The organism is Variovorax paradoxus, assembly GCF_022009635.1.
In the GTDB taxonomy this organism is placed as follows: domain Bacteria; phylum Pseudomonadota; class Gammaproteobacteria; order Burkholderiales; family Burkholderiaceae_C; genus Variovorax.
Window position 1 is genome coordinate 6,826,908 of the sequence record NZ_CP091716.1, and the last position, 905,875, is coordinate 7,732,782.

The following is a 905,875-nucleotide window of genomic DNA, read 5'->3' on the forward strand; positions in this document are numbered from 1 at the left end:
TGTGCTTGATGGTTTCCAGCGACGAGCCTTCGAAGCTCTTGCGGATGCCCTCGGCGTTGCTGGAGAAGCGCGCGAACTCGGGGCAGACCTCGAGCACGTGGTCGCGGAAGCAATGGCCCGTGCCCAGCAGCAGCATGGTCTCGCTCTGCAGTTCCTCGGACGTGATGGATTCGCGGTCGGCGAACTTGTGCTTCGCGGGCAGGGCCGCCATGAAGGGCTCGTCGTACAGCGGCGCCATTGCCAGGCCCGTGTCGGGAAAAGGCTCGGCCATGACGGCGCAGTCGATCTCGCCGGCGCGCAGCATCTCCAGCAGCTTGACGGTGAAGTTCTCCTGCAGCACCAGCGGCATCTGCGGCGTGCGCTGGATCACCTGACGAACGAGGTCGGGCAGCAGGTAGGGCCCGATGGTGTAGATCACGCCCAGATTCAGCGGACCGGCCAGCGGGTCTTTGCCGCGCTTGGCGATTTCCTTGATGCTGGCGGCCTGGTCGAGCACGCTTTGCGCCTGCTGCACGATCTGCTCGCCAAGAGGGGTGACGGTCACTTCGCCGGCGCTGCGCTCGAAGAGCTTGACCTCCAGTTCGTCCTCCAGCTTCTTGATCGCGACCGAAAGGGTCGGCTGGGAGACGTAGCAGGCCTCGGCCGCCTTGCCGAAGTGCCGTTCGCGGGCTACTGCGACGATGTATTTGAGTTCGGTGAGAGTCATAGCTTGCGTCAATTATGCGCAAGCGCCCGTGTCCCGGCGGTCCTGGGGCCTTGGCAGGACAACTCTGGGGACAGTTTCGGCACAAAGCCGCACTTGTCCACAGCCGCGCTGTTCGCTCCAGAGTTGTTCTTTTTCCAGGACACCGCCAAAACAGACGTGTACACAGTGACACGGGTGTGGCAAGTCGTTGTCAGGCCTGAGAAAAAGCCTGCTGTCCACAGACCGGGTTTACCCTTATCTACTACTACTAACTTAAATAAGAAGAATAAATAAGAAAGAAGCGGCAGCCGTTTGGGGCCCATCAGCCGATGGTCGCGATCGTCGCCCCCACCGTCACGTAGCCGCCCGCCGCCACGCCGAAGGCGATTCGCCCCGCGCGGTGCGCGAGCACCTGCATTTCCATCTTCATCGCCTCCATGACGGCGATCACGGCGCCCTGGGCAACCTCTTCGCCGTCGGCAACCTTCCAGCCCTGCAGCGTGCCCGACACCGGCGCCGCCACAGCCGCCGGGTCCTGCACCGCCACCACGGCCTCGGCCGACGGGGCGCCGCCGGCGCTCCCCGCATGGGCCGACGACAACCCGCGCAGCAGTTCGGGCGGCAGGCCCAGCGACAGGCGCCGGCCGTCGACCTCGATCGCGGTGCGCACCAGCGCGGTCTCCGGCCGCGGCTCGGGCCGCTCGGCGGGGGTTTCACCGTTGGCGAAGTCGGTTTCGATCCAGCGCGTGTGGACCTTGAAGGCATCGCCGGACACGAAATCCGGATGCGCCATCGCGGCGCGATGAAACGGCAGCACCGAGGCCACGCCTTCGATGCGGAATTCGGCGAGCGCGCGGCGCGCCCGCGCGACGGCCTGCGCGCGCGTGGCGCCGGTGACGATCAGCTTGGCCATCAGCGAGTCGAAGGTGCCCGGCACGGTGGAGCCGGCCGCCACACCGGTGTCGATGCGCACGCCGGGGCCCGAGGGCACGTCGAACACCTTCACCGGGCCCGGCGTCGGCAGGAAGCCGCGGCCGACGTCCTCGGCGTTGATCCGGAACTCGAAGGCATGGCCGCGCGGCGCCGGCGTATCGGTGACCGACAGCGGCAGGCCGTCGGCAATGCGCAGCTGCTCGACCACGAGGTCGATGCCGGTGGTTTCCTCCGTCACCGGGTGCTCGACCTGCAGCCGCGTGTTGACTTCGAGGAACGAGATCGCGCCGCTCGCGCTGAGCATGAACTCGACCGTGCCGGCGCCGGTATAGCCGGCCTCGGCGCAGATGTCGCGCGCCGACTGGTGGATGCGCTCGCGCTGCGCGTCGCTCAGGAAGGGCGCGGGCGCTTCTTCCACCAGCTTCTGGTTGCGCCGCTGCAGCGAGCAGTCGCGCGTGCCCAGCACCACGACGTTGCCGTGCGTGTCGCCCAGCACCTGCGCCTCGACATGGCGCGGGCGGTCGAGGAACTGCTCGACATAGCACTCGCCGCGCCCGAAGGCGGTGACGGCCTCGCGCACGGCCGACTCGTAAAGACCCTCGACCTCGTCCATGCGCCACGCGACCTTGATGCCGCGCCCGCCGCCGCCGAACGCGGCCTTGATGGCCACCGGCAGGCCGTGCTTCTCGGCAAAGGCCAGCACTTCGGCCGCGCTCTGCACCGGGTCGGCCGTGCCCGCGACCAGCGGCGCGCCGACCTTCATGGCGAGCTTGCGCGCCTGCACCTTGTCGCCCAGCCGCGCGATGGCCGCCGGCGACGGGCCGACCCAGGTCAGGCCCGCGTCGATGACGGCCTGCGCGAACGCGGCGCTCTCGGACAGGAAGCCGTAGCCGGGGTGCACCGCGTCGGCGCCGCTGCGCGCCGCCACGGCCAGCAGCTTGGCGATGTGCAGATAGGTATCGGCCGGGCGGTCGCCTTCCAGGCCGTAGGCCTCGTCGGCCATGCGCACGTGCAGCGCGTCGATGTCGGCATCGGCATAGACGGCGACCGATTTCACGCCGTAGTCGGCGCAGGCGCGCGCGATGCGCACGGCGATTTCGCCGCGGTTGGCGATCAGGACTTTTTTCATCGGAAGACTCTCGATCAGTGTTCGACCGGGCCGAGTCCGGCCACGGGTTGGAAGCGGACGCGGGCGTTCACGGGAACTTGCCCCGCGCGGTCCAGGTGATGGGTGGCGACCGAGGCGATCACGGGATAGCCGCCGGTCAGCGGATGGTCGGCCAGGAACAGCACGGGCTGGCCGCTGGGCGGCACCTGGATGGAGCCGCGCGCGGTGCCCTCGCTGGGCAGCTCGGCCAGGTTGGCGCGCTCCATCGGCCGGTCGCCGGCCAGGCGCAGCCCGACGCGGTTGGACTGCGGCGTGACCAACCACGGCTGGCCGCACAGCTGCGCGATGGCCTCGGGCGTGAACCAGTCGGCGCGCGGGCCGGGCACGATGTCCAGCACGATTTCTTCCTGCATGGTGGGCAGGTTAGAGGGCGGGGTTTCGGGCACGCCGACCACGGCGCCGACGCGCACCGCATGCACCGGCAGCACGTCGCCGGCAGCCAGCGCGGGCGGACCGATGCGAGCCAGCGTGTCGCTCGAGAGGCTGCCCAGCACCGGCGCCACCGCGAAGCCGCCGCGCACCGCCACGTAGCTGCGGATGCCGGCGACGGGTTCGCCCAGCGAGAGCATGTCGCCGTCGGCCAGCGCGCAGGGCCGGTAGCGCGGCAGCGGCCAACTGACGCCGTCGGCGCGGGTCAGCGTGACGGGGCCGTCGGCGCCAGTGACGGCCACCACGGCCTCGCCACGGCAGACGAGCTGGAAGCCGCCATAGGCGAGTTCGATGCAGGCGGTGTCGGTGGCGTTGCCGACGAGCCGGTTGGCCGCCTGCAGCGCGCGCTGGTCCATTGCGCCGGACACCGACACGCCCTGGCGGGCCTGGCCGGGGCGGCCCCGGTCCTGCAAGAGCGCCTGCACGCCGGCGGCGCGGATCTCGAGTGCGCAATCGCCGGGTGCGGTCGCGGCGAATGCGGAAGGCGCCTGGCTCGCGGGCACGGGCGATGCCGCCGGCAACGCGGTGACATCCACGAAGCGCACGGTGTCGCCCGGCTGCAGCAGCGCGGGCGTTGCGCGCGACAGGTCCCACATCGGCATGTCGGTCACGCCGATGATCTGCCAGCCGCCGGGGCTGGCCTGCGGGTACACGCCGCTGAAACTGCCGGCAAGGCCCACGGCGCCGGCCGGGATGCGGGTGCGCGGCACCTGGCGGCGCGGCACGTTCAGGCTCGGATGCCCGCCCGACAGATAGGCGAATCCCGGCGCGAAGCCGGTGAAGGCCACCGTGTAGTCGCTGCCGGTGTGGCGGCGCACCACCTCGTCGGGCGCGATGCCGAGCAGGCCGGCCACTTCGGCCAGGTCTTCGCCGTCGTAGCGCACGGGAATCTCGATGCGTTTGTCCACGCGCGTTTCGCGGGCGTCGAGGTTGCGCAGCCGCAGCCTGCGCGCGAGCTCCGCCGCGGACAGCGCGGCCGGGCGGAAGGTGATCAGCAGCGTGCGCGCGGCGGGCACCAGTTCCTCGATGCCGTCGATGGGCTGGGCGCGCAGCGAAGCGAGCAGCGCGAGCGTCTGCTGCAGGTCGTCCAGCTCGACCAGCACGGCATTCAGGTTGACCGACAGGCAGCGCATGCTCATGCGCTCTTGCCCACGAACGAGGCGATCGTCACGCCGGCCTGCGACAGCCGCTCGCGCACCTGCCGCGCCATGCCGACCGCGCCGGGGCTGTCGCCGTGCACGCAGACCGACTCGGCGCGGATGCGCACTGTGCTGCCGTCGATGGCCGTCACCACGCCTTCCTCGGCGAGCCGCAGCATGCGCTCGGCCACGTCCTGCGCGTCGTGCAGCACGGCGCCGGGTTCGCGGCGCGACACCAGCGTGCCCTGCGGCGTGTAGGCGCGGTCGGCAAAGGCCTCGGCCACGGCGCGCACGCCCTGCGCCTCGGCCCAGTCCAGCAGCGGCGAGCCGGCCAGCGCCACCAGGCACAGGCCGGGGTCGATCTCGCGGATGGCGGCGATCACGTCGCGCGCCTGGCGCTCGTCATGGGCGATGGTGTTGTACAGCGCGCCGTGCGGCTTCACGTAGCGCACCGTGGTGCCGGCGGCCGCGGCCAGGCCTTTGAGGGCGCCGATCTGGTAGATCACGTCGGCGCGCAGGTCGGCGCTTTCCACGTCCATGTTGCGGCGCCCGAAGCCCACGAGGTCGCGGTAGGCCACGTGGGCGCCGACCGCCACGCCGCGCTGCGCGGCCTGGCGCAGCGTGCGCAGGATGCCGGCGGGGTCGCCCGCATGAAAGCCGCAGGCCACGTTGGCGCTGCTCACGATATCCAGCATGGCGGCGTCGTCGCCCATGCGCCACACGCCCAGGCTCTCGCCGAGGTCACTGTTCAAGTCGATGTTCATCGTCGGTTCTTCCGGCGTGCGGCCAGGCGCACGCCACAGGGGTCATCAATGCAGGCGGCCGCCGGTCTCGCGCACGTCGTCGTGCACGCTCAGCGCGGTGCGGATCGCCACGCGGAAGGCCTCGACCTGCGTCGCGAGCGCCATGCTGGCAATGCCGGGCTTGGAGGCCGCCTGCTCGGGCAGGTAGGGCACGTGGACGAAGCCGCCGCGCGTGCCGGCGAGCGCGGGCTGCGTCGCGATGCGGTGCATCAGTGCGTAGAAGATGTGGTTGCAGACAAAGGTGCCCGCGCTGTTGGACACCGCCGCCGGCAGCCCGGCCGCGCGCATGTCGCGCACCATGGCCTTGATCGGCAGCGTGCTGAAGTACGCGGCCGGCCCGCCCTCGACCACCGGGATGTCGATGGGCTGGTAGCCGGCGTTGTCGGGAATGCGCGCGTCGTCGACGTTCAATGCGGCGCGCTCCAGCGAGATCTCGGTGCGCCCGCCCGCCGCGCCGATGCACAGCACCAGCACGGGCGGCGCGCCGGCCAGCAGCGCCTCATCGAGCCGGTCGATGGCGCGGCCGAACACGCAGGGCAGTTGCACCGCCTGCGCCACGGCGCCTTCGCAGGCCCAGTCGTCGAGCGCGCGGGCGATTTCCCACGCGGGGTTGACGGGGTCGTTCTCGAAGGGCTCGAAGCCCGCGAGCAGCACGCGGGGAGCGGAGGCAGTGCCGGTCGTCTTCTTCATTGCAGGGCCTTCAGCGGAACATCAGGAAATACAGCAGGAAGATGTTGACCACCAGCAAGGCTGCCGCGGTCGGTATCTGCACCTTGATCACCGCATTCTTGTCGGGCAGCTCCAGCAGCGCCGCCGGCACGATGTTGAAGTTGGCCGCCATCGGGGTCATGAGCGTGCCGCAGTAGCCCGAGAACATGCCGATGGCCGCCATCACCGCCGGGTCGCCGTGGTACACGCCCACCAGCACCGGCACGCCGACGCCGCCCGTCATCACCGGGAAGGCCGCGAAGCCGTTGCCCATGATGATGGTGAAGAGCGCCATGCCCAGCACGTAGACCACCACGGCCACGAAGCGGATGTCCATGTTGATGTAGCTGGTGGTGATGTGCGCCACCGCCTTGCCCACGCCCGCGTCCGAGAACACCAGGCCCAGCATGCCCAGCATCTGCGGCAGCACCACGGCCCAGCCCAGCGCGTCGGTCAGGCGGCGCGATTCGCGCATGCCCTGCACCGGCGTCTCGCGGGTCAGCCAGCAGGCCAGCGCCAGCGCCGCCACGCAGCCCACGCCCAGGCTCACCAGCGTGGTGTTCTTGGGGTCGAGCAGGAATGCGTCGCCGATCTTGACCTTGCTCATCAGCACGGTGCCGATCACAGTGACCAGCGGAATCGCCAGCGCCGGCATGAAGAGCTTGTTGCCCAGGCGCTTGACGCTGGCCTGGTATTGCTCGGGCGAGGGCTCGCGGTGCTTGCCCGCGCCGACGCCGCGCATGCCGGCAATGACGGCCATCGCGATGGCGCCCACGCCCACCCATGCGGGCGGCAGCTTGTCGCCCACCAGGAACACCAGCGAATAGAGCGCCCAGAACAGGCCGCTGGTGTAGCGCTTGGGATGCTGGCGGTCGGTCAGCGTCATGATGGCCGTGATCGCGAGGATCAGGCCGACCAGGATGTAGAGGTGCTGGATCGAGAGAATCATGATCAGCGGCCCTCTTGCGTGGCGGGAACGGCCGGCGCGTCGGTGCCCGGGGTGCCTTCCATCTCGCGGGCAATCGCCTGGTCGAGGCGGCGCAGTCGCCACGAATGGATGATGAACGCGGCAATCGCCGTCGGAATGCCCCACATCGCCACGTGCAGCGGCTCGACGTCAATGCCGGCTTCATGCAGGAAGGTGGTCATCAGCACGATGGCGCCGAAGGCCACGAAGATGTCTTCGCCGAAGAACAGGCCCACGTTGTCCGTGGCCGCGGCATAGGCGCGCAGCTTGTGGCGCAGGCGCTCGGGCAGCTTGCCGTAGCGGGTTTCGGTGGCGCCCTCGGCCATCGGCGCGAGCAGCGGACGCACCATCTGCGGATGGCCGCCCAGGCTGGTCAGGCCCATGGCCGCCGTGAGTTCGCGCGCGGCGAGGTAGACGATCAGGAGGCGCCCGGCGGTGGCCGACTTGATGCGGCCGATCCAGTTCTGCGCATGCTGGCGCAGGCCGTGGCGCTCCAGCAGCCCGATCACCGCCAGCGGCAGAAGAATGATCAGCGGCAGGTTGCGGGTCTTGATGAAGCCGGTGCCGATGGCCGTGAGGATGGCCATGGGGCCGAAGCCCGCGGCGGCGGCCGTCACGATGGCCGTGACGATCACCACCAGCATCGGATTGAAGCGCAGGATGAACCCCGCAATGATGACGGCCACGCCGATCAGTGGCCACAGAGGGATGTCAGGAGTCATGTTGGTCTTTCGTTTTGGAGTTCACAGCCGCCTGGCGCCTGGGCGCCGGCACGTCGGTCCACGCAAGCGCCGTGCCAATGAATGAGCAATTCAAACCATCTGAATCACTCATATTCTTTAAATTGTTGAACAATCCATCGAAGTGTGCCCAACAAAGGTGCCGGGATGACCCCATGGAAACCCTGATCGCGCTGCAATCCGGTGCGCCGGGGCGCGGGGGAAATCTGCTACAAACGCGCGGCACCGACGCCTCCCTCACCTACCTCCCGGCATGAATCGACAGGTTTTCCCCACTCCGCCCGCCACGCCGGCCGCGGGCACGCAGACGCTCAACGACCGGGTGGCCGAGCTCATCCGCCAGAAGATCGTGAAGGGCGAGTTCTCGCCCGGGCAGCGGTTGTCCGAGGCCGCGCTGGCCGACAGCTTCGAGATTTCGCGCAACACCCTGCGCGAGGTGTTCCGCACGCTGACCAAGGAAGGCCTGCTCAAGCACGCGCCGAACCGAGGCGTGTTCGTGGCGGTGCCCAGCATCGCGTCGATCATCGACATCTACCGCGTGCGCCGGCTCATCGAGTGCCAGGCACTGGCGCAGGCCTACCCCCGCCACCCGGCCAAGAAGCACATGCGAGAAGCGGTGGAGCTGGCGCTGAAGTGCCGCGAGGCCGGCGACTGGCTGGGCGTGGGCACGGCCAACATGGAGTTCCACAAGGGCATCGTGGAACTGGCCGACAGCGAGCGGCTGAACGTGCTGTTCGCCCACATCCTGGTCGAACTGCGGCTGGCCTTCGGCCTGCTGAAAGACCCGGAGTTCCTGCACGCGCCCTACGTGGACATGAACACCAAGCTGCTCGAACTCATCGAGGCCGGCAAGTTCGCCGAGGGCTCGGCGGCGCTGAACGACTACCTGATCCACTCCGAGCGCATCGTGCTCGCGGTGTACGCGCGGCAGATGCCGCAGGGCGGCGTCGACGGCTGACCGGAGCCCTGAGCCTCAGGCCAGTTCGAGCTTCATGCCCTCGTGCGTGGCCTTGAAGCCCAGGCGTTCGTAGAAGCGGTGCGCGTCGGTGCGGCGCTTGTCGGTGGTGAGCTGCACCAGCCGGCAGCCCGCGGCCCGGGCGGCGTCGATGGCGAACGCGATCATCTGCTCGCCGATGCGCTGCCCGCGCTGGCTGGACGCCACGCGCACGCCCTCGATCTGCCCGCGCACCGCGCCCTGCAGGCCCAGCCCGGGAATGACGATGAGCTGCAGGCAGCCGACCACGCCTTCGGGCAATTCGGCCACCAGCAGCTGGTTGCCGTCCTGTGCCTCGATGCGCCGCAAGGCGGCTTCGTAGAGGGCCGTGTCGCCCGGGCGTTCGCGCGCGGCGCCGAGCACGTCGTCGGCCAGCATGGCGACGATGACGGGAAGGTCGGCCTGCACGGCCTTGCGCATCTTCAAAAGGGATTGGGGTGGTGTCATGGCGATCGTCGAGGTGTCGGTGTGTCCGAAGGGAATGGCGGTGGAAGAATAATGGCCTCCCCGCAATGCTCCGCTGACGGATACGCCATGACCCTGTCTGCCTACCTGCTCTTCCTGCCGGCCTGCTTCGCCATCAACATGGCCTTCGGCCCCAACAACCTGCTGTCCGTGACCAACGGCGCGAAGCACGGCGTGTCGCCGGCGGTCATCGCGGCCAGCGGGCGCTTGGTGGCCTTCGCGATCATGATCGCCATCGCGGGCCTGGGCATGGGCGCGGTGCTGGTGGCGTCGGAGATGGCCTTCGACGTCATCAAGTACATCGGCGCGGCGTACCTCGTGTGGATCGGCATCCGCCTGCTGCGCGCGCCGGCGCCCACGGCCGAGGTGCAGGCGCGCGATGCATCCGCGCCGCCGTCGATGCGCGCGCTGGCGCGGCAGGAGTTCACCGTGGCGGCCGGCAACCCGAAGGCGATCCTGGTGTTCACCGCCTTCTTTCCGCAGTTCGTGGTGCCGGGCGCGTACGCCAGCAGCTACCTGCTGCTGGGCGTGACCTTCCTGGTGTTCGAGCTGGTCGCGATCGCGCTCTATGCCCTGCTCGGCGCGCGCATGCGCCGCATGGCCAACGGCAGCCGCGCGATGCGCTGGTTCAACCGCATCAGCGGCAGCATGATGGTCGGCTTCGGGCTCATCCTGGCCTTCACGCGCCGGCCTGCAGGCTGAGCCCTCTCAGGCCTTGAGGTACTCGGCCTTGGTGCCGAGCCAGCGGTCGATGTGGCGCTGGGCCAGGTCGGGGTGCTTCTGCAGCATCACCGGCGCGAGCTCGCGCGCCCAGTCGAGCAGCAGCGTGTCGGTCGTGAGGTCGGCAAAGCGCAGCAGCGGCGCGCCCGACTGGCGCGCGCCCAGGAACTCGCCCGGTCCGCGAATCTCCAGGTCGCGCCGCGCGATCTCGAAGCCGTCTCCGGTTTCGGCCATCGCCTTGAGCCGGGCGCGCGCGGCCTCGCCCACGCGCCCGCTGTCGCCCGGCGCATAGAGCAGCACGCAGGCCGACGCCGCCGCGCCGCGCCCCACCCGGCCGCGCAGCTGGTGCAGCTGCGAGAGGCCGAAGCGCTCGGCATGCTCGATCACCATCAGCGAGGCATTGGGCACGTCCACGCCCACTTCGATCACGGTGGTGCTCACCAGCACCTGGATCTCGTTGGCGGTGAAGGCGGCCATCACCGCCTGCTTCTCGGCCGTGGGCATGCGCGAATGCAGCAGGCCGACCTGGATCGGCTCGCCCAGCGTGCCGGTCAGCTCGTCGCGGGTCTCGGTGGCGTTGCGCAGGTCGACCGCCTCGCTTTCCTCGATCAGCGGGCACACCCAGTAGACCTGCCGGCCCTGCGCGATCTGCGCATGGATGCGGTCGATGACTTCGTCGCGCCGGTGGTCGGCCACCAGCTTGGTGACGATGGGCGTGCGGCCCGGCGGCAGCTCGTCGAGCGTGGACACGTCGAGGTCGGCGTAGTAGCTCATGGCCAGCGTGCGCGGGATGGGCGTAGCGCTCATCATCAGCAGGTGCGGTTCCAGCTCGCCTACCGCTTTGCCGCGCAAGGCGAGGCGCTGCGCCACGCCGAAGCGATGCTGCTCGTCGATGATGGCCAGCGCGAGGTTCTTGAAGCGCACCTTCTCCGAGATGACGGCATGCGTGCCGATGACCAGCGCGGCCTCGCCGCTCTCCACCGCCGCCGACATTTCGTCGCGCTCCTTCTTCTTCTGGCTGCCCGTGAGCCAGGCCACGCGCAGGCCGCGCTCGGCCAGCAGCGGATCGAGCCAGCCGACCAGCTTGCCGAAGTGCTGGGCGGCGAGGATTTCGGTGGGCGCCATCAGCGCGCACTGGAAGCCGGCGTCGATGGCGCGCGCGGCCGCCAGCGCGGCCACCACCGTCTTGCCCGATCCCACGTCGCCCTGCAGCAGCCGGTGCATGGGAATCTCGCGGCACAGGTCGCGCGTGATCTCTTCGCCCACCCGCTGCTGCGCGCCGGTCAGGCCGAAGGGCAGCACCGCGAGCAGCTGCGCATGCAGCGAACTCGCCAACGGCTCGGCGGGCGAAGGCAGCACCGGCGCGCGCTGCGCCGCGCGCTCCAGCCGTGCCTGCAATTGCGACAGCTGCTGCGCGAGCAGTTCCTCGGCCTTGATGCGCTGCCATGCCGGGTGGCTGTGGTCTTCGAGCGTGGCCATCGCCACGTCGGGCGTCGGGTAGTGCAGGAAGCTCAGCGAGGCACGCAGGTCCCAGGCGCCGCGAAAGCCGATCTGCACCGGAACGGTCTCGTCGAGCACCGCCCGCGCCAGGCCCGAGCGCACCTCGCGCCGCAACACCGGCTGCGCCAGGCCGGCCACGGTCGAGTAGACGGGCGTGAGCGCATTGGGCAGCGCGGTGCCGGCGGCCTTCACCGTGGGATGCATGATCTGCCGGCCCACGAAGCCGCCGCGCATCTCGCCGCGCACGCGCACCCGCGCGCCGACCGCGAGCTGCTTCTGCTGCGACGGATAGAAATTGAAGAAGCGCAGCTGGCAGGTGTCGCTGCCGTCGTCGATGGTGGCGATGAGCTGCCGGCGCGGCCGGTACACCACCTCGCATTCGGTGACCACGCCCTCGACCTGTGCCAGGTCGCCGTCGCGCGTGTCGGCCAGGCGCACGATGCGGGTCTCGTCCTCGTAGCGCATCGGCAGATAGAGCGCGAAGTCGATGTCGCGCACCAGGCCCAGCTTGCGCAGCGCGCGCTGTACCTGGCTCAGGCCGGCGCCGGGCGGCTGCGGCGGCGCCGCCGCGGTGGCTGCCGCGTCGGCCGCGGGTGGTGGAATGGGTTTCTTGGGCGGCACGGGCGAAGCTTCTAGCGCGGGCGGCAAAGGTCCGTCAAGGCGCTGCGCGCATCGGGGAACGCGAATTGGAAGCCGGTCTGCAGCAGGCGCGCGGGCACCACGCGCTGCCCTTCGAGCAGCAGGTCGGCCTGCTCGCCCAGCAGCAGCCGGACCGGCGCGGCGGGCGTGGGCATCCAGCAGGGACGGTGCATCACGCTGGCCGCTACGCGGGTGAATTCTTCCTGCGTGAGCGCGCCGGGCGCGGTGAAGTTGAAAACCTGCGCGGCCTCGGCATCGCCGCCGGCCTGCTCGGCCAGGCGCCACACATGGGCCATCGCGCGGATCACGTCATGCACATGCACCCACGACAGCCACTGCCGCCCGCTGCCCAGCCGACCGCCCATGCCGAGCGCCACGGGCAGCAGCAGTTGCGGCAGCGAGCCCTGGTGGCCCAGCACGAAGCCGAATCGCATGCAGGCCACCCGCACGCCGTGCGCAAGTGCACCCCGCGCCGCCTGCTCCCAGGCCTGGCACAGGGTCGACATGAAGATGTCCTGCGGCGGGGCGTCTTCGGTCAGCTCGGCGATGTCGCCCTGCGGCTGCACGCCGTAGTAGCCGATGGCCGAGCCCGACAGCAGCAGCCAGGGCTTGCGCGGGCGAGCGGCGATCCACGCGACCAGCGTGTCCGTCAGGCCCGCGCGGCTTTGCATCAGCCGGCGCTGGCGCCGCTCGCTCCAGCGCTGGCCGAGGATGCGTGCGCCCGCCAGGTTGACGACCACGTCGACATCGTCGGTCGCCGGGATCTGTTCGAGCGCCTGCACGCAGCGCACCGCGCCGCCGAAGCCCCAGGCGGCCGAGCGGGCGTCGCGCGTCCACACCGTCACCGCATGGCCGTCCGCCAACAGGTGGCGCACCAGGATCTGGCCGATGAAGCCGGTGCCACCGGTCACCAGCACATGCCGCGGCTTGCCGCCGAAGCGCACCGGCGCATCGGCCGCGCGCTGTTCTTCCTGCGCGGTGCGGCGGAACAGCGCGCGCGCCGCCAGCCCGTCGCGCAGCCCCGAGATGCCCACGCCCACGCCGCACAGCGCGAGGAAAGCGCCGAGCCAGCCTTGCGGCTGCCACACGAGCGCCGTGGGCTGCGCCGCCCAGTCGACCGCGTTCATGGCCAGCAGCGCGATGAACGCGCCAGCGTTGATGGCCAGCACCGTGTGCGTGACGCGCTCGGTGGGCGGCAGCAGGCGGCTGCCGTCTTCCACCACGAAGTCCCACAGCGTGAGCACGATCTCGACGCCGAACACCGCGAGCAGCACCCAGGCCCACGCGCCGTGCCAGGCCCACGACGACAGCCCGATGAATATCGCGCAGTAGATCGACGAGCGCACCGCGTGAATGGACAGCTCGCGCCGCGCGGTGTTGCGCTGCGCCAGCGCCTCGGTGCCTTCGTGGTGATAGAGCGTGTCGAACGCGCCCATCAGCCCCTGGGCGGCCATGAGCTGCAGCGCCAGCAGGTGGGTGTCGATCGTCATGCGGCCACCGCCTCGGGCTCGGCCACTTCCTCGAACACGCCGACCTGGGTGAAGGTGGTACCCAGCAGCCGGTGGCGGATCTCGATGCGGATGTTGAAGCGCTCCGGCGTCTCGTTGTGGTGCCACAGGAACGTCTTGCCGGGCGTGAGCAGGCCGGGCAGCGGAATGCGCCAGCCCAGCACGTCCCAGAAGTAGCCGTCGCTCTGGAAATGCAGGCTGCCGTTGGCTTCGACGCTCAGCACCAGCTTCATGCCCAGGCCCATGCCCACGTACTCCAGCACCTCGCCGCGCTCGCTCTCGCGCATGAAGCTGGTGAACTGGATCGGCTTGCGCCCGTGCAGCCGGTAGATGCGCTGCTTGTAGATGGCCGGGTCGCGCGGCTTGGCGTAGACCTGGATCTCCACCGGGAAGTCGGCGTCGCTGTAGGGAATGAGCGCGCCCTGGATCATCGGCTGCGTCAGGTGCCCCAGCAGCTTGCCGAAACGCGAGCAGCGCAGCTCGCTGAGCGCGCCGAGGTAGTGCAGCGCCTTGCCCGGCGACGGGTTCTTGTCGAAGCGGCGGCGGATGTCGGGGTGCAGGCCCTGCCACTTGCTCCCCAGGATCTTCTTGAAGAGCTCGCCTTCGGAAGGGCCGGGCTGGGATGCGATGCGCGCGGCATGTGAATCAGGCATGCGCCGATTCTGCCTCGGCAAAACGCCTCGATAGCCCCGCCTCGATGCCCCGTTTTCCGGGCATGGGACAATCCCGCCCGCCTCCCGGCTTTCTCTTTTCTTCCCCACGCCTCCTTGGCACGGGCCCGTCCGGCCCTCAAGCAACATGCGCGACTTCACGCTTTCCGATTTCGACTTCGCCCTGCCACCCGAGCTGGTGGCGCAACACCCGGCCACCGAACGCACCTCCTCCCGCCTGCTCGACGGCACGGGGCCCGCACCGGTCGACCGCATCTTCAAGAACCTGCCCTCGCTGCTGCGCGCGGGCGACCTGCTGGTCTTCAACGACACGCGCGTGGTCAAGGCGCGCCTGTTCGGCGAGAAGCCGACCGGCGGCAAGCTCGAGCTGCTGGTCGAGCGCGTGCTGCAGGGCCAGGAGGTGGTCGCGCACATGAAGGTCAGCAAGAAACCGCCCGTGGGCACCACGCTCGACATGGTCGGCGGCTTCCGCGCCACGCTGCTGGGCCGCTGGCCCGACGAAGACGGCGCGCTGTTCCGCTTCGCCTTCGAGAGCGACACCGGCGAGAACCCCTACATGCTCATGGAACGCTGCGGCCACGTGCCACTGCCGCCCTACATCACGCACACCGATTCGGCCGAGGACGAGAGCCGCTACCAGACCGTGTTCGCGCGCGTGCCCGGCGCCGTGGCCGCGCCCACCGCCGCGCTGCACTTCGACGAAGGCCTGCTGGCCGAACTCGAGGCGCGCGGCGTGCAGCGCGCCAGCGTCACGCTGCATGTGGGCGCCGGCACCTTCCAGCCGGTGAAGACCGAGAACATCTCGGAGCACACCATGCACGCCGAGCGCTACGAAGTGCCCGAGGCTACGCAACGCGCCATTGCCGAATGCAAGGCGCGCGGCGGGCGCATCGTGGCCGTGGGCACGACCACCGTGCGCACGCTCGAATCGTGGGCCAAGAGCGGCGAGGCATCGGGCGACACGCGCATCTTCATCACGCCGGGATTCGCCTTCGCGCACGTCGACCTGCTGGTGACCAACTTCCATCTGCCCAAGAGCACGCTGATGATGCTGGTCTCGGCCCTCGCGGGCTACGAACGGGTGATGGCGCTGTATGCCCATGCCATCGCCGAGCGCTACCGCTTCTTCAGCTATGGCGACGCCATGCTGCTGGCCCGCCAACAAGATTGAGACGACCATCATGCTGAACTTCGAACTCCTCAAGACCGACCCCGGCAGCCACGCGCGCCGCGCCACGCTCACGCTCAATCACGGCAAGGTGCAGACGCCGATCTTCATGCCCGTGGGCACCTACGGCACCGTCAAGGGCGTGATGCCGCGCAGCCTGGAGGAAATGGGCGCGCAGATCATCCTGGGCAACACCTTCCACCTGTGGATGCGCCCCGGCCTGGACGTGATGGCCAGCTTCGGCGGGCTGCATCAGTTCGAGAAGTGGGACAAGCCGATCCTTACCGACTCGGGCGGCTTCCAGGTGTGGTCGCTGGGCGCGATGCGCAAGATCAGCGAAGAGGGCGTGAAGTTCGCATCGCCCGTCAACGGCGACAAGCTGTTCCTCACGCCCGAGGTCTCGATGCAGATCCAGACCATCCTGAACAGCGACATCGTGATGCAGTTCGACGAGTGCACGCCCTACGACACCAAGGGCCACATCACGACCGAGGCCGAGGCACGCATCTCGATGGAACTGAGCCTGCGCTGGGCCAAGCGCTGCCAGGCGGAGTTCAACCGGCTGGAGAACCCGAACGCGCTCTTCGGCATCGTGCAGGGCGGCATGTTCGAGAACCTGCGCGAGGAATCGCTGGCCGCGCTGGTCGACATGGACTTTCCCGGCTACGCCATCGGCGGCGTGAGCGTGGGCGAGCCCAAGGAAGAGATGCTGCACATCATGGGCCACACGCCGCACCGGCTGCCGGCGAACAAGCCGCGCTACCTGATGGGCGTGGGCACGCCCGAAGACCTGGTGCAGGGCGTGGCCGACGGCGTGGACATGTTCGACTGCGTGATGCCCACGCGCAACGCGCGCAACGGCACGCTCTTCACCCGCTTCGGCGACCTGAAGATGCGCAACGCGCGCCACAAGAGCGACCCGCAGCCCATCGACCCGAGCTGCACCTGCCACGCCTGCGCCGGCACCTCGGGCGTGAGCTGGAACGACGGCGGGCGCGAAGGCTTCAGCCGCGCCTACCTGCATCACCTCGACCGCTGCGGCGAGATGCTCGGGCCGATGCTCACGACCATCCACAACCTGCACTACTACCTGAATCTGATGAACGAGATCCGCGAATCGCTCGATGCGGGCACGTTCACGGAATTTCGCGCGCGCTTCAAGGCCGAGCGCGCACGCGGCGTCTGAAGAGCGGCCGCTACTTCAGCGGCTGGATCGGCAGCGGCGTCGCATAGGGCTCGATGCGCAGCAGATCGTTCTTGAAGACGACGACCTGCTTGAGCGGCGCCTGCACCAGCGCGCCGCTCGCGTCCTTGTGCGAGGCGTACTGCCACAGCGTGAGCTGGCCCTTGGCCGCGAGCTGAGCGGCCAGCCGTTCCACGGCGGGACCGGAGCCGGTGCCGAGCACCGCGGCATCGGCACCCACGATCACCTCGTCGCGCGGCGAGACCACCTTGAAGAGCTGAACGCCGCCGGGGCCCGCCTGGGCGCGCACCGAACGCACCGCCAGCGCGGCGGGAACGAGCATCGCGAACGCAATGAGGGTGCGGCGGCGGGGCAGTGTCTTCGTCTTCATGGAAGCAAGCGTAGCCGCGCCCGGGCGCGCCGCCCATTCGCCGGAAGCCATACACCGGCCGGCCGCTATCCGCTACGCTTGCCGTTCGTCTCCAACGCCGTTGCCGCACTCCCATGACCGACGCATCACAACTTTCGCCCTACACCGCCCGCTACCCCTCGCTGGCCGGGCGCACCGTGTTCATCTCCGGCGGCGCCAGCGGCATCGGCGAATCGCTGGTGCGGTCCTTTCATGCGCAGGGCGCGAAGGTCGGCTTCTGCGATCTCGACACCGCCGCCGGCAGCGCGCTGGCGGCGCAGTTGCAGGGCGAGCATCCGGCGCTGTTCGTGCCCTGCGACGTGACCGACACGGCCGCGCTCGCCGCCGCCATCGACGCGGTGCGTCAGCGCTTCGGGCCGATCTCCGTGCTGCTGAACAACGCGGCCAACGACCGCCGCCATGAGATGGCCGACGTGACCAGCGACGACTTCGACCGCCTCGTGGCCGTCAACTTCAAGCACCAGTTCTTCGCCGCGCAGGCGGTGGCCGACGACATGCGCGCGCTGGGCGGCGGCTCGATCGTCAACTTCGGCTCCATCAGCTGGATGATCAAGGGCAAGGGCTACCCGGTGTACCAGGCCTGCAAGGCGGCGGCGCGCGGCCTCACGCGCTCGCTGGCGCGCGACCTGGGCAAGCAGAACATCCGCGTGAATTCGATCGTGCCGGGCTGGGTGATGACCGAGCGGCAGATCAAGCTGTGGGTCAAGCCCGAGTCGGGCGCGGAGATCGACGCGGCGCAATGCCTGCCAGGACGCGTGATGGCAGAGGACATCGCAGCGATGGCGCTCTTCCTGGCGGCTGACGACTCGCGCATGTGCACCGCGCAGGACTACGTGGTGGATGCCGGCTGGACCTGAAGCCTTTCGCCCTCTCCACAAAGCAGAAAGCCCGGCATGCCGGGCTTTCCTGTCTGCGCTGCGAGCGGATCAGTCGCGGAGTTCCGCCGGAACCGTGCCGCCGTTGGCGGCCAGCTTGGTCATGACCTGGCGGTGCAGCCAGATGTTCATCTTGGCGCTGTCGCTGGTGTCTTCGCCGTAGCTCAGTTCCGCGGCCAGTTGCTTGCGTGCCTCGAGGCTGCTGTCCAGGCCGAGCAGCTTCATGAGGTCGACGATGGAGGTGCGCCAGTTGAGGTTCTTCGAACCCGGCATGCCGTCGAGCACTGCCGCCACGTCGCCCAGCGGAATGGCGGGCGGAGGCGCCGCCACGGCGGGTGCGGGTGCATCGGCCGGTGCCGCGTCGACGGGGGCCGGTGCCGGCGCGGGGGCCTCGGCCGCCTTGGCGCCCGGGAAGATCTTGGAAAGGATGCTGCCGAAAATGCTCATGCTTTAGCTCCGTCTGGGGTTGGGAATCCGCCGTTGTAGCACGGCCTCGCTGCGCCCCCGCTACACCGTGTGTCGATCGGCGCGCGGGGCGTGACCGAATCCGCAGACTACGCCGCGGCCGCCGTGCCGCAGGCGTGGCAGAACCTGGAGAAGGCGCTCTTGCGCGTCTCGCACACGCCGCAGTGGTCGAACAGGCCGATGCCGCAGTGCGGGCAGAAGTCGATGGCATCGTTCTTCAGGTCCACCGGCCGCTCGCAGCCGGGGCACACGCCCTTGCCCAGGCGCGCGAGCGCGGTGTCGTAGCTGAGCTCTTCGCGCCGCACCTGGTCGGGCTGCTGCTCGGCGAGTTTCTGGCGCGCCAGGTAGCGGTTGAGCGCGACGATGGCGTAGCGCCCCACCAGCACCGTGAGCACGATGCCCACCACGTAGCGCACATAGCCGCCGTAGCTCGGCAGGTAGGGCACCAGCTCGACGAAGAAGGCGAACAGCGCGAAGAAGATGAAGCCCCACACGAAGGGCCAGTAGGTGCTCTTGCGCTTCTTCGCGAACAGCCAGCCGGCCACCACCAGCAGCGGCAGCGTGAGCGCCAGCCGGTAGAGGAACACGCGCAGTTCGATGCGGCGGTACTCGGCTTCCAGCTTCACCTGCGCGTCGCGCTCCAGCTCGGCGAGCGCGGTGCGCGCGCGTTGCTCGGCCTGGCGCGCGTCCAGCGTGATCTGCTGCTGCGCATTGACCTGGCGCTGCACCTGTTCTTCTTTCTGCTTGAATGCGTCGAGCGCCTTGGTGCGCGCGATGAGCTCGGTGTCCTGGTCGGGCTGCGCGGTGGCGCGGCGCGTGGCGAGCCAGTTGCCGAAGGTCTCGCGCGCATTGGCGTTGGCCTGCTGCGCGGCCTGCAGCTGCAGGCGTATCTGGTCGAGGTCGCGCGCGGCCTTCAGCTCGGTGGCTTCCGAGGCCGCGATGGTCGCGCGAAGCGGCTGCGCGGCGCGCAGGTCGATGAAGTCGTCGATGCCGCGCGCGCGTTCGACCTGCGGCAGGTCGCCCACGATGGTGCTGCCCAGCCCGATGAGGAAGCTGGCGAACACGAAGGCCACCAGCCAGAGGCCGCGGCGGAACCATTTTTCGGAAAGGCGAAGGGATTTGCTCATGTCGTTACCCGGTCCTTGTCATTGAAGCTTCAGCGTCACCGGCGCCGCGCCCAGCCCCGCGCGCGGCAGCCAGGCGAACACCGAATCGACGGTCACCGTCTCGATGCGGTCGCTGAAGCGCTTGTCGTTGGGGTGGTCGTCGAAGGCCACGTTGGCCGAGGTCACGCGCCCGCCCAGCCGGGTGAGCGGCCCTAGCTTCAGCGTGGTGGGCTCGTAGCCCTTGAACTGCATCCATGCCTGCGCCTGCGCGCGGTTGCCGATGGTGGCGGGCTCCATCGCGGCGGCCAGTGTCTCGACGGCCCACTGGTTCGACTGCTGGTACTTCTGGCCCCAGGCGTAGCTCACGATGCTGTAGGGCGCGATGTTCATGCGCACGATGCGCGCGGGCGGCTCGTCCAGCGCGGCCATCAGCTGCGCCTGCACGGCCGGCGTGGGCACGACCCAGGCGGCCTCGTAGCGCCACAGGTCGTCGAGAAAGAACTCGCCGAGCCCCTGCCGGTACACCGACGCCACCGCGGTGCCGCACTGGTTGAGCTTGTGCACCACGCGCCACGGGCCGGCGTCGGTCTTGTAGGCGATGCCCAGGTGCGAGTAGCGCAGGCCGTACTTGCTCAGGTCCTGCCCGGCGCGCGCCAGGATCACCACGCGCGCGCCGCTGGCGTCGAGCGCCTGCGAGGTGCGCTCGGCCAACTCCATGCCCTTGACGATCACCGCGGGCGTCGGCTTGACCTGCTCGCATGAACGGCCGGCCAGGGCCTGCATCGGCAGGGCCGCTGCCAGGGCAAGCCCGAGCGCGGCCCAAGGTATCGGCGCGCGCTTCACGAGAGCCTCTCGTTGTAGAGCAGCGCACGGCCGATGGCGTTGGGCACGAAGGCCAGCACCTCGCCGGCCGCCGACAGCACCACGCCCGAGCCGATCACGCTGACGGTGACGCCGGTGCCCACGGCAGCCGACACGCAGTTGGCGGCGCGCCCCGCCACCCTGATGCTGGCGCGCGCGCCGTCCGAGGCACGCTCCAGCACGTAGACCGTGCCGTCGGCCGAGGCTTCGACCGCGACCACGGTGAGCATGGAGCCGGCCACCGACAGCGCGGCGGGCAGCACCGCGGAGGCCTTGACCACTCCGCCGACAGAATCCGCCGAGGCACCGACAGCCGAGGCCGTGACGAGCACGGAGGCCACCGGCATCAGCGAGATGGCCGTCGATGCGTCGCTCTGCGCCTGTGCCTGGAAGGAGGCCGAGACGCCGGCAAGGGCGGTGCAGGCGGCGACGAGGACAGCGGCAATGGACTTCTTCATGATGGTCTTTCGTTGAACGGGCACGGGTTATTCGGCGGAAGCGGAGGTCGAAGAAGAGGCAGCGGCTTCGGCGCGGGCCAGGCGGCGGCCTTGCAGGCGGGCTTCGGCCATGTCGGCTTCGTGGCGGTCACGCAGGGTCTTGGCCAGGGTGAAGGCCGAGCTGATGAGGAACAGCCAGCTCACGCCCAGGAAGGCCTTGTAGGTGTCGTTGATCTCCATGCGCACGAGGCCCCAGCCCGTGAGAGCCATCGCGGTGAAGAAGCTGCCCCAGACGACCATGCGCCACATGGGCACGTCGCGGCCGGTGGACAGGCCGGCTGCCGCCTGCTCGCCGTCGCGGATGAACTTGGCCAGCATGAAGGCGGTGCTCAGGCAGAACACGTAGCCCATCACCATGAACGCCCGGTCCAGCGCCTGCCCCGGCAGCCAGCTCAAGCCGGTGGCGCACAGGAAGACGGCGATCGCGAACGAAGCCCAGGTCTGGAACTGCCAGGCCCGCGTGTCGCGCTGGATGGAAACGGTCGTGGATGAAAGGGGTTGCATGTGTGCCTCGCGGCGTAGTGAAGGTGAGCGAATGATGGTTCGCTCCCGCACCGCGGGGCTTGAATGCTTGCACCGGTGGCGGCTTGCAGCGCCACCGGTATCTCAGGGCGGTACTTTTAGGCGCCGAGCAGGCCGCTCACGCGCTGGCGCAGCGACTCCGGCTGCACCTCGGAAGGCGCCACGGCCGGGCCGACGTTCAGGCCCACGCGGCTGAAGAAACCGCGGCGGAAGGGCTTGGCCATGGCCACCTGTTCGCCGCCGCGCAGTTCTATGCGGCTGAAGTACGAGCCCCAGAGGTTGGTCAGCGCCATCGGGATGACCGGCGGCTCGATGCCTTCGGCGCGCGCGCTGTCGACGATCTTCATCACGCCGCCCTTGAAGGGCTGCAAGGTGCCGTCGCGTGTGATCGCGCCCTCGGGGAAGATGGCGAGCAGGTCGCCCTCGCGCAGCACGCCCAGCGCGCTGGCGAAGGCGGCTTCGTAGGCGGCCGGGTCTTCCTTCTGCGGCGCGATGGGAATGGCCTTGGCCAGCTTGAACAGCCAGCCCAGCACCGGCACCTTGAAGATGCGGTGGTCCATGATGAAGCGGATGGGGCGCGGGCTCGCGGCCATCAGCAGCACCGCGTCGATGAAGCTCACGTGGTTGCACACCAGCACGGCCGCGCCCTCGGTGGGAATGTGCTCGTCGCCCTTGATGTCGAAGCGGTAGACGAAGCGCGACAGCACCCAGGCCACGAAGCGCAGCATGTACTCCGGCACCAGCATGAAGATGTAGAACGCCACCACCGCGTTGGCGATGCCGGTGAACAGAAAGATCTGCGGAATGGTGAAGCCCGCGCCCAGCAGCGCGCCGGCGATGACCGAGCTGCCGATCATGAACAGCGCGTTGAGGATGTTGTTGGCCGCGATGATGCGCGCGCGGTGCGTGGGCTGGCTGCGCAGCTGGATCAGCGCGTACATCGGCACGCTGTACAGGCCCGCGAACAGCGACAGCAGCGCCAGGTCGGCCATCACGCGCCAGTGGGCGCCCTGGTGCACGAAGGTGCCGATGCCCATTTCGGCCGCCTTCGGCAGGCCGCGCGAAGCGAAGTACAGGTCGATCGCGAACACGCTCATGCCGATGGCGCCCAGCGGCACAAGGCCGATCTCCACCTGCCGGCGGCTGAGCGTCTCGCACAGCAGCGAGCCGACGCCGATGCCCACCGAGAACACCACCAGCAGCAGCGAGGCCACCTGCTCGTTGCCGTGCAGCACCTCCTTGGCGAAGCTCGGAAACTGGCTCAGGAACACCGCGCCGAAGAACCACATCCACGAAATGCCCAGCAGCGAGCGGAACACCACGATGTTCTCGCGCGCCAGCTTGAGGTTGCGCCAGGTCTCGCTGATCGGGTTCCAGTTGATGACCAGCCCGGGGTCGGTGGCCGGCGTGCGCGGAATGGCCTGCGCCACGCCGCGCCCCACCAGCGCGAGCAGCACGCAGGCCACCGCCACCGTGAGATGGCCGATCTGCGGCACCGCCACCAGCAGCCCGCCCGCCACCTGCCCCAGCAGGATGGCGACGAAGGTGCCCATCTCGACCATGCCGTTGCCGCCCGTGAGCTCGCGCGGATCGAGCACCTGCGGCAGGTAGGCGAACTTGACCGGCCCGAACAGGGTGGAGTGCAGGCCCATGAGGAACACGCAGCCCAGCAGCACCACGGCGTTGGTCGTGACGAAACCCCAGGCGGCGATCAGCATGATCGCGATCTCGAGGTTCTTGACGAAGCGGATCATCTTCGTCTTGTCGAACTTGTCGGTCAGCTGGCCAGAGGTGGCCGAGAACAGCAGGAACGGCAGGATGAACAGCGCGCCGATCACCAGGCCCGCCATGGCCGGCGGCATCCAGCTCAGCTGGAGCTGGTAGGTCACCATGACGGTGAAGGCGAACTTGAAGAGGTTGTCGTTCGCGGCGCCCGCGAACTGGGTCCAGAAGAAAGGCGCGAAGCGCCGCTGCTTGAGAAGGGCGAACTGGTTGGCGTGCGCGTTGGCCTCGTGGGGCGCGGACGTCGCGGGGGCTGCAGCAGCGGCGGGGGTGGTCATGCGAAGGATTTCCTCAGGCCGCTACGGCGGCTGCGCCCGGATTGTGCCGCAGCGCGGCTTGCCAGCGCATCTCGAGTTTGCGCAGCGCCAGCACCACTGGCAGTCCCGCGAGCGACGCCGTCAGGTGCTTGAGCGTGTGGCCCGAAACCATGTGCTGCGTGAACTCGAAGATCATGTGGTCGGCCATCTCGAAGGCCTTGGCCACCACGTAGAAGAAGACCACCCAGCCCAGCTTGAGGCCGACCGAATTGCGCATCGGCGTGGCCAGCGCCAGCGTCAGCACCAGCGCCATGCCGCCGAACTGCACCAGCGCCCAGGGCATGACGTTGCCCGACTCCTGGAACACCTCCGCCGCCAGCAGCCCGGCCGTGAGCACGAACCACGCGGCCGGCCAGCCGGCGCGCTGGCTCACCCGCTCGCACACCGCCACGCCGATCAGCCCCGCGAAGGCCACCGCCATGCCGGCGCGGTCGGCCGCGAGCCGGGGGCCGTCGGGCAGCAGGTGGTAGAAGGCCGAGCCGGCTGCCGTGGCGATCAGGCCGGCGAAGAAGAGCCAGGCGCAATCCAGCGTGTTGTCGGGCGGGTCGCTGGCCGGCGGCGCCAGCGGAAAGGCCGAGAGCGCCTGCTGGTGCGAACGGTCGATGCGGTTCAGCCGGTACAGGCCCCACAGGCCGACCACGACGAAGGGGATGTTGCTGAGCACGTCCATCGCGTTCGGCAGGCCGTGCCAGGCGCGGTCGTCGGCGAACACCGAGGCGATCGCGACGTCGGCCGCCGGCAGCGCCGGGCCGAAGACGGCGATCGCCGTGAGCAGGACCAGGGTGAAAAGCAGGCCGCGTTCGCGGCGGCTGAGGGAGGGCATGAGCATGGCGGGTCTCGGTGGGTGGGTGACGAGCCGCGGAATTTAGGCGCCGGACGCGCCCCAGGCATCGAGAATCGATACGAGGTACTAATTCACACCCGACGGTATCTCCATCCGATACTTCCCGGTGCCCGTGTACGCTCGAACGATGAGCACCACCGTCGACCTCGTACAAGCCCTCAAGAACGAACTCAAAAGTGCGCGCATGACCTACGCCGACCTGGCGCGGTCGCTCGACATGGCCGAATCCAGCGTCAAGCGGATGCTGGCCAAGAGCGACATGCCGCTGTCGCGCGTCGACGCCATCTGCCGCGCGCTGAAGATCGATTTCGCCGAACTGGCGCGCCGCGTGGCCGATGCCCAGCCGCTGCTGAAGGAACTGACGCACGAGCAGGAAAAGGCCGTGGTCAAGGACAAGAAGCTGCTGCTGGTGGCCATCAGCGTGCTGAGCCAGTGGACGCTGGAGCAGATCGTGGCGGCCTACCGTATCAGCGAGGCCGAGTGCATCGGCTGCCTGGCGCAGCTGGACCGCATCGGCATCATCGAGCTGCGGCCGCTGAACCGGTATCGCCTGAAGCTCGCCAAGACCTTCCGCTGGCGCCCGCACGGCCCGGTGATGGAGTTTTTCCGCGAGAACGTGGTGCTCGACTACTACCGCGGCGGCTTCGACGGCCCGGCCGAAGGCCTGCTGCTGGTGCACGGCTCGATCAGCCGCTCGCTGGCGCCGGCCTTCCTGGAACGCCTGCAGCGCGTGGCGCAGGACTTCGCGCAGCAGCACCAGACCGACCAGAAGCTGTCGGCCAAGGACCGCGAGGGCTACACCCTGCTGCTGGGCATGCGCAACTGGGAGTTCGAGCTCTTCACCCGCCTGCGCCGGAACTGACGGGGCTCAGGGCTTGGCGGCTTCCAGTGCGTCGCGCGTGGTGCGCGCCGCATTTTTGGCCGCTTCGGCGAAGTCCCCGCCCGACGAGGCATAGCAAATCGCCCGCGACGAGTTCACGATGATCGGCGCATCGGCGCGCCAGCCGGCGCGCACCGTGGCGACGACATCGCCGCCCTGGGCGCCGACGCCCGGAATCAGCAGCGGCACGGTCGGCGCGAGTTCGCGCACGCGCTCGATTTCCGCCGGGTAGGTCGCGCCCACCACCAGTCCTAGCTGGCCGTTGAGGTTCCACGGGCCCTGCGCCAGCCTGGCGACGTGCTCGTACAGGAAGGGCTGGCCCTCCACGTCCGCCAAGCGCTGGCCCTGCAGGTCGGAGCCGCCGGGGTTGCTGGTGCGGCACAGCAGGAAGGCGCCCTTGCCCTCGTGCTTGAGGTACGGCGCCACCGAGTCGAAGCCCATGAAGGGCGACAGCGTGACGGCGTCGGCGCCGTAGCGCTCGAAGGCTTCCAGCGCGTACTGCTCGGCGGTGGAGCCGATGTCGCCGCGCTTGGCGTCGAGGATCACGGGCACGTCGGGCGCGTTGCGGCGCATGTGCTCCATGAGCTGCTCGAGCTGGGCTTCGGCGCGGTGGGCCGCGAAATAGGCGATCTGGGGTTTGAAGGCGATGACCAGGTCGGCCGTCGCGTCGACGATGCGCGCGCAGAAATCGAAGATTCGGCTGGCGTCGCCCTTGAATTGCCCCGGGAATTTGGCTGGCTCGGGATCGAGCCCCACGCAGAGCAACGAACCGTTTTTTTGCTGTGCGGCGGCCAGCTTGTCGAGGAAAGTCATGGGCCGTGATTTTAGGCGGCCGCTTCCGCCCGCTCCCTGACCCCGATTTTCGGGCTCAGCCCGCTGCAGGCGTGTGCTGCTCGGCGGCCAGGCAGAGATCGGCCCAGGCGCGGGCCTTGTCGGCCGGGTTGCGCAGCAGGTAGGCCGGGTGATAGGTGGCGACGACCACCGCCGCGCCCTGCTCTCCGTTCACGGCCAGGGGCACCGCGCGACCGCGCAGCTTGCCCAGCGGATCGCCGCTTTGCATCAAGCTTTGCGCGGCCAGCGGGCCCATCGCCAGCACCACGCGGGGCGCGAGCGCCGCGGCGTGCTCGCCGAAGGATTCGGCTATCGGGCGCGGGCTGCCGGGCTGGCCGGCGGCCACGCCGCGGTGGGTGCGCATGAGGTGCACGGGCGTCTTGCCGTCGTGCAGCTTCAGGGCGCGCAGCATGTTGTCGAGCAGACGCCCGGCATCGCCCGCGAAGGGCTCGCCGTGACGGCCGTCGGCCTCGGGCGGCATGTCGGCGACGACCAGCCAGCCGCCTTGGGTAGCAGCCGCATCGCCTGCATCGGCATAGAGGCGGCAGGGCGCCTCGAGCAGCACGGCGGCGCCCATCGACGCCGGCGTTGCAGCGGGGCGTGCAACCGGCGCGGGTGCCGCCACGGGGCGGGGGGCCGGCGCGCGCTGCTGCGGCGGCGGTGGCGCGGAAACGGGCATTTCCGCCTCCATGCGCTCCTCGGCGGTCGGGATGTATTCGTCTTCGGGCGGCGCGGTTTCGGGCGCGGCCTGCACCGGCACCGGCACGGGTTCGGGCTCGGCTTGCACCACCTGGGGCACGGGCCACCAGACCTTCACGCCCATTTCGTCGAGCATCGCGCGCTGGCGCGCGTCGAGCTTCAATGTCTGCACCGCGTTCATCGCAAGGCTCCCCAGGCGGTGCCTGTTTCATTCAATCGCAGGCTCATGACGACAGCGTCCTCGCGCTTACCGTCATGGGCCGGGTAGTAGCCCTTGCGCACGCCCACGCTGCGGAAGCCCTGCCGCACGTAGATGTCGAGCGCGCGCTGGTTGCTCTGGCGCACTTCGAGCCACAGCCACTGCGCGCCCTCGCCGCGTGCCCAGCCGCCCAGCGCTTCGAGCATGAGCGGCGCCCAGCCCTGGCGCTGGAAGGCCGGGGCCACGGTGATGTTCAGCAGGTGTACCTCGTCGACGCCCTTCATGGCCACGAAGTAGCCGATGAGCGTTTCGCCCAGGGTGGTGACGGGCGAGGTGACGCCCTGCGCCACGCCTGGGGCCAGCAGGCACTGGCAGTGATAGCCCACGGCCATGGAATCGGTGAAGTTGGCGCGCGTCCAGGGGTGGCTGTAGGCCGTCTGCTCCACCGCGCAGACAGCGTCGATCCGCTCGATGGTGAGCGGTTCGAGGCGGGCTTCGACGGGCTGGAGGACGGCGCTCATGCGTGGCTGGAAGGGGCTGCTGCTGCTGCCGATGCGGCGGCCGCCTTGATGGCGGCGCGCTCTTCGGTGGTCTGCGCCACTTTATCGCGAACATAGAGCGGCCAGGCCTGTGCCGCCGGGACGGTGCGGCCGGCCGCGAGCAGCGCGGGCGCGAGCCGCAGCATGGCGGTGGCGGTGGGCAGGGCCTCGTGGCGGGCGGCGGCCGGCGCCAGGCGCGGGCCATAGGCGGCGAAGGCGTTGCCGGCCAGCGCGTAGCCGGCGGGTACTTCGAGGGCCTCGGGCGACAGCAGCAGGGGCTCGTCATCGCCACCCAAGCTTCCCAGGGGGCCGGCAGCGGAGAAGTCGTAGCGCGCGGCGTAGAGCTGGTCCATGCGGGCATCGAGCACCGCCACCACCTGCTGCGCGCCGAAGGCATGGCGCGCTTCCTCGGCCACGGCCAGCAGGGTGTCGACAGGCAGCAGCGGCACGTCGGCGCCGAAAGCCAGCCCCTGGGCCACCGAGCAGGCGGTGCGCAGGCCGGTGAACGAGCCGGGGCCGCGGCCGAAGACGATGGCGTCCAGCTCGGCCAGTGCGAGTCCGGCTTCGCCCAGCAGCTGCTGGATCAGCGGGAGCAAGGTGGTCGAGGCCTGCGCGCCGCCCACGCCGTTGTGGGCCAGCAGCCGCTCGCCGTGCAGCACCGCGACCGACAGGTGCTCGGTGCTCGTGTCGAAGGCCAGCAATCTAGACATTGGCGGGACACCCCGGGGCCGCGCCCGCGGCGGGCGGGCGGAGAAAGAAACGGGGCGAAAGAGGCATGCCCCGATTATCGAGGGGCCGCCAATCCCGGTCGCTACCCTGCGTTATCCCGCTTTGTCGCTCAGCAGAACGGCCAGCCCCGCCTGGCGCAGCGGCGCCAGCGCCCTGGCGGGAGCGTCCGGCGATACCAGCAGCGTGGTGGCCGAGGTCACCGGGTTGACCACCCAGGCCGAGGCTGCGCCCAGCTTTTCGGACGAGGCCAGCACCACCGTCTCGGCCGACGCGGCCATCAGCGCGCGCTTGATCTCGGCTTCCTCGACATCGCCGGTGGTCAGCCCGGCCTCGGCATGCACGCCGGTGACGCCCATGAAGTAGGTGTCGGCATGGATGCGCGAGATGGCCGCCATCGCCGCCGAGCCCACGGCCACGAGCGAGTGCTTGAACAGCCGCCCGCCGATCAGCACCACCTCGATGCCGGCATGCGACACCAGCTCCACCGCCACTGACGGGCTGTGCGTGACCACCGTGGCCTGCAGGTTGCGCGGCAGGTGGCGCGCGAGCTGCACGGCGGTGGTGCCGCCGTCGATGAACACCACCTGCCCCGGCTTCACCAGGCGCGCGGCGGCGCGGCCGATGGCGACCTTCTCGCCGGAGGCCAGCTGCTGGCGCCCCGCGAAATCGGCCTCGGCCGGCGCGAGCGGCAAGGCGCCGCCGTGCACGCGCTGCAGCAGGCCTTCGGCCGCCATCTCGCGCAGGTCGCGGCGCAGCGTGTCTTCCGACAGGCCGAGTTCTTCGCTGAGCGCCTTGGCGACGACATTGCCGTCGCGCCGCAGGACCGAAAGGATGTGTTGCTTGCGCTGGCTGGTGAGCATCGGGCGATGGTATCGGGCCTGCATGCTTTCTACACGAATTTTCTTGTTATTGCACGAACATGCACATATGCTTGCCGCCCATGACACTCCAAGACCGCGTCCGGGTGCACGAAGTCACCCTGCTTTCCGACAACTGGTACACCCTGCGCACCACCGCCTTCGACTGGCGGCGCAACGACGGCCAGTGGCAGCGCATGCACCGCGAGACCTACGACCGCGGCAACGGCGCCACGCTGCTGCCGTACAACCTCGCGCGGCGCACGGTGCTGCTGGTGCGCCAGTTCCGCTACCCGGCCTTCGTCAACGGGCATGACGACCTGCTGATCGAGGCCGCCGCCGGCCTGCTCGACAACGCGGCGCCAGAAGAGCGCATCCGCGCCGAGGTCGAGGAAGAACTCGGCTACAGGCTCGGCGAGGTGCGCAAGATCTTCGAGAGCTTCATGAGCCCCGGCTCGGTGACCGAGAAGCTGCATTTCTTCGTCGCGCCCTACGAGCCCTCGATGCGCGTCGGCGCGGGCGGCGGGCTGGCCGAGGAAGGCGAGGACATCGAGGTGCTGGAACTGGACATCGACGAGGCGCTGGCCATGGTGGCCGACGGCCGCATCGCCGACGCCAAGACGGTGATGCTGCTGTATCACGCGCGCCTGCACCTGTTTGCCGGGCCGGGCCTATGATTTCTTCGCCGATCGCCCAGGACGCCCAGGAGCCCTTTCATGCACGCTGCCGCCGCACCCAACAGCCACGCCGTCTTCAGCACCGTGGGCGGCTTTTGCGCCATCGCCTGGAACGGCACGGGCATCACGCGCTTCGTGCTGCAGTCGGAGAGCCCCGAGGCGGCCGACCGCAACATGCGCCGCCGCCTGCCGCTCGCGCGGCCCGGCACGCCCCCGCCGGAGGTGGCCGAGGCGATTGCCGCCGCACAACGCTACTTCGCGGGTGAGCCCACCGATTTCTCCGCCTTCACGCTCGACCTGCACGAGCAGGATGCCTTCTTCGCGCGGGTCTACGCCGCCGCCCGCAAGCTCGGCTGGGGCGACACCACCACCTACGGCACGCTCGCGAAGGAACTGGGCGAAGGCCCCGAGGCCGCGCGCGACGTCGGCCAGGCCATGGCCCGTAACCCGGTGTCGCTGATCATTCCCTGCCATCGCGTGCTGGCGGCCGGCGGCAAGCTGGGCGGCTTCTCGGCGCCGGGCGGCCCGGCCGTGAAGATCCACATGCTGCAGCTCGAAGGCGTGCACTTCGACGCGCAGCTCGCCCAGCAGGAGACCGCCGGCGCGCAGGCTTCCTTCGGCTTCTGAAGAAGCCCCGGCATACCCGCCTCGGGATAATGGGCGCATGCCCTTTGCCGCACGCACGTCCCCTCGCCTTTCCCCCCGCGCCGCCGGCGCATTGATCTCCCTCGCGATGCTGGCTCCGGCCGGCGCCCTCGCCCAGCAAGCCTTTCCCTCCCAGGTCGACGCCGCCCTCGCCCGCGCCAAGGTGCCGCGCGAAGCGGTGACGATGCTGGTGGCCGATGCCGACGGCTCCCGCCCGCCGCGCCTGGCCTGGCGCACGCAGGTGCCGGTGAACCCAGCGTCGATCATGAAGCTGGTGACCACCTATGCCGCGCTCGACCTGCTCGGGCCGGCCTACAACTGGACCACCCCGGTCTACACCGACGGCACCGTGAGCAACGGCGTGCTCAACGGCAACCTCTACATCAAGGGCCAGGGCGATCCCAAGCTGGTGCTGGAGCGCATGTGGCTGCTGCTGCGCCATGTGCAGGGGCTGGGCATCACCACGGTGAACGGCGACATCGTGATCGACCGCAGCGCCTTCGAGAACACGGTCGAGGGCGACCCGGCCGCCTTCGACGGCGAGCCGCTGCGCCCGTACAACGCCTCGCCCGACGCGCTGCTGGTCAATTTCAAGTCGGTCAACATGAGCTTCGCGCCCGACCGCGCCGGCCAGTTCGCCCGCGTGAACTACGAGCCTCCGCTGGCCAGCGTGGCGATGCCAGCCACGGTGCCGCTGGTGCCCGGCGAATGCGGCGACTGGCGCACCGCGCTGCGCGCCGACTTCGCCGACGTGAACCGCATCCGCTTCAACGGCGGCTTTCCCGCCGGCTGCGGCGAGAGGAGCTGGGCCGTGGCCTATGCCGACCCGCGCACCTACAGCCTGCGCGCCATCGGCGGCATGTGGGCCGAGATGGGCGGGCGCGTGGGCGGGCAGATGCGCGAGGGGCGCGTGCCGGCGGGGCTGAAGCCGGCCTTCGAGTTCGAGTCGCCGCCGCTGGCCGAGGTGGTGCGCGACATCAACAAATACAGCAACAACGTGATGGCGCAGCAGCTGTTCCTCACGATCGGGCTCACGCAGAAGAACCGCGGCACCTTCGAGGCCTCGCGCACCGCGCTGGGCCAGTGGTGGCGCGACCGCATCGGCACGGGCGAGGCGCCGCCGGTGTTCGAGAACGGCTCGGGCCTGTCGCGCGACGAGCGCATCAGCGCGGCGGCGCTCGGCAAGATGCTGCAGGTGGCGTGGCGCTCGCCGGTGATGCCGGAGCTGGTCTCCTCGCTGCCGGCCATGGGCGTGGACGGCACGCTGAAGAAGCGCACGCTGCGCTCGGGCGGCTCCGCCCACCTGAAGACCGGCACGCTGCGCGACGCCTCGGGTGTGGCCGGCTTCGTGGACGGCGCGAGCGGCCGGCGCTACGTGCTGGTGGCCATCGCCAACGCCGAGAACGCGGTGGCCGCGCGCGCCGCGTTCGACGCGCTGGTCGACTGGGCCTCGCAGGACTGACCCCCGCCCGGGGCGCTACAGCGTTGTACTGAAAAAATCTACCGGGGTGCGCCGTCTTGCGCGCAGCCCCAGCCCCTGCGCAAAATCGCTGCGGGTCATGCGAACGACCGTTCGTTTCGATCCTCCGGCACGACAGCATCAACGCAGGAGACATTCCCGATGAAAAGACCGCTGCACATTCCCGCATCGGCGTTCGCACTTGCGGGCGCCGCATTGTTGTTGACCGCCTGTGGCGGTGGTGGAGACGGCGGAGGGATCGGCTTCGGCGGGCTGCTGCCCGGCGGCGGCGGCGGCGACACCGGACGCGGCTCGGTGGTGTCCGGGCCGCCCACGCAGACGGCCAACCTGACCGCCACCCAGCTCAATGCCAGCTTGCAGGCCAGCGACCAGGGCAAGGCGCTGCTGCAGGTGGCCGGCGCGCCCAAGTGCGGCATCGACCTGCGCTACATGGAATACCGCACCATCGGCGGCAAGAACGAAGCCACCAACGCCACCGCCGCGATCATGGTGCCCACGGGCAGCGACGTGGCCTGCAGCGGCGCGCGGCCGGTGGTGCTCTATGCCCACGGCACCACGCCGGCGCGCAACTACAACCTGGCGAAGTGGACCGACACCACCCAGCCGGCGTCCGGCGAAGGCATGCTGGTGGCAGCCATGTTCGCGGCGCAGGGCTTCATCGTGGTGGCGCCCAACTACGCGGGCTACGACAAGTCGACCCTGCCCTACCACCCCTATCTGAACGGCGACCAGCAGGGCAAGGACATGGTCGATGCGCTCACCGCGGCGCGCAAGACCTTCGGCGACATCGGCGCCACGGACGCGGGTTCGCTCTTCATCACCGGCTACTCGCAGGGCGGCTATGTCGCGATGGCGGCGCACCGCGAGATGCAGGCCACCGGCAAGTCGGTGACGGCTGCGGCGCCGCTGTCGGCGCCCTCGGCCATCAGCCTCTTGACCGACTACACCTTCGAAGGCTGGCCGGCGCTGGGCGCCACCATCTTCGTGCCGCTGCTGACGACCAGCTGGCAACAGCAGTTCGGCAACGTCTACAACGCCACCACCGACATCTACGAGAACCAGTACGCCAACGGCATCGACACCCTGCTGCCGAGCCTGACGCCCATCACCACGCTGTTCTCGAACGGCAAGCTGCCGCAGCTCGCGCTGTTCCCGGCCGATGCGGTGCCGGGACCGCTGAATTCGCAGCTGTCGATCTTCTACGGCGCCAACAACCTGATCCGCCAGAGCTATCTGACGCAGGCGGCGAGCGACATCACGTCGAACCCCTGCACCGGCAATGCGCTGCCGACCACGGCGGCCTCGGTGGGCACGGCCACGCCGCTGGACTGCAAGCCGACCACGGGCTTCAGGCGGGCGGCGGTGGCGAACGACCTGCGCAACTGGGTGCCGGCCAAGCCGGTGCTGATGTGCGGCGGCGCCAACGACCCGACGGTGAACTTCGCCAGCACCCGCGCCACGGCCGGCTACTTCCGCGCCAAGGGCATGCCCGCCGCCGCGCTGACGGTGGTTGACCTGGAAGATTCGGGCGCGACCGACGCCTACTCGGCGGCCCGCGCCGGCTTCGCTCAGGCCAAGAGCCTGCTGGCGCAGAACACGCCGGGCAGCGCGACCGACAAGGCCACGGCCGTGACCCAGGCCTACCACGGCACGCTGGCGCCACCGTTCTGCCTGGCTTCGGCGCGCGGTTTCTTCCAGGGCGTGCTGGCCGCCGGAAGCTGACCGGACGGGGGATCAGGCGGCCGCTGCGCGCTGGAGGCGGTCTTTCACGCCTTCCCACTCGGGGGTGTCAGGCGGTGTCTCGACCCAGATGAGCTTGACGCCTTCCGTGTCGAACGCGCGCAGCACCGCGAACAGCTGCTGCGCGCTGGTCGCCGCGTCGTCGGGCATGCGCCGCAGCAGCACGCGCTGCGAACGGCTGCGCACTACCGAGCGCGACCACACGGCGATGTGCGCGGCATTGGCGCCCAGCACGTCGAGCCCGGTCTGGATGGCCTTGGCGTCCATCAGGCGCACCTTGGCGTCGGGCGCGTAGTGCGCTTCCAACGTGCCCGAGGCGCGCGGGTCGGGTGTTTCGAGCACTTCGCGGTCGGCGAGCTTCTCGCCGCAGGCGGCTTCGATCTGCGCACGCGTGATGAGGCCCGGGCGCAGCAGCACGGGCGCGCCGCGGCTGCAGTCGACGATGGTCGATTCGATGCCGACTTCGCAGGCCCCGCCGTCGACCACCGGCAGCGCGTCGCCGAACTCGTCGTACACATGCTGCGCCGTGGTCGGGCTGACGCGGCCGAAGCGGTTGGCGCTCGGGCCCGCGAGCCCCGGCACGCCCTGCTCGGCGCAGGCCAGCAGCAGTGCCTGCGCCACCGGATGCGAGGGGCAGCGCAGGCCGATGGTGTCCTGTCCCCCGGCGGCGGCCGCGCCCACGCCGGGCTGGCGCGTGACGATCAGCGTGAGCGGGCCGGGCCAGAAGGCCTGCACCAGCTTCTGCGCGAAAGGCGGCAGCGGCTGGGCGAAGCGCGACAGCGACTCGGCGCCCTTGGTGCCGGCCGCCACGTGGACGATCAGCGGATGGTCGGCGGGCCGCCCCTTGGCCTTGAAGATGCCGGCCACGGCGGTGTCGCAGCTCGCGTCGGCGCCCAGGCCGTAGACGGTCTCGGTCGGGAAGGCGACGAGGCCCCCCGCGCGCAGCACGCGCACGGCCTCGGCGATGGCGTCGGGGGAGCGGCCGTCGAGGATCATGCGAGGTCGGTGGTGGTCACCGCCGGCAGGCCCAGCAGCAACGCCGCCTGCGAGGCGGTGGCGCGCACCGCTTCGAGCGTGGCGCCGGTCAGGGTCAGGTGGCCCATCTTGCGGCCGCGGCGCGGTTCCATCTTGCCGTAGAGGTGCAGGTGCACGCCCGGCAGCGCGAGCACTTCGCCCCAACGGGGAGAAGCCGGCTTGTCGGCGCCGGCCGGGAACCACAGGTCGCCCAGCAGGTTGAGCATGATGGCCGGGCTGTGCTGGCGCGGCGCGGCCAGCGGCAGGCCGGCGAGCGTGCGCACCTGCAGCTCGAACTGCGACACGTCGCAGGCTTCCATCGTGTAGTGGCCGCTGTTGTGCGGGCGCGGCGCCATTTCGTTCACCACCAGCGAGCCGTCGGCCAACGCGAAGAACTCGACGCACAGCACGCCCACGTAGCCCAGGCCGTTGGCGATGCTCTTGGCCGAATTGACGGCGCCCTGCGCCACCGTCTTGGGCATGTTCTGCGGATGCACCTCGGTGACGGCGAGGATGCCGTCGCGGTGCAGGTTGCGCTGCGGCGGAAAGTGCACGACCTGCCCGTCGCGGCCGCGGGCGAGGATCACCGAGCACTCGAATTCGAGCGGCAGCATCTTCTCGAGCACGCAGGGCACGCAGCCGGTGGCCTGCCAGGCGTCGACCAGTTCGGCGCGTGTCTTCACGCGCTGCTGGCCCTTGCCGTCGTAGCCCAGGCGCGCGGTCTTCAGGATGCCGGGCAGCAGGTTGTCGTCGACAGCGGCCAGCTGGGCCGCCGTCTCGATGACCGCGTAGGGCGCGCAGGGCACGCCGCAGCGGGTGAAGTGAGCCTTTTCGGCAATCCGGTCCTGCGCGATGGCGATGGCCGGGGCGCCGGGCGACACCGGCCGCGCCACGGCCAGGTGTTCCAGCGACGGCGCGGGCACGTTCTCGAATTCGGTCGTCACCGCGTCGGCCAGGCCGGCCAGGCGGGCGAGGCCGTCGACATCGTCGTAGTCGGTGTGGATGTGATGGTGGCTCACGCGGCCGGCGGGGCTGTCGGTGTCGGGGTCGAGCACCGCCGTGAAGTAGCCCATGCGCTGGGCGGCGTGGGCGAACATGCGCCCCAGCTGCCCGCCGCCGAGCACGCCGAGCGTGGCGCCCGGAAGAATGGGCAGGTCGCCGTTGCTCACAGGGCACCTCCGCCTTGCGGCGAGAAGGGGGACACGGGGGGCGCAGCCTCGCTCGCGGGAGCCGGCGGCAGGGTCATGGCTTCGGCGGCTGCCGTCTGGGCCGTGCGGAAGGCGTCGAGCTTCGCGCGAAGCGCGGGATTGTTCACCGCCAGCATCGACACCGCGAACAGCGCCGCGTTGGCCGCGCCCGCATTGCCGATGGCAAAGGTGGCGACCGGCACGCCCTTGGGCATCTGCACGATGCTGTAGAGCGAATCGACGCCCTGCAGATGGCGGCTGGCCACCGGCACGCCGAGCACCGGCACCGTGGTTTTCGACGCCAGCATGCCCGGCAGATGGGCCGCGCCGCCCGCGCCGGCGATGATCGCGGAGAGCCCGCGCCCGGCGGCGCTTTCGGCGTACGCGAAGAGCGCATCGGGCATGCGGTGGGCCGAGACCACCTTTGCTTCGTGGCTGATTCCGAATTGCTGGAGAATCTCGACCGCGTTGCGCATCGTCTCCCAATCGGAGCTCGAGCCCATCACTACACCGACCTGAATGGTTTCGTTCATGGTTTCAATTTTACGTTTCACCCTCAGCTGGTTCCGATGATCGACATCACTCTCGAAAATTTCCAGGCCGAACTGATCGAAGGCTCGGTCGCCGCGCCGGTGCTGCTGGACATCTGGGCCGAATGGTGCGGCCCCTGCAAACAGCTCGGCCCGGTACTCGAAAAGCTCGAGGTCGAGTACGCCGGCCGCTTCACGCTGGCCAAGCTCGACGCCGACAAGGTGCCGCAAATCTCCTCCCAGCTGTCCGAGATGTTCGGCGTGCGCAGCATCCCGTTCTGCGTGATGTTCAAGGACGGCCAGCCGGTCGACGGCTTCGTCGGCGCCATCCCGGCCGAGAAGATCCGCGAGTTCCTCGACAAGCACGTGCCAGGCGCCGACGAGGCCGAAGCCGCATCGGAAGAAGCCGCGGCGCAGGAAGCGCTGGCCGGCGGCGACACCCAGGGCGCGCTCGAGAAGCTGCAGCACGCCGTGGCCACCGACCCCGCCAACGACGACGCCCGCTTCGACTACATCAAACTGCTGCTGCAGGAAGGCCGCCACGACGACGCCAAGGTCGCTTTCGCCCCGGTGATCGCCAAGACCACGCTGGTGCGCCGCTTCGACGCGCTGCAGCGCTGGATGGACGCTATCGATTTCGCAGCACCGCCCACCGGCGCCGCGCCGGCCATTGCCGACTTCGACGCGAAGATCGCCGCCAGCAAGCGCGACTTCGACGCCCGCTTCGGCCGCGCGCGCCTGCTGATGGCCGCGCAGCGCTGGACCGACGCCATGGACGAGCTGCTCGACATCCTGATGCGCGACAAGAGCTGGAGCGAAGACCTGGCGCGCAAGACCTACATCGCGATCCTCGACCTGATCGAGCCGCCCAAGGTCAAGGTGGCCGACGGCCAGATTCCGCCGGACGATCCGGTGGTCGCCACCTACCGCCGCCGCCTGAGCAGCGTCGTGCTGAGCTGATCCCCCAAAGCGACCTCCGGGTCGCTTTTTTCATGGCCCGCCGGCGGGCGGGGACGGCATTGGCGCGGCCAGCGCCGTCGCATACGATCACGCCCGATTCAACTTGTTGCAGATTTGAAAAGGAAAAGACCGGCCATGCGCTCATTCGCCCGCATCACCCGCCGCATTGCGCTGCCCGTCCTCGCGGCGGCGGCACTGTCGACCACCCTGGCAGGCTGCGGGAGCGGCATCAGCCTGGACGAACCGATCGAAGGGCCCGCGTGGCGCCTGGTGCAGCTGGGCGACGAGCCCATCGCGCCCAACAGCGGCGCGCAGGTTCAGTTCGACCGCAGCAGCGGCCGGGTCAGCGGATCGGGCGGCTGCAACCGCCTCTCGGGCACGTACACGCGCGCGGGCATCTCGCTGAAGATCGGCCAGCTGGCCTCGACCCGGATGGCCTGCCTCGACCCGACGCGCGGCGCCAACGAGGCACAGTTCATTTCGGCATTGCAGAACACCGCGAGCTACAGCCTCGCGGGGCCGGGCCGGCTGGCGCTGCTGGACGCCGGCGGCCGGACCGTCGCGACCTTCAGCTCGGCCGGAGCCCGCTGATCAGCCGGTGAGGCGCTCGAGCGCCTCGCGGTACTTGGCGGCGGTCTTCTCGATGACCTCGGCCGGCAGGCGCGGCGCCGGCGGCGTCTTGTCCCAGGGCTTGCCGTTGATCTTGGTGGCTTCGAGCCAGTCGCGCACGAACTGCTTGTCGTAGCTCGGCGGGTTGGCGCCGGCCGCCAGCGCGGCCTGGTAGCCCTCCACCGGCCAGTAGCGCGAGCTGTCGGGCGTGAGCACTTCGTCCATCAGCACCAGCGTGCCCGCTTCGTCCAGGCCGAATTCGAACTTGGTGTCGGCAATGATCATTCCCTTGGCCAGGGCGATCTGCGCGGCGGTTTCGTAGATGGCGATGCTGGTCTCGCGGATCTGCTGGGCCAGCTTGGGGCCGACGATTTCCACCACGCGCTCGTAGCTGATGTTCTCGTCGTGCTCGCCGGCCGCGGCCTTGGCGGCGGGCGTGAAGATCGGGCGCGGCAGCTTGCTGGCGTTGGTCAGGCCCTCGGGCAGCGGCACGCCGCAGACCGAGCGCGATTCCTGGTATTCCTTCCAGCCGCTGCCGGCCAGGTAGCCGCGCACCACGGCCTCGACCGGGATCGGCTTCAGCCGCTTGACCAGCATCGAGCGGCCGGTGACCTGCGGCACTTCGTCGGCCGTGACCACGCTCTCGGGCGCGTCGCCGGTCAGGTGGTTGGGGCACAGCTGGCCGAGCCGCTCGAACCACCACAGCGCCATCTGCGTGAGGATCTCGCCCTTGCCGGGGATGGGCTCGCCCATGATCACGTCGAAGGCGCTCAGCCGGTCGCTCGCGACCATCAGGATGCGGTCTTCACCGACGGCGTAGTTGTCGCGCACCTTGCCGCGCGCAAGCAGGGGCAGGCTCTGGATGGAGGAGGTGTGGACGGTGGTCATGGGCAATTGCGGTGGGGAAACGACGGAAACTGAAAGACGGTGAAAGCGGATTGTGCGCGCAGAAAAAAGCCACCGCGAACGGTGGCCTTCGAATCGCGGGGAGGTTTTTAAACGACTTCCTGAGCGAGTTCGCCCTTGGCGTACTTGGCGGCGACCACCTGCAGCGTGTCGCCCTTGATCTTGGCGCCCTGGCCTTCGCAGCCGAACTCGATGTAGCGCTGCTTGCAGATCTGCTTGGCGGCTTCGCGGGCGGGCTTGAGCCACTCGCGGGCGTCGAACTTCTCGGGGTTCTCGAACAGGAACTTGCGCACCGCGCCGGTCATGGCCAGGCGGATGTCGGTGTCGATGTTGATCTTGCGCACGCCGTGCTTGATGGCTTCCTGGATTTCCTTGACGGGCACGCCGTAGGTTTCCTTCATGTTGCCGCCGTACTGGCGAATGATGGCCAGCAGCTCCTGCGGCACGCTCGACGAGCCGTGCATCACCAGGTGGGTGTTGGGAATGCGGCGGTGGATTTCCTTGATGCGGTCGATCGCCAGGATGTCGCCGGTGGGCTCGCGCGTGAACTTGTAGGCGCCGTGGCTGGTGCCGATGGCGATGGCCAGCGCGTCGATCTGGGTGCGCTTGACGAAGTCGGCGGCCTGCTCGGGGTCGGTGAGCAGCTGTTCGCGCGTCATGGTGTCGTCGGTGCCGTGGCCGTCTTCCTTGTCGCCCTTCATGGTCTCGAGCGAGCCGAGGCAGCCGAGCTCGCCTTCGACGGTCACGCCCAGGCGGTGGGCCATGTCGGACACCTTCTTGGTGACGTCGACGTTGTAGTCGTAGCTGGCGATGGTCTTGCCGTCCGCCTCGAGCGAGCCGTCCATCATGACCGAGCTGAAGCCCAGGTCGATGGCGCCCTTGCAGACGTCGGGGTTCTGGCCGTGGTCCTGGTGCATGACCAGCGGGATGTTCGGGTACTGCTCGATGGCGGCCTGGATCAGGTGCTTGATGAAGGCTTCGCCGGCGTACTTGCGGGCGCCCGCGCTGGCTTGCAGGATGACGGGCGCGCCGGTTTCCTTGGCGGCCTCCATCACGGCCTGGACCTGTTCGAGGTTGTTGACGTTGAAGGCCGGAATGCCGTAGCCATTGGCTGCGGCATGGTCGAGCAGTTCGCGCATCGAGACGAGTGCCATGGGGAAATACCTCGCGGGAAATTGGAAAAAAGAGAAGGCTGGAAGGCGGGAAAAACTACCTCGATTCTACCGAGGGGCCTTGTCGGACGGCACTGACGCCAACCCGAGGAATTCCATGACCGGCGGCAGCACCGGCCCGCCCAGCCACTGGATCGGCCTGGCAAAGGCGCCGATCAGCGTCACGTGGCTCAGGTTGTCGAACAGCCTGACCTGCACCGGCACGCCCGCCGCGCGCAGCGCAGCGGCCATCTGGCCGGTGTTGCGGTCGGGGTAGACCAGGTTGTCCTTGGCGGCGGCCATGAGCAGCGCGCGCGGCGCGGCCGGCGTGACATGCGCGAGCGGCTGCGAGTCGGGCGGGGTATTCGGCCAGTTGAAGGCGGCCTGCGCCTGCGGGTCGCCGATGGGCAGGAAGTCGTAGGGGCCGGCCAGGCCGATCCAGCCGGCGAGCTGCCTCGGGCTGGCGCCCACCTCGGCCAGCCAGCGATCGTCCAGCGCCACCATAGCGGCGTTGTAGCCGCCCGAGCTGTGGCCCATCACGTAGACCTGCTTCGGGTCGGCGCCCAGCTGCGCGGCGTTGTCGAGCGCCCATTTCACGGCCAGGGCGCTGTCGCGCACGAACACCGGGTAGGTGAAGGCGGGCGACAGGCCGTAGTCGGGAATCACCACCACCGCGCCGCGCGCGGCCAGCGCCTCGCCCACGAAGCGGAAGCTCGCGCGGTCGCCGGTGGTCCAGGTGCCGCCGAAGAAGAACACCACCAGCGGCCGCGCGCCCCGGGCCGGCCGGGTGGCCGGCAGCGGCTGGTACACGTCGAGCACCTGGCGCGGCGCCTGGCCGTAGGCGATGCCGCCCTGGAACTGGTAGGTGTCGGAGGGCACCAGCCGGTCGAGCACCTTGACGGGGGAACACGCCGCGAGCACGGCGGCGGCGAGAGCGGTGAGGGTGGTGAAGAAAGCGCTGCGGCGCCGGCGAAGGGATGCGATGGAGGCGAAGGTGGGAAGGCTCATCGCAACAGTACGCGCGCGGCCCGCCGCCGGTTTCGTCAGATGGGGAGCTGCGTGGTCGACAGCACCTGCTTCAACACGACGAAGGTGCGGATCTGGCGCACCCCCGGCAGGTACAGCAGTTGCTCGGCGTGCAGGCGGTTGAAGCTGTCGTTGTCGCGGGTGCGCACGAGCATGAAGTAGTCGAACTCGCCGGTGACCACATGGCATTCGAGGCAGCCCGAGACCTTCTGGGCGGCTTTTTCGAAGTCGGCGAAGGAATCGGGCGTGGAGCGGTCGAGCACCACGCCGATCATCACGAGCATGCCGAGGTCGAGCGCGTCGGCATCGAGTAGCGCGACGATGCCCTTGATGAGCCCGGCCTCCTTCAGCCGCTCGACCCGGCGCAGGCAGGCGGCGGCGCTGAGATTCACCTTGGCGGCCAGCGCCACGTTCGACAGCGAGGCGTCGCGCTGCAGGGCGCGCAGGATGGCGCGGTCGGTGCGGTCCAGCTCCGGCGCGGTACGCAACTTTGTTGTGCTCATCGGAAGTTTTACGGACTGAAAGTTCTGATAACTGCCATCCTGCCTTTTTTTCCGCCGGAAATCCATTGATCTTCGCAAGCACGTTGCGAGCCCTTCTTCCTACGATCGAGGGCTTCAACGCACCGGAGCTGCCCTCATGAACCTGAAGAAGTTTCCCCGCCACGCCCTGACCTTCGGCCCGACGCCGATCCATCCGCTGAAGCGGCTGAGCGCCCACCTGGGCGGCAAGGTCGATCTCTATGCCAAGCGCGAGGACTGCAACAGCGGCCTGGCCTTCGGCGGCAACAAGACGCGCAAGCTCGAGTACCTGATTCCCGAGGCGATCGAGGGCGGCTACGACACGCTGGTGTCGATCGGCGGCATCCAGTCGAACCAGACGCGGCAGGTGGCCGCGGTGGCAGCGCACCTGGGCATGAAGTGCGTGCTGGTGCAGGAGAACTGGGTCAACTACTCCGACGCGGTGTACGACCGCGTGGGCAACATCGAGATGTCGCGCATCCTGGGCGCCGACGTTCGGCTCGACGCCGCGGGCTTCGACATCGGCATCCGCAAGAGCTGGGAAGACGCCATGGAGAGCGTGCGCAAGGCCGGCGGCAAGCCGTTCCCCATTCCGGCGGGCTGCTCGGAGCATCCGCGCGGCGGCCTGGGCTTCGTGGGCTTCGCCGAGGAGGTGCGCCAGCAGGAGGCCGAGCTGGGCTTCAAGTTCGACTACATCGTGGTCTGCTCGGTGACGGGCAGCACGCAGGCCGGCATGGTGGTGGGCTTCGCGGCCGATGGCCGGGCCGACCGGGTGATCGGCATCGACGCCTCGGCCAAGCCGCAGCAGACCTTCGAGCAGATCGTGCGCATCGCCAGGAACACGGCCGAGCTGGTCGAGCTGGGCCGCGACATCACCGAAAAAGACGTGGTGCTGGACCGCCGCTTCGGCGGCCCCGAATACGGCCTCCCGAACGAAGGCACGCTGGAAGCCATTCGCCTGAGCGCGCGCTTCGAGGGCATGCTGACCGACCCCGTGTACGAGGGCAAGTCGATGCACGGGATGATCGAGAAGGTGCGGCTCGGGGAATTCCCGGCGGGCTCGAAGGTGCTGTATGCGCACCTGGGCGGGGTACCCGCCCTGAACGCCTACAGCTTCTTGTTCCGCAACGGCTGACCGGGGGTCAGCTCGCGCGGCAAATCTTCAGCATGTTGGTGCCGCCCGGCGCACCCATCGGCTCGCCGCAGGTGATGGCGTAGACGTCGCCAGTCTGCACGATGCCGCGCTTCTTCAGGTGGTTCTCGGCCTGCAGCAGCGCGGTGTCGCGGTCGCTTTCCGAGTCCATGAGCAGCGGGCGCACGTTGCGGTACAGCGCCAGCTTGCGCTGGGTGGCCAGCCGCGAGGTCAGCGCGTACATGGGAATGTGCGCGCGGTGGCGGCTCATCCACAGCATGGTGGCGCCCGATTCGGTCAGCGCCACGATGGCCTTGGCGCCCAGGTGGTGCGCGGTGAACAGCGCGCCCATGGCGATCGACTGGTCGATGCGGCTGTAGGCCTTGCCGCTGAAGTCGGCGTCCAGCGTCTTGTCTTCGGCCGCTTCGGCGGCTTCGCAGATGCGGCTCATCTCCTGCACGGTCTCGAGCGGGTAGCGGCCCGAGGCGGTTTCGGCCGAGAGCATCACGGCATCGGTGCCGTCGAGCACGGCGTTGGCCACGTCGCTCACCTCGGCGCGCGTGGGCACGGGGTTGGTGATCATCGACTCCATCATCTGGGTCGCGGTGATGACCACCTTGTCCATGTCGCGCGCCATGCGGATCATCTTCTTCTGCAGCGCGGGCACGGCCGCGTTGCCCACCTCGACCGCGAGGTCGCCGCGCGCGACCATGATGCCGTCGCTGGCGCGCAGGATTTCTTCCAGCTTGGGAATGGCTTCGGCCCGCTCGATCTTGGCGATCATGCCGGGCTTGTGGCCGAACTCGGCGGCCGCCACGTTGCACAGCTGGCGCGCCATTTCCATGTCGGTGGCGTTCTTGGGAAAGCTCACGGCCACGTAGTCGGCCTGGAAGCTCATCGCGGTCTTGATGTCCTCCATGTCCTTGGCCGTGAGCGCGGGTGCCGTGAGGCCGCCGCCCTGCTTGTTGATGCCCTTGTTGTTCGACAGCTCGCCGCCCAGCTTGACGGTGGTGTGCACCGCCTCGCCCTTGACGGCGTCGACCGTGAGCACGATGAGGCCGTCGTTCAGCAGCAGCCTGTCGCCGGGCTTCACGTCGCGCGGCAGGTCTTTGTAGTCCAGGCCCACGGCATCGACGTCGCCGGGCTCGGTGCGCGAGGCATCCAGCACGAACTTGGCGCCCGGCTCCAGCCAGACCTTGCCCTGCGCGAACTTGCCGACGCGGATCTTGGGGCCTTGCAGGTCGGCCATGATGGCCACTTCGCGGCCCGTCTTGCGGGCGGCTTCGCGCACCATGGCGGCGCGGTCGATGTGGTCCTGCGCCGTGCCGTGGCTGAAGTTCAGCCGCACCACGCTGACCTTGGCCAGGATCATCTTTTCCAGCAGTTCCGGCGTGTTGGACGCCGGACCGAGCGTGGCAACGATCTTGGTGGCGTGGCGGGGGATGCGGTCCGTGCTCATGAAGGTAGTCTCCGTTTTGTATTCGCTACTGTATACACTTTGTGTGTCTGACGGAAGTCACCCGCACGGGCTTTCCCGCCGCCGGCGTCAGCCGGCCGCGCGCTTGGACAGGATCTCGAAGGCCGGCAGGGTCTTGCCCTCCAGCACTTCCAGGAAGGCGCCGCCGCCGGTCGAGATGTAGCCGACCTGCTTCTCGATGCCGTACTTGGCGATGGCCGCCAGCGTGTCGCCGCCGCCGGCGATCGAGAACGCGCTGCTCTCGGCAATCGCCTGCGCGATGGCCTTGGTGCCGCCCGCGAAGGCGTCGAACTCGAACACGCCCACCGGGCCGTTCCAGACGATGGTGCCGGCCTCGCGCAGCTGCGTGGCGAGCTGGGCTGCCGTCTTGGGGCCGATGTCCAGGATCAGGTCGTCGTCGGCCACGTCGCTCGCGTCCTTGACGGTGGCGGCCGCGTCGGCCGCGAAGGTCTTGGCCGTGACCACGTCCACCGGGATCGGCACGTCGGCGCCGCGCGCGCGCATGGCGTCGATCACGGCCTTGGCCTGGTCGACCAGGTCGGGCTCGGCCAGCGACTTGCCGATCTTCAGGCCGGCGGCCAGCATGAAGGTGTTGGCGATGCCGCCACCCACGATCAGCTGGTCGACGTTGGCCGACAGGCTCTCGAGGATGGTGAGCTTGGTGCTGACCTTCGAGCCCGCCACGATGGCCACCAGCGGCCGCTTGGGCTGGGCCAGCGCCTTGGTGATGGCGTCGATCTCGGCCGCCAGCAGCGGACCGGCGGCGGCGATCTTGGCGAACTGCGCGATGCCGTAGGTGGTGGCCTCGGCGCGGTGCGCGGTGCCGAAGGCGTCGTTCACGTAGATGTCGGTGAGCGCGGCCAGCTTGCGGGCCAGCGCTTCGTCGTTCTTCTTCTCGCCCTTGTTGACGCGGCAGTTCTCGAGCAGCACGACCTGGCCGGGCTTGACGTCGACGCCGTCGACCCAGTTCGCGACCAGCGGCACTTCACGGCCGAGCAGCTCGCCCAGGCGCCTGGCGACGGGGGCCAGCGAGTCTTCGGGCTTGAACTCGCCTTCGGTCGGACGGCCCAGGTGCGAAGTGACCATCACGGCCGCGCCGGAGTCGAGCGCCAGCTGGATGCAGGGCACCGAGGCGCGCACGCGCGTGTCTTCGGTGATGTTGCCGGCGTCGTCCTGCGGCACGTTGAGGTCGGCACGGATGAAGACGCGCTGGCCGGCGGCCTTGCCCTGTGCGCAGAGGTCGGTGAATCGAATGACGTTCATGGGTCTGGAGGAGGTGAAAGACGGGTCGGCCTGCATTGTAGGTTTGGCCCTGTCGCGGCCCTGAGCGTCCCTTGCGGCAGTCCGATGCTTTTCAGGCCTCCTGCTGCGCCCTGGCGAACTGCTCCAGGATCTCGACGAAGCCCGTGGCTGCCGGCGAGAGGCTGCGCCGGGCCGCGCTGTAGACGCATACCTCGCGGTGGAAGTCGGGCGATTCGAGCCGCACCATCCGCAGCCCGTGGGCGCGCACCAGCGGCGCGGAATAGGTCGGGCACACGGTCAGCCCCAGCCCCGACGCCACCATGCCCAGCGCGGTGGTCATGTACGACACCTCCTGGGTGCCGGGGCGCAGCATGTAGTCGCGCTCTGCCGGGGCCAGCTCGGGCAGCACCCGCTGGCGGAAATCGCGCGTGGGCGCGATGAAGGTGTAGGGCTCCAGCTCGTGCCAGCGCACCTTGCGGCGGTTGGCGAAGGCATGGCCGGGCGGGCAGATCAGCCAGTGCCGGTCGCGCAGCAGCGTGCGGCGCTCGATGGCGCCGTCCACCGCCACGTCCTGGCCCACGGCCAGCTCCACGTCGCCGGCGCTCACGCCCGCCAGCAGGTTCTCTGGCAGGGTGTCGGCCAGGCGCACGTCCACGTCGGGGTACTTCTCGCGGTAGACGGCGATCACGCGCGGCATCAGCGTGCAGGCCATGAGCTGCGGCGCCGCAAGCCGCAACAAGCCTTTCTTCTTGTCACGCAGGTCGGTGACGCCGGCCACCGCGCCCGCCAGGTCGCCGAGCAGCCGGTGCACCGACGGCAAGAACTCGCGCCCCGCCTCCGACAGCTGCACGCTGCGGGTGTTGCGGTCGAGCAGCTGAACGCCCATTTCGCGCTCGAGCTCGCGCACCAGCACGCTGAGCGCCGACTGGGTGAGGTGCAGCTGCTGCGCGGCGGCGGTGAAGCTGCCGCTCTCGGCCACGGCGGCGAAGGCGCGCAACTGGCGCAGGGTGAGGTTCATATATATGGTTATTTCATCAATCGATGAATTAATTTCGATTGCATCATAAGACCCGGCATCGCCCAATACCGGCTCACCGGAGACACGAGCCATGCCAACCCCACCACCGCCCGTGCGCGGGCTGCACCACTTCGCCTGGCGCTGCCGCGACAGCGAGGAAACCCGCCGCTTCTACGAAGACCTGCTGGGCCTGCCGCTGGCGCACGTCATCAAGAGCGACCACGTGCCGAGCACCGGCGAGTACTGCCCCTACGTGCACATCTTTTTCCAGATGCGCGACGGCTCGTACATCGCCTTCTTCGACCTGGGCGACGACATCGCCGCCCTGCCCTCGCCCAACACGCCCGCATGGGTGAACCACATCGCGCTGCGCGTCGATTCGGTGGACGACCTGCTGGCCGCCAAGGCGCGGCTCGAGGGCGCCGGCGTCGAGGTGCTGGGCGTGACCGACCACCACATCATCGAGTCGATCTATTTCTTCGACCCCAACGGCATCCGCGTGGAGCTGACCACGCCGACCGTGCCACAGGCCGAGATGGACGCGCACGCCCTGCGCGCCCATGCCGACCTGGACGCCTGGACCGCGCGCAAGGCCGAACTTCGCGCGGCAAGGAGTGCGCCGAATGCCTGAGCTGCAACTCGCCGTCATCGACGTGAAGCCCGGCGCCTCGATGGAGAGCCAGTCGGGCCTGCAGCTGCTGCGCCCGCGCATCTACGGCGCCTACCAGGCACCGCAAGGGCCGAAGAAGGTCGCGGCCATCGTGATGCACCCGACCAGCAACTTCATGGGCCACTACCTGATCGGCCCGCTGGCCGAGCGCGGCATCTGCTGCATGGGCCTCAACTCCCGCTTCGTGGGCAACGACACGGTGCTGCTGATGGAGCGCGCCATTCAAGACCTGGGCGCCGGCGTGCAGTACCTGCGCGCGGCCGGCTACGAGAAGGTGTTCCTGGTCGGCAACTCCGGCGGCGCCGCGCTCTCGGCCTTCTACCAGGCGCAGGCCGAGAAGCTCACCGCCACGCACCTGCCCGACGGCGACCCGACGCACCTGCACCCGGGCGACCTGCCGCCCGTGGACGGAATCGCGCTGTGCGCCGCTCACCTGGGCCGCACCCGGCTGATGCGCGACTGGATCGACCCCTCGGTCACCGACGAGCACGACCCGCTTTCCGTGAACCCCGAGCTCGACATGTACGACCCGCGCCACCGCGTGCCCTACGACAGCGACTTCCTCGCCCGTTTCAGCGCGGCGCAGAAGGCGCGGCTGGACCGCATCGAGCAGTGGTGCGTCGACCGCCTCGCGCTGCTGCGCGGCACGAAGGGCGCGCCGCGCGACCAGACCTTCATCGTCTACCGCACGCATGCCGATCCGCGCTGCGTCGACCTCTCGCTCGACGCCAACGACCGCCTGCCCGGCAGCGTGTGGGGCGACGCGCGGCAGGTGAACTACTCGGCCAACGCGATGGGCCGCACCACCTCGCTCACGGCCTTTCTCTCGCAGTGGTCGTCGCGCTCGCAGGCCGACGGGCCGACCAACCTCGCGCGCACCACGGTGCCGAAGCTGCTGCTGACCTACACCGGCGACCAGTCGACCTTCCCGAGCACGCGCGACGCGTGGATGGCGGCGGGCGGATCGCGCATCCGCAATGTCGACATCGTGGGCGGCAACCACTATCTCGCGGGGCAGCCCGAGCTGATTCCCCAGGCGGCGGACGCCATCGCCGAATTCGCGCACGCGCTGTAGAAGACCCATGGAAAACTTTGCATTCGCACCGGCCTACGAGCTGCCGGTCTGGCCCTTCACGCCCCCGCCCGAGCTGAACAGCGCGAAGCTCGTACGCCACCCGATCGTGATCGTCGGCGCCGGCCCTTCGGGTCTCACGCTGGCCTGCGACCTCGCGCAGCGCGGCGTGCATGCGGTGCTGCTGGACGAAGACGACACCGTGGGCGTGCGCGGCGCCTCGTCGCGCGGCATCTGCTATGCGCAGAAGAGCCTGGAAATCTTCGAGCGCCTGGGCATCTACGAACGCATCGCGGCCAAGGGCATCACCTGGTCGTTCGGGCGCACCTTCTCGGGCGAACAGGAGGTCTACAACTTCAACCTGCAGACCGACAGCGTCTCGAGGCAGCCGCCCTTCATCAACCTGCAGCAGTTCTACGTCGAGTGGTTCTTGGTCGATCGCATCCTCGAGCTGGGCATGACCGACGTGCGCTGGAAGAGCCGCGTGACGCGCGTCGAGCAAATGGCCGACGGCGTGCGCCTGGAGATCGAGACGCCCGCCGGCAGCTACGCCATCGAGGCCGACCGGTTGATCGACGCGACCGGCGCCAACAGCCCGATCCGCGCGCAGCTGGGCATCGAGGCGCATTCGTCGCGCAGCACCGACCGCTGGTGCATCAGCGACGTGCGCTTCAAGAAACCGCTGCCGACCGAGCGCTGGACCTGGGTCGACGCGCCCTTCAACGAAGGCCGTGGCGTGTGGCAGCACCTGATGGCCGACGGCGTGTGGCGCATCGACTACCAGATGCCGGAAGACTGCGACACGGCCTACATCAGCAAGCCCGAGGTGGCCGGCGCGCGGCTGCGCGAGCAACTGGGGCCGGACGTGGAGTTCGAGTTCGTGTGGATCGGGCCCTACGGCTACCGCGACCACCTGCTGGACAGCTTCAGGCACGGCCGTGTGTTCTTCATCGGCGACGCGGCGCACGTGGTGAGCCCCTTCGGCGCGCGCGGCGGCAACAGCGGCATCCAGGACGCGGCCAACCTCGGCTGGAAGCTCGCGCTGGCCGCGCAGGGCAAGGCCGGCGACGCGCTGCTCGACAGCTACGACGCCGAAAGGCAGCCGGCCGCCAGGCAGAACCTGCAGGTGACGAGCCGCTCGGCGCGCTTCCTCGCGCCGCGCTCGCCGGCCGAGCACACGCTGCGCCGCGCCGTGGTGGCGCTGGCCGCGCGCCATCCGTTCGCGCGGGCGCTGGTCAACACCGGACGCATGTCGGTCGCCAACGACTACCCGCCCGCGCCCGTGCTGCCCGAAGGCGCGCGCACGGTGCAGAACCTGCCGCTGCACTGGGCCGACGGCCGCGAGACGACGCTGATGCAGCTGCTGGCCGAAGGCACGCAATGCATAGGCCTGTGGTTCGCGCCGACGCGCGAGCAGGCGCTGGCCGCCCTCGACGCCACCGCCGCATTGCCGTTGCGCCTGCTGGCCGTGGGCGGCGAGAGCGGCCTGCCCACGCTGCGGCCCGACGACAGGCTGGCGGCCCATCTCGGCATGGATGGCGCGGGCGGCTTCGCGCTGGTGCGCCCCGACGCCTACCGCGCCGCCCTGCTCTCGAACGCCACGCCGCAAGCCATCGCATCCGCGGCACGCACCGCGCTCGCCCACGACGACAAGACCCCATGAACACAGCGCCCCGCATCCCCGACCCCGACGGCTTCTATGCCGCCCTGCTCGCCGCGCACGAGGGCCTGAGCGAAGCGCACAGCGCCGACCTGAATGCTCGCCTCGTGCTGCTGCTGGCCAACCAGTGCGCCGACCAGGAGGTGCTGCTGGCCTGCATCCGCGCGGCCGCCGAAGACAACCCCACGACCGACCCCACACCATGACCGCCAACGTTTCTTTCGCTTCCGCCTCGGACACCCGCGAGCAGAAGCCCCGGCTGCGCGAGCTCGCGCCCGGTGCCTACGGCTACATCAGCGACTTCGACCCCAACTGCGGCTTCGTGGTCGGCGACGACCAGGTGGTGCTGATCGACACGCGCCCCACGCCGCGCATGGCGCGCGACTTTCTCGCGGCCATCCGCACGGTGACCGACAAGCCGATCAAGACCATCGTGCTCACCCACTACCACGCGGTGCGCGTGATGGGCGCGAGCGCCTTCGGCGAGGTGGAGCAGATCATCGCGAGCAACGGCACGCTCGACTGGATCCGCACGCGCGGCCAGGCCGACTTCGATTCGGAAGTGGGCCGCTTCCCGCGCCTGTTCGCAGGCGTGGAAGAGATCCCGGGCCTGACCTTCCCGACGACGAGCTTCCAGGGCGAGATGAGCCTGTGGCTCGGCCCCCGCCCCGGCACCGGCCGCGAGCTGCGGCTGATGGCGCTGGGCCGCGGCCATTCGAGCGGCGACACCGTCGCCTGGCTGCCCGACTGCGGCGTGCTGTTCTCGGGCGACGTGGTCGAGAACCACTGCGGCGTGTACGCGGGCGACGCCTACATCGGCGACTGGGCCGGCACGCTCGACGCGGTGCGCGCGCTGAACCCGCGCGTGCTGGTGCCGGGCCGTGGCGCGGTGCTGCAGGACGAAGCCGCCTGCGCCGAGGCGATCGGACTGACCAAGGCATTCCTCTCGACGCTGCTGGACAGCGTGAAGGCCGGCATCGCCGCGGGCGACACGCTCAAGGGCTGCTTCGCGCGCGCCGAGGCGGCCATGACGCCGCGCTTCGGCAACTGGCCCGTGTTCCAGCACGTGCTGCCCTTCGACGTGTCGCGCGCCTATGACGAGCTGCGCGGCATCGAGCACCCGGTGGTGTGGACCGCCGAGCGCGACCGCGAGCTCTGGCAGGTGCTGCGCGGCGAATGACCTGACCCCAACCGATTTCGAGATTCAAGACAAGCAACGGAGACAAAAGACATGATGAAACGCTTCCTTCCCCTGCTGGCCGCGGCCCTCGCGCTGGCCACCACCCTCGCATCGGCGCAGCCGGCGGCCTACCCGAGCCAGCCCATCAAGTGGATCGTGCCGTACGCGGCCGGCGGCGGCACCGACAACCTCGCGCGCTCGCTGGCCGAGGCGATGCAGCCTTCGCTGGGGCAGCCGCTGATCATCGACAACCGGCCGGGCGCGTCGACCAACATCGGCGTGTCGGTGATGATGCAGGCCAAGCCCGACGGCTACACGGTCATGCAGGCCGAGAACGCGGCGCTGCTGTTCAACGAGCACATGTTCGTGAAGCTGCCCTACAAGCCCGCGACCGACTTCACCTACATCGGCACCATCGGCCGCTTCCCGGTGGCGCTGGTGGTGCACCCCGACTTTCCCGCGAAGAACGTGGCGGAGTTCGTGCGCTACGTGAAGGCCAACCCCGAGAAGGTCAGCTATGCGTCGCCGGGCAACGGCTCGCCGCACCACATGGCGATGGAGCTGTTCAAGCAGAAGGCCGGCCTGAGCATCGTGCACGTGCCGTACAAGGGCGCCGCGCCCGCCATGTCCGACGTGATGGGCGGCCAGGTGCCGGTGATGATGCTGGACCTGGCCTCGGGCCTGTCGATCATCAAGTCGGGCAAGGTGCGGGTGCTGGCCATCGCGCTGCCGCAGCGCGCCAATGCGCTGCCCGAGGTGCCGACCTTCGTCGAGGCCGGCTTCCCCGATGTCAACGCCTACGCCTTCCACGGCCTGATCGGCCCGGCCGGCATGCCGCCGGAAGCGGTCGCGCGGCTGAACGCCGAACTGCACAAGGCGATGAAGGCGCCGAAGGTGGTGAAGCTGTTCGCGGACTTCGGCTTCGAGGCGCTGCCGGGCACGCCGCAGGACTTCTACAAGCTCTCGCGCGCCGAGAGCGAGCGCTGGGGCAACATCATCAAGACAGCCGGCGTGAAACTCGACTGAAGACGCGAACTACCAGCCGAGGCCCAGGTGCAGCGGCAGGTAAACCGCCATGCCGGCAAGCATGGTGCCGAGCACGCCGCGCCGCCAGTAGTAGTAGGCCGCGCCGACGACCGCCGCATACAGGCGGGCGTCGTGCAGCGTGCCGATGAGGTGGCCCTGCGTCATGACGATCTCGGGCGCGATCACGCCCGCGAGCGCGGCGGCCGGCGCGTAGTGCAGCGCGCGGTGCGCCCACTCGGGCAGGCCCCAGGGGCGGTCGAGGATGAAGAAGAAGCAGCGCGTCAGCACGGTGACGAGCGCCAGCCCGACGATCACGCCCAGGGTCCACAGGTCGGTGGTGCCGCTCATCGGATGGCCTCCCCCAGGCTTCGCGCACTCCGCGCCGCTTCGCCTCCCCCCTCCAGCCGGAGGGGGCGAGCGCCTTCGGGCGGCCGGGCGGCGCTCACTTGTCGTCCTCCGCGGTGGGGTCGAGCCCGAACTGCTTTTCGAGCCAGAAGCACAGCAGCACCGCGACGCCGATGGCGACCACGATGTTGAGCTTCAGCGGCAGCGCGTAGGCGGCCACGGCGGTGGCGCCGGCGATCAGCGCGGCCAGCACGCGAAGCCGCGTCGTCGCCATCGAGCACACGATGGCCACCAGGCTCAGCACGCCCGCGAAGCCCAGCCCCCAGCTCTGCGGAATGAAATTGGCGAGCGCGACGCCCAGCATGCTCATGCCCATCCAGGCGCACCAGGTCACGAAGTAATTGCCGGTGAGGTAGGCCTCCTGCGACTGCTGCTCGGCAATGGTGAGCGGCGGCTTCTGGTATTTCTTGGTGAAGAGCGCATAGCTCATGTCGGCCGTGAGATAGCCGTGCAGCATGCGGCGCCAGCGCGGCATGTGCATGAGGTAGGGGCGCAGGTGCAGGCTGAACACGACGAAGCGCAGGTTCACGCAGAAGCCGGTGGCCAGGATCACCCAGGCCGGCGCGCCCGCCGCCAGCAGCGGAATGGCCGCCAGCTGCGAGCTGCCCGCGTAGACCAGCAGGGTCATCGCGACGGCCTCGATCACGCTCATGTCCGACTTGACCATGGCCACGCCGGTCATGAGGCCCCAGGCGCCGATGCCCAGCGCCACGGAAGACATGTCGCGCACGCCGGCCCGGAACTCGGGCCGCGAACGGATGGCGGTCGACAGGAACATCAGCCGAACACCTGCCCGGGCTTCAGGTCGAAGCCGCGCAGGAAATCGGCCACGGGCAGGCGCTTTCCGCCCGCGCGCTGGAGTTCGGTGATGGTGACTGTCGAGCCGGAAGCCGCCACGGCCACGCCGGCGTCGGTGACGGCCAGGATCGTGCCCGGCGTGGCCGAGGCCCCGGCGGCCGGTGCCGCGTGGGCGGCCCAGAGCTTGATGGTCTCGCCGTCGAGCGGGCTGTTGGCGCCGGGGAACGGGTCGAAGGCGCGGATGCGCCGCACGATGGCGTCGGCCGGCAGGGTCCAGTCGATCAGCGCTTCGTGCTTCTCGACCTTGTGGGCGTAGGTGATGCCTTCGGCGGGCTGGGGCGTGCGGACGAGGCCGCCGATGTTCGCCAAGGCCTCGACGATCATGCGCCCGCCCAGCTCGGCCAGGCGGTCGTGCAGGCACGCGGTGCTGTCGTCGCCGATGTCCAGCGACTCGCGCAGCAGCATGTCGCCGGTGTCCAGGCCCGCGTCCATCTGCATGATGGTGATGCCGGTCTGCGTGTCGCCCGCCTCGATGGCGCGGTGGATCGGCGCGGCGCCGCGCCAGCGCGGCAGCAGGCTCGCGTGGATGTTGAGGCAGCCGTGCGCCGGCAGGTCGAGCACCCACTGCGGCAGGATCAGGCCGTAGGCGGCGACGACCATCACGTCGGGCTTCGCGGCCAGCAGGGTGTCGCGCGCGGCCGAGGCTTCGTCCGGGTACTTGCCGTCCAGGCGCAGGCTGCGCGGCTGGGCCACCGGCCAGCCATTGGACACGGCGCACTGCTTGACGGGGGAAGCCTGCAGCTTCATGCCGCGGCCGGCGGGGCGGTCGGGCTGGCTCATCACCAGCACGATCTCATGGCCGGCGGCGGCAATGGCCTCCAGGGCGACGCGAGCGAACTCGGGCGTGCCCGCGAAAACGACGCGCAGGCGGCTCAATCGCGGATCCGATCGAGCTCGAGATCGTCCCCCGTGTGATAGCGCCGGACCACGCCGGTCGGATCGATGTAGATGTACAGCATGCGGCGCTCGTTCACGGCCTTGTAGCGCCAGGTCCAGACGGCACCGTCGAAGGAACTGACGCGGGAGATTTCATAGGGGCGGCCGTAGAAGGCCATGACATCGTCCTGGCGCCACTGGTTGACCTTGATGTCTTGGCCGAAGCGCGCCTCGCTGAGCACCTGCGTCACCGAGACGACCTTGCCGGTGGCGTCGACGTCGATGTCGGTCACCTCGAAGCCGGCGGGCATGCGCGAGTACTGCAGCCGCTCGCCGCCGCCATTGAGCGGATAGCGGCCCGTGGGCGCGCCCAGCCGCTGCAGCGTTTCGGCGGCCGAGGCGCCGGGCTGTACGCGCGTGGGTTCATTCGCGCAGCCGGCCAGCCCCAGGCCTGCGGCCGCGAAGACCGCCAGGGTCGCGAAGGTGCGAAGGCCGCGCTTCATCGTCATGTTCAGGCCCGTTCCCGCAGTTCTTCGCGCTGCTGCTTGAGCAGCTTGCTCTTGATGCGGTTGCGCTTCAGGGGGGAGAGGTATTCGACGAACACCTTGCCCAGCAGGTGGTCGAGTTCGTGCTGGATGCACACGGCCAGCAGGCCGTCGGCCTCGATGCTGCGGCTCTCGCCGTTCTCGTCGAGCGCCTGCACCTTGACCGAGGTCGAGCGCATCACGCCGTCGTAGATGCCGGGCACCGAGAGGCAGCCCTCTTCGTTCAGCACCTTCTCGTCGCTGGCCCAGGTGATTTCGGGGTTGATGAGCACGATCGGCTCGTTGCGTTCCTCGGACACGTCGATGACGACGAGGCGCTCATGCACGTCGACCTGGGTTGCTGCCAGGCCGATGCCGTTGGCGTCGTACATTGTTTCCAGCATGTCGGCCACCAGCGCCTTGATGCGCGCGTCGACGCCCTGCACCGGCTTGGCCACCGTGTGCAGGCGCTTGTCCGGGTAACTCAGAATGATTCGTTTGGCCATGAAATCGGGGGGAAGTTGTGGCTATTTTCGCCAATTCCGCGACGCGACGGGCCCCGCAGGCCCGAAAACGTTGCCCTGCCAAGGGCTTCAGCGCAGAATTCGTAGCAAATTGTGAGATTCGTATGCGCAGCGATACGTCGCGCGCTCACCCATCCAGACATGAAAAAGCTCAGATCAGCTGAACGCCAGCGCCCCCCCTTTCTTGCCACGCTCACCGCCCTGGCGGTGCTTGGCAGTTGCGGCGCCACGACGGCCTGGGCCCAGAACTACCCGGTCACGCCGCAGCAGCGCGCCACCGCCCAGCAGACCGCCCAGACCGGCGTGCCGCTGAGCGAACTGGCGCCCAACGCGCCCGACGAATACACCATCAAGCCCGGCGACACCCTCTGGGCCATCTCCCGCCTGTACCTGCTGCGCCCCTGGCGCTGGCCGGAACTGTGGGGCATGAACATCAACGAGATCGCGAACCCGCACCGCATCTACCCCGGCCAGGTGCTCTACCTGGACAAGACCGGCGGTCGCGCCCGCCTCACGACCACCCGCCGCGGCGGCTTCAGCGGCGACGGCGGCACCATCAAGCTGTCGCCGCGCACCCGCTTCGACTCGCTGGCCGGCATGGCGCTGCCCACGCTCAACCCGAGCATCATCGAGCCCTTCCTGAGCGAGCCGATCGTGGTCGACGCCGACACGCTCGACAGCGCGCCGCGCATCGTGGCCGGCAACGACAACCGGGTTCTGCTGTCGCGCGGCGACCGCGCCTATGCGCGCGGCAACGCCAATTCGCCGCTGCTCGAGGCCCCCGGGCCGGTGCAGAGTTTCCGCGTGTTCCGCAGCGCCACCCCGCTGAAAGACCCGGGCACGGGCGAAATCCTCGGCTACGAGGCGCAGTACCTGGGCAAGGCCCGGCTGCAGCGCGGCGAGTCGACCACGGTCGAGACGGTCGAGGACAAGGACGTCATCACGGTCGTGCCCGCCACCGTCGACATCATCGCGTCGCGCGAGGAAATCCGCGCCGGCGACCGCCTGCTGCCCGAGCCGCCGCGCCAGCTGCTGAGCTACGTGCCGCGCGCGCCCTCGACGCAGGTCGAAGGCCGCATCATCTCGGTCTACGGCAACGCGGTGCAGTTCGCGGCGCAGAACCAGGTGGTGGCCATCAACAAGGGCACGCGCGACGGCATCGACAACGGCCACGTGCTGGCCATCCTGAAGAACGGCGAGACCATCCTCGACCGCACGGGCGCCCGCAAGGAAACCATCAAGCTGCCCAACGAACGCATCGGCCTGCTGATGGTGTTCCGCACTTTCGAGAAAGTGTCCTACGCGCTGGTGCTCGAAATCAACGACACTCCGCGCGCCGGCGACTTCCTCGTCAATCCCTGACCTGCGGCTCCGGCTCTTTCGCACATTCGTCGTTTGGAACGCGCAGAACTCGCAGGCTGGCTGCGACTTTCACTGACGCCGGGCATCGGTGATGGCACCGCTCGCCGGCTCCTTGCGGCGTTCGGGTTGCCCGAACGCGTCTTCGCGCAGCCGGCGCATGCGCTGCGCGAAGTGGTGTCGCTCGCGCAGGCCGAAGCGCTGCAGCAGCCGCCCGCCAACCTCCAGGCCCAGATCGATTTGACCTGGCAATGGCTGCACAACACCGACAACGGCAACTGGCGCCGGCTGGTCACGCTCGGCGATGCCGGCTACCCGGCCTCGCTGCTCGAAATGGCCGACCCGCCGCCGATGCTCTACGTGCTCGGCGCCGCCGACTACGACCTGACGCAGTTGGGCCACAGCATCGCGGTGGTGGGCAGCCGCAACCCGACGCCGCAGGGCGCCACCAATGCACGCAGCTTCGCGCGGGCGCTCGGCGAAGCCGGCCTGCCGGTGGTGTCGGGGCTGGCGCTGGGCGTGGACGGCGCGGCGCACCAAGGCGCGCTCGACGCGGCCGACGCAGCTGGCGACGAGCCCCGCTTGGCCACGGTCGCCGTGGTCGGCACCGGGCTCGACCGCGTCTACCCGGCGCGGCACCGCGACCTGGCGCACCGCATCACGCTGCAGGGCCTGATCGTGAGCGAGCTGCCGCTGGGCACCCCGCCGCTCACGCAGAATTTTCCGAAGCGCAACCGGCTGATCGCCGGGCTGGCGCGCGGCACGCTGGTGGTCGAGGCGGCGCTGCAGTCGGGCTCGCTGATCACCGCGCGGCTCACTTCGGAGCAAGGCAAGGAAGTGTTCGCGATACCGGGCTCGATCCATTCGCCGCAATCGCGCGGCTGCCACGCGCTGATCCGGCAGGGCGCCAAGCTCGTGGAGTCGGTGAACGACATCCTCGAAGAGCTGCCGCCGCTGCAACTCGCGGGCGGCGCGTCGTCCGCATCGCAGCGCAAGAGCGGCAATGGCAACGGCAGCCACACTGCCGCCGACGCTGAAACGCAGGCACCGTCGGCCGAGGCCCCGTTGCTCGAGGCCCTGGGCTTCGACCCGGTCAGCCTCGATGCGCTGAGCGCCCGTACCGGCTGGAGCGCGGCGGCGCTGCAGGCCAAGCTGCTATCGCTCGAACTCGACGGCCATGTCTCGCGCCTGCCCGGCGGACTCTTCCAGCGATCGGCCGTCAGCTAGCCGATCCGCGTCCACTCGACTGTCCGTTCGCGTGGAGAGGAAAAGTGATGTGAAGTGCATGAAGCCCGGGGGCGAGCAGCCACTTCCTGGGCTATATTGGTGCGCATGTTCGAAGTACTTGTTTTTGTCTACGAGAACTACTGGCGCGGCGATGCATGCCCCGAACCCGAACAGCTGGGCCGCAAGCTCAGTGCGCACGGCTTCGAGGCAGAAGAGATCCGCGAAGCCCTTCACTGGCTCGACGGCCTGAGCCTTGCAACGCAAGGCATGCAGATCGAGCACCACGCCGACGACGCGGCCTCGGCCACCGTCACGCTGGGTGGTGCACCCGAAGCAGCCCTGCCCCAATCCGACGACGCCATGCGCGTCTATTCCCAGGCCGAGCAGGACCACCTCGGTGCCGAGTGCCTGGGCTTCATCCGCTTTCTCGAATCGTCGAACGTGCTGCCTTGCGGGCTGCGCGAGATCGTGGTCGAGCGGGCGATGGCGGCGCCGGGCGATCCGGTCGCGATCGACGAGTTGAAGATCATCGTGCTGATGGTCCACTGGAGCACCGGCATCGAGCCCGATGCGCTGGTGCTCGACGAACTCTGCGAGAGCCGCGAGGGGCGCACGGCCCACTGAGCTCGCCTTCCGGCTAGTTCAGCAGGCGCTCCGGGTTGGCGTCCAGCTTGGCCAGCGCTTCGCGCGTGGCGCGCACGGTGAGCGTTTCTTCCTCGGCCGGCACCAGCAGGCCGGCCTGCAGATACATGGCCAGCCGCCCGGCCTGGATCAGGAAGCTGCGTCCGTCCGCCGAGGCGAACAGGTGCAGCTGCTTGCGGTCGCTGCGCCACACGAACTGCACCTGGCTCACCCGGTCGTTGTGGTCGAGCATGAACCAGTTGCCCACCTGCAGCTCATGCGCCCAGGCGAGCATGTCCTCGGCCACCTTGGCGCCGGCGGCATCGGGAATGACCTCGATCGAAGCCGCGTCCACGCCGAGCAGCAGCTCGATGCTGTGGGCGTCGAGCGGCAGGTCGGAGGCACCGCCGACGTCGGTCACGAAGTCTTCCAGGTGCGTCAGCCGCTCGGCCATGGCTTCGATCTTGGCCTGCGGAATCGCCTCGGTCTTCGACATGAAGGCGTCGGACAAGGTGGCGCCGATGATCTTGATGTGCGCTTCCTGCGGCTCGTCGACGATGCCCAGCAGCGCCATGCCCTGGCGCAGGCGCTGCAGCAGCTGCGGCAGGTCCTGGATGACGCGGGCGCGATCGGTGCGATTGGGCTTGGCACTGGCGGCCCACACCAACTCGGAGGCCACGCGCTTGAGCATGACCGTCTGCTCGCCCTGCGCGCCGTAGCGCAGCGCGGCAATGGCCAGCACCTCGGCCCAGATCTTGAAGAGAAACTCCCGGATCTCGTCGCGCACCGGCATGTCGTTCAACATCTTGCGCAACTCGATGGTGTACTGGATCGCCATCGTTTCCTTCTGCTCGACCTGCTGCGCCACGCTCATCACGCGCTGCGTGGTGTCGCTCTGCGTCAGGTAGCGGTTGAGGAAGGCGACGAATTCGTCGAACACCAGCTTGAACACGCGCTGGCCGGTTTCGGGGTACTGCTCGATGACCTGCACCACGCGGCGGATCTCGCCTTCGAGCGCGCTACCGGTGATGGCCGCGGCGTCGAAGCCCATCACGCACGAGCCCATGCGGTCGATCAGCATGCGCGCGGGGTGCTGCAGGGTGCCGAAGAACTCGGGCTCGGCGATGGCCACGCGCAGCACCGGCATCTGCAGGCGCGCGAACCACACGCGTGCCGAAAAAGGAATGCGCTCCTCGGCCAGGATGGCCTGGAACATCAGCGCGACGATCTCGACCGTGGCCTTGTCGGCGGTGGTCGGTGCACGCTTTTTCAGTTCGGCGGTGCGCTTGCGCAGGTCGACGGCGGTCTGCTGCATCAGCGTGGCCTGCTCGCCGGGCGCGTCCATGTACTGGGTGGCGGCCATGCGGTAGGCGACTTCGGCATCGGCGATGGCACCGGCGAAGGTGCGCGAGAACACGCGCGGAACCGTCGGGCCGCCGCCCACGCCGCCACCGCCACCTGCGCCGACATCGGTGGCGCGCCCGTCCGGGTTCGCCGCCTGGTAGTGCCCCGCGCCGCCGCCGCCCGTGTCGCCGCCGATGCGCGCGGTCACGAAGCGCTTGAGGCTGAGCAGCGCGGTTTGCGCGCGCTGCCGCGCGATCATGAGCGGCGAGCCGCCGGTGGTCGCCGGCGGCGCCGCGGCCGAGGGCACCGACCCTTCGAACCCGAATCCGGGCCGCTGGGCGCTGTGGGGGCCGCCGGACATGCTGCTGTCGCGGGCCATCGGGCCGCCCGACGTGGCCGTGCCGCCAGGACCGCCGCCGCCGCTGCCCGTGCGCCGCACGAAGCTCTTCAGATCGATCTCCTGCATCACGCCGTTGGCGACCAGGAACACGTTGGCGTCCTTGTAGGCCTTGACGATCACGTCGACCAGCGCCTGGTGCACGGTGTCCTGCACCCGGGTCCACATGCCGCGGCTCAGACCCGCGCCGAGCCATTGCTCGACCAGCAGCTTGGCCAGCGTCTCGGGTCTGAGCACGTCGCGGGCGTCGAGCTCGGTGGTGCCTTCGAGGTGCTGGATGCGAAGGCGCAGGTCGCTCAGCTCGAAGCTGGCCTTGTCGTGGATCACTTGCGCCAGGCGCGACGAGAGGATGTTGCTCTCGACCTCCTCGTCGCCGATGAGCTCCAGGCGCAGCGCCGAGGACGTGGCCGCCGCGCCGCCGCCGGAAGATGCCAGCGCCTTGCGCCAGCCGGTCTGCGCAAGCGACACCCAGCGGGTGCCCTGCCCCTGGAACGCCACGAAGTCGTCGCGGTGCTCCTGCATGGCGCGGGCGTTGCCGGCTTCGGAGGCCAGCGTGGTCAGCCGGTCGCGGATCGCGCGGGCCAGCGGCACGATCGCGCCTTCCGTGGCCGTCACGAAACGCTCACGCGTCTCGCGAGCGAGCTGCAGGGAAGAAGCGGACCGCGCAATGCTCATTGAAAAGTCGGAAAGGCCTGGGTGTTCGGTTTAACGGCAACAACCGCGAGCTTGCATCGGGATGCGCAACCGCACAAGTGTGGAGAGTGCGCGGCCCCGGCCGCTTGATTCAAACCTGAAGTATCCGTCAGACGACGGCCCCGGCGTTCGGGTCGTCTCCGGATTCCCCGTCGCGCTTGGGTGGGCCACCCTTGACCAGGTCTTCGCGCTTGATGCCGAGCCACATGGCAATGGCCGCCGCCACGAAGCAGGAAGAGTAGATGCCGAAGCAGATGCCGATGGTCAGCGCCAGGGCGAAGTAATGCAGGGTCGGGCCGCCGAAGAAGAACATCGACAGCACCACCAGCTGGGTGGAGCCGTGGGTGATGATGGTCCGGCTGATGGTCGAGGTGATCGCGTTGTCGATGATCTCGGTGGTCGTCATCTTCCGGTAGCGCCGGAAGTTCTCGCGGATCCGGTCGAAGATCACGACCGACTCGTTCACCGAATACCCCAGCACCGCCAGCACCGCCGCCAGCACCGCCAGCGAGAATTCCCACTGGAAGAAGGCGAAGAAGCCCAGGATGATCACCACGTCGTGCAGGTTGGCCAGCACGGTAGCCAGCGCAAACTTCCACTCGAAGCGAAACGCCAGGTAGATCATGATGCCGACGACCACCATGCCCAGGGCCTTGAGGCCGTTGGTGGTCAGCTCTTCGCCGACCTGCGGTCCGACGACCTCGATGCCGCGCTGCGTGGCCGACGGGTCGACCGACTTCAGCGCCTGCATGACCTGCGCGCTCTGCTGGTCGGAGCTCATGCCCTTCTGGGCCGGCAGGCGGATCTGCACGTCGCGCGAGGTGCCGTAGTTCTGCACCTGCACCTCGGGGTAGCCGAGCTTGGTGACGGCGTCGCGCACCTTGCCGATGTCGGCCGACTGCTCGTAGGCGACCTCGATCACCGTGCCGCCCGTGAACTCCACCGACAGGTGCAGCCCGCGGTGGAACAGGAAGAACACCGCCAGCGCGAAGGTGACGACGGAGACGATGTTCAGCACCACCGCGTGGCGCATGAACGGAATGGTCTTGTGGATGCGGAAGAATTCCATGACGCTTGTCCTAGACCTTTACTTGGTGGCCACGGCCGAGCCGTCGGTGTTGGGCCGCCAGACCGTGCCGATCGACACCGTCTTGAGCTTCTTCTTCTGGCCGTACCAGAAGTTCACGAGGCCGCGCGAGAAGAACACGGCGGAAAACATCGAGGTGACGATGCCGATGCAATGCACCACGGCAAAGCCGCGCACCGGGCCGGAGCCGAAGGCCAGCAGCGCGATACCCGCGATCAGCGTGGTCACGTTGGAGTCCAGGATGGTGCCCCAGGCGCGTTCGTAGCCGGCATGGATGGCTGCCTGCGGCGACGCTCCGTTGCGCAGTTCTTCGCGCACGCGCTCGTTGATCAGCACGTTGGAGTCGATGGCCACGCCGATGGCCAGGGCCATGGCCGCGATGCCGGGCAGCGTGAGCGTGGCCTGCAGCATCGAGAGGATGGCCACCAGCAGCATCAGGTTGACGGCCAGCGCGATCGAGGAGAACAGGCCGAACAGTGCGTAGTACGCGCACATGAAGACCATGATCGCCAGGAAGCCGTACATCACGCTCTTGAAGCCTTTTTCGATGTTGTCGGCGCCCAGCGTCGGGCCGATGGTGCGTTCCTGGATGATTTCCATGGGCGCGGCCAGCGAGCCGGCGCGCAGCAGCAGCGCGAGGTCGTTGGCCTCGACCACGGTCATGGAGCCCGAGACCTGGAAGCGGTTGCCGAGTTCGCCGTTGATCGACGGGGCCGTGAGCACTTCGCCCTTGCCCTTCTCGAAGATCAGCATGGCCATGCGCTTCTTGTAGTTCTCGCGGCTGACGTCGCGCATGATGCGGCCGCCCTTGGCGTCCATGGTCAGGTCGACCTTGGGCTGGTTGCTCTGCTGGTCAAAGCCGGGTTGCGCGTCGGTGAGGTTCTCGCCGGTGACGAGCACCTGCTTCTTCACGATCACGGGGCGGCCCTGGCGGTCGAGGAATTTCTCGGAGCCGAAGGGCACGGGGCCGCCGCCCAGTTCGGCGGCGCGGCCTTCTGCGCTTTCGTCCACCATGCGCATTTCGAGCGTGGCGGTGCGGCCCAGGATTTCCTTGGCCTTGGCGGTGTCCTGCACGCCGGGCAGCTGCACGACGATGCGGTCCAGGCCCTGCTGCTGGATCACGGGCTCGGCCACGCCGAGTTCGTTGATCCGGTTGTGCAGCGTGGTGATGTTCTGCTTGAGCGCGGCGTCCTGCAGGCGGCGGGCGGCTTCGGGCTTGATGCTGGCCACGAGGCGCCAGTTGCTGCCGTCCTGGCTGTCGGTGGTGGAGAGATCCTGGAACTGGTCCTGGATCAGGCGCTTGGCCGCGTCGAGCGAGGCCGCGTCGCGGAAGCTCACCTCGACGGTCTGGCCGTTGCGGCTCACCGCGGTGCCGCGGATGTTCTTGTCGCGGAAGGTGGTGCGCAGGTCGCTGGCGAAGGACTCGGCCTTCTTGTCGATCGCGCCCTTCATGTCCACCTGCAGCAGGAAGTCGACGCCGCCGCGCAGGTCCAGGCCCAGGTACATCGGGAAGGCGTGCAGCGCGGTCAGCCACTTGGGCGAGCGCGACACCAGGTTGAGCGCCACCGTGTACGGCGGATCGTTCGCGTCGGGCACCAAAGCGCGCTGCACGGCGTCGCGCGCCTTGAGCTGGTCGTCGGTGGTGGCGAAGCGGGCACGCAGCGAGGTGCCGTCCAGGGTGATCAGGTCGGGCGTCAGGCCGGCGGCCTTGAGCGCTTCCTCGACCCGGGTCTGGGTGGAGGCGTCGACCTTGACGACCGTCTTGGCCGCCGACACCTGCACCGCAGGCGCCTCACCGAAGAAATTGGGCAGGGCGTAGATGAGCCCCACGAGCAACACGATCACGATGATCGTGTACTTCCAGACCGGGTAACGGTTCATGAGCGGGCGCTTTTTCTCAAGCTTTTCAGAAGAGGGAACACCGCGTGACTTGGGGCCCTGCGCTGCAAAGCGCAAGGCTCGGCGCACGCTTTTATTGTTTGACGGCGCCCTTGGGCAGGACCTGCACCACGGCGCTGCGCTGGATCTTGATCTCGACGCCGTTGGCGATCTCGAGGCCCAGGTACTGGTCGTTCAGGGAGGTGATCTTGCCGAGCACGCCGCCGGCGGTGGCGACTTCGTCGCCCTTGGCCAGCGCCTCGATCATGGCGCGCGCTTCTTTCTGGCGCTTCATTTGCGGGCGGATCATGACGAAATACAGCACCACGAACATCAGCACCAGAGGCAGCATGCTGCCGAGCGAGGACAACATGTCACCGCCGCCGGCTGCAGCGGGCGCGGTCTGGGCGAAAGCAGAGGAAATGAACAAGAGAGTCTCCAGCAGAGGGAAGAGAAAACGAGAGGAAGGCGGGCCGGTCCCGACGCTCCTCATGGCTTCGCGGCCACGAAGGGAATTGGGGCCGCAAGTCAAAGCTCGGCGGGGCTTGGCCGCGCACAGCACCGGGCATTGTATTCGGCGCCGGTGACTGCTCCACGCCCTTATCCGGCGCGGTGGGGAGGGCTTTCGGGTGACTCGACCCGCCGGCTCGGCGCTACGTTTTCAATAGCAAAGAGCGCCCTCGGGGCGCTCTTTGCAGGGGGAATGCACCGAAAAAATCAGGCGGCCGCGCGCTGCGCCTGCGGATTGCGCCACTTGCCCATCAGCTCGCTCCAGCGGCTGCGGGCGGCCGCGAGGTTGCGATCCTTGACGTGGCCGTAGCCGCGGATCTGCTCCGGCAGGCCGGCGATTTCGAGCGCCAGCGCGTGGTTGTCGGCACGCAGCGCGCCGATCACTTCCTCGATGCTGGCGCGGTACTCGCCGATCAGCGCGCGCTCGGTCTTGCGCTCCTCGGTGCGGCCGAAGATGTCGAGCGCGGTGCCGCGCACGCCCTTGAGCTTCGCGAGCAGCTTGAAGCCGGTGAGCATCCAGGGGCCGAACTTCTGCTTCTGCAGCTGGCCCTTGCTGTTCCTCTTGGCGATGAGCGGCGGCGCCAGGTGGTAGTTGAGCTTGTAGTCACCCTCGAACATGCCTTCGATGCGCTCGAGGAAGGCGCGGTCGGTGTGCAGGCGGGCGACTTCGTACTCGTCCTTGTACGCCATCAGCTTGAACAGATAGCGCGCGACCGCCTCGGTCAGCGCCGTGCTCTTGCCGACGGCCGCCTCGGCCCGCTGCACCTTGCCCACGAACTGCTTGTATTCGTCGGCGTAGGCGGCGTTCTGGTAGCCGGTCAGGAACTCCACGCGGCGTGCCACCAGGCTTTCGACCGATTCGCGCTTCTTGAACTCGATGATCTGGCCGGGGCGCACGCGCTTTTGCAGCTCTTCGGGCCGCACCGCCGCCTGGCGGCCCCACTCGAAGGCCGTCTTGTTGTTCTCGACGGCCACGGCGTTCAGCTCGATGGCGCGCATGAGCGACTCGTGCTCCAGCGGGATCCAGCCCTTCTGCCAGGCGTAGCCCAGGATCATCGGGTTGACGTAGATGCTGTCGCCCATCAGCGTGGTGGCGGCGGCATCGGCGTCGAAGGTGCCCATGGCGTCGATGCCCACGGCGCGCGCGATCTCGGCGGCGCAGGCGTCCTCGGGGTTCTGCCAGTTGGCATTGCGCACGAAGGCGGCGGTGGGCGAACTGTGGCTGTTGAGCGCCACGTGCGTGCGCCCTTCGCGCATGCGCGCCATGGTTTCGCCGTTGACCGTGACCAGCGGGTCGCAGGCCAGGATCAGGTCGGCCGCCGCGGTGCCGACACGCGTGGTGCGGATGTCGTCCTGCGTGTCGCCGATGAGCACGTGGCTCCAGGTGGCGCCGCCCTTTTGCGCCAGGCCGGCCGCGTCCTGCGTGACGATGCCCTTGGCCTCGATGTGCGCGGCCATGCCCAGCAGCTGGCCGATGGTGATCACGCCGGTGCCGCCGACGCCCGCCACCACCACGCCCCAGACCTTGCCGCCCGCGAGCGACGGAATCGCCGGCTCGGGCATCAGGCCGAACTCCGCCGGCGTGGCCGCCTTGTTCTTGCCCTTCTTCTTGAGCTGGCCGCCCTCGACCGAGACGAAGCTAGGGCAGAAGCCCTTCAGGCAGCTCATGTCCTTGTTGCAGCTGCTCTGGTTGATGGCGCGCTTGCGGCCGAACTCGGTCTCCAGCGGCTCCACGCTCAGGCAGTTGCTCTGCACGCTGCAGTCGCCGCAGCCTTCGCACACCAGTTCGTTGATGACCACGCGCTTGGCCGGATCGACGGCCGTGCCCCGCTTGCGGCGGCGGCGCTTCTCGGTGGCGCAGGTCTGGTCGTAGATGATGGCCGTGGTGCCGGGGATCTTGCGGAACTCGCGCTGGATGTCGTCCAGCAGGTCGCGGTGCTTGACCTGCACATGGTCGCCCGGGATGCTCACGCCCTCGTATTTCTCGGGCTCATCGGTCACGATCACGACCTTCACCGCACCTTCGGCATGCAGGCTCTCGGCGATCTGCAGCACCGAGTGGCCTTCGGGCCGCTCGCCGACCTGCTGGCCGCCGGTCATGGCGACCGCGTCGTTGTAGAGGATCTTGTAGGTGATGTTCACGCCGGCCGCGATGCTCTGGCGGATGGCGAGCAGGCCGCTGTGGAAGTAGGTGCCGTCGCCCAGGTTCGCGAAGATGTGCTGGTCGGTGGTGAAGGGCTGCTGGCCCACCCACGGCACGCCCTCGCCGCCCATCTGCGTGAAGCCGATGGTGGAGCGGTCCATCCAGGTCGCCATGAAGTGGCAGCCGATGCCGCCCATCGCACGCGAGCCCTCGGGCACCACGGTGCTGGTGTTGTGCGGGCAGCCCGAGCAGAACCAGGGCTGGCGCGTGGCGTCGACCACGCTGGTGGAGGCCTGCTGCACCACCATCGAACGCTCCTTGGCCTCGAGGATGGCGAGCTGGGCGTCGATGCGCGCGGCCATGTCGGCGCCGGCCGCGGCCAGCAGGCCGGTCTTGCGCAGCCGCCCGGCGATGGCCTTGGCGATCATCGCGGGGTTCAGGTCGGCGTTGGCGCGTAGGAGCGTGTGGGCGGTCGGGTTGGGCATCGACCATTCGCCGCCGGAGTAGCCCTCGGCCGCGTGCACCTCGCCCTCGTCGAACTTGCCGACCACGTTGGGCCGCACATCGGAGCGCCAGTTGTAGAGCTCTTCCTTGAGCTGGTATTCGATGACCTGGCGCTTTTCCTCGACCACCAGGATCTCCTGCAGGCCGGTGGCGAACTCGCGCGTGAGCTGCGCTTCCAGCGGCCACACCACGCCCACCTTGTGCAGGCGGATGCCGAGCTGGCGGCAGGCCGCGTCGTCCAGGCCCAGGTCGATCAGCGCCTGGCGCGTGTCGTTGAAGGCCTTGCCGCTGGCCATGATGCCGAAGCGGTCGTTCGGACCCTGGATGACGTTGTGGTTCAGCCGGTTGGCGCGGATGTAGGCCAGCGCTGCGTACCACTTGTAGTGCATGAGCCGGGCTTCCTGCTCGAGCGCATGGTCGGGCCAGCGGATGTGCAGGCCGCCGGGCGGCATTTCGAAGTCGGTGGGGATGACGATCTCGACGCGCTCGGGGTCGATCATGGCCGTGGCGCTCGATTCGACGATTTCCTGGATCGTCTTCATGCCCGACCACACGCCCGAGAAACGGCTCAGCGCGAAGGCGTGGATGCCTAGGTCGAGGATTTCCTGCACGTTCGCCGGAAAGAACACCGGCGTGCCGCAGGCCTTGAAGATGTGGTCGCTCTGGTGCGCGGCCGTGCTGCTCTTGGAGATGTGGTCGTCGCCCGCCACCGCGATCACGCCGCCGTACTCGGTGGTGCCGGCCATGTTGGCGTGCTTGAACACGTCGGAGCAGCGGTCCACGCCCGGGCCCTTGCCGTACCAGATGCCGAAGACGCCGTCGAACTTGTTGGTGCCCTGCGGGGAGAAGCCCAGTTGCTGGGTGCCCCACAGCGCGGTGGCGGCCAGCTCTTCGTTCACGCCGGGCTGGAAGACGATGTTCTGTTCCTTGAGGAACTTGCTGGCCTTCCACAGGGCCTGGTCATAGCCGCCGAGCGGAGAGCCGCGATAGCCGCTGATGAAGCCGGCGGTGTTCTTGCCGGCCTGCTGGTCCCGCAGGCGCTGCAGCATGGGCAGCTTGACGAGGGCCTGGACGCCGCTCATGAAGGCCCGGCCGTAGTCGAGTGAGTATTTGTCGTCGAGCGTGACCGTCTCTAGGGCCTTGCGAATGTGCGCGGGCAGCGGTGCATTCATGTTGTCTGTCTCCGTATGGCAGGGCCTTGTGAGCCTGGCTGATTACTGTGGGTCTGTGCCCGGGTAGGGCACGAGCCCATGATCGTGCAAAGTGTATGTCGGGGTCTGCGATAGGTGTTTGCGTTCTTTGCCCTGAAAAACCCTGTTCCAGAAAGAATCTTGCTTAAGATTCGCCTCCATGGAAAGCATTGACAAGTTCGACCTTGCAATCCTGCAAGAACTGCAGGCCGACGGCCGCCTCACCAACGCCGAGCTGGCGCAGCGCGTGGGCCTCTCTGCTGCGCCCTGCTGGCGCCGGGTGCGCGCGCTGGAGGAAGCCGGCTTCATCAAGGGCTACCACGCCGAGATCGACCGCCACAAGATCGGCCTGGGCGTGCTGGCCTTCGTGCGCGTGGACACCGAGCGCGTGACGCACGAAGCCACGCGCAAGCTGGAAGACGCCATCCGCAAGCTGCCCGACGTGGTGGCCTGCCACTACATCAGCGGCACGGGCACCTTCGAGCTGCAGGTGGTGGCGCAGGACCTGGACAGCTTCTCGGCCTTCGCGCGCCAGCACCTGATGAATCTGCCGAACGTGAAAGACCTGCACACCAGCTTCTCGCTGGGCGAGGTGAAGGCCAGCAGCGCACTGCCGCTGGGGCACCTGGCGCGCTGATCGGCGGAAAGCGGGCGGGAACGAAAAAAGCCGGCTCATCGCGAAGCCGGCTTTAAGGCGGAAGCGGGCGGGGACGTTCCCCCGCACCGTCTTTCAGCAGATCAGAAGGTGATTTCCTTCTCGACTTCCTGCAGCTTGCGGCGCGCCAGCGCCAGGTTCGACTTGGCCTTGTCGAGCACGTAGTAGATGAACACGCCTTCCTTCTGCGCCAGCGGGCGCAGCAGGTGGTATTGCTTGCCCAGGGTGATCAGGATGTCCTCGATCACGTCGTTCAGGCCCAGCGAGCGCATGGTCTTGAGCTTGGCGCGCACGACCTCGGTGTTGCCGGCGGCGGCCACTTCCAGGTCGACGCCGGTGCCGGCGGCGCCCAGCATCATGCCGCTGGACGAATCGACCACGGCGGCGCACATGGCGCCGTCGGCGGTCAGGAGGTTGTCAATGCTTTGCTGGATCGTTGCCATTTCGAGTGTTTCCTGTCGTTCATGCGTATGAAAAGAGCGGGGACGCCGCATGCAAACTCGTCCCCGCTCGCTGATTCGGTGGGTGGAAGGCGGGGCGCTAGGACGCCTGCTGCGCTTCTTCGGGCTGGTGCGCCTCGAGCAGCTTCACGCAGGCGGCGGTGCGGTACATGACCTGCGCAAGCACCGCGCTGGCGCCGGCGATCACGTTCACCACCAGTTCGGTCTCGCCGTTGCGCACCGGGCTGAACAGGGCGAAGCCGTCGTCGGTGGCCACGGTCGTGCACTTGCAGCGGCCCAGCCGCGCTTCCTGCGACACGACAGCGCCCATGGCGGAAATGGAGCTGGCCATGGCCGCGATGCGCGACGGATCGACATCGCGCAGGCTGGCGCTGGCGATCTCGAAGCCGTCGGGCGTGGCGATGACCACGGTGGTCACGCCCGCGATGTCCTCCAGGATGCGCTGCGCCTCGGAGGCGGCCTTGAGCTTGAGAAGACGGCTGATGTTCAAAGGGTGGCTCCGGTGTCTGAGACTTCGATCTGCATCAGGAGCGTCTCGATCAGTGAAATGACGTCGCTGCCTTTTCGCAGGTCGACGGCCAGCACCGGCATCACCAGCCCGCGGGCGTGGAGTGCGCGTGCGTAGTCGTCCAGCGACGGCGACGGATGGGACTCGCTGCGGCTGATGCCCAGCGCGCAGGGCATGTCCTGCAGCGCGTCGGCAAAGCCGTCGAGGTAGGTGGCCAGGTCTTCCAGCGGCGCGGGGCGCGAGTTGTCCAGCAGGATGGCCAGGCCCAGCGCGTCGCGGACCAGGATCTTCCACATGAAGTCGAAGCGGCTCTGCCCCGGCGTGCCGTACAGGCGCAGCCGGTCGCCGTTGTCCAGCGTGAGCTCCCCGAAGTCCAGGCCCACGGTGGTGGTGGCCTTGGCCACCGAGGCGTCGGCGTTAGCGACGTCGGTGGAAATGGGTGCCCGCTCGCTGATGGCGGCGATGGCGGTGGTCTTGCCGACGCCCATCGGCCCCGTGAAGACGAGTTTGTATTCCCTCAAGCGATTTCCCCTGGACGCGCGAACGGATGGATGAAGAAAGAAAAATGGACCACGCGGCGCTCAGGCCAGCCCGAGGCGCCGGCGGATGCGCGAGAGCAGCCCGGTCCGCTCGCGTGCGGCGCCTTCGGCCGTGAGGGCGTCGCGGGCGGCGGCGTCGGGCGACCAGGCCAGCACGCCTTCCTGCTCGAGCAGGCCCATGAAGGTCGAGCATTCGTCGACGTCCACGCGGCTGAGCGCGCTCAGGCTTTCGGCCGACTGCGCGCTCTTGGAGAGCGCTGCGGCCAGCCGCAGGTACACGGGGTTGCGCTGCATCGTGACCTGCGCGGGCCAGCGGATCAGCGAGGCGCGGTCGCGCGCCGAGCGCACGACGGCTGCGGCGGCCACCTTGCCGTTGCGGACGCCGGGCGTCACTTCATTCAGCAGGTCGACCAGTTCTTCCGCGAAGATCGGCCGCGCCAGCGACCGGCCGCCGGCATGCACTTCGCCGCGCTGAACCACGGGCACGACGACAAAAGGGGCGGAAGGCGCGTGCCAGGCGTCGACTGCCGCCGTGCTGTCCACCAGCAGGACGTCGCAATTGCCCGACTCGCTCACGGTCCACGGGGTGCGCAGGTTGGAGCTCAGGCGGACGATGATCCTCAGGAGCTCGACTTCCACTTTCGGGATCCCCATGACCCCCAGGACGAGTGACATAACTGCTTCCGGCGCGTGTTTCAAATGGTCAGATATTGCTACATATGAGAACTAAATGATTCCGGAAGGCTGAATTGGCGGCGCGGCGCGAGAACAAATGCACAGGGAAAATTCATTTTTGATGCGCTGCAGCAACTCTCCGGGCGCCGTCCGACCCCGGTCGGGCACCAGTCTTGCAGGCATAGAATCCCCGGCCTCCAAAGCCACAATCCACTCCCCGGGAGACCTCATGAACCGCATCCGGCGCGTCATTTCACTCGGCCTCGTTGCCACCGCCGCCACCTTCGCGCTCGGTGCCCAGGCCCAGAACCGCGAACTCACGGTGGCTTCCAGCGCCACCTACGCGCCCTTCGCCTTCGAGAACAAGGACAAGCAGATCGTCGGCTTCGACATCGACATCATCAACGCCATCGCCAAGCAGCAGGGCCTGAAGATCAAGATCGTCAACACGCCCTTCACCGGCATCTTCGGCGCGCTGAACAACGGCGACGTCGACCTCGTGATCTCGGGCGTCACCATCAACGACAAGCGCAAGCAGAGCTACGACTTCACGCCGCCCTACTTCGCGGCCCGCCAGCTGATCGCGTTGCCGAAGAACAGCAAGGTCACCTCGCTGAAGGACCTGGCCGGCAAGAAGATCGCCGTGGTGAGCGCCTCCACCGCCGACGACATCGCCTCGCGCGAATTCGGCAAGACCAGCCCCGACATCCGCCGCTTCGAGAGCACGCCGCTCATCATTTCCGAGCTGGCCGGCGGCGGCGTCGACGCGGCCATGGGCGACAACGGCGTCATTGCCTACCGCGTGGCGCAGAACCCCGACCTGAAGACCATCGACGACAAATCCTTCCCCGAGGAAGGCTTCGGCATCGTCGTGAAGAAGGGCGACAAGGCCCTGCTGGACAAGCTCACCGCCGGCCTCGCGGCCATCCGCGCCGACGGCAGCTACGTGACCATCTACAAGAAGTGGTTCAACAAGGACCCGAACGTGCGCTGAGCCGCACGGCATTTTCCTGAACACGGCCGCCCCCAAGCGGCCGTTTCGTTTTCCGTTGATTGATCGAGAGAGTTTGAGGAAGTAAGCATGGAACAACCGGTGCTGCTGTTCGGATGGTTCCGCTGGGACATCCTGGTCGAATACAAGGACCTGTTCTGGCAGGGCGCATGGATGACGCTGCGCATGACGGTGGTCTGCGTGCTGCTGGGTTCCAGCTGGGGCCTGTGCCTGGCGCTCGCGCGGCTGGCGCAGCCGCGCCACGCGCCCTGGACCTGGGTCGCGCGCTTCTTCCTGCGCTGGCCGGCCACGGTGTACGTGAGCTTCTTCCGCGGCACGCCGCTGTTCGTGCAGATCCTGCTGATCCACTTCGCGGTGATGCCGGTGTTCATCCACCCGACCTCGGGCCTGCTGATCGACGGCGAACTGGCGCGCACGCTCAAGCAGGAGCACGGCGCGCTCATCTCGGGCGTGGTGGCCCTCACGCTCAACTCGGCGGCCTACATCTCCGAGGTGTTCCGCGCCGGCATCCAGTCGATCTCGCGCGGGCAGTTCGACGCCGGCCGCTCGCTCGGTTTCTCGCCCGCGCAGGTGATGCGCTACGTGGTGCTGCCGCAGGCCTTCCGCCGCATGCTGCCGCCGCTGGGCAACAACGCCATCGCGCTGCTGAAAGACACCTCGCTGGTCTCCGCCATCGGCCTGGCCGAGCTGGCCTACGCCGCCCGCACCGTGGCCGGCGCCTATGCGCGCTACTGGGAGCCGTACCTCGCGATCTCGGTGATCTACTGGGTGATGACGCTGGTGCTGACCACGCTGCTGCGGCGCCTGGAAATCCGCCTCGCGCGCAGCGATCGGGGCTGACAAGGCGCGAGAGGAAAAAGGGCCGCGCCACAATAACGGCACATGCCACCCATATCCCCCGAAGAAACGCCTATCCCGCCCCAGCGGCCGCAGCCCTCGAAGCTCGCGGCCCTCGAGCCCCTCAAGCTCCCCGTGTTCCGCATGCTGTGGAGCACCTGGCTCATCGCCAACATCTGCATGTGGATGAACGATGTGGCCGCCGCGTGGATGATGACCTCGCTGACCACCTCGCCCATCTGGGTGGCGCTGGTGCAGTCGGCCTCCACCTTGCCGGTGTTCCTGCTGGGCCTGCCCAGCGGCGCGCTGGCCGACATCCTCGATCGCCGGCGCTGGCTGGTGGCCACGCAGTTCTGGCTGGCCGGCACCGCCGTCGTGCTGTGCGCCGCGCTGGCGCTCGACCTCATGACCGCCCCGCTGCTGCTGGCGCTGACCTTTGCCAACGGCATCGGCCTGGCGCTGCGCTGGCCGGTGTTCGCGGCCATCGTGCCCGAGCTGGTGCCCCGGCCGCAGCTGCCGGCGGCGCTGGGTCTGAACGGCATCGCCATGAACGCCTCGCGCATCGTCGGGCCGCTCACGGCCGGCATGCTCATCGCGAGCGCGGGCACCGTGTGGGTGTTCGCGCTCAACGCGGTGCTGTCGGTGGCCTCGGGCTTCGTGGTGCTGCGCTGGCGGCGCGAGCACACGCCCAACCCGCTGGGCCGCGAGAAGCTGGTGAGCGCGATGCGCGTGGGCGTGCAGTTCGTGCGGCAGTCGCAGCGCATGCGCGCTGTGCTCACGCGCATCTCGATCTTCTTCTTCCACTCCACCGCCCTGCTGGCGTTGCTGCCGCTGCTGGCGCGCAACCTGGAGGGCGGCGGCGCCGGCACCTTCACCCTGCTGCTGGCGGCGATGGGCTCGGGCGCGATCATCGCGGTGCTGTTCCTGCCTCGGCTGCGCCAGGCGCTGGGACGCGACCAGCTGGTGCTGCGCGGCACGCTGCTGCAGTCGGGCGCCACGGCGGTGATGGCGGTCGCGCCCAATGCATGGGTCGCGGTGCCGGCGATGTTCTTCGGCGGCATGGCCTGGATCACGGTGGCCAACTCGCTCTCGGTGTCGGCGCAGCTGGCGCTGCCCGACTGGGTGCGGGCGCGCGGCATGTCGATGTACCAGATGGCCATCATGGGCGCCAGCGCCATCGGCGCCGCGATCTGGGGGCAGGTGGCGACCATCGGCACGCTGCAGATCAGCCTGGTCATCGCCGCCGCGAGCGGCACGCTGCTGATGCTCGCGGCCCTGCGCTGGGTGACCGACGTGAGCGGCGAGGACGACACCCGCCCCGCCCAGGCCGGCTGGGCCGCCGGGCCGCCGGCCGAGGCGCCGCAGGAAGACGGCCGCGTGGTGATCACGGTCGAGTTCCTGATCGACCCTGCGCGCGCCGCCGCCTTCCACCTCGTGATGCAGCAGACCCGCCGCGCACGCCTGAGCCAGGGCGCCATCGGCTGGGAGCTGCTGCACGACATCGCGCAGCCCGAGCGCTATGTGGAGCAGATCGTCGACGAGTCGTGGACCGACCACCTGCGCCGCTTCAACCGCGCCACGGCCTCCGACATGGCGCTGCGCGAACGGCGGCTGGCCTTCCACCTGGGCGAATCGCCGCCGGTGGTCACCCGGTACGTGGTGCGGCGCTGAGGCTTGCTGCGTCTCGCTGCCGCAACAGTGGCGGGCCCCGGAATTGTTTCTTGATGGTGGATCGTGCCAAATGGCCGGGCATCTCCGGCCCCAGGGCAGTACAAGAGACGAGGAGCACGCATGCATATCGAGCGAACGCATCGATTTCCGCGCCACATCCCGGTTCCCCTTGTTTCATCTCTCGCGGCGGTCCTTGCCGCACTCACAGGCGGCGGCGCGCACGCCGCCTGCGGTCCCACTCTTACGCCCGCCACCGGTGACACGGTGGTCTGCGACGGCACCACCGGCGGCTCGACCAGCGTGACCGCCCAGCCGGGCAGCACCGGCGTCGGCATCACGGTGAACGCCGGTGCCACGCTGAGCACCAATGCCACCCAGGCGCTGCTGGTGCGCGACGGCAGCAGCATCACCAACAACGGCACGATCAGCATCTCGGGCGGCTCGGGTGGTACGCGCGGCGCGATGATCTCCACCGGCAACGACAACACACTGACCAACAACGGCACCATCCGCACCACGAGCGGAGGCACGGTGGGCATGCTGGTGACGTTGACGAGCAGCACCCGCACGCTGCTCACGAACACCGGCAGCATCACCACCACGGGCGGCGCCTCGCACGGCATTTCCACGCTGGGGCCGGGCAATACCGTCATCAACAGCGGCACCATCGACGTCAGCGGCACCGCGGCCAAGGGCGTCTACCTGCAGGGCGGCAACCTCGTCGCCAACCTGCTGGTCAATACCGGCACCATCCGCGCGACAGGCGCCAACACTTCGACCACCAACGGCTTCGCGAGCGCGGTGCATGTGAACACGCTCAGCGCGAGCTTCTTCTCGCAGGTCGAGAACCGGGCCGGCGGCGTGCTCTCCAGCGCCAGCGACTACGGCTACCGAGGACAGAACGGCAACGACACGCTGATCAATGCCGGCTTCATCGAAGGGCACGGCGGCAGCAACAACGACGGCGCGATCCTCATGGGCGGCGGCGGCACCGGCACGCTGATCCTGCAGACCGGCTCGGTCATCAGGGGTGCGGCCGACGGCGGCAACGCAAGCAGCGATGCATTCCTCGAAGGCAGCGGCACCATCGACAACGCCTTTCGCAATTTCCAGAATCTCACGATGCGCGGCACCCGGTGGTCGTGGCAGACCGACGCGAGCTTCTCCAACTCGATCCGCATCGAGTCCGGCCGCTTCGACCTGCCCGCGACGCTAGCCAGCCCCAGCATCGCCGTGCTGCCCGGCGCCACGGTCGCAGGTACCGGCACCTTCGCGGGCAACGTGACGAACCAGGGCACCTTGCTGCCTGGCCCCAATGACGGCGTCAACTTCGGCGCCTTCACGGTGCGCGGCAACTACTTCGGCGGAAGCGGCGCGCTGGTGCAGGTCAACACGGTGCTGGCCGGCGACAACGCGCCGTCGGACAAGCTGGTGATCGACGGCGGTGCGGCCTCGGGCGGCACCGGGCTGCGCGTCGTCAACCGCGGCGGGCTGGGGGCGCCCACGCTGGCCGACGGCATCCTGGTGGTGCAGGCGGTCAACGGCGGCACCACTGCGGCCAAAGCCTTCTCGCTGACGCAGCCGGTCGAGGCCGGTGCCTACGACTACCACCTGTTCCGGGGCGGCGTCGCGGGCGGCAACCCCGACAACTGGTACCTGCGCAACAGCGGCTATGCGGTCGGCGGAACAGTGGTGGGCACTCCGGAGGAGGCCATCGAGATCATGGGGCAGGTACCGGGTGGCGCGGCGTCGCTGGACCCCGTCCACCTGTATCGCCCCGAAGTCGCGCTCTACAGCAGCATGCCGCTGGTGGTTCGCCGTCTCGGACTTGCGCAGCTGGGCAGCTTCCACGACCGGCAGGGCGACCAGCAGTTGCTTGCGGGCGACGAAGGCTCGCAGGCCTCGTGGGGCCGCGTGTTCGGCGAAAGCACGCGGCAACGCCTGAACGGCGATGCAAATCCGCAGTTCGACGGCAGCATCTCCGGCCTGCAGCTCGGCCACGATGTCCTGATCGCCACCGACGCCGCGGGCGGGCGCAACCGGGTCGGCGTGCTGGGCGGCTACACCCGCGCCAGCGGCGACACCAGCGGCTCGGCCGGCGGCCTGGCCAACGCAGCCACCGGGCGCCTGAGCATCGAGGGCTACAGCCTGGGCGCCTACTGGACCCGCGTGGCCAGCACCGGCTGGTACAGCGACGCCGTGCTCATGGCCACGCGCTTCAGCACCGACGCGCGCTCCACGCTCGGCCGCGGCGGCACGTCGCACGGCAACGCGGTGACGGCCTCGCTCGAGGCCGGCTACCCGCTGGCCCTGGGCGACGGCGTCACGCTGCAGCCGCAGGCGCAACTGATCTGGCAGCGCAGCAGCATCGACAGCTTCGACGACGGCATCTCCGCCGTGGGCTTCCAGCGCGACAACACCGTCACGGGACGGCTGGGCGCGCGGCTGGAGGGCAACTTCAGCGCCGGCGGCGGCACCTGGAAGCCCTACCTCAAGGCCAACCTGTGGCACACCTTCAGCGGCAGCAACGCGATCTTCTTCGGACCCACCGACCAGGTCGTGAACCGCCGCAACGCGAGCGCGCTGGAAGTCGGCGTGGGCTTGGTCGGGCAGCTGAACAAGGTGATGGCGCTTTACGGCGGCCTGACCTATATCAGCGCCATCGGCAACACCCAGCAGACCGGCGTGCAGGGCCAGTTGGGGTTGCGGCTGCGCTGGTAGCCCTCCCTGGATTGACCGGTCAATCTGATTTGAGGGGTGCCCGCCGGGCTCTTTACAAGCAATTGCACGCCATTGCGGGTAATTACTGGGTCATCTTTTTTGACCACATGGATAATTTAGACTGTCCCACCCGCCGTCCATGAGGTTTGCCACGATGAATCCGGTCCCCCTGCGCAGCCGCTTCTGGTCCGACCTGACCAGCGAAGAGTTCTCCCGTCTCGACCGCGAACGGCTCATTGCCGTGCTGCCGGTCGGCGCCACCGAACAGCACGGTCCCCATCTGCCGATGTCGACCGACACGGCCACCATCGACGGCATGGTGCGCGCCACGCTGCCGCACCTGCCCGACGACCTGCCGGTGCTGTTCCTGCCCACGGTGCCCTACGGCAAGAGCAACGAGCATTCGCGCTACCCGGGCACGCTCACCGTGTCGGCGGCCACGCTGATCGCGATGTGGAAAGACATCGGCGCCTGCGTCGCCAAGGCCGGCGTGCGCAAGCTGGTGCTCTACAACAGCCACGGCGGCCAGATGAGCGTCATGGACATCGTGGCGCGCGACCTGCGCGAGGAGCACGACATGATGGTCGTGGCCGCCAACTGGTACACGCTGGGCCTGCCCGAGGGCCTGTTCACCGCGCACGAGGGCAAGCACGGCATCCATGCCGGCGACCTCGAAAGCTCGGTGATGCTGCACCTGACGCCCGACTACGTGCGCAAGGATCAGTTCCAGAACTTCGGCTCCATGACGGAGCAGCTGGCCGCCGAAAACAAGTTCCTGTCGATCACCCCCAGCGGCAAGCTCGGCTGGCAGATGCACGACATCAACCCCGCGGGCGCCGCCGGCGACGCCACGCGCGCCACCGCCGAGAAGGGCGCCGCGGTGCTCGACCACGTGGGCCGCCGCTTCGTCGAGCTGCTGCACGAGGTCGACCGCTTCCCGCTTTCCCGCCTGGCCAACGTGCCGGCCTGGCGCTAGGCTCGCACGCCATGGACAGCACCCGGACCCCACCCCTGGTCAGCCTGCGCAACGTCGGCAAGCGCTTTGCCAACGGCACGCTCGCGCTGCAGGGCATGTCGCTCGACATCGGCGAGCACGACTTCATCAGCTTCCTCGGCCCCTCGGGCTGCGGCAAGAGCACGGCGCTGCGCCTGATCGCGGGGCTCACGCGCCTGAGTTCGGGCGAGATGAGCTGGTCGGGCGCCAACACCGGCTCGGCCAAGGACAGCAAGAGCGACCGCGACCTGGGCTTCGTGTTCCAGGAGCCCACGCTCATGCCCTGGGCCAAGGTGTTCGACAACGTCTGGCTGCCGCTCAAGCTGGCCGGCACCAGCCGCGACGCCGCCGCGCCGGTGGTGCAGCAGGTGCTGGAACTGGTGGGCCTCTCGCGCTTTGCCGACGTGTATCCGCGCGAGCTGTCGGGCGGCATGAAGATGCGCGTGTCGATCGCGCGCGCGCTGGTCACGCACCCGCGCCTGCTGCTGATGGACGAGCCCTTTGCCGCGCTCGACGAGATGACGCGCATCAAGCTCAACAACGACCTGCTGGCGATCTGGCGCGAGCACCGCTTCTCGATCGTGTTCGTCACGCACAGCGTGTACGAGTCGGTGTACCTGTCGAACCGCATCGTGGTGATGGCGGCGCGCCCGGGCCGGGTGATCGACGAAATCCGCATCGACGAGCCGTACCCGCGCGGCGAGGAGTTCCGCACCTCGAGCCGCTACAACGCGCACTGCACCGCCGTCTCGCAATCCCTGCACGGAGCCCTGCATGGCCTCGACATCGACCATTGAATCCGTCATGCCCACCGAAGCCGCCGAGGCCACGCCCACCGCCGACATGCTGCGCGCGCACGAAGACAGGCTGCGCCGGCGCGAGTCGCTGCTGCGCATCGTCGTGCCCGCGGGCATCGTCATCGCGCTGCTGCTGATCTGGGAATGGACGGTGCGCGCCAACAACATCCCGCACTACATCCTGCCCGCGCCATCGCTCATTCTTCGCACGCTGTTCGACAACTGGGACTCGCTGTCCAGCGCGCTGTGGTTCACGGTGAAGCTCACGCTGCTCGCGCTCACGGCGGCCATCGTCGGCGGCGTGCTGCTGGCGATCGCGTTCGCGCTCTTCAAGTGGGTGGAGATCGGCCTGTTCCCGATCGCGGTGATCCTGCAGGTGACGCCGATCATCGCGATCGCGCCGCTGATCCTGATCTACGTGTCGAGCACCACGGCGGCGCTGCTGCTGTGCGCATGGATCGTGGCCTTCTTCCCGATCCTGTCGAACACCGTCATCGGGCTGAAGAGCGCCGACAGCAACCTGCGCGACCTGTTCCAGCTCTACAAGGCCTCGCCGTGGCAGACCTTCCGCTACCTGCTCGCGCCCAGCGCGCTGCCCTACTTCATGGCGGGCCTGAAGATCGCGGGCGGCCTGAGCCTGATCGGCGCGGTGGTGGCCGAATTCACGGCCGGCACGGCCGGCAAGGAAACGGGCCTGGCATCGCGCATCCTCGAATCGAGCTTCCGCACCGAGATCCCGATGATGTTCGCGGCGCTGCTGCTGGTGTCCCTGCTGGGCATCGTGATCTTCATCGTGTTCGCGGCCCTGTCGCGCCTGGTGCTGGGCCACTGGCATGAAAGCGAGATGCGCCGTGAAAGATAGTTGGCTCGCCCCCAGGCTGCGCGCACTTCGTGTCGCTTCGCCAACCCCCTACCGGGGACAACACCTGCGGCCCGGCGAAGCCGGTTCCGCGGTGTTCGCTTGCGAAGAGTCCACTTTGGCGGAGCGTCGATGAACTCCGAATATGTTTCCCCTGCAAACGTCGACTGGGATGCCGTGCGCGCCGACCTGCGCGGCCTCAACCTCGTCACGGCGCCGGCGCAGCGCAAGCAGCTGTCGAAAGATTTCTACTGGTACAGCCCCATCCTCAGCGCGCAGCTCGCGGGCTGCGTGGCCGACCTGGTGGTCAAGGTCAGCACCGAAGACGACGTGCGCCAGGCCGCGGCCGTGGCCGCGAAGTGGAAGCTGCCGCTCACGGTGCGCGCCGGCGGCACCGGCAACTACGGTCAGTGCGTGCCGCTCGAAGGCGGCGTCGTGCTCGACGTGACGCAGATGTGCCGCGTGCTCGACATCCGCCAGGGCAGCATGCGCGTGGAGGCCGGCGCGCGCATGCACGACATCGACCTCACGGCCCGCGAGACCGGGCAGGCGCTGCGCATGTGGCCCTCGACCTGGCACGTGGCCAGCATCGGCGGCTTCATCGCGGGCGGCTTCGGCGGCATCGGCTCGTTCCGCCACGGCATCCTGCGCGACCCCGGCAACCTGCTGCGCGCGCGCGTGATGACGGTGGAGCGCGAGCCGCGCGTCATCGAGCTGCACGGCGACGAGATCCAGCAGGTGCACCACGCCTACGGCACCAACGGCGTGATCCTCGACGTGGAAGTGGCGCTGAGCCCGGCCGTCGAATGGGTGCACTGCACGGTGCTGTTCGACACCTACCGCGGCGCGCTCGACTTCGGCATCGCGGCGCAGGCGCCCACGCTCGACATCTTCCTGCTGTCCACGGTGGAAGCGCGCTTCTCGCCCTACTACACGGCCATGCGCGACCGTTTTCCGGCCGACCGGCACGCGGTGTTCACCATGGTCTCGCCCGATTCGATGGCGGACTTCCGCGCGCTCGCCGAAGCGCACGGCGGCACCATCTCGGTGGCCGGCACCGAAGCCGAGCTGATCGCCGACGGCCTGCCGCCGGCCTACGAATGCGCGTTCAACCACACGACGCTGCAGGCGCTGAAGGCCGACCGCGGCTGGACCTACCTGCAGGTGGCCTATGCCCAGCCCTTCGACCCCGCGGTGGTCGAGCGGCATCTCGAAATCTTCGGGGACGACGTGCTGCAGCACCAGGACTTCGCGCGCGCCAACGGCGAGTGCGGCACCTTCGGCATCCTGCTCGTGCGCTGGAAGGGCGAGGCCCACCAGTACGAGCTGATCCGCGAGATCGAGTCGCAGGGCGGCTGCAAGATCTTCAACCCGCACGTGGTGACCATCGAGGACGGCGGCATGAAGACCATCGACACGCAGCAGATCGAGTTCAAGAAGCGCAGCGACCCGATGGGATTGATGAACCCGGGCAAGACGCGCGGCTGGCATCCCGACATGGCCATCGAACGCTGAGACGGCGCCGAAAAAAGACGCCGAAACGATTTAGTCTCCGCATCCCGTTCCGTACTTTCCAAAACATCCACAGGAGTCCGCCCCCATGCGCATCCCCGCCTTCAATCTCCGACCGCTCGCATTCGGTCTCGCCCTCGCGGGCGCCGCCTTCGCCGCGCAGGCACAGGAAAAAGTGGTGTTCGCCACCAACTGGAAGGCACAGGCGGGCCACGGCGGCTTCTACCAGGCGCTGGTGGACGGCACCTACAAGAAGTACGGCCTCGACGTCGATATCCAGCAGGGCGGCCCGATGGTCAACAACCGGCCCATGCTGCCGGCCGGCAAGGTCGACTTCCTCATGACCGGCAACCTGCTGCAGTCCTTCGACAACGTGAAGAACGGCGTGCCCACGGTGGTGGTCGCGGCCTTCTTCCAGAAAGACCCGCAGGCCATGTTCGCCCACCCGGGCCAGGGTTTCGACACCTTCAAGGACATGACCAAGGCGCCGGTGGCCTTCATCGGCAAGGACGGCCAGTTCAGCTTCTGGCAGTGGATGAAGTCCGAGCACGGTTTCAAGGACTCGCAGCTCAAGCCCTACACCTTCAACGTGGGCCCGTTCCTGGCCGACAAGAAATCCATCCAGCAGGGCTATGCCATTTCGGAGCCGCTGTCGATCAAGGCGCAGGCCGGCTTCGACCCGGTGGTGCAGCTGCTGGCCGATAACGGCTTCTCGACCTACGCGACCACCATCGAGACGCGCGCCGACCTCATCAAGAACAAGCCCGAGACGGTGCGCAAGTTCATCGAGGCCTCGATCATCGGCTGGAACAACTACCTCTACGGCGACAACAAGGCCGCCAACGAGCTGATCGCCAAGACCAACCCCGACTCGCCCATCGCCACGCTGCAGGGCTCCATCGAGCTGATGAAGAAGATGGGCATCGTCGACAGCGGCGAATCGCTCACCAAGGGCATCGGCGCGATGGACGAGGCCCGCGTGAAGGACTTCTACGACAAGATGGTCAAGGCCGGGCTGTACAAGGCCGGCGAGGTCGACCTGTCGAAGGTCGTGACCACGCAGTTCGTGAACAAGGGCGTGGGCGTCGACGTGCGCAAGAAACTCACCGGCAAGTAAGCACACCGTTTTTTTCCCGTGGGTCGCGCGGGGCTTGCGCCGGGGTCAGATGCCGGCGCCTGGGTTGCCATAAGGCACTGCGCGGCCTTTTGTTCCTTGGGCTCTGACCCCGTCTCGCCGACAGGCGAACCGGCCCTCCCATGAAAACCCTGGTCGTCCATTGCCATCCGAACCCTGACAGCTTCAACCACGCGCTCTACCGCACCGCCCTCGAGGCGCTCGAGCCCAGACACCCCGTCAAGGCCATCGACCTGTACGCAGAAGGCTTCGAGCCCACGCTGACATGCGAAGAGCGCATCGCCTACCTCGACAACCCCGAACTGATCCGCGAACGCGTGAAACCCCACGTCGAGGCGCTGCTGTGGGCCGAGCACCTGGTGTTCGTCTACCCCACCTGGTTCCATGGACCGCCGTCCATGCTCAAGGGCTGGCTGGAGCGGGTGTGGCTGCCGGGCGTGGCCTTCCTGCCGGCGGAGCGCAAGGGGCAGCTCGCGAAGTCGGGCATGCGGCACATCCGGCGGCTGACGGTGGTGACCACCGGCGGCTCGCCGCGCTGGTTCGTGATGGCCATCGGCGACCCGGGCCGGCGGCTCTTCACGCGCGCGCTGCGGGCGCTGTTCGCATGGCGCTGCAAGGTGACCTGGCTGCAGTTGCACGACATGAATGCCGTGACCGCGAGCGACCGCAGCCATTTCATCGAACGCGTGTCACGCACGCTGAAGACCATCTGAGTAGATAGACATTCAAACAGGAAGCAAAGAGGGAGCACGCACACCATGAGTCTCGAACGCACGCTCACCGTCCGCGTCGAACGCATCTCGCGGCAGACGCCGGAAATCCTGTCCTTCGAGCTGGCCCATCCGTGGGGCCGGCCGCTGCCGTCCTACGAGGCCGGCGCGCACATCGACGTGCACATGCCCGGCGGCTTCTCGCGCCAGTACTCGCTGGCGCGCGCGCCCTCGGGCGAAGCCGGCGGCTACGTGATCGGCGTGAAGCGCGAGGCCGGCAGCCGCGGCGGCTCGGCCTCGATGCACGAGCGCGTGCGCGAAGGCGACCTGCTGCCGATCAGCGCGCCGCGCAACACCTTCCCGCTGCGCGAGGAAGCCGCGCACCACCTGCTGCTGGCCGGCGGCATCGGCATGACGCCGCTGCTGGCGATGGCGCAGGCGCTGGCCGCGCGCGGCGCCTCCTTCACGCTGTGCGTGTTCGCGCGCAGCGAGGAGCACCTGGCCTTCGCCGATGCGCTGCACGCGCCCGCGCTGGCGCCGCACCTGCGGCTGCACCTGGACCAAGGCGACGCCTCGCAGCGCATCGACCTGCGCGCGCTGCTGGCCGAGCGCGCGCCGAGCACGCACCTGTACGTGTGCGGGCCGGGCGGCTTCATGCAGGTAGTGCGCGACGCGGCCGCAAAGACGGATTGGCCCGACGACGCGCTGCACGCCGAGTACTTCGCCGCGCCGACCGATGCCAACACCACCACCGGCCTGCCCTTCACGCTCAGGCTCGCGCGGCGCGGCATCAGCGTACCGGTGGCGGCCGACCAGACCGCGGTCGACGCGCTGCATGAAGTCGGCATCGACATTCCCGTGTCGTGCCAGCAGGGCCTGTGCGGCACCTGCGTGGTAGAGGGCGAGGGCGAAGGCGCGGAGCACCGCGACTTCTGCCTGACCGGCAGCGAGCGGCGCCACAAGGTGGCGCTGTGCTGCTCCCGCGCCAAGGGCACGGAGCTGGTGCTTCAGCTGTGAACGCGCGGGCTTCCACCACCGTTCCGGCTGCCAGTGCAGCCGAGGAAGGCGACGGCGAGGCACCCGCCACGCGCGGGCGCTCGCGCAAGTACACGCAGGTGCTCGGCCTCATCAACCAGGCCGCCATCGAGGTGTTCGCCAGCGAGGGGCTGGCCGGCGCATCGACCCAGGCCATCGCCGACAAGGCGGGGCTGTCGAAGGCGCAGCTGCACTACTACATCGAGAGCAAGGAAGCGCTGTACCGGCAGGTGCTGCAGGACATCCTGACCGACTGGATCGTGGTGTTCGGCTTCAGCGACGAGGCCTTCGGCCCGCGCAAGGTGCTGGGCGACCTGATCCGCCGCAAGATGGTGTTCTCGTTCGACCATCCGCTGCGCTCGCGGATCTTCACGGCCGAGATGATGCGCGGCGCGCCTGTCATCAACGACATGATGACCACGAGCAAGGCCCGCACCGACCAGGCCGCCGCCGTAATCCAGAACTGGATGAACCAGGGCCTGATGGACAAGTCCGACCCGATGCTGGTGCTGTTCCACATCTGGGCCGTGACTCAGTTCTACGCCGACCACGCCACGCAGGCCGCGTACTACCGCGACGCGGCCCAGCAAGGCGACGAGAAAGACCGGCGCTACCTGATCGAGCAGGTGACCGAGTTCCTGCTCAAGGGCGCGGGGGTCAGGTAGAGCGCTTCGAGGGGAGGTACATCGTGGCCTCCACCTCGACCAGCACCTCGTCGCCCGGCAGGAAGCGCGACACCTCCACCACCGTGCTCACCGGCGGCTCGCCCGGATAGAACAGGCCGCGCACGCGGTTGTAGAAGGCGTAGTGCGGCAGGTGGCGGAAGTACTGCACCAGCTTCACCACGTCTTCCATGGTGCCGCCGTGCTCGGCGGCGATCTGGCGGATGCGCTCCAGCACGAACCAGCTCTGCGCGACGATGGGCGCCTCGAACACGTCGACCGACATCTGGCCCGTGGCGTAGCCCACGCCCTGCAGCGCGGTGCGCGCGGCTTCGGGAATCGCGTCGTAGCCGGCGACGGCGCGGCGCGTGGCCGGATCGACCGCCACCACGCCGCTCATGAAGACGAAATCGCCGACGCGCTTGGCGGCGGCGTAGTTGGCCATTGGCTTGCCCATGCTCATTGTGTTTTCTCCAGTACCCGGCCGCCGCGGATGACGGTGCGTTGCCGTCCGCGCGGGCCGATGAGTTCGTGTTCGTCGGTGGCCGCCAATACGAGCAGGTCCGCCGGGCAGCCCGGGGCGATGCGGCCGTCCCACGCGAGCCCCAGCGCCTTCGCGGGGTTCACGGTGACGGTGTCCAGCCAGTCGGCCGCGGGCGCCAGGTGCGCCACCTGCACGCCGAGGCCGAAGGTCTCCAGCAGGTCGTAGCTGCCGTAGGGATAGAAGGCGTCCTGCACGTTGTCGGTCGCCAGGCTCGCACGCAAGCCCCGTGCCGCCGCCTCGCGGATGCGCGTGATGCCGCGGCTCACCGGCGTGCGGTCCCAGGCGCCCTGCAGGTAGAGGTTGGTGGTGGGCAGTGCGACCAGGTGAAGGCCGGCGCCCGCGCACATCGCGAGCGTTTCGTTGGCGACCGCATCGTCCTGTGCCGACAGCGAGCAAGCGTGACCACAGACCACGCGGCCCTTGAAGTCGCGCGCACGCACCAGCTGCGCGATGCTGCGCAGGCCCGTGGCCTCGATGTCCAGGCCTTCGTCCACATGGAAGTCGAGCGCCAGCCCGTGCTGCTGCGCCAGGTCGAACACGCGCCCCAGCTTGTGCACGATGCCCTCGTTGCGATAAACGAAGGCGCCGAGCACGCCGCCCGCGCGCTTCACCTCGCGCGCGATGCGCTCGCCGGCCGCGAGGTCGGCGAACAGGTCGAGCGGCGTGAGCGAGACGAACTGCAGCTCGACGCGGCCGCGCCATTCCTCGCGCAAGGCCTCGAACACCGACAGCGCGGCCGGCGGCTCGGCCTGCACCCAGTCGAGGTGCGTGCGCAGCGCGCGGGTGCCGCACTGCCATGCGTCGTGCAGCGCGCGCTCCATGCGCAGGCGCAGCGACTCGCCGGTCCAGCTGTCGCGGTGCCTGTTCATGCGGTCGATGGCCGCGAACAGGTTGCCCTGCGCGGCGCCGACGTCCTGCACGGTGTAGTTCTTGTCGATGTGCGCGTGGGCCTCTACCAGTGCGCTCAGCAGCGTGCCGCGCGCGTGCTGTTGATCGGCGCTCGGGGCGATCGATTCGACCTTGCCGCCGGTCAGCGCGATGTCGAACACCTGCGCGCCGCCGGCGTCGAAGGCGCGCAGCGGCGCCGGAATGCGCAACGCTTCGAGCTTCATGCGCGCTGCTGCCAGGCACGCAGCCAGCCCAGGCCGGCCGACGTGCCGCCGGGCTCGGCGCCGCGGGCGGGCCGGTACTCGCAGCCGATCCAGCCTTGCCAGCCGCACTGTGCAGACACCTCGTCGATCACGTCGAACAGGTAGGGGTAGTTCTGCTCGCCGATGTCGGGCTCGTGCCGCTCGGGCACGCCCGCGATCTGCAGATGGCCGACGCGGCCGGTTGGCAGGTACTTGCGGATCTTCATCGCCACGTCGCCTTCGACGATCTGGCAGTGGTACAGGTCCATCTGCACCTTGAGATTGGGCGCGCCGACGGCCTCGACGATCTCGTGCGCATGGTCTTGCCGGTTGAGGAAGAAACGCGGAATGTCGCGCGTGTTGATCGGCTCGATCAGTACGTCGCGCCCGGCCTTGGCGGCTTCGGCGGCGGCCCAGCGCAGGTTGTCGAGGTACACCTCCTGCACCGCGTCGCGCTGCAGGCCTTCGGGCACGAGGCCGGCCATGACGTGGATGCGCGGGCAGTCGAGCGCCACGGCGTAGTCGACGGCCTTCAGGATGCCTTCGCGGAACTCGGCGTCGCGCCCCGGCAGGCAGGCCAGGCCGCGGTCGCCGCCGTCCCAGTCGCCGGGCGGGCCGTTGAACAGCACCTGCTTCAGGCCGTTGGCCTGCAGGCGGGCGACGATCTCGTTCTGCGGGAACGCATAGGGAAAGAGGTATTCGACGCCCTGGAAGCCGTCTTTCGCGGCGGCATCGAAGCGGTCGAGGAAGTCGAGCTCCGGATAGAGCATCGAGAGGTTGGCGGCGAATTGGGGCATGGGGTGTTTTTACTACCAGCGCGCGCCGAAGACGCGGCGCAGTTCATCGATCTGTGCGGCATCCAGAGGCTCGGGCCTTGCGGCCTGCGTGAGCATCCGGAGCCGGGCGGTTTCCTCGAGTTCTTCGAGCACGGACATGGCGGCGGCCGGGGTGTCGTGCCAGACGTTGGGGCCCAGGCGCGAGAGCATCACCGCGCGTATCGGCGTGCCCGCCGTTCCGAGGCGCTCGATGGCCTGGGCCACCTGCTCTGCCGCTTCGGGCGCGCCGGGGCGGTGGTACGGAATGACGGGCACGTGGCCGACCTTCATCACGAAGTAGGGCGTGAGCGCGGGCAGCAGTTCGTCGTCCGTTCCGGTCAATGTGAGCGCGACGCAGTGGGTGCCGTGCGTGTGGATGACGCAGGCGGTGCTTGCATCGAACCTGCGCGCGGCGGCGTAGATGCGCGTGTGTAGCGCGATGGTCTTGCTGGCGCGGTCGCCGCTTGTCTGCTGTCCTTGCGCGTCGAGCCTTGCAAGGCGTGCCGGGTCGAGGAAGCCGAGGCAGGCATCGGTCGGCGTGATGAGAAAGCCGTCATCCAGCCGCACGCTGATGTTGCCGGCCGTGGCATGCACGTAGCCGCGCTCGAACAGGCTGCGGCCGACGCGGCAGATTTCCTCGCGGGCTTCGTTCTCGGTCATGCGAGCACTGTAAATGCCTTGGTGAAGAAATCGTCGCTGCCGAAGTTGCCGGACTTCAGCGCGATGTGCAGGCCGGTCTCGGGCGCGGCTTCCGAGCGCGCGTGGCACCACGGCACGCCGGGGTCGATCTGCGGGCCGATCTGCATCTGCGCGATGCCCAGCGCCTGCACGCATGCGCCGGAGGTTTCGCCGCCGGCCACCACCAACTGGCGCACGCCGCGCTCGACCAGGCCACGCGCGATGGCGGCGATGGTGCGCTCGACCATCGCGCCGGCTTCCTCGACGCCGAGCCTGCCTTGCACCGACTTCACTGCGCCGGCCTCCGCTGTGGAGTAGACGAGCACCGGGCCCTTGTCGATCAACGGCGCAGCCCACGCCAGCGCTTCTGCCGCGACGTCGACGCCCTGCGCAATGCGCAATGGATCGACGGCTATCGCCGCGCCGCCGCGCTGGATGAAGTCCTGCACCTGCCGGTTGGTGGCGAGCGAGCAGCTGCCCGAAACCACCGCTGTCTTGCCACCGGCTTCGGGCAATGCACTCGCCTGCGAAGAAGGCGCGAGTCCGAAGTTGGCCGGCAGGCCGATGGCCACGCCCGAGCCGGCGGTGACGAGCGGCATCTTCGCGAGCGCCGGGCCCATGCGCAGCAGGTCGTCGTTCGACACCGCATCGACGATGGCGATCGAGACGCCCTCGGCCTTCAGTTGCGCGATGCGTTCGGCGATGGCCGTTTCTCCGCGCGCCACCACGGCGTAGTCGATCAGCCCCACCTTGCGCTTGCACTGCGCCTGCAGCACGCGCACCAGGTTCGGGTCGGTCATCGGCGTGAGCGGGTGGTTCTGCATGCCGCTCTCGTTGAGCAGCACGTCGCCCGCGAACAGGTAGCCCTTGAACACGGTGCGCTTGTTGTCGGGAAAGGCGGGCGTAGCGATGGTGAAGTCGCATTGCAGCGCATCCATCAGCGCCTCGGTCACGGGGCCGATGTTGCCCTGCGGCGTGCTGTCGAAGGTGGAGCAGTACTTGAAGTAGATCTGCCGCGCGCCTTGCGACTGCAGCCAACGCAATGCCTCGAGCGACTGCGCGATGGCTTCTGCCGGCGCGATGGTGCGTGACTTGAGCGCGACCACGACGGCATCGACATCCGCGTCAAGAGGGTCTTCGGGCACGCCGATGGCCTGCACCACGCGCATGCCGGCGCGCACGAGGTTGTTGGCGAGGTCGGTGGCACCGGTGAAATCGTCGGCGATGCAGCCGAGCACGAGCTTTGCCATGGTGTTCAGTCCTTGGCGATTGGCAGCTTCACGGCCTGCACGTTCTCGCGCACGTAGTCGCGCAGGATGGCGTCGAAGCTCGCGTCGGCCTTCAGGCCCAGCGCCTCGGCGCGCGCGGCGTGGATGCGGCTGGGCCAGCTGGTGACGATCTTCGCGACGGCGGCATCGGGCGCCCAGTCGATCAAGGCGGTGGCGTCCTTGCCCGCGATGCGTTCGAGCGCCTGCGCCATCTCGCGCACGGTGGTCGTGAGCGCCGGCAGGTTGATGGCCGTGCGCGCGCCCCACTCGGCGGCGCCGGCCGTGGCCGCGCGGACGATGCCCGCGACGGTGTTGCCGGGCGAGGCCAGCGCGACCGGCGTCTCGGGCGACACGGGGCAGCGCGCGCGCTCGCCGGCCAGCGGCTCGCGCAGCATGCCGCTCAGGAAGCTGGAGGCCGCGCCGTTGGGCTTGCCCGGGCGCACCGACACCGTCATGAGCCGCACGTTGCGGCCCTGCACGAAGCCCTTGCGCGTGAAGTCGGCCACCAGCTGCTCGCCGATGAACTTCTGGATGCCGTAGCTGTTCTGCGGCGTCGGCAGCGTGGTGTCTTCGATCACGGCCGGCAGGCGCTGCTCGGGCGAATCGCCGAACACCGCGACCGAGCTGGAGAACACGAACACCGGCGCATGGCCGGCGCGGCGCGCGGCTTCGAGCAGGCCGCGGGTGGCGTCGAGGTTGCTGCGCATGCCGAGGTCGAAGTCGGCCTCGCACTCGCCGCTGACGGCGGCGGCCAGGTGGAACACGAGCTGCGTGTCGGCAATGGGCAGCGCGCCGCTCGCCAGTTGCTCCAGCAGGTCGCCCTGCACGAACTGCACGCGGGCATCGGCGGCCAGGTCGGCGGGCGGCGGCACGCGGTCGGCCAGCGTGATGCGCGAGACGGGCTGCGCGGCGCCGCCGGCCAGCGCGAGATTGCCGCCGGCGAGCAGCGTGCGGGCGAGGCGGGCGCCGAGAAAGCCGCAGCCGCCGGTGATGAGGATGTTCATGTGATGTCTCTCTCTCTGTGCTTTCTTTTCAGGCTTGTTTTTTCGGCGCCGGCACTTCGATGCCGGGGAAGATCTTGATCACGGCGCTGTCGTCCTCGCGCGCGTAGCCCGCGGTCGAGGCCTGCATGAACATCTGGTGCGCGGTGGACGACAGCGGCAGCGGAAACTTGCTGGCGCGTGCCACGTCGAGCACCAGCCCCAGGTCCTTCACGAAGATGTCGACCGCCGACAGCGGCGTGTAGTCGCCCGCGAGCACGTGGGCCATGCGGTTCTCGAACATCCAGCTGTTGCCCGCGCTGTGCGTGATGACTTCATACAGCGCGGCCGGGTCCACGCCTTCGCGCAGGCCCAGCGCCATCGCCTCGGCGGCGGCGGCGATGTGCACGCCGGCCAGCAGCTGGTTGATGACCTTCACCTTGCTGCCCGCGCCCGCGCTGTCGCCCAGGCGGTAGACCTTGGCGGCCATGGCGTCGAGCACCGCGCCGGCCCTGGCGTAGGCGGCGGGGGTGCCGGCTGTCATCATCGTCATCTGGCCGCTCGCGGCCTTGGCGGCGCCGCCGGAAATCGGCGCGTCGAGGTACAGGACGCCCAGCTTCGCGAGCCGCGCCTCGAGCGCCACCGACCAGTTCGGATCGACGGTGGAGCACATCACGAACAGGCTGCCGGGCTTCATCGACGCGGCGCAGCCGGGCGTGCTGCCGTCGCCGAACAGCACCGACTCGGTCTGCGCGGCGTTGACGACCACGCTGATCACGATGTCGCACTGCGCGCCGAGCGCGGCCAGCGAATCGCAGGCGGTGCCGCCGTCGCGCGCGAAGGCCTCGGCGGCGCCGGGGCGCACGTCGAACACATGCGGCGCATGGCCCGCGCGGCGCAGCGATTGCGCCATGCCGGCGCCCATGGCACCGAGGCCCACGAGACCGACGGTTGGAGCGGATGAAGAGGTCATGGAGGGTTTTGCCTTGAACGGTGTCCGGCGCGGGCCTGCATGGCTTGCGCCGTGATTTGTAAGGTCATCATACAAATTTCCACGATTCGAACCGCTCCGATCTAACCCGTACCCGGACCGCGCGGGGCCCCTAGTGGCGCGCGGGCCAGCCTTCGACCAGCGGCCGCGCGAGCTGCGCGCCCTCCTGCTGCCAGAACGCCGGGTCGGCCTGCTCGATGCGGCGGATCGCGTTGTCCATGTGCGACTTGGCGGCCTCGCGGGCACGCACCGGATCGCCCGCGTCGATGGCGTCGACGATCAGCGCATGCTCCTGCGCCACCTGGGCGGCGAAGTCGGCGCGGCGTGCCTCGTTGGCGCGCGTGACGCGGGTCGCGCCATGCAGGAACTGCCGCAGGTATTGCAGCGTGCCCAGCAGAAACGGGTTGCGCGCGGCCTCGGCGATCGCGGTGTGGAAGCGCACGTCTTCATCGGCCCCGTTGCCGCCGTCGGCCACCGCCGTCTTGAGCGCCTTGATGGCTTCGCGGATGCGGCGCAGGTCGGCCTTGGTACGCCGCTCAGCGGCCAGCGCGGCCACCTCGGCTTCGAGCGCGCGGCGCAGTTCGACCATCTGGATCACCGCCTCGCGCGAGGCGACGTGCGGCATTTCGAAGCGCAGCGGCTCGATGCCGGCGGCACGCACGTACACGCCGCTGCCCTGGCGCGAATCGACCAGACCCAGCGACTTGAGCCGCGAGACCGCCTCGCGCACCACGGTGCGGCTCACGCCGAACTGCCCGGCCAATGCGGTCTCGGTGGGCAGGCGGTCGCCTTCGGACAGGCGGCCGCTGCGCACCTCGGCGGCCAGTGCGTCGGCCACCCGGTCGGCCAGGCGAACGGTGGGGGCAACGGACTGGAAGCGGGCGGTCATGGGCATGGTGCGGCGATGGGCTGCGACTCTAACGCAGGCCCCGCGCGGCCCGCTCCCGCCCTTGCCGCCCGGCTCAGGCCAGCGCGTGGCGCGCGGCGTTCGCGATGCTGGCCGCATCGACACCGAAGAAGCCCCGCAGCGCGGCGCGCGTGTCGCTGCGCCCGAAGCCGTCGGTGCCCAGCGTGATGTAGCGGCGGCCCTCGGGCAGGAAGGCGCGCACGCTCTCCGGCACGACTCGCACGTAGTCGGTGGCGGCAATGATCGGGGCCTTGCCGCCCTTGCCGCCGAGCTGCTGCGCGATGAACGGTGTGCCGGCGTCCTTCTCGCCCGCCAGCGCGCGCTGTTCGCAGGCCAGGCCGTCGCGCGCGAGTTCGCTCCAACTCGTGACGCTGAACACCTCGGCCTCGATGCCTTCGTCGGCCAGCAGCTGCGCGGCCTTGACGACTTCGGTGAGGATCGCGCCCGAGCCCATCAGCGTGACCTTCTTCTTCGCCTTGCCCGATGCCGGCGCATACGTGCCGAAGCGGTAGCAGCCGCGCAGGATGCCGGCCTCCGCGCCCTCGGGCACGTCGGGCTGCGCGTAGTTTTCGTTCATGAGCGTGACGTAATAGAACACGTCCTGCTGTTCGACCATCATTTCGCGGATGCCCGCGTCGATGATGACCGCCATCTCGCCCGCATATGCCGGGTCGTAGGCCTTGCAGTTGGGAATGGTCGCGGCCACCAGGTGGCTGCTGCCGTCCTGGTGCTGCAGGCCTTCGCCGCCGAGCGTGGTGCGGCCCGAGGTAGCGCCCAGCAGGAAGCCACGCGCACGCTGGTCGGCCGCGGCCCAGATGGCGTCGCCAACGCGCTGGAAGCCGAACATCGAGTAGTAGATGTAGAACGGCAGCATCGCCAGCCCGTGCACGCTGTAGCTGGTGGCGGCGGCCGTCCAGCTGGCGATGGCGCCGGCCTCGCTGATGCCTTCTTCGAGGATCTGCCCGTCGGTGGCTTCGCGGTAGCTCAGCACCGAGCCGATGTCTTCCGGCGCATAGCGCTGGCCCACGCTCGAATAAATGCCGACCTGCTTGAACAGGTTGGCCATGCCGAAGGTGCGTGCCTCGTCGGCCACGATGGGCACGATGCGCGGGCCCAGGGCCGGGTCTTTCAGCAGATTGCCCAGCATGCGCACGAAGGCCATGGTGGTGCTCATTTCCTTGCCGGCGGCAGCGGTCGCGAACTGCGCGTAGCTCGCGATGTCGGGCTTGGCCACCACGTCGCAGGCGGTCTCGCGCCGGGGCATGGCCCCGCCGAGCGCTTCGCGGTGCTGGCGCAGGTAGCGCATCTCGGCGCTGTCTTCGGCCGGGCGATAGAAGTCCATCGCGGTGGCCTGCGCGTCGGTCAGCGGCAGGTTGAAGCGGTCGCGGAATTCGATCAGGTCCACATCGCCCATCTTCTTGTGCGAGTGCGTGGTCATCTTGCCCTGCGCGGCGCTGCCCATGCCGTAGCCCTTCTTGGTGTGGGCGAGGATAACCGTGGGCTGGCCCTTGTGCCGGGCGGCGGCCGCGTAGGCGGCATGGATCTTCACGAGGTCGTGGCCGCCGCGCTTCAGGCGGTCGATCTGCTCGTCGGTCATGCCTTCGGCCAGGCGCGCGAGCTCGGGGTTCTGGCCGAAGAAGTTGTCGCGGTTGAAGCGCCCGTCCTTGGCCGCGAAGGTCTGCATCTGGCCGTCGACGGTGTTGGCGAACACGCGGGCCAGCGCGCCGCTCACGTCCTGCGCGAAGAGGCCGTCCCAGTCGCTGCCCCACACCAGCTTGATGACGTTCCAGCCCGCGCCGGCGAAAAGCTTTTCGAGTTCGTCGATGATGCGTCCGTTGCCGCGCACCGGGCCGTCGAGCCGCTGCAGGTTGCAGTTGACGACCCACACGAGGTTGTCGAGTTTCTCGCGCGCGGCGAGCGTCAATGCGCTCATCGACTCGGGCTCGTCCATTTCGCCGTCGCCGAACACGCCCCACACCTTGCGGCCTTCGCAGTTCAGCAGGTTGCGGTGCGTGAGGTAGCGCATGAAGCGCGCGTGATAGATCGAGCTGATGGGGCCGATGCCCATCGAGCCGGTGGGGAACTGCCAGAAGTCCGGCATCAGGTACGGATGCGGATAGCTGCAGAGGCCCCGTGCGCCATTGCCGTCGACGAAGGCAGGAGCGGTGAGCTCCTGGCGATAGTGCTTCAGGTCTTCTTCGCCGAGGCGGCCTTCGAGGTACGCGCGGGCATAGACACCGGGCGCGCTGTGCGGCTGGAAGAACACCAGGTCGCCGCGATGGGCGTCGCTGCGTGCATGGAAGAAGTGATTGAACCCGGTCTCGAACAGGTCGGCCGCGCTGGCGTAGCTGGCGATATGGCCACCGAGTTCGCCATACGCCTGGTTGGCCTTGGCCACCATCGCGAGGGCGTTCCAGCGCATCAGGGAGGCGAGCTTTTCCTCGATGGCCAGGTCGCCCGGGAACGGCGGCTGGTCTTGCGCGGCGATGGTGTTGACGTATGGCGTCGCCAGTTCGGGCTGCCAGCCGATGCGCTGCTGGCGCGCCAGCCGCGCCAACTCGGTCAGCATCTGCTTGGCGCGCTCCGGCCCCTGGGTTTGCGCCAACGCCACGAAGGCGTCGCGCCACTCGGCGGTCTCGGCGGGATCGGGGTCGTGCGACAGCGGCGTATCGAGCAGCAGCGCGCGCATCTGGTCAGCGGAAATCGGGGCGTTCATGACGGCACTTTAGGCCGGCATGCGAAGAATTAGCTACCGGCGCATGCAAGCCCATGCGGACCTCGCGGCATAAAATTTCGCAAAATAACGGAGACACGGCATTTCATGCAACTGGACACCATCGACCTGCGCATTCTTGACGAACTGCAACGCGACGGGGGGCTGTCGAACGTCGAACTCGCGCGGCGCGTGCACCTCTCGCCGTCGCCCTGCCTGGCCCGGGTGAAGGCGCTCGAAAACCACGGCGTGATCGACCGCTACGTGGCCCTTGCGAACCCCAAGGCGCTGGGCCTCGGGCTCAATGTGTTCATCTCGATCAGCCTCGCGACCCAGAACCGGCAATCGCTCGCCGACCTGGAGCAACGCATTGCCGAGCACGACGAGGTGATGGAGTGCTACCTGATGACCGGCGACAGCGACTACCTGATCCGCATCGCCGTGGCCGACATGGCGGCGCTGGAGAAATTCATCATGGAACAGCTAACGCCGATTCCAGGGATCGAGAAGATCCGCTCGAGCTTTGCGCTCAAGCAGGTGAGATACAAGACGGCGCTGCCGTTGCCGGCAGCGCCGTCCTGAATCAGTACCGGCCGCTTACTTCGAGAGCTTCGGCTGGACAGGGTCGGCCGTGAGGTAGCCGACGGCTGCTGCGTAGCGCTCCTTGTAGTTCGCGCGGATCAGCGGTTCGAGCTTGGTGTAGACCTTGCTGTGCAGACCGTCGGCAGGCGTCTTCGAAGCTCCCGTGCCCCAATCGCCCGCATGCTGGAAGTTGCTCATGATGTACGTCCAGCCGTTGATCTCGTCGACCGCGTGCAGGCCTGTGGACTCGCCGCCCGCGGGGATCGACATGATGCGCGACAGCTTCTTCGTGTCGACGTTGTAGGCCCACAGGAAGTTGTTGACGTGGCTGCTGCTGTCCTCGCCGATGAACAGCGTGCGCATCTTTTCCGAGAACTTGAGGTTGTCGGGGTTGCCGACCTTGTCAGGGTTGGAGGTGTTGCCCAGTGCGTCGGCGGAGATGTCCTCGCCCACGAGCAGCGCGCGGGTCTGCGTCGGCACCCATTCGCTGTTGATCGCGGCGCCGCCGGTGTCCTTCTGGCCGCCCGTGAGGTTGTGCGCCATCACGCCGCCGGCGCTGAGCTTCTTGGGCAGCGCGATGTTGGTGCCGGCCGTCCAGCCCTTGCCGTCCTTGACCATCGAGTCCTGGATGTTCTGCAGGGCGGAATAGGCGATCTTGTCCTTGATGTTGACGGTCGTGCCTTCCATCTTGGTGAAGGCCATGCTCGCACCCATGAGGTTGGCGTAGCGGTGAGTTTCGAGGAAGGCGGCTGCCTTCTCCATCCCCGGCTTCAGGCGAACCCAGTTGGCCTTGCCATCGCAATACATCAGCGTGTAGGTGCTATCGACCGCGCTTGCCGGGGTCAGCGGCGTAGCGTCGCTGGAGCCGTTCTGCGTGGCGTACACCACGTCGAGGATGTCCGTGGCAACGAGCGAATTGGCCAGGGCCTCGATCTCGGCGCTGGTGGCGTGGCCGAGCTTGACCCAGGTCAGCTTCGTGGCCGCGGCGGCCGGGTCGATCGAGTAGCCCGCGTCGTACTTGGCGACATAGAGCGTGCCGGCCGACAGGTCTTTTTCCTTGTCGGCGACGAACATGAAGAAGCCGCCGTTGGTGTAGTCGTCGCCCATGATGGCGGTGCGGTTGTCAGGCATGACCTGGATCAGCTCGTGCGAGATGCGGCCCATGCAGTAGTGCTTCTTGACGCTGCCGGTGCCGTCGGGGTTCACGGTGATCTCGGGCAGGTGGCCATAGTGGTACGGGTTGGCCTTGGCCGGGTCGCCGAACACGTTCTGGCTATAGGCCTTGAACATGGCGGTGGTGGCGGCGGTGACCGCATCGGGCTCGTACTCTTCGCTCGACAGATGGGTGCCCCAGGGCGACAGGCTCGCGCCGCAGGTGATCCACAGGCCGTGGGCGCTGGACATGTCGACGTTGTGGTACTTGACCAGGCTCAGCTTGCCGGTGGTCTGGTCTTGGTCGAGCGTGAGCACCGCGATCGGCGAGGGCAGCGTGCCGTAGGTGTTGTTGCCGGCGAGGTCGCGTGTGGTGTATTCGAACTGGACCACGGCGAAGACCGGCTTGCCCTTGACGCCGTCGACCTTGGCGTTGGGCACGGTCAGCAGCGAGGTGCCGTCGGGGCTGTCGGAATAGAACTGGCGCGTGTTGGCCGGCACCGACTTGTCCAGGATGGGCTGGTTGTTGATGTCGTAGTAGCCGCCGGCCAGAATCTTGCCGCCCTTGCCGTCAGGCACCAGGTCGCCGGTCAGGAAGAAGGGCTGGTAGGCCAGCTTGTATTCGGTGGAGCTGCCGTTGTCGAACGAGATCTTGAGCGTGGAGCCGACCGCGGTGGTGGCCATCGCAGGGGCATCGGCCAGCGTGGGAGCGGCCATGCCGGTGAATTCGGCCGAAGCGAAGTTCGCGGCGGCCGGAGCCGGCGCGGGGGCCGGCGCGGGCAGCGGCAGGAAAGGCTGGCCACCGCCGCCACCGCCGCCGCAGGCGGTCAGGAAGGCGACGCCGCCCAGGGGCAGCATGGGGGCCGCGCTCAGCAGCTTGAGGGCGTGGCGGCGCGAGGGGATGGATGCGGCCGAGGGAACGTCGTTCCGTTTGTTTGCGGTCATGCGCAATGTCTTTCTTCGTGGGGGGTGGAAAAGAAACCAGCCCGCGAAGTTAGGCACTTCGTATGACGCTTCTGTGAATTGCTCAGCTTCTCGTCAGGTTGAATCGAACCATCCGACGAACCGATGCGCTCACGAAAGTCAGGGCGCCGGCAACTGCCTCGGCCACAGCGCCCACAGCCGCAGCGGCTGGTTCATGCTCGCCGCGAGCCGCCCGGCGTCGGCCCCGGTGCCGGCAAAGTAGTCGGCCCGCACGGCCCCCAGGATCGCGCTGCCGGTGTCCTGCGCCACCACCAGTTTCTGCAATTGCGCCGCCGGTCCGTTGGACGCCAGCCACACCGGCGTGCCGTAAGGAATGCTCTCGCGGTCGACCGCGATAGAGCGCCCCGCCGTCAGCGGCACGCCCTGCGCGCCGCGCGGGCCGAAGGCGGCATCGACCTCGCTCATGGTTTCTTCGCGGAAGAACACGTAGCGCGGGTTGCTCCACAGCAGTTGCGTCACGCGTTGGGGGTTCTGCGCGGCCCAGGCCTTGGTGTCGTCGGGCCACTTGCCGACCTTGGCCACGCCCTGGCTCATGAGCCATTGCTGCACGCTGCGGTAGGGCTGCTCGTTGGTGGCCGAGAAGGCCATGCGCACGGTGTGCTGGTAGCCGTTGGCCTCGGTGATGCGCAGCCGGCCGGAGCCCTGGATGTGCAGCATCAGCGCGTCGATGGGGTCGGCCATCCATGCGATCTCGCGGCCGCGCAGCGCGGCCTGGGCTTCGGGCAGGGTCTCGATTTCCTGGCGCGTGTACCAGGGACGGCGCGGCGCCAGGCCGTCGGGTGCCTGGTAGATCGGCACGTTGAAGGCGGCGGTGGGCACGCGCGAGGCTTCGTACACCGGCTCGTAGTAGCTGGTGAGCTTGCCTTCGGTCTGGCCGTTCAGCGCCTCGACGCGGTAGGGCTGCAGCCGGTCGGTCATCCACTGGCGCTGCTCTTCGGGCGTGGCGATGGTCAGCTGGCGCACGTCGCGGCACAGCGGCGCGAAGGCGGCATTGGGGCGCGAGCAGTTGGCCAGCAGCGCGATCCAGGCCTCGTGCAGCGGGTCTTCGCTGAAGCCCGGCAGTTCCGACCAGCCGACCGGCACCCAGCGGCTCTTGGGGTGCGCGAGCGAGCCGGTGAGCGGACCGAGGTCGCGCGGCGGGGTGACGGCGGGCGGGCGCGTCGGGAGGTCGGGTGCGCGCGGGCCGGTGGAACAGGCCGCGAGCGTTGCTACGATCACGAGCCCAACCAGCCACTGGAGTCCATTTCTCATGGGTTTGATTCTGCTTGAAGCCCTCGCCGCGGGACTCGTGTTCATCTTGATCATCTGGTGGACCATGTTTTCCGGCCGCAAGAAGGGTGAATTGCATGACGAGGACGACACCGACCGGAAGCCGCCGCCCGAAGCGTGAATTGCTCGTACAGTCCGATGCCGCGGCACCGTGTCGGAGAAGTACCCCATTGCTATTACTTTCGTAGCAATCATCGCAGCATTCATGGGCAATGGCGAAACTTTTCTTATTTTCCGTGGGGCTTTGAGGCCGTACCATCGCGGGCACCCGGGAGCTAAGCTGTGGCCCGCCTGACTCAACCTTGAAAGGGATCGCCATGAAAAAGTTCGTACTCGCAACCGTCGCCACCGCCCTCGTCCTGTCCGGCTGCGCCGGCGGCATGACCGACACGCAGCGCAATACCGGCATCGGTGCCGGCGTCGGCGCGTTGGGAGGCGCCGCCATCGGCGCGGCCACCGGCGGCCGCACCGGGGTCAATACGGGTCTGGTCGTCGGCGCCGCGGCCGGCGCGCTCGGCGGCTACCTGTGGTCGCAGCGCATGGAAAACCAGAAGCGCCAGATGGAAGCCGCGACGCAGGGCACCGGCATCGCCGTCACGCAGACGCCCAACAACGAGCTGAAGCTGCAGATTCCGAGCGACGTGTCCTTCGACGTGGGCCGCGCAAACATCAAGTCGAATTTCGCGCCGGTGCTCGACCAGTTCGCGAACGGCCTGCGCAGCAACCCGAACGCCGAGGTGCGCATCATCGGCCACACCGACAGCACCGGCTCCGACGCCATCAACAACCCGCTGTCGGTCGAGCGTGCCGCCAGCACGCGCGACTATCTGGTGGCGCGCGGCGTGAACCCGGGTGCCTTCCGCATCGAAGGCCGCGGCTCGCGCGAGCCGATCGCCGACAACAACAGTGACTCGGGACGCGCGCAGAATCGCCGCGTCGAAATCTTCGTGGGCGAGCGCGCACCGCAGGGCTGATCCAGCCCGGCGCCGGCGCGCATCCGTCCGTCGATCAGACAGTCAATCACTTCACCGGGGAAACCGGCCGCGCCTAAGAGCCGGTACCCGCCATCTGTCCGTTGGTACATAGAGAAAGAGGGAATCTCATGAGGAAGTTTGTCGTTTCGGGTGCGGCTGCGGCCGCATTGCTGTTCATCGCGGGCTGCGCTTCGCAGTCGACGCCGCCACCGGCGCCACCGGCCGCCGAGGCGCCGGCCCCCGCACCGGCGAACAGCTGGACCGCGCGCCTGGCCACGCTGAAGGCCGATCTCGAGACGTCGACCAAGGGCACTGGGGTGGTGATCGAGCAGACCGCCGACAACCAGCTGCACGTGGTGATCCCGAACGATCTGTCGTTCGACACGGGCCGCGCCAACGTCAAGCGCAACCTCGCGCAGGTGCTCGACAAGGTCGCGGCCGGCCTGAAGAGCGCCACCGCCGCCAGCGTGCGCGTGGTCGGCCACACCGACAGCACCGGCAGCGAAGACGGCAACGAGCGCCTGTCGGTGAGCCGTGCGGACAGCGTGCGCAACCACCTGGTGGCGCGCGGCGTGTCGACCACCGCCATCACGACCGATGGCCGCGGCTCGCGCGAAGCGCTGGCCGACAACGGCACGGCCGCCGGCCGAGCACAGAACCGCCGCGTCGAAATCTTCGTCGCGGAAAAGGCCTGAGGGGCCTCTAGAGGTCTCTCAGACGGTTGGCCAGCTCCACGGCCGACTTCACTTCCATCTTGTCGAACACGCGCGCGCGGTGGACTTCCACCGTGCGCACGCTGATCGCGAGCTGGTCGGCAATGAGCTTGTTGGGCAGGCCCTCGATCACGAGCCGCATCACGTCTCGCTCGCGGTCGGTCAGCTCGGCGATGCGCTCCGACAGGCCGCGGCGCTGGCGCTGCAGCTCGAGCGCCTGCAGCGACGCATTCAGCGCATGCTCGATGCGGTCGACCAGTGCGTTGTCCGAGAACGGCTTCTCGCAGAAGTCGAAGGCGCCGCGCTTCACCGCGTCGACGGCCGTCGGCACGTCGGCATGCCCCGTCAGGAAGATCACCGGCATGGCGGGCAGCAGGCCGCGCTCCACCAGCCGGTCGAACAGCACCAGCCCGCTCGTGCCGGGCATGCGCACGTCCAGCAGCAGGCACAGCGGCTGCTCGGGCAGCGGCCCCTGGTCGAGGAACTGCTCGAAGGCCTCGGCGCTGCCGAAATGCTCGCTGGCCAGCCGGCGCGAGCGCAGCAGCCAGGCGAGCGCTTCACGCACGCTGGCGTCGTCGTCCACGATAAAGATCAAGCCATCGATCAGCGGTTGCATGTCATGAGATCCAGCAGGAGATTGATTGTCTGAAAGTGCCGTCAGCCCGCCGCCGGCAGGGTGAAGCGGAACACGGTGCCGCGCGGCTTGTTCGGCTCGAACAGGCGTTGGTGCATGGATACTGCGCAGGCGTTCTGTTAGGCTCGCGGCCCTGATAAAAAGACCGCCTCCCGCCACATGCCCAACAAATTCAACGCCGATCACCGCCATCATATTCCGAAGATGCGGCACTTCGTGCGTAACTGGCCCGAATATGAATCGGGACTTCGCAACCGTGGCAGCCTGACGTTCTGGGTTACCCCGCAGGCGATGCAACTCTGGCCAGCCCAAGCGCGCAGCACACCAGGCGGGCAGTCCATCTATTCGAATCAGGCCATCCAAACCAGCCTGATGCTGCGCCTGGTATTTGGCCAAGCCCTGCGACAAACCGAGGGTTTGATGAGGTCGATTTTCCAGCTTCTCGAGATTGATCTGAAGGCCCCCGACCACACTACCTTGAGTCGCCGAAGCATGACCCTCAAGGCTTTGCCACGCCAGTGCGCGCTGCCCGCCGGGCCGCTGCATTTGTTGATCGACAGCACCGGGCTGAAGCTGTTTGGCGCAGGCGAATGGCTGCAGAAAAAGCACGGACAAAAGTCGCGGCGTAGCTGGAGAAAGCTGCACTTGGCAGTGGACGCCAGCACGGGGCACATCGAGGCGTCGGTCTTGACTGGCCAGGATGTCGATGACCCATCTCAGGTTGGTCCACTGCTTGATCAGATCGAGCACGAAGTCGCCTCTGTTACCGCCGACGGCGCCTATGACGGCGAGCCAACCTACGAGCGGATTGCCCAACGCGATACGCAAATCGACGTCATTATTCCACCGCGCGTTACCGCCCAGCCCAGCGCGCAATTCGAGGCAGCGCCGACCACACGCGACAACCACCTGTTGATGATTCAAAGCTTGGGACGGCTGGAGTGGCAAGAGGCCTATGGCTACGGCAAACGTGCGCTGGTGGAAACCACGATGGGTCGCTTCAAGGCCATCATCGGGCCAAAGTTGCGTGCCCGTGATCCACGTGGCCAGCAGGCCGAGGCAAATGCTGCGGTGGCGGTGCTCAACCGCATGCTGAGCGCTGGACGCCCGAACTCCGTCCGCACTTCAGCAGCTGCCGTCTAAGCCCCTGCGGGGTTGGGGTAACCCCGGTCCCAGCGGTATCCATGCACCAACGCCTCTCGCATCGCCACTTCCGACGATGAGATCCACTCTTTGACATTTGAGGGGCCAAGCTGCGGGGGATTCTCCCGGCCGGCGGCCGCGAGAACCGGCTATGTCGTGCTACGCATCGAGCCAGGCGGCCACGGCCGCCCGTCTCGCCCCTGGCGGGCTTCCAGCGCCTTCCCGACGCTCACCGGGCCGGTGGCCCTCGCCGCTAGGCTACGAGGCCCTGGCGGGCCTTTCTGGGGTCGTCTCAGAAAACGGACAACAAAGCACGGTAAGCAAACCGGCATTGCCCTTAAGCTGTAGTCACATTGCGACTACAATAGAGCCTCTGAAACCTTCAAGGGAAATGACCATGAGCACCGCCGATACCTATGTCCGCGCTCGCATCGACACCAGCACCAAGGAGCGTGCCGCTGATGCGCTCGAAGCAATGGGGTTGTCCATCTCTGACGCCATCCGCTTGCTGATGCTGCGCATTGCTGATGAGCGCCGGATGCCCTTCGATGTGAAAGCCCCTAACGCCACCACGCGCAAGGCCATTGCCGAACTTGAGGCTGGGAAAGGCAAGCGTTTCGCCAGCGTTGATGACCTGATGGCAGACTTGCATGCGGACGATTGATCGCGCCTCAGCCTTCAAACGCGACTACAAGCGCGAGGCCAAGGGCCAGCATCGGGCTACGCTCGATAGCGATTTGAAGCCCGTTCTCGTGGCCCTGGCGACCGATCAGCCGCTTGACGCAAAATTCCGCGATCACGACCTGAGCGGCGACTGGGCAGGTTATCGGGAATGCCACGTCAAGCCCGACCTGCTGCTGATCTACCGCAAGTCGGATGCCGACACTCTCCGACTGGCACGGCTTGGCTCGCACAGCGAGCTTTTCGGTTGAGCCTGTCCGATTGAAGTACAGCCTAACCGGGCGTCAGACGAAGCGGCGAAAGGGCGTCAGAGTAGGGTCTTTTCAGGCATTTCCTGACGCCTTCGGCGCGGCGTCTATGGCCTCAACCTGACACGCCAGCCCTTAGCGTGCTTTGTTGTCCGTTTTCTGAGACGACCCGTAAAAGACCGGTGGGGCATCTTCCATGCGCAGCCTGTTGATTTCCATGCAAAGCTGACCCACCGGGGGTGCGGACGAAAACTTGGACTACCAAGAGGTAGTTCATGTATTCCTACGAAGACCGAATCCGAGCCGTTGAGCTCTATATCAAGCTGGGCAAGCGCGTCAGACCGACCATCCGTCAGTTGGGCTATCCCACCAAGAATGCATTGAAAGGCTGGTACGCTGAGTATCAAGAGCGGCTCGACTTGCCGGTGGGGTACGCAGGTCGAGAACCCAAGTTCTCTCAGGCGCAGAAGGCTGCGGCCATCGAGCACTACCTCACCCACGATCGCTGTATTGCTGCCACGATGAGGGCCCTGGGCTATCCAGGCAGGGGAACCCTGACCAAGTGGCTTCGTGAAGCCCTTCCTGAGGCCAGGAAGGCTGTCGTTGGCAGCGTAGGCCAACGAAGGTATCCCGTGTCCTTGAAGCAGGCCGGAGTCATGGAGCTTTGCACCCGGCAGGAAAGTGCACAGTCTGTTGCCGACAAGCTGGGCGTGTGCCGGCCAACGTTGTACAACTGGAAGAACCAGCTTCTGGGACGTGAGGCACCCGCATCCATGAAACACACCGATCAATCACCGCAGGCGCGAGAGCGAGAAGAGCTCGAACGCCAGGTTGAGATACTGCGCCGCGAAGTCAGGCAGCTGCGCCTTGAGCAGGACCTCTTAAACAAGGCCAATGAACTGTTAAAAAAAGGCCTGGGCGTCGATCTGCAGCTCCTGTCCAACCGGGAGAAGACACTGCTGATTGACGCCCTCAAGGAGCACTATGGCCTGCCAGAGCTTCTTGCACAGTTGGGTCTTGCGCGCAGCTCCTACTTCTACCATCGGGCGCGTGCAGCAGCGGGAGACAAGTACCTCTCCGCGCGTCGTGCGATCACCGAGATCTTTGAGTCGAATCATCGCTGCTACGGCTACCGCAGGCTGCAAGCCTCGCTGACCAGGCAGCAAGGCCCGATCTCCGAGAAGGTGGTGCAGCGCCTGATGAAGCAGGAGAGCCTGGTTGTAGCTAGGCCCAAGAGGCGGCGGTATGCGTCTTACCTGGGCGAGATCAGCCCGGCACCAGAGAACATCATCAACCGAGACTTCCAGGCTGCAGCGCCCAACGAGAAATGGCTGACCGACATCACGGAGTTCCAGATCCCTGCGGGCAAGGTCTACCTGTCGCCGATCATCGATTGCTTCGACGGGATGGTGGTGAGCTGGACCATTGGCACGAGCCCGGACGCTGAACTGGTCAACACCATGCTGGATGCTGCGATAGAGACTGTGACGGAGACCAGCGACCGACCAGTGGTCCACTCAGACCGCGGAGGGCACTACCGCTGGCCAGGCTGGCTATCGAGAATGAGCGAAGCGAACCTTACCCGTTCGATGTCCCGCAAGGCCTGCTCGCCTGACAACGCAGCCTGCGAGGGATTCTTCGGGCGGCTGAAGAATGAGCTGTTCTATCCTCGGGACTGGAAGGGCACGACCATCGAGCAGTTCATTGGGGTGGTCGATGACTACATCCGCTGGTACAACGAGAAGCGGATCAAGATCTCCCTTGGCTCCCTCAGCCCCATCGAATACCGGGTGAGCCTTGGACTTGCGGCATAAAACCAGTCCAAGTTTTTATCCGCACCCCCTCCTGGGGGTTAGTGGGTCACTTCTGCGTGGAAATCAACACCGTTGACCTGTATAGGCTTCTGATGCGACCTGCATTCAGGCAAAACGCTTGACACAAGCCATTTTTTATCGACTGATATAAAATAACGGGAGTCCGCTGCGATCCCCGCCGCGACTGCCTTGCTCGAAGGGAGATCCAAGTGGCCGTTATTGATCTTGATCGACAACTGCAAGAATTGCGAAAGGAGTTCGCCCGCACCGCTCCAGCCGGCCGGGTCGCGCTCTATGAGTCCAGGATCGAGGAACTGCGATCGACCTTTGCGAGGCACGCTGCGCTGAAGGAGGGAGACAGGGCCCCCGACTTTTCGTTGCCGGACGCCCAAGGCGGCACGGTGTCGCTGTCCGCTGCTCTCAAGCAAGGTCCTGTGGTGGTGACCTTCTATCGAGGTGGCTGGTGTCCGTACTGCAACCTCCAACTGCGGTCCTACCAGGCCTTGCTGCCCGAGTTGGCATCCTTTGGCGCAAGCATGCTGGCCATCTCACCTCAGCTTCCGGACGCATCACTGTCAACCGCGGAGCGCGAGGCGTTGACGTTTAACGTCCTGAGCGATCTGGGCAATGACGTGGCTCGCCAATTCGGGCTGGTCTATCCATTGCCGCAGGAACTGCGCGATGCCTTGAGTTCCAGCAACAAGGCGCTGCCGAGCATAAATGGGGACGCCAGTTGGGAGCTGCCCGTTCCCGCCACCTATGTGATCACGCCGAACCAGAGGATCTCGCTGGCTTTCATCGAGGTCGATTACCGGCAGCGATTGGCCCCGCAGCGACTTCTTGCGGCGCTGCAAGAGCAGGCGGTTACGTGACGCAGGCCGTCGACTTGGTGCAAGAAGCGGTAGTCGGACCGGCTGCCGCGTCGTGGCCTCAGAGATCATCCCGGAACGTCTTGCGCGGATTCTGCTGGGCCGGGCTCAGCGTCACGATCTTTGCGGGCTGGTTCGTCGTGACGCGCTTCAGTGTCACGCGCGAACTTCGCCTGTGGGATGTGACCGCGCTGCGGTTCGGCATCGGTGCCGTCATTCTTCTTCCAGTGCTGTTGCGGGGAAAGAGACGCCTATCAGCCAAGGAATGGCGTGAGGGGCTGGTCTATGCCTGCCTTTGGGGGTTGCCCTTCGTCCTGGCGGTCGCGCTCGGCCTGCAGCTCACGTCGGCCGGCCGCGCGGCAGCGATAGCGCCGACCCTGATGCCGGTATTCGCCGGCGCCTTCGCGTGGATTTTCCTGAAAGAGAAACAGGGCCGCGCGCGCTGGTGTGGCTACCTCGCCATCATCATCGGACTGGTGTTCATGGTTGCAGGCGGTGTTTCCGCTCACGGTGGCATGAACCCGATGGGCCTCATCGCCCTGATGACTGCCGCTGCCATGTGGGCCGTCTACACGCTGCTTTTTCGGCGCAGCGCCCTGACACCTGTGCAGGCCGCAGCCCTGATCTGCTTCTGGTCGGCCATCCTCTTCCTGCCGATCTATATTTTTGGCGGGCTCAGTCGCCTCGCCATGGCCTCACCCAGCGAGATCGGCTTGCAGGCCGTCTATCAGGGCGTCCTGATGAGCGGCGTTGCGATCGTTTCCTTCAATCGCTCTGTCGCGCTTCTGGGCCCATCTGCGGCCACAGCCATCATCGCCCTGATTCCGGTCGTTGCTTCGCTGGCCGCCATTCCCGTACTTGGAGAGCTGCCGTCTGGTGGAGAGTGCGTTGCACTTGCCGTCGTTGTTGGCGGCGTGCTCTTGGCAGCACGTCCTGCCCGTAAAGCAGCGAAGCCATCGATTTCCGCAACCACGAGGCATACACCATGATCCGGTTCTACTTTCATCCGACCCCCAACCCCGCAAAGATCGCGCTCTTTCTGGAGGAGACCGGTCTGGCCTACGAAGCCTTGCCGGTCGACACAAGCAAGGGCGAGCAGCATGCGCCCGCCTTTCGTGCGATCAATCCGAACGGCAAGGTACCGGCCATCGTCGATACCGAGGGGCCGGGCGGCAACGAAGTCAGGGTCTTCGACTCGACCGCCATCCTGATCTATCTGGCGGAAAAGACCGGCCAGCTTCTGGGCACGTCCGAGGATCGGCCGGAGTTGCTGTCCTGGCTGCTCTTCATCGCCTCGGGATTGGGGCCGTTCTCCGGGCAGGCGGTGCACTTCCAGTTCGCCGCGCCCGAGGGCTTGGACTACGCGGCCAATCGTTACCGCCGCGAGGCGGAGCGGCACTATCAGGTTCTCAACGATCACCTGTCCGGACGCGAGTTCATCGTCGGCAGCGGTTTCACGATCGCCGACATCTCCGCCTGGGGCTGGCTCGATCGCGCTTCCCGCGTGCGCAAGGGCGCCGAGGATCCTCTGGGGCCCTTTCCCGAACTGAAGCGGTGGTTCGCAGGCGTGGATGCGCGTCCGGCGGTCGCTCGCGCCCGGGCGCTCGCCAAGAGCCATGCGTTCAAGGCGATCAACGACGAGGAGACCAAGCGTGCGCTCTTCCCGTCGAACTATCCCCCTGCATCGGCGCAAGGAGTTTGAAATGGAACTGAAGAACAAGCGGGTCCTCGTCACGGGCGGATCGAGCGGGATCGGCCTCGCGCTGGCCCATGCGCTGATCGCGCGAGGCGCCAGGGTGGTCATCACCGGAAGGCGCAGAAGCGTCCTGGACGATGCACTGCGCAGCCTTGACTCGGCGACGGGCGTCTGCGCTGACGTGGGAAGTCCCGAGGGACGCGCGGCCACGCTGGACCAGGCGATACAGACGCTGGGCGGACTCGACATCCTCGTCAACAACGCCGGCGGCGTGCGGGCTGGCCGGCTGGAGAACACCACGGAAGCCGATATCGAGCAGATGGTGATCGTCGACTTGCTCGCGCCAGTCTTGTTGACCCGCGCGGCGCTCCCCGCTCTGCGGGCCAGCGGAGATGCCATGGTGGTGAATGTCGCCTCCGGCATTGCCCTGGTCGGCGCACCCTTCTATGCAACGTATGCCGCGGTGAAAGCAGGTCTGGCTCGCTTTGGCGAGGCGCTCAGGCGCGAGCTCAAGGGCGAAGGCATTCATGTGTTGACGGCCTATCCTGGAGGCACGGACACGCCGATGATGAAGTCGAATCGCGCTGGTCCCGAACTGGGGTTTTCGCGCGAGCCTGCTTCTGCGGTGGCCGATGCCATCGTCGCCGGGATCGAGGCGAACGCTTTCGAGGTCATCCGGGGCGGGGAGGCGAGAGCCCAGATGATTGCGCTCAACCGTAACGATCCGGTAGCGGTCGATGCGAGATTCCTGACGCTCAAGAGCGCGCTGGAAGAGGCGGTCAAGGACCACAGCGCATTGTGACGACGCGGCATCAAGCACCGCATCCACTCACGAAGCCAACCACGAACCGATCCAGGAACGATCATGGCGCGCCCCAGAGAGTTTGACGAAGCAGTGGCCCTCGATGCCGCGATTCAATGCTTCTGGTCGAGGGGCTACGAAGCCACCTCGGTGCGGGACCTGGCCGACGCGATGGGTATCGCCGGCCCCAGTCTGTACAACACGTTTGGCGACAAACGCACGCTGTACCGGCAGGCGCTCGAACACTATGTCGAGCGAGGCTTTTGCGATCGGGTCCGGCGCTTCGAGTCCCAGTTGGCACCTCGTGCGGCCATCGGTGCGTTCTTCGATGAGATCATCGAATTGTCGCTGGCCGACGACCAGCGCAAGGGATGCCTGATCGTGAACTCGGCACTGGAGCTGGCACCTCACGACGCGGAGTTTCAGGCTGCACTGGCCGCTGTCTTGCGCGACATGGAGGCCTTCTTCTACCGTTGCGTCAAGGCCGGCCAAGATGCCGGCGCGATCAACATCACGTTGCCGGCCGATGATCTCGCCCGGATGCTGCTCGGCTTGCTAATGGGGCTGCGCGTCCTCGCGCGATCGCGGCCAGAACCGGAATTGCTGCGTGGGCTTGTCCGGCCCGCATTGGCGCTGCTCGATGGCGCCGGCACATCTCAACGACGGAGTCGCAAATGATCGACCTCTACTATTGGCCCACGCCCAATGGCCACAAGGTCACGATGTTTCTGGAGGAGGCTGGCCTCGAATACCGCATTCATCCTGTCGACATCAGTGCGGGCGACCAGTTCAAGCCTGAGTTCCTCGCGTTCTCGCCGAACAACCGGATGCCTGCGATCATCGACATGCAGCCGGTCGACGGCGGGGAGCCCGTGACCGTCTTTGAATCGGGCGCCATCCTGGTCTATCTTGCGGAGAAAACGGGTCGCTTCATGCCGACCGACCTGCGTGAGCGCAAGGCGGTGCTGGAATGGCTCTTCTGGCAGGTCGGTGGACTCGGCCCCATGGCCGGTCAGAACCATCACTTTGGCATCTATGCGCCCGAGAAGATCCCCTATGCCATCACGCGCTACGTCAACGAGACCAATCGCCTGTACGGTGTGCTCGACCGACGCCTGGCCGTGCAGGAATATCTCGCAGGTGAAACCTATTCGATCGCGGACATGGCGACCTACCCCTGGGTGGTGCCGTGGAAGCGCCAGCAGCAGGAACTCGACGAGTTCCCCAGTCTGCGGCGGTGGTTTGATGCGATTCGCAATCGTCCCGCGACGATCAGGGCCTATGCGCGCGGCGAGCCTTTCGCATCGCGTCCTGCGGTGACGGAGGAGGGCAAGAAGCTTCTGTTCGGTCAAACTGCCGCAGGCCCGCAGGCGCGCTGATACGTTTATGGTGCACACACCAGCGATTACTCAAAGTCAAAGCAATCACGCGACGTGGGCGTGCGCCAGCTGCTGCAGGGAGCTCGGGAATTCGTGGAGATCTTTCGAGGCGCGGGCATGATATCGCTATGACCATCGAACCGTGGGCGGACGCCCAGCTATCTGAAGATATTCCTCGGCTTGCTCAGGGCGGTGAGAGCGAGACTGTGGAATTCAAGCGAGAGCTGCCAAAGCAGGTGCGGGATCTTGCCAAGGAAATCGCGGCTTTCGCTTCCAGCAGCGGGGGCCGACTCCTTCTTGGAGTGGCAGACGACGGCTCGATTCCAGGAGTCGAAAATGCACATGACCCAGCGGTTCGAGATGATCTCGGCAGAAGGATCGTGGGCGTTTGCCAGATCATCGATCCCCCCGTCCGCCCGCAGATCGGCTGGACATCGGCAAATGGGCTCGGCGTTCTCGTCATCACTGTCGAGAAGGGTTCAGAGCCTCTGTACTACGTGGATTCGCGCGCGTACATCCGGCACGGCACGGTCTACCGACCGGCGACGGCCTCAGAGGTTCGCGCTGCCTTGACAGCTTCCATGCCCGGGGAGGCCGCAGAAGGACCCAAGAATCATCCGGAGCTGTCTGCGCTGGCCGACGTGCTCGCCAACGTGCGACGCTGGAGCGATACGGACTCCGAGATGCGAAGCCTGAAACCCTGGATTGAAGATTGGTCGGCAGATGCGGAGGTCTATGCGTCAAAGCTGCGCGACCTGTCCGTCTCCGACTGGGCCATTGAGAGCCACGTCAATGAACGGTTGGAAGCCACAGCTGAGAAGCTCGATGAAGTCGCACAGTTCCGGCACTACCTCGGCGAAGGGGAAAACTTCAACGACGTGTGCAACTCCGCAGGCTTCGCTGCTGCGGAGTTGATGCGCGATCTGGTCGATCCTATCGAGGTCAGCGATGAGACACAGCGAAAAGTCCTGGAGGCGATTGCCAAACTTGCCCGCAAGTTGACCCAAATGTGGGACCGTGCCAACAAAGAGATCTTCGATGGGCGTGTCGAGAAAGCCCAGCAGGAAACCTATGGCATCGGCCAGCAAATCGCCACTTGGACCTATTTCAGGCTGTCTGTTGTGCCGGAAAGCACGCTGGCCGATCTGCGCCGAATCGGTCTTAGCCTGCTCCAACTGGTGTCCATGAGGGTCTACATGGATGGCGGCGCTTCACTACAGCGCATCGTCGATGATGCTCAGACTCTTGTGAAAGAGCTGAATGCGAACGTCGAGAGTTTCCTGCAGTTCGATCGCTGAGTACTGTGTGCGCCGCCGTTTGCCCTTGGGCGGCTGCGGGCCACGGCTGCCAGAGGCGTGCTCGCTCCAGCGGTACGGTGACCGTGCGCGCACTCAGCGTCTATGCGCTGGCGCGCGCCTCAGGTCGCCGGGAAGCACAATCCCCAGGCTCCCATGCAACTCCTGACATGGATGCGGTCCGTAGCTACCCGGAACCCGAATACCCTCTAAACCCGCGTCAGATATGGGTTTGCGTCCGTCCGATGCAAATCGAAAGTCCTTGACAGCGGACATTTTTTAGGATGTCGCGCTCCTCGGTCAGACGCTTGATCTCGGCCTTCAGTCGCCGGACCTCCGCCGAGTCCTTCGCCGTCGGCAGCAGTGCCGCCTCCGCGCCGTCGGCATTGGCAGCGCTCTTCGCCTTGCGCAGCCACTCGTACAGGCTGTGGGTGGAGACCCCGAGCCGCTGGGCCACATCGGCCACCCGGAAGCCACGTTCGGTTACCTGCTTGACCGCTTCGGCCTTGAACTCATCCGTGTACTGCCTGTTGCTCATAAACACCTCTGTCGTTGCCATGAATTATGGCTCCTAGGTGTCTACGAAAGGCTGGCCGGTCCAGACCTCCGTTTTGTACAAGCCGTTGATAGTTTCAGCCAGGGCGTTGTCATAGGAGTCGCCGGTGCTGCCCACCGAAGGCATCAGGCCAGCTTCCTCCAAGCGCTCTGTGTAGCGAATGGACACGTACTGACTCCCCCTGTCGGAGTGATGAATCAGCTTTTCATCGCTTGAAGGATGCCGTGCGTAGAGAGCTTGCTCCAATGCATCCACAACAAAGTCAGTGCGCATGTGGCTGCTGACTCGCCAACCCACAATCCGGCGGGCATAGACATCAATCACAAAGGCCGCAAACATCTGACCTTGCCATGTCGATACATAGGTAAAGTCTGCAACCCAAAGCTGGTTGGGGTCTCCTCGTTTTCAGTGCAATAAGTGACGGTACGCAAAGCTAGCACTGGCGCGGGGGTGGTCTGGGTAGACCGTTGATTTCATTGACTTTCCTGTTCGCTTTGTAAACGGGTATGGTGGCCTCCCACTTTTGAGGTTCACGATGCAGGGTTGGCACACAACGTTTTTGGGGATGCGTGGGCTCCCCCGCGATATCAGCGACTTCGAGATGAAGGCATTTTTCACCTTCGATGGTGCCGAGCGCGACGCAATCAATGCACGCCGAGGTGATTCCCACAAGCTTGGTCTGGCGCTCCATATTGGTTTCCTGCGCATGAGTGGGCGTTTGCTCGGTGCCTTTCGGGTAATTCCAGTAGCCTTGTGGCGCCACCTTGGCAACGAGCTTGGCATTGCAGCACCAGAAGTCGCCTCGCTGAGAGCCATGTATGAACGCGGGCGCACGCTATTCGATCACCAACAAGTAGCCTGCACGGTCCTTGGATTCCAGTGGATGAGCGAGCACCAGCGCCGCTCACTGGTACGTGAACTGCGCGACGAAGTGGCGCGCTGCGCCGACCGCGATCAGCTACTCGTGCGGGCGCGTCAATGGCTGTACAAGAACAAGCTGGTGATCGTGCACGAGCGGGCAATTCGGACACTGATTGCGGCGGCACTTGCCCAGCTTGAAGTTGAAACAGGCACCGCCATCGCCGCCAGCGTTGATCCAGCAACACTTGATCGCTGGCGAGCCTCAGTTTCAGAGCTGCGCCCAGATGGACAAACCCAGCAGAGTTGGCTATGGGCTGCACCGGCGAAACACTCAACCCGCCAAATCAGCGAGGTACTGGAGCGCATCGACCTGCTTTACACGCTGGACGTTCATAAGCACCTGGCAGACATCCCCGATCTCATCTTGCGCCGCTACGCGCGCCGACTTGTCTCCAGGCCGCCCTCAGCCGGAGCCAAGATCAAAGAGCCAGCGCGCACCGTGGAGGTCGCATGCTTTCTTCGGTATTGCCTGTTCACCACCACAGACCAGTTGATCCTTATGGTGCAGCGCCGGATCGCCGATCTGTGGCGTCAGGCTGCCGCCGATGTCCCCGCTACCGTCAATTGGGCCGCAATGTACAAAACGCTGCTCGGCGAACTTGTTGCCTTGAGCGCGCAAGGTGCGGTGCCAGATGCTGAGTTGCGTGCCCGTCTTGAAGCCTTGATCACCGAAACCCAGAAACGCAAACCACCGAGCAGGGCCTCCCTGGTCCGCGAGGATTGATTGATGGAATTCGCCCCGTGCGGTCGTTGCTCGTCGCCATTGCAAAGCTGCCCTGGCAGGCCACCGGCGAGCATCCTGCCATCGAGTACCTTGCCAAGCTGCAAGCTTTATATCTCAAAGGATCCAGAAAGCTGCCAGTTGAAGTGGTGGCACCAAGTCTGGGAATGATCTGGCAGGTTTCGATCTCCAGCCCAGACCGGGAACGGGCGTTTCAGGCGTTGGAGGTGGCCACCCTGTTTGCCCTGCGCCGCGCGGTGCGCAATGGCTCGGTCTGGATTGAGCACAGCCTGAGCTTTCGGGGTCGTGCGCGCTTGTTCTTCACGGACGAGCGTTGGCAGGCAGAGTCCAAGAAACACTATGCCCGTCTATCGTTACCCAGCAAGGCTGCCACTTTCTTGAAGCCTTTGCTGGCCAGAGTAACTGCCGGTGTCGATGCGGTGGCCGCTGCAGCCCGCAGTGGCGTACTGCGCGTGGATGATGAACTCCATTTGTCGCCATTGCCCGCAGAGGACGAAGACCCAGAAGTGACCAAGCTGCGCGCGGCTTTGGATCACCGCATCGGTGAGGTTCAATTGCCGGAAGTGATTCTGGCCGTTGACGCCCAGGTGCGCTTTAGCTGGATCATGCTCGGACGTGAGCCGCGCTCTACCGACGAGCTGCTGATGGTCTATGCCGGCATCATGGCCCACGGCACCAGTCTGACTGCGGTCGAATGCGCGCGCATGATTCCGCAATTGTCTGCCACCAGCATTCGCCAGGCCATGCGCTGGGCGCGGGACGAACGGCGTCTGAGCCAGGCCTGCCAGGCTGTGCTGGAATTCATGCAGCGACACCCGATTGCCGCCACCTGGGGGCGGTCCGATTTGGCATCTTCTGACATGATGAGCATGGAGACCACCAAACGGGTGTGGCAAGCCCGGCTTGATCCTCGGCGCAACACACCTTCCATTGGAATCTACTCCCATGTAAAAGACCGGTGGGGCATCTTCCATGCGCAGCCCTTTGTGCTCAATGAGCGCCAGGCGGGCGTGGCCATTGAAGGTGTCATCCGCCAAGAAAAGCTGGAGACCAGCCAGCTTGCTGTGGATACCCATGGCTACACCGACTTTGCCATGTCACATGCCCGTTTGCTTGGTTTTGATCTTTGCCCGCGGTTGAAGGAACTCAAACAGCGCCACCTCTTTGTGCCACGCGGCACCAAAGTGCCCGCAGAAATCGCTGCGGTGTGCGAAGCCAATGTCGACGTCGCTTTGATCGAAAAGCATTGGGATAGTCTGGTGCACCTGGCAGCCTCGGTCATGAGCGGACATGCCAGTGCGGTGGCAGCTCTTGCGCGGTTCGGTTCTGCCGCCCAGGGCGATCCAATCTATGAGGCTGGCGTGCAATTGGGGCGGTTGCTGCGTACGGCGTTTTTGGCTGACTACTTTGTCAAGGACGCTTTCAGGAACGAGTTGCGCCGGGTGCTCAATCGGGGCGAGGCTGTTAACGCCCTCAAGCGCGCCATTTATACCGGCCGGATCAGCCCGGCGCAGGCCAAACGTGTCGATGAAATGCAGGCTGTGGCCGATGCGTTGAGCCTGATGGCCAACATCGTGATGGCGTGGAATACCTCACAGATGCAGGCGGTCCTGGATCGCTGGTCGAACCGCCGCCAGGTCATTCCACCGGAACTGATCGGGAAGATTGCGCCCACCAGGCTGGAGAGCATCAACTTGCGGGGTGTGTTTCGCTTCCCGGTTGACCGCTATGCTGACCAAATCCTGCCTTCGCGGCCAAATGCATCGATAACTGGCACCAATGGATGAAACCGACCACGGTTTGACGCCACGAATCGCAGATTTGAAAGTGAACAGGAAAGTCAATGAAATCAACGATCTACCAACACCACCTCCGCGCCAGTGCTAGCTTTTCGTACCGTCACTTATTGCACTGAAAACGAGGAGACCCCGCTTACGAAGGCGCTGCATCAGCAAATATCACAATGTGTGTTATGTTAACTATAGGGCACGAGTTCCAAGTTCCTTCTGTCCACGCTCGCCAAGGCACGTGGGAAGCACGCGGTCAAACTGGTAGTGAGCTGACGCAATCTCAGAAATTTCGGACCCGGTAGACCTGCGAACTCCGGAATCGGCTCCGGACGGACTGTTTCGGAGCAACTTTTCCCAGCACGTATCCGCCGAGCAATCGCCATTGGCGTGCCACCAGCGTTGATCCCGGCATGCCCTAGGCTCTGGCTACGGAAGGTTCTCGCGAAAAATCACCTGGCTGCGCGTCGTTTCCACGCCGCTCAGAGCCTCGCGCTTGTCGCGCAGGTTGGTGAAGATGCGCACGCAGCTCATCAGCGTGGTGTGCGGGCTCTGCGTGATCACCGCGTCCATGCTGCCGTCGATGAGCAAGGCGCGCGTATCGGGCGTCAGGCCGTGGCCGATGAAGACCACCTTCTGCGCTCGCCCCGCTTCCTTCAGGGCGCGCGCCACACCGTCGGACGCTCCGCCGATGTTGTAGATGCCGCCCATGTCCGGGTGCTGCTCCAGCAGCGCGCGCGTCTGGCGGTAGTTCTTGTCCGCGTCGTCCTGCCCTTCGCGCAGGCCCACCACTTCGAGCCGCGGGAACATCTCGTCGATGACGTGCAGGAAGCCCGCCTCGCGTTCCTCGTGCGCCTTGTAGCTCAGGCTTCCCGCGATGAGCGCGACCTTCGCGGCGCGCGCGCCGATGAAACGGCCGATGAGGTAGCCCGCCGTGCGCCCGGCAGCCCGGTTGTCGAGCCCCACGAACGCGGCGCGCTCCGAGTTCGACAGGTCCGAGATCAGCGTCACCACCGGCAGCCCGCGTGCGGCGAGCGCGGCCACCGCCTCGCGCACCGCCGGATGCTCGAGCGCCATCATCGCGATGCCGTCGCAGCGCTGGCCGTGCCGGTGCAGCGCGTTCGCCAGCTCATGCGGATTGAAGCTCTCGATGAACACGGTGCGGCACTGCACGTTGAACGGCGCCCAGTGCTCCTGCGCGTAGCCCACCATGTCCCCCAGCATGCGGATGAACCGGTTGGTGCCCGCCGGCAGCAGGAACACCAGCCGCAGCGGCGGCGGCGTCAGCGCGGCATAGAGCTCAGGCCCGGGCAGGTAATCGAGTTCGCCCGCGGCCTTGAGCACGCGCTGCACCGTCGCGTCGCGCACGCCGGGGCGTCGGTTGAGCACGCGGTCGACGGTGGCGGTCGACACGTTCGCCGCGCGGGCGATGTCGAGCACGCGTGCGCGTCGGGCTTCCACGGGCGGAGAAGACGAGCCCGGAAGTGGTGAAGGGTTATCCCTCATACATCAAAAACCATCAGAGCCAAGTTTGACCAGGATCATGCATCCTTTTATCTTTCCTCTGGCCTGAATTCAATGATGCATCAAATTGCATCAACCGCAGTCCGCAAGAACTGGACGATCACGGAGACAAAATCATGACCTCGCTGACCCGCAGGCGTGCCCTGCGCACCCTTTCCGCCCTCCCCGCCGCCGGCATCGTCACGGCGCTGCCGCGCATCGCACGCGCCGCCGAGTTCTCGTACAAGTACGGCAACAACCTGCCGCTGACGCACCCGCTGAACATCCGCGCGCAGGAGGCGGCCGAGCGCATCGCCAAGGAGACCAAGGGCCGCGTCGAGATCAAGATCTTCCCCAACAACCAGCTCGGCGGCGACACCGACATGCTGGCGCAGGTGCGCTCGGGCGGCATCGAGTTCTTCACGCCCTCGGCGCTGGTCATCGCCACGCTGGTGCCGGTGGCGGCCATCAATGCCGTGGGCTTTGCCTTCAATGACTACACCCAGGTCTGGGCCGCGATGGACGGCAAGCTCGGCGCGCACGTGCGCGGCGCCATTGCCAAGGCGCGCCTGTATGCGTTCGAGAAGATGTGGGACAACGGCTTTCGCCAGACCACCAGCAGCAAGGCTGCAGTGGCCACGGCCAAGGACATGGACGGCCTGAAGATCCGCGTGCCCGTCAGTCCGCTGTCGATCTCGATGTTCAAGGGCCTGGGCGCCGCACCGGCGAGCCTGCAGTTCAGCGAGGTGTATTCGGCGCTGCAGACGAAGATCGTCGACGCGCAGGAGAACCCCCTGCCCATCATCCAGGTTGCCAAGCTGTTCGAGGTGCAGAAGTTCTGCTCGCTCACCAACCACATCTGGGACGGTTACTGGTTCATCGCCAACGGCCGCGCCTGGGAAGCGCTGCCCGAAGACCTGAAGACCATCGTCGCCCGCGCCATCAACGACGCCGGCATGCAGCAGCGCGAAGACATCCGCAAGCTCAACGAATCGGTGGTCGGCGACCTGCAGGCCAAGGGCCTGAGCATCAACCGCCCCGCCGCCGAGAGCTTTCGCGCGAAGCTGCGCGAGTCGGGCTTCTACGGCGAATGGAAAGGCCGCTTCGGCCCCGAGGCTTGGGCGCTGCTCGAGGGCGCGGTCGGCAAGCTGGCCTGACCACCCATGGCGCATGAATCGACTTTCGAGGCGGCCGCCTTCGCCGGCGCCTCGGCCAACCCGCTGAGCGGCATGGCGTCGCGCATCGACCGTGTGCTTGGTGCAGCGGTCGAGGCCGTGGCCGCGCTGCTGGTGCTCGCCGAGATCTGTGTGCTGTTCGCCGGCGTGGTCTCGCGCTACCTGTTCCACGCGCCGCTGGTATGGTCCGACGAGCTCGCGTCCATCCTTTTCCTGTGGCTGTCGATGCTCGGCGCCGTGGTGGCGCTGCGGCGCGGCGAGCACATGCGCATGACCGCGCTGCTGCAGAAGGTGCGCCCGCCAACGCGCGCCATGCTCGATGCGTTCGCGATCGCGGCCTCGGTCGCGTTCCTGGTGCTGATCGTCTGGCCGTCGATCGACTACGCGCACGAAGAGTCCTTCATCGTCACGCCGGCGCTGGAGGTCAGCAACGCATGGCGCGCCGCGGCCATTCCGGCGGGCATCGGCATCATGCTGGTGATGGCACTGCTGCGCCTGTTGCGCGTGTGCACCGGCCGGCAGATCGCATTCGCACTCGTCGGCACGGCTGCGCTGGCGGGCGCCTTCTGGCTCGCCGCACCGGTATTCGCCACCCTCGGCAAGCTCAACCTGGTGATCTTCTTCGTGGTCATCGTGGCGGCCACCGTGCTCTCCGGCGTGCCCATTGCCTTCTCGTTCGCGCTGGCGACCTTCGGCTACCTGGCGCTCACCACGCGCACGCCGCTGCTGGTGATGGTGGGCCGCCTCGACGAGGGCATGTCGCACCTGATCCTGCTGGCGGTGCCTCTGTTCATCTTCCTGGGCGCGCTCATCGAGATGACCGGCATGGCGCGCGCCATGATCCAGTTCCTCGCCAGCCTGTTGGGTCATGTGCGCGGCGGCCTCTCGTACGTGCTGATCGGCGCGATGTACCTGGTGTCGGGCATCTCGGGCTCCAAGATCGCGGACATGGCGGCCATCGCGCCCGTGCTCTTCCCCGAGATGACCAAGCGTGGCGCCAAGCCCGGCGACCTGGTGGCGCTGCTGTCGGCCACCGGCGCGCAGACCGAGACCATTCCACCCTCGATCGTGCTGATCACGATCGGCTCGGTCACCGGTGTCTCGATCGCGGCGCTGTTCACGGGCGGCCTGCTGCCGGCGGTGGTGCTGGGCGCCGCGCTGTGCGCGGTGGTCTGGTGGCGCTACCGCCGCGAAGACCTCAGCGGCGTGCAGCGCTACAGCAAGCGCGAGATCGGCAAGCTGCTTCTGGTGGCGCTGCCCGCCGTGCTGCTGCCCTTCGTGATACGCGCCGCCGTGGTCGAGGGCGTGGCCACGGCCACCGAAGTGTCGACCATCGGCATCGTCTACGCGGCCGTCGTGGGCTTGGTGGTGTACCGCCAGTTCGACTGGAGGCGGCTCAAGCCGATGCTCGTCGACACGGCCTCGCTCTCGGGCGCGATCATCTTCATCGTCGGCTGCGCCACGGCCATGGCCTGGGGCCTCACGCAGTCGGGGTTTTCGCAGGACCTGGCGCGGGTCATGGGCACGCTGCCCGGCGGGGCCTATGGCTTCCTGGCCGTGTCGATCGTCGCCTTCATCGTGCTGGGCAGCGTGCTCGAGGGGATTCCGGCCATCGTGCTGTTCGGGCCGCTGCTGTTTCCCATCGCCAAGGCCGCCGGCGTGCACGAGGTGCACTACGCCATGGTCGTCATCTTCTCCATGGGCATCGGCCTGTTCGCGCCCCCCTTCGGCGTGGGCTACTACGGCGCGTGCGCCGTCAGCAAGGTCAACCCCGACGAGGGCATCCGGCACATCTGGGGCTACATCGGCGCGATGCTGGTCGGCCTGGTGATCGTGGCCCTGTTCCCGTGGTTCTCGATCGGCTTCCTGAAATTCTGATGCACACCACAACCACACACTCACATCCACGGAGCCAACTGCAATGAGTCGATTCCTCGGCGAGATCCGCCAACTGGGCTATGTCGTGCACGACATCGAAGCCGCCATGGACTACTGGAGCACGAAGCTGGGCGTGGGCCCCTGGTTCTACAACCCCCGCGTGCCCATCAGGAACTACCGCTACAACGGCCAGGCGCACGAGCCGCACAACTCGGTGGCGCTCGCCAACTCGGGCTACGTGCAGGTGGAGCTCATCCAGACGCGCAACGACGTGCCTTCGATGTACCGCGACTTCCTGCAGGCCGGCCGCACGGGACTGCAGCACGTGGCCTACTGGACCGCCGACTACGACGCCGACCTCGCGCGCCTGACGGCGCAGGGTTTCAAGCCCGTGATGAGCGGCGAAGTGGGCGAGCGCGGACGCTTCATCTACTTCGACACCGAATACCACCCGGGCACCGTCATCGAGCTGTCCGAAGTCGCGGGCCCGAAAGGCAAGATGTTCGACCTGATCCGCGGCGCGTCGCAGGGCTGGGACGGCAGCGAGCCGGTGCGGCCCTTTCCAGACCTGAGCAAGCTGTGAGCGCGATGACGCCCGAGCGCGTGCGCGCGCGGTACCTGATCGAGACACCGCATGACGTGGCCGCCGTGGCACAGGTCATGGCCGGCGAACAGTCGTGCGGCACTTTCACGCGCGTCGAGGGAGAAACCGATGCGCTGCGCGCACGCGCACGCGCCACGGTCGAGGCGATCACCGAGCTGGCGCCGGCCGAGGCGCCGAGCCTGCCGAACGCCCTGCTCGAACGCCGAGGCGCGCGGGGCCCGTGGCGGCGCGCGCACGTCGACATTTCGTTCCCGGTGGCCAACATCGGCACGAACCTGCCGACATTGGCCGCGACCGTGTCGGGCAACCTCTACGACCTGGGCGAAGTGACAGGGCTGCGGCTCGAAGCCCTGCAGGTGCCCGGGCCCTACCGCGCGCGGTTCGAGATGCCGCGCGCCGGCATCGCCGGCACGCGGCGTGCGACCGGCGTGACGAGCGGCGCGCTCGTCGGCACCATCATCAAGCCGAACGTCGGCCTTTGCGCCGCGCAGACGGCCGAGCTCGTCGGCCGGCTCTGCGCGGCAGGCGTCGACTTCATCAAGGACGACGAGGTGTGCGCCGATCCAACGCATGCGCCGCTGGCCGAGCGCGTGCCGGCCGTGATGGCCGTCGTGCGCGCGCATCAGGAGCGCACCGGCAAGCATGTGATGGTGGCCTTCAACATCACCGACGAGACCGACGCGATGAAGCGGCATGCCGACCTCGTCGAACGCGAAGGCGGCTCGTGCGTGATGGCCAGCCTGAACTGGTGCGGGCACTCGGGCATCCAGACCCTGCGTCGGCACACGGGGCTCGCGTTGCACGGACACCGCAACGGCTACGGCGCGCTGTCGCGACATCCGCTGCTGGGCATTTCGTTCCAGGCGTACCAGACGCTGTGGCGCCTGGCGGGTGTGGACCACATGCACGTGCACGGCTTGCAGGGCAAGTTCTCGCAGCCTGACAGCGAAGTCATCGCGTCCGCACGGGACTGCTTCGCACCCCTGAGCGATGCGGCGGATGATCGCGTGATGCCGGCCTTTTCCTCGGGCCAATGGGCCGGCACCGTGCCCGCGACGTGGAAGGCCATCGGCAGCGAGGACCTGCTCTTCATGGCCGGCGGCGGCATCCTCGCGCATCCCGACGGCGCGGCCGCCGGCGTGACGAGCATCCGCCAGGCATGGTCGGCCGCGCGCGCGGGCGTGCCGCTGGTGGACGCCGCCAGGGACCTGCCCGAACTGGCCCGCGCCCTCGCCTTCTTCGGCAGGCCATGAGGCCGTGTCCGTCGATCGTCTACTACGGCGACGATTTCACCGGCGCGACCGATACGCTCGGCACCGCGGCCCGCGCGGGGCTGCGCGCGCTGCTGTTCCTGAAAGTGCCCGACGCGGCGCGCCTCGACCGCACCGGGCCGCTCGACGTGCTGGGCATCGCGGGCGCGTCGCGCGCCATGACGCCCGAGGAAATGCGCACCGAGCTTCGCCCGGTGGCCGCCCTGTTCCGCTCGCTGGGCGCGCGCGTGCTGCACTACAAGACCTGCTCCACCTTCGACAGCGCGCCGCACATCGGCTCGATCGGCGCGGCCGTGCGCACATTGCGCGCGGCGGTGCAGCAGCCGTGGACTGCCATCGTCGGCGGGCAGCCGAACCTGGGGCGCTATTGCCTCTTCGGAAACCTGTTCGCGGCCGCCGGCAGCGGCGCACAGGTGCACCGCGTCGACCGGCACCCGACGATGAGCATCCATCCGGTGACGCCCATGGACGAGGCGGATCTGCGGCTGCACCTGGCCAAGCAGGGGCTCGCGGATGTGCGTTCCATGCCGTTCACCGCAGCATCGCGCGGCTGCGAAGCTCTGGACACGGCGTTGCGGCAGACGCTGGATCTGCCACCGGCGGACGCCGTGCTGTTCGACGTGGCCGATGCGATGCAGCTGCGAGCCATCGGCCAGGTGCTGTGGACCAGGGCGCAAGGCGCCACGCTGCTGGCTGCGGGGCCGAGCAGCGTGGTGGATGCACTGGCGATGGCTTTGCCGCACCCGGGAGGCGACAGTGCGCCGCCGGCGCGCGCCGGTATGCCACCGGCCAACGGCCCGGTGCTTGTACTTGCGGGCAGCCTGTCGCCTGTCACCGCGCGGCAGGTGGCGACGGCGAAATCATTCGACATCGTGCGGCTCGACGCACAGAAGCTGGCGCAACGTGGCGCAGCCGATCAGGCCGAGGCCATCATCCGCCGCCTGGCGCACGGCCACCACGTGCTGGCCTGCACGCGCGCGCCCGGCCCGGTGCCATCGGGCATCGGGCTGGACGCCCAGGCGCTGGCCCGCGCGGGTGGCGAGTTGCTGGCGCAAGTGCTGGCAGCCGTGCCGCTGAAGCGCATCGGCGTGGCAGGCGGCGACACGTCCAGCCACGGCGTGCAGGCGCTTGACGCGTGGGCCCTGTCCTATCTCGCCGACATGGGCGCCGGCACCTCGCTGTGTCGCTTGCACAGCGACGACGCCTCGCTCGACGGCCTGGAAATCATGCTCAAGGGTGGCCAGATGGGTTCCGACGACGTGTTCGAGCGGCTGGTGCACGGTTTCCCCTAGAACGGCGCGGACCTATCCTGCGCACCACGCGGGCCGCGAGGCCTGTGCAATCCACCCCGCCAGCTTGCCTGCCGGCATCGGCCGGGAGATGAGATAACCCTGCAGCTCGTCGCATCGCGCCGCGCGCAGGGTGTCTGCTTCCTCGCGCCGCTCCACGCCTTCGGCCACCACGCGCAGTCCCAGGGTATGACCCAGCCCGATGATCGCCCGGGCAATGGCCATGTCGGTCGGGTCGCCGAGCATCTTGTGAATGAACGAGCGATCGATCTTCAGCTTGTCGATGGGAAATCGGTTCAGGTAGTTCAGGCTTGAATAGCCGGTGCCGAAATCGTCGATCGACAGCATCACGCCGAGCGACTTCAGCGCGTGCAGCTGCACCAGCGACTGCTCAGCCGCGTCCATCAGCGTCGACTCGGTGAGTTCGATCTCCAGATCGCCGGGTGACACGCCGTACAGCGCAATGGCGCCGCGCAGCACCTCGAGCAGGCCGCCGTCGCGCAGTTGCAGCGCCGACATGTTGATCGCCACCCGGATCGCCCCCAGCCCGTCGCGGCGCCAGGCGGCGTGCTGCGCGCAGGCCTGCTCGATCACCCATGCGCCGATGGCCACGATCTGCCCCGACTCTTCGGCGATCGGGATGAACTGTGCGGGCCGCACCTGTCCCAGCTCCGCGCTCTGCCAGCGCAGCAGCGCCTCCACGCAGATCAGCTCGCCGCTGTGCGCGTCGATGCGCGGCTGGTAGTGCAGGCTCAGCTCGTCGCGCTCGATCGCGTGGCGCAGGCTGGACTCCAGCTGCAGCCGCTGCTGGGCGCGCTCGTTCATCTCGGGCGTGAAGAAGCGCGCGGTGTCGCGCCCGCTCGCCTTGCTCTGGTACATGGCCACGTCGGCATGGCGCATGAGCGCATCGATGTCCTGCGCGTCGTCGGGGTACACCGCGATGCCCACGCTGCACGACACATGGATCTCGGCGCCGTCGATGTCGTGCGGCTGGCGGATCAGCGAGATGAGCCGGCGCTCGACCAGCGAAAGGATCTCCTGCCCGTCGGCCACGTTGTTGAGCACCACGACGAACTCGTCGCCGCCCAGGCGGCTCACCGTGTCGCCCGGCCGCACGGCCTGGCTCATGCGCGCGGCCACCGAGCGCAGCAGCGCGTCGCCCACGTGGTGACCCAGCGAGTCGTTGATGTTCTTGAAGCGGTCCAGGTCGATGAACAGCACGCCCACGCGCTGCCCCTTGCGTTGCGCCTGCTGCAGCGCCAGTCCCAGCCGCTCGATGCACAGCGACCGGTTGGGCAGCTCGGTCAGCACGTCGTGATGGGCCAGGAAGCGGATGCGCGCCTCGCTGCGCTTGCGGTCGCTCACGTCGATGGACGTGAAGATGTAGTGCGAGATGCGCTCCGGCCCGTCGCGCACCACGCTGGCGACCAGCCACGCGGGGTAGCTGTCGCCGTTGCGCCGGCGCACGGTGACCTCGCCCTGCCAGGTGCCGCGCTGGTCGAGCACCGGCCACAGGTCCGCGAAATGCAGGGAGCCGTCGCTCATGAGCTGCTCGGGTGGCTCGCCCACGAGATCGCCCAGGTCGTGGCCCGTGAGGCGGCACAGCGCGCGGTTCGCCGTGAGGATGCGGTGCTCCCCGTTGATGATCAGGATGCCTTCGGACGAGGCCTCGAACACCTTGGCCCAGAGCATCAGCCGCTGCTCCATCAGCTTGAGGTGGTTGATGGGCGTGAAGGCGGTGAGCAGCGCGTCCTGCCCCTGGTAGACCAGCCGCCGCGCCGACAGCACCGCCCACGACGGCTCGGCGCCTCCGAGCCAGCGCACCTCGAACTCGTCGACGGCGCCGCGATCGGCCAGCTGCTGGAAGAAGCGCGAGCGCACGCCGGGCGCCACGCCCAGCGCCCAGGGGTCGCGCGTGCCGCCGCCAAGCCAGGCCTGCGCACTGGGGTTGGCGTTGAGCACCTCGTGGGTCGGGATGGCCGTGACCATCAGCGGAATCGGAATGGCCGCGACCAGATCTCGTTGCGCCTCGGCTGCGCGGGCGCTGGCCGCGAGCTCCTGCTGCGCCTGCCGCTGGCGGTCGAGCTGCGCGAGCATGTCGTTGAAGCCCAGCACCAGCAGGCCGATCTCGTCGCCGCTGTCCCAATGCGCGCGCAGGCTGTGGTCGCCGGTGCGGCGCACGGTGTCGACCACGCCGGACAGCCGGCGCAGGGGCAGCGAGATCTGGCGCGCCACGTAGAAGACCGCCGTGAGGATCATCAGCAGCAGGAACAGCGCCGTGCCCAGGTGCATCCACATGCGCGCGAAGAAACCGTGCTCTCGCGAGGTGAGCATGGCGTCGAGCTCGCCGATGGCGCCGGACCATGCGCCGTCGAGTTCGGCGAACAACGTCTGTTGGGCCGCATCGAACGCCACGAGACCGCGGCTGCTTCCGCTGTTGTCGCTGCTGTCGCTCGACTCCAGCACGCTGCGCGATGCCCGCCTGAAGGCGTCGATGCTGGCCAGCAGGCGCGCACGCGAGGGCTCGAGCCGCGCCTGCAAGGGCCCCTTGGCGGCGGCGAAGGCCTCCGCATAGTCGCTCTTGATGCTGGCCGCGATCGCGTCGATGCGCCCCTCGAGAATGAAGTACTGCGTGCGCGCCTCGGTCGCGGCAAGCCCGCTGGCACCGGGCGCGTGCAGGCGCGCGGCCATGTCTGAGCCGAGTTCGAGCAACTCCGGAAAGCGCAGCAAGACCAGGGACATCGTGTAGTAGCTGTCGAGGTCGGGGTCGAGGATCAGGTTCGACTGGTTGCCGATGCGCGTGACCAGTGCGCGTCCCTGCTCGAGCGCCGCGCGCTTGGCCGCCTCGAGCCCGGCGGGCCCGGTCTGGGCGGCCGACGCCAGCGCCGCACGGAACCGCTGGCTGATCTCGGCGCTCTGCAGGCCCTCGCCGTACTGCTGTTCGAGCTGCTCGAGCGCCTGCGGCGGCGCGGGATCGGCGCCGTGCCAGCCGGCGGTGGCCAGCAGCGCCGTGCGCATGCGGTCGATGTAGGCCGCGCCCGCCATCTCCTTGCGGCCGAAATCGATCGCGATGAACTTCTCGTTGATGAGGATGCCGCTGATGAAGATGACCGCGCTCAGGTCGAGCAGGTAGATGACCAGCAGCTTGCGGCCAACGCTGAGCCGACTGAGGCGACGCGTAATGAAATGCACCATATCCCTCCAGGATCTGGTCCATGTATGCAATCTTCAGGCCTCGTTGGGTCGAACCGCAAAAGATTGTCCGGGGCCAGCGCCGCGATTCCATGGATTCGGCGCGCGGAAATGCCCGCGCAGTGCCCTTGGACTGCGTTCAAGAGACGATGTGCTCCTACACGCGCCTTCCGTTCAAGCGAACAACGTCGCTTCGAGCGACACGCACCGCACCCGCTGGTCAACCACCCGACATGTGCCGAGGAGTTCCGATGATCCGAAAACTTGCTTCCGGGGAATACCGCCTCTACTCGCGCAAGACCGACCCCAAGACCGGCAAGCGCCGCAACCTGGGCACCTTCAGTTCGCGCGAACAGGCGCAGCAGCACGAACGCGAGGTCCAGTACTTCAAGCGCCAGGGCTGAGAGTTCTGCCCTGCGGAAACTCAGGACCGCGCCACATCCCGAAAGGACCGATGCGATGCGAAAGAACCATGCATTACCGCCCATGAATCCTTCGATGTTCCCGCGGGCGACAAGCACCCTCCTGCTGGGCGCGATCATCGCGCTTTCGCCCGGATTGCTCGCGGCTCAGCCCAGCCCTGAAAACTCGCGCCCGCCCCCCGACGCGGAAATCATCGCAAGGCCGCCGGCTTCGGTGGACTCGAAGCTGGCGAAGCCCGTTCCGCCCGGCAGGGATCCCGGCCTGGTCGAAAGGCCCCCGGCCAATGACCTGCCCGGCGAACGCAACCAGCCGATCGGCGCGCCCTCTTCTCCGCTCTCTTCGCCGCTCTCTCCGCCCCCGCCGCGCAAGGACTGCAAGGGGGCTGCATCCGCCGAGGCCTGCGGGCAGAATCCCGCGCGTTGAAGGCGAACGCCGCAGGATTGGTCCGGGCTCCTACCGTCCTACAGCGCAATGAAAGCCTCGCCGATGAGGCGCGGTGAAGAGACGGCGCAAACCGTCGGTCTGGGCTTTGAAGCATTCGTCGACGCCTCCCAGATACGTCGACATGGAGCAAGCCATGACCATCTCGGCAAACGTCATTTCCTCGGAGCGGGTCGAAGGAACCGCCGTCTACAACACGGCCGGCGACAAGCTCGGCACCATCGATGACCTCATGATCGACAAACTGTCCGGCCAGGTGCGCTACGCCGTCTTGGAATTCGGCGGCTTCCTGGGCATCGGCAAAGACCGTTATCCCATTCCATGGAGCATGTTGAAGTACGACACGGCCCAGGACGGCTATGTGGTTCCCCTGCAGAAGGAAACGCTCGACGGCGCACCGAAGTACGCCGAAGCCAGCGTGCCCGACTACGACGACCGCTACACCGCCAGCATCAACAACTACTACGGTCTTTGAGTTTCGCGGTGCGCGGGCGAGGTCCAGCGCGCCAGATAGGGCGCGGTGCGGCTCTTCTTGCTCCTGGCAACGTCGCTCGGCGCCCCGCTGGCCACGATGCGCCCGCCTTCCCCGCCTGCCCCCGGCCCCATGTCGATCACCCAGTCGCAGCCAGCGACCAGGCGCATCTCGTGCTCGATCACGATCACGGTGTTGCCCGCGTCCACGAGGTTGTCGAGCTGGGCCGTCAGCTTGTCGACGTCCGCGGGATGCAGTCCCGTGGTCGGCTCGTCCAGCACATAGAGCGTATCGCCGCGCTGGGCCCGCTGCAGCTCGGTCGCCAGCTTGATGCGCTGCGCCTCGCCGCCCGAAAGTTCCGTCGCCGGCTGCCCCAGCCGCAGGTAGCCCAGGCCGATGGCCTTGAGCAGTTGCAGCGGGCGCTCGATGGCCACGTCGGCCTCGAAGAACGTGTGCGCCTCATCCACGGTCATGGCCAGCACGTCGGCAATGGTGCGATCGCGCAAGCGCACGCTCAAGGTCTGTGCATTGAAGCGCGACCCGTGGCAAGCCGGGCAAGGCGCATACACACTGGGCATGAACAGAAGCTCTACGCTGACAAAGCCTTCGCCTTCGCAGGTGGGGCAGCGGCCCTTGGCGACGTTGAATGAAAACCGCCCGGGGTCGAAGCGGCGGGCCTTCGCGGCCCGGGTGCCGGCGAAGAGCTTGCGCACATGGTCGAAAAGGCCCGTGTAGGTGGCGAGGTTGGAACGCGGCGTACGGCCGATCGGCTTCTGGTCGACACGCACCAGCCTGCGAATGCCCTCCATGCCCTGCACGATGTGGCCGGAGGTTCGACTCGCCAGCGCCGCCGGCTCTTCCCCCTCTTCTTCTTCGGCCGGCGGTGGCTCGTGGCCCAGATGCGCGGCCACCAGCTCGACCAGCGCCTGGCTGACCAGGCTGGATTTTCCGGACCCCGACACGCCGGTCACGGCGCTCAGAACCCCGAGCGGAAACGCCGCCGCAAGGTTCGACAGGTTGTTGCGCGTGAGGCCCTCCAGCTTCAGCCATCCCCTTGGCGTTCGCGGCGGCCGGACGGGCCCCGCATGCGCCGAGAACAGGTATCGGGCCGTGTGCGATTGCGCCACATGGCGCAGGCCCTCCGGGGGGCCGCTGTAGAGCACGAGGCCGCCCTTTTCTCCCGCATCCGGTCCGACGTCCACCAGCCAGTCGGCGCGCCGCATCAGGTCCAGGTCGTGTTCGACCACGAACAGCGAATTGCCCGAGCGCTTGAGCGTGTCCAGCGCCAGGACCAGCGCCTCTCCGTCCGCGGGATGCAGCCCGGCCGAGGGCTCGTCGAGCACGTACACCACCCCGAAAAGGTTCGAACGGATTTGCGTGGCCAGCCGCAGCCGCTGCAATTCACCGGGTGAGAGCGTGGGCGTGCTGCGGTCCAGCGACAGATAGCCCAGCCCCAGCTCGAGCAGCGTGGTCACGCGCTCGAGCATCTCGTGCGCGATGCGTTGCGCGGCGATGCGTTTTTCCGCCGATTGGTTGGGTGTTCGGCGCACGTCGGGGGCACTCGCATGGCTCGCGCCCTTGCCCGGTGCCGCCTGGCGAAGCGAGGCGCGCCGGGTGGCAACCGGGGCAGCGGCGCCCGGCGACTCGCCCCGTGCCACGGGGCGCAGCACATCCGCGAGACGGGCCAGCGACATGCGTGCGATCTCCCCGATGTCATGACCCGCGAAGCGCACCGACAAGGCCTCCCGCTTGAGCCGCTTGCCGTGACATTGCGGGCAGTCGCCCCCCACCATGAAGCGCGCGGCGCGGTTCTTCATCAATGCGCTGTGAGTGGTCGCGAAGGTGTGCAGCACATATTTGCGTGCGCCCATGAACGTACCCTGGTAGCTCGGCTCCATCTTGCTGCGCACCGCGGCGCGCGTCTCGGCCGGCGTGAAACCCGCGTACACCGGCACGGTGGGCTGCTCTTCGGTAAAGAGGATCCAGTTGCGCGTCTTCTTCGGCAGATTGCGCCAGGGCTTGTCGACGTCGATGCCCATGGTCACGAGAATGTCGCGCAGGTTCTGCCCGTGCCAGGCCGGAGGCCAGGCGGCAATCGCGCGTTCGCGGATGCTGAGGGAGTCGTCGGGCACCATCGACTGCTCGGTGACTTCGAAGACCCGGCCCAGTCCGTGGCAGGTCGGGCATGCGCCTTGCGGCGTGTTGGGCGAAAAATCCTCCGCGTACAGCATCGGCTGCCGCGCGGGATAGTCTCCTGCCCTCGAATAGAGCATGCGCAGCAGGCTCGACAACGTCGTGACGCTGCCCACCGACGAGCGCGCGCCCGGCGTGCCGCGCTGCTGCTGCAAGGCCACCGCCGGCGGCAGGCCGTCGATGGCGTCGACCGCCGGCACGCCGACCTGATCGATCAGCCGGCGCGCATACGGCGCGACCGATTCGAAGTAGCGCCGCTGCGCTTCGGCATACAGGGTGCCGAAGGCGAGCGAGGACTTGCCCGAGCCCGAGATGCCGCTGAAAACAACCAGTGCGTCACGGGGAATGTCGACATCGACGTTGCGCAGATTGTGTTCACGCGCACCACGTACGCGCACGAAACGATCGCTGCGATCGTTGGAATCTTGCATGAGGCACCCTCCTGGATCGTCCGCGCCGCTAGCCGGAATGTTTCTTCGCTGCGGCCTCGCAGTAGCTCAGGAACTCGTTGACTTCGATGGTCTTGTCGAAGACCGCATCCGCGCCGAGCCGGATGCAGGCTGTCCGATTGTCGGGCGACGCCGCGTTGGTCAGCGCCACCACCGCGCCTTTTTGCAGGCATTGCGCAAGCGAGGCGAGCACGCCGAGTCCCGAGCCCTGCGTGAGGAACAGGTCCACCACCAGCAGATGCCAGCCGCCTTCGTGCGTCTGCAGCCACGCGACCGCCTCGGCTTCGGAGCGCGCTGCGCCGATAACCTGGGCACGAAGAAAGCCCTCGATGACCACCTTCAGGCTGTCCTGGATCAGGGGCTCGTCCTCCACCAGGAAAACGGCGAATGTCATGGCGTTGGCCTCGCAAACATTGGAACGCCATACCGTCGCGCCAGGACACGAGCCCCGGTGTAGGCCTTCGCCGCGTCGAGCTGTTCGAGAAAGCGAGGCGATTTTCTTGCTTCCTCGGCGTTCCCACACCCTGCCGCGGGGCGTCGGGGCACCGGACCTGCTCAGCCCTGTTCGTCGATGGAATGGCGCTCCTTGCAGGCCGCGGTATTTCGCGCACGTGCGGCCAGCCGCACATAGAACTCCGCGACCTCCCGCAGATCCTGCTCGTCGAGGTCTTCGATTCCGATCATCCGGTTGCTCGCGACCTTGCTGGCCGCAAGCAGTTCGTTGAGCTTCAGGTGCAAAGCGACACTGTCCTTGTTCTGACTTTGCTGGATGAGAAAGACCATCAGGAACGTCACGATCGTGGTGCCCGTGTTGATGACCAGCTGCCAGTTCTCGGAAAAGTGAAACAGCGGCCCTACGAGCGCCCACACGAGCACCGACAGGAGCGCCATGCAAAAGGCCAGCGGCGTCCCGGCCCACCGCGTCACCCGGCTCGCGAAGTGGTCGAAGGACGACAGGATCCGTGACCGGTGCGCATACGAGGTGCTGGACGTGTCGGGCATCGACCCGATGGGGTCGTCGCCCGATTGCCGATAGGGTGTGGTGATGTCGTTCATGCAGTTCTCGCTCCATCGAGCGGCCTTTGCACGCAATGGTCTCGCTCAGGCTACGGTCGACATGTCGGCCATCAACTCTTCGCGGCGCACGACACGCACGCGATTCAGGCTTTGCCGAGCAACCGCTCCAGCAGGCCTTCCAGCTGCGAAACATCGATCGGCTTGGTCAGGTGGGCATAGAACCCGGCTTCCAGGCTCAGCTCCCGGTCCGACACCTGCCCGAACCCCGTGACTGCGATCAGAACCGGAGGCTGCTCGACTTCGCGGCGAACCCGCCGGGCCACTTCCACGCCGCTGAATCCCGGCAAGCCGATGTCCATCAGCACCAGTTCCGGCTGCTCGACCTTGATCGCCTCCAGCGCCGACGGACCATCGAAGGCCGTGCGGGTCGGGTAGCCCAGGCTTTCCACGAGCAGGCACATCGTCTCCGCCGCATCCCGGTTGTCGTCGACCACCAGGACCATCTTGCCGGCCTCCCCGCCCTTGTCCTTTCTTCTCTCCAGCGGCGCGGCGACGCTGGGCAGGCGAACGATGAATTCGGCGCCCGCACCCGGTATGCCCTTGCTGTAGGCGTTGACTTCGCCGCCGTGAAGGGTCACCAGCTGAAGCACCAGGGTCAGCCCCAGGCCCAGGCCGCCTTGCGGCCTCGAGATTTCCTGATCGCCCTGGGCGAACAACATGAAGATGCGAGGCAGATGCTCGGGCGCAATGCCCGGGCCGTTGTCGCTCACGCCGATCTCCGCCTTGCGGCCGTCCGAGCGCAGCCAGATCTCGATGCGGCCGCCATCCGGCGTGAACTTGACGGCGTTGTTGAGCAGGTTGCAGACCACCTGGATCATGCGGGCGCGGTCTCCGGCGATCCACAACTCCTCGGCAGGCGCGCGAAGCACCACCGCATGATGCTTGGCGTCGGCCGACGGTCTCACCATCTCCAGCGCCTCGTCGATCACTTCGGAGAGCTTCACGGGCTTGGACTCGATGTGGATCTTTCCGCTCGTGATGCGCCCGACATCCAGCAGGTCGTCGACCAGGCGCGTGATCTGCCGGAGTTGCCGGGCGATGATGCTGTTCATCCGCGCCAGCGTCTTTGCGTCGACGCCCGGGCCCAGGCGCTCCATGATCGCCACCGCGTTGGAGATGGGTGTCAGTGGATTACGCAACTCGTGGCCGAGCATGGCCAGAAAGGTCGTGATGCGCCGCCCCTCGTCCTCGAGCGTGGAGATGCGCCGCCGTTCGGTCAGATCGCGCGTGACCTTGGCGAATCCGCGGTGGCGGCCGCTCGCATCGACCAGCGAAGTGATCACCACGCTCGCCCAGAACCGGCTGCCGTCCTTGCGCACGCGCCAACCCTCGTCCTCGTAGCGGCCGACTTCGAGGGCGACTCTCAATTCCTTCTCGGGGAAGCCCGATGCCACCACCTCCGGGGGATAGAACACGGAGAAGTGCTTGCCGATGATTTCGTGCGCCTCATACCCCTTGGTGGCTTTGGCACCGGCGTTCCAGCTGACGATGTAGCCGCTGGGATCGAGCATGAAGATCGCATAGTCTTTCACGCCCTCGACGATCAGGCGGAACCGCTCTTCGCTCGCCTTGAGCAGCTCGTTGTTTTTCTGGCGCTCCGTCAGGTCGCGCGTGATCTTGGAAAAGCCGCGCAGCTTGCCGTCCGGCCCCATCAGGCGCGTGATGACGACGCTGGCCCAGAAGCGCGTGCCGTCCTTGCGAAGCCGCCACCCTTCGTCCTGGAACTGACCCACCCTCGCCGCGACCTCGAGTTCGTGCTGCGGCCAGTTCTTCTCGAGCAGTTCGGGCGGATAGAACATCGACAGGGGACCGCCGATCACCTCGTGGGCCTCATAGCCCTTGAGTCGTCTGGCGCCGGTGTTCCAACTGAGCACGATGCCGCTGGGGTCCAGAAAGAAGATCGCGTAGTCCGTGATCGAATCGATCATCAGACGGTAGTCGGCGTCGGTGACCAAGCCGAGGTTCAGCGGGCGGCTGAGATCCTGGGCAGCTTCGTCTGGAGTGGCGGGAGGGGTGCCGGCTGCCATTTTTCTTGATCTCGCTGAAGACAACGGTGTGCAGGTTGCGGCGTCTGCCGCTACGTGGCAGACGCTAGTTCTTTTTGACACAGAAATGTGTCGGACAAAGCCGCGCTCGCCTCGGGTCAGCGCCCTTCCAGCAGCGCCGCCCGGATCTGTTCCCACGACGAACGATCGGGTGCGCAGATCAAGCCGCCCGAGGTGTGTTCGGGTCTGTAGGGACTTCCATCGAAGTGGGCGCTGAAGCCGCCCGCTTCCTGATGCAGCAGCCAGCCGGCAGCATGGTCCCATGGCATCAGCCGGTTGTAGACCAGCAGATGGCAATGCCCGGCGGCCACCATCCGGTACTCGTGCGCCGCGCAGCGCAGCCAGAAATTCATCGCGATCCGCGAGAGATTCCGGGTCACCGTCGATCGCAGCGGCTCCGGAAGAAAATTGGTCCCGGCAACGCCCTGCATGTCGCCAAGAGGCACTGCCGCCGCGACCTTCAAGTCCACCGTGGGCCGCCCTCCCCCTTGCAGCCAGGCACCTTCGCCGCGAATGGCGAGCGCGGTGTCTCGGCACACCGGATCGTGGATCGCCCCGAGGACGACCTCGCCACGCACCGTGGCCGCGACCATCACGCCGAAGAGCGGAATCCCGCATGAAAAATTCTTGGTGCCGTCGATCGGATCGACGATGAATGCCAGGTCGGCGGTCGCGATGCGCGCCATCAAACCGGGGTCGCGTCCCGCCGCCTCCTCGCCGATGATCGCGGCACCGGGGAAGGCTTCCCGCAGCCGCGCCGAGATCTCGCGCTCGGCGGCTTCGTCGGCATCCGTGACGACATCGAATGCCGATGTCTTTTCGCGCGTGCTGTTGACCGTGGTGCCGTCGAACCTCGGCATGATCTCCAGGCGCGCGACGTCCGAGATGATTTCTTCTACCAGCAGGGCATCGCGATGGGTGAGGGGCTTCATTTGTCGTTTCCAGGCGTGCGAGCGTTGGATTTGATCAGCATTCCCTTGTCCGACATGCGTTCTGCGCGCACATTTGCGCCTCTTTCGTGTATCTTCGAGTGATCGCGAGAGCTCGTCAGAAGCTCCGCCAAACGAATTCGGCAACTGCACTAGAAGGACCCCAGGCAAAGCAAGACGACGAACGAAAATCTCCGCCAGGTGCGCAGCCCCGCAGATGTTCGGCCCCGTGGCTGGACTCCGGCCATCGGCCCAGAGCGGCGCCTCATCGAGATCGGCCATGACGCTTCAGGTAGCGAGCGATTTTCTGCTGTGGTGCGCAGTGCTCAACTATGCGGTGCTGCTCGCCTGGTTTATCGCCTTCAGGTTCGCGCATGAGTGGATGCGAAGGCTCCACGGACGGTGGTTTCACATCTCGCAAGAGCGCTTCGACGGCATTCACTATGGATGCATGGCGCTCTACAAGGTGGGGATTCTTCTTTTCAACCTCACGCCCTGCATCGCCCTGCGCATCCTGGGCAGCCACGCCGGCTGACCCTCTTCGCTTCCCGGCAGCGCCCTGATTCCCGAGGGCCGCGACCGTCCTGCGGGCGCGGGTCCGCATGATGCGGGGACGCTATCCCCGCTCCTTGCCCACCAGAAAATCAATCAGCGTCCGCACTGCCTGCGTCTGGTACCTGCTGGGCATATAAAGCAGAAACTTCTGCGTCGACAGGAAGTCCAGGTCGCCATCCTGCAGCGCCAGCGCCTGCATCTCTCCACGCGCAATGGGCGCCTGCACCATGTAGTCCGGCACCAGCCCCACGCCCAGGCCCTGCGCGATCGCATCGCACAGGAAATGAAAGTTGGCGGAGATCAGCCGCGGCCGCGTCTGCGGTGACCGCTGCCCGCCCATCTGCACGCCGGTCATGCTCAGGCGTTCGCCGGTCTGCTGCGACGTGATGAGCGGCAGCTGCTTCAGCTCTTCGAGGCTCGCAGGCATTCCGTGCCGCGCGATGAACGAGGCGGTCGCACACGCCACGTAGCGCACGGGCCCCAGTTCGCGGGCCACCAGGTGCGCCGGCGGTTCGGCCATCACGCGCACCGCGAAATCGACCGAGCCCCTCACCAGTTCCTCGATGTCGTTGTCGAAGATCACGTGCAGCGTGATCTCCGGATGCCGCTCCATGAACTCCGAAAGCCATCCCGACATGCGCAACTGCCCATAGCCGCTGGGCACACTCAGGCGGATCATTCCCTGCAGGCCCTTGCCAAGGCTGCTCACGGCCTCGGCCGCGGCCTTCACCTCGTGCCGTACGGCACGCCCGTGCGCGTACAGCTTCATGCCCAGCTCGGTGGGTTCGAGCTGGCGCGTGGTGCGCCGCAGCAGCTGCGCGCCGAGCTCGCGCTCGAAGCGGTTGATCCGCTGGCTCACGTTGGCCCGGCTCATGCCCAGCATGGCGGCCGCCTTGCTCAGGTTACCGGCTTCGATGATGTCGACCAGCAGGCCCAGGGCTTGAACATCTATTGTCAATTTCAAATTTACACAAACGCCAAGAATATCGCACGATTGTCAATTCTTGTATGGCGGCGAATAATCCGCGCATCCCCCGCCCGCTGTGCGCACGCATCGCAAGGTCTCTGTCCTGCGGTTGCCGTCTTTCTTCGCTCGTTCCCGTTCGTCTTCACTCGTTCCCATGCCTCAAGCCGCTCATGTCCAGCCCCTGGCTGGCCTTCGTGTTCTCGACCTGTCCCGCGTGCTCGCGGGCCCGATGTGCGCCATGGCGCTGGCCGACCTGGGCGCCGACGTCATCAAGGTCGAGCATCCCAGCCGAGGCGACGACACGCGCGACTGGGGTGTGCGCGTGGGCGCACGGAATACCTCGTACTTCAACAGCGCCAACCGCAACAAGCGCTCCGTCACCATCGACCTGCAATCCGCCGCGGGCGCGCAGATCGCGCGCGAACTTGCCGAGAAATCGGACGTGGTCATCGAGAACTTCAAGGTCGGCGGCGCCGACAAGCTGGGCCTGGGCTACGAGCAGCTCAGCGCATCGAACCCGCGCCTGGTCTATTGCTCCATCTCCGGCTATGCGCGAAGCACGTCGGAAGCGCAGCGCCCGGGCTACGACCTGCTGGTGCAGGGCGAGGCCGGCATCATGGCCATGAACGGCGAAGCGGGCCAGGGGCCGCTGAAGTTCGGCGTGGCCGCGGTGGACATGTTTACCGGCATGTACGCGGGCCAGGCCATCCTGGCCGCTTTGTACGAGCGCCACGCCACCGGGCGCGGGCGCCATGTGCAGATGGCGCTGTACGACTGCGGCCTGATGATCACCTCGTACTACGGCATGGAGGCCCTGCTGAAGGCGGGCGACCCGCCCAAGTTCGGCAACGCGCATCCCTCGATCGTTCCCTACGGCGTCTTCGATGCCGCGGACGGCCCCGTGGTCATCACGGTGGGCAACAACGGGCAGTTCGTGCGCTTCTGCGAGCAGGTCGTCGGCCGGCCCGAGTGGGCCACCGACCCACGCTTTGCCACCAACACCGAACGCTCGGCCAACCGCGAGATCCTGCTGCCGCTGGTGCGCGAAGCGCTGCGCGGATTGCGCCGCCAAGAGCTGCTCGCCAGCCTGGCGGCCGCCAGCATTCCCTGCGGCGAAGTGCTCGGCATGCACGAGGCACTGACGTCGCCACGCACCGCCCAGGCCAATTTGCTGCACCACTTCGACGACCCGGAGGCCGGCCGGCAAAGCGTGCTGGCGCCCCCCTACGTGATGGACGGCGAGCGCGCGCCCGTGCGCCGGCCGCCGCCCCATCTCGGGCAGCACACCGACGAAGTGCTGCGCGACGTGCTGGCCATGGACGACCAGGCCATCGCCGCGGCGCGCGCGCAGCAGGCGATCTGATCCGCAGCGGCCGCACACCACCACACCCTTTCATCTTTCAGAAAAAGCAGACATGAACCAAGCTCACATCAGCCGCCGCCACCTGCTGGCCACGGGCGCCGCAGGCGCGCTTTCCACCCTCGGCCTGCCGGCCTTCGCAGACGACGCCGCATGGCCGGCCAAGATCGTCAAGATGGTCGTGGCCTTTCCCGCGGGCGGCCCGACCGACACGGCCGCGCGCATCGCGTCGCAAAAGCTCGGCGAGCGCCTGGGCACCTCGATCGTGGTGGACAACCGTCCGGGCGCGTCCGGCTCCATCGGCACGGCCCAGTTCATCAAGTCGCCGGCCGACGGCAACACGCTGTCGATGTTCGGCATGCCGGCCCTGCTGGCGCCGCTGCTGTACAAGAACGGCGCCTACGACGTGGAGAAGGACTTCATGTGCGTGGCCACGGTGTACGACCTGCCCATGGCCATCGTCATCAACCCGGCCCTGATGCCGGGCGTCGACTCGCTGCAAGGCCTGATCGCGCAGGCCAAGGCCGCGAAGACGCCGCTGAACTACACCAGCTCGGGCGCCGGGAGCTTCGGCCACCTGGCCATGGAGCAGTTGAAGGATCTGGGCGGCTTCGACATGCAGCACGTCCCCTATCGCGGCAGCGCGCCGGCCGTGACCGACCTGCTGGGCGGCCAGCTCGGCGTGATGTTCGCCGACGTGGTCGCGGCCCTGCCGCACATCAAGTCGGGCAAGCTGCGCGCCGTGGCCGTCAGCTCGCCGCGCGGCAACGTGCTGCTGCCGGGCGTGAAGACGGTGTCGGCCCAGGGCTTCCCCAATTTCGACTTCGATTCGTGGGGCGGGCTCATCGCCCCGCTGGGCACGCCTGCGTCCGTGGTGACGCGCATCAACAAGGAACTCTCCGACATCCTCGCCAAGGACAAGGACGTGCAGGACAAGCTGGTCCATGCCGGAGCCATCGCCGCGTACCAGCCGGCCGCGGCCATGCGCAAGCGGCTGTCCGCGGACGCCGCGCGCTGGACCAAGGTGGCCAAGGACAAGAACATCAGCGCAGTCTGAGTTTTCCGCGGGCACGCGGCGGCAAACCATAGACGCCGTCCCACATGGCCATGCGAGCCAGACCACTAAGGTGGAGTCTTCCCTCAATCACATGAAGGAGAGACAACGCATGGCCTACACCCTCACTCAGGCGCGAGTGCTCTTGACCGCCGCGGAACTCGCGATCTTCGACCAGAGCCGCGCCGGCCCCATCAAGGAACTGACCGCGGCGCGTCTGCGCACGAAGGTGACGCGTGCACGCGCGCTGCGGGACAAGTACCGCGACCTGTACCGCCGCCAGACCGTCGCCACGCGCAAGACCGCGGCCGGCAAGCGCGCCGCTGCCGGCGGCGACAACGAGCGCACGGCCAAGAAGGCGACGGTGTTCGAAGAGGTGCTGGCGCGCTTCGAAGAACGGCTCGCTCATCTGGAGGCGAAGGAAACCGCCAAGCCTGCTGCCGCATCGAAGGCGAAGGCGCGAACGGGGAAGGCGCTGAAAGCGCCGAAGACTTCGAAGGCCAGGAAGCCGGCGGTGAAGAAGCTGAGCCTGAAGACTGCGGTCAAGCAGGCGCTCGAACTCAAGCATGCCGCCCTTGCGGCCGTACCGGTGCAGGAGCATTCGCCGAAGGCGCCCGCTGCACTCTCGCCGCTGGCCGCGGCCGCCGCGGGCGCGCCACGCGAGACGGCTCCTCTCGACATCAACCCGCGCGCGGCCCGGCTGAATCCTCTGAAAGAGCGTGCGGAGAACATTGCGCTGCACGCGCATTCCGGTTCGCAGAACCGGCATGCGCAAGGAAAACGCGACAACCGCTGAACGGTCCGCGAGCAGCACCCGTCAGGCCGCGTCCTCGAACCTGCGCCCTCGTGTTTCTTCGGCCAGCCAGAGAAAAACGATGCCCGTCAGCAGCAGGAATGCGGCCAGGTAGCAAAACGCCGGAAAGACCGCGTCGACCGTGACCTTCGACGTTCCCAGCACCAGCCCGAGGCCAAGCGGCCCGACGATCTTCCCCAGGCTTCCCACGCCGTAGGCGGACCCGAGGCCTGTCGCGCGAAGGCGTGACGGCCAGATTTCCGCCACATACGGGACCGTCACGGAGAACCCGCCACTGACAAAGAAGTAGGTGGCCATCAGCAGGAGCCAGAAGACGGACACGCCCCCGATGAACGCGTTGGCGGTGAGGCTGGTCGCGACCAGGAGCGCGGCGCCGACAAAGCCCTGGAGGATCCCGATCAGCCTTCTGCCCGCGCGCTCCGAGACATAGGCAAAGATGAGCCGGGCCCCCATGTCGGCCAAGTTGCAGAAGATCAGCAGAAAGGCGGCGTGCGAGGGTGTCGTGTGCAGGATCGCCACGAGCAATGCCGGTGCCCAGAGGGTCAGGCCGTAGTAGGCCACCTGTGACCCGAGAATGCTGACCCAGCTGACGATGACCTTCCTCGGGTACTGAAAGAGCTCGCGAACCGTCACGCGGTCGGCGGGCTGATCCTGCGCCTTGGCAGGAACCACGACGCGATCCTCCGATTCATCCAGCGCCCATGCCAGGCTGCGTCGGGCACGCGCTCGTTCGTCTTTCGAGATGAACCACAGGGGAGACTCCGGAACCCGCCATCCGACGGCAAGAAGCAAGGCGCCCAAGGCGAACCCGATGCCGAAGAGCCCCCGCCAGCCGACGGCAGTTCCGAAGAGAAACACGATCGCCGAGCCCAGCATCACGCCGACGGGGATGAAGCTTGCGACCAGGCCCGTGGCGAAGCTGCGCTTCTTTGTCGGCATGAATTCCTGGAGCAGCGGAATGTTCGTCGAATACATGCCCGTGGCGCCGAAACCCACGAAGAACCGCAGCACGGTCAACCAGATCCAGGCGCCATCGGGGATCAACGCGAGGGCGCCGGTGCACAGCGTGAACAGTGCAATGGTGCACAGGAACACCGGACGCCTGCCGACACGGTCGGCGATGGCACCGCAGATGAAGCTGCCGAAGCTCGCACCGATGCCCGCCGAAAGCAGGATGATGGTTGTCTGCCCGACGGACAGTTGCCACGGGCCGACGATGTAGGTGATGACGAAGCTGATGAGAAAGAAGTCGAGGAAGTCGACCATCTGCGCGAATGCGGACACTCCGACGACGAACTTCTGCCGCGGCGTGAGGGTGTCGCGGTCGTAGAGCGACGCAGAGGTGTCGCCTGTTGGCATGTGGGAGAACGAGGCAGGATCGAGCCTCGCACTGACGTGGGCCATTTTTTTGTCTCCGAGCTATTTTTGGTTGGAATGCCTGCGCCCACGGGCGCCCGGCGCGATGCCTAGCGGGCAACAGCCTTCGAGATCGCCTGCGCGAACGCATCGGGCGTGAGGATTGCGGGGTAGTGGCCACCGCCACGGAGGTTGTACAGCGTGCTGCCGCGATACCGCTCTCGCAGTGCCTTGCGGGCATCAGGCGGGACGACGGGGTCGTCGTCGGCATCGATGACGACGATGCGCTCCGGCGGCAAGGGAACGATCCGCGCCGGTTGGCAAAGCGCCAGCGCCATGGCTCGGCTCTTCAAGGTGGCGAACGGCTGCCGGGTTCCGATCATCGTTTTCAGGAGCGTCTTGACTTCGTTCGGGCGCGCCGACGCTTCGCTCTGCGGAACGAGCCAGCCGGGGAGTTCGCTGGCCACCACCTCCGGCGCCAGCCTGGCCAGCTCCTCCGGCGAGGGCAGCGCGCGCTGGATCTGCGATGCATCGAAGAAGGTGCTCGCCAGGAACAGCATGCCAACCCGGTCGGGATGCTTTGCGGCGAACACCTGGGCGAGGAACCCGAACAGCGAGGACCCGAGCAGGTTCACCTTGGCGAGCCCGAGCACGTCGAGCAGTTCCTCCAGCCCGTCGGCCAGGCGGTCGATTTCCGACCAGGCCGGCGGCGTCACCGTGATGCAGTTGATGCGTCCGTCGAGATCAAGGGCCGTCTTGTAGAAAACATCCGCTGTCCCTTGCGCGCCCGGCAGCAGCATCAGGTGCACCGCGGCCGGCGAGGTCTGGCGAACGCGCCATTCCGCGCCGCCCACACCGATGAGCCGTTCAGGAAAGCGCGCCTGGAATTGCGCCAGCCGCTCGATGCTCACGAAGCCACCTGCTCGGCGGCGAGATGCCTGGCATCGGCGTGCCGAGATATCTCGGCCACGGCTTCCGGCGACCATTCGACGACGGGAGCCTCGCCGGAGATGATGGCAAAGAGCGTGCCTTCCGACTCGCCGTCCGGTGCGCTCAGGCATTCGAAACGGCGCTGGACGCCCACGGGGACGGCGATGAAGTCCAGCGGGTCCAGGACGACGCCGGTCGTTCCCTCCGCCCCTTCCCACTCCACCTTCCATCGGCCGGCGACCGGCATGAAACTCTCGCTGGTGTCGTGGGCATGCATCAGGACGCCGCAACCCGGACGCGCCTTCACGAACGCCGCGCCGAATCCGGTGCTGAGGTGCGCGATCCTGGGCACCACCGCGTCGCCGAACGGCGAGTATTCCTCCTCGCCCTTGGGCTGGACGAAGCCCAGCACGTTGTAGAAGGTCCGGTTGCAGCTCGGCAGTTCCATGTCGGGCAGGCCGGTGCTGACGCCGCTCAGTTCCTTGAAACGCGCGACACCCTTGAGCACTTCGGCGCGGGCGGGTTTGATGATCTCGATGGTCATGGGGTCTCCTGTGGATGGCTGGCGGGAAGTCTCGGAGAGCACGGAAAGAGAGACAACATGGAGACGGAGATACGCGTATGCGAATTTCCGATAGTGGGTGGCGGCTGCCCGGGCTGCGGAGCCACACTCCCGCGTCGCCTTCAACGATCGACGACGAGCCGCTATAGGATTCCCGAATGCCCCTGCCCCACTCCCTGCTGAAGATCGATCTGCACATGCTGGCCTGCCTCGAAGCTCTCATTGCCGAGAGGTCCGTGACGCGCGCGGCGGAAAGAATGGAGATCAGCCAGCCCGCGATGAGCACGGTGCTCGGGCGGCTCAGAGAGGCCCTGCGCGATCCCCTCCTCGTTCGAACGGCCCGCGGGATGGTGCCGACACCTCGGGGCGAGGAGCTCGCCGGCGTCGTGCGCTTTCACCTTCGCGGACTCACCGCCGAGTTGATGGAGAGCGAACCCTTCGACCCCACGACGGCACGGGCGAGCGTCAGTATCGCTACGACCGATTTCACGGGCGTGCTGCTTCTTCCGCGCGTGCTGGCGCGTCTTCGGCAAGAGGCACCGGGCATCCGCATTCATGTTCGTTTGCCGGACCCGAACCACATACGGGAGTGGCTGGAGGAAGGCGAATGCGACATTGCCATCGGCCTTTTCCCGGATCTGGCCGAAGGACTGAGGGTTTCGGAACTCTTCGAGGACCCGTTGAGCTGCATCGTCAGCCGGACACATCCGACGATCCGTGGAACCCTCAGCCTCGCCCAGTACATGGAGTGTTCTCACATCGTGTTCGGGTCACCGTTTGCTCCGATCTCCACCGTGGACCAGGCCATCGATCGCGCCCTGTCTGCGTTGGGTCTGGTGAGGAAAGTAAGCGTGCAGCTGGCTTCCATCCTGCTCCCGCCGCATGTCGCGGCGCAAACCGACCTGATCGCCACGACGCCAACGCGGCTTGCGAAGTACTTTTCGAACATCCTGCCCGTGCGCGTGTTCGATCCTCCCTTCGAAATTCCCGATCTTCGCTTCTCTCTGGTCTGGCACGAAAGAACGCATCGCATGGGGCCCCATCACTTCGTGCGCAGCCTCGTACGCGATATCGCGACCAGTCCCGGCGAAATCCTGCAAACCGTACCGTGACATCTCGGCCCCTTCATGCGCTGACCACAGCGATCCTCGTGGCGGGGTTTCTCGCCACGCCCGCGGCTGCGCAGCTGCGCGCAGCCAGCGCCGGTCCGGCAACGGTGAAGGTTCCACCCACCGGCGCGCGCGTGTGCGTGGGCCTGCAGCAGGACGGCTGGCCGGCACCGCAGGCGTGCTCGGAGGCTGGACCGCTGACCCTGATCTCCAAACAGGACGGCATGTTGCGGGCGGGCGAACCCGACTACGAAGCGATCGCCGGCCAGCCCTTGACCTCGTGCGTGCGCGATCGGGTGTCCGGCCTGATCTGGGAGGGCAAGCCAGACAGCGGCAAGCTGGCGTGGATGAGGACGCAGGCCGGGCCGAAGGGCACCGGCATGCTGACCGACACCTACGGCCCGCACAACCACCCGGCGCCGGGCAGCCGGGCCAATACCGACGCCTACTCCTACCATGGAGATGGCCGACCGGGCGACGCAATGGCCTATGTGGCGCAGGTGAACGCGATGGGGTTGTGTGGATTCACCGATTGGCGCCTGCCCACGGTGGCCGAACTGCATGGACTGGTCGATCTGGGAGAACTGGTCGATGCACGGTCCACGCAGTGGCCGGCCGAACGCGCCGCCGTCGATGGACGATGGCTTCCGAACACAGTGCCGGGGAACTACCTGAGCGCCGAGCCGGACGACGAGAACCGCATGTGGTGCGTGAGCTTCGCGGCCGGATTTGTCTATAGCTGCAATCGCAGGATGGAAAGAAAGCCGCAGCCGTTGTTCGTGCGCCTTGTGCGCGGCCCCCAAGTACCGGAAACGGGACGCTGGCGCGAGGTACCGGACAAGCACGGCGTACCTGGCGGCGTGGTCGAGGACCGCTACACCGGTCTGGCATGGCGCCGCTGCGAGGAACCTCAGGCATGGAATGGCGAACGCTGCACCGGGACGGCCAGGCGCTATGACTATGTGCAAGCCCTGCAACTTGCCAGCGCGCAAACGGGCTGGCGCCTTCCGACGATCAAGGAGGTGAACAGCCTTGCAGAGCGTTGGTTCAAGAAACAGGACATTCCCGCTGCCGATTTCCCGTCGTCCGGCACGCAACCTCTGCACGAGGGCTACTGGTCCTCCACCGTCTGCAGCGGCGGCTCTGCAACACCGCAAGCCCGCGCGTGGATCAGAGGGTGGGCGCTGGGGAATGGAGGGGATATCTCCTGCGAGGCGCGTCTCATGCGCCTCGGGGTTCGGCTCGTGCGAGAGTGATTTGCAAAGGGCATTCTTCTCCGCACGCAGACAGGGGTGTCGACTTGGGCGGCAGCACTCAAACGGATTGCCGCCGCTCAGCCGACACAAGTCAACCAGCACCTGCCAAGAATCCAATGAACGATCAACTTCAACCCGCTTTTGTGACTGCCACCGAAGCCGACTGGCTGCTTTCCTTGCCGTCAAATCGGCGCGTGCTGTTTCTGGCGTCACTGGGCCATGCTCTGACTGTCGCGGCCCGCGACGCGTACATCCCTCAGACTGCGGAGGTGTCGAAGCCGCGGCAACTCAGGCGCATCAACGAGATCCAGCATCGCGTTCTCGCATGTCAGTACGAACTGCTGACTGGAAAGGCCAGCGAGAGCTTTCAACGATCCATCGCCGAACTTGTCCTTGATCAGCCCGAGCGTGAATTCAGGGATCTCATCGCGTGGGCATGGCGCCATGCAAAGCAGCGAGAAGCGGTGGCGACTTGGTCACTGAATTGAGGGGCGTGCGGCAACGATCGCATCGCGGTGGCGCGACCGACTGCGTTGGGCCGACGCAGCGTTTCGCACATGGTCAGACCCTTCCCAAGGCCCTGTACGTCGATTGCGGCGCAATCCGCCTGAATTTCAGGCCACGTGCAGTCGTGTGACGAGGCTGGCGCTGGCCTTGCGCAGCGCTGGCAGAAACGTTTCGTGCACCTCGGCGAGCGTCATGCGCTCCGCGTCGTCGAGCGACGCGCCGACGCCGGCGAACTCTGCGTGAGACGCCCCTTGCGTCGTCAAAGAGCGTACTGGGCCACCGCGCGCTCGTTCCAGGCAATGCCGGTCCCAGGCAGCTCAGGGCACTTGGCGAAACCCTCCTCGAAGCGCAGTCCACCGTCGAGTACGGGACCGGCAAGGTCCATGCGCTCCAGCCAGTGTGCCGTCGGCGTCACGGACAGGAGGTGGGCACTGACCTCCTGAAAGATATGGCTGGACATCGGAATCCCGGCAGCCTGTCCCAGCGCCGCGGCGCGCATCCAGCCGGTGACGCCGCCGATCTTCATGGCATCGGGCATGGCGAGGTCGCAAGCGCCGGCAGCCAACGCAAGTTGCATCTGCTCGGGACCGCACCAGTTCTCTCCCATCTGTATCGGCAGTCCCGCCGACCGCAGGCGTGCATGTCCGGCGAGGTCCTCCTGAATGATGGGCTCCTCGATCCATGAGATGCCTTCGTCGGCCAAGGCACGGATCCGGCGGGCCGCCTCGGGGGCCGTCAAACCCTGGTTGTAGTCGGCCATGAGTTCGACGCCCTGGCCGATCGCTTGCCTGAGCGCGCGCACGACCTCCAGGTCGCGCTCGAGTGTCGGGTAGCCGATCTTCGTCTTGATCGCGCGAAAGCCCTGCGACACGGACTTGCGCGCGCGCAGCACGCCGACCTCCTGTCCGTCCATGCTGTGGCTGTCGTATGCCGGAATCTGTTTGGGCGTGCCGCCGAGCAACGTGACAAGCGGAACGCCTTGATGAACGGCGAGCGCGTCCCACAAGGCCATGTCGAGACCGGCGCAGGCCATCGCCGTCATCCCCGTCTTGCCGAGAAGGCGCAGTCGCCCGGCAAAGTACGCGTCGATGTCCAGCGGTGCCACGGGCCGCCCGACGATGGCACTGCCCAGCGTCTCGACCAGGCACCTCGTCGCCGCGAGCGCGAGCGGCGTGTAGGTGAACACGTAGGCCCGTCCCGTCACACCCACGTTCGTCTCGAGGTCTATCAACACCAGCGGCGATGTCGCGACCACGCCCACGCTGGTGCGCACCGGGTACTCCAGCGGGACATTGACGGCGCGCGCCCTGACGCCCTTGATCTTCAGCTCGCTCATCTCGTCCTCACAGTCCCAGGTAGGCAGATCGGACCCGCTCGTCGTCCTGCAGCCTTTGCGCCGGGCCTTCCAGCGTCATCTTTCCTGTTTCCAGCACGTAGCCTCGGTCGGCGATGGCCAAGGCGGCACGCGCGTTCTGCTCGACCAGCAGGATCGGCGTTCCCGCGTCCTTCAGTTCCTTGATCACCCGAAAGATGTCGCGCACGAGCAAGGGGGCCAGGCCCATCGAGGGCTCGTCGAGAAGAAGGGCCTTGGGCGCGCTCATGAGTGCCCGTGCCATTGCCAGCATCTGTTGCTGGCCTCCGGACAGCGTGCCCGCCGGCAGGTCCTTCTTCTGCTTCAGGACCGGGAAAAGGTCGTACATCCGGCGCATGCGTTCGTCGGCCGCCTCGCGGTGGACGAACGCACCCAGGCGCAGGTTGTCCTGCACGCTCAGGGGCCCGAAAACCTGCCGGCCCTCGAGAACCTGCGCCAGGCCCATGCGAACCCTGATGTCGGGCGATGACCGGGAGATGTCCTGCCCGAGAAACCGGACGCGGCCGGCGCGCGAGGGCAAGAGACCGGAGATGGTGCGCAGGAGCGTCGTCTTTCCCGCACCATTGGCACCCACCAGCGCCACCAGTTCCCCGGCATCCAGCCGGATCGACACCCCATGCAGCGCCTCGATCCGGCCATAGCCCGCGCGCAGGTCCTCGACTTCGAGGATCGTGGAATTGCTGTTCTTCATGTTGCCGGTCTCACTCCTGTGCACCGAGGTAGGCCGCGATCACCTCCGGGTTGGCCCGGACCGTGGCTGCATTGCCTTCGGCAAGTTTCTTGCCCTGGTCCATCACGACGATGTGATCGGAAATGCTCATGACCATCTTCATGTCATGCTCGACCAGCAGAACGGTCACACCATCCTGCGCGATGCGCCGGATGAGCTTCGTCATCTCGTGGGTCTCGCTGTCATTCAGGCCCGCTGCCGGCTCGTCGAGCAGCAGCAGGCGTGGCCGGGCCTGCAGCGCCCGGGCGATCTCCAGACGCTTGAGCACCCCGAACGACAGTTCGGTCGCATGCGCATGCCGATAGGCGCCCACGCCGACGAAGTCCATCGCCTGCGCCGACTCGTCGCGCAGCCGGGCGTCGGCCGCTCGCGTCAAGCCGAGCAGCGATCCCAGGATGCCCGAGCGGCAGCGCAGGTGCGCGCCAAGCATGACGTTCTCCAGAGCCGTCATGTTCATGCAGATCTGGAGATTCTGAAACGTGCGGCTCATGCCCATGCGCGCCAGTTGATCCGGCGCGGCACCGCCGATGTCCTCGGCGTCGAGCCTGACGGCGCCGGAGGTCGGCGTGTAGACGCCGCTGATCAGGTTGAAAAGCGTCGTTTTGCCCGCACCATTCGGCCCGATCACGGCGTGCACGTGGCCTTTCTGCACGGCAAAGCTCACATCGGAGACCGCGGCGACACCGCCGAAGGTGCGCGTGAGCCGTTCTACGGTCAGCATCAGTGCTTCCTCCGCAACTTGAGCGCGAGGGTCGGCACGATGCCTCGGGGAAGGAACATCATCGTCAGCATCAGGATCAGCCCGAAGAGGATCGATTCGTAGCCATGCAGCCCGCCCAGCAGCTGGGGCAGCATGGTCAGCACCGCGGAGCCCAGCACCGCACCGAAAGTCGACGCCATGCCCCCGAGGACGACCATGGTGGCCAATTCCACCGAATGTGCGAAAGAGGCCATCTGCGGGCTGATGAATCCCACGTAGTGCCCGGTCAAGCTGCCCGAGACCGATGCCATCACGGCCGACATGACGAACGCGCGCGTCTTGAAGAGCGCCACGTCGACCCCGACCACCCGCGCAGCGACCTCGGAGCCGTGCAGGCCGCGCAGGGCACGTCCACACGGGGAGTCATACAGGTTCAGGGACAGCAGGATCGCCAGCCAGAGGACGATGGCGGCCCCTGCATACCAATGCCGCAGGTCGGTCAGCGCCAGGCCCGCGACCTCCAGCGGCGGCACCGCCATCCCGTCAGGCCCCCCGGTGACCGCCACCTCGTTGATGAGCACGATGTTGACGATGACACCGAAGCCGAGGGTGGCCATCGTGAGCGAATGGCCCTTGAGCCTGAGCATGGGCTTGGCCACCAGCCAGGCCAGGATGGCGGAGGCGATGCCGGCAGCCGCGATCGCGATCAGCGGCGGCCAGCCGAAGCGGGAGGTGGCGATCGCGCTGCCATAGGCACCGATCGCCAGGAACCCCGCATGTCCGATGCTGATCTGGCCCGCGAACCCCATCAGGAGGTTCAGCCCGATGACGGCCACCGCCGCGAAGGCGATGCGGATCGCGATGTCCAGCATGAAGTTGTTGGGCAGCAGGAACGGCAGCACGGCAAGAATCAGCGCCGTGGCCCCCAGCGCGCGAAGTCGGCTGGCGTTCATACACGCTCCGTGCTCTTGCGGCCAAAGAGGCCCTGCGGCATCACCAGCAGGATGACGATGATCATCACGAAGGGCACGGCATCCTTGTAGGCGGACGAGATGTAGCCTGCGACCAGGGCTTCGAGCACCCCCACGATCAGTCCGCCGACCACCGCGCCGAGGCCGCTGCCAAGACCGCCGAGGGTCGCGGCGACGAACCCCTTCATGCCCAGCATGAGCCCGATGTCGTAGACGGTCGTGGTGATCGGCGCGGCGACGACCCCCGCGACGGAGCCCAGCAGCGCGGACAGGCCGAAGGACAGCTGGAGTACCCGCCGGGTGGGGATGCCGACGGCGCTGGCAGCCAGCTTGTTGGCCGCTACCGCGAGCGTCGCCTTCCCGATGAGCGTGTACCTGAAGAACGCCGCCACCGCCGCGACCATCAGCGCGCCCACGCCCAGCACCCACATCGCCTGCGGCAACACGCGCGCGCCGAGCACGTTCAGCGGTGTGTCGCCGCTGAACGGCGCAAGCACCTGCTGGTTCTTGCCCAGCACCACCTGCACCACCCCCTGGATGAAGATCGAGGCACCGATGGTGATGATGATGAGCGTCACCACATCCGCGTCGCCCGCCGGCCGGATGGCGAAGCGGTAGAGCATCAGGCCGACCACGACCGTCGCGAGCAGTCCCAGCGCGATGGCGACGGGATAGGGAACCTGGCGCGTCACCAGTGTCGCAGCGACCATCGCCGAGAGCATCAGGAAGTCGCCCTGGGCGAAGTTGATGACGCCGCTGGCGTTGTAGATCAGCGTGAAGCCGAGCGCGGCGAGCGCATACACAGCGCCCGTCGTCAGCCCGGAAAGTACGAATTGAGCAAGATCAGACATTTCGTTCTCCGGCAGAACCGCCGTACAGCAGTTCGCCACCGTGCAAATCGGCCACCCGGGTCGCCCCCAGGAGGATGAGAGTTCGTTCGAACTCGGATTTCGCCAACGCCAGGACGTCCTCGACGCCAGCCTGACCGCCGGCCGCCAGCCCCCAGATCGGCGCGCGCCCCATGAAGACGCCGCGTGCCCCCAAAGCCACGGCCTTGGCCACGTCGCTTCCGCGACGGAATCCGCCGTCGACAAAGACGGGCAAGCGGCCACCCACCGCGTCGACGATGCGCGGCAACGCCGCAATGGTTGCCGGAGCGACGTCCAGCTGGCGGCCACCGTGGTTCGAGACGATCAGGCCGTCGACACCGTGGCCGACGGCTTCGCGCGCATCGGCCGCGCTCAGCACTCCCTTGACCAGCAGCGGCCCTTCCCAGTGCCTGCGCAGCCATGCCAGGCTGTCCCAGGTCAGGCTTCGGTCCATCGAACGCGCCAGCAGTGCGGCCTGGACCTGCGGCGAGGCCGGCGCGTCCGGGTCCTCGACGAGGTTGGCGAATGCCGGCGCACCAGAACGCGCCGCCGCGAGCGACCACAGAGGATGGCTTATCAGGTCAAGCGCGGTCGAGAGTCTTGGTCGGAACGGCAGCTTGAAGCCGTTCCTGGCATCGCGTTCGCGCATCCCGCTGACCGGCACGTCCACGGTCAGCACGAGCGCGTCGAAGTTGGCCGCGCGCGCGCGGCGCAGGATCTGCTGCGCGATCGCGCGGTCGCTCATGACGTAGAGCTGCATCCACAGCACACCGTGCGGCGCTGCTTCCCTCACGGCCTCCAGGCGTGAATTGGAAGCCGTCGAGAGGACGAACGGCACGCCGTGCGCCGCGGCGGCCCTGGCCATCAGGACATCGCCTTGCGGCCTGACCAGCCCCGCGAAGCCGATGGGCGCGATGCCCATGGGAAGCGACCAGGTCTTGCCGAACACGTCGGTCGACGTCTGCACGACGCGTGTATCGCGAAGCACCCGCGGCACGAGCGTGATCGCCTCGAGCGCCACCTGGTTCCTGCCCAGGCAACGCTCGTCCTCGGCCCCGCCGTCCACGTAGTCGAAAACGAAGCGCGGCAGCCTCTTCTGCGCGCGCCTCCTGAAATCATTCGAGCGAAGCAGCATGTGCGCTCTCTCTTCTTCGAGCGCTTCGGCTACCTGACCTCCTTGAAGACCCCGTCCTTGACCTCGACCATCCGGAAGGCCGTGACGTCCAGCCCCATGTGATCCTGAGGGGACATCGTGTAGATGCCGCTCACCCCGACGAACCCCTTGGTCTGCTCGAGGGCCGCGCGCACCTTGTCCTTGTCGGTTCCACCGGCGCGCTTGATCGCATCCACCAGAATCAGCAGCGCATCGTGTGCGTAGCCGCCGAAGGTCGAGACATCGCTCTTGAACTGGCCCTCGTACGCCTTCACGTATTCCGCGCTGACGTCGCGCTGGGGGTCGCTGGCGGGCAACGCCTTCGCGATCAGCAATGCCGGCGAGGGCATGCGAATACCCTCGGCCGCCTTGCCGGCGATCCGGATGAACTCGGTCGACGCTTGGCCGTGAGTCGTGTAGAGCGGTTGCTGCACACCGAGCTGCTGGTAGTTGCGCGCGATGATCGCAGGGGCCTGCCCGGTCCCGAACACCAGGATGGCCTGCGCCGGCGAAGACTTCACCTTCGTCAGCTGCGGGGTCATGTCGGTGTCTTTCTCGCCGTACTGCTGATCCTCGACCACCTTCATGCCGAGGGCCCCGGCCATCTTGAGCGTCTCGGTGCGGCCGGACTTGCCGAAGCCGCCGGTGTCGGAGAGCAGCGCGAACTGCATGAAGCCTCGCTTCTTCATTTCCTCGAGCACCTTCTGCGCCGCCATGCGATCCGAGTGCGGCATCTTGAAGACCCAGGGCCTGACCGGCTCGACGATGACGGAGGCGGCAGCCAGCGAGATGTTCGGAATCTTGGCGGCCTCGACCTGCGGCACCATCGCCATGGTCGATCCCGTGGTCGATGCACCCAGGATCGCGTCGACCTCGTCCTGGATGATCAGCCGGCGCGCGAAGGCGTTGGCCTTGTTGGCGTCGCTCGCGTCGTCATAGAGCACGAGCTCCAGCTTGCGCCCCAGCACACCACCACCGGCATTGATCTTCTGAACATAGCTCTCGAGCGTCTTTTGCTGGGGATCGCCGAGGAACGAGGCGGGCCCGGTGGCCGAAACGACGGCACCGATCTTGATCGGCTTGCCTTGCGCGAACGCCGGGCTCATCGCGCCGAGGCTGCAGATTGCCAGAACCGCGAGGGCGCGGCGGGTCAGTTTTTCCATCATCACTTGTCTCCTTCTTTGTTGTGAACTCATCGGGGGGCCTGCGTCGTCACCCCGCGGGGCGCCGGCGCACGAAACGAATGGGCTGGGCGACGGGCTGCGGCGGCGGCAGGCCGAGCGCGCCCGCAAGCGCGCGGCCTTCCGGGTCATCCAGTGCAGCCTTGCGGGCCTTGTGGATCCGCTCCACCGCGCCCGCATCCGGCGGCGACGCCGCATTGGCGCGCTCCACGTCGTCCAGGATGGCCGCCAGATTGCGATGGCCACGTTCACTGGTCTCGCCATAGCCCTTGACCAGGTTGCCGGCCAACGCGACCTCCTGCGCCAGTTCGGGACTGCGCCCGAGGCTGTCCTGCACCGCGCGCAGCCAACGCTCGATGGCCTGCTGCTCCGCGACGTAGCGGGACATCCTTCGACGCAACGGGCGCAGCGAGCGCAGCGCCACCAGGGTCATGAAGCCGTGCAACGTATGCGAGCGCAGATGGATGCCCTTCTGCAGGACATGCGCGCGTGCTGCCAGTCGCTTGCGCGCCCAGGCGGCCATGCGAGGGGGCAGCACCGAGCAAATTTCGTCCAGGCCTGGCTTGAGGAATTCGGTGAGCTGGACAGGCTCGCCCGCCTTGGCGCCCACTTCACGGCGCACCTGCTCGATGCGTTCGCGGCGGCTCTTCAGATCGGCCACCCGGATCACGTCCTCGAACGCCATCCACAGCGCCAGATGGCGCGCCGTCTCCCGGCTCACGGGAAACCGGGGATCCCCGACCGCGCGCTCCAGCTGGAGCACACGCTCGACCCGATCGAGAAAGAGCCCGGCGTAGCGTGCATCCTGGAAGTCGGCGGTGTGAGCGACACCGGCCGCCACGATGGAGCGGATGGCCTCGGGCAGCGCGTCGAGCCGGGCCGAAGTGGGCAGGCGCCCTGGATGCCTTGCGGGCTCCGGCGCATCGGCACCCGGGGTCCATTCGTAGCCGGCCGCGAAGCCGCGCAGGCTGGCCTCGACGGCCTTGCCCGAGCGTCGGATCGCTTCCTCGCACGCCGCCCGGTCGAACGGCAGTCGGCCGGAACGCGCCATCGCGCCGAAAAGCACCGTGTTGATGACCGTGCCGTTCTTCTGCGCGAGCATCCGCATGTCGAAGAGGGCGCTGTGCGCGGCCATCGCGTGGGCCGCCTGCAGGACGCGCGCGCTGTCGTAGCGCCCGTCGCTCATCGCACTTTTTTCCGACACCGCGAACTCGCGGTGGGTGGATGCGCACAACACCGTGCGCTCGCGCGATACGTACCCTGCCTGGATGGCGCGGCCCGCCTCGACCAGCTCCGACGCCGCCACCAGGTCGAGCCCGCCCGGCGTGGGCGTCAACGACAGCACCGGTTCACGCCCTCCAAGCTCGGCGCGCGGCACCGGGTAGATCTCGACGTAGTAGGTCGTTGCGCCCGTGCGCTGCGCGACTCCCGGGACCGAGGTGCTCTGCACCGGGAATCCCCCCCGGGTGGCCGCGTCGATCAGCCAGTCGGCCAGAACACCGCCGCCCTCGCCGCCCATGGCTGCGATCAGGACACAGACCGAGCGCGTCATTGCACCAGCTCCGAGGGGGTGCGGGTGCTGCGGGCAAGCCGGCCGATCACGGCGCCGCGGATGCCCGCCATGAAGCGGTCCCAGCGTCCCGGGTTCTGGACGATGTCCGCCTTGTAGAACGACGGGCAAAGCGTCGCCGCGTGCGCGTTCTCCCCGCACAGCCCGCAGCCGACGCAACCCTGGTTCACCGTGGCCACGGGGTCGGTGCGCAACGGACTCGGGTTGGGCTTGATCGTGAGCGAGGGGCACCCGGACAAGCGAATGCAGGAGTGATCGCCCGTGCACACGCTCTCGTCGATGCCGAAGCGCGTGCGCACGACGCGTTCGCCGTTCTTGAGTTGCTGTGCAACCTTCGGCTTGATGCGGCGCTGGCGCTCCAGTTGGCATTCGCCGTCGGCGATGATGACCTTCAGGCCGGGCTCATCGGTGGTCATCGCCTCGCGCAGTGTCGCGACCATCTCCTCGACGGAGTAGCTGCGGATCTTGCGCAGCCATTTGACGCCGACGCCTTCGAGCGCGCGCTCGATGTTCAGGGTCAGGGGGCGGGCGGCAGGTTGCGAGGGCGAGGACGGGATGGCCTGTGTCCCGGTCGCCGAGGTGTAGCCGTTCTGCAGGATGATCAGCACCGAGTCCTGGCCGTTGTAGACGGCGTTGACCACGCCGCTGGTGAAGCCGTTGTGCCAGAAGCCGCCGTCGCCCATGATGCTGACCGTTCGACGGGTCATCAGCGCGCCGATGCCGGACGAGCTGGCCAGGCCCAGGCCATAGCCCAGGACGGTGCTTCCCGTGTTGAAGGGCGGCAAGGTGCCGAAGGTGTGGCAGCCGATATCCGCATTGACGTGAACCTGGCCAAGCTCCTTTTGCAGGAGCTTCATCGCCGCGAAAACGGGTCGCTCGGGGCAACCCACGCAGAACCCCGGGGGACGATTCGGGACCGGCACGCCAAGCACCTGCGCCGCCTGCACCCTGGTTTGTGCCAGCGCGTTCGACTGTTCGGCGGCCTTGGCCGCATCCACGCCGCTGGGGCGGACCTCGTCCAGGAAGGCGGAAATTCCCTTCAGCAGGACTTCGCCCGTGTACTCGCCCGCCATCGGGAACACATCCTTGCCGGCCAGCCGCGTGTCGAGGCCGGCGCGTCGGAGAATGGCGTGGACCGCGTCTTCGATGTAGTTCGGCTGCCCCTCCTCCACCATCAGGACGGCGCGCTTGTTCGAACAGAAGTCCAGCAGTTCCTGCGGGACCAGGGGGTAGACCACGTTCATCACGTACAGGGGCACCTCGGTCCGGCCGAATGCATCGGCCAGGCCAAGGAGCTGCAGGGCACGAATCACGCCGTTGTAGAGGCCACCTGGCACGATGAGGCCGATCTCGTCGTGCGCGCCGTCGAACACCTCGTTGAGCCGCTCGTCCTGGATGAACCGCACGGCCGCCGGCCAGCGTTCCTCGATCTTCTGGCGCTCGTGCTCGTAGGTCGAGGGCGGCAGGTTGACGCGCGCGTATTCGAAGGTCGGCGCGTCCAATCCATGGTGTGTCGAAATCGCGGGCGCCCGGTTGTCCTTGCACAGGAAATGCCCATGCACATGGCAAGCGCGGATGCGCAGCTGCAGCATCACCGGTGTCTGGCTCGCCTCGGACAGCTCGAAGCTCTTCTCGACGGCGTCGACGATCGACGTGAGGTTCGGGCGCGGATCCATCAGCCAGATCTGCGATTTCATCGCGAACGCGTGCGTGCGCTCCTGGATGATGCTGGACCCCTCTCCGTAGTCCTCGCCGAGGATGATCAGCGCGCCGCCGCGCACGCCGGCCGAGGCGAGGTTGGACAGCGCATCGGAAGCGACGTTGGTTCCCACCGTCGATTTCCAGGTCACCGCGCCGCGGACCGGGTAGTTGATGGAGGCGCCGAGCATCGCCGCGGCGCCGGCCTCCGATGCGGCCGGCTCGAAATAGATGCCCAGCTCATCGAGCAGGCCCTGTGCATCGCCAAGTACGTCGATGAGATGGGAAACGGGCGCGCCTTGGTAGCCGCCGATGTAGCTGACGCCGGACTGCAGGAGCCCCTTGGTCACCGCCAGGATGCCTTCACCGTGGAACTCATCGCCCGCGCCAAGCGAAAGCGACCTGACCTCGGCACTGAATGAGCGCTCCATGCAATCTGTCTCCTGTAGTTCGGTGGGACGTGGGATCCCTGTGGCCTGAATCCTAGGAACAGAGCTTCATTCGACAAATCGATTCTGCGCGTGTTACAAATCGATGATGAGCATGAAGAAACAGCCCGCCGCCGAACTCGCGCGCCTCGATCTGAACCTCGTTCGCGTGTTCGTCGCCATCTACGAAACTCGCAGCGTCACTCTGGCGGGTGACCGTCTGGACCTCACGCAGCCGACGGTCAGCCACGCCCTGGCACGGCTTCGCACGAGCTATGGCGACCGGCTCTTCTCGCGCGGCTCATCCGGGTTAGTCCCTACCGCCCTGTGCGACCAGCTGTACCCGACGCTCAAGGACTCCCTGCTGCGCATCGAGGCCACGCTGGAGGAAACCCGTGCCTTCGATGCGTCCCACTCGACGCGACGCTTCCTCTCGTAGCGGTTCATGGGCATCTCTTTCTGATACGGTCGCTCTGAACCGCTCCCGAGATTGTCATATCAGACGTTGGCGTGCCCTGGAGCGACGAGCGGCCTTCTTGGATCTGATACGCAAATTTTCAGGCGATCTGGTTCTGTACGTATCAGCCTGGAAGATGAACACTGGACAGCACCATGAGAGTGCTTCTGTGGCGCTGGCGGACAGCTCCGCCTTTCGATCGATGTTTTACATGCCTTTCGACGCGACTTGCGGACGCTCATTCACCCCACAGCAACCGCGTCGTTAGATTGCTTTTGCGTTTCTTCATCCGTCTATTTAGCTATTCGCCACGCTCGGGCGCTCGCCATCTGTCGCCATTAATATCATTTCAATCATGAATTCAATCCCTATTTCTTTTGTTATTTTCAAGGTTCTCGTGCTCAGTGTGGGCATGTATTTGGCCGTCAGGTGGCATTACGATCGGGGGCAAAAGGACAAGAATCAAAAGACAGTTGCGGTGGTACTGACATCTATCAAGGTGGGCGCAGCGTTCGTCGCTTCTTCGTTCCTGATGCTGTTCCTCATCTTTGAAATTTGCAATTGGATGGGTCTGGACCTGGCCATGCGGTGATTGAGAGTTTTTACAACCAAGTATTGTTCGCAGATGACGTCATGCACTGAGGCAAAGTTCTTCTTCAAGAACTGCCCCGGCACTCCAATGGATGGGGACCATGATGGCGTGCCTTGCGAACAGCAATGGTGCATCGGTCCTCTTCCCGAATAGGCCCAAGCATCTGACCGGCCGCTCTTGGTTCGCGCGCGCTTTCGACGAAGCTTGAGTGGCCAGCACTCAAACCGTTTCGAACACGCGCCGCGAATGTCTGCTTACAGTCGAATTAAACGGGGTCGGCGACCGGCCGGTATTGGCCGATTGTGACCAAGACACTGTCCGTGCCAGGCCCCAAAGTGGTCGTGCTTATGTAGGCGAAAGGACATCGCGGGCAGCAGCCTTCAGCCACTCATCCGCGCGCTCTGAATCAAGCAGCCACTTCGCAAGCTCCGCCGCTCGTCGATGGTCCCGGCGCGAAAGACCCCCAATTGCGCTCGTTGCGCAGGACTGCTCGCCTACGAAGGCCTCCACGAGTGCAATAAGCGTCTCGCTATCGACGTTCGCCCAATCCGGCTCATGGGGATACATGATCTGAATCCACTCCGCCGGAGTCAAATCGTCGGGTTGAATTTGCATGATGCCCACCGGGGCCCTCCCACAAGAATTGCACTTCTCAATTTCCGCTCGTGGCCGAAAAGCGCGCCGACGAACAAAAAGCTACGGCCCCTGCCACAGTTCGCGAAGGAATGTAGCCTGACGGTCCAGCAGTCCATCTCGGGCTTCCCTGTCAAGTACGTGTCCCTTTCCGTCCAGAGCTACGAGTTCGCACCGGCTTCCGAGCTCTTGTGCTCGCGCGCAAAATGCCTTGCTCCGCTCGATGGGCGTGGTCCGATCGGCATCTCCTTGGATGATGAGTGTGGGAACTATGCCCCGCATCAACGTGTGGGTTGGCGACAAAGACGAAGGCTTCGCGTGCCCCTTCATCAGATCACGAAACAATCCATCTGAGACGGCGTCCACTACGGGCGAGACCAACAGCAATGCGTCGGGGCCACCGTTACCCACACTGCCCTGGGCAGCGCCGCAGCCAGTCGTCGCCGCAGCTGCCGCGAGCTGGCCGCTCGACGAGATGCCCCAAAGTGCGATCCGCGATGACGCAAGGCCTAGTCTCTCGGCATCCTTTCTCATAAACGCTAGCGCGTGGCACACATCCGAGAAGGACTCGACCGGCGAGTTCGTTGCATCCGCCAATCTGTATTCCAGCACCACAGATATGAATCCTTTCTCAGAGAAGAACTGCGCTGCTCTGAAAAGTTGCTCCGGGCTGCCGCGCGACCAAGCGCCGCCTTGCACCATCAGGATGCCTGGCCGCGCAGTGCCGCTGAGATCGGAAGGCGAAAACTTGAATGCTCGGAGGTCACGACCGTCGACGTTCCGATACACGGAAGTGCTCGGCGCTGCGACTTCGTTCGCCGTGTCTTCTGCGGCCTGGAGGGGTGTCACCAGAGTGATCCCGACCAGAAGCCCAAGCACTGCAGCACAGTAGAGCCGCGATCTGCGCAGAGTCACCGAGGATTCACCTTCTGCCATCGAATGTCTCCTTCTGAGCAGATTCAGCCTTGGCTTCGAAGGGCCGGTGTTGGCCGAATGTAGCCCCTCGCCACGTCGGCGCATTGAGGCCTTAGAGGTCCTTGAAAGCGCCGGATAGCAGTCGTCCAGGTTCAGACCGTCTGAGGTCGACGCCCAGACTCGAGCGCGCCGCTGAGAGCTGCCCATAGCTTCGGCACAGTGTCTTCGCGTGGCCTCCCTCGGTCAATATAAGTCGCCATCGCACGACGCGCATCTTCTTCGCGCCCTGAAAGTGCATGGCAAAACGCGACTGCCACCGGCAACTGGGTGTAGATGCCTGCCCCAGGGCGGCTACTCAGCGCGACAACTTGGTCGTAGACCGAAGTCGCTTGCCCGCCCAACTGCCAGAAGTCCTGCGCTTGTCGCACAGCGCTTGAAAGTCGGGGTGTCATACCTTCAAGCAGGCCCTGTTCCCCCCACATGCACGAGAGATTGAGTTCTGTGGATTGTCCGTCGATGAACGCATCAAAGATTGCCGATTTTTCGGTGCGATGCCACTGCATTTTTCCCGCGACGAGATGCGGCACGAAATCGAACGAATACCCCCATCGCGGGGCAATAACTCCGCCTTTAAGTTGTGCGTAGGCGAAGACACGGCGAACAGGGGCATCTTTGCTGTCGACCCAGTGGAGCGGCTTCACCTCGGCGAAGCAATCTGCACCGAGATATGTAGCAATCACGGGCCCAATGTGGGATTGAACTGCAGAAATGGTCAGAAGGTTGAAATCGCTCATGAAGGCGTTGTCTACGAAGTTTTAGGGCCGACAAGCGCCCTGTTCGAATGACCGTTTGTGGCCATGAACAGGCTTGCCGCTAGAGGCACATGAACAGGAGGAGGCTCTTGCCCTGGCCAATCGCCTGCCGGGCAAATTCGCTCATCGCCTCTACGACCGGCTCTACGCCAGGGCCGTCGGCGCCCATGTGCACCAGTTCATCGTGCTTGGCCCAGGACATTGCGACTTCCGCGACGGCGCCGGGCTGCACCGCAGAGAGCCTATTCACGAAATCCTGCGGAAATTCAAAGACCCATTGCTCCTGCGTGTGCGCAAGGAGGTACTTCTCACCCTCAAAATCCGCCTGGGTAGTTCCGCCGAGAGCGGACCAAAGTCCGGCTAGCGCCATGTTGTCCAAAGAGTTGAACTGCAAGCGAGGCCAGTCACCTGAAGCGGCGGAAAGAATTTCGGGTGCATCGTCAATCGAGGCAATCAGAATGTCCGTAAGCATGCTTGATTGATTTTGAGCGTGGAAATCGTATGACTGCTTGCGGCTGACTGTAGCCGGTCGCGCCGCCATCGCGAAGGCTCAAAGCGGGCATTGCGAGCGAATCGCTATGTCCTTTGCTCTAGCGAAGGTCTGGTTATGCCGAAAGCGGCCTTCCGATAGACGCTGAACGGAGGATCCCAGACTAGCGATGTGCGGACATTCATATTGACAATCTCGCCCTCAACCGGCCCACGCTACTTAAGCCGTATTCCTATCTCATGTGGCGTGCCGACCCACGTGCCGACACTGCCCCATAGCCGCATAGGGCAATGGCTGTCGCATAACTGGATATCGGCCAACTATTCTTTGCCATCATGGGAAGCTCGAGTCCAGATCGAGCTAGCTGCCGGCTGCGGAGCCATCACCCGGTCACGCTGGAATAGCTGTTCACTTGTCCTGGCTCAGCCCTGACCAGTCCTTACGAGATGACGACGAGGGTGCGTCAATCCTCGCCGAAGAATGGAGAGCAACGGAGCCAGCAGGCGCGTGCGAAGTGAGGCACGCAGTTGAATGCACAGCGAACGCCCAGGGTACTGCTTCCGCACCGCGTCAAGGGTGCGACGACTCTACCGAGAACCTTCTTGATCGCGCACCTGGAGAACCGTGCCGTCTTCCGAGAACTCGAGCAACAGCGGTGCACTCAGCATCTGATACTTCTGTGCAAGCTGAAACAAGGCATCCTTGAAGGATCCAGTGAACTTGCCGGAACGCACCTCGGGTGTGAGCGTGTAGTCGCGAGTGCTCTCCCAGCGCACCTCCACGCCCACGGCGGAGCCCCAGTGCATGATCACGCGACGCAGCGATTCATCCTCGATGGGCCATTGAGCACGGATGGCGTTGGTTCTTCTGTCGGTAGTGGCCCAGACGCCGCCCGTCGCGGGCGTACCGGCTGCGGAATTCGCGGGAAGAACTGCTTCCGGCTCCGGGAGCGCAACGCCCGCTGGCAGGTTCCGCGAGATCTTCTCCACTTGCACTCCCGCCGTGGCGCCAGCGAGCGTTGCGACAAGGCTCATGTGGATGCCAACCCAGATTGAAGGACGGAGCAGAGCCTTTCTCATCGGCGATTTTTTTGAGGGCGACAGGAATTTGAAAACTCGAGCACTCATTTTATCTGGGCCTCCGCTCTTGACGAAAGGCACAGCCAACGTCACGAAATCGGCGGCGAAAGACCAAACGCTGTTGCTGCGTGGATGCAACGCTCCTGTTGTCGGATTGCAATGGCAGTGTTAGCCTTCGCGCCCCTGAAGATCAACCATCGCATTGGGCTGACAGCCGAGCCCAAGAGATACCAATGAAGCAACTCATGACCGCGCAACACGCCTTGATGACCCGCACCATTGCGGCGGCATCGCTGCGCGCGTTTCGCGCCGAATTGCTGTCCTAGAGCCTTTTCACCTGGAGGCTCGGCCTCCTGAGTTTCACAAGACCCGGTAGGCCTCAAGCCACCGGGTTTTTTCGTTTTCTGCCTGCCTCGTTGGAACTTTGAACATGAGCCCCGAGAAAGAACTTCCCTTCATCGCATGCGCTACCAGCGCAGTGCTGTGCTTCGACTCCGTGGAGTGGTTCGTGTAGAGCCTCCAGGCCTTCGTGCGCCTGGAGGTCCATCCTTCAGGCAAGAAAAAGCCTGTCGGGTGGTCAAGCCCGACAGGTTTTTTTTTCGCCCGCATGGCGGGCATCGCGAATTTGGTGCGCGCGCACCGACAACCCGCCGACCCACTCGCCTGGCCAGCGAATCGGATCGGTTTTTTACTCTCGAACTGGAGAAAACATGATGAACAACAAGGTTCATGTGAATGTCGGAACCATCGGTCACGTCGACCATGGCAAGACGACGCTGACGGCTGCTCTGACCTTCGTGCAGGCCGCGCGCTTTGGCGGCGATGCGCTGTCCTATGGGCAGATCGACAACGCAAAGGAAGAGCGCGAGCGCGGCATCACGATCAACACCTCGCACGTCGAATACGAGTCGGACCGCCGTCACTACGCACACATCGACTGCCCGGGGCATGCCGACTACATCAAGAACATGATCACCGGCGCCTCGCAGATGGACGGCGCGATCCTGCTGGTGGATGGCACCGAGGGCGCCGCACGGCAGACCATCGAGCATGTGCTGCTGGCCCGCCAGGTAAATGTCGGCCACATGGTGGTGTTCGTGAACAAGATGGACCTCGTCGCAGACGGTGACCGTGCGGATATCGAGCAGCTGATCGAAATGGAGATCGGTGCGCTGCTGGCTGCGCATGGGTACCACGATGCCTGCTTCGTTTTCGGCAGCGCGCTGAAGGCCCTGGTCGCCGCCGAACGCGGAGACCTCGAAGGCGCCGAAGTTCAATGCATCGTCGAGCTCGTGAACGCGTTGGATTCGCGCATTCCTGATCCGGTGCGCGACTACGACGCGCCGTTCATGATGCCTGTCGAAGGCGTGCACACCATCACTGGCCGCGGCACCGTGATCAGCGGCCGTGTCGAGCGCGGCGTGATCCGCGTTGGTGACAACCTGGAAATCGTCGGGCTCAGCGCGGCCGGCGACGAGAAGGTGGTCGTCACCGGCGTGCAGTCCTTCCACAAGGACGTCGCCGAGGCACGGGCCGGCATGAACGTGGGGCTGCTGCTGCGCGGGGTCAAACGCGACGATGTCGTGCGAGGCCAGGTTGTCGTGAAACCCGGTGCACTGAAGCCGTACCGGACGGGCCGTGCACAGATCTTCGTTCTCAGCAAGGACGAAGGTGGTCGCCATACCCCGTTCGGCTCGGGCTACCAGCCGCAGTTCTTCTTCGGCACGACCGACGTGACGGGTGTCATCCGCGTCGACACCGACACCGGGATGGTCGAGCCGGGTGCACAAGCGCAGATCGGCTTCGAGCTGAACAAGCCCGTGGCCATCGAAAACGGCATGCGGTTCGCCATGCGCGAAGGCGGCAAGACCGTCGGCGCAGGCATCGTGACCGAGGTGCTGAGCTGAAAGGCCGATAAAGCCCTTTGCCCCTGTCGTCTGCTTGTCAGGCGGCAGGGGCTTTTCTTCGTTCCACCGTTGCCGGTGATAGCGCCGCCCTTCCTCAGCCAAGCTGCTCCGCAAGCCCGACGATGATGCCCTCGGGACCGCGGACGTATGCAAGCCGGTACGACTCCCCGTACTGCATCTGCCCGATCAGTTCTGCGCCATGGGCCTGCATTCGCGCAACGACGGCATCGATACCATCGACGGCGAACATGATGCGGCGAAGCCCCAAGGCGTTCACTGGCGCATTCACGGGACCGAACCTGATCGCATCCGGCGTGTGGAACTTGTCCAGCTCGATTCCCTGCCCGTCGGGAGTCCGCAGCATCGCGAGCGTCGCTCGAACATCTCCAAGCCCTATGAGGCTTCCGACAGAAGGCCCTTCGACCGTGGTCTGGCCTTCGAGGGTGAGGCCCAGCTCGATGAAGAAGGCTTTCACCGCTTCGAGATCGTCGACAACGATGAGGACGTTGTCCATTCGCTTGACTGTCATGTTCTTCGGTTCCTCTTTCAACGTTGCTGCATGTTCGCAGCGCTGGCATCGAAGTGAAGCCACGCGCATGACTCCAGCGGCGAGCAACGGGCCATCCTGAAGGCATATGCCTTCTTGCGTATGCCTTCGCATTTTGCGAGGGAACTGCGCTCCATGAGAAGCGGCTGCGCATCCGATCTCATGACTTTGGTCATTTCAGCTTCCGGCTCCTGCGCTCTAAGATGCCCGGACCATGGCCACCGCCACATCACTGCCGCCACATGCCGGCCTCTTGCGCGGCGAGGCTGGCGTTGTCATACCGGCGCGGGGCATCCTGGTGGTCGACGACCACGAATTGGTACGCCTGGGCCTGAGGGCACTGCTGCTGGCAGAGACGGGCAGCGTACCGGTGCACGAGGCCCGCTGCCTGAGCGACGCATTGCGCTTGTACGAGTTCCATTTGACGTCACACCTCCTGGTGCTGCTCGATCTCGATCTGCCCGATTCCCAGGGTCTGGACACCCTCATGCGCTTCAGGCGCGCCTTTCCTGCATCGCGCGTGGTCGTGCTCTCGGGCAAGGACAGCCATGCGCTGATGCATGGAGCCACGGCGCTCGGGGCGCAGGCTTTCCTGCCGAAGACCGGCCACCTGGGCGAGGTGTTGCGCTACGTGCGGGACAACGACCTTGCCGCGCTGCCGCTCGCGATGCCCGCGGCGCCTGCAGCCGTGCGCACGACGGCGTCGACGGCCGAGCTGCAGCCGCAACTCAATGCGCGCCAGGTCGAGATCCTCGACTGGCTGCTGGCCGGCAAGTCGAACAAGGAGATCGCGCAGCTTTCGAACCTGACCGAAGGCACGGTCAAGAACCATGTGTCCACACTGCTGTTGCTGTTCGGCATGCGCTCGCGGGCCCAGCTCATCAGCAGCCTGAAGTGAGCCTGCCGGGTCATGCGGATTTCGAGTCGGCAAGGCCCGCATGCCATCGATGAATGACCCGCTTCCGCCCGAGCTGGCCGAGCGGGTGCTGCGCGAGCAGGTGGCGGCGGTCCATGCCAATGCGCCGGCAGCCTATCTCGCGGACTTCCTCACGGCACAGGCACTGGGCATCGGGCTGTTCGTGGCCACGTGGCGATGGCAGGTCCTGCTGTGGATGGCGCTGCACCTGGCGTTGACGCTGCGGCGCGCCTACAGGCGCTATCGGCGCAGCCCCGATGCACTGGCCCATCCCGAGTACTGGGCACGCTTCAATGCGCGCAACGTGCTGCTTCGCTCCTGCGTCTGGGGCCTGGCGCCCTGGCTGTGCGTTCCGCCGGGACGCCACCTGGGGCTTTGGGTCATGGTCATCGTGATGATGATGGGCGGCTGCGCCGGCGGCGCGCTGTCGCTGGCGGTTCTCAAGCGCAATATTCCGCGCTTCATCGTGCCCAGCATGGCGAGCCTGACCCTGGCGTTGGCCTGGCGCGGCGACAGCACGCACCTGTTCCTGGCCACGGGATGCCTGCTGTACCTGTGCGTCATGATCATGTTCGCGCTGCAGCACCATCGGCTGTTGACCGCCTCGCTGACGATGCGTTTCGAAAAGGAGGCGCTGGCCGAGCAACTGAGCCATCAGATTGCCGCGACCCAGCGGGCCAGCGAGGAGAAGACGCGTTTTCTTGCCGCGGCGAGCCACGATCTGCGCCAGCCTCTGCACGCCATCGCCTTGTTCGGCGCCGTCATCGAGAAGAAGCTCAAGGGCAGCGACGAATGGGACCACGCGGTGCGGCTGATGGATGCGGTCGGAACGCTCGGCGATTCGCTGGATATCCTGCTGGACATCTCGCGGCTGGATGCCGGCGAGGTGGCGCCGCAGGTCCGGCCGGTGGAACTCAATCCATTGTTCCTCGCGCTCAACAATGTGTTCGTGGCGCAGGCGGCAGACCTGGATCTGCAATTGCGGCTGCGCGCCACGCCCTGCTGGGTGCTGAGCGACCCGCAACTGCTGCAACGCCTGCTTTCCAATCTTGTGCACAACGCGCTCAAGTACACGACGCGCGGCGGCGTGGTGGTGGCGGCCCGGGCGCGCGGGCCGCTGGTGTGGATCGACGTATGCGACACCGGCATCGGCATCGCGGACGAGCACCTCGGCCGCATCTTCGACGAGTTCTATCAGATCGACAATCCGGGGCGCGATCGGACGAAGGGACTGGGCATCGGGCTGTCCATCGTGCAGCGGCTCTCGCGCCTGCTGGCGCATCCGCTGCAGGTGCGCTCGCGGCTGCATCACGGCAGCCGCTTCCGGCTGGTGCTTCCGGCTGTGACGGCCTTGGGGTCGCCGCCTCTCGCCGCACTGCCGGGCGCCCCGCTGCCGTTGCCGCGGCGCGTGCTCGTCATCGATGACGAGGCCGCGATCCGACAGGCTGTCGCCGGCCTGCTGCAGGCCCACGGCCTGAGCGTCGACGCGGTGGCGAGCGAGGCGGACGCCGAGGCCGTGCTGGCCCATGCCGCGCATGGAAGTACCCCGGTCGAAGTACTGCTGTGCGACGTACGGCTGGCCGACGGTGCCGATGGACTGGCCGCGGCGCAGCGCCTGCGCGCGCGCTTCGGCCCCGGCCTGCAGGTCTTGCTGATCACCGGGGAAACCGCACCGCAACGACAGCGGCAGATGCGCGACTCGGGGTTGCAGGTCCTGCTCAAGCCGGTGGCCGCCGACAGGCTTCTGCAGGCCCTCGCGTCGTTGACGCGGCACGACACGCCGCACGTTCGCATGCGCGCCTGAGCATTTTTTTTGCTGCCCCGCGATGACCTTCGACACTGGATTGCAGGTGTCGCCGCCCCTACCGTGAGGCCTTCTCATTCACTCCACATGGAAAAAGGAAGGCCCATCATGAACACCACTCGTACCGCTTCCCGTGCATGGCGCGCATCCGCCGCGCTGCTGCTGACGAACCTCTTGCTGGCCGCCTGCGGCGGCGGTGGTGGCGGAAGCGGCGGCTTCCCCGGCCTCGCCGCGGCCCCCGCTCCCGCGCCTGCTCCCCAGGGCACGCAGACGCCGGCGACAACGCAGGACGAAACCACCCCCGCCATCACGACGCAGCCTTCGGATACCACTATTGGCCAGGGCGTCGCTGCCGCGCTGAAGGTGCAGACCGTGCACGCCACGGCCTACCAGTGGCAGCGCAGCGCCGACGGCGGAGCCAGCTGGACCGATGTCCCCGGTGCCAATGGCGACCGCTTCATCACCGGCGCCAATCAGCTCGCCGACAGCGGCCATCAACTGCGGGTGCGAGTGACGGGCAACAACGGCAGCGTGACCAGCCGTGCCGCCACGCTCACGGTCAGGCCCTGGGTCGCCAACGTCCTCGCGACGACAGGGGTGAGCTACAGCCATCCTTATCAGCTCCTTCTGGATGCGAGCGGCGCGAGCCTGTACGTGGCCATGGGCGGCAACGGTTCGGTCTACAAGATCGACACGGGTACCGGCAACGGCGCGGAAGTCACGCCGGGGATGACCATGAACACGCCATATGGCCTGGCGCTGGCCGCCGACGGCACGCTGTACGTGAGCGACCAGCATCGCATCAACAAGATCGCCGCCAACACCACGACCTACAGCACCTGGGTCGGCAGCGGCACCAGCGGGTACGCCGACAGCCCGGCCACCGCGCTGTTCAACAACCCCGCCAGCATCGCGCTGGACGGCGCAGGCAATCTCTTCGTGGCGGATACGGAAAACAAGCGCGTGCGCAAGGTCGCGGCCGACGGCACCACCAGCACGCTCGCGGGCGACGGCACCCAGGCCTACCTCGACGGGGTGGGCACGGCCGCGCAGCTGGCGCGCCCGCAAGGCCTCGCGATCAGCAGCGATGGCGCCACGTTGTACGACACGGACACCGACAGCCCATGCCTGCGCAAGATCGATGTGGCCAGCGCCACGGTGAGCACGCTGCTGGGCGATTGCGCCAACGGCAACGCCGGCGCCGGCGTGGTCGACGGAACGGCCGCTACGCCGGCCAAGCTCGGTTACTCCTACGGGGTGACCGTGGATGCACACGACAACGTGTTCCTCACCCAGGCCTGGGACGGCGTGGCGCGCGTGGTCACCCCCACGGGCGAGATCAGCACGCTCAGGGACGGCAACGGCGCGGCGATCACATTCAACTTCCCGATCGGCGTGGCGGTGGCCGACGATGGCACCGTGTACGTGGGCGCATCCAACGGCAACCAGATCTTCAAACTCACGCTGGCGCCTTGAGCTTGGAGACCTCCGGCCCGCACCGCGCGAGCCGGAGAACCGTTTCGCACTTGCTTATGCAAAAGCCTTCCTAGCCAAGCGCACACGGCAAGCGCTATGGTGCCGCCGACCTTCACTCCAGCGCCACGACCGATCCGCCCGATGTCCGCCACAGCCGAAATTTCCCACCCTGCCACTCTCGCCCCCGCACTTTCCGCCGCAACCCTGCACCAATGGCTGCAGGACGGTCTCGAGCTCGCGCTGCTCGACATCCGCGAGCATGGCCAGTACGGCGAAGGGCATCCCTTCTTCGCAGTGCATGCCGCCTACAGCCGCCTGGAGACCGAGGTGGCCCGCCTGGTGCCGCGTCGCGCCACGCGCATGGTGCTGTTCGACGACGGCGAGCAAGGCGACTTCCTTGCGCAACTGGCGGCGCGGCGCCTGGCCGCGCTGGGCTACGACCACGTGTCGGTGCTCGCCGGAGGCGCACCGGCCTGGGCGCGCGCCGGCCACACCCTCTTCAAGGGCGTGAACCTGCCCTCCAAGACCTTCGGCGAAGTCGCCGAGCATGCGTTCGATGTGCCGCACATCGGTGCCTTGGAACTGGCCGAGCGCCAGCGCAGGGGCGAGCCGCTGGTGCTGCTCGACGGCCGCACGCTGGAAGAGCATCGCAAGATGACGCTGCCCGGCGCCATTCCCGTGCCCAACGGCGAGCTGGCATTGCGCTGGCGTACGCTGGTGCCGGACGCCGCCACGCCGATCGTGGTGCATTGCGCAGGTCGCACCCGCAGCATCGTCGGCGCGCAGATCCTGCGCGACCTGGGCGTGCCAAACCCGGTGCTCGCGCTGGAAAACGGCACGCAGGGCTGGGCGCTGGCGGGCCTCGAACTGGAACGCGGCAGCGCCCGCACGCTGCCGCCGCCGCCCGATGCCGCCAAGCGCCGGGCCGCGCGAGAAGACGCAGCCTCCGCAGCCCTGCGCGCCGGCGTGCCGCTGCTCACCGCCGCCGAAGCACAGGACTGGCTCGACGACGGCACCCGCACCACCTTCGTGTTCGACGTGCGCACGGCGGAAGAATTCGCGGCCGGCGGGCTGCAGGGCGCGCGCCATGCGCCGGGCGGCCAGTTGCTGCAGGCCACCGACCTGCAGGTCGGTGTGCGCCATGCGCGCGTGCTGGTGCTGGACGACGACGGCGTGCGCGCCCCCGTGGTGGCGCTGTGGCTGCGCCGCCTCGGCCTGGACGCGGCGCTGGTCGAAGACGGTCTGGCCAGCGAGCTGCGCGTGCCCGTGCGCGCCCCCGTGCGGCTGCCGCCCGCGGTGGCGGACGCGGACGCCGAGGCGCTCTGCGCCTGGCGCGACGGCACCGACACGCCCCCCGCGGTGCTCGACCTGCGCCCCTCGCTCGCCTACCGGACGCGCCATGCGCGCGGCGCCGTCTGGTCGATCCGCCCGCGCGTGGTTGCCGATGCGCTGGCCGCGACCGGCAGCGATCAGCAGCACCCCTTGCTGCTGATCGCGCCCGATGAAACCGCTGCGCGCCTGGCCGCGCAGGATCTGCGCGAGGCCGGCTGGCAGCATCTCTCATGGGCCCGCGCGGAAGCGGTGGCGTCCGCCGGCTGGGCGCAGCAGGCCACGCCGGCTTCGCCATCGGACGCCGAGGCGATCGACTACCTGTTCTTCGTGCACGACCGCCACGACGGCAATCTCGACGCCGCGCGCCGTTACCTCGACTGGGAGCTGGGTCTCATCGCCCAATGCGCGCCCGAGGAGCTGGCCAGTTTCCGGCTGCCGGAAGCTGCGCACCAAAGTTCGCACGGAAAAACGCATATCGATAGTTGAAGGCGTTCGTTGCGAGGGCAGGCGCGGGCTCGGAAGATCGCCGCCTGCCTTGCTTCGCCTTTTCGGCCTCCCATTCGATGACTTCCCGCTTCCGCGCCCTCTTCCCCTCCTCCCGCATCGCCATCGCATTGGCCGCGGTTCTGTGCATCGGTGCGGGCGCGGCCCATGCCGACGCCACGCTCGATCGCATCAAGCAGCGCGGCAAGGTCGCCATCGGCGTGATGGTCAATGGCGGACCTTTCGGCTCCATCGACCCGGCCACGCAGCAGCTCATTGGCTGGAACCCCGACCTGGCGCGCGACCTGGCCAAGCAGCTCGGCGCCGAGGTCGAGCTGGTGCAGGTGCAGCCGTCCAACCGTGTGCAGTTCCTGCAGTCGGGCAAGGTCGACCTGCTGATCGCCTCGATGGAATACAACGCCGACCGCGGCGAGATCCTGGGCTATGCGCCCACGCCCTTCTACCGGGTGGGCGGCACCGCGGCGGTGCTCAAGACCAGCGGCGTCGCCAAGTGGGAAGACCTGCGCGGCAAGATCGTCTGCGCCTCGCAGGGCAGCAGTTTCGTCAAGCCGCTGCAGGAGCAGTACGGCGCGCAAGTCCGCGGATTCAAGACCTCCTCCGAATCGCTGCTGGCATTGCGCGGCGGCAACTGCGTGGCGGCGGTGCACGACTCCACGCTCATCCAGCCGTTGCTGCGCAGCAGTGCCGAATGGTCCGGCTATGCGGCGCCGATCACCGACGAGATCCTGCCCGCGCCGTCCGTGGTCTGGACCCGCAAGGGCGAGGCGGACACCATCGCCGCCGTCGACAAGGCGGTGAAGCAGTGGCATCGCAGCGGCTGGCTGATCGAGACCGAGAAGCGCAACCACATCGAGCCGCCGCAGCCTCTGCTGCCTGAACTTCAAGCCAAGTTCCGCGCGGCGCCTTGACCGCGCCCTGACCGCGCGCCTCGCGCCGCGGCACATCAGCCTTCGGGGAGCCCTGCAAGACGGCTGCCCGCACTTTCCTTCCCGACTCCACACCGATGACGCCACGCATCTTCCTTCCTCTGCTGCCGATGCTTTTCCTGGCGGCGGGCACCGGCGCCCACGCCGATGCCACCCTCGACAAGATCAAGCAACGCGGCAAACTGACCGTCGGCGTCATCCTCTCGGGACCGCCCTTCGGCACCATCGACCCGGCCACGCAGAAGCCCGTGGGCTACAACGTGGAACTGGCCGAGGGCGTCGCCAAGGGACTGGGCGTGGGGCTGGAGACCGTGCAGGTGCAGCCGTCGAACCGGGTGCAGTTCCTGCAGCAGGGCAAGGTCGACATCCTCATCGCCAACATGCAGTGGACGCAGGAGCGCAGCGAAATTCTCTCGTTCGTACCCACGCCATTCGAGGAAGTGGGCGGCGCGGCCATCGCCCGCAAGGACAGCGGCCTTGCGAAATGGGAAGACCTGCGCGGCAAGCCGGTGTGCGTGTCGCAGGGCAGCAACTTCACCAAGCCGCTGGCCGAACAGTACGGCGCACAGATCAAGGCCTTTCGCGGACAGCCCGAATCGCTGCTGGCGCTCAAGGGCGGCAACTGCGTGGCGGCCGTGCACGTGAGCCCCACGCTGCGCGAGCTGGTGACGGGCAACGCCGACTGGAAGGACTACGCCATCGTCTCACCGTCGGACCTGATTCCCTCGCCTTCCGTCATCTGGGTGCGCAAGGGCGAGGCCGACACGCAGGCGGCCATCGACCGCATCGTGCAGAACTGGCACCGCACAGGATGGCTCATCGAGGTCGAGAAGAAGAACGGCATGACGCCCACGCCGCTGCTGCATGAGCTGAAGGCGAAGTTCGCGAAGGCACCGCTGTGACGAACACCTCCGTCATCCCCGCGCTGGCGCTCTCGCAGCGCGCCTTGCGCGTCAAGCTCTCCGCCAATGCCGCCGCCAGCGCGCGGGCCGCCGCGTTGGCCGCCCAGGGGCGCGACGTGCTCACGCTGACCTCGGGCGAGCCCGACTTCGACACACCCGCCCACATCAAGCAGGCGGCCACCGACGCGCTCGCGCGCGGCCAGACCAAATACACGGCCACGCCCGGCACCGCCGCATTGCGCCAGGCCATCGTGGCCAAATACCGCCGCGAGAACGATCTCGACTTCACGCCCGCACAGGTCGTGGTGGCCAACGGTGCGAAGCAGATCGTGTTCCAGGCTTTCGCCGCCACGCTCGACGCGGACGATGAAGTCATTGTTCCCGCACCCTACTGGCCTTCGTTCCCGGACATCGTTCGCGTGAACGACGGCACGCCAATCATCGTGCCGTGCGACGAGGCCAGCGGCTTCAAGCTCACGGCCGCCGCGCTGGAACGTGCGATCACGCCGCGCACGCGCTGGCTCGTCCTGAACTCGCCCGGCAATCCGAGCGGCGCCATCTACGGCCGCGACGAGCTGCAGGCACTGGCCGCCGTGCTGCGCGGCCATCCGCGCGTCGCGGTGCTGTGGGACGAGGTGTACGAGCACATCTGGTTCGGCGACGCGGCGCCTCTCCATCTGCTGCATGCCGCGCCCGAACTGCGCGATCGCACCCTGCTGGTCAACGGCGTGTCCAAGACCTACGCCATGACGGGCTGGCGCATCGGTTGGGGCGTGGGCCCCGAGCCGCTGGCGCGCGCGATGACAGTCATCCAGTCCCAGGCCACCTCGGGCGCCAATGCCATCGGGCAGGCGGCCGCGGCCGCTGCGCTGAATTCGGGCGACCAGCGTTTCGTGGGCGAGGCTCGCGCCGCTTATGCACGCCGCGCCACGCTCGTCACCCAAGCGCTGGCGGCCGTGCCCGGTCTCGAAGTGCTGCCGCCGCAAGGCGCCTTCTTCGTCTACGCAAACTGCGCCGCGCTGATCGGGCGCCTGCGGCCTGACGGCCGCGCGATCGCAAGCGACACCGACTTCGTCGACTGGCTGCTCGAAGCCGAGGGCGTCGCGGTGGTCGATGGGCCGTCCTACGGCCTCTCGCCCTACATCCGCCTGTCGATCGCGGCCAGCGACGCGGTGCTGGCGCAAGCGGTGCAACGCATCGCAAGCGCAGTCGCTGCCCTGAAGGCAGCTGAATGAGCGACCCCGGCCTGCTCGCACAGGCGGTGGCGGCCATCAAGCCGCTGGGGCTGAACTACGCCTTCCTGCTCGACCTGGGCGAACGGCAGGCCTTCCTGCGCGGGCTGCTGGTCACGCTCGAGCTTTGCCTGCTGACCATTCCCTGCAGCCTCGCGGCAGGCGTGGCCATGGCCGCGGCACTCATCTCCGGGCACCGCTGGCTGGCACTGCCGGCGCGCGCCTTCGTCGAAGTCACGCGCAACACGCCGACGCTGGTACAGCTGTACTGCGCCTTCCTGGTGCTCAACATGCTCATCACGCGCCAGCTCGAAGGCGTGGGTGGCAACCCGCTCACACCCTTCGTGTGGGTGGTGATCGTGGTGGCGATCCACAAGGGCGCTTTCCATGCCGAGGCGCTGCGCGCGGGCATCGAGGCGGTGCCGCAGGTCACGCTGGAGGCGGCGCGCTCCCTGGGCTTCTCGCAGCGCCAGCTGCTGTGGCGCGTGGAGCTGCCGCTGGCCGTGCGCTTTGCGCTGCCCTCGCTGGTCAACAACCTGGTCGACCTGGTGAAGATGACGGCGGTGGCCTCGGCCATCGCGGTGGGCGACGTGACCTACGAGTCGATCATGATCTGGACGCAGCGCGACAACGTGCTGGAGTTGCTGCTGCTGATCCTGCTGTACTTCGGCGCGCTGACCTGGCTGGTCAGCCGTGCCGGCAGCTGGCTCGAAGCCCGCCTGAGGATGCCCGGCTATGGCCAATGAAGCCGCAGTGAGCGCCCTTGCGGTGCGCGCCACGACATCCGCCCGGCGCTTCGATCCGCGCGAGCATCCGTGGTGGACAGCGCTCGCGGCCGTTCTCCTGGTGATCGGCATCTGGGTGGCCACGGGCACCACGCCGGTCGCGCTGGTCTTCCTGTGGCAATGGACGCCCGCGCTGCTGTGGGGCCTCTTCACCAACATCAAGATCAGCGTGCTGGCGATGGCGCTGGGCACCGTCGCCGGGCTGGTGGTGGGCGCGCTGTCGCTCTCGCCGCTGCGCTTCCTGCGCGTGGTCACGCGCTGGTACGTGCAGTTCTTCCGCAATGCGCCGGTGCTGGTGCTCATCTACTTCACGACCTATGTGTTCCCGTTCGAGCTGCACCTGGTGAAGTGGACCGTGCCCTTCCCCGACTGGATCAAGGTCGTGCTGGGGCTGGCGCTGCCCACCAGCGCGGTGGTGGCCGAGATCTTCCGCGGCGCCATCCAGTCGATTCCCAGCGCGCAGTGGGAGGCCGCGCAGTCGCTGGCCTTCCGCCGCTCGGAGATCTTCCGGCTGATCGTGCTGCCGCAGTGCCTGCGCCGCATGCTGCCACCGTGGATGAACCTGTACGCCAGCATCACCATGAGTACCGCGCTCGCGTCCCTGGTGGGCGCGCACGACGTGGTCGACACGGCGCAGATCGCCAGCAACACCGTGGCGCGCACTGACTTCACGGTGCTCGTCTATTTCACGCTGCTCGGCGTGTTCTTCGCCTACTGCTACCCGATTGCCCGCGCCACGCGCGCGCTGGAGCGCCGCCATGCCCGCCACTGACAACGCCACTGACAACGCCGCCAACCCTGCCCCGTTCCCCCTCGTCGCCCTGCGCGGAGTACAGCTTGCCTTCGGCGACAACGCGGTGCTGCGCGGCATCGACCTCGACGTACAGCGCGGACAGGCCGTGTCGATCATCGGGCCGTCCGGCTCGGGCAAGTCGACCATCCTGCGCTGCATCACCGGGCTGCTGCGCCCGCAGCAGGGCGAGATCCGCGTGGGCGACACCCGCGTGGACACGCTGCGCACCGAAGCAGAGCTGATCGCGCTGCGCAAGCGCGTGGGCTTCGTGTTCCAGCAGTACAACCTGTTCCCGCACCTGACGGTGCTGCAGAACCTGGTGATCGCGCCCACCCGCGTGGCCGGACGCGACCGTGCCACGGCCGAGCGCGATGCGCGCGCGCTGCTCGACAAGGTGCGCCTCTCGCACAAGGAGACGGCCTACCCCGGCGAACTCTCCGGCGGCCAGCAGCAGCGCGTGGCCATTGCCCGCGCGCTGGCCATGCGCCCCGAGCTGATGCTGTTCGACGAAGTCACCTCCGCGCTCGACCCCGAGACCGTGGGCGAGGTGCTCACCGTGATCCGCGACCTGGTGCGCGACGGCCTGACCTGCGTGCTGGTCACGCACGAGATGCGCTTCGCCGAGGAGATCAGCGACACCGTGTATTTCACCGAGGCCGGCGTGATCGTCGAGCACGGGCCGGCCGCGCGCATCTTCGGAGCACCCGAGAGCGAACGCACCCGCGCCTTCCTGCACCGCGCGCTGGGCGAAGGCCCGCGCCCGGCGCCCGCCCGGCCTGCCCCGATTCCCGAAACGCTTTCCTTCGAGCGGCTGCGCTTCGCGCTCTGAACCCACCTTGCTTCACCCGAGAATCATGACAAAAGAAACCTCCACACCCACGCCCGAAGACCTCGCCACGCAACGCCGCGCCGCCGTCGACCAGGCCCTGTGCGATGTGCGCGCCATCGCTGCCGCGCAGCCCTTCGACCGCGCCGTGCTCGCACGCATCACCACACGGCTGGAGCAACTGGCCTCGCACACCGCGCTGTTCACGCGCGCCGACTTTCCGCCGCCCGCCGCCACCGAAGGCGTGGGCGCCTCCACGCGCTACCGGCTCAACCCGGCTGACGGCGACGACGGCGTGGCGCTCTACCTGAACTCCATCAACCCCGGCAAGACCTCGATTCCGCACAACCACACGACCTGGGCCACCATCGTGGCGGTCGAGGGTCAGGAAGAGAACCGCGTCTATCGCCGCACCGACGACGGCAGCAACCCGGCCTCGGCCACGCTCGAGCTCGAGCGCGAAGTCACCGTGCAGCCCGGCACGTCCATCGGCTTCCTGGCCGACGACCTGCACAGCATCCACGTGATTGGCGACAAGCCGACGCTGCACTTCCACCTGTACGGCCGTCCGCTGGAAACGCTCTCGCAGCGCATCGGCGTGAACCTGGAGACCGGTGCGGTGATGAACTACAACGCCACGCAGCTCAAGCCGAGCAAGGTGGCGGCATGAGCCAAGCCACGCGCGGCAAGACGCTGGGGGCCGGCACCCGCCTGCTGCACGCTGGCGCGCCCGCTCTGCGCGACGGCGCCGGCCCGGTGAACGTGCCGGTGGTTCGGACCAGCACCGTGCGCTTCGAGAACACGGCGGCGCACGCCGACTACCACCACCGCCGCACCGCCGGCGAGCGCGTGGCCGCGTATGGCCGCCATGGCCTGGACACGCACCGCGCGCTCGAAGACGCAGTGACGGACCTCGAAGGCGGCCACCGCGCCTTCCTCACGCCCTCGGGCCTGTCGGCCATCACGCTGGTGCTGCTCGCGCTGCTGTCGCCCGGCGACCACGCGCTCGTGGCCGACGGCGTGTATGCGCCGCTGCGCCGCGTCGACAGCACGCTGCTCAAGCGACTGGGCGTGCAGGTCGAGTACTTCTCGCCCGCGCACGACGACCTGGCGAGCCGCATCCGCCCGAACACCCGACTCGTGTACCTCGAATCGCCGAGTTCGCTGCTCTTCGAGGTGCTCGACCTGCCGGCACTCACCGCGGTCGCGCGCGACCGCGGCGTGACGGTGGCCACCGACAACACCTGGAGCGGCGGCTGGTTCTACCGGCCGCTGGCGCTGGGCGCGAACATCTCCATCCAGGCGGCCACCAAATACATCTCGGGCCATTCCGACCTGATGCAGGGCGTGGTGGTGGTCGACAGTCCGGCGCTCGCCGCGAAGCTCTCGACCGCCTACGAAGCACTGGGCCTGACCATCGGCGCGGACGACGCCTACCTCGCGCTGCGCGGCCTGCGCACGTTGCCCGTGCGGCTGGCGCAGCACCAGCGCCATGCCACGCAGGTAGCCGAATTCCTGCAGCAACAGCCGCAGGTGTCGCGCGTGTTCTATCCCGCACTGCCGAGCGACCCCGGCCATGCCCTGTGGAAACGCGACTTCACCGGCGCGAGCGGCCTCGTCTCTTTCGAGCTCCGCCATGCCACACCGGCCGGGGCCAACGCCTTCGTCGATGCGCTTGCGCTCTTCGGCATCGGCGCTTCGTGGGGCGGCTACGAGAGCCTGGCGCTCGTCGCGCAGCCCGAGCGCCTGCGCGAGCACCGGCAATGGACCGGCGATGCGCCCGTGGTACGCCTGCACATCGGGCTCGAAGATCCGGCGGACCTGATCGCCGACCTGTCGCAGGCTTTCGCTGCCGCTGCAACCGCCGCTGCGCCGCGCTGATTCCTTTTATCAAAAAAGAACACCTCACCTCATGTCCTCGAACTCCAACCCAAGCTCCGCGACGCTCGATGCACGCGTGCGCGTCGCCGTCGACGTCGGCGGCACCTTCACCGACGTGGTGCTGCTGCGCGGCGCCGACAAGCACACCCTCAAGGTGCTCACCACCCCCACGGCCCCCGAACAGGCAGTGCTCGGCGGCGTGGAAGAAGTGCTGCAGCAGGCGAACGCCGGCTGGGCCGACGTCGACCTGCTGATCCTCGGCACCACGCTGGCCACCAACGCGCTGATCGAGCGCAAGGGCGCGCCCACGGCACTGCTGACCACGCACGGCTTTCGCGACCTGGTCGAGATCGGACTGGAAGACCGGTTCGCACAGTACGACGTGTTCCTCGACAAGCCCGCGCCGCTGGTGCCACGCCACTGGCGCCACGGCGTGGTCGAGCGCGTGGACGCAGCCGGCCGCGTGATCACGCCGCTCGACGAAGCGCAGGTCGCCGCGCTGGCCGGGCAGTTGCTGGCCGACGGCATCGAGAGCGTGGCCGTGTGCTTCCTGCACGGCTATGCCAACCCCGCGCACGAGCGCCGTGTGCGCGAGTTGCTGCGCGAACATGCGCCAAGCCTGTGGGTGTCGCTGGCCTCCGACGTGTGCTCCGAGATCCGCGAGTACGAGCGCCTGTCGACCATCAGCGCCAACGCCTATGTGCAGCCTCAGGTGGCCGGCTACCTGCGCCGCCTGCAGGAAGGCGCCACTGCGCGCGGCCTGCGCGCCGAACCCTTCCTCATGACCTCGGGCGGCGCCATCACCACGTTGCAGGCCGGCATCGACGAGCCGGTGCGGCTGGTCGAGTCGGGCCCGGCGGGCGGCGCCGTACTCGCGCGCCAGGTGGCAGAGCAGATCGGCGCCTCGCGCGCTCTCTCGTTCGACATGGGCGGCACCACCGCCAAGATCTGCTTCATCGACGACTACCAGCCGCAGATCAGCCGCAGCTTCGAGTTCGGACGCGTACACCGGCACCTGAAAGGCTCGGGCCTGCCCATTCGCATTCCGGTGATCGAGATGGTGGAGATCGGCGCGGGCGGCGGCTCCATCGCCCGCGTGAACCACCTGGGCGTGGTGCAGGTCGGTCCCGACAGCGCGGGTTCCTCGCCCGGCCCGGCCGCCTACGGCCTGGGCGGTGAACTGCCCACCGTGACCGACGCGCACGCCGCGCTCGGCACCATCGATCCGGCGCGCTTCGCGGTCGGCAAGGTGACACTCGATCCGCAGCGTGCGCGCGACGCGCTGCTGCAGGGCCTGACGACGCAGACCGGACTCGACATCGAATCGGCCGCGCAGGCCGTGGTCGAGATCGTCACCGAGAACATGGCCAACGCCGCGCGGGTGCATGCCTCCGAGCTGGGCAAGGTGGCGGAAGAGAGCACGCTCATCGCCTTCGGCGGCGCGGCCCCGCTGCACGCCGCATTGCTCGCACGCAAGCTGGGCGTGGCCCGGCTGGTGATTCCGAACTCGGCCGGCGTCGGTTCCGCGCTGGGCTTCCTGTGGGCTCCCGTGGCCTACCAGACCGTGCGCAGCCTCGCGCAGCGGCTCGACCGCATCGACCATGCCGCCGTGGACAGGCTGCTCGCAGAGCTGACGGCCACCGCCGACGACGTGGTGCTGCGCGCCGCCCCCGGCGCAGCGCTGGTGCGCCATCGCCAGGCCTTCATGCGCTACGCGGGCCAGGGCCACGAGATTCCGGTCGAGCTGCCCGAAGGCACGTTCGACGCGGCCGCCAGCAAGGCGCTGCATCAGCGCTTCGAGGAACGCTATGCCGCGCTGTACGGCCGCAGCCTGCCGCACATCGCGGCCGAGGCGGTGAGCTGGTCGGTCGCGGTGGAAGCCGGCGGCCGTGCCGCTCCCGAGCCCGACGAGGTGGTGGCCGACACGGGCCGTGCCGAGCACGCCGGCACCCGCCGGCTGTACGACGCCGAGGCGGGGCAATGGACCGACGTGCCCGTCTACGAACGCCAGGCACTCGATGCAGGCAAGTGGATCGAAGGCCCGGCGCTGATCGTGGAGGACGAGACGACCACGCATGTGGTCGCGGGCTTCGAGGCGCGCGCGACGCTGCTTGGCGCGCTGGTGCTCGACGACAAGGCTTCCGTGCGCCATGCCAACGCCGGGATCAACGAAGAGGCTGAGGCATGAGCATGAACGGTTTTGCTCCTTCCCCCTTGGGGGGAGGGCTGGGATGGGGGCTCTCCTCAATGTGCGCAGCGCAGGAACAGGCGCCGCTCGCCCCCACCCCGCCCCTCCCCCGGAAGGGGAGGGAGGAATACCCATGAGCACCTTATCCGCACGCCAACAACTGCGCCAGCAACTGGTCTGGAGCCGACTGCTCGCCGTTGTCGAGGAACAGGCGCAGGCACTGATTCGCACCGCATTCGGCACCCCCACGCGCGAGGCCGGCGACCTGTCGGCCGGCGTGTTCCTGCCCGACGGGCGCATGGTCGCGCAGGCCGTGACCGGCACGCCGGGCCACGTCAATTCGATGGCTGATTCGGTGCTGCACTTCCTGCGCGCCTTTCCCATCGACACCATGCGCGACGGCGACGTGTTCGTCACCAACGATCCGTGGAAGGGCACCGGCCACCTGTTCGACGTGGTCATGGTCACGCCGGTGTTCCACGGCGAAGACGACGCGAAGAAGGCTGTGGCGCTCTTCGCATCGACGGTGCACGTGGTCGACATCGGCGGCGTCAACGCCGGACCCGATGCGCTGGAAATCTTTCACGAAGGACTGTTCCTGCCGCCGCTGCGCTTCGCAAGCCAGGGCGTGATCGAGGAAGCCGTGCTGGACATCGTGCGCGCCAACGTGCGCGAGCCCGGCCAGGTCGAGGGCGACTTCCATGCGCTGGTCGCCTGCAACGCGGTGGGCGCCGTGCGGCTGCAGCGCCTGCTGCGCGAGTTCAAGCTGGCCGACCTGCAGGCGCAGGGCGACTACATCATCGAGCGTTCGCGGCTGGCCATGCGCGAGGCCTTGCGCGAGTGGCCCACGGGCACCTGGCGCAATCACATGACGGTGGACGGCTACGACGCGCCGCTGGAACTGCACGCGGCCGTCACCATCACGGACGAGGGCATCCTGGTCGACTTCGCGGGAACATCCGCGAGCATCGCGCGCGGCATCAACGTGCCCAAGGCCTACACCGACGCCTATACCTCCTTCGGCATCCGCTGCCTCGTGGGCGCGGACGTGCCCAACAACTCGGGCTCGCTCGCGCCCATTCGCGTGGTCGCCCCGGAAGGCTCCATCGTCAACGCGCTGCCGCCCGCCGCCGTGGCTGCACGCGCGGCCATCGGCCAGATGCTGCCGGACCTGGTGTTCGGCGCGCTGCGGCAGGCACGGCCCGATCGGGTGCCGGCCGAAGGCGCGTCGTCGCTGTGGAACATCCGCCTGTTCGGTGGCCAGCCGATCGAGGGGGGCCCGAACGATGCGCTGCGGCGCGCGCGGCGCTTCAACATCGTGAGCTTTTCCACCGGCGGCACAGGGGCGCGCCCGGGCAAGGACGGTCTCTCGGCCACCGCCTACCCGAGCGGCGTGCGCAACGTGTCGCTGGAAATCCTCGAAACGCAAGCGCCGCTGCTGTTCCGCCGCAAGGAGTACCGGCCCGACTCGGGCGGCGTCGGCACGTCGCGCGGCGGGCTCGGCCAGGTCATCGAGATCGAGAACGCCGACGGCGACCCGATGGTGCTGTCGGCCACGTGGGACCGCGTGCGCTTTCCCGCGCGCGGCGCGCTCGGCGGCGCAGACGGCGCACCGGGCGCCGCACGGCTCAAGCACGCGGGCACCGCGCTGCGCGGCAAGGGCCGCCAGGTCATCCCCGCCGGCGAAGTGCTCGTGGTCGAGACGCCCGGCGGCGCCGGCCTGGGCGACCCCGCCGAACGCGACGCCGCCCTGGTGGCACGCGACCTGAAGGCCGGGCTGGTCACGCAGACCGCGGCTTCCCCCATCCAAGATTTCGCAGGAACAGTTGCATGAGCAAGACTCCCACTCCGAAAGCCCTGACCGGCGGCCAGCTCATCCGCAACCAGCTCGCCTGGAACCGGCTTCTCTCCGTGGTCGAGGAACAGGCGCAGGTGCTGATCCACACCGCCTTCGGCACCTCCACGCGCGAGGCAGGCGACCTGTCGGCAGGCGTGTTCCTGCCCGACGGACGCATGATCGCGCAGGCCGTGACCGGCACGCCGGGCCACGTCAACTCGATGGCCGAATCGGTCAAGCACTTCCTGCAGCGCTTTCCCATCGACACGATGGAAGACGGCGACGTGTTCCTCACCAACGACCCGTGGAAAGGTACGGGCCATCTGTTCGACATGACGATGGTCACGCCGGTGTTCCATGGCGAAGGCGACGCGAAACGCGCGGTGGCGCTGTTCGCCTCCACGCTGCATGTGGTGGACATCGGCGGCATCGGCTCAAGCCCCGACGGGCTGGAGATCTACCACGAAGGCCTGTTCCTGCCCATCCTGCGCTTCGTGCGCCAGGGCACGGTGGACCCGGCCGTGCGCGCCATCATCCGCGCCAACGTACGAGACCCGGAGCAGGTCGAGGGCGACCTCTACGCGCTGGTGGCCTGCAACGAAGTGGGTGGCAGGCGCCTGCGCACGCTGCTGCGCGAGTTCAGGTTCGACGGCCTCGAGGCGCTGGGCGACTTCGTCATCGCGCGCTCGGCCCAGGCCATGCGCGAGGCGCTGCGTGACTGGCCGCGCGGCACCTGGCACCACACCCTGGTAGCCGACGGCTACGACGCGCCCATCACGCTGCAGGTGTCGGTGACCATTGCCGACGACGGCATCGTGGTCGACTACGCGGGCACCTCCGGCACGGTGGCGCGCGGCATCAACGTGGTCAAGGCCTACACCGATGCCTACACCTCCTTCGGCATCCGCTGCCTCGTCGGATCGGACGTGCCGAACAACGCGGGCTCGCTCGGCCTCATCCGCGTGGAAGCACCCGCGGGCTGCATCCTGAACGCGCAGCACCCCGCCGCCGTCACCGCGCGGCACGTGGTGGGCCAGCTGCTGCCAGATGCGGTGTTCGGCGCGCTGCGCCAAGCCCGCGCCGACCGTGTGCCGGCCGAAGGCGCTTCGTCGTTGTGGAATCTGCAGCTCGTGGGCGGCGAGGTGCTTGCGGGCACCAGCCCGGCCGACGCCGAGGCGGTGCGCCGCGGCGCGCGCTTCAACGTCATCAGCTTCTCCACCGGAGGCACCGGCGCACGGCCCGACAAGGACGGCCTCTCGGTCACCGCCTTTCCGAGCGGCGTGCGCAACGTGTCTCTCGAGATCCTCGAGACACAGGCGCCCATCGTGTTCGAGCGCAAGGAGTTCCGTACCGATTCCGGCGGCACCGGAGTCGTGCGCGGCGGCCTGGGCCAGGTCATCGAGGTGCGGCATGCGCAGTCCGATGCCGCCTTCCTGATTGCGGCCGCATTCGACCGTGTCGCCAACCCCGCGCGCGGCGCGCTCGGCGGCGGCAATGGCGCACCGGGCCGGCTGCGGCTGGCCTCCGGCGCCGTGCTGCGCGCCAAGGGGCGGCAGATCGTGCCGGCGGGCGACCGGCTGGTGGTCGAGACGCCCGGCGGCGGCGGCCTGGGCGATCCCGCGCAACGCGACGCGGCGCTGGTGGCGCGCGACCTGCGCGAAGGGCTGGTGTCACCCGAAGCCTCTGCGACCCATGCAGAGGCCGTGCCAGCCGAAACGATCGGCACCTGACTCTTTTCTCCTTTTTTCAGTCCCTGCTTTTCACATCATGTTTTTCTCGTCCAGTTCATTTCCGATTCGCAGCGCCCTCCTTGCCGCGCTGCTCGCCGCCGGTCTCGCAGCCCACGCCGCGCCGCCCAGCCACAGCGGCACCCTCACGCTGCTGTCGACCAGCGAGCCGACCGCGCTAGTCACCATCGGCAACGTCGCCACGCCCATCCTGAGCGTGAGCGCGAAAGTCACCGAAGGGCTGCTGAAGTACGACTACGACGTCAACCCCCAACCTCAGCTGGCCACCAAGTGGGTCATCAGCCCCGACGGCCTGACCTACACCTTCACCCTGCGCCAGGGCGTGAAGTGGCATGACGGCAAGGACTTCACCTCGGCCGACGTGGCCTACTCCATCGAGCTGCTCAAGAAGATCCATCCGCGCGGGCGCAACACCTTCGCCAACCTCACGGCCATCGACACGCCGGACAAATACACCGCCATCCTTCGGCTGTCCAAGCCCGCGCCGTACCTGATCCGCGCGCTCGTGGCCACCGAGACGCCCATCGTGCCCAAGCACATCTACGAGGGCACCGATCCGGCCAACAACCCGAACAACAACGCGCCCATCGGCACCGGTCCGTTCAAGTTCAAGGAATGGGTGCGCGGCAGCCACATCGTGTACGAGCGCAACAACGACTACTGGGACAAGCCCAAGCCCTTCGTCGACCAGCTCATCGTGCGTTTCGTGACCGACCCGGCAGCAGCAGCCGTGGCCTTCGAGACCGGCACCGTCGATCTGGGCTACCGTACGCCCGTGCCTCTGGCGGACCTGGAGCGCCTGAAGAAGGTGCCGGCGCTGCGCTTCGAGACCAAGGGAAACAGCTACTCGTCGAACGTGACGCGCCTGGAGTTCAACCTCGACAACGAGTACTTCAAGAACGAGAAGGTGCGTCAGGCCGTGGCGCACGCCATCGACCGCAACGTGATCGTGAAGGTGGTGAACTACGGCTACGGCCAGGTCAGCTACTCGCCCATCGCGCCCGGCCTGAAGGCCTTTCATGATCCCGCGCCCTCGCCCTACGCCTTCGACGTGAAGAAGGCCAACGCGCTGCTCGACGAGGCGGGCTTTCCGAAGAAAGCCGGCGGCGTGCGCTTCAGCGTGCCGCTGGACTTCAACCCCATCGGCGCGGATGGCCCGCGCCTGGCGGACTACCTGCGCTCGGCGCTGGCACGCATCGGCATTGCCGTGACGGTGCGCGCGCAGGACCCGAGCGCCTTCATCAAGCGCATCTACACCGACCGCGACTTCGCCTTCACTCATAACGGTGCGAGCAACCTGTTCGACCCAACGGTGGGTGTGCAGCGGCTTTACTGGTCGAAGAACTTCATCAAGGGTGTGCCGTTTTCCAATGGCACGCACTATCAGAACCCGGTGGTGGACAAGCTGCTGGAAGACGCGGCTGTTGAAAACGATCCGGGCAAGCGGCTGAAGCTCTTCAAGGATTTCCAGGACACCGTGGCTCGCGACGTGCCCGACCTGAACCTCTACCAGCCGGTGTTCATCACCATCGCCAATCAGCGCGTGCACGACCATTCGTTGACTGCTGACGGGGTGGAGTCGAATCTTGCTGACGTTTGGGTGGACGACGCGAAGAAATAAAGGTTTTTAGTTTTTCGAGGGCTGCTGGCCGGGTCTCGGCCCGGCGGCCGACCTACTTTTCTTTGCTTCGCCAAAGAAACGTAGGCAAAAGAAAGGCGACCCTACTGTCTGCGTCCCTTCGCTTCGCTACGGGCAACCTGCGGTGCTCGACGTAGACGGGGGTCCGCAGAACTCGCTTCGCTCAAACAGCTGCGGCCCTGATCCCGCCTACGTCTGCGCTCCTCGGCGCAGCCAGAAGGGATTTGGAAACCAAACACGCCATCGCTGCGCTCGGCGCGGGGGCTGCAGAAGGCGCGCAGCGCCTACTGCAGCATTGGGGGCCGAGCGAAGCAAAGGCCCGAGTGGGCTCCCCTCCCCTCTGGCTGCGCCGAGGAGCGCAGCGTTTCGCGGATCAGGGCTCGCAGCTGTTTGAGCGAAGCGAGTTCTGCGAGACCCCGCGAAACGCGAGCACCGCAGGTTGCCCCGTAGCGCAGCGAAGGGGTCGCAGACAGTGGGGTCGCCTTTCTTTTGCCTACGTTTCTTTGGCGAAGCAAAGAAAAGTAGGTCGCCTGCCGGGGCGAGACCCGGCCAGCAGCCTTGGCAAACCCCAAGAAGCTCAAGCAGCCTTGCGCTGCTCAGCCCCCGGCACAGCCGCAATCAAGCTACGCGTATACGGGTGCTGCGGCCGATCCCAGATGTCGCGGTGACTGCCGGTCTCCACGATCTGCCCCTTGCTCATCACCATCACGCGATCAGCGATATAGCGCACCACCGAAAGATCGTGCGAGATGAAAAGATAGGACAGCCCGAAGTCCTCCTTCAACTCCACCAGCAAATTCAATATCTGCGCCTGCACAGACACATCCAGCGCCGACACAGGCTCGTCGAGCACCACCAGCGAAGGCCGCAATACCAGCGCACGCGCAATGCCGATGCGCTGGCGCTGCCCGCCCGAGAACTCGTTGGGAAAGCGCCGACCCGCATCCGCCGGCAGGCCCACGCGCTCCAGGATGGCCGCGATGCGGTTGCGCCGCTCCGCACGGTCGGCCACGCCGTGGACCTTGAGCACCGACTCGATGATGTCGAACACGCTGCGCCGCGGATTCAGCGACGCGTACGGATCCTGGAACACCATCTGCACGCGACGGCGCCAGGGCTTGAGCGCTTTCTCGGACAACTGTGCGATGTCGGTGCCGTCGAACACGATGCGGCCCGACGCAGGATTCACCAGCCGCAGCAGCGTGCGCGAGAGCGTCGACTTGCCGCAGCCCGACTCGCCCACCAGCCCCACCGTTTCACCAGCACGGATGTCGAAGGACACGCCGTCCACCGCGTGCAGCACCCCGCCGCCGCGCTTGGGGTAGTCCGTGCGCAGATCCTGCACCGACAGCAAAGGCTCTGCGGCCGCAGTGCGAACGGGCAAGGCCCGCACCTTGGAGTTCGGCTCGGGCACATGCAGCGCGAAGCTGCGCTCGCCGGTCGCCGCATCGAGGCGGGTCTGGATCTCCGGCAGCCGCGCATCGACATAGTGCAATGCGCTGCCGGCATGCAGCGACGCGCCCAACAGCCCGCGGGTGTAGGCATGCGATGGCGCCGCGAAGAGCCTGGATGTGGACGCCTCTTCGACCTTCTCTCCGCCATACATCACTGCGACGCGGTCGGCCCATTGAGCAACGAGGCCGAGATCGTGCGTGATCAGCAGCAGGGCCATGTCGAGTTCGCGGCGCAGGCCGTCGAGCAACTCGAGGATCTGCGCCTGGATGGTCACGTCGAGCGCGGTCGTGGGCTCGTCCGCCACCAGCAGGCGCGGCTTGCAGGCCACGGCCATTGCGATCATCACGCGCTGGCGCTGGCCGCCCGAGAGGTTGTGCGGATGGTCGTCGATGCGCTGGTGCGGCTCGGGAATGCGCACGAGGTCGAGCAGTTCGATGGCGCGCTTGCGCGCCGCGAGGGCCGAGAGTTTCTCGTGGCGCCGCAGCGTTTCCTCGATCTGCGTGCCGATGGTGTGCACGGGATTCAGCGAGGTCATCGGCTCCTGGAAGATCATCGAGATCTCGCGGCCGCGCACTTCGCGCAACTGGGCCGGCGACAGCGCGAGGATGTCGCGTCCGTCGAATTGAATGCTGCCGCGCAGCACCGCGCCGGGCGCGAGCAGCCGCAGCAGCGCGAGCGCGGTGGTCGACTTGCCGCAGCCCGACTCGCCCACGAGCGCGAGCGTCTCGCCGCGCTGCAGGGTCAGGTCGAGCCCGCGAACAGCCTGGACGGGGCCGTTCGATCCGAGGAAGAAGACGTCGAGGCCGCGCACATCGAGCAGCGGCGGCGCCTTGGCCTGTACTTGTTCGAGCGTCATCTCAACGCCCCCTCAGCCTTGGGTTGAAGGCGTCGTTGAGACCGTCGCCCACGAGGTTGAGCGCAAGCACCGTCAACACGATGGCCGCGCCCGGCAGCGCCGTGAGATACCAGGCGGTGCGCAGCAGCTCCCGGCCCTGGCCGATCATGCTGCCCCACGACACCGCATTGGGGTCGCCCATGCCCAGAAAGGACAGCGCCGACTCGATGAGGATGGCGCTGGCCACCAGCACCGAGGTGGTCACGATCACCGGCGGCAGCGCATTGGGCAGCATCTCCTGGAAGATGATGCGCGCATGGCTGAAGCCCTGGCTGCGGGCTGCCAGCACGAACTCGGTCTCGCGCAGCGCGCGGAACTCCGCGCGCACCAGCCGGGCGATCACCGGCCACGACGCGAGGCCGATGGCGCAGACGATGACCGGCACCGACGGCTGGCCGATGGCCACCACGACGATCACAAACAGGAACGAAGGCATGGTCTGGAACAGCTCGGTGATGCGCACCAGCACGTCGTCGATGCGTCCGCCGAAGTAGCCGGCGGTGGCGCCTACCAGCACGCCGATCACCAGGCTCAGCACCGCGGCCACCACGCCCACTGCGAGCGACACGCGTGCGCCGTGGGCGATGCCGGCGATGACGTCGCGGCCCAGCGAATCGCTGCCCAACGGATACGCCGCGTCCTGGCCCGGCCACAGCAGGGGGGGTGCCACCATGTCGAGCGGATCGCCCGGATAGAGCAGCGGCGCGAGCAACGCCAGGATGAGCATGCACACCAGCAGCACCACGCCGGCGACGGCGGCGGGGTTGCGCAGGAAGGCTCGCAACGCAGCATGCCGGCTGGAGACGGGCTTGGCGTCGACAGCGGCCCTGACAGCCTTGACGGCTGGTGCCGCCGGCTCTTCGGTGCGGCGGACGGCGGCGGGCGCCGGCGCAGGCACCGGTGGATTCGCAATCGCGGAATCGAGTGTGAAAGGTGTGGACATCGAAAGCTTCGAAAGCCTGGAATTTCTGGATGGGACGGAAAGAAGGCGAAGGCGCGCTTCAGCGCACCTGGATGCGCGGGTCGAGCCACGCGTGCAGCAGGTCGACCAGCATGTTGGCCACGATGACCAGCAACGACGACATCAGCAGCACGCCCAGCAGCACGGTGTAGTCGCGGCCTGCCACCGAGTCGAAGGCCAGGCGCCCGAGGCCGGGCCAGCTGAAGACGGTCTCGACCACCACGGCGCCGCCGAGCAGCGTGCCGAAATGCATGCCCGCCACGGTGGTGACCGGGATCAGCGCATTGCGCAGGATGTGGCGCAGATTGACGGTCCACGGATGCAGGCCCTTGGCCTCGGCTGTGCGCACGAAGTCCTGCCGCGACACCTCGAGCATCGCGGCGCGGGTCAGGCGCGAGAAGATCGCGATGTAGAAGCCCGCCATCGCAAGCGCGGGCAGCACCAGGTGCCGGGCCACGTCGACCACGTGGGTCCAGCCGGTGTAGCCGGCGCCGATGCTCTCGCTGCCGCCCGTGGGCAACCAGCCCAGGTGCACCGAGAACAGCACGATCGCCATCAGGCCCAGCCAGAAGCCCGGCGTGGAATACAGCAGCAGCGCCAGCACCGAGAGCGTGCGGTCCTGCCAGCGGCCCACCCGTGTCGCCATGACCGTGCCCGCGGCAATGCCGATCGCCAGCGCGAAGGCCAGCGCGGTCACCATCAGCAGCAGCGTGTTGCCAAGCCGCGCGCCGATCAGCGACACCACCGGCATGTTGTAGCGCGGCGAGATTCCGAGGCTGAAGTGCGCCAGGTTGTTCAGATAGGCGAACAGCTGCTGGATCACCGGCAGGTCGAGCCCGAAGTGCGTGCGCAGTTGCGCCATGCTCTCGGCCGTGGCCGAGCCCGACTCGGCCGCCACCACGTCGGCCGCGTCGCCCGGGATCAGCTGCATCAGGATGAAGTTGAGCAGGATCACGCCGATGACGGTCGGCACGGCCTGCCAGGCGGTGCGCACCAGCGTGCGGCTTGCGCTGCGCAGCTTCATGACGCGGCCGCTCCGCCCGGCGTAACGAGGCGGATACCCACGTCGCCCTCGCGCTCGAGCTGAGCCACGAGGCCGATCTCCCAGTCGAGGTACTGCTTGAAGCCGGCGTCGCGCTTGGCCAGGTCGGTGTGCGCGTAGGGGCTGTACCAGTGGTCGTCGTCGCCGGTCAGCACGCCTTCGGAGCCAGCGCTGGTCGGCAGGCGTGCGGCACTCCAGGCCTGGGTGCCGCCTGCGATGGCACGCACCGTGCGGCCGGTACGCGCTGCCAGTTCGGCGGCCACGGTGCGGGCCAGCACGCCGTCGGACGAGGTGAGCACGATGGCCTGCGAGGGCGGCAGGTCGGCGGTGAACTCCTGCAACCGGTCGGGCACCGCGAAGCGCGCACCTGCCACGTGCCGGCGCTCGAATGCCGAGCGGCGCTCCACATCGAACACCACCGCCGTGCCGGCTTCCAGCGCGGCGGCCGCTTCGCGCGGCGCGATGTCGGGCGTGAACTCTCGCAGCGACAGCACGCGCACCGGTTCCGGCCCGAGCACCCGCACGGGCAGCGCAGGCGGCGACAGCACGAACACCTCGTGGCCGCCCAACTGCGCGAGCCAGGCGCCGGTGGTCAAGGCGCGCACGCCGTCCCAGTCGGCCAGCACGATGCGCGCATGCCGCGTGCCCACGTATTCGTCGGTGGCCTGCACCAGCTGTCCCCCCGGCGCCCAGCGCCACCCCTCGAGGTGGCCGGCTTCGTATTCCTGGCGGGTGCGCACGTCGAAGCGATACAGCGAGCGCTCGTCGGCCTCGGCCTCGAAGCGCGCGAGCGTTTCCGCATCGATGCGGCGCACGCCGGCGCGCGCGGCCACGTCCTCGGCACGGGCCCGGGCGCTCTCACGGGTCTGCTCGCCCGGCTCGGGCAGCGGCGCAGCACGGCCGTGGGCGAGTTCGCGGCCGGCCAGCAGCCAGGCCATGGTGCCGTCCTTGAGCGACACCACCTTGTTCGGAATGCCAGCGTCGATGAGCGTCTGCGCGCCCACGATGCTGCGGGTGCGGCCCGCGCAGTTGACCACCACCAGCGTCTCGGGCCGGGGCGCGAGTTCCTGGATGCGATAGACCAGCTCGGCGCCCGGCAAGCTGTGCGCGAAGGGCAGGCTGAAGTCGGCGAACTCCTCGGGTGTGCGGCTGTCGACGACCACGATGTCGTCGCCGCGCTTGACGCGCTCGTGCAGATCGTCGACGGATATCCAGGGTGTGTGCTTCTCGTGCTCGATCACTTCGCCGAAGGCCTTGCTCGGCACGTTGCTGCCGCTGAACAGTTCATAGCCCGCGGCGGCCCAGCCCTGCGTGCCGCCGGCCAGCACCGACACGTTGCGCCAGCCCAGGCGCACCAGCTTGGCGGCGGCTTCGTGCGCGAGCGACTCATCGGCATCGGCCAGCACGATGCGCGTGGCGCGGCGCGGCACCAGGCGGTCGATCAGCACCTCCAGGCGCCACAGCGGTGCCGAGGCGGCCAGCAGGATGTGGCTGCGCACGAAGACGCCAGTCTCGCGCACGTCGAGCAACGCGATCTCCTCGCCGTCGGCGAGCGCCGCCCTCAGCGCCTGCGGCGTGATGGCCGGATGGCGGATGTTCTTCGGCGGCGCAAAGTGGCGAAAGCTCCCGCCCTCGGTGCCTTCAAACACCACGCGGCGGTCGAGCAGCTGCAGCGCACGCCCGTAGAAATGCAGATGGCGCCCGTCCTGTCCGCCCACCAACTCGATGGTGTGCACGTCGTCCGGCAACAGCACCACGGCGCTGCCTGCGGCCACGTCGACGGTTCCGGTTTGCACCAGCGCGTCGCGCGCGGCATCGCCCGTTTTTTCGCGGCGGTAGAGCACGTTGCGCTCGTTGCCCTCCACGCCGGCGATCACGGCCCAGGTGGTGTGGTCATGAGGCGGCTGCGCCTTGCCCGCAAGGCCGGCCGACAGGTACAGCGCGAAGCCGCCGTCCACGTCCTCGGCCAAGCGGTAGACCTGTGCGGGGCGGGCGGCATCGATCGGGAAATGGGCGGCCGGAAACAGCGACTTGCGCTGGCCGAGCGCGATGAGTGCGTCGGCCACGGACTGCAGCGCGGCCCGGTCCTGGCTCCGGGCCAGAAGGCCACGGGCCTGGGCCAGGAAGGCGTCGATGGCGCGCGTGCGGGCGCTGGCGATGTCGTTTCCCGCGGTGTCGACGGGAAGATCAGTGAGGCTCATGGGGAGAAACTTTCGGAAGACGGGAAGAGGCAATGCTCCGGTCAGGGTACGCAGCCACCCGCGCGCGCCCAACGAAGTTTTTCTTCTACGCATATCCGATTTGCTTCGTTGGCCGGCCTCGCGCGCACGCCTAAGGTGCGCCACCTCATGAAAACCAAGTTCCGACCTCGCGTCCCCCACCTTTCCCGCCGCACCATCGCCCTGGGCGCAGTCGCCTTCATCGCTCTTCAGGCCTTCGCACCCGTTGCCGCCACGGCCGCCGACGAAGCGGCCGGTTTCCCCACCAAGCCGGTGCATATCGTGGTTCCGGTGGCCGCGGGCGGAAGCGCCGACAAACTCACGCGGCTCATCGCGCAGGGCCTGACCGAGCGCTGGGGCCAACCGGTGGTGGTCGAGAACCTGGCCGGTGCCAGCGGCACCATCGGCGCGGCCCGCGTGGCCAAGTCACCGGCCGACGGCTACACCCTGCTTCAGCAGGGCGAAGGCCTCACGCTCAACAGCATTCTTTTCGAACGTCTGCCGTATGACAGTCAGAAGGCCTTCGCCCCGGTCATCAAGGCGGTCGTGAACCCGCAGATCCTGGTGGTGAACCCGCAGACCGGCATCACCGATTTCCGCACTTACCTGGCGCGTGCCAAGGCCAAGCCCCAGTCGATCAGCCTCGGCCTGCCCGGCAACGGCGGCATCGCCCACGTGGCGCACGAGATGATTTCCCAGGACACCGGCGCGCTGGTCAACTACATCCCCTACTCCGGCGGCGGCCCGGCCACGCTCGATGTGCTGGCCGGCCACGTGGACGCCACGCTGATCACCCTGGCCGCGGTGACCGACCACGTGCGCGCCGGCAAGCTGCGCGCGCTGGCGGTGACCACGCCCTACCGCAGCGCCGCCCTGCCCGACGTGCCGACCATGGCCGAGGCCGGCCTGCCCGGCTTCTCCGTCGAGAGCTGGCAAGGCTACTTCGCGCCCGCCGGCACGCCGGCCGCGGTGGTGACGAAGATCAACCGCGACATCAATGCCGTGATCGCCGCGCCGGAGACCCGCGCGAAGCTCGAAGACATGGGCTTCAAGCTGGCCGGTGGTACGCCTGCGGACATGGGGCGCACGCTGGCAGGGGAGCGGGTGCGATATGCGAAGACGATTCAGACGGCGGGGATCACGCTGCGCTGACCCCCTGCGTCGGCGCGGAACGCTACCGGACGCGCTGGGCATGGATCGAGCACCGGCATAGCCATGCCCCGAGGCAAGTCCGGACTCTCATTGGCCTCCACAATTCGTGCAACGGCCATGTGCGGCACACCCGCACGCACAGCGCGCTCTCCAGCGTGCCGCGCTCTCATACCTGCACCTCGCCCCAAACCACATGCACAGCTTCTGGCAGGCCTTCACCTCACTGGGTGACAGCGGGTTTCTCTTGCCTGCCGGGCTGCTCATCGCGTTGTGGCTCTTCCTTGACAAAGGCTCGGGCACAGCCGCCCTGCGCTGGGTTCTGATGTTCGGTACCTGCGGCCTCATCGTCATGCTGTCGAAGATCGCCTTCATGGGCTGGGGTATCGGCAGCGCAAAGCTCAATTTCACCGGCTTCAGTGGTCACACTGCCCTAGCGACCAGCGTATGGCCTGTGCTGTCATGGATGGCTATGCCGCAGGTGGCGCAACGCAGGCGGCTGATCGCCGCGTTGCTGGGCTGGTGCGTGGCCATCAGCATTGGTATCTCGCGCCTGGCACTGGAGGTGCACTCGAACTCGGAGGTCATCGCGGGTGCCGCGCTGGGCACCACCGTCAGCGCCGGATTTTTATGGTGGCACAGCCGGCCAATTTCGCCTCTTCGAGGCAGGCGCTGGTCATTGGTTGCTGCTGTCATTCTCCTTGCAGTGGTTTCGCAAGGAGATCCTGCGCCGACTCAAGGCGCGCTCGAGGTTATGGCTGCAAAGTTGGCAAACCGGGAGCGCCCCTACACCCGTAACGAAATGCTGGCCACCTTCCCAGGCTGATCAGTTGGGTAGGCATCGACGAAATGCCTGCCGTCGCCTACTGCTTGACGTGAGCATTGGCCGATGAGTCGGCCGGCGCCCTCTGCGCGGCCGCCGCCGCTTCGGCTTCCTTTTCCTTCTTGTTGGCCATATGCCGCCCAACCACGCAGCCGCCCGCGGCGCCGAGCAGGCCGTGATGCCCCGCGACGTGGCCGCCCACGCCGCCCACCACGGCCCCCTTGATGCAGCCCTTTGCGTCTGCGGCGCCGGCCATGGTGAGAAACGCGACAGCGGTAGTCGCAGCGAGTAGAGCAAACGAGGTCTTCATCACAGGTCCTTGTGTTGTGTTTGGCGATTTGGAACCAGTCACGCTAGCTGCTTCCGAAGCTCGCAGCGTACGCGCCGGGAACCTCCGTCTGTAGGCGCGTTTCGGCTTTGCCCGCGGCTCGGGTCTGATGGGTCGTGCCGACCTTCGAAGATTGGACTCACCCAGCGCTTTCCACGCCCTAACAGGCTGCTGAAATACCTCTCCCACCAGTCGGCGCGTGACAGGCCTCAGGCGTTGGAAGTTGACACCTCCGACAGTTGCAACCAAGACCCCAGACGATGCGCGGCGCCGACACCTTCACCGAGAGCTTATTCACGATGCGCCGCCTGGAGGACTTCGTACCCGCGAATCACCCGCTGCGTCCGATCCGCGCAATGGTCAATGAAGCGCTGCTCAAGATGGACAACCTGTTTGCCGGCATGTATGAGGCCGACATCAAGGGCGGGCGCCCCAGCATCGCACCCGAGAAGCTGCTGCGCGCGATGCTCTTGCAGATCTTCTTCAGCGTCCGCTCGGAGCGCCAGCTCATGGAGCAGACCCAGTACAACCTCTTGTATCGCTGGTTCATTGGCCTGGCCATGGACGATGCGGTCTGGGTTCCCAGCGTCTTCACCAAGAACCGCGAGCGCCTGATCGAGCACGACGCCATCATCGAACTGTTCAACCACATCGTCGAAACAGCTGGTCGCAAAGGCTGGCTATCGGGCGAACACTTCAGCGTCGATGGCACCCTCATCCAGGCGTGGGCCAGCCACAGGAGCTTCGTGCGCAAGGACGGCGGCGACGATGATGATGCGGGCAACAACTCGACCGGTAGCACCAGCTTCAAAGGTCAGACCCGCAGCAACGACACCCACGCCTCGCGCACCGATGGCGATGCGCGGCTGTACCGCAAGGGCAAGACCGCCAGTGAGTTGCGCTACATGGGCCATACCCTCTCGGACAATCGCCATGGCCTGATTGCCAACGCGATGGTCACACAAGCTGACGGCTTTGCCGAACGCGAAGCGGCCAAGGTCATGATCAATGATGCCCGGCAAGCGGCCGCGAGTCCGAAGGCCGAGGTCACGCTCGGTGCGGACAAGGGCTACGACGCGCAGGAGTTCGTCCAGGCATGCCAGGACATGGGCGTGACACCGCACGTGGCCCAGAACACTTCAGGTCGGCGCTCCGCGGTGCCCGACGCCATTGCTGCGAGCGAGGGCTATGCGTTGTCGCAGCGCAAACGCAAACTGATCGAGCAGGGCTTCGGCTGGGCCAAGACGGTGGGCGGAATTCGTCAGGTGATGGTGCGTGGGCTCAAGCGCGTTGACCATCTGTTCGTGCTGACGATGACGGCCTACAACTTGACGCGCATGCGTTCGCTGGGACAAATCCGTCCTCGGACACTCTGAGGCACCCAAAGGTCAGCAAAACGGCCTCGAGTCAGCGAAAACGGCTTCCGAAATCGCTGCTCGACGCACTATGTGAAAAGCAAATCCTCACAGAAGGAGAAGGCTCGCTTCGAACGGGAGTATTTCCGCATCCTGCTAACGCTCACCAGCTATCCGTACCAGTGGGCGGCGGTGACACCGCCGTCCATCAGAAAGTCGCTGCCGGTAACAAAAGCGCCATCCGGGCCCATCAGGAATGCACCGAGTGCGCCTACCTCGTCGGGTGTGCCGGCACGGCCTGCCGCCGAGCCTTCCAGCATGCGGCGATACCCCGCACCGCGTGGCCCGGCCAGTTCGTCCTTGGCAAGCGGCGTGACGATGATTCCCGGACTGATGGTGTTGACCCGCGCGCCGCGCCGGCCCCAGCGCACGGCTTCCGCCATCACGCGCAGCGCATTGCCACGCTTGGAGATCTGGTAGGCGTTCAACGGATCGGACACCTGGTCCGGCTGCAGCATCGACAGCGACAGCAGTTCGTCCGTCGGCGTGGTTGCGAGCGCCTTGTCCTGTTCCGGCGTCAGTGCTGGCAAGCGGTGGCCTGACATGGATGCGATGACGACGCCGGACCCGCCACGCGCAATGACATGGCCGAACGACTCCAGGACCAGCGCGGTGCCGTAGAGGTCCACCGACAGGATGGTCGCCGGCGATGCCTGACTGGGCGAGACGCCCGCCGCATGGATGACGCCGGTCACGTCTCCGAGGTCAGTCGCCGTCTTGACGAGGGTCTCCACCGAAGCGCGGGACGAGACATCGACTGTGGCGGTTGTGACCTCGAAACCCGCCTCGCCGAGCACCAGTGCCGCAGTGTCTGCATTGGCTTGGCGCAGATCGGCAAGCAAGACGTGCTTGCCCGCGCTGACGCGGCGAGCAATGGCTTGCCCGATCGATCCGGCTCCGATGACGACAATGACCTGGGTCATGATGATTCCTCAATCCCTACGAGTTTCTGGCGCTTCGAATGAGACCCGGAGGGGCCGCGTGCCCTTGCGATTGCGATCGCGATTGCGGATCCACTCGACTTCATGAGGCCCATCGGCCTCGGCCGCATCGAAGAAGGTCACCCCCTCGTCGTAAGCCCGGCGAATGATCCTGATCATGTCGGGTCGGCTCGGCACGGTCGTCTTTCACAGGTCGAGTCGCCGTTCGCTCATCCATTTCACGATGGCCGGGTCGCGGTGCGAGAAGAAGCTGCTCGCGGCGTTGTCGAGCGTTGCAATCTCGGCCATGTCCACGACGGTGAGCTCGAAGTCGAAGACGTCCAGGTTTTCCTGCATCCGCTCCTTGCGCACCGACTTCGCCAGCGCCACGATGCCGCGTTGAACCAGCCAACGCAGCACGACCTGGCCCACCGACTTGCCATGGCGTGCGCCAATGCCGAGGAGACGCTCGTTCTGGAAGAGGTTGTTGCGGCCCTCGGCGAAAGGCGCCCACGCCTCGGCCTGCACGCCGTTGTCGCGCATGAATGTCGCACTGTCGGCCTGCTGGTGAAAGGGGTTGACCTCTATCTGGTTGACGGCCGGAGGAATCTCATTGAAGGCCACGATGTCCATCAGGCGGTCCGGCTCAAAGTTGCTCACGCCGATCGCACGCAGCTTTCCGGCTTTGCAAGCTTCCTCCATCGCCCGCCATGAGCCATGCACATCGGCGTACGGCTGATGGATGAGATAAAGATCAAGGTAGTCCAGCTGCAACCGGCGCAGAGACTTGTCGATGGCCGCGCGGGTGCGTTCGAAGCCGGTGTCCTGCACCCACAGTTTGCTCGTGACGAACAGATCTTCGCGCGCGACTGCGCTTTCGCGCAGGCCCTCACCCACCGCCGCTTCGTTCATGTACGACGCCGCCGTGTCGATGAGGCGGTAGCCGGATTCGATGGCGTCAACGACGCTGCGCCGGCATTCCTTGGGGTCCGGTATCTGGAAAACGCCAAAGCCGAGGATGGGCATCTGGATTCCGTTGTTCAGGGTGACGTGTTGCATGGCGTTCTTTCGGGTGTTGAGGCGCGTTCGTCATCGACGATGCTTCTTCGATGAAATCAGGTCGCAAGCGACGGCATGCGGTCCATTAGCTTGTCGAGCGTGAGCGGGTAGTCGCGCAGGCGCACGCCGGTCGCGTTGTAGACAGCATTGGCGACGGCGGCACCCACGCCGCACAGGCCCAGCTCGCCGACACCCTTGGCCTTCATCGGCGAGGAGATCACATCCGCTTCGTCGAGAAAGATCACGTCCTGGTGCGGAATGTCGGCATGCACCGGCACCTCGTAGCCCGCCAGGTCGTGGTTGACGAAGAGGCCGAACCGCTTGTCGACTGCAAGCTCTTCCATCAGCGCGCCCCCCACGCCCATCGTCATCGCGCCGATCACCTGGCTGCGCGCCGACTTCGGGTTGAGGATTCGCCCCGATGCACACACCGCGAGCATGCGCCGCACACGGACTTCGGCGGTGTACGCATCGACGGCCACCTCGACGAAGTGCGCTCCGAAGGTGGATTGCTGGTACTGCTTGCTCAGCTCGCCGAATTCGATCGTGTCTTCGACGACGAACGCGGCGTCGCCCGCCACCTCGGCCAGGGAAACGCTGCGCCCACCGGCGCGCACCGTGCCTTCGGAAAACACGGCGCCTTCGCCCGGCAGGCCGGCGCGCTGCAGCACGGCCTCGCGCAGCTTCACGCAGGCGGCATACACCCCGGCGGTGGAACAGTTGGCGCCCCACTGACCGCCGGAGCCGGCGGACACGGGAAACGCCGAGTCGCCCAGCCTGACCACGACGCGTTCGAGCGGCACGCCCATCATCTCGGCGGCGGTCTGCGCAATGATGGTGTAGCTGCCCGTGCCGATGTCCGTCATGTCGGTCTCGACAGTCACGACGCCGCGGCCGTCGAGCCGCACGCGGGCGCCCGACTTGGTGACCTGGTTGTTGCGGAAGGCCGCCGCCATGCCGATGCCGATCCAGTTGCGGCCTTCGCGCCGCATCGCCGGCCTGGCGCTGCGCTGGGCCCATCCGAAGGTCTTCGCCCCCAGGCGCATGCATTCGACAAGCTGCCGCTCGGAGAAGCGACGCTCCGGCCTGGCCGGATCAACCTGCGTATCGTTCAGTACACGGAACTCGATCGGGTCGAGGCCGAGGCGCTCGGACATCTCGTCCATCGCGATCTCCAGCGCCATCAGCCCTGGAGCCTCACCCGGCGCACGCATCGCATTGCCTTCGGGCAGGTCGAGCACCGCAAGTCGCGTTCCCGTCAAGCGGTGCCCGGCCGCATAGAGCCATTGTGTTTGCTGCACCGCGTTCTCGGGCTTGCCGCTGACCAGGTTGCCGGACCAGCTCTCGTGCCCGATGGCGGTCAGCTTTCCCTCCCTGGTCGCTCCGAGCCGGATGCGCTGGATGGTCGCAGGGCGGTGCACCGTGTTGTTGGCAATGAGCGGGCGCTGCAGCGCGACCTTGACCGGACGCTTCGCAACCCGGGCGCCGAGCGCCGCCAGCACCGTATCCGCTCGCAGGAACAGCTTGCCGCCGAAGCCGCCGCCGACGAACGGGGACATCAGGTGGATCCTGTCCTTCGGCATGCCCAGCGTGGCCGCCAGGTCGGAAACCGTCCAGTCGATCATCTGGTTCGACGTCCAGATCGTGAGCCGGTCTCCTTTCCAGGCGGCAGTGGTCGCATGCGGCTCCATCATGGCGTGAGACTGATCGGGCGTACTGTAGGTCTGGTCGAGTTGCACCTGGGCACCGGCGAATGCGCCGGCGAAGTCGCCGACCCTGCTGTCGCGATCGGTCGTCTTCGCCTGCGATGACTTCGCTCCGGCGAGATCGAACGCGCCTTCGGCCCGCGCGTAGTTCACCTCGAGCAGTCGAGCGGCGGAACGCGCCTGCTCGAAGGTCTCCGCGACGACGCATGCGATGGCCTGGTGGTAGTGGTCCACGCTCGGCCCGCCCAGCAGCCTGGCCGTGTTGAACTGACCCTTGCCGAGCTTGCCCGCGTTCTCGGCGGTGACGATGGCAATCACCCCAGGGGCGGCCTTCGCGCGGGTTTGATCGATGGAAACGATGCGCCCCTTGGCAATCGCGGCACCCACGATGTATCCGTACGCGGCCTCCGGCGCCGCGTCGTGCCGCTCGTAGGCATAGGGCGCGGTACCGGTGGTCTTGAGCGGCCCGTCGACGCGGTCGACCGGCTTGCCAACGACCTTGAGTTGATCGATCGGGTTGATGGTGGCGGGGGAATCGAATTTCATGGCTCAGCTCCTTGCGTCCGTCAGCACCGCGTCAAGGGTGCGCTCCACCAGCGTGACCTTGAATGCGTTGTGCTCGGTCGGGCGCGCATCGGCGAGCAAAGCGGCGGTGACGGCCTTGGCGCCGCGCGGAAACTCGCGCTCGGCGGCCTCGATGCGCCACGGCTTGTGCGCCACGCCGCCGAGCGCCACGCGGCCGGTGCCGTCGCGCTGCACGATGGCCGCGACCGACACCAGCGCGAACGCATAGGACGCGCGGTCGCGTACCTTCGTGTAGACCTGCCGGCCGCCCACCGGCGCCGGCAGCCGCACGGCGGTGATCAATTCGCCGGGGGCCAGCGCGGTTTCCACCTGCGGCGTTCGGCCGGGGAGGCGATGGAAATCCGCGATCGGGATGGTGCGTCGCGCGCCGTCGGGCCGCAGCGTCTCGACGGTCGCGTCGAGCGCGCGCATCGCCACCGCCATGTCGCTGGGGTGCGTCGCGATGCAGGCGTCGCTCGAACCGACGATCGCGTGTTGCCGGTTCACGCCATCGATGGCCGCGCAGCCGCTGCCGGGCCGGCGCTTGTTGCAGGCCATGTTGGTGTCGTAGAAATACGGGCAGCGCGTGCGCTGAAGCAGGTTCCCGGCGGTCGTCGCCTTGTTGCGCAACTGGCCCGATGCGCCGGCAAGCAGCGCACGCGACAGCAGGCCGTAGTCGCGCCGCACGGCGGCATGCGCCGCCAGGTCGGTGTTGCGTACCAGTGCGCCGATCCGCAAGCCGCCGTCATCCGTCGACTCGATGCGATCGAAGCCCAGACCGTTCACGTCGATCAGGTGTGTCGGCGTCTCGATCTCCAGCTTCATCAGGTCAAGCAGGTTGGTGCCGCCGGCGATGAAGCGAGCGCCTTGCCTGCCTGCCGCGGCAGCGACGGCTTGCGCGGGCGAACTCGCCCGTTCGTAGCTGAAGCTTTTCATGCTTTCGCTCCGGCATTCCCGCCTGCAACCTCGGTGATCGCGTCGACGATGTTGCTGTAAGCCCCGCAGCGGCAGATGTTGCCGCTCATGCGTTCGCGCAACTCGGCCGGCGAGAGCAGCGGCCGGGCGGTCAGGTCGCCGCTCACATGGCTTGGAACACCTTGGTCGATCTCGTGCAGCATGCCGACGGCCGAGCAGATCTGGCCCGGGGTGCAGTAGCCGCACTGGTAGCCGTCGTGCTTGACGAAGGCAGCTTGCATCGGATGCAGGTGGCCGGGCTGGCCCAGGCCCTCGATGGTCACGACGTTGCCTCCTTCATGCATCACCGCCAGCGTCAGGCAGGAATTGATTCGCCGACCGTCGACCATGACGGTGCAGGCACCGCACTGGCCGTGGTCGCAGCCCTTCTTCGTACCGGTGAGGTGCAGGTGTTCGCGCAGCGCGTCGAGCAGGGTTGTCCGGGTATCGAGCACCAGTTGCTGTTGCCGGCCGTTGACGATGAGGCTCACGGGCGTTGCCGCCGGCGTGCCGGTGGTGCGTGCAGTCGCGGCGCCGGCCGTGGACGTGCCGGCCAGCGCCGGCACGGTGGCGGAAGCGGCGCCGGCCTTCAGCAGGCCGCGCCGGGAAATCTGCAAAGCATCGTGGCTCGTCATGGGTATTCCTGTCCGAGATGAGGCGGTTGACCGGATGGGTCGGACAACTTTAGGCCGCGGCCCCTCTCGAAACTAGGCGTCGAACGGTTGTCGAACTGACAAGCTGCACTTGATAATGATCTTTTCGAGAGGGCCCGATGCCGATCAACGAGTTGCGTTCCATTGCCACTTTTGTGAAGACGGCCGAACTCGGCAGCTTGCGGCAAGCCGCAGCCGCACAAGGCATGACACCGCAGGCGGCAAGCCAGGCGCTGGCCCAACTCGAGAAGCATCTGGGAGTGCGGTTGTTTCATCGCACGACCCGCCGAATGTCGCTGACGGATGAAGGCCGGCATTTCCTCGAGGCTGCGCAAGCGCCTTTGCTCGGTATGCAACGCGCGCTGGAAACGACGCGGCAAGCCAAGGACGGCATCGCGGGTCCGCTGCGTGTGGTGGGTCCCCTGTCGGTCTTCACGCCGGTGCTGTGGCCGCTGCTGGACACCTTCTGTCGCCGATACCCCGAAGTCCAGCCCGATGTGCAACTGGACGACCGCATCGGCAACTGGGTTGAAGACAGGGTCGACGTGGGATTTCGCATCGGCCCGTCGCCGATGGACGGCGTGATCGGGCGGCGGCTTTTCACCTTGCAACTCATCGTATGCGCGTCGCCTGCCTATCTTTCGCAGCACGGTGTGCCGGAGAGCCTCGGTGCCCTGTCCACTCACCGCTGCAGCGCCTTTCGCAACCCCGGAACAGGCCGCGTACTGCCGTGGTACGTCAAGAACGGAAACGAGCTGGTCGAGCATCAGGTCGTGCCCGCCCTTACCGTCAACGATGAGGCGCTGGAAACCGAAGCGGTGCTGGCGGGCCATGTGATCGGTTTGCTCACCAGCGTGGCGGCCGCGCCGCACATCCGTGCAGGGCGACTGGTTCCGCTGCTTCTCGAGCATGTCGCGGACAAGTCGGGGGTGTTCGTCTACTACGGAAACCGCACATCGTTGCCGGCCCGCGTCCGTGCGTTCATCGACGTCGCGATCGAACTGCTGGCCGACAACCCGGCTTACGTGCTCGGCGCCGATGAACTTGCCCACGCGCAAACGGCTTGGCGAAGTTCCCAGACCTTGGGCTTTGATTCGACAGGTTCCTGAAGCTGGATTGCCGGGTTTGCGGAGGCAGACCGGTCTGGGCACTTTCTGCGCAGGGTGGGTCCGCCATCGTTTGGACTCCGATCAAGGGCGCGAGCCCGTGCGGGGCTTCTGAGCAAACTCGCCACACGCCCGGCCGATGCGGCCAAAGCCGCCATCGCCAGGCCCCAGTGCACCGCACTGTGGGATGGCAGCAGCCCGAACATCAAGCTCATCAACAAGCTGCCGAGCGTCAACCCCGTGAGTCGGGCTGTGCCTTGCGCGCCACCGGCCGCGCCGCTGCGCTCCTTGGGTGCCGAGAGCAGCATGTTCTGGTTGTTCGGTGTCTGAAAGAAGCCGAAGCCCAGGCCGGCGAGGCCCGTGAACACGGCGATCGGTAGAACCGGGTCTGCATGCATCGGTTAGTGGCTCGCGCCGCACGCGAAGCGCCCGGCGTTCGCCTGCTGCGCGAGGGACTGCTCGATCTGGATGTCGGCGTTCTCGGCCGACCTCTAAATGAGCCACGTCAGTAAAGAAGATGTGGGCGCACATCCGCACTGAGAGCAAGAGATGCCAGCAGCGCAGCCGCGCTCAGGCCGCGAGCCGCCTCCCGCCACCCTGCCAGACAGCAACGCCATACAGTTCCTCCCCGAAGTCCGCCGGCACGTCGGCCCGCGTACGCGCCTCGTGCAGCGTGAGGTCGGCATGCAACAAGTCTTCGCTGATGCGGCGCACCACGGCGGGCACGTAGCCGCGGATGCTGGGCACGTCGCCCAGCGGCAAGCCGACGGTGGCGAAGCCGCCGGGGTTGTAGACATGGATGTCGCGCAGCCACGGTGCGGTGCCCGGCGTCTTCTCGAGGAACTCGAGCCCCGCGCCCAGGTAGGGCGCCGCGCCCAGTTCGTCGTCGCGCTCGTCGGGCGCCGGCTGGTAGCGGTCGCGCCAGCGCAGAACCAGTTGGGCGATGCCGGCCAGCTCGGGCCGCTGCGACAGTTCGTGCGTGTAACCGGTGCCCGCGATCACGAAGTCGAAATGAAAACGCTCGTCATGCACCGATGTCACCACCTGGCCGTCCTGCACCTGCGCGCCTTGCCACGGCGCGCTCAGGTGCAGATGGAAGTTCGGGAATTTCAGCACGCGCTGCACCGAGTCCGTCGGCGGCGTGGTGCCCAAGCGGCGGTAGCGCGCCGCATGGTGCCATCGCGTGGCATCGGGCAGCGACAGGTAGTTGTCATACAGGCCCGGGTAGCCGCGCACGCGCGCCACCGGCGTCGCGGGAATGTGGTCACGCCGAACGAACAGGTGCACCGCGGCCGCGCCGCTTTCCAGCGCCACCGCGGCCGCATCGAAGGCCGAGGCGGCACCGCCGACGACAGCCACCTTCTTGCCCGCCAGTGCGTCGAAGTCGATCGCATGGCCGGTATGGGCAGCAAGGCCCTGGTTCACGGCGCCCGACAGCAGTTCGGGAACAAAGGGCGCGCCGCTGCCGGCCACGCCGTTCGCGAAGATCAGTTTGCGTGCGGTTTCCGTGCGCGTCTGGCCGTCCACTTCGAGGTGCAGCCTGAAATGCGGTACCGCCGCGCTCTGCACCGGCTCGAAGCTCGCGAGCCGCGTGCCATAGCGCACCGTGGTGCCGGTGATGCCGCGGAACCAGTCGAGGTACGCGGCCCAGTCGGTGCGCCCGATACGGTCGATGGCGGCATAGGCCTCCTGGCCGTGCCGTGCCTCGTACCAGGCCTGGAAGCCCAACGCCACGACGGGACCTTCGGGACCGACCAGGTTCTTGAGCGTGCGCAGCTTGTGCATGCGCGCCCGCGTGAGCCACACGCCCGAGCGCGAAGCGTCGGGTGCCGCGTCGATCACGCTCACGCCGCCTACGCCCGCGCGCTGCAGCGCGAAGGCAAAGGCGCTGCCGGTCTGGCCGCCGCCGACGACCAGCACGTTGTGGTCAACGCCTTCGTGCGCGGGCACCCAGTTGGCGGGCGCAGGGCCGAGCAGGCGCAGCGCTTCGAGGGCTGAACGGTCCGGATTCGGGGGCGACGCAGAAGTCATGTGCTGGCCTGATCCACAGGACGTGGACTGAAGAAGAAATGCGGGCCCCGAAGGGCCCGCGAAGGCTGCCGTCGTCTGGCGGCCGGGAGACACTCACCCTCCAGGGCAAGAGCAGCCATTCTTGACGAGCGGACGCACCGCGCGAAGCTCGGAAATCGCATACGTTGATTCGATTTCCTTCTTTGCGATTCGCTCGCCGCGGCGGTGGTCCATCCCGCCTCCTCGCATATGCATGCGCGGTTTTCTTCGTTGATGACCCGGATGGCGCTTCCTACGATGCGTGCCTCCCAACACTTCCGAACGCTCCCGTGCCGGAGCGCGCCGCCATGTCCATCGAGCCGTCTTCCAACCTTCCCGCCACTACTGTGCCTTCGAGGCGCCTGGCGCTCAAGACGCTCGCCTCGTTCACGGCGGTAGGCGGCCTCGGAGCCCTCGGCCTGGCCGGCTGCTCGCGCGACGAAGGCAAGAGCGCGTCGGCCGGCGGCCCGGCCGTGGTGAAGCAGGCCGGGGAGAAGGTCGCCTTCAAGTACCCCGACAACCCCTCGTTCGACCTGATCTACCTGGCCGACCAGCTGGGCTACTTCGAGGGCACCAACACGCGCCCGCAGTACGTGGGCAAGATCGCCGCGCCGCAGATCATTCCGCTGGTGGGCACGGGCGAGATCGACTTCGGCAGCCGCATGGTGCCGCTGGTGATCTCGGCCATCGCCTCCGGCGCTGACCTGAAAGTGGTGGCCGCCGGCGGCAAGACGCTGCAGGAGGCGCCGCACATGAAGTACTTCGTGCGCAAGGACTCGGGCATCCACACGCCGAAGGATCTGGAAGGCAAGACCATCGGCTTCAACAGCTTCGGCGCCTGCGCCGAGTTCGTCACCAAGAAGTACCTGCGCCAGCACGATGTGGACGTGAGCAAGATCAACTTCGTGGTCATCCCCGACGAGCAGGCCGAGCAGACGCTGGTGACGCGCAACACCGACCTGGCGATCATCCACGCGCCCTTCTCGGGCCGTGCCGACAACGCCGACCAGCTGGTGCGCCTGTGGAGCGACTTCGACCTGGACGGCGGCCTGGGCGGCATGGCGCCCTACAGCGCCCACGGCCGCTTCATCCGCGAACACCCCGAGGCGGTGCGCGACGTGGTCACGGCGCTGGCCAAGGCCGGCAACTGGGTCAATGCCAACCCCGAGGAGGCGCGCAAGCTGGTAGCCAAGCGCATCAACATGGACCTGAAGAACGTGGACCGCTTCGCCTACGTGGACGACCTCGTGGTCACCGAGCCGCCGATCCAGTACTACGTGGACATCCTGCAGTCCGAAGGAAAGATCGCGGCGGGCAAGGTATCGGTGAAGGAGGTCTACACGAACGAGTTCAACCCCTACGCGCAGAAGCAGCCCGCGCAACCCACCGCGAAGACCTGAGCCGATGAGCATCAAGATCACCGCCCGCGGCGTGCGGATGGACTATGCGGCGCGCGGCGCCAGCGAGCGCGTGCGTGTGCTCGAGGGCTTCGACCTCGATGTGCGCGACGGCGAGTTCCTTTCGGTGCTCGGCCCCTCGGGCTGCGGCAAGTCGACCTTCCTGGGCATCCTGGCCGGACTCACGCAGCGCACCGGCGGCCACATCGCCATCGACGGGCGATCCGTTGCCGGCATCAACCGCAACCAGGGCGTGGTGTTCCAGGGCTACGCGCTCTTTCCGTGGCTCTCGGTGCTCGACAACATCGCGGTCGGACTGGAGATCCGCGGCCTGGGCAAGGCGGCGCGGCGGCGCACCGCTCAGGAGTACCTGGAGCTGGTGGGCCTGCACGGCTTCGGCGAGCGCTATCCGCATGAAATATCGGGCGGCATGAAGCAGCGCGTGGCTATTGCGCGCTCGCTCGCCTACGAGCCCGACGTGCTGCTGATGGACGAGCCCTTCGCCGCGCTGGACGCGCAGACACGCGAAGTGCTGCAGGGCGAACTGCTGCGCATCTGGGAACAGCACCGCAAGACCATCGTCTTCATCACGCACAGCCTGGAAGAGGCGGTGTATCTGTCGGACCGCGTGGCGGTGATGACGCAGCGGCCCGGCCGCATCAAGGACATCATCGACATTCCGCTCGCAAGGCCGCGCTCCGCGGAGCTGCGCCACACGGCGGAGTTCGCGGCGCTGCGGCATCGCGCATGGGAAGTTCTGAAAGACGAAGTGCATCTTGGGCAGCTCGGGCAGCCGCGCATCGCGGCCAAGCAGACGGCCGGAGCGCTGCCATGAGCGCGGTACTCGACACACCCGTGGTGCGCCCGCCCACGCGCCTGCTGCGCATCGTGCGCGGCGCGGGCCGTTGGGCCGAGCGCGGCATCGGCATCGTGCTGTTCCTGCTGCTGTGGGAAGCGCTGCCGCGACTGGGCATCGTGAGCGACGCCTACCTGAGCCCGCCCTCCGCGGTGCTCGCCGCCATCGGGCAACTGCTCGACAACGGGCTGCTGTGGAAACACGTGGCGGCGAGCCTGCAGCGCTCGCTGTGGGGGTTGGTGCTGGCCAGCGCGGCGGGCGTGGTGCTGGGGCTGCTGATCGGCGGCTTCAGGCGCCTGGCGGCCATCGTCGATCCGCTACTGCAGTTGTTTCGCCAGACCTCGGCCTTCGCGCTCTTTCCGGTGTTCATCCTGTTCCTTGGCATCGGCGAGCTGTCGAAGGTGGCGATCATTTTCTGGGCCTCGTTCTGGCCGGTGCTGCTGAGCACGGTGAGCGGCGTGAAGCAGGTCGACCGGCTGCTGGTCAACTCGGCCCTGTCGATGGGCGCCTCGCGCCGCTTCATCTTCTTCAAGGTGGTGCTGCCCGCCTCGCTGCCGTCGATCTTCACGGGCGTGCGGTTGGCCGGCGCCTACAGCATCACGGCGCTGGTGGCGGCAGAGATGATCGGCGCGCACTCGGGGCTGGGTTTTCTCACGCTGAACTCGCAGGAGACGTTCCAGATCCCGACCATGTACGCAGGCATCCTGATGCTGGCGGTGCTGGGCCTGCTGCTGAACTACCTGCTCGCGCTGCTGGAGCGGCACCTGCTGCGCTGGCGCCGGGGGTTGAGCCTCGATGAGTGAAACCGCATCCGACCCGCTCGTCGCCCATCGGAGAGCAGCCCGCAGCGCGGCCGGCACGCTGATGGTCGTGGCCATGGCGCTCGCTGTACTCGGCGGCATCGGCGGCTCGTGGGGCTTCGCGGGCACCGGCGACGCGGGCCTTCCCGCCTCGCTCTCCTGGCTGCGGCTGCTCGACACCGCGCCGCCGCTGCTCAACCTGCCGAAGGGCCCCGTGCTCGAACGCGCGGCGGCGCGCGGCGAGCTGCGCGTGGGCGTGCGCCATTACCCGCGGCCCGCACCGCCCGAAGCGCCGACGCCGCCGGAACCCGATGCCTTCGACGCGACGCTGGCGCGGCAGCTCGCCGACTCGTTGGGCCTGAAGCTGCAGCTGATCGGGCTCGCGCCCGAGGAACGGGAGTCGGCCTTGCGCAACGGCCGTATCGACCTGCTGCTGGCCGGCGTGTCCGACGATGCGGCACCCCAGCCGGGCATTGCCGCGGCACCGGGCAGCTACGACACCGGACACGGCGAGGTGGTGGTGTTGCGCCGCGGGCGCCTGCAGGACGAGGCAAGCCTGCGCGGCGCGTCGGTGTGCGTGGGAGAGGGTTCGGGCTATGCCGGCGTGGTGGCGCAACGCTATGGCGCACAGCCGCGCAGCTACCCATCCTCCGTGCATGCGGCTTCCGCCTTCATGGCAGGCGAATGCGCAGCCCTGGCCGAAGACGGCGAGGTGTTGAAGCGACTGATGGCCAATGAAGAGTGGCGTTTCTACAAGCCGTTGGCGCAGGGCCTGGCCTTGCACGGCGACGCTTCGGTACGGCTGACCGAGGGCGATGCGGCGTCGCGCGACTACATCGCCGCAGCGCTGCGCCGTTGGCAAGCCGACGGCACGCTCGCGAAGGCGCGCAGCGCGCGGGCGGGCAACCTGCAGTTCGAGATCACGCTGTTGAAGGACGGGCTGGTCTGTCACTCCTGAGGCTCTGGCTTTGCGTTCAGGGCGCATGCACAGGCCGGAGGACATTCGCGGAGCAAAGCACCCCGCCGGCGTGAGCACGCCCCGAAGAACAGGCGCCGCCGCATATCCATAGCCGCATTTCTTCTTTGGCCGCGTCGGCGTGCGCAACCCACACTGGTGATCCACACAGAGACAACGCACGCATCAACCCGCCCATGAACTTCCAGCAATTGCGTTCCGTGCGGGAGACCGTGCGCAGCGGCTTCAACCTGACAGAGGCCGCGCAGACGCTGCGAGCCTCCCAGTCCGGCGTGAGCCGGCAGATCCGCGACCTGGAACAAGAGCTGGGCATCGAGCTGTTCGTGCGCTCGGGCAAGCGACTCACCGGCCTCACTCCACCGGGCGACCACCTGCTGCCAATCATCGAGCGCGTGCTCGCCGAAAGCCGTCACCTGCAGCAGGCCGGCCACATCTACCTCGCGCAGCAGCAGGGCGTGTTGTCGGTGGCCGCCACGCATTCGCAGGCGCGCTACGCACTGCCGCGCGCGGTACAGGACTTCCGCCTGCGCTTTCCAGGCGTTCGGCTGCACCTGCACCAGGGCTCGCCCAAACAGGTCGCGCAGATGCTGCAGGACGGCGAGGCCGACGTGGGTATCGCCACCGAGGCGCTGGCCGACCATGCTCAGCTGCTCGCTTTGCCGTGCCGCTGTTGGCGGCATGCGGTCATCGCGCCCGTGGCGCACCCGCTGCTGCAGGAAGAAGGGCCGCTCACGCTGGCACAGCTCGCGGCCTGGCCTTTGATCACTTACGACAACGGCCTGACCGGCCGCTCGCGCATCGACGAGGCCTTCGCACGGGAAGGCCTGGCACCCGAGGTCGTGCTGGCCGCCATGGACGCAGACGTCATCAAGACCTACGTGGCGCTGGGCATGGGCGTGGGCATCGTGGCCGACCTGGCCTGCGACCCCGAGCGCGACACGCACCTGGGCGCCCTCGACGCGGGCCACCTGTTCGGCGTCAACCAGACCAAGCTGGCGGTGCGCCGCGGCGGCTACCTGCGCAGCTATGTGTATGCCTTCATCGAATGCTTCGCACCGGACCTGCCGCGCCCTGTGATCGAACTGGCCGCGGCTGCGGCGAATGACGCCTAATATCAGGGTTGAGAAGGTATGAGCGCCGCATACCTTTGAAGTCACCCCCTCGCGCTCGACGTGGCATCGATGGTGTACGGCTGCAACTGGAGGGCCGAGTGCGTGAACTGGCTCTTTTCAACTTGGGCTTGGATAGCAAGCTGCGAGGCTGCGATCTTGTCAACCTGAAGGTCAGCGATGTCTGCCACGGGGAGCAGGTTGAGGGAGGATCCAGCTACAGCACCGGTGGATGTGACGAGGCGCGTCAACGGGACGACCCGCTTCAATCACGATACCGTTGAAACTCTAATCTTGAAGTGGAGTTCAATGTCAATCATTTCGTGACGCTCATGCTGCTCGGCTCTCCCGCCGGATCAGCTCCAGCCCCTGCTGGTAGGTTGTGACCTCGAATTCAGGAAAGCGGCGCTTGAACTTCGTGGAATCGAAAAGGTTGTCCTGCTCGTAGCGGGGTAGAAGCTCCCTGATCTCGCGCACCTGCTTCGAGAAGAGCCCGGCGGCGGTCAGCGTCCACTTGCCGAGAACGCCATAGGAAGGCTCCCGGCCAAAAACCTCGCTGGCCATGGCGACGAACTCTTTGTATGTCAGCCGGTCGTCGCAGCAGGGCAGGTGCCAGGTCTGGCCGAACGCGTCAGGCGTGTTGCCCAGCGCCGCCAGCGCGCGGCTCGCGTCGGGTGTCCAGATGAGGGTGCGCCGCGTATCGTCGCGCACCGGCACGCGGGGCTTCCGGCCGGCCTGGAGTTTTTCGATCACCAGCGCATTCGTGAAGCTCTGTGTCTTGCCCGCGCCGTAAAACTCGGGCGCGCGACCGATGAACACGGGAATCTCGCCACGCGCCATCTCGTCCAACACCATCGAGGCCATCGCAGCGCGCACCTTGCCCTTGCGGCCCACCGGAGCGAAGGGCGTGTCTTCCTTCTGCAGCCGGGCGTCCTGCGGGTACATGTAGGTGTTGTCAAAATAGGCGAAGCGCGCACCGGCCGTGCGAGCCGCCATGAGTGCATTTTTCAGCATCGTTGGGAACTGCGCCTCCCACAGCTCCGTATCCGGCGGCAAGCCGGCAGTGAAATAGACCACACTGCTGCCCCTGACCGCGTTCAGGGTCTGCTGCGCATCGAGAAGGTTGGCGGAGACCAGGTTGTCGGTGTCGTTGACCTTGCGTGGGTTGCGGCTCACCAGCTGCAAGTCGCTCGTATATTCGCGCCTCAGTTCTCGCGCCAGTTCCGTAGCGATCTGGCCGTTGGCTCCCAATATCGTCTGCATTTCATCCGCCTTCGTGAAGTTGCACCTCATGGTGATGATCCAAAGGTTAACCTTGAAGTAAGATTCAATGTCAAACCATGTGCCCACCGAGCGCCTTTGGATCATGAAAATTGGAGAACTCGCAGAGCGCACCGGCTTGGCACCCTCGCGCATTCGCTTCTATGAACGCATCGGCCTGTTCAAAGCGGTCGAGCGCCAAGCCAACGGCTACCGCGCCTACCCTGATGAAGCGGTCCTGGTTCTCAGGCTCATCACGACGGGGCAGCGCGCGGGCTTCAGCCTGGACGAGTTGCGCGCGCTGCTGCCCAGCGATCTCGCGCAGTGGGAACACGGCACGCTGCTCGACACACTGCGGCGCAAGGTGCAGGACATCGAAGCGCTGCAGGCCCAGCTTGCGCAAAGCAGGATTCATCTTCTAGAACTAGTGCAGCAGATCGAAGCCAAGCCGAAGGACATGGAGTGCGCCGCCAACGCCCGGCGCGTGCTGTCGGAAATGCGGCTGGGCGACGCGGACAGCACCCCTGCGCCAGTCGCCAAGGCCCGTCGCCGCCGCTAGGCACCGGATTGAAGGGGCATACGCCGCTTGACCATGAAGTCATCTTCAACGTTAGAGTCCATTGCATGGACAAGCGCATCCTCCACGTCGTCAGCAACGTCGCCCACTACGAGAACCCGGCGCAGCCGACCGGCCTATGGCTTTCGGAACTGACCCACGCTTGGCACGTCTTCGCCGCAAAGGGCTATGAGCAGCGCATCGCCAGCCCGATGGGCGGCATCTCACCGCTGGAGCCACGCTCGCTCAAATGGCCACTGGCCGACGCATCCGTGAAGGAATGGCTGGCCGACCCGGCACGCAGGGCATTGCTATCGTCCACCGCGCGCCCGGATGAGATCGACCCCGCGACTTTTGACGCGATCTATTTCACCGGCGGGCACGGGGTCATGTGGGACTTCCCAGAGAGTGAGGGGTTGCAGCGCGTCACGCGGGCCATCCATGAGCGCGGCGGTGTCGTCGCGTCGGTCTGTCATGGTTATTGCGGGCTGTTGAACACCCGGCTGTCGGACGGCAGGTTGCTGGTAGCCGGGCGTCGCGTCACCGGGTTTTCGTGGCGCGAGGAGGTATTGGCCGGCGTAGCCGCGAAGATGCCTTACAACGCCGAGGAAGAGATGAAGCGGCGTGGCGCGCGCTACGAGAAGGCCTGGCTGCCGTTCGTCTCGAACATCGTTGTCGATGGCCGACTGGTAACGGGTCAGAATCCATGGTCGGCACGGGCAACGGCAGAGCAGGTGGTGGCTTTGCTGTAGGACGTCCTTTGAAGCGAAGCCCTGATCTCGTCTACACGCGCAGAGGCTTTACAAGCGAATTGCCCTCTGCTCCGACTACCAGCGGGAAGAAAAGCTAGCCACAAAAGCCGGGGCGATTCAGTTCGCCCTGTGCTGTTAGCCTTGCATGGTCGGCAGGGTCTCTGCCACGCCAACTCCGGCCATCGAGCCCAATTTTAGAAGTGAACTCACTATGACCAGCCCACTGTACAACGCCTCCGTTCCCGTCATGCAGCAGATGCTGCGCGCCCTGTCCGACGTGCTCAAGAAGGCCGAAGACCACGCGACGCAAAAAAATATCGATCCAAATGCGCTGCTGCAGGCGCGGCTGTTCCCTGACATGTTTCCGCTGGTACGTCAGGTGCAGATCGCCGCAGACTTCTCCAAGGGCATTGCCTCCCGCCTGGCTGGTGCCGATGTGCCGTCCTGGCCCGACACCGAGGTCAGCTTCGCCGATCTGCAAGCGTTGATCGCCAAAACTTTGGCCCATATCGGCTCCTTCAAGTCCGAGCAATTTGATTCAAGCGAGAGCCGCGAGATCGTATTGCGCCCCGGCACCCCAAAGGAAAAGAAGCTGGCCGCAGGCGCATATCTTCTGCACTACGGACTGCCGCAGTTCTTCTTCCACGTGACCACCACCTATGCCATCTTGCGCCACAACGGTATTGAGATCGGCAAGCGCGACTACATGGGTGCCTATTAACCCAAGACAGACAGGAGTTCAGCCACTCCGGTCACTGCCGCTCGATAGCAACTAGAACCTCCGTCGCTGCGCGATTTCAGCTAACTGTGGATGGAGGCTTTATTGCACGGTGTTGGCCACGCAGCGGTCACTCATGCGCCGCCTTCACCTCGACCCAGTGGCCGGTTTTAAGTACTGCTGACCTCGTCCAATTCGGCGTAACTTGCTTGCGGCTTAAAGAACCCGAAGCACTTCAAACTGCTGCCGGATTGGAGCGATCTGTATCGACACCTCATCACCCTCGCATTTGCCCAGCATTGCCCTACCCAAAGGGGCTTCGCTGCTGATGACCTGAACAAGCTGAGAGCCGCTGACCAACTTCATGCTGCCCCCCTCCGGGCCGAGAAAGAGCTGTTGCTGCTTGTCGTCGGAATCGACCAGGTAGACCAGCGAGCCGAGCTGTATGCCTTTGATGGCGTCGTAGGGACGCGGGCAGAATCGGCGCCAATTGGCCATCGTCTGGCGTATGGCTTCGGCGCGCCGAGCTTGGCCGGTGGCCAGGTAGGCGGCTTCGAGCCCCAATGTGTCGTATTTGTTTTCGGCGATGTTTTCTTCGTGAGTCGCCGTTTCATGGGCTGCCCGCACTGCCTGCTCGGCTTGCAGCAGGTCTTCGGCGAGCCGTTCCAGTACCTGCTGTTGCAGCAAGAATTTATCCATGACGAAAGATCGGTATCTCTAACAAGCGGGGTAGGTTTTGATTATGAAGGGCTCCAGAACCCTTCGACGCTTCTGTTGGCTACAGGTTGACTTCAGCTGTGGGCCCACTGCGGTCTTCCGACATTGTCCAAGGCTGACGGTCGTCGCGCCAAAGCTAGAAGACATCTCCTTCCACGCAGTGTCTAGCCAGGCACGCTGAATAAAATCCAGCCATGTCCGCCGCTCTAGTCCCACGCCCCCAGTGCACCGCTTGCCTGCGCCCGCTCAGCGCCTGCATTTGCCGCTGGGTTGCGCCCACCGCCCACGCGGTGGAGGTACTAGTGCTGCAGCACCCGCTGGAGGTACACCAAGCCAAAGGCAGTGCCCGCCTGCTGCACCTCAGCTTGGCGCACTGCCGCTTGGTGGTGGGTGAGGCATTTGCCGTGCCAGTCTGGCCGGTGGACGGCAAGCACACGCTGCTGCTGTACCCGGACAGTCTGCAAGATACCGCCCCGGACCTGCGGGTCTCACCCCAGCTACCCCCCGAGTGGCCGCAAGCCCAGTCGCGCCTGCGTCTGGTCGTGCTGGACGGCACCTGGCGCAAAAGCCGAAAGATGCTCCACCAAAGCCCGCCACTGCAACAGTTGCCCCGCTTGGCCCTGCGCAACCTGCCGCCTTCGCACTACCGTATCCGCAAAGCCCATGGGCCCGATCAACTGTCGACGCTGGAGGCGACCTGCTACGCCTTAGGCCAACTGGAAGGCGGCGCGGAGCGGTTCCAGCCCTTGTTGAATGCCTTCGACGGGTTTGTTGAGTACTTGGAGCAGGCTGGCGGGCAGCGGTAGGATTCAAGGCATGAGCTATGACGACGAAGATGCAAAGAGCAGACGAAACCTGGTGGTTGCGAGCACGCTTGTGCTGGCAGGAGTCTGGCTCAGAATCCCGCCCGGCGCATTGATCGAGCGGTTGACTGGCGTGAAGCCTGATCAACCGGACCAGCTCGCCACTAGCAGGATGCGGAAATACTCCCCTCCAAAGCGAGCCATCTTCTTCGGCGAAGACTTGCTTTTCACATAGTGCAGTCAGTTGCGGTTTCGGGAGTCGTTTTCGCTGATCTGAGGGTGTTCTGCGAGCCTCTGATTGCCTCAGAGCGCCTGCGAACGGAGTTGTCCCAACGAACGCATGCGCGTCAAGTTGTACGCCGTCATCGTCAGCACGAACAGGTGGTCCACGCGCTTGAGTCCACGCACCATCACCTGACGAATTCCGCCCACCGTCTTGGCCCAGCCAAAGCCCTGCTCGATGAGCTTGCGCTTGCGCTGCGACAGCGCATATCCCTCGCTCGCAGCGATGGCATCGGGCACGGCTGAGCGCCGCCCGGAAGTGTTCTGGGCCACGTGAGGTATCACGCCCATGTTCTGGCATGCCTGGACGAACTCCTGTGCGTCGTAGCCCTTGTCCGCACCGAGCGTGACCTCGGCATCCGGACTGGCGGTGGCCTGGCGGGCATCCCTGATCATGACCTTGGCCGCTTCGCGTTCGGCAAAGCCGTCAGCCTGTGTGACCATTGCGTTGGCAATCAGGCCGTGGCGGTTGTCCGAGAGCGTATGGCCCATGTAGCGCAGCTCGCTCGCGGTCTTGCCTTTGCGGTACAGCCGCGCATCGCCATCAGTGCGCGAGGCGTGGGTGTCGTTGCTGCGGGTCTGACCTTTGAAGCTGGTGCTACTGGTCGAGTTGTTGCCCGCATCGCCATCGTCGCCGCCGTCCTTGCGCACGAAGCTCCTGTGGCTGGCCCACGCCTGGATGAGGGTGCCATCGACGCTAAAGTGCTCCCCCGACAGCCAGCCTTTGCAACCAGCGGTTTCGACGATGTGGTTGAACAGTTCGATGATCGCGTCGTGCGCGATCAGTCGCTCGCGGTTCTTGGTGAAGACGCTGGGAACCCAGACCGCATCGTCCATGGCCAAGCCGATGAACCAGCGATACAAGAGGTTGTATTGGGTCTGCTCCATGAGCTGGCGCTCCGAGCGGACACTGAAGAAGATCTGCAGCAGCATGGCGCGCAGCAGCTTCTCTGGAGCGATGCTGGGGCGCCCGCCCTTGATGTCGGCCTCGTACATGCCGGCGAACAAATCATCCATCTTGAGCAGCGCTTCATTGACCATCGTGCGGATGGGGCGCAGCGGATGATTCGCGGGTACGAAGTCCTCCAGGCGGCGCATCGTGAACAAGCTCTCGGTGAAGGTATCGGCTCCGCGCATCGTCTGGGTCTTGGGTTGCAACTTTCGGGGATCAACTACTAACGGTTGAAGGCTGCCACGCGTCGACCGGTTGCAGAGGTATTTCAGCACCCTGCTAGGGTTTGGATCGGCGTCCTCGCCGTGCTCCTCTACCTAATTCTGAGGTTCAAATTCTCGGACTTGCATGCCAAGGCAAGCGAAGAGTTGCGCACGGAGTTCGATGCAGCACGCTTGCGTATCCTGAAAAGGTATGCCCAGTCGCAACTAAACCGTTTCGCGCGAGGGATCGAAGCGCCCATATTTGGCGACGCTCTTCTTTCCAAGTTCAAGCACCGTCAGATGATTTCCGAAATGCTGAAGCATGAGCCGAATACTGTGGTGCAAAGAAAGATAGCAGGAGGAGAAGTTCGATACGACCCATCGCGTCGAGTTGGCGACATCACGTTCAATACCACAGATAGATACGCAGGCGGGGGCGGCTCATTTGGCGAAACTGACATGGTGACTTTTGAGGTTTCCCACTGGGCGCACGTTCGGTTCAACCTGCAATCGTCCCTTTGGATCGCCATGTACTCGCGCGCAGCGACAGCGATTCTTTTGCCATGGGGGCTCTGCTTCCTCGCCATGATGGTCTCGATCTGGCGACTTTTACAGGCTTGGTGGGCATGACACCCCAGTAGGGATTGGAGCCTGGGCGGGGCGGCGAGAAGATGGCGGCTCTCGCACTTCAACCGCCTGAGGATGCGCATGAAATCCTTCCGCTCCAGCCGCTTCTTCGTTTTTACTCGCCAAGCGCAACTGTCCGCGCGTCGCGTCCGGCTGATGCTTGTGCCCGCTGTGTGATCTCACGGCAGCCGGACGCAACTCTTCCGTCTGGCTCAAACCGATAGCGCTGCATCGCTTCTAACCGCCATCGGGATATTGATCCCCAAAAGGATAGGGCTTATCGTCAATAGCTGCCCACATGGTCTTGATGACATCTAGTGGAACTCTGTTCGAAGCGACGTCATGATCTGGAGGGGACTCCAGGTGCTCAGCCTGCCGCGTGGCAGCCGTGATGATGCTCAATAGCCTCATTACGGATCGGCGGAACTTTGAGCCTGCAGAGAATGAGGGAAGTACAGCGTGTAAGGCGAGCGCATCGCAGAGTTGGGCAACGTCCTTATTGTCGAAATCAAGCGGACCGGCGTTATGAGCAAACTTGTTTCGGATCTGCCGGACGAGGTGGAGGTCGCGGCGTGCATTTTTTGGGATTAGCCCAAGTAGAAAGGCAAAATTAATGCGCGAAGAGAACGACCCCAAAGGGCCATTGAACTCGAACGCTTCACTAGTGATGTTTTTTGCGGGCACCAGGCGCTTCTCAATCAAAAGCCTCAACCGATCGTCAAGAAAGGCCGCGGCCATCAGCGCAGCCCCTCTGTCAGTCTCATCTGAGAGGGTCTCCCGAAACTGGATGACCTCCGCCAGGGTCTGTCGATGTTCAGGCGGCGCGGCATCGAGCATCGCGGTGGTGAATGTGCGGTAGCCATCGAGGATTTTCTTGCCGCGCTCGTCGTTGCTTGGTGTATTCATTCGACGATTTTCCGTTACGCCATAGTTCATTCCCCCCAGTAGGGTTTGTCGGTATCCAAGGCGCGGGTAACCATCCGGGCCCATGAGTGCAGATGCCCCCGCCGCAAAGCCAACGCCAGACTGGTCAGTCATTGAGGCCGAGTACCGCGCGGGCGTGAAGCCGTTGCGCTTGATTGCCGAGGAAAGCGAAACGCGCAAACTGACAAGCCCTGCCCTCCGAGGGTTACGGGGTTTATCTAAGTGACCGGTTAAATGGCTGGTTTTGGCCGACTGTAGTCTCAGGCGTTGGTGGCGTAAGGGCCTCCGCTTCTGAGTGGCCCGAGGCCCCCGACAGCATCCGATTGAAGCCAGGAGCAACGCCCGACATCAGGTGCAGGATCTTTGAGGAACGGGCAATCGTCACCGTCGCCAAAACTGCCACCATCGCGCGCGAAGCAACTGAACTTCTACTCCTGAAGTATCTGCTTGAGCATGCACTGGCGAGGCTGACCTGCTTTGAAGCTGATCGCGCTGGAAGAAGCCGCGAGTCAATGGGCTGAAAAACTGATCTTCGTTCAGACGGACCCCAAGCGGCTGCAGCAGCGTGGCTAGGTCGACCTCGTCTTTCCCTGAGCTGAATGCCGCGACGACTTCTCCGCACTGGAGATGCATTCCCTGGTGCATGCATACCCCGCCGAAGCAATCGACCTCGATGTAGACGATGAACGCCTCCGGAAATTGCGCCGAAAGCGCCGCCAAGCCTGCTTTCACTTCATCGATCTGGGTGAGCAGACGTTCCGCAGCATCCTCTCCGTCAAGTGGATGAAGGTCAAGCATGTTCGGGCAGCGGACGATGAAGCCGTCAAATTGGTCGTCCAGGCGCTTGGCCTCACAAAAATCCCAGCGCCGCAACGCCGTATCCGCCGCTTCTGAGTTCGCAGTCAGAAAACCGTTGAATTGATAACCCATGTTGAAAGCTTGAGTTATTCAGCCGCACCATGCGATACCCCAATCCGCGTTGATCAAGGTCGTCTTCAGCTGAATTTCGCCTTAGTTTCGAGTGTCTGGTTGTGGCAGACTGTAGCCGGTCGCAGAGCCATCGCGAAGGGGCCCTAAATGGTTATTGCATGCTTCGAAGCGGTCACTCATGAAAGCACGTGGTATGGCTCTGACTCAGTGCCTCGACCCCTATGGATGTAGTTGTCCTCACAGACAGGACATCCTCGGTTCCACGTGTATAGGGAATGAGTGGCGCAGTATGGTGCTTGCTCTCCTGGAGCAAACGAAGCCACTGTCAGTTTCTCGGTGCCGGCTTCGACGAATGCCGGCAGTCTGCCAAGCTCAACGTGCGCGTCCTCCCATCCCAGGGATTGGAAGAGTTCAACCGGCTGACCAGCATCTACTGCTGTGCCAAACAGTCGGTGAACGTCGATTTCCCTCCATCCTGTCTGAGTGGCCATCCACCTCCGAAACTCTCGCTTAGCGTCTGCGCGAATCTTGGCCCACACCGAGAAAACAGCTATTTCAGTCATGTTTTTGAAGCTCCACGACTCGACTCAATGGTTCCTCCCAATAGACCGCTTCTGGCTGTATGCAGGGTTCAAGGGTCACTTGCCCGACGACACCGCCCGCTGAAAACCCTGCGCAAGCTCGAGGAAGTCGTCAGCCACCTTGATTGCCGCCTCTGGCTCCATGCCGATCATCGGAAGCATGAAGACAGCGCCAACCGCGTCGAAGGCATAGATTTCACCACCGCCGTTCCCAGCGAAGGCCACGAAACCCGGCGCATACACGTCCATGTCTATCTCGGAATCGGCGGTGGCGACCTCATCTTCGCCCCAGAGGATCACGTAGTGTTCCTCACCCGACAAGACAGCGAAGCCCTCATATAGACCGTTCGTGTCGATGAAAGCGCGGTAGACAGCGGGCAGTTGGAAGGTCATTGGCAATGTCTGGTTATGGCCGACTGTAGTCCGTCACAGTCTGGCTGCGAACGCGTGAGTCTCACTGGCACCTGCCCAACGCCTCGCCGCTATGTGCCGGCCCTTGCCATGCTCTCGGCAAGCCATCTGTCCACCACCGTTGGGACAAGCTCGGTCGCCTTGCCTCGAAGGAACGCGTATCCGTATGGCGGCTTTGTGACGCCGAATCCGACCAGGACCTTGTCGGCCCTGCCACGTGCAGCCTTCACCAGAGCGGCGACCGGGAAGACCGAAAGTGATGTTCCGACCACGAGCACACGACCCGCGCTCGCGACGTGGCGTTTTGCCTCCCTCAGAAATTCGACCTCTTCTCCAAACCAGACCACATCTGGCCGTAGTTGCGTTCCATCTTCGCAAAGTTGCCCCATCGAAATGGGTGCACCGCCAATTTTGTAGCGTCTTCGCGCTGCAGAGGTTCCGCGCGCGTACGCAATTTGCCCATGGACATGGATGACGTTGCTGGAGCCTGCTCGCTCATGCAGTTCATCGACATTCTGGGTGATGACGATGACTTCGTAGCTAGCCTCCAGGGCGGCAATCGCGTGATGCGCGGCGTTCGGTGCCGCCTCCCAGGCCTGCCGGCGGCGCTCGTCGTAGAAGTCGAGCACCACTTCGGGTCGATGCTCCCAGCCCTGCGGGCTCGATACTTCCTCCCATGAATACGAGTTCCAGATACCTGCCGAGTCGCGAAAGGTTGGTAGGCCGCTCTCGGCGCTGACTCCAGAGCCCGAAAGCACGACAACCTTGTTCGATTGAACTTCTAGTTTCATCCAGCGCTCACGACTTTCGCGGACAGCGGTTGGTAAGGAATGCAGGTCGCAGGCCTGATCTACGTCATTGTGGCGACTGGGTGCGTCTGGTCGCTCTCAGCTGTCATTTTCAATCAGCAGCCTTCGACAACTTTTTTTTGCACCATGGTCCGGACTCTCCGGACGCGCGAACCCAATCACGGGCAATGAACCGAATCGGGCGAGCTTCATCAATCCCCTGCACTGACTGAGCGCGGCAACTTCGGCTCAACGAATCCTGCACTGCTTCTGTTTGTGCACTCTGCCGCACCCTCGTGGAAGTGGACGCACATCTTGTCCGTTCCATCGTTGATGAATTTGATAACAGCCTTGGGGCCAGTCGTTGACTCGCTATAGGGAACTGCGCAGCCGAGCAGTGCCACGGTTGCAGCACACACTACGCCTGCTGCGCCCGGTACACCAACACCTTCAGCGACCGCTCGTCGGACACGTCGGGAAAGGTGCTTGGATTCGCCAGTCTCTCCACGAAATCCAGCTCCGGTGCCAGTTCACTCATTTGCTCCTGCAGGAATTTTGGCCCCAGTTCTGGGGCATTGAGGCACAGCAGGACAAAGCCATCGGGCTCCAGCAGGTCAGGCAGGCGCTTAATCAGGCGGGCGTAGTCCTTGGTCGCAACGAAACTACCCTTTTGATAGCTCGGTGGGTCAACGATGACCAGCCCGTAAGGGCCTCCGCGCGTGATTTTGCCCCACGAACTGAAAAGGTCATGGGGGAGGAAGCTCGCGCCGGCGAGCACGCCGTTGACGCGGTGGTTCTGTTGCCCCACGGCCAGAGCGCCCTTGCTCATGTCCAGGTTGGTGACGTGCCGGGCCCCTGCCTGCAATGCGACCACCGAAAACGCGCAGGTGTAGGCAAACAGGTTGAGCACTTTGACCCGCGACCGGGCGTCTGGACGCGCCTTCACAAACGCACGAACCCAGCGCCGTCCTTCGGCCATATCGAGAAAAAGCCCGTGGTTCTGGCCCCGGCCCACGTTGACGCGATAGCGAGCACCCTCCTCGGTGACCCAATGCGGGTCGGGCACCGAACCGCCCATGAGTTGTGTGCTGCTCTGGCCTTCATGCCGGCACTGAAACACCCAGTGCAGCGTTTCACCCGGCGCCAACTGTGACCAGCGACGCTCCAAGGCGGCGCCAATTGCAGCCAGTTCGCCGTCTGACACAGGCTTGAAGCTGGTCAACACCCAAACCGGCGGGAAAAAGTCCAGCGACAAGTGAGCGCACTCGGGATGAAGCCCACCGCGGCCGTGGAAGATGCGCTGCGCATCCACCGGTGCGGACATTGAAGCGATTGCGTCGAACAGGGGCTGCATAGGCATAGGCTCCCATTCTGACCTGATATCGCGGGGGTCCTGGCCAAGACTTCACTGGACGAACTGGGACCGCCAAGCCTCGAAAGAGGCCGGAAGCACCAGAAGCATGCGGACAACGAGCACACCTGCTCCGGCGACGAAATCCAACCAGCCGATTTCATCGCGAACGAGTTGAGGGCGAGCCTTGCCGCCAGCCATCCTTCAACCAGCCAACGTCGACTGCGCATAGGCAAACGCCTCACTTCCTTCGAGCCGCAGGGCATTCCGACCCAGTGGAACTTACCGAAAAGCCGCTTCTGGCGAAGTACCGCCTGCAGTCGCCTTCTGACCAGATCGACCCCCCTTGGTGAAGCACGACGCCTGAACCGCATCCCACAGAAAGCAGAGCAACGTCCAAACGAGGTTTGCGCATATGCACATGCGCAATGGGCGCATGCAGCGGAGGCGAACTTTCCTAGCATTCAAGCACTGCATCGCGCCCCTTCAGTCGCCACTCCCATGTCCTCGTCGACCGACACTCTCGCCGCCTCCCCCACTTCCACACCGCAACTGGCTCCCGAAGCCTTCCGCATCACGCCCATCGACGCGGCGCTGGGCGCCGAAGTGACGGGTCTCGACGCCACCCGTCCGCTGAGTGCCGACCAGGTGCGCGCATTGAAGCGCGCGCTGCTCGAACGCCATGTGCTGGTCTTCAAGCGCCAACAGCTCGACGACGCGCAGTTCGAGCGGCTTGCCAGCTACTTCGGCAGCGTGTTCCGCCCGCCGGCCAACGTGCCCGTGCTGGGCTCGGACCCCTACGGCGGCAACACGCCCGACATCGTGCACGTGTCGAACCTCGCGGGCGGCGTGCTCGGCCACGACGAGCTGGCCGCCCATGCCGACCATCACTGGACGCCGGTGCCCTCGTCGGGCTCGCTGCTCTACGGCATCGAGGTGCCCTCCGAAGGCGGCGACACGACCTGGTTCAACCTGGCGGCCGCCTGGGACACGCTCGACGCGGGCACGCAGCGCGAGATCGCGGACCTCAAGCTCATCACCTACAACCCCTTCCTGCGCAAGCTCAAGCCGCTGACCACGGGGTTCCCGCTGTACCGCACGCCCGACATCGAGCCGCTCACGCCCTTCGAAGTGCACCCGCTGGTGCGCACCCACCCCGACAGCGGCCGCCGCATCCTGCACCTGGGCGAGAAGACCGAGGTCGAGATCGTGGGCGTGGAGCCGCAGTACGGCGCGGCACTCGTCGCACGGCTGCGCAGGCACCTGCTGCAGCCGCGCTTCGCCTATACGCACCGCTGGTCGGTGGGCGACATCGTTTACTGGGACAACCAGGCCACGCTGCACGCGCGCAGCGCCTTCGACAACGGCGAGCGCCGGCTGCTCAAGCGCATCAGCCTCTCGGGCAGCCGCCCCTTCTGAAACAACGCCGCACCCACGTGCGCGCCGGCCGGCAACAACGGCCTGCGCGCGGCACCCATGGCCTTTCGCCGCCCTATCCTGCTGAACGCGTTCGACATGAACACGGTCGGCCACATTTCCCACGGCCTGTGGCGGCATCCGCGCGACCGCTCCACTGAGTACAAACGTCTGCCCTACTGGCTGGACCTGGCGCGCACGCTGGAGCGCGGCCTGTTCGACGGCCTGTTCCTCGCTGATGTCACGGGCGTGTACGACGTGTGGGGCGGCAACGCCGACGCGGCCCTGCGCGATGCGATACAGCTGCCGATCAACGACCCCGCGGTGCTGGTCGGCGCCATGGCGAGCGTCACGCGGCACCTGGGCTTCGGCATCACGGCCACCATCTCGGCCGAGCAGCCGCATGCGTTCGCGCGGCGCATGTCCACACTAGACCATCTGAGCGAAGGCCGCGTCGGCTGGAACATCGTCACCGGCTTTCTCGACAGCTCGGCGCGCGCTGGGGGCGACACGGCCACCGCGGGCCACGACCAGCGCTACGACCGCGCCGACGAATTCATGCAACTGGTCTACCAGCTCTGGGAATCGAGCTGGGACGACGACGCGGTGATCGCCGACCGCGCGCGCGGCATCTACACCGACCCCGCGAAGGTGCGCCCGATCCGCCACGAAGGCACCTACTACCGGCTCGACGCGGTGCACCCCTGCGAGCCGTCGCCGCAGCGCACGCCCCTGCTGTTCCAGGCCGGTGCCTCCGCGCGCGGCACCGCGTTCGCGGCCCGCCATGCCGAAGTGGTGTTCGTGCCCAACCAGGGCCTGCAGGCGAGCGCCGCCGTGGTGCGCAAGCTGAAGGCCGCGATGGCCGATGCGGGTCGCGATCCCTCGAGCGCGCGCTTCGTCACCACCTTGCAAGTGGTGGCCGGCAGCACCGAAAGCGAGGCCCGCGGACGCTACGACGACTACCGCCGCCATGCCCGTCCCGAGGCCGGCCTCGTGCAGTTCTCCAGCGCCATCGGCGCCGACCTGTCGCGCCACGGCCTGGACGACCCGGTGACCGGCGGCAGTGCCGACGCCATCCAGAGCGCGGTCGCCTCGCTGCGGCGCCAGGGCGCCGCGCCCACGGTGCGCCAGTTGCTCGCGCAGATGCCGCTCGGCGGGCGCCACACGCCCGTGGTCGGCACGCCCGCGCAGATCGCCGACGAGATCGAAGCCTGGGTCGACGAGGCGGGCGTCGATGGCTTCAACCTCGTGCGCACCGTCAGTCCCGAAGGCCTGGAGCACTTCGTCGATCTCGTGGTGCCGGAGTTGCAGCGCCGCGGCCTGCACAAACGCGCCTATGCCGAAGGCAGCTGGCGCGAAAAGATCTTCGGGCGCGCGAGCGTGCGCCCGCCCGCCGTTCAGTCGGCCAGACAGTTCACCAACCGCCCATGACCGCCCACTTGATCAGAACCGACGCCGAAGCCCTGACCGTGGCCCGAGCGCTGGCCGCCGAGTTCGCGCCGACCGCCTCCGGGCGCGACCGCGAGCGCCGGCTGCCGCATGCCGAGGTCGATCGCTTCTCGGCCAGCGGCCTGTGGGGCATCACGGTGCCGCGCGCCTTCGGTGGCGCGGCGGTGTCGCACGTCACCCTGGCGGAGGTCATCGCGCTGATCTCCGAGGCCGACCCCGCGCTCGGCCAGATTCCGCAGAACCATCATTGCCTGGTCGATGCGGTGCGGCTCATCGGCAGCCCCGCGCAGCAGGACTTCTTCTTTCGCGAAGCATTGGAGGGCAAGCGCTTCGGCAATGCGGTCTCGGAAAGCGGCACGCCCAATGCCAAGGTGGTCACCGCGCGCCTGAGCCGAAGCCCCGAAGGCCTGCGCCTGAACGGCCGCAAGTTCTACTGCACCGGCGCGCTGTTCGCGCACTGGGTGCCGGTGGCGGCCAAGGACGAGGAAGACCGCCAGGTGCTGGTGTACGTGCGGCGCAATGCCCCCGGCCTGGAAGTGATCGATGACTGGAGCGGCTTCGGCCAGCGCACCACCGCCAGCGGCACCGTGACGGCCGAGCATGTGGCCGTCGAGCCGCTGCAGGTGTTGCCGCGCGCGCAGTTGTTCGACCCGCCGACCATCCACGGTCCCTTTGCACAGATCCTGCACGCGGCCATCGACCTGGGCATCGGTCGCGCCGCCATGGCCGACCTGCGCACATGGGTGCGCGACCGTGCGCGGCCCTGGCCCGACAGCGGCGTGTCGCGGGCAGCGGACGATCCGCTCACGCTGGCGAAGCTCGGCGAGCTGGTCATCCAGCAGCATGCCGCCGAGGCGCTGGTAGAGCGCAGCGGCCGTTACCTCGACGAGGCCCGTGACCACAGCACGCCCGAGCGCGTGACGGAGGCATCCATTGCCGTGGCCGAGGCCAAGTTCGTCACGACCGAGTTCGCGTTGCGCGCGGCCACGACGCTGATCGAGCTGGGCGGCACGCAAGCCACGCTGGCCGAACACAACCTGGACCGCCACTGGCGCAATGCACGCACGCACACCGTGCACGACCCGGCGCGCTGGAAGCCGCATGCCGTCGGCAACCACTGGCTCAACGGTGCCACGCCTCAGCGTCACGCCTCGCTGTGACCGGCCCCCGCGCATTGCTCGATCACCCCGAACCAGTTCTTCAGAGAGAAAGTTTTCCCATGGACCGTCGCCGTTTCATTCAGCAGGGCAGTGCCATCGCCACCACCGGCCTCGGCCTGCCGCTTTCAGCGCTCGCGCAGTCGCGCAAGGAAACCGTGCGCGTGCTGGCCGAAGGCGCGCCCAACTCGCAGGACCCGCACGGCGAAGGCGTAAGCCGCGAATCGCTCGGCCTGTTCACCAACGTGTACGACCGGCTGATCAACTTCGACCGGGTGCAGGTATCGCCCGGAGTGTTCAAGTACGACTACGGGCGCTTTCGCGGCGAACTGGCCGAGAGCTTCGAGCAGTCGGCCGACGGCCGCACGCTGACCTTCAGGCTGCGCCGCGATGCCACTTTCCACGACGGCAAGCCTGTTACCGCCAGCGACGTCAAGTGGTCGCTCGACCGCGCCGTGTCGCTGCCCGCGAGCAAGCGGCAGCTGGCCACCGGCTCCCTCGAAAACCCCTCGCAGTTCAGCGTGGTGGATGCGCACACCTTCCGCATCACCCTGCCGCGCGCCGACCGCTACACGCTGCCCAACCTGGCGCTGTTCTTCGCGTCGGTGCTCAACGCCGAGCTCGCCCGTGCGCATGCCACCGCGGCCGATCCCTGGGCCGCCGAATGGGTGAAGGCCAATTCGGCCGGCGGCGGCGCCTACCGCGTGGAGAACCTCACGCCAGGCCAGCAGGTGATCTACGCGCGCTTTCACAACTGGAAGAGCGGTGCGTTGCCGCAGGTGCGCCGTGCGGTCTTCCAGGTCGTGCCCTCCGCCTCGAACCGCGTGGCCGCGCTGCTCAAGGGCGATGCCGACGTGGCGCTGCAGCTGCCGCCGAAGGACCTCGATGCGCTCACCGACACCACGCGCGCCAAGGTCGTCTCCGTGCCCGTGACCACGAGCTTTCGCTTCGTGGCGTTCAACACGCAGGCCAAGCCCTTCGACGACGTGCGCGTGCGCCAGGCCATCGCCTATGCACTGCCCTACACCTCGCTGCTGCGCGGCGCCAACCTGGGGCGCGGTGAGCCGCTGTACGGCGCCAGGTCGGCCAAGCCCACCGGCAGCCGCTTTCCTCAACCCTACCCGTACGAGACGCAGCTGCTGCGCGCACGCGAGCTGCTCGCGCAGGCCGGGCTGGCGAAGGGCTTCAAGACCAGCTTCAGCTACAACGTGGGCGACGCCACGCTGGCCGAGCCCGCCGCGCTGCTGATCCAGGAAGCGCTGGGCAAGATCGGCATCGAGCTGTCCATCGAGAAGGTGCCCGGCGCGCAATGGGGCACGCTGCAGACCGAGAAAAAACTGCCCTTCTTCATCGACAGCTCGTCCGCCTGGTTCAACGACCCCGACTACTTCTTCCGCATCTTCTTCCAGGGCGACTGGCGCTGGAACTTCGGCTCGTTCAAGAACGACGAGCTCGCCAAGCTGGTCGACCAGGCGCGCTGGGAAACCGACCGCGCCAAATATGACCGCGCCATCCAGCGTGCCATCGAGATCGCCTTCGAGCAGGTGCCGCTCGTGCCGTTGTGGCTGCCCTCGTTCGAAGCCGCGCTGCAGCCGGACCTGCAGGGCTTTACCTACTACATCCACGGGCAGGTGGACTTCCGGCCCCTGACACGCGCGTGAGCACGGGCACCCCCCTCGGCCTCGCGGGCCGCGTCGCCGCCCGGATGCTGGCCGCGCTGCCGGTGCTGGCGGGCGCGGTCGTCTTCACCTTCCTGCTGACGCACGTGCTGCCGGGCGACCCGGCCGCGTTCCTCGCCTCCGGGCCGAGCGCGGGGCCGGAGGAAATCGCGCAGATCCGGGCGCGCATGGGGCTGGACCAGCCGCTGCCGGTCCAACTGTGGCACTACCTCGCGGCGCTCGCGCAGGGCGACTGGGGGCAGTCGCACACCACGGGGCAGCCCGTGTGGACCGACCTGCGCCAGCGCCTGCCCGCCACGCTCGAGCTGACCTTCGTCGCCTTCACGCTCACGCTGGCGGTGGCGCTGCCACTGGGTGCAGCCGCGGCGCTTCGGCCGCGCTCGATCTGGGACCGCGCCTGCACGCTGCTCACGGTCGGCGGCAGCTGCATGCCGACCTTCGTCATCGCGCTGCTGCTGGTGTATGTCTTCTACTTCCTGCTGGGGTGGGCGCCGGAGCCCACCGGGCGCATCGACGCCATGCTCGCGCCGCCGCCCGCAGTCACCGGCTTCCTGCTGGTGGATTCCTTGCTGGCCGGCCGCGCAGACGCCTTTGCCTCGGCCGCCGGCCGGCTGCTGCTGCCGGCGGTGGCCATGGCGCTCTTCTCGCTCGCGCCGCTGGCGCGGCTCATGCGCGCGTCGCTGCTCGGCGTGCTGCGCAGCGACCCGGTGCGCACGGCGCGCGCGCTCGGGCTGCCGCGCCGCGCGGTGCTGGCGAGCGCGCTGCACCTGGCGCTGCTGCCGGTGGTCACGGGCGCGGGCATGGTGTTTTCTTACATGCTCAGCGCCAACGTGGTGATCGAGAAAGTGTTCGCCTGGCCCGGCATCGGCAGCTATGCGCTCGATGCGCTGCTGGCCTCCGACCACGCGCCGCTGCAGGGCTTCGTGCTGCTGGTGGCGCTGCTGTTCGTGGGTGTGAACCTGGGCGTCGACCTGCTGCATGGCCGGATCGATCCGCGCGCGGGGAGCCAGGCATGACGGCGCGCCGCCCCCGCATCGGCGCAGGCGCCGCCACGGGCCTGCTGCTGCTGGCGCTGTTTCTCGCCGCCGCGCTGCTCGGCCCGGCGCTGGCGCCCTTCGATCCGCTAGCCACCGACGTACTGAATCGCCTGCAGCCGCCCGGGGCCGCGCACTGGTTCGGCACCGACGCGCTGGGCCGCGACCTGCTCTCGCGCGTGCTCGTTGCCACCCGGCTCGACCTGGGCATGGCGGCCGGCGCGGTGGTGCTTTCCCTGCTGCTGGGCAGCGCGCTGGGCGCCTGGTGCGGTTTCGTCGGCGGGCGCATCGACCGCTGGATCGGCCGGCTGGTCGACGTGCTGATGGCGTTCCCGCTGTTCGTGGTTGCCATGGCGCTGGTCGCGGCATGGGGCAACAGCGTCGCCAACATCGTCTACGCCACGGCGCTGATCAACCTGCCCTTCTACATCCGGCTGGCACGCAGCGAAGTGGGCGTGCGGCGCAACGCAGGCTATGTGCTGGCCGCGCGCCTGGGCGGCGCGACCGCGCCGCGCCTGCTCTTCGGCGTGCTGCTGCCGCACGTGCTGCCGATGCTGGCGGTGCAGGGGTCGATCAACCTGGGCTGGGCATTGCTCAATGGCGCCGGACTGTCCTTCATCGGGCTGGGCGTGCGGCCGCCGACGGCGGAATGGGGCGTGCTCGTGAGCGAGGGGGCGCCCTACATCATCACCGGCCAATGGTGGCTCGCCTTCTTCCCGGGACTGGCGCTGTTCGCGGCCGTGGGCTGCTTCACGCTGCTGGGCGATGCGCTGCGCGACCTGCTCGATCCGCGCGGCGCCGCGGAGGCAGCCCAGGCATGAGCACGCCGCTGATGGAGGCCGAGAGCCTGAGCCTGCGCTTTCAAACGCCCTCGGGCCTGGTGAACGTGCTCGACAACGTCAGCTTCACCCTGCACACCGGTGAAACGCTGGGACTGGTCGGCGAGAGCGGCTCGGGCAAGTCGGTCACCGCGCTCGCGCTGGCCGGCCTGCTCGATGCGCGCGCGCAGATGCGGGCGCGGCGGCTGCGTTTCCAGGGCCGTGACCTGCTGGACGGCCAGGGCGCGCCCAACGCCGCCGCATGGCAGGGGCTGCGCGGGCGCCGCATCGGCTTCGTGTTCCAGAGCCCGCGGCGCGCGCTGCATCCGCTGCGCACCGTGGGCGACCAGCTGCAGCAGGTGCTGCGGGTACACCGGGGCCTGACGGCCGGCGCGGCGCGCCTGGAAGCGCTCGCGTGGATCGAGCGCGTGGGCCTGAGCGAGCCGGGCCGCCGCTTCAAGGCCCATGCGCACGAACTCTCCGGCGGCCAGTGCCAGCGCGTGATGATCGCGCTGGCACTGGCCGGCGAGCCCGAGCTGCTGATCGCGGACGAGCCCACCACCGGCCTGGACGTGAGCACGCAGGCCCGCGTGCTCGACCTTGTCGCCGGGCTCGCGCGCGAGCAGCACCTGGCCACGCTGCTGATCACCCACGACCTGGCGCTGGCAGCCCAGCGTTGCGCGCGCATCGCGGTCATGCACGCGGGGCAGTTGGTGGAGACGCTGCCCTGCGCCGGGCTGCGCGACGGCGCGGCGCACCCGTACACGCGGCAGCTGCTGCGCGCCACGCCGCAATCGGCCGCCACGCTCGACGCGCTGCGCAGCGTGGACGGCACCGTGCCCGATCTCACGCGCACCGACCTGCCCGCCTGCCGCTTCGCCGAACGGTGCGACAAAGCCGACGCACGCTGCCGCTCGCAAGCCCCGCCCAAAACGCGCTTCGGCACACAGCACGCGCTGTCGTGCTGGCACCCGGTGCAAGTCATTCATCCATCGCTCCCCATCGCCGCATGACCGCTTCCCACACGCCCCCTGACACCGACCATGGCTTTGCCGGCCTCTGGCACGCACGCTACGGTGAAGGCATCGCGCCTTCGGCGCCGGCCACGCCCAACCCCGTACTGCAGAGCCTGCTCGCGCACCGCTCGGTGCGCGCCTTCGATCCCGCGCCGCTCGACGAAGGCACGCTCGAGTGGTTGATCGCCGCGGCGCAGTCGGCGCCCAGTTCGTCGAACCTGCAGACCTGGAGCGTGGTCGCCGTGCAGGACCCCGCGCGCAAGGCGCGCCTGGCCGAGCTCGCGGGCGGCCAGGACCACGTGCGCGATGCACCGCTGGTGCTGGTGTGGCTTGCCGACCTTGCGCGGCTGCGCGGCCTGGCGCAGCAGGCGCAGGTGCCGGTCGAGGGCGCGGACTACCTCGACTCCTCGCTCATGGGCGTCATCGATGCGGTGCTGGCCGCGCAGAACGCCGTCGTCGCCGCGCAGTCGCTCGGTCTGGGCACGGTGTACCTGGGCGCCATCCGGAATCAGCCGGAACGGGTCGCGGAAGAACTGGGGCTGCCGCCCGGCGTCTTCGCGGTGGTCGGCCTGTGCGTCGGCCGGCCCGACGCGGCCCGCCCCGCGGCGATCAAGCCGCGCCTGCCGCAAGCCGCCGTGCTGTCGCGCGAGCGCTACGCGCGGCCCGAGGCACAGCGGCATGTGCAGCGCTACGACGCCACCATGCAGTCGTTCTATGCCGCGCAAGGCATGCCCGTTGCGCGCTGGAGCGAGCATTCGTTGGCCCGCCTGCGCGGACCCGAACAGCTGCGCGGCCGCCACCGGCTGGTGGAGGCGCTGCAGGCGCAGCACATCGGGCTGCGCTGAACGCATCGCCATGGCCGAGCTGCCTTTGCTGCAAGTCCAGGACCTGGTGGCGCGCCACGCGCTGGCGGGCGTGCCCGCCTTCGGCGGCCTCGTGAAGCGAAAGCGCTGGCTGCAGGCGGTCGACGGGGTGAGCTTCACGCTCGCGCGCGGCGAGGCACTGGGCCTGGTCGGTGAATCGGGCTGCGGCAAGTCGACGCTGGTGTCGCTGCTGGCGCGGCTGAGTGACCCGGTGTCGGGGCGCATCGTGTTCGACGGCACCGACCTGGCAGGCCACCCGGCGGCGAGCGCCGCGCGGGCACCGTGGCGCCGCCGCGTGCAGATGGTGTTCCAGGACCCGCACGACAGCCTGGATCCCCGCGGCACCGCCTTCGATGCGATCGCCGCTCCGATCCGCGGCCTGATGGGCCTGGATGCCGGCGCGGTGCGCTCCCGCGTGCTCGAGATGGCGCAACGCGTTCAGCTGGGTCCCGACCTGCTGCAGCGCCGCCCGCACGAACTCTCCGGCGGACAGGCCGCACGCGTGGGCATCGCGCGCGCGCTGGGGCCGGGGCCGGAACTGCTGATCCTCGACGAACCCACGGCCGCGCTCGATGTGTCGGTGCAGGCCGGCGTGCTGGCCCTGCTCGACCGGCTGCGGCGCGAACTGGGCCTGGCCATCGTGTTCGTCTCGCATGACCTGGGCGTGGTGCGGCTGCTGTGCGAGCGCGTGCTGGTGATGCGCGAGGGCCGCATCGTCGACCAGGGCCCGGCGGGCGAACTGCTCGACCGGCCCGCCCATGCCTACACGGCGGCGCTGGTGGCCGCCATCCCGCGCTTTCCGGACCGGCCTTCGGCATTTTTCCCCTAATGCGAGCTTTGCCTAAGCAACAGCCAAAGCCTTCTTTGGCAAGCGCGCGGGCCGCGCGTAGCCTGCGGCGTTCCTTTCCCCACCCAAGGAACCGCAGATGAACGATCGTTTGAACCGCGTGCACGCTTCGCGCTCCGCCGCCGTCAAGGCCGGCCTCGACCATCCCGTGATCGATACGGATGTCCACGTCAACGACTTCGCTCCCGTGCTGGAGGACTACGTGGCGCAGTACGGCGGCAACAAGCTCGTCGATGCGCTGCGCAAGGCGCTGGGCGGCCGCTTCGTCACGCGCAACGGCGGCGGCAAGGACTGGTACCAGCAAAGCGCCGAAGAGCGCCAGTTCCACCGCACGCTGCGCGCGCCCTGGTGGGCCCGCGTGACGCGCAACACCTACGACCTGGCCACCTACACGCTGCCCGCGCTGCTGCACGAGCGACTGGGCGAGCAGGGCTCGGACTATTCGATCCTCTTTCCCAACGACGTGCTCTCGCCCGCCGCGGCCGGCAGCGAGTACCGCCAGCCGCTGCACCGCGCCATCAACCATTTCCACGCCGACCAGTACCGCCCCTATGCCGACCGGCTGACGCCGGTGGCGGGCATTCCGCTGCATACGCCGCAGGAGGGCATCGAGGAGCTGGAGTTCGCGGTGAAAACGCTGGGGCTGAAAGTGATCAACATCGCCGGCGGCGTGCGCCGTCCGATCCGCGCCATCGCCGACAAGTACCCGGCCGCGGAGCACCCCGACATCGCCAAGCAGGTCGGCTACATCGACTTCTACGGCATCGACAGCGAGCACGACTACGACCCCTTCTGGGCCAAGGTGGTGGAACTCGGCGTGCCGGTGACCACGCACTACGGCAGCCAGGGCTGGACCGGCCGGCAGTCGATCAGCAACTACATGAACAACCACATCGGCCACTTCGCCGACGGTTCGCAGGCCTTTGCCAAGGCACTGTTCTTCGGCGGTGTGACGCGCCGCTTCCCGGGCCTGCGCGTGGGCCTGCTGGAAGGCGGCGCCGACTGGGGATCGCATGTGTACACGCACCTGGTGGACCGCTGGGAAAAGCGCAACAGGCATGCAGTGCGCAACTACGACCCGGCCGAGGCCGACATCGAGCTGCTGGCCTCGCTCTTCGAGCGCTACGGCGGCGACTTCGTCAAGGGCCGCACGCTCGACAAGCGTACGCTGCTGCGCGACAGCCTGGGCATCTCGGCGTTGCCGCACAGCCGCGAGCCGAACGAATCGGAGATCGACGACTTCGCACTGGCCGGGATCGAGAAAGTGGAAGACATCCGCGACCGCTGGGTGAACAACTTCTACTTCGGTTCCGAAGCCGACGACCGCACGGTGGCTGCGGCCTTCAACGACAAGGTCAACCCGCTGGGCGTGAAGATCAACGCGATCTGGTCGTCCGACGTGGGCCACTGGGACGTGCCTGAATTCACCGAGCCGCTGGCCGAGACCTGGGACCTGGTGCAGCAAGGCGTGATCTCTGCGGCGGACTTCAAGTCGTTCGTGTTCGGCAATCCGCACCGCTTCTACACCGAGGCCAACCCGCGCTTCTTCGAAGGCACGGAGGTGGGCCGCAAGCTCGCGCTGAAGGAAGCCAAATGAAATCAGGCATGAAGTACCTGCGTTACTTGCGCCTGTGGGCTGCCGCATTGGGTCTGGCCCTGGCCGCGTCGGCCCATGCGGCGCCGGACACCATCCGCATCGGCGTGGCCTCCGCCGGCGGCGGCGATCCGCTCACCTTCGGCGGCTCCCCCGGCGGTGTGGCTCGGACCAACAGCTGGCTGGAAGAGGAGTTCAAGTCCTCGGGAATCAAGATCGAATGGCTGTTCTTCAAGGGCGCGGGGCCCGCGGTGAACGAGGCGCTGTCGAACAAGCAGATCGACTTCGCCTACCAGGGCGACCTGCCGCAGATCGTCGGGCGCTCCAACGGGCTGAAGACCAAGCTGCTGATGGTCAGCGGTGCGCGCAACAACCTCTACCTGGTGGCGCCACCCAAGTCGGACATCCAGTCGGTCAAGGACCTGAAGGGCCGCAACGTGTCGATCTTCCGCGGCACCAACGGGCATCTGGTCGCCATCAACGTGCTGGCCGAAAGCGGCCTGACGGAGCGCGACATCAAGGGCGTGAACCTGGACGCGGGCAGCGCGCAGGCCGCGCTGGTGTCCAACGGCGTGGATGCGGCCTTCGGCGGCTACGAGTGGTTCAAGGTGCGCGATTCCGGCCTGGCCAAGGTGGTGTATTCCACGCAGGGCAAGGACCCGGCCCTGACGCGCCAGGCCTCGCTGCTCGTGCGCAGCGAGTTCGAGCAGGCCAACCCCGCCGAAGTGCAGCGCGTGGTCGACGTGTTCGTGCGCGCGGCGCACTGGTCCTCCGAGGAGAAGAACCGCGACGAGCTGTTTCGCCTCTGGGCACGCAGCGGCACGCCGGTGGCCTCGTGGGCGGCCGAGTTCGACCAGCAGCCGCTGGCGATTCGCAACTCGCCGCTGGTCGACGACTTCATCGTCGCACGCTACAAGGCCGTGGTGGCCGATGCGCTCAAGCTCAAGCTGATTCGCCGCGAGGTGTCGATCGACGACTGGTTCGACACGCACTATCTGAAAGCAGCACTGAAGAAGCAGGGCCTGGAGAACTACTGGACCGCCTACGACGCCAAGGGGCAGCCGAAGGCGGGGCAATCGGTCGCGGCGCGATGAGCCCGTTGTTTCGTCCATGAGCGCCGAAGCCGAACTGAGGGCGGTCCTGCAGCGCCAGGACCCTGCCCCGACGCGCGCCCCGCTGCCCTGGCGCCGCATTGCGGCACGGGCGACAGACGCTGCCCTCCCCTGGCTGCTGCCCGTCGCGCTGGTGGCGCTGTGGTTCGCCGGCGCCGACCGGGGCTGGATCTCCGCGCAGGTGCTGCCGCCGCCGCAGTTCGTGTGGGACACGCTGCGCGACCTGGCCACCAGCGGCGACCTGTGGCTGCATGTGAGCACCAGTTTCACGCGCGTGGGCGTGGGCTTCATCGCCGGCACGCTGCTGGGGCTGGCGCTGGGTTCGGCCATGGGCCTGTCGCACCGCTTCGAGGCCTATGTGCTGCCGACCTTCAATGCGCTGGTGCAGATCCCGGTGCTGGCGTGGCTGCCGTTCGTGCTGCTGATCGTGGGCATCGGCGAGCCGCTCAAATACATTCTCATCGCCAAGGCCGCGCTGGTGCCGGTGGCGCTCAACACGCTGCAGGGTTTCCGCCAGACGCCGGTGGCGCTGCGCGAGGTCGGCCAGGTGTATGGCTACAGCCGCCGCCAGCAGGTGATGGAGATCGTGCTGCCGCACGCCGTGCCCACGCTCTTCACCGGCGTGCGGCTGGGTTTCACCAAGGCCTGGCTGTCGCTGGTGGTGGTCGAACTGGTGGCGTCGAGCGAAGGGCTGGGCTACCTCATCGTCTACGGCCGTCAGCTGTTCCAGCTCGACCTGGTGATGGCGGCGGTGATCGTGGTGGGCGCCATCGGCTATGCGATCGACCGGCTGCTCGATCGCCTTGAGACCGCGGCGAACCGCCGCCGCCCCGGAGGTGCGCGATGAGCGGCATCGCGAGGGATGCCGCCGAGCTGGCGGCCGTGCAACCGCTGCGCCCTGCCGAAGGCAGCCGCTGGCGCGGCCTCGTCTTGCCGGTGACGGCACTGGCGCTGTGGTGGCTGCTGTCATCGCTGGACATCGCCAACTCGGCGCTGCTGGTGTCGCCGGCCAAGGTGTTCGACACCGCGGCCGAGCAGGTGGCAAGCGGGCGGCTCTGGCGTGCGCTGAGCGCGAGCCTCGCGCGCGAAGCCACGGGCTTCACGATCGGCACCGCGTCGGGCCTGGTGCTGGGTGCGCTGCTGGGGTTGTCGCCGCTTTTCAACCGCATCGTGGGGCCCAGCTTCAACACCTTCAAGCAGATCTCGCTGTTCGCGTGGATTCCGCTCATCTCGGTGTGGTTCGGCCTGGGCGACGTGGCGAAGGTGGTGTTCCTGTCGCTGGCCGCGCTGGTGCCGGTGGTGGTGAACACCTGCGACGGCATCCGCACCGTGCCGCCCGGCCTGCTGGAAGTGGCGCGGGTCTACGGCTTCACGCGCTGGCAGACGGTCACGCAGGTGGTGCTGCCGGCCGCGTTGCCCGCCATCTTCACGGGCGTGTACCTCGCGCTCATCTATTCGTGGCTCGCGACCATCGGCGCCGAATACCTGCTGGTGTCCGGCAAGGGCATCGGCAACACACTGATCGAGGGCAGCGAGCATTTCCAGATGGACCTGGTGATCTTCGGCATGGTCGTGATCGGCACGGTCGGCTGGCTGATGAACGCCTCGGCCCGCGCGCTCGAACGCCGCCTGGCGCGCTGGACCGGCCGCGCAACCTGATGAACCCCTGAGACCCCATGAGCAATCTCCTGAAACCACGGACCTCCAACGAACTCGACATCCGCGGCCTGGGCAAGCGCTACACCCATGCGCAGGCCAAGGGCGGCGAGTTGCAGGTGCTCGAGGGCATCGACCTGCACGTGCCTGAAGGCCGCTTCGTGAGCATCGTGGGCGCGAGCGGCTGCGGCAAGTCGACGCTGCTGCGGCTCATCCTCGGGCTGGACACCCAGTACGAAGGGCAGATCCTGCTGGGCGGCCAGCCCATCTCGGGCACGGGGCGCGAGCGCGGCATCGTGTTTCAGGACCACCGGCTCTTCCCCTGGCTCACGGTGGCGCAGAACATCGCGGTGGGTTTGCGCAATGCGCCGTACACCACGCGCGAGAAGGCCGAGCTGGTGGCCGAGCACGTGGCGCTGGTGGGCCTCGAAGGCTTCGAGCGCTCCTGGCCGCACCAGATTTCCGGCGGCATGGCGCAGCGCGTGGCCATTGCGCGCGGGCTGGTGAACCGGCCACGCGTGTTGCTGCTGGACGAGCCCTTCGGCGCGCTCGACGCGCTCACCCGCTCGCGGCTGCAGAACGAGCTGCAGCGCATCTGGCAGAAGGAACGCATCACCATGCTGCTGGTAACGCACGACGTGGAAGAGGCCGTGTTCCTGGGCGACCGCGTGGTGGTGATGCAGCCTTCGCCCGGGCGCATCCGCCGCACCGTGAACATCGACCTGCCGCATCCGCGCAATCGCAGCGACCCTGAATTCATCCGCCTGCGCGACGACGTGCTGGGCGACTTCATCGACAGCGGCGTCGAGCCGCCGGCTACGCCAGCCTCGCCCAGGCCGCACGGCGACCTGCCCGTGCCGGGCCTGGCGCCCGGCCTGCAGCTGGCCTGGTGAACACGGGCTAGATCCACCCCCGGGTCACAGCCTTCAGCGTGGCAGCCGCGCGGGTCGTGCATTCCAGCTTCTGGAACAGCCGCTCCACATGCGTGCGCACCGTGCTCGGGCTGATGCCCAGCGCGCGCGCCACCTCCTTGGTGTTGTCGCCCCGTCCGATGCAGCGCAGGACCTCGAGTTCGCGCGGCGAGAGCGCTGGCTCGGCCTGTGGTGGCGCGGCGGCCTTCGAAGGCGTGCCGTGCAGTATGGATGCGCACAGCGCCGCGACCACCTCGGGATCGAAGCGGCCCGCGTCGGCATCGGCCTTCATCCGCTCGAGCGCCTGCGCCTCGCCGAGCCCGGCGCGCCACGGGCGGCGTGTGCTCAGCGAGACCCACTGCTCGGCGGCGGCGACGACCTGCCCTTCCAGCGGCATCGCCGCTCCGGAACGGCCGCGGAAGTGGCCGGAGCCGTCGCGCCGCTCGAAGGCGAAGGACGCGATCTCCGCCTCGGCCGCGAGGCCATCGATCTGCCCGGCGGCGCGCGAGGTCCAGTACGGCACGAGGCGCACGCGCTCGAGTGAGGCGGCAGGCAGCGGCTCGGGCGTGTTCCAGACGGTGTTGGGAACCGATGCGCGGCCGATGCCGTGGATCAACCCGGCCCTGTACGTCCGGCGGCAGGCCGCGGCGTCCAGTCCCAAATGCACGGCGCTGTCGCGCGCCAGCCGGGCCACCCGGCGCGAGTACCCCGTCATCCAGGCCAGCTTGAGGTCGATCACGTCGCCCACGAGTTCCAGCCCGATGGGCCGCGACATCGACGCAGGCTGATCTGTGGCCTGCATCCATGGCGCGACGGGCGCATCCAGGGCCGACGTCCAGGCGGCCGCGCAGGGAGCGCTCGCGTCGACCAGGAAGGCGGGATACAGGCTGTCCGCGCGTCCGCGGGCCAGCGCGAGCGCCTCCTCCACCCCGTACAGCCGGCCGAAAATCTCCAGGTCGCTCGCCAGCGCCACGATGCAGGTCGCGAGCGGCACCTGCCCGCCCTGCAGCACACCCGGGACGCCATTGCCGTCGTAGGCCTCGAACACCGCGCGCAGGGCCGCTTCGGTGTCCGCGCCCAGCCCGAGGGTTTGCGCAAGGTCGCCGGCGATCTCGCAATGAATCCGGGCCATGGCCAGCACCGCGTCGGGCAGTGGCGCATGGGGATTCGGCTGGCGCATGCGGGGCGCGCGCGACGCGAGCAGCAGGCGCCGGCCCTGCACATCGTCCTCCAGGAAGTCGGAGAACGCCTGGGCATTGGCCGTGCAGCCCGACCATCGCAGCAGCGCAACATGCCGCACGACCTCGACCTGCGGCGCGCCGCAACCGGCGCGCTCCGCGATCTGCTGGGCGAGCCAGGCCGTGCGCAATGAATGATCGGTCGGCTGGCCCATGCTCAGGTCGCCGATGAAGGCCAGCGCGCGAACGGCGTCGAAAACGGTGATGGTCGTGTCGTCGGACATGGCAGGAAGGTCGATGCGGCGGGATGCAGCATCGCACAGCCGGACGGCCGCCGGTGTCGGTCATCCGACGGATACCGGCCGCCGGCCCGCCCGGAAAGAATCGCCGCAGGCCTGCCGCCCGGCGGGCGCCAACCACTTTCCACACCGAACTTTCCGCGGCCTGCGCCGCCCTCCTCATGTCACACGTCACCACCACCGCCACCACGCCCAGAGCGATCTGGCTGCGCAACTACTACTTCGCCCGCGCCGCGTTCTCCTTCGCCTGGGTCGCCATCGCGCTGACCGCCGCCGGGCGATCCGGCGCGCTCGCCGCGCTGTTGCTGGTCGTTTATCCCGCCTGGGATGCGCTCGCGAACATGCTGGACGCCCGGATGACCGGGGGCACCGGCGCCAACCCCACGCAGAGACTCAACATCTGGATCAGTGCGCTGGTCACGCTCGCGGTCGCGGGCGCGCTGGTGTCGCGCTGGGAGGTCACGCTCGCGATCTTCGGGACCTGGGCCGTCGTGGCCGGAATCCTGCAGCTGGCCACGGCCATCCGCCGCCGCAAGGACAACCGCGGACAGTGGGTCATGATGCTGAGCGGGGCGCAGTCGGCGCTGGCCGGCGGCTTCTTCCTGTCGCGCCAGGGCACCGGGATGCCCACGCTGCAGACACTGGTGGGCTACGCAGCCATTGGCGCGACGTACTTCCTGCTGTCCGGGCTGATCGTCCTGCTGCGAAACCGACGCGAGACGAGCCGCGACAGCAGCGCTGCCGCTTGAGCGGGCGGCCGCCGCCAAGTCCTGCTTTTTACCGGGCGTAGAACCCCGGTGAGCTCGACAGCAGCACGGCGTCTGCCTTGCCGCCGCCCTTGATCAACGACCGCTCGCGTTCCACGGCCATTTGCAGCAGCGCCAGCGTGGCGATGCAGGTGAACACGGCAATCAAAAGCCAGAACTCTCCGCGCAGCGGGTGCGCGGTGGATTTGGGGTCTTGTTTCTTGGGCATCGTCTTCTCTCTCACGGCTCCTGTTGATGGCGCAGAGGATGCGGCGGGGCCGAGGCCGGCGCTGTCAGACGACGTTGAAACCAGTTGTAGCGGCGGGATGACGCGGCGCGAGGGCCAGGCCCTAAGCCTCCATGTCGGGATGCCCTCCGACATGAGGCGCCCGGCATGCCCGATACATTTTTCCGGCCGCCCATCCGCTGAAAAGACAGAGAGAAACTCCCGCCCATGACCGTCCTGGTTCCGCCCTTGCGTCCACGCCCAGCCCTCGCACGACGCCCCTCGATCGTCTCGCCGGCGGCGGCCACCGCTGCGACGTTCGAGCCCGAAGACCACCCCGGCGGCTGGCGTATCCATTACCGGCTCGCGCGCACCCGGGAGATGTTCTGCGGCGCCGCCGAGATCCACTGCCACGGCCAACCGCACTGCGAACTCCCGATCTTCGAGCCGCAGGCCAACGCACTCGCCTCCATCGACCTGCTGCGCGAGCAATGCCTGGCCTGGATCGCGGCGCGCGGGCAGGACACGGCGGGCGCCGGCCACCTCAGCGCGTGAGCCGCCGCGCCAGCGATTCGCCCACGAACTGCACCAAGCTCACCAGCAGGATCAGCAGCACGATCACCACGCGTGAACGGAATGAGCGCGCAAGACCTGACGCCGGTCAGGTCGGCGAGCGCGCATGCGCATCCAACTCGGACTGGATGCGGTTCGCCAGGTCCACCAGCGCCGTGCTGCGTTCGAGCAGATGCCGCCCCGCGTCGGTGACGAGCACCACGCGCGTGCTCCGGTGCAGCAACTGCACGCCCACCTGCGTCTCGAGTTCGGTGATGTACTTGCTGATGGTCGACTTCGACAGCCGCATGGCACGCGCCGCGCGCGTCAGGTTGCCATGGTGCGCGACCTCGCGCAGCGCCTCGACCAGTTCAATGCTGAACATGGCACGCATCCGGCGGCGCGATGCCATGAATGGCCTCGTACACCGCCGCCTCGACCTCGATCAGCGCCTTCTGCCCCCGCACCCTCGGCCGCGGCACCGCCACGTCGAAGATCCGGTGGATGCGCCCCGGCCGCGGCGACATCAGCACCACGCGATCGGCCAGGAACACCGCTTCGCCCACATCGTGCGTCACGAAGACGATCGTTCGCCGCTCGCGCTCCCACAGCCGCAACAGGTCTTCCTGCAGCGCGATGCGCGTGAGGTGATCGACGGCGCCGAAGGGTTCGTCCATCAGCAGCACCTCGGGATCGTTGGCCAGCGCCCTCGCGATGCCCGCGCGCTGGCGCATGCCGCCGGAGAGCTGGTGCGGGTAGGCGTCCTCGAAGCCAGCAAGGCCCACGCGCGCCAGGCTCGCGACGGCGCGCGCACGGCGCTCGCGGCGCCCCAGCCCGCGCAGCTCGGGACCGAAGCCCACGTTCTGCGCGATGGTGCGCCACGGAAACAGCGCCGGATCCTGGAACACCAGGCCGCGGCGCGGTTCAGGCCCCGCGATGGGCCGCCCGTCGAACAGCGCCGTGCCGCTGCTCGGGCGCTCCAGGCCCGCGAGGATGTCCAGCAGCGTGCTCTTGCCGCAGCCACTCGCGCCCAGCAGGCAGACGAACTCGCCGGCGCGCACGCGCAGGTTCACGCCTTCGAGTGCAGTGACGGGCACGTCGCCCCCGAAGGTCTTGCCCAATGATTCGAGAACGAACTCCGCCATGGATGCCGCTTGCGTTCAGGGCGCGGGCGACGCCGCGCCCTTCGGGACGAACGCGAGGTTGACGAATTTCGCGGCGTCGTAGATCTCCTTCTGGAAGCCGAGCGCGAGCTGCACCTGCTGCGTTTCCTGCACCTCGTCGAGCGACACCTTCGGGTCGTTCGCCCAGATCGGCAGTTCGCGCCGCACGGCGGCATCGACCACCTTCGGGTCGACACTCAGGCGCTTGGCATAGAAGGCCTTGTACTCGTCCAGGTGCGCCTTGGCGTATTCGTTCGACCGGAAGTAGGCGCGCAGGAACTTCTCGAGCAGTCGCGGGGAGCTGGCGATGAACTTGTTGTTAGCGACGATCACCCCGGTGTGAAAGCGCGGCAGGTAGTCGTAGCCCGCGGCCAGCACCTTGCCCTTGCCGCTCGCCTCGGCCAGCGAGGCGAAAGGCTCGTGGATGATGGTGGCGCTGACGGATCCGTTCTCGACCGTGGCAAGCGCGGCGGCGTTGACGCCGTTGGCCACGAAGGAAACGCTGTCCAGCGGCACGCCCTCCTTCGAAAGGATGGTGCGCGCGTACACGTCCAGGCCGGTGCCGAAGGCGGCGGCGCCCACCGTCTTGCCCTTGAGCGCCGAGACCGAGGCGACATCAGGCGCGCCGACCAGGTAGAACGGCCCGACATGGCGGAACATCGACGCGACGATGGTCAGCGGCACGCCCTTGCCGGCCGCGACGATGGCACCGGTGGTGTTCCAGTCGGCGATGTCGATGTCGCCGCTTGCCAGGCCCGAAACCGCGTCCTGCGTGTTGATGAATTCGAGCGCCAGGCCTTCGTCCTTGAAGAAGCCCTTTTCGATGCCCAACTGCACGCCCAGGCCGGTCACGCCCGGATAGCCGGCGTAACGCACCTTCTGGGCCGCTTCCGCGGCCGGTGCAGGGGCGGGCACGGGCTCGGTGCGCGAGCACGCGGCGAGGATGGCGGCCGCCACGCCGAAGGCGGCAAGGCGCGCCCATCGGGTTCGGCGCGCGGGAGCGAAGGAAGCGGTGGAGTTCATGGATCTGCGTTGAGGAAAAAAAGAAAGCGAAGAACGGATGCGCGCGGCCTCAGGCGGGCCGCCAGCGCAGGAAGAGCAGGCGCTCCAGCAGGTCGAGCGCGGCGATCATGGCCACCGCCAGCACGGTGACCAGCACGATCAGCGCGAAGGTCTCGGCCGTGTCGAGCGAGGCGGTCGAACGCGTGATGAGGTTGCCCAGCCCTTCCTTGGACGACAGCATCTCGGCGAACAGCGCGCCGACCAGCCCCACCGAGGCCGAGACGCGCAGCGCCGCGAAGATGGTGGGTACAGCCGAAGGCAGGATCACCTTCCACACGGTCTGCAGCGTCGACGCTCGGAACGCGCGCGCCACCTTCAGGTGCTCGCGGCGCGTCTGCTTGATGCCGGCGATGGTGCTGTAGAGGATCTGGAACACCGAGAACAGGAAGACGATGGCCACCTTGTGGCTGAAGCCGATGCCCAGCCACAGCGCCAGCAGCGGCACGATCGCCACCTTGGGCACCGACATCAGCGCGGCGACGAAGGGCTGCGCGAAGCGTTCCGCCGCAGGCGTGAGCACCAGCAGCACGCCGAAGCCGATGCCGGCGACCACCGCCGCGGCATAGCCCACCGCGAACTCGGCCAGCGTGACGCCCGTGTGGTGCAGCAACTGGCCCCGCATGAGCATCGGCACGAAGCTCTCGAAGATGGCGCTTGGCGCGGGCAGGTAAAGCGCACTCACCGCGCCGGCACGCACCGCGCCTTCCCAGGCGGCAAGCAGCGCGAGCGCCGCCGCGACCTGCGCGGCAACAACGCCCCAGCCCCGCGCGACCCGACCCGGCCGCGGCCCGCGCTCAAACGACACGGTGATGGGTTTCGGTGATCCGGCCGAACTCGGCCTGCGCCGTGCGCGCGCCCTCGAAGCGGTTGGCCGGCTTTAAGGCACCCCCGAAGTGCGCGGCGAACGTGCGGCCGGTGTACTCGTCCCGGAACAGGCCGCGCGCGCGAAGGATCGGGAGCACCAGTTCGATGAAGTCGTCCAGCCCGGCGGGCAGGTGCGGCGGGCAGACGTTGAAGCCGTCGGCCGCGCCGTTCTCGAACCAATGCTGGATGGTGTCGGCCACCTCCTCGGCGCTGCCGATGGCCAGGAAGTGGCCGCGCCCGCGCGCGATGGCGTATTCGAAGACATGGCGCACCGTCGGTGACTCGGTGCGGTTGAGCTTGCGCGCCTGCGTGATGAAGTGGCGCGCCAGCGCCAGCGCGGGGTCGGCCTCGTCGAAGGCCGGGAACAGGTCGTCGCCGCCCAGTCCGGCCAGCGGCACGCGCAGCTCGCGCTCGAGCGCGGCGGTGTCGAGCCTGGCGGCGATCAGCGCGCTCAGGCGCTGGTAGAGCGCATAGGCTTCCTCGCTGGTGCGCCCGATGTAGGGCACCAGCCCCGGCAGCACCGACACGTCTTCCGCACGGCGGCCACTGGCCACGGCGCCGGCCTTGATCTCGCTGTAGAAACCCTGTGCGGCCTCGAAGGTCGGCACACCGGCGAAGACCACCGTCGAACGGGCGGCGCCGAAGGCGCGCGAACGCGGCGAGGTGCCCGCGTTGACCAGCGGGATCTGGCCCTGCGGCGGTCGCGCCACGTTCAGCGGCCCCTTCACGCGAAAGAAGCTGCCCTCATGCTCGATGGGGTGCAGCTTGGCGGGGTCGACCAGCAGGCCGGCGGCCTGGTCGCCGAGCAGCGCGCCGTCTTCCCACGAGTCCCACAGCTGCGAGACCACGTCCACCAGTTCTTCCGCGTAGTCGTACCGGCGGCTGTTGTCCCAGTGGTGGTCGCGGCTGAAGTTCTTCGCGGCGCGCTCGTCGGCGCCGGTGACCACGTTCCATGCGAGTCGGCCGCCGCTCAGGTGGTCGAGCGAGGCGGTCTGGCGCGCGATGTGGTACGGGTCGGCGTAGGTGGTGTTGGCGGTGGCGATCAGGCCGATGCGCTGCGTATGCGCGGCCACGTAGCCGATCATGGTGAAGGGCTCCAGCCGCACCGTCTGCGACGGGAACACGTACTGCTGCTCGGCGCTGGTGGCGAGCGCGTCGCCGAGGAAGAAGAAGTCGAACTTGGCGTCTTCGGCCTTGCGCGCGATCGACGCGATGAAGGCGGGGTCGTGCGAGGCCTTCGGGTCGACACCGGGCAGGCGCCAGGCGCCGGGGTGGTAGCCGATGGAGAACAGGAAGATGCCGAAGTGAAGCTGGCGCGGTGAAGGGGAAATGCGGGGAGTGCTCGGCATCCGGAAGGGTCGGTGGTGAAGGGAAACCCTCGAGTTTTCACCGCCGCGCGGCCTGCGCGGAAATCAGATTTGCGCGCTTCGATATGAGGTTTTCTCATTTGATCGACACGCCCGTCTGTCTGCTATGCGGGCGGCGCCTAAGCAAACGCGAAAGCCTTCTTTCGGCGGCCGGGCGGCGCACCTACGCTGAGGCCCCCTTACTCGCACAGTTCCCCATGGCCTCATCGACACGCCAGTTCAAGCTCGGCGCCTTCCTCATGCAGACGGGCCACCACATTGCCGCTTGGCGCCACCCGGGGGCGCAGGCCGATGCCGGCAGCAACTTCCGCCACTACGTGGCACTGGCGCAGAAGGCCGAGGCCGCGAAGTTCGACGCGATCTTCCTGGCCGACTCGGTCGGCATCCGCAGCAGCAACCTGCCCTCGCTGTCGCGCACCGCGCGCAGCGACCACTTCGAGCCGCTCACCCTGCTGGCGGCGCTGGCCGCGGTGACCGAGCGCATCGGCCTCATCGCCACGGTGTCGACCAGCTTCAACGAGCCTTTCAATGTCGCGCGCAAGTTCGCGTCGCTCGACCAGATCAGCGGCGGGCGCTCGGGCTGGAACCTGGTGACCTCCAGCGGCGTGGGCGAAGCGCAGAACTTCAACCGCGAAGAGCACTTCGAGCATGCGTTGCGCTACGAGCGCGCGGCGGAATTCCACGACGTGGTGACGGGCCTTTGGGACAGCTGGGAGGACGACAGCTTCGTGCGCGACAAGGCCAGCGGCCAATACTTCGCCGAGGACAAGCTGCACGTGCTCGACCACAAGGGCACGCATTTCTCCGTGCGTGGCCCGCTCAACGTGTCGCGCTCGCCGCAGGGGCGGCCGGTGGTGGTGCAGGCGGGCGCCTCGGAGGCCGGGCGCGACCTCGCGGCGCGCACGGCGGAAGTGATCTTCGTGGCGCACCAGACCTTCGAGGAAGCACAGAGCTTCTACCGCGACATCAAGGACCGCGTGCGCGCCTACGACCGCGACCCCGACGGCGTGAAGATCATGCCGGGCATCTTCCCGGTGGTGGGCCGCACGCAGGCCGAGGCGGAGGAGAAGTTCGCGCAGCTGCAGGACCTGGTGCACCCGGTGGTGGGCGTGTCGCTGCTGTCGAGCGTGATCGGCGGCTTCGACCTCTCGGGCCTGCCGGTGGACGGCCCATTGCCGGACCTGCCCGAGACCAACGGGCCGAAGAGCCGGCAGCGGCTGCTGCTCGACCTGGCGCGCCGGGAGAACCTGAGCATCCGCGACCTCTACCTGCGCATCGCCGGCGCACGCGGCCACCAACAGGTGGTCGGCACGCCGTCGAGCATCGCAGACCAGCTGCAGCAGTGGTTCGAGGAAGGCGGCGCGGACGGCTTCAACATCATGTCGCCATGGTTCCCGGGCGGGCTGGACGACTTCATCGAACTGGTGCTGCCGGAGCTGCGGCGGCGCGGACTGTTCCGCACCGAATACGAAGGCCGCACGCTGCGCGAGCACCTGGGTTTGCAGCGGCCGTTGCATCCGCGCCGCCGCGAGGCGGCGGCTGCTGCCGCCTAGGCGGACACTGCGCTAGAACAAGTGTTGCTGCGCGGTCGTCAAGGCCGTGAAGCTCTCCCCCACGGGCTGGAGAATCGCGTCGGCAATCGGTTGGAGCTGCTTGCTCAGATAGTGCTCGTAGTCGATGCGGGAATGGCGCGTCTCGAGCGGCTCCGGCCCGTTCCGGGTCATGACATACCGAATCCAGCCACCGCTCTGATACTGCATCGGACGCCCTATGCGGGCGTTGTACTCGTCGGCGATGCGTGCGGCACGGACCTGCGGCGGCACGTTGACCAGGTAGGCATCGAGCCGATGGCGCAGGCGCTTCCTGTAGATCAGCAGGTCATCCTTTTCGCCGGCCAGCGTCGATTGCGCATAGTCGCTCACGAATTCCTTGTAGGGCTCGCCCTGGAAGATGCGCGAAAGCAGGCCCTCCTGGAACTGGCGCGCCAGCGGAGTCCAGTCGCTGCGGGCCATCTCCAGGCCGCGGTAGACCATTTCCTCCTTGCCTTTGGCGTCCACGCTGAGGCCGGCGTAGCGCTTCTTGCTGCCCACATCCGAGCCACGGATGGTGGGCATGAAGAATTTCCTGTAGTGGGTGTCGAACTCGATCTCGAGAAAATTGTCCAGCCCCTGCTCGTCGCGAAGGGAGCCCGTCCACCAGTCGTTGATGTCCCTCACCAGGTTGGCCGCGACAGCGTGCGCTTCCTCGTTGGTGTGGGTTCGCTTGAGCCAGACGAAGATGGAGTCGGTGTCTCCATAGATCACCTCGTAGCCCCGGCTCTGCACGAACTCGCGCGTGAGCTTCATCATCTCGTGGCCGCGAAGGGTGACGGCGGAAACCAGCTTGGGATTGAAGAAGCGGCAATCGGCCGCGCCCAGCACGCCGGCGAAGGAGTTCATGAGCAGCTTCAGCGCCTGGGACAACGGCTCGTTCCCGACGCGCTTGGCCTCGTCGCGGGCGCGCCAGAGCGTGGTCACGATTTCCGGCAGGCAGTGCCGCTCGCGCGAGAAAACAGTCCCCTGCGGACCCTTGACGACCATGGCCGGATCGCCGGCGTGGGTACCTTCCACGAGGCCCACGGGGTCGACAAGGAAGGTCCGGATGATCGAGGGGTAGAGGCTCTTGTAGTCCAGGACCACGACCGAGTCGTAGAACCCCGGTTTCGAGTCCATCACGTAGCCACCGGGGAAGGCCTTGCTCGCAATCTCGCCCACGTTCGGCGCCACATAGCCCAGGCGATGCATCCGCGGAAGATAGTGGTGACTGAACGCGGCAATGGAGCCGCCGAAGTGATCGGCCTGAAGGCCCGTGGTCTGGGCCCGCTCCATCACGAACTGCAGCAGCTTCGCCTTGTCGAAGATCCGCAGGACCAGTTCGCAGTCCCGGATGTTGTAGAGGGCGAGCGCCGGCTTGTCTTCCTGGTAGCGCCGCTCGATCTCGGCCATCTTGTCGTATTCGTCACCGATGGCCTTCCCCTCGCCCAGCAATGCTTGCGAAACAGTTTCGAGACTGAACGAAGGAAAGCTCCACATCGCGGCCTTGAGCGCGTCGATGCCATCGATGATCACCCGGCCCGGCGTGGGTGCGAACAGGTAGCCCTGCTTGCCCGGATGGGTCCGCCATTCGATGGGCCGGCGCTCCCGTCCCAGCAGCAGCTGCATTCCACAGTCGTTGGCGGTCTTCTGGAGTACGCGCAAGTCGAACTGAATGACGTTCCAGCCGATGACGACGTCTGGGTCGTTCCTCTCGAACCAGTCGTTCAAGCTTTCCACCATGGCTTTGCGGGTCGGGCAGTAGACCAGCGAGAAATCCATGGGCTCACCCGGCCCGGGCGGTGCTTCACCGAGCATGAAGACGACACGATCCTGCAAGCCGTCCAATGCGATCGAATAAAGCGCCTCGTCCTGGCTCGTCTCGATGTCCAGCGACACCATTTTCAGCACCGGCCGGAATTCGGGCGCGGGCTTGAGCCTGCAGTCGACGATGGTCGCGCCGTCCGCGCGGCCCTCTTCCACCGTCACGCCAGCGGTAATGAACCGCTCCATCAGGTAGCGGTCGTGCGGGCGCACGTCGGCTTCGAGCACGGGAACGCCCTGCGGCTGCAGGGCTCGCGTCAGGCGGCCCAATTGGCGGTAGTGCTTCGCATAGACCCCGACGACTGGCTGGCAATTGAAGGTCTTCAATTCAAGCTCACGGACCTGCATTCCCGGCATGGCCGCAAGTTGCGCCTCCAGCGCCGGCCGGTGACGGGACTCCACGAATGCGACCGAGGTCTGGGACCTCAGAACCGCCTTCCTCGGTCCCTCATCCGTGGCCAGCCAATATTCGATTTCGGTGCCCGACGACGCGTCTCGCCAATGGCGAGTGAGGATGAAGCCCTGGAGGGAGGGCGCCACGGGAGCCGGGAGAATCGGGGAAAGCGTAGGGGCAGGTGCGGGCACGCCCGATTCTCTCCCGGTTGCGGCCGGGCATGTCGTCGCCGCCCACGCTCTCCTTTCAGTGGACCAAGCTCATCACTTGTTCATGGCACTCAGCACCGCCGTCGTCATGGCCTGAACGCCCATCTTGATGGAAGGCTCGGGCACGGGCGCGAAGAAAGGCGAGTGATTGAATGGCAGCGGCTTGCCGCCCGGCTTCAGCGACTCGGCAACCTCCTTGGGGTCGCTCACGCCGACGAAGAAGAACATCGACGGCACACCGGCGTTCACGTATTCAGAAAAATCCTCGCTTGCCGTGATGGGCGGCACCTGTACCACCCTCGCCGCGTCGAGCTTCGACTTGAGTGCCGCAACGGTACGCTGGACGACTGCCTCGTCGTTGATGACCGCCGCACCGCCGTCCCCGAACTCGACGACCGGCTCGGGCGCGCCGGCCATCGCGGCGGCAGCCTTCGCGGTGCGTCGGACTCCGGCGAGCAGCTTCTCACGCACTTCCGGCTTGTAGCTGCGAACGGTGCCACGGAGCACGACCGAGTCCGGAATGATGTTGCCCGCGGTGCCGCCCTGAATGGCCCCGATGGTCACGACACCGAATTCGGCCGGATCCTTCTCGCGACTGACCACGGTCTGCACATCCGTCACGAAGTGGGCTGCAATGGCGATGGGATCGATGGTCTTGTCGGGCGCGGAGCCGTGGCCGCCGCGCCCCTTGAAGGTGATCTCGAGGCCGTCGGATGCCGAGGTGATGGCACCCACGCGGTATCCCACGAAGCCGTATGGCGAGGGGCTCGTGTGCAAGGCAAATGCGAAATCGGGCTTGGGAAAACGCTTGAAGAGGCCGTCGGCCAGCATGGCCTTGGCACCGCCACCGGCCTCCTCGGCCGGCTGGCCGATGAACATCAGCGTGCCTTTCCACTGGTCCTTCAGCGCAAGCAATGTTCGAGCGGTCCCGACCCAGCTTGCCATGTGAATGTCGTGCCCGCAGCTGTGCGCAACGAAAGTCTCGCGTCCATTCCACTCGGCCTTGACCTTGCTCGCATAGGGCAACCCCGTCTTTTCCTCCATCGGCAGCGCATCGAGCTCCGTTCGCACCAGCACCGTAGGTCCGGGGCCATTCTTGTAGATCGCAACGATGCCGGTGCGACCGACCTTTTCCGTCACTTCGAAGCCGAGATCACGCATCTCGGCCGCAAGCTTGGCGGCCGTGCGAGTCTCCTTGAAGCTCAGTTCGGGGTTGGAGTGGATGTCCTTGTAGATCGTCTCGAGCGACGGATACATGCCGTCGACAAGCGCATCGATGCGCGCGGTGGGTTGCTGCGCGAAGGCGGCTGGCGCAATCGCGCACATGGCGAGGAGGGAAAGCTGGCGAAAAGCTGGCAAGTGCATCGGATGTCTCTGTGTGATTTGGTTTTCTGCGGTGCCGTGCGGCCCGGGATGACCTGACTCGACCCGCGGCGCACGGAACCCGCAATCTAGGGAGACGCCAAACCAAAGTCCAATGCATTGTTGTTTTCATTGCCATAATTTGATCTCATGGAAATTGCCCGGCTCCCGTGATGACGCTCGTACAACTTCGGCACTTGATTTCGCTGGCGGAGACCGCTTCGTTCACGCGATCGGCCGAGACGCTCTTCCTGACACAGCCGGCGTTGAGCCGAAGCATCAACGCATTGGAAGAGGAGCTGGGCCAGAAGCTTTTCGACCGTGTCGGAAGACGCAGCGAACTCACGCATTTCGGGCACGAGGTATTGCAACGGGCGCGCAGACTGGTGTTCGACGCCGATGAACTCGCGGCATCCGGAGGGCGCAAGCTCGGCGGCCGCACCAGCACCTTGCGCGTGGGTCTCGGGTCCGGGCCGGGCGCATTGCTGACCAGACCGCTGCTGGCCGGCATGGCGCAGCGAGGTGCAACGGTGCGCGTCGACATTCTTCGCGGTGAAGAGAACCGGCTCGTCCAAGCGCTTCGAGACCGCCAGATCGATGCAGTGGTCCTCGAAATCCACTCGTTCAGGCCGGCAACGGACCTGCGCGTCGAGGCCGTGACTGAGATGCGGGGGGCCTTCATGTGCAGGACCGGCCACCCCCTCACGCGCAAGCGCGGAGCAATACGCTTCGAGACCGTGCGCGAGTTCCCGATCGCCTCGACAAAGCTGGGCAACGACGTGGTGCGCGAGATGGTCGAGACCTATGGTCCGCAAGGACATCCCGACGAATGCGTGAGCCTGCGCTGCAACGAATTGTCGAGTCTGGTCGAGGTCGTACGGGAGAGCGACGCGGTTCTATTCGCGATCCGGGCAGCCGCGCCGGACCTGGTGGAACTGCCTGTGCGGCCAGCAATAGAGACCCGCGCGCACTTCGGCCTGATCACGCGTGCGGGACATACGGACGCGCCCGCCATGTCGATGTTGCGCACGCTGATCTCGAAGATACTGCGCGACTGACTTCGGGTGCCAAGGACATGTGCCCGCCTGTTATTTCTGGAGCAATGCCATGCAGTCGCATCAACTCGAAATCTTTGCTGACTACTTTCAGTTCTACCTGCAGGACGAAACGGCCGACGGCGATCTGTCGAATGCCTGGGATGCCCCGGCGGTAGAGCGCATGCTCGCCGTCTCTTCAGGCGCTGTCGGCCTGGGCACCGTCCGCAACATGGACGTACCGGTCACGCTCGAGTTCCTGGACTTCGAGCCCCTGAGCGAGCTCGCCGATTTCGACCATGTGGTCGAAGGCTCCTTGACGATAGAGACCGGACCGCTGGTCATCGCGGGCTGCACGGACTATTTTCCCGACGCCGCGCGTTTCCCCGTCGAACCTGGAACCTACAGGGTCAGGCTGTCGTGTTCCGGCTTGGACTCCCTGTCGGAAGACGGACTCGAGGGGAAGGATCGCTATCTTGTGCAGCTATGGCTGGCTCCGCCCATTGACCCAAGAGTGCTCAAGCAGCACGCCGCCTGACGTCCGCCGAACATCTGTCCACCCGAACCTGAAAACGCATGGCTGAACAAGACATCACTCCGCTGCTTCTCGACGCACTCGGCAAGCGCATCGACGACCCTGCCGCCATCCGGCTTGCGGAAGCTCTCGGCAAGAAGCCGTTCAAGAACGCGACGCCGCTCAACGGCGCGAGTCTCGGCAATGGCAAGCTCGGCATCGAAGTCGGGGCCAGCGCAAGCCTCACCAGCAGATCCCATTTCCCTCCGCGCAAGGAAGGACGCACCTGGGTCACCTGGGTTTCACATGCCTTCATCTACCCGAACTATCGCGGCGCCCTCCCGGCCGGTTTCGAATGGCAAATGAACGATGCAGCCCTCGGCTCGCGATTCGTCCGACGCATCGAAAGTGCCTTGGAGGAGATCCGCTTCACGCTGCCGCCACCACGCGAAGGCCTGCGGGCAAAGGCCACGCTAGGCTCGAACGGCTTGCCGGAGCTTCTGCTCCTGAGCGTTGCCGAAGAAGAGGCCTATGCGACCATCCATCCTGGCAGCGATCCGGCGCATTCGGTCGAAGACGGCTTCTTCGCCAGTTGGTGTGCGCTGAACGGAATCCTGCGGGAGGACCGGCTTGCACAAGAGCGAATCGACGCGCTTCGCCAGCGGAAGATCTCGCCCCTTGCCTTTCTTTCTTCGGACCTTGGGGGCCTGTTGTGGGAAAGCGATGTCCGGCAGGAACACGCCGCCTTCTGCCACGCCTACATGAACCGCCTGATGCAGCCGGAGAAAGCCTCCGCGCTTTTCGATACGAAAGAAATATTCGGGGAGAGCAACAACTGGCGAAAGCCGGGTGAGGCCACGACACAGGACAGCTGGGACAACTTCGACCGGATCGCGCCGCGGTATGCGCAAAGGCTTCTGCAATGGCGGCACGAGAAGATCCGCTCGATGGTTGATTGGCCGGATCAAGCGGAGACTGCATAGCACAGGCCGACTTGCAGAGGCTGCAAGCCGACCATCGACGTTACTTCGGCGTGTAGGTCATCTTCGTCACGACCATTGGTGATTTCGGGTCGATTCCCTTGAGTAGCTGGCCTCGGTAAGGCCCCTCGGAAGCCAGCCAGAATTCCTTCGTGCTGTCTTTCGTGATCCCCGAAGCGCTGAGCGTGATTTTCAACGAGAGCTTGCATACGTTGAATGTTCCCAGCGGCGTCTTCAACGATTCCCGGCCGTGGTAGATGAGCTCGGCACTCGCCGGCACGGAAGACGTCGAACCGCTCACACCGTTGATGACCTTGGTCTTGGCAACGGAAGTTCGCTGACTCACGACCTGCCCGGGCTTCATGTCCATCGGGAACGAAACTGGAGGCGAAAAGACCTGGGAGTCGGAAATGGTCTGCTCTTTCGGGAAGCCGGGGGGAATCACCTTCGGGTCGTACTTGGTCTTGGAGACCGTCGCCTTCCCGTAGAGCATGATGTTGCCACCGACGAGATCCTTGTACTCTTTTTCGGTAATGGTGTTTTGGACGTAGGAGTAATCGAATGTCTTCGAATCGACGTTGAAGGCAATCGGATTCGCTCCGCCAAAGGTCTCTCGTCCCTCGGTCACGCTCTTTCTGTGGAAAGAGGCAGTCGCCGGATCAGTTCCCAGCTTGGCCGCGTCGAACTCCAGCAATGTGCCTTCGCGAAAGTCGGCTTCGTTGAAGCATGGGCCTGAATTCTCCGACACGGTGGCTGGCGGCGCTGCAGGTGCCGCTGCTTGTTCGGTGGGGATGGGCAACGCGGGAAGTCCACCTCCACCTCCACCACCGCCGCCTCCACACGCGGAAATCGTGGCTGTCGCGGCTGCGATGACAAGGAATCTCGCGCACGGCAGATCGTTAACATTTACTCTTTTCAAGATCTCTCCCTTTAATAAAAAAGCCACCAATCGATGGTGGCTTTGTATTCTTATGAAAGTTTCATTTCATCCGCGCGAATCTGATTTGCAGATTGCTTAATAGTTCTCCTTACTACGCACCGCGTGCTCGGGAAAATTTCAACTGCTGCCGCGTAGTAGCCGTGAACAGAAATCTATGAATGAACCTAAAGATCAAACTCCAGCTCAGGCTAATTAACGAAGATCGAGACAATTCTGAGACAAGCTTGAAGTCCAATCTTTGGATTAACTGAACAGAATCGACTGAGATGTTCAGTCAGACGATTGCATCGACCGGTTGAATCCGCCAGACATAACGGGCGTTGGCCGCGTCGTAGGCGATCATGGCGAATGCGGCCGCGCTGCTCACATACAGGTTCCTAGCAGGATGCGGAAATACTCCCGTTCGAAGCGAGCCTTCTCCTTCTGTGAGGATTTGCTTTTCACATAGTGCGTCGAGCAGCGATTTCGGAAGCCGTTTTCGCTGACTCGAGGCCGTTTTGCTGACCTTTGGGTGCCTCAGAGTGTCCGAGGACGGATTTGTCCCAGCGAACGCATGCGCGTCAAGTTGTAGGCCGTCATCGTCAGCACGAACAGATGGTCAACGCGCTTGAGCCCACGCACCATCACCTGACGAATTCCGCCCACCGTCTTGGCCCAGCCGAAGCCCTGCTCGATCAGTTTGCGTTTGCGCTGCGACAACGCATAGCCCTCGCTCGCAGCAATGGCGTCGGGCACCGCGGAGCGCCGACCTGAAGTGTTCTGGGCCACGTGCGGTGTCACGCCCATGTCCTGGCATGCCTGGACGAACTCCTGCGCGTCGTAGCCCTTGTCCGCACCGAGCGTGACCTCGGCCTTCGGACTCGCGGCCGCTTGCCGGGCATCATTGATCATGACCTTGGCCGCTTCGCGTTCGGCAAAGCCGTCAGCTTGTGTGACCATCGCGTTGGCAATCAGGCCATGGCGATTGTCCGAGAGGGTATGGCCCATGTAGCGCAACTCACTGGCGGTCTTGCCCTTGCGGTACAGCCGCGCATCGCCATCGGTGCGCGAGGCGTGGGTGTCGTTGCTGCGGGTCTGACCTTTGAAGCTGGTGCTACCGGTCGAGTTGTTGCCCGCATCATCATCGTCGCCGCCGTCCTTGCGCACGAAGCTCCTGTGGCTGGCCCACGCCTGGATGAGGGTGCCATCGACGCTGAAGTGTTCGCCCGATAGCCAGCCTTTGCGACCAGCTGTTTCGACGATGTGGTTGAACAGTTCGATGATGGCGTCGTGCTCGATCAGGCGCTCGCGGTTCTTGGTGAAGACGCTGGGAACCCAGACCGCATCGTCCATGGCCAGGCCAATGAACCAGCGATACAAGAGGTTGTACTGGGTCTGCTCCATGAGCTGGCGCTCCGAGCGGACGCTGAAGAAGATCTGCAAGAGCATCGCGCGCAGCAGCTTCTCGGGTGCGATGCTGGGGCGCCCGCCCTTGATGTCGGCCTCATACATGCCGGCAAACAGGTTGTCCATCTTGAGCAGCGCTTCATTGACCATTGCGCGGATCGGACGCAGCGGGTGATTCGCGGGTACGAAGTCCTCCAGGCGGCGCATCGTGAATAAGCTCTCGGTGAAGGTGTCGGCGCCGCGCATCGTCTGGGGTCTTGGTTGCAACTGTCGGAGGTGTCAACTTCCAACGCCTGAGGCCTGTCACGCGCCGACTGGTGGGAGAGGTATTTCAGCAGCCTGCTAGACGCGCTCCAGGCGTAGACGGCGGTGGCGCCGGCCCTTTCCGTGCGCACGGTAGCAATGTCCACCCCCGGCCCACTAGCCTGTCTTCGAGGTCCTGCTGCACCAGGTTGCCGTTGGACACGTTCACATAGGTCGACTCACGTTGTACCCCTGCTGCGCCGACCCCACCACGCATCGCCCGCCCAGTGTGGCCAGCGACCCCAGACTCAGACCCAGGCTATTCCCACTGACGATTGCAACCATTTGACGGCCTCGTTTGTTGTTCGGCACCACCTCCACATCAAGGGGCGCTCAGAACAACTCATCCAGCTCGAACGCAATGTGTTTAGCAAAACGCGTAAAAGGCCAAATAGTACTTACGGGTATTTGGCGACATCATCAATTTGATGTGCAAATAAGATAGTCAATCTTCTGGCGATAGCAGAAAATTGCAGTCGCACGACCTTGCACTAAACAACTTCGGTAGATCGTGGATAGCTTGCCCGAGCCGCAAGCAGACGCCCTGGCTCTCACGGCTGCGGAGCGCGACAATGAGTCGCGCTCGCTTCGTTCACCCAGTTCATAGCTCATGACACAGACCGATACCCTCACCTTCGATGCTTGGATCTCCAATGGCATGACGGCCAGCCAGGCAAATGACAGCCTGCGAGCCATCGAGTGCTTTCAGAATGCCAGCGACGCTGCGCCAGAGGCTGGGCTGCCTCAGTTCCTTCTGGGCGCCGAGTTCGCAACACTCGGCGATATGGCGCGCGCCGAAACGGCATTCGCCAATGCCGCGCGGCTGGCTCCGGATTTTCCGATGGCACGCTATCAACTGGGCTTGCTTCAATTCAGTTCGGGCCGCGCCGCCACTGCTCTGCTTACATGGGAGCCGTTGCTCGCGCTCCCCGAGAGTAACCCCCTGCCGCATTTCATCCACGGATTCACGGCCCTGGCGCAGGACCGCTTTCAGGAAGCCCTGAAACATTACGACCAAGGATTGGCGCTCAATACCACCAACGATGCGCTCTCCAGCGACATCGCCAAGATCGTCGAGAGAATCCGGGCACTGCAAGACACGAGCGTTACGGAACACGAATCGGCCGACTCTGAAGGTAACCACGTGCTGCTGGCGAACTATCAACAGCAAGGGCCAATGCACTGACAATGCCTTGCGCGGCACCATTCATCGAGTGCCCGCTCTTCGTCTACCCATGATCGATCCCTCTAATCGCCTGGCTGCGCTGATACGAGCCCAGTTCGCCGCACAACTGCGCCCGACGGTTCAGGCACGCGCCTCTGCGGCACCACTTCGTCCTGCCAGCACAGCCGGCGAGAACGCGATGTCGGGCGCCGGCGGCGCTGACGCTCAGATCCAGGAGTTGGTCGCACTGCGCGTGCGCGCACTATCCCCGGAGGACCCTCAGCGTCGCCGCAAGGCATTCCGGCTGTTCCTGGAGGGCGTATTGCTGCAGGAATTCGGCCGCGACCGGCTGGACGACAAGGGATTGGGCGAGCTTGTCGATTCGGTGATGCAGCGCATGGAGGAAGACGCCCAGCTTATCCAGGCCATGCAGGACGCAGGAGACGTCTTGCTGGCCGACGCTGCGCCTCGTCGGGTTGGCTCAGGAGCCTGTACACCGGACGATTGAACTTCGTCTCCAGGCCATCTTCAAGGTCAAGGTTCTTTGCCGTCATCCAAGGGCGGCGGTGTCGCTACATCGACCGAAGGAAGGGCATCCGCCATCCGGTTTCCGAAGGCGCCGGCACGATCGCCAAGGAGCCGGCGCGCGAAGCGCAGCACATCGGCCGGGTCCTTCATCTCGCCACTGAGCAGCGCCTGTGCATAACGCCCCGACAGATTGCTGCGATCCAGTCTCAACGCGGTCTCCGCATGCACCTGTGCCTTTTGGCGTTCGGCCAATAGGGCATACACCACTGCCAGACCGCCATGGCTCTCGGCGAAATTCCGGTCCAATTCCAGCGCGGTCGCAAAACTCGACTGCGCACCGGTGAGGTCACCTTGAAGAATGCGTGTCCATCCAAGCCCGTGCCATGTGCCGACATGCTGCCCCATGACAGCCAAGGCACGCCCGAATGCATCTGCGGCGATGGTGAGTTCACTGGCAAGAAGCGCGGCAAAACCACGCGTTGACCATGCACGACCGTCTCCTGGCTGCCGCTGCAGCGCAGCATCCGCGAATCGAGCCGCGCCCTGCGCATCTTGCGCAGCCAGCGCCAACGATGCCTGCGTGACCAGTGCCTCCACGCAGGGGCCGGTCGACGAAGCGTCCTGCAGACTCATCGTCGACCAAAGTTGTGCCGCAGAGAAATCGGCGGCGTCAATTGCGATCAGGCTGGCGATGCCCGCGGCTTGCGCATCGAGCGCGCTTTCGCGCTCGGCCCGCTCGGTCCACGCCATCGCGCGTTCGAACTGTCCGTCGTGGTGCAGCGCCCTGAGCCACACCTGCTGCAGCGCTCGCGCGGTTACCGACAACTGGCCATCGGCATCACGTGCCGAGGTCTGCGGCGCTTCCAAGGTAGCGCCCAGGCGCTGTGCGCAGGCCGCATAGCGACCCTGCCTGAATTCAATGTACGCGAGGTTGTGCAGCAGGACGTCCGCGAAACCGGGCGGCGGTTCAGACACATCCATCAAGCCCTCCAGCACATCCTTCGCCTCGTCGTAGCTTTCCTGCGCCAGCCAGAAATCCCCTTCGCGCAAGCGCCAGGCCAGAGGCTCGACCTGCTGGGTTCTGCCCTGGTCGAGGTAATGGCGCGCCCGAACCCAATCGGCGCACGAAAGAGCCGTTTCGAAGGCGTCAATCAGCAGCGCATTGTTGGCCGGATCGTGGCGCAGGAACCCGTCGAGCCGCTCCAGCCGCTGGCGTGCAGCGACCGCGCGGGGTTCCTCGCCTACAGGCGCGGATGGAGAGTTGCGGGCAGATGTATCGGTCATGGGAAGATCAAGAATAAAGGGTCTGGAATCCGTGTCACCATGACACGTCGAATCTGGCGTCCTTGCCGAGCAGTTCTCGCAGTCTCCCCAAGGCTTGGCGATGCAATTGCGAAACCCGTCCGCGCGTGAGGCCCACACGCCGCGCGATTTCCTCGAACGGCACTTCCTGCAGGTAGTGCTGATGAATCACCATCCGCTGCTGTTCACCAAGCCGATCGACAAGATTGCGCAATACGCTGCGCAGTTGTGCGATCTCGGACTGGCGAAAATAGCTTACCTCCGGTGAAGGCAGCTGACCTGTGTCGCCCGGCGCACCGCTGTCGATCATCCCGGTATCTTCGAGCATGACGCTCAGTGCCAGTCCGATACCGACCTCCGCAAGATACCGGAAGAGCTCCTCGGGCTGCCGTCCCGACGGCGGCGAGTCGGTGCCTTGAGCGGCCCCGGGCGCCGCTTGCGCCGCTGCGTCCTTCACGGCCTCGAGGCGCTCACGGCGCAAGCGCATGCTCAATGCGATCTGCTGGTTTTTCTCGGTGAACCGGGCCAGTCCATTGAGGATCGCACCCTGGACGCGCTTGGTGGCGAAAGTCTTGAATTGCGCGCCCCGCAATGGATCGAACCTGTCGATGGCTTCTATCAAGCCGATACGAGCGAACTGCAGATAGTCTTCGAACTCCACGTCATTGTGGGTTCGGCGACCGTAAAGAGTAGCGGCCATCATCCTGGCGTACGGCAAATGGTGCTCGATCAGTTGTTCACGCGCGAATGATTCTCCCTCGCTGCGCCATCGCGCCCAGAGGGGAGCCAATACGTCGGGCTCCGCCAGCTCCAGAGACGCTGGTAGCGCCGGCGGGGAGGCGTGCGACGCGGAACCCATACGGGGCATACCGTGTGCGACTCAGTGAAAACTGCCAACCAGCGCCTTGAGCACGAGGCTCCAGCCGTCGACCAGCACGAACATCAGGATCTTCAGCGGTAGTGCGATCGTTGTCGGCGGCATCATCATCATGCCCAGCGCCATCAGGATGCTGGAGACGATCAGGTCGATCAGCAGGAATGGCAGGAAGATCACGAAGCCGATCTGAAAGGCCGCGCGCAATTCGGACAGCATGAAGGCCGGGATCAGCTGGACGTTGCCGATGTCGTCCATCGACCGTGGCGCGGGCGCTTTCGAAAGCTCCACCATCAGCGCCAGGTCTGCCTCGCGGGTCTGGCGCACCATGAAGTCCCGCAGCGGCGCGACACCCTTTCCATAGCCCTCTTCCATCGACAGCTTGCCGGCCATGAACGGCTCGAACGCGTCCTGATTGACTTTCTGCAACACGGGCGACATCGTGAACAGCGTCAGAAACAACGCGAGGCCGATGAGCACGGTGTTGGGCGGCGTCTCGTTCATCCCGATGGCGTGACGAAGCATGGACAGCACAACGATGATTCGCAGGAAGCTGGTCAGACATACCAGAAGCGACGGCAGGATGGCGAGCACCGTCAGACCAAGCACGACGCGCAACGCTTGCGCCGTCTCGGTGGTGGGATTCGAGGCATTCGACGAGCTGGTCTTTTTCGCAGCCCCGGATGCGGCGCCCGCTGTCGTTGCGTTCGGCAGCGGGCCTTCGTTGCTCTGCGCGACGGCCGCAGCTGCCGGCCATCCGAGCAGGCTGCAGGCCACCATCAGGGCTATGAGCCATGAACGCCAGTGGCGAAGTCGCGTCGTCTGGATAGCCAACATGCGGATCGGACTCACGGCAATGTCTCCACTGTCGCTGCCGCGGCCGCTGTCCCCTCCGCCATCAGTTCGATGGCGTTCTCGCTGCACCCGATGAGCAGTCGCCGCCCACCCCAGACCACGACATGCAGGCTGTGTCGCGGGGTGAGACGCGTGCTCGATATGCGCTGGATCTCCTGGGACGGCACTGCGTTCAGCAAGCCTCCGAGAACGCTTCCCCAAGCCGATACACGGCCCGATCCCTGCACGCCCTTGCCCGCCTTTCGGCGCATGACGAGTACGCCACAGCCCATCACGGCGCCAAGCACAAGGATCGTCATCCATGCGTAGTCACCAGTGTCAGGCGATGCCTGCACAGAAACCTCTCGCTTGACCGGAATATTCGCAGGCAAACCCGCACCGCTCGGTCCGGCAGCAACGCTTCCATCGCGTGGTATTTGCTCGGCGGCGCCCGGCGCGGCCACGAGAATGCCAGTGGCCATCACAACGCTAGCCATCCAGCTTCGCACAGGACCGCAGAGTGCGGTCCACCAAACCCGTCTGCTCATCCGTCAAGCCCCGGTCGCAAGGCCCAAGGCGACCGGCAGTTCCGTGATGCGCACAGCGAAGTGCCCATCGACAGCCACCAACTGGCCTCGTGCCACCACCTTGCCTTCGATGGTCAGGTCGACGGGTTGATCCACGCCGCGATCGAGGCGCAGCACCTGGTGTTCCTTGGCCGCCAGAAGCTCCCCCACCGACAGGGTGGCTTCACCGACGCAGACCTGCAGAGTCGCCTTGATCTGGTGCAGCGGGTTCCAGTCCTGCAGGATGGGGGCGCCATCGCGTCGGCCTGCCGCTGTGTCGTGCACATCAGCGTGCATGTCTGGCAGAGAGATGATCTGCGCTGTTGGCATGCTTGCCGAATTGGCAGACGGAGTTTGTCCGGCGTGGGGGGGTAGCGAAGCGTTGGCGACGCGCGCACGATGTTCGCTGGCGCGACCGTCGGGTACATGGGTCGTGCTCGCGGTGCGGTTGTCGGCAGTCACGCCTTCCAAAGCCTGTGTCATATTTTTTCCTTTGAGAGTTGAGCGGGCGGCAGCACGGTCAGGTTGCGGCCGCCAAAAGCGTGAGTTCAACGGCCACGCGGGCCTCGCTCTGACCAAGCCAGGCATCGCACAGCCGCGTACCTTGCATGTCGACGAGGTGCGCCGGCGCGTCGAGCGAGTGACGCACCGTCACGACATCGCCGACGCGCAGCACCTGCAGTTGGCCAAGGCTCAATTGAGCGCCGTCGAGCATCACACGCAGCGGGACACGCTGGTCCGCAAGCACCTGATCGAGCGCATGCTTGGACTTCGACCCCGAGGCGAAATCGGCGGCGTGCACAACCGGCGTGCTCATCTGCTGCATGCCAAGCAGAACGGATACCGCGTCGTGGGAAAGCACCAGGTGCCAAGTGCCACCGCACCACGGCCAGTTGGCCCAGAGTGCGCCTGACCAAGGGGCCGCAACAGTCTGCGCCTCGTTGTCATTGATCGCTGGAGCCCAAGAAAGCGCGCCGCCTCCGAGAAGTCCTTGCAACTTGAGCAACCAGTCGGACCAGGCCACACTGGCCAAGGCGGCCGCCATGCGCGCGGGCTCCTGACCGTGGCGCGTGACCGCGCTGATGTCATGCGAGAACATCCGTTGCGCAACGGCACGAACAGCGTCGTCCGGGGAACAGGGACGTTCCGGCGCAAGGTGCTCGTTCGATGAGGTGCGCCACCGCGGCGGATCCAAGGACCAGCTGGCGAACGCATCACCCAGATGCTCGATGGCAACGCCATGATCTGCCAGCCGAAGGTCAAACGACATGTCCATGCCGCCGCCATCGCCGTCACGCAGCCATTCGGCACACCAGTGGCGATGCAGCGCAAGCAGACGTTCGCGCACCGCATCCTGCTGCATCAGGCTCCAGGTACGCAGGGGCCGCGCGCGCAGCAGCGAATCTGCCGGATTCAGCAACGCAGAGGCAGGCACAGAGAACACTTCAGCCACGCTCATTTGCCCTTCATCGAGAACAACTGCTGAAGCATCTCGTTGGCCGTAGATATCACCTGCGAACTTGCCTGGTAGCCGCGCTGCATCACCACAAGGTCGCTGAACTCCTGGGACAGGTCCACGTTGGAAATCTCGACCTGCCCGGAGCGCACGTTGCCGAAGGCGCCCTCTCCCGCAGTACCGATGTGCCATGCGTTCTCGTCCAGCGACTTGAACTGGTTGTTGCCCGCGGCGCCCACGGCGTCCGGAGAATCGAATCTCGCCAGCGCGAGACGCGGCCCCTTGATGTTGCGGCCGTTGGAATAGTTCATGCGCAAGGTACCGCTGGCATCGAAGACGGCTCCCGTGAGCGATCCCGGAGTCACGCCGTCTTGCGATTGAACCTTCACGCCATAAGCGCCCGCCCAGAAGGAAATGTCGGAACTGAAGTCGATCGTCAAAGACATTGGCGGCTGCCCAGGCGGCGCGTAGGTGATCGGCACCAGCGCGGTGGCCGCGGTTGGCTTGCCGTCGGCAAAAGCCAGGTTGCCCGACCCGACGACAGTGGTGCCGTCGAGAAGCTCGAACTTGAGAGTGGCTCCGGCCCCTGTGGTGACGGTAGTGAACTTGGGATTCAGCAGGTGGCTCACGCCCCCCGCATCGATCACATTGATTCCGCTGTCGGGCGTGGGCGGATTCGGCTGGAAGTCGCCCGCAGTGATCGAGTTGGAGAGAAGCCCCGTGAGCTTGATGCGCGAGGTGGGCTGGCCACGTTCGAGCATCTGTCCAGCCAGACTGACTGCCGTGAAGTTGCCATGGCTATCGAGTCCCATCACCTTCTCCCCATTGACCCGGCTCACGAGCTCACCTGCGGCATCGAACTTGAACTGCCCGGCGCGGGTGTAGCTCAACTGGCCGTCGGCGTTCTTGAGGATGAACATGCCTTGTCCATCGACGGCCAGGTCCAGGTCGTTGCCCGTTTGACGCAACTCGCCTTGTTTGAACGAGATGGCCGTGCCCGTCGTATTGAGGCCAAAGCCCAATTGGTCCTGATTGCGGCTGGCATTGCCACCGCTGAGATTGCCGCCCGTGTAGAACAGGTCGGAGAACTGGATGCTCGAGCTCTTGAAGCCGGGCGTGTTGATGTTGGCCGTGTTGTTGGCGATCACCCGCAGCCCGCGGGAGTAGCCAAGCAAACCTGTCATTCCGACATAAATGGATTCGAGCATGAGAACTCCTCCGGATGTTGATTGCAGGGCAAAGTGAAGCGACGGCGCCAAGCGCTCAGCGAATGGTCACGAGTTGGCTCAACGAGATGTTGTTGAGGATCGCGCCTGCACTGGTGCGGACGGTCAACGAGGGCGAGTCACCCGACAGCGACAAGGCGCTGACCGTGCCTGTCACGGCGCCACTGGCGGTATTGAGGTCAACCGTCTTGCCGATCAGGCCGACCGATTGCAGCGCGGCCTGATTGGTGATCAGGGTCTCGATCTTGCTGTTGAGCTGCTGGGTCTGCTCCAGATTCGTGAACTGAGCCATCTGTGCCATGAACTGCTGGTTGTCCATGGGCTTCAGGGGATCCTGGTAGTTGAGTTGCGTCAACAGGATCTTCAGAAAATCTTCCATGCCCAGATTGCTTGGGCGCAGATTGGGGCTGCTGGCGCCACCGACGGATTGAATGGCCATCAGGCCTCCTTTGAAAGAATCGAATCGAACATGCCGACGTCTCCATGGGCCGTCGCACCCCTATCTGCCGCGGATAGCTCGCCGGGTGCTGCGGGAGCCTCCTCGCGCCATATCAGCCGGCCGTTGCACACCACCTGGTACAGGCGCCGGCCTTGGGCATGCAGGCCATTGCGAAGATCGCTGACGATGCCCGGTAACACAGCGGCCAAGGTCGCCTCGTCGGCGTGCATCGCCACCCAGATGGCCTGCCCATGCACCGTGGTTTCTTCGTGCAGGCGCACCGGCTGAAGTGCCTCGCGCAACGCCAGGGCATCTGCCGGCACGTCGGGAGGGGCCCCCTCAACCGCCATGGGCTCCTCCAGGGCCCCCTCCAAGACCCCGATGCGGGGCTGACTCAGCGAAACGGCCGCGGGCACCACACGTTCGGCCATCGGACGCTCGGGCGAGACATCAAAGCCCAGGCCACCGCGAAGGCGCGAGGTCGCAGCCGAAGACTGGACGATCGTTGCCGTCGGGATTCGCATCCCCGCAGACTCCAGCCCCCACACTTCGCGGCGCGCCGGCAATGCTTGTCCTGTGTCTGCCTCGGGTGACCGCTGTTGCACGGCCCTGCCGTCGTGTCGTGAATGCCCTTGCGCACGGTGTTCGGTCGCCTCCAGCGATGCGCGAGCCGCGGAGGGCTGCCGATCGTGAAGAGGAATGCTTGGCGCCGACTTGAACCACCCCGTCAGTTGGGCTCGCTCCATCTCGCGCCGCCACGCCTGGTGACGCGCGGGCGCTTCCCCATCCTCGTGATTCATCGGCGGCTGTCGCGTACGCAATGACGCGTCCGCATCACGTGGCACCGCGAGAATGTCGGAGCGATTCACCATGCGGGTATCTCCGCGCCCGCGTCGACATGGGACGCACGGACCAACCAATCCCGATCTTGCTCGCTCAGGCTGCGCTGGCGCACCTCATGCGCGTGCTGCGTCAATGCGTCATCCCTGTGGCGCGTCAATCCTTCCAGCCGCACCTGGTGAGCCAGGCACTCCCGGCGCAATTGGTCGCGCGCTGACTGCTGCGCCTGGCGCTGCGCGTCGAGCGTCTTCCACTGGTCGCGCAGGTGCGCCAAATAGCCCAACGCCCGCTGGTAAACCGACGGGTCCAGACGGGAGGACAGCCCTTGACCGATGGCTGCGGCATGCTGGTCGTGTGTGTCGAGCAACTGCTTCATCTTCTGTTCCAACATCAGCAGGGCATGCTGGGCCTGCGCGAGCGCCGTCATGGCCTTGTCCATGCGCCATTGCTCCCGCTGCCGCAATGGCTCCAACGCGTAGACGAAGCCACGTATATCGACGTCGCGCGCCAGCGTGGTGGTTGGGGAGACCTGCGAGCTCATGCGCTGCGCCCTTGCATGACCGGCACCAACGTCTCGCGCAAACGCTGAATTGCTTCGTCCCGCGAAACGCCGCCAGCGCTCTGCTGCAACCAGTCTTGCAGACCGGCCTCGATCGTCAGGGCACGGTCCAGCTCCGCATTCGATCCCTTCTCGTAGGCACCGATGTCGATCATCTGGCGGTTGCGCTCCAGCATGGCCAGTTGCTTGACTGCTGCGACGGCCAACGCGCGCTCATCGTCATCGGCCAGTTCGGGCATGAGCCGACTCACGCTCTTGAGCACATCGATGGCCGGATAGTGACCCCGGTGCGCCAGCTGCCGCGAGAGCACGATATGACCATCAAGAATGGCCCGCAGGGCATCCGACACGGGTTCGTTGAGGTCATCGCCCTCGACCAGCACCGTCAGCAGCGCTGTGATCGAGCCACCGCCCGGCGCCGTTCCGCAACGCTCGCAAAGCTCCGGCAGTTCCGCGAACACCGACGGGGTGTATCCCCGCGCCGTGGGAGGTTCCCCGGCCGACAAGCCCACCTCGCGGCGCGCCATCGCGAAGCGGGTGACGGAGTCCATCGTCAGCAACACATTGCTGCCACCGTCGCGAAAGTGCTCGGCGATCGCCAGCGCCGCATAGGCCGCACGCAACCGGGCCAAGGCTGGCTGGTCCGAGGTCGCGACCACGACCACCGACCTGGCGAGCCCGTCAACCCCCAGTTGCTTCTCGATGAATTCGCGCACCTCGCGCCCGCGCTCGCCGATGAGCGCAATGACATTGATGGAACCCTGCCCATCCGCTCCCGCCTGTGTCTTCACATGCCGCGCCAACAGGCCCAACAAGGTGCTCTTGCCGACGCCGCTGCCCGCGAAAATGCCGACGCGCTGGCCCTGTCCCAGGGTCAGCAGTGCGTCGATGCTGCGGATCCCGGTCTCGAGAACGCGCTCGATCGGCGGGCGCTTCATCGGGTTGATCGGCACGCCCCGCAGCGGGCGACGCTGCGTTGTGAGCGGCTTGGGCATCCCGTCGAGCGGCTCGCCGAAGCAATCGATGACGCGACCGAGCAACGCAGGCCCGACGCCTATCTGGGAGTCCGCACCCAAGGCGTGGACTTCACAACCCGCGGCGATGCCTTCAGCGGGACCATAGGGCATGAGCGTGACCCGCCCCGGCTTCAGGCCCACTACTTCCGCAAGGACGCCGGCAGGCTCATCAACCCTGCCGGCCGCCGCGCTCGGATCGGTGTGCGTGCGTACCAGGATGCGGCACAACTCGCCCACGGCCGCATCCGGTCCGAGTGCGTCGATGGCCAAGCCCTGCATCTCGCGCACCCAGCCGATGCGACGGCGCAAATCTGTCTTTCGGAGGGCCTCGCGGCTGGCAGCCAGGACGCTCACTTCACGCCTCCGGGCGAACGAGCGCCCGTGACCGCAGCAGCATGTCGCGCAGGGCGCGAAGCTGGCTGTCAAATCGTGCATCCAAGCCGCCCTGGGGGGATTGAAGGATGCAGCCTCCCGACACGATGGTCGGGTCGGCCACCCACTGGATCTCCCCTGAAGCCAGCTGTTCGGCGCCGGAGTCCGTCGCTTCATGGCGCGCGGCGGCGAGGTCGTCGGGATGCAAATGAATAGCCACAAGACGACGTCCTCGCAGCCCCTGAGCCGCATGGCGCAGATGCGCGCGCACTGCGTCGGGTTGCACCGCCGCATCTCCCAACACCCGACAGACCGTCTCGAAACACAATTCGAGCATGTCGTCCTGCACGGCTTCTAACCTGGCTTCGATCTGATCCGGCAGAGCGCTCAACAATGCGTCGAGCGCCTCGCGCTGAGCGCGTGCCTGGGCGTTCGACGTCTCGGTCAACTCCAAAGCCATGCGCTGAGCGCATTCCTGCGACTCGCGTGCGCTGCGCTCTGCGGTCCGGGTAGCGAGCTGCCTTGCTTCTTCGGCGGACTGCGCGCGAGCCTCAGCCGCTCCTTTGGCGAAGCCCTCTTCATAGCCTTGACGGCGTGCTTCGTCCAGCACCGCCTGCGTTGCCTGTGTTGTGCGAGCAGGCTGGGCCGTGTCAGACATCGCGGCACCGGGCCGAGCCGTGACGGCCGCAGGGGAAACGGGAGACGCAGGCGCCATTGCTGATGTCGATGCCAGCGAGGCCCGAGGCCGCGCGAGGGACAACTGGCCTTGCAACACCACATCGTGCAAGACGGCCGTCGGGATGGGCCTTTCGGACAGCGCATTCAAGGGGCAGTCCTCCTACGCATCCATCCTGGCGGCACGAGGTTCTCGAAAACCTGCCTCGCTCCGGCCCAACCCCGGCGCGCCGAGACCTCGGCGGTCGAGGTCTGCTGACGCACACGAGCGGCGACGAGCGCGATCATCTCGGCCCGCAGCCCGGGCGGCGTGGCGCCGCGAGCCCGCAGCGAAGACAGCGACGTTTCCACCCGACGCCGCTGGGCGGGCTCCAGCGCCGCCAAGACAGCATCGCGCCACGACCAGTCGGCCAGTTGCAAGCACTCGGCCACCAGCGCTACAGGCTCGAGTCGCAGACTGCGCACGAGGGCGTCCACCTGGGATCGTCCGAGTCCGTGAAGCCACGCCTCGTCCGACACGGGCACGGCCCCGCGCTCGGGCCGATCATCCGACGGGTCCAAGGCGACCACATCGGAAACACCGGCCGTGGCCTGCGCAATCAGCGACGAATCGCGCGCAATGCCCAACGCTTCCAGTTCGGCAAGCAAGAGCTGCAGTTCGTCACGTTGTGACGCGGGTAACGCATGCAGCATCCAGGCCCGGTCGGCCGGGGCCAGTGCATGCAGCAGCAGCGCTGCGTGGCGGGCGCCACCTGTCTCCATGGTCATCCGTTCCTCCGCCCACTGGTGATCGTCCCGGGCGCGGCGGCCGCGACTGGCGAGCCGCCACCCGCCTGCGCCGGCTCGGGTTCACTCATCCAGTCACGCACCCGCCGCAAGGTCTCGGCGCGCTCCACATCCGACAGCGGTGCTCCACCCTTCGCCCTCCGAGACGCACCACCACGCCGCCCCAAGCGCAAACCCAATAGGGCCAGCGCCGCGATCAACACACCCGCCAGCACCCACTGCACCAATGCCGGGCGCGCTTTGTCGCCGAAGCCCGTCACAACCGACGTCTCGCCGGAATCCTCGCTGGCCAGGCCCGCGCCGCTGCCCGTGGGAAACGCCACCCCTTCAACCGATGAAGCGGCGCCAGCCAGCGACTGCACAACCACCGTGTCGCCTCGTTCGAAAGATGCGCCGACAGCTGCGGCCATCACCTTGCGCAGCTGTTCTTCCTGGGCGAGATCCAGTGCCTTGCGCACCACCGCCACGACGTGGACGCGCCGGATCGAACCGGGCTGACTCACGACCTGCTCGACACGGCGGCCGACGGCGTACTCGACATCGCGCTGCGCACTCCCTCCACGCGCTGCGCCGGTATCGATCAACTTGGTGTCGCCACCGGGGCCGGCATCGCGCAGGCTTTCACGCTCGCGTACCACGACCCCCGTCGACTGAAGGCCCGCGCGGCTTGCGGCCGGCAGCACGTCTTCGGTCGTGGTGCGGATCTGATCCATGTTGAGCGTGACATCCACGCTGGCCAAAGCCTGTCCCGAACCGAAACTGCGATCAAGCACTGCCGACACCTTGCGCATCAGGTAGGCCTCCGTGTCGCGTTTCAGGTCCAGCCGGGTGGCGCTCGAATCCGCCTCGCCCATCGCGGCGTCGGTGCGCGTCAGTGCCACGCCGTGGCCATCCACGATCGTGACATCCTGCGTCGCCATGCCCGGGACCGCGGCCGCCACGAGGCGCTGAACGCCTGTCACCTGCTCAGGTCGCAGTGTTTGCCCCTGGCGCATCGTCAGGGTGATCGATGCCTTGGCCTTCGAAGTGGCCTGCTTGAAAAGCCCCTGCTCGGGCAACGCCAGCAACACGCGCACTTCGCGAACTTCCGAGAGCGACTGGATCGTGCGGATGAGTTCACCCTGCAATGCGCGCTGATAGTTGATTTTTTGCGCGAACTCGGTCATGCCGAAGTCCGTGTTGTTGAACAGCTCGAGGCCGACCGCGCCTTGGAGCGGCAGCTCCTTGCCCATGAGCTTGATGCGGGTAGCGTGCACGGTCGCCTTGTCTACCAGGATCGAAGTGCCGTTGTCCCCGAGCCGGTACGGCACCTTGAGGCGCTCCAGTTCGGTGGTCATGGCCTGCGCATCCTGGGGCTTCAGGTCCGTGAAGAGCGCCTGGTACTCGGTATGCAGCAGCCACCACGCCAAAATTGCCGTCACCAGCATGATGGCCAGCACGCCTGCGACTAGGCCGAAGCGGGCACCCCGAGTAAGTCCTTGCCAGAAGTTCATACCGGCATCTTCATAACGTCTTGGTACGCCTCAAGAAGACGACTGCGCACCTGCATCATCAATTGGAAGGACAGACGACTTTCCTCGAGGTTGATCATGATCTGGTGGAGGTTCTGCGCGTCGCCCATGGCGAGCTTCTGCAGGTCTACCTGGCTGCCGATCAACTGGCCGTTGACCTTGGATAGCCCCTGCGACACCATCTGAGCGAAACCGTCGTTCGTGAGCGACGACGACAGCGAGGTCGCCGCGTCGTTGCCGGCGGGGCTCACGCCCTGCGACGTCTGGGCATTCGTGGCAGACACCATGGCCTGCGCCTGCTGCGAGAGCGAGGACAGGGCTTCAACAGGCAGGAACGCAGTCATGCGCCGCTCCCGATGTCCAGCGCACGCAGCGCCAGGGTCCGCGCCGTATTCATCGCGGAGACGTTGGCTTCGTAGGCACGCGTAGCGCTCATCATGCTGACCATCTCGGTCGCGGGATCCACCGCCGCGTAGGCGACAAAACCTTGTGCGTTGGCCAGGGGATGGCTCGGCTCGTAGACCATGCGCGAGGCACCCTGCGTCGCCACGACCTGCATCGAGGGCGTCAACTGCGCCATGCTGCCGGCGCTGTCCAGCCCGCGGCCGACCATCGTGCCGAAGCGCGCGTCGTCTCGCACCTGGGCAATGACGCGAAGCGGCTGGTAGCTCTGGCCACCCGCGCCCTGCACGGTGTTTGCGTTCGCGAGGTTGAGTGCGGCAACGTCGACGCGCGCACGCTCGATGTTCATGCCGATCGCGCTGATCGCAAAAGAATCTGCGTAGTTCATACTATTTCCTGCCGTCGCCGGCAGCCATCGAGAGAATCGAGAAATGGCGCGACAGTCCCTTGACCAGCGCCTGATAGTGGACGGCATTGCGCGCCATCTCGGCGGCTTCCATGTCCAGCTGAACCAAGGACGACGACCCGAAGCGCCCGACCGCGGGCTCCAGGCGCGGCTGCACCTGCCCCAGAGACACAGGATCCAGGCGGCCTATGTGCGCCATGCTCTGACGCGCGTCCTCCAACTGGGCTTCGAAGCTCACACGCTGCGGCACGTAGCCGTTCACGTTGGCATTTGCGATATTGGCGGCGATGGCCTGCTGACGCAGGCTGGCCGCATCCAGGGCAAGCGTGAGCGCCGCGCTCGTCGCGGCTTCGATTCCTTCTGTCATGAATGGAACTCCATAAACGGTTCTGGGGATCAAGTCTGCGAACGGGTCACTGCACGACCAGCTCGCCATGCAGCGCGCCCGCGGCCTTGACCGCGCGCAGGATGGAAATCACGTCACGAGTGCTGGTCTTCAGCCGGGCGAGGGACTGAACGAGGTCGGACACGGTGTTGGAACCGGCAACGAAGCCGGCACCGTTTTGCTCGTCCACGTCGACGCGGGTGTTCGCCACGACGGCGGTACGGATGTCGGGGCCACCGTTCCAGATGTTGATCGGCTGCGACGCGGTGTTCTGCGTGGAAATCGCAATCTTGATGTCGCCATGGGAGATCGCCACCTTCGAGATTCGCACATCGCCGCCCGACACGACCGTGCCGGTGCGTTCATTGATGACAACCTTGGCACGCCGGTCGGGCTCGACGGTCACGTTCTCGATGCGAGTGAACAACGTGACCAGTTCGCCGCGCTGTGCGGGGGGAACAGAGATCTCGATGCCCGAGGCATCGCGCGCCTTCGCCATATTGCCGCTCAGTTGGCTGTTGATGGCCGAGGCTACGCGGCTGGCCGTGGTGTAGTCGGGCTCGGCCAGCACGAACGTCACGCTCTGCTGCTCATCGAGCATGGCCGCATTGACCCCGACTTCCACCGTTGCACCGTTGGGCACGGAGCCTGCGGTCGGGTGGTTCTTCTGGACCACGTTGCCGTTGGCGTCATAGCGATAGCCGCCCACCGAGAGGCCACCCTGTGCGAGCGCATAGACTCGGCCGTTGGCGCCTTTGAGCGGCGTGATCAGGAGCGTACCGCCCACCAGGCTACGCGCATCGCCGGCCGAGCTCACGGTCACATCCAGCGTGTCGCCTTCTCGCGCGAAAGTCGGCAGGTTGGCGCTGACCATCACCACGGCCACGTTGCGACTCTGGACCGCTTCCGGCGCGATCGTCAGATTGAACTGCGAAAGCACATTGGCCAGCGATTGCCGCGTGGTGCGGTTGGAGGGAGAGTCGCCGGTGCCGGCGAGCCCAGTCACGATCCCGGTGCCGAACAGCGCGTTGTCGCGCCAGCCCTTGAGCTTGCCGAGATCCTTGACACGCACCGCGTCGGCAGCCGGGGCTGGTGAAACGACGGCGCCCAGGAACATAACGGCCAGGGCCGCGCGCATGACGCGCATGAAGCTTTCAGAGAACATCGCCCGCCTCACAATCCCAACCAGTCGAAGATGCGCCGCCAGGCGCTGCGACGCGCGCGCTCGGATACGTCACCCTCGCCCACATAGGTGATGCGGGCGTCGGCCAGTCGCGTGGACAGCACCACATTGCCGTCCGAAATGTCCTGCGGGCGTACCCGCCCTTCCAGGTTGACCTTCTGCAGCTCTTCATTCACCGTGAGCAACTGCTCGCCGGCCACACGCAGCTCGCGGTTCGGCAATACCTCCGTGACCGTCACGGTCAAGGTAGCCAACAGCTTGTTCGTGCGTTGTGTCCGCCCTCCACCATCGAAATCGCCGCTCACCCCGATGCCCAGCTGGCCGACCTTGTTTCCCATGTTGCTGACAGAGGCGTTGATGTCGTTGCCGCGACGCGTACCCGTGTTGGCGCTGCTCGTGGCCGACGAGTTCTCGAACACTTGTATCGTGAGCGAGTCGCCCACGCGAAACGCCTTGTTGTCCGCGGTCAAAGGACGAAAGCTCCCCTCCTGGTAGAGGCTCTCGGCAGCTCCCCAGCCGGGCAACAGCCATACCACCGATGCAGCGAACCCCGCCAAGGCAACCCGTATGCGCGATCCGCAACGTCCGGTCATGGCTGCACCTCGACCTGGCCAGGTCCTGTGACACGCGCGAGTACTTCACCGCTGGCGCCGGGCACCTTGACCCGCACGACCTGCCCTTGCCGGCCATCCTGCAGCACCTCGACGCGGCTTTCCACCGACACCTCACCGCTGCGCGCCAGCAGGTGCGCAGGCTGCCCGCGCACAACGGCGGGCGCGGCTTCCAGATGCGCCTCGGTAAGCACCTCCCCGGCGCGCAGCGGCCGACGCAGCCGTTGAGAGCCCGCATCCAGTTCAGCTTCGCGCACGCCAGCCAACGGCTTGGCGTTTCGAAGCGTCGTGAGATCCACGTCCCTGGACTCGGTGACATCGCGCAGCAACGCTGGATCCAGCGTCGTCCCTCGATCGACACCGCGCGTGGCCACTGTCATCGGTGCCCACGCGCCGACCTCGAAACTCACGGCGGTGGTGCGCACGAACCGGTTGTCCACCCATGCATCCACCCACACCAGCATGCGCCGGGCGGGTTGCGCCTGATCACTCAGCGGGCGCACCCGCAGCACGGGTGTGCCCGCAGGCAGCATCAGATCGCGCGTGGGCGAGAGTGCCTGCACCTCGGCGCGTACGCTGCGCTGAGACAACCATGCCGTCAGCGACGCTCTTGCCGCTTCGACGACCGCTTCCCCCTGCAGTTGCTGCGCTTCGCTCTCGATTTCCGTTTCGCTGGCTCCCGTCCAGCGAAGAATGGGCGCGCGCTCGCTCGCGACGGTTGCCTCGCCTCGCGCGAACTGCAGCCCACTGCGGCCGGCCACCCAGCGCGACAGCGTGTCGCGGTCCACGACCGTCGGAGCTCCAGGGCGTGGTGCAGCACCGATCGGTAGCGCCATCAGTCGCCGCAGCGACACCAGGTCCGCACTGGTGAGAAAGGCGATGTCGCCCAACCGCACCTGCTGACCTGTGGCCCTGGCCTTCGCGCGCATCTCGATGCTGACAACGGCCGGTGCCAGACCCGATGCAGCGCGATCCACGCCTGCCGCCAAGCCTTCTGACGCGCCAAGAAGGCACGCAGCCGACAGCGCACCGCACGCGAGACTACTTGCGAAGCGCATTGATCATTCCCAACATCTCGTCCGACGCCTGCATTACCTTGACATTGGCCTCGTACACGCGCTGCGCCACCATCAGGTTCACCATTTCGTCGGTGAGCTTCACGTTCGACCCTTCCAGGAATCCCTGTGCGATCGTCCCCATGCCATCTTCGGAGGCCTTGGCGGAGATGGCCTCGCCAGACTCCGTGCTTGCCCGATACAGGTTGTCGCCCTGGGCCTTCAGTCCAGCCGGGCTCGTGAAACGCACCATCTCCAGTTGCCCGAGTTCGATCGGCGTTGCCTGCCCTGCGACCTGCACATGCACGCGGCCATCGCCGTCGATCTTCAAGTCCTTTGCGTTGTCGGGAATTGCGAGGTTCGGCTTGAGCGGGAAGCCGCCCGACGTGGCGAGCAACCCGTCGCGATTGACGCGAAAGGTGCCGCCACGCGTGTAGGCGCTCGAGCCGTCGGGCATCGTCACTTCGAGGAAGCCCTCTCCCTGGATCGCGAGGTCGAAGGCGGATTCGGTTTTCTTAAGATCCCCCATGTCGAAGAGCTTGGACATGGTGGCAATGCCTACGCCCGCACCGAGGCGACGTTGCGGACCCAAGACCCCCGCTTCCTCGGAACCGGGCATGAGGCGCGCGGCCTCCTGCACCATCAGGTCGGTAAAGCCGACCTTGCTCTTCTTGAAACCTGTGGTGTTGACGTTCGCCAGGTTGTTGGCGATGGTGTCGACATTGAGCTGCTGCGCCTGCATCCCGGTCGCGCTGATATAGAGGGCGTCGAACATAGTTTGTTTTTCAAAGTAATGAAGTTCGGGATATCGTCGACTCAGGACATCTCGCCCAGCTTGCGCACGGCGCCGCCGATCATCTCGTCGTAGCCCAGGGCCACTTTCTGCATCGACTCGAAATGCCGCATCGACTGAATCAGCTGTGCCATCTCTTGCATCGAGTTGACGTTGGAGTTCTCGAGGAATCCCTGGCGAACCTGTATATCCGCATCTGCAAGCTGATTCGGCACCTGCTGCGTCGTCACCAAGCCCTCGCCCATGCGCTGCAGATCCGTGCCGTTATCGAAGCCCACTACCTTCAACTGCGCCACGGGCGTCGCTTCAGCGCCACCGCCAGGTCGTGACTCGAACACCTGGCCCACGGCGTCGATGACGGGATTCGGTCGCGTGAGCACGATCTCGCCCCCCACGCCCATGACCGGGTGTCCCTTCGCAGTGACAAGGCGACCTCGCGGGTCCAGCTGCCAGTTGCCCTGTCGGGTGTAGGCGAGGCCCGCCCGGGTGGACACCTCGAAGAAACCAGAATTTGCCAGCGCCACATCCAGACTCTGGCCGGTGGTCTTGAGCGTGCTCGGGCGCAGGTCAGTCTGGACCATGAACGGCGCGGCAGCTACAGAAGTCGATGCAGGCTGCGCGGTACCGGACCAGGACGCATCAGCCCCGCGCATGGCGTCGACGAAGCCGCTCGCCCCCATCGGCAGCGATGTCACTACTTCTCGCTTGTAGCCCGGCGTGGTGGCGTTCGCCATGTTCAGGCTGATGCGCTCCAGGCGCCCCATGTCCTGCTGCATGCTGAGAAGGCTGATTGCCAGTACGTCGCTCATCGATGATGTTCCTTGCGATTCAAAGTTGCACGATGCCGAAGGATTTCAGCTCGATGGTGTGGGGCACCTCGGCCATGGACAGGACGCGAAGGTGCGGCATGACACGCTCTGACAGGCCTCGAACATGGCGCCGGAGTTCGGGCGCACAGAGCAGAACAGGCAGCAGGTTGCTCTTCATCATCCGCTCGGCCTGCTGGACGAGACGCTTGATCAGCTGTTCCGACAGGCGCGGATCGATCACGAAGGGCTGCGTGCCCGCCGCGGTCGTCGCTCCTGCTTCACCTACCGCGATCTGCATGCTCTGCAGAAACTGGCTCTCGATCGCGGGATCGAGGGTAAGCACCTGCAAGGCGCTCGCCTCTCCGATCAGGCCCTGACAGATGGCATGGCCCAGCCGCTGACGCACAATTTCCGTCAATTGCGCTGTGTCACGCGTCGCGCGCCCTGCATCGGCCAGCGTCTCGAGAATCGCCTCGACGTGCCGAATCGAGACCTTCTCCCGCAAGAGGTTCTGCAGGACTTTCTGCACGTCGCTGGCCGAGAGCACAGTCGGGATCAGCTCTTCCACAAGGCCCGGCTGGCTCTTGCGCACGCGCGACAGCAGCCTATCGACTTCCGAACGGGTCAACAACGTCGCCGATTCGCGACGCAGCATTTCCGTCAGATGAGTCATGAAGACAGTGGGTGCATCCACCAGCGTGAATTTCGCTTGTGCCGCCGCCTCGCGCTGACGTTCCTCGATCCACAGTGCGGGCAACCCGTAGGTAGGGTCGCGTGTTGGCTCGCCGGGGATGGATTTGGTATCTCCTGAAGGATGGATCGCTAGCAAGCGGTCGGCTCGCGCCTCGCCCTTGCCGACCAGCACGCCGTCCAGATGGATCTCGTAGCGATCAGCCGACAGACGTGACGAGTCCTTGAATCGCACGCGTGGCAATACAAGACCGAACTCGTTCGCATGCTGCTTGCGAAAGCTCGCGATACGCTCCATGAACACGCTGCCGGGCTGGTTGATCACCGGCCCCCAGTTGCCACCTAGATGCACCTCGACGGGTTCGACTTGAAGCAACGTGTAGGGATCGTCGCTGGCGGCTGCTGCAGCCGTGCCGTCGGCGGCAGCAAGATTTTCGGGGTCGATGGGGTCGCCCATGCCCTGCGCCGCGTTATCGCTTTTGACCTTGGCCGCACGATAGAGCAACGTGGCCGCCAGCAAGAACCCGGCAGTCAACACCAACGTGGGGATCGCGGGAATTCCAGGCAGCACCAGCAAGCCTCCCAACGCCAACGCGACCATCAGCAGCGTCTTCGGGAAAGAACTCACCTGGCGCAGGGCTTCGCGACTCAGGTTGGTGTCGGAAGAGGAACGCGTGACGATGATGCCGGTACCCACCGCGATCACCAGCGCGGGCACCTGCGTCACGATGCCATCGCCGATCGTGAGCAGTGTGTAGGTCTGCAGCGCTTGCCCCCACGGCAGGCCGTGCTGCATCACACCGATCACCAGCCCGCCGATGATATTGATCAGCAGGATGATGATGCCCGCGATGGCATCGCCCTTGACGAACTTGCTCGCACCGTCCATCGCGCCGTAGAAGCCCGCTTCCTTTTCGATGTTCTTGCGGCGCCGCTGTGCCTCGGCCTGGTCGATGAAACCCATGTTGAGGTCCGCATCGATGCTCATCTGCTGGCCGGGCATGCTGTCGAGCGTGAAACGCGCCGCCACCTCTGACACCCGCTGGGCGCCGCTGGTGACCACCACGTACTGCACCACGATCAGGATCAGGAAGACGATCAGCCCGATGACGTAGTTTCCGCCGACGACGAAAGCGCCGATGGCGCCGATGACACGCCCTGCGTCGCCATCGGACAGGATGAGTCGCGTGGCCGCGACGTTCAACGATAAGCGGAACAAAGTGGCAATGAGCAACAGCGAAGGGAATGTCGAGAACTCCACCGGCCTTGCCATGTAGAAGGTCAGCAGTAGCACGAGGAATGCGAAGCTGAAATTCGTCAGGATCAGGAAGTCCAGCAACCCACTGGGAATGGGTGCAAAGAGCACTACCAGCACGCCGAGAACAAGCAGCACCAGCGCGATATCGCTGTGTTTTTCGAAGACCTTCGCAAGCGCCTTCATGCTTGAACTCCCTTCGCGACAAGACCCTGGCGCTGTTCGCGCATTGCGAACACCCAAACGATGATGCGTGCGACCTGCGCATAGAGTTCCGGCGGAACCGCCTGATCGACGGGAAGCTCGCGATAGAGGCGCCTGGCCAGCGGCGGGTTCTGGACCACCGGGATGCCGTGACGCGCGGCGATCTCGCGCATTGCAGCGGCCATGTGCCCGCTGCCCTTGGCCAGCAGCTGCGGTGACACCATGCGGCCGTGGTCGTATTTCAGCGCCACAGCGAAGTGGGTGGGGTTCGTGATCAGCACATCCGCATTGCGCGTCTCGCGCAGTGCGAGGCTGCGCTTGAGCGTCTCTCGACGCAGCTCGCGCAGGCGGGCGCGAATACGAGGATCGCCGTCGCGGTGTTTGGCCTCATCCTTGATGTCCCGCTGGCTCATGCGCATCTTCTTGGCGAATTCGCGCCGTGTGTACATCAAATCCAGCAACGCAATGAGCCCCAGCACAAGCGCCATCTTCAGCGCCACACTCGACAGGTCGTCCAGCAGGGTGCGCAAATAACCGATTGGAGACAGCGACGCGAGACCATAGAACTGGCCCAGCAAAGCCTTGAGTGCCAGCACCGAAACCAGGCCCAGCAGCGTGAGCTTGATGAGTGCTCGTGCGGTATCGAAGAGCACCCGCATCGAGAACAGCCTTTTGAGCCCGTTGACTGGATTGATGCGATTGAAGTCCATCTTGACCGGATCGAACGAGAGCATGGGTCCCGTCTGCATCATGTTGCCGACCACCGCAGCCAGCATGACCGTCGCGAAGAAAGGGGCCGACAGCACGAATACCGCGCGCAGCGCGCGTTCGGTCAGCGGCCACAATCCGGCTCCCGATGGGTCCATCCGTCCTGCCTGGATGAGTACCGCCTGATCGAAGCGGAACTGGGTCGCCACCGCACCGAACCCGCGCCATGTCAGGTAGACCGCAGCCACCGTAAAGACGATTGCGCCGACGACGTCCGTGCTTTTCGCGGCTTGTCCTCGCTCTCGGGCGCGCTGCAGCTTGTAGGGCGTTGCCGCCTCGTTGCGATCCAGGTCTTGCTCTGCCATCAGCGCCCCCACTGCGGCGGTGCCGACACGAAAATTTCGTCCCAGGTCGTCGCGATGCCGGCATAGACCCGGGTCATCACGCCGCCGATACCCGTGAACCAGAGCGACAGGGCCACGAGGCCGACAATGATCTTGACTGGGATGCCCATCGTGAACATGTTCATCTGCGGCAGGTTGCGCCCCACCACACCGAGCGCGAACTCCGCCAGCAGGATGCAGAACACCACAGGTGCCGCCAGGGCAAAGCCCAGGCTGAAAAGCCCCGCCGCCTGCTTGAGCACAGGCTCCACGGCCTGCGCCAGAGACCAAGGTGCTCCCACCGGAAAACGCTCGACGCTGTATGCGATTCCGCGCAGCAACGCGTGATGGCCGTTGACCAGGAAGAACACCAGGACCGCCACGTAGGCAAACGCCGTGGTAAGGATCGGCACAGGGCGCCGGGTGACGGGATCCATGATCTGCGCGATACCGAAGCCCAGCTGAACATCCAGCATCTGGCCTGCGACCGTAAACGCACCAAACGCCAGCAATATGCCGAGCCCGAGAACCGCGCCAAGGACGAGTTCGCTCAGCGCCGCAGGCAACAACACCCTCCATTCCACGGGCGCCCCGGCAGCAGATGTCAAGGCCGAAGCCAGGGCCACCGACAAGCTCAGCACGAGCAAGACGCGCACCGTTGCAGGCAGCGGCACCGCATAGAGCACAGGGGTCATCATGAATGTGGCGGCGACACGCAAGGCCAGAAGGCCGACAAGTACAGCCCACGACGTGTCCATGCCCGCTGGCAATGTGGCGATGCTCACGAATTGCGCTCGGATCAGAACAACGCGGGAATGCCGCTCCACAGCTGCACCGTGAACTGCGTCAGTTTGCGCAGCATCCAGGGCCCCGCCACGATCATGACAGCCGCGGCCGTGAAGAGCTTGGGCACGAAAGTCAGGGACATCTCCTGTACCTGGGTGACGACCTGCAGGATGCTGATCACCACGCCGACCAGCATGGTCAGACCGAGCAGCGGCACACACACGAGCAGCCCCGTCCAGAACAGGTCCGACATCATCTTCAACGCCAAGTCCGCATGCATTAAGGGCCTCACTGGAGCGTGGCCTGAGACCATTCGCCCTATTTTGCGCACTCGTGCTTTTGGCAAGAGATACGTGCAACTTTTAATTAGATTTAAACCTGAAATCTTCGGCTTTTGCAGAAGCGATTTAGCTCGCAATTGCAGTTTGAGCATCGAAAATTCAGAAGATCACTCGATTTATCGAGCAGCGTGCAGCCGATGTTATGCGAGGAAGAATACAAATCTCAAATGAAACAAAAAATAAATTTCTTAATAACTTCTTGATTGTTTCTTTAATTAAAGATTGTTTCCTAAAAATATAACTTCCTCATTAATTCAAAAAAACTGCCCTGGCTGAATCCGCCGCCGGGACCGGAGCTTCCGGGGCAACGCAGAGCTTTTAAAATTCAACGAGGTATGAATGTCGCAACGTGCTTGGTTGGTCCTCTTTCCATTCATCGTCGCTGTGTCCCAATTTCCGCCGAAGCGGCTCTTCGCTCCTACATCCAATGGGCAGAACAGCGTTCCAAGGTCTACACATCGGCAAAATGAACAGCGATGGCGAACGCAAAGATGAAGTGGACGCCCGCAAAAATTGCATGCCCGGGGCAATTAGCCTTCGAACTGGCGCCCCTTTTTCAATGTGCATGTGCGCAAGCGACCTGCGAGGAACTCTCTTGAAACAGATGCCGAACACAATCCTTCGCGATCTGGCATGGTCGTTCAGCAGGGACACCCCCGAATCCATCGCTGAATGGGAAGAGGCGTTGTCGGCCTATGGGGAAGACATCGGCATGCCTGTCGACCGGGAGAAGCTGTGGCTGGTGCTCCCGGTTCGTGCTCTCGACGTGCAGTACACGTACTGGGTGGTCGGCAACAACAATGAGTGGCAACCAAAGAGCAGGGTCGTTTCTGTACGAGCTTCAAGGCTCTTGTCTTGCAGCGAAATTCTTTTCGAGGTGCACAAGGCGTCGCATGCCGAACTGGAGGACCAGGATCACCGATTTTTCGAAGGGCTGGAACTGCTCGACGAGGTATTCGAAGAAGGCGTGCCGGCTTACAAGATGCTGTTGGGAAGCTGAGGTTTGGTGGTGTGGAGGCGGAGTAGCAGAAGAACGAACGACCGCTGAGCAGAAGAAGCTACTTCCGCTTCGGATTCAACATCGATGATCGAATCCGGCAGTGATCAACTGCTCCCCACGCGCACGCCATCGCCACCCTCTGCCACAGCAACACGCCAAGACTGAACCGTCGCCTCGACCGTCTCGATACGTCGCTGCAATTCTTCGTTGACCAGCCGCATCAGCGCACCCAGTTCAGTGCGTGTCGGATAAATCTCTTCCGGGTCGCTCACGCGTTGCGGGACGATGAGTTTTTCAAGGCACGCGTAGGCAAGATGCACGGCGTGAAAGCTGTCGACGTCGTCGCATGCTTTCAGGGCGAGAGATTCGACACAGACGTGCGCGGGCGCGCGAACAGATGCAGCCATGAATGGCCTCCAGAGGTGCGGTTTGCTGAAACCGCCGCTCTCGAGTCCAAACGAGGGCGGCAGCTCGACGGGTTGGACTACCGGGCACCTCTTGCGAGAACCGGCCGGGCTCGCGCCCGCCCGTCGAGCCGCCAAAAAATGGAAGCACGAACGACGAAGCCGCAGACCCTGCGGGAGTGACTACGGCTTGCGTCGCAGAGGTGATTCGGGAGTCCAAGCCCGGCCACGTTTTTTTCGTGACGGTCGCAGTATAGCCACGCAGATATGCGCCGCCACGAGAGGCAGGCCAGCCATGCCCCCGCGAAAAACCCCAAATCAGGAAGCTGGAACAATCCGCCCACCATGGACGGTCTCGATCTCATCAAAACATTTCGCGAAGTCGCGTTCCGGCGCAGCTTTTCCCGCGCGGCAATTTCGCTGGGCATGTCGAAAGCCACTGTCAGCCGCTACGTCGCGGAACTCGAAACCCGCAGCGGCGTGCGCCTGTTGAACCGCTCCACCCGCTCCCTGAGCCTGACCGATGCCGGCCAGGTTCTGCTCGACCGCAGCACCGAACTGGTGACGATGGCCGAGAACACGCTCAACGACCTGCAGGCCCACGGCTCGCATCCGCGCGGACGTCTGCGCATGAGCGCGCCCAACGGCCTGATCGCCGGGTGGATGTCGGACGTGATTGCCGAATTCATCAAGCTCTACCCTGACGTGTATGTGAGCCTGGTCTTTACCAACGGCGAGGTCGACCTGATCGGCGAAGGCATCGACATCCACCTGACGGGCGGGCGCATCGACGACATGAATCTGATCGTGCGGCGGCTGGTGCAGTTCGACATGGTGGTCTGCGCCTCGCCGGCCTACTGGGCCCAGCGCGGCATTCCCCAGGTGCCCGAAGACATGGGCCGTCACGACGTGCTGAGCTATTCGGCCATGCCCACCACGCACCTGCCCTTCGAGACCGACGGCAAGCCGCACGACGTGCCGGTGCACAGCCGCATGGAAGCCAACGACGCGATCGCGCTCATCGAGCTGGCATTGCGCGGCGTGGGCGTGGCCTATGTGCCGGAGCCGCTGGCGCAGTCGCACCTGGAGCGCGGCGCGCTGGTGCCGGTATTGCGCGAGCACATGCCGCGCGAGCACTGGCTGTACGCGGCGTATTCGCAGCGCCGCCACAACAGCGCGGCGATGCGCGCGATGCTCGACTTCCTGGAACAGTCGATGGGCGCCAACGGCGATAACCCGGTGCTGCCGCCCATGCCCGCGCCGCCGCGCGTGATGCCGCCTACATGCGCCCTTTCCAGGGCACAAGACGTCGCTCGAGCCACCGCATCAGCAAGTCGAACAGGTAAGCCACCACGCCAATGACGATGATGCCCATGATGACGATGTCGGTGCGCAGGAAGTTCGACGCGTTCAGCACCATCTGACCCAGCCCCATGTTGGCCGCCACCATTTCTGCGGCCACCAGCGTGGTCCATCCGAAGCCGATGGCGATGCGCATGCCCACCAGGATGTCGGGCAACGCCGACGGCAGAATCACATGGCGGATCACCTGCATGTAGCTCGCGCCCATCGAGTACGCGGCGTTGATCTGCTCCTGTGAAGCGCTGCGCATGCCCGAGCGCGCGGCCAGCGCCAGCGGCGCGAAGCAGCTCAGGAAGATCAGCAGCACCTTCGGCAGTTCGTCGATGCCGAACCAGATGATGATGAGCGGCAGGTAGGCCAGCGGCGGCAGCGGCCGATAGAACTCCAGCGGCGGATCGAAGATGCCGCGCCAGAAGCGGCTCATGCCCATGGCAATGCCCACCGGAATGGCTGTGGCGCATGCCAGGAAGAAGGCCGAGAACACGCGGAACATGCTCGCCAGGAAGTGCTGCCACAGCGGCTTGTCGTTGGCCTGGCCGGTAAGGTATTCGTAGAACTGCTGGAACACCGCCTGCGGCGTGGGCAGGAAGAGCGGCTTGACCCAGCCCATGTTGGTGACAATGAACCACAGCGCCACCAGCGCCACCACCGTGACCACGCTGATGGTCACGCTCGACCCCTCGCCCGGCACCTTGAAGGCGCTGGTCTTGAGCTTGGCGCCGGCCACTGCGGGAGCGGGCGGCGCGGCGGGCTTGGATGGCGGCGGCTGCGTCATGACGGCGGCGGGCGATGCGACAGTGACGACCTCATGCATGGGCGGCCTCGCGATGATGAATGATGGACAGCACTTCTTCGCGCATGCGGATGAATTCGGGCTCCGATTTCACCTTGCGCGAATCGCCGTGCGAGAGGTACTGGCGCGAGAACGGCACGTTGTCGTAAACATGCGAGATACGCCCCGGGCTCGGGCTCATCACGATGAGCCGCGTGGCCAGGAACAGCGCTTCTTCCACCGAGTGGGTGATGAAGAAAACCATCTTGTTCGACTTGGACCAGGCCTGCAGAAGAATTTCCTGGACCTGCTCCCGCGTGAACGCATCGAGCGCGCCCATGGGTTCGTCCATGAGCAGCACGGCGGGGTCGCTGGCGAGCGCACGCGCAATGCCCACGCGCTGCTGCATGCCGCCAGAGAGTTCGTACACGGCGCGGTCGGCGTATTTCTGCAGGCCGACGAGGCCCAGTTTTTCTTCGGCGATGCGGTCGCGCTCGGCCTTGCCCATGCCGCTCAGGCGAAGGCCCAGGGCCACGTTGTCGCGCACGTTGAGCCAGGGCATGAGCGCATGTTTCTGGAACACCACGCCGCGGTCGGCGCCCGGGCCGATGACGGGCTTGCCGTCGAGCAGGATCTCACCGGTCGAGGGTGGCAAGAAGCCCGCGATGCTGTTGAGCAGCGTGGTCTTGCCGCAGCCGGAGGCGCCGAGCGCGACGACGAAGTCGCCGTCGTGCATCGTGAGGTTGACGGGGGCCAGCGCCTGCAGCGTGCCACCCTTGACGGCGTAGTTGACCGTGAGGTCCCGGATGTCCAGTGTGGGCATTCAGTTCTCCAATGCAAGTTGCTTTCCGATGGCGTGCAGCGCACCCGGAAGAACTACTTCCCCATCGCCTTGTCGACATAGGCAGTGGTAACGAACGCGCTGTAGTCGGGCTTCACCTCCTGCACCCGCCCCTGCTCCTTCAGGAAAGCCGCCGTATTGGCCATCGCCTTCGCAGCACCGCCGCCAAGCCAGGTCGGCGAAACCTGCTCCGCCATCGTCGGGAAGGTGTACAGCGCCATCGCAGCCCCCACGTCCTTCGGGTCGGCCTTGGTCCACTTGGCCATGGCCTTCGTCTGCGGCGAATCGGGCGTCCAGCTCTTGCCGGTGGCTTTGTACTCTTCATTCGCGCGGTTCAGCGCTTTCACGAAAGCCACCATGAAGGGCTCGTTGGCAGCCGCCCACTTGGCGTTGACCACGATGCCCTCGAAAGTCGGCGCGCCGCGCTTGCCGATGCTGCCCGACGTGGCGATGGTCTTGCCGTTGGCCTTGATCTTCGACAGCACCGGGTCCCAGATGAAGGTCGCGTCGATGTCGCCGCGCTCCCATGCCGCCGCGATCTCGGGCGGGCGCATGTTCATCACGTTGACGCTCTTGGCGTCGACGCCGTCCATCTTCATGCCGGCCATGAGCTGGTAGTGCGCGGTCGACACGAAGGGTGTGGCCACCTTCTTGCCGGCCAGGTCCTTGATGCTGTTGATGTTGGTGCCGTTGCGCGCCACCAGCGCCTCGGCGTTCGCGATGTCGGCGGAGATCCAGAACAGCTTGATGTCCTGCCCCTGGCTGGCCGCCGCGGTGAGCGGACTGGAGCCGGTTTCACCCATCTGCACGTCGCCTGAGGCCATCGCGCGGATTACGTCGCCGCCGCCCGCGAACATGCGCCAGTTGATCTTGTAGCCCGTGGCCTTCTCGACCTCGCCGGATTCCATCACCAGCCGCAGCGGCACCAGCATGTCCTGGTGGGCGAAAGTGACTTCCTTTGTTTGCGCGAACACCGCGCCGCTGAGCGTGAATGCGGTTGCCAGAGCCGCTGCACACTGGAGGGAAAGACGTCGGGACAAGGTCATCGCTGTTTCTCCTGAAAGTGGATCGAAGCGGACTTTGCACCTATCGCCCGCAGCCAGGAAGTACCAGCGCCCGTGTTGGCATAGAGCCAGTGGATCGGGACTTACCCTCGTTCTGGTGCGCGCCGCACGCGTGCGGTGCGCCCAGGCCCGCGGCACCGCTCCCGCTCGGGCAAAGGCTCAGTGCGTCCGTCCGCCGGCAGGTCTCTTCTCGCCGCGCGCCAGGGCCAGCTCTTCAACCGCCATGCCCAAGGCCCGGATGCCCGCCGGAATCTGCGAAGCCGCAATGGACGACAACCGCAGCCGGAAGAACGGACACGGATAGGGAGGCCGCGCGAAGAACACGTCCCCCGCTTCGATCAGCACGCCGTGATTGCGCGCCATCAAGGACAGCTCCGTCGCATCCACCCAGGTAGGCGCCTGCACCCAGATCGAAGCCCCACCGGAAGGCAGCCGGAACTCGAAGTCGGGCAGATGGTCCCGCAGCGCCTGCGCGGCCAGCGCAAGCCGCTCCTGCATGGCGTGGTTCACCCGACGCGCATGCGACTCATGGTGCCCCAGCGAAAGAAACAGCGCATACGCATGCTGCAGGAATGCGCTCGGGTGCCGCACCATCGCATGCCGGATCACCCGCAGTTCCTTGATGAGCGCCCGCGGCGCCACGATGAACCCCAGCCGCAACGCGGGCGACAGGCTCTTGGACACAGAGCCCACGTAGATCACCCGTCCGGTCTTGTCCAGGCTCTTGAGCGCGGGCATGGGCGTGCCTTCGTACAGGTTCTCCGCCTCGTAGTCGTCCTCGATGATCACGAAGTCCTGCAGCTCCGCCTTGCGCAGCAGCCACTGGCGCCGCTCCAGGCTCAGCGTCGCGGTGGTCGGGCTCTGGTGCGAGGGCGTGACGAACAGGTAGTCGGCAGCGGGCAGCGCATCGACGACCAGCCCGTCTTCGTCGACATCGACCTCCACCCACTTCGGCTGCCGCAATGAAAAGCTGTTGCGCGCATGCGGATGCCCCGGCTCTTCCAGGCCCACGCGCGTCTGCTCGTCGAACAGCGCCTCGGCCAGCAGGTAGTAGGCATGCTGCGCGCCCATGGTCACGAGGATCTCTTCCTTCAGCGCGAACACGCCGCGCTTGGGCAACAGGCGCGTGCGGATCTGCTCGATGAGGTCGGGCACGTCGTCGGTCTCGAAGTCCGGCGTCCAGTGCGGCAGTTGCGAACGCGCCAGGCTGCGCGCGCAGCATTCGCGAAAGTCCTCGGTGGGAAAGAGCTGCGGGTCGTAGTTGCCGTAGACGAAAGGGTACGGATAGTCGCGCCAGCGGTCGGGTTTCGACAGCGTGGGTTTGTCGACCAGCGAGCGCAGCACGCGACCCTGCCAGTCGGGCGGCTGGCTGGCCTGGCCGCTGCGCCCCACCAGCGGCTCCGCATGCGGCGCGGACAGCGGCCGCGCATTGCGTGCCACGAACACGCCGCTGCGCGGGCGCGCTTCCAGGAAGCCTTCGTCGATCAGTTGCAGGTATGCCGAGGTGACGGTGTTGCGGCTCAGCCCCAGCAGCGCGGCCAGTTCGCGCGACGACGGCAGCGGAGCGCCGGGGCTCAGGTGCTCTTCAAGAATGGCCTGCACCACCGCGGACCGCAAGCGGGCCTGCAGGGGCAAGGCCGGCTGGTCGGGCAGCGCGAAGAGCTGCGCCCATTGGGTGGCTCGCGGGTTGGGCATGGTGCGCCGCAGTTTAGGGCAGCCGGCGCGATCCGTGGCAACCCGGCGGCGTTCTGGCTCGGTCGAATCCCCGTAACTGGCCCTATCGCGCCGGCAAGCGGCTGCCTACGCTTGCCGCATCAATTTCCGGAGTTCCCGCGTGACCGCCCAGCCTTCTTCCTCTTCTTCATCTTCTTGCGCCGTGACCACCGACACGCTCGCGGCCTTCAGCGACGCCTGGAACCACCACGACATCGACGCGCTGATGAGCTTCATGACGCCCGACTGCATCTTCCAGACCGCCGCCGGCCCCGATGCCTGCGGCACGCGCCACACCGGCACCGAGGCGGTGCGCAAGGCCTTTGCCGCCGCCTGGGCAACCGTGCCCGACGCGCAATGGGTCAACGGCCAGCACTTCGTGCACGGCGACTTCGGCACCTCGCAATGGACCTTCACCGGCACCGCCGCCGACGGCAGCCGCATCGAGACCGACGGCATCGACGTGTTCACCTTCAAAGACGGCAAGATCCACCTGAAGAACGTGTTCCGCAAGGCCCGCCCCAATCTGCCCGCCGCGAAGTAAGCAAGCCCGGCACCGGTCTTCCCTTCACCTTCTGGAGCCCTTCATGACCATGACAGGCACCGTGCCGTTCACCGCCGGCGCGGCCGTCACCGCCAGCGCCGCGATCGACGGCTGCGCGCTCGAGCAACCGGCCCAGTCCCCGTTTCGTCCCTACGACCCGCAGTACGACCCGCTGCACGCCCCCGACCCCGGCGCCGGCCGCGCCTACGCGCCGACCTGGTGGGTGGCCAGCGCCGGCACGCCGCCCAACGACGACGGCCCGCTGATGCGCGACATCGATGTCGACGTGGCCATCATCGGCTCGGGCGCCACCGGCATGTCGACCGCGCTCTACCTGGCGCAGGAGCACGGCATCCGCGCCACGGTGCTCGAGGCCAACCAGGCCGCCTGGGGCTGCTCCAGCCGCAGCGGCGGCCAGGGGCAGAACGCGAGCGGCCGCCTCAAGCGCTCGCAGTGGATCGCGCGCTGGGGCATCGACACCGCCAGGCAGCTCGACGCCGAGATCCGCGGCGGCTTCGAGAACTTCCGCCACCTCACGACGCAGATCGACTGCGACGCCTACGACGGCGGCCACCTCTACCTGGCGCACCGGGCCGAGAAGCTGCCGGTCCTGGAAGCCGAGGCGCGCCTGATGCGCGAGCAGTTCGGCTACGCCACCCGCATGATGAGCGCCGAGGAAGTGCGCCGCGACTACTGCGACGAGCGCGAGACGGTGGGCGCGATGTACGAGGCCGAAGGCATCGGCATCCATCCGCTGAAGTTCACCTTTGGCCTGATGCAACGGGCGCGCGCGCTGGGCGTGACGGTGCACACCTCGAGCCCGGTGCAGAGCTGGCACACCGTCGACGGCGTGCACCATCTGCGCACGCCGGCCGGCGTGGTGCGCGCGCGCCGCGTGGCGGTGTGCACCGGCGGCTACACCGGGCAGGCGCTGAACCCGATGCTGAAGAACCGCATCATGCCGATCCTGTCGAACTCGGTGGTCACGCGCCCGCTCACCGAGGCCGAGCTGCAAGCCACCAACTTCAAGTCGCAGACCTTCCTGACCGATACGCGCACGCTGCGCTTCTACTACCGGCTGCTCAAGGGCAACCGGCTGCAGATCGGCAGCCGCAGCTCGGTGAGCGGCGCCGACGCCGAGCACCCGGTGCACCTGAAGCTGCTCACCGACGCCATCGCCCGCAAGTTCCCGCCGCTGGCGGGCATCCGCATCGACTACTCGTGGTGGGGCTGGGTCGACATGAGCCACGACATGATGCCTCGCATCACGCAGCCCGACGCCGGCAAGAAGATCTGGTACGCGGTGGGCTATGGCGGCAACGGCGTGTCGTTCTCGACCTGGGCCGGCAAGCGGCTGGCCGAACGCATCGCGGGCAAGGACGCGGGCCGCGAGGTGTTCGAACTGCCCATCTATCGATCGCCGCTGCCCTTCCCCAACGTGCTGGGGCTGGTGGAGTCGCGCGCGTTCGCGCCGTTTCGGCGCATCGGGCAGCGCATGCTCTACAAGTGGTACTGGCTGCGCGACGAAAAGTAGGTGCGCATTCCCCGAAGTGGCGCACGCCACCGCACCGCCCTGCTGCACAACGGGGCAAACCCACCCCTTCTGGCCCTGCGAGTCGCGCCGCGTTGGCTCTTCGCCGGCATGCGGCGAGCGCCTATCTTCGACACAAGGCCTTCGCTTCGGCGCGGGCCGAATCCGATTGCCTGTGTCGAACTCCCCCTGAGGTCCTGTCATGCCGATCCGCGTTCCCGAGCTTCCAGTTTTCTCGCGCCGTGCCACCTTGCTGTCCGCCAGCTTCGCGGCGGCCGGCACCCTGCTTCCGCTGTCCGTCTTCGCGGCCGCCGAGCCCAAGCGCGGCGGCACGCTGGTGATAGGCAGCACGCAGACGCCGCGGCACCTGAACGGCGCGGTGCAGTCGGGCATCGCCACCGCCATGCCGTCGACGCAGATCTTCGCGAGCCCGCTGCGCTTCGACGACAAGTGGAACCCGCAGCCGTACCTGGCCGAGTCGTGGAAGCTGGCGGACGACGGCAAGTCGCTAACGCTCAAGCTGCGCAAGGACGCGCTGTTCCATGACGGCAAGCCCGTCACCTCGGCCGACGTGGCCTTCTCCATCCTGGCCATCAAGGCCAACCATCCCTTCACCACGATGATGGGCCCGGTCGAGAAGGTGGACACGCCCGATGCGTACACCGCCGTGGTGCGGATGAGCGTGCCGCACCCGGCCATCGTGCTGGCGATGTCGCCCGCGCTGTGCCCGATTCTTCCCAAGCACATCTACGGCGACGGGCAGGACCTGAAGAACCATCCGCGCAACACCACCGACGTGATCGGCTCGGGCCCGTACCGGGTGACCGACTTCAAGCCCGCGCAGCGCGTGGTGCTGGAGCGCTTCGACAAGTTCTTCATTCCCGGCAGGCCCTACCTCGACAAGATCATCATCAACATCACGCCCGACTCGGCGAGCCTGATGCTCGGCCTGGAGCGCGGCGACATCCAGATGGTGCCCTTCGCCACGCTGCCCACCGACCTCAAGCGCCTGGCCAACGACCCCAAGATGTCGCTCACGCCCAAGGGCTACGACGGCATCGGCGCGCTCAACTGGCTGGCCTTCAACACCGCGAAGAAGCCGCTGTCCGACGTGCAGGTGCGCAAGGCCATTGCCACGGCCATCGACAAGAACTTCATCACCAAGGCGCTGATGGGCGGCTTCGCCACCGTGTCCGACGGCCCGCTGGTGGCCAGCAGCCCGTTTGCCGTGCCCGACCTGGTGCGCTACCCGCTCGACCTGAAGAAGGCCGGAGAAATGCTCGATGCCGCCGGCTACAAGGCCGGCGCCGGCGGCGAGCGCTTCAAGCTCACCATCGACTACCTGCCGGGCGTGGACGACCAGCAGAAGAACGTGGCCGAGTACATCCGCGGCCAGCTCAAGAAGGTGGGCATCACGGTGGAAGTGCGCGCCTCGGCCGACTTCCCGGCCTGGGCCAAGCGGCTGGCCTCGCACGACTTCGACATGTCGATGGACACGGTGTTCAACTGGGGCGACCCGATCATCGGCGTGCACCGCACCTATCTGTCGACCAACATCAAGCCCATCGTCTGGACCAACACCCAGTCGTATGCCAACCCGAAGGTGGACGAGTTGCTCAACACCGCCGGCGGCCTGATCGATGCGACGCAGCGCAAGGCCTACTACGCCACCTTCCAGAAGATCGTGACCGACGAGCTGCCCATCGAGTTCATCAACCAGGTGCCCTACCACACCGTCTCCAGCAAGAAGGTGGCCAACGTGCCAACCACCATCTGGGGACCGCTGTCGCCGCTGGACGAGGTGTACTTCAAGTAAGGCGGACAGGTCATGGGCATGCTGCCACTTCTGCGCCATGCCGCCTCGCGACTGCTCCAGGCCCTGGGCCTGGTGCTGGCGGTGGTGGTGCTCAACTTCGTGCTGGTGCACGCCGCGCCGGGCGACCCGGTGGAAACGATTGCCGGCGCCAGCGGCGGCATGTCGCCCGAGCTCATGGCGCAGCTGCGCACGCAGTACGGGCTCGACAAGTCGCTGCCGGTGCAGCTGGCCGTGTACCTGGGCAAGGTGGCGCAGGGCGACCTGGGCTACTCGTACTTCTTCAACCTGCCGGTGACGCAGATGATCGGCGAGCGCCTGCCGGCCACGCTGCTGCTGGTGCTCAGTTCGGTGCTGCTGGCTTTCTTCGCGGGCACGGCACTGGGGGTGCTGTCGTCGCGCAAGCCGAACGGATGGCTCTCGCAGTTCATCACCGTGCTGTCGCTGGTGGGCTTCGCGGCGCCGGTGTTCTGGCTGGGGATCATGCTGGTGATCTTGCTGGCCTCGGTGTTTCCCATCCTGCCGGTGGCGGGCATGCGCTCGATCGACTCGACGGGCGCCGGCGGCTTCGCGGACATGCTCGACGTGGCACAACACCTGGTGCTGCCCACGCTCACGCTGAGCCTGGTGTACCTGGCGCAATACAGCCGGCTCGCGCGTTCGTCGATGCTCGACGTGCTGGGCTCGGACTTCATCCGCACCGCGCGCGCCAAGGGCCTGGCCGACCGCGTGGTGCTCTACAAGCATGCGCTGCGCAATGCGCTGCTGCCGGTGGTCACGGTGCTGGGGCTGCAGTTCGGCAACGTGCTGGCGGGGGCGATCCTGGTGGAGACGGTGTTCAATTGGCCGGGCCTCGGCCGGCTGGCTTTCGAGTCGGTACTGCGGCGCGACTACCCGACCATCCTGGGCGTGCTGCTGTTCTCTTCCATCGTGGTGGTGGTGATGAACCAGCTCACCGACCTGTGCTACCGCTTCATCGACCCACGGATCAAGGCCTCATGAGCAAGGTCATCGCGATGCCCCCTGTTGCTTCCGCTTCCCAACCCGCCGCCAGGCCGCCGGTGCGCGTCGAGCACCCCGGCATGGAGGCGCTGCGCATGTTCTTGCGCAACCCCGCCGCCATCGCCGGCATGGCGATGCTGTTGATCGTGCTGGCGGTGGCCATCGCCGGGCCGTGGGTCTACCCGGCCGACCCGTTCGAGATCAAGGCCGCGCCGCTCACCCCGCCCTTCAGCGAAGACGCCTGGCTCGGCAGCGACTACCTGGGCCGCGACGTGCTCACCGCGCTCATCTACGGCGGCCGCGCCACGCTGCTGGTGGGCGCGGTGGCCGCGCTGCTGTCGGTGCTGATCGGCATCACGCTCGGCGCCTTCGCCGGCTACTACGGCGGCAAGATCGACGCCGCGCTGATGAAGCTCACCGAGTTCTTCCAGGTGCTGCCGGCGCTGCTGTTCGCGATGGTGGTGGTCACGCTGTTCTCGCCCACGCTGGTGACGGTGACGCTGGCCATCGGCATCGTGAGCTGGACCGGCACCGCGCGGCTCACGCGCGCCGAGTTCATGAAGTACCGCGGCCTGGAGTTCGTGCGGGCCGAGCGTGCCATCGGCGCGGGCGACGCGCGCATCATCTGGAAGGTGATTCTTCCCAACGCGCTGCCGCCGCTGGTGGTGTCGGCCACGCTGGCCATCGGCGCGGCCATCCTGTTCGAGGCGGGCCTTTCGTTCCTTGGATTGGGCGATCCCAACCAGATGAGCTGGGGCCTGATGATCGGCTCCAGCCGGCAATACGTGCTGTCCTGCTGGTGGGCCGTGGCCTTCCCCGGCGCGGCGATCTTCATCACCGTGCTGGCCGTCAGCCTGATTGGCGACGGCCTGAACGACGCCCTCAACCCCAAGCTGAGGGAAAGATGAAGCACACCCCCAGGCTTGCCCACTTCGTGTGGCCTCCTACCCCCTTGCAGGGGGCAATACCAGCGGCCCGGCAAAGCCGGTTCCGCGGTATTCCCGAAAAAGGCACCCACCGGGACGGTCCGGAGATGTGCGTGCGAAAGGTATCTCGACATGACATCGCCTTCCGATAGCACGCTGCTGCGCGTGCAGGACCTGCACGTCGAATTCAAGACGCGGCGCGGCCAGGCGCTGGTGCTCAACGGGGTCGACTTCGAGATTCGCGCCGGCGAAACGCTGTGCGTGGTCGGCGAATCGGGCTGCGGCAAGAGCATGACGGCGCTGGCGCTGCTGCGGCTCATTCCCTCGCCGCCGGGGCGCATCCGCAGCGGGCAGGTGCTGTTCCAGGGCGAAGACCTGGTGCAGGCCAGCGACGCGCGCATGCGCGAGGTGCGCGGCAACCGCATCTCGATGATCTTCCAGGAGCCCATGACCTCGCTGAACCCGGTGTTCACCGTGGGCGAGCAGATCGGCGAATCGCTGCGGCTACACGCCGGGCTGAACGCGCATGCGGCGAGTGAGCGCGCCATCGAGATGCTGCGGCAGGTCGGCATTCCGGCGCCCGAGCGGCGCGTGGACGAATACCCGCACCAGCTCTCCGGCGGCATGCGCCAGCGCGTGATGATCGCGATGGCGCTGGCCTGCCGGCCCGACATATTGATTGCCGACGAGCCCACCACCGCGCTCGACGTGACGGTGCAAGCGCAGATCTTCGACCTGCTGCGCGAGCTTCAGCGCGACAAGGGCACGGCCATCATGCTCATCACGCACGACATGGGCGCGGTGGCCGAGATGGCCGACCGCGTGATGGTGATGTACGCCGGCCGCGTCATCGAACAGGGCACTACCGAGCAGGTGCTGTCGGAGCCCGGGCACCCCTACACGCGCGGGCTGATCGACTGCCTGCCCGAACTGGGCAGCAGCGCCGCATACGGCGACGGCGCGCGCGAAGAGCTGGCCGAGATCGCGGGCGTGGTGCCCTCGATCTGGGAGCTGGGCACAGGCTGCGCCTTCCGCGAACGCTGCCCGCGCGCGCTGGCGCGCTGCGCGACCGAAGTGCCGCCGATGTTCGCGGTGCACGGCAAAGTTGCGCCGGGCACGCCGCATGGCGCGGCCTGCTGGCTGCACGCCGAGGCACTCGACCACCGCCAGCGGGAGGCCGCATGACATTCATCGGCAAGACCGACACCCTGCTGTCGGTGGACGACCTCAAGGTGCACTTTCCGCGCGGCAAGGCTGGCTGGGGTCGCACGCCCGAGGTGGTGAAGGCGGTGGACGGCGTGTCCTTCGAGATCCGGCGCGGCACGACGCTCGCGGTGGTGGGCGAATCGGGTTCGGGCAAGACCACGACGGCACTCGCGGTGATGCGGCTGTCGCCTGTCACGTCGGGCCGCATGCGGCTCGGCGACACCGACCTGGCAGCGCTGCGCGGCGAAGCGCTGCGGCAGGCGCGAACCCGCATGCAGATCATTTTCCAGGACCCGTTCTCCTCGCTGAATCCGCGCGAGCGCGCGGGCGCCGCGGTGCGCGCGCCGCTGGACCTGATGCGGGTCGGCACGCCCGACGAGCGCACGCGCCGCGTGGCCGAGCTGTTCGAGGCAGTGGGCCTTCGACCCGAGCAGCAGCACCTGTTTCCGCACCAGTTCTCCGGCGGGCAGCGCCAGCGAATCAATATCGCGCGGGCGCTGGCCACCAACCCGGAACTGGTGGTGTGCGACGAGCCGGTGTCGGCGCTGGACATCGCGATCCGCGCGCAGATCCTGAACCTGTTGTCGCGGCTGCAGCGCGAGCTGGGGCTGACCTACCTCTTCATCTCGCACGACATGGCGGTGGTGGAGCACATCTGCGACGACATCGCCGTGATGTACCTCGGCCAGATCGTCGAGCGCGCGCCTCGGCGCAGCTTCTTCGCGCGGCCCCTGCATCCTTACAGCGTGGCGCTGATGTCGGCGGTACCCACCGTGAGCGGCGGGCGCCGACGCGCGGCCCACCGCATCAAGCTGAGCGGCGATCCGCCAAGCCCGATCGACCCACCCGCCGGCTGCCGCTTTGCAGGCCGCTGCCCGGTGGCGGAGCCGGCCTGCGCGGCCGAGCTGCCGCCGCTGCGCGAAGTCGCCCCCGATCATTGGGTACGCTGCAGGCGCGTCGACGTCGTCGACGGACTGCCGCACCCGCCTCTTTCGATTCCAGAGTTGCCATGAGCCAGACAAACACCACCATCTACGCCGCGCGCAAGATCATCACCATGAACCCCATGCAGCCGCACGCCACCCACGTGGCGGTGCGCGACGGCCGTGTGCTGGCTGTCGGCTCGCTCGCGGACATGCAGGCCTGGGGCACCGCCACGCTCGACGAGCGATTCGCCGCCAAGGTGCTGATGCCCGGCCTCGTCGAAGGCCACTGCCACCTCAAGGAAGGCAGCATGTGGGACTGGACGTACCTTGGCTGGTTCGACCGCCGCGATCCCGCAGGCAAGGTGTGGAGCGGCCTGCGTTCGATGGACGAGGTGGTCTCGCGCCTGACGGAAGTGGCCGCGAAGATGACGGCCGACGGCGTGCCCGACACCGAGCCGCTGGTTGCCTGGGGCTTCGATCCCATCTACTTCGGCGGCGAGCGCATGACGGTGCACCATGTCGACCGCGCGAGCGCCACGCGGCCCATCGTCATCGGCCATGCCAACGGCCACCTGATGAACGTCAACAGCGCGATGCTGCGCATTGCCGAGATCACGCGCGACAATGAGGTCGAGGGTGTGGTCAAGTTCGCCGAAGGCCCGGACGAAGGCGAACCCACCGGCGAGCTGCAGGAGCCGGCCGCCATGTTCCTCGTGCTGCGCAAGATCGGCAACGCCGGCCTGCTCGCGCCGATGACCGAGGCCGGCGTGCGCTCGTTCGCGAAGTTGGCCTGCCTGCAGGGCGTGACCACTGCAACCGACCTGGTCAACAAGCTCACCGAAGAAGACTGCGGTGTGCTCGAGAAAGTGACGCAGGACGACGGCTTTGCCGTGCGCATCCTGCCCGCGTTCCAGGCCTTCCACGGCACGCACGGCGCCGCACAGGGCGCGGAGCATGTGAAGGGGCTGATGCCCCGCAACACCGACCGCCTGCGCTACGGCCTGGTGAAGATGATGCTCGACGGCTCGATCCAGGGCTTCTCGGCCCGGCTGCGCTGGCCGGGGCATTTCAACGGCGCGCCCAACGGCATCTGGGTGACGGCGCCCGCGCAGTACGAGGCCGACTTCGAGACCTACCACCGCGCTGGCCTTACCATCCACACGCACACCAACGGCGACGAGGCCAGCGAAGTGGCCATCGACGCCATCGGCCGCGTGCTCACGCGCGCGCCGCGCCCCGACCACCGCCACACGCTGCAGCACGGCCAGATGATCGACGCGCCGCTGTTCCGCCGCATGGCGTCGCTGGGCCTGTGCGCCAACCTGTTCGCCAACCACATCTGGTACTGGGGCGACCAGCACTACGAGATGACCATGGGCCCCGACCGCGCCAACCGGCTCGACGCCTGCGGCAGCGCATTGGCCGCGGGCGTGCCGCTGGCCATTCACTCCGATGCCCCGGTGACGCCGCTGGGCCCGCTGTTCACCGCCTGGTGCGCCGTGAACCGCATCACGCCCAAAGGCCGCCTGCTCGGCGAGGCCGAGCGCATCAGCGTGCCGCAGGCGCTGCGCGCCATCACGCTCGGCGCGGCCTGGACGCTCAAGCTCGACGGCGAAATCGGCAGCATCGAATGCGGCAAGCGCGCCGACTTCTGCGTGCTGGAAGACGATCCGCTCGAGATGGACCCGATGGCGCTGAAAGACGCGCGCGTGTGGGGCACCGTGCTGTCGGGCCGCGTGTTCGAGGCGCAGCGGGGCTGAAGACCGCGTGACCACGACACCCAAGAGGAAACGCCTGCCGCTCACCGTCATCGGCGGCTTCCTGGGCGCGGGCAAGACCACGCTGCTCAACCGCTGGCTGCGCGAGGCGAACGGGCTGCGCATGGCGGTGCTGGTGAACGATTTCGGCGCGCTCAACATCGACGCCGACCTCATCGCCGCCACGCACGGCGACACCATGGCGCTGACCAACGGCTGTGTCTGCTGCCAGATCGGCGACGACCTGGGCCGCGCGCTGGTGGAAGTGATCGAGGCGAAGACGCCGTTCGACGCGGTGGTGATCGAGGCCAGCGGCGTGTCGGACCCCTGGCGCATCGCGCAGATCGGCATGGCCGCGCCGGAGCTGAGCCTGGAGGGCGTGATCGTGCTGGTCGATGCGAGCGCGGCGGCACGACAAGCGCACGACCCGCTGCTGGCGGACACGCTGGCACGGCAGGTGAAATCGGCCGACCTCGTGGTGGTGAACAAGGCGGACATCGCATCCGCCGAAGCGCTGGCCGGCGCCCATGCCTGGGTCGAGGCGACCGCGCCGGGCACGCCGCGCATCGGGACCGTGGAATCGGCCGTACCGCTGGCGCTGCTGTCGGGGTTGCCGCATGCGGAGGGCGCCTTGCCGCATGCCTGCGGGCCCGACTGCCATGACCATCATCACGACCATGGCGCACCCGATCACGGCGGCGTGTTCCAGACATGGAACGCACGACCCGACGCGGTGATTCCCGCCGCCATGCTGCGCGCCTGGCTGCGAGAGATGCCGCCCGGCGTGCTGCGCCTGAAGGGCCTTGTGCGCACCGGCCGCGGCGACGCGGGCGACGAGTGGTCGGAGCTGCAGTTCGCCGGCCGCCACGGCACGCTGCGCAAGGCTGCGGCGCCGGCCGGCGAAGCGCGCGCGGGCGTCGTCGCCATCGGCCTGCGCGGGCAGCTGCCTGAAGAAGCGCTGAAGGCTTTCTTCACGCCCTGAGCCGAGTCATGTTGCAATCGCAGGCTTGTTCTTCTTCATCAAAGCACAGGCAGCGGCAGACGCATGACGACGACCTCTTCTTCTCTCCTGATCCGTCCTCCGGTGGCGCAAGACTACGCGGCGTGGAGGCCGCTCTGGGACGGCTACAACGCCTTCTACGGACGCGAGGGGCCGACGGCCCTGCCCGATGAGATCACGCAGGTGACGTGGCGGCGCTTCTTCGATGCCTACGAGCCGGTGCATGCATTGGTTGCGGAACGTGACGGGCAACTCGTCGGCCTGACGCACTACCTTTTTCATCGCAGCACCAACCGCATCGAGCCGACCTGCTATCTGCAGGACCTGTTCACGCTGCCTTCGGAGCGCGGCCGGGGCGTCGGCCGCCAGTTGATCCACGGCGTCTACGAGCGCGCGAAGCAGGCGGGCGGCCATCGGGTGTACTGGCAGACGCATGTGACGAACACGGCCGGGCGCACGCTGTACGACAAGGTCGCGTCGCACGACGGGTTCATCGTCTACGGCACGCTGGTCTAGTTCCAGCCGCTCTAGTACTTGATCGTCACGCCGGCTTTCACGCCGTTGTTGGCCTTGCCGTCCGACGACACGCCGCCGGTGAGCGACACGTTGCCACCTGTGCTCGCGCCCAGCGAGTAGGTCGGCCGGGGCGTGGAGGTGTCGGTGCCGATATAAGCGCCGCTACCGTCGCGCCGTTCGACGCCCACGGTCGCCCCTGTCGTGTAGGCCGATGTTTCGGTGGGGTTGACGTTGGGCGCCACGTACACGGTGCCCTTGTCGTCGCTGTCCACGGGCAGCTTCACGGGTTCGGCGACAGCCGAAGCGACTGCGCAGTACGCGGCCACGCCCAGGCACGCGAGGATCGGTTTGCTCATCATGCGCGCATGCTCGCTTGCGGCGCTCCTGCGGTCTGTAGGACGGAAGGAAGCGCGCCGGCCGGAGATGTCGGCGCGTGTTTTTCAGGCCCAGCCGTGGTTGAACAGGAAGAACGCGGCCATCACCCACAGCAGCAGCGCGAGATGCGTGTGCTGCAAGCTCTCCTGGCGAATCCAGTAGGCGAACCACAGGCCGCCGAGATGCATCGCGAACAGCAAGCCCGCGAAGGCGCTGAGGCCCGCGTTCAGCCAGGGAAGCGCCGCATCGATACCGCCGCCGAAGAGCAGCGTGCCGCTGCCGATCCAGAACGCGGCCGCGCCCGCCAGTTGCAGCGCCAGCACCACCAGCAGCGCCGCGCGATGCAGCGCTGGCGAACGCATCCTGCGCGTCAGCAAGGGCGTATCGACCGCGGGCTCGGTGAGCAGCGGTGCCATCGACATGGTGCCGCCCACTGCGCCGGCCGATCCCGCGAAGCCGCGCCAGTTGTTGATCACCGCGATGGAGAGCCACAGCGTCATGCCGAGCGCGTGCAGAGACTGGAAGAGCCAGATGGAGGTGGGGAGATTCATCGGGGAAGCCTGCGGCTTTAATTTCAAAGACTATTCTTTGATAATAAGCCACACGAGAAGGACGCACGCCGATGAATCCGCAGAAAACCACCCCGCCCGGCCCTTCACCCGAAACACTGGAACGCATGCTGGCGGCCGGCCGCGACAGCGCCCTGCTGCGCATGAGCCTGGCACTGGCCTACCACCGGCGGCAAGACCCGCAGACCGCGCTGGCGCATGCCGGCAAGGCCATCGAACTCGACCCGGACTTCACTGCGGCCCACCGGCTGCAAGGTCTGATCGCGTTGGACCTGGGCGACAACGCGAAGGCCGAAGCGGCATTCGAGAAGGCGCTCGAGGTGGCGCAACGCCGTGGCGAGCTTCAGCTGGTGAAGGAGCTGAGCGTGCGCCTGCGCCGGCTGCGCCCCAAGGCGCCGCCCGCTACAGCTCGCTCAGCGGAATGAACGGCGCGACCAGCCGCAGCTTGAAGCGTTGCCATGCGGTGGTCTCGGGCGGCACGTCGTAGACCGTTTCCTTGCCGTTGTCGTCTTCCTCGACCCACTCGACGTTCCGCCCGGATGCATCGAGCCGCAGACGGTAGGTGCTGCCCGCGTCCGCGAAGCTCTCCAGCTGCAGCGCCATTTCGGGGCTGTCGATGATCAGGCCCAGTTCGGTGTTGAGCCGGGCCGAACGCGGGTCGAGGTTCATCGAGCCGAGGAACACCTGCTTGTGGTCCACGATGCCGTTCTTCATGTGAAGCGCGCCCGTGCGATGGCCGAAGATGCCCAGCTTGCCGCGCTTCACGCTCAGCGTCGGGCTCAGCTCGTAGATGGTCACGCCGGCCTTGAGCAGGTCATGGATGTGCGGCCAGTAGCCCAGGTACACCCAGGCGTCATGTATGGCGACCCCTTTTGTTCATCTCCTCTGACATTCGCTGTCCGTGTTCATGAACAAACCGAGCACCGGTAAACGGCAGAGAACCTGAGGAAGCGCCATCACCTCACCCCGGTCGAGCACCGCGAGCGCGACCCGGTGCCGCACTTGACGATGGCCAGGCGGGCCCCCGCTGTCGCTGCACGGTGGTGCGCACCATCAGCGGTGCCTGCCGAGTAATCAACTTGCAGGCTCACAGAGCTGTAGTGAACTACATCGAGCGGCATCGCCTCGACGCCCTCAGAGCCATGGCGCCGTAGTCGAAGAATGCAGTGGTACTCGAGCCGACAAGGGCCGAAGACACCTTCTTAATCTGTAGCGAAGCCCAATAACTGCTCCAGATCGGCCCTCGCCCGAACCCGCGCGACCGCAAGCAACGTCACAAACCCACCTGTTTCATACATACAACGTTTTTGATCAAAATCGTTTTTATGTCGTTTTAGCAAAAACGCAACGCTGGAATGATGGTAGAGGAGTCCCGCAACGGGCGGGACGTTACAAGAAGGAGCTTGGACATGAGTGACGTCCTTTCAGTGTTTTGTTCGCGTCCGAGGCGCCAGGGATCCGCTGCGCGCTTGCCGACCTCGATTCATCCGTATACCGGCAGCCTTCAAGACACGCGGGCCCCTCGAAGCCCGAGCACCCCTTGGCGCCTACCAATACTCTCCGTGTCATACGGGACAGGTAGGGACCCGTCGAAGTACCGCAGCCGCCGGAGCCTTTTTCCGGGACGTGCTGCTGCATCTGCTCGCAAGGCAATCTGAGCAGTCGGGCCGTCAGATGGCTGAATCACCAGTGCTGAAAACCGCTGCATTTTCGAGTTCCGCCAAGAGCCCTGAAGAGCTCTTCGCCGGTGCTGATCTGAGCTTGTTCTTTGTGGAAGAAAACGACGAAGCGTTAAAGCGCGGCCAGCCCATCTTCTTCATAGATGGGCCAACCATCTTCCCTGAACCCACACTATTTATCAATGAGAACTACGTCGCGTTGGGTGGCGCACCTAGCAAAGACGCATTGAACAAACGCGGATACCAACTTAAATCTTGGTTCGAATTCTGCCAAAGCATCGGAGTCTACTGGGCGAATGCAAACGCTGAAACAAGGCGGCTCTTTCGTGATGCCTATACGGAGGCTATATCACCAAAAACAGGCCGGCCCTATGACTTAAAAGGGGTTAAGGATGCAATGGTCGTTATTCAGAAGTTCTACCAGTACTGCAGGGAAAGAGGTTGGTATTTTGGTGACATTGGAACGCAATCGGAGCAAAGTGCCGCTCCGCGATGGTCACAAGGTACAAGCGATGGGCAATGGAAAAATACAAAGGCTCGGGACCGTGACCTTCCTAAGGTTCCTCGTAGCGACAAAATCCACCCATTAACGGTCGTAAATCTTCGAACACTGTTGCACCACGTAGGGCCGCGAGCCAGCGAGCGCGGAAGTGCCGACAGATTGTCGCGTGACCGACTCGCATTCGATTTGGGATGGGTAGTGGGCCTCCGACTGGCAGAAATTATCAGTTTGAATGCCTTGCAATTCCAGAGCTTAAATCCCGACGCAGACACGCCGCTCGTCGACTTGAGCATCTCAGTAACTGGGAAAAATAAAAAAACGCGCCAAGTAACCATTCCAACATGGTTAGTTCTCGACGCCCTGTCGTACATAGACGGGGAGCGATCAGAAGCGCTAAATGGTATGACAAAAAAAGCAACAAATCAATTGCTGGTTGTTGGAACAAATGCCACAAAAAATCACGGAGCGCCTCTTGGAAAAGATGCACTTCAAAAAGTCATCCGCAAAGCCTGCTTCGACACCGGACTACTAGAAAAAATCGAAAAAAATGACACGAACTCAAAGCAAAAGTTCATCGCGCATATTCCAAAACATTCAATGCACGACCTAAGGCATACATACGCAGTCTACCAATACATCATTGAAGTCAAACTTGGCAACCCCGAGCCATGGAAAAAAATCCAATCTCAACTGGGGCACTCGGCTTTATCCACGACTATAGATACCTATCTCAAGCACGTTCAATTGTTCAGCTCGTTTAGAGGCGTTGTGGACGTTTTGAAGGCTATCAAAACATGAAAAAAAGTGACAAAGACTCGTCCGGTAGTAGCGTTGGGCGACAGTTCATAAACTCACGTACAAAAAAAGCCACCGACCTCACCAGCTTGGATCTATCTAGGGTATCTCGCAGTATATCGGACACCGGTCAGCCAACCCTTTTTGCCATTTTTCCCAGGTCCGGTGGAAAAGCCCCGCAAAGCGTCAACATCTCATTTCTCCTCCAATTTCCAAACCTCGAGCCGATATTTAGCAAGGCCATTTCGATCAGAGGCGCCCCTCTGTCGGCCCTAAGTCGCGTCGAGATGGTCGGCGAGCTTCACCGAGGATTGTTCGCCTATCTAAAAGAAAAGAAATACTTCAATTTATTACCGTCAGATTTAGACGACGAATTCTTCATTGCTTTAAGCGCATATATACGAAATCAAAAAAATAGAAACGGGAAAAATATATCCGACTCTTCGGTGAGAAACCGTATAAATAGCCCGAGAAATGTTTTAAGCGGCTTCGAAGAAGGGGCATTCTCCACCGTCGCAAGCTTAATTGCAGAAGCCGTTCCATTGAATACAAAAATAAATAGAGCCCCTAAAGATCAAAATCCGACCGAGCTGATTGATTTCGACCATTTTTTACAGATTTTAGAAGCAGCTGAGCGAGAAATTCTTGCTAGCGATGAAAAATATTACGCCTCGCAGAACATTCTCACCCATGCACGAGCAGCACTTAGAAAACTGAAGACCCAGCCGACGCGCCGCGATTACTTGCGGCGAGAGATAGCGATCGCAGTGCTCGACAAAATTTATCCAGCCTGCGTGCCTGGTTATCGAATAATTGCGGAAAAAGATCGCGCACTGAGTGCCGCCGTAAAGAGATTTCACGGGGGCATATCCGAGGTGTTTCAGCCCCGCGCACGGGAAATGGTCCCATTTGCAATTTTATTAGCTACATGCACTTTCTTTAACCCGGACACCGTTCTGACAACGGGCTGGTCAGGCATCGATTTAAATGCTGAACAGCTAGGCGATCCAGCAATCAAGATTAGTTCATTGAAGCCAAGGGCGGGCGCCGTGCAAACGGTACTTATTGACGCAAACCCATACGATTCTATCGCACTCAGCATTGACAGAGCGCTTGACATATTAAACAGAATTACGCTAAGAATTCGCCCTGCCGTCGACAATATGCACTCCGACAGAATATTCATATACGTTCCGGAGGGACAAGTGCATTCCAAAAGTTTTGGCGGACTCGGCGGCATCTACGGGGCATCCCAAGACATCAATTGGCAACACGTCCTAAAACAATTTATTAGTGACAATAAACTGAAAAAGTTTACGCTCGGTCAGATTAGGCCTACGTTGCTTGAATGGACCCAGCATTCGACTGGGTTTCTCGACGATGCCAAGAAGGCAGCTCAGCACAGCTCAAGTGTTACGACATGGACCCATTACACCAGTGACGCAATCCGAAAGAAATATCGCGAACAGGTTGGAATGATTTTGCTCGTAAAGGAACGTTGGCTAAATTCCAACGGCGCAATAGACCCGCGAGATCGTTTGCACCCCGGTGGATACGCAGCCGCAACTCCTGGCTTCGGATGCCTTGACCCATTTGACAGTCCACGTCCTTCACAAGAGAAGGGCAAGATCTGCAGAGACTATGGCGCATGCCCGGGTTGCGAAATGGCGTGCGCATATCCTGATGACCCTCAGAGCGCTGCTTACTACATCGGATTGGAGGAGGCACTATATATAAGTGTCAGTTCCATGAGTTCCGCAACGTGGCTCAAATGCTGGGCTCCTATTCTGGCAGCACTTCAACAATTAATCAAAATCATCCCGCGAGCGATTCGAATCGCTGCAGACAAAATAAAAGTAACAATGCCAAAGGTGGGTTAATGTCAAAAATATTGATTGAAAGTAATGGCGAAGACTTAACACCACGTTCGCCCTATGGGTTGACGGAAAATCAGCTTAAAGACTTTCCAGTCTCTACGTTGAGCGTCTTCGGCCAGATGCGCTGGAAGTTCGCGAATCGGACTCCTGGCGCGGCGGCGTGCGTTTCAACCATCGATTGGGCTTTGAAGCTTGAAGACGGAAGCAGCCTTACAGACAAGCGGCACTCAACACGACTTTTTTGGGCAAAACGCTTTGTTCTTACTTTGATTGTCTCGCCAGCGAGCGGTCAAGCTCCCTCGCCAGGCAGCTTTGGGAGAATACAAAGAAACCTAACTTGCTTAATTTCTTGGATGTCACTACACGGACTGTCTGAGCCGTGTGAATTAAACCAAAAAATTATTGATTTGTACATCCAAGAACTCCCGACATTTCTTAATACCGATCCAGAACTCACAGGCGAAAGCCCATACGTTGACGCATTAACTGCCCTCATCCATCTTTGGAATCAAAGGTCCGCGCTCAAAAAATTTGGCATTAAGTCACTTCCCGCACATCCCTTCAAAGGCTTAGGCGCAATTACTATCGCGAGAAGTATTGCTCAAAAAGCGCGGGGGTGGATAAAGCCTTTGCCGGATGAGATCGCAATCCTTATCTTGAACAAGGCAGCAAGTCTTTTATCAGCTCCCGCTCAGGACATGTCGAAGCTCGTAAAGATTTTTGAAGATCACGAAGCAGGACAGATTGTTTCTATAGACAATGGCCGAGGAGGAACTCGCAGCCAGGTGGCCGGCAAGGGAAATGCCGCAAGAATAAATCGCATGAAAAGGGCACTGAATAGTTTTCAGTTTAGCAAGATCGAAGGCGACACTGACCCGTGGCATCAACCATTAGATGAAAAATACGGGGACAATGCTCCGCACACATCAATGAGATTCACAAGGCTCGCTCAGCTATGGACCGCATTCCGTGACGCATGCGCAATTATAATTCTTGCACTTTCCGGAATGAGAATGTGCGAGCTTCTTGGAATTAAGGCCGGCGTAGATCCGACAACCGGCCTGCCTAAAGGAGTACGCATTGAGAGGAGTGTGACTGGGCTTTTTGAATGGTTTGTTATCCGCACCCAATTATCTAAAGGTACAAACGGTTTTCCAAAAGAAGTCGATTGGGTGCTAGGAATGCGGCCGGTAGGAGGCAGCGAAATTCCAATTGCAGTAAATGCTTTGCTTTTCCTGAACACGCTTTATGCGCCCTGGCAGCAAAACGCTTCGACAGATCTTTTGATTTTAGGCATGGAAGAAGTCTACGGAAAGTTACCGACGAAAAGTCGCATTTTGCGCGGCATTTACGCCAGCACACTGACCCGATCAATTAAGGGATTTATTAGCTCTTGGGTCGACTTTTCGAAGCTACCAGACAACAGCAAACGACTTCCCGGCCAAAGTGAGCTTGTTCCTTGGAAAAAAACCGGTGGTGTTCCTTTCAAACCAACCGCACTAAGAAAGACGTGGGCTAGCTTTACGATTCGATGCAATCCGAAGCTCTTGCCAGTTATTAAAATGCAGTTTCACCACGCGCAACTTGCCACAACCGAGTCGGCCTACATTGGGAACAACCCCTTATATCAAGAAGTTTTAGATTCCGTAAATGTACAGTTTAGGAACAGCATGATTTATGAAATGGTGTTTGGGACGTCTACATTTAGCGGTCAAATGGGAGAGCAATTAAAAAAGGAAGCTAAGAAACTTAAAAAAATCAGCAAATCTCTCGCGCTGACTGAGCGCTGGAAGACGGTCGCTGATTGGTGCGATGCGAACCGCCTTTCATTCTTTTTTAACCCTTATTCAACGTGCAATCCCACACGAAAAGGGGACATGCGATGCCACAACCAATCTGGCACGCCGATTTGGCTGAGAAACAAGCCTAATTTTGACAATCGCTCTCCCCAACTGTGCGCTGGATGCAAGTGTGGAATCATCGATGCGAGTCACAAGCCATTTTGGTCCGAGCGCTACCTAGAGTATTCGCAGATTCTTAAAGATTGCGAAGTTAGTCGATCCAAGGATGACAATGGCTTTGCCGTCATCCGTTTTCGAACCGATCAAGCAAGGGCTGTTTTGAGGCGCATGGGCGAAGATGTTGATGCGATGGCGTAATTTCTCTGTCGGAGCCCCTTACGCATATTTTTCCAATTAAGATTTTTTCCATTCTTTCGACTAGAGATTCAGACATGCCAAAGCTCAAAAAGGCACCGCCCGCAATTGATCAAATTGAGAAAGATTTCGAGGAAGCGGTTCAGCGATTGACCGAGGGAAAGCCGGTGTCAAAAAGGTTGCAATCTTTAATGCGAAAGGGAACGCTTAAAGTTACGCTATCGAACGTCGCGGAAGAAGCTGGGCATTCGCGAACGCTCATAAGCATGGAAAATTGCAAATACCCAAAGATTCGGATACTGGTAGATGAAGTAAACGGAAAGGCCCCGGCAATTCCTCAGACACTAACAGATCTCGTAAAATTACTTCGAGCAACAAAAGCGGAGCTTTCGACAAAGCTCAAACATTCGCAAGCAGAAAGCGCTAAACATTTTCTTGCGCGTGAGAATGCTGAAAAGCGGATTGCTGCGAACGATCAAATCATCGCAAACCTTCGCAAACGGCTTCAGGAACTCAATCAGAAGTTCGCAGTGATCAGCAGCGATTAGGTCCCGTCTCCTGGATAGCGTTTCTCTGAAAGCCCCTAAAGCGCACACCTAGTGGGATAAGAGCCTGCTGGCGATTTTTGGCGCTGACCATCGCGCCATTGCACGCTGGTCTGGCGGTCAATGGAGCGACCTTGATCCAAGCGCAGCGCTGTGTCTGTCACCGCCCGCTCGCGACTCATCATCGCAACTCGCTACTTTCTAGCCCAGGTGAGGCCCAGACCAGTGCTTTCTATGGCGATAACTGTTCACAACAGCCGCGTCGATGGTCAAAACTGAAAGCAGCGATGAGTCCGAGGGCGGTGATCCCGTGGGCACGCGGGCGGGAACACAGAACACCGGGAGTTAGTTCAGGTAGCTGTCCGATGCATTCGTAGATACGTGGCGGAATTTTTCGAGTTGGCACTCAGCTCAAAGGAGTGCCACCTGCGAAATTGGCGGCCTTAGATGCAGGCGTCGGTGCTGTTGTTGTCGATTTCTGTCGATTTCCATTGAGGATGGAATTTTTTTCACTGGGAATGGAACTGTGATTTCTTTGAAATCAACCACTTAGAGGTGTGTTTCTGTCCCGGCCGCCGTCCAGCTCGCCAAATTTGACCCCTAACGTCAGGATTTGCTCGGTGAGCCATGTCGGCGCGCGTAAGGGTGCCAGCGTCGCGCGTCGCTACCTGCGCCTATCGTGATCCATGGCGGCACTCCTCTTTCCCGTCGGATCGCATGGCGTAGCTTGAAGCCCTGCAGGAGGTGCGCATTCCAGTTGCACTCGTCGAGTCTTTGCCAGGCTGGGGCAGACGGGCCAGACCGGGCCCGGCTCGAGCGCGGCAGAATGCTCTCCGAGGGCCGCACTCGGCCAAAAGGAGTCAGTCGCGCATGCGGTCTGATTTCGCCCAGAAGCGGACGTTGAGGAACCGGAATGATTGCATCGCAAGTGCGCGACGAGTTGCTCCAGGCGGAGCATGTTCTCGATACGAAGTTCTCGTTCGATCAGGCTGAGCCGTTCTATCGGCGCTGCCTTGCGCACATCGAATCTGCACCGCAAGACCGCGAGGCCATTGAGCAGCTCCTGATCCGGCTGTTCCGCGAGCGGCAGATCAGCAGCGAGCCATTGGCGTACCTAATGCACGTTCTCCGGTGGGAAAGTGTGCGCCACGCAATCGAGGCGGACCTACGAAGCCAAACTGCGCCCATCATCACCGGTGTCGAGCACGGAAAGGTGCTGGATGGCTTCGAGACGGATTGGGGCAACAAGGTGTTCTACCGTTTCTCGTGACAGCCTGTGCTCGGCATGAAGCGCCACAGGATCCATCGGGCATCTAGCTGTCTAGCTCCTGTGGCACGATTCGGCCAGAAGCTGTCGTCTATCGCCGGGGACTGTCGTCGTCACGAACTGCCCCCGCAACACGATTGAGTGGGGAATTTTGTTTGACGCGGTGAGCCGAGGTGCATTGCCACCGACCTAGGCCGTGGAACATATTGAACGCCCGCCCTAATCGAGCCGGCTTCCGCACAAATCGAAATGGTCTAGCCTCCTAGAAGCACCGAGCTAGCGTTCAGTGAGGCGTGCGCCCTTTATGACCGCAGTCGCCTCATCTCGCAGCCCCTTTGAGACATTGATGGCTGCGTACTCGTGCAAGACGACCGTGGCGTTCCGCATGTAGACGTGGTAGCGAACGCCCGCAAGCTTTGCGCCCGTCGGGTCTCTGTAGCTCATCGCTTGAGAAACGGCGAGCTTGCCTCCGACATCTTCCAAAGCTGCTGGACCGAACTCGATCTCCGAAGCTCCTGCCCGACGAAGGACTGCGGTGAAGCTGCGTGAGTAGCCCTCGCCAAGGGTGTTGATCTGCGCAGGAGTTAGCTTCCTGATCTCTGCCTGAGATGCTTCAGCGGCCATGATCATTGCCCCCAGAGTTACCGCGCCGGTACTGTCGGCTTTTCGAGCGGTTAATGTTTCGACGCGCGGGACCGCAATACCCTGGTTCTTGGCCATCTGGTCTCTTCCGCGTTCGATACGTTGCAGTTCCGCTGCGCCAGGCACGCTCCAGCCTTTCGGGAGAGATATCTCTACACTGTCGCCGACTTGGTACTCGGTTCTTGTTGCAATCTGGGTGAGGCCAGTTGTGGGGAACAGCAATGCGGCTGTCAGAGTCAGTACGGCCAGTTGCCCCTGAATGAAAAAGCGAAGAATGTGCATTTATGTATCCGGTTGCGACCGAATGCTGCCATAAAACGCCGGCCCCGCTGGAACCTGGTTGTGCCTTCAAGGGGCGCCGGAATGGCTGCTCTGCGGCGAGGGCAATGTCGTCTTGGGGCCCGAAGGAGACGTAGCGTCGTCGCGATAGCGGACGTTGGGGGGACGAGTCGGCTTGGCGCTGTCGATGTCGATGTCGAAAGAGTCGCGCTCTGCAACTACACCCGCTGCCTCCCATTTCTTCATCTGCATGCGAGAGACCCTCCTTTTCTGGCCCGCGCTAGGCGCAGCGACGCATTCGCCTCCAGAGGGTCAAATGCGCGACGCTATGTCATCGACGGCCGAGTCGAGTGCTTTCTTGATGCTAGCGGCCATGTTGGCATTGGTGTTCGGTGTTTGGCCGGTATTGATGTACACAACGGCTTGTCGCGACGTATACGTGCTCCCGGCAATCTGCAGCCTGATAGTGGTATCGATGAAAGGAAGGGACTTGTCCATTGCCTCGACGATTGCAGCTCCTACCGAGCCACCGACTGCCGCCCCGACCGCGATGCGCCGTGATAATGCCTGCTGGTTATTGAGAATGACCGCCTGTTCAACCTGCACGGTCTTTCCTGCCAAACGGCTGTCGGCCTTCTGCCGAAGCCTGGCTTCTATATAGGCAATTCGGTCTGGTTGAATTTCCACGTCCCCGATTCGATAGATGCCGTAGTTGTCGTTGGAGACCACAAGAGAAAGAAATTCAGACTTCTTTTCTTCCGGGGCACGTTTATCTACAACAGTGAACCGGTCGCCTTGAACTGCCTCACGCTCAAGCTGGCTGTAGACCAATGGGGCCGGTGTTGCGCAACCTGAGAGGAGCAAACACAAGGCCAACGCACTCACCGCAAGAGAGTTGTCGATGCGAGGTTTCATTCGTCGGTTTTTGGACATTAAGCCAAGTTGGTGATGGACCTGCAGACGGGTAGACACTTTTGTGATTGTCAGCAGCCGCACAGGGGTGTGCACGCGCTTCGCAAGAGGCCAGCGTCAGGTTCGAAGCAGAACGTTGTGCGAGCGCCGCAAAGGTCTGCTACCTGGCGATTTCTGCAGCGCAGCCGACCGACAGCTCATAGCCGGATTCTGCCGGGCGCGCCTTCAGTCGTGAAGGCTGACCTGGATGCTGATTCCAGGATGCCGCTTTTCGAGTCCACGTAGCCACGCCGACAGTTCGCAGCCCTCATCGCGATAGAGCGCGGCCAAACGAGGAAGACCGATGACCGTGACCTTGACCGGAAGCGAAGGTTCTGAGCCAGCCACCAAGCTCTCACGCAGGAATTCCCACGTGAGCTCACGGTCAAGGGACAGGCCGAGAAAGCGCGCCACGGCCTGTCGCACGTATAGCGGTGATGTGGCGCCGCTCACGTCAAGCACCGATTTCCTAGTCTCCATCAACATCCTCGTCTATTGAGCGTCCGGTTGCGGGCGAATTCTGCGTCGGCACCGAACGGCAGGTCCTGGCCGTTCCCGGCCTTAGAGGGTCAGCGCGCTCCGAACATGACATCGGAGCGCAGCGCGTATTTGATGCCCTTCAGAACCTCGGCACCCTCGTGTATCAGACCATGTGTTGGCGCCGACCGAAAACTGAGCCAGTTTTGTAGGTAGTGCCGAAGTAAAAGTGAGCCAGGTGTTCAACCTACCCTGCTGTTTATTTAAGCGGCGGGGTTCGAGGAGTGATCACCATGGACATGATTGGCAAGATCCGACGGCTGCACGCGAGGGACAAGCTGTCGGAGCGCGAGATAGCGCGCAGGACGGGGCTGTCTCGCAACACGGTGTCGAAGTGGCTGCGCGCACCAGTGAAGGAGGCGCCGAAGTACCGGCGCGAGCCGCGCCCGAACAAGCTCAGCCCGTTTGAGGAAGCGCTCAAGCAGGCATTGACGGCCGATGCGCGGCGGCCCAAGCACGAGAGGCGAACGGCACGTGCGCTGCACGCCGAGATCAAGGCGGCGGGCTACGACGGCGGTTACTCGGCCGTCACTGACTTCATTCGAGCCTGGCGCCAGGGTGAGGGACAGGCAGTCAACGTCACGGCGTTCGTGCCGCTGAACTTCGAGCTCGGTGAGGCCTTCCAGTTCGATTGGAGCGAAGAGGGCCTGGTCGTCGGCGGCATCTACTACCGTGTGCAGGTGTCGCACCTGAAGCTGTGCGCGAGCCGTGCGTTCTGGCTGGTGGCATACCCGAGCCAAGGCCACGAGATGCTGTTCGACGCCCACACGAGGTCGTTCGCAGCGTTGGGCGGTGTGGCGCGCCGCGGGATCTACGACAACATGCGCACCGCCGTCGACAAGGTTCACAAGGGCAAGGGCCGCACCGTCAATGCCCGCTTCGCCGTGATGTGCGCGCACTACCTGTACGACCCCGACTTCTGCAACGTAGCCTCCGGCTGGGAGAAGGGGCGCGTGGAGAAGAACGTGCAGGACAGTCGTCGACGCATCTGGATCGAGGCGGGCCAGCGCCGCTTCGGCTCCTTCGTCGAACTCAATGCATGGTTGGGCGAGCGCTGCCGGTCCTTGTGGAGTGAGATCCGCCATCCCGAGCACGGCCAGTTCAGCGTGGTCGAGATGCTCGAGCACGAGCGGCCCCACCTGATGCCCATGCCCGAGCCCTTCGACGGCTACGTGGAGAAGCCGGCACGGGTGTCGAGCACCTGCCTGGTGTCGGTGGCACGCAATCGCTACTCGGTGCCATGCGAACTGGCCGGGCAGATGGTCAGCACGCGGCTGTACCAAGGCAACGTCGTGGTGGTCGCAGAAGATGCGGCAGTGGCGCGCCACGAGCGCCTGAGCGCCTCTGGCGGCACCCGCTACGACTGGCAACACTACATCCCGCTCGTCCAGCGCAAGCCTGGTGCATTGAGGAACGGTGCGCCCTTCGCAGACATGCCCGAGGCGCTGCAGCGACTGCGCCGCGGCCTGCTGCGCCAGGCCGGTGGAGACCGCGTGATGGCTCAGGTGTTGGCCATCGTGCCGACGGCGGGACTGGATGCGGTGATCGTGGCGGTCGAGTTGGCACTGGAGAGTGGTCCGCCATCGGGCCGGGTCAGCGTAGAGCACGTCGTCAATGTGCTTGGCCGGCTCACCGCGCCGGCAGCTGCGCAAAGTGCCGAGACGGCGCTGCAGATCGTCACGCCGCCGCTGGCCAACACGGCGCGCTACGACAGCCTGCGCGGACAGGAGGTGGACCATGCGTGACGTGACAGTCGAACTCAAGGCACTGCGCCTGCACGGCATGGCCAGTGCCTGGTGCGATCTGGCGGAGCAAGGTGCAGCGTCCGGGCTGGACGCCTCGCGCTGGCTGGTCGAACACCTGCTGCAGGCCGAGACCACGGACCGTTCGATGCGTTCGGTGCAGCACCAGATGAACTCGGCGCGCTTCCCCGTGCACCGGGATCTGGCCGGCTTCGACTTCGATGCCTCGGTGGTCGACCAGAAGCTGGTCCACCAGCTCGCGATGCTGGAGTTCACCGAGGCCGCGCACAACGTGGTTCTGGTCGGTGGTCCTGGCACAGGAAAGACCCATCTGGCAACGGCTCTGGGCGTATCGGGCATCACGCGCCACGGCAAGCGCGTGCGGTTCTACTCGACGGTCGATCTGGTCAATGCCTTGGAACAAGAGAAGGCTCAGGGCAAGGCCGGGCGCATCGCGCTGGGCTTGCTGCGAATGGATCTGGTGATCCTGGACGAGTTGGGCTACCTGCCGTTCAGTCAGGCCGGCGGCGCGTTGCTGTTCCACCTGCTGTCCAAGCTGTACGAGCACACCAGCGTGGTGATCACAACCAACCTGGACTTCGCCGAATGGTCGACCGTGTTCGGCGACGCCAAGATGACGACAGCCTTGCTCGACCGCCTCACGCACCACTGCCACATCGTGGAGACGGGCAACGAGAGCCATCGGTTCCTGCATAGCAGTGCCATGGCGAAAAGGCGCATCAAGGCCAGGGAGCAGACCCGCAAGGCAGGCGCCAAGATCGATCCAATAGACGCTACCGACTGACGGCTGCAGCGCGTGGCAGGGCGCTACGGGCTTGGCCCTTTGCGCCCTATGAGCTCGATCACAAGAAGCGAAAGGAAGTCACAAACCAAGACAGGACATACACTTATCCACAGCCGACCATCGCTGCGTCGGCTTCCACCCCTGGCTCACGATTCAAGCGGCACGGTGGCTCAGTTCTACTTCGGCGCGGACAATCTTCGTCTTGCTCACTGGCATACATGCTCCTTCTCGTCATGCTATGCCTCGAACACAAAATTCAGGACAGGCTCAGCCTTACGGACTTCGCATAAGCACGCGGTTCACCTTATTTCGGTTACGCGCAGCTGCGCATAACCGTAAGAACTGGCTGTTCGCCGGCAGCTTGCGCGCTGGTCAACGGGCTGCGGCCGTCATGAGCCTGGTGCACTCAGCGCGCCTGAACGGCCACGAGCCACACGCATACCTCAGGGATGTCCTCGAGCGGCTGCTCTCACACCCGGCCAGCCGCATTGCGGAGCTGTTGCCGCATCACTGGCGAGCGCTCTAGCAGCTACGCCGGCGTGGCGTTCACGTTCACGATCGTGGCTTGCATCAAGGCCACAACCTTGTACGAATCACCGTCGTTGACAAACGCCCGAACCTCGCCGGTGCAGACCGTCAAGAGCTTGCCCGAACTCACAACTCGCCCGACAGCCAAGAAGCGCGTGCCGAGCGCAGGCCGCAAGAGGTTCAGCTTGAACTCCGCCGTCACGACCTCTAATCCAGGGGGAGCCTTGGTGAGTGCAGCGTAGCCGCAAGCACTGTCCACGATGCTGGTCGTGGCCCCGGCATGCAAATAGCCGTGCTGCTGGGACAAGGCACCTGAGAAGGGCAACTCAATGTGTACCTCGCCCTCAGAAACCACGGCCAACCGGGCACCCATGGTCACCATCAAGCCTTGCGCAGCAAAGCTGTTCGCCACTCGCGCGTGAAGATCGCTCATCAATGTCTCATAAGTCTTGCCAAGCCGTCATAGTGCCATGGGTAGACATCAGGCTCGGCGACGACGCACTGACATCGTCAAGGCGTGTTCACTGGGCGCTTACCACGCTCAGAGGGATGTCAACGCTGATGAGTCCTGCCGCGCAGTCACCAAGCAGAACTGCGTCGCTGTCCGCGCCGGTGAAGGGCCTGGGCCTGGCCTTCGGCACCTCGGTGGCGGGCGTGGCCGCGTCGGCCACGATCTACGTGCAGTGAATTTGCTTGCCGGCGCGAGAATCATCCAAATCGAAGTTGTGGCAGTCACGCGCCTTGCGTTCGTTGGGGCGCTCGTAGGTTTCCCGCACAGGCTCAGGCATTGAGCCTGAAACGCGCGAGCACTGCCGGGTCTGGAGCAAAGCCGACCCCAGGGCTACTCGGAATAGGCACGGTGCCCTGTACCGGCAGCGGTGTTCCGCCAAGCGCAATGTCGGCTGCAGGGCGAATATATAGATGCTCGAACAGCGGCTCGCCGCGTAGCCCGGCAAGCAGGTGAAGTGTTGCGAAATAGCCGGGGCCGAAATATGGGGTGTGCGGCATGACGGCGACACCTTTGGCGGCCGCGTATGCGCACACCCCGACGAACTCGGTGATGCCGCCGACCTTGATCACCGATGGCTGCGCGAATCGCACCGCACCCGCATCGATCATTCGGGCGAACTCGTAGCGGGTGCAGGCGTTCTCCCCTGCACCGACCGGAAACTCTCGATTGATAGCGGCCTGATTGAAGATGTCCTCGGGAGGAAACACAGGCTCCTCGATCCACATGGCATCGATTTCCTGGAGCACTGGGATGCGCTCCCGGGCAACGTCGGGCGACCATGCGCAGTTCACGTCGACCGAGATGCCGATCTCAGGGCCGCAAGCTTCCCTTGCCGCGCGCATGACGGCCGGTTCTATCTCGTGGAGCTTCACGAAACGATAGCCGAGCGCCTTCGCGTCGCTGCAGTATTTTTTGACAAGAGCAGGATCTCCGTAGCGCACGAGACTCGCGTACGCGGAGACCTCGTTGCGTACTTGGGGGCCCAACAGCGCATGCAGCGGCTTTCCCTGAGCCTGAGCCGCAATGTCCCACAGCGCAATGTCGAAACCCGAGATCGCAAACATGGCGATGCCGTATCGCCCAAAGATGTGCAGACGTTTTTGCAGTTCAAGATTGAGCGGCTCAGGCGTTGCCGGCAGTTCGCGGCCTTCGAGCAGCGGGGCGACCATGGTCCGTGCCGCTGTGGCAACCGCTGCCCTGCACGAGTAGGCAAAGCACTCGCCCCAGCCAATCAGGCCGGTGTCGGTCTCGACGCGCACAAGCACGAATTCCAAAGAATCCCAACGACCCGGCGTGATGCCGATTCCCGAGCCTCCGTCGTCGAAGGGTACGACGGCTTCAATGACCTCTATGGCGGCGATCTTCATTTCGCGTCGTTCCCATGGGTAGTCAGCAGTCTTGCGCTGTCGCCAACGAACTCGGCTTGGGAGAACATGCCGCCAAGCGTGAGCTCGGAAGGTGCGCGCGCGGCCGCGCTGCCAAGTGCGGGCGGAGGATCATCGCGAAGCACTTCGTCGTCCAAGCCCTCTGAGCGATCCTGGGGCACATAACCAAGAGCGTAGGCAGCGGCGTTGTCGTAGTGACGCCCTGAAGCATCGGAGATCCCGTAGACCACGTCGAAGATCAGGTCCTCGTGCTCGATGCCGATTACAACCAACTGCGCCAGATCGCGAAAGCTGATCCAGCTGCCCAAGCGACGCCGGTCAATCGGACGTGTGTTGACGTTGCCGATGCGAATGGAAAGCACGGGCATGCCGAACTTGTATGCGTAGAGCGCGCCGATCGATTCACCGAACGCCTTGCCGACCGCGTAGCGGCTGTCGGGCCTCAGGATGGCCATGTTGCCCATCCGGGGGCCATGCGGCGCACGTGGATGCAATCCCACCACGTGATGCGAGCTGGCATAGACCACTCGCTTCACGCCCGCCGAACGCGCCGCATCGAAAAGACTGATGCTGCCCTCCATGCTGAGCTTCACCTGTTCGGGCCATGCCGCATCGGTAGTGCATGCGGCCAAGTGCACAACCGTGTCGCAGCCTTCCAACTCACGCGTGAGCGCGGCTTGGTCGGTGACGTCTGCGATTGCGGATGTCTCTGATGGATGCTCGATCGCAACCGGTCGCACGTCGAGCGAGTGCACGCCGTAGCCGCGCTCGAGCAATTGTGTCCTTAGGCCGGTGCCGACTAGCCCTGCGGCGCCAGTGATGGCAATGCGCTTCATGATGGAAATGGTCTCCACTGATCTGCAACAGGGAAGGTCTTCGGCGGCACCCTACCCCACGGATGCGGCTGGCCCAAATATCGGGACGAGCGTTTTTCAACACCCCTCAATATGACGGCCTTTCCGCGGCAGCGGCGGGGCCTCGGTCTTAGGGTAATCCCTTAACCGGGACAGTACGGCCCAACATGTGGGACTGGTGCGATGCGTTGAATGGCCTTGGAGACAGGGGCTGACGACAATGAATCAGCCGCCCCGACACGCCATCCTGAGCCTTCGAGACACGCGATTACAGCCGTGTCCCACGCATTGCATCGTCCCACCGATGCACCCAGTAGCCGGGTCACTCACCGCCTTTGCCAGCACTCTCATGTTTACCCATCGCAAGCGATTTCTCATCCTCGCCCTCATCACCGTCGTGCTGGCCTTCAGCACTGGCGACCGGGCCACGTTGTCCGTTGCCGGTTCAGGCATGGCCAAGGAGTTGCAGTTGTCTCCTGTCCAGATGGGATGGCTGTTCTCTTCGTTCGCCTGGGCATACGTCCTGGCCCACATCCCGGCAGGATGGCTGGTCGACCGGCTGGGTGCCAAACGCACAGTGGTAATCGGTTTGGTGCTTTGGTCGATTTGCACGGCGCTGCAAGGTGCCGCGGCATGGTTCGGCTCGGTGTTCGCTACGCTGATCGCATTGCGTTTTCTGATGGGCGTTTTCGAAGCACCCGTTGGACCCGCTTCAGGCCGCGTGATCGCGATGTGGTTTCCTTCCGGAGAACGTGGCGTGGCCGGGGCGATCTTCAACAGCGCGCAGTACCTCTCGCTTGCCGTTTTCACACCGCTCATGGGCTGGTTGGACCATCGCTTCGGCTGGGAACATGTCTTCTCGGTCATGGGTGGCCTTGGCTTGCTGCTGGCCGTGGTCTGGTACGCCTGGTTTCACGTCCCTGCAACCCACCCTTCGCTTTCGGCGCAGGAGCTGGACTCGATCCGCGCCGGCGGTGCGCTCACCGACCTCAACGCACGGCAGACCTCGGTGCGCAAAGACCCGGATGCGCCCGGCATCCTGGACCTTTTTCGCAGCCGCATGCTTTCAGGCATCTTCCTCGCGCAATACTGCATCACGGCCATCACCTGGTTCTTTGTGTCCTGGTTTCCAACGTACCTCGTCAAGGAACGTGGTTTCTCGATCCTCAACGCCGGGTTCATTGCTTCCCTACCCGCCATTGCGGGCTTCATTGGAGGAGTGAGCACCGGGTTCGTCACGGACTGGCTGCTCAGGCGCACCGGCTCGCTCACGATCGCGCGCAAGATCCCCATCACTATCGGGTTGCTTCTGACAGCCAGCATGATTGGCTGCAACTTTGTCGACGCGGACTGGATGGTGATCGGCCTGATGTCTCTGGCCTTCTTCGGCAAGGGCTTCGGCTCGCTGGGTTGGACGGTCGTTGCTGACACGGCCCCGAAGGAACTGATCGGCTTGACCGGCGGAGTGTTCAACGCCATCGGCAACACGGCAGGGATCACCACACCGCTCGTCATCGGCTACATCCTCGGAGCTACCAACTCCTTCCACTACGCCCTTGTGTTCGTCGGCCTCCACGGATTGGTGGCCGTGATGAGCTACTGGCTCATCGTGGGCAAGATCGAACGCTTCAACGTGCGCAGCCGCCGTCGATCCGGCAACGCGAATGAGGTGATCGACGGCACACCGGCAGTACGCTGAAGATCGCCGAAAAGCCACTTCACGCGCTGTCGCGCTGCACCACCTCGAAACCGAGATCGGTCAAGCCCGGCAGATTGCCCTCCCCGGCAAAACGGGCAAGCAGAAGGCGCCCTGCCTGCTCACCCATGCCGCGCAGGCCAATTCGGATGGTGCTCAGTGCCGGAAAGGCCGCGGTACCAATAGGCAGATCGCCGAAACCCAGCACAGCCAGGTCGTCAGGCACTCGGACAGCACGGCGCTGGCATTCGAACAGAACGCCAGCGGCCAGGAGATCGTTGTTGCAGAAAATCGCATCGAGATCGGGCGCACGCTCGAGCATGGCTGAAAGGCCTGGGCCAGCCTTGTCCACCAGCACCGGAGGCGGCAGCGTTTCAACCTCTGGTGGCAGCAGCCCTGCATCCGCCAGCGCAGCGCGCAAGCCGGCGAGCCGCTGGGCTGCACGGTCTTCGCTGGCGCCGAGAAAACCAATGCGCCGTCGTCCCTTTCCAGCGAGGAAGCGTCCTGCGGCCATGCCGGTATCGAAATTCGAGAAACCAACCGCCATGTCGATCGGCCGCAGTGGCAGGTCCCAGGTCTGCACGACGGGCAGGCCGTTACGGCGCAGGCGCTGTGCCAATTGTTCTGCACGTGGTGCTCCTGTCAGCACCAGTCCGTCCACGCGACGGCCCAGAAACGCATCTACGAGGCGCTCCTCGTCGTCCGCGCGGTATGAGGATTGTCCAAGTAGCAGTTGATAGCCGCCCGCACTCAATGTGCTGGCAAGCGCTTCGACCATTTCGGAAAAGACCGAATTGGAGATGGTCGGCACGATCGCGGCAACGATGCGTGATCGATTGGACGCCAGGCTGCCCGCGGTGAGATTGGGAACGTAGCCCAGGCGTTCCACTGCCGCGCGCACCAGAGCCAGCGTTTCAGGCGTGACCTTGTCGGGCTGATTGATGCAACGCGATACCGTGACGAGCGACACCCCGGCAGCCGCAGCCACGTCCGACATGCGAGGGGCCGAGCCCGAAGGCACGGAAGACGATGAGGGAGAGGTTCTGGAGCGCTTCACGTTTTGGGGGCCGCATAACGATGCGGAAGCATTGGTTATACCGCGCGATTGACCCAATGAAAGCGTTTCCATAAAATGCACTGAAAAATGGAAAGCAGGCTCGTTTGGGCCTCTTTTTTCACCACGCAATGTAAGCGCTTCCATGACGCTTTGAAGAGCCATGTCAACCTCGATGAACACCCCTTCTCCCGGCGAGTCCCGGCTTGCCCCGAACGTGCCGCGCGCCTCACGCCACGCGAATGACGTGCCTCAGCAAGCACACCTCGAATTCCAGGGCTACGTGCGGCCGGACGGGCGAGTCGGCACGCGAAACCACATTGGCATCTTTGTCGTGGGCAACTGCGGCGCGACCACGGCGCGCATGGTGGCCGACCACTTCACGTCGAAGCGCTTGGCGTCGTACGGCAACGTCGATGGCGTGGTGCCGTTCGTGCACGAGTTGGGCTGCGGCATGGAAATGACCGGCGAACCCATGAACCTCCTGCGCCGCACCATTGCCGGGACCATTCGCAACCCGAACATCGTCGGCGCGGTGGTGATCGCGCTAGGCTGCGAACGCAACAACATCCGCGGTTTCTTTGAACAGGAGAAGCTCGTCGCGGGCCCCATGTTGCACATGATCGTGATGCAGGAAATTGGCGGCACGGCCAATGCGGTAGCTGCCGGTATTGCTGCCGTCGAGGAAATGCTGCCCATGGCAGATGCCTGCCAACGCGAACCTGTGCCGGCCCGGCATCTGGTGGTGGGACTCCAGTCCGCTGCCGTCGATGATCTCGCCGCGCGCTCCGCCAATCCTGTGTTGGGTGCAGCGGTGGATCTGCTTGTAGAGGCCGGCGGTACAGCCATCCTCTCCGAGACCAGCGACTTGGCCGCCTTGCAGGAGCAGGTGGCACGACGTGCCGCCAGCGCGCAGGTCGGTGGCCGCATCGCCCAGCGCATTCATTGGTGGAAGACCTACACACACGGCCGCGACACGCAACTCACTCGCACGAGCGGCAGCAATCCGGGAGGAATGGCGAGCTCCGCCGACAACGCAATCTCGGGCTTCCTCCGCGCAGGCAGTTCACCCATCCAGGCCGTCCTCGAATACGCCCACCCCGTTAACGCCAATGGGCTGGTGTTGATGGATGCGCCGGCATATGCGGCGGTCTCCGCGACCGGTCAGGTGGCCAGCGGCGCCAACCTGGTGGCGCTGACCACGGGCTTGGGCTCCACATTCGGTGCAGCCGGTGTGCCGACGGTGAAGCTGGTCAGCAACTCGGCCGCATTCGCACGCATGGAGGACGACTCGGACATCGACTGCGGCCCTGTTCTCGACGGGAGCACCGGCGTACTGGAGATGGCACAAGTGGTGCTCCAGCGCTGGTTGGAATACGCGAGCGGCGAACTCACGAAGAGCGAGGAGCTTGGCGTAGGCGACAACGAGTATGTGCCCTGGCCGATCGGCGTGCTGGCCTGAAGGCGAAGCGCTCCTCCCGAAGGCCCCTTCCTGCCCTTGCTCAACGAACTCCTCTCACGATGACCACCACCGCCAAACCCATCACTCCGACGCTTTCCTCGACAGTCAAGCCCTCCGACGCCGTGCTCCGCAATCCCTTCATCCGCCTCGACCCGAAGGACAACGTTGTCGTCGCGCGCATGGAAGTTCCCGCAGGCACACCTGTTCCAGCCGAGGGTGTGACGACACTCCAGGCCGTGCCCGCTGGCCACAAGATGGCGACTCGCGCGATAGCGAAGGGGGCGCCCGTACTGAAGTACAACACCGTAATCGGCTTCGCATCCGAGGACTTGCCCGCCGGCACCTGGATGCACAGTCACAACATCGCCTTCGGCGACTTGGTCAAGGACTACAGGCACGGCCTGGACTACGCGCCGACAGTGCTGCTGTCGCCGGGCGACCGGGCTCGCTTCCATGGCATCGTGCGCGCAGACGGGCGCGTGGCCACGCGCAACTACATCGGCGTGTTCATCGTCTCCCACAGCGGCGCCACCGTGGCGCGCCAGATCGCCCGCTTCTTCGATGCGGACGAGCTCGCTGCCTATCCCCATGTCGACGGCGTCGTTCCCTACATCCACGAACAAGGCTCGGGAATGGAACGCAGCGGTGAGCCTATGGACATGCTGCGCCGCACGATCGGAGGCTATGTGAAGCACCCCAACACGGCAGGCGCATTGGTCATCGCGTTGGGCCAGGAACACAACGAACTTGAGGCCTTCCTCGAACACCAGGGTCTGGTCCGCGGCCCGATGCTCCAGACACTCGTCATCCAGGATGCAGGCGGTACCAAAAAAGCAATTGCAGCCGGCATCGAGATCGTCCGTGCCATGCTCCCGCAAGCCGATACAGCGCGGCGCGAGTCAGTGTCTGCAGAGCACATCATGGTCGGGATGCAGTGCGGCGGCTCAGACGGCTTTTCCGGTCTGTCCGCCAACCCCGCGCTTGGCGCGGCCATGGAAATACTGATTCGCAACGGCGGCACGGCCATCCTTTCCGAGACCTCCGAGATCTACGGCGTAGAGCACACGCTGACAGCGCGAGCACGCACGCCCGAGATCGGCCAAAAGCTCGTGGCCCGAATCGACTGGTGGCTCGAGTACAACAAGGGACGCGACACGCAGATCAACGGCCAGGTGAGCCCTGGCAACAACGCTGGTGGCCTCGCGAACGTGTTGGAGAAGTCGCTCGGCGGGGCCAAGAAAGGTGGCAACGCACCGTTGATGGAGGTTTACGAGTACGCCCAGCCTGTGACACAGCACGGTCTGGTATTCATGGACACGCCCGGCTATGACCCGGTCTCCGCCACCGGACAGATCGCGGGCGGAGCCAATCTCATCTGCTTCACGACGGGCCGCGGCTCGTGCTTCGGCTCGGTGCCCTCTCCCACCATCAAGTTGGCCAGCAACACACCAATGTACGCGCGCATGGAGCCTGACATGGACATCAACTGCGGCCCTGTGATCGACGGTGACGCCACCATTGCCGACATGGGCCAGCGGATCTTCGAGCAAGTGCTGCGCCACGCCTCCGGCGAGAAGACGAAGAGCGAGGCCTTGGGGGTGGGGCTCAACGAGTTTGTGCCCTGGCCGCTCGGCATCGCCGACTGAACCAGACGTTCAGTCTCAACATGCGGGACGCTATCACAAGCCCATCGGGATAACCCTGCAGAAGTTCAGAGTCAGCTCCGGTTCAATGGAAACGCTTTCATTCAGGACTTCAAAACGTCCACCAAGTTCTTTCATTCGAGCCCTCCAAGGAGATCCCATGCACAAACGCCAACTAGTTTTGACCGCCATCGCGCTGGTGACCGCCGCATTTGCACCCCTGGCCGTCCACGCCCAGGCTGACTACCCGAACAAGCCCGTGAAAATCATCGTGCCGTTCCCTGCGGGAGGCACCAGCGACCTGATGGGGCGGATCATCGCGGAGGAGCTCGGCAAGCAGCTCAAGCAGCCCTTCATCGTGGACAACAAGGGCGGCGCCGGCGGTGCGATCGGCGCGGACCAGGCTGCCAAGGCGGCACCGGATGGCTACACGCTCGTGCTGTCCGGGATTGGCAGCAACGCCGTCATTCATGGCTTCCAGGCGCCCAAGCCGAACTACAAGGAAAGCGATTTCATCCACATCTCGCAACTCGCCGCCGGCCCCAACGTGCTCGTCGTGAACCCGGACTTCCCCGCGAAGACTTTCAAGGAATTCATCGCCTATGCCAAAGCGAACCCGGGCAAGGTGAACTACGGTCAGGTGCCCGCCTCTTCGGGTCACCTGACGACGGAATACCTCAAGCAGGTTGCAGGTCTGGACATCGTCGGCATCCCTTACAAGGGAGGCGGCCCCGCGCTGACCGACGTTCTCGCCAATCAGATTCCAGGCATGTTCACCAACCAGGACGCGGCGCTTCCTCACGTCAAGGCAGGAAAACTGCGGGCACTGGCCGTCACCAGCCTGACAAGGAATCCGCTATACCCCGACACGCCCACCGTCGCCGAGTCGGGCTACCCCGGCTTCAGCGCAGTGTCCTGGACTGGTCTCTCGGCACCGAAGGGCACGCCCAAGGCGATCGTCGAAAAGCTAGAGGCAGCCATGGTCAAGGCGTTCAACGATCCAGCGGCTCGCGCCAAGCTCGAGAGCACCGGCTTCGTCGTGGTCGCATCGAAGTCCGTCGACTACACGAAGTTCGTCGAGTCGGAGAACGCACGCTGGGCCGAGGTGATCCGCAAAGGCGGTCTCAAGCCCGAATGATCCGTCGACTTTTCGCATCTCAACACTGAAAGCTTCTCCATGGCATCTGCTGTCGAATCCAACATCGTTTCTTACGCCAAGGTGGCGGAGGGCGCGCGCACCGCGGCTGAAACGGGCGACCGCATCGACTCCGTGAAGGTGTCGCTGATATTCCTGCCGCTGGCTACGCCGGTGAGTGACGCCAAGGTGCTCACGGGGCGGCAAAAGCCGCTGACCGAGATCGCCTTCATCTTTGCCGAAATCCGGACACGCGACGGGCTGGACGGCATCGGCTTCGGCTACAGCAAGCGCGCAGGCGGACCCGGCATGTACGCGCACGCCAAGGAAATCGCTCCCAACCTGCTGGGAGAAGACCCGAGCGACATTCAGAAGATTTTCACCAAACTGCTGTGGGCAGGCGCCAGCATGGGGCGCAGCGGCATGACGACGCAGGCGATCGCGCCATTCGACATCGCTTTGTGGGATCTCAAGTCCAAACGTGCCAAGCTGCCGCTGGCCAAGTTGCTTGGCGCACACCGCGACTCAGTGCAGTGCTACAACACCTCGGGCGGCTATCTGCACACGCCGCTGGACCAGGTGCTCAAGAACGTCGAGATCTCGCAGCGAAGCGGCATTGGCGGCATCAAGCTCAAAGTGGGCCAGCCAGACCTTTCGATCGACATCGAGCGCGTGGGTGCCGTGCGCAAGTTGTTGGGCGACAGCTTCCCGCTCATGGTCGACGCCAATCAGCAATGGGACCGTCAGAAAGCCACCCGCGCATGCCGCGCCTTCGAAGGTTTCGACCTCACCTGGATCGAGGAACCGCTGGACGCCTACGACTTCGAAGGCCATGCCCAGTTGGCAACGCGATTCGACACCGCGATCGCCACAGGCGAGATGCTGACGAGCGCGGGAGAACATGCGCAACTGATTCTGGCCGAAGGCAGCGACTTTATTCAGCCCGATGCGCCGCGCGTCGGCGGCATCACGCCGTTCCTCGAGATCATGGCGCTCGGCGCGATGAAGGGGCGCAAACTCGCGCCGCACTTCGCGATGGAGATCCATCTTCACCTTGCCGCTGCGTATCCGATCGAACCTTGGCTGGAGCATTTCGAGTGGCTCGGCCCGATGTTCAACGAGCAGATGCACCTGCAGGACGGGCGCATGCATGTGTCGGATCGCCATGGCCTGGGCTTCAGCCTGAGCGAGCAAGCCATTTCCTGGCGTGCCGATAGCGAGACCTTCGGCAAAGCGTCTTGATCGCGCAGGACATCGGCACGCCTGCAACGGCAGAGGACGTGCTGGTGGCGGCGCGCGCGCTGCAGGGCGTCGCGCACCGGACGCCCGTCATGCAGTCGCACACGTTGAACGAGCGCCTCGGCGCCGAGATCTTCTTCAAGTGCGAAAACCTCCAGCGGATGGGCGCCTTCAAGTTCCGAGGTGCCTTCAACGCCGTCGCGCAACTGGACCCCGAGAGGCGGGCCGCCGGCGTCATCACCTACTCGTCGGGGAACCATGCACAGGCAACCGCGTTGGCAGCGCGGCTGCTGGGCACGCGCGCCACCATCCTGATGCCCGGCGATACGCCAACGGTCAAGCGCGATTCGACGCGTGGATACGGTGCCGAGGTCGTGCTGTACGACCGTCTGGGGGATGATCGAGAGGCGATGTGCGCGACGTTGGTAAAGGCGCGCGGCTTGACGTTGATCCATCCCTTCGACGACAACCGGGTGATTGCAGGCCAGGGCACTGCGGCACTGGAGCTGATCCAGGAGGTCGGTGAGTTGGACTCGCTGCTGACTCCCTTGGGCGGCGGCGGCCTGCTTGCCGGCAGCGCCCTCGCCGCGCATCTGCTGTCCCCACGCTGCCAGGTGGTGGGCGTGGAACCCACCGCCAGTGACGACGGCCAGCAGTCGCTGCGCGCAGGGCGCATCGTGCGCATATCACCGCCGCAGTCGATTGCGGAAGGAGCGTTGGGCACGCAACTGGGCGAGCGCAACTTCGAGATCATTAGGCACCACGTCCACGACGTCGTCACGGTCGAAGACGCAAGCATCGTGCATGCCATGCAATGGTTGGCCCAGCGCATGAAGATGGTGGTCGAGCCCACGGGCGCACTGGGCCTTGGCGCACTGCTGGAGCACGTGCTGCCGGTGCATCGCAAGCGCGTGGGCGTGATCCTCAGCGGCGGCAACGTGGATCTGCGGCGCTATGCGGCCTTGCTGGCTGGCGCCCCGACAGCGATCGACTGATCGGAAGCCATCGAGGTCGAGAAGGCTTCTCCTCTTGACCCCGGTCGTCTCTCGCAATTACTCCGTATCGACAATCTCTACCCAGTTGGCACCTTTGCCAGCCGGCGCACCGGCGACGCGCTTGAGAGCACCGGACTGCGGATTGATGGCATAAAGACCCACCTCAGCACTCTTTCCCCCGTCACGACAAGCCAACGGCCGCGAGGGTCGATGGCGATGCCGCGTGGCTGCTTTTCCACCTCGATCGTGGCCTGGTAGCTCAGCGCTCCGGTCACAGGATCCGCGCGATACGAGGTGACGGTGCTGCTGGTTCGCTCGGTTGTGTAGACAAAGCGTCCATCGGGCGAGACTTTGATGTCTGCGGCCCAGATCCGCGGCGTGTCATCCACCTTCTCGCCCTGACCCAGCGGCGGGCGGATCAAACCTTTCTCGAGCTTGTAGCGAGCGGCCGGCACGCCGTCGAAAGATCCCTTCGCGCTCAAGGCGCCTGTCTTGCGATCAATCGCATAGGTGGTCACGGAACCGAACAACTCGCTCAGCACATACAGGAAGTTGCCATTGGGCGACGGTGCGGAGTGACGCGGCCCCGACCCCGCCTCGGCAGGCGCAAAGCCTGCATCGATCGGAGCCAGCGCGCCGCTGTGCTCGTCGAATGCAAATTGCAGCACGCGGTGCACACCGAGGTTTCCGACGTAGACAAAGCGATTGCTGGGGTCCACCACGATCGAATGCGCGTGGCGCCCCGTCTTGATCAGTTGGAGCGTTTCGCCCTGTGCCACGCCGTTGGGACCAATGGGATTGACGCTGATCACGTCACCGCCGAACGAGGCACCGAACAGATACCTTCCGCCGCGGTCGGACGAGATGTAAGCCATGCTGTCTGGCAAATTCGCCGTCGCAAGTCGATCAAGCGCACCACTTCGCGCGTCGATCCGATAGGTCACGACCGAATAAGGCTGCGACCGCACGGAAGCATAGAGATGCCGACCGTCCGGGCTCAGCGCGAGCGGCATCACCAGTTTTCCCGTCGGCGTCGTGGCAAGCGGCTGCAGTGTGCCGCCTGCTGCGTCAATGCGGTAACTGGAGATCGTGCCGTCCTCCGCATTCGACACGTAGGCAAATGTTCCGGCGTGGGAGGCTGCGCCAAGCGACGCGATAGCCAGCAGGACCAGAGGTTTCAGTGATTGCATTGGTGATGTCTCCCAAAGGTTTCACACGCGCACTTCGGCGCCGCGGGTGTTGACGTACAAGCTGTAGATCGAATGACTGGACGCCATGAACAGGCGGTTGTTGTCAACGCCGCCGAAGCACAGGTTGGCGCAGCGTTCCGGCAGGCGGACGTGGCCGATGGGTTTGCCCTGAGGGTTGAAGACGATCACGCCATCCAACGTTGCGGGGTCCACGCCCGGCATACCGCTCGAACCCCATCCCGCCCAGATGTTGCCGTCAACGTCGCACTTGATGCCGTCGAGCGCTCCAGCCGGCAAACCGGCATCGACATGCTTGCGCTTGCCCGCGAGGCGGCCGTCTGCCGACACCTCGTAGGCCCAGATCAGCCGGTGCGGCTGCGCGCGACCCTCGATGACGTACAGCGTCTTCTCATCGGGAGAGAAGCACAGGCCATTGGGGCCCTGAAGGTCGCTGATCGCCTGCGTCACCTTGCCGCTTCTGCCGTCGATGCGATAGACCGCGTGCGGCAGTTCCTGCTTACCGATACGCCCCTCGTAGTCGTTGGTCAGTTGAAATGGCGGATCCGTGAACCAGATCGATCCATCGGAACGGCAGACGATGTCGTTGGGCGAGTTGAAACGCTTGCCTTCGAAGTTGTCTGCCAACACGGTGATCTTGCCGCTTGGCTCCGTGCGCACGATTCGACGTCCCACGCCGCCCACTGCCGCCCCTTCGCAAGTGACGAGCCGGCCCTGCGTATCTCGCGTATTGCCATTGGCGTAGTTGGCAGAGGCGCGGTAGGTCGTGGACTGCCCTGTGGCTTCATCCCAGCGAACAATGCGATTGTTGGCGACGTCGCTGAACAGCAGGTAGTTGCCGTCGCCCACCCACACAGGGTCCTTCGGCCCAGCGGAAACCCGTCGCCAGCCGTTCCACTCCTGCGCTGTAGAGCCGGTACTTGGCGAACGACGGGTCAAGGATCTCGATCGCGGGATCGGGGTAGCGCTGCGATGGTGCCCATGCATTTGCGCTATTGCTTTGAGCGCCCGCTGTCTGCGCCAGCGCACCGGCGCCGAGTGCCAGACCCGCCGCGAGCAGGGTGCGCCGGTCTTTCTTTACGCTCGTCAGCGCGTGCGTACGGCTGTTGATAGCCATGGAGTCTCCTTGTTGAATCGTTGATATGAGCCGCGCATGTCGGCGCATGCGCGGTAGTTGGCACGGACGATACGAGCGATGTCAGCAACCGGAAACCGGCGTGCCCGTCTCATGTCCCAAGGGGTGAGATGCACGCTCCAAAACAAGGGATTGCCCGGAGGAATGGGAAGCGGTTCCGATGCGCCTTCACGCCTTGAAAAGTACATTGGCAGACGTTGTGCCACCGACTTGCATCTCATGACTCACACACTTCCTCATTCGCCTTCCACTGTCGAAGGCGCCGCCGAGTCTCGCTATCCAGCGGACAGGCTCCTCGAAGATGTCACGAAGCTGTTCGTGCACGCGGGGCTGGCGGCTGACAAGGCAGGCACCGTCGCAAGCACGCTGCTCGATGCAGACATGATGGGTCACGCCACGCATGGCCTCGTGCTGGTGCCTTGGTATCTGGAAGCCATCGAGAGCGGCAGCCTGGCTCACGCAGGAGAGATAGAAGTTGTCTCCGACCGGGGTGCCTGCGTCGCATGGAACGGGCATCGGCTCCCCGGGGCCTGGCTGATCCATCGCGCGATCGATCTTTCGCTCGAACGGATCGCTGAACACGGTGTCTTCACGATCACGATCGCAGGCGCACATCACACAGGCGCCCTGGCCACCTACCTGCCGCGCCTCACCAGCCGGGGACTCATGCCGATTCTCAGTTGTTCGGGGCCGGCATCGAGCGGAGTGGCACCTTTTGGCGGTATGCGTCCCCTATTCACTCCCAATCCGTTGGCAGCCGGCATACCAACATCGCAGGACCCGATGCTCCTGGACATCAGCTCCTCGATCACTACCAATAACCGGGCCAGGCAACTGGCGAGCGAAGGTCGGAGATTTCCAGGCGCTTGGGCAATAGATGCCGAAGGACACGCGACCGATGACCCCGTGGCGGCGGTCCAGGACGGCGGCTCACTGCTGCCCGTGGGCGGGCTGGACCACGGCCACAAAGGCTACGGCATGGCGTTGCTGGTAGAGGCGCTCACTCAAGGGCTCTCGGGTCTGGGGCGCAACAGCCGACCCAAGGGCGTGGTGATGAACGTGTTCCTGCAGGTGATCGATCCCGCGGCGTTCGGCGGGACCGACGCGTTTGTCACCGAGACCACGTGGCTCGCCGATGCATGCCGCGACAATCCGCCACGACCGGGCGTGCGCAAGGTACGCGTGCCGGGCGAGCAAGCAATGGTTCTGCATCGCGCGGCCCAGAAGCATGGCGTGCCGCTGTCGGCTGGCACCATCGCCGCGCTGGCGGATCGTCTACGTGCGGCGGGGCTGCCCGTGCCCACACCGCTCTAACGCAGTTCAGGCCGTGTAGTCCACCGCGGCCCACTCGAAGTAAAGCTTCAGGTCTGCCACCAGTGCCTGATGCAGCGGGTGGAACAGGTACTCGTCGAGCGCATTCGCGTCGGCCACCTCAGACTCGAGCACATAGTCCCAGCAGATCGGGCGGTTTACTTCGTTCGCCGCGACATGCCATTTCTGGATCGCGGGAATCTGCGCTCCCAACGCCGCCATGCGGTCGGCCAGATCCTTCTCGCGACCTGCATCTTTCTCGACGTCTTGCCTGCGCCGAAACAGAACGACGTGACGCATCATGCGGGAACCCCCTTGCGGTCGAGAAGCCACTGGGGCGCGTCCTGCAAAGCGACAGGGCGCAGGAAGCGGTCGAGCGCGGCATAGCCGACCGAGGTGGTGAACGGGACCGTAGAGGCGGGGAATGGCCCGCCGTGGTGCTGTCCCGCCGTCACAGCAACGCCCGTCGGGAAGCCCGCGAACAGCACACGCCCGGCGATGCGCGATGCGGCGCGCACCAACGAGACGTTGTCGTCCGTGGGCGCGTCCGCGCCCCAAACGGTGACCGTGAGCGAGCCACCCACCGCGTCCAGGACATCAATCACCTGCTCGATTCCGGATACACGCACGACGATCGCGGCGGGACCGAAGACCTCCTCATGCAACTTGTGGGATGAAAGGAATCCTTGAGCATCGATCTGCGCCAGGTACGGCCGCGGCGACACGTCATCGGCCGCGGCAGGCTCAGCCAACAGCGCCTTCAGTTTCGGTTCGCCAGCCCACTGCGCGCAGCCCTGGTCAAAACCTTTGCGCATCTGCGGCGTGAGCATCTCGTGTGTCTTGGCGCCACGCAGCGCCTCCGAAAGCTGCGCGACGAAGGCATCGCCACTCTCGCCCGCGGGCACCAAGACGATGCCGGGGCTGGTGCAGAACTGGCCGGTGCCCATGGTGATGGAGCCGGCCAGCGCTTGCGCCAGTTCGGCCCCCTTCACAGCCAGGGCCGCGGGCAATGCGACAACCGGGTTGACGGAGCCAAGCTCGCCATAGAAAGGAATCGGCTGCTTCCGACCACGGGCCGCACTTTCGAGTGCGAGCCCACCGCGCACCGATCCCGTGAACGCTGCAGCCTGGATGAGCGGATGCTCGACCAGTGCCACGCCGATCTGGGATCCGGGGCCGTCGACCAAGCCCAGAAGTCCCACCGGCAAGCCCTGCGTCGCAATCACATCGCGGGCCAGCCCTGCGACGGTGTGCGACAGGCCCTGGTGGCCACCGTGTGCCTTCACGATGACGGAGCAACCTGCAGCCAGCGCCGAGGCGGTATCGCCACCCAGCACGGAGAACGCGAACGGGAAGTTGCTGGCGCTGAACATTGCAACAGGGCCTACGGGAATACGCACCCGAACCAAATGCGGATGGCCCACAGGCGGGCTGCCGGCCACGGCCGGGTCGTCCTCGAAAGCAAAAGCGGCGCCCTGCTCCACCCGCGTTGCAAAGCCACGCAACTGGAAGGCAGTGCGATCGAGTTCACCGTTGAGTCGCGCCGGACCCAGATGCGTTTCCGAATCGGCCAGCAGGACGAGCCGCTCACGGTTGTCTTCGAGCACTTGCGCGAGGCCGCGCAGCAATGCCGCGCGGGTTTGCGCGCCGGAACTGGAGAACGACTGGAAGGCTTCGTGCGCTGCCTTGACAGCGGCATCGACGTCCGCAACGGTGCTTTGGGGATACGACGTCATCGTCACGCGCTCTGGAGGTTGTAGCCGCGAGCTGCGTAGTCGAAGCCAACCAGTTCGTTGATCGGGGTGCTCTTGTCGGCCGGCGACGCGTAGTACGCACGGATCTCCTTGATCCGTCCGTCTTCGAAGTCGTACCACTCGGCGCCACGCAGCGCCGTGCCGCTCTTGTTCTTCCAGTGGGTCCACTCGATCATGGCCTCCGGCTTGTCATGGCTCACGATGATGCGTTCGATGGTCCATTGCGAGCCCAGCGTCTCCACGCACCATTGCCACTTCCGGGCGATGGTGTCTGCGCTCTTCCAGGGCACCTCAGGCAGGCCGGAGGGGAAATAGTGCACGGCATCGGGAGTGAAGCAATCGACCAGCGCCTGATAGTCGGCGGCGTTGCAGGCATCGAAGTAGCGACGGATCAAGGCGTCGTAGTAATCGGGTGTGTAGGTAGTGGTGGTCATCGGTCTGCTTCCAGGTTCAGTTCAAAGAATTCAGCGCTCGCCAGCAGGCTTCGCCGCAGGAATTGGAGGCCGTCCGTCGGCCACCCACTGCTTGTGCTGCTGCCGCGTGGCGTCGCTGGGCGGATACAGGCCCCACAGGGCTTCGCCGGCCTGCACGCGCAGCGCGAGGTAAGCCTCGATGTCGTCGCGCTTCTCGCACAGGTCGGCCATCTCTTCAGCCATGTGTGCGGGGATCACAGTGATGTTGTCGCCGTCCCCGTGGATCACGTCGCCCGGGTACACGGCCACGCCGGCGCAACCGATCGGCACGTTCAGGTCGGCCACATGGTGATAGGACAGTCGGGTGGTCGCGGTGACGCCCGTGCACCAGATCGGAAAGTCCATCTCCGACAGCTCGGTGCCGTCGCGGAAGGTACCGTCGGTGATCACGCCGCGCGCACCGCGCATCATCATCCGGGTGATCAGCATGTTGCCCATGGACGCCGCGCGGCCGTCCTGGTTGCTGTCGATCACGAGCACGTGACCCGGCTCGATCTGCTCCACGCCGACCCATTGGAGGTTGTCTGCACTGGGGCTGGTCGTGAGGTTGTCGTAGCGGTCGACATCCTCTCGCGCAGGAATGAAGCGCATCGTGTACGCGCGACCCGCGAAGGGCTTCATCTTTTTGCTCAGCGGCGTGAGTCCGTGCAGCACTGGCTGGCGAATGCCCTTGATGTAAAGCTGCGTCGTGAGCGAGCCGCTGGTGGCCTTGGCCAGGCGGTCCAGGACCGAATCGGGCACGTGCGGCGCTGCGGGGCGCTGAGGGATGGAGGCGAGGGGTGCGGCAGGTTGGGTCATGGTGGTGGGCAGAAGCAAGACGGCTTGTCTCAGATTGTGGGAATCGGATGAGCTGCGGGCTCGTGCCGATCTCGTGGCGCTATCGTAAGAATGAAGCGCACCAAATAAAATAGGAGCCCTGGCTCAGAGCACCCTAGAGCCCGTTCAAGTACCACCATTTGAGACAAAGTGACCAAAAACATCGGCGAAGGAACTGGGGCCTTGGAAAAGGCCCTCGACGTGCTCGAGGCGGTAGGCGCGGCGCCTGAGGGTTTGAGCCAGACGGAGCTGGCCGATCGGTTGGCGATCCCGCGTACCACGGTGTATCGCCTGCTCGCCACGCTGGTGACGCGCGGCTTGCTGAGGCGCGACCAGCTGCGCAAGGTGTACTGCCTGGGTTTTCGGTGCTTCGAGATGGCTCGCCAAGCCTATGCGATGCCTGACCTGGTGGCCGCCGCCGCTATCGAGCTCCGTACGTTGCGCGACCTGACCGGCGAGACCTCCTATCTTGCAGCTCTGGACGGCCGCGAGGTCATTTCGCTCGAGCGCTGCGATGGGGCACACAGCCGGCGCTCGCAGGCTGCGCTCGGGCAGCGCAAACCCATCCATTGCACCAGTCAAGGCAAAGCCATCCTGTCCGTGCTCGACGAGAGTGCTCGCGAGGCCCTGATACGCGAGCTGAATCTCAAGCCGCTCACGCAGCACACCATCACCGACCGACGACGGCTGCAGGCCGAACTCAAGGTGACGGCCGCACGCGGCTATGCCATCGACGACGAGGAGATCGTGCTGGGCGTGCGATGTGTCGGTGCGCCGATTGTCGACACCAATGGACGGGTGCGGGGCGCGATCAGCGTGGCTGGGCCCGCCTACCGGCTCACACCCGACCGCCTTCAACTGCTGGGGCCCGAACTTGCCGACGCGGCACGCCGGGTCGGTGCCCAGTTGCATCCCGAGGCCGCCACTGTCCCGAATGGCGCAGCAGAGCCTGTACCCGGTCACTGGGCGTTTCACGGCGCCTACCCCCTTTGGGACTCGCGGAATCAGTGCCTGTACTGGGCCGACAGGCTTGCGCCCGCGGTGCACTGCACACTGGGGGGCGTCGACACTGTGCACGCCTCGTTCGAGCAGCCGATCGTCGCCTTGGTGCAGCGCGATGATGCCGTCTGCGCCGTGGTGGGAGAAGCCATGGTGGCCATTGACCCGGACGGTTCGACCCGGTCCGTAGACCAACCGATTCCTTCCGGCCTGCGTGCGTTGTGCGATGAAGCCGGCGGTCCTCTCTGGGCTGCGGTGGAGCAAGCCGGCGTCACGGTGATTGGACAGTTGCAGTCAGATGGAGGCATCAACGTCCAGTGGCGCGTGAGCGAGGCCGTGCAGTGCCTCAAATGGCGCTCGGAAGATGCCACTCTTTTCGCAGCAGCGCCCGACACCGGCAGCATTCTCATGCTCAAGCCTGGCACACCAGGCGTGCGTCGACTGGCCACCATTCCCAAAGGTTCCGGCTCGGTGAGCGGCTTGGCCTTCGATAGCGAAGGCGGCATCTGGACATGTCTGCAAGGTGGTTGGGGAGTGGTGCGCTTCGCGGCCGATGGCGGTCTGGACAGGGTGGTGGGGCTGCCCGTGCCCTGCCCGACCGACCTGGCCTTCGACGGCCAGTTCTCCAGCCTATACGTCGCTACGGCGCGCCAGTCCGTGAGCCTCGAAGTGCTCAACGACGCGCCTTTGTCGGGGAGGCTTTTCAGGATTGCGGGTGGCAGCCCGAACTGAACCCGCCTCGCCGCGACAATCCACCCTGTTCATCGGCCGCGCCGGGATCGACGAGACACGCGTGTTCTATGCTGCCGGGAGGCTGCGTCCCAACGCGCGCCTCGCGAGCATGGGTTTTGCGGCTTTCCAACGGAGCAGTGCGTGAGCTTCTCGTTGCCATCTCGTGTTCGAATGACCGACGTCGCACGCGAGGCCGGCGTGGCCCGCGTCACTGTTTCACGCGTCATCAGCGCGCCCGAAAGCGTGGCACCCGTCACCCGTGCCGCCGTGGAGGCCGCCATCGCTCGGCTCGGCTTCGTGCCCAACCTCAACGCGGGCACGCTCGCATCAAGCCGTTCGCGCATCGTTGGCGCCTTGGTACCCACGCTGTCAAACGCATGGTTCGCGGACACAATTGACGGGCTGTCGGTCACGCTCTCAGCCGCTGGCTACCAACTGCTGCTGGGCCAGACCCGGTACGACACGCGAGAGGAAGAGCGGCTCGTTGACGCGTTCATCGGTCGTCGGGTCGACGCCATGGTGCTCACCGGCACGCAGCACTCGAGCGGCGTCCGCGCGAAACTTCAGCGCGCAGGAATTCCGGTTGTGGAGTGCTGGGACCTCAGTGATTCACCGATCGACACAGTGGTGGGCTTTTCGAATACTGCAGCTGGTGCAGCCGTGGCACGACACCTGCTGGCGCGCGGGTGCCAGCGGCTTGGCTTTATTGGCGCGCAAGAGCATCGCTCGTCGCAGCGACTTCAAGGATTTCGCGAGGCCGCAAAGGAGATCGGTATCTCGAATGTGGCTGTTCAGCTGGTGCAGCCACCGTCCTCGGTAGACGACGGTGCGCGCAGCCTCGAAGCACTGATCGCTGCGCAGCCTGCGCTCGATGGTTTGTTCTGCAGCAACGACACGCTCGCATTGGGCGCGCTGATGGCTTGCCGGCACAACAAGTGGGTAGTGCCGCAGAGGATCGCGATCGCGGGCTTTTCAGACCTTCCCGTAGCTGCAGCGAGCGTGCCAGCCTTGACGACGGTGCGCATAGAGTCGCGCGAGCTAGGTGAGCGAACTGGCTCTCTGCTCGTGCAACGGTTGCGCGGGGAAACCGAAAACTCGCCGCGGGTGCATGATCTAGGTTTCAAGCTGGTCGTGCGCGAAAGCGCTTGATCACCCAATCCCGCTCGCTCTTCTTGGCAGATGGTTAGAAGATGTCAGGCTCCCCAGCAGACTCACCAAATGCCGTTTGCAGGAAGTCCATGTCGCAGCCCTGGTCGGCCTGCAAAATGTGTTCCGAGAACATCCATCCATAGCCACGCCCAAATCTCTGCTTGGGCGCACTCCATTCTGCGCGACGGCGCGTGAGTTCTTCGTCGTCGACATTCAGATGGATGCGTCGGCCCGGCACATCGATGCTGATGACGTCACCAGTGCGAACCAATGCCAGGTTGCCTCCAACGTAAGCTTCAGGTGCCACATGTAGCACGCAGGCGCCATAGCTCGTTCCACTCATGCGCGCGTCGCTGATGCGAAGCATGTCCCGAACACCAAGCTTCAGAAGCTTCGTCGGGACAGGAATCATTCCCCATTCTGGCATCCCTGGTCCACCTTTCGGTCCCGCGTTACGTAGCACGATGACGTGGTTCTCGGTGATGTCAGCTTCCGGATCATCAATCATCTTTTTGAGGCTCGGGTAATCATCGAATACGACAGCCGGGCCGCTGTGCTGCAGAAACTTGTCGCTCATGGCGCTCGGCTTGATCACGCAGCCATCGGGCGCTAGATTGCCTTTGAGAACCGCGAGCGAACCTTCCGCATACACGCAGTTGTCCAGGCTGCGGATCACATCGTCGTTGTAGACTTGCGCGCCTTCGATGTTCTGGCCCACCGTCTGCCCGGTCACAGTCCTCTCACCTAGGTGCAAGTGCGGCGAAAGCCGATTCATCAACGCGGGCAGTCCGCCCGCGTAGTAGAAGTCTTCCATGAGGTATTGACTCGTACCGTTGGGTCGAATGTTGGCGATCACAGGCACCGACCGACTGATGCGATCAAAGTCCTGCAATCCGACGTCAGTCCCCGCACGGCGCGCCATCGCGATCACGTGAATGATCGCGTTGGTCGAGCAGCCCATCGCCATTGCGACTGTGATCGCATTGAGGAACGCGTTGCGCGTCTGTATTTGTGATGGCCGCAAGTCTTCGTGCACCATTTCCACGATCCGTCGACCGGCGTGTGCGCTCATCCGCTGATGCCCCGCGTCCACGGCTGGGACGGCGGAGGCACCCGGCAGTGACATGCCCAGGGCCTCGGCAATAGCGGTCATGGTGCTCGCAGTGCCCATGGTCATGCATGTTCCTGGACTGCGCGCAATACCGCTGATGATGCCGTCCCACTCAGGCTCGGTGATGACGCCTGCGCGGCGATCGTCCCAATACTTGAACGCATCCGATCCCGAGCCGAGCGTGGTGCCACGTGAGTTGCCACGCAACATCGGCCCCGCGGGCAGGAAGAGCGCAGGTACATTTGCACTGGTAGCGCCGAGCAACATGGCCGGGGTAGTCTTGTCGCATCCACCCATCAGTACGACTGCGTCAACGGGGTAGCAGCGGATCATCTCCTCCACTTCCATCGCCATCATGTTTCGGTAGAGCAGAGCCGATGGCTTCACGATGGCGTCGTTCAGAGAGATCGTGGGCATCTCGAGAGGAAAACCGCCAGCTTGAAGCACCCCGCGCTTTACATCCTCCACCCGCTGGCGAAAGTGCATGTGGCACGGGTTGTAGTCCGACCAGCTGTTCAAGATGGCCACCAGTGGCTTGCCTTCCCAGTCCTTTCGGTCGTAGCCCATCTGCATGATGCGGCTGCGGTGGTTGAACGTGCGGAAGTCATCGTTCGCCAGCCAGCGCTGGCTGCGGAGTTTCTGGAGTTCGGCCATCTTGGTTATCTCTGATCAATCAGGCTTGATGTTCGCAGCTTTGATGACCTTCGCCCAACGCTCCGATTCGGCCTTGACGCACGCCTGGTACTGTGCCGGCTTGGACGCTGCAACGACGAAGCCTTGTGCCTCAAGCCGGCTCTTGAGGGTGGCGCTATTGAATGCACGAGCGATTTCTTGCTGCACACGATCGACAATCGCTTGTGGAGTGTTCTTTGGCGCAGACAGGCCGACCCACGAGTTGGCTTCGAAGCCAGGATACCCAGACTCTGCAATTGTCGGGACGTCAGGGTAGAGCGGAATTCGCTCAGCGCTCGTCACGGCGAGCGCACGCAGCTTTCCAGCCTTCACGTGTGGCAGTGCCACATCTTGGTTGATGAACATCACCGGGACCTGGTTGGCCAGCAGATCGTTGAGCGCGGGCGCACCTCCGCGGTACGGGATGTGCTGCATGTCTGTGCCAGTGCGCTGCTTCAAGAGTTCCATGGCAAGGTGGCCCGACGAACCCGAGCCTGAACTCGCATAGCTGAGCTTGCCGGGATTGGCCTTCGCATACGTCATGAACTCCTTGAAGGTCTTGGCCTGAAACTGCGGATTGGCGACCAGCACGTTGGGGCCACTGATCAGCTGCGTGATGTGGACGAAGTCTTTGTTGGTGTCGAACGGAATCTTCTCGTACAGACCGGGATTGATGCCGTTCGAGCCGACACCGGACAGCGCAAGCGTGTAGCCGTCGGGCGCCGACTGTGCCGCCATTGCAGTTCCAATGTTGCCGGCGACGCCCGAGCGGTTGTCGACGATGAAGGGCTGCTTCAGGGCGCGGCCCAGCTCTTCAGCGGCCAGACGGGCCATCTGGTCCGAGGTGCCGCCAGCAGGGAACGGCACGATGAGCTTGACAGGTCGCGAAGGCCACCCATCCGCTTGTGCGAACGAGGCAGGAATGAAGGCGCTAGCAGCTGCGATAGCGCCTGCCGAAATGATGATGCGGCGGGTAAAAGTCAAGGTTTGTCTCCGATGAGTAAGCGAATGCGCCCTCGGCTCTGCGGCCGCTCGGCACGGTGAGATTCAGTGGCGCGCGGCTCAGCGCACGCCGGCCGCTTGAAGCAGACCGCGGGTGTAGCCCAATGCGAACGACATGAAGCGCTCGCGCCCTTCGTCGATTTCCGACACGGGAACATGATCAGGGCACAGGGGCCCCGCATAGCCACCACGCTGGTAAGCCTTCACTGCTTCATACATGTCGACGTCGCCCTCGTCGGGAAACACTTCCTGAAAGTCGAGGTAGCCGCCACGAATGTTGCGGAAATGGACCATGAAGATTCGGCCGGTCGAAGCGAATTCCTCAATCACGGGAATCATGTGTTTGCCTGGCTCCTTGAACATCTCAGCCACGGTGCCCTGGCAGAAATTCAAGCCATGGTTCTTGCTGGACGAAAGCGCGAGAAATCGTCGAATCCCGTCAGCAGAGCCCACGACGTGTTCGATACCGTTCAGGCCTCCCACTGGGTACGCCGGGTCGTGCGGGTGACAAGCGAGCCGCACCCCTGCCTTGTCAGCGGCCGGCACCAGCCCTTCCACCAGAAACTCGATGGCGTCCCAGCCGGCCTTTTCCGTCACGGGCGGTACTTCACGCGCCATCTTCTGGCCACACAATGCCGCCGATGCAGATCCGCCCTCTTCCTGGTTGCTGGGGTAGCCAACCCCCCAGTACGAGTGCTTGCGATCTTCATCGGCCGAATATTCGGCATACACGAAGCCAGAGTTCTGAGCACCACCGCGTCCGGGCTTAAGGCCGGTGCGGGTGATGCCGACCATCTGCACGTTGTACTTGAGGCAGGTGATCCCAGCGTCGGCGGCCTTCTGGATGTTGGCTGCAAGCATCGCGCGCTGCTTACGCGCGCCGTCGAGGTCCGTGAGCGAGTCGAGCAGGATCGAGCCCACGTCGAGGGCGAAAACGTCGAGTGAATCGCCCCGGATTTTGTGGAGGCTCAACACTCTGAGAGGATTGAGCCATGAAGAAGTCGAACAAGTTCTCACCCGAGGTGCGTGAGCGCGCAGTGAGGATGGTGCAGGAGCACCGTGGGGAATACCCGTCGCTGTGGGCGGCGATCGAGTCGATTGCACCGAAGATCGGCTGCGTGCCGCAGACGCTGAACGAATGGGTCAAGCGTGATGAGGTCGACAACGGCGTTCGAGAAGGCGTGACGACCAGCGAGTCCCAGCGGATGAAGGAGCTCGAACGCGAGGTCAAGGAACTGCGCCGAGCCAACGAGATCCTGAAGCTGGCGAGCGCGTTTTTCGCCCAGGCGGAGCTCGACCGCCGGCTGAAGTCCTGAGGGATTTCATCGACAGGCATCGTGCCACCTTCGGGGTCGAGCCGATCTGCAGGGTCTTGCAGGTCGCCCCGTCGGGCTACCGGCGGCACGCGGCGCTGCTGCGCGAGCCGCATAAGCGCTGCGCCAGAGCACTCCGCGACGATGTCCTCATTCCGGCGATACAGCGCGTCTGGCAGGCCAACATGCAGGTCTATGGGGCCGACAAGGTCTGGAGGCAACTGGCGCGCGAGGGCACGACGGTGGCCCGCTGCACGGTCGAGCGGCTGATGCGGCGCCTGGGGCTGAGAGGTGTGATGCGCGGCAAGGTGGTGAAGACCACTATCAGCAACTCCAGAGCACCATGCCCGCTGGATCGGGTCAACCGGCAGTTCCGAGCGCAGCGCCCGAACCAGCTGTGGGTCTCGGATTTCACGTACGTGTCGACATGGCAGGGCTGGCTGTACGTCGCCTTCGTGATCGATGTGTTCGCCCGACGCATCGTGGGCTGGCGGGTCAGCAGCTCGATGCGCACGGACTTCGTGCTCGATGCTTTGGAGCAAGCGCTGTACGACCGTCAACCCGAACGCGACGGCAGCTTGATTTGTCACTCCGATCGTGGCTCGCAAGGCGTATTCAACCGGTCGTCGCAACACTTCATTCATGGAGGTGTTTATGGGACGACCCGCGGGGTGGATGCAGAAGTTAACGGGGCGAGGCGCAATGCGCTCACCCGGTGCTCCTTCGCTTCGGCGAGAGGTGGAGCGGCAATTCTGGGAACAGATTGCCACCGGAATCACGAGTGAGAAGGCTGCCGAAGCCGTTGGCGTGTCAACGCCGGTGGGCACGCGTTGGTTCCGTCATCGTGGCGGTATGCCACTGTTCATGTCGCATCCCACATCGGGAAGGTATCTGTCATTCTCCGAGCGAGAAGAGATTGCTCTTCTGCGGGCCCAAGAGGTTGGGGTGAGGGAGATCGCTCGCCGTATCGGGCGAAGTCCCTCGACGGTCTCACGGGAGCTGACCCGCAATGCTGCGACTCGCAGGGGCAAGCTCGAGTATCGAGCGTCGGTTGCGCAGTGGAAGTCCGAGCTGGTGGCCAGAAGGCCCAAGCCCGCCAAACTGTTGATGAACCCCCGTCTGCGTCAATATGTTCAAGACCGCCTGGAGGGCAAGATCCACGATGCTCAAGGACGCGAGGTCACCGGGCCTCGGCAAGCGGCGTTCATCGGCCGCAACAAGCCTCATCGTGGTGATCGCAAGTGGGTCAATGGCTGGTCGCCCGAGCAGATTGCCAACCGGCTGCAGGTCGACTTCCCGGATGATCAGTCCATGCGCATTTCCCACGAAGCCATCTACCAAGCCCTCTACATTCAGGGGCGAGGTGCTCTCAAGCGCGAGCTGGTGAGCTATCTGCGTATGGGGCGTGCGTTGCGCGTGCCACGGGCCAGGGCTCAGGCTACAGCGTGGGCTCATGTCAGCGAGGAGGTGATGATCTCCAGCCGACCTGCAGAGGCAGAAGATCGTGCCGTGCCGGGTCACTGGGAGGGAGACTTGATCATCGGCCTGGACAGGTCCGCCATCGGGACGCTGGTGGAGCGATCAAGCCGCTTCACTATGCTCGTGCACTTGCCTCGCGAAGCAGGCTATCGACTGACGCCCCGGACGAAGAACGGTCCTGCACTCTCGGGCTACGGAGCCGTCACGATGGCCAATGCACTCAAAAGAACCGTGGCCACGCTGCCCGCCGAGCTATGGCAATCATTGACATGGGATCGTGGCAAGGAACTCTCCGACCATGCGCGGTTCAGTATCGAGTCCGGAGTGCGTGTCTTCTTCGCCGATCCTCGCAGCCCATGGCAGCGCGGCACGAACGAGAACACGAACGGTCTGCTGCGCCAGTACTTCCCAAAAGGAACAGATCTGTCTCGCTGGAGCGAGCAGGAGATTCAAGCCGTGGCTCGGACCTTGAACAACAGGCCGCGTAAAACGCTGGGCTGGAAGACACCGGCCGAGACTTTGAACCAGTACCTAAAATCCGTTCGACAACCCGGTGTTGCGACGACCGGTTGAATACGCCCAATACGTCAGCATCCGGTACACGGAACGACTGGGCGAGGCTGGCATTGAGCCATCAGTGGGCAGCAAAGGCGACTCATATGACAACGCCCTGGCCGAGACGATCAACGGCCTCTACAAGGCCGAGCTGATCCATCGCCGGGCGCCGTGGAAGACCAAGGAGTCGGTGGAGTTCGCGACGCTCGAATGGGTGTCCTGGTTCAACCACCATCGCCTGCTCGAACCCATCGGCTACATCCCGCCTGCAGAAGCTGAGGCAAACTATTACCGGCAACTCGCCAGTCAGTCCGCCAAGACGGCGGCATGACTTAAACCAACTGGCCTCCATGAAAGCCGGGGCGATTCAGGCTGCTGTGGGGACGTACCTCGTTGTAGTGATTGCGCCAGGCTTCGATCAGGACAGCGGCTTCGCGGCGCGAACGGAACCACTCGATGGACAGGCACTCGTCGCGGAACTTGCCGTTGAAGCTCTCGTCGGTGCCGTTCTGCCAAGGCTTTCCGGGATCGTTGAGCACGGTGGCAATGCCCGCGCCCGAGATCCACTCCAGGATGGCTTGGCTGACAAACTCCGTCCCGTTGTCCGAACGCATGAACAGCGGCGCACCATGCAAGCTCACCAAGCGCGAGAGCACCTCGATCACCCGCTTGGAGCGGATGGCCCCGGCCACATCGATGGCCAGGCACTCGCGGGTGTATTCGTCCACGACAGTCAGGCACTTGATCTGCTGGCCGCTGGCCGTGGTGTCGAAGACGAAGTCGTAGGCCCAGACCATGTTGGCCTTGAACGGCGTGTGAACGCGCGGGCGCACCGAGGCGATGCGCTTGCGCGGCCGTTTCCGGGGCACCAGCAGGCCCGCCTGGCGCCACAGCCTGTGCGTGCGAGACCAACTCAGCTCGAAGCCCTTGCGGCGCAGAAACACGCGGATGCGGCGATAGCCGTAGCGCGGATACTGAGCCGAGAGTTCCTTCATCGCCGCAAGCACCGGCGCATCCTTGGCGGGCAAGCGCAGCTCATAGCTGGGCGTGGCGCGTGACATGCCGATGAGCCCGCAGGCGCGGCGCAGACTCAAGCCACGTGCGCGCACGAAGGCCAGTTGTTCGCGCCGAGCCAACGGGCTCACCATTTTTTTGCGTTGATCTCCTTGAGAATCTCGAGGTCCAGATCTCGCTCGGCAAGGAGCTTCTTCAGCCGGCTGTTCTCAAGCTCCAGTGCCTTCAGGCGCTTGACGTCGGCCGCTTCCATCTGGCCGAAGTGCTTGCGCCAGGCGTAGATGGTGGCGTCGCTGACCCTGTGCTTTTTGGCAGCCTCGGCCACCGTCGTGCGATCTGCTTCGCGCAGGATCGTGACCATCTGTTCTTCTGAAAATCGACTCTTCTTCATGGGCTCCTCTTCGGGCGGGAGCCATCTTCCTAGAAATCAATGTCTCGGAGAAACCGGGCAGGTCACCAGCGCTACAAGGACGAAGGCGCTGCTGGGCTGATCTCGCGAAAGCGAGGCCGCCCCAGCAACCGTCAACTGGCACCTGGCGTGGCCGAACGCGCGACCACGCTGATCAAAGAGCGCTACGTTGACTTCGGGCCCACGCTGGCATGCGAGAAGCTGCGCGAGTGCCACGGCCTGCCCTTGGCCAAGGAGACGGTCAGGTCGCTGATGATGGCCGCAGGTCTCTGGACGTGTTGGCGCCGACCGGAAACTGAGCCAGTGGGGGTGCGGCGGAATTCTTGGACTGGTTATGCCGCGAGCCTCAGGCTCTGGCGATATTCAACCGGACTGAGAGCGCCAAGCGAGATCTTGATCCGCTTCTCGTTGTACCAGCGGACGTAGGAATCAACTACTTCAATGAGGTGCTCAGCGGTTGTGGTCTTCCAGACCTCCTTCTGAGTCGGCGAATACTTCGGCTTCAAGCTCGTATTGCCTCCTGGCAATCCAATTTTTTGTCCGGTCCCCCAGCAGGCATAGCAATGAATACCATCCCTCCTGCAAAGCGCTGACTCGACAGCTAAGCCTTCTTGGCCCAGGCACTACACCAGCCTTTGGCATTGACCTGCTTTCCCGCAAATAGCGCGCAGTTGCCCTGCACTTCCATCGGCTTGGACTGCCAGAGCGCGCAGCCATTGCACAGCTGGGCGTTGTCATGCTTGGGGAACTTCTTCGCGTCGGCCTTCGCCGAATCGGCGACATACCCCAGGGCAGCGGCCTGCGGGTCCTTTTCGTCGAGACGGGCCTGCGCGAACGAGCGCGTGACGCAGGCGCTGGCCCCCGTCGCGGCAAGGGTCAGCATGAAGATGCGGCGGCTGGATTTCATCGTGGTTCTTTCATCGCGTGCGGGATAGGCGCCAGGCTGTCCGGCGCGGCATTGCGCTCGTTCAGTCCCGCCAGCACGAGGACACCTGTGGCCAGCAGCGTTGCGATGCAGAACCCGACGACCTGCAGGACTACGTTCGATGTGATGTTCATGGGGCGACCTCGTGATGGCCTTCTGAAACGGCCTGCGCTCATTCTTGAGCGGCTGGTTGCGCTCGGCCTTGCGCAAGATCAACTGCGCGAAAGTCATGCGACCCGGGCGCCACGTCGACCGGCCCGACTTCGTAAAGCAGGTGCCCGTGGATGCCCTCCAGCGAAAGCGCCTGCGTCAGCACCGCTACAAGGCTGGGTGCGCAGAAATGCGGCAACTGCTCGAAGGCGGCCCAACGGAATCCATCCATTTCGGGGCGCCGCCGTCCATGGCGATCGATATAGAAACTGGAGCACACGCAGTTCTTCGCCTCGAAGTGCCGCACCAGCACCGCGAAGAGCCGGAGGTCCTTGCCCTTGCGATAAGGAAAGAGCCCCAGCTCCCTCAGTTGCTCCGGTGACAGCCGGAAACCGCACTCCTCGGCCGCCTCGCGCGCGGCCGTCTGTGCGCCCTCCTCCTGCCCTTCAACAGCGCCCTTGGGTATGTCCCAATAGCGGCTGTCGCTCGCATGGCAGAGCAGCAACTGCCCTGCCATGTCGAACACCAGAACGCCGCAACTGGTCGACTTTTCCATGGTGAAAAGCCTCAGGGCATAGACCCGGCCACCTCGCCTGCGCGCCGCTCGACCGGAGTGCGCTGAGCACTGCGCGGGAGGATGGGTACATAGCTTCGCGCCGAGCCGCGCATGACGAGCAGCGCAACCGTGTCGTTCTCCGTGACGGACCGGATCGCCGCGTCGAAGTCTGCCAAGCAGGCCACTTCCACGTCGTTGACCGCAATCAGCATGTCGCCGTACCGCAGCCCTACCATCTGGGCCGAACCGGAGACCGATTGCACATACAACCCTGGGGACGGCAGGCTGATGCCCAACACGCCCTTGCGCTCGACGAGCTCCAATCCGAAGCGCGCTTCCTGCACGACAGCGCGTGCAGCCGGACGGGGCGAGGCATCCGGCGGGTTCTCGACCACTCCCACCTGCACCGTCAACGGCGCCCTGTGCCGCCAGACTTTCAGCTCGATCCGGCTGCCCTGGTGAGCTGCGGCCACGCGGTTCTGTATGTCGGCATAGCTCATCGCCGTGTCGGCACCGACGGCCAGCACCACATCGCCGCTGCGAAGCCCCGCCGCCGCGGCCGGGCTGTCCGGATCGACACGTACGATCAGCGCTCCTTGCGTGGAAGCAAGGCCGAATGCCGGCGCCAGCTCGGCAGTCAGGGGTTGGGTGCGGGCACCGATGTGCCCGCGCCGCACGTGCCCGGTCGCGCGAAGCTCATCCACCACACGCATCACCGTATCGATGGGCAGGCTGAACGACATGCCGAAGTAGCCGCCACCCGGGGAATAGATCATCGAGTTCATGCCCACCACTTCGCCTCGTTCGTTGAACAGCGGGCCGCCCGAGTTGCCCGGGTTGAGCGCCACGTCGCTCTGTATCAACGGCACGCCGCTTCCCCCGGGGATGTAGCGTGGATTGGCGCTCACCACGCCGGCGGTCACGCTGCGCTCGAAGCCGAACGGAGCCCCCATCGCGGCAACCCGCTCGCCGGGACACAGGTCGCTGCCATGGCCCAGGACGACGACCGGCAGGCCGGACGCCGGGACCTTCAGCAGCGCGACATCGCTGAGGCGATCGATACCCACGACTTCGCCATCGAAGCGCCGCTGGTCGGCCGTGACGACTGAGATGGCCTGGACACCCGTCACTGCATGGGCGCTGGTCAGGATGTATCCGTCGTTGCCGATGATGAACCCCGACGCGAAGCCACGCCCCCAGGCTTTCTCCCACGGCATGGAGGGCCGCATGTCGCCGGCAACGGGCCGTTCGCCGCCGTTCTCGGTGACCATGATGCTCACCACCGCGGGTGATTGCCGCGCGGCGGCGGCCGCGAAATCGGCGGCCTGCGGCACGGACGGCGCCCGCTCCAGGCATGACCGCGCCTGCGACCAGGCCTGCGTCGCGCTCGCGAGCGCGAATGCACCGAAGGCGATCGCGGCCAGGCATCGCGCGAGGGCAGCGGCCTTCATTTCAACGCACCAGCAAGACCGGCACGGTGCATCCGGCCAGCACCTTGGTGGCCACCGACCCCAGCACCAGGCCCGCCAGAGCGCCGTGGCCCCGAGACCCCATGATCACAAGGTCGAACCGCCCCTTCTCTGCAAATGAAGCGATCTCCTGCGCCGGATGCCCGACCCGGTGCTCGAAGCTCGCCTCGATGCCATTCCTGGCCAGCAGGTCGCGCACCGGCTCGAGCACCATGCGTGCATCGTCTTCGTAGTAGCCGTACACGATCTCGGCTCCGGCGAAGGCCGCGGCGCGATGAGGCACCGGCAGCACCACGTGGAAGACAGTGAAGGCGTGCCCCGCGTTCGACCACTCCTTGTGGGTGGTCAGGTACGAGAGCATTCGGTTCGTGTAGTCGCTGCCGTCGACGGCAAGCAGAATTTTCATGATGGCTCCTTCGGCCGGGACATGTTTCCGATGCAGGATGGTCGCCGCCTGCCCGGCGGCTCGCCTTGCGCTGCATCAAGAGGAAATCCGGCAACCCGCGAGTCGCCCTCTTCCACCGCGCTCACTTGATGCAGCGCAAGGCAACACAGCTCGCCGCTGCCAACATTGGGTCGACATGACTGCAGCAGAGGCCCCCATGAGCAACGTCCTGGCAATCGTCTACTCCTACACCGGCACTTCCCGTCGCGTCGCGGAACTCCTGTGCAGCCAGCAGAACTGGCAGCTCGCGAACATTGCCGAGCTGCGGCCTCGCGCAGGAGCCCTCGGCAGCATGCGCTGCGTGATCGACTCCTTCTTCCGGCTGCAACCTGCCATCCGCTACGACGGCCCGCCGCCCGGCGACTTCGATGCAGTGGTGCTGGTCTCGCCGATCTGGATGCTGCAGCTTGCCAGCCCCATGCGTGCCTTCGTCGCGCGCCAGCGCGATCGGCTGCCCGACGTCGCCGTGCTCTCCGTCATGGGAGGACAGGGAGCGCCGAACGCCGCGGCGGAGATCGGCCGGCTCCTCGGCCGTGCGCCGATCCTGAGCTCTTCGGTCACGATGCGCGAAGTCGACGACGGCAGTTGCGCCGCCCGACTGCTGGCCTTCGGCACCGCGGTCCGAGACGCCGAAGATTCGCATGCGGTGGTTCGCCCCGTCACGCTGTCGCCGCAATCGAGCTGAAGCCCCGGCCCGGATCGACGTGAGCATCCTCTTTCTCCGGGCGAATGCGATGCAACGCGTCGTCGGTCGAGTCTGCGCACTTGGCGTCGGCGTTTCGTTGCTGTGTGCATGTGCTGCGCCCGCACCAACGCTTCCGGCTCCCGCCGGGCCGGCAACCGAGGCGCGTGCGACGGTCGCGGCGAACACGAGCGGTTTCTCGTCCCTGGTCGCCAGCCGCAGCAGATCGGTGGTCGACATCAGCACCCTGCGCATCGGGCGCGACGAGAACCAGGAAGACATCGAACTCGAGATTGCCCCCGAGCTCGACTTCGCCGACCGCCTGGCCTGGCCCCTGCCCGCGAGCGCGCGCATCAGCCAGATACGCGACCTCGCTTCGGGCCTGATCATCCGCAGCGACGGCCTGATTCTCACCAGCGCTCACGTGGTGGCGAACGTCGACGAAGTCCGGGTCCAGCTGGACGACGGCCGCCGCTTCACGGCGCGCGTGGCCGGCTCAGACAGGCGCACCGACGTCGCGCTCCTGAAGATCGATGCAACCGACTTGCCAGTGGCCGTGATCGGCGATTCCTCGGCGCTCGCACCCGGTGAATGGGTGGCCGCGATCGGATCGCCCTTCGGCTTCCACGGCAGCGTGACGGCCGGCGTGGTGAGCGCGGTCGGACGCGTCATGGCGGGCGCGGGCGAGATCCCCTTCATCCAGACCGACGTCGCGATCAACCCGGGCAGCTCGGGCAGCCCGCTTCTCAACAGCCGTGGAGAAGTCGTGGGCATCAACTCGATGATCTACAGCGGCAGCGGAGGCTACATGGGCCTGTCCTTCGCCGTGCCGATCGACTTGTCGATGCGCATCGCCGGCGAGTTGCTGGCGCACGGCACCGTGCATCGTGCCTACCTGGGCGCCGAGTTCCAGGAGATGACGCCCGCACTCGCCCAATCGTTCGGGCTGCCGGCGCCGACCGGCGCCCTGGTGGTCCGTGTCGAAGCCGACAGTCCGGCGGAATCGGCCGGCCTCGCGCAGGGCGACGCCGTGCTCGCGCTCGACGGCAAGCCCGTCGCGCGGTTCCTCGACCTCCCGCAGCAGATCGCACAACGCCCGCCGGGCAGCCGGATGCAACTGGAGGTGTGGCGCCACGGTGCACCCCGGGTGTTGCGGGCGACGCTGGCGGTGCAGCCGGCCGCAGCGAGCAGGGCCTTCACGACCGCGGCTCCCGAATGGAACGACGGCCTGGGCCTGAGCCTGGGGGTGCTGTCCCCCGCGCAACGGCTTCAGCTGCACATCGACAGCGGCCTGATGGTTCGGGAAGCCGACGGCCTCGCACGCAGCGAGGGCATCCTCGCGGGCGACGTGGTCGTGGCCATGAACACGACGAAGCTCTATCGCGTCGAGGACCTCGGGCAGGCGCTCGCCCGCGTGCCCGCCGGCAACACGGTGGCGTTGCTGGTCATGCGCGATCGCCGGCTCGCCTACGTCGCGGTGCGTCTTCCGGCCGCGCGCCATGGCCGCTCTTGACACCCCGGGCAGACATTGCACGCCCTTTCTTCATCTGCAACTCGCTCATTGCAAGGACTCACGACCATGAAACATCTCGATGAAACCGACCGCCGCTCCCTTCATCGGCAGCTGGAGTCGATGAAGCGGCAGGTTCTGGACGAACTCCGCGATTCGGCTCCCACGGCCGAACTCCTGTCCGCCGACGGCGGCCGCGAGGTGACGACCCATGCCGACGAAGCCGAGGCGGAGCGCGTCGCCGACGTGCATCTGGCCGAGATCGAGATCGACCGCACCAGGCTCGAGGAGATCGAACTGGCGCTCGCGCGCCTGTCGGACGGCCGCTACGGCATCTGCGAAGACTGCCGCGCCGAGATCCCGCGCGCGCGGCTGCTCGCTCAGCCCACGGCCATCCGGTGCGCGGCCTGCCAGTCGGCGATCGAGGCGCACCGGCGCCACTGAATCGGGGCGGGACGCGTCACTGTTCGCCGCTCTCGCGATGGGGCTTGGCCGCCCTCCTTGCCCTCTTTGCCTTCTTTCCCTTGGCCTTGCCCTTGCGCCCCGGCGACGGCTTCGCATCCTTGACCTGCTGGCGATTCGCGCGATGCAGCAGCGCCTTTTCCACGTCGCCCGTTGACGCCTGGTCGCGCGCGTAGCTCACGACCCGGTACACCGAGCGCGTGGCCGCGCCGCTGCCCATGTTGCAGATCACCGTGTCGTTGCCGCCCTCGCTCGCGAATTCGGGAGCCTCGTGCTCGAGCCAGTCGTGGTTCTCGATCGTCGTTTCGATCCGGCAATCGCCCGGCACCACGATGCCCAGCTTGTGCAGGAAGTCGCGCGGCCGTCCCAGGTAGGCCCTGAATTCGGCAGGCGTGCATTGCCAGAAATGCACGTTGAAGGGTTCGTCCCGGATCACCTTGGACCGGGCGGAGAAATCGACGATCTTGGCCGGCATGTTCAGCTCCTGTGAGTTGAAAAGGAAACGACCTCGAAAGCGTAAGAGTGCCTCTTCGGCGGGACCTTGATGCTGCGCAAGGCGAATGGCGCGCGGACCCGCAGACTTCCAGCGCGACACCCGAAGACCCGGGATGCCCTCTCCAAAGGACTTGAAGTGACCCGCCAACACAACGAATTCGACCGCTTGCTCCACGCCGCATGGGGCAGGCTCGGCGGCGGCATGTCGCCGGCGGCGCTGATGCTGGCGTGGTCCGACTGGGCCATCCATTTCGCGACCCAGCCCGGACGCGGCGCCGGCCTGGCGCTGCACCAGGCCCTGCCCGGCGGCCCGCACGCGCACGACCCGCGGCTGGCTGCGGACGACTGGGTTCCGTGGCCCTTCTGCATGTACCGCGAGGCCTTCGAAGCAGGCGGTCGGCGGTTGCTCGAGCTGACCCGCGCGGTTCCCGGCGTGGACCGGCACCACGAAGAGCTGGTCGCCTTCACCGTGCGGCAATGGCTCGAGATGGTCTCGCCCGCCAACTTCCCCGCGACCAACCCGCAGGTGCTGAAGAAGACCGCCGCCAGCGCGGGCATGAACCTGCTCACGGGCGCCGTCCAGGGAATGGAAGACCTGTACCGCGGCGCATCCGGCATGCCGCCGGTCGACGCCGATGCCTTCAGGCCGGGGTACGAGGTGGCGCTCACGCCGGGCAAGGTCATCCTGCGCAACGAGCTCGTCGAGCTCATCCAGTACGCGCCGGCAACACCGACGGTACATGCCGAGCCGCTGCTGCTCCTCAGCGCCTGGATCATGAAGTACTACGTGCTGGACCTCTCCCCGCACAACTCGCTGATCCGCTACCTGGTCGGCCAGGGCCACACGGTGTTCGCCGTCTCCTGGAAGAACCCGGGCGCTTCCGGCGCCGGGCTCGGCATGGACGACTACCTGCGCCTGGGCATCCGCGCCAGCCTCGACGCCGTCGAGACCGTGCTGCCCGGGCACCGCGTGCACGCGGTCGGATACTGTCTCGGCGGCACGCTGATGGCCATCGCGGCGGCGGCGATGGCGCGCGACCGGGACGACCGCCTTGCCTCGCTCTCGCTGCTGGCCGCGCAGACCGACTTCACTGAGCCCGGTGAGATCGGCCTGTTCATCGACGAAAGCCAGCTCGCCTTCCTCGAGGACATCATGGCGCACCAGGGATTCCTCGGCGCGACACAGATGGCGGCGGCCTTCCAGTCGTTGCGCCCCGGCGAGCTGGTCTGGGCACCGCTGGTGCGGAGCTGGCTGCTCGGCGAACGCCCTGCCCTGAACGACCTGATGGCGTGGAACGCGGACGGCACGCGCATGCCCTATCGCATGCATGCCGACTACCTGCGCAGCCTCTTCCTCGACAACGCACTGGCCGAGGGCCATTACCTCGTCGACGGGCGGCCGGTGTCGCTGGGCGACATCGACGTCCCGGTGTTCCTGCTCGGTACCCGGACAGACCACGTGGCGCCCTGGCGGTCCGTCTACAAGTTCAACCTGCTGTGCGACTCGGACGTGAGCTTCGTGCTGACCGAGGGCGGCCACAACGCCGGCATCGTGAGCGAGCCCGGGCACCCGCATCGCAGCTACCGCATCCTGCGGCGGCGCAGGCACGATGCGTACGTCGCGCCCGACGAGTTCCTCGAGCTTTCGCGGGAGGTCGAGGGGTCATGGTGGCCCGGTTTCCAGCAATGGCTTGCCGCGCATTCGGGGCCGAAGCGCCGCCCGCCCCCGATGGGGGCGCCGCGACGCGGCCTGCCCCCGCTTTGCAGCGCGCCCGGCACCTATGTGCTGATGCGCTGACCGGGAGATGGGAGCGCTGCCCTACAGCGCCGGCCCCAGCCCGATGGGCGCGGGAACGCTGTTGACTATCCGGGTGAAGAGCGCGTTGTATTCGAGGTCGGGCACGTGCCCGGTCATCGGATCGCGGTTCTGCGCGAAGGCCTCGTCCAGGTCGTGCCAGTCGTCCTCGGTCAGCACCCGTTCGGCCAGCGGAAGGATCTCGCGCTCCTCCAGCGCCATGTGGTCGAGATAGAAATCGACGTATTCGCCGACGGTTCTCTCGAATTCCTCGCGCCGCGGCTCGCCGAGCATCTCGAACGCGAGCAGCGCATGCTCCACGTTGCGGATCCTGCGCTCGCCCTTGGCATGGTCGCTGTCGAGACGGTCCAGCAGCTCCCGCGAAATGGGCGTCCTGGCGCGCAGCCTGGGAAACAGCAGCTCGGTCTCCTTGCGATGGTGGCGCTTCTCGGGAAACTCGTCCACGTAGAAGAGCATGGCCCTGAGCGTGGCGAAGTCGGGCAGCGTGCCTTTCTTGCGGTGCTGCTCGAGCAGCATGACGATGGATCGGAGCATGGCGGCGAGCGCGGAATGCTCCTGGCGGATGATGCGGACGGTGGCGTGGGGCATGAGTGTCTTCCTGTGCATGCCCCAAGGGTCGCGCTTTCGCGGGACACGGGTTTGCTCCAGATCAAACCCCGCCCGGTGCGAGTCCGGATACTGGAGCGGTCCCAATCACCAAGCCGGAGTCGTGCCATGTACCAGCGAATTCTTGTTCCCATCGACGGCAGTTCCACCTCCAGCCGCGGACTGGCGGAGGCCATCCAGCTGGCCAAGCTCACGGGAGGGCGCCTGCGCCTGGTGCATGTCATCGACGAGCTTTCGTTCGCCCTGACCATGGACGCCTATGCGGGTTATGCCGGCAACTGGTCGGAAGAGCTTCACGGCAATGCGAAGAAGCTGCTCGACGACGCCCAGGGCCGGGCGATCCGGGAAGGCGTCGAAGTCGACGCGGTGCTGCTCGACAGCTTCAAGCGCAGCGTGCACGACCAGGTCATATCCCACGCGCAAGCCTGGAAGGCCGACCTGATCGTGATCGGCACCCATGGTCGCCGCGGAATCGGCCGCTGGGTGATGGGCAGCAGCGCGGAGCACATCCTGCGCATGTCGCCCGTCCCGGTGCTGCTGATTCGCGCACCCGAGAGCGCGAAGGCCGAGCACGAGCGCTTCACGCTGCCCAGTGGAGAACTGGCCAGCCAGTGAGCATTCAGCGGCCGATGTCCGCCGAGCGCCAGCGCGCCCGCAACTGCGCGATGTCGACGGCGTCTTCGGTGGAGACCTCGATGGCGGCCCTGTGTTCGTCCGCATCCAGGGGTTCGTGCGTGGCCAGTTGGCGTTCCAGCACGGCCAGGCCGGCTTCCGATGCATCCGTGCCCGCTGTCTCCCGCTCGGCCACCCGGCGGCGCAGCGTGGCCGGCGCGGCGCTGCAGTCCAGGATCGAGAAAGGCACGCGCAGCTCCGTGGCCAGGGCCTCGAAGCTGTGTCGCTCCGCACGCCGCAGGAAGGCCGCGTCCACGATCACGGGGTAGCCCGCCAGCAAGGCATCGCGCGCGCAGGCGCGCAGCCGCTCGAAGGTCCGGCGGGTCGCCTTGGCATCGTAGATGTCCAGGCCCGTCGTTGCGGAACGCTCCAGCGGGGCGAGGCCGAACAGGCGCTTGCGCTCCACGTCGGAGCGCACGCGCACGGCGCCGGCGGCGCACAGCAGTTGCAAGGCGACGCTGGACTTCCCGGAGCCCGAGAGTCCGTGCGCGATCATCAGCCGCGCTCCCTCCTCTGGCCGCGCCACCAGCCGCCGCGCGCATGCCAGGTAGTCCGGCCCCTTCTTCCCGCCCGGCGTCATGCCCGAAGCCATGGCACGCACCAGAGCCCTGTAGACCTCGTAGAAGCGCAGCACCTGCAGCCCCGCGTAGTCGCCGCTGTGCTGCAGCCACGCATCGAGAAAGCGGAACGCGAGCTCGCCATGGTCGTGCGCCTTCAGGTCCATGGTGAGGAAGGCGACGTCGCTCATGACATCGATCCAGCGCAAGGCCGGATCGAACTCGATGCAGTCGAACGGCGTGAGCGCGCCGTCGACCAGCACCACGTTGGCCAGGTGCAGGTCGCCATGGCATTCGCGCACGGCACCGCCCTGCTGGCGGGCGATCCAGGCCATGCGCAGTGCCTGTCCCTGTTCGTCGATCCAGGCGCCGATCGCGTCAAGCGACGCGGCACGGTCGCCCTCGCCTTCCCGCACCTGGGCGCGCAGGGAGGCCAGCACATCGTTCGCCGCGCGGACGATCGCTTCGGGCGCGCCGAAGCCGGACACGGGCGCCGCGCGCTGCGCTTCTCCATGCAGGTCCGCCAGCCGCCGGGCGAAGCCGTCGAGCAACCGGGGCTCCAGCGCATTCGACGTCAACAGATTGCGCAGCAGCGCGGATTCGGCAAAGCGCCGCATGCGCACCACGTGGTCGATCGGCGCGCCGCCAGCGCCATCGCCGACACGGGGCGACTCGCGTGTGCCGCAGACCGGCGCCACGTCGAGGTAGAGCGCCGGCGCGAAGCGCCGGTTCAGGCGCAGTTCCTCTTCGCAGAAGTGCTTGCGAGACTCCACGCTGCCGAAGTCGAGGAACGGCAGCCGCACAGGCTTCTTGAGCTTCAAGGCCTGCGTCGGCGTCAGCAGCACCCAGGAGATGTGCGTCTCGACCAGCCCCACGGGTTGTCCGGTTTCGCGCTGGAGCTCTGTGCGCAGTGCGTCGATCAGTGTGGTGTCCATGTGGCGTATTCCGGGTGGCGGGGCCCGGAATGGAGAACGGGGAAAAAGGGAGTCACCGGCGCCGGACGCGCCCGGCGCGCTCAGTGCGCCATCAGCACGGGCACGGTCATCTGCGCCAGTATCTGCCGCGTCACACCGCCCAGTATCCGCTCGCGCAAGCGCGAATGGCTGTAGGCGCCCATCACGAGAAGGTCGGCGCCCAGGTCGGACACCCGCGAGAGCAGTGCGTCCGCGATGCCGATCTCGGTCACCTCGGATTCGGCGCGCGCCTGCACCCCGTGGCGCAGCAGGAACTGGATCATGTCGTGCATCAGCAGCCGCTGCGCATCGCCTTCATCGCGCGGATGGCGCAGCGACAGGAGCGTGACGCGCGCGCCGCGCAGGGCGGGCAATGCTGCGTGAAGGGCCACGGCCGCCTCGCGCGAACCGTCCCAGGCCATCACGATGTTCTTCGGTACTCCAGGGAACTCGCCGGCCGAAGGCACCACGAGCACCGGCCGGCCGACCTCCATCAGCACCTGCTCGGCAAGGCCATGCGTGATGGAGTCCTTCCTGGTCGAGTCGTCGCTTTGCCCGAGCACGACGAGGTCGCTCGCATGCCCGTACCTCACCACGGCATCCTGCGTGACGCCGTCGACCATCTGGACCTCGTACGACAGGGGACCCGATGCGGCGATGTCCTGCCTGAACTCCCGTGCAATGCCCTCGGCGCGCCGGCGCAGGTAATCGGCCGACTCGGCGATGTAGTCGGTCATGCCGGTGGCGATGGCGTCGGCGGGAATCACGCCGTCGTGGAGGCCGGTGGGAACGAGCCCGACCAGATGGCTCTCGTGCGAACGCGCCCACCGCGCAGCCAATGCCGCGCGCGCGCGACTGCGCACCGATCTGTCCAGGTGCACGAGGATGGTTCTGAAATTCATGGATGCCCCGCAAGGTGGTGCGCCGTGTCCCGGCGCGGGATCTGGAGCGAAATGGCCCTCGGGCGCATGTTCGTGCGTCTTGCCGCCGCGGGTGTTGATGGCGATCAAGCCAGCGCAGCGCCGGATCAGCGCTTCAGTACGCACTTCTCGTACAGCCGAGGCGCCCGCCTCTCGGGGTCGTAGCGGCGCTTCAGCGCGTCGTAGGCCTCCATACCGTAGGCGCCGTCGAACTCCTCGCGCGTGAAGTAGCTGTCCGAATAGAGCGACTTGATGCCGCCCAGGCGCAGCACCTCCTGCTCGACCAGCCGGTTGAAATGCCCCGCTTCATGCGCCTCGCGGCTCTCGACCACGTCCCAGAAGCCGAAGTTGACGTACAGCATGCCCGCATCGAGCGGATACAGCACGAAGTCCGCGTCCGGGTCCGGCACGTGCACCGGGCAGATCCACACAGGAAGGATGCCGATCTCCCGCCGCAGGAACTCCAGGAAGGTGCGCGCGGAGCCGATCGGGATGTCGACGTCCTGGATGACGGACTCCACATGCATCCCCCGCAGCGCGGCCATGCGCCTGGTCACGCCCCAGCGGGCGTTCATGCGCATCAGCCGCGTGTAGGTGCGGGAGTTGAGATGGCTGCGGCCGAACATGCGCCGCACCAGCGGGTGCTGCGCCGCGAAGTTGCGCGAGCACCAGAACCAGTCGGTGTCCCAGCGCCACAGATAGTCACGCACGCAGAGATGATCGACCGGCATCTCCAGCAGCGAACGGTAGTAGATGCGCTCGAATTCGTAGTTGCTCGCCCAGGGCGCGGCATGCTCGAAGCGCGCGACATTCAGCACCATCGACCGGGGGCCGAACACCACGGCGTCGACGAAGTCGGCATCGCCTTGCGCCGCCTCGGCGAGTGCCGCGAAGAATTCACGCGGGTGTCCGTATGCGACGTGCTCCACCCGCACGAAGGGCTGCACCGGCTGCGTGCGCAGCACCAGCCGCAGCGCGTAGCCCAGAGAGCCGTACGAGTTCGGAAAGCCGAAGAACAGGTCACGGTGCTCGTTGCCGGGCGTGCAGTGGACGATGCGGCCGTCCGGCAGCAGCACGTCGAGCTCCAGCATCGTGTGGTGGACCAGCCCCTGGCGCATCGACGTGGCCTCGATGCCCACTCCCGCCACCGCCCCGCCCGCCGTGATGGTCTTGAGTTGCGGCACCACCGCCGGCATCACGCCGTGCGCGAGCGTGGCATCCACCAGGGTCTCGTAGGTCGACATGCCCTCGACCTCGACCGTGCCGCGCGACACGTCGACGTCGATGACATGGTCGAATTCGTCGAGGTCGATCCTTCTCCGAGGGCCGGCCTCGCGGTCGCGAAAGAGATTCGATGTGCGCTTTGCCAGCGCGACCGGCGCCCCGGGGCCCGTGCCGCCTTCGCGCATGGCGTCCAGCAGGCGGCTTCTGCGCGCCTCGTGGGCCTGCGCCGCGGTGCCAGGGGTCATGGCTTGGGCTCATACAGGTGCGCCCGGTCCATCGGGTAGCTCCGCGGCGTCACGTTGCCCTTGCTGAAGACGACCTGGAACAGATGCGTGTAGCCCGCGTCCGACCGGAACATCTCGGCGCAGCCGACCAGGTAGGTGCGCCAGACACGCCGGAAACGCTCGTCGAAGCGCTGCGGATCGAGGCGCTGTATCGCGGGCCAGTGTTTCTCGAAACGGTCGGCCCAGGCATCGAGGGTCGGCGCGTAGTGCCTGCGCAGGTTCTCGATGTCCAGCACCTCCAGGCCGTTGCGCTCCATCTCCACGATCACGTCGGCGAGGCTGGGTATCCAGCCGCCCGGGAACACGTGCTTGCGGATGAAGAGCTCGGTCTCGAAGCGGCCCACGTGACCGATGAAGTGCAGGATGCCGAGCCCGACGGGCTTCAGGAACTCCGCATGGGCCCGGACCACCTCCGGCAACTGGTCGCGGCCGGCGTGCTCCAGCGTGCCGATGGAGACGACCTTGTCGTACTGCTCGTCGACGTCGCGGAAGTCGGCCTCGCGCACCTGCAGCGAGGCCTCGAGCCCGCGCCGCTCGATCTCGTTGCGCAGCCACTCGACCTGCTCGGTGGTGGTGTTGAGACCGACGCCCGTGGCGCCGGTCTTCTCCTGGGCCCGGAACATGAAGCCTCCGAAACCGCAGCCGATGTCGATGAAGCGGTCTTCGGGGCGCAGAAGGATCTTGCGGCAGACGTGGTCGATCTTGCGGCGCTGTGCCTCCTCGAGGCTGGGCGTGCCTTCCGGCCAGTAGCCGCAGGTGTACATCATCAGCGGATCGTCGAGCCACAGGCGGTAGAAGCCGGTGCCCAGGCCGTAGTGCGCACGGGCATTGGCCTTCGCGTGGGCCGGGTCCTGGTTGGAGTGCCGCAGCTCGTGCAGGCTGTTCTCGATGCCGTTGAACGCGCCGGCCCGATGGTCGAAGCCGGCCGCCATGCCCGCCGCCAGGGCGGCGCCGAAATCGCCCTCCACGTCCACTTCCTGGTCGAAATAGGCCTCCAGCAGGCCGATGTGGCCGCGCGTCGCGGTGGCGAACAACGCCGCTTCGGTGTGGAAGACCACGGTGAACGCCGGCTCGCCCTCGCCGGCGCGGTGGCGGCTGCCATCGGGCATCGCGATGGCGAAGCAGGCCGCGGACCGCCGCCCGAGGTCGTCGAGCATGTTGCGCAGGGGCTGCGACAGCAGCATGGGGGCATCCGGTTCCGCTCTCGCCTAGCCATCCAGCGGCACGCCGCCGCCGAACCTGCAGATCCACTGGTCCGTGAGCTCGCGCTGCACGGCACCGAACGAGCGCTGCCAGTCGGCCATCAACTCCAGTTGCCGAAGCTGCGCCTGCAGCGCGCTACCCGCGACCGCGATCTGCCAGTTCATGATGGCCTGGAGGTAGTTGCCGTCGGATGGCACCGGCTGCGCCTGGATCAGGGGGAAGGGGTCCGTGGGCATGGGAAATGTCTCCAAGAATCTTCGTTCCATCCTAGGTGCCCGCCACGGGCGCGGCTTGACGCACATCAAGGCGCGCGCGGCATTCCGTCAGGACGGCGCGCCGCGCATGGCGCTTCGCAGGCGCGCGGCAGCCTGGCCGACCTGGGCTTCCATGACCTGCCATCCGTCGGAGTCGGCGGCATCCATCTCGGCCACCTTCTCCTCCACCGCCTGCAAGGCCTGCCGCAGCGCGAGGATCTGCTGCTCCAGGCCCGCGCGGCCTTCATCGCCCGCGCCGTGCGCCAGTTGGCTTTCCAGCCGCGCGATGGTCCGACTCGCCCTGTCGGCGTCCTGCAGGGCCTGCTCGACGATCGCACTCTGCGTGCGGGTGACAGGGGCATGGACGAACGCGGGCTGCAACGCCAGCGCCTGGCGATCGGCATCGGGCAGCCGCAGGCGTCCGCCGCGCACCAGAAGCTGCGATGCCGGTACGGCAACCAGGTGCCGCGAACCTGAAGGGAAGGATCCCATCTCGACGATCAGGAAGGTCACGCGTCTGTCGGTGCCCACGATCAGGTCCAGCGCCTTGCCGATCCGCTCGCCCGACGCGTCGTACACCGTGCGCCCGAGGATGCTCTGCCTTGCGCTCCATCCCGGGATCAACTGCCCGGTTTCAGTCAGTGTTGCGCCCGCATGCGTGGCGCCTGCCACCTGCGCGGCTGTGATATCAGCGCCTGCGAGCGCGAACACCAGTCCCACGACGGTGAGATGCCGTAGCATCTTCATGGAGCAGCCACCCTCAACCCGCCTTCATGGGCGCAGCCATGCCCTCGTGCACCGAGAAATAGCGACGGGCCAGCGCGACGAGCTCGTTGGTGCTCATGCGTTCCGCCGTTTCCCAGCCGACGATCTGCCCCGCCACTTCGGGCCTGTGCTTCTCGACGTAGTGGCGAAAGTCGGCCTGCGCCATGCGGGAGCCGGTGATGAGCACCTGGGCGATTCCCTTCAAGGCATCGCAGACCTCGCCGAAGAACTCGTGCTCGCTGCGAACGCTGCTGCCATGCTGGCGGGTGTAGCGGGCGCGTTCCCTGACCTGCTGCGCGAGAACCTTCGAGGCATCGAACTGGAAGACTTGCGCGGCATGGTGATCGACCCAGGCGACGGCATGGAAAGGCGACATGGCGGAGATCCGTATGGAGAAGGCAAGGAAGAAACGGGAGAGACAACAAGGGGGACGCGGCAGGCTCCCGAGCCGCTATGCCTCGATAAGCACCTTCAGCGCATGCGTCTCGGCCGCGCGCGCGAAGGTGTCGTAGGCATCGATGACCTGGTCCAGCCTGAACCGGTGCGTGATCAGCCGAGCCGGGTCCACCTTGCGGGACTGCACCGTCTTCAGCAGCATGGGCGTCGACACGGTGTCGACCAGCCGCGTGGTGATCGCGATGTTCTGCGACCACAGGCGCTCCAGGTGAAGATCGGCCGCGTGCCCGTGGACGCCGATGTTCGCGATGGTGCCGCCGGGCGCCACGATGTCCTGGCACAGCACGAAGGTGGCCGGAATGCCCACGGCCTCGATGGACACGTCGACGCCGCGCCCGCCGGTCAGCGCGAGCACCGCCCTGGCTGCGTTGCCGTCGGCGCTGTTGATCGTGTGCGTGGCGCCGAAGCGGCGTGCCACCTCCAGCCTTCCGTCGTCCAGGTCGATCAGGATGAGCTGCGAGGGCGAATAGAACTGGGCCGTGAGCAGCGTGGCCAGCCCGATCGGACCCGCCCCGACGATGGCCACCGTGCTGCCGGGCGCCACCTTACCGTTGAGCACGCCGCATTCGAAGCCGGTCGGCAGGATGTCGCTGAGCATCACCAGTGCCTCCTCGTCCGCGCCGGCCGGCACGGGGTAGAGGCTGGTGTCGGCATGCGGAATGCGCACGTACTCCGCCTGCGTGCCGTCGATGGTGTTGCCCAAAATCCAGCCGCCGGTGGCGCAGTGCGAGTACATGCCGCGGCGACAGTTCTCGCACTTGCCGCACGACGAGATGCACGAGATCAGCACGTGGTCGCCGGGATGGAAGGCCGTCACGCCGTTGCCCACGGTCTCGACCACGCCCACGCCCTCGTGGCCGAGGATGCGCCCCGGCGTGCAGCTGGGCACGTCGCCCTTGAGGATGTGCAGGTCGGTGCCGCAGATGGTGGTCTTGAGGATCCGGACGATGGCGTCGCCCGGCGCCTGGATTTCCGGCTTCGGACGGTCTTCGAGCGACTTCAGGCCGGGGCCCTGGTATACGAGTGCTTTCATGCCCTGCACGTTATGCCCACGAGGGTGCGGCCGGCTTGATCCAGCGCAAGGGACTGCGGCGCGGACGCCTTGACGCGGCCCGGGGGCCGGAGAGACTGCGTGCATGAACCTCCCCAGCCCTTCGGCCGTGATCGTCGGACTCGCCGTGGCACTGGGCATCGGCCTCGTGATCGGCACCGAGCGCGAGCGCCGCAAGGGCGACGGCGACCGCCGGGCGGCGGCGGGATTGCGCACCTTCGCCATCGTGGCGCTCACGGGTGCCATCGCGCAGGCCCTCCCCGCCGCGGCGCTGGTGCCCATCGGCGGCACGCTCGTCGCCGCGCTGGCTGCGGTTTCGCACTGGAAGAGCCGCTCGCCGGACCCCGGCATGACCACCGAGATCGCTCTCTTCGCCACCTACCTGATCGGCGTGCTGTGCGTGGTCGAACCGGGGTTGGGCGCCGCCTGCGGCATGGGTCTCGCCCTGCTGCTCGCGGCGCGCCGCAGGCTGCACCGGTTTGCCACGCAGCTGCTGAGCGAGCAGGAGCTGCACGACGGCGTCCTGCTCGCGGCGCTCGCCCTGATCGCGCTGCCGCTCATTCCCTCGCAGCCCGTCGAGATGCTCGGCGGCATCGCGCCCCGGCCTCTGGCCTCGATGGTGCTGCTGATCATGGCGATGCAGGCGGCCGGACAGGCGGCCGCGCGATGGCTCGGCGTGCGCGGTGGCCTGCTGGGGGCCGGCTTCGTGTCGGGTTTCGTCTCCAGCACCGCCACGGTGGCCTCGTTCGGCAACCGCGCGCGGGAACAGCCGCTGCACACGGGCCTGCTGGCGGGCGCCGCGTCGATGTCTGCGGTAGCGACCTGGGTGCTGGCGCTCGCGATGACCAGCGCGCTGTCTCCACAGGCAGGCGCCGCCTTGCTGCCCGTGGCGCTTGCCGGTGCGGCGGGCGCCGTGGCCGTCGGCCTGCTGCCGCTGCTGGCGGCTTCGCGCGACGCGGTGGCGGTCGAGCCGCCCGCCGCGCAGCGCAGCGCATTGCGTCCGCGCGAAGCGCTCGCCGTCGCGCTCGCTCTGGCGCTCGTCGCGCTGCTGGTGGGCTCGGCACAGCGGCACTTCGGCAACGCTGGCCTGCAGGCCGGTATCGCGCTCGCCGCGCTGGTGGATGCACACGCCCCCGTGGCCTCGCTCGCTTCGCTGCATGCGGCCGGCACATTGCAGACGGACTCCTTCATCCGGGGCGTGCTGGTGGCCATCGGGACCAACACGCTCACGCGCTGCGCGGTGGCCCTGGGCGCGGGCGGCCGGGCCTATGCGTTGCGCGTGGGGGCCGCATTGATGGCCAGCCTGGGCTGCGCCTGCATCGCGGCCATCTGGCTGCCGGCCTGAGCGGCTCCAGGCCGGGCTCAGCCCGAGCTCAGGCCGGGGCCACCGGGGCCACGGGGGCCGCACGCCCGCTGCACGCCGGCCGCGCGGGGGCCTTCAGCACCGCGCCCCGCAGCGGGTTCGGCCTGTACGCGGCCAGGCCCTTGAGCCCCGATTGCCAGGCTTGCATGTAGAGCTCCTTGAAGTCTTCGTACGCGCAGTCGGAGGGCACGTTGACCGTCTTCGAGATGGCCGCGTCGACGTAGGGCGCCACCGCGGCCACCATTTCCACATGCGCCGAAGGACTCATCTCCAGCGCCGTGACGAAGGCCGGCCCGAGCGCGGCCCGCTCGCCCCTGCGCTGGCGGTACAGCCTCAGCGCGTGGTCCTCGACCTCGTACTCCCGCGTCCCGCCTTCGGGCAGGCGCTTGCGACGCACGAAGCTCCAGGCGAAGGCCGGCTCGATGCCGTTGCTCGCGTTGTCCGAGAAAGCCAGGCTGATGGTGCCCGTGGGCGCGACGGACAGCAGGTGCGAGTTGCGCATGCCGTAGGCGCGGATGCGCGTCTTCATCGGCTCGGGCAGCCGGGACGCGAAAGTGCCGTGTCCGAGGTACAGGCCCGCATCGAACAGAGGAAATGCCCCGCGCTCGCGGGCCAGCGCGCATGAAGCGCCATAGGCCGCATCGCGCAGCAGCCGCGCGATGCGCCGGGCGGCTGCGCGGCCCGGCTGCGCGTCGTAGCGCAGGTTGAGCATGACCAACGCGTCCCCAAGGCCGGTGAAGCCCAGGCCGATGCGCCGCTTCAGCAGCGCCTCGCGGCCCTGGCGTTCCAGCGGCCAGGCGGTGATGTCCAGCACGTTGTCGAGCATGCGCACGGCCAGGCCTGCCAGGCGCGAGAAGTTCTTCTCGTCGAAGCGTGCGCCCGGATCGAACGGGTCCTTCACGAAACGCGTCAGGTCGATCGACCCCAGGCAGCAGCTGCCGTAGGGCGGCAGGGGCTGCTCGCCGCATGGGTTGGTGGCGGCGAGCGTCTCGCAGCTCGACAGGTTGTTGTCGGCGTTGATGCGGTCCAGGAAGAGCACACCCGGCTCCCCGTGCGCGTAGGCCGATCGCATGATGCGGTCCCACAGCGCCCGCGCCGGCCGCCGGGCGTATACCCACAGTCCGTCGTCGCGCCGGTGCTCCTGTGCGCTGCCGATGCGGGGGCCGGGTTCGGCGCAGTGCACCAGCTCGATCTCCCTGTCGTCGATCACGGCCAGCATGAAGGCATCGGTCAGCCCCACCGACAGGTTGAAGTTGCTCAGCTCGCCATCGTCCTTCGCGCCCATGAAAGCCTCGATGTCGGGATGGTCGCAGCGCAGCACGCCCATCTGCGCGCCCCGCCGCGCCCCGGCCGACTCCACCGTCCGGCAAGAACAGTCGAAGACACGCATGAACGGCACGGGTCCCGAGGCGCTGGAACGGGTGCCGGCCACCCAGGCCCCGTGGGGACGGATGCGCGAGAAGTCGTAGCCCACGCCCCCGCCCATGCGCATGGTCTCGGCGGCCTCCGCCAGCGCGACATAGATGCCCGGGTAGCCTTCGTCGTCGCCGGTGATCGAATCGCCCACGGGTTGCACGAAGCAGTTGATCAGGGTGGCCGTCAGCGCCGTGCCCGCCGCCGACTGGATGCGCCCCGCGGGCACGAAGCCGTCGCGCAATGCCTGCAGGAAGCGCGCCTCCCAGGCCTCGCGCTCGCCGGGTTTCTCGGCCTGTGCCAGGGCCCGGGCCACCCTGCGGTGGATGTCGTCGATGGAGTGCTCGCCCGCCTGCGCGTACTTCTCCATCAGCACGTCGCGGCAGATCGGCTGGACGGGCAGTTCGGGAAGTCTCGGGCTGTCGACAGTGAAGCGTGTCATGGCCATCGGCGAAGCGTGGGCCTCCCATGATGGACACGCACCACGCTGCAACCTTGATCCATCGCAAGGCCCCGGCCAAGGAGAACTCCTAGAGTGCCCCGAGCCGCCGCACAGGACCGCCGCCCCCGGCGGGACAGGCCCGCGGACACACGGATACAACGACACCCAGGAGAAGAAGACCATGCCAAGTCACTATCGGCTTGCCGACATCACAGTCCGCATTCCCTTCGGAGCCACGGAGCCGGAACGCACGGCCCTGCTCCAGGCGGCAGGCGTGCCGGTGGACGCATCCGGCGGGCCTGCGCGGGGCTTCATGCATGAACGGCGGCCGCTCAGGCTGGGCGGGGATTCGATCTGCCGCTGGTTCGACGCCGGCAACGCCGCGCTCGCGTCGGGGCTGCATTCCGTGAACGCCGGCGATCGCGCATCCGCCGGTCGCAGTCTGAGATGAGTCCGAGATGAGCATGCTTCGTTCGATCCTCGTCCATCTCGACGGCACGGACCGCACCGAGGTGCGCCTGCGCCTCGCGCACCGTCTCGCGGCCTTGCACGATTCCGCCCTGACCGCGCTTTTCGCGGTGTCGCCTTCCGTGCTGGCAGTGCTGCCGATGATCGGCGGCCTGCCTCCCATGCCGATGGCCGGCGACATAGACCCCGACCACCGCGCCCATGCCGCAGCGGTGTTCGAGCGCCTGCTGCAGGACCATGCCAGCCGCAGCGACTGGCGCGAGCTGCGCGGCGAGCCCGTCGTCGAGAGCTTCGTCCGGCATGCACTCACCTGCGATCTCATGGTGCTCGGGCAGCGCGATCCGCGCGACAAGGACGGCTTCGACGTGCCGGCCGATTTCATCGAGGCGGCCGTGCTCGCCAGCGGCAAGCCGGCGCTGGTCGTCCCGTTCGCGGGCAGGGTGTCCCCGAACCCCGCGAAGGTGCTGGTCGCGTGGCGCGGCGCGCGCGAATCCGCGCGTGCGCTGGAAACCGCCCTGCCCCTGCTGCGCCCGGCGCAGGAGGTCCACCTGGTGGCTTCTGCCGGCGCCTCGGACCCCGAGCCCGGAATGGCGATGTCGAGGCTGCGCGATTACCTTCGCCTGCACGGCGTCCGGCAGACGCGGGAGCACAAGGCGCCCGCGGAAGACAGGCATGCCGGCGAGGCGTTGCTCTCGCTGGCACAGGAAATGGGCGCCGGCCTGATCGTCATGGGCGCCTATGGTCACAGCCCGGCGCGCGAACTCGTGCTCGGGGGGGCCACGCGCACGGTGCTGGAACGGGCTCCGGTGCCGGTCTGGATGGCGCACTGAAGGGCTGCCCTCGCCCGCTGGAACTCGTCCTGCCTCCTTCCCTGTCCGGTTGGTCCAGGGGGCGGCAGACCGATCACGGCATTGCGACCCGGCTGCCCCAAGACGCTGCGGCGAACGCCTCGATGAAGCGCGGCAGTTCGTCGCGCGGCAAGCTGTCGATGCCGGCCGCGCGCGCACGGCCTGCACCGCCGAACCGGCTGCACAGCGCATGGGCGCCGTCCGGGCGCGCTAGCGGGGCGCGGACGCTGACGACGTAGCCGTCGTCCCGCGCCACGAGCACCGCATGCGCGAGCTCCGGCTCGCTGCTCGCCAGCTCGTTGGCGAGGCAGCCCTGCACGCGGCGGCTCCACGGAGCATCCGGCAGCGCGCGCACGCTCCCGCCGGCGCCCCGCCAGATCGGCATGGTGCCCACGGCCTGGCGGAGGTCGGCGTGGCGCACCGCATCGATCTCGTCGACGATGCCCTCGTGCGCCAGCATGTCGCGCGGGTCGCGGTAGCGCACCATCAGCCCGTACAGCAGGCGGGGCGCGATGCGCACGTCCTGCTCATGCTCGCCGTAGGCGTTGTAGTTGATCAGCATGCCCAGCCGGCGCAGCCCCGCGCAATCGCCGGGCTCGAAGCCGCCGGCGAGCGCCAGCCGGTCGGCCACGGCGGCCATGTTGTCGCCATAGATCCCGACCAGCGCCCAGGCGCGGCATGCGCCGCCCAGGTGGCGGTCCACGAGCAGTCTGGTGCAGACCGCGCTCGCCTCGTCGATGTGCGCCTCGAGATGCGGATGTCGCGGCACCTCGCCGGCGGCATGGTGGTCGAAGTAGCGCACGTGCGCGCCCTGGTCGAGCAGGTCCAGGAGGCCGGCGCGGTTGCGCAGCATCGAGATGTTGAACACGTTGACTTCGTCGCCGGCCCTCGCCGGAACGTCCTGCAGCAGCGCGATGTCGCGCTTGAGGCCCGTCACCAGCCGGACGGCGCCGGGCCGGTGCAGGCGCCATTGCACGGCCGCGCAAAGACCGTCGGCGTCGCCGTTGCGGACATCGAACCTCATGACCATCGCCGAACCCCGCTCCGCGTGCCTCAGGCGGAAACGCGCCATGAGCCGTCGGGCTGGCGGCATGCGCTGCCGCCGATGCCGTCGGGGCGGCCGCCCACGGTCACTTCGAGCCGGAATTCGCGGCAGCGGACGCCGCGCTGATCGAAGCCGCGCGTGGGCGTGAAGACAAAGCTGTCGCCGGTATCGTGATTGAGCCAGGCCGAAGACTCGCCGTTCGAAAGGGTCTCCAGCGCGCTCGCCGCACAGCGGCGGTCGCTGTCGTCCATCACCCTGGCGGCCAAGCTGCCGGGCGCGGAAGCCGCGAGCGAGCCGGTGAGCATCGCGCCGCCCGGCACGGCGGCCGGAAAGCCGCCGCAGGCTGCCACGAGGGCGGCGGCCATGATGGAAACGGAAAGTGCCGGGACAGGCTTCATTCGCAACTCCTCGGCACCGGTGCTTTCAAGTGCGTTCAGGCGTATGAACGCAGCCGGCGCGAAAAATCCGCCAGTGGCGCGATGCCGCTCGCCTCCGCGCGCTGGCACCAGTCCTGCAACTGCCTGGCAAGCTGCTCGCCCGTGGCGGTGGAGCGGCTCCACAGGGCGGTCAGCTCGCCGCGCATCGAATACATCGTAGCCAGCGCCTGCGAGGCCTTCAACGCCTGCATCACCTGCCGGTGCCGCGACGGCCCGAGGAGGCCCTGGTCCTTGCCCAGCCACGGCTTGACGGCCTTCAGCGCGCGCGCGGCCTCCGGGGAGATGCCGCGCAGGCGGCCGAGTTCGGCCACGCAGGCCGTCTTCAGGGAGCGCGTGTAGTTCGACAGCACGTCGTAGTGGCAGCGGATGATCGCCTGTACCGTGGCCAGGTCGACGTTCGCCTTGGGCGCGACCAGGCGCGGCGTGGGCGCCACGTGCTTCACGCGGGCCAGGCCCAGCGCCTGCAGCGTGCGGATGTAGAGCCAGCCGATGTCGAACTCGAACCACTTGCTCGAAAGCTTCGCCGAGGCCGGAAAGGCATGGTGGTTGTTGTGCAGTTCCTCCCCGCCGATCAGGATGCCGACCGGAAAGATGTTCGTGCTGGCGTCGCCGGCCGGCCAGTTGCGGTAGCCCCAGTAGTGGCCGATGCCGTTTACCACGCCGGCCGCCCAGAACGGGATCCACGCGATCTGCGTGAGCAGCACCAGCGCGCCCGGCACGACGCCGAAGAGCGCCATGTCCACGACGCCCATCAGCACGATGCCAAGGATCTTGTGCTTCGAGTAGAGATGCCGCTCCAGCCAGTCGTCGGGCGTGCCGTGGCCGTAGCGTTGCAGAGTCTCGGCGTGCCGCGCCTCGCGCATGTAATAGAACACCCCGCCCCACAGCACCCGGTTGAGCCCGTGCACCTGCGGGCTGTGCGGGTCTTCGGGGGTTTCGCATTTCGCGTGATGCTTGCGGTGCACCGCGGCCCACTCCCGGGTCACCATGCCGGTGGTCAGCCAGAGCCAGAAGCGGAAGAAGTGACTCGCCGCGGGGTGCAGCTCGAGCGCGCGGTGCGCCTGGTGGCGGTGCAGGAAGATGGTGACCGAGGCGATGGTGACGTGCGTGAGCGCGAGCGCGGCCAGCAGCACGCCCCACCACGGAAGATCCAGGACGCCGGAATAAAGCAGGGATGGCATTCGTACCTCTTGAACAGTGCCGGCCATTCTGCGGACCGCCGCGACGCGGACCTTGATGCAGATCAACACCCGTCGCCTGTTTGCCCGGCCTGCGAGACCACCCGCCGGAACTTGCCGCTGCGCCCGCACTGCGCGCGCTCGCCCGCGCGGCACCGGATGCGCACGCCCCTCGCTCCCTGCGCTTCGAGGAACGCCGCGAGCGCGGCATGTGCCTTGTGCAGGGTCTGCTGCGCCTTCTCTCCCTCTCCACGGGTCTTCAGCAGCAGATCGCACGGTCCCTGCTGCACCAGCTGGAAATCGAACAGGCCGGCCTCCTCCTCGAGCACCGTGCTCACCGCCAGCGGCACGACCTTCACCGCCGGCATGCCGGCGTCGCCCGCCAGGCACAGCGTGTCGTCGTCGCGGCCATGCACCTCGATGGCCGGCAGGTGCGATCCGCAACCGCAGGGGCCGGCCAGCAGTCTGACCCGGTCGCCCAGGTCGTAGCGGATCAGCGGTTGCAGATGGTTGGCCAAGTTGGTCAGCAGGGTCGTGGCTCCAGCGTGGCCCGGCGGCACCGCCCGGCCATGCGCGTCGACCGGCTCCAGGATCGCCCAGTCGCTGTTCAGGTGCAGCGCACCCATCGAGCACTCGAAGGCCAGCGACAGGAACTCCGATGCGCCGTAGCTGTTGGCCACCGGGCAGCCGAATGCCTTCCCCAGGAAGGCGCGGCCTGCCTCGGAAAGCGTTTCGCCGCCCGTCCAGATCTCGCGCGGCGCGGCCTTCAGCCGGCCGGCCTCCCGCTCCTGCGCGAGCACGATGGCGGCGCTGGGATAGGTCGCCACCACCGTGGGGCGGAACGCATCCAGTTCGGCGCACAGCCTGTCCAGCGGCTGCAGGAAGGAAATGCCGCGCAGGCGCGGCGCGAGGCCGGGCTGCAGGCGGCGCAACCGTTCGACCGATACCGTGCTCGCGAAATGCCCCCCGGTCGCGCCCACGAAGGCGATGCGCTCGGTCAGGCTCCATGGGTCGAACAGCCGGTCGAGGGGCCGCAGCAGCGGACGCCGCAGCGCCTCCAGCGCGTCGTACACGGCCATCGCGCGCGGATCCTGCACGAAGATCGCGGGCTCGCCGGTGCTGCCCGAGCTTTCCCATGCCGTGTAGGGCCCGAGGCAATCGGCCGCGATGTTCGCCGGCTCGGCGACGAAGCGGCGCAGTGCCGGCAGCGAGAGCGCCGGGTCGCAGACCCAATCCGCGAAGTCGCGCATCAGTTCCGCCTTGCGGGACACCGGCAGTTCTTCCAGCCGTACGGTGGCCGGATCGCAACCGGCCAGCAGGCGCCGGTACCGCGGCGAATGTGCCGCCGCGGCCGCGACCAGCGCCGCCAGCCGCTGCGAACGCAGCTCGGCGAGCGCCCCGGCGCCCGCGTTCGTGGCCATCGAGACCTCGGCCGCGATCACGTACGCCTGCCACGGATCAAATATCGGCGGCATCGGACGCGGCTCCAGGCGAACGGGTATCCATGGCGAATTCCTCGGCCACGGAGCTTGCGCCCTTGCCGGCGCGGCGGTTTGACGTGCATCAAACTGGCGGGCTCTTGCGCACTGCACGATGGGATGCCCCGTCACTCATGCCGCCTTCAACGCAATGAGCATCCGCCATCTGGACCGCCTGCTGTCGCCGGCCTCCGTCGCCGTGTTCGGCGCTTCCAACCGGCCCGCCAGCGTTGGCGCCACGGTGTGGCGCAACCTGCGCGCCGGCGGCTTCAAGGGCGCGGTGCACGGGGTGAACCCGAAACACGGCTCGCTCGACGGCGTGCCCGTCTTCCCCGACGCGGCGCACCTGCCCGCCGCGCCGGACCTGGGGCTGGTCTGCACGCCCCCGGCCACGGTGGCGCCGCTGGTCGCCGAACTGGGGGCGCTGGGCACCCGCGCGGTGGTGATCATCACGGCCGGCCTGGACCCGCGGCAGAAACAGGCCGCGCTGGATGCGGCCCGCTCCTTCACCCTGCGGCTGCTGGGCCCCAACTGCCTCGGCCTGCTCAGCCCGCACATCGGCCTGAACGCCAGCTTCGCGCACACCGACGCGCTGGCGGGCGACGTGGCCTTCGTCTCGCAGTCGGGCGCGCTGGTGACGGCGGTACTCGACTGGACGCGCAGCCGCGGCGTGGGCCTGTCGCACCTGGTCTCGCTGGGCGAGCACTGCGACGTCGACTTCGGCGACCTGCTCGACCACCTGGCCAGCGATGCGCGCACGCGATCGATCCTGCTGTACGTGGAATCCATCGAATCGCCGCGCAAGTTCATGTCGGCCGCGCGCGCGGCGGCCCGCAACAAGCCGGTGATCGTGCTGAAGGCCGGGCGTGCCGGCCACGGAATTGCTGCCGCAGCCTCGCACACAGGCGCGCTGGCAGGCTCCGATGCGGTCTACGACGCCGCGCTGCGGCGCGCCGGAATGCTTCGCGTCGACACGCTGCAGGAACTCTTCGTCGCCGCGGAAACCCTGTCGCGCTTCCGGGGCAACGGCCACGGCAGGCTCACGGTCATGACGAATGGCGGAGGCGCCGGCGTGATGGCGGCCGACGCGGCGGCGCGCGAAGGCGTGATGCTTGCCGACCCCGGCTCCGCGCTGCTCGCCCGCCTCGACGCGGTGCTGCCGGCGAACTGGTCGCGCGCCAACCCCATCGACATCGTCGGCGACGCGCCGGCCGGGCGCTATGCCGAGACGCTTGGCGCGCTGCTGGCCGACGCGTCGGCCGGCGCGGTGCTCTTCGTGCATGCGCCCACGGCCATCGTGCGCAGCGAGGACATTGCGCGCGCCTGCCTGCCGCTGGTGCGCGGCCGCGCCTCGCGCGTGATGAGCGCCTGGCTCGGCGACGACGCGGTGGCCCAGGCACGCAGGCTCTTCGAGGATGCCGGCGTGGCCGACTACGCCACGCCCGAGGAGGCGGTGCACGCCTTCGCGATGTTGCAGACCTACAGGCGCAACCAGGAGATCCTGATGGAGACGCCTGGCGCAGGCCATGGCGTCGTGCCGGACAGCGCCGCGGTGAGCGCCACGCTTGGCACGGCGCTGGCCGGGCAGCGCGAATGGCTCGGCGAACAGGAGGCCAAGTCGCTGCTGCGGGCCTACGGCATCGAGACGGTGCCCACCGTCGCCGTCGCGCCGACGCCCGAGGCGGCCGTCGAGGCGGCCAAGGGGCTCGGGTACCCGGTGGCGCTGAAGATCCTCTCGCGCGACATCACGCACAAGTCGGACGTCGGCGGCGTGCGGCTGGGCCTGCGCGACGAAGCCGCACTGCGGCGCGCGGCCGCCGGGATGCTCGACGCGGTGAGGAACGCCAGGCCGCTGGCGCGGATCGACGGCTTCACCGTGCAGCACTCGGTGCACCGCCCGCATGCGCGGGAAATCATCGTCGGCGCCAGCGTCGACCCGGTCTTCGGCCCCGTGATCCTCTTCGGCCAGGGCGGCACCGCCGTCGAAGTCGCCGCCGACACGGCCATCGCGCTGCCGCCGCTGAACCGCGCGCTCGCCGCGGAGCTGGTGTCGCGCACGCGCGTGGCACGCCTGCTGGCGGGCTATCGCGACTATCCGCCGGCCTGCCTCGATGCGCTCCACGACGTGCTCGTCGCCGTCTCGCGGATGCTCGCCGACCTGCCGCAACTGGCGGAGTTGGACATCAACCCGCTGTGGGTCGACGAGAACGGGGCACTGGCGCTCGATGCACGCATGCGGGTGTCGTGCATGCCGGCGCACGGCACCGGGCGCTTCGCGATACTGCCCTACCCCGACCAGTGGGTGCGCACGCAGACCTGGAACGGGCGCGAGATCGTGGTGAGGCCGATCAGGCCCGAGGACGAGCCGCAGCACCGGCGCTTCCTGGAGTCGCTGGACCCGGAAGACATGCGCATGCGGTTCTTCTCGGTGCGCAAGGAGCTGGCGCGCAGCGAACTCGCGCGGCTGACCCAGATCGACTACGACCGGGAGATGGCCTTCATCGCCGAGGACGTCGATGCGAACGGCAACGCCCGGACGCTGGGCGTTGCCCGCACCGTGAGCGACCCCGACAACGTCGAAGCCGAATTCGCCATCGTCGTGCGCTCCGAGCTCAAGGGCCAGGGACTGGGCTGCGTGCTGTTCGAACGGCTGATCGAGCATGCGCGCAGCCGCGGCACCGGGATGCTGGCCGGATGGGTGCTGCGCGAGAACACCCGCATGCTGAAGCATGCTGAAGCTCGCGGCCGCGATGGGCTTCAGGGCCGATCCGGCGGAGCCGCCTTCGTCGGGCCTGCGCCGGATGGTGCTGTCACTGAGGGCGTGAGCAGGCTGGTCGCGCTCGGCGGCGTGAAGCCGTAGAAGCGGTCGTTGAGATAGCGGCTGACCTCCATGATGTCCTGGTCTCCCCAGCCCAGCGACGAGGCCCGCTGCCACCGTCGCACCTGCTCTTCGAGGCTGTCCCAGTCGTTGACCAGCTTCCTGCCGCGCCAATGCATCTTCACGTCGTGGCAGGCCACGCAGTTGGTGTTGTAGAGCAGCTCGCCGCGGGACTGGGCCGCAGCGGGACCGCCGTGAAGGGCCAGGCAAGCCGCCAGGACGAGTGCGACCGGTGCGCGCCCGCGCAGCATGCGGCGGGCACCGGAGGGGATGGAAATCCAGCGCATGGAACTCTCCTTTTCGGAAACGGACGACGGCTTGCATCGTCTCGCGGCGACCGCGGGCGCACTTGATCCAGCGCAACGGAACCCCGGCGGCAAGCGCCTAGATTGAAGCTTCCTCAACCCACCCATGGAGCAAAGCGCATGAACACCGCACTGTCCCGCCTGGACCGCATCGAAAACCTCTTTCCCGACATGCTGCGCCGCTGGGCGCGGCCCCTGCAGCTGATCGACGAGGCCGAGCTGCCGGCCGACATCCGGCTCGACATCAACGAGAACGACAAGGAATACCTCGTCACCGCCGAGATCCCCGGCGCGAGGAAGGAGGACGTGCGCGTCTCCATCGACGGCAGCTACGTCTCCATCTCGGCCGAGATCAGGAAGGACGAGGAGAAGAAGCAGGGCCGCTCCATCGTCCGCGAGACCTATCGCGGCAACATGTCGCGCGGCTTCTCGCTGGCCAGCGAAGTCGACGACAAGACCGCCGTGGCGAAGCTCGAGGACGGCGTGCTGCACCTGACGCTGCCCAAGCGCGAAGGCTCGGCCCGTACCACGCTGAAGATCCAGTAGCCGTCACGCGACGGGCGCCGCCGGCAGCGGGCTCCCCGCGAGGGCCGCCCGGCTTTCGAAGAAGCAAGGAGCCCGCATGCTGAGCGCCTACATCACCCACGCAGACTGCGCGCGCCACGACATGGGCGCGGGCCATCCGGAAAGCCCCGAGCGGCTGTCCGCCATCCACGACCGTCTGCTGATCGCGGGCCTGCTCGACTACATGGCCCCGTACGACGCCCCGCTTGCCACGCAGGCCCAGCTGGCACGCGCGCACACGATGTCGCACGTGCGCGAGCTCATTGCGATGGCGCCTGCCGAGGGGCTCCGCTTCGTCGACCCAGACACCCGGATGAACCCGCACACCCTGCAGGCCGCGCTGCGCGCCGCCGGAGCCGCGGTGCTGGCCACCGACCTGGTGCTGGCCGGCGAGGCGCCCACCGCCTTCTGCAACGTGCGCCCGCCGGGCCATCACGCCACGCGCGATGCGGCCATGGGCTTCTGCTTCTTCAACAACGTGGCGGTGGGCATCCGCCACGCGCTGGACGTTCATGGTCTGAAGCGCGTGGCCCGGATCGACTTCGACGTGCACCACGGCAACGGCAGTGCGGACATCTTCCGCGACGACGGGCGCGTGCTCATGTGCTCCATCTTCGAGAAGGGCCTCTACCCCTTCGCGGGCGAGGACGACGACGGCCCGCGGATGGTGAACATCGGGCTGCCCTCGCGCTCGGGCGGCGATGCGTTCAGGGCGGCCGTCACGCACCACTGGCTGCCGGCGCTCGAAGCCTTCGCGCCGCAGCTCGTGTATGTCTCGGCCGGCTTCGACGGACACCGGGAGGACGACATGGGCAACCTCGGCCTGGTGGAGAACGACTACGCCTGGGTCACCCGGAAGCTCATGGACGTGGCGCTGCGCCATTGCGGCGGGCGCGTGATCTCGAGCCTCGAGGGCGGCTATGCGCTGAGCGCCCTCGCCCGCAGCGCCGCGGCGCATGTCAAGGTGCTGATCGGGGCCGACTGAGCGCCGCGGACGCGGGGCCGGGCGCCTTCGCGCCCCACGATGGCACGCTGGCTCAGTGCCCGATCGGGCCGTGCGCGCCGATACCGGTTTCCGAACGCACCTGCTGTGCCAGGAAGCCGCCCCGGTCGACCTGCGCACGCGCGCTGCGGTCGAGCACCGAGAACAGCCAGATGCCCACGAAGGCGATGCTCATCGAGAACAGGCACGGCGAGGTGTAGGGAAACAGCGAGGAGCCGGCCGGATGGCCGAGCGTGGCCTCCCAGACTGAGGGCGAGACCACCGTGAGCACCACCGAGGAAATCAGCCCGAGGAAGCCGCCGATCACAGCCCCGCGCGTGGTGCAGCCCTTCCAGAGCACCGACATGAAGAGCACCGGGAAGTTGGCCGAGGCCGCGATGGCGAAGGCCAGCGACACCATGAAGGCGATGTTCTGCTTCTCGAACACGATGCCCAGCAGCACCGCCAGCGCGCCGAGCGCCAGCGTGGTGATCCTGGACACGCGCAGCTCGGCCGCGCTGCCCGCGTCGCCCTTCCGGATGACGGTGGCGTACAGGTCGTGAGAGACGGCCGAAGCGCCGGAGAGCGTGAGGCCCGCCACCACGGCCAGGATGGTCGCGAAGGCCACCGCCGAGATGAAGCCGAGGAACACGTTGCCGCCCACGGCGTTCGCCAGGTGGATCGCCGCCATGTTGCCGCCGCCCTTGAGCAGGCCCTTGGCGTCGAGGAAGTCCGGATTCGTCAGCACGAAGGTGATGGCGCCGAAGCCGATGATGAAGGTCAGCAGGTAGAAGTAGCCGATCCATCCGGTCGCCCACATGACCGATTTGCGCGCCTCCTTGGCGCTGGGCACGGTGAAGAAGCGCATCAGGATGTGCGGCAGCCCGGCCGTGCCGAACATGAGCGCCATGCCGAAGGAGATGGCGGAGATCGGGTCCTTCACGAAATTGCCCGGCCCCATGATCGACTGGCCGATGCCCGCGGCCACCTCGGCCGTCTTGCCGTCCTTCAGCGCCAGGTCGGTCTTGACCTTGACCGCGCCCGCGAACATCGCCTCGGGGCTGAAGCCGAAGTGCCAGAGCACCGAGATCGCCATGAAGCTCGCGCCGCCCAGCAGCAGGCCGGCCTTGATGATCTGCACCCAGGTCGTGGCCGTCATGCCGCCGAAGAGCACGTACACCATCATGAGCGAGCCGACGATGACCACCGCGACCCAGTACTCGAGACCGAACAGCAGCTTGATCAGCTGCCCCGCGCCCACCATCTGCGCGATGAGATAGAAGGCCACCACCACCAGCGTGCCGGAGGCCGCGAAGATGCGCACCGGCGTCTGCCTGAAGCGGAAGGCCGCGACGTCGGCGAAGGTGAACTTGCCGAGGTTGCGCAGCCGCTCCGCCATCAGGAAGGTGATGACCGGCCACCCCACGAGGAAGCCGATGGAGTAGATCAGCCCGTCGTAGCCGGAGGCCATGACCGCGGCCGAGATGCCCAGGAACGACGCCGCCGACATGTAGTCGCCGGCGATGGCGAGCCCGTTCTGGAAACCCGTGATGCCGCCGCCGGCCGTGTAGAAGTCGGACGCCGAGCGGGTGCGCGCCGCGGCCCACTTGGTGATGAAGAGGGTCGCCACCACGAAGAGGCCGAACATGCCGATGGCGGTCCAGTTGGTGGCCTGCTTCTGCAGCTGGCCGAGGTCGGCACCGGCCGCGAGAGCCGCCGCGCCGAGGGCCGACAGTGCGCAGAAGACCGCCGCGGATCGCGCGCGCAGGATGGTCGAGGAACGCAGGCTCATGGCTTGTTCCCCTTCACGGCCTTGACCACCGCATCGGAGAGCGCATCGAACTCGGCGTTCGCACGGCGCACGTAGTAGGAGGTGATCGCCACGGTGAACACGATCACGCCGAAGCCCAGTGGCATGCCCAGGGTCATGACGCCGTCGCCGATGCGTCGCGCCAGGAATTCCTTGTCGAAGGCCACCAGCAGCACGAAGCCGTAGTACGCGGCGAGCATCAGCACTGCGAGGGTCCAGCCGAAGCGGTCGCGCCGGCGCTTGAGTTGCTGGTATTTCGGATGCGCGGCGATGCGCGCGGCCATGTCGTCTTCCATGGAGTCTCCTTGTTTGCGATGGGCGGATTAGGAACGCACGCAACGGCGCGAGGCTTGCGCTGGCGCAAGCCATTCCTCGTGTGCGCCGGCAAGATCTCGCAACCTTCAAAGGACACGAGACATGAACGCTCCCGATCTCCAGCCCCGCCTGCCCACCTATGCGCCACCGCAGGCGCTCGCCCGCACCGCCCACGTCGCAGGCCGCGCCGCCTACGACGCGCTGGTGGCCGAGGCGGAAGCCGACCACGAGGGCTACTGGGCCCGCCTGGCGCGCGAGTTCGTCGGCTGGAAGACGCCGTTCATCAGGACGCTGGACAGCAGCGACGCGCCGCACTACAGGTGGTTCGAGGATGGCACGCTCAACGTCTCATGGAACTGCCTGGACCGGCAGGTGGCCGCCGGCCGGGGCGACAAGGTGGCGATCGTCTTCGAGTCGGACGACGGGCAGGTCACCCGCACCACCTATGCGCAGCTGCTGGCGCAGACCTGCCGCATGGCCAATGCGCTGAAGTCGCTCGGCGTGCGCAAGGGCGACCGCGTGGTCATCTACATGCCGATGTCGGTCGAGGGCGTCGTGGCGATGCAGGCCTGCGCCCGGCTGGGCGCGGTGCATTCGGTGGTGTTCGGCGGCTTCTCGGCGCATGCGCTGCGCGACCGCGTCGCCGACACCGGCGCCACGGTGATCGTCACCGCCGCCCAGCAGGTCCGTGGGGGCAAGCGCCTGCCGCTGAAGGCGCTGGTCGACGAGGCGCTCGCGCTCGGCGGCTGCGAGGCGGTGCGCTCGGTCGTCGTCCATCGGCGCACGGGCGAGCCCATCGAGTGGACAGCGCGCGACGTGTGGATGCACGAGATCACGCAGGCCCAAGGCGACAGCTGCGAGCCCGAGTGGGTCGGCGCCGAGCACCCGCTGTTCCTGCTCTACACCTCGGGCTCGACCGGCAAGCCCAAGGGCGTGCAGCATTGCAGCGGCGGCTACCTGCTGCACGCGGCGCTCACCACCAAATGGACCTTCGACATGCACGACGACGACGTGTTCTGGTGCACGGCGGACATCGGCTGGGTCACTGGCCACACCTACATCGCCTATGGGCCGCTGGCCATCGGAGCGACGCAGGTGGTGTTCGAGGGCGTGCCCACCTATCCCGACGCGGGACGCTTCTGGCAGATGATCGAGCGGCACCGCGTCACGGTGTTCTACACGGCTCCCACCGCCATCCGGTCGCTCATCAAGGCGGCCGAGGGCAACCCGGCCGTGCACCCCGACCGCCATGACCTCGGCAGCCTGCGCGTGCTGGGCTCGGTCGGCGAGCCGATCAATCCGGCCGCCTGGGAGTGGTATCGCCAGCACGTGGGCGGCGGCCGCTGCCCGGTGCTCGACACCTGGTGGCAGACCGAGACCGGCGGCCACATGATCACGCCGCTGCCCGGTGCCACCGATCTCGTTCCGGGGTCGTGCACCCTGCCCTTTCCCGGCATCGCGGCGGCCATCGTTGACGAGACCGGCAACGACGTGCCCGACGGCGAGAGCGGCCTGCTGGTCATCAAGAAACCATGGCCGAGCATGATCCGCGCGGTGTGGGGCGACGACGCGCGCTACCGCTCGAGCTACTTTCCGCCGGAGCTGCGCGGCTGCTACCTCGCGGGCGATGGTGCCGCGCGAGACAGGCTCACGCGCTACTTCACGATCGGCGGGCGCATCGACGACGTGCTGAACGTCAGCGGCCACCGCATGGGCACGATGGAAATCGAGTCGGCGCTCGTGGCCTGCGCGGCGCTGGTGGCCGAGGCCGCGGTGGTGGGCCGCCCCGACGAGACCACGGGCGAGGCGATCAGCGCCTTCGTGGTGCTTAAGCAGCCGCGCCCCACCGGCAAGGAAGGAGACCGCCTGGCCGCCGAGCTGCGCGCATGGATCGGCAAGGAAATCGGCCCGATCGCCAAGCCCCGCGAGATCCGCTTCGCCGACAACCTGCCCAAGACGCGCAGCGGCAAGATCATGCGGCGCCTGCTGCGCTCCGTCGCCCGGGGCGAGGCGATCTCGCAGGACGTGTCGACGCTGGAGAACCCGGCGATCCTCGATCAGCTGACCGAGACGCACTGAGCCGGCTGGCTAACCGCCCGCCGGGCGCCGGTGAACGGGAAGCGCATCCACAGGGATGCGCAGGTACGCGACGCCGTTGTCGTCGGCAGGCGGAAGCCGGCCGCCGCGCACGTTCACCTGGATCGACGGAAGGATGAGCGTGGGCACGTCCAGCGTCGCGTCGCGCGCCGTGCGCATCGCCACGAATTCGTCCGCGCCGATGCCGTCGCGCACATGGATGTTGTGGGCGCGCTGTTGCGCCACGGTGGTCTGCCAACTGGCCTGCCTCGACGGCGGCGGATAGTCGTGGCAGACGTACATGGCCGTGTCGGGCGGCAGTTCGAGCAGCCTGCGCATCGAACCGTAGAGCTGGCGCGCGTCGCCGCCGGGGAAGTCGGCGCGTGCGCTGCCGAGGTCGGGCATGAAGAGCGTGTCGCCGACGAAGACCGCGCCGTCGATCAGGTAGGCCATGTCCGCGGGCGTGTGGCCCGGCACCAGCAAGGCGGTGGCTTCGACTTCACCAATGCCGAAGACTTCGCCGTCCCTGAACAGATGGTCGAACTGGCTTCCGTCGGGCAGGAAGGCGCGCTCGAAGTTGAAGAGCTTGCAGAAGGTCGACTGGACGACGCGGATGTTCTCGCCGATGGCGATCTTTCCGCCCGCCTGCTGCTGGACGTGGCGCGCGCCGGACAGGTGGTCCGCGTGCGCATGGGTCTCCAGGATCCAGTCGAGCCGCAGTTCATGTTCGCGCAGATAGTCCAGCAGCCTGTCGGCCGACACGGTGCCGGTGTGGCCCGACTTGAAGTCGTAGTCCAGCACCGGGTCGATGACCGCGGCATGCCTGCCCGCGTGTTCCCAGACGACATAGGACACCGTGCCCGTGACGGAATCGAAAAAGCCCTGGATCGTCGTGCGTGCGGTCATGGTTGCTCCGTGGATGGAAGTCCGGTCTTGCGACAAACAATATATATTTGAATATAATATCCAAATCGAAAACGTCAATCCGGCCCGATGAAGAATTCCACCCTTGCCATCGATCCCGAAGTGCTGCGCGGTGCCGCCGGCAAGGCGGTCGCGGCGCTCAAGCTGCTGGCCAACGAAGACCGCCTGCTGCTGCTGTGCCAGCTCTCGCAGGGCGAGATGTGCGTGAGCGACCTCGAGCAGGCGCTGGGCATCCATCAGCCCACGCTGTCGCAGCAACTGGGTGTACTTCGCAACGAGGGTGTGGTCAACACCCGCCGCGAGGGCAAGAGCATCTTCTACAGCGTGGCCGATCCCGCGATGCTGGAACTCCTCGGCGTTCTGTATCGCCTCTACTGTCCCCAGGAGAAATGATGTCCATCGACTGGAGCCACTTCACGCCGCTCGCCTCGCTGGCTGGCGGCGTGCTCATCGGCATCGCCGCCGCGATGTTCGTGCTGCTCAACGGGCGCATCGCGGGCATCAGCGGCGTGCTGGGAGGCCTGCTCAGGCCGTCGAGGGGCGACATCGGCTGGCGCGTCGCCTTCGTGCTCGGGCTCGTGGGCGCGCCGTCGCTCTACCTGCTCTTCACGGTGCTGCCCCGCCCGCAGATCGACGCCGGCTACGGCACGCTGGTGCTGGCCGGCCTGCTCGTCGGCCTGGGCACGCGCTACGGCTCCGGCTGCACCAGCGGCCACGGCGTCTGCGGCCTGTCCCGCCTGTCGCCGCGGTCGCTTGTGGCCACCCTCTCGTTCATGGGCGCGGGCTTCGCCACGGTGTTCGTGGCGCGCCATCTGCCCGGCATCTGAGGATGCGCGCCATGATCGCCCTCGCCTCGCTGCTCGCCGGCCTCGTCTTCGGACTCGGCCTCATCGTCTCGGGCATGGCCAACCCGGCCAAGGTGCTCGGCTTCCTGGACCTCGCCGGCCACTGGGACCCATCCCTGGCTTTCGTCATGGCGGGCGCCATCGCCGTCGGATCGGTCGCGTTCCTGGCCGCAAGGCGGCGCAGCAAGTCCCTGCTGGGCGCGGCGATGCGCCTGCCATCGGCGCGCGGGATCGACCGGCGCCTGGTCGTCGGCAGCGTCGTTTTCGGAGTTGGCTGGGGCATCGCGGGCTTCTGTCCCGGCCCGGGCCTCGTCGCCCTGGGCATGGGCGAAGCCAAGGCCCTCGTCTTCGTGCTCGCGATGCTCGCGGGCATGGGAATCTTCGAACTCATCGAGCACCGCGGGCGACAGCCCTGACGCTACCCGACGGCCGCCTGCTCGTCCGCCGTCGCATGCACCAGCAGCACGGGAACGCATGAGCCGCGCACGATCCGCTCCGTGCTGCTGCCGAGCAGCAGCTGTCCGAGGCCGCGCCGGCCTCGCGTGCCGGCAATGATCAGGTCGGCATGCCATTCCCGCGCCTCGTCTTCGACGAGGTTGGCCACGGTGCCGTCCGCTTCGCTGTAGAGCACGGTGTCGACCTCCACGCCCGCGGAACGCACGTGCTCGGCACTTCGGGCGAGCATGCGCGCGGCCTCCGCCCGAAGTTGCGACGACCCGTCACGCGCGTAGCCGGCGCGCGAAACCGAGAGATCGTCGATCGCGTGAAGCAGCCGCACCCGGCTTCTCATCGGTTTGGCGAGGCGAATCGCCTCCTCGATGCCCTGGGCCGATGCCGGGCTGCCGTCTACGGGAACGAGTATTCGTCGATACACGGATTGCTCCTTGCCGGGCCAGGCTGCATCCATGACCGCGATGCCAGCCCGCTCTTTGCGCATCGATTCTGCACATCCTCGCGGGCCTTTGGATTGACATGCATCAAGCATCAAGCGCGGATCATGCCCTCCACCACCCGGATGATGCGGTCGCGGCGTCCGACCGGTTCGGAGCTGCAAGGCGGAGAGAACCCCGGTACAGCGCTCGCGGTTCGTCCTTCTGAACACAGCGCCGGCGCCACTGTGACCAACCGCGCGCCGGTCTCGAACTCGGGAAGACATGGCGGCTTCCGTTCGCGAGGCGGCAGGACCGGGGCGATGTTGATGTGGCGCAAGCCCTCCCGCGGCAGGCAACGGAAGAATCTGCCTGCCCGTCGCGCCGGGGCCGGCGGCAGGTGCCTCTTGCAGGCGGCCCCGAGGAGAAGCCCATGTCCGTCTACAAGCACGTGCTCGTCCCGCTGGACGGCAGCCCCACGGCCGACTGTGGTCTGCAGGAAGCCATCCGTCTCGCTGGCGAACTCGGAAGCAGGCTGCGTCTGCTCAACGTGGTCGACGACTTTCCGATGCTGGTGGAGATATCGAGCACCTCCAGTTTCGAGGCCGGCCTGCAGAAGGCGCGCGAGCATGGCGAATCGGTCCTCTCGCACGCCCTGGCCCGGGCGACGGCCGCGGGAGTCGAGGCCGAGACCGTGCTGCGCGAAGTCACGCAGGAGCGCGTCGCCGAAGTCGTGACCGATGAGGCCGCGAAAGCAGCCTGCGACCTAATCGTGATGGGCACCCATGGCCGCCGCGGCCTCAGCCGGCTGGCGCTCGGCAGCGACGCCGACCGTGTGGCGCGAAGCAGCCCCGTGCCGGTGCTGCTGGTGCGTGCGGCAGCGACACCCGCTTGAATGCACATCCCCCCACGCCCTTTCAACCCAATGGAAAAGAACATGACATCCAACACACTTCGCAAGCTGATGGCATCCGCAGTCATCGCCGCCAGTGCCGGTGCATTTGCCGCCGACTACACCGCGCCCGGACAGCTCAGTCCGCCGGAGAGCGCAGCACAGAAAGCGGGTAACGCGACGCGCGTTGCGGCCGGCCGGGCCGCGCGCGATGCGGAAAAGGCCGCGCGGCGGGCCATGGACGCCACCAAGGCTGCTGCCGACAAGGGCAAGGCCACCACCGGCCAGGTCTCGAAGGCCCTGGCCGAAGGCATCCGCCAGGCCGCGCGAAAAGCGGCCCAGGCGGCCACCCGCCTGGAGGAAAAGGCTGCCATATCGACTGCCAAGGCGGTCGACGACGGCAAGGTCACCGCACAGGCCGCCCAGGAGGAAAGCCGGAAGGCGGCCCACGCCTCGAGGGAAGCCCTGGCCCGGGCGGAGGAATCGGTGGGCCGGTCCGCGCAGGCCGGCAAGGAGGAAGCCGAGAAGGCGGCGCAAGCCACGCGCGAAGCACTCGACAGGGCGGAAGAAGCCATGCGCTCGGCCGCCAGCGCAACCGCCGACGCCTCGGCACGCACGCTCGAAGCGGTGAAGCGCAAGACCCGTGCTGCGGCTTCCGACGGAAAGTGACGCCCGTGCCCGATCGCCGGAGGGAACGACCATGAACCCCGACATTCAACTCAGGCACGACGTCTTCGCGCAACTCAACTGGGACCCCGCCGTCAACGGCTGCGACATCGACGTGTGCGTCAAGGACGGCGTCGTGACACTGCGCGGCCAGGTGGCCGACGAGGAGCGGCGCGCCGCGGTGGAGCGCGCCGCACGCCGCACCGAGGGGCTGACGACGCTGCTGAACAGGCTCGTCGTCCGGCCTCCGGAATGAACTCGGCGAAGACCGGAGCGACCGGTTCGCTTCCGGATCCTTTCTCCGAGATCCCGTGGCCGATGCCGACAGCGGCACCCCGAGGCGAGCGCCCGCGGCGAACTCTTTGCAGGAGGCAATGACATGTACCAGCGCATCCTCGTTCCCTTCGACGGCAGCGCGACATCCCTGCGGGGGCTGCAGGAAGCGACGGCGGTGGCAAAGCTGTCGCACGGCTCGCTTCGCCTGCTGCACGTGATCGACGAGCTCTCGGTGGTGTATGCCGGCTGGGCACCAAACTGCATGCCGGCGTTGCGCAGCGAGGCGCTCCAGTTGCTGGAGACGGCCTGGCAGCGCGTCGAAGCCGAAGGTGTGAATGCCGACACCGTGCTGTACGACAACTTCGATGGCACCGTTCATGAATTGGTCGTCGCAGAGGCCGTGAAGTGGCCTGCCGAACTGATCGTGATCGGCACCCATGGCCGGCGCGGGTTTGATCGGCTGACCCTGGGCAGCAGCGCGGAAAACGTGCTGCGCCGCGCCACCGTCCCGGTGCTGCTGGTTCGCGGCTGCGAGCCTGCCTGACCTGCGGCCCCGAGCCTGCGGCTGCCCCACATGCAGGCTTGCGCTGCATCAAGCGTGGCCGCCGCAGCGGCCCATAACCTAAGTCCGTCGTCTTCGCAAGGATTCCCATGAACGCCTCCACTCCCCTCATCGCGCAAGATCCCGTCGTCGGCCTCGCAGCGGTCGGCGGCCCCTTCGGCATGGCCCTTGTGGCAGCCATGGAGGGCGCGTTCGTCTTTGGTGGATTGTCGACCCCGGCCGGTGCCGCGCGCTTCTGAGCCGCGGCCGCACGGAACGAGGACCCCAGCGCCATGAACACCCCAGACGCCACCCGGGGGCACGAGGCCATCTCCGCCTTCGGACTGACCAAGTACTTCGGCGAGAACGAGACCCGGGTCACGGCGGTCGACCATGTGGATTTCGTGGCGAACTTCGGCGAGATGGTGTTCCTCGTCGGCCCCTCGGGCAGCGGCAAGACCACCTTCCTCAGCATGGTCTCCGGCATCCTCCGCCCCGACGAGGGCACCGTGAACGTGAAGGGCGCCGACATCTGGTCGATGGACAAGGATGCGCTGGCCGACTTCCGGCTGAACACGATCGGCTTCGTGTTCCAGGACTACCACCTGTTTCCACGCCTGACCACGGCCGAGAACGTCGCGATTCCGCTGATCCTCAAACACCTCGACTGGGACGCATCGATCGCGCAGGCGAGGAAATACCTGGAGGTGGTGGGCCTCAGGGAGCGCGGCGACATCGTGCCCGTGAAACTCTCGGGCGGCGAGCAGCAGCGGGTGGCGATCGCGCGCGCCATCGTCGGCTCGCCGGAGATCCTGATCCTCGACGAGCCCACCGCCTCGCTGGACGGGGACACCGGCCGGATGATCCTCGCCTTCGTCAAGGACAGGATTCTCGATGCGGGACGCTGCATTCTCATCGTCACCCACGACGCGCGCATCAACGAGTACGCCGATCGCATCGTCCACATGGAGGACGGTCGCATCACCGGGCTGGACAAGGGCACGGAATGAGCAAGAAGCTGATCTTCGCGCTGGCGTTGACCGGCCTGCTGGCCGGACTGGTCGCTGCCTACGTCTTCGGCATCGAGCGCAAGGCACAACAGCCCGCGTACGCACCGGTCAGCAATCCCTACAGGACGGCGATCTACGCCAACGGCATCGTCGAGAGCGACCAGAGTTCGGGTGCCAACGTCAACATCTACCCCGAGGTCCCGGCCCTGATTGCGCAGGTGCTCGTGCACGACGGGCAGGCCGTCAAGGCCGGCACGCCGCTGGTGATGCTCGACGATTCGGTGCAGAAGGCCACGACCGAGCAATTGCGGCTGCAGGCCGAGGCGGCGCTCGCGCTGCTGAACGAACTCCAGGCCCAGCCGCGCAAGGAGGTACTGGCCATCGCCAAGGCACAGGTCGACCTCGCGCAGTCCAGTCTCAAGGTGGCGGACGATCAATTCGCAAAGCGGCGCGCCAGCTACAACATCGATCCGCACTCGATCAGCAAGGACGCCCTCGACACGGCCGACGATGCGGTGCGGCAAGCCGCGGCGGCGCTGGAAGTGGCCCGCCGGCAGTACGTGCTCGCGCATGCGGGGGCCTGGAGCTACGACATAGAGAACCAACGCAGGCAGTACGAGGCGCTTCAGCAGTCCTACAGGGCTTCCCAGGCATTGCTGCAGAAGTACGTCGTGACGGCCCGCATGGACGGCGTGGTGCTGGCCGTCAACGCCTCGGTCGGCAGCTACGTGTCCTCGCTCGGCGTGCTGGACAGCTACACGCAGACGCAGGCGCCCCTGGTCGTCATGAGCACGCCGCAGGACCATCTGGCTGTGCGTTGCTACGTCGACGAGATCCTGGCCTCTCGGCTGCCGCCGCCGGACCGGATCCAGGCCCAGATGTCGCTGCGTGGCACCGATGTGAAGGTTCCCCTGGAGTTCGTGCGGGTGCAGCCCTACGTGTCGCCGAAGATCGAACTCGCGAACCAGCGGCAGGAGAAAGTGGACCTGCGCGTGCTGCCCGTGATCTTCCGCTTCCGGATGCAAAGCCCCGCCATGGTGTATCCCGGCCAGCTGGTCGATGTGTTCATTGGACAGAAATGACAGGCACACCTGCTCCGGGCTGGAGGTGGCTGGCCGCGGTGCTTGCCCTGGCCGGCACGGGCCTGTCGGCGGGCTGCATGGTCGGCCCCGACTTCGTGCGCCCGGCGCCTGCGCAGGTGGACAGCTACACGCGCGGTGCCCTGCCTGCGACGACCGAAGCCGGCGACGGGCGATCGCAGCGCTTCGGCCCGGCAGCGGAGCTTCCCGCGGACTGGTGGCGTCTCTTCGGATCGCCCGCGCTGGACGAGGCCGTGCGGCAGGCGCTGCAGCACAACCCGACGCTTCAATCGGCCGAGGCCAGCCTTCGCCAGAGCCAGGACGAACTTCGCGCGGGCCACGGCATCTTCTACCCGCAGCTCGACGCCTCCTTCGGCGCCACCCGCGCCCGTACGGCACCGGTCCTGCAGGGCTCCTCCGCCGCCGGCACGATCTACCAGGTGGTCACGCTCAGCGGTGCCATCAGCTATCCGCTCGATGTCTTCGGCGGCGAACGCCGCACCGTCGAGGGCCTGGCCGCGCAGGCGGAGAACCAGCGTTTCGTGGCGATGGCAGCCTACCTGGCGCTGGAGGCGAATCTGGTCCAGACGTGCGTTGCACGCGCCGCCTACGTCGCGCAAAGGCGCACGACGGAAGAACTGATCGCCCTGGAGCGCGACCAGTTGCACAGCATCGAGGCCCAGGTGCATGCCGGCACCGTGCCCTATGCCAACCAGTTGAGCCAGCTGAGCCTGATCGCCTCCAACCGGGCGCAGCTCGCCGCGCTGGCGCAGAAGATCAGCCAGGCCGACCATCTGCTGGCCGCCCTGCAGGGCGACACGCCGGCCGAGGCTGCGCTCCCCGACGTCGACATCGGGGAGCTGACGCTGCCGAGGGACCTGCCGCTCAGCCTCCCGTCGGAACTGGTGCGGCAGCGCCCGGACATTCTCGCGGCCGAAGCGCAGCTGCATGCGGCCAGCGCGGCCATCGGCGTGGCAACCGCGGCCATGTTTCCGAGCTTCAGCCTGAGCGCCGGGTACGGTGCCGCCAGCCCGCAACTCGCCAGTCTGCTGGCCGGCGGCTCCCGCTACTGGAGCCTCGCGCCTGCCGTCGCGCTGCCACTCCTGCACGGCGGCACGCTGCGAGCCAGGCGCCAGGCCGCGATCGACGCCCACGCCGCCCGGGAAGCCGACTACCGTCAGACGGTGCTCTCCGCATTCGAGCAGGTTGCCGATGCGCTGCGGGCGCTCGAGCACGACGCGCAGGCACTTCAGGCGCAGGCCGAGGCGAGATCATCGGCCGCCGATGCGCTGGCCCTGCAGCAGGCCGGCTATCGCGCGGGACTCGTGGCCTATGTCGACCTGCAGAATGCGGACATCCAGTTCCACGCCGCAAGTCTTTCCTACCTTTCGGCATTGGCGCAGCGCCATCAGGACACCGTCGCCCTGTTCGCGGCGCTCGGCGGAGGCTGGTGGAATGCCCCGTCATCCGGTGCCGGCGCGCGCGCCGGGCAGCCATGAAATACGGCGGCATCCTGCGCATCGGCTTCAAGCTGCTGGTCAACGACCGGGCCAAGTTCTCGGCGCTGCTGATCGGCATCACGTTCGCCGTCTTCCTGATGATGCAGATGACGGCCATGTTCGCGGGCATTCTCAACCGCGCGTACTCCACGGTGACGAACGTCGGCGCCGCGATGTGGATCATGGACCCCGGCGTGAACACGCCGACCAGCGCCATCGCGCTGCCCGATTACCTGCTGGACAGCGTGCGGAGCATGGACGGCGTGAGCTACGCGGTGCCCATGTTCGTCGGCGGCGCCCTGGTCAGGCTCGACAGCGGCACCTACCAGTCCGTGACGGTGGTCGGACTGGACGATACGAGCCTGCTCGGGCGTCCCGAGATCGAACAGGGCCGGCTCGAAGACATCTACGCCGACAACTCGTTCTTCGTCGTCGACGATGCCGAGTTCCCCAAGCTCGAGAACCCGCACATCGGGAGCACCTTCGAGCTCAACGACAACCGCGGAGTGATCGTCGGCATCGCCAAGGTCGCCTCGAACGGTCTCAACGGAGTGCCGACGCTCTACACGACGTACAGCCGCGCGATCCAGTACCTGCCGACCACGCGCTTCACCATCTCGTACGTGCTGGTGCAACCCCGCGACGCCATGGCGGTCGCACGCATCAAGCGAGAAGTCGCCAGGCTCGGCTACGTGGCGCTGACCCGAAAGGAGTTCAACCAGGCCACCGCCGACTACTACACCTACAAGACGGGCATCGGGACCAACATCCTGATCATGACGGTGATCAGCTTCCTGGTGGGGCTCTCGATCTCGGGCCAGACCTTCTACAGCTTCATCCTGGAGAACCTCGAGAAGTTCGGCGCACTCAAGGCGATTGGCGCGAAAGGGACCGAGCTCATCTTCATGATCTTCTTCATGGCGACCTTCACGGCGCTGACCGGATTCGGGCTGGGCGTGGGCCTCGTGACGCTGATGATCACCGTCGCACGAACACAGCTTCCCAGCTATGCGGCCATCGTGACCTTCTGGAACCTGGGGCTGGCTTTCGCCATGGTTCTGGTGATCGCGGGCATCTCAAGCTACTTCGGCATCCGCCGGGTCCTGCGCATCGAGCCCTTCGACATCTTCAGGGGCTAGGGCCGGCAGGAACCGGGCGAATGCGGATGCACTCGCTCCGGCATTCATTCAGTCCCGCGCCCGAAGGCCCCCCGAGGCAGATGCTCCCGCCTCGCGGGTTGCCGTGTCGCATCGCGATCGGCGACACGCCGAAGGCGTGCCCTGCAAACAATGACAAACAGACAGGAGAAGAACGCACCGAGCGCGACGCCGAAGCCGATGTCCGCCGGGAAATGCAGGCCGACATAGATGCGCGCCCAGGCCGTGGCGACGGCAAGCAGACCGAGCAGCCAGCCGATGCGTCGAAGCGAGTCGCGGGCCATGAGGGAGAAGGCGATGAAGAACATGACGCTGGCGTGTGCGGACGGCATCGAACCATCGGCGCTGTGCAGGATGTAGCCCGGCGCCAGCCCCTGCACGAAAGGCCGTTGCACACCGATGCCCGCTGCGACGAGGTGCGAGATCACTGAAACCCCTACCGCAGTCGCCGCCACTGCGAGGATGTAGACCCGGTCCGACGACTTCGCGAATGCAGCCCAGCACAGCACGGCCGCGCACATGGTTCCCCCCCACTGGGCAATCAGGCAGCCCGCCAGAAGCATCCATGATCCCGGATCGTCGCCAGCGGCCATCCAGCGAAGGAGTTGAACGTTGATCTCATGCATGCGTCAGGTCCACAACGAAGATGCAGGGATGCAGCACTCCACGGCGAGCCATGACGAGCCTCCGGGACGGGCCGGAGCCCTTGAGAAGAAAGGCTACATTTCGCGGCTGCGGATCACCTGACTTCGGCATCAGGAATCCGGGAAATTTGTGAATGGGGTGTAAAGCCCGAAGAGACGGGCGGCCAAAGGGATCCCGGTGCCGGCCCGGCCTGAACGGCAATGCCGGCACGGGTGGCCAGGACGGCGAGCGACTTGATGCGGATCAAGCGCCGCGCGAAGCCGTATCGCAAGAATCGGCTCACGAACCACAACAAGCATCCGGCCCCGGACATGACCCCACTCCACCCGGCAACGCTGACGCGCGGCGCTCCGCAATGGCTTGCGAAATTCGAGGGCACGCACCCACGGAACATCGATCGGATTCCGAACGCCCCATGGCCTGCCTTCCTGGCCGGCCAGGCGGACAAGCCGGTCCGCGTGCTGCTGATCGACGAGGACGAAGGGTCCAGGCGCGCGGTCGTTCATGAACTGGTCTCGGACCCGCGTGTATGCGTCGTCGGCGAAGCCGGCAGCCTGCAGGAAGCCAGGCGCATGTTGTCGCAGCAGGAATTCGATGTGCTGATCCTCGACGTCCGGCTCGGCGGCGGCAAGGGGTTCGACCTGATCGGGACGGCCAAGGCCCATTGCAGCCGGGCCGAGGTCATCGTGCACTCCACGCTGGCCGACGAGGCCCATGTGCGCCGGGCCTTCGCGGCGGGCGCGTCGGGCGCGTCGGGCTATCTCGTCAAGAACTCCTGGTTTCAGGATTTCAGTCAATCCGTGCTGCAGGTCGTCAACGGCGGGGCGGCGGTCTCGCCCGACGTGGTACGGCACCTGCTCGTCCGGTGGGGCGCTTTCGCGCCCGCGCGGTCTTGCGACGATGCCGCTGCCCGCAAGATGCTCTCGGCCAGGGAGCGCGAGGTGCTGCGACTCGTGGCCGAGGGCAAGGTCACGCAGGAGATCGCTTGTCTCCTGTCGATCAGCGGACGCACGGTCTGCGCGCACATGAAGAGCATCCTGCACAAGCTGCAGGTGCGTACACGCGCGCATGCCGTGATCGCGGCCGTCGACCAGCGGCTGCTGTAGCTGGCGTCAATGCGCCATCAGCAACGGAACAGCCGCCTGCGCCAGCACTTCGCGGGTCACGCCGCCCAGCAGTTGCTCCCGTGCCCGGGCATGGCCATAGCCGCCCATCACGAGCAGGTCGCTGCCGAGCGCATCGGCGCGATCCATCAGCGCATCGGAGATGCGCAGCGACGTCGCGAGGCGCTCGACGCTGGCCTGAATGCCGTGCCGCAGCAGCCAGCCGCTCAGATCCTCGGGATCCGGTGCACGCCACGAGTTCGCAGCCGCCTCCCTGTGCAGGGCCAGCAGCGTGACATGCGTGGCACTGCGCAGCAGCGACATCGCGCCGAGCAGCGACATCGACGCTTCCCGGCTTCCATCCCACGCCACGAGAACCCTGTCCAGGCCCCAGGGAATGCGGTGACCCGTGGACGGGACGACGAGAACCGGCCGTCCCGCGTTCAGCAGGATCTCCTCGGGAAGCCGGCGTACCGCTTCGCACACGGCCGCGGCGCTGTCGGCCTGCCCCACCACGATCAGGTCGCTGGCCCGACCGAGATGGACGACTGCATGCAACGGGTCGCCGTCCATCAGCCGCGCCTCGCAGGAAAGCGCGGTCGGCTTCATCCGGCTGTGGAACACGTGCGCGACGGTTTCGGCCCGCCGGCGCAAGCAGAGGGACACTTCGGCGATCGCATGGTCGACGCGGTCCTCGCTGCCGGCAACGCGGGGCACGGGCCCGATGCCCGTCGAGGCCGGAACGCCCGTGGGCACGATGCCCATGAGGTGGCTCCCGTGCAGCATCGCGAGCCGCGCCGCCAGGCGAGTGCGGACCTCGCAGCACTCGGTGTGGTCGAGGTGCACCGAGATGGTCGAAAGCGTCATGCCCGCTGCCTCGCGGTGACCACCTTGCGGCCGGCATGCGTCCGGCCCCCGGAAGGCGCGGACGCCAGGGCGCCATGCAGCGTGCGCAGGGCCTCGTTCACCACGGCCTTTCGCGAAGGCTGCACCTGCGCGGCCGCCTGGGGCATCGCGGCAGGCCCAGGCGCGGGTCCGTCCTGTTCCTGCTGCCGCAATGCCTGCATCGGCGCCATGGCCAGCGCGTGCCAGTCCCCGGCGCGCATGACCGCGTCCATCTCGGCACGGGTCAGCGCGATGCAGTCCTGCAGCGTGCGCGATCCGATCGTCTCGAACATCGAGAGCGCGTGCAGCCAGATGCCGTATTGCGCCTTGCACAGCGCCAGCGGAAAGGTGAAGTCGGTGTTCGTCATGGCGTGTCCTCCAGCCCGAAGGGCTTCATCACGATGCTGAGGCAACACCGTCCTGCTCGGTTTGCGCGGGATCAAGGCAACACAAACCCGTGCCCCCTGTATCGGTTGTTACGGGTTTGAGCGGCATCAACCCGATGCGCGCCGGCGTGCCCATACTGGAGCGTCGATCCATTCCCCGGGAACTTCGACATGCCCTCCTCTTCCCCCGAATCAACAGTTCCGGACGACTTCACGCTGCTCGACGCCTGGTGGCGCGCCGCCAACTACCTGTCGGTGGGCCAGATCTACCTGATGGACAACCCGCTGCTGCGCGAGAAACTCGCGCTGCCGCACATCAAGCCGCGCCTGCTTGGACACTGGGGCACGACGCCAGGCCTCAACTTCATCTACGCACACATGAACCGCGCCATCAATGCGCGGGAACTCGATGCGATCTTCATCGCGGGCCCTGGCCACGGCGGCCCGGGCGTGGTCGCCAACACATGGCTCGAAGGCAGCTACAGCGAGGTCTATCCGGAAGTAGGACGGGACGCCGCGGGCCTGCGGCGTCTGTTCACCCGGTTCTCCTTTCCGGGCGGCATTCCGAGCCACGCGGCGCCCGAGACGCCGGGCTCCATCCACGAGGGCGGCGAGCTGGGGTATTCGCTGCTGCACGCGTACGGCGCCGTGTTCGACAACCCGTCGCTGATCGCCTGCTGCGTGGTGGGCGACGGCGAAGCCGAGACCGGCGCGCTGGCAGCGAGCTGGCACTCCAACAAGTTCCTGAACCCCGGGCGCGACGGTGCGGTACTGCCGGTGCTGCATCTCAACGGCTACAAGATCGCCGGCCCGACCGTGCTCGCGCGCATCGGCGAGGAGGAGCTGACGCAACTGCTGCGCGGCTACGGCCACGAACCGTACTTCGTGGTGGGCGACAAGCCCGCCGACATGCACAGGCAGATGGCGGCGGCGCTCGACACGGCGCTGGACGGCATCCGCGCCATCCAGGCCAACGCCCGCACCCACGGTTTCCGCGTGCGCCCCCGATGGCCGATGATCGTGCTGCGCTCCCCCAAGGGCTGGACCGGACCGCATTACGTGGACGGCGTGCAGATCGAAGGCACGTTCCGTTCGCACCAGGTGCCTCTCGCCGACTTCTCCGCCAGGCCGCAGCACATCGAGCTGCTGGAGCGGTGGCTGCGCAGCTATCGCCCGGAAGAGCTCTTCGACGCGGACGGCGCGCTTCGCCCCGAGATCGCCGCGATCGCGCCCAAAGGTGACCGCCGCATGAGCGCCAATCCGCACGCCAACGGCGGGCTCCTGCTCAGGGACCTGGCGCTGCCGCCCTTTCGCGCGCACGCGGTGCCCGTGGCGACTCCGGGAGCGACCGACGCCGAGGCCACGCGCGTGGCCGGCGGCTTCCTGCGCGAGGTCATGCGCGCGAACCTGCCGCATGCCAACTTCCGAGTGATGGGGCCGGACGAGACCGCGTCGAACCGGCTCTCGGCCCTGTTCGAGGTGACCGGGCGAACCACTACCGCCCAGGTATGGCCGGGCGACGAGAACCTCTCGCCCGAAGGCCGCGTCATGGAGGTGCTGAGCGAGCACCTTTGCCAAGGCTGGCTCGAGGGCTACCTGCTCACGGGGCGGCACGGCTTCTTCTCGTGCTACGAGGCCTTCATCCACATCGTCGACTCGATGTTCAACCAGCACGCCAAGTGGCTCAAGGTGACGCGCGGCATCGGCTGGCGCCGGCCGATCGCGTCGCTGAACTACCTGCTCACCAGCCACGTCTGGCGCCAGGACCACAACGGCTTCAGCCACCAGGACCCGGGCTTCCTCGACCATGTGGTCAGCAAGAAGGCCGAGGTGGTGCGCGTGTACCTGCCGCCGGACGCCAATACCCTGCTGTCGGTGGTCGACCACTGCCTGCGCAGCCGCGACTACGTGAACGTCATCGTGGCAGGCAAGCAGCCCGCGCCCCAGTGGCTGGACATGGAGTCGGCCGCCCGCCACTGCACCACCGGCCTGGGCATCTGGGAATGGGCCAGCAACGACGAAGGCAGTGCGCCCGACGTGGTGATGGCCTGTGCCGGCGACGTGCCGACGCTGGAGACGATGGCGGCCGTCGACCTGCTGCGCGAGAAGCTGCCGTCACTGAAGGTGCGCGTGGTGAACGTGGTCGACCTGATGGCGCTGCAGTCTCCGGACGCGCACCCGCACGGGCTGCCCGATGCGGACTTCGACGCCATCTTCACCACCGACAGGCCCGTGATCTTCGCGTTCCACGGATACCCGGCGCTGATTCACCGGCTGATCTACAAGCGGCGCAACCATCCCGGCTTCCACGTGCACGGCTACTGCGAGGAAGGCACCACCACCACGCCCTTCGACATGACGGTGCTCAACCGGCTGGACCGCTTCCACCTCGCCGCCGACGCGATCGCCCGCGTGCCGGGCCTGTGCGACAGCGCCGGCCACGTGCAGCAGCACCTGCGCGACAGGCTGCTGGAGCACAGGGCCTACATCACCCGTCACGGCAAGGACATGCCGGAGATCGAGGACTGGCGCTGGACGCGATAACCAACGCCGCCGATGTGGAGGTATTTCTGGTCGGGTGTGCGTGCTACGCTCAGGTCAGGCCAGTCATTTAAGCAATTCGTGCTCTATCTCCCCGCCAGCGCATGAAAACCACGCCCCACATCGTTGTTCTCGACGACGAGATCGATATTACGCAGCTGCTGGCCAACTATCTTCACGGCCACGGCTTCCGCGTCACCCAGGTGCACGACGGACGCGCGCTCATGGCGCTGATGGAAACCGACCCCGCCGATCTCGTGCTGCTCGACCTCGGCCTCCCTGGCGAAGACGGCTTCTCGATCGCGCGCCGCATGCGCGAACGCTGGCATTGCGGGCTCGTGATCGTCACGGGCCGGGGCGATGCAGTGGACAAGGTCGTGGGGCTGGAGGTAGGTGCGGACGACTACGTCACCAAGCCCTTCGATCTGCGCGAGCTGGTGGCTCGCGTGAAGGCCGTGTTGCGGCGGCTGGCTCCCGCCACGCCTGTGCCCCCGGCGTCGGCCGGGGCCTTCGCCGACAGGCTGCGCTTTGCCGGGTGGCAGCTCGATACCGCCGCGCGCAGCCTCCTGAACCCATCGGGCGAGCCGGTGACATTGACCGGCGGCGAATTCGACCTGCTGCAAGCCTTTGCGCGCCATCCCGGCCGCGTGCTTTCGCGCGACTTCCTGCTGGAGCAGACACGGGGGCGCGAGGCGGCCCCCTTCGACCGCACGATCGATGTGCAGGTGGGCCGGCTGCGCAAGAAGATCGAGGCGGACGCCGAAGATCCGCAGCTCATCAAGTCGGTGCGAGGCGCGGGCTACATCCTCGTTCCGCCTGTCTCCAATGGCTGACGCTGCCGGCGATCCGCTCCAGCTGCCCGGCGCGCCCGGCCAGGTACTGCCATCCGGCATCGACGAAGGCAGCGTCTTCCGCTCGCTCTTCGCCGCCTATCCCGATTCGCTGCTGGTGGTGGACCAGACCGGCCGCATCGTCCTGGCCAACCCCTCGGCGGCCACGCTGCTGGGCTATGCGCAGAACGAACTGGTCGGCCTGAACGTCGAGGCGCTGGTGCCGGACAGCATCCGTCCACGGCACGCCTCCTACCGCGAGGCCTATGGCCGTGCCCCGCGCCCTCGCCCCATGGGCACGCACATGGAGCTGGTCGCCAAGCGCAAGGACGGCAGCGAGGTCATGGTGGAGATCGCGCTGAGCCCGTTGCAGAACCACGGCCTGCCGTTCGTTGTCGCGGCCATCCGCGACATCGGGGCCTACCCTCGCGTAAAGCAGGCACTGCAACGCGCCCGATACAGCGAACATCTGGCCCAGTTGGGCCGCCTCGCGGTCGACACGCGCGACCTGCAGGCGGTGCTCGAACACGTGCCGGAGATCATCACCAAGGCCCTGGAAGTCGAAGTCGCGATGGTGTGGCTCCTCGACGCCAGCCGTGCCGAATTCCGCGTGGCCAGCGGCGTCGGCCTGGTCGCCGGCGAGGAGATCGGCGCGCGCATGGTCAACCGTCCGGACACGCCGCCGGGCTTCGTCCTCTCCCAGGGCCGGCCTGTCGTGGTGCAGGACTACGGCAAGGAGCTGCGGTTTTCAGTGCCGAAGGCTTATCTCGAGGCCGGGCTAGTGAGCGCCCTCGCGGTGCCGCTGTCCGACCGGGGCCGCGTAATCGGCATGCTCTCCGTTCGCTCCACGGAATCCAAGCGCTTCGGCGACGAGGAAGTGCGCTTTCTCGAGTCGCTGTCGAGCCTGCTCGCGACCAGCCTGCAGCGAACGCAGACGGAAGAAGCGCTCAACCATGCCCAGCGGCTCGAGAGCGTCGGCCAGCTCACCGGCGGCATTGCGCACGACTTCAACAACCTGCTCACGGTGATCCAGGGCAACCTCCAGGTCCTCGAAGAACTGCCGGCCCTCGCGCAGGACGGTTATGCCCAGCAACTGCTGGGGGCCGCCACACGCGCGTCGCGTCGCGGCGCGGAGCTCACGGGAAAGCTGCTGGCGTTCTCGCGCCGGCAGGTGCTGCAGCCGGTCGCCGTCGACACGCACGCGCTGCTGTACTCGCTGGCCGACATGCTGCGCCGGACCCTGGACCAGCGCATCGGCATCGAGATCGACACGGCCCCCGGTCGTCCGCTGGTGGTGGCGGACCCGGGACAGCTGGAATCCGCCTTGCTCAACATCGCGATCAATGCGCGCGATGCCATGCCCGAGGGCGGCACGCTCCACTTCCGCACGGCCATCTGCGGCGCGCTGCCAGCGATTCTGCGCAACCAGCGCAACGACCCGCAGGGCAGCGCCGCCGCGCACTTCGTCGCGATATCCATAGCCGACAGCGGCAGCGGCATGACCGATGACGTCAAGGAACGGGCGTTCGAGCCCTTCTTCACCACCAAGGAGGCCGGCCGTGGCACGGGGCTGGGACTCAGCACGGTATACGGCTTCGTCAATCAGTCCCGGGGCGCCGTCGCGATCGACAGCGAGATCGGGCAGGGAACCACGGTGACGCTCTACCTCCCGCAACAGGAGGAGGCCCGCGCGCCCGCCGCCGCGGAAGAACACGCGGGCGAAGCGCTTCCAGCCGGGCTGCGGGTGATGCTGGTCGAGGATGACGCGGAAGTCCGCAAGGTTGTCGAGAACTTCCTGTGCACGCTGGGCTGCGAAATCGTCATCGCGGCCTCTACCGCCGAGCAGGCCCTGGCCACCCTGGATACGGGCACCGAACCCTTCGACCTTCTGCTGAGCGACATCGCCCTGGGCGCCGGCATGCGCGGCACGCGGTTGGCCGCCGAGATCCGGCAGCGCTTTCCCCGCGTCGCGGTACTGCTGATGTCGGGCTTCTCGTCGGAACTCCTCGATGCCGACCGAGAGGTACCGCAAGGTTGGGAGCTGCTTCGCAAGCCTTACACGCGCTCCGAACTGGCCCGGGCCATGGCGAGGGTGCTGACCGGCAACGCCTGAGCGCCAGCGTCGACTGCGCTGCTACTGCAGCATCGCGGGTGCAGGCGCCAGGCAGCGCTGCACGAAGGCGGACAGGGCACCCACGTCCGGAATCTGCACATCGCGGCGTCCCTTGGTCGCGAACCCGATGACGTTGTCCCGCGCCAGCCGCGAGAGCGCGCGGCTCACGCTCTCGAGGGTCATGCCCAGGTAGTTGCCGATCTCGGCACGCGTCATGCGCAGCGTGATCTCGTCGGCACGCATCCCGCGCTCCGCCAGCGACTCGGCCCAGTAGCGCAGGAAATCCGCCACGCGGGCGTCAGCGGGCAAGGTGCAGACGGACATCAGCGAATCCCGGTCGTGCGCGATCTCGCGGCTCATGGCGGCATGCAGCACCTGCAGCAGATCGGGACGGGTGACGCAGGTCGCCAGCAAGGCCTCGTAGGACACCACCCAGATCTCGCCGGTATCCATGGCCACCGCGTCGCACGAATAGCGCCCGCTGGCGATGCCGTCGAAGCCGAGCCAGTCGCCTCGGAACTTGAGACCCACCACCTGCTCGCGTCCGTCCGCCGACAGATTCACGATCTTGAAGAAGCCCGAGTTCAGGATGTAGAGGTTTCCGAAACGCTCGCCCGCCTGGTAGATCGTGTCGCCCATGTGGACCACGCGGCGCTGCGGCCTGAGCTGCTCGCCGAGCAGCCTGAGCGTTTCGGCGGTGTTGCGATTCGCGCAATCCTGGCCAGGGACGGGCATGCCCAGGCCGGACGGGGAAGGAGCAGTCTTCGAGGGGGCGGCGGTGTCGGGCATATTGGTTCCTTGGTGGCCTTCGCGTATCGGTGAAGGAATGCTAGGAAGCCCTCGACAACGCAATGACAACGGCCGGAATCGGTGAGTAACGCTCGGTGAATGCAATGTGTCCGGCGTGTATCAACGACCTGCAATGTGCAGCAAGTCACGCTCGGGAGCCGCCACACCTTGACCTGTATCAAACACGAAGCCGACACCCCCCCTACCCTCGGAAGGTCACACACTGACCGTCGCCATGCCTCCTTCCAACATCGCCCGCAGTCCAGAGGCGGAACCGCAGCTCTCCCCGCTGAACGTGGCGAGCCTGCTGGCCCGCGCACGCATCCTGCAGCGCGCGGCGCTCGACGGAACCACCCGCCAATTGCTGCGAGGCAAGAACCTGGGGTTGCTCTACGAAGCGCCGCATGGCGAAGCACAGGCGCTGTTCCGCCGCGCTGCCGAGGAACTCGGTGCTCACGTGGCCGCCATGCGCTCGAGCCTGTCGCCGGCCAGTGCGCCTCAGGAAGTGCAGCACACGGCCCGCATGCTCGGCCGTCTCTATGAGGCCGTCGAATGCCAGGGGCTGGAGCCGGCTCTTGTGCAATGCATCGGGCAACACGCCGGCATCCCGGTCTTCGACGGCGCCGCAATGAGGGCGCATCCGGCCGACCGGCTCGCGGAACTCCTCGGGGACACGACATCGCTTTCCGACAATCGGCGGTTCGTGCTTCAGGCGATGCTGCTGGAGGCCATCGGCTGAGCCGCCGCGCGCGTCGCACGCGCCCTTGATCCAGCGCAACACGCTTTCGCCTCTGCCTTCCTACAGTGGATTCCACGGCCGCCACGGCTGCGCCAGGACGACCGGCTCCCATCCATCCACAGCAAGGAATCCTCCCATGAAGACCGATACCCAATTGCGCGACGACATCCAGGCCGAGCTGAACTGGGCCCCCGACGTCAAGTCCTCCGACATCGGCGTCACCGTCAAGGACGGCGTGGTCACTCTCAGCGGCCATCTCCCCAGCCATGCGGAGAAATACGCGGTCGAGCGCGCCGTCCAGCGCGTGTACGGCGTGAAGGCGCTGGCGATCGAGCTGACGGTGAAGCTGCCTTTCGACAACCAGCGCACCGACGCCGACATCGCCCTGGCGGCCGAGCGCGCGCTCCAATGGAACGTTCTGGTGCCCGACGGCAAGATCCGGCCCATGGTCGAGAAGGGCTGGCTCAGCCTGAACGGCGAAGTCGAATGGGACTACCAGCGCAGCGCCGCCGAAGTCGCCGTGCGCAACCTGATGGGCGTGACCGGCGTGTCGAACCTCGTGAAGGTCAAGCCCAGGGTGAGCCCCGCCGACGTCGAGAAGAAGATCCACGAGGCGCTCTCGCGCCAGGCCGATCTTGAAGCCCGCAAGCTCTCCATCTCGGTGGACGGCTCGCAGGTCACGCTGCGCGGCACCGTTCACTCCTGGACCGAGCGCGACGCGGTACAAGGCGCCGCCTGGGCCACGCCGGGGGTCTCGGTGGTGGTGAACGACCTGCTCGTGGACGCCTGAGATGCGCGTCGCGCTCGTCACCGGCGGGACCTCCGGGATCGGAGCCGCGACGGCCGAGGCGCTGCAGGCCGCGGGCTATCGCGTGGCCGTGACCTTCGCCAACCACGCGGAGCCCGCGCAGGCCTTCGCCGCACGCACCGGCATTCCGGCCTTCGGCTGGAATGTGGCGGATGCCGCCGCCTGCCAGGCCGGCGTCGCGCACGTGGAAACGGAGTTGGGCCCCGTCGACGTGCTGGTCAACAACGCGGGCATCACGCGGGACACGATGCTGCACAAGATGAGCGCGCAACAGTGGCGCGAGGTGCTCGACGTGAACCTGGGCGGCTGCTTCAACATGTGCCGCGCCGTCATCGGCGGCATGCGCGAACGTCGCTTCGGCCGCATCGTGAACATGGGCTCGGTCAACGGCCTGTCCGGACAGGCGGGACAGGCGAACTACGCGGCCACGAAAGCCGGACTCGCGGGCTTCACCAAGTCGCTCGCGCTCGAAGGCGCCTCGCGCAACATCACCGCCAACGTGGTTGCGCCCGGCTACACCGACACCCCCATGGTGGAGGCTGTCGCTCCCGAGGTGATGGCGCGGATCCTGTCGGACATTCCGGCGGGCCGCTTGGCCACGCCCGCCGAGATCGCGCGCGGCGTGGTCTTCCTCGTCGCCGATGAATCCGGCTTCATCAACGGCATCACGCTGTCGATCAATGGCGGCAAGTACATGGCCTGAGGCGGCGACGCCCTTGCCTTATTTTTTCCTGGCGAGTCCGCTATGAACACCACATCCCAGACAACCTCCTTCGATTCTGCCGTACGGCTTGAGCCGACCATGCGGGCAATGGTGCTGAACGCAGCGCTATTGCCGTTGGAGTTCGAGCGGCGAAACATTCCGCAGCCCGGCCCGGGAAAGCTGCTCCTGCGCGTGCTGGCATGCGCGGTCTGCCACACCGATCTTCACATCGTCGACGGAGAGTTGCCGCTACCGGTACTGCCCATCGTGCCAGGACACGAAATCGTGGGCATTGTCGAGGCGCTGGGAGCGGGCGTCGAGAATCATCGCGTCGGCGACCGCGTGGGCGTGCCTTGGCTAGCACACAGCTGCGGCTGCTGCACTTTCTGCGCTTCAGGTCACGAAAACCTCTGCGACGTACCGCGCTTCACGGGCTATCACCGCGACGGCGGATTCGCTAGTCACGCGATCGCCGAGGCGGCCTTCTGCCTGCCGCTTTCCATGCCCGAACCCGACGCCGCACGCATCGCACCCTTGCTCTGCGCGGGCTTGATAGGCTGGCGCAGCCTGAAGGCAGCTGGCGAGGAGGTGCGGCGGCTGGGTATATTCGGCTCCGGCGCCGCGGCGCACTTGATGACACAGGTGGCCACTTCCCAAGGGCGAGAAGTCCTCGCATTCACCCGACCTGGAGATACTGAGACGCAGCGCTTCGCGCGCAGCCTCGGAGCGAGATGGGCGGGCAGTTCCGGTGATAGACCGCCTGACCCGCTGGACGCGGCCATCATCTTTGCGCCAGCCGGCGAGTTGGTGCCGGCGGCGCTGCGCGTCGTGCGCAAAGGCGGCCGGGTGGTGTGCGGCGGCATCCACATGAGCGACATTCCCGCCTTTGCGTACCGGCTGCTGTGGGAGGAGCGCAGCGTGGTGTCGGTGGCGAACCTCACGCGCGCGGATGCCCGGGAGTTCCTCGATTTCGCGCAGACGCACCCGCTGCAGGTCCACGTCAGGACCTATCCGCTCGCGCAGGCCAACGAAGCGCTCGCCGACCTTCGCGCGGGCCGCATCGAGGGCGCGGCGGTGCTCGTGCCCTGACGGAACACCGCAGGCCGGACTTCAGAGCTCGCGCGACTCGCGGTACTCAGGCACGGTGCACGGCCAGTCGTGGCGTTCCTCGATGGCCAGGCGCAGCGCGTCGGCGGCCACCGGTTCCCCGTGGGTCACAAACACCCGGCGCGGCGCTTTCTGCCAGTCGAGCCAGGCAAGCAGTTCGTCGCGGTCGGCATGGGCCGAAAGGCTCTCCAGGTTCGCGATCTCCGCGCGCACGGGCACGTACGCGCCGTGAATTTTGACTGCATCGGCGCCCGCCATCATGGCCGCGCCGCGCGTGCCGGCCGCCTGGAAACCCGCGAACAGGATGGTGTTCCTCGCATCGGGCGCGTAGGCCTTCAGGTGGTGCAGCACCCGCCCACCGGTGGCCATGCCGCTGGCGGACACGATGATCGACGGGAAATCCAGGGCGTTCAATCGCCGGGATTCCTCGATCGTGTTGACGATGATGGTCTGCCCCTGCATCTCGGTGCATTGCCGGGCGCTCAAGCGGTGTTCGTCGGGATACCTTCGGTAGATGCGCGTGGCGTCCGCGGCCATGGGGCTGTTCAGGTACACGGGCATGTCGGGAATGCGGCGCGCCTGCCTGAGCAGCTGGATGCAATGCAACAGCGTCTGCGCCCGCCCGATGGCGAAGGCCGGGATCAGCACGATGCCGCCGCGCGCCGCCGTGCGGTTGATCACGCCCGCCAGTTCGGCGAGCGTGTCGGTCGCCGGATGCCCGCGGTCACCGTAGGTCGACTCCACCACCACGTAGTCCGCCGGATCGACGACCTCGGGCGGCCGCATCAGCAGGTCGCCGCTGCGTCCCAGGTCGCCCGAAAACAGGATGCTCGCCCCTTCCCAGCCCACGCGCAGGCTGCCGGCGCCCAGTATGTGGCCCGCCCTGCGCAGTTGCCAGGACCAGCCCGGCCATGGCGCGCACTCCTGGCCGAACGGAACCGGTTCGAAGCGTTCGAGCGCAGCGCGCGCCTCCTCCTCGGTGTACAGCGGCAGGGCCGGCTCGTGTTTCGAGTGGCCGTGCCGGTTGGCATAGGCGGCGTCCTCCTCCTGCAGGCGGCCCGAGTCGGGCAGGAGCAGTTCACAGAGTTCGCGGGTGGCGGCGCTGCAATGAACCTTGCCCCTGAAGCCGAGCCGGACCAAGCGGGGTATGAAGCCGCTGTGGTCCATGTGCGCGTGCGTCAGAAACACCGCGTCGATCGAGGACGGTTCGACCGGCAGCGCATCCCAGTTGCGCAGGCGCAGTTGCTTGAGCCCCTGGAAGAGCCCGCAATCGACCATCAGCCGCCGGCCCTCGTGCGTCAGCAGGTATTTGGAGCCGGTGACGGTGCCCGTGCCTCCGAGGAAGTCGATGCGCATGGAAGCCTCAATGCGACATCAGCACCGGCAAGGTCATCCACTGGAGCATGGACAGCGTGGCGCCGCCCATCACCCACTCGCGCGCCCTGCTGTGGCCGTAGCAGCCCATCACCAGCAGGTCGGAACTCAGGTCGGAGGCGAGCGACAGCAGCTTGTTGCCGACGTCGTCGTCCTTGTCCCCGCCGGGATGCAGGCGGATGTTGCCGACACCCTGCGCCCGCAGGTAGGCCTGCAGGCTCTGCAGCGATGCAGCCGCACCCTCGCCGTACGCGACGACGTCCACGCGGTCCGCCTTGCACAGCCACGGCAGGGCGGAACTCACGGCGCGCGCGGATTCGCGCGTTTCCTTCCAGGCCACCAGCACGTTGCGGCCGATGGGACCGATCGGCCCCGCGTAAGGCAGCACCAGCGCCGGCCGGCCGCTCTGCACCAGCACGCTTGGCAGGAAGTCGCCGGGCAGTTCTGCGTCCATCGGGTCGTTCCGGTCACGCTGGCCGAGGATCAGCAGGTCGGCATATAGGGCACGCCGGCCGAACCCCCAGGGCCCGTCGCTTTCGGCCTCGACCCAATGCAGGCGCGGCGAATCCGCGCTGTGCTGCATGAAGGTGGCGTGCATCCTGTCGCGCGCGTCCTTGTCGATCTCCTGCATGATCGCGACCGCTTCCGCGGCGGCCTCGATGGCGTAGGGGTAGCGCATCAGCGCCGACAGGGTGCACGGCTGGGCCGTCACCTCGGCATCGAAGGTCTCGGCGAGCTGGCGGGCCAGCTCGATGCGCTCCGCCGCGCGGGCCGTGCCGTCGAGGTGAAGCAGGATGGATTTCGGGGTCGGCATGGAGGCTCTCCTTGGGTTGGGTGGGCGACGGGATTCACCTTAGGCCCGCAGGCCCCGCACGGGCTTGCGCTGCGTCAACCAGCGGAAGGAAAGCGGCGACCCGCATCGAGGCTTGATCCATCTCAACACCCGCACCCGGTGCGGCGCGCAAGATGTTCTTCACCATTTCAATGGAGAAGTCGCATGCCTTTCCTGACGAAGAATGTCGGAGTCCTCGACCGCGCGCTGCGCATCGGCGCAGGCCTGCTGCTCATCGCCCTGGCGGTCAGGGGAACCATCGGGTTCTGGGGCTACATCGACGTGGTGCCGCTGCTGACGGGCGTGGTGGGCAACTGCCCGGGCTACACCCTGTTCGGCGTCAGCACCTGCCCGCGCGACGGACGCTGAGATCCGGATGCGTGTCCACCGAACCACGGAGGACCGGATGTCGATCCATCTTCTGCTGCTCATCGTGCTGTGCGCTGCACTGGGCGGCACCGTCCTGTGGCTCGTGTTCCAGCTGGTCATCAAGTGGCTCACGCTGGACTGAACTTTCTGGAAGCCATCCGATGTGCATGAACCTGCTGCGCAGGCTCGCCGGCGCGCGGCTGCCTTGCGTCGAAGCCGATCCCGCGATGATCGACAGGCTGCGCGTGCTCGAGGCCGCCGGCCAGATCGAGGTCCGGATTCCCCCTGCCTCTGCGGGCACCGACGACGGCCCGCGTCAGGACGTGGCCACCGTGACCAGCATCACGCCCCGGGGATGGAAGACACTTGCCGCCGATGCGCCTCCCGGCGAAGCGCTGAGCTTCACCGGCACCAGGCGTCGATCTGGCGAATGAGGTCCGACCACACCGCATGTGCGGCCGCCGCCGCCAGCAGCACGCCGGCCAGCCGCGCGCCCCAGGCCTGGCGGACACCGTCGCCGGCCAGGCGCAACCAGATCCATGGGCCGATCAGCAGCGAGGCACTGCTTCCGACTGCAAACAGCGCCATCAGCAGCCCGCCCTGCATGGGGCCGTTGCCGAGACTGGCGAGCATCAGCGCCGAATAGAGCATCCCGCACGGCAGCCCCACCCAGAGCAGCCCCGTGGCGAGCACGCCCAGCCAGGTGCCGCCGGCATGCGGACGCAGGCGTGATTCGAGCGCGCGGCCGATGCGCCGCGCCCACAGCGGCTGGCGCCCCGTGACGGCCAGCATCGCGCCCCAGGCGAACACGAAGACGTGCAGCAGCACCCACAGCGGCCGCAATGCGGAAACCTGCGTGCTGGCCAGCGCGAGGCTGTCGGCGCTGGCGGCCGCGACGGCACCCGCTGCCGCGTAGCTCGCGATGCGGCCGAGATGAAAGGCGCCGGGCGCGCCGAACCCCGCCACCGCGCCCCGCCCTGCGACCGGAAGCGGCACGATCCGTATCACCGCCGAAGAGGCGGCGCCGCACATCGCCGCGCAGTGCGGCCCGCCGGCCAGGCCCATGAGCAACGCGGCACCGGCGAGCGCGAGTTGCATGTTCAGACCACGCGGGAGAAGCGCGTGCGGTTGGAGCGGCAGTACCGGTCGAACACCATCGCGACCGCGCGCACGAGAAACCAGCCTTCCTCGGTCACCTCGAGGGCATGGTCGCTCAGGCGCACCAGGCCGTCGGCGACCAGCGTTCCGAGCGCCGCGAACTCGGTGGCGAAGTAGCGGCGGAAGTCGACCGCGAAGGCTTCGCCCGTGGCATCGAAGTCGACCCGGCCCCGGCACATCAGCGCCGTGATCACTTCCCGCCGCAGCAGGTCGTCGCGCGACAGCGCAAGGCCCCGCACCACCGGCAGGCGCCCCTGGTCGAGCAGGTCGCGGTATTCGTCCAGGCTCTTGGCGTTCTGGCTGTAGGTGGCGCCCACGCGTCCGATGCCCGATACGCCGAGCGCGATCAGGTCGCCCTCAGGCCGGGTGCCGTAGCCCTGGAAGTCGCGGTGCAGCCGCCCTTCCTTCTTCGCGACGGCGAGCGGATCGTCGGGCAGCGCGAAGTGGTCCATGCCGATGTAGACATAGCCTGCATCGGTGAGCTTCGCGATGGCGTCCGCGAGCATGCGCACGCGCGTCGAGGCGTCCGGCAGCTCGTCGGGGCAGATGCGCCGCTGCGGCTTGAAGCGCTCCGGCAGGTGGGCATAGGCGTAGAGCGCGATGCGGTCGGGCCGCAGCGCGCAGACCTGCGCGAGCGTGCGCCCGAAGGAGGCATCGTTCTGTCGCGGCAGGCCGTAGATCAGGTCCAAGTTGATCGACCCGAAGCCCAGCGAGCGCGCGTCGTCCATCAGCGCGAAGACCTGCGACGCGGGCTGGATGCGGTGCACGGCCTGCTGCACGGCCGGATCGAAGTCCTGCACGCCGAAGCTCAGGCGGTTGAAGCCCAGCGCCGCGAGGTTGGCAAGCCTGTGCCTGTCGACCGTGCGCGGATCGACTTCGATGGAACGCTCGCCGCCGGGCACGAAGGCGAAGGACCGTCGCAGCAACGCCATGAACTCGCCGAGCTCCGCGTCGTCGAGGAAAGTCGGAGAACCGCCGCCCAGGTGCAGCTGGGCCCCGGTGGCGCTGCGGCCGAGCTGCGCGACCTGCAGCTCCACTTCGCGCGCCAGGTAGGCCAGGTACTGCCGGCCCCATTCATGATGCCGGGTGACGATCTTGTTGCAGGCGCAGTAGTAGCACAGCGACTCGCAGAACGGGATGTGGACGTACAAGGACAGCTGCGACGCCGCGGGACCGGCCATGCGGCGATGCCGCAGGGCCTGCACGTAGTCGTCGGCGCCGAAGGCCTCGACGAAGCGATCGGCGGTGGGATACGAGGTGTAGCGCGGCCCGGGCACGTCGAACTGCCGCAACAGGTCGATGGGCAGCGGCGCCTGCACGGGCCCGGAAGCGAGAGCGATGGAAGTCATTGAGAGGGTGTACCCACGGGGGCGTCGGGTTGTCCGGACACGGCCGGCCCGGCCAGCAGCAGCGTGCATGCGCTCGACGCCGCCGCCATCAGCCAGAAGACGAAGAAGGCTCCGGTATAGATGCCCTGGCGCGACATGCGCAGCGCGTCGGCGCCGCAGAAGGTGTTGATGGGGTCGACGAGCGCGAACACCAGCACCTCCATGCCGCAGGCCACCAGGAAGGACGGCCAGAGAATGCCCGCGAACAGGCGACCCCCCTTCACGGCGCCGCCTGCCGGACCACCGGCGACATGTCCTCCGCCGGCGTCATCGCGTGGTCGCGGCCGGTCAGCGCGGGAAGGTGCTTCTTCACGGCCAGGGTCTTGTTGATCTCGAGGCCCTCGCGGTAGTAGTCCTCCGACACCAGCGCGTCGGGGCTGTGCCAGGCCAGCCAGAAGGTCACGAAGCTGGCGATCATCACGGCCGCGGGGCCGCCGATCACCATCCAGAGCAGCGGATGGCGCCACCAGGGTTTGTCCGCCTCGGCTGCGGGTGCGTTCATCGTCGAATCGGTTGCTGCGTTCATTCCAGACCTTTCAGCGCGGCACCAGGAAGGCCGCCTTTTCGGAAACCTGCGCCCCGCTGCCCTCCTCGCGGATGCTGAAGTGCACCGTGTGCGAGCCGGGCGGCGCGGAGCCATACGGCACCTGAAGCCGCACGGCGACCCAGCGCGACTGCGCGGCCTCGACGCCCACCGGCTGGTCGGGCGACACGCTCAGGCCATCCAGCCCGCTGGCCGCGATGAGGTACTGCTGCGGCTGCTCGGTGGCGTTCATGATCTGGAGCCGGTAGACGTTCTCCAGCCTTCCGCCTTCCGCGATGCGCGCCAGCGAGGCGCGATCGCGCACCACGTCGACCTTCAGCGGCGTGCGCATCACAAGGCTCGCCAGCAGGGCCGCCACCAGCAGCGCCAGGATCGCCGTGTAGACCAGCACCCGCGGGCGCAGCACGCGCCGCAGCAACTGCCTGCGCGACCAGCCCGCCTCCATGCCGTTCTGCGTGTCGTAGCGGATCAGCCCCGGCGCGTAGGCCATCTTTTGCATAACCGTGTCGCACGCATCCGCGCAAACGCCGCAGCCGATGCACTCGTACTGCAGACCCTTGCGGATGTCGATGCCGGTGGGACACACCTGCACGCACAGGCCGCAGTCGATGCAGTCGCCCAGCGCCATCGTGCGCGGATCGGGCCCCTTGCGGCGCGGTGCGCGCGGCTCGCCGCGTCCGGGGTCGTAGGTGACGATCAGCGTGTCGCCGTCGAACATCGCGCTCTGGAAGCGTGCGTAGGGGCACATGTATTTGCAGACCTGCTCGCGCATGAAGCCGGCGTTGCCGTAGGTGGCGAAGCCGTAGAAGAACACCCAGAAGACTTCCCACGAGCCCATCTGCGTCTGCAGGAAGGCCATGCCGAGCTCGCGGATGGACGTGAAGTAGCCCACGAAGGTGAAGCCGGTCCACATCGCGATGCCGATCCACACGATGTGCTTGAACCACTTCTTCACCAGCTTCTCGAGCGACATCGGTTCGGTGTCCAGCCGCATGCGCGCGACCCGGTTGCCTTCGATCCTCTGCTCCACCCACATGAAGATCTCGGTGTAGACCGTCTGCGGGCAGGCATAGCCGCACCACAGCCGCCCCGCCACGGTGGTGAAGAGAAAGAGCGAGAGCGCGCTGATCACCAGCAGGCCCGAAAGATAGATCAGGTCCTGCGGATACAGCACCAGCCCGAAGATGTAGAAGCGCCGGGCAGCCAGGTCGAACAGCACCATCTGCCGCCCGCCCCACTCCACCCACGGCATGCCGTAGAAGACCAGCTGCGTGAGCAAGACCATGGCCCAGCGCCAGCGCGCGAACATGCCGCAAACGCTGCGGGGGTAGATCTTCTTCGTGGCCTCGTAGAGGCCGACCTCCTCGCCGCCGCCCGCGCCCGGATTCGAGCTCGCTATGGGAATGATCTTGCGGGTCATGGCGGGCCGCGGACGTCAGGGCTTGGCCGCCGCCGTGCTGTTGGACAGCCCCCAGACATAGGACGCGACCATCCGGATCTGCGCCTCGGTGAGGCGACGTTCCTGCGCGGGCATCTCGTTGCGCTTGCCCGAATTGATCATCTGGATGATCGCCGCCTCGCCGTAGCCGTGCAGCCAGATCTTGTCGCTGAGGTTGGGCGCGCCCAGGGTCTGGTTGCCGACGCCACCAACGCCGTGGCAGGCGACGCAGACCGTGAACTTCGACTTTCCGAGGCCGGCGCGCACCGAGTCGTGAGGTTCGCCCGACAGGCTCAGCACATAGTTGGCGACGTTCTTCACGTCGTCGGAGGTCCCCACGGCGGCGGCCATAGGAGGCATCACCCCCACGCGTCCCTTGGTGATGCTTTCGGTGATCCTCTCGGGCGTGCCGCCGTACAGCCAGTCCTTGTCGGTCAGGTCCGGAAAGCCCTTGCTGCCGCGCGCGTCGGAGCCGTGGCACTGAGCGCAGTTGCCCATGAAGAGCCGCTCGCCGATCGCATGGGCCTGCGGGTCCCGCGCGATCTCCTCGACCGGCATCGCGGTGTACTTCGCATAGACGGGAGCGAGCTCCTGGGTGGCTTTGGCGACTTCCGCCTCGTACTCGCCGCGCGAAGTCCAGTCGGACTGCCCGCGAAAGCTCCCGAGCCCCGGAAAGACCGCCAGATAGCCCAGCCCGAAGACGATGGTCAGCACGAACAGTCCGACCCACCACATGGGCAGAGGATTGTTGGCCTCGCGCAGGTCCCCGTCCCAGACATGGCCGGTTGTGTTGTCGGCGCTGGGCGCGACGCGCTTGCGCGCGGTGAGCCACAGCAGGATCACGCAGCCGAGGATGCTCAGCAGGGAGATCACCGCCACGTAGTTCGACCAGAAACGGCTGATGAAATCGCTCATCGTGCTCCTCCCTTCAGTCCTGCTCGAAAGGCAGGCGTGCTGCTTCCTGGAAGCCTGGCGCGTTGCGCCGCGAGTAGGCCCAGATCACGATGCCGATGAAGAGCGCGAAGCAGACGACGGTGGCTGCGATGCGCAGGGTGGTTAGGTCGATCATGGTTTGTGTCCTTTGCCGCTTCGCCTACTTGAGCGCCAGGCCCAGCGATTGCAGATAGGCCACCGTGGCCTCCATCTCGGTCTTGCCCCGGACCTCTTCGGTGGCCCCGGCGATCTCGGCATCCGAGTAGGGCACGCCGACGCGGCGCAGCGCGCGCATGTGCGCCGGCAGCGCCTCGGCGTCGACCAGCGTCTTCTCCAGCCAGGTGTAGGCCGGCATGTTGGATTCGGGCACCACGTCGCGCGGGTTGTTCAGGTGGATGCGGTGCCATTCGTCGCTGTACTTGCCTCCCACGCGGTGCAGGTCGGGCCCGGTGCGCTTGCTGCCCCACTGGAAGGGGTGGTCGTAGACGAACTCGCCCGCCACCGAGTAGTGCCCGTAGCGCAGCGTCTCCGAACGGAAGGGGCGGATCATCTGCGAGTGGCAGTTGTAGCAACCCTCGCGCAGGTAGACGTCGCGGCCGGCCAGCTGCAGCGGCGTGAGCGGCTTGACGCCCTGCACCGCCTCGGTGGTCGATTTCTGGAAGAAGAGCGGCACGATCTCGACGAGACCGCCGACGGCCACCACGACCAGGATCAGCACGATCATCAGCAGGTTGTTGGTCTCGATCTTCTCGTGCGTGAAACCGCCGGAGCCGGGAGTGTTCGGGTTCATCATGCGTCCTCAGGCGTGGGCCATGGCAGGGGGCGGGATCTCGGCACGGGCGGCGCGGCCGGAGATGACGGTCATCCAGAAGTTCCAGGCCATCAGCAGCATCCCGCTGAGATAGAGAACGCCGCCGATCACGCGCACCAGATAGAACGGGAAGGTGGCCTTCACGCTCTCCACGAAGGTGTAGGTGAGCGTGCCGTCGGGATTGATGGAGCGCCACATCAGGCCCTGCATCACGCCGGCGATCCACATGGCCGCGATGTAGAGCACGATGCCGATGGTGGCGATCCAGAAGTGCACCTCGATGGCCCTCGTGCTGTACATGGCGGTGCGGCCGTACATGCGCGGGATCAGGTAGTAGAGCGAGCCCATGCTGATGAAGCCCACCCAGCCGAGCGCGCCGGAATGCACGTGGCCGATGGTCCAGTCGGTGTAGTGGCTCAGGGCATTGACGGTCTTGATGGACATCATCGGCCCCTCGAAGGTCGACATGCCGTAGAACGACAGCGCGACGATCAGGAAGCGCAGGATCGGGTCGGTGCGCAGCTTGTGCCAGGCGCCCGAGAGCGTCATCACGCCGTTGATCATGCCGCCCCAGCTCGGCGCCAGCAGGATCAGCGAGAACACCATGCCCAGCGATTGCGTCCAGTCCGGCAGTGCCGTGTAGTGCAGGTGATGCGGGCCCGCCCACATGTAGGTGAAGATCAGCGCCCAGAAGTGCACGATGGACAGCCGGTACGAATAGACCGGCCGCCCCGCCTGCTTGGGGATGTAGTAGTACATCATCCCGAGGAAGCCGGCCGTGAGGAAGAAGCCGACGGCGTTGTGGCCGTACCACCACTGCACCATCGCGTCCTGCACGCCGGCGTAGGCCGAGTAGCTCTTCATCCAGCCTGCCGGCACCACCGCGCCGTTGACGATGTGCAGCAGCGCAACCGCGATGATGAAGGCACCGTAGAACCAGTTGGCCACGTAGATGTGGCGCACCTTGCGCCGGCCGATGGTGCCGAAGAACACGACGGCGTAGGCCACCCAGACCACCGCGATCAACACGCCGATCGGCCACTCGAGTTCGGCGTACTCCTTGCCGCGGGTGTAGCCCATCGGCAGGCTGATGGCGGCAGCGACGATCACGGCCTGCCAGCCCCAGAACACGAAGGACGCGAGCTTCGGCGCGAAAAGGCGCACCTGGCAGGTGCGCTGGACCACATGGAAGCTGGTGGCCATCAGCGCACAGCCGCCGAACGCGAAGATGACCGCGTTGGTATGAAGTGGCCGCAGGCGCCCGTAGCTGAGCCATGGAATGCCGAGGTTGAGTTCGGGCCATGTCAGCTGGGACGCGATGACCACGCCCACCAGCATGCCGACCACCCCCCACACCACGGACATGAGCGCGAACTGCCGCACGACCGTGTCGTCGTATTCCGCGGCGGGTGGTTTCGGTTCCTGCATCATCGTGCCCTTGAATGAGTTGCGGGCAGTTTCCGTGGGTACCCTGCCCCCCGGGTTGATGCAGATCAATCGCCGTGCAGGATGCGCTCGCCTTCCGTGTCGACGTCGTCGAACTGGCCGCGCTCCACGGCCCACCACAGCCCGCCGAGGATCGCGAGGACCAGCATCACGGACAGCGGAACGAGGAGGAAGAGGATGTCCATCAGCGCGCGCCTTCTCCACCACGCGACAGCCGCGCCGCGTTGAGGATCACCACGAGCGAACTCGCGGCCATGCCGAGGCCGGCGAGCCATGCCGGCAGCCAGCCCGCGATGGCCAGCGGCACGCACAGCGCGTTGTAGCCCGCGGCCCAGAAGAGGTTCTGGCGCACCACGCGCAGCGTCCTGCGGGCCTGCGCGATCGCCTGCGGGATGCTGGCGAGCCTGTCGCCGAGCACGACGAAATCGGCATGCGCGCGCGACAGCGGCACCGAACGCCCGAAGGCGAACGAGGCATCGGCACGCGCGAGCGACGGGCCGTCGTTGAGGCCGTCGCCGACCATCGCGATCTGCCGGCCCTCGGCCTGCAGCCGCCACAGCACGTCGAGCTTGTCCTCCGGCGTGCAGCCACCCTGTGCGAAGTCGATGCCGCAGCGCGCGGCGATCTCCCTCGCGGCCGCAACCCTGTCGCCCGAGAGCAGGCGCACCGTGAGCCCTTCCGCGCGCAGCGCGGCCACGGCGGCGGCGGCATCGGCGCGAGGCTCCTCTGTAAGGACGAAGCTCGCGAGCCAGCCCTGCTCGTCGGCCAGGTGGACCTGCGCAGCGTCGACCTCGAGCGCGGCCACATCGCAGAAGCCCGCCGAGCCCAGGCGCACGTGCCGGCCTGTGTCCACAGGCGCACGCACGCGGCGCATGCGCCCCTCGATACCCTGGCCCGCTGTCTCGGCGACCTGCTCGGCCGTCCAGCCGGGCGCCGAGCGGAACTGCGCATTCCATGCATTCACCAGCGCCTGCGCCACGGGATGCAGGGACTGCGCGGCGAGCGCGGCGGCCACTTCGAGCGCATCGCCGGGACGCAGACCCTGCCGGCAGTAGATGCGCTCCATGCGGGGAACGTCGCCCGTCAGCGTGCCCGTCTTGTCGAACACCACGGTATCGACCGATGCCAGCGCCTCCAGCGCCTGCAGGTTCGACGTCATCACTCCGCCGCGCGCCAGCGTGCCGGCACTTGCGAGCATGGCGGCCGGCGTCGCGAGCGAGAGCGCGCACGGGCAGGTCACGATGAGCACGGCCACCGCCACCATCAGCGCCCTGCCCGGGTCCGTCGGCCACCAGAGCGTTGCCGCCACGGCCGCCGACGCCACCACCACGACGAGGAAGGGTCGCGCCACCCGGTCCGCCAGCAGCGCCAGGCGCGGCTTGCGCGAGGCGGCGCTCTCCATCAGCCGGACGATCTGAGCGAAGCGCGTGCCCTCGCCCACCGATTCGATGCGCACCCGCACCGGCGCCGACAGGTTGTGGCTGCCGGCGAGCACGCGGTCGCCGCACGGACGGGGCACAGGACGGGATTCGCCGGTCAGCAGGGCCTCGTCGGCACTGGTGTCGCCTTCGATCACCACGCCGTCGGCCGGAAAGGCTTCACCCGGACGTACCCGTACCAGGTCTCCCACGGCGAGCCGGCGCACGGCGACGCGCGTCCAGCCGCCGTCGGCGGCAAGGCGGTCGATGCTGTCGGGCAGCCGGTTCATCAGCGCATCGAGGGCGCCCGCGGTACGCTCCCGCAACCGCGCCTCCAGCCAGCGGCCAGTGAGCAGGAAGAAGACGAACATCGTCAGCGAGTCGAAGTAGACCTCGTGACCCAGCGGGCCGCCGGCATCGAAGGTGGCGGCACTGCTGACCGCGAAGGTCACGAGCACGCCGAAGGCCACCGGCAGGTCCATGCCGATCCGGCCCAGGCGCAGGTCGCGCCAGGCACTGCGGAAGAAAGGCCCGCAGGAAAAGAGCACAACGGGCAATGTCAGCACCCAGGAAGCCCAGCGCAACAGCAGCGCCGAATCGGCGCCCATGTCGCCGGGCCGCGCGACATACCCCGGGTAGGCGTACATCATGACCTGCATCATGCAGAAGCCCGACACGAGCCAGCGCCACAGGGCCAGGCGCGATTCGCGCCGGCGCAGTTCCCTGACGAAGCGATCGCTGCCCGGCAGCAGCCGGTAGCCGGCCTTCGCGCTGGCCTCGAACCACCGCGAGGGCAGCGTTTGCGCGGGCGACCAGACGACACGGGCGCGCCGGCTGGCCGCGTTGACCTGCGCTTCGCTCACGCCGGGCACCTGCCGCAGCGCGGCCTCGACGGTGAAGGCGCAGGCCGCGCAGTGCATGCCCTCGACCACGACCTGCGATTCCCAATGCCCGCCGTCGGCCGCATCCAGTTCACGGCCGAAGGCGGGCCATTCGGCCGGGTCGTCCAGCACCTGCCACGCCTCTTCGCTGGCTGCAGCTGCTGCGGTGGGAAGTGCGGGGATCGCGACGCGATCGGGGGCGAACGTGGCATTCATCGGCCGAGCCTAAGAGGCGGGCCCGTCGAGGTGCTTGATCTGAATCAAGCCGCGCGGCACGGGACATGCCTAAGCTCGACCGCCACACCCTGTGGAGAGCCTCATGTTCAAACGCATCCTCGTCGCCACCGATGGCACCGCCCTTTCGAAGAAGGCCGTCGACAGCGCCTTCTCGCTGGCAGTACAGAACGACTCGGACCTGGTCGCCCTGACCGTCGTTCCCCGCTACCCGAAAAGCTATTTCGAAGGCTCGATGACCTTCTCCGCCGAAGACGTCGGTCGCATCGAGAAGCAGTGGGCGGAGAAGGCGCAGGCCATGCTCGACAAGGTGCGCGACCGCGCGCGGGAGCGCGGCGTGCGGATCAAGACAACGCAGGTCAGTTCGGACCTGGTCGCCGAGTCGATCATCGCCGCGGCGAAGAAGCACAGGAGCGACCTGATCGTGATGGCCTCGCACGGACGCAAGGGCCTCAAGCGCCTCCTGCTGGGAAGCGAGACGCAGCAGGTGCTAGTGCGCTCGTCGCTGCCGGTTCTGGTGCTGCGGTAACGATTGATCTAGCGTCTTGTACAGCTCTTGTAGCGCGCTTGCGCACAGCAGCATCAGGAAGAGCGGCTAGGCATTCGAACAGTTGCTCAGCATATGAAAATCCAATATGCAGCACGGCTTTCTTGTTGAAGTAGAGCAGCCATGCAGACAGAAGAGCTAACGAGACCAGCAGCGTCAGCGTCGCGGCCAATCCAGGATCGGCGAGATTGATCGGGGCAAATTGGGGCGGTGAAAGTTGCAGAACTTTGGCGATGATCAGTCCGTAGGCTATACCCATCAAGCTGGTCACGATACCCACAGGCTTCATCGCCAACATGTTTCGGTGAAAACCGAAAGCAATGCTCTCTTTAAACAGCAAGCCCTTGTTGTTTCGCGTCAATTCACGAAGGCGTTTCGCAACACCGTTGTAAACGTCGTCCGCCTTTGCCGGATCCGCTCGCTCCTCCTGTGCAGTCGGCATGGCAATCTGCAGCTTCGTGCCGACCAGCGCGTGATACCGCTGCTTGCTGACACCATCCAGCGCGGCGGTTTCACGGTGTCGTAGGGCAATGGTGGTCGGCAGGCCGCCCCATTTGGCAAGCAAGCTCTCTTGGAGTTGCTTGCCGCGACCACGCGTTACGCTCGCCAACGTGTAGAGCGCGCCGCACCCGCCGAGTACGGCGACGACCGCCGTCAGGACTGGGTGGCGAGGCCCGTAGACGCACACCAATGGCACAAGCAGTGGCAGCGCCACCATCAACCCCGGGAAAAGACGCGCTTTGCGCTCGTAAGGGTCCTTTAAGAGGTCAATCATCGGCTCCCCGCTTTTGCATACATCGGTCAAATTCCTCGAAGAACGCCGACCCGTTCATGAGCCCACCGCGGCCTTCATGGCCCGCAGGTCACCCTTGTCGCCGGCAATCAGCGACACTGCAGGTAGCCCGTCCTGTGCCATCCCCAGTGCCAGGTACACCAGCTGATAGAAGTCATCAGCACTTGGATCGGCGCCATGGCCTTTTGGATCACTGTGGCATTCCCCCACGTAGCCGACGATCCCGGCGGTTCGCCTGGAGGCTTCCCGCCCCGCGCTCGCGACGCCCTCCACCCCCCGCTCGAAATGACCAGGCGATGAGCGACTATCGGAAGGCGCCTCGAGTGCATCCACGACAACGATGGCATTGATGTTCAAGTCGTGATAGCCAAGCAGAATTCCGCCTGTCTCGTTGGGAAGATGGTGTTCACGCATCGCACACATCTTTGCGGTGACACCTGCATCGATGAACAAGTCCATGTCGTCGAATGCGATCCGGTGCTCCTGATGCACGGAGAGTTCATGAATCACGACTGTGCCAGTGTCAGTCTCGCGCGACCAGACGCGGACGCAAGCCCCGTCGGACGTGACCAACTTCTGAACTTGCTCTGCCAGTAGCGCGGCGTGGACTTGCACCGAGGAATACGGCATCACCACCGAAATATCCCGGCAACTTGCGCCGCTCCAGAACGTACCAGCGCTCCCTTGAAGGTGGTGCTCACCCCAATCTTGCGCAATGACGGCACGGTAGTACTGAGCCTCCAGCGATCTAAGACGCGTCGTCCGCGCCGCATCCTCTAGCAACAGGGCGCACCCGGACCCGGAGGGCGTCAGGAACACGGAGACGTGACGACCGGCATCATCATGTGCACTTGCAAGTCTCGGGTACTCCAACGTCGTGGAGGCATCCACGACCAGTCTCCCGCTGCTCAGGGCTGGCAGGAGACCTCCATCAACCAGATCACATGCATCCGCATGCACCGGCGTAACGACCGCCGCGCCATCGCGTATCTCTTTGGCGCGAGCGGCAACAACCTGTTCCTTATAGTGGCCCAGATGCCGAAGATCCGCAGGGTGACGCACCAGGTTGTGCGGCTTGATATGGTCCTTGTCGACGGCTGTCCACTCTCCCCAACCCGAACGCACCCACAGATCGAGCATCGTCGCGCCGAGCGCTCCAGCGCCAACCAGTGTTGCCATGGGCCCGGAGCCGACGGTGCCTGCCTGGCGCCGCGCGGCCGCTTGATCGACGCATTGCAGTACCTCGATCGCCTCGATCTCAACCATTGTCCACGCCTCCGACTTGGCCACCGGCTCCAGCAGCTTCACTCGCCAGTACTTATCGCCGACCCGATGGAGCTCGCCCATCATCTCGCCCAGCTTAAGCTCGCCGTGGTTGACCAGATAAGCGCGTCTTGCACAACGCTCCGCCGGGACGTCCAGCGCGCGCGTGATCGGCATGTCAAGCAGAATGACGGTTCCGGTGCTGTCCGTTGCGGCGGCGGCACCGTTGCTTCCCACGGAGGTACTGATTGCCAGTTCGAGCGCGGCAACCAGATCGACGCCGCGTGCGCTCAGCATCTCAGCCAGCAGGCCGAGCGTTGGAGGGTCTTCTTCGATGCGCCCATGCACGACGGGGGGCAACCGAAGACTCACCAAGGAAAGGCTCGGACTGCGCTTGACACCCTCCAGGCGCAGTTGCAGCAGGAAGGTAGCGCTGTGCTCCGTGCGCTTGACTCCCTCGAAAAGGTCAATTTTTGTTGCGGATTCTCTGTCAGAAGGGCGTCAACGTTCCACGGCAGGACCAGTTCGTTGGAGGTGGTGAAAAAGAGCTGCTCGACGGGTTGATCCGCGGGATGCAGCTCCCCACGGGCCGTTTTTTCCAACCAGAAGTTGATACGCCCGAGAAAACTTTCGGGCGTCCAGGTTCGCGTCACGGACCGCGGCGGCTCGAAATAGAGGCAAAGGCTTGGCGGGCATCCAGGCGTGGCGTTTTTTTGACCAGATCCAGCTCCATCGTGAGCTGGCCGACCTTGCGCTCAAGCGCAGCGATCTTGGCTTCGTACTCCGCGATGACCGATGCTTCGGCCTCTTCGGTGCTGAGCTCGCCCCGGTCGTACTGCGTCAGCCACAGCTGAATCAGATTGGTCGACAGCGTGTACCTCTTGGTCGCATCACGGCGCCCGATGGCGCCGCTACGGATGTTCTGGCACAGCTGGATCTTGAACTCCGGCGCGTAGCGCCGGTACGGACCTCTCGATGACATGACCTTCTCTTGGTTGAAGGCTCGGCCAGCGTATCAGTTCTGATTTGCCCGGTAGTCCAGCCGTAGAGGTTCACTCCAAGCCGACTGACATGGGTAGAAGTCATCGGGGCGACATACGATTGCGACATGCCCCCTGAAAAGCACATTCAACTCGCAGCCGTAGAGCAACGCGGCAACGCCTTCGAGGTGCTCTTAGCATTCCTGAAACTCGGACTCACCTCCTTCGGCGGGCCAGTTGCGCACCTGGGCTACTTTCGTGCCGAGATCGTCGAGCGCCGTCGCTGGCTCGACGAGCGCAGCTACTCGGACCTGGTGGCGCTGTGCCAGTTTCTTCCCGGCCCAGCCAGCAGTCAGGTTGGGCTGGCCATCGGGCTGACGCGTGCCGGCTGGCTGGGAGCGTTGGCTGCCTGGTGCGGCTTCACGCTGCCATCTGCCTTTGCGCTCATCCTGTTCGCCTACGGCATCGAGCATTGGGGCACGCTTGCGGGAAGCGGTGCGGTGCACGGCCTGAAGGTTGCTGCCGTGGCCGTGGTGGCGCAAGCCGTGTGGGGCATGGCCAAGAACCTGTGCCCAGATCGCATGCGCGCCGCCATGGCCCTCGTCGCGGCGCTTCTTGTACTCGTCCTGCCGACGGCGCTCTCGCAAGTCATTGCCATCACGGTTGCCGGTGTGGTCGGCTGGCGGCTGCTGGAGCTGCCTCCGCAGCAGGCGGTAGTGCATCGCAGCTATGGAGTCTCGAGACGAGCGGGCGCCATTGCCCTGGTCCTGTTCTTCGGTCTTCTTGCAGGCCTGCCGATCATCGCGGCTGTGACTCAGTCGCTGCTATGGACGGTCATCGAAGGCTTCTATCGTGCCGGCGCCCTCGTGTTCGGGGGAGGTCATGTGGTGCTGCCGCTGCTGCAGGCGACGGTGGTTCCGGCCGGTGTGGTCACGAACGAGCAATTCCTCGCGGGATATGGCGCTGCGCAGGCCGTGCCCGGGCCCTTGTTTACCTTCGCGGCCTACCTGGGCGCGGTTATGCATGGACCATTTGCTGGCTGGACGGGCGGCATCGCGCTGCTGGTCGTCATCTTCGTGCCAGCCTTCCTGCTCGTCGTGGGGGCAGTGCCTTTCTGGGATGCATTGCGCCAACGTAAGGGCGTGCAGTCTGCCATGGCGGGCGTGAACGCGGCCGTCGTCGGCATTCTGTTGGCTGCCTTGTACGATCCCGTCTGGACGAGTGCGATCCACACGCGCACCGACTTCGCCACGGCCCTCGCGGCGTTTGCGCTGCTGGTCTACGCCCGCGTGTCACCCGTGATCGTAGTGTTTCTCGCGGCTGCGGTTGGATGGGCTTTCCTGGGCTGAGTTTGAATGTGCTGCCGCCAATGAAACAACTTTGAAAAAAGAGGAAGGACTCGCTCAGGAATCTTGACTAGCTGGCCCCGCCTCCGATCAGAGTTGGTGCGCAAATGATTGGTCGCGAAGAGCCAGTTTGACCTGCCCAGGGCGATGGGCCGGATCTGGTTCTCCACCCGGTTTTTGTCCGCCGGGAGGTCGCCATCGTCGATGTAGCGCGTGAGCGCCCGCCAACGCTTGAGGCTGTAGTCGATGGCTCTGGCCGTGGCTGACCCCTCGGGCACCTTCTGCCGCTGCGCAATAAGCCATTGGTGCAGCGCATCGGCCACCTTGCGGGCGCGCTCTTGGCGGATCCGCTTGCGCTCCTCGCCCGCAAGAGCGGCTACGTCGCGCTCGATGTCGTAGAGCTCGCCGAAGAACTTCAAGGCTTGCTTACCCACCAGGCTGCCATGGTTGACCCCATAGCTCGTGGAACCTGCACCTCGCGTGCACCAGGCAGCCGACCTCGGTGATGCCGAACTCGAAGCAGTCCTTGTAACCTGAGAAGTCATCGCACACCAGTGTCCTGCGCCAGCTGTGCTCGCCGCCAAGGCCGAGGAACGCGCGGGCATGCCCCCCTCCGCGGCCCTCGGAGAATTCGAACACCACCGCGCGCAGCGTAAGCGACCAGTAATACCATCTTGACCAAGCAATGCTTACCTGGCCCGCGAGCTAGATTTCGGCTGTCAGCCATAAAAGGTCATTGAACGCCTTGGCTCAATTCTCGCGTCGCTACCGCTGAATCGAGGCCCCCTTCCCCCGAATTGCCGCTAGTCACCAAACCAAAAAATCACCCATAGGCCGACGGAGCCATATGCAAAAAGCATGGTCAATGTTTCGCGTTGAAGAGCAAGGCATGCGCCCTGCAAACGAATGCGAATCATCATTTCAACCCTCTCTCATCACAGACGCTCCCCTCGGCTGAGATTGCGCGAGGTCCGTCCGTTCGTCAAGCCGAAGTTAGTTCACACAGGGACAGCGCATCGCGTGTCCAAGTAGAGGCACTCGGGGGCTAAGATGGGATTGTTAGATCGGCTGCAGTGGGCCCCGAGTTACTTCCGATCTGTGCTGCCAGTTGTGCGGCAGCAGTTCATCGATGCGGCTGTTCAGATGTGTGGGCAGTCTGGTCAGCACGTCATTAAGGTACGCGTGCGGGTCGTGACCGTTGATCTTTGCCGACTGCACGAGGCTCATGACGATGGCGGCGCGCTGGCCGGCCAGCTCACTGCCTGCAAATAGCCATGCTTTTCTTCCGAGCGCCCATGGACGGATCAGATTCTCGCAATGGTTGTTATCCACGTTTACTTCGCCATCGCGCAGATTGCGCGTCAGCGCCTCCCAAGCGTTCAAGCTGTAATTCGGGGTCTTGGCCGTGGCACTGCCGACGTGCCCGCGGGCACGTTCCAACTGCAGCCATGTGTGTAGCTCTTCCCAAAGCGGCTGCGTGACGGCGATCGGCACGCACGGTCGGGGCGGAGTCGGCCGCTGGGTCATGGGCAGCAGCGCGGAGCACATCCTGCGCATGTCGCCGGTGCCGATGCTGCTGGTCCGTGCGCCCGAGAGCGCCAAGGCCGAGTCCGAGCACTTCACGCTGCCGAGCGGGATGCTGGCCAGCCAGTGGTTCCTCGTCGGTGGAGCGCGGCGCGATGTCCGTGCCGTGAATGCACGGTTGGCATTGACGACGCTCGAGCCAGTACTTCCGCGCGCGGGACTTGCTCCATTTCGACGCAAACCTGACGTGCACAGTCAGCCAGAAACAGCAAGTGGCAGATAAAATTTTTACGTGAACAACGCCCGCCTTCGTCGTCTCGCCGCAACGCATTGCCTGTGGTGGTGCTTCGCCGGCGTGGTGCTTTCGATGTTGCAGCCTTTCCTGTTCACGCACTTCCGCCAGGACGGCTGGGAAGACGAGCCCGGCTTTCGCGTGCGCAATGTGGAGGCCATGGCATTGTTCTCTCCCGACGACCGGGCGGACCACAAGAAAGAGCTCGAGACGACGCTGTACGCCCCGGCGGGCGCGCATGTCGACACGCCGGATGCATTCCAGCAAGGCATCGAAGCGCTGATGGCGCTCGTGCTCCTGGTGCTGCCCCTGGTGGTGGTGTTGATGCGGCTCCTCCTGCCTGCAGCGCGCGCCATGTGCGAGTGCGTGCCGCACACCGGAGGGGCTCCCCCTGCGACTGCGCTGTGGCGAACTCAACCTCCCTCCGCTGCTCCTCCCCTGACGGCCTGACAAGCGACGTCGCCTGACGTCATCTCCGGTTGCGCGCTCGCGCGGCCGGCCCTCTTGTTTCTGGCCGAAAGGTTCACATGACTTCGATTCCATGGTGCTCGACGAGCACCCCCTATGCGCTCGCCCGTTCAATCCGCGAGTCGCCTGAACGCGCAGGCAGGGCAACGATGCGGGGTGCATCATGAACGCGCTCAATATCGCGCTGCTGCATTGGATCGCAGCGGGCGAAGATCCAGGTTCGTGGGCGCTTCTTGCAGGTCGCACGATGGCACTCTGGGGCGGCCCCGCCAGCGCGGCGATCCTGCTGTGGACGGGATGGAAGAAGCCGTCCGAGCGCGCCTATCTCCTCGTCGTGATCGCGGGCGCGGCCGCGGCGTCGCTGCTGTCGCACACGCTGGCCTCGGCCTTGAACTTTCAGAGGCCTTTCGTCCAGGGGCTGGTGCCGGGCTACATCACCCACGACGCGAGCGGCTCGCTGCCGAGCACCCATGCAACCGTGATGTTCTTCGTCGCGGCGGCCTTCCTGATGCGCGATGAACTGCGTCGCGCCGGATGGGCACTCGTTGTCCTGGCGAGCCTCACCGGGTGGTCGCGTGTCTACGTCGGCGTGCACTTTCCGCTGGACATTGCCGCGGGGCTCGTGTTCGGCTTGTGCCTGGCCGGCGCGCTTTCGGCTGTCCGTTGGATGCGTCCGAACCGCCGCGGCGCACACGCCGAGCGGCCTGCCCGCCGCATCGACCGCGAAGCGGCGGGTCTCACGCCTGCACGCCGAACAGGGTTCCCACGCCGGCCGTGATTCCCATGGCCAGTGTGCCCCAGAAGGCCACGCGCCACACGCTGCGCGCGACAGGCGCGCTGCCGATCCTGGCGGCGGCAGCGCCCAACAGCGCGAGGAAGGCGGTCGCGGTGCATATGGTCCACGGCAGGAGTGCGTCGGAAGGCGCACACGCGACCACGGCGAGCGGCAGCGCAGCACCCACGGCAAAACTCGCTGCCGACGCCAGCGCGGCCTGCAAGGGCCTTGCGCTGAGTGTTTCCGAGATCCCGAGTTCGTCACGCGCGTGCGCCCCGAGCGCGTCGTGGGCCATGAGCTGCGCGGCGACCTGCTGCGCGAGCTTGTACTCGAGACCGCGGCGCACGTAGATCGCCGTGAGCTCCCGGTGCTCCGCGTCCGGCTCCGTGGCGAGTTCGATGCGCTCGCGCTCGAGGTCGGCCTTCTCGGTGTCGGCCTGCGAATGCACCGACACGAACTCGCCGGCGGCCATCGACATCGCGCCCGCGACCAGACCCGCGATGGCAGTCGTCACGATGGCCTCGTGGCTGGCGTGGGCGGCGGTGACGCCCACGACAAGGCTGGCGGTGGAGATGATGCCGTCGTTGGCGCCCAGGACGGCGGCGCGCAGCCAGCCGATGTGTTCGGTGCGATGGCGCTCGGCATGCGCGCGGTAGTGGAGTGATTTCATGGGAAGTTGGCAGTCAGCGTGAAGAGCGCCCGGGCAACATGCGAAGGAGCGTGTTGTCGTGCGTGAGGTAGTGATGGACCAGCGCCGCGGCGGCATGCAGCCCGATGAGGAAATAGCCGGCCGTAGCCAGGGTCTCGTGCACATCCTTGAGCTGCTTCGACAGGGCTTCGTCTGCCCCCAACAGCGAAGGCACGGACAGGCCGAACAGCACGATGGGCTTGCCCTCGGCGCTGAGTGTGAGCCAGCCCAGCAAGGGCGTGGCGATCATGAAGGCGTACAGCGCCAAGTGCATGAGCTGAGACAGCCTGTGCTGCCACGCGGGCGGTGCCGGCACGATCTCCGGCGCAGCGCCCGCGCTCCAGCGCACGGCAAGCCGCACGGCCACCAGCGCCAGCACGCTCAGACCGAGCAGGAAATGCAGCGGCTTCAACGCGCTGCGCAGATCGCTGCCCCTGGGCGCGAGCCCGCGCAGTTCCATACAGGCATAGACGGCGGCAAGCAGCAGCAACATCAGCCAATGAAAGGCAATGACGGCTGTGCCGTAGTGGGAGGTCGAATTTTTCCAGGACATGTCGCGTGCCCTCAAAAATGCGTACCGACGATGAACTTGAGCAGCCAGCGGTCGGCTTCGCCGGTCAGGCCCTTTCCGATGCCGACGTTCACATCGAAGCGATCGAACTCGTGGTCCAGCGCCACGAACAGCGTCTTGCTGTTCTTGCGCAGCGGATCGGGATGCGACAGCGGACCGAGTTCGTTGTAGGTCTCCACACCGATCTGGGTCTTGTCGTTCAGGGCATAGGCGATCTTGGCGTCCACGTCGAGCGTGACGGGCCCGCCGTGCGGCGACAGGCTCCAGTCGATGTTGGGATTCACCGCCAGCGTCCAGGGGCCGGTGCGGTATCCAAGAATGCCCTTGAGCTCGGCGTTCCATGCGGTGGGAGACACGCGCAGGCTGGTCTTGCCGATTTCCAGGTTCGCGCCCCAGAACATCCCCTGTGTCTTGTCGTGCGGTGCGATGTACTTGATGCGGACCTTGGCGCCATCCACCTTGGGGTCGGCATTGGGAGCGCGGCTGGAGAGCACGTAGAGCCCGAGCTCCAGCGTGTCGCTCACGCCGTAGTAGAACTCGGGCGTGAGGCGGTAGACATGCCGCGGCGGCTGCTCGCCCGCGTAGCCCGGGCTGGACGCGCCGGAGACCACATAGTTGTTGTGGACATCGACACCGAACTGCCCCGGGGCACTCATGTCGTCGAGATAGACCTGGATTTCTTCAGGAGCGGCCATGGCCCGCGGCGCAACGGACATTGCGCCGGCAAGAAGCAGGATGCCGATGGCGCCATGGACGCGCGCGCGGCTGGAAGATGAATTCACGATAGAACCTTTCGACACTGAACAAGATCGCTGCGCGAGCGCGCGCAGCAGGGTCGACGTCGCATGGCGAAGTCGCTGCTCAGGTCAATGCAGGGGGCGCAGTCTTGGGCGGAAGGTGGCGCCATGCGGCGGTGGGCGGAGGTGCCCGGCAACGTGCATGCGGACGCTCGAGCGGGCCGCGCGAGGAAGGCGTCCGAGGCACCGGCAGGAGCACGATCAAAGGCAGCAAGGCCAGGACCAGGGCCATCAGGCCGGCCAGCGCGTCGTGGAATGCATCGGGCTGGTCGATGCTGGCGCCCGAGGGCACGAACACCGTGGTCTCGGGGCTGGCCACGTGGCCGGGCCGCTCGTCGGGCTCGAACTGCACGGTGGCGCTGACCGCGCGTATGCGAAAGCCGGGTTCGTCCTCCCAGCCGTCATCGCGAAAATGGATGGCGATGAAGGGCTGCAGGGCAACCAGCAACATGGCGAGCAGCAGCCACCACGCCACGGATTCCGGGCGTCGGAGCAGATGCCGATACGGCTGCAGTTTCATGCGGTCTCGAACCCTGGTCGGAAGGCGGCCGCGCGCGAAAAGGACAGTTCGACCGCGCAAGCCCGAAAGCGCCAAGGGTAAGCAGGTCGAGCGCAAGAGCAAAGAGGCGCATCGCAATGTGCCCGGGATGCCAAAGAGAATCAGTCTTCTTATTACCTTCCGCAGCGGCACGCGCTCGCTTTGAGATCGCAAAAGGTAAGCCGTTTGTTGATTTCCATGGAAATCAACAAGCTTGCTGCAGGTGTTCATCGAAGCGCTGCAGCACGGCGTCGTTGGGGGGTCGTTGGACCAGCGGCAGCGGCAACGCCTTAATCGGCGAGGACGGTCAGCAAGTGGCCCAGCGCCGCCCGAACTTGATGAGGGCACGTCTGCACGCGCCGTGCACAGTCACACTGAGACAAGTGGTCTTGGGTGAAATCCCTGGTGAGACCTCGCAGATCGCTAAGGTCGACCGATCGTCGGCAACACCAGTGCGAGAAGTGCGCAACGCAGCCGAGGTCGGCCCGCGTGGTACTCGGCGCGTACTGCCGAGCGGTCAGATGATCGGCGTACGCGAGGACGAACGGTGCGAAGAGGCCGTTGCGCAGCCATGCCGTTGACGTCGGCTCATTGGGCTGTTGCCGGTCTCATAGACACCGACCTAAGCTTTTTGAGCTTTCTCGAACTCTATGGAAGGTCTGATCAAGAGCACGTTTCTTGCATGAATGATTGAACCCTGCAAAGGAGCAAGAGCGATGAGCCAGATCAGTTTTGCGGATGCGGAGCAAGCGGGCAAGAGGAAAAAGACCAGGCGCGAAGTCTTCCTTGGCGAGATGGAACTGGTGGTGCCGTGGAAGGTGCTGCTCAAGGTCATCGAACCCCACTATCCAGTGGCAGGGCGAGGTCGTCGGCCTTACTCGCTGCAAGCCATGCTGCGCGTGCACCTGATGCAGAATTGGTTCGCCCTGAGCGACCCGGCGATGGAAGAAGCCTTGTATGAGATCGCCTCGCTGCGCACGTTCGCCGGACTCGGTCTGGAGGCGATCCCCGACGAGACGACCATCCTGAACTTTCGCCACCTGCTGGAGGCCAACGATCTGGCCGAAGACATCTTCAATCAGGTCAACGCCCACCTGGCTAGGAAGGGACTGCTGCTCAAGCGCGGCTCCATCGTGGACGCAACCATCATCGCTGCCCCGAGCTCCACCAAGAACAGCACGGGCGAGCGAGATCCGGAGATGCACCAGACGAAGAAAGGCAACCAGTGGCACTTCGGTATGAAGGCGCACATCGGCGTGGACGCAGACTCGGGGCTGGTGCACACGGTGACGACCACAGCGGCCAACGAGGCGGACGTGGAACAGGTGAGCGATCTGCTGCACGGCAAAGAGGACGCGGTGTGGGCGGACTCGGGTTATCGCGGAGCACAGAGCCGGGTAAAGCGCAACGTGCAATGGCACATTGCTGGTCGGCCCAGCGACATAGCGAAGGTGACGCAGAGCCGAGCCAAGGCTAGGGCGCGCAAGCAGGAATACCAGAAGGCCAGCATCCGAGCAAAGGTCGAGCATCCGTTCCGGGTGATCAAGCGGCAGTTCGGCCTGGCGAAGGTGAGGTTCAAGGGGCTGGCCAAGAACACGGCACACGTGATCACGCTGTTTGCGCTGTCGAACCTGTGGATGGCCAGAAGAAAGCTGATTGCAATGGCGGGACAAGTGCGCCCGCAGGTAGCGTGAAGGGGCCGCAGAGGCTCTCAACCGCGTGGAATGCTCGGTACGACGAGCCTGCCAGCGCCGCGGGACCATACGCACACTGGTCATCGAGCCAATTTATGACTTGATCAGACGTTCCCTAGTCTTACTGTGTCACAAGAGTAGCTTTACGTCTGCCCTTCCGCAGCAGGGGCACTGGCCAAGACGAGCGATCAACAGATAGCTCAGTCGATGGCGCAGCGTCGTGATCGACGTCGCCACGTGGCGCTGTGCGCGCAGGACTGCCGCGGGGGATGTAATCCTTGGGAAGGGCAGGCACCTGGCGTTGGATGAAGTTTTTTTTGCCGCCGACAGACTTGTCGGCGACGAGGCGTTCAGCCATCAGGAACCCGTAGGCCGCGATGCTCAAGGCGGCATGGTGATGGAACCCCCGCCACCCTCGGCCCTCGTAGTGGCCGAGACCGAAGTCCTGCTTCAGATCCTGGTAGTCGCGCTCGATGCGCCAGCGCTGATGGGCAACGCCGACCAACTCGTCGATCGGCGTGTCTTCTGGCAGGGTGGACAGGAAGTACTTGCTTGGCTCAGCGTCGCCTGCCGGCCACTCGATGAGCAGCCACTGCTCGGGGCGCAGACGTGCCTTGCCCGTATTGCCTCCAGCGTGGCGCACTCGCACGGCCGCGAAGCGGCCGTTCAGTGTGTCGTTGGTGCCCTCTCGCCAGCTGATGTTCTGGAACGCTCGGCTTGGCAGGGACTGCGCCAATGCCTTGACGCTCACGGGTTGCAGCGCCGCCGTGCGCCGGGCATCACTGGCGGGCGGCCCATGCCGCTGTAAGGTTTGGGTGGCAGCGGCTGAACGCCAGGCGGCCAGACCACCACGGCAGATGTGACACCTACCGCGTAGAGCAAGCCCATGTCGCTGAGCGCTTGGCGAAAGGCGTTGTCCACCCCGTAGCCCGCATCGGCCAGCACGCAATAGCGCGGTGCGCCTTCATCCAGCAGCGTGCGCAACTGCTGCAGCGCGATATGCGTCTTCGTGGCGAAGCGCACTTCGTCGGGAACACCAGCCTTGGCGCGGCGTTCCGGATCTGAAGCCCAGTCCTCGGGCAGGTACAGCTGCCAAGCCACGGGCAGGCTGCATTGGCTGCTTGCAAGGGAGATGCTCACTGCCACCTGGCAGTTATCCTGCTTGCCCAGCATCCCGCAGTACTGACGGGTGACACCAACAGAATGGCGCCCCTTCTTCGGGAATCCGGTGTCGTCGATGATCCACCAGCCGCCTTGGCTGAAGTCCATCTTGGGCATCACCCACTGGCACACGCGTCGCAGCATCTGGGTGTCGGACCACTCGGCCTTGGCCACGAAGTGGTGAAGTGACTGGTGCCGGGCGCTCGCGTGCATCGGATCGACCCGCGCGGCCATGGGCTCCACGCTCTTGCGTGACAGCGGAAGCATCAAGCCCGTGCAGTAACCGCGAAGGCCGGCGTGCCGGTCAGCGTGACCAAGGCCTTCGCTCAGGTGCTCAAGATACCGATCAAAACGCTCTGCTGCATTCATCGATCCTCCAGCTCGAAGTCCGGAAAATCGAATTATGTCATTTATGACACAGTAAGACTAGAGATGGTCCTGCAGAGCGTAGCCGGGCCGCAGGGCTGGAATGGCACGCTCGTGCCAGCACGGGTCGCGAGCCTCATTCAGCGCTTCTCGGAGCGAGACGCCGAGCTTCCTGAACCCCTTGCGCGAAAGTTGTTGAGGGCGCTCGATAGCCTCGTCGATATGGGCGACCGACGCGCGGCTGCGATTCAGACGAGCGAGGTCTTCCGACGAGTCAAGCTTACTTAGCTCGGAACGAGGCATGGATGCGATGTACTCCAAGGGGCTCCTCAAATATAGTCACGATAACTGTGCGATCGTGCTTTTTGGGGCATCCGCAAGTTACAGCTCGATTCCATTTCATGAGTTCGTCCCCGCGGCCCTCTTTAGGGCGAGAAACTCCATCTGCAAGGACTCTCTTATCTCTTCTGTTGGCGCCGACCGGAAACTGAGCCAGTTTTGTAGGTAGTGCCGAAGTAAAAGTGAGCCAGGTGTTCAACCTACCCTGCTGTTTATTTAAGCAGCGGGGTTCGAGGAGTGATCACCATGGACTTGATTGGCAGGATCCGACGGCTGCACGTGAGGGACAAGCTGTCAGAGCGCGAGATAGCGCGCATGACGGGGCTGTCTCGCAACACGGTGTCGAAGTGGCTGCGTGCACCGGTTGCCGAGGCGCCGAAGTACCGGCGCGAAGCACGGCCGAACAAGCTGAGTGCATTCGAGACGGCGCTGAAGCAGGCATTGACGGCCGATGCGCGACGGCCCAAGCATGAGCGGCGCACGGCACGCGCGCTGCACGCCGAGATCAAGGCGGCGGGCTACAGCGGCGGCTACTCGGCCGTCACTGACTTCGTTCGAGCCTGGCGCCAGGGCGAGGTGACCTGCCCGCTTTCTCCGAGACATTGATTTCTAGGAAGATGGCTCCCGCCCGAAGAGGAGCCCATGAAGAAGAGTCGATTTTCAGAAGAACAGATGGTCACGATCCTGCGCGAAGCAGATCGCACGACGGTGCCCGGTGCACACGTTACCGCCCAACTGATATCTGCGAGCGGCATCGACGGGATGGATCACGGCCATGGGAAGACCTCGAACTCCAGGACGGCCGGCAGTACCAGGTTGTCGCCGGCAAGCTCCAGAGCCTCGCATTTGTAAGTCTGCGCGAGTCGAAGCAACCGGCGCAGTGCATGCCACCCCAGCGCCTGGGTCGCCGCGATGTTGTGGGCCGTGACCTCGGCGCGCCAGCTGTAGTCGTCGAGCTCGAGGATCAGGAGACCGCCAGTGGACGGGAAAACGCCACAGGTCTCGCCCGAAAGATCTTCCGCGTGAATCTGCTGCGCGATCTCCCAGGGCAGATGGAGTGTGCTGACACGCAGCGTGCGGGCAATGTAGCGATGGAGGCTGAGGGGCGGCAACGCGGAATATCCGTCGGTTGCCTGAACATGAAGGGTTGGATCGTTGTTCATTTGAGGTTGAAGTGGTGTGAAAGAGAAGCAAGAGGGAAAGGAGAGAAGCCGCGCCTGCGCCCGTGCAGTACGGCCCTGTGGCGGCGGCAAGACACTTGTCAAGACGCGTCGAGCGAGACGGCACAATCACCTCATGACGACGAAGCAGGAGCTGCCCGACGAGGCGTTGAGCACGATGGCCATCGAGTGGCGCAGGAAGGCACTCGAGGGAGACCTTCACGCACGCGGTATCGCCCACGAACTCGAAACGGAGTTGCGCCGACGTGCCGGGGCCCCATTCACGAACTACGACACCCTGGACCTGCGCCCCCTCGAATCGAGAACAGCGCGGCGCAGGTGGTGGTCGTTCTGGCGGGCACCCTGACGGCAAGGCATGACACGGCGTGCGCGCCAGACCGTGACCGCGTTCGATGCATCACTGCATCGGAACACCCTCATCTAGCGAAGGCGGCGCCTGGTCGAGCTCGACGCCACGCCAGAACGCACGCTCCTGTTTGATAAGCCGCGAGATATCGGCCTCCTCGCGTTCGATGCGATAGATCTGCAGGTCCTGACCGCCCAGCAAGGTGCGTCCGCAGGCAGCCTGAAGGGCGCGGCAGGAGCGCTCAAACACATCGAATGCCAGTGCAACGAGCCTGCGAGCGCAGCGGGGCAACACACACTCTCGTCATCAAGCCAATTTACGACTTGATCAGACGTTCCCTAGTCTTACTGTGTCATAAATGACATAATTCGATTTTCCGGACTTCGAGCTGGAGGATCGATGAATGCAGCAGAGCGTTTTGATCGGTATCTTGAGCACCTGAGCGAAGGCCTTGGTCACGCTGACCGGCACGCCGGCCTTCGCGGTTACTGCACGGGCTTGATGCTTCCGCTGTCACGCAAGAGCGTGGAGCCCATGGCCGCGCGGGTCGATCCGATGCACGCGAGCGCCCGGCACCAGTCACTTCACCACTTCGTGGCCAAGGCCGAGTGGTCCGACACCCAGATGCTGCGACGCGTGTGCCAGTGGGTGATGCCCAAGATGGACTTCAGCCAAGGCGGCTGGTGGATCATCGACGACACCGGATTCCCGAAGAAGGGGCGCCATTCTGTTGGTGTCACCCGTCAGTACTGCGGGATGCTGGGCAAGCAGGATAACTGCCAGGTGGCAGTGAGCATCTCCCTTGCAAGCAGCCAATGCAGCCTGCCCGTGGCTTGGCAGCTGTACCTGCCCGAGGACTGGGCTTCAGATCCGGAACGCCGCGCCAAGGCTGGTGTTCCCGACGAAGTGCGCTTCGCCACGAAGACGCATATCGCGCTGCAGCAGTTGCGCACGCTGCTGGATGAAGGCGCACCGCGCTATTGCGTGCTGGCCGATGCGGGCTACGGGGTGGACAACGCCTTTCGCCAAGCGCTCAGCGACATGGGCTTGCTCTACGCGGTAGGTGTCACATCTGCCGTGGTGGTCTGGCCGCCTGGCGTTCAGCCGCTGCCACCCAAACCTTACAGCGGCATGGGCCGCCCGCCAGTGATGCCCCGGCGCACGGCGGCGCTGCAACCCGTGAGCGTCAAGGCATTGGCGCAGTCCCTGCCAAGCCGAGCGTTCCAGAACATCAGCTGGCGAGAGGGCACCAACGACACACTGAACGGCCGCTTCGCGGCCGTGCGAGTGCGCCACGCTGGAGGCAATACGGGCAAGGCACGTCTGCGCCCCGAGCAGTGGCTGCTCATCGAGTGGCCGGCAGGCGACGCTGAGCCAAGCAAGTACTTCCTGTCCACCCTGCCAGAAGACACGCCGATCGACGAGTTGGTCGGCGTTGCCCATCAGCGCTGGCGCATCGAGCGCGACTACCAGGATCTGAAGCAGGACTTCGGTCTCGGCCACTACGAGGGCCGAGGGTGGCGGGGGTTCCATCACCATGCCGCCTTGAGCATCGCGGCCTACGGGTTCCTGATGGCTGAACGCCTCGTCGCCGACAAGTCTGTCGGCGGCAAAAAAAACTTCATCCAACGCCAGGTGCCTGCCCTTCCCAAGGATTACATCCCCCGCGGCAGTCCTGCGCGCACAGCGCCACGTGGCGACGTCGATCACGACGCTGCGCCATCGACTGAGCTATCTGTTGATCGCTCGTCTTGGCCAGTGCCCCTGCTGCGGAAGGGCAGACGTAAAGCTACTCTTGTGACACAGTAAGACTAGTGCACATGAAACGTATCGCCGACAAGCTGTTCGGCGACGACTATCAATGGAGCGTGCTCGGTGCGGGCCGCCACCAGCTGCCGCTGGTGACCCAGGCTGCATTGATGGGCGGTCATGTGCGCGTTGGGCTGGAGGATTCGCTGTCGCTCGGCGCCGGCCGCCTCGCGACATCGAACGCCGAACAGGTATCGAAGATTCGGGGCATTCTCGAATCGCTAGGGCTGGAGGTCGCAACACCGGACGAGGCACGACGGATGCTCGCTCTCAAAGGGCGGCAGCACGTGCTTCTGCCCTGAGACGCATCCGCAGCGAATTGTCCCGCGCTTGAGTCGCCAAGCCAAGTCCAGGAAGCACCGCTGTATCCGGTCCAATGCCGAAGGACGTCGACTCTCAGACACCGTGGGTAGTCCCGTAGCCGGCCGCTGCAGCGTCTCGTGCCGGCCAAGGAAAAGCAGCGAGTTAGCTGCGTCAATTTGCAGCAATCGCCACAGAACATTCGCCTGCACGATTCGGTCGGCACTACGGTCTGGCAGTGTTCGGGCTCAGGGGCGCCGGAACGCTGATCCCAACAACACGACCTGCCCGTGGTCGGCTGCCGCCGCCAGATAACCATCGAGCATACGCTGGACCCAACGAGCGCGTCACGGGCACTGCACTCGGCTCCAACTCCGGAATCGGCCGGCCATCGTTTGGGAACGGCGTGATTCCCATTATGCCAAGAACGGCATGAATCACTTCTCACATGTCATTTGTCCCCCCCCCGACGCTCCGCGAGAATTCCGTCGAACATAGACGGCGCGCTGGCACGGGAGCCGCCACCGAAGGAGACAAGAATGCGTGGAAGTGTCGATCCCGACTGCGCGGCCATGGTCAAGGCCGCCCGCTCGGCCGGGGCGAAAGAGATTCATGAGATGGACGTGCTACAGGCGAGAGAGAACATGCGCGCCCGCAGAAGCGCGACGCAATTGCCGCCTCGAGCCATCGTGCGCAGCGACGATCAGGTCGCGACAAGCGAGGGTCGGTCCGTGAGGGTTCGGATCTACCGACCGCCGCACGCATCGACCGACCCACTCCCCGTTCTGATCTATTTTCATGGCGGCGGATGGACAGTCGGCGATCTCGATGTCTATGACTCCATGCTCCGCGATCTCAGCGCGGCCGCCGCGTGTGCCGTGGTGTCGACTGACTACCGCCTGGCGCCCGAGCATCCGTTCCCTGCGGCGATCGAGGATGCGTGCATCTGCGCGCAGTGGGTCAAGCAGCAGGCGGGTACCCTCGGCTTCGATGCATCGAGGATCGCTGTCGGTGGAGATAGCGCCGGGGGAAATATCGCGGCAGTCTTGGCGGGCCTGCATGGAATCGAGCATGACACCCGGTTCATATTTCAACTGCTCGTCTATCCAAACACCGATCTGCGCGCTTCGGGCCCTTCATACGAAGAGCCTCAGGAAGACCAGATCATCGATGCTGAAGCGATCAGGTGGTTCATTCAAAAATACTTGGGGGACCAGGATGCGCGCGAGAACTGGAAGGCCTCGCCTCTTCTTCAGTCCGACATGTCGAAATTGCCAGCAGCCTTGATCATCGCGGCAGGCTTCGATCCGCTGAGAAGCGAAGGCCGCGCCTACGCCGACGCATTGTCAGCTGCCGGAGTCAAGCTGAACTACGTGTGCTTCGAGCGCCAGATACACGGCTTCTTCCTCATGACACGGATCACCTCCGAAGCGGGCCTGGCGCAGGCGTTGGCGGCCGAGAGCCTCAGGGCGGCCTTCGACACCCATGCAACCCCCTGCGTGTTCCCCGACCAGCGCCACGTGACTTCTTGACCACCACATGATCAGCCACATCCAAGCAGCCGTGCTTCACGAGCCCGGCGACACGCTCTCCATCGAGCAACTCGAGCTGGCGCCGCTGCGAAACGACGAAGTGCTGGTGAAGCTCGCCGGCACCGGCATCTGCCACACCGACCTCACAACGATGAGACGGCCCTTCCCCACAGCGCAGTCGATCGTTCTGGGCCACGAAGGCGCCGGCATCGTCGCGGCCGTCGGCAGCCACGTGAGTCGGCTGGCGCCGGGCGATGCGGTCGTGATGAGCTACAACGCCTGCGGCCGATGCCGCAACTGCGTCCGTCAGGCCTCCATGTACTGCAGGAACTTCTTCGGCAGCAACTTCCTGGGCCAACGGGAAGACGGAACCACCGCGCTGTCCCAAAGCGGCGTCCCGGTCCGCAACAACTTCTTCGGGCAGTCCTCGTTTGCCAGTCATTCGGTTTGCCGGGAGTTCAATGCCGTAAAGGTGGAAACCAAGACGCCACTGGCCATGCTGGGCCCGTTGGGGTGCGGCATCCAGACCGGCGCGGGCGCCATCATCAACGTGCTCAAGCCGGCGTTCGGACAATCGCTGGCGATCTTCGGCGCCGGATCCGTGGGGCTGGCGGCGCTTCTGGCGGCGAAGGCGATCGGCGTCGGCACGCTCATTGCCGTGGACATCGATGCGACGCGCCTGAAGCTGGCGCTGGAGCTCGGCGCAACCCATGTGATCGATCCGCGCAAGGATGACCCGGTCGCCGCTATCCACGCCATCACCGACGATGGCGTGGATTTCAGCTTCGAGACGACGGGAAATCCCGTGGTGATGCGAGCTGCGGTAGAGAGCCTTCGGGCACTCGGACAATGCGGCCTGGTCGGCGGCACGCCGCCAGGCACGGAATTCACGCTCGACGTGCGTGACACGATGACCCAGGGCAAGACGATCAGAGGCATCGTCGAAGGTGACGCCAATTCACATGCCTTCATCCCCGAACTCATCAAAATGCACGAGCAAGGCAGGTTTGCCTACGACAAGCTCATCCGCTTTTATCCATTCGAGCAGATCAACCAAGCGATCGCGGATTCCGCTTCCGGCGTTGCCGTCAAGGCGATCGTCCGATTCGATCGCTGAGACCCAGAGCGGAAATCCGGGGCACGACCAGAAAATTTGGAGACCTGAATGAAGACGATAGAAACAGACTACTTGATCATCGGCGCCGGTGCCATGGGAATGGCCTTCGTGGACGTACTCCTGCGCGAGACATCGGCCACTTTCGTCATCGTGGACAAGTACGACCAGCCTGGCGGGCACTGGAACACGGCGTATCCGTTCGTCCGCCTCCATCAACCTTCCGAGTTCTATGGCGTTGCGTCCAAGGCGCTCGGCGCACGACACATCGACAAGGTGGGATGGAACGCAGGACTCTATGAGCTGGCGTCGGTTGGCGAGGTCTGTGCCTATTTCGATCAGGTCATGCAGCAGCAGTTCCTGCCATCCGGCCGGGTCACCTTTCTCCCGATGTCGGAGTACCGCGGAAACGGTCGAGTAGTCTCGCTCGTGTCCGGCGAGCAGATTGATGTGGCGGCGCGCCGCACAGTGGACGCGACTTACATGCGCGTGACCGTCCCTTCAATGCGCGAACCGCCCTACGCCGTCGATGAAGGCGTGGTCTGCATCCCGCCGAACGAACTCCCAAAAAGAGCCGCCCATTTTCATGGCTACACGGTCGTCGGCGCCGGCAAGACCGGCATGGACGCTTGTCTTTGGCTGCTCAAGCAGGGGGTGGATCCGGGTCGCATCACATGGATCACGCCACGTGACTCCTGGCTCGTGGACCGGGGGCTCACGCAGCCGGCCGAGCAGTTCGCGGAGTCGACGCGCGCTGTCATGGCCGGGCAGATGCAGGCGATCTCGTCGGCAACCTCTGTCTCCGATCTCATGAAACGAATCAACGGCTGCGGGCGACTGCTCAAGCTGGAGAGGGCCGATATTCCTACGATGTATCGCTGCGCAACAGTCTCCAAGGCGGAAATTGAGCAGCTGCAGCGCATCGAGAATGTTGTTCGGCTCGGCCGCGTCAGACGGATCCGGCGCGACGAGATCCTTCTGGATGCAGGGGCCATCGCCACCGACCCACAGACGCTCTTCGTCGATTGCACCGCCGATGGCCTCGAGAAGCGTCCGATCGTCCCCGTCTTCTCAGACTCACGGATCACGCTTCAGGCGCTGAGATCGTGCCAGCAAGTCTTCAGTGCGGCCCTCATCGCACACATCGAAGCCGCATACGAAGAAGAAGACCGGAAAAACGACTTGGCGACGCCGGTCCCGCACCCGGACACCGACGTCGATTTCCTTCGAGTCACGATCGCGAATGCGCAGAACCAGATAAAGTGGGACTCCGACCCCGCACTGCGCGAGTGGCTGAGCCAATGCAGGCTGGACATGTGGGGAAAGCTGATGCCGGTACCGCTTGGCCAATCGCCGCAGGACGACGCCCTTCGAGCAAGTCGAAGAGCCGCCGCCGAGGCGATGTGCAGAAAGCTCGACGAACTCCTGGGTTCCGAATCATGAGCGCCGACAGACGCGCACGCCTGAACGGAGTTGATGTCGTCTATCGGGAAATCGGGGAGGGGCCGCTGGTCATCTGCCTCCATGGTTTCCCTGATTCTCCGGACACGTGGGCGGACGCAGCGAGGCAGATCGCATCCGACGGGTACCGCGTGGTGTCCCCTTTCCTGCGTGGGTATGGGCCGGCGGGCTCGGCGAGCGATGGCTGCTACATGGCGTGGGCGGGTGCGGAAGACATCGCCGCGCTGATCGGGCATCTAGGCGAGAAGCAGGCCCGTCTCATCGGTCACGACTGTGGCGCTTCCGTTGCACACGCCGTCGCGGCCGTGCATCCCGAGCTTGTCTCGCAGCTCGTGACAATGTCGGTTCCGCACGGACGCGCACTGTTCTCAGCACTCGTCAGCGACCAGGCGCAGCAGCGCCGAAGTTGGTATGTCTTCTTCTTCCTGAGTCCTCTCGCCGAACTCGGCCTGCAGCACGACGACTATGCGCTGATCGAGCGTCTCTGGAAGGACTGGTCCCCCGGCCATGCGGTCCCCATGGACCACGTGCGGTCCGTGAAGGCGATGTTCAGCGAGGGCGAAACGCTGAAGAATGCCCTGTCGTTCTACCGGCAGACGCATCTTCCTTCTCACACGCAGACGGGTTGGGCGGCCGCCGCCGACAGGGCGCGCGCCATGATCTCGGTGCCCACACTGTACTTGCACGGTGCCAACGACAACTGCATCGGCGCCACAGTCAGCGAAGGAGTCGATCAAATGTTCACCGGGCCCTTCCGTCGTGTCCTCGTTCCGAAGGCCGGTCATTTTCCGCACCTGGAGAACCCCCAATTCTTCGTCGAAGAGGTAAGGCGATTCTTCGCTTCGGCCTAGTCGATGGCAATTCGGATTCATGCGGTCGACGGTATGAATCGACTCTCCGAATTCATTTCTATTCAACAGACTTCATTCGGAGAATGTGACTTCGCACTGAAGGAGCACGTTGTCGTTGTTCCATTCGTGACGAGCGTTCGTCGAATTAACTCTCGCATTTCAAGAAAGTAGACAACCATGACCGGAAGATTGAAGGGCAAAGTCGCTGTCATCACGGGTGCCGCAGGCAACATCGGACTCGCCACGGCGGAGCGCTTTCTCGCGGAAGGCGCCAGCGTGATCGCGGTGGACCGGAACACCGAAGGGTTGAAGGCCATCAAAAACTCGACTGCGGACAATCTGCTCGCCATCTCGGGCGACGTGACATCGGAAACCGATACCTTAAGCCTTCTGGAGGCGGCAACGAAGCGCTTCGGAAGAATTGACATCTTCTTTGCCAATGCGGGCGTCGAAGGCGTCATCCGGCACGTCCCCGACTATCCGATGGATGCCTACGATCGGATCATGGAAGTCAATGTCAAGGGTGTGTTTCTCGCCATGAAGCACATTGCCCCCCATATGAGCGAGGGCGGAAGTTTCATCGTCACGTCGTCGATCATGGGGCTCATCGGAGTCCCAGTGAACGGACCGTACGCGGCGAGCAAGCATGCCGTGGTGGGCTTGATGAAGTCCGCCGCGATCGACTTCGCCCCTCGCAAGATCCGATTCAATTCCGTCCATCCGGGACTGGTACAGAGCGAAATGTTCAACCGGCTCGTGCAGGACTACGAGGATCCCGAAGCAAAGCGCAAGGCTGCACTCGGCAGCATCAAGCTGGGACGATGGATCGTACCGGCCGACATCGCGAATGCCGTCCTGTTCTTCGCCAGCGACGACAGCAGCATGGTCTCCGGCCAGACGCTCGCGATCGACGGCGGCCAACTCCTCTAGACCGCGCGAAGATCCTTCGTTCGCCACGCTGTGAGCGCCGCGACATCCGGCGCTCGCGCCCTTGCCTGTTGAATGCCGAAGCCCTCGTCCTTCGGCGAAATAATTCCATGAACCACAATGAGACTTCAAATGATGTGCGGGTCGCCATCATCGGCGCCGGATTTGCCGGGCTGTGCATGGCGGTGCAACTGCGCAAGCACGGGATCGAGGATTTTGTCATCCTCGAGCGTGCCGCGGACATTGGCGGCGTGTGGCGAGAGAACGTCTACCCCGGCGCTGCTTGCGACGTCCCGGCCGTGCTCTACTCCTACTCCTTCGAGCAGGGCTACCCCTGGACCCAGGCCTACCCGCCCCAGGCTGAGATCCTGGGGTATATGCGACACGTGGTCGAGAAGTACGACCTGGCGAAGCATCTGAGATTCGGCGTCAAGGTCTGCGGCGCCAGCTTCGATGCAAGTGCTGCGCGATGGACCGTGGCAACCCTCGGCGGCCCGCGATTCTCCTGCGCGGCGCTCGTTCCGGCCGTCGGTATCTTCAACGAACCCATGACGCCTTCGATCACCGGAATTGCCGACTTCGAGGGCGAGATCCTCCACTCGGCGCGATGGCCGCGGCAGGCAGCACTGGACGGTCGTCGCGTCGCCGTCATCGGCACGGGCGCCAGTGCGATCCAGATCGTTCCCGAGGTTGCCAAGCGCGCGGCGGAACTCACGCTGTATCAGCGTACGGCACCCTATGTCGTGCCCAAGGCGACGATCGATCCGAGCGATGCGGCCGCGGAGCGTGCGCGCGTCTTCGCCGAGTTCGAGATCGCGGCCCGCCGGCGCTCGGATTTCGAGGTGACAGCAAAGGCACAGGCGGCTTTCGCAGACTATCTGGCCAACCAGGTTCCGGATCCGGTCTTGCGGGCCAAGCTGACCCCTCCGTTCGTGATGGGCTGCAAGCGCACCCTGTTCTCGAATCACTGGTATCAGGCACTTCAGGGCGATAACGTCCATGTCGAGACGGAAGCGATAGAGAAGCTCACGGCCAACGGTATCCTTGCGCGCAACGGCACCCAACGACCATTCGATGTGATCGTCTTTGCGACTGGGTTCGATCCATCGAACTACCTGCCCGGCATCGACGTCGTTGGATCGAAGGGCCGCAAGCTCAACGACACATGGCATGAAGGCGCCGAGGCCTACCTCGGCATCGCAGTGCCGGGATTCCCGAACATGTTCCTCATGTATGGCCCGAACACGAACGTGGCAGGCAGCATCATCTACATGCTCGAATGCCAGGCGGAGTACATCGTCAAGGCGCTGGAGCTGATGCACGCGAGGAACACGGGCACGATGGAAGTCACAGAGGAGGCCTACCGCGGCTACAGTGACACGATCCAAGCGCAGCTGTCCGATTCCACGCTGGCGGCGTCGCACTGCCAAAGCTACTTCATGAACGCCGCAGGTCGCATCGTGACCAACTACCCGGGCACCTCACTCGACTATCGTCACGCGACGGAGATCGTCGATCCATCCTGCTTTCACTTCGGCTGAAGCTTCACCATGACACTCGAATCCTTCGATCCCACCGCGGTCCGCTATCCGGCGACCAACTTCGTCCAGGGCACTGTCTTGGCAGGCGACGCCGATTCATACGAAATCCTTCGGCCGTCGGATGGAAAGCTCGCGCGTGTCGAGCAATGCGCTTCCGTCGAACTCGTCGACCGGGCCATTCAATCGGCCCGGCTGGCATTCCGCAAGTCGGGTTGGGCGCAGCGTGCACCGCGTGAGCGAGCACGCGTGTTCGCGAAGTGGGCATCCCTGGTCGTCGAGCACGCCTCCGAGTTGGCGCAATTGGAGTCGGTGGTCTCCCCGCGGCTCTACAGCGATGCCCACATGTGGGACATAAACAATGCCGCAGAACTCATCCGCTTCAGCGCCGAGGCCGCGGACAAGCTGGAAGGCCAGACACTCGCCACGGCCGCAGACGCATTGAGTATGGTCGTGCGGGAGCCCTATGGCGTGGTGGCAGGCATCACACCGTTCAATGCGCCGATGGCGCTGGCGGTCACGAAGGTAGCTCCGGCCCTGATCGCAGGAAACGCCTGCGTCATCAAGCCTTCGGAGTTCACGCCGTACTCGCTGGTCAGAATCGCGCAACTGGGCCATCAGGCAGGGCTGCCAGAGGGACTGTTCAACGTCGTGTCAGGCTCCGGTGGCAGCACAGGCAGTGCGCTGATCAAGCATCCCGACGTTGACTACGTGAGCTTCACTGGCTCGACCACGGCGGGTGCGCGGGTCATGGCGGACGCCGCCCTGGCCGGCGTGAAGCCCGTGAGCCTGGAGCTTGGCGGCAAGAGCCCTCACCTCGTGTTCGACGATGCCGGAGACATCGACACGCTCGCAGAAATGATAGTCGGCAGTTGCACGCGCAACGCAGGTCAGGTCTGCTTCACTGGCTCACGCCTGGTGGTGCACAAGAGCCTCGCGGATCGGCTGATCGAACGCATGCGGGCCATTATGGTCGACATCAGGCACGGACCCACATGGGACGTCACTTCAAGAATGGGACCCATCATGTCCGAGGCCCAAGGCCGGCGTATCGAGGACATCCTGGCGCGCGCGACGGATGCAGGCACGCGCGTTCTGACGGGCGGGCGGCGTGCGGAAACGCCCTTCGGGGGCGTGTATTTCGAACCGACCATCCTGCTCGCCGCCACGTCCGACAGCCCCGCAGTTCGCGAGGAGTTCTTCGGGCCGGTGTTGACCGTACAGACCTTCAGCGAAGACGATGAAGGAATCTCCCTGGCCGGGCATCCGATGTTCGGGCTGGCCGCGGGTATCCACACGAAGAGCCTGGAGCGCGCCTTGCGGGCCGCCCGCAGCATCTCGGCGGGCTCGGTCTGGATCAATCACTACGGCCCCGTTCCGGACTACAACAGCCCGTTCTTCTCGCCTCACAAGCAGTCCGGACTGGGACAGGAGGGCGGAATGCCTGGGGTGCAAAAATACTTGAAATCAAAGGCGATCCGGCTCAAGCATGGCTTCTTCGCCTGAGCCATCGATTCGCGACGGACGCAACGACTAGATCGCTTCTTGTAAGCACTGCTTGAACATTCTGTTCAGCACCTCCTTTTCACCCCTCAGGTTGAAGCAGCACATCGGTCCGCTGACCAACTCATCCTTCTGATTGATCATGCAAACTCGACCAGATTCGACATGGTTTCGCGCTTGGCGCCGAGAGGTGATCCACAGGCAGTCGTCCTGCTGGAGTAAGGAAAGCGCCACCTGCCCGCGGCTGATTTCTATGTCCGGCAGGTTCGCATGACTCGCCTTTCGGTGCACCGCGAGAACGCGATCCAGCTTGCCGCGCAAGGGGTTCTCCATCTGTGGGAGCAGCCATCGTTCCTGCGCGAGTTCCTTCCACGTGACTTTCTCGCGGCCGGCCAGGCGATGCCCGGCCCCGCACAAGGTCTGAGGGAACTCGTCATACAGCGCTAGCACTTCCACCTTGCTGAGATCGACGGGGATTTCAGCATGACTCAGCATCACGTCGATCGATCCGCTGAGAAGGTCGGCATACAGGTCGCCGCCCATCGCTTCGGTCAGCTTGAGTCTGAGATTCGGCATCATCCCGTTCAGGGACCTGATGGCGCGAGCCAGCAGATCCGTGGCGAAGGTCGGCAGAACGCCGATCCGATATTCCTCGCTGCCGGACCAGGAGCCGCGAAGATCCGACTCCGCCTCTTCGATCTGCGCGAGGATGCGGTGCGCGTGGTGCACCAGCCTCAGCCCGGCGGACGTAGGCACCACGCGCTTGGTGCTCCGATCGAACAACCTGGCGCCCACCAACTCCTCCAACTGAGCCAGCATTCGCGAGGCCGCGGGCTGTGTGATGTGAATCAGGTCCGCCGTGCGGCTGAGATGTCGCTCCTTTGCGAGCGTCACGATGAGGCGCAATTGTTTAAGAGAGAGAACCCGTTCAAAAGTGCTAGTAGTGGTCATATATACCAACAATGACATGAACGAATTCTACGATTTCATTTCACGAAATGCGCTTCGACTCCAACAATGGCGGCCACCAACGACAAGGAGACACAATGAAAATGAATCGCCGCCAGGCCATGGCCATCACGGGCGCCGCGTTGACGGCCGGAAGCCTGCCGTCGTTTGCGCAAGACAGCTACCCAAAGAAGGCGATACGCATCGTACTGCCATGGGTCGCTGGAACGCCGGGAGACACCGCATTGAGAGCTGTGGTCGAACGCATGTCCGTTGATCTAAAGCAGCCCATCTACATCGACAACAAGAGCGGCGCCACGGGGACCGCGGCGATGCCCGAAGTGCTGCGAGCTCCCGCCGACGGCTATACCCTCTTTCACATGAATTCCTCGTCTCTGGTGGCGCCGCTGCTCTACCCTGCCGCCAATATCGACTACGTTCGAGATTTTGTCGGCATCGGGCCCTTCAGCTCGATATTCTCCGTATTGGCCACGAGCACGGCCCAGCCCTTCAAGACCGTTCCTGAACTGGTCGCCGCCGCCAAGGCGAAGCCCGGCGCACTAACGTACGCATCCGCAGGAAACGGGTCGCCGCCTCATCTTGTCGGCGAACTGTTCAAGCAGGCTGCAGGCGTCGATATTCTTCATGTCCCGTATGCACAGGTCTCACAGGCTCTTGCCGATTTGACAACGGGTCGCGTGGACATGATGTTCATGGGGGCGCCGCTTGCGGTCCCCCAGGTGACGGGAGGGCGCCTGCGAGCGGTTGCCGTGACGAGCGCGCAGCGACTGCCCTGGATCCCGGAAATCCCGACCTTCGTGGAGGCGGGATACAAGGATGTCGTGTTTCGACAGTTCGACGGATTGCTGGCACGAAAAGGCACGCCGCAGGGTGTCGTGGGCATTCTCGGCGCAAGCCTTCAGAAAGCCCTTGCAACGCCCATGGTTCAAGAGGTGTTCCACAAGAACTCGATCGAAGTATTCTCGCAGTCGTCGCAGGACTTCGAGAAATACCTCGCCGTCGAATCTGTCAGATGGCTGTCGTTCGGCAAGCGCATCGGCATCTCGGCAGCCTAGAGACTTGCCCTCGGTCTCGGCCTGGACGCGCACCGGGCACCACCCGTTTCTTACCCAGGCAAGCGGCCGGCCGCCGCCTTCAGTGCTTGCGCAAATGCCAGCGCACTGGGCTTCGGCTGCGTTCCGCGACGCGACACTGATATGGTCGCTCCCTGTCAAGGGCACGGGACTGTCATTTGTTAGACCAGTGGCTCGGGGTGATGCGGCACAAGTCTGCTGCTGCGACGATGGATCAGACTGATATCCGTGGGTTGGTTACCGTCTTGTTCCCCTGCACGAACGGACGCACCTTCCTGGGTGAGACGAGTCGTACCTCATAGCCCAATCCAATCAGAGCTCGACCCCAGTCGTGTGCGCCGCCGCAAGCTTCCATGACGACCAGCGCAGCAGCGTGATTGGCAAACCACTCCAGCATCCTTGCGCGTTTCAACTGCAAGCGCTCGATGCAACCGGTATCCATCTCGACCCAGTGCAGCTGAAACACCTTCTTGGCAATGTCGACGGCAATGACGGTACGTTCCATGATGGTCTCCATCTCGATGTTGACAGTGTCTCCCATGATCGACTGCTTCGACTGCATGGTCGTCAGTTGGTCGCTCGGGACACGACCCGACGCTGAACTCGTCCACACGATGCTGGATGCGGCCATCGAGACGGTGGTCGATACCGAAGACCGGCCTGTGGTTCACTCCGATCGTGGTGAATCGCCCCGGCTTTCATGGAGGCCAGTTGGTTTAAGTCATGCCGCCGTCTTGGCGGACTGACTGGCGAGTTGCCGGTAATAGTTTGCCTCAGCTTCTGCAGGCGGGATGTAGCCGATGGGTTCGAGCAGGCGATGGTGGTTGAACCAGGACACCCATTCGAGCGTCGCGAACTCCACCGACTCCTTGGTCTTCCACGGCGCCCGGCGATGGATCAGCTCGGCCTTGTAGAGGCCGTTGATCGTCTCGGCCAGGGCGTTGTCATATGAGTCGCCTTTGCTGCCCACTGATGGCTCAATGCCAGCCTCGCCCAGTCGTTCCGTGTACCGGATGCTGACGTATTGCGAGCCACGATCGGAGTGACAAATCAAGCTGCCGTCGCGTTCGGGTTGACGGTCGTACAGCGCTTGCTCCAAAGCATCGAGCACGAAGTCCGTGCGCATCGAGCTGCTGACCCGCCAGCCCACGATGCGTCGGGCGAACACATCGATCACGAAGGCGACGTACAGCCAGCCCTGCCATGTCGACACGTACGTGAAATCCGAGACCCACAGCTGGTTCGGGCGCTGCGCTCGGAACTGCCGGTTGACCCGATCCAGCGGGCATGGTGCTCTGGAGTTGCTGATAGTGGTCTTCACCACCTTGCCGCGCATCACACCTCTCAGCCCCAGGCGCCGCATCAGCCGCTCGACCGTGCAGCGGGCCACCGTCGTGCCCTCGCGCGCCAGTTGCCTCCAGACCTTGTCGGCCCCATAGACCTGCATGTTGGCCTGCCAGACGCGCTGTATCGCCGGAATGAGGACATCGTCGCGGAGTGCTCTGGCGCAGCGCTTATGCGGCTCGCGCAGCAGCGCCGCGTGCCGCCGGTAGCCCGACGGGGCGACCTGCAAGACCCTGCAGATCGGCTCGACCCCGAAGGTGGCACGATGCCTGTCGATGAAATCCCTCAGGACTTCAGCCGGCGGTCGAGCTCCGCCTGGGCGAAAAACGCGCTCGCCAGCTTCAGGATCTCGTTGGCTCGGCGCAGTTCCTTGACCTCGCGTTCGAGCTCCTTCATCCGCTGGGACTCGCTGGTCGTCACGCCTTCTCGAACGCCGTTGTCGACCTCATCACGCTTGACCCATTCGTTCAGCGTCTGCGGCACGCAGCCGATCTTCGGTGCAATCGACTCGATCGCCGCCCACAGCGACGGGTATTCCCCACGGTGCTCCTGCACCATCCTCACTGCGCGCTCACGCACCTCGGGTGAGAACTTGTTCGACTTCTTCATGGCTCAATCCTCTCAGAGTGTTGAGCCTCCACAAAATCCGGGGCGATTCATGGTGCCCACTATCGCTGGCCTGGGTGGCTCTCGTGCATCGCCGATGCGAAGCTGATTCGCTCGATGTCGCGTAAGGGGTACTCGCCTGACAACGCGGCGTGCGAAGGCTTCTTCGGTCGGTTGAAGACCTAGCTGTTCTATCCTCGCAACTGGCAGTCCACAACCGTCGAGCAGTTCATACAGGCAGTGGACTCCTACATCCGTTGGTACAACGAACAGCGGATCAAGATCTCACTGGGCTCTCTCAGTCCCATCGAATACCGAGAGAGTCTTAGACTAACGACATAAAACCAGTCCAAGTTTTTATCCGCACCCCCGTCTAGGAATTCAATCGGCGATCGGACATGGGAGGAACAGACACTTCCCATGCGACATCAGTCAATCGTCGATTACGCCTTGGTGGCCTCTCAAGCGAGCCAGCGAGCAACTGCTGGTGCGCCTCTATGACAGCTTTCGGTTGCCGGACAAGAATTGCAAGGGAGCCCCACCCCAACGCTCTTTGCTCCTCTGTTGTGCGACGGCAGCATCCATCTCTTGGACATGAGCAGGCAGCCAGTGGAGAAGCTCGTTGGCAAGAGAATCGACGAGCCTCGCCTCTACGTGGTGCTCCAGCCTCCGTGAGCTCACGACGGCACGCACTTCCTCGAGTGATCGAAGCACTGCGGCGTGTTCATCCAGGTGGCAGTGGGCGTTGGATCCACCCAGTCTTCGCAGATCGGCATCCTCGGTTGAGAAGTGACTGGACGCGTGTGTTCGCAACGCATCGAGCGCTTGAATGGTCTCGCCTCGCGGCGACATCAGCAGGCTCAGAATGAGTTGCTGAAAGACAGCATGGTCTTCGTCAAGCTCCGGGTCGTCGAGCTTCAATATCGATGAATTCATCGTCACGATGGTTCCTGTCACTGAGCAGTTTTGATCGCTGGGATCGCGGAAGGACACGCCTCTGCAGGCTCCGTTCACGGCAAGCCTCAGCGCCGCTTCCTAGAGGTCCAGAACGAGGACCTTCGACTTGGAGCGGGAGCAGCACGGCGTGAATTGATCGTTCTTTTGCTGCTCGTCCGGTGTCAGGTATAGGTCCCGATGATCGGGCGTTCCTTCGAGCACCCGCGTCAGGCATGATCCGCAGACGCCTTGCTCGCAAGAGGTATTCACCTTGATTCCGGCGCACAAGAGAGCCTCGGTCACAGACGTGCCTCGTGCAACGGCGATGACCTGGCCGGTACTTGCCAGTCGGACATCGAATTCAGAGTCGGAATCTGTATTGATGGCTGCGCCCGAGAAGAACTCGTAGTGCAGGCACTCCTCTTTCCAACTCGAATGTCGCGCAGCTTCGAGGACAGCATCCATGAAGCCTTTCGGCCCGCAGACGTAGAGATGCGTTCCTGGCTCAGGCTGAGCGAGCAGAGACGCAAAGTCGAGTCGTTGCACGGCATCGCCATCATCCAGGTGAAGCGTGGCCCGCTCCGAGAATGCCTGGACCCGCTCACGAAACGCCATCCGCTCTTCGGAGCGTGCGCAGTAGTGGAGATCGAAGTGTTCGCCGGTCGCGGCCAGTCGGTCAGCCATGCAAAGTATGGGCGTGATGCCGATGCCACCTGCGAGCAGAAGATGTCGCTTCGCACCATGCGCAAGCGCGAAGTGATTCCTTGGTGGAGAGATGACCAAGGTGTCCCCTTCGTGCACAGCATCATGCAGTGCCTTTGATCCACCACGTGAAGCCGGCTCTCTGAGTACAGCGATCGAGTAGCGGCGCCGCTCGGTTGGCGGATTGCATAGTGAGTACTGTCGGGTGATGCCGTTCGGCAGCATCAAGTCGATATGCGATCCGGCGGAGAAGGCGGGGAGCATCTCTCCGTCGATACCTACCAAGTCGAAGCCAAGGATGTCGGTGGCCTCGCGGGTCTTTCGCTCGACGCGCACGGTCAGCGATGGTGTCGTAGTCATGTCTTCTTGATAATTCACGTTTAGACACCGATTGGGGTGCCGGTTGCCGCGGCCTTCAGGCCTGCCGCGCAAAGGCCTTGTGTCTCTTGAGTGCCAGTGTCAACACGGCCGACAGCAGTGGCCCCAGTGCGATCAGAAGCAGGCCACCCGAATACCCGCCGAAGTGGTCCTTGGCGAAACCGAGAACCAGGGGGCCGATGAAGGCCCCGAGTGCGCCGATCGAGCTGATCAAGGCAATGCCTGCCGCGGCACCCGCACCACTCAAGTACTTCGGGGGAAGATTCCAGAATGACGGTGTCGCCGGGTTCATGAGGATCGCAGACAGGCCAAGCCAGACCACCGCGATGACCGGCGAATGGGCGTAGAGCGCGGCAACCACCAGACACGCGACGCCCAGAAGACTCGCGCCCGCCACATGCCAGATGCGCTCCCCCGTCTTGTCAGAGTGCCGCGTCCAGAAAATCATCCAGACGGCCATCAGGACGTAGACGAAAGACATCGACCATCCTGTGGCCGCATAGCTCAGGCCCAGTTCCCTGATGATCAACGGCATGAATGCCGCCGCACCGAACAAGCCGACACCATTGCCCAAGTAGATCAATCCGAGCACAAGGACGATCGGAGAGGTCAGCGCCGACATCAACTTGCTGCGCCCCAGGGCAGCGGCGCGTGCATGTTCCTGATCGAGCTCGCGCTGTAGCCAAGCCTTGTTTCCAGGCGTGAGCCAATCGACGTCGGCGGGCTTCTCAGGCAGTACGTAAAGTATCGATATACCGAGCAGGATCGAGGGCACCGCTTCGACGATGAAAAGCCATTGCCAGCCTTGCAGACCGAACCAATTGATCCCCAGCAGTAAGCCCGAGATCGGTGAGCCGACTATTGTGGCCATCGGCACGCCAAGCATGAAAATGCCAATCACGCGTCCTCGCTGCGCCGCAGGAATCCATCGGGTCAGGTAGTACAGGACTCCGGGCACAAAGCCTGCCTCGGCCGCTCCGATCAGAAAGCGCACGACGTACAAGCTGGCTTCAGTCCTGACGAAGGCGGTTGCCAGCGAGAGTACCCCCCAACTGATCATGATGCGTGCAAGCCAACGCCGCGCACCGACACGTCTCAGCATCAGCATGCTTGGAATCTCGAAGAAAAAATAGCCCAAGGAGAACATGCCAACGGCGAGGCCGAAGGCCGTCGCCGAAAGACCCAGGTCCTTGTTCATCTACAGAGCTGCGAAGCTGATGTTCGTGCGATCAAGGAACAGAAACAGGTAGAGCAGTGCAAGATACGGCGCCAGCTTGCTCGTGAAGCGACCGACGACCGCTTCGCGGTGTCCGGCGTCGGCTTCGAGCACTTCGCCCTGAGGCGATGCGACGTCTGCGAGGGGTGAATGGATAGCGCTCATATCGTGTCTCCCGGTTGTTCGAGCGTGGCGGGCAGGCTTCTCAGGCCTATTCGTCTACGATGTGCTGTCCTGCCTCGAAAACAATCGGAGGCTCGTCTGGGTCGAAGCTCACGCCAACCGGGTCTCGCCCCTCAGCCACTGCCTTGACCTCACGCTCCAGCAGTCTGCGCAGCATCACGATGCCCCGATCGCTTGTGGCCATGTGCTCTTCAGAGTGGAGAGTGATCGGTCCTTGGCCGACCTGCGCTTCGTAGTCGTTCGGCCTGGCGCGACGTTCTTCGGACGTCATTTCCGCCCACGGCTTCATCGTCGCTGCGTCCTTGCCCATGGGCAGCATCACGCCCTTCTCGGTCACCCGTCCGGCCGTGTAGATGCGGTAGTGGGTGTCGTCGATGGGGACGGTCCAGCCGATGGTCTCGACGCGGCCAAACTTTCCCACCATCGGATTCGGCACCACCCGCAGCGTTGGCAGACAGACCTCCGTCACCCGGCGAAACTGGCGGCCGTCCGGCAGGTCGCGACGCGAGACGACTTTCACGCCATATGGCGTGGGCTCGAAATCCGCATGCGGCATCATGTTCATCGTCGGAGTGAACTGCGTGCCGGAGAAGGTCCCGTGCAAGATGGGCACGTGAAACGGGTCAACCACGTTCTCGTAGTGCTGTAGCCAGTTGCAGGGCGCGATGGCCGGGCCACCAGTGCCGATACTCGTATCGTCCACGTCGAGAAACTCGCCTTCATCCATCACTTCAAGGCATTCATAGCGCGGCAGCGTGGGCATGCGCTCGGGCGGCCCCATGTAGGCGAAGATCAGGCCGTACTGTTCGCGCACCGGATACCAGGGCTGGCGCACACGGTACCTCACTTACGACCGCTGCATCGCTTCCGGCATAAGTGCATTGGGCTCCCTCTGGAAGCCGATACAGCCTGCGTTGCTAAGCTGGTCAGTACAACGCTGGATGGCGCCATCGAGACAGTGCCGGAAACTACTGACCTGCCTGTGGTTCACCCCGATCAGGGTGACCACTACCACTGGCCAGGTCGGCTATCAAGAATGAGCGACAAACCTCACCCGCTCGATGGTTCGCAAGGCATTCGGGCCTGATAACGCAGTTTTCGAAGGCTTCTTCGGTCGGCCGAAGAAAAAGCCTTTCTATCCTCGAGATTGGAAGAACGCCGCCGTCGAGCAATTTCATTGAGCCACAAAAGACGTCGAGCACACTCTTCAGGCTCGCTCGTGTGACCTGCCCCCTTCCAGCCGTACCAGCGTAATGGCAGTGAAGTCCGTCAACTTGGAGAATGACGGACATGAGAAAGAGCAGATATACCGAGGAGCAGATCATCGGTTTCATCAAGCAGGCCGAGGCCGGCTTGCCCATCAAGGAGCTGTGCCGCAAGGGCGGCTTCAGCGACGCCACCTTCTACAAGTGGCGTGCCAAGTACGGTGGCATGGAGGTGCCCGATGCGAGGCGCCTGCGTGAGCTGGAGGCGGAGAACAACAAGCTCAAGAAGCTGTTGGCCGAAGCCCACCTGGACATCCACGCGCTGAACACCGCCTTCGGGGTAAAGCGTTAGCCCCACAGGCCAAGCGTGCCGCCATCGCCACCATGATCGAGCAATGCGGTCTGAGCGAGCGGCGGGCATGCAGGCTTGTGGGGCTCTCACGCGACAGCTGGCGCAACCCACCCGAGATCGATGCCATGACCCAGGAGCTCAGCAGCAAGATCGTGGAGATCGCGCACGTGCGCCGGCGCTTTGGCTATCGGCGCATCCACGACATGCTGCGCCCGCACTTCCCCGGGGTGAACCACAAGAAGGTCTACCGGCTCTACAGCGCGGCCAACCTGGCCGTGCGCAAGCGCAGGAAGGCCAAGCGGCCCGTCAGCGAGCGCGTGCCGCTGCAGCTGGCCAGGACGGTCAATGAGGTCTGGAGCATGGACTTCGTCAGCGACAGCCTGAGCACCGGGCGGCGCATCAAGTGCCTGACGGTGGCCGACGACTTCAGCCACGAGTGCGTGAGCATCTCGGTGGACTGGGGCATCTCGGGGCAGTACGTGACGCGGCTGCTGGACCAGGCGGCGGTCTTCAGGGGCTACCCGCTGGCCGTGCGCACGGACAACGGCCCGGAGTTCACCAGCAGGGCGTTCATGGGTTGGGCGCAGACCCACGGCATCCGCCACATCCTGATCGAGCCTGGGCGACCCATGCAGAACGGCTACATCGAGAGCTTCAATGGAAAGTTCAGGGACGAGTGCCTCAACGAGCAGTGGTTCGAGACGCTGATGCAGGCCAGGTCGGCCATCACCGCCTGGCGCCAAGACTACAACGAGGTCAGACCGCACAGCAGCTGTGGGCGAATGCCACCGGCAAAGTTCGCCGAGCAGCATCGCCAGCGCGCTGGCGATGCTGCTCGAACCAGCTCAACCACCATCGAGATCAATTAATCTTGAAACCCCGGACTTCCTCGTTATGAATGGCACGGCGGAAGGGGGCAGGTCACGTGGTCGATAGCCGTTGTCCGGGTCAAAGCCGTAATCGGGAAAGAGATGCCCCTGCTCGGTCTCGATCGCGAGAATCCGACCTTGACGCTCCCATTGGATGGTTCGCGCACTGGCCTTCGCCCGGGTACAGGGCGACAAGGTCGCCACCTCGGCAACGCCAAGCCAATGACCCGAAGACATCACAGCCTGACGCGCATCGGCTTGCATCCGGTCCTGGATCGCAAGCGTCCTTTGAAGCTGGGACGCGGGCGCGGGTGAGTTCACAACAATCGTCACAGGAATCACCGTATGGTTTTTTCGAGTTTGCTCCGCTCATCTGTATCTCCTGTCTGCTGATACTTCGGACGCTTTGGCATCATTCATAGAAATTCTCTAGATTGGCCCTCGGCTCGGGAAAAGTGGCGTTGCATCAAAACCGCGGATAGTTGGGATTGCGCCCGTACTCCTCGTGCAGGTAGGGACGCGGCCGACGAACCGCATCGATGGCTGCGAACACATCAGTCGACACGTCTCTCCACTGCGTGATGCCGCGCCACTTCAGCCAGTTGGGCAACACGAATCGCTCTTCGGCGCCAGCACCGGGTTGTCCCTCAAGCAGATACACCTTGCCATCGGCCGCGAGGCACGCAGCCTCGGGGTAGTTCCATCGCACGATTTCAACGGACACGTTGTCGCAGCAGATCAGGTGGCGGGCGCCGCCTGGCAGTTCGATGACCTGCCAGCGAAAGCACGGGTGCGGGGGAATGTCATCGTGCATAGCTGTCTCCTCCTTGCGGCACGTCAATCACAAGGCCTGGGTTGAATGCGCCGTTCTCAGGCTCCCCGTGCCAGTTCACATAGCCACGGGGATTGCTAACAACCCGGCATCGGTCCACGTAATAGTCGAAGCTCTGGTGCGTATGGCCGTGAATCCAGAGCACGGGAGTGTCGAAGAACGCCGGCAGCATCTCGTTGACGTATCCGCCAGAAGACCACTCCTGCGCATGCCACGGTGCAAGAGAGCGCCGGTGCGGCGCATGGTGGGTGACGAGCACCGTCGAACCGCTGAACGGCTCACCCAGTTTCCCGCGCAGCCAAGCGCGTTGGCGCCTGTGGAGCAGCAGCGTGTCCATCGGAGTCAAACGCCGCGGCCCAAGCGGGCCAAACATCCAACCGGACGCCTTCGGATCGTTGATGCGGATCTCGGCATAGTCTGGGAGGAAGCGAGCGCTCTCGGCCATCGCCCGGTGGCGATCCGACAACAGGCGCATTGGTCGCCCGGGAAAGCCTGGATCGTCGATGCGAAGCGCGAAATCCGTCCACAAGGTGCACCCCAGGAATCGGACACCGTCGATCACGATTTCGTCGCAGTCCAGGAAGCCGACGCCCATGGCCTTGGCTTGGCGGCGCATCTCAGCGAGTTCCTCATGCATCACGGCGCCGAAGTACTCGTGATTGCCCGCAACCAGGACGACCGGCTTTCCGGGAAAGCATTTGCTGGCCCATGCAAACGCATGACGACCCGGTGAATGAATATCGCCGGCGAGGACGACGACGTCGAACTCGACGTTGCCATCGAGTTCGAACGGCTCGAAATCGAGGTGCAGATCTGAAAGAACCAGCAGCTTCATCGGCATATCAGCCGGGTGGGTAGCGAAACGGCGCCGGCGCTGCGTGCGGAACAACGGCGATAACGCCGAAGATGGAAGAACTCCTCCTTTCTCAAGTGGCTAGCCATTTTTCATCCACACGACGCAACGCCCTGCCGTCTCCTCCACTCGAAGCGGATGATTAGCGAGGACGTCTCGAGGCCTACCGCGCCTACGTCCGTTAGCGGAGTCCAACCAAGGGGCTATCCGCCAGCCCGAAGAGGCGGCATATTGATAGAGGAGCACAAGAACCGATCGCACGACTATCGGCGGCGCCCACTGCTCGTCGAAGACGTGTGACGAGCACAACGGCGCCGCTTCGACAGAAAAACTGGAGATGCAGCGTTCAGACAGAAATGAGCTGATCGCAGCCTTCGCTCCCTTCCAGTCCTTGTGACCCTCCTTAAAGGTGTCGGCACGGTGCTCTGCGCATAGCGATGCCCAAGGACCTTGGTCGTTGTTGATTTCGGACGGTGCCCCGCAGACGATGCAGGTAGACCGGAGCTTTGCCTCGACCTCGCGGATGACCTTATTGATCTGAAGAGCAACCGCGTCCTGGTTCTCTTTCAATTCGAACAACGCACCCGTCACGCTTGACGGCAGGTCGTCATTTATGGCAACGCGAGACCTGCCCTGCAGTATGTAGATGAAGCTGGGTGCGCCGTACTTCTCGCTCATTCGGGTCCAATGGAATCCGCGCTTGTCAGCACCGAGCAAGGCATCGATTCGGCGGCATGTGTCTACCAAGGACGGAAGCCAACCGCGAAAAAGCCGATAGGCACGCTGCTTCTCAGCGACCACCAACGGGAACATATATGGATACCGTCCTTGCAGCGCTGCCGAGGTAATGATCTCGGAATCGACGCCCAGTTCGAGCATGAACTGTCTTTCGTGATCCACGAGGGTTCGTTCATCGATCTTGTCCAAGTGCGTCTTGTAGATCGAAGCGATGGTCTTGCCATCGAGTCCACTTCCATAGGTGTGTTGGCGCGCGTGGGCTGTGAGTACGGGGTCCTCGCTCAAGACATACAGTGCTTGGAGGCGGTCGGATGCGGCAATCACTGAGGCCCCGAATCTGGCCGGAGGCTCTGGCGGCACAAGCGGCTTCATGACACCCTCCCGTCGAGCGCGCTGAACGCAGGTGCAGTCGTCCGAACTTCTGGCCTCCCGATGCCGAGCATTGCGGCTTCGTCTTTCCACCCTCGCACCACATCGAGCACTTCAGCCGCAACAGCGGCGGCTGTGGCCGCGGTCAATCCGTAGAACGCTGCGGTCCCAACGACCGTGTCCAAGTTCGGCCGGTTGTCCGAGTGATCGAGGTTCAGGACATGAGTCGCTTTGTCAACGTCCGGATTCACATCGAAGGCAGGGGCGAGCCGCCAGGCATTCCTTTCGCGAAGGAAACCATGGTTTCGCAGATGATCGTCACGGTTTCCCACCGCGACGTTGAAAACAACCCGACGAAACAACTGCGCGAGGTCCTCGCCGATGTGTTGGATACTCTGTGACTTCAGGAACTGTGCGATCTCCAGATAGCTTGCGTTGTCGCCCCGTTTCTTGCCCAGGAGCGTCATGGCAGAAGCGTAGAGCCGACGTGTCCCGCCCGAGCGGTCAAAGCGCTTGATGCAGAACGTGCCAAAGCCGCTACCTAGCGACAGCAATTTGGCCTCCGGTACCTCAATCCCTGCACGCCTCGCAAGGTGGTGCACAAGAAACTCCCAGGCGCCGACGTCGCGTTTGTCACTAAGCATGGAGAGCTTGGCAATCCACAGCGAACCGTTGTCCACATCGAGGAAACTGACCTTCGGCCGTGCGCCCCCCAACGATGCTCCCGGAATGAACAAGGTCGTCAGGGCACGCCGAGATGCCTCGGTCTTGAGGAGTTGATGCAAATCGATCTCCTGCGCGGCGGCCGCGAGGTTGTGCAGTTCGGCGGCGGGCGGAGCTGGCACGGCGCCGGCATCAATGAACTGCGCTGCACCCGCCGGGCGAAGTCGCAGCGCGCCTTGACGAGTCAGGTCCTGCACCCCGCACATGAAGTCCCACGCCCGTAGTTCGCGCGGGCCGCGCCGCTCGTCTCGCGCTTGAAGCCACTCCCACTGCTCCATGAGCGTCAGCCCCCAACGGTCAGGGCAGATGTCTCTGAATACAGCGAAGTTTCCGGGCTCGCTCGGCGCAAAGAAGAGCTGCTCGCTCAGCGGCAGGTCAGGACTGAGGCAAAAGGCATGCGCATCGTCGAGCCAAGAGCCGGTGTAATGGAACCGGATGCGGCCGCGATCATGAGCAAGCATGCCCACCTGTTGCAGTGCCCCCAGGTCGCTGTCGAGCCAGACCTCCAAATCGCTTGCTCCGGAGTCATTGCTTGACCTCATGACGCAGCAGGCCACTCAGGGCACCACACAGCGACCGTCATCCTTTTCCGACTGGCCCGCCTCATGATACGTTCGTACCGAAGCGACTCGCCGGGAACCTGTGGCGACTTGGACCTGGCTCTTGGGCCTACTGCTTGCAAAGTGTCATGCACAGTGTCACGATGCACCGACAGGTTTGCCATGTCATCCAAGAACACATCTGCATCATGTGGGTCCAAGTGGTCCAAACACAGCGGCGCCGAGATCGACGTGGTCGACGTGGCAAAGCTCTGGGCATTCAAGCGTGAATGGCAACGCAAAGACGTCGAACGCGTACGGTCGGGGCAGTGCACTCCTGATCGAATGAGCTGGTTCTCACACGAGCGGGCGCGCAGCGTGAAGCTCGTCGACTCTTCGTATTGACGGCGTGATTGCAGCCAGTCGTTGTCGCGGAGATCTGGTTGCCAATCGCGGCGTATGAGATAAGCCTTGCTCATCGCCCGACCTGCTTCACGCGCCGCCTGAGAATCACCGTCGAGTCGCCACGGTACGGCGCACGTAGAGTTAATGCCCCAGACATTGGGACCAGCCCGCCAGTGCGTCGACAAGGCACTTGATGTAGGGGCGCTCGAGAAGTGAGCGCTGGAGGCATAAGACCGCGTCATCGTATTCCTCGCTCTCTGTCGACCGTGTGTGGCCAGGGCAGAAAAAATCCCTTGTCCACACCGAAGGCAGCAAACGGCGCCGACGCATCCATCAAGCCGTCGCGGACGTAGTCGATGGTCTCGTGGTGGTGCCCGTGGACCAGAAGTCTGGCGCCAAGCGCGATGGCAAGGTCATCGAGGATCAGAAATCCGCGAGGATGGGCAGAAGGCGCTTCATGCGTGACCAGGATGTCCGCGCTCTGCAGGGACAGAGAATCGATTTCGTCCGGGAAGATACTCGAATGGTGCTTGCGCGCGTAGCCGCCCCTCCAGCCATCGTGCGCGGTCGCGCGGCCCCTGCGCGCATGCCTGAGCAGCTCGTCTCTGGATCTGAACGGTGCTTGTGACGGCGGCTGCGCTGGATCCCATATCTTTTGTCGAAAGACACCGCCGAGCCCTGCGACCCGGTAGCCGGCAATGTTTCGGACAATCCCATGCAGGTTACGCTCAGCGAGCTCAGAACCGAATAGACAATCGAAATCGTCATCGGTATCTGTGTCGTGGTTCCCATGGATAAACCACACGTCGGTCTGGTGGAGGATGGACGACAGCTCCAAATGCAATGGTCGCGGTGGTTGAAGGTCGCCTAGAAGAACAATCGCTTCGGGTCGGTACCGTTGCACTGCATCCGTGATCGGCGCGAACGCGCCATGCGGGTCTCCAAAGAACATGATCTTCGGGGCGTGCATTGGATTCGTCGAGCGAGCGCCGAGGCCTAGCCAGCCTTCGGCCCGGGCCAGACTTGGCGATCGAGCGTGATCGATGTGTCGGACCCATGGTGCACAAAACGCGCGCCACCCTCTTCCTCCATCAGGAAGTGCGCGGTGTCGTCGCCCATCGCGCCGCGCGCGGACCAGAGCTTTGAGACCTCTCGCAGCTGCATCCGGTACGGATCGCTTCCCAGCGGCATCAGGTATTGCAAACGCTGAAGCGCGGAAACCCCCACCTCCTTGATCAGGCCTTCCAGGTCCTTCTCGAGCATGAGGAAGGCACGAGCAGGAAACTTGCTCTCACCCACCGATGCGATCCATGTAGGAAGGAAAAAACGCATCGGGAAGCTGAGCATGACCGTCTTCCATCCATCAAGCTGGATTCCAAGAATTTGTGGCGTTACGCCCGTGCGATCGTCAGGTGATGTGAGGAACATGGAACAGATCAGTTGGTTGCGAACAAAAAGCTCCAGTCGGCGAGCCAGCCACTTCCGCCGCACCGGCGAACTCTTTCGCTCTGGAAGCCGCTCGGCGGCTGGCGCAGGCATTCCTGCGAAAGCGCCACAATTGTAGACGAATATGCAGTAGATCAAACTGCGGTAGCTGAATATGCGGTCGACCAATCGGCCTGATCTCGGCATGCTCGCCGCATGGAAATTGGCAGTGGTGGAGACTTCGCAAGACAGCTTTTGTCATGGAATCTCAAAAAGCATCGGGCAAAGCTAGGTCTGTCTCAGGAAGACCTGGGCACTCGCTGCGGGTTTCACCGCACCTACGTCAGTCGTATTGAGCGGCTTGAGACGGGCCCTACCATCGACAATGTGCATCGCCTGGCCGTCGGACTTGGGACGACGATCGGGGAACTGTTCAACGAACGCGAATTCCACAGCGCGGGCGAACCGTCCAGTCACTGATCACCAGTGCGGGCTGGATGTTCGAGTAATGCATCGCCTTCGAGGCTTGGATCTCACTGGGCACAGGCATCAAAAGCCCTCACGTCCAGGGCTATGCGTGTATGACCACGCCGATGTTGCCGAGTACCTGTTGATGTGTGCGTGTGTTGTTTACTGTACCGCTGGACAGACCATCACATTCTGTGTCGCGACGGGGTATCGTCGAGCCCATCCAATCACTGGCGGGGAAGCTTCGCCCCCTGATAGGTTCTGCCCACGCCACACTGACATCTCATCGCCCGTGCCGCTCTGGCGATGCCGGAGGGGAGCGATCGTTGCCCACCCGGCCAATCGCCTGAACGATCAAGGAATCCGCTGACCGGCGCATGACTGCAAACAGGGTTCGCCACGAGCCCACCTCGCTCCAGTTATGACGCGTTCTGTAGCGGCCTATCGCAACCTTTCGCGGTGTTCTAGCCTTTTTCCCTAAAAGACCATGATGCGGGCTTCCCAGCCTACGCTGGCGGCTCGGAACCGCGGGCTGTGCCGGTCGCGTTGTCACCCAACAGGTTCGCGACACGCGACCGCGTGCCGGCCTGGCTTTGGTAGTAGCCCACAGCACAGTTGAGACGTTTGTGTGGCCCGTGAGGGCCATGGTGTCGGCCAACGACACGTTCTGCGTCCCGGCTTCGGTCACGAACCCCGACCGGAGCGAGTGCGCAGAGAAACCACCCTCCAAACCCGCCAACGCCGAGCGCTTCTTGCCCATTTCACGCACCGTGCCCGGCGTCAACTACTTTGAGCGGCGCTCAAGATAATTGTCGTCCGCCAGCACCGCGGCCGGCGTGAGGGGCTCCGCCACATGGCGCTCCTTGCGAATGCGTCGAAACAGCGCCCCTGAGGTGTTGCCGCTGGCGCTCAGCCACGCCTGCATAGCCTGCGCAGCGGGGCCGGCCACCGGCTTGAACATGTCTGTGCGCGCAGTGCCCGCCTGGTTGGTCTTCGAGCGCCGCAGTTCGTAGATGAACGAACCGTCGCTCAGGAGCCTGAGTTTCTCGAATGTGGCGCCGGTGACTTCCGATCGCCTGCGGCCGCCCGAAGCAAAGGCGAACAACAGCAACGCACGGTCCCTCAGGCCTCGCGAGGACGCATCGCATGTCGCGAGCAGCGCCAGCAGCGGCTCTCGCGTGAGTGGCGCTTGCTTGCGCGGCGCGACGTCGCGCGCCGCATACGCACACCGAAAGCTCGCGAGCGCCTCGCGCACGCGCGGGTCTTCGCAGGGATTAGCCGCGTGCCCAGCAAGCGGTGGCAACAATGACCGCGCAACTCGCTGCCGCACAAGCGCGCAGCGTCTCAGCCGAAGAGCAACTCGCAAGGATGCGCGACAAGCTCGAAGGGCTGGCGGCCAACGAAACACGCCTGAGAGAAGTCCACCGCGTCGCTCAAGAACGTAATACAAAAGCCGCTGAGGATGCTGAAAACCGCCACTTCGCCAGTGAGCGTCGCCTGCTCGCGGAGGTCGACCGGGAGCGCCAAGCCGCCCGGACCATGCTCGCTGAACTGGCGAAGGAACAAAAGCTACGGCGCAGGGCAGAGGAAACCGCGGCCTCCCTAAACGCGACCGTCCAGGCAGCGCAACGGGACATCGATAAGGCGACCGGCGCATTGGCCAACCAGTCAGGAGGCTGTGCGCGTGCGCAATGACCTTGATGCGAAACTGATTGACGCACGCACCGACCTCGCCCAAGAGCGCGCTGCGCATCAGCAGACTCGGGACATGCTTTCGCACGCCATCGCCGCAGCGCCTGCCGCCACCCCGAAAACCAAGAGCAGGCGCGTAGCCCGCAGATCTGCAGACGCTGGGTGTTGATCGGAGCAACTCCGCGCCGGCCTTCTGGTTGCCCCACGGCCCAACCCATCCCGTTGCTGCACCGATGCCGCTCGAGCGTTCCCGCGCGAGGCCAATGCCTGAATAAACCATGCCATGTATACGGGTATTGCCGCTTGGCGCCAGCATTTTTCACGCGAAGACACCAGCACCGGAAGGTTGAAGAAGACGCAATCTCGTGTTTCAAAGAATGCATAAATCTTCAGTCTCTCAGTCCATGCACGACTTCCGTCGCTCCCCCTTTGGATCTGCCCAATTGATGTGCAAGCATGGTCCGAAGCTCGGTAAGGAGCCGCACAGTGAATTTCCCGCGCCTGGATTGCGAAGCTGACCAGTTGCCTTCATGGTGCCGGCCTTTTCCAGCAGTACCCCTCTTCTTGGCGAATAGAAGCACACCGACGTGCAAGGAGACGCCATGTCGTCGAGCCTCGCCTGAGAACCATCTCTGCCCATTCTTCTGGCCGGCGGTAAATGCAGAGGCAAGGCAGTCACTACGCAGCGAAAGCCACTACATAGAAAAAACCGGAACTGCAATCACACCCCTGGAGGGGTAGATGGGCGCGGCTATTGATGCGGACAAAGTGTTCACGACCTGGCGGCGGACGCTCCAGACCCGAGAACAGTTTTGCTACCCTGCACTTTGATTTTGCCTCGGCAGAGCGCTTGATCTGAACAGATCTATCGGTCTCAAAAGAGCAATCGCACGACGCAAAAGATCCCTCGCGGCCTCTCGCGTTTCCTCCCGAAGTTCATCTAAGAAAGCAGTCGACATAGGCTCGTCGGTCGAGGCCAGCGAGTTGGTGACCAGCGCCACGCGGACGCCCGAGGCCTGCGCCTCGGCCAGGCTGGCCACCGACGCATCGGACGGCACGAAGTACGGCGACACCATCTTGATTTCCTTGTCCGCCGTCCGGAACCAGCGGATCACGCCTTCAGTGACCGTGCCCTTGATCGAGTTCTCGCGCTCGTTCAGGCCCGCGGTCTTGGTGAGCGGGTCGAACAGCACGCGCGCATCGGCCCACAGCAACGGGCTCAGCTGGCGCTCGGCCAGTTCGAAGGGCAGGTTCATCATCGGCACCACGTCGAGCGGCAACCGGTTGGGCTCGCCCTCGAGGGCATCCGCGATCCGGCCGTCCGCCGGAATGCGCGGCGCCTGGGGCGGCTTCGCGGCCGCGGTGCGGGTCTCGAAGTCCTGCTGCAGCTGCGCCGTCGTCAACGCGCTGTGGGCGATGCGGCCCACGGGGTAGACCACCTCGCTGTTCCAGTAGTGATCGAACTCGTCCGACAGGCCGCGCACCACCGGCCCGGCCGCGAAGACGTCCATGTCGACGAAGTTGCTGCCGGTCGCATTCATCACGTACTCGTCCGCCATGTTGCGGCCGCCCGCGACGGCAGTGACGTTGTCGGCCACGAACAGCTTGTTGTGCATGCGCCGGTTGATGCGGTCGAAGTCGAAGCCGGAGCTGATGAAGCGCGTGGTGTCGCTGCCGCGGCCGGCCGGGAAGGGATTGAACAGGCGCACCTGCACGTTCGGATAGCTGGCCAGCGCGAGCAGCAGGTCGTCTTCGCCGGTCGTGTAGAGGTCGTCGACCAGCAGCCGCACGCGCACGCCGCGCAGGGCGGCATCGCGCAGCTCGCGCATGAGCGCGCGGCCGGTGTTGTCGCCGGCCAGCAGGTAGTACTGCACGTCGATGCTGCGCGTGGCGAGCTTCGCCAGTTCCATGCGGGTGGCAAACGACGTCGGGCCATAGGGCAGCAGGCGGAAACCGGAGCGGCGGTCGTCCTGCGGCAGCACCTTTTGCGTGATCGCGTTCAGCGGCGTGTCCGCGTAGTCGACGATGGCGCTCACGGGCGGCTGCGCAACGGGAGGCGGCAGGCTGGCGCAGCCGCTCGTCATCAACAACGCCGAGGCCATCGCCAGCGTGGCGATCAGCGAGCGCCACCGCGCGGGTGCGCGCATATCGCTCCAGCAGGCAGTTGTCATTTTTTGTAGCTCCCGGATCGATTGGAGAGGCCGTCGCATCGCACGGCGACCCGGCAGCGAGTATTCAGGCTACGGCAAGACCTGGCAAGACCCGGCAGGTGTCGGGGCATGAAGTGGAGAGCCTCGGCCAAAGGCTGCAATACTGGACCCGGGACACGACCGCATGACCTTCACTACCCCGACCCACCTCGACGCCCCCGCGCTCGCACTCATCGACACCTGCGCGCGGGCTTCCCTCGAACTGCTGCAAAGCAACCTCACGCCGCACGGCATCCTGGCCGCCAGCCGCACCGAGGCTGCCGTGGCGCGGCGCTACACCCGCATCTTCGGCCGCGACGCCGCCATCTGCGTCATGGCCATGTGCGGCACCGGGGTGCCCGCGCTGGAGCAAGGCGCCGTGGCCAGCCTCGACGCACTTGCGTCGCAGCAGGCGGCCAACGGGCAGATCCCCAAATACGTCGACCCCGAGGGCCAGGACGCCGACTTCTGGTACCTGGGCTGCATCGACGCCACGCTGTGGTGGCTCATTGCGGTGGACCATGTGCGCAGGCACGGCAAGGTGGGCGCCACGCACTGGCATGCCGAGGTCGAACGCGCGATCCACTGGCTGCTGGCGCAGGAGCACCAGCACTTCAGGCTGCTGCAGCAGAACGAGGCCAGCGACTGGGCCGACATCATGCCGCGCTCGGGCTATGTGCTGTACACCAATGCGCTGTGGTTCGATGTGAAGCGCCGCTTCGCGCTCGATCATGCCGAAGAAACCCGGCATCACTTCAACCACCTGTTCAATCCCTTCCAGCGCGACCTGCCCGAATACCACCGCGCGCGGCTGCTGCGCCACTATGCGCGGCGCGGCCGGCGCGACCCCGGCCTCTATCTGAGCTTTGTCAATCTTGCGGTGGTCGGCGACGAAGGCGACGTGTTCGGCAACGTGCTGGCCATGCAGAGCGGCCTGGCCGACACGGCGATGGCGCACCGCATCGTGCGCACCATCGAGGCGGCGCATGCCTCGCAGCCGTACCCGGTGCGCGTGGTGCTGCATCCGCTGTCGCAGCAGCACGAGCTGTGGCGGGCGTACATGGGGCGGCACCAGCAGAACATCGTGCACCAGTACCACAACGGCGGCATCTGGCCTTTCGTCGGCGGCTTCTGGGTGATGGCGCTGGCCAGGCTGGGACTGCATGAGCAGGCATGGAGCGAGCTTGCGCGACTGGCGCAGGCCAACGCGCAGGACGACTGGCGCTTCACCGAGTGGTTCCACGGGCGCACGCTGGCGCCGATGGGAATGGCGGGGCAGAGCTGGAATGCGGCTGCGTTCCTGCTGGCGCGGCGGGAGTTGGTGGGGGATGGGGCGGCCTGGTGAGCAGGCGACCTGGGCTTTCGCGGCTCACGCCGCCGGCATTAACGCCTTGTGCGCCGCGATACCGGCATCTACTTCGTTCTTGAAGAAGGCATAGCAGTACCAGCGGTAGGAGTCGGTGTTGTAGATGGTTGCGTTCTTGTGCTTCTCGGCCAGACGCTTCACCTGCTTCGAACCGATGAAGTGCCCTTTTCCCGAGGCCGCCGTCGCGCCATGAGGCGTGTTGCCGGTGCACTGCGGGATATTGGCGTCCGACCGAGGCGCGTAGTGAGCGGCATCGAGCAATTGGCGATGTTGCTGGCATTCGCTGCAGACGTCGGCGAGCCCGAGGTTGTGCCCCACTTCGTGAATCAGCACCCCGGCATGAAAGTGGCCGACCGCACCGCGCGGGAATGCCGGTCCGATCGCCATGAGATAGCCACCGCGCCCACCCTTCAGTGCGGCGGCGTCGCCCGCTTCATTGCTCTTGTACAGAATCCAGCGTGGATCGCGCATGTCGTTCACCATCTGCTCGAGCTTGGCTCGCACATAGCTCGCGCGCGACGCAAACCCGGATTCGGCGCTCGCGTTGCCGGCTGCCACGCCTGCCTTGCGGGTCGCGCTGCTGCCATGCCATGCACGCGCGCCAAAGATGCTTTCGTAGTGCGTCTTGCCCGGCCATGTGTGCAGGCCGACGTTGCGCTTGGCTTCCTCGAGCATCAGCAGCGCGATGTCGAGGCCGGCGCCCAGTTCGTTGACCCGTTCCTGTTCGAAGCCGATGAAACGCACATGGCGATGGTTGCCGGCGGCAGGCGACAGCACGACTTTGTCGACCATCGCCTGGCACTCATCGATTGACATGTCCATTGCCAGCATCCTGATGCCGCCGCCATCGGCAAACTGGATCGCATGGCGAACCTTGCCCAAGACAAGGTCGAGGGGAAACTTCTCACGGATGTATTCGGACAACCTCGGCATCTGCGCCACCTTGAAACTGGAAGCGACGAGTTTCCGTCAAGTGAATACTTTCCGCCTCCCATGAATTGGTCACGCGGCAAGCCGCCTGACCAATCCATCGGGCCGTGCCGGGCTCAGAACGGCCAGGTCGGCTTGGGCACGGTCATGTCGACCCTGACAGCCCTGTCGTGGTCATTGGTGCTGTTTTTGTCATTGGCATAGAACAGCGCGGCTTCCTTCGCGAAACCGAAGCTGCCTACCTGGGCCGCGGCCGCGGCAGAGTAGGTGACGCCCCACAGGTCGAACGTGGCGCGCTGGTCGCGCTCGGTCATCCGGGACAGCGCAATGAGCAGGTTGTCGTTGCCGTTCAGATTCGCGGGATAGCTGGCGTAGGTTCCATATCCCAGCTTGGCCTTGTCGGCGGCCCAATTGGCCTCGGCCTTGGAGAGCAGACGCTGATGCAGGTAGAGCTGGGTAAGGATTTCCCATCCGCGCGTCTTGTCGCCTGTGCGCTCTTCCCAGTAGTGGATCCACTGGAGATAGAACGCCATGCGTGTTCCGTTCTGCTCCGTATAGTCGGACTGCCCCCAGATGCGGCGATAGGCGCCCTGGACCGGGTCTGCCTCGGAGCGAGCCGCCACGATCCTGTCGAACGCCGAGCGATAGGTGATCCGGTCCCTGTCCAGATCGGCGCCAAGCTCTCGCAGCAGGCGCCAATTCTTGTGCAACGGGAACAGGTTGTTTGTAACCTCCGAGCTGAGGCTGCCATGGGCGTTCAGGAGGTTCTGCTGCAGGCCGTGCCCCAACTCATGGCTTTCACCCCAGGTGCGCGGACTGAACCCCCAGGAGATGTCGATGGGATTGCCCGAGCAACCGGCTCCGCATCTGGCGTAGACATCGACGTTGAAGTGCTGGACATCGGGAGCCCGGTGAAGGGCGTCGCTGGTGCAGTCCCATCCCCAGGCCGCGCAATTCGCCAGAACCGCCGCAGGCAACGCCTTGCCCGGAACCGCGAAGCCCGCCAGCTGGTAGGCATCTTCGATCACGTAGGTGCGCAACTCCTTCAGGTAGCGATCGATGTCGCTGCCATAACCGCTGTCCTTCAGGGCCCACTTCATCATGTCGACACGCGTATGGACTTCGACGCCCGGCAGCTTGATCTCGGCCCAGTCGAATGCGGTGGCATTCAAGTTCGCGGCGAAATCCGCGACATTGCCGCCGTTGGAAATATCGATGAACGGATGCTTGGCAACACCGCGAATACGCAACCGGACCTTGGCATCGGCGGGCGCACCATCGAACACCAGTTGCAGCGTGCCACCATAGGGGCTCGTGATCTCGGTGGCAGCTTGCGCGTTGAGCGCGATGCTGGGACTTTGAAGGAAGCGGGGACGGTCGTATTTGTAGGACCACAACTGCGTCGAACTGGGATTCTGGGTGTTGATGCGCAACGAAACACGCGCACCGGCGGCGTCGACCACCTGGACGGCCAAGGTCTTGCCGGGAACGGCGAAGCGTCCCAGCGCGGTGAAGCCCGACGCCTGCGTCAACGGGATCGTCAGCACTTCGTCGGTCGCCGACACGTCGAATCGGGCCGCGGTTCCGCTCATGAATGTTCCGAGATCCGGCTGCGCACCGCCCTTGTGCCGAACATAGGCAACCAAGCTGTCGGCGACCAAGGCCCGCAGGAAGGCCTCGGTCTGGCCCGTCCTGGTCATCGGGTACTTGATGTCCCGTCGGGTGACATCGCCCCAGAGCACGAGCAGGCGCTGCAGGTTCGTCGCCGGCTGTTCGAAGATATTGCGCCCGGCCAGATTGAAAGTATTGATCTGCTTGCGGAACATCTCGGAGGGCGCGAGCACCTCTTTCGCGAGGCCGACAACCTTGCTGCAATCGTTGTCGCGGCATGCGCTCCAGTCGTAGCTGGCTCGCCAGTCGCTTTCGGCCATTCTCCGCAGCAGAGGCAGGACGTCCGTGAACTGATTGAGTGCCGCGTCGTTCGCGGCGACGGTGCGTCCCGCTTTCACGGCATCATCGTCGAAGAAATTGCCGCCGTACGGGCCAGGCATCAGCCCCATGCCGGCCAGAATCTTGTGGCTTGCATCGTCGGTGCCCCACCCGTCCCATCCTTTCGTGTGAACGTACAGGACTGGCCGGCCCGACGCCAACAGCTGAGCCACGCGGGACCCGAGCGCAGGATCGGCCTTGACATCGGATCCCAGCAACAGCAATCGCGAGCCAGTGCCGCAGTTGTTGGCAGCAGAGAAATCGCATGCCGTCGCAACCACATCCACCCCGGCCGCTTTGAAGCCGCTTGTCACCGCGGCGATGTCGATGCCCGAATAACTCAGATCGAGCGAAGCCGGCAGCTGCTTCGTCGCATCGCCGGTGACCAGCCAGCTCAGGACCCGGCGAAACACGGGCGCATGCGCAAGGTTCGCGGAATCGCCGAACTGCCGCAGGACATTCGACCCGTAGCCCGCGCCACGGCCGTTTGCCGCGATGCTCAGGGCGGCGAGAACGTGGCCCTTGTCACCGACGATCAATGGCTGGGCCGCCTCGGGGCTGATCGGCAACACGAATTGGGAGTACTGACCCGGCTCGAATTCACTGCTCTGACCGTCGTACAGCGCCTTGGGCAAATCGGCTTGCCGAGTCGAAAGCTTCTTGGCGAAATCGTTGGCGCACCTGGCAACGGCCGCGGCGTCGGTCAGGCCGCTCGGGTCACCGGTCTGCAAGGCGAAATCGATGCTCTTCGAGCAGATGATTGGCTCGGCAATCGGCGTCGTGGCGGCGGGTGGTGCGCCGCCGGCGCTCCCTGCGGTCCCGCCGCCCCCTCCCACTCCGTTTCCGCCTCCGCATGCGGCGATGAGCGCCGCGAGGCTACCCACCACCAGGTACCTGGAAAAATTGATCGGCATTTGCTGCCTGCTCCCTGTTTTTTGATGATCCTCCGGCCACGAAGCGATGCGATGAACCTGCATCGCATACCTGGCCGCCTCTTGTTCGACGGCAGCGCCAATGGCGTGCTTTTTTCGAACCGGCGGAGTTTGCCTAGCGGAATCGCCGATCCGCCGACAAGGGGAGAGAGTTCGTAGCTATCCGTTGAAAAGTGCCGGAAGCCACGCCTGCCTCGTGGTCGTGCAGCAGCGGAAACGCGCGCACGTTCTCAGAGCCGTTCCCACACCTGGACCACCCCCACCAGGTGAACGACGCCATACACGAGGCAGATCGCCGAACTCCACACCCAGAAGGCCGTCAGGCGCCGTCGATCGAACATGAACAGCGCCACGACCACCAGCCCGCGCAGCAGGTACACCGCCGTGATCGCGGGCAACGCAAGCGCCAGCAGCGGCAAGGGCTGCAGCACCCCCGCGCCTGAAAGTGCATAGGCCGCCCAGACGCCCAGCATGCAGGCGATCAGCAAAGTGACGAGGGCCGGATACAGATGTCCCGCCGCCGCGCCCGCGGCCATGCGCTCGCCGGCACCGAAGAAGCGATACCACGCAGGCCCGCTGAAGATGATGCAGATGTGCAGCAGCGCCGCAATTGCGCTCAGCCCGGCCCCGACAAGCAGGGGAATGTTGTAGTCGCTCACGAAGACTCTCAAGGAAGATGCTTGCGGTCGCGCACGGTCGCGCGCGTCGGGCCGAAAGCGCCGAAGCGCACGGGCAGGCCGCTCAGTGCCTCGGCATGCGCCACCCATGCATGCGCGCTGGCAATGGGGTGCGGTTCATAGATGGGTTCGGCGCCCTGCAGCAGGCGCGTCAATTCTTGTTGATGCGCGAGGTCTCGCACGCCGCCGGCCGGCAACGCGGTGAGGCGGCCTGCATCCTCGGTGCGATAGCCGGCGCACCAGCGCAGCCCGGCGCTCTCGACGGCATCGAGGTGGCTCACCACCAGCCCGTCGAGCGTGCCGACCGCATCGAGCGCATAGCGCAGCAACACCGCATCGGGGTGCCCTCTGCGGAACACGCCCTGCCAGCCTTCGTCCGTGTTGTGCGGCTCGCGCAGGCGGGCGTCGAGCGCCCGGTCGTGGGTGGGCAGCGGTCCCGGGCCGTGCCGCGTGAGGTAGCTGCGCAGCACGCCGAGGTGCTGCACGGGTGCCTCGATGCCCACGTCGTGCAGCACCGCCTCGACAGCCGCCGTCGAGATGGTGCTCCACGTGGTGTGCGGATGAAACCCGCGCCACTCGTCGAGCAGCACGCCCTGCGCGCCCTCGAAGATCACGGTGCCGGGCCGCGCGAGGCGTTCAGCGATGCGGTCGGCGCTCGCGGGCGGCGACTGCGCCAGGCACGGCGCGACGGCATCGAGCCAGCGTTGCGCGAGCGATTCGTCCTGAAGCATCGAGAGTTCCAGCGCAGCATCGGCATGCACGGGCGCCATGTGCGCGAATTCATGCAGCAGCGCGGTGCGAGAGGCCTGCAGCTTGCCGAGCGCGCGTTCCGGGCGCGTCAGGTCGCCGTAGCGCAATGCTTCATCCGGCGCGGCAAGCGCATGCCGAACGGCTTCGCCGACACCCACGCCGCAGGTGCCGTGCGCATCCGACCCGCGCGCCCATTCACGCAGCCGCCCTGCGGCCTGATGGAATGGCGTTGTGACGCGGCAGCGCGCATCGACCAGCAGGCGCGAGAAGGCGTCGCTCACGCCCGCACGCCGCAGCGCTTCTTCCTCGATGCGCAACGCCGTGGGGTGCACCACCACCGGACTTGCCAGCACGGTGCCGACGCCCCCATGAAAACTGCCGGCGCCGAACTGCGAGAAGGTGTGATGGCGCCCGTCGGCCAGCACCACGTTGTGCCCGGCCTGCGCGCCTCCATTGAAGCGCACCACCGTGTGCGCCCCCGGCGCGCCGCTCAGGTGATCGGTGAAGAGCCCCTTGCCGCAGTCCCCGAAGCCGAGGCCGAGCAGCGAAACGTAGCGCGTGGCCTTAGCGGCTGCGGCGGTCACTGCACCGTCAGCCGAACAGCCGCTTCCACCATGACGACCGCGGGCTTGCAGCGGCGGTGGCCACGGCAGGCGGCGCGCGGCGCGATGCCGTCGGGTCGAGCAGCGCGGCGTAGCCGTCGAGCGCATGGAGCACGCCGCCCACGCGCTCCTTGGCCATGCCGGTGCCGCTCATGACGCCGGCCAGCGCCTCCAGGCTGGGCACGGCCTTCTCGGTGAGCGCGACGATGCCGGCCGCCACGGCGCAGGCGTCGTCGGGCGAATCCATGCAGATGACGTGATCGCCCAGCAGTTCGCGCCAGCGGCCCTCGCATCGGCGGCGGCGCTGGGCGTCGGGGATCAGGAAGAACAGGTGCGTGGTCTCGGCCGCGGCGGCGATGACTTCCTCGATGGGGATGTCTTCGTCGAGCTTCTCGCCGATCAGGCCTTCGATCTGGTGGCGCGACACGGCGGGGTACGGCAGCTCGTCGCCGGTCACGAACAGGTAGCCGCGCTTCTTGCGCTTGACCCAGCAGTCCATGTCGGTGTGCTGGGCCATGACGTAGAAGGCCAGCTCGTAGCTTTCCTCGCCGGAGCCGCCACCGCCGCCTTCGAGAAAGCTCCAGGTGAGCCACTGGTCCATGAGGCTGGCGGTCGACTCGAACTGGCCGACCTGCAGCGGCGCGTGGTCCGAGGTGGCGTCGCCGATGGCCATGAACATGAGCTGGGGGTCCGCCACGCCGCAATCGGTGAGCAGCTTCATGAAGGTGGGCAGTTCCTTGCGCGCCAGGGTCTGCGGGATGTCGCCCATGGAGCCGGTGACGTCGAGCGCGAAGACGATACCCAGGGAATTGGGATGGTCGGCGTTGTCGCGCGACTCGCGCACCTTGAGCCCCTGCGGGTTCATCAGCGCATGGGTGGAGCGCTGGGTGAAGACCTCGGCGCCGGGCTTGGCGGCGCGGTCGGCAATGAGTGCCGTGTGGGCGGCGTGCGAGTAGTTTCCGTAACCCATGAAGTGACTCCTTGATGCGGAAGGAAGAGGAAGGCAATCAGCCGCCGCTGCGCGGCGCTGGATCGAAATGAACGAACTGCGGCGCACCGAAGGCTTCGCGCGAGGCCGCGGACAGCGCCTGCTCGATACCCGGCGCGCCGAGCCGCTCGCAGGTGGCGGCGTCTTCGCTGCACTGGCGCAGCAGGGTCGCGAGCGGCGCGGGGGTGCGGGCGCCGTAACCAGGGGCACCGGCTGCGTCACCCTCGCCGCCGTGCAGCAGGGCACGCACGGTCCACGCTGCCTGCATGAGATCGCGCGTCGCCGCTGCCTTGTGGGCCACGCCGGTGGCGTGCTGCGCGCGCGACCAGCCGATCAGCAGCACGCCGTGGTCGCGCGGATGCACGAGCGCATGCGCGGGCGACAGGCCGCGGTGCGTCCAGCCGGCCCCGTGCACGAAGGCCAGCACCTCCAGCATGCGGCGCCAGACCCACACCGCATGACGCGGGTCGATGCCTTGCGGATTGGCCTGCGCCACGTCCTGCAGGCTGCCCCAGAAGCCGGTCGGGTGACGCAGCACCAGCGCCTGGCGGTTGCCCTCGCCCAGTCCTTCGGCAATGCCGGTGCCCACACACTGCGGCAGGCGGCGCGTGAAGTAGGCGGCACCAGGCGCCGACAGGTCCTGCAAGGCCTGCAGCACCGAGGCTTCGCGCAGCAGCACGCCGTTGGCGGCGCTGTCGCGGGCAAGCTTCATGGTCACGCGCTCGGGCAGCGCGCCCAGGCGCTCTGCCAGCAGCACGTCGCTGTGCTCGCCGGTGGACAGCGGGGCCAGCACGCGGTAGCGCGCGCCGCGCCAGGTGAGGATGTGGCCGCCGGGCACATCGGCATTCGCCCTGCGCAGCGCGGCGCGGAAGCTCTCGCGCTCGACGATTTCCTCGCCGCGCACGATGGTGGCACCGCAGTAGCTGCAATCGACGGTGCGCCAGCGGGCGGCTCGCGGCAGCGGCGCGGAACATTGAGGGCAGCTGAGAGCGAGCAGCGACAGCATGGCCAGCGCCCTAGTCGGTCTCTGGAGCGGCCGCCGGATCGGGCGATGCCAGCACGCGGTCGATGCGGCGGCCCTCGAGCGCCACGATCTCGAAGCACCAGCCGGCGCAATCGATGTGCTCGCCGACCTCCGGCAGGTGGCCGGACACGGCCATGAGCAGGCCCGCCACGGTGTTATAGCGGCCGCGCTCCTCATCGGGCAGCTCGCGGATGCCCAGGCGCGCGCGCAGCTCTGACACCGGCATGAGGCCATCGAGTTCCCACACGCCGTCGGGCCGCTCGCGCGCCCAGGCGTCGGTCTGCATGCCGGGCTGAAGCTCGCCGGCAATGGCTTCGAGCAGGTCGCGCGGGGTCATGAGGCCTTGCACCACGCCATATTCGTCGACCACGAACACCAGGCGGCCGGCGCGGGCGCGGAACTGCTCGAGCAGCTCCATGCCGGTGAGGGTCTCGGGTACGAACACCGCGGGCGTGGCTTCCTGGCCCAGCACGCCGGTGTGCGCGGCGCCCAGGCGCAGCAGGTGCGCCACGCTGATCACGCCGACCACGTCGTCGAGCGAGTTGCGGCACACCGGATACCAGGAGTGCACGAGGTTGAGCGCAGCCGCGTCGGCCACCTTCTGCAGCGCCTGCCGCACGGTGAACGAGGCGTCGAGCCATTCGATGTCGGCGCGCGGGATCATGAGCGACGACAGGCGTCTGTCATCGAGGTGAAACACATTGCGCACCATCTGGTGCTCGTGCTGCTCGATGACGCCGGCGTCCACGCCTTCTTCGAGGCTGGCCGAGATTTCCTCTTCGGTGACCGAACGGGCCGCGTTGGCGTCGATGCGCAGCAGCTTCAGCGTGGCGGCGGTGGCGCCGGCCAGCAACCACACGAAGGGCTTGGCCGCCTTGGCCAGCCCGCGCATGGGGCGCGCCACGAAACGCGCCACCGGCTCGGGGTAGAGCTGGCCGATGCGCTTGGGCACCAGCTCGCCGAAGATGATGGTGAAGAAGGTGATGCAGGTGACCACCGCCGCGGTCGACACCACGCTGGCGGTGCCGGCGCCCATGCCGACCGATTCCATCCACACCGCCAGCGGCGCCGCGAAGGCGGCCTCGCCGACGATGCCGCTCAGCATGCCGATGGAGGTGATGCCGATCTGCACCGTGGACAGGAACTGCGTCGGCGACTCCATCAGCTTGAGCGCCGCCTCGGCGCCGGCGTCTCCCGTTTCGGCCAAGGCCGCGAGACGTGCGCGGCGGCTGGTGGAAAGGGCCATTTCGGACATTGCGAACGCCGCGTTGAGCGTCGTCAGCAAGGCCAGCAGGAAGACATCCATGAACTGAGGGGGAGAATGAGGGAATGGCACTTTACTTGATTGGCGACCTGCAAGGCTGCGACGCCCCCCTCGGGCGGCTGCTGCAGAAGATCGATTTCTCCCCCAGCCGCGACACCATCGTGCTGCTCGGCGACCTGGTGAACCGGGGTCCCGATTCGCTCGCCGTGCTGCGCCGCGTGCAGGGCTACGGGGCCTCCGCGCTGAGCCTGCTGGGCAACCACGACCTGCACCTGCTGGGCGTCGCGCACGGTGCGCGCAAGCCCGGCCGCAAGGACACGCTGGCCGAATTACTCGCGGCACCCGACAGCGAAGCGCTGCTCGACTGGGTGCGCCGGCAGCACATGGCGCTGCACATGCGCATCGGCAGCGGCGACCTGCTGATGGTGCATGCGGGCGTGCTGCCGCAATGGACGGTGGGCGACACGCTGGCGCTGGCCGCGGAAGTGCAGTCGGTGCTGCGCGGGCCGGCGCTGGGCGAATTCCTGCTGTCGATGTACGGCAACGAGCCGGCGCAATGGCAGGACAAGCTCACCGGCAGCGCCCGGCTGCGCGCCATCGTCAACGCGCTGACGCGGCTGCGCTTCTGCACGGCCGACGGCGTGATGGAGTTCGAGGCCAAGGACAGCGCCGCCACCGCGCCCGAAGGCTACATGCCGTGGTTCGACGTGCCCGGCCGCCAGACGGCCAAGGCCACGATTGCCTTTGGCCACTGGTCGACGCTGGGCTGGCTCTCGCGGCCCGACCTGCTCTCGACAGACACCGGCTGCGTATGGGGCGGCTGCCTGAGCGCGGTACGCATCGGTGCAACCCTGGACGAGCGCGAGCTGATCCAGGTCGAGTGCGAGCAATCGCAGAAACCGGGCAAGTAGCGCCCGGCCTGCGAATCCGGGCGCCCGCCCTCGCTCAGGAAGGCAGCCGGAACTTGTCGAGCGACATGCGCTGGCGGCCCTGCGCATCGAAATTCTCGGGCGCAAGCCAGCGTTCGAACGCGGTGCGCAGCGCCGGCCACTCGCTGTCGATGATCGAGAACCAGGCCGTGTCGCGGGTGCGGCCCTTGTAGATCACCGCCTGGCGGAAACGGCCTTCGTATTGAAAGCCCAGCCGCAGCGCCGCGCGCTTCGAGGGCTCGTTGAAGTCGTCGCACTTCCATTCGTGGCGCCGATAGCCGAGTTCGTCGAACACGAGCTTCATCAGCAGGTACTGGGCCTCGGTGGACATCGGCGTCTGCTTGAGCAGCGGCGAGAAATTGACAGTGCCGACTTCGATGACCCCGTTGGCGGGATCGATGCGCATCAATGCCAGCGAACCGACGGCACGGCCGCTTTGCCTGTCGATGACAGCGAAGTGCATCGGGTCGGTGCTCTTGGCGATGCGCTCGACATAGGCCCGCGTGGTGTCGATGTCGTCGGGGCGCTCGATGCCCAGGTAGGTCCAGTCGCGCCCGTCGGGGGCCTGCGCGTAGGCGGCGTGCAGGTCGTCGACATGCCTGGCGGCATCGAGCGGCTCGAGCGTGCAGAAGCGGCCCTCGAGGGCGCGGCGCGGCGGCAGGGAACGCGGAGCCCATCCGGGCAGGTCGGGGCCGATGGACTGGCCGAAATCGTTGTGGCGGACTGGCATGAGGCGTCTTTCGAAAAAACAGGAACGACCATCGGGTCGGGACATGTAAAGTATCCGCATCCTGGCTCCAGCAAAAGCGCCACGGCTTTTTCATTTCATGGTGCCACGCCCTTCTCTTTCCCCTGCTGCGCTGCTCGAATCCCCGCTCACCAGGGACCGCGAAGCGGGGTCGATGCAGCGCCAGTTGCATGACCGGCTCAAGCGCGCCATCCTCGACGGCAGCCTCGCGCCCGGCAGCCGGCTCCCGGGCTCGCGCGCACTGGCCGAATCGCTCGAAATATCGCGCAACACCGTCACCGCGACCTACGAGCATCTGGCCGCCGAAGGCTACGTGCAGCCCGACCGCCAGGGCACGCGCGTGACCGAACTCTCGTCGCCCACCCTGCCGCCCCAGCGCGCAGGCAAGGCCACCGCCGTGCCGGACACCGCGCGGCGCCTGTCGAAGATCAAGCCTGCCGTATCGCGCGCCGAAACGGACGTGGCACTGCGCCCCGGCGTGCCCGCGCTGTCGCACTTTCCGGCGGCCGCGTGGCGGCGCTCGCTCGACCGTGCGATCCGCGGCGCCGGCCCGGCCGCGCTGGGCTATGGCGACCCGCTGGGCGAGCCGCCGCTGCGCGCGGCCATCGCGCGGCACCTGTCGGTCGCGCGCGGCGTGCGCTGCGAGCCGCACCAGGTGGTCATCGCCGAAGGTGCGCAGGAAGCCATATCGCTGTGCGTGCGGCTCCTGTCGAACCCCGGCGAGACCGGCTGGGTCGAAGACCCGGGCTATCGCGGCGTGAAAGCCGCCATGCATGCGGGCGACATGCGCATCGTGCCGTTGCGGGTCGACGCCGAGGGCCTGTGCGTGAGCGAGCGTGACTGGCAGAAACACCCGCCCCGGCTGATCTACACCACGCCTTCGCACCAGTACCCTGGCGGCGCGGTGCTCGGCATCGCGCGCCGGCTCGCGCTGATCGCGCAGGCGCGCCAGCACGGCGCCTGGATCATCGAGGACGACTACGACAGCGAATTCCGCCACACCGGAGAGCCCATCGGCGCCATGCAGGGGCTGGTGGACGAGGCGCCCGTGCTCTACATCGGCACCTTCAGCAAGACCATGTTCCCGTCGCTGCGACTCGGCTTCCTGGTGGTGCCGACACAACTGCTGCCGGTCGTGCAGGCGCCCCTGGAGGAAATGCTGCGCGGTGGCCACCGCCACGAGCAACTGGCCATGGCCGACTTCATCGAAAGCGGTCAGTTCAGCCGGCACCTGGGCCGCATGCGCCGGCTGTATCGCGACAGGCAGCAGGCCCTGCGACTCGCACTGCAAAAGCACCTGAAGGTGCCGCATGAGATCGAGGGCGGCTACTGCGGCCTGCACCTCACGGTGCGGCTGCCGGCGCGCTTCGACGACCGCAGGATCGCCGCAGAGGCACTGCGGCACCGCATCGCGCCCTCCCCGCTGTCGGCCTTTGCCATGCAGCCGCAGCCGTCGGACAACGGGCTGGTGCTGGGGTATGGCAATACGCCGGCGGAATTGCTCGAGCCGCTGGTCAAGAGGTTGTCGTTGCTGGTGCGGGAGGCCTCGCGCGACTGTTAGCCACGTACGTGCCCGCATCTAAAGTTGCTTGACGTGCTTCTCGCTATCTGGCTGAAATGCCGATTGAAGTAGGCCCCATCGGTGAAGACCGCTGCTCAATGCCAATTGGCAACAATAACGGAGTTCAAGCTGCCCTGATAGCTCGCCGGCAATGTCGTTTGTCCGACCGCGGGCGGGGAAAAACTGACCATTGCCTGCACAAGGTTCTGCACTTGGCTATCGAGCAACACTTTGCCGTCGCTTGTCTTGAACTGTTCGATATGGCTAGGGTTGGGTGTTTCATTCCCGAACACCATATATTTTGTATAGAACTTCTTGACAAGCACCTTGTCCGTCGTCCCGATGATGCTGACCTCCAGATCGTCACCGCTTTGGCGAAACCACAGTTGATCTTTCGAGACACTTGCACCGAAGCGCAGTACATCGACATTTCCAGCGGTTCCGTCAACGTCAAAAATCTGATCCTGGCCATCGCCCCTGTTGAACGAATAGATGTCGTTCCCGGCTCCTCCATCCAGAATATCGTTACCAGTTCCACCAATCAGCTCATCGGCACCGGCTTCACCATAGATGGTGTCATTTCCTTCGCCGCCAATGAGCGTGTCCGCTCCCGCACGGCCATAGATCAGGTCGGCCCCTGCTTTTCCATTAATCGTGTCTGCACCGGCGCTGCCCAAGATGTCGTTATCCGAATCGTCGGGCGCAGGGAATACGAGAGCCCTGATTGCGTCTACATCGAATGTCGAGCCATCGGCAAACTTGATGCGTTGTACTGGGTTGAAGTAATCCTTCTCATCAAGGAAGTCGAAGAAGCCACGAACAACGATCTTGTCGATCGACCCTTTGATGCTCAGCTCCAAATTCTCATAGCCGTCGCCTTTGACGTACCTCGCGGTCACATCGGAAGGCAAGACGCCCTCCTTGAACTGAAGCGTATTGACTCGAAGGCCTGTTGGGCCGTAGTACAGCGAGTTGAAGGAATTCGGATCGGGGCGAATGGAAAATACGATCGTGTCTTGCCCATCGCCCCGCCCAAACAGGTACACATTGCTGCCCACGCCACCGTCCAGTTGATCATTACCGGCCCCACCATCCAGCGTGTCGTTACCCGATCCCCCTGTCAGGACATCCTCACCGTCCTGCCCATAGAGCGCATCGTCTCCACTACGTCCGTCCAGCACGTCTGCTCCGCCTTGCCCATGGATCGTGTCGCTGGCATTCGTGCCATTGATAGTGTCAGCTCCAGGGGTGCCTGCGAGAACCCGCGACATGAGCGCTGCAATGTTCCAAACCGTTCCGTCTGCGAATTCAACCCGCTGTACGGGGTTAGAGACATTGGCAGGGTCATCCGAGTAGGAAAAGAAATCACGGACCGTGACCTTGTCTGTCGTCCCCGCAATGCTCAGCTCTAGACTTGCGCTCCCAGCATCGGGTACTCGCTTGAAGATCAACTCCGAAGGCAGCACACCCGCCTTGAATCGCAACACGTTGAGCTTACCGACCGTCGAGTCGTAGGTCGAGATGATGGTGTCCTGACCGTCACCCTTACCGAACAGGTATACGTTGTTACCCATGCCACCGTTCAGCTCGTCGTTATCGGCACCACCGTCGATCGTGTCATTGCCGCCGCGGCCATTCAGCACGTCCGCCCCGGCCAGTCCATAGATCGTGTCGTCGCGATTCGTTGCGTTGATCGTGTCCGCCGAGGAGGTCGCAATGAGGCTGAGTGACTGGAGGGTTGCCGTGTTCCAGACCGTACCGTCTGCAAATCGAACCAGTTGGACCGGATTGCTGAAATTGGCCGGGTCTTCCGAGTAAGAGAAGAACTCACGCACCGTCACCTTGTTGGAGGTTCCTGCGATGCTCAATTGAAGGCTCTCGCTGCCGACATCAGTCAGGCGCCTTATAACCACATCCGACGGCAACACCCCAAGCTTGAATTGAAGCACGTTGAGCTTGCCAGCCGTCGAATCGTAGGCCACCGTGATGGTGTCCTGGCCATCGCCCCTGCCGAACAAGTAAACATTGTTCCCAGTGCCACCGTTCAACTGATCGTCACCGGTTCCACCATCGAGAGTGTCCGTGCCGTCTTCTCCATAGAGTTGATCGCCACCTTCTCCGCCATTCAGGACGTCGTTGCCTTTTCCGCCGTAAGCGATGTCGGCACCGTTTCCTGCATTGATGACATCGTCTCCATCCATGCCATCGATCAAATCGTGACCGCCAAGCCCATTGATCGCATCGGCAGCATTTGTCCCAAACAGCGAGTCATTTCCTTCACTGGAAATGCCGCGCAGCTTCGACTGAAGCGTTTCACTGCTCCAAGACTTGCCATCCGCAAATTCCACTCGCTGTATCAGCGCAGAAGGATCTCCTCCCCACGCACTTCGCAGCGTGAACCTTTCTGAAGTGTTTTTGATCGAGAGGTAGATGTTTGTCTTGTCTCGCGAGACGACCAGATCCTCAACAGCAACAGACGCATCCACTCGAATGACATTGTGGATGCCAGTTCCGGCTTGCTCCTCGATCTGATCACTCCCCATCCCGCGATACATCAAGTAGGTGTCATCACCTCCCTCCCCGCGGAGCACGTCGTTACCCGCGCCTCCGTCCAAGGTATCAGCTCCGTCCCCGCCATACAACTGATCGTCGCCAGCGCCACCGTTAAGCACGTCGACTCCACCCAGACCGTAGACGATGTCATTGCCACCCAGGCTGCTCAACGCGTTGGACCTTTCGTCGCCATAGATTGTGTCGGCACCCTCGGTCGGCGAGCCGTTCGCCATCACTGTCAACTCACCCTTGTTCCAAATGGTTCCATCCGCGAACTGCACCCTATCGATTACGGCATCACTGAAAGTAGTGAACCAGTTCTCCAATGTCAGCTGATCGGTCGCTCCCTTGATGGTCAGGATCAGATTGCGCGAGCTTCTCGTGACCTGTATGTCTGTGGGATTGAGATCAGCCGCCATCTTCACGACGTCCAATTCCCCGTTCGCTTCACCCCGATCATTCGCAACGTCGCCGCCCATGCCGCGCGACATCACGTAGACGTCACTACCCAGTCCTCCTTCGAGCCTGTCGTTGCCGAGCCCGCCATCCAGCACATCGTCACCCGCGCCGCCGCGCAGCGTATCGTTGTCCATGCCGCCAATGAGCGTGTCGTTGCCTACCCCACCGTCCAGGGTATCTCTGCCCGCTCCGCCATTGATGGAGTCAGCGCCTGCGGCACCATAAATGACATCATCGCCGCCAAGACCATTGATAAGGTCGCTGGCATCCGTGCCGTACAACGTATCGGACAACTCCGTCGCCGTGCCGTTCGCCACGGTGGCGAGAACGCCAGCACTCCAGATCGTTCCATCTGCGAACTGAACTCTCTCGATCTGGTATCCAGTGCCTTTGAACCAGTTCTTCAGCGTCACCCGGTCCGTGGAGCCGTTGATGCTCAGATAGAGATGATCGACATCGCGGCTCACCTTCACCTCGCTGGCGAGGATTCCGGCACCGAACTTGACGGTATCGACGTTGCCCTGGCTCGAGTCATAGTCGCTGATCTCGTCCTGCCCCATTCCACGGTAGGCCAGGTAGGAGTCGTTGCCCTTGCCACCGTCCAGGCGGTCATTGCCGGCGCCCCCATCCAAAGTGTCGTCACCCCCTTGACCGAAGAGTTCGTCGTTTCCTCCCAGGCCGTTCATCGCGTCAGCTTGCGCGTTGTCGCCGTAAAGCGAATCTGCTCCTTGTGACGCACTCGTCACGGCGACTGTCTTGAAGTTCGTCACGTCCCAGCGAACGCCATTGGCAATGCCAATGCCATCTGGAACAAAAGTCAGCGGTGTCGCGTTCGCCGCACCCTTGAAGATGAAGTTGCTCGCGGAAAGCGCTTTCGGCGGCAGGTTGTAAAAGCCGATGAAAATACTTTGACCTTCAGCCTCCGCGAATACCTTCGTAAAATTAATTCCATCCGAGAGGCCTGATGTTTGATCGAAGATAATTGTCTTGAATTGCGAGAAGTCAGTAAGCCAATCAACCTGACTGAGGTCGATTTTGTCTGCGGCGACATCGAAGTCGTAGATCAAATTGGCCATTGCAAAACTACCACTAGCGTAGCCAGCGAACTTGCTGCCGCCGCCTGTTGGCGTCATTAGAAAAGTATCTGCGCCAGTTCCACCGATGCGCACGCCAGCACCCGGTGCGCCTCGCCACGAAGTGGGGGCCATAGTTTGGGTGACCTGCCATATGGAAAGTTCATAGGGGCTGAGACTGGGCGGAGGAACTGGAGGGCTCGTCGCGCTGCTTGATATGTCAACAAAACCATCGTCCCCATCGAGCATGATGATGTCGTTGCCGTCGCCTCCATCGAGGCTGTCGATTCCCGCTCCACCAACGAGGATATCCACTCCAAGACCGCCAGTCAGCTTGTCATTCCCGTCGCCACCGTCGAGGAAACCGCTGCCGCTGGTCAAGCGGTCACTACCCGCTCCACCCAACAGGATGTCGTTGGCCTCAAACCCATGAGCGGTGAGAACGTCATCGCCTGCGCCGCCATCTAGGAAGTCGGCGCCGACACCCCTTCCTGCGTTGAGTTGATCCGCGCCATCCCCGCCGAAAAGCCGGTCATCCCCAGATCCGCCATCCAGGTAGTCATTGCCGCTTTGTCCAAACAAGCTGTCCTTGCCGGCCCCGCCATATACCTTGTCATCGCCAGCATCGCCGTTGAGTGTGTCGCCATCATCGCCTGCGTAAAGTTGGTCGTTTCCGTCTCCTCCGTAAAGGGTGTTCTTTCCGTATCCACCTAGAGCATCAACCGCGAAGCCATAGGTCCCGTCGGACAGTAACCCCGGATAGCCACCAGTGAATACAAGCATCACCCGATCCATGAAGGAATAGTTGACGCTCTCATATTCAAACCCAGTCCCGGCCCCCACCAAGATGTCGTCACCCGCACCACCGGCGATCAGGTCTGCCCCGCTATCACCGATAAGGAGGTTGCGCCCGCTGTTACCTGAGATGATGTTGTTAGCACTGTTGCCGAGTCCCAAGATGTCACTGCTGCCCGTCATATTGAGGTTTTCGACCTCGATTTTGTCGGCCAGCGTGTACGTCACACTCGAATTCACGGTATCTGTGCCGCCGTTCGCCAGTTCGGTGACCACATCGCCCACGTTGTCCACGATGTAGCTGTCGTTGCCAGAGCCACCGATCATGGTGTCGACGCCGCTGCCACCGTCGAGGTAGTCATTTCCCGCCCCCGCGTCGATCAAGTTGTCAGCACCATTGCCGGTGAGCCGGTTGTTGCCAGCGTTGCCCGTAGCTTTGACGGCCTGCGTCCCGGCCAAGGTGATGTGTTCGAGGTTGGGCTTGTCCAAGATGGTGAAATCCACGCTCGACACCACCGTGTCGCTTCCTTCGTTGGTACGCTCAATCACCGTGTCATAGCGGCTGTCGACAACATACGTATCGTCTCCGGATCCTCCGACCATCACGTCATTGCCCAACTGGCCGTCGAGAACGTCGTTGCCTGCCCATCCGAAGAGGTGATTGTTGCCTGCGTTGCCGATCAACTGGTTGTTTAGGTCGTTGCCCGTGCCACCCGCATCCTGCGTGCCCGTCAGCGTCAGGTTCTCCAATCCTGCGGCGAGTGTGTAGGAAACCGAAGCCTTGACGCTGTCCGTTCCTTCGTTATCCAGTTCGACAATAGTGTCGGACACGTCATCGACGATGTACGTGTCATTCCCTGCACCGCCGCGCATCACGTCCGTGCCCGCGCCGCCGTCCAGCACGTTGTTACCTGCGTTGCCGGTCAAACGGTTGGCGTTGGCATTGCCCGTCCCGTTGATGGCGGCCGCACCGGTGAGCGTCAAGTCTTCCACCTCATCGCCCAGCACGTAGCTGACGCTGGATTTGACGACGTCATAACCACCACCGGCGACTTCCCGGACGATATCACCCGCGTTGTCGACGACATAGGTATCGTCGCCTGTGCGGCCTTCCATGGTGTCTGCGCCTGCTACGCCGTCGAGCGTGTTGCCGCCCGCATCACCCACGAGCACATCGTCTGCGCCGGTGCCGGAAATGAATGCCTTCGAAAGCGCAGGCAATGTGTCCGCGTTGGAGAAAATGAAGTTCGCGGCGGACAACTGTGCCGCCGTGACCCCTTTGAAGGTCAGGTACTGCGTCCCAGCTGCAGGCTGTCCCAGCCAGACGCGCAAATACTGCTCGCTGTTGTAGGTCACGGTGCTGAAGCTCAGCTCGCTGAAGGTCCGGACCGCGCGGATCAGCGACAGGTCGATCTTTTCCGCGCCGTCGGCCACATTGAAGTCGGCCACCAGGTTTCTCAGCAGGCCCACTGATGCGCCAGCCGACAGGTCTTCCTTGAGAATGAAGCGATCACTGCCAGTCGAGCCGATCACCTGGGCAAAGACCAAGGCATTGCCGGTTAGCGTTGCATTGCCAAGCAACTGGGTTGCCGCTTGGGCATGCTTATCCAGAGCCTCGTCACCTTGCATCAGGATCACATCGTTGCCGGCGTCTCCGTTGACCAAGTCCAGGCCCGTACCGCCGATCAACTGATCGTTACCGGCACCACCGCGTAGCACATCGTCACCCGCGCCGCCATCGAGGATGTCATTGCCGCCATCTGCGCCGTCAGTCGTGGTATCCCCCACCAGCGTGTCATTGCCCGCGCCTCCATGCAGCAAGTCATTCCTTGTGCCTCCATAGATCGAATCATCGCCGGCACCGCCCCAGAGGGTGATGTCGTCATTCGGCAGAACGACGTTGATCTCGTTGCCATCCGATCCGATGGCCGGCCGGTTCGCCGTCAAGAACTCCCTGGCCGTGAAGCCTTCTGGCACCGTCAGAAAACTGGTGGCGCCGAGATTTGATGGCAACACCCCCTTGAGCAGCACAGTCTGACCGTTGCCGAAGTCGATCTTCGTGTCGGCACCCTGTTGAGTCAGTTGCAGCGCCGACCATACGTCCACCGCAAATCCGGACACCACGATCTTGTCCACGCCGGCCACAAAATCGGTCACCACATCGGTGGCACCGGCGTCCTTCTCGATCACGAACCAGTCGGCCTCGTTGCCCCCGGTCAAGGTGTCGTTGCCCAAACCTCCGAACATGGCATCCGTGCCATCCCCGCCAGACAGAGTGTCGTTGCCTCGCCCACCAATCAGCGTGTTGGATGCGGCGTTGCCGGTCAATGTGTCGTTGAACTCGCCACCGATCAGGTTCTCGATGGAGCCTGGGGTCTGAATGGTCAGCTTGGCGCCGGCCAGCGTTGCGGTTCCGGTATTCAGGTCAATCCGAGTCGCACTACTGATCGCCGCCGCATTGATCGTGTCCTGCCCGCTATTCGTATCGTTAAGGACATTGCGCCCGGCGGTAGCCGCCAGTTGAGCAAACTCATTCGTATAAACGTAATGATCGTCCCCGGTCGCAGGGACCGCCCCAAACACATCCATGCTCCAGTTGTTCAGCGTGCCCACATCACCGGTTGTGGTGTCGATGACCTTGAGGGTCCAATTGCCGTTCGCCGATTCGCCACGCAGCAGCGCTGTGTCGAACACATAGTCGAGCGTGCTCGATCCGTTGAAGCTGGTGTCGCCCCGATCCGACGCGGTGCTGCCCGGCGCTTTGCCGGGGCGATTCATCAGGATCGACTCGGTCCCGGAAGGCGAGATCAACTTGACAATCAGGTCACCAGGTCGCGCGTGGGTAATGTTGAGTCGAATCTCCACATGCTCCACACGAATGGGGGAATCGTTTACGGTCAGCGTGTGGCTGGTGCCATTTAGGCTCCCATCGGCGATGGCCAAATTCAGGGCGCCGGACGCAACGGGCTGCAGCAAGTTATTTTCATTGCCATACGCTTGCTGATTCGTCCAGGTCTCCGCCAAGCGAATAGCGGCGCGGGCGTCCACTTCGCCATAACCGTAATCATGGCTCGCGTGCATGCCGCCGCCGTTCCAGGTCTTGCTGCCATTGGTTTGCCAGGTTGTGCTGGCATCATCAACCTTGCGCGCGGAGATGGTCAAAATTTGCTGGACGTCGCGGTATCCCAGCGTCGGATTCGCTTCCAGCATCAATGCCACGATGCCGCTCACGATGGGTGTCGCGAAACTAGTCCCTTGGGCGACCGTCTCGTTCGCCCCGAAAGTCGAGCCATTGCTGGTTTGTACCAGACGCGAGGTTGAACTCACGTTGGAGCCGGGCGCACTCACCAGAATGCTGGCGCCAGGGCTGGAAAACGGCTTGCCACCGATCTGCAAAAGGCCCAGGTCTGTCTTCGCATTGATGGCACCGACGATGATGCTGGAGCGGGTGTTGGAGACACTGGAGTAGTTTGTGTTCCCGCCCTTCGCGCGGTCGTTTCCGCCGGCAGTAACGATGACAGTCCCCAATCCCTGACGTCCGAGCGCGATGGCGTTCTCATAGGCCACCGGCAGGCTTCCGATCTTTGCCGGAGTGAACTTCACATCGAAGTTGCTGGCCGCGCCCCAACTGTGGTTGACCACGTCGTATTGCTGCATCTTTGATAGCGTGCCGAAGTCTTGGGCACTCAACCAGTGGCCCGCCACGGTCGCGCCGTAGGCGACACCCACGCCGCCAATGCCGTTTCTGCTCCCCACCATGACGCCCGCGACCAGCGTGGCGTGCCCGCTCAGTTTTCCTTCGCTGCCTTCGCCAGCCAATTGGCCCGGCTGTGAACTGGCCAGCCACTGCGCGTCGATGTTGTCTTTGAGGTCACCATGCCGGTAGTCGAGCACTTCCTTGGTCGTTCCAAATGCGCCACTCGGCTCGAACTGACCAATACGCACCCCCTTGCCGGTGTAGTTCTTCCAGACGGGCAGGATGTTGGCATTGGCCAAGTACCACTGATCCGTCACCAGAGGATCACTGGGCATGTCGGGAGTCTTGAGATACACCGCCGCGCGCATGCCGGCAGATTGGCCGGTGTTGATATCGATAACCGTCGCGGCCACGTTGCCCTTGCTGTCGATGACGGTGTACTTGAACCCCATGAAGCCGGTGAAGCTGGCGTCGGGGGTAAAAAGCACGTCGCCCGCGGAAGTGATGCTGGCCGTACCGCCCGTGACATCGAATAACTGGGAGATCTGCAACGCATCGCCTTGCCAGTCGATATCGTTGGCAAGCAGCTGGCCTTTGCCGATCAGGTGCGGATTGGTGCGGTCGAAGTTCGTTCCGTTCTTGTCCTTACTGAGTACGTCCTTGACCGGCAGCGGGTTCTCCAGCCCAACGCTGGTATTGCTGGGAATCTCGACTCGGTTCACGTCGGCAAAGTTGGCCCGCTCGACATTCTTCACAAAATCGGTGCCGTCACGTCCGGCGACGGTGTCGCTGATCCAGACGCCATCATCCGTCTTGAGAATGCGGTACTCGGAATAGTTGCCCTGGAGTTCGACGGCATCGGTGCCATCGCCACCATCGATGGTGTCGTCACCAGCCCCGCCTTTGAGCACGTCGTTGCCCAAGCCACCAAACAGACCGTCATCGCCCAGGCCGCCATCCAACAGGTCGTCACCGGCCCCGCCGGAAATGTTGTCCTCCCCGCGATGGCCGCGCAGCACGTCATTACCCGCTCCACCATCAATCAGGTCGTCACCGTCCTCACCGGACAACGCATCCGCTGCCGAACTGCCGATCAGCACGTCGTGGCCGTCGCCACCGCGCATGAAGACACTTCTGCGACCACCCGCCACAAAGATATCGCTACCGCGGCCGCCTTGCGCGACCTCTACTTCGGCCTGAGACAGGTTGAGCGTGACGCCTCGGTTGCCAACGACTTGGACTATGTCCGTGCCCGCCCCACCGCGGATGTTCTGCTGCAGGTCGTAGGCATCGATGAGCAGAATGTCATCGCCAGCACCGGCGTTGAAGGTGTCGCTACCCAAGCCGCCGGCCAACCAATTGTTGTTGGCGTCGCCAGTGAGCACATCCCTGCCATCGCCTCCCGCAGCATTCCGGACGCCCTTGCTGGTGACATCGATGGTTTCACCTGCATCATTGCCTGCCACATAGGAACTGGTTGCGGCCGCATTGGTGCCCGCTTGCGTGTTGATAACCGTGCCGGTTCCAGAGGTGCTGCTGGTGCTGCCGTTCGGGTTGGCCAGGAAGTTCGCCGCGATGGCTTCCTTGATTTTCCCGTTTTGCACAAAGGTCCCGCGCGCGAGCACCTCGTTGCCGTCACGCACCTCACCGCTTTGTGCAGTGTTGGTCAGGTTGACCTGGGTGATTCCGAGTTCAGCCAAAGTCTTGAGTTCACTGGCCTCGCCACTGTCGACGACACCATTTCGATTGGCGTCGTTCCAGCTCTTGCCGTCGTGGTTGCCGTCCACCCACACCTTCACACTGCCCCACGCTGCATCGGCGCTAGTGAAAAGGTTGTCGTTGTTGCTGTCCATACTCTTCAATGCGGCGAAGCCATCCTTGAAGCGCTTCTCTCCCGCGTTGCCACCGGTCCCTGCAGCACCACCGAAGTATTCTGAGAGCGTTTCGCTGATGTTGTCGATCTTGCCGTTGCCATTGCGATCGACAGCGACGATGCCATCGGTGGCGCTGACCCAGCCGGTTTGCTCCAGGCTACCGCCGTCGTTATCCGCATCGAAGAGAACGGGGGCCGTGCCGTATTGCGTGAGCCTGACGCCGTCACCATCGAGATCGAGCACGAGCGGGTCAGTTGGCAGCGTGAACTGGGCCAAGCTGTTCGCTGTGTTGAGCCAACTGCCGATCAGCCACGGATCGGGGTTGTACAGACCGCTTCCCAGTAAATTGCCGTTCGGATCAATCACCGGCGCCACCGTATTGCCGTTCCCTGGACGCCAGCCGTCCGCCAGGATCTGAGTGATCGCCGCAGCACTGGTGTTATCCACCGAACCACCCACAAGTTGGTTGTTGTTCAGGTCATCGGCGTTGTAGGTGAGATTCCAACTTCCACCGCTGGCAACCTGACCTTGGGTGACTTGGGCGATTTGCGCATTCGGGTCAAGTGCGGCTTCTTGTGCCGCGGCGAGTGTGTTGGCGGTCGTGAAGTTGAATGCGTTGGCTTCTGTGCTGTTACCCGCTTGCCCGAACACCGTTTTCAATTCGCTATGAATAGTTCCGTCAGTGGTCGTGACTGACTCGGTCAGCGTGTGCTCAATAAGGTCGACATTGCGAGTGATAGTGCTTCCATCATCAAAGGTTTGAGTAGTCCGACTGGACAAGACCTTGTCATCGCCGTCTTGCACTACAACGGTACGCGTTCCATGGAGAGAGGGCACATCGTATCGTGTCGTTGTGCTTGCACCGCTCTCGCTTTTGATGCGCTCCTGATAGATATCACCAAATGAATCAAAAGTGACATCGCGACGCTCCCCATTTTCGTAGACGATGCTGGCACTGGAAGAGTTGTCGTCGTACATTGCCACATCCGTCACCACATAGCCAACCACGTTGAAGGTCGCTTTGACATGAATGTCATACGCGGCGCCTTCTGGTGTGTCCTTCAGTCGGAGCGTATCGATGACATGCTCGCTTGCCGAATTACGATACACGTGATTACCGTAGGCCGAAACTACTCGTCGCGCTTGCTCAATGACATAGGCAGTCTTGTCCGCGCCACTCAAACCCATGCCATTTGCAATGGAATCGAGACGTGCAAACTCCGCAAAGGTGCTGTCGGAAGACATTACTATACGATTGACACCTGAGTATTCAGTATTAAGTCTCGAAAGTTCTTTGCGAAATGTGAAGGCGGTGTACCTCGCTACAGTCTCATCATCAATCCATGCCTTCACGTAGGCATCGCCTCGCTCCGTTAGCGAGAGACCTCCGGGATTGGCAACCAGTTCGTTGTGCGCGTTTCTTCTTGCGCCTACGCGCTCCGTCGCACCATGACCGCGCCCTTCATGAAAGATGTCATCGATAAACTGAAGAACGGTGAAATCATTAGACAAGGTCAGGTATTCAGCTTTGACCAGGACTGTCCCCGGCTTCACCAGCGCACCAGTCTGAGGATCCCTGACGGGATCTCGGAAGGTAGCATGCACGTCCGCTGGCACAGCATCTGTCGTTGCCGCTAGTCGAATCACCATCTCGCCACTTGCTAGGGCCTTGCGAAGAGGCTCCAGCGAGGTCAAGCTTTGATTGTTGATCAATGCAAGAGCACGACGAAGCAACTCCGGATTAGCACCAGTAAGCCCGGAAAACACAATTGAATTTATGACGGTCATTTAGTTACTCCCTTGTATAACGCCCACTGACGGTGATTGCGCCAACACAACTTCCTCCACTGACTCTTCCGGTTGTGTCGTCGCGTCTTTGATCTAAAACGATGCTGAAACTGGGTCCGGCGTAGCGGCTTGTCGCGCTCCACTCGAACATGCCCCAGACATAAGCCGGAGGCCAGGAACGGGGGCTGGCGTGTGACGAGGTATCCCCATTGATAAACCACGATCCGGTATAGATCGCAAGCTCGTAGGGATCCAGGCAGAAACCGCTCTGAGGAAGAGAGGTCACGAGCCTCAGATGCTGAAGCATGCCGCTGGACCCTTGACTGCGAGTGATTGCGTAGTACTGACCCAAGTCTCCTAACCTGTCCAAATGGAGATCCATGTAGCGCGTGCCGCTCACCGTGTATCGCTTGTAAAGGTCGAACTCAAGGTCTGTTCGCGGGCGCTCTGTCAGCGTGATGCCCATCTTCTTCTCGACCTCTTTCACGCTGGGCGGCTTCCCCTGTTTCGGGTAAAGCGAGAGCAGGTTGTCGATCATCCACTTGAGTTCGGAAGGCCAATGATCGGCAACGCGAGGATTCTGCGGAGGCAGGGGTGTGCCCTCGGGTTGCGGCACAAGTCGCATCAACGGAGCGCTCATCGATTTTCGAGACGACACCTGTTGTGGCGCAGTGCATGCGGAAAGAATCAGTGCAGTTGCTAGCACCGCCCCAATTTCAAGCCTTCGCAGATTTCTCATCTCAGTTCCGCTCTTCTTTCTAGCTAGACTTTCCACGAGGTCTTTCATCGCTCCCTCATGCTTTCACCGCTCGCCCTCTGGACGGGGCTGAGCAGGAATTCAATAACTCTTCGCTTGCCTGTCTTGATCTCCGCCGTGAGATTCATGCCCGGGCTCAGCTTGATAGGTTTTTCATCCACATCGATGGTCGTGTCGTTGAGGTTCAGCGTCACCGGGAAGATCGCCCCGCGCTTCTCGTCATTCACGGCATCTGCGGTCACCGTCTTCACGGTCGCGTTCACCGTCCCGTAGCGCGTGTACGGGAACGTCTCCAGCTTGATCGCCGCTTCCTGCATCGGGCTCACGAAGCCGATGTCCTTGTTGTCCAGCGTCACTTCGGCCGTGACCTGCGCCCCATCGGGCACGATCACCATCAGGGGCTGAGCCTCCGTGACTACACCGCCTTCGGTGTGTGCGGCCAATTGCTGCACTGTGCCGGCCACCGGCGCCTTGAGCGTCGTCAAGCGTTCACGCTGACCGGCCTTGGCCAGATCCTGCGTGCCCTGCTGGCGCTTGAGCTCGGCCGCCGCTTCCCGCGTTCTCAGGCTGTGCTTGGTCTCGGCGATGTAGGCAGCCCTCGTGTTCTCGCTCTCCCTCAGCGTGGCATTGGCCTCGGCCAGCCGTGCCCGTTGTGTCGCGAGGTCGCGCTCCAGCTCGATGCGCTCCCTCGTGCGGTCCTGGTTCGCATGACTCGACATGAAGCCTTGGTTGGCCAGTTGATGGAAGTCGGCCTCTCTTTGCCTGGCAATCGGCACCGTGGTCTCCAGCTTGGCGACCATCTCGCGCACCGTGGCGATCTCGGCCTGGCGACGGTTGATCTCTGCGGACGCTTTGGCCAGCTTGGCTGTGATGTCGCTCCACTCGTCGCTCAATTGCGCTCTGGCGGCGTCGATGTCGACCTCCGACCAGCTGCCGGGGATGTTCTTGCCAAGCTCGGGTGCGCGGGAAGCGGTTGTCGCGTTGAGCGCCTGTTGCAGCGCGCGTGTGCGCAGCACCTCGGATTGCACGGACTTCAGCTGTTCGTCAATGCTGGTCTTGTCGGCGTTCGCAGTGGTGGGGTCGAGTTCGACCAGCGGCTGGCCCGCTTCGACATGGTCGCCATCCCTGACCAGCACGCGCTTGACCACGCTCACCTCCAGTGGTTGGATGATCTTGGTGCGCTCGCTCACGATGATCTTGCCGGGCGCTACAGCCACGATGTCGATCTGCCCAAAGATGGACCACGTCAACGCAATGAGGAACAGGGCAATCAGCGCATAGGCCAGTCGCCTGGGTGCGGGGTGAACGGGGGTGTCTTGCAAGCTGAGTGCTGCGGGCAGGAACGCTGCTTCATCGGACAAGCGCCTGGGGCCGGCCAGTTCGTGGCGATGCTTCCAGGCGGCCTTGAAGACGGCCTTGTAGCGCCCCAGCAGCTCGAAGGCGGGGTGCCGCATGTTGCGCGCGTGCGGCGCGTTGGCCGCAGGGGCAGTGGTGGAAACCTCTGGCGTCATGCTGGTGCTCCCGATCCAGCCCCGTCACTCGTCTCTGTCGGATGCCCACCGCCTTGCATGTTCCACAGGTGCGCATAGATGCCCTTGGGCCGGGCCAGCAGGCTCTCGTGGGTGCCTCCTTCGACAATCTTTCCCTTGTCCATCACGATGATGCGGTTGGCGTGCCGCACGGCGGAGAGGCGGTGGGCAATGATGAAGACGGTGCGCCCCCTGCAGATGTGCGCCATGTTGCGCTGCACGATGGCCTCGCTCTCGTAGTCCAGTGCGCTGGTGGCCTCGTCGAAGATCAGGACGCGCGGGTGGGTGAACAGGGCTCTGGCGATGGCGATGCGCTGGCGCTGGCCTCCGGAAAGGCTGGCTCCCTGCTCGCCCACCATGGTGTCGTAGCCCTCGGGCAGCTCGCTGATGAATTCATGGGCGCCGGCCAGTTGGGCTGCATGAATGATGGCTTCGAGCGGTGCGGCCGGATCGACGATGGCGATGTTCTCGCGCACGCTGCGGTTGAAGAGGGTGTTCTCCTGCAAGACCACGCCCACTTGCATTCTCAGTTGTGCCGCGTCGATGAGGCTGATGTCGATGCCGTCGACCAGCAAGCGTCCCTGCTCGGGGGCATACAGGCGCTGGATGAGCTTGGTCAGCGTGCTCTTGCCGGAGCCTGAGCGCCCGACGATGCCGATGACTTCGCCGGGGCGCACGTCCAGGCTGACGCCGTTGAGCACAGGTGCCGCTTCGGGGCGGTAGCGGAAGGTCAGGTTGTCCAGGGTTACGCGACCCTTGAGCGCTGGGAGCTGCGCAGCGGTGCTCGGCGGCACCTCGGTGCGGGTGTTGAGGATGTCCCCGAGCCGGGCCATGGAGATGCCGGTCTGCTGGAAGTCGGTCCACAGCTGGGCCATGCGCATGATGGGCTGCGACACGCGCTGGGCGAACATGTTGAAGGCGACGAACTGGCCGACCGTCAGGTCGTTGTTCATCACGAGGTGCGCGCCGTACCAGAGGGTGGCTGCGTTGACTAGTTTGCCGATAAGGTTGACGCCTTCGTTGGCCCAGCTCGCGAGGTTCTGGGTTCGGAAACTGGCGGAGATGTAGGCGGCCAGTTGGTTGTCCCAACGGCGCCCGAAGGCCGGTTCGAGCGCGGTGGCCTTGACGGTCTGGATGGCGCTGACGGTCTCCACCAGCATGGCCTGGTTCTCCGCGCCGCGCGCGAACTTCTCGTCCAGGCGGCTGCGCAGGATCGGCACCACCGCCAGGCTCAGGCCGAAGTACAGTGGCATGCTGGCCAGCACGATCAAGGTCAGGGGCACGCTGTAGAACAGCATGACGGCCACGAAGACGATGGAGAAGACGACGTCCAGCAGCACCGTCAGGGCATTGCCGGTCAGGAAGCTGCGGATGTTCTCCAACTCGCGCACGCGGGCAACGGAATCGCCGACGCGCCGGGCCTGGAAGTAGGCCAGGGGCAATTGCACGAGGTGGCGGAACAGCCGTGCGCCGAGTTCGACGTCGATGCGGTTCGTGGTGTGGCTGAAGACGTAGCTGCGCAAGCCGTTGAGTAATGACTCGAAGACAACAACGACCAGCAGGCCGATGACGAGCACATCCAGCGTGGTCAGGCCGCGGTGCACGAGCACCTTGTCCATCACGACCTGGAAGAACAGCGGGCTGACCAGCGCGAACAGTTGCAGGATGAAGGAGATGAAGAGGACTTCACCGAGCAGCTTCCTGTGCTTGACGAGGCTGGGGATGAACCAGGAGAAGTCGAACTTGGCGAGGTCGCCTGCAAGGCTGGCGCGGCTGGTGATGAGGATGAGTTCGCCCGTCCAGTGTGCGGCGAAGACTTCCAGGGGTTCGATGACGGGGCGGCCGTTCGAGGAAGAGGGGTCTTGCAGCAGGACGCGTTGGGCATCGCACTGGGCAAGGATGACGAATCGTTCCTGGCCGGACTCGTCACGCAAAACTGCCAATGCGGGCAGCGGTGTCAGGGACAGGCGATCCAGCGTCGTGCGGGAGGACTTGGCCTTCAGGCCCAGATGCTTGGCTGCGCCCAGCAGCGTGGCGGTGTTGATGGGCTCGGAAGAGGCAAGGCCCAGTTGATGAGACAGCAGCGACGCATCGGCTGCAATCTGGTGGAAGCGTGCAATCGTGCACAGCGCGATGAGCGAAGGAGCCCCCGCGTCAGGTGCTTCTTGCGGGCGCGCGCGCTCCACCCCGTGCTGTTGCACGACTCCCTCCCCTATTCCCATTTGGGAACCCCCTGCTAAATTATTAGTGCAGCAAGATACCCGACTGCCAACCGGCTTACAAGCACAACCCTAAGGTGCATCAAGTCGTTCATTAAGTTGAACATGAAAGCCGTTATTAGCCTTCCTAGCCCATTGAGGAGGCCCGGTGCGAGATACACAAACGTTGCGACTCGATCGCATTACCTCCTCACTGCAAAAACGGATTGGTCGTGCATGGCTTGGCGCTGATGAAGAACAATCGTGACGAACGGCAAAGCTACCCTCTCGCGTTAGCCATATGCTCACGCCGAAAACTGCGCGGCGTGCTCCCCACCCACTGCCGGAAGCGCCGATTGAAATACGCCTCGTCCGCGAACCCGCACTGGTGCGCGATGTCCCGCACCAGCAGCGACGTGGACGACAGCAATTCCTTCGCGCGCTCGATGCGCCGCTCGGTCACGAGGTCGGTGAAGGTGCGGTCGGTTTCCTTGCGCAGCAGGTTGGCGAGATAGTTGGGCGACAGGAACGCGGCCGCGGCGGCATCGGTGAGCGACAAGGGCTTGTCGAGGTTGTCGCGCACATAGCGCACCACGCGCTGCAACGCGTCGTGCTGCGAGGTCTTGCCGTTGTGCTGCAGCGAGAGCCGCATCAGCGCCTGCTCCTGCCGCATGCAGGCCAGGGCGATGATCTGCTGCACGATGCCGCGCATGGCGATCTTGGCGCCGAAGCTGCGGCCCGCGTTCAGTGCATGCAACTCATCGAGCCAGCCGCGAACGCGCGCGAAGTCGGCCTCGTCGAAGGCGAAGTCGACGTACTCCTGGAACAGGAAGGGTGCAAGGTCGGGGTAGCGTGCGAGCGGCACGTCATCCAGGTCGAGCGCGTCGACGTCGAGTTCGGGCCACAGGAAGCGCTGGTCGAAGTTGACGATGCAGTACAGCGCCTCGGGCGGGTGCGGAATCACGTGCACCCGGTACGGCAGCACGAAGCTCAGGTGGCGCGGGCCGAAGGGACGCACCTCGCCGCCGATGGCTTGCTGAGAGTGCCCTTCGATGCCGATCTGGATCTGGAAGTACGCATGCCGGTGCGGCAGCGTGAGTTCGTTGCGCGCGCCCTGGAAGCGGATGTCGAAGTCGAGGTGGTCGGCACGCTCGTGCATGCCGTAGGTGCGGACGGACGTGGAATGAGAGGGGCGCATCGGGACTGGCGTGGCGGCGGACTTCTGCCGCGAGGGTACTACGCCGGCCAGTTTGCGGCCCGATGCGCGGGCCGTCTTCAGGCGCTCAGACGACCACGACTTCCAGTGCGCCGACGCCCGCCACGGTGCCGCGCATGCGGTCGCCGCGCTGCACGGCCGCCACGCCGGCGGGGGTGCCGGTGAAGATCAGGTCGCCGGGCTGGAGGGTGAACAGGGTCGAGAGGTAGGCGATGGTGTCGGGCACGTTCCAGATCATGTCGCCCAGGTCGCCGACCTGGCGTTGCGCGCCGTTGACTTCGAGGCGGATCTCGCCTGCCGCGGGGTGGCCTGCCTTGGCCACGGGCACCAGTTCGCCACAGGGGGCGGAGCCGTCGAAGGCCTTGCCGGTGTCCCAGGGGCGGCCCATTTTCTTGGCTTCGGACTGCAGGTCGCGGCGGGTCATGTCGAGGCCGACGGCGTAGCCGTACACGTGGGACAGGGCGTCGGAAGCAGCGATGTTCGAGCCGCCGGTCTTGAGCGCGACGACGAGCTCGATTTCGTGGTGCACATCGTTCGACAGCGTGGGATAGGCAAACTCGCCGCCGTCCGCGACGATGGCATTGGCCGGCTTCATGAAGAAGAACGGGGGTTCGCGGTCGGGGTTGTGGCCCATCTCGCGGGCATGCTCGGAGTAGTTGCGGCCCACGCAGAAGATGCGGTTGACGGGAAAGCGCGCCGATTCGCCCTGGATGGGCAGGGAATGGACGGGTGCTGGGGAAATGGCATAGGAAGTCATGCGACGACTCTAGCCAGAGGCATCCCCTGTCCCAGGGACGGATCTACGCGAGTCTTGGACTCAGCTACGGTACTTGCGTCTCTCGCCGCGCGGCCGGCCCTCAGCCAGCCACGCCGAACGCGGTATCGAAAGTCCCTTTGACATCCAGCGGCTGCTTGATGAGCCCCACCTGCCGGTAAAAGTCCGCCGTCCCCTGCTGGTCCGAGATCACTTGCGCATCGATGGCCACCCACTTCTGCTGCCGCCGCTCGAACTGCAGCTTCGCCGCCTCGGGCGGTATGCCGATGATCCGTGCCAGCGCGGCCGAGTACGCGTCGACATTGCGGTACGACCACAGCTGTGCCTTCACCACGCGCTGCAGAAAGTCCTGCAGCACCGGACGCTTGGCCGCGATCGCGCTGTCGGTGGCCGCGAGGTAGCTCAGGCCCGGCAGCAGTCCGCGGCCGCTGACCAGCACCCGCGCATGATTGCTGACCTCGGCCAGCGCCGTATACGGCTCCCACGTGGCCCAGGCGTCGACCGAACCCTGCGTGAGCGCAAGCTTGGCGTCGGCGGGCGCAAGAAAGCGGATGTTCACGTCCTCCGGCTTCAGGCCGGCCGCGGTGATGGCCTTGAGCGTGACATAGTGGCCGATGGAACCACGGTTGGTGGCGACGCTCTTGCCCCTGAGATCGCCGGCCGCCTTCAGCGGCGAATCGGGCCGCACCAGCACCGCCGTGCCGTAGGAGTCGGAGCGGTTGGCGCCGATGGCCTTCACGCGCGTGCCGGCGGCCAACGCGAAGATCAGCGGTGCGTCGCCGATGGGGCCGGAGTCGACCGCGGCCGCGTTCAGCGCTTCGGCCAGCGGCGCGGCGGCCGGGAACTCCGACCACTGGATGTCGTAGCCGAGCCCCTCGAGCCCACCCGCCGCTTCGAGCAATGCGAGCAAGCCGCCCTTTTGGTCACCCGCCTTGAGCACCGGCCGGCCCTGTGCGGAAACAAGGGCGGGTGCTGCGGCGATGGCGGCAGCCACCGACGCCCCCTGAACAAGAAACTGGCGGCGTGAACTGTGGACGGTCATGGCTGTGCGGTTGTTGCTCATGCGAGCGGGTCGAAGGAAACATGGTCGGCAAAGCGCGCCGGGTCGGTGCTCTTCTTGAGCACGCCCACGCCTCGGAAGTCGCGCGCGTAGAACTCGACTTCGTCGCGCAGCGCGCGGCCCAGCGGATGGTGCTGGTGCGTGAGCGTTCCCAGCAGCGCGCGCAGGTCTTCCACCGCCACGTTGGGCGAATACTTGGCGAAAAGCCTGGCCGATTCGTTCGGGTTCTCGGCCACGTAGCTGGAAGCTTGCGCAATGGCGCGCACCAATGCGGCGACGGTGGCCTTGTCCTTGCGCACGAGCTCGCCGCGCGCGCCGACGATGCAGCACACCTTGTCCTTGTATTCGCCCGAGAGATTGCTCGCCAACTCGACGTAGGCGCCCTGGTTGCGCTTCTCGATCAGGTAGACGTTGGGGTCGCCGTCGGCGATGGCCTGGATCTCGCCCTTCTTCACCGCCACGTCGAGCAGGTCGGCCGGGTACTGGCGCCAGGTGACGTCCTTGTCGGCGTCGATGCCGTTCTTCGCGAGCAGGATCGAAAAGAAGTTCTTGCCGGGGCTTGCGATGTCGGACACGCCGATCACCTTGCCCTTGAGACTCGCCAGGTCGCTGACGCCCGCGCTCTTCGCGCCCACCAGCCGCACGCAGCCGCCGTGCGAGCTGCCGACGATCTTCACGTCGAAGCCCGCCTCGAGCGGCTTGAGCCAGCGGTGGATCATGCCGACGGCCGCGTCGGCCTTTGCCGTGGCCAACGACTCCAGCAGCTGGTCGGTCGAGCCGGTGTAGTTGATGAGCTCGACCTGCAGGCCGTTGCGCTCGAAGTAGCCGCGCTCCTGCGCCACCACCACGGGCGACAGGCAGAACGCGGCGGCATTCCATGCGAAGGTGAGCTTGCGCGAGGACTGCGAGAAGGCCTGCGAGGCGATCAGGCCGCCGGAGGCAAGCACAGCGGCCGCGCCGCCGGCGCGCAGCACGCCGCGGCGGGAAAGGCTTGCGTTCGTCTTCACAGCAGCAATTCGGGTTCGGCTTCGACCAGGCCCTCGTAGAGGCTGTCGAAGGAATGGATCGCGCCTTCGGAGCCGCCGATCTGGCCGTGCGTGTGGCGCGCGGTGGCCGCGTCGATGGGCTGCGGCTTGCCGGCGGCCTCGGCCAGCAGCTGCGTGTGGCAGGCGTTGTCCAGCGCGATGTACCACCACGCGGCCGCCTCCACCGTCGGGCCGGCCGTCAGGATGCCGTGGTTCTTGAGGATGGCGCCCTTCCTGTCGCCCAGCGCATGCGCGATGCGGTCGCCCTCGCTGCTGTCGACCACCATGCCGGTGAAATCGTCGAACAGCGCCACGTCGTCGTGGAACACGCAACTGTCCTGCGTGAGGGTGTCGAGCTTGCGGCCCAGCGTGGACCAGGCCTTGCCGTAGGTCGAATGCGTGTGGGCCGCCGCGACGATCTTCGGGTTGTGCTCATGGATGGCTGCGTGGATGGCGAAGGCGGCCTTGTTGAGCGGCCGGTCGCCGATGACGGTCTCGCCCTTCGAATTGACGAGCAGCAAGTCGGACACCTTGATGCGCGAGAAATGAATGCCGAGCGGGTTGACCCAGAAGTGATCGGTCAGCTCGGGGTCGCGCGCCGTGATGTGGCCGGCCAGACCCTGCGCGAAACCGAACCGCGCGAACAGGCGAAAGGCACCGGCCAGGCGCTCCTGCCGATGGCGGCGCTCGGCCTCCACGGTGGGGCGCGGGGGGACGGGGTCGAACCAGTACTTCTGCTGCGGGTTCGGGTTCAGCTTCAGCGGCTGGGGGGCGTTGCGGTCGATGGAGAGAACGGCGCTCATGGGGTGTCCTATGTGTTCGGTTTTTGCTCCCTCCCCCGGAAGGGGAGGGAGAAAGTCAGGTCAGGCCGCCTTGCGGATGGAGGCTGCGCGTTGCGCAACGAGTTCGCGCGTGCGCGGAATCAACTCGCGCCCATAGTCCAGCGCATCTTCCAGCGGATCGAAGCCGCGGATCAGGAAGGTCGTCACGCCCAGGTCGTAGTAGTCCAGCAGCGCATCGGCGACCTGCTCGGGTGTGCCGACCAGTGCAGTGCTGTTCGAGCGCCCGCCGATCTCCTGCGCCACGGCGGTCCACAACCGCTTGTCGAGCCGCGAGCCCTTCTCTGCCGCGGCCAGCAACCGCTTCGCGCCTTCGCTCTGCTGCGGGCCGCCGCGGTTGTAGCCCTGCACCACGCGCAGCCGTTTGGTCTCGGCGAGGATGTTCTCCGCGCGCGCCCATGCGGCTTCTTCGGTCTGCGCCAGGATCGGACGGAACGACACCGAGAAGCGCACGCTGCGCCCATGTTTGGCTGCCTCGGCGCGCACCCGCGTGGTCAGCTCGCGCGCCTGGTCGAGCGACTCGCCCCACAGCGCGTAGACGTCGGCGTATTTGCCGGCGACCGGAATCGCTGCTTGCGAAGCCCCGCCGAAATACACCGGCACGTGCGGCTTGCCATTGCGCGTCTGCAGCGGCTTGACTTCGGAGAACGCGTTCTGGAAGCGGTAGTGCGCGCCTTCATGGTCAAAGGGGCGCTCGGCCGTCCATACCTTGTGCAGCACGTCGAGATATTCGTCGGTGCGGGCGTAGCGCTGATCGTGGTCCAGCCAGTCGCCGTCGCGGCGCTGTTCCTCGTCGGAGCCGCCGGAGATGTAGTGCACGGCGAGCCGGCCACCGCTGAACTGGTCGAGCGAGGCGAACTGCCGCGCCGCCAGCGTGGGCGCGACGAAGCCGGGCCGGTGCGCGAGCATGAAGTGGATGCGCTCGGTCACCGAGGCGGCATGGGCCACCGTGAGCGTGGCGTCGGGGCCGGTCGAATGGTGCGGCACCAGCACGCGGTCGAAGCCGGCCGTCTCGTGCGCCTGCGCGAAGGCGCGCACGTAGTCGCGGTCGAGCGCAGGACCCTTGGCCGCGTGGATTTCCGAGACCTTCTGGCCCTGGATCATGCCGATGAATTCGACGGCACCGTCTTGCTGTGGCTGGCTCATGTTGTTCTCCTTGTCGGGGGTGGAAGGGAAATCAGGCAACGGGCAGGCGCAGCACGCTCTCGAAGCTGCGGTCCCACAGGGGTCTGACGTCGGCCGGGCCGTCGAGCACGCCGATCTTCAGGAAGGTGTCGGCCACGTCCTGGTGGCTGCGCACCACGGCGTCGCTGACGGGGCCCAGGCTGTAGTCGCTGCTGCGGCCGTTGAAGAGCTCGACGATGTCGCCCACCGGCACGCGGGTCTCGGCCGACTGCGCACGGGCATACGTCAGGAAGTTGCCGTTGCTCCACGCAAAGGCGCGCTGCAGACGCTGCAGCAGGTCGGCCAGCGCGGCACGGCGCGGTGCGTCGTCCAGCGCGCGCGGATTGGCGTAGATGGGGAAGTTGCCCGACAGGTAGCCCACGCCGGTCTTGATGACGCGCGCGCCGTACTGGATGCGCGCCAGCTGGCCGTTGTAGCCGTAGATGGCCCAGGCATCGAGATCGCCGCGCGCGAAGGCCGACAGACCGTCCGACGGCGTGAGGCTCACGGCCTGGATGTCGCTGAACGACAGGCCCGCCTCGGCCAGTTGCTTGGCCAGGTAGTAGTGCGAAGTGGTGGCGCGCACATAGCCCACGCGCTTGCCCTTGAAGTCGGCGATGGTGCGGATCGGCGCGTCCTTGCGGGCCAGCGTGGCCTGGTTGTTCAGGTCTTCATGCGTTACCGCCACCAGTCTCACGCTGGATTTCTGCCGCGCCGCGAACACCGGCGGGATCTCGCTGCCCGAGCCCAGGTCGAGCGCGTCGCCATTGATGGCCTCGATATGCAGCACGCCGTTGTTGAGTTCGCGCCAGTCGATCTTGTAGGGCGTGTTGGCCTGGCCGGATGCCGTCAGCAGCGGCCGCCAGAGTCCCTTGTAGGTACCCACGCGCAACGTGACGCCCGAAAGGTCGGTCGCCGGTGCAGCGGCCCGGGTCCAGCCGGCGGAAGCCGCCGCGCCCAGTGCGGCGGCGGCTTGCAGCAGACGACGCCGGTCCAACGGGAAATCTGGTTTCATGGACCGGACCGTACCCAGAGGCGGCATGGAAGCGAACGCAGAAAAACGAGTTTGCATATGCGGGATGCATCGTTTTCCGGCGCCGGCCGGCCGGCTACCGTGCGGAAACCATGAGTGCACTCCCTTTGCGACGCCCCTCGGCCACGGCCGAAGAACACCCATCCGCAGCCCAGGGCGTCCCGGCCGCGCCCGCGCTGCTGGCGCAGTTGTCGGCGCGTTTCGCGGCCACCGCCGCCGACCACGACCACAGCGGCGCCTTCCCGCGCGAGAACTTCGACGCGCTGCAGGCGCACGGGCTCATCGGCCTGGTGGCGCCCGCCGCGTACGGCGGCGGCGGGGCCACGCTGGCCACGGCGCGGCGCGTGATCGCGGCCGTGGCACGCGGGGAGCCGGCCACCGCGCTGATCCTCACCATGACCTATCTGCAGCACCACGCGCTGACACGCGGCGACAGCCGCTGGCCGGCGCACCTGCGCGAACGCGTGACGCGCGACGCGGTGGAGCGCGGCGCGCTGATCAACGCGCTGCGCGTGGAACCCGCGCTGGGCTCGCCCGCGCGCGGCGGCCTTCCGGCCACTGTGGCTCGCCGCGACGCCTCCGGCTGGAAAATCGACGGCCACAAGCTCTACACGACCGGCATCGAAGGCCTCTCGTGGCTCGCAGTCTGGGCACGCACCGACGAAGCCACACCGCGCACTGGCGTGTTCCTGGTGCCGCGGCATGCCCCCGGCGTGCGCGTGATCGCCAGTTGGGACCATCTGGGCCTGCGGGCCTCGGGCAGCCACGAGGTGGTGTTCGAGAACGTCGCCATCGGCGCCGACCACGCGGTCGACCTGCGCGCGCCCGCCGACTGGGCGCCCGACGCCGGCAGCCAGACCGACATCGACGCCCACGCCACGCAGCAGGCGTGGATGACGGTGCTGCTGGGCAGCCTCTACGACGCGGTGGCCGCGTCCGCACGCGACTGGCTGGTGGGCTTCCTGAACCAGCGCGCGCCCGGCAGCCTCGGCGCGCCGCTGGCGAGCCTGCCGCGCGTGCATGAGCACGTCGGCGAAATCGAAGCACTGCTGCGCACCAACCGCGTGCTGCTCGACGACGCCACCGCCGCCGTGGACGGCGGCCATGCGCAACCCGCCATCGACAGCGGCCTGTTGAAGTACACGGTCACTGGCAACGCGGTTCGCGCGGTCGAACTGGCGCTGCAACTCAGCGGCAACCACGGGCTCACGCGGCAGAACCCGCTGGAGCGGCACTACCGCGACGTGCTGTGCAGCCGCATTCATACGCCGCAGAACGACGCGATCCTGGTCGCCGCGGGCAGGCGCGCGCTGCTGCCATCGGGAGGCGCCGCATGACTTCCCTGCTTTTCTCCAAGGCCTCCCGCCGCGACTGGCTGAAGCAAGGCACGGCGCTGTCGCTGGCCGCCGCCGGTTCGCTGCGTGCCTCCTTTGCCCAGGCGCAGCCGCAGACCACGCTGGTGCTCGGCGACCAGGCGGGCGGGCTGCGCTCGCTGTTCGAGGCTTCGCGCGCGCTCGAAGGCGCGCCGTTCGCCTACCGCTGGGCCAACTTCCAGGGCGCCGCTCCGTTGTTCGAAGCGCAGCGCGGCGCGGCGGTCGACACGGCCATGGCCGGCGACCTGCCGGTGCTGGCCGCCGCCGTCGGCAAGACGCCGCTGAAGATCGTCGCCACGCGCGTCGGCAAGGCCGATTCGCTGGGCATCGTGGTGCAGCCCGATTCGCCGCTGCGCAGCGTGACGGACCTGCGCGGCAAGACGGTGATCGTGTCGTCCGCGCGCGGCAGCATCTCGCAATACCAGCTGTACGGCGCGCTCGAAGAGGCCGGCGTGAAGCGCGAAGAGGTGACGGTGAAGTTCGTGCTGCCCACCGACGCGGCCGCCGCCTTCGCGTCGAGGCAGATCGACGCCTGGGCCATCTTCAATCCGTACTACACCATCGCCGTGCAGCAAGGCGGGCGCATCCTGCGCGACGGGCGCGGCATCAACACCGCGCTGGGCTTCATCACCGCGAGCGAGCATTCGCTGGCCGATCCGGCCCGGCGCGCGGCCATCGTTCAGTTTCTCGATCGGCTCGGCCGCGCGGGCGACTGGGCACTGGCCAACCCCGAAGCCTATGCGCAGTCGTACAGCCAGCTCACGCGGCTGCCGATCGAGGCCTCCCGCATCATCACCGCGCGGGCGTCGGTGGCGGGCCGGCCGGTGAGCGAGGCGGACATCGTCGCGTTGCAGGCCGTGGCCGACCGCTCGGCGCGCGACGGCATCCTGCCCGCGCGGGTGGACGTGCGCGCGATCACCGACACGCAACTCTGGAAACGCGCCGCGTGATCGCGCCGCTTCGCGAATTCGTCGGCGCCTTCGGCCGGCTGCTCGACACCGCGCCCGACGAGCCCCGCATTCTTTCGGATGGCGGCGCGCTGCTGCGCACGCTGGTGGCACGGGACAACTGGCTGCCTGAGGCCTTCGCGCAGCCCGACCCGGCGCGCTACCAGCAGTTCCTGCTGCATGCGGACAGCACCGAGCGCTTCTCTGTTGTGAGCTTCGTGTGGGGGCCTGGGCAGGCCACGCCGGTGCACGACCACACGGTGTGGGGGCTGATCGGCATGCTGCGCGGGGCCGAGTACAGCCAGGGCCATGCGCTCGATGCGCATGGGCATGCGCAGCCGTGGGGCGAGGCGGTGCGGCTCGACGCCGGCGACGTGGAAGCGGTGTCGCCCACCGTCGGCGACCTGCACCGCGTGCACAACGCGTACGCGGACCGGGTGTCAATCAGCATCCACGTCTACGGCGCCAACATCGGCGCCGTGCGGCGGCATACTTACACGGCGGAGGGCGGACGCAAGCCCTTCGTCTCCGGATACTCCAACGCGCTGTTGCCCAACCTGTGGGATCGCAGCGCCGAACTCAGACCTTCTCCGACCGCTGCATGACGACTGCTTTCTTTCCCTTCCTGTCTTTTGCCGCCGTGCGCGAGCGCCTGCTGGCCCGCGAAGAAACCGCGCTGCTCGACGTGCGCGAGGAAGACCCTTTCGCGCAGGAGCACCCGCTGTGGGCCGCGAACCTGCCGCTCTCGCGCATCGAGATCGAGGCATGGCGGCGCATTCCGCGGCGCGACACGCTGATCGTGCTGTACGGCGAACACGCCGGCACCGACCTCGCGCCGCTGGCCGCGAAGACGCTCGCGGCGCTGGGCTACACGCACGTGCATCTGCTCGAAGGCGGCCTCGAGGGCTGGCGCAAGGCAGGCGGCGAACTGTTCCGCGACGTGAACGTGCCGAGCAAGTCGTTTGGCGAACTGGTCGAGCACGAGCGGCAGACGCCTTCGCTGTCGGCGCCCGAGGTGAAGGCGCTGATCGACGCCAAGGCCGACGTGGTGGTGCTCGACGCACGCCGCTTCGACGAATACCAGACGATGAGCATTCCGTCGGCCACCAGCGTGCCCGGCGCGGAACTGGTACTGCGGGTGCGCGAACTCGCGCCCGATCCGGCAACGCGGGTGATCGTGAATTGCGCGGGCCGCACGCGCAGCATCATCGGCACGCAGTCGCTGGTGAACGCGGGCATTCCGAACCCGGTGGCCGCCCTGCGCAATGGCACGATCGGCTGGAAGCTGGCGGGGCAGGTGCTGGACCACGGTGCCGGCCGGCAAGCGCCTGCCGGGGTGTCCGACGCTCACCGCAAGCAGGCACGGGCCGATGCGCGCCGCGTGGCCGATGCAGCGGGCGTGCGGCGCATCGACCTTGCCGCGCTGTGGACGCTGGAGGAGCCGGGACGCACCGTGTACCGCTTCGACGTGCGCACGCCCGAGGAATACGCGGCGGGCCACGTGCCGGGCTTTGCGAGCGCACCTGGCGGCCAGTTGGTGCAGGAGACCGATCACCAGGTGCCCGTGCGCGGCGCGCGCATCGTGCTGGTGGACGACGACGGCGTGCGTGCATCGATGAGCGCTTCGTGGCTCGCACAGATGGGATGGGAGGTCCATGTGCCGGACGCCGTGCCAGAGGCCGCTGCGTTCAGCGAAGCGGCCGCGCCCTCATCCGCCTATCCGCCCATCGCGGCCGCGGTGGCGGAGATCACGCCGCGCGAATTGGCGGCGCTGCAGCAGCAGCAGCCGTCATCCGGCATGGCGGTGATCGACGTGACCACGAGCGCCAACTATGTCAGGCGCCACATCCCGGGCGCGTGGTACGCCATCCGCGCGCAGCTGGCGCACGCGCTGGAGGCGGTCATTCCCGCATCGCGTCGCTACGTGCTGACCTGCGGCAGCAGCCTGCTCGCGCGCTACGCGGCGGCCGACCTTCGCGTGCTGCTCGATGCCCAAGGCAAGCGCGATGTCGAAGTGCTGGTGCTCGCAGGTGGCAACGCCGCCTGGTTTGCCGCAGGGCTCGAAGCCGAGAGCGGCGAGACGCGCCTGGCAACGCCGCGCACCGACCGCTACCGCCGCCCCTATGAAGGCACCGATGCGCCGGCGGAGGCGATGCAGGCCTATCTCGATTGGGAGTACGGCCTGGTGGCGCAGTTGGGGCGCGATGGAACCCATCATTTCGAGGTGTTGTCCAACACGGGTCATTCGAGCGAAAGCGGCCTGAAAGGATGACAACACGGCGGTGACACTGTGTAGGCCGGGTAAAGGCGGCAAAGGCCGTCATCCGGCGAAAGGCCGAAGCGTTGGTTGTGCATAGCGACAACAACTCATCAAAGGAGCTTCGCCATGAGAGTCCCGATCCTTGCCTTGTCCGCCGCCGCGTTGGCCGCCGCAGTCCTGACCGGCTGCGTGGTCGCCCCGGCCGCCCCCGTTTACTCGGCGCCTCCGGGCGTGGCCTATGTGGCGCCGACGTATGTCTCGCCTGGCGTCGGCTTTGTCTGGGCCTATCACCCGCGCTACGGCTGGGGCTGGCACCACCCGCAGTACGGCTGGCACCGCGGCTGGCGTTGAACTGAAATGCAAAAACGGCGCCCTCGGGCGCCGTTTTTTTACGTCGGAGCTTGGTCAGCTCAGCTCGGCTCGGCGCTCTTGAACAGCGCGGCAACCTTGCGCTTGCTCTTGATGTTGCTCGAGATGCCACGCGCGGGCGTGGCCTTGGCGGCAGCTTCCCAGGCCGGCGTGGTGTCGGGCTCGCCCGGCTCGTAGGGCTTGTCGAAGAACGGATCGCGCGGCGCCGCGGGCGCGCGGTGCGGGCGTCCGCCACCGCGTCGGGCGTCGCCGCTCAGGCTGCTGCTGCGTTCGCGCGGCTGATCGAGCACATCGCGTGCGTCGCCGGCTTCGCCTTCTTCGCGCCAATGGCGGCGTCCGTCGTTGATGCGGCCGCGCGGGCGGTCTTCCTCGAACTCGACGGGTTCAAGCTCGATCTTCTTCTTGATCAGCTTCTCGATATCGGCCACCAGGCGCGCATCGTTGCCTCCGCTGGCAAAGCTCACGGCCAGGCCCGAAGCGCCGGCACGGCCCGTGCGGCCGATGCGGTGCACGTAGTCTTCGGCGTTGAACGGAATGTCGAAGTTGAAGACGGCGGGTACGTCCTTGATGTCGAGGCCGCGGGCCGCGACATCGGTGCACACCAGCAGGTCGACCTCGCCGGCCTTGAACGAGGCCAGCGCCTTCAGGCGTTCGTCCTGGCTCTTGTCGCCGTGCAGCGCGGTGGTGCGCAGACCGTCGCGCTCCAGCGAGCGTGCGAGGCGCGCGCAACCGAGCTTGCTGTTGACGAACACGAAGGCCTGCGTGATGCCGCGCTGACGCACGATCTGCTTGAGCGCACGGCGCTTGTCGTCGTCGCTCACGCTGTAGAAATGCTGCTCGACCGTGGAGGCCGTTTCGTTCGGGCGCGCCACCTCGATGGTGATCGGGTTCTGCAGGTAGCTGCTGGCGAGCCGCTTGATTTCAGGGGAGAACGTGGCCGAGAAGAGCAGCGTGGTGCGCTGCTTGGGCAGGTAGCTCAGGATGCGCTGCAGGTCGGGCAGAAAGCCGATGTCGAGCATGCGGTCGGCTTCGTCGAGCACCACGTATTCGACCTGGTTGAGCACCGCGTTCTTGGCTTCGATGTGATCGAGCAGCCGGCCCGGCGTGGCCACCAGGACTTCGACGCCCTTCTTCAGCTCCAGCGTCTGCGGCTTCATGTCGATGCCGCCGAACACGACGGTGCTGCGCAGGTTGGTGTACTTGGCGTACAGCTTGATCTGCTGCGCGACCTGGTCGGCCAGTTCGCGGGTGGGCAGCAGCACCAGGGCCCGGACCGGATGCCGCGCGGGCGAGGTCGAGGCGTTTTCATGCTTGAGCATGCGCTGCAGCAACGGCAGCGAGAACGCCGCCGTCTTGCCGGTGCCGGTCTGGGCGGCGCCCATCACATCCTGCCCGGAAAGCACGACCGGAATGGCCTGCTCCTGGATCGGTGTCATGGTCTCGTAGCCCATTTCGGCCACGGCGCGCGCCAGCGGTTCCGCCAGCGATAGATTGGAGAAGGAACTTGTCATTGAGCCCGCTATTGTCGCATTGCCGCAAAAAACAGCAGTGACCGCGGCGTGACAACGTCCGTGCCGACGGAATTGCTATTTATTCAATAGCACCAAAGACAACAGGCACGGGCTCTGCGAGCCCGTCAAACTCAAAGGCTGCGCGCGTTGAAAGTGTCGCAGGCCTTGATCTCGCCGCTCTGGTAGCCCGCGCCGAACCATCTTTGGCGCTGCGCGCTGGTGCCATGGGTGAAGCTGTCGGGCACCACCGCGCGGCCTGCGGAACGCTGCAGGGCATCGTCACCGATCTTCTGCGCGGCGTTCATGGCGGACTCGATGTCGCCCGGATCGAGCCACTTCTTCGACTCCTGGGAATGGTGGGCCCACACGCCCGCGAAGCAGTCGGCCTGCAGCTCGACGCGCACGCTCATCGCGTTGTTCTGGGTCTGGCTCAGGCGGTTGCGCATGCCGTCGACCTTGGCGGTGATGCCAAGCTCGTCCTGCACATGGTGGCCCACCTCGTGCGCGATGACGTAGGCCTGCGCGAACTCGCCCGGCGCGCCGAGCTGGTTCTTGAGCGTGTCGTAGAAGCCGAGGTCGATGTAGACCTTCTGGTCACCGGGGCAGTAGAACGGCCCCATGGCCGACTGCCCGGTGCCGCAGGCGGTGGGCGTGGCATTGCGGAACAGCACGAGCCGCGGTGGGTGATACGTGCCGCCGTTCTGCTTGAAGATGTCGGTCCAGACCACTTCGGTGTTCCGCAGCACGGTCGAGACGAAGGCTGCTTCGCGGTCGTTCGACGGCGGCTTGGGCGCCGGCCCCTGCTGGGGTTGCTGCTGCACCTGGGCAGGCCCGCCGCCGCTGAGCAGGCCCAGCACGGTGAGCGGGTTGATACCGAAGACCCAGCCCGCGATCAGCGCGACCGCGATGGTGCCGATGCCGATGCCGCGGCCGCCGATGAAGCCGCCACCACCGCCCCCGCCGCCTTCACCGCGGCGGTCCTCGACGTTGTCCGATTGTTCGTTGCCTTCCCATCTCATCGCGCGCTCCTTACCGGCCTTTTGCAGGAGTTGTTGCCGGTGACCGCAGGATGGTACTTGGCCCGGCGGACACCGGGGTAACCGGCCGTCAGCGAAAGGCGCGACGGCGCGTCAGGTTTTCGGCAGGGTGACGCCGCGCTGACCCTGGTACTTGCCGCCGCGGTCCTTGTAGCTGGTCTCGCACACTTCGTCGCTCTCGAAGAACAGCACCTGCGCGCAGCCTTCGCCCGCGTAGATCTTCGCGGGCAGCGGCGTGGTGTTGCTGAATTCGAGCGTCACGTAGCCTTCCCATTCGGGCTCGAAGGGCGTGACGTTGACGATGATGCCGCAGCGCGCATAGGTGCTCTTGCCCAGGCAGATGGTGAGCACGTTGCGCGGGATGCGGAAGTATTCGACCGTGCGCGCCAGCGCGAAGCTGTTGGGCGGGATGATGCAGTAGTCGCCGTGCATGTCGACGAAGCTCTTCTCGTCGAAATTCTTGGGGTCGACCACCGTGCTGTGGATGTTGGTGAAGACCTTGAACTCAGGCGCGCACCGGATGTCGTAGCCGTAGCTCGAGGTGCCGTAGCTGATGATCTTGTGGCCCGAGGATTCGCGCACCTGGCCCGGTTCGAAGGGATCGATCATTCCTTCGTTTTCGGCCATGCGCCGGATCCATTTGTCGCTCTTGATGCTCATATGCGCTCGCTGCTGCTGCGGGGGAAATCGGGGGGCGAATTGTGGCATGCGCCACCGCCCTGCCCTTGCGGGAGACCCGCCGCTTGCTACAGCGCCTGCGAGATCACCGTGCGCTCGACCAGCCGGTCGTCGCCCAGCACGATCATCGCGAACAGCATTTCCTCGAGCGTGTTCGCCCGCTTCGTCTTGCGCGCCAGCAGCGGCGTGGCCGAAGGGTCAAGCACCAGGAAGTCGGCTTCGCAACCCGGCTGCAGGTTGCCGATCACGCCATCGAGCCCCAGCGCGCGCGCCGCGCCGCCGGTGTGGCGCCACCAGAGTTCCGAAGGCGCGATGCTCAGGCCGGTCTTGGTCTGGCCTTCGCGGCCCACGTAGTAGGCGGCCATCATGGTGTGGAACGGGCTGAAGCTGGTGCCGCCGCCCACGTCGCTGGCCAGCCCGTAGGGATAGCCCACGCGGTCGGCCGCGCCGAAGTCGAAGAAACCGCTGCCCAGGAACAGGTTGCTGGTCGGGCTCACCGCGGCGGCGGTCTTGGTGTCGCGCAGCAGTGCGCGGTCGGTGTCGTCGAGGTAGATGCAGTGGGCGTACACCGCGCGCTCGCGCATCAGGCCGAAGCCGGTGTACACGTCGAGGTAGGAGCGCGCCTTCGGATAGAGCTCGCGCACCCAGGTCACTTCGTCGCGGTTCTCGGCCACATGCGACTGGATCCAGGTGTCGGCGTACCTGGCGGCCAGCTCGCTCGCACCACGCATCTGGGCGTCGGTGCTCGCGGGAGCGAAACGCGGGGTGATGGCGTAGCCCAGCCGGTCGGTGTTGTGCCACTTGCGGATCAGCGCCTCGCTGTCGATCAGGCTCTGCTCGGTCTGGTCGCGCACGCCGTCAGGCGAGTTGCGGTCCTGCAGCACCTTGCCCGTGATCATGCGCAGGCTGCGCCGCCGAGCGCCCTCGAAGAAGGCCTCGACCGACGCCACGTGCGAGGTCGCGAAAGTCAGCGAGGTGGTGACGCCATTGCGCAGCAACTCGTCGAAGAACACGTCGGCCACTTCGCTCGAATGCGCGGGATCGGCGAACCGGCTTTCCTCCGGAAAGGTGTAGTTCTCGAGCCAGGGCAGCAGCCCCGGCGAGGGCGAGCCGATGATGTCGGTCTGCGGGAAGTGGATGTGCATGTCCACGAAGCCCGGCGCGAGGATGCGTCCCGGCAGGTGGGTCGTGTGGGCATCCGGGTGGCGCGGCGCGACGGCGGCATGACTGCCGGCATCGAGCACGCGCTGGCGGCCCGTGCCGTCGGGCGCCACGACCAGCAGGCCGTCTTCATCGAACAGGGGCTGGCCGGCGGCATCGAATCGCAGGAGGGAGGCGCGGTAGGCTTTTTTCATCGTGGTTGCGGAGGGTAATCCAGCCCCGGCCCACCGCAATTTCCATGCGTGTATGAGTGCTATACGCCGAACGCACTCTCACTGCCACACCCGAAACACCCTTCCCGTGAGCGGTCCTTCGATGCTGCGCACATAGGCCAGCGCCACGCGCGCGGCCGGCACGGTTTCGACGCCCGGAAAGAGCGCGCCATATGCCGCGAGAGATTCGGTCAGCAGCGTGGGACTCACCGCGTTGATGCGCAGGCCGCGTGGCAGCTCGATCGTCGCGCCCAAGACGAAACCCTCGACCGCCGCATTCACGGCCGCGGCGTTGCTTCCCCCGCGAACCGGGTCGTCGGCCGCGACACCGGTGGTCAGCGTGATCGAGCCGCCGTCATTGAGCACATGCTGGCCGAGCAACGCAAGCCGCACCTGGCCGAGCAGCTTGTCCTGCAGGCCGATGTTGAAGTTGGCGGCCGTCATCTCGGCCAACGGCGCGAAGTGCAGCCCACCCGCCGCCGACACGATCGCATCGACCCGCCCCACGGCCGCATACAGCGCCTGGACGCTCGCCTCGCTCGTGATGTCGACCTGGTGATCGCCCCGCGTGCGGCCCGCGCGCACCACCGCATGCCCGCGCTCCGCCAGCGCCTGCACGACCGCGCGGCCGATCTCGCCCGTCGCGCCCACAACCAGAACCTTCATGGAAAACCTCGCCAAAAGTGAATCTAGGAAGCGCTCATTGTTTTGCGAACCATTGATTTGATAAATTGCCAACCAGTTCGCCAATTCGAAACTTTTGGTTCTCAATATGGACAAGCTTCGCGCCATGGAAGTCTTCGTCGCCACGGTCGACGCGGGCAGCTTCGCGGCCGCCGCCGAGGCGCTCGATTTGTCGGCCGTGATGGTCGGCAAGCACATCCGCGCGCTGGAGGAACAGCTCGGCGCCCGCCTGCTGGAACGCACCACGCGCCGCCATGCGCTCACCGAGATCGGCGCCGCGTACCTTGAACGCTGCCGCGACGTGCTCGCCAGCGTGCACACCGCCGACGGCGTGGCCGAGTCGCTGCGCGCCGTGCCGCAGGGCGTGCTGCGCGTCACCGCGCCGGTGGCCTACGGCGCGCACAGGCTCACGCCGGTGATCGGCGAATACATCGCCGCCTATCCGCAGGTGAAAGTCGACCTGAGCCTCAACGACCGCGTGGTCGATCTCGCGGAGGAAGGCTTCGACTGCGGCATCCGCTCGGGCGCCGCGGTCGACGAACGGCTCATCGCCAGGCCGCTGGCCCTGGCCCGCATGTTCGCCGTGGCCAGCCCCGCATGGGTGGAACGCCACGGGCAGCCAAAGCATCCGTCCGACCTGGAGGCCTTTGCGCTGCTGGGCTTCGCAAGCTGGGGGCCGGACCATTCATGGCGCTTCACGCGCAACGGCCAGACGGTGCATGTGCCCGTGCGCGGTCCGCTCACCACCAACAACGGCCAGGCGCTGCTGGCCGCGGCCATGGCCGGCATGGGTGTGATCGTGCAGGCCGATGCGCTGCTGGGTCCTGCCCTGGCATCGGGCCAGGTGGTGCAACTGTTGCCCGACTGGGAACTGCCCACGCGGCAGGTGCACATCATGCGGCTGCCCGAAGCCCGGCCAAGCGCGAAGCTGCGGACCTTTGTCGACTTCGTGGTCGAGCGGCTGGGCTAGCTAGCGCCCCACCCGCCCCTGCACGCCCTCGACCAGCCAGTTCATCTTCAGAATCTGCTCGTCGCTCAACTGCGCGCCCTTGGCGATCACGACGTGGCCTTCGTTGTCGCGCACATCGGCCGCCACGGCGCGAAACGGCTGCAGCTTGCCGGCAGCGATGTCTTTCTGGCGCGCCAGCACTTCGTCCTGCACGGTCTTGGGTACCTTGGAGCCGAAGTCGCCGACGCGGATCATTCCTTCTTTCACGCCGCCCCAGAGGTTGCCGCTCTTCCAGGTGCCGTCGAGCACGGCCTTCGCGCGCTGCGTGTAGTAGCCGCCCCACTGGTGCGTGACCGCGACGATCTGCGCGTCGGGTGCGATCTTGCGCATGTCGGAGTGGTACGCAATGGCCAGCTTGCCGCGCTCCTGCGCCGCGGACATCACGGCCGTCGAGCCCGTGTGGAAGGCCACCACGTCGGCGTTCTGGTTGAACAGCGCCATCGCCGCGTCGCGCTCCTTCGGCGGATCGAACCACTCGTTGAGCCACACGACATGCACCTTGGCATTCGGGTTCACCGAACGCATGCCGAGCGTGAAAGCGTTGATGCCCTGCAGCACCTCGGGAATCGGAAAGCCCGCGACGTACCCCGCCACGTTGGTCTTGGTCATGCGGCCGGCCGCGATGCCCGCGAGGTAGCGGCCCTCGTAATAGCGCGCATTGGCCGTCGCCACGTTGGGCGCGGTCTTGTAGCCGGTGATCGACTCGAACTTCACGTCGGGAAAGTCCTTCGCCACCTTCAGCGTCGGCTCCATGTAGCCGAAGCTCGGCGTGAAGATGAGCCGGTTGCCCTGCTGCGCGAGGTCGCGGATCACGCGCTCGGCATCGGCGCCTTCGGACACGTTCTCCACGTAGGTGGTCTTGACCTTGTCGCCGAGCGCCGCTTCGACGGCCTTGCGGCCTTCTTCATGCTGGCGCACCCAGCCGGCGTCGGTGACCGGCGTGACATAGACAAAGCCGATCTTCAGGGGGACCTGCGGCTGCGAAAAGGCGGGAGATAAAAAACAGGCGGCTGCCCACACCAGAACGGCGCGGCCCGCGAGGTTTTTGTACATGGTGTTCCTCTACATGGCCCCGGAAATGCAAAACCCCGCAGTCGGCCGGGACGCCCGGCTGCGAGGGGAGCAGGATTTTAAACGGGCCCACCGCCCACGACGCGGCCGGGGCATTGGCCTACTTCAATGTCGGCGCTTCGCCTTAGGCCCGCGGCGCCGGGCTGCGCGAGCCTTGCGCCACAGATTGATTCATCACCGAGAGAAGAAAGAAAGGCCAGCCACCATGACCGCATCCACCGTCAACGACTCGCTGACCCCGCTCGACATTTCGCAAGCCGTGCTCGAGGGCGAAGAAAACCCGAACATCGCGCGCCCGCTCACGCCCAAGGAGCAGGCCGCGCGCGGCGTGCGTGCAGAACCGGGACGCCGTGCCCGCCTGCAACGCGCGTTGCGCAGCCCGGCTTTTGCCTGGGGCGGTGCAGCGGTCACGGGCCTGGCGCTCGCGATGTTCTACGCGCGCCGTACCCACCGCATCTGAACTCAAGGCGTGTTCGGCTAGGGCGCTGCGGGGTCGTGCGCGGTATCGCCGTGCAGGCCCATGCCGAGGCCGCCACCACCGCCCTCGCCGCCGCCACTCTTCGCACCACCACCGCCGCCTTTGCCTGCGCCTCCTTCGCGCGGAGTCGCACCCTTTGCGCGCACCGGCCCTTGCTTGGGAATTCCGAGTTGCGGCGGAATCGGATCGAGGTCGAGCACGTCGCGAATGAAGAGCCGCAGCGACACCACCAGGTCCGCCGTCTCCACCGGCCGGCCCGCCACCATGTCGTTGGCGGCCTGCGCAGCCAGGCGCACCTGCTCTTCGGTGCCCAGCAGGATCACGTCCGAAAGCGCGGCTTCCACCGCATCGCGGATGCGCCGGCGCCTGTCGGATGCAGCGAGCGCCGATGCTTGCGCGCCTTCACGCGCGCGCAGTTCGCGCAGGTGGCTCGGGTCCACCGACAGGTCGCCGGTGAACGAACCGCCGAGCACCTTGTAGGCCGCGATCAGCGTCTTGAGCCGCTCGTTGATCTGCCGGTTCTGCCGCTCGCGCCGCTGCTGCACGCTGTGCATCACCACGAGTCGGATGCCCACCGCCACCAGGGACACCACCACGAGGCCGAGCAGCGTCGTCAGAAGGCCCTGCCAGGAACTGAAGTCGAGTGAGTTGCGCATGGTCCCGGAAGATCATACGGCCGCACCCGGCCCGCGGTGACAGCGCTCAGGCCGATACGGCCGCCGCTCGATAGCGCTGCGCCGGCAGCGTGCTGGAAAGCCGGCCCGACATCGCACGCCGCGCCGCCTCGAAGGCATCCCACTCGGCCAGGTCCGGCAGCGCGGGAATGGTGACGCGCTCGCCCTGGTCGAGCCCGGCCAGCGCCGCGTCGACCATGTCTTCGGCGGTCATGACGATCTCGCTCGGCAGGTGCTGTACCGGCAGGCCGGCAATACCCCAGAACTCGGTGGCGGTCGCGCCCGGCAGCACCGCCTGCACGCGAACGCCCTTGCCGGCCAGTTCATGCTGCAGCGAATGGCTCAGGGCCAGCACGAAGGCCTTGCTGCCGCCGTAAACGCCGTTGAGCGTCTCGGGCGAGAGCGCCACGACCGATGCGATGTTGATCAGCGTGCCCGCGCCGCGGGCCACGAAGCCCGGTACCGCCGCGTAGGTCAGGCGCGTGAGCACGTTCACGTTGAGCGCGATCATCTCGTCCATCTTGTCGATGTCCGAGGCCAGCAACGGCGCGGTGGCGCCGACGCCCGCGTTGTTCACCAGCACGGTGATCGCGCTGTCGGCGCGCAGCACGGCTTCGACGCGTGCGATGTCCTGCCGGTCGGTGAGGTCGGCCACCAGCGTGTCGACCTTGCGTCCGGTTTCACCCGCGAGCCTGTCGGCCAGCTTGCGCAGGCGCTCGCCATTGCGCGCCACCAGGATCAGGTCAAAGCCGCGCCGGGCGAGCCGGTCGGCATAGACGGCGCCGATGCCGGACGAGGCACCGGTAATGAGGGCTGTGCCCTTGAGGTTCGTTGTCATGGAGCTTCCTTTGTCGCCACGTCGTGTGGGCGTGAGAGGAAGTTTCCGCCTGTAGCGTTATGGCGTAAATGTCATATAAGCCACCTTTTAGGCCATGCGCCGGTCTACCGATCTACGCCTTCATGCAGCCATCGCCTGCTGGCGCGCCACGCGCCGCACACTCTGCGGCGGCTGGCCCAGCGTGCGCAGGAAGGCGCGGCGCATGCGCTCGGGGTCGCCGAAGCCCACTTCCTGCGCGACCACGCCGAGCGCCAGCCGGCCCTCGTCGATCAACGCCCGCGCCGCTTCCACGCGCAGGCTCTCGACCGCCTGCGCGGGCGACTGGCCGGTCTCGGCCTTGAAGGCGCGGCTGAACTGGCGCGGGCTCAGGTGCGCCACCTCGGCCAGCTCCTCGACCGACAGCCCTTCGCGCAGATGCGCCCGCGCATAGGCCAACGCGAGCTGGATGCGATCCGACTTGGGCTCCAGTTCCAGCAGCGCCGAGAACTGCGACTGCCCACCCGCGCGCCGGTGGTACACGACCAGCTTCTTCGCAATCAACCGGGCCATGTCGACGCCCAGGTCCTCCTCCACCAGCGCGAGCACGAGATCGATGCCGGCGGTCATGCCGGCCGAGGTCCAGAGCGAGTCGTCGTTGATGAAGATGCGGTCGGGCTGCACCTTGGCGAGCGGATGGCAACGCTGCAGCTCCTGCGCAAAGGCCCAGTGCGTGGTCACGCGGCGCCCGTCGAGCAGCCCCGCGTCGGCCAGCCCGAAGGCGCCGGTGCAGATGCTCGCCACGCGGCGCGCGCTGCGCCGGCCGGAGCGCAGGATCTGACAGAGCTTCTCGGAGGTGGGAGTGATGGTGAGCGAACCGGTCATCACCAGGGTGTCGAACTTCGCGGCGGTGTAGCGCTTGCTGTCGACCGTCACGCCCGAGGAACTGACGACGGGGCCGCCCGTCTCGGACAGCATTTCCACGCAGTAGACCGGCTGGTCAAGGTGCATGTTCGCAAGCTCGAAAGCAGCGATCGCGGCCAGGTCGAGGATCTGGAAGCCGGGGAAGACGAGCACGCCGATGCGCTTCATGCCGATGTCCTGAAAAGAGGTTTATCTATTGTTCGGGACGACAGCCTAAGCAGCTTGCACGAGGCGAGCGAGCCCCAGGGTCATTGAAGCGGGCAATGGGCACGGCCGAGAGGCCCACCGTGACCGGGCCCCCTCTTGTCGGACTGTGGCTCTCTGGCATCGAAAATTTGTGAACAAGTTCACAGAAGTCTTCGCCACGGCCTGCCCGGCCACATCCCTGTCAGAAACGATTTACTGACATTTAGATACGTCAAGTTACGATTGCGCAGTCAGGCCCCGGTCAGTTCGGCCGCCGGGCTCACTCTTCCTCAAGCACAACGAACGGAGTCCCGGTGATTGCTGTCAGCGGCGCATTGCAGCGCGAATTCGAAACCTCTCCTGCCCTGCCCGAGCCCCGGAACGGTTCTCCCATGCGCACCCTCTGCTGCGTCGTCGCCATCTCGGTTTTCGTCAGCGGCTGCGCCACGGCCAACATCGCCTACACGCCGCGCGCCAGCCAGGACACCGCGCAGACAATCAAGTACACCGACGGGGTGGGCACGCTGTCCGAGAAGGACGAATCACGCGAGCTCTTCGTCTACTCGCGCTTCAAGATGCAGGGGCCGACCCAGCCGACCTTCACGCTGGGCTACGCCAACAACACGGCTGCGCCCGTGAACTTCAGCACCGACAACGTCAAGGCCTACTTCCGCGGCGCGCCGGTGCAGATCTACACCTACAGCGAGCGCATTGCCGAGATCCAGTCCGAGAAGCAGGCCAAGCAGGTGGCGCTGGCCATCATCGGCGGACTGGCGGCCGGCGCGGCGGCCTATGGCGCCTCGCGCCAGACCTACCGGCAGAACTACTCGGGTTCCGTGGTCGGCCGCCACGGCATCACGAGCTTCGCCGGCACGAACACGGTGCGCGTGTACGACCCCGTGGCCGGCATGCTGGCGGGCGCGGCCGTGGGCGGCGCGACGGTGCTGGGCATCCGGCAGATCGAGTACAACGCAGAGAGCCAGGAGCAGTCGGCCAACTCGATCCTGCAATTGAACACGGTGGAGCCGCTGCAGATGGTGACGGGCGACCTGGTGCTGAAGAACTGCTGCGACCCCAACCCGCGGCCCGACGACGTGATCCGCCTCGAGGTGACGGCGAGCGAGAAGACCTCGGTGTTCGAGTTCGTACGCTCGCAGGTCAAGACCCGCTGAAACTCCCCCTCCACAGCCGCCATGACGTCACCCCTGCGCCTCGACTTCAATTTCACGCCGCTGCCGAACACGCCCACGCTGCCGAAATGCACGGTCGTGAGCGCGGCAGGCTATGCCTTCTTCAGCGACGAGAAGGTCGCGCTGGCCTTCGGCACGACCTGCGTGGCCGTGGCCGTGGAAGGACGGGACCCCGTGGCGGTGCCCTATTTCGAACTCGCCGAACTCTCGCTCGGCAATCACGCGATCACGACGACGGGGCACACCTACCCGGACTTCGGCCTGTTCGGCGGCCTGCTGTCCGGCGGCGCCACGAACAAGGAGGTCACCAGCTCCACCACGCAGCCGAGCGCCCAGACCTTCATCTCGCTGGTCACGCACGTCGGCGAGCTGCACCTGCTCTTCACCGGCCTGTCGCCGGCCGTGTTGCGCATGTTGCTGGCGGAGGCCTTCACCGTATGGCGCCAGAACCAGCCGGACTGGCTCGAGAAGCGGCGCAAGTCCGTCGATGCCTACGTCGATCGCGAAGGGCTCGACGAGCAGACGCGCACCGCGCTGAAGGAACGACTGCTCACGTCGCTGGTGCCGGTCGCGCCACCACCGGCACCGTCCGGCCCGTTCGCCGGCACGGCCATGGCAGGCGATTTCGAGGCCCCCGTGCGCATGGGGGTGTGCCCCTCGTGCAAGACGACGATTCCGTTCTTCTCCGAGGAATGCCCCAAGTGCCAGGCACTGTTCGGGCCCGACTCGGCATGGCAGGTCCGGCCGCTTTGACCTGACCGGGCCACCGCGGCGCGCCCTTCCCGCGCGGCGATGGGCCCCGCCGCCAATGGGCAAGCGCGCGATCGGCCGCGCCGCCACACAATGGATTCGCCCCATCATGACGAATCCGACGACTCCCGACGCGCCCGCGGCGCACACCGGCACCGACACCCACTGGCAGCGCAACCTCGCCGTGTGCATGTTCGGCTCCTTCACCACCATCATCGCGATGACGCTGCTGCTGCCGTTTCTGCCGCTGTACGTCGAGCAGCTGGGCGTGAGCGACCACGCGGCCATCGTGCAGTGGTCGGGCGCAGCCTATGGCGCGACCTTCTTCAGCGCCGCGCTGGTGGCGCCGCTGTGGGGCCGGCTGGCCGACCGCTATGGCCGCAAGCCGATGCTGATCCGCGCGAGCCTGGGCATGTCGGTGGCGATGGCGCTCATCGGCATCGCGGGCAACGTGTGGCAGCTCGTCGGCCTGCGCCTGCTGGCCGGGCTGCTGGGCGGCTACGCCTCGGGATCGATGGTGCTCGTGGCCACGCAGACGCCCAAGGCACGCACCGGCTGGGCACTGGGCACCATGTCGTCGGCCATCATGGCGGGCAACCTCGTGGGCCCGCTGGTGGGCGGCGTTCTGCCGCCACTGATCGGCATCCGCGCGACCTTCTTCGCCGCGGGCGCGATGATCTTCGTGGCCTTCCTGGCCACCGCCTTCCTGATCCGCGAAGAAAAGAAAACCCCCGGCGCCTCGAAGCAGCGCGGCACCGCCGACGCCGGCTGGGCGGCCGTGCCCGACAAGCGCCCGCTGGTCGCGATGCTCTTGACCGGCATGCTGCTGATGCTGGCGAACATGTCGATCGAGCCGATCATCACGGTGTACGTGGCCACGCTGGTCGAGGACCCGAACCGCGTGACGATGATGGCCGGCCTCGTGATGTCCGCGGCCGCGCTGGGCAGCATCCTCTCGGCTTCGCGGCTGGGCAAGCTGGCCGACCGTGTGGGCCACTGGAACGTCATCGTCGGCTGTCTCGCGGTGTCGGCGGTGCTGCTGGTGCCGCAGGCCTTCGTGACCTCGGGCTGGCAGCTGGTGGTGCTGCGCTTCCTGATGGGGCTGTCGCTCGGCGGGCTGCTGCCGTGCATCGCGAGCGTGATCCGCCACAACGTGCCCGAGCGCGTGGCCGGCAACATGCTCGGCTACTCGACCTCGGCGCAGTACACGGGCCAGGTCGCGGGGCCGCTGCTCGGCGGCTTCGTGGGCGGCCATGTGGGCATGCGCGCCGTGTTCCTCGGCACCTGCGTGCTGATGGCCGCGGGCGCTGGCTGGAACTGGCTCGCGAAGCGCCGGCAGCCGCCAGGCTGACCGCCGCGCCTCGCGAGCCTCGCTTTTCGGACCTCGGACTTACTCGTTGATCGACGTGCTGCGCAAGGCCGCGTCGGCCTTGATCTCCGACTCCGAGAACGGCACCTTCAGCCACTGCCCGGCGCTGTAGGCGCGGGTGTAGTCGCCGTTGTGCTCGGACGCAGGGTCGTCCGACAGCGAGAAGGTCAGGAAGGTGTGGGCCTCCACGCCGCCCTCGGGGAAGCGCACGATCTGCATGTAGCTGTTGCCGTTCGGGTCCTTGTCCATCGTGTAGCCGCCCTTGTCGAGGCGGTTGTCCGAGCACGAGATGGTGAAGTAGCCCGGCCCGCCGCAGCCGCCGTACAGCGGGATCTTCTTGCCGCCGCGGGTGGCGAACAGGTAGTCGCCACGCTGCGCGTCGACCGCATAGCCGCTGGCTTCCACGCGCAGCACCGCGGCGCCGAAGGCCTGGCGCAAGTTCTGCGCGGTGGTCGGGTCGGTCTTCAGGCCGCGTGGCGTCTGGATCGGCGCATCCGGGTCGAACGGCGTGGTGTAGATCGCGCTGCTGGGCAGCAGTGCGCGGTTCCAGAACTCGTCCCACAGGTGGGCGCCGCGCGAGGCGGTGACGCCGGTGTTGTCCCAGCTGCGCAGCGCATTGCAGGCGGCCGTGGTGTCAACGTTGCGTGCCGGCGTGAACGTTTCCTTGGCCTGCAGGTCGCCGTTGACCGCGAAGGTCGCCGGCAACGCGCACACGATGTCCAGCGCCTCGTTCTTGAACACCTCGGCCGTAAGCACGCGGCTGTTGAGCACCATGCGCTTGACCGTGTCGACCGTCGCGCCCTTGGCGCCGTAGCTGTCGGTGCCGTCGATGCGGCCCTGCGCCAGCAGGTTGCCCATGCGGGTGCGGAAGCTCACCGCTTCGGTGCGGGCCGCGCCCATGATGTCCGGGTAGCCGGTCAGCGGCACCTTCGGATTGGCGAGCCAGTAGCTGTCGTTCATGTTGGCGACGTAGTCGTCGCGCATCAGGCTGGGCATGCGCGACGGGCCGATGGCGCCCTTCTGCACCGAGTCGGCATCGGTCTGCCAGTCGCAGGCGCTGCGCGAACCATCCAGGATCGGCACGCGCGGAGACGAACCGCGCAGGGCGTTGGCGACCTGGCTCTGGCTCGAGCAGCTCGCCATCTGGTCGGCCGAGACGTTGGGCACGGCGCCGATGTCGGCATACCAGGCCTTGTCGCTGCCACGGCCGACGGCCACGGTGTTGACCCACGGGATGGCCGCTTCTTCACGCTGGATGGCGATGAATTCGTCGAGCGACTTCGCCTGGTTCCAGCGCAGCCAGTTGCGGAAGGTGCGGTAGTTCTCGCCGTTGATGTCGCGCATCGCATAGGCCGTGGCCTGGCCCCACGGCGGCAACATGGAATTGGCCGCATTCAGGTTGAGCATCGGCCCGTACTCGGACTTGTAGAGCGTGCGCGTCACCTGCGTCATCTCGCCGGTCGCGGCCTTCACCTTGATGGTGATGGCGTCCGCCTGCATCTTCACGGCCTTGCCGTCGCGCATGTAGCTCGTCGGATCGCCCGAGGCCAGCTGCAGCTCGTAGATGCCGAAGCGCCGCGCGGTCGACACCGTGTGGCTCCAGGCGATGTTGTCGTTGAAGCCGATCAGGATCACCGGAATGCCCAGGAACGAGGTGCCGCTGATGTTCAGCTGCCCCGGGATGGTGAGCTGCGCCTGATAGAAGCGGTCGGGCCCGCGCCAGTACCAGTGCGGGTTGCCGAACAGCAGCGGGCTCTTGTCGCCGGTGGCCGCCGTGCCGAAACCGATCATGTTGCTGCCCACGCCTTCGTGGCCGCCGACCTGCATCGGGAGTTCGCCGATGTTCAGCGCCGCGTGCTGGACCCCGAGTTTGCGGACGTGGCTGCGCGCGCTCAGCTTCTGCGGACCGTTCGGCTCGGGCGCGACAGCGGTGGCGATGGCCGTCAGGAAGTTGCTGTATCCCCCCGCCAGGTTGGCCGCATACATGCGGCGATAGATGTCGTCGGTGGTGATGGGCTGCACCCATGCCTCGGTGCGGCAGGCCGCATGCGCGCTGCCGCCAGCCCTGGCCTCCCGCACATAGCGGTTGTAGCCCGCCGTGAAGCCCTCGACCATCTTCTTCAGGTTGTCGGGCTGCGCGTCGATCATCTTCTTCAGCACATCGGCCGATATCACGTGGCGGTGGAAGAAGTCGGAGTCGATGTTCTTCGGCCGAGCGATGGTGCTGCTGGCCACGAGCTGCGCATCGGCGCCGAGATACTGCGAGCGCTCGCCGCGATAGGTGAGGAACGAGTCGGCCATGGTGCAGAGGTTGTCCTCCGCCTGCGCATAGCCGTAGCCGTAGCCCACGCCCGCGAAGTTGTCGGCCTTGATGTGCGGCACGCCCATGGCGGTGCGGCGTATCTCGGCCTTATAGGTGGCATCGGCCTGCGGATTGCCCGGGTTGGCGGGGCTGCCAGGCGTCGGAATGAACGAGAAGCCGTTGTTGCCGCCGCCACCGCAGGCGACCAGGGCGGCTGACGCCGCGAGTGCGAGCATGAACGGCGGCACGAAGCCGCGACGGGATGTCTGTTGTCTCATGAAGTCTCCGGTTGATGCTCTCTTGATGGAGCATGCCGGAGCATAGGCACGGGCGCGGCCCGTGGCTTGAACGCAGCCGCTGTGATGCGCGGGCAGCACCACGCATTCAGTTTCTGTGCATGCGTAGATCAACCACGCCGAACGACCTGGACAGAAAAACGCTTGTGGTCCAGGTCGGTCGGCGTGCACAAGGTCAGATCGCGCCCCCGGCAAGTCCCCGCGAGATCGTGAGAATGGGCGCGCTCCTTGGCGGGACTAAATTCGGGCTCAGTTCACTTTCACGGTGTGAGAGCCCAGGCCCGAGAAGGTGTCGGCCGGGATGCCCGTGTTTGTCCACTGCACCGACGGATCGAAAGGAGCCATCGGATTGGGGTCCCCAGCGGTGACCTCCGACTTGCGGCGCAGAGTCTGATCCAAGGTGCTGACGCGCTCCTCCCCAGCGACGCTGACCGGCTGCCCAAGCCAAGCGGTTCCAGGGTCCGTGCCCACTTGACCGAACCTGTCGATAACCACACCCGACTTTTCGAGCGTCAACGCGTCGTTGCCATTGAAGTTGACTACGTTGCTCATGATTGAGCCTGCGATCTTGAGTGCCGGGTCGGCACTTGGGTGGACCACCACCAACACGCCTTTCCCCGCCAGTGAACCACTCAGCTTGAGCGAGTTGGTCGACGTTTTCGCGCCGTTGGCGTACAGCTTGATGGTGTAGAGGCTCAGGTCGAGGGCTGAAGAGGTCGGGTTGTAGAGCTCAATCGCCTTGTTGCTGCCTGTCTTGCCCTCCACGTATTCACTGAAGAACAAATCGGGCGGTCCGGGTGGCAGCAGCACCACCGCAGTGCTGACATTCACGCCGCCCAATTTCGTGCCCGTCTGGCCAGCCGAGTCGATCAGTGTGACCACCACGTTGAAGGTGCCAGCGGTCGCATAAGTGTGCGTGACGATGCCAGTGCCTGGCGCAGGGTTGGCAGCTGTGCCGTCGCCCCAGTCGACCGAGAGGGCAGTCAGCGTGGCCGAACCGCCAGGAATGGCTTCCGAGATGTCGATGCCGTAAGTCTCGCCGGTCTTCACGGAACCCGGAATCGTCGCGTTGACGATGGGCTGACTCACCGCGGCGTCGGCCACGAGATTCAAACCGACCAGCACCGGGTCATGGTCCGACGCGCGGAACGGCGTGGGCGCGTAGCGATCGTCGGGCTTTGATCCGGTGTTGTAGTCCAGCACGGGCGGCTCGTCGGAGTTGATGTGCCACACGCTCACGCCGCTGACCTGCGTGGCCAGCGACGCCGAGGCATAGGCATGGTCGAGCGCGCCCGTTTCGCCGCCGAACACGTAGGTATAGCGGTCGCCAGCAGGCATACGCTTGAGCAGGCTCTCGTTGCCAGCGCTTTCCAGCACCTTCGTCGGGTCTTCCAGCAGGTAGCTGTTGAAGTCGCCCATCATCAGCACGTCGCTCTCACCCATGGCCTTGAGCTTGCTCACGAAGCTGTTGAGTGCCGTTGCCTGCTTGGTGCGCGCCAGATTCCAGCAACCTTGACCCTGGTCAATGTCGCCAGTCGTGAGACAACTGCCCTTGCTCTTCAGATGGTTGACCACGAACCAGAAGCCACCGTTGTTGCCCACCGCGCTGAAGCGCTGGGCCAGAGGCGGCCGGCCGCTGGCAGCAATGTAGTCCGTCAAGTCCGCGCCCGTCGGCAGCACGACACCGCCGACGCGCTGCACTTTCGCGGGCTTGTAGAGGATGTCCACCTTGATCAGATCTGTGCCGAACACGCCGCTGTTGACGGCCGCGTAGGTGTTCGCGCCCACCTTGGCGTTGAGGGCAGCCAGCAGGTCTTTCGTTGCGATGTCCGTGTTCTGGATCTCCATCAGGCCGATCACGTCGGCGTCCAGCCCTGCAATGGCGGCCACGATCTTGGCCTGCTGCCGCTCGAACTCGGTCAGGTTGTCCGCGCCGCGGCATGTGTCCGGGAATCCTGTACCGAGCAGGCAGACCTGGCCGGTCTGCCCTGCGGCGTTCTTGCCGTCCACGAAGGTGGTGAAGTAGTTGAGCACGTTGAGGCTGGCCACCTTGAGTGAGCCACCGACCACCGGTGCCGTAGGCTGGCGCGGATTGCTCTGCGCGAACACCGGCGCCACGGTGGGCTGGATGCGGTAGGCGCCGAAGCTGTGGCTCAGTATGCCAGTCACCTTCTGCGTCGTATCGCCGATCCGGCGAGTACCGTCGGTGCCCGCCGCGCTCAGATACGGAATGGGATTGGGGTTCGAACGCGAAGATCCATCGTCAATCACGATGCGTGAAAGCATGTTCTGCGCGTTGGTGGACGTCGAGTTGCCATTGGTGGCATTGAACTGGCGTCCGTTCAGCGCTAGCACCAACTGGCCATATTGGCCGAGCTGGTAGGTCTCCGTCACGGCCAGCGGCTGCGAGATCTCGACCAGCATGCCTTCATAGCGCTCGAGAGCGGATTCGTCAGCCACGGGTAGCGTGATCTTCGTCGGGGCGACGGTCAGGCCGCTCGCGCAGACGCTGATGGCGGTGGGTTCCGGAGCCTTGCCGGCGATCTGCGTGATGCTGTCGGCTTGGCCCCTGCGCTGGCGGTCTGGCCGAACTCGGCGACCACGCCGGAGACCTGAACGAAGTCACCCACCGCCACGCGGGTGGTGCTTTTCGAGGTATAGACGAAGATGCCCTCCGAGGTCATGGGATCGGCATCGGGGTCGAGTTGCTGCACGAAGAAACCGTCCAGCTTGGCGGTCGTGGTGTCGGTGTTCTGAAAGTCGCCGACCACCACGCCGCGCACGGTCACGGTCTGGTTCAGCAGGGGGCTGATATCGCCTGTGCCCTGCACGGCCGAGATGGCTTTCAGCGGCGCGTTGGCCGGGACGGCTGCAGCACACGTGGGCGTGATCGGCGGCTCCGAGGCGGGCAGCGTTTCTTGAGCCGTGTCATTGGCCGCGGAGGCATTGCTGGCTGGTGGTGTGGCAACCAGCGGAAAAGATGCATTGTCGCCACCACCGCCGCCACAGGCGGTCAGCAGGAGGGCCAATGTCAGCGCAAAGGTCTTGATCGGCCACGCTGGCCGAGGGGAATGGTGAGTCATCGGGGGGATTTCTTTGGAATGGAGGAGGACCGGCAAGCGGCCCGCGGTCATTTATATGAACCGGCCGTGTAACCTTCGCGACACCAAAGCAAACCAGCGCTATTGCGCAATCATCTCTTCGCTGGTAGAGCAGCCGCAAAACATCGGCCCCTCGAAATCCGGCGTACCCCCGATCGGAGAAGAACGCCACCCCGTCTCTGCAGAACCGGCTACGGCATCCCGCGTGCCAGCAAGTGATCCACCAGCCGCCGCTGCGGGAAGCTCAACGCCTCCTGCCGCGTACACAGATACATGCGGCGCGAAGCCCATGCATCGGTGAGGTTGATGAAGCGCAGCTTCATCTCCTTGCGATAGGTCACCGCGGCACCTTCGGGCAGGATGCCCACGCCCATGCCCGCCTCGATCATCCGGCACACAGCCTCGAAGCTTTTCACGCGCACACGCAGGCGAAGCACCTTGCGCGCGCTCATCGCGGCGTCCTCCATCGTGCGGGAGATGGCCGAGTCGTCTTCCAGCCCCACGAAATCGAAGTCGAGCAGCTCCTCGAAAGACACCTCGCGCCCGCGCCATGGATGCTTCTGCCGCACGATGGCCACCAGCCGGTCGGTGCGGTAGGGAATGAAGTTGAGCGCGGGGTCGACCGCTTCGCTGGTGATGACGCCCACATCGGCCTGACGGTCGCGGATGGCCTGCACGATGTAGACGCTGCGGTGCTCCTCCACGCTCACGCGGATCTCGGGGTAGCGCACGCGAAAGCTGGCCACGTCGTCGGGCAGGAACTGGCCCATGGCCGAGGCGTTGGCATGCAGCCGCACGCGGCCGGTGGCGCCCTGCGCGTAGTCCGACAGGTCGGCGCGCATGCGGTCGACGTCGCGCAGGATCTGCCGCGCATGCATGGCCAGCGACTCGCCGGCGCCGGTGGGCGTCACGCCCTTCGATGTGCGGTTCAGCAGCGCCACGCCCAGGTGCCCCTCGAGGATGGCCAGGCGGCGGCTCGCGGCCGACAGCACCATGTGGCTCTCGGCGGCAGCCTTCGACAGGCTGCCGTGCTCAATGGCGCGCAGGAAAAGCGCCAGCGAATCGAGGTCGGGTCTCATCGGGTTCTCGTCGTTCTGCGGGGCCGCCATTGTCGGGCCGGCGCGGCACCGACAGTCCACCGAAACCCTTTCGGCCGAATGCAGCGGAAAAAGACAAATCTTCCGTAAAGCGCGCCCGCTCGCCAAAACGAAGAAGCACTTTCCGCGCGCTTGGCGGAAGAATCGTTGCTGCCTCGCCGCCTACCCCGGCGAGGCGTTTCGCGGGCCGGCACCCTACCGGGGCCATGTCCGCATTCCACGAGTCCTACCCGGAGTCCTTTCTGTCATGGCATCCCACGAACTGGCCAGCGTTGCGCTGGACGACAAATACACGGCCACCGAAGGCCGGATCTACCTCAGCGGCATCCAGGCACTGGTGCGCCTCATGCTCGTGCAGAAATGGCGCGACCAGAAGGCGGGGCTGAACACCGCGGGCTTCGTCTCGGGCTACCGCGGCTCCCCGCTAGGTGGCCTGGACGAGGCGCTGTGGAAGGCGCAGCCCCAGCTCGAAGCCAACGCCGTGAAGTTCCTGCCCGGCGTGAACGAGGAACTGGCCGCCACCGCCGTCTGGGGCACGCAGCAGGTGCACCTGACCGGCGAAGCCGCGGTCGACGGCGTGTTCGCCATGTGGTACGGCAAGGCGCCCGGGGTGGACCGCTGCGGCGACGTGTTCAAGCACATGAGCCATGCCGGCACCTCGCCCAATGGCGGCATCCTGCTGGTGGCGGGCGATGACCACGGCGCGTCTTCGTCCACGCTGCCCAACCAGAGCGACCACCTGTTCGCGGCCTCGATGATCCCGATGCTTTATCCGCAGAGCGTGGAGGAATACATCGAGCTGGGCCTGCACGGCTTTGCCATGTCGCGCTTTGCCGGACTGCCGGTGGGATTCAAGGCGCTGGCGGACACGGTGGAATCTTCCGGCTCCATTCCGGCCGGCGCGCTCGACGTGCACACGCGGCTGCCTTCGGACTTCGTGTTCCCGCCCGGCGGCGTGCATGCGCGCCTGTCGACCGACACGCTCGGCGTACAGGCGCGCAAGCAGGAAGCGCTGATGCAGGACTACAAGATCTACGCCGCCATTGCCTATGCACGCGAGAACCGGCTGAACCGCGTGACCATCGATTCGCCGAAGGCGCGCCTGGGCATCGTGGCCTCGGGCAAGTCGTACCGCGACGTGCTGGAGGCGCTGGAAGAACTGGGCATCGATGCCGACGAAGCCGCGCGCATCGGCATTCGCCTCTTCAAGGTGTCGATGCCCTGGCCGCTGGAGCCCGATTCGATCCGCGAGTTCGCCGACGGGCTCGAGGAGATCCTGGTGGTGGAAGAAAAGCGCCAGATCGTCGAATACCAGCTCAAGGAGCATCTCTACAACTGGCGCGAAGACGTGCGCCCGCGCGTGATCGGCAAGTTCGACGAGCAGGGCGAATGGGGCGCACACCCACGCGGCAAATGGCTGCTGCCGGCCACGGCCGACTTCTCGGTGGCGCAGATCGCGCGCGTCGTCGCGGCGCGCGTGGCGCGCTTCCACACCAGCGACCGCATCCGCATGCGGCTCGCGATCCTCGACGCGAAGGACGTGGTGCTCGGCAAGGCCGTGGCCACGCCTTCGCGACCGGCCTGGTACTGCTCGGGCTGCCCGCACAACACATCGACCAAGGTGCCCGAAGGCAGCCTGGCGCTTGCGGGCATCGGCTGCCATGTGATGGCCACCGCCATCTATCCGGAGCACAACAAGACCACCACGCACATGGGCGGTGAAGGCGCGCCCTGGCTGGGCCAGGCCTGGTTTTCCAAGCGCAGGCATGTGTTCGCGAACCTGGGCGACGGCACCTACTACCACTCGGGCTCGCTGGCCATCCGCGCGGCCGTGGCCGCGGGCGTGAACATCACCTACAAGATCCTCTACAACGACGCGGTGGCCATGACGGGCGGCCAGCCGGTCGACGGCCCCATCACCGTGCCGCGCATCGCGCACCAGATGGCGGCCGAGGGCGTCAAGCGCCTGGCGCTGGTGGCCGAAGACCCGACGCGCTGGGCCGACCGCAGCGTGCTGCCGCCCGAGCGCGACGGCTTCGTGCTCACCGTGCACCACCGCGACCAGATGGATACCGTGCAGCGCGAGTTGCGCGAATTCAAGGGCGTCTCGGTGCTCATCTACGACCAAGTCTGCGCGGCCGAGAAGCGCCGCCGGCGCAAGAAGGGCGAGTTCCCGCCGGCCGCGCGCCGCGTGTTCATCAACGACGCGGTGTGCGAAGGCTGCGGCGACTGCGGCGAGCAGTCGAACTGCACCGCGCTGCTGCCGAAGCAAACCGAGTTGGGCCTCAAGCGCAGCGTGGACCAGAGCGCCTGCAATGCCGACGAGTCCTGCATCAAGGGGTTCTGCCCGAGCTTCGTGACCGTGGAAGGCGTGAAGCCGCGCAAGCAGGCGCCCGTGGCCGCGAAGGCCGCGGCCGACGAGGCGCCGCTGCCAGAGCCGAAGCAGCTCGCGCTCGACGGCATGCACAACATCCTGATCACCGGCATCGGCGGCACGGGCGTCATCACCATCGGCGCGCTGATCGGCATGGCGGCGCACCTCGAAGGCAAGGGGGTGAGCGTGCTCGACATGACGGGCATGTCGCAGAAGAACGGCTCGGTAACTTCGCACGTGCGCATCGCGCGCGATGCGGCCCAACTGAAGGCGCAGCGCATTCCCACCGGCGAGGCCGACCTGATCCTGGGCTGCGACATGCTGACCGCCGGCGCCCCCGACGCGATCGCGCGCATGCGCCCGGGACGCACCTATGCGCTGGTCAACACCTTCGAGCAGCCGACCGGGCATTTCGCGCAGCAGCCCGACTGGGAATTTCCGGCGGCGCAGGTGCGCGCGCTGATCGAGGAATCAGTGGAAGGACGCGCCGACTTCATCGACGCGACGCAGCTGGCGACGCGGCTCATGGGTGACGCCATCGCGGCCAACCTGTTCCTGCTGGGCCTCGCGTTCCAGAAGGGCTTCGTGCCGCTGTCGGCCGAGGCGCTCGACAAGGCCATCGAGATCAACGGCGTGGCCGTGAAGGCGAACCAGGCCGCCTTCCGCTGGGGCCGCAAGGCGGCGCTCGACCTCGCGGCAGTGACGCGCGAGGCCTCGCCGCGGAAGGTCGTGGCGCTGCAGCGGCCGCAGAGCTTCGAGGCGCTGGTGAAAGACCGCACCGCCTTCCTGGCGTCGTACCAGAACGCCGCCTATGCGCAGCGCTATGCGGAACTGGTCGAGCGCGTGCGCGTGCTCGAACAGCGCGAGCGCGGCGGCACCGTGCTGGCGAAGGCCGTGGCATCGGGCCTGTTCAAGCTCATGGCCTACAAAGACGAGTACGAGGTCGCAAGGCTCTACACCGACCCGCGCTTCATGGAAAAGCTCGCCGAGCAGTTCGAAGGCAAGCCCGTGCTGCGCTTCAACCTCGCCCCGCCGGTCCTCGGCCGCCGCGATGCCGAAGGCCGCGCGGTGAAAACCAGCTTCGGCCCTTGGATGATGGGCGCGTTCCGCGTGCTCGCGAAGCTGCGCGGCCTGCGCGGCACGGCCTTCGACGTGTTCGGCCGCACCGCCGAGCGGCGCATGGAGCGGCAGTTGATCGAGGACTACCGCGCGATGGTCGAGGACCTGCTGGCACGCTTCGACCGCATCGACTTCGACACCGCGCTGTCGCTGGCGCGGCTGCCGGAGCAGATCCGCGGCTTCGGGTATGTGAAGGAAGAGAGCGTGGTGGCCGCGCGGGTGCGCTGGCAGGCGCTGGCGAAACAGCTGGAGGCTGCGCCGCAACGCGAGAGGGAACTCAGCGCCGCCGCTTCATGACGGCAGGGCCGTGGCTGCTGTGGGAACGGCGGGGAGCACGGGCAATTCGCCGTCGCCCCGCAGCCACGGCCGGTCGGCCAGCGCGAGCAGCTCGCGATCGCCCCGGCTGTCGCCATAGGCATAGAGCATGGCGGGCTGCTCGCCGGCCAGCCACTCCCGCAGGCGCCGTGTCTTCTCGGGGCCCCAGCAGTTGGCCGAAGCCAGCCGGCCGGAAAAGCGGTCACCGGCAAATTCGAGTTCGGTCGCCAGCACGGCGTCGAAGCCGGCCTGCGCCGCCCAGGGCCGCAGATAGAGCGACGGCGATGCGCTGATCAGCACCAGCCGGTGCCCCAGCCGCTTGTGCGCCTGGACTCTTTCGAGCATCTCCGGGCGAACCAGCGCCGGCAGCTCGCTGGACGCGAAATGCCGCGCGGCGTCTTCCAGTTCATGACGCCCCATGCCGCCGAGTGTGGACGCGAGGAAATGCGCCTTGGCCACACCGCGGTCGCAGGCCCCGGTCCATGCGCCGAGCAGCCACGGGGCGGAGCGCACCACGCCGGCGGCGAATCGCCCGCGGCCGGCCACGCCTCGCACGAATTCCTGCAGGCTGTCGCAAGTGGTGATGGTGCCGTCGAAGTCGAAAGCGGCAAGGGTGGCGAGGTCTGGCATCCGGAGGGTCGGCTGCCTTCAAGGCGGCGGTGCTGGGTACGGCCCGAGTTTAGCGACGCCGGCCTTCTGCAGCGATCAGGGCAAAATTCTGCTCGCCGCGCCGCTCGGCCCCGCCCCCTTTCATGCCACCCACTTCGCTCGAACCGCCTGTTCCCCCATTTCGCCCGCGCCTGCGCTATCGCACCGTGGCCGCGTGGACGGCGGCCTGCGCGTTCGCGCTGCTGCTGATCGGCCTTGCGGGCCAGTGGGCCGCCGTGCGCGAGGCGAACTTCCAGGCCGACTCGATCCGCCGCGCCATGGAAGTGCATGTGCTCGGCCTGCGCGACTCCGCCGGCAAATACAGCTACCTGCCCTTCACCACCGGACTGCATCCGGAAGTGCTGGCCGCGCTCGCCCACCCGGAAGACGCCGCCGTGAAGCAGCGCGCCAACCTCTACATCGAGGAAGTGAACCGCCAGGCGGGCTCCGACGCGCTCTACCTGAGCGACCTGCAGGGCCTCACGCTGGCCGCGAGCAACTGGGACACGCCGCAGAGCTTCGTCGGCGAGTCCTACGCCAACCGGCCCTACTTCAGAGATGCGCGTGCGGGCCGCAGCGGCCTGTTCTACGGCCTGGGCCAGACGACCGGCGAGCCGGGCCTGTTCATCTCGGCGCCGGTGCGGCCGGACGGCGGCGCGGTGCTGGGCGTGGTGACGGTCAAGGTCAGCCTGCGCCAGTTGCAGGAGGCCTGGACCTTCGTGCGCGACCCGATCCTGCTGACCGACGCACGCGGCATCGTGTTCCTGAGTTCGGTGCCGTCGTGGATGTACCAGGCCACGCGCGCCTTGTCGCCCACCGACGTGGAAGGCATTCGGCGCGACCAGCAGTACGGCGCACGCACCGATTTCCCGCCGCTGCCGTGGCAACTGGAGCGCGACGACGGCCAGCCCGGCTACCTGGTGCGCACCAGCATCGGCGGCAAGCCGCGCCGCTTTCTCGCGGTCGACGAACCGCTGCCCGACCTGGGCTGGACGCTGACGGTGATGGCCGACCATGCCGAAGTCAGCCGCGCGCGCGAACGCACCTGGATGCTGGGCCTGCTGGTCGCGGGCGTGCTGCTGCTCGGAGGCCTGTACTGGCAACTGCGCGAACGCCGCTTCGCCGAACAGCGCGACGCGCGCCGCGACCTGGAGCTGCGCGTTCGCGAACGCACCCACGCACTGGACGAAGCCCACGCCTTCCGCAAGGCGATGGAAGACTCGCTGCTGGTCGGCATGCGCGCACGCGACCTCGAAGGCCGCATCACCTACGTCAACCCGGCCTTCTGCGACATGACGGGGTACGGCGCCGACGAACTGCTCGGCCGGCTGCCGCCCTACCCTTACTGGCACCCCGACGACGTGACCCAGCACTGGCACCACTACGACGCCATGATGAGCGGCCAGCCCGCCCGCTCGGGCTTCGAGTCGCGCCTTCGGCATCGCGATGGACGCGAGGTGATCACCATGGTTTACACCGCGCGGCTGATCGACGCCGACGGACGGCACAGCGGCTGGATGAGTTCGGTGGTGGATATCACCGAGCAGAAGCGCGCCGAGTTGCGCCAGCGCCAGAACGACGAACAGCTGCAACATGCCCAACGCCTCGCGAGCCTCGGCGAAATGGCGTCCACCCTGGCTCACGAACTCAACCAGCCGCTGATGGCCCTGAGCAACTTCGCGAGCGCGGCCAAGGCCTTTGCCGAACAAGGCAACCAGGCGCTGCTGGTAAGCAGCCTCGACGAGACCATGGCGCAGGCCCAGCGCAGCGCCGAGATCGTGCGTCGCATACGCGGCTTCGTGCGCCAGCGCACCGTCGGCACCGAAGACTGCGCGGTGCCGGCGCTGGTGACCAACGTGCTCGCCCTGCTGCAGGGCGAGATGCGGCAGCGCCAGGTGCGCGCCGAGGTGCGCGTGCCCGCCAACCTGCCGCCGGTGCGCGGCGACCGCGTGCTGCTCGAGCAGGTGCTGCTCAACCTGCTCTCCAACAGCCTGCAGGCCATGCAGTCCACGCCGCAGGAAAAGCGCGTGGTCGAAATCGACGCCGAAGCGCTCGACGGGCGCATGCGCATCCGTATTGCCGACCGCGGCGCGGGCATCGACGCCAGCCTGGCCGAACAGGTGTTCGCGCCCTTCTTCACCACCAAGGCCGGCGGCCTGGGCCTGGGGCTCAACATCTGCCGCACCATCGTCGAAGCCCACCGGGGTCGCCTCTCCTTTGCCGACCGGCCCGGTGGTGGCACAGTCTTCACCCTTGCGCTGGAAATCTCACCGCCATGAACGCTCTCGCCAACAACCTGTGCATCGTGGACGACGACGAGGCCGTGCGCCGCTCGCTGGGTCTGCTGCTGCTGTCGCGCGGCTATGCGGTGCAGACCTTCGCTTCGGGCGAGGCCTTCCTGGAAGGCGCCGACCTGCAGCGCGCGGGCTGCGCCATTCTCGACCTGCGCATGGACGGCATGAGCGGCCTGCAGGTGTTCGATGCGCTGCGCGCGCAGGACAGCCCCCTGGTGGTGATCTTCCTGTCCGGCCACGGCGACATCCCCATGGCGGTCGAGGCCGTGCAGAACGGCGCCTTCGGCTGGCTGGAGAAACCCTGCAACGACGAACAGTTGCTCGACAGCATCGCCCGCGCGCTGCGCCAGGCCGGCGAGAACGCCGTGCGACGGCAGGCCCGGCAGGCGGCACAGGCGCTGTGGGACAAGCTCACGCCGCGCGAGATGCAGGTGGCCCGCCTCGTCGCCGAAGGAAAGCCCAACAAGCAGATCGCGCTGGAACTCGCGCCACTGGAACAGCGCACGGTAGAAACGCACCGCGCGCACGTGTTTGCGAAGCTGGGCTTGTCGAACAGCCACCAGCTCGATCGGTTCTTGCGTGAGCATGCGCTGTAGCGCTGCGAGCCGGCACGCCGCATGAACCCCTTGTCCGACATTCGCGCCGTGTGTTTCGATTGGGGCGGCACCCTGATGTCCGAAGAGGGGCCTCCCGACATCTCCATGGGCTTGTGGCCGACCGTCCATGCCATCTCCGGCGCCGCCGAGTGCCTTGCCAGGCTGGCGAATCGGGTGCCACTTGCAATTGCGACCAACGCCTCGGTATCGCGCCGACCGATGATCGAGCTCGCGCTCCAGCGGGTAGGCTTTGCCACTTATTTTTCCGAGATCTTTTGCTTCACGGATCTGGGCTATCGAAAGAGCCAACCCGAGTTCTGGCACGCAGTTGGCTCCGGACTCGGCCTGCAGCCGCAGCAGATCGCCATGATCGGCGACTCCTTCGAGCAGGACGCCTTCTACCCGAGGCGATTCGGCATCCAGGGTGTCTGGTTCAACCCGGCCGGGGCGCAGGCTCCAAGCCCACACTCCGGGATCCCGCAAGTGGCCGATCTTTCTGTCTTCGCGTCGTGGGTTCTTGAGGCGATCTGATCTCAGGGTCAACGCATTCGACTGGTCAACACTTATCACTCCCGAATTGCCATGGGCTACAACGTATACATCACTCGCCGCGAAGACTGGTTCGCCGAAGACGGTCCTGAGATCTCCCAGCAGGAGTGGATCGACCTCGTTCATACCGACAAGGAAATGCGGCTCGACGGATACGCCGAAGCCAGAACAGCCAACGGAGATGTGCTTCGCGTGAATGACGAGAGCATGGCCGTATGGATCGAGTATTCCAAGCACGACGTCGACGGAAACGCGGCCTGGATCTGGCACCACCAAGGCAACATCGTCGCAAAGAACCCCGATCAAGAAATTCGGCGCAAGATGTGGCGGTTGGCTCAAGCCGTTTCGGCCAAGGTGCAGGGAGACGACTCAGAACTCTACGGCGCAGATGGCCAGATGTTGTTTCAGGAAACACCCGTGGAGGAAGAGGCCCGGAGCAAACCTTGGTGGCGTGTCTGGTGAGAACTAGGTCACCCCGAATGGAGAGCGATGATGGAAGAGCAGATTGTTCGAGCGGCTATCGATCGACATTGGGCCGCGTCCGCTGCGGGCGATCGGGTCACCGAGCACGAGATCTATCACGACGACGCCGTATGCACCTACCCGCAGTCAGGTGAGGTCATCCATGGGCGGCAGAACCTGCAAGCACTACGAAGCCATCACCCAGGCAAGCCTTCAGGGTTTGTTGTCCGGCGAATCGTAGGAGAGGGAAATCTCTGGGTGACCGAATATGCGATCGACTATGAGGGCAAGAGCGCCTTCACGGTGAGCATCATGGAATTCCGGGATGGAAAGGTCGCGCGCGAGACCCAGTACTTTGCAGATCCTTTCGAGGCTCCTGCCTGGCGCGAGCAGTGGGTTCAGACAGGAACGCCAGGCAAAGCAGTAGACCGTCAATGAGCAGACAGACTTCGACTGCTGCACCGCCTCCGAGAGAAATCAATCTATCGGACGCACGAGCGCTCGCTGCCGTGCAAGCGAAGGCCATGCTCGACACCAGCGAGGCCGATATGCTGTCTCCCGACTACGTCGAGGCCGAAGGCTGCTGGATTTTCTTCAGAAGTCGCGAACTGACGTTACCGTCGCACATGGAGCTCCCCGCTTCTGCGGCTTAGGCCGTCAGCAAATGGGGCGAAGTTCGAATAGTTGCGGATTGCTCCGACAGCCCAGATCAAATGAATTCGCTGCTCGCGCTTCTATCCGACTTTTTCCTTCGCAACGAGCGGCGATAAAGAACAACCGACTCACTCGCGGGTCGGTCGATCGACGGCCGCACCACCCGCTACGGCGCCGACCTCGTCAACCGCATCGAGACCGAGAACCTGTCCGCCGGATGAACCGAAATGGACACCTCGAAGGCCTGCCCATCGGCATCCAGGTACTGCCGCACGATCTTCAGTGCGGCAGCGCCCTGCTCCACGAGCAGGGCCTTCGCCATTGCGGCGTCCTTCACGGTGCAGGCGCGCACGTCCTGGTGGATCTCGGCGATCTGGCGGTCATAGCGGGTGCCGATGAGTGAACTGATCAAGGTCTCGGGCGACTCGCGCACGATCTCGCCGATTTCCGAATAGGCCGGGTCGACGTACACATCGGTCCACCCGATGGGGCCGCTCTCGCTGCCGCCGTCGAGCCGCAGGCTGGAGATTCGCAGCCAGCGCGCGCCGGGCGCGCACCCCAGGTCCTCGGCCACCGCGCCGGCAACGGCCACCTCCTCGATCGATTGCACCTGCCGCAAGTGCTCGGTGCCGAAGTGCACCAGGTCGTCCACCGACGCGAGCGTCGGGCGAAAGGTGTCGCGCGGCTTGGCGGCCTCGACGCGCGTGCCCACGTTCTTGCGGCGCGACACCAGGCCCAGGCGCTGGAGTTCGGCCAGCGCGGCGCGCACGGTGTGCCGGCTGGTCTTGTAGTGATTGCAGAGCTCGAGCTCCGTGGGAAGCAGCGACCCGAGGGCGAAGTGACCGCTCGTGATGGCGTCGGTCAGGTGGCGCGAAATGTCGCTGTGGTGAGGCTTGGTTGGCGAAGACATGTTGCCCTCAAGGATCGCATTCATGGTGCCAAGGGTAAACCCCAATTCGCCGAATATGTTCGGACATATTAAAGTTCAATATGTCCGAACATATTAACGTTCGTCAGTTCCATATTCAACGACTCCAATGAACACCACCCGCACCTCGATCCCGATGGCCAGCACCGTCGTCGACTCCATCCTGTTCCGCGACGCCTTCGGCACGCAGAAGATGCGGCAGCTGTTTTCCGACGGCGCGCTGGTCCAGCGCTACATCGACGCCGAAGTCGCGCTGGCCAAGGCCGAGGCGCGCGTCGGCGTGATCCCGGCCGAGGCGGCCGAGGTGATCGAGCGCGAATCGAAGATCGAGCGCATCGACTTCGACCACATGCGCGAAGAGACGGACATCGTCGGCTACCCGATCCTGCCGCTGGTGCACCAGCTGGTCGCCATGTGCGGCGAAGCGGGCCGCTACGTGCACTGGGGCGCGACCACGCAGGACATCATGGACACCGCGGTGGCACTGCAGGTGCGCGACGCGCTCGACAGCATCGACGGGGACATCCGCGAGCTGCGCGGCATCCTGGCCGAACTTGCGAAGAAGCACCGCGATACGCCGATGGCCGGCCGCACCCACCTGCAGCAGGCGCTGCCCGTGACCTTCGGCTACAAGGTCGCGATCTGGCTGGCCATGTTCGACCGGCACCAGCAGCGCATTGCCGAGCTGCGCCCGCGCGTGGCGGTGGTCGAGTTCGCGGGCGCCGCGGGCACGCTGGCCTCGCTGGGCGACAAGGGCTTCGAAGTGCAGAAGGCCATGGCCGAGGAACTGAAGCTGGGCGTGCCCGCCACCACCTGGCACGTGGCGCGCGACGGCTTCGCGGAGGCAGTGAACCTGCTGGCGCTGGTCACGGGCTCGCTGGGCAAGATCGCGCTGGACATCATGATCATGGCCTCGACGGAGTTCGCCGAGGTGTACGAGCCCTTCGTGAAGGGCCGCGGCGCCTCGAGCACGATGCCGCAGAAGCGCAACCCGATCTCCAGCGAGCTGATGCTGGCCGCCTCCAAGGCGGTGCGCCAGCACGCGGGGCTGATGGTCGACGCCATGGTGCAGGACTTCGAGCGCGCCACGGGCCCGTGGCATGCCGAGTGGATCGCGATTCCCGAGAGCTTCATCCTCACCTCGGGCGCGTTGCACCAGGCCAAGTTCGCGCTGGGCGGACTGATCGTCGACGAGGCGCGCATGAAGCACAACCTGGGCATCAGCCGAGGCCTGATCGTGGCCGAGGCCGTGATGATGGGCATGGCGCCTCACATCGGCCGCCAGCAGGCGCACGACGTGGTCTACGACGCCTGCCGCACCGTCAATGAAAAGGGCGGCACGCTGGCCGAGGCGCTCGCCGCGCTGCCCGAAGTCACGAAGCACTTCGACCGCGCCACCATCGACCGCCTGACCGACCCGGCCAACTACCTGGGCCTCGCACCGCAGATGGTGGACCGCGCGCTCGCGCTGTCCGCCGAAGTGGCGCACTGAACCTCGGCGCGGAGAAACTTCATGACCACCATGCAAGCGCCCAAGCCGCTGCCCTGGTATCGCAAGCTCGGCATGCAGGTGCTGCTGTCGCTGGTACTGGGCATCGCCGTCGGCTTCGTGTTTCCGAAGTTCGCCTCGCAGCTCAAGCTGCTGGGCGACATGTTCCTGTCGCTCATCAAGGCCGGCGTCGCGCCGCTCGTGTTTCTCACCATCGTGCACGGCATTGCCTCGGCGGGCGACGTGAAGAGCGCCGGGCGGGTCGGCTGGCGCGCCATTCTCTATTTCGAGGTGGTCTCGACGATCGCGCTGGTGGTGGGCCTCTTCGCGGGCAACCTGCTGGGCATCGGCAAAGGCATGGCCACCGTGGCGGGCGGCGCGGCGGCACCGGCCGCGGCCAAGGCGGCGCCGCCGCAGGGCTTCCTGGAGTTCATGGCGCACATCGTGCCGGACAACTTCGTCGGCGCCTTCGCCAAGGGCGAACTGCTGCAGGTGGTGGTGCTGGCGGTGATGGTGGGCATCGGCATCCTGGCCATTCCGGATGCACGCCGCGCGCGCATCAACGAGGGCCTGGACAACATCTCCGAAGTGCTGTTCTCGTTCATCAACCTGGTGATGAAGCTCGCGCCCATCGGCACTTTCGGCGCGGTGGCCTATTCGGTGGGCAGCAACGGCACTGCCGTGCTGGTGGCGCTCGCGCAGTTGGTGCTGAGCTTCTATGCCGTGGTGTTCCTCTTCATCGCGGTGGTGATGGGGCTGATCGCCAGGCTGGCCGGCTTCAGCCTGTGGCGCTTTCTTCGCTTCATCAAGGACGAGATCCTGATCGTGCTGGGCACCGCGTCTTCGGAAAGCGCCCTGCCCCGCCTGCTGATCAAGCTGGAACGCCTCGGCTGCGCCAAGCAGACGGTGGGCCTGGTGCTGCCCACCGGCTATGCCTTCAACCTGGACGGCACCTCGCTGTTCATGGCCATGGGCGTGATGTTCATCTCGCATGCCTACGGCGTTCCGCTCACGCTCGACCACCAGATCGGCATCCTGCTGCTGATGCTGCTGACCTCGAAGGGCGCCGCAACCGTCTCTGGCGGCTCGTTCGTGGTGTTCGCGGCGACCGTCACCTCCACCGGCATGCTGCCCGTCGAGGGGCTGGCCGTGATCTTCGGCGTGTACCGCTTCCTGTCGATGGCCATCGCCACCTGCAACACCATCGGCAACAGCGTGGCGACGGTGGTGGTCGCCAAGTGGTCCGGCACCTTCGACGCGAAGACCGCCGAGCGGCACCTGTACCCCGAGCGCCATCCCGATGCCGCCGCGGCCGACGCGGCCCTTGCCGACGGCAACCTGCTGAACGAAGACGCGCGCGATGCCAACCCGCACCCGGGCGGCATCCCCACGTCCAGGCCCCACCCGGTCTGAACAAGAAAACCAACCGAGGAGACAAGCAAGATGATCGATATCAGGAAACTCGCCGCCCGCGCCCTTTTGGGCACGGCGCTCGCCACGGCCGCCTATGGCGCCGTCGCGCAGGCCTGGCCCGCCAAGCCGGTGACATGGATCGTGCCGTTCGCGGCCGGCGGGCCCACCGATGCACTGGCGCGTGCGATGGCCGAGCGGGTCGCGCGGGAGCTGGGCCAGCCGATCGTCATCGACAACGCACCCGGCGCCGGCGGCACGGTGGGGGCGGCCAAGGCATCGCGTGCGGTACCCGACGGCTACACGATGCTGGTCGGGCACATGGGCTACATGGGCGCGGCGCCCGCCCTCTACAAGAAGCTCGCCTACGACCCGGTGAAAGACTTCGCGCCCGTGTTCCGCTTTCCCGATACGCCGCTGGTGCTGATGGTGCGCAAGGAACACCCGGCCAAGGACATCAAGGCGCTGGTCGACTTCGGCAAGGCCAACCCCGACAAGCTCTTCATCAGCAACGCCGGCGTCGGCTCCAGCTCGCACCTCATCGCGGCACTGTTCGCGGCTTCGGCCGGCATCAGGATCTCGCAGGTGCCGTACAAGGGCGCGGGGCCGGCGCTGATCGACGTGATCGGCGGCCAGGTCGACGGCATCTTCGACCAGACCAACACCGCGCTGCCGCAGATCAAGGAAGCGAAAGTGCGTGCGCTGGCCGTGACCTCGAAGGTGCGGCTGCCGCAGCTCAAAGACGTGCCGACGCTCGCCGAAACGGTGCTGCCGGGCTTCGAGGCCTCGACGTGGTACGGCATCTACGCGCCCAGGGGCACGCCGCAATCGGTGCTCGACAAGGTGCAGCAGGCCTACATGAAGGTCATGGGCGACAAGGCCTTCACCGACAAGCTCGCCGAGCAAGCCATACAGATGCTGCCGACGGAGCAATACACGGGCGCCGCGCTCGGCAGGCACACCGAGGTCGAGGTGGCGCGATGGAAGACCGTGGCCGCCAAGACCAACATCTCGCTGGACTGACACGATGACCGCCATGCGCATCGAGCACGACGCCTTCGGCCCGGTGGAAATCCCGGCCGGTAAATACTGGGGCGCGCAGACGCAACGCGCCGCGAGCGTATTCGAGGTCGGCACCGAGCGCTTTCCTGCCTGTCTGCTGCATGCCTTCGGCCTGCAGAAGATCGCGGCGGCCCGGGCCAACGAACGCTGCGGCGCGCTCGACGCCGCGTTGGCCGCGCAGATCGTCGTCGCGGCCGAAGAGCTGTCGCGTGGCCTCTTCGACGCGCATTTTCCGCTCACCGTCTGGCAGACCGGCTCGGGTACGCAGACGAACATGAATGCCAACGAGGTCATCGCGAACCGCGCCAACGAACTGCTCGGGCAGCCGCTGGGCACCAAGTCGCCGGTGCATCCCAACGACCACGTGAACGCCTCGCAGTCGTCCAACGACAGCTTCCCGACGGTGATGCACATCGCTGCCGCCATGGAGCTGACCGGGCGCCTGCTGCCATCGCTTGCCGTGTTGAAAAGCGCCCTGGAGGAACGCGCCCTCGCCTTCGCCGGCGCCGTCAAAGTGGCGCGCACGCACCTGATGGACGCCGTGCCGATGACCATGGGCCAAGCCTTCGATGCCTTCGCATGGCAGGTGGGCAACGGCATGGCGCGGCTGCAGGACGCCTTGCCGCGTCTGCTGGTGGTCGCGCAGGGCGGCACGGCGGCCGGCACCGGGCTCAATGCGCCGAAGAATTTCGACGTGCTGTTCTGCGAGGAACTCGTCGGCCTGACCAATCTTCAGTTCAAGCCGCATCCGTGCAAGTTCGAGGGCATGTCGGGCCACGACGCGCTGGTGGAGCTGTCGGGGGCGCTGAACGTGGTCGCCACCTCGCTGATGAAGATCGCCAACGACATCCGCTGGATGGGGTCGGGCCCGCGCTGCGGCATCGGCGAACTGGTGGTGCCGGACGACGGCCTGACCTCGTCGATCATGCCCGGCAAGCGCAACCCGACCATCGCGGAAGTGCTGGCCCAGGCGGCCATGCAGGTCATCGGCAACCACGTGACGGTGACCATGGCCGGCGCATCGGGCAACTTCGAACTCAACGTGGCCAAGCCGGTGCTGATCCACAACGTGCTCCAGTCCATTCGCGTGATGGCGGACAGCGCGCGCGTCTTCGCAGGCAAACTGGTGGCCGGGCTGGAAGTCGACCGCGAGCGCCTGGCGTCGAACCTGGGCAATGCGCTGCTGGCAGTGACCGCGCTGAATCCGGTGCTGGGCTACGACAAGGTGGCGCGCATCACGCGCACGGCCATGGAGCGCGGCATCTCACCGCGCGATGCGGCCGTCGAACTCGGCCTCCTCAGCGCCGAGACGTACGACAGGCTGATGGCTGAATCGCTTCCCCGGTGAGCCTCGGTTGGGCGCTTCAATCGTCCTCATGCACCCGGTACTGCCCCGTCAGCGTCTGCTGCGTCGCCGCAGGCACGGCCTCGTAGTGCGACAGGGCCATCGTGTAGCGCCCCTGCCCGCTGGTCATCGCATTGAGCCGCGACTGGTAGCTCGCCAGTTCGGCCATCGGCACCTGGCCGCGAACGACCACGGTGCCCGCACCCACGGCCGACGTGCCGGTGACAAGGCCCCGGCGGGTTGAAAGATCGCTGGTGACATCACCGACCGACTGTTCGGGCGCGACGATCTCGACCTGCACGATCGGCTCGAGCACCACCGGGCGTGCCTCGCGAATGGCCGCCATGAAAGCCTTGCGGCCGGCGGTCGCGAAGGCGATGTCCTTGCTGTCCACGCTGTGGTGCTTGCCGTCGTACACCACCACGCGCACATCGACTACCGGATAGCCGGCGATCGCGCCGCACACCAACACTTCGCGCACGCCCTTCTCGACCGCTGGAATGAACTGGCCCGGAATCGTGCCGCCCCGTACCTCGTCGGCAAACTCGAAGCCGCCGCCACGCGCCAGCGGCTCGATGCGCAGGAAGACCTCACCGAACTGGCCGGCGCCGCCGGTCTGCTTCTTGTGGCGGTGGTGGCCCTCGGCCGGCGCGGTCACCGTCTCGCGGTAGGCGATGCGCGGTGGCCGCGTCAGCACTTCGAAGCGGTACACCTCGCGCAAGCGGTCGAGCACGATGCGCAGATGCAGTTCGCTCAGGCCGTAGAGCACCGTCTCGTTGGTCGCCATCACATGCTCGATGCGCAGGCACGGGTCCTCGGCCGCGAGCTTGCCAAGGATCTCCCAGGCGCGCTGCTCGTCGCCGTGGCGCTTGGGCTCCACGGCCAGGCCGTGCACCGGCACCGGAAACGCCAGCGGCGCAAGGTGGACATGGCTGTCTTCGGCCGCATCGTGCAGCACGGCATCGAAGTGGATCTCGTCGACCTTGGCCACCGCCACGATGTCGCCCGGCACCGCGTGCGACACCTCGACATGGTCCTTGCCCTGGAGCATGAACAGGTGCCCCACCTTGAAGGGCTTGCGGCCGTCGCCGATGTAGAGCTGGCTGTCGCGCGAGAGCGTGCCCTGGTGCACGCGGAAGATGCCCATCTTGCCCACATAAGGGTCGATCGTCACCTTGAACACATGCGCCAGCACATGCAGCGACGGGTCGGGCCGGGCCTGCATCGGCTTGGCCTCCGCGCCCTCGCCGACGATGAACTCCGGCGGGTTGGCCTCGGTCGGGTCGGGCAGGAGCTTGACGATCACGTCCAGCAGTTCGGCCACGCCGGCGCCGCTGCGCGAAGAGACGAAGCACACCGGGATCAGGTGGCCCTCACGCAGCGCCTGTTCGAGCGGCGCATGCAGCTCGCCCGGGTTCACGTCGCCCTCTTCGAGGTAGCGGTCGACGAAGGCCGCGTCGACCTCGACCACCTGCTCCACCAGCGCGCGGTGCGCCGTCTCGACGGGGCCGAAGTCGGACTGTCCGAAACGGTTGAAGAAGCAGTCCACCACCTGCCTGCCGACCCCGTCGGGCAGGTTCAGCGGCAGGCATTCGCGGCCGAAGGTGATCTGGATGTCGGCCAGCAGGCCCGCCAACGAGACGCCCTGCGAGTCGATCTTGTTGACGATGATCATGCGGGCGAGATGGCGCGATGCCGCGTACTCCATCATGCGCACCGCCATCGGCTCGATGCCGGCGGCGGCATTGATGACCACCGCCACCGTTTCGACCGCTTCCAGCGTCGGCAGGCTCTGGCCGAGGAAGTCGGGGCCGCCAGGCGTGTCGATGAGGTGGATGCGCGTGCCGGCATGCGTGAGATGCATCACCGATGCGTTGAGCGAGTGCTGCATGCGCCGCTCCAGCGGGTCGTGGTCGCTGACGGTGCTGCCGCGCTCCACGCTGCCGCACACCTTGACGGCACCCGCCTTGAACAACAGGGCCTCGGCCAGGGAGGTCTTGCCGGCGGCGGCGGCGCCGACGAGCGCCAGTGTTCGCACCGCTTCCATTTCGGCCGCGAGGCCGTTCGATCGGCTTGGCATGGCTGGACTCCTTCGCATCCGGAAGGCCGGCCCGGCGGCCCGCAAGGGCTCGGGTTCAGCGCACGGACGCCGGGTCAGCGTACGGGATTGGCCGGGCCGATGCAAGCCGGTGGCGGCCCGCCCTTCAGAACACGGCCGACAGCGCGAGCGTCAGCAGCAGCCCCATCACGGAGATGACCGTCTCCATCACGGACCAGGTCTTGATGGTCTGCCCCACCGTCAGCCCGAAATATTCCTTCACCAGCCAGAAGCCCGCATCGTTCACGTGGGAGAAGAACAGCGAGCCCGCGCCGATGGCCAGTACCACGAGCGACAGGTGGTTGGTCGACAGGCCGCCGGCCAGGGGCGCGATGATGCCGGCCGCAGTGACGGTCGCCACCGTTGCGGAGCCGGTCGCCAACCGGATCAGCACCGCCACGATCCAGCCCAGCACCAGCGTCGACAGGCCCGCCGCGAGCGCGATCTTGGCGATGGCGTTGCCGGTGCCGCCGTCGACGAGCGCCTGCTTGAAACCGCCCCCCGCGCCCACGATGAGCATCACGCCGACCACCGGCAGCAGGCTGTCGGCGATCTTTTTCGCCAGCACGGGCACGGTGAAGCCCACGGCGGTGCCGAAGGTCACCATGGCCAGCAGCACCGCCACCAGCAGCGCGAAGACCGGGTCGCCGACGAAGTCGAGCACGGGCCGCAGCGCGGCGGTCTTGTCCATCCAGATGTCGGCCGCCGCCTTCAGCAGCATCAGCACCAGGGGAGACAGCAGCGTGATCAGGGTCCAGGCGAAGGTCGGGCTGCCGGTCGGCTTCTGGTCGCCAGCGCCGGTGGACGACCCCGAGGCGGTGACGGCAAGCCCCGCGCCGGCCGCGCCGATCGGTACCAGCCTGGCGGCCAGCAGGCCGAAGAGCGGTCCGGCCACGGCCACCGTCGGAATGGCGATCAGCAACCCGAGCGCCAGGGTCACGCCCACGTTCGCATGCAGGATGGCGATGGCAGCAAGCGGCCCCGGGTGCGGCGGAATGAACCCGTGCAGCACCGACAGCCCGGCCAGCGCCGGAATCCCCAGCTTCATGGCGGGGCCCTTGGAGCGGTGCACCGCGAGCATGACCACGGGGATCAGCAGCACGAGCCCGATCTCGAAGAACATCGGGATGCCGATGATGCTGGCGACCAGCGCCATCTTCCAGGGCAGCGTGGCGGGGCGGCCTCGCAGCAGCGTCTCGACCAGCCTGTCGGCGCCGCCGGAATCCGCCAGCAGCTTGCCGAGCATCGCCCCCAGCGCGATGAGCACGCCGACATAGCCCAGCACGCCGCCCACGCCGTTCTCGTAGGACGCCGTCACCTTGTCCAGCGGAATGCCCGAGCCCACGCCGACGAAGAGCGCGCCGATGGTCAGGGCCAGGAAGGCATGCAGCTTCAGCCACACGATCAGCACGACCAGCAGCGCGATGCCGACGGCCGCGACGGCCAGCACCTGGATGTCGTGCGCGTTCAGCGCGGTGGAAGCGTTCATTTATTTCAGGCCCAGGCTGTCGATGATGGTCTGGGCCAGCGCGGAGGGCGCCGGGCCGATGTCGACGCGAATCGAGGGCTCGTCCGCCGAGGGCTCCTCCAGGTCGGCGAACTGGCTGTCGAGCAGGCTGGGCGGCATGAAGTGGCCGTGGCGTGCCATCAGGCGCGCGGCGATGGTCTCGCGCGAGCCGTGCAAGTAGACGAACACCACGCCCGCGCCGCGCCGGTTGATCACCTCGCGGTACGAGCGCTTCAGGGCCGAACAGGTGATGAGCCCGTTCTCGCCGGCGTCGATGCGCTCGTCCACCCAGTCGGCAACCTTGCGCAGCCAGGGCGCGCGGTCTTCGTCGGTGAGCGGATGGCCTGCCTCCATCTTGGCGATGTTCGAGGGCGGATGCAGCGCATCGCCCTCCTCGAAGGGCCATGAGAGACGACCCGCGAGGATGGCGGCCACGGTCGTCTTGCCGCAGCCGGAGACGCCCATGAGCACCAGCACCTGCGGTTTTTCGGAGGAAAGAGGCATTGGTTTCCTTGTCAGCCCAGCGCGTCGTTCAGTTGTTCGCGGAACTCGGTGAGGCTCACGGCCGCGCCGATCTCGCGCGGCAGCGCATCGCGCATCGAGAACACGCCGAGGATCTTCTTTTCCGTGGCCAGCGGCAGATGGCGAAATCCCCGCTCGATCATGAGCACCACGGCGTCGGACACCGGTGTTTCGGGCGGCACGCAGATCGGGTTGGGCGTCATGACTTCGCGCACCGGCGTGCGATCGGGGTCGAGCCCCCGCGCCAGCACACGGGTCATGAGGTCGCGCTCGGTCAGGATGCCCAGCAGGCTGTCGGGCAGCTCCATCACGAGCACGCTGCCGCAGTTGGCGCGCGTCATGACGCACGCGGCATCGCGAACGCTGGCCTGCGGCGTCAGGCTGACCAGGTGCGTGCGCGAGATCGATTGGAAAACGGTGCGCTCGACCATGTTGCGCCCTCCAGAAAGAGCGTCAATGGTGCCCCCGGCCGCCGATCAGCGCAAGGAGGCGTTGAGCCGCTGCAGCGCCGAGGCGCCCGGGCACAGCTCGGCCGGCCCCAGCGCGTTGAGCGGCCGGTCGCTGGTGTTGAGCGCGGTGTGCAGGTCGGTGGCCAGCGGATCGACATAGAGCAGGCCGGTGACCACCTCGCCCATTTCATGGTGCCGCTGCATGTAGGCCATGGCCGCGTAGCGGTCGCCGGGCGTGTATTCGGGGTGCAGGCTGCGCAGGCGCAGCAGCGTGCCGTCGTGCTGGCGCACGTCCAGCACCTCGCCCGGCGCCATGCCGATGCTGATCTCTTCCCGTTCGCTGATGAAGTCGATGCGGCTCACGGCCTCGTTGTGCTCGCGCACGTAGTCGTAGCTCTTGGTGCTGCCCGGATGGTTGTTGAAGGCAACGCAGGGGCTGATCACGTCGATGAAGGCCGAACCGCCGTGGCTGATCGCGCCCTTGATGAGCGGCACCAGTTGCGCCTTGTTGCCAGAGAAGCCGCGCCCCACGTAGCTGGCGCCCAGCTGCAGCGCCATGGCCACCAGGTCGACCGGGCTGTCGGTGTTGACGACGCCTTTCTTGCTCTTGGAGCCCTGGTCGGCCGTGGCCGAGAACTGGCCCTTGGTCAGGCCGTAGACGCCGTTGTTCTCCACGATGTAGGCCATGCGCACGCCGCGCCGCATGGCGTGCGCGAACTGGCCCAGGCCGATGGAAGCCGAGTCCCCGTCCCCGGAAACGCCCAGATACAGCAAGTCGCGGTTGGCCAGGTTGGCGCCGGTCAGCACGCTGGGCATGCGGCCGTGCACGGTGTTGAAGCCGTGCGAGGCGCCCAGGAAGTAGTCCGGCGTCTTGGAGCTGCAGCCGATGCCCGAGAGCTTGGCCACGCGGTGCGGCTCGATATCCAGTTCCCAGCAGGCCTCGATGATGGCTGCCGAGATCGAGTCGTGACCGCAGCCGGCGCACAGCGTGGAGATCTTGCCCTCGTAGTCGCGCCGCGTGTAGCCGACCTTGTTGGCGGCCAGCGTCGGGTGGCGCAGCCTGGGCTTGGCGAGGTAGGTCATGCCGCTTCCTTCGTCGGATGAACATGCGTGGCGATGGCCTGCACGATGAAGCGCGCGGTGATGGGCGTGCCGTCGAAATGCAGCACCCGGACCAGCCGCGCCGGATCGGCGTCCAGCTCGTTGACCAGCAGGCTGCGCATCTGCGCATCGCGGTTCTGCTCGACCACGAAGACCTTGTCGTGCTGCGCGACGAACCGCGCCACGCTCTCCGGAAAGGGAAAGGCGCGCAGCCGCATGGCGTCCAGGTGGATATCGCGCGCCTCGAGCGCGTCCAGCGCCTCGTGCATGGACGGGCTGGTCGAGCCGAAATAGATCACGCCCAGAGCGGTCTTGCGGGCCGCGGGCCGCAGCACCGGCTGCGGCACCAGCGTGGCGGCGGTCGCGAACTTCTTCAGCAGCCGCTCCATGTTGTAGATGTAGTCCGGCCCGCGCTCCGAGTACCGGGCGTAGGCGTCGCGCGTGGTGCCGCGGGTGAAGTAGCTGCCCTTGGTCGGGTGCGTGCCCGGCAGCGTGCGCCAGGGAATGCCGTCGCCGTCCACGTCCTTGTAGCGGCCGAAGTCGCGGCCCGCTTCCAGCTCTTCGGCGCTCATGACCTTGCCGCGGTCGTAGGCCTGGCTGTCGTTCCAGGCAAAGGGCTCGCACAGGCGCTGGTTCATGCCGATGTCCAGGTCGGTCATCAGGAACACCGGCGTCTGCAGCCGGTCGGCCAAATCCAGCGCCGCCGCCGCGTGCTCGAAGCACTCGTGCGGGTCTTCCGGGAACAGCAGCACGTGCTTGGTGTCGCCGTGCGAGGCATAGGCGCAGGCCAGGATGTCGGCCTGCTGCGTGCGCGTGGGCATGCCGGTGGAAGGCCCGCCGCGCTGCACGTTGATCAGCGTGATCGGAATCTCGGCAAAGTAGGCCAGCCCGATGAACTCGGCCATCAGCGAAATGCCCGGTCCCGAGGTCGCGGTGAAGGCCCGCGCGCCGTTCCAGCCGGCGCCGACCACCATGCCGATGGAGGCCAGTTCGTCTTCCGCCTGCACGATGGCAAAGCGGTGCTGGCCGGTGGAAGGGTCCACGCGGAACTTGGTGCAGTATTTCTGGAAGGCCTCGGCCACCGAGGACGACGGCGTGATCGGATACCAGGCCGCGACCGTGGCGCCGCCATACACGCAGCCCAGCGCCGCGGCGCTGTTGCCGTCCACGAAGATGCGCCCGCCCACCCGGTCGGCGCGCCGCACCTTCAGCCCCACCGGCTCGCGCAGGTTCTCCCGCGCGAAATCGCAACCCAGGTGCAGCGCCTGCACATTGGAGGCCAGCAGCTTTTCCTTGCCCTTGTACTGCTCGCCGAACAGCTTCTCGACCACCTCGGGCTCGATGCCCAGCAGGATGGCCAGCGCGCCCACGTAGACGATGTTCTTGAACAGCTGGCGCTGGCGCGGGTCCTGATAGACGGCGTTGCAGATCTCGGTGAGCGGCATGCCGATCACGCGGATGTCGTCGCGGAATTTCGACGGCGGCAGCGGCCGGGTGCTGTCGTAGAAAAGATAGCCGCCCGGTTCCAGCTCGGCCACGTCGGCGTCCCAGGTCTGCGGGTTCATCGCCACCATCATGTCGGTGCCGCCGCGCCGCCCCAGATGCCCGTCTTCGGTCACGCGCACCTCGTACCAGGTCGGCAGGCCCTGGATGTTGCTCGGGAAGATGTTGCGCGGGCTCACCGGCACGCCCATGCGCAGGATGGCCTTGGCGAACAGCTCGTTGGCCGAGGCCGAGCCCGAGCCGTTGACGTTGGCGAACTTGATGACGAAGTCGTTGACCGCCTCGATCTGCTTTTGCGTCATGCGGCCACCCCCTGCCCTGCCGGCGTCATCTTCAGCAGGAACTTCTGCATGTCCCAGGCCCCCGTGGGGCAGCGCTCGGCGCACAGGCCGCAGTGCAGGCAGACGTCTTCGTCCTTGACCATGACGCGGCCTGTCTTGAGCCCGCCGGACACATACAGGTCCTGCGCCAGGTTGAGCGCCGGGGCCTTGAGCCGGGGCCGCAATTCGTCTTCTTCCGCGTTGTCGATGAAGTTGATGCAGTCCATCGGGCAGATGTCCACGCAGGCGTCGCATTCGATGCAGGCGGCCTCGGTGAACACGGTCTGCACGTCGCAGTTCAGGCAGCGTTCGGCCTCCTTGAAGGCGGTGGCGGCGTCGAAGCCCAGCTCCACTTCCACGCGGATGCTGGCCAGCGCCGCCTCGGCCTTGGCCCACGGCACCTTGTAGCGCAGGTCGTTGGAGGTGTCGTTGTCGTAGCTCCACTCATGGATGCCCATCTTCTGCGACACCAGGTTGGTCATGGGCGCCGGCCGCTCGTACACGGGTTCAGCGCGCAGCAGCTTGTCGATGGACACCGCCGCCTCGTGGCCATGGGCGACGGCCGTGATGATGTTCTTGGGGCCGAAGGCCGCATCGCCGCCGAAGAACACGTTGGGCACCGAGGACTGGAAGGTGTTCTTGTCCAGCACCGGCAGGCCCCACTTGTCGAAGTCGATGCCGCAGTCGCGCTCGATCCAGGGGAACGCGTTTTCCTGGCCCACCGCCACCAGCACTTCGTCGCACTCGAAATACGCCTCCGGCTCGCCGGTGGGCACCAGTTCGCGGCGGCCCTTGTCGTCGTACTCGGCGCGCACGATCTCGAAGCGCATGCCCACGAGCTTGCCGTCTTCGTGCACGAAGGCCTTCGGCACATGGAAATTGATGATCGGAATCCCCTCGTGCGCGGCGTCTTCCTTCTCCCAGGGCGAGGCCTTCATTTCCTCGAAGCCGCTGCGCACGATGACCTTCACGTCGGTGCCGCCCAGACGGCGCGCCGAACGGCAGCAGTCCATGGCCGTATTGCCGCCGCCCAGCACGATCACGCGCCGGCCGATGCTGCTGACGTGGCCGAAGGACACGGAGTTCAGCCAGTCGATGCCGATGTGGATGCCGGCCGCGGCTTCCTGCCGGCCGGGCACGTCGAGGTCGCGTCCGCGCGGTGCGCCGCAGCCGACGAAGATCGCGTCCCAGTCCTGCGCCATCAGCGCCTGCATCGACGCGATGCGCTCGCCGCCGCGGAACTCGACGCCCAGGTCGAGCACATAGCCCGTCTCTTCGTCGATGACGCTCTCGGGCAGGCGAAAGCGCGGAATCTGCGTGCGGATGAAGCCGCCGGCCTTGGCCTCGCCGTCGAACACCGTCACCTCGTAGCCCAGCGGCGCCAGGTCGCGCGCGACGGTGAGCGAGGCCGGCCCGGCGCCGATGCAGGCGACGCGCTTGCCGTTCTTCGGCCCGGCCGTCGGCATGCGCGCGCGCACGTCGTCCTTCATGTCGGCCGCCACGCGCTTGAGCCGGCAGATCGCCACCGGCTCCGGCGCCTCGGCGTTGCTTTCTTCGACCCGCCCGCGCCGGCAGGCCGGCTCGCAGGGCCGATCGCAGGTGCGCCCCAGGATGCCGGGGAAGACGTTGGAAGCCCAGTTGATCATGTAGGCGTCGCCGTAGCGACGCTGAGCGATCATGCGTATGTATTCGGGGACAGGAGTGTGCGCCGGGCAGGCGTACTGGCAATCGACGACTTTGTGGAAATAGGTCGGGTCCGCAATATTCGTTCGCTGCAACGCATATCTCCTGGCTGTCGCCTGGAGCCCCGGAGGGGCCGGCGAGTGGCTTTTGCGCGAGTATGCGCCGCGCCTGCGCAAGCGCGGCCTTGGTGGAATCCCGCAGCATGGCCTGGGGGGCCGGCCATCGCGCCATCTAGGTGTTTACCCTTGCGTACCGATACGTAGACCCCCGGCGGCCGGCTACGGACGACAGCGCCTCGGCGGCCGGACAGACTCGCCGCAACGGCCTCGCGCGGCTTCGCGGCGGGCCGCAGCCAGAGACAAGGACCCCTTTCCATGACCGCCTTCGCAAGCAGCGCGACCGCCGGCGCCTCCAGCCCCGACGCCACCGCCGATCAGAACACCCCCTACACCTTCGAGGAAAAGCGCAAGCGCATCTTCGCCATCTTCGCCGCCTCGTCCGGCAACCTGGTGGAGTGGTTCGACTTCTACGTCTACGCCTTCTGCGCCATCTATTTCGCGCCGGCGTTCTTCCCCAAGTCCGACCCGACCGTGCAGCTGCTGAACACGGCCGGCGTGTTCGCCGCCGGCTTCCTGATGCGCCCGATCGGCGGCTGGCTGTTCGGCCGGCTGGCCGACCGCAAGGGCCGCAAGACTTCGATGGTGACCTCGGTGGTCATGATGTGCGTGGGCTCGCTGGTGATCGCCTGCCTGCCGACCTACGCGCAGATCGGCGCCGCGGCCCCCGCGCTGCTGCTGCTCGCGCGGCTGCTGCAGGGCCTGTCGGTCGGCGGCGAGTACGGAACCACCGCCACCTACATGAGCGAAGTGGCGATGCGCGGACAGCGCGGCTTCTTCTCGTCCTTCCAGTACGTCACGCTGATCGGCGGCCAGTTGCTGGCCGTGGTCGTGGTCGTGGTGCTGCAGCAGGTGCTGGACGAGGCCGAACTGCGCAGCTGGGGCTGGCGCATTCCCTTCGTGCTGGGCGCCGTGGCCGCCATCGTGGCCCTGATGCTGCGCCGCACGCTGACCGAGACCGCCAGCACCAAGACCCGCGCCGCCAAGGGCGCCGGCAGCGTGGCCGAACTGTTCAAGCACCACAAGCGCGCTTTCTTCGTGGTGCTGGGCTACACGGCCGGCGGCTCGCTGATCTTCTACACCTTCACCACCTACATGCAGAAGTACCTGGTGAACTCGGCCGGCATGTCGATCAAGACCGCCAGCAACATCATGACGGCCTGCCTGTTCATCTACATGTGCATGCAGCCGCTGTTCGGCGCGCTGTCGGACCGCATCGGCCGCCGCAGCAACATGCTGCTGTTCGGCGCCCTGGGTGTGCTGATGACGGTGCCGGTGCTGACCAGCCTGCAGAACGTGAGCAGCCCGCTGATGGCCGGCGTGCTCATCACCCTGGCGCTGGCGGTGGTGAGCTTCTACACCTCGATCAGCGGCATCGTGAAGGCCGAGATGTTCCCGCCCGAAGTGCGCGCACTGGGCGTGGGCCTGTCGTACGCGGTGGGCAATGCCATCTTCGGCGGCAGCGCCGAATACGTCGCGCTGGGGCTGAAGTCGATCGGCCACGAGTCGTACTTCTACTGGTACGTGACCGGCATGATGGCTCTGGCGTTCCTGGTGAGCCTGCTGCTGCCCAAGCAGGCGACCTACCTGCACAACGACAAGTAAGCAAAGAGCCCGGCCAGGTGCCGAGCGCGGTTCAGAGCATCTCGAACGCGATGTCCTGCGCGCCTTCCCACAGCACCTTCTTGCCGAGCGCGCGCAACTGCTCCTTGCCTTCCACGATGGTGAGGAAGTGGTTGCCCGCCAGCGGCCCCATCTTGCTGGCGAAGCTGCAGCTGCCGTAGGCCAGGATGATCTCGGTTTCGCTGTAGCCGCCGGGGTAGAACAGGATGTCGCCCGCCGACGGGTGGCAGGTGTGGTTCTCGAAGCCCACGCCCAGCTCGAAGTCGCCGAGCGGGATCCAGCAGCCCTCGCCGCTCCATCGCACATGGATGATCTTCTGCGTGTAGGGCAGCAGCCTGGTGAAGGCCTCGACGGTTTGGGGTGCCTCGGGGTTCGTTTCCGCGACGAAGCGAAAGCCCGCGGCCTGGATGCCGATTCTTGCCATGGTGTCCGATCGAATAATAAAAAGTAGGGGGGGTCAGTGCAGCAACTGGCTCAGGAAGAGCCGGGTGCGTTCGTGTTTCGGGTTCCCGAAGAACTCCTGCGGCGGCGCCTGCTCGACGATGGCGCCCCGGTCCATGAAGATCACGCGGTTGGCGACCTGCCGCGCGAAGTTCATCTCGTGCGTCACCGACAGCATGGTCATGCCGTCGTCGGCGAGCGAGACCATGGTGTCCAGCACTTCCTTGACCATTTCGGGGTCCAGCGCCGAGGTCGGCTCGTCGAACAGCATGACCTTCGGGCCCATGCACAGCGCACGCGCAATGGCCACGCGCTGCTGCTGGCCGCCGGAGAGCTGCGACGGATATTTGTTGGCCTGCTCCGGAATGCGCACGCGCTCCAGGTACGACATGGCCACTTCCTTCGCCTCCTTGGGCGAATATTTCTTGCTCCACACCGGCGCCAGCGTGCAGTTCTCCAGGATGGTGAGGTGCGGGAACAGGTTGAAGTGCTGGAACACCATGCCCACGTCGCGCCGCACGGCGTCGATGCGCCGCATGTCGGCCGTGAGCTCGGCGCGGTTCACCACGATCTGCCCCTGCTGGTGCTCCTCGAGGCGGTTGATGCAACGCAGCAGCGTCGACTTGCCCGAGCCCGAAGGCCCGCAGATCACGATGCGTTCGCCGCGCTGCACTTCGAGGTCGATGTCGCGCAGCACCTGGAAGTCGCCGTACCACTTCTGCACGCCGACCATGCGGATGACGAGTTCGGCCCGGCCATCGGCGTTCGATGCGGGTGTGTCCGGTTGCAAAGCGCTCATGGCAATACCTCAGGCGGTGGTGGTTTGGATCTTCAGGCCGAGCTCGTCGACCAGTCGCTTCGCCGCGGCAACGCCTTCTTCGCCCAGCGGCAGGCGCGGCGGGCGCGGTGCGCCGACCGGCAGGCCCATGGCCGCGAGCAGCGCCTTGGTGCCCGCCACGTACGACTGGCCGGCGACGAAGTCGACCATCGGAAAGTGCCGGAAGGCCAGCGCACGCGCCTCGGCCAGCTGGCCGGCCATGACAAGGTCGTACAGGCGGGCCATCTCGCGCGGCGCGCCATTGGAGGGCACGGCGGCCCAGCCCACCGCCCCTTCCACATACGACTCGAAGCCCATGATGCCGCCGAACACCGCCATGCGGCCCTCCGACAGCCGCATGATGTCGCGCACGCGGGTCACCTCAAGCGTCGATTCCTTGATGTAGCGGCAGTTGTCGATCTGCGAGAGCCGCGCCACCAGCGCCGGCTTCAGGTCGACGTTGGCCACGGCCGGGTTGTTGTAGACCATGATCGGAATGCCGATGGCGTCCGAGATGGTCCTGTAATGCAGGAACAGCTCGTCGTCGGTCGGCGTGCAATAGAACGGCGGCAGCACCATCACGCCGTCGGCGCCCTGCGCCTCGGCGCGTCGGCTCAGGCGGACGGCGGCACGCGTGTCCTCTGCGGTGGTGCCGATGAGCACCGGCACGCGGCCGGCGGCGCGGTCGATCACGGTCTGGGCGACCAGCGCGATCTCGTCGTCGGACATCGACATGAATTCGCCGGTCGAGCCCAGCGGGATCAGGCCGTGGATGCCGGATTCGATCTGCCAGTCGACATAGCGCTCGAGGGTGGGCACGTCGACGGCGCCGTCGGCGTCGAAGGGCGTGACCATGATGGTGTAGGTGCCGCGGAAATCAGCCATGGAATGAATCGCTCAAGAGGAAGAAGAAGTCGTCGTTCGGTCGGCATCCAGCAAGCCCGATGCCAGCAACGCCGCGCGGATGCGCGCCGTGTCTTCGGCCGGCACGGGCAGCAGCGGCGGGCGCGGGTCCGGATGGGGCAGCCGGCCGAGCAGATGCAGGGCCGTCTTCATGCGGTTGTGGGCGTCCAGGTAGGGCGCGCGGTAGAAGGCGCGGCACAGCGGCACCAGCCGTTCGTTGACCGCCCGCGCGGCCGCCAGGTCGCCGCGCGCGACGGCCTCGTGCAGGGCCACCAGCAAGGGAGCGGCCACGCTGCCCAGGCCTGAAAGGATGCCGTCCGCGCCATAGGCCAGGGAGGCGAACAGCCAGCTGTTGCTGCTGCTCAGCAGCGTGACCGGGCGCGCAAGCGCGCGCAGGGCCCGCAGGTTGTCTTCGTAGAGCTCGGGAATGTCGCTGCCCTCCTTGACGGCCACGATGGCCGGCACCTCGGCGCAGAGTTGCGCGAGCGTCTCGGTCGAGAAAGCAAGGCCCGAGGCGCGCGACAGCTGGAACAGCACGATCGGCAGGCTGCTCGCGCCGGCCACTTCGCTCACGAAGCGGCGCGCCATGTCGGGGCGCGCGCCGGCGCCCTGGGCGAACACGGCGGGCGGAAACAGCAGCAAGGCCGAGGCACCGGCCTGCGCCGCGTCCCGCGCCAGTTCGCAGGCGCCGCGGGTGTCGTCGGCCACCACGCCGGCCACGACCGGCACGTCGCCGGCCGCATTCGCCGCAATCCGCACCACCTGGGCGCGTTCGCCGCGGTCGAGCGACGTCGCCTCGCCGGCGTGCCCGTTGACGACCACCGCGCGCACGCCGCGGGTGCCGGCAACGTCGCGCATGTGGGCGGCCAGGGCGTCGTCGTCGATGCGGCCGTCGGGGGTGAAAGGCGTGAGGGTGGCGGGCCAGATGCCGCCGACTCCGGAAATTTGCATGGCCGTCCTGGATGTCGAGTCGCGAAAGATCGGCAGTATGCAAGAAAATTGGAAACGATTGCAAAATTATCCGACCAATCGCCACGGTCTCAGCTTTTCCCTTGACCTTTCACCTCACACGGAACTACGATGAAAAAATGCAATCGTTTACAACAATCTGCTTTCACGAGGCCACGACATGGCGGTGACACTGCGTGACGTGGCCCGCGCGGCCGACGTTTCCATCGCCACCGCCTCCCGCGCGCTGGCCGGCTCCAGCCTGACCAACCACGCCACTCAGAAGCACGTGATCCAGGTCGCCGCCGCGCTCGGCTACCGCACCAACACCTTTGCCCGGGCACTGAAGACCAAGCGCTCGCGGCTCATCGGCCTGACGGTCCACAACCTCGAGAACGCCTCCTTCCAGGTGCTGGCCTCGGTGGTTCAGTCGCGCATGCAGGCGCTGGGCTACCAGGTCATCCTGAGCATCAGCGCCGACGATCCCGAGCAGGAGCGCGACATCTTCAGGACCCTGGTCGACCACAGCGTCGACGGGCTGATCGCCGTGCCCAACGGCGCCAACGGCGCCCAGCTGCTGGCCATGGAACATGCGGACATCCCCGTGATCTGCGCGGTCCGCCGGGTCGAGGGCGCCATGCTCGAATCAGTGCTGGCGGGCGACCTCGACGGCGCCTACGCCGGCACCCGGCATCTGCTGGACCTGGGGCACCGGCGCATCGGCCTGATCGTCGGCCCCGGCGAAACCACCTCCGGCAAGGAACGTCTGGCGGGCTACAAGCGGGCCATGCAGGAAGCGGGCCTGCCCGTGGACCCGGCGCTGATCCAGACCGGTCGCTATGCGCCGGAGACCGGCGTCGTCGCCGCCAATGCGCTGCTGTCGATGCCCGCGCCGCCCACGGCGATCTTCGTGGCCAACCACGAATCGTCGGTCGGCGTGCTGCGGGTGGTGTCCGAGCGCGGTCTGCTGATTCCCGACGACCTGTCGCTTCTTTTCTACGAAGACTCGCCCTGGTTCGAATGGCAGCGACCCGCCATCAGCGTGGTCGACAGCGGCGCGACGGAAATGGCCAACCTCGCGGTCGACCGGCTCGTGCAGCGCCTGGGCGGCGTGGCCAACAGCGGGCGCGAATACCGGGTGGGCTCGCGCCTGATCCAGCGCGCCTCCTGCCGCGCGGTGCAAGAAAGCTGACGCCATGCCCTATCTCGAGATCCTCGCGCCGCGCGCATCCGACAGCAACAAGCGCACCGCCAGCCGCGCACTGACCGACGGCGTCGTCGAATCCTTCGCGGTGTCGCCGTCCACGGTGACGCTGTACTTCCTGCCGGTCGAAGCCGCCAACTATGCGCACGAAGGCCACCTGGGCCACGACGGCGGCGGCGAAGGCCAGCGCGTGTTCGTGAAGGTGCACGCCTACCGCCGCACGATTGCCGAGCGCCGTGCGCTCGCCGCCGCCATCACGCAGCCGCTGGCCGAGTGCTTCGCCACGTCGAGCCACAACGTGGCCATCTATTTCCTCGACCGCGACCGCGACGAGGTCGCGCACGACGGCCACATGGCCAGCGACGAAGACCAGCCCGCCACGTAAGCCCAGCCGCCCTTCTCCGATCACTCCCTCGACACCATGACCCATTTCCTCACCGAAGACCAGATCTCGCTGCGCGACACCGCGCGCCGTTTCGCAGAGGGCGAAGTGCTGCCGCGCGCCGCCGCCATCGACCGCGAAGACAAGTTCGACCGCGTGCTCTACCGCGGCATGGCCGAACTCGGCCTGTTCGGCGTGAGCCTGCCCGAGGCGGCCGGCGGCTCCGGCTTCGACACCGTGAGCACCTGCCTCGTGATGGAAGAACTGGCGCGCTGCTCGGGCGCCATCGGCAACGCCTTCGCGATCCCGGTCGAGGCAGCGCTCTTCCTGCACCACCACGGCAACGAAAGCCAGAAGGCGCTCATCCCCGGCATCCTCGACGGCTCCATCGTCATGGCCACCGCCATGTCCGAGCCCGACTACGGCTCCGACGTGGCCAGCATCACCACCACCGCGCGCGCCGTGGACGACGGCTGGGTGCTCAACGGCACCAAGGCCTGGGTCACGCTCGGCGGCGTGGCCGACCGCATCATGGTATTCGCCCGCACCGGCAAGGAAGCCGGCCACAAGTCGATCAGCTGCTTCATGGTCGATGCGCACCAGGCCGGCGTGAGCCGCGGCAAGAACGAAGAGCTGCTCGGCATGCACGGCCTGGAGGACTGCCAGATCGTGCTGCAGGACGTGCACGTGCCGCGCACGGCTCTCATCGGCGCCGAGAACGAAGCCTTCAAGACGGCCATGGGCAACTTCAACTTCAGCCGCCTGCTGATGTCGTCGATGGCGCTGGGCATGGCGCAGGCCGCGATGGAAGACGCGGTGGCCTACGCCACCACGCGCAAGCAGTTCGGCCAGCCGATCATGAACTTCCAGGCCATCCAGTTCATGGTGGCCGACATGTCCACCGACATCGCCGCCGCGCGCCTGCTCATCCACCACGGCGCACGCCTGCAGGACGCGGGCCGCTCCATTGCCAAGGAAGGCGCGCAGGCCAAGCTCTTCACCACCGACATGGCCATGCGCCACGTGTCGAACGCACTGCAGATCCACGGCGGCAACGGCTACTCGCGCGACTACCGCATCGAGCGCATCTTCCGCGACGTGCGCCTGGCACAGATCTACGAAGGCACCAACCAGATCCAGCGCCTGATCATCTCGCGCCAGGTCGAGAAAGAACTGGCCTGAGGACGCAGCCATCATGATCGATTGCATCACCCCCGACGCCGCCGCCGCGCTGCTGCGCGATGGCGACATGGTGCTGGCCGGCGGCAACGGTGGCTCGGGCGTGCCCGAGGCCGTGTTCGAGGCCATCGAGCGGCGCTTCACCGCCGGCAACGGCCCGCACGACCTCACGCTGTTCCACGTCACCGGCGTGGGCGCGCTCACGGAAAAAGGCATGTGCCATTTCGCGCACCCCGGGCTCGTGCGCCGCGTGATCGGCGGCAACTTCGGCATGCAGCTGCCCTTCATGAAGATGATCCTGGCGCAGGACGTGGAGGCCTACAACTTCCCGCAGGGCGTCATGACGCACCTGTGCCGCGCGATGGCGGGCCGCCAGCCCGGCGTGCTCACGCACGTGGGCCTGGAAACCTACATGGACCCGCGCCAGGACGGCGGGCGCATGAACGCACGCACCACCGAGGAACTGGTCGAGCTGGTGCACGTGGCCGGCCGCGACTGGCTGTTCTACCGCGCGCCCGGCGTGCCGAAGGTCGCGCTGATCCGCGGCACCTCGGCCGACGAAGACGGCTACGTGAGCATGGAGCACGAGGCCACCGCGCGCGAAGACCTCTCGATGGCGCAGGCGGTGCACAACGCCGGCGGCATCGTCATCTGCCAGGTCAAGCGCATCGTCAAGCGCGGCACGCTGCATCCGCACATGGTGAAGATCCCCGGCTTCCTCATTGATCACTTCGTGGTCGAGCCCGAGCAGCTGCAGACCTACACCACGCGCTACGACCCCGCGCGCTGCGGCGAGATCGTGGTGCCGGCTTCGAGCATCGCGCCCGACCCGCTCGACGTGCGCCGCGTGGTGGCAAGACGCGCGGCCTTCGAGCTGCGCCCGCGCGACGTGGTGAACCTCGGCGTGGGCATCTCCGCGATGATTCCCAACGTGGCCTCGGAAGAAGGCATCGCGGACCTCATCACCCTCACGGTCGAGTCGGGCGTGGTGGGCGGCGTGCCCGGCCACGCGCGCGAGTTCGGCACCTCGGTCAACCCGCGCGTGATCCTCGACCAGTCGTACCAGTTCGACTTCTACGACGGCGGCGGCCTGAGCTGCGCGTTCCTGTCGTTCGCGCAGGTGGACCCGCAGGGCAACGTCAACGTCACGCGCTTCGGCAAGCGCTACGACGGCGCGGGCGGCTTCATCAACATCACGCAGAACACGCGGCGCCTGGTGTTCAACGGCTCGCTCACCGGCGGTGACTTCGACATCGGCGTGACCGAGGGCAAGCTCGACATCCGCCGCGACGGTGCGTTCCGCAAGTTCGTGCCGGCCGTCGACCAGATCAGCTTCTCGGGACGGCTCGCGCGCGAGCGCGGCCAGCAAGTGAGCTTCGTGACCGATCGCGCGGTGTTCGAACTCGAGGCCGACGGTCTCGTGCTCACCGAGATCGCGCCCGGCGTGCGGCTGCAGGAAGACGTGCTCGACAAGATCGGTTTCGTGGTGCGCATCGGCGATCAGTTGCGCACCATGGATGCGCGCATCTTCCGCAGCGGCCCCATGGGCGTGCACGACGAGTTCATCGCGAAGGCACCGCGCCATGCAGGTGGCGCAACGAAAGGAGAGAAGGCATGAACGCATCGACGCAAGACGTGTACTTCGAAGACGTGGTGATAGGCGCCGAACTGCGCAGCGAGAGCCACGTGGTGAGCGCACAGGACATCGGCCGCTTCTGCGAGCTCACGCATGACCACCATCCACTGCACACCGATGCGGACTATGCGCAATCGCGCGGCTTTCCGGGTGTCATCGCGCATGGCTTGTTCGGCCTTTCTCTGATGGAAGGACTGAAGACCGCACTGAAGATCTACGAGAACAGTTCCATCGCTTCGCTCGGATGGGATCAGGTCCGGTTCTTGCGACCTGTGGTGGCAGGCGATGCGGTGCACGTGGTGTTCCGCTTCACCGACAAACGTCTTTCGGCGCGTGGCGGCCGCGGTGTGGTGACAGAGAGCTTGCAGCTCTTCAACCAGCGCGCGGAACCCGTGATCGAGGCCGTGCACGTGGCGCTGGTCGCATGTCGACCGGTGGCCGCGGCGGCCTGATTCCGATTGCCCCCCGAGTTCTTCTCTTTCACTCTTCCTGTCTTCAACGAAAGCATCTCATGCACATGATCAAACTGTCCCTGGGTTTCTTCATCGGCCTCGCGCTGAGCGGCTCGGTCCTCGCCCAGACCTGCACGCCCAAGGTCTCCGCCGAACACCTCACGGCGCCCGGCAAGCTGCAGATGTCCACCAACCCGACGCTGCCGCCGCAGCAGTTCGTCGACAGCAAGGGTGAGCTTCAAGGACTCAACATCGAACTCGGCCGCGCGGTCGCGAAGCACCTGTGCCTGGAACCCGTGTTCGTGCGCATGGACATGCCGCCGATGGTGCCCGCGCTGCAGGCCGGCCGCTTCGACGTGATCAACACCGGCCTCTTCTGGACCGAGGAGCGCTCCAAGCTCATGTTCCAGGTGCCCTACGGCCAGCAGTCGATGAGCATCTACACGGTGCCCAACAGCAAGCTGGTGGTGAACAAGTTCGAAGACCTGTCGGGCCATGTCGTCGGCATCGAGACCGGCACCTACGCCGAGCGCAAGTCGCGCGAATCGAATGCGGCCATGGTCGCCAAGGGCATGGCGCCGATCGACTTCCGCACCTTTGCGACGGCCTCCGAAACCACGGCCGCGCTGCGCGCCGGCCAGCTCGAAGCGGGCATCAACATCGACGAGACCGCCATCGCCTTCGAGGAACGCGGCATCGTCAAGATCCGTGCGAGCGGCCTCTATGGCACCGACATCACGCTGTCGTTCCGCGACCGCGCGGTGGCAGAAGCCGTGGCGCAGGCCCTGACCGACCTGAAGGCCGACGGCACCTACGACAAGCTGTTCGACAAGTTCCGCATGACGCGCCTGAAGGACACCACCAAGTTCGCGATCCGCGGCCCCGGCCCGGCGCCCAAGTAAGCCAGTCGAAGAGGTTGCGGCCGTGTTCAATTTCGATGCCTTCCTGTCCTACTTCGTCAACCCGTTCCTCCTCGGGGGCGTGGGAATCACGATCGGACTGACCATCGCAACCATCGCGATCGGTCTGGCCCTGGCGCTGCCCCTGGCGCTGGGCAGCATGTCTTCGCATCGATTCCTGTCGGCGCCGGCGCGCTTCTACATCTGGGTGTTTCGCGGCACACCGCTGCTGGTGCAGATCGTCATCATCTACACCGGCCTGCCGCAACTGGGCCTGCGCTTCGATGTGCTGACCTCCGCGGTGCTGGCGCTGAGCCTGAACGAAGCGGCATACCTTTCCGAGACCATTCGCGGCGGCTTCTCGGCCATTGCCAAGGGGCAGGTCGAAGCGGCCAAGGCATTGAGCCTTTCGCGCTTCGCCACCTTGCGGCTGGTCACCTTGCCGCAGGTGCTGCGCGTGATCATTCCGCCGCTGGGCAACTCGGTGAACGGGCTGCTCAAGGCCACCTCGCTGGCTTCGGTCATCTCCATGGAAGAGCTGATGCGCCGTGCACAGGTGCTCATGCAGGAGAAGTTCGAAGTGCTGGAGCTCTATTGCGTGGCGGCCTGCTTCTACCTGGTGCTGACCACGCTGTGGGACCGCGTGCAGGTGCGCCTCGAACGCCACTACGGCAGGGGCTACGCAGCCGGGCGCGCCGCCGCCTGAACCGGAATCGACCGAACCATCATGTCCACGCCAACTTCTGATTTCGACCTTGTCGTGCGCAACGCGCGCGTCGTTACCGCATCGGACACCTTCGACTGCGACATCGGCATCAGCGACGGCCGCATCATCCAGCTCGGCAGGAAGCTGGGCTCCGCCGCGCGCGAGATCGATGCCGCCGGCCGCAGCGTGACGCCCGGCGGCGTCGATGCCCATTGCCATCTCGACCAGCCGATGCCGCCGCCCACGCGCAATGCCGACGACTTCCACACCGGCACGCGCTCCGCGGCCTGCGGCGGCACCACCACCGTGATTCCCTTCGCGGCGCAGCACAAGGGCCAGTCACTGCGCGCCGCGGTCGAAGACTACCGTGCCCGCGCGGCCGGCAAGGCCCACGTCGACTACGCCTTCCACCTGATCGTGAGCGACCCGACGCCGACGGTGCTGAAGGAAGAGCTGCCGGCGCTGATCAAGGAAGGCTTCACGTCTTTCAAGATCTACATGACCTACGACGACATGAAGCTCGACGACGGGCAGATCCTGGACGTGCTGGCCGTGGCGCGGGAACACGATGCCATGGCCATGCTGCACGCGGAGAACGCCGACTGCATCGAGTGGCTCACCCGGCGCCTGGAAGCGGCCGGCCGCACCGCGCCGCGCTTTCATGCGCATGCGCGGCCGATGCTGGTCGAGCGCGAGGCCACGCACCGTGCGATCGCGCTGGCCGAGCTGGTCGACGTGCCGATCCTGATCGTCCACGTGTCGGGCCGCGAAGCGGTCGAGCAGATCCGATGGGCGCGCGCGCACGGCCTGAGCGTGTTCGCCGAGACCTGCCCGCAGTACCTGTTTCTCACCGCCGAAGACCTGGGCATCGACGACAGCTACAAGGGCGCGAAGTGCGTATGCAGCCCGCCGCCGCGCGACAAGGCCAACCAGCAGGTGATATGGGACGGACTCAACGACGGCCTTTTCACCGTGTTCTCGTCCGACCATGCCCCCTTCAAGTACGACGCGCCCGAGGGCAAGAAGCCCGGCGGCGAGGAGGTCGCGTTCCGCCACATCCCCAACGGCATCCCCGGCATCGAGACCCGCATGCCGCTGCTGTGGTCCGAAGGCGTGCTCGCGGGCCGGATGACCGCCAACCGCTTTGTCGAACTCACCGCCACCGGCCCGGCCAAGGCCTACGGCCTGCATCCGCGCAAAGGCACCATCGCAGTGGGCGCCGACGCCGACCTGGTGATCTGGGACGAGCGCGACTTCGTGCTGAAGAACGAGCTGCTGCACCACGAGGTCGACTACACGCCCTACGAAGGCATGCGCCTCAAAGCCTGGCCCGCCGTCACGCTCAGCCGCGGCGAGGTGGTGTGGGACGGTGCGTTTCACCCGCAGGCGGGCCGCGGCGAACTGCTGCGCTGCGGGGCGCCGACGTTGATGCCCAAGCGGCGCTGAGCGGGGCTGCGTCGCACGCGGGCGATGCGCCCGCTAATGCCCCCAGGCGTGCGACGCCAGCTCATCCGCCGTCACGTTCACCTGGCTCGCAAGGAACGACGGCGGCAGCCCGAAGTAGCGCTGGAAGGTTCGGCTCATGTGCGCCGCATCCGTGAAGCCGCTGACCAGCGCCACGTCGGTCAATGGCCGGTGCGCGGTGAACTGCTGCACCGTGCGCCGCACCTTGGTCCACAGCGCATAGCGCTTGACCGACACGCCCACCTGCTCGGCAAACAGGTGCGTGAGGCGGTCGGGCGACAGGCAGGCCACGGCCGACAGCTCGCGCAGCTGAATCTGCCCCGCATGCGCGCGGATGGCCTGCAGCACGCGTTCGATGCGGCGGTCGGTGGTCGCTTCGATCTCGGGAGCCTCGGTGATGGCCTCGATCAGCTTCACGCTGAGCGCCTGCAGCCTGTCGTTGCAGAGTTCGCCGCGCTGGGCGGGGTCGAAGTCGTCGCGCAGCCGGCCGAAGCGGCGGGCATCGATGGGCAGGATGCCGTGGCCGCCCATGCGCTTGGCGAGCATGCGGTAGGCGCTGGACGCGGGGTCGAGGTTGAGCGAGAGCAGCCCGCAGCCGTCGACGTCGAGCCGGCGCGACACGTGCGGCGCCACCAGCGCGGCGGTGCATTGCGCGCGCGTGCCGTCTACCGCTTCCAGCGTGAAAGGATGGCCGCTGACCGACGCCAGCAGCGTGGCCGAAGAGCGGGCCGTGAGTCCCGACTGGATGGCGGGCGTGATGTAGAGGAACCTGTCATCCCACAGGTGCAAGAAATTCTGCGAGGCCATGCCGTATCACTTTTGTTTTTGTCTCCAGCGGCGGATTCTCACGCATTGCCACGGCAGCCAGGCAAGGGATTGTGCCCACCCGCCTTCAGCATTCCTTCAGTGTGCGGCAGCCGGCGCTTCGGTCTGCACATGCTGGCGCACCGCCTCCAGCAGCAGGCTGGCCAGCCTGCTCGCCGGGGCTTCGGCCCGGGCCTGCGCGCGATAGAGCACCAGCGATATCTGCGGCAGCGCCGGCAGCGACAGCAGCGAGCGGTCGATGGTGCGCACATGCGATGGCAGCCCGAACGGGGTGCGCACCGTCAGGCCCAGCCCAGCCGAGGCGGCCGCCCACAGCGCCGACAGGCTGGCGCTGGCGAAGGAGCGGCGCCACGGCACGCCGGCGCGGTCGAGCGCGGCGATGACGATCTCGCGCAGCGGGCACGGCGCATCGAGCATGATCAGCGGCAGCGGCTCACGGCTCTTGCGCACGCCCGGGCCGCGGCGCTCGCGCTCGGTCCACCAGGCGGCGTCGATCCTGTCGGGCGACTTGGGGCCGATCCACAGCAGCGGCAGCCGCGCGACGCGCTCGGCATAGGGCGACAGAGGCTGGTCGCCCGCGTCCCACGCCAGCGCCAAGTCGAGCTGGCCGAGTTCGAGCCGCTCGCGCAGATCGGCGCTGCGTGCCACGCAGGCCTCGATGCGCACCTTGGGATGCGCCCGCGCGAAGCGACCCAGCACGGCGGGCAGCAGCGTCTCGCCGAAGTCTTCCTGCAGGCCCAGCCGCACCGCGCCCTGCAGGTCGACGCCGCGCATGGCGGCGCTGGCCTCGTCGTTGAGTTCGAGCATGCGGTGGGCATAGGCCAGCAGCGTCTCGCCGGCATCGGTGAGCTCCAGCCCGCGCCCCGCCTTGCGGAACAGCACGGTGCCGGCCTGCGCCTCCAGCTTCTTGAGTTGCGCGCTCACGGCGGAGGTCGAGCGCCCCAGCTTCTCGGCCGCGCGCGCATAGCTGCCGAGCGCGATGCCGGTGGAAAAGCTGCGCAGCACGTCGAGATCGAACATCACCTGGGCCATGGGTCTTCCTTTTTCCTGCGGCTTCAATCGTCCTGGTTTTTGGAACGATTGGCCGATTATTTTCTGATTTTCAAAACCTTTGCAACGGCGGACACTGCACCGCAACATGAGCCCCACTACCCTCTCCTCCCCTGCCTTCGGGCCGCGCCATCGCTGGAAAGTGCTGGCCGCCGGCGTGGCCGCCAACGCGGCTTTCTCGGTCGCCTTCAGCGGCATCCCGATGACCGCGGTGCTAATGCGCACCGGCTACCGGCTCGACAACGCCAACCTCGGGCTGGTGCTCGGCCTCATGGGGCTGGGCATCGCCGTGAGCGAACTGCCCTGGGGCCTGCTGACCGACCGCTGGGGCGACCGTCCGGTGCTGCTCACGGGCCTGGGCAGCACCGCCCTCGCGCTGGTGGCGATGGCGCTGTGGGCCGCGCCGGCCGCGGGCCACGTGCCCGGCCTGGGCTGGCTCGGCGCCGGGCTGCTGCTGGTCGGCCTGCTGGGCGGCAGCGTGAACGGCGCCAGCGGACGGGCGGTGATGACGTGGTTCGACGCCAGCGAGCGCGGTCTCGCCATGAGCATCCGGCAGACCGCCGTGCCGCTGGGCGGCGGCATCGGTGCGCTGGTGCTGCCTGTCGTGACGCTGCATTTCGGTTTCGCCGCGCTGTACGGCCTGCTGGCGCTGCTGTGCGCGCTCAGCGCCGCGATGAGCTGGGCCTGGGTGCACGAGCCACCCATCGCACCGCGCGGCAAGGCTGCTGCCGCCACGGAAGCGGCCGCGCCCCGAAGCGGCCCGCTGCGCGACGCGCGCGTGTGGCGCATCGTGGCGGGCATCGGCATCCTTTGCGCGCCGCAGTTCGCGGTGCTGTCCTTCGGCACGGTGTTCCTGCACGACTTCGGCCATGCGGGCTTCGCGGCGATCACCGCCACCATGGTGTTCGTGCAGGTCGGCGCGATGGTGATGCGCGTGTGGAGCGGCCGCTGGACCGATCGCCGCCGCAACCGCCCGGCCTACCTGCGCGCCTGCAGCGGCCTGAGCGTGCTGCTGTTCGCCGGGCTCGCGCTGCTGGTGCTGCTGGGCGGCGCGCACGCTGCGGACTCATCGGCGCTGCGCATCGCGCTGATCGTGCTGCTGGGTGCGAGCGGCGTGTGCGTGTCGGCCTGGCACGGGGTGGCCTACACGGAGCTCGCCACGCTGGCCGGCGCGGCACGCGCGGGCACGGCGCTGGGCATGGCCAACACCAGCGTGTTCCTGGTGTGCTTCGTCACGCCCTTTTCCATTCCGCACCTGATGGCGCTGCAGGGCTGGCCGCTGGTGTGGCTGGCGGCCAGCGCCTGCGCACTGGTGGCGATGCCGCTCCTGGTGCCGCGGCCCGTTGCCGCGGCGGCGACAGATCAGAACGCGGCGAAGACCGCGTTCAGCCGGTCGACATAAGCGCGCTTGGCGGCCTCGTCGATGAAGCTGCCCTCGAAGCTGTTGGCCGCGAGCTGCCAGGCGTGGCGCACGCCGAGCCCCGTGGCCTCGAAGGTCTGCGTGAAGTTCTGGTTCATGTAGCCGCCGAAGTAGGCCGGGTCGTCGGAGTTGACGGTGGCCACGAGGCCGGCGTCGAGCAGCGTGCCCAGGTTGTGCTGCGCGAGGTCGGGGAACACGCAGAGCTTGAGGTTCGACAGCGGGCACACGGTCAAGGGAATGCGGTCTTGTGCGAGCCGCTTCATCAGCGCCGGGTCCTTGGCGCTCTGCACGCCGTGATCGACCCGCTCCACCTTCAGCACGTCGAGCGCGCTCTGCACGTAGGCCGGCGGACCCTCTTCGCCGGCATGCGCGACGAGGTGCAGGCCCAGTTCGCGGCAGCGTGCGAACACGCGCGCGAACTTCTCGGGCGGATGGCCCACTTCGCTCGAATCCAGGCCCACGCCGATGAACTTGTCGCGATACGGCAGCGCCTGCTCCAGCGTCTGGAAGGCTTCTTCCTCGCTCAGGTGGCGCAGGAAGCACATGATGAGCAGCGCGCTCACGCCCAGCTTGGGCAACGCGTCGGCGCAGGCCCGGTGCAGGCCGTTGACCACCGTTTCCATCGGCACGCCGCGCGCGGTGTGCGTCTGCGGGTCGAAGAACATCTCGGTGTGCACCACGTTGTCGGCCGCGGCGCGCTCCAGGTAGGCCCAGGCCATGTCGTAGAAGTCCTGCTCCTTCAGCAGCACGCTGGCGCCGGCGTAGTAGATGTCCAGGAAACTCTGCAGGTTGGTGAAGGCGTAGGCGCGGCGCAGCTCTTCCACGCTGGCGTAGGGAATGGACACGCCGTTGCGCTGGGCCAGCGCGAAGATCAGCTCGGGTTCGAGCGAGCCTTCGATGTGCATGTGCAGCTCGGCCTTGGGCATGGCGCGCAGCAGCTCGGGCAGGCGGTCGGTGCCGATGCGGTCGAAGTTCTGGTCGTAGGTGGGGCGGAAATCGGTCATGGTGGGGAACTGCTGCTGCGTTGTGATCCTGCAAAGCATAAAGCCAGCCGCCGCCGGGCCGATGCCCGAAACCGTATGGGCGTCAGTCGATGCTGCGTGCGGAACTCGTCAGCGAGCGTGCGCACAGCAGCAGCGTGGGCGCCAGCTTGCGCACCGCTTCGTCGATGGTCCAGCGGCTGGTGGGCGCCACCACGTGCACCGACGCGACCGGCCGTCCCTGGCTGCCCAGCACGGGCGCGGCGATCGTCATGTCGCCCAGGAACAGTTCCTCGGCATTGGTGGCAAAGCCCTGCAGCCGCGCCTGCCGCAACGCATCGAGGATGCCGTCGACGTCGGTCAGCGTGTGCATGGTGTGGGCCGTGCGGTCGGAGGCCTCGATGAGCGCGCGCGCTTCTTCTTCCGGCAAGGCGCTCAGGAAGGCGCGCCCCGAGGCCGTGCAATACATCGGGATGCGGCTGCCGATGGGCATGTGCACCGGCACGAACTGCGCGCTGACGAAGCGCGCCACGTAGACCATGTCGAGCCCGTCCGGCTCGGTGAGGCAGGAGGTTTCCGTCGTCACCTTGGTCAGCTCCGACAGGAAGGGGTTGGCCACGTCGATCAGCGAATTGGCCGCGAGGTAGTTGAAGCCGATCTCCATCACGCGCGGCGTGAGCTGGTAGCGCCGCGTCTTCGCGTGCTTGCGCACGTAGCCCAGCTTCTCGAGCGTGAAGACCATGCGCTGCGCGGAGCTCTTGGTGATGTCGGTGGCCGCGGCCACATCCGCCAGCGTCATGGTGCGGCGCCGGGCGCTGAAGGCGCGCAGCACGGCCAGGCCCTTTTCCAGCGACTGGTTGAAAAGCAGGCTCTGGCTGTCTTCGGGGGCGGTGTCGGGTGTGGCGTCCATGGCGTCGGAGTATAGCGACATGCGACTCAAATATCGAATATCGATACTTTAAGATCGACTAGTGGTTTTCATTTATTGATTAAAGATTCAAATGAATCGACCATTGGCACGCATGTTGCAACGCGGGAAGCACCCGCCCTTTTTCCCCTTCCACCTTCCACTTTTCAACTTCTGTCCTTCGAGGAGTGCTTCCATGAATCGCATCGTTCGCCGCCTTCAACGCCTGGCCCTGGGTCTCTGCATCGCCGGCGGCGCCTCGCTGGCCGTGGCACAGGGCGCCGCGCCGACCTACAACGTGGGCGCCACCGCCACCGGCGTGCCCTTCACCTTCCTGGACGTGAAGACCAACAGCATCCAGGGAATGATGGTCGACACCGTCACCGCCGTGGGCAAGGCCGGCGGCTTCAACGTCAACGTGCAGCAGACGGTGTTCTCCGCGCTCATTCCCTCGCTCACGGCTCGCAAGATCGACATCGTCTCGGCCGCCATGCTGAAGACGCCGGCGCGCCAGGAGGTGGTCGATTTCAGCGACCCGGTGTATTCGTACGGCGAAGGCCTGCTGGTGAAGAGCGACGACACCCGCGCGTACGTCTCGCTCGACGAACTCAAGGGCGAGGTGGTCGGCGCGCAGGTCGGCACCGTCTTTCTCGACATGCTCAACAAGAAAGGCATCTTCAAGGAGGTGCGCAGCTACGACTCGGTGGCCGACCTCACGCGCGACCTGTCGCTCGGGCGCATCAAGGCCGGGCTGGGCGACCAACCCATCATGGCCTACCAGATCCGCCAGAACACCTTTCCGGGCGTGCGGTTGGTCGACAGCTACAAGCCGGTGAACGTGGGCGACGTGTGCCTGGTGGTGCGCAAGGGCGACACCGAGACGCTGGCTCGCCTCAACAAGGCGATCGCGGCGGTCAAGGCCGAAGGCACCCTCGCCAGGATCGTGCAGAAGTGGGGCATCTGAGCGCGCTGACCCATGGCTGCTGCCACCTTTTTCCAGAACGCGCAGGACTTCCTGCCGATCCTGCTGCAGGGCGCCGTGGTCACCGTGCAGGTCACGGTGCTGGCTTTCCTGCTGAGCAGCGCGCTCGGCCTTGCGCTCGCGCTGATGAAGCTGTCGCCGGTGCGCGCGCTCTCGTGGGCCGGCTCGGTGATCGTCAACGTGATCCGCGGGCTGCCGATCATCGTGCAGCTCTTCTACATCTACTTCGTGCTGCCCGAGTTCGGCGTGCAGCTCACGGCCTTCCAGGCCGGTGTGATCGGCCTGGGCATCGCCTACTCGGCCTATCAGGCGGAGAACTTCCGCGCCGGCATCGAGGCGGTCGACCCGGGCCAGCGCGAAGCCGCGCAGGCCATGGGCATGCGCTCGGCGCTGATCATGCGGCGGGTGATATTGCCTCAGGCCTTTCGCATCGCGCTGCCGCCCTATGGCAACACGCTGGTGATGATGCTGAAGGACTCCTCGCTGGTCTCGACCATCACGGTGGCCGAAATGACGCGCGCCGGCCAGCTCATCGCCTCGTCGACCTTCCAGAACATGACGGTCTACACGCTGGTCGCCCTGCTCTACCTGCTCATGAGCCTGCCGCTGGTGTATGGCCTGCGGCGGCTCGAGAAGCGCTTCGCCGCCGGGAGAAAGCAACCATGATCCACGTCGAAGGACTGGAAAAGCGCTTCGGCGCGCACCGCGTGCTGCAAGGCGTGAGCCTGCGCGTGGACAAGGGCGAGGTGGTGTGCCTGATCGGTCCCTCGGGCTCGGGCAAGTCGACCGTGCTTCGCTGCATCAATGGCCTGGAATCGTACGAGGGCGGAGAAGTGCGCGCCTTCGGCGAGCGGGTGGACCGCAACGCGCCCGGCATCCACCGGCTGCGCAGCCGCATGGGCATGGTGTTCCAGCGCTTCAACCTGTTCCCGCACCGCACCGTGCTGGAGAACGTGATGGAAGGCCCGGTGCACGTGTTGCGCCAGAGCGCGGCGCAGGCGCGCGAAGAAGCGCTGGCGTTGCTGGCCAAGGTGGGGCTGGCCGAGAAGGCACAGGCCTGGCCGGCGCAGCTCTCGGGCGGCCAGCAGCAGCGCGTGGCCATTGCCCGCGCGCTGGCCATGAAGCCCGAGGCCATGCTGTTCGACGAGCCCACCTCGGCGCTCGACCCCGAACTGGTCGGCGACGTGCTCGGCGTGATGCGCGCGCTGGCCGACGAGGGCATGACGATGATCGTGGTCACGCACGAGATGGGCTTCGCGCGCGAGGTGGCCGACCGCGTGTGCTTCCTGCACAGCGGCAGCATCGTCGAGGAGGGCCCTTCCGCGCAGGTGCTGGGATCCCCGCGCCAGGCGCGCACGCAAGACTTCCTGCGGCGCGTGCTGCATCCCTCGGGCGCCGCTGGCAATGCCACGGAGGCGCGCGCATGAGCGGTCTTGCCATGCCGCCGTCGCTCTGGGCCGCCACCGCGCCGCCCGCGCCCGCGACGCCGCCGCTGACCGAGTCGCGCAAGGCCGATGTGTTGATCGTGGGGGGCGGCTTCACCGGGCTTTCGGCCGCGCTGCACCTGGCCGAAGCCGGCGTGCGGGTCTGCGTGCTCGAGGCGCATGAACCCGGCTGGGGCGCGTCGGGACGCAACGGCGGGCAGGTGAATCCCACGCTCAAGCACGACCCCGACGAGCTCATCAGGCTCTACGGCTGCGCGCGCGCCGCGCCGCTGATCGACGCGGTCTCGCGCTCGGCCGACCTGGTGTTCGAGCTGATCGCGCGCCACGGCATCGACTGCCAGCCGGTGCGCAACGGCTGGCTCCAGGTCGCCTACGCGCCCAAGGACGTGGCAAGCCTGCATGCGCGCGCCGCGCAGTGGGCCCGGCGCGGCGTGCAGACGCAGATGCTCGACCGCGCGGCGGTGGCCGCGCGGCTGGGCACCGAGGCCTTCGCGGGCGGCTGGCTCGACGGCCGCGCAGGCGGCATCCAGCCACTGGCCTACACACGCGGCCTGGTGCGCGCCGCACAGGGTTTCGGTGCCTCGGTGTATGGCGACACCGAGGTCACGGCGCTGGAGCGGCGGGGCACGCACTGGCACGCGAGCACCTCGACCGGCGCCAGCGTGACGGCCGAGCAGGTCGTCATTGCGACCAACGGCTACACGGGCACGCTGTGGCCGCGGCTGCAGCGCACGGTACTCGCCGCGAACAGCTTCATCGTCGCCACCGAGCCGCTGAAGGGCGCGGCGGCCGATGCCATCCTGCCGCTCGGGGAAACCGCCTCGACCTCGCAGCGCCTGCTGCTCTACTTCCGCAAGGACGCGCAGGGCCGGCTGCTGATGGGGGGCCGCGGGCACTTCGCCGATCCGTCCGGGCCTTCGGACTTCTCGCACCTGGAGCGATCGCTCGAGCTGCTTTTTCCGCAGCTGGGGCCGCTGCGCTACGAGTACCGCTGGGCCGGCCGCATCGCGGTCACGCGCGACTTCATGCCGCACGTGCACAACCCGGCGCCGGGCGTGACGATCGCGCTGGGCTACAACGGGCGGGGCATTGCGCTGGCCACGAGCATGGGCAAGCACCTGGCGGCGCGGCTCGTCGATGCGGGCGCGGATTTTCCGTACCCGGTGACGCCGATCCGGCCGATTCCGCTACACGGCCTGCAGCGCTTCTACGTGGCGGGCGGCGTGGCCTGGTACAGCCTGCTCGACCGGCTGGCCTGACGACGAGTCGCCTAGGCGCGCGTGACGTCTTGCCATGCGGCGCATGCGTGCGTCAAATGGCGGACACCAACCACAACAGCCCCAGGAGACCCATGCCGATCGACACACTCGCCACCTGGCACCGGCTCGTCAAGGAACGCGACGTGGCCGGGCTCGATGCCCTGCTCGACGACGAAGCCGTGTTTCATTCGCCGGTGGTGCACAAGCCCCAGGTGGGCAAGGCCATCACGCAAAAATACCTGGCGGCGGCGTTCCAGGTGTTCTTCAACGAGAGCTTCCGCTATGTGCGCGAACTCAAGTCCGCGAACGATGCGGTGCTGGAGTTCTCGCTCGAGCTGGACGGCATCCAGATCAATGGCGTGGACATGATCAAGTGGAACGACGTCGGCCGGATCACCGAATTCAAGGTGATGCTGCGCCCGCTGAAGGCGGTGAACCTGATCCACCAGAAGATGGGCGCGCAACTGCAGGCGGCCCAGGCCTGATCGATTCGATGAACGGCTCTCCCGGCCGCTACCTCGCGTAGTAGGCCGCGGGAGACTTGCTCAGGAAGGGGCTCTGGTTGCCGAAGATGACCGGCGTCTTGGAGTCGAGCCATTCAAGGTACCTGGCCGCCATGTGCTGCAGGCAATTGACCTGGGTGACCACCTTCATCAGCTCGGAAGGAACCTCGGCTTCGCTGTTGTAGCCGAGCGTGTCTCCGTGATGCCCCAGGCGCGCCAGTTGCGAGGTCACGCGTATTCTTTCGAGCACCTCGGAGCAGGTGATGATCATCAGGTGCACTTCGGTCGAAATGAGCTTCGCCGTCATGAGTTCATGGGCCTGTGCACGCACGCCCACCACGGTGATGCCGTTGTATTTCGCAAGGCCGTTCAGGCAGAACGTCAGCGGCCGGGCGAGGTCTCTCTTCAGGTCGATGCCCACCCGCCCGCCGGACGCGCCCGGCAACTTCAGCGGCCGGTAATCCTGGAAGCACTCCTTCAAGTCCGACAGCCCCTGGGTTTTCAGGTCCAGCGAGGCCGTCTTCTTCAGAAGATCGCACAGTTGGGCGAGGAGCTCGCGATTTCCGAAAGCCACCTGCGCATTGAGCAGCGGGTGGATCAGCTGGTCCATGTTGCGCTGCACGATCAGGTTCCGGATCTCCGCCGGCCCGTCGCACAGCGTGACCGGGTCGATGCCCACCGGGTCGACCATCAGCGCCGAATCCTGAGACATCGTGGCCATCAGTTTCTTCTTGAACACCTTCCCGACCGCCTTCATGCGCACGGCGGTGGACGGGTCTTTCAGAATGACGAAGCAGTCGATGTCGGAAAACGGCGCCGCATCCAGCCGTGCCAGGGAGCCGGCCACGCAGAAAGCGAGCGAATCCGGATTCGGCGGCTTGCCGATCGAGTCGACATAAAGCGAGGCCAGGAACCACCGGGTCATCATGGACCAGGCCTGGGCGGGATTCCTGTTTTCCGGACGCTGCGACACCGGAATCCTCAACTCCATCCGCATCGCCCGGGCCTGGAGCCGGACGGGATCGAAATACATGTTTCGATCTTCTCTGCGGCACCACGGGCAGACCGGCGCCATGGCCTGGGCGGTGATCGAGTTGGGGTTGTACAGGTCCCTGGGACCAGGGCATTTCGGAAAAATCTTCCTCATGTTCTGAGGTGCCAGGCAACCCATCGAATACTCCCTCCAACTTATTATTTTTGAGTCATTGCCACGCCCGGATGCGGAGCGAGCCGCTTTCCCCGGTTCATTACAAAGAGTGCGATTCCTCCTGGAAACTCTTGCACCTTGCGCGCGGTTTCCGCGTCGCAACGCCCTTGCTGCGTGGCCCGGCCTAGGCGGCCACGACCCGCAGGCTGCCTTCCTGGCGGTAGGCCTGCACGCACATGCGCCCCAGTTCCACCAGAAAACGCAGTACCGCCGGCTGGCCCACGCACTCCGGCGTGATCGCCATGATGTCCTTGCGGAACTCCATCAGCTGCACGCCCGAGACGTCCATCTCGGCGGAGGAGCCGTAGTAGTGCTTCCAGAAGTCCTGCAGCAGCCCGCGCTTGACCTCGTCGATGACCAGCGTGTAGCCGCTTTCCCAGACGCGCTCTTCCATCGGCAGGCAGGTCACGCGCGGGTCTTCGAGTTGTGCGCCCGCCGGCACGAGAAGCACGCGCCGCGTGTCCGCGCCGATCATTGCCGCCTCTCCCGGACGCCGGCTCGCCGAATCGCCGCCGTGGCTGCGCCCGCTGAAGAATGAGATGTTTTTTTCATGAAGGTCCTCCGCAAAATCCGGTGTCGGCCTCGAGGCCGTATGGCTGGCGGTCAGCATGTTTCGTCTCTCCTCAAACTGAGAGCAGGCGCAGGCGCTGCTCATTGGCACGGGCAAGGGGAATCGGCCGGGTCCAGCTGCCGTCGGCGTGGAGCGTGGTCGTCAGCGCATGCACGCCGGGCGGGAATGCCAGCTCCAGCGGGTTGTTGACCGTGCTGACGTCGATCACGTCGCCTTCCTGGTAGTCGCCGTAGGCGATGAAGTACCGGGGGCGCGGCGAGAAGGCCAGGTTCTGGTTCGGGCGGGCCTGCACCGCGTACACGGTGCTGCCCGACATGGTCACGCCGACACAGGCCTGCGAACGGGCCGGGATGTTGGCGGTTTCGGCAAGGTAGAAACGCGACGGGTCGGCGCCCCAGCTGGGGTAGGCGAAGCGGTACACGCCGTTTTCGCAGTCCAGCGAAATCCGGTTGCTGCCGCCGGTCGGCTCGTAGGTCTCGGCCGCGGCAAACTGCACGCCCGGCTGCAGTTCGCCCGTTTCAGCCCACGAGAAACCGGTGTCGACCGTCCACTGGAACCGGGTCCGCGAGTTCTGGCCAGGGTTCGAGTACTTGGCGAACCAGGCAAGCGACAGGGCGTTGGGCGCCCACTGCGTCGGGTCGCTCTGGAACACCATGAAAAAAGCCGAATGGCTCGCGTGGTTGTCGACCGTGACGGAAAAGATCTTGCCCATGGCTCTCTGAAGAAGTGACTGGTTCAGGCAACGCACGCCGTGGCGGCGGCATTGCACTGGAGGTCACTCTAGGGAGCACGGGGGATAAAAGGAATTACAACCGATTACACGCGGTGCGCCCCGCCCCGGATCTCGAAGCGGTAGTCGCCCAGGCGCACGTTGCCGCGCCGCCGCTCGACCAGCGGCGGCTCCCCCAGACTGGGCGGCAGCGCATTCAGTATCTGGTGCTTGGCGCGAAAGATCTGGATGTTCACGTAGGAGGGCTCCACGCCCAGCATGCGCGACAGGTCCTCCAGCCCGATCCAGCCCTGGCTTTGCGGCGGAACGCCTCGTTCCGCGTCCTGCTGGCGCACCCGCGCGAGCGTGACGAGGGTGTAGTGGTGGATGCGCTCGCCCAGCGACACCGACTTGCCGTCCGCCAGCAGACTCAGGCTGGTGTGCTCCTCGTCCTGGCTGACGTCGAAGTGAAGCGCGACATCGACCGCCTTCGGCCCCGCCGGCGCGATGGCGTTCTCCGAGGTCGACTCCAGGTCGTCGCACAGCACGAACTCCCAGGCGCCGCGCGAGGTGCTGACCGTGGCGCCGTCGCTCAGGTGCTCGATGCCGTCGATGTGCTCGAGCAGCCAGCGCCCCTCGTGGAAATACACGTTCACTTCGGGTTGCTGGGCGTCGGGCAGCAGGGTTTCGCGCGGGTTCAGCACCACGGGTTCGCCGAGCCCCTGGCCCGAGAACAGGCAGGTGACGGGCGGTGCCAGGTCTTGCACGGTCCAGGCCAGTTCGTCGCCCAGGCCCATGCGCACTTCGGCGCCCAGGGTCAAGGCGGTCCAGCGGCCGTTCGGCAGGCGTTCGCCGTTCAGGGTGGTGCCGTTGCGGCTCTGGTCGACGATTTCCCAGGCCATGCTGTTCCAGCGGACCAGCGCATGGACCTGCGATACATCGGGCGCCTTGAGCACGGTCTGGCAGGCCGACGGACGACGGCCGAAGGCATGCACGGGGCGCAGCACGATGGACCGACCGTCTCGCTTGTTCCTGAAGAGAGCCATACCTCCTATTGTCCCTCGCACGCTCAGACGTACAGCGCTTGGGGGTTGAGATCGGCCTCCTGCGCGGGAACGCGGCGCCACCCCATCGCCACGGGCACGGCGTACAGGCGCGGGTTGCCCAGCTCCGGCCAGATGTGGCACAGGCCCGGCACCACCACCTTCACCGTGCGCAGCGGGATGTCGGGACGCGAGTGGTCGAGCACGATCGTCTCCAGGCCGAGGCCGGCGGCGATGCCGACGCAGCGCGCGATTTCCCCGGCGATGTCGCGCGGCGCGTCGGGGTCGGGCGCCGCACGCAACGGCACGGTGCCGCCCTCTTCCATCGGCATGAGGAAGGCCGGCGGCCCCTCCAGGCCGGCGGCGCTCGGCACCGGGAAGGTCTTGCCGGCCGCGATCAGCTGGCTCATTTCGGTGAGCGCGCGCTCGCAGGCCAGCATGCGGTCGGGGCTGCAGCCGAAGCCGATGGCCCATTCGCCCGTCTGCCGGTGCCGGCCTACGGCCACGACCACCGGAATGCCGAAGTCGTGCGTGATGTCGAGCACCCAGTGCGCCCACTGCAGGCCCCATGTGCGCGACAGGCGCAGGCGGCTTGCGACGGGCATGCCGTCCAGGTCGATGGCGGGCCGGCGGACCTGGCCGTACCACCAGATGGCGGCGGCATCGCGCTCGACCAGCTCCAGGAAGCCCTGCAGGATGGCTTCCTCGACGGTATTCCCCGCCGCGCAGCCGTTCGACGTCCAGGTGACGTGGTACTGGCTCTCGGCCGGTGCATGGGCGTGGCAGAAGGCCAGCGGCAGGTAGCGGCGCGCATCGGCTGTCAGCGACCATGCGGGCGCCCACCAGGTGGGCTCCTGCGGCTGGGCGTCGGTCGACACCACGGCGTGCGGCGGCTTCTCGGTGTCGAACTGCGACTTCTGGTGCTCGCTGAAGCGCGCCAGCGCGGTCGGCGCAATGCAGGGCGCGTCCAGGTCCGCGGCGGGGGCGATGACGGTGGCTTCGTCGCCTTGGTAGAACGCCGAGTAGCGCTCGACCGCCTCGCACATCGCGCTCGCGCGGGACTGCGCCGCCGACATGCCCTTGCCCAGGCAGACCTGCGTCCAGGCCCCCGGCGCGGGGTCGCCGAAAGGCGGCGGCGTCTTGAAAATCTCGCTGCGGTAGACCGTCAGCATGTCCTCGGACTCGGCGTTCAGCGGCTTCACCCGCGCGATCACGCCGCACAGCGGGCCGACGTGGCGCGACAGGCGTTCGACCGTGGCCGAGGCCGGCGCGGTGCGCCAGCCGCCGTCGGCGCTGGCAACGGGCCCGCCCGGCACCGGCGCGATGCGCCCGTGCTGCACCAGCGCCATGAGCCCCGGCGTTCCGCACTGCGGACATTGGGGGCGCGCGACCACGGGGTTTCTTTCCAGCGGATCGAGCGTCCACACCGCCTGCGCATCGCCGCGCTGCGCGACCATCTGCCGCGCCTTGGCGAGCAACCCGTCCAGCCGTTCGACCACCAGGCTGGCGCCCGCGCGCACCGGCGGCCCGCTGCCCAGGTCGCCATGCCGCGCCCGCCACCAGGCACGCGCCGGGCGGTTGCGCAGCCAGCGGTGCGAAAGGCAATGCCAGCAGGCCGGGGCTTCATGCGCATGGCCTGCGTCACCCTCGGCGTCGACCGGTCGCGGCGTGAACAGCGGACCGACCATCGCCTGCTCGCCCGCCGGCTTCACGAGCAGCCACGGCCTGCCCTTCGACCGCTGCCGGGCATCGATCGCGCCCAGCCGGGGGTCGAGGTAGTCGTCGCAGAACACGATCGTGAGGCCAGCTTCATCGCCCACTTTGTCGCCTGCCTCGTCGAACTCTTCGGCCAGCGCCTGGCCCCAGCGCAGCGCCGCGCCGCGGCCGACCGCGTCCGTCAGCGAGATGGCATCGACATGCGCCGAGACCGCCATGGGCGCATGCGATGCGGAGAAATCGGGCAGCAGATAGGCTTCGCCGCCGCGCAGCATCACCGGCCGCACCAGGCCCTGCCGCAGCAGGGCGCCGAGTGCGTGCAGCATCTCGGCGAGCAGCGCGCCGGCGCTCGCATCCCTGCAGTAGGTCGCCAGGCTCACGCCTTCGCGCAGCACGCGCTCGAGCGCCATCACGCCGGGCGAGCCGAGCACCAGCAGTTCGTTCTCGCTCAGCAGCAGCAGGCGGTCGCGCAACACCGTCGGCGGCAGGTATTTTTCGTGCCACTGGAAGACATCGCCGAACAGGTCGGGTGCGGCGGCGTCACGCATCGTCTGGCGAGCCCAATGTGAGGCGGACGACGGCATAGGGCCGCGCGCCCGTGGTGGCGTGGAATGCAGCCTCGAACAGCTGGTGCTGCTGCGAGAACTGCGCATAAGGATGTTCCTCGGATATCACTCGTATCGACGGATGAATGCGCGCCAGACGCCCGGCGTCCTCGAAGCCGGAGACGACCGGCAACTGCATGCCGCCCACCTGCATGGGCAGCCGCGCGAGCGCCGGATGCACATGGTCGAGCACGACGAAGCAAGGCGGCCCGCCGCGCGCGAACCGCTCGGCCAGCTGACGCAGCACCGCCTCCAGCGGCTCCTGCGGCAGATAGGGGCACACGCCCTCGAGCATCACCAGCACGGGGCGTTCGCCCGGCAGGCCTGCGGCGTCGAGCCACGCGGCATCGAGGAGCGAGCAGGCCAGGTTGTTTTCTTCTTCGGCGCGAGGCATGTGTTGCTCGCGCAGGGAAATGGCGTCGGGCAGGTCGACGTTGAGCCAGCGCGCGCCGGCCGTTGCCGCGCCCGTGGCCAGCCGGCTGCGGCGCGTGCACAGGCCGGCGCCCAGCGCGATGCACAGGCCCGTTGGATGCGCGGCGAGAAACTCCGCCGCGAACCGGTCGAACAGAAGCGCGCGCACCACCACGCCGCGCACGAAGGCGGTGTCCACCGCATAGGTCGACAGGTCGAAGGGCAGCGCCGCGGCAATGCGGCGCGCCTCCAGGTCCGGGAACGCCGGCACGTCCGCCGCCATGTCGCCGGCCCGCGCGCGCGCGGCCAGCGTCAGCAGCAGCGTGGCCGTGGCGCCTTGCAGCGCCGCCGGGGCCGGCGCTGCCCGGATGTCAGCAGGTGAAGGGATAGGCGCTGCCCGTGTTGTTGTACGAAGTCAGCGCGATCGCCCACATGTCCTTCTCTTCCGGCGCGCTCGGGTAGTTCAGCTGGATGCTGTTCTTGATGGCCGAGCCGTCCGGGTTCGTCTGGTTCCACTGGCTGGTCGCCGAGTTCCAGGTGAACGCCGAGTTGGTCGCGAAGCGGATCTCGAAATTGAACGGGTTGTTGTAGCCCAGCCATTGGCTCAGCACATTGGCCTTGTCGGCGCCGTCGTCGCGGGTCAGTTCCGCGTGGAATTCAGGCGACTGCCATGCAAGCGCGATGGCGCGCAGCACCACGCCGCCGAAGGCCAGCAGCGAATCGGGACCACCGCCGGGAATGCCCAGGCCGGTGGGCAGCCCGCCGCCCAGCAGGCCGGGCGGCACTTCGGAGGCTTCGAACTGGGCGGACGAGCCCATGAAGTTGGGGAACTGCTGGTAGTAGGCAGCCAGCGCCTCGGAGGCGTTGGACGCCGGTGCCTGCGGCAGCACGATGACGAAGGCGTCGTCCGGGCCGATCCAGCCGGCGGTGAGCATCGGCTTCCATTCGGCGCGCTTGCGCGGGTCGGCGCTCTGGTAGAGCGAGATGTCGAGCTGCGGCCACAGCGTCGGCAGGCCGAAATCGCGGTGCAGCAGCGGCTGGATGTCGCGCTGCTCGAGCAGTTCGACGCGGTAGGCGTCGTCCTGCCACGAGCGGGCGACGCCGCGCAGGTAGGCGAGACGGAATTCGAGCAACGGGTCGGCGTTCTGGCGCTGGAGGGTCATGGTGACTTCATCCTTGGTTCAAGTGATGTGCGCATGCACGAGCGTGCGCACGGACAGTTCCGGCCGCAGGGCGGCCAGCTCCTTCAAGCGTCCGGCGACGTCGTGCACGGCGGGTGCCAGTGCCTGCAACGCCGCCAGGGCTTCGGTTTCGGTACGGTGTTTTCCGCTCTCGCGCGCGGTCAGCGCGGCCTGCGAGAAACACGCCTGCACGGTCGCGCTGTCGGCGCCCGCCGCCTGCAGGTAGCGGGCTTTCTTCAGGTGCAGCTCGGCGCTGTAGAGCCGTTCTTCGAGCACGTCGACCAGGCGCAGGCATTCGTCGATGCGCTCGGCAGCCTCCGTCCAGCGCTGGCCGGCGGCCAGCGTTTCGGCGGCGAAGGAACGGTAGTAGCTCTGGCAGTAGCGGCAGCCCATGCCCCACAGCGCTTCCACGGCGCCATCGGCGCGCGCGATGTCGCTCGCCTCGCCGCTGGCCCAGCAGCGGATGATTTCCGCGTACCCGGTGAATGCCGGCAGGCCGTAGCGCGCCGTGATGTCGAGCAGCTCGCCGGTGCTCGCGAGCGCGCGGGCCCTGTCGCCGCGGGCCTGGTGGCCCAGGCTCTGGTAGAGCAGCGCCATGCTCAGCGAGGGAATGTGCGACATCTCGCGGGCCAGCCGCACGGCGGTGGTGGCGTCGTTGCGCGCGGCTTCGTCGTGGCCCGCGAACCAGCGCACCAGCGCGCGCCCGGTGGTGGCCCACACGCGCGTGTCGAAGCCGAACTCGGCCGCGTGGTGCGCATGGGCGACCGGGTCGTAGCGCTCGATGGCATCGGTCAGCGCCTGCTCGGCCAGGTCGAAGCGGCCGTCCGAATAGTGCGCGAGCCCGAGATAGGTCTGCGCCGCGACGAGCACGCCCTGGTCTTGCTGCTGCGTGGCGTGGTCGAGCAGACGCTGGCTCAGGCGGCGCACCTCGCCGCGGTTGCTCGCGACGTGGTGATAGGTGATGAGCGTCCACAGGTGCTGCACCTGCTTCTCGCGCGCCACGGTGTCGTTCAGCAGGTCCTGCGACAGCGCGATGCGCTCGACCACCTGCTCGTGCGCCCAGCCGTACTTGTTCATCATCGCCTGCGTGACATAGCTGTTCACGTCGAGCCGGGCCTCGGGCTGGGCGGCGCCGTCGAGCTGCCCCATCCAGCTGTCGATGTGGCGGGCATAGGCGATGGTTTCATCGTTCAGCGAGCGCACCTGCGTGATGCGAAGTTGCTGCACCGCATGCGCGACGGCCTGTGCATGGTCGCCGGCGTCGGCCCAGTGCTGCGCCACGCCGCCGGGCTCGGCGGCCACGCGCTGCGGGTAGCGCTGCACCAGCGTCTGGGCCACGTCGCGATGCTGCTGGCGGCGCTGCGCCACCAGCATGCATTCGTAGGCGGTGTCGCGGATCAACGCGTGGCGGAACATGTAGGCGCCGGCGCCCGCGCGCTCGTCGGGCATGACCAGCTCCGCCTCGCGCAGCACGGCCATGTCCGAATCCACCGCCTCGCGCGCGCGGCCCGAGCAGGCGCACAGCAGGTCGATCTCGAACTGGCGGCCGATGGTGGCCGCGAGCTGCAGCAGGTTCTTGAGGGGGCCGAGCCGGTCGAAGCGGCTGACCAGCGAGTCGCGCAGCGTGACCGGAATGGCGGCCGGCTGCACCGTGTCGCGAAAGCCCCAGACGCCGTCGCTCTCGACCAGGTAGGCGTCGAGCAGCATGCGCGCCATTTCCTGCACGAACAGCGGCACGCCGTCCGTGCGCTCGACCACGTTGCGGATCACCCCGGCGGTGACGGCGCGCGGCGCCAGCGCCCGCCGGGCGAGTTCCGCGGCCTGCGCGTCGTCCAGCCGGCGCACGTCGATGCACTCGGCCTCCAGGCCCTGCGGCGGCGTCCATTCGGGCCGTGCGGTGAACACCAGCAGCACGCGGCAGCGCGGCAGCTGCGCGCTGAGCTGTTCGACGAACTCGATGCTCGTGGGGTCGGCCCAGTGCATGTCCTCGAGCACCAGCAAGAGGGGCTCGGACTCGGCCATGTGCAGCAGCCACTGCGCCATGGACGCCAGCAGCAGCGCCTTCTGCATCGGCGGAGAAATGCGGCTGGGCTCGCAGTCGCCCAGCGGCAGCGAGAGCCACGCGCAGAAGATCGGCAGCACCGCGTCTTCGTCGCAGCCGGCGCCGCGCAGGATCTCGCGCAGCTGCTCGCGGCGGCCGTCCGGCGAAGTGTCGGGCGCAGCATCGAGCCGCTGGCGCAGCAGGTTCAGGAAGGGCGTGAGCGCGTTGTTGCGGTTCTCCGGCTGGCACTGCGCGCCGACGGTGCGCAGGCCTTCCGCCAGCACGTGCGCACGCAGCACGTCGGCCAGGCAGGACTTGCCGATGCCGGGCTCGCCGCGAATCCACACGGCGCTGCCGCGGTCTTGCCGCGCCCGCGTCCATGCGGCGCGCAGGCGCTGGAGTTCTGACTCGCGGCCGACGCACACGGCGAGCGCCGCGGCGTCCGGCGACGGGTCGGGCAGCAGCGGTGCCTGCCGGTCGACATTCAGCTGGTAGGTCTGGATGCCGGCGGACTGGCCCGGCAGGCTCACGTTGGCGGCCTTGTCGAAGTGCGCGTAGCGGCCCAGCAGGCGGTGGCTGCTTTCGCTCGCGAGCAGCGTGCCCGTCTCGGCCACGGCTTCGAGCCGCATCGCCACGTTGACGGCATGGCCCGACGGCACTTCGCCATTGGCGACGACGGCCATGCCGGTGTGCATGCCCATGCGGATGCCGAGGTGCACGCCGTGTGCCTGCGCAATGGCGGCGGACCGGCGGCGGCTCAGCGCCATCAGCTCGAGCGCCGTCATGCTGGCCTGCCGCGCATCGGTGTCGCTGGCATGCGGATAGCCGAACAGCACGATCATGCGGTCGCCGAGCGTGCCGGCCAGCAGGCCGCCGCGGCGGGTGGCGGTCTCGGCGAACAGCGCGAGTTCGTCGCGCTGCAGCAGTTCGATGTCTTCGATGTCGGAGGGCAGCGCGGCACGCGTCTCGGCGCCGTCGGCGTCGGTGTCGGGCCAGACCGAGACGCTGCAGCACAGCACGGTGAGCTGCCGCTTCTCGGAGAAGACGCGCGTGGTGGCCACGGTGCGCGTCATCGTTTCGTGCTGCGCCTGCCGGGTCGAGCGCAGCACGCCGACGAGGTCTTCGAGCCGCAGGCGCGTGAGTTCGGCCAGCAGCGTGGCCGCGGAATCGCTTCGCTCCGAGGCTTTCTTCTTCAGCGCCTTGCGCAGCAGCGCGGCCACCGGGTGCTCCACGATTTCGGGAGGCAGCGGGATTTCCTGCGGGCTCAGTTGCCGGTGCAGGATTTCCGCGGCCGACGCACCCTGCACGGCGGGCGCGCCCGTCAGGCATTCGAGGAACATCAGGCCCCAGGCATAGAGGTCGGTGCGGATGCTCGGCGGTTCGCCGCGCAGTTGTTCGGGCGCGCTGTAGGCCGGCGTTCCCAGGCTTTCCTCGGTCATGGTGAGCGCGGGGAACTGCAGGCCGGTGCGCTGGGGAATGACGGTGCCGATGCCGAAGTCGAGCACCTTCGCATGGGGCACGGCGCCGGTGAGCGTCACCATCACGTTGTCGGGCTTGAGGTCGCGGTGCACGATGCCGGCGGCATGCGCGCAGTCGAGTGCGTCCAGCACCTCGGCCATGAGGCGGCCGGTCTCGGAGGCCGTCAGCGCGCCCTGGCGGCGGATGAGGCTGGTGAGGGTTTCGCCCGGCACGTATTCGAAGACGCCGTAGACGCAATCGCCCTGCTCGCCCTTGTCCAGCAGTTGCACGATGTGCGGATGGTGCAGCGCGGCGCAGAGCCGGGTTTCGCGGTGAAAGCGCGCCACGCGGCGGTTGCCCGCCTGCAGCTTCACGACCTTGATCGCGACCTGTGCGCCGGTGCTTCGCTGGCGCGCGCGGTACACCGTGCCGTAGCCGCCGGCGCCCAGCGCCTCCTCGAGGTCGTAGCCGGGAATCTCCAGCGGGGGTGGTGCGAGCTGAGACGCTGCGGCTTGAGTGGGGTTGGTGGCGGCATCCTGCATTTCAGCCTCGTCTGTGGGTCTTTGGCGGTCCTCCTGAAGGCGCTTGGCCGCCGATCCACCATTCGGCGGACCGGCGCTGCGACACCGATTGTTACTCTAGCTGAAGGCAAGGATTTTCCTCACGGATTGCCGTGAAAAGAAAGTCCATGCAGTGGCGGCCAGCTAACAACTTCAAAAGTTCGGACTTATTTTGTAACACATAAGAGTTCACTTATTCACGGATTTACGCTTTCTTTGCTCGAAGCATTGCTTTTCAAACAAAACGTGTCCCATGCACGCCTCAACGCTGCGCCAGAAACGACAACGGGCCACCCCTTTCCAGGGGTGGCCCGTCGATCAGCAGTCAGCGCGTGGCTGCTTTACTTCTTGTCGCCGCCCGGCACCTTGCCTTCCACGCCCTTGACGTAGAAGTTGATGCCCGAGAGGAATTTGTCGTCGGCCACGGCGTCCTTGGCGACCAGTTCCTTGCCGTCCTGGCCCAGGATCGGGCCCTTCCAGATCACGAAGCTGCCGTCCTTCAGGCCCTTCTTGACTTCGTCGACCTTGGCCTTGGCTTCGGCCGGCACGTCTTCGGCGATCGACACCAGGTCGATGGCGCCTTCCTTCACGCCCCACCACGCCTGGCCGGTGGTCCACTTGCCGTCCAGGGCTTCCTGGGTGGCCTTCACGTAGTACGGCGTCCAGTTGATGACGGCCGAGGCCAGGTGGGCCTTGGGACCGTAGGCGGTCATGTCCGAGTCCCAGCCGAAGGCGCGCTTGCCCTTTTCCTGCGCGGTCTTGAGCACGGCCGGCGAGTCGGTGTTCTGGAACAGCACGTCGGCGCCGCCGTTGATCAGCGCGGTGGCGGCTTCGGTTTCCTTGGGCGGGCTGAACCACTCGTTCACCCACACGACCTTGGTCGTGATCTTCGGGTTCACCGACTGCGCGCCCAGCGTGAAGCTGTTGATGTTGCGCAGCACTTCGGGGATCGGCACCGAGCCGACCACGCCCAGGGTGTTGCTCTTGGTCATGGCACCGGCAATCACGCCGGCCATGTACGCGCCTTCGTACGTGCGGCTGTCGTAGGTGCGCATGTTTTCCGAGGTCTTGTAGCCGGTGGCGTGCTCGAACTTCACGTCCTTGTTGTCGGCCGCGACCTTGAGCATGGGCTCCATGTAGCCGAAGGTGGTGCCGAAGATCAGCTTGTTGCCCTGGCTCACGAAGTCGCGGAACACGCGCTCGGCGTCGGCGCCTTCGGGCACGCTTTCCACGAAGGTGGTCTTGATCTTGTCGCCGAATTCCTTCTCGAGCGCCTTGCGGGCGTTGTCGTGCGCGAACGACCAGCCGCCGTCACCCACCGGACCGACATAGGCGAACGCGATGTTCAGCGGCGCTGCCGTTGCCGGCGCCGGAGCGGCCGCCACGGGAGCCGGGGCCGCGGGTGCGGCGGCCGGTGCTGCGGCTTCTTCTTTCTTGCCGCAGCCGATCAGGGCGGCCGAAGCGACCGCGGTGAAGGCAGCCAGCTTGAGCAGGGAGCGCTTGTTCAGATCATTCATTGTCGGAAATCCTCAAAAAGGACGGGTTGGCGGAAAAACGAAAAACGCGATTATGAGCCGGGGTAGAACGGTTTCCCGATGGACGCCGGCATGTTCGCCCGGATGAAAGCCGGGTTGCGCGAGATCAGCGCCAGCACCACGATGGGCGCGATGTACTGCAGCATGCTGAGGAACTGCGGAGGCACGTCGACACCGCTGCTTTGCAGGTGAAAACCCAGCATCGACACACCGCCGAACAGGTACGCGCCCAGCAGCACGCGCACCGGCCGCCAGGTGGCGAAGGTGGTGAGCGCCAGCGCGATCCAGCCGCGGCCCGCCACCATGCCCTCGACCCACAGCGGCGTGTAGACGGTCGACAGGTACGCGCCCGCCAGCCCGCACAGCGCGCCGCCCGCGATCACCGCCAGGAAGCGGATGCGCCGCACCGGGTAGCCCAGCGCATGCGCCGACTCGGGCGATTCGCCGACCGAGCGCAGCACCAGCCCGGCGCGCGTGCGGTACAGGAACCAGATCAGCGCGGCAGTCAGCGCCATCGCGACGTACACCATCGGGTGATGGCGAAACAGCGCCGGGCCGATGAGCGGAATGTCGCCCAGCACCGGAATGGCGTAAGACGCGCTTTCAGGCAGCTTGGCCTGCACGAAGTTGATGCCGGCAAAAGCCGAGAAGCCCACGCCGAACAGGCTCAGCGCCAGGCCGGTGGCGTACTGGTTGGTGTTGAGCCAGATCACCAGCACGCCGAAGAAGGCCGCGAGCAAGGCACCCGCCGCCATGCCGGCCAGGAAGCCGAGCCAGGGGTTGTGCGTGGTGACGACCGTCGCGAAGCCCGCGATGGCGGCGCACAGCATGATGCCCTCGGCGCCGAGGTTGACGATGCCGGCCTTCTCGTTGATGAGCAGGCCCAGCGCCGCGATGGCGAGCACGGTACCGGCGCTCAAAGTGGAGCCGAGCAGGAGTGCGTAGCTTTCCATGTCAGAGGGCTCCCTCGGTCGGGCGCGCGACGGGCGCGGTGATGGGCGTGCTGGCTTGCAGCGACGCGGTGGTCATGCCGGCCGCGGCGGCCTTGGCGGCCGCCTTGCGCCGGATTCGGTAGGCGATGAGGGTGTCGCAGGCCAGCAGCGTGAACAGCAGCAGGCCCTGGAACACGCCGGTGAGCGACTTCGGCAGGCCCAGGCGCGATTGCGCGAGTTCGCCGCCGATATAGAACATGCTCATGAGAATCGCCGAGAAGATCATGCCCACCGGATGCAGCCGCCCGACGAAGGCCACGATGATGGCCGCGAAGCCGTAGCCGGCCGGCACGTAGGGCGTGAGCTGCCCGAGCGGCCCGGCCACTTCGAGCGCGCCGGCCAGGCCGGCCGCGCCGCCCGAGGTCAGCAGCGCGATCCACACGGCGCGCCGCGCCGAGAAGCCCGCGTAGCGCGAGGCCGCCGGCGCCAGCCCGCCGACCTGCTGCGCGAAGCCCGCCCGCGTGCGAAACAGGAACACCCACAGCGCGCCCGCGCCGACCAGCGCGATGACCAGCCCGATGCTCACGCGCGAGCCCTTGAACAGGCGCGGGATCTGCGTCACCGCTTCGAAGGTCTTGGTCTGCGGGAAGTTGTAGCCGTTCGGGTCTTTCCACGGACCGAAGACCATGTAGCCCAGCAGCAGGGTGGCCACGTAGACCAGCATCAGGCTCACCAGGATCTCGTTGGCGTTGCACTTGTCGCGCAGGAACGCGACGATGCCCGCCCACACCATGCCGCCCAGGATGCCGGCGGCCAGGATGGCCACCACGATCCACTGCCCGGTGGTCTTGTCCGCCAGCAGCGCCACGCCGCCCGCAGCGATGGCGCCGAACACGAACTGCCCCTCGGCGCCGATGTTCCAGACGTTCGAACGGAAGCACACCGCCAGCCCCAGCGCGATGATGAGCAGCGGCGTGGCCTTGACCATCAGCTCGCCGATGGCGTAGCCGTTCTTGATGGGCTCGTAGAAGAACACCAGCAGGCCCTTGACCGGGTCCTTGCCGAGCGCGGCGAACAGCGCCACGCCGATCAGCACGGTGATCAGCAGCGCCAGGATCGGCGATGCGTAGCTCCAGAAGCGCGACAGCTCCGGGCGGGGTTCGAGCTTAAGCATGGGCCGACTCCTTCTGCCACAGGCCGCTCATCCATTCGCCGATCTGCGCCGGCGTGGCGGCCGCGCGGTCGATGGAGGGCGACAGCCGCCCCTTGGCAATCACGTGCAGCCGGTCGCTGATCTCGAACAGCTCGTCCAGCTCTTCGCTGACCACGAGCACGGCGCAGCCGGCATCGCGCAGCGCGAGGATCTCGCCGCGGATCAGCGCGGCGGCGCCCACGTCCACGCCCCAGGTCGGCTGCGAGACGATGAAGAGCCTGGGGTTGGCGTCGATCTCGCGGCCGACGATGAATTTCTGCAGGTTGCCGCCGGACAGCGAGCGCGCCGCCGCGTGCGGGCCACCGGCCTTGACGTTGAAGCGCTCGATGATCGAGCGCGCATGGCGCTCGAGCACGCCGGTGCGGATCCAGCCGCCCCGGCCGACCGCGTTGCCGCGCGTCAGCAGCAGGTTGTGCGCGAGCCCCAGCGTGGGCACCGCGCCGCGGCCCAGCCGCTCCTCGGGCACGAAATGCAGGCCCAGCGCGCGGCGCGCCCGCGGCCGCAGCCGGCCCGCCGGCTTGTCGAACACCCGGACCATCGCGGCGTCGGCGCGCACGTCCTCACCCGACAGCGTGTAGAGCAGTTCCTTCTGCCCGTTGCCCGAGACGCCCGCAACGCCGACCACTTCGCCCGCGCGCACTTCGAAGGAAATGCCGTCCAGGTCCACGCCGAACTGGTCTTCACGCGCCAGCGACAGCCGCTCGACGCGCAGCGCCACCGCGCCCGCGTGCACCGGCCGGTGCTTCAGCGGCGGCGGCTCGCTGCCGATCATCAGCCGAGAGAGCGACTCGTTGCTCTCGTTCTGCGGGTTGCACACACCCGTCACCTTGCCGCCGCGCAGCACGGTGCAGCCGGTGCACAGCTCGCGGATCTCGTGCAGCTTGTGGCTGATGTAGAGGATGCTGCAGCCCTCGGACGACAGCTTCTTGAGCACCTGGAACAGCTTGAGCACCGCCTGCGGCGTGAGCACCGAGGTCGGCTCGTCCAGGATCAGCAGCTTGGGGTTGGTGAGCAGCGCGCGAATGATCTCCACCCGCTGCATCTCGCCCACCGACAGCGTGTGCACCGGGCGCGAGGGGTCGATGTCCAGGCCGTACTCGCTCGCCTTGGCCGTGATGCTGCGCGCCACCTCGGCCAGCTGCAGCGACTTGTCCAGCCCCAGCCAGACGTTCTCGGCCACCGTGAGCGTGTCGAACAGGCTGAAGTGCTGGAACACCATGCTGATGCCCAGCGCCCTCGCCTGCTGGGGGTTGCGCAGGTTGACGGCCTGGCCGTCGAAGGTGACGGTGCCTTCGTCGGGCTTGACCGACCCGTAGATGATCTTCATCAGGGTCGACTTGCCGGCGCCGTTTTCGCCGAGCACGGCGTGTATTTCGCCGGGCTGCACGGCCAGGGAGATGTCGCTGTTGGCCACCACCGCGGGATACCGCTTGGTGATGTGCGCGAGCTGGAGTCTGGGGGTTGTCATGCCGGGTTTCGTGGGTTTGTCTCGTTCAACAGCAACAAAGCGGGAGCAGCTATAAGTTTAATAGCGGCTCCCGCGACCATCGGCGCCCGACGGCGCTTTGCTCAGTTCACGGCATCAATGCCCGCCCACATAGGCGAACTTGAACAGGAACACGGCGGCGATGACCCAGACCATCGCATGCACTTCCCGTGCCCGGCCGGTGCACAGCTTCAGCACGGCATAGGTGATGAAGCCGAACGCCAGGCCATTGGCGATCGAGTAGGTAAAGGGCATGGCCAGCGCGGTCACCGCCGCCGGAATCACCTCGGTGGTGTCTTCCCAGTCCAGCTCGACCAAGTCGCGCAGCATCAGGCAGCCCACGAAGAGCAGCGCCGGCGCGGTCGCGTAGGCCGGCACCGAGCCCGCCAGCGGCGAGATCATCAGGCAGGCCAGGAACAGCAGCGCCACCACCACGGCCGTGAGGCCGGTGCGTCCACCCGCCTGCACGCCGGCCGCGCTTTCCACGTAGGCCGTGGTGCTCGAGGTGCCGAGCAGCGAGCCCGCGAAGATCGCGCCGCTGTCGGCCAGCAGCGCCTTGTTCATGCGCTCCATCTTGCCCGGCACCAGCAGGCCGGCGCGCTTGGCCACGCCCATCAGCGTGCCGGTGGCGTCGAACATCTCGACCAGGAAGAACACCAGCACCACGTTCAGGATGCCGCCCTTGAGCGCGCCCAGGATGTCGAGCTGCATGAAGGTGGGCGCGATGGACGGCGGCGCGTCGAACACGCCGTGGAACTTGTTGCCGCCGAAGAAGAACGACAGCACCGTCACCGTGATGATGCCGATCAGGATGGCGCCGCGCACCTTGAGCTTGTCCAGCGCCACGATGAGCAGGAAGCCCAGCGTGGCCAGCACCACCGGCGGCGAGTGCAGGTCGCCCAGCGTGACGAAGGTGGCCGGCGATGCCGCCACCACGCCCGCGCCCTTGAGCGCCACCAGCGCCAGGAACATGCCGATGCCCACCGTGATCGCCGTTCGCAAGGACTGCGGTATGCCCTGTATGAAAAGCTCCCGCAGCCCGGTGACCGTCACGATCAGGAACAGGCAGCCCGAGATGAACACCGCGCCCAGGGCGACCTGCCACGTGTAGCCCATGCCCAGCACCACCACGTAGGCGAAGTAGGCGTTCAGGCCCATGCCCGGCGCCATCGCGATCGGGTAGTTGGCGTACAGCCCCATGATCAGCGTGCCCAGCGCCGCGATCAGGCAGGTGGCCACGAACACCGCGCCCTTGGGCATGCCCGCGTCACCCAGGATCGAGGGGTTCACGAAGATGATGTAGGCCATCGTCAGGAAGGTGGTGAGCCCCGCGATGACCTCGGTGCGCACCGTGGTGTTGTGCGCGCTGAGCTTGAACACCCGTTCAAGCAGACCCGAGCCGCTTGCGCTGCCCACAGCCGCGCGCGGACGCGCGGACTCGACATGCCCCGGCGTGCGGGGCTCGGCGCCTTTCGGCGCCTGTTCAAACGAACTCATTTGGCTTGTCTCCAGCTGTTGTTGTGGCGGTTTTCATCGTTGCCCCCGCTCACGACGCCAGCGCGAACGGGGATCTTTCAGGGATCGGATGTCTCAGGGGTGGCGGGCGGCCGCGCGGTGATGGAAGGCGGCGGCCGCAGCGACGCCGCCACGTCCTTGATGCATTCGCGCAGCCAGCGCGCCGAACTCGACGAATGGGTGCGTTCGTGCCAGAGCTGGTAGTACATGAGGCGCGGCAGCGCCACCGGGCATTCGAGGATCGCCAGCGGCAGCCGCGCCGCGAAACGCTCGCAGTACTGGCGGCCGGTGGTCAGCACCAGCAGGCTGGAGGCCACCATGTCGGGAATGAGCCCGAAGTGCGCGCAGCGCGCCGTGATGTTGCGCTGTCGGCCCAGCTCGTCGAGCATCTGGTCGATGATGCCGCGCCCGCCCGGGTGCATGGGCGTGGGCGCGATGTGCTCGGCGGCCAGCCAGGTTTCCAGGTCCCAGCCGCGGCGCACCGCCGGATGGTCCTTGTTGACCAGCGACACCACCTCGTCGCCGAACAGGCGCGCCATGTGCAGGTCTTCCGGCGGCTTGAGCCAGTTGCCGATCACCAGGTCGACCTGGCCGAGCGCCAGATGGCCGTGGTAGTCCGAGTCGGGCGAGAGCGCGTGGATCTCGATCTGGCACAGCGGCGCGTCGCGCTTGACCTGCGCCACCAGCATCGGCAGGAACAGCGGGTCCATGTAGTCGCTGGCGGCGATGCGGAAGGTGGTGGCCGCCGACTGCGGATCGAACCCCCGCGCATCCGAGAACAGCATCTCGGCCGCGCGCAGGATGCTGGCCGCGGGCTCGATCATGCGCAGCCCCGCGTCGGTCGGCACCATGCCGGAGCCCGAGCGCACCAGCAGCGGATCGCCCGACAGCTCGCGCAGGCGCTTGAGCGCGGCCGACACGGCCGGCTGGTACATGCCCAGGCGAATGGCGGCGCGCGAGACGCTGCGGTCGGTCAGCACGGTGTGAAGCACCCGGATGAGGTGCAGATCGATCTTGTCGAAAAGCGCTTGGTCTCTCATGGCTGTTCACACCTTTCTTGTCTGTGCGAACAGTTATACAGCGCGACATTTGGCGAACCGGGATGTGGAAGTGAAGCTCGGACCGTGCGAGCACGGCCCGTTTTCATTCGACCGATGCAGCCTGCCCCGCCTGCACGGCGGTGACGGCACGAAGAATCGACTCGCTCGTGGCCGGCGCCTTCAGCGGCGGATCGACCCTGTGGTCGCCGGCCGCCGACACGGCGTCGCGGATCGCGAAGAACACCGAGAACGGCAGCAGCAGCGGCGGCTCGCCCACGGCCTTGCTGCGGTGGATCGAGTCCTCGAAGTTCTGGCCTTCGAACAGGCGCACGTTGAACACGGGCGGGCAGTCGTTGGCGGTCGGGATCTTGTAGGTGCTGGGCGCGTGCGTGGTGAGCTTGCCGCTTTGCGGATGCCACACCAGCTCCTCGGTGGTGAGCCAGCCCATGCCCTGGATGAAGGCGCCCTCGACCTGGCCGATGTCCACCGCCGGGTTCAGCGACTTGCCCGCGTCGTGCAGGATGTCGGCGCGCAGCAGCTTCCATTCGCCGGTGAGCGTGTCGACGATCACCTCGCTCACCGCCGCGCCATAGGCGTAGTAGTAGAACGGGCGACCCTGCATCTTGTCCTTGTCCCAGCTCAGGCCAGGGGTGGCGTAGAAGCCGTCGGACCACAGCTGCTTGCGGTCGAGGTAGGCCTCGCCCACCACGGTGCTGAAGGCCAGCGTCTTGCCGTTGACTTCGACCTTGTCGTTCGCGAAGCGCACCTCGCCGGGCTTGCCGCCGTGGCGCTCGGCCGCGCAATCGGCCAGCCGCTCGCGGATCTGGCGGGCCGCGTCCTGCGCGGCCTTGCCGTTCAGGTCGGCGCCGGTCGATGCGGCCGTGGCCGAGGTGTTCGCCACCTTGGTGGTGTCGGTCGCGGTGACCCGCACGCGCTCGAAGCTCACGCCCAGCTCGTGCGCCACCACCTGCGCCACCTTGGTGTTCAGGCCCTGCCCCATCTCGGTTCCGCCGTGGTTCACGAGGATCGAGCCGTCGGTGTATACATGCACCAGCGCGCCGGCCTGGTTGAAGTGCTTCACGTTGAAGGAAATGCCGAACTTCAGCGGCGCCAGCGCCAGCCCGCGCTTGAGCACGACGCTCTTTTTGTTGAAGGCCGCGATGTCGTCGCGCCGCGCGCGGTAGTCGCTGCTGGCCTCCAGTTCGGCCACGAGTTCGTGGACGATGTTGTCGGTCACCGTCTGGCGGTACGGGGTGACGTTGTTCTCGGTCTTTCCGTAGAAGTTGACGCGCCGCACGTCCAGCGGGTCGCACTTCAGTTCGCGGGCCACCGAGTCCATGATGTTCTCGATGGCAATGGCGCCCTGCGGGCCGCCGAAGCCGCGGAACGCGGTGTTGCTCTGCGTGTTGGTCTTGCCCGAGAAGCCGTGCATCGACACGTTGGGCAGCCAGTAGGCATTGTCGAAGTGGCACAGCGCGCGCGTCATCACCGGGCCGGACAGGTCGGCCGAGTGGCCGGCGCGCGAGACCATCGTGATCTCCGCGCCGAGGATGCGGCCCTCGTCGTCATAGCCCACTTCGTACTCGTACCAGAAGCAGTGGCGCCGGCCGGTGACCATGAAGTCGTCGTCGCGATCCAGCCGCAGCTTCACCGGGCGTTGCAGCTGGCGCGCCGCGATGGCCGCCACGCAGGCGAAGAGCGCCGACTGCGATTCCTTGCCGCCGAAGCCGCCGCCCATGCGCCGGCACTCCACATGCACCTCGTTCGACTGCAGGTGCATGGCATGCGCCACCAGGTGCTGCATTTCGCTCGGATGCTGCGTCGAGCAGTGGATGTGCAGCGCGCCGCCCTCCTTGGGAATGGCGTAGCTGATCTGGCCCTCGAGATAGAACTGCTCCTGCCCGCCCACGTCCAGCGTGGACTTGTGACGGCGCGGCGCCTTGGCGATGGCGGTGCGCACGGCCGCCTCGTCGCCTTCGTTGGCACCGCCGCCGCTGCGCACGATGTGCATCGGCGGCACCACGTACTGGCCGCGCTCGTGGGCGGCCTGCGGCGTGAGCACCGGCGGCTGCGCCTCGATGGTCAGCGCGTCCTTGGCCTTCGCGGCAGCGCGGCGGGCGGCGTCGCGGGTCTCGGCGATCACCGCGAACACGGGCTGGCCGAGGTAGCGGATTTCGCCGCCGTCGTTCACCGGCAGCAGGATCGGGTCGTCGTGGATGATCGAGCCGCAGTCGTTGGTGCCCGGAATGTCGTCGGCCGTGATCACCGCCACCACGCCCGGCATGGCGCGGATGGCGTCCAGCGACAGCGCCGTGACGCGGCCGTTGGCGGCCGGCGACAGGCCCAGCGCGCAGTGCAGCGTGCCGGCGAGTTCGGGAATGTCGTCGATGTAGGTGGCCTCGCCGGCCACGTGCAGGTGCGCCGACTCGTGCGGACGGCTGATGCCGACGCGCATGCCGCGCTCGTGCGCCAGCGCCTCGGCGCCCACGTCGATGCGGGCGGCGGTGTTGGTCAGGTAGTCGGCAAAAGCCTGGGCAGGCTGCAGCAGGCGGGCGTCGATGGGCTTGTTCATGGTCTCAGACTCCTTCCGCGGCCTTGGCGGCCTGGCCCACGGCACCGCCCGCGGTGGCGGGGGCATGGGGCATCACGCTCCAGACGCTGGTTTCCTCCAGCGGCAGGGCGTCTTCGGCGCGGGTTTCGAGCCAGAGGCGCTGGATCAGGTTCTGGGCCACCAGCAACCGGTAGTCGGCCGAGGCGCGCATGTCAGACAGCGGCTTGAAGTCTTGCGCCAGGGCCAGCTTGGCGTTGCTCACGCTGGACTGGGTCCAGGGCTTGCCGACCAGCGCGGCCTCTGCGTTCGCGGCGCGCCGCACGGTGGCGGCCATGCCGCCGAAGGCCAGGCGCACGGCCTTGACCGTGTCGCCGCCTTCTTCCAGTTCGATGGCGAAGCCCGCGCACAGCGCCGAGATGTCGCAGTCGAAGCGCTTGCTGATCTTGTAGGCGCGCACCTGGCGGCGCATGGCGGCCAGCGGAATCGCCAGCCCCTGCACGAACTCGCCCGGCTGCAGCTGGTTCTTCATGTAGTCCAGATAGAAGTCCGGCAGCGGCATGCGGCGCACCGCCGCGCCGCGGCGCAGCTCGATCTGCGCGTCCAGCGACATCAGCACCGGCGGCGAATCGCCGATCGGCGAGCCGTTGGCCACGTTGCCGCCCATGGTGCCGGCATGCCGGATCGGCGGCGAAGCAAAGCGCAGCCACACCTCCGCCAGGCTGGGCACGCGCTCGACCAGCGCGGCAAAGGCCGATTCGAGCGAGGCGCCGGCGCCGATGTAGAGCTCTTCCTTGCGCTCCTCGATGGTCCTCATCTCGGCCACGTCGCCCACGTAGATGATGTCGCCGAGGTCGCGAAACTGCTTGTTGACCCACAGGCCGACGTCGGTCGAGCCGGCCAGCAGCTGGGCGCGGGGCTTCTGCTCTCGCAGGGTGGCGAGCTGGGTCAGGGTCTTGGGGGCATGGAAGTGATCCATGCGGGCGCCGAGCGGGGCGGCGTAGCTCAGCGCAGCGCCGTCGTCGCGCAGCGCGTTGAGCGCGGCCACCACGGGCCGGGTGTCCAGACGCACCGAGGGCAGGTCGAACATGCGCTGGCCGGCATCGAGGATCGGGCGGTAGCCGGTGCAGCGGCACAGGTTGCCCGACAGGTCGTCGGCCAGCTGCTGGCGGGTGGGCTGCGTGCCTTCGGACTGGTGGTGTTCGTAGGTGGCCCACAGCGACATCACGAACCCGGGGGTGCAGAAGCCGCACTGGGAACCGTGGCAGTCGACCATTGCCTGCTGCACCGGGTGCAGCGTGTGCACCGCGTGCTTGCCGTCCTTGGCCTTCTGCTCGGTCTTGTGGGGCTTCGACTGGCACTGGGCCTTGAGGTCCTCGACCGTGAACAGCGCCTTGCCGTGCAGGGTGGGCAGAAACTGGATGCAGGCGTTGACGGTCTGCAGGCTCAGGCCGTCCACGGCACCGGGCGCGTCGGGGCTGGCGGCCAGCTCGCCGATGACGACGGTGCAGGCGCCGCAGTCGCCTTCGTTGCAACCCTCCTTGGTGCCGGTGCAGCGGGCGTCCTCGCGCAGCCAGTCGAGCACGGAACGGGTCGGGTGGACGCCGGTGACGTCGACGATCTTTCCGCGATGGAAAAAGCGGATCGGTTGAATCTTGCTGCTGTCGGTGCTCATGCTTCTGGGGCTCGTGGGTGACCCGTCATGGGTCAGTCATGGACGTTAGCGGCTTGTCGGGGCTCTTGCATACGGGCAGGCCCATAACGCGTATGTGGGGGCCGGTATGCCACGTACGGGGAAACCCTTGCGCCGGGGCTGCAATTCCCGGGCCATGCAGGGCCCGGGCCGCGCTCAGCCCTGCGCGATGGCCACCCAGGCGGTGGCGATCAGCGTCGAGCCCGCCGCCGCCAGCAGCCCGCCGACCAGCCACTTGAGCGTGCGCGGCTTGAGCTTGTTGGGCAGGCGGTGGTGCAGCCGCGTCGCGCCGTACACCACCGGCATCGCACAGCCGGCCAAGAGCGCCGAGTACCACGAGAAATGCCCCGTCGGCACCACGATCACCAGCCGCACGAGCGAGTTGAACGCGAACATCAGCAGCAGCGCGCGGCGCACCAGTTCGCGGTCCAGCGGCTGGCGGTACATGTGGAACACGATGGGCGGCCCGGAGCTGGAGAACAGCCCGCCCAGCACGCCCGACAGCCCACCGATCACGGCGAAGCTGCGCGGGCCCGACACCGCCGGCAGCGGCCTGCCCTGCATCACCAGCAGCACGGCGCAGCCCAGGATCGACACCCCCAGCAGCCCGCGCAGCCAGTTGACCGCGCCGCCGCTGAGCCAGGTCAGCAGCATGAGCCCGACGATCACGCCCACCGTGCTGCCGTTGAGCGCCGGCTTCATGAGCCGCCACGGCACCACGCCGGGCCGGGCGCGGAAGTAGGTCCATGCGTTGATGAGGCTGAGCACCGTCGCGGCGTTGGCCGTGTCGCTCACGCTGGCGATGTGGAACACCGACACCAGGCCAAGCAGGATCAGGCTGAATGCAAAACCCGTGAGGTTCTGCGCGTAAGTGGCGAGCGCGACGCAAGCCATGAAGACCAGCACGGGGCCGGCCTCGGAAAAAATCAATTGCACGAACTCTGTCTCTATCTCGATCTCAGCGCACCAGATCCCAACCCATCATCAAGGCCGCGAATCCCATCAAAGCGGTGCCGCCCCAGCCCAGCCAGCGGGTACGGCGCCCGGAGGTGAACACACCCATCACATTCTCGCGCGTCACGAGGATCATCATGGCCGCCATGATCGGCACCGCGACGACGCCGTTGATCACCGCGCTCCAGTAGAGCGCCTTCATGGGATCGATGGGCGTGAAGTCGAGCGCCGTGCCGACCAGCGTGGCCACGGCGATGATGCCGTAGAACTCCTTGGCCTCGCGCCAGTGCCGCTCCAGCCCTTCTTCCCAGCCGAAGGCCTCGGCCACCGCATAGGCCGCCGAAGAAGCCAGCACGGGCACCGCCAGCAGCCCGGTGGCGATGATGCCGCCGGCAAACAGCCAGAAGGCGAAGTCGCCGGCCAGCGGGCGCAGCGCCTCGGCCGCCTGCGCGGCGGAGGTCACGTCGTGCACCCCGGCCGCATACAGCACCGCCGCGCCCACCACCATCACGAAGAAGGCGATCAGGTTCGAGAAGGTCATGCCCATCCAGGTGTCCAGCCGCACCCGCTTCAGGTCGTGCCGCACTTCCTGATCGGTGCCCTTTCGGCCGCCCTTGAGCCGCAGCTCCTCGACCTCCTGCGACGCCTGCCAGAAGAACAGGTACGGGGAAATGGTGGTTCCCAGCAGCGCCACGATCATCATCCAGTAGTCGCCGCGCCACTGCAGCCTGGGCACGACCAGGTCGTGCAGCACCTGCGCCCAGTGCACCTGCACCACGAACACCGCCGCCACGTAGGCGAACAGCGTGAGCGTCAGCCACTTGAGAATGTGGGCCAGCTTGCGGTAGGGCACGAACACCTGCAGCAGCACCGTCACCAGGCCGAAGATCAGCGAATGGAAGTGCGCGCCGCCGCCCACCACCAGCTGCAGCGCCTCGCCCATGGCGGCGATGTCGGCCGCGATGTTGATGGTGTTGGCCACCACCAGCAGCGACACCAGCACGATCAGGAAGCCGCGCGGCATGTGCTCGCGCAGGTTGGCCGCCACGCCCTTGCCGGTGACGCGGCCGATGCGCGCCGACACCAGCTGGATCGCCACCATGAACGGCAGCGACAGAAACACGGTCCAGAGCAGCCCCGTGCCGAACTGGGCGCCGGCCTGCGTGTAGGTCGCGATGCCGGACGGGTCGTCGTCGGCCGCGCCGGTGACGACGCCGGGGCCGACGTGGCGCAGGAATGAGGGAATGCGTTTCTTCATGTCAGGCCGATGGTGGCATGGCGAGCCTGACCGCTGAATGAGTGCCTGCGCTCATGCACGCTCGGAGAACAGCGCGACGATGACCTGCCGCAGCCAGCGGTTGCCCGGGTCGGCCTCGAAGCGCTTGCTCCAGTGCAGCGACACCGTGAAGTCGCGCAGCGGAAACGAGGGCTCGACGATGGCGTAGCCGCCTTCCTGCGCAAAGCCGCGCGCGATGTTGCGCGGCATCACCACCGCAAGGTCGGTGGCGCGCACGATGGCCGGCAGCACCATGAAGTGCTCCGTCGTCAGGCGCACCCGGTCTTCCAGGTTCAGCAGCTGCAGGATGCGCAGGGTGTCGGCGTGCGTGCGCACCGTCACGTAGTCGAGCTCCTGCAGCGCCTCGAGCAGCGCCTGGCCGCTGCGCCGGCGCTTCACGAAGGGATGGTCGTGGCGCAGCAGCACGATGTAGCGATCGCGCAGCAGCTGGGCGCGCTGGGTGTCCTTCACGCGGGGCAGGAAGCCGAAGGCGAAGTCGACCTTGCCGCTGTCCAGCGCGGTGGCGATCTCGCCCGCGGCCAGCGGCATGGTCTCGACCCGCACGCCCGGCGACAGCTCGCGCAGCCGCGCCATCAGCGCCGGCAGGAAGCGCCCCTCGCCGATGTCGCTCATGTGGATGCGGAACAGCTTGCGCGAAGCCGCCGGGTCGAAGCGCTCCGGCTCGGACAGCGCCTCCTGCAGCGTGGCCAGCGCGGACTGGACCGACACCGCCAGCCGCTCGGCGCGCGGCGTCGGCGCCACGCCGCCGGGGGTGCGGGTGAACAGCGCATCGCCCAGCAGCAGGCGCAGCCGGGTCAGGCCGTGGCTGGCGGCCGGCTGCGTCAGGCCCAGGGCCTCGGCCGCGCGGCTCACGTTGCGGGACCGGTAGACCGCGTCGAAGAGCCGCAGCAGGTTGAGGTCGACCGCGTCGATATGCACTGAATTCATGTTGGATAGCCGTCTTATTTTATTGAAGTATGGCGGCGCCCCGACCAAACTGCGACACCCCGAAAAAAAGAGACACGATGGAAGTTTCATTCAGCAAGGAAGTCGAGATGCTGCGTCTCGGCGCAGGCGACACTTTTCACGGCGAGGGCATCCTCGCGATCACCAAGGGCCTGCTGCAGTCGGGCGTGGCCTATGTCGGGGGCTACCAGGGGGCGCCGGTGTCCCACCTGCTGGACGTGATGGTCCAGGGCAAGGCCTACATGGACGAGCTGGGCGTGCACGTGGAGGCCTGCTCCAACGAAGCCTCGGCCGCGGCGATGCTCGGTGCCTCCATCCACTACCCGCTGCGCGGCGCGGTCACCTGGAAGTCCATCGTCGGCACCAACGTGGCGGCCGACGCGCTGTCGAACCTGTCGTCGCCGGGCGTGACCGGCGGCGTGCTGATCGTGGTCGGCGAGGACTACGGCGAAGGCGCCAGCGTGATCCAGGAGCGCACCCATGCCTATGCGCTGAAGTCGAGCATGTGCCTGCTCGACCCGCGCCCCGACCTGGGCGTGATGGTGCGCATGGTGGAAGAGGGCTTCCGCCTCTCGGAAAGCTCCAGCATGCCCTGCCTGATGGAGCTGCGCATCCGCACCTGCCATGTGCGCGGCAGCTTCGAGTGCAAGGACAACCTGGCGCCCGCCGTCTCGACCCGCGCGTTGATGACGGAGCCGGCCGGCTTCAACTACATGAAGCTGGCGCACCCGCCCGTCACCTTCCGCCACGAGAAGCTCAAGGGCGACGAACGCATTCCCGCCGCGCGGCGCTACATCGTCGAGCACGGGCTCAACGAGCTGGTGCCGGGACAACGCCATGCCGACCTCGGCATCGTGGTGCAGGGCGGCCTGTACAACGCGCTGATCCGCAGCCTGCAGCAGCAGGGGCTGGCCGATGCCTTCGGCGAGACCGACATCCCGATCCTCGTGCTCAACGTGACCTATCCGCTGGTGCCCGAGCAGGTCGCCGACTTCTGCGTGGGCAAGCGCGCGGTGCTGGTGGTGGAAGAAGGCCAGCCCGAATACATCGAGCAGGACATCGCCACGCTGCTGCGCCGGCGCGACATCCAGACGCCGCTGCATGGCAAGGACATGCTGCCGTCGGCCGGCGAGTACGGCGTGGAAGTGCTGTCGGGCGGCATCGGCGCCTTTGCCGCGAAGTACATCGAGCCGGGCGAAGCCTCTTCTTCGGCCCAGGCCTGGCTGGCCGGCAATCGCGAGCGCCGCGAGGCCGTGGCGCGCCGCCTGAGCGCCCCGCTGCCCAACCGGCCGCCGAGCTTCTGCATCGGCTGCCCGGAGCGGCCGGTGTTCTCGGCCCTCAAGCTCGCGCAGCAGGAAACGGGGCCGGTGCACATCGCGGCCGACATCGGCTGCCATGCCTTCGGCACCTTCGAGCCCTTCTCGATGGGCCACTCGATCCTGGGCTACGGCATGAGCCTGGCCAGCCGAGCGGGCGTGGCGCCGATGATGAACCGGCGCACCCTGTCGATCATGGGCGACGGCGGCTTCTGGCACAACGGGCTGCTCACCGGCGTGCAGAGCGCGCTGTTCAATGGCGACGACGCGGTGCTGCTGATCTTCAAGAACGGCTACACCTCGGCCACCGGCACGCAGGACATCATCTCCACGCCCGACGACGAGATCAAGGAGCGCGCCGTCGACAAGCAGCAGAGCCTGGTCGACAAGAACCAGACCATCGAGGCCACGCTGAAAGGCCTGGGCGTGCAGTGGATGCGCACCGTGACCACCTACGACGTGGAGCGCATGCGCAAGACGCTGACCGAGGCGCTCACCAGCGACTTCAACGGCCTGAAGGTGGTGATCGCCGAAGGCGAGTGCCAGCTGGAACGCCAGCGCCGCATCAAGCCCTGGATCGCCGGGCTGCTGCGCAAGGGCGAACGCGTGGTGCGCGTGAAGTACGGCGTCGACGAAGACGTGTGCAACGGCGACCACGCCTGCATCCGCCTGTCGGGCTGCCCCACGCTCACGCTCAAGGACAACCCCGATCCGCTGAAGGTGGACCCGGTGGCGACCGTGATCGACGGCTGCGTCGGTTGCGGCCTGTGCGGTGCCAACGCGCACGCGGCCACCCTGTGCCCGAGCTTCTACCGGGCCGAGGTGGTGCAGAACCCGAAGTGGCATGAACGCCTCCTGCACGGCCTTCGCGGTGCCGTGGTGCGCGCACTGCAACCGGCATGAGGAGCGAGGAAATCATGGAACAGAACCGCCCTCTCACATTGCTCGTCTGCGCCCTTGGCGGCGAAGGCGGCGGCGTGCTCACCGAATGGCTCGTCGACATCGCGCGCCATGCCGGCTACGCCGCGCAGAGCACGTCGATTCCCGGCGTGGCGCAGCGTACCGGCGCCACCACCTACTACATCGAAGTGTTCCCGGTGCCGCTCGCGCGGCTCGGCGGGCGCCGGCCGGTGTTCAGCCTGAGCCCGGTGCCGGGCGCGCTCGACGCCATCGTGTCGTCGGAGCTTCTGGAGACCGCGCGCCAGATCGGCAACGGCATGAGCGCGCCGCTGCGCACGCTGGTCATCAGCTCGTCGGCGCGCATTCTCACGACGGCCGAGCGCATGGAGCCCGGCGACGGCCGCGCCGACGCGCAGCGGCTGCTGGACGTGGTCAAGGCCTTCAGCCGCGAGCACCATGTGTTCGACATGAACGCCATCGCGCGCGACAGCGGCACCGTGGTCAGCGCGGTGATGCTCGGCGCCATCGCGGGCAGCGGGCTGTTCCCGTTCCCGCGCGAGGCCTACGAGCACGTGGTGCGCGGCGGCGACACGAGCGCACCGGACAAGCTGAGCAAGATGGCCGCGGCCAGCCTGCGCGGCTTCGCCGCCGCCTTCGACGCGGTGAGCGCGCCGCGCGCGCAGGCCGCCTTCGTGAGCAGCGTTCTGGCCAGCGACACGAGCGACGCGCCGCCTCCGGCCGGCGCCCTGCCCGCCGAGCTGGCGCGGCGCTTTCCGCCCGCGGTGCACGACATGCTCACGCTCGGCCATGCCCGCGTGCTCGACTACCAGGACACGGCCTATGCCGCGCTCTACGCCGACCGGCTGGGCCGCGTGCTCGACGCCGAACGCGCCGCCGATCCGGCCGGCGCGCAGGGCTTTGCCATCACCCGCGAGATGGCGCGCTGGCTCGCGCTGTGGATGGCCTTCGACGACATCGTGCGCGTGGCCGCGCTCAAGGGTCGTGCGAGCCGTGCGCAGCGCGTGCGGCAGGAGGTGCGCGCCGGCGAGGACGACATCGTGAAGGTCTACGACCACTTCAAGCCCGGCGCGGCCGAGTTCGCGGCGCTGCTGCCGGCTTCGCTCTCGCGCCGCGTCACGGCCTGGGACCGGGCCCGCCAGGCGCGCGGCCAGGAGCCGTGGGCGCTGCCGCTGAAGGTGGGCAGCCATTCGGTGTTCGGCATGGCATCGCTGCGCCTGCTGGCATCGCTGCGCTGGCTGCGCCGCCGGGGCAGCCGCTTCGCGGAGGAACAGGCCCTGATCGAGCGCTGGCTCGCGGCGGTGGAAACCGGCACGCGCGAAGCCTGGGCGCTGGGCCATGAACTGGCGCTGTGCGGGCGCCTCATCAAGGGCTATGGCAGCACCAACGAGCGCGGCAAGCACAACCTGCTGCACGTGATCGATGCGCTGGCCGGCCGCACGGCGCTGCCGGCGTCGGCGCGGACCACCGCGATCGCCGCGGCCCGCGAGGCGGCGCTGGCGGACGAAGGCGGCAAGGCGCTCGATGCCGCGCTGGCGGCGCATGGCGCGGCGCCGCGGCCGGTGCAGGCGCAGCCGATCCGCTGGATGAAACGGCCGCCCCCACTGAAGGTTTGAGACGTACCGCAAGACAAGACAGAACAAGACAGGAGACAACCGATGACACCCCCCACCCTTGCCTGGCGACGCGGCCTCCTGCTGCTGGCCGCTGCCGCCCTGGCGGCTTCCGCGCATGCAAACAACGCGAGCAACTGGCCGGCCAAGCCGATCAAGGTGATCGTCAACTTCCCGGCCGGCGGCGCCGCCGACCAGATAGCGCGGGCCATCTCGCAGCCGCTGCAGGAGTCGCTGAAGCAGCCGGTGGTGATCGAGAACCGCGCCGGCGCCAACGGCAACCTGGGCGGCGAAGTCGTGGCGCGCGCGCCGGCCGACGGCTACACCCTGCTGATGAGTTCCGGCGGCATGGTGTCGGTGAATCCGCACCTGTACTCGCGCATGAGCTTCGACCCCACGAAGGACCTGGTGCCTGTGGCGGCCGCCGCGCGCGTGCTGGTGTTCCTGGTCACGCGGCCTTCGCTGCCGCCGGCGAACGTGGGAGAGTTCATCTCGTACCTGAAGGCCAATCCCGGCAAGCTGACTTACGGCTCGCCGGGCAGCGGCAGCTCGCCGCACCTGGCGGGCGAGATGTTCAAGACCCAGGCCAACCTCTTCGCCTTGCACGTACCGTATCGCGGCGCCGCGCCTGCGCTGCAGGACCTGCTGGCCGGACAGATCGACTACACCTTCGACCCGGGCATCGCGCTCACGCAGGTGCGCGCGGGCAAGCTGCGCCTGCTGGCCGTGGGCAGCCCGAAGCGCTCGCCGCTCTTTCCCGACGTGCCGACACTCGACGAGGCCGGTTTGCGCGGCTTCGACGCGGACACGGTGTTCGGCTTCTACGCCCCGGCGGGCACGCCGCCGGAGGTGGTGGCGCAGCTCAATGCGCAGATCAATCGCACGCTCGCATTGCCGGCGGTGCAGGAACGCATCGCGGCACTCGGCGGCGAGCCGCAGCCCGGCTCGCCGGTGGCCTTCCAGCAGCGTGCGGCGGCGGATTCGCAGCGCTTCGGCGCGCTCATCCGCGAACGCAAGATCGTCGCGGACTGACGCACGGCGATCGACCGATGGCTTTGCTGCTCAACGTTGACGACTACCGGCGCCAGGCGCGCCGCGTGCTGCCGCGCCTGGTGTTCGACTATGTCGACGGCGGCGCGGAAGACGAGCGCTGCATGCGGCGCAACCGCGATGCGATCGAGGCGCTGCCGCTGATTCCGGACTGCCTGCGCGACACCAGCACGGTGGACATCGGCATCGAACTGTTCGGGCGCCGCTGGCGCGCGCCGTTCGCGGTCGCGCCCATCGGGCTGGCCGGGCTGGTGCGGCCGCGTGCCGACGCATTGCTGGCCGGCGCCGCGCAGGCCGCGCGCGTGCCCTTCATCCTCTCGACCGCATCGAACACCCGCATCGAGGACGTGCGCACCGCCGCACCCGACGCCACGCTGTGGATGCAGCTGTACGTGATGGGCGAGCGCGCCATTGCCGAGCGCATCGTGCGCCGCGCGCGCGCCGCGGGCTTCGAGGCGCTGGTGCTCACGGTCGACGTGCCGGTGAGCGGCTTGCGCGAGCGCGACCTGCGCCACGGCTTTCGCGTACCGATGCGGCTCACGCCGGGCACGGTGTTCGACATGGCGCGCCACCCCGCATGGCTGATGCGGCTCGCACGCCATGGCATGCCGCGCTTCGAGAACCTCCTGCCGGGCAGCGATGAGGACGACGGCGCACCCGTCTCCGCGCAGACGCAGGCCGCGCTGCTTTCGCGCACCATGGACCGAACGCTCACCTGGGAAAGCCTGGGCTGGCTGCGCAAGCTGTGGGACGGCCCGCTGCTCGTCAAGGGCCTGCTGGGTGCGCAAGACGCGCGGCGTGCCGTGCGCCACGGCGCCGACGGCATCGTGGTTTCCAACCACGGCGGGCGCCAGCTCGACGCCGCGCCGGCCAGCATCGCCGCCCTGCCCGCGATTGTCGACGCGGTGAACGGCCGCATCCCCGTCCTCATGGATGGGGGCATGCGGCGCGGAAGCGACATCGTGAAGGCACTCGCGCTCGGTGCGCGAGCCGTCCTTGCCGGGCGTGCGCCGGTCTACGGACTGGCATGCGACGGCGAGCGCGGCGCGCTGTCGGTGCTGCAGCTGCTCGCGCAGGAGACGGAGCGCACGATGACCTTGCTGGGCACCACGCAGGTGCGCGAGCTCGGTCCGCATCACGTGGACAGGCCTTCGCCGCGTTCGCTCATCGAACAAGAAGGCGCGCCGCCGCGCCCCAAGGAAAACACGCACGGGAAACCCTCCATTTACCGCACGCAAGCGACTGCCTAGATTGCTCAACCCAGACGAACACATAACGAAGGAGACCATGACAATCGCCCACCGCCCCCGCCGCACGGCACTGGCCCCGACCGCCATCGCCATTGCCGCCACCGCCGCACTCGCCCTGTGCGCCCCCGCCACGCAGGCACAGGACAAGCCCGTGCAGCTCAAGCTGTCGAGCTGGGTGCCCGCGCAGCATCCGCTGAACCCCGCGCTGCAGGCGTGGGCCGACGACATCAAGAAGGAGTCGGGCGGCACCATCACCGCGATACTGTTTCCCTCGGAGCAGCTCGGCAAGGCCTTCGACCACTACGACATGGCGCGCGACGGCATCGCCGACTTCTCGTACGTGAACCCCGGCTACCAGCCCGGGCGCTTTCCGGTGATGGCGGGCGCGTCGCTGCCCTTCCTGTTCTCCAACGGCAAGGAAGGCTCGGCCGCCATCGATGCCTGGTACCGCAACTACGCGGCCAAGGAAATGAAGGACGTGAAGTACTGCTTCGCTTTCGTTCATGACCCCGGCACCTTCCACTCGCGCAAGAAGATCGTGGTGCCCGGTGACGTCAAGGGCCTGAAGGTGCGCCCGGCCACCAGCACCGTCGGCCAGCTCATCACCTCGCTGGGCGGCACCAACGTACAGGCCTCGGCGCCCGAGTCGCGCGACATGCTCGAGCGCGGCGTGGCCGACGCCATCACCTTCCCGTGGGGCTCCATCGGCCTGTTCGGCATCGACAAGGTGGTCAAGTACCACATGGATGCGCCGCTGTACGTCACGCCCTTCGTGTGGGTCATGAACAAGGGCAAGTACGACGCGATGTCCACCGCGCAGAAGAAAGTGATCGACGACCACTGCACCAGCGAATGGGCGCAGAAGGTGGCCGGGCCGTGGGCCGACTTCGAGTTCGCGGGCCACGCCAAGATGGCCGCGCTGCCGGGCCATGAGATCTACAAGCTCACGCCGGAGCAGCTCGATGCATGGCGCAAGGCCGCGGCGCCTTCGGAAGCGCAATGGGCCGAGAGTGTGAAGAAGGTCGGCGAGGACCCGAAGGCCGTCATGGACGCGCTCAAGGCCAGCCTCGCCAAATACAAGTCCGCACTCTGATGACCCACGCCCCGCCAAGCGCGGGGCGTTTCGTTTCACAAGAAAGACGCAGCCCCATGGCGACACGCTCTGCCAGCTACATGGACCGCGCGATCAACCTCATCGAATGGCTCGCCGCCATCTTCGTGGGCATCGTCGCACTCAACATCTTCGTGGCCGTGGTGCTGCGCAAGTTCTTCGACACCTCGATCCCCGATGCCTACGACTTCGGCCGCATGCTGCTGGGCATCCTGATCTTCTGGGGCATCGCGGCCACCAGCTACCGCGGCGGCCACATCACGGTCGACCTGGTGTGGACCGCGGCGGGCCCGCGCATGAAGCGCGCGATCGACGTGTTCGCCACGCTGGTGCTGCTGTTCGTGGTGGCGGTGCAGACCGCCATGCTGTTCGACAAGGTGCGCGGCACCTACGTCGACAACGTGCAGACCTACGACCTCAACATTCCGACCTGGCCCTTCTATGCCGTGGCCTGGGCCGGCGACGTGTGCGCCGTGCTGCTCATCGCCATCCGCACCTACCGGCTGATCTTTCATCCCGAGCAACTCGAAGAAGCTCACCCCGAACAGAAGGCGGACGAATGAGCCCCGATGCAGTCGCAGTCCTGGGCTTCGTCGCCCTCTTCGTATTGATGCTCCTGCGCGTGCAGGTCGGCATGGCGATGGGGCTGGTGGGCGTCACCGGCTACAGCTACCTCGTCGGCCCCGGGCCGGCGCTGAAGCTGGTCGGCCAGACATCGATGCGCACCGTGACCGACTACACCTTCGGCGTGATCCCGATGTTCATGCTGATGGGCGCGCTGGTGTCGGTGTCGGGCGTGAGCCGCGAACTCTTCAAGGCCGCCAACTCGATGATCGGCCACCTGCGCGGCGGCCTCGGCGTGGCCACCGTGGTGGCCTGCGGCGGCTTCGCGGCCATCTGCGGCTCGTCGGTGGCCACGGCCGCCACGTTCTCCGCGGTCGCGTATCCGGAGATGCGGCGCTTCAACTATCCGCAGTCGTTCTCGACCGGCGTGATCGCGGCGGGCGGCACGCTGGGTGCGATATTGCCGCCATCGACGGTGCTCGCGGTGTACGCCATCCTCACGCAGCAGGACATCGGCAAGCTCTTCATGGCGGGCATCGTGCCCGGCATCCTGGCAATGGCGATGTACGTGATGACCATCGCGATCATCGTGAAGCTGCGCCCCGACTGGCTGCCCGGCGGCGAGATCAAGCCGTGGTCGGAACGCGTGAAGGACCTGAAGAACGTGTGGGCGCCGCTGGTGCTGTTCGTGTTCGTCATTGGCGGCCTGTATGGCGGCTTCTTCACGCCGACCGAAGCGGGCGGCGTGGGTGCGAGCGGTGCGTTCATCCTCGGGCTGGTGCGGCGCAAACTCGACGGCCCGAAGATCCGCGAGGCATTGCTGTCGGCCACGCGCACGGCGGCGGCGGTGTTCACCGTGCTGATCGGCGCGTTGCTGTTCGGCTACTTCCTCACCATCACCCAAAGCCCGCAGAAGCTGACCGAGTTCCTCACCGGCCTGGGCATCGGCCGCTACGGCGTGCTCGCGCTCATCATGCTGATGTACCTGGTGCTCGGCTGCCTGATGGACGCGATGGCGATGATCATCCTGACCGTGCCCATCATCTATCCGGTGATCGTGCACCTGGGCTTCGACCCCATCTGGTTCGGCGTGATCATCGTGATGACCGTGGAGCTGGGGCTGATCCATCCGCCGGTGGGCATGAACGTCTTCGTCATCAAGAGCGTGGTGAAGGACGTGAGCTTCACCACCATCTTCAAGGGCGTGCTGCCGTTCATCGTGACGGACATCGTGCGCCTGGTGATCCTGATCGCCTTCCCCATCATTGCCTTGTGGCTGCCAACGAGAATGGGCTGATGAGCAACACCTCCGCCATCAAAGAAATCGTCTACACCGCACGCGTCGAGTTCGGCGACTGCGACCCCGCCGGCATCGTCTGGTTTCCCAACTTCTTCCGCTGGATCGATGCGGCCTCGCGGCACTTCTTCGCCGAGTGCGGCGTGCCGCGCTGGGAAGAAACCACCGAGACGCTGGGCGTCATCGGCACGCCGCTGGTCGACACGCACACCCGCTTCGTGAAGGCCGCGAGCTATGGCGACACGCTGCAGATCGCGGTGCGCATCAAGGAGTGGCGGGAGAAGAGCTTCGTGCAGACCTACCGCGTGACGCGCGGCGAAGACCTCATCCTCGAATGCGAGGAAGTGCGGATCTTCGGGGCGAAGCGCGAAGGCGGCGGGATACGGGCGGTGCAGATTCCGCCTTCGATCCGGGTGCTCTGCGAGTAGGCCCCTGCAGCCGGCGCGGGGCACGCCGGGGTTTCACAGCGATGTCATGGCAGCAGCGCAGATTCACGCGCTTGTTGCCTTCTTTCAAATCGCTTTCAAAAAAAGAAACCCCATGGAAAGACGCTCCTTCCTTCGCGGCGGCCTGTTCTACACGGTGGCTGCCGCGGCTCCGGTCCTGACCGCCTGCGGCGGCGGCAATGACGGCACCGTCATTCCGCCCTTTACACCGCCATCTCCCGCGCCTGCACCGGCACCTGCCCCCGCCGAACCGACCGGCCGCTACACCTTCGCGCAAGGCGTGGCCAGCGGCGACCCGAAGGAAAGCAGCATCGTCTTCTGGACGCGTTGCGTGCGCCTCGACGCGGCGGGCGCGAACGTCGCGCTGCGGCTGGAGGTGTCCGACAACGCCGACTTCAGCACGACGGTGGCGCGCGTCGACCTCCAGGCGACAGCCAAGTTCGACTACACGGTGCGCGCCAAGGTCACCGGCCTGGCCGCCGACACGCGCTACTTCTTCCGCTTCGTGGCGGGCAGCGACCGCAGCCCCGTGGGCCGCACGCGCTCCGCCCCCGCCGCGAACAGCACGCGCAAGCAGCTTCGCTTCGCATGGTTCACCTGCCAGGACTGGTCGATCAACCACTGGGGCGCGCTCGACCTGATGGCCGCGGAAGACGACCTCGACTTCACCGTGCACGTGGGCGACTACGTGTACGAGACCGTCGGCGCCAAGTTCCAGGCCGGCGTGGCCGAGCCGGCGCACACCGCGATCAAGCTGCCGAACGGCGTGGCGCTGGCCGACGGCAGCGTGTATGCCAACACGGTGGACGACTACCGCGCCCTGTACCGCACCTACCGCGGCGACCCGCGCCTGCAGGGGCTGCACGCGAAGTTCCCGCTGATCGCGATCTGGGACGACCACGAGTTCTCCGACGACTGCTGGCAAGACCACCAGACCTACACCAACGCCAACACGCAGCAGACCGCGCGCCGCCGCAGCGCGAGCCAGGCCTGGGTCGAATACATGCCGGTGGATTTCGGCGATGTGTCTTTCGACCTCGACAACCCGGCCTACGACAACATCAAGATCTACCGCGACTTCCGTTTCGGCCCGCTGCTGCACCTCGTGATGACCGACGAGCGCCTGTACCGCGACGACCACGTGATCTCGGAAGCGCTGGTCGCCCAGCAGACAGGCGCCGATCCCGTCAACGGCAACAGCTCCATCGGCTCGCGCTACTTCGCGCCGCAAAGCACGCTGCTGCAGCTCGAGGCGATGCGCACGCAGGAGCTGGGCCGCGTGCCGAGCATCCTCGGTCCGACGCAGACCGCGTGGTGGAAGAACACGCTCAAGGGCTCGACCGCCACCTGGAAGGTGTGGGGCAACGAGGTATCGCTCAGCCGCATGTGGATCGACATGCGCCAGGCGGCACCAGCTCCTTACAACCAACTCTATGTGGTCAACTGCGACGCGTGGGACGGCTACCCGGCCCACAAGGCCGACCTGATGGGCTACCTGAAGGCGCAGAACATCCGCAACGTGGTGGCGATCACGGGCGACTTGCATGCCTTCCAGTGCGGCGTGATCCGCGACCTGCCGGACCCGGCGACGGGCACGCCGGTGATGGTCGACTTCCTCTGCGCGGGCATCAGCAGCTCGTCGTTCTACAGCTACATTGCGGCCGGTGCGAAGGGCTCGCCGCTGGAAGCGCTGACCGCCACGCCAACAGACTTCGAGGCGGTGATGAGCGGCAACAACCCCGACCTCGTGTTCGCGGACCACAACGCACAGGGCTATGCAAGCGCCACCGTGACGGCGCAGGAATTCGCGGTGGTGTTCAGCAAGGTGCGGCCGCTGGGCGGCGACGGCAAGGCGCCCGCGAACCCCTTGCAGAAGCGCACGCGCATCCGGCTTGCGGCCGGCACCACGACGCCGGTGATCGAGGACAACGTCTAGCCGTCAGCCGCCCGGCGCTTCGCCGGCCTGCAACTTCGCGAGCAGGCCGTCGACGCCGTGGTCGATCAGATCGAAGACTTCGATGAAGTCCTTCTGGCCGCCGTACCAGGGATCGGGCACGTCGCCTTCGATGCCGTCGGCGAACTCGGAGAACAAGTGGATCTTGCCCTCCGTGCCCGCAGGCGCGAGCCTGCGAAGCGCGGCGCAATGCTGCGTCGTCATGCCGATGATCAGGTCGAAGCGCTCGAAGTCGTCCTTGCGCACTTGGCGCGCGCGATGCGGATGCATCACGATGCCGCGGCGTCTGGCCTCGGCCACCGAGCGCGGGTCGGGCGGATTGCCGCGCTCCTCGTCGGAGATGGCGGCGCTGTCGACTTCGATGTCGAGGCCGGCTGCGCGGGCCTTGTGCATGAGCAGGACATGGGCCGTAGGGGAGCGACAGATGTTGCCGGTGCAGATATAGAGGACGGATGGTTTTGTCATCTGGATGAATGCCGATCGGAAGAGTCACGCCGCACGCCATTGTCGAATCGCAACAGGAAGGCGATAAGCCCTCTTTCGCATCGTAGAACACCATCCCAAAGGTTGACGCATCGCATGCCGCGGTGCAACAATCGTCAGATCTTCATTTCGGAGCCTCGTGCGTGGACAGTGCCAGTTGGATCAGTGACAAGACGCGTGCCTCGGCAGGCGTGACACTCCAGGCTCTCTAGCGCAGGCTTCCCGCGCTGTGGCCGCCGTGCACGCAGCGTGACCCTCTTGCCCTTGCGGCAAGCGGTTCTCCCCTCCCGATACCCGCTTCTGTCGTCACTGACTTTTTCAGTCAGCTTGCGTGCGTCCGCGCGCGAGGCCCTTCAACGCGAAGGAGCCTTGTCATGCGTCATCTCGAACTTCGTCAGCAGCCGCTGCAACAGCAGCCGGCGCAGCCGCGGACGCTGCACAACCCCCGCACGCCCGCAGGCACCACCGAGCCCCGCATCGACGACACGCTGGACCAGGCCGCCGCACTCTGGACCACGCGCCGCATCCGCAGTTGCCTGGTGCTTCTCGATCCGTCCGCTCGCCCGGCTCATCGCTGAGGCCCCCCACGCATGCAGACACAGGAGGCCCCCATGGACCCAGCCCCTCATTTGCGCCCCCGCGCGCCTCATTCGTTGTTCCGATCGATTGCCAGCCTGAGAGAGTGCTGCGCGCCGTGCTGCGGAGAGACCGTCACGCCTGATTGACCAGCGTGTGCGCTTTTCTTTCCTTCACGGCCCGCGCTGCCGCCGTGAAGGAGAGAAAAAATGAAAAACGTCCTGAAGTCCTTTTTCGAGAGCTTCCTGCGCAGCCGCCACATGCTGCATCACTTCGAGCGCTGGCAGACGCTGCTGGGCTCGAAGCCCGCGGCCTCCGGTTCGGTCAGCATGCCGGCCGACATCGCCAAGGCCCTGGACGCCGCCTCGCGCACCGACGCCGGCGAAATGCTGGTCAAGCTCCACAGTTCGCCGCGCGGCCTCAGCGAAGGCCATGCACAGGTGCTGCACAAGCGCCTCGGCAGCAATGAGGTGCGCCACGAGAAGCCGCTGCCCTGGTGGCAGCACCTGTGGCAGTGCTATCGCAATCCGTTCAACCTGCTGTTGACGGTGCTGGCGCTGATCTCCTACGTCACCGACGACATGAAGGCCGCGCTGGTCATCGGCAGCATGGTGGTGCTGTCGACCGTGCTGCGCTTCCTGCAGGAGTCGCGCTCCAACAAGGCGGCCGAGCGCCTCAAGGCGATGGTGAGCAACACCTCCACGGTGCTGCGGCCCGCGCCGGGCCAGAAGGCGGGATCGGCGGGCGACGAAGGTTTCGATGCCACGCACGCCGGCACGGTGCGCGTCGAGGTGCCGATGCGCGACCTGGTGCCGGGCGATGTGATCGCGCTGTCGGCCGGCGACATGGTCCCCGCCGACTGCCGCCTGCTCACCGCCAAGGACCTGTTCATCAGCCAGTCGGCACTGACGGGCGAGGCGATGCCGGTCGAGAAGTTCGTCGGGCGTTGGTGCATGGATACTGCGCAGGCGTTCTGTTAGGCTCGCGGCCCTGATAAAAAGACCGCCTCCCGCCACATGCCCAACAAATTCAACGCCGATCACCGCCATCATATTCCGAAGATGCGGCACTTCGTGCGTAACTGGCCCGAATATGAATCGGGACTTCGCAACCGTGGCAGCCTGACGTTCTGGGTTACCCCGCAGGCGATGCAACTCTGGCCAGCCCAAGCGCGCAGCACACCAGGCGGGCAGTCCATCTATTCGAATCAGGCCATCCAAACCAGCCTGATGCTGCGCCTGGTATTTGGCCAAGCCCTGCGACAAACCGAGGGTTTGATGAGGTCGATTTTCCAGCTTCTCGAGATTGATCTGAAGGCCCCCGACCACACTACCTTGAGTCGCCGAAGCATGACCCTCAAGGCTTTGCCACGCCAGTGCGCGCTGCCCGCCGGGCCGCTGCATTTGTTGATCGACAGCACCGGGCTGAAGCTGTTTGGCGCAGGCGAATGGCTGCAGAAAAAGCACGGACAAAAGTCGCGGCGTAGCTGGAGAAAGCTGCACTTGGCAGTGGACGCCAGCACGGGGCACATCGAGGCGTCGGTCTTGACTGGCCAGGATGTCGATGACCCATCTCAGGTTGGTCCACTGCTTGATCAGATCGAGCACGAAGTCGCCTCTGTTACCGCCGACGGCGCCTATGACGGCGAGCCAACCTACGAGCGGATTGCCCAACGCGATACGCAAATCGACGTCATTATTCCACCGCGCGTTACCGCCCAGCCCAGCGCGCAATTCGAGGCAGCGCCGACCACACGCGACAACCACCTGTTGATGATTCAAAGCTTGGGACGGCTGGAGTGGCAAGAGGCCTATGGCTACGGCAAACGTGCGCTGGTGGAAACCACGATGGGTCGCTTCAAGGCCATCATCGGGCCAAAGTTGCGTGCCCGTGATCCACGTGGCCAGCAGGCCGAGGCAAATGCTGCGGTGGCGGTGCTCAACCGCATGCTGAGCGCTGGACGCCCGAACTCCGTCCGCACTTCAGCAGCTGCCGTCTAAGCCCCTGCGGGGTTGGGGTAACCCCGGTCCCAGCGGTATCCATGCACCAACGCCGTCGCCAATGGCATGGGCATCGGTTTCGTCACCCAGGTCGAGTTCATTCCCCTGCCCGGCCTTGCCGCGGTCCCGATCGACGACAGCGAGCTGTCGATCAGCTACTCGCTGTGCTGCCTGGCGGTGCGCAAGGACCGGCCTTTGATCCGCGCGCTGTTCGATGTGGCGCTCGCCTGAGCGCGGCGTACGCGGCGGAACGTGCCGGCGAACCCGCCGATGCCTGCCGGCATCCGTCGAGAAACCACCACCTACATCGCAAGAAGCCTGACCGGCGCAGCATGCCCCACGGCCGGCCGCTGCGGCAGCGTGTCGCCCGCGTGCGCAACCGGCGCCGACCCCTGATCGCAACGCGCGCAGTCCGGCTGCGCGCAGGCGAGCTGCACCGTGACCGGGCCACCGAGCGACATGCCATGCGCCTGCGCCGCGCGCACCAGCCCCTCGTGCAACGCCTCGTCGACCACCTCGACGCTCGCGTTGCAGCCCCCGCATCGCAGGCGCACCATGCCTTCGGGCGCCTGGCTGCGCCGCAGCCGGTGAACCGCGCGCGCACCACCGAGGCTGCGCTCCCATTCGCGCTGCACGAGCCTGACTTTCTCCAGCTCCTTGATCACGCGGTAGACGCTCGCCAGGCCGGTGGCGGTGCCGCGCCTGAGCATGCGGCGAAACACTTCCTCGCCGCCGAGCCATTCGGAATCGCTTTCCGCCAGCGTCTGCAACACGCACAGCCGAATGACCGTGGGCCGGATGCCCAAGCTGCGCAGTTGCTCCGAAAAACTCTCGTTCGCCGGCACCTGCGCTCGGCGCGTCTCTGAAAATGCCATCGACTTGCGCACTTGTTGCCGCCTGCCCGTGTCGTTGCCGTGCGCTCAGGCCGCGAGGCCTTGCGCCGGCGCCTTGGTGTCCTGCGCGACGCGTCCGGCCTTCATGTGGACGATGCGGTCCGCCACGTGGAAGTAGCGGTCGTCGTGCGAGATGACGACGAGCGAATGTCCCTTGGCACGCAGTTCGGGCAGCAGCTCGGTGTAGAAGAGATGGCGGAAGGTCGGGTCCTGGTCGGCGGCCCATTCGTCGAACACCAGCACCGGTCGGCCTTCGAGGTACGCGTGCACCAGCGCAAGCCGCTTGCGCTGGCCCGTGGAAAGGTCGGTGGTGCTGAACGCGCCGTCCTTCACCGACACCTTGTGCGCGATTTCCAGCCGCTGCAGGTAGGGCAGCGCGGTCTCCGGCAGCGCCTGGTGGCCGCCCTCCTCGCCGGCCACGAGATCCTCGAACAGGTAGAAGTCGGAAAACACCGTGGTGAAGAGCTGGCGGTAGTCGTCGCGCGTCTCGGGCGTGACGGGCTTGCCGTCGAGCACCACCTCGCCCTGGTGCGGTACGTACAGGCCGAGCAGCAGCTTGATGAGCGTGGTCTTGCCCGAGCCGTTGTCGCCGACGATGAAGACGATCTCGCTGCGGCCGATCTGCAGGTCCACCGGGCCGAGCACGAAGGCCTCGCTGCCCTCGGGCGTGTCGAAGGCGTAGCGCACGCCGCGCAGCTCGATGGCGTTGCGCAGCGGCGGCGACGTGGGCGGCGATCCGAGGTGCAGGTGGGGCTCCGGCGTGGCGAAGCGGGCCGACAGGTCGGCGATGCGCTCGAAGGCCACCCTGGCGCGGCCGAGGTGCGGCAGGGCGCCGACGATCTGGTCGATCGGGCCCTTGATGAACAGCAGCACGAGCACGAAGCCGCTGAGCACCACCGGCTCGGTCGTGCGCCAGGCGGCCCAGCCGAGGATCAGTGCGATCAGCAGGAAGAACAGCGCCGAGCCGAAGGACGTGGCCAGCACGAAGGTGTTGATCGCGCGGCGGTTGATGTCGCGGATGTTGTCGACGGTGCGGGCAATCTGCCCCTCGTACACCTTGGCGCGGCGGGCACGGTGCATGCGCAGTTCCTTGGCGCCTTCGCTGATGCCGCGGTAGGCCTTGTGCAACAGTTCTTCCTGCTCGCGCGACTGGAAAAAGCCCGCGATGCCGCGCCCATGGGCCCAGGTCTGGACGGCCACGCCGATCAGCATCGCCACCACCAGCAGGCCGAACAGCGGCAGCGACAGCCAGGCGAGGTAGCCCAGGCAGCCCAGCGCGATGGCCAGCGAGATCATGGTGGCGGCCAGCATGAAGGCCACGTCGCTGATCATGTCCACGTCCTGCGTGAGCACCGGCATCAGCCGGTGCATGCGGTAGCGCTCCAGCGCGTCGATGGGCGCCGCAAGAATTTTCTGCGCCAGATCCTTGCGCACCTGCGCGACCAGCCGCTGGCCCACGACGTTGTTCGAGATGTCGGAGATCGCGCGGCCGACGAGCGCCACCGCGCACAGCGCCACGAAGGTCAGCAGCAGGCCGCCGGCCATGCCGCCGGGCCGGCTGAGCACCTCGTTGATGGTCGCCAGCAGCGCCACGGTGGCCACGCCCGCGCCGATGCCGGTGACGGAGGAGAGCGCGATCCAGGGGGTGAAGGGCTTCAGCAGCCGAAGGAGGTCGGATGCCTTGGCGCCGGCGGGTTGGGTTTGCATGACAGGTATGACGGGACGACCGCCCGAATGTTTAGCAAACGCTATTGCAGCGTCGGCTCCTGCCGGGACTCGTCGCCGGGAGCGGAACCGACCATCGCCGCACCGGCCAGCGCCCAGAGGGTCAACGCCTCGTCGAGCGCGCGCACATGTTTCGCATCGCGCCCCAGCCACAGGACCAGCTTCTCCGCGCGTTCGAGCGAGGGCGCGTCATGCAGCTCGCGAAAGAGTCGCCAGGCCTCGCTGAAAGCCGGATCGGAAGGAACCTGGTGTCGGGAGTTCATCGCATTCGGGAGGCCGGACTGCTGTGGATGCGTGGATAGACGCGACCTGCCGCCATATGTTTAGCGCATGTCATCCGCACGTCGCAATTTCGTGAACTGTTGCGCCGCACTAAACCGCTGGGCGCGCCAACCGTCTCCATCAGCGATGAGCATGATTTGCGCGGTCGCGCCCTGTCGATGATTCCCCTGCTGGCGCCGATCTTCCGGGGCGAGTGGGCCGCTTATGGCGAAGCGCTGGCGTGCGCGCCGCAGCCGCCGGCCGGCGCCGTGCGGGTGGCCGACCTCGTCACCGACCCGGCGCTGCTTGCCGGCTTGCTGCAGGCGCACGCACGGCACCTGCGGATGCGCAAACCCGACCTGCGCCCGGTGGCATCGGCATGGAGCATGGATTACCTGAGTGCTCTGCTGCCACCGGTGGCCGCGGCGGCCAGCCTGCTGCAGCACGTGTTTCCGATGGCGCCGGCACAGGTCTGGCTGACCCTGGCCGACGGGGCCGTGCCGCAGCGCTTTCATATTCCGCACGAGGGGCAGGCGCTTGCGGGGGCCGACACCGCGGCGCGCTACGCGGTGCTGCTCCACGAGCACCTGGCCCCGCTCTTCGCGCAGCTGACGCGGCTGACGCGAATCGCGCCCAAGATCCTCTGGGGCAACGCGTCGCGCTACCTGGAGCCCGTGCTCGAACAGGGACTGGCGTTGAGCGGCCATGCCCCCTCCATCGCGAGAGACCTGCAGCATCTGTTGCACCAGCCGCACTGGGGCGGCGACGACAACCCGATGTTCACCGTGCAGCGCAAGGTCGTGCGGATGCATGCCGGCGCGCCCGAGCCGCTCACGCTGCACCGGCAGTGCTGCCTTTACTACCTGCTGCCCGAGGAAGGCTATTGCGGCGCGTGCCCGCTGGCGCCGCAATTTCGCAAGACCACCGGCTAAACAAACAGACTTGCCGCGCGTCATTTGCGGATAAGCATCCATTCATCGGTGCCACTGCGATTCCCATGCCACTGCATCCCGATCTCGAAGCCTTCCTCGAACTGGCCGCCCTCGCCGAAGAAGACGGGCGTCCGCCGATGTGCGACATGTCTCCCGCGCAGGCGCGTGCCAGCTATGACCAATCGACCGTGGCGCTGGACGGCGTCGGCCCCGACCTGCCGGTCGAGGACATCGCCTTCCAGGCCCGCGACGGTGCCACGCTGCACGCGCGGCTGTACCGGGGAGGCGCCACCGCGGCGGCGCTGCCGACCCTGCTGTATTTCCACGGCGGCGGTTACGTCGTCGGCGGGCTCGATTCGCACGATGCGCTGTGTCGCTCCATCGCGCTGCGCACGCCCTGTGCCGTCCTGGCGGTCGACTACCGGCTGGCGCCGGAGCACAAGTTTCCGACTGCGTTTCATGACGCCGAGGACGCAGCGGCATGGCTCGCGGCGCACGGCGGCTCGCACGGTCTCGATACCGCGCGCGTGGCCTTCGGCGGCGACAGCGTCGGCGGCACACTGGCCACGGCGCTGACCCTGGCCGCCCGCGAAGCCGGACGCGCGCAGCCGCTGCTGCAGTTGTTGCTCTATCCCTGCACCAGCATTCGCCAGGACAGCGCTTCGCACCGGCGTTACGCGAGCGGGCACCTGCTCGAGCAGCGCACGCTGCAGTGGATGTTCGGCCACTACCTGCGCAGCGATCAGGACCGCCAGGACTGGCGTTTCGCGCCGCTTGCCGCGCAGGACCTGTCGGGCCTGGCGCCCGCGCACGTCGTGCTGGCGGAATACGACCCGCTGGTGGACGAGGGCAAGGCCTATGCCGAGCGGCTGCAGGCCGCCGGTGTGCGCACCCGGCTCGACGTGCACGAGGGCATGGTCCACGACTTCGCGCGCCTGAGCCAGGTGGTGGAAGAGGCCGATGCGCTGCGCACCGCGATCGCGCGGATGCTGGCCGACGCGTTCCAGCGTCCGGCCGTGTCCACGTCGCCGGCCGCCACGGCTTCGATCGGCGCGTGGGTGTTCCATGCGCATCCCGACGGCCGTCCGCTCGAAGTGCGGCTCGACGCGGCGAAGCTGAGCGTCGGTCCGCAGGGAAGCAAGGAGGGCACGAGCCAATGGGCGCTGCGCAAGCAAGCCGATGCGCTGCGTCTGGAATGGCCGGCAGACCACGGCGCGCAGCCCCCCGAGGAATCGCATCTGCTGGCGGCCATCGAGGCGGCTTTCGTGCGCCATCCGGAACTTTGCACGCTGTCGCTGGAGGTGCCGCCATCACGCACCGCGTGGCTGGTGGACGTGGGCGCGGCGAGTGCGGCGTACGGCTCGCAGCCGAGCGTTGTCTCGCGCGAAGCCTTCTGGCAGCTGCCTCGCGTGTGGCAGCGCAACCCGCGCGAGCCCTTCGCACAGCGCTACACCTTGAGCCAAGGCCGGCGCCATCCGATGCGCCCGGCCAAGCCGGTCGGCACGGTCTATCAGCGCCACATTCCGTGGCTGTCGCAGACGCTGACGCTCGACACCGTCGACATCGAGCGCGACCTGGCGGCTTTCAACCGCTGGATGAACGACCCGGTGGTGGCCCATTTCTGGGAGGAGCAAGGCGACCTTGCCAGGCACCGCGCCTACCTCGAGACCATTGCCGCCGATCCGCGCGTCACCGGGCTCGTCGGCCGGCTCGACGGCGAGGCCTTCGGCTACTTCGAGGTTTACTGGGCCAAGGAGGACCGCATCGCGCCCTTCTACGACGCCGGCGACCACGACCGCGGCTGGCATGCGCTGATCGGCGAGGCGCGCTTTCGCGGCAAGCCGTTCCTCACGGCATGGATGCCCTCGGTGTCGCACTACCTCTTCCTGGACGACTGCCGCACGCAGCGCATCGTGATCGAGCCGCGCGCGGACAACCACAAGATGATCAAGAGCCTGGGCCGCTGCGGCTACGCCCACGTCAAGGAGTTCGACTTTCCGCACAAGCGGGCCATGCTCGGCCTGCTGCTGCGCGAACGCTTCTTCGGCGAGGCCCTCTGGATTCCCCGCGGGGAACCGACCATTTCGCCAACTTCGGCCAAGGGCGCCGAACTTCCCATCGAGGACACCCAATGCAAATCCATGACCTGATCGGCGTCGGCTTCGGCCCGTCCAACATCGCCCTGGCGATCGCCCTCGACGAGAAGCGCCACCACGGCCAGTTCGTGGACGCGCTGTTCATCGAAAAGCAGCCGGGCTTCGTCTGGCACAAGAACATGCTGCTGGACAACGCGCACATGCAGATCTCGTTCATCAAGGACCTGGCGACGCTGCGCAACCCCGCGAGCCGCTTCACGTTTCTGAATTACCTGCACGAGAAACAGCGCCTGCAGGATTTCGTCAACCTCAAGACCTTCTTCCCGAGCCGTCACGAGTTCAACGACTACCTGGGCTGGGCTGCGGCGCAGTTCGAGGACCGCTGCGCCTACGGCGAGGCCGTGTTCGAGGTGATTCCAGAGATGCGCGGTGCCGAGGTGCAGTTGCTTCGCGTGCGCTCGCGCGAAGCCGACGGCACCGTGCGCGAGCGGCTGGCGCGCAACCTGGTGGTGAGCGTGGGCGGTGTGCCGAACGTTCCTGCGCGTTTCCTGCCGTTCAGGGAAGACGCACGCGTGTTTCATTCGAGCAACTACCTCGAGGCGATCGCGCGGCATCCGGATGCGAAGCGCATCGCGATCGTCGGCGCGGGCCAGAGCGCGGCCGAGCTCTTCATGGATCTGCAGAGCCATCCGAACAAGCCGGCGGTCGACCTGATCATGCGGGCCCGCTCGATCAAGCCTTCGGACGACAGCCCCTTCGTCAACGAGATCTTCAATGCCGACTTCACCGACTTCGTGTTCAACCGCTCCGAGCCCGAGCGCGCAGAACTGCTGGAGGAGTTCTGGCACACGAACTACGCGGCGCCCGACCTGGAGCTGATCCAGCAGATCTTCAACGTGTTCTACCGCCAACGCGTGGCCGGTGTGGCGCGCCACAGCTTCCTGCGCCGCCACGAGGTGTCGGCGGTGCGCGCGGCGGCCGACGGCATTCACCTGTCGCTGCACGACATGAACACCGACCAGCGCGGCAACCAGGCCTACGACGTGGTGATCCTCGCCACGGGCTACAAGCGCGACGGCCACAAGGCGCTGCTCGATCCGATCGCCCCGTACCTGGGCGACTTCACGGTCGACCGCCACTATCGGCTGCAGGCTGCGCCGGAGCTGAAGCCGGGCATCTTCCTGCAGGGCGCCTGCGAGATGAGCCATGGCCTGAGCGACACGCTGCTTTCGGTCACCGCGATCCGCTCGGACGAGATCGGCCAGGCCTTGCTGAACGCGAATCCGCGCACGGCAGCGGCGCAGCCGACGCAGGCCGCGGAGCGCACACCTCGTGCGGCGGCCGTGCTCTGACATTTGACGGGCATGACGCGGCTCGGTGATACACTTAATAAGAATAGTTCTTATTAACCTCCCCCGAGATCACCGACGCGCAGTGCAGCGGCAGGTTTCCGGGGCTCATCGTCGATGCTTGCGAGAAGGCGACCGGATGCGCGACCTCGTTCAGGAACTGGTAGCTCACTATGCGGACTTGCGCCGGCAGTTGACTCGCGACCTGAGGGATCCCCACTACGCGGCCGACATCGCGCAGTCGAGCTTCGAGCGGGTGTTCGCACAGGCCACGAAGTCGCTCGGCGCGGCCCGCGGTACCGGCGCCGAAGTGGCGGCACCGGATGACGCGAAGGACGCCGGCAGCGGTATCGAATCGCCCCGCGCCCTGCTCTTTCGCGTGGCCCGCAACCTGTGCATCGACGATGCGCGCCGCCGCAAGGTGGCGCAGGAATGGGTCGGCACGCATGCCGCCATCGGCACGCACCTCGTGGCGCCGTCCAGCGAATTCATCCTGGCGCAGCAGCGTGTGCTGGCGCGGGTGGTCGAGACCATGGAAAAACTCCCGCCGCGGCGGCGCCAGGTGTTCCTGCTGTTTCGCGCCTACGGCCACACGCGCGCGGAGATCGCGCAGCAGTTGGACATCACCGAGATGGCCGTGGCCAAGCACCTGCTGCGCGCCACCATCGATTGCTCGCGGGTGTTCGCCGAGCTGCGCGCCGAGCTGATCGAGCCGCAGCACGTGCAGAACCACGCCGGCTTCGATACTGCGCTGGCCGAAGACTTCTCGTGAGCGGCAGCATGGCAATGAGCGCTCCGCGCGAACGGCTGATCGAGCGCGCGCTCGCGCTGATCGTCGAGGGCGAGATCGCGCCGGGCGAGGCCGCGCAGCACGCCCGCATGGCCATGAATCAATGGCGCAGCAGATCGCCCGAGCATGCGGCGGCGCTGCTGGAGGCGCGCCATCGCTGGGACGCGCTCGGTGGCATGGCCGGCGACCTGCGCGCGCACTTCGACGATCCGGCAGCCGGCATGGCCGCCGCGGCGGCGACCGAGTCCGGCCGGCGGTCGCAGCGCCGCAAGATGCTGCTCTCCATTGCGGGGCTGCTGGGCGGCGGCCTCGTCGCGGGCCGCGGCATGCAGTGGTATTGGCAACAGCCGGTTTTTCATGCGGCCTACAACACCCGCACCGCGCAGATGCTGAAGGTGTCGCTCGCGGATGGCGCCGGCGACGCGCCGGGCAGCCAGCTCGACATCGCACCGCAAAGCGCCATCGATGTCACGCTGTATCGGCAGCGCCGCGTCGTCGAGATGGCACGCGGCGAAGTGCGCTTCGAGGTGGCGCATGATGCGCGGCGCCCTTTCCAGGTCCGCACGCGCGGTGCCGTCATCGAGGTGGTCGGCACGGTCTTCACCGTGCGCGACCGTGGCGGACCCATCACCGTGGGGGTGGAACAGGGGCATGTCCGCGTGCAGGTTCGCGCCCGGCAAGACGGTGGAGCGCCCTACGCGAACGCCACGGAAGTCATCGACCTGCGCAGGGGCGAACTAATTGAAGTGCGGGACGGCCACGCCGATGCGGTGCGGCAATCAGACACCAGGGCCCTCTCGGCATGGCGCGACGGCTGGCTGGTGTTCGACAACACACCGCTGGGCGAGGCGCTGGCGGTGGTCAACAGCTACCGCGCCAGCCCGATCGTCGGCGCCAATGCGCGCATCGACGCCCTGCGCCTCTCGGGCCGCTTCCGCAGCAACGACTCGGTGGCGCTGGTGGCGCTGCTGCCGACGATCCTGCCGGTGACCGCCGTCTCCCGGCCGGATGGCAGCGTGGAACTGCAGGCCTGGCCGCATGGCGGCACCGCCTTTTGAACAGGCTGTCTCTGTTTGGCGAGTTCAAACGTCTTACTTTGAGAAGCGGCAAGGCTCCGATTTTTCGGGGGGCCTCCGCCCAAAAGTACGAATACGTCGCATTTACCTGACCTGGAGCCCTGACCCATGCGTTCTTCGCCTCGCCACCGCCTTCTGAGCGCCGCGCTTGCCGCTGCCTTTGGAACCACCTTTGTCAGCTGGAGCAACCTTGCTTCGGCGCAGGCGTCCACACAGGCGGCCGTGCCTACCTTCGAAATCAGCGTGCCGGCACAGCCGTTGGCGGCGGCGTTGAACGAACTTTCCCGGCAGACCGGCATCCAGGTGCTGGCCTCCGGCGATCTGGTTTCACGCGTCAGCGCGCCGGCCGTCTCCGGGCGACTGACGCTGCAACAGGCACTGGACCGCCTGCTGGCCGGCAGCGGCCTGAGCGCCGCGCGCGAAGGCGGCGCGGTGGTCATCCGCGCCGCAAGCAGCGCCGATTCCGGCAAGACGCTGCCGCAAGTCCTGGTCACGGACTCGCTCGAATCCGACTCGGCCGCCTCGCTGCAGAAGGACGGCACGGCCGCCGACGGCTACCGTGCCAAGACCGTGTCCTCGGTCGGCGCATTCGGCAGCATGAGCCTGCAGGACACCCCGTTCTCGATGAGCGTGGTTCCCCGCGAGTTGATCCAGAACATCCAGGCTCAATCGCCCGACGACATCTACAAGCTCAATCCGTCCACCCGTACCTCCACGCCGCAGGTCACGAGCTGGAGCCCGCTCGTGAGCATCCGCGGCTTCGAGGGCTCGAACATCGCCGAAGACGGCATGCGCCGCATCTACAACCACGCAGCCGTGCTCGAAGACAAGGAGCGCGTCGAGATCCTGAACGGTCTGTCGGGCTTCCTCTATGGCGCTGCGTCGCCGGGGGGCATGATCAACTACGTCTACAAGCGCCCGACCATCGAGCGCCTCAACAGCGTCACGGTCGGCAACTACGGCGGGAGCCAGGGCTATGTTCACGGGGACTTCGGCGGCCGCTTCGACGAAGCCGGCCGCGCCGGCTACCGGCTGAACGTGGTCAAGCAGGAGGGCGGCACCGCCGTCGACGACCAGACGATCAACCGCACGCTGGTCAGCGCCGCCGTCGACTGGCAGGTGACCGACAAGCTGCTGCTCGAATTCAACGCGGTCTACAACAAATACCAGACCTCCGGCACCTCCGCCTACTGGTTCTTCGACGGCGTGCCGCACGGCCGTGCCCCCGACGCCAAGAAGAACTGGAGCCAGCCGTGGGTGCGCGACGAGTTCGAAAACACCAAGCTGATGGGCAAGGCGACGTACCGGCTCAGCGACAACGTCACGCTGCGCGCGGCCTACATGCGCGACAACATCGACCGCCCGGTGCAGGACCACACGATGAACAGCGTGGCCTCGACCGACGGTTTCAGCCAGATCCGCATCCGCTCGGGCCGCACCAAGGACACCTTCGACGCCGGCTCCGCCCTGGCCGACGTCACCTTCAACACCGGCCCGGTCGCGCACAAGCTCACTCTCGGCTACTACATGTACTCCGACAAGTCGTGGGGCACGCTCAGCAGCCCCAACACCGGCTGGCAAGGCCCCTACCCCTTCAATGCGCCGACCTACGTGCCCGAGCCGTACTTCCCGCCCAACCTGTACGCGCCCTACTACTCGGGCCGCGTGGTCAACTCCAACTACGTCATCGGCGACAACATCCAGTTCAACGACCAGTGGTCGCTGCTCGTGGGCCTCAACCACAGCACCATCCGCACGGAGTCGCTGACCTCCACCGGCGAGCGTTCGCAGCCCGACTACGACAAGAGCCGCAACTCGCCCTCGGTCTCGCTGATGTACAAGCCCGTGCCCTGGCTGACCGCCTACGCCAGCTATATCGAGGGCCTGGAACAGGGCGGCATCGCACCAGACACCGCGTCCAACTACGGCGCCATCCTCGCCCCGATGGTGAGCAAGCAGAAGGAAATCGGCATCAAGGCCACCGTGGGCAACATGCTGCTGACCACCGCGTTGTTCGACATCGAGAAGGCCTATGAATTCACCGACAGCAACAACGTCTACACGCAAAACGGCCGCCAGAACCACAAGGGGATCGAGTTCAACGCTTCCGGCAAGCTCTCCGACAAGTGGACCGTGGTCGGCGGCGTCACCGCGCTCGACGCCAAGGTGAAGGGTTCCGACTTCAACGGCAACGCGCCGATGAACGTGGCGAAGGTCGTGGCGAAGGTTTACTCCGAGTACGAGCTCCCCGTGCCCGGCCTGAGCCTGACCGGCGGCATCTACTACACCGGCAAACAGTGGGCCAACGCGGCCAACACCGACCGCCTGCCGGGCGTGACCACCGCCGACATCGGCATGCGTTACGCCACCAAGGTCGGGGGAAAGCCACTGACCCTGCGCCTGAATGTGGCAAACGTGACCAACAAGAGCTATTGGCTCAACAGCTACTACGTAGGTTCGCCGCGCAGCGTGGCGTTCTCGGCGCAAGTGCAGTTCTGACGACGAGCATGCGCTGCCAGGCCGTCGCCGCCTGAGCCGCGCGGCTCTCTTCTCCGGCTTTCCCTCCAGACTCGTTTGCGCCCTCCCTGCACGGGAGGGCGCAATTTCGTCACGCCGCCTCGTGATGTTGGCGGGCCACCGGCCCGAGCGAATCGCGCGCCACGGCGAGCGCCGCGAAAATCTCCTCCAGCAATTCGGCGCTGCGCACGATCTCGAAGTGCCCCAGCGCCAGTTCGCGATCCGCTGGCACGGGCTGATCAAGTTGCAGCGCGAGCGCATCGCGATGCGCAGCCAGGCGCCCTGTAATCCACCAGCAATCCACCCGGCTTCGCAGCGCGGGCAGAGCACCGGCCCGCAGCGAAAGTGCCTTGAGCTGTCGCGCCACCATGAAGATGCGTGCGAGCTCCTGGCTGCCCAGCGCCGCATAGCCAGTGACGGCATCTGCTTCGTCGGACTGCCCGGCCTGCCCCTGCATCTGCGAGAGCAGGGCATCCAGCACCGCCGCCACGGCCGCCTCGTCGAGCGCGAAGCCCGCGCCATCGGCCAGCACCGGCTCGGCTACCGCGCCAGGCAGCGCGATGGAAACGAAATCGATGAAGTCCTGTAGCCCTTCCTCGTCGCCGGATGCCACCTGCTGCGACGGCGCGACGTCTTCCATCGGCACGTAGGGATCGACCAGCCCCAGGAACGCCACTGACTGCCCTTGCGCCTCGAACCACGCCGCCATGGCCGCTGCCAGCGTGCCGCCCAGCGACCATCCCAGCAGATGAACGGGCCCTTCCGGCTGCACCTTGCGGATCATGGCGCAGTAGTCGGCCGCCATCTGCGCGATCGACACGTCGCGGTGCGCGGGGTCGGTGAGCGAGCGGCATGGCAGTCCGTAGACCGTGCGCACCCCCTGCAGGCGCCGCGCCAGCAGCCGGTAGTCGAACACGGTGCCCATGCCTGCATGGATGCAGAAGAGCGCCGGCATGCCGGTGCCCTGAGCTTCGCCGTTGAGTGCGATCAGGTTGCTGTCCGGCTGCGCGGCCGCAGTCGTCGCGTGCAGCAGTCCGCCGATGGTCGGCCAGCGCATCAGGTCCCGCAGCTTGAAATCGAGCTTCGGGTTGCGCAGGCGACGGACCTGCGCGATCACCTTCAGGCTCAGCAGCGAATCGCCGCCCAGCTCGAAGAAGTTGTCGGTCTCGCCGACCTGCCCCACACCCAGCACCTGCTGCCAGATCTGTGCAAGCTGCTCGGCCTGCGGCGTCGATGGCGGCACGTGCACGCGCCCTGGGTTTTCGGCCTCGGGGACCGGCAGCGAGCGGCGGTCGAGCTTGCCGCTCACCAGGCGCGACAGCTTCGGCAGCACCGCGACGTGCGCGGGCACCATGTAGTCGGGCAACTGCGCGCCCAGTTGCTCGCGGATCTGTTGCGGCCACTGCGGTTGCATTTCAGTGCCATCTGCGACCACGTAGGCCACAAGCTGCCGCCCGGCCGCGCCGTCGTGCGTCACCACGGCTGCCTCGCGAACACCCGTCACGGCGAGCAGCCTCGCCTCGATCTCGCCGAGCTCGATGCGGAAGCCCCGCACCTTCACCTGGTTGTCCACGCGCCCCAGGTACTCGACGTTGCCGTCGGACATCCAGCGCACGAGGTCGCCCGTGCGGTACAGCCGCTCGCCGGCACCGCCGAATGGGTCGGCCACGAAGCGCTCGGCCGTCAGGGCGCTGCGCCCGAGGTAGCCGCGCGCCAATCCATAACCGCCGATGTAAAGCTCGCCCGCCACGCCCTCGGGCACGGGCTGCATGTCGGCATCGAGCACGTAGGCCGTGCGCTCGCCCACCGGGCGCCCGATGGGTGCGTAGGCGCAGTCGAAGGTCCGGCTCGCCTCGGTGCGCCAGATCAGCGGCGTGACCACCGTCTCGGTCGGCCCGTAACCGTTGATGAGCATGCGCGGCTTCAGGTGCGTGCGCACCTTGTCGTAGGCCGCCTTGGGCATGGCCTCGCCGCCGAACACGTAGAGTTCCACCGGCGGGGCGTCGTCGCGCGGCGCGGCCCAATCGGCGATCTGGTTCAGGTACGCCGGCGGGAACGCAGCGGTCGTCACGCCGTAGCGGTGCAGCGCCTCGTAGGTCTGCTCGGCCGTCCACAGCTCGTTGTCGCGCAGTGCAAGGCCCGCACCGACGCACAGCGGCGTGAGCCAGCGCTCGTGAGCACCGTCGAACGAAAAAGACATAAAGTGCAGCTCGCACGAGTGCGAGTTCAGTCCATAGATGTCCGCCGTGGCCAGGCAATGCATGGCGAGCGGGCCGTGCGTGACGGCCACGCCCTTGGGCATGCCTGTCGAGCCCGAGGTGTAGATCACGTAGGCGAGGTTGTCCACGCCTGTGGCGGGGCTCGGGTCGGCGTCGCTCGGGGCGCCGAGCGCATCCGGCGCCAGTTCGTCGAGCAGCAACCGCGGCACCGTCGTTTCAGGCAGGCGCGGCAATACGCTGCGCTGGGTGATGAGCAGCATCGCACCGCTGTCGCGCATCATGTAGGCCAGCCGGTCCGCCGGGTAAGCCGCATCCAGCGGCACATAGGCTCCACCTGCCTTCAACACGGCGAGCAGCACGACGATGGTGTCGAGCGAGCGCTCCAGTGCCACGCCCACCAGCCGGTCGGGCCCCACGCCAAGCTCGCGCAGGTGATGCGCGAAGCGATTGGCGCGTGCATTGAGCTGGGCATAGCTCATCTCGTCGTCGCCCAACAGCAGCGCGATGGCGTCGGGCCGCAAACGCGCCTGGGCTTCGATGAGCCTGTGCACCATGGTGCGGTCAGCCTGCGCATCGAGCGCACGCAGATGCTCGGTGCGTCCCAGCGCGAGCACCGCCGTCTCCAGCGGGGCATCGAGCCAGCCCAGCTCGCCCACCGGGCGCGCTGCATCCGTCGTCATGCGGCGCAGCAGGTGTTCCAGCTGCTGGCGCTGCGCACGCACGGCCTCGTCGGCAAACGATGCACGTGCGTAGCAATACTCGATCTCCAGCGCGTCGCCCATCGTGACTTGCAGGTCCATTGCGTAGCCCGTGAGCCCGCCGCCTGCGACTTCACCGAACTGCAGGCCGAAGCGATCCAGTTGCTTCATGGCTCGGTCCACCGGGAAGTTCTCGAAAACCACGATGCTGTCGAACAGCGGCCGGCCGGCCGAGCCCGTCCAGCGCTGGATGTCGGCGAGGGCCGAGTGCTCGTACTCTCGGGCGCGCAGGTTGCGTTCCTGGACCGAGCGCAGATAGTCGCCCACCGTCTGGTGCGCCTGCGGCGACACGGCGACGGGAATGGTGTTGATGAACAGGCCCATCATTTCCTCGGAGCCCGGCAGGCTGGCCGGTCGGCCGGCCACCGTCGCGCCGAAGATCACGTGCTCGCGTTCGGTGTGGCGCTGCAGCAGCAGCGCCCAGGCGGCCTGCACCAGCGTGTTCATCGTCACGCGCTCGCGCTGCGCGAAGCGTTGCAGCGCCGCCGTCTCCTCGGTGGAAAGGCGCGTGTAGATCTTCTCGAAGCCCTCGTGCGCATCGGCGTCGCGGTTCGGTTCGGACAGCAGCGTCGGGCCGTCGTGCAGCGCGAGCTCGGACTTCCAGAAAGCCTCGGCCACGCCGGCGTCCTGGCGCTGCAGCCAGCGCACGTAGTCGCCGTACTCCGGCAACGCGGACAGGGGCATCTCTCCCGCATAGCAGGCCAGCCATTCACCCAACAGGCGCGAGTCGGTCCAGCCGTCGGACAGGATGTGGTGATGCGTCCAGACCAGCTGGTGCCGGTCCTCCGCGAGCCGGATCAGGCTCACGCGGGCCAGCGGCGGCTGCAGCCAGTCGACGGGACGCAGCAACTCCTGCTGCACATGCTCGGCCAGACGTTGCCGCACGTCGGGGCTGCCGCGCCAGTCAAATTGCGCGACCCGCGCGGCCTGCGCAGGTGCATGTCGCAGCACCAGCTGCAAGGGTCGCTTCATGCCCGCCTGCCAGAGGAAGGCCGTGCGCAGCATTGCGTGGCGCGCCACCATCGCCTCCCAGGCACGGGCGAAGCGTTCCGGATCGACCTGGCCGATCTCCACGCTGAGCTGATTCACATAGAGGCCCGAGCCCGATGCCTCCATCGAATGGAAGAACATGCCTTCCTGCGTGGGAGCAAGCGGGTAGATGTCCTCGATCTCGTCCGCCGCGAAAGGCAGGCCCGCCAAAACGTCCGTCGGCAGGAAGTCCTGCGGCCTGCCGCGCGGCTCGCGCGGGTTTTCTTCGTGGCCGCCATCGACAGGCTGTGCCACCAGGGCAAGACGGGCAATGCTCTGGTGCTCGAACAACTGCCGCGGCGTGAGCGTCCAGCCCGCGCGTTGCGCACGCGTGACGATCTGCAGACTCAGGATGGAATCTCCACCCAGTTCGAAGAAGTTGTCGTGGCGCCCGATCTTCTTTTCCGCGCCGAGAACCTGATGCCAGATGGCGGCCAGCGCTTCTTCCACGGCGCCCTGCGGGGCCTCGTGAGCCGCCTCGGCGGACGGTTCCGGATCGGGCAGCTGCTTGCGGTCGACCTTGCCGTTCATGTTCAGCGGCAGCGCCGGCAGCACCATGATGCTCGCGGGCACCATGTATTCGGGCAGCGCCCGTGAAATGCGCGCCTTCAGCAGCTGCGGCTGCGTGTCGGACGACAGGGACACATAGGCCACGAGCCGCGCGCCGCCGGGCCCTTCCTTGGCCACCACGACGGCTTCGCGCACTTCGGGCTGCGCCAGAAGCTGCGTCTCGATCTCGCCGAGTTCGATGCGAAAGCCCCGGATCTTGATCTGGTGGTCGACGCGGCTCAGGTACTGCAGCCGTCCGTCGAAGCTCCAGCGCACCATGTCGCCGGTGCGGTAGATGCGCTCACCCTTCGTGCCGAAGGGGTCGGCCAGGAAGCGTTCGGCGCTCAGGCCGGGGCGATGCAGATAGCCGCGCGCCAGCCCCACGCCGCCGATGTAGAGCTCGCCCGCCACACCCTGCGGCACGGGCTGCAGATCGGCATCGAGCACGCGCAGTTGCGTCGCCGCGATGGCCTCGCCAATGCCGGGATGGCCATCCGCCACGCGCTGCGCGCTGGACCAGATGGTGGTCTCGGTCGGGCCGTACATGTTCCACAGCTCCACGCCCAGGCCGTGCAGGTCCTCGGCCAGGTCCGACTGCAGCGCCTCGCCGCCGCACAGGCCCTTGAACCCGTGCAGAGGTGCCGCAGGCCAGCCCGCCGCACGCAGCAGCCGCCAGCCCGCGGGCGTCGATTGCACGAGCGTCGCACCGCTTTCCTCGACCAGTTGCGCCAGTGCACGCCCATCGCGCACCGTCTCCTGCGAGGCCAGCACGATGCGCGCGCCACAGCTCAGCGGCAGGTACAGCTCCAGCGCCGCGATGTCGAAGGACAGCGAGGTCACCGCCACCAGCACGTCCTCGGCCGTCATGCCCGGCGCGGCCTGCATGCTGCGGATGAAGTGCGACAACGCCTCGTGGCGCACCATCACGCCCTTGGGCTTGCCCGTGGAGCCGGAGGTGTAGATCACGTAGGCCAGGTGCTCCGCGTGCAATGGCACTTCGGGATCGTGCGCGGGCTCGCCCGAAAGGTCCAGCCGATCGAGCGCGAGCATCGGCACATCGGGCAGGCGCTCCAGCAGATGGCTTTGCATGAGCAGCAGCGACAAGCCGCTGTCCTCCACCATGTACGCCAGCCGGTCCTGGGGATATTCAGGGTCGAGCGGCACATAGGCCGCGCCCGACTTGAGCACGGCCAGCACGCCCGCCACCATGTCCGCATTGCGCGAGACGGCAATGCCGACCTTGCTCTCGGACGTCACGCCGGATGCGATCAGCCTGTGCGCGAGCCGGTTGGCGCGTTCGTTCAGCTGCGCGTAAGTCAGCGCCTGCGCGCCGCAGACCAGGGCGATGGCGTCCGGCCGCGCCCGCACCTGCTGCTCGATCAGCCGGTGCACCGGCTTCGCATCGGCATGGCGTGACGTGTTGTGGCCCAGCGACTGCAAGCCAAGCCGCTCGCCAGCGGATAGTACGTCGATGGACATCGCGCGCTGCGCCGGGTGCTGCGCGAGCGCATCCGCCAACCCTCGCAACGCGGCATGCATGGCGTCGCAGAAGCGCTGCGCGCCGATACCGCGCACCACCTGGGCCGCCAGCTCGAAGCCTGTGCCCTGGTCGTCCACCGCCATGGAGAACGGATAGTTCGTGCGCTCCTCGCCGCCGATCACCTCGATGCCCTCCCAGCCCGACGGCGCCTTGCTGCCCGCCACGGCTTTGGGGGTGTAGCGGTAGTTGAGCAGCGCGGAGAACAGTGGCACGCCGCCGGCCAGCCCGCTGCATTTCTGCGCCTGCGACAGGTTTGCGTGTTCGTGATGCACCAGGTCGGTCAGCAGTGCGTGGGTCTGGCGCAGGCATTCGGCCACGCCCTGGCCGCCGATGCGGATACGCAGCGGCAGGGTGTTGATGAACATCCCCAGCGCGCGCTCGACTCCCTCGCCACCCTGCATGCGACCGAACAGCACGGTGCCGAACACCACGTCGTCGCGACCGGTGGTCTTGGCCAGGACCAGTGCCCAGGCCAGGTGGAAAAGCGCCGCGGTCCCGACGCCCTGGCGCTGCGCTTCCCGGCGCAGCTGCGCCGAAAGCGCGTCCGACAGCGAAAGGCGCACTTCCTCCACGCCGGTGCCGTCGCCCTGCACGTCGAGCACGTTGAAGGGCGCTGTCGGCTCCTCCACGTCCGCCAGCATGCGGCGGAAGAAGTCATCGTGCTCGGCTCGGCTCACGCCCAGCCGGGCCTGTGCCACGTAGCGGCGGAACGGCATGGGCACGGGCAGTTCGTCATGGCGATCCTGCTGGATGAGCGCGATCTCGTCGATGATGAGTTCGACCGTCGTGTGATCCATCACCAGGTGATGGCAAGGCAATTGCAGCAGCCAGCGTTCGCCCTCGGCGTCATGCGCAGCCACGGCACGGATCATCGGCGCCCGCCGCACGTCGATGCGGTAGCGGCTCGGGTCCACGCAGGCGTCGAGGCGTTCTGCCACGCTGCACTTTCCGGCCCCTTCGCCGTCGCCCTCGCCCTCGATTTCGTGCAGCCATTGCAGCCGCAGTTCGGCGCGGCGCTGCACGACCTGCACCGGCTCTTCCAGCTGCTCCCAGTGCACGGCCGTGCGCAGGATGTCGTGGCGCGCGATGACCTGGTTGAAGCTCTCGACGAAACGCAAGAGCCGCGCCTCGCTGTCGAAGCTCAGCAGGCACGGCGTGATGTAGGCGTCGCCCTGTGATTGCAGCACGTGATGGAACAGGATGCCTTCCTGCAGCGGCGCGAGCGGGTAAACGTCCTGGATGTTGACCGCGCCACCGGGCACGGCGGCCTCGATGCGCGCGAGCTGCGCGTCGTCTAGCTTCACCAGCGTGAGCATCTCGGGCGACAGCGCGGTGCAGCCTTCGGGAATGCCGTTTGCGGGCACCTCGATCTCGGGTCGCGCGAAGTCGCGTGCCTCGGTCACGGCGAGCGCGAAGTCCGCGAGGCGAGGCTTGCGGAACAGCGTGCGCACCTCGGCGCCCCAGCCCAGGCGGCGGACCTGCTCCAGCAACTGGATTGCCAACAGCGAATGACCGCCGAGTTCGAAGAAGTTGTCGTTGCGGCCCACGCGTTCCACGGCCAGCACGTCGGCCCAGATGGCGGCCAGCGCACGCTCGGTGTCGTCGGCGGGCGCCTCGTAGGCATCGGTGCCTGCGCGCTCGGGCGGTGGCAGCGCCTTGCGGTCGACCTTGCCGTTGGCGTTCAGCGGCAGCGCCTGCAGCACCACGATCACCCCCGGCACCATGTGCTCGGGCAGCGCCCGCGAAAGCTGCTGCTTCAGCTGCGCCGCGTCGATCGCTTGCGAAGCCGCCGCCGCCGAGACATAGGCCACCAGCCGCGCCCCACCCGCGGCCTGCTGCGCCACCACCACCGCCTCGCGCACCCCCGGCTGCGCCAGCAACCGCGCCTCGATCTCCCCCAGCTCGATGCGAAAACCCCGGATCTTCACCTGGTGGTCGATGCGCCCCAGGTATTCCAGCTCGCCGTCCTCGCGCCAGCGCACCAGGTCGCCCGTGCGGTACAGGCGCTCGCCCGCGTCGCTGAACGGATCGGCCACGAAGCGCTCCGACGTGAGAGCGCTCTTGTCCAGATAGCCGCGCGCCAGCCCGATGCCGCCCAGGTACAGCTCGCCCGCCAGGCCCTGCGCAGCAAGGTTCAGCCCGTCGTCCAGCACGTAGGTCTTCGTGCCCGCGATCGGACGGCCGATGGCCACGTGGTTGCGACCGTCCGCCCTGCAGCTCCAGTGCGTCACGTCGATGGCCGCTTCGGTCGGGCCATAGAGGTTGTACAGGCCCGCCCCCGGCAGGCGCTCGAACACCCTGGCCTGCGCCTCCGCAGGCAACGCCTCGCCGCTGCACACGATGCGCTTCAGGCTCGTGCAGGCCTCGATGCCCTCATGCGCCACGAAGGCCTGCAGCATCGAGGGCACGAAATGGATGGTGCTGACGCCGTGCCGGCGGATCAGCTCGACCAGCTTGCCCGGCTCTCGGTGATCGCCCGGCTGCGCCACCACCAGGCGTGCGCCCTGCATCAGCGGCCAGAAGAACTCCCAGACCGACACGTCGAAGCTGAACGGGGTCTTCTGCAGAACGGTGTCCGCTTCGTTCAGCGCATAGGCGTCCTGCATCCAGGCCAGGCGGTTGAACAGCGACAGGTGCCGGTTGGCCGCCCCCTTGGGCCGGCCCGTGGAGCCGGAGGTGTAGATGACGTAGGCTAGGTGCTCGCCGTGCAGGGGAACGTCGGGGTCGACGCTCGGGCCGCTGTCCAGGTCCAGCAGGTCCAGCTCGATCGTCTGCACGCCCTGCCTGGCGGGGATCGCCGGGGCGATGTGGCTCTGGGTGAGCAGCAACGAGACGCCGCTGTCCTCGAGCATGTAGGCGATGCGCTCCGGCGGGTACTCGGGGTCGATCGGAACGTAGGCGCCGCCGGCCTTCAGGATCGCCAGCAGGCCCACCACCATCTCGAGGCTGCGTTCGGTGGCAATGCCCACCTTCGTGTCCGGCCGCACGCCCAGCGCGATCAGCCGGTGCGCCAGGCGGTTCGCGCGTGCTTCGAGCTGCGCATAGCTCAGCGACACGTCGCCGAACACCAGCGCCACCGCTTCCGGCGTGCGCCGCGCCTGCTGGCCGATCAAGCGGTGCACGGGGGCCTCGTGTGCGCGATGCGGCAGATTCTCTCCCAACGCCCGCAGGCGCACGGCCTCACTGTCCGCCAGCAGGCGTACTTCACCGAGCACCCGTTCCGGATCCCCGCACAGCGCCTCCAGCAATGCGAGCAGATGCCGCGTCATTTCCGCCACCGCGGCATCGTCGAACTGATCGCGCGCGAAATGGAAGGCCAGCGACAGCGTCTGTCCGCCGTGCACCGTCACCGTCATCGGGTAGTTGGTTTCCTCGCGGTTGCGCACCTCGCCGAACACCAGCCCGCCGGGCGCCTGATCCTTCAACGCCTGGTCGACGGGGTAGTTCTCGAACACCACGATGCTGTCGAACAGCCCCTGCCCACCCTGCCCGGCCCAGCGCTGGATCTCGTACAGCGGCGTGTGCTCATGCTCGCGCGATGCGAGATTGCGCGCCTGCAACTCGCGCAGCCATTCGCCCACCGGCCTTTCGGCGCTCGGCGATGCCACCATCGGCAGCGTGTTGATGAAAAGGCCCAGCATCTGCGCCGAGCCCGGCAGCTCCGTCGAGCGGCCGGCGACAGTGGCGCCGAACACCACGTGCCGCTGGCCGGTATAGCGGCCCAGCAGCAGTGCCCAGGCGGCCTGCACCATCGTATTGACGGTGACGCGCTCGCGGCGCGCCACCTGCGTCAGGCGCTGCATTGCGGCAGCGTCGAGCGCGCCGTGGTGCACCGAATGCCCCGTGCGACCGGCGTCCTGCACCGGCCTCGGCAGCGCCGCCGCCAACCGCGTGGGAGCGTCCACCAGCGCGATCTGCGCGCGCCAGTAGCGCTCGCTTTCAGTCGCGTCGCGCCCCTGCAGCCACTCGATGTAGTCGCGATAGCGTCCGCCCGGCGCCGGCAGCGCCTGGCCGTCGTAGTGCCGCAGTACCTCGCCCATGAGCTGCGAGGTGCTCCAGCCGTCCAGCAGCAGGTGGTGCACGGTCCACAGCATATGGTGGCGCTGCTCGGCAGTACGCACCAGCACCAGCCGCATCAGCGGCGGGCGTGCCAAGTCGAAGCCCCGTGCCAGTTCGTCCTGGGCGAGCGCGTCGAGCGACCGCGCCTGTCCCGCATCGTCCCGCCAGTCATGAACGGACAGCGGCACCTCGACATACCGCACCACCCACTGCGCGGGCGCCTTGCCTTCGGCAAGAAACCCGCTGCGCAGGATGTCGTGGCGCGACAGCGCCGCCTGCCATGCCTGCCGGAAGCGAGCGACGTCGAGACCGTCGACGTCCACCCGCAGCTGGTTCACGTAGGCACTGCCTTGCGGCTCGTACAGGCTGTGGAACAGCATGCCCTGCTGCATCGGCGACAGCGCGTACAGGTCCGCGAGTTCGCTGCACGGCACCGGCAGCCGGTCCAGCTGCGCCTGGCTGACCCGCGCCAGGGGAAAGTCAGAGGGAGAGACACCCATCGCGCCGCTCGTGCAGTGCGCGATCAGGGCCTCGAGCTCGGAGTGGAAGCGTTCCACCCATCCCCGTACGGCTTCGGGATCGTGGCGGGCGCGGCTGAAGCTCACGCTCAACGCGAGTTCTCCGTCGTACACCTGTCCGTTGACGGAGAACTCGTGCTCGCGCGGAACGCCTTCGTCCACCGACGCGCCGGCGGATTCGGCGGCCGGCACCCACAGTGCCCTTTCGTCGAAGCTGCCGTCGAACTGGCCCAGGTAGTTGAAGACCACCTGGGCCCGTGGCAGCGCGCGCATCGCTTCACGCTGCGCCTGGCTGCCCATGTGCCTGAAGACGCCGAAACCCAGGCCTCTGTCCGGAATCCGGCGCAGGCTCTCCTTCACGCGCAGGATCGCCTCCCCGGGCTCGCCCAGCGGTGCGATCGCCACGGGAAACAGGCTGGTGAACCAACCCACGGTGCGCGACAGATCGACGTGTTCGAACAGGTCTTCGCGGCCATGGCCTTCGAGGTCGATCAGGATCGACTCGTGGCCACCCCAGGCACACAGCGCGCGGCCGAGTGCGGTGAGCAGCAGATCGTTGACCTGCGTGCGGTAGGCGGCCGGCGCGTCCTTCAGCAGGGCCTGCGTGCGGGCGCGGTCGAGGCGCAGTTCCACGCTCGTCATGTCGGCCGTGGTATTGCCTGCTTCGCGGCTAGCGCACGGCAGCAAGACCGGGGTTCCAGCCAGCGCCTGCCAGAAAACGAGCTCCGCCTCGTGCGTCGCCGCATGCGCCTGCAGAGCGAGCGCCATGTCCTTGTAGCTGCTGGTTTTCGCGGGCAGCGCCACCGCCTGATCCGCTCGGCATTGCGCGTAGGCCGTCTGCAGGTCTTCCAGCAGGATGCGCCACGACACGCCATCGACCGCCAGGTGATGGATGGCCAGCAGCAATCGCCAACTGCCGTCCTGGACTTCGATGGCCAGCGCTCGGATCAGCGGGCCGCGCCCAATGTCCAGGCTGCGCTGGGCCTCGTCGCACAGGCGCTCGATCTCCGCCGCGTCGCGGGCATGCTTCACCCAAAGCACTGTCTGCGCCTGGCATTCGGACAACGGCGCATAGGCTTGCCGCCACGCGCCTTCGGCTTCCTGCGTGTAGCGCAGGCGCAAACTGTCGTGCTGGCGCACCAGTGCGGCCAGCGCCCGCTCGAGCGATGCCGGCTGCAACGGCTCGCGGCTTTGCAGGAGAACGGCCTGGTTCCAGTGGCGCGAAGGCATCGCCTGCGCGAAGAACGCAGCCTGGATCGGCAGCAGCGGCACCTCGCCCTCTGCCTCGCCATGGTTGGCACGCCCGGCGGTCTCCACCGGCTGCGCCACGGCCGCGAGCTGCGCGACGGTCTGGCGCTCGAACAGCTGGCGCGGCGTGAGCTTCCAGCCCGCCTGCCGCACCCGCGCGACGATCTGCAAGCTCAGGATGGAATCCCCGCCCAGCTCGAAGAAGTTGTCGGTGCGCCCCACCTGCTCCACACCGAGCACCGAGGCCCAGACGGCGGCGAGCATCTGCTCGACTTCGCCGCGCGCGGCCTCGTGCGCCCCGGCGCCCGCGAAGACCGGCTCCGGCAATGTCGCGCGGTCCACCTTGCCCGCGCCGTTCAGCGGCAGCGCGTCCAGCACGACAAGCGCCGCGGGCACCATGTAGTCGGGCAGCACTTGCCCCAGTCGCTCGCGCAGCGCCTGCCCGTCGATGACCGCTCCTGGCAACGCCGACACATAGCCCACCAGCCGCGCACCGCTCGCACCCCTGCGCGCCACGACCACCGCCTCCTGTACCTCGGGCTGCGCGAGAAGCTGCGCCTCGACCTCACCCAATTCGATGCGGAAGCCGCGGATCTTTACCTGGTGATCGATGCGGCCCAGGTATTCCATCTGTCCGTCCGCACCCCAGCGCACGAGGTCGCCGGTGCGGTAGAGCCTGCCGCCCCTGTCGTCGAACGGATCGGCCACGAAACGCTCCGCGCTCAGGCCGGCCCGGTTCAGGTAGCCGCGCGCCAGGCCCTCTCCGCCCAGATAGAGCTCGCCGGCCACACCCGGCGGCACCAGCGACAGGCCCGCGTCCAGCACATAGGCGGTGCGGTCGCCGATCAGCCGGCCGATGGGCATGTAGGCGCTGTCGAAACCGATGCCGTCCTCCGCTTTCGCGATCATCGGCGTGATCACCGTTTCGGTCGGGCCGTAGCCGTTGATGACGCGCCGTGGCCGCAACACCTTCTGCACGAGTTCGAGGCTGGTTCGCGGCATCGCCTCGCCGCCCACGGTGTACGACCGGATGGGCAGTCGGCTGGCCGATTCGCCCATGAGTTCCGCGATCTGATGCAGGTAGCCGGGCGTGAAGCAGGCGATGGTGATGCCGTGCCGCTCGATCTCGGCGCAGGTGCGCTCCACCGACCAGACTTCCTCGTCGCGTGGCATCAGCGCGCTGCCGAAGGCCAGCGGCACCCAGGTGCGTTCGTGCGCGCCGTCGAAACTGATGGAAGCGAACTGCAGCTCACGGTCTTCCGGCGTCATGCCGTAGGCCTCGCCGATGGACTGCACGTGCATCGACAGCGGCCCATGCGCCACGGCCACGCCCTTGGGCTTGCCGGTGGAACCGGAGGTGTAGATCACATAGGCCAGGTTCGCGCCATGCACCGGCACGGCAGGGTTGTGCGAGGGTTGCGCGTCCAGGTCCACCTTGTCCAGGTCCAACCTGCAAGGCGCCGCGATGCGCTCTCCGGCTTCGCTGTTGGTGAGCAGCAGTGCGATGCCGCTGTCTTGCACCATGTAGGCCAGGCGGTCCGGCGGATAGGTCGGGTCCAGCGGCACGTAGGCGCCGCCCGATTTCAGGATGGCCAGCAAGGCGACGACCATGTCGGGCGAGCGCTTCACCGCGAGGCCGACCCGGGTCTCGGGCTTCACGCCCATCGCGACGAGCCGGTGCGCGAGCCGGTTGGCGCGCACGTTCAGGCCGGCGTAGCTGAGCTGCTCCTCGCCGAAGATCAGCGCCGTCGCGTCCGGCCGCAACCCGGCCTGGCGCTCGACCAGCCGGTGCACGGGCTCCGCGTCGGGCCAGGACTGCATGTTCGCGCCCCACGCGGCGAGCTTGCCGCGCTCCGGCGCCGTGAGCAGATCGAAGCCCGCGGCAGGCTGCGCGGAGCCGGACACCAGCGCGTCGAGCACGCGGCGCACGGCCGCTTGCATGTAGTCGCACACACGCCGCGCGCCAACCGAAGCATCGACCTGCGCGATCAACTCGAAGCCGTCGGCGCGGTCGTTGACCGACATCGCGAACGGGTAGTTCGAGCTCTCCTTGAAGCCCAGGTTTTCGATGCCGCCCCAAGCGGCTTCATGCTCGGCATCGAGCGCGCGGTGCGCGATGTGGCGGTAGTTGAGCAGCGTGGAAAACAGCGGCGTGCCCTTCGGCAGCCCGCTGCAGCGCTGTGCCAGCGACAGGTGCACATGCTCGTGATGCAGCAGCCCGGTGAGCGCGGCGTGCGTCTCGCGCACGCACGCGGCCACGTCGCGGATGCCCAGGCGCACGCGCAGCGGCAGCGTATTGATGAACATGCCCAGTGCGCGCCCTGCGTCTTCGCCGCCCTGCATGCGGCCGAACAGCACGGTGCCGAACACCACGTCATCGCGGCCGGTGGTCTTGGCGAGCACCAGCGCCCAGGCCAAGTGGAACAAGGTCGCGGCGCTCACGCCTGCCGCGCGCGCCTGCTGGCGCAGCAGGGCAGAGGTGCCGGCGTCGAGCAGCAGGCGGGCCTCGGCCAGTTCGCTGCCGTTGCCGCGTACGTCGAGCAGTTCGAAGGGGGCCGTGGGATCGGCCACGTCGCCGAGCATGGCGGTGAAGAATTTTTCCGCCTCCTGCGGGCTCGCGCCGAAGCGCGCCTGCGCGACGAAACGGCGGAACGGAACGGGCACGGGCAGCGCGTCGCGCCGCCCCCGAAGGATCAACGCGATCTCCTCCACCAGCAATTCTTCGGAGGCATGGTCGAGCGCCAGGTGGTGGCTGGGCACCTGCAGCAGCCAGCGGCCGTCTTCCGGATCGTGCGCGGCGATGGCACGCAGCATCGGCGCGCGGCGCACGTCGATGCGAAAGTGCGCGGGATCGACGTGGGCGTCGAGCCGCGCGGCAACGTCGTCGCCGGCGCCGACATCCAGCCACTGCACCTGCAGCCCGGCGCGGCGATACACCACCTGCACCGGCTCGGGCAGGCCCTCCCACAGCACGGCGGTGCGCAGGATGTCGTGGCGCGCGACGACTTCATTCAGGCTGTCGACGAAGCCGGCGAGGCGCGCCTGGCTGTCGAAGGCCAGCAGGAAGGAGTTGACGTAGACGTCGCCCTCGGCCTGCATCATGTGATGGAACAGGATGCCTTCCTGCAGCGGTGCGAGCGGGTAGATGTCCTGGATGTTGGCGGCACCGCCCGGCACTTCGGCTTCGATGGCGCGCAGGTGCCCGGGAGACAGCTCGATCAGCGCGAGCATGCCCGGCTCGACGGCCAGGCAGCCTTGCGGAATGAGACTCTCGGGAATGTCCAGTCGCGGCGCCTCCTCATTGCCGACAGGCGTCAATGCCTGCGCGAACTGCGCCAGCCTCGGCTTCTGGAACAGGGTGCGCACCTCGACGCTCCAGCCCTGGCGTCGCATGCGCTCCAGCAGCTGGATTGCCAGCAGCGAATGGCCGCCAAGCTCGAAGAAGCTGTCGCTGCGCCCCACGCGCTCCACGCCCAGCACCTCGGCCCAAAGGGTTGCCAGCGCCTCTTCCGTCGTCCCCTGCGGTGCCTCATAGGCATCCGTACCCGCGCGTTCGGGCTCCGGCAATGCCTTGCGGTCGACCTTGCCGTTGGCGTTCAGCGGCAGGCCCTGCGGCATCGCCACCCACGCGGCGGGCACCATGTACTCGGGCAGCACCGCACCCAGCCCGGACTTCAGCGTGTTCACGTCGAGTTGCCGGCCAGCCTGCGGCGAGACATACGCCACCAGCCTCGCGCCGCCCGGCGCGTCCTTGGCCAGCACGATCGCCTCGCGCACGCCGGGCTGCGCGAGAAGTTGCCCCTCGATCTCCCCGAGTTCGATGCGAAAGCCCCGGATCTTCACCTGATGGTCGATGCGTCCCAGGTACTCCAGCTGGCCGTCGTTGCGCCAGCGCACCAGGTCGCCAGTGCGGTACAGGCGCTCGCCAGCACGGCCGAACGGATCGGCGACGAAGCGCTCGGCGCTCAGCCCCGCCCGATTGCCGTAACCACGGGCCAGCCCCGCACCCGCCACGTACAGCTCGCCCGGCACGCCCACGGGCAGCCGGTTGAGCTCGCCGTCGAGCACGTGCATGCCCAGGTCGGGGATCGCAATGCCCACCGGACTGCGTTTCCCATCCTCCAGGTCGGCCCGGGTGATGGGCCGGTAGGTCACGTGCACGGTGGTCTCGGTGATGCCGTACATGTTGACGAGCTGCGGACTGCTGTCGCCATAGCGATCGATCCACGGGCGCAGGCTCTCGGGCTCCAGGGCCTCCCCGCCGAAGACCACGCAGCGCAGCGCAAGACGCTCGCCCGCATCCAGCGCCGGCGCGTGGATGAGCTGGCCGAAGGCCGAGGGCGTCTGGTTGAGCACCGTGACCTTCTCGCTGCGCAGCAGCGCCATAAAGTCGTCGGGCGAGCGGCTGACCCAGTAGGGGACCACCACCAGCCGGCCGCCGGTGCACAGCGCGCCGAAGATCTCCCACACCGAGAAATCGAAGGCATACGAATGGAACATCGTCCACACGTCGTCGGGGCCGAAGCGGAACCAGGGCTCGGTCGCGCCGAGCAGGCGCGCGACGTTGCGATGGCAAAGCTGCGCCCCCTTGGGCCGGCCTGTGGAGCCAGAGGTGTAGATGACGTAGGCCAGGTTGTCGGCATGCACCGCCACGCCGGGGTTGGCGGTGGGTTCGGTGCGAAGGTCGAGTGTGTCGAGTTCGAGCACGCGCAGACCTTCGCGAACCTCGACGCAGTCGCGTACGCCGCTCTGGGTGACCAGCAGTGAAATGGCGCTGTCATGCACCATGTAGGCGAGGCGGTCGCGCGGGTATTGCGGGTCCAGCGGCACGTAGGCGCCGCCGGCCTTCAGGATGGCCAGCAGGCCCACCACCATGTCCAGTGAACGCTCCACGGCCAGCCCCACGCGGGTCTCGGGCTTCACGCCCAGCGCGATCAGCCGGTGCGCCAGACGGTTGGCCCTTGCGTTCAGCTCGCCGTAGCTCAGCGATGCGTCTTCGTACACCACCGCCACCGCATCGGGACGCGTCTGTGCCTGCGATTCGATCATCGCGTGCAGCGGCCGCGCGGAGGCGCCCACGTCCGCCTGCCGCACGCGGCTCCAGCCCTCCAACTGCGAGGATTCGGCCTCGGACAGCAGGCGCACGTCGCCCACAGCGCGCGCCGGATCGTCCGCCAGCGCCTCGAGCAGCGCGAGATAGTGCGTGCCCATGCGCGCGATGGTGTCCGCGTCGAACAGTCCGCTCGCGTAGACGAACTTCAGCCGCACCTCGCCCGCTTCGTCCTGCACGGCGTCGAGCGTCAGCTCGAATTGCGCGGCCTGTCCACCCAGCGCATGGGCCTGCACCGAAAGCCCGGGCAGGGGCTGCGAGGCTTGACGCGCGCTGCCCTTGAAGTCGCGCTGGAAGTTCAGCATCACCTGAAACAGCGGGCTGTGGCTCATGCTGCGCTCGGGCTGCAGCGCCTCGACCAGCTGCTCGAAAGGCAGATCCTGATGCGCCTGTGCGCCCAGCGCAGCGTGCACGGCCTGTTCGAACACCTGGCCCAATGGCATGCGCGCATCGACACGGTTGCGCAACACCTGCGTGTTCACGAAGAAACCCACCACGCCTTCGGTTTCCACGCGGTTGCGGTTGGCTACCGGCACGCCCACGCGGATGTCGTCCTGCGCGGTATGGCGATGAAGCAAGGCCTGGAATCCTGCCAGCAGCGCCATGAAGAGCGAGGCACCTTGCGCCTGTGCGCGCTGCTGCAGGCGCGCGGTCAGCGCCTGCGGCACCGTCAGGCCGTGGTGCGCGGCCTGATAACCGCCCTCGGCCTTGCGGGGATGGTCGGTGGGCAGCTGGAGCACCGGATGCTCGGTGCCGAGTTGCTCCCGCCAGTAGGCGATTTGCCTGTCGCGCTCGCCGGCCTCCATCCAGTGGCGCTGCCAGGCCGCGTAGTCGGCATACCCCACGGGAAGCACAGGCAGGGCCGCTTGCCGACCCCGCACGCCGTCGGCGTAAAGCGCCATGAATTCATCGACGAGGATCTGCATCGACCAGCCGTCCGAGACGATGTGATGCATCACCACCACCAGCACGTGCTCGTTCTCGCCCAGGCGGATCACGCTCACCCGCAGCAGCGGGCCGCGCGTGAGATCGAAGGGCACGCCGTTCACGCGCCCGGCCTCTTGCGCGGCCAGTGCCTCGCGCCGCGAGGCCTCGATGGCGCCCAGGTCGACCAGCGGAATTTCCAGCGCCAGCGAAGGCATGATCACCTGCTCGGCCAGACCATCGTGCGTGGGCGCGAAGACCGTGCGCAGCGACGCATGGCGTGCCACCAGCGCCTGGAAAGCAGTCCTCAGTGCGTCGATGTCGAGCGCGCCCTGCAGCCGCAAGCCACCGCAGATGTGATACGCCGTGCTCGCGACATCGAGCTTCCACAGGAACCACTGGCGGCGCTGCGCGTACGACAGCGCCTGCGCTTCGCCCGGCGCGGCACTGCCCGCGATGATGGGGAACTGCCCAATGCTCAAGCCTTCGGCACGGATCTTCTGGTACACCGCCCGGCGCTGCGGCGCGGACAACTGCGCAAAACGCTCCGCAATGCGTTGTGTCGTGCTGGTGGTGGTGCTGCTGCTCATCAAACTTCTCCCAAACTGTCGATAAAGGAGTCGACGGCCGAGAGCGCGTCGTCGGCGCCTCCCTGCGTTGCCGAGGCTCCGGTTCGCAACGCCATGTCCTTCAGGACAGGGTGGCGGAATACATCCTGGATGGCGATGTCGGCTCGCATCGCGGACTGGACTCGCGCCACCATCTGCACGGCCAGCAGCGAATGGCCGCCGAGGTCGAAGAAGCTGTCGTGCCGCCCCACCCTTTCGACGCCCAGCACCTGGGCCCAGATGACTGCAAGTGCCCGCTCGGCATCGCCTTGCGGTTCTTCGTGGACCTGTTGCGTGCCCTGCTCCAGTTCGGGCAGCTGCTTGCGGTCGACCTTGCCGTTCATGTTCAGCGGCAGCGCCGGCAGCACCATGATGCTCGCGGGCACCATGTATTCGGGCAGCGCCCGTGAAATGCGCGCCTTCAGCAGCTGCGGCTGCGTGTCAGACGACAGGGACACATAGGCCACGAGCCGCGCGCCGCCAGGCCCTTCCTTGGCCACCACGACGGCTTCGCGCACTTCGGGCTGCGCCAGAAGCTGCGTCTCGATCTCGCCGAGTTCGATGCGAAAGCCCCGGATCTTGATCTGGTGGTCGACGCGGCTCAGGTACTGCAGCCGTCCGTCGAAGCTCCAGCGCACCATGTCCCCGGTGCGGTAGATGCGCTCACCCTTCGTGCCGAAGGGGTCGGCCAGGAAGCGTTCGGCGCTCAGGCCGGGGCGATGCAGATAGCCGCGCGCCAGCCCCACGCCGCCAATGTAGAGCTCGCCCGCCACACCCTGCGGCACGGGCTGCAGATCGGCATCGAGCACACGCAGTTGCGTCGCCGCGATGGCCTCGCCAATGCCGGGATGGCCATCCGCCACGCGCTGCGCGCTGGACCAGATGGTGGTCTCGGTCGGGCCGTACATGTTCCACAGCTCCACGCCCAGGCCGTGCAGGTCCTCGGCCAGGTCCGACTGCAGCGCCTCGCCGCCGCACAGGCCCTTGAACCCGTGCAGAGGTGCCGCAGGCCAGCCCGCCGCACGCAGCAGCCGCCAGCCCGCGGGCGTCGATTGCAAGAGCGTCGCACCGCTTTCCTCGACCAGTTGCGCCAGTGCACGCCCATCGCGCACCGTCTCCTGCGAGGCCAGCACGATGCGCGCGCCACAGCTCAGCGGCAGGTACAGCTCCAGCGCCGCGATGTCGAAGGACAGCGAGGTCACCGCCACCAGCACGTCCTCGGCCGTCATGCCCGGCGTGGCCTGCATGCTGCGGATGAAGTGCGACAACGCCTCGTGGCGCACCATCACGCCCTTGGGCTTGCCCGTGGAGCCGGAGGTGTAGATCACGTAGGCCAGGTGCTCCGCGTGCAATGGCACTTCGGGATCGTGCGCGGGCTCGCCCGAAAGGTCGATGCGGTCGATGGCCAGGACGCGGATGCCCGCGTCATCCGCGATGCGGTCCTGCAGGCTGCTTTGCGTCAGCAGCAGCGACAGGCCGCTGTCGGCAGCCATGTAGGCCAGGCGGTCTTGCGGATGCTCCGGGTCGAGCGGCACATACGCCGCGCCCGACTTGAGCACGGCCAGCACGCTCACCACCATGCCGGCATCGCGCTCCATGACGATGCCGACTTTTTTCTCCGGGCCCGCGCCCGAAGCGATCAGCCGATGCGCCAGCCGGTTGGCGCGCTCATTCAGCTGCGCGTAGGTCAGCGCCCGCGCGCCGCACGTCAGCGCGACGGCATCGGGCCGCAACTGAACCTGTCGTTCGATGAGCCGGTGCACCGGCTGTGCATCAGCGAAGCGCAGCGCGTTGAGGCCGCGTTGCGGCGCCGCCGCCTGGTCGCGCAGCACCACGTCACCCACCGCCTGCTCCGGCGCATCGACCAGCGCCTGCAGCAGCGCCAGATAATGCCCGGCCATGCGCGCGATGGTGTCGGGCTCGAACAGCTCGCGCGCATAGCCGAAGACGGCCTTGATTCCGCCTTCGGGGTCTTCGATGGCCGTGAGCGTCAGTTCGAACTGCGCGGCCTTCTCGCCGAGCGAGCAGCCTTCCATCGTCAGGCCCGGCAAGTTGCGCAGCGCCTCGTAGCCGCCGCGCAGGTAGTTGAACATCACCTGGAACAGCGGTGAATGGCCCATGCTGCGCTCCGGCTGCAGGGCTTCGACCAGTTGCTCGAAGGGCAGGTCCTGATGCGCCTGCGCGCCGAGCGCCGTCTCGCGGGCCTGCGCGAGCAACCGCGCCAGCCCCATGCGGCCGTGCACGGGGCTGCGCAGCACCTGCGTATTGACGAAGAAGCCGATGACGCCCTCGGTCTCGGTCCGGTTGCGGTTGGCCACCGGCACACCTACGCGGATGTCTTCCTGCCCGGTGTAGCGGTGCAGCAGCGCCTGGAAGCCCGCAAGCAGCAGCATGAACGGCGTAGCGCCTCTCGCCTGCATCTGGCGGCGCAGCCCCTGGGCGAGCGCCGCCGGCAACTCGACGACATGACCGGCCGCGCGGTAGCCGCCCTCGGCTTTTCTTGGGTGGTCGGACGGCAACTGCAGCACCGGCTGCTCCATGCCCAGTTGCGAGCGCCAGTAAGCGAGTTGCCGCTCCCGTTCGCCCGCATCCAGCCATTGGCGCTGCCATGCGGCGTAGTCGGCGTACTGCACCGGCAAGGACGGCAATTCCACCGCCTCGCCCTGCGAGATGGCGCGGTACTGCGCCACGAACTCGTCGACCAGGATCTGCATCGACCAGCCATCGGAGACGATATGGTGCATCACGACCACAAGGACATGGGCGAATTCGCTCTCACGAATCACGCTCACGCGCAGCAGCGGGCCGCGCAGCAGGTCGAAAGGCTTCTGGTTCGCTGCGCGGGCGGCTTCCTCGACCAGCTCCGCACGCAGCGGCTCGGGGGCGTCGCTCAGGTCGATGACCGGAATCTCCAGTGCAAGGCTGGGCTGCACCACTTGCTCGGCCAGACCGTCCTCGCCGGCGCGAAACACCGTGCGCAGCGATTCATGGCGCGCTAGCAGCGCCTGGAAGGCGGCCCTGAGCGCTTCGATGTCCAGCGCGCCCCTCAGTCGCAGTCCTTCCGCAATGTGATACGCGGTGCTGTCGGGGTCCAGCTTCCAGAGGAACCATTGCCGGCGTTGGGCGAAGGACAGCGCAGCGCGGGCGGCCGGGTCGGCGCTGCGGACCAGGGCCGGCTCCCGGTCTTCGGACGCCGCGGTTCCTTTCAGGCGGCTCGCCAGCAGTGCTTGTTGCGCCGGCGTGAGGCGGGCGCGTTGAACGGACAGTTTTTCGGATGTGGACATGGGGTGAAGAAAAGTCGGTCTGCGCGGTGCGCGCGGTCCACGCGGTGGACTTCACCCTTGATGACGTATCCGGTGCCGCTTTGTTCAGGCCACCCTTTCCACCTGCCCTGCAACCCCGGCCTGCTCGATCTGCTCGATCACGTGCAGCTCCACCAGCGCGGCCAGCGCGGCCACCGTCGGCTCGTTGAAGAGCGCCGCCGGATGCAGCGCCACGCCGAATTTCTTGCGCACCCGGCCCAGCAGCTGGATGGCCGTGAGCGAATCGCCGCCCAGCTCGAAAAGGCTGTCGTTCACGCCGATGGACGAAAAGCCCAGTGCCTCGCACCATGTCTGCGCGATGTCGGCTTCCAGCTCGGTTTCGGGCGGTGCGAAAGGCGTTGCCAGCGTGGGCCGTTCGTGGCTCCCCCCGACCACGCCGCGCATTGCTTCCGCAGGCGATTCCACCTCGAAATCGAGTGACGTCAGGCGCGCGCGCTTTTCCTCGACGCTCAGCGGCGAGACAAAAAGCTGCGGCGCGACCTCGCCGCAGAGCACACGCTCGAAGGCCCGCGCGCCCATGTCGGGGGAGATGCCGACGCCTTCCGGATGGTCGCGGTGCGCCGCCATGCCGACCTCGCGCCAGGTGTCCCAGTTGACCGACCAGACGGGAAAGCGCTGCTCCCGCAAGGCCAGCCGCGCCGTGGCATCGAGGTAACAGTTGGCCGAACAGTAGTCCGCGTCGCCGAAAGCACCGAACGCGGCGGCGGTGGACGAGCAGAACAGCACGAAGTCGGGCGCGTGCCCGGCCAGTGCTGCCATCAGCGCGCGTGTTCCCTGCACCTTGGGCTTGCACACGGCATCTGCATCCGCGCGCTCGCGCTGCGCCATGACGCCGCCACCCGGCAGGCCGGCCGCGTGAATCACGCCGTGGAGATTGCCGAACTTCGCGACAGCCTCGCGCACGACCTCCTGCATGCGCCGGGCGTCGGCCACGTCGGCCTGCAGCACCAGCACCTCGGCGCCGGCCTGAGACAACTGCGTCAGCTTCTGCAGGCGCTCCCTCTGCGCGGGGGCGGTCGACGGATCGGCGATGGCCTCGCCCCACAGGTGGCGCGCCGGTATCTCCGAACGCCCCACGAGCACCAGCCGGGCCTGCCATTCACGGGCCAGGTGGCCCGCCAGCGCGAGGCCGATGCCACCCAGGCCGCCGGTGATCAGGTAAACGCCCTGCTTCCTCAGCCGCCGGCCCTGATGGCCATCGCCGCCCGGCGCCGGCTCGAACACCTGCTGCCATCGGTGCGGCCCCCGATAGGCCGCCAGCGCGGACGGTTCGGCGGCACGGGACTCGGCCAGCACCTGCCCGGCCAGCCGGGCGAGTGCCGCGTCATCGTTCACGGGCACGGCCACGTCGATCAGCTGGCAGGCAATGTCCGGGAATTCCTGCGGCAGCACCTTGCAAGGGCCGTGCAGCATCGCCTTGCCGGGGTGCAGGCTTTCCAGGCCGGTCACGTCCTCGAGCTGGCTGGCGACCACCGTCACGCGCAGTCGCGCGCCGTGGCTGGCAACGCCCTCGCCATACAACGCCTGCGCCAGTGCGAGCATGCTGTGGAAGCCACGCGCCAGCACGGGCTCCAGCGGGCCGTGCGCATCGTGCGCTTCCAGGCTCCAGAGGTGATAGACCTGACGCAGGGGGCCGTGCGCCGAGCCGGCTTCTCGCAGCACACGCGCCAGGTCTTCGCGCGCATCGGTGCGCGCACGATAGTGCTGCGCATCTGCAACCTCGAAGGCCGATGCGCTCTCCACCACGACGACAGGCCGGGGCGAAACAGCCAGCTTCTGCAAGAGGGCCGCACGGAAGTCGCCCGCGTCGCCGAGCACGAGGCAATAGCCGGCTTCGGCAATTTCCACCGCCGCCTGTGACAACGGCTGCGCGCGCCGCCATGCGGGGACGTGGAACCAGTCCGCGAGCTCACGCTGCGCGGGCCGGCTCTGCGCTCGCGCGCTCGCCACGGGCGCGGTCTGGCCCGGCGCGACCCAATAGGAACGGCTTTCGAACGGATAGGTCGGCAGCGGGACATGCCGCCGCGACGCGCCCCCGTGGTACGCCTGCCAGTCGACCGGTACGCCCGCCACCCACATCTGCGCCAGCGCACGGGCGCACTGCGCATCGCCCTGCCGCCATTGCTGCGGACGGGTCTGTGAAGCCACGATGCAAGCGGCCGAGGCCGCGTCGACATGACGCCGTGCCAGCGACACCAGCACTTCGCCCGGCCCGGCCTCGACCAGCACGCGCCCCGGCGTGCGCAGCAACTCGCCAAGGCCATCGGCAAAGCGCACGGTGCCGCGCAGATGGCGTACCCAGTACTGCGCGCTGGTAGCCTCCGCGTCGGTGATCGGTCGGCCCGTGACGTTGGAAATGAACGGAATCGAGGGCGCATTCCTGCGCACGCCCTCGACGAGCGCCTCGAAGGCCGGCAGCACCGGCTCCACCATGGCCGAATGGAAAGCATGCGACACATGCAGCCTGCGCGCCACGGTGCCGCGTGCGGTCAGTTCGCGCTCCACGGCTGCAATGGCTTCGGGCGTGCCGGACAGCACGCACAGCCTGTCGTCGTTGACGGCCGCAAGGCTGCAGTCCGATGAGAGCCACGGCTGCAACTCGGCCTCCGACATGGCGACGGCCATCATCTCGCCGCGTGGCAGGCTCTGCATCAGGCGTCCGCGCGCGGCGATGAGGGTCAGCGCATCCTCCAGCCCGAACACACCCGCGATGCACGCGGCCACGTACTCGCCGACGCTGTGCCCGAGCATGACGGCCGGCTGCACGCCCCAGTGCATCCACAGCCGCGCCATCGCGTATTCGACGACGAAGAGCGCCGGCTGCGTGATGGCGGTCTGCGAGAGCTTTTCCGTGGCGGCCACCTGATCGGTTTCCGAAGGAAACAGGCATTGCCGCAGGTCCAGCCCGAGCACGGGCTGCAGCACGCGGCAGCACTGGTCGATCACATCGCGGAACAGCGGCTCGCTCTCGTAGAGCATGCGCCCCATGTGAAGGTGTTGCGCGCCCTGTCCCGGGAACAGGAAGGCGACTTGTGGCGCTTCTGCGGGGCATACCCCTGTCCAGCCGTGCGTCGCATCAGGTGCATCCAGATAGAACGCAGCCTCCGCTTCAGTCGACGCCAGCACGGCGCGCCGGTGCGCAAAGTGCCGGCGCCCGGTCTGCAGCGTCCAGGCAACATCCGCCAGCGACTGCCCCTCGTTCTGCGCAACGTGGCGCGCCAACCGTGTCTGCGCCGCGCGCGCCGCATCGGCGCTTCGGGCCGACACCGGCAGCACCTGCCAGGTACGGCCCGCGACGGAAGGTACGGGGACAGGCGCTTCTTCCAGCACCACGTGCGCATTGGTTCCACCCATGCCGAAGGAGCTCACACCCGCGCGGCGCGGCGCGCGGCCGGCAGGCCAGTCCTTCGCCTCGGTGTTGACGTAGAACGGACTGCCCGCGAAGTCGATCTGCGGGTTCGGTCGCTCGTAGTGCAGGCTGGGCGGCAGCGTCTTGTGCCGCAGGGCGAGCACCGCCTTGATGAGTCCGGTCACCCCCGCGGCGGCGTCGAGATGGCCGATGTTGGTCTTCACCGAACCGATGGCGCAGTAGCCGGTGCGTTCGGTCTCGGTGCGAAAAGCCTGCGTGAGCGCGGCGATCTCGATCGGGTCGCCCATCGGCGTGCCCGTGCCGTGCGCCTCGATGTAGCCGATGCTGTCGGGCGAGACGTCCGCGATCATCTGCGCGGAAAGGATCGCTTGCGCCTGCCCCTCCACGCTGGGCGCGGTGTAGCCCACCTTGGCCGAGCCGTCGTTGTTGATGGCCGAGCCCTTGATGACCGCGTGAATTGTGTCGCCGTCGGCCAGCGCATCGGCCAGGCGCTTCATCGCCACGATGCCCACGCCGCTGCCGCTGACGGTACCGGCCGCACGCGCATCAAAGGCACGGCAATGGCCATCCGGCGAAGCGATGGACCCCGCCTGGTAACGGTAGCCGAGGCCCTGCCCCAGGTTCAGCGAGACACCGCCGGCCAGAGTCATGTCGGCCTCGTGATTCAGCAGTGCCTGGCAGGCCATGTGCACTGCCACCAGCGAGGTCGAGCAGGCGGTCTGCACCGTGACCGCGGGCCCCTGCAGGTTGAGCTCGTAGGCCACCCGGGTGCACAGCGCGTCTTTCTCGTTGCCATTGAGCAGCGTCTGCAGCGACGCCTCTTCGCCCTTGCCGCCCAGCACGCCGGCGGACAACAGATTGCGCCAGGCGTACTGGTTGGTGCTCGCACCGCCGTAGATGCCGATGCGCCTCGGCTGCCGATCGCCGTAGCAGCCGGCATGCTCGAGCGCCTCGACCGCCGTTTCGAGGAAGAAGCGCTGCTGCGGATCGAGATATTCGGCCTCGCGTGCCGAATAGCCGAAGAAGCCCGCGTCGAAACGGTCCATGCCGTCGAGAACGACACCGGCCTTCACGTAGTCGGGGTCGGCCAGGGCCTCGGGCGGCACGCCGCGATCGCGCAGTTCCTCATCGGAGAAAAAACTGACCGACTCGATGCCGCTGCGGATGTTGCGCCAGAAGGCGTCGACATCCGGCGCACCCGGGTAGCGCCCCGCCAGGCCGACGATGGCAATGTCGATCTCGTTGACCTCGCCGGATTCGGTGCCGTCGCTCATCGGTGCATTCCTTCCGCGGCCTTCTTTCGCCGCAACATGGCCTCGCGCTGCCTGCGCGCACCGTCGCGCGCGGGCTGCATGGCGGTTTCTTCCGTATAGGCGGGGCTCAGGCAGTGGGCCTGCGCAGCGACGGTGGGATGGCGGAACAGATCGACCAGTGGCACGGAAAAGCCCAGCTGCGACTTGATCTGGGACTGCACCTGCACCAACAGCAGCGAGTGGCCGCCGATGTCGAAGAAGTTGTCGTGGATCCCCACATCGTCGAGGCCCAGCACCTGCGTCCAGATGGCGCAGATCGACCTCTCGATATCTCTCGTGGGCGCCACACGGGTGGCTGCGCCGGGCGTTTCCGGCTGAGGCAGCGCCTTGCGGTCGACCTTGCCGTTGGCATTCAGCGGCAGCGCCTGCAGCACCACGATCACCCCCGGCACCATGTGCTCGGGCAGCGCCCGCGAAAGCTGCTGCTTCAGCTGCGCCGCGTCGATCGCTTGCGAAGCCGCCGCCGACACGTAGGCCACCAGCCGCGCCCCACCCGCTGCCTGCTGCGCCACCACCACCGCCTCGCGCACGCCCGGCTGCGCCAGCAACCGCGCCTCGATCTCCCCCAGCTCGATGCGAAAACCCCGGATCTTCACCTGATGGTCGATGCGCCCCAGGTATTCCAGCTCGCCGTCCTCGCGCCAGCGCACCAGGTCGCCCGTGCGGTACAGGCGCTCGCCCGCGTCGCTGAACGGATCGGCCACGAAACGCTCCGACGTGAGAGCGCTCTTGTCCAGATAGCCGCGCGCCAGCCCGATACCGCCCAGGTACAGCTCGCCCGGCAGGCCTTGCGCCGTGAGGTTCAGCCCGTCGTCCAGCACGTAGGTCTTCGTGCCCGCGATCGCACGGCCGATGGCCACGTGGTTGCGACCGTCCGCCCTGCAGCGCCAGTGCGTCACGTCGATGGCCGCTTCGGTCGGGCCGTACAGGTTGTACAGGCCCGCGCCCGGCAGCCGCTCGAACACCCTGGCCTGCGCCTCCGCCGGCAACGCCTCGCCGCTGCACACGATGCGCTTCAGGCTCTTGCAGGCCTCGATGCCTTCATGGGCCACGAAGGCCTGCAGCATCGAGGGCACGAAGTGGATGGTGCTGACGCCGTGCCGGCGGATCAGCTCGACCAGCTTGCCCGGCTCGCGGTGATCACCGGGCTGCGCCACCACCAGGCGTGCGCCCTGCATCAGCGGCCAGAAGAACTCCCACACCGACACGTCGAAGCTGAACGGGGTCTTCTGCAGAACGGTGTCCGCTTCGTGCAACGCATAGGCGTCCTGCATCCAGGCCAGCCGGTTGAACAGCGACAGGTGCCGGTTGGCCGCCCCCTTGGGCCGGCCGGTGGAGCCGGAGGTGTAGATGACATAGGCCAGGTGCTCGCCGTGCAGGGGAACGTCGGGGTCGACGCTCGGGCCTGTCTGCAAGTCCAGCAGGTCCAGCAGGTCCAGCTCGATCGTCCGCACGCCCTCGCGCACCGGGATCGCCGGGGCGATGTGGCTCTGGGTGAGCAGCAACGAGACGCCGCTGTCCTCGAGCATGTAGGCGATGCGGTCTTGCGGGTACTCGGGGTCGATGGGCACGTAGGCGCCGCCGGCCTTCAGGATCGCCAGCAGGCCCACCACCATCTCGATGCTGCGCTCGCTCGCGATGCCCACCTTCGTGTCAGGCCGCACGCCCAGTGCGATCAGCCGGTGCGCCAGGCGGTTCGCGCGTGCTTCGAGCTGCGCATAGCTCAGCGACACATCGCCGAACACCAGCGCCACCGCTTCCGGCGTGCGCCGTGCCTGCTGGCCGATCAGACGGTGCACAGGGCCTGCGTACGCGCGATGCGGCAGGTTCTCGCTACGGCGCATCAGGTGCACGCGCTCGTCCTCGCCGGTCAGCACGAGGTTGGCGAGCACGCTGTCGGCGTCGGTCGCTAGCGTTTCCAGCACGCGCAGATAGCGCGCCACCAGCTGCTGCGCGGTGCCCGCCTCGAACAGGTCGGTGTTGTATTCGAGTCGGCCGCGAACGCCTTGCGCGTCGATATAGAAGTCGAGCGACAGGTCGAACTTGGCGCCCGCGTCGTCGAACTCCTCAAGTTCGGCGCGCACACCCTCGAAATCGAGCGCCACCGCTTCGCCGGCCATCTGCACGCCGAACATCACCTGGAACAGCGGGCTGCGCGCGGGGTCGCGCCGGTCCTTGCGGCTCGCAAGCAGCACCTCGAAGGGCAGTTCGGCGTTGTCGAGCGCGGCCAGCGCGTCGGCGCGCACCTGGCGACAGACCTGGCGCAGGCTCTGGTGCGGCGACAAGCGCGCGCGGAACACCTGGGTGGTCACGAAGAAGCCGAGCAACTCGCTCACTTCCTCGTGGTGGCGCCCGGCATTGGGCACGCCTATGGCAAAGTCGTTCTGGCCGCTGCAACGCGCAAGCAGCACCTGCCATGCCGCGAACAGGGCGACGAAAGGCGTGCATTTTTCGGCGCGGCAGAACTTCTGCACCGCGAGCGCCAGCGCCGGCGGCACGTCGAAGCCGAGCGCGGTTCCGGCGAAGCTCTTGCGCGAGGGCCGTGCATGGTCGGTCGGCAGGTCCAGCGCCGGAACCTCCGGTCCCAGATGCCGGTTCCAGTGCGCGAGCTGGCGCTCCAGCGCCCCGCCCTGCACGCTCGCGCGCTGCCACACCGCATAGTCGGCGTACTGCACGGCAAGCGGTGGCAACCTGACCGGGCCGGCGCTGTGCAAGGCAAGGCGGTAGGCCGCGGCCAGATCGCGCGCGAGGATCGGGTTCGACCATGCATCGGACACGATGTGATGCAGGCAAACCGCGAGCACATGCCGTTCATCGCCCAGCTTCACGAGGCATGCGACCAGCGCGGGCGCCGCGCCCAGATCGAACACATGCCCGGCCGCGCGACGCACGGCCTCGTCCAGCGGCGCCTTTTGCGCTTCGGCATTCAGGCCCGACAGGTCGATGCGCTCTAGCGCGAACGGCGCGTCGACCTGCACGCTCTGCATCGGCACGCCGTCCTGTTCGAAGAAGCGGGTACGCAGGACGGCATGGCGCGCGATCAGCGCCCGGAAGGCGCGCTCCAGCGCATCCACGTCAAGCCGGCCGGCCAGCCGGAAGACGCGCGGCAGGTTGTAGGCCGTGAGCCCCGGTTCGAGCTTCTGCAGAAAGCACAGCTGCTCCTGCGCATAGGACAGGGCCACGGCGTCGCCCTCGGACACGGTGCGGGCGATGGTCGGCTGCATCAGGGGTTGGTTCATGCGGTCTCGCTCATGTCTTCTTCGGGCTGCCGGTGGGCCTGGGCACGCTGCTCGAGCTGCGCGGCGTCGTCGCTGTCTTCGCGCAACGCGGCCGCCAGCGCGGCCGGCGTCGGGTGGTCGAACACCACGCCGGCCGCCACCTCGACCTGCAGCAGCTTGCGGATGCGCGCGACCAGCTTGATGACCTGCAGCGAGTGGCCGCCCAGTTCGAAGAAGTCGTCCTCCACGCCGATGGGGCCGCTACCCAGCAGCGAAGCCATGCCGTCGGCGAGCACCGCTTCGAGCGCATCGCGCGGTTCGATGCGTGCCTTGTGTCCGGCGGCGGCAGGCACGATCGCGGCCAGCGCCAGCCGGTCGATCTTTCCGTTGGGCAGGCGGGCGAAGGCATCGACGGCCGTGAAGCTCGCCGGCACCATGTGCGCCGGCAGCTGCGCGGCGAGTCGTTCGCGCAGGGCACGGCCATCGGCCAGCACCTCGTCGGCAATGAAGAATGCGGACAGCGCGCTCGCGCCCGCCGCATCCGGCACCGCAAGCACCGCCGCCTGACGCACGCCCGGCTGCGCCAGCAGCACCGCTTCGACCTCGGCCGGCTCCACGCGGAAGCCGTGGATCTTCACCTGGTGATCCGCACGCCCCGCAAGGCGGATACCGCCTTCGGCCAGCACATAGGCCAGATCGCCCGTGCGATACAGGCGCTGGCCCGGGTTGAAGGGGTCGGCCACGAAGGCGTCGGCCGCCTCACGGTTCAGGTAGCCGCGGCACAGCTGCGCGCCGCCGACGTAGACCTCGCCCAGCGCGCCCGCCGGCACGAGGCCCAGCGCCTCGTCGAGCACATGCACCCGGTTGTTGGCGAGCACCCGCGTCAGCGGCAGCTGCTCGGACACCTGCGCGCCGGCGGGCACCGCATGGACCATCACGCCGACCGTGGTCTCGGTCGGACCGTAGTGGTTGTAGATAGCGCACTGCGGCGCAAGACGCGCGATGCGCTCGACCAGCGCGCGCGGCGCAGCCTCGCCGCCCAGCACCAGCGTGCGCGGCAGATGCGGCGACTCGCATTCGAGAAGCGCCTCCAGGTGCGAGGGCACGATCTTGATTGCGTCGATCTCGCGCTCGGCCATGAAGCGCGCGAAGGCGTCGGCGTCTTTCACATCGTCTTCGGCCGCCACCACCAGGCAGGCACCGTTGAAGAAGGCGCCGAACAGCGCGGTGTTGCCCAGGTCCGCCACGACCGAGCTGGTTAGCGCCCAGCGGCGGCATGCATCGAGCCTCATCGCGGCCGAGGCGGCAGCCACGTAGTTCAGCAGATGCCCTTGTTCGATGGCGACGCCCTTGGGCTTGCCGGTCGATCCCGAGGTGTAGAGCACGTACGCCAGGTCCTGCGGCGAGATGCGGTGTGCGGGCGGTGTGCCGGGCATGCCCTCCGGCACGGGTGGTGCGGCGGCATCGAGCACGAGCGCAGGCCGTGCGTCCGCGAGCACGGACGCGCGGCGTGCCTCGGGCCACTCGGGCTCCAGCGGCAGGTAGGCGGCGCCCACGCGCCAGGCGGCGAAGATCGCCACCGTCAGTTCGATCGAGCGCGGCAGGTTGAGCGCGACGATGGAGCCCGGCGTCACGCCCTGCGCAGCGAGCCAGTGCGCGAGCCGGTTGATGCGGCCGTCGAGTTCGCGGTAATTCAGGCGCTGCTCGCCTGCCTCGAGTGCGGGAGCGTCCGGCGTTGCCTGCGCCCAGTGCGCAATGCGGTCCGCCACGGTCTGCGTTCCGGCATCGATACGTTCGCCGCCGCACCGCGCGAGCAGGAGTTCGCGCTCTTTCGGCCCGACCAGCGACAGCGCTCCGACGGAAGCGTCCGGCTGCGCCACGACGGCCTCGAGCAACGCGAGGAATTGCAGCAGCAGGCGCTCCACGGCGGCCTGGCTGTAGTGCGCGGCATCGGCGTGCAACGACAGTTCCGCGCCCTGCGTCTGCCATGCCGCCTGCAGCGCGAGCTCGAAGCAGGGCATCGGATCGGGCAGCCCGGTCAGCCGCCACCGCGGTTCGGTGCCGCGAGGCAGCGGCGCCTCATGCGAGGCGAAGCCGACGACGGTGTGCGTCGCAAGCGGCGGCGCATCGACGGACCAATATTCCTGCACATCGACATGCGCCGCCAGCGCGGCGTCGAACCTCCCGACCCAGCCGGCAAAGGACTCGTCCATCGCCACATCGACCACCACCGGCAACACCTTGTCGAAGAGGCCGACCGCGCCTTGCATGGGTTCGTAGTCGCGCCGGCAGTCGTGCTGCCAGCCGCCGATGAAGCGCCCCGTGCCGTCGAGCCGGGCAAGCAGCAGCCACCAGGCTGCCTGCAGCAGGGTCTCGGGCTGCGTTCCGAGCGCATCGGCGCGCGCGGCCACTCGGCCCGCAAGCGCCGCGTCGATGGCGCCGCCCGCGCGATGCCGCCCCGCCTGCGGCTGAACGCTCTCCGCCCTCCCTTGCAGGCGCGGCGGCGCCAGTGTGGCCGCTTCGGCCGCGACGCGCTGCCAGTAGGCGCGCCCTTCGTCCGCATCATCGCCTTCGAGCAGGTCCTGGCGCCACTCCACGAAACGTGCGTACTGGAAGATGTCCTCGGACTCGACACTGCCCTCGTCCAGGTACACCGCGGCGATCTGGTCGAAAAGGTTCTGCAGGCTTTCGCGGTCCGCTGCCAGCGCGTTCACCGAGAGCGCCAGCGTGTGCCGCGCATCGGCCGTGCGCACGAGGCCGACGCTCACGAGTTCGCCACGCTCCGCCGCCAGCGGCTCGCGATGGAACGCCTCGAGCCATGCGGCCAGCTCGGCTTCCGCCACGTCGGCCGATTGCCACTTCGGCGGCGGCATCCCGTCGAGGGGTTGCAGGCGTGGTCCACGGTAGCCCGGCACCTGCCGGATCGCCGCGCACAGCGCGCCGTGCGACTGCAGCACGCCCTCCACGGCAATGCGCAGGCGCGCGGTGTCCAGCATGCCTTCGATCCCGACCAGCAGCAGCTGACGCTCGGCGCCGGCAGGCACCATGCGTTGTTCAGGGCTCAACGGGAAGCTCGTTTCCACGGGGTCGGTCATCACGCTCATGCCCCCTGCTCGTCGGCCAGCTTTGCCTCGTTCGCCGCGGGTGCTGCGCCTTCGAGTGCGCCACGGTCGAACATCGCCCCCATCGCCACCACGATCTTGCGCGGCCCCTCGTACGGGTCGCGCGCATGAGCCGCGAGCATGTTGTCGAGCATGACGATGTCGCCCTGCTGCCAGTCGAAGCGCACCGCGCATTCCTCGTACACGCGGCCGACCACGGCCATGGTCTCGTCGGCAATGGGCGAGCCGTCGCCGTACGTCACGTTGCGCGGCATCCGCTCGATGCCGCCCATGGCGAGCAGGTCTTCGCGCACCTGCGCCTCCAGGCAGGCCACGTGGTGCAGCTGGATCTGGTTGAAGAAGACCTTCTCGCCCGTCAGAGGATGGCGGATCACCGCAGGGCAGCGCGTGCGCGTCTGCAAGGTGTCTTCATCGAGCCAGCGCCATGCGATGCCCGCAGCGGCCAGGCGGGCCTCCACGTCCTCGCGGCGGTCGGTCTTGTAGAAGTCGCGCCAGCTCACGTCCAGGCCCGGCGTGAAGGTGCGCACGTACAGCAGTTCCTTGCGCTCGAACTCGGCCACCATGTCCGCGGGCAACCGGCGCAGCATTTCGCGGCAGTCGACGATGGGGGTGGCGCCGCCCACGGGCGAGGGCAGCTCGCAGAAGAACCACTGCTTGCGCGGCCAGCGGTCGAGGTGCGAACTCTCGTTGTGGTACAGGATCATCTGCCGCTCGGGATACGGCGTGGAGCGGTAGGTCTTCTTGCCGCCCTCCTTCTTCGGCAGGTCGCCGTAGCTGCCGTACAGCTCGGGCTCGATGGCCTCGGCAAAGGCCTCGAAGTCCTGCGGCGTCTTCAGGCCGAAATTGCGGAACAGGATGCCGCCGTGCCTTGCAACCAGCATCTCGATGTAGTCGGCCTGGCTCTTCGCCCAGGCCACTGTGTCGAGATCGTCGGTGGTGGCCTGCAGCACGATGGGGAATTCGGCGCCGGCCCTGAGGAAAGAGGTCTGGACCACTGGTCGCGCGGCGGCTTTGCCGAGCTTTCCCAGTTTGTCCAGCTTGCCGAGCTTGTCCATCTTGCCGGCGGCGCCGGTGGTCTTGGCGGTGTTCATGGTGATTCGCTCCTGCGATTGCTTGGGGGCCGGTGCCTCGATGGTTTCGACGGCCTGGCCCGGTGTTTCGACGATCCGCTCCAGCAGCGCATGCCATGAAGCGGTGAACTTTTCGACGGTTTCCCGCCGGTACAGGTCTGTGGCGTACACCCACTCGACGGTGAGCGCGCCGGCCTGTTCCCTGGCGAACACCGCCAGGTCGAACTTGGATTCGTTCATCTGCTGGGGCAGCACCTCGACCTCGGCGCCTTCGATGGCGAACCGGATCTCGGGTGTGTTCTGCAGGACGAAGAGCACCTGGACCAGCGGGTTGCGGTCTCGCGCGCGCTGCGCGCCCGACAGCTCCACGATCTGGTCGAAGGGCACGTCCTGGTGATCCATGGCGACGAGCGTCTGCTGCTTCGTCCGTGCGAGCCATTGCCTGAAATCGGCCTGCCGCTCGCTCATGCGCGAGCGCACGGGCACGACGTTGACGAAGAAGCCCAGCAGCTGTTCGAGATCCGGGTGGCCGCGGCCGGCCACGTCGGTGCCGATCACGATGTCGTCCGCACCCGAGGCCTGATGGAAGAACAGGAAGAAGGACGACAGCAGCAGCGTGAACAGCGAGGTATCGCACTCTCGCGCGAGCGCGGCCAGCGCCTGCGACAAGTCCGGCGGCAGTTCAAGCACCACCGAGTTCCCGGCATGCGAGGCCGTGGCCGGGCGCTGGTGGTCGGACTGCAGGGTCGACACCTGCGGCGCGTTGCGCAGATAGCTGCGCCAGAACTCGGCCTTGGGCGCAAACGTCTCGGAGGCCAACGCGCGGTCGTACCACGCGGCGTAGTCCACGTACTGCACCGGCAACGGCGCGAGCGCCAGCGGCTGGCCGCGCAGCGCGCGTTCGTAGAACTCGCCCAGCTCGCGCGCGAACACCGCGATCGACCACCCGTCGAACACGATGTGGTGCACCACGAGCACCAGCACATGCTCGCGTTCGCCCAGGCGCACGACGGTCGCCTTGATGAGCGGGCCTTCGGCCAGCGCAAAGGGCATGCGCACGAGTTCGTCGAACAACATGGCGTAGCGGCGCTCGCGTGCGGGCTTGTCGGCCTCGTCGATCTCCACGAGCGGGATGTTCAGGCGCACGCTGTCGCGAATCACCGCCGCCGGCTCGCCTTCGTCGTCTTCGGCAAACACGGTGCGCAGCACTTCGTGCCGCGCGACGATGGCGTCGATGGCCGCGCGCAGCACGTCGACGTTGAGTTCGCCATGCAGGGCCAGCCCCGCCGACATGTTGTAGGCCGCGCGGCCGGTCACGTTGCCAGCATCGGTGAGCCGGTCGACCAGCCAAAGGCGGCGCTGCATCGGCGACAGCGGCAGCGCGCCGGTTCGCGGCACAGGCGCCATCTCCATTGCCGCGGCCTGGCGCGCCTCGGCCGGCGCGCCGTTCGCGGGCATGCGCGCGATCAGCCCGGCGATGGTGGGTGCCTTGAAGAACTCGCTGGGATGCAGTTCGACCGCATAGGCCTTGCGGATGCGCGACAACAGCTGAATGGCCACCAGGGAATCGCCGCCGAGCTCGAACAGGTTGTCGTCCATGCCGATGGGCGCGATGCCCAGGCGCTCGGTCCACAGCGCGGCCAGGGCGTTGGCCAGTTCGCCTTCGGGCGCGACGAAGGGTGTCTGCAGCGCGGGGCGCGGATGGCTGCCGCCGCTTGCCGCGGGTTGCGCATCGTCGGTCTCGAACATGTCGAGCATGCCGCTATCCAGGGGGCCCAGACGCTGTGCGAGATCGGTGGTCGAGATCACGGTCTGCGGGCGCAGCGGCCCGTTGACGATGCGCTCGAAGGTGCGCGCGCCTTCGGGGCCGTCCATGCCGATGCCGTCCGGCACGTCCATGTTCTGCGCCATGCCCAGGCCCCGCCAGGCGTCCCAGTTGACCGAGAAGATCGGGTAGCTGCCTGCGCGCGCATGGGCGATGGCCACGGCGTCGAGGTACGCATTGGCGGCGGCGTAGTCGCCCATGCCCAGACCGCCGGCCACGCTGGAGATGGACGAGCAGAACTGCACGAAGTCCAGCGGCTGGCCGCGCACCGCATCCAGCAGGACGCGGGTGCCGCGCACCTTGGTCGCGAAGACCGTGTCGACCTGCGCGCGCGTGCGCTGGGCCAGCATGCCGCCGCCCGCATCGCCCGCCGCATGGACGATGCCGTGCAACGCACCGAAGCGCGCGTTCGCGAGCGCAAGGGCCGCCTGCAGTTGCGCGGCGTCGGACACATCGGCCGACAGGGCCATCACCTGCGCACCCAGCGCCTCGAGTTCGAGCAGCTGGCGCAGCCTTGCCTTTTGCGCCTCGGGCTGGCTCGCATCGCCGGCCAGCGCAGCCCAGCACGCGCGCTCCGGCATCGCGCTTCGGCCGAGCAGCACCAGGCGGGCCTGCCAGTGACGGGCCAGGTGCTTTGCGACGGCCAGGCCGACGCCGCCAAGACCTCCGGTGATCAGGTAGACGCCCTGCGGCCGCAACCGCGGCTGCGCCGCGGCAGGCAGCGGCGCGGGCTCGTAGCCCTTCGCCCAGCGGTGCGGGCCGCGGTAGGCCAGCAGCGGCTCGCCGGGCTCCGTGCGCAGCGCGGCGGATTCGGTGGCGAGCTGGGCGACCAGCAGCGCTTCGGCGTCGCTCTCGGCAGCCGGCAGCATCACGTCGATCACGCGGCAATGGACGCGCGGGCACTCCTGCCCGATCACCTTGGCCGCGCCCAGCAGCGTGGCCTTCTCGGGACACAACGGTTCGGTGCCGGTGACGTCCTCGATCTGGTTGGCGACGACGGTGATCGGCAGCTTGCCGGCGGCGGCGGCCGTGGTGCGGGTGTCGAGCGCCTGCACGAGCGCCAGCAGGCTGAAGAAACTGCGCTCGAGCAATTCGGCCTGCGGCTGCGAGGCCGGCACCTCGTCCAGGCACCACAGGTGGTGGATGGCGGCGACGGCGCCGAAGTCGGCCTCGACCTCGCGCAGCAGTCGCGCGTGATCGTCCCGCTCGCCGGGCCGCAATGTCCAGCCCTCGCGGCCGGTGCGGGCGAAGGCCGTGCCGCGCTCGGCCACGGCCACCGCATGGCCCAGCGAACGCAGGTGCCGGGCGAGATGGCCGGTGAGGCTGCGGCCGTCGCCGAGCACGAGCACGCAGCCCGCGTCGGCCGCGGTCCTGGGCACGACAGGCACTAGCGGCTCGATCCGTTTCCAGACGGGGACGTAGAACGCGTCGGCGGACGGCTTGCGTGCGGACTTCGCCGACCCGGCGCCGGGTGCGTCGACCCAGTAGCGGCGGCGCTGGAACGGATAGGCCGGCAGCGGCACGCGGCGCCGCGCCTGTCCGGCATGGCAGGCGGCCCAGTCGATGTCCACGCCCGCGAGCCACAGGCTGGCGAGCGTCTGCGCGATCTGCTGCGCGTTGCGCGCGCGCTGCTGCGGATGCGCCTGGCTGGCGTGCACGGCGGCGGCCGAAACAGCCATCGGGTGCTGGCGCGCGAGGCCGGCGAGCGTCTCGCCGGGGCCGACTTCGAGCACCACGCGCCCGGGCACCTCGAAGAGCGAGCGCAAGCCGTCCGTGAACTGCACCGTGCCGCGCAGGTGCTGTGCCCAGTAGTTCGGGCTGGTCGCCTGCTGCGCCGTGATGAGCTTGCCGGTGACGTTCGAGATGAACGGAATCTTCGGCGCCTGCCGCGGCACCGAGGCAATGAGCTGCTCCAGTTGCGCGAGCAGCGGCTGCGTCATGGCCGAGTGCGAGGCGATGGACACATGCAGCCGGCGCGGCAGGTGGCCGTGCGCGCGCAGTTCCGCTTCGGTGGCCTCGATGGCTTCGAGCGGGCCGGAGATCACGCACAGCTGCTCGCCGTTGGCGGCCCCGAGGTCGCAGCCGCCGGTCAGGAAAGGCGCCAGCTCGGCCTGCGAGAGCGGCACTGCCGTCATGGCGCCGGGCGGCATGGATTGCAGCAGGCGGCCGCGCAGCGCGGTCACCCGCAACGCGTCTTCGAGCCGGAACACACCCGCCAGGCAGGCCGCGACGTACTCGCCGAGGCTGTGGCCGATCATCACGGCGGGTCGCACGCCGCGGCGCATCCACCAATGCGCCATTGCATATTCGACGACGAACAGGGCTGGCTGGGCGAAGGCGATGTCGAACAGGCGCGCGTCTGCCTCGGCCTGCGCGTGCGGCGCGGGGAACAGCAGTTCGCGCAGGTCGAGGCCGAGTTCGGGGCGCAGCAGTTCGCAGCAGCGGTCGATGTCTTTGCGAAACGGCGCGTCCTCCCGATAGAGCGCAAGCCCCATGTTCGCGTGCTGCGTGCCGCCGCCGGGAAACAGGAAGGCGACTTCGGGCGGCTGCTCGGGCGCGGGTGCCGCAGCCGCCATGACGCCTTCGCGGCAAGCCAACATGCCCGCGGCGGCCGCCGATGCATCGGCCACCACGGCGCGGCGGTGTGCGAAGGCGCGGCGGCCCGTCTGCAGCGTGTGCGCGATGTCGGCCAATGCCGTCCCGGGATGCGCTTCGATGTGTGCGCCGAGCCGTTGCGCGGCCTGCTTCACGGCGGTGGCGCTCATGGCGGACAGCGGCAGCACCTGCCAGCCGCCCTGGTCCTGCGGCGCGGCGGCGGCCGGCGCTTCGGGCGCCTCTTCGAGGACGACGTGCACGTTGGTGCCGCCGATGCCGAAGGAGCTGACACCCGCGCGGCGCGGCGCATCGCCCTTCGGCCAGGGCCGGGCCTCGGTGTTCACATAGAACGGGCTGGTCGCGAAGTCGATCTGCGGATTGGGCTGCTCGAAATGCAGGCTGGGCGGCAGCGTCCGGTGGCGCAGTGCCATCGCGGCCTTGATGAGGCCGGCCACGCCGGCGGCCGCGTCGAGGTGGCCGATGTTGGTCTTGACCGAGCCGATGGCGCACCGGCCCTGCGACGTCGCCCCGCCGCTCGCGAAAGCCTGCGTCAGTGCGGCCATCTCGATCGGGTCGCCCAGCGTGGTGCCGGTGCCGTGCGCTTCCACGTAGCCGATGGTGCTCGCGGGCACGTCGGCCACCATCTGCGCCGCGCGGATCGCGCCGGCCTGCCCCTGCACGCTGGGCGCGGTGAAGCCGATCTTGTCCGCGCCGTCGTTGTTGGCCGCGCTGCCTTTGATGACCGCATGGATGGTGTCGCCGTCGCGCAGCGCTTCTTCCAGCCGCTTGAGCACGACGATGCCCGCGCCGCTGCCGATGACCGTGCCCGCGGCCTTCGCGTCGAAGGCGCGGCAGTGGCCGTCGGGCGAGAGGATCGCGCCGTTCTGGTAGCGGTAGCCGCCTTCCTGCAGCAGGTTGAGCCACACGCCACCGGCCAGCGCCATGTCGCAGTCGTGGTTCAGCAGCGCCTGGCAGGCCATGTGCACGGCCACCAGCGAGGTCGAGCATTCGGTCTGCACGCTGACGGCCGGCCCGCGCAGGTCGAGCTTGTAGGCCACCCGCGTGCACAGCGAGCCCGCGGAGTTGCCGCTCATCAGGCCCAGCATGTCGGCGATGCCGGTGCCCGCATCGATCCCGAAGGCGGGCAGCAGGTGCCGCATCAGGTAGAGGTTGGGGCCGTCTCCCGCGTAGACGCCGACCGACGCGGCCGCCTTCCTGGCCTGCCAGCCCGCATGCTCCAGCGCCTCCCACGCGCATTCGAGAAAGATGCGCTGCTGCGGATCGAGGTGCTCGGCTTCGCGCGGGGAATAGCCGAAGAAGCCGGCGTCGAACTGGTCGAAGCCCTCGAACAGCACGCCGGCCTTGACGTAGTCAGGGTCGGCCAGCGTGCGTTCGGGCACGCCGCGGGCGCGCAGCTGCTCGTCGCTGAAGACGGTGACCGACTCGACGCCGTCGCGGATGTTGCGCCAGAAGGTGTCGACATCGGGTGCGCCGGGAAAGCGCCCGGCCATGCCGACGATGGCGATCTCGATGCCCGTGAGTCCGGTGGGCAGTGTGGCTTGGTCTTGCATCAGAAGCTTCTTTCGGTGGGACGGCGGCGCTGCAGCAGGGCGGTGCGCTGGCGTTGCGCGCGCGCCTGTTCGCTGTCGGCGTCCTCGGTATCGGCATCGGCATCGGCATCGGCGGGCTGCGCGGCGCCGCGTCCCTGCTCGATGCGGCGCGCCAGCGCGCCGACGGTCGGGAACCTGAAGAGATCGACCACTTTCAGGCCCGGGTTCAGCCGGTCCTCCATCAGCCGGTGCATGCGGATCACCAGCAGCGAGTTGCCGCCGAGGTCGAAGAAGTTGTCGTTCATGCCCACCTTCTCGACCTTGAGCAGTCCGGCCCAGATCGAGGCCAGCGTCTCGGCGATATCGCCCTGCGGCACCTCGTAGTCCAGGCGGCTGGGGATGGCGGGCGCAGGCAGCGCGCGGCGGTCGATCTTGCCGCCCGCGGTGAGCGGAAAGCTGTCGAGCGCCGCGATGGCCGAGGGCACCATGTAGTCGGGCAGGACGCGGCTCAGCTGCTCCCGCAGCGCCGCGGTGTCGATCTGCGCGGCGGGTGCGGGCGAGACATAGGCCACCAGCGAGGCGCCGGCCGGGCCGTCGTGGACCACCACCAATGCCTCGCGAACGGCGGCGTGCTCGCGCAGGCGCACCTCGATCTCCCCGAGCTCGATGCGAAAGCCGCGGATCTTCACCTGGTGGTCGAGACGGCCGAGGTACTCGAGCTGGCCGTCGCCGCGCCAGCGCGCGAGGTCGCCGGTGCGGTAGAGCCTGCCGCCCGCGGCGTCGAACGGGTCCGCGACGAAGCGCTCCGCAGTGAGGGCCGCGCGGCCGAGATAGCCGCGCGCGAGCCCTTCGCCGCCGAGATACAGTTCGCCGGGAACGCCCTGGGGAACGGGCTGCAGGTTCGCATCGAGCACGTGCGCGGTGCGCTGGCCCACGGGACGGCCGATGGGCGCATAGCCCTGCACGGCCTGCTGCGCGTCATGCGCGGTGCCGTGCCAGGCGGTGGGCGTGATGACGGCCTCGGTCGGGCCGTAGGCGTTGACGATGTGCGCAGGGCGCAGCACGCGGCGGATCAACGCGAGGTCCTCGCCGGTCCAGGCCTCGCCGCCGAAGAGGGCCAGGCGCACGGCATGCGCGAACGGCGCCTGGCCCTGCATGAGCTGGCGCGCATAGGCCGGCGGCAGGTCGACCACGCTCACGCGGTGGCGCTGCAGCAGGGCCTCGAGTTCGCCGGCAAGCGAGCACCATTGCTGCTGCACCACGAGTGCCGCCCCCGCGACGAGCGGCAGCAGGCATTGCTCGATGGCCGCGTCGACGTGCGGCAGTGCGAACTGCAGCGAGCGGTCTTCGGCGCGCATCCCGCAGCGCTGCGCCATCGACCGGATGTGCATCGACAGCGCGCCGTGCGGCACGGCCACGCCTTTGGGACGGCCCGTGGTGCCGGAGGTGTAGATGACATAGGCGAGATGCCCGCCGTGCAGCGCGACCCCGGGGTTGGTGGCCGGCTCGCTGCCTTTCAGCTGTGCTTCGTCGAGCATGACCTGGGCAATGCCGCCCGGCGCCGGTGCACCGCCGTTGCGGTCGGTGAGCAGCACGCCGGCGCCGCTGTCTTCCAGCAACTGCGCAAGCCTCTGCGGAGGATGCGATGGGTCCAGCGGCAGGTAGGTGCCGCCCGCCTTCAAAACACCGAGCAGGCCGGTCACACGATCGGCCGCGGCTTCGATGGCCACTGCGACGATGCGGTCGGGGCTTACGCCCTGGCGGATCAGCCGGTGGGCGAGGCGGTTGGCGCGCTCGTTCAGAACCGCGTAGCTGAAGCGGGTGTCGCCGTCGATCAGGGCGGTGGCGTCGGGAGTGGCTTGCGCCTGCGCCTCGAAGAGCCGGTGCACGGGCGGCGCATGCACCGCCTGCGGCTCGCCTGCCGACCATTCGTCCAGCTGGCGCTGCTCGACGGCATCGAGCCACTGCACGTCGCCCACGGCTTGCGCGGGCTCGGTCGCCAATGCCTCCAGCAGCGCGCGGTAGTGCCCCGCCATGCGTTCGATGGTGGCCGGCTCGAACAGCTCCGCCGCGTAGGTGATGACCGCGCCGGCACTCCCGTCGGCATGCTCGCGGATATCGAGCGTGAGCTCGAACTGCGCAGCGCCGTCGGCGATGCGGTGCTCGCGCGCCTGCAGGCCCGGCAGCATGCGCAGCACGCCCGCGTCCTCACGCAGGTGGTTGAACATCACCTGGAACAGCGGGCTGTGACTCAGGCTGCGCTGCAGTTGCAGGGCTTCGACGATCTGCTCGAACGGCAGGTCCTGGTGCGCCTGCGCGCCGAGCGCGGCTTCGCGCGTCTGCGCCAGCAGCCCGGCAAGGCTCATGCGGCCCTGCACCGCGGCGCGCAGCACCTGGGTGTTGACGAAGAAACCGATCAGCCCGGCCGTTTCGGGGCGATGGCGGTTGGCGACCGGCACGCCGACGCGCACGTCCTGCTGGCCGGTGTAGCGGTGCAGCAGCGCCTGGAACCCGGCAAGCAGTGCCATGAAGAAGGTCGCGCCGTGCGCCTGCGCGGTGACGCGCAGCCGCCGGGTGAGCGCGGCGTCGAACTCGAAGGCATGGCTGGCGGCGCGGTAGGCCGCGACCGCATGCCGCGGATGGTCGGCGGGCAGGCTCAGCACAGGGTGCTCGTCGCCCAGTTGGGCGCGCCAGTACACGAGCTGACGCTCGGCCTCGCCGGCGGCGAGCCAGTCGCGCTGCCACAGGGCGTAGTCCGCGTACTGGATCGGCAGCGGCGCGAATTGCGGCGTGGCGCCTCTTGCGCGGGCGCCGTAGGCGGCGCCGAGTTCGTCGATCAGCACCTGCATCGAGGTGCCATCGGACACGATGTGATGCGTGATGACGACGAGCAGATGCCGCGCTTCGTCGATGCGGATCAGCGCCGTGCGCAGCAGCGGCCCCTCGCCGAGGTCGAAGGGCTCGGCGTGGCACTGGCTGGCATGCTCGGCGGCAGCGGCCTCGCGCGCTTCGGCGGGCAATGCGCGCAGGTCGATCTGCCGCGGCGCGAGCCGCAATGGCGGCTGGATCCACTGGCAGACCGTGCCGTCCGCCGCCGCACGGAACACGGTGCGCAGGCTCTCGTGGCGGGCCACCAGTTCGTCGAGCGCGGCGCCCAGTGCATCGATGTTCAGGGCCCCATCGAGCTCCAGCGCCGCGCTGACGTGGTACGCGGTGCTCTTCGGGTCGAGCTGCCACAGGAACCACTGGCGCTCCTGCGCATGCGACAGCGCGAGCGGCTGCGCGCGGCGCTCGGCCTGCAGCACGGGGATGGCACTGCGCTGTTTGCGCTGGCCGGTGGCGAGCACGCGGCGCACTTGCGCGGCGAGCTCGCCCAGGCGTGGCTGCTCGAACAGCACGCGCACGGGAAATTCGATTTCCCATCGGTCGGCGATGCGGGCCGCCACCTGCGTCGCGGCGAGCGAGTTGCCGCCGTGGATGAAGAAGTGGGCCTCGCGTGCCAGCGGGGGCTGCTGCTGCGCATCGCGGCGCAGCACATCGCGCCAGATCGCAGCGACGGCCTGCTCCACATCGTCGAGCACCGGCTCCACGGCGGGCGCATTGGCCGCGGCAGAACCGCCGAGCACGAATTCGCCATGCGCATACATCGCGTAGGCATCGGCGCTGCGGTCGAGCCAGCCTTGGCGGCATGCGCCTCGCTGCAGCTTGCCGCTCGTGGTCTTGGGCATGCCGCCGGGATTGAGCAGCATGACGACGGACAACGGTTCGCCGAACTGCTCGCTCACCGCGGCGCTGAGCACTTCGACCAGCGCTTCGGGCTTCACCAGCTTCTGCGTGCTGCGCGACACCTCGGCGGCCACGCCGATGCCCTCTGCGCCGGGGCCGCTGACGGCGAAGGCCGCCACGCGGCCCTTGCGCACGATGTCGACCTCGAGCTCGATCATGCGCTCGATGTCCTGCGGGTACAGGTTGTGGCCGCGCACGATGATCATGTCCTTGATACGCCCGGCCACGTAGAGCTGGCCGTCATGGATGAAGCCGAGATCGCCTGTGCGCAGCCAGGTGGCGCCATCGCACTCGACAAAGGTCTGCCGCGACACCTCCGGTTTGTTCCAGTAGCCGCTGCCGATGCTGGGCCCGGTGGCCCAGATCTCGCCGACCGCGCCCGCGTCGCGCACCGCCAGCGATGCAGGGTCCACGATGCGCACGGCATGGCCGGAAACGCTTCGGCCGCATCCCACGAGGGTGGCGCCCGTTTCGGCTTCGAGCTCGACGATGCCGCGCGCCAGGGCCTGGCTGGAGAAATCGTGCGCGACCATGCCGGCGCCACGCTGGCCGCCGGTGACGAACAGGGTCGACTCGGCCAGGCCGTAGCACGGATACAGCGCGGCGGCGGCAAAGCCGGCGGGCGCGAACTGCTTCCTGAAATCGCGCAGCGTATCGGCGCGCACGGGCTCCGCGCCGGAGAACGCCAGACCCCAGCTGGACAGATCGAGCTTCTGCAACTGCGCCTTGGACACTCTGTCGAGGCACAGGCGGTAGGCGAAGTCGGGACCGCCGCTGATGGTCGCGCGATGGCGCGAGACGGTTTCGAGCCAGCGCACCGGCCGCTCCAGGAAGTAGCGCGGCGACATGAGCGCGACGGGAATGCCGCGGTGCAGCGGCTGCAGCAGGCCACCAATGAGGCCCATGTCGTGGTTCAGCGGCAGCCAGCTGGCGAAGATGTCGTCCGGCCCGACCGACAGGCCCTCCTCGATCGCGCGCATGTTCGCCATGAGGTTGGCGTGCGTGACCATGACGCCCTTGGGCGCCGAGGTCGAGCCGGAGGTGTATTGCAGGAAGGCGATGTCGGTCGGGGCCGGCGTGTGGGGCGTCCAGCGTCCGGCGTCTTCGGCGCCGATCTCGTCCACGCAGATCAGCGGCACGTCGGTGAAGGCGCCGGCGACGCCCGCGATGGAGGCCTGGATGGCGGCGTGCGTCAGCACGCAGCAGGCGCCGGCGTCGGCCGCGATGCCCTCCAGCTTGGCCAGATGCCGCTTGCGCGTGGACTCCGGCGGGAACACGGGCACAGCGATGAGGCCCGCATAGAGGCAGGCGAAGAAGCTCACGACGTAGTCGTCGCTGTTGTCCAGCATGATCAGCGCGCGCTCGCCGCGGCCGAAGGACTGCTGCAGTCGGGCCGCGAGGCCGCGCACGCGCGTGTCGAGCCGGCGATAGGAGACGGGCGTGTCGATGGCGGTGCCGTCGCGGTCGGTCACGGCGATGACCGCGGTGTCATCGGGCCGCCGTGCGGCCAGCTCGCGCAGGTGGCTCACGAAGTCCACGGGGTGCATCGGATTCACATCGGTTCCTTGATTTGGCGGGCCGGCGCGGCGGCCGGCCCCGGCGGCGGCAGCTCAGGCAAAGGCACGAGGCGCATGGACTCCTCCCGCCGCGAACTGGGCCAGGCGCTGCGCCAGCACGGCGAGCACGGGGGTCTCGTGCTGCCGGATGAAGAAATGACCGCCCTCAAACCAGTCCAGCGTGAAGCCGGGGTGCGCGGTCTCGCCGGACCAGGCTTGCATGCGCCAGGATTCGACGTCGTCCTGCCGGCCCGCGAAGGCGTGCAGGGGAACGGGCAGCGGCGCGTTGCCGGGATGCGCGAAGCTCTGGCACACGCGGTAGTCGGCGGCGAGCGTATCGAGCGTCATGCGCAGCAGTTCGGGGCTGGCGAAGAGTTCCTCGGGTGTGCCGCCCTGCTTGCGCAGGTCGCCGATGAGGGCCTTGTCGTCGTCCATGTCGACGAAGCGGTCGGGATCGCGCTGCGACGGCGCGGCGCTGCCGGACACGAGCAGCGCCCGAGGCAGGGCTCGGCCGCTGGCGCGAAGGCGCTGCGCGATGCCCCAGGCCAGCAAGGAACCCATGCTGTGGCCGAAAAGCGCGAAATTGCCGCGCAGGGCGGCATCTTGTTCGGCGCACAGCTGGGCGACCAGGGCGTCGAAGTCTTCCACGAAATCCTCGCCCAGGCGTGTGCCGCGACCGGGCAGTTCGACCGGCACGACCTCGATCCAGCGCGGCAGCAGGCGCCGCCAGCGCAGGTACATGGTGGCGCTGGCGCCCGCGCAAGGCAGGCACAGCAGGGAAAGGGGCGCCTGCATTCGCTCAGGCGGCGGCCGGCGCGCTCTTGCTGCTTTCTTGCTGCGCCATCCAGTCGCGCAGCGATTTGGGGCGCATGTCGGTCCAGTTTTTCTCTACATAGTCGAGCACGGTCTTCTTGTCGCCCTGAATGCCGTCGACGGCCTTCCAGCCGCCGGGCACGGCCTTCCATTGCGGCCAGATCGAATATTGCTCTTCGTGGTTGACGAGAACGATGAAGGTCTCGTCCTCGCGGTCGAAGCTGCTGGTAGACATGTGCGGTCCTCTTGGGGTTGTTGAGACGACAGGCAAGGAGGCTTTGCACACCCCCAATTGCCTTTGCGATACATGACGGGGCGGGAGGCCGGGTGTTTAGGGTCGTCAACACCATTGCGCCGCGGCATGAGCGGGCGCGGCTGCGCCGCGGCGTGGCCGCGGGAGATCGGACGGGAACGGGAGGTGCGGAGGCCGGCGGCCGCGGCTAGCGACCGGCGATGGGATCCGGGGCGTCGTCCGGCGGGGGGACGTCGTTGGCGGGCGGAACGAGGCCCACGAGCAGCCACAGACGAGCCGCTTCGTCATAGGCCTTGCGATGAAGAGGATCCGCGGCGAGCCACTGCATGAACTCGTCGTCGCGCGCCGCATCGTCGAGGCTGCCGCGCTGCGCGTGCTGGTGGCGCACCCAGGTCCATGCGGCCTGCCAGACCGGGTCTTGATCCTTGTCCTTTGTCATCGGCGCCATCGTATCGCCGATGCGCGATGCGGGGTCAGCCGCCCTGCACCAGGTAGCGGCAGCTTTCGAGGGCCGCGTCGGCGTCCTTGATCATGAAGTTCACCAGCGTGGCGGAGCAGCCGAGCCGCACACCGATCTCGCGCTGCGTCATGCCGCTCAGCCGGTTGAGCTCGAAGGCCGTGCGGGTGCGCGCGGGCAGCGCGTCGAGCACGCGGTCGATCGCGGCCAGCGCCTGGCGCCCGTCCAGCACGCGCTCGGGTGCATCGTTGCTCGGCGGACTGACAAGCTCCACGTCCTCGCAGTAGGTGCGGTAGCTGGCTTCGACGGAATGATGGCGGTGATAGTCGAAGGCCACGTTGCGCACCACCTGACAGCAGTAGCCGAGCGGCTTGCGCACGTCGCGCACGGCGGCGCCGTCGGCCAGCTTGAGGTAGGCGTCCTGCAGCACTTCATCGGCCAGGTCTGCGGTGCGGACGATCTTTTGCGCGACGCGCTGGAGCTGGGGACGGTTTGCGATGAAGACCTCCCCCAACGTGGGCTCGGCTGGCTGCAGCGACATGTCCATGGGTACTCCTGAAGTGTTCACTGGAGATAATGCAAATGAGAACTATTACTATTTTTTGACAGAAAAAGACCTGGATTGCCCAGTTGCTCCTCCTCTGTCTCTTACCCTAAAGACGTTTGAACAGCCGAAAGCGAGACAGGGTGCCGCCGATGGCGAGCGTCGCCGCGCACCGCTTCAGGGACGCACCGTCACCCGCCGCAGCTGCGGATCGCGTGCTATGTCTTCCTCGCGAAACGGGAAGCGCAGCCAGTCCTTGCGCGCATAGCGCGCCACCGGGCCCAGTCCGCTGCCGCCGGTCACCGCGGTTTCACGTTCGCCGTGCGCGAGCAGCGTGCGCGCCTGCACGCCGCGCCGGTCGAAGTACACACCTGGAGGTAGGTGTTGCCATGGGAGCGGTCGTCCATGGTGTAGTCGCCGTCGTTGGCGCACGCGACCGTGAAATAGCCTTCGGCATCGCAGCCGCCGAAGAGAGGCAACTTTCGTCCCTCGCTGCGGGCAAAACGCTGCTGGCCCAGCGGCATATCCAGCGCCCAGCCCTTGCGCGCCATGTCTTCGACAGCGCCGGCCAGCGCGAAGGCCACACGCGGGTCCGACGCATGAATCGCCGATGGCGTCCGCAACGGCGCCGACGCCGAGAACGGCTGCGCATAGAGGTCCTTGGCCGGGATCTTCTGCACCCGGGTCCAGAAGGCATCCCAGAGCAGCGCGCCCCGGTCGTTTGCATCCGCGCGGTCGGGCCAGCGTCGCAACACTTCGCAGGCCCGCCGGATGTCGACCTGATCTTTCGCACAGGCGCCGTCGAGCAGCGCCACCTTGAACCGGTCCGCCGTCGAAGCACGCGCCTCGAGGGTCTTTTGCATGACACGGTCCGCCAACGCCTTGGCGGAGGTCGCGCCGGCATTGGCGAGCTCATGTGCGATGCGGTGTCCTTCCTGTCCACGCATCGACAGCGGCTGGCCTTCCCCTCCGAGGATCGACGCGAATCCCGTCAACGGCTGTTCCGGGTTCGTGAGCCAGTAGCTGTCGTTCATGTTGGCGACGTAGTCCTCGCGCAGCAGGCCGGGCATGCGGTCGGCGGCCATGGTGCCGGGCTGCGCCACGTTCTTCGCGGACTGCCATTCGCAAGTCGACCGGCTGCCATCGAGCACCGGCATGGCGGGGTCGAGCGCGGCGAGCGCCTTCGACAGCGGCGTCGCACAGGCCGAGCGCAGTTCGTCCCCGACACCGGGCACCGCGCCGATGTCGGCGTACCAGGCCCGGCCGTCGCCGCGCCCGATGGCCGCCGTGTTGACCCAGGGCATGGCGGTCTCCTCTCGCTGGATGGCCATGAACTCGTCGAGCGAACGCGCCTGGTCCCAGCGGAAGAAGTTGCGAAAAATGCGCGGGTTGTCGGCATTGATGTCGCGTATCGCCAGCGCCTTGTGCGCACTCCATGCCAACGCGGGATTGCGGGCTCCCAGATCGACCACCGGCCCGAAGCGCGTGCGATAGAGCGTGCGGCGCACCAGATCCACCGAGCCGTCGGGCCGACGCACCGCCACGGCGAGCGGCTGCGCCTGCATGGGTTCCGATCGGCCGTCGACCAAGTAGCGCGTGGGGTCGGCCGGGTCCAGCGCCAGGTCGAACAGTCCGAAGCGTCGCGCGGCGGAGACGGTGTGGCTCCAGGCCACGTCGTTGTTGAAGCCGATCATGATGACCGGAATGCCGAGAAAGGACACGCCCGCCGCGTCGAGCTTGCCCGGCAGCGTGAGGTGCGCCTGATAGAAGCGGTCGGGCCCGCCCCAGTACCAGTGCGGATTGCCGAACAGCACGCCGCCGCGTTCGCCGGTGGCCGCCTGGCCGAATGCGAGCACGTTGCTGCCGATGCCGCGCGCATCGCCCACCGGAATGTCGAGCCGCGAAGACAGCGAGAGCTTGTCTGCTGGCACGGGCGGCGTGAGAGCCGCGGGCTTGGCGTTCACGATCTCGGAGACGAAGCGCGTGTACCCGCCGGCCAGCCCTGCGGCGATCATGCGGCGGTAGATGTCTTCCGGCCCGATGGCGCGCACCCACGGCGCGCCGGCACACGCGTGCGCCGACACGCCGCGCACGGGCTTGCGCGCCTGCAGCGTCCGCAGATGGCGGTTGTAGCCTTCCGCGTAGCCGGCGATGAGTTCGTTGAGGTCGGCCGGTTGCTCGCGCTTCAGGGCCTCGACTGCTTCGGGACCTGCGAACGCCCTGAAGAAGAAATCCAGGTCGAGATTGACGGGCTCGCCGAAGGTCGAGCGTGTCCGAGGCTTTCCCTCGGCGCCGAAGTACAGCGAGCGTTGCCCGCTGTAGGTGACGAAGGCATCGGCCAGCGTGCACAACGCATCCTCGGCCTGCGCCTGGCCGTAGCCGATGCCCAGCCCGCGCCAGCTGCCAGCGCGAACGTGCGGAATGCCGTCGGCGGTGCGCCTGATCTCGATGGCAGTGGTTGGCGCGTCGCCGCGAGCCGATGCCGGGGTGGCACCGAAGACGGCACAGGAAATGGCAAAAGCGGCCATGCGCAGGCCCCGCGCAGGCGCACGGAAGAAGGAGAGATTGTTCACGTCGTCGTTCGCTGATGGCTCGAATCACAGACGGTTCGGCGAGCCCGACGTTTAGGTCGGGCGGCGAAGGACGCGCTCAGTCCTCAGCCCGGAATGTCCGGCTCCACCAGTTGCGCCAGAGCGACGAGCGACTCTTGCCAGCCCAGGTAGCACATCTCGGTCGGAATCGCTTCGGGAATGCCCTCCTGGACGACCGAGATCTCGGTGCCGCAAGACACCGGTGTCAGCATCACCGTCGTCTTCATGGTGCCCGGAAGATTGGCATCGTCGAAGGTCGCGTCGTACGCGATGCGGCTATGGGGAACGAGCTCCAGGTACTTGCCGCCGAACGAATGGCTATGACCGGTGCCGAAGTTGGTGAAGGACATGCGCCAGGCGCCCCCGACCACAGGTTCCATGGCATGGACCTTTCCCGTGAAACCGAAGGGCGGCAGCCAGCGCTCGAACGCACTGGGTTCGACGAATGCCCGATAGACACGCTCCGGAGAAGTGCGCAGAACGCGATGAAGACGGACGGTGTTGGTGGCCATGACTGTTGCTCCTGAAGAAACGAGGAAGACCCTCAATGGATACGTCGAGCGAGCCTGTTCAAGATCGACATGCCGCGAGACTGGGGAAAACCCTGCCGGCAAGCCCGACAACTTCATAATCCAGGCCACCCCCCACACGCTGAACGAATCGAATCACCCGTGAGTGCCGCAGACTTTCTTCTGTCCCCCGCCGTGCAAAAGCTCATGCAGGTCTTGTATGCAGACCCCGATCATCCATTTCCGGCGGACGAACTGGCCCGGCGAACGAAGCAGGAGCGCAGCGAAGTCGAGCAGACGCTGGAACATCTCGTCAAGAGCGGCATCCTCGCCAGGCAGAAGGTGACGGCGGAGCAGCCTGAGACCGTCAAGCTGGACCGGTCGTTTGTCTTCTACGGCGAACTGCGCCGCATCGCGCTGAAGTCGTTCGCCGCGGCCGAGCCGATCCGCGCCATGCTGCGTTCCAAGTTCAAGGATTCGGTCGTGCGCGCCTTCGTCCTGGGAGAGGACGATAACAACGTCATAGAACTGCTGATCGTGCATGGCGCCGTGACGCCTGATGAGACCGCCATGACCGCGGCCTGCAAAAAGCTGTCAAAGGCCCTCCATCGGCATTTGCAGGTGCACGTGATCTCCATCGCCAGATTCAACGGCTTGACTGATCACGACACGTTCACTGCAAAACTCGCGGCAGCTTCGGCATTCGAAATCATCGCGCCGGGCGATACCAAGGCGCAGTTGCCGGTCGAACGGCTCGGCCTGCTGCAAAGCGCAAAACGGAAGCTGGCTGCACTGTCGCTGTCGCAGCACCGAGGCGACACAAGGTAGAGAGATCGCGCTCGAAAAAGCGAGCTCGCGGCTGAGCTTTCGCTTGTAATATGATGACCATCATTTAATTCAGGCGATTCGCATCGCATCCCGAGGTCACAGCCATGCCCACCTTCACCACATCCAATATCTTCGTCATCGGCGGAACTGGCGCGCAGGGTATGCCGATCATTCGTGCACTGGTCGCTGACGGAAAATACGCGGTTCGCGTGTTGACACGCGATCCTGAATCACCGCGGGCCAAGGAGCTGCTGGCACTGGGCAACGTTTCGTTGCTGGAGGGCTCGTTCGCCGATGAAGCGATCCTGCGAGAAGGCTTCTCGGCTTGCGACGGCGCTTTCGTCAATCTCGACGGCTTCAACACCGGCGAGAAGACCGAAACATATTGGGCCATCCGCGCCTATGAGGTCGCCCTTGAGCAGGGCGTTCGCTTCTTCGTATACGGGAATCTGGACTACGCACTGAAGAAATCGGGCTTCGATTCCAGCTTCCGCACCGGCCACTATGACGGCAAAGGACGCATGGGCGAATGGATCCGTTTCCAGACGCAGTCGAACAAAGAAAGAATGGGAGCGGCCATCTTCACGTCGGGTCCCTACATCGAGATGGCCATTTCCGCGATGACGCCCATGTCGCCGACGGTGGAAGACGGCGTTGCCACCTGGCGAGTGCCACTCGGAGAAGGTGCGGTTCCTCACGTGGCGCTCGAGGACTGCGGGTACTACGTGCGATGGCTGTTCGATCACCCGCAGCTGGCCAACGGCATGGATCTGGAAGTCGCCATCGAACACGTGGCCTATGCGAAGCTCGCCGCCGCGTTCGAGAAGGTGACCGGACATCCGGCACGGTACATCGACACGGACCTGAGTACGTACTGGAAGGGCCCGTTCGGACGCGTGGCCGACAAGCCCGCCGGATACAACGCGGATCCCAACGACAAGAGCACGATGAACATCCGGGACAACTTCACCGGCTTCTGGAACGTCTGGAAGCACGGCATCCTCAAGCGCAACTACGCCCTGCTGGACGAAATTCATCCCGGCAGAATTCGCAGTGTCGAGGAGTGGTTGAGAAAAGAGGATCGGCGTGGAAGAGATCTCGGAAAAGGCACGCTGTGGGAAAGAGTCCAGGCGGGAAATCTTCAGAAAATTCTCAAGGACACCGAGGACATGAGACAGGGCAAGCTGTAAGGCTGGTACGAAAGCCCAGGGCATTGAATTATTTGCGTCATATAAAATCCGGCCTCCCGATTCACCGCTGATTTTTTTGACGCTCGACCTGCCTCCATGCGCTATTCCAAGGAACACAAGCAGAAGACCCATGCGCAGATCACCGAAGCTGCCTCGCTGCGTTTTCGCGAACAAGGCATAGACGGGATCGGTGTCGCGGGCCTGATGCAGTCTCTGGGTCTGACCCATGGCGGCTTCTACGCGCATTTCGAATCCAAGGATGCGCTGGTTGCCGAAGCGGTGGATGCGGCCTTCGATCAGACCTTGCAAAGCTTGCGCGCCTATGCGGTCGCCGCAGAGCCTGGCCAGCATCTCGCGCGGCTGTTTGCGGCCTACACCTCGGACACACACCGCGACTCACCAGGACAAGGCTGCATGGCCGCCGCACTGGCCAGCGAATTGCGTCGTCAGACCGACGCCGTGCGCGGGAAGGCTGCACGCCGGCTCGACGATCTGCTGGGGTTGATCGAGGACATGGCGCGGGACGACGGCGTGAATGTATCCGCACCCGCTGTTCTGGCCCTGATGGTGGGCGCCGTGTCGCTCTCTCGAGTTTTCGTAGATGCCGAAGGTGGACAGGCCTACCTCGATGCGGCCAGGCAGATGCTGCCGATGATGAGCGCCGCAACCAGGGAACGCACTTAGACGTGCACAGCAGGCCGGATTGAAGGGAGCTACCTCGGCGCTGTGGACCCCGCGCCACCGGCACTCCCGCGCCGCGGAATCCAGTACGCCAGCGTTCCCGCAGCGGCAAAGGCGATCAATCCCGTCACGGCAATCCCCGCAGCGAGCGACAGGCCGCCCGCCAGCAGGGACAGCAGAGCCGGACCGCACGAAGAGCCGATGTCGGACATCAGCCGCCATATGCCGAGGAAGTGCGCGCGTCCGTGGCGCGGCGACTGGTCGGCACCCAAGGTCATGATCATCCCGGAGCCGATACCGTTTCCGAAGCCGATCGCCAGCGACGCCAGCAGCAGCGTGAGAGCACCGGACGTCAGGGGTATCAACAGCATGGCAAGCCCCATGATCAGCATCGACGGCACCGCCACCCAGCGCCTGCCCTTCCGGTCCATCACCTTGCCGGCCGGATAGAACACCAGCATGTCGATGCCGCCGGCCAGGCCGTAGATCAGCGACGCCACCGAAGGTGCCAGCATCAGGTGATCGGCCCACAGCGGGATCACGGCCTGGCGCGATGCGCGCACCGCGCTGACCAGCACCACGCCAACGCCGAGCGTGAGGAACACGCGGCGGTGGTCCCGCAGTGTGGAGACAACGGACGTCGAGGCCGGCGCCGTCTGCCCGGCCGGGACTGGCGGCGTCTCGAGATCGGGGATGCGAGCCCCTATTGCAGCCGCCCCCAACACCGCCACGATCCCGACCACATAGGCTGCCGACAGGCCGAACGCATGCACCGCGGCAGCCGCGAGGAAGGGGCCGGCGAACATGCCGATGCGCATGACGCCGCCCAGCGTCGACAGCGCCCGCGCACGGTACGCCACAGGCACCGCCTCGGTCATGTAGCTCTGGCGCGCCAGGTTGTAGACCGCCTGCGACATGCCCACCATGAAGCACCCGGTGGCGAACAGACCCAGATGCGAGGTGAGCACGCACAGGAGCATGCCAAGGCCGCTCCACACGCCTGCCGCCACGATGGCCCAGCGCTCGCCCCAGCGCATGGTGATCATCGAGGCCGGAATGTTGTTGATCAGCGAGCCGATGCCGATCATCGCGATCACCAGCGCGGCCATGGGCACGGAAGCGCCAAGGTCCCGCGCCGTCAGCGGCACGATCGGCAAGATGGCGCCCTCGCCCAATCCGAACAACAGCGAAGGCGCAAAGGCCGGCACGGCGATACGCCACAGGGAGAACGGAGATTCGGGGGACGAGGTCGACGCGGCGGGCGGGGATGACATGCGGACGCAGAGAGGTTCGGGTTATGGCCGTCGCCCGCCTGGCGGACAAGTGCACGGCGATTGTCTCGCCGATGGCGGATTTCTGCAGCGCGTCACGCCCGGCTCGCTCGACGAGTGGCGTGTAACAGGACGCCAGGTACCGTTTCACGGAACTCCTGCACAAACTTCACCCTGACTTCACCTGTGCGGGGGACACTGCCCTTCGACAGCGGTTCGGCGCTGGTAGAGGCCAGGGAGAAAAAAACCGCTCAGGGAACCGCCTCGATGCCGACCGCTGTCACTCTTCGACCATCGATCCTGCTTGATCACCCAGCAGCAACGCATGCCAGGGCCGCAACGGGCAGCGCCCAGACCATTTCGAATGAATACAGACCGAAATGGACTATTCTTGGCTTTTCCATCGAAGCGCCGACCCGCGCCCGCCCTGCCCTCATGCCCAAGCCGACCAAATCAGAAATCGCCGCCGACATCATCGACGCCGCCGCGGCCCTGTTCGCCAAGCGTGGCTTCGACCACACCTCGCTCCAGCAGATCGCCGACGCCGTCAACTACTCGAAGACGGGGCTGCTGCACCATTTCCCGAGCAAGCTCGCGATCTATTCGGCGGCGATCGACTCGCTGCGCGAACATGCGCTGGAAGTGCGCGAACAGATGAAGGACATGCCCGTCGGCATCGAGCGCGACCGCGCCAATGTCGAAGTGGCGCTGCAGTACACCTACGACTGGCCTGGCGTGTCCGCACTCACCACCCGCATCGCCGAGAACGAGCCCGACGGCGACCCGCAACTGGTCGCGATCGGCCTGATCATCTACGAGGCGCTGGGTATCGACCTGGCCAAGCTGGACATGGAGCGCATCGTGCGCGTGACCAGCGCATTCACCGGGCTCAGCGTGTCGGCGCTGCAGGCGGTGCGCTCGGACCTGAAGCGGGAATGGCGCGAGCACATCATCGAAGCGGCCATGGGCGCGCTGGGCCACCCGGCGCGATCGAAGGCGAAGTAGGCGCCGGCCGCGCCAGCGCTCGGATCAGAAAGTAGCCCAGTCCCTGTCGAGTTCGCGCCGGCCCGTCTTCTGGGCGGCGATCGCAGGCATGGCCGACACGCTGGGAGCAATACGCGGCGCCCGTACTGACATCGGTGCGCTCGATTCGTCGGCGCGCACTGCGCGCAAGGATGTCGTCCCCAGCTGGAAGAACTCGACAAGCGTTGAGAGCCGGTCGGCCTGACCCTTGAGGCTCTCCGCGGCGGCGGCCGATTCCTCGACGAGCGCGGAATTCTCCTGCGTCATCTGTTCCAGCTGCGCCACCACCGAATTGATCTGGTCGATGCCGGCCGCCTGTTCGATCGCTCCCGCGCTGATCTCGCTGACGGTGTTGGAGACGCGTTGAACGCTCTCGACGATCTTGCCCATCGTGGCGCCTGCATCGTTGACCAGCTGGGAGCCCGACCCTACCTTGTCGACCGATGCTTCGATGAGCGTCTTGATCTCCTTCGCCGCCACCGCACTGCGTTGCGCCAGATTGCGAACCTCGCTCGCCACCACGGCAAAGCCACGGCCCTGCTCGCCCGCCCTGGCCGCCTCCACGGCGGCGTTCAGTGCCAGGATGTTGGTCTGGAATGCGATGCCGTCGATCGTGCCGATGATGGCGGCAATCTTCTGCGAACTGCCGTGGATGTCGCGCATGGTCTCGACCACTTCCGAGATGACCTCGCCGCCGTGCACCGCGATCTTCGAAGCGGTCAAGGCCAGTTGATTCGCCTGCGAGGCGGCTTCGGACGCCGTCTTGACGGTGGAGGTGAGTTCCTCCATCGATGCCGCGGTCCGCTGCAGGCTGCCGGCGGTCTGTTCCGTGCGGCTGGAAAGATCGGAATTGCCCGAGGCAATCTGCGCGCTCGCCGTGGCGACGGAATCACTGCTCTCCCGCATGCCGGTCAACGTCTGCACGAGGTTGTCGCGCATCGCCGCGAGCGCTCGCAGCAGGTCACCCACCTCGTCCTTGCTGTCGGAGTTCAGGCGCTGCGTGAGGTCTCCGGCCGCAACGGCTTCCGCCAGGCGCACAGCGTCCTTCAGCGGAACCACGATTCCCCGCGAAACGCTCCAGGACAGCAGCACGGCCAACAAGAAGGCAAGGCCAGCACCCGAAGCGATCAGCACCGCTCCGGTGGTGAACGTCACGTTGCTTTCCTCGGCCTCGATCCGGGCGCGGTCTTCGTTGTGTTTCACCAGCTGGGCCAGCGGCTCCCTCAATGCCCGGAAGGCGTCGCGTGCTTCGCCATTCAACAGGTTCACGGCGTCGGCACGGCGGTCCTCCTGAACCAGCTGTTCGATCTTGGCATGCGCCGCAGCCCATGCGGGTTGTCGCGCCTTCACCCGGTCGTAGATGGATTGCTCGGTCGGGTCGCCGATCGATGCAGGATAGGCCTTGTCGACGACGTCGTATGTCTTGAAAGCCTCCGCGATGTTCCGCAGCACATCCGCGACTTCGCTGGCTGGCGCCGTGGCCAGGCGGAATTCGAGCAGGCGCACCCGGTTGGCGGCCTCGCTCATCTGGCCCGCATCGCGAACACTCGCCATGCGCGCCGTCACCATGAAGTTGGTCTGGTCATTCAGGCGATTGAGGCGATGGATCGAGAAGACGGCCATCGCGATCATCAGCAACACGATGCTGAGAAAGGCAAACGCCAGCTTGGTGGAGATTCTGAGATTCTTGAAAGACGTCATGACGATTGAGTCCAGGTGTTGAAGCGGGGTCGGCACGGTACGTGGCGACGCGCCCAGTCCATTGCCTTTCATCTATCGGCGGCGGAACTCCGCAGCGCACCTGACATATGTCATGGCCAGTGGGAGATCCCCGTTCGGATGCCCTGACAACTGTCATCTACCCCCCGGGAAGCCCTGCTAGAGTCCCCCGGTTCGCGCATGGGTCGCGACAGGCGTGGCCTGCGTGATCAGGCTGGCGGTGAATCGGTGGCTCAGGTGGCAACGGCGATGGTGTCGAGGACGATGGAAAACGGGAACTTCGACGGGGAGGCAACGGCCGACGTGCTGATCGTCGAGGATCAGGCGCTCGTGAGTGCCGGCATGCGCTCCCTTTTGCAGAAGGCAGCACCGCATTACCGGGTCCACGAGGAATCCTCCTTTCAAGGAGCGATTGCGCGGCTGGCCGCCACCTCGTTCCAGTTCGTTTTCATCGACATTCACCTCGGCTCGGAAGCTTCCGGCATGGACGTCCTGCGCTTCGTGCGCGAACGCGAAATGCCCTGCCACGCCATCATGCTGTCGGGCGACGATGACCGTGAGACGGTCCTTTCCTGCATCTCGCAGGGCGCGTCGGGCTACATCACGAAGGCCACCGGAGACGGCGGCGTCTTCTCCGCCGCCATCGAAACGGTCCTCAACAACGGCGTCTATCTTCCTGCGTCGATCCTCGAGCGCGCACCCAGGAACGACACCGTCGCAGACGCCTATGGCCGCACCGCCGCCTCCCTGGGTTTGGCGCCGAGGCAGCGCGAGGTTCTCTACTACCTGTGCCAGGGCTTGCCCAACAAGGCCATCGCGAACCGCATGGGCATCAGCGAGGGCACCGTCCGAAAGTGCTACGTGTCGGAACTGCTGCGATTCTTCGGCGTGGCCCGGCGCACGGAACTGCTGATCGAGGTGTCCCGCCGGCGGATACGGATTGCCGCACCGGCCTCGGAGAGGCCGTGATCGCGACGATTGCGGGTCTTCTGCGGGCACTGTTCTGCTCGGCGCTGATGCTTGTCGTCTGCGGCGCCGCATCGGCAAAGGGCAATCCGGCGCCCCTGACGCAGTCGCCGGGGCTGGCCGTCGACGGGCACAGGATGCTGCAAGGGGACTACCTGATCGAAGACGGCGTTCCGCTGTCGTTGCCCGACGTCACGGCGCTTCCCGGGAGTGCCTGGAAGCGCAGGCCCTGGTCATCCGCCAGCTATGGCTTCGCAACGGCGCCGCACTGGTTCCGAAGCGATCCCTTCACCGCAAGCCCCGACGGATCGGGAACCTTGTTGATCGAGGTGGGCTACCCCTTGCTCGATCACCTCGACCTGTATGTCAGGGTCAACGCGGCGGCTTCCTGGACCCGATGGAGCCTCGGGGACAAGCAGGCCTTCGAGCAACGTCCCCACGACACACCGAGCTTTGTCGTGCCTGTGTCCGTGCAGCCCGGCGACAGGGTCGAGATTCTCGCGAGGGTACAGACCGAAGGCGCGATGCGCTTTCCCCTGAGCGTGTGGCAACCGCGGCAATTCGAGAACGCGGAACGCCGGTCGCTGCTGGTCAACGGCATCTACGTCGGGCTGATGGGAGGAATCTTCTTCTATCACCTCATCATCTTCCTGATCCTTCGCGAGCGCATCTACCTCTACTACATCGGCTGGATCCTGGTGACCTCGGGATTCATCCTGAGCTACAACGGCATCGCGTTCCAGTACCTCTGGCCGCAGGCGACGACATGGAACGACTGGTGCCGGATCGTGTTTCTCTTTCTTGCGACCGGGCTCTTCACGTCCTTCACCATCCAGTTCGTGAGCAATGCCGCAACCGCGCCGCGGCGGTGGCACGCGGCGCCCGTGCTGCTGGCGATCGCCCTGGCGGTGGGAGCGAGCTGGCTGCCTTTTCCCCAGGCCGTGCGCGTGGCTCTGCTGGTCCAGTTCGTGGGCACCCTGGTCTGCTTCGGCCTGGCCATCGGCCCGGCCCGGGCCGGCCATACCTACGCCCGCGTTTTCCTCGTGACGTTCTCGGGCGTGCTGATCGGCGCCGCCCTGCACACGCTGGACATGTTGGGAGTCACGGCGTACTTCGAGACTTCGATCAATTTCGAGGTTGCGCCCCAGGTGGGGTCTGCTTTTTCGGTTCTTCTGTTTTCGCTGGCGTTGGCCCACAGGCTGCTTGAAGAACGCCGCCAACGCTCCATCGCGACGGCGCTTGCGCAGACCAACGCGACACTGGCGGACTCCATGCGCGTGCAGCAGGAGCGCTCCGAGTTCCTGCTGAAAATCAAGGACCGCTTGCGCACCGATGCCGAGCGCCGGGATCAGGACAAGTCCCGATTCCTGGCCGACGCCATCCACGACCTGCGCCAGCCGCTGCAAGTGATCGGGAACGCACTCAACCCCATCGGCGGAGCCATTCGGGCGGGTCACACGGTCAACGCCCTGAACCTGGCCCAGATGGCGACCCGCGCGGCCGGCAACATGCGCTCCCAACTGGCCGCCATCCTGGACCTCTCGCGGCTGGAGTCGGGCTTCGTGAAGGCGGAACTCTCCGACTTCGATCTGGTGACGCTGGTCAGGGACACGGTCGAGCAAACCAGAGCCATCGCCCAGGAAAGCGGCACCTGCGTCGAATTCGATCCGCCCCTGGGGAAGCCGGTGTTCGTGAGGAGCGACCGTCACTTCCTCCAGCGCATTCTTTTGAATCTCGTCAGCAACGGCATCAAGTACCGGTCCGCGGATGGTGGCCGCCGCAGCCACGTGCGCCTTCTCCTGACGACGCACGGCCAACTCACGCACCTGGCCATTCAGGACAACGGCCTCGGAATACCCGAAGAAGTGCTGCAAAGCAACGTCATCTTCAAGCCCTTCTTCCAATTGAACAATCGACACGCCGAAGCGGAGAAGGGCGTAGGCCTGGGCTTGTCGATCGTCTCGGCCCTGCTCGACCTGCTCGACAACCACCAGCTTTCCATCCAGTCCGAGGTGGGCGTGGGAAGCACCTTCACGCTGGAGATTCCGGCATCCGTGATCGCACCGGTCTTCGAGGCCATTCCGCACGACGACTTCATGGCCGGCGGCATCGAAGCAGCCCGCGGAAAGTACGTCGTGCTGCTCGAGGACGATGAACTGGTCAGGCAGTCGCTCGCCGCGGTCTTCAACGCGCACGGGGTCTTGTACGAAGCGTGGGGATCGATCGAAGAAATGCGGCAACAGCTGCCTTTCACCGAGCGGGCTCCCGACGTCCTGCTCAGCGACTATCGCTTGCCGGACGGGAAAACCGCGCTCGATGCGATCGAACTGATGCGCTCGCACTGGAGCGACGTGCCCACGCTCATCCTGACCGGGGAGTCGCTGAATTCGTATGCGCTCACGTCCTTGCGAGGCATCGCGATCTGCTACAAGCCCGTCGCTCCTCTCGACCTGCTACGGCGGATTGCCGCCAGTGCGATGCGCATGGCCGCGCCGTCGAACTTCGGGGTGCTGTAGCACGGCAACCCCGTCGTGAATCTTCGTGGCAGCTCGTTGTTCAACGCTGTTGAAGATCGGGACTTTGGTCTCGCACGTCGCGGATCGCTTCACCAGACGGCCGAGCCGCCATCTCGCTCGAAAGGACGGCCATCAGGTCGCCCGCGGGCAGTTCCCGCGCCAGCGGAGCGCCCTGCCCTGCCCAATGGGCAGCGAACTCATCGTTGCCGAGCTTGGCCGCCGCCGCATTCAACTGCTTGGCTGCGTCGTAGGCGACGGGGTACGCGGCCGGCAAGGGGGCACCAGCCGCTTCGCCATGCAAGATCATCTGATTGACGACGCCGCGGGCAGGACGACCCGACAGGACACTGGTCATCCGGGTGAAGGCCGATCTTTCGCTCTTGAGATTCGTCCGGTAGCCCGCGTTGGCCGCCGATTCCGGGCACAGGACGAACGCGGTACCGAGCTGCGCGGCGCTGGCCCCCAGATCCAGCGCGGCCTTGATGCCCCGCCCGTCCATGATGCCGCCCGCGGCAATCACGGGCAGGCGCGTCTGTCGGACAAGCAGGCGCACCAGGACGGCCATGCTCAGGCCTTCATCGTGGCCGGCCGGCTCGAAAATGCCTCGGTGCCCGCCCGCCTCCGTGCCTTGCGCCACGATCGCATCGACGCCAGCCTGCTCGATGAGCGCTGCCTCCGCCAAGCTGGTGGCGGTGGCCAAGGTGCGGATGCCGGCCTGCCGAAGCGCCTGCACCCGAGCGGCGGTCGGCACCCCGAAATGAAAGCTGAGGACCGAGGGGCGTTCCTGCAGCAGAAGTTCGAAAGCCTCCTCGTCATCGAGGAAAGACTTGTAGATCTCCGAGAGCGACGAGGGCACCGCCGTGCCCGCCTGGGCAAACAATGCACCGAGGTGCCGGAGCCACGCTTGTTCGCGCCCGGGGTCGCGACGTGCAGCGGCATGGCAAAACACATTGACGTTGAATGGACGGGCGGTCAGCGCTCGCGTTTCACGGATCGACTGGCGTGCCTGCTCGACCGTGCTCGCGCCGATCCCCAGCGATCCAAGGCCGCCGGCATTCGACACGGCCGCGGCAAGGCGCGGCGTGGAAACACCCGCCATGGGCGCCTGGATGATGGGGAGTTCGATTCCGATGCGAGCCAGAAAACTTGAAGACGAAGTCATGGAGCGTCCTTCTGCCTGTAAGGCCGTGTTGCGTTAAATATTCTCAATCACAGAATATAATCATACAAACATTTCTGTTTTGAGAATTATCATGGACTCCGAATCCCTCAGGATCTTCAGCGCGGTGGCTCGCGAGCTCAGCATCACCCATGCGGCGACCCGGCTGGGCCGGGCCCCGTCCAATGTCACCACCCGCATCCAGCAGCTGGAAGCCGACTTCGGCTGCGAACTGTTCGTGCGAACCGGCAAGCGCATGGCGCTGTCCGCCGCGGGCGAGCGCCTGCTCGACTACGCGCAGCGGATGCTCGCGCTCGAAGAGGAGGCAAGGCATGTGGTCGGCGGCGGCCTCAGCGGTGGGGCGCTGCGTATCGGGAGCATGGAGAGCACGGCCGCCACCCGCTTGCCATCGCTGCTGGCCGGGTATCACGCGAAGTACCCGACGACGCGCCTGGAACTCACGACGGGCCCTTCGAGGCCACTGCTCGAACAGGTCCGCACCGGCCGGCTGGACTGCGCATTCATCGCCTTGCCGCCGTCCTTCAGCGGCGCGGAGTCCCTGGTCGACCTCGGACTGGTGGCAACGACCGTGTGGCGGGAAGACCTGAAGCTGTTGCTCCCCGCCAGCGAATCCAAGGCGCGCCGAGCGGCGGATGTCCGAACGCGTTCGCTGGCCGCGTTCCCGCTCGGGTGCACCTACCGCAACTTCGCGGAAGACCTGCTTGGAACGGCGGGATCGAGCGAATGGACGGTCCAGGAGATGGCGTCCTATCACGCGATGGTCGCGTGCGTGGCCGCAGGCGCCTGCGTCACGCTGCTGCCCGCCAGCGTGCTGGCGATCGCAGATGCTCCTGCTGCGTTGAGAACGCTGAACGCCGGGCACGCGGACACCTTGCTGGTCTCGCGCAGGAACTACGACGTGCCCGCATTCCAGCAACTCGTCGCTCAATTGGCCGGGGGCAAGCCATGACCGCATCGGCCATCCACGCACATGCAGACGCCGCCTCCGGCCTGCGCCGTGCGGCGCTCGAAGCCGCGCTCATTCTTGCGGTGGGCATGGGGTTTGGCCGCTTCGCCTTCACCGCGGTGTATCCGCACATGGTCGCCGAGGGCATCCTGAGCCTGCGAGGCGGCAGCTACGCCGCTTCCGCCAACTACGCGGGCTATCTGCTCGGGGCCGTCCTCTGTGTGAAAGCTCGCGCAGGGAGCGCGCATCGGATCTGCCTGTGGTCGGTGATCGGAACCGCCGCCTGCCTGATGATCCTGGCCGTCCTCACGCAAACCTGGGCGATCGTTGCCGTGCGCGGCCTGGCGGGGATGTTCAGTTCCCTGTCCATGGTCGCAAGCTCACTGTGGCTGCTGGAGCATCGCGGTCATCACCGCGGCGCTCCGTTGCTGTTCGCCGGCGTGGGTGTCGGCATCGCGCTCTCGGCCGAAGTCTTGGTGCTGGCCGCCCATGCCGGAATGCTCAGCGGTGGCATGTGGCTCACGCTGGGTGTCATCACCCTGGCCATTGGCCTGCTCGCGGCCCCGGGCCTGGTCGCCAGCGGTTCGCAGACGCTGCAGGCGGCCGGTGCTGCGGCGGCCTCGCCCTCGATCCAGGCCTCGGTCGCAGCCCGGCCCCTGGTCGCGGTCTATGGCCTGGCCGGGCTGGGCTACATCGTCACGGCGACCTACCTCCCGCTGCTGGTCAAGTCCGCGCTGCCGCACCTGGATGCCGCTCACGTCTGGGCGGTGTTCGGATTGGGTGCCGCGCCCTCCTGCTTCTTCTGGCACCGGGTTCACGGCAGGATCGGCACCCAGGCCGCTCTGCAGGCGAATCTGCTGATCCAGGCCGTGGGCGTCGCCCTGCCCGTCCTGAGCCAGTCGCCGGCCGCCTACCTGTCGAGCGCGCTGCTTGTGGGGGGCACTTTCATGGGGACGGTCACCATCGCCATGCCGGCGGCGCAGCGCGCCGCGCGCGCTTCCGGCAAGAACCTGATGGCGACAATGACCCTGGTCTATGGCGTCGGCCAGATCATCGGCCCGGTGGTGGCCGATGCACTGCATGCGCGCAGCCAGTCGTTTTCGAGTTCGCTGGCCGTGGCCGCGGGCGCGCTGGTCGTGGCGGCCGCAGTCGCGCTCGCCCTATAGGCACAGGGGCAACGACCTGGTCGTCAGAACCCCCATGTCATGCCAACGGCGGCACCGACCGTTGCCGGGCCCGCCGTCGTCGCGGACAGCCGCGCATTGATGAGCAACTGGCTGCTGACGTAGTGATTCACACCGGCAGCAATCGCGCTCTCGCCACCGTAAGTGCCGATGGCTGCGCTGACACTGGTGGCACCCGGCGCGCGCGCATTGGGCACCAGCGCCGACGCGGCCATGGCCATGGCCCCCACGCCGGCCATCTGCTTTCTCGTCTGCGCATCGAGCGCGTTCACGCGGGCATCGGTGTAGGCCCGGTCTTCGCGCGAATTTCTGTCCACCATGGATCGGACCTGCCCGAGATTGGTGGCGTCCGTCGAGGCCGTACCCGGCGCAACATTCGCGAGTTGCCGCTCCGCGCCGGCCTTGCCGAAGGAAATGGTGTCGTCCCGGTTGGCCACCGAGCCCGAGCCGATGGCGACGGCGTTGCGGCCCGTGGCGGAAGCCGGCGGGAGGTTGTCCGGGTTCGTCGAGGCGAGTGCGCTGCCGATGGCATTGAGAGCGCCGCCGGCGCTGTTGTAGCTCACGCCGTTGAGGACGTAGCCAGGAGCCGAGACAAGGCCCGTCTTCGGGTCGTAGGCCGCGCCACCACCGAGGTTCGCGGCCGTCGACGTGCCCAGCACGTTCATGTTGTCGCCAAGCGCGCTCAGGGTCGTGTTCGTTGCATTGAGCTGGCTCCCGTTGACGGCATCGGTGCTGGTGCCCGACAGACGTCCCGCGGCAACGTTCGTGATGGTCCGCTCGCTGCCTGCCGTGCCGACGCTGACCGTGCTGGTCGGTGCGGTGCCGGCGAAGGTGTACGACCGGCCGTTGAGCATGACGCCCCGTGTGCCGACCGCCGTTGCGGTGGTCGAGCCTGCGCCCAAGGCGACGTCGTTGGCGTTGACGGCGCGGGCCCGGTTGCCGAGCGCGGCCGATGAAGCGCCGATGGCATTTGCGTTCGACCCGACCGCCACCGCGCCCGCGGCGGTTGCTTGCGCTGCTGCCCCGAAACCCACGGTGTCGTCGGCACCGGCGATTGCGCCCTTGCCGCCTGCGATGGCGTTGTTGCCCGAACCGATGGCGCCAGGGCCGATGGACACGGTGTCCCTGCCCGTCGCGATGGACGCCGCCGCGCTGCTGTTGGCCTGGAAATACCTCGTCTTGCCATCGGTGTAGCTGTTGGCCTGGTTCAACGTCGCTGCATCCCGCCGGTCCGTGTACGCATTCGCGTCGCTCAACGTGGAGGCAAGGCCGGTGTTGAACTGATCGACGTTGACGGCATCGGTCCCAACCGAGCCTGCAGCCACGCTCGTGATCTGCCGGCCGCCGACCGCCACGGCGTTGTCGCGGGTGGTCTGGGTGCCCGCGCCGAGAGCGACGGCATTGACATGGGTAGCGCTGGCATTCGCGCCCAGCGCAGTCGCCTGATCGCCCGGGGTCATTGCGCCGCTGCCGATCGCCGTCGAGCCCGTGCCGACGGGAAGCGGACGATTCACGACAACGCCGTTCTCGATGCAGACGATGTTGGTGCAACCACCGACCGCCACTGCGCCCTGAGAGCCGGCGTTTGCGTTCCCGCCCACCGCCACGGCCTGCTCGCCGGCATTGGCCGTCGTGCCAATGGCCGTTCCATTGATCTGGGCCGATGCGCCAACGCCATAGGTCGTGGTGATCTGCGCGCCCGCGAAACTGCACGCCATGCTCGTGGCAGCGGCGGCGATATAGGACAACTTGAACTTCATTTTTTTATTTCCCTGAGCTATCTGATTGATGTGTGACTTGAAACTGATCGTCTAGATATCGAAAACTCGAATGTTCCTTTCCTGATCCGTGAATCGCATGCCTGCTGGAAATACGAATCTCGAAAAAATCGCGCAATGAAGATCGAAAAGACCAACGCCTGATTCGCAGTCTTCTGCGCATGCAATGATTTGAATTGAGCGACATTGGCGCTCTCATGAGCCACGCCACGCAAGCTCATGACCTTTTGGGTTGCGTAATGTATCGACCCGCTTTGGGGTCCAACAATGCCGGTCAGGTCTGATTAATGCCTGTTAATTGCCAGATTGATGCGCGTTGAGACTCTCGAGATGAGAGTTTTTCTATCTCGCACAGGAGTGCTTCTTCTTCGGTGAAGCATCTCCAAGGAGTGTCCGGGTCCGCTCTCCCCCCCGATGATTGATTGCACTCAAGTGCAATAAATATCGATGTGCCGCTATGAAAACGTTTTCTTCGATTGCATCGAAAAATTCACGCTTCAGATGGACACCCGTGTCTCGAAGTCAGCCTCCCGCGGCTTCCCTGGAAACCTGCGCGATGACCCTGCCCATGCGCCGGACGAGCTCGTCCGCATGCTCAGGCGGCATTCCGGCGTAGCCGAGCACGAAACCGTTGCCGTCCCCCTTCGCCACGCCCGGAAGACAGAACAGGCTCAAGGGCCGCAGACCCAGGCCCTGCGCCCGCGCTGCGCGGCTGACCGCCGTGTCGGGCACCGGGGTGTGCAGCCGCACCGACAGATGCATGCCGCCCGCCCCGCCGGAGACGGTCACGACGCCACGAAGATGCCGCTGCAGGGCCTCCTGCAATGCCTCGCGGCGGCGGCCATAGAGTTGCCGCATGCGGCGCAGGTGCAGCGTGAACTGCCCGCTCTCGATGAAATCCGCCAGCGCGACCTGCTCCGCGAGCCGGCCGCGCATGCCGGCGGCGCTGATCGCGCCAAGCAATGCCGGTGCCACCGCGGCAGGCACGACCATGAAGCCCAGGCGCAGCGCCGGAAACAGCGTCTTGCTGAAAGTGCCGACGTAGACCACCGGCGCGTGCGCGTCCAGCCCTTGCACCGCGGACAGCGGAAGGCCTTCGCTGCGGAATTCGCTGTCGTAGTCGTCCTCGATCAGCCAGGCGCCGGCCTCGCGTGCCTGTCGAATCAGCGCCAGCCGCCGTTCGAGGCTCATCATGGCGCCCAGCGGATACTGATGCGAAGGCGTGATGTAGATCAGCCGCGGAGGGGTGGCGCGCCAGTCCTCGGCACTTGGCGCCAGGCCTTCGTCATCGACGCCGATAGGGACCAGCCGGAGGTCGGCCGCCTGGAATGCGGCGCGAGCGCCCGGGTAGCCCGGGTTCTCGATCCACGCTGTATCGCCCACATCGGCCAAGGTGCGGGCACACAGTTCCAAGCCCCCCTGCGAGCCGTCGGAGATGAAGACCTGCTCCGCGGTGCACCGCACGCCACGCGACACACGCAGATACTGCGCGATCGCTTGCCGCAAGGGCAGATGGCCTTGCACCGGCGCATAGCCCAGTTGTCGCGCGCCGGCGTGGCGCCAGGCCCGTTCCATGCAGCGCCGCCAGGCGGCCAACGGAAACGCGTCGAGCGCGGGCATGCCCGGCCACAGGGGGAGCGAACGGTTGGCGTCGTCCTGCTCCGTCTGCAGGGCCAACGCCCGGCGTGACAGCGTGGGAGTGCAGGCACGCGCGGCGTCGAGCGCGATGGCGCCCCTGCCGCGCTCCAGATCGAGTTGAGCCACCACGGTGCCGTGGCGCGAGCTCCTCAGAAATCCTTCCGTGCCCAGATGCTCGTAGGCGTAGAGCACCGAGTTGCGGGCCATGCCGAGTTCCTCGGCCAGGGCCCGCGTGGACGGAAGCCGCGTTCCCTCGGCGATTTGCCCGCCGAGGATCGCCCACCGGAGGCCGGCATACAGCCGGTGCTGCCGGGTTGCGGGGCCGTTCGGATCTTCGCGCGCGTGGGCGGCGAGCAGGGCGCTGTAATCCATGGTGGCTCCATCCATCCTGGCTTTGGTGGGTCTATGCATGATGCCACGGGGTGCTTATGGTCTCCTGCATGACGCCATCCGCCACGCCTTCCAGACAGCCCATTGCGGCCCTTGCGCCCGAGTCCGGCGCAAGGCCTTCGCGCGCCGCACCCTGGCTGCTCGGCGCCGTGGCGCTTGTCTGGGGCATCAACTGGCCGATGGGAAAGGCCACGCTCGCCTACCTGCCGCCAATCTGGACCGTCGCGCTGAGAACAGCCGTGGGAGCGCTGGCCGTGTTCCTGCTGTGCCTGCTGACCCGCCGACTGGTGCTGCCGAAACGTGGAGACCTTCCGGTCATCCTGAGCGTGGGCGTGCTGCACATGACGGCGTTCTCCGTTCTGTGCAGCCTGGGCTTGACGCATGTGTCGGCCGGCCGCTCGGTGGTGCTGGCCTACACCACGCCGCTGTGGGTGGTGCCGGGCGCCTGGCTGCTGCTGGGAGAGGTACCCACGCGCCGGCGTTTGCTGGGCGCCGGCGTGGGCTTGGCGGGGCTGGCCCTCATCTTCAATCCCCTGAGCTTTGACTGGCATGACAGGCGCGCGGTGACCGGCAATGCAGCGGTGCTGCTGGCTGCGTTCTGCTGGGCGGGCAGCATCCTCTATGGGCGTGCCCACAGATGGGTCACGCCGCCCTTCGAGCTGGTGTTCTGGCATGCGCTGCTCGCCAGCGGTCTGCTGCTGCCGATGGCCGTGGCCATCGAAGGTGTTCCGCGCATCGCATGGAGCCCGATCCTGGTTTCGCAGCTGCTGTATGGCGGACTGCTGGGCATCGCGCTGGCATCGTGGGCCATGACCACGGTCAACCGCATGCTGCCAGCGGCGACGACCTCCATCGGGCTGCTGGGCGTGCCCGTCGTCGGCATCGCTTCTTCATCGGTGGCGTTGCAGGAGCCGCTCAGCGCGGCCTTGCTGGCGGCGCTGGCGCTCATTCTCGGCGGTGTCGTGCTGGGCACGGTGCGCGGGGGCGCCTCGAGACGCGAACGAAAATCACGCAGAGGCAGGCGCGCCTGCGTCAATCGCCGTAGCTTTTACCGATGCGCATCAACTCCGGCGTGCCGATCACTTCGTTGAGTGCATCGAAGTCCAGCATCTGCGGCCGCCAGGGCTGCGTGGTGCGGTGACGGTGCAGACTTGCGTAGTAGCCCTGCAGTGTGTGAACCACCGCGCGCGCGGTGCCGCCAGGGAAGATGGCAATGCGAAAACCGTGCTTCTGCAATGCGTCCGCATTCTGAATCGGCGTCTTGCCGCCTTCGACCATGTTGGCCAGCAGCGGCACGCGGTGCGCGAAGCGGCTGCAGGCCGCGTCCATCTGCTCCGGCGAGCGCAGCGCCTCGATGAAAAGCGCGTCCACGCCGCATGCGAGGTACGCCTCGGCCCGGTCCAGTGCCGCGTCCAGCCCTTCGACCGCCACGGCGTCGGTGCGGGCGAGGATCAGCGTGTCGCTCGACGCGCGCGCGTCGAGCGCGGCCTTGAGTTTTCCGACCATCTCGCGCTCGGGCACCACCGCCTTGCCGTCGAGGTGTCCGCAGCGCTTGGGAAAAGTCTGGTCCTCGATCTGGATCATGGCCGCGCCCGCGCGCTCGAAGCCGCGCACGGTGCGCTGCGTGTTCAGCGCATTGCCGAAGCCGGTGTCGGCATCGACGATCACCGGCAAGCGCACGCGCTCGGTGATGCGCGCGAGCGTGTCGGCCACCTCGGTGAAGGTGGTCAGGCCGATGTCGGAGCGGCCCAGCCGCGTGTAGGCGATGGACGCGCCCGAAAGGTACAGAGCCTCGAAGCCGGCCTGCTCGGCCACCAGCGCACTCAGGGCGTCATACACGCCGGGGGCCAGCACCACATCGGGCCTGGCCAGACGGTTCTTGAAGTTGTCGGTCGTCATGCGGACGCCTCCTGGGATTGAATGAACGCGGCGGCAGTGCGTGCCGCGATGAAGCCACCGGCCACGGCACTCAGCAGCCCGTTGCCTGAGAGATAGCCCCACACCGCGTCGCCGGACACGCCACCGGCGGCGCCGCCCGCGGCCAGCAGGTTGACGAAGGGGGAGCCGTCCTGGCGCAGCACGCGCATGTCGGGCGCGATGTCCAGGCCGCCCTGGGTGTGAAAGAGCGCGCCGGTCACCTTGACGGCGAAGTACGGCGCATCGAGACCGCGCGCGAAGACGCGGCCGTCGGTTGTGGGCGCGCCGTCTCGCAGCGCGTCCAGCGTGCCTTGCAGCACGGCTGCGTCGCAGCCGATGCAAGCAGCCAGTTCGCGCACCGATTCGCAGCGGCGCAACGCGCCGGCCGCTTCGGCATCGCGGAAATCCGGAAAGCCTCGCGCCAATGCGAGCAGCGGCGTGTCGAATACGTTCCACGCAACGCCGCCGGGCTGCGCCAGCACATGCACCGCGGCCTCGGAGTAGCCCTGCGTCTCGTCGTGGAAGCGCCGGCCGTCGCGGTTGATCTGCACGCCGCCTTCCATCATCACGGCCCATGACATCAGCGCGCCCTGCGGCGTGACCCACGAGCCGTGCCCCTGGTAGCCGCCCAGGTCGCGCAGCCGTGCGCCCAACGCCTGCCCCCAGAGGATGGCGCTGCCGTCGTTGCCCGCATGGCCGCCGAACGTGGCCTCGGCCATCTCGGGCAGCAGCGCGCGCACCATCGGCGCATTGCCCCCGAAGCCGTTGCAGGCCAGCAGCAGCGCGTCGCAACCGAGCGACTCGTGCCGGCCATCCGGGCGCAGGTAGTCGATGCCGATCACGCGGTCGTCGGCATCGAGCACCAGCGCATCGACCACGGCCTGCGTCAGTACCGGTATGCCCGCAGCCTCGACGGCCGCCTGCAGCGCCGCCATCAGCGCGGCGCCGGTCTTCTGGGGCAGCGCGTGCATCCGATGCACGCTGTGGCCGGGGTAGAGGAAGCCATCCAGCAGCGTCCACTCGAGGCCGTGGCGCGCCTGCAGCGCATCGAGCGCGGGACCGATGGCGTCGGCATAGGCCTCGACCAGCACGGGCGCCGCCCGGCCGTGCGCCTTGGCCTGGATGTCGGCGGCGAATCGCGCCGGGCTGTCGTCGGTCACACCGTGCGCACGTTGCGTGCGCGTGCCGGGCGCGGGAATGAAGCCCGAGGACAACGCCGTCGATCCGCCCGGCAGCGCATCGCGTTCGAGCACCACGCAATCGACGCCCGCGTCGCCCAGCATCAGTGCGGCCGTGAGCCCGCAGGCACCGCCCCCGACGATGGCCACGGACACATGCGCGTCAGCCTCGAGTGACGCCGCGCGGCGAACGGTTCGCACAGGCGCCGTCGTCATGCCAGCAAGTCGGCGAAGGCCTGGCACCCCGTGACTTCGGCCACGTTGCGCATGTCGGCCAGCGAGGTCTGATGGCGCTCCTCGCCGAAGGCCGCGCAGCCGTCCGCCAGCACCAGCGTGCGGTAGTCGCGCATGTGGGCATCGCGCACGGTGCTGGCCACGCCGCCGTTGGTGACGATGCCGCACACCGCCACCGTGTCGATACCCGCACGGCGCAGCACCCAGTCGAGCTGGGTATTGAAGAAGGCCGAGTACGCCACCTTGCTGACTGTGACGTCGATCAAGCCCGCGAGCGCGTCCACGTTCGCCTGGCCCCAGCTGCCGGGCGCAAAGTCCCCCTTCTTCAGGTACGGGCGCAGCGCCTTCAGGTGCGGCGACACCATCGGCTCACCAGCGGCGTCGGGCCACAGCGTGAACTGGCTCGCGACGACCAGCCCGCCGGCTGCCTTGAGCGCGCGCGCCACGGCGGCCACGCGCTCGGGCAACAGCAAGGCGGGCGGATTGGTATCGCCGCCGCGGGCGTAGGCGCCCCTGGCGTCCAGAAAGTCGTTCTGCAGATCGATGACGACCAGCGCAGTTCTGGCCGCGACGATGGACTGTCCTTCGCTCATGACGGCCTCACCAGCAGGTTGCCGTGCGCATCGACCTCGGCATGGAAGCCCGGTTCAAGCCACACGGTGGTGTCGGCCTGCTCGAGGATCGCCGGGCCGTCGATGCGTGCGGCCACCGGCAGCTCGAGCCGTGCGTAGCGCACCGCGTCGTGCCACCGGCCTTGATGAAACACGCGCTGCGTGCCCAGCGGCGCGGTGCTGCCCTCGCCCTCGGGCGCCAGCACGGCCAGGTCGAACTTGGGCCGCACGCCGATGCGCGCATAGCGCAGGTTCATCACGCGGATCGCGATGCCATCGAGCACACGGCCGAAAGCGGCGGTGTAGGCGGTCTCGAAAGCGGCCCGAATCGCGGCGATGGTCAGCGGCGTCTGTTTCGCATCGGCGGGCAGCGTCACCGGCAGTGTGTGCGTCTGTCCCGCGTAGAGCATGTCCAGCGCCACCACCTCGCGCACCTCGTCGAAGCGCACACCCGACGAATCGAGCCGTTGCTGGCAACGGGCGGCCAGCTCGTCGATGCGGCGCTGCAGGTCGGCCACGTCGAGGTCGGCCAGCGGCTTGTTGATGGTCTGCACCGCGTCGTGGCGCATGTCGGCAATCACGCATCCCAGCGCCGAGGTCACGCCCGGGTAGCGCGGCACGATGCCCGTGGTCACCCCGACCTCGCGCATCATGGCGCACACATGCAACGCGCCCCCGCCGCCGAAGGGCATGTAGGCAAAGCGGCGCGGGTCGTGGCCGCGCTCGATGGACACGAGCCGGATGGCGCCAGCCATGCGCGCATTGGCGACCGTCAGGATCGCCTCGGCGGCCGCGTGCACGTCGAGGCCGAGCGGACGCGCAACATGCACGTCGATCGCCTGGCGCGACTTTTCCGCATCCAGCGCCGCGAGCAAGCCGCCGCCCAGCGGACGATCCGCGGCAATGCGCCCCAGCAGCACGTTCGCATCGGTCACCGTCGGCCGCATGTTGCCGCGGCCGTAGCAGGCGGGGCCGGGCACACTGCCCGCCGACTCCGGACCGACCTGGAGCATGCCGCTCGCGTCGACGGAGGCAATCGAGCCACCGCCGGCACCGATGGTCTCGATCTGGATCATCGGCGATCGAATCACCATGCCGAACTCGATGGCGGTCTGCGCGGCCAGCGCGGCTTCGCCGTTGGCCACCAGCGACACGTCGAACGAGGTGCCGCCCATGTCGCCCGTGATCGCATTCGGAAAACCGGCTGCGCGCGCAATGGCCGCGCAGGCGATCACGCCCGCCGCCGGACCCGACAGCGCGGTACGCACCGGCAGGTCGCTCGCGGTCTGGCGCGACATCACGCCGCCGTTGCTCTGCACCACCAGCAGCTCGCCGGCGAAGCCCTGCGCACGCAGATCATTCTCCAGGCGGCCGAGATAGTTGCCCACCACTGGCTGCAGCGCCGCGTTGAGCGTGGCTGTCGAGCAGCGCTCGAACTCACGGATCTCGGGCAGCACCTCGCTGGCCGAGGTCACGTGCGGGTTGGGCCACAGCGCGCGCACCGCCGCCACGGCCAGGCGCTCGTTCTCGGGGTTGGCGTAGGTGTTGATGAAGAACACGCACACCGCCTCGCAACCCGCTTCGAGCAGCGAACGCGCCTCGGCGCGCACCTGCTCGAGGTCGACCGCCGTGTGCAGCGTGCCGTCGGCCAGCACGCGCTCGTCCACCTCGCGGCGCAGGTCGCGCGGCACCACCGGCAGGAAGCTGCCGCGCAGGCCCCAGGTCTGCGGCCGGTCGCGGCGGCGCATCTCGAGCACGTCGCGAAAGCCGCGCGTGGTGATGATGCCGGTGCGCGCCACCTTGCGCTCCAGCAACGCATTGGTACCGACCGTGGTGCCGTGCACGATGGTGGCGATGGCCGCTGCCGAATCGGCCACGCGCGCCACGCCGTTCATGAAGCCGCGCGCTTCCTCGCCACGCGTGGAAGGCACCTTGACGATGCGCGCGGTACCGTTCGCTTCGTCGAGCACGAAGAGGTCGGTGAAAGTGCCGCCGACATCGACGCCGACGACCAGGGATTTGCCAGGGGAAGTCATTGGGACGCCTTCTTGTTGTTGCTGCCGGTCACATAGCCCATGGCCACGTCGGCCTCGCGCTGCGGCACGGGCCGCTCGGCGGCGCTGCCCCAGCCGCCGCCGCCGGGGGTTTCAAGGCGCACGCGTTCGCCGCGCGCCAGCGTGATGCCGCGCATCTTCGAGACCATGGGCGGCGTGTGCCATTCGCCGGCGTTCTCGTAGCGGAACACGTTGACCGCGCCGCTGCCGCCACCTGCGATGCCCTTGGGCGGCGAAGTGCCGCGTTCGCCGAAGACGAACACTTCGGCATCCTTTTCGAGCAGCTCGATTTCATAGACGGCCCCGAGGCCGCCACGGTGCCGGCCGTCGCCGCCAGAGTCGGCGCGCAGCGACCATTCGGTGAACCGCACAGGGTACGCGGCCTCGAGAATCTCAAGCGGCGGAATGGTCGCCGTGGAGATCGGCGCATTGCCGTGCGCGAGGCCGTCGCCGCCCGAATGGCCGCCATGACCGCCGCCGAAGAAGCTGAACATCACCCAGCGCTGGCCCTCGCGGCCCTTGTCGCTGCGGTGGCCCGCAATCGACAGCGCATTGATGGTGCCGTAGGCCTGCGCCACGGCCCGCGTGGGGTCGGCCTGCGCGGCGGCGCTGAAGATCACGTCGATCATGCGCAGAATGGTCTCGGTGTAGCCGCCGACGGGGCGCGGACGCTCCGCGCTGATCACCAGGCGTTCCGGAATCACGAAGTCCACCGCGTCGAGCACGCCTGCGTTCGCGGGCACATCGGGAAAGAGGTGCTTGAGCGCGACATAGCAGGCCGCCACCGCCGTGGCATGGGAGATGTTCACAGGCCCCGCGCATTGCGGCGACGTGCGCGAGAAGTCCAGCGTGAGCCGGTCGCCCGCCACGGTCATGTCGAGTGCGATGGTCAGCGGCTCGTTGACGATGCCGTCGTTGTCCAGCACGTCTTCGAAGCTGTAGCGCCCGTCGGGCAGCGAGGCGATGTGCGAGCGCATCAGGCGCAGCGCGCGGCTGCGCAGTTCTCCCAGCGCGTTCAACACCAGGTCGTCGCCGTACTCGTCGAGCAGGCCGTTCAGCCGCCTGGCGCCGAGTTCCAGCGCGGCGAGCTGGCCGTTCAGGTCGCCCCAGAGGCTGTCGGGCAGGCGCGTGTTGGCCTGCAGGATGGCCAGCACGTCGGCGTCGAGTTCGCCATGGCGCACGATGCGCACCGGCGGGATCTGTACCGCTTCCTGCCAGCACTCGGTGGCAGCGGGGTTGTAGTTTCCCGGTACCGCACCGCCCACGTCGTGCCAGTGCGCGGCGGAGGCCATGTAGCAGTACAGCCTGCCGTTGCGGAAGAAGGGCTTCACGAGCTTGAAGTCGTTGGCGTGCGTGCCGCCGTCGTAGGCATCGTTGCTGATCCAGATGTCACCGTCCTTCATGCCGCCGCGCGGTTCGGCCGCCCTGGCCGTGGCGCGCACCGCAAAGGCCATGGCACCCACGAACACCGGAAGGCCCGACTTGCCCTGCACCAGGGTGTCGCCGGTGAAGGCGTCGTAGAGGCCGTGGCAGGCGTCGTGCGCCTCGGCAATGATGGGGTTGAACGCGCTGCGGTAGAGCGTGGCGTCCATTTCGTCGGCCACCTGCTCCAGGCGGCCGCGCAGCACGGCGAGCGTGACGGGGTCGAGTGTGTCGGTCATTGTTCAGTCCACCTTTGCGCCGCTGGTCTTGACGACCTTGGCCCATTTTTCGATCTCGCGTTTGACGTGGGCGGCGAATTCCGCTTGCGTCGAGCCGACTGGCTCCGCGCCGAGGGCCACGAGCTTTTCCCGCACGTCGGGCAGCTTCAGGATGCGCTGCACCTCGGCGGAGAGCTTGTCGACCACCGGCTGCGGCGTGCCCCTGGGCGCGAACAGGCCCGACCACGCATCCGCATAGAAGCCTGGGTAGGTTTCCGAGATGGTCGGAAGGTCCGGCAGCGACGGTGCACGCCGCAGGCTGGTCAGTGCAATGGCGCGCAGCTTGCCCGCCTTGATGTGCGGCAGGGCCGAGGGCAACCCGTCGACCATCATCTGCACCTGGCCGGCCAGCAGGTCGGACACCGCCGGCGCGCTGCCCTTGTAGGGCACGTGCGTGATATCGACGCCGGCGTCGGACTTGAGCATTTCCATGCCCAGATGCGCCGCGGTGCCGTTGCCGAGCGACGCGTAATTCAGCTTGCCGGGCTCCTTCTTCGCGAGGGCCACCAGCTCGGCCAGGTTCTTGACGGGCACCGACGGATGCACCACCAGCACATTGGGGACCACGGCGACCTGGCTGATGGCGACGAAGTCGGTCACCGGGTCGTAGGGCATCTTGCTGTAGAGCGACGCATTGATGGCGTGCGAGCCTGTCACGCCCATCACCAGCGTGTACCCATCGGCCGGCGACTTGGCGACGAGGTCGGAGCCCACGTTGCCGCCCGCGCCCGCGCGGTTGTCGACCAGCACGGGCTGGCCCCAGTGCTCGCTCATCTTCACCGCGACAAGGCGCGCGGCCGCATCGGTCGCGCCGCCCGGCGGGAACGGCACGACGATGCGGATCGCCTTGCTCGGAAAGTCGCTCGCCTGGGCGGCGGCGGCCAGCGGCAGGCACACGAGCAGTGTGCTCACGAGGCAGCGCAGAAGTTTCATGATGGGGTGGAAGTTGGAGTGAAGTGATTCGTCAGCCGGCGAGCTGCTGCCACAGTGCACCGAGGGGGGTTCCGGCCGGCGCGTCGAGCACGCTGTCGCAAAAGTGCGCGGCCTTCGGGCCCACGACGCCGTGCGCAGCGTCAAGCGTTGCGTAGTGCGCGAATTTGGCGGTGAGCGCCGCGCGGTCGAGCGGATAGGCCGCATCGCCGGCGATGGTGCCGACGCTTTCCTCGAACCCGCCGCCGGCATGCGCCACCGAGAGCGTCGCACCGCGCTGCTTGCGCGCCGTCAGGTCCGCATCTGTTTCCAGCACGACCAGCGCCTCGAGCCTCCGCAGCTCGGGGTCGTCGAAACGCGGCGCGGCATAGACCGAGGGATCGACGTCGCCGAAGCGCAGCATGGCCGCGATACCGAACGAGAGGCTGAACTGCGCCTGGATCGGCGTGTGCGGCGCGCGGTTGCCGCAATAGACGATGGCCTCGTCGTACACCTTGAGCGCGATGCGGTGAATGCCGCGCGTCTCGCGCCCCAGCTGCTCACGGATCCGGCGCGCAGCGGTCGCACCGTAGTGCACGTGGCGCACGGCCGCAAAGGGCTTGAGGTAGGCGTCTCGCAGCAACAGTGTTTGCGCGTCGGGCAGCGGCTGGGCGGAAGCAGCCGAGTGCGTGAGCGCATAGTGAGCCAGCGCGCCGGCCGGCGCGTCGATGCCCGCCGCGCTCGCAAAGGCCGCCTGCAACCCCGACGACGCGCTGTGGCCCAGGTAGGTGTTGCGCGCGGTGCGGCCTTGCTGCACCGGCAGGTAAAGGCTCGTGGCGAGCTGGCAGGCCGCGATGTCGATGGCCTGCACGATGCCTTCCGGCGCCAGGCCAAGCAGTCGCGCCACCCCAGCGGCAACGCCCAGAGCGGGCCAGTTGGCATCGACATGCATGCCGGGCCGGATGCGCAGCCAGGCGCCGCAGCGCGCACCGACCTCGTAGCCGAGCACGAAGGCCTCGATGAATTCACCCAGACCGGCACCACGGCGCAATGCGAGCGGCAGCAATGCCGCCACCAAAGGCACGCCGGGGCGGCCATGCGCAAGTGCGTGGCCTTCGCAGGCTTCGTCCCAGGTCGCGGCCATGGCCAGCACCTGAGCGGCGGCCTGCACGCCCATCGCCGGGCCACCGGGGAAAGAAAAATCGCCGGGTTCGCAGGCTGCGAGCGCGGCTTCGAGGCGCCGGACTTCATCCGCATGCCGACCCGCGAGCGCACAGCCGAGCGTGTCGACCAGCAGGCGCCGGGCCTGCAGCGCCGCTTCTGGAGTGGCGGGTTGCGCCGCGTGCAGCGCGACTGTTTCCCGCAGCACCGCGCGTTGGGGGTCTTCGTCAGTGCGCATCGACTTCTTTCCTTGCGGCCATGCGCTGGCGCAGCAACCGCAGCAGGCCGCCCGCATCGACCATTTCCATCAGGAAGTCCGGCACGGGTTCGCAGGCGAGCGCGCGTGCGCCGGCGGTATGCAAGGCGGGCGTCCGGGTGTCGAGTGTGATGCTTTCGCCCTCCTCGAGCGTCTCGGCTTCGGCGCAAGTCAGCAGCAGCAGCCCCACGTTGAAGGCGTTGCGGAAATACAGGCCGCTGTACGAGGGCGCGATCACCGCGGCCACGCCCAGCTGCACGAGCACGGCGGCGGCCTGCTCGCGCGAGGAGCCGATGCCGAAGTTGGGCCCCGCCACGATCACGTCGCCAGGGCGCACCTGCGCGGCGAACTCGGGGCGGATGGCTTCGAGACAGTGCTTCGCGATGACGTCGACGCCGTGCTTCATCGCATGACCGGGCGCGAGCGCGTCGGTGTCGATGTCGGCGCCCACGCGCCAGACGCGATGCACGGGTCGGCCGGTGGTCGTGAGCATGTTCATGCCAGCACCTCCCGCGGATCGGTCACGCGGCCGCGCAGCGCGGCAGCCGCCACGGTGTAGGGCGAGCCCAGGTACACCTGCGCGGTCGGCGAGCCCATGCGGCCCTTGAAGTTGCGCGCCGTGGTGGAGATGACGGTCACGTCGTCGCCCATCGGATCGCCATAACCCGAGCAGGCGCCGCAGGCGGTCGGAAACAGTTCGGCGCCGGCGTCCATCAGCACCTGAAGCACGCCTTCTTCGCGCGCCTGCTCCTGGTCCTGGATGCTGGCGGGCGCGACGATCAGGCGAATGCCCGCCGCCACCTTGTGCCCGCGCAGCACCTGTGCCGCGGCGCGCAGGTCGTCGAGCTTGGCGCCGGTGCAGGCGCCGATGTAGGCCACGTCGACCGGTGTGTCCGCGTAGCGGCTCACGCCGTGCGAATTGGCCGGGCTGTGAGGCGCGGCAATGTGCGGCTCCAGCGCACTGGCGTCGAAACGGTGGCGCGTGAGATCGGCGCCCTCGTCGGTGAACCACGGCGTCATGTCGACAGGCGGCGCGCCGGCCTGCGCGAGGAACGCGGCAGTGGTGGCGTCGGGCGCGATCAGTCCCGCCTGCGCGCCGAGTTCGGCGCTCATGTTGGACAGCGTCATGCGTTCCTGCATCGACAGCGCCATGACGGCCGGACCCGCGAACTCGACCGCCTGGTAGCGCCCGCCGTTCATGCCGAAACGGCCGATCATGTGCAGCATCATGTCTTTCGCGGTCACGCCCGCGGACAGCTTGCCGTCCCACCACATCTGCAGGGTCTCCGGCACGCGCAGCCAGATCTGGCCGGTGACCAGCACGCCGAGCATCTCGGTGCTGCCCACGCCGAACATGTACGCGCCGAACGCGCCGCCCGTGGGCGAGTGCGAATCGCCGCCCACGCACAGCATGCCGGGACGGATGTGGCCGTGCTGCGGCACCACGACGTGGCAGATGCCCTGGCTGTCGTAGACGTGCGGCAGCTGCTGGTCGCGCGCCCAGTCGCGCGCGATGCGCACGATGCGGCGCGAGTCGTCGTCGCGCTCGGGCACGTAGTGGTCCATCACGAGCACGATGCGCGAGCGGTCCCAGATCTGCGCGCCCAGTTCCTCGAGCATGGGCTTCAGCCGGCGCGGACCCGAAGAGTCGTGGAACATGGCGAGGTCGACGTCGCAGGTCACGATCTCGCCCACCGCCACATGGTCGCGGCCGCTGGCGCGTGCAATGAGCTTCTGCGCCAGCGTGCGGTCTTGCGTGCGCGCGTTCATTCCGGCTTGGCTCCGGAAAACTTCACGACCTTGGCCCAGCGCGTGATCTCGCTCTGCACGAAGGCCGAAAACTGCTCCGGCGAATTGCCGACCGGAATCGCGCCTTCGGTGTCCAGGCGCTGGCGCATGTCGGGCTGCTGCAGCGCGTGGCGCGCCGCTTCGCTGAGCCTGCGGGATACGTCAGCCGGCATGCGCGCGGGGCCGAAGAGGCCGAACCACGCGCTCGACTCGTAGCCCGGCAGGGCTTCGGCGATGGCCGGCACGTCGGGAAACGCGGGCAGGCGCCTGGCGGTGGTGACACCCAGCGCGTTGAGCTTGCCCGCCTGGATGTGCGCCTTGACGTTGCCCACCGCCGCGAACATCAGTTGCACCTGGCCCGCGAGCAGATCCTGCACGGCGGGTGCGGTGCCCTTGTACGGGATGTTCACGATGTCCACGCCGGCCTGCATCTTGAAGGCTTCGCCGGCCATGTGCAGCGACGAACCCACGGCGCCGATCGCGAAGTTGAGCTGGCCCGGCTTCGCCTTGGCGAGCGCGATGAGTTCGCGCACGTCCTTCATCGGCAACGAAGGACTGGCCACCAGGATGGACGGCGAGGTCGCGACGCAGGTAAGCGCAGTGAAGTCCTTCACCGGATCGAAGGGCAGCTTCGGGTAGAGGGTGGCGTTGATGGCGTGGCTGGTGAAGCTCAGCAGCAGGGTCTGCCCGTCGGGCGCGGCCTTGGCCACGGCGTCGGCCGCGATGTTGCCGCCGGCACCGGGCCTGTTTTCCACGATGACGGTGCGGCCCAGCGCGGGGCCCATGCTGACGGCCAGCGAGCGGGCCAGCGTGTCGGTCGAGCCACCCGCGGGCGCGCCGACCAGGATGCGCACGGGAGCGCTGCCGATCTGCGCGCGCGCATGGGTGGCCAGCGTCAACGATGCCAGTGCGGCGGGCGTGATGAGGATGTCACGGCGTTTCATCATTGTTTCCTTGATTTTTCGAAAGCCCGCTCAAAGCCCCAGGTAGGCGCGCCGAAGTTCGTCGCTGCCCAGCAGCGCATCGGGCTTGCCCGAGAAGCGCACGCTGCCGTTCTCCAGCACATAGGCGCGGTCGGCAATCTCGAGCGACTGGCCCACGTTCTGCTCGACCAGCAGCACCGCAAGACCGCCGTCGCGCAGCTCGCGGATCAGCGAGAACATCTCCTCGACCAGCAGAGGGGAGAGGCCGAGCGAGGGTTCGTCGAGGATCAGCAGCACCGGCTCGGCCATGAGCCCGCGTGCAATCGCCAGCATCTGCTGCTCGCCGCCGCTCATGGTGCCCGCGTGTTGCCCCACGCGTTCGCGCAGCCGCGGGAAGATATGGAACATCTTCTCGACATTGGCCGCGCGGCGCTCTCGGGCGCGAGTGAAGGAGCCGAGCTCCAGGTTCTCGAGCACGCTCAGGTTGGGGAAGATCTTGCGGCCCTCGGGCACCTGGATGAGCCCGGCCTTCACCACATCGCGGTAGTGCGCGCCGCTCAGGTCCTTGCCGTCGAAGCGCACGGTGCCGCTCCAGGCCGGGCACAGTCCGCAGACCATCTTGTTGAGTGTCGACTTGCCTGCGCCGTTGCTGCCGAGCAGCGCGACCATCTCGCCGGCGTCGACCCGCAGGTCGACGCCGCGCAGCACCTCCACGCGGCCATAGCCGCCGCGCAGGCCCTGGATGTCCAGCAACGCGCTCATGCCGCGACTCCCGAGGCGGCCTTGCGCAGCCGCGCCGCTGTGCCATGACCCAGATACGCCTCGACGACGCGGTCGTCGGAGGTGACCTGCGCCGGATTGCCCTGGGCAATGAGCTGGCCCTGGGCCAGCACCCACACATGCTCGGCCAGATGCATCACGGCCTGCATCACGTGTTCGATCATCAAAACGGTCACGCCGCTGTCGGCAATGCCGCGCACCACCGGCATCATTTCGGCGATCTCCTGCGGATTGAGGCCGGCCAGCACTTCGTCGAGCAGCAGCAGGCGCGGCCGGGTGGCCAGCGCGCGAGCCAGCTCGAGCCGCTTGCGGCCCGCCACGGTGAGGTCCGAGGCGGGCTTGTCCAGTTGCGGCGCAAGGCCCACGCGCTGCGCAACGGCTTCGGCGGTCTTCAGCGCCTCGCCGCGGTTTCGCACATGCAGATGCGCGCCCACGGCGATGTTCTCGCGCACCGTCTGGGCCGCGAAGGGTTTGACGATCTGGAAGGTGCGCGTCATGCCAAGCGCGGCGTTGCGGTGGGGCTCCTGGCCGGTGATGTCCTGCCCCGCGAAGCGCACCGTGCCGGCGTCAGGCCTCAGGAAGCCCGACATCAGCGCGAACAGCGTGGTCTTGCCGGCGCCGTTCGGGCCGATGAGCGCGCTGAGGCTGCCCTCATGGACCGACAGGCTCACGTTCTGCACCGCCTTCAGCCCGCCGAAGGAACGCGAGACGCCGCTGAGGACGAGCAAGGGCTCAGTCATGGCGGCCTCCCTTCGCATTCCAGAGCTGCCGCACCGACAGCCCCAGGCCGGCGATGCCGCGCGGCAGGAAGATCACGATCAGCACGAGCACCGAGCCGTAGATCACCATGTTGATGCCAGGCAACTCGCCGAACAGGTTACGCGTGAGGTCCGACAACAGGTGCAGCACCGCGGCGCCGAGCACCGGCCCCCACAGCGTGCCCATGCCGCCCACGATGGCCGCGACCAGCGCCTCGACCGAAGTGAGGGAGCCATAGGCGATGCCGGCATCGATGTACTGGAACACCTGCACATAGAAAGCGCCGGCCGCGCCCATGAAGGCGGCAGAAATGCCGATCGCCGCGAGCTTGATGCGAAACGGGTTCACGCCGACGGCGCGCGCCGCGTCTTCGTTGTCGCGCACCGCCTGCAAGTAGGCGCCGAAGCGGCCATTGCGCAGCCACCAGGTGACGAGCAACGCCGCCACGACCATGGCCAGCACCACCCGGAGGTAGCCCGCGCGCGTGGTGAACTGAAGGTTGGACACCGATTCGCGAAGCGGCACCATCAGCCCGACACCGCCACCCGTGAAGTCCACCGACAGCGCGACGATGCGAAACACCTCGGCAAAGGCCAGCGTGACGAGCGCGAAGTACGAGCCCTTCAGGCCGTAGCGAAAGGTGAGCGCGCCGACGAACAGGCCCACCACCGAAGCGCCCGCCACTGCGAGCGGCAGTGCCAGCCAGGCGTTGATGCCGCCTTGCAATTGCGCAATGGCCTGGATGTAGGCGCCCGTGCCGAAGAACAGCGCATGCCCGAAGGAGAACTGCCCGCCGAAGCCGCCGAGGATGTTCCACGCCTGCGCGATGAGCGTGGCGTAGAGCGCCATCATCACGAAGTTGAGCACGACGCCCGACGAAGTGGCGAACGGCACGCAGCCGATGAGCACCGCAAAAAGCGCGATGCCGGCGAGTTGCTTGTGGCCCGCGCTCATGCCTTGGCTCCGAACATGCCTTGCGGGCGGAACAGGACCACGCCGATGAAGATGGCGAAGATGCCGATCTGCCCGAGCGATTCACCAAGATACAGGCCGCCCAGCGATTCGACGACACCCACGAGGAAGCCGCCGATGAGCGCACCGACGAAGCTGCCCATGCCGCCGAGTACGACGATGGTGAAGGCCACGAGCACGAAGCCGCCGCCCACCTGGGGATTGACGTAGTAGGCGGGCAGAAGGAAGCACGCGGCGGCGCCCAGGCAGGCCAGGCCGATGCCGAAGCTCATGGCGTAGACGTGATCGACATCAATGCCCATGAGCTTGGCGCCCTCCTTTTCCTTGGCCACGGCACGGATGGCGCGGCCCAGGTCGGTGCGACCCATGATCCAGAAGAGCACGCCGGACACGACCAGTGCGCCCGCAAAAGCCACCAGCTTGGGCACGGCGATCATGGCCGGGCCGATGGCGACGGTGCTCAGAGAGTAGGCGGTGTCGATGCTGCGGGTGTCCGACTTGAAGAGCAGCAGCGCGAGGTTTTCCATGACGATGGCAATGCCCAGCGTGGCGAGCAGGATGTTCTCGTCCTTGCCGTGGCCCGCCCTGTTGATGACGATGCGTTGCAGTGCATAGCCGAGCGCGAACATGCCCACGATGGCAATGGGCAGTGCCATATAGGGGTCGATGCCCCAGCGTTCCTTCAGGAAGTAAACGGCGTACAGGGCCAGCATCAGGCTCGCGCCGTGAGCGAAATTGATGATGTGCAGGACGCCGTAGATCAGGGTCAGGCCGACCGCTATCAATGCGTACACGGCGCCTGTCGTCAGTCCGTTGAGGACCGACGGCAGGAGGATGTTGATGTCTAGCATGCGGCTGGATCGGTCTTGGCTGCGCGGGAGCCCATGTCAGGCCTTGAGCGGGAAGACGGGATCGACCTCTCGGTAGTCGCGCGGGATGATCACCTTGATGTCGTTCTTCACCACCTGCGTCATCAGCGGTTGCGCACCTTCGTTCTGGCCGTTGACGAACCTGGTGGGGCCGTAGGGCATGATGTGATTCGAGAACGTGCTCTTCTCCAGCGCATCGATGATGGCCGCGCGCTCCGTCGACTTCGCGCGCTCGATGGCATCGGCCAGCAGCCACATCGAGGTGTAGGTCATGAAGACCTCGTAGCTGAAGAACTGGCCCTTGGCTTCCACGCGCTTGCGCAGCTCCTGCGAGCGCTTGTCCTTCGGATTGAACCAGTGGTTGCAGTCGATGATGCCGTTGGCCGCGTCCGGGAATTCCTTCACGAACTTGTAGCTCGACGCGGCGCCGCCCAGCACCGAGAAGATCGCCTTGGGCACCACCTTCTGCTGCTGCATGGTGCGCACCAGCAGCGCGTATTCGTTGTAGTAGTTGGCGGGAATCACGATGTCGGGGTTGACCGACTTCATGCGCAGCACGATGTTGTTGAAGTCGCGCGTGGGGTTGGCGTGCTTGACCACCTCCTTCACCTCGAAGCCGTAGCCCGGGAGTTCACGCGACAGGAGTTGTGCGGTACCCGCGCCGAACAGCGACTCCTCGTGGATGACCATCACGGTCTTGGCCGGACTGCCCGCGGCCTTGTTGAGCACCAGCAGGTTGGCCATGGCCACCTCGGTCGACTTCTTGTAGCCTGGGCCGAAACGGAAGGTGTTTTTCAATCCACGCTCGACGATCTGGTCGGCCACGCCCACGTCGACCACGTGCGGCAGGTTGTACTTGGCGGCCGCCTGCGTGGTGGCCAGGCAGATGGCCGACGCAAAAGCACCCACGATGGCCGAGACACCGGCTTCGTTCATCTTCTCGACCTCGGCCGCGCCGGCCTGCGGCTGCGATTGAGCGTCGCCCAACAGCGCCTCGAGCTTCGCGCCGCCGAGCGACTTGATGCCGCCCGCGGCATTGATGTCCTCGATGGCCATCAGCGCACCCAGGCGGCACTGCTGCCCCGAGTAGGCCAGCGCGCCGGTGACCGGATGCAGCACGCCGACCTTGACGGTCTTGGGCTGCGCGCCGGCCACGAGCGGAAAGGCGACGGCAGTGGCCAGGGCGGCGGACTGCGAGACGAAACTGCGGCGGTTCTGCATGGGGCTTTCCTTCTTCTTCAGTTGAACTGGGCTGACACGTCTTTGCTGACCCACACCTTCGCGTCGATGCTGCCCACGCGGGAGAGCTGCATTTCGTAGGTGTAGCGGTCGGGGCGATAGAGGCCGTGCAGCCATTGCACGGGCCGCTCGTCTTCGTCGTAGATCAGGCGGCGCACCGCGAGCAGCGCGGAGCCGACGGACACATCCAGGTGCTGCGCCAGCACGTTGTCCGCCAGCCGCGCCGAGATGGTCTGGTGCGCACGCCCCACCTTGACGCCGGATTCCTCCAGCAACACGAGGATGGGCTTCTTCGACAGCTCGCGGCGGCCGAAACGGCGCGCGATGGAGTCGGGCACGTAGGTCGTGATGTGCGAGAGCGGCCCTTCCTTGGTGGAGCGCACCCGCACCGCCTTCTGCACCGGGTCGCCGAGCTGCAGCTGCAGCGCCTCGGCCACCTGCGTGGATGCGGTGATGGTGGCCACCTCGATCACCTTCACGGAGGTGTGCAGGCCCATGGTCACCAGGTTCTCGAGCAGGCCGCGCAGATTGGCACGCTCCATGCTCTTGCCTGCGGGACCTTCCCCCGCGCCGGGGGGTGGCAGCGCGCGCGTGCGACGCCCCGGATTGCGCGCGATCAGGCCTTCGGAGGCCAGTTGCTCCAGCGCGCGCCGCACCGTGACGCGCGCCACGTTGAATTGCGCCATCAGCGCCAGTTCACCGGGCAGCCCTTCCGCGAAACGCCCCTCGTGCAACTGCTCACGCAGGACCAGATAGATCTGGTGGTATTTCGGCAAAGGCATTTGCGACATGCCGTTGATGGTTTTGCAGTTTCAATGTTCTGTCAATGGGACATTTAGAAACGCATCGGCACGTTGCCATGCAGCCCTCTGCGCACTCACCGGGACCGAGCTGCATCAGGTCCCGGTGGTCCGTCAATGAAGCTTTGCTGGCGGCTGCACGAAGTCCTCAAGTGTCAGCCCCTTCTCGCGCAGCAGCGCCTCCAGAAGCGGCTGCAGCTTGCCCAGGCTTTCGCTGACGGCTTCCCTGACCGTGTCGACGACCACTTGCGTGCCGCGCTCGATCTCGATGTTCAGGCGATCGCCCGCGCGCTTGTTCTCGAAGACCGTCATGCGGCGGGTTTCGGGAATCAACCAGACCTCAAACCAGCCCTCGGCGCGGCTCGCCTCGGAGACTGTCAGGCTGGCGCCGTTGATGGCGATGTAGCCCTTCGCGAAGACATACTTGCGAAAACCCTCGGGGATGCCGATCCGCAGCACGCGGTTCGTGTCGGAGGTCTGGACCGTCATGATCTCGGCCGAGAAATCGATGTGGCCCGACAGCGGATGGCCACCGATTTCAGCGCCATCCTTCGCGGCGCGCTCCACGTTGACGGAATCGCCGACCGCATAGTTGCCCAGGGTCGTGACATTGAGGCTCTGCAGGATGACGTCGAACGTCACCGATGTGGGCGACAGAAGCTGCGTCACCGTCAGGCAGACGCCATCGACCGATACGCTGGCGCCTGTTGCCAGGTCAGCGCAGAAGCCAGCGGGAAAATCGATCGTGAAGCTGCGCAGACCCTGACGATCCTCGATGGCGACGATGCGCGCCACGCCTTGGACGATACCTGTGAACATGTTCCGGGGAAGCTGAATGAAGTGGGCCGAATGCTAGCTCACCCTTTCCGCGGCGGCGCAGGTCAGGACTCGTCGAACACTATCTGCCCCGCCGTCAGGGTGTTGACCGTCTCGCCGGGAATGTCCATCAGGATGCGGCTGTGCGCCGGCGACATGTAGGCAGTCAGATGCTGCACCGGCGCCAGGTCCGTGTCGTGGATCACCCGCACCAGCTTGAGCAGCGGCCCGCCCAGTTCGGTTCGCAGCAGGCGCGACTGCTGCGCGTCCGCGGCGATCGCCGTCAGCTCCTGTACGGCGCGCCCGAACTTGACGCCCTGCCCCATCAGGATCTCATAGAGGGCCTGCTTGCGCAGCGCCGCGGCAGAGACCCGGCGGCCCAGGCGCAGCGGAACCCAGGCGTCGGTGAGCATGACCGGCACATCGCCCTTGCTGCGCAGGCGCAGCGCGTGAACCGCCAGGGCACCGGGGTCGAGCTGCAGCAGCGTCGCGACATCGGGCGGAGGCACCGCATGCGCGACCTCCAGCACTTCAGCGTGGGTTGCGAGTGCCGTCTTGCGCAGGCCGTCGACCAGACCCAGCGACGGGATGGGCCGCGCCAATGGCAGATCCATCCGCACGAACGTGCCGAGCCCGTGGCGTTTCTCCAGCAGCCCCAGCGCGACCAGATCGGCCAGCGCACGCCTGACCGTGATGCGCGAAACGCCGAAGCTTTCGCACAGCGCCTCCTCCTTGGGCAATGGAGTCCCCGGCGCAAACATGCCGCGCGAGATCTGGTCGCGCAGCGTCAGGAAAAGCTGCCGATGCAACGGCGTCCCCTTGGCCAGCGCAGGCGGCGGGACGGAGTGCTTGGAGGAGGTGTTCATGGGCCAGGAAAACAGTTCTTCGAGCTTCGAGGATATCCTCGTTGACTTGTTGTTATGTTGTAATATGGTTATAAACACCATATCAATCCATCGACAACGGAACACAGGAACGGAAATCAGATGAGCACCCCCACCTCATTGCGCGACCTGCTTGGCGCACCCGGCATGGTGATCGCCCCGGGCGCGTACGACGCCATCGGCGCGCGCCTGATCGAGCAGGCCGGTTTCGCCGCGGCCTACATGACGGGCGCCGGCACCTCGGCCGCACGCGGCTTCCCTGACTTCGGCCTGCTCACCATGAGCGAGATGGTCGACAACGCGGCGGTGATGGCGCGCTCGGTCGCCATTCCGCTCATCGCCGACGCCGACACGGGCTACGGCAACGAGCTGAACGTGACACGCACCGTGCGCGAGTACGAGGCGCGCGGCGTGGCGGCCATCCACATCGAGGACCAGGTCGCGCCCAAGCGCTGCGGCCATCTCGACGGCAAGGAAGTGGTGTCGCGCGAGGAGTTCGTCTCGAAGATCCGCGCAGCGGTGGAAGCGCGACGCACCAAGGCGTTCATCGTCATCGCGCGCACCGACGCGCGTGCCATGCTGGGCCTGGACGAGGCCATCGAACGCGCCAACGCCGCATTGCAGGCAGGCGCCGACATGGCTTTTGTCGAGGCCACGCAAACGATCGAGGAAGTGGCCGCCGTGCCGAAGCGCGTGCACGGCCCCTGCCTGCTCAACGTGGTGCCGGGCGGGCGCACGCCGGTGTTCGACCTGCGCGAGGCCGAAGCCATGGGCTACAGGCTGGCGATCCTGCCGGGACTGATGCTCAAGGCCGCCATCGAGGCCGGCGATGCGGCGCTGGCCGAACTCAAGGCGACCTCCAAGGCCCCGACGGTGAATGCCACCGTGGCCCAGACCTTCCGCCGCTTCGGCGCCGACGAGTGGGATGCCCTGCGCACGCGTTTCAACGCAGGCGCCACGATGGAAAGCCGCTGACATGGCCCGCACCCTGTTCGACAAGCTCTGGGACGCGCACGTCGTGCGCGAGCTGGGCGACGGCTGGGCCCTGCTGCACGTCGATCGCCACCTGCTGCACGACCTCTCGGGGCCGCCCGCACTGGCCGAAGTCGCCGCGCGCGGCCTTCCGCTGCATGACCCCGCGCTGGTCTTCGCCACGCCCGACCATGCCGCATCGAGCCTGCCCGGGCGCACGCCCGGCACCTTTCCGCTCGGTGGCCGGCTGCACGGCGCACTCGCCAAGCTCAGCGCCGATGCCGGCGTGCGCTTCTACGACCTCGGCCAGCCCGGCCAGGGCATCGTGCATGTGATGGGGCCGGAGCTGGGCATCGTGCTGCCGGGCCTCACCGTGATCTGCGGCGACAGCCACACCTGCACCAACGGCGGCCTCGGCGCGCTGGCCTTCGGCGTGGGCTCTTCCGAGAGCACGCACGCGCTGGCCACGCAGACGCTGCGCCAACAGAAGCCGAAGCGCATGCGCATTCGCTGCGACGGCGCGCTCGGCGCGGGCGTCACCGCGAAGGACCTGGCGCTGCACATCATCGGCAAGCTCGGCGCGGCGGCGGGCGTAGGCTACGCGATCGAGTTCGCGGGCGAGGCGGTGCGCGCGCTCGACGTCGAGGCACGGCTCACACTGTGCAACCTCACGGTGGAGCTCGGCGCGCGCTTCGGCCTGATCGCGCCCGACCGGCGCACCGTCGAATGGGTGCGCGGGCGCAATTTCGCGCCCACAGGCGAGGCCTTCGACGCGGCGGCCGCGCACTGGCTCTTGCTGGCCTCGGACGAAGACGCGGTGTTCGACCGCGAGGAAACGATCAACGCCGGCACCATCGCGCCCACCATCACCTGGGGCACCAGCCCCGAGGACGCCATCGCCATCGACGGCACGGTGCCCGATCCGTCGACGGCAGCCGACGACGCCACCCGCGGCGCCATCGAGGCCGCGCTCGACTACATGGGCCTCGCGCCGCGCACCGCCATCGCCGGCACACCGGTCGACTGGGTCTTCATCGGCTCTTGCGCCAACTCGCGCCTGCCCGACCTGCGCGCGGCCGCCGCGGTGGCGCGCGGGCGCCATGTCGCCCATGGCGTCACCGCGTGGGTCGTGCCCGGCTCCGAGAACGTCAGGCGCGCGGCCGAAGCCGAAGGGCTGCGCGATGTGTTCGAGGCCGCGGGCTTCCAGTGGCGCGAGCCCGGCTGCAGCATGTGCGTGGCCGCCAATGGCGAGCAGGTGCCGCCGCAGGCACGCTGCGTGTCCACGTCGAACCGCAACTTCGTCGGACGCCAGGGCCCCGGCGCGCGCACGCATCTCGCGAGCCCCGCGATGGCCGCGGCCGCCGCGGTCACCGGCCGCATCACCGACGTGAGGACGCTCGCATGACCATGACCCCCTTCACCTGCGTCACGGGCGCCGCCGTGCCCCTGATGCGCGCCAACATCGACACCGACGTGATCATCCGCATCGAACGCCTCACCTCGTTCCAGCGCGATCAGCTCGGCCCCTATGCCTTCGAGGCGCTGCGCCTGCGCTCCGACGGCAGCGAAGACCCTGCCTGCGTGCTCAACCAGCCTGCGTTCCGCCGGGCGCCCGTGCTGCTGGCCGCCGAGAACTTCGGCTGCGGCTCCTCGCGCGAAGGGGCGGTGTGGGCGCTGATGGGGCTGGGCGTGCGCTGCGTGATCGCACCCAGCTTCGGCGACATCTTCTTCAACAACTGCTTTCAGAACGGCGTGCTGCCGCTTCGCCTGCCCATCGCGCAGGTCGAGGCGCTGGCGGCGCAATGCGCGGGCGGCGCCGCAATGAAGGTCGATCTGCAGGCGCGGACGATCACAGCGCCGGACGGGCACGTGTCGCCGTTCGAGATCGACTCGCTGCGCCGGGAAGCGCTGCTGCATGGCCTTGACGACATCGGCCTCACGCTGAAGGACGACGCACTGATCCGCGCATGGCAGCAGGCCGACCGCGCGCGCCGCCCCTGGGCCTGGCCCGCCGCGCAGGGAGCAGCCGCTTGAGCACGGCCACCGCATCGGGCTCGCTACGCAGCCATCCGTGGGTGCTGCGCTGGGCCGGTCTGCTCATGCGCGGGCGCCATGCCGGCGACGCGAGCCTGGCCTGCAGCGATGCGGCGCTCGCCCGACTGCCCGCCGCCATCGAGCTGCGCAGCGCGGACTTCGCGCACGGCGCAGCCATGCCACAGCGGCAGGCGGGCGAAGGCGTCGGCGGCAATCGCTCACCCGCGTTGGCGTGGCGGGGACTGCCACCGCAGGCGACGCATTGGCTGCTGCTGTGCGAAGACCCCGACGTGCCGCTGCCGCGAGCCATCGTGCATGTGCTCGCATGGGGCCCGTCGTCGGTGAACGCGCTGCCCGAAGGCGCCTTGAACAGCGGCCATGGCCCGACAGGCGTGACGCAGGCAATGAACAGCCTCGGTCGCCCAGACTACGACGGCCCGCGACCCCTGCCCGGCCACGGCCCGCACCGCTACGCGTTCCAGCTCTATGCGGTGGACGCCATGCCGCCACCGGGCCTTTCTCGCGAAGCAGGCCTGCTGCCCTGGCTGCGCGCCCACGCGCTCGCACGCGGACGCATTGACGGCCTTTACCAGCGCGACTGGCGCGGCCGCACCGTCAAGCCATCGCCGCCCTGAAGCACCAGGACGCAACGGCCCTGCATCGATTCATTCATTCAAGAAAACGGAGACAAGATGTTCGACAAGCCCCCCAGACCGACTGCGCCGCCAGCCGCGCGCAGCCTGCTTCCCGCACTGGCGTTCCTCGCGCTTGCACCGCCGGCGTTCGCGCAGGCGAACAACAACTGGCATCCGGACCGACCCGTCACGCTGGTCGTGCCCTACTCGGCCGGCGGCGGCACCGACGCGACCGCCCGCGCTGTCTCCAAGCAGCTTGGCGTGATCTGGCACCAGCCCGTGATCGTCGAGAACATGCCCGGCGCCGACGGCCTGATCGGCACGCGCCGCGTGATGGAAGCGAAGCCCGATGGCTACACCCTGCTGCTGCAGGTTCCGTCGATCGTCGTCACCCGCTACACGCCCGGCCTCAAGGGCATCGACCCGCTCGCGCGGCTGGAGCCGGTGACGGCGGTGTCGCAGTCGCCCGCCGCCGTGGTCGCGAGCGCCAAGCTGCCGGTGAAGACCTTCGGCGAATTCGTCCAGTATTGCAAGACGGCGGCGCAGCCCTGTTCGCTCGGCACGGGTGAGTCGCTGGCACGCATCTCGGCGAAGCAGCTGGCGGCCGAGGCTGGCCTGCCGAACCTGATCGTCGTCAACTACCGCGGCACGGGCGCGATCGTGACCGACATGATCGCCAACAACGTCAACATGGCCTTCACCGGGATCACCGCCGCACTGCCGCACTACAAGGCGGGCACGCTGAAGATCCTCGCCACGCAGGGCCCGAAGCGCGCGGCCGCGCTGCCCGAGGTGCCGACCACCACCGAGGCCGGCTATCCGCAATTCCAATCGGTTACTTGGTTCGGTCTGTTCGCACCCAAGGGCACGTCACCTGCCGTGACGCAGGGCATCGTCGCCGCGCTGCGCGAGGCCGTGAAGGATGCCGATGTGCAGAAGACCATCGCCTCCGCCGGTGCGGAGCCCGTGGTCAACGCGCCCGCCGCCTTCGCGGCGCAGGTGCGCGAAGAGAGCGAGCGACTGGCGACGCTCGTGAAGCTCTACCCGCTCGAGTGATCCAGCCGACGACAAGGAACAAGACCATGGCTTCCAACCCAGACACCGAACAGATCGCCGTGCGCTGCGTGCTGATGCGCGGCGGCACCAGCAAGGCGCTGTTCTTCCATGAGCGCGACGTGCCGCCCGCGGGCCCGGCGCGCGACCGGCTGCTCAAGCGCGCGATGGGCACGCCCGACGTGCTCCAGATCGACGGCATGGGCGGCTCGCGGCTCGTGACCTCGAAGGTCGCGATCATCCAGCGCTCCGCGCGCGAGGATGCAGACGTCGACTACACCTTCGCGCAGGTTGACGTGGACCGCGACATCGTCGGCCACGACGCCAACTGCGGCAACATCTCTTCGGCGGTCGCGCCTTTTGCCATCGACGAGGGGCTGGTGGAGGCCACCGAGCCGGTGACCACCGTGCGCATCTACAACACCAACACCGACAAGCTGCTGGTCTCGAAGGTGCAGGTGAGAAACGGCAAGGCCCGCGTGCACGGCGACTGCGCCATTCCCGGCGTGCCCGGCACCGGCGCGGAAATTCTCATGGACTATGCGGGCACCGTGGGCGCCAAGACCGGCCGCCTGCTGCCCACGGGCCGGACGGTGGACACGGTGACGCTGGAAGACGGCCGCCACATCGAGGTGTCCCTGTGCGACACCGCCAACCCCTGCGTGTTCATCGCGGCGCAATCGCTGGGCATGAGCGGCAGCGAACTGCCCGACGCCATCAGCGCCGACCGCGCGCTGATCGAGACGCTGGGCGAGATCCAGTCGAAGATGGGCCAGCGCATCGGCCTCTACGCCGACTGGCGCGACGTGCACCTGCCAGGCCTGCCGCTGGCGGTGATCGTCGCGCCGCCGGCCGGCTACGCCGACGTGAACGGCGATAGGCAGGAGGCCGCGTCGATGGACCTGCGCGCACGACTCGTGTTCCTCGGCAAGTGCCACGACAGCATGGCCGGCACCGGCTCGATGTGCACGGCCGCCGCCTCGCGCGTGCCCGGATCGACGGTGCATCAGGCGATCGGCGCGGAGCGCGCGGCCACCGGCACGCTGCGCATCGGCCATCCGCTGGGCGTGATGGAAGTGAAGGTGGTGGCCGAGCCGTCAGCCGCCCCAGCGGACATCCGCTTCTCGGCGCTCGGCCTCACGCGCACTGCGCGCCGGCTGATGGCGGGCGAGGTCTATGTGCCGGTGGAGGACGACGCATGAAGGCAACCATCTTGCGGCGCGCGCTCGGCGCGTTCTGCTTTGCGGCGGCAACTACCGCGGCTTTCGCACAAGGCCCGCTGCCGGCCAAGCCGCTGCGCATCGTGGTCGGCTACCCGGCGGGCCAGACGGTGGACATCATCGCGCGCAACTACGCCGCGGCACTCACCAAGGAACTGGGCCAGCCCGTCTACGTCGACAACCGCGCCGGCGCCAACGGCAGCCTCGGCGCGCAGGAAGTGAAGAAGAGCGCGCCCGACGGCAGCACGCTGCTGCTCGGCACGCTGGGCCAGATGGCCATCAACCCCACGCTCTACAAAAAGCTGCCCTACGACACGCTGAAGGACTTCGCGCCGGTGTCGATGGTGAGCATGGGCCCGCTGCTGCTGGTGGCCAATCCGTCGTTCCCGCCGAACGACGTGAAGGAGCTGGTCGCGTATGCGAAGGCGCGGCCCGGCAAGATCGACTTCGGCTCGGGCGGCAACGGCATCACCGCGCACCTGGCGATGGAGATGTTCCAGGCGCAGGCCGGCATCCAGCTCAACCACATTCCCTACAAGGGCTCGCCCGCCGCGCTGAACGACCTGATGGGCGGCCAGGTGTCGCTGATGTTCGATGCGGTACCGGCGGCGCTGCCGCATGTGAAGTCGGGCAAGCTGAAGGCGCTGGCCATTTCGGGCCTGAAACGCAACCCGCAGTTGCCTTCGCTGGCCACGGTGGACGAACAGGGCCTCAAGGGTTTCGACGTGAACTCGTGGGTCGGCTTTCTCGCGCCGGCAGGCACGCCGCAGGCCACGGTGGACGCATTGAACGCCGCCATCCATCGCGCTGCCGCCAGCCCCGCGCTGGTGGAGGCCACGCGCGCCATCGGCTCGGAAGTGCAGGTCGACACGCCCGCCCACTTCGCGGCCTTCCTGCAGACCGAAGTGAGGAAATGGGGCCAAGCCGTGACCGACGGCCGCGTCCAGATCGATTGAAAAGAACCGGAGCCAACGCATGCAGACCACTGCCAACAACGCCACCGACCCCACCGGCCCGACTGGCCGCCTCGCCCACTGGCTCGCCGGCTTCCGGCTCGAAGACGCGCCCGCTTCGGCGCGCGAGCGCGCCAAGGCGCTCACGCTCGACGGCATCGCATGCGCCGTCGTCGGCGCGCAGCTGCCCTGGTCGCGCACCGCCGCGCAGATCGTGCAGAAGTTCGAGGGTCGAGGCGACCGCACCATCGTCGGCTGGGGCGCGCGCACCAGCGCACCGGGCGCAGCACTGCTCAACGGCACCTTCATCCAGGGCTTCGAGCTCGACGACTACCACCCGCTGGGCCCGCTGCACAGCGCATCGATCGTGCTGCCCGCCCTGTGGGCGGCCTCGGAAGGCGACATCCACGTGAGCGGCCGGCAGTTCCTCGAGGCCGCGCTGGCCGGCTACGAAGTCGGCCCGCGTGTGGGCATGGCGCTGCACGGCGCGCAGATGCTGTCGCGCGGCTGGCACTCGGGGTCGGTCTTCGGCACGCACGCCGCGGCCTCGGCCGTCGGCAGGCTGCTGGGACTCGACGCGGCACGCATCGAGGACGCGCTGGGCCTGGCCGGTACGCAGTCCGCCGGCCTCATGGCCGCGCAGTACGAGGCGATGTGCAAGCGCATGCACCACGGCTTCTCGGCGCGCAACGGACTCTATGCGGCGGTGCTGGCCGAGGGCGGCTACACCGGCATCAAGCGCGTGTTCGAACGCGAGTACGGCGGCTTTCTCTCGACCTTCGGCGAAGGCCACGATCCCGACGCATCGAAGATCACCGAAGCGCTGGGTGAACGCTGGGAGGTGGAACGCATCGTCATCAAGCCGTATGCCGCGATGGGCGGCATCCATTCGCCGCTCGACGCGCTGTTCGATGTCGATGCGAAGCGCAAGCTCGTGCCCGAGGAGATCGCGCGCATCGAGGTCGAGGTGAGCCATGCGGTCTACCACCACGGATGGTGGACTCCCGAAAGGCCGCTGACGCCCATCGGCGCGCAGATGAACATCGGCTATGCGCTCGCGGTGGCGGTGCTCGACGGCGAGGCGATGGTGAAGCAGTTCGCGCCTGCGCGCATCGACGCCGACGACGTGTGGGCGCTGATTCCGCGCATCGAGGTGCGGCACCAGCCCGAGTTCGATGCGGGCGGTCCGCTCAAGCGCGGTCGCGTGCGGCTGGCGGTGACTTTCACCGACGGACAGCGCATCCAGGTCGAGCGCAATTCCTCGCGCGCCATCGAATCGCCGCAGAGCAGCGACGAGGTGGCGGCCAAGTATCGGGTGCTGACCGACGGACTGATCGACGGTGCGCGGCAGAAGGCCATCGAGGACATGGTCCGCTCCATTGAGGACCTGCCCGACGTGCGCGAGTTGCTCGCGCTGCTGGCGCCGCCGGTCGCGGCAGCTTTCGACTGACCGGCAAGCCCACGAAAAAAAGCACGGAGACAAGACACCATGACGCACCCATCCGCACACCTCGACCGCCGCGCGTTCTCGTTGGGGCTGCTTGCGCTGGCAGGCACCTGCGCCCTGCCCGCCCGCGCACAGGACCCGTGGCCCGCCGCCAAGCCGATCCGCCTGGTGCTGCCGTTTTCCGCAGGCGGGCCGGGCGACACCAATGTCCGGGCCATGGCGCAGTCCCAGGGCCGGCGGTTGAACCAGTCCATCATCGTGGACAACCGGCCGGGCGCAGGCGGCATCATCGGCAGCGAGTACGTGGCCAAGAGCGCACCCGACGGCTATACATGGCTGTCTGCCGGCAACGGCGCCATCGCCAACGCGCTGCTGCGGCCGAAGATGCCTTATGCGGAGACCGACCTGGTGCCCGTGGTCGGAACCAGCACCGCACCTTCCGTGCTGGTCACCAACGCCAGCGTGCCGGCGAAGAACCTGAAGGAACTGCAAGCCTGGGCGCGCACCAGGGGCCGCCTGAACTTCGGCACGGCCGGCAGCGGCAGCACAGGGCATTTCGTGGCGGAGATGGTGGAATCGGCGCTCGGTGTACCGGTGACCCTGGTGCACTACAAGAGCGGCTCGCAGACGGTGAACGCGATTGTCGGCGGCGAGGTCGACCTGGCCTCGGAAGCGCCGATCGGTGTCGCGGCTTTCGTGCAATCGGGAAGGCTGCATGCCCTGGCACTCACTGCGCGAGAACGCACCGGCCCGATGAAGCAGGTGCCGACCACCGTGGAGCAGGGCTTTCCGACGATCCTCATGCAGCACTGGGGCGGCATCTTCGCGCCGAAGGGAACGCCTGTCACGATCCTCGACCGCATCGCCGAAGTCACGATGCGTGCGTTCAAGGAAGATGCCGACCTCATTGCGCAGACCGAGCGAGGCGGCGCACAGCCGATGCTGCTGGCACGGGCGGAGTTCGGGCAGTTCCTCGACCAGGAGCGCATGCGCATGGCGAAGATCGTCACCGCTTCGCACATGACCCTGGAGTAGCGCTCCCGCAGAGCGCGGAGCTTACTTCGCCAACAGCTCGTCGGGCGACTTTCCTGCCTCGAGCGCGGCCTTGAACCAGGTGGGACGAGGGCCGCGGCCGCTCCAGACATTGCCTTGGTCGTCCTTGAACTTCGGAGCGGAGGCCGCCCCTTTCTTCGCGACGCCGCGCGTCTTTTTGGCGCCCGGCTTCGATACGGCAGCCACGCGGCCGGCCTTCCGGCCGAAGCCGAGATCGGCGGCGCTGAACCCATAAACCGCAATAGCTTCCTTGATCCGGCTCAGCACGTCGGAGGCTTCTTCACGGCGCAAACGCTCTGCTTCTTCCTGCAATTGTTCGATTTGCTTCTGAATTTCGAGGTAAGTCTTTTTGGCCATCCGTTGGGCTCCTTGGCATTGTTAGGAGCTGAAGAGCATACGTGAGTCGAAAAAGCGTCGGCGCATCCCGCATCGAGCGACATGCGCCGTCCCTCAGGCGGCTATTTGAAATCGTCGGCCAGGATGTCGAACTTGCGCAACTTGTCGTGCAGCGTCTGCCGCGCGATGGCCAGCGCGGCGGCCGTGGCGGGCTGGTCGCCCTTGTGCTTGCGCAGCGCCTCGACGATCACGGCGCGCTCGAAGGCCTCGACCTGCTGCGGCAGCGCGCGCGGCAACGCCGGCAGGCCTTCGCCGGTGCCGCGCGTCTGGGTGAGGCGCTCGCCGAGCAGCCCCAGCACGAAGCGGTCGGCCACGTTGCGCAGCTCGCGGACGTTGCCGGGCCATGCATAGGCCATCAGGTCGGCCAACTGCGCGTTGGTGAGCGGCTGCGCCGCACGCTCGTAGCGGTTCGCGGCCAGCAGCGTGAAGTGCTCGAACAGCAGCGGGATGTCCTCCCGCCTCTCGCGCAGCGGCGGCAGTTCGATGAATGCCACGCCGAGGCGGTAGTACAGGTCGGCCCTGAACTTCTGCCGGTCGCTCATTTCCTTCAGGTCCTCCTTGCTCGCGGCCACCACGCGGCAGTCGAAGGGAATGGCCTTGTTGGAGCCGATGCGCTCGATGCTGCGCTCCTGCAGCGCGCGCAGCAGCTTGATCTGCACCGGCATGGGCATGCTCTCGATCTCGTCGAGAAACAGCGTGCCGCCGTTGGCGTATTCGAACTTTCCCACCCGCGCGCGGTTGGCGCTGGTGAAGGCGCCGGCCTCGTGGCCGAAAAGTTCGCTCTCGGCCAGCGCCTCGGGCAAGCCGCCGCAATTGAGCGGCACGAAATGCCGGCGCCGGCGCTCGCTGTGGGCGTGCAGGCACTGGGCGACGAGCTCCTTGCCGGTGCCGGTTTCGCCGTAGATCAGCACGTCGGCCGAGGTCTCGGCCAGCGTCATCACGGTACGGCGCACCTGCTGCATCTGGGCCGAGCGGCCGATCAGCACCGACTGGATGCCGTTCCAGTTCTCCAGCGCGTCGCGCAGCGTGCGCACCTGCAGCGTGAGCTGGCGGCGCTCGATGGCATGGCGCACGATGGCCACCAGCCGTTCCGAACTGAAGGGCTTCTCGATGAAGTCGTAGGCGCCCTCGCGCATGGCCTGCACGGCCATCGCGATGTGGCCGTGGCCCGTGACCAGGATGACCGGAAGCTCGGCATCGGCCGTATGCAGCTCGCCCAGCCACTCGGTCCCGCTCATGCCCGGCAGGCGCACGTCGCTGATCACGATCGCCGGCACACCGAAACTGATGTGCGCCCGCGCGCGCTCGGCGCTGGCAAAGGCTTCGACCTCGAAGCCGGCCAGGGTCAGCACCTGGGTCGTGCTGAGGCGGACGTCTTCGTCGTCCTCCACCAGCAGCACCCGGATCGCAGGGTCGTCGCTCACTTGGGCATCACTCCTGTGCAATGGAATCAATGGAATCAACGGAATAAGAAGGGAATGAACGGGGCGGGTGATGGATCACGGCAATGGCGGCGGGCAGGTCGACCACGAAGCAGGCGCCGCCTTGCGCCTGGTTGGCCGCGCGCAGCGTGCCGTCCATCGCGCGTACCAATTGTGCCGAGATCACGAGCCCCAGGCCCAGGCCGGCGCCCGCCGGCTTGCTGGTGACGAAAGGTTCGAACAGGCGCGGCAGGATGTCGGGACGGATGCCGGGGCCGGTATCGCTCAGGCTCAGGATCACGCGGCCTTCGTCGAGCCGGGCCACGAGCCGCAGCGTGCGCAGCGGCGCGTCCTGCATGGCCTCGACGGCATTGCGCATCAGGTTGACCAGCACGCTGCCCAGCGCCGCCTCCTCGGCCATGACGCTCAGCGCGGCAGGCTGCACATCGACCTCGATGGCGACGCGATGCTTCTTCGCGGCCTCGGCCACCATCGCCTGCGCATCGGCGATGGCCTGCGACAGCAGCAGCGGCACCAATGGCAGGTCGCTGCGATGCGCGAAGGTCTTCAGCTGGGAGGTCAGGCGCGCGAGGCGGTCGACCATGCCGCAGATGCGCTGCAAGTTGCCGCGCACGTCGTCCAGGCGGTTCTTGTCGAGCAGGATGCCGGCGCTCTCAGAGAGCGTGCGCATGGCCGTGAGAGGCTGGTTGAGCTCGTGCACCACGCCGACCGACATCTGGCCCAGCGCGGCCATCTTGCCCGAATGCACCAGCTCTCCCTGGGCCGCGCGCAACTGAGCGGTGCGCGCCACCACGGTCGATTCGAGCATGTCGTGCGCCGCCTGCAGCGCGGCCTGGTTGGCCAGTTTCTGGCGCAGCGCGCGGCGGCGCTGCCACAGCGCGACGGCCACCAGCAGCAGCACCGCCATCGCCAGGCTCGCGGTGATGGCCGTGTTGCGCGCCGCCATCCGCACCGGCGCCAGATCGTCGAGCACCATCAGTTGCCAGGGCGCGCCACCCAGGGTGCGGGCCGAGGCAAGCTGGTCGGTGTCGTCGAGCGTGATCACCTGCACGTTCCGGTCCAGCGACTCCTTCTGCGACCACTGCAGCGGCTGCAGCGCGGCGTTGCCGTAGGGCCGCGAACGCAACACCTCGGCGCGCTGCAGCGCGTCCAGCGGCAGCAGCGGGCGGAATTTCAGATCTTCGCGCGTGGAGAGGATCACCACGCCGCGCTGGTCGATCAGCGCCACGTCGCCCGGCAGCTTGCGCCAGGCGCGCTCGGCCTCCTCGAGGTTGACCTTGACGGCCACCACGCCGCGGGTGGGCTGGCCGCGCCGAAGGGCGTACGACAGGTAGTAGCCCGGCCGCTTGCTGGTGATGCCCACGCCATAGAAGCGACCCCGGCCATGGTTCAGCGCATCGATCATGTAGGGCCGGAACGACAGGTCCTGCCCCAGGGTGGTGCCGGGCTTGTCCCAGTCGGACGCCGCCTGCGAAATGCCGGAGCGGTCGAGCACGTAGAGCATCTCGGCGCCCGCCGTGGCGTTGACGCCGTCGAGGTAGCGGTTGACTGCGTCGCGCAGGTGCGCGTCCGATGGCGTGTCGAGCAGTGCCGGCACGATCGGCGTCATCTCCAGCAGCGCGGGCAGGTAGTCGAAGCGCGCGAGGTCGGCGTCCAGGCCGGTCGCGAGCATGTCGAGGCGATGGTCGGCCGCCTCGCGCAGGCGCGCCAGGCCGGTCTGCATGGCGACCTGGTGTCCCGCGAAGGCGGCCACGGCCACCAGGGCCAGCGCGGCGCACCAGCGCGGAAGGCCGCGCCACCGTATGGAGTTTTCGGAAGGCAAATCGAAGCGCCGGGCCGGCTCCCCTGAAGTCAAGGAAGCGTTATTGCACAAGGCCGCCGTGCGCGCATCGGTGCCTGCCCGGTGAGGCGCCGCCCCCGGTTCCAGCGCATGCTCAGGCATGGCGCGGCGCTCCCGGTTTGCCGGTCGGGGGAGACGGGATGTGAAAGACGATATGGGCCGCGTACTGCATGTGAGCGAGTATCGGGGCGGCCGGCCCCCTCTTCATTGCATGTGCTGGCCGCCGTTGATGGCGATGTTGGCACCCGTCACGAACGCCGCCTCCTGCGAGGCCAGGTAGATGATCAGCCCCGCCACCTCTTCCGGTCTGCCGAGCCGGCCCACCGGGATGTGCGGCAGGATCTTGCTGTCGAGCACTTCCTTCGGAATGGCCGTGACCATTTTCGTGCCGATGTAGCCCGGCGAGATGGTGTTCACCGTCACGCCCTTCCTGGCCACCTCGAGCGCCAGCGCCTTGGTGAAGCCGTGCACACCGGCCTTGGCCGCCGAGTAGTTGGTCTGGCCGAACGCGCCCTTCGAGCCGTTCACCGACGACACATTGATGATCCGCCCCCAGCCGCGCTCGACCATGCCATCGGCCACCTGCTTGCTCATGTTGAACAGGCTGTCGAGGTTGGTGCGCAGCACGGCGTTCCAGTTGATCTGGTCCATCTTCCTGAAGGTCATGTCGCGCGTGATGCCGGCGTTGTTGACCAGCACGTCCACCGGGCCCAGCGCCTCCTGCACCTGGCTCACGGCCTGCGCGCAGGCGTCGTAGTCCGCCACGTCGCAGGGCACGGCCAGGATCCGGTAGCCGCGCTCGGCCATCTGCGCCACCCAGTCCGCATGCGACTTGTTGCCGGGCGAATAGGTCACGGCCAGCTTGTAGCCGGCATCGACCATCTTGGTGGAGATGGTCTCGCCCAGGCCTCCCATGCCGCCCGTGACCAGGACCACGCGTTGTTTCTCGCTCATTCGATTGCTCCCTGCCGGGTGATGTAACAAGTGGAAAGCCGCTTCAGGCGCGCCAGCGCCGGCACTCAGCGCACCGAACCGGCGGGCATGTGCGTCTCGGTGGCGTCGAGCACGCGCTCGGGCTCGTCCGCTTCCGCCGCGCTTTCCTGGTTCAGGTGCTGGTGCATGCGCACGGTGTCCAGATCGCCGGTCCACTTGGCGACCACGAGGGTGGCCACGCCGTTGCCGATCAGGTTGGTGAGCGCGCGGGCCTCCGACATGAAGCGGTCGATGCCCAGGATGAGCGCGAGCCCCGCCACCGGCACATGGCCCACCGCCGACAGCGTGGCGGCCAGCACGATGAAGCCGCTGCCCGTGACACCGGCCGCGCCCTTCGAGGTGAGCAGCAGCACCGCCAGCAATGTAAGTTGCTGCGTGAGCGTCATGTCGGTGTTGGTGGCCTGCGCGATGAACACGGCCGCCATCGTCAGGTAGATCGAGGTGCCATCGAGGTTGAACGAATAGCCCGTGGGCACGACCAGGCCAACCACCGACTTCTTCGCGCCCAGGTTCTCCAGCTTGGCCATCATGCGCGGCAGCACCGATTCGCTCGACGAAGTGCCCAGCACGATCAGCAGCTCTTCCTTGATGTACTTGATGAACTTCCAGATGCTGAACCCGTGGAACCTGGCGATGCCGCCGAGCACCACGAAGATGAACAGCAGGCAAGTGATGTAGAACGTGGCCATCAGCTGGCCCAGCTGCAGCAGCGAACTCACGCCGTACTTGCCGATGGTGAAGGCCATCGCGCCGAAGGCGCCGATGGGCGCGACCTTCATGATGTAGCCGACGATCACGAAGAGCACGTGCGAGCCCTTCTCGATCACGTCGAACACCAGCGTGCCGCGGCCGCCGAAACGGTGCAGTGCGAAGCCGAACATCACCGCGATCAGCAGCACCTGCAGAATCTCTCCCTTGGCGAAGGCATCGACCAGCGTGTTGGGGATGATGTTCAGCACGAAATCGGTGGTGCTCTGCATCTTGCCCGGGCCGGTGTAGGCCGCGATGCTCTTGGTGTCGAGCTGGCTCACGTCCACGTTCATGCCCGCACCGGGCCGCACGATGTTGATGATGACCAGGCCCACCACCAGCGCGATGCTGGAAACGATCTCGAAATACAGCAGCGCCAGGCCGCCGGTCTTGCCGACCTTCTTCATGTCCTCCATGCCGGCGATGCCCACCACCACCGTGCAGAAGATGATCGGCGCGATGATCATCTTGATGAGCTTGATGAAGCCGTCGCCCAGCGGCTTCATCGATGCGCCGGTGTCGGGATAGAAATGCCCCAGCAGCACGCCCAGCACGATGGCGGTGATGACCTGGAAGTACAGGGACTTGTAGAAGGGTTTGGGTACGGGGCGGGGTTGGTGGTCCAAGGGGATCTCCTAGAAATTGTCGGGTGCCGGCGGCGTGGGCGCGCGGTGCAAGGGCTTCGGGCAGCGCGAACGAGGCTCGGCATGGCACAGGTGCTGGCGCTGCGAGGTCGGCCATGGCGCCGTGGCGCCGCGCAACTCGCCCGTGGGGTCGAGGTCGCCCGGTGGGCTCATCGGTTTGTCTCCTGTGTCTTGGCCGGGACTCGCATCGGGACATGCGGCGGGCCTTGATCCTGAGCAATCGACATGCCACGGCCCGGGCGCAGGAAAAACTGCGCTAAGTCGTTGATTTCGCGAGGACTTCAGCCAGGAAAGGAGCGATGCCCCGCCGACAATCCGGATGAAGCGACGACAGGCCGTCCGGCCATCCGGATCGACGGATAAGTACAAACCCTATGATCACATCGCGCGAGGGCCGACGCGGCCAGCCGCGGCTTCTACGCCTGCCGGTGAGCGGAGAAGAAGCTCTTGACCACGTCGATGAAGTCCTCGACGACCTTGGAGCGCGGCTGGTGGGCGGGCAGGACAAAGGAGCACTCGAACGGAACCGCGGGCTCGATGGGCAGGAACACGACATCCGAGTCGACGAAGTGCTTCGCGGTGAAGGGGTCGATCACCGCGATGCCCAGACGCCCCCGAACGAAGTTGCACGCCGAGTACGCCAGCGTCGTCTCCACCGGCCGGCTGTAGCGGACGCCGGCCGCGTCCAGCGCGCTCTCCAAGCGAACCCGCAGCGGATTGTTCTGGCTCAGCGAAATGATCGACTCGCCCTCGAAGTCGTCGATGGCGATGGCTGGCCTGTCCGCCAACCGGTGATCGCGGCGAAGCACGCAGACGGCCGGCAAGCTTTGGAGCGGATGAACGACCACGCCCGGGTACTCGGTGTTTGCCTGATGCACGAAGCCGATGTCGATCTGATTGGCTGCCGCCAATTCGAGCACGCTCAACGAGTTGCGCACATCCAGCGAGACCGCGACCTCGCGATGCGTTGCCGCGAACCGGTTGACGCACTCGCACAGCGCGTTGAGCGCCAGCGCGCTCAGCGATGCGACCCGGAGATTGCCGATGCGAACCGACTTCAAGTCCTGCGCGACCTTTTCGATCTGCTCGATGCCCCGATAGAACAGGTCCACCTCACGGAACAGGCGCTGGGCCTCGGCGCCCGGAATCAGCCGGTTGCCTTCGCGCCTGAAGAGGCGAATGCCGACAGACGCTTCCAGGTCCCGGATGAGCCGGCTGACCGCGGGCTGGCTGACCTGCAGCCGCTCGGCCGCGATCGTCATGCTGCCGGTCAGCATGACCTTCCTGAAGGCGTCGAGCTGCCGAGGGTTGAGGTCCATGCCTTTCAATGTAATGGCCGCGGGCGGGGTTTCGCACGCCCGCGTGCATAACATTGCCTTATACGCGTCCAGCCTTTTGTGCCGTTGTGCCGGGGCGAGGGGCATCGCATCATTTCGCCACGCCAATGAATGCCGACACCCCGTCCTTTCCCGTATGACCCTCCATCCAGAAATCCTGCTCAGCGATGCACGCCTGAAATCGCCGGCCGCGTCGCGGCAGCTGAAGTACAACGAGTTGCCCAAGCTGCAGGCGGAGAGAAAGAAATTCGATGAATTTCTCGCGGTGGACCTGGCCCACACCGCGATGCTCGTGGCGCAGGAAATCATCGCGCCGGCAGCCGGCCGCGCCATCCTTCAGCAGCTCCTGGCCATTCAGGAGATGGGCCGCGACGAATTCCCCGTCGACGTGCGCAAGGGAAGCTTTCTTCTCCAGATGGAGTCGTACCTCTTCGCGGCGATCGGTGAGGAAGTCGGCGGCCAAATGCACACGGGCCGCAGCCGCATCGACCAGGGCGCGACCGTTCGCAGGCTGTATCAGCGCAACCGAATCCTGGACGTGATGGGCCGGCTGAACGCGCTGCAGGCGGCCATCGCCGAGCAGGCTGAAAAGCATGCACGCACGATCATGCCGGGCTACACCCACATGCAGCAGGCGCAGCCGTGGGTTTTCGGCCATTACCTGCTCAGCTTCAGCTCCCGCCTGCACGACAGCTTCGAGCGCCTGACCCAGGCTTATGCCAGGGTCAACCGCAATCCGCTCGGCACCGTCGGCCTGGCCGGCACGTCCTGGCCGCTGGACCGGGCGCTCACCACGCGCTTGCTCGGCTTCGACGGGCTGGTGGAGAACTCCAAGCTGGGCCGCGAGGCGTTCTACGCCGTCGACGCGCTCAGCGCACTGTCCTTCGTCATGGCCGACCTGAACGACCTGGCGACCGACCTGCACGTCTGGTCGAGCAGCGAGTTCGGACTGGTCGAGTGCGACGACAGCTATTGCGGCACCAGCAGCATCTTTCCGCAGAAGAAGAATCCCACGGCCCTCGAATACGTCCGGCGCGCGGCCGGCGCCTCGGTCACCTGGGTCTCGACCGCACTGGCCACCTTCCGAGGCGAGGGAACGGGCGACCAGGCAATGCGCGAGGCGCCGATCCTGGACGAAGCGCTCGCGACCGCCGAGGCGATGCTGGACCTGTTCACGGGCGTGATGGAAACGCTCATCGTGCACGAGGACCGCATGGCCGCGGCGCTGAAGGAAAGCTGGTGCACCTCGAGCAATCTGGCCGACGTCATCGTGCGGGACTGCGGCCTGTCGTTCAGGCAGGTTCACCACATCGTCGCGCGCGTCGTGCGCAACAGCCTGAGCGAATCGGTCGCGCCCTACGAACTCACGGGTGCCATGGTCGACCGGGCGGCGCTCGAGACGGTCGGGCGCCCGATCGGGCTGTCGGACAGCTCGGTGCAAACGGCATTGAATCCCCGCGAGTTCGTCGAGACGCGCGTCACCGCCGGTGGCGTGGGTCCGCTGGAAGTCCGCCGCCTGCTGGCGCAGGCGCGCGAGCAGTGCGCGGCCGACATGCGCTGGACGGATGCAGCGCGCAGCGCGCTGGCCGAGGCGCGCTGCGCGCTCGATCGGGCAGTGGGGGGCATTCTGGCGCCGACGTCCCAGCCCCTTGGCCACTGACTCTTCCCCCTCGCCTGCCACTGCGGAAGCTCCCGCAAGACGCCGTCCGATGCGTGCGGGCGGAGCAGGCTCTTCCCTCCATGGCCGACCCGGGACGAACCGGCGACCGACGATTCACGAAAGAGACCGACACATGTTCAAGTTCGCCGCCATCCTTGCCACAGTGCTGGGCGTTTCGACGGGCGCCTGCGCGCAAACCTATCCCCACAAGCCGATCACTCTGGTCGTCCCGTTCGCCGCGGGGGGCACGGTCAACCTCATGGGTCGTCTCGTGGCCCAACGCATGGGCGACGTGCTGGGGCAGCCCGTGGTGGTCGACAACAGGGCCGGAGCGGGCGGCACGATCGGCGCGGGCTACGTGGCCAAGGCGCCCGCCGACGGCTACACGCTGCTGCTGGGCTCAATGGGCCAGGCGGTGCAACCACTGCTCTACAAGCGGCTTCCCTTCGACGGGACCAAGGCGTTCGTGAATGTCGCGACCTTCGCGGCGGTGCCGAACGTCCTGGCGGTTTCCAGACAGGCGCCCGCCAGGAATGTGGCGGAACTGGTGAGCTACGCGAAGGCGAACCCGGGCAAGCTCAACATGGGCTCCGCCGGGATCGGTTCGATCAACCACCTGCTCGGTGCGATCTTCATGGACCGCGCGCATGTGGCCTTCACCCACATCCCCTACAAAGGGGCATCGTCCGCCACGACGGACCTGCAAGCCGGCCAGATCCAGGTGATGTTCGCGAACCTGCCCAATGTGCTTGCGTATGCCCAGGCGGGCTCGGTACGCATTCTCGGCATCGCGGCCGACAAGCGCAGTCCGGTGATTCCCGATGTGCCCACGTTCACGGAAAGCGGGGTGAACGACGTCGTGGTGAGATCCTGGTACAGCATCATGGCGCCGGCCGGTACTCCGCCCGAGGTGGTGAAGAAGCTGCAGGACACCGTGGTGGGCATCGCGAACGAAAAGACTTTCGCGGCCCATCTGGCCGATCAGGGGGCTTATCCCTTCCCGGGCTCCACCGCCGAGGCCACGGCGCTCATGGACAGGGAAACCCAGCGCTGGGCCGGCATCATCCGGAACGCCAACATCCAGATGGATTGAGCCCCGGCGGGGCCGATCAGCGCGCTGGCGCATCTATGCCTGTTCTCCTACTGCGCGGTGCGGGTGCCGGGGCGCAACATCCGCCCCATGATCAGCATTGGCTCCACCCTCGTCGAAGTGAAGCTCGGCCAGCTGCGGCCCACGCAGATGACCGTCGGGTTCGGGGAAGTCGAGAGAAAGAGAAGATCCTGGGCGAAGCTGGGCGCGCACGCCCGCCGCGAGGCCATGCGGCAGGCGCTCTTTCCCGCGGTACGGGGACCGGACAAGACCTTCTACATCCTCGATCACCACCACACGGCGGTCGCGCTGCTTCGGGAGAAATCCGACAGCGTGCAGGTCGGCGTCGTCAAGGACCTGTGTGCGCTGAAGCCCCGCGATTTCTGGATCTTCCTGGACCACTGCAGTTGGGTGCACCCCTACGATGCGAACGGCGAGCGACGGCCTTTCAAGGACATGCCGAAGAGCTTCGAAGACCTGGCGGATGACCCGTACCGCAGTCTGGCCGGCGATGTGCGCGATGCGGGCGGTTTCGCCAAATCGGATGCGCCGTTTCTCGACTTCCTGTGGGCCAATCACCTGCGGGCATCCATTCCTCGAAAGAAGCTGGAGCGCGCGCCGAAACAGGCGCTCGCCGACGGACTTGCGCTCGCGCGCTCGAAGAAGAGCGCGTACCTCCCGGGCTGGCCGGGCAAGTCCTGACGGCCCGGCGCGTCCTCGTTGGCAGTGCCGGCGAATCCACGCACTAGTTCACCGCCCGCGCCACCCATTCGTCGACGACATGCGCCACATCAAGGCTGTTCTTCTCGAGCATGACCATATGGCCGTTGCCATGGATGCCGATGTCCGCAAGCCGCGTGAACTCGACTTCGACACCTGCCTGCCGCAGCCACCGCACGGTGCAATGGTCAAAGGGCGCGTGGTAACTCGCTTCCGTCGATATCACGGTGATCGGTATTCCCTTCAGGCGAAGCAACTGGCGCGCAGGTTCCTTTTGCTCCCAGCAGGCCTGCAACAAAGGGCTGTCGGGTGCGCGTTGCTGCTCGACCTGCAGGTCGGCGGATTGCGCCGCGGCGGGGGTATACGACAAAGCGATGTCGGCAACGCCCCAGGCCGCCGTGCTGCGGGTGCCCGAGCGGATGGGCGGGCCCTGCGGCTCGATGGCCACGATGCCCTTGACCTGCTGCGGCTGCGCGTCCGCGATCAGCCAGCCGAAGGGGCCGGCCTGCGAATGGGTGACCAGCACCGCAGGGCCGATGCGGTGCAGAAGCGCTGTCCCGGCCGCCTTCATGGCCGTCTGCGTGGCGACGTTGGAGCCCAGGTAGGCGACCTGGCTGGCGTAGAACTGGTCGAACACCGCGTCGCCTCGTCGGCCGGACCCCGGCCACTGGGTGTGCAGCCTGGCCTGTGGCCAGTCGCCGTCCGGGCGAGTGAAGAGCGTCTCGGCCGCCGCGACGGAGAGGCTGCGCAACTCGCCATCGACGCCAGGGTTCCAGGCGGAGCGGCCGCGCGCGGGCTGATCGATCATGTACACCTCGTAGCCCTGCTCGACGAAGTACTGCGCCCAGCCCTTGCGGCCGTCGGGCGTGGTCATCCAGTTGACAGCCGTCTGCGCCGTGCCGGAAATCAGCACCAGCGGGTATTTGCGCGTGACCTTGGGCGGGCGCAGGTGCTCGACATACATCGCGCCGCGCATCACCTGGGCGCTGCCCTCGCCGACGTAGCTGCCACCGACGAAGAACACATCGCGCGAAGACGTCGCCCACATGTCGGGCGAACCGGGCGTCGAACAGCCGCAAAGAACAGCGACCAGCGCGGCACCGGCCGCTGCCGGAAGTTTCCTCTTCATCATCATCGCGCTCAATCTATCGTTGCGCCGGAGTCCGCGACCGCCTTGGCCCAGCGGCTGATCTCCGCCTGCAGGAAGCTCCTGAACTCGGCGCTGCCGCCACCCGCGGGCTCTCCGCCCTGCGCCCGCATCTGCGCGGCAAAAGCCGGATCGCGCAACGCCTGGTTCACGAGCGTGTTGAGCTTCGCCACGGCCGTGGACGGCGTGCCCGCGGGCACGAACAGGCCCGACCACACCACCGCGCGAAAGGCCGGCACGCCCTGCTCGGTCAGCGTGGGCATGTCGGGCGTGAGCGGCGAGCGCGCGTCCGACGCCACGCCGATCAGGCGCACCTTGCCGTTGCGGATCTGCGGAAGGATCGACGCGCCCGCGTCGAAGGCCAGCTGGATCTGCCCGCCGATCAGGTCCTGCAGCACCGCCGGCGAGCCCTTGTAGGGCACATGCAGGATGTCCAGCCCCATCGACTTCTTCAGCGTCTCCATGGCCAGGTGCTGCGTGGTGCCGCTGCCGCCCGAGCCGTAGCTCATCTTGCCGGGATGTGCCTTGGCGTAAGCCACCAGGTCCTTCAGGTTCTTCACCGGCAGGTCGTTGTTCACGACCAGGTAAAGCGGCCCGGTCGACAGCGGCACCACGGGCTCGAAGGACTTCAACGGGTCGTAGGGCAGCTTCTTGTAGAGCGAAGGATTGATGGCCATCGGCCCGCCGGTCGACAGCAGCAGGGTATAGCCGTCGGGCGCGGCGTTCTTGGCCGCCTCGGAGGCAATGATGCCGTGGGCGCCGGGCTTGTTGTCCACGAAGAAGGGTTGGCCGGTTTCCCGCGCAAGCTGTGCGGCAAGCGAACGTGCGCTGGCATCGGCCGAGTCGCCCGGCGGCGTGCCGATGATGATGCGGACAGCCTTGGCGGGATAGGCGGGTGAGGCGGGCGAGGCGGACTGGGCGTGCGCCGGCGCGGCGCTGCAGAGCGCGGCAAGCATTGCCACGCCCGCGGCGAGGCTTCGTGTCGATTGGCGGGTCATGTTCATGTCTCCTGTCTTGTGCTGTCGGGCCCATGGGGCGATGCGGCTGCGCCGCTCGGAACGGGCACTTCTGCGCACCCGGATGGAGGCGGAGTATCAGCGAGACACCGATGTTGCGCAAGTGGTATACCAACTGGACGCAATAGGAATTTGTTTCTATACTCCAGCCCATGAACGCGAAACCTTCCCCCGCCGAACTGGATGCCGATGCGGCGCTGGAGCCCTCGCTGGCACTGTCCGAGGTGGCCCACAAGGCCATGATGGGCATGCTGCTGAGCGGCGAACTGGCGCCCAACGAAGTGGTGACGGAGCGCCAGATTGCGTTGCAGCTCGGCATCTCGCGCACGCCGCTGCGAGAGGCCGTGCGCCGCCTCGAGGGCGAGCGCTTCCTGGAGCGCCAGCGCAACGGTGCGCTGGTGGTGCGGGCGCTGCCCATCGAGGAATACATGCACATCCTCAACGTGCGCCGCCTGGTCGAAGGCGAGGCCGCACGGCTGGCCGCCGGCCGCGTCGCGGCGGCAGAACTCGAGCTGCTGAAGAGCCGCATCGGCGAGGCGCTGCAGTTGCCCGAGGACGTCGTCACGCCCGAGTTCGCCGCCAGCGACCGCGACCTGCACGCGCTCATTGCCGCGGCCTGCGGCAACCCGGTGCTGCAGCAGGTCATCGGCGACCTGCGCATGCGCACCGCGATGTTCCGATTCGGCCGCCTGCCGCAGCGCCGCAAGACCGTGTGCGAGGAGCATCTGGAAATCATCGATGCGCTGATGGCCGGCGATGCGCAGCGCGCGCAGAAGGCCATGCACCATCACGTCGACCAGGTCCGGCTGATGATTCTGTCGCGTCTCGGCGGACAGTAGCCGCCGCTCCCGGACGGGACTCTCCATTCTTTCGTCACGACGAGGTGCTCCCGGGTGCCGCGTCGGCTTGGCCCTGCGCCCGATCCTTTCATCGTTCAACCTCGCTTCAAGGAGACATTCATGGCTCACGCATACATCGAACCCTCTCGCACAGGCAAGGGGGCCGCATGACCGATCGCCTGCAAGACACGGTGAACGTGCTGGTGCCGACCGGCGCGCTCGGAGCGGGCGTGCGCGAGTCCGACATCGAAGCGGGTCTCGCGGCCGGCGCACATGCCATTGCCTGCGATGCAGGATCCACCGACAGCGGGCCCGCCTACCTGGCGACGGGCAGGTCGAAGTACTCGCGCGACGCCGTCAAGGCCGACCTTGCGATCCTGATGCGCGCACAGGCGCGTTCGGGCCTGCCACTGCTCATCGGGTCCTGCGGCACCTCGGGCTGCGACATGGCGCTCGACTGGATGCGCGACATCGCGCTGGAGATTGCACGCGAGCATGGCTTGCATCCGCGCATCGCGCTGCTGTACTCCGAGCAGCAGGCCGCGCTGCTGAAGGCCAAGGCGGGCGCGGGCCAGGTCACGCCGCTGGCGCCGATGACGGACGACGGCGCGGCATTGTTCGATGCCTGCGAGCACATCGTTGCACTGATGGGACCCGAGCCCTACATGACCGCGCTGGAGGCGGGCGCCGACATCGTGCTGGGCGGGCGCACCACCGACACCGCCGTGCTGGCAGCGCTGCCGCTGCTGCGCGGTGCCGGCGTCGGCCCCGCCTGGCACGCAGGAAAGATCGCCGAGTGCGGCGGCCTGTGCACCGTCAACTCGCGCGACGGCGGCGTGATGATCCGTGTCGGCCACGACGCCTTCGAGGTCGAGCCGCTGAACGCGGGCAATGTCTGCACGCCGCGCACGGTGTCGGCCCACATGCTCTACGAGAACAGCGATCCGTTCCTGCTGCACGAACCCGGCGGCGTGCTCGACGTCACCGAAGCAAGGTACGAGGCGGTGAACGAACGGGTGGTGCGGGTGAGCGGCTCGCGCTTCTTGCCCAGGCCCTACACCATGAAGCTCGAAGGCGCCTCCACCGGCGCGTTCCAGACCCTGATGCTGGTCGGCATCCAGGACCGCGCGGTGCTGGCGCAGATCGAGCGCTTCATCGCGCAGATGCACCAGTTGCTGTACCAGCGCGTGAGCGACACCATGGGCGCGCGCGCGGGGCAGTTCGACATCTCGCTGCGGCCCTACGGCTGGAATGCGGTGTCGGGGCTGCCGGTCGAGCCGGGCGCCGCGGCGCCGCGCGAGATCGGCCTGCTTTTCGTCGCCACCGCGGCCACGCAGGAGCTGGCGACCCAGATCGCCAAGACCTGCAACCCCCTGTTCTTCCACATGCCGCTCGAACGCAACATGCCCTTGCCCAGTTACGCCTTCCCCTTCTCGCCCGCGGAGATCGAGCGGGGTGCGGTGTACGAATTCATGCTCAATCACGTGGTCCATGTGGGTCACGGGCTCGAACTGGTACGCACCGAGTTCGTCGAAACCGCGGAGTTGCAACATGCCTAAGGTCAGCGACATCTGCCGCCATGTGCGGTCCAAGAATGCGGGCCCCTTCTGGATCACGATGGACCTCTCGTTCCCCGACCGCGAGAGCTTCGAGCGCTACGCCGGTGCGCAGGCTTTGCAGCCCGCCGCCATCGGCACGCTGTTCGATGTCGACAGTGCGCAGGTCAAGTGCTTCCGCGTGGACGAACTCTCGGTCCTGAAGATCTCGTATCCGCGCCGGCGCCCGCAGGGTGGCGCGCTGGAGCGCGACATGCATGGCGGCCAGCAGTACATCCGCCTGCTTGACGTCGATCTGAGCTAGAGGCTTGCGCGGGGCGGCTGCCGTTCAGGTCATGCCGTGCAGGTGGGCGTCGTCGCTCGAGTCGTCGCTCTGCGGAACGAACACCATGCCGGTCTTTGCGTTGTAGTCCATCAGGCCCGCGTACCGGCCCCAGGCGATCATGGTCTCGAAGGTCTTTTCGGGATTGTCGTAAGGCAAGGCGCTGCCGATGTCCTTGATCACGCGCTCGGCCTCGACTTCCTCATATTCCTTGAGCAGCGCGATGATGATGTGGAAGAGCCGCAGCTTGAAGACCTGCTCTTCGAAGATCGCGCGCTTGCCGAGCCGGTCCGCGGCCACGAACTTGCGGCCCAGTTCGGTGAAGCGCACTTCCTGCCGGGGCGTGTCGATCAGGTCGAGAATCTCGGCCGCCTTGAGGATCGCGATCGTCTCGCCGAACTCCTTGCCGATCTCGTCCGAGATGTCGTAGATGTTGGACAGATCCGGCGAGTCGCTGAGGATGCTCATCAGCCCCAGGATCTGGCCCACGGGCACCAGCGGAATGGACTCCATGCGCGTGCGGGCGCGCGAGATCGGCTGGCCCTTTTCGGGCGCCTCGGGCGGCAGGTCGGGCAGTGTCATCGTGGTGATGGATTCGTGGATCACGCTGACCAGCCGCTGGAATTCAGGGTCCTTCGTGTCCCGCGGATACGGCAGCTTGTTTTCCAGCACGAGGCCCACGCGCCCGGGCCGCGGAAACACGACCACGATGCGCGTGGCCATCTCCACGGCTTCCTCGATGTTGTGCGTGACCATGAACACCGAGCTGAGATCGCCGTTCGGCCCGCGCCACAGGCTGATCAACTCCTGGCGCAGGTTCTCCGCGGTCAGCACGTCCAGCGCGCTGAAGGCTTCGTCAAGGCACAGCAGCCTGGGCCGGGACACGAGGGCCCGCGCGATGCCGACCCGCTGGCGCATGCCGCCCGAGAGTTCGCGGGGAAAAGCCGCGTGGTAGTTGCCCAGGCCGATCAGTTCGATTGCGCGGTCGACCGCGGCATCGCGCTCGGCCCGGCTGATCTTTCGCGACATGAGGCCCACCGCGACGTTCTGCTCCACCGTCAGCCACGGGTAGAGCGCGAAGGTCTGGAAGACGATCGAGGCATCGGGGTTCACGCCGTTGAGCGATTTGCCGTTGGCCAGCGCGCGGCCCGAGGTCGGCTCGATCAGCCCCGTCAGGCAGCGCAGGATGGTCGACTTGCCCGAGCCGGACTGGCCCAGCAGCGCCAGGAACTCGCCCTCGTTGACGGCCAGGTCGATGTTGTCGAGCACCTTGAGCTCGTGGTTGCCGGCGGTCCTGAACGTCTTGGTGACGGCGCACAGCTCGGCCACCGGCTTGGCCGGCTCGGGAGAACGGGAGGTTGTGTTCATGTTCAATCCAGCTTGAATCGGCGCTCTGCAAAGGCATAGAGACGGCGCCAGATGAGCTTGTTCATCAGGACGACGAAGATCGACATCACGCCGATGCTTGCGATGATCAGCGCCGTGTCCCCTTCCCGTGTGACGGTCGCGATGTATGCCCCCAGGCCGTCCGCCTTCAGGGTCGTGCTGCCCCAGGTGGCGAGCTCGGCCACGATGCTGGCGTTCCATGCGCCACCGGCGGCCGTGCAGGCGCCGGTGACCCAGTACGGAAAGATCGCCGGCAGGATCAGCGTGCGCCACAGGTTCCAGTCGCGCAAGCCGTAGACCCGCGCCGCTTCCTTGAGGTCGTTGGGGATGGCCATGGCGCCCGCGATCACGTTGAACAGGATGTACCACTGCGTGCCCATCGCGATGAGCAGGATGCTGCCCCAGTTGAGCGTGACATGGGTGGCGACGAAGAAGCCGACGACGATCGGGAACGTCATGTTCACCGGGAACGACGCGCCGATCTGGGCCAGCGGCTGGGCGAACCGCGCCACACGCGGCTGCGAACCGATCCACACGCCGACCGGCACCCAGATCAGCGTGGCCAGCACCGTCATGGTGGCGACACGCAAGGCCGTCAGCACGCCGAGCCAGACGATGTGGCCGAAGCCGGCCAGCGTCAAAGCGCCGTGCAGCGCCGCCACGGCGGCCGCCAGAGCCTTCAGGATCTCGAAGCCGATCCAGACGGCGAGCACGATGCCCGCAGCGCGCCAAAGCAGCTTCTGGCCGCCGACCGTGAGCCGCACCGGAACCTTTGCGGCCGGATTGGGAACCCGCGCCACCCGGTCCTTCAGGGGCAGCCAGAGGCGCTCGCCGATCCAGGTGAACAGGTAGGCGCCGCGCAGCAGGTTGTAGACCCACGAAGTTGCCGGCGTCGCCGACTCGGTCAGCTCGATCTTGAACTTGTCGGCCCACGCCAGCAACGGACGCCAGACCAGCTGGTCGCTGACGAGGATCAGCACGATCATGGCCACCACCGCCCACAGCGCGGCCGTGTTGTCGCCCTGCGCGATGGCCTGCGCCATGTAGGAGCCCAGGCCCGGAAGCTTGATGTCCTTGTTCATCACGCTGATGGCCTCGCTCTGCGCGACGAAGAACCAGCCGCCGCCGAAGGACATCATGGAGTTCCATATCAGGCTGTGGGCCGAAGCCGGCAGCTCCACGGTGCGAAAGCGCTGCGCGCGCGTCAGGCCGTATGTCGAGGCCGCCTCCTGCATGTCGTTGGGAATGGTCACCATCGAGTGATAGAACCCGAAGGCCATGTTCCAGACCTGCCCCGTGAAAATGGCGAAGATCGCAGCGCACTCGACGCCGAGCAGGCTGCCAGGGAACAGCGCCATGAAGGCCGCCACGGTCGCGGACAGGAAGCCCAGCACCGGCACCGACTGCAGCACATCGAGGGCCGGCAGGATGAAAGCGCGCGCCGTCCGGCTCTTGGCCGCAAGGTAGCCGGTGGCCACGGCGAAGAACAGCGAGAAGCCGAACGCGATCCACATGCGCATCAGGGTGCGGCCCGCGTAATAGGGGATCTGGCTGGGCGAGCTGTCGATCTCGGGCACCGCCGCCGGATCGAAGTGCACGATCATGCCCTTGCCGAAATGCAGCGCGCTCCACAAGAGGCCCAGCAGCACCAGGAGGAACAGGGCGTCGATCCAGCCGAGCGTGCGCCGCTCTTCAACAATGGCAAGCTGAGGGGCGGTACTTTTCATGCGGGCTTGCAGTTGTTTGCTTCGAAGACGGAGTCCTGGCCACGGCGTTGCGTGGCGCTGGCAGGTTTTCAAATATCAGAAGGCGGCTTGATCGACGCTCCTGGCGCATTCGACGATACCCGTTTCTTGTTGCATCTTCCGACAAACAAACGGCTGCAGGCATGGCGCGCGGTCGCAACTGAGTCGGCGGGCCGTCTCGTTCAAATTCTCGTTCAAATGAAAAATGCCCCGCTTCGCGAGGCATCTTGGGCTGATGAATGAATCAGCGTACCCAGTGGCACACACGGTGGTGATGGCGGGCGTCCCACTTGCACACCTTGTGCTTCGGCTGGTGGTGGGGCGCGGCGGAGGCAATGCCCGGGGCCATCAAGGCCACGCCGGCGAATGCGAGGATGCTGGCGAAGATGAGCTGCTTGGTTTTCATGGTGGTCTTTCTAAGCAATGGCATCGAGGAGTGCGTCATACATCAGGCGCCATCCCTCAACGGTCCAAGCCGGCACTCGGATGACATTGGCTAACATCTTGGATTCAAAGGCGGCCCTTGGGCCGCAACCGGCTCCGCGTGCACATCGTGAACAGTGATCAGCGCCCGTTAGACCACCTTATCGGCACCCGTGCCAGGAAGATCAGATCACAGAGGTCACCGCCAGTGTGGTCAGTCCTCCAGGACGCCGTCGATGGTCGAGCAGAAGATAGCTGATCCGCGTGCGCCGCTGCAGCCCGTCTTGTTCGCAGGGCACATCCTGGATGTTTCAGCGTCCACGGGCGCCCCGAGGGCTCTCACGCCGGCACGCACGGGCAGCGTCGGGCTCAGGCTACTGGCGCACCGATGATCTCGTCCTCCAGCCGGCAGGTCTCGGCAATGATCAGCTCGAAGAGCACACGCAGGAACGCCGGGCTCATGCCGTGCTCCGCAGCAAAGGCCGCCGCGCGTTGCTGCACCACACCGATGCGGTGAGGCTGCATCATTGGAATCGCATGGTTGCGCTTATGCAGGCCGATCCTGCAACAGCAGACCAGTCTTTGCCGCAAGGTCTCGAGCAAAATCGCGTCCAGTCCGTCGAGTTCGTCGCGCAGCGACTGCAGGATCTGCTGGGCTTCGTCGTCACTGGGACGGCGATGTTCCGGTGCTGAATTCATGCCGGGCCTCCTTACTCGAGCTTGATGCCCTGGCTCGCGATGATCTGGCTCAGCGCTGCCGTATCCGCTCTCACCCGCCGTGCCAGCGCTTCGCCCGAAATACCGACAGCCTCGTAGCCATGCTGGAAGAGCTTCTGCCGAACCTCCGGCAGGCGGATGACTTCGGCGAGAACCTGGTTCAAGCGCTGGACAATGGGAGCGGGCAGGCTGGCAGGGGCTGCCGCTGCAGTCCAGATCTCGAGCTCGAAATCTTTCAATCCCACTTCCTGCAAGCTCGGATAGTCCGGCACGAGCGTGGAGCGGCGCGCCGAGGTCACGCCGATCGCGCGCAGCTTTCCAGCCTTGATCTGTTCGTCGGCGAGGCCCGGCGGAAGCAGCGCCAGCTGGAGCTGCGCGCCGATCAGGCCGCTGATGACCTGCGGATTGCCCTGATAGGGCACGTGCACGGCGGCGATGCCGGTGCGGGCCTTGAGGAGTTCCATGCCGAGGTGGCCGATCGTTCCGATGCCCGGAGAGCCATAGCTCCAGGTGCCGCCGGCCGCACGCGCAGCCGTGAGGAAACCGCGGGCATCGGCCTGCGATACCTGCGGTGTCGTGGCGAGCACCAGAGGGGCCGTGCAAAGGATGCTCAGCGGCACGAGGTCCTTCTGCGGATCGTAGGGTGTCGCCGGATTGAGGATCTTGGCAATGGTCATGTTGCCGTTGATGAGGATGCCGATCGTGTGCTGGTCGGTCGACTTCGCGACGATGCCCGCAGCGATGTTGCCGCTGGCACCGGCATGGTTTTCGACGATCACTGGCTGGCCCAGCGCCTTCGCCATGGATGTGGCCAGCACACGCGCCACGAAATCCGGCGATGAGCCGCCGCCAAAGCCGACGACGAGGCGCAGCGGCCGGGTCGGCCAATTCAGATCCGCCACCCGGGAACTCGACGCGCCTGACGGATTGGGCTCGGCGCGCACCACGCCAGGCGATTGTGCAAGGACGCCGCCGGCGCAGGCGAGTGTCCCGGCCAAGCACAGCAGGCGCATAGCCAAGGTTCGAAGAAGGAAGAATGACATGGCAGTAAAAGTTGAAGATCGGGCGTCCAGTCTTTCTTCACCAACGCGACGAATCAACTGCTGCTTCACGCGAAAGAAGCCCGTCGAGCGTCGGCATCGCGCAGGCGCGACTTGTCCTCGAGTTGGCCCAGATAGGACTGCTCAGCCTTGCGTGCCACGCAAGATCGCTGTGCGCCCCACCTCTGCGTGCCGACGGGTCGGCGCGCTGATCAAGAACTCCAATGGTGAGCGGATCGTGCCTCGCGACGCGCCACGATGAGAGGGGACGCCGGCATCGCTGCCGCCTCCTTGTACGGAGGCCAAGGACAGCGGCGTGAGATGAAAGATGCAACCGCAGAAAGCGCATCCGCCGACAGGGCGCGGCGGCGGACGCGAGCCGCACAAACAGCCGAACCTAGGCGGGACGCCGCTTCGCCAGGTACATCGAGGTCGTGCTTGGCAGCGCGTGGCCCAGGTTGTTCTGCACCACCGCCAGCGGCAGTGGCGCCCGCCCCGCCCTGCCCTGCAGCGCGTGCGCGCCATGGGTATGGCGCAGCCAGTGCGTGCTGGCCTTTCTCAGGTGTTCGGCGTCGGCTGCATCGAGATCGCGCGCCACGCGCGCAAGGAAAGCCTTGATGGCCTGGTAGAGCCCCGAGGACGACCAGGCAACCGGCTGCTCGGCCCCGGTGCCGAAGCGCGCCAGCACAGGGACGTCCCGATTGCCGGGAGCGTCGACCTGACGATCGAAACCGTGGCGCGCCAGTTCTTCCTGCAGTTCCTCGATCAGCTCGAGCGCCACCGGCACCTCGCGGCGCTCCCCTTCCCTGCCAGTCACCGACAAGAGCCAGCCCGGCGGCGCGGAACCATCGCCGGATGTTGCCTCGTGCCGCGAATGCAGATTCCCGCAGCGCACGCTGGCGATCTCGGCCAGGCGCAGCCCGGTCGCGTACAACCAGCGCATGCCGCGGCGCAGGCGTCGAGCAGCCTCGGTGTCCCCATGCGCGCGCAGCCGCGCATCGATGTGGTCCCACTGCGCGAAGCTCAGCGTGCGATTGGAGCCGAGCGGCTGCCCGTCCTGCGAGGGCAAGGGCGTCTCGTCGAAGGGATTGCCCGTCACGTACCCCTGGCGCGTGAGGAAGGCGAACAGGCTGCGGAGAATGACCAGCGCCTGGCGCAGTGCCACCGGCGTCAGCGGGCCTTCCAACGGCCGCCACATTGGAGACCAGCGCTGATGATGGCGCGGGCCGCACCAGGCAGCGGGCGGCCGAGCAAGAAAGGCACGGTAGGCAGCCGCGTCTTCACGGGTGAGCGAGGACAAGGCCTTGCCGCGCTCGAGCACCGACCAGAGCAGCAACCGTTCCGCTTCCTTGCGGTACGAGCGCTGTGTGGACGACAGGGACTTCTTCGTGATGTCGCCGCCCTTCGCGATCAGCCAGGCGCCAATCGCCTCATGGTCATTGGACGCCGAGAGCCGGCACGTTTGTCTCGGCGCGCGGCAGCTCCCGACACGGCCATCCAGTCCGGCCGGCAGTATGAACTTCTCGTAGGGCACCAGGGCGGTGGCGGGCGCGACCACCGCTGCCAGCGCGGCAGGACTGAGCTGCGCACGCTTGCGCGCCGCATGCAGGCCGACACGCACACCCAGCACCTGCTCATTGGCATGGAGCCAGTCCAGGATACGCGCGGCCTTGTGCTCGCCCACGCCTGGGACATTCGCCCACCAGCGCGCGCCGGCGTCGTTGATCCGCAGCACCAGCGCGGACAGCGTCGCGAGTCCCGCGCCCTCGAGCCGCTCGGCCAAGGCCGGATGCAGCCAGGCGACCACGCTGTCACCCGGGCGCGGATCCTGTGCGACGAGACTCTCGAGCCAATGCAGCGCTTCGAGTTGACGCTCGATGACGCGCGCGCGCCGGGAAGGCTGGCCGCCTCCCGCCGAGCGCCCCGTGCCTGCGCCGCCGCCCTGCGCGAAGGCGGCTTCGTACGCTTCGATCTGTTCGGCCTCCGAGAAGTCCTCCATGCCCTGGGCCTGCGCGAATTCGGCCAGGCTCGGCAGCGCCGGTGTCGCGGTGAAGCGCTCGGGGTCGAGCAGGATCAGGCGTGCAGTGCCCGGCTTCTGCTCACGGCGCGCGGCAGCGGCGAACGCATCGCGGATCCAGGTCACGGTGCGACGCACTGTGCGCAGGTCGACGTGCTCGCCCTCAAGGCGCAAGTAGCGATCCCAGGCGGCGCGTTCATCGACCCCCTGGGCGAGTGCGCGCATGAAGGCGAAATGGCCCCGATGGAGTTTGCGGGGGGATGTCGTCTTTTTCACGCGGTGGGCGACAAGCCGAAAATCTTTGGCGCGGGCCAGAACTTCCAGCACCGGCGCGGCGCGCTCGCAAGCGGCGGGACCTGCTGGGCACGCCCCGCGCGAACGCGGCGGCGCAGGTCGACCTTCCGCGCGTGGGCGACTCCGTCGGCCTGCTCCTGGCCGCGTGGCGCGTCCGCGCGCCATTCGAGGGCCGGGCGCTCCAGCGCGCCTTTTTCCGGTCGGGCCAACGCCTCGAGACTCGGGACGGGATCTCGGGTCATCGCATCGACTCTTCCCCGGGCGCAACGGGTTGCCTGGTCTGCGGTAAGCGGGGTGCCCCACAGCACCGGGGTCCGGGTCATGCGGTTCACTGCCGTTCTCATGTGCATGGTCTTCTGGATGTTGCCGGTCGGGCAGAGACGCCCCAAGCTGGATCGGCCGCGCACATCAACCTTTTGCGGCACACGAGCAGCTTAGGCATGTAAGCCCACCGTTTTGCATAATCATCAATATCAATTTTAGATGCAGTCTGGCCGCTCTGAAGAAAAGAAAGTCGAGGTCATGGCTAAGCCATTGATTCGATTGATGTTTTTTCCAGCACGTGGGTGCGCACAAGCGGCGCAATATCGATTCGAGGCTGAGCGTCGTGAGGCACCGAGTTCAGTTTATTGGCTAAGTTGGCGCTTGCATTGAAGATTTGCGCGAGGAACCAGGCAGCGCGAACGCTCTTGCGCACGCGCTTGTCACGCGGTCCAGCCGATGGATAGGGTCGGCTTGCGCATCGCGGGCTGTGCCCTTCCCCCCCCTTGTCGGCCCCAGGGGGTGGCCCCAAAAAGACCCGAGGAAGTATTCGAGACGCCGAGCACACCGCCGCGCCAGCACAAGTGGAAGACGCGACAGGTCGCTGTCGCGGCGATCTGGGGCGAAGGGCATTCGCCTTCCGATCCATCGTCTCTGCCCTTCTTTCCACTGTGAGTATTTTTGGGATTTCCGCGGAGGGCGACTTGTTCGCTCAGGACGGCCAACGTCGAAATAGCGCACAAAGCTTCCAGGCGACGGCCGCCCCTGTTCCAAGGGCATCTATTGGCCCGTTGCTCGGACGTGCGTCACGATGGATCTTTCTTTTTCTGGGCGAATGGCGCACTGCCCAAGCGCTCGCAGCCTTTTGATGTGAGCGCCTACATTCTTGAGAGCTTAAGGTTGGCGATGCTAAGCGCATTCTTCGACGACGAGATGCGTGGTCTCGTTGGCATCCAGGCAGAAGGTCGCCCTGTTGAACCTCTGCGGGGAGTGCGACCGTTTTGCTGGCCGCTCTTGGCGCACGGCGTCGACCATGGCCTCCCGGGCGGTGGTTCATGCAGCTGCGCTGGCTTTCGAGCAGCATCTGCCACGCGGCCGGCGTGGCGCTGTTGGCTGGGGCGTGGGCATCGCGGACCGGGCGGCCCGAAGTTCATTGTCTTGTATCGATGGGAAGGAGCCCCGTCGGGGGCTTGGCAGACGGCGCGTGGTTCAGTCTCCCCCCGCTCCCACTCATCCCTCTCAAATCCCAACAGCACTCACATACAGCTGATGCAAGTGTGAGCAACGGAATTCAGGGAGACTCACTTCACCAGATGAGAAGAAGGCTTGAAGGTGCGAGACCAAGGTGGTCCGGAACCGACCGGTGCTGCACGAAGGCGTGACACGAGCACACATCCCGCTCATGCCAGGCACGCCGTAGGCGCCTCGTAACGCCTCGGACCGCGCAGCGCATCAGGGATTGCGCCGGGCGGAACGCGACATTCCCGATCAGGTGCCGTCGGCGTTCGAAGGAGAAGCTCGAGGCACTGCGCGGCGTGACTCGAGACAGCATGCCACTGCGCTCGGAACGCATCGCGGAATGGGTTCGGGGAAGTGGTGGACCACCGGGAGTGTCTTGGCCCGATGCTTGCCCCCTCAGGGCCTGACCATGTGCGGACCACCCAGCGGCAACCAATCACTACAGGGAGAACGGAATCCGGGTGCTGTTTCCAGCGTTGCGGCATCCAGTTGCACACAAGGTGTGGGGGAGCCCGGCCGAAATTTGCCGGTCTCCTGATGCAGATCAAGATGGGGGGTGACCTGCACGCCGCATTCAGAGGGCCGAGCGTCCCGGTCGTTCGGCCTCAAAGCGGCTCACAGGAAACCGGCTCCGTGCGGATTGCCTTGGAAGTGTTCCTGAACGACAAGCTGCGTGCCTGGGATGCAGCTTCTGAGGGGCGGTGCATATGGCGCTGGACGGACACGAGTGAATTTCCGATACGGGGCCGACTGTTTGCGGCGCCGGCGGTTGCGCACCCTTCGACATGTCTGTGGCCCCTCCCCCACCGCACTGAAGTGCCTCCTTGAGGAGAGATCTTCCAGTCCATGATCTCGACTGGATGGAAGCTTGCGACTTTTAACGACGCAAGAACTTCCCTTGGAGGCCTCTGCGGTCCTCCGCCGATCCTTCTCGACTAGCCGAGCAACCGGACTTTCTGCAAGGTCTCGGCGACGGACTTCAACAGGATGTCCGGGGTCAGGCTCGATACAGCGCCCGCCGTCAAGGTCAGCGTGACGGTGCCGTCTGGCGCGCGCAAGCATGTACCGACGGTTCTGCCATCGTTCACGATGGTCAGCTTCTCCGCCTTTGCCATCGCCTCCAATCCTTGCAGTCGGGCAACGACCGCCGCCGGTGCGAGCTTCATCCCGCGCACTTTCTCTGCACGCTTCAGCACGCTGCGACGATCCTTGTCGAGGGCCGCGTTGAGTTGCTCCGCATGCCGATGCTGCACCTCCAGCGGACTGCGGAAGCACTCCAGCACGGCCGAGGGCAGTTGCGCCACCATCAACGCCTTGCGGATCCAGGTGTGACTCACACCGAGCTTCTCGGCCAGTTGGCGCTGAGTCGGGAACAACTGCTCCTCGAGGGCTCGCTGATACATCACACCCTGCTCGTACGGCGAAAGATCGGCGCGCTCGCGGTTTTCACGGTCCATGGCCGCGAAAAGCTCGGCGTCCCCGAGTTCGTCGAGCCAGATGGCTGCCAGCACTGGAATGCCCAGTTCCAAGCACGCCCGATGGCGCCGATGGCCGAAGACCAGTTCGTACTGCCCCGGCTCATCCGGCAGCGGACGCACCAGGATCGGCTGCACATTCCCGCCGGCCAGTTCGATGTCTGCCTTGAGGCCGGCGAATTCCGCGCTCTCGAACGAGGCGGGATGACGGTTCGCCCACCGCGAGGCACGGATGGTCGCCGGGTCGATCTTGCGCGTGGGCGTGGAGCCGTCGTGCTGACGAAGCCGCTCACGCAGCGCCGCCAACTCTCCCTCCACGGCTTGCATCTGACCGCGGAAGGCCAACATCTGTCCGGGGCCCGTACGGGGAGGGGGCAGGCCGGTCTGAGCGGGTGGAAACCTGGTTTCCACGGCCACCGGGGCGGCGCCCGGCAATGCGGGAGGTACCGGCGTCGATGGCGCAAAGACCGGTGCCGCTGCCGGAACCTGCTCTGGAATCGACAGACCGGCCGTCAATGCTTCGAGACGCTTGCGGGTACTAGCCATTGAAACCTCCTGGGCGGTGGAAACCTGGTTTCCACGCTGTTGGCGTGGGACGAAGGGGGCTGGACGACGAGAAAAACGTCTGAGTCCAGATGTCTGGAAACCAGGTTTCCAGACAAGATAACGTGGCGGCTGCGTGGAAACCAGGTTTCCACATGCGGGCCGGAGTCGCCCCCCGGCGGTGGCAGGCGCGAGGCGTGCAGCATGGGGCTTCGGCGCCGCGCACGACGCGGCCGAGGCCGCGCGGCACGGGTGAGAGCGGCCGTCCGCTGGAAACCAGGTTTCCAGGCCGCGTCGTCACGCCCGTCGCCCTCTTCAGTTCGTGCACCAAGGCTCTCATTGCACCTGCGCCTTGTCCGACCAACTGCTGACCACCGATTGTTCGACCAGATCGACGAACGCATCGTATGCATCGGCCGCACGCTTGTAGGTCTTGGCGGCGCCTTCGTATTTCTGCACGTCGTAGACGGTGGCGAACTCGGCCGCCTTGTTGCTGGTCACACTGGTCTTGGGGATCTCCACCGGCAGTGTGTACTCGCCGTAGGTGGCCTGGATCCACTGTCTGACCGCGGGCGTGGCCGGATCGCTGGGGTCGACCCGGCTGAGCAGCACATGCAGAAACTCGAATGCCTTGCGGGCCAGATCGCCGCCCTGTGCATCGAGGTTGCCGCCCAGATCCGCGAGCAGCGACCAAAACTGCGCGGATGATGCGAAGTCGAGACCCGAAGGCGGTACCGGCACGATGATCCCGTTGGCGGCCCACAGCGCATTGATGGTCACATAGGACAGCGAAGGCGGGGTGTCGATGACGATCACGTCATAGAGATCGCGCACGCTCTCCAGCCCGGCGTTGAGCACGTCCCAGAAGCGCGCGCCAGGCTCCTGCATCTGGCGCGCCGGCAGCGCGAACTCGGCCGAGAAGAGAAAGGGGGCAGCCGCCACCAGGTCCAAACCGTCCCAGTAAGTGGAACGGATCGCGTAGCGGATATCGGACTGGCTCCCATCGCAAAGGGGGGCAATGGTCATGTCCTCGCTGATTTCCGCCTCCGGCAGCAGACCGTGCAAGGTGGTGAGCGAGCCCTGTGGGTCGGTGTCGATGGCCAGTACGCGGTGGCCGCGCAGGCTCAGGCCCTGCGCCAGCACCATGGCCGTCGTCGTCTTGGCCACACCGCCCTTGAAGTTCCCCACCGCGATGGTGAACGCCTTCTTGCCGGCGGGTCGCATCTTGTCGGCGCGGTAGGTGCGCGTCCATGCGCGCAACTCGTTGAGCTCGAAACTGCGCTTGCCGCCGGCGGGCGTCAGCCGGCCGCTGGGCAGGTCCTCCTTGGTGATGCGGTAGGCCACGTGCGCCTTGTCGACACCGCACAGGGCGGCCAGTTGCGCAGTGGAGTAGATCGGTGCAATCTTGCGGGCTTCAGGTGCCAACAGTCGCCCACGGATCTGCTCGACCATCGAGCCGGCGCGCACGGCCAGCGCCGCGATGCGTTGCATGTCGATGCGCGCGCGCGGAGGGGAGGGGTTGGATGGAGCGAGCGTGGAAACCTGGTTTCCAGCGCCGGCGGGAGCGGGCAACGCCATATAGAACAGCCTTATTCAACGGAATTCAGCCATTCTATGAGAATCCGTCGAATGAACAAGATACGCAAACAAACTCACCAAATCGCGCCCGCCGATTGTGAGAAAGATTGGGAACCAAGGTGAGGTTCATTGGGATTGCATCCCTGCCAGACGCGCAAACGACGCGGATTTCGGCAGATCCTGGGAGCGAAGAGGCCGCGAAAGCCCTACGCAGGCGGCATTCGGCGCCATTCTTTCGTCGCCCCCGGCCCGTGGGTGCATCGGAGCCCTTGTCCACTCACGTCAAATCCCAAGTAAGCACACATTGCCCCGAGCCAAATCCCATCGGAGCTCACATTCGATCCCAAATCTTCTCACATCAAATCCCAGACCTACTCACAAAACCCTCTGCAAGTACTTGTCACGTCTCAGGAAATTGCATCTTCAAATCTTCAATCTCTCCAAGTGTTTCTTTTCAATGTCTCAAGAACCACTCGCCAGAACTGTAAATTGACCGAATCACAAAACCCCGGCATGATGTGAACCCGTTGATCCCCTGAAAGAAGTCCATGGAAGAGGGCGAAGTTCCGCGACCACCGCCCAAACCATCCCCCCCACCGGACGAACAGAGTGTCGCCAAGGCCAATGAGGCGATCGCGATCCGCCCCAAACGAGGTCGCCTGACGCTTTTGTCCAGGCGCATCTACAACGCGCTGCTCTACCACTCACAGCGCCAGGGCGTCGACGAGCCGGTCTACAAGCTCGCACTGAGCGAACTGATCGGGGACGCCCGCTTCAACTCCAACAACACCGAACTGCTCAAGTCGCACCTGCGGGACATGCAGGCGACCACCATCGAATGGTCGACCAGCGGCACCGGCCTCAAGCGTTGGGTGTCGTCGCAACTGCTCGGCACGGTCACCATCGAGGAACAGGGCCGCGGCCGGCCCTGCACCATCACCTGGCGCTATCCGGAAGAGATCCGGGAACGGCTGGTCAGACCCCATCAGTACACCCGCGTGCTGCTGGAGATCAGCGGCCAGATGCGAAGCTACCCCGCCGCCGTGCTCTACGAGATCGGTGCGCGCTACCTCACCTCGCCGAGCCGTCTGTCGATGCGCGAGGACGTGCTGTGGTGGGCGGCGGTTCTGACGGGGCGCAGCGACATCACGGAGGTCGACTACCGCTTTCTCAAGCGTGACGTGATCAGCAAGGCGCTGGCCGAGATCGAGGCACTTTGCGAAGACTTCAGCCTCGAGCTCATCGAGCACAAGCGGGGGCGGCGCATCGAAGAAATCCAGTTCAGGGTACTGCCCAAGATGCAGCAGCGCCTCGGGGCGGCCGACGATCCCGCGCGCAATGTCTTCGACCTGGAACTGGTCGGAAAGCTCATCGCGCTGGGGCTCAAGCAGGACGAAGCCCAGGACCTGTATGCGACCACTGACGAAGGGCAGTTGCGCGGCACGATCGAGCATGTGGAGCAAAGGCTGCGCAGCCAGACCCTGCCGGCGCTCAAATCGGCGGCCGCGTATTTCAAGGACGCCCTGAAGAAAGGCTATGCCGGCGTGAAGGGCGAAGAGCCCGCCGCCCAGCCCTCGCTGCCTTCGCCGACGCGGGGAAAGCAGGCAACCCCGCCCGCCGGGGAGGACCGCATGCACCGGATCCGGGAGCTGTGGGAAAACGACCGCATGCAGAAAGCCAAGGCGCTCTACCTGGAAATGCCCGAGGCGATGCAGGCCGAGATGCGCTCGCGCTTCGAGTCCGAACGCCTGGCGCAGATCGCCGCGCCGATCGCCCGGGCATGGCGCCGTGATGGCCCGGCCAGTCGCATCGCGGCCACCACCTTTCATCGCTGGCTGGCGCAGATCACCTGGCCCGAGGAGCCTTCTGATCGGATATTGCTCGATTTCGCCCTGGCCCAGGGCGTGGCCGGCATGTAGCAGGGGGCGGCCCGCAGGTTTCATCACGGCGGTCGCTCCGCGGGGGCCGCCTTGAAAGTGGAAAAGAGAGGGCATTCCTGCCTGCCGCGCGCCCCCTAAGATGGCGCGCATGCGATACGGCTTGGAACAAGCGCGAGAACTGGCAAGGTGCGCCATCATGAATGCGGGCGCGAGCGACGCGATCGCGCTGTCGTTGGCGAACGCGACGCTCGCCGCCGAGCGCTGCGGCCGCAGCGCCGTCGGGTTCGCGCATCTGCCGGACTACCTCGAGGGCTTCGAGGCAGGTCGCATCTCATGCACCGCGCAACCGCGCATCGACTTTCCAACGCCCGCATCCGTCCGTGTCGATGCAGGAGGCGGCATTGCGCAGTTGGGATTTGACGTGGCGTTTCGGCAGTTGGTGAAGCGCACCCGCGTCTACGGCATCGCGATGTTCGTGCAGGCCAATGGCTACACCGCGGGCGAACTGGGCTACTACACGCGCCGCCTTGCAGAATCCGGACTCGTGTCGTTCGCGGTGTCCAATGGACCGGCCCTGATGGCCGCGGGCAGGGCCCAAGAACCCGTGTACGGGACCAATCCGTTCTCTCTCGCCGCGCCGGTCGAGGGCGATGTGCCGCTGGTGATCGACCAGGCAACGAGCGCCACCGCATTCGTGAACCTGCGCAAGGCGGCGCAGAGCGGGGCGCGCATTCCCGAAGGCTGGGTCGTCGATGCCCGCGGCCATCCGGTCACCGATGCCCGGGAGGCCATGAACGGCCTGCTGCTCGCCTTCGGCGGCGGTCGCGGCGCGAACATCGCACTCATGGTGGAAGTGCTCGCTGCCGGCATGTCGGGCGCGAACTGGTCTCTCGATGCCCCATCCTTCTCGGAAGGCAGTGATGCGCCAGGGGTGGGTCTCTTCATCGCGGCCATGGCGCCGGATGTCCTCGTGCCCGGCTTTCGCGCCCGGCTGGCTGCGCAGCTGAATCGCCTGTCCGAAAAGGGCGTGCATATTCCTGGCAGGAGTCCCGCGATTCAGGAGGTCGACATTCCCGACCCGGTCGCGGCAAGGATCGCGCGCTGGTCGCAAAGACGGTAGTCACCAAGCCGGCGCGCGGCGTCCCTCTTCGGCCAGAAATTCCACCAGCGTCGGCAGCGACGCGTCCATCGGGCGGTGGGGCTGGATCCGCATCACATAGCCCCATGAGCCCGGCATGCGCAGGCCCGGCGTGAGCGCCACCAGTCGGCCGTGGGCCAGTTCTTCGTCGATCAGCGGCGAGCGACCCAGCGCGATGCCCACGCCCGCGGCGGCCGCTGCCACCACTGTGCTCAGGCCGCTCAGCACCAGCGGGTCCTGGCCGGTGTCTTCCGGCAGACCCAGCCGCGGGCGCCAGGTGCGCCAATCCGTCTCCGGGCTGTCGATGTGCTTTTCCTGCAGCCAGCGGTGACGCGTGAAGACCCGCGGGTCGTCGCGCTCGTGGGCGGCGATCAGCGCCGGACTGCAGACCGGCACCACGGTCTCGGTCATCAGCGGGATGTCGCCGGGGGCGGCGAGGTGCGGCCCGAGCGAGCGGACATGCAGGAACGCCAGGTCGATGTCCTGCGCCTTCCACGCCGGGTCCTGGCTCGCGTGCAGGAACACCTGGATGTCGATGTCGGGATGCAGCTCGACGAAGCGCCCGATCCGCGGTGCCAGCCACAAAGCCGCCAGCGAGGGGTTGGCCGAGATGTTGAGGTTGTTGCGCCGCCTGCCGCGGGCGCCGGCCCGGGCATTGCTGCAAGCGGTCTCGAGCAGGGTCAAAGCCTGTTGCACCGACACGAGCAGGGCGGCGCCGGCTTCGGTGGTCTGCGCGCGGCGCACCGTGCCGCCCCGGCGCAGCAGGCTTACACCCAGGTCGGCCTCCAGCGTGCGCAGCTGGTGGCTGACGGCGCTCTTGGTGACATTGAGTTCGGACGCGGCGCGGCTGAGGCTCCCCAGGCGGGCAACCGCTTCGAACGCGCGCAAGGTGGCCAGGGGCGGCATGGGGGCGGGCAAATTGGCGAACAGATCGGCAAAGGGTGCAATCTATCTCAACCCACGATTGAGTAACTATCGCTTTCGCCCAAATGCCCGATGCATGACCATGGCGGCTTCGCGGCAAGCATCGATCGATATGTACTTTGATACCAGGCTTTGGCAATTGACCGCGGGACTGCGCATGCGGATGGCGGGCGGCATCTTTCTGGGGCTGTTGGCGCTGGCCGCCGGCATCGCCCGCTACGTGTTTCTCGGACAGCTGCTGGCGCGCGTGTTCGACGCAGCGCCCGTGAAGGACTGGATTGCGCCGGCCGCCTGTGCCGGCGCCATGGTGCTGCTGCGTGCCCTGTTCGACCACCTGCGCACGGTGCAGGCCAACCGCTCCTCGGCCGACGTGCAGCAGGCGCTGCGCGCGCGTCTGTACGACCGCATCGTCGCGCTGGGACCGGCCTGGTTCGCCAACCAGCGCACCGGCGGCGTGATGCTGACGGTGGTGGACGGCGTGGAGCAGCTGCAGACCTTCTTCGGCCAGTACCTGCCGCAGGTCGTCATCGCGGCGGCGGCGCCCTTCGCCATCTTCGCGGTCATCGCCTTCTGGGACGTCCCGACGGCACTTGTGTTCCTGGCCGCCGCGCTGTTCGCGCTGTTCGGCCCGATGGCCGTGCACATGCTGGATCGCCGCGCCAGCCTGGCGCGCACCCGGTCCCTGAATGAATTCGGCGAGGAATTCCTCGACGCGGTGCAGGGCCTGCCCACCCTGAAGTCCTACGGGCAGGGCAAGGCGTGGGGCGAACGCCTGGCTGCCCGCGCACGCAAGCTGTCCGACAGCACTTTCTGGGTGCTGTCGGTCAGCCTGCTGACGCGTGGCATCAGCGACCTGGGCGTGGCGCTGGGCGCCGCGCTGGCGCTGACGGTGGGGGCCTGGCGCGTGGCCGCCGGCGACATGAGCGTGGAAGCCCTGCTGATCGTGCTGATGGCCGGCACCGAGATCTTCCGTCCGCTGCGCGACCTGCGTTCCGTCCTGCACCGGGGCATGCTGGGGCAATCCGCCGCGGCGAGCATCCATGCGCTGATGGACGCCTGGCCATTGACTGCCGCGCCCGATGCACAGGTGGTTGCCGGTGCGCCGACACGCCTGGAACCCACCATCGAATTCGACGGCGTGTCGTTTTCCTATTCGCCGCAGCGCCCCGCCCACCAGGGCCTGTCGCTGCGCATCGCTGCCGGCGAGCGCGTCGGCATCGTGGGCCCCAGCGGCGCGGGCAAGTCCACCATCGTGCGGCTGCTGCTGCGCGAGTGCGTGCCGCAAGCCGGCACCATTCGCGTGGGTGGCCTCGACGTCAACCGCCTCGACACGCAGACGCTGCTGAGCCACATGGCGCTGGTCAGCCAGGACATCACACTGTTCCACGGCACGATCGACGACAACCTGCGGCTGGGGCGGCCCGATGCCACGCACGAGCAGGTGCGCGCCGCGGCCCGCGCCGCCAACATCGACGACTTCATCATGGCGCTGCCGCAGGGCTACGCCACCGCCATCGGCGAACGTGGCCTGCAGCTCTCGGGCGGCCAGCGCCAGCGGGTGGCCATCGCCCGCGCCCTGCTGCGCGACGCGCCCATCCTGATCCTGGACGAAGCGCTGTCGTCGGTGGACACCGAGAACGAGGCCCTGATCCAGCAGGCGCTGGATCGGCTGATGGCGGGGCGCACCACGCTGATCCTGGCGCATCGCCTGGCCAGCGTCATCGGCGCGGACCGCTGCCTGGTGCTGGACCAGGGGCGCGTGGTCGAGCAGGGCCCGCACGCCGAACTGATGCGCCAGCAGGGCCTCTACCACCGCCTGATGCACGAACAGGCCGTGAATTCGTTTTCCGGCGCCGCTGCGTCCGCCGCGGTACCGGTCGCTTCGCCGCGCGCTGCCGGCGATGGCGACGGCGACGCGGGGCAGGGCGCCGCCCTGCGTTCACTGGACACCGACGCCGCACAGGTCGGCTGGTACGCCACGCTGGCCACCTTGCTGTCGGTGGTGCGGCCCTGGCGCGGCACCCTGATCGCCACCATCTTGCTGGGCGTGGCGCGCGTGGCGGCCTTCATCGGCGTGGGCGTGCTCAGCGCGCTCGTGGTGGCCGCCATCCGCGACGATCGCGCCACCTCGGCGCTGGTCGTCGGACTGCTCGTCGCCGCGCCCCTGGCCGCGCTGTTCCACTGGCTCGAGTCCTGGCTGGCGCATGCCATGGCCTATCAGCTGCTGGCCGACATGCGCGTCAAGCTCTACGACAAGCTGGAGCGGCTGGCGCCTGCCTACCTGCTGCAGCGCCGCTCGGGCGACCTGGTCGCTTTGGCCACGCACGACGTGGAAATGGTCGAGTACTTCTACGCCCACACCATCGCCCCGGCCATCGTCTCGGTCCTGGTGCCGCTGACGGTGCTGTGCTTCCTGGCGGTGTACAGCTGGCCCGTGGCCCTGGCGCTGCTGCCGTTCCTGGCCTACGCGCTGGTGTCGCCCATCAACGGCCGACGCAAGATCGATGCATTGGGCGACCGCGCCCGCCACGCCCTGGGCGAAATGAGCGCGCACACCGCCGACACCATCCAGGGCCTGGCCGACCTGACCGCCTTCCAGGCCACCGGACGCCGCCGCGTCCAGTTCCTCGAGATCGCGGACCAGTGCCGGGCCCGGCGCCTGGACATGCTGGCTGACCTGTCGCGCCAGACCGCCTGGTTCGAAGTCGCCATGGGACTGGGCGGCCTGGCGGTCGCCGCGGTCGGCGCACTGCAGGTGGCCGCCGGCGCGCTGTCCGCCGGCATGCTGCCGCTGCTCGTGCTGATCGCGCTGGCCACCTTTCTGCCGGTGTCCGAGATCTCGCAGGTCAGCCGCCAACTGGCCGACACCATCGCGGCCACGCGCCGGCTGCATGTGGTCAACAACGAGCCAGAGCCGGTCGCCGACGGCCCGCTGCCGCCGCCGGAGGCGTCGCACGGGCTGTCGCTGGCCTTCGAACGGGTCTCTTTCGCCTATCCGGGCAAGCCGCAGGACACCCTGCGGGACCTGAGCTTCGTCGTGCCGGCCGGCGCCACCGTGGCCGTGGTCGGCGCATCGGGCGCCGGCAAGAGCACCGTGGCCAGCCTGATGCTGCGGTTCTGGGACCCGCGCCAGGGCACCGTCAAGCTCGACGGCGTCGATGTGCGCCAGCTGCGGCTGGACGGCCTGCGCGAACGCGTCGCGCTGGTCACGCAGGACACCTATTTGTTCAACGACACGCTCGAAGGCAACATCCGCCTGGCCCGGCCCGATGCCAGCCGCGAGGAACTGGCCCTGGCGCTGCAACAGGCGGCCCTGAGCGCCTTCGTGCAGACCCTGCCCGAGGGCCTGGCCACCCGCGTGGGCGAACGCGGCATGCAGCTGTCCGGCGGCCAGCGCCAGCGCATCTCCATTGCCCGGGCCTTCCTGAAAAACGCGCCGGTGCTGATCCTGGACGAGGCCACCTCGCACCTGGACACGCTCTCGGAAGCGCAGGTGCGCGGCGCGCTGGACGTGCTGATGCGGCACCGGACCACGCTGGTGGTCGCCCACCGCCTGTCCACCATCCGCGACGCCGATCTGATCCTGGTGCTGGAGAATGGCGCCCTGGCCGAAGCCGGCACGCACGAGCAGCTGCTGCGCAGGCAGGGTGTCTACGCGAAGCTGGCCAGCCACCAGGGCGCGAGCTTCGGCGGGCCACGGCTGCAGCAGGCCTCAGGAATCGCTGCCTCATGATCTTCAGCCATCGAATGAACCGACTGCACAGGTGCTTTTTGGGCGCCGCACTTCTCACCGCGATGCTTGCTTGTGCGCCCGCAGTGGCTCAGACCTACTCGCGCGACCTTCCGCCGCGCGTCGGGCCGGACGATGGCACGACGCTGACGGTCGCGGGTTTCCTGCGCGGCATGGACGTGTTCGGCAGGCTCGGCCCCGAACTCGCCGAGAAGGACCCCGACTATGTCGCGGCGATCCGAGGCCTGGCGCACATCGGGGAGCGCTATCGCATCGATCTCGGCAAGGCCAAGGCGGCCGGCACGACGCTCGACAGTTGTCCCGTCATGAACGTGAAGGTGACCACCGGCACGCTCGTTCCCTTCCTTCTGCGTCTTCCGCCCGAGCAGCAGACGATGCCGATGGCGCAGGCATTCCGTCTGCACATGCGCGAGCTCTATCCGTGCCCGCCGGCACGGTCGCCCCGGCGCCAGTGAGGGCACGCTTGTTTCTCTGACATCCGCGCGGCCTCCCGGGTCTTGCGCATCGCCTGTCACGCAACCGTCTTTCAGCCTGTGTAGCCTCCCGCGCGTTTGGCCGGTCGGCGCGTCCGATTCGGCCTGAGCTCAACTACTGGAAGCGCGCGGTACATCAGTGAGGACAGGCAATACGGCATCGCTCGGTGCGCTGGCACTGGTGGGCTGCCTGGCCTGCCTGGGGCTCGCGCCGTCGGCTCGCGCACAGCCGGCCGATGCAGCGGAAACCGCGTCACCCGGACGGCTGCGGTTCGACATCCGGGCCCAACCCCTGCACGAAGCGTTGCAGCAGTACAGCGCGGCCACGGGTCGCTCGCTGCTCTATGACAGCAGCTCGGTCGCGGACCTCGTGTCCGCCCCGTTGAACGGTTTCTATACGCCCCAGGAAGCCCTGCGCCAGCTGATCGCGGGCACCGGCATGGAGGCGCAATACACATCGCGCGATGCCTTCATGCTGGTGCCGATGACGCCCGAGCAGGCGCAGGCCGCCAGCGCCACCGCGACCGCTCCACCAGCGCCGAGCGAAGCCGATGCGCAGCGCCAGCGCTATCTCGCCCGGATGCAGGCCAGGATCACCCAGGCGCTGTGCGGCGACGCCGCCACCGCGCCCGGCGCGGTCCGGCTGGCGCTGCGCTTTCGGATCGATCGCGCCAACACCATCCGGCAGCTGGAGGTGCACGCGCAGGAGGGACACGCCGGCATGGAAGCGAAGCTGCGTTTGCGACTCGCGGGTCTCGATCTCGGCGCCGCCCCGCCGGCCCAGCTCGGGCAGCCCGTCACGATGCTGGTGCTGCCCGGCAGCGGGAGCGTGTGTTGAGCACCGAGGGCCTGGCCGAGCTCAAGCGATTCCTTGTCGAACGCTACGATCAGCTCAAGGGGCAGCTGACGCGCCGCCTCGGCTCGTCCGATCTGGCCGGCGATGCGCTGCACGACACCTGGGTGCGGCTGGCGGGCAAGAGCGAGATCGAACCCGTGCGGCAGCCCCAGGCCTTCCTGCTCAACGCGGCGACCAACATTGCCGTCGATCGTTTGCGGGTCGAGGCCCGCATGCTGAGCGAGTCGCAGGTCGACGACCTGTTCGAGGTCGAGGATCCGGCGGCCGGACCGGCCGAAGCGCTCGAAGCCCGCTTCGAACTGGCTGCGCTGGTGGGCGCCATGGAGCGGCTGCCCGCGCGCCAGCGCGAGATCCTGTTTGCGGTTCGACTGGAAGGGCTCTCGAGGGACGAGCTGGCCGAGCGCTACGGCATCTCGGTGCGGATGGTGGCGCGCGAGCTGCAGGCCGCGCACGAATTCTGCGTCAGGCAGATGAGGCGCTGAAAGCACGACCGCATGAAAATCCGCAAGAAAGTGGTTCCCTTTTTGCTGCGCCGCTTCGTCTTTGGAAAAAGGGGAGCGCCGTGTCTCGCACCTGCCCGCTCCAATTCCGCAACCCGCCACTTCTCGATGATTCATGGACGCTAGACCCAGCAGTTCCGCCGCGGACAGCCCTGGCCACGTGGTGGATCAGGAAACGATCCTCGCCGAGGCCCGTGCCTGGGCGCGGCGGCTCAGGACGCAGCAGCCCACCACCGAGGACGCGGCCGCGTTCCGGCTCTGGCGTGCCCAAAGCCCCGCGCATGCGCACGCCTGGGCGGCGACGGCCAGCGACTGGCGCGACATCGGGCGCATCGCTCAAGCCTACCGGGCGCGGTATCCCGCGCCGGTCGACAGGGCCGCCCCGGAGCGCGTCATGCGTCCGGGACGGCGACTGTTCCTCGGCTCGGCGATGGCCGCTGCCGGCGCCGCGGCCGTCGCGGTCGTGGTGCAGCCCCCACTGGGCCTGTGGCCCTCGCTGTCGGAGTTGGGCGCCGACTACCGCACCGCCACCGGCGAGCAGAAGCAGGTCGATCTGGCCGGCGGCATCGAGCTGGCGCTGAACACGCAGACGAGCCTGAGCGTGAAGGCCGCCACCGAAGGCGAGGGGACGCGGGTCGAGCTCCTCGCGGGCGAAGCCGCGGTGCGCAATCGCGGCAGCGCTGCCATGGAGGTCGCGGCGGGTGCGGGCCGTATCTGGCTGGCCTCCGGCTGCGTCGAGGTGCGGCGCTTCGCGGACCATGTGCGCGTGCTGTGCACCGAAGGCGAGGCCGAGCTTCGGCATCCATCGCGCAGCGTGGCGCTGCACGCCCGACAGGAAGTCTCATATGGCCGCGAGGACGTGGGGCCGCTCGCCGGCGTCGAATCCCCCCTGGCCTCGGCATGGCGGCAGGGGGTGGTGGTGTTCAACCAGACACCCCTGCCGGAAGCCGTGGCCGAGATCAACCGCTACCGGCCGGGGCGCGTGGTGCTGATGGGCCAGGGCCTTGCCGCGCGACGGATCAGCGGGCGCTTCAGGGTGGGCGCGCTGGACGAGGCGCTGGTGCAGATGCAGCAGCTCTACCGGCTGGATGCCAGGCATGTCGGGGGCCTCGTGCTGCTGGGATGAGGCGCTGAAAGAGGCGTGTCGATTGTGACAACGATGTCATAAAAAACCGGTTCCTCTTTGCGTTTGCCGTTCGTCTAGAGATCAAGGGAGCGCGATTTCGCCTCCTTCGAATCGACTGGCCGCTACCGGCTTACCCAGGATCAGACCGTCATGCATCGCACCCGCGCGCTTCGCACTTCTTTTCTGTCAACCATGCCCGGGCGCTCGCGCGTCCTGCGGTTGACCCCGCTGGCCTCGGCGATCGCCGCGCTGGCGATCGCGGGGGGCTTGGCCGATACCGCGCATGCACAGCGCGCCTTCAGCGCGGCCTGGCTGGCCCAGAAGAACATCGCGCAGGACACGGCGATGAATACCGGACGCCTGCCCAACGGCTTGCCCGCATCGTCGCTGAGCAACCCCGGTGCGCAACAGCAGCTATCGCGCGATCAGTTGCAGCGCTCGCTGAACAACCTGAACCTCGCGGCGCAGGCGATCGCTGCGCAACAGGCCGCGCAGTCCGCGGCGCGGCAGGCGGCTCTGGGCGAGTCGTCGGGCGTTCCCGACGGCCTGGCCGAGGGCGGGCTGAAGGTCGACAGCAGCAGCCTGAGCGCCGGCTGGCTTAATGCCCATGCGCCGGTGCAGTCCCAGAGCCCCGACGGCCGCAGCACCGTCACGATCCAGCAGACCGGTGATCGTGCCATCCTCAACTGGGAGACATTCAACGTCGGCAAGCGCACCACTGTCGACTTCAAGCAGCAGGCGGACTGGGCAGTGCTCAACCGCGTGAACGACCCGAACGCAAGGCCTTCGCAGGTCCAGGGGCAGATCAAGGCCGACGGCACCGTGCTCGTTGCCAACCGCAACGGCATCGTGTTCTCGGGCAGCAGCCAGACCGACACGCGCAACCTCGTGGCCGCGGCCGCGAAGATCGGCGATGCGCAGTTCAAGGCGCGCGGCATCTACAGCGCCCAGGAAAGCGGCAACTACATCCCCGCCTTCACCGAGGCCGGCGGCAAGGTCGAAGTGCAGGCCGGTGCGCAGATCGTCACGCGAAAACCCGCCAGCGTGACCCAGGGCGGCGGCTACGTGCTGCTGCTGGGCCAGGAGGTCGGCAACGCCGGCACCATCACCACGCCGCGCGGGCAGGTGCAGATGGCCGCGGGCGATTTCTTCATCGTGCGTCCGGGGCAGGGCAGTGCCACGAACCAGTTCTCGACCACCCGCGGCAACGAGGTCGCGCCGCAGTTCGCTGCAAACAGCACCGCCGGCACGGTCACCAATGCCGGCCTGCTGCAGGCCCCCGAAGGTGACATCACGCTCACCGGGCGCAGGGTCGTGCAGGACGGCGTGGCCGTGGCCACCACCACGGTGGACACGCGCGGCACCATCCACCTGCTGAATGCGGCGAGCGACAAGCTCAGCAGCGTCACCACCACCGCGCGCGCGCTCAGCGCCGTGCTGCTGGACGACGGCAACGGCCGCACGGCGCTGGACAGTCAGCGCAACGCCCTGATTGCCGACTCGGCGGTGCAGGACCTGGCACGGCGCACCGCCGCGGCGGGTGTGTTCGACAACCTCTCGAGGCTGGACGACCGGCGCGACCAGTCGCGCATCGAGATCGTCTCGGGCGGCAGCGTGCTGTTCGAGGGCAGTTCCACTACCTTGGCCACCGGTGGCCAGATCGCGGTGAGCGTGAACGCCGGCGCGGGGCGCAGCACCGTGGCCGAAGGCGCGCGGCTGGACGTGTCCGGTGCAATCGGCGTGCAGGTGGCCATGTCCACCAACAACGTGCAGATCAACATCCAGGGCAACGAGCAGCGCGACGCGCCGCTGAACCGCGACACCTCGGTGCTGAACAACGCCAACGTGTGGATCGACCGGCGCAAGCTCACGCGCGTGGCCGCCGGCGTGGGCGGCTACGACAAGGAGCGTTGGTACACGCCGGGTGGCCTGCTCGAAGTGGGCGGCTACCTGGGGCTGCAGGGCCACGGCATCGGCGAGTGGGCCACGCAGGGCGGCAGCGTGGTGTTCTCGGGCAACGAGCTGGTCACGCAGGCGGGTTCGAACATCAACCTGTCGGGCGGCACGCTGGACGTGCAGACCGGCTTCATCCGCCAGAGCTGGCTCAAGGGCACGGACGGGCGCCTGTACGAGGTGTCGAGCGCGCCGGCGGACATCGCCTACAGCGGCCTGTACAAGGGCTTCGAGGACGCGCACAAGCGCTGGGGCGACAAGACCACGGGCTTCTTCTACAACCCGCTGATCGGGCCGCAGCAGCGGCTGGAGAACGGCTACACGGTGGGCCGCGACGCGGGCCGGCTGGTGGTGTCCACCAAGGCCGCAACGCTCGACGGAGACGTCACGGCCAGCGTGTACCAGGGGCCGCGCCAGGCGACCAGGCGCGATGGCGGGCTCGACGGCTACGCGCAGTCGCACGAGGCGGTGGCACTTGCCGCGCAGCTGGTGCTGGGCAACTACGCCAGCGCCTTCAACACCGATGCCAAGAACGGGCCGCAGGGCGTGTTCCAGAACTTCACGCCGAGCGTCGCGCGCATCGTGTTCGGCGTCGAGCCGTCGATGCGCGACGAGGCCGCGCTGTACGTGGACAGCGAGCGCTTGAACGGCTGGGGCCTGGGACTGCTGCTGGCGGGGGGCACGGACAGCGTGGCGGTGGACGCCCCGATCACCGTCGCGCCCGGGGGCAGCATCCGCCTGCATGCGCCGCAGGTGCGCATCGACGCCGATCTCGCGGCCCGCGGCGGCGAGATCGCCCTGGGCAATGTGCTGTCGTCCGTGACAGGCCTGGGCCGGCGCATCGACATCGCGCTGCCGGCCGCCGAAGGCCGACGCGCGCAGACTGTCGTGGCCCCCGGCGCGACGCTGGATGCCAGCGGCCTGTGGACCAACCTGCTGGCCAGTGCCGGCGACAACGCCTTTGTGCCGTACGTCGACGGCGGGCGCGTGTCGGTTCGCAGCACAGGCGATGCGACGCTGTCCGAAGCTGCGGCGATCGACGTGTCCTCCGGCGCGGCGCTGTTGCAGACGGGCAAGCTGCGCGGCGGCCGTGGCGGCGACGTGACGCTCGCAGCCGGCTACGTGACCGATGCCAATGTCGCGGTCGACCCCCTGGCGCTGCTCACGCTGGCCGGCGACCTGCGCGCCCATGGCGTGAGTGGCGGCGGCACCCTCGACGTCCGCTCGGGCACCGCGATCGGCATCGGCGGCAAGGTGCTCGACACCGACGGGCTGCTTGCGGCCGGCCAGTCCGCCACGGCCAACCTGCGCCTGCTGCGCGACTACCAGCTCGCCGCCGGCGAGCGCGCGCCGATGGACCTGTCGACCATCGTCATGCACAGGCCCGCGGGCTACACGTCGGACCGGCAGATGATCGTACAGGTGTCTGCCGACGCACCGCTGCTGGTGCACGTCGCATGGCACATTCCCCAGAATTTCTCGACTGGCGTCTTCGACACGCAGGGCCACCTGTACCTGCCGGGCAACACCGTGCCCGCGGGCGCTTCGATCCGGCAGGGCTTCACCGCGCCCGCCGGCTTCACGATCCCGGCCGACGTGTTCCCCGACGGCTTCGCGATCGCGCCCGTCACCGCGCACTACCGGGCCGGCAGCGTGCTCGACGTTCCTGTCACGCTGGCCGCGGGTTCCTCGCTCGCGGCCGGCGCGGTGCTCGCCCGGCCGGCGGCCGTGGCGGCCACCACCGAGCTGTTGCCCGCGCTCTTTCGCAGTGGCTTCTCGCGCTATGCGGTCATCTCCAACGACGGCATCGCGGTCGCTCCAGGCACGCGGTTGGATGTCGAGATGCCGCTGCTGCGCACCGATGGCGACGGATTGCGGTCGCTGCCCACGGGCGGCCGGCTCGCTGCGAACGCGCCGGTGTGGACGCCACCGCTGTACCAGGAAGACGCGGTGCATGCCGCGCTCGCACAGCGCGGGGGTGCCAGCCTCGAACTGGACGCGGGCTCCAGAGTGGGCGGCCCGGCCGGGCTCGCGTCGCTGGCGGTGGGCACCGGCGCACGCATCGCGGTCGATCCCGGCCAGTCGATCACGCTCTGGAGCAACGGCGGCCAGGTGACGGTGGACGGTCGGCTCGACGCCTGGGGCGGCAGCATCTCGATTGCATCGCAGCCGATCGCGCAGACGGCCTACCGGGCCTCCACCACGCGCTCGATCCTGCTCGGCGACAACGCGGTGCTCGACGCCGCCGCGCGGCCCTACGTGGCACGCGACGCGCAGGGCCGCGCCTACGGCATCGCGCCGGACGGCGGCGCCATCGACATCGGCCTGAGCGATTCCTTCATCGTGATCCGCCCGGGTGCCGTGCTCGATGCCTCGGGCGCCTATGCCGAGGTCGACGGCACGGCCGGCGGCGCACCCGGCATGTCCGCGCGGCCGCTGGCGCTGGCCGGCGCGGGCGGCAGCATCGGCCTGCACTCGTACGTAGGCATGGCCATCGATGGCACGCTGTCGGCGCGCGCGGGAGGCGCGGGCGCCGCCGGCGGCGCGCTGAGCCTGGAGATGGCCAACCGCGTGTATTCGCCGGGCCTCGAGAACATTGCTCCCGAGGTGCAGACGGCGCACAGCATCACCCTGTCGCAGCAGCACCGGGCCGGTGAACTGAAGTACGGCGCCGCCGCGCTCGGCGTGGATCAGGTGAAGGCCGGAGGCTTCGATGCGCTGAGTCTTTCCGTGCACGACCTGTTCGTGTTCGACGGCGACATCGACCTCGCGCTGGGCCGCAGTCTCGAACTGCGCAACGGTTTCCTGACGGTGGCGTCGAACTCGCCCGAGGCGCAGGTGCGGCTGGCCGCGCCGTACATCCGCCTCGTGGGGGGCACATGGACCGGACTGCCGACCTACTACAGCCCGGGCATCGTGCAGGTCGGTCCCGCTCGCGCGCCACGCGGCGACAGCAGGCTGGGCCTCGAGGCGAATCTGATCGACGTCCAGGGCCGTGTGCAGACCGGCATCCTGGGTTATCGCGGAGACGGACCCGTCTTGCCCAACGAAGCGAGCGCGGGATCGCGCTTGGACGCGGATGGCTTCGCCACGGTGGCACTGAAAAGCGCGGGCGACGTGCGGCTTTCCGACGCGGTGTTGCTGGTTCCGGGCGACCTGAGCATCGAGGCGGCGCAACTCTATCCCGCGAGCGGCCGGCGCGGCATGATCCTGGCGGGTCAGGTGGCCAACCAGGCCGGCGTCGTCGGCTGGGACCCGGACGCCAGCCTGGTGATCCGCTCCAACGGCCGCGCCGCACCGATGCCTGACTCGGTGTTCGGACAACTGGTGCTGATTTCGCCCACGCTCGACCAGGGGGGTGTGCTGCGCGCGCCGCTGGGCTCGATCTCGCTGAACGACACGGGCGGCGTGCTCAACAACCAGATCTGGCTGGGCGGCAACGGCGGTCTCATCGCGGGGAACGCCAACATGCGCCTGACGCTGCGCGACGGCAGCCTGACCTCGGTCAGCGCCGCGGGCCTGACCACGCCCTATGGCGGCACCGCCGACGGCCTGACCTACCGCGGCGCCGACGGCACGCTCTACAGCCTGGCTTCCAACGCGGTGTCGCGCGTTTACCGGAACGAGACGGTCTCCGACGACTTCGTGCTGGCACAGGGCATCACGCTGGGCGGTGGCTCGGTGGCGGCCGAAGCGGGCTCGGTGCTCGATCTGTCGGGCGGCGGCGACCTGCGTGGCGCGGGCTTCGTGAGCGGACGCGGCGGCTCGGTCGACGTGCTGACCACCGCGCTGGCCAATGCCAATCCGGCGGCCTACCCGAAGAGTGGTGCGAGCAACGCGGTGTATGCGATCGTGCCCGGCTATGCATCGGCCTACGCGCCGCTGATCGCCGACAAGGGCGCAGGCGACCCCACCGTGGGCCGTCAGGTCGTCATCGGCGCGGGCGTACCGGGCCTGCCGCCGGGGACGTACACACTGTTGCCAGCCAGCTTCGCGCTGATGCCGGGCGCGTGGCGCGTCGAGGTCGGCGCGCGCATGGGGGCGCTGTCGGGCAGCGCCGCACCTGTTGGCGCGCTCGCCGATGGCAACGGCTCGTGGACCACCACGGGCACGCTGGCCCTGGCGGGCACCGGCATCCACGACAGCCTGCCGAGCCAACTGCTGGTGACCCCGGGGCAGGCGGTGCGTCGCTTCTCGCAGTACAACGAGACCAGCTATGCCGATTTCGCGAAGGCACAGGCGGCCCAGTTCGGCAACGTGCGGCCATTGCTGCCGGTCGATGGCAAGACGCTGCGTTTCAACTTCGTCCAGAACGACAAATTGACACCGCTGCGCTTTGACGGCCAGGCGCTGCTTGAAGGCGCGCCCGGCGGCGTGCGTGGCCAGGTCACGGTGCTGGGCGACAAGCCCATCGATATCGTGGCCGGCGCGGCGGACCAGCCGACGGCGGGCGTCATCAGCGTGTCAGCCGACACGCTGAGCGCGCTGCGCGCCAGCACCCTGTCGATTGGCGGCATCTACAGCTACTTCGACGGGCAGAGCAGCGGCGGCGACAGCGCGCGGGTCTATTTCAGCAGCGGCTCGGCCTTGGGCAGGGCGGTGAACGTGCGCGACGGTGCCACGCTGCGTGCCGGGCAGATCTTCCTTGTCGGCGGACAGATCGAGGTCGATGGTGGCGCGGTGCTCGACACGCGCGGCATGGGCCGGCCGGGCGTGGACTCGGGCCTCGGCTATCTGTTCGCCAATGCCATCGGCGAGTCCGCCGCGTCTTATTCGCCGGGCGTGCTGGCCGTGAGCAACGGCTGGCTCGAACTCCTGCCTTCCGTGGGGTCGGGCCGGCTCACGGTGAAGGACGGCGCCTCGTTGCTGACCGAGGGCACCATCGGCTTTGCCGCGCCGGGCGGCCTGGCTCTGGGCGACGTGAATCTGGGCGCGCGCTATCTCGCGGTGTCGCAGGACCAGATCAACATCGGCACCGCGGCAAGCCTGGCGGCGGCGCAGGCGGCGGGCGCGATGCAGCCGGGCTGGCAGCTCACGCAGACCACGCTCGACCGGCTGCTGCGGCCTTCGCCGAGCGCGGGCGTACCGGCACTTGAACGCCTGAGCCTCACGGCCGGCGGTGCGTTCAACTTCTATGGCTCGGTCACGTTGGACACCGGCGCGTCGCCGGTGCAGATGGTGTTCAACACGCCGGCCTTCTACGGGCTGGGCGAGAACAGCGACACGGTGCGCATCGTCACGCGCGACTTCGTGTGGAACGGCGTCGCCACCGGCAACGGCAATGCCGACAGGCCCTACGCGAGCATGCCGGCGACCCCGGTGCAGCCCGGCGGCCCGGGTACGGGCAGCGGCTCGCTGGTGATCGACGCGCAGCGCGTGCAGTTCGGCTACGACGCACTGAGCCAGCCGCAACGCCAAGCCGAACTCGAACGGCTGGCGCTGGGCTTCGGGTCGGTGCGCATCGGTGCCACGGACCGCGTCACCGCCAACAACAAGGGCCTTCTGTCGGTGGGTCAATCGCGGGACGCGGATGGCATGCTGCACGGCGGCACGCTGTCGATCGTCACGCCGCTGCTCACCGGGCAGGCCGGCTCCGCCATGCGCTATGCGGCGGGCGGCGCGATCGACGTGTCGGCGCCCGGGGGCGCGGCGGCTGTCGACACTGCAAGCATCGGTGAACTCGGTGCTTCGCTCACGCTGCAAGGCCGCAGCGTGTCGCTCGACACGCGGGTGGCCTTGCCCAGCGGCGTGCTCAAGCTCATGGCCGATGGCGACATCGTGCTGGGCGACGGTGCGCAGCTCGACCTGTCGGGCCGCGACGCGACCTTCTACGACATAACCCGGCACAGCTGGGGCGGCAGCGTCACGCTCGCGAGCACCAGCGGCAGTGTCGCGCAGTCGGCCGGCTCGCGCATCGACGTATCTGCCGCGCACGAGAACGCGGGATCGCTGGCCGTGCGCGCCGAGGCGGGGCGCGTGACGCTGGCCGGCGCGCTGCGGGCGGCCGGCGGCGGCGCTGGTTTCTCGGACGGCCGTTTCGAGCTCGCGGTACGGCAGATCGGCGATGCGGATTTCGCCGCGCTCAACCAGCAACTGAACGGCGCCGGTTTCTTCGGTGCACGCGGCTTCGTCGTGAAGCAGGGCGACCTGGCGGTGGGCGCAGGCGTGCGAGCGCATCAGGTGAGCATCGCCACCGATGCCGGCAGCCTCACGGTGGACGGCGCCATCGATGCGTCGGGCATCGGCCCGGGCCGCATCGACCTCAGCGCGGGTGGCGATCTCCGGCTCACCGGCCGCGCCGTGCTCGACGCGCACGCCACCGCGCTGATCACCGACAGCTACGGCGTGCCGGTCGAAGGCTCGAACCGGGCTCGCGTCTCGTTGGCCAGCGTGGGCGGCATGGTGCGCCTGGACACCGGCGCGACGATGGACCTGAGCTCACCCGACGGCATCGCGCGCGGGCGGCTCGACATCAGTGCGCCGCGCCTGGGCAGCACGCGCGGCAGCGCCACCGGCCCCGATGCACCGGCCAACGCCACCGGCGGCGATGTGGCCATCTCGGCCGCGGGCGGCCTGCGCATCAAGGGCGCGCAGAGCATCGCTCTCAACGCCATGGCGCGCTACGCCAATGCACCGGCCGATCCGGACGATGCCAACGGCCAGACCGTCGACCAGGCCTGGCTGGACCTGATCGATCAGGACAGCCGCGCATTCGACACGGCCGCGCGCAACAATGCCGACCTGCGCGCGCGCATCGCGGGCCTGTCGGCTTATGGCAATGCCTTTCATCTGCGCCCCGGCGTGGAGATCGACAGCCGCACGCCGGACGGCAACCTCACCGTGAAGGGCGACCTCGACTTGTCGGGCTATCGCTACGGTGCCGATGCCGAGCGCGATCCGGCCTCGGCGCGCTACGGCGCGGGCGAGCCCATTGCGCTCACGTTGCGCGCGGGCGGCGATCTTGTCCTGCACGGCAGCATCAACGACGGCTTCGCGCCGCCGCCGGCCACGCCCGATGACAGCGGCTGGCAGACCCGCGTGAATGTGCTCCAGACCGACAAGCCGGCACCGAAGGACATCACGGTGGAGGTGCCGTTCAACCCCACATGGGGCGACTACTGGTACATCTTCCCGGGCATGCTCACGGGCACCGGCCTGCCGGTGGTGGTGTCGGGCTCCATCACCGACGCCTACGGCACCTATGGACCCGGCGATACCATCTACAACGGCTTTCTCGCCGGCACCATCACGGTCACGGCCGGCACCGTGCTGACTTCCACGATGCCCGGTGGCGCCGACATCCTGCTGAGCGGCCCGCGACCCGAGCCGGGCCGCATGTGGGCGGCATCGCCGATGCTCGCTGCCGGCAGCCTGTCGGCCTCGATCCGCATGGTGAGTGGCGCCGACCTCGGCGCCGCCGACACGCGCCGCGTGCAGGCGGCCGCCCAGCTGGCGGGGCACGGCAACCTGGTGCTCGACGACCTGCACATGGCGACAGTCTCGGCGCCCGCTCCCGTGCAGGCGCCGAGCGTGGTGCGCACCGGCACCGGCGACCTCGAGCTGTATGCCGGCGGCAGCTATAGGCAGGAGTCGCTGTTCGGCGTCTACACGGCGGGCACGGCATCGGCCGGCACCGGCGCCGGTTCGGTCTACGACGCGCCGCGCGCGCGCCTGCCCGACGGCACCGTGCTGGGCGCGGGCAACGCCGAATACGAACGCACGCTCGATGCGCGGCGCATGTGGCTCACCACCGGCGGCGGCGACTTCACGCTTGCGGCGCAGGGGGACATCGTCGGCTACCTGCAGCCGGAGACGCTTTCCAGCGGCGACTGGCTCTGGCGTCAGGGCGGTGCCGAACTGGGCCAGCGCACGGCCTGGGGGCTGAACTTCGGCAGCTATGTGCTCGACGGCTGGCCCAACACGGCGAAGATCGGTTTCGCCGGCTTTGCCGGTGCGGGCGCACTCGGCGGCGGCAATGCGACGGTGCGCGCGGGCGGCAACATCGGCCTGGCGGGCGCTCCGCTGCGCGGTTTGCTGGCCGTGGTGGGCGCAAGCGGCCGCGTGCTGGACGACGGTACGCTCGCGCCGGCCGGCGGCGGCACGCTCGACGTCACGGCCGACGGACAGGTGCGCGCCGGCATGTTCGCCAACCTGCGCGGTGACACCCATGTGGCCGCGGCCGACGTAGGCAGCCTGGTGCTCAAGAACTTCGCGACGCCCAATACCGGCGATCCCCGCGCGGTCGATCCGCACACCGCCTACAACGTGATGCCCGTCGACGTGGTGAGCTTCGCACCCGGCGACGGCACGTTGCGCATCCGTACGCTGGGCGACCTGGCGGTGGGCGCGGTGGTCGACGCGGGACGCGTCGGCGTGCGCAGCGAGACGCAGGCCAGTGGCAACGGTGCGACCGGCCCGGCGGCCACCTGGTTCACCCTGTGGACCGACCGCACGATGCTCGACCTGTTCTCGGCCGGTGGCAACGTCTCGCCGTTCAACGCGCCGAACATCGACAGCGCGACGTACCTGTGGGACGTCAACAGCGGCACCGAGTTCATGCCCGGCACCGTGAGCGCGGTGGCCGCGGGGGGCGGCATCTACTACGCCGTGACGGATCGGGTCGGTCTCATGATGCCCGTGCCCGGTGGCCATCTCGACCTGCTGGCCCGCGGCCTCGTGAGCGGCGACGTTCGCAACGCCGTCAGCGGCGGCCATGCGCCGGTCGGGCCGCTGGGTGCGCCGGCCTCCACGATGGCCACGCCGCTGCGCCCGGGCTGGCGGATCGCGGGCAACAGTGCCAACAGCCAGCTGATCGCCTCGAACTACTGGAACTTCAGCGGGCTGGGGGTGACGGACTGGGGCCAGGTCTACAACTACAACTACGGCGAGAACCCGCCGTCGCACTCCGGAACCGGCGGCAATCTCTTCATGTTCGGGCCCAACACGGTCAGCGACCACAGCATGGGCAGCGATGGCGCGGTTTCCCATATCTACGCGGTGAGCGGCGATGTGATGGGCGTGGAGTTCGGAAGCCTCGCCAACCTCAGCCTGGGCCCGGGCCTGGCGCCCATTCCCTTCTACCAGTCCGCGAGACCCTTACGCCTTCTGGCCGGCGGGGACATCGTCAACGCCCGCGGCCTGATCGTGCAGGACGCGGCCACCGACGTGTCCATGCTGGCTGCCGGCGGCGACATACTGTTCGCGAACTTCAGCGTGGCCGGTCCCGGCACCTTGGAAGTGTCGGCGGGCGGCCAGATCTTCCAGGGCAGCAAGTCGAGCCTCACCAGCATCGGCGCGGTGGCATCGGGCGACACGCGCCCGGGTGCCGGCATCGTGGTGCAGGCCGGCCTGGGCGCTGGCGCACCGGGGCAGGGAGCGAGCGACTTCGCGGGCTTCGCCGCGCGCTACCTCGATCCGGCGAATCGCTTCGACGCCTCGGGCACGCTGGCCGGCCAGCCGGACAAGGTGGTGAAGACCTACGAGGCCGAACTCGCGCAGTGGTTGCGTGAGCGCTTCGGTCATCTGGTCGCATCGCCCGCCGAGGCGCTCGCCTTCTTCCGCACGCTCGCACCGGAGCAACAGCGCATCTTCGTGCGGCAAGTGTTCTACGCCGAACTCACCGCGGGCGGGCGCGAGTACAACGATGCCAGCAGCGCGCGCTCGGGCAGCTATCTGCGCGGTCGCGAGGCGATCGCCGCGCTGTTTCCCGCGCAGGACGCTGCGGGCACGCCGATCGCGCGCAGCGGCGGCATCACGCTCTACCAGGGCACGGACAACAACGCGGGCATCCGTACCGTTGCCGGCGGCGGCATCCAGCTGCTCGCACCGGGCGGCACCAGCATCCTGGGCGTGGAGGGCGTCGCGCCCGTCGCCGGCATGTCGATGAACCCGGCCGGTCTCCTCACACAGGGCGAAGGCAGCATCCAGATGTACAGCCGGGGCAGCATCCTGCTGGGCCTGTCGAGGATCATGACCACCTTCGGCGGCGACATCCTCGCGTGGTCGGCGCAAGGCGACATCAATGCGGGCCGCGGCAGCAAGACCACGCTGGTGTACACGCCGCCCAAGCGCGAATACGACCTGCTGGGCAACGTGAAGCTCTCGCCGAACGTGCCCAGCACCGGCGCTGGCATCGCGACGCTTGCGCCCATTGCACAGGTGCCGCCCGGCGACGTGGACCTGATCGCACCGCTGGGCACGATCGATGCCGGCGAGGCGGGCATCCGGGTGTCGGGCAACGTGAACATCGCGGCGCTGCAGGTGGTGAACGCGGCCAACATCCAGGTCAAGGGCCAGTCGACGGGGTTGCCGGTGGTGGCTGCGGTGAATGTGGGTGCGCTCACGAATGCCAGCGCGGCGGCTTCGCAGGCGGCCATTGCCGCGCAGGACACGGTGCAGCGCGAACGCACCGCGCAGCGCCAGGCGCTGCCTTCGGTGTTCACCGTGCGGGTGCTGGGCTTCGGCAACGAGCGCACCGATGGCGAGCCCGGCCGCGTTTCCGGTGAACCCGTGAGCTACCGGCAGGACAGCCCGGTGCAAGTCGTCGGCGATGGCCCGCTCACCGAGGCCCAGAAGGCGCGGCTCACGCCGGGCGAACGGCGCGCCTTCGGGCTCTAGCGCAACCAGGACCGGCCGCCCCCCGCATGCGGCGGGGCGCCGGCTTTCCAATCGAACATGAAGCCATCATGGAACCCATCGAGGCCGCCATGGCCGACCGCAGCCGCGCCGCGCTGAGTGCATTCGTGACGAGTCACTACGTGCAACTGGTGCGCCGCCTGACGCGGCACCTTGGATGCCCGGACCTTGCGAGCGATGCCCTGCATGATGCGTGGCTGCGCCTTGCGGACATCGATTCCTTCCATCTCGTGGGCAACCCCGACGCCTACGTGTATCGCGCGGCCTGCAATGCCGCGCTGGACCGCCTGCGCAGCGCCCGGCTGCGCCAGCATGCGCACGAGGCCGATGCCGAACTGGCCCGCGTCGCGGACCATGCGCCGGGACCCCATCACATCGCGGAGGCGCGCTCCGATGTCATGGCCGTGGACCGCGCCATGCGGCACCTGCCGCACCGCCACCGGTCGATACTGGTCGGCTTGCGGGTGCACGAGATGAGCAGGCAGGAGGTCGCCATTCGCCAGGGGCTCTCGCTGCGGCGCGTGGACACGGTGCTCGACCAGGCGCTGGCGTACTGCGCGGGGCATCTGCGCGGCAGGCCCCATGCGGGCCCCTCCGCGCCCATCTGAAGCGGCTGTGGCCCGGAAATGGGCCCTTGCGTGGGTAACGACTGGAAACGTCGCCTCAGACGGCGCGCGGATGGGGTAGCGTCCGGGTTGTTCACTTGGATGGCGAACTCGCGCGGCGATTCTCGATCTGCCCAACACCCCCGAAGTCGCCTCATCCGCCAGAATCTCCGTTCAGCTCCCATATGCCCATGCAATTCAAGACTCCCTCCATCCTCCCGCTCGCCTTCGCAATCGCCACGGGCGCCCTGGTTTCTGGCACACCCGCTTTCGCGGCCTCCCATGCGGCCAAGCCTGCAGCCCACAAGAAGCCCGCCGCCGCCGCGCCTGCCCAGGCACCGGTGGCCGGCCAATCGGCCGTAGCCGGCGGACCGCCGGCGTTGCCGGCCAAGGCGTGGCTGCTGATGGACTTCGATTCTGGCGAGGTGCTGGCCTCGGCCAATCCCGACGAACCGCTGCCGCCGGCGTCGCTGACCAAGATGATGACCAGCTTCCTGGTCGAGCAGGCACTTCGCTCGGGCAAGCTCAAGAAGGACGATCTCGTCTCGGTCAGCCAGAACGCCTGGTGCCGCGGCTCGAGCACCGAGTCCTGCATGTACCTGCCGCTGAACAGCCAGGCCACCGTGATCGACATCCTGCGCGGCATCATCGTCCAGTCGGGCAATGACGCGTCCAAGGCGATCGCCGAGCACATGGCCGGCACCGAGGAGGGCTTTGCCAAACTCATGAATGCCGAAGCCCAGCGCCTGGGCATGACGCACACGCATTTCGTGAACTCCACGGGCCTGCCCGATCCCGATCACAAGTCGTCCGCGCGCGACCTCGCGATCCTGGCGCGCGCGATCATCCGCGACAGTTCGGAGTACTACCCGATCTACGCGGAGCGCGAGTTCAAGTACAACGGGATCAAGCAGGGAAATCGCAATGCGCTGCTCTACACCGACCCCACGGTCGACGGGCTGAAGACGGGACATACCCAGGAAGCGGGCTTCTGCCTCGTGACTTCCTCCAAGCGCAACGGCATGCGCCTGATCACCGTGATTCTCAACACCAACAGCGCGCAGGCGCGCGCCGACGAAACCCGCGCGCTCCTCGGGTGGGGGTACGGCAACTTCGAGAAGGCCACCCCCATTCAGTCCAACACCGTGGTCACGACGACCAACGTCCGCTTCGGCAAGGCCGATACCGTTGCCGCGGGCCTGGGAGCGCCCTGGACGGTGACGGTGCCGCGCGGCCAGAAAGTGAACACCTCCGTGCAGATCAATCCGAAGCTGGAGGCGCCGGTGGCCAAGGGCGCGGTGATCGGCAAGGTGGTCGCGGAGTCGAACGGCAAAGCGGTGGGAGAAGCACCGCTGGTTGCGCAGGCTGACGTGGAGCGCGCCGGCTTCATGCTGCGTACATGGCAGCGCGTGACCGGATTGTTCGGCAAGTAGCCCTCGGACAATGCGCGGCCATTGACGTGGCTGGCCGGAAAGTCGGCCAGCCCGGGTGGCCTCTGGTGGCCTCTGGTGGCATTTTCTCGCTTGCTGTGCGGGAGGCGAGGCTACTTCAAACGCTGAATGTTGGCCGCGACCTGGGCTGCCAAGTCTTTGACGGTGGCCGGCCTTACCTTTGCGGCCTTGAGTGTCGTGGCGAAGTCGCCGGCGACAGCCAGGTGCCTGTCCAGATGCGCCAACGCCTTCTGCGTGGAGATGTCCGCCCGAATGGCAAGCTCAAGCATGTTCTTGCGTGTCACTGCCTGCGCTTCGCCCATGACGTCCATCTGGTGGTATCCGCCCGGGCCCTGCGAATAGGTCAGGTCATACGAAGGCGACAGTTTCCAGTGGCGCTCACTGTCGAGCCTGAACGAAAAGTTCTTGGGATGGTCATCACGGTTATTGAAGACGACATTGAACACTGCACGCGCGAAACCCTTTTCCACTTCGCGCTCATCCCGCGTGAGATTGCGAGTGACCCGCAAGAAGGTCAGATAGTCCAGCGTCCCTGGCAGGCGGAAGTCTGCATTCATCGCGCCGGCCAAGGTATGGACCGGTACCCGCATTCCGTTGTCCACGTCGAAGCGGGCGATGCCGAATCCCCCGAGCCTGGGAGCAATATCAAAGTATTGCGTGGGAGGAACATCCAATCCGCAGTCTCGTGCCAGGGCTGCATAGCAGTTCTCAATGGCGCACACTTCCTTGTGCTCTCCTTGCGACTGGAACTTCACCAGCCAAGGGCGTCCATTCATGACACCCTGCGTCCCCATCTCCCCCGTAGCAGCGCAGTAGTCCACCAGGACCTTGGGTCTTGCCCCGTGCGGAGACCCTCCCATCAAGACCAGCTCGGCAAGCAGCTTGCTGTCCTTGCCACTCATGACCTGGTGTGCCTGCTGCGCAAGCTGAAGAATGTCTACGGTGCCAGTCGTGGCGGCCAGTGTCTGCGCTGGCTCGTACGTCAAGGCACCCATCGTGCGATGCCCCAGGAACGCCAATCGGTCGAGCGGAGATACCTTGGAGACCTCGACACCGTTCTTTCGGAAGTAGCGGTCCATCAGCAGCATCCCCCACCCGTCGGGAAGACTGTCCGCGATAAGGCCGGGCAAGCGATGCTGTTCCGGAGGAAACCTGGAGAAGGCCGCGGCTTGCAGCGGGAGCTTGATTGGAGAAAGCTCCAGTTTTTGTTCCAAAGCTTGCGGGCTGTACTCAAACAAGATTTCCCCGCTTCCGTGCGCCAAGCTTCCAAGAAGCCAACGCTCTCCCCAGCCTTCGTAGTAGACGTCGACACGTTTCATGGCTTGGCTTTCTTGGCGGGCTTGCGGATGCGCTGCGGCGCCGGCGCTGCCCGCGCTTCCAGCTGCGCAATACTCTGAACCCGAACGACAAAGAGTGGCTGCAGCTGGTCAACGAGGCCCAGCGCCGAAGCAACCCGAACAAGTGTTGCCATCGAGCCTTGCCCGTGGGATTCCAGCGCCAGCAACGTGTTGCGAGAAACGCCCGCACGGGATGCCAGTTCCGCTTGCTGAATGCCTTTGGCTAGCCGAGCCGCCTTAAGCCGTTCGCCGAGCTCAACGCATACTTCGGCAGGGGTTGCCAGGTTAAAGTCCAAAATTTTGCGCCTTATATTTATTTAATTGATATAGTGCCCATAATTTTACGCACTAAAGAAGAATTGGCGGCCTTGGCTCCCCGCGTTGCTTCATCTGTGTTGCCGTATCTGCTTCAGATGGCCGCTGACACTTCGCCATTCGCCTGAGGTTCTGCGCTGAGGCAGCCAGCAAGAACTCATCCTGCGCGCCACTGATCCCGCGCTGCCAAAGTCACAAATCAATCTCGCAGAATCGCGCAGGAGAAGCGGACGACGAAGGGCCAGGGCGTCATGACCTGTGGGAACGCATCCAGCGGAGGCCGCACCGAGTTGTTCAACACCATCGGCCAGGATTGGCCGTTCGGGGGACGACGTGGCGGGACCCTGTCGCTACCAGAGCGACTCTTCCCACGTCAAGGCGCGCCGCGGCGCAGGAACATGTGCGTGGCGCGCTCGCCTGCCACTTGCCGTTCGCAGCTGTAGCCCAGCGCCGGCAGATCCAGGCCTGCGAACAGCGCCTCGCCCTTGCCCAGCAGCACCGGCCTTACGGCCAGGTGCAGTTCGTCGATCAGCCCGGCCTTCAGATATTCGCGCACGGTGGCCACGCCGCCGCCCACGCGCACGTCACGCGTGCCCGCGGCGGCCCGCGCCTGCGCCAGTGCATCGTGGATGCCACCAGTGACGAAGTGGAAGGTGGTGCCGCCGTGCATCGCCAGGGGCGCGCGGGCATGGTGGGTCAGCACGAAGACCGGCACATGATACGGAGGCTCGTCGCCCCACCAGCCTTTCCAGCTCTCGTCGGGCCAGGGACCGCGCACCGGCCCGAACATGTTGCGCCCGATGATCCAGGCTCCCATCTCGGCGAAGCCTTGTTCGGCGATTTCATTGTCGATGCCGGTCTCGCCGTTGGCTTCGCCCGTCTTGTGCATCTGCTGCCAGACGCGCGTGGGAAAGAACCAGTCCATGAGCTCCGGACCGCGAACGCCCAGCGGTTGTTCCAGACTCTGGTCCGGACCTGCGGCAAAGCCGTCGAGCGAAACACCGAAGCTGCGCACCAGTACTCGGGTCATGGGGCCGTCTCCTGCGAAAAGGGATGCCGCAGTTTAGCGAGCGGGGCTCTCTTGGAGGCGCTTGGAGGCGGCAAGGCTGTTGGTAGAGTTCAGGAAAGAGAAGGCGGCAATCGGGACGAATTTCAGTCGGGATTCATCGCGGCAAACGTTGCCACGTAGCGACCATCCCGCTCGGCCCAGCGCCGTGCCCGGTCGCGTTCGACCAGCACCTCGCCGCGTTCATGCTCGCCTTTTTCAAGCAACTCCAGCACCTCGGCCACGTACTCCGCCACAGGCATCGCGCGCGGATCGGCCGCCTGCTGCGTGCCGGTGAGTTCCGTCTGCACATAGGGCGGCGCCAGCTCGAGCACCCGGACGGGAACCTTGCGCAACTGATGCCGCAGCGACTGCAGCCACGAGTGCAGGAAGGCCTTGCTCGCGCAATAGGTTGGAAAGTCGGCGCGGGGCACGAAGGCGAGGTTGGAGCTGGTCGCGATGATCGTTGCGTCGGGCCGGACCCTCAGCATCGGCAGGAACGCCGCCACGACCTGCAGCACGCCCATGATGTTGGTCTCGACCATCGCGCGCGCGGTCGAGACATCCCAGGCGTCGGAAGTCATGTCTTCCGTCCGCGATATGCCCGCGTTGGCGATCAGCATGTTGAGTTCCGGGTAGCGCGACCGAACCTCGCTCGCAAGGTTGGCCAGGGATGAGGGGGCGTCCAGGTCGAGCGGCAATCCGATGAGGCCCGGCCGGGCCTTCGCGATCTCGTCGAGCAGGGCCTTGCGCCGTCCGGTGACGATGACGCGGTTGCCCCGGTCGTGAAAGGCTTGCGCAAGCGCGCGGCCGATGCCGCTGCTGCCGCCGGTGATGAGGATGGTGTTGCCTGTCATTTTCATGATTCATTGCTCCTGCGGTCGAGGCTGTTCGCGGGCGGCCGCATGCCGCGCGCAATTTCGCAAAGGCGGAAATTCCCGGCCGGCGCATCGCGAGCTGCGAACGGCGGCGAACAAGTCCGGAAGAATGGGAGGAAAGCGGCGGGGTCGAGGCCCGCGCAAGCGCAGTGCCCGAGCGGGCGAATGAGTTCGGCGGTTGTGTGTGGCGTCATGCGGCAGCGTTCTTTGCATCGAGACACTCCCTGCTGGGATCCTCTCGACAAAGGACGCGTTGGATGACGGTAACGCCTACGGCAGCGCTGCTGGAGCGACTGCGGCGCGGATGTTATGCGGCACGACTTCGATCGTCAAGACGCCGCGCTTGGGCAATTTATTGACCGGCAGATGGCCCGCATCTGCCCAGATGTTTCACTCTTGCAACGCATGAGTGCCGCCACCCGCCGCCGGGGCGTTTAAAGTTCGGTCCCCGGTAGCGCTTTCTCGCTACCGTTTTTTCCAACCGCTTGATTGAAGAAAGAGCATCCCGTTTTGAACAAGACCGAACTCATCGCCGCCATCGCCACGGACACGAACCTCAGCAAGGCCGATGCCGGCCGCGCCCTCGACGCTGCGATCGAAAACCTGTCGCGCGCCCTGGCCGCTGGCGACACGGTGCAACTGATCGGCTTCGGCACCTTCGCCGTGGCAAGCCGCCCTGAGCGCACGGGCCGCAACCCGTCGACCGGCGAGCCGATGACCATCAAGGCCAGCAAGGCGCCCAAGTTCACCGCCGGCAAGGCGCTGAAGGACGCGGTCAACGCTGTCGCCGCCAAGTAAGCGGCACGCCTCGCGTCATTCTTTTTTGCATCTTCTCCCTCCGCGGTGTCGGCGCAGCAGCGCAGACCCCGGAGGGCGTGGCCTCTTCTTCAGGAAGCGGACGCGTGACGCGCTAGAGTCCGTGCACGTTCACAAGCTCAGCCATCCGACATGTCCGACGCACCTGTGTCAACGCCACGCTCCAGCATGCCCGCGCCACATCGGCTGCTTCAAATCCTCGTCATCGGTGCCTGCCTTTTGCTGGTGGGCTGCGCAAGCCCTCCGGGCCCGCGCCAGGGACGAGGCCCCGCACCTTCGATTCCCTCCAGCACGCCGCTCACGGACGAGCAGTCGAACAGCATCGCCATCCACGCGCTGGGGCTGGTCGGCACGCCGTACCGCTATGGCGGCAACACGCCGGACGGCGGCTTCGATTGCAGCGGGCTCATCGGCTACGTCTATCTCAACAGCGTCGGGCAATCGCCGCCGCGCACGGTCGCGCGCATGTCGGGCTTCGGGCAGCCGGTGGCCATGTCGGCGCTTCGCACGGGCGACCTGGTGCTGTTCGGTTCGTCCACGCCGACGCATGCCGGCATCTACGTGGGCGGTGGCCGCTTCGTGCACGCGCCGTCCACGGGCGGCGAGGTGCGGCTCGACCGGCTGGACGGCGTGTACTGGTCGCGCCAGCCGACGCAGGCACGGCGGCCCTGACCGGGCATCGAGCATGCCCCGGGCGCGTTGCCCGTCCCCTCAGTCTTCCGCGTCGCGCTCTTTTCTTCGGCGCCAGCCCGTTCGTTCGTCCATGCGTGCCCAGGCATTGAGCAATGCGGCCCGCGTGATGTCGCCGGCCATGCGGATGGCGATGGTGTCGTCGGCGTTCAGCGGGCGCCAGTCGCTCGGGTCTTCGGCCTGTGAAATGCTCATCCACCTGGCGCCGCAATGGCCGCACGATGCCACGAGGACGTTGCCCGTCTCGACGTGGCCGAGCATGGTCTGTTCGTCGAGCGCCGGTGCGCCGCAGCACGACCAGTAGAGCGTCATGTCGGGCCGTGCCTGTGCCTGCCGGGCCCAGGCCGCCGCGCGATACCAGAGCGTTGCGTTCAGTGCCATGTCATGCGCCATCACGCGGCATGCGCAGCCTGCGCGGTTTGTCGAGGCGGTAAAGCCTCACCAGCGTCTCTGCCGAGACGACCCACAAAGCCGCGGGGGCGGCCAACCAAACGATGTCCATTGCTCACTCTTGTGCTGGAGTGAATGGAGTATCGAAAGACGCGCATAAAAACGGCATCGAATGCCGATGGCCGCGCGTAAAAAATTCATAAAGATCGGCGCGGCGACGCCACGTGTTCCGGCCGCACGCCCAGTCCCACGGCCCGCGCCGGCAGCCTGCGCAGCACGGGCCAGCGCGACAGCATTCGAAGCGGCCACGGCACATGACCCGCCACCGCCGTCACCTTGCCGCCGAGCACCGGCATCAGCACGCGGTCCTGCACCATGCGCTGCGCCGCCTGCGTCACGCGCACCGGCCATTCCCTTCGCCGCTGCAGTTGCGGCAACATGTCGTCGATCTGCTTGTCGGTGGCCGTGCCGGCCAGCATCGGGGCCAGCAGGTTGGCCGCGGCCACCGCGTCCTGCACGGCCAGGTTGATGCCGACGCCGCCCACCGGCGACATGGCGTGCGCCGCGTCGCCGATGCACAGCATGCCCTTGCACGACCACGACTCGAGCCTGTCGACCGTCACCTCGAGCAGCTGCACCGCATTCCAGTCGGGCAGCGCCTTGGGCAGCCGGTCGGCGAAGAAGGGCGCGATCTTGGCGATCTCGGCGTGGAAGGCGTCGATGCCCCGCGCCTGCAATGCGGCGTGCCCGCCCTTGGGAATCACGAATGCGCACTGCCAGTAGTCGCCGCGGTTCAGCGTCACGAGGAAGTGTCCGCCGGCGATGTGCCCGGCCGTCGCCTCCGGGTCGCCGCTTTCCTTGGGAATGCGCATCCACAGCACGTCGATCGGCGCGCCGTAGCTGATGTGCGGCAGCGCGGCGGCGTCGCGCAGCGTGGAATGGCGGCCGTCGCACGCGACCACCAGCGAGGCATGCAGTTCCACGTCCTGCGGCTGCCCGGCCCGGCGCCCGCGCCGCACCTTCACGCCGTTGACGCGCCCTTTGTCCTGCAGCAGGCCGATGGCTTCGGCGTCGGTCCACAGCTCGAAGCCCGGATAGCGCCGCGCCTCGTCGCTCATGAAGTCCAGGAACTCCCACTGCGGCATCAGCACCAGGAACTTGCTGTGCGAGGGCAGGTGGGTGAAGTCGGCCACGGGAAAGCTCTGGCCCTCGAAGGTGGCGCGCAGTTGCTCGATGCGATCATGCGGGCGCTGCAGGAACGCATCGAGCAGGCCCAGTTCGTGCAATATCTCGAGGGTCGACGGATGCACGGTGTCCCCGCGAAAGTCGCGCAGGAAGTCCAGGTGCTTCTCCAGCACCACGACCGGCACGCCGGCCCGGGCGAGCAGCAGGCCGAGCACCATGCCGGCGGGGCCGCCGCCCGCGATGCAGCAGCGCACCTGCGTCTGGCTTGCCTGGCGTGGAGGAAGGGAAGCGGTGTCGGTCAATCGGCTGGCTCGCTTGTTGAAGACAGACCCCTATTGTTCCGGCTTGGTCCGGTTCGTGCGTGTAGGTCCGCAGGCATTGAACGGCAGACCTCCGCCACGGGTATCCGGGTTTTCCATTACGCAAAGCCACGCGCCCGGCCCACGCGGTCCGACGGATGCGCCGCGGCGCTCGCACGGGAAAACTCCCCGGGTTCAATCTTGGAGACATTCCCATGCAAAGCATCCGACGCCACCTGGTGTGGCTGGTCGTGGCCGTGGTCGGCGCATTCGCGCTCGGCACCGTGGCCCTGACCCGAGGTGAAAGCGTCAACGCCCTCTGGGTGGTGGCCGCCGCGATCTGCACCTACCTGATCGCCTACCGCTACTACAGCCTCTTCATCGCCGACAAGGTGCTGGGCCTGGACGGCAACCGCAAGACGCCCGCGCACCGCCACAACGACGGCCTGGACTACGTGCCGACCGACAAGAACGTGCTGTTCGGCCACCACTTCGCGGCCATTGCCGGCGCAGGCCCGCTGGTGGGCCCGGTGCTTGCCGCGCAGATGGGCTACCTGCCCGGCCTGCTGTGGGTGCTGGCGGGCGTGGTGTTCGCCGGCGCGGTGCAGGACTTCATCATTCTCTTCATCTCCACGCGGCGCGACGGCCGCTCGCTGGGCGACCTCGTCAAGCAGGAGATGGGCGTGGTGCCCGGCATGATCGCGCTGTTCGGCACCTTCATGATCATGATCATCATCCTGGCGGTGCTGGCGCTCATCGTGGTGAAGGCACTGGCCGAATCGCCGTGGGGCACCTTCACGGTGGCGGCCACGGTGCCGGTGGCGCTCTTCATGGGCGTGTATCTGCGCTACATCCGCCCGGGGCGCATCGGCGAGGTGTCGCTGATCGGCTTCGTGCTGCTGATGCTGGCCATCTTCGGCGGCCAAGCCGTGAGCCAGAGCCCCGAATGGGCGCCGCTCTTCACCTTCGACGGCAAGGCGCTGACCTGGATGCTGGTGGGCTACGGCTTCGTCGCCGCGAGCCTGCCGGTGTGGCTGCTGCTGGCGCCGCGCGACTACCTGTCGACCTTCCTGAAGATCGGCACCATCATCGCGCTGGCCATCGGCATCGTGTTCGTGATGCCCACGCTGCAGATGCCGGCGGTCACGCAGTTCGCTCAGGGCAACGGCCCGGTGTGGTCGGGCAGCCTGTTCCCGTTCCTGTTCATCACCATCGCCTGCGGCGCCGTCTCGGGCTTTCACGCGCTCATCTCGTCGGGCACCACGCCCAAGATGCTCGACAACGAGCGCCATGCGCGCTTCATCGGCTACGGCGGCATGCTGGCCGAGTCCTTCGTGGCGGTGATGGCGCTGGTGGCTGCCTCGTGCATCGAGCCGGGCATCTACTTCGCGATGAACAGCCCGGCCGCGCTGGTGGGCAGCACCGCGCAGCAGGCGGCGCAGACCATCTCGAGCTGGGGCTTCGTGATCACGCCCGAGATGCTGATGCAGACCGCCAAGGACGTGGGCGAGACCACCATTCTTGGCCGCACCGGCGGCGCGCCGACGCTGGCGGTGGGCATGGCCCACATCCTGCACCAGGTGATCGGCGGGCAGGCCATGATGGCCTTCTGGTATCACTTCGCGATCCTGTTCGAGGCGCTGTTCATCCTCACGGCGGTAGACGCCGGCACGCGCGCCGGCCGCTTCATGCTGCAGGACCTGCTGGGCAGCTTCGTGCCCGCGCTCAAGCGCACCGATTCGCTGCCGGCCAATCTCGTGGCCACGGCATTGTGCGTGGCGGCCTGGGGCTACTTCCTGTACCAGGGCGTGGTCGATCCGCTGGGCGGCATCAACACGCTGTGGCCGCTGTTCGGCATTTCCAACCAGATGCTGGCCGCCGTGGCGCTGATGCTGGGCGTGGTGGTGCTGTTTCGCATGAAGCGCGAACGCTACGCCTGGGTGGCCGCCGCGCCGGCCGCGTGGCTGTTGGCCTGCACGCTCACCGCGGGCTGGCAGAAGATCTTCTCGGCCGACCCGAAGATCGGTTTCCTGTCGCACGCGGCCAAGTACACCGAGGGCATTGCCAACGGCGTGCTGGTGGCACCGGCCAAGACGCCCGAGGCCATGTCGCGCATCGTGTTCAACGACCGGCTGGATGCGGCACTGTGCGCGCTCTTCATCTTCGTGGTGCTGAGCGTGCTGGTCTACAGCATCAAGGCCTGCCTGGCGGCGCGCGCGGCCAACCGGCCGACCACGCAAGAGACGCCGTTCGAGCCGCTGGCCGCATCGGCCGCGCGCTGAAGCCATGGGCCTCGCATTGCCGGAAGCCGGGCGCTACTTTGCGCGCTCGCTCAAGCAGTCGCTGCGGCTCATGGTCGGCATGCCCGACTACGACGCCTACCTGACCCACATGGCGGCCACGCACCCGGACCAGCCGCCCATGAGCTACGAGACCTTCTTTCGCGAACGGCTGGAGGCGCGCTACGGCGCCGGCAAGGGCCGTTGCTGCTAAGCCACCGGCCCGGCTGTCCGTTCTCCCTGTTCGCTTGACCCGCGCGGAATGCGGGTGATAGCCTGCCCTCGCCTCGCGAGGAGCAGGCTTTTCTTCGTCGAACATCAGCGAACAACAGAACGGAACTCATGATTTCTTCCAAGCGCTCGTCCTCCAAGTTCACCAGGAACCCGGCGCCGCTGCGTGCCCTCTGCCACGGCGTGGTGCTCGCATGCGCGCTGCTGGCCGGCGGCAATGCCCTGGCCCAGAAGCCGCACCAGGGCGCACTCGACGCGGCCACGCAGTACAAGGACGAGGCGCTCAAGATGCTCGAGCGCATGGTCAACATCGACTCGGGCTCGGCCAACACCGAAGGGCTCGACAAGGTGCGCGAGATGGCGGTCGGCGAACTGCGCAAGCTCGGCGCGCGCATCGAGACCTTTCCCGCCGACCCGCACCCCGGCACCAACGTGGTGGCCACGTTCACCGGCCAGGGCAAGAAGAAGATCCTGATCCTCGCCCACATGGACACCGTGTTCAAGGACGGCACGGCCGCCGCCAAGCCCTTCTACATCCAGGACGGCCGCGCCTACGGCCCCGGCGTGATGGACGACAAGGGCGGCGTGGTCGCCGGTCTCTATGCGCTGAAGATCCTGCAGCAGATCGGTTTCAAGGACTATGGGCAGATCACCTTCCTGCTCGACACCAACGAGGAAACGGGCTCCGTCGGCACCAGCGCGCTGATCGAGCGCATCGCCAAGGAGCACGACGTGGCGCTGAACCTGGAGCCGGGCCGCCCGGCCGACGGCCTCGTGGTCGAGCGCAAGGGCTCTGCCACCGCGCTGGTCGAGGTCAAGGGCGTGGCCGCGCACGCCGGCGTGGCGCCCGAGGCCGGCCGCAATGCCGCGATGGAAGTCGCGCACCAGGTGCTGCAGCTGTCGAAGACGGCCGACCCGGTGAAGAAGACCACGGTCAACTTCACCGTGCTCACGGCCAACGGACCGACCAACGTGATCCCCGCCACCGCGAGCGCCAAGGGCGACGTGCGCGCAGCCACGCCGGAAGAGTTCGACCGTGTCGAGAAAGACCTTGTGCGCATCGCGCAGAACAAGCTGATTCCCGAGACCGAGGTGCGCGTGCGCCTCGTGCGCGGCCTGCCGCCGATGCCGCGCCTGCCCGCATCCGAGAAGCTGGTGAAGATGGCTGAGGGCATCTACGCCGAGATCGGCAAGAAGCTCACCATCGAGAGCAGCGGCGGTGCGGCCGACGCCAGCCTGGTGGCGGGCGTCGGCGTGCCGGTGCTCGACGGCTTCGGCATCGTGGGCGGGGGCATCCACACGCCGGAGGAGTACGCCGAGGTCGAGAGCGTGGTGCCGCGCCTCTACCTGCTGTCGCGCATGCTGATGGACCTGAGCGCGAACAACTGATCTGCTTCGCTAGCCGCGGGGCGCGCGTGCCGGTGACGGCGCCTTGCGCTCCAGCAGCTGCGTCATCTTGAGGGCCGCCGGCGCCAGCGGCCTGCTCTTCAAGGCCAGCCGGTAGAGCGGACGCGACAGCACGGATGCGCCCGCCAGCTTCAGCTCGCGCAGCGTGCCCAGCGCCAGCATGTCGGCCACCACCACGCGCGGCAGCATCGAGATGCCGACGCCGCTGGCCACGGTGCGCGCGATGGCCTCGTTGCTCGCCATCTCCATCCAGGGCAGGGCGGCGATGCCGTTGGCCGCGCACAGCGCCTCGGTCGCCTGCCGCGTGCCCGAGCCCGGTTCGCGCAGGATCCAGTTCTGCCGTCCCAGCGCCTCGGCCGTCACCGCGCGGCGCGGCAGTTCGGAGCCCGTGGCCACCACGACGGTCAGCGGATCGGCCTTCCATTCGCTGACCTCGATGCGCTCCTCGTCCACGCGGCCTTCCACCAGCGCCATGTCGATGCGGCATTCGAGCAGCTGCTCGCACACCCATTGCGTGTTGCCCACCGTCACGCGCGGCACCACCGCCGGGTAGGCCGCGCAGAAGGCCGCCACGTAAGGCGGCAGCCAGTAGCTCGCGACCGTGGTGCTGGCGCCGATGGTCAGACTGCCGCGCTGCACGCCGACACGCGCGCGCACGTCGTCGAGCGCGGCGCGTTCCATCGCGAAGATGCCGCGCGCATGCGTGAGCAGCGATGCACCCGCCTCGGTCAGCCGAAAGCCCTTGCCCGTGCCGCGTTCGATCAGCGTCAGGTCGAGCTGGTGTTCCAGCTCCCGGATGCCCTTGGACACCGCCGGCTGGCTGATCCACAGACCCTCGGCCGCGCGGGAAAAGCTGCCCGACTCCGCCACGGCGACGAAGAGGCGCAGCAGGTGCAAATTCATTGCCATAACCAAAATTCATGCATTGGTGAAGTTTATGTCTTTGACTCATGTGGCGCCAGTTTCTAACCTCGGGGCCATGTACTCCCTCGTTGCTTCGTTGCCCGGCTTCTCCTTCGTTCGCACGCGCGGCCCCGGCCTGTTGCTGGCCGCCTTGCTGGCTGCCGCGGCGGCGCTGATGTCGCAGTGGGGCTTGATGGTGCAGCTGGGCCTGAGTGCGCTCACGCTGGCCATCGCGCTGGGCATGCTCGCGGGGAACACGGTGTTTCCTTCGGTGGCCGACTCGGCCGGGGCGGGTGTGGACTTCGCGCGCAGCACGCTGCTGCGCGCGGGCATCGTGCTCTACGGTTTTCGCATTTCGCTGCACGACATCGGCGCGGTCGGCTGGCCGGGCCTGCTGATCGGCGCGGCGATGGTGGCGCTGACCTTCAGCGTCGCCGTGTACGTCGGCACGCGCTGGCTGGGGCTCGACCGGCAGACCGCCGCGCTCATCGGCGCGGGCAGCGCCATCTGCGGCGCCGCCGCCGTCATGGCGACGCAGCCTGTGGTGCGCGGCGAAGAGCACAAGGTGTCAATCGCTGTGGCCACGGTGGTGGTGTTCGGCACGCTGTCGATGGTGCTGTACCCGCTGGTCTTTCCATACCTGGGGCTGTCGGAGCACGCCTTCGGCCTGTTCGCGGGCTCGACCATTCACGAGGTGGCGCAGGTCGTTGCCGTGGGCGACGCCATCGGGCCGGCCGCGGCCAACGCCGCCGTGGTCGAGAAGATGCTGCGTGTGATGATGCTGGCCCCCTTCCTCATGGTGCTGTCGTTCCAGGCCGCTGCCGCGGCAAAGGGCGCGACCAGCTTCAAGGCCTGCTGCCGGCAGGTGCGCGTGCCATGGTTCGCGGTGCTGTTCATCGTGATGAGCGCAGTGCATTCGCTCGACCTGCTGCCGCAATCGCTGGTGGCAGGGCTGGTTCAGCTCGACACGCTGCTGCTCGCCACCGCGATGGCCGCGATGGGCCTGCGCACCAGCGCGGCCAGCCTGCGCCGCGCCGGCGTGCAACCGCTGAAGCTGGGCGCGCTGCTGTTCGTGTTCCTGATCGTCGGCGGCTACTTCGTGAACGCAGCGGTGCTCGCGATCTTCTGAAGCCGCCAGGCAGAAGAAGGCTCAGGCGAAGGCTGAGGCCGCCTGAGCCAATTCCAGCTTTTCCCATCGGCGCCGCGGAGAGACGATGCATGCCATCTCATTCGCGGAGCTTGCCGATGTCATCCGAACTCAACCAGATCGCCAGCTGGTCCCTGCGCTGGCGCATTGCCCTGTCGGGCACGCTGTGCGTCGTGGCCGCGCTGTGCGCCGCGCAGCCGAACGACGCGAGCGCGCAGCTGCACGCGGAGCAGCGCTTCCAGCTGGCCCTCGAAGCCCAGTCGGATCGCGACTACGGCACCATGGTCGACATGCTGCGGCAGGCGGCGAACGAAGGCCATGCACAGGCGCAGGAGATGCTGGGCATGGTGCTGCTGACCGGCCCGACGCTCTATGGCTCCGGCGTGAAGGCCGACCGCTGCGAGGCGCGCACCTGGATGCACCGCGCGGCGGCGCAGGGCAGCGAGAGCGCGCGGGCGCAGCTCGTCTTCCTGAACCGGCTGCGCAGCTCGCCTGAAGGGCGCAGCGTCTGCGGCTGAAGACCGCGCCTGCGGCGGCTGGCCTTCGGGTCAGAATCGGAAGCCCATGGAACTCCGATCCCTCCGCTACTTCATCGCCGTGCTCGAAGCAGGCAGCCTGTCGCGCGCCGCCGTGGCCCTCTATGTCGCGCAGCCGGCGCTGACGGCCCAGATCAAGAAGCTGGAGGTCGAGCTCGGCACGCAGCTCTTCGAGCGCTCGCATGCGGGTGTCACGCCCACGGCTGCCGGCCTGCAGCTTTACCAGGATGCGCGCAAGCTGCTGTCCGATGCCGCCGCAATGCGCGATCGCCTGCAGCGCCCGCCCGAGGGACCGGAGGGCTCGGTGACGGTCGCGGTGCCGTTCCTGCTGTCTTCGCTGCTGCTCGGCCCCGTGTTGGCCCGGCTCAAACGCACGCATCCGCGCATCCGCGTGTTCGTCATCGACGACCTGAGCCTGATGGTGCGCAAGGCCATGGTCGACCGTCGCGCGGACATCGGCTTGCTGGTCGATACTGAATATCTCAACGGACTGGACGTGAAGCCCTTCGTGCGCGAGCCGATGTTCATCTGCGGCTACGACGCGAGCGGAGAGGTTGCTTCGATGACGCTGCCTTCGCCTGGCGGGAAGAGACAAGGGCGTGGCAAGCCTGCGGCGGTGCAGCGCCCCGTGCTGCCGTTCGCGCGAGCCGCCGGCCTGCCGCTCGTGCTGCAGTCGCGACGCTTCAGCATTCGCGCGAGCGTGGAGGCGGCGGCGAACGACCTAGGCCTCGAACTCAACATCGCGCACGAGCATGATTCGGCCCGCGTCATCCGCTCGCTGTACCTCGCCGGCGCCGGATTCACCTTCTCGCCGGCCTGCGCGATGGCCGATGCACCGCCCGCCGGCAACGGCTGGCTCGCAGCCCGGGTGGTGCAGCCGGATCTGGCGCGAACCTACTTTCTCGCGACGCCCTCGGCCCGCGAGCCTGACCCCGCGACGCGTGCCGTGATGGAGGTGCTGGTCGATGAGACCCGGGCGCTGATCGACGCCGGCCGCTGGGAGGCCGAGTTTCTGTACGGCAAGCGCGGCAAGGCGACCGGGCCATAGCGCCGGGCGCAAGTCGCCGGGCAGGCCATCATCTTTTTTGATGGCCGCGCATCATCAATCGGTATTTGTTGTTCGGCGCCGTCTGCTGCGAAAGTCGTCCGCACCGCGTGCTCGTGGCACGCGCATGAAGGAGACAACTTTGCTGCCCCCAGCCACCCATGAGATCGCCAATGTCGGCGCGCTCGTATCCCGTGCCGCGCGCATCCACGCCAGGCGCCTTGCCGTCACGAGCGCTGCGCGCGCCGTCACCTACCAACAACTGGAGCAGCGCTCCAACCGGCTGGCCAATGCGCTGTGCGGCCTCGGCCTGCAGCGCGGCGAGCGCGTGGGCGTGTATTTGCCCAACTGCATCGAGATCGTCGAACTGGAGCTGGCCTGCTACAAGGCCGCGCTGGTGAAAGCGCCGATGAATTCCCGGCTTGCGCCCGTCGAGGTGGCCGAGGTCATCGCCAACAGCGAGGCCGCGCTGGTCGTGACGACCGCCGAGCGGGCCGAGAGCTTCCTGCCGCACCTGAAGGGGGCTGCGCCGCGCCTGCTGCTGCTCGACGCCGCCCAAGACACGCCCGCATCCTACGAGGGCCAGATGGCCCGGGCCAGCGACAGCTTCACCGCGGCGCGGGTGCATGCGGACGAACTCGCGGTGCTGCACTACACCTCGGGCTCCAGCGGCGTGCTCAAGGCCGCCATGCAGACTTTCGGCAATCGGCTCGCGCAACTGCGCAAGTTCCTGATGCGCGCCGACAACCCGCGTCCCGGCGACCTGCTGGGCCTGGTCGGGCCGATCACGCATGCGTCGGGCATGCAGCTGGTGCCGGCCCTGTGCAGCGGCGCGACCATCCGCCTGTTCGCCGGCTTCGAGCCCGCGCGCTTCATCGCCGAGATGAAGCGCGAGCGCGTCACCCACACCTTCATGGTGCCCACCATGATCAACATGCTGCTGGCCGAAGTACAGGGCCAGTACCGCCCGCTGCCCGACCTGCACCGGCTGGGCTACGGCGCCGCGCCCATGGCGCCGGCCCGCATCATGCAGGCGATGGACGTGTTCGGGCCGGTGCTCTCCCAGGGCTACGGCGCGGGTGAGACCACATCCGGCGTGTGCGGCCTGAGCGTGGACGACCACCTGTTCGCGCGGGCCGCGATGCCCGGACGCCTGGCCTCGTGCGGCCGCCCCTTCCTGGAGTCGCAGGTCGACATCTGCGACGACGACGGGCAACCCGTGGCGGCCGGCGAGATCGGCGAGATCGTGGTGGGCGGGGCCGATGTGTTCGCGGGCTACTGGCGTGCCCCCCAACTCACGGCCGAAGTGCTGAAGAACGGCCGCTATCACACCGGCGACCTCGCGCGTGCAGACGACGAGGGCTACATCTACATCGTCGATCGCAAGAAGGACATGGTGATCAGCGGCGGCTTCAACGTCTATCCCTCGGAGGTCGAGGCCGTGCTCTACCAGCATGCGGCGGTCGATGAGGCCTGCGTGTTCAGCGTGCCCGACGACAAATGGGGCGAGGCCGTGGCGGCGCACATCGTGCGCAAGCCCGGTGCCGTGCTCGATGCCGCCGCGCTCGACGCCTTCTGTGCCGAACGGCTCGCGGGATTCAAACGGCCCAGGCGCATCGAGTTCGTCGAGGCGCTGGAGAAGAACGCCAACGGAAAGATCGCGCGCAAGGCCATCCAGACCCCGTACTGGGCCGGGCACGACCGCCGCGTGAACTGAGGAGCAGTGAGCACCATGAACAACGCAATCACGACACCCGAACCCGTCCTCGGGGCCGATGTGCGCGCGCCGCTTTTCGACGGCCCCTTCGAAGGTTCGCCGCGCGCGGCCGAACTGATCGCCCGCATCGGCGACTTCCTGAACGGCGAGCTTGCCGCGCTGGTACGCGAGAAGGGCATCGACCATGAGCACAGTCCCGACAAGGCGACGCTGCAGCGCGTATGGCGCCGATCCCACGAACTCGGCTTCTACGGCATGACGCTGCCCACGCAGATGGGTGGGCTCGGGCTCTCGCTGCTGGATCACGTGCTCATCAAGGAGTCGATCTACTCGAGCGGTTCGCCGCTCGCGCCCCATGTGTTCGGCGAACTCAGCGGGCCGCCGCGCGTGGGTGCGCTCGCGCGCTTTGCATCGCCCATGCAGCTGGCGAAGTTCATTCTGCCCGTGGCACAGGCAGAGAAGGCCATCTGCTTTGCGCTGACCGAAGCCGAGGCCGGCTCCGACGCCGGTGCCATTCAGACGCAGGCGCGGCGCGAAGGCGACACCTTCGTGCTCAACGGCCGCAAGCGCTTCATCTCGGGGTCGCCCTTCGCGGACTATGCCGTGCTCATGGCCTCCACGTCCGACAGCCCGGAGCGCCGCGAGGTCTCGGCCTTTTTCGTCGACCTGGGGCAGCCCGGCGTGGAGGTGCAGTCCGGCTACAAGACCATGGCCGGCCAGTCGACCACCGGCGACATCGTGCTGGCCGATTGCCGTGTGCCGGCCGCGCACCTCATCGGGGAAACCGGCCGGGGGCTTGCCTTGGCGCTGGGCCGAATTGCCGTCAACCGGCTGCTGCATTGCCCCGGCATGGTGGGGCTGGCCACCGTGGCCCTGAAGGACGCGCGCGACTATGCCCGATCGCGTCGCCAGTTCGGCCGCCCGATCGCCGAGTTCCAGGCCATCCAGCATTCGTTGGCCGACATGGCGACGCAACTGGCCGCGGCGCGCGCGCTGATGATCTCGACCGCACGCCAGCTCGATGCGGGCGGCGACGCGCGCGCCGACGCATCGATGGCCAAGCTGTTCTGCTCCGAGTCCGCGTTCCGCATCGCCGATGCGGCGGTTCAGATCCACGGTGGCGAAGGCATCGTGCAGGGGCGCCGCGTGGAGTTCCTGTTCCGCATGCTACGCATGTACCGCGTGCTCACCGGCACCAGCGAGATCCAGAAGAACATCATCGCGCGCGAGCTGATCGGCGAGGCGAAGTAGCTGCCCATCGCAAGAAGAAATACCAGGAGACAAAAGACCGTGCACACCCACCTCACGCGCCGCGCGCTGTGCCGCGCACTCGCGGCCTCGCCATTCATTTCCATGCCGCCGCTGGCTGCCACGGCCGCACGTGCGGCCGAACACTGGCCGGCCCGGCCCATCAAGTGGGTGGTGCCCTACCTGGCCGGCACCGGCCCGGACATCGGCGCGCGCATCCTCGCGGAGGCGGCCGGGCCGTTGCTGGGCCAGCCGATCATCATCGAGAACAAGGGTGGCGCCGCCGGCAACATCGGCGCACGGCAGGTGGCGCGTGCCGCGCCCGATGGCTACACCTGGATCTATTCGGCCGCGCCCATGGCGGCGAACGTGCAGATGTACCAGAACCCGGGCTACGACGTGATGAAGGACTTTCGCCATGTCATGCGCATCACCACCTCCGACGTGCTGCTGGTCGTCGGCGAGTCATCGGGCATCGGGTCGGTGCAGGAGCTGATCGCCAGGGCCCGCGCCAATCCCGGCAAGCTCGACTACGCATCGGGCGGGGTGGGAACGCCCTCGCACCTGGGCGTGGAGCTGTTCCTCAATGCGGCGGGCATCACCGCGACGCATGTGCCGTACAAGGGTGCCTCCGAGCTGGTGAACGCGGTGCTGGGCAACCAGGTGAGCTTCGGCATGCCGATCTTCGCGGTGGCCTATCCGCACGTCAAAGGCGGCAAGCTCAAGGCGCTGGGCGTGGCGGGCGCGAAGCGCAACCCCGCATTGCCCGACGTGCGCACTTTGGCGGAGCAGGGCCTGCAGGGCGTCGAACTCACGTCCTGGGGCGGCCTGTCGCTGCCGGCCGGCACCCCCGACGCGATCGCGAACCGCATCTACGAAGTCTTCAGCGGCCTGCTCAAAGACCCGAAGGTGATCGCCGCGTTGACGGAACTGGGGAGTCAGGTCATGCCGTCGACGCCCGAGGGATACCTGCAAGTGATCAAGAGCGAGATCGATCTGACAGGGCGGATGATGAAGAGCGCGAAGATTTCGCCGCTGTAGCACTGTTGTCTTCTGTGCGTACGCACAGGCGGGTTTCAACGGAGGTTCGTGGCCGGGGGGCGGTGAGAGCATCGCGCGACAACACAGGAGACAAGAACCAATGAACGCCAGCATCCCCCGTGTCGCAGCGCTGCTCGCGGCCCTCGTGCTCGCCGCGTGCGCGCAAACCCCGCAGACCTATGCCGAGAAGGCCGCGGCGCAGGCCGCCGCGAATGCGCAGCCCGGTGCGCGGCGCTCGCCGGCGCAGGTCAGTCCTGCCCCGACCAATGAGGTCAGCCCGCAGATGCAGGCGCTGATCGCGGGGCCGTACCCGTCGCATTTCAACGCGGCGCCGCAGAACGCGGCCGAGTGGAAAGATCTGATCAACCGGCGCGCCGCCCCGGTGATCGCCGCGATCCCCGCGCTGAAGGAAAAGCTCGGCGTGTCCGTGCAGGCCGTGAAGATCGCGGGCGTGAACGCCTTCATCGTCACGCCCAACAAGATCGCGCCGGGCAACGAGAAGCGGCTGCTGATGCATGTGCACGGCGGCGGCTATGTGTTCGGCCCCGGCGAGTCGGCGCTGCCCGAGGCCATGCTGCTGGCCGGATTCGGCGGCTACAAGGTGGTGTCGGTCGACTACCGCATGCCGCCCGACTATCCCTACCCCGCGGCCATGGACGATGCCATGGCTGTGTGGAAGGAGCTGCTCAAGACCAACAAGCCGCAGAATATGGCCGTGTTTGGCACTTCCACCGGCGGCGCGATGACGCTTGCGCTGGTGCTGCGCGCCAAGGCCGAGCGCGTGCCGCTGCCCGGCGCCATCGCACCGGGCACGCCCTGGTCCGACATCGCGAAGATCGGCGACAGCTACCAGACCAACGAATGGATCGACAACATCCTCGTGACCTGGGACGGCTGGCTTGGCCGCGCCGCGCTGCTCTATGCGAACGGCCGCGACCTGAAAGATCCGCAGCTGTCGCCCATCTACGGCGACTTCAAGGGCTTTCCGCCCGCGATCCTGACCACCGGCACGCGTGACCTGTTCCTGTCGAACACGGTGCGCACGCATCGCAAGCTGCGGCGCGCCGGTGTGGAGGCCGAGCTCAACGTGTACGAAGGGCAGTCGCATGCGCAGTACGGCATCGACCCGAATGCGCCGGAAACGCGCGAGGCGTTCGGCGACATCGCGCGCTTCTTCGACAGGCACCTGGGGCGGTAGACACACGCAAGGCATCGTCCGACGCCGGACGCGTCGGCACGCCTGTAGGCTGCGCGCTTCAACTCCCCAACTCTCCCTGTGGAGGCCCCGATGAAGCGACCCCTGCGAACCCTGTTGACCAGCCCGCCCTTTCTCATCGCGGCAGGCGCGGCGGTGGCATTGCTCATCGCCGGCTGCGCTGTCTCGCCACCCACGATTCCGCCGGTCAAGCAGGTCGACCTGCAGCGCTTCATGGGCGACTGGTACGTGATCGGCAACATCCCGACGCGGCCGGAGCGCAATGCCTTCAATGCGGTGGAGTCGTACACGCTGCAGCCGGACGGGCGCATCGAGACGCGCTTTCGCTACCGCGAAGGCGCGTTCGAGGGCCCGCTCAAGACGATGAATCCGGTCGGCAGCGTGGTGCCGGACACCGGCAACGCGGTGTGGGGCATGCAGTTCATCTGGCCGGTGAAGGCCGAGTATGTGATCGTCGATCTCGACAGGGACTACCAGCTCACGATCATCGGCCGGAGCGATCGCGACTACGCCTGGATCATGGCACGCACGCCGAGCATTCCCGAGCCGGTGTATGAGGCGGCGGTGTCGCGGCTGAAGACGCTGGGTTACTCGACGGACAAGCTGCGCCGGGTGCCGCAGCGCTGGCCCGAAGAAGCCGCTGCGGGTGAGAAGTAGTCGGGGAGCAGGCGATCGCGATCAGCCGGAGGCTTTCGCATTCAGTGCCGCGAAACCGCGCGCCAGGTCGGCCGTCAGGTCACCGGGCGCCTCCAGCCCGATGTGCAGCCGCACGACCGCACCGCGACCGCTCCAGTCGGTCACGCTGCGCGCGGCGCGCATGTTGGTCCAGGCCACGAGGCTTTCGTAGCCGCCCCATGACGAGCCGCGTCCGAAGAGCGTGAGCGCGTCGACGAAACGCTCGACCGCCGCATTGTCGATGCCGGGTTGCAGTTCGATCGACAGCAGCCCGTTGGTGCCCTTGCAGTCGCGCTTCCAGATGTCGTGGCCCGGATGCTGCGGCAGCGCGGGGCAGAACACCGTCGCGACCTCGGGCCTTGCCTCGAGCCAGTGCGCCACCTCGAGCGCGTGGCGCTCGTGCACCTGCAGCCGCGCCGACAGGGTGCGCATGCCGCGCAGCACCAGCCATGCGTCGTCGGGGCTCACGGTCATGCCGAAGGCGTCGCAGCGTTCGTTGAGCGGGCGCCATGCAGCCTCGGTGGTCGCGACGGTGCCCATCATCACGTCGGAGTGGCCGCCGAGGTACTTGGTCGCGGCCATCGTCGAGATGTCGGCGCCCAGCGCGAGCGGCCGGTATTGCAGGCCCGACCCCCAGGTGTTGTCGGCCGCCAGCAGCGCGCCGCGCGCATGCGCCAGCGCCGCGAGCCGGGGCAGGTCGCACATCTCGTAGACCAGCGAGCCGGGGCATTCCGCATACACAAGACGGGTATTGGCTTCGAACAGGTCTTCGACGCCGCTGCCGTCCGCCGCGAAGAAGCTGCTGCGGATGCCGTAGGGCTCGAGGAACGAGGTCACGAGGTTGCGCGTGGGTTCGTACACGCTGTCCGACATCAGCACGTGGTCGCCCGGCTTCAGGTACGACAGCAGCACCATGCCGATGGCGGCAAGGCCCGTGGGAAAGAGCCGCGTGCGGTAGGCGCCTTCGAGTTCGCTCACCGCGTCTTCGAGTGCGAAGGTGGTGGGCGTGCCGCGCGCGCCGTAGCTGAAGATGCGTTCCCCGTCGCGCCGCGCGCGGGCGTCTCGCATCGCGCCCACGCTGTCGAAAAGCACCGTGCTGGCGCGCACCAGCGGCGTGTTGACGGGGGCGCCGCCGGCATACGAGGGCGTCTTGCCGGTGCGCGTGAGCCGGGTGTCGAGGGACTGGCCTGCGGGGTCGTCGTTGTGCGAAGCGGACATGGTTCGATGAAGGGCGAAAGTGGGTGGCAGGCCGCTATGTTGCGTCAATCCGCCTTGGCACCGGAAAGCTTGACGATGCGCGACCAGCGGTCGATGTCCTGGCGCAGTTGCGCCGCGAAGGCCTCGGGCGTGCTGGCCACCACCTCGCTGCCGCCGTCGGTGACGAGCTTGGCCACCTCGGGCATGTGCAGTGTGCGCACGATGGCTTCGTTCAGGTAGGCCACGCGTTCGGGCGGCGTGCCGGCCGGGGCGAAGAAGCCGTACCAGTCTTCGAAGCGTGCGCCGGCGTAGCCCAGTTCTTCCAGCGTCGGCGCCTTGGTGAACACGCCGATGCGGCGCGGGCTGGTGACGGCCAGCACGCGCAGCTTGCCGTTCTGCACCAGCCCCGCGACCGACGAGGTGGAGGTGACCAGGATGTCGACCTGTCCGCCGAGCAAGTCGGTCAGGGCCGGGCCGGCGCCCTTGTAGGGCACGTGGGTCATGGCGATGCCGTTGTCCTTCGACAGCACCACGCCGACGAGGTGCGACAGCGTGCCGTTGCCGGGCGTGGCATAGGTCACCTTGCCGGGGCTGGCCTTGGCCTTGGCGGCGAGGTCGGCAAAGCTCTTGAGCGGCGAGTTGGCGTCGACCACCAGCGCGAGCGGCGCGGCGTTGATCTGCGTGATGGGAATGAAGTTCTTGACAGGGTCGAAGCCGGGCGACGCGTAGAGCGAGGGGTTCACCGCCATGATCGACACCTGCGAGGTGAGCAGGGTGTAGCCGTCGGGCTTGGCGTCGGCCACGGCCTTGGCGCCGATGTTGCCGCCCGCGCCGCCGCGGTTGTCGACCACCGCGGCCTGGCCCATGAATTCCGGCAGGCGCGCGGTCACCAGGCGTGCCGTCGCGTCGTTGCCGCCGCCCGGCGGGAAGGGCGAGACGAAGCGGACCGTCTGCGACGGAAACCCGTTACGCGGCGCCAGCGGTTCGGCTGTGGCGGGCTGCAGGGCGAGCGCCGAGAGCCATGCAACGGCGACGGCAAGACGGGCGATGTGCGGAATGCGGCTGGCGAACGACATGACGGAACTCCTGAAATAGGAACTGACGAGGACGAACTGGAAGCGGGACCGGTGAGGGCGGATCAGGCGTGCGATGCGGCGGCTGGCGGCAGCCGGAAGGCGGCGCGCTCCTGCGCGTCGAGCTGCGCGACGAGGCCGGTCTCCCATGCGAGGTAGCGGCGCGCGGCTTCCTTGTTGCCGTCGTGGCGGTCGTGCACGAAGAACAGGTAGTCGATGCAGTCCGCGTCGGCGGGCAGCGCAGGCGTGGCCTCGACCGGCAGGCCGGCGGCGCGCCACGCGGCCATGCCGCCTTCGAGCACCAGCGGCGCGGACGAGCGGCCCGCAAGTTCGGACACGGCGGCCCAGGCGGCGAGTGCGGCGTCGTCGGCCACCAGCACGAGCTGGCGATGTTCGTGCTGAAGATCCCCAGTCAGGCGCGGGCGGATCGACCAGCGCGCCTGCGGAATGTGGCCGGCGCGGAACTGCATGCTGCCGCGCAGGTCGACCAGCGCGATGTCGTCTTTCTCGAGCCGCGCGGCGAGTGTTTGCGCATCGATGGTGGCCAGCGAAGGGACCGCCGGCACGGCGGCAGGGGCCAGGGACAGCCCGCTCGCCAGCCCGCCTTCGAGCACGCTCGCGTCATGCCCCATCTGGCGCAGCCAGCTCGCGACGGTCGGCGCACGCACGCCGTCGTTGTCGAACAGCACGAGCCGTGCATTGCGCACGCCGAAATACTGGTCGCCGGCCTGCATCAGCTGGCCGCCGGGCGTGTGCTGCGCGCCGGGGAGACTTCCGGCCGCGAATTCCTCGGGCGTGCGCACGTCGCACAGGAACAGGCTGCGCTGCGCGTCGTCGGCCCACTGGCGCACGGTCTGCGCATTCACGGTGGGCACGTCGAAGCGGGCAGCCAGTGCCTTGGCGGCGGGGCGCAGATCGGTGTTGCCGCTGTCGTCGGCGTAGCGGCGCGTGCCGCCGTGCTCCAGCGCATGGTCGCCGAGATACCAGCCCTGCGTGCCGTTCTCCAGCGCATAGACAGGATTGGGCAGGCCCAGGTTGATGAGCGTCTGCGCGCCGATGATGCTGCGGGTGCGGCCCGCGCAGTTGATGACGATGGGCGTGGTGGTGTCGGGCACCAGCTGGCGCACGCGGTAGGCCAGCTCACCGTTGGGGCAGCAGGTGGCGCCGGGGATGTTCATCTTGTGGAACTCGCTGACGGGGCGGCCGTCGAGCACCACCACCTTGTCCTTGCGCGCCAGCATCTCGGCCAGCTGGTCGGCGCTGACGCGGGGCGTGTGATAGGCCTCCTCGGCCAGTTCGCCGAAGGTCTTGGAGGGCAGGTTGACGCCCGCAAACAGCACATGGCCCGCGGCCTTCCAGGCGCGGGCGCCGCCTTGCAGCACATGCACGTCGGTGTAGCCCAGCGCGGCCAGTTGACGGGCGGCGCGCTCGGCCACGTCGGTGTCGCCTTCGTCGTAGACCACCACGCGGACGTCCCGGCGCGGCACCAGGCGCGGTGCGTCGACTTCGAGCCGGCTGAAGGGCAGGGGAATGCCGTAGAACAGGTGCGCTTCGCCGTACTGGCCGTGCTCGCGCACATCGAGCAGCGCGATCTCGCGGCTGTCGTGCAGCCAGGTCTTGAGGGTCTTCGGGTCGATGAAGGAGGTCATGGGGGCAAGTCGTTGGGACGAACGAAGTCCTGCGAGGCCGCTGGGCGCGGCCCGCATGAAGAAAAAAGAAGGTTGAAAGGTGAGGCGCTTAGCGGCGCGTCTGCACGCCGATGCCCATGGTCTGGTACGTGCCCGCCGCCAGGTCGTAGGCGGTGCGGCTGTTCAGCGTTTCCAGGGCGCGGCCGTACATGTGCAGGTGGCGGATCACCTGCTCGCCCTGGATCTCCACCGAGTGGATGTCTTCAGGCATCAGCGCGATGCCCTTGCCCGGTGCGACCACCACGAGCGCGGTTTCCGCGAGCTTGCCCACACCGGGCACGCTGCCGTCGTCGGTGCGCTCGTACACGCGGTTGTGCTCGGTGCCTTCCACCGCCGCGATGCAGGCCCAGGTCGTGTGGTTGTGCGGCACGATCTTCTTGCCCGGGCGCATGACGTTCAGGTAGAGCGCATAGCTCTGGTCCGGGTCTTCGGCGATGAGGTAGCGCGCCTGGTGCTCCCCGGCCTCGGGCGCTGGAAAGTCGGCGGCGCCCCAGTACTCGGTGTGCGCGGCGAGGTCTTGCAGCGAGGCGAGCACCGTGTCGAGATTTCCCCGGGTCGCTTCAGCGCCGCCGATGGCTTTCTTCATGGTGGCGATGGACGCGGCGACAGCCTGCTTGCGTTGCTCGGACGGGGTGCTCATTCGGTTTCTCCAGTGGGGTTGCCTGTTTCGTGTGCATTCACTGTAGTGACGGCGGCGTGACGCAACAATCCAAGCAGCGCAAGAAACACATTAATAAAATTGATGCATGCCTACGCTCGATCTTGAACTCCTGCGCTCCTTTGCGGCCGTGGTCAGCCACCACAGCTTCGCGGCGGCGGCCGTCCACCTGGGGCGCACGCAGTCGGCCGTGACGCAGCAGATGCAGCGGCTCGAAGAGCAGATCGGCCATCCGCTGTTCGTGAAGCAGGGGCGCCAGAAGCGGCTGACCGAGCACGGCGAGCGGCTGCTCAGCTACGCGCACCATATGCTGGCGCTGAACGACGAGGCGCTGCGCAGCCTGCGCCAGGGCCAGCTCGAAGGCAATCTGCGCATCGGCGCGCCGCATGACGTGGCCGAGACCATGCTGCCGCTGCTGTTGACCGAGGTGGCGCGCACATCGCCGCTGCTGCAGCTGGACATCCACATCGGCCGCAGCCCCTACCTGATGACTTCGCTCAAGAGCGGCGAGGTCGACATGATCATCTCCAACCGTGCCGATGAGCAGTCGCAGTTCGAAGGCGTGGTGCTGCGCAACTCGCCCACCGTGTGGCTGTGTTCCGCGAGCTACGTGCACGACCCGGCCAAGCCGGTGCCGCTCATCATGGCCGACGGGCCCAGCATCTTCCGCCGCATCGGCCACGAGGCGCTCGACGCGGCGGGCGTGGCCTGGACGCCGCGCTACACCTCGTCGAGCCTGATCGGCATCAAGGCCGCCCTGCGTGCGGGGCTGGGCGTGACCGCGCGCGGCGTGGAGCAGCTCGACGCGGGCCTGCGCGTGCTGGGCGCGGGCGACGGCATGCCGCGCCTGCCCGACCTGGCCTATCACCTCTATGTGCGCAGCCATGTGGTGAATCCGGTCACGCGGCAGGTGTTCGAGACGCTGAAGAAGCACCTGCGGCTGCCGAGCGCCGACGAATCCAGCAAAGGTTTCGCCGCGTAACCGATGTGCTTGCGTGCAACAACATCGGTCCGAGACAAAGGCCTCAATGAACCTCTCATCCCGCGCGTCTTCGCGCCTCCCGCGGCCCTGGCTTCTCGGCGCGCTGTTCGGCAGCGCGGCGGCCTGTGCACAGCAGAGCCATCTGCCGGAGATCCAGATCGTCGGCCCGCGCGATGCGGCCATCGGCACGGCCGACAGCGCGAGCGAGGGCGCGGTGGAGCGCGAGTCTTTCCAGTCCAGGCCCAAGCTGCGGCCCGGTGACATCGTCGAGGCGGTGCCCGGCGTGGTCGCCACGCAGCACTCGGGCGACGGCAAGGCCAACCAGTATTTCTTGCGCGGCTTCAACCTCGACCACGGCACGGACTTCGCGGTGACGGTCGACGGCATGCCGGTCAACATGCCCACGCACGGCCATGGCCAGGGCTATGCCGACCTGAACTTCCTGATTCCCGAACTGGTGTCGGGCGTGCGCTACCGAAAGGGCCCGTACTTCGCGCAGAGCGGCGATTTCTCGCTCGCGGGCAGCGCGTCGCTCGACTACTTCAGTGCGCTCGAGTCGCCCTTTGCCGAAGTGACCGCGGGCTCGCACGACTTTCGCCGCCTGCTGGCCGCGGGCTCGCACACCGTGCAGGACCAGACCTGGCTCGGCGCCATCGAGCTCGAAGGCAACAACGGCCCCTGGAACGTGCCGGAGAACCTGAAGAAGGCCAACGCCGTGCTGCGCTATTCGCAGGGCTCGCAGACGCGCGGCTTTAGCGTCACCGCCATGGCCTACAAGAGCCAGTGGACCTCGACCGACCAGGTGCCCGAGCGGCTGATCGACAGCGGAGAGCTGCCGCGCTTCGGCAGCCTGAACCCGACCGACGGCGGCAAGACCCAGCGCATCAGCCTGTCGGGCAAGTGGTTCGACAAGGGGCCGAACGGCGACACCGAGTTCAGCGCCTACGCCATCGACTACCGCTTCGACCTGTTCTCCGACTTCACCTACTTCCTCAACAACCCGGTGAACGGCGACCAGTTCGAGCAGACCGACCGCCGCCGCATCTTCGGCGCGCAGGGCTCGCACGCGATGGCCAACAAGATCGCGGGGCTCGACGGTCTGTTGAGCTTCGGGGCACAATGGCGCGGCGACCGCATCGGCGAGGTCGGCCTGTACGACACCGAGGCGCGCCAGCGCCTGGGCACCGTGCGCAACGACAAGGTCTCGCAGGATCTGTTCTCCGTGTACGGGCAGCAGCTGGTCAACTTCAGCGACCGTTGGCGTGGCTACGTGGGCCTGCGCGGCGACGCGCTGCGCTACAACGTGCAGGGCCGCGAGCCGGTGTATGGCCCGCTCAACAGCGGCAAGGGCCACGACTCGCAGCTGAGCCCCAAGTTCGGCCTGGCCTTCTCTCTCACGCCGGCGCACGAGTTCTACCTCAACGCGGGCGTAGGTTTCCACAGCAACGACGTGCGCGGCGCCGTCATCAGCACCGACCCGCGCAGCGGCCTGCCGGCCGACCGCGTACCCGCGCTGGTGAAGGGGCGCGGCGCGGAGATCGGCTGGCGCTTCCAGCCCGACGAAGACCTCACCGCCACGGTGGCGCTGTGGAAGCTCGACCTGGCCTCGGAGCTGGTCTATGTCGGCGACGCGGGCACCACCGAGCCGGGCCGCGCGAGCACGCGGCGCGGGCTCGAGGCCACGCTGCGCTGGAAGTTCGACCGCGCCTGGCGGCTCGAGGTGGACGCCGCCGTGTCGCGTGCCCGCTTCAAGGGCGCGGCGCCCGAAGGCGAAGGCAACTACATCGACAACGCCGTCGAGCGCGTGCTGGCGGCCGGCATCACCTACATCGAAGGCCCGTGGACCGCGTCGCTGCGGCTGCGCTACATGGGCCCGCGCGCGCTCGACACGCTGAACAGCGTGCGCTCGCGCGCCAGCACGCTGCTGAACTTCGGCGCCCGCTACGCGGTCGACAAGCACCTGACCCTGGGGCTCGACGTGTTCAACCTGGCGGGGCGCAAGGGCAACGACATCGAGTACTACTACGCCTCGTGCACCGCGGGCGAGGTGGCGGGCGGCACTTGCAACGGCGGCGTGAACGACCGCCACATCCACCCGATGGAGCCGCGCAGCGTGCGGGTCAGCGCGCGCTACACGTTCTGAGCGGCCACGACATAGCTGCCGCGCCCGTTCTGCTTGGCGCGGTACATCGCCTTGTCGGCCGCGGCCAGCAGGTCTTGCGGCGTTTCGCCGCCGTTGCCGAGGGCGATGCCGATCGACGCGCCGATCACGGTTTTCGATTGCGCCACCTGCAGCGGCTGGGCGATGGCCTCGATGCATCGCCGCGCCAGCGCCAGGGCGCTCTGTTCCGCGGGGTCTTCGAAGTCGGCGGCCAGCAGCACGAACTCGTCGCCGCCGATGCGCGCCACCGTGTCGGTCTGTCGCACCAGCGCCTGCAGCCGGTGCGCGATTTCCCTGAGGGCCTGGTCGCCCGCCTCGTGGCCGAGCGTGTCGTTGAGTGTCTTGAACCCGTCGAGGTCGAGATAGAGCACGGCCACCCGGTGCGAATGCCGCCTGGCCCGCACCAGCGCCTGCTGGAGCCGGTCGTCCAGCAGCTTGCGGTTGGGCAGGCCGGTCAGGGTGTCGTGGTGGGCCAGGCGGGCCAGCGCTTCCTGGTTGTCGTGCAACTTGGCCAGCAGCCGGTTGAAGGCCTGCGTCAAGTGGCCGATCTCGTCGTTGCGCACCACCCGCAGCGGCGTGAGCGCGAGTTCGCCGCGGGTCATGCGGTCGGCCTGGTCGGCGGCGCGCAGCAGCGGGCGCAGCAGCCAGGTCATGATCAGGCCGATCACGATCAGCACCATCGCCACCGCGGGCGCGCGCTGCTGCAGGATGAAGGTCTGCATGCGCCCCACCGGCGCCAGCGCCTGCGCCACCGGCAGCCGCGCCACCACGAACCAGCCGCTGTTCGGCACCGATGCGATGGCGGAGATCTCCTCGATGCCCTTGGCGTTGCGCGTCGTCCCGTTGCCGCGAAAGCCGGCCATGGCCCGGTCATGCAGCGGATTCACGCCCTCCGGCGGGGTCGGTGTGAGCGACATGGTGAGGTCCGTGGAGGCCACGAAGATGCGGTCGCGCGGCGACACCACCAGGATGCCGCCGTCCTGGCCCACGCGCCCGCGCTGCAGATGGTCGAGCAGGCCGTCGGCCGAGAGGTCCGCGGTGCCGAGCAGCACGGCGGCCACGCGTCCGGCGGCGTCGCGCACCGGCACGGCCATGGGCAGTATCGAGTGGCCGGAGGAAGCCGCCTGCGCACGGCCCAGCGCGGGTTGGCCGTCGCGCGCGGCTTCGAATTCCGAACCCTCCGTTGCGAGCTGTCCCGCGCCGTCGAGTCGCTTGCCCGTGGCGTCGGCGACCATCAGGCCGAGCGGGAAGAGGGCGCTGAGCGCGCTGCGTTCTTCCAGCCAGGGCCGAAGCCGTCCGGGTTGGGTCAGGAGTTCGGGCGGCAGCGTGGCCGCCAGGCGTTCGAGAAATGAGAGCCGCTCGCCCAGGTAGTTGTCGACATCGCGGGCCACGTAGTCGGCCAGCGCCGTCTGCTGCACCGCCACCGACCGGGTCAGGTCTTCCCGCAGGAAGCGGGTGAGTTGGATGTAACTGGCGGCGGTTCCAAGAATCGCCATCAAGAGGCCCATCACGAGCAGGCGAACAACCAGGCTGTTGGCAGATTTTCTGAAGTTCACTCTGGCGGCTGGTCGTGAAGCGGTTGGTGCGGGACTGTAAACGAATCTCTTCATATCCTGCCCGCTTCCCCGGTCGAATCGGGGCTGCCCGGGGTCATGTGCGTGTCATTCATGAGCTTCCAAAAAGTGGCCTTGGCGTCCTTTCGTGGGCTGCTTTTGGGCGCGTATGATGTGCAGAATTTTGTACAAACCTGAGGGGCCCAACATGGCTATCTCTGCCGGTGACGTGATTCCGCTGTCGCAAGCCAGGGCGAACCTGTCTGAGCTGGCCGACCAGGTGAAGGCCGGTGTCGAGAAGATCATCACCAAGAACGGTGAGAGCTACGTGGCCCTCATCGACGCCCGACGGCTGGACTACTACCACCAGCTCGAGCGCGAAAAAATCCACCTGCTGCTGATTGACGATGCCAGCAAAGGCCTCGCGGATGTCGCAGCAGGCAAGGTCCAAGATGCGCACCGCGCCCTGAACGCCATCAAACGTCGCCGCGCCAAGGCTGCCGGATAAAAACGGCTTTCATGGTGAGTGCCAAGCACACCCTCCAACTCACGGGCAATTTCGAGCGGAACCTTGAAGAGCTCGAAGCTTTCCTGGTCGAAGCCGAGGCTGCGCATGCCTTCGATGCGTTGCTGGACGAACTGACGGACACCGTCATTCCCAACCTGGAGAGCTTTCCCGGCATGGGGCGCTTGTTCCTGGCGCGGCCTGCTCGCTCGGTCGAGGTTGCCAACGGGATCGACCGCCTGACCAGACAACTCGGCACGCTCGACAAGGACGGTGAGCTGCGCGAGTACGTGATGACGCACTACCTGGTGTTGTACGCGAGGATCAAGGGGACGGTGTACCTGCTCTCGATTCGCCATCAACGTCAGCTTTCGTTCGACTTCCAGGCGCTGTGGCCCCGATAGTCGGCACACCAGCAGACGAAAGAACTTGTGAGCACGGTACCTCTTGCGGCAGGGGGAAAAGGTCGCTCCTTGCGAGCCTTCCCGATTCGTGGCACAAGCTGACGTTCGACGTGTTCCTACTAACGAGGTAAACCAACGTGTGTGATCTGAACGACCAGGAAGAGCTCAAGAAGTACACCCGCCGCGACTTCGGTACCTGGGCCGCATCCGCCGGCCTGCTGACCGCGTTGCCCAGCGTGGCGAACGCCGTGGCCGTTGCCGAGCGCGAGGTGAGCATCACCACGCCCGACGGCAGCTGCGACGCGTACTTTGTCGCACCCACGGCGGGTTCGGCACCCGGCGTGCTGGTGTGGCCCGACGTGTTCGGTCTTCGCCCAGCCTTCAGGCAGATGGGGCGTCGGTTGGCCGAATCGGGCTACAGCGTGCTGGTGGTGAACCCCTTCTACAGGCAGAAGAAGGCGCCCACCGCGGCGCAGGGCGGCCAGACGCCGATCGCCGAAGTGATGCCGCTGATGCAGGCCCTGACGCCGGCCATGCACCTGAGCGACGGCAAAACCTTCGTGGCCTGGCTCGACGCCCAGCGAGAAGTGGACAAGGCGCGCAAGCTGGGCACCACCGGCTATTGCATGGGCGGCCCGATCGCGGTGCGCACGGCCGTCGGAACACCCGGGCGCGTGGGTGCCGTCGGAACCTTCCACGGCGCCGCCATGGTGACCGCGGCGCCCGACAGCCCCCATCGCCTGGTGGCCCAGACCCAGGCGCGTTACCTGGTTGCAGTGGCCGAGAACGACGACGCCAAGGATCCTCAAGCCAAGGTTGCGCTGCGCACCGCGTTCGACAGCGCAAAGCTGGCGGCCGAAGTGGAGGTGTACCCGGCAGCTCACGGGTGGTGCCCGCCCGATACACAGGTCTACGACGCCGCTCAGGCCGAACGCGCCTGGGCACGCCTGCTGGCGACTTTCGGCACGGCCCTGGCCTGATCGCGGCACTCGGGCGGCCTGCCCGCCCGCGCGCCGGCGCGATCAGTTCGGTGTGAGCCGGTACAGGCCGCCCTCGTGGTCGTCCTCGATCAGCCACAGCGCGCCATCGGGCGCCTGCTCGACGGCGCGGACGCGAAAGCCGACCGTCCAGTGCTCCGCCGGTGTCGCGGTCGCACCGTGCACTTCGATGCGGTGCAGGGCGCGGCTGACGAGGCCGGTCGCGAACGCCGAGCCCTTCCATTGCGGAAACATCGCGCCGCTGTAGAACATCAGGTTGCCGGGCGCGAGCACGGGCGTCCAGTAGATCACCGGCTTGACGAGATCGGGGCGCGTGTCGGGGCTGGCGATGGGCACGCCGTCGTAGTTCACCGCATAGGAGACGAGCGGCCAACCGTAGTTCTTGCCCGGCTCGATCAGGTTGAGTTCGTCGCCGCCGCGCGGGCCATGCTCGAGCTCCCAAAGGCGGCCATCCGGCGCGAACGCCAGCCCGTAGGGCGTGCGATGCCCCGAGCTCCATGTCTCGGACGGTGTCAGGTTGGGGCCGTCGAAAACATAGGTGCGCACGACCGGCGCGGTCTTGGCGGCCTCCGTGTCTCTCGGCGGATCGATCACCGGGACCGACCGTGCGCCGGTCTTGCCCTCCATCGGGTTGCCGGGTGCGGGCTTGCCGTCCAGGGTCAGCCGCAGGATCTTGCCGGCCGGCTGGTTCGGGTCTTGGGCCGGCGTGAAGCGCTGCCGGTCGCCGGCCGTGAGAAAGAGAAACTTCTGGTCGGGCGAAAAGGCCACGGCGGCGCCGACCTGGCCTCCCTTGCCCTTGACCGGGTCGTGCCAGATGACCTTCAGATCCTCCAGCGAGGCCGTGCCGGCGCCGATCTTGAGCGTCGCGCGGGCGAGCGCCAGGCTGGATGTGCCCCGGATCTGTCCGGGTTCCGAGTAGGTCAGGTAGATCGCCCCATCGCTCGAAAAGGACGGCGCCAGGTACACGCCGAGCAGGCCGTTCTGGTTCTCGTACAGCACCGGCGGCACGCCGGTGACTTCGAGCTTCTGCCCGGACTGGGTCGCCAGATACAGCCTGCCGATCTTCTCGGTGATCAGCATGCGTCCGTCCGGCAGGAAGGCGATGCGCCAGGGCAGATCGAACTGCGCGACCTTCGTGAGCTTGAAGGGAGGCGAGGGGGTGGGAGGCAGGTTGCCGGCGTTGATCTGCGCCAGCACGGGCGTTGCACCGAGGATCAGCCAAGGGATGAGTGCGGACTTCGGGAGTTGCATGCTTCGCTCGTCAGTGAGTGGTTCCAAAAGAGTATCCGGCTACACGTTCTGCGCCGCCAGCGCAGCGCGCGCCGGCCCCAGGCGCCGCGACCAGACGGTGATGCCGCCCATGGCCAGCACCAGGAAGCCGCCGAAGCCCGCCAGCGTGGGCAGCAAAGGCGCATCGAAATAGATCAGCGCGCCGTACACCCCCAGCATCGCCAGCGAGGCCAGGCTTTCGTTGAAGTTCTGCACAGCGATCGACTGGCCCGGGTTCATGCGCAGCAGGCCGCGGCTTTGCAGCAGCGCGTTCATCGGCACCAGCAGGAGGCCCGCGAAGGCGCCGATCACCACCAGCAGCACCGCCGCGACCACGAGATGCGTGACCAGCGTCATCAGCAGCACCACTGCGCCCAGCACGATGCCCAATGGCAGCGCGCGCAGGGCGCGCGGCAGCGGGAACCAGCGCGATGCGCCCAGCGCACCCATCGCCATGCCGAGCGCCACCGCGATCTGCAGCAGCGCGCCTTGCGACAGCGTCAGCCCCAGCCGTTCGGCGGCGAAGCGCAGCACCAGGAACTGCAGCGTGGCGGAGGCCGCCCAGAAGAGGCTGGTAACGGCCAGCGAAATGCGCGCGTCGGGGTCGCGCCACAGCAGGGCCAGCGAATGGCTGAAGTCGCGCAGCAGCACGCCCGGGTGCGCCAGTGCCGCGCGGTTGCGCGCCGGGCTGTGCGGAATCGCCAGCGTGCACGCCGCGGCCAGCAAATAGACCGCGCCGATCGCCATCAGCGCCTGCTTGCTGCCGACCAGCGTGCTGCCGAGCGCCACGCCGAACAGGATCGACAGCACCGTGGTTGCCTCGACCCAGCCGTTGGCGCCCACCAGCGCGTCCTGCGGCAGCAGCTCGGGCAGGATGCCGTACTTGGCCGGCGAGTAGGCCGCCGCGCCCAGGCCGACCAGCGTGTAGGCCAGCAGCGGCTGCACATGCCACAGCAGCAGGCCGCAGCCGCAGAGCTTGACGAGGTTGGTGGCCATCAGCACGCGGCCCTTGGGCGCGGCGTCGGCCGCCGCGCCGGCGAAGGCGGCCAGCAGCACGTAGGAAAGGTAGAAGAACAGCCGCAGCGCCGGCGTCATCCAGCCCGGCGCGTGGCGCTGCATGAGCAGGTCGATGGCAACGATCAGCAGCGCGTTGTCGGCCAGCGAACTCAGGAACTGCGCCGCCACCACCGAGGCCAGTGCGCGCCGCGAGCGTGCGGCCAGCCTCACGTGGACACGCCAAAAGACGCGCCAAAGAAGTGCTGGCGGTAGCGCGGCGCCACGTCGTCCACCCGCAGCATCATCGGCAGGTCGGCGGTATTGAAGGCCACGTCGAGCGCGGGCGGCCCGAGCAGGCGCGCGCCGCAGCGCAGGTAGCCCTTGATGAGCGGCGGCGGCGCGGGCGGCGCGGTGTCGCTGTCGGCATCGGCCTCCGCGTCGGTGTCCAGCGGCAGCGCGATGCGCGGCTCGACGCGCCAGCGCTGCTCCACCAGGTGCGTGCGGCACAGCCGGTGCCACAGCCGCGCGGCGGTCAGGCCGTGGTCTTCCATGCCGATGCTGGCGCAGCCGATCATGGTGTCGAGCCGGTGCTCGACCATGTACTGCCCCAGCGCGGTCCACAGCGCCATGATGACGCTGCCCGAGCGCCATTCGGCGTCCACGCACGAGCGGCCCAGCTCCAGCGCGCCCGCGCGCAGCGGCGTGAGCGGGGTCAGGTCGAACTCGGTGTCGGTGTAGAAACCGCCCGCGCGCCGCGCCGCATCGGGCGTGAGCACGCGGTAGGTGCCGATGAGCGGGCCGGGGCCGTGCACCGGGTCGACGGCGCGCACCAGCAGGTGGTCGCAAAAGGGGTCGAAGCGGTCGGCGTCGAGCCCGGGCGGCGTGCCTTCGGGCGGTGTCAGGTGCGCACCCATCTCCTGCGCGAACACGCGAAAGCGCAGGCGCTGGGCATCGCGCACCTCGTCCTCGTTGGCGGCCCAGCGCGTTTCCAGCACCGGTGGATGCGCATGCGCGTGCGTGTCGGCGGCCCGGTGCGGCGGGCGGGTTGAAAAAAAGGCGTGCGTGGCGATGGTTTCCGTCTGCATGCGATCTCTCAGTTGGAGGGCGGGTACCGGTCGACCAGGCGGTTCTGTCGCCGGTTGAGCCGTGCGAGCGCGAGCAGCCCGATGGGCCGCACGCCGTTCCTGCGCTGCGCCGCGCCGATGGCGAACAGCAGCCGCTGCTTGGCGAAGATCATGCGAAAGCCTTGCAGCACGCCGATGTCGGGGTCCCAGGCCTCGATCGCCTCGGAGCCCGCGCCGTTGATCTCCATGATGGTGAAGCCGCGTCCGGCGGCCAGTTCGCGCAGGCTGTCGAAGCGCACGTCGAAGCGGCCGAAGTGAAAGGCGGGCATGTCGCGCGCGACCGCATCGATGGCGCGCACGAGTTCCGGCGTGGCCAGCGCCGCGCCGTTGCGGTAGAGCCCGCCGACGCGGGTCGAGCCGATGGTGGCCAGCCGCACATGCTGCCCGGCGGCGGGCACGCTGCCCGACGGCACGCGGCATTCATGGCGCGGCGACCGCGCGATGCGCCGCGCCCGCGTGTCCGCCGCGATGAGTTCGGCCACGGTGCTGCGGCCGTCGCCCGTCACGCGCGGGAAGTAGCGAAGCGCCAGGCCGATGATGCGGCTTTCGTCCGTCACCGGGTCGCGCGCGTAGAAGATGCCGGCTTCGCCCTCCTGCGGCAGGTAGCGCTGCAGCACCACGGTCTCGTCGCGCGGGAACACCGCCAGGTAGGCCTGCAGCGCGGCCATGTCGTGCAGCAGTCGCACGCCGTAGCCGCACAGGCCCAGGTTGGGCTTGACGACCAGCGGGAAGCCGAGGCCGCTGCGTTCCATGGTCTGGCGCAGCGCGGGCTCGGTGGCGGCGTCGTCGTTGCGCACCGCGCAGTGGTCGGCGGTGAGGGCGCGCGCGAGCGGCCCCATGCCTTCGAAGTATTCGAGCTTGCCTTCGCCCACCAGGCCGCCCGACGTGAGATTCGGGTTGGCCGCCGAGGGCACCGTGGCGCCGCCGTGGCGCACCGACAGCCACAGCCACTGCACCACCAGCGGCACGCAGATGAGCCACTTGGGCATGCGTTCGAGCAGGCTGCATTCGCGCACCTGCGACAGGCGGCGCGCGTCGGGCCCGATGTCGAGTTCGGCGGCCACTACGGTGCGGCCTCCGCCGCACGGCTGGCGACGAGCCCGACGGCGGCAATGCGGTCGATGTGCGCGTACACCGGCCGCTCGAGCTCTTCCCCGAACACGTCGGGGTCGATCTCCGTGTACGACCATTCGCAGCCCGAGGCTTGGAGCAGCGGTTGCAGCTCGGCGATGAAGGGATCTTCGCCGTCCACCATCGCCACGCCGGTGTACAGCAGCAGTTGTCCGCCCGGCGCGAGCCGCTTCAGCGATTCCGCCGCGATGCGCGCACCCAGCGCCCGCCCGAGGCGCGCACCGCCGTGCCGGTAGGCGCGCTGCGCGGCGTCGTCGAGGTAGGGCGGGTTGGAGATGATGAGGTCGAACGCGCCTTGCACCGCCGACAGCGCATCGCCCTGCGCCAGCGTCACCGGGACGCCGGCCACCTCCGCGTTGACGCTGGTGTAGCGCAGGGCGAGCGGGTTGATGTCGTTCATGACCACGGTCGACGCCACACCGGCATCGGCCAGCGAACGCGCCGCGACGATGCCGCCGGCCCCGCTGCCGCAGCCGATGTCCAGCACGCGCAGCGGGCCTGGACCGCGGGGCTTGCGCTCCTGCAGGGCATGGCCGACGAAGCGCGCGAAGCGGCTGGTGTCGGGGCCGAAGAACACGGCGTTCTCTTCCACCGTGGGGTAGGCCGAGTGAAAGAACAGGTCGTCGCCGAGGCTGGCGATGCGCACGGTGCTGCGCAGCAGCGAGCCGTTGCGCCGCACGATGCCGGCCTGTTCCATCTCGGCCAGCAGTCCGGGCGGCAACGCGCCTGCTTCGAACGGGAGGTTCCAGCCGAAGACATCCCGCAGCGTCGTGCCCGGTTCGCGGCCGCGCCGCGCGAGCACGCGCTGGTGGGTGAGAGGGGTGACGGTGGTGAAGCGATAGCCCGTGGCCGCCACCTGGCGCAGCACGCCGGCGGCATTCAGCATGCGGCGGCCTCCTCGATCTGCAGCTCGGCCGCATAGCGCGCGAAGCAACGCTCGCCGCAGGCCAGCCGCATCAGCGCGCCCTCGGCGATGAACTGGCCGCAGGCCGGGTCGTCCTCGACCAGCGGCCGGATCACTTCGCGCAGCCATGCGCGCGCGTGCGACACATCGAGCGCCGCGTGCAGGTCGAAGTAGGCCCGCGCGCGGCCGCTCAGGCCCAGGCGGCGCATGCCGGCCGCCACCTGCTTCACGCGCCCCGGCGCGGTGAGCTCGATCACGCCGAGCGCGCCGACCGCGTGGTACGCATAGCGCCGCGTGGTCGCAAGGCCCACCATCGTGTTGGCCAGCGCGAGCGATTCCCACACCGTGGTGTCGATGGCCGGGTGCAGCTCGAGTTCGCGCACCATGTGCTCGAGCATCTGGCCGTGCATGGCGCTTTGCTTGCCGTGGCCCATCTCATCCCAGAAGTTGCGCGCGCATTCGAGCTTGGGCCGCGGCGGCAGCTTGACCTGGGTGCAGGCCAGCAGGTCTTCGAAGCCCGCTTCGCCCGCGGCCTCCTGCGTGAGGAACCAGCGCATCTGCGCCAGCGTGGCCTCTTCGGCCAGCCAGTCGAACAGCGGGTGGTGCTGGCCGGGGCCGGTGTGCTCCAGCGTTTCGAACCAGTTCGCGAAGTGGTCCGCGTTGCCGGCCGAGGCGCAGGCGGCCGCCTGCACCTGGCTGCGCAACGATTCGAGAAAGTCGCCTTCCAGCAGCCGATGTTCGTGCTCGCGCGCGAGTTCTTCGCGCCACTGGAGGGAAGGAATCCCCGGCTTCAACCGCGCGGCGTTGAACCGGGCCAGGCGCCGGTGCAGCTGTCGTTGCGGGTCCGGGTCCGTGATGTCGTCTGCGGACATGGTCGGTCCTTCTCGTCCGGTGGAGCAAAAGGACCAGCGTGCACTTTTGCGGCGCAGCTGTCCGTCAGACGGCGCCTACACATGCGTTTCAGGAGAAAGGGAGCACCTTGATGTCGAACACCCGCTCGCCGAGCCAGATGGCCGCCAGCAGCACCGCCAGCGCCGAGCCGCCGCGCAGCACCAGCGGCGGGTAGCGCTGCCAGTTGCGCAGCGCCAGCAGCGCGACGAGCACCACGGCCACGACCATCAGCTGGCCGGCCTCCACGCCCAGGTTGAACTGCAGCAGCGCGATCACGAAGTCGCGCAGCGGCAGGTCGAGCTCGGCCAGCGCGCCCGCGAAGCCGAAGCCGTGGATCAGCCCGAACAGGAAGCTGAAGAGCTTGCGGCGCCCGCGCAGCACCGGGTGGATGTTGTCGATGGCGGCCAGCATGATGGTGATCGCGATGCCGGGCTCGATGATGCGCGGCGAGATGGTCACGATCTTCAGCCCCGCCAGCGCCAGCGTGATCGAGTGCGCGATGGTGAACATGGTGACGATGCCCAGCATCGGCCACACCGCTTCGCGCCATCCGAGCACCGGCTCCCAGCCGCCTTCGCGCCGGCGCAGCACGGCGGGCAGCAGCAGGCAGATCAGGAACAGGATGTGGTCGTAGCCGATGAGGATGTGGTGGATGCCGTCGCGAAAGAAGCTGCCGTCGGCCTGCCTTGCCGCATCGGCGCTTGCTGCGACGTCGCTCCCCGGCCAGGGCACCGACACCGGCCCGGCCGACGGATCGAGCGAGCGCACCGTGGGCTGCGCGCCGCCTTCCGCCTCCATGCGCAGCAGGCCGCGGTGCGTGGGGTCGACTTCGCGGAACAGGCGGTAGTCGATGTCCAGCGCAGCGCCCGCCTTGCATGGCGCCTGCAGCCGCAGCACGAGGTAGGCGCCGTCGATGCGGTCTTCGACGGCCGGCGCCTGCGCCTCTGCCAGCACGCACTGGCCCTGCTGCAGGCGAAGGCGTGCCAGCGCATAGGCGCGGATGTCCGCAAGGCGCGTGCGCACCTCGCCCCAGCTGAGCTTGCGGTCGGCGTTGCTGTCCAGGTCGAGCATCGCGTCGAGGTCGCGCAGCGCGATGTCCCAGCGCAGGTCGATCGTGTCGCCGGTGCGTTTCAATTGCAGGTAGGCGTCGCTTGCCTTGTGGGCGTGGGCCGGCGCCGCGCCGAAGAGCAGCGCGAGCAGCATCAGCATGGCGAGCGCGGCCAGGGCGGCGCGTTCAAGGCGTTGCATCGACACGCGCATCCTTCAGTCCGATCTGTTGCATCAGTGCCTTCACTTCGCCGCGTGCGGCGATGTCGTTGGCGGCCGAGGCGGCCCGCGCGAACACCAGCAGGTCGATGGGCTCGCGCTGCAGCCTGACGTTCAGGCGCGCGAGTTCGAGCGCGCGCTTCGGGTCGTTCTGCACGTCGAGCGCGAACATGGCTTCTTCGCGCGCATGCAGCGCGGTGGTGCCGGGGCGAAGCGCGGCGGCTTCGAAGCGCTGGCGCAGTTCGTCGGCCTCGGCCTGGGCGCTCGTGTCGCGCGCGGCGGCGCCTGCAATGGCCAGCCGCAGCAGCACCGCGTCGCTGCGCGCCTCGTTGGCCAGCAGCTTCGGGATTTCGGCATGGCGCCCGACGCGCTGCAGATAGTCGCTGTAGGCCAGCAGCAGATAGCCCGAGCGTTGCGCCGCCACGGCCTTGCGGTAGGCCGCGTCGGCTTCGGCCTGGCGGCCCGCCAGCTCCTCGACTTCGGCGATGCTGGTCAGCAGCCACTGGCGCGTGCCGGCCTTGTCCGCATCGCGCAGCACGGGGTCCGCCAGCAGGGCCTGAAGTGCCTGCCGGGCGTCGGCATGGTTGCCGCGCAGCCCGGCGTTTTCCGCGAGGCAGGCCACGCCGTAGAAGGCCGGGCCCGTTCGCCCGAGCGAGCGGCAAGCGGCGTCGGATTCGTTGTAGCGCCCGCGCACGCGAAGAATGGTGGCCAGCGTGATCCACGCCTGCGCATCGTTGGGGCGCCTGGCGAGCGCCACCCTGAGGGTGGCCTCGGCGCCGTCGAAATCATGCAGGAACTGCGCGACCGTGGCGCGCATGACCAGCACGGCCGGCGGGGTCTGGGCCGGTGGCGTGGCTTCCCAGGCCTGCAGCGCGCCCATGGCGTAGCCGGCGTAGCGTGCGTCGCCCTGTTCGCGCGCTAGCTCGAGGTAGGTGGAGGCCGCGGCGATGGCCGTGGCCTCGTCGTTCGGGCGCTGCGCCAGCTCGCGGCGCAGCCGGCGTTGCTCGCCCGACCAGCCGGCGACGACGGGCAGTGTCTCCACCACCTCGTCGTCGCTGGCGGGCACGCGCGGCACCGCATGCGCCGCCAGGGCGGCCAGCGCGAGCGCGGCGCCTGCCACCCATGCTGTCGCGGATGCGATGCGGCGCATGTCGGTGCTACTGCGTGGCGACCGGTTCCTTGGTCTCCGACGTCGGCGGCGGGTCGAAGGCCGCCACGTTGGCCGGTTCGCTCGAGTCGAGCATGGTGGCGACCATCGCCTGCACATACGCGATGAACAGGTCGTAGGCGTCGGCCTGTGCGGGCGGCTGGTTCTGCGGCGGGTTGTTGCCGCCGATCGGGAACGGATAGAACCCGCCCCCGCCGCCACCTCCGCCGCCGCAGCCTGCAAGGGCCGCGGCCAGCAGCAGGGCGCCGCCGATACGATGGATGTTCCGGTTCATGCCGTGCTCCCCGTTCACGGTGCCGCCGCGGCGTTGACGGCGCCGGGCAGGGGGGTGTTCAGGTACGGGAACGCGGCCGGGAACTGCGAGGGGCTCTGCAGCGCGCCATCGGTGATGGCCGCGCCGCCCGCCGGTGCATCGCTGGGCTTGCAGCCGACCTTGAGCGTGTCGTTGGCGCCCGTCAGCACGCACAGCGCGCCCATGGCCACGCGCAGCTCGATGTCCACCACGTCGTCGCCCGGGCGGCGCCCGTTCGGGAAGCCCGCGTTGTCGCCGCCGGCCACGCCGAGGTTGCTCTGGTTCGCCATCGCGGTGGGAGCGATGCTGGTGTTCAGCCGTAGCATTTCCGAGGCCTTGACGTTGGCGGGCTTGTTCAGCCCGTCGATGCCCGTCAGGAAGGCCGCCACCAGGTCGGTGCGCGGGAAGTTCGTCGGCGCCGGCGCGCTGGGGTACAGCGTCTGGATCAGCGCCGGCAGCGTCGGGTTGGTCACGTAGGTGGCGAACTGGCCGTCGTCCATCGGCTTGGAGCTGTTGAAGGTGTCCTTGTCCCTCAGGCCGATGACCACTTCGTTGACCAGCGGCATGCCCAGGCGCGAGACCTGGGCCCAGGCGCCGCCGTTGAGCGTGGTGGTGCCGTGGCCGCTCTTGGGCGGGCTGGCGATCAACCGGCCCTGGCGCGCGCTGGCCGTCGTCCAGCCGCCGATGATCGGACCGGTGCCGCCCGCGGTGAGGCACGATGTCGGCACCTCGAGCGCCAGCGTGCTGACGTTGCGCGTGGCCAGCGTGCCGGCGCCGTAGGCGCTGGTCGAGCCGAGCGGGTTGAGGTTGATCAGGTCGAACACCTGGCCCAGCGCGACCGCGAACGGGTCCTGGCGCTGGCCCGCGAACACGCGGCCACCCGCGGCGCAGCCCGGGATGTTGATGTTGTAGATCTGCTGGGCGGCGTAGGCGGCATAGCCGTTCGGGCCGCCGAAGGTCTTCTCGCCGATGTTGTCGGTCGGCCGGTCGAACACGCTGTTGCCGTTGGCGGCGTTGGTGATGGCATAGGCCTGGCCCTTGCGGCGGTCGCCGCGCACGATGGTCAGCGTGAACGTCTCGCGCAGATTGCTCGTGGCCTGGTTGGGCGCGGAGATCTGGCCGGCCTGCACCAGCGGGATCGAGACCTGCTTGCCCGAGATCGGCAGCTGGATGTCGCGCAGCGTGTTGGTGAAGCGGAACTGGAAGGTCAGCGCTTCCATGGCGCTGCCGGTGTTGTCGATGTGGATCTCGTACAGACCGTTCGGGTCCATCGTGTAGTAGTTGGGGCCGCCGTACGGGCCCTGGTCGGGCTGGTAGTTGGCGATCAGCGTCACGAAGTCCTGGCGGTTGGGCTCGTAGCTGCGGAACATGTAGAAGTCGGTGCCGTCCAGCTTGGGCATCCCCGCGATCGAGGGCGCCTCGCGGTGGCTGGAGGCGAATGCGCCGACGGCGGCGACCGCACTGAGCGCGAAAACACAGGCCTGAACAGGCGTTTTGGACAGTCTCATCGACGTCACCTCGGTAGTGAAAATGTTGGAATGGGCACGAACGACTCGCGCGGCCCCGGGGCCGGCGCTGTCTGAGTACGGCCAACAAGTTCAGCTGGATGTGTCGATGCGGCTAGGTGCTTGCTCGCTTGCCAAGGCCGCCGTTGTGGCGCATACGCACGCGGGCGCGGTCAACGCGGTCAATTGCGTTGTGGGCCTCCGGGGCGCCCGGTCAGGTCGCCCAGATCCGCGGCGTGGCGCCCGGCAACTGCCACAGCTCGCCGCGCCATGCCTGCCACACCTGGCGCAGCAGCTGCATTGCGGGCTCGACCACGGGCGCCAGCACGCGCAGCACGACCACTTCGGCATGCGGGCTGGTGGCGCCCGCGCTGTCACGCAGCGGGCCGGCTTCGAGCAAGGCGCGTGCGTGCGCCAGCAGCGCGTCGCGACGCGCGCGCGCCAGCGGCGAACCGGTCACGAAGAACAGCGACGCCATGCAGCGATGGCCGCCCAGGCCCAGCGGGCTCTGCAGCAGCCGGTGGTCGGCCGCGTCGATGCGCCCGCGCTCCAGCCACACGCCCGGCACTTCGATGTGCTGCAGGTAGGTGCCGCGCTCGAAGGGCTGGCTGGCGTTGGGCAGGCCGAGCGCGCTGACGTCCCAGCCGATCAGCTCGGCGCCGGGCGCCACTTCGATGTTCAGGCGGTTCTCGGCCCGGCAGCCGCTGTAGCAGATGGCTTCGAGCGGCAGCCACTCGAGCCGCGCGCCGGCCGCCAGGCGGATGCGCGTGCGCTGCAGCGCCAGCTCGCCTTCGGAACGATAAAAGCGCGAGGCGCCCGGCGTGGTGATCAGGCCGTGGCTGCCGCCTGCGGCCTCGATGTCGATGTCGAGCGTGTCGCCGCCCACCAGCCCGCCCGGCGGATGCACCAGCACGTTGTGGCAGACGGTGTCGCCTTCGGGGTAGAGGCTCTGCAGGATACGCAGCGGACCGTCATGGCGAAAGCGGGCGACGGTGCGGGCGGCTTCTTGTGTGTAGGCGAGATGGAGACGGGCGTGCCAGGGCATGCGGCGAGTCTAGTAGTTGTGCCTCCTCGGGAAACACCGAGGAACCGGCTTGGCCGGGCCTCAGGTGGTGCCCCCGGCGCGGGGCGGATCTTATTTCCAGGCGCCGTCGTGGGCGGCGGTGGCTTCATCGATGAGCGCAGGGCCGATGCATTCGATGGGATGCGGCGAGGCGCGGAACACGTCGCGGCACGACAGCTCGGCGTCGCGCTGGTCCTGCCGCTCGCCACGGAACACGCGCAGGCGTTCGGCATCGATGCCGAACACCACGCGGCCGATGTTCGACCAGAAGATCGCGCCCGCGCACATCACGCAGGGCTCGCCCGAGGCATAGAGCGTGGCGCCCGCCAGCTCTTCGCGCGAGATGTTGCGCCCGGCCAGCGCGCGCAGTGCGTTGACCTCGGCATGGGCGGTGCAGTCGCCGGTCTCGATGTTGCTGTTGCCGGCTTCGGCCAGCACTTCGCCGGCCGCCGAGACGATGACCGAACCGAACGGCCGGTTGCCCCGTCGGCGCGCCGCGTGCGACCACACGATGGCCTTGCGCAGGTAACGGCCGTCGCGCTCGTCGAGCGTGGTTTCGGCGGGATAGGTGGTGTTGTTGTTGCTGCTGAGGAAGTTCATGCCTTGGGGAGGGAGCGTTCGCTGCGCGATGGGAGCATTGAAGTGTTGAAGATGGCGTCGGACGCAGGCTTGATCTTGAGGCCGAAGACATCGGCCACTTCGTCGACCTGCTGCTCGAGCGTGAGTTTCTTTATATCGCCAAGGCCGTGGCCGCGCGTGTCCCCCGCGCCCACGTACTGCGCCGTGATGCCCCAGCGCTCCAGTTCGATCTTCTCGTCGAGGATGGGTTCGCGCTGGCGCATGGCCGCGATGCTCGGCCCCGGGTTGGCAAAGGTCTCGACGATGGCGCGGTTGCTCGCGCGCAGGAAAGCGGCCACCACCTTCGGGTTCTGCGCGACGAGGTTGCTGCTCGCGAGGATCGCGTTGCCGTACAGGTTGACGCCGGCGTCCGCGTACTTGAGCACCGACAGTTCTTCGGGCTTCATGCGCGCGAACAGCGACACGGCCGAGTCGTGGAAGTAGGTGGCGGCATCGACGTCGCCGCGCACCATCACGTTGTCGCGCGCGCTGAAGTCGGTGGTCTGCCACTGGAAGGCATCGGCGCGCATGCCCTGCTTGCGCGCCACCATCGGCCAGGCGCGCCGGGTCGATTCGACGGCTGCGGCAGCCACTTTCTTGCCCGCGAGGCTTTTGAAGTCGGCGGTGACGCCGCGGTCCTTGCGGCCGATGATCACGAATGGTGCACGGTTGTAGTACTGGTACACGGCCTGCACCATCGGTGTGCCCGGGTTCTGCGCGTTGAACTCGACCAGCGAGCTGATGTCGCCCAGCCCCAGCTGGTAAACACCGCTGGCAATGCGCGTGATGGAGGCGACCGAGCCCGCGCCGGTATCGATGCTCACGTCGAGACCTTCGTCTTTGTAGTAGCCCCTGGCCAGCGCAAGGAAGAAGGGTGCGGTCTGCCCGTTGATGCGAAAGTCGAGCGTGAACTTGAGCGGCGTGAGCTTGCCGCCTCCGCCCTGGGCGAACACGGACGGCGCGGCGATGGGGGCAAGGGCGGCAGTGCCGGCCGCGAGAAAGAATCGGCGTTGCATGTGGGGCCTCGGAGTCTTCGGGTCTTGAATCCCTCCGCCGCAAGGCAGAAGGCGTTTCAAGAGCAATTTCCGGGCGGGCGCACGTGGATGGTGCGTGCGCTGCTGAACGCTTCTACTCTTGTGCCGGTTGATGCACGAGACATGCCAAGGGGTTCTGCGGCACAATCCGGGCGCGCAACTTGCAAGGCAGCTTGCGCAGAGTAGAAGCGTTCAGCCATCCGGCGGGCATCCGTCCATGGCAGGAAATTGCTCTTTCAGTTCGTCCCCACACGACCACAGAAGGAGTCCGCGCATGCTCGTCACCCAACAACCCGTCTTCCGCAAGTTCTGGCATGCCGTCATGCCGCTGACCGAACTGGCCCACGGCCCGAAGCCTTTCAGGCTGCTGGGCGAAGACATCGTTCTCTTCATCGATGCCGACGGCCAGCCGGCCGCGCTGCGCGACCGCTGCTGCCACCGCACCGCGAAGCTGTCCAAGGGCTGGTGCGTGGACGGCGAAGGCCAGGCCTGCGGTACCGGCGCTATCCAGTGCGGCTACCACGGCTGGACCTACGACCGCAGCGGCCAGGTGGTGCGTATTCCGCAGTACGACGCCGACCGCAAGATCTCGCCCGAATACCGCACCACGGCTTATCACTGCGCCGCGCGCTATGGCTATGCCTGGGTGGCGCTGGAAGATCCGATCGCCGACATTCCGGCGATTCCCGAATTCGACGACCCGGGCTATCGCACCATCTTCCAGTTCTACGAGGAGTGGCAGACCAGCCCGATGCGCGCGCTGGAAAACTCCTTCGACAACTCGCACTTCAGCTTCGTGCACCGCGCCACCTTCGGCGTGGCCGCGAGCCCGAAGCCGAGCAAGTACGAGCTGGTGGAAAACGAATCGGGCTTCTACGCCGAGACGGTGATCGAGGCCACGAACCCGGTGAAGTTTCACGCGATCAGCGGCGTGACCGACCCGATCACCACGCGCCACATGCGCAACGCCTACTTCCTGCCGTTCTCGCGCCGGCTCGACATCGAGTACCCGAGCGGCGTGCGCCACATCATCATCAACTGCTTCACGCCCATCGACGACGGGCGCATGCAGCTGTGCCAATGGCTGTTCCGCAACGACACCGAGGCCGATTGCGCGGCGCAGATGCTGATCGACTTTGACGAGGCGGTGACGCGGGAAGACAAGGACATTCTCGAATCGACCGATCCCGATGCGCTGGTCGATACGCGTCGGCGTGGCGTGGAGTATTCGATGGAGTCGGACAAGCCGGGCATGCTGATCCGCAAGCACCTGATGCAACTGCTGGCGAAGCACGGTGAAGCGGAGGTATACCGCGGCATGAACGCCGCGGTGATTCCGATCGCGAAGGCGGCCTGAACCGCCAGTGCCCGCAGGAGCCCGCGCGCCGCCGCGCCGCTCAGGCGTGTGCGGTGGCGGGGCTCGGGCGCGAGGCGCGCGACGGGCCCTGCTCGTAGCGGTCCATCGCGAGGCCGTCGGTGCGGATCTCGGGGCGCTGGCCCATCACCATGTCGGAGATGAGCTTGCCCGAGCCGCAGGCCATGGTCCAGCCCAGCGTGCCGTGGCCGGTGTTGAGGAACAGGTTGGCATAGCGCGTGCCGCCCACGATCGGCGTGCTGTCGGGCGTCATCGGGCGCAGGCCCGTCCAGAAGGTGGCGCGCGGCACGTCGCCGCCCGGGAACAGGTCGGTCACGACCTTCTCGAGCGTGGCGCGGCGGGCCGGGTTCAGGCGCAGGTCGAAGCCGCCCAACTCGGCCATGCCGCCCACGCGGATGCGGTTGTCGAAGCGGGTGACGGCCACCTTGTAGGTCTCGTCGAGCACGGTCGACTGCGGCGCGAGCGACTCGTCCAGCAGCGGCACCGTCAGCGAATAGCCCTTGACCGGGTACACCGGAATGTCCAGGCCCAGCGAGGCGATGGCGGCGCGCGAGTAGCTGCCGAAGGCCATCACGTAGCGGTCGGCCGTGAGGATCTTGCCGGTGGTGGTGCGCACGCCGGTGATGCGGCTGCCGTCGGTTTCCAGGCCGGCGATGGTCTGGCCGAAGCGGAAGTCCACGCCCAGGCCGCGCGCGATTTCGGCGAGGCCGCGGGTGAACAGGTGGCAGTCGCCGGTTTCGTCGTTGGGCAGACGCAGGCCGCCGGTGAGGCGGTCGCGCGCGCCGGCCAGCGCGGGCTCGACACTCGCGAGGGCGTCGCGGTCCAGCAGCTCATAAGGCACGCCGCACTCTTCGAGTACCGCGATGTCGCGCTGCACCGCGTCGAGCTGGGCCTGGGTGCGGAACAGCTGCAAGGTGCCCCCTGTGCGCTGCTCATATTGCAGACCGGTATCGGCGCGCAGTTGCTGCAGGCAACCGCGGCTGTATTCGGCCACGCGCATCATGCGTTCCTTGTTCACCGCATACGCCTCGGGCGAGCAGTTGCGCAGCATGGCGGCCATCCAGCGCAGCTGGAACAACGTGCCGTCGGGGCGGATCGACAGGGGCGCATGCTTCTTGAACATCCACTTGATGGCCTTCAGCGGAATGCCCGGCGCGGCCCACGGCGTGGAGTAGCCGGGCGACACCTGGCCCGCGTTGCCGAAGCTGGTTTCCTCGGCCGGGCCGTCCTGCCGGTCGAGCAGGGTGACCTCGGCGCCGGAGCGTGCGAGGTAGTAAGCCGTGGTGGTGCCGATCACGCCGCCGCCGAGAACGATGACTTTCATGGTGTATTCGCCAATTCGAGTGGAATGAATGGAATCTAAAGTGCACAATGCCGTGGATTCCATTGTTTTTGGAGATTTGGCAGTGAAATACACTGCCGAAGATCGCCCAAGCCGCCCTGCGAAGTGAAATGCCCGAACTCGACCGAATCGACCGCCGAATCCTCGATGTCCTGCAGCGCCAGGGCCGTATTTCCATGACCGAACTGGCCGAGCACATCGGCCTGTCGGCGTCGCCTTGCGCGGAGCGCGTGAAGCGCATGGAGCGCGACGGCGTCATCACCGGCTACCACGCACGGGTGTCGCCGGAGGCGCTGGGCAAGACGCTGCTGGTGTTCGTCGAGATCAAGCTGTCGGCCAAGTCCGGCGACGTGTTCGACAAGGTCAAGCAGGAGCTGCTGCACATGCCCGAGGTGCTCGAATGCCACCTGGTGTCGGGCAGCTTCGACTATCTGGTGAAGGCGCGCCTGAGCGGCATGAGCGAATACCGCCACCTGCTGGGCGACATCCTCAAGAAGCTGCCGGTGGCGGCCGAGTCGCACAGCTACGTGGTGATGGAGGAAATCAAGGAAACGCTGACGCTGGCGGTGGACCGATGAGCACGAACCGCGACGTTCCCGACATCGTCATCCGGCCCTGGCGGCTGGACGACTTCGACGTCGTCAAGGCCATCCTCGACGACACCTTCGCGAGCACCTGGCTGCCGCAGCTCACGCCCGAGGCCGCGCGCACCTACCGCGAGAGCGGCGAACCGGTGGGCTACATCGACGAAATGGGCCCGGCCTTCTTCGTCGCCGAGATCGACGGCGAGGTGGTCGGCATGGTCCATTGGGAGCACGACTTCGTGCATGCGCTGCATGTGCCGGCCGCCCAGCAGCGCCGCGGCATCGCACGCGCGCTGATGGCCTTCGCGGAAGACGGCATGCGCGCCGGCGGCGTGGCGCTCGCGCGGCTGGAGACCGACACCTTCAACACGCAGAGCCAGGGCTTCTACCTCGCACTCGGCTACCGCGAGGCCGACCGTTACCCCGATCTCGAATGGCACAGCGGCTTCACGACCATCCTGTACGTGAAGCCGCTCTCCTCCTGAATCGCAACCTCTCACCAAGGACATCCGCATGACGATCTCGATCCGCCGCGACGGCACCACCGGCACGCGCCACATCCTCAAGATCCGCAACCACGAGATCCCGGTCGATGCCTCGCCGGCCGGCGGCGGCAGCGACGCCGGCCCCGAGCCGCACGATCTGTACGACGCATCGCTGGCGGCCTGCAAGGCGCTCACGGTGCTGATCTATGCGCGCCGCAAGGGCATTCCGGTGGAAGACATCGAGGTGGTGGTCGATCGTGACGACAGCGAAGAGCGCAAGGGCGTCTACCGCCTGAAGTCCGGCCTGCGCGTGAGCGGCGACCTGAGCGAGGCGCAGCGCGACGAACTGCTGCGCGTGGCGGGCAAGTGCCCGGTGCACAAGCTCATGACCGAGGTGAAGACCGAGATCGAGACCGGCTGGGCCGACTGAGCCCGCGCGGCGTTCGGGTCCGGTTCAGTTCAGCACGCGGTACGCCCGCAGCGCGCGCAGCAGTGCCCACAGGCCGGCTTCGGCCGGCACGTTTTTCTCGTTGAACGACACGGCGATGTACACATCGTCCGCCGGCACATACGCGACGACGCTGGTGAAGCCCTCGATGCCGCCGCTGTGGCCCAGCATCAGGCCGGGGCCGTCGGGCACGTCGTACAGCTGTACGCCCATGCCGTAGAAAGAATTGCTCCCCGCATAGGGGCCGAGCATGGCTGGCATGCCCGTGAACATGCGGTGCACGGCCGCCTCGGGCAGTACCTGACCGGCCAGCAGTGCATGCCAGAAGCGCACCATGTCGCCGGCCGTCGAGGCCAGCGCGCCGGCCGCATAAGGCGTGGCGTACTGGTCGGGCGCATCGACCGGCCGGCCCGCCGCATGCCCTGTTGCCACCGGCAGCTCGACGCCCGGCTTGCGCATGACCGTGTGCGTGAGCGACAGCGGCCGGATGAGCCGCTTCGCGAGCACGTCCGCAAGCGGCGCGCCTTCGACCTTCTCGACGATCACGCCGAGCATCGCGTAGCCGGTGTTGGTATAGCTCCAGCTGGTGCCGGGGCAGAACTGCGGCTTCTGCGCGGTGCCGAGCGCGATGATCTCAGCCGGCGTCCTGTAGGCCGTGCCGAACGTGGGCAGGGCGTTGAAGCTCACGAGGCCGCTGGTGTGGCGCAGCAGTTGCTCGATGGTGATGAGCGCTGCATTCGGCGCATCGGGAAACCAGCGCTCGACGGTGTCGCCGAGCTTGAGCTTGCGTTCTTCCACCAGCTGCAGCACGACCGCGGCCGTGAGCGTCTTGGCGGTGCTCGCGACCTGGAAGGGCTGCGCGGTCGTGACGGGTTGCGGCGGCTCCTTGCGCGCCAGCCCACGCGTGGCCGACCAGGTACCTTCGCCCGGTATCGCCACAGCCACGCTGGCGGCGGGCACGTGCTGCAGCATCTTGTCGAGCGCAGCGCCGAGCGATGCCTGCAGTTCGGGCGGAAGCGCCCCGTCGATGGAGCGCGTGAAATCCTTTTGCCAGATCGTGTCGGGCGCCGAACGCATCGGCGGCCCCATGTAGACGGGCGAGGGCGCGCACACCGGTTGCGCCTGGGCAAGGCCCCACGACACCGCCGTGGCAAGCAGCACGGCGGATGAAATCTTCAGCAACGGCATCCTGCGTTCCGGTTCGAAGGCAACGGCTACTTCGCCGCCTCCGCCTTGGCGCGCGCGGTCTGCACGCGCTTGGCGTTGCGGTCGCCCCAGTCGGCCAGCGGGCCCAGTGCCTCGTTGAGCGTGACGCCCAGCTTGGTCGCGGAGTATTCCACGCGCGGCGGCACTTCATGGAACACCTCGCGGTGGACGATGCCGTCGGCTTCGAGTTCGCGCAGCTGCTGGATCAGCATCTTTTCGCTGATGTCGGGCAACTGCCGCTTGAGTTCGCCGAAGCGGAAGGATTGGGCGTTCAGTTCCCAGAGGATGACGGCCTTCCATTTGCCGCCGATGACGTCGAATGCCGGCCCGATGCCGCAGTTGTAGGGTTTCTTTGACTTCATTTTTTATTTCCGGGGAATGCCCTGTAAATACACAATACATACGTTTTGGTAAGTACCTGACTTTATTGTAGGTACTTGACCATAGGGAGGCGCAATTTCTACGATCGATCCGTCTTCAACAAGAGCAATCGGATCATCATGAGCAAAAAGAAGGTTTCCGTTCTGGGCCTGGGCGCGATGGGTCTTGCCATCGCGCGGCTGTACGTCGACGCGGGCTACGAGGTCACCCTGTGGAATCGCACGCCGGGCAAGGCCGACGAACTGGTCAAGCAGGGCGCCGTGCTGGCCCGCAGCGCGCAAGAGGCGTTGCGCGCGAGCCGCGTGGCTGTGATGTGCGTCTACGACTATCGCGCCGCCGAAGAGATCCTGTCAGCGCCGGGCGTGGCCGCCGCAATGGATGGCCGCCTGCTGGCGCAACTGACCACCGGCAGCCCGCAGGACGCGCGCGACGCGCAGGCGCGGGCGCACAGCCACGGCGCCGCCTACCTCGAGGGCGCGATCCAGGCCGCGCCCGACCAGATGGGCCGACCCGACACACCGCTGCTGGTGTCCGGCGCACAGGCCGTGTTCGACGAAGCGAAGCCTTGGCTCGATGTGCTGGCCGGCGGCATCGTCTACTTGGGCGAGAAGGTCGCGGCGGCGGCGACCATGGACCTGGCGACGCTGTCGAGCATCTACGGCACGATGCTCGGTTTTCTGCACGGCGCGCGGGTCGCCGAACACGAAGGCTTCGACGTGGCCGAGTACGGGCGCATCGTCGCGGGCATCATGCCGACCTTCGCGGGTTTCCTGGAGCACGAAGGCGCGGTCATCCAGTCGGGCGACTTCGCGATCACGCAAAGCCCGATGCGCATCTCCGTCGAGGCGACCCAGCGCATTCTCCAGACGGCGCAGGCGTCGGGCATCAACACCGAGTTCCCGGCGTTCGCGGCCGGCCTGTTCCAGCGGGCCGACGCGGCGGGGCTCGGCGGCGAGGAACTGGCGGCGCTGATCAAGCTGCTGCGTCAATAGCATCCCGCGGCTCACGCCCACGTCATGAACTGGATTGCCCGCAGCACTTCGGCTTCGCGCTCCATGAAGAAATCGGTGTGGCAGCTGTTGTCCAGCGTCAGGCGGTTGGGCGTGTTCAGCGCTTCCACCAGACGGTTGGCGTCCGCGATGCGCGCGCGCCGGAAGATGCGCAGCATGTCGGCCGCGTCCTTTTCGGTCCTCGCGTCCAGCGGCAGTTCGAGCCACGGGAACAGGTCGCGGTTGTCGGCCGGCAGGGCCGTGACCACCAGCGACGGCACGCGCACCGCCTTGTAGTCGGGCGAGAAATTGTGGGCGGCGGTGTCCATGGCGGTCTCCACGTCGTCGGGGGTGTTCATGCGGACGCTGCCGTCGGGGCGCACCTCCACGGCGTCGCGCAGACTCGCCTCCAGTGCGGGCCACCAGTTCTTGGATTTGCGCCGCTGGAAGGCGATGGCCGCCTGCAGCGAGCGGCCGTCCGCGGGCTTCGGCCTGGGTTCGTCGAGCCGGCGGTTCATCGGCAGTTCTTCGCCGCCGCGTTCGCCGTCCTTCGTGTAGTCGAAGGTGGTGTCGAGGTAGATGAGGCCGCGCACCCGTTCGGGGTGGCGGCCGGCAAAGTAAGTGAGTTCGTTGCCGGCGATCGAATGGCCGCCGAGCACCACGCGCAGCAGGCCCAGGTCGTCGAGCACGGCTTTCAGGTCGGAGCCGAGAGTCTCCACTTCGTAGTGCTGGGTGGCGCTCTTGACCGGCAGAGGCTTGTCCGACAGGCCGTAGCCGCGCCGGCTGATCGCGACCACGCGCGAGCGGGCGGCCAGCGCGGGCGCGAGGCTGTCGAAGCAGCGCGCATTGCCGCCCAGTCCGGCCAGCAGCACGATGGTGGGACCGGTGTTGCCGGCGCGCTGCCAGTCGCGCACCTGCAGCGAGACATCGGGCGAGGCCGAGACCTTCACGCGGCGGTCGGTGACCGAGACCGGTCCGCTGCCTGCGCCTGCTGCCGCGGCGCTTACTCCGCGCGTGCCGCCGTTTCCTCCGCAGGCCGCGAGCCCGGCGGCACCGGTGAGGGCCAGGGCACGCAGGAGGCTGCGGCGCTGGGGTTGGAAGCGGTTCGGTCGCAGGAAGCGGCTCGGCGGGACAGGTGGTCGATTCACGTCGATGTTCCGTATGTAAGGGGTCGCTCCAGTGTCGTTTTCGTACCTGAAGGGCCGCTTGGGCGTTCATGAAGATTTCCTGAAGTGCCCCGGGGCCGCTTGTCAGATACTTCGGCCTCATTCCCGCCACCGGGCGGGGTTCGTTCGCATGGAGGCCCATGAATCTTTTGCTTGTTGAGGACGACCTTGATCTGGGCAACGGCGTGCGCATCGCCCTGGCCAATCAGGGCATGGATGTGGTGTGGGTCCGCCGGCTGGACGACGCCCTGCGCACCCTCGACGGCGGCACGTTCGACATGGTGCTGCTCGATCTCGGGCTGCCGGACGGCGACGGGCTCGACCTGCTGTTCCGCCTGCGCCGCGACCGCCAGATATTGCCGGTGCTGGTGCTGAGTGCGCGCGACGCGCTCAACGACCGGCTGCGGAGCCTCGACGACGGTGCCGACGACTACCTGGTCAAGCCCTTCGCGCTGGCCGAGTTGCTGTCGCGGGTGCGTGCGCTTGCGCGCCGCAGCTACGGCTTCAACGACGAGACCATCCGCATGCGCGGGCTGGCGCTGCACGAGCCCACACGCGGCGTGATCGTCGACGGCGAGCCGGTCGAGCTGTCGCGCTGCGAGTTCGACCTGCTGGCGCTGCTGCTCAAGCGCACCGGCCGCGTGGTCACGCGCCGCGTGATGGAAGAGCAGGTGCTGCCCGGCGGCCAGGCCAACGGCAGCAACTCGCTCGAGGTGCATATCTCCAACCTGCGCCGCAAGATCGGCCAGGGCTATATCCGCACGGTGCGCGGCATCGGCTACGTGATCGACGTGCAATCGCTGGTGCGGAGCACGACGAAATGATGCAGGCGCTGGCGCAGCGCTGGAAGAACTGGAAACAACCTTCCCTGATGCGGCGCCTGCTGCTCGCGCAGATGGGCGTGGTGGCCCTGCTGTGGACCATGGCCGTCGCGCTGCTGCTGTACGACTCGTACGAAGACCCCGAGCTGCTCAAGTACGACAAGATCTTCCAGACCGTGCTGGCGATCTCCCAGAACATGGCCGACCATCCCGACAAGCAGCAGGAAACGCTGGCCGCCTTCGACGCGGCGTTGCTCGAGACGGTGGGCGACGGCGACGCCGCGTCCGATTCCTCCCCGGTGATGCAGGTGTGGCAGGGCGACAGGCTGATCTACCGTTCGACGGCGGCGGTGCCCGTCATCCTCAATTCGGCGCCGAACCGCATCGAGACGGTGAAGGCGGGCAACCGCGAATGGCGCGCGCGCACGCTGGTTTCGGCCACCACCGATACCCGCGTCATGCTGGCCGAGCCCAGCGTGTGGCGCCTCACCGTGACCGTGATGTACCGGGGCTACTACCTGCTGCCGCTGGTCATCAGCCTGCCCTTCCTGATCTTTCCGGCGTGGCTGTCGGTGCGGCTCGCGCTGCGGCCGTGGCGCCAGGTGAGCAAGGAAACCGCCGAGCGCGGCCCGGCCGACCTCACGCCGCTGTCGTACACGCCGCCGCACAAGGAACTGCAGCCGCTGGTGCAGAGCATCAACAGCCTGCTGCAGCGGGTGCGCGACAGCACCTCGCGCGAGCGCAGCCTGATCGCCGACGCGGCGCACGAGCTGCGCACGCCGCTGGCCGCCATGCGCGTGAACGTCGAGGCACTGAAGGAGCAGAGCACCGACGAGGGCCAGCGCGAGCTCATGGGCAACCTGCTGCGCAGCAACGACCGCGCGGCCCGGCTGGTGGGGCAGCTGCTGCAGCTCATGCGCAGCGACGCGGTCTCGGACAACGCGCTGCCCGTGATGCTGTCGCTCGACGGGCTGGTGCAAGACCGCCTCGCGATGATCGAAGGCCTGGCCAGCGCCCGCGGCATCGAGCTGGAGCTGGTGTGCGAAGACCGCGTGCCGGTGCTGGGCGAACGCGAGAGCCTGGTCTCGATGATCGACAACCTGGTCAACAACGCCATCAAGTACAGCCCCTCGGGCAGCACGGTGGTGGTGCATGTGGCGCACGAGGGGCCGCATGCGCTGCTCACGGTGGCCGACCAGGGGCCGGGCATTCCGGCCGCGCTGCGCGAGCGCGTGTTCGACCGCTTCTTCCGCAACCCCGACCAGACCCAGAGCGGCAGCGGGCTGGGCCTGGCCATCGTGAAGTCGGTGATCGACCGGCACGGCGGCGAGGTGACGCTCGGCGAAACCGCCGAAGGCGGCCTGCTGGTGACGGTGCGGCTGCCGCTGGCGATGGCCGAGGCGCCGCAGCCCATGCTCTGCAGCTGAGACCGCCCCCGGGAGGGCCGAAAGGGCAATGGGCCCGAGTCAGGTCCGTTCCGGGGCGACGAATTACACTACCCGGCGCCGTTTACAGGACACTTTCCAATGAAGTGGGTCATTCTTGCCATCTTCGCGCTCAGCGCGCTCTACGTTCATTTCCGCGGCCAGGTGCGGCATCGTTTCTTCAGACAGCTCTCTGATCACTCGACCTTCCTCGCTCCGCTGAACGTCTTCATGTACCTTTTCTCGAAGGTGCCCGGTACGCCGTACCTGTCGCCCGCGCAGTTCCCCGAGATGCGCATCCTCGAGGAGAACTGGGAAGTCATCCGCGAGGAAGCGCTGGCCATGCGCAACGGCGGCAGCATCAAGGCTTCGAGCCAGTTCAACGACGTGGGCTTCAACTCCTTCTTCAAGAGCGGCTGGAAGCGCTTCTACCTGAAGTGGTACGACGAAGCGCATCCCTCGGCCGCCGTGCTGTGCCCGCGCACCACCGAACTGCTCAAGGGCATCGGCACCATCAAGGCCGCCATGTTCGCCGAGTTGCCTCCGGGCAGCCGCCTGGTGCGCCACCGCGACCCGTTCGCGGGCTCGCTGCGCTACCACCTGGGCCTGTGGACGCCGGGCGTGGAAGGCTGCTACATCGACGTGGACGGCCAGCGCTACCACTGGCGCGACGGCGAGGCCGTGGTGTTCGACGAGACCTTCATCCACTACGCCGAGAACACCACCGACCACGACCGCGTGATTCTGTTCTGCGACATCGAGCGCCCGCTGAAGTACCGCTGGGCCAGCGCGGTGAACCGCTGGTTCGCGAAGAACCTGCTGGCGGCGGCCAGCTCGCCCAACGACGCGGGCGACAAGACCGGCGGCATCAACCGCGCGTTCAAGTACATCTACCAGATCCGCGTGGTCGGCAAGCGCCTGAAGGCCTGGGACAAGCGGGTGTACTACCTCGTGAAGTGGGCCATCTTCGGCGGCCTGGCTCTCTGGATCTTCTGGTAAATCTTCAGCTTCAGGCCCGCGCCGGCACCAGCTTGCCGCGCGGGCTGCCTGCCCGGCATACCACGGCGGCAAGCAACGTGCCGCCCAGCACGTCGAGCAGCACATGCTGCCGCGTCGCCAGCGTCGAGTAGACGATGCCGAAGGCCCAGAGCATGTTCAGCACCTGTACCCACGCAGGTGCCTGCACGCTGCGCAGCTGACGCCGCAGCAGCACCGCGGTGAACACCGCGAACGCGACATGCAGCGACGGAAACGCATTGCCGCCCACGTCGGTGGCCTTGAGAAACTGCAGCGCCGGATACTGCGACCAGTCGACCGGAAACACGGGCACCGTCGTGGGAAAGAACCAGAACACCACGAGGCCGATGCCTGCCATGACGGCGGCGTCGCGCGCGCAGGCCCAAAGCTGCGCCTTGTCCTTCGCGAAGGCCGGCGCCAGCGAGATGTAGAACCACAGCGAGCCATACAGCACCATCGCGTCGTCGCTCACGCCCACCCAGTGGTCGAGCCGAGTGAGCGGCATCACCGTCGGCTCCGACGGCGGGTTGTGCATCACCCAGAAGTACACGACGAAGAAGCCCGAGATGCCGACAGTGGTGCCGATCATCTTCACCAGCCAGAGCGTGGCGATCCGATGGCCCAACGCCAGGTACCAGGGACTCGGAGGCAGGGGGGAGGAAGTTGCCGGGCGTGAGGTCATGGATCGCCCCAGCTTATGCCGCTGCATTGCGTGAACATTGCGCCTTCCGCAAGGACGCCTCTCCTAGAATGGCCCGCCCCTTTTCCCGCATCCAGCCCTTGCCGCATCCCTCATGAGAATCCTGCTCGTCGAAGACGAAGTCGACCTGGCGCAAGCCCTGGCCTCGGCGCTGCGGCAGAACCAGGCGCTGGTCGACGTGGCGAGCTCGCTGCGCGAGGCGGAGGAAGCCGCGCTGTCGGCGCAGCACGACGTGATCGTGCTCGACCGCGGCCTGCCCGACGGCGACGGCCTCTCGCTCGTGGCCTTTTTGCGGCAGAACCAGGTCGCCACCGCCGTGCTGGTGCTCACGGCCATGACCGACGTGGCCGAGCGGGTGCTCAGCCTCGACGGCGGCGCCGACGACTACCTCGCCAAGCCCTTCTCGATGGACGAGCTGATGGCGCGCGTGCGCGCGCTGGCCCGGCGCCCCGCGGTGCGCGCGAACTTCACCATGACGCTGGGGCAGCTGTCCTTCGACCACCACATGCGGCAGGCCCATGTCGGAGACCTGAACCTCACGCTGCCGCGCCGGGAGCTGCTGGTGCTGGAGGCACTGCTCGAGCACCGCGGCCGCACCGTGCTGCGCGAGACCATGCAGGAGCGCGTGTACGGCCACAAGGACGAGATCCAGTCGAATGCGCTCGACACCCACGTGTCGCGGCTGCGCTCCAAGCTCGACAAGGCCGGCGCGCAGGTCGAGATCCACGCGATCCGCGGCGTGGGCTACCTGATCTGCGCGGCCACGCCGCCGAACAACGGATGAGCCTGAGCCTGCTTTCGCTGCGCTGGCGGCTGATCTGGAGCCTGATCCTGCTGCAGGTGGTGGTGGGCTCGCTGGTGCTGGGCGGCTTCATCGGCCTGGCGTGGGTGGCTGGCCGCATGGTCGACGAGACCGGGCAGGAGACCATCGCGGTGATCCAGCGCGCGCTCATGCGCGACGCACAAGGCCGGCTCGCAGTTGCGCCGACCTCCGAAATCCGGCGCCTCGACCAGGCCGATGGGCCCTTCTGGTTCATCGCGCGCGACGCCGCGGGCTCCGAAGTGCGGCACGGCGACGTGCCCGCGAAGTACGCCGACCTGGCGACCACGCTCGACGGCATCGAGCGCCTGACCATCGATCCGTCGAAGGACAACACCCAGCCCAAGGCCCGCTTCGAACGCGTGGAGACCGACGCGACGGGCCCTGTCAACGTGGTGGTCCAGACCGGGGCGCCGCTCACGGTCAAGACCACGCTCAAGGGCACGGGCCTGGTGTTCCTGTTCCTGGTGGCGCCGATGGCGCTGGTCACCTGCCTCGGCGTGATCCTGGCCACGCCCTTCGTCGTCAAGCGCGGGCTCAAGGGCGTGGTGGCCACCGCCGAGCATGCCGAGAGCATCGACGTGCACGAGCGCACCACGCGGCTGCCGCTGGCCAACGTGGCGAGCGAGATTCGCCCGCTGGTCAATGCGGTGAACCGGGCCTTCGACCGGCTGAACGAAGGCTACGACCGGCAGGAGCGCTTCCTGGCCGACGCCGCGCACGAGTTGCGCACGCCCATCACCACGCTGCAGATTCACCTGGAGCGGCTGCCCTACGACCCGCTCAAGGTGAAGCTCAAGCAGGCCTCCGCGCGGCTTGCCACGCTGGCCGAACAACTGCTCGACCTGCAGCGACTGGACCGCATCGCCTCGCACGATGCGCAGGTCGACCTGAAGCCGCTGTGCGAGCGCGTGGCGGCAGACATCGCGCCGCTGGCGATCATGAACCGTTGCACGCTGTCGGTCGATGCGCCCCGGCCGCTGCTGGTGCGCGGCGACGCGCCTTCGCTCGAACGCGCGCTCACCAACCTGATCCAGAACGCCATCGAGCACGGCGGGCAGGGCTGCGACATCCAGGTGCGCCTGTGGGAGCCCTCGGGCTTCGAGGTGCTCGACTCCGGGCCGGGCATACCGGAGGCCGACCGCGAGCGCGTGGTAGCGCCGTTCCACCGGCTGGTGCCGCGCGGGCGCGGCGCGGGGCTCGGCCTGCACCTGGTGGCCGAGGTCGCGCGACTGCACGGCGGGCAGCTCACGATCGGCTCGAGCGAATCGGGCGGGGCGAGGATGCGGCTGGAGCTGAACCTCGACGCCTGAGCATCCGGTTGCACGGCTGCGAGAAGCCCTGCGCCAGCCACTGCCCGAGCAACCCCGAGGCCGCAACCACCATCGCAAACCAGAGTGGTGTCCATGCGGGCAGCGCGCCGATGCGTTGGAACAGCCACGCGCCGGGAATCACGACGAACATGTGTGTCAGGTAGATCTCGTAGCTGTAACGGCCGAACCAGCGCAGCGGCGCGCCGGCCGCGCAGGCGCACCAGCTCCACGGGCGCCAATGCGTTGCCAGCAGCAGCATTGCCGTGCCCAACTCCAGCAGCGAGACCTGCAGCCCGAAGCGCGTCAGTCCCCACTGGAACACTTCCTTGCGGAAACAGAAGACCAGGAGGCTCAGCGCGAGGCCGATAGACATGACGGTGCGCTGCACCGCAAGCGACGGCAGGCGCGGCACGCGGTGCGCAAGCAACGCTGCCAGGCAGCCGAAGGCGATGCCATCCATGCCCGAAAGGTACGAGTGGTCCTGCCACAACTCGTTGCCGCTGAACACGCCGCCACGCGCCAGCGGCCCCAGCGCGATCGGCAGCACCAGCAGCCACGCCAGCCGGCGCTCGCTGCCCGCCAGCACGCACAGCAACGGAAAGAGCAGGTAGAAGGCCTCCTCCACCGACAGCGACCACAGCACGCCCCAGGGGCCAGGCAGGTAGCCGACCTGCGCCTCCAGCCAGTTGAGATGCAAGCCCAATGCCGCGAGCAGCGCGCGCCAGAGCGGGACCTTGGCCGTGTCGAGCGCGAACCAGGCGCTGCCCGCGAGCTGCAGCGCGGCCAGCACCGCCAGCAGCAACAGCAGGCTCGGCAGGATGCGCGCCGCCCGGAAGCGGTAGAACGCAGCGGGCCGGACCCGCGACAGCTTGCCCCATCGCCTGATCGAAGCGCTCGTGATCAGGTAGCCCGAGAGCACGAAGAACACGATCACGGCGTAATAGCCGCTGCGAAACAGGATGCCCGAAGCCCGCGGCCCCAGCATCTCCGCCAGCGCCGGCGGCCCGAACGGAATGCGCAGGTTCGCGTGCAGCAGGATGACGAACAGCACGAGCAATCCGCGAAGCAGGTCGACGTGCGCCATGCGCGCAAGCGGCTGATCGGGGTTCGCTGCGTCAGAGGCCATTGCGGCGATTCTGCAAGCGGCTGCCGTCCGGGGCCTGAAGGACTGCTGAAGCAGCGACAATCGCAGGCGCTCCGCCCGCTCTGTCATGCCTCTCGCCGATCAAGACCTCCTTTCGCCGACCGACCTTGCCAGTGCCAAGGCGCTGATCGCCCGCGTGCAGTCGTTGCTCGATGCACAGGGGCTCGCCATGCGCGCGCCGCCGGCAGAACCTGCGACCTGCTGTGGGCGCGGCTGCAACGGCTGCGTGTGGGAGGGGTGGCTGGGCGCGGTGGCTTACTGGCGCGACGAGGCTTCGCTGATGCTTTGAAGAGCTGCCCGCGCGTCGGATCACCGGGCTGCCACTCTCTCTCTCTCTCTCTACTGGTTCTGCGACCCCCGATGCGCCCACCCCGTGGTGTGCTTCTCGATCACGCTGAAGAGCTCGTACATCAGCATCGCCATTGCGCCCACTACCATCAGGCCGGCGAAGGCCAGGCCCATCTGCATGGCGGAGCCGGCGGAGATCAGCAGGTAGCCGATGCCTTCATTCGCTGCTGTCATCTCGCTCACCGTGGTGCCGACGAAGGCCAGCGTGATCGCGACCTTGAGCGAACCGAAGAAGTAGGGCATGGAGCGCGGCAGGCCGATCTTCATGAGCACGTCCCAGCGCTTGGCGCCGAGCACGCGCAGCACGTCTTCGAGTTCGGGCTCCAGCGTCGCGAGGCCGGTGGCGATGTTGACCATGATCGGGAAGAAGCTGATCAGGAAGGCCGTGAGGATCGCCGGGCCCGCGCCGATGCCGAACCACACGACCAGGATCGGCACGAAGGCGGCCTTGGGCAGTGCGTTGAAGGCCGTCATGAGCGGGTAGATCGCCGCATACGCGATGCGCGAGCTGCCGATGACGAAGCCCAGCAGCACGCCCACCACGATCGCCAGGCCGAAGCCCGCCATCGTGACCCAGAAGGTGCGCCATGCATGGCCCGCGATGATTTCCTTGAACTCCCAGAACTGGTTCCAGATGCGCAAGGGGCTTGGGAAGATGAAGTCGGAGACCTCGAAGCCCGCGCAGATGATCTGCCACAGCAGGATCACCGCCACGAGCAGCAGCCATGGCGACCAGCGTTCGATTTGCTTGGTGTTCTTCATGATGATGCGCGGCTCAATGGGACACGGCGGCCGCGGTCTGCGCCGCGCCGATGCCGGTGTTTCGGATGGCGCCGATGTGACCGCGCAGCTCCAGCACGATGTCGGTGAACTCCTTGGTGTAGGTCAGCTCCAGCTCGCGCGGGCGCGGCAGCTCGATCTCGCGCTTGACCACGAAGCGCCCCGGGCTCTTGCTCATCACGTACACCGTGTCGGCCAGGAACACCGATTCGCGCAGGTCGTGCGTGACCAGGATCACGTTGAACTGCTGCTCGGTCCACAGGTCGCGCAGGATGCACCACAGCTCTTCGCGCGTGAAGGCGTCGAGCGCGCCGAAGGGCTCGTCCAGCAGCAGCATCTTGGGCTCGTGGATGAGCGCGCGGCAGATGCTCGCGCGCTGCTGCATGCCGCCCGAAAGCTGCCATGGGAACTTGTCTTCATAGCCGCCGAGGCCGACCTTCTGCAGCAGCCGGCGGGCGCGCTCTTCGTATTCCTTGCGCTTGGCCTTGAAGTTGGAGCGATAGGGCTCGACGATCTCCAGCGGCAGCAGCACGTTGTCGACCGTGGTGCGCCACGGCAGCAGCGAGGGCGCCTGGAAGGCCATGCCCGAAATCTTCAGCGGCCCGGTCACGGGTTGCCCGTCGATGCGGATCTTGCCCATCGACGGCATCTTCAGCCCGGTGGTGAGCTTCATGAAGGTCGACTTGCCGCAGCCCGAGGGGCCGACGATGGCGATGAACTCGCCGCGCTTCACCTTCAGGTCGATGGCCTCGACCGCGAAGTGATTGGCGCGAAGAAGCTCCTCGTTGTAGGCGAGCCAGACGTCCTGGAAGTCGACGAAGGGAGCGGCCGTGTCGGTGGCGTGCAGCGGGTGCGATGCGTCCGCCATCACTTCTTCGTCAGGACGTTGAGTTCGGCCGCCGGCGGCAGCATGGCCGAGGTCCATACGGCGTCGGGGTTCACGCGCGTCTTGGTGGCGAAGGCGTCGGACACCTGCGAGGCCATGAGCGACATGCGGCCCGAGTTCACCGCGCCGAAGCCGTCGGCGCGCGCATCGGCGCTGTTGATGACGGTGTCGATGGCCAGCTGCAGGCGGCGCGTCTCGAGCTTGCTGTCGATGATGCCGTCACGTGCCTTCACGGATTCGATGGCCACCGCCGGGTTGGCGATGACTTCCTTCGCGCCCTTGGCAAAGGCCGAGAGGAATTTCTTCACCGCCGCCGGGTTCTCCTTGATGAGCTTGGGCGAGGCGATGATGACGTTGCCGTACAGCTTCACGCCGTAGTCGGGGTAGGGCAGGATCACCACGTCGGCCGCCTTGGCGCCGCGTGCCTCGAGGTTGAGCAGCGAAGTGAAGGTGAAGCCGGTGATGGCGTCGATGTCGCCGCGCATCAGCATGGTCTCGCGCAGCGTCGGGTCCATCGCGGTCCAGTTGACGGCGCCGATGTTGTTGGCCTTGGCGAAGATCGGGAACGCGCGGCGGCCCGCGTCGAACACCGGCGCGCCCAGCTTCTTGCCCGTGAGGTCGGCCGGTTTGGTGATGCCGCTCTTCTTGAGCGTCATGACCGAGGCCGGCGTGTTGTTGTAGACCATCATCACCGCGACCGGCTTGTTGGGGCTGTCGGGGTTGTTGGCGTGGAACTCCATCAGCGCCGCGAGGTCGGCGAAGCCCATGTCGTAGGCGCCGGAGGCCACGCGCGTGACGGTGCCGCCCGAGCCGTTGCCCGCATCGATGGTCACGTCGAGGCCCGATGCCTTGAAGTAGCCCTTGGCGGCGGGATGCAGGAACAGCGCGGCGGGCCCTTCGAAGCGCCAGTCGAGCTGGAACTTGATCGGCGTCGGGGTCTGTGCAAAGGCCGGTACGAGGCCGAAGCTGAGGGCCGAGGCGGCGAGGAAGGACTGGAGCAGGTGGCGCTTGTTCATGCGGGATCGTTCCGTTGGATGTGAATGCTTCGGCATTCAAGCAAAAACGGTGCCCGCACGTGATTGGTGCGAACCCTTCCCGCGATTCAAGGTGGTGCGTCGCCTCTGGAATTTGCACCTTCGACGGGAAATCCCTTCGATTTCAAGGGACGCTTGCACCGAATGCGAGCCAATAGGGGTCGCCCACGCGCTTGCCGACACTCGCCGCCGCATCGCGCACGATGGCGCCGAAGCGTTCGACAAGCGCGTCCGACAGCATCTCCGCGGGCAGCGCGATGCCGAAGGCATAGGCCTGGCGCGTGGCCGCGTCGAACACGGCCGAGGAGATGCCCGCCACGTTGGTCACGTACTCGCCGCGCGACAGGGCCCAGCCGGTCTCGCGGATCACCGCGAGGCGCGCCAGCAGGTCCTTGCGCGTGCGGGGTGCGTCGCCGCGACCCTGGTCGAGCCGGCCGCCGAGCAGCGCCGTCACTTCGGCGTCGCTCTGACGGGCCAGCAGGGCCCGGCCCATCGCGCTGGAGTACGCGGGCGCACGACTGCCCGGAGGCGTGTAGATCTGAAGCGCGCCGGCGCCGGTGCGCATCTGGATCACCAGCGTGTCGGCGCCGTCGAGCACGTTGATGTAGCCGGTGAAGCGGGTCTCGGCCACCAGCGCATCGAGCGCTTCTTCCACCAGCGAAGCGGCGTTGCGCGAGGCGCGGAAGTGGTAGGACGCTTCCATGATCACGCCGCCCGGGCGGTAGGCGCGCGTGGTTGCGTCGCGGTCGAGAAAGCCGTAGCCGGCCATCATGCTGAGGGTGCGCGAGGCCGAGCTTTTGGGCAGGCCCAGTTCTGTCACCACGTCCGTCACCGTGATGTCGCGGCGCAGCCGCGCGATCAGCTTCAGGACGTCCATGGCATTGGCAAGGGTGCTCATATTTCTGGTGGGGTGGCGGTTGCGGATCATAGGTTCGGCGCGCGGGCCGCCGGCCGGATCGGGGTGAACCAGCCTTGACAGCGCTTTGGCCGGTTCTATCATTCAGTTCAATTTTATTGGATTAAGTTCCAAAATATGGAACTTCAAGGAATGACCATGAACCACGAGGTGACGGCCGCCGTGCCGCCGCGAGACGACCCGTCCGCCCATCCGTCTTCGGAACTGCACCCGAAGGCGCTGGCGCCCGCCAACCTGATCCTCACCGTGGTGCTGAGCGTGTTCGGCGCCATCGTCGGCATCCAGATGCTGGCGAGCCTGGGCATCACGCCGAGCACCTCGCTCATCGGCGCGCTCGCGGCCATGACGCTGGCGCGCGTGCCGCTCGCCATGTTCCGGGGCTTGCGCTCGGTGCATGCGCAGAACCTTGCGCAGACCAGCATCTCGTCGGCCACCTTCGGCGCGGCCAACAGCCTGTTCCTGCCCATCGGCATTCCGTTCCTGTTCGGGCTGCCGGACATGGTGATGCCGATGCTGGTCGGCGTGAGTCTGGCAATGCTGCTGGACGCCTGGCTGCTGTACCGCATGTTCGACACGCCCGCATTCCCGGCCAGCAACCCGTGGCCGCTGGGCATCGCGGCGGCCGAGGCCATCAAGGCGGGCGACGGCGGCGGCAAGCAGGCGTGGCTGTTGCTGGGCGGGCTGGCCACGGGCGTCGCGGGGGCGGTGATCAAGCTGCCGATGTCGGCCTTCGGCGTGGCGCTGATCGGCGGACTCGGCGCGATGATCGCCTTTGGTGTCGGGCTGCTGGTGCGCGGCTATTCGACGCCGCTGTTCGGGCTGGACATCGGTGCGCTCTACGTGCCGCACGGCATGATGATCGGCGCGGGCATCGTGGCGCTGGCGCAGGTGGGGCGCGTGGTGCTCGGCAAGCGCCGCGTCGCGCCTGGCGGCCCGGCCACGCAGGAAGCGCGCGGCGCCACCGCGCTCGGGCGCTCGCTGCGCCTGGGCAGCGTGGGCTACCTCGCGATCATGGTGCTGCTGGCGGTGGGCACCGGCGTGTACACCGGCATGTCGCCCGGCATGCTGGTGTGCTTCGTCATCTACGGCACCTTCGCCGCCTTCGTGCACGAGCTGATCGTGGGCATCGCGGCCATGCACTCGGGCTGGTTCCCGGCCTTCGCGGTCGCGCTGATCTCGCTGCTGATCGGCATCCTGATCGGCTTTCCGCCCGAGGCGCTGGTGGTACTGGCGGGCTTCTGCGCGGCCACCGGGCCGGCCTTTGCCGACATGGGCTACGACCTCAAGGCCGGGCATCTGCTGCGCGGCGAGACATCGGGCACGCCCTTCGAAACCGAGGGCCGGCGCGAGCAGATGATCGCGGGCATGGTGGGCTTCGCCGTGGCCATCGTGGTCGTGGCCTGCAGCTACAAACTGTTCTTCGCCAACCACCAGACCGCGCCCATCAACGCCGCGTACGTGGCCGCCATCAAGGCCGGCATTTCCGGCGACACCGCGCGCAATCTCGCGCTCTGGGCCATACCCGGCGCGCTGCTGCAGATCGTGGGCGGCGCGCGCCAGCAGCTGGGCGTGCTGTTCGCCACCGGGCTGCTCATCGCGAGCCCGATGGCCGGCTGGATGGTCGCCGCCGGCATCGCCTGCCGGCTGGTCGCCCACCGGGTGCTCGGCGCTACGGCGCGCGAAAAGCTCGAAGTGTTCGCGGGCGGCGTGATTGCCGGCGACGCGCTCTACAGCTTCTTCTCCGGCGTCGTGAAAAGCCTGCGCAAGTAGCGCCGCGCGCCTTTCCTCTTTTCCCCTTCATCACTCAGGAACAACGAATCCATGAAACGCAATCTGACAAGCGACGACGTCCGCGCGGCCATCTGGGGCGGCGCCATCCTCGGCGGCGGCGGCGGCGGGCTGATCGAATCCGGCGAGCGGGCCGCCAAGCTGGCGCTGCAGGTCGGCACGCCGCAGCTGTGGAGCGTCGACGAGTTCGACCATTCGGCGCTCACCGCCACCATGGCCCTGGTCGGCGCCCCGGCCGCGCCCGATCCGCACGTGCAGCCCGCGCACCTGCTGCGTACGCTCGAGCTGCTGCGCCGCGAGCTGCCCGCGGGCCAGAAGCTGGTCGGCCTGCATGCCAACGAGAACGGCGCCGAGACCACGGTCAACGGCTGGTTCCATGCGGCCATGAGCGGCCTGCCCGTGATCGACCTGGCCTGCAACGGCCGTGCCCATCCGTCGAGCGTGATGGGCGCGCTGGGCCTGCACACCGAGCCCGACTACCTCTCGGTGCAGGCCTATTCCGGCGGCGAGCCGCATCGCTACGTGGAAGGCGTGGTGTCGGGTCGGCTGGAGCAGACCTCCGCCGTGGTGCGCCGCGCATCCGTCGAGGCGGGCGGCCTCGTGGCGGTGGCGCGCAACCCGGTCAACATCGGCTATGCCCGCCAGCACGGCGCGCCGGGCGCCATCAGCCACGCCATCGCGCTGGGCCAGACCTACCTGGACGGCGGCATCGATGCCGTCGCCCGCTCGCTGGAAGGGCGCATCGCGGCCGAGGGCCAGGTGCGCACCTACCGCTGCGAACAGCAGGAAGGGCTGGACGTGGGCATCGTCGAGCTCGACGACGCGGCGCGCACCACGCTGCGCTTCATCAACGAATACATGCTGCTGGAGCAGGGCGGCAGGCGCATAGCGCGCTTCCCCGACCTCGTGATGACTTTCTCGGAAGACGGCAAGCCGGTGGTGTCGGCCCATGTGCGCCAGGGCGCGAAGCTGCGCGTGCTGGTGGCGCCGCGCGCGCGGCTGCTGCTCTCGCGCACGATGTTCATGCCGGAGCTGTACCGGCCGCTGGAAAAGTCGCTGGGCGAAGTCTTCGCGCCTGAAGAGGCGCTGGCCTGATCCGGTCAACCCACACGGAGAAGTCACCATGACACTGCGCGTGCGATGGATCCGGACGGTCGGCAACGACACCTACAACGAACGCTTCGCCGGTGAATTCGCCGAGGTGAAGAACCCGGGCACCGAGGTCGAGGTGGTGTCGCTGCGCAACCCCTCGGTGCGGCACCATGTCGAATACCAGAGCTACGAGGCGCTGCTGGGCGCCGACATCGTGCGGGTGGTGCGCGACGCCGCCCTGAAGAAGTTCGACGCCGTGGTGCTGGGCTGCTTCTACGACCCGGTGCTGGTCGAGGCGCGCGAGATTTCCGGGGAGACGGTGGTGGTCGCGCCCTGCCAGGCGTCTTTCGAGGTGGCTTCGAACCTGGCGCAGAAGGTGTCGATCATCGTCGGGCGCCGCAAGTGGGTTCCCCGCATCGAGTCGCGCGTGCGCGAGTACGGCCACGGCCATCTGCTGGCCTCGTGCCGCGCGCTGCAACTGGGCGTGGAAGACTTCCAGCGCGACCGCGACGAGACGGTTCGCCGCATGGTCGAGCAGGGCCGGCGCGCCATCGACGAAGACGGCGCCGAGGCGCTGATCCTCGGCTGCACGCTGGAGTTCGGCTTCTACAAACAGCTGCAGGACGTGCTGGGCGTGCCCGTCATCGACTCCGCGCTGGCCGCCTTCAAGCGCGCCGAAGCGCTGGCCGATACGAAGCAGCGTTTCGGCTGGAAACCCAGCCGCGTCGGCGGTTGCGAACCGCCGCCTGAAGCGCAAGAGCTGCTGGCGTGGAACGTCTTCGACCCGGCGCTGGTACCCGTCGCGTCGCCCTTCAACGGCTGAGCCATCCCAAGAAAAACGCCCCGCTGCGGTCACCGCAGCGGGGCGTTTCCAACGATGCGGAAGAGGGCTTACTTCAGTGCCGTCGTCGCATTCGCCACGGCCAGCGCCGTCATGTTGACGATGCGGCGCACGGTCGACGTGGGCGTCAGCACATGCGCCGAGCCTGCCGCGCCAAGCAGGATCGGGCCGACCGTGATGCCGTTGGCGCCGGTCATCTTCAGCACGTTGTACAGGATGTGCGCCGAGTCCAGGTTCGGGCACACCAGCAGGTTGGCTTCGCCGGTGAGCGTGGTCTCGGGCAGGGCGGTGCGGCGGATTTCTTCCGATAGCGCCGAGTCGCCGTGCATCTCGCCGTCGCATTCGATGTCCGGAGCCATCTGCGCGAACAGGTCGCGCGCCAGCCGCATCTTGCGTGCCGAGCCGCGGCTGGAGGTGCCGTAGTTCGAGTGCGAGAGGAAGGCCACCTTGGGCGGCAGGCCGAAGCGGCGCACTTCCTCGGCGGCCATCATGGCGATGCTGGCCAGCAGCTCGGCGCTCGGGTCTTCGTTCACGTTGGTGTCGGTGATGAAGACGGTGCGCTTTTCCAGCGTGAGCGCGTTCAGCGTCGCGAAGCCCGGCGCGCCGCGCTTCAGGCCGATCAGGTTGCGGATGTGCTCCAGGTGCACGTCGAAGCGCCCGACCAGGCCGCAGATCATGGCGTCCGCGTCGCCCAGGTGCAGCATCAGCGCGGCGATGATGGTGTTGGAGCGGCGCACCATCGTCTTGGCGGCCTCGGGCGTGACGCCGCGGCGGCCCATGAGCTTGTGGAAGCTCTCCCAGTAGATGCGAAAGCGCGGATCGTCCTCGGGGTTGACCACTTCCACGTCGGTGCCCACGCGGATGTGCAGGCCGGCCTTCTTGATGCGCGCCTCGATCACCGCGGGGCGGCCGACCAGGATCGGCTGCGCCAGGCCTTCGTCGACGGCCAGTTGCGCGGCGCGCAGCACGCGCTCGTCCTCGCCCTCGGCATACGCCACGCGCTTGGCGGCGGCGATCTTGGCGGCGCTGAACACCGGGCGCATGAACATGCCGGTCTGGTAGACGAAGCGCGTCAGGTGCTGGCGGTAGGCGTCCATGTCCTCGATCGGGCGCGTGGCCACGCCGGAGGCGGCGGCCGCCTTGGCCACGGCCGGCGCGATGCGCAGGATCAGGCGCGAGTCGAAGGGCTTGGGAATGATGTAGTCGGGGCCGAAGGCCAGTTCCTGGCCGGCGTAGGCGGTGGCCACCTCTTCGCTGATGTCGGCCTTGGTCAGGTCGGCGATCTCGCGCACGCAGGCCAGCTTCATTTCTTCCGTGATCTTGGTGGCGCCGCAATCAAGCGCGCCGCGGAAGATGTACGGGAAGCACAGCACGTTGTTGACCTGGTTCGGGTAGTCCGAACGGCCGGTGGCGATGATGCAGTCGGGCCGCACGGCCTTGGCCAGCTCGGGGCGGATCTCGGGCTCGGGGTTGGCCAGCGCCAGGATGATGGGCTGCGAGCCCATGGTCTTGACCATTTCGGCCGACATCACGCCGGGTGCCGAGCAGCCCAGGAACACATCGGCGTCCTTCACCACGTCGGCCAGGGTGCGGGCACCGGTGTCTTTCTGCGCGTAGCGTGTCTTGGATTCGTCGAAGCCGCCCGCACGGCCGGCGTAGATCAGGCCCTTGGAGTCGCAGGCGTAGATGTTGGCGGGCTTGGCGCCCAGGCCGACCATCACGTCGAGGCAGGCGATGGCAGCGGCGCCGGCGCCCGAGACGGCGATCTTCACTTCCTCGATCTTCTTGCCGACCAGTTCCAGGCCGTTGAGCAGCGCCGCGGCCGAGATGATGGCCGTGCCGTGCTGGTCGTCGTGGAACACCGGGATGTTCATGCGCTCGCGCAGCTTCTTTTCGATGTAGAAGCACTCGGGGGCCTTGATGTCCTCGAGGTTGATGCCGCCCAGCGTGGGCTCCAGTGCCGCGATGATTTCGACCAGCTTGTCGGGGTCGTTTTCTGCCAGCTCGATGTCGAACACGTCGATGCCCGCGAATTTCTTGAACAGGCAGCCCTTGCCTTCCATCACCGGCTTGGCGGCCAGCGGGCCGATATTGCCCAGGCCCAGCACCGCGGTGCCGTTGGTGATGACGCCCACCAGGTTGCCGCGCGCGGTGTATTCGGTGGCCGTCGCCGGGTCGGCTGCGATGTCGAGACAGGGATAGGCCACGCCCGGCGAATAGGCCAGCGACAGGTCACGCTGGTTCAGCAGGGGCTTGGTCGGGGTGACCGAAATCTTGCCCTTGACGGGCGAGCGGTGGTATTCGCGCGCTGCCTCGCGAAGTGCTTCTTCTGCGGGGGAAAGGGGTGCAGCCATGAAAGTCTCCTTGTTTCTGACGGGCAATGAGGCTACCGCAAAAGCGCGGCTTGTTCTTACAGGGGGAATGCCGAAAACGCCTGGATCCATATCTTCCGGTGGATAAGGCGGGGCGGTCGGTTCGCTAAACTGTGCAACTGTTAAATAGAGTTAACCAGCGGTTCGGCCGGAAGGTCGTCGTCGCCGTCGACAAAACCACAACGAGGGGCAAGAGCGTATGACACCCGGACCTTTCACAAGCACCGATCCCGACGTCGTCGTCATCGGCGGCGGCCCTTCGGGCTCGACCGTGGCGGCCCTGCTGGCCGACAAGGGCCACGACGTGGTGCTGATCGAGAAGGCCCAGCACCCGCGCTTTCACATCGGCGAGTCGCTGCTGCCGATGAACATGCCGCTGTTCGACCGCCTGGGCGTGCGCACCGAGGTCGAAGCCATCGGCCTGCGCAAGCACGGCGCCGAGTTCGTTTCGCCCTGGCATGACCACAGCAGCCATTTCGACTTCGGCCAGGCGATGGACAAGAGCTTTCCCTACGCCGTGCACGTGCGCCGTTCGGAGTTCGACGAACTGCTGTTCCGCCATGCCGGCAACCGGGGCGCGCGCACCTTCGAGGGGCAGCGCGTCACCGGCGTGGACATGGACGCCGGCAAGGGCACCCCCGACAACCGTCCGCTGGTGAAGGTCAAGGCCGACGACGGCACCGAAACCAGCTGGCGTCCGCGCTTCGTGATCGACGCGAGCGGGCGCGACACGCTGCTGTCGAACCAGTTCGACGCCAAGCAGCGCAACCGCAAGCATGCGAGCGCCGCGCTGTACGGCCACTTTGCCAACGCCGAGCGCCGGCCCGGCCGCTTCGAGGGCAACATCTCGCTGTTCTGGTTCGACCATGGCTGGTTCTGGTACATCCCGCTGAAAGACGGCACGGTGAGCGTGGGCGCGGTGGCTTCGCCGGCCTACTTCAAGCGCCGCAAGGGTTCGCTCGAAGAGTTCCTGATGGAGACCATCGCGCTGGCACCCAAGCTGGCGGCACGGCTGAAGAACGCCACGCTGATGGAAGGCGCCACCTCCACCGGCAACTACGCCTACGACTCCAAGTTCTGCCGCGGCGACCGCTTCATGATGGTCGGCGACGCCTATGCCTTCGTCGATCCGATGTTCTCGTCGGGCGTGTATTTGGCGATGAACAGCGGTTTCGAGGCCGCCACCGCGGCCGACCACTGGCTCAAGGGCGAGGCGAAGGAGGCCGAGCGAGCCTTCCGCCACTACGAGAAGGTCATGAAGCGCGGGCCGAAGATGTTTTCGTGGTTCATCTACCGCATCACCTCGCCGGCCATTCGCCGGCTGTTCATGGCGCCGCGCAACATCTGGCGCATGCAGGAAGCGTTGCTGTCCATCCTGGCCGGCGACCTGTTCCGCGACACACCCATCGGGCCGCGCTTCTGGGGCTTCAAGGTGACGTACTACGCATCGTGCCTCGGCATCCTGCCGCAGGCCGTGAAGACCTGGGCGTGGCGCCGGCGCAATCTGAAAGAGTCTCTCGACTCGGTGAAGACCTGAGCTCCTGGTGAGCACCCGGTGGCCTGTGCACGCACCCCGAATGCTCCCTGACTTCGACAGCCCTCAGTCCGGCGAAACAGTGTGCTGAGCAAGTGCCTCGAGTGCCTTGACCAGCGCCGAGTGGTCCAGCTGGCCATAGCCCAGCGCCGAGCAGGCGTTCATGAGCTGCGCCGCATTGGCCGTCTGCGGCAGCGACACGCCCAGCGTGCGCGCGCTCTGCATCGCCAGGTTCAGGTCCTTCTGGTGCAGCGAGATGCGGAACCCCGGTGCAAAGGTGCGCTTGATCATCCGCTCGCCATGCACTTCCAGAATGCGCGAGCTGGCAAAACCACCCATCAGCGCCTGGCGCACCTTGGCCGGATCGGCCCCGGCCTTCGAGGCGAACACCAGCGCTTCACTCACGGCTGCGATGTTCAGCGCCACGATGATCTGGTTGGCCACCTTGCAGACTTGGCCGTCGCCGGCGCCGCCCACCAGCGTCACGTTCTTGCCCATCTTGTCGAGCAGCGGCTTCACGCGGCCGAAAGTGCCTTCGTCGCCGCCGCACATGATCGTCAGGCTCGCGGCCTTGGCGCCCACTTCGCCGCCCGAGACCGGTGCGTCGATGTAACCGGCGCCCAGCGCCGTGATGCGGCGCGCGAAGTCCTTCGTCGCGATCGGGTCGATGGAACTGCAGTCCACCACGATCTTGCCGTGCGAATCCTTCAGGCCCGCGGCCACGCCTTCCTTGCCGGGTTCGCCGAACAGCACCTTCTCCACGTCGGGCGTGTCGGGCACCATGATGAAAATGATGTCGGCCTTGCGCGCCACCTCGGCGCCCGAGGCGCAGATGGTGGCCTTCGAGACGAAGGGCTCCGGCGTGTTGCCGTGCGTGTTGACGAACAACTCGAAGCCCGCGTCGAGCAGGTGCCCCGCCATGGGCGCGCCCATGATGCCGAGGCCGATGAATCCGATTTTTTGCTGGGTTGCCATGTCTGTGTTTCCTTGTCCGATGCTCATTGTTTTTGCGTGAGTGCCTCGCGCCAGCCGAGGCCATTGACGGTGTCGGTGCGGGGCTTGTATTCGCAGCCGATCCAGCCGTCGTATCCGAGCGCGTCGATGTGCTGGAACAGCCACGGATAGTTGATCTCGCCCGTGCCCGGCTCGCCGCGCCCGGGGTTGTCGGCCAGCTGGATATGGCCGATCTGCGCCAGGTGTTTCGAGAGCGTGTTGCCGAGCTCGCCTTCCATGCGCTGCGCGTGATAGATGTCGTACTGCACGCGCAGGTTGGAAGAGCCCACCGCTTCGATCAGCGCCAGCGCCTTGTCGGTGCGCGTGAGAAAGAAGCCCGGAATGTCGAAGGTGTTGATCGGTTCGATCAGCAGGCGCAGACCCGCGGCCTCCAGCTCGCGCGCGGCCAGGCGCAGGTTGTCGATCACCGTGCGGTTGACGACGTTGATGTCAGCGCCCGCCGGCACCTTGCCGATCAGGCAGTTGACCTGCGGGCAGCCCAGCGCGGTGGCGTAGTCGATGGCCATCGCGATGCCTTCGGCGAATTCGCCGGTGCGGTCCGGGTGGCAGGCGATGCCGCGCTCGCCCTTGTCCCAGTCGCCGGCCGGCAGGTTGTGCAGCACCTGCTGCAGGCCGTTGGCGCGCAATGCGGCGGCCAGTTCCTTCTTCTCGAAGGCATAAGGGAACAGGTACTCCACGCCCTTGAAGCCCGCCTTGGCGGCGGCTTCGAAGCGTTGCATGAAAGGCAGCTCGGTGAAGAGCATCGTGAGGTTGGCTGCGAACTTGGGCATGTCCGGTGTCTCCTTAATCCAGCATCGCCGCGGCAAGGGCCGTGGGCGCATCGGCCGTGCTCTCGGCCAGCGGTTCGAATTCGTTGATGGCGTCGATCTCGGTGCCCATCGCGATGTTGGTCACGCGCTCCAGCATCACTTCGATGACCACGGGCACGCTGAACTCGGCCATCAGCGCTTCGGCGCGGGCGATGGCGGGCGCCATCTCTTCCTGCTTGCTCACGCGGATCGCCTTGCAGCCCAGGCCTTCGACCACCTTCATGTGGTCCACGCCGTAGCTGCTCTCGACGCCGCTGCCGGGCGCCGCGTTGATGTTGTCGAACGCCAGCTGCACGCAGTAGTCCATCTCGAAGCCGCGCTGCGCCTGGCGGATCAACCCGAGGTAGGAGTTGTTGACCACGATGTGCAGGTACGGCAGCTTGAACTGCGCGCCCACGGCCAGCTCTTCGATCATGAACTGGAAGTCGTAGTCGCCCGAGAGCGCGACGATCTTGCGCGTCGGGTCGGCGGCGCGCACGCCCAGCGCGGCGGGAATGGTCCAGCCCAGCGGGCCGGCCTGGCCGCAGTTGATCCAGTGGCGCGGGTTGTACACGTGCAGGAACTGCGCCGCCGCGATCTGCGACAGGCCGATGGTGCTCACGTAGCAGGTGTCGCGGTCCAGGTGGTTGTTCATGCACTGGTACACGCGCTGCGGCTTCATCGGCACGTCGGCGAAGTTGGTCTTGCGCAGCATCGTCTTCTTGCGGTCGCGGCATTCGCCGGCCCAGGCACCGCGGCTCGGCAGCTTGCCAGCGGCCTTCATCTCCTCGGCCACCTGCACGAAGAGCTCGAGCGCGGCCTTGGCATCGGACACGATGCCGAAGTCGGGCGTGAACACGCGGCCGATCTGCGTGGGCTCGATGTCCACGTGCACGAAGGTGCGACCCTTGGTGTAGACCTCGACCGAGCCTGTGTGGCGGTTGGCCCAGCGGTTGCCGATGCCCAGCACGAAGTCGCTCGCCAGCATCGTCGCGTTGCCGTAGCGGTGGCTGGTCTGCAGGCCGCACATGCCGGCCATCAGCGGATGGTCGTCGGGAATGGCGCCCCAGCCCATCAGCGTGGGAATCACCGGCACGCCGGTGGCTTCGGCAAAGCGCACCAACAGGTCGGCCGCATCGGCGTTGATGACGCCGCCGCCGGCCACGATCAGCGGGCGCTCGGCGGCGTTCAGCATGCCGATGGCTTTCTCGACCTGCGCGCGCGTGGCGGCTGGCTTGTACGGCGTGAGCGGCTGGTAGGCGTCGATGTCGAATTCGATCTGCGCCATCTGCACGTCGAAAGGCAGGTCGATCAGCACCGGACCGGGGCGGCCCGAGCGCATCAGGTGAAAGGCCTGCTGGAACACCTGCGGCACCTGGCCCGGCTCGCGCACCGTGACCGACCACTTGGTGACGGGCTTGGAGATCGACTCGATGTCGACCGCCTGGAAGTCTTCCTTGTACAGGCGCGCGCGCGGCGCCTGGCCGGTGATGCAGAGAATGGGAATGGAGTCGGCCCAGGCCGAGTACAGGCCGGTGATCATGTCGGTGCCCGCCGGCCCCGAGGTGCCGATGCACACGCCGATGTTGCCGGCCACGGCGCGGGTGTAGCCCTCGGCCATGTGCGAGGCGCCCTCGACGTGGCGCGCCAGGATGTGCGAGATGGTGCCCCGCTGGCGCAACGCCGAATACAGCGGGTTGATCGCCGCGCCCGGCACGCCGAAGGCCTGGGTCACGCCTTCCTTTTCCATCACCAGGACCGCGGCCTGGATCGCTGTCATCTTTGCCATGTGGCTGTCTCCTTGAAGTGAAGGCCACTGTAGGAAGAGCAGTCGATTCCAAGAAGACGGCTGGAGACCATAAAACCTATTCCAGGGTGGAATAACTGGCTACGATGCGACACATGGATCGTTTGCTGGCAATGGAAATGTTCGTGCGCGTGGTCGAGACCGGCAGCTTCTCGAAGGCGGCGCGCGAGTTCAACACCACGCAGCCCACCGTGACCAAGCAGGTCGCGGCCACCGAGGCGCGGCTGAAGGTGCGGCTGCTCAACCGCAACACGCGCGGCGTGAGCCTGACCGAGCCGGGCGCGCTGTACTACGAGAAGTGCAAGACCATCGTGCGCGAGGCCGAGGAGGCCGACAGCATCGTGCAGCTGCGGCAGAACCAGGCGCAGGGCCTCTTGCGCGTGGGCACCTCGGTGGCCTTCGGGCGGCGCGTGGTGGTGCCGCTGGCGCTGGAGTACATGCGCCGCCATCCGCAGGTGCAGCTCGACCTGAGCTTCGAGGACCGCTACGTCGATCTCATCGCGCAGGGCATCGACGTGGCCATCCGCATGGGCAAGCTGGCCGATTCCTCACTGGGCGCGCGCTACCTCGGCGCCAACCCGTGGGTCATGGTCGCGTCGCCGGGTTATCTGAAGAAGCACGGCACGCCGAAGCGCGCGCAGGATTTGAGTGCGCATGTGGCGCTGATCTACAGCAGCGTGGTGGGCGACGAGTTCTGGCGCATGCACACGCCCAAGGGCGAGCCGGTGACGGTGCCGGTGTCGGGGCGCTTTCGCTCGAACAATCTGTCGGCCGTGCTGGCGGCCGCCAGGGACGGGCTCGGCATCGCGTTGATGCCGCGCTATGTGGCGAGCGAGTCGCTGGCCGCGGGCAAGGTGCACGAAGTGCTGGGCGACCACGCGCTGCCCGAGCAGGAGATCCATGCGGTCTTTCCTTCGCCCAAGCTGGTGCCGGGGAAGGTGTCGGGCTTCGTGGCCTTCCTGCAGGGGCGCTTCGACGAAGGCTGGTGGGCGGGGTGAGAGCTTGTTTTACCCTCGAACAACGCCCCTTTCAGGTCCGCACGAAGACCCCGTGAAGGCCCAACGGAAGCGCATAGGGCAGCGTGGCCTGCGCCACCGGTCCCGCCGCCAGGTGATCGGCCGCAAAGCACGACAGCACCGTCTTCTGCCGGCCGAAGTCGAGCACGGTGCCCAGCACCCAGCCCGGCTTCGAGCCGTCCGGCACATAGACGTGTTCTTCCACGATGGCCTGCGGGCCGTAGCTGAAGCGCTGGCTGCGGCCGGTCTCGACGTGGGTGCGCGCGACCGCGCCGAAGCCCGGCAGGTCGGGCCGGATCTGCGTGGCATGCACCACCTGGCGGTGACGCAGGCCGACGCGGCGCGGGTCGATGCGCGGGAACTCGGCCTCCTGCGCGAGCGTCGCCTGCGTGGCCCTGCCGGTGCCGAGGTTCAGGGTGGCCACGGTCAGGTGCGGGTCGGGGCCCCTCACGCGGCGCGCGCGCATCACTTCGCGGTTGCTGATGAACACCGACTCGGCGTTGTCCGAACGCACGTAGTCGACATGGATCAGCGTGCCGCGCGGCGTGTCTTCCTCCCAGGCATTGCCCACGTGGAAGAGAAAGCCGGCTGGCAGCTCGAGCATCTGCCGCTTTTCCCAGTTCTGCTTGTCGACCACCAGCGCGCGCATGCCCAGTTCGGGCCGCCAGACGTGGGCGTCGAGAAAGGTCGCGCCGGCTTCCTTGCGCTTGCCGTCGTAGACCAGCGGCGGCAGCAGGAACACGAGGTGCCGCTCGGTCACCGCGAAGTCGTGGACCATCGGCATGTCGGCCACCGGCACCACGGCCGCGCGGCGCAATGCGCCTTCGGGCGCGATCTCGTACAGCGCCAGCAGGCCCTGGCCGGAGCTGACGCCGAAGTTCCACACGGTGCCGTCCGGGTCCACCTTGGGATGCGCCGAGAACGGCATGCCGGCGAGGTCGGCGCGCCAGGTCTTCACGCCCAGCGTGTCCAGCGTGCGCGCGTCGATGCGGGTGGCCGAGCCGCCTTCCCACAGCGCGAGCACTTCGCCCTGCAGCGGCAGCACGCTGGTGTTGGCAACGTTGATGCTGTCGGCCGAGGTCGGCGGCTCGCCGCCTTGCGGCATGCTGCCGAAGGTCTCGTACAGGCGGCGGCCGGCCCGCACCTCGGCCACGCGCTTGGGCGTGGCCACGTAGCGGCCCTGGTGGCGCACGTCGGCCCCTTCGATCACGAAGCGATGAACCATGCCGTCGCCGTCGAACCAGTGGTGGTAGCGCTCGCCGCCCAGGTCGTGGCCGGCCGGGCCAATGCGAAAAAGCGTGCCGGCCACGGCATCGGGAAAGCGCCCGCGCACCGTGGCGCGGGTGAGCGGCAGGTCGTCCGCGGGCGTGGCGAAGCCGATTTTCCAGGGGGCGCTGGCGGCTTCGAACTGGGCCTGCCAATCGTCGGTGCCGGTGGCGGCATGTGCCAGCGGCGCCAGCAGGGGGAGGGCGCCGGCCGATGCCAGCAGGCGCAGGAGTTCGCGTCGTTCCATGGCGGGCACCTCAGCGCAGATGGATGACGGTCTGCAGGTCCGCGTCGACGCTGATCGCGGCGGCCTCGAAATCGGGCGCGGCGCGGTTTCCCTTGGCATCGTTCGAGAAGCCGTAGCGTTCGATCGGCATGCCCATGAGGTTGGTGTCGAGCTTGCCGTTGCCGTTCTCGTCGGCAAACACGCGCAGCGCGTAGCGCCCCGGCGCCAGGCCCGCAAATACGAGCCGGGCCTTGCCGCCCTGCATCGGCGTGGTCTGCGAAGCGACCGGCTTGTTGTCGGCGTAGCCGGCGGCGTCGCCGTACAGCGCGACGTAAAGCGTGGCGTCGGCGGCCGGGCCGTCGGCAACGCTGAGGCTCAGGTCGGCGGCCAGGGCGCCGGCGGGCGCGAGGAGCGCGGCGGTGCACAGGGCGCGTACGACCGGGTGAGACAGGAGGGCGGGAAATTGCATGACGGGCCTCGTCGGAAGTTGGGGGCCCGACGATCTCGCAGGGCCCGCACGGTGCCCAGTGCCATGCGACGGAATGCCGCCTGGCGCGCGCGAAATGCGCGCTGCGCGGGGTGGAGCGGGCGTGCCCGCGCCTCAGCTCAGCCCCGTTTCTTGTTCTCGGTGCCCTGCGTCGGCTGCGTGCCTTCAGCCGGCTCGTCGTGTCCCGTTCCCACGTGCCCCGAATCCACGAACAGGCTCCACGCCGCCATGAACAGCGCCGCGATCACCGGCCCGATCACGAAGCCGTTGATGCCGAAGATCGCCATGCCGCCGATGGTCGACATCAGCACGATGTAGTCGGGCATCTGCGTGTCCTTGCCCACCAGCAGCGGGCGCAGGATGTTGTCGACCAGGCCGATCACGAACACGCCCACGAAGATCAGCACGCCGCCCTGCCAGAAGTGCCCGGTGGCCAGGAAATAGATGGCCACCGGCCCCCAGATCAGCGCCGCGCCCACGGCCGGCAGCAGCGACAGGAAGGCCATCAGCACGGCCCACAGCAGCGCGCCCTGCACGCCCAGGAACCAGAAGGCGAGGCCGCCGAGCGTGCCCTGCGCGATGGCCACGGCCACGTTGCCCTTGACGGTCGCGCGGATCACGGTGGTGAACTTGTTCAGCAGGTAGTGCGTGTGCGGCTTGGCCAGCGGCACCGCGTCGCGCATGCGCTTGGACAGCGCGGCGCCGTCGCGCAGCAGGAAGTACAGCAGGTACAGCATCACGAAGAAGCTCACCACGAAGTCGAAGGTGTTCTGGCCGATGGCGAGCGCCTGGCTCGCGATGATCTGGCTGGCCTGCCCGGCGGCGGCCGAGATGCGCGCTTGCCAGGCCGCCATGTCGCCGAGGTTGAAGCGCTCGACGAGGTTCAGCAGCCACTGCGGCGAGGCGTCCAGGATCTGCTGGAAGTAGGCTGCAAAATTGATCTGCCCCGAGCGGATGTTCTGCGTGACCAGCGCCACTTCCTGCACCAGCGACACGCCGACCATGGCCAGCGGAAGAATCACGATGAACAGGCAGATCGCCAGTGTCAGCAGCGCCGCGGCATTGAGCTTGCCGGGCATTTTGCGAAGCAGCCAGCGGAACAGCGGCGTGAACAGGATCGCCAGTGCCACGCCCCAGAGCACCGCGCCGAAGAACGGCAGCAGCACCCAGATGAAGGCGGCGGTGACGGCGGCGAGGAGGGCGAGGAACACGCCGCGCTGGAGTTGGGGTGAGTTCATAAGTGTCTCGGACTGTAGCCGAGCCGGAACCCATCCTCGTGTCAGCGGGGGGCGCTGGCGGCGTCGGATGGTTTCAGCGCTTGGCGCGCGGCAGCGCCACGGGAGCCAGCGTGGCGCGCAGGCGGCTCGGCGCGTCGGGTTCCAAGGCGGCATCGACCTCGAGTGCGCGCTCGACATTGCCGATGTGATCAAGCATCAGCCGGCGTGCCTTGTCGGTGTCGCCGGCCTCCAGCGCAGCGACGATGGCGCCGTGCTCGGCGCACGACTGTCCGGCCTCGTGCTTCGACTGGTAGAGCGTGGCCGCCAGCGTGGTGCGCGCCGTGAGGTCACGCAGCACGTCGACCAGCAATTGGTGACCCATCTGCTCGGCCAGACACACATGGAAGTCGGCCAGCAGGAAGGCGCGCGTGGCGGCGTCGGCGCCCTCGATGGCGCGCTGCTCGTCGGCGATGTGGTCGCGCAGCTTGCGGATCACCTTGCCCAGCGGGCGGCCTTCGCTCGCGGCCAGGATGCCGGCTTCGACGATGCGGCGGGCCGAGAAGGCGTCGCGCGCTTCCTCGGCCGAAGGCTCCACCACGTACCAGCCGCGGCGGGACTGCACCTCGACGAAGCCGCGCGCCTGCAGCTGCATCAGGGCCTCGCGCACCATGGTGCGGCTCACCGAGAAATTCTCGGCCAGCGCCTGCTCGCCCAGCCGCTCCCCCGGCGCGAGCTTCTGCGCGAGGATGGCCTCGACGACGCGCTCGGCGATGGCGGTGGGGCTGACGTCGGTGGGCATGTGGCTCAGTGTGCGGCGGTGGTGGCGGTGCCTGTGTTTACCACGGGCGCGGCCTCGGCCAGCGGCTCGCCATCCAGGGCTTCGGGGGCGTAGTTGCCGTCGAGCACCGCATGCGCGCGTTCGCGGTCGATGTCGCCTTCCCAGGCAGCGATGGCCACCGTTGCCACGCAGTTGCCGATCAGGTTGCCCAGCGCGCGGGCGATGCCCATGAACCAGTCCACCGACAGCACCAGCACCAGTCCAATGGCTGGAATCGCCGGAATCGCGTGCAGCGTGGCGGCCAGCACCACGATGGCCGAGCCCGGCACGCCGTGCGCGCCCTTGGACGTGACCAGCGCGATCGCCAGGATCGTCAGCAGGTCGGCCATCGAGATCGGCGTGTTGGTGGCCTGTGCAATGAATACCGCGGCCAGCGTGATGTAGATCGAGAAGGCGTCGAGGTTGAACGAGTAGCCGGTGGGAATCACCAGGCCCACGGTCGAATCGCGGATGCCCATGCGGCGCAGCTTGGCCATGACCTGCGGCAACACGCTGTCGGAGGAGGTGGTGGCGAACACGATGGTGAGTTCTTCGCGCAGATAGCGCAGCAGCTTGATCAGGCTGAAGCCCGACATGCGCATCACCAGCCCGAGCACCACGAACACGAAAATCAGCACCGCGCCGTAGAAGAGGGCGACCAGCATGCCCAGCTGCTTGAGCGAGCCGATGCCGTACTGCCCCACCGTGAACGCGATGGCGCCCAGCACACCCAGCGGCGCCAGCTTGATGATGATGCCCATGATCTTGAACAGCACCAGCGAGAGCGCATCGACCACCACCGCCACCGGCTTGCCGCGATCGCCCAGCAGCGTGAGCGCGCAGCCGAAGAGCACCGCGAACAGCAGCACCTGCAGCACGTCGCCGGTGGCGAAGGCATTGACCACCGTGGTCGGAATGAGCTTCATGAGGAATTCGACCGTGCCGCCGCTCGTGAGCTTGTCGGCGTTCGAGGCATAGGCGCTCATGGCGGCCGGGTCGAGCTTGGCGGGGTCGACATTCATGCCCGCGCCGGGCTGGAACACGAAGGCCAGCACCAGCCCCATCGCCAGAGCGATGGTGGTCAACACCTCGAAGTAGATGAGCGACTTCACGCCCACCCGGCCCACGCGCTTGAGGTCTCCCGCGCCGGCGATGCCATGCACCACCACGCAGAACACCAGCACCGGGATGATCATCTTGATCAGCTTGATGAACCCGTCACCCAGCGGCTTGAGCTTGACGGCGTACTCGGGCGCAAGAAGCCCCGCGAGCACGCCGAGCACCAGCGCGATGACCACCTGACCGAAAAGCGATTTGGCGAAGCGAGGCATGGAGTCTCCTGTCTGTCTTGTCGAGGTTTTGCATGCAAGCAATGCCTTCTCTTGCATACAAGAAATGTAGGCAAGAAGACTTGGGGAGGGTCAGAGGGTTATCCCGGGAGGGGGCCGACCGTCGCTTCAGGGTCGAGTTTCTTGGTTGCTGCGAACCGACAGCCATAAGCTGAAATTCGCCGGTGCAGCGTAGGAGTTGGTGCGGTGGTCGCGCTTTGGTCCATTGCAGCTTGGCAACTCAGCTTCCTGCGGCGAAAGGCAGAATACTTCTCGTGAAAAATAGCATCAGGAACGTGAGCGGAGCAGCGGCCGTTGCCTTCGCGCTTTTGACACTCGGGGGCTTTGCGAGCTTGAGTGTCTGGAAGCATGAGGTTCCTCGCCGGGAACGCCTTGAAAATATAAAGGGAACGCTGCTTGGCTTCGAGACAAAGCACAGCCGCTATTCAAGCTATGAATATTTGCTGATTCGAATCAACGGTCGCGAAGAGCGACTGCGTCTCTGGGCCTGCATTTCTGAGCTGAAGCGCTTGCCGCCTCAAACAGAAATTGACGTGCTGCGTATGGAAGGGACGTTGTTCGAAGTGGCTCGAACTGGCACGATGGTTTGCTCTTACATGCACTCTGCTCAAGCTCTCGGCGCTTTTCAAGCTCGCAACAGGGCCTTCATTGGATCGACTTTGGCAGTCGCGGCCTTTCTCATTGCGCTTCTGGCATGGACGAATTGGCGTACCAAGCGTCATCTGGACAAGCTGGTGGCGCGCCGATCACTTGGCTGATCAGGGACTTCTAGCCGATAGGGGACCGGCGGGCGAATCTTTGCCATCAGGCCCTGCCAGATCGGCAACAGACCATTGAAAAGACTCGGACTCCTCGCCGACCAGCATCACGTGACCGATGCGGAAGCACGGGGACTCGGCCTCGGGGATGCGTTGAACAGGAACTGACGGCGCAGCTTGCGGAGCTGGTCCACAGAGCGCTCGTTTTGTTCACGCAGCGCGCGCTCGCGTTCTTGCTGACGCTGCTGCTCGATCTAGGGCTGCGGCGTGGTGGGAAACTGCTGGGCTAAAGCCAACAGCGGACTGGCTGCCGGGACGGCAGACAATAGATCGCGTTTCAAATTAAAGCTCCCCGTCCTTGTTCTTGTTTCGGCTATCCGCGCAGTCGCTTGCCAACAGAGGCCCGAAGCCTCTTCACATCGATTAAATCCTTCCAGCAGCGCCAGGCCGATCTCTTTGTTTGAGCTGTGGGCAGGGAGAATTACATCATCAACGCCTGAAATTCCTGTCCAAGACTGAATTTCGTTATGAAGAGAGGGGGAGATTGTAATATTCCCGTTGGCCTCGCGAATAGAGCATTTGCTCATTCCTTTATAGAGGAATTTTGATGATTTGTATGAAAACCTCTCAATTAAGAGATTGTCCCATTCATCTCCCTTTTTTTGAATTTCGCCGGAACGAAAAATCTCTTGAAATTCCTCGCTTGTCAAAATGGTGCTTTTCGTCAAAGCCTGAACAAGAGCGGAGCCAATGGTCTCTGTGTCATCATTCAATGAGAGGAGTTGAGCTGAAACTCTCGGATCTATGAAGAGAAGTCTTAGGCCAGTCATCGGCCATAGATAGAGCAGTTCCGAATTTTTAAATGCGGAAACGTTTTTCCTTGCTTTCTTTCGATCGAGTTCATTACTTAATTTGAGCCAGGCACGTTGGGTGCACCCACGATCTGTGCGTGGAGCGGGGCGGCCGCCAGCAGGCTCCCCAATGCCGCGCCGGCGAACGCGTCGCGCATTACGGAAATCGTTTTGCTTGCGCCTTTGCCGGTGCTGTTCGCCGTCTCCTGAACCACGATTCGCATGCCCCTGGCTGCGTTGAAGACGACGCGATGCAAACGGCGATTCATTTTTTATTCCCTCCCCTGAACATTCGGACACTCGCGGCAACATTTGTGACCAAATGACACGCGGCGCGCGATTATCTAAGGGCGCCCAGGGGATGAACGGCAATAAGTCACACTTTCAATTTGTTCGTTAAACAAGTTAATGCGTGAGTAATTCATATGCATTACTCACGCAGGAACGCGCGATTGAATTGTTGAAATTCGTCAAACATTGGCGGCAACTGCGGCCATCGGACCCGCAGTGCCAACGCGCCCCGGAGCAACCCGAGGCGCATTCGCCATGCCTACTGCGCCGCCACCTTCACGAACACCGGATTCGAGTAGAACCACAGATCCGCGTAGTTGCGCGCATTGATGGCGTTGAAGCGCGCAACGTTGTCGGCCACCACCACCTTGGCGTCGGGCAGCGGCTCGCCCGCGGCCGTCTCGCCAGGCACGTCGGTTCCCAGGTTGGTGCCGCGCAGGCGGAAGTACTGATTGCCGCCTGCCTTCACGGTGTAGCTCACGGCGAAGTAGCCGTCGGCGTCCAGCTTCCAGTCGTTGCGCGTGAAGCGCTTGACTACGCGGGTCGACGGGTTGGTGTCGCGCGAGTAGCCCGCGGTGCCGGGCTTCTCGAGCCCGGTCACGTCGCCGGCGATCAGGTCGATATGGTCGACCACCGGCTTCACGTTGGCGAGGACGCCGCTGCCGATCTGGTATTCGAAGTTGTTGCGCTCGGGGCTCTTGAAGCGGATGGTGATCTTCAGGTCTTCGCCGGCCTTGGCCGCCACGTCGGAGCCCATTTCGCCCGCGCCCTTGGCGCTCTGCACCTTGAAGTCGAGCGCGTTGATGAGGTCGCCGTTCACCGCGAAGAGCTTGCCCGAGCGCATGGCCGCGAGCAGCGACTTCGGCTCCTTGATGTCGCCCCACAGGTGGTTCTTGGCGTACTCGCCCGGCGCGTAGCCGCTGGTGTACTGGCCCTGGGAGATGGTGAAGTGGTAGTCGGAGTCGGCCACGTTCCAGATGTGGCGGCCTTCGGAGAGCAGCGCGTCCCAGGTGCCGCCGAGCTTGGCCACGAGGTAGTCGACACCGCCGTAGACGCGCGATGGCAGGTTGGCCGGCGTGTAGTCGCTGGCGTAGCCGCCGCGGTCAGGCTCCATCTGGTTGCCGACCATGCCTTCGAGCGAGAACACGATGTTCGGCGCGAGGTCGTTCATTTCGCGCAACTGCGCGATCGTGTACTTGCCCGGATTGCGCGAGGGGTGGTTGATCTGCAGGTAGCTGGTGTCGGGGTAGTTCTTCTTGAGCCACGAGATGGCGGCCAGCGTCTCCGCGTGGGTGTCGTAGCCGGTGCCGGCCTTCGGGCCCCAGGCTGCCACGTCTTCCGGCGCGAAGGCCGAGGCGGGGCGGTTGGTGAAGAGGTACTCGAACTGGTTGGCTGCCTTCAGCGCCGCGGCCGACATCGGGTTGTCGGTCAGCAGGCCGACGTTGCCGTGGTCGTGCGAGGGCATGTCCCATTCGAAGGACGCGAAGATCGTCTTGTCGGCGTACTTGCCGTCGGCCTGCAGCGCCTTGATGCGCGGCACCTGGTACCTGGCCATGCCTTCGGAGAACGGGATCGGCGTCGCCAGCTTGTTGCCGTTGTTGTCGTAGCTGCTCATGCGCAGGTGGTCGGAGATGGCGGCCCAGTCGAGCCCGAACTGGTCGAAGGCCTTGGCCAGCACCTGGTCGAGCGTTGAGATCTGCTGGGTGTCGTCCGACTGCATGGTGTGGATGTGCAGGTCGCCGATGGTCCAGCGGCCCGTGGGGGCGGCTGCGGGGGCCGGCGCGGGGGCGGGGGCCGGAGCCGGCGCGGTGGCCGTCGGCAGGGGCACGAAGCCCGGACCGTCGGAGCCGCCGCCGCAACCGGGCAGCATCAGCGTGCCGACGGCGAGGGTGGAAAAGAGCGTGCGGCGGAAGGGAGGGGCAATCGAAAAGGAGGAAAACATGGCGTTCAAAAAAAGACAGGCGTGTTAAACACGTTGATCCAAAAGGGCTACCGAGTCTCGAAGCCAGCCATGACGCCGCGATGAAAGCGAAACGAAAGTTCGTTGTTGCCACGCCCCAAATTCACGCGAACAAGGTCTTCGCGAAGCGCACGGTCGTGCGCGCTCTATAAACTCGACCCCCTCCATGAATTTCAGTGCGCCTCCCCCCACGCTCACCGCTTCCGTCGATGGTGAGTTGCTCTCGCGCATGGTGCGGGCCGACCAATTGGTCATGGTGCGCCGCAGCGTGCTCGCGGCCATTCCGATCAACATCGTGCTGAGCTTCACCGCGACGCTGGTGGCGCTCAACTCGGGCCGCGCGTTCGAAGGGCTGTGCTGGCTGATGCTGTCGCTCGCGGTGAACGGGGTGCGCAGCTACGTCTGCCGCTGGCCGTTCGCGCCCTCGCGCGGCGTGCTGCTGGACAGCAGCGTGGCAACCTCGCCCAAGGGGCGCCCGGTCGAGTGGCACCTGCGGCTGTCGGCGGCGCTGGCCGGGGTCTCGGGCCTGGTCTGGGCGCTCATTCCGCTGCTGTGCAGCGGCTACTCGTCGCCCCAGGCGGTGTTCTATCTGACGGTGGTCTGCGGCATCTGCGCGGGCTCGGTGACCTACGGCACGGCCTTCGCGTTCGTGCCGATCAGCTTCATCACGCCGGCTTTGCTGTCCGTGGCAGGCTGCCTGGTGTATTCGGGCGGCTTCGACAACGTGAGCCTGGCCGCGATGGTGCTGCTGTACCTCGGGGCGCTGGTGCGCAGCGCGCTGCACAGCGAACGGGCCTTCCGCGAGGGCAGCCGGCTGCGCAACGAGGCCACCGCCATGACGGAGCAATTGCGCCAGGTGCATGCGCTGTCGCTGGAGGCGACGCAGCAGCTCTCGTTCCGTGCCTCTCATGACTCCCTGACCGGGCTGCTCAACCGCGAAGGCTTCACCGAGGCGGCGACGCTGCACATCGTCGCGTCCCGCGGCCAGCAGCACTGCCTGCTGCTGCTCGACCTGGATGGCTTCAAGGCGGTGAACGACGCCTTCGGCCACAAGGTCGGCGACCGGGTGCTGCAGGACGTGGCCGGCTGGCTGCAGCGCGAGCTCACCGACCTGCGCGCGGTGCTGAGCCGCTGGGGCGGCGACGAGTTCGCGGTGCTCTACAGCCTGCAGGGCGCCCGCCAGGCGCCCGCGGCCATCGCCCAGGCGCTGATCCGGTCGATCTCTTTTGCCACCGCGCACTACGGCGGCCACCTGGGCGTGAGCATCGGGATCTCGGTGTCGGGCGACGCCGACATCGCCGACATGATCAGCTTCGCCGACGAAGCGCTCTACGAGGCCAAGCGCACCGGGCGCAACCGTTACCAGTTCTTCGACGCCCCGCTCAATCTGCGGCTGGGCACGCGCCGGGACGTGGAGCGCGACCTGCTCAACGCCATCGAGGCACGCGCCATCGGCGTCTGGTACCAGCCGATCATGGGCTGCGACGGCAAGCACATCCACAGCCTCGAGGCGCTGATGCGCTGGCACCATCCGCGTCACGGCCACATCGCGCCCGAGGAAGTGATCTTCGCGGCCGCCAACACCGGCGTCGCCGAGCCGCTGTTGCGGCACCTGGTCGACGAGGTCTGCCGGGCGATGCGCCAGCTCGAGGCCGCGGGCTCGGTGCTGGCGAACGTGCCGATCGCCATCAACGTGTCGCCGCGCGAGATGGCGCAGCTGGCGGTCGACGACATCGTGCTCGGCATGCTGAAGACGCGCGGCATCGCGCCGGCCCGGCTGCAGATCGAGATCACCGAAGAGGTCGCGCTCGACACCCACGCAACGCGCAGCCGCCTCAGCGCGCTGTCGGCGGCGGGCGTGACGATCGTGGTGGACGACTTCGGCGTGGGCTATTCGTCGCTGGCTTCGCTGCGCAGCGAATACGTGCGGCAGGTCAAGATCGACCGCAGCTTCATCCTGGGGCTGGCGGCATCGCCTGGCAACGTGGTGCTGGTCGATTCCATCGTGCAACTCGGCCGCTCGCTGAACATCCAGGTCGTGGCCGAAGGCGTGGAAACGCAGGAAGAACTCGACGTCCTGCGCACGCTGGGCTGCACGCTGGTGCAGGGCTACCACCTGGCACGGCCGGCGCCCCTGCCCGACATGACGGCATGGGCCGAGGCCCGGGCCAGGTCGGCCGCGATCATTTCGGCATCGGGCGCGAGCCCGGCCTGAGCCGGCCGGACGCGGCCCGACGACCGCTCAGGACATTCAGGCCAGCAGATCGCTGAGCGTGCGCGCGATCACCTTGGTGGCGCGGCGCAGGTCTTCGAGTACCACGCGCTCGTCGCTGCGCTTGGCGTGCGACTCCAGCACGGTGCGCGGACCGGCCCCGTAGATCACGCCCGGAATGCCGGCCTCGACGTACAGGCGCACGTCGGTGTACAGGGGCGTGCCCATGGCCTTGATCGGTTCGCCGAACACGTCATGGCCGTGCTTCTGGATCGCATCGACCAGCGGCTTGTTGCCGGCCAGCGGCTTCATCGAGTTGGCGAGCAGCAGGCGCTTGATCTCGACGGTGATCCCGGCGCTCTCGGCCGCGGCATCGGCAATCACCTTGCGGATCGCGGCTTCGACTTCCACCGGGTTCTCCTCGGGGATCATGCGGCGGTCGAGCTTGAACACCACCTTGCCGGGCACGACGTTGGTGTTGGTGCCGCCCTCGATGCGGCCCACGTTCAGGTACGGGTGCGTGATGCCCTCGACCTTCGACGTGACCTGCTGGTAGAGCGTGTTCTGCGCATACAGCGCATTGAGGATCTTCGTGGCGCCCTGCAGCGCGTCGATGCCTGTGGCCGGCACGGCGGCGTGGGCCATCTTGCCGTGCACCGTCACTTCCATCTGCAGGCAGCCGTTGTGGGCGGTGACCACCTCGTAGCTGAAGCCGGCCGCGATCATCAGGTCAGGCTTGGTCAGGCCCTTGTCGAGCAGCCAGCCCGGGCCGAGGATGCCGCCGAACTCTTCGTCGTAGGTGAAGTGCAGCTCCACGCTGCCCTTGGCCGGCTTGGCGACGGCTTCGAGCGCGCGCAGCGCGAAGGTGAAGCTCGCGAAGTCGCTCTTGCTCACGGCGGCGGCGCGGCCGTAGAGGCTGCCGTCGACGATCTCGCCGCCGTACGGATCGTGCGTCCAGCCTTCGCCCGGGGGCACCACGTCGCCGTGGGCATTGAGCGCGACCGTCAGGCCGTCGTTGCCGTACTTGCGGCGCACGATCAGGTTGGTGATCGTTTCGAGGCCGTAGTCCTTCACTTCCTGCGTGGGCACGGCGTGCTTCTCGGCGTCGAGGCCGAAGTCCTTCAGCAGCTCGGCGGTGCGCTCGGCGTGCGGCGCGTTGTTGCCGGGCGGGGTGTCGGTGGGCACCTGCACCAGTTGCTGCAGGAATTGCACTTCCTCGTCGAAGTGGGCGTCGATCCAGGCGTCGAGCTTTGCGTAGTCGGTCATGGTTGTTCTTCTGTGAATCAGTGGGCTTGTTCGGCGGCGAGGTTGTCCAGCAGGCCCTGGAAGGCCTGCACCGCGAGCTGGATGTCGTCGTTGGTGCTCGATTCGAGCGGGTTGTGGCTGATGCCCGAGTTGATGCCGCGCACGAAGAGCATGGCCTGCGGCATCACCTCGTGCAGCTTCATGGCGTCGTGGCCGGCGCCGCTGGGCATGCGGAAAAGCGGAATGCCGAGCGCGTCGACGGCCTTTTCCCAGCGCTGCTGCCAGGCGGGGGCGCTGGGCGCGGCGGCGGCGCGCATCGTTTCTTCGAGCTCGAAGCGCACGCCGCGTCGCTCGCAGATGTCCTTCAGCGCGCCGACCACGTCGGTGGCCAGCGCGTCGCGCTGCGCGTTGTTGGGCGCGCGCAGGTCCAGGCTGAACTTGCAGCGGCCCGGCACCACGTTGATCGAGCCGCTCGGGACTTCGAGCATGCCGACGGTGCCGACCGAATCGCCGTCCTTCGCGGCGCGCTGTTCGGTGTAGAGGATCAGCTCGGCCACCGCGGCGGCCGCGTCGCGCCGGCGGTCCATGGGCGTGGTGCCGGCGTGGCTGGCCATGCCGATCACTTCGCCCACGTAGCGCACGCTGCCGTTGATGGAGGTGACGATGCCCAGCGGCAGGTCGAGCTCGGTGAGCACCGGGCCCTGTTCGATATGCACCTCGACGAAGCCGAGGTAGCGCGCCGGATCGCGCTGGATCTTCGGGATGTCTTCCTGCTTCAGGCCCGCGTGCTGCATGGCCTCGCGCATGGTCACGCCGTCGGCGTCCTTCTGGTCGAGCCAGCGCTGGTCGAAGTGGCCGATGAGCGCGCCGGAGCCCAGGAAGGTCGCCTTGTAGCGCTGGCCCTCTTCTTCGGCGAAGCCCACCACCTCGAAGGCGAAGGGCAGCCGCTTGTTCTGCCGCTTGAGTTCGCGCACGCAGGCGATCGGCACGAAGATGCCGAGGCGGCCGTCGTACTTGCCGCCGTTGCGCACGGTGTCGTAGTGGGAGCCGGTGAGCAGCGTGCGCGCGCCCGGCTGCGTGGCCTCGTAGCGGCCCACCACGTTGCCCACCGCGTCGATGTGAACCGAGTCGAAACCCACGTCGCTCATCAGCGCGCTGATCTGCGCGGCGCAGGCGCGGTGCGCGTCGGTCAGGTACGTGACGGTGAGCTGGCCCTTCTCGGCGTAGCCGGGGTCGGTGTGCACCGAGAGCTGCTCCTGCCAGTCCCACACGTCGTTGCCGAGCGAGATGTCGGCGGCAAACTTGTCGTCCAGGCGAATCTCGGCAATGCGGTGGATGTTGCGCAGCGCCTCGCCCAGCTCGAAAGCCGGATGGTTGTGCAGCCGGCGCGCGAAGGTCTCGATGATCTCGCGCTTGGCCAGCCCGGCGCCGCGCGGGCCGCGCACGGCCAGGATGAACGGGAAGCCGAACTTCGCGTTGTAGTCGGCGTTGAGCTGCTGGATCTTCGCGAACTCCTCGGGCGTGCAGTCGGTCAGGCCGGCCTTGCTCTGCTCGTTGGTCGATTCGGCCGTCAGCGTCTTGCTGACCATGGCCTTGCCCGCCAGCTCCGGGTGGGCGCGGATCAGGCCGATCTGCTCGTCGGCCGACGACTCGGCCAGCGCGCGCACCAGCGCATGCTTGAGGTGCGCGAGCGAGCGGAAGGGACGGGCCGCCAGCGCGCGCTGCGCGATCCAGGGCGAGTGCTCGTAGATGCCGTCGAGCAGCGCGACGGCGGTGGCCGGCACGGCGGCGTTGAGTTGGGCGATGGTGAGGCTCATGATGCGGCTCCAGCTTCGAAGGGGTGCGCCTGCTTCCAGTGGCGCGCGATGTCGACGCGGCGGCAGACCCACACCTTGTCGTGCTGTGCGATGTGGTCCAGGAAGCGCTGCAGCGCGGTGATGCGGCCGGGCCGTCCGAGCAGGCGGCAGTGCATGCCGATGCTCATCATCTTCGGGCTGTCGTCGCCGGCCGGGTCGCCTTCGGCGTAGAGCGCGTCGAAGGTGTCCTTCATGTACTGGAAGAACGGATCGGCGTGCGAGTAGCCCTGCGGCAGCGCGAAGCGCATGTCGTTCACGTCGAGGGTGTAGGGCACGATGAGCTGCGGCACCACGCTGCCGTCGGTCTTGTGCACCTTCATCCAGAAGGGCAGGTCGTCGCCGTAGTAGTCGCTGTCGTACTCGAAGCCGCCGTAGTCGGCCACGAGGCGCCGGGTGCGGGGGCTGTCGCGGCCGGTGTACCAGCCCAGGGCGCGTTCGCCGGTGAGCTTCTCGATCGCTTCCATGCCCAGGCGCATGTGTTCGCGCTCGGTGGCTTCGTCGATGTTCTGGTAATGGATCCAGCGCCAGCCGTGGCAGGCGATTTCGTGGCCCAGCTCCTTGAAGGCAGCGGTCAGCTCGGGGTAGCGCTGCAGCGCCATGCCCACGCCGAACACGGTGAGCGGCAGGCCGCGTTTTTCGAACTCGCGCAGGATGCGCCACACGCCGGCGCGCGAGCCGTATTCGTAGATGCCTTCCATGCTGATGTGCCGGTCGGGAAAGCTCGCCGGGTTGAACATCTCGGAGAGGAACTGCTCGGAGCCCGCGTCGCCGTGCAGCGTGGCGTTCTCGCCGCCTTCTTCGTAGTTCAGCACGAACTGCACCGCGACGCGTGCGCCGCCGGGCCATCGGGCGTGGGGCGGGTTGCGGCCGTAGCCGACGAGGTCACGGGGGTAGGGCAAGGTGGAGTCGTAGACGGTCATAGGCTTTTCAGGACAGCGCCAGCGAGATGTCGTTGGTGGGGACCTTGCGGTCGAAGGTCAGGTTGGCCTCGACGTGCTCGAGGTGTTCGGTCATGAGGCGCACGGCGCGTTCTTCATCGCGCGCGGCCAGGGCCTTCACGATGTCGGCGTGCTCGTCGTTGGAGTGCTCGGCCGCGCTGGTGCTCTGGTACATCAGCGTGATGAGGGCGCAGCGCGAGATCAGCTCGCCCAGGATCTGCGCCAGCACCTGGTTGCCCATGAGCTCGGCCATGCGCACGTGGAAGTCGCCCAGAAGTTCGGTGCGCCCGGAGATGTCTTCGCCCGACACGGCCGATTTTTCGAGCGCCACGTGCTCCTTCAGCGCCTTGATCTTGGCGGGCGTGACGGTGCGCACGAACTCGCGCGTCATCTCGGCCTCGAGCATGCGGCGCACGGCGAACACCTGCTTGGCTTCGTCGACAGCGGGTGCTGCCACGAAGGCGCCGCGCGCGGGTTCGAGCCGGATGAGCTTGTTCTGCGAGAGTTGGAACAGGGCCTGCCGCACCAGCGTGCGCGACACGCCGAAGTGATCGGCCAGCTTCTGCTCGGCCAGCTTGGTGCCGGGCTGAAGCCGGTGCTCGACGATGGCCTTCGTGAGGGCATCGACGATCGAACGGGTGGTGGAGGACTCCATGTTTTTCATGATAGACCCAAAGCCGTGAACTGTATACACTTTTGTCCACCGGAATATCCCGCACCCATTTCAAGGAGCGCCCCATGGGCCTGAGCACTCACGTACTGGACACGATGCATGGCGGCCCCGCCGCGGGCATGGAGGTGGCGCTGTACACCACCGACGGCGATGCCGCCACGCTGGTCAAGCGCTTCACGCTGAATTCGGACGGCCGCGGCGACGGGCCGCTCTACGACAACAACTCGCTGAAGGTCGGCACCTACCGGCTGGTGTTCGACGTGGCGGGTTATTTCAAGGCCCGCGGCGTCGAGCTGCCGGAGCCGAATTTCCTGAACAAGGTGTCGCTGGACTTCGGCGTGGCGCACACCGACCAGCACTATCACGTGCCTCTGCTCGTGAGCCCGTGGAGCTACTCCACCTACCGCGGCTCCTGAGGCATCAGTCCCCTTGTTGCTGGCCTTCTGTCAGGGTGTCGAGTTGAAAGCGGCCGCTTTCGTCCCACAGCCAGGTGTCCGTCCAGGTGACGGCGCCCAGGCGGGTGGCCGGCGGGAAGGGCGAGGCCTTCAGCACCGTGCGCTCGATCTCGGCGATCACCTCGGGCGCATGCTTGGGGGCGCGCAGCCAGCGCATCGAGCGCACCTTGCCGCCGTTGTCGAGGTTCACTTCGAGCGTGCCGACGGCGTAGAGGATCGGCGGCAGCTGGCCCTTGTAGATGCGCGAGCGGTTGGTGTCATAGACGTGGCGGGCCGCGTCGCGGCGGTAGTCGCGCGCGCTGGCCGCGCTCGATGCGCGTGGCGCGGGGCCGGCGCCCACATCGCCGCTGGCGCCGCTCAACTGGCCGGGCACCGACCCGGTGGAGCCGCAGCCGGCGAGCCAGAGGGCCGAAAGAAGAGAGGCTGCGAGGGCGAGACGTCGGGGCGTAAGCTGGCGATTCATGGCCGGGTTTATACCGTGAGTCATCGCGCGCCCGGCAACCGAAGGTATCGACAACGATGAGCGGTGCGGTCGACCAACTGCTGGCGCGTCTTCGCCACGAAGACGGCGTGCTGGTGCGCGTCGAGTCCACGCAGGGCTCGGCGCCGCGCGAAGCCGGCACCTGGATGGCGGTGTGGGCCGACGGGCTCACGGCCACCATCGGCGGCGGCCAGCTCGAATTCCAGGCCACGAAGGAGTCGCGCGAGCTGCTCGCCGGCACGCGCGCGCCGTTCGACGGCATCCAGCGCTACCCGCTCGGCCCGAGCCTGGGGCAGTGCTGCGGCGGGGTGATGTTCCTGTCGTACCAGCGCATCACCGCGGCCGATGCGCCGGCGCTGCAGCGCGAACTGGTCGCGCAGCTCAAGCCCGTGGCGCTGTTCGGCGGCGGGCATGTGGGCGCCGCGCTGGCGCGCCTGCTGGCGGCGCTGCCGTTCGCGGTGCGCTGGATCGACAGCCGCGACGGCGTTTTCCCCGAAGAGCTGCCCGCGCAGATCGACACCGAGCATTCCGAGCCGGTGCAGGACGCCGTGGCCGCGCTCGCGCCGGGCAGCCGCGTGCTGATCATGAGCTTCAGCCATGCCGAGGACTTCGACGTCGTCGTCGCCTGCCTCAAGCGCATGCGCGAGCGCAACGACCTGCCGTACGTGGGCCTGATCGGCAGCAAGACCAAGTGGGCCACCTTCAGCCACCGGCTCGAGGCGCGGGGCTTCGGGCCCGACGAACTGGCCCGCATCACCTGCCCGATCGGCGTGCCCGGCATCACCGGCAAGGAGCCCGAGGTGATCGCCGTGGCGGTGGCGGCACAGTTGTTGCAATCGCTGGGCTGAACAGGGTTTTCCCGGCGGTGGCGCCCCAAAAAAAGCATCCCGCCTTTTGCCAAAACTGTATACACTTTCGGTCGACAACAAGCCGCAGCGGAGCGAGGCCCATTCCATGGAGCCTGCGTTCGCGGCACTTTCTCTGCTTACAGCGCCCGCGGTGGTGAGCAGGCTGAAACCCCTTTGCGACGTCCCACGCGTCGCACAGGGCTGAGAGAGAGCACATGGAAAGCTACTACCTCGACTGGGCCAACCTGCTGCTGCGCTGGGTCCACGTCATCACCGCCATCGCCTGGATCGGCGCTTCCTTCTACTTCGTGATGCTGGACAACAGCCTCGAGAAGCCGCATGACCAGGAATCGCTCGACAAGGGCGTGGGCGGCGAGCAGTGGGCGGTGCACGGCGGCGGCTTCTACAACATGCAGAAGTACGCGCTGGCGCCCAAGAAGCTGCCGGACCATCTGCACTGGTCGTACTGGGAGAGCTATTCGACCTGGATTACGGGTTTTTCGCTCTTCACCATGTCGTACCTGTGGAACGCGAGCACCTACCTGATCGACAAGTCGAAGATGGACTGGCAGCCCGGCGCCGCCATCGCCGTCGCGCTGGCCTTCTTCGTCGTGTTCTGGATGGTCTACGACGGCATCTGCCAGGTCTTCGGGCGCCGCAAGCACGGCGACACCATCGTCGGCGTGCTGATCGCGATCTTCATTGCCTTCGCGACCTGGCTGGCCTGCCACTGGTTCGCGGGCCGCGCGGCCTTCCTGCTGGTGGGCGCCATGATGGCCACGACCATGAGCGGCAACGTGTTCTTCTGGATCATTCCCGGCCAGCGCAAGAACGTGGCAGCGCTGCGCGAAGGCAAGCCTGTCGACCCGGTGCACGGCCAGCGCGGCAAGCAGCGCAGCGTGCACAACACCTACTTCACGCTGCCGGTGCTGTTCGCGATGCTGAGCAACCATTACAGCTTCACCTACACGCACAAGTACAACTGGATCGTGCTGCTGCTCATCATGTTGGGCGGCGCGGCGATTCGCCAGTTCTTCGTGGTGCGCCACCGCTTCAAGCTGGGCAATGCGGGCAATCCGCTGCCGTATGCCATGGTCGGCATCGTGGTGCTGGGCCTGACCATCGTCTGGATGAAGCCCGAGCCCGTGGCCGCGCCGGCAGTGGCCGCTGCCGCGGCGCCGGCCGTGCCGTTCTCCGACGTGCAGAAGGTGCTCGAGCAGCGCTGCTTCATGTGCCACGGCCCGGCCGTGCAGATGAAGAACGTGCGGGTCGATTCCCCCGAGCAGGTGGCCGCGCATGCGCAGGCGATCTACCAGCAGGTCGTGGTCACCAAGATCATGCCGATGAACAACGCGACCGGCATCACCGACGAGGAGCGCGCCCTCATCAGCCGCTGGTTCCAGGCCGGCGCGAAGACCACCAACTAGGCACCCCGAAAAAGTTGACCGGCGAGGGGCGGGGCCTGGTCCGCAGCACAATTGCCGGTCTGGAGACAAACCGCAATGACCGCTTCGAACCCGTCCTTGGCCCCCGCCCCCGATCCGCGCGAAGACCCGCGCGCCTTCCTCGAACATCTCTACCGCGTGGCGGTCGACCGTGCGCTGCCGCTGGGCGTTGGTGCATGGATACCGCTGGGACCGGGGTTACCCCAACCCCGCAGGGGCTTAGACGGCAGCTGCTGAAGTGCGGACGGAGTTCGGGCGTCCAGCGCTCAGCATGCGGTTGAGCACCGCCACCGCAGCATTTGCCTCGGCCTGCTGGCCACGTGGATCACGGGCACGCAACTTTGGCCCGATGATGGCCTTGAAGCGACCCATCGTGGTTTCCACCAGCGCACGTTTGCCGTAGCCATAGGCCTCTTGCCACTCCAGCCGTCCCAAGCTTTGAATCATCAACAGGTGGTTGTCGCGTGTGGTCGGCGCTGCCTCGAATTGCGCGCTGGGCTGGGCGGTAACGCGCGGTGGAATAATGACGTCGATTTGCGTATCGCGTTGGGCAATCCGCTCGTAGGTTGGCTCGCCGTCATAGGCGCCGTCGGCGGTAACAGAGGCGACTTCGTGCTCGATCTGATCAAGCAGTGGACCAACCTGAGATGGGTCATCGACATCCTGGCCAGTCAAGACCGACGCCTCGATGTGCCCCGTGCTGGCGTCCACTGCCAAGTGCAGCTTTCTCCAGCTACGCCGCGACTTTTGTCCGTGCTTTTTCTGCAGCCATTCGCCTGCGCCAAACAGCTTCAGCCCGGTGCTGTCGATCAACAAATGCAGCGGCCCGGCGGGCAGCGCGCACTGGCGTGGCAAAGCCTTGAGGGTCATGCTTCGGCGACTCAAGGTAGTGTGGTCGGGGGCCTTCAGATCAATCTCGAGAAGCTGGAAAATCGACCTCATCAAACCCTCGGTTTGTCGCAGGGCTTGGCCAAATACCAGGCGCAGCATCAGGCTGGTTTGGATGGCCTGATTCGAATAGATGGACTGCCCGCCTGGTGTGCTGCGCGCTTGGGCTGGCCAGAGTTGCATCGCCTGCGGGGTAACCCAGAACGTCAGGCTGCCACGGTTGCGAAGTCCCGATTCATATTCGGGCCAGTTACGCACGAAGTGCCGCATCTTCGGAATATGATGGCGGTGATCGGCGTTGAATTTGTTGGGCATGTGGCGGGAGGCGGTCTTTTTATCAGGGCCGCGAGCCTAACAGAACGCCTGCGCAGTATCCATGCACCAACGCCGCGATTTGGACGAAATGAAACATCAACCGGATTCTGCGCACACGGGACCTACGTGATGTGGCGTGTCGAACAAGTCGCGACGGCGGAAGCTCGGAAGGTTTAGGAGTGCAGCTCGCTCGGATTGTGCTTAAGGCGCAACGTACTAATCGCGGACCACAGCTACTGAACGTTCGAATTGCTTCACGGCCTTCCGGACGGGGACATCATGGGCGCGGCCGCACCTTCGTTTATGGAGCAACCCTGCGCGATACGCGGACGCGGTGATTCAACGCCTGGGTGATGAAGAGGACGCGTCGTCACATGGGCTGGAAGCTACCGAAGCCCGAAGCTCCAGCGATCAGCGTGGGAAGTGGGCTAAGTGCCCGGCCTCCGCGCGATCTTCACTGGCGCGCCGCCGAAACGCTGCTTAGACCGATGCGACGCCACACCGGCGTCCATTTCATGAACATGCCCCGGCAGCCACACGAGCAATTCGGTCGCGAGGCGATTGATGAGCAGTGCCTTCTTCTCTGCCGCGACATCGACCTGAGTCAGCACCACCATCACCTCGTCAAGTGAGTTCAACACCGCCGCATGTTCGTCCAAGTGGCACTTGGCGTTGCCATCCGCCATGGCCCTTAGCTCAATGTCTTCCAGAGCGAAATGCCTTGAGGCGTGCTCGCGCACCGCTTCGAGACGGCGAGACACTTCATCTAAGGGTGCATCGCGGAGTTGGAGAACAAGGTCCTCAAGTCTCAGATGGTCCTCATCGAGCACGGAGTCGCCAAGCGTCAGCGGATGATTCATAGCGAATGTCTGTTAGGTAGTCGGAATCAATTGTCGCCCAGCCTCGGGGACGTATTTGCGGACGCACTAGGTCTCACCCGGCCGCTCAGATGTTTCCTGGACGATCCCGCCTGAGTCATTTTGGATCTGCCGAATTTCCATGCATCGGGGTTCCACCGCCAGTGACTCGCAAGGCTGGCATCTTCTCGTCCCTCGTGCGACAAGGCAGTCGCGAATCGTCGAAACTGAACCCCATTTTCATTCATAGCGCGACGACTTCGGCCAGCGCAACTTCGTCGATCCTCGCAGGAACATCGCCACCAATCCCAAGGCAGGACCAAGCGCAAGCCAGGTCACGGCCGCTTCTCCTTTTGAGCCGAACAGCTCAGTGACCAGGCTGATCGACATGATGCTGATGGCAAAGCCGATCGCGTTTTGCACCGCCAGCGCGCTGCCTATCAGATCTGCGGAGCAGGCCTGGCTCGAGAGACTGGAGAACTGCGCCGAGTCCGCCACAACTGTGGCGCCCCAGAACACAAGCACTGCTAGCCGCAGGAAGTCTGGCCAAGCCGCGGTGAAAGGATAGATCACGCAAATCGTTCCGGAAGCGGACAGTGCGACTGCGGCGACGGGCGCGCTGCCAAAGCGACGCGCCAACCTGCCTGCGACCAAGCTGCCGACGAAACCAGCTGCGATCACGCCAAAGTTGGCGGCGGGGCCTAGAGAGGCTGGCATCAGTGGCGCGACCAAAAAAGGAACAAGCGTCCAAAAGGCGTACAACTCCCACATATGTCCGAAGTATCCGAACGCGGCCGAGCGGAAGGCGGGCACTCGGAATGCCTGCAGCACACTGCCCAATCTGGGATGAACGCCGACGGTGTTTAATCTGGCATCGGGACCATCCCCGGTGACCAAAACGAGGATGGCTCCGACGACAGACAGCAGCGAGGCAGCCGCGACGGTGGAGTGCCAGTCTAGTCCGGGGGCCCAGGCACGTAGCCCGTACGGAAAGGCTGTTCCTAGCACCAGCATGCCTACCAGCACTGCGAGCGTGTCCGCAGTCCGGCCCCGATTCCACCCGACCACCAGCTTCATGCCCAGGGGGTAAATTCCCGCAAGCGCCACACCATCCGCGAAGCGCAGCGCGAGCGACGGAGCGAAGCCGAAGCCGCCGAATGCGAACAGTGCGTTAGCGAGGGCGCCAAGCAACCCGGAAACGAAGAAGATGCGGCTGGCAGGCACCCTGTCGGCCAGATTCGAGAGCGCGAAGGCTAGGGTCCCGAAGATGAAGCCGCCCTGCACAGCCGACGTCAGGGCCCCGACGGAAGAAGGGGGCAGCCCCCAACCCCGCAGAAGTTCGGCTGCGGCGCCATTGGCACTGAACCAGAGCGATGTACAGAACAACTCGGCCACGGCAATGATTCCGATGGCAGCCGCAGCAGGGATGGACACAGGCGAGGGTTCAGAGGTCCAGAGTCAAGCGGTCGTCGCGAGCCCGTGAAACGCAGACCATCATGGTGTCACCCCGCTCCTTCTCCGCCTCGGACAGAATGGAATCCCGGTGGTCGATTCGGCCGGCGCATACCCGCGTTTCACAAGAGCCGCACACCCCTTGCCGGCACGAGGTCGGTACGAATACCCCGCGCGCGTCGAGCACATCGGCGATGCTTTGGCCCGGACCGATCTCGAGCGTAACGCCGCTTCTGGCCAGCACCACAGAGAATCGTCTGTTCTCACCTTGAAGAGCCGCAGGTGCAGCTGAGAAGCGTTCGAAATGCGGCGCCGGGCGCCCTAGCCGTTCACTTTCCGCTTGGACGGCGGCAATGAGTCCCTCGGGCCCACAGCAGTACACCTCCGCGGCGGCCGCTGTCTCCGCGAGGAGCTTGCCCACGGGAAGTCGGCAAGCTTCGTCCGCCGGGAACACACGGACTCGGCCGGCGCGATCTTCGAGCTCGTCCATGAACGCCATACCGGCGCGGCTCCTTCCGCAGTAGGCAAGCTGCCAAGGCGTACCTATGGAGTCCGCAGCTTCGATCATGGCCCGGATAGGCGTGATGCCGATACCGCCAGCGACGAACAGGTAGCCCGGAGCGGGTTGAAGCGGGAAGTGATTGCGCGGAAGACCGACACGGACGCGGTCACCGGGCCGCAGTGCACGATGAACGTGGCGTGAAACGCCTCGCCCCTCTGGCCGATGCAGCACGGCAACTTGCCACCTTCGGGCCCCGAGCGGACCGCACAGCGAGTACTGCGCAGTACCAATACCTTCGAAGACCAGGTCCACGTGCGCGCCTGCGCTCCACGGCGGTAGATCACCGCCGTCCGGGTGTTCGAGTGTGAGGGACAGGATCCCATCCGCCAGGCGCTCCATCGCGCGGACCCGCAGGTCGATTCCAGCTTCGACTGGCATCAAGCAGCCTTCTCGGTGGCGCCTCGCTCGGATCGAGCAGCATCAAGGCTCTCGTGTTCAAGCAGTTGTCGGTACTCGTCCTCCGAGACGAGCAATTGGAGTGAGAACCTAGCGAGGAACTGGAATGGGCGGGCCATGAGCGATCTCCTGAAAGGACGAATATTGGTAGTCGTCTCTAACAATAATATTTCGGGCCGATCGACCCACATACTAGTAGATACCCTCGGTTTTAACGCCTCTATGGGCCGTCTTATGTGGTTATTCACTTACACTGCAATAAACAGGAGGACCCTTGGCTAAGAGTCAACGAGCGACCCCGTCTCGCCCGGCAGCCGATGCGCTTGGGCAGCGTGCAGTGGGCCGTCCGCCCAACGGAACTCGCGAGGCAATCGTGGACGCCGCTGTCCAGGAGTTCGCGCAGGAAGGTCTCGGCGGTGCTCGCATTGAGCGCATCAGTAAACGGGCGGAGACCAGCGATCGCATGCTGTACTACCACTTCGACAGCAAAGAAAGTCTCTATTTGGCCGCCCTGGAAAAAGTTCATGACGACATGCTCTTGGCCGAGGGGCGGATCAACCTGAAGCAGCTCGACCCGAGAGAGGGTCTTAAGCGGCTGATCGCCTTTATCTGGCGCTACTTCCAGGAACACCCGGAATTCATCAGCCTTGTGAACGCAGAGAACATGTACGGAGCGCGCCACGTGAAGCAGTCCGAGCGCATTAGGCAGAGTGCAGTCCCGCAACTGAAGATCGTCGAAGACTTGCTGGCGCGAGGCGTGGCCGAAGGGCATTTCCGCCGCGACGTGACGGTAATGGAACTGCACCTCACCATTGTCTCGCTCTGCTATTACTACCTGTCCAACGCAGCGACGATGTCCAACTTCTTGGATTTCGACATGAAGCAGCAAGACGCGCGCGATGCCTGGCTGACGCATATAACCCGTGTCGTATCGGATTTTCTTGTGCAAAGATAAGCGCCGACCTTGCAGTGGGTCGATAGTGGATTCCGGGCCTTGTTCGATACGTACAATCCATGCATGTCCAAGGCTGCTCGTGTCTCTCTTGAAAACCGGATCTCCTATCGATGCCTTTCGATTGCCGCCCGGATTACCCGCCATCTTTCGCCTGCGTGGAAGGCGGAATTCGGCCTGACCGTGATCAGTTGGCGAGTCATGGCGGTCATTGGCCGGTTCGCGCCTGTCTCGGCCAAGCAGGTCGCAGCGCGCACAAGCACGGACGCATTCTTCGTGGCCCGCGCCATTGATAAGTTGGTCGAGCAAGGTTATGTGCAGAAGGACGTGGACCACGAAGACAGGAGGCGCTTGCGACTCAGCCTTACACCCTCAGGAAAAAAGGTTCACCGGCAGGTGGAGGACATGATCAATGCTGTGGAAGCAGAGCTCTTGGCCGGGATACCCTCAGACGAATCAGCGATCTTCTTTCGCGTGATGTCGGTGCTGGAGGATCGGACCGGAGCTCTGGCATCCATACCGTCATGATTTCTCAGTTGCCCAGCGTGATGCCTGCCTTCTGAATCACGGAACCCCAGCGCTTGAACTCCGACTTCAGGTAGGAGTCGAACTGCTCGGGACTTGATCCGCGGCTTTCTACGCCCAGCTCAGTGAGCTTCTCCTGCACATCGCGTTGCGCGAGCACGTGACGCATTTCTTCCGACAGCTTTCTGCGGAATTCAAGCTTTGTTCCTGCCGGAGCGAGAACTGCAAACCAGGGTCCTGAAACGATCTCCGGGTAGCCTGCCTCGGCAAATGTCGGAACTTCCGGCAATACCGAACTTCGCTTGGCGGACGCCACTGCAATCGGCCGCAGCTGACCTGAACGGATTCGCGGCAACAGATTGATGGTGTCCGCGATCATCATCCCCACCCGCCCGGCAAGAACGTCCGTAAGAGCCGGTGGAAAGCCCTGGTACGCGACGTGCGTCAGGTTGATTCCGGTTTGCTGGTTGATTAGCTCGCCGGTAACATGGCCGGTCGTTCCGACGCCTTGGGTACCGAAGGTCATCTTGTCCGGATTCGCTTTGGCGAATCCGCGCAGCTCCGAGAAGTTGGCGACGGGAAACGCCTGGTTCGTGACCAACACGTTCGGCGCCTCGGCCACCACCGTTACGGGCGCGAAAGCGGCTTCCGCGTTGTACGGGAGCCGCTTCATGAGGAATGGATTGAGGACCAATGGCCCCTGTGCGGTGAACAAGAACGTGTATCCGTCAGCGGGAGCCCTTGCGACAAAATCGGCACCGACCGTGCCTCCGGCGCCCGTGCGGTTTTCGACCACGATCGACTGCCCTAGTCTCGTTTCGAGATGCCGCCCCATCAAGCGCGCGAGAACATCGATGGAGCCACCCGCTGCGAAGGGCACGACAAAGCGAATGGGCTTCGAGGGCCAGACGTCCTTGCCTTGGGCTTGGGCGTCCATGGCGCCGCAGGTTGCCATCAATACGGCCGCGATGCTGATGATCCTTCCGAACTTCGTAATCACTTTCACTGTAATGTCCTTCAGGGTTGGATTGATCTGTCCCACTCACCGCCGGCGAGTCGCCCGACACCATGCTCGTCTGAGACGCAGGGGTCAGAGTGCTCGCTGAAGGGCGTCAGGCAGACGGTACGGTGGCCGGGTGACTGCCCGCCTGTTCCGCGGTCACGTCCTTCGGGAGCAGCATGGCCACGGCCCTGCGTCTGTAGAGGTCGCCACGGGCAGCCGCCACGGGAACGATTCCTTCACTGGCGAACTTCTTTGCCGACTCGATCAGACGACGCCTGCATCTGACGATTGCGGTGTCCGAGGTACCGAGGTGCTCTTTCGTGCGATCAGCGATAGCGCCCTGACTCTCCTGCACGGCGAGGTCCTGCAGCTGCGCGCTCGGAATACCGGTAAATGAGCCACTCCTCTGCAGGGTTCGGTCCATCAGGTAGTCATTCGCACGGTTGCCCTCCGGGATGTAGGTTCCCGGCAGCAGCTTCGCGTAGTCAAGTGTTCCGTGCCTGTACTCGGCAAGTTCCTCGCTGCTGAGAGGACGACCGGCGTGGTATCGCACGCGATACCACCAGCAGTTCTCGTCGTCGATGGGAATGAACAGATTTGCCCTGCAGACCAGGTCGTCTCCGGTGGGTACCAGGACGCTCGTGGGCATCAGCCACTGCGTGATGCGCCAATAGTAGGCGTCCGGTGATCCCTCGCGGCGTGCCGAGATTCTCATTCCGTACTCGGTGTCTTCGCAAAAGAACCTGGGCGCACCGTCTGCATCGCCGAATTCCTGCAGCTCGCCCACCCCGAACACATCCTTTTCCATCGGCCCGATCGACCGGTGGAGAAAGGTCAAATGGGCCGTATCGATGCTGCCTTCCAGTGCCTGCTGGTAGTTGCATTTCATCAGACACTTGGAGGCATACACGTTCGCTGCGGGCAGGCCCATGAACTCCATCTGTGGAAGGGGAGGAATCGATTCCACGGGCCCGAGATATGCCCAGACGATCCCACCAGCCTCATGCACTGAGTAGGCCTTGGCTCGGACGTTCGGGTTGCATCGCATCGGGCTTTCGGAGGGCTCGCTGGGCATGTCCAGCACCTCCCCCGTCACGCTGAATTTCCAGCCGTGGTAGACGCATCGGAGTCCCCCCTCCTCATTTCGTCCGAAGTAGAGGTCGGCCAGACGATGCGGGCAGTGTGAGTCCAGCAGCCCCACCCGCCCGGCCGAATCACGGAAGGCCACAAAGTCCTCTCCCATCAAACGCACACGCACGGGGGGGCAATCGGGTCCGGACAGTTCTTCGGACAGAAGAGCCGGTTGCCAAAAGTGTCGGAAGAGCCCTCCCATGGCGGTACCAGGGCCGACGCGGGTGAGGATCTGATTGTTCTCGGAAGTCAACATGCTCTATCTCCGTCGAGTAATACTAGCTAGCTATTCGCTATTATTAATGCGACGAACAGGAGCTGTCAACGCCAGCGAGCGAAAATATGCGCCGCGTGGCGCATGGTTTCACTTGCCACCGGGCTAGTACTAAGAGCAGGCTCCGAACAGGCTACGCTGCAGCGTGTCACGAGCTTGCATGAGCACGGGAAGCAGGGTGCGCGTGAACTCGGTCATGGACATCCGCTCTGCCCCGACCGATATGCTCAGCCCGGCGATGAACTTGCCGTCCTGGCCGCATACAGGCACAGCAATGGATCGAACGCCCAGTTCGAGTTCCCCATCGGCACCCGTCCAGCCGTCGCGGCGGCACCGATCAACTTTCTCAAGCACTGCGGCAAGTTCGTAGATCGTCTTTGGCGTCAGAGGCCCGCGCCGCATGTCGCCTATTCGCCGTGCGGCCTCGGTCTGCGGAAGGTTTGCCAAGGCCACGCGCCCGAGGGAGGAACAGTAGGCGGGCAAGCGAGAACCTATCCCCAGGCCCGTGGAGAGGCTGCGGCGCGCAGTGGAGCGCGCGATGATGATCACGTCATCATCCTGCAGCTTGCCCAAGGACGCCGACTGCCGCGTGCGCTCCGAGAGCGCATCGAGCAGCGGTTGGGCCAACTGGGGGGTGGGGCGGGATGCGAGGTAGGCATGCGCCACCAGCAAAACCCGGGGCCCCAGCCAGAACCGCCGCCCATCACTCTCCAAAAAGTCCAAAGCGTGCAGCGTAAGCAGTGAACGACGAGCGGATGCTGGCGAGCTTCCAGTCAACCGCGCCACCTCGGACAAAGTGAGCTTGGCGTTCTGTCTGTTGAAGCAGGTCAGCACGTCCAATCCCTTCTCCAGGGATGCCACGAAATCTTTGCTCTGTCTGAAGGCCATGCGCCAATTATTGTGCGAGGAGTAAGTAGCTGCTACCCGGCTTCACCGTCGAACCCAATCAGGAAGACGGGAGACGCACGGGCGCTCTCTCTCAGAATTCACGGCCGCACAGTCGCCGCCGTTCGGCATCTCGTCGCGGACCTGGCATGCCACAGGTTTAGTGCGGCGGTTCACCCGCGGTGGTGTTCCCCGTGGGCAGGGCGGCTAGCGCCACAGTGCTTCGTCAGCGACGTGTTCGTACCTGGTCCGGCAGCCACTTACTCATTCGGAAGCCGCACGCTGGGTCATCTGGGCGAAGTTTTCGCATGCGTGCGTCAGGGCCGTCACGAGTGCCTGCCTTTCGCGGTGCATGATCGCGGTGCTGCTGCCGATGCACAGGGCGAGCAGCGGCTGGCGAGGAATGACCGGGAGCGCCGCGGCGATCGAGCAGTGCCCGGGCGACGGAAACTCGTGCGACTCGGCCCACCCCCGCGCCTCGGAGACGCGTATCTGCTCCAGCAACGATTGCGGGTGCACGCGGTTCCTCGAGACCGGATCGACCGCATTGGCATGCCGCGCGATGCGCAGGATCATTGCGTCGCTTTCACGTGAGAGGAGGACTTTCCCCATCGACGACAGACACACGGCCGCGAGGGTGCCGGTGCGAACCGGCAGGGCGTCAGCCCTCGTGCCGCGCAGCGCGATGATGGAGCGCACGTGGATGCCTTGACGCAGTCCGACCATCACGGTCTGGCCGGTCGAGCGCCGCAGTGCGTCCAGGGCCGAGACCAGGCTGCCCTCGCCGAAAAGCTCGTCCTGGATCCAGCTCCCAAGTAGCATCACGCGCACAGTGGGCCGGAAGGTGCGGTCGTCCGCGTCGTAGGTCAGGTACCCGAGCGTCTCAAGGGAACTCAGAAGCATCGACGTGCTCGATTGCGGAAAGGCGAGCTGACGACTCACTTCGGCAACGGTGGCGGGATCGCGGGTGGCGGCGAAGTATTCGAGCACCTCCAGCACGCGCTGGGCTGATTTGACCGTCACAAGCACACCCTCCTTCACTGCAAAGCATCACATTCATGATTACATGGGCCGCGCCGCGGCACCTACGATCCGTTCGTGAAGGCCGACAACAAAAAAGGGGATATTCGATGCTCTTGAACTGCCATCGACCCGCGCACCGGATGGCGCCAACTGACGAGAACCATATGGCGGAAATCACATGCTTGATGGCGCTGCAACCTGCACCCCGCCTATGCTGGCCAGCATGAAACGTAGGCATTTCTTGAGCGCCGGTGCCGCCAGCATGGTGGGCGTCGGAGCATGGGCCGACGCCCAGCCGCCCATTCGCCTCCTCGCGGGATTCCAGGCAGGTGGCTCCACGGACATGCTGGCACGGATCGTCGCGGCCGCGCTGCAGGACGTTCTAGGGCGCTCGGTCATCGTGGACAACAGGCCCGGCGCGGGCGGACGACTGGCGATGGAGCTTGTCCGTGCCTCAAAGCCCGGTGAAGACATTTTCGTGGTGGCGCCGCAAGGCTCACTCACGCTATTCCCGTATGTCTACAAGAACCTGCGATACGACCCTGTCGACGATTTCACTCCCATTTCCCGCCTGATCACCTTCGACTACGCGCTCACCGTCGGACCCGGCACACCGGCACGCAACCTTGCCGAATATGTGAGCTGGGTCGCTGCGCATCCAGCGAACGCGATCTATTCGTCCGCGGGCGCCGGCACTACGCCCCACTTCGTCGGCGTCGCTTTCCATCGAGCGGCCGGTGCACCCGGAGCACACGTTCCCTACAAGGGTTCGGCCCAGGCTCTGCCCGACCTGATCGCGGGCCGTGTTCCCGCGATGGTCGCGACCATGGCCGATTCCCTGCAGCAGCACCGCACGGGGCAACTGCGCATCATCGGCACGGCCGGCGCGGAACGCAGCACGCTCGTGCCGGAGGTACAGACCTTCCAGGAGGCAGGGATTCCCGTGGTTGTCCCGGGGTGGAACGGCCTTTATGGCCCCAAGGGCATCCCTGCGGCCCGGCTCGCTGATCTGAACGCCGCAGTTCAGAAGGCGTTGATGACTCCCCAGGTGATCACGAAACTGCTCGGTCTCGGCATGGTTTCAGCGCCGAGCACATCCTCAGAGCTCGCGGCATTGCAGAAGCAGGAGTTTCTTTTTTGGAACCCCATCGTCAGGAGTTCCGGCTTCAAGCCGGAAGAGTGAGCCGCTTCGGCTCGGGTCTGGTCAAAGGCAGCAACAAGACCGGGTTCCTGCGCAAATGTCCGCTTCGGACATAAAGAGCACGTCTGTTGGTGGCCGGCGCGGCCGGCGGCTGCAGTAAGGCAACGCGGTTCGCTCACAGGACAAGCAGGCCGAACCACCTCACGCAATTCCAGGAGATCACACGGATGCTCACTCGCCGCCAGTTTTCCTCGCTCGTCGTATCGGCCTCGGCCGGTGCGGTTCCTTCTGTATTCGGCGCCGCAGACGCCTTTCCCAGCCGGCCAATCGAATTGATCGTCGGCTACGGCGCAGGTGGCGTGGTCGACATGGTGGGCCGTGCCATTGCACTCCCGCTCGCCAAACTGCTCGGGCAACCTGTCGTCATCACGAATAGACCGGGTGCCGGCGGGACGCTCGGTCCGGCCACGATGGCGGCGAAGGACAAGCCCGACGGCTATACATTGGCCTTCATCGCGATGTCGATTGGGCGGCAGCCCCTGATGCAGAAGACGTCATGGGATCCGCTGAAGGACTTCACGTACATCTCGATGTTGACGGATTTCACGATGGGGATCGCAGTCCCTGCGGACTCACCGTTCAAATCGCTTGCGGACTTGCTTGCGTATGCGAAGGCTCATCCCGGCGAGGTCACTTACGCGGCGCTGGGACCTGGCACGGGTATGCACCTGAGTATGGAGCGCATCGCCCAGCAGGCGCGAGTCTCGCTGAGTTTCGTGCCATTCGCCCGGCCAGCCGACGTGCTGCAGGCCGTCCTCGGCCACCACGTGATGGTGCAGGTTGATGCGAGCTCTTGGGCGCAGCACGTCGACTCGGGCAAGATGCGCCTGCTCGCAATGGGTACCGACGAGCGCTCCAAAAAATGGCCCACGGTTCCGACGCTGCGTGAACTCGGGTTCCACTTCAATATCGACGGGCCTTTCGGGATCGCCGGGCCGGCGGGAATGGACCCGGCCATCGTGCGGAAACTGGACGCAGCCTTCGCCGCTTGCATGCAGGACCAGGGCGTGCTTCGCGCGCTCGACTTCTACGACATGCGCGTCAACTACCTAGGTCCGACGGCTTACCACAGGTACATGGAAGACAAGATCAAGAGTGAGGGCGAGCTGCTGGAGTTTCTGGGCCTTCGCCGGAAAGCGTGATCGGACCCGGCCCAACCCCCCGATCTCGCAGAGCAGGGATAGGACCATCCACCGGCCTGCGCATGCGACTTGACGGTGTCATCATTCTTAGATACCACCCGATGAACCCGCGGAAAGGATGGTGTCTCTGAAGCAGCGCTCACGAACCTCGACTCAGGCAGGTCCACCCGGCAACTTCCTTCGTCAAGCCATCAACCAGGACCTCGAACGTCAAACGTACTCGGCGCGTCGCTGGGGCGGCAGCCCCGGCGACGCCCGCCATCATTCCCTCGGGACCCAGGACTGGGCTCGAATTCGCACGCGCTTTCCGCCGGAACCCAACGGCTACCTGCACATCGGCCATGCGAAGAGCATCAGCGTGAACTTCGGCTTGGCACGGGAATACCAAGGCGCTTGCCACCTCCGGTTCGATGACACGAACCCGGAGAACGAAAACCTCGAGTATGTCGCCGGCATCAAGGACGCCGTACGGTGGCTTGGCTTCGACTGGGAGACGTCAGGCGGCAACCATGTCTACCAGGCCAGCGACTATTTCGATTTCATGTACCGCGCGGCCGAATACCTCATTGACGCAGGCCTCGCCTACGTCGATGAGCAGAGTGTGGAGCAGCTGCGCGCCCATCGCGGGGACTTCGCCAGGCCAGGCGTAGACAGCCCCTTTCGAGACCGCAGTCCCGGCGAAAACCTTCTGCGCTTTCAGGAGATGCGCGCCGGAAAACTGGCCGAAGGGGTTGCGATCCTGCGGGCAAAAATTGACATGGCGAGCCCGAACATAAACCTGCGGGATCCCACCCTCTACCGCATCAAGTACGCGCACCACCATAGCAGCGGCGACAAGTGGTGCATCTATCCGATGTACACCTTCGCGCACCCCATCGAAGATGCCCTGGAGAACATCACGCACAGCATTGCCACGCTGGAATTCGAGGACCAGCGGCCGTTCTACGAGTGGCTGCTCCTGCACTTGGCGCAAGGCGGACTGATCAACACTCCGCCGCCGCGCCAATATGAATTCGCTCGGCTGAACCTAACGCATGTGGTCACCAGCAAACGCAAGCTCAAGCAACTGGTGGACGAGGGACACGTGGACGGCTGGGACGATCCACGGATGCCCACGATCGTCGGGTTGCGGCGCCGCGGCTTCACGCCAAGTGCTCTCCGGCTCTTTGCGGACCGCATCGGGGTGAGCAAGGACTACAGCTGGATCGACTACTCCGTCCTTGAAGGCGCCTTGCGGGACGACCTGGAACCGAAGGCCGCTCGTGCCATGGCGGTGCTGGACCCCGTTCGCCTCATCATCACCAACTGGGACGAGATCATGGGGACAGGGCATCTTGAATCCTGCTCCGCACCCGTCCATCCCCGAGAACCGGAGCGCGGCCAGCGCTCCTTTGCATTCGGCCGTGACCTGTGGATTGAGCGTGGGGATTACTCCGACTCGCCCGGCTCGGATTTTTTTCGCCTGTTTCCCGGGAATACCGTGCGGTTGAAGTTCGGGTACGCCGTGCGATGCACGGGTGCCGTCAGGACGAATGCAGGCGAGGTGGTCGAGGTCCACGCCGAGGTATTGCCGGAGACAAAAAGCGGCTCGGTGGGCGCGGCGGCCATCAAGATCAAAGGCACCATCACCTGGGTGGGTGCATCCGACGGCGTAAAAGCAGAAGTGCGCCTTTATGACCATCTGTTCACCGTTCCCCAACCTGGCGCCGACAGCCATTCCTTCCTGACCGAACTCAATCCCGCTAGTGCCCGTTCCGTTACGGCCTACGTCGAGCCGTCACTTAGCGAGGTCGCGTGTGAGGAGAGTTTCCAATTCGAGCGTCTGGGCTACTTCGTGGCCGACATGGTGGACCACGAGCCAAGCCAAGGCAGATTGGTGTTCAACCGAGTCACGACGCTGAAGGAGACGTTCGGTTTCATCGAGAAGACTTGAACAGTTCAGTCTGGCGGCGCGCTGCCGGGGTTGCCAAACGCCACCGCGGAAGACCCCGCTTTTCCGAGCCGCGGCTGATGCCGCGGGAGTCGTGCGAGTTCAGCCAGCAAAAACTCGGTGAAGGCGCGTGCGGCAGGCTTGGCTTGGCGTCCCACCGCGTAGACCGCATGGAGATCGACTTGGCCTAGATCCCATTCTTCCAGGACCCGCACCAGCACGCCGTCGGCGATCTCCTGGGCGCAACTCCCGGACGTGGAGATCACGATGCCCATCCCCGCCACGGCGGCCGCAATGCGCCCCTCATTCGTCGATACGTTCGCGCGGCAATCAACCTTCACGGACGCGACTTGGCTGCCCTTGCGAAGGGTCAATCCCGCGCCATTGTTCGCAGGGCTGGCGAACACCTGGCAGCTGGCAAGGTCCGCCGGATTTTGCGGAACGCCGGCCTTGGCCAAGTAGCCGGGCGACGCGGCTGCGATCCTGGGCCAGGAGCGCATCTTGCGGGCGACCGCGGAAGAATCCTCCAGCGCGCCGAAGCGCAGGGCCACGTCGATCCCCTGCGAAATCAGGTCCTGCCGGTGATCTTCTAGTTGGGGTCTCCTCGTTTTCAGTGCAATAAGTGACGGTACGAAAAGCTAGCACTGGCGCGGAGGTGGTGTTGGTAGATCGTTGATTTCATTGACTTTCCTGTTCACTTTCAAATCTGCGATTCGTGGCGTCAAACCGTGGTCGGTTTCATCCATTGGTGCCAGTTATCGATGCATTTGGCCGCGAAGGCAGGATTTGGTCAGCATAGCGGTCAACCGGGAAGCGAAACACACCCCGCAAGTTGATGCTCTCCAGCCTGGTGGGCGCAATCTTCCCGATCAGTTCCGGTGGAATGACCTGGCGGCGGTTCGACCAGCGATCCAGGACCGCCTGCATCTGTGAGGTATTCCACGCCATCACGATGTTGGCCATCAGGCTCAACGCATCGGCCACAGCCTGCATTTCATCGACACGTTTGGCCTGCGCCGGGCTGATCCGGCCGGTATAAATGGCGCGCTTGAGGGCGTTAACAGCCTCGCCCCGATTGAGCACCCGGCGCAACTCGTTCCTGAAAGCGTCCTTGACAAAGTAGTCAGCCAAAAACGCCGTACGCAGCAACCGCCCCAATTGCACGCCAGCCTCATAGATTGGATCGCCCTGGGCGGCAGAACCGAACCGCGCAAGAGCTGCCACCGCACTGGCATGTCCGCTCATGACCGAGGCTGCCAGGTGCACCAGACTATCCCAATGCTTTTCGATCAAAGCGACGTCGACATTGGCTTCGCACACCGCAGCGATTTCTGCGGGCACTTTGGTGCCGCGTGGCACAAAGAGGTGGCGCTGTTTGAGTTCCTTCAACCGCGGGCAAAGATCAAAACCAAGCAAACGGGCATGTGACATGGCAAAGTCGGTGTAGCCATGGGTATCCACAGCAAGCTGGCTGGTCTCCAGCTTTTCTTGGCGGATGACACCTTCAATGGCCACGCCCGCCTGGCGCTCATTGAGCACAAAGGGCTGCGCATGGAAGATGCCCCACCGGTCTTTTACATGGGAGTAGATTCCAATGGAAGGTGTGTTGCGCCGAGGATCAAGCCGGGCTTGCCACACCCGTTTGGTGGTCTCCATGCTCATCATGTCAGAAGATGCCAAATCGGACCGCCCCCAGGTGGCGGCAATCGGGTGTCGCTGCATGAATTCCAGCACAGCCTGGCAGGCCTGGCTCAGACGCCGTTCGTCCCGCGCCCAGCGCATGGCCTGGCGAATGCTGGTGGCAGACAATTGCGGAATCATGCGCGCGCATTCGACCGCAGTCAGACTGGTGCCGTGGGCCATGATGCCGGCATAGACCATCAGCAGCTCGTCGGTAGAGCGCGGCTCACGTCCGAGCATGATCCAGCTAAAGCGCACCTGGGCGTCAACGGCCAGAATCACTTCCGGCAATTGAACCTCACCGATGCGGTGATCCAAAGCCGCGCGCAGCTTGGTCACTTCTGGGTCTTCGTCCTCTGCGGGCAATGGCGACAAATGGAGTTCATCATCCACGCGCAGTACGCCACTGCGGGCTGCAGCGGCCACCGCATCGACACCGGCAGTTACTCTGGCCAGCAAAGGCTTCAAGAAAGTGGCAGCCTTGCTGGGTAACGATAGACGGGCATAGTGTTTCTTGGACTCTGCCTGCCAACGCTCGTCCGTGAAGAACAAGCGCGCACGACCCCGAAAGCTCAGGCTGTGCTCAATCCAGACCGAGCCATTGCGCACCGCGCGGCGCAGGGCAAACAGGGTGGCCACCTCCAACGCCTGAAACGCCCGTTCCCGGTCTGGGCTGGAGATCGAAACCTGCCAGATCATTCCCAGACTTGGTGCCACCACTTCAACTGGCAGCTTTCTGGATCCTTTGAGATATAAAGCTTGCAGCTTGGCAAGGTACTCGATGGCAGGATGCTCGCCGGTGGCCTGCCAGGGCAGCTTTGCAATGGCGACGAGCAACGACCGCACGGGGCGAATTCCATCAATCAATCCCTCGCGGACCAGGGAGGCCCTGCTCGGTGGTTTGCGTTTCTGGGTTTCGGTGATCAAGGCTTCAAGACGGGCACGCAACTCAGCATCTGGCACCGCACCTTGCGCGCTCAAGGCAACAAGTTCGCCGAGCAGCGTTTTGTACATTGCGGCCCAATTGACGGTAGCGGGGACATCGGCGGCAGCCTGACGCCACAGATCGGCGATCCGGCGCTGCACCATAAGGATCAACTGGTCTGTGGTGGTGAACAGGCAATACCGAAGAAAGCATGCGACCTCCACGGTGCGCGCTGGCTCTTTGATCTTGGCTCCGGCTGAGGGCGGCCTGGAGACAAGTCGGCGCGCGTAGCGGCGCAAGATGAGATCGGGGATGTCTGCCAGGTGCTTATGAACGTCCAGCGTGTAAAGCAGGTCGATGCGCTCCAGTACCTCGCTGATTTGGCGGGTTGAGTGTTTCGCCGGTGCAGCCCATAGCCAACTCTGCTGGGTTTGTCCATCTGGGCGCAGCTCTGAAACTGAGGCTCGCCAGCGATCAAGTGTTGCTGGATCAACGCTGGCGGCGATGGCGGTGCCTGTTTCAACTTCAAGCTGGGCAAGTGCCGCCGCAATCAGTGTCCGAATTGCCCGCTCGTGCACGATCACCAGCTTGTTCTTGTACAGCCATTGACGCGCCCGCACGAGTAGCTGATCGCGGTCGGCGCAGCGCGCCACTTCGTCGCGCAGTTCACGTACCAGTGAGCGGCGCTGGTGCTCGCTCATCCACTGGAATCCAAGGACCGTGCAGGCTACTTGTTGGTGATCGAATAGCGTGCGCCCGCGTTCATACATGGCTCTCAGCGAGGCGACTTCTGGTGCTGCAATGCCAAGCTCGTTGCCAAGGTGGCGCCACAAGGCTACTGGAATTACCCGAAAGGCACCGAGCAAACGCCCACTCATGCGCAGGAAACCAATATGGAGCGCCAGACCAAGCTTGTGGGAATCACCTCGGCGTGCATTGATTGCGTCGCGCTCGGCACCATCGAAGGTGAAAAATGCCTTCATCTCGAAGTCGCTGATATCGCGGGGGAGCCCACGCATCCCCAAAAACGTTGTGTGCCAACCCTGCATCGTGAACCTCAAAAGTGGGAGGCCACCATACCCGTTTACAAAGCGAACAGGAAAGTCAATGAAATCAACGGTCTACCCAGACCACCCCCGCGCCAGTGCTAGCTTTGCGTACCGTCACTTATTGCACTGAAAACGAGGAGACCCCGTCAGGTCGTCGGGGGTCAAGCGGTTGGCCTGATCGGGGCGCTGCAGTGTGATGGTGGCGACATGACCCGCCAAATGCAGTTGAGGTGTGCTCATGCTCAACGCCCCTGGAACCGCGGAGGACGCTTTTCGAGAAAGGCCGTGCGGCCTTCCCTGTAGTCCTCGCTGTCGAAGCAGCGATCAACGAGCGCGGCGACTTCCGCGTCATCTGTCTTGCTGTATTGCTCGAACAGCCGCACCGCCGCCTTGGCCGCGTGCACCGTAAGCGGCGCATTGCCCGCAATGCGCGCCGCATAGTCACTCACGAACGCCTCGAGTTCAGCCCCATCGACCGAGAAGTTGATCAGGCCGATGCGCAGCGCTTCATCGGCGGCGAGGAAGCGGGCGCTGAACAGGATGTCTTTCGCGGTCGAGGGCCCCACCAGACGCGCCAGCGCCGCGAGGCCTTCGTACTCGTAGCCCAGCCCGAGTTTGGCCGCCGGTATTCCGAAAACAGAACCGGTGGTGGCAATCCGGACATCGGCGGCCAGCGCGATCGCCAGGCCACCGCCGATGCAAAAGCCATCGATCATTGCCACCAGAGGCTTCGTCAGACGCGCCAGCCCGACGTGCGCACGCGCAGCGATGTCGCCGTATGTCTTCTTCTGCGCGGCATTGGCCCGGTGTTCGTCGAACTCGGAGATGTCGGCGCCCGAGACGAACGACTTGCCACCGGCTCCACGCATGATGACGACACGCACATCGCCATCGTCCTGGAGCGACTCGATGGCATCGCCCAGCCCCTGCCACATCGCCAGCGACATCGCGTTGCGGCGCTCGGGATTGTTGAAGGTAATCCAGCCCACGTCATCCTCAACGGTCGCGATGATCTTGGTCGTCTCCAGGGGTAGTGCTCGCGCGTTCATTCGACTGCTCCCGCGCTCTTCATCGTTTCGATCGCATCACGGCTGTAGCCCAGCTCTTCGAGCAGGATGTCGGTCTGCTCGCCGGGATCGGGGGCCGCGTGATGGAAATACTCGGGGTGCGGAAACGCCGAAAGGTTGATCGGTGAACGGATCAGGTTGACCTCGCCAAGCACCGGGTGCTTCGCCGGGCGCGTCATGCGCAGGTGCTTGACCTGCGCATCTTCGAAAGCCTGCCCGATGTTGTAGACCGGACCGCAGGGCACGCCAGCCGGGTTCAGCCGGGCAACGAGTTCCGCGACGGTGAACTTCCGCGTCACTTCATTGACTTCGGTGTCGAGCTGGCGGCGATTTGCAACGCGCGACTCGAACGCCTTGTAGTCGGGGTTGTCGTGGAGCTTCTGCGCACCGAGCGCCTCGCAAAATCCCGCCCACATGTACTGCGTGCTCGCGCAGATGTTGACCTGTCCATCGCTGGCATCGAAGGTGCTCATGGGTACCTGTGTCGGGTGTGCATTGCCTTCCTGCACCGGTATCTCGCCCGCCACCGTGTAGCGCGCACCCTGAAAGTCGAGCTTGTTGAGCATCCCCTCGATCAGGGACGTGTGAACCCATTGCCCCTCCCCCGTGCGCTCGCGATGCAGCAGCGCAAGCAGGATGCCCTGTCCCAGGAACATCCCGGCAGTGGTGTCGGAGATGGCGATGCCGGTGCGCACAGCGCCGCGTCCGGGTTCTCCGGTCACGGAGCTCAAGCCGGACATGCCCTGCACGATCTGGTCGACGCCCGGCCGATCGCTGTAGGGGCCGTCCTGGCCGAAGCCCGAGATGCTTGCGAGGATGATGCGCGGATTGATCTTCCTCAGCTGTTCGTACGTCAGGCCCAGACGCTCCTTGACCACCGAGCGAAAGTTCTCCGCCACCACGTCGCTGCGCGCAATCAGGCGCTTGAGCACGTCCGCTCCTTGCGGCGTCTTGAGGTCGAGGCAAAGACTGCGCTTGTTGCGATGCAGGTTCTGCTCGTCCGAGCCCCGGCGGCGCCCCGTCACGGAACCCCGATCCTTCAACGCCGGCGGTTCTACCCGCGTCACGTCGGCCCCCCAGTCGGCCAGCAGGCGCACGGCCGTCGGGCCGGCGCGCGCAATGGTCAGGTCGAGCACCTTGAAGCCAGAGAGCGGAGGTTGGGGTGATTGGGAAATCGACATGGAAACCTTGTGAAGATGAAGAGAGTTCTTTGAAGAGATGAAGGCGCGGACTCAGCTCACGAGCGCAACGCCGGCCGGGTCGATCGACAGCAGCGATTCGTGTCCGACATCGAGCACGCTGGACGGCGGGGCGTGCACCTTGAGTTCGTCGCCGCCAGCCGTCGGACGCACGAGGTAGTCCCAGTACTCGCCCAGGTAGGTTCTGGCGACGACGGACACCGCCCCCATCGGCAATGCGCCGTTGCCCTGCGGTCCGAGGAACAGCGATTGCGGGCGGATCGAGATGCGCATGTCGGCCGACGCGGCTGCCGCCTGACCGCCCATCGGCAGCACGCCCTCCAACCCGCGCAGCCGGATCTGCCCGTCGCGGACGTGGCCTTCGACGAGGTTGGTCTGCCCGATGAAACCCGCGACGAAGCGCGTGCGGGGACGGTTGTAGAGGTTCCACGGCGTGTCGATCTGTTCGAGCTTGCCGAGGTTGAGCACAGCGATGCGGTCCGAGATCGTCATCGCTTCCGTCTGGTCGTGCGTGACATAGACGGTCGTGAAATTGAACTCGTCGTGCAGCCGGCGGATCTCGCCAGCCATCTCCTCGCGCAGATTCGCGTCGAGGTTCGACAGAGGCTCGTCGAGCAGAAGCACTTCCGGCCGGACCACCATCGCGCGCGCCAGCGCCACGCGCTGCTGCTGGCCACCCGAGAGCTCCGCCGGATATCGCTGCGCGAGTGCTCCGAGCTTCACCACATCCAGCATCTCCTCGACGCGGCGCTTGCTTTCTTCGCCCGGTACACGGCGCACGTTGAGACCGAACGCGACGTTCTCGGCCACCGTCATGTTCGGCCAGATCGCATAGCTCTGGAAGATCATCGACATGCCGCGGTGTTCCGGCGGCACGGTGCGCCCGGCGCCCGAGATCTGCCTGCCGTCGACGGCGATCGAGCCGCCGCTGAGTTCGATGAAGCCCGCGATCATGCGCAGCGTCGTGGTCTTGCCGCAGCCCGAGGGCCCCAGCAGCGTGACGAGTTCGCCCTTCCTCAGCTGCAGGCTCAGGTCGTCGACCACGGCCAGCGCGCCGTATTGCTTGCGGACGTTGTTCAGTTCGAGTTTGGACATCAGAAAAACCTTTCAAGAACGGCGCAACATGAAGTCGCGCCCCGCGATACGCATGCCGATGCCCACCACCAGCGTCACGATCACCACCAGCACCACGCCCATCGCCGCGAGGCTTTCGTAGTTGCCCTGCTCGCTCAGATCGAGCGTGAGCACCGAAACCACACGCGAGGCGGGCCCCGTCAGGAAAACGGCGGTGGAGAGTTCCTTCGTGCAGATCACGAACACCAGGATGAAAGCGCCGACCAACGTCTTGTTGAGCAGCGGCACGACCACCTTGCCCAGTGCGGTGAGGCGCCCGCCGCCAAGGATGCGAACGGCCTCCTCCAGCTCCGGGTTGAGCGAGCGCACCCCGGCGCCGCAGGCCGTGACCGCGATCGGCAGGAAGCGCGTCGTGAAGGCCACCACCACCAGTGCGCCCGTGCCGTACAGCGAGAACGGAGGCCCGGCATACGCGGCGTAGAGCCCGATGGCCAGGATCAACCCCGGCACCGCCACCGGCGCCAGCGCAAGAAACTGAATCAGCGTGGGAAACGGCGTGATGCGTCGCTGTGTCGCGTAGGCCACGCACATCCCCATCGCGACGCAGACCAGTGCGGTGACGGCCGAATAGGTGACGGTGTTCACCAGCGCCGAGCGCACGGTCAACTGCTCGAAGAAGATGTTGTAGAAGTTCGCGAACGTGAGGTTGCCCGCACTGAAGCCGCGCCCCCAGGCCTTCGACAGCGAAGCCAGGACAAGGATGATCAGCGGCATCACCACCGTGAGAAGTGACACCAACGCCGAATAGCCGAGCAGCACCCATTTCCAGGCCCCCACGTCGAACGGCCTTCGCTCGCCGCCCTTGCCGGACACCGACACGAACCCCTTGCGGGCGAGCAGGCGGCGCTGCAGGTACAGCATCACCACGGTCAACGCGAGGATCGGCATCGAGAACGCCGCAGCCTGCTCGACCTTGAGCGGGTACTCGAAGAACGACACGATCTGCGTCGTCGCGAGATTCAGGCCCGCGGGAATCGCGATGAGCGCGGGCGTACCGTACAGCGCGACCGATTCGAGAAAGATCAGGATCGCGGCGCCGACGATGGAAGGCAGCACCAGCGGCAGTGTCACGCGCGTCAGCGTGCGCAGCTTGCCCGCGCCATGAATCGATGCCGCGTCTTCCAACTCGGTGGACACCAGGTCCAGCGCCGACTTGGTGAACACGTAGATGAGCGGATAGGTGTACAGCGCGATGACGAAGGCCAGTCCCCAGAAGCTGAAGATGTTGAACGGCCCCCTGTCCGTGCCCAATACCTCCGACCAGAGCCTGTTGAGCCATCCCGCGTTGGGGCCTGCCAGCAGGATCCAGGCGATGGCGCCTAGGAAGTTCGGCATGACGAACGCAGCCAGCACGCTCACATGCGTGAAGCCGCGCGCTGGCATGTTCGTGCGCGAGACGGCCAGTGCGAGCGGCACGCCGAGCGCGATCGCAATGGCTGTCACCGCAACGCCAAGGTAGAACGAATTGAGCAGCGCCTGGAGGTTGCGGCTGCGGCCCAGGGCGGCGGCATAGCTGCTGAACGACAGCGTGCCGTCCGCCGTGTGAAAGCTGTCCCAGATCAACCGCAGGATCGGGTTCGCCACGAGCAGGATGAGCAGAAGGATCAGTGTGCCGAACAGCCAGACTGCCGGATCGCCCATCCGGTTCGGGATGCGAGCGCGCATCGGCGGCGCGATTGTGACGGCCTCAGACACCGAACGCGTCTTTCCACAGGTCGATCACTTCAGGCAGCTGATCGACGGACTCCTTAGCCGTCGGCTGCAGCACGGTCTTGACATCGCCCAGGCCAAGCACGCCAGGCAGCGGTCTGGCGCCGGCGCGTCGAGGGATGCCATACAGCTGCGTGGTGATTCGATCCGCATCCTCGCTCACCAGCATCCATTCCATGAACAGCTTGGATGCGTTCGGATGCGGTGCATTGGCCATGATGGCCGACGGGGAAACGATCAGTACTGGCCCCTCCTTCGGCGCCGAGACGGCCAGCGGATTGCCCTTGGAGGCCGTCAGGGCTGCCAGATTGACAGGCCCCGCCGAGATCGAACGCTCGCCCGAGTTGACCGTCGTGACGGTGTCGATGATCGAGCGCCCGACTTGCGGCTTGTTCAGCGCAAGCTTCTTGAACCAGCCGTCCCCGTAGAGCTTGCGCATCTCGATGCACCAAGTGCCGACGGCGCCACTGAAGCCCGGGTGGCCCACCGAAGCCAGGCCGCGCCACTTCGGATCGGCGAGATCCATCCAGCTGGTCGGCGCTTCTGCCGCCTTGACCTTGTTCGAGTTGTAGACCAGTCCGACCATGAAGGCACTGGCGGCGTGGTAGTAGCCATCCGCATCGAGGTTCTGCAGGCGACTGTCCATCAGCGCCGCCGATGCGGGCGTGTACTTTGTCAGCAGCTTGCGAGCCTTCAGATCAACATAGTGGCCGATGTCGGTCGACGAAAACACATCGCAGTTCGCGGTACGCGCCTTCAGGTCCTGGTTCAGGCGCTGGAACGCCACCTGCGCGGTGGTCCGCACCACGTTCACCTTGACGCCCGGGTAGCGAGCCGTGAACGCACGCGCCATGGTCTCCGCGTCCTCCGACGGCAGGAAAACGATGTACCAGGTCAGCTCGCGTTCCTTCTTCGCGGCCTCGTACAGCGAGGCGAGATTCGCGGGCTGTGGTTGCTGGGCGTGTGCCCATGGTGCGGTCATTGCCGATGCGGCTAGCGCGCTGAACTGTCTTCTGGTGAGGGTCATGTGTTTGTCTCCGGGACTGGGCGAGAACGTTCTGCTTGGGTCGGTGCAAGTGTACGGAAGATACTTATAAAAATACATATAGGGTTTTTATGTATTTTTTTAAACAAATGAAAAGTACACATAGCCCTAAAATTAATTCGCTGCCTTCATGCGTCGGCGGCCTTATGCCCATCCAACCCTCACGTCCAACACATGCAAAGCACAGCGATCCACATCCACAGACATGGCGATCCCGACGTCCTCGAAGTCGTCGAGGTCGATGTTCCGTCGCCCTCTCCCGGTGAAGTGCAGATCCGGCAGACGGCGATCGGGCTCAACTTCGCGGACATCTACCAGCGCAAGGGAGCTCACGGCCCGCACGGCGGCGAGCCGTTTCCGATCACGCTGGGCTCGCAGGGCGCAGGTGTTGTCGAAGCGGTGGGCGGCGGTGTCGGCCACCTGCGCGTGGGCCAGCCGGTGGCCTACTTCCAACCCGGCGCCTACCAGGCAACTCGCAACGTGCATGCCTCGCGCGTGATCCCGTTGCCACAGGGTTTCTCGGAGGAGATCGCGGGAGCCAACATGCTGCGCGGACTCACGGCCGAATACCTGCTGCGCCGCCTGTATGTCGTGAAGCCCGGCGACACGGTGCTGGTGCACGCGGCAGCGGGCGGCATGGGCGTGATCCTGTCGCAATGGGCCCGCGCGCTCGGCGCCACTGTCATCGGTACGGTCGGCTCGGAAGCCAAGGCCGCGGTGGCAACCGCGCACGGCTGCCACCATGTCATCAACTACTGCTGCGAAGATTTCGCCGCCCGGGTGCTGGAACTGACGAACGGTGGCGGTGTGGCCGTCGTCTACGACGCCGTCGGCAAAGACGTCTTCGTGCCGTCGCTGAAATGCCTGAAGACGCTCGGCATCGCGATCAGCTACGGCACCGCGTCGGGCGATGTCGAAGGCTTCGACCTGCAACTGTTGCACGCCAAGTCACTGAGCGTGTGCAGGCCCACTCTGCGCAGCTTCATCTCGGAACCGGCGGACCTTCGTCGTTCGGCCATTGCGCTGTTCGAGGCCGTGCAGAAGGGCGACGTGGTCCTGGAGGCGAAGCACCGCTATGCACTGACCGATGTGCAACGCGCGCACCGGGATCTCGAAAGCCGGGCGACCAGCGGCGCGCCTGTTCTGATTCCCTGACCGATCTCACTCCCCCACTCCCTTCACCTACCCCATGAAACTCTTCCACGGTTGGCTTTCGAGCGCTTCGCGCCGTGTACGGCTTTGCTTCGCCGAAAAAGGATTGGCCTACGAGAGCATTCCCATCGACATGAGCAAGCAGGAACAGCACTCGCCGGAGTATCTGGCCCTGAATCCGAACGGCGTGGTGCCCGCGCTGCTGATCGCCCCGGGCAAGTCCCTCTACGAGAGCTCGACGATCTGCGAGTATCTCGACGAGGTGTACCCCGAGCCTGCGCTGCGCCCGGCGGACCCGTACGAGCGCGCCACGATGCGCAACTTCGTGCGCTGGACCGACGAGAAATCGCTGCCCAACCTGCTCATCCTGAACTGGAGCCTCGCCCTGCAACCGGGAGCCAGCCAATGGAGCGATGCGCAACTCAAGGAAAAGCTGGAGCGCATTCCCACCGCGGAACGCCGCGAGGCCTGGGTGCGGATTGCACGGCGTCCCTATACGGAGGAAGAGAAGGCCGCAGCCCTCGACAAGCTGCTGCGGATCGTCGACAAGATGGAAGCCATGCTGGCGGACTCGAAATGGCTGGTCGGCGCAGCGTATTCGCTCGCCGACATTGCAGCGGTTCCCTTCATCGCACGAATCGACGAGATCGCCCCACAAGCGCTGAGCCCCGACGCACATCCGCGCGTCCATGCCTGGTGGGCGGCCGTCCAACAGCGCCCCGCCTTTGTCGCGGCACGTTTCGACCGCTTCGATGATGCGATGAAGGCCCGGGAGACGGAATCCTCCATTGCCGCCGCACAAGGGACCTCCCGGTGACCTCGGTAATCGCCGCGGCGGTATGCGGATGGCGTCGCTCCGAATTCGGCGAACCTTCTTGCGTATTTGCGGCCGGCTAAGATATCGGCAGGAGTTTTCAACCCATGTCCCGTATCAACCTGAGCGACAAGATCCGCGAAGCCCTCGAAAGCGAAATCATCGCTGGCAAACTGGATGCCGGCTCGCGCATCGACGAGCAGGAACTGATGGACCGCTTCGAGGTGTCGCGCACCCCCGCGCGGGAGGCCATCCAGCAGCTGATATCGGCAGGCCTCGTGACCACCATGCCGCGACAGGGCGCAGTCGTTGCGACATTGTCGGTACCCGAGTACATCGCGATGCTCGAGATTCTCATGGAACTCGAAGGCTTGGCGGCGCGGCTGGCTGCGCGACGCATGCCTGCCCTGCAGCGGAGGCAACTGGAGCAGGCCAACGAAGCCTGCAAACAGGCCGCGGTCAAGGACGATGCGGAGGCCTACGGCGAAGCCAACCGCACATTCCACGAGATCATCTACGACGGCAGCCTGAACGAAGTGCTTGCGCGCCAGTTGCGATCGATGCGGCTACGGATGCGTCACCCGCAACGCGCGCTGTTCGACCGGCCCAACCGCATCCGCAACTCGCTCGCGGAGCATCAGACCATCATCAGTGCCATCCTGTCGGGCGATGAAGAAGCGGCGGACCGGGCCATGACCGCTCACATCTCGAGCGGCGGCAATGTGTATGCCGACGCCATCGCAAGCATGCCGCACGGCCGGCCTCCCCTGCCACCGCGTACGGAACCTGAAACCAAGGGGCCGGCGCGCAAGCCCGACAGGAAGCGCGCGACCGAAAAAGCCTAGCGACACGCACGCTCACTGTCACGGAATCCCCAGGCTCGCAGCCTCGGGCCGTGCGGACAACTCAGCTTCTATTGCCAATACTGGCGCCAAGGCCGTTCATGCGGACGAGCATGCTGGCCGCCATCGACTACCCCTCGTCGATCACGAATTCGGGCAAGTGGCTGTCCATTGGCAGGCTGCTGAAGTGCCAGCGGATTGAAGTTGCCGCTTGATGTTCATTAGTCCGATTTCGCGATCCGTCAACTTCGCAAGCGCTGCAAACCGTGTTGGCGCCGACCGAAAACTAAGCCAGTGGGTGTTGATTTCCATCCAGAAGTGACCCAGTGGGGGTGCGGACGAAAACTTGGACTACCAGGAGGTAGTTCATGTATTCCTACGAAGATCGGATTCGAGCCGTTGAGCTCTACATCAAGCTGGGCAAACGCGTCAGACCCACCATCCGCCAGCTCGGCCATGCTTGTCGCCTTTTTTGCGCTCGGCATCGCCTTGATTGATATAGGTAGGAAGCTGTCTTCAACCGCTGGGGTTCGGCAATGCTGCATGCAGACGGAACGCCCACGACGATATTCAAGCCCGGCAATGGCAAGACGCGTCGGTGCACCTTCAGACGAACAGCGGGGTTGGCACTTGCGCCAAGTCCAGCGTTTATTGTCAAAAACCTGCGCCTGTCTCGGGAATATGGTTCGACCTGCGCGTGTCTTGCGATTTAGGTCACAAATCGGGCTGACTATAAAGTGTTTACACCCGAGTCGATGTCAATCAAGGACTTAGGCGATATGAGGTGTCTCGTGTTTGTTGTCGCCGCAGGTTCAGCGCTTAGTACACCCCTCAAAGCCGCCCTCCCTGATCGGCCACCGTCTGAAAACCGGCTGCATCAAACAGGTTGCCCCGCCCAGGCCGTGCGGCAGTTCTTCGCAATCAGCGCCGCCCCCATAAGGCAAAGGCACGCGAGCATTGCGAAAGCAGCTCTTGCTCCCTCGGTGAATGCAGCGATATCGACAGCCGCGAGCGCTGAATTGCCGTTACCAAGAATCATGAGTTGCGAGCTGTAGGGCAATTGGGCCATCGCCACGCTCAACGTGAGCGCCGTCCCCATCATGATTCCGGTGTTCTGCAAGGTCGCGCGCACGCCGTTCGCAATACCTCTGCGCTGTGGCACCACGCTTTGAAGGATGGACGCGTTGTTCGGCGTCACAAAGCTACCGATGCCCAGGCCCAGCATCCACAGGCAGGCGGCCAATTGTCCGGTGCCGATGGCTGGCTGCAGCATGGCTGCCAACAGCGCCAACGCACCCGCGGCGATCAGCATGCCTGCCACGCAGAGGACTTCGGGCGTGAAGCGCCTCATGAGGCTGCCAGCCATCGGGGCTGCCATCAGCATCCCCAATGCGACCGGTGCAATGCGCGTGCCCGCCTCCGATGGCGCCAGGCCCGCGCACGCCTGGAGATACAGGGCCACGAGCAGCAAGGGTGCGGCCTGTGACATCGACAGAAGCAGGATACACGCGTAAGCCGTGCAACGCCCTGGATCCCTGAACAGTGCCGGGTCGACCAGAGGGCTCGCCGCGCGCTGCTGCACCCTAACGAAAACGACGATGGCGCAAACACCGGCAAGCATGAAGACCCAGACCGGCACGCTCGCCCAGCCGCGCGTTCCCACCATCGAGAGCGCATAGATCACGCTTCCAATTCCGGCGAGCGACATCAAGGCGCCGGCCAGGTCGAAACGCTCCGTGATGGCTGTCGCCGTGCTCTCCGGCAGGGTCTTCCACGACCAGGCCAGCACGCAAAGCCCGATAGGCACGTTCAGCATGAAGAGGACGCGCCAACCCCACCAAGAAACGACAAAGCCGCCGGCCAGCGGCCCCGCGACCTGCGCGAGGGCAGCCACCATGGCGAGCACCCCGAGCGCCAGCCCCACCTTCTTGCGGCCGAAGGCATCGCCCACCAGGGCGCTGGAATTGGCCATGACGCCAGCCGCGCCTACTGCTTGGCAGACGCGAAAGAACAGCATGGCGCCAAAGCTCGTCGCGGCCGCACAGCCCGCACAAGCGATCAGGAAGAGACCCAGCCCCGCGAGAAAGAGTCGCCGCCGCCCCCACAGATCGGCCAGCCTTCCGAAGCTGAGGATGCACACGGTGCTGACCAGCATGTAAGACAGCAGGATCCAACTCGCCTGCGATGGCGAAGCGTTCAGGCTACGCGCAACCAAAGGAAGCGCTACGTTGAGCGCACTGAGGTTCAGGAAACACAGGAACGCGCCCAGGCTTGCAACGACGAGCACGGTCCACGCGGCCCTCTCCTCGTCTTCCTTCACCACTTCATTCATCGCTCTTGAAGCCCGAGGCCTTGACGATGGGGCGCCAGTACTCGCGGTCTTCATTCATGATGCGCGTCACTTCGGCGCCGGGCAGCCCGGTTGCCTCCAGCCCCATGCGTTCGAGCTGGCCGCGCACCTGCGGGCTGCGCACTGCAGCCAGGAAGGCTGCCTGCAGCTTCGCGACAACATCCTTTGGCGTGCCCGCCGGCACGAAGGCGGCATAGGACGCGTTGGCGCGATCGAAGGCGTCGTAACCAGCTTCCTTGAAGGTCGGCACGTCGGGCAGCCAACTCAACCGTTTTGTGCCCGCGACGCCCAGGATGTGAAGCTTGCCCGAGCGGTGCAGCTCCAACTGGCTCGCCAGCGCGTCGGCACCCAGCGGCACGTGGTCGCCGATGATGTCCGTCGCCAGCGGCGCGCCGCCCCGGTAAGTAACGGCTGTGAGCGGCACACCAATGGCCTTCGACAGCTGCAGCACGCTGAAGTGCAAGCCGCCGCCGAGGTTGGTCATGCCCACGCTGCCCTGGGCGGGGTTCTTCTTGATCCACGCGACGTATTCGGAAATCGTCTTGTACGGCTGGTTCGCGCCGGTGGAGACCACGCTGGGCACATTGGCCAGATGCGCAACGGGAATGAAGTCTTTGTCCACGTCGTAGTTCAGCCGCGCATAGGTCATCGGAAACAGCACGAAGGGCGGCGTGCCACCAATGAGGATGGTGCGCCCGTCGGGCCGCGCGGTCTTCACGGCCTCAATGGAAATGCGCGTGGAGGCACCGGGACGGTTCTCCACCAGAACGGGTTCCTTGAGCGAGCCCCGCAGTTCCTCGGCGAGGGAGCGCGCCAGGTTGTCGAGCGCGCCGCCCGGCGGAAAACCGATGATGAGGCGAACGGGCGCGTTGTCGGCGTGCGCGGCGCCGCCGGCCAGGGCAATCGACGCGCCGAGCACGAGTGTCTTCAGGAACGAGGTCATGGTGGCTACCTGCTGGTTGAAAAATCGGAGAAGAAAGAGGCCTTAGAAGGCAACGACCGGCAGCGCGTTCGCCGGCCGGTGCGCAGCTTCGAACGAGGCGGCCGCCTGCAGCAATTGCCCGTCTTCGCGAAAGCGTCCGACCAACTGCATGCCGATCGGCAGCCCGTCGCGCCCCGCGCCGCAAGGCAAGCTGATGGCGGGGTGCCCGGTCAGGTTGAACGGCATGGTCCAGGGGAACCAGTTCGCGCGCACCTCGGCGTATTCCTTGCCGTCGATCTCGATGCTGCCGAACAGGTCCTGGTCGATGGGCAGCGCCGTGCGCGAAAGCGTGGGCGTGAAGATAAAGTCATGCGCCTCCAGCCGCGCCTGAATGCCGCGAAACAATGCTGTCCGCGCGAACATGGCCTGCTGGAACGCGATGCCATCCACATGCTCGGCCAGCGCCAGTTGCTTCAGCAGCGACGGGCTCATCTGGTCGCCGTGTGCCGCCGCCATGGGAGCGAAGCGGCCGCGCCAGCTGGTGTGGTTGATCACGCGCCACACCGGCTCCACGTCGAAGCCGTCGCCGGACATCGGCTGCAACTCGGCCCCCATCGACGCCAAAGTTGCCAGGGCAGCCTCGAAGGCGGATGCAACATCCGCGGCAATCGGTCGCCCCGCCGGCGCAGCGCAGAAAAGAATGCGTTTGCCGCGAAGATCGCCGCCGGCTTGCAGTTCGTCGAAGTAGCGCCGCGCCGGAACACCCAGCGACCACGGGTCCGACCCGTGCGCGCCCGTCATGGCCTGCAGCATCAGTGCCGTGTCGGCCACATTGCGTGTGGTGGGCGTCACGTAGGTGTAGTTGCCGAACGCGTCCTGCACCTGGCTGTGCGGCACCACGCCCAGGCTCTGCTTCAGGCCGACCACGCCATTGCACGCTGCGGGAATGCGCGTCGAGCCACCACCGTCGGTGGCGATGGCCAGCGGCGCGATGCCGGCCGCCATCGACGCCGCCGCACCGCCGCTGGAGCCGCCGCTCGTGCGCGACGCATTCCACGCGTTGCGGGTGCTTCCGAACAGCGGTGCATCGGTCAGGCACTTGGCGCCGAATTCGGACGAGGTGGTCTTGCCGATGAGGATGGCGCCGGCTTCGCGCATTCGCGCCACGGCCACTGCGTCTTGCGTGGGCACATGGTCGCGGTGCAGCAAAGAGCCGTAGGTGGTGCGTACGTTCGCCGTGTCGACGATGTCCTTCACCGTAAATGGAAGACCATGCAGCTGGCCCAAATCCTCGCCGCGCATGAGCGCCTGCTCGGCTTCCCTGGCCTGCTGCAACGCCTGCTCATGGCATAACGTGATGAAGCAGTTCAGGTGCGGCTGCAGGGCATCGGCGCGGCGCAGCACCTCTTCGACAATCTCCACCGGCGAGATCTCGCGCTGCGCGACCAGTCTGCGCATGGTTATTGCGGGCATCTCGCAGATCTCGGACTTTGGAAGAAGGACGGGAAAGTTTTTCATGTGCAAATGATTGATGCGCCGCAACAAGGCGTCCAATACTGTTTTCTTGAAAAGGCATATGCCCAGCGTATGGCTACACCGGACCTTCGAACCCTTCGCTATTTCGTGGCCGTCGCCGAGGAGCGCAGCGTCGGCAGGGCTGCCCGCCGGCTCAACATGGCGCAGCCGCCGCTCTCGGTGCACATCAAGAACCTGGAGGCGGCCGTGGGCACGCCCCTGTTTCGCAGGGCGGCGCACGGCATGGAGATCACCGATGCGGGCAATGCACTGTTCCGGCGCGCGAAAGAGGCACTTCTGCTGGCCAACGAGGGCTTCGACGCCGCGCGCGCCATCGGATCGGGCAACCGGGGCCGGCTCACCATCGGCACGATGGTCGTGCTGTCTTATCTCGTGTTGCCGAGGCTCGAGAACGAGCTGCGGCGCAGGCTGCCGGAGGTGGAGATCCAGTATGTGGAGCTGAATGCCGTCAACAATGTCTCGGCCCTCACCGACTCGGACGTGTCAGTGGCGATCTGCATTCCGCCCATTGCGCAGGCGGGCATTGCGACGCAGCGCATCGGCAGCCAGCCGCTGATGCTTGCGGTGCGCGTCGACTCTCCGCTGGCGCGGCTGACCAGCGTTCCGCTGGCGCGCCTCTCGGGCCTGGCGCTCATCGGACTGCCGGTTCCCGAGGGCGATGTCGACAAATCGGTCGTTGCGTCGCTGCTGCGGCGGCACGATGTCAGCATGCCGATTGCCCAGCGGGTCGAGACGATGGTCTCGGCACTGGCGCTGGTTCTGGCAGGCAAGGGCGTCGCGATCCTGCCTGCCTGCGCTCAGATCGGCCGCCCCCCTGGCGTGGTGTTCAGGCCCTTGCGAAACGTCGACGCCGCAATGGAGATTGCGGCCTGCTGGCGCAACGATTGGGAAAGTCCGTTGATCGCCCCGTTCCTGGCTTGTGCGCGCACAGCCCTGCAAGAGCCGACGTAGATCGGCAAAGTCCGCTCGGTGACTTGGAAACGCCTCAGAAGATTGCGAATGAAAAAGACCGCTCGACGTCAGCTCGAATGTGCTGAATTCTCTCCCTGTTAAGCCGCTCGGCGGCATCCGGGTCTCGGGCCTCGATTGCCTTCATGAGCTTCTTGTGCTCAACGATCGCAGCCGCCATGCGCCCCGGTATCGAGGCAGTGCGGTTGCCCATGAGCCGGAGCCGGTTCTCGATCGCCATCACGTACTGGATAAGCGTCTCGCTGCGAGAGCACTCGGCCAGCGTCCTGCGGAATTCGAGCGCGGCATCCAGGTACTTCGACACATCGTGAGTCTCTTCGGCCTTGGCCATGCGCTCCAGGATTTTCCGCAGGCGGGCTCGCTCCTCGGGCTTGATTTCTTTCGCCGCGCGCCGCGCCACGAGTCCTTCCAGCACCTCCCGGATGTCGAGCAGCTCGATGATCTCCGACGGCTTGAGCTGGGCCACCGTCACGCCGACAAAGGGCGTGCGCGAGACCAGCCGCTCCACTTCGAGCTGGCGAATGGCTTCCCTCACGGGCGTGCGGCTCACGAGGTATTCCGCCGCCAGATCCTGCTCGGTCAGCTTTTCGCCCGGCTTGAGCTCACCAGCCAGAATGGAGCTTCGGATCCGATCGCAGACTTGTTCTGCCGACAAGGTCGGCGTTTCTCGTTTGGCACGAGGTAAGGGCCTTGGCTCGTTCATGCCCGAGGTTATACCGCACGGTTCTGTGCTCGACCTCAGCATCAAACCGTGCGTAGCGCCAGATATTCCGGCGCCTTGGCGGGCATCTGAAGCAGCAGCACTTGCAGGCCTTGCGGCCCCGCTTCGAGCACGCTCGCAGGCTCGTCGACCGACACGTAGCGATTCTCCCAACGAGTGCACCATGTGCCTTCATGGCGCAGGCTGCCGGACATCACGAACTGGAACTGGCCGGAAGGCGCGGGCACCGGTGCCTCGACATGAGAGCCCGGAGGTACGTACCAGACGCAAGCCTCCAGCCGGTCGGCCTGCGGCTCGATCAGGTGGGTCATGCAAGGCTCTGTCAACCGCGCGAGATCGTCGACAGGCAACGCATCGAGCGGAGGCCCCTGCACATGGCGTTTGGGACCACGAACCATCTTGTCGCGCGCGCTGTCGATGAAGTTCGCGCCGGTCTCGTACACCGCGCGGATCGTGAAGTAGCTCAGGCCTTCCGGCCCCGCCACGACAGGGCCATAGCCCGTGTATGGGCCGGCGTAGTGGACCGAGCCATGCCGCACCTCATGCGCCCCAAGCTTGCCCGAGCCCGCCATCACCACCTGGAACTGATTCTGCGTGTGGAAATGCGAGGCCAACACCGAACCTGGTGGTTGTTCCACAAGAAAGACGGTGGGCGAAAAAAGCGGGTCTTTGCCGCTGTCCATCCACTCGCTGCGATGGAACGAAAACCCATCGGGCAGCGAACGGGCATGCCGCGAAGTTCTCGCCCGATCCAAGGTACCGATCAACATCGCGCCCTACTCCAACTTGGCGCCGGAGCGCTTGATCACGCCTGACCAGCGCTCCACTTCGCTGCGAAGAAAGCTCTTGAACTCGCTCGCCGAAGAGGGGCGCGGGCGACCGCCGAGCATCACGATCTGCCTGGAGAAATCGTCCGAGCGAATGATCTTCGCGAGGTCCGTGCTGAGCTTTTCGACTTCTTCCTTGGGCGTGCCCGCGGGTGCGAGCAAGCCGACCCAGGGCACGAGGTCGAAGCCGTCGATGCCGCCCTCGGAGACCGTGGGAACGTCCGGCATCAGCGTGGAACGCTCCTTCGAACTGATCGCGATGGCACGGATCTTCCCGGCCTGGATCAGCGGCAGCGCAGGCGCGATGGCGTCGAACGACACCTGCACCTGCCCACCGGCCAGATCCGACAGCGACTTCGATGCGCCCTGATAGGGAATGTGCTCCATCCTCGTATCGCTGCGCCGCAGCAGTTCCGCCATTGCCAGATGTGAGACCGACCCATTGCCCGGCGACGAGAAGCTGAGCTTTCCGGGGTTGGCCCGCAGGTACGCCAGCAACTCGGGCAGCGACTTCACCGGCAACGCAGTGTTGACCAGCAAGAGCAGCGGCGCGTCGTAGATCAGGCCGATGGGTTCGAAGTCCTTGATCGGGTCATAGCGCACGTTGGCAAAGAGAAACGGATTGCCCGCCAACGCAGCCGATGCCGACAGCGTGAGCACGCTGCCGTCGGCCGGCAGCTTGGTCACCGCCGCCAGCGCAATGCTGCCCGATTGGCCCGGCATGTTTTCGACGATCCACGTGCGGGCGGTCATCTTGCCGAGCCGCTCGGCGAGCAGTCTGCCGACGCTGTCGACCGATTGGCCCGGCGGGTAACCCACAATGATCTTGCCGACCGTCGGTCCCGCGAATGCGGCCGAGCCATGCAACGCTCCGAGGAGCACCAGAAACCTGAACATCGCAGTCAATACGCTCTTCATTTTTTGTCTCCATCATTTTTGAATGTCTCGAAGCAGAAAAGTTGGCTAGCGTTTCCTCATCATCTGGATGACGGAAGAGAAGTCGAGCCGCCCTTGGCCGCCGTGGCAATGGATCGCATAGAGCGAGGCCGCAGCAGCACCGAGCAGCGCCGGCGAGTTGGAGGCCAGGGCGGCCTGCTCGGCCAGCCGCAGGTCTTTGAGCATCAGCTCGGACGCGAAACCGCCTTCGTATTCGCGGTTGGACGGCGATGCGGGCACCAGGCCGGGTTCGGGCGAATAGCTCGTCAGCGCCCAGCACTGGCCCGAGGATGTCGATGCGATATCGAAGAACTTCTGCATGTCCAGACCGAGGTTTCGCGCGAGGTTCAGCGCCTCCGACACGGCGACCATCGAGATACCCGTGATCATGTTGTTGCAGATCTTCGCGGCCTGACCAGCCCCTTCACTGCCTGCATGAATGATGTTTTTGCCCATCGCGCGCAGCACGGGCAGCCCCCTGGCGAAGGCGTCGTCAGAGCCGCCGACCATGAAGGTCAGCGTGCCGGCGGCCGCGCCGCCTACGCCGCCCGACACGGGTGCGTCGAGCGAGAGTACGCCGCGTTCGGACAGCGCTTTGTGAAACCCGGAACACGACACGATGTCGATGGTCGAGCAGTCGATCGCCACGCAGTCGCGCGGATAGGCGACGCCGTCGTTCGCCATCACCTCAAGCACGTGCTTGCCGCTCGGCAGCATCGACACGACGAAGTCCGCACCTTCGACGGTCGCGGCCACGCTCTGCTGTGGCTTCATGCCGTGCTGCGCCGCCTGGCGCAGCACGGCCTGGCTCATGTCGAAGCATTTGACCTCGTGGCCCGCTTCGTGCAGATTGACGGCCATGGGCATGCCCATGTTGCCCAGTCCGATGAATCCGATCACTGACATGGTGTGTCTCCTTTCAGTTCGTGAGGTGGCGCTTCATGCAAGGCTGAAGATCACGGTCTTCTTGTGCGTGAAGTGGTCCAGCATGGCTTCGAGCGATGCTTCGCGCCCCAGGCCCGACTGCTTCACGCCGCCATAGGACAAGCCCGGCTGCACGACGATGTTCTGGTTGATCTGCACGAATCCCGACTCCAGCCTGCGGCTGGCGTCCAGCGCGGTCTTGAGGTCGCGGGTCCAGATCGTTGCAGCGAGGCCGTAGTCGCTGTCGTTGGCCTGCGCCAACGCGTCCTCGTAGTTCGCGAACTTGATGACGCATGTGACGGGCCCGAAGATCTCTTCGCGCGCCAGGCGGCTGTCGTTGTCCAGCCCGGTGAAGATCACGGGCCGCACGAAGAGGCCGTTCTCCAGCGCGGCACCGGAGGGCAATGCCGAGCACTCGTGGCATGTCGCGCCTGCCGTGCTGCGGCCGACCTCGATGTACGACTTGACCTTGTCGTGCTGGTCCCTGGAGATGATGGTGCCGATGTCCGTTGCTTCGTCCAGTGGGTCACCCATCTTCATCGCGTCGACCTTGGCCTTGACCTTTTCGACGAAGGTGTCGTGCACGCTTTCGTGCACGAAGATGCGGCTGGCGGCCGTGCAGCTTTGGCCCTGTCGCGTGAAACGCATGCCGGCCACAGCACCCGCAACCGCCTTGTCGATGTCGGCGTCACCCATGACGATCATCGGGCTCTTGCCACCGAGCTCCAGCGTCACGGGAATGAGTTTTTCGCCCGCGGCCCTGGCAACGATCTTTCCGGTTTCGACGGAGCCCGTGAAAGTGATCTTGCGCACCTTGGGGTGCACGACGAGCGGCGCACCGCAATCGGGCCCGAAGCCCGAGACGATGTTGAGCACGCCTGGCGGCAACAACTGGTTGAGGATCTGGCACACGCGCAGCACGCCCAGCGGGGCTTCCTCGGCAGACTTCACGACGACGCTGTTGCCTGCAACCAGCGCTGGCGCGATCTTCAGCGCCATCAGCATCATGGGCGCGTTCCACGGAATGATCACACCGACGACGCCGACGGGCTCGCGCGTCGTCACCGTGAGCATGTCGGGACTGAAAGGCACGGACTCGCCCTTCAGTTCCGAGCCGAGCCCGCCGTAGAACTGCAGCGAGTCGGCCACGACGGATGCTTCCACCCGACTCTCCGTCCTGAGCGCCTTGCCGGTCTCCAGCGCGACGAGACGACCGAGTTCCTCGACGTGCGTACTTAGCAGGCGTGCGCACTCCGCAACGAGCGTGCCGCGTTTGCGCGCGGCCATCGCGGCCCAGGCCGGCTGTGCGGCGTGAGCGGCCTCGACTGCGCTGGCGACATCGCTCGCATCGCTGGCCGGCGCCGATCCGATCGTGTGGCCGGTGGCCGGGTTGACCACGGGAAGTGTCTTTCCGGAGTGCGCCGGCACGAGCTTGCCGTTGATGAGATTGAAGCCGCTGAGTGCGCGCGCGAGCCGCACGGGATCGACTTCGCGCTCGATGGTGTGTTCCATGATGTATGTCTCCGATGTGGCGAGCGCTCAGCTCTTGATGTCGGCGACCACCGGCCAGCGCTTCTTTACTTTGATGATCCGCGCGCTGCCGCGCCGCACATAGCGCTTGGTGTCGTCGACGCTGGCCTGGTAGTCCCATACCGGCTGAATCGCATCGGGCAGGTCCTTGATGAACTTGCGACGCGCCTGGCTGTGCAGCACGCGCGACTTGATGTCATCCGCATCCCAGCGCGTGTGCACCTCGGCCTTCAGCGCGGCCAGGACGTCGGGGAGCTTGGCCGCCACGTTCCGAAGTTCATCGGGATCGGCTTCGAGGTCATAGAGCTGATCGGGGTAGCCGTGCGTGTAGACGTATTTGTAGTGTCCCTTGCGCAGCATGCAGCATGGCCCGGTCACGCCCTCTGCCGTGTATTCCACGAAGGCGGTGGCGTCACCGTGTTCGGCCGCGCCTTCGATGACGGGCCTGAGCGAGCGGCCGTCGACCGGTTCTACCCATTCCGACGATTCCTTGCCCGTGGCGAAGGCCATCAGCGTGGGCAGCAGATCGACGTGCGACGCGGGCTCCGAGATCCGGCGCGGTGTCGTTGCTCCGGGCGGTTTGAACAGCAGCGGCACCTTGGCCGACCAATCGAAGAACACGCGCTTGAACCACATGCCGCGCTCGCCCAGCATGTCGCCGTGGTCGGAGGTGAAGACGACGATGGTGTTCTTGTCGAAGCCCGTGCGCTCGAGCGTCTTCAGCAGGTTGCCCACCTTGTCGTCGATGTAGCTGACCATCGCATAGTAGGCGTGCCGCGCGCGCAGGATCTGTTCGTCGGTGGCCGTCTGCTTGTCCAGGCCGTGGGAGTACTGGACCCATTGGCTCAGCATGTCGCGCTCTTTCATGGGAATGTCGCGCACGTTGGGCAGGTTGATTTCTGCGCGGTCGTAGCGCGCCAGGTACTCCGGCAGGATGTGGAAAGGCGGGTGCGGGTGCGTGTAAGACACGCACATGAAGAAAGGCTGCTCGTCGTCGCGGGCCAGGTCGTACAGGCGCTGGATCGACTTGGTCTCGACCTCTTCGTCGTAGTCCAACTGCAGGCTGCGAAAGCACTCGCCGCTCTCGTCAACGGTGCTCAGGTTGTGGCCCGGCGAGTAGAAGCTGAACTCGCCCTCCTTCCAGTCCGCCGACCAGCCGAAGTCGGCCGGATAGATGTCGGTCGTGAGCCGTTCCTGAAAGCCGTGCTTCTGGTCCGGGCCCACGAAGTGCATCTTGCCGCTGAGGATGGTCTTGTAGCCCTCGCGCCCCAGGTAGTAGGGCAGCGTGGGCGTCGATGCCTCGAACTCGCACGCGTTGTCGAAGGCGCCGATCTCGGTCGCGAATTGGCCGGCCAGCAACGAAAAGCGCGCCGGTGCGCACAACGGGAAGTTGCAGTACGCGTTGTCGAATACGACCGACTGTTCGGCCAACGCCTGCAGGTGCGGCGTCTTGACTGCAGTGTTGCCATGAAAGGGCAGGACCGGCGCAGAAAGCTGGTCCGCCATGATCAAAAGGATGTTGGGTTTCTTCATCGATGTCTCCGTTGGTTGGCCTCAAATTGCATAACTGTTGTATGCAATATATAGTCCGAAGCGTTGATGTACAAGTATTTTTTGGAGACAGACATGGCAAATCCCGAGCTTCCATTGGCCGGCGTGCGCGTACTCGACCTGACGCGCGCATTGGCGGGCCCCTTCTGCACGATGGTTCTGGCGGACCTCGGCGCAGACGTCATCAAGGTCGAGCCCATGGGCGGCGACATGATCCGCAATTGGGGTCCGTTCGACCGCGGCACCAGCGCGTATTACCTCAGCGGCAACCGGAACAAGCGCGGCGTCGCGCTCAACTTTCGCGACCCGCGCGCGATCCGCCTTCTTGGCGAGATGGCTTCGCAATGCGACGTGGTCGCGGAGAACTTCCGGCCCGGCGCGATGGACTCGATGGGCCTGTCATATGAGTCGCTGCGCGAGCGCAACCGCGGGCTCGTCTACGCCAGCATCA

786 protein-coding genes, 22 pseudogenes and 2 other annotated features (2 of these 810 only partly in view) are annotated in these 905,875 nt (G+C 66.5%); of the genes and pseudogenes, 362 read left to right on the forward strand and 446 right to left on the reverse strand.

Annotated features, from left to right (window positions below; translation table 11 throughout):
- The 7 genes from L3V85_RS32050 to L3V85_RS32080 all read right to left on the reverse strand — a co-directional run.
- Positions 1–706 carry the 5' portion of a LysR substrate-binding domain-containing protein gene (locus tag L3V85_RS32050; RefSeq protein WP_237676614.1) on the reverse strand. It extends 260 nt beyond the left edge of the window, so 706 of the gene's 966 nt are visible here — the first part of the coding sequence; its start codon is at positions 704–706; its stop codon lies off the left edge, out of view.
- A 301-nt stretch (positions 707–1,007) separates the two neighbouring features.
- The gene (locus L3V85_RS32055) at positions 1,008–2,747 is read right to left on the reverse strand and encodes an acetyl/propionyl/methylcrotonyl-CoA carboxylase subunit alpha (protein ID WP_237676615.1); all 1,740 of its coding nucleotides are present in this window, start codon (positions 2,745–2,747) and stop codon (positions 1,008–1,010) included.
- Positions 2,748–2,761: 14 nt separating this feature from the next.
- On the reverse strand, positions 2,762–4,348 hold the full coding sequence (locus L3V85_RS32060; RefSeq protein ID WP_237680694.1) for a 5-oxoprolinase/urea amidolyase family protein: 1,587 nt from the start codon (positions 4,346–4,348) through the stop codon (positions 2,762–2,764).
- 2 nt (positions 4,349–4,350) lie between these two features.
- Positions 4,351–5,118, reverse strand: a complete 768-nt coding sequence (locus tag L3V85_RS32065; protein ID WP_237676616.1) for a LamB/YcsF family protein — start codon at positions 5,116–5,118, stop codon at positions 4,351–4,353.
- Between the two features lie 45 nt (positions 5,119–5,163).
- Positions 5,164–5,847: a pyroglutamyl-peptidase I gene (pcp, locus tag L3V85_RS32070; RefSeq protein ID WP_237676617.1), complete on the reverse strand. Its 684-nt coding sequence runs from the start codon at positions 5,845–5,847 to the stop codon at positions 5,164–5,166.
- Between the two features lie 10 nt (positions 5,848–5,857).
- Positions 5,858–6,814 carry a DUF979 domain-containing protein gene (locus L3V85_RS32075; protein WP_237676618.1) on the reverse strand — a complete coding sequence of 319 codons (957 nt, stop codon included), beginning with the start codon at positions 6,812–6,814 and terminating at the stop codon, positions 5,858–5,860.
- A gap of 2 nt (positions 6,815–6,816) precedes the next feature.
- A complete protein-coding gene (locus L3V85_RS32080; protein WP_237676619.1) occupies positions 6,817–7,554 on the reverse strand; it encodes a DUF969 domain-containing protein in 738 nt (245 codons plus the stop codon).
- Positions 7,555–7,825: 271 nt separating this feature from the next.
- Here L3V85_RS32080 and L3V85_RS32085 point away from each other — a divergent pair, with 271 nt between their 5' ends.
- Entirely contained in the window at positions 7,826–8,530 is a 705-nt protein-coding gene (locus tag L3V85_RS32085; protein ID WP_237676620.1) for a GntR family transcriptional regulator, read from the forward strand.
- Positions 8,531–8,545: 15 nt separating this feature from the next.
- On the opposite strand, the gene L3V85_RS32090 is transcribed toward L3V85_RS32085, so the two are convergent.
- Positions 8,546–9,013 carry a GNAT family N-acetyltransferase gene (locus L3V85_RS32090; protein ID WP_237676621.1) on the reverse strand — a complete coding sequence of 156 codons (468 nt, stop codon included), beginning with the start codon at positions 9,011–9,013 and terminating at the stop codon, positions 8,546–8,548.
- Between the two features lie 87 nt (positions 9,014–9,100).
- Between L3V85_RS32090 and L3V85_RS32095 the strand changes: the two genes are divergently transcribed.
- Positions 9,101–9,733: a LysE family translocator gene (locus L3V85_RS32095; RefSeq protein ID WP_237676622.1), complete on the forward strand. Its 633-nt coding sequence runs from the start codon at positions 9,101–9,103 to the stop codon at positions 9,731–9,733.
- Between the two features lie 6 nt (positions 9,734–9,739).
- On the opposite strand, the gene recG is transcribed toward L3V85_RS32095, so the two are convergent.
- From recG to L3V85_RS32110, 3 genes are read right to left on the reverse strand one after another with little or no spacing between them, the layout of a single operon-like run.
- Entirely contained in the window at positions 9,740–11,872 is a 2,133-nt protein-coding gene (gene recG / locus L3V85_RS32100; protein WP_237676623.1) for an ATP-dependent DNA helicase RecG, read from the reverse strand.
- Between the two features lie 11 nt (positions 11,873–11,883).
- Positions 11,884–13,380 (reverse strand): TIGR01777 family oxidoreductase, encoded by a 1,497-nt coding sequence (locus L3V85_RS32105; RefSeq protein ID WP_237676624.1) that lies wholly within the window; start codon positions 13,378–13,380, stop codon positions 11,884–11,886.
- Positions 13,377–14,051, reverse strand: coding sequence for a DUF4166 domain-containing protein (locus L3V85_RS32110; protein ID WP_237676625.1), 675 nt, complete (start codon positions 14,049–14,051; stop codon positions 13,377–13,379). The genes L3V85_RS32105 and L3V85_RS32110 overlap by 4 nt, the downstream gene beginning before the upstream one ends.
- A 145-nt stretch (positions 14,052–14,196) precedes the next feature.
- On the opposite strand from L3V85_RS32110, the gene queA reads away from it, so the two are divergent.
- Entirely contained in the window at positions 14,197–15,240 is a 1,044-nt protein-coding gene (gene queA / locus L3V85_RS32115; protein WP_237676626.1) for a tRNA preQ1(34) S-adenosylmethionine ribosyltransferase-isomerase QueA, read from the forward strand.
- A 10-nt stretch (positions 15,241–15,250) separates the two neighbouring features.
- Positions 15,251–16,423, forward strand: coding sequence for a tRNA guanosine(34) transglycosylase Tgt (tgt, locus tag L3V85_RS32120; protein ID WP_237676627.1), 1,173 nt, complete (start codon positions 15,251–15,253; stop codon positions 16,421–16,423).
- Between the two features lie 10 nt (positions 16,424–16,433).
- Here the strand turns inward: tgt and L3V85_RS32125 are convergent, their stop codons facing one another.
- The gene (locus L3V85_RS32125) at positions 16,434–16,811 is read right to left on the reverse strand and encodes a hypothetical protein (RefSeq protein WP_237676628.1); all 378 of its coding nucleotides are present in this window, start codon (positions 16,809–16,811) and stop codon (positions 16,434–16,436) included.
- 113 nt (positions 16,812–16,924) lie between these two features.
- Here L3V85_RS32125 and L3V85_RS32130 point away from each other — a divergent pair, with 113 nt between their 5' ends.
- Positions 16,925–17,707, forward strand: a complete 783-nt coding sequence (locus L3V85_RS32130) for an SDR family NAD(P)-dependent oxidoreductase (protein WP_237676629.1) — start codon at positions 16,925–16,927, stop codon at positions 17,705–17,707.
- Between the two features lie 69 nt (positions 17,708–17,776).
- On the opposite strand, the gene L3V85_RS32135 is transcribed toward L3V85_RS32130, so the two are convergent.
- From L3V85_RS32135 to L3V85_RS32165, 7 genes are all read right to left on the reverse strand, one after another.
- The gene (locus L3V85_RS32135) at positions 17,777–18,172 is read right to left on the reverse strand and encodes a DUF3597 domain-containing protein (RefSeq protein ID WP_237676630.1); all 396 of its coding nucleotides are present in this window, start codon (positions 18,170–18,172) and stop codon (positions 17,777–17,779) included.
- Positions 18,173–18,279: 107 nt separating this feature from the next.
- Entirely contained in the window at positions 18,280–19,317 is a 1,038-nt protein-coding gene (locus L3V85_RS32140; protein ID WP_237676631.1) for a serine endopeptidase, read from the reverse strand.
- 18 nt (positions 19,318–19,335) lie between these two features.
- Positions 19,336–20,139 carry a DUF2145 domain-containing protein gene (locus tag L3V85_RS32145; RefSeq protein ID WP_237676632.1) on the reverse strand — a complete coding sequence of 268 codons (804 nt, stop codon included), beginning with the start codon at positions 20,137–20,139 and terminating at the stop codon, positions 19,336–19,338.
- Positions 20,136–20,615 carry a hypothetical protein gene (locus tag L3V85_RS32150; RefSeq protein ID WP_237676633.1) on the reverse strand — a complete coding sequence of 160 codons (480 nt, stop codon included), beginning with the start codon at positions 20,613–20,615 and terminating at the stop codon, positions 20,136–20,138. Before L3V85_RS32150 ends, L3V85_RS32145 begins: the two co-directional genes overlap by 4 nt.
- A gap of 27 nt (positions 20,616–20,642) precedes the next feature.
- The gene (locus L3V85_RS32155) at positions 20,643–21,158 is read right to left on the reverse strand and encodes a YiaA/YiaB family inner membrane protein (RefSeq protein ID WP_237676634.1); all 516 of its coding nucleotides are present in this window, start codon (positions 21,156–21,158) and stop codon (positions 20,643–20,645) included.
- 116 nt (positions 21,159–21,274) lie between these two features.
- Positions 21,275–23,236 carry an MFS transporter gene (locus L3V85_RS32160; protein ID WP_237676635.1) on the reverse strand — a complete coding sequence of 654 codons (1,962 nt, stop codon included), beginning with the start codon at positions 23,234–23,236 and terminating at the stop codon, positions 21,275–21,277.
- A 13-nt stretch (positions 23,237–23,249) separates the two neighbouring features.
- A complete protein-coding gene (locus tag L3V85_RS32165) occupies positions 23,250–24,104 on the reverse strand; it encodes a hypothetical protein (protein WP_237676636.1) in 855 nt (284 codons plus the stop codon).
- A gap of 142 nt (positions 24,105–24,246) precedes the next feature.
- Here L3V85_RS32165 and L3V85_RS32170 point away from each other — a divergent pair, with 142 nt between their 5' ends.
- Positions 24,247–24,981 carry a helix-turn-helix domain-containing protein gene (locus L3V85_RS32170; protein WP_081267402.1) on the forward strand — a complete coding sequence of 245 codons (735 nt, stop codon included), beginning with the start codon at positions 24,247–24,249 and terminating at the stop codon, positions 24,979–24,981.
- Positions 24,982–24,987: 6 nt separating this feature from the next.
- Here L3V85_RS32170 and pyrF read toward each other — a convergent pair whose 3' ends face one another.
- The 5 genes from pyrF to L3V85_RS32195 all read right to left on the reverse strand — a co-directional run bounded on the left by pyrF (position 24,988) and on the right by L3V85_RS32195 (position 28,856).
- Positions 24,988–25,812: an orotidine-5'-phosphate decarboxylase gene (gene pyrF / locus L3V85_RS32175; protein WP_237676637.1), complete on the reverse strand. Its 825-nt coding sequence runs from the start codon at positions 25,810–25,812 to the stop codon at positions 24,988–24,990.
- Positions 25,813–25,867: 55 nt separating this feature from the next.
- Entirely contained in the window at positions 25,868–26,710 is an 843-nt protein-coding gene (locus tag L3V85_RS32180) for a uracil-DNA glycosylase family protein (RefSeq protein WP_237676638.1), read from the reverse strand.
- Complete coding sequence (gene rimI, locus L3V85_RS32185; protein WP_237676639.1) at positions 26,707–27,249, reverse strand: ribosomal protein S18-alanine N-acetyltransferase; 543 nt, start codon at positions 27,247–27,249, stop codon at positions 26,707–26,709. Before rimI ends, L3V85_RS32180 begins: the two co-directional genes overlap by 4 nt.
- Positions 27,246–27,977 carry a tRNA (adenosine(37)-N6)-threonylcarbamoyltransferase complex dimerization subunit type 1 TsaB gene (gene tsaB / locus L3V85_RS32190; RefSeq protein ID WP_237676640.1) on the reverse strand — a complete coding sequence of 244 codons (732 nt, stop codon included), beginning with the start codon at positions 27,975–27,977 and terminating at the stop codon, positions 27,246–27,248. The genes rimI and tsaB overlap by 4 nt, the downstream gene beginning before the upstream one ends.
- Positions 27,978–28,088: 111 nt before the next feature.
- Positions 28,089–28,856 carry a DeoR/GlpR family DNA-binding transcription regulator gene (locus L3V85_RS32195; RefSeq protein ID WP_237676641.1) on the reverse strand — a complete coding sequence of 256 codons (768 nt, stop codon included), beginning with the start codon at positions 28,854–28,856 and terminating at the stop codon, positions 28,089–28,091.
- An 80-nt stretch (positions 28,857–28,936) separates the two neighbouring features.
- Between L3V85_RS32195 and L3V85_RS32200 the strand changes: the two genes are divergently transcribed.
- The 4 genes from L3V85_RS32200 to L3V85_RS32215 all read left to right on the forward strand — a co-directional run bounded on the left by L3V85_RS32200 (position 28,937) and on the right by L3V85_RS32215 (position 33,377).
- The gene (locus tag L3V85_RS32200; protein ID WP_237676642.1) at positions 28,937–29,530 is read left to right on the forward strand and encodes a GDP-mannose pyrophosphatase; all 594 of its coding nucleotides are present in this window, start codon (positions 28,937–28,939) and stop codon (positions 29,528–29,530) included.
- 39 nt (positions 29,531–29,569) lie between these two features.
- Positions 29,570–30,157 carry a methylated-DNA--[protein]-cysteine S-methyltransferase gene (locus tag L3V85_RS32205; protein WP_237676643.1) on the forward strand — a complete coding sequence of 196 codons (588 nt, stop codon included), beginning with the start codon at positions 29,570–29,572 and terminating at the stop codon, positions 30,155–30,157.
- Positions 30,158–30,194: 37 nt separating this feature from the next.
- The gene (dacB, locus tag L3V85_RS32210; RefSeq protein ID WP_414080171.1) at positions 30,195–31,637 is read left to right on the forward strand and encodes a D-alanyl-D-alanine carboxypeptidase/D-alanyl-D-alanine endopeptidase; all 1,443 of its coding nucleotides are present in this window, start codon (positions 30,195–30,197) and stop codon (positions 31,635–31,637) included.
- Positions 31,638–31,796: 159 nt separating this feature from the next.
- Entirely contained in the window at positions 31,797–33,377 is a 1,581-nt protein-coding gene (locus L3V85_RS32215; RefSeq protein ID WP_237676644.1) for an alpha/beta hydrolase family protein, read from the forward strand.
- A 12-nt stretch (positions 33,378–33,389) separates the two neighbouring features.
- Here L3V85_RS32215 and L3V85_RS32220 read toward each other — a convergent pair whose 3' ends face one another.
- Genes L3V85_RS32220 through purE form a run of 3 tightly spaced genes read right to left on the reverse strand, consistent with a single transcriptional unit; the run spans position 33,390 to position 36,129 of the window.
- Positions 33,390–34,391 carry an L-threonylcarbamoyladenylate synthase gene (locus tag L3V85_RS32220; RefSeq protein WP_237676645.1) on the reverse strand — a complete coding sequence of 334 codons (1,002 nt, stop codon included), beginning with the start codon at positions 34,389–34,391 and terminating at the stop codon, positions 33,390–33,392.
- On the reverse strand, positions 34,388–35,578 hold the full coding sequence (locus tag L3V85_RS32225; RefSeq protein WP_237676646.1) for a 5-(carboxyamino)imidazole ribonucleotide synthase: 1,191 nt from the start codon (positions 35,576–35,578) through the stop codon (positions 34,388–34,390). The genes L3V85_RS32220 and L3V85_RS32225 overlap by 4 nt, the downstream gene beginning before the upstream one ends.
- Positions 35,575–36,129 (reverse strand): 5-(carboxyamino)imidazole ribonucleotide mutase, encoded by a 555-nt coding sequence (gene purE, locus L3V85_RS32230; RefSeq protein ID WP_237676647.1) that lies wholly within the window; start codon positions 36,127–36,129, stop codon positions 35,575–35,577. Before purE ends, L3V85_RS32225 begins: the two co-directional genes overlap by 4 nt.
- A gap of 36 nt (positions 36,130–36,165) precedes the next feature.
- Between purE and L3V85_RS32235 the strand changes: the two genes are divergently transcribed.
- Positions 36,166–37,086 carry a tetratricopeptide repeat protein gene (locus tag L3V85_RS32235; RefSeq protein ID WP_237676648.1) on the forward strand — a complete coding sequence of 307 codons (921 nt, stop codon included), beginning with the start codon at positions 36,166–36,168 and terminating at the stop codon, positions 37,084–37,086.
- 135 nt (positions 37,087–37,221) lie between these two features.
- A complete protein-coding gene (locus L3V85_RS32240) occupies positions 37,222–37,677 on the forward strand; it encodes an META domain-containing protein (protein ID WP_237676649.1) in 456 nt (151 codons plus the stop codon).
- Here L3V85_RS32240 and L3V85_RS32245 read toward each other — a convergent pair whose 3' ends face one another.
- The 4 genes from L3V85_RS32245 to L3V85_RS32260 form a co-directional block, all read right to left on the reverse strand.
- Positions 37,678–38,583 carry a phosphoribosylaminoimidazolesuccinocarboxamide synthase gene (locus L3V85_RS32245; protein WP_093242771.1) on the reverse strand — a complete coding sequence of 302 codons (906 nt, stop codon included), beginning with the start codon at positions 38,581–38,583 and terminating at the stop codon, positions 37,678–37,680.
- A 107-nt stretch (positions 38,584–38,690) separates the two neighbouring features.
- Positions 38,691–39,755, reverse strand: a complete 1,065-nt coding sequence (fba, locus tag L3V85_RS32250; RefSeq protein ID WP_093242768.1) for a class II fructose-bisphosphate aldolase — start codon at positions 39,753–39,755, stop codon at positions 38,691–38,693.
- A gap of 66 nt (positions 39,756–39,821) precedes the next feature.
- The gene (locus L3V85_RS32255; RefSeq protein WP_237676650.1) at positions 39,822–40,760 is read right to left on the reverse strand and encodes an alpha/beta hydrolase; all 939 of its coding nucleotides are present in this window, start codon (positions 40,758–40,760) and stop codon (positions 39,822–39,824) included.
- Positions 40,761–40,795: 35 nt separating this feature from the next.
- Positions 40,796–41,281, reverse strand: a complete 486-nt coding sequence (locus L3V85_RS32260) for an Lrp/AsnC family transcriptional regulator (RefSeq protein ID WP_237676651.1) — start codon at positions 41,279–41,281, stop codon at positions 40,796–40,798.
- A gap of 136 nt (positions 41,282–41,417) precedes the next feature.
- Between L3V85_RS32260 and L3V85_RS32265 the strand changes: the two genes are divergently transcribed.
- On the forward strand, positions 41,418–42,434 hold the full coding sequence (locus tag L3V85_RS32265; RefSeq protein ID WP_237676652.1) for a 1-aminocyclopropane-1-carboxylate deaminase: 1,017 nt from the start codon (positions 41,418–41,420) through the stop codon (positions 42,432–42,434).
- Between the two features lie 7 nt (positions 42,435–42,441).
- Here L3V85_RS32265 and pyk read toward each other — a convergent pair whose 3' ends face one another.
- From pyk to L3V85_RS32280, 3 genes are all read right to left on the reverse strand, one after another.
- Positions 42,442–43,890 carry a pyruvate kinase gene (gene pyk, locus L3V85_RS32270; protein WP_237676653.1) on the reverse strand — a complete coding sequence of 483 codons (1,449 nt, stop codon included), beginning with the start codon at positions 43,888–43,890 and terminating at the stop codon, positions 42,442–42,444.
- A gap of 87 nt (positions 43,891–43,977) precedes the next feature.
- Complete coding sequence (locus tag L3V85_RS32275; RefSeq protein ID WP_237676654.1) at positions 43,978–45,171, reverse strand: phosphoglycerate kinase; 1,194 nt, start codon at positions 45,169–45,171, stop codon at positions 43,978–43,980.
- 91 nt (positions 45,172–45,262) lie between these two features.
- On the reverse strand, positions 45,263–46,168 hold the full coding sequence (locus L3V85_RS32280; protein ID WP_237676655.1) for a LysR family transcriptional regulator: 906 nt from the start codon (positions 46,166–46,168) through the stop codon (positions 45,263–45,265).
- A gap of 91 nt (positions 46,169–46,259) precedes the next feature.
- On the opposite strand from L3V85_RS32280, the gene L3V85_RS32285 reads away from it, so the two are divergent.
- The 6 genes from L3V85_RS32285 to L3V85_RS32310 are packed head-to-tail and all read left to right on the forward strand — an operon-like array spanning position 46,260 to position 51,776.
- The gene (locus tag L3V85_RS32285; RefSeq protein WP_237676656.1) at positions 46,260–46,799 is read left to right on the forward strand and encodes a VOC family protein; all 540 of its coding nucleotides are present in this window, start codon (positions 46,260–46,262) and stop codon (positions 46,797–46,799) included.
- A complete protein-coding gene (locus tag L3V85_RS32290) occupies positions 46,792–47,913 on the forward strand; it encodes an alpha/beta hydrolase family protein (protein WP_237676657.1) in 1,122 nt (373 codons plus the stop codon). The genes L3V85_RS32285 and L3V85_RS32290 overlap by 8 nt, the downstream gene beginning before the upstream one ends.
- A 7-nt stretch (positions 47,914–47,920) precedes the next feature.
- The gene (locus tag L3V85_RS32295) at positions 47,921–49,573 is read left to right on the forward strand and encodes an FAD-dependent monooxygenase (RefSeq protein WP_237676658.1); all 1,653 of its coding nucleotides are present in this window, start codon (positions 47,921–47,923) and stop codon (positions 49,571–49,573) included.
- A complete protein-coding gene (locus L3V85_RS32300; protein ID WP_237676659.1) occupies positions 49,570–49,776 on the forward strand; it encodes a DUF2783 domain-containing protein in 207 nt (68 codons plus the stop codon). The genes L3V85_RS32295 and L3V85_RS32300 overlap by 4 nt, the downstream gene beginning before the upstream one ends.
- Positions 49,773–50,750, forward strand: a complete 978-nt coding sequence (locus L3V85_RS32305) for an MBL fold metallo-hydrolase (RefSeq protein WP_237676660.1) — start codon at positions 49,773–49,775, stop codon at positions 50,748–50,750. Before L3V85_RS32300 ends, L3V85_RS32305 begins: the two co-directional genes overlap by 4 nt.
- A gap of 54 nt (positions 50,751–50,804) precedes the next feature.
- A complete protein-coding gene (locus tag L3V85_RS32310; protein WP_237680696.1) occupies positions 50,805–51,776 on the forward strand; it encodes a Bug family tripartite tricarboxylate transporter substrate binding protein in 972 nt (323 codons plus the stop codon).
- A gap of 9 nt (positions 51,777–51,785) precedes the next feature.
- On the opposite strand, the gene L3V85_RS32315 is transcribed toward L3V85_RS32310, so the two are convergent.
- From L3V85_RS32315 to def, 5 genes are all read right to left on the reverse strand, one after another.
- Positions 51,786–52,124, reverse strand: coding sequence for an AzlD domain-containing protein (locus L3V85_RS32315; RefSeq protein WP_237676661.1), 339 nt, complete (start codon positions 52,122–52,124; stop codon positions 51,786–51,788).
- A gap of 94 nt (positions 52,125–52,218) precedes the next feature.
- Positions 52,219–52,959: an AzlC family ABC transporter permease gene (locus tag L3V85_RS32320; protein WP_237676662.1), complete on the reverse strand. Its 741-nt coding sequence runs from the start codon at positions 52,957–52,959 to the stop codon at positions 52,219–52,221.
- On the reverse strand, positions 52,959–53,915 hold the full coding sequence (gene fmt / locus L3V85_RS32325; protein ID WP_237676663.1) for a methionyl-tRNA formyltransferase: 957 nt from the start codon (positions 53,913–53,915) through the stop codon (positions 52,959–52,961). Before fmt ends, L3V85_RS32320 begins: the two co-directional genes overlap by 1 nt.
- A complete protein-coding gene (locus L3V85_RS32330; RefSeq protein ID WP_237676664.1) occupies positions 53,912–54,424 on the reverse strand; it encodes a hypothetical protein in 513 nt (170 codons plus the stop codon). Before L3V85_RS32330 ends, fmt begins: the two co-directional genes overlap by 4 nt.
- Positions 54,425–54,426: 2 nt before the next feature.
- Entirely contained in the window at positions 54,427–54,945 is a 519-nt protein-coding gene (def, locus tag L3V85_RS32335; RefSeq protein WP_237676665.1) for a peptide deformylase, read from the reverse strand.
- 159 nt (positions 54,946–55,104) lie between these two features.
- Here def and L3V85_RS32340 point away from each other — a divergent pair, with 159 nt between their 5' ends.
- The 3 genes from L3V85_RS32340 to L3V85_RS32350 all read left to right on the forward strand — a co-directional run bounded on the left by L3V85_RS32340 (position 55,105) and on the right by L3V85_RS32350 (position 58,173).
- Positions 55,105–56,325: a LysM peptidoglycan-binding domain-containing protein gene (locus L3V85_RS32340; RefSeq protein WP_237676666.1), complete on the forward strand. Its 1,221-nt coding sequence runs from the start codon at positions 55,105–55,107 to the stop codon at positions 56,323–56,325.
- A 33-nt stretch (positions 56,326–56,358) separates the two neighbouring features.
- Positions 56,359–57,549: a DNA-processing protein DprA gene (dprA, locus tag L3V85_RS32345; protein ID WP_237676667.1), complete on the forward strand. Its 1,191-nt coding sequence runs from the start codon at positions 56,359–56,361 to the stop codon at positions 57,547–57,549.
- 105 nt (positions 57,550–57,654) lie between these two features.
- Complete coding sequence (locus L3V85_RS32350) at positions 57,655–58,173, forward strand: DUF494 family protein (protein ID WP_237676668.1); 519 nt, start codon at positions 57,655–57,657, stop codon at positions 58,171–58,173.
- Positions 58,174–58,186: 13 nt separating this feature from the next.
- On the opposite strand, the gene L3V85_RS32355 is transcribed toward L3V85_RS32350, so the two are convergent.
- The 5 genes from L3V85_RS32355 to L3V85_RS32375 form a co-directional block, all read right to left on the reverse strand.
- A complete protein-coding gene (locus L3V85_RS32355; protein WP_237676669.1) occupies positions 58,187–60,586 on the reverse strand; it encodes a DUF1631 family protein in 2,400 nt (799 codons plus the stop codon).
- A gap of 127 nt (positions 60,587–60,713) precedes the next feature.
- A complete protein-coding gene (secF, locus tag L3V85_RS32360; protein WP_237676670.1) occupies positions 60,714–61,673 on the reverse strand; it encodes a protein translocase subunit SecF in 960 nt (319 codons plus the stop codon).
- 18 nt (positions 61,674–61,691) lie between these two features.
- Positions 61,692–63,572 carry a protein translocase subunit SecD gene (gene secD, locus L3V85_RS32365; RefSeq protein WP_237676671.1) on the reverse strand — a complete coding sequence of 627 codons (1,881 nt, stop codon included), beginning with the start codon at positions 63,570–63,572 and terminating at the stop codon, positions 61,692–61,694.
- A 91-nt stretch (positions 63,573–63,663) separates the two neighbouring features.
- Positions 63,664–63,999 (reverse strand): preprotein translocase subunit YajC, encoded by a 336-nt coding sequence (gene yajC / locus L3V85_RS32370; RefSeq protein ID WP_062478234.1) that lies wholly within the window; start codon positions 63,997–63,999, stop codon positions 63,664–63,666.
- A 287-nt stretch (positions 64,000–64,286) separates the two neighbouring features.
- Positions 64,287–67,898, reverse strand: a complete 3,612-nt coding sequence (locus L3V85_RS32375; protein WP_237676672.1) for an indolepyruvate ferredoxin oxidoreductase family protein — start codon at positions 67,896–67,898, stop codon at positions 64,287–64,289.
- 178 nt (positions 67,899–68,076) lie between these two features.
- Between L3V85_RS32375 and L3V85_RS32380 the strand changes: the two genes are divergently transcribed.
- Positions 68,077–68,553 carry an Lrp/AsnC family transcriptional regulator gene (locus L3V85_RS32380; RefSeq protein WP_108138560.1) on the forward strand — a complete coding sequence of 159 codons (477 nt, stop codon included), beginning with the start codon at positions 68,077–68,079 and terminating at the stop codon, positions 68,551–68,553.
- A 101-nt stretch (positions 68,554–68,654) separates the two neighbouring features.
- On the opposite strand, the gene L3V85_RS32385 is transcribed toward L3V85_RS32380, so the two are convergent.
- The 4 genes from L3V85_RS32385 to L3V85_RS32400 form a co-directional block, all read right to left on the reverse strand.
- A complete protein-coding gene (locus L3V85_RS32385; RefSeq protein WP_237676673.1) occupies positions 68,655–69,014 on the reverse strand; it encodes a hypothetical protein in 360 nt (119 codons plus the stop codon).
- 97 nt (positions 69,015–69,111) lie between these two features.
- The gene (locus L3V85_RS32390; protein WP_237676674.1) at positions 69,112–69,522 is read right to left on the reverse strand and encodes a roadblock/LC7 domain-containing protein; all 411 of its coding nucleotides are present in this window, start codon (positions 69,520–69,522) and stop codon (positions 69,112–69,114) included.
- A complete protein-coding gene (locus L3V85_RS32395) occupies positions 69,519–70,061 on the reverse strand; it encodes a GTP-binding protein (protein WP_237676675.1) in 543 nt (180 codons plus the stop codon). Before L3V85_RS32395 ends, L3V85_RS32390 begins: the two co-directional genes overlap by 4 nt.
- Positions 70,062–70,121: 60 nt before the next feature.
- Positions 70,122–70,718, reverse strand: coding sequence for a hypothetical protein (locus tag L3V85_RS32400; protein ID WP_237676676.1), 597 nt, complete (start codon positions 70,716–70,718; stop codon positions 70,122–70,124).
- A gap of 265 nt (positions 70,719–70,983) precedes the next feature.
- Between L3V85_RS32400 and L3V85_RS32405 the strand changes: the two genes are divergently transcribed.
- From L3V85_RS32405 to L3V85_RS32460, 12 genes are all read left to right on the forward strand, one after another.
- A complete protein-coding gene (locus L3V85_RS32405; protein ID WP_237676677.1) occupies positions 70,984–71,748 on the forward strand; it encodes a basic amino acid ABC transporter substrate-binding protein in 765 nt (254 codons plus the stop codon).
- An 87-nt stretch (positions 71,749–71,835) separates the two neighbouring features.
- Complete coding sequence (locus L3V85_RS32410) at positions 71,836–72,606, forward strand: amino acid ABC transporter permease (protein ID WP_237676678.1); 771 nt, start codon at positions 71,836–71,838, stop codon at positions 72,604–72,606.
- Positions 72,607–72,648: 42 nt separating this feature from the next.
- A complete protein-coding gene (locus L3V85_RS32415; protein WP_237676679.1) occupies positions 72,649–74,274 on the forward strand; it encodes an MFS transporter in 1,626 nt (541 codons plus the stop codon).
- Positions 74,275–74,394: 120 nt separating this feature from the next.
- Positions 74,395–76,995 carry an autotransporter outer membrane beta-barrel domain-containing protein gene (locus tag L3V85_RS32420; RefSeq protein WP_237676680.1) on the forward strand — a complete coding sequence of 867 codons (2,601 nt, stop codon included), beginning with the start codon at positions 74,395–74,397 and terminating at the stop codon, positions 76,993–76,995.
- A gap of 154 nt (positions 76,996–77,149) precedes the next feature.
- Positions 77,150–77,971, forward strand: a complete 822-nt coding sequence (locus L3V85_RS32425; protein WP_237676681.1) for a creatininase family protein — start codon at positions 77,150–77,152, stop codon at positions 77,969–77,971.
- An 11-nt stretch (positions 77,972–77,982) separates the two neighbouring features.
- A complete protein-coding gene (locus L3V85_RS32430; RefSeq protein ID WP_237676682.1) occupies positions 77,983–78,786 on the forward strand; it encodes an ABC transporter ATP-binding protein in 804 nt (267 codons plus the stop codon).
- On the forward strand, positions 78,764–79,648 hold the full coding sequence (locus L3V85_RS32435) for an ABC transporter permease (RefSeq protein ID WP_237676683.1): 885 nt from the start codon (positions 78,764–78,766) through the stop codon (positions 79,646–79,648). The genes L3V85_RS32430 and L3V85_RS32435 overlap by 23 nt, the downstream gene beginning before the upstream one ends.
- Positions 79,649–79,777: 129 nt before the next feature.
- Positions 79,778–81,160 carry an FAD-binding oxidoreductase gene (locus L3V85_RS32440; protein ID WP_237676684.1) on the forward strand — a complete coding sequence of 461 codons (1,383 nt, stop codon included), beginning with the start codon at positions 79,778–79,780 and terminating at the stop codon, positions 81,158–81,160.
- Between the two features lie 85 nt (positions 81,161–81,245).
- A complete protein-coding gene (locus tag L3V85_RS32445; RefSeq protein ID WP_237676685.1) occupies positions 81,246–82,274 on the forward strand; it encodes an ABC transporter substrate-binding protein in 1,029 nt (342 codons plus the stop codon).
- 140 nt (positions 82,275–82,414) lie between these two features.
- Positions 82,415–83,005: an NAD(P)H-dependent oxidoreductase gene (locus L3V85_RS32450; protein ID WP_237676686.1), complete on the forward strand. Its 591-nt coding sequence runs from the start codon at positions 82,415–82,417 to the stop codon at positions 83,003–83,005.
- A gap of 45 nt (positions 83,006–83,050) precedes the next feature.
- Positions 83,051–84,019: a PDR/VanB family oxidoreductase gene (locus L3V85_RS32455; RefSeq protein ID WP_237676687.1), complete on the forward strand. Its 969-nt coding sequence runs from the start codon at positions 83,051–83,053 to the stop codon at positions 84,017–84,019.
- A complete protein-coding gene (locus tag L3V85_RS32460) occupies positions 84,016–84,702 on the forward strand; it encodes a TetR family transcriptional regulator C-terminal domain-containing protein (protein WP_237676688.1) in 687 nt (228 codons plus the stop codon). Before L3V85_RS32455 ends, L3V85_RS32460 begins: the two co-directional genes overlap by 4 nt.
- Here the strand turns inward: L3V85_RS32460 and L3V85_RS32465 are convergent.
- From L3V85_RS32465 to mdeB, 9 genes are all read right to left on the reverse strand, one after another.
- Complete coding sequence (locus tag L3V85_RS32465; protein ID WP_237676689.1) at positions 84,695–85,162, reverse strand: RidA family protein; 468 nt, start codon at positions 85,160–85,162, stop codon at positions 84,695–84,697. The two genes, L3V85_RS32460 and L3V85_RS32465, sit on opposite strands and share 8 nt — an antisense overlap.
- Entirely contained in the window at positions 85,159–86,355 is a 1,197-nt protein-coding gene (locus L3V85_RS32470; RefSeq protein WP_237676690.1) for an amidohydrolase family protein, read from the reverse strand. The genes L3V85_RS32465 and L3V85_RS32470 overlap by 4 nt, the downstream gene beginning before the upstream one ends.
- Positions 86,352–87,170, reverse strand: coding sequence for a 2-oxo-tetronate isomerase (gene otnI, locus L3V85_RS32475; RefSeq protein WP_237676691.1), 819 nt, complete (start codon positions 87,168–87,170; stop codon positions 86,352–86,354). Before otnI ends, L3V85_RS32470 begins: the two co-directional genes overlap by 4 nt.
- A gap of 12 nt (positions 87,171–87,182) precedes the next feature.
- Positions 87,183–87,848, reverse strand: a complete 666-nt coding sequence (locus L3V85_RS32480; protein ID WP_237676692.1) for an aldolase — start codon at positions 87,846–87,848, stop codon at positions 87,183–87,185.
- Positions 87,845–89,116 (reverse strand): 3-oxo-tetronate kinase, encoded by a 1,272-nt coding sequence (otnK, locus tag L3V85_RS32485; protein ID WP_237676693.1) that lies wholly within the window; start codon positions 89,114–89,116, stop codon positions 87,845–87,847. The genes L3V85_RS32480 and otnK overlap by 4 nt, the downstream gene beginning before the upstream one ends.
- 5 nt (positions 89,117–89,121) lie before the next feature.
- Positions 89,122–90,138, reverse strand: a complete 1,017-nt coding sequence (gene denD, locus L3V85_RS32490) for a D-erythronate dehydrogenase (RefSeq protein ID WP_237676694.1) — start codon at positions 90,136–90,138, stop codon at positions 89,122–89,124.
- Between the two features lie 28 nt (positions 90,139–90,166).
- On the reverse strand, positions 90,167–91,162 hold the full coding sequence (gene ltnD / locus L3V85_RS32495; RefSeq protein WP_423838523.1) for an L-threonate dehydrogenase: 996 nt from the start codon (positions 91,160–91,162) through the stop codon (positions 90,167–90,169).
- A gap of 55 nt (positions 91,163–91,217) precedes the next feature.
- Entirely contained in the window at positions 91,218–91,994 is a 777-nt protein-coding gene (locus L3V85_RS32500) for a FadR/GntR family transcriptional regulator (protein ID WP_237680697.1), read from the reverse strand.
- A 73-nt stretch (positions 91,995–92,067) separates the two neighbouring features.
- On the reverse strand, positions 92,068–94,728 hold the full coding sequence (gene mdeB, locus L3V85_RS32505) for an alpha-ketoglutarate dehydrogenase (protein ID WP_237676696.1): 2,661 nt from the start codon (positions 94,726–94,728) through the stop codon (positions 92,068–92,070).
- Positions 94,729–94,833: 105 nt separating this feature from the next.
- Here mdeB and L3V85_RS32510 point away from each other — a divergent pair, with 105 nt between their 5' ends.
- The gene (locus L3V85_RS32510) at positions 94,834–95,307 is read left to right on the forward strand and encodes an Lrp/AsnC family transcriptional regulator (RefSeq protein ID WP_237676697.1); all 474 of its coding nucleotides are present in this window, start codon (positions 94,834–94,836) and stop codon (positions 95,305–95,307) included.
- Between the two features lie 15 nt (positions 95,308–95,322).
- Here L3V85_RS32510 and L3V85_RS32515 read toward each other — a convergent pair whose 3' ends face one another.
- Together L3V85_RS32515 and L3V85_RS32520 are read right to left on the reverse strand one after the other, a co-directional pair.
- Positions 95,323–97,404 (reverse strand): PhoX family protein, encoded by a 2,082-nt coding sequence (locus L3V85_RS32515; RefSeq protein ID WP_237676698.1) that lies wholly within the window; start codon positions 97,402–97,404, stop codon positions 95,323–95,325.
- 138 nt (positions 97,405–97,542) lie between these two features.
- Positions 97,543–98,694, reverse strand: coding sequence for a murein transglycosylase A (locus L3V85_RS32520; protein WP_237676699.1), 1,152 nt, complete (start codon positions 98,692–98,694; stop codon positions 97,543–97,545).
- Between L3V85_RS32520 and L3V85_RS32525 the strand changes: the two genes are divergently transcribed.
- The 3 genes from L3V85_RS32525 (at position 98,693) to L3V85_RS32535 (ending at position 100,381) form a co-directional block, all read left to right on the forward strand.
- A complete protein-coding gene (locus L3V85_RS32525; RefSeq protein ID WP_172839868.1) occupies positions 98,693–98,833 on the forward strand; it encodes a hypothetical protein in 141 nt (46 codons plus the stop codon). The two genes, L3V85_RS32520 and L3V85_RS32525, sit on opposite strands and share 2 nt — an antisense overlap.
- Positions 98,834–99,029: 196 nt before the next feature.
- A complete protein-coding gene (locus tag L3V85_RS32530) occupies positions 99,030–99,686 on the forward strand; it encodes an OmpA family protein (protein ID WP_237676700.1) in 657 nt (218 codons plus the stop codon).
- Between the two features lie 128 nt (positions 99,687–99,814).
- Positions 99,815–100,381: an OmpA family protein gene (locus L3V85_RS32535; RefSeq protein ID WP_237676701.1), complete on the forward strand. Its 567-nt coding sequence runs from the start codon at positions 99,815–99,817 to the stop codon at positions 100,379–100,381.
- A 7-nt stretch (positions 100,382–100,388) separates the two neighbouring features.
- Here L3V85_RS32535 and L3V85_RS32540 read toward each other — a convergent pair whose 3' ends face one another.
- Positions 100,389–101,015, reverse strand: a complete 627-nt coding sequence (locus tag L3V85_RS32540) for a response regulator transcription factor (protein ID WP_237676702.1) — start codon at positions 101,013–101,015, stop codon at positions 100,389–100,391.
- Positions 101,016–101,192: 177 nt separating this feature from the next.
- Here L3V85_RS32540 and L3V85_RS32545 point away from each other — a divergent pair, with 177 nt between their 5' ends.
- The 11 genes from L3V85_RS32545 (at position 101,193) to L3V85_RS32595 (ending at position 110,963) form a co-directional block, all read left to right on the forward strand.
- Complete coding sequence (locus tag L3V85_RS32545) at positions 101,193–102,176, forward strand: IS5 family transposase (protein WP_237676703.1); 984 nt, start codon at positions 101,193–101,195, stop codon at positions 102,174–102,176.
- 397 nt (positions 102,177–102,573) lie between these two features.
- Positions 102,574–102,840, forward strand: a complete 267-nt coding sequence (locus tag L3V85_RS32550; RefSeq protein WP_013521177.1) for a type II toxin-antitoxin system RelB/DinJ family antitoxin — start codon at positions 102,574–102,576, stop codon at positions 102,838–102,840.
- Positions 102,827–103,108: a type II toxin-antitoxin system YafQ family toxin gene (locus L3V85_RS32555; protein ID WP_013521176.1), complete on the forward strand. Its 282-nt coding sequence runs from the start codon at positions 102,827–102,829 to the stop codon at positions 103,106–103,108. The genes L3V85_RS32550 and L3V85_RS32555 overlap by 14 nt, the downstream gene beginning before the upstream one ends.
- Before the next feature lie 272 nt (positions 103,109–103,380).
- Complete coding sequence (locus tag L3V85_RS32560; RefSeq protein WP_237674290.1) at positions 103,381–104,919, forward strand: IS3 family transposase; 1,539 nt, start codon at positions 103,381–103,383, stop codon at positions 104,917–104,919.
- A 209-nt stretch (positions 104,920–105,128) separates the two neighbouring features.
- On the forward strand, positions 105,129–105,791 hold the full coding sequence (locus L3V85_RS32565) for a peroxiredoxin-like family protein (protein WP_013521175.1): 663 nt from the start codon (positions 105,129–105,131) through the stop codon (positions 105,789–105,791).
- Positions 105,788–106,777, forward strand: a complete 990-nt coding sequence (locus L3V85_RS32570) for a DMT family transporter (RefSeq protein WP_013521174.1) — start codon at positions 105,788–105,790, stop codon at positions 106,775–106,777. The genes L3V85_RS32565 and L3V85_RS32570 overlap by 4 nt, the downstream gene beginning before the upstream one ends.
- Positions 106,774–107,490: a glutathione S-transferase family protein gene (locus L3V85_RS32575; RefSeq protein WP_013521173.1), complete on the forward strand. Its 717-nt coding sequence runs from the start codon at positions 106,774–106,776 to the stop codon at positions 107,488–107,490. The genes L3V85_RS32570 and L3V85_RS32575 overlap by 4 nt, the downstream gene beginning before the upstream one ends.
- Position 107,491: 1 nt before the next feature.
- Positions 107,492–108,286, forward strand: coding sequence for an SDR family NAD(P)-dependent oxidoreductase (locus L3V85_RS32580; protein ID WP_013521172.1), 795 nt, complete (start codon positions 107,492–107,494; stop codon positions 108,284–108,286).
- Positions 108,287–108,349: 63 nt separating this feature from the next.
- Positions 108,350–108,964, forward strand: a complete 615-nt coding sequence (locus tag L3V85_RS32585; protein ID WP_013521171.1) for a TetR/AcrR family transcriptional regulator — start codon at positions 108,350–108,352, stop codon at positions 108,962–108,964.
- Positions 108,961–109,665 carry a glutathione binding-like protein gene (locus L3V85_RS32590; RefSeq protein WP_013521170.1) on the forward strand — a complete coding sequence of 235 codons (705 nt, stop codon included), beginning with the start codon at positions 108,961–108,963 and terminating at the stop codon, positions 109,663–109,665. The genes L3V85_RS32585 and L3V85_RS32590 overlap by 4 nt, the downstream gene beginning before the upstream one ends.
- Positions 109,666–109,793: 128 nt before the next feature.
- On the forward strand, positions 109,794–110,963 hold the full coding sequence (locus L3V85_RS32595; RefSeq protein ID WP_013521169.1) for an AlbA family DNA-binding domain-containing protein: 1,170 nt from the start codon (positions 109,794–109,796) through the stop codon (positions 110,961–110,963).
- Between the two features lie 265 nt (positions 110,964–111,228).
- Here the strand turns inward: L3V85_RS32595 and L3V85_RS32600 are convergent.
- A pseudogene (locus L3V85_RS32600) lies at positions 111,229–111,498 on the reverse strand (transposase); the annotation flags it as partial.
- A 63-nt stretch (positions 111,499–111,561) separates the two neighbouring features.
- Positions 111,562–111,909 (reverse strand): annotated as a pseudogene (locus tag L3V85_RS32605) (DDE-type integrase/transposase/recombinase); the annotation flags it as partial.
- 142 nt (positions 111,910–112,051) lie between these two features.
- Here L3V85_RS32605 and L3V85_RS32610 point away from each other — a divergent pair.
- Positions 112,052–114,966: pseudogene (locus L3V85_RS32610) on the forward strand (Tn3-like element IS1071 family transposase).
- Between the two features lie 429 nt (positions 114,967–115,395).
- Here the strand turns inward: L3V85_RS32610 and L3V85_RS32615 are convergent.
- Positions 115,396–116,472, reverse strand: a complete 1,077-nt coding sequence (locus tag L3V85_RS32615) for a LacI family DNA-binding transcriptional regulator (RefSeq protein ID WP_237676704.1) — start codon at positions 116,470–116,472, stop codon at positions 115,396–115,398.
- 134 nt (positions 116,473–116,606) lie between these two features.
- Here L3V85_RS32615 and L3V85_RS32620 point away from each other — a divergent pair, with 134 nt between their 5' ends.
- Genes L3V85_RS32620 through L3V85_RS32640 form a run of 5 tightly spaced genes read left to right on the forward strand, consistent with a single transcriptional unit; the run spans position 116,607 to position 122,689 of the window.
- Entirely contained in the window at positions 116,607–117,626 is a 1,020-nt protein-coding gene (locus L3V85_RS32620; RefSeq protein WP_237676705.1) for a TRAP transporter substrate-binding protein, read from the forward strand.
- A 6-nt stretch (positions 117,627–117,632) separates the two neighbouring features.
- A complete protein-coding gene (locus L3V85_RS32625) occupies positions 117,633–119,522 on the forward strand; it encodes a TRAP transporter large permease subunit (RefSeq protein ID WP_237676706.1) in 1,890 nt (629 codons plus the stop codon).
- A 43-nt stretch (positions 119,523–119,565) separates the two neighbouring features.
- Positions 119,566–120,105, forward strand: coding sequence for a VOC family protein (locus tag L3V85_RS32630; protein ID WP_237676707.1), 540 nt, complete (start codon positions 119,566–119,568; stop codon positions 120,103–120,105).
- 5 nt (positions 120,106–120,110) lie between these two features.
- Entirely contained in the window at positions 120,111–121,379 is a 1,269-nt protein-coding gene (locus tag L3V85_RS32635) for a ribulose-bisphosphate carboxylase large subunit family protein (RefSeq protein ID WP_237680698.1), read from the forward strand.
- Complete coding sequence (locus tag L3V85_RS32640; protein ID WP_237676708.1) at positions 121,376–122,689, forward strand: four-carbon acid sugar kinase family protein; 1,314 nt, start codon at positions 121,376–121,378, stop codon at positions 122,687–122,689. The genes L3V85_RS32635 and L3V85_RS32640 overlap by 4 nt, the downstream gene beginning before the upstream one ends.
- 12 nt (positions 122,690–122,701) lie before the next feature.
- Here L3V85_RS32640 and L3V85_RS32645 read toward each other — a convergent pair whose 3' ends face one another.
- A complete protein-coding gene (locus L3V85_RS32645) occupies positions 122,702–125,881 on the reverse strand; it encodes an EAL domain-containing protein (RefSeq protein WP_237676709.1) in 3,180 nt (1,059 codons plus the stop codon).
- 248 nt (positions 125,882–126,129) lie between these two features.
- Between L3V85_RS32645 and L3V85_RS32650 the strand changes: the two genes are divergently transcribed.
- From L3V85_RS32650 to L3V85_RS32660, 3 genes are all read left to right on the forward strand, one after another.
- On the forward strand, positions 126,130–126,282 hold the full coding sequence (locus L3V85_RS32650; protein ID WP_237676710.1) for a hypothetical protein: 153 nt from the start codon (positions 126,130–126,132) through the stop codon (positions 126,280–126,282).
- Between the two features lie 82 nt (positions 126,283–126,364).
- On the forward strand, positions 126,365–126,724 hold the full coding sequence (locus L3V85_RS32655; RefSeq protein ID WP_237676711.1) for a hypothetical protein: 360 nt from the start codon (positions 126,365–126,367) through the stop codon (positions 126,722–126,724).
- Positions 126,725–126,878: 154 nt separating this feature from the next.
- Entirely contained in the window at positions 126,879–127,217 is a 339-nt protein-coding gene (locus tag L3V85_RS32660; protein WP_237676712.1) for a PRC-barrel domain-containing protein, read from the forward strand.
- Here L3V85_RS32660 and L3V85_RS32665 read toward each other — a convergent pair.
- The 5 genes from L3V85_RS32665 to L3V85_RS32685 form a co-directional block, all read right to left on the reverse strand.
- Positions 127,205–129,838, reverse strand: a complete 2,634-nt coding sequence (locus L3V85_RS32665) for an excinuclease ABC subunit UvrA (RefSeq protein WP_237676713.1) — start codon at positions 129,836–129,838, stop codon at positions 127,205–127,207. The two genes, L3V85_RS32660 and L3V85_RS32665, sit on opposite strands and share 13 nt — an antisense overlap.
- 28 nt (positions 129,839–129,866) lie before the next feature.
- Positions 129,867–130,250, reverse strand: a complete 384-nt coding sequence (locus L3V85_RS32670) for a response regulator (protein WP_237676714.1) — start codon at positions 130,248–130,250, stop codon at positions 129,867–129,869.
- A 161-nt stretch (positions 130,251–130,411) separates the two neighbouring features.
- A complete protein-coding gene (locus tag L3V85_RS32675; RefSeq protein WP_237676715.1) occupies positions 130,412–130,912 on the reverse strand; it encodes a low affinity iron permease family protein in 501 nt (166 codons plus the stop codon).
- A gap of 104 nt (positions 130,913–131,016) precedes the next feature.
- A complete protein-coding gene (locus tag L3V85_RS32680; RefSeq protein WP_237676716.1) occupies positions 131,017–132,960 on the reverse strand; it encodes a PAS domain-containing hybrid sensor histidine kinase/response regulator in 1,944 nt (647 codons plus the stop codon).
- Between the two features lie 116 nt (positions 132,961–133,076).
- The gene (locus L3V85_RS32685; RefSeq protein WP_237676717.1) at positions 133,077–133,910 is read right to left on the reverse strand and encodes an inositol monophosphatase family protein; all 834 of its coding nucleotides are present in this window, start codon (positions 133,908–133,910) and stop codon (positions 133,077–133,079) included.
- Positions 133,911–134,187: 277 nt separating this feature from the next.
- Between L3V85_RS32685 and L3V85_RS32690 the strand changes: the two genes are divergently transcribed.
- Complete coding sequence (locus L3V85_RS32690; protein WP_237676718.1) at positions 134,188–134,442, forward strand: DUF6868 family protein; 255 nt, start codon at positions 134,188–134,190, stop codon at positions 134,440–134,442.
- A gap of 81 nt (positions 134,443–134,523) precedes the next feature.
- Here L3V85_RS32690 and L3V85_RS32695 read toward each other — a convergent pair whose 3' ends face one another.
- Positions 134,524–135,414: a LysR family transcriptional regulator gene (locus L3V85_RS32695; RefSeq protein WP_237680699.1), complete on the reverse strand. Its 891-nt coding sequence runs from the start codon at positions 135,412–135,414 to the stop codon at positions 134,524–134,526.
- Between the two features lie 169 nt (positions 135,415–135,583).
- Between L3V85_RS32695 and L3V85_RS32700 the strand changes: the two genes are divergently transcribed.
- From L3V85_RS32700 to L3V85_RS32710, 3 genes are all read left to right on the forward strand, one after another.
- Complete coding sequence (locus L3V85_RS32700) at positions 135,584–136,792, forward strand: CaiB/BaiF CoA transferase family protein (RefSeq protein WP_237676719.1); 1,209 nt, start codon at positions 135,584–135,586, stop codon at positions 136,790–136,792.
- 52 nt (positions 136,793–136,844) lie between these two features.
- On the forward strand, positions 136,845–137,846 hold the full coding sequence (locus L3V85_RS32705) for a Bug family tripartite tricarboxylate transporter substrate binding protein (RefSeq protein ID WP_237676720.1): 1,002 nt from the start codon (positions 136,845–136,847) through the stop codon (positions 137,844–137,846).
- Positions 137,847–137,955: 109 nt separating this feature from the next.
- Positions 137,956–138,639, forward strand: coding sequence for a hypothetical protein (locus L3V85_RS32710; RefSeq protein WP_237676721.1), 684 nt, complete (start codon positions 137,956–137,958; stop codon positions 138,637–138,639).
- Between the two features lie 21 nt (positions 138,640–138,660).
- On the opposite strand, the gene L3V85_RS32715 is transcribed toward L3V85_RS32710, so the two are convergent.
- The 3 genes from L3V85_RS32715 to L3V85_RS32725 all read right to left on the reverse strand — a co-directional run bounded on the left by L3V85_RS32715 (position 138,661) and on the right by L3V85_RS32725 (position 141,487).
- A complete protein-coding gene (locus L3V85_RS32715; protein WP_237676722.1) occupies positions 138,661–140,061 on the reverse strand; it encodes an MFS transporter in 1,401 nt (466 codons plus the stop codon).
- Positions 140,062–140,123: 62 nt separating this feature from the next.
- On the reverse strand, positions 140,124–140,924 hold the full coding sequence (locus L3V85_RS32720; protein WP_237676723.1) for an alpha/beta fold hydrolase: 801 nt from the start codon (positions 140,922–140,924) through the stop codon (positions 140,124–140,126).
- Positions 140,921–141,487: a cupin domain-containing protein gene (locus L3V85_RS32725; RefSeq protein ID WP_237676724.1), complete on the reverse strand. Its 567-nt coding sequence runs from the start codon at positions 141,485–141,487 to the stop codon at positions 140,921–140,923. The genes L3V85_RS32720 and L3V85_RS32725 overlap by 4 nt, the downstream gene beginning before the upstream one ends.
- A gap of 176 nt (positions 141,488–141,663) precedes the next feature.
- Here L3V85_RS32725 and L3V85_RS32730 point away from each other — a divergent pair, with 176 nt between their 5' ends.
- The 3 genes from L3V85_RS32730 (at position 141,664) to L3V85_RS32740 (ending at position 144,358) form a co-directional block, all read left to right on the forward strand.
- Positions 141,664–142,617 carry a LysR family transcriptional regulator gene (locus L3V85_RS32730; RefSeq protein WP_237676725.1) on the forward strand — a complete coding sequence of 318 codons (954 nt, stop codon included), beginning with the start codon at positions 141,664–141,666 and terminating at the stop codon, positions 142,615–142,617.
- Entirely contained in the window at positions 142,614–143,870 is a 1,257-nt protein-coding gene (locus L3V85_RS32735) for a DUF1566 domain-containing protein (RefSeq protein WP_237676726.1), read from the forward strand. The genes L3V85_RS32730 and L3V85_RS32735 overlap by 4 nt, the downstream gene beginning before the upstream one ends.
- 116 nt (positions 143,871–143,986) lie before the next feature.
- On the forward strand, positions 143,987–144,358 hold the full coding sequence (locus L3V85_RS32740; RefSeq protein ID WP_237676727.1) for a hypothetical protein: 372 nt from the start codon (positions 143,987–143,989) through the stop codon (positions 144,356–144,358).
- 126 nt (positions 144,359–144,484) lie between these two features.
- Here L3V85_RS32740 and L3V85_RS32745 read toward each other — a convergent pair whose 3' ends face one another.
- Genes L3V85_RS32745 through L3V85_RS32790 form a run of 10 tightly spaced genes read right to left on the reverse strand, consistent with a single transcriptional unit; the run spans position 144,485 to position 155,052 of the window.
- Positions 144,485–144,640, reverse strand: a complete 156-nt coding sequence (locus L3V85_RS32745; protein ID WP_237676728.1) for a hypothetical protein — start codon at positions 144,638–144,640, stop codon at positions 144,485–144,487.
- Positions 144,637–145,713 (reverse strand): enolase C-terminal domain-like protein, encoded by a 1,077-nt coding sequence (locus L3V85_RS32750; RefSeq protein ID WP_237676729.1) that lies wholly within the window; start codon positions 145,711–145,713, stop codon positions 144,637–144,639. Before L3V85_RS32750 ends, L3V85_RS32745 begins: the two co-directional genes overlap by 4 nt.
- 7 nt (positions 145,714–145,720) lie before the next feature.
- Positions 145,721–146,440 carry an ABC transporter ATP-binding protein gene (locus tag L3V85_RS32755; RefSeq protein WP_237676730.1) on the reverse strand — a complete coding sequence of 240 codons (720 nt, stop codon included), beginning with the start codon at positions 146,438–146,440 and terminating at the stop codon, positions 145,721–145,723.
- A gap of 10 nt (positions 146,441–146,450) precedes the next feature.
- On the reverse strand, positions 146,451–147,200 hold the full coding sequence (locus L3V85_RS32760; RefSeq protein WP_237676731.1) for an ABC transporter ATP-binding protein: 750 nt from the start codon (positions 147,198–147,200) through the stop codon (positions 146,451–146,453).
- Positions 147,200–148,132, reverse strand: coding sequence for a branched-chain amino acid ABC transporter permease (locus L3V85_RS32765; protein WP_237676732.1), 933 nt, complete (start codon positions 148,130–148,132; stop codon positions 147,200–147,202). Before L3V85_RS32765 ends, L3V85_RS32760 begins: the two co-directional genes overlap by 1 nt.
- Positions 148,129–149,001 (reverse strand): branched-chain amino acid ABC transporter permease, encoded by an 873-nt coding sequence (locus tag L3V85_RS32770; protein WP_237676733.1) that lies wholly within the window; start codon positions 148,999–149,001, stop codon positions 148,129–148,131. Before L3V85_RS32770 ends, L3V85_RS32765 begins: the two co-directional genes overlap by 4 nt.
- Positions 148,994–150,154 (reverse strand): alpha-hydroxy acid oxidase, encoded by a 1,161-nt coding sequence (locus L3V85_RS32775; protein WP_237676734.1) that lies wholly within the window; start codon positions 150,152–150,154, stop codon positions 148,994–148,996. The genes L3V85_RS32770 and L3V85_RS32775 overlap by 8 nt, the downstream gene beginning before the upstream one ends.
- Before the next feature lie 29 nt (positions 150,155–150,183).
- On the reverse strand, positions 150,184–151,338 hold the full coding sequence (locus L3V85_RS32780; RefSeq protein ID WP_237676735.1) for an ABC transporter substrate-binding protein: 1,155 nt from the start codon (positions 151,336–151,338) through the stop codon (positions 150,184–150,186).
- Between the two features lie 46 nt (positions 151,339–151,384).
- Positions 151,385–152,905, reverse strand: a complete 1,521-nt coding sequence (locus L3V85_RS32785; protein ID WP_237676736.1) for an indolepyruvate oxidoreductase subunit beta family protein — start codon at positions 152,903–152,905, stop codon at positions 151,385–151,387.
- Complete coding sequence (locus L3V85_RS32790; RefSeq protein ID WP_237676737.1) at positions 152,902–155,052, reverse strand: indolepyruvate ferredoxin oxidoreductase subunit alpha; 2,151 nt, start codon at positions 155,050–155,052, stop codon at positions 152,902–152,904. The genes L3V85_RS32785 and L3V85_RS32790 overlap by 4 nt, the downstream gene beginning before the upstream one ends.
- A 112-nt stretch (positions 155,053–155,164) precedes the next feature.
- Here L3V85_RS32790 and L3V85_RS32795 point away from each other — a divergent pair, with 112 nt between their 5' ends.
- The 3 genes from L3V85_RS32795 (at position 155,165) to L3V85_RS32805 (ending at position 156,251) form a co-directional block, all read left to right on the forward strand.
- Positions 155,165–155,488 (forward strand): LysR family transcriptional regulator, encoded by a 324-nt coding sequence (locus tag L3V85_RS32795; RefSeq protein WP_237676738.1) that lies wholly within the window; start codon positions 155,165–155,167, stop codon positions 155,486–155,488.
- A 373-nt stretch (positions 155,489–155,861) separates the two neighbouring features.
- Positions 155,862–156,098: a hypothetical protein gene (locus L3V85_RS32800; RefSeq protein WP_237676739.1), complete on the forward strand. Its 237-nt coding sequence runs from the start codon at positions 155,862–155,864 to the stop codon at positions 156,096–156,098.
- Entirely contained in the window at positions 156,099–156,251 is a 153-nt protein-coding gene (locus tag L3V85_RS32805) for an excalibur calcium-binding domain-containing protein (protein WP_337250100.1), read from the forward strand. It begins immediately after the preceding gene.
- A 192-nt stretch (positions 156,252–156,443) separates the two neighbouring features.
- Here L3V85_RS32805 and L3V85_RS32810 read toward each other — a convergent pair whose 3' ends face one another.
- The 5 genes from L3V85_RS32810 to L3V85_RS32830 all read right to left on the reverse strand — a co-directional run bounded on the left by L3V85_RS32810 (position 156,444) and on the right by L3V85_RS32830 (position 160,165).
- Complete coding sequence (locus L3V85_RS32810; protein WP_237676740.1) at positions 156,444–156,722, reverse strand: hypothetical protein; 279 nt, start codon at positions 156,720–156,722, stop codon at positions 156,444–156,446.
- Between the two features lie 72 nt (positions 156,723–156,794).
- Positions 156,795–157,667 (reverse strand): alpha/beta hydrolase, encoded by an 873-nt coding sequence (locus L3V85_RS32815; RefSeq protein ID WP_237676741.1) that lies wholly within the window; start codon positions 157,665–157,667, stop codon positions 156,795–156,797.
- Between the two features lie 131 nt (positions 157,668–157,798).
- Entirely contained in the window at positions 157,799–158,440 is a 642-nt protein-coding gene (locus L3V85_RS32820) for a hypothetical protein (RefSeq protein WP_237676742.1), read from the reverse strand.
- 79 nt (positions 158,441–158,519) lie between these two features.
- Positions 158,520–158,930: a hypothetical protein gene (locus L3V85_RS32825; protein WP_237676743.1), complete on the reverse strand. Its 411-nt coding sequence runs from the start codon at positions 158,928–158,930 to the stop codon at positions 158,520–158,522.
- Between the two features lie 605 nt (positions 158,931–159,535).
- On the reverse strand, positions 159,536–160,165 hold the full coding sequence (locus tag L3V85_RS32830; RefSeq protein WP_237676744.1) for a TcpQ domain-containing protein: 630 nt from the start codon (positions 160,163–160,165) through the stop codon (positions 159,536–159,538).
- A gap of 572 nt (positions 160,166–160,737) precedes the next feature.
- Here L3V85_RS32830 and tuf point away from each other — a divergent pair.
- Positions 160,738–161,934, forward strand: a complete 1,197-nt coding sequence (tuf, locus tag L3V85_RS32835) for an elongation factor Tu (RefSeq protein ID WP_295173160.1) — start codon at positions 160,738–160,740, stop codon at positions 161,932–161,934.
- Positions 161,935–162,028: 94 nt separating this feature from the next.
- On the opposite strand, the gene L3V85_RS32840 is transcribed toward tuf, so the two are convergent.
- Positions 162,029–162,463 (reverse strand): VOC family protein, encoded by a 435-nt coding sequence (locus tag L3V85_RS32840; protein ID WP_237676746.1) that lies wholly within the window; start codon positions 162,461–162,463, stop codon positions 162,029–162,031.
- 232 nt (positions 162,464–162,695) lie between these two features.
- Between L3V85_RS32840 and L3V85_RS32845 the strand changes: the two genes are divergently transcribed.
- From L3V85_RS32845 to L3V85_RS32920, 16 genes are all read left to right on the forward strand, one after another.
- Entirely contained in the window at positions 162,696–163,379 is a 684-nt protein-coding gene (locus tag L3V85_RS32845) for a response regulator transcription factor (protein WP_237676747.1), read from the forward strand.
- A gap of 49 nt (positions 163,380–163,428) precedes the next feature.
- The gene (locus L3V85_RS32850; protein WP_237676748.1) at positions 163,429–165,201 is read left to right on the forward strand and encodes an ATP-binding response regulator; all 1,773 of its coding nucleotides are present in this window, start codon (positions 163,429–163,431) and stop codon (positions 165,199–165,201) included.
- A gap of 108 nt (positions 165,202–165,309) precedes the next feature.
- Positions 165,310–166,677, forward strand: coding sequence for a hypothetical protein (locus L3V85_RS32855; RefSeq protein WP_237676749.1), 1,368 nt, complete (start codon positions 165,310–165,312; stop codon positions 166,675–166,677).
- 141 nt (positions 166,678–166,818) lie between these two features.
- Positions 166,819–168,495, forward strand: coding sequence for a rhodanese-like domain-containing protein (locus L3V85_RS32860; RefSeq protein WP_237676750.1), 1,677 nt, complete (start codon positions 166,819–166,821; stop codon positions 168,493–168,495).
- 77 nt (positions 168,496–168,572) lie between these two features.
- Positions 168,573–169,421: a transporter substrate-binding domain-containing protein gene (locus tag L3V85_RS32865; RefSeq protein ID WP_237676751.1), complete on the forward strand. Its 849-nt coding sequence runs from the start codon at positions 168,573–168,575 to the stop codon at positions 169,419–169,421.
- A 95-nt stretch (positions 169,422–169,516) separates the two neighbouring features.
- Positions 169,517–170,341 (forward strand): transporter substrate-binding domain-containing protein, encoded by an 825-nt coding sequence (locus tag L3V85_RS32870; protein WP_237676752.1) that lies wholly within the window; start codon positions 169,517–169,519, stop codon positions 170,339–170,341.
- On the forward strand, positions 170,338–171,576 hold the full coding sequence (locus L3V85_RS32875; RefSeq protein ID WP_237676753.1) for an aminotransferase class I/II-fold pyridoxal phosphate-dependent enzyme: 1,239 nt from the start codon (positions 170,338–170,340) through the stop codon (positions 171,574–171,576). The genes L3V85_RS32870 and L3V85_RS32875 overlap by 4 nt, the downstream gene beginning before the upstream one ends.
- A complete protein-coding gene (locus tag L3V85_RS32880; protein ID WP_237676754.1) occupies positions 171,573–172,319 on the forward strand; it encodes an amino acid ABC transporter permease in 747 nt (248 codons plus the stop codon). Before L3V85_RS32875 ends, L3V85_RS32880 begins: the two co-directional genes overlap by 4 nt.
- Positions 172,309–173,130: an amino acid ABC transporter permease gene (locus L3V85_RS32885; RefSeq protein WP_237676755.1), complete on the forward strand. Its 822-nt coding sequence runs from the start codon at positions 172,309–172,311 to the stop codon at positions 173,128–173,130. Before L3V85_RS32880 ends, L3V85_RS32885 begins: the two co-directional genes overlap by 11 nt.
- The gene (locus L3V85_RS32890; protein WP_237676756.1) at positions 173,117–173,980 is read left to right on the forward strand and encodes an amino acid ABC transporter ATP-binding protein; all 864 of its coding nucleotides are present in this window, start codon (positions 173,117–173,119) and stop codon (positions 173,978–173,980) included. Before L3V85_RS32885 ends, L3V85_RS32890 begins: the two co-directional genes overlap by 14 nt.
- 25 nt (positions 173,981–174,005) lie before the next feature.
- Positions 174,006–174,647, forward strand: a complete 642-nt coding sequence (locus L3V85_RS32895; protein WP_237676757.1) for a cysteine dioxygenase family protein — start codon at positions 174,006–174,008, stop codon at positions 174,645–174,647.
- Positions 174,644–175,858 carry a cystathionine beta-lyase gene (gene metC, locus L3V85_RS32900; RefSeq protein ID WP_237676758.1) on the forward strand — a complete coding sequence of 405 codons (1,215 nt, stop codon included), beginning with the start codon at positions 174,644–174,646 and terminating at the stop codon, positions 175,856–175,858. Before L3V85_RS32895 ends, metC (L3V85_RS32900) begins: the two co-directional genes overlap by 4 nt.
- A 31-nt stretch (positions 175,859–175,889) precedes the next feature.
- The gene (locus L3V85_RS32905) at positions 175,890–178,046 is read left to right on the forward strand and encodes a hydantoinase/oxoprolinase family protein (RefSeq protein ID WP_237676759.1); all 2,157 of its coding nucleotides are present in this window, start codon (positions 175,890–175,892) and stop codon (positions 178,044–178,046) included.
- Between the two features lie 133 nt (positions 178,047–178,179).
- Positions 178,180–179,880, forward strand: a complete 1,701-nt coding sequence (locus L3V85_RS32910) for a hydantoinase B/oxoprolinase family protein (protein ID WP_237676760.1) — start codon at positions 178,180–178,182, stop codon at positions 179,878–179,880.
- Complete coding sequence (locus L3V85_RS32915) at positions 179,877–181,613, forward strand: hydantoinase B/oxoprolinase family protein (protein ID WP_237676761.1); 1,737 nt, start codon at positions 179,877–179,879, stop codon at positions 181,611–181,613. Before L3V85_RS32910 ends, L3V85_RS32915 begins: the two co-directional genes overlap by 4 nt.
- A gap of 37 nt (positions 181,614–181,650) precedes the next feature.
- Positions 181,651–183,252 carry an ABC transporter substrate-binding protein gene (locus L3V85_RS32920; protein WP_237676762.1) on the forward strand — a complete coding sequence of 534 codons (1,602 nt, stop codon included), beginning with the start codon at positions 181,651–181,653 and terminating at the stop codon, positions 183,250–183,252.
- 595 nt (positions 183,253–183,847) lie between these two features.
- Here L3V85_RS32920 and L3V85_RS32925 read toward each other — a convergent pair.
- Genes L3V85_RS32925 through L3V85_RS32940 form a run of 4 tightly spaced genes read right to left on the reverse strand, consistent with a single transcriptional unit; the run spans position 183,848 to position 189,824 of the window.
- Positions 183,848–185,581 carry an ABC transporter ATP-binding protein gene (locus L3V85_RS32925; RefSeq protein ID WP_237676763.1) on the reverse strand — a complete coding sequence of 578 codons (1,734 nt, stop codon included), beginning with the start codon at positions 185,579–185,581 and terminating at the stop codon, positions 183,848–183,850.
- A 1-nt stretch (position 185,582) separates the two neighbouring features.
- A complete protein-coding gene (locus L3V85_RS32930) occupies positions 185,583–186,563 on the reverse strand; it encodes an ABC transporter permease (RefSeq protein WP_237676764.1) in 981 nt (326 codons plus the stop codon).
- Between the two features lie 58 nt (positions 186,564–186,621).
- Positions 186,622–187,605 carry an ABC transporter permease gene (locus L3V85_RS32935; RefSeq protein ID WP_237676765.1) on the reverse strand — a complete coding sequence of 328 codons (984 nt, stop codon included), beginning with the start codon at positions 187,603–187,605 and terminating at the stop codon, positions 186,622–186,624.
- Positions 187,602–189,824 carry a rhodanese-like domain-containing protein gene (locus L3V85_RS32940; protein WP_237676766.1) on the reverse strand — a complete coding sequence of 741 codons (2,223 nt, stop codon included), beginning with the start codon at positions 189,822–189,824 and terminating at the stop codon, positions 187,602–187,604. Before L3V85_RS32940 ends, L3V85_RS32935 begins: the two co-directional genes overlap by 4 nt.
- A 147-nt stretch (positions 189,825–189,971) precedes the next feature.
- On the opposite strand from L3V85_RS32940, the gene L3V85_RS32945 reads away from it, so the two are divergent.
- The gene (locus tag L3V85_RS32945; protein WP_237676767.1) at positions 189,972–190,994 is read left to right on the forward strand and encodes a tripartite tricarboxylate transporter substrate binding protein; all 1,023 of its coding nucleotides are present in this window, start codon (positions 189,972–189,974) and stop codon (positions 190,992–190,994) included.
- A gap of 193 nt (positions 190,995–191,187) precedes the next feature.
- Entirely contained in the window at positions 191,188–191,817 is a 630-nt protein-coding gene (locus L3V85_RS32950) for a phosphatase PAP2 family protein (protein WP_237676768.1), read from the forward strand.
- A 37-nt stretch (positions 191,818–191,854) separates the two neighbouring features.
- Here L3V85_RS32950 and L3V85_RS32955 read toward each other — a convergent pair whose 3' ends face one another.
- Complete coding sequence (locus L3V85_RS32955) at positions 191,855–192,124, reverse strand: hypothetical protein (RefSeq protein ID WP_237676769.1); 270 nt, start codon at positions 192,122–192,124, stop codon at positions 191,855–191,857.
- A 278-nt stretch (positions 192,125–192,402) separates the two neighbouring features.
- On the opposite strand from L3V85_RS32955, the gene L3V85_RS32960 reads away from it, so the two are divergent.
- Positions 192,403–193,518, forward strand: a complete 1,116-nt coding sequence (locus tag L3V85_RS32960; protein WP_237676770.1) for an IS5 family transposase — start codon at positions 192,403–192,405, stop codon at positions 193,516–193,518.
- Positions 193,519–193,667: 149 nt separating this feature from the next.
- Here the strand turns inward: L3V85_RS32960 and L3V85_RS32965 are convergent, their stop codons facing one another.
- The 5 genes from L3V85_RS32965 to paoA form a co-directional block, all read right to left on the reverse strand.
- Positions 193,668–194,480 (reverse strand): SDR family oxidoreductase, encoded by an 813-nt coding sequence (locus L3V85_RS32965; protein ID WP_237676771.1) that lies wholly within the window; start codon positions 194,478–194,480, stop codon positions 193,668–193,670.
- A gap of 204 nt (positions 194,481–194,684) precedes the next feature.
- Complete coding sequence (locus tag L3V85_RS32970) at positions 194,685–195,536, reverse strand: aldo/keto reductase (RefSeq protein WP_237676772.1); 852 nt, start codon at positions 195,534–195,536, stop codon at positions 194,685–194,687.
- A 56-nt stretch (positions 195,537–195,592) separates the two neighbouring features.
- Entirely contained in the window at positions 195,593–197,788 is a 2,196-nt protein-coding gene (gene paoC / locus L3V85_RS32975) for an aldehyde oxidoreductase molybdenum-binding subunit PaoC (RefSeq protein WP_237676773.1), read from the reverse strand.
- 3 nt (positions 197,789–197,791) lie between these two features.
- On the reverse strand, positions 197,792–198,742 hold the full coding sequence (locus L3V85_RS32980) for an FAD binding domain-containing protein (protein WP_237676774.1): 951 nt from the start codon (positions 198,740–198,742) through the stop codon (positions 197,792–197,794).
- Entirely contained in the window at positions 198,739–199,395 is a 657-nt protein-coding gene (gene paoA / locus L3V85_RS32985) for an aldehyde dehydrogenase iron-sulfur subunit PaoA (RefSeq protein ID WP_237676775.1), read from the reverse strand. Before paoA ends, L3V85_RS32980 begins: the two co-directional genes overlap by 4 nt.
- Before the next feature lie 137 nt (positions 199,396–199,532).
- Between paoA and L3V85_RS32990 the strand changes: the two genes are divergently transcribed.
- Positions 199,533–200,522, forward strand: a complete 990-nt coding sequence (locus L3V85_RS32990; RefSeq protein ID WP_237676776.1) for a LysR family transcriptional regulator — start codon at positions 199,533–199,535, stop codon at positions 200,520–200,522.
- A gap of 567 nt (positions 200,523–201,089) precedes the next feature.
- Here L3V85_RS32990 and L3V85_RS32995 read toward each other — a convergent pair.
- Entirely contained in the window at positions 201,090–202,550 is a 1,461-nt protein-coding gene (locus L3V85_RS32995) for a SidA/IucD/PvdA family monooxygenase (protein ID WP_237676777.1), read from the reverse strand.
- Positions 202,551–202,876: 326 nt separating this feature from the next.
- Here L3V85_RS32995 and L3V85_RS33000 point away from each other — a divergent pair, with 326 nt between their 5' ends.
- From L3V85_RS33000 to L3V85_RS33025, 6 genes and pseudogenes are all read left to right on the forward strand, one after another.
- On the forward strand, positions 202,877–203,968 hold the full coding sequence (locus L3V85_RS33000) for an ABC transporter substrate-binding protein (protein ID WP_237676778.1): 1,092 nt from the start codon (positions 202,877–202,879) through the stop codon (positions 203,966–203,968).
- Between the two features lie 4 nt (positions 203,969–203,972).
- Entirely contained in the window at positions 203,973–204,800 is an 828-nt protein-coding gene (locus L3V85_RS33005) for an ABC transporter ATP-binding protein (RefSeq protein ID WP_237676779.1), read from the forward strand.
- Positions 204,797–205,624: an ABC transporter permease gene (locus tag L3V85_RS33010; RefSeq protein WP_237676780.1), complete on the forward strand. Its 828-nt coding sequence runs from the start codon at positions 204,797–204,799 to the stop codon at positions 205,622–205,624. The genes L3V85_RS33005 and L3V85_RS33010 overlap by 4 nt, the downstream gene beginning before the upstream one ends.
- Positions 205,617–206,579, forward strand: a complete 963-nt coding sequence (locus tag L3V85_RS33015; RefSeq protein ID WP_237676781.1) for a substrate-binding periplasmic protein — start codon at positions 205,617–205,619, stop codon at positions 206,577–206,579. Before L3V85_RS33010 ends, L3V85_RS33015 begins: the two co-directional genes overlap by 8 nt.
- 194 nt (positions 206,580–206,773) lie before the next feature.
- Positions 206,774–207,709, forward strand: a complete 936-nt coding sequence (locus L3V85_RS33020) for a CysB family HTH-type transcriptional regulator (RefSeq protein WP_237676782.1) — start codon at positions 206,774–206,776, stop codon at positions 207,707–207,709.
- Between the two features lie 74 nt (positions 207,710–207,783).
- Positions 207,784–207,909: pseudogene (locus L3V85_RS33025) on the forward strand (integrase); the annotation flags it as partial.
- Positions 207,910–208,036: 127 nt separating this feature from the next.
- Here the strand turns inward: L3V85_RS33025 and L3V85_RS33030 are convergent.
- Complete coding sequence (locus L3V85_RS33030; protein WP_237680700.1) at positions 208,037–208,969, reverse strand: SDR family oxidoreductase; 933 nt, start codon at positions 208,967–208,969, stop codon at positions 208,037–208,039.
- Between the two features lie 103 nt (positions 208,970–209,072).
- Between L3V85_RS33030 and L3V85_RS33035 the strand changes: the two genes are divergently transcribed.
- The 3 genes from L3V85_RS33035 (at position 209,073) to L3V85_RS33045 (ending at position 210,995) form a co-directional block, all read left to right on the forward strand.
- Positions 209,073–209,525, forward strand: a complete 453-nt coding sequence (locus L3V85_RS33035) for a MerR family transcriptional regulator (RefSeq protein ID WP_237676783.1) — start codon at positions 209,073–209,075, stop codon at positions 209,523–209,525.
- 65 nt (positions 209,526–209,590) lie between these two features.
- Positions 209,591–210,274 (forward strand): type 1 glutamine amidotransferase domain-containing protein, encoded by a 684-nt coding sequence (locus tag L3V85_RS33040; protein WP_237676784.1) that lies wholly within the window; start codon positions 209,591–209,593, stop codon positions 210,272–210,274.
- A 211-nt stretch (positions 210,275–210,485) separates the two neighbouring features.
- Entirely contained in the window at positions 210,486–210,995 is a 510-nt protein-coding gene (locus tag L3V85_RS33045) for a DUF1993 domain-containing protein (protein ID WP_237676785.1), read from the forward strand.
- Between the two features lie 213 nt (positions 210,996–211,208).
- Here L3V85_RS33045 and L3V85_RS33050 read toward each other — a convergent pair whose 3' ends face one another.
- On the reverse strand, positions 211,209–211,691 hold the full coding sequence (locus tag L3V85_RS33050; RefSeq protein ID WP_237676786.1) for a GreA/GreB family elongation factor: 483 nt from the start codon (positions 211,689–211,691) through the stop codon (positions 211,209–211,211).
- A gap of 212 nt (positions 211,692–211,903) precedes the next feature.
- Between L3V85_RS33050 and L3V85_RS33055 the strand changes: the two genes are divergently transcribed.
- Both L3V85_RS33055 and L3V85_RS33060 read left to right on the forward strand, forming a co-directional pair.
- Positions 211,904–212,515 (forward strand): tRNA-uridine aminocarboxypropyltransferase, encoded by a 612-nt coding sequence (locus L3V85_RS33055; RefSeq protein WP_237676787.1) that lies wholly within the window; start codon positions 211,904–211,906, stop codon positions 212,513–212,515.
- A gap of 10 nt (positions 212,516–212,525) precedes the next feature.
- Complete coding sequence (locus L3V85_RS33060; protein WP_237676788.1) at positions 212,526–212,747, forward strand: hypothetical protein; 222 nt, start codon at positions 212,526–212,528, stop codon at positions 212,745–212,747.
- A 68-nt stretch (positions 212,748–212,815) separates the two neighbouring features.
- Here the strand turns inward: L3V85_RS33060 and L3V85_RS33065 are convergent, their stop codons facing one another.
- Positions 212,816–213,931: an IS5 family transposase gene (locus L3V85_RS33065; RefSeq protein WP_237680478.1), complete on the reverse strand. Its 1,116-nt coding sequence runs from the start codon at positions 213,929–213,931 to the stop codon at positions 212,816–212,818.
- A gap of 120 nt (positions 213,932–214,051) precedes the next feature.
- Between L3V85_RS33065 and L3V85_RS33070 the strand changes: the two genes are divergently transcribed.
- On the forward strand, positions 214,052–214,579 hold the full coding sequence (locus tag L3V85_RS33070) for a hypothetical protein (RefSeq protein WP_237676789.1): 528 nt from the start codon (positions 214,052–214,054) through the stop codon (positions 214,577–214,579).
- A 234-nt stretch (positions 214,580–214,813) separates the two neighbouring features.
- On the opposite strand, the gene L3V85_RS33075 is transcribed toward L3V85_RS33070, so the two are convergent.
- From L3V85_RS33075 to L3V85_RS33095, 5 genes are all read right to left on the reverse strand, one after another.
- Positions 214,814–215,614, reverse strand: coding sequence for a hypothetical protein (locus L3V85_RS33075; protein ID WP_237676790.1), 801 nt, complete (start codon positions 215,612–215,614; stop codon positions 214,814–214,816).
- Between the two features lie 267 nt (positions 215,615–215,881).
- The gene (locus tag L3V85_RS33080) at positions 215,882–216,430 is read right to left on the reverse strand and encodes a hypothetical protein (RefSeq protein WP_237676791.1); all 549 of its coding nucleotides are present in this window, start codon (positions 216,428–216,430) and stop codon (positions 215,882–215,884) included.
- A gap of 638 nt (positions 216,431–217,068) precedes the next feature.
- The gene (locus tag L3V85_RS33085; RefSeq protein WP_237676792.1) at positions 217,069–217,404 is read right to left on the reverse strand and encodes an SMI1/KNR4 family protein; all 336 of its coding nucleotides are present in this window, start codon (positions 217,402–217,404) and stop codon (positions 217,069–217,071) included.
- 89 nt (positions 217,405–217,493) lie between these two features.
- On the reverse strand, positions 217,494–218,213 hold the full coding sequence (locus tag L3V85_RS33090; protein ID WP_237676793.1) for an SIR2 family NAD-dependent protein deacylase: 720 nt from the start codon (positions 218,211–218,213) through the stop codon (positions 217,494–217,496).
- A 415-nt stretch (positions 218,214–218,628) separates the two neighbouring features.
- Positions 218,629–219,564, reverse strand: a complete 936-nt coding sequence (locus L3V85_RS33095; protein ID WP_237676794.1) for a class I SAM-dependent methyltransferase — start codon at positions 219,562–219,564, stop codon at positions 218,629–218,631.
- Positions 219,565–220,062: 498 nt separating this feature from the next.
- Between L3V85_RS33095 and L3V85_RS33100 the strand changes: the two genes are divergently transcribed.
- From L3V85_RS33100 to L3V85_RS33165, 14 genes are all read left to right on the forward strand, one after another.
- Entirely contained in the window at positions 220,063–220,980 is a 918-nt protein-coding gene (locus tag L3V85_RS33100; protein ID WP_237676795.1) for a TauD/TfdA dioxygenase family protein, read from the forward strand.
- A 57-nt stretch (positions 220,981–221,037) separates the two neighbouring features.
- On the forward strand, positions 221,038–222,408 hold the full coding sequence (locus L3V85_RS33105; RefSeq protein ID WP_237676796.1) for an LLM class flavin-dependent oxidoreductase: 1,371 nt from the start codon (positions 221,038–221,040) through the stop codon (positions 222,406–222,408).
- On the forward strand, positions 222,405–223,586 hold the full coding sequence (locus tag L3V85_RS33110) for an SfnB family sulfur acquisition oxidoreductase (RefSeq protein ID WP_237676797.1): 1,182 nt from the start codon (positions 222,405–222,407) through the stop codon (positions 223,584–223,586). The genes L3V85_RS33105 and L3V85_RS33110 overlap by 4 nt, the downstream gene beginning before the upstream one ends.
- A gap of 59 nt (positions 223,587–223,645) precedes the next feature.
- Entirely contained in the window at positions 223,646–225,244 is a 1,599-nt protein-coding gene (locus tag L3V85_RS33115) for an ABC transporter substrate-binding protein (protein WP_237676798.1), read from the forward strand.
- Entirely contained in the window at positions 225,241–226,278 is a 1,038-nt protein-coding gene (locus L3V85_RS33120; protein WP_237676799.1) for an ABC transporter permease, read from the forward strand. The genes L3V85_RS33115 and L3V85_RS33120 overlap by 4 nt, the downstream gene beginning before the upstream one ends.
- The gene (locus tag L3V85_RS33125; protein ID WP_237676800.1) at positions 226,275–227,117 is read left to right on the forward strand and encodes an ABC transporter permease; all 843 of its coding nucleotides are present in this window, start codon (positions 226,275–226,277) and stop codon (positions 227,115–227,117) included. Before L3V85_RS33120 ends, L3V85_RS33125 begins: the two co-directional genes overlap by 4 nt.
- A complete protein-coding gene (locus tag L3V85_RS33130) occupies positions 227,114–228,127 on the forward strand; it encodes an ABC transporter ATP-binding protein (RefSeq protein ID WP_237676801.1) in 1,014 nt (337 codons plus the stop codon). Before L3V85_RS33125 ends, L3V85_RS33130 begins: the two co-directional genes overlap by 4 nt.
- A complete protein-coding gene (locus L3V85_RS33135; RefSeq protein ID WP_237676802.1) occupies positions 228,124–228,975 on the forward strand; it encodes an NADPH-dependent oxidoreductase in 852 nt (283 codons plus the stop codon). The genes L3V85_RS33130 and L3V85_RS33135 overlap by 4 nt, the downstream gene beginning before the upstream one ends.
- Positions 228,976–228,985: 10 nt before the next feature.
- Positions 228,986–229,822, forward strand: a complete 837-nt coding sequence (locus tag L3V85_RS33140) for an ATP-binding cassette domain-containing protein (protein ID WP_237676803.1) — start codon at positions 228,986–228,988, stop codon at positions 229,820–229,822.
- 97 nt (positions 229,823–229,919) lie between these two features.
- Positions 229,920–231,437, forward strand: coding sequence for an amidohydrolase family protein (locus L3V85_RS33145; protein WP_237676804.1), 1,518 nt, complete (start codon positions 229,920–229,922; stop codon positions 231,435–231,437).
- Positions 231,438–231,445: 8 nt separating this feature from the next.
- Entirely contained in the window at positions 231,446–232,528 is a 1,083-nt protein-coding gene (locus L3V85_RS33150) for an ABC transporter substrate-binding protein (RefSeq protein ID WP_237680701.1), read from the forward strand.
- Positions 232,529–232,544: 16 nt separating this feature from the next.
- Positions 232,545–233,393: an ABC transporter permease gene (locus tag L3V85_RS33155; RefSeq protein ID WP_237676805.1), complete on the forward strand. Its 849-nt coding sequence runs from the start codon at positions 232,545–232,547 to the stop codon at positions 233,391–233,393.
- The gene (locus tag L3V85_RS33160) at positions 233,390–234,205 is read left to right on the forward strand and encodes an ABC transporter permease (protein WP_237676806.1); all 816 of its coding nucleotides are present in this window, start codon (positions 233,390–233,392) and stop codon (positions 234,203–234,205) included. The genes L3V85_RS33155 and L3V85_RS33160 overlap by 4 nt, the downstream gene beginning before the upstream one ends.
- A gap of 17 nt (positions 234,206–234,222) precedes the next feature.
- The gene (locus tag L3V85_RS33165) at positions 234,223–235,095 is read left to right on the forward strand and encodes an ABC transporter ATP-binding protein (protein WP_237676807.1); all 873 of its coding nucleotides are present in this window, start codon (positions 234,223–234,225) and stop codon (positions 235,093–235,095) included.
- Positions 235,096–235,102: 7 nt separating this feature from the next.
- Here the strand turns inward: L3V85_RS33165 and L3V85_RS33170 are convergent, their stop codons facing one another.
- Positions 235,103–236,575 (reverse strand): HD domain-containing phosphohydrolase, encoded by a 1,473-nt coding sequence (locus L3V85_RS33170; RefSeq protein WP_237676808.1) that lies wholly within the window; start codon positions 236,573–236,575, stop codon positions 235,103–235,105.
- Positions 236,576–236,751: 176 nt separating this feature from the next.
- Here L3V85_RS33170 and L3V85_RS33175 point away from each other — a divergent pair, with 176 nt between their 5' ends.
- Entirely contained in the window at positions 236,752–237,339 is a 588-nt protein-coding gene (locus L3V85_RS33175; protein WP_237676809.1) for a DUF308 domain-containing protein, read from the forward strand.
- 28 nt (positions 237,340–237,367) lie between these two features.
- Here L3V85_RS33175 and L3V85_RS33180 read toward each other — a convergent pair whose 3' ends face one another.
- The gene (locus L3V85_RS33180) at positions 237,368–237,565 is read right to left on the reverse strand and encodes a hypothetical protein (protein ID WP_237676810.1); all 198 of its coding nucleotides are present in this window, start codon (positions 237,563–237,565) and stop codon (positions 237,368–237,370) included.
- 225 nt (positions 237,566–237,790) lie between these two features.
- Between L3V85_RS33180 and L3V85_RS33185 the strand changes: the two genes are divergently transcribed.
- A complete protein-coding gene (locus tag L3V85_RS33185) occupies positions 237,791–238,117 on the forward strand; it encodes a hypothetical protein (protein WP_237676811.1) in 327 nt (108 codons plus the stop codon).
- A gap of 106 nt (positions 238,118–238,223) precedes the next feature.
- Here L3V85_RS33185 and L3V85_RS33190 read toward each other — a convergent pair whose 3' ends face one another.
- Genes L3V85_RS33190 through L3V85_RS33210 form a run of 5 tightly spaced genes read right to left on the reverse strand, consistent with a single transcriptional unit; the run spans position 238,224 to position 242,552 of the window.
- A complete protein-coding gene (locus L3V85_RS33190; RefSeq protein ID WP_237676812.1) occupies positions 238,224–238,499 on the reverse strand; it encodes a LysR family transcriptional regulator in 276 nt (91 codons plus the stop codon).
- Positions 238,486–239,259, reverse strand: a complete 774-nt coding sequence (locus L3V85_RS33195) for an ABC transporter ATP-binding protein (protein WP_237676813.1) — start codon at positions 239,257–239,259, stop codon at positions 238,486–238,488. Before L3V85_RS33195 ends, L3V85_RS33190 begins: the two co-directional genes overlap by 14 nt.
- Positions 239,260–239,274: 15 nt before the next feature.
- Complete coding sequence (locus tag L3V85_RS33200; protein ID WP_237676814.1) at positions 239,275–240,300, reverse strand: ABC transporter substrate-binding protein; 1,026 nt, start codon at positions 240,298–240,300, stop codon at positions 239,275–239,277.
- Positions 240,301–240,349: 49 nt separating this feature from the next.
- Complete coding sequence (locus tag L3V85_RS33205) at positions 240,350–241,144, reverse strand: ABC transporter permease (protein ID WP_237676815.1); 795 nt, start codon at positions 241,142–241,144, stop codon at positions 240,350–240,352.
- Complete coding sequence (locus tag L3V85_RS33210; RefSeq protein WP_237676816.1) at positions 241,134–242,552, reverse strand: NtaA/DmoA family FMN-dependent monooxygenase; 1,419 nt, start codon at positions 242,550–242,552, stop codon at positions 241,134–241,136. The genes L3V85_RS33205 and L3V85_RS33210 overlap by 11 nt, the downstream gene beginning before the upstream one ends.
- A gap of 215 nt (positions 242,553–242,767) precedes the next feature.
- Here L3V85_RS33210 and L3V85_RS33215 point away from each other — a divergent pair, with 215 nt between their 5' ends.
- Entirely contained in the window at positions 242,768–244,123 is a 1,356-nt protein-coding gene (locus tag L3V85_RS33215) for an LLM class flavin-dependent oxidoreductase (RefSeq protein ID WP_237676817.1), read from the forward strand.
- A gap of 12 nt (positions 244,124–244,135) precedes the next feature.
- Here L3V85_RS33215 and L3V85_RS33220 read toward each other — a convergent pair whose 3' ends face one another.
- Positions 244,136–246,505 (reverse strand): DNA polymerase II, encoded by a 2,370-nt coding sequence (locus L3V85_RS33220; protein ID WP_295185475.1) that lies wholly within the window; start codon positions 246,503–246,505, stop codon positions 244,136–244,138.
- A gap of 117 nt (positions 246,506–246,622) precedes the next feature.
- Complete coding sequence (locus L3V85_RS33225; RefSeq protein WP_414080266.1) at positions 246,623–247,933, reverse strand: amidohydrolase; 1,311 nt, start codon at positions 247,931–247,933, stop codon at positions 246,623–246,625.
- Between the two features lie 170 nt (positions 247,934–248,103).
- Here L3V85_RS33225 and L3V85_RS33230 point away from each other — a divergent pair, with 170 nt between their 5' ends.
- From L3V85_RS33230 to L3V85_RS33240, 3 genes are read left to right on the forward strand one after another with little or no spacing between them, the layout of a single operon-like run.
- On the forward strand, positions 248,104–248,988 hold the full coding sequence (locus L3V85_RS33230; RefSeq protein ID WP_237676819.1) for a LysR family transcriptional regulator: 885 nt from the start codon (positions 248,104–248,106) through the stop codon (positions 248,986–248,988).
- 49 nt (positions 248,989–249,037) lie between these two features.
- Positions 249,038–249,502 carry a hypothetical protein gene (locus tag L3V85_RS33235; RefSeq protein ID WP_237676820.1) on the forward strand — a complete coding sequence of 155 codons (465 nt, stop codon included), beginning with the start codon at positions 249,038–249,040 and terminating at the stop codon, positions 249,500–249,502.
- 38 nt (positions 249,503–249,540) lie between these two features.
- Positions 249,541–250,461: a hypothetical protein gene (locus L3V85_RS33240; protein ID WP_237676821.1), complete on the forward strand. Its 921-nt coding sequence runs from the start codon at positions 249,541–249,543 to the stop codon at positions 250,459–250,461.
- A gap of 40 nt (positions 250,462–250,501) precedes the next feature.
- On the opposite strand, the gene L3V85_RS33245 is transcribed toward L3V85_RS33240, so the two are convergent.
- Both L3V85_RS33245 and L3V85_RS33250 read right to left on the reverse strand, forming a co-directional pair.
- Complete coding sequence (locus tag L3V85_RS33245; RefSeq protein WP_237676822.1) at positions 250,502–251,257, reverse strand: DUF3108 domain-containing protein; 756 nt, start codon at positions 251,255–251,257, stop codon at positions 250,502–250,504.
- Positions 251,258–251,914: 657 nt separating this feature from the next.
- Positions 251,915–253,030, reverse strand: a complete 1,116-nt coding sequence (locus L3V85_RS33250) for an IS5 family transposase (RefSeq protein ID WP_237676770.1) — start codon at positions 253,028–253,030, stop codon at positions 251,915–251,917.
- Between the two features lie 667 nt (positions 253,031–253,697).
- Between L3V85_RS33250 and L3V85_RS33255 the strand changes: the two genes are divergently transcribed.
- Together L3V85_RS33255 and L3V85_RS33260 are read left to right on the forward strand one after the other, a co-directional pair.
- Complete coding sequence (locus L3V85_RS33255) at positions 253,698–254,273, forward strand: tetratricopeptide repeat protein (protein WP_237676823.1); 576 nt, start codon at positions 253,698–253,700, stop codon at positions 254,271–254,273.
- Between the two features lie 49 nt (positions 254,274–254,322).
- Complete coding sequence (locus L3V85_RS33260; RefSeq protein ID WP_237676824.1) at positions 254,323–254,760, forward strand: hypothetical protein; 438 nt, start codon at positions 254,323–254,325, stop codon at positions 254,758–254,760.
- Between the two features lie 26 nt (positions 254,761–254,786).
- Here the strand turns inward: L3V85_RS33260 and L3V85_RS33265 are convergent, their stop codons facing one another.
- The 26 genes from L3V85_RS33265 to L3V85_RS33390 form a co-directional block, all read right to left on the reverse strand.
- Entirely contained in the window at positions 254,787–256,064 is a 1,278-nt protein-coding gene (locus L3V85_RS33265; protein ID WP_237676825.1) for a hypothetical protein, read from the reverse strand.
- 34 nt (positions 256,065–256,098) lie between these two features.
- Positions 256,099–256,872, reverse strand: coding sequence for a sigma-70 family RNA polymerase sigma factor (locus tag L3V85_RS33270; RefSeq protein WP_237676826.1), 774 nt, complete (start codon positions 256,870–256,872; stop codon positions 256,099–256,101).
- Positions 256,873–256,962: 90 nt separating this feature from the next.
- A complete protein-coding gene (gene fliP, locus L3V85_RS33275) occupies positions 256,963–257,784 on the reverse strand; it encodes a flagellar type III secretion system pore protein FliP (RefSeq protein WP_414080282.1) in 822 nt (273 codons plus the stop codon).
- A 20-nt stretch (positions 257,785–257,804) separates the two neighbouring features.
- The gene (locus L3V85_RS33280; RefSeq protein WP_237676828.1) at positions 257,805–258,272 is read right to left on the reverse strand and encodes a flagellar biosynthetic protein FliO; all 468 of its coding nucleotides are present in this window, start codon (positions 258,270–258,272) and stop codon (positions 257,805–257,807) included.
- Positions 258,273–258,341: 69 nt separating this feature from the next.
- Positions 258,342–258,839, reverse strand: coding sequence for a FliM/FliN family flagellar motor switch protein (locus L3V85_RS33285; RefSeq protein ID WP_237676829.1), 498 nt, complete (start codon positions 258,837–258,839; stop codon positions 258,342–258,344).
- A 37-nt stretch (positions 258,840–258,876) separates the two neighbouring features.
- Positions 258,877–259,815: a FliM/FliN family flagellar motor switch protein gene (locus L3V85_RS33290; RefSeq protein ID WP_237676830.1), complete on the reverse strand. Its 939-nt coding sequence runs from the start codon at positions 259,813–259,815 to the stop codon at positions 258,877–258,879.
- Positions 259,812–261,020 carry a flagellar hook protein FlgE gene (locus L3V85_RS33295; RefSeq protein WP_237676831.1) on the reverse strand — a complete coding sequence of 403 codons (1,209 nt, stop codon included), beginning with the start codon at positions 261,018–261,020 and terminating at the stop codon, positions 259,812–259,814. The genes L3V85_RS33290 and L3V85_RS33295 overlap by 4 nt, the downstream gene beginning before the upstream one ends.
- Positions 261,021–261,075: 55 nt before the next feature.
- Positions 261,076–261,477 carry a flagellar hook assembly protein FlgD gene (locus L3V85_RS33300; protein ID WP_237676832.1) on the reverse strand — a complete coding sequence of 134 codons (402 nt, stop codon included), beginning with the start codon at positions 261,475–261,477 and terminating at the stop codon, positions 261,076–261,078.
- Complete coding sequence (locus tag L3V85_RS33305) at positions 261,477–262,349, reverse strand: hypothetical protein (protein WP_237676833.1); 873 nt, start codon at positions 262,347–262,349, stop codon at positions 261,477–261,479. Before L3V85_RS33305 ends, L3V85_RS33300 begins: the two co-directional genes overlap by 1 nt.
- The gene (locus L3V85_RS33310) at positions 262,343–262,858 is read right to left on the reverse strand and encodes a hypothetical protein (protein WP_237676834.1); all 516 of its coding nucleotides are present in this window, start codon (positions 262,856–262,858) and stop codon (positions 262,343–262,345) included. The genes L3V85_RS33305 and L3V85_RS33310 overlap by 7 nt, the downstream gene beginning before the upstream one ends.
- Entirely contained in the window at positions 262,855–264,246 is a 1,392-nt protein-coding gene (locus L3V85_RS33315; RefSeq protein ID WP_237676835.1) for a FliI/YscN family ATPase, read from the reverse strand. The genes L3V85_RS33310 and L3V85_RS33315 overlap by 4 nt, the downstream gene beginning before the upstream one ends.
- Before the next feature lies 1 nt (position 264,247).
- Positions 264,248–265,090 (reverse strand): FliH/SctL family protein, encoded by an 843-nt coding sequence (locus L3V85_RS33320; RefSeq protein WP_237676836.1) that lies wholly within the window; start codon positions 265,088–265,090, stop codon positions 264,248–264,250.
- A complete protein-coding gene (locus tag L3V85_RS33325) occupies positions 265,087–265,707 on the reverse strand; it encodes a hypothetical protein (protein ID WP_237676837.1) in 621 nt (206 codons plus the stop codon). The genes L3V85_RS33320 and L3V85_RS33325 overlap by 4 nt, the downstream gene beginning before the upstream one ends.
- Positions 265,704–267,218, reverse strand: a complete 1,515-nt coding sequence (gene fliF, locus L3V85_RS33330) for a flagellar basal-body MS-ring/collar protein FliF (RefSeq protein ID WP_237676838.1) — start codon at positions 267,216–267,218, stop codon at positions 265,704–265,706. Before fliF ends, L3V85_RS33325 begins: the two co-directional genes overlap by 4 nt.
- Positions 267,215–267,580, reverse strand: coding sequence for a flagellar hook-basal body complex protein FliE (gene fliE, locus L3V85_RS33335; protein ID WP_237676839.1), 366 nt, complete (start codon positions 267,578–267,580; stop codon positions 267,215–267,217). The genes fliF and fliE overlap by 4 nt, the downstream gene beginning before the upstream one ends.
- A complete protein-coding gene (gene flgC / locus L3V85_RS33340; RefSeq protein WP_237676840.1) occupies positions 267,577–268,026 on the reverse strand; it encodes a flagellar basal body rod protein FlgC in 450 nt (149 codons plus the stop codon). The genes fliE and flgC overlap by 4 nt, the downstream gene beginning before the upstream one ends.
- A gap of 1 nt (position 268,027) precedes the next feature.
- Positions 268,028–268,411 carry a flagellar basal body protein gene (locus L3V85_RS33345; protein WP_237676841.1) on the reverse strand — a complete coding sequence of 128 codons (384 nt, stop codon included), beginning with the start codon at positions 268,409–268,411 and terminating at the stop codon, positions 268,028–268,030.
- Positions 268,412–268,457: 46 nt separating this feature from the next.
- Complete coding sequence (locus L3V85_RS33350) at positions 268,458–269,576, reverse strand: flagellar basal body P-ring protein FlgI (protein ID WP_237676842.1); 1,119 nt, start codon at positions 269,574–269,576, stop codon at positions 268,458–268,460.
- A gap of 26 nt (positions 269,577–269,602) precedes the next feature.
- Positions 269,603–270,205: a flagellar basal body L-ring protein FlgH gene (locus L3V85_RS33355; RefSeq protein ID WP_237676843.1), complete on the reverse strand. Its 603-nt coding sequence runs from the start codon at positions 270,203–270,205 to the stop codon at positions 269,603–269,605.
- Positions 270,202–271,200: a flagellar basal body P-ring formation chaperone FlgA gene (gene flgA / locus L3V85_RS33360; protein WP_237676844.1), complete on the reverse strand. Its 999-nt coding sequence runs from the start codon at positions 271,198–271,200 to the stop codon at positions 270,202–270,204. Before flgA ends, L3V85_RS33355 begins: the two co-directional genes overlap by 4 nt.
- A gap of 64 nt (positions 271,201–271,264) precedes the next feature.
- Entirely contained in the window at positions 271,265–272,053 is a 789-nt protein-coding gene (gene flgG / locus L3V85_RS33365; RefSeq protein WP_237676845.1) for a flagellar basal-body rod protein FlgG, read from the reverse strand.
- A gap of 41 nt (positions 272,054–272,094) precedes the next feature.
- On the reverse strand, positions 272,095–272,880 hold the full coding sequence (locus L3V85_RS33370) for a flagellar hook-basal body protein (protein ID WP_237676846.1): 786 nt from the start codon (positions 272,878–272,880) through the stop codon (positions 272,095–272,097).
- Positions 272,881–272,899: 19 nt separating this feature from the next.
- On the reverse strand, positions 272,900–275,011 hold the full coding sequence (locus L3V85_RS33375; protein WP_237676847.1) for a flagellar biosynthesis protein FlhA: 2,112 nt from the start codon (positions 275,009–275,011) through the stop codon (positions 272,900–272,902).
- Positions 275,008–276,102 carry an EscU/YscU/HrcU family type III secretion system export apparatus switch protein gene (locus L3V85_RS33380; RefSeq protein ID WP_237676848.1) on the reverse strand — a complete coding sequence of 365 codons (1,095 nt, stop codon included), beginning with the start codon at positions 276,100–276,102 and terminating at the stop codon, positions 275,008–275,010. The genes L3V85_RS33375 and L3V85_RS33380 overlap by 4 nt, the downstream gene beginning before the upstream one ends.
- Entirely contained in the window at positions 276,102–276,905 is an 804-nt protein-coding gene (gene fliR, locus L3V85_RS33385) for a flagellar biosynthetic protein FliR (protein WP_237676849.1), read from the reverse strand. The genes L3V85_RS33380 and fliR overlap by 1 nt, the downstream gene beginning before the upstream one ends.
- A gap of 14 nt (positions 276,906–276,919) precedes the next feature.
- Positions 276,920–277,186: a flagellar biosynthetic protein FliQ gene (locus L3V85_RS33390; protein WP_237676850.1), complete on the reverse strand. Its 267-nt coding sequence runs from the start codon at positions 277,184–277,186 to the stop codon at positions 276,920–276,922.
- A gap of 527 nt (positions 277,187–277,713) precedes the next feature.
- On the opposite strand from L3V85_RS33390, the gene L3V85_RS33395 reads away from it, so the two are divergent.
- Positions 277,714–278,247 carry a hypothetical protein gene (locus L3V85_RS33395; protein ID WP_237676851.1) on the forward strand — a complete coding sequence of 178 codons (534 nt, stop codon included), beginning with the start codon at positions 277,714–277,716 and terminating at the stop codon, positions 278,245–278,247.
- Between the two features lie 104 nt (positions 278,248–278,351).
- Here L3V85_RS33395 and L3V85_RS33400 read toward each other — a convergent pair whose 3' ends face one another.
- Complete coding sequence (locus L3V85_RS33400) at positions 278,352–278,654, reverse strand: hypothetical protein (RefSeq protein WP_237676852.1); 303 nt, start codon at positions 278,652–278,654, stop codon at positions 278,352–278,354.
- Positions 278,655–278,996: 342 nt separating this feature from the next.
- Between L3V85_RS33400 and L3V85_RS33405 the strand changes: the two genes are divergently transcribed.
- Positions 278,997–280,013, forward strand: coding sequence for a LysR family transcriptional regulator (locus tag L3V85_RS33405; protein WP_237676853.1), 1,017 nt, complete (start codon positions 278,997–278,999; stop codon positions 280,011–280,013).
- On the opposite strand, the gene L3V85_RS33410 is transcribed toward L3V85_RS33405, so the two are convergent.
- The 4 genes from L3V85_RS33410 to L3V85_RS33425 form a co-directional block, all read right to left on the reverse strand.
- Complete coding sequence (locus L3V85_RS33410) at positions 279,931–280,827, reverse strand: ABC transporter permease subunit (RefSeq protein WP_237676854.1); 897 nt, start codon at positions 280,825–280,827, stop codon at positions 279,931–279,933. The two genes, L3V85_RS33405 and L3V85_RS33410, sit on opposite strands and share 83 nt — an antisense overlap.
- Positions 280,820–281,608: a taurine ABC transporter ATP-binding protein gene (locus L3V85_RS33415; protein ID WP_237676855.1), complete on the reverse strand. Its 789-nt coding sequence runs from the start codon at positions 281,606–281,608 to the stop codon at positions 280,820–280,822. The genes L3V85_RS33410 and L3V85_RS33415 overlap by 8 nt, the downstream gene beginning before the upstream one ends.
- Before the next feature lie 53 nt (positions 281,609–281,661).
- Positions 281,662–282,672 carry a taurine ABC transporter substrate-binding protein gene (gene tauA, locus L3V85_RS33420; RefSeq protein ID WP_081267582.1) on the reverse strand — a complete coding sequence of 337 codons (1,011 nt, stop codon included), beginning with the start codon at positions 282,670–282,672 and terminating at the stop codon, positions 281,662–281,664.
- Between the two features lie 177 nt (positions 282,673–282,849).
- Complete coding sequence (locus L3V85_RS33425; protein WP_237676856.1) at positions 282,850–284,385, reverse strand: PLP-dependent aminotransferase family protein; 1,536 nt, start codon at positions 284,383–284,385, stop codon at positions 282,850–282,852.
- 139 nt (positions 284,386–284,524) lie between these two features.
- On the opposite strand from L3V85_RS33425, the gene L3V85_RS33430 reads away from it, so the two are divergent.
- The 10 genes from L3V85_RS33430 to L3V85_RS33475 all read left to right on the forward strand — a co-directional run bounded on the left by L3V85_RS33430 (position 284,525) and on the right by L3V85_RS33475 (position 295,624).
- Positions 284,525–284,947 (forward strand): nuclear transport factor 2 family protein, encoded by a 423-nt coding sequence (locus L3V85_RS33430; protein ID WP_237676857.1) that lies wholly within the window; start codon positions 284,525–284,527, stop codon positions 284,945–284,947.
- A 43-nt stretch (positions 284,948–284,990) separates the two neighbouring features.
- A complete protein-coding gene (locus tag L3V85_RS33435; RefSeq protein ID WP_237676858.1) occupies positions 284,991–286,481 on the forward strand; it encodes an NAD(P)/FAD-dependent oxidoreductase in 1,491 nt (496 codons plus the stop codon).
- A 199-nt stretch (positions 286,482–286,680) separates the two neighbouring features.
- Positions 286,681–288,294 carry an ABC transporter substrate-binding protein gene (locus L3V85_RS33440; protein WP_237676859.1) on the forward strand — a complete coding sequence of 538 codons (1,614 nt, stop codon included), beginning with the start codon at positions 286,681–286,683 and terminating at the stop codon, positions 288,292–288,294.
- 12 nt (positions 288,295–288,306) lie between these two features.
- Entirely contained in the window at positions 288,307–289,293 is a 987-nt protein-coding gene (locus tag L3V85_RS33445) for an ABC transporter permease (RefSeq protein ID WP_237676860.1), read from the forward strand.
- Between the two features lie 14 nt (positions 289,294–289,307).
- A complete protein-coding gene (locus L3V85_RS33450) occupies positions 289,308–290,201 on the forward strand; it encodes an ABC transporter permease (protein ID WP_237680703.1) in 894 nt (297 codons plus the stop codon).
- A gap of 150 nt (positions 290,202–290,351) precedes the next feature.
- Positions 290,352–291,404 (forward strand): ABC transporter ATP-binding protein, encoded by a 1,053-nt coding sequence (locus tag L3V85_RS33455; protein ID WP_237676861.1) that lies wholly within the window; start codon positions 290,352–290,354, stop codon positions 291,402–291,404.
- Positions 291,401–292,438: an ABC transporter ATP-binding protein gene (locus tag L3V85_RS33460; protein ID WP_237676862.1), complete on the forward strand. Its 1,038-nt coding sequence runs from the start codon at positions 291,401–291,403 to the stop codon at positions 292,436–292,438. Before L3V85_RS33455 ends, L3V85_RS33460 begins: the two co-directional genes overlap by 4 nt.
- A complete protein-coding gene (locus L3V85_RS33465; RefSeq protein ID WP_237676863.1) occupies positions 292,435–294,111 on the forward strand; it encodes an amidohydrolase in 1,677 nt (558 codons plus the stop codon). The genes L3V85_RS33460 and L3V85_RS33465 overlap by 4 nt, the downstream gene beginning before the upstream one ends.
- Positions 294,112–294,118: 7 nt before the next feature.
- On the forward strand, positions 294,119–295,090 hold the full coding sequence (locus L3V85_RS33470; RefSeq protein ID WP_237676864.1) for a CobW family GTP-binding protein: 972 nt from the start codon (positions 294,119–294,121) through the stop codon (positions 295,088–295,090).
- Between the two features lie 63 nt (positions 295,091–295,153).
- A complete protein-coding gene (locus tag L3V85_RS33475; RefSeq protein ID WP_237676865.1) occupies positions 295,154–295,624 on the forward strand; it encodes a GNAT family N-acetyltransferase in 471 nt (156 codons plus the stop codon).
- A gap of 11 nt (positions 295,625–295,635) precedes the next feature.
- Here the strand turns inward: L3V85_RS33475 and L3V85_RS33480 are convergent, their stop codons facing one another.
- Complete coding sequence (locus tag L3V85_RS33480; protein ID WP_237676866.1) at positions 295,636–295,983, reverse strand: hypothetical protein; 348 nt, start codon at positions 295,981–295,983, stop codon at positions 295,636–295,638.
- Positions 295,984–296,064: 81 nt separating this feature from the next.
- Positions 296,065–296,550 carry a DUF2165 family protein gene (locus L3V85_RS33485; RefSeq protein ID WP_237676867.1) on the reverse strand — a complete coding sequence of 162 codons (486 nt, stop codon included), beginning with the start codon at positions 296,548–296,550 and terminating at the stop codon, positions 296,065–296,067.
- A 71-nt stretch (positions 296,551–296,621) separates the two neighbouring features.
- Between L3V85_RS33485 and L3V85_RS33490 the strand changes: the two genes are divergently transcribed.
- On the forward strand, positions 296,622–296,993 hold the full coding sequence (locus L3V85_RS33490; protein ID WP_237676868.1) for a tetratricopeptide repeat protein: 372 nt from the start codon (positions 296,622–296,624) through the stop codon (positions 296,991–296,993).
- On the opposite strand, the gene L3V85_RS33495 is transcribed toward L3V85_RS33490, so the two are convergent.
- Entirely contained in the window at positions 296,971–297,414 is a 444-nt protein-coding gene (locus L3V85_RS33495) for a phospholipase D-like domain-containing protein (protein WP_237676869.1), read from the reverse strand. The genes L3V85_RS33490 and L3V85_RS33495 overlap by 23 nt on opposite strands.
- Positions 297,415–298,194: 780 nt before the next feature.
- Here L3V85_RS33495 and L3V85_RS33500 point away from each other — a divergent pair.
- The 5 genes from L3V85_RS33500 to L3V85_RS33520 all read left to right on the forward strand — a co-directional run bounded on the left by L3V85_RS33500 (position 298,195) and on the right by L3V85_RS33520 (position 305,392).
- A complete protein-coding gene (locus L3V85_RS33500) occupies positions 298,195–299,547 on the forward strand; it encodes a tyrosine-type recombinase/integrase (RefSeq protein WP_237676870.1) in 1,353 nt (450 codons plus the stop codon).
- 284 nt (positions 299,548–299,831) lie between these two features.
- Complete coding sequence (locus tag L3V85_RS33505) at positions 299,832–301,424, forward strand: hypothetical protein (protein WP_237676871.1); 1,593 nt, start codon at positions 299,832–299,834, stop codon at positions 301,422–301,424.
- The gene (locus L3V85_RS33510) at positions 301,307–303,580 is read left to right on the forward strand and encodes an integrase (protein ID WP_237676872.1); all 2,274 of its coding nucleotides are present in this window, start codon (positions 301,307–301,309) and stop codon (positions 303,578–303,580) included. Before L3V85_RS33505 ends, L3V85_RS33510 begins: the two co-directional genes overlap by 118 nt.
- A gap of 74 nt (positions 303,581–303,654) precedes the next feature.
- A complete protein-coding gene (locus tag L3V85_RS33515; RefSeq protein WP_237676873.1) occupies positions 303,655–304,125 on the forward strand; it encodes a hypothetical protein in 471 nt (156 codons plus the stop codon).
- Between the two features lie 910 nt (positions 304,126–305,035).
- Positions 305,036–305,392, forward strand: a complete 357-nt coding sequence (locus tag L3V85_RS33520) for a hypothetical protein (RefSeq protein ID WP_237676874.1) — start codon at positions 305,036–305,038, stop codon at positions 305,390–305,392.
- 273 nt (positions 305,393–305,665) lie between these two features.
- On the opposite strand, the gene L3V85_RS33525 is transcribed toward L3V85_RS33520, so the two are convergent.
- The 4 genes from L3V85_RS33525 to L3V85_RS33540 all read right to left on the reverse strand — a co-directional run bounded on the left by L3V85_RS33525 (position 305,666) and on the right by L3V85_RS33540 (position 307,714).
- Positions 305,666–306,313 carry a hypothetical protein gene (locus L3V85_RS33525; protein WP_237676875.1) on the reverse strand — a complete coding sequence of 216 codons (648 nt, stop codon included), beginning with the start codon at positions 306,311–306,313 and terminating at the stop codon, positions 305,666–305,668.
- A gap of 66 nt (positions 306,314–306,379) precedes the next feature.
- On the reverse strand, positions 306,380–306,562 hold the full coding sequence (locus L3V85_RS33530) for a hypothetical protein (protein ID WP_237676876.1): 183 nt from the start codon (positions 306,560–306,562) through the stop codon (positions 306,380–306,382).
- A gap of 60 nt (positions 306,563–306,622) precedes the next feature.
- A complete protein-coding gene (locus L3V85_RS33535) occupies positions 306,623–307,225 on the reverse strand; it encodes a hypothetical protein (protein WP_237676877.1) in 603 nt (200 codons plus the stop codon).
- Positions 307,226–307,447: 222 nt separating this feature from the next.
- Complete coding sequence (locus L3V85_RS33540) at positions 307,448–307,714, reverse strand: hypothetical protein (protein ID WP_237676878.1); 267 nt, start codon at positions 307,712–307,714, stop codon at positions 307,448–307,450.
- Positions 307,715–308,031: 317 nt separating this feature from the next.
- On the opposite strand from L3V85_RS33540, the gene istA reads away from it, so the two are divergent.
- The 3 genes and pseudogenes from istA to L3V85_RS33555 all read left to right on the forward strand — a co-directional run.
- Complete coding sequence (istA, locus tag L3V85_RS33545) at positions 308,032–309,543, forward strand: IS21 family transposase (RefSeq protein ID WP_237676879.1); 1,512 nt, start codon at positions 308,032–308,034, stop codon at positions 309,541–309,543.
- On the forward strand, positions 309,536–310,345 hold the full coding sequence (istB, locus tag L3V85_RS33550; protein WP_237676880.1) for an IS21-like element helper ATPase IstB: 810 nt from the start codon (positions 309,536–309,538) through the stop codon (positions 310,343–310,345). The genes istA and istB overlap by 8 nt, the downstream gene beginning before the upstream one ends.
- A 325-nt stretch (positions 310,346–310,670) precedes the next feature.
- Positions 310,671–310,871: pseudogene (locus L3V85_RS33555) on the forward strand (transposase domain-containing protein); the annotation flags it as partial.
- Positions 310,872–310,874: 3 nt separating this feature from the next.
- On the opposite strand, the gene L3V85_RS33560 reads toward L3V85_RS33555, so the two are convergent.
- Positions 310,875–311,306, reverse strand: coding sequence for a PaaI family thioesterase (locus L3V85_RS33560; protein ID WP_237676881.1), 432 nt, complete (start codon positions 311,304–311,306; stop codon positions 310,875–310,877).
- A gap of 128 nt (positions 311,307–311,434) precedes the next feature.
- Here L3V85_RS33560 and L3V85_RS37385 point away from each other — a divergent pair, with 128 nt between their 5' ends.
- The gene (locus tag L3V85_RS37385) at positions 311,435–311,560 is read left to right on the forward strand and encodes a hypothetical protein (protein WP_272934469.1); all 126 of its coding nucleotides are present in this window, start codon (positions 311,435–311,437) and stop codon (positions 311,558–311,560) included.
- A 93-nt stretch (positions 311,561–311,653) separates the two neighbouring features.
- Here the strand turns inward: L3V85_RS37385 and L3V85_RS33565 are convergent, their stop codons facing one another.
- Together L3V85_RS33565 and L3V85_RS33570 are read right to left on the reverse strand one after the other, a co-directional pair.
- Positions 311,654–312,751 (reverse strand): mandelate racemase/muconate lactonizing enzyme family protein, encoded by a 1,098-nt coding sequence (locus L3V85_RS33565; protein WP_237676882.1) that lies wholly within the window; start codon positions 312,749–312,751, stop codon positions 311,654–311,656.
- On the reverse strand, positions 312,748–313,605 hold the full coding sequence (locus L3V85_RS33570) for an NAD-dependent epimerase/dehydratase family protein (RefSeq protein ID WP_237676883.1): 858 nt from the start codon (positions 313,603–313,605) through the stop codon (positions 312,748–312,750). The genes L3V85_RS33565 and L3V85_RS33570 overlap by 4 nt, the downstream gene beginning before the upstream one ends.
- Positions 313,606–313,927: 322 nt before the next feature.
- Here L3V85_RS33570 and L3V85_RS33575 point away from each other — a divergent pair, with 322 nt between their 5' ends.
- Positions 313,928–315,322, forward strand: a complete 1,395-nt coding sequence (locus tag L3V85_RS33575) for an MFS transporter (RefSeq protein WP_337250101.1) — start codon at positions 313,928–313,930, stop codon at positions 315,320–315,322.
- Positions 315,323–315,341: 19 nt separating this feature from the next.
- Here L3V85_RS33575 and L3V85_RS33580 read toward each other — a convergent pair whose 3' ends face one another.
- Positions 315,342–316,556 carry a LacI family DNA-binding transcriptional regulator gene (locus L3V85_RS33580; RefSeq protein WP_237676885.1) on the reverse strand — a complete coding sequence of 405 codons (1,215 nt, stop codon included), beginning with the start codon at positions 316,554–316,556 and terminating at the stop codon, positions 315,342–315,344.
- On the opposite strand from L3V85_RS33580, the gene L3V85_RS33585 reads away from it, so the two are divergent.
- From L3V85_RS33585 to L3V85_RS33605, 5 genes are all read left to right on the forward strand, one after another.
- A complete protein-coding gene (locus L3V85_RS33585) occupies positions 316,549–317,835 on the forward strand; it encodes a UxaA family hydrolase (RefSeq protein ID WP_237676886.1) in 1,287 nt (428 codons plus the stop codon). The two genes, L3V85_RS33580 and L3V85_RS33585, sit on opposite strands and share 8 nt — an antisense overlap.
- A 59-nt stretch (positions 317,836–317,894) precedes the next feature.
- Positions 317,895–319,481 (forward strand): UxaA family hydrolase, encoded by a 1,587-nt coding sequence (locus L3V85_RS33590; RefSeq protein WP_237676887.1) that lies wholly within the window; start codon positions 317,895–317,897, stop codon positions 319,479–319,481.
- A 157-nt stretch (positions 319,482–319,638) separates the two neighbouring features.
- The gene (locus L3V85_RS33595) at positions 319,639–320,616 is read left to right on the forward strand and encodes a Bug family tripartite tricarboxylate transporter substrate binding protein (RefSeq protein WP_237676888.1); all 978 of its coding nucleotides are present in this window, start codon (positions 319,639–319,641) and stop codon (positions 320,614–320,616) included.
- Between the two features lie 39 nt (positions 320,617–320,655).
- Positions 320,656–321,855, forward strand: coding sequence for an L-talarate/galactarate dehydratase (locus tag L3V85_RS33600; protein WP_237676889.1), 1,200 nt, complete (start codon positions 320,656–320,658; stop codon positions 321,853–321,855).
- Complete coding sequence (locus L3V85_RS33605) at positions 321,852–322,847, forward strand: threo-3-hydroxy-L-aspartate ammonia-lyase (RefSeq protein ID WP_414080268.1); 996 nt, start codon at positions 321,852–321,854, stop codon at positions 322,845–322,847. The genes L3V85_RS33600 and L3V85_RS33605 overlap by 4 nt, the downstream gene beginning before the upstream one ends.
- A 77-nt stretch (positions 322,848–322,924) precedes the next feature.
- Here the strand turns inward: L3V85_RS33605 and L3V85_RS33610 are convergent, their stop codons facing one another.
- Positions 322,925–324,037, reverse strand: coding sequence for a lactonase family protein (locus tag L3V85_RS33610; protein ID WP_237676890.1), 1,113 nt, complete (start codon positions 324,035–324,037; stop codon positions 322,925–322,927).
- A gap of 21 nt (positions 324,038–324,058) precedes the next feature.
- Positions 324,059–325,172 (reverse strand): annotated as a pseudogene (locus L3V85_RS33615) (SMP-30/gluconolactonase/LRE family protein).
- 237 nt (positions 325,173–325,409) lie between these two features.
- Here L3V85_RS33615 and L3V85_RS33620 point away from each other — a divergent pair.
- Positions 325,410–326,504, forward strand: coding sequence for an Ldh family oxidoreductase (locus L3V85_RS33620; RefSeq protein ID WP_237676891.1), 1,095 nt, complete (start codon positions 325,410–325,412; stop codon positions 326,502–326,504).
- A gap of 6 nt (positions 326,505–326,510) precedes the next feature.
- On the opposite strand, the gene L3V85_RS33625 is transcribed toward L3V85_RS33620, so the two are convergent.
- From L3V85_RS33625 to L3V85_RS33640, 4 genes are read right to left on the reverse strand one after another with little or no spacing between them, the layout of a single operon-like run.
- Positions 326,511–326,804, reverse strand: a complete 294-nt coding sequence (locus L3V85_RS33625) for a Dabb family protein (protein WP_237676892.1) — start codon at positions 326,802–326,804, stop codon at positions 326,511–326,513.
- The gene (locus tag L3V85_RS33630; RefSeq protein ID WP_237676893.1) at positions 326,801–328,237 is read right to left on the reverse strand and encodes an aldehyde dehydrogenase (NADP(+)); all 1,437 of its coding nucleotides are present in this window, start codon (positions 328,235–328,237) and stop codon (positions 326,801–326,803) included. Before L3V85_RS33630 ends, L3V85_RS33625 begins: the two co-directional genes overlap by 4 nt.
- A 2-nt stretch (positions 328,238–328,239) precedes the next feature.
- A complete protein-coding gene (locus L3V85_RS33635) occupies positions 328,240–328,689 on the reverse strand; it encodes a nuclear transport factor 2 family protein (RefSeq protein ID WP_237676894.1) in 450 nt (149 codons plus the stop codon).
- A gap of 30 nt (positions 328,690–328,719) precedes the next feature.
- Complete coding sequence (locus tag L3V85_RS33640; protein ID WP_237676895.1) at positions 328,720–329,526, reverse strand: ribonuclease activity regulator RraA; 807 nt, start codon at positions 329,524–329,526, stop codon at positions 328,720–328,722.
- A gap of 201 nt (positions 329,527–329,727) precedes the next feature.
- Here L3V85_RS33640 and L3V85_RS33645 point away from each other — a divergent pair, with 201 nt between their 5' ends.
- Both L3V85_RS33645 and L3V85_RS33650 read left to right on the forward strand, forming a co-directional pair.
- Positions 329,728–331,275 (forward strand): IclR family transcriptional regulator domain-containing protein, encoded by a 1,548-nt coding sequence (locus tag L3V85_RS33645; protein WP_237676896.1) that lies wholly within the window; start codon positions 329,728–329,730, stop codon positions 331,273–331,275.
- Positions 331,276–331,446: 171 nt separating this feature from the next.
- Positions 331,447–332,424 carry a LacI family DNA-binding transcriptional regulator gene (locus L3V85_RS33650; protein WP_237676897.1) on the forward strand — a complete coding sequence of 326 codons (978 nt, stop codon included), beginning with the start codon at positions 331,447–331,449 and terminating at the stop codon, positions 332,422–332,424.
- Positions 332,425–332,458: 34 nt separating this feature from the next.
- On the opposite strand, the gene araD is transcribed toward L3V85_RS33650, so the two are convergent.
- From araD to L3V85_RS33665, 3 genes are all read right to left on the reverse strand, one after another.
- Positions 332,459–334,189: an L-arabinonate dehydratase gene (gene araD, locus L3V85_RS33655; protein WP_237676898.1), complete on the reverse strand. Its 1,731-nt coding sequence runs from the start codon at positions 334,187–334,189 to the stop codon at positions 332,459–332,461.
- A gap of 15 nt (positions 334,190–334,204) precedes the next feature.
- Positions 334,205–335,191 carry a Bug family tripartite tricarboxylate transporter substrate binding protein gene (locus L3V85_RS33660; RefSeq protein WP_237676899.1) on the reverse strand — a complete coding sequence of 329 codons (987 nt, stop codon included), beginning with the start codon at positions 335,189–335,191 and terminating at the stop codon, positions 334,205–334,207.
- A 78-nt stretch (positions 335,192–335,269) separates the two neighbouring features.
- Positions 335,270–336,181 carry a mannonate dehydratase gene (locus tag L3V85_RS33665; protein WP_237676900.1) on the reverse strand — a complete coding sequence of 304 codons (912 nt, stop codon included), beginning with the start codon at positions 336,179–336,181 and terminating at the stop codon, positions 335,270–335,272.
- A gap of 20 nt (positions 336,182–336,201) precedes the next feature.
- On the opposite strand from L3V85_RS33665, the pseudogene L3V85_RS33670 reads away from it, so the two are divergent.
- The 3 genes and pseudogenes from L3V85_RS33670 to L3V85_RS33680 form a co-directional block, all read left to right on the forward strand.
- A pseudogene (locus L3V85_RS33670) lies at positions 336,202–337,521 on the forward strand (IS3 family transposase); the annotation flags it as partial.
- Positions 336,480–336,596, forward strand: a sequence feature (AL1L pseudoknot). It overlaps the preceding pseudogene by 117 nt.
- Positions 337,522–337,629: 108 nt before the next feature.
- Positions 337,630–338,574, forward strand: a complete 945-nt coding sequence (locus tag L3V85_RS33675) for an IS30 family transposase (RefSeq protein ID WP_423838548.1) — start codon at positions 337,630–337,632, stop codon at positions 338,572–338,574.
- A 4-nt stretch (positions 338,575–338,578) separates the two neighbouring features.
- A pseudogene (locus tag L3V85_RS33680) lies at positions 338,579–338,887 on the forward strand (integrase core domain-containing protein); the annotation flags it as partial.
- Positions 338,888–338,924: 37 nt separating this feature from the next.
- On the opposite strand, the pseudogene L3V85_RS33685 reads toward L3V85_RS33680, so the two are convergent.
- A pseudogene (locus L3V85_RS33685) lies at positions 338,925–339,961 on the reverse strand (IS3 family transposase); the annotation flags it as partial.
- Positions 339,962–340,030: 69 nt separating this feature from the next.
- On the opposite strand from L3V85_RS33685, the pseudogene L3V85_RS33690 reads away from it, so the two are divergent.
- A pseudogene (locus L3V85_RS33690) lies at positions 340,031–340,252 on the forward strand (helix-turn-helix domain-containing protein); the annotation flags it as partial.
- A gap of 59 nt (positions 340,253–340,311) precedes the next feature.
- Here L3V85_RS33690 and L3V85_RS33695 read toward each other — a convergent pair.
- From L3V85_RS33695 to L3V85_RS33720, 6 genes and pseudogenes are all read right to left on the reverse strand, one after another.
- Positions 340,312–340,449 (reverse strand): annotated as a pseudogene (locus tag L3V85_RS33695) (IS3 family transposase); the annotation flags it as partial.
- A gap of 131 nt (positions 340,450–340,580) precedes the next feature.
- Positions 340,581–340,886 (reverse strand): high-potential iron-sulfur protein, encoded by a 306-nt coding sequence (locus L3V85_RS33700; RefSeq protein WP_237676901.1) that lies wholly within the window; start codon positions 340,884–340,886, stop codon positions 340,581–340,583.
- A complete protein-coding gene (locus tag L3V85_RS33705) occupies positions 340,883–341,038 on the reverse strand; it encodes a hypothetical protein (RefSeq protein WP_237676902.1) in 156 nt (51 codons plus the stop codon). Before L3V85_RS33705 ends, L3V85_RS33700 begins: the two co-directional genes overlap by 4 nt.
- Positions 341,039–341,076: 38 nt before the next feature.
- The gene (locus L3V85_RS33710) at positions 341,077–341,610 is read right to left on the reverse strand and encodes an NUDIX hydrolase (protein ID WP_237676903.1); all 534 of its coding nucleotides are present in this window, start codon (positions 341,608–341,610) and stop codon (positions 341,077–341,079) included.
- 11 nt (positions 341,611–341,621) lie between these two features.
- Positions 341,622–343,061 (reverse strand): trypsin-like peptidase domain-containing protein, encoded by a 1,440-nt coding sequence (locus tag L3V85_RS33715; protein WP_237676904.1) that lies wholly within the window; start codon positions 343,059–343,061, stop codon positions 341,622–341,624.
- 1 nt (position 343,062) lies between these two features.
- The gene (locus tag L3V85_RS33720; protein WP_237676905.1) at positions 343,063–343,485 is read right to left on the reverse strand and encodes a universal stress protein; all 423 of its coding nucleotides are present in this window, start codon (positions 343,483–343,485) and stop codon (positions 343,063–343,065) included.
- 196 nt (positions 343,486–343,681) lie between these two features.
- On the opposite strand from L3V85_RS33720, the gene L3V85_RS33725 reads away from it, so the two are divergent.
- The 3 genes from L3V85_RS33725 (at position 343,682) to L3V85_RS33735 (ending at position 346,160) form a co-directional block, all read left to right on the forward strand.
- Complete coding sequence (locus L3V85_RS33725) at positions 343,682–344,209, forward strand: flavodoxin family protein (protein ID WP_237676906.1); 528 nt, start codon at positions 343,682–343,684, stop codon at positions 344,207–344,209.
- A 226-nt stretch (positions 344,210–344,435) separates the two neighbouring features.
- Positions 344,436–345,719 carry a trypsin-like peptidase domain-containing protein gene (locus tag L3V85_RS33730; RefSeq protein WP_237676907.1) on the forward strand — a complete coding sequence of 428 codons (1,284 nt, stop codon included), beginning with the start codon at positions 344,436–344,438 and terminating at the stop codon, positions 345,717–345,719.
- Between the two features lie 66 nt (positions 345,720–345,785).
- Complete coding sequence (locus L3V85_RS33735; RefSeq protein WP_237676908.1) at positions 345,786–346,160, forward strand: TraR/DksA family transcriptional regulator; 375 nt, start codon at positions 345,786–345,788, stop codon at positions 346,158–346,160.
- Positions 346,161–346,176: 16 nt separating this feature from the next.
- Here the strand turns inward: L3V85_RS33735 and L3V85_RS33740 are convergent, their stop codons facing one another.
- A complete protein-coding gene (locus L3V85_RS33740) occupies positions 346,177–346,653 on the reverse strand; it encodes a hypothetical protein (protein ID WP_237676909.1) in 477 nt (158 codons plus the stop codon).
- Positions 346,654–346,722: 69 nt separating this feature from the next.
- On the opposite strand from L3V85_RS33740, the gene L3V85_RS33745 reads away from it, so the two are divergent.
- Complete coding sequence (locus L3V85_RS33745) at positions 346,723–348,471, forward strand: PHA/PHB synthase family protein (protein WP_414080269.1); 1,749 nt, start codon at positions 346,723–346,725, stop codon at positions 348,469–348,471.
- Positions 348,472–348,492: 21 nt separating this feature from the next.
- On the opposite strand, the gene L3V85_RS33750 is transcribed toward L3V85_RS33745, so the two are convergent.
- Positions 348,493–349,077: a hemerythrin domain-containing protein gene (locus L3V85_RS33750; RefSeq protein WP_237676911.1), complete on the reverse strand. Its 585-nt coding sequence runs from the start codon at positions 349,075–349,077 to the stop codon at positions 348,493–348,495.
- Positions 349,078–349,203: 126 nt separating this feature from the next.
- On the opposite strand from L3V85_RS33750, the gene L3V85_RS33755 reads away from it, so the two are divergent.
- Complete coding sequence (locus tag L3V85_RS33755; protein ID WP_237676912.1) at positions 349,204–349,710, forward strand: universal stress protein; 507 nt, start codon at positions 349,204–349,206, stop codon at positions 349,708–349,710.
- 4 nt (positions 349,711–349,714) lie between these two features.
- On the opposite strand, the gene L3V85_RS33760 is transcribed toward L3V85_RS33755, so the two are convergent.
- The 8 genes from L3V85_RS33760 to L3V85_RS33795 all read right to left on the reverse strand — a co-directional run bounded on the left by L3V85_RS33760 (position 349,715) and on the right by L3V85_RS33795 (position 357,416).
- Entirely contained in the window at positions 349,715–351,259 is a 1,545-nt protein-coding gene (locus L3V85_RS33760; RefSeq protein WP_237676913.1) for an AAA family ATPase, read from the reverse strand.
- A gap of 80 nt (positions 351,260–351,339) precedes the next feature.
- On the reverse strand, positions 351,340–352,179 hold the full coding sequence (locus tag L3V85_RS33765) for a universal stress protein (protein WP_237676914.1): 840 nt from the start codon (positions 352,177–352,179) through the stop codon (positions 351,340–351,342).
- A gap of 125 nt (positions 352,180–352,304) precedes the next feature.
- Complete coding sequence (locus L3V85_RS33770) at positions 352,305–353,666, reverse strand: FAD-binding protein (protein ID WP_237676915.1); 1,362 nt, start codon at positions 353,664–353,666, stop codon at positions 352,305–352,307.
- Positions 353,663–354,889, reverse strand: coding sequence for an SAM-dependent methyltransferase (locus tag L3V85_RS33775; RefSeq protein WP_237676916.1), 1,227 nt, complete (start codon positions 354,887–354,889; stop codon positions 353,663–353,665). Before L3V85_RS33775 ends, L3V85_RS33770 begins: the two co-directional genes overlap by 4 nt.
- Positions 354,890–354,913: 24 nt before the next feature.
- Positions 354,914–355,144: a hypothetical protein gene (locus L3V85_RS33780; RefSeq protein WP_237676917.1), complete on the reverse strand. Its 231-nt coding sequence runs from the start codon at positions 355,142–355,144 to the stop codon at positions 354,914–354,916.
- 87 nt (positions 355,145–355,231) lie between these two features.
- The gene (locus L3V85_RS33785; protein WP_237676918.1) at positions 355,232–355,909 is read right to left on the reverse strand and encodes a PRC-barrel domain-containing protein; all 678 of its coding nucleotides are present in this window, start codon (positions 355,907–355,909) and stop codon (positions 355,232–355,234) included.
- Between the two features lie 13 nt (positions 355,910–355,922).
- The gene (locus tag L3V85_RS33790) at positions 355,923–356,303 is read right to left on the reverse strand and encodes a hypothetical protein (RefSeq protein WP_237676919.1); all 381 of its coding nucleotides are present in this window, start codon (positions 356,301–356,303) and stop codon (positions 355,923–355,925) included.
- 75 nt (positions 356,304–356,378) lie between these two features.
- Positions 356,379–357,416 (reverse strand): zinc-dependent alcohol dehydrogenase family protein, encoded by a 1,038-nt coding sequence (locus tag L3V85_RS33795; protein ID WP_237676920.1) that lies wholly within the window; start codon positions 357,414–357,416, stop codon positions 356,379–356,381.
- Positions 357,417–357,519: 103 nt separating this feature from the next.
- Between L3V85_RS33795 and L3V85_RS33800 the strand changes: the two genes are divergently transcribed.
- Positions 357,520–358,779 carry an MgtC/SapB family protein gene (locus L3V85_RS33800; RefSeq protein ID WP_237676921.1) on the forward strand — a complete coding sequence of 420 codons (1,260 nt, stop codon included), beginning with the start codon at positions 357,520–357,522 and terminating at the stop codon, positions 358,777–358,779.
- 28 nt (positions 358,780–358,807) lie between these two features.
- Here L3V85_RS33800 and L3V85_RS33805 read toward each other — a convergent pair whose 3' ends face one another.
- The gene (locus tag L3V85_RS33805; RefSeq protein WP_414080270.1) at positions 358,808–360,658 is read right to left on the reverse strand and encodes an adenosylcobalamin-dependent ribonucleoside-diphosphate reductase; all 1,851 of its coding nucleotides are present in this window, start codon (positions 360,656–360,658) and stop codon (positions 358,808–358,810) included.
- A 175-nt stretch (positions 360,659–360,833) separates the two neighbouring features.
- Here L3V85_RS33805 and L3V85_RS33810 point away from each other — a divergent pair, with 175 nt between their 5' ends.
- Positions 360,834–361,103 carry a hypothetical protein gene (locus L3V85_RS33810; protein WP_237676922.1) on the forward strand — a complete coding sequence of 90 codons (270 nt, stop codon included), beginning with the start codon at positions 360,834–360,836 and terminating at the stop codon, positions 361,101–361,103.
- Between the two features lie 7 nt (positions 361,104–361,110).
- The gene (locus tag L3V85_RS33815) at positions 361,111–361,950 is read left to right on the forward strand and encodes a universal stress protein (protein ID WP_237676923.1); all 840 of its coding nucleotides are present in this window, start codon (positions 361,111–361,113) and stop codon (positions 361,948–361,950) included.
- Positions 361,951–362,023: 73 nt separating this feature from the next.
- Here the strand turns inward: L3V85_RS33815 and L3V85_RS33820 are convergent, their stop codons facing one another.
- The 4 genes from L3V85_RS33820 to L3V85_RS33835 form a co-directional block, all read right to left on the reverse strand.
- Positions 362,024–362,992: a hypothetical protein gene (locus L3V85_RS33820; RefSeq protein WP_237676924.1), complete on the reverse strand. Its 969-nt coding sequence runs from the start codon at positions 362,990–362,992 to the stop codon at positions 362,024–362,026.
- Between the two features lie 29 nt (positions 362,993–363,021).
- Entirely contained in the window at positions 363,022–363,411 is a 390-nt protein-coding gene (locus L3V85_RS33825) for an RT0821/Lpp0805 family surface protein (RefSeq protein ID WP_237676925.1), read from the reverse strand.
- A gap of 35 nt (positions 363,412–363,446) precedes the next feature.
- Positions 363,447–364,631: a DesA family fatty acid desaturase gene (locus L3V85_RS33830; RefSeq protein ID WP_237676926.1), complete on the reverse strand. Its 1,185-nt coding sequence runs from the start codon at positions 364,629–364,631 to the stop codon at positions 363,447–363,449.
- Between the two features lie 62 nt (positions 364,632–364,693).
- On the reverse strand, positions 364,694–366,103 hold the full coding sequence (locus L3V85_RS33835; protein ID WP_237676927.1) for a phenylacetate--CoA ligase family protein: 1,410 nt from the start codon (positions 366,101–366,103) through the stop codon (positions 364,694–364,696).
- Between the two features lie 154 nt (positions 366,104–366,257).
- Here L3V85_RS33835 and L3V85_RS33840 point away from each other — a divergent pair, with 154 nt between their 5' ends.
- The gene (locus tag L3V85_RS33840; RefSeq protein ID WP_237676928.1) at positions 366,258–368,966 is read left to right on the forward strand and encodes an acetate--CoA ligase family protein; all 2,709 of its coding nucleotides are present in this window, start codon (positions 366,258–366,260) and stop codon (positions 368,964–368,966) included.
- Here the strand turns inward: L3V85_RS33840 and L3V85_RS33845 are convergent.
- Positions 368,864–369,271: a c-type cytochrome gene (locus tag L3V85_RS33845; RefSeq protein ID WP_237676929.1), complete on the reverse strand. Its 408-nt coding sequence runs from the start codon at positions 369,269–369,271 to the stop codon at positions 368,864–368,866. The two genes, L3V85_RS33840 and L3V85_RS33845, sit on opposite strands and share 103 nt — an antisense overlap.
- Positions 369,272–369,409: 138 nt before the next feature.
- Between L3V85_RS33845 and L3V85_RS33850 the strand changes: the two genes are divergently transcribed.
- The gene (locus L3V85_RS33850; protein ID WP_237676930.1) at positions 369,410–369,835 is read left to right on the forward strand and encodes an Hsp20/alpha crystallin family protein; all 426 of its coding nucleotides are present in this window, start codon (positions 369,410–369,412) and stop codon (positions 369,833–369,835) included.
- 76 nt (positions 369,836–369,911) lie between these two features.
- Positions 369,912–370,838, forward strand: a complete 927-nt coding sequence (locus L3V85_RS33855; protein ID WP_237676931.1) for a histone deacetylase family protein — start codon at positions 369,912–369,914, stop codon at positions 370,836–370,838.
- Between the two features lie 52 nt (positions 370,839–370,890).
- Here the strand turns inward: L3V85_RS33855 and L3V85_RS33860 are convergent, their stop codons facing one another.
- On the reverse strand, positions 370,891–372,627 hold the full coding sequence (locus tag L3V85_RS33860) for a cation acetate symporter (protein ID WP_237676932.1): 1,737 nt from the start codon (positions 372,625–372,627) through the stop codon (positions 370,891–370,893).
- On the reverse strand, positions 372,624–372,941 hold the full coding sequence (locus tag L3V85_RS33865; RefSeq protein WP_237676933.1) for a DUF485 domain-containing protein: 318 nt from the start codon (positions 372,939–372,941) through the stop codon (positions 372,624–372,626). The genes L3V85_RS33860 and L3V85_RS33865 overlap by 4 nt, the downstream gene beginning before the upstream one ends.
- 121 nt (positions 372,942–373,062) lie before the next feature.
- Between L3V85_RS33865 and acs the strand changes: the two genes are divergently transcribed.
- Positions 373,063–375,039, forward strand: coding sequence for an acetate--CoA ligase (acs, locus tag L3V85_RS33870; protein ID WP_237676934.1), 1,977 nt, complete (start codon positions 373,063–373,065; stop codon positions 375,037–375,039).
- A 9-nt stretch (positions 375,040–375,048) separates the two neighbouring features.
- On the opposite strand, the gene L3V85_RS33875 is transcribed toward acs, so the two are convergent.
- The gene (locus L3V85_RS33875; RefSeq protein ID WP_237676935.1) at positions 375,049–375,942 is read right to left on the reverse strand and encodes an MBL fold metallo-hydrolase; all 894 of its coding nucleotides are present in this window, start codon (positions 375,940–375,942) and stop codon (positions 375,049–375,051) included.
- 87 nt (positions 375,943–376,029) lie between these two features.
- Between L3V85_RS33875 and L3V85_RS33880 the strand changes: the two genes are divergently transcribed.
- From L3V85_RS33880 to L3V85_RS33890, 3 genes are read left to right on the forward strand one after another with little or no spacing between them, the layout of a single operon-like run.
- Entirely contained in the window at positions 376,030–376,353 is a 324-nt protein-coding gene (locus L3V85_RS33880) for an ArsR/SmtB family transcription factor (protein ID WP_237676936.1), read from the forward strand.
- Positions 376,353–376,787 (forward strand): YeeE/YedE family protein, encoded by a 435-nt coding sequence (locus tag L3V85_RS33885; protein WP_237676937.1) that lies wholly within the window; start codon positions 376,353–376,355, stop codon positions 376,785–376,787. The genes L3V85_RS33880 and L3V85_RS33885 overlap by 1 nt, the downstream gene beginning before the upstream one ends.
- A gap of 11 nt (positions 376,788–376,798) precedes the next feature.
- Entirely contained in the window at positions 376,799–377,221 is a 423-nt protein-coding gene (locus L3V85_RS33890) for a DUF6691 family protein (protein ID WP_237676938.1), read from the forward strand.
- A 2-nt stretch (positions 377,222–377,223) separates the two neighbouring features.
- On the opposite strand, the gene L3V85_RS33895 is transcribed toward L3V85_RS33890, so the two are convergent.
- On the reverse strand, positions 377,224–377,742 hold the full coding sequence (locus L3V85_RS33895; RefSeq protein WP_237676939.1) for a universal stress protein: 519 nt from the start codon (positions 377,740–377,742) through the stop codon (positions 377,224–377,226).
- 365 nt (positions 377,743–378,107) lie between these two features.
- Here L3V85_RS33895 and L3V85_RS33900 point away from each other — a divergent pair, with 365 nt between their 5' ends.
- From L3V85_RS33900 to L3V85_RS33940, 9 genes are all read left to right on the forward strand, one after another.
- Positions 378,108–378,569: a universal stress protein gene (locus L3V85_RS33900; protein WP_237676940.1), complete on the forward strand. Its 462-nt coding sequence runs from the start codon at positions 378,108–378,110 to the stop codon at positions 378,567–378,569.
- A 42-nt stretch (positions 378,570–378,611) separates the two neighbouring features.
- On the forward strand, positions 378,612–379,235 hold the full coding sequence (locus L3V85_RS33905) for a hypothetical protein (RefSeq protein ID WP_237676941.1): 624 nt from the start codon (positions 378,612–378,614) through the stop codon (positions 379,233–379,235).
- 31 nt (positions 379,236–379,266) lie between these two features.
- Positions 379,267–379,488: a BON domain-containing protein gene (locus tag L3V85_RS33910; protein ID WP_237676942.1), complete on the forward strand. Its 222-nt coding sequence runs from the start codon at positions 379,267–379,269 to the stop codon at positions 379,486–379,488.
- A gap of 123 nt (positions 379,489–379,611) precedes the next feature.
- Positions 379,612–380,052 carry a universal stress protein gene (locus L3V85_RS33915; RefSeq protein WP_237676943.1) on the forward strand — a complete coding sequence of 147 codons (441 nt, stop codon included), beginning with the start codon at positions 379,612–379,614 and terminating at the stop codon, positions 380,050–380,052.
- Positions 380,053–380,159: 107 nt separating this feature from the next.
- Positions 380,160–380,309 (forward strand): hypothetical protein, encoded by a 150-nt coding sequence (locus L3V85_RS33920; RefSeq protein WP_237676944.1) that lies wholly within the window; start codon positions 380,160–380,162, stop codon positions 380,307–380,309.
- A gap of 33 nt (positions 380,310–380,342) precedes the next feature.
- A complete protein-coding gene (locus tag L3V85_RS33925) occupies positions 380,343–381,059 on the forward strand; it encodes an ABC transporter ATP-binding protein (protein WP_237676945.1) in 717 nt (238 codons plus the stop codon).
- Entirely contained in the window at positions 381,056–382,141 is a 1,086-nt protein-coding gene (locus L3V85_RS33930) for an HlyD family secretion protein (protein ID WP_237676946.1), read from the forward strand. The genes L3V85_RS33925 and L3V85_RS33930 overlap by 4 nt, the downstream gene beginning before the upstream one ends.
- Complete coding sequence (locus L3V85_RS33935) at positions 382,138–383,637, forward strand: efflux transporter outer membrane subunit (RefSeq protein WP_237676947.1); 1,500 nt, start codon at positions 382,138–382,140, stop codon at positions 383,635–383,637. The genes L3V85_RS33930 and L3V85_RS33935 overlap by 4 nt, the downstream gene beginning before the upstream one ends.
- A complete protein-coding gene (locus tag L3V85_RS33940; RefSeq protein ID WP_237676948.1) occupies positions 383,634–384,776 on the forward strand; it encodes an ABC transporter permease in 1,143 nt (380 codons plus the stop codon). Before L3V85_RS33935 ends, L3V85_RS33940 begins: the two co-directional genes overlap by 4 nt.
- Positions 384,777–384,820: 44 nt before the next feature.
- On the opposite strand, the gene L3V85_RS33945 is transcribed toward L3V85_RS33940, so the two are convergent.
- Positions 384,821–385,420 carry a phosphatase PAP2 family protein gene (locus tag L3V85_RS33945; RefSeq protein WP_237676949.1) on the reverse strand — a complete coding sequence of 200 codons (600 nt, stop codon included), beginning with the start codon at positions 385,418–385,420 and terminating at the stop codon, positions 384,821–384,823.
- Positions 385,421–385,675: 255 nt separating this feature from the next.
- On the opposite strand from L3V85_RS33945, the gene L3V85_RS33950 reads away from it, so the two are divergent.
- Positions 385,676–386,545: a response regulator transcription factor gene (locus tag L3V85_RS33950; RefSeq protein ID WP_237680705.1), complete on the forward strand. Its 870-nt coding sequence runs from the start codon at positions 385,676–385,678 to the stop codon at positions 386,543–386,545.
- Between the two features lie 6 nt (positions 386,546–386,551).
- Here L3V85_RS33950 and L3V85_RS33955 read toward each other — a convergent pair whose 3' ends face one another.
- Both L3V85_RS33955 and L3V85_RS33960 read right to left on the reverse strand, forming a co-directional pair.
- Entirely contained in the window at positions 386,552–387,409 is an 858-nt protein-coding gene (locus tag L3V85_RS33955) for a universal stress protein (RefSeq protein WP_237676950.1), read from the reverse strand.
- Positions 387,406–387,795: a hypothetical protein gene (locus L3V85_RS33960; protein ID WP_237676951.1), complete on the reverse strand. Its 390-nt coding sequence runs from the start codon at positions 387,793–387,795 to the stop codon at positions 387,406–387,408. Before L3V85_RS33960 ends, L3V85_RS33955 begins: the two co-directional genes overlap by 4 nt.
- A gap of 189 nt (positions 387,796–387,984) precedes the next feature.
- Here L3V85_RS33960 and L3V85_RS33965 point away from each other — a divergent pair, with 189 nt between their 5' ends.
- The 3 genes from L3V85_RS33965 to L3V85_RS33975 all read left to right on the forward strand — a co-directional run bounded on the left by L3V85_RS33965 (position 387,985) and on the right by L3V85_RS33975 (position 393,297).
- Positions 387,985–390,357, forward strand: coding sequence for a phosphoketolase family protein (locus tag L3V85_RS33965; protein ID WP_237676952.1), 2,373 nt, complete (start codon positions 387,985–387,987; stop codon positions 390,355–390,357).
- 101 nt (positions 390,358–390,458) lie between these two features.
- Complete coding sequence (locus tag L3V85_RS33970) at positions 390,459–391,187, forward strand: response regulator (protein ID WP_237676953.1); 729 nt, start codon at positions 390,459–390,461, stop codon at positions 391,185–391,187.
- Positions 391,180–393,297, forward strand: coding sequence for a PAS domain S-box protein (locus tag L3V85_RS33975; protein WP_237676954.1), 2,118 nt, complete (start codon positions 391,180–391,182; stop codon positions 393,295–393,297). The genes L3V85_RS33970 and L3V85_RS33975 overlap by 8 nt, the downstream gene beginning before the upstream one ends.
- A gap of 21 nt (positions 393,298–393,318) precedes the next feature.
- Here L3V85_RS33975 and L3V85_RS33980 read toward each other — a convergent pair whose 3' ends face one another.
- Positions 393,319–394,086 (reverse strand): Crp/Fnr family transcriptional regulator, encoded by a 768-nt coding sequence (locus tag L3V85_RS33980; protein WP_237676955.1) that lies wholly within the window; start codon positions 394,084–394,086, stop codon positions 393,319–393,321.
- A gap of 235 nt (positions 394,087–394,321) precedes the next feature.
- Here L3V85_RS33980 and L3V85_RS33985 point away from each other — a divergent pair, with 235 nt between their 5' ends.
- From L3V85_RS33985 to L3V85_RS34000, 4 genes are all read left to right on the forward strand, one after another.
- Positions 394,322–394,825, forward strand: coding sequence for an ornithine carbamoyltransferase (locus L3V85_RS33985; protein ID WP_237676956.1), 504 nt, complete (start codon positions 394,322–394,324; stop codon positions 394,823–394,825).
- A 136-nt stretch (positions 394,826–394,961) separates the two neighbouring features.
- Positions 394,962–395,615, forward strand: a complete 654-nt coding sequence (locus L3V85_RS33990; protein ID WP_237676957.1) for a BON domain-containing protein — start codon at positions 394,962–394,964, stop codon at positions 395,613–395,615.
- Between the two features lies 1 nt (position 395,616).
- A complete protein-coding gene (gene phbB, locus L3V85_RS33995; protein WP_237676958.1) occupies positions 395,617–396,336 on the forward strand; it encodes an acetoacetyl-CoA reductase in 720 nt (239 codons plus the stop codon).
- A 99-nt stretch (positions 396,337–396,435) separates the two neighbouring features.
- A complete protein-coding gene (locus L3V85_RS34000; protein WP_237680706.1) occupies positions 396,436–397,425 on the forward strand; it encodes a zinc-dependent alcohol dehydrogenase family protein in 990 nt (329 codons plus the stop codon).
- Positions 397,426–397,446: 21 nt separating this feature from the next.
- Here L3V85_RS34000 and L3V85_RS34005 read toward each other — a convergent pair whose 3' ends face one another.
- Both L3V85_RS34005 and L3V85_RS34010 read right to left on the reverse strand, forming a co-directional pair.
- Positions 397,447–398,799, reverse strand: a complete 1,353-nt coding sequence (locus L3V85_RS34005; RefSeq protein WP_237676959.1) for an MBL fold metallo-hydrolase RNA specificity domain-containing protein — start codon at positions 398,797–398,799, stop codon at positions 397,447–397,449.
- A 7-nt stretch (positions 398,800–398,806) separates the two neighbouring features.
- The gene (locus L3V85_RS34010) at positions 398,807–399,631 is read right to left on the reverse strand and encodes a universal stress protein (protein WP_237676960.1); all 825 of its coding nucleotides are present in this window, start codon (positions 399,629–399,631) and stop codon (positions 398,807–398,809) included.
- Between the two features lie 183 nt (positions 399,632–399,814).
- On the opposite strand from L3V85_RS34010, the gene L3V85_RS34015 reads away from it, so the two are divergent.
- Both L3V85_RS34015 and L3V85_RS34020 read left to right on the forward strand, forming a co-directional pair.
- The gene (locus tag L3V85_RS34015; RefSeq protein ID WP_298854107.1) at positions 399,815–400,018 is read left to right on the forward strand and encodes a YgaP family membrane protein; all 204 of its coding nucleotides are present in this window, start codon (positions 399,815–399,817) and stop codon (positions 400,016–400,018) included.
- Between the two features lie 161 nt (positions 400,019–400,179).
- Positions 400,180–400,452 (forward strand): hypothetical protein, encoded by a 273-nt coding sequence (locus L3V85_RS34020; RefSeq protein ID WP_237676961.1) that lies wholly within the window; start codon positions 400,180–400,182, stop codon positions 400,450–400,452.
- Here the strand turns inward: L3V85_RS34020 and L3V85_RS34025 are convergent.
- From L3V85_RS34025 to L3V85_RS34075, 11 genes are all read right to left on the reverse strand, one after another.
- Positions 400,421–401,116, reverse strand: a complete 696-nt coding sequence (locus tag L3V85_RS34025; protein WP_237676962.1) for a sulfite exporter TauE/SafE family protein — start codon at positions 401,114–401,116, stop codon at positions 400,421–400,423. The genes L3V85_RS34020 and L3V85_RS34025 overlap by 32 nt on opposite strands.
- Before the next feature lie 2 nt (positions 401,117–401,118).
- Positions 401,119–402,525 carry an oxygen-independent coproporphyrinogen III oxidase gene (gene hemN / locus L3V85_RS34030; RefSeq protein WP_237676963.1) on the reverse strand — a complete coding sequence of 469 codons (1,407 nt, stop codon included), beginning with the start codon at positions 402,523–402,525 and terminating at the stop codon, positions 401,119–401,121.
- Positions 402,522–402,788: a hypothetical protein gene (locus tag L3V85_RS34035; protein ID WP_237676964.1), complete on the reverse strand. Its 267-nt coding sequence runs from the start codon at positions 402,786–402,788 to the stop codon at positions 402,522–402,524. The genes hemN and L3V85_RS34035 overlap by 4 nt, the downstream gene beginning before the upstream one ends.
- Positions 402,785–403,090, reverse strand: coding sequence for a FixH family protein (locus tag L3V85_RS34040; protein WP_237676965.1), 306 nt, complete (start codon positions 403,088–403,090; stop codon positions 402,785–402,787). The genes L3V85_RS34035 and L3V85_RS34040 overlap by 4 nt, the downstream gene beginning before the upstream one ends.
- A gap of 10 nt (positions 403,091–403,100) precedes the next feature.
- Positions 403,101–404,528 (reverse strand): cytochrome c oxidase accessory protein CcoG, encoded by a 1,428-nt coding sequence (gene ccoG, locus L3V85_RS34045; protein WP_237676966.1) that lies wholly within the window; start codon positions 404,526–404,528, stop codon positions 403,101–403,103.
- A gap of 15 nt (positions 404,529–404,543) precedes the next feature.
- Positions 404,544–405,461: a cytochrome-c oxidase, cbb3-type subunit III gene (gene ccoP / locus L3V85_RS34050; RefSeq protein ID WP_237676967.1), complete on the reverse strand. Its 918-nt coding sequence runs from the start codon at positions 405,459–405,461 to the stop codon at positions 404,544–404,546.
- A 13-nt stretch (positions 405,462–405,474) separates the two neighbouring features.
- A complete protein-coding gene (locus tag L3V85_RS34055) occupies positions 405,475–405,615 on the reverse strand; it encodes a cbb3-type cytochrome oxidase subunit 3 (RefSeq protein WP_132752802.1) in 141 nt (46 codons plus the stop codon).
- 24 nt (positions 405,616–405,639) lie between these two features.
- A complete protein-coding gene (ccoO, locus tag L3V85_RS34060) occupies positions 405,640–406,269 on the reverse strand; it encodes a cytochrome-c oxidase, cbb3-type subunit II (RefSeq protein WP_237676968.1) in 630 nt (209 codons plus the stop codon).
- A gap of 9 nt (positions 406,270–406,278) precedes the next feature.
- On the reverse strand, positions 406,279–407,718 hold the full coding sequence (gene ccoN, locus L3V85_RS34065; RefSeq protein WP_237680708.1) for a cytochrome-c oxidase, cbb3-type subunit I: 1,440 nt from the start codon (positions 407,716–407,718) through the stop codon (positions 406,279–406,281).
- Between the two features lie 65 nt (positions 407,719–407,783).
- Positions 407,784–407,921: a cbb3-type cytochrome oxidase assembly protein CcoS gene (ccoS, locus tag L3V85_RS34070; RefSeq protein WP_237676969.1), complete on the reverse strand. Its 138-nt coding sequence runs from the start codon at positions 407,919–407,921 to the stop codon at positions 407,784–407,786.
- A complete protein-coding gene (locus L3V85_RS34075) occupies positions 407,921–410,251 on the reverse strand; it encodes a heavy metal translocating P-type ATPase (RefSeq protein WP_237676970.1) in 2,331 nt (776 codons plus the stop codon). The genes ccoS and L3V85_RS34075 overlap by 1 nt, the downstream gene beginning before the upstream one ends.
- A 103-nt stretch (positions 410,252–410,354) precedes the next feature.
- On the opposite strand from L3V85_RS34075, the gene L3V85_RS34080 reads away from it, so the two are divergent.
- Positions 410,355–410,798, forward strand: coding sequence for a universal stress protein (locus L3V85_RS34080; protein ID WP_237676971.1), 444 nt, complete (start codon positions 410,355–410,357; stop codon positions 410,796–410,798).
- Here L3V85_RS34080 and L3V85_RS34085 read toward each other — a convergent pair.
- From L3V85_RS34085 to L3V85_RS34095, 4 genes are read right to left on the reverse strand one after another with little or no spacing between them, the layout of a single operon-like run.
- Positions 410,722–411,591: a hypothetical protein gene (locus tag L3V85_RS34085; RefSeq protein ID WP_237676972.1), complete on the reverse strand. Its 870-nt coding sequence runs from the start codon at positions 411,589–411,591 to the stop codon at positions 410,722–410,724. The two genes, L3V85_RS34080 and L3V85_RS34085, sit on opposite strands and share 77 nt — an antisense overlap.
- A 54-nt stretch (positions 411,592–411,645) precedes the next feature.
- Positions 411,646–413,232: a ThiF family adenylyltransferase gene (locus L3V85_RS34090; protein WP_237676973.1), complete on the reverse strand. Its 1,587-nt coding sequence runs from the start codon at positions 413,230–413,232 to the stop codon at positions 411,646–411,648.
- Positions 413,233–413,240: 8 nt separating this feature from the next.
- Positions 413,241–413,525, reverse strand: a complete 285-nt coding sequence (locus L3V85_RS37565) for a hypothetical protein (protein WP_366492085.1) — start codon at positions 413,523–413,525, stop codon at positions 413,241–413,243.
- On the reverse strand, positions 413,522–413,854 hold the full coding sequence (locus L3V85_RS34095) for a transposase (protein WP_237676974.1): 333 nt from the start codon (positions 413,852–413,854) through the stop codon (positions 413,522–413,524). Before L3V85_RS34095 ends, L3V85_RS37565 begins: the two co-directional genes overlap by 4 nt.
- Before the next feature lie 126 nt (positions 413,855–413,980).
- Here L3V85_RS34095 and chrA point away from each other — a divergent pair, with 126 nt between their 5' ends.
- Positions 413,981–415,201, forward strand: a complete 1,221-nt coding sequence (chrA, locus tag L3V85_RS34100; protein ID WP_237676975.1) for a chromate efflux transporter — start codon at positions 413,981–413,983, stop codon at positions 415,199–415,201.
- 113 nt (positions 415,202–415,314) lie between these two features.
- On the opposite strand, the pseudogene L3V85_RS34105 reads toward chrA, so the two are convergent.
- Together L3V85_RS34105 and L3V85_RS34110 are read right to left on the reverse strand one after the other, a co-directional pair.
- Positions 415,315–415,873: pseudogene (locus tag L3V85_RS34105) on the reverse strand (IS66 family transposase); the annotation flags it as partial.
- 384 nt (positions 415,874–416,257) lie between these two features.
- Positions 416,258–416,626, reverse strand: a pseudogene (locus L3V85_RS34110) (transposase domain-containing protein); the annotation flags it as partial.
- A 97-nt stretch (positions 416,627–416,723) separates the two neighbouring features.
- Between L3V85_RS34110 and L3V85_RS37570 the strand changes: the two are divergent.
- The 3 genes from L3V85_RS37570 to L3V85_RS34125 all read left to right on the forward strand — a co-directional run bounded on the left by L3V85_RS37570 (position 416,724) and on the right by L3V85_RS34125 (position 418,260).
- Entirely contained in the window at positions 416,724–417,005 is a 282-nt protein-coding gene (locus L3V85_RS37570; protein WP_298854122.1) for a hypothetical protein, read from the forward strand.
- Between the two features lie 9 nt (positions 417,006–417,014).
- Positions 417,015–417,464, forward strand: a complete 450-nt coding sequence (locus L3V85_RS34120; RefSeq protein WP_237676976.1) for a hypothetical protein — start codon at positions 417,015–417,017, stop codon at positions 417,462–417,464.
- A 181-nt stretch (positions 417,465–417,645) separates the two neighbouring features.
- Positions 417,646–418,260, forward strand: coding sequence for a phosphatase PAP2 family protein (locus L3V85_RS34125; RefSeq protein WP_237676977.1), 615 nt, complete (start codon positions 417,646–417,648; stop codon positions 418,258–418,260).
- On the opposite strand, the gene L3V85_RS34130 is transcribed toward L3V85_RS34125, so the two are convergent.
- The 4 genes from L3V85_RS34130 to L3V85_RS34145 all read right to left on the reverse strand — a co-directional run bounded on the left by L3V85_RS34130 (position 418,220) and on the right by L3V85_RS34145 (position 420,833).
- Positions 418,220–418,927, reverse strand: coding sequence for a VIT1/CCC1 transporter family protein (locus L3V85_RS34130; protein WP_237676978.1), 708 nt, complete (start codon positions 418,925–418,927; stop codon positions 418,220–418,222). The genes L3V85_RS34125 and L3V85_RS34130 overlap by 41 nt on opposite strands.
- A 13-nt stretch (positions 418,928–418,940) precedes the next feature.
- Positions 418,941–419,498, reverse strand: a complete 558-nt coding sequence (locus tag L3V85_RS34135) for a cytochrome b (protein WP_237676979.1) — start codon at positions 419,496–419,498, stop codon at positions 418,941–418,943.
- A gap of 11 nt (positions 419,499–419,509) precedes the next feature.
- Complete coding sequence (locus L3V85_RS34140; protein ID WP_237676980.1) at positions 419,510–420,298, reverse strand: hypothetical protein; 789 nt, start codon at positions 420,296–420,298, stop codon at positions 419,510–419,512.
- Between the two features lie 79 nt (positions 420,299–420,377).
- Entirely contained in the window at positions 420,378–420,833 is a 456-nt protein-coding gene (locus L3V85_RS34145) for a hypothetical protein (protein WP_237676981.1), read from the reverse strand.
- A gap of 734 nt (positions 420,834–421,567) precedes the next feature.
- Here L3V85_RS34145 and L3V85_RS34150 point away from each other — a divergent pair.
- Positions 421,568–422,545 carry an IS5 family transposase gene (locus L3V85_RS34150; RefSeq protein ID WP_237676982.1) on the forward strand — a complete coding sequence of 326 codons (978 nt, stop codon included), beginning with the start codon at positions 421,568–421,570 and terminating at the stop codon, positions 422,543–422,545.
- A gap of 121 nt (positions 422,546–422,666) precedes the next feature.
- Here the strand turns inward: L3V85_RS34150 and L3V85_RS34155 are convergent.
- Positions 422,667–424,075, reverse strand: a pseudogene (locus tag L3V85_RS34155) (IS701 family transposase).
- 582 nt (positions 424,076–424,657) lie between these two features.
- Between L3V85_RS34155 and L3V85_RS34160 the strand changes: the two are divergent.
- Positions 424,658–424,987: pseudogene (locus L3V85_RS34160) on the forward strand (helix-turn-helix domain-containing protein); the annotation flags it as partial.
- A 191-nt stretch (positions 424,988–425,178) separates the two neighbouring features.
- Here L3V85_RS34160 and L3V85_RS34165 read toward each other — a convergent pair.
- The gene (locus L3V85_RS34165) at positions 425,179–425,574 is read right to left on the reverse strand and encodes a hypothetical protein (RefSeq protein WP_237676983.1); all 396 of its coding nucleotides are present in this window, start codon (positions 425,572–425,574) and stop codon (positions 425,179–425,181) included.
- A 133-nt stretch (positions 425,575–425,707) separates the two neighbouring features.
- Between L3V85_RS34165 and L3V85_RS34170 the strand changes: the two genes are divergently transcribed.
- Positions 425,708–425,938: a hypothetical protein gene (locus tag L3V85_RS34170; protein WP_237676984.1), complete on the forward strand. Its 231-nt coding sequence runs from the start codon at positions 425,708–425,710 to the stop codon at positions 425,936–425,938.
- A 51-nt stretch (positions 425,939–425,989) separates the two neighbouring features.
- Here the strand turns inward: L3V85_RS34170 and L3V85_RS34175 are convergent, their stop codons facing one another.
- On the reverse strand, positions 425,990–426,187 hold the full coding sequence (locus L3V85_RS34175) for a hypothetical protein (protein WP_237676985.1): 198 nt from the start codon (positions 426,185–426,187) through the stop codon (positions 425,990–425,992).
- 150 nt (positions 426,188–426,337) lie between these two features.
- Here L3V85_RS34175 and L3V85_RS34180 point away from each other — a divergent pair, with 150 nt between their 5' ends.
- From L3V85_RS34180 to L3V85_RS34220, 9 genes and pseudogenes are all read left to right on the forward strand, one after another.
- Positions 426,338–427,747: an IS701 family transposase gene (locus L3V85_RS34180; protein ID WP_237675476.1), complete on the forward strand. Its 1,410-nt coding sequence runs from the start codon at positions 426,338–426,340 to the stop codon at positions 427,745–427,747.
- Between the two features lie 2 nt (positions 427,748–427,749).
- Positions 427,750–428,049 (forward strand): annotated as a pseudogene (locus tag L3V85_RS34185) (3-keto-5-aminohexanoate cleavage protein); the annotation flags it as partial.
- 537 nt (positions 428,050–428,586) lie between these two features.
- On the forward strand, positions 428,587–429,579 hold the full coding sequence (locus L3V85_RS34190; protein ID WP_237676986.1) for an alpha/beta hydrolase: 993 nt from the start codon (positions 428,587–428,589) through the stop codon (positions 429,577–429,579).
- 7 nt (positions 429,580–429,586) lie between these two features.
- Positions 429,587–430,696, forward strand: coding sequence for an NAD(P)-dependent alcohol dehydrogenase (locus tag L3V85_RS34195; protein ID WP_237676987.1), 1,110 nt, complete (start codon positions 429,587–429,589; stop codon positions 430,694–430,696).
- A 48-nt stretch (positions 430,697–430,744) separates the two neighbouring features.
- Entirely contained in the window at positions 430,745–432,136 is a 1,392-nt protein-coding gene (locus L3V85_RS34200) for a hypothetical protein (protein WP_237676988.1), read from the forward strand.
- A complete protein-coding gene (locus L3V85_RS34205; protein ID WP_237676989.1) occupies positions 432,133–433,005 on the forward strand; it encodes an alpha/beta fold hydrolase in 873 nt (290 codons plus the stop codon). Before L3V85_RS34200 ends, L3V85_RS34205 begins: the two co-directional genes overlap by 4 nt.
- A 177-nt stretch (positions 433,006–433,182) precedes the next feature.
- Complete coding sequence (locus L3V85_RS34210) at positions 433,183–433,935, forward strand: SDR family NAD(P)-dependent oxidoreductase (RefSeq protein ID WP_237676990.1); 753 nt, start codon at positions 433,183–433,185, stop codon at positions 433,933–433,935.
- 107 nt (positions 433,936–434,042) lie between these two features.
- The gene (locus L3V85_RS34215) at positions 434,043–435,473 is read left to right on the forward strand and encodes a flavin-containing monooxygenase (protein ID WP_237676991.1); all 1,431 of its coding nucleotides are present in this window, start codon (positions 434,043–434,045) and stop codon (positions 435,471–435,473) included.
- 9 nt (positions 435,474–435,482) lie between these two features.
- A complete protein-coding gene (locus L3V85_RS34220; protein ID WP_237676992.1) occupies positions 435,483–436,976 on the forward strand; it encodes an aldehyde dehydrogenase family protein in 1,494 nt (497 codons plus the stop codon).
- Between the two features lie 27 nt (positions 436,977–437,003).
- Here the strand turns inward: L3V85_RS34220 and L3V85_RS34225 are convergent, their stop codons facing one another.
- A complete protein-coding gene (locus tag L3V85_RS34225) occupies positions 437,004–437,942 on the reverse strand; it encodes a LysR family transcriptional regulator (RefSeq protein WP_237676993.1) in 939 nt (312 codons plus the stop codon).
- A 77-nt stretch (positions 437,943–438,019) separates the two neighbouring features.
- On the opposite strand from L3V85_RS34225, the gene L3V85_RS34230 reads away from it, so the two are divergent.
- Positions 438,020–438,997, forward strand: coding sequence for a Bug family tripartite tricarboxylate transporter substrate binding protein (locus L3V85_RS34230; protein WP_237676994.1), 978 nt, complete (start codon positions 438,020–438,022; stop codon positions 438,995–438,997).
- A gap of 232 nt (positions 438,998–439,229) precedes the next feature.
- Here L3V85_RS34230 and L3V85_RS34235 read toward each other — a convergent pair whose 3' ends face one another.
- Positions 439,230–439,577: a hypothetical protein gene (locus L3V85_RS34235; protein WP_237680725.1), complete on the reverse strand. Its 348-nt coding sequence runs from the start codon at positions 439,575–439,577 to the stop codon at positions 439,230–439,232.
- Here L3V85_RS34235 and L3V85_RS34240 point away from each other — a divergent pair.
- A pseudogene (locus L3V85_RS34240) lies at positions 439,549–439,698 on the forward strand (IS3 family transposase); the annotation flags it as partial. The gene L3V85_RS34235 and the pseudogene L3V85_RS34240 sit on opposite strands and share 29 nt — an antisense overlap.
- Before the next feature lie 38 nt (positions 439,699–439,736).
- On the opposite strand, the gene L3V85_RS34245 reads toward L3V85_RS34240, so the two are convergent.
- A protein-coding gene (locus L3V85_RS34245; RefSeq protein WP_237674581.1) for an IS3 family transposase occupies positions 439,737–440,968 on the reverse strand; the annotation gives its coding sequence in 2 pieces (ribosomal slippage) (positions 439,737–440,680 and positions 440,680–440,968; 1,233 coding nt in all).
- Positions 440,574–440,690, reverse strand: a sequence feature (AL1L pseudoknot). (Overlaps the previous gene by 117 nt.)
- A gap of 51 nt (positions 440,969–441,019) precedes the next feature.
- On the opposite strand from L3V85_RS34245, the pseudogene L3V85_RS34250 reads away from it, so the two are divergent.
- A pseudogene (locus L3V85_RS34250) lies at positions 441,020–441,307 on the forward strand (transposase); the annotation flags it as partial.
- 153 nt (positions 441,308–441,460) lie between these two features.
- On the opposite strand, the gene L3V85_RS34255 reads toward L3V85_RS34250, so the two are convergent.
- From L3V85_RS34255 to L3V85_RS34275, 5 genes are read right to left on the reverse strand one after another with little or no spacing between them, the layout of a single operon-like run.
- Positions 441,461–441,958 (reverse strand): bacteriohemerythrin, encoded by a 498-nt coding sequence (locus tag L3V85_RS34255; protein ID WP_237676995.1) that lies wholly within the window; start codon positions 441,956–441,958, stop codon positions 441,461–441,463.
- Positions 441,959–442,000: 42 nt separating this feature from the next.
- Positions 442,001–442,963, reverse strand: a complete 963-nt coding sequence (locus tag L3V85_RS34260; RefSeq protein WP_237680709.1) for a PDR/VanB family oxidoreductase — start codon at positions 442,961–442,963, stop codon at positions 442,001–442,003.
- 55 nt (positions 442,964–443,018) lie between these two features.
- Complete coding sequence (locus tag L3V85_RS34265; RefSeq protein ID WP_237676996.1) at positions 443,019–444,179, reverse strand: MFS transporter; 1,161 nt, start codon at positions 444,177–444,179, stop codon at positions 443,019–443,021.
- Positions 444,180–444,362 carry a hypothetical protein gene (locus tag L3V85_RS34270; RefSeq protein ID WP_237676997.1) on the reverse strand — a complete coding sequence of 61 codons (183 nt, stop codon included), beginning with the start codon at positions 444,360–444,362 and terminating at the stop codon, positions 444,180–444,182.
- A gap of 46 nt (positions 444,363–444,408) precedes the next feature.
- A complete protein-coding gene (locus L3V85_RS34275) occupies positions 444,409–445,215 on the reverse strand; it encodes an aromatic ring-hydroxylating dioxygenase subunit alpha (protein WP_237676998.1) in 807 nt (268 codons plus the stop codon).
- A gap of 81 nt (positions 445,216–445,296) precedes the next feature.
- On the opposite strand from L3V85_RS34275, the pseudogene L3V85_RS34280 reads away from it, so the two are divergent.
- A pseudogene (locus L3V85_RS34280) lies at positions 445,297–445,555 on the forward strand (IS3 family transposase); the annotation flags it as partial.
- 115 nt (positions 445,556–445,670) lie between these two features.
- Positions 445,671–446,806 (forward strand): IS3 family transposase gene (locus L3V85_RS34285; protein WP_414080174.1). Its coding sequence is split into 2 segments (ribosomal slippage): positions 445,671–445,926 and positions 445,926–446,806, totalling 1,137 coding nucleotides; the frame shifts between segments, so codons are not numbered across the junction.
- Here L3V85_RS34285 and L3V85_RS34290 read toward each other — a convergent pair.
- From L3V85_RS34290 to L3V85_RS34320, 7 genes are all read right to left on the reverse strand, one after another.
- A complete protein-coding gene (locus L3V85_RS34290) occupies positions 446,783–447,148 on the reverse strand; it encodes a hypothetical protein (RefSeq protein ID WP_237677000.1) in 366 nt (121 codons plus the stop codon). The genes L3V85_RS34285 and L3V85_RS34290 overlap by 24 nt on opposite strands.
- A gap of 124 nt (positions 447,149–447,272) precedes the next feature.
- Positions 447,273–447,620: a hypothetical protein gene (locus L3V85_RS34295; protein WP_237677001.1), complete on the reverse strand. Its 348-nt coding sequence runs from the start codon at positions 447,618–447,620 to the stop codon at positions 447,273–447,275.
- Positions 447,610–448,473 (reverse strand): metallophosphoesterase, encoded by an 864-nt coding sequence (locus L3V85_RS34300; RefSeq protein WP_237677002.1) that lies wholly within the window; start codon positions 448,471–448,473, stop codon positions 447,610–447,612. The genes L3V85_RS34295 and L3V85_RS34300 overlap by 11 nt, the downstream gene beginning before the upstream one ends.
- Positions 448,474–448,572: 99 nt before the next feature.
- Positions 448,573–449,601 (reverse strand): hypothetical protein, encoded by a 1,029-nt coding sequence (locus L3V85_RS34305; protein ID WP_237677003.1) that lies wholly within the window; start codon positions 449,599–449,601, stop codon positions 448,573–448,575.
- Positions 449,598–450,830 (reverse strand): type II toxin-antitoxin system HipA family toxin, encoded by a 1,233-nt coding sequence (locus L3V85_RS34310; RefSeq protein ID WP_237677004.1) that lies wholly within the window; start codon positions 450,828–450,830, stop codon positions 449,598–449,600. The genes L3V85_RS34305 and L3V85_RS34310 overlap by 4 nt, the downstream gene beginning before the upstream one ends.
- 673 nt (positions 450,831–451,503) lie before the next feature.
- Complete coding sequence (locus L3V85_RS34315) at positions 451,504–452,235, reverse strand: metallophosphoesterase family protein (protein ID WP_237677005.1); 732 nt, start codon at positions 452,233–452,235, stop codon at positions 451,504–451,506.
- Between the two features lie 26 nt (positions 452,236–452,261).
- Positions 452,262–452,693: a hypothetical protein gene (locus L3V85_RS34320; RefSeq protein WP_237677006.1), complete on the reverse strand. Its 432-nt coding sequence runs from the start codon at positions 452,691–452,693 to the stop codon at positions 452,262–452,264.
- A 213-nt stretch (positions 452,694–452,906) separates the two neighbouring features.
- Here L3V85_RS34320 and L3V85_RS34325 point away from each other — a divergent pair, with 213 nt between their 5' ends.
- The gene (locus tag L3V85_RS34325) at positions 452,907–453,170 is read left to right on the forward strand and encodes a helix-turn-helix domain-containing protein (protein ID WP_237677007.1); all 264 of its coding nucleotides are present in this window, start codon (positions 452,907–452,909) and stop codon (positions 453,168–453,170) included.
- Between the two features lie 772 nt (positions 453,171–453,942).
- Here L3V85_RS34325 and L3V85_RS37465 read toward each other — a convergent pair.
- Positions 453,943–454,413, reverse strand: coding sequence for a tyrosine-type recombinase/integrase (locus L3V85_RS37465; RefSeq protein ID WP_337250102.1), 471 nt, complete (start codon positions 454,411–454,413; stop codon positions 453,943–453,945).
- A gap of 50 nt (positions 454,414–454,463) precedes the next feature.
- Here L3V85_RS37465 and L3V85_RS34335 point away from each other — a divergent pair, with 50 nt between their 5' ends.
- On the forward strand, positions 454,464–454,853 hold the full coding sequence (locus tag L3V85_RS34335; RefSeq protein WP_237677008.1) for a hypothetical protein: 390 nt from the start codon (positions 454,464–454,466) through the stop codon (positions 454,851–454,853).
- 812 nt (positions 454,854–455,665) lie between these two features.
- On the opposite strand, the gene L3V85_RS34340 is transcribed toward L3V85_RS34335, so the two are convergent.
- On the reverse strand, positions 455,666–457,021 hold the full coding sequence (locus L3V85_RS34340; protein ID WP_237677009.1) for a phospholipase D-like domain-containing protein: 1,356 nt from the start codon (positions 457,019–457,021) through the stop codon (positions 455,666–455,668).
- Between the two features lie 163 nt (positions 457,022–457,184).
- Here L3V85_RS34340 and L3V85_RS34345 point away from each other — a divergent pair, with 163 nt between their 5' ends.
- Complete coding sequence (locus L3V85_RS34345; protein ID WP_237677010.1) at positions 457,185–458,384, forward strand: amylo-alpha-1,6-glucosidase; 1,200 nt, start codon at positions 457,185–457,187, stop codon at positions 458,382–458,384.
- A 24-nt stretch (positions 458,385–458,408) separates the two neighbouring features.
- Here L3V85_RS34345 and L3V85_RS34350 read toward each other — a convergent pair whose 3' ends face one another.
- The 7 genes from L3V85_RS34350 to L3V85_RS34380 form a co-directional block, all read right to left on the reverse strand.
- Positions 458,409–459,329, reverse strand: a complete 921-nt coding sequence (locus tag L3V85_RS34350) for a hypothetical protein (RefSeq protein WP_237677011.1) — start codon at positions 459,327–459,329, stop codon at positions 458,409–458,411.
- 122 nt (positions 459,330–459,451) lie between these two features.
- Positions 459,452–462,238: an ImpA family metalloprotease gene (locus L3V85_RS34355; RefSeq protein ID WP_237677012.1), complete on the reverse strand. Its 2,787-nt coding sequence runs from the start codon at positions 462,236–462,238 to the stop codon at positions 459,452–459,454.
- Positions 462,239–462,486: 248 nt separating this feature from the next.
- Positions 462,487–462,915, reverse strand: a complete 429-nt coding sequence (locus tag L3V85_RS34360; protein WP_237677013.1) for a hypothetical protein — start codon at positions 462,913–462,915, stop codon at positions 462,487–462,489.
- A gap of 8 nt (positions 462,916–462,923) precedes the next feature.
- Entirely contained in the window at positions 462,924–464,267 is a 1,344-nt protein-coding gene (locus tag L3V85_RS34365) for an adenylosuccinate synthetase (RefSeq protein ID WP_237677014.1), read from the reverse strand.
- Positions 464,268–464,274: 7 nt separating this feature from the next.
- Entirely contained in the window at positions 464,275–465,255 is a 981-nt protein-coding gene (locus L3V85_RS34370) for a VWA domain-containing protein (protein WP_237677015.1), read from the reverse strand.
- A 37-nt stretch (positions 465,256–465,292) separates the two neighbouring features.
- Positions 465,293–466,279, reverse strand: coding sequence for a protein kinase family protein (locus tag L3V85_RS34375; RefSeq protein WP_237677016.1), 987 nt, complete (start codon positions 466,277–466,279; stop codon positions 465,293–465,295).
- A 10-nt stretch (positions 466,280–466,289) separates the two neighbouring features.
- Positions 466,290–467,603 carry a hemolysin family protein gene (locus L3V85_RS34380; RefSeq protein ID WP_237677017.1) on the reverse strand — a complete coding sequence of 438 codons (1,314 nt, stop codon included), beginning with the start codon at positions 467,601–467,603 and terminating at the stop codon, positions 466,290–466,292.
- Positions 467,604–467,626: 23 nt separating this feature from the next.
- Here L3V85_RS34380 and L3V85_RS34385 point away from each other — a divergent pair, with 23 nt between their 5' ends.
- Positions 467,627–468,472: a symmetrical bis(5'-nucleosyl)-tetraphosphatase gene (locus L3V85_RS34385; protein ID WP_237677018.1), complete on the forward strand. Its 846-nt coding sequence runs from the start codon at positions 467,627–467,629 to the stop codon at positions 468,470–468,472.
- Between the two features lie 34 nt (positions 468,473–468,506).
- Here L3V85_RS34385 and L3V85_RS34390 read toward each other — a convergent pair whose 3' ends face one another.
- On the reverse strand, positions 468,507–469,220 hold the full coding sequence (locus L3V85_RS34390; RefSeq protein WP_237677019.1) for a GNAT family N-acetyltransferase: 714 nt from the start codon (positions 469,218–469,220) through the stop codon (positions 468,507–468,509).
- Positions 469,221–469,317: 97 nt separating this feature from the next.
- Here L3V85_RS34390 and L3V85_RS34395 point away from each other — a divergent pair, with 97 nt between their 5' ends.
- Positions 469,318–470,799 carry a PLP-dependent aminotransferase family protein gene (locus L3V85_RS34395; protein ID WP_237677020.1) on the forward strand — a complete coding sequence of 494 codons (1,482 nt, stop codon included), beginning with the start codon at positions 469,318–469,320 and terminating at the stop codon, positions 470,797–470,799.
- A gap of 95 nt (positions 470,800–470,894) precedes the next feature.
- On the opposite strand, the gene L3V85_RS34400 is transcribed toward L3V85_RS34395, so the two are convergent.
- The 11 genes from L3V85_RS34400 to L3V85_RS34450 form a co-directional block, all read right to left on the reverse strand.
- Entirely contained in the window at positions 470,895–483,038 is a 12,144-nt protein-coding gene (locus L3V85_RS34400; protein WP_237677021.1) for a calcium-binding protein, read from the reverse strand.
- Positions 483,039–483,042: 4 nt separating this feature from the next.
- Positions 483,043–483,825: a hypothetical protein gene (locus L3V85_RS34405; RefSeq protein WP_237677022.1), complete on the reverse strand. Its 783-nt coding sequence runs from the start codon at positions 483,823–483,825 to the stop codon at positions 483,043–483,045.
- The gene (locus L3V85_RS34410; RefSeq protein ID WP_237677023.1) at positions 483,822–485,306 is read right to left on the reverse strand and encodes an HlyD family type I secretion periplasmic adaptor subunit; all 1,485 of its coding nucleotides are present in this window, start codon (positions 485,304–485,306) and stop codon (positions 483,822–483,824) included. The genes L3V85_RS34405 and L3V85_RS34410 overlap by 4 nt, the downstream gene beginning before the upstream one ends.
- Complete coding sequence (locus tag L3V85_RS34415) at positions 485,303–487,546, reverse strand: type I secretion system permease/ATPase (RefSeq protein ID WP_237677024.1); 2,244 nt, start codon at positions 487,544–487,546, stop codon at positions 485,303–485,305. The genes L3V85_RS34410 and L3V85_RS34415 overlap by 4 nt, the downstream gene beginning before the upstream one ends.
- 256 nt (positions 487,547–487,802) lie before the next feature.
- Complete coding sequence (locus L3V85_RS34420) at positions 487,803–488,720, reverse strand: helix-turn-helix transcriptional regulator (protein WP_237677025.1); 918 nt, start codon at positions 488,718–488,720, stop codon at positions 487,803–487,805.
- A gap of 85 nt (positions 488,721–488,805) precedes the next feature.
- Positions 488,806–489,495 (reverse strand): fumarylacetoacetate hydrolase family protein, encoded by a 690-nt coding sequence (locus tag L3V85_RS34425; protein ID WP_237677026.1) that lies wholly within the window; start codon positions 489,493–489,495, stop codon positions 488,806–488,808.
- A gap of 100 nt (positions 489,496–489,595) precedes the next feature.
- Positions 489,596–490,576 (reverse strand): ABC transporter substrate-binding protein, encoded by a 981-nt coding sequence (locus L3V85_RS34430; protein WP_237677027.1) that lies wholly within the window; start codon positions 490,574–490,576, stop codon positions 489,596–489,598.
- On the reverse strand, positions 490,573–491,580 hold the full coding sequence (locus tag L3V85_RS34435) for an ABC transporter substrate-binding protein (protein ID WP_237677028.1): 1,008 nt from the start codon (positions 491,578–491,580) through the stop codon (positions 490,573–490,575). The genes L3V85_RS34430 and L3V85_RS34435 overlap by 4 nt, the downstream gene beginning before the upstream one ends.
- On the reverse strand, positions 491,577–492,401 hold the full coding sequence (locus L3V85_RS34440) for a class II aldolase/adducin family protein (RefSeq protein ID WP_237677029.1): 825 nt from the start codon (positions 492,399–492,401) through the stop codon (positions 491,577–491,579). Before L3V85_RS34440 ends, L3V85_RS34435 begins: the two co-directional genes overlap by 4 nt.
- 60 nt (positions 492,402–492,461) lie before the next feature.
- On the reverse strand, positions 492,462–493,583 hold the full coding sequence (locus L3V85_RS34445; RefSeq protein ID WP_237677030.1) for an LLM class flavin-dependent oxidoreductase: 1,122 nt from the start codon (positions 493,581–493,583) through the stop codon (positions 492,462–492,464).
- Between the two features lie 31 nt (positions 493,584–493,614).
- Positions 493,615–494,616: an ABC transporter substrate-binding protein gene (locus L3V85_RS34450; protein WP_237677031.1), complete on the reverse strand. Its 1,002-nt coding sequence runs from the start codon at positions 494,614–494,616 to the stop codon at positions 493,615–493,617.
- 110 nt (positions 494,617–494,726) lie between these two features.
- Between L3V85_RS34450 and L3V85_RS34455 the strand changes: the two genes are divergently transcribed.
- The 5 genes from L3V85_RS34455 to L3V85_RS34475 all read left to right on the forward strand — a co-directional run bounded on the left by L3V85_RS34455 (position 494,727) and on the right by L3V85_RS34475 (position 499,565).
- Complete coding sequence (locus L3V85_RS34455; protein WP_237677032.1) at positions 494,727–495,971, forward strand: acyl-CoA dehydrogenase family protein; 1,245 nt, start codon at positions 494,727–494,729, stop codon at positions 495,969–495,971.
- A complete protein-coding gene (locus L3V85_RS34460) occupies positions 495,968–496,957 on the forward strand; it encodes an ABC transporter substrate-binding protein (RefSeq protein WP_237677033.1) in 990 nt (329 codons plus the stop codon). Before L3V85_RS34455 ends, L3V85_RS34460 begins: the two co-directional genes overlap by 4 nt.
- A complete protein-coding gene (locus L3V85_RS34465) occupies positions 496,954–497,559 on the forward strand; it encodes a cysteine dioxygenase (protein ID WP_237677034.1) in 606 nt (201 codons plus the stop codon). Before L3V85_RS34460 ends, L3V85_RS34465 begins: the two co-directional genes overlap by 4 nt.
- Positions 497,556–499,226, forward strand: coding sequence for a rhodanese-related sulfurtransferase (locus L3V85_RS34470; RefSeq protein WP_237677035.1), 1,671 nt, complete (start codon positions 497,556–497,558; stop codon positions 499,224–499,226). Before L3V85_RS34465 ends, L3V85_RS34470 begins: the two co-directional genes overlap by 4 nt.
- A gap of 114 nt (positions 499,227–499,340) precedes the next feature.
- On the forward strand, positions 499,341–499,565 hold the full coding sequence (locus L3V85_RS34475) for a hypothetical protein (RefSeq protein ID WP_237677036.1): 225 nt from the start codon (positions 499,341–499,343) through the stop codon (positions 499,563–499,565).
- A gap of 59 nt (positions 499,566–499,624) precedes the next feature.
- Here L3V85_RS34475 and L3V85_RS34480 read toward each other — a convergent pair whose 3' ends face one another.
- The 5 genes from L3V85_RS34480 to L3V85_RS34500 all read right to left on the reverse strand — a co-directional run bounded on the left by L3V85_RS34480 (position 499,625) and on the right by L3V85_RS34500 (position 504,848).
- Positions 499,625–501,094 (reverse strand): DEAD/DEAH box helicase, encoded by a 1,470-nt coding sequence (locus tag L3V85_RS34480; protein WP_237677037.1) that lies wholly within the window; start codon positions 501,092–501,094, stop codon positions 499,625–499,627.
- A 131-nt stretch (positions 501,095–501,225) separates the two neighbouring features.
- Positions 501,226–502,113, reverse strand: a complete 888-nt coding sequence (ypfJ, locus tag L3V85_RS34485) for a KPN_02809 family neutral zinc metallopeptidase (RefSeq protein ID WP_237677038.1) — start codon at positions 502,111–502,113, stop codon at positions 501,226–501,228.
- A gap of 111 nt (positions 502,114–502,224) precedes the next feature.
- Positions 502,225–502,791: a dCTP deaminase gene (dcd, locus tag L3V85_RS34490; protein ID WP_124460151.1), complete on the reverse strand. Its 567-nt coding sequence runs from the start codon at positions 502,789–502,791 to the stop codon at positions 502,225–502,227.
- 86 nt (positions 502,792–502,877) lie between these two features.
- A complete protein-coding gene (gene guaD / locus L3V85_RS34495; protein WP_237677039.1) occupies positions 502,878–504,164 on the reverse strand; it encodes a guanine deaminase in 1,287 nt (428 codons plus the stop codon).
- A 78-nt stretch (positions 504,165–504,242) separates the two neighbouring features.
- Positions 504,243–504,848 (reverse strand): short chain dehydrogenase, encoded by a 606-nt coding sequence (locus L3V85_RS34500; protein ID WP_237677040.1) that lies wholly within the window; start codon positions 504,846–504,848, stop codon positions 504,243–504,245.
- 106 nt (positions 504,849–504,954) lie between these two features.
- Here L3V85_RS34500 and L3V85_RS34505 point away from each other — a divergent pair, with 106 nt between their 5' ends.
- Positions 504,955–505,836, forward strand: coding sequence for a LysR family transcriptional regulator (locus tag L3V85_RS34505; RefSeq protein ID WP_237677041.1), 882 nt, complete (start codon positions 504,955–504,957; stop codon positions 505,834–505,836).
- On the opposite strand, the gene L3V85_RS34510 is transcribed toward L3V85_RS34505, so the two are convergent.
- On the reverse strand, positions 505,837–506,928 hold the full coding sequence (locus L3V85_RS34510) for a BMP family ABC transporter substrate-binding protein (RefSeq protein WP_237677042.1): 1,092 nt from the start codon (positions 506,926–506,928) through the stop codon (positions 505,837–505,839).
- A gap of 223 nt (positions 506,929–507,151) precedes the next feature.
- On the opposite strand from L3V85_RS34510, the gene L3V85_RS34515 reads away from it, so the two are divergent.
- Positions 507,152–507,406: a hypothetical protein gene (locus L3V85_RS34515; protein ID WP_237677043.1), complete on the forward strand. Its 255-nt coding sequence runs from the start codon at positions 507,152–507,154 to the stop codon at positions 507,404–507,406.
- Positions 507,407–507,423: 17 nt separating this feature from the next.
- On the opposite strand, the gene L3V85_RS34520 is transcribed toward L3V85_RS34515, so the two are convergent.
- The 3 genes from L3V85_RS34520 to L3V85_RS34530 all read right to left on the reverse strand — a co-directional run bounded on the left by L3V85_RS34520 (position 507,424) and on the right by L3V85_RS34530 (position 510,004).
- On the reverse strand, positions 507,424–508,080 hold the full coding sequence (locus L3V85_RS34520) for a hypothetical protein (RefSeq protein WP_237677044.1): 657 nt from the start codon (positions 508,078–508,080) through the stop codon (positions 507,424–507,426).
- A 46-nt stretch (positions 508,081–508,126) separates the two neighbouring features.
- Positions 508,127–508,936 (reverse strand): SDR family NAD(P)-dependent oxidoreductase, encoded by an 810-nt coding sequence (locus tag L3V85_RS34525; protein ID WP_237677045.1) that lies wholly within the window; start codon positions 508,934–508,936, stop codon positions 508,127–508,129.
- Positions 508,937–509,056: 120 nt separating this feature from the next.
- Positions 509,057–510,004 (reverse strand): GlxA family transcriptional regulator, encoded by a 948-nt coding sequence (locus L3V85_RS34530; protein ID WP_237677046.1) that lies wholly within the window; start codon positions 510,002–510,004, stop codon positions 509,057–509,059.
- Between the two features lie 410 nt (positions 510,005–510,414).
- Here L3V85_RS34530 and L3V85_RS34535 point away from each other — a divergent pair, with 410 nt between their 5' ends.
- The 3 genes from L3V85_RS34535 (at position 510,415) to L3V85_RS34545 (ending at position 513,313) form a co-directional block, all read left to right on the forward strand.
- The gene (locus L3V85_RS34535; RefSeq protein WP_237677047.1) at positions 510,415–511,194 is read left to right on the forward strand and encodes a hypothetical protein; all 780 of its coding nucleotides are present in this window, start codon (positions 510,415–510,417) and stop codon (positions 511,192–511,194) included.
- Positions 511,195–511,215: 21 nt separating this feature from the next.
- Positions 511,216–511,965 (forward strand): hypothetical protein, encoded by a 750-nt coding sequence (locus L3V85_RS34540; protein ID WP_237677048.1) that lies wholly within the window; start codon positions 511,216–511,218, stop codon positions 511,963–511,965.
- Between the two features lie 106 nt (positions 511,966–512,071).
- Positions 512,072–513,313, forward strand: coding sequence for an MFS transporter (locus L3V85_RS34545; protein ID WP_237677049.1), 1,242 nt, complete (start codon positions 512,072–512,074; stop codon positions 513,311–513,313).
- A 39-nt stretch (positions 513,314–513,352) separates the two neighbouring features.
- Here the strand turns inward: L3V85_RS34545 and L3V85_RS34550 are convergent, their stop codons facing one another.
- From L3V85_RS34550 to L3V85_RS34565, 4 genes are all read right to left on the reverse strand, one after another.
- Complete coding sequence (locus L3V85_RS34550) at positions 513,353–515,911, reverse strand: penicillin acylase family protein (RefSeq protein ID WP_237677050.1); 2,559 nt, start codon at positions 515,909–515,911, stop codon at positions 513,353–513,355.
- Between the two features lie 267 nt (positions 515,912–516,178).
- A complete protein-coding gene (locus L3V85_RS34555) occupies positions 516,179–518,482 on the reverse strand; it encodes an ExeM/NucH family extracellular endonuclease (RefSeq protein ID WP_337250125.1) in 2,304 nt (767 codons plus the stop codon).
- Positions 518,419–519,012, reverse strand: a complete 594-nt coding sequence (locus tag L3V85_RS34560) for a hypothetical protein (RefSeq protein WP_237677051.1) — start codon at positions 519,010–519,012, stop codon at positions 518,419–518,421. Before L3V85_RS34560 ends, L3V85_RS34555 begins: the two co-directional genes overlap by 64 nt.
- A gap of 209 nt (positions 519,013–519,221) precedes the next feature.
- On the reverse strand, positions 519,222–520,109 hold the full coding sequence (locus L3V85_RS34565) for a LysR family transcriptional regulator (protein ID WP_237677052.1): 888 nt from the start codon (positions 520,107–520,109) through the stop codon (positions 519,222–519,224).
- Positions 520,110–520,374: 265 nt separating this feature from the next.
- Between L3V85_RS34565 and L3V85_RS34570 the strand changes: the two genes are divergently transcribed.
- Positions 520,375–523,917 (forward strand): indolepyruvate ferredoxin oxidoreductase family protein, encoded by a 3,543-nt coding sequence (locus L3V85_RS34570; RefSeq protein ID WP_237677053.1) that lies wholly within the window; start codon positions 520,375–520,377, stop codon positions 523,915–523,917.
- Here L3V85_RS34570 and L3V85_RS34575 read toward each other — a convergent pair.
- Positions 523,912–524,565, reverse strand: a complete 654-nt coding sequence (locus tag L3V85_RS34575) for an HAD family hydrolase (RefSeq protein WP_237677054.1) — start codon at positions 524,563–524,565, stop codon at positions 523,912–523,914. The two genes, L3V85_RS34570 and L3V85_RS34575, sit on opposite strands and share 6 nt — an antisense overlap.
- Before the next feature lie 122 nt (positions 524,566–524,687).
- Between L3V85_RS34575 and L3V85_RS34580 the strand changes: the two genes are divergently transcribed.
- From L3V85_RS34580 to L3V85_RS37390, 6 genes are all read left to right on the forward strand, one after another.
- Positions 524,688–526,862, forward strand: a complete 2,175-nt coding sequence (locus tag L3V85_RS34580; RefSeq protein ID WP_237677055.1) for a sensor histidine kinase — start codon at positions 524,688–524,690, stop codon at positions 526,860–526,862.
- A complete protein-coding gene (locus L3V85_RS34585; RefSeq protein WP_237677056.1) occupies positions 526,859–527,473 on the forward strand; it encodes a response regulator transcription factor in 615 nt (204 codons plus the stop codon). The genes L3V85_RS34580 and L3V85_RS34585 overlap by 4 nt, the downstream gene beginning before the upstream one ends.
- 21 nt (positions 527,474–527,494) lie before the next feature.
- Entirely contained in the window at positions 527,495–528,004 is a 510-nt protein-coding gene (locus L3V85_RS34590; protein WP_237677057.1) for an HAD family hydrolase, read from the forward strand.
- 51 nt (positions 528,005–528,055) lie between these two features.
- A complete protein-coding gene (locus L3V85_RS34595) occupies positions 528,056–528,484 on the forward strand; it encodes a hypothetical protein (protein WP_237677058.1) in 429 nt (142 codons plus the stop codon).
- Between the two features lie 30 nt (positions 528,485–528,514).
- On the forward strand, positions 528,515–528,922 hold the full coding sequence (locus tag L3V85_RS34600) for a nuclear transport factor 2 family protein (protein ID WP_237677059.1): 408 nt from the start codon (positions 528,515–528,517) through the stop codon (positions 528,920–528,922).
- 86 nt (positions 528,923–529,008) lie between these two features.
- Positions 529,009–529,137 carry a hypothetical protein gene (locus L3V85_RS37390; RefSeq protein WP_272934512.1) on the forward strand — a complete coding sequence of 43 codons (129 nt, stop codon included), beginning with the start codon at positions 529,009–529,011 and terminating at the stop codon, positions 529,135–529,137.
- A gap of 167 nt (positions 529,138–529,304) precedes the next feature.
- On the opposite strand, the gene L3V85_RS34605 is transcribed toward L3V85_RS37390, so the two are convergent.
- The gene (locus L3V85_RS34605; RefSeq protein WP_237677060.1) at positions 529,305–530,048 is read right to left on the reverse strand and encodes a GntR family transcriptional regulator; all 744 of its coding nucleotides are present in this window, start codon (positions 530,046–530,048) and stop codon (positions 529,305–529,307) included.
- A 127-nt stretch (positions 530,049–530,175) separates the two neighbouring features.
- On the opposite strand from L3V85_RS34605, the gene L3V85_RS34610 reads away from it, so the two are divergent.
- Genes L3V85_RS34610 through L3V85_RS34625 form a run of 4 tightly spaced genes read left to right on the forward strand, consistent with a single transcriptional unit; the run spans position 530,176 to position 535,375 of the window.
- Positions 530,176–531,558, forward strand: coding sequence for a class-II fumarase/aspartase family protein (locus L3V85_RS34610; protein ID WP_237677061.1), 1,383 nt, complete (start codon positions 530,176–530,178; stop codon positions 531,556–531,558).
- 21 nt (positions 531,559–531,579) lie between these two features.
- Complete coding sequence (locus L3V85_RS34615) at positions 531,580–532,968, forward strand: cation:dicarboxylate symporter family transporter (protein WP_237677062.1); 1,389 nt, start codon at positions 531,580–531,582, stop codon at positions 532,966–532,968.
- A gap of 30 nt (positions 532,969–532,998) precedes the next feature.
- Positions 532,999–533,988, forward strand: coding sequence for a tripartite tricarboxylate transporter substrate binding protein BugD (locus tag L3V85_RS34620; protein WP_237677063.1), 990 nt, complete (start codon positions 532,999–533,001; stop codon positions 533,986–533,988).
- Positions 533,989–533,992: 4 nt separating this feature from the next.
- A complete protein-coding gene (locus L3V85_RS34625) occupies positions 533,993–535,375 on the forward strand; it encodes a class II fumarate hydratase (protein WP_237677064.1) in 1,383 nt (460 codons plus the stop codon).
- A gap of 16 nt (positions 535,376–535,391) precedes the next feature.
- On the opposite strand, the gene fusA is transcribed toward L3V85_RS34625, so the two are convergent.
- The 7 genes from fusA to L3V85_RS34660 all read right to left on the reverse strand — a co-directional run bounded on the left by fusA (position 535,392) and on the right by L3V85_RS34660 (position 544,650).
- Complete coding sequence (gene fusA / locus L3V85_RS34630; RefSeq protein WP_237677065.1) at positions 535,392–537,452, reverse strand: elongation factor G; 2,061 nt, start codon at positions 537,450–537,452, stop codon at positions 535,392–535,394.
- Between the two features lie 124 nt (positions 537,453–537,576).
- Positions 537,577–538,959: a gluconate:H+ symporter gene (locus L3V85_RS34635; protein ID WP_237677066.1), complete on the reverse strand. Its 1,383-nt coding sequence runs from the start codon at positions 538,957–538,959 to the stop codon at positions 537,577–537,579.
- Positions 538,960–539,481 (reverse strand): gluconokinase, encoded by a 522-nt coding sequence (locus tag L3V85_RS34640; RefSeq protein WP_237677067.1) that lies wholly within the window; start codon positions 539,479–539,481, stop codon positions 538,960–538,962.
- Positions 539,482–539,492: 11 nt separating this feature from the next.
- On the reverse strand, positions 539,493–539,930 hold the full coding sequence (locus L3V85_RS34645) for a CBS domain-containing protein (protein WP_237677068.1): 438 nt from the start codon (positions 539,928–539,930) through the stop codon (positions 539,493–539,495).
- Between the two features lie 45 nt (positions 539,931–539,975).
- Positions 539,976–541,031, reverse strand: coding sequence for a 2-oxoacid:ferredoxin oxidoreductase subunit beta (locus L3V85_RS34650; protein ID WP_237677069.1), 1,056 nt, complete (start codon positions 541,029–541,031; stop codon positions 539,976–539,978).
- Entirely contained in the window at positions 541,028–542,854 is a 1,827-nt protein-coding gene (locus L3V85_RS34655) for a 2-oxoacid:acceptor oxidoreductase subunit alpha (protein WP_237677070.1), read from the reverse strand. Before L3V85_RS34655 ends, L3V85_RS34650 begins: the two co-directional genes overlap by 4 nt.
- Positions 542,851–544,650: an FAD-dependent oxidoreductase gene (locus L3V85_RS34660; RefSeq protein ID WP_237677071.1), complete on the reverse strand. Its 1,800-nt coding sequence runs from the start codon at positions 544,648–544,650 to the stop codon at positions 542,851–542,853. The genes L3V85_RS34655 and L3V85_RS34660 overlap by 4 nt, the downstream gene beginning before the upstream one ends.
- A gap of 279 nt (positions 544,651–544,929) precedes the next feature.
- On the opposite strand from L3V85_RS34660, the gene L3V85_RS34665 reads away from it, so the two are divergent.
- Positions 544,930–546,276 (forward strand): MFS family transporter, encoded by a 1,347-nt coding sequence (locus L3V85_RS34665; RefSeq protein ID WP_237677072.1) that lies wholly within the window; start codon positions 544,930–544,932, stop codon positions 546,274–546,276.
- Positions 546,277–546,307: 31 nt separating this feature from the next.
- Here L3V85_RS34665 and L3V85_RS34670 read toward each other — a convergent pair whose 3' ends face one another.
- Genes L3V85_RS34670 through L3V85_RS34685 form a run of 4 tightly spaced genes read right to left on the reverse strand, consistent with a single transcriptional unit; the run spans position 546,308 to position 549,406 of the window.
- Complete coding sequence (locus L3V85_RS34670) at positions 546,308–546,718, reverse strand: DUF3830 family protein (RefSeq protein WP_237677073.1); 411 nt, start codon at positions 546,716–546,718, stop codon at positions 546,308–546,310.
- Between the two features lie 33 nt (positions 546,719–546,751).
- Positions 546,752–547,534, reverse strand: a complete 783-nt coding sequence (locus tag L3V85_RS34675) for an amino acid ABC transporter ATP-binding protein (RefSeq protein ID WP_272934514.1) — start codon at positions 547,532–547,534, stop codon at positions 546,752–546,754.
- Between the two features lie 9 nt (positions 547,535–547,543).
- A complete protein-coding gene (locus L3V85_RS34680; RefSeq protein ID WP_237677074.1) occupies positions 547,544–548,437 on the reverse strand; it encodes a dihydrodipicolinate synthase family protein in 894 nt (297 codons plus the stop codon).
- A gap of 12 nt (positions 548,438–548,449) precedes the next feature.
- The gene (locus L3V85_RS34685; RefSeq protein ID WP_237677075.1) at positions 548,450–549,406 is read right to left on the reverse strand and encodes a dihydrodipicolinate synthase family protein; all 957 of its coding nucleotides are present in this window, start codon (positions 549,404–549,406) and stop codon (positions 548,450–548,452) included.
- A 178-nt stretch (positions 549,407–549,584) separates the two neighbouring features.
- Between L3V85_RS34685 and L3V85_RS34690 the strand changes: the two genes are divergently transcribed.
- From L3V85_RS34690 to hydA, 8 genes are all read left to right on the forward strand, one after another.
- Positions 549,585–550,595, forward strand: a complete 1,011-nt coding sequence (locus L3V85_RS34690; RefSeq protein ID WP_237677076.1) for a LacI family DNA-binding transcriptional regulator — start codon at positions 549,585–549,587, stop codon at positions 550,593–550,595.
- Between the two features lie 4 nt (positions 550,596–550,599).
- The gene (locus L3V85_RS34695) at positions 550,600–550,992 is read left to right on the forward strand and encodes a tautomerase family protein (RefSeq protein ID WP_237677077.1); all 393 of its coding nucleotides are present in this window, start codon (positions 550,600–550,602) and stop codon (positions 550,990–550,992) included.
- A 36-nt stretch (positions 550,993–551,028) separates the two neighbouring features.
- Positions 551,029–552,171, forward strand: a complete 1,143-nt coding sequence (locus L3V85_RS34700) for an acyl-CoA dehydrogenase family protein (protein ID WP_237677078.1) — start codon at positions 551,029–551,031, stop codon at positions 552,169–552,171.
- A gap of 13 nt (positions 552,172–552,184) precedes the next feature.
- The gene (locus L3V85_RS34705) at positions 552,185–553,786 is read left to right on the forward strand and encodes an acyl CoA:acetate/3-ketoacid CoA transferase (protein WP_237677079.1); all 1,602 of its coding nucleotides are present in this window, start codon (positions 552,185–552,187) and stop codon (positions 553,784–553,786) included.
- Entirely contained in the window at positions 553,783–554,256 is a 474-nt protein-coding gene (locus L3V85_RS34710; RefSeq protein WP_237677080.1) for a MaoC family dehydratase, read from the forward strand. Before L3V85_RS34705 ends, L3V85_RS34710 begins: the two co-directional genes overlap by 4 nt.
- A gap of 65 nt (positions 554,257–554,321) precedes the next feature.
- Complete coding sequence (locus L3V85_RS34715) at positions 554,322–555,158, forward strand: ABC transporter substrate-binding protein (RefSeq protein WP_237677081.1); 837 nt, start codon at positions 554,322–554,324, stop codon at positions 555,156–555,158.
- A 22-nt stretch (positions 555,159–555,180) separates the two neighbouring features.
- Positions 555,181–555,861, forward strand: coding sequence for an amino acid ABC transporter permease (locus L3V85_RS34720; RefSeq protein WP_237677082.1), 681 nt, complete (start codon positions 555,181–555,183; stop codon positions 555,859–555,861).
- A gap of 21 nt (positions 555,862–555,882) precedes the next feature.
- Complete coding sequence (hydA, locus tag L3V85_RS34725) at positions 555,883–557,307, forward strand: dihydropyrimidinase (RefSeq protein ID WP_237677083.1); 1,425 nt, start codon at positions 555,883–555,885, stop codon at positions 557,305–557,307.
- Positions 557,308–557,340: 33 nt separating this feature from the next.
- Here the strand turns inward: hydA and L3V85_RS34730 are convergent, their stop codons facing one another.
- Both L3V85_RS34730 and L3V85_RS34735 read right to left on the reverse strand, forming a co-directional pair.
- A complete protein-coding gene (locus L3V85_RS34730; RefSeq protein ID WP_237677084.1) occupies positions 557,341–558,132 on the reverse strand; it encodes a helix-turn-helix domain-containing protein in 792 nt (263 codons plus the stop codon).
- Positions 558,133–558,228: 96 nt separating this feature from the next.
- Entirely contained in the window at positions 558,229–559,182 is a 954-nt protein-coding gene (locus tag L3V85_RS34735) for a LysR substrate-binding domain-containing protein (protein ID WP_237677085.1), read from the reverse strand.
- Between the two features lie 106 nt (positions 559,183–559,288).
- Here L3V85_RS34735 and L3V85_RS34740 point away from each other — a divergent pair, with 106 nt between their 5' ends.
- Positions 559,289–560,602 (forward strand): MFS transporter, encoded by a 1,314-nt coding sequence (locus tag L3V85_RS34740; RefSeq protein WP_237677086.1) that lies wholly within the window; start codon positions 559,289–559,291, stop codon positions 560,600–560,602.
- Here the strand turns inward: L3V85_RS34740 and L3V85_RS34745 are convergent.
- Together L3V85_RS34745 and L3V85_RS34750 are read right to left on the reverse strand one after the other, a co-directional pair.
- A complete protein-coding gene (locus tag L3V85_RS34745; protein ID WP_237677087.1) occupies positions 560,563–561,624 on the reverse strand; it encodes an adenosine deaminase in 1,062 nt (353 codons plus the stop codon). The two genes, L3V85_RS34740 and L3V85_RS34745, sit on opposite strands and share 40 nt — an antisense overlap.
- Before the next feature lie 82 nt (positions 561,625–561,706).
- On the reverse strand, positions 561,707–562,510 hold the full coding sequence (locus tag L3V85_RS34750; RefSeq protein WP_237677088.1) for an IclR family transcriptional regulator: 804 nt from the start codon (positions 562,508–562,510) through the stop codon (positions 561,707–561,709).
- A 193-nt stretch (positions 562,511–562,703) separates the two neighbouring features.
- Between L3V85_RS34750 and L3V85_RS34755 the strand changes: the two genes are divergently transcribed.
- The 5 genes from L3V85_RS34755 (at position 562,704) to L3V85_RS34775 (ending at position 566,678) form a co-directional block, all read left to right on the forward strand.
- Positions 562,704–563,471, forward strand: a complete 768-nt coding sequence (locus L3V85_RS34755; protein WP_237677089.1) for an ABC transporter substrate-binding protein — start codon at positions 562,704–562,706, stop codon at positions 563,469–563,471.
- Positions 563,472–563,483: 12 nt separating this feature from the next.
- The gene (ehuD, locus tag L3V85_RS34760) at positions 563,484–564,155 is read left to right on the forward strand and encodes an ectoine/hydroxyectoine ABC transporter permease subunit EhuD (protein WP_237677090.1); all 672 of its coding nucleotides are present in this window, start codon (positions 563,484–563,486) and stop codon (positions 564,153–564,155) included.
- Positions 564,152–564,916, forward strand: a complete 765-nt coding sequence (locus L3V85_RS34765; RefSeq protein ID WP_237677091.1) for an amino acid ABC transporter ATP-binding protein — start codon at positions 564,152–564,154, stop codon at positions 564,914–564,916. The genes ehuD and L3V85_RS34765 overlap by 4 nt, the downstream gene beginning before the upstream one ends.
- Positions 564,913–566,193 carry an NAD(P)/FAD-dependent oxidoreductase gene (locus L3V85_RS34770; RefSeq protein ID WP_237677092.1) on the forward strand — a complete coding sequence of 427 codons (1,281 nt, stop codon included), beginning with the start codon at positions 564,913–564,915 and terminating at the stop codon, positions 566,191–566,193. Before L3V85_RS34765 ends, L3V85_RS34770 begins: the two co-directional genes overlap by 4 nt.
- A 92-nt stretch (positions 566,194–566,285) precedes the next feature.
- The gene (locus tag L3V85_RS34775; RefSeq protein ID WP_237677093.1) at positions 566,286–566,678 is read left to right on the forward strand and encodes a nuclear transport factor 2 family protein; all 393 of its coding nucleotides are present in this window, start codon (positions 566,286–566,288) and stop codon (positions 566,676–566,678) included.
- Positions 566,679–566,706: 28 nt separating this feature from the next.
- On the opposite strand, the gene L3V85_RS34780 is transcribed toward L3V85_RS34775, so the two are convergent.
- The 19 genes from L3V85_RS34780 to L3V85_RS34870 all read right to left on the reverse strand — a co-directional run bounded on the left by L3V85_RS34780 (position 566,707) and on the right by L3V85_RS34870 (position 593,338).
- Entirely contained in the window at positions 566,707–567,729 is a 1,023-nt protein-coding gene (locus L3V85_RS34780; protein ID WP_237677094.1) for a hypothetical protein, read from the reverse strand.
- A 298-nt stretch (positions 567,730–568,027) separates the two neighbouring features.
- Entirely contained in the window at positions 568,028–568,378 is a 351-nt protein-coding gene (locus L3V85_RS34785) for a hypothetical protein (protein ID WP_237677095.1), read from the reverse strand.
- Between the two features lie 148 nt (positions 568,379–568,526).
- A complete protein-coding gene (locus L3V85_RS34790; protein ID WP_237677096.1) occupies positions 568,527–569,186 on the reverse strand; it encodes a hypothetical protein in 660 nt (219 codons plus the stop codon).
- 104 nt (positions 569,187–569,290) lie between these two features.
- Positions 569,291–570,229: an FHA domain-containing protein gene (locus L3V85_RS34795; RefSeq protein WP_237677097.1), complete on the reverse strand. Its 939-nt coding sequence runs from the start codon at positions 570,227–570,229 to the stop codon at positions 569,291–569,293.
- A 23-nt stretch (positions 570,230–570,252) separates the two neighbouring features.
- Positions 570,253–572,490 carry a TOMM precursor leader peptide-binding protein gene (locus L3V85_RS34800; RefSeq protein WP_237677098.1) on the reverse strand — a complete coding sequence of 746 codons (2,238 nt, stop codon included), beginning with the start codon at positions 572,488–572,490 and terminating at the stop codon, positions 570,253–570,255.
- The gene (locus L3V85_RS34805; RefSeq protein ID WP_237677099.1) at positions 572,483–573,229 is read right to left on the reverse strand and encodes a class I SAM-dependent methyltransferase; all 747 of its coding nucleotides are present in this window, start codon (positions 573,227–573,229) and stop codon (positions 572,483–572,485) included. Before L3V85_RS34805 ends, L3V85_RS34800 begins: the two co-directional genes overlap by 8 nt.
- 100 nt (positions 573,230–573,329) lie before the next feature.
- A complete protein-coding gene (locus L3V85_RS34810; RefSeq protein ID WP_237677100.1) occupies positions 573,330–574,121 on the reverse strand; it encodes a BMA_0021/BMA_0022 family TOMM bacteriocin in 792 nt (263 codons plus the stop codon).
- Positions 574,122–574,139: 18 nt separating this feature from the next.
- Positions 574,140–578,180: a TOMM system kinase/cyclase fusion protein gene (locus tag L3V85_RS34815; protein ID WP_237677101.1), complete on the reverse strand. Its 4,041-nt coding sequence runs from the start codon at positions 578,178–578,180 to the stop codon at positions 574,140–574,142.
- Positions 578,181–578,539: 359 nt separating this feature from the next.
- On the reverse strand, positions 578,540–579,715 hold the full coding sequence (locus tag L3V85_RS34820; protein WP_237677102.1) for a BMP family ABC transporter substrate-binding protein: 1,176 nt from the start codon (positions 579,713–579,715) through the stop codon (positions 578,540–578,542).
- 50 nt (positions 579,716–579,765) lie between these two features.
- Positions 579,766–580,686 carry an ABC transporter permease gene (locus L3V85_RS34825; protein WP_237677103.1) on the reverse strand — a complete coding sequence of 307 codons (921 nt, stop codon included), beginning with the start codon at positions 580,684–580,686 and terminating at the stop codon, positions 579,766–579,768.
- Position 580,687: 1 nt separating this feature from the next.
- Complete coding sequence (locus L3V85_RS34830; RefSeq protein ID WP_237677104.1) at positions 580,688–581,839, reverse strand: ABC transporter permease; 1,152 nt, start codon at positions 581,837–581,839, stop codon at positions 580,688–580,690.
- Positions 581,832–583,346, reverse strand: coding sequence for an ABC transporter ATP-binding protein (locus L3V85_RS34835; RefSeq protein ID WP_237677105.1), 1,515 nt, complete (start codon positions 583,344–583,346; stop codon positions 581,832–581,834). Before L3V85_RS34835 ends, L3V85_RS34830 begins: the two co-directional genes overlap by 8 nt.
- 114 nt (positions 583,347–583,460) lie before the next feature.
- Positions 583,461–584,861, reverse strand: coding sequence for an NCS2 family permease (locus L3V85_RS34840; protein WP_237677106.1), 1,401 nt, complete (start codon positions 584,859–584,861; stop codon positions 583,461–583,463).
- Between the two features lie 77 nt (positions 584,862–584,938).
- The gene (locus L3V85_RS34845) at positions 584,939–585,919 is read right to left on the reverse strand and encodes a LysR family transcriptional regulator (protein WP_237677107.1); all 981 of its coding nucleotides are present in this window, start codon (positions 585,917–585,919) and stop codon (positions 584,939–584,941) included.
- 103 nt (positions 585,920–586,022) lie between these two features.
- The gene (gene xdhB, locus L3V85_RS34850) at positions 586,023–588,491 is read right to left on the reverse strand and encodes a xanthine dehydrogenase molybdopterin binding subunit (RefSeq protein ID WP_237677108.1); all 2,469 of its coding nucleotides are present in this window, start codon (positions 588,489–588,491) and stop codon (positions 586,023–586,025) included.
- A 4-nt stretch (positions 588,492–588,495) separates the two neighbouring features.
- The gene (gene xdhA, locus L3V85_RS34855; protein ID WP_237677109.1) at positions 588,496–590,142 is read right to left on the reverse strand and encodes a xanthine dehydrogenase small subunit; all 1,647 of its coding nucleotides are present in this window, start codon (positions 590,140–590,142) and stop codon (positions 588,496–588,498) included.
- A 174-nt stretch (positions 590,143–590,316) separates the two neighbouring features.
- On the reverse strand, positions 590,317–591,096 hold the full coding sequence (locus L3V85_RS34860; RefSeq protein ID WP_237677110.1) for a sulfite exporter TauE/SafE family protein: 780 nt from the start codon (positions 591,094–591,096) through the stop codon (positions 590,317–590,319).
- Between the two features lie 22 nt (positions 591,097–591,118).
- A complete protein-coding gene (locus tag L3V85_RS34865) occupies positions 591,119–592,372 on the reverse strand; it encodes an NRAMP family divalent metal transporter (protein WP_237677111.1) in 1,254 nt (417 codons plus the stop codon).
- Between the two features lie 51 nt (positions 592,373–592,423).
- Positions 592,424–593,338 carry a LysR family transcriptional regulator gene (locus L3V85_RS34870; protein ID WP_237677112.1) on the reverse strand — a complete coding sequence of 305 codons (915 nt, stop codon included), beginning with the start codon at positions 593,336–593,338 and terminating at the stop codon, positions 592,424–592,426.
- Between the two features lie 77 nt (positions 593,339–593,415).
- Between L3V85_RS34870 and L3V85_RS34875 the strand changes: the two genes are divergently transcribed.
- From L3V85_RS34875 to L3V85_RS34915, 9 genes are all read left to right on the forward strand, one after another.
- Entirely contained in the window at positions 593,416–595,575 is a 2,160-nt protein-coding gene (locus L3V85_RS34875) for an indolepyruvate ferredoxin oxidoreductase subunit alpha (RefSeq protein ID WP_237677113.1), read from the forward strand.
- A 14-nt stretch (positions 595,576–595,589) separates the two neighbouring features.
- The gene (locus L3V85_RS34880; RefSeq protein WP_237677114.1) at positions 595,590–597,206 is read left to right on the forward strand and encodes an indolepyruvate oxidoreductase subunit beta family protein; all 1,617 of its coding nucleotides are present in this window, start codon (positions 595,590–595,592) and stop codon (positions 597,204–597,206) included.
- A 42-nt stretch (positions 597,207–597,248) separates the two neighbouring features.
- Complete coding sequence (locus tag L3V85_RS34885) at positions 597,249–598,235, forward strand: Bug family tripartite tricarboxylate transporter substrate binding protein (protein ID WP_237677115.1); 987 nt, start codon at positions 597,249–597,251, stop codon at positions 598,233–598,235.
- 17 nt (positions 598,236–598,252) lie between these two features.
- Positions 598,253–599,503, forward strand: coding sequence for an alpha-hydroxy acid oxidase (locus L3V85_RS34890; protein ID WP_237677116.1), 1,251 nt, complete (start codon positions 598,253–598,255; stop codon positions 599,501–599,503).
- Between the two features lie 37 nt (positions 599,504–599,540).
- Positions 599,541–600,596, forward strand: coding sequence for a TRAP transporter substrate-binding protein (locus tag L3V85_RS34895; protein ID WP_237677117.1), 1,056 nt, complete (start codon positions 599,541–599,543; stop codon positions 600,594–600,596).
- Positions 600,597–600,652: 56 nt separating this feature from the next.
- Positions 600,653–601,177 (forward strand): TRAP transporter small permease, encoded by a 525-nt coding sequence (locus tag L3V85_RS34900; protein ID WP_237677118.1) that lies wholly within the window; start codon positions 600,653–600,655, stop codon positions 601,175–601,177.
- On the forward strand, positions 601,174–602,475 hold the full coding sequence (locus tag L3V85_RS34905) for a TRAP transporter large permease (protein ID WP_237677119.1): 1,302 nt from the start codon (positions 601,174–601,176) through the stop codon (positions 602,473–602,475). The genes L3V85_RS34900 and L3V85_RS34905 overlap by 4 nt, the downstream gene beginning before the upstream one ends.
- The gene (locus tag L3V85_RS34910) at positions 602,475–602,903 is read left to right on the forward strand and encodes an acyl-CoA thioesterase (RefSeq protein WP_237677120.1); all 429 of its coding nucleotides are present in this window, start codon (positions 602,475–602,477) and stop codon (positions 602,901–602,903) included. The genes L3V85_RS34905 and L3V85_RS34910 overlap by 1 nt, the downstream gene beginning before the upstream one ends.
- A 112-nt stretch (positions 602,904–603,015) precedes the next feature.
- Positions 603,016–604,857, forward strand: a complete 1,842-nt coding sequence (locus L3V85_RS34915; protein ID WP_237677121.1) for an alkaline phosphatase D family protein — start codon at positions 603,016–603,018, stop codon at positions 604,855–604,857.
- A 3-nt stretch (positions 604,858–604,860) separates the two neighbouring features.
- Here L3V85_RS34915 and L3V85_RS34920 read toward each other — a convergent pair whose 3' ends face one another.
- Positions 604,861–605,340: a low molecular weight protein-tyrosine-phosphatase gene (locus L3V85_RS34920; RefSeq protein ID WP_272934525.1), complete on the reverse strand. Its 480-nt coding sequence runs from the start codon at positions 605,338–605,340 to the stop codon at positions 604,861–604,863.
- 392 nt (positions 605,341–605,732) lie between these two features.
- On the opposite strand from L3V85_RS34920, the gene L3V85_RS34925 reads away from it, so the two are divergent.
- From L3V85_RS34925 to L3V85_RS34940, 4 genes and pseudogenes are all read left to right on the forward strand, one after another.
- Positions 605,733–605,936: a hypothetical protein gene (locus L3V85_RS34925; RefSeq protein WP_237677123.1), complete on the forward strand. Its 204-nt coding sequence runs from the start codon at positions 605,733–605,735 to the stop codon at positions 605,934–605,936.
- Positions 605,937–606,143: 207 nt separating this feature from the next.
- Positions 606,144–606,875 (forward strand): annotated as a pseudogene (locus L3V85_RS34930) (cation-transporting P-type ATPase); the annotation flags it as partial.
- Positions 606,876–606,950: 75 nt separating this feature from the next.
- On the forward strand, positions 606,951–607,934 hold the full coding sequence (locus L3V85_RS34935; protein ID WP_237676703.1) for an IS5 family transposase: 984 nt from the start codon (positions 606,951–606,953) through the stop codon (positions 607,932–607,934).
- A 66-nt stretch (positions 607,935–608,000) separates the two neighbouring features.
- Complete coding sequence (locus L3V85_RS34940; RefSeq protein WP_237677125.1) at positions 608,001–608,165, forward strand: hypothetical protein; 165 nt, start codon at positions 608,001–608,003, stop codon at positions 608,163–608,165.
- Between the two features lie 71 nt (positions 608,166–608,236).
- Here the strand turns inward: L3V85_RS34940 and L3V85_RS34945 are convergent, their stop codons facing one another.
- The 3 genes from L3V85_RS34945 to L3V85_RS34955 are packed head-to-tail and all read right to left on the reverse strand — an operon-like array spanning position 608,237 to position 610,815.
- A complete protein-coding gene (locus L3V85_RS34945; RefSeq protein ID WP_237677126.1) occupies positions 608,237–608,809 on the reverse strand; it encodes a Fur family transcriptional regulator in 573 nt (190 codons plus the stop codon).
- A gap of 45 nt (positions 608,810–608,854) precedes the next feature.
- Positions 608,855–610,534: a cyclic peptide export ABC transporter gene (locus L3V85_RS34950; protein ID WP_237677127.1), complete on the reverse strand. Its 1,680-nt coding sequence runs from the start codon at positions 610,532–610,534 to the stop codon at positions 608,855–608,857.
- A gap of 41 nt (positions 610,535–610,575) precedes the next feature.
- Positions 610,576–610,815 carry a hypothetical protein gene (locus L3V85_RS34955; protein ID WP_237677128.1) on the reverse strand — a complete coding sequence of 80 codons (240 nt, stop codon included), beginning with the start codon at positions 610,813–610,815 and terminating at the stop codon, positions 610,576–610,578.
- A 156-nt stretch (positions 610,816–610,971) separates the two neighbouring features.
- Between L3V85_RS34955 and fhuF the strand changes: the two genes are divergently transcribed.
- From fhuF to L3V85_RS34985, 7 genes and pseudogenes are all read left to right on the forward strand, one after another.
- A complete protein-coding gene (fhuF, locus tag L3V85_RS34960; protein ID WP_237677129.1) occupies positions 610,972–611,745 on the forward strand; it encodes a siderophore-iron reductase FhuF in 774 nt (257 codons plus the stop codon).
- A 65-nt stretch (positions 611,746–611,810) separates the two neighbouring features.
- Positions 611,811–612,752: pseudogene (locus L3V85_RS37575) on the forward strand (alpha/beta hydrolase fold domain-containing protein); the annotation flags it as partial.
- Between the two features lie 546 nt (positions 612,753–613,298).
- A pseudogene (locus tag L3V85_RS37580) lies at positions 613,299–613,895 on the forward strand (GNAT family N-acetyltransferase); the annotation flags it as partial.
- The gene (locus L3V85_RS34970; RefSeq protein ID WP_237677131.1) at positions 613,877–615,193 is read left to right on the forward strand and encodes a lysine N(6)-hydroxylase/L-ornithine N(5)-oxygenase family protein; all 1,317 of its coding nucleotides are present in this window, start codon (positions 613,877–613,879) and stop codon (positions 615,191–615,193) included. The pseudogene L3V85_RS37580 and the gene L3V85_RS34970, both read left to right, overlap by 19 nt.
- 136 nt (positions 615,194–615,329) lie before the next feature.
- Positions 615,330–615,962 (forward strand): RNA polymerase sigma factor, encoded by a 633-nt coding sequence (locus L3V85_RS34975; protein ID WP_237677132.1) that lies wholly within the window; start codon positions 615,330–615,332, stop codon positions 615,960–615,962.
- Entirely contained in the window at positions 615,959–617,038 is a 1,080-nt protein-coding gene (locus L3V85_RS34980) for a FecR family protein (protein WP_237677133.1), read from the forward strand. The genes L3V85_RS34975 and L3V85_RS34980 overlap by 4 nt, the downstream gene beginning before the upstream one ends.
- 126 nt (positions 617,039–617,164) lie before the next feature.
- Complete coding sequence (locus L3V85_RS34985) at positions 617,165–619,555, forward strand: TonB-dependent receptor (protein WP_237677134.1); 2,391 nt, start codon at positions 617,165–617,167, stop codon at positions 619,553–619,555.
- Positions 619,556–619,664: 109 nt separating this feature from the next.
- Here L3V85_RS34985 and L3V85_RS34990 read toward each other — a convergent pair whose 3' ends face one another.
- The 14 genes from L3V85_RS34990 to L3V85_RS35060 form a co-directional block, all read right to left on the reverse strand.
- Positions 619,665–638,117: a non-ribosomal peptide synthase/polyketide synthase gene (locus L3V85_RS34990; protein ID WP_237677135.1), complete on the reverse strand. Its 18,453-nt coding sequence runs from the start codon at positions 638,115–638,117 to the stop codon at positions 619,665–619,667.
- Positions 638,117–641,419, reverse strand: coding sequence for an amino acid adenylation domain-containing protein (locus L3V85_RS34995; protein ID WP_237677136.1), 3,303 nt, complete (start codon positions 641,417–641,419; stop codon positions 638,117–638,119). Before L3V85_RS34995 ends, L3V85_RS34990 begins: the two co-directional genes overlap by 1 nt.
- Before the next feature lie 84 nt (positions 641,420–641,503).
- Positions 641,504–646,102, reverse strand: coding sequence for an SDR family NAD(P)-dependent oxidoreductase (locus L3V85_RS35000; protein WP_237677137.1), 4,599 nt, complete (start codon positions 646,100–646,102; stop codon positions 641,504–641,506).
- Positions 646,099–649,380, reverse strand: a complete 3,282-nt coding sequence (locus L3V85_RS35005; RefSeq protein ID WP_237677138.1) for an amino acid adenylation domain-containing protein — start codon at positions 649,378–649,380, stop codon at positions 646,099–646,101. The genes L3V85_RS35000 and L3V85_RS35005 overlap by 4 nt, the downstream gene beginning before the upstream one ends.
- The gene (locus L3V85_RS35010; protein ID WP_237677139.1) at positions 649,377–652,463 is read right to left on the reverse strand and encodes an amino acid adenylation domain-containing protein; all 3,087 of its coding nucleotides are present in this window, start codon (positions 652,461–652,463) and stop codon (positions 649,377–649,379) included. The genes L3V85_RS35005 and L3V85_RS35010 overlap by 4 nt, the downstream gene beginning before the upstream one ends.
- Positions 652,460–659,542, reverse strand: a complete 7,083-nt coding sequence (locus L3V85_RS37470; protein ID WP_337250103.1) for an SDR family NAD(P)-dependent oxidoreductase — start codon at positions 659,540–659,542, stop codon at positions 652,460–652,462. Before L3V85_RS37470 ends, L3V85_RS35010 begins: the two co-directional genes overlap by 4 nt.
- On the reverse strand, positions 659,542–664,854 hold the full coding sequence (locus tag L3V85_RS35025) for a non-ribosomal peptide synthetase (RefSeq protein ID WP_237680713.1): 5,313 nt from the start codon (positions 664,852–664,854) through the stop codon (positions 659,542–659,544). The genes L3V85_RS37470 and L3V85_RS35025 overlap by 1 nt, the downstream gene beginning before the upstream one ends.
- A 63-nt stretch (positions 664,855–664,917) precedes the next feature.
- Entirely contained in the window at positions 664,918–665,658 is a 741-nt protein-coding gene (locus L3V85_RS35030; RefSeq protein WP_237677140.1) for a thioesterase II family protein, read from the reverse strand.
- A 4-nt stretch (positions 665,659–665,662) separates the two neighbouring features.
- Positions 665,663–665,911 (reverse strand): MbtH family protein, encoded by a 249-nt coding sequence (locus tag L3V85_RS35035; protein WP_237677141.1) that lies wholly within the window; start codon positions 665,909–665,911, stop codon positions 665,663–665,665.
- Between the two features lie 205 nt (positions 665,912–666,116).
- Positions 666,117–666,368, reverse strand: a complete 252-nt coding sequence (locus L3V85_RS35040; protein WP_237677142.1) for a FecR/PupR family sigma factor regulator — start codon at positions 666,366–666,368, stop codon at positions 666,117–666,119.
- 34 nt (positions 666,369–666,402) lie between these two features.
- A complete protein-coding gene (locus L3V85_RS35045) occupies positions 666,403–666,933 on the reverse strand; it encodes a sigma-70 family RNA polymerase sigma factor (RefSeq protein WP_237677143.1) in 531 nt (176 codons plus the stop codon).
- Between the two features lie 174 nt (positions 666,934–667,107).
- Positions 667,108–667,299, reverse strand: coding sequence for a hypothetical protein (locus L3V85_RS35050; protein WP_237677144.1), 192 nt, complete (start codon positions 667,297–667,299; stop codon positions 667,108–667,110).
- Positions 667,230–669,503, reverse strand: a complete 2,274-nt coding sequence (locus tag L3V85_RS35055) for a penicillin acylase family protein (RefSeq protein ID WP_237677145.1) — start codon at positions 669,501–669,503, stop codon at positions 667,230–667,232. Before L3V85_RS35055 ends, L3V85_RS35050 begins: the two co-directional genes overlap by 70 nt.
- 83 nt (positions 669,504–669,586) lie before the next feature.
- Positions 669,587–670,033: an SRPBCC family protein gene (locus L3V85_RS35060; RefSeq protein WP_237677146.1), complete on the reverse strand. Its 447-nt coding sequence runs from the start codon at positions 670,031–670,033 to the stop codon at positions 669,587–669,589.
- 159 nt (positions 670,034–670,192) lie between these two features.
- On the opposite strand from L3V85_RS35060, the gene L3V85_RS35065 reads away from it, so the two are divergent.
- The 3 genes from L3V85_RS35065 (at position 670,193) to L3V85_RS35075 (ending at position 672,732) form a co-directional block, all read left to right on the forward strand.
- Positions 670,193–670,858: a hypothetical protein gene (locus L3V85_RS35065; protein WP_237677147.1), complete on the forward strand. Its 666-nt coding sequence runs from the start codon at positions 670,193–670,195 to the stop codon at positions 670,856–670,858.
- 104 nt (positions 670,859–670,962) lie between these two features.
- Positions 670,963–672,048 carry an NmrA family NAD(P)-binding protein gene (locus L3V85_RS35070; protein WP_237677148.1) on the forward strand — a complete coding sequence of 362 codons (1,086 nt, stop codon included), beginning with the start codon at positions 670,963–670,965 and terminating at the stop codon, positions 672,046–672,048.
- Positions 672,049–672,144: 96 nt separating this feature from the next.
- On the forward strand, positions 672,145–672,732 hold the full coding sequence (locus tag L3V85_RS35075; RefSeq protein WP_237677149.1) for a TetR/AcrR family transcriptional regulator: 588 nt from the start codon (positions 672,145–672,147) through the stop codon (positions 672,730–672,732).
- A 29-nt stretch (positions 672,733–672,761) separates the two neighbouring features.
- Here L3V85_RS35075 and L3V85_RS35080 read toward each other — a convergent pair whose 3' ends face one another.
- Complete coding sequence (locus L3V85_RS35080; protein WP_237677150.1) at positions 672,762–674,003, reverse strand: MFS transporter; 1,242 nt, start codon at positions 674,001–674,003, stop codon at positions 672,762–672,764.
- Positions 674,004–674,435: 432 nt separating this feature from the next.
- Between L3V85_RS35080 and L3V85_RS35085 the strand changes: the two genes are divergently transcribed.
- Positions 674,436–675,005 carry a TetR/AcrR family transcriptional regulator gene (locus L3V85_RS35085; protein WP_237677151.1) on the forward strand — a complete coding sequence of 190 codons (570 nt, stop codon included), beginning with the start codon at positions 674,436–674,438 and terminating at the stop codon, positions 675,003–675,005.
- A 24-nt stretch (positions 675,006–675,029) separates the two neighbouring features.
- On the opposite strand, the gene L3V85_RS37395 is transcribed toward L3V85_RS35085, so the two are convergent.
- On the reverse strand, positions 675,030–676,724 hold the full coding sequence (locus L3V85_RS37395; RefSeq protein WP_272934531.1) for a methyl-accepting chemotaxis protein: 1,695 nt from the start codon (positions 676,722–676,724) through the stop codon (positions 675,030–675,032).
- Positions 676,725–676,922: 198 nt separating this feature from the next.
- Between L3V85_RS37395 and L3V85_RS35100 the strand changes: the two genes are divergently transcribed.
- Positions 676,923–677,711 (forward strand): response regulator, encoded by a 789-nt coding sequence (locus L3V85_RS35100; protein WP_237677152.1) that lies wholly within the window; start codon positions 676,923–676,925, stop codon positions 677,709–677,711.
- Positions 677,708–680,224 carry a hybrid sensor histidine kinase/response regulator gene (locus L3V85_RS35105; RefSeq protein WP_237677153.1) on the forward strand — a complete coding sequence of 839 codons (2,517 nt, stop codon included), beginning with the start codon at positions 677,708–677,710 and terminating at the stop codon, positions 680,222–680,224. Before L3V85_RS35100 ends, L3V85_RS35105 begins: the two co-directional genes overlap by 4 nt.
- 40 nt (positions 680,225–680,264) lie before the next feature.
- Here L3V85_RS35105 and L3V85_RS35110 read toward each other — a convergent pair whose 3' ends face one another.
- A complete protein-coding gene (locus L3V85_RS35110) occupies positions 680,265–681,386 on the reverse strand; it encodes an NAD(P)H-dependent flavin oxidoreductase (RefSeq protein WP_237677154.1) in 1,122 nt (373 codons plus the stop codon).
- Positions 681,387–681,477: 91 nt separating this feature from the next.
- Here L3V85_RS35110 and L3V85_RS35115 point away from each other — a divergent pair, with 91 nt between their 5' ends.
- Positions 681,478–682,353 carry a LysR family transcriptional regulator gene (locus L3V85_RS35115; protein WP_237677155.1) on the forward strand — a complete coding sequence of 292 codons (876 nt, stop codon included), beginning with the start codon at positions 681,478–681,480 and terminating at the stop codon, positions 682,351–682,353.
- Positions 682,350–683,516, forward strand: coding sequence for a YbfB/YjiJ family MFS transporter (locus L3V85_RS35120; RefSeq protein ID WP_237677156.1), 1,167 nt, complete (start codon positions 682,350–682,352; stop codon positions 683,514–683,516). The genes L3V85_RS35115 and L3V85_RS35120 overlap by 4 nt, the downstream gene beginning before the upstream one ends.
- A 23-nt stretch (positions 683,517–683,539) precedes the next feature.
- Here the strand turns inward: L3V85_RS35120 and L3V85_RS35125 are convergent, their stop codons facing one another.
- Together L3V85_RS35125 and L3V85_RS35130 are read right to left on the reverse strand one after the other, a co-directional pair.
- Positions 683,540–685,294, reverse strand: coding sequence for a YadA family autotransporter adhesin (locus L3V85_RS35125; RefSeq protein ID WP_237677157.1), 1,755 nt, complete (start codon positions 685,292–685,294; stop codon positions 683,540–683,542).
- Positions 685,295–685,834: 540 nt separating this feature from the next.
- A complete protein-coding gene (locus tag L3V85_RS35130) occupies positions 685,835–687,322 on the reverse strand; it encodes a PLP-dependent aminotransferase family protein (RefSeq protein ID WP_237677158.1) in 1,488 nt (495 codons plus the stop codon).
- A 68-nt stretch (positions 687,323–687,390) separates the two neighbouring features.
- On the opposite strand from L3V85_RS35130, the gene L3V85_RS35135 reads away from it, so the two are divergent.
- Positions 687,391–688,431, forward strand: coding sequence for a DMT family transporter (locus tag L3V85_RS35135; protein WP_237677159.1), 1,041 nt, complete (start codon positions 687,391–687,393; stop codon positions 688,429–688,431).
- Here the strand turns inward: L3V85_RS35135 and L3V85_RS35140 are convergent.
- The 18 genes from L3V85_RS35140 to L3V85_RS35225 all read right to left on the reverse strand — a co-directional run bounded on the left by L3V85_RS35140 (position 688,373) and on the right by L3V85_RS35225 (position 707,172).
- Positions 688,373–689,239, reverse strand: a complete 867-nt coding sequence (locus L3V85_RS35140) for an isocitrate lyase/PEP mutase family protein (RefSeq protein WP_237677160.1) — start codon at positions 689,237–689,239, stop codon at positions 688,373–688,375. The genes L3V85_RS35135 and L3V85_RS35140 overlap by 59 nt on opposite strands.
- On the reverse strand, positions 689,236–690,651 hold the full coding sequence (locus L3V85_RS35145; protein WP_237677161.1) for an FAD-dependent oxidoreductase: 1,416 nt from the start codon (positions 690,649–690,651) through the stop codon (positions 689,236–689,238). Before L3V85_RS35145 ends, L3V85_RS35140 begins: the two co-directional genes overlap by 4 nt.
- Positions 690,648–691,262 (reverse strand): cysteine hydrolase family protein, encoded by a 615-nt coding sequence (locus L3V85_RS35150; protein WP_237677162.1) that lies wholly within the window; start codon positions 691,260–691,262, stop codon positions 690,648–690,650. The genes L3V85_RS35145 and L3V85_RS35150 overlap by 4 nt, the downstream gene beginning before the upstream one ends.
- The gene (locus tag L3V85_RS35155; RefSeq protein ID WP_237677163.1) at positions 691,259–693,316 is read right to left on the reverse strand and encodes a hydantoinase/oxoprolinase family protein; all 2,058 of its coding nucleotides are present in this window, start codon (positions 693,314–693,316) and stop codon (positions 691,259–691,261) included. Before L3V85_RS35155 ends, L3V85_RS35150 begins: the two co-directional genes overlap by 4 nt.
- Positions 693,313–694,995: a hydantoinase B/oxoprolinase family protein gene (locus tag L3V85_RS35160; protein ID WP_237677164.1), complete on the reverse strand. Its 1,683-nt coding sequence runs from the start codon at positions 694,993–694,995 to the stop codon at positions 693,313–693,315. Before L3V85_RS35160 ends, L3V85_RS35155 begins: the two co-directional genes overlap by 4 nt.
- A gap of 3 nt (positions 694,996–694,998) precedes the next feature.
- Positions 694,999–695,967, reverse strand: a complete 969-nt coding sequence (locus L3V85_RS35165; RefSeq protein ID WP_237677165.1) for a Bug family tripartite tricarboxylate transporter substrate binding protein — start codon at positions 695,965–695,967, stop codon at positions 694,999–695,001.
- A 31-nt stretch (positions 695,968–695,998) separates the two neighbouring features.
- Positions 695,999–697,342: an MmgE/PrpD family protein gene (locus L3V85_RS35170; protein WP_237677166.1), complete on the reverse strand. Its 1,344-nt coding sequence runs from the start codon at positions 697,340–697,342 to the stop codon at positions 695,999–696,001.
- Positions 697,332–697,859 carry a 3-isopropylmalate dehydratase gene (locus L3V85_RS35175; RefSeq protein WP_237677167.1) on the reverse strand — a complete coding sequence of 176 codons (528 nt, stop codon included), beginning with the start codon at positions 697,857–697,859 and terminating at the stop codon, positions 697,332–697,334. The genes L3V85_RS35170 and L3V85_RS35175 overlap by 11 nt, the downstream gene beginning before the upstream one ends.
- Positions 697,856–699,130, reverse strand: coding sequence for a 3-isopropylmalate dehydratase large subunit (locus tag L3V85_RS35180; RefSeq protein ID WP_237677168.1), 1,275 nt, complete (start codon positions 699,128–699,130; stop codon positions 697,856–697,858). The genes L3V85_RS35175 and L3V85_RS35180 overlap by 4 nt, the downstream gene beginning before the upstream one ends.
- Positions 699,127–700,092, reverse strand: coding sequence for a tripartite tricarboxylate transporter substrate binding protein (locus L3V85_RS35185; protein ID WP_237677169.1), 966 nt, complete (start codon positions 700,090–700,092; stop codon positions 699,127–699,129). Before L3V85_RS35185 ends, L3V85_RS35180 begins: the two co-directional genes overlap by 4 nt.
- 30 nt (positions 700,093–700,122) lie before the next feature.
- Positions 700,123–700,833 carry an ABC transporter ATP-binding protein gene (locus L3V85_RS35190; RefSeq protein ID WP_237677170.1) on the reverse strand — a complete coding sequence of 237 codons (711 nt, stop codon included), beginning with the start codon at positions 700,831–700,833 and terminating at the stop codon, positions 700,123–700,125.
- Positions 700,830–701,591 carry an ABC transporter ATP-binding protein gene (locus L3V85_RS35195; RefSeq protein ID WP_237677171.1) on the reverse strand — a complete coding sequence of 254 codons (762 nt, stop codon included), beginning with the start codon at positions 701,589–701,591 and terminating at the stop codon, positions 700,830–700,832. The genes L3V85_RS35190 and L3V85_RS35195 overlap by 4 nt, the downstream gene beginning before the upstream one ends.
- Positions 701,584–702,564, reverse strand: coding sequence for a branched-chain amino acid ABC transporter permease (locus tag L3V85_RS35200; protein WP_237677172.1), 981 nt, complete (start codon positions 702,562–702,564; stop codon positions 701,584–701,586). Before L3V85_RS35200 ends, L3V85_RS35195 begins: the two co-directional genes overlap by 8 nt.
- Positions 702,561–703,433: a branched-chain amino acid ABC transporter permease gene (locus L3V85_RS35205; protein ID WP_237677173.1), complete on the reverse strand. Its 873-nt coding sequence runs from the start codon at positions 703,431–703,433 to the stop codon at positions 702,561–702,563. The genes L3V85_RS35200 and L3V85_RS35205 overlap by 4 nt, the downstream gene beginning before the upstream one ends.
- A 36-nt stretch (positions 703,434–703,469) precedes the next feature.
- Positions 703,470–704,672, reverse strand: coding sequence for an ABC transporter substrate-binding protein (locus tag L3V85_RS35210; protein WP_237677174.1), 1,203 nt, complete (start codon positions 704,670–704,672; stop codon positions 703,470–703,472).
- A gap of 17 nt (positions 704,673–704,689) precedes the next feature.
- Positions 704,690–705,472, reverse strand: a complete 783-nt coding sequence (locus tag L3V85_RS35215) for a GntR family transcriptional regulator (RefSeq protein WP_237677175.1) — start codon at positions 705,470–705,472, stop codon at positions 704,690–704,692.
- 132 nt (positions 705,473–705,604) lie between these two features.
- Positions 705,605–706,309 carry a riboflavin synthase subunit alpha gene (locus L3V85_RS35220; RefSeq protein WP_237677176.1) on the reverse strand — a complete coding sequence of 235 codons (705 nt, stop codon included), beginning with the start codon at positions 706,307–706,309 and terminating at the stop codon, positions 705,605–705,607.
- A gap of 62 nt (positions 706,310–706,371) precedes the next feature.
- Positions 706,372–707,172 (reverse strand): GntR family transcriptional regulator, encoded by an 801-nt coding sequence (locus L3V85_RS35225; protein WP_237677177.1) that lies wholly within the window; start codon positions 707,170–707,172, stop codon positions 706,372–706,374.
- A gap of 120 nt (positions 707,173–707,292) precedes the next feature.
- Between L3V85_RS35225 and L3V85_RS35230 the strand changes: the two genes are divergently transcribed.
- Genes L3V85_RS35230 through L3V85_RS35270 form a run of 9 tightly spaced genes read left to right on the forward strand, consistent with a single transcriptional unit; the run spans position 707,293 to position 716,539 of the window.
- Positions 707,293–708,165, forward strand: a complete 873-nt coding sequence (locus tag L3V85_RS35230) for an isocitrate lyase/PEP mutase family protein (RefSeq protein WP_237677178.1) — start codon at positions 707,293–707,295, stop codon at positions 708,163–708,165.
- 1 nt (position 708,166) lies between these two features.
- Positions 708,167–709,567, forward strand: coding sequence for a 3-isopropylmalate dehydratase large subunit (leuC, locus tag L3V85_RS35235; RefSeq protein ID WP_237677179.1), 1,401 nt, complete (start codon positions 708,167–708,169; stop codon positions 709,565–709,567).
- 2 nt (positions 709,568–709,569) lie between these two features.
- Positions 709,570–710,196 (forward strand): 3-isopropylmalate dehydratase small subunit, encoded by a 627-nt coding sequence (gene leuD, locus L3V85_RS35240; RefSeq protein WP_237680714.1) that lies wholly within the window; start codon positions 709,570–709,572, stop codon positions 710,194–710,196.
- A complete protein-coding gene (locus tag L3V85_RS35245; RefSeq protein ID WP_237677180.1) occupies positions 710,193–710,831 on the forward strand; it encodes a YbhB/YbcL family Raf kinase inhibitor-like protein in 639 nt (212 codons plus the stop codon). The genes leuD and L3V85_RS35245 overlap by 4 nt, the downstream gene beginning before the upstream one ends.
- A 57-nt stretch (positions 710,832–710,888) precedes the next feature.
- Entirely contained in the window at positions 710,889–711,887 is a 999-nt protein-coding gene (locus L3V85_RS35250) for a Bug family tripartite tricarboxylate transporter substrate binding protein (protein ID WP_237677181.1), read from the forward strand.
- A gap of 26 nt (positions 711,888–711,913) precedes the next feature.
- On the forward strand, positions 711,914–713,086 hold the full coding sequence (locus L3V85_RS35255) for a 2-methylaconitate cis-trans isomerase PrpF family protein (protein ID WP_237677182.1): 1,173 nt from the start codon (positions 711,914–711,916) through the stop codon (positions 713,084–713,086).
- Positions 713,083–714,060: a tripartite tricarboxylate transporter substrate binding protein gene (locus L3V85_RS35260; RefSeq protein ID WP_237677183.1), complete on the forward strand. Its 978-nt coding sequence runs from the start codon at positions 713,083–713,085 to the stop codon at positions 714,058–714,060. The genes L3V85_RS35255 and L3V85_RS35260 overlap by 4 nt, the downstream gene beginning before the upstream one ends.
- A gap of 19 nt (positions 714,061–714,079) precedes the next feature.
- The gene (locus L3V85_RS35265; protein WP_237677184.1) at positions 714,080–715,507 is read left to right on the forward strand and encodes an MmgE/PrpD family protein; all 1,428 of its coding nucleotides are present in this window, start codon (positions 714,080–714,082) and stop codon (positions 715,505–715,507) included.
- Positions 715,508–715,546: 39 nt separating this feature from the next.
- Positions 715,547–716,539 (forward strand): Bug family tripartite tricarboxylate transporter substrate binding protein, encoded by a 993-nt coding sequence (locus L3V85_RS35270; RefSeq protein ID WP_237677185.1) that lies wholly within the window; start codon positions 715,547–715,549, stop codon positions 716,537–716,539.
- Positions 716,540–716,560: 21 nt separating this feature from the next.
- Here the strand turns inward: L3V85_RS35270 and L3V85_RS35275 are convergent, their stop codons facing one another.
- The 7 genes from L3V85_RS35275 to L3V85_RS35305 all read right to left on the reverse strand — a co-directional run bounded on the left by L3V85_RS35275 (position 716,561) and on the right by L3V85_RS35305 (position 723,995).
- Positions 716,561–716,914, reverse strand: a complete 354-nt coding sequence (locus tag L3V85_RS35275; RefSeq protein WP_237677186.1) for an H-NS family nucleoid-associated regulatory protein — start codon at positions 716,912–716,914, stop codon at positions 716,561–716,563.
- A 101-nt stretch (positions 716,915–717,015) separates the two neighbouring features.
- Positions 717,016–718,377, reverse strand: coding sequence for a sigma-54-dependent transcriptional regulator (locus L3V85_RS35280; RefSeq protein ID WP_237677187.1), 1,362 nt, complete (start codon positions 718,375–718,377; stop codon positions 717,016–717,018).
- Between the two features lie 7 nt (positions 718,378–718,384).
- Positions 718,385–720,250 (reverse strand): sensor histidine kinase, encoded by a 1,866-nt coding sequence (locus tag L3V85_RS35285; RefSeq protein ID WP_337250104.1) that lies wholly within the window; start codon positions 720,248–720,250, stop codon positions 718,385–718,387.
- Positions 720,251–720,439: 189 nt separating this feature from the next.
- A complete protein-coding gene (gene phbB / locus L3V85_RS35290) occupies positions 720,440–721,189 on the reverse strand; it encodes an acetoacetyl-CoA reductase (RefSeq protein ID WP_237677189.1) in 750 nt (249 codons plus the stop codon).
- A gap of 65 nt (positions 721,190–721,254) precedes the next feature.
- Positions 721,255–722,604, reverse strand: a complete 1,350-nt coding sequence (locus tag L3V85_RS35295) for a dicarboxylate/amino acid:cation symporter (protein WP_237677190.1) — start codon at positions 722,602–722,604, stop codon at positions 721,255–721,257.
- A 9-nt stretch (positions 722,605–722,613) separates the two neighbouring features.
- Positions 722,614–722,775: a hypothetical protein gene (locus L3V85_RS35300; RefSeq protein ID WP_237677191.1), complete on the reverse strand. Its 162-nt coding sequence runs from the start codon at positions 722,773–722,775 to the stop codon at positions 722,614–722,616.
- 263 nt (positions 722,776–723,038) lie between these two features.
- Positions 723,039–723,995 carry a LysR substrate-binding domain-containing protein gene (locus L3V85_RS35305; protein ID WP_337250126.1) on the reverse strand — a complete coding sequence of 319 codons (957 nt, stop codon included), beginning with the start codon at positions 723,993–723,995 and terminating at the stop codon, positions 723,039–723,041.
- 100 nt (positions 723,996–724,095) lie between these two features.
- Here L3V85_RS35305 and argH point away from each other — a divergent pair, with 100 nt between their 5' ends.
- The 3 genes from argH to L3V85_RS35320 all read left to right on the forward strand — a co-directional run bounded on the left by argH (position 724,096) and on the right by L3V85_RS35320 (position 727,411).
- Positions 724,096–725,619 carry an argininosuccinate lyase gene (argH, locus tag L3V85_RS35310; RefSeq protein WP_237677193.1) on the forward strand — a complete coding sequence of 508 codons (1,524 nt, stop codon included), beginning with the start codon at positions 724,096–724,098 and terminating at the stop codon, positions 725,617–725,619.
- A gap of 133 nt (positions 725,620–725,752) precedes the next feature.
- On the forward strand, positions 725,753–726,712 hold the full coding sequence (locus L3V85_RS35315) for a Bug family tripartite tricarboxylate transporter substrate binding protein (protein ID WP_237677194.1): 960 nt from the start codon (positions 725,753–725,755) through the stop codon (positions 726,710–726,712).
- Between the two features lie 87 nt (positions 726,713–726,799).
- Complete coding sequence (locus L3V85_RS35320) at positions 726,800–727,411, forward strand: ParB-like protein (protein ID WP_237677195.1); 612 nt, start codon at positions 726,800–726,802, stop codon at positions 727,409–727,411.
- Between the two features lie 43 nt (positions 727,412–727,454).
- On the opposite strand, the gene L3V85_RS35325 is transcribed toward L3V85_RS35320, so the two are convergent.
- Both L3V85_RS35325 and L3V85_RS35330 read right to left on the reverse strand, forming a co-directional pair.
- The gene (locus L3V85_RS35325; protein WP_237677196.1) at positions 727,455–728,558 is read right to left on the reverse strand and encodes an alpha/beta hydrolase; all 1,104 of its coding nucleotides are present in this window, start codon (positions 728,556–728,558) and stop codon (positions 727,455–727,457) included.
- Positions 728,559–728,569: 11 nt separating this feature from the next.
- Positions 728,570–729,574 (reverse strand): Bug family tripartite tricarboxylate transporter substrate binding protein, encoded by a 1,005-nt coding sequence (locus tag L3V85_RS35330; protein WP_237677197.1) that lies wholly within the window; start codon positions 729,572–729,574, stop codon positions 728,570–728,572.
- Between the two features lie 170 nt (positions 729,575–729,744).
- Here L3V85_RS35330 and L3V85_RS35335 point away from each other — a divergent pair, with 170 nt between their 5' ends.
- The 3 genes from L3V85_RS35335 (at position 729,745) to L3V85_RS35345 (ending at position 732,291) form a co-directional block, all read left to right on the forward strand.
- On the forward strand, positions 729,745–730,431 hold the full coding sequence (locus L3V85_RS35335; protein WP_237677198.1) for a GntR family transcriptional regulator: 687 nt from the start codon (positions 729,745–729,747) through the stop codon (positions 730,429–730,431).
- A 167-nt stretch (positions 730,432–730,598) separates the two neighbouring features.
- The gene (locus L3V85_RS35340) at positions 730,599–731,990 is read left to right on the forward strand and encodes an acyclic terpene utilization AtuA family protein (protein WP_237677199.1); all 1,392 of its coding nucleotides are present in this window, start codon (positions 730,599–730,601) and stop codon (positions 731,988–731,990) included.
- The gene (locus L3V85_RS35345; protein ID WP_237677200.1) at positions 731,983–732,291 is read left to right on the forward strand and encodes a DUF4387 domain-containing protein; all 309 of its coding nucleotides are present in this window, start codon (positions 731,983–731,985) and stop codon (positions 732,289–732,291) included. Before L3V85_RS35340 ends, L3V85_RS35345 begins: the two co-directional genes overlap by 8 nt.
- A gap of 24 nt (positions 732,292–732,315) precedes the next feature.
- Here L3V85_RS35345 and L3V85_RS35350 read toward each other — a convergent pair whose 3' ends face one another.
- Both L3V85_RS35350 and L3V85_RS35355 read right to left on the reverse strand, forming a co-directional pair.
- Positions 732,316–733,677, reverse strand: coding sequence for a nitrate/sulfonate/bicarbonate ABC transporter ATP-binding protein (locus L3V85_RS35350; RefSeq protein WP_237677201.1), 1,362 nt, complete (start codon positions 733,675–733,677; stop codon positions 732,316–732,318).
- A 2-nt stretch (positions 733,678–733,679) separates the two neighbouring features.
- Positions 733,680–735,422, reverse strand: a complete 1,743-nt coding sequence (locus L3V85_RS35355; protein WP_237677202.1) for an ABC transporter permease — start codon at positions 735,420–735,422, stop codon at positions 733,680–733,682.
- Between the two features lie 87 nt (positions 735,423–735,509).
- On the opposite strand from L3V85_RS35355, the gene L3V85_RS35360 reads away from it, so the two are divergent.
- A complete protein-coding gene (locus L3V85_RS35360; protein WP_237677203.1) occupies positions 735,510–735,683 on the forward strand; it encodes a hypothetical protein in 174 nt (57 codons plus the stop codon).
- Position 735,684: 1 nt separating this feature from the next.
- On the opposite strand, the gene L3V85_RS35365 is transcribed toward L3V85_RS35360, so the two are convergent.
- From L3V85_RS35365 to L3V85_RS35390, 6 genes are all read right to left on the reverse strand, one after another.
- Complete coding sequence (locus tag L3V85_RS35365; RefSeq protein WP_237677204.1) at positions 735,685–735,846, reverse strand: HHHH-motif protein; 162 nt, start codon at positions 735,844–735,846, stop codon at positions 735,685–735,687.
- Positions 735,847–736,232: 386 nt separating this feature from the next.
- Positions 736,233–736,562 (reverse strand): chorismate mutase family protein, encoded by a 330-nt coding sequence (locus L3V85_RS35370; RefSeq protein ID WP_237677205.1) that lies wholly within the window; start codon positions 736,560–736,562, stop codon positions 736,233–736,235.
- An 11-nt stretch (positions 736,563–736,573) separates the two neighbouring features.
- The gene (locus L3V85_RS35375) at positions 736,574–737,623 is read right to left on the reverse strand and encodes a Bug family tripartite tricarboxylate transporter substrate binding protein (protein ID WP_237677206.1); all 1,050 of its coding nucleotides are present in this window, start codon (positions 737,621–737,623) and stop codon (positions 736,574–736,576) included.
- Positions 737,624–738,017: 394 nt separating this feature from the next.
- On the reverse strand, positions 738,018–739,964 hold the full coding sequence (locus L3V85_RS35380) for a phage integrase family protein (protein WP_237677207.1): 1,947 nt from the start codon (positions 739,962–739,964) through the stop codon (positions 738,018–738,020).
- A gap of 2,402 nt (positions 739,965–742,366) precedes the next feature.
- The gene (locus L3V85_RS35385) at positions 742,367–743,452 is read right to left on the reverse strand and encodes a ParB/RepB/Spo0J family partition protein (RefSeq protein ID WP_237677208.1); all 1,086 of its coding nucleotides are present in this window, start codon (positions 743,450–743,452) and stop codon (positions 742,367–742,369) included.
- 333 nt (positions 743,453–743,785) lie between these two features.
- Positions 743,786–744,940, reverse strand: a complete 1,155-nt coding sequence (locus L3V85_RS35390; RefSeq protein ID WP_237677209.1) for an AAA family ATPase — start codon at positions 744,938–744,940, stop codon at positions 743,786–743,788.
- Positions 744,941–745,575: 635 nt separating this feature from the next.
- On the opposite strand from L3V85_RS35390, the gene L3V85_RS35395 reads away from it, so the two are divergent.
- Both L3V85_RS35395 and L3V85_RS35400 read left to right on the forward strand, forming a co-directional pair.
- On the forward strand, positions 745,576–746,946 hold the full coding sequence (locus L3V85_RS35395; protein ID WP_237677210.1) for a replication initiation protein: 1,371 nt from the start codon (positions 745,576–745,578) through the stop codon (positions 746,944–746,946).
- A 109-nt stretch (positions 746,947–747,055) separates the two neighbouring features.
- On the forward strand, positions 747,056–748,027 hold the full coding sequence (locus L3V85_RS35400) for an Ldh family oxidoreductase (RefSeq protein WP_272934540.1): 972 nt from the start codon (positions 747,056–747,058) through the stop codon (positions 748,025–748,027).
- Here the strand turns inward: L3V85_RS35400 and L3V85_RS35405 are convergent, their stop codons facing one another.
- Positions 748,028–748,951 (reverse strand): LysR substrate-binding domain-containing protein, encoded by a 924-nt coding sequence (locus L3V85_RS35405; RefSeq protein WP_237680715.1) that lies wholly within the window; start codon positions 748,949–748,951, stop codon positions 748,028–748,030.
- 130 nt (positions 748,952–749,081) lie between these two features.
- Here L3V85_RS35405 and L3V85_RS35410 point away from each other — a divergent pair, with 130 nt between their 5' ends.
- The 8 genes from L3V85_RS35410 (at position 749,082) to L3V85_RS35445 (ending at position 770,301) form a co-directional block, all read left to right on the forward strand.
- The gene (locus L3V85_RS35410; RefSeq protein WP_237677212.1) at positions 749,082–752,702 is read left to right on the forward strand and encodes an ATP-binding cassette domain-containing protein; all 3,621 of its coding nucleotides are present in this window, start codon (positions 749,082–749,084) and stop codon (positions 752,700–752,702) included.
- Positions 752,699–753,175, forward strand: a complete 477-nt coding sequence (locus L3V85_RS35415; RefSeq protein WP_237677213.1) for a hypothetical protein — start codon at positions 752,699–752,701, stop codon at positions 753,173–753,175. The genes L3V85_RS35410 and L3V85_RS35415 overlap by 4 nt, the downstream gene beginning before the upstream one ends.
- Positions 753,176–753,332: 157 nt before the next feature.
- Positions 753,333–754,031, forward strand: coding sequence for an STN domain-containing protein (locus L3V85_RS35420; RefSeq protein ID WP_237677214.1), 699 nt, complete (start codon positions 753,333–753,335; stop codon positions 754,029–754,031).
- A complete protein-coding gene (locus tag L3V85_RS35425; protein WP_237677215.1) occupies positions 754,025–754,531 on the forward strand; it encodes an RNA polymerase sigma factor in 507 nt (168 codons plus the stop codon). Before L3V85_RS35420 ends, L3V85_RS35425 begins: the two co-directional genes overlap by 7 nt.
- Before the next feature lie 133 nt (positions 754,532–754,664).
- On the forward strand, positions 754,665–755,675 hold the full coding sequence (locus L3V85_RS35430; protein WP_237677216.1) for a FecR family protein: 1,011 nt from the start codon (positions 754,665–754,667) through the stop codon (positions 755,673–755,675).
- Positions 755,676–755,825: 150 nt separating this feature from the next.
- Positions 755,826–768,245: a filamentous haemagglutinin family protein gene (locus L3V85_RS35435; RefSeq protein ID WP_237677217.1), complete on the forward strand. Its 12,420-nt coding sequence runs from the start codon at positions 755,826–755,828 to the stop codon at positions 768,243–768,245.
- A 68-nt stretch (positions 768,246–768,313) separates the two neighbouring features.
- Positions 768,314–768,871 (forward strand): RNA polymerase sigma factor, encoded by a 558-nt coding sequence (locus tag L3V85_RS35440; RefSeq protein WP_237677218.1) that lies wholly within the window; start codon positions 768,314–768,316, stop codon positions 768,869–768,871.
- Positions 768,872–769,059: 188 nt separating this feature from the next.
- Complete coding sequence (locus tag L3V85_RS35445) at positions 769,060–770,301, forward strand: D-alanyl-D-alanine carboxypeptidase family protein (RefSeq protein WP_237677219.1); 1,242 nt, start codon at positions 769,060–769,062, stop codon at positions 770,299–770,301.
- Positions 770,302–770,411: 110 nt separating this feature from the next.
- Here the strand turns inward: L3V85_RS35445 and L3V85_RS35450 are convergent, their stop codons facing one another.
- The 4 genes from L3V85_RS35450 to L3V85_RS35465 all read right to left on the reverse strand — a co-directional run bounded on the left by L3V85_RS35450 (position 770,412) and on the right by L3V85_RS35465 (position 773,879).
- Positions 770,412–771,638 carry a type II toxin-antitoxin system HipA family toxin gene (locus L3V85_RS35450; RefSeq protein ID WP_237677220.1) on the reverse strand — a complete coding sequence of 409 codons (1,227 nt, stop codon included), beginning with the start codon at positions 771,636–771,638 and terminating at the stop codon, positions 770,412–770,414.
- On the reverse strand, positions 771,635–771,952 hold the full coding sequence (locus L3V85_RS35455) for a helix-turn-helix domain-containing protein (RefSeq protein ID WP_237677221.1): 318 nt from the start codon (positions 771,950–771,952) through the stop codon (positions 771,635–771,637). Before L3V85_RS35455 ends, L3V85_RS35450 begins: the two co-directional genes overlap by 4 nt.
- A 392-nt stretch (positions 771,953–772,344) precedes the next feature.
- Entirely contained in the window at positions 772,345–773,001 is a 657-nt protein-coding gene (locus L3V85_RS35460; protein ID WP_237677222.1) for a dihydrofolate reductase family protein, read from the reverse strand.
- A 122-nt stretch (positions 773,002–773,123) separates the two neighbouring features.
- Positions 773,124–773,879, reverse strand: coding sequence for an SDR family oxidoreductase (locus L3V85_RS35465; protein ID WP_237677223.1), 756 nt, complete (start codon positions 773,877–773,879; stop codon positions 773,124–773,126).
- 525 nt (positions 773,880–774,404) lie between these two features.
- Between L3V85_RS35465 and L3V85_RS35470 the strand changes: the two genes are divergently transcribed.
- Together L3V85_RS35470 and L3V85_RS35475 are read left to right on the forward strand one after the other, a co-directional pair.
- Positions 774,405–774,692, forward strand: coding sequence for an HU family DNA-binding protein (locus L3V85_RS35470; RefSeq protein ID WP_081269271.1), 288 nt, complete (start codon positions 774,405–774,407; stop codon positions 774,690–774,692).
- Positions 774,693–774,842: 150 nt separating this feature from the next.
- Positions 774,843–775,382 carry a C40 family peptidase gene (locus L3V85_RS35475; RefSeq protein WP_237677224.1) on the forward strand — a complete coding sequence of 180 codons (540 nt, stop codon included), beginning with the start codon at positions 774,843–774,845 and terminating at the stop codon, positions 775,380–775,382.
- Between the two features lie 39 nt (positions 775,383–775,421).
- Here the strand turns inward: L3V85_RS35475 and L3V85_RS35480 are convergent, their stop codons facing one another.
- Together L3V85_RS35480 and L3V85_RS35485 are read right to left on the reverse strand one after the other, a co-directional pair.
- Positions 775,422–775,781: a hypothetical protein gene (locus L3V85_RS35480; protein ID WP_237677225.1), complete on the reverse strand. Its 360-nt coding sequence runs from the start codon at positions 775,779–775,781 to the stop codon at positions 775,422–775,424.
- A gap of 206 nt (positions 775,782–775,987) precedes the next feature.
- Positions 775,988–777,277 (reverse strand): FAD-dependent oxidoreductase, encoded by a 1,290-nt coding sequence (locus L3V85_RS35485; RefSeq protein WP_237677226.1) that lies wholly within the window; start codon positions 777,275–777,277, stop codon positions 775,988–775,990.
- A 212-nt stretch (positions 777,278–777,489) separates the two neighbouring features.
- Between L3V85_RS35485 and L3V85_RS35490 the strand changes: the two genes are divergently transcribed.
- The 3 genes from L3V85_RS35490 to L3V85_RS35500 all read left to right on the forward strand — a co-directional run bounded on the left by L3V85_RS35490 (position 777,490) and on the right by L3V85_RS35500 (position 781,173).
- Entirely contained in the window at positions 777,490–779,556 is a 2,067-nt protein-coding gene (locus L3V85_RS35490) for a carbon starvation CstA family protein (protein ID WP_237677227.1), read from the forward strand.
- 4 nt (positions 779,557–779,560) lie between these two features.
- On the forward strand, positions 779,561–779,767 hold the full coding sequence (locus L3V85_RS35495) for a YbdD/YjiX family protein (protein WP_237677228.1): 207 nt from the start codon (positions 779,561–779,563) through the stop codon (positions 779,765–779,767).
- Positions 779,768–779,895: 128 nt separating this feature from the next.
- Positions 779,896–781,173 (forward strand): M20/M25/M40 family metallo-hydrolase, encoded by a 1,278-nt coding sequence (locus tag L3V85_RS35500; RefSeq protein WP_237677229.1) that lies wholly within the window; start codon positions 779,896–779,898, stop codon positions 781,171–781,173.
- Positions 781,174–781,182: 9 nt separating this feature from the next.
- Here L3V85_RS35500 and L3V85_RS35505 read toward each other — a convergent pair whose 3' ends face one another.
- On the reverse strand, positions 781,183–782,100 hold the full coding sequence (locus L3V85_RS35505; protein ID WP_237677230.1) for a LysR substrate-binding domain-containing protein: 918 nt from the start codon (positions 782,098–782,100) through the stop codon (positions 781,183–781,185).
- 70 nt (positions 782,101–782,170) lie between these two features.
- Here L3V85_RS35505 and L3V85_RS35510 point away from each other — a divergent pair, with 70 nt between their 5' ends.
- The 8 genes from L3V85_RS35510 to L3V85_RS35545 all read left to right on the forward strand — a co-directional run bounded on the left by L3V85_RS35510 (position 782,171) and on the right by L3V85_RS35545 (position 790,701).
- Positions 782,171–783,223, forward strand: a complete 1,053-nt coding sequence (locus L3V85_RS35510) for a YeiH family protein (protein WP_237677231.1) — start codon at positions 782,171–782,173, stop codon at positions 783,221–783,223.
- A 116-nt stretch (positions 783,224–783,339) separates the two neighbouring features.
- Positions 783,340–783,759 (forward strand): sel1 repeat family protein, encoded by a 420-nt coding sequence (locus L3V85_RS35515; RefSeq protein WP_237677232.1) that lies wholly within the window; start codon positions 783,340–783,342, stop codon positions 783,757–783,759.
- A 46-nt stretch (positions 783,760–783,805) separates the two neighbouring features.
- Positions 783,806–784,825 (forward strand): LysR family transcriptional regulator, encoded by a 1,020-nt coding sequence (locus L3V85_RS35520; RefSeq protein WP_237677233.1) that lies wholly within the window; start codon positions 783,806–783,808, stop codon positions 784,823–784,825.
- 124 nt (positions 784,826–784,949) lie between these two features.
- Positions 784,950–786,539 carry an AMP-binding protein gene (locus L3V85_RS35525; RefSeq protein ID WP_237677234.1) on the forward strand — a complete coding sequence of 530 codons (1,590 nt, stop codon included), beginning with the start codon at positions 784,950–784,952 and terminating at the stop codon, positions 786,537–786,539.
- Positions 786,540–786,554: 15 nt separating this feature from the next.
- Positions 786,555–787,790, forward strand: a complete 1,236-nt coding sequence (locus L3V85_RS35530) for an acyl-CoA dehydrogenase family protein (RefSeq protein ID WP_237677235.1) — start codon at positions 786,555–786,557, stop codon at positions 787,788–787,790.
- Positions 787,791–787,829: 39 nt separating this feature from the next.
- Positions 787,830–788,828 (forward strand): tripartite tricarboxylate transporter substrate binding protein, encoded by a 999-nt coding sequence (locus tag L3V85_RS35535; RefSeq protein WP_414080275.1) that lies wholly within the window; start codon positions 787,830–787,832, stop codon positions 788,826–788,828.
- A gap of 100 nt (positions 788,829–788,928) precedes the next feature.
- Positions 788,929–790,026 (forward strand): alpha/beta hydrolase, encoded by a 1,098-nt coding sequence (locus L3V85_RS35540; RefSeq protein WP_237677236.1) that lies wholly within the window; start codon positions 788,929–788,931, stop codon positions 790,024–790,026.
- Between the two features lie 90 nt (positions 790,027–790,116).
- Positions 790,117–790,701, forward strand: coding sequence for a lipocalin family protein (locus L3V85_RS35545; protein WP_237677237.1), 585 nt, complete (start codon positions 790,117–790,119; stop codon positions 790,699–790,701).
- A 21-nt stretch (positions 790,702–790,722) separates the two neighbouring features.
- Here L3V85_RS35545 and metC (L3V85_RS35550) read toward each other — a convergent pair whose 3' ends face one another.
- The 4 genes from metC (L3V85_RS35550) to L3V85_RS35565 all read right to left on the reverse strand — a co-directional run bounded on the left by metC (L3V85_RS35550) (position 790,723) and on the right by L3V85_RS35565 (position 795,317).
- Entirely contained in the window at positions 790,723–791,937 is a 1,215-nt protein-coding gene (metC, locus tag L3V85_RS35550; RefSeq protein WP_237677238.1) for a cystathionine beta-lyase, read from the reverse strand.
- 44 nt (positions 791,938–791,981) lie between these two features.
- Positions 791,982–792,992 carry a Bug family tripartite tricarboxylate transporter substrate binding protein gene (locus L3V85_RS35555; protein ID WP_237677239.1) on the reverse strand — a complete coding sequence of 337 codons (1,011 nt, stop codon included), beginning with the start codon at positions 792,990–792,992 and terminating at the stop codon, positions 791,982–791,984.
- Between the two features lie 62 nt (positions 792,993–793,054).
- On the reverse strand, positions 793,055–794,638 hold the full coding sequence (locus L3V85_RS35560) for a rhodanese-like domain-containing protein (RefSeq protein WP_237677240.1): 1,584 nt from the start codon (positions 794,636–794,638) through the stop codon (positions 793,055–793,057).
- Positions 794,639–794,726: 88 nt separating this feature from the next.
- Positions 794,727–795,317, reverse strand: coding sequence for a cysteine dioxygenase family protein (locus L3V85_RS35565; protein WP_237677241.1), 591 nt, complete (start codon positions 795,315–795,317; stop codon positions 794,727–794,729).
- Positions 795,318–795,423: 106 nt separating this feature from the next.
- Between L3V85_RS35565 and L3V85_RS35570 the strand changes: the two genes are divergently transcribed.
- On the forward strand, positions 795,424–796,317 hold the full coding sequence (locus L3V85_RS35570) for a LysR substrate-binding domain-containing protein (protein WP_237677242.1): 894 nt from the start codon (positions 795,424–795,426) through the stop codon (positions 796,315–796,317).
- Between the two features lie 46 nt (positions 796,318–796,363).
- The gene (locus L3V85_RS35575; protein WP_237677243.1) at positions 796,364–798,460 is read left to right on the forward strand and encodes a TonB-dependent receptor; all 2,097 of its coding nucleotides are present in this window, start codon (positions 796,364–796,366) and stop codon (positions 798,458–798,460) included.
- Here the strand turns inward: L3V85_RS35575 and L3V85_RS35580 are convergent.
- Positions 798,448–800,034: a GGDEF domain-containing protein gene (locus L3V85_RS35580; protein WP_237677244.1), complete on the reverse strand. Its 1,587-nt coding sequence runs from the start codon at positions 800,032–800,034 to the stop codon at positions 798,448–798,450. The genes L3V85_RS35575 and L3V85_RS35580 overlap by 13 nt on opposite strands.
- 205 nt (positions 800,035–800,239) lie before the next feature.
- On the opposite strand from L3V85_RS35580, the gene L3V85_RS35585 reads away from it, so the two are divergent.
- From L3V85_RS35585 to L3V85_RS35595, 3 genes are all read left to right on the forward strand, one after another.
- Positions 800,240–800,539, forward strand: coding sequence for a type II toxin-antitoxin system Phd/YefM family antitoxin (locus L3V85_RS35585; RefSeq protein ID WP_237677245.1), 300 nt, complete (start codon positions 800,240–800,242; stop codon positions 800,537–800,539).
- Between the two features lie 11 nt (positions 800,540–800,550).
- Positions 800,551–800,940 (forward strand): type II toxin-antitoxin system RelE/ParE family toxin, encoded by a 390-nt coding sequence (locus L3V85_RS35590; RefSeq protein WP_237677246.1) that lies wholly within the window; start codon positions 800,551–800,553, stop codon positions 800,938–800,940.
- Between the two features lie 137 nt (positions 800,941–801,077).
- Positions 801,078–801,920 carry a dienelactone hydrolase family protein gene (locus tag L3V85_RS35595; RefSeq protein ID WP_237677247.1) on the forward strand — a complete coding sequence of 281 codons (843 nt, stop codon included), beginning with the start codon at positions 801,078–801,080 and terminating at the stop codon, positions 801,918–801,920.
- 42 nt (positions 801,921–801,962) lie between these two features.
- On the opposite strand, the gene L3V85_RS35600 is transcribed toward L3V85_RS35595, so the two are convergent.
- The 13 genes from L3V85_RS35600 to L3V85_RS35660 all read right to left on the reverse strand — a co-directional run bounded on the left by L3V85_RS35600 (position 801,963) and on the right by L3V85_RS35660 (position 815,181).
- On the reverse strand, positions 801,963–803,189 hold the full coding sequence (locus L3V85_RS35600) for a PQQ-dependent sugar dehydrogenase (RefSeq protein WP_237677248.1): 1,227 nt from the start codon (positions 803,187–803,189) through the stop codon (positions 801,963–801,965).
- A gap of 39 nt (positions 803,190–803,228) precedes the next feature.
- Entirely contained in the window at positions 803,229–804,434 is a 1,206-nt protein-coding gene (gene lplT, locus L3V85_RS35605; RefSeq protein ID WP_237677249.1) for a lysophospholipid transporter LplT, read from the reverse strand.
- Positions 804,431–805,288, reverse strand: coding sequence for a GNAT family N-acetyltransferase (locus tag L3V85_RS35610; RefSeq protein ID WP_237677250.1), 858 nt, complete (start codon positions 805,286–805,288; stop codon positions 804,431–804,433). Before L3V85_RS35610 ends, lplT begins: the two co-directional genes overlap by 4 nt.
- 8 nt (positions 805,289–805,296) lie before the next feature.
- Positions 805,297–806,391, reverse strand: a complete 1,095-nt coding sequence (locus L3V85_RS35615; RefSeq protein ID WP_237677251.1) for a hypothetical protein — start codon at positions 806,389–806,391, stop codon at positions 805,297–805,299.
- Positions 806,391–807,344, reverse strand: a complete 954-nt coding sequence (locus tag L3V85_RS35620) for a methyltransferase (RefSeq protein ID WP_237677252.1) — start codon at positions 807,342–807,344, stop codon at positions 806,391–806,393. Before L3V85_RS35620 ends, L3V85_RS35615 begins: the two co-directional genes overlap by 1 nt.
- Entirely contained in the window at positions 807,338–808,234 is an 897-nt protein-coding gene (locus tag L3V85_RS35625; RefSeq protein ID WP_237677253.1) for an iron-containing redox enzyme family protein, read from the reverse strand. The genes L3V85_RS35620 and L3V85_RS35625 overlap by 7 nt, the downstream gene beginning before the upstream one ends.
- Positions 808,235–808,322: 88 nt before the next feature.
- Positions 808,323–809,501 carry a HupE/UreJ family protein gene (locus L3V85_RS35630; protein ID WP_237677254.1) on the reverse strand — a complete coding sequence of 393 codons (1,179 nt, stop codon included), beginning with the start codon at positions 809,499–809,501 and terminating at the stop codon, positions 808,323–808,325.
- Positions 809,488–810,669, reverse strand: a complete 1,182-nt coding sequence (locus L3V85_RS35635; RefSeq protein WP_237677255.1) for a hypothetical protein — start codon at positions 810,667–810,669, stop codon at positions 809,488–809,490. The genes L3V85_RS35630 and L3V85_RS35635 overlap by 14 nt, the downstream gene beginning before the upstream one ends.
- 7 nt (positions 810,670–810,676) lie before the next feature.
- Positions 810,677–810,961, reverse strand: coding sequence for a hypothetical protein (locus L3V85_RS35640; RefSeq protein WP_237677256.1), 285 nt, complete (start codon positions 810,959–810,961; stop codon positions 810,677–810,679).
- A 14-nt stretch (positions 810,962–810,975) separates the two neighbouring features.
- Positions 810,976–812,487 (reverse strand): DUF4331 domain-containing protein, encoded by a 1,512-nt coding sequence (locus L3V85_RS35645; protein WP_237677257.1) that lies wholly within the window; start codon positions 812,485–812,487, stop codon positions 810,976–810,978.
- Positions 812,488–812,698: 211 nt separating this feature from the next.
- Entirely contained in the window at positions 812,699–813,529 is an 831-nt protein-coding gene (locus tag L3V85_RS35650; RefSeq protein ID WP_237677258.1) for an urease accessory protein UreD, read from the reverse strand.
- Between the two features lie 90 nt (positions 813,530–813,619).
- Complete coding sequence (locus L3V85_RS35655) at positions 813,620–814,147, reverse strand: nucleoside deaminase (RefSeq protein ID WP_237677259.1); 528 nt, start codon at positions 814,145–814,147, stop codon at positions 813,620–813,622.
- The gene (locus L3V85_RS35660) at positions 814,144–815,181 is read right to left on the reverse strand and encodes an ABC transporter substrate-binding protein (RefSeq protein WP_237677260.1); all 1,038 of its coding nucleotides are present in this window, start codon (positions 815,179–815,181) and stop codon (positions 814,144–814,146) included. The genes L3V85_RS35655 and L3V85_RS35660 overlap by 4 nt, the downstream gene beginning before the upstream one ends.
- A 292-nt stretch (positions 815,182–815,473) precedes the next feature.
- On the opposite strand from L3V85_RS35660, the gene L3V85_RS35665 reads away from it, so the two are divergent.
- Positions 815,474–816,556, forward strand: a complete 1,083-nt coding sequence (locus L3V85_RS35665; protein WP_237677261.1) for an aromatic ring-hydroxylating oxygenase subunit alpha — start codon at positions 815,474–815,476, stop codon at positions 816,554–816,556.
- A gap of 40 nt (positions 816,557–816,596) precedes the next feature.
- On the opposite strand, the gene L3V85_RS35670 is transcribed toward L3V85_RS35665, so the two are convergent.
- A complete protein-coding gene (locus tag L3V85_RS35670) occupies positions 816,597–817,898 on the reverse strand; it encodes a D-amino acid dehydrogenase (protein ID WP_237677262.1) in 1,302 nt (433 codons plus the stop codon).
- Between the two features lie 128 nt (positions 817,899–818,026).
- Between L3V85_RS35670 and L3V85_RS35675 the strand changes: the two genes are divergently transcribed.
- From L3V85_RS35675 to L3V85_RS35685, 3 genes are read left to right on the forward strand one after another with little or no spacing between them, the layout of a single operon-like run.
- Complete coding sequence (locus L3V85_RS35675) at positions 818,027–818,494, forward strand: winged helix-turn-helix transcriptional regulator (RefSeq protein WP_237677263.1); 468 nt, start codon at positions 818,027–818,029, stop codon at positions 818,492–818,494.
- Positions 818,491–818,985 carry a GNAT family N-acetyltransferase gene (locus L3V85_RS35680; protein ID WP_237677264.1) on the forward strand — a complete coding sequence of 165 codons (495 nt, stop codon included), beginning with the start codon at positions 818,491–818,493 and terminating at the stop codon, positions 818,983–818,985. Before L3V85_RS35675 ends, L3V85_RS35680 begins: the two co-directional genes overlap by 4 nt.
- Positions 818,986–819,013: 28 nt before the next feature.
- Positions 819,014–819,415 carry an OsmC family protein gene (locus L3V85_RS35685; RefSeq protein WP_106938091.1) on the forward strand — a complete coding sequence of 134 codons (402 nt, stop codon included), beginning with the start codon at positions 819,014–819,016 and terminating at the stop codon, positions 819,413–819,415.
- A 24-nt stretch (positions 819,416–819,439) separates the two neighbouring features.
- On the opposite strand, the gene L3V85_RS35690 is transcribed toward L3V85_RS35685, so the two are convergent.
- Both L3V85_RS35690 and L3V85_RS35695 read right to left on the reverse strand, forming a co-directional pair.
- On the reverse strand, positions 819,440–820,621 hold the full coding sequence (locus tag L3V85_RS35690; protein WP_237677265.1) for a serine hydrolase domain-containing protein: 1,182 nt from the start codon (positions 820,619–820,621) through the stop codon (positions 819,440–819,442).
- A 26-nt stretch (positions 820,622–820,647) separates the two neighbouring features.
- Positions 820,648–821,001 carry a winged helix-turn-helix transcriptional regulator gene (locus tag L3V85_RS35695; protein WP_237677266.1) on the reverse strand — a complete coding sequence of 118 codons (354 nt, stop codon included), beginning with the start codon at positions 820,999–821,001 and terminating at the stop codon, positions 820,648–820,650.
- Positions 821,002–821,139: 138 nt separating this feature from the next.
- Here L3V85_RS35695 and L3V85_RS35700 point away from each other — a divergent pair, with 138 nt between their 5' ends.
- The gene (locus tag L3V85_RS35700; protein ID WP_237677267.1) at positions 821,140–822,012 is read left to right on the forward strand and encodes an NAD(P)-dependent oxidoreductase; all 873 of its coding nucleotides are present in this window, start codon (positions 821,140–821,142) and stop codon (positions 822,010–822,012) included.
- An 11-nt stretch (positions 822,013–822,023) separates the two neighbouring features.
- Here the strand turns inward: L3V85_RS35700 and L3V85_RS35705 are convergent, their stop codons facing one another.
- Complete coding sequence (locus tag L3V85_RS35705; RefSeq protein WP_237677268.1) at positions 822,024–823,157, reverse strand: alpha/beta hydrolase; 1,134 nt, start codon at positions 823,155–823,157, stop codon at positions 822,024–822,026.
- 158 nt (positions 823,158–823,315) lie between these two features.
- On the opposite strand from L3V85_RS35705, the gene L3V85_RS35710 reads away from it, so the two are divergent.
- The 3 genes from L3V85_RS35710 to lpxO all read left to right on the forward strand — a co-directional run bounded on the left by L3V85_RS35710 (position 823,316) and on the right by lpxO (position 826,419).
- Complete coding sequence (locus tag L3V85_RS35710; RefSeq protein WP_198082772.1) at positions 823,316–823,999, forward strand: response regulator; 684 nt, start codon at positions 823,316–823,318, stop codon at positions 823,997–823,999.
- Positions 823,996–825,423 (forward strand): sensor histidine kinase, encoded by a 1,428-nt coding sequence (locus L3V85_RS35715; RefSeq protein ID WP_237677269.1) that lies wholly within the window; start codon positions 823,996–823,998, stop codon positions 825,421–825,423. Before L3V85_RS35710 ends, L3V85_RS35715 begins: the two co-directional genes overlap by 4 nt.
- Before the next feature lie 99 nt (positions 825,424–825,522).
- Positions 825,523–826,419 (forward strand): lipid A hydroxylase LpxO, encoded by an 897-nt coding sequence (lpxO, locus tag L3V85_RS35720; RefSeq protein WP_081269317.1) that lies wholly within the window; start codon positions 825,523–825,525, stop codon positions 826,417–826,419.
- A gap of 10 nt (positions 826,420–826,429) precedes the next feature.
- Here the strand turns inward: lpxO and L3V85_RS35725 are convergent, their stop codons facing one another.
- Positions 826,430–827,119: a phosphatase PAP2 family protein gene (locus L3V85_RS35725; RefSeq protein ID WP_237677270.1), complete on the reverse strand. Its 690-nt coding sequence runs from the start codon at positions 827,117–827,119 to the stop codon at positions 826,430–826,432.
- A gap of 112 nt (positions 827,120–827,231) precedes the next feature.
- On the opposite strand from L3V85_RS35725, the gene L3V85_RS35730 reads away from it, so the two are divergent.
- Both L3V85_RS35730 and L3V85_RS35735 read left to right on the forward strand, forming a co-directional pair.
- Positions 827,232–827,921, forward strand: a complete 690-nt coding sequence (locus L3V85_RS35730) for a response regulator (RefSeq protein ID WP_237677271.1) — start codon at positions 827,232–827,234, stop codon at positions 827,919–827,921.
- On the forward strand, positions 827,918–829,270 hold the full coding sequence (locus L3V85_RS35735) for a sensor histidine kinase (RefSeq protein ID WP_237677272.1): 1,353 nt from the start codon (positions 827,918–827,920) through the stop codon (positions 829,268–829,270). Before L3V85_RS35730 ends, L3V85_RS35735 begins: the two co-directional genes overlap by 4 nt.
- Here the strand turns inward: L3V85_RS35735 and L3V85_RS35740 are convergent.
- Entirely contained in the window at positions 829,206–830,396 is a 1,191-nt protein-coding gene (locus L3V85_RS35740; RefSeq protein ID WP_237677273.1) for an acyltransferase family protein, read from the reverse strand. The two genes, L3V85_RS35735 and L3V85_RS35740, sit on opposite strands and share 65 nt — an antisense overlap.
- 85 nt (positions 830,397–830,481) lie before the next feature.
- Here L3V85_RS35740 and L3V85_RS35745 point away from each other — a divergent pair, with 85 nt between their 5' ends.
- Positions 830,482–830,703 (forward strand): oxidoreductase-like domain-containing protein, encoded by a 222-nt coding sequence (locus L3V85_RS35745; protein ID WP_237677274.1) that lies wholly within the window; start codon positions 830,482–830,484, stop codon positions 830,701–830,703.
- Positions 830,704–830,753: 50 nt separating this feature from the next.
- On the opposite strand, the gene L3V85_RS35750 is transcribed toward L3V85_RS35745, so the two are convergent.
- The 4 genes from L3V85_RS35750 to L3V85_RS35765 form a co-directional block, all read right to left on the reverse strand.
- The gene (locus L3V85_RS35750) at positions 830,754–831,524 is read right to left on the reverse strand and encodes an ABC transporter permease (RefSeq protein WP_237677275.1); all 771 of its coding nucleotides are present in this window, start codon (positions 831,522–831,524) and stop codon (positions 830,754–830,756) included.
- Between the two features lie 13 nt (positions 831,525–831,537).
- A complete protein-coding gene (locus tag L3V85_RS35755; RefSeq protein WP_237677276.1) occupies positions 831,538–832,410 on the reverse strand; it encodes an ABC transporter ATP-binding protein in 873 nt (290 codons plus the stop codon).
- Positions 832,410–833,444 (reverse strand): ABC transporter substrate-binding protein, encoded by a 1,035-nt coding sequence (locus tag L3V85_RS35760; protein ID WP_237677277.1) that lies wholly within the window; start codon positions 833,442–833,444, stop codon positions 832,410–832,412. Before L3V85_RS35760 ends, L3V85_RS35755 begins: the two co-directional genes overlap by 1 nt.
- Positions 833,445–833,586: 142 nt before the next feature.
- On the reverse strand, positions 833,587–834,360 hold the full coding sequence (locus L3V85_RS35765) for an IclR family transcriptional regulator (RefSeq protein ID WP_237677278.1): 774 nt from the start codon (positions 834,358–834,360) through the stop codon (positions 833,587–833,589).
- A gap of 156 nt (positions 834,361–834,516) precedes the next feature.
- Between L3V85_RS35765 and L3V85_RS35770 the strand changes: the two genes are divergently transcribed.
- From L3V85_RS35770 to L3V85_RS35780, 3 genes are read left to right on the forward strand one after another with little or no spacing between them, the layout of a single operon-like run.
- On the forward strand, positions 834,517–836,148 hold the full coding sequence (locus L3V85_RS35770) for an OPT/YSL family transporter (RefSeq protein ID WP_337250105.1): 1,632 nt from the start codon (positions 834,517–834,519) through the stop codon (positions 836,146–836,148).
- A gap of 51 nt (positions 836,149–836,199) precedes the next feature.
- On the forward strand, positions 836,200–837,261 hold the full coding sequence (locus tag L3V85_RS35775) for a DUF917 family protein (protein ID WP_237677280.1): 1,062 nt from the start codon (positions 836,200–836,202) through the stop codon (positions 837,259–837,261).
- 28 nt (positions 837,262–837,289) lie between these two features.
- A complete protein-coding gene (locus L3V85_RS35780; protein ID WP_237677281.1) occupies positions 837,290–838,081 on the forward strand; it encodes an aspartate/glutamate racemase family protein in 792 nt (263 codons plus the stop codon).
- A gap of 68 nt (positions 838,082–838,149) precedes the next feature.
- Here L3V85_RS35780 and L3V85_RS35785 read toward each other — a convergent pair whose 3' ends face one another.
- Positions 838,150–840,453: an NADP-dependent malic enzyme gene (locus L3V85_RS35785; RefSeq protein WP_237677282.1), complete on the reverse strand. Its 2,304-nt coding sequence runs from the start codon at positions 840,451–840,453 to the stop codon at positions 838,150–838,152.
- A gap of 217 nt (positions 840,454–840,670) precedes the next feature.
- Here L3V85_RS35785 and L3V85_RS35790 point away from each other — a divergent pair, with 217 nt between their 5' ends.
- On the forward strand, positions 840,671–842,008 hold the full coding sequence (locus L3V85_RS35790; RefSeq protein ID WP_237677283.1) for an NAD(P)/FAD-dependent oxidoreductase: 1,338 nt from the start codon (positions 840,671–840,673) through the stop codon (positions 842,006–842,008).
- A gap of 63 nt (positions 842,009–842,071) precedes the next feature.
- Here the strand turns inward: L3V85_RS35790 and L3V85_RS35795 are convergent, their stop codons facing one another.
- Genes L3V85_RS35795 through gcl form a run of 3 tightly spaced genes read right to left on the reverse strand, consistent with a single transcriptional unit; the run spans position 842,072 to position 845,596 of the window.
- Positions 842,072–842,980, reverse strand: coding sequence for a 2-hydroxy-3-oxopropionate reductase (locus tag L3V85_RS35795; protein ID WP_237677284.1), 909 nt, complete (start codon positions 842,978–842,980; stop codon positions 842,072–842,074).
- Positions 842,981–843,003: 23 nt separating this feature from the next.
- Complete coding sequence (hyi, locus tag L3V85_RS35800; protein WP_237677285.1) at positions 843,004–843,789, reverse strand: hydroxypyruvate isomerase; 786 nt, start codon at positions 843,787–843,789, stop codon at positions 843,004–843,006.
- 13 nt (positions 843,790–843,802) lie between these two features.
- Positions 843,803–845,596 carry a glyoxylate carboligase gene (gcl, locus tag L3V85_RS35805; protein ID WP_237677286.1) on the reverse strand — a complete coding sequence of 598 codons (1,794 nt, stop codon included), beginning with the start codon at positions 845,594–845,596 and terminating at the stop codon, positions 843,803–843,805.
- Between the two features lie 113 nt (positions 845,597–845,709).
- On the opposite strand from gcl, the gene L3V85_RS35810 reads away from it, so the two are divergent.
- The gene (locus L3V85_RS35810; RefSeq protein ID WP_237677287.1) at positions 845,710–846,612 is read left to right on the forward strand and encodes a LysR family transcriptional regulator; all 903 of its coding nucleotides are present in this window, start codon (positions 845,710–845,712) and stop codon (positions 846,610–846,612) included.
- Between the two features lie 31 nt (positions 846,613–846,643).
- Here L3V85_RS35810 and L3V85_RS35815 read toward each other — a convergent pair whose 3' ends face one another.
- The 5 genes from L3V85_RS35815 to L3V85_RS35835 form a co-directional block, all read right to left on the reverse strand.
- Positions 846,644–848,143, reverse strand: a complete 1,500-nt coding sequence (locus L3V85_RS35815) for a carotenoid oxygenase family protein (RefSeq protein ID WP_237677288.1) — start codon at positions 848,141–848,143, stop codon at positions 846,644–846,646.
- A 10-nt stretch (positions 848,144–848,153) separates the two neighbouring features.
- Entirely contained in the window at positions 848,154–848,591 is a 438-nt protein-coding gene (locus L3V85_RS35820) for a DUF2141 domain-containing protein (RefSeq protein ID WP_237677289.1), read from the reverse strand.
- 137 nt (positions 848,592–848,728) lie between these two features.
- Entirely contained in the window at positions 848,729–849,847 is a 1,119-nt protein-coding gene (locus L3V85_RS35825) for an AI-2E family transporter (protein ID WP_237677290.1), read from the reverse strand.
- Between the two features lie 73 nt (positions 849,848–849,920).
- The gene (locus L3V85_RS35830) at positions 849,921–850,625 is read right to left on the reverse strand and encodes a GntR family transcriptional regulator (RefSeq protein ID WP_237677291.1); all 705 of its coding nucleotides are present in this window, start codon (positions 850,623–850,625) and stop codon (positions 849,921–849,923) included.
- 5 nt (positions 850,626–850,630) lie between these two features.
- A complete protein-coding gene (locus L3V85_RS35835; protein ID WP_237677292.1) occupies positions 850,631–851,974 on the reverse strand; it encodes a C4-dicarboxylate transporter DctA in 1,344 nt (447 codons plus the stop codon).
- A gap of 272 nt (positions 851,975–852,246) precedes the next feature.
- Between L3V85_RS35835 and L3V85_RS35840 the strand changes: the two genes are divergently transcribed.
- Positions 852,247–852,750, forward strand: a complete 504-nt coding sequence (locus tag L3V85_RS35840; protein ID WP_237677293.1) for a hypothetical protein — start codon at positions 852,247–852,249, stop codon at positions 852,748–852,750.
- Between the two features lie 254 nt (positions 852,751–853,004).
- Here the strand turns inward: L3V85_RS35840 and L3V85_RS35850 are convergent, their stop codons facing one another.
- On the reverse strand, positions 853,005–853,901 hold the full coding sequence (locus L3V85_RS35850; protein ID WP_237677294.1) for a contact-dependent growth inhibition system immunity protein: 897 nt from the start codon (positions 853,899–853,901) through the stop codon (positions 853,005–853,007).
- Positions 853,902–854,151: 250 nt separating this feature from the next.
- On the reverse strand, positions 854,152–855,834 hold the full coding sequence (locus L3V85_RS35855; RefSeq protein WP_237677295.1) for an S-layer protein: 1,683 nt from the start codon (positions 855,832–855,834) through the stop codon (positions 854,152–854,154).
- A gap of 184 nt (positions 855,835–856,018) precedes the next feature.
- Between L3V85_RS35855 and L3V85_RS35860 the strand changes: the two genes are divergently transcribed.
- The gene (locus tag L3V85_RS35860) at positions 856,019–858,067 is read left to right on the forward strand and encodes a putative bifunctional diguanylate cyclase/phosphodiesterase (protein ID WP_237677296.1); all 2,049 of its coding nucleotides are present in this window, start codon (positions 856,019–856,021) and stop codon (positions 858,065–858,067) included.
- A gap of 36 nt (positions 858,068–858,103) precedes the next feature.
- Here L3V85_RS35860 and L3V85_RS35865 read toward each other — a convergent pair whose 3' ends face one another.
- The 4 genes from L3V85_RS35865 to L3V85_RS35880 are packed head-to-tail and all read right to left on the reverse strand — an operon-like array spanning position 858,104 to position 862,767.
- Positions 858,104–859,330, reverse strand: coding sequence for a M20 family metallopeptidase (locus L3V85_RS35865; RefSeq protein ID WP_237677297.1), 1,227 nt, complete (start codon positions 859,328–859,330; stop codon positions 858,104–858,106).
- A gap of 17 nt (positions 859,331–859,347) precedes the next feature.
- Entirely contained in the window at positions 859,348–861,126 is a 1,779-nt protein-coding gene (gene uraD / locus L3V85_RS35870; protein WP_237677298.1) for a 2-oxo-4-hydroxy-4-carboxy-5-ureidoimidazoline decarboxylase, read from the reverse strand.
- Complete coding sequence (puuE, locus tag L3V85_RS35875) at positions 861,123–862,085, reverse strand: allantoinase PuuE (RefSeq protein ID WP_237677299.1); 963 nt, start codon at positions 862,083–862,085, stop codon at positions 861,123–861,125. Before puuE ends, uraD begins: the two co-directional genes overlap by 4 nt.
- A 7-nt stretch (positions 862,086–862,092) precedes the next feature.
- Positions 862,093–862,767, reverse strand: coding sequence for a GntR family transcriptional regulator (locus tag L3V85_RS35880; protein WP_081269340.1), 675 nt, complete (start codon positions 862,765–862,767; stop codon positions 862,093–862,095).
- A gap of 74 nt (positions 862,768–862,841) precedes the next feature.
- Here L3V85_RS35880 and uraH point away from each other — a divergent pair, with 74 nt between their 5' ends.
- Positions 862,842–863,192, forward strand: a complete 351-nt coding sequence (gene uraH, locus L3V85_RS35885) for a hydroxyisourate hydrolase (RefSeq protein ID WP_237677300.1) — start codon at positions 862,842–862,844, stop codon at positions 863,190–863,192.
- Positions 863,193–863,196: 4 nt separating this feature from the next.
- On the opposite strand, the gene L3V85_RS35890 is transcribed toward uraH, so the two are convergent.
- Complete coding sequence (locus L3V85_RS35890) at positions 863,197–863,694, reverse strand: hypothetical protein (protein WP_237677301.1); 498 nt, start codon at positions 863,692–863,694, stop codon at positions 863,197–863,199.
- A 56-nt stretch (positions 863,695–863,750) separates the two neighbouring features.
- Between L3V85_RS35890 and xdhC the strand changes: the two genes are divergently transcribed.
- The 3 genes from xdhC to L3V85_RS35905 all read left to right on the forward strand — a co-directional run bounded on the left by xdhC (position 863,751) and on the right by L3V85_RS35905 (position 866,242).
- A complete protein-coding gene (gene xdhC, locus L3V85_RS35895) occupies positions 863,751–864,560 on the forward strand; it encodes a xanthine dehydrogenase accessory protein XdhC (RefSeq protein ID WP_237677302.1) in 810 nt (269 codons plus the stop codon).
- A 215-nt stretch (positions 864,561–864,775) separates the two neighbouring features.
- Positions 864,776–865,987 carry a urate hydroxylase PuuD gene (locus L3V85_RS35900; protein ID WP_237677303.1) on the forward strand — a complete coding sequence of 404 codons (1,212 nt, stop codon included), beginning with the start codon at positions 864,776–864,778 and terminating at the stop codon, positions 865,985–865,987.
- A gap of 75 nt (positions 865,988–866,062) precedes the next feature.
- Positions 866,063–866,242 carry a hypothetical protein gene (locus L3V85_RS35905; RefSeq protein ID WP_237680726.1) on the forward strand — a complete coding sequence of 60 codons (180 nt, stop codon included), beginning with the start codon at positions 866,063–866,065 and terminating at the stop codon, positions 866,240–866,242.
- Here the strand turns inward: L3V85_RS35905 and L3V85_RS35910 are convergent.
- The 4 genes from L3V85_RS35910 to L3V85_RS35925 form a co-directional block, all read right to left on the reverse strand.
- Positions 866,225–867,208: an IS5 family transposase gene (locus L3V85_RS35910; RefSeq protein ID WP_237676703.1), complete on the reverse strand. Its 984-nt coding sequence runs from the start codon at positions 867,206–867,208 to the stop codon at positions 866,225–866,227. The genes L3V85_RS35905 and L3V85_RS35910 overlap by 18 nt on opposite strands.
- A gap of 428 nt (positions 867,209–867,636) precedes the next feature.
- Positions 867,637–868,068 (reverse strand): bacteriohemerythrin, encoded by a 432-nt coding sequence (locus L3V85_RS35915; RefSeq protein WP_125953066.1) that lies wholly within the window; start codon positions 868,066–868,068, stop codon positions 867,637–867,639.
- Positions 868,069–868,305: 237 nt separating this feature from the next.
- Positions 868,306–869,499 carry an MFS transporter gene (locus tag L3V85_RS35920; protein ID WP_237677304.1) on the reverse strand — a complete coding sequence of 398 codons (1,194 nt, stop codon included), beginning with the start codon at positions 869,497–869,499 and terminating at the stop codon, positions 868,306–868,308.
- Positions 869,500–869,509: 10 nt separating this feature from the next.
- Positions 869,510–870,457, reverse strand: a complete 948-nt coding sequence (locus L3V85_RS35925; RefSeq protein ID WP_125953034.1) for a PDR/VanB family oxidoreductase — start codon at positions 870,455–870,457, stop codon at positions 869,510–869,512.
- 391 nt (positions 870,458–870,848) lie between these two features.
- Here L3V85_RS35925 and L3V85_RS35930 point away from each other — a divergent pair, with 391 nt between their 5' ends.
- Complete coding sequence (locus tag L3V85_RS35930) at positions 870,849–871,430, forward strand: TetR family transcriptional regulator (RefSeq protein WP_164546980.1); 582 nt, start codon at positions 870,849–870,851, stop codon at positions 871,428–871,430.
- A 63-nt stretch (positions 871,431–871,493) separates the two neighbouring features.
- Positions 871,494–871,955, forward strand: coding sequence for a MarR family winged helix-turn-helix transcriptional regulator (locus L3V85_RS35935; protein WP_125953041.1), 462 nt, complete (start codon positions 871,494–871,496; stop codon positions 871,953–871,955).
- Between the two features lie 4 nt (positions 871,956–871,959).
- Here L3V85_RS35935 and L3V85_RS35940 read toward each other — a convergent pair whose 3' ends face one another.
- From L3V85_RS35940 to L3V85_RS35955, 4 genes are all read right to left on the reverse strand, one after another.
- On the reverse strand, positions 871,960–872,994 hold the full coding sequence (locus L3V85_RS35940; protein ID WP_237677305.1) for a Bug family tripartite tricarboxylate transporter substrate binding protein: 1,035 nt from the start codon (positions 872,992–872,994) through the stop codon (positions 871,960–871,962).
- A 70-nt stretch (positions 872,995–873,064) separates the two neighbouring features.
- Positions 873,065–874,342 (reverse strand): Rieske 2Fe-2S domain-containing protein, encoded by a 1,278-nt coding sequence (locus L3V85_RS35945; RefSeq protein WP_125953043.1) that lies wholly within the window; start codon positions 874,340–874,342, stop codon positions 873,065–873,067.
- 129 nt (positions 874,343–874,471) lie between these two features.
- Complete coding sequence (locus L3V85_RS35950; RefSeq protein ID WP_125953044.1) at positions 874,472–875,248, reverse strand: IclR family transcriptional regulator domain-containing protein; 777 nt, start codon at positions 875,246–875,248, stop codon at positions 874,472–874,474.
- A 261-nt stretch (positions 875,249–875,509) separates the two neighbouring features.
- Positions 875,510–876,268, reverse strand: a complete 759-nt coding sequence (locus L3V85_RS35955) for an IclR family transcriptional regulator (protein WP_164546981.1) — start codon at positions 876,266–876,268, stop codon at positions 875,510–875,512.
- A 211-nt stretch (positions 876,269–876,479) separates the two neighbouring features.
- Here L3V85_RS35955 and L3V85_RS35960 point away from each other — a divergent pair, with 211 nt between their 5' ends.
- From L3V85_RS35960 to L3V85_RS35970, 3 genes are all read left to right on the forward strand, one after another.
- Entirely contained in the window at positions 876,480–877,451 is a 972-nt protein-coding gene (locus L3V85_RS35960; protein WP_164546982.1) for a Bug family tripartite tricarboxylate transporter substrate binding protein, read from the forward strand.
- Positions 877,452–877,636: 185 nt separating this feature from the next.
- Positions 877,637–878,611: a tripartite tricarboxylate transporter substrate binding protein gene (locus tag L3V85_RS35965; RefSeq protein ID WP_237677306.1), complete on the forward strand. Its 975-nt coding sequence runs from the start codon at positions 877,637–877,639 to the stop codon at positions 878,609–878,611.
- A gap of 118 nt (positions 878,612–878,729) precedes the next feature.
- A complete protein-coding gene (locus L3V85_RS35970) occupies positions 878,730–880,544 on the forward strand; it encodes a glutamine--tRNA ligase/YqeY domain fusion protein (RefSeq protein ID WP_237677307.1) in 1,815 nt (604 codons plus the stop codon).
- A 5-nt stretch (positions 880,545–880,549) separates the two neighbouring features.
- On the opposite strand, the gene L3V85_RS35975 is transcribed toward L3V85_RS35970, so the two are convergent.
- The 7 genes from L3V85_RS35975 to L3V85_RS36005 all read right to left on the reverse strand — a co-directional run bounded on the left by L3V85_RS35975 (position 880,550) and on the right by L3V85_RS36005 (position 890,332).
- A complete protein-coding gene (locus tag L3V85_RS35975; RefSeq protein WP_237677308.1) occupies positions 880,550–881,092 on the reverse strand; it encodes a substrate binding domain-containing protein in 543 nt (180 codons plus the stop codon).
- Between the two features lie 187 nt (positions 881,093–881,279).
- Positions 881,280–884,195, reverse strand: a complete 2,916-nt coding sequence (locus L3V85_RS35980; protein ID WP_003049965.1) for a Tn3-like element IS1071 family transposase — start codon at positions 884,193–884,195, stop codon at positions 881,280–881,282.
- Positions 884,196–884,437: 242 nt separating this feature from the next.
- A complete protein-coding gene (locus tag L3V85_RS35985) occupies positions 884,438–885,244 on the reverse strand; it encodes an enoyl-CoA hydratase (RefSeq protein WP_237677309.1) in 807 nt (268 codons plus the stop codon).
- Positions 885,241–886,443: a CaiB/BaiF CoA transferase family protein gene (locus L3V85_RS35990; protein WP_237677310.1), complete on the reverse strand. Its 1,203-nt coding sequence runs from the start codon at positions 886,441–886,443 to the stop codon at positions 885,241–885,243. The genes L3V85_RS35985 and L3V85_RS35990 overlap by 4 nt, the downstream gene beginning before the upstream one ends.
- A 51-nt stretch (positions 886,444–886,494) precedes the next feature.
- Positions 886,495–887,556 carry an ABC transporter ATP-binding protein gene (locus L3V85_RS35995; protein ID WP_237677311.1) on the reverse strand — a complete coding sequence of 354 codons (1,062 nt, stop codon included), beginning with the start codon at positions 887,554–887,556 and terminating at the stop codon, positions 886,495–886,497.
- Positions 887,557–887,568: 12 nt separating this feature from the next.
- Positions 887,569–889,260 (reverse strand): ABC transporter permease, encoded by a 1,692-nt coding sequence (locus L3V85_RS36000; RefSeq protein ID WP_237677312.1) that lies wholly within the window; start codon positions 889,258–889,260, stop codon positions 887,569–887,571.
- Between the two features lie 22 nt (positions 889,261–889,282).
- Positions 889,283–890,332: an ABC transporter substrate-binding protein gene (locus L3V85_RS36005; protein WP_237677313.1), complete on the reverse strand. Its 1,050-nt coding sequence runs from the start codon at positions 890,330–890,332 to the stop codon at positions 889,283–889,285.
- A gap of 192 nt (positions 890,333–890,524) precedes the next feature.
- On the opposite strand from L3V85_RS36005, the gene L3V85_RS36010 reads away from it, so the two are divergent.
- The 4 genes from L3V85_RS36010 to L3V85_RS37400 all read left to right on the forward strand — a co-directional run bounded on the left by L3V85_RS36010 (position 890,525) and on the right by L3V85_RS37400 (position 893,655).
- Entirely contained in the window at positions 890,525–891,505 is a 981-nt protein-coding gene (locus tag L3V85_RS36010; protein WP_237677314.1) for a quinone oxidoreductase family protein, read from the forward strand.
- Positions 891,506–891,539: 34 nt separating this feature from the next.
- Positions 891,540–892,319 (forward strand): glutathione S-transferase family protein, encoded by a 780-nt coding sequence (locus tag L3V85_RS36015; protein WP_237677315.1) that lies wholly within the window; start codon positions 891,540–891,542, stop codon positions 892,317–892,319.
- A gap of 104 nt (positions 892,320–892,423) precedes the next feature.
- Positions 892,424–893,161, forward strand: a complete 738-nt coding sequence (locus L3V85_RS36020; protein ID WP_237677316.1) for a GntR family transcriptional regulator — start codon at positions 892,424–892,426, stop codon at positions 893,159–893,161.
- Positions 893,162–893,526: 365 nt separating this feature from the next.
- Positions 893,527–893,655, forward strand: coding sequence for a hypothetical protein (locus tag L3V85_RS37400; protein WP_272934819.1), 129 nt, complete (start codon positions 893,527–893,529; stop codon positions 893,653–893,655).
- Between the two features lie 380 nt (positions 893,656–894,035).
- Here the strand turns inward: L3V85_RS37400 and L3V85_RS36025 are convergent, their stop codons facing one another.
- Genes L3V85_RS36025 through L3V85_RS36035 form a run of 3 tightly spaced genes read right to left on the reverse strand, consistent with a single transcriptional unit; the run spans position 894,036 to position 897,888 of the window.
- Positions 894,036–895,490: an MFS transporter gene (locus L3V85_RS36025; RefSeq protein WP_237677317.1), complete on the reverse strand. Its 1,455-nt coding sequence runs from the start codon at positions 895,488–895,490 to the stop codon at positions 894,036–894,038.
- The gene (locus L3V85_RS36030) at positions 895,483–896,451 is read right to left on the reverse strand and encodes a tripartite tricarboxylate transporter substrate-binding protein (RefSeq protein ID WP_237677318.1); all 969 of its coding nucleotides are present in this window, start codon (positions 896,449–896,451) and stop codon (positions 895,483–895,485) included. Before L3V85_RS36030 ends, L3V85_RS36025 begins: the two co-directional genes overlap by 8 nt.
- A gap of 42 nt (positions 896,452–896,493) precedes the next feature.
- On the reverse strand, positions 896,494–897,888 hold the full coding sequence (locus L3V85_RS36035) for an amidase (protein WP_237677319.1): 1,395 nt from the start codon (positions 897,886–897,888) through the stop codon (positions 896,494–896,496).
- On the opposite strand from L3V85_RS36035, the gene L3V85_RS36040 reads away from it, so the two are divergent.
- Positions 897,802–898,917, forward strand: a complete 1,116-nt coding sequence (locus tag L3V85_RS36040) for a LysR family transcriptional regulator (protein ID WP_237677320.1) — start codon at positions 897,802–897,804, stop codon at positions 898,915–898,917. The two genes, L3V85_RS36035 and L3V85_RS36040, sit on opposite strands and share 87 nt — an antisense overlap.
- A gap of 34 nt (positions 898,918–898,951) precedes the next feature.
- On the opposite strand, the gene L3V85_RS36045 is transcribed toward L3V85_RS36040, so the two are convergent.
- From L3V85_RS36045 to betC, 6 genes are all read right to left on the reverse strand, one after another.
- Positions 898,952–899,590: a GntR family transcriptional regulator gene (locus L3V85_RS36045; RefSeq protein ID WP_237677321.1), complete on the reverse strand. Its 639-nt coding sequence runs from the start codon at positions 899,588–899,590 to the stop codon at positions 898,952–898,954.
- Between the two features lie 89 nt (positions 899,591–899,679).
- A complete protein-coding gene (locus L3V85_RS36050) occupies positions 899,680–900,426 on the reverse strand; it encodes a hypothetical protein (protein WP_237677322.1) in 747 nt (248 codons plus the stop codon).
- Positions 900,427–900,432: 6 nt separating this feature from the next.
- Entirely contained in the window at positions 900,433–901,401 is a 969-nt protein-coding gene (locus L3V85_RS36055) for a Bug family tripartite tricarboxylate transporter substrate binding protein (protein ID WP_237677323.1), read from the reverse strand.
- A gap of 45 nt (positions 901,402–901,446) precedes the next feature.
- Complete coding sequence (gene mmsB / locus L3V85_RS36060; protein ID WP_272934569.1) at positions 901,447–902,325, reverse strand: 3-hydroxyisobutyrate dehydrogenase; 879 nt, start codon at positions 902,323–902,325, stop codon at positions 901,447–901,449.
- 33 nt (positions 902,326–902,358) lie between these two features.
- A complete protein-coding gene (locus L3V85_RS36065; protein WP_237677325.1) occupies positions 902,359–903,855 on the reverse strand; it encodes an aldehyde dehydrogenase family protein in 1,497 nt (498 codons plus the stop codon).
- 27 nt (positions 903,856–903,882) lie between these two features.
- Positions 903,883–905,406: a choline-sulfatase gene (betC, locus tag L3V85_RS36070; RefSeq protein WP_237677326.1), complete on the reverse strand. Its 1,524-nt coding sequence runs from the start codon at positions 905,404–905,406 to the stop codon at positions 903,883–903,885.
- A gap of 93 nt (positions 905,407–905,499) precedes the next feature.
- On the opposite strand from betC, the gene L3V85_RS36075 reads away from it, so the two are divergent.
- Positions 905,500–905,875: the start of a CaiB/BaiF CoA transferase family protein gene (locus L3V85_RS36075; RefSeq protein ID WP_237677327.1), read on the forward strand. 842 nt of this gene lie beyond the right edge of the window; the window shows 376 of its 1,218 coding nt (coding positions 1–376); its start codon is at positions 905,500–905,502; its stop codon lies off the right edge, out of view.

What these genes read in the sequence shown, in the direction of transcription:
- L3V85_RS32055 (WP_237676615.1), bottom strand. Translation starts at nt 2,747, where the DNA reads ATGAAAAAAGTCCTGATCGCCAACCGCGGCGAAATCGCCGTGCGCATC.
- L3V85_RS32060 (WP_237680694.1), bottom strand. Translation starts at nt 4,348, where the DNA reads ATGCGCTGCCTGTCGGTCAACCTGAATGCCGTGCTGGTCGAGCTGGAC.
- L3V85_RS32065 (WP_237676616.1), bottom strand. Translation starts at nt 5,118, where the DNA reads ATGAACATCGACTTGAACAGTGACCTCGGCGAGAGCCTGGGCGTGTGG.
- pcp (WP_237676617.1), bottom strand. Translation starts at nt 5,847, where the DNA reads ATGAAGAAGACGACCGGCACTGCCTCCGCTCCCCGCGTGCTGCTCGCG.
- L3V85_RS32075 (WP_237676618.1), bottom strand. Translation starts at nt 6,814, where the DNA reads ATGATTCTCTCGATCCAGCACCTCTACATCCTGGTCGGCCTGATCCTC.
- L3V85_RS32080 (WP_237676619.1), bottom strand. Translation starts at nt 7,554, where the DNA reads ATGACTCCTGACATCCCTCTGTGGCCACTGATCGGCGTGGCCGTCATC.
- L3V85_RS32085 (WP_237676620.1), top strand. Translation starts at nt 7,826, where the DNA reads ATGAATCGACAGGTTTTCCCCACTCCGCCCGCCACGCCGGCCGCGGGC.
- L3V85_RS32090 (WP_237676621.1), bottom strand. Translation starts at nt 9,013, where the DNA reads ATGACACCACCCCAATCCCTTTTGAAGATGCGCAAGGCCGTGCAGGCC.
- L3V85_RS32095 (WP_237676622.1), top strand. Translation starts at nt 9,101, where the DNA reads ATGACCCTGTCTGCCTACCTGCTCTTCCTGCCGGCCTGCTTCGCCATC.
- L3V85_RS32105 (WP_237676624.1), bottom strand. Translation starts at nt 13,380, where the DNA reads ATGACGATCGACACCCACCTGCTGGCGCTGCAGCTCATGGCCGCCCAG.
- L3V85_RS32110 (WP_237676625.1), bottom strand. Translation starts at nt 14,051, where the DNA reads ATGCCTGATTCACATGCCGCGCGCATCGCATCCCAGCCCGGCCCTTCC.
- queA (WP_237676626.1), top strand. Translation starts at nt 14,197, where the DNA reads ATGCGCGACTTCACGCTTTCCGATTTCGACTTCGCCCTGCCACCCGAG.
- tgt (WP_237676627.1), top strand. Translation starts at nt 15,251, where the DNA reads ATGCTGAACTTCGAACTCCTCAAGACCGACCCCGGCAGCCACGCGCGC.
- L3V85_RS32125 (WP_237676628.1), bottom strand. Translation starts at nt 16,811, where the DNA reads ATGAAGACGAAGACACTGCCCCGCCGCCGCACCCTCATTGCGTTCGCG.
- L3V85_RS32130 (WP_237676629.1), top strand. Translation starts at nt 16,925, where the DNA reads ATGACCGACGCATCACAACTTTCGCCCTACACCGCCCGCTACCCCTCG.
- L3V85_RS32135 (WP_237676630.1), bottom strand. Translation starts at nt 18,172, where the DNA reads ATGAGCATTTTCGGCAGCATCCTTTCCAAGATCTTCCCGGGCGCCAAG.
- L3V85_RS32140 (WP_237676631.1), bottom strand. Translation starts at nt 19,317, where the DNA reads ATGAGCAAATCCCTTCGCCTTTCCGAAAAATGGTTCCGCCGCGGCCTC.
- L3V85_RS32150 (WP_237676633.1), bottom strand. Translation starts at nt 20,615, where the DNA reads ATGAAGAAGTCCATTGCCGCTGTCCTCGTCGCCGCCTGCACCGCCCTT.
- L3V85_RS32155 (WP_237676634.1), bottom strand. Translation starts at nt 21,158, where the DNA reads ATGCAACCCCTTTCATCCACGACCGTTTCCATCCAGCGCGACACGCGG.
- L3V85_RS32160 (WP_237676635.1), bottom strand. Translation starts at nt 23,236, where the DNA reads ATGACCACCCCCGCCGCTGCTGCAGCCCCCGCGACGTCCGCGCCCCAC.
- L3V85_RS32165 (WP_237676636.1), bottom strand. Translation starts at nt 24,104, where the DNA reads ATGCTCATGCCCTCCCTCAGCCGCCGCGAACGCGGCCTGCTTTTCACC.
- L3V85_RS32170 (WP_081267402.1), top strand. Translation starts at nt 24,247, where the DNA reads ATGAGCACCACCGTCGACCTCGTACAAGCCCTCAAGAACGAACTCAAA.
- pyrF (WP_237676637.1), bottom strand. Translation starts at nt 25,812, where the DNA reads ATGACTTTCCTCGACAAGCTGGCCGCCGCACAGCAAAAAAACGGTTCG.
- L3V85_RS32180 (WP_237676638.1), bottom strand. Translation starts at nt 26,710, where the DNA reads ATGAACGCGGTGCAGACATTGAAGCTCGACGCGCGCCAGCGCGCGATG.
- rimI (WP_237676639.1), bottom strand. Translation starts at nt 27,249, where the DNA reads ATGAGCGCCGTCCTCCAGCCCGTCGAAGCCCGCCTCGAACCGCTCACC.
- tsaB (WP_237676640.1), bottom strand. Translation starts at nt 27,977, where the DNA reads ATGTCTAGATTGCTGGCCTTCGACACGAGCACCGAGCACCTGTCGGTC.
- L3V85_RS32195 (WP_237676641.1), bottom strand. Translation starts at nt 28,856, where the DNA reads ATGCTCACCAGCCAGCGCAAGCAACACATCCTTTCGGTCCTGCGGCGC.
- L3V85_RS32200 (WP_237676642.1), top strand. Translation starts at nt 28,937, where the DNA reads ATGACACTCCAAGACCGCGTCCGGGTGCACGAAGTCACCCTGCTTTCC.
- L3V85_RS32205 (WP_237676643.1), top strand. Translation starts at nt 29,570, where the DNA reads ATGCACGCTGCCGCCGCACCCAACAGCCACGCCGTCTTCAGCACCGTG.
- dacB (WP_414080171.1), top strand. Translation starts at nt 30,195, where the DNA reads ATGCCCTTTGCCGCACGCACGTCCCCTCGCCTTTCCCCCCGCGCCGCC.
- L3V85_RS32215 (WP_237676644.1), top strand. Translation starts at nt 31,797, where the DNA reads ATGAAAAGACCGCTGCACATTCCCGCATCGGCGTTCGCACTTGCGGGC.
- L3V85_RS32220 (WP_237676645.1), bottom strand. Translation starts at nt 34,391, where the DNA reads ATGATCCTCGACGGCCGCTCCCCCGACGCCATCGCCGAGGCCGTGCGC.
- purE (WP_237676647.1), bottom strand. Translation starts at nt 36,129, where the DNA reads ATGAACGAAACCATTCAGGTCGGTGTAGTGATGGGCTCGAGCTCCGAT.
- L3V85_RS32235 (WP_237676648.1), top strand. Translation starts at nt 36,166, where the DNA reads ATGATCGACATCACTCTCGAAAATTTCCAGGCCGAACTGATCGAAGGC.
- L3V85_RS32240 (WP_237676649.1), top strand. Translation starts at nt 37,222, where the DNA reads ATGCGCTCATTCGCCCGCATCACCCGCCGCATTGCGCTGCCCGTCCTC.
- L3V85_RS32245 (WP_093242771.1), bottom strand. Translation starts at nt 38,583, where the DNA reads ATGACCACCGTCCACACCTCCTCCATCCAGAGCCTGCCCCTGCTTGCG.
- fba (WP_093242768.1), bottom strand. Translation starts at nt 39,755, where the DNA reads ATGGCACTCGTCTCGATGCGCGAACTGCTCGACCATGCCGCAGCCAAT.
- L3V85_RS32255 (WP_237676650.1), bottom strand. Translation starts at nt 40,760, where the DNA reads ATGAGCCTTCCCACCTTCGCCTCCATCGCATCCCTTCGCCGGCGCCGC.
- L3V85_RS32260 (WP_237676651.1), bottom strand. Translation starts at nt 41,281, where the DNA reads ATGAGCACAACAAAGTTGCGTACCGCGCCGGAGCTGGACCGCACCGAC.
- L3V85_RS32265 (WP_237676652.1), top strand. Translation starts at nt 41,418, where the DNA reads ATGAACCTGAAGAAGTTTCCCCGCCACGCCCTGACCTTCGGCCCGACG.
- pyk (WP_237676653.1), bottom strand. Translation starts at nt 43,890, where the DNA reads ATGAGCACGGACCGCATCCCCCGCCACGCCACCAAGATCGTTGCCACG.
- L3V85_RS32275 (WP_237676654.1), bottom strand. Translation starts at nt 45,171, where the DNA reads ATGAACGTCATTCGATTCACCGACCTCTGCGCACAGGGCAAGGCCGCC.
- L3V85_RS32280 (WP_237676655.1), bottom strand. Translation starts at nt 46,168, where the DNA reads ATGAACCTCACCCTGCGCCAGTTGCGCGCCTTCGCCGCCGTGGCCGAG.
- L3V85_RS32285 (WP_237676656.1), top strand. Translation starts at nt 46,260, where the DNA reads ATGCCAACCCCACCACCGCCCGTGCGCGGGCTGCACCACTTCGCCTGG.
- L3V85_RS32290 (WP_237676657.1), top strand. Translation starts at nt 46,792, where the DNA reads ATGCCTGAGCTGCAACTCGCCGTCATCGACGTGAAGCCCGGCGCCTCG.
- L3V85_RS32295 (WP_237676658.1), top strand. Translation starts at nt 47,921, where the DNA reads ATGGAAAACTTTGCATTCGCACCGGCCTACGAGCTGCCGGTCTGGCCC.
- L3V85_RS32300 (WP_237676659.1), top strand. Translation starts at nt 49,570, where the DNA reads ATGAACACAGCGCCCCGCATCCCCGACCCCGACGGCTTCTATGCCGCC.
- L3V85_RS32305 (WP_237676660.1), top strand. Translation starts at nt 49,773, where the DNA reads ATGACCGCCAACGTTTCTTTCGCTTCCGCCTCGGACACCCGCGAGCAG.
- L3V85_RS32310 (WP_237680696.1), top strand. Translation starts at nt 50,805, where the DNA reads ATGAAACGCTTCCTTCCCCTGCTGGCCGCGGCCCTCGCGCTGGCCACC.
- L3V85_RS32315 (WP_237676661.1), bottom strand. Translation starts at nt 52,124, where the DNA reads ATGAGCGGCACCACCGACCTGTGGACCCTGGGCGTGATCGTCGGGCTG.
- L3V85_RS32320 (WP_237676662.1), bottom strand. Translation starts at nt 52,959, where the DNA reads ATGTTCCTGTCGACCGCCATCCGTTCGCGGCCCGAGTTCCGGGCCGGC.
- L3V85_RS32330 (WP_237676664.1), bottom strand. Translation starts at nt 54,424, where the DNA reads ATGACGATGAAGCGCGGCCTTCGCACCTTCGCGACCCTGGCGGTCTTC.
- def (WP_237676665.1), bottom strand. Translation starts at nt 54,945, where the DNA reads ATGGCCAAACGAATCATTCTGAGTTACCCGGACAAGCGCCTGCACACG.
- L3V85_RS32340 (WP_237676666.1), top strand. Translation starts at nt 55,105, where the DNA reads ATGAAAAAGCTCAGATCAGCTGAACGCCAGCGCCCCCCCTTTCTTGCC.
- L3V85_RS32350 (WP_237676668.1), top strand. Translation starts at nt 57,655, where the DNA reads ATGTTCGAAGTACTTGTTTTTGTCTACGAGAACTACTGGCGCGGCGAT.
- L3V85_RS32355 (WP_237676669.1), bottom strand. Translation starts at nt 60,586, where the DNA reads ATGAGCATTGCGCGGTCCGCTTCTTCCCTGCAGCTCGCTCGCGAGACG.
- secF (WP_237676670.1), bottom strand. Translation starts at nt 61,673, where the DNA reads ATGGAATTCTTCCGCATCCACAAGACCATTCCGTTCATGCGCCACGCG.
- secD (WP_237676671.1), bottom strand. Translation starts at nt 63,572, where the DNA reads ATGAACCGTTACCCGGTCTGGAAGTACACGATCATCGTGATCGTGTTG.
- L3V85_RS32375 (WP_237676672.1), bottom strand. Translation starts at nt 67,898, where the DNA reads ATGAATGCACCGCTGCCCGCGCACATTCGCAAGGCCCTAGAGACGGTC.
- L3V85_RS32380 (WP_108138560.1), top strand. Translation starts at nt 68,077, where the DNA reads ATGGAAAGCATTGACAAGTTCGACCTTGCAATCCTGCAAGAACTGCAG.
- L3V85_RS32385 (WP_237676673.1), bottom strand. Translation starts at nt 69,014, where the DNA reads ATGGCAACGATCCAGCAAAGCATTGACAACCTCCTGACCGCCGACGGC.
- L3V85_RS32405 (WP_237676677.1), top strand. Translation starts at nt 70,984, where the DNA reads ATGAACCGCATCCGGCGCGTCATTTCACTCGGCCTCGTTGCCACCGCC.
- L3V85_RS32410 (WP_237676678.1), top strand. Translation starts at nt 71,836, where the DNA reads ATGGAACAACCGGTGCTGCTGTTCGGATGGTTCCGCTGGGACATCCTG.
- L3V85_RS32415 (WP_237676679.1), top strand. Translation starts at nt 72,649, where the DNA reads ATGCCACCCATATCCCCCGAAGAAACGCCTATCCCGCCCCAGCGGCCG.
- L3V85_RS32420 (WP_237676680.1), top strand. Translation starts at nt 74,395, where the DNA reads ATGCATATCGAGCGAACGCATCGATTTCCGCGCCACATCCCGGTTCCC.
- L3V85_RS32425 (WP_237676681.1), top strand. Translation starts at nt 77,150, where the DNA reads ATGAATCCGGTCCCCCTGCGCAGCCGCTTCTGGTCCGACCTGACCAGC.
- L3V85_RS32430 (WP_237676682.1), top strand. Translation starts at nt 77,983, where the DNA reads ATGGACAGCACCCGGACCCCACCCCTGGTCAGCCTGCGCAACGTCGGC.
- L3V85_RS32435 (WP_237676683.1), top strand. Translation starts at nt 78,764, where the DNA reads ATGGCCTCGACATCGACCATTGAATCCGTCATGCCCACCGAAGCCGCC.
- L3V85_RS32440 (WP_237676684.1), top strand. Translation starts at nt 79,778, where the DNA reads ATGAACTCCGAATATGTTTCCCCTGCAAACGTCGACTGGGATGCCGTG.
- L3V85_RS32445 (WP_237676685.1), top strand. Translation starts at nt 81,246, where the DNA reads ATGCGCATCCCCGCCTTCAATCTCCGACCGCTCGCATTCGGTCTCGCC.
- L3V85_RS32450 (WP_237676686.1), top strand. Translation starts at nt 82,415, where the DNA reads ATGAAAACCCTGGTCGTCCATTGCCATCCGAACCCTGACAGCTTCAAC.
- L3V85_RS32455 (WP_237676687.1), top strand. Translation starts at nt 83,051, where the DNA reads ATGAGTCTCGAACGCACGCTCACCGTCCGCGTCGAACGCATCTCGCGG.
- L3V85_RS32465 (WP_237676689.1), bottom strand. Translation starts at nt 85,162, where the DNA reads ATGAGCATGGGCAAGCCAATGGCCAACTACGCCGCCGCCAAGCGCGTC.
- L3V85_RS32470 (WP_237676690.1), bottom strand. Translation starts at nt 86,355, where the DNA reads ATGAAGCTCGAAGCGTTGCGCATTCCGGCGCCGCTGCGCGCCTTCGAC.
- otnI (WP_237676691.1), bottom strand. Translation starts at nt 87,170, where the DNA reads ATGCCCCAATTCGCCGCCAACCTCTCGATGCTCTATCCGGAGCTCGAC.
- L3V85_RS32480 (WP_237676692.1), bottom strand. Translation starts at nt 87,848, where the DNA reads ATGACCGAGAACGAAGCCCGCGAGGAAATCTGCCGCGTCGGCCGCAGC.
- otnK (WP_237676693.1), bottom strand. Translation starts at nt 89,116, where the DNA reads ATGGCAAAGCTCGTGCTCGGCTGCATCGCCGACGATTTCACCGGTGCC.
- denD (WP_237676694.1), bottom strand. Translation starts at nt 90,138, where the DNA reads ATGAACATCCTCATCACCGGCGGCTGCGGCTTTCTCGGCGCCCGCCTC.
- L3V85_RS32500 (WP_237680697.1), bottom strand. Translation starts at nt 91,994, where the DNA reads ATGACCGCCCGCTTCCAGTCCGTTGCCCCCACCGTTCGCCTGGCCGAC.
- mdeB (WP_237676696.1), bottom strand. Translation starts at nt 94,728, where the DNA reads ATGAACGCCCCGATTTCCGCTGACCAGATGCGCGCGCTGCTGCTCGAT.
- L3V85_RS32510 (WP_237676697.1), top strand. Translation starts at nt 94,834, where the DNA reads ATGCAACTGGACACCATCGACCTGCGCATTCTTGACGAACTGCAACGC.
- L3V85_RS32515 (WP_237676698.1), bottom strand. Translation starts at nt 97,404, where the DNA reads ATGACCGCAAACAAACGGAACGACGTTCCCTCGGCCGCATCCATCCCC.
- L3V85_RS32525 (WP_172839868.1), top strand. Translation starts at nt 98,693, where the DNA reads ATGGGTTTGATTCTGCTTGAAGCCCTCGCCGCGGGACTCGTGTTCATC.
- L3V85_RS32520 (WP_237676699.1), bottom strand. Translation starts at nt 98,694, where the DNA reads ATGAGAAATGGACTCCAGTGGCTGGTTGGGCTCGTGATCGTAGCAACG.
- L3V85_RS32530 (WP_237676700.1), top strand. Translation starts at nt 99,030, where the DNA reads ATGAAAAAGTTCGTACTCGCAACCGTCGCCACCGCCCTCGTCCTGTCC.
- L3V85_RS32535 (WP_237676701.1), top strand. Translation starts at nt 99,815, where the DNA reads ATGAGGAAGTTTGTCGTTTCGGGTGCGGCTGCGGCCGCATTGCTGTTC.
- L3V85_RS32540 (WP_237676702.1), bottom strand. Translation starts at nt 101,015, where the DNA reads ATGCAACCGCTGATCGATGGCTTGATCTTTATCGTGGACGACGACGCC.
- L3V85_RS32545 (WP_237676703.1), top strand. Translation starts at nt 101,193, where the DNA reads ATGCCCAACAAATTCAACGCCGATCACCGCCATCATATTCCGAAGATG.
- L3V85_RS32550 (WP_013521177.1), top strand. Translation starts at nt 102,574, where the DNA reads ATGAGCACCGCCGATACCTATGTCCGCGCTCGCATCGACACCAGCACC.
- L3V85_RS32555 (WP_013521176.1), top strand. Translation starts at nt 102,827, where the DNA reads ATGCGGACGATTGATCGCGCCTCAGCCTTCAAACGCGACTACAAGCGC.
- L3V85_RS32560 (WP_237674290.1), top strand. Translation starts at nt 103,381, where the DNA reads ATGTATTCCTACGAAGACCGAATCCGAGCCGTTGAGCTCTATATCAAG.
- L3V85_RS32575 (WP_013521173.1), top strand. Translation starts at nt 106,774, where the DNA reads ATGATCCGGTTCTACTTTCATCCGACCCCCAACCCCGCAAAGATCGCG.
- L3V85_RS32580 (WP_013521172.1), top strand. Translation starts at nt 107,492, where the DNA reads ATGGAACTGAAGAACAAGCGGGTCCTCGTCACGGGCGGATCGAGCGGG.
- L3V85_RS32585 (WP_013521171.1), top strand. Translation starts at nt 108,350, where the DNA reads ATGGCGCGCCCCAGAGAGTTTGACGAAGCAGTGGCCCTCGATGCCGCG.
- L3V85_RS32590 (WP_013521170.1), top strand. Translation starts at nt 108,961, where the DNA reads ATGATCGACCTCTACTATTGGCCCACGCCCAATGGCCACAAGGTCACG.
- L3V85_RS32595 (WP_013521169.1), top strand. Translation starts at nt 109,794, where the DNA reads ATGACCATCGAACCGTGGGCGGACGCCCAGCTATCTGAAGATATTCCT.
- L3V85_RS32615 (WP_237676704.1), bottom strand. Translation starts at nt 116,472, where the DNA reads ATGAGGGATAACCCTTCACCACTTCCGGGCTCGTCTTCTCCGCCCGTG.
- L3V85_RS32620 (WP_237676705.1), top strand. Translation starts at nt 116,607, where the DNA reads ATGACCTCGCTGACCCGCAGGCGTGCCCTGCGCACCCTTTCCGCCCTC.
- L3V85_RS32625 (WP_237676706.1), top strand. Translation starts at nt 117,633, where the DNA reads ATGGCGCATGAATCGACTTTCGAGGCGGCCGCCTTCGCCGGCGCCTCG.
- L3V85_RS32630 (WP_237676707.1), top strand. Translation starts at nt 119,566, where the DNA reads ATGAGTCGATTCCTCGGCGAGATCCGCCAACTGGGCTATGTCGTGCAC.
- L3V85_RS32635 (WP_237680698.1), top strand. Translation starts at nt 120,111, where the DNA reads ATGACGCCCGAGCGCGTGCGCGCGCGGTACCTGATCGAGACACCGCAT.
- L3V85_RS32640 (WP_237676708.1), top strand. Translation starts at nt 121,376, where the DNA reads ATGAGGCCGTGTCCGTCGATCGTCTACTACGGCGACGATTTCACCGGC.
- L3V85_RS32645 (WP_237676709.1), bottom strand. Translation starts at nt 125,881, where the DNA reads ATGGTGCATTTCATTACGCGTCGCCTCAGTCGGCTCAGCGTTGGCCGC.
- L3V85_RS32650 (WP_237676710.1), top strand. Translation starts at nt 126,130, where the DNA reads ATGATCCGAAAACTTGCTTCCGGGGAATACCGCCTCTACTCGCGCAAG.
- L3V85_RS32655 (WP_237676711.1), top strand. Translation starts at nt 126,365, where the DNA reads ATGAATCCTTCGATGTTCCCGCGGGCGACAAGCACCCTCCTGCTGGGC.
- L3V85_RS32660 (WP_237676712.1), top strand. Translation starts at nt 126,879, where the DNA reads ATGACCATCTCGGCAAACGTCATTTCCTCGGAGCGGGTCGAAGGAACC.
- L3V85_RS32665 (WP_237676713.1), bottom strand. Translation starts at nt 129,838, where the DNA reads ATGCAAGATTCCAACGATCGCAGCGATCGTTTCGTGCGCGTACGTGGT.
- L3V85_RS32670 (WP_237676714.1), bottom strand. Translation starts at nt 130,250, where the DNA reads ATGACATTCGCCGTTTTCCTGGTGGAGGACGAGCCCCTGATCCAGGAC.
- L3V85_RS32675 (WP_237676715.1), bottom strand. Translation starts at nt 130,912, where the DNA reads ATGAACGACATCACCACACCCTATCGGCAATCGGGCGACGACCCCATC.
- L3V85_RS32680 (WP_237676716.1), bottom strand. Translation starts at nt 132,960, where the DNA reads ATGGCAGCCGGCACCCCTCCCGCCACTCCAGACGAAGCTGCCCAGGAT.
- L3V85_RS32685 (WP_237676717.1), bottom strand. Translation starts at nt 133,910, where the DNA reads ATGAAGCCCCTCACCCATCGCGATGCCCTGCTGGTAGAAGAAATCATC.
- L3V85_RS32690 (WP_237676718.1), top strand. Translation starts at nt 134,188, where the DNA reads ATGACGCTTCAGGTAGCGAGCGATTTTCTGCTGTGGTGCGCAGTGCTC.
- L3V85_RS32700 (WP_237676719.1), top strand. Translation starts at nt 135,584, where the DNA reads ATGCCTCAAGCCGCTCATGTCCAGCCCCTGGCTGGCCTTCGTGTTCTC.
- L3V85_RS32705 (WP_237676720.1), top strand. Translation starts at nt 136,845, where the DNA reads ATGAACCAAGCTCACATCAGCCGCCGCCACCTGCTGGCCACGGGCGCC.
- L3V85_RS32710 (WP_237676721.1), top strand. Translation starts at nt 137,956, where the DNA reads ATGGCCTACACCCTCACTCAGGCGCGAGTGCTCTTGACCGCCGCGGAA.
- L3V85_RS32715 (WP_237676722.1), bottom strand. Translation starts at nt 140,061, where the DNA reads ATGGCCCACGTCAGTGCGAGGCTCGATCCTGCCTCGTTCTCCCACATG.
- L3V85_RS32725 (WP_237676724.1), bottom strand. Translation starts at nt 141,487, where the DNA reads ATGACCATCGAGATCATCAAACCCGCCCGCGCCGAAGTGCTCAAGGGT.
- L3V85_RS32730 (WP_237676725.1), top strand. Translation starts at nt 141,664, where the DNA reads ATGCCCCTGCCCCACTCCCTGCTGAAGATCGATCTGCACATGCTGGCC.
- L3V85_RS32740 (WP_237676727.1), top strand. Translation starts at nt 143,987, where the DNA reads ATGAACGATCAACTTCAACCCGCTTTTGTGACTGCCACCGAAGCCGAC.
- L3V85_RS32750 (WP_237676729.1), bottom strand. Translation starts at nt 145,713, where the DNA reads ATGAGCGAGCTGAAGATCAAGGGCGTCAGGGCGCGCGCCGTCAATGTC.
- L3V85_RS32755 (WP_237676730.1), bottom strand. Translation starts at nt 146,440, where the DNA reads ATGAAGAACAGCAATTCCACGATCCTCGAAGTCGAGGACCTGCGCGCG.
- L3V85_RS32760 (WP_237676731.1), bottom strand. Translation starts at nt 147,200, where the DNA reads ATGCTGACCGTAGAACGGCTCACGCGCACCTTCGGCGGTGTCGCCGCG.
- L3V85_RS32765 (WP_237676732.1), bottom strand. Translation starts at nt 148,132, where the DNA reads ATGAACGCCAGCCGACTTCGCGCGCTGGGGGCCACGGCGCTGATTCTT.
- L3V85_RS32770 (WP_237676733.1), bottom strand. Translation starts at nt 149,001, where the DNA reads ATGTCTGATCTTGCTCAATTCGTACTTTCCGGGCTGACGACGGGCGCT.
- L3V85_RS32775 (WP_237676734.1), bottom strand. Translation starts at nt 150,154, where the DNA reads ATGCTGCTTCGCTCGAATGATTTCAGGAGGCGCGCGCAGAAGAGGCTG.
- L3V85_RS32780 (WP_237676735.1), bottom strand. Translation starts at nt 151,338, where the DNA reads ATGATGGAAAAACTGACCCGCCGCGCCCTCGCGGTTCTGGCAATCTGC.
- L3V85_RS32785 (WP_237676736.1), bottom strand. Translation starts at nt 152,905, where the DNA reads ATGACGCGCTCGGTCTGTGTCCTGATCGCAGCCATGGGCGGCGAGGGC.
- L3V85_RS32790 (WP_237676737.1), bottom strand. Translation starts at nt 155,052, where the DNA reads ATGGAGCGCTCATTCAGTGCCGAGGTCAGGTCGCTTTCGCTTGGCGCG.
- L3V85_RS32795 (WP_237676738.1), top strand. Translation starts at nt 155,165, where the DNA reads ATGAAGAAACAGCCCGCCGCCGAACTCGCGCGCCTCGATCTGAACCTC.
- L3V85_RS32800 (WP_237676739.1), top strand. Translation starts at nt 155,862, where the DNA reads ATGAATTCAATCCCTATTTCTTTTGTTATTTTCAAGGTTCTCGTGCTC.
- L3V85_RS32815 (WP_237676741.1), bottom strand. Translation starts at nt 157,667, where the DNA reads ATGGCAGAAGGTGAATCCTCGGTGACTCTGCGCAGATCGCGGCTCTAC.
- L3V85_RS32820 (WP_237676742.1), bottom strand. Translation starts at nt 158,440, where the DNA reads ATGAGCGATTTCAACCTTCTGACCATTTCTGCAGTTCAATCCCACATT.
- L3V85_RS32825 (WP_237676743.1), bottom strand. Translation starts at nt 158,930, where the DNA reads ATGCTTACGGACATTCTGATTGCCTCGATTGACGATGCACCCGAAATT.
- tuf (WP_295173160.1), top strand. Translation starts at nt 160,738, where the DNA reads ATGATGAACAACAAGGTTCATGTGAATGTCGGAACCATCGGTCACGTC.
- L3V85_RS32840 (WP_237676746.1), bottom strand. Translation starts at nt 162,463, where the DNA reads ATGACAGTCAAGCGAATGGACAACGTCCTCATCGTTGTCGACGATCTC.
- L3V85_RS32845 (WP_237676747.1), top strand. Translation starts at nt 162,696, where the DNA reads ATGGCCACCGCCACATCACTGCCGCCACATGCCGGCCTCTTGCGCGGC.
- L3V85_RS32850 (WP_237676748.1), top strand. Translation starts at nt 163,429, where the DNA reads ATGAATGACCCGCTTCCGCCCGAGCTGGCCGAGCGGGTGCTGCGCGAG.
- L3V85_RS32855 (WP_237676749.1), top strand. Translation starts at nt 165,310, where the DNA reads ATGAACACCACTCGTACCGCTTCCCGTGCATGGCGCGCATCCGCCGCG.
- L3V85_RS32860 (WP_237676750.1), top strand. Translation starts at nt 166,819, where the DNA reads ATGTCCGCCACAGCCGAAATTTCCCACCCTGCCACTCTCGCCCCCGCA.
- L3V85_RS32865 (WP_237676751.1), top strand. Translation starts at nt 168,573, where the DNA reads ATGACTTCCCGCTTCCGCGCCCTCTTCCCCTCCTCCCGCATCGCCATC.
- L3V85_RS32870 (WP_237676752.1), top strand. Translation starts at nt 169,517, where the DNA reads ATGACGCCACGCATCTTCCTTCCTCTGCTGCCGATGCTTTTCCTGGCG.
- L3V85_RS32880 (WP_237676754.1), top strand. Translation starts at nt 171,573, where the DNA reads ATGAGCGACCCCGGCCTGCTCGCACAGGCGGTGGCGGCCATCAAGCCG.
- L3V85_RS32885 (WP_237676755.1), top strand. Translation starts at nt 172,309, where the DNA reads ATGGCCAATGAAGCCGCAGTGAGCGCCCTTGCGGTGCGCGCCACGACA.
- L3V85_RS32890 (WP_237676756.1), top strand. Translation starts at nt 173,117, where the DNA reads ATGCCCGCCACTGACAACGCCACTGACAACGCCGCCAACCCTGCCCCG.
- L3V85_RS32895 (WP_237676757.1), top strand. Translation starts at nt 174,006, where the DNA reads ATGACAAAAGAAACCTCCACACCCACGCCCGAAGACCTCGCCACGCAA.
- metC (WP_237676758.1), top strand. Translation starts at nt 174,644, where the DNA reads ATGAGCCAAGCCACGCGCGGCAAGACGCTGGGGGCCGGCACCCGCCTG.
- L3V85_RS32905 (WP_237676759.1), top strand. Translation starts at nt 175,890, where the DNA reads ATGTCCTCGAACTCCAACCCAAGCTCCGCGACGCTCGATGCACGCGTG.
- L3V85_RS32910 (WP_237676760.1), top strand. Translation starts at nt 178,180, where the DNA reads ATGAGCACCTTATCCGCACGCCAACAACTGCGCCAGCAACTGGTCTGG.
- L3V85_RS32915 (WP_237676761.1), top strand. Translation starts at nt 179,877, where the DNA reads ATGAGCAAGACTCCCACTCCGAAAGCCCTGACCGGCGGCCAGCTCATC.
- L3V85_RS32920 (WP_237676762.1), top strand. Translation starts at nt 181,651, where the DNA reads ATGTTTTTCTCGTCCAGTTCATTTCCGATTCGCAGCGCCCTCCTTGCC.
- L3V85_RS32925 (WP_237676763.1), bottom strand. Translation starts at nt 185,581, where the DNA reads ATGACGCTCGAACAAGTACAGGCCAAGGCGCCGCCGCTGCTCGATGTG.
- L3V85_RS32930 (WP_237676764.1), bottom strand. Translation starts at nt 186,563, where the DNA reads ATGTCCACACCTTTCACACTCGATTCCGCGATTGCGAATCCACCGGTG.
- L3V85_RS32935 (WP_237676765.1), bottom strand. Translation starts at nt 187,605, where the DNA reads ATGAAGCTGCGCAGCGCAAGCCGCACGCTGGTGCGCACCGCCTGGCAG.
- L3V85_RS32940 (WP_237676766.1), bottom strand. Translation starts at nt 189,824, where the DNA reads ATGAGCCTCACTGATCTTCCCGTCGACACCGCGGGAAACGACATCGCC.
- L3V85_RS32945 (WP_237676767.1), top strand. Translation starts at nt 189,972, where the DNA reads ATGAAAACCAAGTTCCGACCTCGCGTCCCCCACCTTTCCCGCCGCACC.
- L3V85_RS32950 (WP_237676768.1), top strand. Translation starts at nt 191,188, where the DNA reads ATGCACAGCTTCTGGCAGGCCTTCACCTCACTGGGTGACAGCGGGTTT.
- L3V85_RS32955 (WP_237676769.1), bottom strand. Translation starts at nt 192,124, where the DNA reads ATGAAGACCTCGTTTGCTCTACTCGCTGCGACTACCGCTGTCGCGTTT.
- L3V85_RS32960 (WP_237676770.1), top strand. Translation starts at nt 192,403, where the DNA reads ATGCGCGGCGCCGACACCTTCACCGAGAGCTTATTCACGATGCGCCGC.
- L3V85_RS32965 (WP_237676771.1), bottom strand. Translation starts at nt 194,480, where the DNA reads ATGACCCAGGTCATTGTCGTCATCGGAGCCGGATCGATCGGGCAAGCC.
- L3V85_RS32970 (WP_237676772.1), bottom strand. Translation starts at nt 195,536, where the DNA reads ATGCAACACGTCACCCTGAACAACGGAATCCAGATGCCCATCCTCGGC.
- paoC (WP_237676773.1), bottom strand. Translation starts at nt 197,788, where the DNA reads ATGAAATTCGATTCCCCCGCCACCATCAACCCGATCGATCAACTCAAG.
- L3V85_RS32980 (WP_237676774.1), bottom strand. Translation starts at nt 198,742, where the DNA reads ATGAAAAGCTTCAGCTACGAACGGGCGAGTTCGCCCGCGCAAGCCGTC.
- paoA (WP_237676775.1), bottom strand. Translation starts at nt 199,395, where the DNA reads ATGACGAGCCACGATGCTTTGCAGATTTCCCGGCGCGGCCTGCTGAAG.
- L3V85_RS32990 (WP_237676776.1), top strand. Translation starts at nt 199,533, where the DNA reads ATGCCGATCAACGAGTTGCGTTCCATTGCCACTTTTGTGAAGACGGCC.
- L3V85_RS32995 (WP_237676777.1), bottom strand. Translation starts at nt 202,550, where the DNA reads ATGACTTCTGCGTCGCCCCCGAATCCGGACCGTTCAGCCCTCGAAGCG.
- L3V85_RS33000 (WP_237676778.1), top strand. Translation starts at nt 202,877, where the DNA reads ATGTCCATCGAGCCGTCTTCCAACCTTCCCGCCACTACTGTGCCTTCG.
- L3V85_RS33005 (WP_237676779.1), top strand. Translation starts at nt 203,973, where the DNA reads ATGAGCATCAAGATCACCGCCCGCGGCGTGCGGATGGACTATGCGGCG.
- L3V85_RS33010 (WP_237676780.1), top strand. Translation starts at nt 204,797, where the DNA reads ATGAGCGCGGTACTCGACACACCCGTGGTGCGCCCGCCCACGCGCCTG.
- L3V85_RS33015 (WP_237676781.1), top strand. Translation starts at nt 205,617, where the DNA reads ATGAGTGAAACCGCATCCGACCCGCTCGTCGCCCATCGGAGAGCAGCC.
- L3V85_RS33020 (WP_237676782.1), top strand. Translation starts at nt 206,774, where the DNA reads ATGAACTTCCAGCAATTGCGTTCCGTGCGGGAGACCGTGCGCAGCGGC.
- L3V85_RS33030 (WP_237680700.1), bottom strand. Translation starts at nt 208,969, where the DNA reads ATGCAGACGATATTGGGAGCCAACGGCCAGATCGCTACGGAACTGGCG.
- L3V85_RS33035 (WP_237676783.1), top strand. Translation starts at nt 209,073, where the DNA reads ATGAAAATTGGAGAACTCGCAGAGCGCACCGGCTTGGCACCCTCGCGC.
- L3V85_RS33040 (WP_237676784.1), top strand. Translation starts at nt 209,591, where the DNA reads ATGGACAAGCGCATCCTCCACGTCGTCAGCAACGTCGCCCACTACGAG.
- L3V85_RS33045 (WP_237676785.1), top strand. Translation starts at nt 210,486, where the DNA reads ATGACCAGCCCACTGTACAACGCCTCCGTTCCCGTCATGCAGCAGATG.
- L3V85_RS33050 (WP_237676786.1), bottom strand. Translation starts at nt 211,691, where the DNA reads ATGGATAAATTCTTGCTGCAACAGCAGGTACTGGAACGGCTCGCCGAA.
- L3V85_RS33055 (WP_237676787.1), top strand. Translation starts at nt 211,904, where the DNA reads ATGTCCGCCGCTCTAGTCCCACGCCCCCAGTGCACCGCTTGCCTGCGC.
- L3V85_RS33060 (WP_237676788.1), top strand. Translation starts at nt 212,526, where the DNA reads ATGAGCTATGACGACGAAGATGCAAAGAGCAGACGAAACCTGGTGGTT.
- L3V85_RS33065 (WP_237680478.1), bottom strand. Translation starts at nt 213,931, where the DNA reads ATGCGCGGAGCCGATACCTTCACCGAGAGCTTGTTCACGATGCGCCGC.
- L3V85_RS33075 (WP_237676790.1), bottom strand. Translation starts at nt 215,614, where the DNA reads ATGACTGACCAGTCTGGCGTTGGCTTTGCGGCGGGGGCATCTGCACTC.
- L3V85_RS33080 (WP_237676791.1), bottom strand. Translation starts at nt 216,430, where the DNA reads ATGGGTTATCAATTCAACGGTTTTCTGACTGCGAACTCAGAAGCGGCG.
- L3V85_RS33085 (WP_237676792.1), bottom strand. Translation starts at nt 217,404, where the DNA reads ATGACCTTCCAACTGCCCGCTGTCTACCGCGCTTTCATCGACACGAAC.
- L3V85_RS33090 (WP_237676793.1), bottom strand. Translation starts at nt 218,213, where the DNA reads ATGAAACTAGAAGTTCAATCGAACAAGGTTGTCGTGCTTTCGGGCTCT.
- L3V85_RS33095 (WP_237676794.1), bottom strand. Translation starts at nt 219,564, where the DNA reads ATGCAGCCCCTGTTCGACGCAATCGCTTCAATGTCCGCACCGGTGGAT.
- L3V85_RS33100 (WP_237676795.1), top strand. Translation starts at nt 220,063, where the DNA reads ATGTCCTCGTCGACCGACACTCTCGCCGCCTCCCCCACTTCCACACCG.
- L3V85_RS33105 (WP_237676796.1), top strand. Translation starts at nt 221,038, where the DNA reads ATGGCCTTTCGCCGCCCTATCCTGCTGAACGCGTTCGACATGAACACG.
- L3V85_RS33110 (WP_237676797.1), top strand. Translation starts at nt 222,405, where the DNA reads ATGACCGCCCACTTGATCAGAACCGACGCCGAAGCCCTGACCGTGGCC.
- L3V85_RS33115 (WP_237676798.1), top strand. Translation starts at nt 223,646, where the DNA reads ATGGACCGTCGCCGTTTCATTCAGCAGGGCAGTGCCATCGCCACCACC.
- L3V85_RS33125 (WP_237676800.1), top strand. Translation starts at nt 226,275, where the DNA reads ATGACGGCGCGCCGCCCCCGCATCGGCGCAGGCGCCGCCACGGGCCTG.
- L3V85_RS33130 (WP_237676801.1), top strand. Translation starts at nt 227,114, where the DNA reads ATGAGCACGCCGCTGATGGAGGCCGAGAGCCTGAGCCTGCGCTTTCAA.
- L3V85_RS33135 (WP_237676802.1), top strand. Translation starts at nt 228,124, where the DNA reads ATGACCGCTTCCCACACGCCCCCTGACACCGACCATGGCTTTGCCGGC.
- L3V85_RS33140 (WP_237676803.1), top strand. Translation starts at nt 228,986, where the DNA reads ATGGCCGAGCTGCCTTTGCTGCAAGTCCAGGACCTGGTGGCGCGCCAC.
- L3V85_RS33145 (WP_237676804.1), top strand. Translation starts at nt 229,920, where the DNA reads ATGAACGATCGTTTGAACCGCGTGCACGCTTCGCGCTCCGCCGCCGTC.
- L3V85_RS33150 (WP_237680701.1), top strand. Translation starts at nt 231,446, where the DNA reads ATGAAGTACCTGCGTTACTTGCGCCTGTGGGCTGCCGCATTGGGTCTG.
- L3V85_RS33155 (WP_237676805.1), top strand. Translation starts at nt 232,545, where the DNA reads ATGAGCGCCGAAGCCGAACTGAGGGCGGTCCTGCAGCGCCAGGACCCT.
- L3V85_RS33160 (WP_237676806.1), top strand. Translation starts at nt 233,390, where the DNA reads ATGAGCGGCATCGCGAGGGATGCCGCCGAGCTGGCGGCCGTGCAACCG.
- L3V85_RS33165 (WP_237676807.1), top strand. Translation starts at nt 234,223, where the DNA reads ATGAGCAATCTCCTGAAACCACGGACCTCCAACGAACTCGACATCCGC.
- L3V85_RS33170 (WP_237676808.1), bottom strand. Translation starts at nt 236,575, where the DNA reads ATGTCCGACGACACGACCATCACCGTTTTCGACGCCGTTCGCGCGCTG.
- L3V85_RS33175 (WP_237676809.1), top strand. Translation starts at nt 236,752, where the DNA reads ATGTCACACGTCACCACCACCGCCACCACGCCCAGAGCGATCTGGCTG.
- L3V85_RS33180 (WP_237676810.1), bottom strand. Translation starts at nt 237,565, where the DNA reads ATGCCCAAGAAACAAGACCCCAAATCCACCGCGCACCCGCTGCGCGGA.
- L3V85_RS33185 (WP_237676811.1), top strand. Translation starts at nt 237,791, where the DNA reads ATGACCGTCCTGGTTCCGCCCTTGCGTCCACGCCCAGCCCTCGCACGA.
- L3V85_RS33190 (WP_237676812.1), bottom strand. Translation starts at nt 238,499, where the DNA reads ATGTTCAGCATTGAACTGGTCGAGGCGCTGCGCGAGGTCGCGCACCAT.
- L3V85_RS33195 (WP_237676813.1), bottom strand. Translation starts at nt 239,259, where the DNA reads ATGGCGGAGTTCGTTCTCGAATCATTGGGCAAGACCTTCGGGGGCGAC.
- L3V85_RS33200 (WP_237676814.1), bottom strand. Translation starts at nt 240,300, where the DNA reads ATGAACTCCACCGCTTCCTTCGCTCCCGCGCGCCGAACCCGATGGGCG.
- L3V85_RS33210 (WP_237676816.1), bottom strand. Translation starts at nt 242,552, where the DNA reads ATGCCGAGCACTCCCCGCATTTCCCCTTCACCGCGCCAGCTTCACTTC.
- L3V85_RS33215 (WP_237676817.1), top strand. Translation starts at nt 242,768, where the DNA reads ATGGCCTCATCGACACGCCAGTTCAAGCTCGGCGCCTTCCTCATGCAG.
- L3V85_RS33225 (WP_414080266.1), bottom strand. Translation starts at nt 247,933, where the DNA reads ATGCACTTGCCAGCTTTTCGCCAGCTTTCCCTCCTCGCCATGTGCGCG.
- L3V85_RS33230 (WP_237676819.1), top strand. Translation starts at nt 248,104, where the DNA reads ATGACGCTCGTACAACTTCGGCACTTGATTTCGCTGGCGGAGACCGCT.
- L3V85_RS33235 (WP_237676820.1), top strand. Translation starts at nt 249,038, where the DNA reads ATGCAGTCGCATCAACTCGAAATCTTTGCTGACTACTTTCAGTTCTAC.
- L3V85_RS33240 (WP_237676821.1), top strand. Translation starts at nt 249,541, where the DNA reads ATGGCTGAACAAGACATCACTCCGCTGCTTCTCGACGCACTCGGCAAG.
- L3V85_RS33250 (WP_237676770.1), bottom strand. Translation starts at nt 253,030, where the DNA reads ATGCGCGGCGCCGACACCTTCACCGAGAGCTTATTCACGATGCGCCGC.
- L3V85_RS33255 (WP_237676823.1), top strand. Translation starts at nt 253,698, where the DNA reads ATGACACAGACCGATACCCTCACCTTCGATGCTTGGATCTCCAATGGC.
- L3V85_RS33260 (WP_237676824.1), top strand. Translation starts at nt 254,323, where the DNA reads ATGATCGATCCCTCTAATCGCCTGGCTGCGCTGATACGAGCCCAGTTC.
- L3V85_RS33265 (WP_237676825.1), bottom strand. Translation starts at nt 256,064, where the DNA reads ATGACCGATACATCTGCCCGCAACTCTCCATCCGCGCCTGTAGGCGAG.
- L3V85_RS33280 (WP_237676828.1), bottom strand. Translation starts at nt 258,272, where the DNA reads ATGGCCACTGGCATTCTCGTGGCCGCGCCGGGCGCCGCCGAGCAAATA.
- L3V85_RS33285 (WP_237676829.1), bottom strand. Translation starts at nt 258,839, where the DNA reads ATGACACAGGCTTTGGAAGGCGTGACTGCCGACAACCGCACCGCGAGC.
- L3V85_RS33290 (WP_237676830.1), bottom strand. Translation starts at nt 259,815, where the DNA reads ATGAGCGTGGCTGAAGTGTTCTCTGTGCCTGCCTCTGCGTTGCTGAAT.
- L3V85_RS33295 (WP_237676831.1), bottom strand. Translation starts at nt 261,020, where the DNA reads ATGCTCGAATCCATTTATGTCGGAATGACAGGTTTGCTTGGCTACTCC.
- L3V85_RS33300 (WP_237676832.1), bottom strand. Translation starts at nt 261,477, where the DNA reads ATGGCCATTCAATCCGTCGGTGGCGCCAGCAGCCCCAATCTGCGCCCA.
- L3V85_RS33305 (WP_237676833.1), bottom strand. Translation starts at nt 262,349, where the DNA reads ATGGTGAATCGCTCCGACATTCTCGCGGTGCCACGTGATGCGGACGCG.
- L3V85_RS33310 (WP_237676834.1), bottom strand. Translation starts at nt 262,858, where the DNA reads ATGAGCTCGCAGGTCTCCCCAACCACCACGCTGGCGCGCGACGTCGAT.
- L3V85_RS33325 (WP_237676837.1), bottom strand. Translation starts at nt 265,707, where the DNA reads ATGACCATGGAGACAGGTGGCGCCCGCCACGCAGCGCTGCTGCTGCAT.
- fliF (WP_237676838.1), bottom strand. Translation starts at nt 267,218, where the DNA reads ATGAACTTCTGGCAAGGACTTACTCGGGGTGCCCGCTTCGGCCTAGTC.
- fliE (WP_237676839.1), bottom strand. Translation starts at nt 267,580, where the DNA reads ATGACTGCGTTCCTGCCTGTTGAAGCCCTGTCCTCGCTCTCGCAGCAG.
- flgC (WP_237676840.1), bottom strand. Translation starts at nt 268,026, where the DNA reads ATGAACTACGCAGATTCTTTTGCGATCAGCGCGATCGGCATGAACATC.
- L3V85_RS33345 (WP_237676841.1), bottom strand. Translation starts at nt 268,411, where the DNA reads ATGACAGAAGGAATCGAAGCCGCGACGAGCGCGGCGCTCACGCTTGCC.
- L3V85_RS33350 (WP_237676842.1), bottom strand. Translation starts at nt 269,576, where the DNA reads ATGCGCGTCATGCGCGCGGCCCTGGCCGTTATGTTCCTGGGCGCCGTC.
- L3V85_RS33355 (WP_237676843.1), bottom strand. Translation starts at nt 270,205, where the DNA reads ATGACCGGACGTTGCGGATCGCGCATACGGGTTGCCTTGGCGGGGTTC.
- flgG (WP_237676845.1), bottom strand. Translation starts at nt 272,053, where the DNA reads ATGTTCGACGCCCTCTATATCAGCGCGACCGGGATGCAGGCGCAGCAG.
- L3V85_RS33370 (WP_237676846.1), bottom strand. Translation starts at nt 272,880, where the DNA reads ATGAGCGACGTACTGGCAATCAGCCTTCTCAGCATGCAGCAGGACATG.
- L3V85_RS33375 (WP_237676847.1), bottom strand. Translation starts at nt 275,011, where the DNA reads ATGAAGGCGCTTGCGAAGGTCTTCGAAAAACACAGCGATATCGCGCTG.
- L3V85_RS33380 (WP_237676848.1), bottom strand. Translation starts at nt 276,102, where the DNA reads ATGGCAGAGCAAGACCTGGATCGCAACGAGGCGGCAACGCCCTACAAG.
- L3V85_RS33390 (WP_237676850.1), bottom strand. Translation starts at nt 277,186, where the DNA reads ATGCATGCGGACTTGGCGTTGAAGATGATGTCGGACCTGTTCTGGACG.
- L3V85_RS33395 (WP_237676851.1), top strand. Translation starts at nt 277,714, where the DNA reads ATGAACAGCGATGGCGAACGCAAAGATGAAGTGGACGCCCGCAAAAAT.
- L3V85_RS33400 (WP_237676852.1), bottom strand. Translation starts at nt 278,654, where the DNA reads ATGGCTGCATCTGTTCGCGCGCCCGCGCACGTCTGTGTCGAATCTCTC.
- L3V85_RS33405 (WP_237676853.1), top strand. Translation starts at nt 278,997, where the DNA reads ATGGACGGTCTCGATCTCATCAAAACATTTCGCGAAGTCGCGTTCCGG.
- L3V85_RS33410 (WP_237676854.1), bottom strand. Translation starts at nt 280,827, where the DNA reads ATGCATGAGGTCGTCACTGTCGCATCGCCCGCCGCCGTCATGACGCAG.
- L3V85_RS33415 (WP_237676855.1), bottom strand. Translation starts at nt 281,608, where the DNA reads ATGCCCACACTGGACATCCGGGACCTCACGGTCAACTACGCCGTCAAG.
- tauA (WP_081267582.1), bottom strand. Translation starts at nt 282,672, where the DNA reads ATGACCTTGTCCCGACGTCTTTCCCTCCAGTGTGCAGCGGCTCTGGCA.
- L3V85_RS33425 (WP_237676856.1), bottom strand. Translation starts at nt 284,385, where the DNA reads ATGCCCAACCCGCGAGCCACCCAATGGGCGCAGCTCTTCGCGCTGCCC.
- L3V85_RS33435 (WP_237676858.1), top strand. Translation starts at nt 284,991, where the DNA reads ATGACCATGACAGGCACCGTGCCGTTCACCGCCGGCGCGGCCGTCACC.
- L3V85_RS33440 (WP_237676859.1), top strand. Translation starts at nt 286,681, where the DNA reads ATGCCGATCCGCGTTCCCGAGCTTCCAGTTTTCTCGCGCCGTGCCACC.
- L3V85_RS33445 (WP_237676860.1), top strand. Translation starts at nt 288,307, where the DNA reads ATGGGCATGCTGCCACTTCTGCGCCATGCCGCCTCGCGACTGCTCCAG.
- L3V85_RS33450 (WP_237680703.1), top strand. Translation starts at nt 289,308, where the DNA reads ATGCCCCCTGTTGCTTCCGCTTCCCAACCCGCCGCCAGGCCGCCGGTG.
- L3V85_RS33455 (WP_237676861.1), top strand. Translation starts at nt 290,352, where the DNA reads ATGACATCGCCTTCCGATAGCACGCTGCTGCGCGTGCAGGACCTGCAC.
- L3V85_RS33460 (WP_237676862.1), top strand. Translation starts at nt 291,401, where the DNA reads ATGACATTCATCGGCAAGACCGACACCCTGCTGTCGGTGGACGACCTC.
- L3V85_RS33465 (WP_237676863.1), top strand. Translation starts at nt 292,435, where the DNA reads ATGAGCCAGACAAACACCACCATCTACGCCGCGCGCAAGATCATCACC.
- L3V85_RS33475 (WP_237676865.1), top strand. Translation starts at nt 295,154, where the DNA reads ATGACGACGACCTCTTCTTCTCTCCTGATCCGTCCTCCGGTGGCGCAA.
- L3V85_RS33480 (WP_237676866.1), bottom strand. Translation starts at nt 295,983, where the DNA reads ATGATGAGCAAACCGATCCTCGCGTGCCTGGGCGTGGCCGCGTACTGC.
- L3V85_RS33485 (WP_237676867.1), bottom strand. Translation starts at nt 296,550, where the DNA reads ATGAATCTCCCCACCTCCATCTGGCTCTTCCAGTCTCTGCACGCGCTC.
- L3V85_RS33490 (WP_237676868.1), top strand. Translation starts at nt 296,622, where the DNA reads ATGAATCCGCAGAAAACCACCCCGCCCGGCCCTTCACCCGAAACACTG.
- L3V85_RS33505 (WP_237676871.1), top strand. Translation starts at nt 299,832, where the DNA reads ATGGTCGGCGAGCTTCACCGAGGATTGTTCGCCTATCTAAAAGAAAAG.
- L3V85_RS33515 (WP_237676873.1), top strand. Translation starts at nt 303,655, where the DNA reads ATGCCAAAGCTCAAAAAGGCACCGCCCGCAATTGATCAAATTGAGAAA.
- L3V85_RS33520 (WP_237676874.1), top strand. Translation starts at nt 305,036, where the DNA reads ATGATTGCATCGCAAGTGCGCGACGAGTTGCTCCAGGCGGAGCATGTT.
- L3V85_RS33525 (WP_237676875.1), bottom strand. Translation starts at nt 306,313, where the DNA reads ATGCACATTCTTCGCTTTTTCATTCAGGGGCAACTGGCCGTACTGACT.
- L3V85_RS33530 (WP_237676876.1), bottom strand. Translation starts at nt 306,562, where the DNA reads ATGCAGATGAAGAAATGGGAGGCAGCGGGTGTAGTTGCAGAGCGCGAC.
- L3V85_RS33535 (WP_237676877.1), bottom strand. Translation starts at nt 307,225, where the DNA reads ATGAAACCTCGCATCGACAACTCTCTTGCGGTGAGTGCGTTGGCCTTG.
- istA (WP_237676879.1), top strand. Translation starts at nt 308,032, where the DNA reads ATGGACATGATTGGCAAGATCCGACGGCTGCACGCGAGGGACAAGCTG.
- istB (WP_237676880.1), top strand. Translation starts at nt 309,536, where the DNA reads ATGCGTGACGTGACAGTCGAACTCAAGGCACTGCGCCTGCACGGCATG.
- L3V85_RS33560 (WP_237676881.1), bottom strand. Translation starts at nt 311,306, where the DNA reads ATGAGCGATCTTCACGCGCGAGTGGCGAACAGCTTTGCTGCGCAAGGC.
- L3V85_RS37385 (WP_272934469.1), top strand. Translation starts at nt 311,435, where the DNA reads ATGAGTCCTGCCGCGCAGTCACCAAGCAGAACTGCGTCGCTGTCCGCG.
- L3V85_RS33565 (WP_237676882.1), bottom strand. Translation starts at nt 312,751, where the DNA reads ATGAAGATCGCCGCCATAGAGGTCATTGAAGCCGTCGTACCCTTCGAC.
- L3V85_RS33570 (WP_237676883.1), bottom strand. Translation starts at nt 313,605, where the DNA reads ATGAAGCGCATTGCCATCACTGGCGCCGCAGGGCTAGTCGGCACCGGC.
- L3V85_RS33575 (WP_337250101.1), top strand. Translation starts at nt 313,928, where the DNA reads ATGCACCCAGTAGCCGGGTCACTCACCGCCTTTGCCAGCACTCTCATG.
- L3V85_RS33585 (WP_237676886.1), top strand. Translation starts at nt 316,549, where the DNA reads ATGAACACCCCTTCTCCCGGCGAGTCCCGGCTTGCCCCGAACGTGCCG.
- L3V85_RS33590 (WP_237676887.1), top strand. Translation starts at nt 317,895, where the DNA reads ATGACCACCACCGCCAAACCCATCACTCCGACGCTTTCCTCGACAGTC.
- L3V85_RS33595 (WP_237676888.1), top strand. Translation starts at nt 319,639, where the DNA reads ATGCACAAACGCCAACTAGTTTTGACCGCCATCGCGCTGGTGACCGCC.
- L3V85_RS33600 (WP_237676889.1), top strand. Translation starts at nt 320,656, where the DNA reads ATGGCATCTGCTGTCGAATCCAACATCGTTTCTTACGCCAAGGTGGCG.
- L3V85_RS33610 (WP_237676890.1), bottom strand. Translation starts at nt 324,037, where the DNA reads ATGCAATCACTGAAACCTCTGGTCCTGCTGGCTATCGCGTCGCTTGGC.
- L3V85_RS33620 (WP_237676891.1), top strand. Translation starts at nt 325,410, where the DNA reads ATGACTCACACACTTCCTCATTCGCCTTCCACTGTCGAAGGCGCCGCC.
- L3V85_RS33625 (WP_237676892.1), bottom strand. Translation starts at nt 326,804, where the DNA reads ATGATGCGTCACGTCGTTCTGTTTCGGCGCAGGCAAGACGTCGAGAAA.
- L3V85_RS33630 (WP_237676893.1), bottom strand. Translation starts at nt 328,237, where the DNA reads ATGACGTCGTATCCCCAAAGCACCGTTGCGGACGTCGATGCCGCTGTC.
- L3V85_RS33635 (WP_237676894.1), bottom strand. Translation starts at nt 328,689, where the DNA reads ATGACCACCACTACCTACACACCCGATTACTACGACGCCTTGATCCGT.
- L3V85_RS33640 (WP_237676895.1), bottom strand. Translation starts at nt 329,526, where the DNA reads ATGACCCAACCTGCCGCACCCCTCGCCTCCATCCCTCAGCGCCCCGCA.
- L3V85_RS33650 (WP_237676897.1), top strand. Translation starts at nt 331,447, where the DNA reads ATGACCGACGTCGCACGCGAGGCCGGCGTGGCCCGCGTCACTGTTTCA.
- araD (WP_237676898.1), bottom strand. Translation starts at nt 334,189, where the DNA reads ATGGCCGAACTCCAGAAACTCCGCAGCCAGCGCTGGCTGGCGAACGAT.
- L3V85_RS33675 (WP_423838548.1), top strand. Translation starts at nt 337,630, where the DNA reads ATGAACCCCCGTCTGCGTCAATATGTTCAAGACCGCCTGGAGGGCAAG.
- L3V85_RS33700 (WP_237676901.1), bottom strand. Translation starts at nt 340,886, where the DNA reads ATGAAATCCAGCCGCCGCATCTTCATGCTGACCCTTGCCGCGACGGGG.
- L3V85_RS33705 (WP_237676902.1), bottom strand. Translation starts at nt 341,038, where the DNA reads ATGAACATCACATCGAACGTAGTCCTGCAGGTCGTCGGGTTCTGCATC.
- L3V85_RS33710 (WP_237676903.1), bottom strand. Translation starts at nt 341,610, where the DNA reads ATGGAAAAGTCGACCAGTTGCGGCGTTCTGGTGTTCGACATGGCAGGG.
- L3V85_RS33715 (WP_237676904.1), bottom strand. Translation starts at nt 343,061, where the DNA reads ATGAAGGCCGCTGCCCTCGCGCGATGCCTGGCCGCGATCGCCTTCGGT.
- L3V85_RS33720 (WP_237676905.1), bottom strand. Translation starts at nt 343,485, where the DNA reads ATGAAAATTCTGCTTGCCGTCGACGGCAGCGACTACACGAACCGAATG.
- L3V85_RS33725 (WP_237676906.1), top strand. Translation starts at nt 343,682, where the DNA reads ATGAGCAACGTCCTGGCAATCGTCTACTCCTACACCGGCACTTCCCGT.
- L3V85_RS33735 (WP_237676908.1), top strand. Translation starts at nt 345,786, where the DNA reads ATGAAACATCTCGATGAAACCGACCGCCGCTCCCTTCATCGGCAGCTG.
- L3V85_RS33740 (WP_237676909.1), bottom strand. Translation starts at nt 346,653, where the DNA reads ATGCCGGCCAAGATCGTCGATTTCTCCGCCCGGTCCAAGGTGATCCGG.
- L3V85_RS33745 (WP_414080269.1), top strand. Translation starts at nt 346,723, where the DNA reads ATGCTGCGCAAGGCGAATGGCGCGCGGACCCGCAGACTTCCAGCGCGA.
- L3V85_RS33750 (WP_237676911.1), bottom strand. Translation starts at nt 349,077, where the DNA reads ATGCCCCACGCCACCGTCCGCATCATCCGCCAGGAGCATTCCGCGCTC.
- L3V85_RS33755 (WP_237676912.1), top strand. Translation starts at nt 349,204, where the DNA reads ATGTACCAGCGAATTCTTGTTCCCATCGACGGCAGTTCCACCTCCAGC.
- L3V85_RS33760 (WP_237676913.1), bottom strand. Translation starts at nt 351,259, where the DNA reads ATGGACACCACACTGATCGACGCACTGCGCACAGAGCTCCAGCGCGAA.
- L3V85_RS33765 (WP_237676914.1), bottom strand. Translation starts at nt 352,179, where the DNA reads ATGAATTTCAGAACCATCCTCGTGCACCTGGACAGATCGGTGCGCAGT.
- L3V85_RS33770 (WP_237676915.1), bottom strand. Translation starts at nt 353,666, where the DNA reads ATGACCCCTGGCACCGCGGCGCAGGCCCACGAGGCGCGCAGAAGCCGC.
- L3V85_RS33775 (WP_237676916.1), bottom strand. Translation starts at nt 354,889, where the DNA reads ATGCTGCTGTCGCAGCCCCTGCGCAACATGCTCGACGACCTCGGGCGG.
- L3V85_RS33780 (WP_237676917.1), bottom strand. Translation starts at nt 355,144, where the DNA reads ATGCCCACGGACCCCTTCCCCCTGATCCAGGCGCAGCCGGTGCCATCC.
- L3V85_RS33785 (WP_237676918.1), bottom strand. Translation starts at nt 355,909, where the DNA reads ATGAAGATGCTACGGCATCTCACCGTCGTGGGACTGGTGTTCGCGCTC.
- L3V85_RS33790 (WP_237676919.1), bottom strand. Translation starts at nt 356,303, where the DNA reads ATGTCGCCTTTCCATGCCGTCGCCTGGGTCGATCACCATGCCGCGCAA.
- L3V85_RS33795 (WP_237676920.1), bottom strand. Translation starts at nt 357,416, where the DNA reads ATGAAAGCACTCGTATACCAGGGCCCCGGCCTGAAGTCGCTCGAAGAC.
- L3V85_RS33800 (WP_237676921.1), top strand. Translation starts at nt 357,520, where the DNA reads ATGAACCTCCCCAGCCCTTCGGCCGTGATCGTCGGACTCGCCGTGGCA.
- L3V85_RS33805 (WP_414080270.1), bottom strand. Translation starts at nt 360,658, where the DNA reads ATGGCCATGACACGCTTCACTGTCGACAGCCCGAGACTTCCCGAACTG.
- L3V85_RS33810 (WP_237676922.1), top strand. Translation starts at nt 360,834, where the DNA reads ATGCCAAGTCACTATCGGCTTGCCGACATCACAGTCCGCATTCCCTTC.
- L3V85_RS33815 (WP_237676923.1), top strand. Translation starts at nt 361,111, where the DNA reads ATGAGCATGCTTCGTTCGATCCTCGTCCATCTCGACGGCACGGACCGC.
- L3V85_RS33820 (WP_237676924.1), bottom strand. Translation starts at nt 362,992, where the DNA reads ATGAGGTTCGATGTCCGCAACGGCGACGCCGACGGTCTTTGCGCGGCC.
- L3V85_RS33825 (WP_237676925.1), bottom strand. Translation starts at nt 363,411, where the DNA reads ATGAAGCCTGTCCCGGCACTTTCCGTTTCCATCATGGCCGCCGCCCTC.
- L3V85_RS33830 (WP_237676926.1), bottom strand. Translation starts at nt 364,631, where the DNA reads ATGCCATCCCTGCTTTATTCCGGCGTCCTGGATCTTCCGTGGTGGGGC.
- L3V85_RS33835 (WP_237676927.1), bottom strand. Translation starts at nt 366,103, where the DNA reads ATGCCGCCGATATTTGATCCGTGGCAGGCGTACGTGATCGCGGCCGAG.
- L3V85_RS33840 (WP_237676928.1), top strand. Translation starts at nt 366,258, where the DNA reads ATGAGCATCCGCCATCTGGACCGCCTGCTGTCGCCGGCCTCCGTCGCC.
- L3V85_RS33845 (WP_237676929.1), bottom strand. Translation starts at nt 369,271, where the DNA reads ATGCGCTGGATTTCCATCCCCTCCGGTGCCCGCCGCATGCTGCGCGGG.
- L3V85_RS33850 (WP_237676930.1), top strand. Translation starts at nt 369,410, where the DNA reads ATGAACACCGCACTGTCCCGCCTGGACCGCATCGAAAACCTCTTTCCC.
- L3V85_RS33855 (WP_237676931.1), top strand. Translation starts at nt 369,912, where the DNA reads ATGCTGAGCGCCTACATCACCCACGCAGACTGCGCGCGCCACGACATG.
- L3V85_RS33860 (WP_237676932.1), bottom strand. Translation starts at nt 372,627, where the DNA reads ATGAGCCTGCGTTCCTCGACCATCCTGCGCGCGCGATCCGCGGCGGTC.
- L3V85_RS33865 (WP_237676933.1), bottom strand. Translation starts at nt 372,941, where the DNA reads ATGGAAGACGACATGGCCGCGCGCATCGCCGCGCATCCGAAATACCAG.
- acs (WP_237676934.1), top strand. Translation starts at nt 373,063, where the DNA reads ATGAACGCTCCCGATCTCCAGCCCCGCCTGCCCACCTATGCGCCACCG.
- L3V85_RS33875 (WP_237676935.1), bottom strand. Translation starts at nt 375,942, where the DNA reads ATGACCGCACGCACGACGATCCAGGGCTTTTTCGATTCCGTCACGGGC.
- L3V85_RS33880 (WP_237676936.1), top strand. Translation starts at nt 376,030, where the DNA reads ATGAAGAATTCCACCCTTGCCATCGATCCCGAAGTGCTGCGCGGTGCC.
- L3V85_RS33885 (WP_237676937.1), top strand. Translation starts at nt 376,353, where the DNA reads ATGTCCATCGACTGGAGCCACTTCACGCCGCTCGCCTCGCTGGCTGGC.
- L3V85_RS33890 (WP_237676938.1), top strand. Translation starts at nt 376,799, where the DNA reads ATGATCGCCCTCGCCTCGCTGCTCGCCGGCCTCGTCTTCGGACTCGGC.
- L3V85_RS33895 (WP_237676939.1), bottom strand. Translation starts at nt 377,742, where the DNA reads ATGCGCAAAGAGCGGGCTGGCATCGCGGTCATGGATGCAGCCTGGCCC.
- L3V85_RS33900 (WP_237676940.1), top strand. Translation starts at nt 378,108, where the DNA reads ATGTCCGTCTACAAGCACGTGCTCGTCCCGCTGGACGGCAGCCCCACG.
- L3V85_RS33905 (WP_237676941.1), top strand. Translation starts at nt 378,612, where the DNA reads ATGACATCCAACACACTTCGCAAGCTGATGGCATCCGCAGTCATCGCC.
- L3V85_RS33910 (WP_237676942.1), top strand. Translation starts at nt 379,267, where the DNA reads ATGAACCCCGACATTCAACTCAGGCACGACGTCTTCGCGCAACTCAAC.
- L3V85_RS33915 (WP_237676943.1), top strand. Translation starts at nt 379,612, where the DNA reads ATGTACCAGCGCATCCTCGTTCCCTTCGACGGCAGCGCGACATCCCTG.
- L3V85_RS33920 (WP_237676944.1), top strand. Translation starts at nt 380,160, where the DNA reads ATGAACGCCTCCACTCCCCTCATCGCGCAAGATCCCGTCGTCGGCCTC.
- L3V85_RS33925 (WP_237676945.1), top strand. Translation starts at nt 380,343, where the DNA reads ATGAACACCCCAGACGCCACCCGGGGGCACGAGGCCATCTCCGCCTTC.
- L3V85_RS33930 (WP_237676946.1), top strand. Translation starts at nt 381,056, where the DNA reads ATGAGCAAGAAGCTGATCTTCGCGCTGGCGTTGACCGGCCTGCTGGCC.
- L3V85_RS33935 (WP_237676947.1), top strand. Translation starts at nt 382,138, where the DNA reads ATGACAGGCACACCTGCTCCGGGCTGGAGGTGGCTGGCCGCGGTGCTT.
- L3V85_RS33940 (WP_237676948.1), top strand. Translation starts at nt 383,634, where the DNA reads ATGAAATACGGCGGCATCCTGCGCATCGGCTTCAAGCTGCTGGTCAAC.
- L3V85_RS33945 (WP_237676949.1), bottom strand. Translation starts at nt 385,420, where the DNA reads ATGCATGAGATCAACGTTCAACTCCTTCGCTGGATGGCCGCTGGCGAC.
- L3V85_RS33950 (WP_237680705.1), top strand. Translation starts at nt 385,676, where the DNA reads ATGCGGATCAAGCGCCGCGCGAAGCCGTATCGCAAGAATCGGCTCACG.
- L3V85_RS33955 (WP_237676950.1), bottom strand. Translation starts at nt 387,409, where the DNA reads ATGACGCTTTCGACCATCTCGGTGCACCTCGACCACACCGAGTGCTGC.
- L3V85_RS33960 (WP_237676951.1), bottom strand. Translation starts at nt 387,795, where the DNA reads ATGACGAACACCGACTTCACCTTTCCGCTGGCGCTGTGCAAGGCGCAA.
- L3V85_RS33965 (WP_237676952.1), top strand. Translation starts at nt 387,985, where the DNA reads ATGCCCTCCTCTTCCCCCGAATCAACAGTTCCGGACGACTTCACGCTG.
- L3V85_RS33970 (WP_237676953.1), top strand. Translation starts at nt 390,459, where the DNA reads ATGAAAACCACGCCCCACATCGTTGTTCTCGACGACGAGATCGATATT.
- L3V85_RS33975 (WP_237676954.1), top strand. Translation starts at nt 391,180, where the DNA reads ATGGCTGACGCTGCCGGCGATCCGCTCCAGCTGCCCGGCGCGCCCGGC.
- L3V85_RS33980 (WP_237676955.1), bottom strand. Translation starts at nt 394,086, where the DNA reads ATGCCCGACACCGCCGCCCCCTCGAAGACTGCTCCTTCCCCGTCCGGC.
- L3V85_RS33985 (WP_237676956.1), top strand. Translation starts at nt 394,322, where the DNA reads ATGCCTCCTTCCAACATCGCCCGCAGTCCAGAGGCGGAACCGCAGCTC.
- L3V85_RS33990 (WP_237676957.1), top strand. Translation starts at nt 394,962, where the DNA reads ATGAAGACCGATACCCAATTGCGCGACGACATCCAGGCCGAGCTGAAC.
- phbB (WP_237676958.1), top strand. Translation starts at nt 395,617, where the DNA reads ATGCGCGTCGCGCTCGTCACCGGCGGGACCTCCGGGATCGGAGCCGCG.
- L3V85_RS34000 (WP_237680706.1), top strand. Translation starts at nt 396,436, where the DNA reads ATGCGGGCAATGGTGCTGAACGCAGCGCTATTGCCGTTGGAGTTCGAG.
- L3V85_RS34005 (WP_237676959.1), bottom strand. Translation starts at nt 398,799, where the DNA reads ATGCGCATCGACTTCCTCGGAGGCACGGGCACCGTCACCGGCTCCAAA.
- L3V85_RS34010 (WP_237676960.1), bottom strand. Translation starts at nt 399,631, where the DNA reads ATGCCGACCCCGAAATCCATCCTGCTTCACCTCGACGGCACGGCCCGC.
- L3V85_RS34015 (WP_298854107.1), top strand. Translation starts at nt 399,815, where the DNA reads ATGCCTTTCCTGACGAAGAATGTCGGAGTCCTCGACCGCGCGCTGCGC.
- L3V85_RS34020 (WP_237676961.1), top strand. Translation starts at nt 400,180, where the DNA reads ATGTGCATGAACCTGCTGCGCAGGCTCGCCGGCGCGCGGCTGCCTTGC.
- L3V85_RS34025 (WP_237676962.1), bottom strand. Translation starts at nt 401,116, where the DNA reads ATGCAACTCGCGCTCGCCGGTGCCGCGTTGCTCATGGGCCTGGCCGGC.
- hemN (WP_237676963.1), bottom strand. Translation starts at nt 402,525, where the DNA reads ATGACTTCCATCGCTCTCGCTTCCGGGCCCGTGCAGGCGCCGCTGCCC.
- L3V85_RS34040 (WP_237676965.1), bottom strand. Translation starts at nt 403,090, where the DNA reads ATGAACGCAGCAACCGATTCGACGATGAACGCACCCGCAGCCGAGGCG.
- ccoG (WP_237676966.1), bottom strand. Translation starts at nt 404,528, where the DNA reads ATGACCCGCAAGATCATTCCCATAGCGAGCTCGAATCCGGGCGCGGGC.
- ccoP (WP_237676967.1), bottom strand. Translation starts at nt 405,461, where the DNA reads ATGAGCGATTTCATCAGCCGTTTCTGGTCGAACTACGTGGCGGTGATC.
- L3V85_RS34055 (WP_132752802.1), bottom strand. Translation starts at nt 405,615, where the DNA reads ATGATCGACCTAACCACCCTGCGCATCGCAGCCACCGTCGTCTGCTTC.
- ccoO (WP_237676968.1), bottom strand. Translation starts at nt 406,269, where the DNA reads ATGAACCCGAACACTCCCGGCTCCGGCGGTTTCACGCACGAGAAGATC.
- ccoN (WP_237680708.1), bottom strand. Translation starts at nt 407,718, where the DNA reads ATGCAGGAACCGAAACCACCCGCCGCGGAATACGACGACACGGTCGTG.
- ccoS (WP_237676969.1), bottom strand. Translation starts at nt 407,921, where the DNA reads ATGGACATCCTCTTCCTCCTCGTTCCGCTGTCCGTGATGCTGGTCCTC.
- L3V85_RS34075 (WP_237676970.1), bottom strand. Translation starts at nt 410,251, where the DNA reads ATGAATGCCACGTTCGCCCCCGATCGCGTCGCGATCCCCGCACTTCCC.
- L3V85_RS34080 (WP_237676971.1), top strand. Translation starts at nt 410,355, where the DNA reads ATGTTCAAACGCATCCTCGTCGCCACCGATGGCACCGCCCTTTCGAAG.
- L3V85_RS34085 (WP_237676972.1), bottom strand. Translation starts at nt 411,591, where the DNA reads ATGATTGACCTCTTAAAGGACCCTTACGAGCGCAAAGCGCGTCTTTTC.
- L3V85_RS34095 (WP_237676974.1), bottom strand. Translation starts at nt 413,854, where the DNA reads ATGTCATCGAGAGGTCCGTACCGGCGCTACGCGCCGGAGTTCAAGATC.
- chrA (WP_237676975.1), top strand. Translation starts at nt 413,981, where the DNA reads ATGCCCCCTGAAAAGCACATTCAACTCGCAGCCGTAGAGCAACGCGGC.
- L3V85_RS37570 (WP_298854122.1), top strand. Translation starts at nt 416,724, where the DNA reads ATGGGCAGCAGCGCGGAGCACATCCTGCGCATGTCGCCGGTGCCGATG.
- L3V85_RS34125 (WP_237676977.1), top strand. Translation starts at nt 417,646, where the DNA reads ATGAACGCGCTCAATATCGCGCTGCTGCATTGGATCGCAGCGGGCGAA.
- L3V85_RS34130 (WP_237676978.1), bottom strand. Translation starts at nt 418,927, where the DNA reads ATGAAATCACTCCACTACCGCGCGCATGCCGAGCGCCATCGCACCGAA.
- L3V85_RS34135 (WP_237676979.1), bottom strand. Translation starts at nt 419,498, where the DNA reads ATGTCCTGGAAAAATTCGACCTCCCACTACGGCACAGCCGTCATTGCC.
- L3V85_RS34145 (WP_237676981.1), bottom strand. Translation starts at nt 420,833, where the DNA reads ATGAAACTGCAGCCGTATCGGCATCTGCTCCGACGCCCGGAATCCGTG.
- L3V85_RS34150 (WP_237676982.1), top strand. Translation starts at nt 421,568, where the DNA reads ATGAGCCAGATCAGTTTTGCGGATGCGGAGCAAGCGGGCAAGAGGAAA.
- L3V85_RS34165 (WP_237676983.1), bottom strand. Translation starts at nt 425,574, where the DNA reads ATGAACAACGATCCAACCCTTCATGTTCAGGCAACCGACGGATATTCC.
- L3V85_RS34170 (WP_237676984.1), top strand. Translation starts at nt 425,708, where the DNA reads ATGACGACGAAGCAGGAGCTGCCCGACGAGGCGTTGAGCACGATGGCC.
- L3V85_RS34180 (WP_237675476.1), top strand. Translation starts at nt 426,338, where the DNA reads ATGAATGCAGCAGAGCGTTTTGATCGGTATCTTGAGCACCTGAGCGAA.
- L3V85_RS34190 (WP_237676986.1), top strand. Translation starts at nt 428,587, where the DNA reads ATGCGTGGAAGTGTCGATCCCGACTGCGCGGCCATGGTCAAGGCCGCC.
- L3V85_RS34195 (WP_237676987.1), top strand. Translation starts at nt 429,587, where the DNA reads ATGATCAGCCACATCCAAGCAGCCGTGCTTCACGAGCCCGGCGACACG.
- L3V85_RS34200 (WP_237676988.1), top strand. Translation starts at nt 430,745, where the DNA reads ATGAAGACGATAGAAACAGACTACTTGATCATCGGCGCCGGTGCCATG.
- L3V85_RS34205 (WP_237676989.1), top strand. Translation starts at nt 432,133, where the DNA reads ATGAGCGCCGACAGACGCGCACGCCTGAACGGAGTTGATGTCGTCTAT.
- L3V85_RS34210 (WP_237676990.1), top strand. Translation starts at nt 433,183, where the DNA reads ATGACCGGAAGATTGAAGGGCAAAGTCGCTGTCATCACGGGTGCCGCA.
- L3V85_RS34215 (WP_237676991.1), top strand. Translation starts at nt 434,043, where the DNA reads ATGAACCACAATGAGACTTCAAATGATGTGCGGGTCGCCATCATCGGC.
- L3V85_RS34220 (WP_237676992.1), top strand. Translation starts at nt 435,483, where the DNA reads ATGACACTCGAATCCTTCGATCCCACCGCGGTCCGCTATCCGGCGACC.
- L3V85_RS34225 (WP_237676993.1), bottom strand. Translation starts at nt 437,942, where the DNA reads ATGTCATTGTTGGTATATATGACCACTACTAGCACTTTTGAACGGGTT.
- L3V85_RS34230 (WP_237676994.1), top strand. Translation starts at nt 438,020, where the DNA reads ATGAAAATGAATCGCCGCCAGGCCATGGCCATCACGGGCGCCGCGTTG.
- L3V85_RS34235 (WP_237680725.1), bottom strand. Translation starts at nt 439,577, where the DNA reads ATGCAGTCGAAGCAGTCGATCATGGGAGACACTGTCAACATCGAGATG.
- L3V85_RS34260 (WP_237680709.1), bottom strand. Translation starts at nt 442,963, where the DNA reads ATGACTACGACACCATCGCTGACCGTGCGCGTCGAGCGAAAGACCCGC.
- L3V85_RS34265 (WP_237676996.1), bottom strand. Translation starts at nt 444,179, where the DNA reads ATGAACAAGGACCTGGGTCTTTCGGCGACGGCCTTCGGCCTCGCCGTT.
- L3V85_RS34270 (WP_237676997.1), bottom strand. Translation starts at nt 444,362, where the DNA reads ATGAGCGCTATCCATTCACCCCTCGCAGACGTCGCATCGCCTCAGGGC.
- L3V85_RS34295 (WP_237677001.1), bottom strand. Translation starts at nt 447,620, where the DNA reads ATGCACGATGACATTCCCCCGCACCCGTGCTTTCGCTGGCAGGTCATC.
- L3V85_RS34300 (WP_237677002.1), bottom strand. Translation starts at nt 448,473, where the DNA reads ATGAAGCTGCTGGTTCTTTCAGATCTGCACCTCGATTTCGAGCCGTTC.
- L3V85_RS34305 (WP_237677003.1), bottom strand. Translation starts at nt 449,601, where the DNA reads ATGAAGCCGCTTGTGCCGCCAGAGCCTCCGGCCAGATTCGGGGCCTCA.
- L3V85_RS34315 (WP_237677005.1), bottom strand. Translation starts at nt 452,235, where the DNA reads ATGCACGCCCCGAAGATCATGTTCTTTGGAGACCCGCATGGCGCGTTC.
- L3V85_RS34320 (WP_237677006.1), bottom strand. Translation starts at nt 452,693, where the DNA reads ATGTTCCTCACATCACCTGACGATCGCACGGGCGTAACGCCACAAATT.
- L3V85_RS34325 (WP_237677007.1), top strand. Translation starts at nt 452,907, where the DNA reads ATGGAAATTGGCAGTGGTGGAGACTTCGCAAGACAGCTTTTGTCATGG.
- L3V85_RS34335 (WP_237677008.1), top strand. Translation starts at nt 454,464, where the DNA reads ATGACCGCGCAACTCGCTGCCGCACAAGCGCGCAGCGTCTCAGCCGAA.
- L3V85_RS34340 (WP_237677009.1), bottom strand. Translation starts at nt 457,021, where the DNA reads ATGACAACTGCCTGCTGGAGCGATATGCGCGCACCCGCGCGGTGGCGC.
- L3V85_RS34345 (WP_237677010.1), top strand. Translation starts at nt 457,185, where the DNA reads ATGACCTTCACTACCCCGACCCACCTCGACGCCCCCGCGCTCGCACTC.
- L3V85_RS34355 (WP_237677012.1), bottom strand. Translation starts at nt 462,238, where the DNA reads ATGCCGATCAATTTTTCCAGGTACCTGGTGGTGGGTAGCCTCGCGGCG.
- L3V85_RS34370 (WP_237677015.1), bottom strand. Translation starts at nt 465,255, where the DNA reads ATGGGTTACGGAAACTACTCGCACGCCGCCCACACGGCACTCATTGCC.
- L3V85_RS34375 (WP_237677016.1), bottom strand. Translation starts at nt 466,279, where the DNA reads ATGCTGTCGCTGCTCGCTCTCAGCTGCCCTCAATGTTCCGCGCCGCTG.
- L3V85_RS34380 (WP_237677017.1), bottom strand. Translation starts at nt 467,603, where the DNA reads ATGGATGTCTTCCTGCTGGCCTTGCTGACGACGCTCAACGCGGCGTTC.
- L3V85_RS34385 (WP_237677018.1), top strand. Translation starts at nt 467,627, where the DNA reads ATGGCACTTTACTTGATTGGCGACCTGCAAGGCTGCGACGCCCCCCTC.
- L3V85_RS34390 (WP_237677019.1), bottom strand. Translation starts at nt 469,220, where the DNA reads ATGCCAGTCCGCCACAACGATTTCGGCCAGTCCATCGGCCCCGACCTG.
- L3V85_RS34395 (WP_237677020.1), top strand. Translation starts at nt 469,318, where the DNA reads ATGGTGCCACGCCCTTCTCTTTCCCCTGCTGCGCTGCTCGAATCCCCG.
- L3V85_RS34400 (WP_237677021.1), bottom strand. Translation starts at nt 483,038, where the DNA reads ATGACCGTCATAAATTCAATTGTGTTTTCCGGGCTTACTGGTGCTAAT.
- L3V85_RS34405 (WP_237677022.1), bottom strand. Translation starts at nt 483,825, where the DNA reads ATGAAAGACCTCGTGGAAAGTCTAGCTAGAAAGAAGAGCGGAACTGAG.
- L3V85_RS34410 (WP_237677023.1), bottom strand. Translation starts at nt 485,306, where the DNA reads ATGACGCCAGAGGTTTCCACCACTGCCCCTGCGGCCAACGCGCCGCAC.
- L3V85_RS34415 (WP_237677024.1), bottom strand. Translation starts at nt 487,546, where the DNA reads ATGGGAATAGGGGAGGGAGTCGTGCAACAGCACGGGGTGGAGCGCGCG.
- L3V85_RS34420 (WP_237677025.1), bottom strand. Translation starts at nt 488,720, where the DNA reads ATGCGCCCCTCTCATTCCACGTCCGTCCGCACCTACGGCATGCACGAG.
- L3V85_RS34425 (WP_237677026.1), bottom strand. Translation starts at nt 489,495, where the DNA reads ATGACTTCCTATGCCATTTCCCCAGCACCCGTCCATTCCCTGCCCATC.
- L3V85_RS34430 (WP_237677027.1), bottom strand. Translation starts at nt 490,576, where the DNA reads ATGAGCAACAACCGCACAGCCATGACCGTCCACAGTTCACGCCGCCAG.
- L3V85_RS34440 (WP_237677029.1), bottom strand. Translation starts at nt 492,401, where the DNA reads ATGAGCGCCGTTCTCTCCATCGACCGCAACGCCCCCCAGCCGCTGAAG.
- L3V85_RS34445 (WP_237677030.1), bottom strand. Translation starts at nt 493,583, where the DNA reads ATGAGCCAGCCACAGCAAGACGGTGCCGTCGAATTCATCGGCATGATC.
- L3V85_RS34450 (WP_237677031.1), bottom strand. Translation starts at nt 494,616, where the DNA reads ATGAAACCAGATTTCCCGTTGGACCGGCGTCGTCTGCTGCAAGCCGCC.
- L3V85_RS34455 (WP_237677032.1), top strand. Translation starts at nt 494,727, where the DNA reads ATGAGTGCACTCCCTTTGCGACGCCCCTCGGCCACGGCCGAAGAACAC.
- L3V85_RS34460 (WP_237677033.1), top strand. Translation starts at nt 495,968, where the DNA reads ATGACTTCCCTGCTTTTCTCCAAGGCCTCCCGCCGCGACTGGCTGAAG.
- L3V85_RS34470 (WP_237677035.1), top strand. Translation starts at nt 497,556, where the DNA reads ATGACGACTGCTTTCTTTCCCTTCCTGTCTTTTGCCGCCGTGCGCGAG.
- L3V85_RS34475 (WP_237677036.1), top strand. Translation starts at nt 499,341, where the DNA reads ATGAGAGTCCCGATCCTTGCCTTGTCCGCCGCCGCGTTGGCCGCCGCA.
- L3V85_RS34480 (WP_237677037.1), bottom strand. Translation starts at nt 501,094, where the DNA reads ATGACAAGTTCCTTCTCCAATCTATCGCTGGCGGAACCGCTGGCGCGC.
- ypfJ (WP_237677038.1), bottom strand. Translation starts at nt 502,113, where the DNA reads ATGAGATGGGAAGGCAACGAACAATCGGACAACGTCGAGGACCGCCGC.
- dcd (WP_124460151.1), bottom strand. Translation starts at nt 502,791, where the DNA reads ATGAGCATCAAGAGCGACAAATGGATCCGGCGCATGGCCGAAAACGAA.
- guaD (WP_237677039.1), bottom strand. Translation starts at nt 504,164, where the DNA reads ATGAAAAAAGCCTACCGCGCCTCCCTCCTGCGATTCGATGCCGCCGGC.
- L3V85_RS34500 (WP_237677040.1), bottom strand. Translation starts at nt 504,848, where the DNA reads ATGAAGGTTCTGGTTGTGGGCGCGACGGGCGAGATCGGCCGCGCGGTC.
- L3V85_RS34505 (WP_237677041.1), top strand. Translation starts at nt 504,955, where the DNA reads ATGGACAAGCTTCGCGCCATGGAAGTCTTCGTCGCCACGGTCGACGCG.
- L3V85_RS34510 (WP_237677042.1), bottom strand. Translation starts at nt 506,928, where the DNA reads ATGTACAAAAACCTCGCGGGCCGCGCCGTTCTGGTGTGGGCAGCCGCC.
- L3V85_RS34515 (WP_237677043.1), top strand. Translation starts at nt 507,152, where the DNA reads ATGACCGCATCCACCGTCAACGACTCGCTGACCCCGCTCGACATTTCG.
- L3V85_RS34520 (WP_237677044.1), bottom strand. Translation starts at nt 508,080, where the DNA reads ATGCGCAACTCACTCGACTTCAGTTCCTGGCAGGGCCTTCTGACGACG.
- L3V85_RS34525 (WP_237677045.1), bottom strand. Translation starts at nt 508,936, where the DNA reads ATGACAACGAACCTCAAGGGCACAGCCCTCATTACCGGTGCCTCGTCC.
- L3V85_RS34530 (WP_237677046.1), bottom strand. Translation starts at nt 510,004, where the DNA reads ATGAAGCGCATCGGCGTGCTCGTCTTCCCCGGCTTCCAGATCCTCGAC.
- L3V85_RS34535 (WP_237677047.1), top strand. Translation starts at nt 510,415, where the DNA reads ATGCGCACCCTCTGCTGCGTCGTCGCCATCTCGGTTTTCGTCAGCGGC.
- L3V85_RS34540 (WP_237677048.1), top strand. Translation starts at nt 511,216, where the DNA reads ATGACGTCACCCCTGCGCCTCGACTTCAATTTCACGCCGCTGCCGAAC.
- L3V85_RS34545 (WP_237677049.1), top strand. Translation starts at nt 512,072, where the DNA reads ATGACGAATCCGACGACTCCCGACGCGCCCGCGGCGCACACCGGCACC.
- L3V85_RS34550 (WP_237677050.1), bottom strand. Translation starts at nt 515,911, where the DNA reads ATGAGACAACAGACATCCCGTCGCGGCTTCGTGCCGCCGTTCATGCTC.
- L3V85_RS34560 (WP_237677051.1), bottom strand. Translation starts at nt 519,012, where the DNA reads ATGACTCACCATTCCCCTCGGCCAGCGTGGCCGATCAAGACCTTTGCG.
- L3V85_RS34565 (WP_237677052.1), bottom strand. Translation starts at nt 520,109, where the DNA reads ATGAGACCCGACCTCGATTCGCTGGCGCTTTTCCTGCGCGCCATTGAG.
- L3V85_RS34570 (WP_237677053.1), top strand. Translation starts at nt 520,375, where the DNA reads ATGGCATCCCACGAACTGGCCAGCGTTGCGCTGGACGACAAATACACG.
- L3V85_RS34575 (WP_237677054.1), bottom strand. Translation starts at nt 524,565, where the DNA reads ATGCCAGACCTCGCCACCCTTGCCGCTTTCGACTTCGACGGCACCATC.
- L3V85_RS34580 (WP_237677055.1), top strand. Translation starts at nt 524,688, where the DNA reads ATGCCACCCACTTCGCTCGAACCGCCTGTTCCCCCATTTCGCCCGCGC.
- L3V85_RS34585 (WP_237677056.1), top strand. Translation starts at nt 526,859, where the DNA reads ATGAACGCTCTCGCCAACAACCTGTGCATCGTGGACGACGACGAGGCC.
- L3V85_RS34590 (WP_237677057.1), top strand. Translation starts at nt 527,495, where the DNA reads ATGAACCCCTTGTCCGACATTCGCGCCGTGTGTTTCGATTGGGGCGGC.
- L3V85_RS34595 (WP_237677058.1), top strand. Translation starts at nt 528,056, where the DNA reads ATGGGCTACAACGTATACATCACTCGCCGCGAAGACTGGTTCGCCGAA.
- L3V85_RS34600 (WP_237677059.1), top strand. Translation starts at nt 528,515, where the DNA reads ATGGAAGAGCAGATTGTTCGAGCGGCTATCGATCGACATTGGGCCGCG.
- L3V85_RS37390 (WP_272934512.1), top strand. Translation starts at nt 529,009, where the DNA reads ATGCTCGACACCAGCGAGGCCGATATGCTGTCTCCCGACTACGTCGAG.
- L3V85_RS34605 (WP_237677060.1), bottom strand. Translation starts at nt 530,048, where the DNA reads ATGTCTTCGCCAACCAAGCCTCACCACAGCGACATTTCGCGCCACCTG.
- L3V85_RS34610 (WP_237677061.1), top strand. Translation starts at nt 530,176, where the DNA reads ATGAACACCACCCGCACCTCGATCCCGATGGCCAGCACCGTCGTCGAC.
- L3V85_RS34615 (WP_237677062.1), top strand. Translation starts at nt 531,580, where the DNA reads ATGACCACCATGCAAGCGCCCAAGCCGCTGCCCTGGTATCGCAAGCTC.
- L3V85_RS34620 (WP_237677063.1), top strand. Translation starts at nt 532,999, where the DNA reads ATGATCGATATCAGGAAACTCGCCGCCCGCGCCCTTTTGGGCACGGCG.
- L3V85_RS34625 (WP_237677064.1), top strand. Translation starts at nt 533,993, where the DNA reads ATGACCGCCATGCGCATCGAGCACGACGCCTTCGGCCCGGTGGAAATC.
- fusA (WP_237677065.1), bottom strand. Translation starts at nt 537,452, where the DNA reads ATGCCAAGCCGATCGAACGGCCTCGCGGCCGAAATGGAAGCGGTGCGA.
- L3V85_RS34635 (WP_237677066.1), bottom strand. Translation starts at nt 538,959, where the DNA reads ATGAACGCTTCCACCGCGCTGAACGCGCACGACATCCAGGTGCTGGCC.
- L3V85_RS34640 (WP_237677067.1), bottom strand. Translation starts at nt 539,481, where the DNA reads ATGCCTCTTTCCTCCGAAAAACCGCAGGTGCTGGTGCTCATGGGCGTC.
- L3V85_RS34645 (WP_237677068.1), bottom strand. Translation starts at nt 539,930, where the DNA reads ATGGTCGAGCGCACCGTTTTCCAATCGATCTCGCGCACGCACCTGGTC.
- L3V85_RS34650 (WP_237677069.1), bottom strand. Translation starts at nt 541,031, where the DNA reads ATGACCTACCTCGCCAAGCCCAGGCTGCGCCACCCGACGCTGGCCGCC.
- L3V85_RS34655 (WP_237677070.1), bottom strand. Translation starts at nt 542,854, where the DNA reads ATGACGCAAAAGCAGATCGAGGCGGTCAACGACTTCGTCATCAAGTTC.
- L3V85_RS34665 (WP_237677072.1), top strand. Translation starts at nt 544,930, where the DNA reads ATGACCGCCTTCGCAAGCAGCGCGACCGCCGGCGCCTCCAGCCCCGAC.
- L3V85_RS34670 (WP_237677073.1), bottom strand. Translation starts at nt 546,718, where the DNA reads ATGGCAAGAATCGGCATCCAGGCCGCGGGCTTTCGCTTCGTCGCGGAA.
- L3V85_RS34675 (WP_272934514.1), bottom strand. Translation starts at nt 547,534, where the DNA reads ATGAGCGCTTTGCAACCGGACACACCCGCATCGAACGCCGATGGCCGG.
- L3V85_RS34680 (WP_237677074.1), bottom strand. Translation starts at nt 548,437, where the DNA reads ATGGCTGATTTCCGCGGCACCTACACCATCATGGTCACGCCCTTCGAC.
- L3V85_RS34685 (WP_237677075.1), bottom strand. Translation starts at nt 549,406, where the DNA reads ATGCAAATTTCCGGAGTCGGCGGCATCTGGCCCGCCACCCTCACGCCT.
- L3V85_RS34690 (WP_237677076.1), top strand. Translation starts at nt 549,585, where the DNA reads ATGGCGGTGACACTGCGTGACGTGGCCCGCGCGGCCGACGTTTCCATC.
- L3V85_RS34695 (WP_237677077.1), top strand. Translation starts at nt 550,600, where the DNA reads ATGCCCTATCTCGAGATCCTCGCGCCGCGCGCATCCGACAGCAACAAG.
- L3V85_RS34700 (WP_237677078.1), top strand. Translation starts at nt 551,029, where the DNA reads ATGACCCATTTCCTCACCGAAGACCAGATCTCGCTGCGCGACACCGCG.
- L3V85_RS34705 (WP_237677079.1), top strand. Translation starts at nt 552,185, where the DNA reads ATGATCGATTGCATCACCCCCGACGCCGCCGCCGCGCTGCTGCGCGAT.
- L3V85_RS34710 (WP_237677080.1), top strand. Translation starts at nt 553,783, where the DNA reads ATGAACGCATCGACGCAAGACGTGTACTTCGAAGACGTGGTGATAGGC.
- L3V85_RS34715 (WP_237677081.1), top strand. Translation starts at nt 554,322, where the DNA reads ATGATCAAACTGTCCCTGGGTTTCTTCATCGGCCTCGCGCTGAGCGGC.
- hydA (WP_237677083.1), top strand. Translation starts at nt 555,883, where the DNA reads ATGTCCACGCCAACTTCTGATTTCGACCTTGTCGTGCGCAACGCGCGC.
- L3V85_RS34730 (WP_237677084.1), bottom strand. Translation starts at nt 558,132, where the DNA reads ATGGCCTCGCAGAATTTCTTGCACCTGTGGGATGACAGGTTCCTCTAC.
- L3V85_RS34735 (WP_237677085.1), bottom strand. Translation starts at nt 559,182, where the DNA reads ATGGCCCAGGTGATGTTCGATCTCGACGTGCTGCGCAGCTTTTCCACC.
- L3V85_RS34740 (WP_237677086.1), top strand. Translation starts at nt 559,289, where the DNA reads ATGAGCCCCACTACCCTCTCCTCCCCTGCCTTCGGGCCGCGCCATCGC.
- L3V85_RS34745 (WP_237677087.1), bottom strand. Translation starts at nt 561,624, where the DNA reads ATGACCGATTTCCGCCCCACCTACGACCAGAACTTCGACCGCATCGGC.
- L3V85_RS34750 (WP_237677088.1), bottom strand. Translation starts at nt 562,510, where the DNA reads ATGGACGCCACACCCGACACCGCCCCCGAAGACAGCCAGAGCCTGCTT.
- L3V85_RS34755 (WP_237677089.1), top strand. Translation starts at nt 562,704, where the DNA reads ATGAATCGCATCGTTCGCCGCCTTCAACGCCTGGCCCTGGGTCTCTGC.
- ehuD (WP_237677090.1), top strand. Translation starts at nt 563,484, where the DNA reads ATGGCTGCTGCCACCTTTTTCCAGAACGCGCAGGACTTCCTGCCGATC.
- L3V85_RS34765 (WP_237677091.1), top strand. Translation starts at nt 564,152, where the DNA reads ATGATCCACGTCGAAGGACTGGAAAAGCGCTTCGGCGCGCACCGCGTG.
- L3V85_RS34770 (WP_237677092.1), top strand. Translation starts at nt 564,913, where the DNA reads ATGAGCGGTCTTGCCATGCCGCCGTCGCTCTGGGCCGCCACCGCGCCG.
- L3V85_RS34775 (WP_237677093.1), top strand. Translation starts at nt 566,286, where the DNA reads ATGCCGATCGACACACTCGCCACCTGGCACCGGCTCGTCAAGGAACGC.
- L3V85_RS34780 (WP_237677094.1), bottom strand. Translation starts at nt 567,729, where the DNA reads ATGTATTTCGATCCCGTCCGGCTCCAGGCCCGGGCGATGCGGATGGAG.
- L3V85_RS34785 (WP_237677095.1), bottom strand. Translation starts at nt 568,378, where the DNA reads ATGATCGGCGCGGACACGCGGCGCGTGCTTCTCGTGCCGGCGGGCGCA.
- L3V85_RS34790 (WP_237677096.1), bottom strand. Translation starts at nt 569,186, where the DNA reads ATGGGCAAGATCTTTTCCGTCACGGTCGACAACCACGCGAGCCATTCG.
- L3V85_RS34795 (WP_237677097.1), bottom strand. Translation starts at nt 570,229, where the DNA reads ATGGCTCTCTTCAGGAACAAGCGAGACGGTCGGTCCATCGTGCTGCGC.
- L3V85_RS34800 (WP_237677098.1), bottom strand. Translation starts at nt 572,490, where the DNA reads ATGCGTGACGCCGCCGCACCCGACCTGTTCGGCGATGTCTTCCAGTGG.
- L3V85_RS34810 (WP_237677100.1), bottom strand. Translation starts at nt 574,121, where the DNA reads ATGACCCTCCAGCGCCAGAACGCCGACCCGTTGCTCGAATTCCGTCTC.
- L3V85_RS34815 (WP_237677101.1), bottom strand. Translation starts at nt 578,180, where the DNA reads ATGCAGGATGCCGCCACCAACCCCACTCAAGCCGCAGCGTCTCAGCTC.
- L3V85_RS34820 (WP_237677102.1), bottom strand. Translation starts at nt 579,715, where the DNA reads ATGAATGATCTGAACAAGCGCTCCCTGCTCAAGCTGGCTGCCTTCACC.
- L3V85_RS34825 (WP_237677103.1), bottom strand. Translation starts at nt 580,686, where the DNA reads ATGGAAAGCTACGCACTCCTGCTCGGCTCCACTTTGAGCGCCGGTACC.
- L3V85_RS34830 (WP_237677104.1), bottom strand. Translation starts at nt 581,839, where the DNA reads ATGCTTAAGCTCGAACCCCGCCCGGAGCTGTCGCGCTTCTGGAGCTAC.
- L3V85_RS34835 (WP_237677105.1), bottom strand. Translation starts at nt 583,346, where the DNA reads ATGACAACCCCCAGACTCCAGCTCGCGCACATCACCAAGCGGTATCCC.
- L3V85_RS34840 (WP_237677106.1), bottom strand. Translation starts at nt 584,861, where the DNA reads ATGAGTTCGTTTGAACAGGCGCCGAAAGGCGCCGAGCCCCGCACGCCG.
- L3V85_RS34845 (WP_237677107.1), bottom strand. Translation starts at nt 585,919, where the DNA reads ATGAGAGACCAAGCGCTTTTCGACAAGATCGATCTGCACCTCATCCGG.
- xdhB (WP_237677108.1), bottom strand. Translation starts at nt 588,491, where the DNA reads ATGAACAAGCCCATCGACGCCCGCCTGCTGCAGCCTGCCCAGGCTTTT.
- xdhA (WP_237677109.1), bottom strand. Translation starts at nt 590,142, where the DNA reads ATGAGCACCGACAGCAGCAAGATTCAACCGATCCGCTTTTTCCATCGC.
- L3V85_RS34865 (WP_237677111.1), bottom strand. Translation starts at nt 592,372, where the DNA reads ATGAAGAAACGCATTCCCTCATTCCTGCGCCACGTCGGCCCCGGCGTC.
- L3V85_RS34870 (WP_237677112.1), bottom strand. Translation starts at nt 593,338, where the DNA reads ATGAATTCAGTGCATATCGACGCGGTCGACCTCAACCTGCTGCGGCTC.
- L3V85_RS34875 (WP_237677113.1), top strand. Translation starts at nt 593,416, where the DNA reads ATGGAAGTTTCATTCAGCAAGGAAGTCGAGATGCTGCGTCTCGGCGCA.
- L3V85_RS34880 (WP_237677114.1), top strand. Translation starts at nt 595,590, where the DNA reads ATGGAACAGAACCGCCCTCTCACATTGCTCGTCTGCGCCCTTGGCGGC.
- L3V85_RS34885 (WP_237677115.1), top strand. Translation starts at nt 597,249, where the DNA reads ATGACACCCCCCACCCTTGCCTGGCGACGCGGCCTCCTGCTGCTGGCC.
- L3V85_RS34890 (WP_237677116.1), top strand. Translation starts at nt 598,253, where the DNA reads ATGGCTTTGCTGCTCAACGTTGACGACTACCGGCGCCAGGCGCGCCGC.
- L3V85_RS34895 (WP_237677117.1), top strand. Translation starts at nt 599,541, where the DNA reads ATGACAATCGCCCACCGCCCCCGCCGCACGGCACTGGCCCCGACCGCC.
- L3V85_RS34900 (WP_237677118.1), top strand. Translation starts at nt 600,653, where the DNA reads ATGGCGACACGCTCTGCCAGCTACATGGACCGCGCGATCAACCTCATC.
- L3V85_RS34905 (WP_237677119.1), top strand. Translation starts at nt 601,174, where the DNA reads ATGAGCCCCGATGCAGTCGCAGTCCTGGGCTTCGTCGCCCTCTTCGTA.
- L3V85_RS34910 (WP_237677120.1), top strand. Translation starts at nt 602,475, where the DNA reads ATGAGCAACACCTCCGCCATCAAAGAAATCGTCTACACCGCACGCGTC.
- L3V85_RS34915 (WP_237677121.1), top strand. Translation starts at nt 603,016, where the DNA reads ATGGAAAGACGCTCCTTCCTTCGCGGCGGCCTGTTCTACACGGTGGCT.
- L3V85_RS34920 (WP_272934525.1), bottom strand. Translation starts at nt 605,340, where the DNA reads ATGACAAAACCATCCGTCCTCTATATCTGCACCGGCAACATCTGTCGC.
- L3V85_RS34925 (WP_237677123.1), top strand. Translation starts at nt 605,733, where the DNA reads ATGCGTCATCTCGAACTTCGTCAGCAGCCGCTGCAACAGCAGCCGGCG.
- L3V85_RS34935 (WP_237676703.1), top strand. Translation starts at nt 606,951, where the DNA reads ATGCCCAACAAATTCAACGCCGATCACCGCCATCATATTCCGAAGATG.
- L3V85_RS34940 (WP_237677125.1), top strand. Translation starts at nt 608,001, where the DNA reads ATGGGCATCGGTTTCGTCACCCAGGTCGAGTTCATTCCCCTGCCCGGC.
- L3V85_RS34945 (WP_237677126.1), bottom strand. Translation starts at nt 608,809, where the DNA reads ATGGCATTTTCAGAGACGCGCCGAGCGCAGGTGCCGGCGAACGAGAGT.
- L3V85_RS34950 (WP_237677127.1), bottom strand. Translation starts at nt 610,534, where the DNA reads ATGCAAACCCAACCCGCCGGCGCCAAGGCATCCGACCTCCTTCGGCTG.
- L3V85_RS34955 (WP_237677128.1), bottom strand. Translation starts at nt 610,815, where the DNA reads ATGAACTCCCGACACCAGGTTCCTTCCGATCCGGCTTTCAGCGAGGCC.
- L3V85_RS34970 (WP_237677131.1), top strand. Translation starts at nt 613,877, where the DNA reads ATGCAAATCCATGACCTGATCGGCGTCGGCTTCGGCCCGTCCAACATC.
- L3V85_RS34975 (WP_237677132.1), top strand. Translation starts at nt 615,330, where the DNA reads ATGCGCGACCTCGTTCAGGAACTGGTAGCTCACTATGCGGACTTGCGC.
- L3V85_RS34985 (WP_237677134.1), top strand. Translation starts at nt 617,165, where the DNA reads ATGCGTTCTTCGCCTCGCCACCGCCTTCTGAGCGCCGCGCTTGCCGCT.
- L3V85_RS34990 (WP_237677135.1), bottom strand. Translation starts at nt 638,117, where the DNA reads ATGAGCAGCAGCACCACCACCAGCACGACACAACGCATTGCGGAGCGT.
- L3V85_RS34995 (WP_237677136.1), bottom strand. Translation starts at nt 641,419, where the DNA reads ATGTCCACATCCGAAAAACTGTCCGTTCAACGCGCCCGCCTCACGCCG.
- L3V85_RS35000 (WP_237677137.1), bottom strand. Translation starts at nt 646,102, where the DNA reads ATGAGCGACGGCACCGAATCCGGCGAGGTCAACGAGATCGACATTGCC.
- L3V85_RS35005 (WP_237677138.1), bottom strand. Translation starts at nt 649,380, where the DNA reads ATGAACCAACCCCTGATGCAGCCGACCATCGCCCGCACCGTGTCCGAG.
- L3V85_RS35010 (WP_237677139.1), bottom strand. Translation starts at nt 652,463, where the DNA reads ATGAGCGTGATGACCGACCCCGTGGAAACGAGCTTCCCGTTGAGCCCT.
- L3V85_RS37470 (WP_337250103.1), bottom strand. Translation starts at nt 659,542, where the DNA reads ATGCAAGACCAAGCCACACTGCCCACCGGACTCACGGGCATCGAGATC.
- L3V85_RS35025 (WP_237680713.1), bottom strand. Translation starts at nt 664,854, where the DNA reads ATGCACCCCGTGGACTTCGTGAGCCACCTGCGCGAGCTGGCCGCACGG.
- L3V85_RS35030 (WP_237677140.1), bottom strand. Translation starts at nt 665,658, where the DNA reads ATGCAGGCGCCCCTTTCCCTGCTGTGCCTGCCTTGCGCGGGCGCCAGC.
- L3V85_RS35035 (WP_237677141.1), bottom strand. Translation starts at nt 665,911, where the DNA reads ATGTCTACCAGCAGCTTCGACCGCGAGGACGAGACCTTCATCGTTCTC.
- L3V85_RS35040 (WP_237677142.1), bottom strand. Translation starts at nt 666,368, where the DNA reads ATGACAAAGGACAAGGATCAAGACCCGGTCTGGCAGGCCGCATGGACC.
- L3V85_RS35045 (WP_237677143.1), bottom strand. Translation starts at nt 666,933, where the DNA reads ATGGACATGTCGCTGCAGCCAGCCGAGCCCACGTTGGGGGAGGTCTTC.
- L3V85_RS35060 (WP_237677146.1), bottom strand. Translation starts at nt 670,033, where the DNA reads ATGGCCACCAACACCGTCCGTCTTCATCGCGTTCTGCGCACTTCTCCG.
- L3V85_RS35070 (WP_237677148.1), top strand. Translation starts at nt 670,963, where the DNA reads ATGCCCACCTTCACCACATCCAATATCTTCGTCATCGGCGGAACTGGC.
- L3V85_RS35075 (WP_237677149.1), top strand. Translation starts at nt 672,145, where the DNA reads ATGCGCTATTCCAAGGAACACAAGCAGAAGACCCATGCGCAGATCACC.
- L3V85_RS35080 (WP_237677150.1), bottom strand. Translation starts at nt 674,003, where the DNA reads ATGTCATCCCCGCCCGCCGCGTCGACCTCGTCCCCCGAATCTCCGTTC.
- L3V85_RS35085 (WP_237677151.1), top strand. Translation starts at nt 674,436, where the DNA reads ATGCCCAAGCCGACCAAATCAGAAATCGCCGCCGACATCATCGACGCC.
- L3V85_RS37395 (WP_272934531.1), bottom strand. Translation starts at nt 676,724, where the DNA reads ATGACGTCTTTCAAGAATCTCAGAATCTCCACCAAGCTGGCGTTTGCC.
- L3V85_RS35100 (WP_237677152.1), top strand. Translation starts at nt 676,923, where the DNA reads ATGGGTCGCGACAGGCGTGGCCTGCGTGATCAGGCTGGCGGTGAATCG.
- L3V85_RS35110 (WP_237677154.1), bottom strand. Translation starts at nt 681,386, where the DNA reads ATGACTTCGTCTTCAAGTTTTCTGGCTCGCATCGGAATCGAACTCCCC.
- L3V85_RS35115 (WP_237677155.1), top strand. Translation starts at nt 681,478, where the DNA reads ATGGACTCCGAATCCCTCAGGATCTTCAGCGCGGTGGCTCGCGAGCTC.
- L3V85_RS35120 (WP_237677156.1), top strand. Translation starts at nt 682,350, where the DNA reads ATGACCGCATCGGCCATCCACGCACATGCAGACGCCGCCTCCGGCCTG.
- L3V85_RS35125 (WP_237677157.1), bottom strand. Translation starts at nt 685,294, where the DNA reads ATGAAGTTCAAGTTGTCCTATATCGCCGCCGCTGCCACGAGCATGGCG.
- L3V85_RS35130 (WP_237677158.1), bottom strand. Translation starts at nt 687,322, where the DNA reads ATGGATTACAGCGCCCTGCTCGCCGCCCACGCGCGCGAAGATCCGAAC.
- L3V85_RS35135 (WP_237677159.1), top strand. Translation starts at nt 687,391, where the DNA reads ATGACGCCATCCGCCACGCCTTCCAGACAGCCCATTGCGGCCCTTGCG.
- L3V85_RS35140 (WP_237677160.1), bottom strand. Translation starts at nt 689,239, where the DNA reads ATGACGACCGACAACTTCAAGAACCGTCTGGCCAGGCCCGATGTGGTG.
- L3V85_RS35145 (WP_237677161.1), bottom strand. Translation starts at nt 690,651, where the DNA reads ATGACGACGGCGCCTGTGCGAACCGTTCGCCGCGCGGCGTCACTCGAG.
- L3V85_RS35150 (WP_237677162.1), bottom strand. Translation starts at nt 691,262, where the DNA reads ATGAGCGAAGGACAGTCCATCGTCGCGGCCAGAACTGCGCTGGTCGTC.
- L3V85_RS35155 (WP_237677163.1), bottom strand. Translation starts at nt 693,316, where the DNA reads ATGACTTCCCCTGGCAAATCCCTGGTCGTCGGCGTCGATGTCGGCGGC.
- L3V85_RS35160 (WP_237677164.1), bottom strand. Translation starts at nt 694,995, where the DNA reads ATGACCGACACACTCGACCCCGTCACGCTCGCCGTGCTGCGCGGCCGC.
- L3V85_RS35165 (WP_237677165.1), bottom strand. Translation starts at nt 695,967, where the DNA reads ATGAAACTTCTGCGCTGCCTCGTGAGCACACTGCTCGTGTGCCTGCCG.
- L3V85_RS35170 (WP_237677166.1), bottom strand. Translation starts at nt 697,342, where the DNA reads ATGCGCACTGACGAAGACCCCCAACGCGCGGTGCTGCGGGAAACAGTC.
- L3V85_RS35175 (WP_237677167.1), bottom strand. Translation starts at nt 697,859, where the DNA reads ATGAACATGCTCACGACCACCGGCCGACCCGTGCATCGCGTCTGGCGC.
- L3V85_RS35180 (WP_237677168.1), bottom strand. Translation starts at nt 699,130, where the DNA reads ATGAACGCGCGCACGCAAGACCGCACGCTGGCGCAGAAGCTCATTGCA.
- L3V85_RS35185 (WP_237677169.1), bottom strand. Translation starts at nt 700,092, where the DNA reads ATGAAACGCCGTGACATCCTCATCACGCCCGCCGCACTGGCATCGTTG.
- L3V85_RS35190 (WP_237677170.1), bottom strand. Translation starts at nt 700,833, where the DNA reads ATGAGCGCGTTGCTGGACATCCAGGGCCTGCGCGGCGGCTATGGCCGC.
- L3V85_RS35195 (WP_237677171.1), bottom strand. Translation starts at nt 701,591, where the DNA reads ATGACTGAGCCCTTGCTCGTCCTCAGCGGCGTCTCGCGTTCCTTCGGC.
- L3V85_RS35200 (WP_237677172.1), bottom strand. Translation starts at nt 702,564, where the DNA reads ATGAGCGCGGGCCACAAGCAACTCGCCGGCATCGCGCTTTTTGCGGTG.
- L3V85_RS35205 (WP_237677173.1), bottom strand. Translation starts at nt 703,433, where the DNA reads ATGCTAGACATCAACATCCTCCTGCCGTCGGTCCTCAACGGACTGACG.
- L3V85_RS35210 (WP_237677174.1), bottom strand. Translation starts at nt 704,672, where the DNA reads ATGCAGAACCGCCGCAGTTTCGTCTCGCAGTCCGCCGCCCTGGCCACT.
- L3V85_RS35215 (WP_237677175.1), bottom strand. Translation starts at nt 705,472, where the DNA reads ATGCCTTTGCCGAAATACCACCAGATCTATCTGGTCCTGCGTGAGCAG.
- L3V85_RS35220 (WP_237677176.1), bottom strand. Translation starts at nt 706,309, where the DNA reads ATGTTCACAGGTATCGTCCAAGGCGTGGCGCGCATCGTCGCCATCGAG.
- L3V85_RS35225 (WP_237677177.1), bottom strand. Translation starts at nt 707,172, where the DNA reads ATGAACACCTCCTCCAAGCACTCCGTCCCGCCGCCTGCGCTGGCCAAG.
- L3V85_RS35230 (WP_237677178.1), top strand. Translation starts at nt 707,293, where the DNA reads ATGAGCACCCCCACCTCATTGCGCGACCTGCTTGGCGCACCCGGCATG.
- leuC (WP_237677179.1), top strand. Translation starts at nt 708,167, where the DNA reads ATGGCCCGCACCCTGTTCGACAAGCTCTGGGACGCGCACGTCGTGCGC.
- leuD (WP_237680714.1), top strand. Translation starts at nt 709,570, where the DNA reads ATGACCCCCTTCACCTGCGTCACGGGCGCCGCCGTGCCCCTGATGCGC.
- L3V85_RS35250 (WP_237677181.1), top strand. Translation starts at nt 710,889, where the DNA reads ATGTTCGACAAGCCCCCCAGACCGACTGCGCCGCCAGCCGCGCGCAGC.
- L3V85_RS35255 (WP_237677182.1), top strand. Translation starts at nt 711,914, where the DNA reads ATGGCTTCCAACCCAGACACCGAACAGATCGCCGTGCGCTGCGTGCTG.
- L3V85_RS35260 (WP_237677183.1), top strand. Translation starts at nt 713,083, where the DNA reads ATGAAGGCAACCATCTTGCGGCGCGCGCTCGGCGCGTTCTGCTTTGCG.
- L3V85_RS35265 (WP_237677184.1), top strand. Translation starts at nt 714,080, where the DNA reads ATGCAGACCACTGCCAACAACGCCACCGACCCCACCGGCCCGACTGGC.
- L3V85_RS35270 (WP_237677185.1), top strand. Translation starts at nt 715,547, where the DNA reads ATGACGCACCCATCCGCACACCTCGACCGCCGCGCGTTCTCGTTGGGG.
- L3V85_RS35275 (WP_237677186.1), bottom strand. Translation starts at nt 716,914, where the DNA reads ATGGCCAAAAAGACTTACCTCGAAATTCAGAAGCAAATCGAACAATTG.
- phbB (WP_237677189.1), bottom strand. Translation starts at nt 721,189, where the DNA reads ATGAGCGAGAAACAACGCGTGGTCCTGGTCACGGGCGGCATGGGAGGC.
- L3V85_RS35300 (WP_237677191.1), bottom strand. Translation starts at nt 722,775, where the DNA reads ATGAGCCCACCGGGCGACCTCGACCCCACGGGCGAGTTGCGCGGCGCC.
- L3V85_RS35305 (WP_337250126.1), bottom strand. Translation starts at nt 723,995, where the DNA reads ATGTTATGCACGCGGGCGTGCGAAACCCCGCCCGCGGCCATTACATTG.
- argH (WP_237677193.1), top strand. Translation starts at nt 724,096, where the DNA reads ATGACCCTCCATCCAGAAATCCTGCTCAGCGATGCACGCCTGAAATCG.
- L3V85_RS35315 (WP_237677194.1), top strand. Translation starts at nt 725,753, where the DNA reads ATGTTCAAGTTCGCCGCCATCCTTGCCACAGTGCTGGGCGTTTCGACG.
- L3V85_RS35320 (WP_237677195.1), top strand. Translation starts at nt 726,800, where the DNA reads ATGATCAGCATTGGCTCCACCCTCGTCGAAGTGAAGCTCGGCCAGCTG.
- L3V85_RS35325 (WP_237677196.1), bottom strand. Translation starts at nt 728,558, where the DNA reads ATGAAGAGGAAACTTCCGGCAGCGGCCGGTGCCGCGCTGGTCGCTGTT.
- L3V85_RS35330 (WP_237677197.1), bottom strand. Translation starts at nt 729,574, where the DNA reads ATGACCCGCCAATCGACACGAAGCCTCGCCGCGGGCGTGGCAATGCTT.
- L3V85_RS35335 (WP_237677198.1), top strand. Translation starts at nt 729,745, where the DNA reads ATGAACGCGAAACCTTCCCCCGCCGAACTGGATGCCGATGCGGCGCTG.
- L3V85_RS35340 (WP_237677199.1), top strand. Translation starts at nt 730,599, where the DNA reads ATGACCGATCGCCTGCAAGACACGGTGAACGTGCTGGTGCCGACCGGC.
- L3V85_RS35345 (WP_237677200.1), top strand. Translation starts at nt 731,983, where the DNA reads ATGCCTAAGGTCAGCGACATCTGCCGCCATGTGCGGTCCAAGAATGCG.
- L3V85_RS35350 (WP_237677201.1), bottom strand. Translation starts at nt 733,677, where the DNA reads ATGAACACAACCTCCCGTTCTCCCGAGCCGGCCAAGCCGGTGGCCGAG.
- L3V85_RS35355 (WP_237677202.1), bottom strand. Translation starts at nt 735,422, where the DNA reads ATGAAAAGTACCGCCCCTCAGCTTGCCATTGTTGAAGAGCGGCGCACG.
- L3V85_RS35365 (WP_237677204.1), bottom strand. Translation starts at nt 735,846, where the DNA reads ATGAAAACCAAGCAGCTCATCTTCGCCAGCATCCTCGCATTCGCCGGC.
- L3V85_RS35370 (WP_237677205.1), bottom strand. Translation starts at nt 736,562, where the DNA reads ATGAATTCAGCACCGGAACATCGCCGTCCCAGTGACGACGAAGCCCAG.
- L3V85_RS35375 (WP_237677206.1), bottom strand. Translation starts at nt 737,623, where the DNA reads ATGTCATTCTTCCTTCTTCGAACCTTGGCTATGCGCCTGCTGTGCTTG.
- L3V85_RS35385 (WP_237677208.1), bottom strand. Translation starts at nt 743,452, where the DNA reads ATGGCTAGTACCCGCAAGCGTCTCGAAGCATTGACGGCCGGTCTGTCG.
- L3V85_RS35390 (WP_237677209.1), bottom strand. Translation starts at nt 744,940, where the DNA reads ATGCAACGCATCGCGGCGCTGGCCGTGCGCGCCGGCTCGATGGTCGAG.
- L3V85_RS35395 (WP_237677210.1), top strand. Translation starts at nt 745,576, where the DNA reads ATGGAAGAGGGCGAAGTTCCGCGACCACCGCCCAAACCATCCCCCCCA.
- L3V85_RS35400 (WP_272934540.1), top strand. Translation starts at nt 747,056, where the DNA reads ATGCGATACGGCTTGGAACAAGCGCGAGAACTGGCAAGGTGCGCCATC.
- L3V85_RS35405 (WP_237680715.1), bottom strand. Translation starts at nt 748,951, where the DNA reads ATGCCGCCCCTGGCCACCTTGCGCGCGTTCGAAGCGGTTGCCCGCCTG.
- L3V85_RS35410 (WP_237677212.1), top strand. Translation starts at nt 749,082, where the DNA reads ATGTACTTTGATACCAGGCTTTGGCAATTGACCGCGGGACTGCGCATG.
- L3V85_RS35415 (WP_237677213.1), top strand. Translation starts at nt 752,699, where the DNA reads ATGATCTTCAGCCATCGAATGAACCGACTGCACAGGTGCTTTTTGGGC.
- L3V85_RS35430 (WP_237677216.1), top strand. Translation starts at nt 754,665, where the DNA reads ATGGACGCTAGACCCAGCAGTTCCGCCGCGGACAGCCCTGGCCACGTG.
- L3V85_RS35435 (WP_237677217.1), top strand. Translation starts at nt 755,826, where the DNA reads ATGCATCGCACCCGCGCGCTTCGCACTTCTTTTCTGTCAACCATGCCC.
- L3V85_RS35440 (WP_237677218.1), top strand. Translation starts at nt 768,314, where the DNA reads ATGGAACCCATCGAGGCCGCCATGGCCGACCGCAGCCGCGCCGCGCTG.
- L3V85_RS35445 (WP_237677219.1), top strand. Translation starts at nt 769,060, where the DNA reads ATGCAATTCAAGACTCCCTCCATCCTCCCGCTCGCCTTCGCAATCGCC.
- L3V85_RS35450 (WP_237677220.1), bottom strand. Translation starts at nt 771,638, where the DNA reads ATGAAACGTGTCGACGTCTACTACGAAGGCTGGGGAGAGCGTTGGCTT.
- L3V85_RS35460 (WP_237677222.1), bottom strand. Translation starts at nt 773,001, where the DNA reads ATGACCCGAGTACTGGTGCGCAGCTTCGGTGTTTCGCTCGACGGCTTT.
- L3V85_RS35465 (WP_237677223.1), bottom strand. Translation starts at nt 773,879, where the DNA reads ATGAAAATGACAGGCAACACCATCCTCATCACCGGCGGCAGCAGCGGC.
- L3V85_RS35475 (WP_237677224.1), top strand. Translation starts at nt 774,843, where the DNA reads ATGTCCGACGCACCTGTGTCAACGCCACGCTCCAGCATGCCCGCGCCA.
- L3V85_RS35480 (WP_237677225.1), bottom strand. Translation starts at nt 775,781, where the DNA reads ATGGCACTGAACGCAACGCTCTGGTATCGCGCGGCGGCCTGGGCCCGG.
- L3V85_RS35490 (WP_237677227.1), top strand. Translation starts at nt 777,490, where the DNA reads ATGCAAAGCATCCGACGCCACCTGGTGTGGCTGGTCGTGGCCGTGGTC.
- L3V85_RS35495 (WP_237677228.1), top strand. Translation starts at nt 779,561, where the DNA reads ATGGGCCTCGCATTGCCGGAAGCCGGGCGCTACTTTGCGCGCTCGCTC.
- L3V85_RS35500 (WP_237677229.1), top strand. Translation starts at nt 779,896, where the DNA reads ATGATTTCTTCCAAGCGCTCGTCCTCCAAGTTCACCAGGAACCCGGCG.
- L3V85_RS35505 (WP_237677230.1), bottom strand. Translation starts at nt 782,100, where the DNA reads ATGGCAATGAATTTGCACCTGCTGCGCCTCTTCGTCGCCGTGGCGGAG.
- L3V85_RS35510 (WP_237677231.1), top strand. Translation starts at nt 782,171, where the DNA reads ATGTACTCCCTCGTTGCTTCGTTGCCCGGCTTCTCCTTCGTTCGCACG.
- L3V85_RS35515 (WP_237677232.1), top strand. Translation starts at nt 783,340, where the DNA reads ATGTCATCCGAACTCAACCAGATCGCCAGCTGGTCCCTGCGCTGGCGC.
- L3V85_RS35520 (WP_237677233.1), top strand. Translation starts at nt 783,806, where the DNA reads ATGGAACTCCGATCCCTCCGCTACTTCATCGCCGTGCTCGAAGCAGGC.
- L3V85_RS35525 (WP_237677234.1), top strand. Translation starts at nt 784,950, where the DNA reads ATGAAGGAGACAACTTTGCTGCCCCCAGCCACCCATGAGATCGCCAAT.
- L3V85_RS35530 (WP_237677235.1), top strand. Translation starts at nt 786,555, where the DNA reads ATGAACAACGCAATCACGACACCCGAACCCGTCCTCGGGGCCGATGTG.
- L3V85_RS35540 (WP_237677236.1), top strand. Translation starts at nt 788,929, where the DNA reads ATGAACGCCAGCATCCCCCGTGTCGCAGCGCTGCTCGCGGCCCTCGTG.
- L3V85_RS35545 (WP_237677237.1), top strand. Translation starts at nt 790,117, where the DNA reads ATGAAGCGACCCCTGCGAACCCTGTTGACCAGCCCGCCCTTTCTCATC.
- metC (WP_237677238.1), bottom strand. Translation starts at nt 791,937, where the DNA reads ATGTCCGCTTCGCACAACGACGACCCCGCAGGCCAGTCCCTCGACACC.
- L3V85_RS35555 (WP_237677239.1), bottom strand. Translation starts at nt 792,992, where the DNA reads ATGTCGTTCGCCAGCCGCATTCCGCACATCGCCCGTCTTGCCGTCGCC.
- L3V85_RS35560 (WP_237677240.1), bottom strand. Translation starts at nt 794,638, where the DNA reads ATGACCTCCTTCATCGACCCGAAGACCCTCAAGACCTGGCTGCACGAC.
- L3V85_RS35565 (WP_237677241.1), bottom strand. Translation starts at nt 795,317, where the DNA reads ATGAGCACCCCGTCCGAGCAACGCAAGCAGGCTGTCGCCGCGTCCATC.
- L3V85_RS35570 (WP_237677242.1), top strand. Translation starts at nt 795,424, where the DNA reads ATGCCTACGCTCGATCTTGAACTCCTGCGCTCCTTTGCGGCCGTGGTC.
- L3V85_RS35575 (WP_237677243.1), top strand. Translation starts at nt 796,364, where the DNA reads ATGAACCTCTCATCCCGCGCGTCTTCGCGCCTCCCGCGGCCCTGGCTT.
- L3V85_RS35585 (WP_237677245.1), top strand. Translation starts at nt 800,240, where the DNA reads ATGGCTATCTCTGCCGGTGACGTGATTCCGCTGTCGCAAGCCAGGGCG.
- L3V85_RS35590 (WP_237677246.1), top strand. Translation starts at nt 800,551, where the DNA reads ATGGTGAGTGCCAAGCACACCCTCCAACTCACGGGCAATTTCGAGCGG.
- L3V85_RS35600 (WP_237677248.1), bottom strand. Translation starts at nt 803,189, where the DNA reads ATGCAACTCCCGAAGTCCGCACTCATCCCTTGGCTGATCCTCGGTGCA.
- L3V85_RS35610 (WP_237677250.1), bottom strand. Translation starts at nt 805,288, where the DNA reads ATGCAGACGGAAACCATCGCCACGCACGCCTTTTTTTCAACCCGCCCG.
- L3V85_RS35620 (WP_237677252.1), bottom strand. Translation starts at nt 807,344, where the DNA reads ATGCTGAATGCCGCCGGCGTGCTGCGCCAGGTGGCGGCCACGGGCTAT.
- L3V85_RS35625 (WP_237677253.1), bottom strand. Translation starts at nt 808,234, where the DNA reads ATGTCCGCAGACGACATCACGGACCCGGACCCGCAACGACAGCTGCAC.
- L3V85_RS35630 (WP_237677254.1), bottom strand. Translation starts at nt 809,501, where the DNA reads ATGCAACGCCTTGAACGCGCCGCCCTGGCCGCGCTCGCCATGCTGATG.
- L3V85_RS35635 (WP_237677255.1), bottom strand. Translation starts at nt 810,669, where the DNA reads ATGCGCCGCATCGCATCCGCGACAGCATGGGTGGCAGGCGCCGCGCTC.
- L3V85_RS35640 (WP_237677256.1), bottom strand. Translation starts at nt 810,961, where the DNA reads ATGAACCGGAACATCCATCGTATCGGCGGCGCCCTGCTGCTGGCCGCG.
- L3V85_RS35645 (WP_237677257.1), bottom strand. Translation starts at nt 812,487, where the DNA reads ATGAGACTGTCCAAAACGCCTGTTCAGGCCTGTGTTTTCGCGCTCAGT.
- L3V85_RS35650 (WP_237677258.1), bottom strand. Translation starts at nt 813,529, where the DNA reads ATGCCCTGGCACGCCCGTCTCCATCTCGCCTACACACAAGAAGCCGCC.
- L3V85_RS35655 (WP_237677259.1), bottom strand. Translation starts at nt 814,147, where the DNA reads ATGAACTTCCTCAGCAGCAACAACAACACCACCTATCCCGCCGAAACC.
- L3V85_RS35660 (WP_237677260.1), bottom strand. Translation starts at nt 815,181, where the DNA reads ATGCAACGCCGATTCTTTCTCGCGGCCGGCACTGCCGCCCTTGCCCCC.
- L3V85_RS35665 (WP_237677261.1), top strand. Translation starts at nt 815,474, where the DNA reads ATGCTCGTCACCCAACAACCCGTCTTCCGCAAGTTCTGGCATGCCGTC.
- L3V85_RS35670 (WP_237677262.1), bottom strand. Translation starts at nt 817,898, where the DNA reads ATGAAAGTCATCGTTCTCGGCGGCGGCGTGATCGGCACCACCACGGCT.
- L3V85_RS35675 (WP_237677263.1), top strand. Translation starts at nt 818,027, where the DNA reads ATGCCCGAACTCGACCGAATCGACCGCCGAATCCTCGATGTCCTGCAG.
- L3V85_RS35680 (WP_237677264.1), top strand. Translation starts at nt 818,491, where the DNA reads ATGAGCACGAACCGCGACGTTCCCGACATCGTCATCCGGCCCTGGCGG.
- L3V85_RS35685 (WP_106938091.1), top strand. Translation starts at nt 819,014, where the DNA reads ATGACGATCTCGATCCGCCGCGACGGCACCACCGGCACGCGCCACATC.
- L3V85_RS35690 (WP_237677265.1), bottom strand. Translation starts at nt 820,621, where the DNA reads ATGCCGTTGCTGAAGATTTCATCCGCCGTGCTGCTTGCCACGGCGGTG.
- L3V85_RS35695 (WP_237677266.1), bottom strand. Translation starts at nt 821,001, where the DNA reads ATGAAGTCAAAGAAACCCTACAACTGCGGCATCGGGCCGGCATTCGAC.
- L3V85_RS35700 (WP_237677267.1), top strand. Translation starts at nt 821,140, where the DNA reads ATGAGCAAAAAGAAGGTTTCCGTTCTGGGCCTGGGCGCGATGGGTCTT.
- L3V85_RS35710 (WP_198082772.1), top strand. Translation starts at nt 823,316, where the DNA reads ATGAATCTTTTGCTTGTTGAGGACGACCTTGATCTGGGCAACGGCGTG.
- L3V85_RS35715 (WP_237677269.1), top strand. Translation starts at nt 823,996, where the DNA reads ATGATGCAGGCGCTGGCGCAGCGCTGGAAGAACTGGAAACAACCTTCC.
- lpxO (WP_081269317.1), top strand. Translation starts at nt 825,523, where the DNA reads ATGAAGTGGGTCATTCTTGCCATCTTCGCGCTCAGCGCGCTCTACGTT.
- L3V85_RS35725 (WP_237677270.1), bottom strand. Translation starts at nt 827,119, where the DNA reads ATGACCTCACGCCCGGCAACTTCCTCCCCCCTGCCTCCGAGTCCCTGG.
- L3V85_RS35730 (WP_237677271.1), top strand. Translation starts at nt 827,232, where the DNA reads ATGAGAATCCTGCTCGTCGAAGACGAAGTCGACCTGGCGCAAGCCCTG.
- L3V85_RS35735 (WP_237677272.1), top strand. Translation starts at nt 827,918, where the DNA reads ATGAGCCTGAGCCTGCTTTCGCTGCGCTGGCGGCTGATCTGGAGCCTG.
- L3V85_RS35740 (WP_237677273.1), bottom strand. Translation starts at nt 830,396, where the DNA reads ATGGCCTCTGACGCAGCGAACCCCGATCAGCCGCTTGCGCGCATGGCG.
- L3V85_RS35745 (WP_237677274.1), top strand. Translation starts at nt 830,482, where the DNA reads ATGCCTCTCGCCGATCAAGACCTCCTTTCGCCGACCGACCTTGCCAGT.
- L3V85_RS35750 (WP_237677275.1), bottom strand. Translation starts at nt 831,524, where the DNA reads ATGAAGAACACCAAGCAAATCGAACGCTGGTCGCCATGGCTGCTGCTC.
- L3V85_RS35755 (WP_237677276.1), bottom strand. Translation starts at nt 832,410, where the DNA reads ATGGCGGACGCATCGCACCCGCTGCACGCCACCGACACGGCCGCTCCC.
- L3V85_RS35760 (WP_237677277.1), bottom strand. Translation starts at nt 833,444, where the DNA reads ATGAACAAGCGCCACCTGCTCCAGTCCTTCCTCGCCGCCTCGGCCCTC.
- L3V85_RS35765 (WP_237677278.1), bottom strand. Translation starts at nt 834,360, where the DNA reads ATGAGCACCCTTGCCAATGCCATGGACGTCCTGAAGCTGATCGCGCGG.
- L3V85_RS35770 (WP_337250105.1), top strand. Translation starts at nt 834,517, where the DNA reads ATGAACCACGAGGTGACGGCCGCCGTGCCGCCGCGAGACGACCCGTCC.
- L3V85_RS35775 (WP_237677280.1), top strand. Translation starts at nt 836,200, where the DNA reads ATGAAACGCAATCTGACAAGCGACGACGTCCGCGCGGCCATCTGGGGC.
- L3V85_RS35780 (WP_237677281.1), top strand. Translation starts at nt 837,290, where the DNA reads ATGACACTGCGCGTGCGATGGATCCGGACGGTCGGCAACGACACCTAC.
- L3V85_RS35785 (WP_237677282.1), bottom strand. Translation starts at nt 840,453, where the DNA reads ATGGCTGCACCCCTTTCCCCCGCAGAAGAAGCACTTCGCGAGGCAGCG.
- L3V85_RS35790 (WP_237677283.1), top strand. Translation starts at nt 840,671, where the DNA reads ATGACACCCGGACCTTTCACAAGCACCGATCCCGACGTCGTCGTCATC.
- L3V85_RS35795 (WP_237677284.1), bottom strand. Translation starts at nt 842,980, where the DNA reads ATGGCAACCCAGCAAAAAATCGGATTCATCGGCCTCGGCATCATGGGC.
- hyi (WP_237677285.1), bottom strand. Translation starts at nt 843,789, where the DNA reads ATGCCCAAGTTCGCAGCCAACCTCACGATGCTCTTCACCGAGCTGCCT.
- gcl (WP_237677286.1), bottom strand. Translation starts at nt 845,596, where the DNA reads ATGGCAAAGATGACAGCGATCCAGGCCGCGGTCCTGGTGATGGAAAAG.
- L3V85_RS35810 (WP_237677287.1), top strand. Translation starts at nt 845,710, where the DNA reads ATGGATCGTTTGCTGGCAATGGAAATGTTCGTGCGCGTGGTCGAGACC.
- L3V85_RS35815 (WP_237677288.1), bottom strand. Translation starts at nt 848,143, where the DNA reads ATGGAACGACGCGAACTCCTGCGCCTGCTGGCATCGGCCGGCGCCCTC.
- L3V85_RS35820 (WP_237677289.1), bottom strand. Translation starts at nt 848,591, where the DNA reads ATGCAATTTCCCGCCCTCCTGTCTCACCCGGTCGTACGCGCCCTGTGC.
- L3V85_RS35825 (WP_237677290.1), bottom strand. Translation starts at nt 849,847, where the DNA reads ATGAACTCACCCCAACTCCAGCGCGGCGTGTTCCTCGCCCTCCTCGCC.
- L3V85_RS35830 (WP_237677291.1), bottom strand. Translation starts at nt 850,625, where the DNA reads ATGCCCACCGACGTCAGCCCCACCGCCATCGCCGAGCGCGTCGTCGAG.
- L3V85_RS35835 (WP_237677292.1), bottom strand. Translation starts at nt 851,974, where the DNA reads ATGCCTCGCTTCGCCAAATCGCTTTTCGGTCAGGTGGTCATCGCGCTG.
- L3V85_RS35855 (WP_237677295.1), bottom strand. Translation starts at nt 855,834, where the DNA reads ATGTTTTCCTCCTTTTCGATTGCCCCTCCCTTCCGCCGCACGCTCTTT.
- L3V85_RS35860 (WP_237677296.1), top strand. Translation starts at nt 856,019, where the DNA reads ATGAATTTCAGTGCGCCTCCCCCCACGCTCACCGCTTCCGTCGATGGT.
- L3V85_RS35865 (WP_237677297.1), bottom strand. Translation starts at nt 859,330, where the DNA reads ATGACCGACTACGCAAAGCTCGACGCCTGGATCGACGCCCACTTCGAC.
- uraD (WP_237677298.1), bottom strand. Translation starts at nt 861,126, where the DNA reads ATGAGCCTCACCATCGCCCAACTCAACGCCGCCGTGCCGGCCACCGCC.
- puuE (WP_237677299.1), bottom strand. Translation starts at nt 862,085, where the DNA reads ATGACCGTCTACGACTCCACCTTGCCCTACCCCCGTGACCTCGTCGGC.
- L3V85_RS35880 (WP_081269340.1), bottom strand. Translation starts at nt 862,767, where the DNA reads ATGAAAAACATGGAGTCCTCCACCACCCGTTCGATCGTCGATGCCCTC.
- uraH (WP_237677300.1), top strand. Translation starts at nt 862,842, where the DNA reads ATGGGCCTGAGCACTCACGTACTGGACACGATGCATGGCGGCCCCGCC.
- L3V85_RS35890 (WP_237677301.1), bottom strand. Translation starts at nt 863,694, where the DNA reads ATGAATCGCCAGCTTACGCCCCGACGTCTCGCCCTCGCAGCCTCTCTT.
- xdhC (WP_237677302.1), top strand. Translation starts at nt 863,751, where the DNA reads ATGAGCGGTGCGGTCGACCAACTGCTGGCGCGTCTTCGCCACGAAGAC.
- L3V85_RS35900 (WP_237677303.1), top strand. Translation starts at nt 864,776, where the DNA reads ATGGAAAGCTACTACCTCGACTGGGCCAACCTGCTGCTGCGCTGGGTC.
- L3V85_RS35905 (WP_237680726.1), top strand. Translation starts at nt 866,063, where the DNA reads ATGACCGCTTCGAACCCGTCCTTGGCCCCCGCCCCCGATCCGCGCGAA.
- L3V85_RS35910 (WP_237676703.1), bottom strand. Translation starts at nt 867,208, where the DNA reads ATGCCCAACAAATTCAACGCCGATCACCGCCATCATATTCCGAAGATG.
- L3V85_RS35915 (WP_125953066.1), bottom strand. Translation starts at nt 868,068, where the DNA reads ATGAATCATCCGCTGACGCTTGGCGACTCCGTGCTCGATGAGGACCAT.
- L3V85_RS35925 (WP_125953034.1), bottom strand. Translation starts at nt 870,457, where the DNA reads ATGCCAGTCGAAGCTGGAATCGACCTGCGGGTCCGCGCGATGGAGCGC.
- L3V85_RS35935 (WP_125953041.1), top strand. Translation starts at nt 871,494, where the DNA reads ATGTCCAAGGCTGCTCGTGTCTCTCTTGAAAACCGGATCTCCTATCGA.
- L3V85_RS35945 (WP_125953043.1), bottom strand. Translation starts at nt 874,342, where the DNA reads ATGTTGACTTCCGAGAACAATCAGATCCTCACCCGCGTCGGCCCTGGT.
- L3V85_RS35950 (WP_125953044.1), bottom strand. Translation starts at nt 875,248, where the DNA reads ATGGCCTTCAGACAGAGCAAAGATTTCGTGGCATCCCTGGAGAAGGGA.
- L3V85_RS35960 (WP_164546982.1), top strand. Translation starts at nt 876,480, where the DNA reads ATGCTGGCCAGCATGAAACGTAGGCATTTCTTGAGCGCCGGTGCCGCC.
- L3V85_RS35965 (WP_237677306.1), top strand. Translation starts at nt 877,637, where the DNA reads ATGCTCACTCGCCGCCAGTTTTCCTCGCTCGTCGTATCGGCCTCGGCC.
- L3V85_RS35970 (WP_237677307.1), top strand. Translation starts at nt 878,730, where the DNA reads ATGGTGTCTCTGAAGCAGCGCTCACGAACCTCGACTCAGGCAGGTCCA.
- L3V85_RS35980 (WP_003049965.1), bottom strand. Translation starts at nt 884,195, where the DNA reads ATGCAGGGTTGGCACACAACGTTTTTGGGGATGCGTGGGCTCCCCCGC.
- L3V85_RS35985 (WP_237677309.1), bottom strand. Translation starts at nt 885,244, where the DNA reads ATGAACGCGCGAGCACTACCCCTGGAGACGACCAAGATCATCGCGACC.
- L3V85_RS35990 (WP_237677310.1), bottom strand. Translation starts at nt 886,443, where the DNA reads ATGTCGATTTCCCAATCACCCCAACCTCCGCTCTCTGGCTTCAAGGTG.
- L3V85_RS35995 (WP_237677311.1), bottom strand. Translation starts at nt 887,556, where the DNA reads ATGTCCAAACTCGAACTGAACAACGTCCGCAAGCAATACGGCGCGCTG.
- L3V85_RS36000 (WP_237677312.1), bottom strand. Translation starts at nt 889,260, where the DNA reads ATGCGCGCTCGCATCCCGAACCGGATGGGCGATCCGGCAGTCTGGCTG.
- L3V85_RS36005 (WP_237677313.1), bottom strand. Translation starts at nt 890,332, where the DNA reads ATGACCCTCACCAGAAGACAGTTCAGCGCGCTAGCCGCATCGGCAATG.
- L3V85_RS36010 (WP_237677314.1), top strand. Translation starts at nt 890,525, where the DNA reads ATGCAAAGCACAGCGATCCACATCCACAGACATGGCGATCCCGACGTC.
- L3V85_RS36015 (WP_237677315.1), top strand. Translation starts at nt 891,540, where the DNA reads ATGAAACTCTTCCACGGTTGGCTTTCGAGCGCTTCGCGCCGTGTACGG.
- L3V85_RS36020 (WP_237677316.1), top strand. Translation starts at nt 892,424, where the DNA reads ATGTCCCGTATCAACCTGAGCGACAAGATCCGCGAAGCCCTCGAAAGC.
- L3V85_RS37400 (WP_272934819.1), top strand. Translation starts at nt 893,527, where the DNA reads ATGTATTCCTACGAAGATCGGATTCGAGCCGTTGAGCTCTACATCAAG.
- L3V85_RS36025 (WP_237677317.1), bottom strand. Translation starts at nt 895,490, where the DNA reads ATGAATGAAGTGGTGAAGGAAGACGAGGAGAGGGCCGCGTGGACCGTG.
- L3V85_RS36030 (WP_237677318.1), bottom strand. Translation starts at nt 896,451, where the DNA reads ATGACCTCGTTCCTGAAGACACTCGTGCTCGGCGCGTCGATTGCCCTG.
- L3V85_RS36035 (WP_237677319.1), bottom strand. Translation starts at nt 897,888, where the DNA reads ATGCGCAGACTGGTCGCGCAGCGCGAGATCTCGCCGGTGGAGATTGTC.
- L3V85_RS36050 (WP_237677322.1), bottom strand. Translation starts at nt 900,426, where the DNA reads ATGTTGATCGGTACCTTGGATCGGGCGAGAACTTCGCGGCATGCCCGT.
- L3V85_RS36055 (WP_237677323.1), bottom strand. Translation starts at nt 901,401, where the DNA reads ATGAAGAGCGTATTGACTGCGATGTTCAGGTTTCTGGTGCTCCTCGGA.
- mmsB (WP_272934569.1), bottom strand. Translation starts at nt 902,325, where the DNA reads ATGTCAGTGATCGGATTCATCGGACTGGGCAACATGGGCATGCCCATG.
- L3V85_RS36065 (WP_237677325.1), bottom strand. Translation starts at nt 903,855, where the DNA reads ATGGAACACACCATCGAGCGCGAAGTCGATCCCGTGCGGCTCGCGCGC.
- betC (WP_237677326.1), bottom strand. Translation starts at nt 905,406, where the DNA reads ATGAAGAAACCCAACATCCTTTTGATCATGGCGGACCAGCTTTCTGCG.